This window comes from Halogeometricum sp. S1BR25-6 (assembly GCF_031624495.1).
GTDB lineage: Archaea > Halobacteriota > Halobacteria > Halobacteriales > Haloferacaceae > Halogeometricum > Halogeometricum salsisoli.
Genome location: NZ_JAMQOP010000001.1, coordinates 830,179 through 1,720,555 on the forward strand (window position 1 = coordinate 830,179; position 890,377 = coordinate 1,720,555).

General features: G+C 67.7%; 926 protein-coding genes, 9 tRNA genes, 1 other RNA gene and 2 pseudogenes (2 of these 938 running past the window's edge). 462 read left to right on the top strand and 476 right to left on the bottom strand.

From position 1 onward, the window contains the following. The 8 genes in view from NDI76_RS04335 to NDI76_RS04370 are tightly spaced (at most 60 nt apart) and all read right to left on the bottom strand, a layout consistent with a single transcriptional unit that may run on beyond the window. Positions 1-1,201, bottom strand: the 5' end (the start) of a protein-coding gene (locus NDI76_RS04335; RefSeq protein ID WP_310922784.1) for a DUF7286 family protein. It extends 1,862 nt beyond the left edge of the window; the window shows 1,201 of its 3,063 coding nt (coding positions 1-1,201); its start codon is at positions 1,199-1,201; the stop codon falls past the left edge of the window. Further along, a complete protein-coding gene (locus NDI76_RS04340) occupies positions 1,201-2,142 on the bottom strand; it encodes a DUF7284 family protein (RefSeq protein ID WP_310922785.1) in 942 nt (313 codons plus the stop codon). The genes NDI76_RS04335 and NDI76_RS04340 overlap by 1 nt, the downstream gene beginning before the upstream one ends. After that, the gene (locus NDI76_RS04345; RefSeq protein WP_310922786.1) at positions 2,133-2,606 is read right to left on the bottom strand and encodes a DUF7285 family protein; all 474 of its coding nucleotides are present in this window, start codon (positions 2,604-2,606) and stop codon (positions 2,133-2,135) included. Before NDI76_RS04345 ends, NDI76_RS04340 begins: the two co-directional genes overlap by 10 nt. After that, positions 2,584-3,063, bottom strand: coding sequence for a DUF7283 family protein (locus NDI76_RS04350; protein ID WP_310922787.1), 480 nt, complete (start codon positions 3,061-3,063; stop codon positions 2,584-2,586). Before NDI76_RS04350 ends, NDI76_RS04345 begins: the two co-directional genes overlap by 23 nt. A 60-nt stretch (positions 3,064-3,123) precedes the next feature. After that, on the bottom strand, positions 3,124-4,854 hold the full coding sequence (locus NDI76_RS04355) for a type II secretion system protein (protein WP_310922788.1): 1,731 nt from the start codon (positions 4,852-4,854) through the stop codon (positions 3,124-3,126). Further along, the gene (locus tag NDI76_RS04360; RefSeq protein ID WP_310922789.1) at positions 4,851-6,869 is read right to left on the bottom strand and encodes a type II/IV secretion system ATPase subunit; all 2,019 of its coding nucleotides are present in this window, start codon (positions 6,867-6,869) and stop codon (positions 4,851-4,853) included. Before NDI76_RS04360 ends, NDI76_RS04355 begins: the two co-directional genes overlap by 4 nt. 32 nt (positions 6,870-6,901) lie before the next feature. Next, positions 6,902-7,384, bottom strand: coding sequence for a DUF7311 family protein (locus NDI76_RS04365; RefSeq protein WP_310922790.1), 483 nt, complete (start codon positions 7,382-7,384; stop codon positions 6,902-6,904). Between the two features lies 1 nt (position 7,385). Further along, positions 7,386-7,880, bottom strand: coding sequence for a DUF7310 family coiled-coil domain-containing protein (locus NDI76_RS04370; RefSeq protein WP_310922791.1), 495 nt, complete (start codon positions 7,878-7,880; stop codon positions 7,386-7,388). Positions 7,881-7,955: 75 nt separating this feature from the next. Here NDI76_RS04370 and NDI76_RS04375 point away from each other — a divergent pair, with 75 nt between their 5' ends. Continuing rightward, positions 7,956-9,041 (top strand): tubulin/FtsZ family protein, encoded by a 1,086-nt coding sequence (locus tag NDI76_RS04375; protein ID WP_310922792.1) that lies wholly within the window; start codon positions 7,956-7,958, stop codon positions 9,039-9,041. 192 nt (positions 9,042-9,233) lie between these two features. Continuing rightward, positions 9,234-10,412, top strand: coding sequence for a glutamate-cysteine ligase family protein (locus NDI76_RS04380; protein WP_425498320.1), 1,179 nt, complete (start codon positions 9,234-9,236; stop codon positions 10,410-10,412). A 70-nt stretch (positions 10,413-10,482) separates the two neighbouring features. On the opposite strand, the gene NDI76_RS04385 is transcribed toward NDI76_RS04380, so the two are convergent. Continuing rightward, on the bottom strand, positions 10,483-11,832 hold the full coding sequence (locus tag NDI76_RS04385) for an alkaline phosphatase family protein (RefSeq protein ID WP_310922794.1): 1,350 nt from the start codon (positions 11,830-11,832) through the stop codon (positions 10,483-10,485). Between the two features lie 149 nt (positions 11,833-11,981). Between NDI76_RS04385 and NDI76_RS04390 the strand changes: the two genes are divergently transcribed. From NDI76_RS04390 to NDI76_RS04400, 3 genes are read left to right on the top strand one after another with little or no spacing between them, the layout of a single operon-like run. Further along, a complete protein-coding gene (locus tag NDI76_RS04390; protein WP_310923863.1) occupies positions 11,982-12,419 on the top strand; it encodes a DUF5788 family protein in 438 nt (145 codons plus the stop codon). Between the two features lie 4 nt (positions 12,420-12,423). Then, the gene (gene polX / locus NDI76_RS04395) at positions 12,424-14,172 is read left to right on the top strand and encodes a DNA polymerase/3'-5' exonuclease PolX (RefSeq protein WP_310922795.1); all 1,749 of its coding nucleotides are present in this window, start codon (positions 12,424-12,426) and stop codon (positions 14,170-14,172) included. Further along, positions 14,172-14,663, top strand: a complete 492-nt coding sequence (locus NDI76_RS04400; RefSeq protein ID WP_310922796.1) for a DUF5615 family PIN-like protein — start codon at positions 14,172-14,174, stop codon at positions 14,661-14,663. The genes polX and NDI76_RS04400 overlap by 1 nt, the downstream gene beginning before the upstream one ends. 13 nt (positions 14,664-14,676) lie before the next feature. On the opposite strand, the gene NDI76_RS04405 is transcribed toward NDI76_RS04400, so the two are convergent. Then, positions 14,677-15,579, bottom strand: coding sequence for a cell division protein CdpA domain-containing protein (locus NDI76_RS04405; protein WP_310922797.1), 903 nt, complete (start codon positions 15,577-15,579; stop codon positions 14,677-14,679). A 196-nt stretch (positions 15,580-15,775) separates the two neighbouring features. Here NDI76_RS04405 and NDI76_RS04410 point away from each other — a divergent pair, with 196 nt between their 5' ends. The 3 genes from NDI76_RS04410 to NDI76_RS04420 all read left to right on the top strand — a co-directional run bounded on the left by NDI76_RS04410 (position 15,776) and on the right by NDI76_RS04420 (position 17,305). Beyond that, a complete protein-coding gene (locus NDI76_RS04410) occupies positions 15,776-16,072 on the top strand; it encodes a DUF5789 family protein (protein WP_310922798.1) in 297 nt (98 codons plus the stop codon). Positions 16,073-16,093: 21 nt separating this feature from the next. Then, complete coding sequence (locus tag NDI76_RS04415) at positions 16,094-16,789, top strand: CPBP family glutamic-type intramembrane protease (RefSeq protein WP_310922799.1); 696 nt, start codon at positions 16,094-16,096, stop codon at positions 16,787-16,789. A gap of 66 nt (positions 16,790-16,855) precedes the next feature. Further along, positions 16,856-17,305 (top strand): DUF302 domain-containing protein, encoded by a 450-nt coding sequence (locus NDI76_RS04420; RefSeq protein WP_310922800.1) that lies wholly within the window; start codon positions 16,856-16,858, stop codon positions 17,303-17,305. Positions 17,306-17,325: 20 nt separating this feature from the next. On the opposite strand, the gene NDI76_RS04425 is transcribed toward NDI76_RS04420, so the two are convergent. Continuing rightward, the gene (locus tag NDI76_RS04425) at positions 17,326-17,526 is read right to left on the bottom strand and encodes a hypothetical protein (RefSeq protein ID WP_310922801.1); all 201 of its coding nucleotides are present in this window, start codon (positions 17,524-17,526) and stop codon (positions 17,326-17,328) included. Positions 17,527-17,747: 221 nt separating this feature from the next. On the opposite strand from NDI76_RS04425, the gene NDI76_RS04430 reads away from it, so the two are divergent. After that, the gene (locus NDI76_RS04430) at positions 17,748-18,404 is read left to right on the top strand and encodes a helix-turn-helix domain-containing protein (protein ID WP_310922802.1); all 657 of its coding nucleotides are present in this window, start codon (positions 17,748-17,750) and stop codon (positions 18,402-18,404) included. 25 nt (positions 18,405-18,429) lie between these two features. Here NDI76_RS04430 and NDI76_RS04435 read toward each other — a convergent pair whose 3' ends face one another. From NDI76_RS04435 to NDI76_RS04460, 6 genes are all read right to left on the bottom strand, one after another. Next, positions 18,430-18,804: a DUF7344 domain-containing protein gene (locus NDI76_RS04435; RefSeq protein ID WP_310922803.1), complete on the bottom strand. Its 375-nt coding sequence runs from the start codon at positions 18,802-18,804 to the stop codon at positions 18,430-18,432. Positions 18,805-18,888: 84 nt separating this feature from the next. Continuing rightward, entirely contained in the window at positions 18,889-19,077 is a 189-nt protein-coding gene (locus NDI76_RS04440) for a hypothetical protein (protein ID WP_310922804.1), read from the bottom strand. A gap of 37 nt (positions 19,078-19,114) precedes the next feature. Then, the gene (gene nreA, locus NDI76_RS04445) at positions 19,115-20,380 is read right to left on the bottom strand and encodes a DNA repair protein NreA (RefSeq protein WP_310922805.1); all 1,266 of its coding nucleotides are present in this window, start codon (positions 20,378-20,380) and stop codon (positions 19,115-19,117) included. 165 nt (positions 20,381-20,545) lie between these two features. Then, the gene (locus NDI76_RS04450) at positions 20,546-21,550 is read right to left on the bottom strand and encodes a transcription initiation factor IIB (RefSeq protein WP_310922806.1); all 1,005 of its coding nucleotides are present in this window, start codon (positions 21,548-21,550) and stop codon (positions 20,546-20,548) included. 110 nt (positions 21,551-21,660) lie between these two features. Beyond that, on the bottom strand, positions 21,661-23,496 hold the full coding sequence (locus NDI76_RS04455) for an ABC transporter substrate-binding protein (protein ID WP_310922807.1): 1,836 nt from the start codon (positions 23,494-23,496) through the stop codon (positions 21,661-21,663). 103 nt (positions 23,497-23,599) lie between these two features. Then, on the bottom strand, positions 23,600-24,166 hold the full coding sequence (locus tag NDI76_RS04460) for a metal-dependent hydrolase (protein ID WP_310922808.1): 567 nt from the start codon (positions 24,164-24,166) through the stop codon (positions 23,600-23,602). Between the two features lie 191 nt (positions 24,167-24,357). On the opposite strand from NDI76_RS04460, the gene rnhA reads away from it, so the two are divergent. Both rnhA and NDI76_RS04470 read left to right on the top strand, forming a co-directional pair. Further along, the gene (gene rnhA, locus NDI76_RS04465) at positions 24,358-24,951 is read left to right on the top strand and encodes a ribonuclease HI (RefSeq protein WP_310922809.1); all 594 of its coding nucleotides are present in this window, start codon (positions 24,358-24,360) and stop codon (positions 24,949-24,951) included. Further along, entirely contained in the window at positions 24,944-25,576 is a 633-nt protein-coding gene (locus NDI76_RS04470; protein WP_310922810.1) for a DUF7108 family protein, read from the top strand. Before rnhA ends, NDI76_RS04470 begins: the two co-directional genes overlap by 8 nt. A gap of 31 nt (positions 25,577-25,607) precedes the next feature. Here the strand turns inward: NDI76_RS04470 and NDI76_RS04475 are convergent, their stop codons facing one another. Beyond that, positions 25,608-25,964 (bottom strand): PadR family transcriptional regulator, encoded by a 357-nt coding sequence (locus tag NDI76_RS04475; protein ID WP_310922811.1) that lies wholly within the window; start codon positions 25,962-25,964, stop codon positions 25,608-25,610. Between the two features lie 313 nt (positions 25,965-26,277). On the opposite strand from NDI76_RS04475, the gene NDI76_RS04480 reads away from it, so the two are divergent. The 5 genes from NDI76_RS04480 to NDI76_RS04500 all read left to right on the top strand — a co-directional run bounded on the left by NDI76_RS04480 (position 26,278) and on the right by NDI76_RS04500 (position 29,809). After that, a complete protein-coding gene (locus NDI76_RS04480) occupies positions 26,278-26,811 on the top strand; it encodes an inorganic diphosphatase (protein WP_310922812.1) in 534 nt (177 codons plus the stop codon). Positions 26,812-26,932: 121 nt separating this feature from the next. After that, positions 26,933-27,070, top strand: coding sequence for a hypothetical protein (locus NDI76_RS04485; protein WP_310922813.1), 138 nt, complete (start codon positions 26,933-26,935; stop codon positions 27,068-27,070). A gap of 148 nt (positions 27,071-27,218) precedes the next feature. Continuing rightward, positions 27,219-28,142, top strand: a complete 924-nt coding sequence (locus tag NDI76_RS04490) for a rhomboid family intramembrane serine protease (protein WP_310922814.1) — start codon at positions 27,219-27,221, stop codon at positions 28,140-28,142. A gap of 2 nt (positions 28,143-28,144) precedes the next feature. Continuing rightward, positions 28,145-28,912, top strand: a complete 768-nt coding sequence (locus NDI76_RS04495; RefSeq protein WP_310922815.1) for an endonuclease V — start codon at positions 28,145-28,147, stop codon at positions 28,910-28,912. Between the two features lie 54 nt (positions 28,913-28,966). Beyond that, complete coding sequence (locus tag NDI76_RS04500; RefSeq protein WP_310922816.1) at positions 28,967-29,809, top strand: SDR family oxidoreductase; 843 nt, start codon at positions 28,967-28,969, stop codon at positions 29,807-29,809. A gap of 18 nt (positions 29,810-29,827) precedes the next feature. On the opposite strand, the gene NDI76_RS04505 is transcribed toward NDI76_RS04500, so the two are convergent. Continuing rightward, a complete protein-coding gene (locus tag NDI76_RS04505; RefSeq protein WP_310922817.1) occupies positions 29,828-31,072 on the bottom strand; it encodes an ArsA family ATPase in 1,245 nt (414 codons plus the stop codon). Between the two features lie 111 nt (positions 31,073-31,183). Continuing rightward, positions 31,184-32,308: a pyridoxal phosphate-dependent aminotransferase gene (locus NDI76_RS04510; RefSeq protein WP_310922819.1), complete on the bottom strand. Its 1,125-nt coding sequence runs from the start codon at positions 32,306-32,308 to the stop codon at positions 31,184-31,186. An 83-nt stretch (positions 32,309-32,391) separates the two neighbouring features. On the opposite strand from NDI76_RS04510, the gene NDI76_RS04515 reads away from it, so the two are divergent. The 3 genes from NDI76_RS04515 (at position 32,392) to NDI76_RS04525 (ending at position 33,908) form a co-directional block, all read left to right on the top strand. Next, a complete protein-coding gene (locus NDI76_RS04515) occupies positions 32,392-32,910 on the top strand; it encodes a CinA family protein (protein ID WP_310922820.1) in 519 nt (172 codons plus the stop codon). A 127-nt stretch (positions 32,911-33,037) separates the two neighbouring features. Beyond that, positions 33,038-33,568: a metal-dependent hydrolase gene (locus tag NDI76_RS04520; protein ID WP_310922821.1), complete on the top strand. Its 531-nt coding sequence runs from the start codon at positions 33,038-33,040 to the stop codon at positions 33,566-33,568. Between the two features lie 52 nt (positions 33,569-33,620). Beyond that, a complete protein-coding gene (locus tag NDI76_RS04525) occupies positions 33,621-33,908 on the top strand; it encodes a hypothetical protein (RefSeq protein ID WP_310922822.1) in 288 nt (95 codons plus the stop codon). A gap of 9 nt (positions 33,909-33,917) precedes the next feature. Here NDI76_RS04525 and NDI76_RS04530 read toward each other — a convergent pair whose 3' ends face one another. After that, a complete protein-coding gene (locus tag NDI76_RS04530; RefSeq protein WP_310923864.1) occupies positions 33,918-34,652 on the bottom strand; it encodes a PHP-associated domain-containing protein in 735 nt (244 codons plus the stop codon). A gap of 184 nt (positions 34,653-34,836) precedes the next feature. Between NDI76_RS04530 and NDI76_RS04535 the strand changes: the two genes are divergently transcribed. After that, positions 34,837-35,139 carry a DUF7565 family protein gene (locus NDI76_RS04535; RefSeq protein WP_310922823.1) on the top strand — a complete coding sequence of 101 codons (303 nt, stop codon included), beginning with the start codon at positions 34,837-34,839 and terminating at the stop codon, positions 35,137-35,139. A gap of 98 nt (positions 35,140-35,237) precedes the next feature. On the opposite strand, the gene NDI76_RS04540 is transcribed toward NDI76_RS04535, so the two are convergent. The 6 genes from NDI76_RS04540 to NDI76_RS04565 all read right to left on the bottom strand — a co-directional run bounded on the left by NDI76_RS04540 (position 35,238) and on the right by NDI76_RS04565 (position 40,192). After that, entirely contained in the window at positions 35,238-35,684 is a 447-nt protein-coding gene (locus tag NDI76_RS04540; protein WP_310922824.1) for a transcription elongation factor Spt5, read from the bottom strand. A gap of 2 nt (positions 35,685-35,686) precedes the next feature. Beyond that, positions 35,687-35,860 carry a protein translocase SEC61 complex subunit gamma gene (locus NDI76_RS04545; protein WP_008389097.1) on the bottom strand — a complete coding sequence of 58 codons (174 nt, stop codon included), beginning with the start codon at positions 35,858-35,860 and terminating at the stop codon, positions 35,687-35,689. 169 nt (positions 35,861-36,029) lie between these two features. Further along, positions 36,030-37,196, bottom strand: a complete 1,167-nt coding sequence (ftsZ, locus tag NDI76_RS04550) for a cell division protein FtsZ (RefSeq protein ID WP_310922825.1) — start codon at positions 37,194-37,196, stop codon at positions 36,030-36,032. 100 nt (positions 37,197-37,296) lie between these two features. Beyond that, the gene (locus NDI76_RS04555; protein WP_310922826.1) at positions 37,297-38,631 is read right to left on the bottom strand and encodes a D-aminoacyl-tRNA deacylase; all 1,335 of its coding nucleotides are present in this window, start codon (positions 38,629-38,631) and stop codon (positions 37,297-37,299) included. 85 nt (positions 38,632-38,716) lie between these two features. Then, complete coding sequence (locus NDI76_RS04560) at positions 38,717-38,983, bottom strand: hypothetical protein (RefSeq protein WP_310922827.1); 267 nt, start codon at positions 38,981-38,983, stop codon at positions 38,717-38,719. Positions 38,984-39,085: 102 nt separating this feature from the next. Continuing rightward, positions 39,086-40,192, bottom strand: a complete 1,107-nt coding sequence (locus NDI76_RS04565; RefSeq protein WP_310922828.1) for a sensor histidine kinase — start codon at positions 40,190-40,192, stop codon at positions 39,086-39,088. 382 nt (positions 40,193-40,574) lie between these two features. Here NDI76_RS04565 and NDI76_RS04570 point away from each other — a divergent pair, with 382 nt between their 5' ends. The 6 genes from NDI76_RS04570 to NDI76_RS04595 all read left to right on the top strand — a co-directional run bounded on the left by NDI76_RS04570 (position 40,575) and on the right by NDI76_RS04595 (position 46,102). Beyond that, on the top strand, positions 40,575-41,375 hold the full coding sequence (locus NDI76_RS04570; RefSeq protein ID WP_310922829.1) for a shikimate dehydrogenase: 801 nt from the start codon (positions 40,575-40,577) through the stop codon (positions 41,373-41,375). Between the two features lie 52 nt (positions 41,376-41,427). Continuing rightward, positions 41,428-42,384 (top strand): helix-hairpin-helix domain-containing protein, encoded by a 957-nt coding sequence (locus NDI76_RS04575; protein ID WP_310922830.1) that lies wholly within the window; start codon positions 41,428-41,430, stop codon positions 42,382-42,384. 76 nt (positions 42,385-42,460) lie between these two features. Continuing rightward, the gene (locus tag NDI76_RS04580) at positions 42,461-44,077 is read left to right on the top strand and encodes an anthranilate synthase component I family protein (RefSeq protein ID WP_310922831.1); all 1,617 of its coding nucleotides are present in this window, start codon (positions 42,461-42,463) and stop codon (positions 44,075-44,077) included. After that, entirely contained in the window at positions 44,074-44,661 is a 588-nt protein-coding gene (locus NDI76_RS04585) for an anthranilate synthase component II (protein WP_310922832.1), read from the top strand. Before NDI76_RS04580 ends, NDI76_RS04585 begins: the two co-directional genes overlap by 4 nt. Beyond that, the gene (locus tag NDI76_RS04590) at positions 44,654-45,616 is read left to right on the top strand and encodes an aminotransferase class IV (RefSeq protein ID WP_310922833.1); all 963 of its coding nucleotides are present in this window, start codon (positions 44,654-44,656) and stop codon (positions 45,614-45,616) included. Before NDI76_RS04585 ends, NDI76_RS04590 begins: the two co-directional genes overlap by 8 nt. Before the next feature lie 66 nt (positions 45,617-45,682). After that, a complete protein-coding gene (locus NDI76_RS04595) occupies positions 45,683-46,102 on the top strand; it encodes a Rieske (2Fe-2S) protein (protein WP_310922834.1) in 420 nt (139 codons plus the stop codon). A gap of 32 nt (positions 46,103-46,134) precedes the next feature. Here the strand turns inward: NDI76_RS04595 and NDI76_RS04600 are convergent, their stop codons facing one another. The 4 genes from NDI76_RS04600 to NDI76_RS04615 all read right to left on the bottom strand — a co-directional run bounded on the left by NDI76_RS04600 (position 46,135) and on the right by NDI76_RS04615 (position 48,260). Further along, positions 46,135-46,377, bottom strand: a complete 243-nt coding sequence (locus NDI76_RS04600; RefSeq protein WP_310922836.1) for a hypothetical protein — start codon at positions 46,375-46,377, stop codon at positions 46,135-46,137. Between the two features lie 497 nt (positions 46,378-46,874). Beyond that, a tRNA-Met gene (locus tag NDI76_RS04605) sits at positions 46,875-46,949 on the bottom strand. Positions 46,950-47,019: 70 nt separating this feature from the next. Beyond that, positions 47,020-47,469, bottom strand: a complete 450-nt coding sequence (locus NDI76_RS04610) for a GtrA family protein (protein ID WP_310922837.1) — start codon at positions 47,467-47,469, stop codon at positions 47,020-47,022. Beyond that, on the bottom strand, positions 47,466-48,260 hold the full coding sequence (locus NDI76_RS04615; protein ID WP_310922838.1) for a glycosyltransferase: 795 nt from the start codon (positions 48,258-48,260) through the stop codon (positions 47,466-47,468). Before NDI76_RS04615 ends, NDI76_RS04610 begins: the two co-directional genes overlap by 4 nt. A 155-nt stretch (positions 48,261-48,415) precedes the next feature. Here NDI76_RS04615 and NDI76_RS04620 point away from each other — a divergent pair, with 155 nt between their 5' ends. Continuing rightward, complete coding sequence (locus NDI76_RS04620; RefSeq protein ID WP_310922839.1) at positions 48,416-50,878, top strand: DUF2298 domain-containing protein; 2,463 nt, start codon at positions 48,416-48,418, stop codon at positions 50,876-50,878. Here the strand turns inward: NDI76_RS04620 and NDI76_RS04625 are convergent. After that, complete coding sequence (locus tag NDI76_RS04625) at positions 50,853-51,113, bottom strand: HAH_0734 family protein (RefSeq protein ID WP_310922840.1); 261 nt, start codon at positions 51,111-51,113, stop codon at positions 50,853-50,855. The two genes, NDI76_RS04620 and NDI76_RS04625, sit on opposite strands and share 26 nt — an antisense overlap. A gap of 69 nt (positions 51,114-51,182) precedes the next feature. Next, positions 51,183-52,538 carry a PQQ-dependent sugar dehydrogenase gene (locus NDI76_RS04630; RefSeq protein WP_310922841.1) on the bottom strand — a complete coding sequence of 452 codons (1,356 nt, stop codon included), beginning with the start codon at positions 52,536-52,538 and terminating at the stop codon, positions 51,183-51,185. Between the two features lie 240 nt (positions 52,539-52,778). Here NDI76_RS04630 and NDI76_RS04635 point away from each other — a divergent pair, with 240 nt between their 5' ends. Genes NDI76_RS04635 through NDI76_RS04655 form a run of 5 tightly spaced genes read left to right on the top strand, consistent with a single transcriptional unit; the run spans position 52,779 to position 55,024 of the window. Next, positions 52,779-53,060 (top strand): 50S ribosomal protein L44e, encoded by a 282-nt coding sequence (locus tag NDI76_RS04635; RefSeq protein ID WP_089805041.1) that lies wholly within the window; start codon positions 52,779-52,781, stop codon positions 53,058-53,060. A gap of 3 nt (positions 53,061-53,063) precedes the next feature. Further along, positions 53,064-53,249: a 30S ribosomal protein S27e gene (locus NDI76_RS04640; protein WP_310922843.1), complete on the top strand. Its 186-nt coding sequence runs from the start codon at positions 53,064-53,066 to the stop codon at positions 53,247-53,249. Between the two features lie 24 nt (positions 53,250-53,273). Continuing rightward, positions 53,274-54,074 (top strand): translation initiation factor IF-2 subunit alpha, encoded by an 801-nt coding sequence (locus tag NDI76_RS04645; protein ID WP_310922844.1) that lies wholly within the window; start codon positions 53,274-53,276, stop codon positions 54,072-54,074. A gap of 4 nt (positions 54,075-54,078) precedes the next feature. Then, the gene (locus NDI76_RS04650; protein ID WP_310922845.1) at positions 54,079-54,261 is read left to right on the top strand and encodes an RNA-protein complex protein Nop10; all 183 of its coding nucleotides are present in this window, start codon (positions 54,079-54,081) and stop codon (positions 54,259-54,261) included. Positions 54,262-54,265: 4 nt separating this feature from the next. Continuing rightward, positions 54,266-55,024, top strand: a complete 759-nt coding sequence (locus NDI76_RS04655; RefSeq protein WP_310922846.1) for a proteasome assembly chaperone family protein — start codon at positions 54,266-54,268, stop codon at positions 55,022-55,024. A gap of 61 nt (positions 55,025-55,085) precedes the next feature. Here the strand turns inward: NDI76_RS04655 and NDI76_RS04660 are convergent, their stop codons facing one another. Next, positions 55,086-55,991 (bottom strand): PhzF family phenazine biosynthesis protein, encoded by a 906-nt coding sequence (locus NDI76_RS04660; protein ID WP_310922847.1) that lies wholly within the window; start codon positions 55,989-55,991, stop codon positions 55,086-55,088. Between the two features lie 58 nt (positions 55,992-56,049). Then, a complete protein-coding gene (locus tag NDI76_RS04665; RefSeq protein WP_425498347.1) occupies positions 56,050-56,208 on the bottom strand; it encodes a DUF7563 family protein in 159 nt (52 codons plus the stop codon). Between the two features lie 175 nt (positions 56,209-56,383). Between NDI76_RS04665 and NDI76_RS04670 the strand changes: the two genes are divergently transcribed. The 5 genes from NDI76_RS04670 to NDI76_RS04690 all read left to right on the top strand — a co-directional run bounded on the left by NDI76_RS04670 (position 56,384) and on the right by NDI76_RS04690 (position 60,885). Continuing rightward, the gene (locus NDI76_RS04670) at positions 56,384-57,097 is read left to right on the top strand and encodes a phosphoribosyltransferase (RefSeq protein WP_310922848.1); all 714 of its coding nucleotides are present in this window, start codon (positions 56,384-56,386) and stop codon (positions 57,095-57,097) included. Between the two features lie 69 nt (positions 57,098-57,166). Then, the gene (locus NDI76_RS04675; RefSeq protein ID WP_310922849.1) at positions 57,167-57,592 is read left to right on the top strand and encodes a DUF6653 family protein; all 426 of its coding nucleotides are present in this window, start codon (positions 57,167-57,169) and stop codon (positions 57,590-57,592) included. Between the two features lie 101 nt (positions 57,593-57,693). After that, positions 57,694-58,650, top strand: coding sequence for an AEC family transporter (locus NDI76_RS04680; protein ID WP_310922850.1), 957 nt, complete (start codon positions 57,694-57,696; stop codon positions 58,648-58,650). A 50-nt stretch (positions 58,651-58,700) separates the two neighbouring features. Further along, positions 58,701-59,561: an S-methyl-5'-thioadenosine phosphorylase gene (mtnP, locus tag NDI76_RS04685; protein ID WP_310922851.1), complete on the top strand. Its 861-nt coding sequence runs from the start codon at positions 58,701-58,703 to the stop codon at positions 59,559-59,561. A 64-nt stretch (positions 59,562-59,625) separates the two neighbouring features. Then, positions 59,626-60,885 (top strand): ABC transporter substrate-binding protein, encoded by a 1,260-nt coding sequence (locus NDI76_RS04690; protein WP_310922852.1) that lies wholly within the window; start codon positions 59,626-59,628, stop codon positions 60,883-60,885. Positions 60,886-60,893: 8 nt separating this feature from the next. Here the strand turns inward: NDI76_RS04690 and NDI76_RS04695 are convergent, their stop codons facing one another. The 5 genes from NDI76_RS04695 to NDI76_RS04715 form a co-directional block, all read right to left on the bottom strand. After that, positions 60,894-61,367 carry a DUF8108 domain-containing protein gene (locus NDI76_RS04695; RefSeq protein WP_310922853.1) on the bottom strand — a complete coding sequence of 158 codons (474 nt, stop codon included), beginning with the start codon at positions 61,365-61,367 and terminating at the stop codon, positions 60,894-60,896. A 46-nt stretch (positions 61,368-61,413) separates the two neighbouring features. Further along, complete coding sequence (locus tag NDI76_RS04700; protein WP_310922854.1) at positions 61,414-62,391, bottom strand: segregation/condensation protein A; 978 nt, start codon at positions 62,389-62,391, stop codon at positions 61,414-61,416. After that, positions 62,384-65,980 carry a chromosome segregation protein SMC gene (smc, locus tag NDI76_RS04705; protein ID WP_310922855.1) on the bottom strand — a complete coding sequence of 1,199 codons (3,597 nt, stop codon included), beginning with the start codon at positions 65,978-65,980 and terminating at the stop codon, positions 62,384-62,386. The genes NDI76_RS04700 and smc overlap by 8 nt, the downstream gene beginning before the upstream one ends. A gap of 30 nt (positions 65,981-66,010) precedes the next feature. Next, positions 66,011-66,535 (bottom strand): DUF7518 family protein, encoded by a 525-nt coding sequence (locus NDI76_RS04710; protein ID WP_310922856.1) that lies wholly within the window; start codon positions 66,533-66,535, stop codon positions 66,011-66,013. Positions 66,536-66,663: 128 nt separating this feature from the next. Next, a complete protein-coding gene (locus NDI76_RS04715; protein WP_310922857.1) occupies positions 66,664-67,497 on the bottom strand; it encodes an alpha/beta hydrolase fold domain-containing protein in 834 nt (277 codons plus the stop codon). A 142-nt stretch (positions 67,498-67,639) separates the two neighbouring features. Between NDI76_RS04715 and gatB the strand changes: the two genes are divergently transcribed. Continuing rightward, positions 67,640-69,130: an Asp-tRNA(Asn)/Glu-tRNA(Gln) amidotransferase subunit GatB gene (gene gatB / locus NDI76_RS04720; RefSeq protein WP_310922858.1), complete on the top strand. Its 1,491-nt coding sequence runs from the start codon at positions 67,640-67,642 to the stop codon at positions 69,128-69,130. Positions 69,131-69,163: 33 nt separating this feature from the next. Here gatB and NDI76_RS04725 read toward each other — a convergent pair whose 3' ends face one another. Both NDI76_RS04725 and NDI76_RS04730 read right to left on the bottom strand, forming a co-directional pair. After that, a complete protein-coding gene (locus NDI76_RS04725) occupies positions 69,164-69,346 on the bottom strand; it encodes a hypothetical protein (RefSeq protein WP_008389048.1) in 183 nt (60 codons plus the stop codon). A gap of 84 nt (positions 69,347-69,430) precedes the next feature. Beyond that, complete coding sequence (locus tag NDI76_RS04730) at positions 69,431-70,870, bottom strand: MATE family efflux transporter (RefSeq protein ID WP_310922859.1); 1,440 nt, start codon at positions 70,868-70,870, stop codon at positions 69,431-69,433. 211 nt (positions 70,871-71,081) lie between these two features. Between NDI76_RS04730 and NDI76_RS04735 the strand changes: the two genes are divergently transcribed. The 3 genes from NDI76_RS04735 (at position 71,082) to aspS (ending at position 76,280) form a co-directional block, all read left to right on the top strand. Next, positions 71,082-73,589: a DNA topoisomerase I gene (locus NDI76_RS04735; protein WP_310922860.1), complete on the top strand. Its 2,508-nt coding sequence runs from the start codon at positions 71,082-71,084 to the stop codon at positions 73,587-73,589. 320 nt (positions 73,590-73,909) lie between these two features. Beyond that, entirely contained in the window at positions 73,910-74,638 is a 729-nt protein-coding gene (locus NDI76_RS04740) for a phosphoglycerol geranylgeranyltransferase (protein ID WP_310922861.1), read from the top strand. 337 nt (positions 74,639-74,975) lie between these two features. Beyond that, the gene (gene aspS, locus NDI76_RS04745) at positions 74,976-76,280 is read left to right on the top strand and encodes an aspartate--tRNA(Asn) ligase (protein WP_310922862.1); all 1,305 of its coding nucleotides are present in this window, start codon (positions 74,976-74,978) and stop codon (positions 76,278-76,280) included. A gap of 99 nt (positions 76,281-76,379) precedes the next feature. On the opposite strand, the gene NDI76_RS04750 is transcribed toward aspS, so the two are convergent. Together NDI76_RS04750 and NDI76_RS04755 are read right to left on the bottom strand one after the other, a co-directional pair. Continuing rightward, positions 76,380-76,937 (bottom strand): PIN domain-containing protein, encoded by a 558-nt coding sequence (locus tag NDI76_RS04750; RefSeq protein ID WP_310922863.1) that lies wholly within the window; start codon positions 76,935-76,937, stop codon positions 76,380-76,382. A 12-nt stretch (positions 76,938-76,949) separates the two neighbouring features. Next, on the bottom strand, positions 76,950-77,252 hold the full coding sequence (locus NDI76_RS04755; protein WP_310922864.1) for a UPF0175 family protein: 303 nt from the start codon (positions 77,250-77,252) through the stop codon (positions 76,950-76,952). 95 nt (positions 77,253-77,347) lie between these two features. Here NDI76_RS04755 and NDI76_RS04760 point away from each other — a divergent pair, with 95 nt between their 5' ends. From NDI76_RS04760 to NDI76_RS04775, 4 genes are all read left to right on the top strand, one after another. Continuing rightward, a complete protein-coding gene (locus NDI76_RS04760; RefSeq protein WP_310922865.1) occupies positions 77,348-77,938 on the top strand; it encodes a hypothetical protein in 591 nt (196 codons plus the stop codon). A 78-nt stretch (positions 77,939-78,016) separates the two neighbouring features. Further along, positions 78,017-78,868, top strand: a complete 852-nt coding sequence (locus NDI76_RS04765) for a pantoate kinase (protein WP_310922866.1) — start codon at positions 78,017-78,019, stop codon at positions 78,866-78,868. A gap of 53 nt (positions 78,869-78,921) precedes the next feature. After that, entirely contained in the window at positions 78,922-79,530 is a 609-nt protein-coding gene (locus NDI76_RS04770) for a hypothetical protein (protein WP_310922867.1), read from the top strand. 70 nt (positions 79,531-79,600) lie between these two features. After that, positions 79,601-80,356 carry a 4-phosphopantoate--beta-alanine ligase gene (locus NDI76_RS04775; RefSeq protein WP_310922868.1) on the top strand — a complete coding sequence of 252 codons (756 nt, stop codon included), beginning with the start codon at positions 79,601-79,603 and terminating at the stop codon, positions 80,354-80,356. A 10-nt stretch (positions 80,357-80,366) separates the two neighbouring features. On the opposite strand, the gene NDI76_RS04780 is transcribed toward NDI76_RS04775, so the two are convergent. Together NDI76_RS04780 and NDI76_RS04785 are read right to left on the bottom strand one after the other, a co-directional pair. Beyond that, on the bottom strand, positions 80,367-81,500 hold the full coding sequence (locus tag NDI76_RS04780; protein WP_310922869.1) for a molybdopterin-dependent oxidoreductase: 1,134 nt from the start codon (positions 81,498-81,500) through the stop codon (positions 80,367-80,369). Positions 81,501-81,662: 162 nt separating this feature from the next. After that, on the bottom strand, positions 81,663-82,664 hold the full coding sequence (locus NDI76_RS04785) for a glutathione S-transferase family protein (RefSeq protein WP_310922870.1): 1,002 nt from the start codon (positions 82,662-82,664) through the stop codon (positions 81,663-81,665). A 195-nt stretch (positions 82,665-82,859) separates the two neighbouring features. Between NDI76_RS04785 and NDI76_RS04790 the strand changes: the two genes are divergently transcribed. After that, complete coding sequence (locus NDI76_RS04790) at positions 82,860-83,789, top strand: sulfide-dependent adenosine diphosphate thiazole synthase (protein ID WP_310922871.1); 930 nt, start codon at positions 82,860-82,862, stop codon at positions 83,787-83,789. A 150-nt stretch (positions 83,790-83,939) separates the two neighbouring features. Here the strand turns inward: NDI76_RS04790 and NDI76_RS04795 are convergent, their stop codons facing one another. Genes NDI76_RS04795 through dcd form a run of 4 tightly spaced genes read right to left on the bottom strand, consistent with a single transcriptional unit; the run spans position 83,940 to position 86,500 of the window. Further along, positions 83,940-84,197, bottom strand: a complete 258-nt coding sequence (locus tag NDI76_RS04795) for a hypothetical protein (RefSeq protein WP_310922872.1) — start codon at positions 84,195-84,197, stop codon at positions 83,940-83,942. A gap of 47 nt (positions 84,198-84,244) precedes the next feature. Beyond that, positions 84,245-84,925, bottom strand: coding sequence for a class I SAM-dependent methyltransferase (locus NDI76_RS04800; RefSeq protein ID WP_310922873.1), 681 nt, complete (start codon positions 84,923-84,925; stop codon positions 84,245-84,247). 1 nt (position 84,926) lies between these two features. Then, a complete protein-coding gene (locus tag NDI76_RS04805; RefSeq protein ID WP_310922874.1) occupies positions 84,927-85,835 on the bottom strand; it encodes a thiamine-phosphate synthase family protein in 909 nt (302 codons plus the stop codon). Next, positions 85,835-86,500 carry a dCTP deaminase gene (gene dcd / locus NDI76_RS04810; protein ID WP_310922875.1) on the bottom strand — a complete coding sequence of 222 codons (666 nt, stop codon included), beginning with the start codon at positions 86,498-86,500 and terminating at the stop codon, positions 85,835-85,837. The genes NDI76_RS04805 and dcd overlap by 1 nt, the downstream gene beginning before the upstream one ends. 146 nt (positions 86,501-86,646) lie before the next feature. Here dcd and NDI76_RS04815 point away from each other — a divergent pair, with 146 nt between their 5' ends. The 11 genes from NDI76_RS04815 (at position 86,647) to NDI76_RS04865 (ending at position 94,150) form a co-directional block, all read left to right on the top strand. After that, positions 86,647-87,918 (top strand): AI-2E family transporter, encoded by a 1,272-nt coding sequence (locus NDI76_RS04815; RefSeq protein ID WP_310922876.1) that lies wholly within the window; start codon positions 86,647-86,649, stop codon positions 87,916-87,918. 45 nt (positions 87,919-87,963) lie between these two features. Then, complete coding sequence (pth2, locus tag NDI76_RS04820; protein WP_310922877.1) at positions 87,964-88,302, top strand: peptidyl-tRNA hydrolase Pth2; 339 nt, start codon at positions 87,964-87,966, stop codon at positions 88,300-88,302. Positions 88,303-88,391: 89 nt separating this feature from the next. Beyond that, on the top strand, positions 88,392-89,768 hold the full coding sequence (locus tag NDI76_RS04825) for a PAS domain-containing sensor histidine kinase (protein ID WP_310922878.1): 1,377 nt from the start codon (positions 88,392-88,394) through the stop codon (positions 89,766-89,768). A gap of 99 nt (positions 89,769-89,867) precedes the next feature. Further along, positions 89,868-91,247 (top strand): tRNA pseudouridine(13) synthase TruD, encoded by a 1,380-nt coding sequence (truD, locus tag NDI76_RS04830; protein WP_310922879.1) that lies wholly within the window; start codon positions 89,868-89,870, stop codon positions 91,245-91,247. 53 nt (positions 91,248-91,300) lie between these two features. Next, positions 91,301-92,023: a DUF2103 domain-containing protein gene (locus tag NDI76_RS04835; RefSeq protein WP_310922880.1), complete on the top strand. Its 723-nt coding sequence runs from the start codon at positions 91,301-91,303 to the stop codon at positions 92,021-92,023. A 355-nt stretch (positions 92,024-92,378) separates the two neighbouring features. Then, positions 92,379-92,579 carry a hypothetical protein gene (locus NDI76_RS04840; protein ID WP_310922881.1) on the top strand — a complete coding sequence of 67 codons (201 nt, stop codon included), beginning with the start codon at positions 92,379-92,381 and terminating at the stop codon, positions 92,577-92,579. 92 nt (positions 92,580-92,671) lie between these two features. Then, positions 92,672-92,956, top strand: coding sequence for an eL43 family ribosomal protein (locus NDI76_RS04845; RefSeq protein WP_310922882.1), 285 nt, complete (start codon positions 92,672-92,674; stop codon positions 92,954-92,956). Positions 92,957-92,989: 33 nt separating this feature from the next. Then, positions 92,990-93,124, top strand: coding sequence for a DNA-directed RNA polymerase subunit P (locus NDI76_RS04850; RefSeq protein ID WP_008388991.1), 135 nt, complete (start codon positions 92,990-92,992; stop codon positions 93,122-93,124). A 25-nt stretch (positions 93,125-93,149) separates the two neighbouring features. Next, entirely contained in the window at positions 93,150-93,401 is a 252-nt protein-coding gene (locus NDI76_RS04855; RefSeq protein WP_008388988.1) for a KEOPS complex subunit Pcc1, read from the top strand. A 67-nt stretch (positions 93,402-93,468) separates the two neighbouring features. Next, a complete protein-coding gene (locus tag NDI76_RS04860) occupies positions 93,469-93,867 on the top strand; it encodes a prefoldin subunit beta (RefSeq protein WP_310922883.1) in 399 nt (132 codons plus the stop codon). A gap of 4 nt (positions 93,868-93,871) precedes the next feature. Further along, on the top strand, positions 93,872-94,150 hold the full coding sequence (locus tag NDI76_RS04865; RefSeq protein WP_310922884.1) for a DUF3194 domain-containing protein: 279 nt from the start codon (positions 93,872-93,874) through the stop codon (positions 94,148-94,150). Between the two features lie 181 nt (positions 94,151-94,331). Here the strand turns inward: NDI76_RS04865 and NDI76_RS04870 are convergent, their stop codons facing one another. Together NDI76_RS04870 and NDI76_RS04875 are read right to left on the bottom strand one after the other, a co-directional pair. Beyond that, positions 94,332-94,571 carry a hypothetical protein gene (locus NDI76_RS04870; protein ID WP_310922885.1) on the bottom strand — a complete coding sequence of 80 codons (240 nt, stop codon included), beginning with the start codon at positions 94,569-94,571 and terminating at the stop codon, positions 94,332-94,334. 67 nt (positions 94,572-94,638) lie between these two features. After that, positions 94,639-96,060, bottom strand: a complete 1,422-nt coding sequence (locus NDI76_RS04875; RefSeq protein WP_310922886.1) for a hemolysin family protein — start codon at positions 96,058-96,060, stop codon at positions 94,639-94,641. Positions 96,061-96,175: 115 nt separating this feature from the next. Between NDI76_RS04875 and NDI76_RS04880 the strand changes: the two genes are divergently transcribed. Further along, the gene (locus tag NDI76_RS04880; RefSeq protein ID WP_310922887.1) at positions 96,176-96,391 is read left to right on the top strand and encodes an HVO_0649 family zinc finger protein; all 216 of its coding nucleotides are present in this window, start codon (positions 96,176-96,178) and stop codon (positions 96,389-96,391) included. 4 nt (positions 96,392-96,395) lie between these two features. On the opposite strand, the gene NDI76_RS04885 is transcribed toward NDI76_RS04880, so the two are convergent. Then, positions 96,396-98,318 carry a DUF2070 family protein gene (locus tag NDI76_RS04885; RefSeq protein ID WP_310922888.1) on the bottom strand — a complete coding sequence of 641 codons (1,923 nt, stop codon included), beginning with the start codon at positions 98,316-98,318 and terminating at the stop codon, positions 96,396-96,398. Positions 98,319-98,357: 39 nt separating this feature from the next. After that, positions 98,358-98,909: a GMP synthase subunit A gene (locus NDI76_RS04890; protein WP_310922889.1), complete on the bottom strand. Its 552-nt coding sequence runs from the start codon at positions 98,907-98,909 to the stop codon at positions 98,358-98,360. Between the two features lie 112 nt (positions 98,910-99,021). Between NDI76_RS04890 and NDI76_RS04895 the strand changes: the two genes are divergently transcribed. After that, complete coding sequence (locus NDI76_RS04895) at positions 99,022-100,062, top strand: lysylphosphatidylglycerol synthase transmembrane domain-containing protein (RefSeq protein WP_310922890.1); 1,041 nt, start codon at positions 99,022-99,024, stop codon at positions 100,060-100,062. An 11-nt stretch (positions 100,063-100,073) separates the two neighbouring features. Here NDI76_RS04895 and NDI76_RS04900 read toward each other — a convergent pair whose 3' ends face one another. Next, positions 100,074-100,634, bottom strand: coding sequence for a DUF7097 family protein (locus tag NDI76_RS04900; protein ID WP_310922891.1), 561 nt, complete (start codon positions 100,632-100,634; stop codon positions 100,074-100,076). Positions 100,635-100,793: 159 nt separating this feature from the next. On the opposite strand from NDI76_RS04900, the gene NDI76_RS04905 reads away from it, so the two are divergent. Next, a complete protein-coding gene (locus tag NDI76_RS04905; RefSeq protein WP_425498321.1) occupies positions 100,794-101,168 on the top strand; it encodes a DUF192 domain-containing protein in 375 nt (124 codons plus the stop codon). A 99-nt stretch (positions 101,169-101,267) separates the two neighbouring features. After that, a complete protein-coding gene (locus NDI76_RS04910; RefSeq protein ID WP_310922893.1) occupies positions 101,268-102,836 on the top strand; it encodes a (R)-citramalate synthase in 1,569 nt (522 codons plus the stop codon). Between the two features lie 17 nt (positions 102,837-102,853). On the opposite strand, the gene NDI76_RS04915 is transcribed toward NDI76_RS04910, so the two are convergent. Both NDI76_RS04915 and NDI76_RS04920 read right to left on the bottom strand, forming a co-directional pair. Beyond that, positions 102,854-103,036 (bottom strand): hypothetical protein, encoded by a 183-nt coding sequence (locus NDI76_RS04915; protein ID WP_310922894.1) that lies wholly within the window; start codon positions 103,034-103,036, stop codon positions 102,854-102,856. Between the two features lie 119 nt (positions 103,037-103,155). Further along, complete coding sequence (locus NDI76_RS04920; protein ID WP_310922895.1) at positions 103,156-104,796, bottom strand: molybdopterin-dependent oxidoreductase; 1,641 nt, start codon at positions 104,794-104,796, stop codon at positions 103,156-103,158. Positions 104,797-104,991: 195 nt separating this feature from the next. On the opposite strand from NDI76_RS04920, the gene NDI76_RS04925 reads away from it, so the two are divergent. Beyond that, positions 104,992-105,762: a hypothetical protein gene (locus NDI76_RS04925; RefSeq protein ID WP_310922896.1), complete on the top strand. Its 771-nt coding sequence runs from the start codon at positions 104,992-104,994 to the stop codon at positions 105,760-105,762. A gap of 102 nt (positions 105,763-105,864) precedes the next feature. Here NDI76_RS04925 and NDI76_RS04930 read toward each other — a convergent pair whose 3' ends face one another. After that, complete coding sequence (locus NDI76_RS04930) at positions 105,865-106,764, bottom strand: bile acid:sodium symporter family protein (protein ID WP_310922897.1); 900 nt, start codon at positions 106,762-106,764, stop codon at positions 105,865-105,867. Positions 106,765-107,013: 249 nt separating this feature from the next. Beyond that, positions 107,014-107,098 (bottom strand) — tRNA-Ser (locus tag NDI76_RS04935). A gap of 103 nt (positions 107,099-107,201) precedes the next feature. Between NDI76_RS04935 and NDI76_RS04940 the strand changes: the two genes are divergently transcribed. The 3 genes and pseudogenes from NDI76_RS04940 (at position 107,202) to NDI76_RS04945 (ending at position 109,567) form a co-directional block, all read left to right on the top strand. Further along, positions 107,202-108,164 (top strand): AAA family ATPase, encoded by a 963-nt coding sequence (locus tag NDI76_RS04940; RefSeq protein WP_310922898.1) that lies wholly within the window; start codon positions 107,202-107,204, stop codon positions 108,162-108,164. Between the two features lie 176 nt (positions 108,165-108,340). Further along, positions 108,341-108,590, top strand: a pseudogene (locus NDI76_RS22575) (S66 family peptidase); the annotation flags it as partial. 89 nt (positions 108,591-108,679) lie between these two features. Beyond that, positions 108,680-109,567, top strand: a complete 888-nt coding sequence (locus NDI76_RS04945; RefSeq protein ID WP_310922899.1) for a halocarboxylic acid dehydrogenase DehI family protein — start codon at positions 108,680-108,682, stop codon at positions 109,565-109,567. Between the two features lie 42 nt (positions 109,568-109,609). On the opposite strand, the gene NDI76_RS04950 is transcribed toward NDI76_RS04945, so the two are convergent. From NDI76_RS04950 to NDI76_RS04965, 4 genes are read right to left on the bottom strand one after another with little or no spacing between them, the layout of a single operon-like run. Next, positions 109,610-110,122, bottom strand: a complete 513-nt coding sequence (locus NDI76_RS04950) for a DUF7519 family protein (protein ID WP_425498323.1) — start codon at positions 110,120-110,122, stop codon at positions 109,610-109,612. Positions 110,123-110,145: 23 nt separating this feature from the next. Further along, entirely contained in the window at positions 110,146-111,414 is a 1,269-nt protein-coding gene (locus NDI76_RS04955) for a DUF58 domain-containing protein (protein WP_310922901.1), read from the bottom strand. Then, positions 111,411-112,046, bottom strand: coding sequence for a DUF7269 family protein (locus tag NDI76_RS04960; RefSeq protein WP_310922902.1), 636 nt, complete (start codon positions 112,044-112,046; stop codon positions 111,411-111,413). Before NDI76_RS04960 ends, NDI76_RS04955 begins: the two co-directional genes overlap by 4 nt. Further along, positions 112,043-112,978, bottom strand: a complete 936-nt coding sequence (locus NDI76_RS04965; RefSeq protein ID WP_310922903.1) for a DUF4129 domain-containing protein — start codon at positions 112,976-112,978, stop codon at positions 112,043-112,045. Before NDI76_RS04965 ends, NDI76_RS04960 begins: the two co-directional genes overlap by 4 nt. A gap of 420 nt (positions 112,979-113,398) precedes the next feature. Here NDI76_RS04965 and NDI76_RS04970 point away from each other — a divergent pair, with 420 nt between their 5' ends. Beyond that, positions 113,399-114,193, top strand: coding sequence for a helix-turn-helix transcriptional regulator (locus tag NDI76_RS04970; RefSeq protein ID WP_310922904.1), 795 nt, complete (start codon positions 113,399-113,401; stop codon positions 114,191-114,193). A gap of 88 nt (positions 114,194-114,281) precedes the next feature. Beyond that, positions 114,282-116,093, top strand: coding sequence for a Na+/H+ antiporter (locus NDI76_RS04975; protein ID WP_310922905.1), 1,812 nt, complete (start codon positions 114,282-114,284; stop codon positions 116,091-116,093). A gap of 348 nt (positions 116,094-116,441) precedes the next feature. On the opposite strand, the gene NDI76_RS04980 is transcribed toward NDI76_RS04975, so the two are convergent. From NDI76_RS04980 to NDI76_RS04995, 4 genes are all read right to left on the bottom strand, one after another. Beyond that, entirely contained in the window at positions 116,442-116,852 is a 411-nt protein-coding gene (locus tag NDI76_RS04980; protein ID WP_310922906.1) for a TRAM domain-containing protein, read from the bottom strand. 97 nt (positions 116,853-116,949) lie between these two features. Then, entirely contained in the window at positions 116,950-117,711 is a 762-nt protein-coding gene (locus NDI76_RS04985) for a YkgJ family cysteine cluster protein (RefSeq protein WP_310922907.1), read from the bottom strand. Positions 117,712-117,773: 62 nt separating this feature from the next. Then, entirely contained in the window at positions 117,774-118,565 is a 792-nt protein-coding gene (locus NDI76_RS04990; protein WP_310922908.1) for an MBL fold metallo-hydrolase, read from the bottom strand. Positions 118,566-118,672: 107 nt separating this feature from the next. Continuing rightward, the gene (locus NDI76_RS04995; protein WP_008389180.1) at positions 118,673-118,945 is read right to left on the bottom strand and encodes a MarR family transcriptional regulator; all 273 of its coding nucleotides are present in this window, start codon (positions 118,943-118,945) and stop codon (positions 118,673-118,675) included. A 138-nt stretch (positions 118,946-119,083) separates the two neighbouring features. Between NDI76_RS04995 and NDI76_RS05000 the strand changes: the two genes are divergently transcribed. The 3 genes from NDI76_RS05000 to NDI76_RS05010 all read left to right on the top strand — a co-directional run bounded on the left by NDI76_RS05000 (position 119,084) and on the right by NDI76_RS05010 (position 121,291). Next, positions 119,084-119,476, top strand: a complete 393-nt coding sequence (locus NDI76_RS05000; RefSeq protein WP_310922909.1) for a PPOX class F420-dependent oxidoreductase — start codon at positions 119,084-119,086, stop codon at positions 119,474-119,476. 124 nt (positions 119,477-119,600) lie between these two features. Continuing rightward, positions 119,601-120,323 (top strand): class I SAM-dependent methyltransferase, encoded by a 723-nt coding sequence (locus NDI76_RS05005; RefSeq protein WP_310922910.1) that lies wholly within the window; start codon positions 119,601-119,603, stop codon positions 120,321-120,323. A gap of 65 nt (positions 120,324-120,388) precedes the next feature. After that, on the top strand, positions 120,389-121,291 hold the full coding sequence (locus NDI76_RS05010) for a glycosyltransferase family 2 protein (RefSeq protein WP_310922911.1): 903 nt from the start codon (positions 120,389-120,391) through the stop codon (positions 121,289-121,291). Between the two features lie 34 nt (positions 121,292-121,325). Here NDI76_RS05010 and NDI76_RS05015 read toward each other — a convergent pair whose 3' ends face one another. Next, positions 121,326-122,156 carry an amidohydrolase family protein gene (locus NDI76_RS05015; protein ID WP_310922912.1) on the bottom strand — a complete coding sequence of 277 codons (831 nt, stop codon included), beginning with the start codon at positions 122,154-122,156 and terminating at the stop codon, positions 121,326-121,328. A gap of 251 nt (positions 122,157-122,407) precedes the next feature. Here NDI76_RS05015 and thsA point away from each other — a divergent pair, with 251 nt between their 5' ends. Then, positions 122,408-123,967, top strand: coding sequence for a thermosome subunit alpha (thsA, locus tag NDI76_RS05020; RefSeq protein ID WP_310923865.1), 1,560 nt, complete (start codon positions 122,408-122,410; stop codon positions 123,965-123,967). Between the two features lie 76 nt (positions 123,968-124,043). On the opposite strand, the gene NDI76_RS05025 is transcribed toward thsA, so the two are convergent. Both NDI76_RS05025 and NDI76_RS05030 read right to left on the bottom strand, forming a co-directional pair. Then, positions 124,044-124,637 (bottom strand): trimeric intracellular cation channel family protein, encoded by a 594-nt coding sequence (locus NDI76_RS05025; RefSeq protein WP_310923866.1) that lies wholly within the window; start codon positions 124,635-124,637, stop codon positions 124,044-124,046. A 121-nt stretch (positions 124,638-124,758) separates the two neighbouring features. Beyond that, the gene (locus NDI76_RS05030) at positions 124,759-125,298 is read right to left on the bottom strand and encodes a nicotinamide-nucleotide adenylyltransferase (RefSeq protein WP_310922913.1); all 540 of its coding nucleotides are present in this window, start codon (positions 125,296-125,298) and stop codon (positions 124,759-124,761) included. A gap of 168 nt (positions 125,299-125,466) precedes the next feature. Here NDI76_RS05030 and lonB point away from each other — a divergent pair, with 168 nt between their 5' ends. Together lonB and NDI76_RS05040 are read left to right on the top strand one after the other, a co-directional pair. Next, positions 125,467-127,557 carry an ATP-dependent protease LonB gene (gene lonB / locus NDI76_RS05035; protein ID WP_310922914.1) on the top strand — a complete coding sequence of 697 codons (2,091 nt, stop codon included), beginning with the start codon at positions 125,467-125,469 and terminating at the stop codon, positions 127,555-127,557. Between the two features lie 7 nt (positions 127,558-127,564). Beyond that, positions 127,565-128,500 (top strand): CPBP family intramembrane glutamic endopeptidase, encoded by a 936-nt coding sequence (locus NDI76_RS05040; RefSeq protein WP_310922915.1) that lies wholly within the window; start codon positions 127,565-127,567, stop codon positions 128,498-128,500. A gap of 13 nt (positions 128,501-128,513) precedes the next feature. On the opposite strand, the gene NDI76_RS05045 is transcribed toward NDI76_RS05040, so the two are convergent. Continuing rightward, positions 128,514-128,966, bottom strand: coding sequence for an MGMT family protein (locus NDI76_RS05045; protein ID WP_310922916.1), 453 nt, complete (start codon positions 128,964-128,966; stop codon positions 128,514-128,516). Positions 128,967-129,049: 83 nt separating this feature from the next. Here NDI76_RS05045 and trpC point away from each other — a divergent pair, with 83 nt between their 5' ends. The 5 genes from trpC to NDI76_RS05070 all read left to right on the top strand — a co-directional run bounded on the left by trpC (position 129,050) and on the right by NDI76_RS05070 (position 133,031). Further along, positions 129,050-129,883, top strand: a complete 834-nt coding sequence (gene trpC, locus NDI76_RS05050) for an indole-3-glycerol phosphate synthase (RefSeq protein ID WP_310922917.1) — start codon at positions 129,050-129,052, stop codon at positions 129,881-129,883. Continuing rightward, entirely contained in the window at positions 129,880-131,127 is a 1,248-nt protein-coding gene (gene trpB / locus NDI76_RS05055) for a tryptophan synthase subunit beta (RefSeq protein WP_310922918.1), read from the top strand. Before trpC ends, trpB begins: the two co-directional genes overlap by 4 nt. A 1-nt stretch (position 131,128) precedes the next feature. Beyond that, positions 131,129-131,971, top strand: coding sequence for a tryptophan synthase subunit alpha (trpA, locus tag NDI76_RS05060; RefSeq protein ID WP_310922919.1), 843 nt, complete (start codon positions 131,129-131,131; stop codon positions 131,969-131,971). A 37-nt stretch (positions 131,972-132,008) separates the two neighbouring features. Then, positions 132,009-132,803, top strand: a complete 795-nt coding sequence (locus NDI76_RS05065; RefSeq protein WP_310922920.1) for a 2-amino-3,7-dideoxy-D-threo-hept-6-ulosonate synthase — start codon at positions 132,009-132,011, stop codon at positions 132,801-132,803. A gap of 102 nt (positions 132,804-132,905) precedes the next feature. Continuing rightward, entirely contained in the window at positions 132,906-133,031 is a 126-nt protein-coding gene (locus tag NDI76_RS05070; RefSeq protein WP_310922921.1) for a hypothetical protein, read from the top strand. Between the two features lie 85 nt (positions 133,032-133,116). Here NDI76_RS05070 and NDI76_RS05075 read toward each other — a convergent pair whose 3' ends face one another. Then, positions 133,117-133,911 (bottom strand): helix-turn-helix transcriptional regulator, encoded by a 795-nt coding sequence (locus tag NDI76_RS05075; RefSeq protein ID WP_310922922.1) that lies wholly within the window; start codon positions 133,909-133,911, stop codon positions 133,117-133,119. A gap of 198 nt (positions 133,912-134,109) precedes the next feature. Here NDI76_RS05075 and NDI76_RS05080 point away from each other — a divergent pair, with 198 nt between their 5' ends. Further along, positions 134,110-135,171 carry a DMT family transporter gene (locus NDI76_RS05080; RefSeq protein WP_310922923.1) on the top strand — a complete coding sequence of 354 codons (1,062 nt, stop codon included), beginning with the start codon at positions 134,110-134,112 and terminating at the stop codon, positions 135,169-135,171. Positions 135,172-135,298: 127 nt separating this feature from the next. Further along, entirely contained in the window at positions 135,299-136,489 is a 1,191-nt protein-coding gene (locus NDI76_RS05085; RefSeq protein ID WP_310922924.1) for a 3-dehydroquinate synthase II, read from the top strand. A gap of 85 nt (positions 136,490-136,574) precedes the next feature. On the opposite strand, the gene NDI76_RS05090 is transcribed toward NDI76_RS05085, so the two are convergent. Both NDI76_RS05090 and NDI76_RS05095 read right to left on the bottom strand, forming a co-directional pair. Next, a complete protein-coding gene (locus tag NDI76_RS05090) occupies positions 136,575-137,033 on the bottom strand; it encodes a DUF7575 domain-containing protein (protein ID WP_310922925.1) in 459 nt (152 codons plus the stop codon). A gap of 115 nt (positions 137,034-137,148) precedes the next feature. Continuing rightward, positions 137,149-138,120 (bottom strand): transcription initiation factor IIB, encoded by a 972-nt coding sequence (locus NDI76_RS05095; protein ID WP_310922926.1) that lies wholly within the window; start codon positions 138,118-138,120, stop codon positions 137,149-137,151. 377 nt (positions 138,121-138,497) lie between these two features. On the opposite strand from NDI76_RS05095, the gene NDI76_RS05100 reads away from it, so the two are divergent. The 3 genes from NDI76_RS05100 (at position 138,498) to yjjX (ending at position 140,963) form a co-directional block, all read left to right on the top strand. Next, positions 138,498-139,598 (top strand): glycolaldehyde reductase, encoded by a 1,101-nt coding sequence (locus NDI76_RS05100; RefSeq protein WP_310922927.1) that lies wholly within the window; start codon positions 138,498-138,500, stop codon positions 139,596-139,598. Between the two features lie 78 nt (positions 139,599-139,676). Further along, a complete protein-coding gene (locus tag NDI76_RS05105; RefSeq protein WP_310922928.1) occupies positions 139,677-140,420 on the top strand; it encodes a cobalamin-binding protein in 744 nt (247 codons plus the stop codon). 36 nt (positions 140,421-140,456) lie between these two features. Continuing rightward, complete coding sequence (gene yjjX, locus NDI76_RS05110; RefSeq protein ID WP_310922929.1) at positions 140,457-140,963, top strand: inosine/xanthosine triphosphatase; 507 nt, start codon at positions 140,457-140,459, stop codon at positions 140,961-140,963. A 9-nt stretch (positions 140,964-140,972) separates the two neighbouring features. On the opposite strand, the gene NDI76_RS05115 is transcribed toward yjjX, so the two are convergent. Continuing rightward, positions 140,973-142,805 (bottom strand): flippase-like domain-containing protein, encoded by a 1,833-nt coding sequence (locus tag NDI76_RS05115; RefSeq protein ID WP_310922930.1) that lies wholly within the window; start codon positions 142,803-142,805, stop codon positions 140,973-140,975. Positions 142,806-143,052: 247 nt separating this feature from the next. Here NDI76_RS05115 and NDI76_RS05120 point away from each other — a divergent pair, with 247 nt between their 5' ends. Then, complete coding sequence (locus NDI76_RS05120; RefSeq protein WP_310922931.1) at positions 143,053-143,301, top strand: DUF7123 family protein; 249 nt, start codon at positions 143,053-143,055, stop codon at positions 143,299-143,301. 250 nt (positions 143,302-143,551) lie between these two features. On the opposite strand, the gene NDI76_RS05125 is transcribed toward NDI76_RS05120, so the two are convergent. From NDI76_RS05125 to pyk, 7 genes are all read right to left on the bottom strand, one after another. Continuing rightward, positions 143,552-144,178, bottom strand: a complete 627-nt coding sequence (locus tag NDI76_RS05125; RefSeq protein WP_310922932.1) for a winged helix-turn-helix transcriptional regulator — start codon at positions 144,176-144,178, stop codon at positions 143,552-143,554. A gap of 159 nt (positions 144,179-144,337) precedes the next feature. Further along, the gene (locus NDI76_RS05130) at positions 144,338-145,558 is read right to left on the bottom strand and encodes an SPFH domain-containing protein (protein ID WP_425498348.1); all 1,221 of its coding nucleotides are present in this window, start codon (positions 145,556-145,558) and stop codon (positions 144,338-144,340) included. Between the two features lie 89 nt (positions 145,559-145,647). Next, positions 145,648-146,274 carry an NfeD family protein gene (locus tag NDI76_RS05135; protein ID WP_310922934.1) on the bottom strand — a complete coding sequence of 209 codons (627 nt, stop codon included), beginning with the start codon at positions 146,272-146,274 and terminating at the stop codon, positions 145,648-145,650. A 102-nt stretch (positions 146,275-146,376) separates the two neighbouring features. After that, positions 146,377-147,630, bottom strand: a complete 1,254-nt coding sequence (locus NDI76_RS05140; protein WP_310922935.1) for a restriction endonuclease — start codon at positions 147,628-147,630, stop codon at positions 146,377-146,379. A 37-nt stretch (positions 147,631-147,667) separates the two neighbouring features. After that, entirely contained in the window at positions 147,668-149,473 is a 1,806-nt protein-coding gene (locus tag NDI76_RS05145; RefSeq protein WP_310922936.1) for a DUF7282 domain-containing protein, read from the bottom strand. A gap of 121 nt (positions 149,474-149,594) precedes the next feature. Continuing rightward, positions 149,595-149,897 carry a DUF7312 domain-containing protein gene (locus NDI76_RS05150; RefSeq protein ID WP_310922937.1) on the bottom strand — a complete coding sequence of 101 codons (303 nt, stop codon included), beginning with the start codon at positions 149,895-149,897 and terminating at the stop codon, positions 149,595-149,597. 69 nt (positions 149,898-149,966) lie between these two features. Beyond that, positions 149,967-151,751 (bottom strand): pyruvate kinase, encoded by a 1,785-nt coding sequence (pyk, locus tag NDI76_RS05155; RefSeq protein ID WP_310922938.1) that lies wholly within the window; start codon positions 151,749-151,751, stop codon positions 149,967-149,969. A gap of 146 nt (positions 151,752-151,897) precedes the next feature. Between pyk and NDI76_RS05160 the strand changes: the two genes are divergently transcribed. Beyond that, positions 151,898-152,128, top strand: coding sequence for a hypothetical protein (locus tag NDI76_RS05160; RefSeq protein ID WP_310922939.1), 231 nt, complete (start codon positions 151,898-151,900; stop codon positions 152,126-152,128). A gap of 22 nt (positions 152,129-152,150) precedes the next feature. On the opposite strand, the gene metG is transcribed toward NDI76_RS05160, so the two are convergent. After that, positions 152,151-154,238: a methionine--tRNA ligase gene (gene metG, locus NDI76_RS05165; RefSeq protein WP_310922940.1), complete on the bottom strand. Its 2,088-nt coding sequence runs from the start codon at positions 154,236-154,238 to the stop codon at positions 152,151-152,153. Between the two features lie 216 nt (positions 154,239-154,454). Between metG and NDI76_RS05170 the strand changes: the two genes are divergently transcribed. Then, positions 154,455-154,967, top strand: a complete 513-nt coding sequence (locus NDI76_RS05170; RefSeq protein WP_310922941.1) for a CNNM domain-containing protein — start codon at positions 154,455-154,457, stop codon at positions 154,965-154,967. A gap of 151 nt (positions 154,968-155,118) precedes the next feature. Here NDI76_RS05170 and NDI76_RS05175 read toward each other — a convergent pair whose 3' ends face one another. From NDI76_RS05175 to NDI76_RS22580, 4 genes are all read right to left on the bottom strand, one after another. Next, positions 155,119-155,646: a YqaA family protein gene (locus NDI76_RS05175; RefSeq protein ID WP_310923867.1), complete on the bottom strand. Its 528-nt coding sequence runs from the start codon at positions 155,644-155,646 to the stop codon at positions 155,119-155,121. Positions 155,647-155,814: 168 nt separating this feature from the next. Beyond that, on the bottom strand, positions 155,815-156,876 hold the full coding sequence (gene mfnA / locus NDI76_RS05180; protein WP_310922942.1) for a tyrosine decarboxylase MfnA: 1,062 nt from the start codon (positions 156,874-156,876) through the stop codon (positions 155,815-155,817). A gap of 84 nt (positions 156,877-156,960) precedes the next feature. Next, positions 156,961-159,276, bottom strand: coding sequence for a phosphoenolpyruvate synthase (ppsA, locus tag NDI76_RS05185; protein ID WP_310922943.1), 2,316 nt, complete (start codon positions 159,274-159,276; stop codon positions 156,961-156,963). A gap of 103 nt (positions 159,277-159,379) precedes the next feature. After that, positions 159,380-159,583 (bottom strand): DUF8075 family protein, encoded by a 204-nt coding sequence (locus tag NDI76_RS22580; protein ID WP_425498349.1) that lies wholly within the window; start codon positions 159,581-159,583, stop codon positions 159,380-159,382. A 224-nt stretch (positions 159,584-159,807) separates the two neighbouring features. Between NDI76_RS22580 and NDI76_RS05190 the strand changes: the two genes are divergently transcribed. Next, positions 159,808-160,422: a J domain-containing protein gene (locus NDI76_RS05190; protein ID WP_310922944.1), complete on the top strand. Its 615-nt coding sequence runs from the start codon at positions 159,808-159,810 to the stop codon at positions 160,420-160,422. Positions 160,423-160,426: 4 nt separating this feature from the next. Here NDI76_RS05190 and NDI76_RS05195 read toward each other — a convergent pair whose 3' ends face one another. Continuing rightward, positions 160,427-161,221 (bottom strand): DUF7839 domain-containing protein, encoded by a 795-nt coding sequence (locus NDI76_RS05195; protein ID WP_310922945.1) that lies wholly within the window; start codon positions 161,219-161,221, stop codon positions 160,427-160,429. Between the two features lie 130 nt (positions 161,222-161,351). On the opposite strand from NDI76_RS05195, the gene NDI76_RS05200 reads away from it, so the two are divergent. Next, positions 161,352-162,050, top strand: a complete 699-nt coding sequence (locus NDI76_RS05200) for a metallophosphoesterase (RefSeq protein ID WP_310922946.1) — start codon at positions 161,352-161,354, stop codon at positions 162,048-162,050. 40 nt (positions 162,051-162,090) lie between these two features. On the opposite strand, the gene NDI76_RS05205 is transcribed toward NDI76_RS05200, so the two are convergent. Both NDI76_RS05205 and NDI76_RS05210 read right to left on the bottom strand, forming a co-directional pair. Continuing rightward, a complete protein-coding gene (locus tag NDI76_RS05205) occupies positions 162,091-163,407 on the bottom strand; it encodes an NAD(P)/FAD-dependent oxidoreductase (RefSeq protein ID WP_310922947.1) in 1,317 nt (438 codons plus the stop codon). 87 nt (positions 163,408-163,494) lie between these two features. Further along, positions 163,495-163,908 (bottom strand): DUF7522 family protein, encoded by a 414-nt coding sequence (locus NDI76_RS05210; protein WP_310922948.1) that lies wholly within the window; start codon positions 163,906-163,908, stop codon positions 163,495-163,497. Positions 163,909-164,013: 105 nt separating this feature from the next. Here NDI76_RS05210 and NDI76_RS05215 point away from each other — a divergent pair, with 105 nt between their 5' ends. The 7 genes from NDI76_RS05215 to NDI76_RS05245 all read left to right on the top strand — a co-directional run bounded on the left by NDI76_RS05215 (position 164,014) and on the right by NDI76_RS05245 (position 170,681). Further along, positions 164,014-165,189, top strand: coding sequence for a threonine synthase (locus NDI76_RS05215; protein WP_310922949.1), 1,176 nt, complete (start codon positions 164,014-164,016; stop codon positions 165,187-165,189). Positions 165,190-165,269: 80 nt separating this feature from the next. Further along, complete coding sequence (locus tag NDI76_RS05220) at positions 165,270-166,007, top strand: metal-dependent transcriptional regulator (protein ID WP_310922950.1); 738 nt, start codon at positions 165,270-165,272, stop codon at positions 166,005-166,007. Beyond that, positions 166,004-166,711 (top strand): TMEM165/GDT1 family protein, encoded by a 708-nt coding sequence (locus NDI76_RS05225; RefSeq protein WP_310922951.1) that lies wholly within the window; start codon positions 166,004-166,006, stop codon positions 166,709-166,711. Before NDI76_RS05220 ends, NDI76_RS05225 begins: the two co-directional genes overlap by 4 nt. Positions 166,712-166,861: 150 nt before the next feature. Beyond that, positions 166,862-167,521 (top strand): LysE family translocator, encoded by a 660-nt coding sequence (locus NDI76_RS05230; RefSeq protein ID WP_425498350.1) that lies wholly within the window; start codon positions 166,862-166,864, stop codon positions 167,519-167,521. A 46-nt stretch (positions 167,522-167,567) separates the two neighbouring features. Further along, positions 167,568-168,614: an NAD(P)-dependent glycerol-1-phosphate dehydrogenase gene (locus NDI76_RS05235; protein WP_310922953.1), complete on the top strand. Its 1,047-nt coding sequence runs from the start codon at positions 167,568-167,570 to the stop codon at positions 168,612-168,614. 191 nt (positions 168,615-168,805) lie between these two features. Beyond that, positions 168,806-169,432, top strand: a complete 627-nt coding sequence (locus NDI76_RS05240) for a DUF420 domain-containing protein (protein ID WP_310922954.1) — start codon at positions 168,806-168,808, stop codon at positions 169,430-169,432. A 190-nt stretch (positions 169,433-169,622) separates the two neighbouring features. Further along, positions 169,623-170,681 carry a glycosyltransferase family 4 protein gene (locus NDI76_RS05245; RefSeq protein WP_310922955.1) on the top strand — a complete coding sequence of 353 codons (1,059 nt, stop codon included), beginning with the start codon at positions 169,623-169,625 and terminating at the stop codon, positions 170,679-170,681. A 458-nt stretch (positions 170,682-171,139) separates the two neighbouring features. Here the strand turns inward: NDI76_RS05245 and NDI76_RS05250 are convergent, their stop codons facing one another. Together NDI76_RS05250 and NDI76_RS05255 are read right to left on the bottom strand one after the other, a co-directional pair. Beyond that, positions 171,140-171,793, bottom strand: a complete 654-nt coding sequence (locus NDI76_RS05250; RefSeq protein ID WP_310922956.1) for a plastocyanin/azurin family copper-binding protein — start codon at positions 171,791-171,793, stop codon at positions 171,140-171,142. A gap of 117 nt (positions 171,794-171,910) precedes the next feature. Further along, complete coding sequence (locus NDI76_RS05255; RefSeq protein ID WP_310922957.1) at positions 171,911-172,972, bottom strand: M42 family metallopeptidase; 1,062 nt, start codon at positions 172,970-172,972, stop codon at positions 171,911-171,913. A gap of 134 nt (positions 172,973-173,106) precedes the next feature. Between NDI76_RS05255 and NDI76_RS05260 the strand changes: the two genes are divergently transcribed. The 6 genes from NDI76_RS05260 to NDI76_RS05285 all read left to right on the top strand — a co-directional run bounded on the left by NDI76_RS05260 (position 173,107) and on the right by NDI76_RS05285 (position 179,302). Then, positions 173,107-173,370, top strand: coding sequence for an MTH865 family protein (locus tag NDI76_RS05260; protein ID WP_310922958.1), 264 nt, complete (start codon positions 173,107-173,109; stop codon positions 173,368-173,370). Positions 173,371-173,596: 226 nt separating this feature from the next. Next, positions 173,597-175,402, top strand: coding sequence for a S9 family peptidase (locus tag NDI76_RS05265; RefSeq protein WP_310922959.1), 1,806 nt, complete (start codon positions 173,597-173,599; stop codon positions 175,400-175,402). Positions 175,403-175,487: 85 nt separating this feature from the next. Continuing rightward, on the top strand, positions 175,488-176,699 hold the full coding sequence (locus NDI76_RS05270; RefSeq protein WP_310922960.1) for a GAF domain-containing protein: 1,212 nt from the start codon (positions 175,488-175,490) through the stop codon (positions 176,697-176,699). Positions 176,700-176,741: 42 nt separating this feature from the next. Continuing rightward, positions 176,742-177,173 (top strand): cobalamin B12-binding domain-containing protein, encoded by a 432-nt coding sequence (locus tag NDI76_RS05275; protein WP_310922961.1) that lies wholly within the window; start codon positions 176,742-176,744, stop codon positions 177,171-177,173. Continuing rightward, a complete protein-coding gene (gene meaB / locus NDI76_RS05280) occupies positions 177,173-178,333 on the top strand; it encodes a methylmalonyl Co-A mutase-associated GTPase MeaB (RefSeq protein WP_310922962.1) in 1,161 nt (386 codons plus the stop codon). Before NDI76_RS05275 ends, meaB begins: the two co-directional genes overlap by 1 nt. Positions 178,334-178,378: 45 nt before the next feature. Then, positions 178,379-179,302 carry an alpha/beta fold hydrolase gene (locus NDI76_RS05285; protein WP_310922963.1) on the top strand — a complete coding sequence of 308 codons (924 nt, stop codon included), beginning with the start codon at positions 178,379-178,381 and terminating at the stop codon, positions 179,300-179,302. Positions 179,303-179,363: 61 nt separating this feature from the next. On the opposite strand, the gene NDI76_RS05290 is transcribed toward NDI76_RS05285, so the two are convergent. Both NDI76_RS05290 and NDI76_RS05295 read right to left on the bottom strand, forming a co-directional pair. Further along, positions 179,364-179,738 (bottom strand): Zn-ribbon domain-containing OB-fold protein, encoded by a 375-nt coding sequence (locus tag NDI76_RS05290; RefSeq protein WP_310922964.1) that lies wholly within the window; start codon positions 179,736-179,738, stop codon positions 179,364-179,366. Next, positions 179,735-180,904, bottom strand: a complete 1,170-nt coding sequence (locus tag NDI76_RS05295; protein ID WP_310922965.1) for a thiolase domain-containing protein — start codon at positions 180,902-180,904, stop codon at positions 179,735-179,737. The genes NDI76_RS05290 and NDI76_RS05295 overlap by 4 nt, the downstream gene beginning before the upstream one ends. 178 nt (positions 180,905-181,082) lie before the next feature. Between NDI76_RS05295 and NDI76_RS05300 the strand changes: the two genes are divergently transcribed. Together NDI76_RS05300 and NDI76_RS05305 are read left to right on the top strand one after the other, a co-directional pair. Further along, positions 181,083-182,390 (top strand): M28 family peptidase, encoded by a 1,308-nt coding sequence (locus NDI76_RS05300; protein ID WP_310922966.1) that lies wholly within the window; start codon positions 181,083-181,085, stop codon positions 182,388-182,390. Between the two features lie 105 nt (positions 182,391-182,495). After that, positions 182,496-183,293 (top strand): NAD(+)/NADH kinase, encoded by a 798-nt coding sequence (locus tag NDI76_RS05305; RefSeq protein WP_310922967.1) that lies wholly within the window; start codon positions 182,496-182,498, stop codon positions 183,291-183,293. Positions 183,294-183,394: 101 nt separating this feature from the next. On the opposite strand, the gene NDI76_RS05310 is transcribed toward NDI76_RS05305, so the two are convergent. From NDI76_RS05310 to NDI76_RS05345, 8 genes are all read right to left on the bottom strand, one after another. Next, the gene (locus NDI76_RS05310; RefSeq protein ID WP_310922968.1) at positions 183,395-183,844 is read right to left on the bottom strand and encodes a DUF7313 family protein; all 450 of its coding nucleotides are present in this window, start codon (positions 183,842-183,844) and stop codon (positions 183,395-183,397) included. A gap of 112 nt (positions 183,845-183,956) precedes the next feature. Next, positions 183,957-184,229, bottom strand: a complete 273-nt coding sequence (locus NDI76_RS05315; RefSeq protein WP_310922969.1) for a DUF7314 family protein — start codon at positions 184,227-184,229, stop codon at positions 183,957-183,959. Next, positions 184,222-184,644 (bottom strand): DUF7315 family membrane protein, encoded by a 423-nt coding sequence (locus NDI76_RS05320; RefSeq protein WP_425498326.1) that lies wholly within the window; start codon positions 184,642-184,644, stop codon positions 184,222-184,224. Before NDI76_RS05320 ends, NDI76_RS05315 begins: the two co-directional genes overlap by 8 nt. An 80-nt stretch (positions 184,645-184,724) precedes the next feature. Next, positions 184,725-185,492, bottom strand: coding sequence for a cytochrome b family protein (locus NDI76_RS05325; protein WP_310922970.1), 768 nt, complete (start codon positions 185,490-185,492; stop codon positions 184,725-184,727). Positions 185,493-185,502: 10 nt separating this feature from the next. Continuing rightward, positions 185,503-186,309, bottom strand: a complete 807-nt coding sequence (locus NDI76_RS05330) for a cytochrome b (protein ID WP_310922971.1) — start codon at positions 186,307-186,309, stop codon at positions 185,503-185,505. 2 nt (positions 186,310-186,311) lie between these two features. Further along, positions 186,312-186,698 (bottom strand): DUF7318 family protein, encoded by a 387-nt coding sequence (locus tag NDI76_RS05335; RefSeq protein ID WP_310922972.1) that lies wholly within the window; start codon positions 186,696-186,698, stop codon positions 186,312-186,314. Continuing rightward, complete coding sequence (locus NDI76_RS05340; protein ID WP_310922973.1) at positions 186,699-187,367, bottom strand: plastocyanin/azurin family copper-binding protein; 669 nt, start codon at positions 187,365-187,367, stop codon at positions 186,699-186,701. A gap of 96 nt (positions 187,368-187,463) precedes the next feature. Next, entirely contained in the window at positions 187,464-188,303 is an 840-nt protein-coding gene (locus tag NDI76_RS05345; protein ID WP_310922974.1) for a DUF7319 domain-containing protein, read from the bottom strand. Between the two features lie 131 nt (positions 188,304-188,434). Between NDI76_RS05345 and NDI76_RS05350 the strand changes: the two genes are divergently transcribed. Beyond that, complete coding sequence (locus NDI76_RS05350; RefSeq protein WP_310922975.1) at positions 188,435-188,914, top strand: DUF7321 family protein; 480 nt, start codon at positions 188,435-188,437, stop codon at positions 188,912-188,914. A gap of 35 nt (positions 188,915-188,949) precedes the next feature. Here NDI76_RS05350 and nth read toward each other — a convergent pair whose 3' ends face one another. Further along, a complete protein-coding gene (nth, locus tag NDI76_RS05355) occupies positions 188,950-189,633 on the bottom strand; it encodes an endonuclease III (protein ID WP_310922976.1) in 684 nt (227 codons plus the stop codon). A gap of 49 nt (positions 189,634-189,682) precedes the next feature. Further along, positions 189,683-190,066 (bottom strand): response regulator, encoded by a 384-nt coding sequence (locus NDI76_RS05360; protein ID WP_310922977.1) that lies wholly within the window; start codon positions 190,064-190,066, stop codon positions 189,683-189,685. 87 nt (positions 190,067-190,153) lie between these two features. On the opposite strand from NDI76_RS05360, the gene NDI76_RS05365 reads away from it, so the two are divergent. Both NDI76_RS05365 and NDI76_RS05370 read left to right on the top strand, forming a co-directional pair. Then, on the top strand, positions 190,154-193,105 hold the full coding sequence (locus tag NDI76_RS05365) for a PAS domain-containing protein (protein WP_310922978.1): 2,952 nt from the start codon (positions 190,154-190,156) through the stop codon (positions 193,103-193,105). Positions 193,106-193,131: 26 nt separating this feature from the next. After that, positions 193,132-193,257 carry a hypothetical protein gene (locus NDI76_RS05370; protein ID WP_310922979.1) on the top strand — a complete coding sequence of 42 codons (126 nt, stop codon included), beginning with the start codon at positions 193,132-193,134 and terminating at the stop codon, positions 193,255-193,257. Positions 193,258-193,326: 69 nt separating this feature from the next. Here NDI76_RS05370 and pan1 read toward each other — a convergent pair whose 3' ends face one another. Then, positions 193,327-194,544 carry a proteasome-activating nucleotidase Pan1 gene (pan1, locus tag NDI76_RS05375; RefSeq protein WP_310922980.1) on the bottom strand — a complete coding sequence of 406 codons (1,218 nt, stop codon included), beginning with the start codon at positions 194,542-194,544 and terminating at the stop codon, positions 193,327-193,329. 205 nt (positions 194,545-194,749) lie between these two features. Between pan1 and NDI76_RS05380 the strand changes: the two genes are divergently transcribed. Genes NDI76_RS05380 through rad50 form a run of 4 tightly spaced genes read left to right on the top strand, consistent with a single transcriptional unit; the run spans position 194,750 to position 199,681 of the window. Beyond that, the gene (locus NDI76_RS05380; RefSeq protein WP_310922981.1) at positions 194,750-195,013 is read left to right on the top strand and encodes a winged helix-turn-helix domain-containing protein; all 264 of its coding nucleotides are present in this window, start codon (positions 194,750-194,752) and stop codon (positions 195,011-195,013) included. Between the two features lie 25 nt (positions 195,014-195,038). Then, complete coding sequence (locus NDI76_RS05385; RefSeq protein ID WP_310922982.1) at positions 195,039-195,536, top strand: DUF7966 family protein; 498 nt, start codon at positions 195,039-195,041, stop codon at positions 195,534-195,536. Beyond that, a complete protein-coding gene (gene mre11, locus NDI76_RS05390) occupies positions 195,533-196,996 on the top strand; it encodes a DNA double-strand break repair protein Mre11 (RefSeq protein ID WP_310922983.1) in 1,464 nt (487 codons plus the stop codon). The genes NDI76_RS05385 and mre11 overlap by 4 nt, the downstream gene beginning before the upstream one ends. Continuing rightward, on the top strand, positions 196,997-199,681 hold the full coding sequence (rad50, locus tag NDI76_RS05395) for a DNA double-strand break repair ATPase Rad50 (protein ID WP_310922984.1): 2,685 nt from the start codon (positions 196,997-196,999) through the stop codon (positions 199,679-199,681). It abuts the gene before it with no gap. A gap of 56 nt (positions 199,682-199,737) precedes the next feature. On the opposite strand, the gene NDI76_RS05400 is transcribed toward rad50, so the two are convergent. Both NDI76_RS05400 and NDI76_RS05405 read right to left on the bottom strand, forming a co-directional pair. Beyond that, entirely contained in the window at positions 199,738-200,172 is a 435-nt protein-coding gene (locus tag NDI76_RS05400) for a DUF7346 family protein (RefSeq protein WP_310922985.1), read from the bottom strand. Positions 200,173-200,323: 151 nt separating this feature from the next. After that, entirely contained in the window at positions 200,324-200,512 is a 189-nt protein-coding gene (locus NDI76_RS05405; protein ID WP_310922986.1) for a DUF7331 family protein, read from the bottom strand. Positions 200,513-200,668: 156 nt separating this feature from the next. Here NDI76_RS05405 and NDI76_RS05410 point away from each other — a divergent pair, with 156 nt between their 5' ends. From NDI76_RS05410 to sufD, 4 genes are all read left to right on the top strand, one after another. Then, positions 200,669-203,395, top strand: a complete 2,727-nt coding sequence (locus NDI76_RS05410) for a DNA-directed DNA polymerase (protein ID WP_310922987.1) — start codon at positions 200,669-200,671, stop codon at positions 203,393-203,395. Between the two features lie 197 nt (positions 203,396-203,592). Further along, positions 203,593-204,504 (top strand): ABC transporter ATP-binding protein, encoded by a 912-nt coding sequence (locus NDI76_RS05415; RefSeq protein WP_310922988.1) that lies wholly within the window; start codon positions 203,593-203,595, stop codon positions 204,502-204,504. Positions 204,505-204,540: 36 nt separating this feature from the next. Further along, positions 204,541-205,971, top strand: a complete 1,431-nt coding sequence (sufB, locus tag NDI76_RS05420) for a Fe-S cluster assembly protein SufB (protein WP_310922989.1) — start codon at positions 204,541-204,543, stop codon at positions 205,969-205,971. Position 205,972: 1 nt separating this feature from the next. Further along, positions 205,973-207,181, top strand: coding sequence for a Fe-S cluster assembly protein SufD (gene sufD, locus NDI76_RS05425; RefSeq protein WP_310922990.1), 1,209 nt, complete (start codon positions 205,973-205,975; stop codon positions 207,179-207,181). Between the two features lie 78 nt (positions 207,182-207,259). On the opposite strand, the gene NDI76_RS05430 is transcribed toward sufD, so the two are convergent. Next, the gene (locus NDI76_RS05430) at positions 207,260-208,918 is read right to left on the bottom strand and encodes an alpha-amylase family protein (RefSeq protein ID WP_310922991.1); all 1,659 of its coding nucleotides are present in this window, start codon (positions 208,916-208,918) and stop codon (positions 207,260-207,262) included. A gap of 204 nt (positions 208,919-209,122) precedes the next feature. Here NDI76_RS05430 and NDI76_RS05435 point away from each other — a divergent pair, with 204 nt between their 5' ends. From NDI76_RS05435 to NDI76_RS05450, 4 genes are all read left to right on the top strand, one after another. Beyond that, a complete protein-coding gene (locus NDI76_RS05435) occupies positions 209,123-209,620 on the top strand; it encodes a ferritin family protein (RefSeq protein ID WP_310922992.1) in 498 nt (165 codons plus the stop codon). Positions 209,621-209,648: 28 nt separating this feature from the next. Beyond that, positions 209,649-210,089 carry a metal-dependent transcriptional regulator gene (locus tag NDI76_RS05440; RefSeq protein ID WP_310922993.1) on the top strand — a complete coding sequence of 147 codons (441 nt, stop codon included), beginning with the start codon at positions 209,649-209,651 and terminating at the stop codon, positions 210,087-210,089. An 88-nt stretch (positions 210,090-210,177) separates the two neighbouring features. Continuing rightward, a complete protein-coding gene (locus NDI76_RS05445) occupies positions 210,178-210,375 on the top strand; it encodes a hypothetical protein (protein ID WP_310922994.1) in 198 nt (65 codons plus the stop codon). 128 nt (positions 210,376-210,503) lie between these two features. Beyond that, positions 210,504-210,576 (top strand) — tRNA-Gln (locus NDI76_RS05450). A 152-nt stretch (positions 210,577-210,728) separates the two neighbouring features. Here the strand turns inward: NDI76_RS05450 and NDI76_RS05455 are convergent. After that, complete coding sequence (locus NDI76_RS05455) at positions 210,729-212,105, bottom strand: APC family permease (RefSeq protein ID WP_310922995.1); 1,377 nt, start codon at positions 212,103-212,105, stop codon at positions 210,729-210,731. 167 nt (positions 212,106-212,272) lie between these two features. Between NDI76_RS05455 and NDI76_RS05460 the strand changes: the two genes are divergently transcribed. After that, complete coding sequence (locus tag NDI76_RS05460) at positions 212,273-213,238, top strand: diacylglycerol/lipid kinase family protein (RefSeq protein WP_310922996.1); 966 nt, start codon at positions 212,273-212,275, stop codon at positions 213,236-213,238. 26 nt (positions 213,239-213,264) lie between these two features. On the opposite strand, the gene NDI76_RS05465 is transcribed toward NDI76_RS05460, so the two are convergent. Further along, positions 213,265-213,993 carry an alanyl-tRNA editing protein gene (locus tag NDI76_RS05465; protein WP_310922997.1) on the bottom strand — a complete coding sequence of 243 codons (729 nt, stop codon included), beginning with the start codon at positions 213,991-213,993 and terminating at the stop codon, positions 213,265-213,267. Between the two features lie 196 nt (positions 213,994-214,189). Between NDI76_RS05465 and NDI76_RS05470 the strand changes: the two genes are divergently transcribed. Then, positions 214,190-214,882, top strand: coding sequence for an HD domain-containing protein (locus tag NDI76_RS05470; RefSeq protein ID WP_310922998.1), 693 nt, complete (start codon positions 214,190-214,192; stop codon positions 214,880-214,882). A gap of 71 nt (positions 214,883-214,953) precedes the next feature. Here NDI76_RS05470 and NDI76_RS05475 read toward each other — a convergent pair whose 3' ends face one another. The 4 genes from NDI76_RS05475 to proS form a co-directional block, all read right to left on the bottom strand. Next, entirely contained in the window at positions 214,954-215,952 is a 999-nt protein-coding gene (locus NDI76_RS05475) for an NAD-dependent epimerase/dehydratase family protein (protein WP_310922999.1), read from the bottom strand. Between the two features lie 71 nt (positions 215,953-216,023). Next, on the bottom strand, positions 216,024-220,562 hold the full coding sequence (gltB, locus tag NDI76_RS05480; RefSeq protein ID WP_310923000.1) for a glutamate synthase large subunit: 4,539 nt from the start codon (positions 220,560-220,562) through the stop codon (positions 216,024-216,026). Between the two features lie 188 nt (positions 220,563-220,750). Next, the gene (locus NDI76_RS05485; RefSeq protein WP_310923001.1) at positions 220,751-220,999 is read right to left on the bottom strand and encodes a hypothetical protein; all 249 of its coding nucleotides are present in this window, start codon (positions 220,997-220,999) and stop codon (positions 220,751-220,753) included. Positions 221,000-221,180: 181 nt separating this feature from the next. Next, positions 221,181-222,647, bottom strand: coding sequence for a proline--tRNA ligase (gene proS / locus NDI76_RS05490; protein WP_310923002.1), 1,467 nt, complete (start codon positions 222,645-222,647; stop codon positions 221,181-221,183). 204 nt (positions 222,648-222,851) lie between these two features. Here proS and NDI76_RS05495 point away from each other — a divergent pair, with 204 nt between their 5' ends. After that, positions 222,852-223,517, top strand: coding sequence for an HTH domain-containing protein (locus tag NDI76_RS05495; protein ID WP_310923003.1), 666 nt, complete (start codon positions 222,852-222,854; stop codon positions 223,515-223,517). On the opposite strand, the gene NDI76_RS05500 is transcribed toward NDI76_RS05495, so the two are convergent. Beyond that, entirely contained in the window at positions 223,514-223,996 is a 483-nt protein-coding gene (locus tag NDI76_RS05500; RefSeq protein ID WP_310923004.1) for a DUF7984 family protein, read from the bottom strand. The genes NDI76_RS05495 and NDI76_RS05500 overlap by 4 nt on opposite strands. A 270-nt stretch (positions 223,997-224,266) precedes the next feature. Between NDI76_RS05500 and NDI76_RS05505 the strand changes: the two genes are divergently transcribed. The 4 genes from NDI76_RS05505 (at position 224,267) to NDI76_RS05520 (ending at position 228,483) form a co-directional block, all read left to right on the top strand. Further along, entirely contained in the window at positions 224,267-226,189 is a 1,923-nt protein-coding gene (locus tag NDI76_RS05505) for a beta-CASP ribonuclease aCPSF1 (RefSeq protein WP_310923005.1), read from the top strand. A gap of 56 nt (positions 226,190-226,245) precedes the next feature. After that, positions 226,246-226,641, top strand: a complete 396-nt coding sequence (locus NDI76_RS05510; RefSeq protein WP_310923006.1) for a methylglyoxal synthase — start codon at positions 226,246-226,248, stop codon at positions 226,639-226,641. 63 nt (positions 226,642-226,704) lie between these two features. Beyond that, a complete protein-coding gene (locus NDI76_RS05515) occupies positions 226,705-227,184 on the top strand; it encodes a DUF7332 family protein (RefSeq protein ID WP_310923007.1) in 480 nt (159 codons plus the stop codon). Between the two features lie 117 nt (positions 227,185-227,301). Further along, positions 227,302-228,483 carry an MFS transporter gene (locus tag NDI76_RS05520; RefSeq protein WP_310923008.1) on the top strand — a complete coding sequence of 394 codons (1,182 nt, stop codon included), beginning with the start codon at positions 227,302-227,304 and terminating at the stop codon, positions 228,481-228,483. Positions 228,484-228,493: 10 nt separating this feature from the next. On the opposite strand, the gene NDI76_RS05525 is transcribed toward NDI76_RS05520, so the two are convergent. Both NDI76_RS05525 and NDI76_RS05530 read right to left on the bottom strand, forming a co-directional pair. After that, a complete protein-coding gene (locus tag NDI76_RS05525; protein ID WP_310923009.1) occupies positions 228,494-229,342 on the bottom strand; it encodes an endonuclease III domain-containing protein in 849 nt (282 codons plus the stop codon). Positions 229,343-229,419: 77 nt separating this feature from the next. After that, entirely contained in the window at positions 229,420-229,851 is a 432-nt protein-coding gene (locus NDI76_RS05530) for a DUF371 domain-containing protein (protein WP_310923010.1), read from the bottom strand. Between the two features lie 385 nt (positions 229,852-230,236). Between NDI76_RS05530 and NDI76_RS05535 the strand changes: the two genes are divergently transcribed. The 3 genes from NDI76_RS05535 (at position 230,237) to NDI76_RS05545 (ending at position 233,542) form a co-directional block, all read left to right on the top strand. Further along, a complete protein-coding gene (locus NDI76_RS05535) occupies positions 230,237-231,160 on the top strand; it encodes a coiled-coil protein (RefSeq protein ID WP_310923011.1) in 924 nt (307 codons plus the stop codon). A gap of 155 nt (positions 231,161-231,315) precedes the next feature. Beyond that, positions 231,316-232,329, top strand: coding sequence for a DUF7972 family membrane protein (locus tag NDI76_RS05540; RefSeq protein ID WP_310923012.1), 1,014 nt, complete (start codon positions 231,316-231,318; stop codon positions 232,327-232,329). Between the two features lie 94 nt (positions 232,330-232,423). Next, the gene (locus NDI76_RS05545) at positions 232,424-233,542 is read left to right on the top strand and encodes a DUF373 family protein (RefSeq protein ID WP_310923013.1); all 1,119 of its coding nucleotides are present in this window, start codon (positions 232,424-232,426) and stop codon (positions 233,540-233,542) included. 21 nt (positions 233,543-233,563) lie between these two features. On the opposite strand, the gene NDI76_RS05550 is transcribed toward NDI76_RS05545, so the two are convergent. The 3 genes from NDI76_RS05550 to NDI76_RS05560 form a co-directional block, all read right to left on the bottom strand. Next, positions 233,564-233,761, bottom strand: coding sequence for a DUF7333 family protein (locus tag NDI76_RS05550; protein WP_310923014.1), 198 nt, complete (start codon positions 233,759-233,761; stop codon positions 233,564-233,566). A gap of 73 nt (positions 233,762-233,834) precedes the next feature. Next, a complete protein-coding gene (locus NDI76_RS05555; RefSeq protein WP_425498328.1) occupies positions 233,835-234,665 on the bottom strand; it encodes an aldo/keto reductase in 831 nt (276 codons plus the stop codon). A gap of 118 nt (positions 234,666-234,783) precedes the next feature. Further along, on the bottom strand, positions 234,784-236,151 hold the full coding sequence (locus NDI76_RS05560) for a geranylgeranyl reductase family protein (RefSeq protein WP_310923015.1): 1,368 nt from the start codon (positions 236,149-236,151) through the stop codon (positions 234,784-234,786). Between the two features lie 156 nt (positions 236,152-236,307). Here NDI76_RS05560 and NDI76_RS05565 point away from each other — a divergent pair, with 156 nt between their 5' ends. The 3 genes from NDI76_RS05565 to NDI76_RS05575 all read left to right on the top strand — a co-directional run bounded on the left by NDI76_RS05565 (position 236,308) and on the right by NDI76_RS05575 (position 237,690). Further along, a complete protein-coding gene (locus NDI76_RS05565) occupies positions 236,308-236,487 on the top strand; it encodes a hypothetical protein (protein ID WP_310923870.1) in 180 nt (59 codons plus the stop codon). 103 nt (positions 236,488-236,590) lie between these two features. Further along, positions 236,591-237,232: a DUF6517 family protein gene (locus tag NDI76_RS05570; protein WP_310923016.1), complete on the top strand. Its 642-nt coding sequence runs from the start codon at positions 236,591-236,593 to the stop codon at positions 237,230-237,232. A gap of 110 nt (positions 237,233-237,342) precedes the next feature. Continuing rightward, positions 237,343-237,690: a DUF7344 domain-containing protein gene (locus NDI76_RS05575; protein ID WP_310923017.1), complete on the top strand. Its 348-nt coding sequence runs from the start codon at positions 237,343-237,345 to the stop codon at positions 237,688-237,690. 124 nt (positions 237,691-237,814) lie between these two features. Here the strand turns inward: NDI76_RS05575 and NDI76_RS05580 are convergent, their stop codons facing one another. Together NDI76_RS05580 and NDI76_RS05585 are read right to left on the bottom strand one after the other, a co-directional pair. After that, positions 237,815-238,678 carry a 2-oxoacid:ferredoxin oxidoreductase subunit beta gene (locus NDI76_RS05580; protein ID WP_310923018.1) on the bottom strand — a complete coding sequence of 288 codons (864 nt, stop codon included), beginning with the start codon at positions 238,676-238,678 and terminating at the stop codon, positions 237,815-237,817. Between the two features lie 3 nt (positions 238,679-238,681). Next, positions 238,682-240,427: a 2-oxoacid:acceptor oxidoreductase subunit alpha gene (locus NDI76_RS05585; RefSeq protein WP_310923019.1), complete on the bottom strand. Its 1,746-nt coding sequence runs from the start codon at positions 240,425-240,427 to the stop codon at positions 238,682-238,684. A gap of 291 nt (positions 240,428-240,718) precedes the next feature. On the opposite strand from NDI76_RS05585, the gene NDI76_RS05590 reads away from it, so the two are divergent. From NDI76_RS05590 to acs, 5 genes are all read left to right on the top strand, one after another. Further along, the gene (locus NDI76_RS05590) at positions 240,719-241,357 is read left to right on the top strand and encodes an FAD-dependent oxidoreductase (RefSeq protein WP_310923020.1); all 639 of its coding nucleotides are present in this window, start codon (positions 240,719-240,721) and stop codon (positions 241,355-241,357) included. 88 nt (positions 241,358-241,445) lie between these two features. Continuing rightward, positions 241,446-243,146, top strand: coding sequence for a methylmalonyl-CoA mutase family protein (locus tag NDI76_RS05595; protein WP_310923021.1), 1,701 nt, complete (start codon positions 241,446-241,448; stop codon positions 243,144-243,146). Positions 243,147-243,223: 77 nt separating this feature from the next. Then, a complete protein-coding gene (locus tag NDI76_RS05600; RefSeq protein WP_310923022.1) occupies positions 243,224-243,484 on the top strand; it encodes a hypothetical protein in 261 nt (86 codons plus the stop codon). Between the two features lie 182 nt (positions 243,485-243,666). After that, positions 243,667-244,281, top strand: a complete 615-nt coding sequence (locus tag NDI76_RS05605) for an acetate uptake transporter (protein WP_310923023.1) — start codon at positions 243,667-243,669, stop codon at positions 244,279-244,281. A 194-nt stretch (positions 244,282-244,475) separates the two neighbouring features. Then, the gene (gene acs, locus NDI76_RS05610; RefSeq protein WP_310923024.1) at positions 244,476-246,455 is read left to right on the top strand and encodes an acetate--CoA ligase; all 1,980 of its coding nucleotides are present in this window, start codon (positions 244,476-244,478) and stop codon (positions 246,453-246,455) included. A gap of 96 nt (positions 246,456-246,551) precedes the next feature. Here acs and NDI76_RS05615 read toward each other — a convergent pair whose 3' ends face one another. Then, the gene (locus NDI76_RS05615; protein WP_310923025.1) at positions 246,552-246,794 is read right to left on the bottom strand and encodes a DUF7576 family protein; all 243 of its coding nucleotides are present in this window, start codon (positions 246,792-246,794) and stop codon (positions 246,552-246,554) included. Between the two features lie 174 nt (positions 246,795-246,968). Between NDI76_RS05615 and NDI76_RS05620 the strand changes: the two genes are divergently transcribed. After that, positions 246,969-248,582 (top strand): long-chain-fatty-acid--CoA ligase, encoded by a 1,614-nt coding sequence (locus tag NDI76_RS05620; RefSeq protein ID WP_310923026.1) that lies wholly within the window; start codon positions 246,969-246,971, stop codon positions 248,580-248,582. A 1-nt stretch (position 248,583) separates the two neighbouring features. Here the strand turns inward: NDI76_RS05620 and NDI76_RS05625 are convergent, their stop codons facing one another. Beyond that, a complete protein-coding gene (locus NDI76_RS05625) occupies positions 248,584-249,339 on the bottom strand; it encodes a GNAT family N-acetyltransferase (RefSeq protein WP_310923027.1) in 756 nt (251 codons plus the stop codon). Between the two features lie 385 nt (positions 249,340-249,724). On the opposite strand from NDI76_RS05625, the gene NDI76_RS05630 reads away from it, so the two are divergent. The 6 genes from NDI76_RS05630 to NDI76_RS05655 all read left to right on the top strand — a co-directional run bounded on the left by NDI76_RS05630 (position 249,725) and on the right by NDI76_RS05655 (position 255,661). Then, positions 249,725-251,131 carry a substrate-binding protein gene (locus tag NDI76_RS05630; RefSeq protein ID WP_425498329.1) on the top strand — a complete coding sequence of 469 codons (1,407 nt, stop codon included), beginning with the start codon at positions 249,725-249,727 and terminating at the stop codon, positions 251,129-251,131. 124 nt (positions 251,132-251,255) lie between these two features. Next, positions 251,256-252,242, top strand: a complete 987-nt coding sequence (locus NDI76_RS05635; protein WP_310923028.1) for a branched-chain amino acid ABC transporter permease — start codon at positions 251,256-251,258, stop codon at positions 252,240-252,242. Continuing rightward, entirely contained in the window at positions 252,239-253,381 is a 1,143-nt protein-coding gene (locus NDI76_RS05640) for a branched-chain amino acid ABC transporter permease (RefSeq protein ID WP_310923029.1), read from the top strand. The genes NDI76_RS05635 and NDI76_RS05640 overlap by 4 nt, the downstream gene beginning before the upstream one ends. Continuing rightward, positions 253,378-254,220: an ABC transporter ATP-binding protein gene (locus NDI76_RS05645; protein ID WP_310923030.1), complete on the top strand. Its 843-nt coding sequence runs from the start codon at positions 253,378-253,380 to the stop codon at positions 254,218-254,220. The genes NDI76_RS05640 and NDI76_RS05645 overlap by 4 nt, the downstream gene beginning before the upstream one ends. Beyond that, complete coding sequence (locus tag NDI76_RS05650; RefSeq protein ID WP_310923031.1) at positions 254,217-254,960, top strand: ABC transporter ATP-binding protein; 744 nt, start codon at positions 254,217-254,219, stop codon at positions 254,958-254,960. The genes NDI76_RS05645 and NDI76_RS05650 overlap by 4 nt, the downstream gene beginning before the upstream one ends. Before the next feature lie 2 nt (positions 254,961-254,962). Next, on the top strand, positions 254,963-255,661 hold the full coding sequence (locus NDI76_RS05655) for a thioredoxin family protein (RefSeq protein WP_310923032.1): 699 nt from the start codon (positions 254,963-254,965) through the stop codon (positions 255,659-255,661). A gap of 34 nt (positions 255,662-255,695) precedes the next feature. On the opposite strand, the gene NDI76_RS05660 is transcribed toward NDI76_RS05655, so the two are convergent. From NDI76_RS05660 to NDI76_RS05685, 6 genes are all read right to left on the bottom strand, one after another. Beyond that, positions 255,696-256,091 (bottom strand): universal stress protein, encoded by a 396-nt coding sequence (locus tag NDI76_RS05660; RefSeq protein WP_310923033.1) that lies wholly within the window; start codon positions 256,089-256,091, stop codon positions 255,696-255,698. A 202-nt stretch (positions 256,092-256,293) separates the two neighbouring features. Continuing rightward, positions 256,294-256,587, bottom strand: a complete 294-nt coding sequence (locus NDI76_RS05665; RefSeq protein WP_425498330.1) for a DUF7520 family protein — start codon at positions 256,585-256,587, stop codon at positions 256,294-256,296. Between the two features lie 395 nt (positions 256,588-256,982). Then, positions 256,983-258,734 carry a cytochrome c oxidase subunit I gene (ctaD, locus tag NDI76_RS05670; protein WP_310923874.1) on the bottom strand — a complete coding sequence of 584 codons (1,752 nt, stop codon included), beginning with the start codon at positions 258,732-258,734 and terminating at the stop codon, positions 256,983-256,985. A 125-nt stretch (positions 258,735-258,859) separates the two neighbouring features. Further along, entirely contained in the window at positions 258,860-259,294 is a 435-nt protein-coding gene (locus NDI76_RS05675) for a DUF6684 family protein (RefSeq protein WP_310923034.1), read from the bottom strand. Between the two features lie 56 nt (positions 259,295-259,350). After that, the gene (locus NDI76_RS05680) at positions 259,351-259,716 is read right to left on the bottom strand and encodes a DUF7541 family protein (RefSeq protein WP_310923035.1); all 366 of its coding nucleotides are present in this window, start codon (positions 259,714-259,716) and stop codon (positions 259,351-259,353) included. Positions 259,717-259,827: 111 nt separating this feature from the next. Beyond that, on the bottom strand, positions 259,828-260,028 hold the full coding sequence (locus tag NDI76_RS05685) for a VNG_1110C family protein (protein ID WP_310923036.1): 201 nt from the start codon (positions 260,026-260,028) through the stop codon (positions 259,828-259,830). Positions 260,029-260,151: 123 nt separating this feature from the next. Between NDI76_RS05685 and NDI76_RS05690 the strand changes: the two genes are divergently transcribed. After that, entirely contained in the window at positions 260,152-261,264 is a 1,113-nt protein-coding gene (locus tag NDI76_RS05690) for an OBG GTPase family GTP-binding protein (protein WP_310923037.1), read from the top strand. Between the two features lie 7 nt (positions 261,265-261,271). Continuing rightward, positions 261,272-261,742 carry a TIGR04206 family protein gene (locus NDI76_RS05695; protein ID WP_310923038.1) on the top strand — a complete coding sequence of 157 codons (471 nt, stop codon included), beginning with the start codon at positions 261,272-261,274 and terminating at the stop codon, positions 261,740-261,742. A 5-nt stretch (positions 261,743-261,747) separates the two neighbouring features. Here the strand turns inward: NDI76_RS05695 and NDI76_RS05700 are convergent, their stop codons facing one another. Then, entirely contained in the window at positions 261,748-263,187 is a 1,440-nt protein-coding gene (locus NDI76_RS05700) for an MATE family efflux transporter (RefSeq protein ID WP_310923039.1), read from the bottom strand. 151 nt (positions 263,188-263,338) lie between these two features. Between NDI76_RS05700 and NDI76_RS05705 the strand changes: the two genes are divergently transcribed. The 3 genes from NDI76_RS05705 to artA all read left to right on the top strand — a co-directional run bounded on the left by NDI76_RS05705 (position 263,339) and on the right by artA (position 267,136). Continuing rightward, positions 263,339-264,103, top strand: a complete 765-nt coding sequence (locus NDI76_RS05705; RefSeq protein WP_310923040.1) for a VOC family protein — start codon at positions 263,339-263,341, stop codon at positions 264,101-264,103. 760 nt (positions 264,104-264,863) lie between these two features. Next, a complete protein-coding gene (locus NDI76_RS05710; protein WP_310923041.1) occupies positions 264,864-266,084 on the top strand; it encodes a hypothetical protein in 1,221 nt (406 codons plus the stop codon). Between the two features lie 113 nt (positions 266,085-266,197). After that, complete coding sequence (gene artA / locus NDI76_RS05715; RefSeq protein WP_310923042.1) at positions 266,198-267,136, top strand: archaeosortase A; 939 nt, start codon at positions 266,198-266,200, stop codon at positions 267,134-267,136. Between the two features lie 27 nt (positions 267,137-267,163). Here the strand turns inward: artA and dph5 are convergent, their stop codons facing one another. Next, complete coding sequence (gene dph5 / locus NDI76_RS05720; protein ID WP_310923043.1) at positions 267,164-267,943, bottom strand: diphthine synthase; 780 nt, start codon at positions 267,941-267,943, stop codon at positions 267,164-267,166. Between the two features lie 191 nt (positions 267,944-268,134). On the opposite strand from dph5, the gene NDI76_RS05725 reads away from it, so the two are divergent. The 4 genes from NDI76_RS05725 to NDI76_RS05740 all read left to right on the top strand — a co-directional run bounded on the left by NDI76_RS05725 (position 268,135) and on the right by NDI76_RS05740 (position 270,370). Next, positions 268,135-268,413 (top strand): HalOD1 output domain-containing protein, encoded by a 279-nt coding sequence (locus NDI76_RS05725; RefSeq protein WP_310923044.1) that lies wholly within the window; start codon positions 268,135-268,137, stop codon positions 268,411-268,413. Positions 268,414-268,702: 289 nt separating this feature from the next. Then, on the top strand, positions 268,703-269,710 hold the full coding sequence (locus NDI76_RS05730) for a tyrosine-type recombinase/integrase (RefSeq protein ID WP_310923045.1): 1,008 nt from the start codon (positions 268,703-268,705) through the stop codon (positions 269,708-269,710). A 43-nt stretch (positions 269,711-269,753) separates the two neighbouring features. Further along, the gene (locus NDI76_RS05735) at positions 269,754-270,101 is read left to right on the top strand and encodes a hypothetical protein (RefSeq protein WP_310923046.1); all 348 of its coding nucleotides are present in this window, start codon (positions 269,754-269,756) and stop codon (positions 270,099-270,101) included. A 107-nt stretch (positions 270,102-270,208) separates the two neighbouring features. Beyond that, entirely contained in the window at positions 270,209-270,370 is a 162-nt protein-coding gene (locus tag NDI76_RS05740; protein WP_310923047.1) for a hypothetical protein, read from the top strand. Positions 270,371-271,280: 910 nt separating this feature from the next. Here NDI76_RS05740 and NDI76_RS05745 read toward each other — a convergent pair. Beyond that, positions 271,281-271,880, bottom strand: a complete 600-nt coding sequence (locus NDI76_RS05745; RefSeq protein WP_310923048.1) for a hypothetical protein — start codon at positions 271,878-271,880, stop codon at positions 271,281-271,283. Between the two features lie 299 nt (positions 271,881-272,179). On the opposite strand from NDI76_RS05745, the gene NDI76_RS05750 reads away from it, so the two are divergent. The 3 genes from NDI76_RS05750 to NDI76_RS05760 all read left to right on the top strand — a co-directional run bounded on the left by NDI76_RS05750 (position 272,180) and on the right by NDI76_RS05760 (position 276,062). After that, positions 272,180-273,166 carry a hypothetical protein gene (locus NDI76_RS05750; RefSeq protein ID WP_310923049.1) on the top strand — a complete coding sequence of 329 codons (987 nt, stop codon included), beginning with the start codon at positions 272,180-272,182 and terminating at the stop codon, positions 273,164-273,166. A 977-nt stretch (positions 273,167-274,143) separates the two neighbouring features. Next, positions 274,144-274,494: a hypothetical protein gene (locus tag NDI76_RS05755; RefSeq protein WP_310923050.1), complete on the top strand. Its 351-nt coding sequence runs from the start codon at positions 274,144-274,146 to the stop codon at positions 274,492-274,494. 1,229 nt (positions 274,495-275,723) lie between these two features. Next, positions 275,724-276,062 (top strand): hypothetical protein, encoded by a 339-nt coding sequence (locus NDI76_RS05760; protein ID WP_310923051.1) that lies wholly within the window; start codon positions 275,724-275,726, stop codon positions 276,060-276,062. A 104-nt stretch (positions 276,063-276,166) separates the two neighbouring features. On the opposite strand, the gene NDI76_RS05765 is transcribed toward NDI76_RS05760, so the two are convergent. The 5 genes from NDI76_RS05765 to NDI76_RS05785 form a co-directional block, all read right to left on the bottom strand. After that, positions 276,167-276,784, bottom strand: a complete 618-nt coding sequence (locus tag NDI76_RS05765; RefSeq protein ID WP_310923052.1) for a hypothetical protein — start codon at positions 276,782-276,784, stop codon at positions 276,167-276,169. A gap of 86 nt (positions 276,785-276,870) precedes the next feature. Further along, complete coding sequence (locus tag NDI76_RS05770) at positions 276,871-277,530, bottom strand: hypothetical protein (protein WP_310923053.1); 660 nt, start codon at positions 277,528-277,530, stop codon at positions 276,871-276,873. Positions 277,531-277,962: 432 nt separating this feature from the next. Continuing rightward, positions 277,963-279,231, bottom strand: a complete 1,269-nt coding sequence (locus tag NDI76_RS05775) for a hypothetical protein (RefSeq protein ID WP_310923054.1) — start codon at positions 279,229-279,231, stop codon at positions 277,963-277,965. Between the two features lie 276 nt (positions 279,232-279,507). Further along, positions 279,508-279,580 (bottom strand) — tRNA-Thr (locus NDI76_RS05780). 58 nt (positions 279,581-279,638) lie between these two features. Continuing rightward, positions 279,639-280,622 carry a class I SAM-dependent methyltransferase gene (locus NDI76_RS05785; protein ID WP_310923055.1) on the bottom strand — a complete coding sequence of 328 codons (984 nt, stop codon included), beginning with the start codon at positions 280,620-280,622 and terminating at the stop codon, positions 279,639-279,641. Between the two features lie 138 nt (positions 280,623-280,760). Between NDI76_RS05785 and yqeC the strand changes: the two genes are divergently transcribed. Continuing rightward, complete coding sequence (gene yqeC / locus NDI76_RS05790) at positions 280,761-281,501, top strand: selenium cofactor biosynthesis protein YqeC (protein ID WP_310923056.1); 741 nt, start codon at positions 280,761-280,763, stop codon at positions 281,499-281,501. 17 nt (positions 281,502-281,518) lie between these two features. Here yqeC and mobA read toward each other — a convergent pair whose 3' ends face one another. The 4 genes from mobA to btuC all read right to left on the bottom strand — a co-directional run bounded on the left by mobA (position 281,519) and on the right by btuC (position 285,919). After that, positions 281,519-282,148 carry a molybdenum cofactor guanylyltransferase gene (mobA, locus tag NDI76_RS05795; protein ID WP_310923057.1) on the bottom strand — a complete coding sequence of 210 codons (630 nt, stop codon included), beginning with the start codon at positions 282,146-282,148 and terminating at the stop codon, positions 281,519-281,521. A gap of 109 nt (positions 282,149-282,257) precedes the next feature. Then, complete coding sequence (locus NDI76_RS05800; RefSeq protein ID WP_310923058.1) at positions 282,258-283,304, bottom strand: transcription initiation factor IIB; 1,047 nt, start codon at positions 283,302-283,304, stop codon at positions 282,258-282,260. A gap of 252 nt (positions 283,305-283,556) precedes the next feature. Next, positions 283,557-284,903 carry a heme ABC transporter ATP-binding protein gene (locus NDI76_RS05805; protein WP_310923059.1) on the bottom strand — a complete coding sequence of 449 codons (1,347 nt, stop codon included), beginning with the start codon at positions 284,901-284,903 and terminating at the stop codon, positions 283,557-283,559. Then, positions 284,900-285,919: a vitamin B12 ABC transporter permease BtuC gene (gene btuC, locus NDI76_RS05810; protein ID WP_310923060.1), complete on the bottom strand. Its 1,020-nt coding sequence runs from the start codon at positions 285,917-285,919 to the stop codon at positions 284,900-284,902. The genes NDI76_RS05805 and btuC overlap by 4 nt, the downstream gene beginning before the upstream one ends. A gap of 63 nt (positions 285,920-285,982) precedes the next feature. Here btuC and NDI76_RS05815 point away from each other — a divergent pair, with 63 nt between their 5' ends. The 4 genes from NDI76_RS05815 (at position 285,983) to NDI76_RS05830 (ending at position 288,865) form a co-directional block, all read left to right on the top strand. Beyond that, positions 285,983-287,131 (top strand): PGF-CTERM-anchored ABC transporter substrate-binding protein, encoded by a 1,149-nt coding sequence (locus tag NDI76_RS05815; protein ID WP_310923061.1) that lies wholly within the window; start codon positions 285,983-285,985, stop codon positions 287,129-287,131. Between the two features lie 150 nt (positions 287,132-287,281). Beyond that, the gene (gene srp19, locus NDI76_RS05820) at positions 287,282-287,563 is read left to right on the top strand and encodes a signal recognition particle subunit SRP19 (RefSeq protein WP_310923062.1); all 282 of its coding nucleotides are present in this window, start codon (positions 287,282-287,284) and stop codon (positions 287,561-287,563) included. Positions 287,564-287,568: 5 nt separating this feature from the next. After that, the gene (locus NDI76_RS05825) at positions 287,569-287,796 is read left to right on the top strand and encodes an H/ACA ribonucleoprotein complex subunit GAR1 (protein ID WP_310923063.1); all 228 of its coding nucleotides are present in this window, start codon (positions 287,569-287,571) and stop codon (positions 287,794-287,796) included. A 61-nt stretch (positions 287,797-287,857) separates the two neighbouring features. Beyond that, a complete protein-coding gene (locus tag NDI76_RS05830; protein ID WP_310923064.1) occupies positions 287,858-288,865 on the top strand; it encodes a presenilin family intramembrane aspartyl protease PSH in 1,008 nt (335 codons plus the stop codon). Between the two features lie 110 nt (positions 288,866-288,975). On the opposite strand, the gene NDI76_RS05835 is transcribed toward NDI76_RS05830, so the two are convergent. Both NDI76_RS05835 and NDI76_RS05840 read right to left on the bottom strand, forming a co-directional pair. Further along, positions 288,976-289,623 carry a DUF7344 domain-containing protein gene (locus tag NDI76_RS05835; RefSeq protein WP_310923065.1) on the bottom strand — a complete coding sequence of 216 codons (648 nt, stop codon included), beginning with the start codon at positions 289,621-289,623 and terminating at the stop codon, positions 288,976-288,978. A gap of 72 nt (positions 289,624-289,695) precedes the next feature. Next, complete coding sequence (locus tag NDI76_RS05840; protein ID WP_310923066.1) at positions 289,696-290,199, bottom strand: PUA domain-containing protein; 504 nt, start codon at positions 290,197-290,199, stop codon at positions 289,696-289,698. Between the two features lie 120 nt (positions 290,200-290,319). Here NDI76_RS05840 and NDI76_RS05845 point away from each other — a divergent pair, with 120 nt between their 5' ends. Beyond that, complete coding sequence (locus NDI76_RS05845) at positions 290,320-290,499, top strand: hypothetical protein (RefSeq protein ID WP_310923067.1); 180 nt, start codon at positions 290,320-290,322, stop codon at positions 290,497-290,499. Positions 290,500-290,613: 114 nt separating this feature from the next. Beyond that, positions 290,614-291,666 carry a DUF7847 domain-containing protein gene (locus tag NDI76_RS05850; protein ID WP_310923068.1) on the top strand — a complete coding sequence of 351 codons (1,053 nt, stop codon included), beginning with the start codon at positions 290,614-290,616 and terminating at the stop codon, positions 291,664-291,666. Between the two features lie 6 nt (positions 291,667-291,672). On the opposite strand, the gene NDI76_RS05855 is transcribed toward NDI76_RS05850, so the two are convergent. Continuing rightward, complete coding sequence (locus tag NDI76_RS05855; protein WP_310923069.1) at positions 291,673-292,170, bottom strand: LabA-like NYN domain-containing protein; 498 nt, start codon at positions 292,168-292,170, stop codon at positions 291,673-291,675. A 360-nt stretch (positions 292,171-292,530) separates the two neighbouring features. On the opposite strand from NDI76_RS05855, the gene dapA reads away from it, so the two are divergent. The 10 genes from dapA to psmA are packed head-to-tail and all read left to right on the top strand — an operon-like array spanning position 292,531 to position 301,062. Then, complete coding sequence (dapA, locus tag NDI76_RS05860; protein WP_310923070.1) at positions 292,531-293,454, top strand: 4-hydroxy-tetrahydrodipicolinate synthase; 924 nt, start codon at positions 292,531-292,533, stop codon at positions 293,452-293,454. After that, entirely contained in the window at positions 293,455-294,234 is a 780-nt protein-coding gene (dapB, locus tag NDI76_RS05865) for a 4-hydroxy-tetrahydrodipicolinate reductase (protein WP_310923071.1), read from the top strand. Then, positions 294,231-295,076 (top strand): 2,3,4,5-tetrahydropyridine-2,6-dicarboxylate N-succinyltransferase, encoded by an 846-nt coding sequence (locus NDI76_RS05870; RefSeq protein ID WP_310923072.1) that lies wholly within the window; start codon positions 294,231-294,233, stop codon positions 295,074-295,076. Before dapB ends, NDI76_RS05870 begins: the two co-directional genes overlap by 4 nt. Continuing rightward, positions 295,073-296,368, top strand: a complete 1,296-nt coding sequence (gene lysA, locus NDI76_RS05875) for a diaminopimelate decarboxylase (protein ID WP_310923073.1) — start codon at positions 295,073-295,075, stop codon at positions 296,366-296,368. Before NDI76_RS05870 ends, lysA begins: the two co-directional genes overlap by 4 nt. Continuing rightward, on the top strand, positions 296,365-297,285 hold the full coding sequence (dapF, locus tag NDI76_RS05880; RefSeq protein ID WP_310923074.1) for a diaminopimelate epimerase: 921 nt from the start codon (positions 296,365-296,367) through the stop codon (positions 297,283-297,285). The genes lysA and dapF overlap by 4 nt, the downstream gene beginning before the upstream one ends. Continuing rightward, positions 297,286-298,434, top strand: coding sequence for a M20 family metallopeptidase (locus NDI76_RS05885; RefSeq protein WP_310923075.1), 1,149 nt, complete (start codon positions 297,286-297,288; stop codon positions 298,432-298,434). Positions 298,435-298,489: 55 nt separating this feature from the next. Beyond that, positions 298,490-299,182 carry an RNase P subunit p30 family protein gene (locus NDI76_RS05890; RefSeq protein ID WP_310923076.1) on the top strand — a complete coding sequence of 231 codons (693 nt, stop codon included), beginning with the start codon at positions 298,490-298,492 and terminating at the stop codon, positions 299,180-299,182. Next, entirely contained in the window at positions 299,166-299,804 is a 639-nt protein-coding gene (locus tag NDI76_RS05895; protein WP_310923077.1) for a class I SAM-dependent methyltransferase, read from the top strand. Before NDI76_RS05890 ends, NDI76_RS05895 begins: the two co-directional genes overlap by 17 nt. 1 nt (position 299,805) lies before the next feature. Continuing rightward, a complete protein-coding gene (locus tag NDI76_RS05900) occupies positions 299,806-300,285 on the top strand; it encodes an Rpp14/Pop5 family protein (RefSeq protein ID WP_310923078.1) in 480 nt (159 codons plus the stop codon). A gap of 6 nt (positions 300,286-300,291) precedes the next feature. Beyond that, positions 300,292-301,062 (top strand): archaeal proteasome endopeptidase complex subunit alpha, encoded by a 771-nt coding sequence (gene psmA, locus NDI76_RS05905; RefSeq protein ID WP_310923079.1) that lies wholly within the window; start codon positions 300,292-300,294, stop codon positions 301,060-301,062. Positions 301,063-301,312: 250 nt separating this feature from the next. Here psmA and NDI76_RS05910 read toward each other — a convergent pair whose 3' ends face one another. From NDI76_RS05910 to folP, 3 genes are all read right to left on the bottom strand, one after another. Next, entirely contained in the window at positions 301,313-301,666 is a 354-nt protein-coding gene (locus tag NDI76_RS05910; protein ID WP_310923080.1) for a helix-turn-helix transcriptional regulator, read from the bottom strand. 25 nt (positions 301,667-301,691) lie between these two features. Beyond that, on the bottom strand, positions 301,692-302,450 hold the full coding sequence (locus tag NDI76_RS05915; protein ID WP_310923081.1) for an NRDE family protein: 759 nt from the start codon (positions 302,448-302,450) through the stop codon (positions 301,692-301,694). Positions 302,451-302,800: 350 nt separating this feature from the next. Further along, a complete protein-coding gene (gene folP, locus NDI76_RS05920) occupies positions 302,801-305,287 on the bottom strand; it encodes a dihydropteroate synthase (RefSeq protein ID WP_310923082.1) in 2,487 nt (828 codons plus the stop codon). Between the two features lie 103 nt (positions 305,288-305,390). Here folP and NDI76_RS05925 point away from each other — a divergent pair, with 103 nt between their 5' ends. Beyond that, positions 305,391-305,828 carry a universal stress protein gene (locus NDI76_RS05925; RefSeq protein ID WP_310923083.1) on the top strand — a complete coding sequence of 146 codons (438 nt, stop codon included), beginning with the start codon at positions 305,391-305,393 and terminating at the stop codon, positions 305,826-305,828. A 125-nt stretch (positions 305,829-305,953) separates the two neighbouring features. Here NDI76_RS05925 and purH read toward each other — a convergent pair whose 3' ends face one another. Then, the gene (gene purH / locus NDI76_RS05930; RefSeq protein WP_310923084.1) at positions 305,954-307,531 is read right to left on the bottom strand and encodes a bifunctional phosphoribosylaminoimidazolecarboxamide formyltransferase/IMP cyclohydrolase; all 1,578 of its coding nucleotides are present in this window, start codon (positions 307,529-307,531) and stop codon (positions 305,954-305,956) included. 168 nt (positions 307,532-307,699) lie between these two features. Here purH and purB point away from each other — a divergent pair, with 168 nt between their 5' ends. The 13 genes from purB to NDI76_RS05990 all read left to right on the top strand — a co-directional run bounded on the left by purB (position 307,700) and on the right by NDI76_RS05990 (position 320,017). Further along, positions 307,700-309,085 carry an adenylosuccinate lyase gene (gene purB, locus NDI76_RS05935; RefSeq protein ID WP_310923085.1) on the top strand — a complete coding sequence of 462 codons (1,386 nt, stop codon included), beginning with the start codon at positions 307,700-307,702 and terminating at the stop codon, positions 309,083-309,085. Positions 309,086-309,606: 521 nt separating this feature from the next. Then, positions 309,607-310,284 carry a helix-turn-helix domain-containing protein gene (locus NDI76_RS05940; RefSeq protein WP_310923086.1) on the top strand — a complete coding sequence of 226 codons (678 nt, stop codon included), beginning with the start codon at positions 309,607-309,609 and terminating at the stop codon, positions 310,282-310,284. Between the two features lie 102 nt (positions 310,285-310,386). After that, positions 310,387-310,731 carry a DUF7344 domain-containing protein gene (locus NDI76_RS05945; protein ID WP_310923087.1) on the top strand — a complete coding sequence of 115 codons (345 nt, stop codon included), beginning with the start codon at positions 310,387-310,389 and terminating at the stop codon, positions 310,729-310,731. A gap of 124 nt (positions 310,732-310,855) precedes the next feature. Beyond that, positions 310,856-311,032 (top strand): DUF7835 family putative zinc beta-ribbon protein, encoded by a 177-nt coding sequence (locus tag NDI76_RS22815; protein WP_484494585.1) that lies wholly within the window; start codon positions 310,856-310,858, stop codon positions 311,030-311,032. A gap of 1,373 nt (positions 311,033-312,405) precedes the next feature. Next, positions 312,406-313,485: a glucose 1-dehydrogenase gene (locus NDI76_RS05950; RefSeq protein WP_310923088.1), complete on the top strand. Its 1,080-nt coding sequence runs from the start codon at positions 312,406-312,408 to the stop codon at positions 313,483-313,485. After that, entirely contained in the window at positions 313,469-314,107 is a 639-nt protein-coding gene (gene gfcR, locus NDI76_RS05955) for a transcriptional regulator GfcR (RefSeq protein WP_310923089.1), read from the top strand. The genes NDI76_RS05950 and gfcR overlap by 17 nt, the downstream gene beginning before the upstream one ends. Before the next feature lie 85 nt (positions 314,108-314,192). Beyond that, positions 314,193-314,534 carry a glutaredoxin family protein gene (locus NDI76_RS05960; RefSeq protein WP_310923090.1) on the top strand — a complete coding sequence of 114 codons (342 nt, stop codon included), beginning with the start codon at positions 314,193-314,195 and terminating at the stop codon, positions 314,532-314,534. A gap of 135 nt (positions 314,535-314,669) precedes the next feature. Next, positions 314,670-315,233, top strand: coding sequence for a DUF7110 family protein (locus tag NDI76_RS05965; protein ID WP_310923091.1), 564 nt, complete (start codon positions 314,670-314,672; stop codon positions 315,231-315,233). A gap of 123 nt (positions 315,234-315,356) precedes the next feature. Then, positions 315,357-315,494, top strand: coding sequence for a hypothetical protein (locus tag NDI76_RS05970; protein WP_310923092.1), 138 nt, complete (start codon positions 315,357-315,359; stop codon positions 315,492-315,494). Further along, the gene (locus NDI76_RS05975; protein ID WP_310923093.1) at positions 315,491-316,975 is read left to right on the top strand and encodes an aryl-sulfate sulfotransferase; all 1,485 of its coding nucleotides are present in this window, start codon (positions 315,491-315,493) and stop codon (positions 316,973-316,975) included. The genes NDI76_RS05970 and NDI76_RS05975 overlap by 4 nt, the downstream gene beginning before the upstream one ends. A gap of 129 nt (positions 316,976-317,104) precedes the next feature. Continuing rightward, positions 317,105-318,076 (top strand): phosphoadenosine phosphosulfate reductase family protein, encoded by a 972-nt coding sequence (locus NDI76_RS05980; protein ID WP_310923094.1) that lies wholly within the window; start codon positions 317,105-317,107, stop codon positions 318,074-318,076. Positions 318,077-318,225: 149 nt separating this feature from the next. After that, positions 318,226-319,179 carry a phosphoadenosine phosphosulfate reductase family protein gene (locus tag NDI76_RS05985; protein ID WP_310923095.1) on the top strand — a complete coding sequence of 318 codons (954 nt, stop codon included), beginning with the start codon at positions 318,226-318,228 and terminating at the stop codon, positions 319,177-319,179. Positions 319,180-319,252: 73 nt separating this feature from the next. Beyond that, entirely contained in the window at positions 319,253-320,017 is a 765-nt protein-coding gene (locus tag NDI76_RS05990; protein ID WP_310923096.1) for a diphthine--ammonia ligase, read from the top strand. A 46-nt stretch (positions 320,018-320,063) separates the two neighbouring features. Here the strand turns inward: NDI76_RS05990 and NDI76_RS05995 are convergent, their stop codons facing one another. After that, on the bottom strand, positions 320,064-321,023 hold the full coding sequence (locus tag NDI76_RS05995) for a nucleotidyltransferase family protein (RefSeq protein ID WP_310923097.1): 960 nt from the start codon (positions 321,021-321,023) through the stop codon (positions 320,064-320,066). Between the two features lie 137 nt (positions 321,024-321,160). Between NDI76_RS05995 and NDI76_RS06000 the strand changes: the two genes are divergently transcribed. Further along, positions 321,161-321,460: a transcriptional regulator gene (locus NDI76_RS06000; protein ID WP_310923098.1), complete on the top strand. Its 300-nt coding sequence runs from the start codon at positions 321,161-321,163 to the stop codon at positions 321,458-321,460. Positions 321,461-321,464: 4 nt separating this feature from the next. Here NDI76_RS06000 and NDI76_RS06005 read toward each other — a convergent pair whose 3' ends face one another. The 10 genes from NDI76_RS06005 to NDI76_RS06050 form a co-directional block, all read right to left on the bottom strand. Next, positions 321,465-322,316 carry an SRA domain-containing endonuclease gene (locus tag NDI76_RS06005; protein ID WP_310923099.1) on the bottom strand — a complete coding sequence of 284 codons (852 nt, stop codon included), beginning with the start codon at positions 322,314-322,316 and terminating at the stop codon, positions 321,465-321,467. 58 nt (positions 322,317-322,374) lie between these two features. After that, on the bottom strand, positions 322,375-323,067 hold the full coding sequence (locus tag NDI76_RS06010; RefSeq protein ID WP_310923100.1) for a type 1 glutamine amidotransferase domain-containing protein: 693 nt from the start codon (positions 323,065-323,067) through the stop codon (positions 322,375-322,377). A gap of 67 nt (positions 323,068-323,134) precedes the next feature. Further along, entirely contained in the window at positions 323,135-324,466 is a 1,332-nt protein-coding gene (locus NDI76_RS06015) for an ABC transporter ATP-binding protein (RefSeq protein ID WP_310923101.1), read from the bottom strand. Continuing rightward, on the bottom strand, positions 324,459-325,694 hold the full coding sequence (locus NDI76_RS06020) for an ABC transporter ATP-binding protein (RefSeq protein WP_310923102.1): 1,236 nt from the start codon (positions 325,692-325,694) through the stop codon (positions 324,459-324,461). The genes NDI76_RS06015 and NDI76_RS06020 overlap by 8 nt, the downstream gene beginning before the upstream one ends. 2 nt (positions 325,695-325,696) lie before the next feature. Then, positions 325,697-326,884, bottom strand: coding sequence for an ABC transporter permease (locus tag NDI76_RS06025; RefSeq protein ID WP_310923103.1), 1,188 nt, complete (start codon positions 326,882-326,884; stop codon positions 325,697-325,699). Next, positions 326,884-327,858 (bottom strand): ABC transporter permease, encoded by a 975-nt coding sequence (locus NDI76_RS06030; RefSeq protein WP_310923104.1) that lies wholly within the window; start codon positions 327,856-327,858, stop codon positions 326,884-326,886. The genes NDI76_RS06025 and NDI76_RS06030 overlap by 1 nt, the downstream gene beginning before the upstream one ends. Positions 327,859-327,926: 68 nt before the next feature. Then, a complete protein-coding gene (locus NDI76_RS06035; protein ID WP_310923875.1) occupies positions 327,927-329,825 on the bottom strand; it encodes an ABC transporter substrate-binding protein in 1,899 nt (632 codons plus the stop codon). 206 nt (positions 329,826-330,031) lie between these two features. After that, positions 330,032-330,598, bottom strand: coding sequence for a hypoxanthine/guanine phosphoribosyltransferase (gene hpt / locus NDI76_RS06040; protein WP_310923105.1), 567 nt, complete (start codon positions 330,596-330,598; stop codon positions 330,032-330,034). A gap of 94 nt (positions 330,599-330,692) precedes the next feature. Beyond that, positions 330,693-331,091 carry a hypothetical protein gene (locus NDI76_RS06045; RefSeq protein ID WP_310923876.1) on the bottom strand — a complete coding sequence of 133 codons (399 nt, stop codon included), beginning with the start codon at positions 331,089-331,091 and terminating at the stop codon, positions 330,693-330,695. A 234-nt stretch (positions 331,092-331,325) separates the two neighbouring features. Further along, positions 331,326-331,829 (bottom strand): Lrp/AsnC family transcriptional regulator, encoded by a 504-nt coding sequence (locus tag NDI76_RS06050; RefSeq protein ID WP_310923106.1) that lies wholly within the window; start codon positions 331,827-331,829, stop codon positions 331,326-331,328. Positions 331,830-332,045: 216 nt separating this feature from the next. Here NDI76_RS06050 and NDI76_RS06055 point away from each other — a divergent pair, with 216 nt between their 5' ends. From NDI76_RS06055 to NDI76_RS06105, 11 genes are all read left to right on the top strand, one after another. Then, positions 332,046-332,471: an NAD(P)-binding protein gene (locus NDI76_RS06055; RefSeq protein ID WP_310923107.1), complete on the top strand. Its 426-nt coding sequence runs from the start codon at positions 332,046-332,048 to the stop codon at positions 332,469-332,471. Continuing rightward, positions 332,468-334,645: an amino acid permease gene (locus tag NDI76_RS06060; RefSeq protein WP_310923108.1), complete on the top strand. Its 2,178-nt coding sequence runs from the start codon at positions 332,468-332,470 to the stop codon at positions 334,643-334,645. Before NDI76_RS06055 ends, NDI76_RS06060 begins: the two co-directional genes overlap by 4 nt. 364 nt (positions 334,646-335,009) lie before the next feature. Then, positions 335,010-336,050, top strand: coding sequence for a monovalent cation/H+ antiporter subunit E (locus NDI76_RS06065; RefSeq protein ID WP_425498332.1), 1,041 nt, complete (start codon positions 335,010-335,012; stop codon positions 336,048-336,050). Then, a complete protein-coding gene (locus NDI76_RS06070) occupies positions 336,047-336,322 on the top strand; it encodes a cation:proton antiporter (protein ID WP_310923110.1) in 276 nt (91 codons plus the stop codon). Before NDI76_RS06065 ends, NDI76_RS06070 begins: the two co-directional genes overlap by 4 nt. After that, positions 336,322-336,642: a monovalent cation/H(+) antiporter subunit G gene (gene mnhG / locus NDI76_RS06075; RefSeq protein WP_310923111.1), complete on the top strand. Its 321-nt coding sequence runs from the start codon at positions 336,322-336,324 to the stop codon at positions 336,640-336,642. The genes NDI76_RS06070 and mnhG overlap by 1 nt, the downstream gene beginning before the upstream one ends. After that, positions 336,639-337,175: a DUF4040 domain-containing protein gene (locus NDI76_RS06080; RefSeq protein ID WP_425498333.1), complete on the top strand. Its 537-nt coding sequence runs from the start codon at positions 336,639-336,641 to the stop codon at positions 337,173-337,175. The genes mnhG and NDI76_RS06080 overlap by 4 nt, the downstream gene beginning before the upstream one ends. Next, on the top strand, positions 337,172-337,657 hold the full coding sequence (locus NDI76_RS06085; RefSeq protein ID WP_310923112.1) for an MnhB domain-containing protein: 486 nt from the start codon (positions 337,172-337,174) through the stop codon (positions 337,655-337,657). Before NDI76_RS06080 ends, NDI76_RS06085 begins: the two co-directional genes overlap by 4 nt. Continuing rightward, the gene (locus tag NDI76_RS06090) at positions 337,654-338,010 is read left to right on the top strand and encodes a cation:proton antiporter subunit C (RefSeq protein ID WP_310923113.1); all 357 of its coding nucleotides are present in this window, start codon (positions 337,654-337,656) and stop codon (positions 338,008-338,010) included. The genes NDI76_RS06085 and NDI76_RS06090 overlap by 4 nt, the downstream gene beginning before the upstream one ends. Further along, on the top strand, positions 338,003-339,517 hold the full coding sequence (locus NDI76_RS06095) for a monovalent cation/H+ antiporter subunit D family protein (protein ID WP_310923114.1): 1,515 nt from the start codon (positions 338,003-338,005) through the stop codon (positions 339,515-339,517). The genes NDI76_RS06090 and NDI76_RS06095 overlap by 8 nt, the downstream gene beginning before the upstream one ends. Beyond that, the gene (locus NDI76_RS06100) at positions 339,514-341,280 is read left to right on the top strand and encodes a cation:proton antiporter (RefSeq protein WP_310923115.1); all 1,767 of its coding nucleotides are present in this window, start codon (positions 339,514-339,516) and stop codon (positions 341,278-341,280) included. The genes NDI76_RS06095 and NDI76_RS06100 overlap by 4 nt, the downstream gene beginning before the upstream one ends. Further along, on the top strand, positions 341,280-343,049 hold the full coding sequence (locus NDI76_RS06105) for a Na(+)/H(+) antiporter subunit D (RefSeq protein ID WP_310923116.1): 1,770 nt from the start codon (positions 341,280-341,282) through the stop codon (positions 343,047-343,049). The genes NDI76_RS06100 and NDI76_RS06105 overlap by 1 nt, the downstream gene beginning before the upstream one ends. A gap of 94 nt (positions 343,050-343,143) precedes the next feature. On the opposite strand, the gene NDI76_RS06110 is transcribed toward NDI76_RS06105, so the two are convergent. From NDI76_RS06110 to NDI76_RS06125, 4 genes are all read right to left on the bottom strand, one after another. Further along, complete coding sequence (locus NDI76_RS06110; RefSeq protein WP_310923117.1) at positions 343,144-343,503, bottom strand: DUF7322 domain-containing protein; 360 nt, start codon at positions 343,501-343,503, stop codon at positions 343,144-343,146. Between the two features lie 66 nt (positions 343,504-343,569). Further along, positions 343,570-344,730: a bifunctional phosphopantothenoylcysteine decarboxylase/phosphopantothenate--cysteine ligase CoaBC gene (gene coaBC / locus NDI76_RS06115; protein WP_310923118.1), complete on the bottom strand. Its 1,161-nt coding sequence runs from the start codon at positions 344,728-344,730 to the stop codon at positions 343,570-343,572. Positions 344,731-344,918: 188 nt separating this feature from the next. Continuing rightward, positions 344,919-345,716 (bottom strand): FAD-binding protein, encoded by a 798-nt coding sequence (locus tag NDI76_RS06120; protein ID WP_310923119.1) that lies wholly within the window; start codon positions 345,714-345,716, stop codon positions 344,919-344,921. A 66-nt stretch (positions 345,717-345,782) separates the two neighbouring features. Beyond that, positions 345,783-346,691, bottom strand: a complete 909-nt coding sequence (locus NDI76_RS06125; protein ID WP_310923120.1) for a DUF7551 domain-containing protein — start codon at positions 346,689-346,691, stop codon at positions 345,783-345,785. Positions 346,692-346,788: 97 nt separating this feature from the next. Here NDI76_RS06125 and NDI76_RS06130 point away from each other — a divergent pair, with 97 nt between their 5' ends. From NDI76_RS06130 to NDI76_RS06140, 3 genes are all read left to right on the top strand, one after another. Beyond that, positions 346,789-347,325 carry a type II toxin-antitoxin system RatA family toxin gene (locus NDI76_RS06130; protein ID WP_310923121.1) on the top strand — a complete coding sequence of 179 codons (537 nt, stop codon included), beginning with the start codon at positions 346,789-346,791 and terminating at the stop codon, positions 347,323-347,325. Positions 347,326-347,431: 106 nt separating this feature from the next. After that, positions 347,432-348,769: a Trk system potassium transporter TrkA gene (gene trkA, locus NDI76_RS06135; RefSeq protein ID WP_310923122.1), complete on the top strand. Its 1,338-nt coding sequence runs from the start codon at positions 347,432-347,434 to the stop codon at positions 348,767-348,769. 88 nt (positions 348,770-348,857) lie between these two features. Further along, positions 348,858-350,462, top strand: coding sequence for a TrkH family potassium uptake protein (locus tag NDI76_RS06140; RefSeq protein WP_310923123.1), 1,605 nt, complete (start codon positions 348,858-348,860; stop codon positions 350,460-350,462). 62 nt (positions 350,463-350,524) lie between these two features. Here the strand turns inward: NDI76_RS06140 and NDI76_RS06145 are convergent, their stop codons facing one another. Further along, a complete protein-coding gene (locus tag NDI76_RS06145) occupies positions 350,525-350,818 on the bottom strand; it encodes a hypothetical protein (RefSeq protein WP_310923124.1) in 294 nt (97 codons plus the stop codon). A gap of 246 nt (positions 350,819-351,064) precedes the next feature. Between NDI76_RS06145 and NDI76_RS06150 the strand changes: the two genes are divergently transcribed. Next, entirely contained in the window at positions 351,065-351,196 is a 132-nt protein-coding gene (locus NDI76_RS06150; protein ID WP_310923125.1) for a transporter, read from the top strand. Positions 351,197-351,395: 199 nt separating this feature from the next. Here the strand turns inward: NDI76_RS06150 and gatA are convergent, their stop codons facing one another. After that, positions 351,396-352,688: an Asp-tRNA(Asn)/Glu-tRNA(Gln) amidotransferase subunit GatA gene (gene gatA / locus NDI76_RS06155; RefSeq protein WP_310923126.1), complete on the bottom strand. Its 1,293-nt coding sequence runs from the start codon at positions 352,686-352,688 to the stop codon at positions 351,396-351,398. Then, positions 352,689-352,967 carry an Asp-tRNA(Asn)/Glu-tRNA(Gln) amidotransferase subunit GatC gene (gene gatC, locus NDI76_RS06160; protein ID WP_310923127.1) on the bottom strand — a complete coding sequence of 93 codons (279 nt, stop codon included), beginning with the start codon at positions 352,965-352,967 and terminating at the stop codon, positions 352,689-352,691. 181 nt (positions 352,968-353,148) lie between these two features. On the opposite strand from gatC, the gene NDI76_RS06165 reads away from it, so the two are divergent. After that, complete coding sequence (locus tag NDI76_RS06165) at positions 353,149-354,138, top strand: transcription initiation factor IIB (RefSeq protein WP_310923128.1); 990 nt, start codon at positions 353,149-353,151, stop codon at positions 354,136-354,138. A gap of 143 nt (positions 354,139-354,281) precedes the next feature. Beyond that, the gene (locus tag NDI76_RS06170; protein ID WP_310923129.1) at positions 354,282-354,758 is read left to right on the top strand and encodes an NUDIX hydrolase; all 477 of its coding nucleotides are present in this window, start codon (positions 354,282-354,284) and stop codon (positions 354,756-354,758) included. Between the two features lie 10 nt (positions 354,759-354,768). Here the strand turns inward: NDI76_RS06170 and NDI76_RS06175 are convergent, their stop codons facing one another. Both NDI76_RS06175 and NDI76_RS06180 read right to left on the bottom strand, forming a co-directional pair. Continuing rightward, positions 354,769-355,878, bottom strand: coding sequence for an asparagine synthase C-terminal domain-containing protein (locus NDI76_RS06175; RefSeq protein WP_310923130.1), 1,110 nt, complete (start codon positions 355,876-355,878; stop codon positions 354,769-354,771). Then, entirely contained in the window at positions 355,878-356,561 is a 684-nt protein-coding gene (locus NDI76_RS06180; RefSeq protein ID WP_310923131.1) for a PHP domain-containing protein, read from the bottom strand. Before NDI76_RS06180 ends, NDI76_RS06175 begins: the two co-directional genes overlap by 1 nt. 169 nt (positions 356,562-356,730) lie before the next feature. On the opposite strand from NDI76_RS06180, the gene purL reads away from it, so the two are divergent. Then, complete coding sequence (gene purL / locus NDI76_RS06185; protein WP_310923132.1) at positions 356,731-358,935, top strand: phosphoribosylformylglycinamidine synthase subunit PurL; 2,205 nt, start codon at positions 356,731-356,733, stop codon at positions 358,933-358,935. Positions 358,936-358,986: 51 nt separating this feature from the next. Here the strand turns inward: purL and NDI76_RS06190 are convergent, their stop codons facing one another. The 3 genes from NDI76_RS06190 to NDI76_RS06200 all read right to left on the bottom strand — a co-directional run bounded on the left by NDI76_RS06190 (position 358,987) and on the right by NDI76_RS06200 (position 360,808). Then, positions 358,987-359,496 (bottom strand): hypothetical protein, encoded by a 510-nt coding sequence (locus NDI76_RS06190; protein WP_310923133.1) that lies wholly within the window; start codon positions 359,494-359,496, stop codon positions 358,987-358,989. A gap of 73 nt (positions 359,497-359,569) precedes the next feature. Further along, positions 359,570-360,538 carry a quinone oxidoreductase family protein gene (locus NDI76_RS06195; RefSeq protein WP_310923134.1) on the bottom strand — a complete coding sequence of 323 codons (969 nt, stop codon included), beginning with the start codon at positions 360,536-360,538 and terminating at the stop codon, positions 359,570-359,572. A gap of 51 nt (positions 360,539-360,589) precedes the next feature. Beyond that, positions 360,590-360,808, bottom strand: a complete 219-nt coding sequence (locus NDI76_RS06200; protein ID WP_310923135.1) for a DUF7550 family protein — start codon at positions 360,806-360,808, stop codon at positions 360,590-360,592. 87 nt (positions 360,809-360,895) lie between these two features. On the opposite strand from NDI76_RS06200, the gene NDI76_RS06205 reads away from it, so the two are divergent. The 3 genes from NDI76_RS06205 (at position 360,896) to NDI76_RS06215 (ending at position 364,411) form a co-directional block, all read left to right on the top strand. Continuing rightward, positions 360,896-362,674, top strand: coding sequence for a glycoside hydrolase family 13 protein (locus NDI76_RS06205; protein WP_310923136.1), 1,779 nt, complete (start codon positions 360,896-360,898; stop codon positions 362,672-362,674). A 251-nt stretch (positions 362,675-362,925) separates the two neighbouring features. Then, positions 362,926-363,738: an imidazole glycerol phosphate synthase subunit HisF gene (gene hisF / locus NDI76_RS06210; protein ID WP_310923137.1), complete on the top strand. Its 813-nt coding sequence runs from the start codon at positions 362,926-362,928 to the stop codon at positions 363,736-363,738. A 118-nt stretch (positions 363,739-363,856) separates the two neighbouring features. Continuing rightward, complete coding sequence (locus NDI76_RS06215) at positions 363,857-364,411, top strand: DUF1684 domain-containing protein (protein ID WP_310923138.1); 555 nt, start codon at positions 363,857-363,859, stop codon at positions 364,409-364,411. Positions 364,412-364,417: 6 nt separating this feature from the next. On the opposite strand, the gene NDI76_RS06220 is transcribed toward NDI76_RS06215, so the two are convergent. The 3 genes from NDI76_RS06220 to NDI76_RS06230 form a co-directional block, all read right to left on the bottom strand. Next, positions 364,418-364,702: a DNA-directed RNA polymerase subunit L gene (locus NDI76_RS06220; protein WP_310923139.1), complete on the bottom strand. Its 285-nt coding sequence runs from the start codon at positions 364,700-364,702 to the stop codon at positions 364,418-364,420. Positions 364,703-364,741: 39 nt separating this feature from the next. Next, positions 364,742-365,581 (bottom strand): alpha/beta fold hydrolase, encoded by an 840-nt coding sequence (locus tag NDI76_RS06225; protein WP_310923140.1) that lies wholly within the window; start codon positions 365,579-365,581, stop codon positions 364,742-364,744. A 66-nt stretch (positions 365,582-365,647) separates the two neighbouring features. Continuing rightward, positions 365,648-366,646: an MBL fold metallo-hydrolase gene (locus NDI76_RS06230; RefSeq protein WP_310923141.1), complete on the bottom strand. Its 999-nt coding sequence runs from the start codon at positions 366,644-366,646 to the stop codon at positions 365,648-365,650. 133 nt (positions 366,647-366,779) lie between these two features. On the opposite strand from NDI76_RS06230, the gene NDI76_RS06235 reads away from it, so the two are divergent. From NDI76_RS06235 to NDI76_RS06250, 4 genes are all read left to right on the top strand, one after another. After that, positions 366,780-367,175, top strand: coding sequence for a hypothetical protein (locus NDI76_RS06235; protein ID WP_310923142.1), 396 nt, complete (start codon positions 366,780-366,782; stop codon positions 367,173-367,175). Between the two features lie 55 nt (positions 367,176-367,230). After that, positions 367,231-368,313, top strand: a complete 1,083-nt coding sequence (locus NDI76_RS06240; protein WP_310923143.1) for a DnaJ domain-containing protein — start codon at positions 367,231-367,233, stop codon at positions 368,311-368,313. A 109-nt stretch (positions 368,314-368,422) separates the two neighbouring features. Beyond that, positions 368,423-369,097 carry an MBL fold metallo-hydrolase gene (locus NDI76_RS06245; RefSeq protein ID WP_310923144.1) on the top strand — a complete coding sequence of 225 codons (675 nt, stop codon included), beginning with the start codon at positions 368,423-368,425 and terminating at the stop codon, positions 369,095-369,097. A gap of 38 nt (positions 369,098-369,135) precedes the next feature. Continuing rightward, a complete protein-coding gene (locus tag NDI76_RS06250; protein WP_310923145.1) occupies positions 369,136-369,969 on the top strand; it encodes a DUF4097 family beta strand repeat-containing protein in 834 nt (277 codons plus the stop codon). A gap of 362 nt (positions 369,970-370,331) precedes the next feature. Here NDI76_RS06250 and NDI76_RS06255 read toward each other — a convergent pair whose 3' ends face one another. Further along, entirely contained in the window at positions 370,332-370,958 is a 627-nt protein-coding gene (locus NDI76_RS06255) for a uracil-DNA glycosylase family protein (protein WP_310923146.1), read from the bottom strand. A 78-nt stretch (positions 370,959-371,036) separates the two neighbouring features. Beyond that, positions 371,037-371,510, bottom strand: a complete 474-nt coding sequence (locus NDI76_RS06260; RefSeq protein WP_310923147.1) for a DUF5793 family protein — start codon at positions 371,508-371,510, stop codon at positions 371,037-371,039. A 150-nt stretch (positions 371,511-371,660) separates the two neighbouring features. Here NDI76_RS06260 and NDI76_RS06265 point away from each other — a divergent pair, with 150 nt between their 5' ends. The 12 genes from NDI76_RS06265 (at position 371,661) to NDI76_RS06320 (ending at position 383,837) form a co-directional block, all read left to right on the top strand. Continuing rightward, complete coding sequence (locus NDI76_RS06265; RefSeq protein WP_310923148.1) at positions 371,661-372,164, top strand: DUF7549 family protein; 504 nt, start codon at positions 371,661-371,663, stop codon at positions 372,162-372,164. A gap of 94 nt (positions 372,165-372,258) precedes the next feature. Further along, positions 372,259-374,091: a type II/IV secretion system ATPase subunit gene (locus NDI76_RS06270; protein ID WP_310923149.1), complete on the top strand. Its 1,833-nt coding sequence runs from the start codon at positions 372,259-372,261 to the stop codon at positions 374,089-374,091. Then, positions 374,092-376,278, top strand: coding sequence for a type II secretion system F family protein (locus NDI76_RS06275; protein ID WP_310923150.1), 2,187 nt, complete (start codon positions 374,092-374,094; stop codon positions 376,276-376,278). Positions 376,279-376,374: 96 nt separating this feature from the next. Beyond that, complete coding sequence (locus tag NDI76_RS06280; RefSeq protein ID WP_310923151.1) at positions 376,375-377,097, top strand: class I SAM-dependent methyltransferase; 723 nt, start codon at positions 376,375-376,377, stop codon at positions 377,095-377,097. 122 nt (positions 377,098-377,219) lie between these two features. Next, on the top strand, positions 377,220-378,329 hold the full coding sequence (locus NDI76_RS06285) for an NAD(P)/FAD-dependent oxidoreductase (RefSeq protein ID WP_310923152.1): 1,110 nt from the start codon (positions 377,220-377,222) through the stop codon (positions 378,327-378,329). 44 nt (positions 378,330-378,373) lie between these two features. After that, positions 378,374-379,894: an HTTM domain-containing protein gene (locus tag NDI76_RS06290; protein ID WP_310923153.1), complete on the top strand. Its 1,521-nt coding sequence runs from the start codon at positions 378,374-378,376 to the stop codon at positions 379,892-379,894. Positions 379,895-380,147: 253 nt separating this feature from the next. After that, positions 380,148-380,218: transfer RNA gene (locus NDI76_RS06295), tRNA-Gly, on the top strand. Between the two features lie 310 nt (positions 380,219-380,528). After that, the gene (locus NDI76_RS06300; protein ID WP_310923154.1) at positions 380,529-380,699 is read left to right on the top strand and encodes a hypothetical protein; all 171 of its coding nucleotides are present in this window, start codon (positions 380,529-380,531) and stop codon (positions 380,697-380,699) included. A 273-nt stretch (positions 380,700-380,972) separates the two neighbouring features. After that, complete coding sequence (locus tag NDI76_RS06305) at positions 380,973-381,734, top strand: SDR family oxidoreductase (protein WP_310923155.1); 762 nt, start codon at positions 380,973-380,975, stop codon at positions 381,732-381,734. 110 nt (positions 381,735-381,844) lie between these two features. Then, a complete protein-coding gene (locus NDI76_RS06310) occupies positions 381,845-382,672 on the top strand; it encodes a YihY/virulence factor BrkB family protein (RefSeq protein ID WP_310923156.1) in 828 nt (275 codons plus the stop codon). A gap of 115 nt (positions 382,673-382,787) precedes the next feature. Beyond that, positions 382,788-382,964, top strand: a complete 177-nt coding sequence (locus NDI76_RS06315; protein WP_310923157.1) for a XapX domain-containing protein — start codon at positions 382,788-382,790, stop codon at positions 382,962-382,964. An 84-nt stretch (positions 382,965-383,048) separates the two neighbouring features. After that, positions 383,049-383,837 carry a helix-turn-helix transcriptional regulator gene (locus NDI76_RS06320; protein ID WP_310923158.1) on the top strand — a complete coding sequence of 263 codons (789 nt, stop codon included), beginning with the start codon at positions 383,049-383,051 and terminating at the stop codon, positions 383,835-383,837. Between the two features lie 288 nt (positions 383,838-384,125). Here the strand turns inward: NDI76_RS06320 and gvpM are convergent, their stop codons facing one another. The 7 genes from gvpM to NDI76_RS06355 are packed head-to-tail and all read right to left on the bottom strand — an operon-like array spanning position 384,126 to position 387,926. After that, a complete protein-coding gene (gene gvpM, locus NDI76_RS06325; RefSeq protein WP_310923159.1) occupies positions 384,126-384,398 on the bottom strand; it encodes a gas vesicle protein GvpM in 273 nt (90 codons plus the stop codon). Further along, positions 384,376-385,293: a gas vesicle protein GvpL gene (gene gvpL, locus NDI76_RS06330; protein ID WP_310923160.1), complete on the bottom strand. Its 918-nt coding sequence runs from the start codon at positions 385,291-385,293 to the stop codon at positions 384,376-384,378. The genes gvpM and gvpL overlap by 23 nt, the downstream gene beginning before the upstream one ends. Continuing rightward, a complete protein-coding gene (gene gvpK, locus NDI76_RS06335) occupies positions 385,280-385,630 on the bottom strand; it encodes a gas vesicle protein GvpK (RefSeq protein WP_310923161.1) in 351 nt (116 codons plus the stop codon). Before gvpK ends, gvpL begins: the two co-directional genes overlap by 14 nt. Further along, on the bottom strand, positions 385,627-386,178 hold the full coding sequence (gene gvpJ / locus NDI76_RS22585) for a gas vesicle protein GvpJ (RefSeq protein WP_425498334.1): 552 nt from the start codon (positions 386,176-386,178) through the stop codon (positions 385,627-385,629). The genes gvpK and gvpJ overlap by 4 nt, the downstream gene beginning before the upstream one ends. After that, the gene (locus tag NDI76_RS06345; RefSeq protein WP_310923162.1) at positions 386,171-387,052 is read right to left on the bottom strand and encodes a hypothetical protein; all 882 of its coding nucleotides are present in this window, start codon (positions 387,050-387,052) and stop codon (positions 386,171-386,173) included. Before NDI76_RS06345 ends, gvpJ begins: the two co-directional genes overlap by 8 nt. Continuing rightward, complete coding sequence (gene gvpG, locus NDI76_RS06350; protein WP_310923163.1) at positions 387,049-387,300, bottom strand: gas vesicle protein GvpG; 252 nt, start codon at positions 387,298-387,300, stop codon at positions 387,049-387,051. The genes NDI76_RS06345 and gvpG overlap by 4 nt, the downstream gene beginning before the upstream one ends. Before the next feature lie 2 nt (positions 387,301-387,302). Beyond that, a complete protein-coding gene (locus NDI76_RS06355) occupies positions 387,303-387,926 on the bottom strand; it encodes a GvpL/GvpF family gas vesicle protein (protein ID WP_310923164.1) in 624 nt (207 codons plus the stop codon). A gap of 155 nt (positions 387,927-388,081) precedes the next feature. On the opposite strand from NDI76_RS06355, the gene gvpA reads away from it, so the two are divergent. The 3 genes from gvpA to NDI76_RS06370 all read left to right on the top strand — a co-directional run bounded on the left by gvpA (position 388,082) and on the right by NDI76_RS06370 (position 389,287). Continuing rightward, entirely contained in the window at positions 388,082-388,357 is a 276-nt protein-coding gene (gene gvpA / locus NDI76_RS06360) for a gas vesicle protein GvpA (protein ID WP_049917180.1), read from the top strand. A gap of 12 nt (positions 388,358-388,369) precedes the next feature. Beyond that, the gene (gene gvpO, locus NDI76_RS06365; RefSeq protein WP_310923165.1) at positions 388,370-388,918 is read left to right on the top strand and encodes a gas vesicle protein GvpO, halophile-type; all 549 of its coding nucleotides are present in this window, start codon (positions 388,370-388,372) and stop codon (positions 388,916-388,918) included. A gap of 96 nt (positions 388,919-389,014) precedes the next feature. After that, positions 389,015-389,287 (top strand): twin-arginine translocase TatA/TatE family subunit, encoded by a 273-nt coding sequence (locus NDI76_RS06370; protein ID WP_310923166.1) that lies wholly within the window; start codon positions 389,015-389,017, stop codon positions 389,285-389,287. Positions 389,288-389,409: 122 nt separating this feature from the next. Here the strand turns inward: NDI76_RS06370 and NDI76_RS06375 are convergent, their stop codons facing one another. From NDI76_RS06375 to NDI76_RS06390, 4 genes are all read right to left on the bottom strand, one after another. Continuing rightward, positions 389,410-390,705 carry an MFS transporter gene (locus NDI76_RS06375; RefSeq protein ID WP_310923167.1) on the bottom strand — a complete coding sequence of 432 codons (1,296 nt, stop codon included), beginning with the start codon at positions 390,703-390,705 and terminating at the stop codon, positions 389,410-389,412. Positions 390,706-390,860: 155 nt separating this feature from the next. After that, positions 390,861-391,171, bottom strand: an RNA gene (gene ffs, locus NDI76_RS06380) — signal recognition particle sRNA. A 110-nt stretch (positions 391,172-391,281) separates the two neighbouring features. After that, positions 391,282-391,698, bottom strand: a complete 417-nt coding sequence (locus NDI76_RS06385) for a DUF7548 family protein (protein ID WP_310923168.1) — start codon at positions 391,696-391,698, stop codon at positions 391,282-391,284. A 104-nt stretch (positions 391,699-391,802) separates the two neighbouring features. Further along, positions 391,803-392,606 (bottom strand): alpha/beta fold hydrolase, encoded by an 804-nt coding sequence (locus NDI76_RS06390; RefSeq protein ID WP_310923169.1) that lies wholly within the window; start codon positions 392,604-392,606, stop codon positions 391,803-391,805. Between the two features lie 193 nt (positions 392,607-392,799). Here NDI76_RS06390 and NDI76_RS06395 point away from each other — a divergent pair, with 193 nt between their 5' ends. The 3 genes from NDI76_RS06395 (at position 392,800) to NDI76_RS06405 (ending at position 395,731) form a co-directional block, all read left to right on the top strand. After that, positions 392,800-393,954 (top strand): thiolase family protein, encoded by a 1,155-nt coding sequence (locus NDI76_RS06395; RefSeq protein WP_310923170.1) that lies wholly within the window; start codon positions 392,800-392,802, stop codon positions 393,952-393,954. Continuing rightward, positions 393,951-394,355 carry an OB-fold domain-containing protein gene (locus NDI76_RS06400; protein ID WP_310923171.1) on the top strand — a complete coding sequence of 135 codons (405 nt, stop codon included), beginning with the start codon at positions 393,951-393,953 and terminating at the stop codon, positions 394,353-394,355. Before NDI76_RS06395 ends, NDI76_RS06400 begins: the two co-directional genes overlap by 4 nt. Before the next feature lie 128 nt (positions 394,356-394,483). Then, positions 394,484-395,731 carry a magnesium transporter gene (locus NDI76_RS06405; protein ID WP_310923172.1) on the top strand — a complete coding sequence of 416 codons (1,248 nt, stop codon included), beginning with the start codon at positions 394,484-394,486 and terminating at the stop codon, positions 395,729-395,731. A gap of 22 nt (positions 395,732-395,753) precedes the next feature. On the opposite strand, the gene NDI76_RS06410 is transcribed toward NDI76_RS06405, so the two are convergent. Together NDI76_RS06410 and NDI76_RS06415 are read right to left on the bottom strand one after the other, a co-directional pair. Continuing rightward, positions 395,754-396,692 carry a DUF7547 family protein gene (locus NDI76_RS06410; RefSeq protein ID WP_310923173.1) on the bottom strand — a complete coding sequence of 313 codons (939 nt, stop codon included), beginning with the start codon at positions 396,690-396,692 and terminating at the stop codon, positions 395,754-395,756. A gap of 92 nt (positions 396,693-396,784) precedes the next feature. Further along, positions 396,785-397,873, bottom strand: coding sequence for an NADH:flavin oxidoreductase/NADH oxidase (locus tag NDI76_RS06415; protein ID WP_310923174.1), 1,089 nt, complete (start codon positions 397,871-397,873; stop codon positions 396,785-396,787). A gap of 117 nt (positions 397,874-397,990) precedes the next feature. Between NDI76_RS06415 and NDI76_RS06420 the strand changes: the two genes are divergently transcribed. After that, positions 397,991-398,152, top strand: a complete 162-nt coding sequence (locus NDI76_RS06420; RefSeq protein ID WP_310923175.1) for a hypothetical protein — start codon at positions 397,991-397,993, stop codon at positions 398,150-398,152. A 149-nt stretch (positions 398,153-398,301) separates the two neighbouring features. On the opposite strand, the gene dpsA is transcribed toward NDI76_RS06420, so the two are convergent. Continuing rightward, the gene (gene dpsA / locus NDI76_RS06425; protein ID WP_310923176.1) at positions 398,302-398,856 is read right to left on the bottom strand and encodes a DNA starvation/stationary phase protection protein DpsA; all 555 of its coding nucleotides are present in this window, start codon (positions 398,854-398,856) and stop codon (positions 398,302-398,304) included. 171 nt (positions 398,857-399,027) lie between these two features. Between dpsA and NDI76_RS06430 the strand changes: the two genes are divergently transcribed. Beyond that, entirely contained in the window at positions 399,028-399,939 is a 912-nt protein-coding gene (locus tag NDI76_RS06430) for an ABC transporter substrate-binding protein (protein ID WP_310923177.1), read from the top strand. 42 nt (positions 399,940-399,981) lie between these two features. Here NDI76_RS06430 and NDI76_RS06435 read toward each other — a convergent pair whose 3' ends face one another. Next, positions 399,982-400,746, bottom strand: coding sequence for a carbon-nitrogen hydrolase family protein (locus tag NDI76_RS06435; protein WP_310923178.1), 765 nt, complete (start codon positions 400,744-400,746; stop codon positions 399,982-399,984). A gap of 103 nt (positions 400,747-400,849) precedes the next feature. Between NDI76_RS06435 and NDI76_RS06440 the strand changes: the two genes are divergently transcribed. After that, the gene (locus NDI76_RS06440; RefSeq protein WP_310923179.1) at positions 400,850-402,427 is read left to right on the top strand and encodes a HEAT repeat domain-containing protein; all 1,578 of its coding nucleotides are present in this window, start codon (positions 400,850-400,852) and stop codon (positions 402,425-402,427) included. Between the two features lie 109 nt (positions 402,428-402,536). Further along, the gene (locus NDI76_RS06445) at positions 402,537-404,180 is read left to right on the top strand and encodes a phospholipase D-like domain-containing protein (RefSeq protein ID WP_310923180.1); all 1,644 of its coding nucleotides are present in this window, start codon (positions 402,537-402,539) and stop codon (positions 404,178-404,180) included. A 15-nt stretch (positions 404,181-404,195) separates the two neighbouring features. Here NDI76_RS06445 and han read toward each other — a convergent pair whose 3' ends face one another. Together han and NDI76_RS06455 are read right to left on the bottom strand one after the other, a co-directional pair. Next, positions 404,196-406,118, bottom strand: a complete 1,923-nt coding sequence (gene han / locus NDI76_RS06450; RefSeq protein ID WP_310923181.1) for a Hef-associated nuclease — start codon at positions 406,116-406,118, stop codon at positions 404,196-404,198. A gap of 103 nt (positions 406,119-406,221) precedes the next feature. Next, the gene (locus NDI76_RS06455) at positions 406,222-407,088 is read right to left on the bottom strand and encodes a fructosamine kinase family protein (protein WP_310923878.1); all 867 of its coding nucleotides are present in this window, start codon (positions 407,086-407,088) and stop codon (positions 406,222-406,224) included. Positions 407,089-407,207: 119 nt separating this feature from the next. Between NDI76_RS06455 and NDI76_RS06460 the strand changes: the two genes are divergently transcribed. From NDI76_RS06460 to NDI76_RS06470, 3 genes are read left to right on the top strand one after another with little or no spacing between them, the layout of a single operon-like run. Beyond that, positions 407,208-407,702 carry a Mov34/MPN/PAD-1 family protein gene (locus NDI76_RS06460; protein ID WP_310923182.1) on the top strand — a complete coding sequence of 165 codons (495 nt, stop codon included), beginning with the start codon at positions 407,208-407,210 and terminating at the stop codon, positions 407,700-407,702. Next, positions 407,699-408,187, top strand: a complete 489-nt coding sequence (locus NDI76_RS06465) for an FAD synthase family protein (RefSeq protein ID WP_310923183.1) — start codon at positions 407,699-407,701, stop codon at positions 408,185-408,187. The genes NDI76_RS06460 and NDI76_RS06465 overlap by 4 nt, the downstream gene beginning before the upstream one ends. Positions 408,188-408,233: 46 nt before the next feature. Continuing rightward, complete coding sequence (locus NDI76_RS06470) at positions 408,234-409,046, top strand: biotin--[acetyl-CoA-carboxylase] ligase (RefSeq protein ID WP_310923184.1); 813 nt, start codon at positions 408,234-408,236, stop codon at positions 409,044-409,046. A 65-nt stretch (positions 409,047-409,111) separates the two neighbouring features. Here NDI76_RS06470 and coxB read toward each other — a convergent pair whose 3' ends face one another. Then, positions 409,112-409,888, bottom strand: a complete 777-nt coding sequence (gene coxB / locus NDI76_RS06475; RefSeq protein WP_310923185.1) for a cytochrome c oxidase subunit II — start codon at positions 409,886-409,888, stop codon at positions 409,112-409,114. Positions 409,889-410,065: 177 nt separating this feature from the next. On the opposite strand from coxB, the gene NDI76_RS06480 reads away from it, so the two are divergent. The 4 genes from NDI76_RS06480 (at position 410,066) to NDI76_RS06495 (ending at position 412,836) form a co-directional block, all read left to right on the top strand. Next, positions 410,066-411,418, top strand: coding sequence for a heme o synthase (locus tag NDI76_RS06480; protein ID WP_310923186.1), 1,353 nt, complete (start codon positions 410,066-410,068; stop codon positions 411,416-411,418). A gap of 2 nt (positions 411,419-411,420) precedes the next feature. Then, on the top strand, positions 411,421-412,101 hold the full coding sequence (locus tag NDI76_RS06485; RefSeq protein ID WP_310923187.1) for a DUF7546 family protein: 681 nt from the start codon (positions 411,421-411,423) through the stop codon (positions 412,099-412,101). Positions 412,102-412,185: 84 nt separating this feature from the next. Then, positions 412,186-412,416, top strand: a complete 231-nt coding sequence (locus NDI76_RS06490) for a SelT/SelW/SelH family protein (protein WP_310923188.1) — start codon at positions 412,186-412,188, stop codon at positions 412,414-412,416. A gap of 3 nt (positions 412,417-412,419) precedes the next feature. Next, positions 412,420-412,836 carry a metal-dependent hydrolase gene (locus NDI76_RS06495; protein ID WP_310923189.1) on the top strand — a complete coding sequence of 139 codons (417 nt, stop codon included), beginning with the start codon at positions 412,420-412,422 and terminating at the stop codon, positions 412,834-412,836. Between the two features lie 45 nt (positions 412,837-412,881). Here the strand turns inward: NDI76_RS06495 and NDI76_RS06500 are convergent, their stop codons facing one another. Then, positions 412,882-413,901, bottom strand: a complete 1,020-nt coding sequence (locus tag NDI76_RS06500; protein ID WP_310923190.1) for an aldo/keto reductase — start codon at positions 413,899-413,901, stop codon at positions 412,882-412,884. Between the two features lie 150 nt (positions 413,902-414,051). Between NDI76_RS06500 and NDI76_RS06505 the strand changes: the two genes are divergently transcribed. Then, a complete protein-coding gene (locus NDI76_RS06505; RefSeq protein WP_310923191.1) occupies positions 414,052-415,056 on the top strand; it encodes a Gfo/Idh/MocA family protein in 1,005 nt (334 codons plus the stop codon). 30 nt (positions 415,057-415,086) lie between these two features. Here NDI76_RS06505 and NDI76_RS06510 read toward each other — a convergent pair whose 3' ends face one another. After that, positions 415,087-416,499, bottom strand: a complete 1,413-nt coding sequence (locus NDI76_RS06510) for a PQQ-dependent sugar dehydrogenase (RefSeq protein ID WP_310923192.1) — start codon at positions 416,497-416,499, stop codon at positions 415,087-415,089. A 128-nt stretch (positions 416,500-416,627) separates the two neighbouring features. Here NDI76_RS06510 and NDI76_RS06515 point away from each other — a divergent pair, with 128 nt between their 5' ends. Both NDI76_RS06515 and NDI76_RS06520 read left to right on the top strand, forming a co-directional pair. Next, positions 416,628-417,605, top strand: coding sequence for an ABC transporter ATP-binding protein (locus NDI76_RS06515; protein WP_310923193.1), 978 nt, complete (start codon positions 416,628-416,630; stop codon positions 417,603-417,605). Continuing rightward, positions 417,602-418,357, top strand: a complete 756-nt coding sequence (locus NDI76_RS06520) for an ABC transporter permease (RefSeq protein WP_310923194.1) — start codon at positions 417,602-417,604, stop codon at positions 418,355-418,357. Before NDI76_RS06515 ends, NDI76_RS06520 begins: the two co-directional genes overlap by 4 nt. A 26-nt stretch (positions 418,358-418,383) precedes the next feature. On the opposite strand, the gene NDI76_RS06525 is transcribed toward NDI76_RS06520, so the two are convergent. Continuing rightward, on the bottom strand, positions 418,384-420,351 hold the full coding sequence (locus NDI76_RS06525) for a 3-hydroxyacyl-CoA dehydrogenase/enoyl-CoA hydratase family protein (protein ID WP_310923195.1): 1,968 nt from the start codon (positions 420,349-420,351) through the stop codon (positions 418,384-418,386). Positions 420,352-420,538: 187 nt separating this feature from the next. Beyond that, positions 420,539-421,624 (bottom strand): S1C family serine protease, encoded by a 1,086-nt coding sequence (locus NDI76_RS06530; RefSeq protein ID WP_310923196.1) that lies wholly within the window; start codon positions 421,622-421,624, stop codon positions 420,539-420,541. Positions 421,625-421,788: 164 nt separating this feature from the next. Between NDI76_RS06530 and NDI76_RS06535 the strand changes: the two genes are divergently transcribed. Next, positions 421,789-422,454: a bifunctional 4-hydroxy-2-oxoglutarate aldolase/2-dehydro-3-deoxy-phosphogluconate aldolase gene (locus NDI76_RS06535; protein ID WP_310923197.1), complete on the top strand. Its 666-nt coding sequence runs from the start codon at positions 421,789-421,791 to the stop codon at positions 422,452-422,454. A 5-nt stretch (positions 422,455-422,459) separates the two neighbouring features. Here NDI76_RS06535 and NDI76_RS06540 read toward each other — a convergent pair whose 3' ends face one another. Next, positions 422,460-423,152, bottom strand: a complete 693-nt coding sequence (locus NDI76_RS06540; RefSeq protein ID WP_310923198.1) for a carbonic anhydrase — start codon at positions 423,150-423,152, stop codon at positions 422,460-422,462. 78 nt (positions 423,153-423,230) lie between these two features. Here NDI76_RS06540 and NDI76_RS06545 point away from each other — a divergent pair, with 78 nt between their 5' ends. Next, complete coding sequence (locus NDI76_RS06545) at positions 423,231-423,590, top strand: VOC family protein (protein WP_310923199.1); 360 nt, start codon at positions 423,231-423,233, stop codon at positions 423,588-423,590. Positions 423,591-423,598: 8 nt separating this feature from the next. On the opposite strand, the gene NDI76_RS06550 is transcribed toward NDI76_RS06545, so the two are convergent. From NDI76_RS06550 to NDI76_RS06570, 5 genes are all read right to left on the bottom strand, one after another. Next, positions 423,599-425,290 carry a PH domain-containing protein gene (locus NDI76_RS06550; protein WP_310923200.1) on the bottom strand — a complete coding sequence of 564 codons (1,692 nt, stop codon included), beginning with the start codon at positions 425,288-425,290 and terminating at the stop codon, positions 423,599-423,601. Continuing rightward, entirely contained in the window at positions 425,290-425,757 is a 468-nt protein-coding gene (locus tag NDI76_RS06555) for a PH domain-containing protein (protein ID WP_310923201.1), read from the bottom strand. Before NDI76_RS06555 ends, NDI76_RS06550 begins: the two co-directional genes overlap by 1 nt. A 162-nt stretch (positions 425,758-425,919) precedes the next feature. Next, on the bottom strand, positions 425,920-426,711 hold the full coding sequence (locus NDI76_RS06560; protein ID WP_310923202.1) for a DUF7260 family protein: 792 nt from the start codon (positions 426,709-426,711) through the stop codon (positions 425,920-425,922). After that, positions 426,708-426,830: a hypothetical protein gene (locus tag NDI76_RS06565; protein WP_310923203.1), complete on the bottom strand. Its 123-nt coding sequence runs from the start codon at positions 426,828-426,830 to the stop codon at positions 426,708-426,710. The genes NDI76_RS06560 and NDI76_RS06565 overlap by 4 nt, the downstream gene beginning before the upstream one ends. A gap of 96 nt (positions 426,831-426,926) precedes the next feature. Beyond that, positions 426,927-427,385 carry a CopD family protein gene (locus tag NDI76_RS06570; RefSeq protein ID WP_310923204.1) on the bottom strand — a complete coding sequence of 153 codons (459 nt, stop codon included), beginning with the start codon at positions 427,383-427,385 and terminating at the stop codon, positions 426,927-426,929. A 149-nt stretch (positions 427,386-427,534) separates the two neighbouring features. Between NDI76_RS06570 and NDI76_RS06575 the strand changes: the two genes are divergently transcribed. Beyond that, positions 427,535-428,080 (top strand): iron transporter, encoded by a 546-nt coding sequence (locus tag NDI76_RS06575; protein ID WP_310923205.1) that lies wholly within the window; start codon positions 427,535-427,537, stop codon positions 428,078-428,080. A 111-nt stretch (positions 428,081-428,191) separates the two neighbouring features. On the opposite strand, the gene NDI76_RS06580 is transcribed toward NDI76_RS06575, so the two are convergent. After that, a complete protein-coding gene (locus NDI76_RS06580) occupies positions 428,192-428,923 on the bottom strand; it encodes a YqjF family protein (RefSeq protein ID WP_310923206.1) in 732 nt (243 codons plus the stop codon). A gap of 133 nt (positions 428,924-429,056) precedes the next feature. Here NDI76_RS06580 and NDI76_RS06585 point away from each other — a divergent pair, with 133 nt between their 5' ends. The 3 genes from NDI76_RS06585 to NDI76_RS06595 are packed head-to-tail and all read left to right on the top strand — an operon-like array spanning position 429,057 to position 431,271. Further along, positions 429,057-429,587, top strand: a complete 531-nt coding sequence (locus tag NDI76_RS06585; protein WP_310923207.1) for a macro domain-containing protein — start codon at positions 429,057-429,059, stop codon at positions 429,585-429,587. A gap of 34 nt (positions 429,588-429,621) precedes the next feature. Beyond that, positions 429,622-429,867: a DUF8145 family protein gene (locus tag NDI76_RS06590; protein ID WP_310923208.1), complete on the top strand. Its 246-nt coding sequence runs from the start codon at positions 429,622-429,624 to the stop codon at positions 429,865-429,867. A 12-nt stretch (positions 429,868-429,879) separates the two neighbouring features. Then, entirely contained in the window at positions 429,880-431,271 is a 1,392-nt protein-coding gene (locus NDI76_RS06595; RefSeq protein ID WP_310923209.1) for an acyl-CoA thioester hydrolase/BAAT C-terminal domain-containing protein, read from the top strand. Positions 431,272-431,353: 82 nt separating this feature from the next. On the opposite strand, the gene NDI76_RS06600 is transcribed toward NDI76_RS06595, so the two are convergent. Continuing rightward, entirely contained in the window at positions 431,354-432,385 is a 1,032-nt protein-coding gene (locus NDI76_RS06600) for a succinylglutamate desuccinylase/aspartoacylase family protein (protein ID WP_310923210.1), read from the bottom strand. A gap of 126 nt (positions 432,386-432,511) precedes the next feature. Here NDI76_RS06600 and NDI76_RS06605 point away from each other — a divergent pair, with 126 nt between their 5' ends. From NDI76_RS06605 to NDI76_RS06620, 4 genes are all read left to right on the top strand, one after another. Then, positions 432,512-433,810 carry an oxidoreductase gene (locus NDI76_RS06605; protein WP_310923211.1) on the top strand — a complete coding sequence of 433 codons (1,299 nt, stop codon included), beginning with the start codon at positions 432,512-432,514 and terminating at the stop codon, positions 433,808-433,810. Positions 433,811-433,949: 139 nt separating this feature from the next. Further along, positions 433,950-434,504 (top strand): YbhB/YbcL family Raf kinase inhibitor-like protein, encoded by a 555-nt coding sequence (locus NDI76_RS06610; RefSeq protein WP_310923212.1) that lies wholly within the window; start codon positions 433,950-433,952, stop codon positions 434,502-434,504. A gap of 146 nt (positions 434,505-434,650) precedes the next feature. Beyond that, positions 434,651-435,028: a helix-turn-helix domain-containing protein gene (locus NDI76_RS06615; protein WP_310923213.1), complete on the top strand. Its 378-nt coding sequence runs from the start codon at positions 434,651-434,653 to the stop codon at positions 435,026-435,028. A 29-nt stretch (positions 435,029-435,057) separates the two neighbouring features. Further along, a complete protein-coding gene (locus NDI76_RS06620) occupies positions 435,058-435,318 on the top strand; it encodes a DUF7521 family protein (RefSeq protein ID WP_425498351.1) in 261 nt (86 codons plus the stop codon). Positions 435,319-435,382: 64 nt separating this feature from the next. Here NDI76_RS06620 and NDI76_RS06625 read toward each other — a convergent pair whose 3' ends face one another. After that, positions 435,383-435,961: a DoxX family protein gene (locus NDI76_RS06625; protein WP_310923215.1), complete on the bottom strand. Its 579-nt coding sequence runs from the start codon at positions 435,959-435,961 to the stop codon at positions 435,383-435,385. A gap of 188 nt (positions 435,962-436,149) precedes the next feature. On the opposite strand from NDI76_RS06625, the gene NDI76_RS06630 reads away from it, so the two are divergent. Continuing rightward, positions 436,150-436,803, top strand: a complete 654-nt coding sequence (locus tag NDI76_RS06630; protein WP_310923216.1) for a DUF2238 domain-containing protein — start codon at positions 436,150-436,152, stop codon at positions 436,801-436,803. Positions 436,804-436,859: 56 nt separating this feature from the next. Here NDI76_RS06630 and NDI76_RS06635 read toward each other — a convergent pair whose 3' ends face one another. Further along, positions 436,860-438,803, bottom strand: coding sequence for a DEAD/DEAH box helicase (locus tag NDI76_RS06635; protein ID WP_310923217.1), 1,944 nt, complete (start codon positions 438,801-438,803; stop codon positions 436,860-436,862). Positions 438,804-438,941: 138 nt separating this feature from the next. Between NDI76_RS06635 and NDI76_RS06640 the strand changes: the two genes are divergently transcribed. The 3 genes from NDI76_RS06640 to NDI76_RS06650 are packed head-to-tail and all read left to right on the top strand — an operon-like array spanning position 438,942 to position 442,242. Continuing rightward, positions 438,942-440,384, top strand: coding sequence for a COG1361 family protein (locus NDI76_RS06640; protein WP_310923218.1), 1,443 nt, complete (start codon positions 438,942-438,944; stop codon positions 440,382-440,384). A 5-nt stretch (positions 440,385-440,389) separates the two neighbouring features. Continuing rightward, positions 440,390-441,100: an ABC transporter ATP-binding protein gene (locus NDI76_RS06645; protein WP_310923219.1), complete on the top strand. Its 711-nt coding sequence runs from the start codon at positions 440,390-440,392 to the stop codon at positions 441,098-441,100. Further along, entirely contained in the window at positions 441,097-442,242 is a 1,146-nt protein-coding gene (locus tag NDI76_RS06650) for an ABC transporter permease (protein WP_310923220.1), read from the top strand. Before NDI76_RS06645 ends, NDI76_RS06650 begins: the two co-directional genes overlap by 4 nt. A 54-nt stretch (positions 442,243-442,296) precedes the next feature. Here NDI76_RS06650 and NDI76_RS06655 read toward each other — a convergent pair whose 3' ends face one another. Both NDI76_RS06655 and ribH read right to left on the bottom strand, forming a co-directional pair. Further along, positions 442,297-443,445, bottom strand: coding sequence for a pyridoxal phosphate-dependent aminotransferase (locus NDI76_RS06655; RefSeq protein WP_310923221.1), 1,149 nt, complete (start codon positions 443,443-443,445; stop codon positions 442,297-442,299). After that, on the bottom strand, positions 443,442-443,846 hold the full coding sequence (ribH, locus tag NDI76_RS06660; protein ID WP_310923222.1) for a 6,7-dimethyl-8-ribityllumazine synthase: 405 nt from the start codon (positions 443,844-443,846) through the stop codon (positions 443,442-443,444). The genes NDI76_RS06655 and ribH overlap by 4 nt, the downstream gene beginning before the upstream one ends. Before the next feature lie 175 nt (positions 443,847-444,021). Between ribH and NDI76_RS06665 the strand changes: the two genes are divergently transcribed. From NDI76_RS06665 to purE, 3 genes are all read left to right on the top strand, one after another. Beyond that, on the top strand, positions 444,022-445,896 hold the full coding sequence (locus tag NDI76_RS06665) for a flippase activity-associated protein Agl23 (protein WP_310923223.1): 1,875 nt from the start codon (positions 444,022-444,024) through the stop codon (positions 445,894-445,896). Positions 445,897-445,978: 82 nt separating this feature from the next. Then, on the top strand, positions 445,979-447,145 hold the full coding sequence (purK, locus tag NDI76_RS06670) for a 5-(carboxyamino)imidazole ribonucleotide synthase (RefSeq protein ID WP_310923224.1): 1,167 nt from the start codon (positions 445,979-445,981) through the stop codon (positions 447,143-447,145). A gap of 21 nt (positions 447,146-447,166) precedes the next feature. Beyond that, positions 447,167-447,808, top strand: a complete 642-nt coding sequence (purE, locus tag NDI76_RS06675) for a 5-(carboxyamino)imidazole ribonucleotide mutase (protein WP_310923225.1) — start codon at positions 447,167-447,169, stop codon at positions 447,806-447,808. Between the two features lie 26 nt (positions 447,809-447,834). Here the strand turns inward: purE and NDI76_RS06680 are convergent, their stop codons facing one another. After that, positions 447,835-448,827, bottom strand: coding sequence for a TackOD1 domain-containing metal-binding protein (locus tag NDI76_RS06680; RefSeq protein ID WP_310923226.1), 993 nt, complete (start codon positions 448,825-448,827; stop codon positions 447,835-447,837). 458 nt (positions 448,828-449,285) lie between these two features. Here NDI76_RS06680 and NDI76_RS06685 point away from each other — a divergent pair, with 458 nt between their 5' ends. The 11 genes from NDI76_RS06685 (at position 449,286) to NDI76_RS06735 (ending at position 459,750) form a co-directional block, all read left to right on the top strand. Beyond that, positions 449,286-449,702: an NADH-quinone oxidoreductase subunit A gene (locus NDI76_RS06685; protein WP_310923227.1), complete on the top strand. Its 417-nt coding sequence runs from the start codon at positions 449,286-449,288 to the stop codon at positions 449,700-449,702. After that, on the top strand, positions 449,699-450,409 hold the full coding sequence (locus NDI76_RS06690; protein WP_310923228.1) for an NADH-quinone oxidoreductase subunit B: 711 nt from the start codon (positions 449,699-449,701) through the stop codon (positions 450,407-450,409). Before NDI76_RS06685 ends, NDI76_RS06690 begins: the two co-directional genes overlap by 4 nt. Beyond that, a complete protein-coding gene (locus tag NDI76_RS06695) occupies positions 450,406-452,079 on the top strand; it encodes an NADH-quinone oxidoreductase subunit D (RefSeq protein WP_310923229.1) in 1,674 nt (557 codons plus the stop codon). The genes NDI76_RS06690 and NDI76_RS06695 overlap by 4 nt, the downstream gene beginning before the upstream one ends. Continuing rightward, positions 452,076-453,134: a complex I subunit 1/NuoH family protein gene (locus NDI76_RS06700; RefSeq protein WP_310923230.1), complete on the top strand. Its 1,059-nt coding sequence runs from the start codon at positions 452,076-452,078 to the stop codon at positions 453,132-453,134. The genes NDI76_RS06695 and NDI76_RS06700 overlap by 4 nt, the downstream gene beginning before the upstream one ends. Continuing rightward, positions 453,131-453,592: a NuoI/complex I 23 kDa subunit family protein gene (locus NDI76_RS06705; RefSeq protein WP_008389750.1), complete on the top strand. Its 462-nt coding sequence runs from the start codon at positions 453,131-453,133 to the stop codon at positions 453,590-453,592. Before NDI76_RS06700 ends, NDI76_RS06705 begins: the two co-directional genes overlap by 4 nt. Positions 453,593-453,717: 125 nt before the next feature. After that, a complete protein-coding gene (locus NDI76_RS06710; protein WP_310923231.1) occupies positions 453,718-453,978 on the top strand; it encodes an NADH-quinone oxidoreductase subunit J in 261 nt (86 codons plus the stop codon). Further along, positions 453,975-454,373, top strand: coding sequence for an NADH-quinone oxidoreductase subunit J family protein (locus tag NDI76_RS06715; protein ID WP_310923232.1), 399 nt, complete (start codon positions 453,975-453,977; stop codon positions 454,371-454,373). Before NDI76_RS06710 ends, NDI76_RS06715 begins: the two co-directional genes overlap by 4 nt. Continuing rightward, positions 454,373-454,675 (top strand): NADH-quinone oxidoreductase subunit NuoK, encoded by a 303-nt coding sequence (nuoK, locus tag NDI76_RS06720; RefSeq protein ID WP_310923233.1) that lies wholly within the window; start codon positions 454,373-454,375, stop codon positions 454,673-454,675. The genes NDI76_RS06715 and nuoK overlap by 1 nt, the downstream gene beginning before the upstream one ends. Position 454,676: 1 nt before the next feature. Continuing rightward, positions 454,677-456,698 (top strand): NADH-quinone oxidoreductase subunit L, encoded by a 2,022-nt coding sequence (gene nuoL, locus NDI76_RS06725; protein ID WP_310923234.1) that lies wholly within the window; start codon positions 454,677-454,679, stop codon positions 456,696-456,698. Continuing rightward, positions 456,698-458,227 carry a complex I subunit 4 family protein gene (locus NDI76_RS06730; RefSeq protein ID WP_310923235.1) on the top strand — a complete coding sequence of 510 codons (1,530 nt, stop codon included), beginning with the start codon at positions 456,698-456,700 and terminating at the stop codon, positions 458,225-458,227. Before nuoL ends, NDI76_RS06730 begins: the two co-directional genes overlap by 1 nt. 14 nt (positions 458,228-458,241) lie before the next feature. Next, positions 458,242-459,750 (top strand): NADH-quinone oxidoreductase subunit N, encoded by a 1,509-nt coding sequence (locus NDI76_RS06735; RefSeq protein WP_310923879.1) that lies wholly within the window; start codon positions 458,242-458,244, stop codon positions 459,748-459,750. Between the two features lie 93 nt (positions 459,751-459,843). Here NDI76_RS06735 and NDI76_RS06740 read toward each other — a convergent pair whose 3' ends face one another. Beyond that, positions 459,844-460,239, bottom strand: coding sequence for a DUF7522 family protein (locus NDI76_RS06740; RefSeq protein WP_310923236.1), 396 nt, complete (start codon positions 460,237-460,239; stop codon positions 459,844-459,846). A 100-nt stretch (positions 460,240-460,339) separates the two neighbouring features. Here NDI76_RS06740 and NDI76_RS06745 point away from each other — a divergent pair, with 100 nt between their 5' ends. Together NDI76_RS06745 and NDI76_RS06750 are read left to right on the top strand one after the other, a co-directional pair. Next, positions 460,340-461,809 (top strand): DHHA1 domain-containing protein, encoded by a 1,470-nt coding sequence (locus NDI76_RS06745; RefSeq protein WP_310923237.1) that lies wholly within the window; start codon positions 460,340-460,342, stop codon positions 461,807-461,809. 91 nt (positions 461,810-461,900) lie between these two features. Then, positions 461,901-462,689 (top strand): CBS domain-containing protein, encoded by a 789-nt coding sequence (locus tag NDI76_RS06750; RefSeq protein ID WP_310923238.1) that lies wholly within the window; start codon positions 461,901-461,903, stop codon positions 462,687-462,689. Between the two features lie 51 nt (positions 462,690-462,740). On the opposite strand, the gene NDI76_RS06755 is transcribed toward NDI76_RS06750, so the two are convergent. The 3 genes from NDI76_RS06755 to NDI76_RS06765 all read right to left on the bottom strand — a co-directional run bounded on the left by NDI76_RS06755 (position 462,741) and on the right by NDI76_RS06765 (position 464,401). After that, positions 462,741-462,971, bottom strand: coding sequence for a DUF7543 family protein (locus tag NDI76_RS06755; RefSeq protein WP_310923239.1), 231 nt, complete (start codon positions 462,969-462,971; stop codon positions 462,741-462,743). Between the two features lie 84 nt (positions 462,972-463,055). Beyond that, positions 463,056-463,229, bottom strand: coding sequence for a hypothetical protein (locus NDI76_RS06760; RefSeq protein WP_310923240.1), 174 nt, complete (start codon positions 463,227-463,229; stop codon positions 463,056-463,058). Between the two features lie 104 nt (positions 463,230-463,333). Next, positions 463,334-464,401, bottom strand: a complete 1,068-nt coding sequence (locus tag NDI76_RS06765) for a DUF7544 domain-containing protein (protein WP_310923241.1) — start codon at positions 464,399-464,401, stop codon at positions 463,334-463,336. A gap of 120 nt (positions 464,402-464,521) precedes the next feature. On the opposite strand from NDI76_RS06765, the gene NDI76_RS06770 reads away from it, so the two are divergent. After that, the gene (locus NDI76_RS06770) at positions 464,522-465,637 is read left to right on the top strand and encodes a M24 family metallopeptidase (protein WP_310923242.1); all 1,116 of its coding nucleotides are present in this window, start codon (positions 464,522-464,524) and stop codon (positions 465,635-465,637) included. A gap of 60 nt (positions 465,638-465,697) precedes the next feature. Beyond that, entirely contained in the window at positions 465,698-465,895 is a 198-nt protein-coding gene (locus NDI76_RS06775) for a DUF7987 family protein (RefSeq protein WP_310923243.1), read from the top strand. A gap of 49 nt (positions 465,896-465,944) precedes the next feature. Here NDI76_RS06775 and NDI76_RS06780 read toward each other — a convergent pair whose 3' ends face one another. The 5 genes from NDI76_RS06780 to NDI76_RS06800 form a co-directional block, all read right to left on the bottom strand. Further along, on the bottom strand, positions 465,945-467,042 hold the full coding sequence (locus NDI76_RS06780) for a phosphotransacetylase family protein (RefSeq protein WP_310923244.1): 1,098 nt from the start codon (positions 467,040-467,042) through the stop codon (positions 465,945-465,947). A gap of 4 nt (positions 467,043-467,046) precedes the next feature. Then, positions 467,047-469,140 carry an acetate--CoA ligase family protein gene (locus NDI76_RS06785; protein WP_310923245.1) on the bottom strand — a complete coding sequence of 698 codons (2,094 nt, stop codon included), beginning with the start codon at positions 469,138-469,140 and terminating at the stop codon, positions 467,047-467,049. A gap of 136 nt (positions 469,141-469,276) precedes the next feature. Beyond that, positions 469,277-469,588, bottom strand: a complete 312-nt coding sequence (locus NDI76_RS06790) for a DUF7967 family protein (protein WP_310923246.1) — start codon at positions 469,586-469,588, stop codon at positions 469,277-469,279. A gap of 49 nt (positions 469,589-469,637) precedes the next feature. Further along, on the bottom strand, positions 469,638-470,891 hold the full coding sequence (locus NDI76_RS06795) for a putative manganese transporter (RefSeq protein WP_310923247.1): 1,254 nt from the start codon (positions 470,889-470,891) through the stop codon (positions 469,638-469,640). 110 nt (positions 470,892-471,001) lie between these two features. After that, positions 471,002-471,478 (bottom strand): YbaK/EbsC family protein, encoded by a 477-nt coding sequence (locus NDI76_RS06800; RefSeq protein ID WP_310923248.1) that lies wholly within the window; start codon positions 471,476-471,478, stop codon positions 471,002-471,004. A gap of 129 nt (positions 471,479-471,607) precedes the next feature. On the opposite strand from NDI76_RS06800, the gene NDI76_RS06805 reads away from it, so the two are divergent. After that, complete coding sequence (locus NDI76_RS06805; protein WP_310923249.1) at positions 471,608-472,450, top strand: ZIP family metal transporter; 843 nt, start codon at positions 471,608-471,610, stop codon at positions 472,448-472,450. A gap of 79 nt (positions 472,451-472,529) precedes the next feature. Here NDI76_RS06805 and NDI76_RS06810 read toward each other — a convergent pair whose 3' ends face one another. Continuing rightward, entirely contained in the window at positions 472,530-472,814 is a 285-nt protein-coding gene (locus NDI76_RS06810; protein WP_310923250.1) for a DUF7545 family protein, read from the bottom strand. Between the two features lie 66 nt (positions 472,815-472,880). Further along, complete coding sequence (locus NDI76_RS06815; RefSeq protein ID WP_310923251.1) at positions 472,881-473,951, bottom strand: NAD(P)/FAD-dependent oxidoreductase; 1,071 nt, start codon at positions 473,949-473,951, stop codon at positions 472,881-472,883. 111 nt (positions 473,952-474,062) lie between these two features. On the opposite strand from NDI76_RS06815, the gene NDI76_RS06820 reads away from it, so the two are divergent. After that, positions 474,063-474,350, top strand: a complete 288-nt coding sequence (locus NDI76_RS06820; protein ID WP_310923252.1) for a DUF357 domain-containing protein — start codon at positions 474,063-474,065, stop codon at positions 474,348-474,350. A 54-nt stretch (positions 474,351-474,404) separates the two neighbouring features. Here NDI76_RS06820 and cysS read toward each other — a convergent pair whose 3' ends face one another. Further along, positions 474,405-475,892, bottom strand: coding sequence for a cysteine--tRNA ligase (cysS, locus tag NDI76_RS06825; RefSeq protein WP_310923253.1), 1,488 nt, complete (start codon positions 475,890-475,892; stop codon positions 474,405-474,407). 191 nt (positions 475,893-476,083) lie between these two features. On the opposite strand from cysS, the gene NDI76_RS06830 reads away from it, so the two are divergent. Further along, positions 476,084-477,331 (top strand): sulfite oxidase, encoded by a 1,248-nt coding sequence (locus NDI76_RS06830; protein ID WP_310923254.1) that lies wholly within the window; start codon positions 476,084-476,086, stop codon positions 477,329-477,331. Between the two features lie 9 nt (positions 477,332-477,340). Here the strand turns inward: NDI76_RS06830 and NDI76_RS06835 are convergent, their stop codons facing one another. After that, complete coding sequence (locus NDI76_RS06835) at positions 477,341-477,844, bottom strand: DUF7523 family protein (protein WP_310923255.1); 504 nt, start codon at positions 477,842-477,844, stop codon at positions 477,341-477,343. 133 nt (positions 477,845-477,977) lie between these two features. Here NDI76_RS06835 and NDI76_RS06840 point away from each other — a divergent pair, with 133 nt between their 5' ends. Further along, entirely contained in the window at positions 477,978-478,853 is an 876-nt protein-coding gene (locus NDI76_RS06840; protein ID WP_310923256.1) for a CbiX/SirB N-terminal domain-containing protein, read from the top strand. Continuing rightward, a complete protein-coding gene (locus tag NDI76_RS06845) occupies positions 478,846-479,988 on the top strand; it encodes a DR2241 family protein (protein ID WP_425498335.1) in 1,143 nt (380 codons plus the stop codon). Before NDI76_RS06840 ends, NDI76_RS06845 begins: the two co-directional genes overlap by 8 nt. Positions 479,989-480,036: 48 nt before the next feature. Here NDI76_RS06845 and NDI76_RS06850 read toward each other — a convergent pair whose 3' ends face one another. Further along, complete coding sequence (locus NDI76_RS06850) at positions 480,037-480,612, bottom strand: DUF7524 family protein (RefSeq protein ID WP_310923257.1); 576 nt, start codon at positions 480,610-480,612, stop codon at positions 480,037-480,039. Positions 480,613-480,661: 49 nt separating this feature from the next. Further along, on the bottom strand, positions 480,662-480,847 hold the full coding sequence (locus NDI76_RS06855; protein ID WP_049917238.1) for a methytransferase partner Trm112: 186 nt from the start codon (positions 480,845-480,847) through the stop codon (positions 480,662-480,664). 105 nt (positions 480,848-480,952) lie between these two features. On the opposite strand from NDI76_RS06855, the gene NDI76_RS06860 reads away from it, so the two are divergent. Then, complete coding sequence (locus tag NDI76_RS06860) at positions 480,953-481,345, top strand: group I truncated hemoglobin (protein ID WP_310923258.1); 393 nt, start codon at positions 480,953-480,955, stop codon at positions 481,343-481,345. Between the two features lie 47 nt (positions 481,346-481,392). On the opposite strand, the gene NDI76_RS06865 is transcribed toward NDI76_RS06860, so the two are convergent. Beyond that, positions 481,393-482,724 carry an adenylosuccinate synthase gene (locus NDI76_RS06865; RefSeq protein WP_310923259.1) on the bottom strand — a complete coding sequence of 444 codons (1,332 nt, stop codon included), beginning with the start codon at positions 482,722-482,724 and terminating at the stop codon, positions 481,393-481,395. A gap of 315 nt (positions 482,725-483,039) precedes the next feature. Here NDI76_RS06865 and NDI76_RS06870 point away from each other — a divergent pair, with 315 nt between their 5' ends. Next, a complete protein-coding gene (locus tag NDI76_RS06870) occupies positions 483,040-483,345 on the top strand; it encodes a hypothetical protein (RefSeq protein WP_310923260.1) in 306 nt (101 codons plus the stop codon). A gap of 221 nt (positions 483,346-483,566) precedes the next feature. Here the strand turns inward: NDI76_RS06870 and NDI76_RS06875 are convergent, their stop codons facing one another. Both NDI76_RS06875 and NDI76_RS06880 read right to left on the bottom strand, forming a co-directional pair. Continuing rightward, on the bottom strand, positions 483,567-485,990 hold the full coding sequence (locus tag NDI76_RS06875) for a DUF7527 domain-containing protein (RefSeq protein ID WP_310923261.1): 2,424 nt from the start codon (positions 485,988-485,990) through the stop codon (positions 483,567-483,569). A gap of 83 nt (positions 485,991-486,073) precedes the next feature. After that, entirely contained in the window at positions 486,074-486,301 is a 228-nt protein-coding gene (locus NDI76_RS06880) for a hypothetical protein (protein WP_310923262.1), read from the bottom strand. 209 nt (positions 486,302-486,510) lie between these two features. Between NDI76_RS06880 and NDI76_RS06885 the strand changes: the two genes are divergently transcribed. Then, the gene (locus tag NDI76_RS06885) at positions 486,511-488,163 is read left to right on the top strand and encodes a potassium channel family protein (RefSeq protein ID WP_310923263.1); all 1,653 of its coding nucleotides are present in this window, start codon (positions 486,511-486,513) and stop codon (positions 488,161-488,163) included. Positions 488,164-488,172: 9 nt separating this feature from the next. Here the strand turns inward: NDI76_RS06885 and NDI76_RS06890 are convergent, their stop codons facing one another. The 3 genes from NDI76_RS06890 to NDI76_RS06900 all read right to left on the bottom strand — a co-directional run bounded on the left by NDI76_RS06890 (position 488,173) and on the right by NDI76_RS06900 (position 490,905). Then, complete coding sequence (locus tag NDI76_RS06890) at positions 488,173-488,784, bottom strand: DUF998 domain-containing protein (protein ID WP_310923264.1); 612 nt, start codon at positions 488,782-488,784, stop codon at positions 488,173-488,175. A gap of 56 nt (positions 488,785-488,840) precedes the next feature. Further along, the gene (locus NDI76_RS06895; RefSeq protein WP_310923265.1) at positions 488,841-489,716 is read right to left on the bottom strand and encodes a cytochrome c oxidase subunit 3; all 876 of its coding nucleotides are present in this window, start codon (positions 489,714-489,716) and stop codon (positions 488,841-488,843) included. Between the two features lie 118 nt (positions 489,717-489,834). Next, complete coding sequence (locus tag NDI76_RS06900; RefSeq protein ID WP_310923266.1) at positions 489,835-490,905, bottom strand: phytoene/squalene synthase family protein; 1,071 nt, start codon at positions 490,903-490,905, stop codon at positions 489,835-489,837. Positions 490,906-491,016: 111 nt separating this feature from the next. Here NDI76_RS06900 and NDI76_RS06905 point away from each other — a divergent pair, with 111 nt between their 5' ends. Beyond that, on the top strand, positions 491,017-492,165 hold the full coding sequence (locus NDI76_RS06905) for an acyl-CoA dehydrogenase family protein (RefSeq protein ID WP_310923881.1): 1,149 nt from the start codon (positions 491,017-491,019) through the stop codon (positions 492,163-492,165). Between the two features lie 9 nt (positions 492,166-492,174). On the opposite strand, the gene NDI76_RS06910 is transcribed toward NDI76_RS06905, so the two are convergent. Beyond that, positions 492,175-492,507: a DNA-binding protein gene (locus NDI76_RS06910; RefSeq protein WP_310923267.1), complete on the bottom strand. Its 333-nt coding sequence runs from the start codon at positions 492,505-492,507 to the stop codon at positions 492,175-492,177. A 134-nt stretch (positions 492,508-492,641) separates the two neighbouring features. Here NDI76_RS06910 and NDI76_RS06915 point away from each other — a divergent pair, with 134 nt between their 5' ends. Beyond that, positions 492,642-492,944: a DUF7111 family protein gene (locus NDI76_RS06915; protein ID WP_310923268.1), complete on the top strand. Its 303-nt coding sequence runs from the start codon at positions 492,642-492,644 to the stop codon at positions 492,942-492,944. A gap of 14 nt (positions 492,945-492,958) precedes the next feature. Here NDI76_RS06915 and NDI76_RS06920 read toward each other — a convergent pair whose 3' ends face one another. Further along, positions 492,959-493,660 (bottom strand): protein sorting system archaetidylserine synthase, encoded by a 702-nt coding sequence (locus NDI76_RS06920; RefSeq protein ID WP_310923269.1) that lies wholly within the window; start codon positions 493,658-493,660, stop codon positions 492,959-492,961. A 146-nt stretch (positions 493,661-493,806) separates the two neighbouring features. Here NDI76_RS06920 and NDI76_RS06925 point away from each other — a divergent pair, with 146 nt between their 5' ends. After that, positions 493,807-494,304 (top strand): plastocyanin/azurin family copper-binding protein, encoded by a 498-nt coding sequence (locus NDI76_RS06925; protein ID WP_310923270.1) that lies wholly within the window; start codon positions 493,807-493,809, stop codon positions 494,302-494,304. A gap of 174 nt (positions 494,305-494,478) precedes the next feature. Here the strand turns inward: NDI76_RS06925 and NDI76_RS06930 are convergent, their stop codons facing one another. From NDI76_RS06930 to NDI76_RS06945, 4 genes are read right to left on the bottom strand one after another with little or no spacing between them, the layout of a single operon-like run. Next, positions 494,479-495,126 (bottom strand): 30S ribosomal protein S3ae, encoded by a 648-nt coding sequence (locus NDI76_RS06930; RefSeq protein ID WP_310923271.1) that lies wholly within the window; start codon positions 495,124-495,126, stop codon positions 494,479-494,481. Beyond that, positions 495,123-495,491 carry a KEOPS complex subunit Pcc1 gene (locus NDI76_RS06935; protein WP_310923272.1) on the bottom strand — a complete coding sequence of 123 codons (369 nt, stop codon included), beginning with the start codon at positions 495,489-495,491 and terminating at the stop codon, positions 495,123-495,125. The genes NDI76_RS06930 and NDI76_RS06935 overlap by 4 nt, the downstream gene beginning before the upstream one ends. Beyond that, positions 495,488-496,747, bottom strand: coding sequence for a hypothetical protein (locus NDI76_RS06940; RefSeq protein WP_310923273.1), 1,260 nt, complete (start codon positions 496,745-496,747; stop codon positions 495,488-495,490). Before NDI76_RS06940 ends, NDI76_RS06935 begins: the two co-directional genes overlap by 4 nt. A gap of 20 nt (positions 496,748-496,767) precedes the next feature. Further along, on the bottom strand, positions 496,768-497,232 hold the full coding sequence (locus NDI76_RS06945; RefSeq protein WP_310923274.1) for a 30S ribosomal protein S15: 465 nt from the start codon (positions 497,230-497,232) through the stop codon (positions 496,768-496,770). Between the two features lie 229 nt (positions 497,233-497,461). On the opposite strand from NDI76_RS06945, the gene NDI76_RS06950 reads away from it, so the two are divergent. Together NDI76_RS06950 and NDI76_RS06955 are read left to right on the top strand one after the other, a co-directional pair. Further along, positions 497,462-497,533, top strand: a tRNA-Ala gene (locus tag NDI76_RS06950). 293 nt (positions 497,534-497,826) lie between these two features. After that, the gene (locus NDI76_RS06955; protein WP_310923275.1) at positions 497,827-499,401 is read left to right on the top strand and encodes a TrkH family potassium uptake protein; all 1,575 of its coding nucleotides are present in this window, start codon (positions 497,827-497,829) and stop codon (positions 499,399-499,401) included. 24 nt (positions 499,402-499,425) lie between these two features. Here NDI76_RS06955 and trkA (NDI76_RS06960) read toward each other — a convergent pair whose 3' ends face one another. The 4 genes from trkA (NDI76_RS06960) to NDI76_RS06975 form a co-directional block, all read right to left on the bottom strand. Further along, complete coding sequence (gene trkA, locus NDI76_RS06960) at positions 499,426-500,799, bottom strand: Trk system potassium transporter TrkA (RefSeq protein ID WP_310923882.1); 1,374 nt, start codon at positions 500,797-500,799, stop codon at positions 499,426-499,428. A gap of 93 nt (positions 500,800-500,892) precedes the next feature. Continuing rightward, a complete protein-coding gene (locus NDI76_RS06965) occupies positions 500,893-501,594 on the bottom strand; it encodes a universal stress protein (RefSeq protein WP_310923276.1) in 702 nt (233 codons plus the stop codon). Between the two features lie 133 nt (positions 501,595-501,727). Then, positions 501,728-502,906, bottom strand: a complete 1,179-nt coding sequence (locus NDI76_RS06970; RefSeq protein WP_310923277.1) for a pyridoxal phosphate-dependent aminotransferase — start codon at positions 502,904-502,906, stop codon at positions 501,728-501,730. A gap of 80 nt (positions 502,907-502,986) precedes the next feature. Beyond that, entirely contained in the window at positions 502,987-504,459 is a 1,473-nt protein-coding gene (locus NDI76_RS06975; protein WP_310923278.1) for a right-handed parallel beta-helix repeat-containing protein, read from the bottom strand. 147 nt (positions 504,460-504,606) lie between these two features. Here NDI76_RS06975 and NDI76_RS06980 point away from each other — a divergent pair, with 147 nt between their 5' ends. Further along, positions 504,607-505,431 carry a formate/nitrite transporter family protein gene (locus NDI76_RS06980; protein WP_310923279.1) on the top strand — a complete coding sequence of 275 codons (825 nt, stop codon included), beginning with the start codon at positions 504,607-504,609 and terminating at the stop codon, positions 505,429-505,431. Between the two features lie 30 nt (positions 505,432-505,461). Here NDI76_RS06980 and NDI76_RS06985 read toward each other — a convergent pair whose 3' ends face one another. Next, entirely contained in the window at positions 505,462-505,839 is a 378-nt protein-coding gene (locus NDI76_RS06985) for a DUF8066 domain-containing protein (protein ID WP_310923280.1), read from the bottom strand. Between the two features lie 106 nt (positions 505,840-505,945). On the opposite strand from NDI76_RS06985, the gene NDI76_RS06990 reads away from it, so the two are divergent. Next, positions 505,946-506,713: a DUF7289 family protein gene (locus NDI76_RS06990; RefSeq protein ID WP_310923281.1), complete on the top strand. Its 768-nt coding sequence runs from the start codon at positions 505,946-505,948 to the stop codon at positions 506,711-506,713. A 94-nt stretch (positions 506,714-506,807) separates the two neighbouring features. Here NDI76_RS06990 and NDI76_RS06995 read toward each other — a convergent pair whose 3' ends face one another. From NDI76_RS06995 to NDI76_RS07035, 9 genes are all read right to left on the bottom strand, one after another. Beyond that, positions 506,808-508,292: a DUF7289 family protein gene (locus tag NDI76_RS06995; protein ID WP_310923282.1), complete on the bottom strand. Its 1,485-nt coding sequence runs from the start codon at positions 508,290-508,292 to the stop codon at positions 506,808-506,810. Continuing rightward, complete coding sequence (locus tag NDI76_RS07000) at positions 508,289-508,885, bottom strand: DUF7266 family protein (protein WP_310923283.1); 597 nt, start codon at positions 508,883-508,885, stop codon at positions 508,289-508,291. The genes NDI76_RS06995 and NDI76_RS07000 overlap by 4 nt, the downstream gene beginning before the upstream one ends. Further along, positions 508,872-509,852, bottom strand: coding sequence for a hypothetical protein (locus NDI76_RS07005; RefSeq protein ID WP_310923284.1), 981 nt, complete (start codon positions 509,850-509,852; stop codon positions 508,872-508,874). Before NDI76_RS07005 ends, NDI76_RS07000 begins: the two co-directional genes overlap by 14 nt. After that, entirely contained in the window at positions 509,840-510,439 is a 600-nt protein-coding gene (locus tag NDI76_RS07010) for a DUF7288 family protein (protein WP_310923285.1), read from the bottom strand. Before NDI76_RS07010 ends, NDI76_RS07005 begins: the two co-directional genes overlap by 13 nt. Continuing rightward, entirely contained in the window at positions 510,433-510,945 is a 513-nt protein-coding gene (locus tag NDI76_RS07015; RefSeq protein WP_310923286.1) for a DUF7287 family protein, read from the bottom strand. The genes NDI76_RS07010 and NDI76_RS07015 overlap by 7 nt, the downstream gene beginning before the upstream one ends. Then, a complete protein-coding gene (locus tag NDI76_RS07020) occupies positions 510,942-512,993 on the bottom strand; it encodes a type II secretion system F family protein (RefSeq protein WP_310923287.1) in 2,052 nt (683 codons plus the stop codon). The genes NDI76_RS07015 and NDI76_RS07020 overlap by 4 nt, the downstream gene beginning before the upstream one ends. Further along, complete coding sequence (locus NDI76_RS07025; RefSeq protein WP_310923288.1) at positions 512,994-516,446, bottom strand: type II/IV secretion system ATPase subunit; 3,453 nt, start codon at positions 516,444-516,446, stop codon at positions 512,994-512,996. It abuts the gene before it with no gap. A gap of 668 nt (positions 516,447-517,114) precedes the next feature. Beyond that, positions 517,115-517,188, bottom strand: a tRNA-Arg gene (locus tag NDI76_RS07030). 71 nt (positions 517,189-517,259) lie between these two features. Beyond that, entirely contained in the window at positions 517,260-517,562 is a 303-nt protein-coding gene (locus tag NDI76_RS07035; RefSeq protein ID WP_310923289.1) for a Sec-independent protein translocase subunit TatA/TatB, read from the bottom strand. Positions 517,563-517,828: 266 nt separating this feature from the next. Between NDI76_RS07035 and NDI76_RS07040 the strand changes: the two genes are divergently transcribed. The 3 genes from NDI76_RS07040 to NDI76_RS07050 all read left to right on the top strand — a co-directional run bounded on the left by NDI76_RS07040 (position 517,829) and on the right by NDI76_RS07050 (position 519,661). Beyond that, positions 517,829-518,218: a DoxX family membrane protein gene (locus tag NDI76_RS07040; protein WP_310923290.1), complete on the top strand. Its 390-nt coding sequence runs from the start codon at positions 517,829-517,831 to the stop codon at positions 518,216-518,218. Between the two features lie 54 nt (positions 518,219-518,272). Further along, complete coding sequence (locus tag NDI76_RS07045; protein ID WP_310923291.1) at positions 518,273-518,752, top strand: redoxin domain-containing protein; 480 nt, start codon at positions 518,273-518,275, stop codon at positions 518,750-518,752. A gap of 102 nt (positions 518,753-518,854) precedes the next feature. Further along, complete coding sequence (locus NDI76_RS07050; RefSeq protein WP_310923292.1) at positions 518,855-519,661, top strand: HD domain-containing protein; 807 nt, start codon at positions 518,855-518,857, stop codon at positions 519,659-519,661. Positions 519,662-519,680: 19 nt separating this feature from the next. On the opposite strand, the gene NDI76_RS07055 is transcribed toward NDI76_RS07050, so the two are convergent. The 3 genes from NDI76_RS07055 to NDI76_RS07065 all read right to left on the bottom strand — a co-directional run bounded on the left by NDI76_RS07055 (position 519,681) and on the right by NDI76_RS07065 (position 521,239). Further along, positions 519,681-520,619, bottom strand: coding sequence for a mechanosensitive ion channel family protein (locus tag NDI76_RS07055; protein WP_310923293.1), 939 nt, complete (start codon positions 520,617-520,619; stop codon positions 519,681-519,683). Then, positions 520,616-520,864, bottom strand: a complete 249-nt coding sequence (locus tag NDI76_RS07060; protein WP_310923294.1) for a YhbY family RNA-binding protein — start codon at positions 520,862-520,864, stop codon at positions 520,616-520,618. The genes NDI76_RS07055 and NDI76_RS07060 overlap by 4 nt, the downstream gene beginning before the upstream one ends. A gap of 96 nt (positions 520,865-520,960) precedes the next feature. After that, positions 520,961-521,239 carry a ribonuclease P protein component 4 gene (locus NDI76_RS07065; RefSeq protein WP_310923295.1) on the bottom strand — a complete coding sequence of 93 codons (279 nt, stop codon included), beginning with the start codon at positions 521,237-521,239 and terminating at the stop codon, positions 520,961-520,963. A gap of 131 nt (positions 521,240-521,370) precedes the next feature. Here NDI76_RS07065 and NDI76_RS07070 point away from each other — a divergent pair, with 131 nt between their 5' ends. Together NDI76_RS07070 and NDI76_RS07075 are read left to right on the top strand one after the other, a co-directional pair. After that, entirely contained in the window at positions 521,371-522,441 is a 1,071-nt protein-coding gene (locus NDI76_RS07070; RefSeq protein ID WP_310923296.1) for a glycosyltransferase, read from the top strand. A gap of 74 nt (positions 522,442-522,515) precedes the next feature. After that, positions 522,516-523,640, top strand: coding sequence for a glycosyltransferase (locus NDI76_RS07075; protein WP_310923297.1), 1,125 nt, complete (start codon positions 522,516-522,518; stop codon positions 523,638-523,640). Between the two features lie 34 nt (positions 523,641-523,674). On the opposite strand, the gene NDI76_RS07080 is transcribed toward NDI76_RS07075, so the two are convergent. From NDI76_RS07080 to NDI76_RS07095, 4 genes are all read right to left on the bottom strand, one after another. Next, positions 523,675-524,151, bottom strand: a complete 477-nt coding sequence (locus tag NDI76_RS07080; RefSeq protein ID WP_310923298.1) for a hypothetical protein — start codon at positions 524,149-524,151, stop codon at positions 523,675-523,677. Between the two features lie 45 nt (positions 524,152-524,196). Further along, complete coding sequence (locus NDI76_RS07085; RefSeq protein WP_310923299.1) at positions 524,197-524,943, bottom strand: DUF2797 domain-containing protein; 747 nt, start codon at positions 524,941-524,943, stop codon at positions 524,197-524,199. Positions 524,944-525,044: 101 nt separating this feature from the next. Beyond that, positions 525,045-525,998, bottom strand: coding sequence for an NAD-dependent epimerase/dehydratase family protein (locus NDI76_RS07090; protein WP_310923300.1), 954 nt, complete (start codon positions 525,996-525,998; stop codon positions 525,045-525,047). Positions 525,999-526,044: 46 nt separating this feature from the next. After that, positions 526,045-527,052 (bottom strand): SDR family NAD(P)-dependent oxidoreductase, encoded by a 1,008-nt coding sequence (locus tag NDI76_RS07095; protein WP_310923301.1) that lies wholly within the window; start codon positions 527,050-527,052, stop codon positions 526,045-526,047. 127 nt (positions 527,053-527,179) lie between these two features. Here NDI76_RS07095 and NDI76_RS07100 point away from each other — a divergent pair, with 127 nt between their 5' ends. Continuing rightward, complete coding sequence (locus NDI76_RS07100) at positions 527,180-527,788, top strand: tRNA (cytidine(56)-2'-O)-methyltransferase (protein WP_310923302.1); 609 nt, start codon at positions 527,180-527,182, stop codon at positions 527,786-527,788. 12 nt (positions 527,789-527,800) lie between these two features. On the opposite strand, the gene NDI76_RS07105 is transcribed toward NDI76_RS07100, so the two are convergent. Next, entirely contained in the window at positions 527,801-528,154 is a 354-nt protein-coding gene (locus NDI76_RS07105; RefSeq protein WP_310923303.1) for a hypothetical protein, read from the bottom strand. Between the two features lie 91 nt (positions 528,155-528,245). Here NDI76_RS07105 and NDI76_RS07110 point away from each other — a divergent pair, with 91 nt between their 5' ends. Genes NDI76_RS07110 through NDI76_RS07120 form a run of 3 tightly spaced genes read left to right on the top strand, consistent with a single transcriptional unit; the run spans position 528,246 to position 530,270 of the window. Beyond that, complete coding sequence (locus NDI76_RS07110) at positions 528,246-528,773, top strand: transcription factor (protein ID WP_310923304.1); 528 nt, start codon at positions 528,246-528,248, stop codon at positions 528,771-528,773. Continuing rightward, positions 528,773-529,456, top strand: coding sequence for a DUF2110 family protein (locus NDI76_RS07115; protein ID WP_310923305.1), 684 nt, complete (start codon positions 528,773-528,775; stop codon positions 529,454-529,456). The genes NDI76_RS07110 and NDI76_RS07115 overlap by 1 nt, the downstream gene beginning before the upstream one ends. Positions 529,457-529,466: 10 nt before the next feature. Beyond that, the gene (locus NDI76_RS07120) at positions 529,467-530,270 is read left to right on the top strand and encodes a DUF5803 family protein (RefSeq protein ID WP_310923306.1); all 804 of its coding nucleotides are present in this window, start codon (positions 529,467-529,469) and stop codon (positions 530,268-530,270) included. Positions 530,271-530,276: 6 nt separating this feature from the next. Here the strand turns inward: NDI76_RS07120 and NDI76_RS07125 are convergent, their stop codons facing one another. Further along, complete coding sequence (locus NDI76_RS07125) at positions 530,277-531,461, bottom strand: glycerophosphodiester phosphodiesterase (RefSeq protein ID WP_310923307.1); 1,185 nt, start codon at positions 531,459-531,461, stop codon at positions 530,277-530,279. A 278-nt stretch (positions 531,462-531,739) separates the two neighbouring features. On the opposite strand from NDI76_RS07125, the gene NDI76_RS07130 reads away from it, so the two are divergent. From NDI76_RS07130 to NDI76_RS07140, 3 genes are all read left to right on the top strand, one after another. Next, positions 531,740-532,438, top strand: a complete 699-nt coding sequence (locus tag NDI76_RS07130) for a competence/damage-inducible protein A (protein ID WP_310923308.1) — start codon at positions 531,740-531,742, stop codon at positions 532,436-532,438. A gap of 288 nt (positions 532,439-532,726) precedes the next feature. Further along, on the top strand, positions 532,727-533,821 hold the full coding sequence (locus NDI76_RS07135) for an ATP-NAD kinase family protein (protein WP_310923309.1): 1,095 nt from the start codon (positions 532,727-532,729) through the stop codon (positions 533,819-533,821). Between the two features lie 132 nt (positions 533,822-533,953). Beyond that, positions 533,954-534,985, top strand: coding sequence for a PhoU domain-containing protein (locus NDI76_RS07140; protein WP_310923310.1), 1,032 nt, complete (start codon positions 533,954-533,956; stop codon positions 534,983-534,985). 49 nt (positions 534,986-535,034) lie between these two features. Here NDI76_RS07140 and NDI76_RS07145 read toward each other — a convergent pair whose 3' ends face one another. Next, positions 535,035-536,219: an LEA/WHy family protein gene (locus tag NDI76_RS07145; protein WP_310923311.1), complete on the bottom strand. Its 1,185-nt coding sequence runs from the start codon at positions 536,217-536,219 to the stop codon at positions 535,035-535,037. Between the two features lie 130 nt (positions 536,220-536,349). On the opposite strand from NDI76_RS07145, the gene NDI76_RS07150 reads away from it, so the two are divergent. From NDI76_RS07150 to NDI76_RS07160, 3 genes are all read left to right on the top strand, one after another. Further along, on the top strand, positions 536,350-536,532 hold the full coding sequence (locus tag NDI76_RS07150) for a DUF7525 family protein (protein WP_310923312.1): 183 nt from the start codon (positions 536,350-536,352) through the stop codon (positions 536,530-536,532). 68 nt (positions 536,533-536,600) lie between these two features. Beyond that, a complete protein-coding gene (locus tag NDI76_RS07155; RefSeq protein ID WP_310923313.1) occupies positions 536,601-536,825 on the top strand; it encodes a DUF7123 family protein in 225 nt (74 codons plus the stop codon). A 40-nt stretch (positions 536,826-536,865) separates the two neighbouring features. Beyond that, positions 536,866-537,297, top strand: a complete 432-nt coding sequence (locus NDI76_RS07160) for an SRPBCC family protein (protein ID WP_310923314.1) — start codon at positions 536,866-536,868, stop codon at positions 537,295-537,297. A 485-nt stretch (positions 537,298-537,782) separates the two neighbouring features. Here NDI76_RS07160 and NDI76_RS07165 read toward each other — a convergent pair whose 3' ends face one another. Beyond that, the gene (locus NDI76_RS07165; RefSeq protein ID WP_310923315.1) at positions 537,783-539,312 is read right to left on the bottom strand and encodes an aldehyde dehydrogenase family protein; all 1,530 of its coding nucleotides are present in this window, start codon (positions 539,310-539,312) and stop codon (positions 537,783-537,785) included. A 120-nt stretch (positions 539,313-539,432) separates the two neighbouring features. Here NDI76_RS07165 and NDI76_RS07170 point away from each other — a divergent pair, with 120 nt between their 5' ends. Next, complete coding sequence (locus tag NDI76_RS07170) at positions 539,433-540,173, top strand: helix-turn-helix domain-containing protein (RefSeq protein WP_310923316.1); 741 nt, start codon at positions 539,433-539,435, stop codon at positions 540,171-540,173. A 61-nt stretch (positions 540,174-540,234) separates the two neighbouring features. Here NDI76_RS07170 and NDI76_RS07175 read toward each other — a convergent pair whose 3' ends face one another. Continuing rightward, positions 540,235-541,065, bottom strand: a complete 831-nt coding sequence (locus NDI76_RS07175) for a proline dehydrogenase family protein (RefSeq protein WP_310923317.1) — start codon at positions 541,063-541,065, stop codon at positions 540,235-540,237. 64 nt (positions 541,066-541,129) lie between these two features. Continuing rightward, positions 541,130-541,444 (bottom strand): hypothetical protein, encoded by a 315-nt coding sequence (locus NDI76_RS07180; RefSeq protein WP_310923318.1) that lies wholly within the window; start codon positions 541,442-541,444, stop codon positions 541,130-541,132. A 173-nt stretch (positions 541,445-541,617) separates the two neighbouring features. Here NDI76_RS07180 and NDI76_RS07185 point away from each other — a divergent pair, with 173 nt between their 5' ends. Next, positions 541,618-541,977 (top strand): DUF4112 domain-containing protein, encoded by a 360-nt coding sequence (locus NDI76_RS07185; protein ID WP_310923319.1) that lies wholly within the window; start codon positions 541,618-541,620, stop codon positions 541,975-541,977. A gap of 53 nt (positions 541,978-542,030) precedes the next feature. Here NDI76_RS07185 and NDI76_RS07190 read toward each other — a convergent pair whose 3' ends face one another. Together NDI76_RS07190 and NDI76_RS07195 are read right to left on the bottom strand one after the other, a co-directional pair. Next, complete coding sequence (locus NDI76_RS07190; RefSeq protein WP_310923320.1) at positions 542,031-542,828, bottom strand: RIO1 family regulatory kinase/ATPase domain-containing protein; 798 nt, start codon at positions 542,826-542,828, stop codon at positions 542,031-542,033. A 61-nt stretch (positions 542,829-542,889) separates the two neighbouring features. After that, a complete protein-coding gene (locus tag NDI76_RS07195) occupies positions 542,890-543,330 on the bottom strand; it encodes a universal stress protein (protein ID WP_310923321.1) in 441 nt (146 codons plus the stop codon). Positions 543,331-543,444: 114 nt separating this feature from the next. On the opposite strand from NDI76_RS07195, the gene NDI76_RS07200 reads away from it, so the two are divergent. Further along, positions 543,445-544,587 (top strand): acyl-CoA dehydrogenase family protein, encoded by a 1,143-nt coding sequence (locus NDI76_RS07200; RefSeq protein ID WP_310923322.1) that lies wholly within the window; start codon positions 543,445-543,447, stop codon positions 544,585-544,587. Here the strand turns inward: NDI76_RS07200 and NDI76_RS07205 are convergent. Both NDI76_RS07205 and NDI76_RS07210 read right to left on the bottom strand, forming a co-directional pair. Further along, positions 544,562-545,038 carry a DUF7500 family protein gene (locus NDI76_RS07205; RefSeq protein WP_310923323.1) on the bottom strand — a complete coding sequence of 159 codons (477 nt, stop codon included), beginning with the start codon at positions 545,036-545,038 and terminating at the stop codon, positions 544,562-544,564. The genes NDI76_RS07200 and NDI76_RS07205 overlap by 26 nt on opposite strands. Positions 545,039-545,173: 135 nt before the next feature. Next, entirely contained in the window at positions 545,174-545,572 is a 399-nt protein-coding gene (locus NDI76_RS07210) for a DUF8048 family protein (RefSeq protein WP_310923324.1), read from the bottom strand. 110 nt (positions 545,573-545,682) lie between these two features. Here NDI76_RS07210 and NDI76_RS07215 point away from each other — a divergent pair, with 110 nt between their 5' ends. Continuing rightward, positions 545,683-546,702 (top strand): carbohydrate kinase family protein, encoded by a 1,020-nt coding sequence (locus NDI76_RS07215; RefSeq protein WP_310923325.1) that lies wholly within the window; start codon positions 545,683-545,685, stop codon positions 546,700-546,702. Positions 546,703-546,706: 4 nt separating this feature from the next. On the opposite strand, the gene NDI76_RS07220 is transcribed toward NDI76_RS07215, so the two are convergent. From NDI76_RS07220 to NDI76_RS07245, 6 genes are all read right to left on the bottom strand, one after another. Next, positions 546,707-547,771 (bottom strand): actin-like salactin, encoded by a 1,065-nt coding sequence (locus tag NDI76_RS07220; protein WP_310923326.1) that lies wholly within the window; start codon positions 547,769-547,771, stop codon positions 546,707-546,709. 83 nt (positions 547,772-547,854) lie between these two features. Then, complete coding sequence (locus NDI76_RS07225; RefSeq protein ID WP_310923327.1) at positions 547,855-548,799, bottom strand: FlaD/FlaE family flagellar protein; 945 nt, start codon at positions 548,797-548,799, stop codon at positions 547,855-547,857. Between the two features lie 293 nt (positions 548,800-549,092). Next, on the bottom strand, positions 549,093-549,611 hold the full coding sequence (locus NDI76_RS07230) for a chemotaxis protein CheD (protein WP_310923328.1): 519 nt from the start codon (positions 549,609-549,611) through the stop codon (positions 549,093-549,095). Positions 549,612-549,651: 40 nt separating this feature from the next. Further along, positions 549,652-550,857 (bottom strand): chemotaxis protein CheC, encoded by a 1,206-nt coding sequence (locus NDI76_RS07235; RefSeq protein ID WP_310923329.1) that lies wholly within the window; start codon positions 550,855-550,857, stop codon positions 549,652-549,654. Continuing rightward, positions 550,854-551,222, bottom strand: a complete 369-nt coding sequence (gene cheY, locus NDI76_RS07240) for a chemotaxis protein CheY (RefSeq protein ID WP_310923330.1) — start codon at positions 551,220-551,222, stop codon at positions 550,854-550,856. Before cheY ends, NDI76_RS07235 begins: the two co-directional genes overlap by 4 nt. A gap of 101 nt (positions 551,223-551,323) precedes the next feature. Continuing rightward, positions 551,324-551,887 carry a DUF7500 family protein gene (locus NDI76_RS07245; protein ID WP_310923331.1) on the bottom strand — a complete coding sequence of 188 codons (564 nt, stop codon included), beginning with the start codon at positions 551,885-551,887 and terminating at the stop codon, positions 551,324-551,326. Positions 551,888-552,066: 179 nt separating this feature from the next. Here NDI76_RS07245 and NDI76_RS07250 point away from each other — a divergent pair, with 179 nt between their 5' ends. The 3 genes from NDI76_RS07250 to NDI76_RS07260 all read left to right on the top strand — a co-directional run bounded on the left by NDI76_RS07250 (position 552,067) and on the right by NDI76_RS07260 (position 553,951). Beyond that, the gene (locus NDI76_RS07250; protein WP_310923332.1) at positions 552,067-552,405 is read left to right on the top strand and encodes an ArsR/SmtB family transcription factor; all 339 of its coding nucleotides are present in this window, start codon (positions 552,067-552,069) and stop codon (positions 552,403-552,405) included. A 232-nt stretch (positions 552,406-552,637) separates the two neighbouring features. After that, positions 552,638-553,291, top strand: a complete 654-nt coding sequence (locus NDI76_RS07255) for an archaellin/type IV pilin N-terminal domain-containing protein (RefSeq protein WP_310923333.1) — start codon at positions 552,638-552,640, stop codon at positions 553,289-553,291. Between the two features lie 12 nt (positions 553,292-553,303). Then, positions 553,304-553,951 (top strand): archaellin/type IV pilin N-terminal domain-containing protein, encoded by a 648-nt coding sequence (locus tag NDI76_RS07260; RefSeq protein ID WP_310923334.1) that lies wholly within the window; start codon positions 553,304-553,306, stop codon positions 553,949-553,951. 124 nt (positions 553,952-554,075) lie between these two features. On the opposite strand, the gene NDI76_RS07265 is transcribed toward NDI76_RS07260, so the two are convergent. Then, positions 554,076-554,822: an RAD55 family ATPase gene (locus tag NDI76_RS07265; protein ID WP_310923335.1), complete on the bottom strand. Its 747-nt coding sequence runs from the start codon at positions 554,820-554,822 to the stop codon at positions 554,076-554,078. Positions 554,823-555,126: 304 nt separating this feature from the next. On the opposite strand from NDI76_RS07265, the gene NDI76_RS07270 reads away from it, so the two are divergent. The 7 genes from NDI76_RS07270 to NDI76_RS07300 all read left to right on the top strand — a co-directional run bounded on the left by NDI76_RS07270 (position 555,127) and on the right by NDI76_RS07300 (position 562,690). Next, a complete protein-coding gene (locus NDI76_RS07270) occupies positions 555,127-556,524 on the top strand; it encodes a FlaD/FlaE family flagellar protein (RefSeq protein WP_310923336.1) in 1,398 nt (465 codons plus the stop codon). Beyond that, the gene (gene arlF, locus NDI76_RS07275) at positions 556,508-556,963 is read left to right on the top strand and encodes an archaellum stator protein ArlF (RefSeq protein WP_310923337.1); all 456 of its coding nucleotides are present in this window, start codon (positions 556,508-556,510) and stop codon (positions 556,961-556,963) included. The genes NDI76_RS07270 and arlF overlap by 17 nt, the downstream gene beginning before the upstream one ends. After that, the gene (gene arlG / locus NDI76_RS07280) at positions 556,964-557,413 is read left to right on the top strand and encodes an archaellum stator protein ArlG (RefSeq protein WP_310923338.1); all 450 of its coding nucleotides are present in this window, start codon (positions 556,964-556,966) and stop codon (positions 557,411-557,413) included. Continuing rightward, on the top strand, positions 557,414-558,163 hold the full coding sequence (gene arlH / locus NDI76_RS07285) for an archaellum protein ArlH (RefSeq protein WP_310923339.1): 750 nt from the start codon (positions 557,414-557,416) through the stop codon (positions 558,161-558,163). Beyond that, complete coding sequence (locus NDI76_RS07290) at positions 558,163-559,830, top strand: type II/IV secretion system ATPase subunit (protein WP_310923340.1); 1,668 nt, start codon at positions 558,163-558,165, stop codon at positions 559,828-559,830. Before arlH ends, NDI76_RS07290 begins: the two co-directional genes overlap by 1 nt. Before the next feature lie 98 nt (positions 559,831-559,928). Then, a complete protein-coding gene (gene flaJ / locus NDI76_RS07295) occupies positions 559,929-561,590 on the top strand; it encodes an archaellar assembly protein FlaJ (protein ID WP_310923883.1) in 1,662 nt (553 codons plus the stop codon). Further along, positions 561,587-562,690 (top strand): CheF family chemotaxis protein, encoded by a 1,104-nt coding sequence (locus tag NDI76_RS07300; protein WP_310923341.1) that lies wholly within the window; start codon positions 561,587-561,589, stop codon positions 562,688-562,690. Before flaJ ends, NDI76_RS07300 begins: the two co-directional genes overlap by 4 nt. A 449-nt stretch (positions 562,691-563,139) precedes the next feature. Here NDI76_RS07300 and NDI76_RS07305 read toward each other — a convergent pair whose 3' ends face one another. The 4 genes from NDI76_RS07305 to cheB are packed head-to-tail and all read right to left on the bottom strand — an operon-like array spanning position 563,140 to position 568,539. Next, complete coding sequence (locus tag NDI76_RS07305; protein WP_310923342.1) at positions 563,140-564,024, bottom strand: CheF family chemotaxis protein; 885 nt, start codon at positions 564,022-564,024, stop codon at positions 563,140-563,142. Between the two features lie 8 nt (positions 564,025-564,032). Then, positions 564,033-564,869 (bottom strand): CheR family methyltransferase, encoded by an 837-nt coding sequence (locus NDI76_RS07310; RefSeq protein ID WP_310923343.1) that lies wholly within the window; start codon positions 564,867-564,869, stop codon positions 564,033-564,035. Then, positions 564,869-567,412: a chemotaxis protein CheA gene (locus NDI76_RS07315; RefSeq protein ID WP_310923344.1), complete on the bottom strand. Its 2,544-nt coding sequence runs from the start codon at positions 567,410-567,412 to the stop codon at positions 564,869-564,871. Before NDI76_RS07315 ends, NDI76_RS07310 begins: the two co-directional genes overlap by 1 nt. Before the next feature lie 2 nt (positions 567,413-567,414). Then, complete coding sequence (cheB, locus tag NDI76_RS07320) at positions 567,415-568,539, bottom strand: chemotaxis-specific protein-glutamate methyltransferase CheB (protein WP_310923884.1); 1,125 nt, start codon at positions 568,537-568,539, stop codon at positions 567,415-567,417. Positions 568,540-568,866: 327 nt separating this feature from the next. Between cheB and NDI76_RS07325 the strand changes: the two genes are divergently transcribed. Next, positions 568,867-569,343, top strand: a complete 477-nt coding sequence (locus tag NDI76_RS07325; RefSeq protein WP_310923345.1) for a chemotaxis protein CheW — start codon at positions 568,867-568,869, stop codon at positions 569,341-569,343. A 47-nt stretch (positions 569,344-569,390) separates the two neighbouring features. Here the strand turns inward: NDI76_RS07325 and NDI76_RS07330 are convergent, their stop codons facing one another. Beyond that, entirely contained in the window at positions 569,391-570,734 is a 1,344-nt protein-coding gene (locus tag NDI76_RS07330) for an MFS transporter (RefSeq protein WP_310923346.1), read from the bottom strand. Between the two features lie 121 nt (positions 570,735-570,855). Between NDI76_RS07330 and NDI76_RS07335 the strand changes: the two genes are divergently transcribed. The 3 genes from NDI76_RS07335 to NDI76_RS07345 all read left to right on the top strand — a co-directional run bounded on the left by NDI76_RS07335 (position 570,856) and on the right by NDI76_RS07345 (position 574,115). Continuing rightward, positions 570,856-572,433 (top strand): uracil-xanthine permease family protein, encoded by a 1,578-nt coding sequence (locus tag NDI76_RS07335; protein WP_310923347.1) that lies wholly within the window; start codon positions 570,856-570,858, stop codon positions 572,431-572,433. An 82-nt stretch (positions 572,434-572,515) separates the two neighbouring features. Continuing rightward, the gene (locus NDI76_RS07340; protein WP_310923348.1) at positions 572,516-573,319 is read left to right on the top strand and encodes an aldo/keto reductase; all 804 of its coding nucleotides are present in this window, start codon (positions 572,516-572,518) and stop codon (positions 573,317-573,319) included. A gap of 7 nt (positions 573,320-573,326) precedes the next feature. Next, positions 573,327-574,115 (top strand): aldo/keto reductase, encoded by a 789-nt coding sequence (locus NDI76_RS07345; protein WP_310923349.1) that lies wholly within the window; start codon positions 573,327-573,329, stop codon positions 574,113-574,115. 4 nt (positions 574,116-574,119) lie between these two features. On the opposite strand, the gene NDI76_RS07350 is transcribed toward NDI76_RS07345, so the two are convergent. Together NDI76_RS07350 and NDI76_RS07355 are read right to left on the bottom strand one after the other, a co-directional pair. Further along, a complete protein-coding gene (locus NDI76_RS07350) occupies positions 574,120-574,359 on the bottom strand; it encodes a hypothetical protein (RefSeq protein WP_310923902.1) in 240 nt (79 codons plus the stop codon). A gap of 24 nt (positions 574,360-574,383) precedes the next feature. Further along, positions 574,384-575,568: a mechanosensitive ion channel family protein gene (locus tag NDI76_RS07355; protein WP_310923351.1), complete on the bottom strand. Its 1,185-nt coding sequence runs from the start codon at positions 575,566-575,568 to the stop codon at positions 574,384-574,386. A 93-nt stretch (positions 575,569-575,661) separates the two neighbouring features. On the opposite strand from NDI76_RS07355, the gene NDI76_RS07360 reads away from it, so the two are divergent. Then, entirely contained in the window at positions 575,662-576,174 is a 513-nt protein-coding gene (locus NDI76_RS07360) for a metal-dependent hydrolase (protein ID WP_310923352.1), read from the top strand. Between the two features lie 24 nt (positions 576,175-576,198). Here NDI76_RS07360 and NDI76_RS07365 read toward each other — a convergent pair whose 3' ends face one another. Continuing rightward, positions 576,199-577,068, bottom strand: coding sequence for a universal stress protein (locus NDI76_RS07365; RefSeq protein WP_310923353.1), 870 nt, complete (start codon positions 577,066-577,068; stop codon positions 576,199-576,201). 119 nt (positions 577,069-577,187) lie between these two features. Between NDI76_RS07365 and NDI76_RS07370 the strand changes: the two genes are divergently transcribed. Together NDI76_RS07370 and NDI76_RS07375 are read left to right on the top strand one after the other, a co-directional pair. Continuing rightward, positions 577,188-577,607 carry a DUF2267 domain-containing protein gene (locus NDI76_RS07370; RefSeq protein WP_310923354.1) on the top strand — a complete coding sequence of 140 codons (420 nt, stop codon included), beginning with the start codon at positions 577,188-577,190 and terminating at the stop codon, positions 577,605-577,607. A 67-nt stretch (positions 577,608-577,674) separates the two neighbouring features. After that, the gene (locus NDI76_RS07375; protein WP_310923885.1) at positions 577,675-578,253 is read left to right on the top strand and encodes a peroxidase-related enzyme; all 579 of its coding nucleotides are present in this window, start codon (positions 577,675-577,677) and stop codon (positions 578,251-578,253) included. 23 nt (positions 578,254-578,276) lie between these two features. Here NDI76_RS07375 and NDI76_RS07380 read toward each other — a convergent pair whose 3' ends face one another. Further along, entirely contained in the window at positions 578,277-579,200 is a 924-nt protein-coding gene (locus NDI76_RS07380) for a hypothetical protein (RefSeq protein WP_310923355.1), read from the bottom strand. 118 nt (positions 579,201-579,318) lie between these two features. Between NDI76_RS07380 and NDI76_RS07385 the strand changes: the two genes are divergently transcribed. From NDI76_RS07385 to NDI76_RS07395, 3 genes are all read left to right on the top strand, one after another. Further along, on the top strand, positions 579,319-579,714 hold the full coding sequence (locus NDI76_RS07385; RefSeq protein WP_310923356.1) for a CopG family ribbon-helix-helix protein: 396 nt from the start codon (positions 579,319-579,321) through the stop codon (positions 579,712-579,714). A gap of 63 nt (positions 579,715-579,777) precedes the next feature. Then, positions 579,778-579,972: a cold-shock protein gene (locus tag NDI76_RS07390; RefSeq protein WP_310923357.1), complete on the top strand. Its 195-nt coding sequence runs from the start codon at positions 579,778-579,780 to the stop codon at positions 579,970-579,972. Between the two features lie 228 nt (positions 579,973-580,200). Beyond that, entirely contained in the window at positions 580,201-581,256 is a 1,056-nt protein-coding gene (locus tag NDI76_RS07395) for a sensor histidine kinase (RefSeq protein ID WP_310923358.1), read from the top strand. A gap of 19 nt (positions 581,257-581,275) precedes the next feature. Here NDI76_RS07395 and NDI76_RS07400 read toward each other — a convergent pair whose 3' ends face one another. The 3 genes from NDI76_RS07400 to NDI76_RS07410 form a co-directional block, all read right to left on the bottom strand. Continuing rightward, positions 581,276-582,073, bottom strand: a complete 798-nt coding sequence (locus tag NDI76_RS07400) for a creatininase family protein (protein ID WP_310923359.1) — start codon at positions 582,071-582,073, stop codon at positions 581,276-581,278. Between the two features lie 79 nt (positions 582,074-582,152). Next, positions 582,153-583,832 (bottom strand): acetate--CoA ligase, encoded by a 1,680-nt coding sequence (locus NDI76_RS07405; RefSeq protein ID WP_310923360.1) that lies wholly within the window; start codon positions 583,830-583,832, stop codon positions 582,153-582,155. Positions 583,833-584,170: 338 nt separating this feature from the next. Then, positions 584,171-585,277, bottom strand: coding sequence for a bactofilin family protein (locus NDI76_RS07410; protein ID WP_310923361.1), 1,107 nt, complete (start codon positions 585,275-585,277; stop codon positions 584,171-584,173). A gap of 239 nt (positions 585,278-585,516) precedes the next feature. On the opposite strand from NDI76_RS07410, the gene NDI76_RS07415 reads away from it, so the two are divergent. Next, positions 585,517-586,494: an aldo/keto reductase gene (locus NDI76_RS07415; RefSeq protein ID WP_310923362.1), complete on the top strand. Its 978-nt coding sequence runs from the start codon at positions 585,517-585,519 to the stop codon at positions 586,492-586,494. Between the two features lie 21 nt (positions 586,495-586,515). Here NDI76_RS07415 and NDI76_RS07420 read toward each other — a convergent pair whose 3' ends face one another. After that, positions 586,516-587,718 carry an MFS transporter gene (locus NDI76_RS07420; protein ID WP_310923363.1) on the bottom strand — a complete coding sequence of 401 codons (1,203 nt, stop codon included), beginning with the start codon at positions 587,716-587,718 and terminating at the stop codon, positions 586,516-586,518. A 49-nt stretch (positions 587,719-587,767) separates the two neighbouring features. Beyond that, positions 587,768-588,457, bottom strand: a complete 690-nt coding sequence (locus NDI76_RS07425; protein WP_310923364.1) for an SCO family protein — start codon at positions 588,455-588,457, stop codon at positions 587,768-587,770. 132 nt (positions 588,458-588,589) lie between these two features. Here NDI76_RS07425 and NDI76_RS07430 point away from each other — a divergent pair, with 132 nt between their 5' ends. Together NDI76_RS07430 and NDI76_RS07435 are read left to right on the top strand one after the other, a co-directional pair. Further along, positions 588,590-589,876: a DUF7405 family protein gene (locus NDI76_RS07430; RefSeq protein WP_310923365.1), complete on the top strand. Its 1,287-nt coding sequence runs from the start codon at positions 588,590-588,592 to the stop codon at positions 589,874-589,876. A gap of 31 nt (positions 589,877-589,907) precedes the next feature. Then, a complete protein-coding gene (locus NDI76_RS07435; protein WP_310923366.1) occupies positions 589,908-590,324 on the top strand; it encodes a CBS domain-containing protein in 417 nt (138 codons plus the stop codon). Positions 590,325-590,345: 21 nt separating this feature from the next. Here NDI76_RS07435 and NDI76_RS07440 read toward each other — a convergent pair whose 3' ends face one another. The 5 genes from NDI76_RS07440 to NDI76_RS07460 all read right to left on the bottom strand — a co-directional run bounded on the left by NDI76_RS07440 (position 590,346) and on the right by NDI76_RS07460 (position 593,180). Beyond that, the gene (locus NDI76_RS07440) at positions 590,346-591,008 is read right to left on the bottom strand and encodes a cytochrome c biogenesis CcdA family protein (RefSeq protein ID WP_310923367.1); all 663 of its coding nucleotides are present in this window, start codon (positions 591,006-591,008) and stop codon (positions 590,346-590,348) included. Position 591,009: 1 nt separating this feature from the next. After that, positions 591,010-591,525: a TlpA family protein disulfide reductase gene (locus NDI76_RS07445; protein WP_310923368.1), complete on the bottom strand. Its 516-nt coding sequence runs from the start codon at positions 591,523-591,525 to the stop codon at positions 591,010-591,012. Between the two features lie 8 nt (positions 591,526-591,533). Beyond that, positions 591,534-592,208: a thioredoxin domain-containing protein gene (locus tag NDI76_RS07450; RefSeq protein ID WP_310923369.1), complete on the bottom strand. Its 675-nt coding sequence runs from the start codon at positions 592,206-592,208 to the stop codon at positions 591,534-591,536. A gap of 110 nt (positions 592,209-592,318) precedes the next feature. After that, positions 592,319-592,510 carry a hypothetical protein gene (locus tag NDI76_RS07455; protein ID WP_310923370.1) on the bottom strand — a complete coding sequence of 64 codons (192 nt, stop codon included), beginning with the start codon at positions 592,508-592,510 and terminating at the stop codon, positions 592,319-592,321. 109 nt (positions 592,511-592,619) lie between these two features. Beyond that, positions 592,620-593,180 carry an NUDIX hydrolase gene (locus NDI76_RS07460; RefSeq protein WP_310923371.1) on the bottom strand — a complete coding sequence of 187 codons (561 nt, stop codon included), beginning with the start codon at positions 593,178-593,180 and terminating at the stop codon, positions 592,620-592,622. Positions 593,181-593,330: 150 nt separating this feature from the next. Between NDI76_RS07460 and NDI76_RS07465 the strand changes: the two genes are divergently transcribed. Together NDI76_RS07465 and NDI76_RS07470 are read left to right on the top strand one after the other, a co-directional pair. Further along, positions 593,331-593,543 (top strand): DUF1918 domain-containing protein, encoded by a 213-nt coding sequence (locus NDI76_RS07465; protein ID WP_310923372.1) that lies wholly within the window; start codon positions 593,331-593,333, stop codon positions 593,541-593,543. A 39-nt stretch (positions 593,544-593,582) separates the two neighbouring features. Further along, positions 593,583-594,035, top strand: coding sequence for an RNA-binding protein (locus NDI76_RS07470; RefSeq protein ID WP_310923373.1), 453 nt, complete (start codon positions 593,583-593,585; stop codon positions 594,033-594,035). Positions 594,036-594,077: 42 nt separating this feature from the next. On the opposite strand, the gene NDI76_RS07475 is transcribed toward NDI76_RS07470, so the two are convergent. The 3 genes from NDI76_RS07475 to NDI76_RS07485 are packed head-to-tail and all read right to left on the bottom strand — an operon-like array spanning position 594,078 to position 596,527. After that, the gene (locus tag NDI76_RS07475) at positions 594,078-594,641 is read right to left on the bottom strand and encodes a thioredoxin family protein (protein WP_310923374.1); all 564 of its coding nucleotides are present in this window, start codon (positions 594,639-594,641) and stop codon (positions 594,078-594,080) included. 35 nt (positions 594,642-594,676) lie between these two features. Then, the gene (locus NDI76_RS07480) at positions 594,677-595,102 is read right to left on the bottom strand and encodes an EamA family transporter (protein WP_310923375.1); all 426 of its coding nucleotides are present in this window, start codon (positions 595,100-595,102) and stop codon (positions 594,677-594,679) included. A gap of 51 nt (positions 595,103-595,153) precedes the next feature. Next, positions 595,154-596,527: a TIGR00341 family protein gene (locus tag NDI76_RS07485; RefSeq protein WP_310923376.1), complete on the bottom strand. Its 1,374-nt coding sequence runs from the start codon at positions 596,525-596,527 to the stop codon at positions 595,154-595,156. Positions 596,528-596,715: 188 nt separating this feature from the next. On the opposite strand from NDI76_RS07485, the gene NDI76_RS07490 reads away from it, so the two are divergent. Then, a complete protein-coding gene (locus tag NDI76_RS07490) occupies positions 596,716-596,913 on the top strand; it encodes a DUF7501 family protein (protein WP_310923377.1) in 198 nt (65 codons plus the stop codon). Between the two features lie 49 nt (positions 596,914-596,962). Here NDI76_RS07490 and NDI76_RS07495 read toward each other — a convergent pair whose 3' ends face one another. From NDI76_RS07495 to NDI76_RS07520, 6 genes are read right to left on the bottom strand one after another with little or no spacing between them, the layout of a single operon-like run. Then, positions 596,963-597,823, bottom strand: coding sequence for a DUF58 domain-containing protein (locus NDI76_RS07495; protein WP_310923378.1), 861 nt, complete (start codon positions 597,821-597,823; stop codon positions 596,963-596,965). A gap of 4 nt (positions 597,824-597,827) precedes the next feature. Beyond that, on the bottom strand, positions 597,828-598,772 hold the full coding sequence (locus tag NDI76_RS07500; protein WP_310923379.1) for an AAA family ATPase: 945 nt from the start codon (positions 598,770-598,772) through the stop codon (positions 597,828-597,830). Between the two features lie 26 nt (positions 598,773-598,798). Further along, the gene (locus NDI76_RS07505; RefSeq protein ID WP_310923380.1) at positions 598,799-599,830 is read right to left on the bottom strand and encodes a DUF7502 family protein; all 1,032 of its coding nucleotides are present in this window, start codon (positions 599,828-599,830) and stop codon (positions 598,799-598,801) included. Then, positions 599,830-600,432, bottom strand: a complete 603-nt coding sequence (locus tag NDI76_RS07510) for a hypothetical protein (protein WP_310923381.1) — start codon at positions 600,430-600,432, stop codon at positions 599,830-599,832. Before NDI76_RS07510 ends, NDI76_RS07505 begins: the two co-directional genes overlap by 1 nt. Continuing rightward, positions 600,429-602,783 carry a VWA domain-containing protein gene (locus NDI76_RS07515; RefSeq protein WP_310923382.1) on the bottom strand — a complete coding sequence of 785 codons (2,355 nt, stop codon included), beginning with the start codon at positions 602,781-602,783 and terminating at the stop codon, positions 600,429-600,431. The genes NDI76_RS07510 and NDI76_RS07515 overlap by 4 nt, the downstream gene beginning before the upstream one ends. Next, a complete protein-coding gene (locus tag NDI76_RS07520) occupies positions 602,783-604,579 on the bottom strand; it encodes a DUF7408 domain-containing protein (RefSeq protein ID WP_310923383.1) in 1,797 nt (598 codons plus the stop codon). Before NDI76_RS07520 ends, NDI76_RS07515 begins: the two co-directional genes overlap by 1 nt. A 140-nt stretch (positions 604,580-604,719) precedes the next feature. Between NDI76_RS07520 and NDI76_RS07525 the strand changes: the two genes are divergently transcribed. The 4 genes from NDI76_RS07525 (at position 604,720) to NDI76_RS07540 (ending at position 607,085) form a co-directional block, all read left to right on the top strand. Next, entirely contained in the window at positions 604,720-605,226 is a 507-nt protein-coding gene (locus NDI76_RS07525) for a cupin domain-containing protein (RefSeq protein WP_310923384.1), read from the top strand. A 63-nt stretch (positions 605,227-605,289) separates the two neighbouring features. Continuing rightward, positions 605,290-605,790 (top strand): pyridoxamine 5'-phosphate oxidase family protein, encoded by a 501-nt coding sequence (locus tag NDI76_RS07530; RefSeq protein ID WP_310923385.1) that lies wholly within the window; start codon positions 605,290-605,292, stop codon positions 605,788-605,790. A 55-nt stretch (positions 605,791-605,845) separates the two neighbouring features. Beyond that, the gene (locus tag NDI76_RS07535) at positions 605,846-606,262 is read left to right on the top strand and encodes a methylated-DNA--[protein]-cysteine S-methyltransferase (protein WP_310923386.1); all 417 of its coding nucleotides are present in this window, start codon (positions 605,846-605,848) and stop codon (positions 606,260-606,262) included. Between the two features lie 136 nt (positions 606,263-606,398). After that, positions 606,399-607,085 carry a NosD domain-containing protein gene (locus NDI76_RS07540; protein WP_310923387.1) on the top strand — a complete coding sequence of 229 codons (687 nt, stop codon included), beginning with the start codon at positions 606,399-606,401 and terminating at the stop codon, positions 607,083-607,085. A 145-nt stretch (positions 607,086-607,230) separates the two neighbouring features. Here the strand turns inward: NDI76_RS07540 and NDI76_RS07545 are convergent, their stop codons facing one another. The 4 genes from NDI76_RS07545 to NDI76_RS07560 form a co-directional block, all read right to left on the bottom strand. Beyond that, positions 607,231-608,478 carry a glycoside hydrolase 5 family protein gene (locus NDI76_RS07545; RefSeq protein ID WP_310923388.1) on the bottom strand — a complete coding sequence of 416 codons (1,248 nt, stop codon included), beginning with the start codon at positions 608,476-608,478 and terminating at the stop codon, positions 607,231-607,233. A gap of 110 nt (positions 608,479-608,588) precedes the next feature. Beyond that, on the bottom strand, positions 608,589-608,756 hold the full coding sequence (locus NDI76_RS07550; protein WP_310923389.1) for a hypothetical protein: 168 nt from the start codon (positions 608,754-608,756) through the stop codon (positions 608,589-608,591). Positions 608,757-608,867: 111 nt separating this feature from the next. Then, positions 608,868-610,259 carry an aryl-sulfate sulfotransferase gene (locus tag NDI76_RS07555; protein WP_310923390.1) on the bottom strand — a complete coding sequence of 464 codons (1,392 nt, stop codon included), beginning with the start codon at positions 610,257-610,259 and terminating at the stop codon, positions 608,868-608,870. A 783-nt stretch (positions 610,260-611,042) separates the two neighbouring features. Next, entirely contained in the window at positions 611,043-611,183 is a 141-nt protein-coding gene (locus tag NDI76_RS07560; RefSeq protein WP_310923391.1) for a hypothetical protein, read from the bottom strand. Between the two features lie 306 nt (positions 611,184-611,489). On the opposite strand from NDI76_RS07560, the gene NDI76_RS07565 reads away from it, so the two are divergent. From NDI76_RS07565 to NDI76_RS07590, 6 genes are all read left to right on the top strand, one after another. Continuing rightward, positions 611,490-612,584: a metal ABC transporter substrate-binding protein gene (locus NDI76_RS07565; protein WP_425498336.1), complete on the top strand. Its 1,095-nt coding sequence runs from the start codon at positions 611,490-611,492 to the stop codon at positions 612,582-612,584. A gap of 7 nt (positions 612,585-612,591) precedes the next feature. Further along, on the top strand, positions 612,592-613,380 hold the full coding sequence (locus NDI76_RS07570) for a metal ABC transporter ATP-binding protein (RefSeq protein ID WP_310923393.1): 789 nt from the start codon (positions 612,592-612,594) through the stop codon (positions 613,378-613,380). Next, entirely contained in the window at positions 613,377-614,387 is a 1,011-nt protein-coding gene (locus tag NDI76_RS07575; protein ID WP_310923394.1) for a metal ABC transporter permease, read from the top strand. The genes NDI76_RS07570 and NDI76_RS07575 overlap by 4 nt, the downstream gene beginning before the upstream one ends. A gap of 64 nt (positions 614,388-614,451) precedes the next feature. After that, entirely contained in the window at positions 614,452-615,171 is a 720-nt protein-coding gene (locus NDI76_RS07580) for a metal-dependent transcriptional regulator (RefSeq protein WP_425498352.1), read from the top strand. A 780-nt stretch (positions 615,172-615,951) separates the two neighbouring features. Continuing rightward, on the top strand, positions 615,952-616,440 hold the full coding sequence (locus NDI76_RS07585) for an Lrp/AsnC family transcriptional regulator (protein ID WP_343218176.1): 489 nt from the start codon (positions 615,952-615,954) through the stop codon (positions 616,438-616,440). Further along, positions 616,437-617,588, top strand: a complete 1,152-nt coding sequence (locus NDI76_RS07590) for a pyridoxal phosphate-dependent aminotransferase (protein WP_310923397.1) — start codon at positions 616,437-616,439, stop codon at positions 617,586-617,588. Before NDI76_RS07585 ends, NDI76_RS07590 begins: the two co-directional genes overlap by 4 nt. A 77-nt stretch (positions 617,589-617,665) precedes the next feature. Here the strand turns inward: NDI76_RS07590 and NDI76_RS07595 are convergent, their stop codons facing one another. Next, positions 617,666-618,127 (bottom strand): hypothetical protein, encoded by a 462-nt coding sequence (locus NDI76_RS07595; protein WP_310923398.1) that lies wholly within the window; start codon positions 618,125-618,127, stop codon positions 617,666-617,668. Positions 618,128-618,298: 171 nt separating this feature from the next. Here NDI76_RS07595 and NDI76_RS07600 point away from each other — a divergent pair, with 171 nt between their 5' ends. After that, a complete protein-coding gene (locus NDI76_RS07600; RefSeq protein WP_310923399.1) occupies positions 618,299-618,799 on the top strand; it encodes an MOSC domain-containing protein in 501 nt (166 codons plus the stop codon). A 97-nt stretch (positions 618,800-618,896) separates the two neighbouring features. Here the strand turns inward: NDI76_RS07600 and NDI76_RS07605 are convergent, their stop codons facing one another. Further along, complete coding sequence (locus NDI76_RS07605) at positions 618,897-620,291, bottom strand: GntP family permease (RefSeq protein WP_310923400.1); 1,395 nt, start codon at positions 620,289-620,291, stop codon at positions 618,897-618,899. A gap of 169 nt (positions 620,292-620,460) precedes the next feature. On the opposite strand from NDI76_RS07605, the gene NDI76_RS07610 reads away from it, so the two are divergent. The 3 genes from NDI76_RS07610 to NDI76_RS07620 all read left to right on the top strand — a co-directional run bounded on the left by NDI76_RS07610 (position 620,461) and on the right by NDI76_RS07620 (position 624,039). Next, positions 620,461-620,907, top strand: coding sequence for a universal stress protein (locus NDI76_RS07610; protein ID WP_310923401.1), 447 nt, complete (start codon positions 620,461-620,463; stop codon positions 620,905-620,907). Positions 620,908-621,014: 107 nt separating this feature from the next. Continuing rightward, positions 621,015-621,809: a DUF7504 family protein gene (locus NDI76_RS07615; RefSeq protein ID WP_310923402.1), complete on the top strand. Its 795-nt coding sequence runs from the start codon at positions 621,015-621,017 to the stop codon at positions 621,807-621,809. Between the two features lie 67 nt (positions 621,810-621,876). Further along, entirely contained in the window at positions 621,877-624,039 is a 2,163-nt protein-coding gene (locus NDI76_RS07620) for a caspase family protein (RefSeq protein ID WP_310923886.1), read from the top strand. Here NDI76_RS07620 and NDI76_RS07625 read toward each other — a convergent pair whose 3' ends face one another. The 4 genes from NDI76_RS07625 to guaB form a co-directional block, all read right to left on the bottom strand. Further along, positions 624,040-624,183 (bottom strand): DUF7503 family protein, encoded by a 144-nt coding sequence (locus NDI76_RS07625; protein ID WP_310923403.1) that lies wholly within the window; start codon positions 624,181-624,183, stop codon positions 624,040-624,042. It abuts the gene before it with no gap. 202 nt (positions 624,184-624,385) lie between these two features. Continuing rightward, positions 624,386-624,988, bottom strand: a complete 603-nt coding sequence (locus NDI76_RS07630; RefSeq protein WP_310923404.1) for a HalX domain-containing protein — start codon at positions 624,986-624,988, stop codon at positions 624,386-624,388. A gap of 194 nt (positions 624,989-625,182) precedes the next feature. Further along, on the bottom strand, positions 625,183-626,259 hold the full coding sequence (locus NDI76_RS07635; protein ID WP_310923405.1) for a TrmB family transcriptional regulator: 1,077 nt from the start codon (positions 626,257-626,259) through the stop codon (positions 625,183-625,185). A 202-nt stretch (positions 626,260-626,461) separates the two neighbouring features. Then, positions 626,462-627,961: an IMP dehydrogenase gene (gene guaB, locus NDI76_RS07640; RefSeq protein ID WP_310923406.1), complete on the bottom strand. Its 1,500-nt coding sequence runs from the start codon at positions 627,959-627,961 to the stop codon at positions 626,462-626,464. A 328-nt stretch (positions 627,962-628,289) separates the two neighbouring features. Between guaB and NDI76_RS07645 the strand changes: the two genes are divergently transcribed. The 5 genes and pseudogenes from NDI76_RS07645 to NDI76_RS22590 all read left to right on the top strand — a co-directional run. Beyond that, on the top strand, positions 628,290-628,502 hold the full coding sequence (locus NDI76_RS07645) for a DUF8099 family protein (RefSeq protein WP_310923407.1): 213 nt from the start codon (positions 628,290-628,292) through the stop codon (positions 628,500-628,502). A gap of 6 nt (positions 628,503-628,508) precedes the next feature. After that, positions 628,509-629,453 carry a DUF5794 domain-containing protein gene (locus tag NDI76_RS07650; RefSeq protein ID WP_310923408.1) on the top strand — a complete coding sequence of 315 codons (945 nt, stop codon included), beginning with the start codon at positions 628,509-628,511 and terminating at the stop codon, positions 629,451-629,453. A 94-nt stretch (positions 629,454-629,547) separates the two neighbouring features. Next, on the top strand, positions 629,548-629,772 hold the full coding sequence (locus NDI76_RS07655; protein WP_310923409.1) for a DUF5795 family protein: 225 nt from the start codon (positions 629,548-629,550) through the stop codon (positions 629,770-629,772). Positions 629,773-629,829: 57 nt separating this feature from the next. Next, a tRNA-Trp gene (locus NDI76_RS07660) sits at positions 629,830-630,007 on the top strand. 336 nt (positions 630,008-630,343) lie between these two features. Further along, positions 630,344-630,472: pseudogene (locus NDI76_RS22590) on the top strand (HalOD1 output domain-containing protein); the annotation flags it as partial. Positions 630,473-630,656: 184 nt separating this feature from the next. On the opposite strand, the gene NDI76_RS07665 reads toward NDI76_RS22590, so the two are convergent. Together NDI76_RS07665 and NDI76_RS07670 are read right to left on the bottom strand one after the other, a co-directional pair. Further along, a complete protein-coding gene (locus NDI76_RS07665) occupies positions 630,657-631,439 on the bottom strand; it encodes a GTP cyclohydrolase III (RefSeq protein ID WP_310923410.1) in 783 nt (260 codons plus the stop codon). Between the two features lie 85 nt (positions 631,440-631,524). Next, complete coding sequence (locus NDI76_RS07670) at positions 631,525-631,803, bottom strand: hypothetical protein (protein WP_310923411.1); 279 nt, start codon at positions 631,801-631,803, stop codon at positions 631,525-631,527. A 110-nt stretch (positions 631,804-631,913) separates the two neighbouring features. Between NDI76_RS07670 and NDI76_RS07675 the strand changes: the two genes are divergently transcribed. The 3 genes from NDI76_RS07675 to NDI76_RS07685 all read left to right on the top strand — a co-directional run bounded on the left by NDI76_RS07675 (position 631,914) and on the right by NDI76_RS07685 (position 633,651). Next, positions 631,914-632,702: an HAD-IIA family hydrolase gene (locus tag NDI76_RS07675; RefSeq protein WP_310923412.1), complete on the top strand. Its 789-nt coding sequence runs from the start codon at positions 631,914-631,916 to the stop codon at positions 632,700-632,702. A gap of 65 nt (positions 632,703-632,767) precedes the next feature. Next, entirely contained in the window at positions 632,768-633,358 is a 591-nt protein-coding gene (locus tag NDI76_RS07680) for a DJ-1/PfpI family protein (protein WP_310923413.1), read from the top strand. A gap of 122 nt (positions 633,359-633,480) precedes the next feature. After that, on the top strand, positions 633,481-633,651 hold the full coding sequence (locus tag NDI76_RS07685; protein ID WP_310923414.1) for a hypothetical protein: 171 nt from the start codon (positions 633,481-633,483) through the stop codon (positions 633,649-633,651). 207 nt (positions 633,652-633,858) lie between these two features. Here the strand turns inward: NDI76_RS07685 and NDI76_RS07690 are convergent, their stop codons facing one another. Further along, on the bottom strand, positions 633,859-634,257 hold the full coding sequence (locus tag NDI76_RS07690) for an OsmC family protein (protein ID WP_310923415.1): 399 nt from the start codon (positions 634,255-634,257) through the stop codon (positions 633,859-633,861). Positions 634,258-634,401: 144 nt separating this feature from the next. Between NDI76_RS07690 and NDI76_RS07695 the strand changes: the two genes are divergently transcribed. Then, the gene (locus tag NDI76_RS07695) at positions 634,402-635,955 is read left to right on the top strand and encodes a PGF-pre-PGF domain-containing protein (RefSeq protein ID WP_310923416.1); all 1,554 of its coding nucleotides are present in this window, start codon (positions 634,402-634,404) and stop codon (positions 635,953-635,955) included. Positions 635,956-636,078: 123 nt separating this feature from the next. Here the strand turns inward: NDI76_RS07695 and NDI76_RS07700 are convergent, their stop codons facing one another. Together NDI76_RS07700 and NDI76_RS07705 are read right to left on the bottom strand one after the other, a co-directional pair. Further along, a complete protein-coding gene (locus NDI76_RS07700; RefSeq protein WP_310923417.1) occupies positions 636,079-637,770 on the bottom strand; it encodes a sensor histidine kinase in 1,692 nt (563 codons plus the stop codon). Positions 637,771-637,909: 139 nt separating this feature from the next. Beyond that, positions 637,910-638,626, bottom strand: a complete 717-nt coding sequence (locus NDI76_RS07705) for a metal-dependent hydrolase (protein ID WP_310923887.1) — start codon at positions 638,624-638,626, stop codon at positions 637,910-637,912. A gap of 154 nt (positions 638,627-638,780) precedes the next feature. On the opposite strand from NDI76_RS07705, the gene NDI76_RS07710 reads away from it, so the two are divergent. From NDI76_RS07710 to NDI76_RS07735, 6 genes are all read left to right on the top strand, one after another. After that, positions 638,781-639,461, top strand: a complete 681-nt coding sequence (locus NDI76_RS07710) for a TIGR00266 family protein (RefSeq protein WP_310923418.1) — start codon at positions 638,781-638,783, stop codon at positions 639,459-639,461. Positions 639,462-639,531: 70 nt separating this feature from the next. Beyond that, complete coding sequence (locus NDI76_RS07715) at positions 639,532-640,263, top strand: fumarylacetoacetate hydrolase family protein (RefSeq protein WP_310923419.1); 732 nt, start codon at positions 639,532-639,534, stop codon at positions 640,261-640,263. Positions 640,264-640,373: 110 nt separating this feature from the next. After that, complete coding sequence (hisC, locus tag NDI76_RS07720; protein ID WP_310923420.1) at positions 640,374-641,471, top strand: histidinol-phosphate transaminase; 1,098 nt, start codon at positions 640,374-640,376, stop codon at positions 641,469-641,471. Further along, complete coding sequence (locus NDI76_RS07725) at positions 641,468-641,983, top strand: adenylate kinase family protein (RefSeq protein ID WP_310923421.1); 516 nt, start codon at positions 641,468-641,470, stop codon at positions 641,981-641,983. Before hisC ends, NDI76_RS07725 begins: the two co-directional genes overlap by 4 nt. A gap of 10 nt (positions 641,984-641,993) precedes the next feature. Next, positions 641,994-642,596, top strand: a complete 603-nt coding sequence (locus NDI76_RS07730; RefSeq protein WP_310923422.1) for a CDP-alcohol phosphatidyltransferase family protein — start codon at positions 641,994-641,996, stop codon at positions 642,594-642,596. 83 nt (positions 642,597-642,679) lie between these two features. Continuing rightward, on the top strand, positions 642,680-643,213 hold the full coding sequence (locus NDI76_RS07735; RefSeq protein ID WP_310923423.1) for a multiprotein bridging factor aMBF1: 534 nt from the start codon (positions 642,680-642,682) through the stop codon (positions 643,211-643,213). A 21-nt stretch (positions 643,214-643,234) separates the two neighbouring features. Here the strand turns inward: NDI76_RS07735 and NDI76_RS07740 are convergent, their stop codons facing one another. After that, complete coding sequence (locus NDI76_RS07740; protein ID WP_310923424.1) at positions 643,235-643,714, bottom strand: hypothetical protein; 480 nt, start codon at positions 643,712-643,714, stop codon at positions 643,235-643,237. 78 nt (positions 643,715-643,792) lie between these two features. Between NDI76_RS07740 and tpiA the strand changes: the two genes are divergently transcribed. Beyond that, on the top strand, positions 643,793-644,437 hold the full coding sequence (gene tpiA, locus NDI76_RS07745; RefSeq protein ID WP_310923425.1) for a triose-phosphate isomerase: 645 nt from the start codon (positions 643,793-643,795) through the stop codon (positions 644,435-644,437). Between the two features lie 40 nt (positions 644,438-644,477). Here the strand turns inward: tpiA and NDI76_RS07750 are convergent, their stop codons facing one another. The 7 genes from NDI76_RS07750 to NDI76_RS07780 all read right to left on the bottom strand — a co-directional run bounded on the left by NDI76_RS07750 (position 644,478) and on the right by NDI76_RS07780 (position 653,231). Beyond that, complete coding sequence (locus NDI76_RS07750) at positions 644,478-646,289, bottom strand: ATP-binding protein (protein ID WP_310923426.1); 1,812 nt, start codon at positions 646,287-646,289, stop codon at positions 644,478-644,480. 106 nt (positions 646,290-646,395) lie between these two features. After that, the gene (dinB, locus tag NDI76_RS07755) at positions 646,396-647,691 is read right to left on the bottom strand and encodes a DNA polymerase IV (protein WP_310923427.1); all 1,296 of its coding nucleotides are present in this window, start codon (positions 647,689-647,691) and stop codon (positions 646,396-646,398) included. Between the two features lie 178 nt (positions 647,692-647,869). After that, positions 647,870-648,298 (bottom strand): HTH-type transcriptional regulator LrpA1, encoded by a 429-nt coding sequence (gene lrpA1, locus NDI76_RS07760; protein WP_310923428.1) that lies wholly within the window; start codon positions 648,296-648,298, stop codon positions 647,870-647,872. Positions 648,299-648,393: 95 nt separating this feature from the next. Then, positions 648,394-649,332: a thiamine pyrophosphate-dependent enzyme gene (locus tag NDI76_RS07765; RefSeq protein ID WP_310923429.1), complete on the bottom strand. Its 939-nt coding sequence runs from the start codon at positions 649,330-649,332 to the stop codon at positions 648,394-648,396. Positions 649,333-649,335: 3 nt separating this feature from the next. Continuing rightward, positions 649,336-651,234 carry a 2-oxoacid:acceptor oxidoreductase subunit alpha gene (locus NDI76_RS07770; RefSeq protein ID WP_310923430.1) on the bottom strand — a complete coding sequence of 633 codons (1,899 nt, stop codon included), beginning with the start codon at positions 651,232-651,234 and terminating at the stop codon, positions 649,336-649,338. 207 nt (positions 651,235-651,441) lie between these two features. Then, complete coding sequence (gene aroC, locus NDI76_RS07775) at positions 651,442-652,593, bottom strand: chorismate synthase (protein WP_310923431.1); 1,152 nt, start codon at positions 652,591-652,593, stop codon at positions 651,442-651,444. Between the two features lie 167 nt (positions 652,594-652,760). Continuing rightward, a complete protein-coding gene (locus NDI76_RS07780) occupies positions 652,761-653,231 on the bottom strand; it encodes a hypothetical protein (protein WP_310923432.1) in 471 nt (156 codons plus the stop codon). Between the two features lie 98 nt (positions 653,232-653,329). Between NDI76_RS07780 and NDI76_RS07785 the strand changes: the two genes are divergently transcribed. Then, positions 653,330-653,818, top strand: coding sequence for a DUF6653 family protein (locus NDI76_RS07785; protein ID WP_310923433.1), 489 nt, complete (start codon positions 653,330-653,332; stop codon positions 653,816-653,818). Between the two features lie 3 nt (positions 653,819-653,821). Here NDI76_RS07785 and aroA read toward each other — a convergent pair whose 3' ends face one another. Further along, positions 653,822-655,123: a 3-phosphoshikimate 1-carboxyvinyltransferase gene (gene aroA / locus NDI76_RS07790; RefSeq protein ID WP_310923434.1), complete on the bottom strand. Its 1,302-nt coding sequence runs from the start codon at positions 655,121-655,123 to the stop codon at positions 653,822-653,824. Between the two features lie 147 nt (positions 655,124-655,270). Here aroA and NDI76_RS07795 point away from each other — a divergent pair, with 147 nt between their 5' ends. Next, the gene (locus tag NDI76_RS07795; protein ID WP_310923435.1) at positions 655,271-656,443 is read left to right on the top strand and encodes a M24 family metallopeptidase; all 1,173 of its coding nucleotides are present in this window, start codon (positions 655,271-655,273) and stop codon (positions 656,441-656,443) included. A gap of 61 nt (positions 656,444-656,504) precedes the next feature. Here the strand turns inward: NDI76_RS07795 and NDI76_RS07800 are convergent, their stop codons facing one another. Further along, entirely contained in the window at positions 656,505-657,017 is a 513-nt protein-coding gene (locus tag NDI76_RS07800; protein WP_310923436.1) for a hypothetical protein, read from the bottom strand. A gap of 268 nt (positions 657,018-657,285) precedes the next feature. Next, complete coding sequence (locus NDI76_RS07805; RefSeq protein WP_310923437.1) at positions 657,286-658,131, bottom strand: SDR family oxidoreductase; 846 nt, start codon at positions 658,129-658,131, stop codon at positions 657,286-657,288. Between the two features lie 155 nt (positions 658,132-658,286). On the opposite strand from NDI76_RS07805, the gene NDI76_RS07810 reads away from it, so the two are divergent. The 3 genes from NDI76_RS07810 to surE all read left to right on the top strand — a co-directional run bounded on the left by NDI76_RS07810 (position 658,287) and on the right by surE (position 661,394). After that, positions 658,287-659,087: a prephenate dehydrogenase/arogenate dehydrogenase family protein gene (locus NDI76_RS07810; protein WP_310923438.1), complete on the top strand. Its 801-nt coding sequence runs from the start codon at positions 658,287-658,289 to the stop codon at positions 659,085-659,087. After that, positions 659,084-660,523, top strand: coding sequence for a small ribosomal subunit Rsm22 family protein (locus NDI76_RS07815; RefSeq protein WP_310923439.1), 1,440 nt, complete (start codon positions 659,084-659,086; stop codon positions 660,521-660,523). Before NDI76_RS07810 ends, NDI76_RS07815 begins: the two co-directional genes overlap by 4 nt. Positions 660,524-660,593: 70 nt before the next feature. After that, positions 660,594-661,394 carry a 5'/3'-nucleotidase SurE gene (gene surE, locus NDI76_RS07820; protein ID WP_310923440.1) on the top strand — a complete coding sequence of 267 codons (801 nt, stop codon included), beginning with the start codon at positions 660,594-660,596 and terminating at the stop codon, positions 661,392-661,394. Positions 661,395-661,426: 32 nt separating this feature from the next. Here surE and NDI76_RS07825 read toward each other — a convergent pair whose 3' ends face one another. The 8 genes from NDI76_RS07825 to NDI76_RS07860 all read right to left on the bottom strand — a co-directional run bounded on the left by NDI76_RS07825 (position 661,427) and on the right by NDI76_RS07860 (position 670,731). Further along, a complete protein-coding gene (locus NDI76_RS07825) occupies positions 661,427-662,818 on the bottom strand; it encodes an ABC transporter ATP-binding protein (protein WP_310923441.1) in 1,392 nt (463 codons plus the stop codon). A 4-nt stretch (positions 662,819-662,822) separates the two neighbouring features. After that, positions 662,823-663,749 (bottom strand): carbohydrate ABC transporter permease, encoded by a 927-nt coding sequence (locus NDI76_RS07830; protein ID WP_310923442.1) that lies wholly within the window; start codon positions 663,747-663,749, stop codon positions 662,823-662,825. A 1-nt stretch (position 663,750) separates the two neighbouring features. Continuing rightward, positions 663,751-664,749 (bottom strand): carbohydrate ABC transporter permease, encoded by a 999-nt coding sequence (locus tag NDI76_RS07835; RefSeq protein ID WP_425498337.1) that lies wholly within the window; start codon positions 664,747-664,749, stop codon positions 663,751-663,753. Positions 664,750-664,755: 6 nt separating this feature from the next. After that, positions 664,756-666,231, bottom strand: coding sequence for an extracellular solute-binding protein (locus tag NDI76_RS07840; protein ID WP_310923443.1), 1,476 nt, complete (start codon positions 666,229-666,231; stop codon positions 664,756-664,758). 410 nt (positions 666,232-666,641) lie between these two features. Continuing rightward, positions 666,642-667,661 (bottom strand): DUF7544 domain-containing protein, encoded by a 1,020-nt coding sequence (locus NDI76_RS07845; protein WP_310923444.1) that lies wholly within the window; start codon positions 667,659-667,661, stop codon positions 666,642-666,644. 243 nt (positions 667,662-667,904) lie between these two features. Then, positions 667,905-668,735, bottom strand: coding sequence for an alpha/beta fold hydrolase (locus tag NDI76_RS07850; RefSeq protein WP_310923445.1), 831 nt, complete (start codon positions 668,733-668,735; stop codon positions 667,905-667,907). Positions 668,736-668,805: 70 nt separating this feature from the next. Further along, positions 668,806-669,825: an SDR family oxidoreductase gene (locus NDI76_RS07855; protein WP_310923446.1), complete on the bottom strand. Its 1,020-nt coding sequence runs from the start codon at positions 669,823-669,825 to the stop codon at positions 668,806-668,808. A 222-nt stretch (positions 669,826-670,047) separates the two neighbouring features. Further along, complete coding sequence (locus NDI76_RS07860; RefSeq protein WP_310923447.1) at positions 670,048-670,731, bottom strand: haloacid dehalogenase type II; 684 nt, start codon at positions 670,729-670,731, stop codon at positions 670,048-670,050. A gap of 149 nt (positions 670,732-670,880) precedes the next feature. Between NDI76_RS07860 and NDI76_RS07865 the strand changes: the two genes are divergently transcribed. Next, on the top strand, positions 670,881-671,003 hold the full coding sequence (locus tag NDI76_RS07865; RefSeq protein ID WP_310923448.1) for a hypothetical protein: 123 nt from the start codon (positions 670,881-670,883) through the stop codon (positions 671,001-671,003). Positions 671,004-671,902: 899 nt separating this feature from the next. On the opposite strand, the gene NDI76_RS07870 is transcribed toward NDI76_RS07865, so the two are convergent. Beyond that, the gene (locus tag NDI76_RS07870; protein WP_310923890.1) at positions 671,903-672,991 is read right to left on the bottom strand and encodes a CNNM domain-containing protein; all 1,089 of its coding nucleotides are present in this window, start codon (positions 672,989-672,991) and stop codon (positions 671,903-671,905) included. 94 nt (positions 672,992-673,085) lie between these two features. Beyond that, positions 673,086-674,192 carry a CNNM domain-containing protein gene (locus NDI76_RS07875; protein WP_310923449.1) on the bottom strand — a complete coding sequence of 369 codons (1,107 nt, stop codon included), beginning with the start codon at positions 674,190-674,192 and terminating at the stop codon, positions 673,086-673,088. A 73-nt stretch (positions 674,193-674,265) separates the two neighbouring features. On the opposite strand from NDI76_RS07875, the gene NDI76_RS07880 reads away from it, so the two are divergent. Further along, positions 674,266-674,565: a universal stress protein gene (locus NDI76_RS07880; protein ID WP_310923450.1), complete on the top strand. Its 300-nt coding sequence runs from the start codon at positions 674,266-674,268 to the stop codon at positions 674,563-674,565. Positions 674,566-675,338: 773 nt separating this feature from the next. On the opposite strand, the gene NDI76_RS07885 is transcribed toward NDI76_RS07880, so the two are convergent. The 4 genes from NDI76_RS07885 to NDI76_RS07900 form a co-directional block, all read right to left on the bottom strand. After that, positions 675,339-675,863 carry a PIN domain-containing protein gene (locus NDI76_RS07885; protein WP_310923451.1) on the bottom strand — a complete coding sequence of 175 codons (525 nt, stop codon included), beginning with the start codon at positions 675,861-675,863 and terminating at the stop codon, positions 675,339-675,341. Next, positions 675,864-676,184, bottom strand: coding sequence for a hypothetical protein (locus tag NDI76_RS07890; RefSeq protein ID WP_310923452.1), 321 nt, complete (start codon positions 676,182-676,184; stop codon positions 675,864-675,866). It lies immediately after the preceding gene. 176 nt (positions 676,185-676,360) lie between these two features. After that, the gene (locus tag NDI76_RS07895) at positions 676,361-676,690 is read right to left on the bottom strand and encodes a chorismate mutase (protein WP_310923453.1); all 330 of its coding nucleotides are present in this window, start codon (positions 676,688-676,690) and stop codon (positions 676,361-676,363) included. Next, positions 676,687-677,553: a shikimate kinase gene (locus NDI76_RS07900; RefSeq protein WP_310923454.1), complete on the bottom strand. Its 867-nt coding sequence runs from the start codon at positions 677,551-677,553 to the stop codon at positions 676,687-676,689. Before NDI76_RS07900 ends, NDI76_RS07895 begins: the two co-directional genes overlap by 4 nt. Positions 677,554-677,710: 157 nt before the next feature. Here NDI76_RS07900 and NDI76_RS07905 point away from each other — a divergent pair, with 157 nt between their 5' ends. Together NDI76_RS07905 and NDI76_RS07910 are read left to right on the top strand one after the other, a co-directional pair. After that, a complete protein-coding gene (locus NDI76_RS07905; protein WP_310923455.1) occupies positions 677,711-678,169 on the top strand; it encodes a DUF5796 family protein in 459 nt (152 codons plus the stop codon). After that, entirely contained in the window at positions 678,169-678,399 is a 231-nt protein-coding gene (locus NDI76_RS07910; RefSeq protein ID WP_310923456.1) for a DUF7508 domain-containing protein, read from the top strand. The genes NDI76_RS07905 and NDI76_RS07910 overlap by 1 nt, the downstream gene beginning before the upstream one ends. A 16-nt stretch (positions 678,400-678,415) precedes the next feature. Here NDI76_RS07910 and NDI76_RS07915 read toward each other — a convergent pair whose 3' ends face one another. After that, positions 678,416-678,556, bottom strand: a complete 141-nt coding sequence (locus NDI76_RS07915; RefSeq protein WP_310923457.1) for a DUF7128 family protein — start codon at positions 678,554-678,556, stop codon at positions 678,416-678,418. A 124-nt stretch (positions 678,557-678,680) separates the two neighbouring features. On the opposite strand from NDI76_RS07915, the gene NDI76_RS07920 reads away from it, so the two are divergent. Continuing rightward, positions 678,681-680,843, top strand: coding sequence for a CDC48 family AAA ATPase (locus tag NDI76_RS07920; protein WP_310923458.1), 2,163 nt, complete (start codon positions 678,681-678,683; stop codon positions 680,841-680,843). Positions 680,844-680,944: 101 nt separating this feature from the next. Beyond that, the gene (locus NDI76_RS07925) at positions 680,945-681,268 is read left to right on the top strand and encodes a hypothetical protein (protein ID WP_310923459.1); all 324 of its coding nucleotides are present in this window, start codon (positions 680,945-680,947) and stop codon (positions 681,266-681,268) included. Between the two features lie 2 nt (positions 681,269-681,270). Here NDI76_RS07925 and NDI76_RS07930 read toward each other — a convergent pair whose 3' ends face one another. Both NDI76_RS07930 and NDI76_RS07935 read right to left on the bottom strand, forming a co-directional pair. Next, positions 681,271-681,981 (bottom strand): class I SAM-dependent methyltransferase, encoded by a 711-nt coding sequence (locus tag NDI76_RS07930; RefSeq protein ID WP_310923460.1) that lies wholly within the window; start codon positions 681,979-681,981, stop codon positions 681,271-681,273. A 120-nt stretch (positions 681,982-682,101) separates the two neighbouring features. Further along, positions 682,102-684,948, bottom strand: coding sequence for a DEAD/DEAH box helicase (locus NDI76_RS07935; protein WP_310923461.1), 2,847 nt, complete (start codon positions 684,946-684,948; stop codon positions 682,102-682,104). Between the two features lie 560 nt (positions 684,949-685,508). Between NDI76_RS07935 and NDI76_RS07940 the strand changes: the two genes are divergently transcribed. Next, positions 685,509-685,997: a hypothetical protein gene (locus tag NDI76_RS07940; RefSeq protein WP_310923462.1), complete on the top strand. Its 489-nt coding sequence runs from the start codon at positions 685,509-685,511 to the stop codon at positions 685,995-685,997. Positions 685,998-686,032: 35 nt separating this feature from the next. Here the strand turns inward: NDI76_RS07940 and NDI76_RS07945 are convergent, their stop codons facing one another. The 3 genes from NDI76_RS07945 to NDI76_RS07955 are packed head-to-tail and all read right to left on the bottom strand — an operon-like array spanning position 686,033 to position 690,127. Then, on the bottom strand, positions 686,033-686,827 hold the full coding sequence (locus NDI76_RS07945) for a metallophosphoesterase (RefSeq protein ID WP_310923463.1): 795 nt from the start codon (positions 686,825-686,827) through the stop codon (positions 686,033-686,035). Between the two features lie 4 nt (positions 686,828-686,831). Further along, the gene (locus NDI76_RS07950; protein ID WP_310923464.1) at positions 686,832-688,859 is read right to left on the bottom strand and encodes a hypothetical protein; all 2,028 of its coding nucleotides are present in this window, start codon (positions 688,857-688,859) and stop codon (positions 686,832-686,834) included. Next, a complete protein-coding gene (locus tag NDI76_RS07955; RefSeq protein ID WP_310923465.1) occupies positions 688,856-690,127 on the bottom strand; it encodes a Single-stranded DNA binding protein in 1,272 nt (423 codons plus the stop codon). Before NDI76_RS07955 ends, NDI76_RS07950 begins: the two co-directional genes overlap by 4 nt. Before the next feature lie 95 nt (positions 690,128-690,222). Here NDI76_RS07955 and NDI76_RS07960 point away from each other — a divergent pair, with 95 nt between their 5' ends. Further along, entirely contained in the window at positions 690,223-690,603 is a 381-nt protein-coding gene (locus NDI76_RS07960) for a DUF7510 family protein (protein WP_310923466.1), read from the top strand. A 45-nt stretch (positions 690,604-690,648) separates the two neighbouring features. Here the strand turns inward: NDI76_RS07960 and NDI76_RS07965 are convergent, their stop codons facing one another. Continuing rightward, positions 690,649-691,680 (bottom strand): glycosyltransferase family 4 protein, encoded by a 1,032-nt coding sequence (locus NDI76_RS07965; protein WP_310923891.1) that lies wholly within the window; start codon positions 691,678-691,680, stop codon positions 690,649-690,651. A 151-nt stretch (positions 691,681-691,831) separates the two neighbouring features. Here NDI76_RS07965 and NDI76_RS07970 point away from each other — a divergent pair, with 151 nt between their 5' ends. Together NDI76_RS07970 and trxA are read left to right on the top strand one after the other, a co-directional pair. Continuing rightward, positions 691,832-692,494 (top strand): 2,5-diamino-6-(ribosylamino)-4(3H)-pyrimidinone 5'-phosphate reductase, encoded by a 663-nt coding sequence (locus tag NDI76_RS07970; protein ID WP_310923467.1) that lies wholly within the window; start codon positions 691,832-691,834, stop codon positions 692,492-692,494. Positions 692,495-692,589: 95 nt separating this feature from the next. Next, positions 692,590-692,928, top strand: coding sequence for a thioredoxin (gene trxA / locus NDI76_RS07975; RefSeq protein ID WP_310923468.1), 339 nt, complete (start codon positions 692,590-692,592; stop codon positions 692,926-692,928). A 34-nt stretch (positions 692,929-692,962) separates the two neighbouring features. On the opposite strand, the gene NDI76_RS07980 is transcribed toward trxA, so the two are convergent. Further along, positions 692,963-693,136, bottom strand: a complete 174-nt coding sequence (locus NDI76_RS07980; protein WP_310923469.1) for a hypothetical protein — start codon at positions 693,134-693,136, stop codon at positions 692,963-692,965. A gap of 126 nt (positions 693,137-693,262) precedes the next feature. Beyond that, positions 693,263-693,586: a NifU family protein gene (locus tag NDI76_RS07985; RefSeq protein ID WP_310923470.1), complete on the bottom strand. Its 324-nt coding sequence runs from the start codon at positions 693,584-693,586 to the stop codon at positions 693,263-693,265. Between the two features lie 100 nt (positions 693,587-693,686). Between NDI76_RS07985 and NDI76_RS07990 the strand changes: the two genes are divergently transcribed. After that, positions 693,687-694,412: a ribosome assembly factor SBDS gene (locus tag NDI76_RS07990; RefSeq protein WP_310923471.1), complete on the top strand. Its 726-nt coding sequence runs from the start codon at positions 693,687-693,689 to the stop codon at positions 694,410-694,412. 94 nt (positions 694,413-694,506) lie between these two features. Here the strand turns inward: NDI76_RS07990 and NDI76_RS07995 are convergent, their stop codons facing one another. Further along, complete coding sequence (locus NDI76_RS07995; protein WP_310923472.1) at positions 694,507-694,839, bottom strand: FUN14 domain-containing protein; 333 nt, start codon at positions 694,837-694,839, stop codon at positions 694,507-694,509. 276 nt (positions 694,840-695,115) lie between these two features. Between NDI76_RS07995 and hflX the strand changes: the two genes are divergently transcribed. Continuing rightward, positions 695,116-696,465 carry a GTPase HflX gene (gene hflX / locus NDI76_RS08000; RefSeq protein ID WP_310923473.1) on the top strand — a complete coding sequence of 450 codons (1,350 nt, stop codon included), beginning with the start codon at positions 695,116-695,118 and terminating at the stop codon, positions 696,463-696,465. Positions 696,466-696,494: 29 nt separating this feature from the next. On the opposite strand, the gene moaC is transcribed toward hflX, so the two are convergent. Both moaC and NDI76_RS08010 read right to left on the bottom strand, forming a co-directional pair. After that, on the bottom strand, positions 696,495-696,998 hold the full coding sequence (gene moaC, locus NDI76_RS08005; protein ID WP_310923474.1) for a cyclic pyranopterin monophosphate synthase MoaC: 504 nt from the start codon (positions 696,996-696,998) through the stop codon (positions 696,495-696,497). Then, on the bottom strand, positions 696,995-698,428 hold the full coding sequence (locus NDI76_RS08010) for an NAD(P)H-hydrate dehydratase (RefSeq protein ID WP_310923475.1): 1,434 nt from the start codon (positions 698,426-698,428) through the stop codon (positions 696,995-696,997). The genes moaC and NDI76_RS08010 overlap by 4 nt, the downstream gene beginning before the upstream one ends. Before the next feature lie 168 nt (positions 698,429-698,596). Between NDI76_RS08010 and NDI76_RS08015 the strand changes: the two genes are divergently transcribed. Together NDI76_RS08015 and NDI76_RS08020 are read left to right on the top strand one after the other, a co-directional pair. Next, a complete protein-coding gene (locus NDI76_RS08015; RefSeq protein ID WP_310923476.1) occupies positions 698,597-699,778 on the top strand; it encodes an MFS transporter in 1,182 nt (393 codons plus the stop codon). A gap of 88 nt (positions 699,779-699,866) precedes the next feature. Further along, a complete protein-coding gene (locus NDI76_RS08020; RefSeq protein ID WP_310923477.1) occupies positions 699,867-702,266 on the top strand; it encodes an ATP-dependent DNA helicase in 2,400 nt (799 codons plus the stop codon). 6 nt (positions 702,267-702,272) lie between these two features. On the opposite strand, the gene NDI76_RS08025 is transcribed toward NDI76_RS08020, so the two are convergent. After that, a complete protein-coding gene (locus NDI76_RS08025; RefSeq protein WP_310923478.1) occupies positions 702,273-702,455 on the bottom strand; it encodes a DUF7576 family protein in 183 nt (60 codons plus the stop codon). Positions 702,456-702,547: 92 nt separating this feature from the next. Then, positions 702,548-703,957 (bottom strand): CRTAC1 family protein, encoded by a 1,410-nt coding sequence (locus NDI76_RS08030; RefSeq protein WP_310923479.1) that lies wholly within the window; start codon positions 703,955-703,957, stop codon positions 702,548-702,550. Positions 703,958-704,144: 187 nt separating this feature from the next. Here NDI76_RS08030 and NDI76_RS08035 point away from each other — a divergent pair, with 187 nt between their 5' ends. Continuing rightward, the gene (locus tag NDI76_RS08035) at positions 704,145-704,387 is read left to right on the top strand and encodes a DUF7511 domain-containing protein (protein WP_310923480.1); all 243 of its coding nucleotides are present in this window, start codon (positions 704,145-704,147) and stop codon (positions 704,385-704,387) included. Between the two features lies 1 nt (position 704,388). Here the strand turns inward: NDI76_RS08035 and NDI76_RS08040 are convergent, their stop codons facing one another. The 3 genes from NDI76_RS08040 to NDI76_RS08050 form a co-directional block, all read right to left on the bottom strand. Next, positions 704,389-706,131, bottom strand: a complete 1,743-nt coding sequence (locus NDI76_RS08040) for a MutS-related protein (RefSeq protein WP_310923481.1) — start codon at positions 706,129-706,131, stop codon at positions 704,389-704,391. A 111-nt stretch (positions 706,132-706,242) separates the two neighbouring features. Further along, positions 706,243-706,494: a UPF0058 family protein gene (locus NDI76_RS08045; RefSeq protein ID WP_310923483.1), complete on the bottom strand. Its 252-nt coding sequence runs from the start codon at positions 706,492-706,494 to the stop codon at positions 706,243-706,245. A gap of 44 nt (positions 706,495-706,538) precedes the next feature. Continuing rightward, complete coding sequence (locus NDI76_RS08050) at positions 706,539-706,700, bottom strand: DUF7563 family protein (protein ID WP_310923484.1); 162 nt, start codon at positions 706,698-706,700, stop codon at positions 706,539-706,541. A 230-nt stretch (positions 706,701-706,930) separates the two neighbouring features. Here NDI76_RS08050 and NDI76_RS08055 point away from each other — a divergent pair, with 230 nt between their 5' ends. Beyond that, the gene (locus tag NDI76_RS08055; protein WP_310923485.1) at positions 706,931-709,279 is read left to right on the top strand and encodes a PAS domain S-box protein; all 2,349 of its coding nucleotides are present in this window, start codon (positions 706,931-706,933) and stop codon (positions 709,277-709,279) included. A 107-nt stretch (positions 709,280-709,386) separates the two neighbouring features. Further along, positions 709,387-711,189 carry a bacterio-opsin activator domain-containing protein gene (locus tag NDI76_RS08060; RefSeq protein WP_310923486.1) on the top strand — a complete coding sequence of 601 codons (1,803 nt, stop codon included), beginning with the start codon at positions 709,387-709,389 and terminating at the stop codon, positions 711,187-711,189. Between the two features lie 201 nt (positions 711,190-711,390). Here the strand turns inward: NDI76_RS08060 and NDI76_RS08065 are convergent, their stop codons facing one another. The 13 genes from NDI76_RS08065 to NDI76_RS08125 all read right to left on the bottom strand — a co-directional run bounded on the left by NDI76_RS08065 (position 711,391) and on the right by NDI76_RS08125 (position 722,159). After that, positions 711,391-711,804 carry a response regulator gene (locus NDI76_RS08065; RefSeq protein WP_310923487.1) on the bottom strand — a complete coding sequence of 138 codons (414 nt, stop codon included), beginning with the start codon at positions 711,802-711,804 and terminating at the stop codon, positions 711,391-711,393. Positions 711,805-711,914: 110 nt separating this feature from the next. After that, a complete protein-coding gene (locus tag NDI76_RS08070; protein WP_008390029.1) occupies positions 711,915-712,115 on the bottom strand; it encodes a DUF7835 family putative zinc beta-ribbon protein in 201 nt (66 codons plus the stop codon). Positions 712,116-712,209: 94 nt separating this feature from the next. Next, complete coding sequence (locus tag NDI76_RS08075; RefSeq protein WP_310923488.1) at positions 712,210-712,617, bottom strand: helix-turn-helix domain-containing protein; 408 nt, start codon at positions 712,615-712,617, stop codon at positions 712,210-712,212. A 105-nt stretch (positions 712,618-712,722) separates the two neighbouring features. Further along, positions 712,723-713,526: an N-acyl homoserine lactonase family protein gene (locus NDI76_RS08080; RefSeq protein WP_310923489.1), complete on the bottom strand. Its 804-nt coding sequence runs from the start codon at positions 713,524-713,526 to the stop codon at positions 712,723-712,725. 70 nt (positions 713,527-713,596) lie between these two features. Next, a complete protein-coding gene (locus tag NDI76_RS08085; RefSeq protein WP_310923490.1) occupies positions 713,597-713,842 on the bottom strand; it encodes a DUF8011 family protein in 246 nt (81 codons plus the stop codon). Positions 713,843-713,963: 121 nt separating this feature from the next. Next, positions 713,964-715,112, bottom strand: coding sequence for an acyl-CoA dehydrogenase family protein (locus NDI76_RS08090; RefSeq protein WP_310923491.1), 1,149 nt, complete (start codon positions 715,110-715,112; stop codon positions 713,964-713,966). An 88-nt stretch (positions 715,113-715,200) separates the two neighbouring features. Beyond that, positions 715,201-716,862: a long-chain fatty acid--CoA ligase gene (locus tag NDI76_RS08095; RefSeq protein ID WP_310923492.1), complete on the bottom strand. Its 1,662-nt coding sequence runs from the start codon at positions 716,860-716,862 to the stop codon at positions 715,201-715,203. Between the two features lie 74 nt (positions 716,863-716,936). Continuing rightward, on the bottom strand, positions 716,937-718,577 hold the full coding sequence (gene menE / locus NDI76_RS08100; RefSeq protein ID WP_310923493.1) for an o-succinylbenzoate--CoA ligase: 1,641 nt from the start codon (positions 718,575-718,577) through the stop codon (positions 716,937-716,939). Between the two features lie 70 nt (positions 718,578-718,647). Next, positions 718,648-718,914, bottom strand: a complete 267-nt coding sequence (locus NDI76_RS08105) for a hypothetical protein (protein ID WP_310923494.1) — start codon at positions 718,912-718,914, stop codon at positions 718,648-718,650. 16 nt (positions 718,915-718,930) lie between these two features. After that, a complete protein-coding gene (gene mce / locus NDI76_RS08110; RefSeq protein ID WP_310923495.1) occupies positions 718,931-719,314 on the bottom strand; it encodes a methylmalonyl-CoA epimerase in 384 nt (127 codons plus the stop codon). 48 nt (positions 719,315-719,362) lie between these two features. Next, positions 719,363-719,854, bottom strand: coding sequence for a hypothetical protein (locus NDI76_RS08115; RefSeq protein ID WP_310923496.1), 492 nt, complete (start codon positions 719,852-719,854; stop codon positions 719,363-719,365). A gap of 57 nt (positions 719,855-719,911) precedes the next feature. Further along, entirely contained in the window at positions 719,912-720,223 is a 312-nt protein-coding gene (locus NDI76_RS08120; protein WP_310923497.1) for a hypothetical protein, read from the bottom strand. A 259-nt stretch (positions 720,224-720,482) separates the two neighbouring features. Further along, a complete protein-coding gene (locus tag NDI76_RS08125) occupies positions 720,483-722,159 on the bottom strand; it encodes an acyl-CoA mutase large subunit family protein (RefSeq protein WP_310923498.1) in 1,677 nt (558 codons plus the stop codon). A gap of 100 nt (positions 722,160-722,259) precedes the next feature. Here NDI76_RS08125 and NDI76_RS08130 point away from each other — a divergent pair, with 100 nt between their 5' ends. From NDI76_RS08130 to NDI76_RS08140, 3 genes are all read left to right on the top strand, one after another. Then, positions 722,260-722,916, top strand: coding sequence for an O-methyltransferase (locus NDI76_RS08130; protein ID WP_310923499.1), 657 nt, complete (start codon positions 722,260-722,262; stop codon positions 722,914-722,916). A gap of 130 nt (positions 722,917-723,046) precedes the next feature. Beyond that, the gene (locus NDI76_RS08135) at positions 723,047-723,463 is read left to right on the top strand and encodes a nascent polypeptide-associated complex protein (RefSeq protein WP_310923500.1); all 417 of its coding nucleotides are present in this window, start codon (positions 723,047-723,049) and stop codon (positions 723,461-723,463) included. Then, the gene (locus NDI76_RS08140) at positions 723,464-724,192 is read left to right on the top strand and encodes a methyltransferase domain-containing protein (RefSeq protein ID WP_310923501.1); all 729 of its coding nucleotides are present in this window, start codon (positions 723,464-723,466) and stop codon (positions 724,190-724,192) included. Positions 724,193-724,231: 39 nt separating this feature from the next. Here the strand turns inward: NDI76_RS08140 and NDI76_RS08145 are convergent, their stop codons facing one another. The 3 genes from NDI76_RS08145 to NDI76_RS08155 all read right to left on the bottom strand — a co-directional run bounded on the left by NDI76_RS08145 (position 724,232) and on the right by NDI76_RS08155 (position 725,606). Further along, positions 724,232-724,873 (bottom strand): DUF6517 family protein, encoded by a 642-nt coding sequence (locus tag NDI76_RS08145; protein WP_310923502.1) that lies wholly within the window; start codon positions 724,871-724,873, stop codon positions 724,232-724,234. A 79-nt stretch (positions 724,874-724,952) separates the two neighbouring features. Then, positions 724,953-725,276 (bottom strand): transcription factor S, encoded by a 324-nt coding sequence (locus tag NDI76_RS08150; RefSeq protein WP_310923503.1) that lies wholly within the window; start codon positions 725,274-725,276, stop codon positions 724,953-724,955. 72 nt (positions 725,277-725,348) lie between these two features. Then, entirely contained in the window at positions 725,349-725,606 is a 258-nt protein-coding gene (locus tag NDI76_RS08155; protein WP_310923504.1) for a DUF5789 family protein, read from the bottom strand. A gap of 156 nt (positions 725,607-725,762) precedes the next feature. Here NDI76_RS08155 and NDI76_RS08160 point away from each other — a divergent pair, with 156 nt between their 5' ends. After that, a complete protein-coding gene (locus tag NDI76_RS08160) occupies positions 725,763-727,277 on the top strand; it encodes a methyl-accepting chemotaxis protein (protein ID WP_310923505.1) in 1,515 nt (504 codons plus the stop codon). Between the two features lie 53 nt (positions 727,278-727,330). On the opposite strand, the gene NDI76_RS08165 is transcribed toward NDI76_RS08160, so the two are convergent. Then, positions 727,331-728,104, bottom strand: coding sequence for an enoyl-CoA hydratase/isomerase family protein (locus NDI76_RS08165; protein WP_310923506.1), 774 nt, complete (start codon positions 728,102-728,104; stop codon positions 727,331-727,333). 134 nt (positions 728,105-728,238) lie between these two features. On the opposite strand from NDI76_RS08165, the gene NDI76_RS08170 reads away from it, so the two are divergent. Continuing rightward, positions 728,239-728,748: a DUF5797 family protein gene (locus tag NDI76_RS08170; protein ID WP_310923507.1), complete on the top strand. Its 510-nt coding sequence runs from the start codon at positions 728,239-728,241 to the stop codon at positions 728,746-728,748. Positions 728,749-728,751: 3 nt separating this feature from the next. Here the strand turns inward: NDI76_RS08170 and NDI76_RS08175 are convergent, their stop codons facing one another. Beyond that, positions 728,752-729,774, bottom strand: a complete 1,023-nt coding sequence (locus tag NDI76_RS08175; RefSeq protein ID WP_310923508.1) for a DUF5787 family protein — start codon at positions 729,772-729,774, stop codon at positions 728,752-728,754. Between the two features lie 148 nt (positions 729,775-729,922). Next, on the bottom strand, positions 729,923-730,393 hold the full coding sequence (locus NDI76_RS08180; RefSeq protein WP_310923509.1) for a bis(5'-nucleosyl)-tetraphosphatase: 471 nt from the start codon (positions 730,391-730,393) through the stop codon (positions 729,923-729,925). 163 nt (positions 730,394-730,556) lie between these two features. Here NDI76_RS08180 and NDI76_RS08185 point away from each other — a divergent pair, with 163 nt between their 5' ends. Next, positions 730,557-730,889 carry a 30S ribosomal protein S10 gene (locus NDI76_RS08185; protein WP_310923510.1) on the top strand — a complete coding sequence of 111 codons (333 nt, stop codon included), beginning with the start codon at positions 730,557-730,559 and terminating at the stop codon, positions 730,887-730,889. Positions 730,890-730,963: 74 nt separating this feature from the next. Here NDI76_RS08185 and NDI76_RS08190 read toward each other — a convergent pair whose 3' ends face one another. Both NDI76_RS08190 and NDI76_RS08195 read right to left on the bottom strand, forming a co-directional pair. Beyond that, the gene (locus tag NDI76_RS08190) at positions 730,964-731,227 is read right to left on the bottom strand and encodes a DUF7513 family protein (protein ID WP_310923511.1); all 264 of its coding nucleotides are present in this window, start codon (positions 731,225-731,227) and stop codon (positions 730,964-730,966) included. Then, the gene (locus tag NDI76_RS08195; RefSeq protein ID WP_310923512.1) at positions 731,224-732,744 is read right to left on the bottom strand and encodes a Na+/H+ antiporter NhaC family protein; all 1,521 of its coding nucleotides are present in this window, start codon (positions 732,742-732,744) and stop codon (positions 731,224-731,226) included. Before NDI76_RS08195 ends, NDI76_RS08190 begins: the two co-directional genes overlap by 4 nt. Positions 732,745-732,936: 192 nt before the next feature. On the opposite strand from NDI76_RS08195, the gene NDI76_RS08200 reads away from it, so the two are divergent. Further along, positions 732,937-734,208: an amidohydrolase gene (locus NDI76_RS08200; protein ID WP_310923513.1), complete on the top strand. Its 1,272-nt coding sequence runs from the start codon at positions 732,937-732,939 to the stop codon at positions 734,206-734,208. Positions 734,209-734,251: 43 nt separating this feature from the next. Here NDI76_RS08200 and NDI76_RS08205 read toward each other — a convergent pair whose 3' ends face one another. The 8 genes from NDI76_RS08205 to NDI76_RS08240 form a co-directional block, all read right to left on the bottom strand. Next, the gene (locus NDI76_RS08205) at positions 734,252-735,625 is read right to left on the bottom strand and encodes a geranylgeranyl reductase family protein (protein WP_310923514.1); all 1,374 of its coding nucleotides are present in this window, start codon (positions 735,623-735,625) and stop codon (positions 734,252-734,254) included. A gap of 117 nt (positions 735,626-735,742) precedes the next feature. Then, positions 735,743-735,901, bottom strand: coding sequence for a hypothetical protein (locus NDI76_RS08210; protein WP_310923515.1), 159 nt, complete (start codon positions 735,899-735,901; stop codon positions 735,743-735,745). Positions 735,902-735,938: 37 nt separating this feature from the next. Continuing rightward, positions 735,939-736,187, bottom strand: coding sequence for a hypothetical protein (locus NDI76_RS08215; RefSeq protein WP_310923516.1), 249 nt, complete (start codon positions 736,185-736,187; stop codon positions 735,939-735,941). A gap of 91 nt (positions 736,188-736,278) precedes the next feature. After that, positions 736,279-737,349: an ABC transporter permease gene (locus NDI76_RS08220; RefSeq protein WP_310923517.1), complete on the bottom strand. Its 1,071-nt coding sequence runs from the start codon at positions 737,347-737,349 to the stop codon at positions 736,279-736,281. Next, positions 737,342-738,559: an ABC transporter permease gene (locus tag NDI76_RS08225; RefSeq protein WP_310923518.1), complete on the bottom strand. Its 1,218-nt coding sequence runs from the start codon at positions 738,557-738,559 to the stop codon at positions 737,342-737,344. The genes NDI76_RS08220 and NDI76_RS08225 overlap by 8 nt, the downstream gene beginning before the upstream one ends. Then, positions 738,556-740,169: an ABC transporter ATP-binding protein gene (locus NDI76_RS08230; RefSeq protein ID WP_310923519.1), complete on the bottom strand. Its 1,614-nt coding sequence runs from the start codon at positions 740,167-740,169 to the stop codon at positions 738,556-738,558. The genes NDI76_RS08225 and NDI76_RS08230 overlap by 4 nt, the downstream gene beginning before the upstream one ends. A gap of 45 nt (positions 740,170-740,214) precedes the next feature. Continuing rightward, on the bottom strand, positions 740,215-741,363 hold the full coding sequence (locus tag NDI76_RS08235) for a BMP family lipoprotein (protein WP_310923520.1): 1,149 nt from the start codon (positions 741,361-741,363) through the stop codon (positions 740,215-740,217). Positions 741,364-741,497: 134 nt separating this feature from the next. Further along, positions 741,498-742,880 carry a phosphohexomutase domain-containing protein gene (locus tag NDI76_RS08240; protein WP_310923521.1) on the bottom strand — a complete coding sequence of 461 codons (1,383 nt, stop codon included), beginning with the start codon at positions 742,878-742,880 and terminating at the stop codon, positions 741,498-741,500. A 115-nt stretch (positions 742,881-742,995) separates the two neighbouring features. Here NDI76_RS08240 and NDI76_RS08245 point away from each other — a divergent pair, with 115 nt between their 5' ends. Both NDI76_RS08245 and NDI76_RS08250 read left to right on the top strand, forming a co-directional pair. Beyond that, positions 742,996-743,277 (top strand): acylphosphatase, encoded by a 282-nt coding sequence (locus NDI76_RS08245; RefSeq protein ID WP_310923522.1) that lies wholly within the window; start codon positions 742,996-742,998, stop codon positions 743,275-743,277. Between the two features lie 71 nt (positions 743,278-743,348). After that, complete coding sequence (locus NDI76_RS08250; protein WP_310923523.1) at positions 743,349-743,591, top strand: DUF8132 family protein; 243 nt, start codon at positions 743,349-743,351, stop codon at positions 743,589-743,591. 23 nt (positions 743,592-743,614) lie between these two features. On the opposite strand, the gene NDI76_RS08255 is transcribed toward NDI76_RS08250, so the two are convergent. The 5 genes from NDI76_RS08255 to NDI76_RS08275 all read right to left on the bottom strand — a co-directional run bounded on the left by NDI76_RS08255 (position 743,615) and on the right by NDI76_RS08275 (position 749,318). Further along, positions 743,615-744,391, bottom strand: a complete 777-nt coding sequence (locus NDI76_RS08255) for an inositol monophosphatase family protein (RefSeq protein ID WP_310923524.1) — start codon at positions 744,389-744,391, stop codon at positions 743,615-743,617. A 67-nt stretch (positions 744,392-744,458) separates the two neighbouring features. After that, the gene (locus NDI76_RS08260) at positions 744,459-747,023 is read right to left on the bottom strand and encodes an efflux RND transporter permease subunit (RefSeq protein WP_310923525.1); all 2,565 of its coding nucleotides are present in this window, start codon (positions 747,021-747,023) and stop codon (positions 744,459-744,461) included. Positions 747,024-747,290: 267 nt separating this feature from the next. After that, on the bottom strand, positions 747,291-747,992 hold the full coding sequence (locus NDI76_RS08265) for a DICT sensory domain-containing protein (protein ID WP_310923526.1): 702 nt from the start codon (positions 747,990-747,992) through the stop codon (positions 747,291-747,293). A 75-nt stretch (positions 747,993-748,067) separates the two neighbouring features. After that, a complete protein-coding gene (locus NDI76_RS08270) occupies positions 748,068-748,493 on the bottom strand; it encodes a DUF7960 family protein (RefSeq protein ID WP_310923527.1) in 426 nt (141 codons plus the stop codon). 150 nt (positions 748,494-748,643) lie between these two features. Further along, positions 748,644-749,318 (bottom strand): DUF7522 family protein, encoded by a 675-nt coding sequence (locus tag NDI76_RS08275; RefSeq protein ID WP_310923528.1) that lies wholly within the window; start codon positions 749,316-749,318, stop codon positions 748,644-748,646. 276 nt (positions 749,319-749,594) lie between these two features. Here NDI76_RS08275 and NDI76_RS08280 point away from each other — a divergent pair, with 276 nt between their 5' ends. Continuing rightward, positions 749,595-750,179 carry a flavin reductase family protein gene (locus NDI76_RS08280; RefSeq protein WP_310923529.1) on the top strand — a complete coding sequence of 195 codons (585 nt, stop codon included), beginning with the start codon at positions 749,595-749,597 and terminating at the stop codon, positions 750,177-750,179. A gap of 4 nt (positions 750,180-750,183) precedes the next feature. Here the strand turns inward: NDI76_RS08280 and NDI76_RS08285 are convergent, their stop codons facing one another. Beyond that, on the bottom strand, positions 750,184-750,627 hold the full coding sequence (locus NDI76_RS08285; RefSeq protein ID WP_310923530.1) for an SRPBCC family protein: 444 nt from the start codon (positions 750,625-750,627) through the stop codon (positions 750,184-750,186). Positions 750,628-750,717: 90 nt separating this feature from the next. Between NDI76_RS08285 and NDI76_RS08290 the strand changes: the two genes are divergently transcribed. The 3 genes from NDI76_RS08290 (at position 750,718) to NDI76_RS08300 (ending at position 753,304) form a co-directional block, all read left to right on the top strand. Continuing rightward, a complete protein-coding gene (locus tag NDI76_RS08290; RefSeq protein ID WP_310923531.1) occupies positions 750,718-750,870 on the top strand; it encodes a DUF7989 family protein in 153 nt (50 codons plus the stop codon). Between the two features lie 105 nt (positions 750,871-750,975). Continuing rightward, positions 750,976-751,950 (top strand): phosphomevalonate decarboxylase MvaD, encoded by a 975-nt coding sequence (gene mvaD / locus NDI76_RS08295; RefSeq protein WP_310923532.1) that lies wholly within the window; start codon positions 750,976-750,978, stop codon positions 751,948-751,950. An 85-nt stretch (positions 751,951-752,035) separates the two neighbouring features. Next, positions 752,036-753,304 (top strand): NAD(P)/FAD-dependent oxidoreductase, encoded by a 1,269-nt coding sequence (locus NDI76_RS08300; RefSeq protein WP_310923533.1) that lies wholly within the window; start codon positions 752,036-752,038, stop codon positions 753,302-753,304. Here NDI76_RS08300 and NDI76_RS08305 read toward each other — a convergent pair. Beyond that, the gene (locus tag NDI76_RS08305; protein ID WP_310923534.1) at positions 753,301-754,122 is read right to left on the bottom strand and encodes a BtpA/SgcQ family protein; all 822 of its coding nucleotides are present in this window, start codon (positions 754,120-754,122) and stop codon (positions 753,301-753,303) included. The two genes, NDI76_RS08300 and NDI76_RS08305, sit on opposite strands and share 4 nt — an antisense overlap. Before the next feature lie 79 nt (positions 754,123-754,201). Further along, positions 754,202-754,864 (bottom strand): helix-turn-helix domain-containing protein, encoded by a 663-nt coding sequence (locus tag NDI76_RS08310; protein ID WP_310923535.1) that lies wholly within the window; start codon positions 754,862-754,864, stop codon positions 754,202-754,204. Between the two features lie 301 nt (positions 754,865-755,165). Here NDI76_RS08310 and NDI76_RS08315 point away from each other — a divergent pair, with 301 nt between their 5' ends. Then, a complete protein-coding gene (locus tag NDI76_RS08315) occupies positions 755,166-755,588 on the top strand; it encodes a hypothetical protein (RefSeq protein WP_310923536.1) in 423 nt (140 codons plus the stop codon). A gap of 147 nt (positions 755,589-755,735) precedes the next feature. On the opposite strand, the gene NDI76_RS08320 is transcribed toward NDI76_RS08315, so the two are convergent. The 3 genes from NDI76_RS08320 to NDI76_RS08330 form a co-directional block, all read right to left on the bottom strand. Further along, positions 755,736-757,721, bottom strand: coding sequence for a cbb3-type cytochrome c oxidase subunit I (locus NDI76_RS08320; protein ID WP_310923537.1), 1,986 nt, complete (start codon positions 757,719-757,721; stop codon positions 755,736-755,738). Positions 757,722-757,845: 124 nt separating this feature from the next. Beyond that, positions 757,846-758,301, bottom strand: a complete 456-nt coding sequence (locus NDI76_RS08325) for a DUF6789 family protein (protein ID WP_310923538.1) — start codon at positions 758,299-758,301, stop codon at positions 757,846-757,848. A gap of 133 nt (positions 758,302-758,434) precedes the next feature. Then, positions 758,435-758,653, bottom strand: a complete 219-nt coding sequence (locus NDI76_RS08330) for a DUF1328 domain-containing protein (protein WP_310923539.1) — start codon at positions 758,651-758,653, stop codon at positions 758,435-758,437. Between the two features lie 111 nt (positions 758,654-758,764). Here NDI76_RS08330 and NDI76_RS08335 point away from each other — a divergent pair, with 111 nt between their 5' ends. From NDI76_RS08335 to NDI76_RS08365, 7 genes are all read left to right on the top strand, one after another. Next, the gene (locus NDI76_RS08335; protein ID WP_310923540.1) at positions 758,765-759,631 is read left to right on the top strand and encodes a YihY/virulence factor BrkB family protein; all 867 of its coding nucleotides are present in this window, start codon (positions 758,765-758,767) and stop codon (positions 759,629-759,631) included. Between the two features lie 141 nt (positions 759,632-759,772). Continuing rightward, on the top strand, positions 759,773-760,828 hold the full coding sequence (locus NDI76_RS08340; RefSeq protein WP_310923541.1) for an ABC transporter ATP-binding protein: 1,056 nt from the start codon (positions 759,773-759,775) through the stop codon (positions 760,826-760,828). Positions 760,829-760,903: 75 nt separating this feature from the next. Further along, on the top strand, positions 760,904-761,653 hold the full coding sequence (locus tag NDI76_RS08345) for an SAM hydrolase/SAM-dependent halogenase family protein (protein WP_310923542.1): 750 nt from the start codon (positions 760,904-760,906) through the stop codon (positions 761,651-761,653). A 150-nt stretch (positions 761,654-761,803) separates the two neighbouring features. Next, positions 761,804-762,730 (top strand): phosphotransferase family protein, encoded by a 927-nt coding sequence (locus NDI76_RS08350; protein WP_310923543.1) that lies wholly within the window; start codon positions 761,804-761,806, stop codon positions 762,728-762,730. Positions 762,731-762,800: 70 nt separating this feature from the next. Beyond that, complete coding sequence (locus tag NDI76_RS08355) at positions 762,801-763,481, top strand: HAD family hydrolase (RefSeq protein WP_310923544.1); 681 nt, start codon at positions 762,801-762,803, stop codon at positions 763,479-763,481. Positions 763,482-763,539: 58 nt separating this feature from the next. After that, the gene (locus tag NDI76_RS08360) at positions 763,540-764,523 is read left to right on the top strand and encodes a phosphotransferase family protein (RefSeq protein WP_310923545.1); all 984 of its coding nucleotides are present in this window, start codon (positions 763,540-763,542) and stop codon (positions 764,521-764,523) included. Between the two features lie 79 nt (positions 764,524-764,602). Continuing rightward, positions 764,603-765,595, top strand: coding sequence for a bile acid:sodium symporter family protein (locus NDI76_RS08365; RefSeq protein WP_310923546.1), 993 nt, complete (start codon positions 764,603-764,605; stop codon positions 765,593-765,595). A gap of 7 nt (positions 765,596-765,602) precedes the next feature. Here NDI76_RS08365 and NDI76_RS08370 read toward each other — a convergent pair whose 3' ends face one another. Then, positions 765,603-767,471, bottom strand: a complete 1,869-nt coding sequence (locus NDI76_RS08370; RefSeq protein ID WP_310923547.1) for a glycoside hydrolase family 15 protein — start codon at positions 767,469-767,471, stop codon at positions 765,603-765,605. A gap of 268 nt (positions 767,472-767,739) precedes the next feature. Here NDI76_RS08370 and NDI76_RS08375 point away from each other — a divergent pair, with 268 nt between their 5' ends. Then, a complete protein-coding gene (locus NDI76_RS08375) occupies positions 767,740-768,744 on the top strand; it encodes an SDR family oxidoreductase (protein ID WP_310923548.1) in 1,005 nt (334 codons plus the stop codon). Further along, positions 768,741-769,076 carry a hypothetical protein gene (locus tag NDI76_RS08380; RefSeq protein ID WP_310923549.1) on the top strand — a complete coding sequence of 112 codons (336 nt, stop codon included), beginning with the start codon at positions 768,741-768,743 and terminating at the stop codon, positions 769,074-769,076. Before NDI76_RS08375 ends, NDI76_RS08380 begins: the two co-directional genes overlap by 4 nt. A 342-nt stretch (positions 769,077-769,418) precedes the next feature. On the opposite strand, the gene NDI76_RS08385 is transcribed toward NDI76_RS08380, so the two are convergent. Continuing rightward, positions 769,419-769,493, bottom strand: a tRNA-Arg gene (locus NDI76_RS08385). 104 nt (positions 769,494-769,597) lie between these two features. On the opposite strand from NDI76_RS08385, the gene NDI76_RS08390 reads away from it, so the two are divergent. The 3 genes from NDI76_RS08390 to NDI76_RS08400 all read left to right on the top strand — a co-directional run bounded on the left by NDI76_RS08390 (position 769,598) and on the right by NDI76_RS08400 (position 771,852). Continuing rightward, entirely contained in the window at positions 769,598-770,536 is a 939-nt protein-coding gene (locus NDI76_RS08390; RefSeq protein WP_310923550.1) for a geranylgeranylglycerol-phosphate geranylgeranyltransferase, read from the top strand. 201 nt (positions 770,537-770,737) lie between these two features. Continuing rightward, complete coding sequence (locus NDI76_RS08395; protein ID WP_310923551.1) at positions 770,738-771,349, top strand: RAD55 family ATPase; 612 nt, start codon at positions 770,738-770,740, stop codon at positions 771,347-771,349. A gap of 80 nt (positions 771,350-771,429) precedes the next feature. Next, entirely contained in the window at positions 771,430-771,852 is a 423-nt protein-coding gene (locus tag NDI76_RS08400) for a CoA-binding protein (RefSeq protein ID WP_310923552.1), read from the top strand. Positions 771,853-771,858: 6 nt separating this feature from the next. Here the strand turns inward: NDI76_RS08400 and NDI76_RS08405 are convergent, their stop codons facing one another. After that, positions 771,859-772,839: a PLP-dependent cysteine synthase family protein gene (locus tag NDI76_RS08405; protein ID WP_310923553.1), complete on the bottom strand. Its 981-nt coding sequence runs from the start codon at positions 772,837-772,839 to the stop codon at positions 771,859-771,861. A 105-nt stretch (positions 772,840-772,944) separates the two neighbouring features. Further along, positions 772,945-773,313, bottom strand: a complete 369-nt coding sequence (locus NDI76_RS08410) for a DUF5798 family protein (protein WP_310923554.1) — start codon at positions 773,311-773,313, stop codon at positions 772,945-772,947. Positions 773,314-773,656: 343 nt separating this feature from the next. Between NDI76_RS08410 and NDI76_RS08415 the strand changes: the two genes are divergently transcribed. Both NDI76_RS08415 and NDI76_RS08420 read left to right on the top strand, forming a co-directional pair. After that, positions 773,657-775,363 (top strand): nitrite/sulfite reductase, encoded by a 1,707-nt coding sequence (locus NDI76_RS08415; RefSeq protein ID WP_310923555.1) that lies wholly within the window; start codon positions 773,657-773,659, stop codon positions 775,361-775,363. Continuing rightward, the gene (locus NDI76_RS08420) at positions 775,353-776,978 is read left to right on the top strand and encodes a Coenzyme F420 hydrogenase/dehydrogenase, beta subunit C-terminal domain (RefSeq protein WP_310923556.1); all 1,626 of its coding nucleotides are present in this window, start codon (positions 775,353-775,355) and stop codon (positions 776,976-776,978) included. The genes NDI76_RS08415 and NDI76_RS08420 overlap by 11 nt, the downstream gene beginning before the upstream one ends. A 37-nt stretch (positions 776,979-777,015) precedes the next feature. Here the strand turns inward: NDI76_RS08420 and NDI76_RS08425 are convergent, their stop codons facing one another. From NDI76_RS08425 to NDI76_RS08435, 3 genes are read right to left on the bottom strand one after another with little or no spacing between them, the layout of a single operon-like run. Then, positions 777,016-778,074, bottom strand: a complete 1,059-nt coding sequence (locus tag NDI76_RS08425) for an ABC transporter permease (protein ID WP_310923557.1) — start codon at positions 778,072-778,074, stop codon at positions 777,016-777,018. After that, positions 778,067-779,971, bottom strand: a complete 1,905-nt coding sequence (locus NDI76_RS08430) for a PrsW family intramembrane metalloprotease (protein WP_310923558.1) — start codon at positions 779,969-779,971, stop codon at positions 778,067-778,069. Before NDI76_RS08430 ends, NDI76_RS08425 begins: the two co-directional genes overlap by 8 nt. Next, positions 779,968-780,951 carry an ABC transporter ATP-binding protein gene (locus NDI76_RS08435; RefSeq protein ID WP_310923559.1) on the bottom strand — a complete coding sequence of 328 codons (984 nt, stop codon included), beginning with the start codon at positions 780,949-780,951 and terminating at the stop codon, positions 779,968-779,970. Before NDI76_RS08435 ends, NDI76_RS08430 begins: the two co-directional genes overlap by 4 nt. A gap of 187 nt (positions 780,952-781,138) precedes the next feature. Here NDI76_RS08435 and NDI76_RS08440 point away from each other — a divergent pair, with 187 nt between their 5' ends. Next, on the top strand, positions 781,139-781,342 hold the full coding sequence (locus NDI76_RS08440) for a hypothetical protein (RefSeq protein WP_310923560.1): 204 nt from the start codon (positions 781,139-781,141) through the stop codon (positions 781,340-781,342). 79 nt (positions 781,343-781,421) lie between these two features. After that, a complete protein-coding gene (locus NDI76_RS08445; protein ID WP_310923561.1) occupies positions 781,422-781,574 on the top strand; it encodes a hypothetical protein in 153 nt (50 codons plus the stop codon). 3 nt (positions 781,575-781,577) lie between these two features. Here the strand turns inward: NDI76_RS08445 and NDI76_RS08450 are convergent, their stop codons facing one another. Beyond that, positions 781,578-782,444 (bottom strand): 3-hydroxyacyl-CoA dehydrogenase family protein, encoded by an 867-nt coding sequence (locus tag NDI76_RS08450; RefSeq protein ID WP_310923562.1) that lies wholly within the window; start codon positions 782,442-782,444, stop codon positions 781,578-781,580. 142 nt (positions 782,445-782,586) lie between these two features. Between NDI76_RS08450 and NDI76_RS08455 the strand changes: the two genes are divergently transcribed. From NDI76_RS08455 to NDI76_RS08470, 4 genes are all read left to right on the top strand, one after another. Next, on the top strand, positions 782,587-783,768 hold the full coding sequence (locus NDI76_RS08455; RefSeq protein WP_310923563.1) for a DUF7409 domain-containing protein: 1,182 nt from the start codon (positions 782,587-782,589) through the stop codon (positions 783,766-783,768). Between the two features lie 278 nt (positions 783,769-784,046). Then, complete coding sequence (locus tag NDI76_RS08460) at positions 784,047-784,946, top strand: class 1 fructose-bisphosphatase (RefSeq protein ID WP_310923564.1); 900 nt, start codon at positions 784,047-784,049, stop codon at positions 784,944-784,946. A gap of 99 nt (positions 784,947-785,045) precedes the next feature. Beyond that, on the top strand, positions 785,046-786,794 hold the full coding sequence (locus NDI76_RS08465) for an acyl-CoA carboxylase subunit beta (RefSeq protein ID WP_310923565.1): 1,749 nt from the start codon (positions 785,046-785,048) through the stop codon (positions 786,792-786,794). 130 nt (positions 786,795-786,924) lie between these two features. Further along, on the top strand, positions 786,925-787,278 hold the full coding sequence (locus NDI76_RS08470) for a DUF5658 family protein (RefSeq protein ID WP_310923566.1): 354 nt from the start codon (positions 786,925-786,927) through the stop codon (positions 787,276-787,278). Positions 787,279-787,312: 34 nt separating this feature from the next. Here the strand turns inward: NDI76_RS08470 and NDI76_RS08475 are convergent, their stop codons facing one another. Genes NDI76_RS08475 through NDI76_RS08490 form a run of 4 tightly spaced genes read right to left on the bottom strand, consistent with a single transcriptional unit; the run spans position 787,313 to position 789,550 of the window. Further along, on the bottom strand, positions 787,313-787,864 hold the full coding sequence (locus NDI76_RS08475; protein WP_310923567.1) for a PH domain-containing protein: 552 nt from the start codon (positions 787,862-787,864) through the stop codon (positions 787,313-787,315). Then, complete coding sequence (locus NDI76_RS08480; RefSeq protein ID WP_310923568.1) at positions 787,861-788,556, bottom strand: PH domain-containing protein; 696 nt, start codon at positions 788,554-788,556, stop codon at positions 787,861-787,863. The genes NDI76_RS08475 and NDI76_RS08480 overlap by 4 nt, the downstream gene beginning before the upstream one ends. A 45-nt stretch (positions 788,557-788,601) precedes the next feature. Next, positions 788,602-789,045 (bottom strand): DoxX family membrane protein, encoded by a 444-nt coding sequence (locus tag NDI76_RS08485; protein ID WP_310923569.1) that lies wholly within the window; start codon positions 789,043-789,045, stop codon positions 788,602-788,604. Position 789,046: 1 nt separating this feature from the next. Then, entirely contained in the window at positions 789,047-789,550 is a 504-nt protein-coding gene (locus NDI76_RS08490; protein ID WP_343218177.1) for a MaoC family dehydratase, read from the bottom strand. A 63-nt stretch (positions 789,551-789,613) separates the two neighbouring features. Between NDI76_RS08490 and NDI76_RS08495 the strand changes: the two genes are divergently transcribed. From NDI76_RS08495 to pyrI, 7 genes are all read left to right on the top strand, one after another. After that, positions 789,614-790,297 (top strand): hypothetical protein, encoded by a 684-nt coding sequence (locus NDI76_RS08495; protein WP_310923571.1) that lies wholly within the window; start codon positions 789,614-789,616, stop codon positions 790,295-790,297. Positions 790,298-790,352: 55 nt separating this feature from the next. Then, on the top strand, positions 790,353-791,975 hold the full coding sequence (locus tag NDI76_RS08500) for a hypothetical protein (RefSeq protein WP_310923572.1): 1,623 nt from the start codon (positions 790,353-790,355) through the stop codon (positions 791,973-791,975). Positions 791,976-792,039: 64 nt separating this feature from the next. Then, positions 792,040-792,888, top strand: coding sequence for an HpcH/HpaI aldolase/citrate lyase family protein (locus tag NDI76_RS08505; protein WP_310923573.1), 849 nt, complete (start codon positions 792,040-792,042; stop codon positions 792,886-792,888). 210 nt (positions 792,889-793,098) lie between these two features. Next, positions 793,099-794,355, top strand: coding sequence for a Glu/Leu/Phe/Val family dehydrogenase (locus tag NDI76_RS08510; RefSeq protein ID WP_310923574.1), 1,257 nt, complete (start codon positions 793,099-793,101; stop codon positions 794,353-794,355). Between the two features lie 115 nt (positions 794,356-794,470). Continuing rightward, positions 794,471-795,214, top strand: a complete 744-nt coding sequence (locus tag NDI76_RS08515; protein WP_310923575.1) for a DICT sensory domain-containing protein — start codon at positions 794,471-794,473, stop codon at positions 795,212-795,214. Between the two features lie 154 nt (positions 795,215-795,368). Continuing rightward, positions 795,369-796,283 carry an aspartate carbamoyltransferase gene (gene pyrB, locus NDI76_RS08520; protein WP_310923576.1) on the top strand — a complete coding sequence of 305 codons (915 nt, stop codon included), beginning with the start codon at positions 795,369-795,371 and terminating at the stop codon, positions 796,281-796,283. Continuing rightward, a complete protein-coding gene (pyrI, locus tag NDI76_RS08525; RefSeq protein WP_310923577.1) occupies positions 796,280-796,750 on the top strand; it encodes an aspartate carbamoyltransferase regulatory subunit in 471 nt (156 codons plus the stop codon). The genes pyrB and pyrI overlap by 4 nt, the downstream gene beginning before the upstream one ends. Here pyrI and NDI76_RS08530 read toward each other — a convergent pair whose 3' ends face one another. Next, entirely contained in the window at positions 796,751-798,346 is a 1,596-nt protein-coding gene (locus NDI76_RS08530) for a PAS domain-containing protein (RefSeq protein ID WP_310923578.1), read from the bottom strand. 421 nt (positions 798,347-798,767) lie between these two features. Between NDI76_RS08530 and NDI76_RS08535 the strand changes: the two genes are divergently transcribed. Together NDI76_RS08535 and NDI76_RS08540 are read left to right on the top strand one after the other, a co-directional pair. Next, positions 798,768-799,643, top strand: a complete 876-nt coding sequence (locus NDI76_RS08535) for a hypothetical protein (RefSeq protein WP_310923579.1) — start codon at positions 798,768-798,770, stop codon at positions 799,641-799,643. 275 nt (positions 799,644-799,918) lie between these two features. After that, positions 799,919-800,401, top strand: coding sequence for a nucleoside deaminase (locus NDI76_RS08540; RefSeq protein WP_310923580.1), 483 nt, complete (start codon positions 799,919-799,921; stop codon positions 800,399-800,401). Positions 800,402-800,418: 17 nt separating this feature from the next. Here NDI76_RS08540 and NDI76_RS08545 read toward each other — a convergent pair whose 3' ends face one another. The 10 genes from NDI76_RS08545 to NDI76_RS08590 all read right to left on the bottom strand — a co-directional run bounded on the left by NDI76_RS08545 (position 800,419) and on the right by NDI76_RS08590 (position 810,379). Continuing rightward, positions 800,419-801,141 carry a ThuA domain-containing protein gene (locus tag NDI76_RS08545; RefSeq protein ID WP_310923581.1) on the bottom strand — a complete coding sequence of 241 codons (723 nt, stop codon included), beginning with the start codon at positions 801,139-801,141 and terminating at the stop codon, positions 800,419-800,421. A 103-nt stretch (positions 801,142-801,244) separates the two neighbouring features. Further along, entirely contained in the window at positions 801,245-801,415 is a 171-nt protein-coding gene (locus tag NDI76_RS08550; protein ID WP_310923582.1) for a hypothetical protein, read from the bottom strand. Positions 801,416-801,475: 60 nt separating this feature from the next. After that, positions 801,476-802,312 (bottom strand): enoyl-CoA hydratase/isomerase family protein, encoded by an 837-nt coding sequence (locus NDI76_RS08555; RefSeq protein WP_310923583.1) that lies wholly within the window; start codon positions 802,310-802,312, stop codon positions 801,476-801,478. A gap of 68 nt (positions 802,313-802,380) precedes the next feature. Beyond that, a complete protein-coding gene (locus NDI76_RS08560; RefSeq protein ID WP_310923584.1) occupies positions 802,381-803,448 on the bottom strand; it encodes a mandelate racemase/muconate lactonizing enzyme family protein in 1,068 nt (355 codons plus the stop codon). Next, the gene (locus tag NDI76_RS08565; RefSeq protein WP_310923585.1) at positions 803,448-804,398 is read right to left on the bottom strand and encodes a 1,4-dihydroxy-2-naphthoate polyprenyltransferase; all 951 of its coding nucleotides are present in this window, start codon (positions 804,396-804,398) and stop codon (positions 803,448-803,450) included. The genes NDI76_RS08560 and NDI76_RS08565 overlap by 1 nt, the downstream gene beginning before the upstream one ends. Positions 804,399-804,861: 463 nt before the next feature. Next, positions 804,862-805,779, bottom strand: coding sequence for a 1,4-dihydroxy-2-naphthoyl-CoA synthase (locus NDI76_RS08570; protein ID WP_310923586.1), 918 nt, complete (start codon positions 805,777-805,779; stop codon positions 804,862-804,864). 226 nt (positions 805,780-806,005) lie between these two features. Continuing rightward, the gene (locus tag NDI76_RS08575) at positions 806,006-806,476 is read right to left on the bottom strand and encodes a DUF8215 family protein (protein ID WP_310923587.1); all 471 of its coding nucleotides are present in this window, start codon (positions 806,474-806,476) and stop codon (positions 806,006-806,008) included. An 87-nt stretch (positions 806,477-806,563) separates the two neighbouring features. After that, positions 806,564-808,321 (bottom strand): 2-succinyl-5-enolpyruvyl-6-hydroxy-3-cyclohexene-1-carboxylic-acid synthase, encoded by a 1,758-nt coding sequence (gene menD / locus NDI76_RS08580; RefSeq protein ID WP_310923588.1) that lies wholly within the window; start codon positions 808,319-808,321, stop codon positions 806,564-806,566. A gap of 27 nt (positions 808,322-808,348) precedes the next feature. Further along, the gene (locus NDI76_RS08585) at positions 808,349-809,716 is read right to left on the bottom strand and encodes an isochorismate synthase (protein ID WP_310923589.1); all 1,368 of its coding nucleotides are present in this window, start codon (positions 809,714-809,716) and stop codon (positions 808,349-808,351) included. A gap of 69 nt (positions 809,717-809,785) precedes the next feature. Further along, the gene (locus NDI76_RS08590) at positions 809,786-810,379 is read right to left on the bottom strand and encodes a sulfite oxidase-like oxidoreductase (protein WP_310923590.1); all 594 of its coding nucleotides are present in this window, start codon (positions 810,377-810,379) and stop codon (positions 809,786-809,788) included. 214 nt (positions 810,380-810,593) lie between these two features. On the opposite strand from NDI76_RS08590, the gene NDI76_RS08595 reads away from it, so the two are divergent. The 3 genes from NDI76_RS08595 to NDI76_RS08605 all read left to right on the top strand — a co-directional run bounded on the left by NDI76_RS08595 (position 810,594) and on the right by NDI76_RS08605 (position 812,929). After that, positions 810,594-810,803: a ribbon-helix-helix domain-containing protein gene (locus tag NDI76_RS08595; protein ID WP_008389858.1), complete on the top strand. Its 210-nt coding sequence runs from the start codon at positions 810,594-810,596 to the stop codon at positions 810,801-810,803. Between the two features lie 59 nt (positions 810,804-810,862). Then, on the top strand, positions 810,863-811,141 hold the full coding sequence (locus tag NDI76_RS08600) for a UPF0058 family protein (protein ID WP_310923592.1): 279 nt from the start codon (positions 810,863-810,865) through the stop codon (positions 811,139-811,141). Between the two features lie 126 nt (positions 811,142-811,267). After that, positions 811,268-812,929 carry a rhomboid family intramembrane serine protease gene (locus NDI76_RS08605; RefSeq protein WP_310923593.1) on the top strand — a complete coding sequence of 554 codons (1,662 nt, stop codon included), beginning with the start codon at positions 811,268-811,270 and terminating at the stop codon, positions 812,927-812,929. Here the strand turns inward: NDI76_RS08605 and NDI76_RS08610 are convergent, their stop codons facing one another. From NDI76_RS08610 to NDI76_RS08620, 3 genes are all read right to left on the bottom strand, one after another. Then, positions 812,930-813,553, bottom strand: a complete 624-nt coding sequence (locus tag NDI76_RS08610) for an METTL5 family protein (protein ID WP_310923594.1) — start codon at positions 813,551-813,553, stop codon at positions 812,930-812,932. Next, on the bottom strand, positions 813,553-813,954 hold the full coding sequence (locus NDI76_RS08615; RefSeq protein WP_310923595.1) for a DUF7961 family protein: 402 nt from the start codon (positions 813,952-813,954) through the stop codon (positions 813,553-813,555). The genes NDI76_RS08610 and NDI76_RS08615 overlap by 1 nt, the downstream gene beginning before the upstream one ends. Positions 813,955-814,198: 244 nt before the next feature. Next, positions 814,199-815,158 carry a lamin tail domain-containing protein gene (locus tag NDI76_RS08620; RefSeq protein WP_310923596.1) on the bottom strand — a complete coding sequence of 320 codons (960 nt, stop codon included), beginning with the start codon at positions 815,156-815,158 and terminating at the stop codon, positions 814,199-814,201. A 176-nt stretch (positions 815,159-815,334) separates the two neighbouring features. Between NDI76_RS08620 and NDI76_RS08625 the strand changes: the two genes are divergently transcribed. Further along, entirely contained in the window at positions 815,335-816,288 is a 954-nt protein-coding gene (locus NDI76_RS08625; RefSeq protein WP_310923597.1) for a transcription initiation factor IIB, read from the top strand. Positions 816,289-816,380: 92 nt separating this feature from the next. On the opposite strand, the gene NDI76_RS08630 is transcribed toward NDI76_RS08625, so the two are convergent. Then, positions 816,381-818,069, bottom strand: a complete 1,689-nt coding sequence (locus NDI76_RS08630) for a flippase activity-associated protein Agl23 (protein WP_310923598.1) — start codon at positions 818,067-818,069, stop codon at positions 816,381-816,383. A 132-nt stretch (positions 818,070-818,201) separates the two neighbouring features. Between NDI76_RS08630 and NDI76_RS08635 the strand changes: the two genes are divergently transcribed. From NDI76_RS08635 to NDI76_RS08655, 5 genes are all read left to right on the top strand, one after another. Continuing rightward, entirely contained in the window at positions 818,202-818,579 is a 378-nt protein-coding gene (locus NDI76_RS08635; RefSeq protein ID WP_310923599.1) for a DUF7964 domain-containing protein, read from the top strand. 50 nt (positions 818,580-818,629) lie between these two features. Then, positions 818,630-819,070 carry a universal stress protein gene (locus NDI76_RS08640; RefSeq protein ID WP_310923600.1) on the top strand — a complete coding sequence of 147 codons (441 nt, stop codon included), beginning with the start codon at positions 818,630-818,632 and terminating at the stop codon, positions 819,068-819,070. Between the two features lie 173 nt (positions 819,071-819,243). Then, on the top strand, positions 819,244-821,565 hold the full coding sequence (locus NDI76_RS08645; protein ID WP_310923601.1) for an alkaline phosphatase PhoX: 2,322 nt from the start codon (positions 819,244-819,246) through the stop codon (positions 821,563-821,565). Between the two features lie 154 nt (positions 821,566-821,719). Continuing rightward, positions 821,720-822,151 (top strand): hypothetical protein, encoded by a 432-nt coding sequence (locus NDI76_RS08650; protein ID WP_310923602.1) that lies wholly within the window; start codon positions 821,720-821,722, stop codon positions 822,149-822,151. Between the two features lie 110 nt (positions 822,152-822,261). Next, entirely contained in the window at positions 822,262-822,588 is a 327-nt protein-coding gene (locus tag NDI76_RS08655; protein WP_310923603.1) for a 2Fe-2S iron-sulfur cluster-binding protein, read from the top strand. Positions 822,589-822,633: 45 nt separating this feature from the next. On the opposite strand, the gene NDI76_RS08660 is transcribed toward NDI76_RS08655, so the two are convergent. After that, positions 822,634-823,782 carry an MBL fold metallo-hydrolase gene (locus NDI76_RS08660; protein WP_310923604.1) on the bottom strand — a complete coding sequence of 383 codons (1,149 nt, stop codon included), beginning with the start codon at positions 823,780-823,782 and terminating at the stop codon, positions 822,634-822,636. A gap of 366 nt (positions 823,783-824,148) precedes the next feature. Between NDI76_RS08660 and NDI76_RS08665 the strand changes: the two genes are divergently transcribed. Further along, positions 824,149-824,784 (top strand): ferritin family protein, encoded by a 636-nt coding sequence (locus NDI76_RS08665; protein WP_310923605.1) that lies wholly within the window; start codon positions 824,149-824,151, stop codon positions 824,782-824,784. Beyond that, positions 824,784-825,326, top strand: a complete 543-nt coding sequence (locus tag NDI76_RS08670) for an MOSC domain-containing protein (protein WP_310923606.1) — start codon at positions 824,784-824,786, stop codon at positions 825,324-825,326. Before NDI76_RS08665 ends, NDI76_RS08670 begins: the two co-directional genes overlap by 1 nt. 7 nt (positions 825,327-825,333) lie before the next feature. Here NDI76_RS08670 and NDI76_RS08675 read toward each other — a convergent pair whose 3' ends face one another. The 3 genes from NDI76_RS08675 to NDI76_RS08685 all read right to left on the bottom strand — a co-directional run bounded on the left by NDI76_RS08675 (position 825,334) and on the right by NDI76_RS08685 (position 829,199). Next, positions 825,334-826,290, bottom strand: coding sequence for an acetamidase/formamidase family protein (locus NDI76_RS08675; protein ID WP_310923607.1), 957 nt, complete (start codon positions 826,288-826,290; stop codon positions 825,334-825,336). Positions 826,291-826,574: 284 nt separating this feature from the next. After that, positions 826,575-827,810, bottom strand: a complete 1,236-nt coding sequence (locus NDI76_RS08680; RefSeq protein ID WP_310923608.1) for a mandelate racemase/muconate lactonizing enzyme family protein — start codon at positions 827,808-827,810, stop codon at positions 826,575-826,577. A gap of 144 nt (positions 827,811-827,954) precedes the next feature. Continuing rightward, positions 827,955-829,199 (bottom strand): HAD family hydrolase, encoded by a 1,245-nt coding sequence (locus tag NDI76_RS08685; protein ID WP_310923609.1) that lies wholly within the window; start codon positions 829,197-829,199, stop codon positions 827,955-827,957. A gap of 94 nt (positions 829,200-829,293) precedes the next feature. Here NDI76_RS08685 and NDI76_RS08690 point away from each other — a divergent pair, with 94 nt between their 5' ends. Beyond that, entirely contained in the window at positions 829,294-829,746 is a 453-nt protein-coding gene (locus NDI76_RS08690) for a DUF5799 family protein (protein WP_310923610.1), read from the top strand. Between the two features lie 24 nt (positions 829,747-829,770). Here NDI76_RS08690 and NDI76_RS08695 read toward each other — a convergent pair whose 3' ends face one another. From NDI76_RS08695 to NDI76_RS08775, 17 genes are all read right to left on the bottom strand, one after another. Then, positions 829,771-829,920, bottom strand: a complete 150-nt coding sequence (locus NDI76_RS08695) for a DUF7557 family protein (protein WP_310923611.1) — start codon at positions 829,918-829,920, stop codon at positions 829,771-829,773. Between the two features lie 93 nt (positions 829,921-830,013). Next, entirely contained in the window at positions 830,014-831,006 is a 993-nt protein-coding gene (fba, locus tag NDI76_RS08700) for a class II fructose-bisphosphate aldolase (RefSeq protein ID WP_310923612.1), read from the bottom strand. Between the two features lie 262 nt (positions 831,007-831,268). Next, complete coding sequence (locus NDI76_RS08705; RefSeq protein WP_310923613.1) at positions 831,269-831,760, bottom strand: PTS fructose transporter subunit IIB; 492 nt, start codon at positions 831,758-831,760, stop codon at positions 831,269-831,271. A 2-nt stretch (positions 831,761-831,762) separates the two neighbouring features. Next, entirely contained in the window at positions 831,763-833,460 is a 1,698-nt protein-coding gene (gene ptsP, locus NDI76_RS08710) for a phosphoenolpyruvate--protein phosphotransferase (RefSeq protein WP_310923614.1), read from the bottom strand. A 3-nt stretch (positions 833,461-833,463) separates the two neighbouring features. Then, positions 833,464-833,733, bottom strand: coding sequence for a phosphocarrier protein HPr (gene ptsH1, locus NDI76_RS08715; RefSeq protein WP_310923615.1), 270 nt, complete (start codon positions 833,731-833,733; stop codon positions 833,464-833,466). Beyond that, the gene (locus tag NDI76_RS08720; protein WP_310923616.1) at positions 833,733-834,197 is read right to left on the bottom strand and encodes a PTS sugar transporter subunit IIA; all 465 of its coding nucleotides are present in this window, start codon (positions 834,195-834,197) and stop codon (positions 833,733-833,735) included. Before NDI76_RS08720 ends, ptsH1 begins: the two co-directional genes overlap by 1 nt. Before the next feature lie 68 nt (positions 834,198-834,265). After that, positions 834,266-835,420 carry a PTS fructose transporter subunit IIC gene (locus NDI76_RS08725; RefSeq protein ID WP_310923617.1) on the bottom strand — a complete coding sequence of 385 codons (1,155 nt, stop codon included), beginning with the start codon at positions 835,418-835,420 and terminating at the stop codon, positions 834,266-834,268. A 97-nt stretch (positions 835,421-835,517) separates the two neighbouring features. Then, positions 835,518-836,441, bottom strand: coding sequence for a 1-phosphofructokinase (pfkB, locus tag NDI76_RS08730; RefSeq protein WP_310923618.1), 924 nt, complete (start codon positions 836,439-836,441; stop codon positions 835,518-835,520). Further along, complete coding sequence (gene glpR, locus NDI76_RS08735) at positions 836,438-837,202, bottom strand: HTH-type transcriptional regulator GlpR (RefSeq protein ID WP_310923619.1); 765 nt, start codon at positions 837,200-837,202, stop codon at positions 836,438-836,440. Before glpR ends, pfkB begins: the two co-directional genes overlap by 4 nt. A gap of 172 nt (positions 837,203-837,374) precedes the next feature. Then, positions 837,375-838,343, bottom strand: coding sequence for a 3-isopropylmalate dehydrogenase (gene leuB, locus NDI76_RS08740; protein ID WP_310923620.1), 969 nt, complete (start codon positions 838,341-838,343; stop codon positions 837,375-837,377). Next, positions 838,336-838,959 (bottom strand): 3-isopropylmalate dehydratase small subunit, encoded by a 624-nt coding sequence (gene leuD / locus NDI76_RS08745; protein WP_310923621.1) that lies wholly within the window; start codon positions 838,957-838,959, stop codon positions 838,336-838,338. The genes leuB and leuD overlap by 8 nt, the downstream gene beginning before the upstream one ends. Next, a complete protein-coding gene (leuC, locus tag NDI76_RS08750; RefSeq protein ID WP_310923622.1) occupies positions 838,956-840,377 on the bottom strand; it encodes a 3-isopropylmalate dehydratase large subunit in 1,422 nt (473 codons plus the stop codon). The genes leuD and leuC overlap by 4 nt, the downstream gene beginning before the upstream one ends. Beyond that, positions 840,370-840,615: a DUF7989 family protein gene (locus NDI76_RS08755; protein ID WP_310923623.1), complete on the bottom strand. Its 246-nt coding sequence runs from the start codon at positions 840,613-840,615 to the stop codon at positions 840,370-840,372. Before NDI76_RS08755 ends, leuC begins: the two co-directional genes overlap by 8 nt. 24 nt (positions 840,616-840,639) lie before the next feature. Further along, positions 840,640-841,689: a ketol-acid reductoisomerase gene (gene ilvC, locus NDI76_RS08760; RefSeq protein WP_310923624.1), complete on the bottom strand. Its 1,050-nt coding sequence runs from the start codon at positions 841,687-841,689 to the stop codon at positions 840,640-840,642. Further along, complete coding sequence (ilvN, locus tag NDI76_RS08765) at positions 841,682-842,374, bottom strand: acetolactate synthase small subunit (RefSeq protein ID WP_310923625.1); 693 nt, start codon at positions 842,372-842,374, stop codon at positions 841,682-841,684. Before ilvN ends, ilvC begins: the two co-directional genes overlap by 8 nt. Beyond that, positions 842,371-844,173: a biosynthetic-type acetolactate synthase large subunit gene (ilvB, locus tag NDI76_RS08770; protein ID WP_310923626.1), complete on the bottom strand. Its 1,803-nt coding sequence runs from the start codon at positions 844,171-844,173 to the stop codon at positions 842,371-842,373. Before ilvB ends, ilvN begins: the two co-directional genes overlap by 4 nt. A 409-nt stretch (positions 844,174-844,582) precedes the next feature. Then, positions 844,583-845,857: a LeuA family protein gene (locus NDI76_RS08775; protein ID WP_310923892.1), complete on the bottom strand. Its 1,275-nt coding sequence runs from the start codon at positions 845,855-845,857 to the stop codon at positions 844,583-844,585. Between the two features lie 315 nt (positions 845,858-846,172). Here NDI76_RS08775 and NDI76_RS08780 point away from each other — a divergent pair, with 315 nt between their 5' ends. Further along, positions 846,173-846,469 (top strand): DUF5779 family protein, encoded by a 297-nt coding sequence (locus tag NDI76_RS08780; RefSeq protein ID WP_310923627.1) that lies wholly within the window; start codon positions 846,173-846,175, stop codon positions 846,467-846,469. Between the two features lie 34 nt (positions 846,470-846,503). On the opposite strand, the gene NDI76_RS08785 is transcribed toward NDI76_RS08780, so the two are convergent. Beyond that, the gene (locus NDI76_RS08785) at positions 846,504-847,268 is read right to left on the bottom strand and encodes a VOC family protein (protein ID WP_310923628.1); all 765 of its coding nucleotides are present in this window, start codon (positions 847,266-847,268) and stop codon (positions 846,504-846,506) included. 95 nt (positions 847,269-847,363) lie between these two features. Between NDI76_RS08785 and NDI76_RS08790 the strand changes: the two genes are divergently transcribed. Together NDI76_RS08790 and NDI76_RS08795 are read left to right on the top strand one after the other, a co-directional pair. Beyond that, a complete protein-coding gene (locus NDI76_RS08790; protein WP_310923629.1) occupies positions 847,364-848,050 on the top strand; it encodes a DUF4336 domain-containing protein in 687 nt (228 codons plus the stop codon). An 84-nt stretch (positions 848,051-848,134) separates the two neighbouring features. Continuing rightward, positions 848,135-848,554: a JAB/MPN domain protein-containing protein gene (locus tag NDI76_RS08795; RefSeq protein WP_310923630.1), complete on the top strand. Its 420-nt coding sequence runs from the start codon at positions 848,135-848,137 to the stop codon at positions 848,552-848,554. 63 nt (positions 848,555-848,617) lie between these two features. Here NDI76_RS08795 and NDI76_RS08800 read toward each other — a convergent pair whose 3' ends face one another. Beyond that, positions 848,618-848,830, bottom strand: coding sequence for a ribbon-helix-helix domain-containing protein (locus NDI76_RS08800; RefSeq protein ID WP_008389796.1), 213 nt, complete (start codon positions 848,828-848,830; stop codon positions 848,618-848,620). A 155-nt stretch (positions 848,831-848,985) separates the two neighbouring features. On the opposite strand from NDI76_RS08800, the gene NDI76_RS08805 reads away from it, so the two are divergent. Beyond that, entirely contained in the window at positions 848,986-849,312 is a 327-nt protein-coding gene (locus NDI76_RS08805) for a DUF5789 family protein (protein ID WP_310923632.1), read from the top strand. 79 nt (positions 849,313-849,391) lie between these two features. Here NDI76_RS08805 and aglJ read toward each other — a convergent pair whose 3' ends face one another. From aglJ to NDI76_RS08820, 4 genes are all read right to left on the bottom strand, one after another. Further along, complete coding sequence (aglJ, locus tag NDI76_RS08810; protein WP_310923633.1) at positions 849,392-850,303, bottom strand: S-layer glycoprotein N-glycosyltransferase AglJ; 912 nt, start codon at positions 850,301-850,303, stop codon at positions 849,392-849,394. A gap of 339 nt (positions 850,304-850,642) precedes the next feature. Then, positions 850,643-852,067, bottom strand: coding sequence for an oligosaccharide flippase family protein (locus NDI76_RS08815; protein ID WP_310923634.1), 1,425 nt, complete (start codon positions 852,065-852,067; stop codon positions 850,643-850,645). Positions 852,068-852,193: 126 nt separating this feature from the next. Beyond that, positions 852,194-852,730, bottom strand: a complete 537-nt coding sequence (locus NDI76_RS22595; RefSeq protein WP_425498338.1) for a methyltransferase domain-containing protein — start codon at positions 852,728-852,730, stop codon at positions 852,194-852,196. Continuing rightward, on the bottom strand, positions 852,727-853,920 hold the full coding sequence (locus NDI76_RS08820; RefSeq protein WP_310923635.1) for a glycosyltransferase: 1,194 nt from the start codon (positions 853,918-853,920) through the stop codon (positions 852,727-852,729). Before NDI76_RS08820 ends, NDI76_RS22595 begins: the two co-directional genes overlap by 4 nt. A gap of 206 nt (positions 853,921-854,126) precedes the next feature. On the opposite strand from NDI76_RS08820, the gene aglF reads away from it, so the two are divergent. Beyond that, complete coding sequence (gene aglF, locus NDI76_RS08825; RefSeq protein ID WP_310923636.1) at positions 854,127-854,852, top strand: UTP--glucose-1-phosphate uridylyltransferase AglF; 726 nt, start codon at positions 854,127-854,129, stop codon at positions 854,850-854,852. Between the two features lie 34 nt (positions 854,853-854,886). On the opposite strand, the gene aglG is transcribed toward aglF, so the two are convergent. Further along, on the bottom strand, positions 854,887-855,828 hold the full coding sequence (gene aglG, locus NDI76_RS08830) for a glucosyl-dolichyl phosphate glucuronosyltransferase (RefSeq protein ID WP_310923637.1): 942 nt from the start codon (positions 855,826-855,828) through the stop codon (positions 854,887-854,889). Positions 855,829-855,948: 120 nt separating this feature from the next. Between aglG and NDI76_RS08835 the strand changes: the two genes are divergently transcribed. Beyond that, positions 855,949-859,206 (top strand): oligosaccharyl transferase, archaeosortase A system-associated, encoded by a 3,258-nt coding sequence (locus NDI76_RS08835; protein ID WP_310923638.1) that lies wholly within the window; start codon positions 855,949-855,951, stop codon positions 859,204-859,206. Between the two features lie 154 nt (positions 859,207-859,360). Here NDI76_RS08835 and aglM read toward each other — a convergent pair whose 3' ends face one another. Beyond that, positions 859,361-860,653, bottom strand: a complete 1,293-nt coding sequence (aglM, locus tag NDI76_RS08840; RefSeq protein WP_310923639.1) for a UDP-glucose 6-dehydrogenase AglM — start codon at positions 860,651-860,653, stop codon at positions 859,361-859,363. Between the two features lie 150 nt (positions 860,654-860,803). Here aglM and NDI76_RS08845 point away from each other — a divergent pair, with 150 nt between their 5' ends. Further along, the gene (locus NDI76_RS08845; protein WP_310923640.1) at positions 860,804-861,826 is read left to right on the top strand and encodes a DUF368 domain-containing protein; all 1,023 of its coding nucleotides are present in this window, start codon (positions 860,804-860,806) and stop codon (positions 861,824-861,826) included. Positions 861,827-861,908: 82 nt separating this feature from the next. Here NDI76_RS08845 and NDI76_RS08850 read toward each other — a convergent pair whose 3' ends face one another. Next, entirely contained in the window at positions 861,909-862,064 is a 156-nt protein-coding gene (locus NDI76_RS08850) for a rubrerythrin-like domain-containing protein (RefSeq protein WP_310923641.1), read from the bottom strand. A 136-nt stretch (positions 862,065-862,200) separates the two neighbouring features. After that, entirely contained in the window at positions 862,201-862,758 is a 558-nt protein-coding gene (locus tag NDI76_RS08855; protein WP_310923642.1) for a class I SAM-dependent methyltransferase, read from the bottom strand. A 136-nt stretch (positions 862,759-862,894) separates the two neighbouring features. Between NDI76_RS08855 and NDI76_RS08860 the strand changes: the two genes are divergently transcribed. After that, on the top strand, positions 862,895-863,104 hold the full coding sequence (locus tag NDI76_RS08860; RefSeq protein WP_310923643.1) for an HEWD family protein: 210 nt from the start codon (positions 862,895-862,897) through the stop codon (positions 863,102-863,104). A 12-nt stretch (positions 863,105-863,116) separates the two neighbouring features. Here the strand turns inward: NDI76_RS08860 and NDI76_RS08865 are convergent, their stop codons facing one another. Continuing rightward, a complete protein-coding gene (locus NDI76_RS08865) occupies positions 863,117-863,794 on the bottom strand; it encodes a phosphoglycolate phosphatase (RefSeq protein ID WP_310923644.1) in 678 nt (225 codons plus the stop codon). A gap of 35 nt (positions 863,795-863,829) precedes the next feature. Next, positions 863,830-865,023, bottom strand: a complete 1,194-nt coding sequence (locus tag NDI76_RS08870; protein ID WP_310923645.1) for an AAA family ATPase — start codon at positions 865,021-865,023, stop codon at positions 863,830-863,832. Between the two features lie 349 nt (positions 865,024-865,372). Between NDI76_RS08870 and glpA the strand changes: the two genes are divergently transcribed. From glpA to NDI76_RS08885, 3 genes are read left to right on the top strand one after another with little or no spacing between them, the layout of a single operon-like run. Beyond that, a complete protein-coding gene (glpA, locus tag NDI76_RS08875; protein ID WP_310923646.1) occupies positions 865,373-867,136 on the top strand; it encodes an anaerobic glycerol-3-phosphate dehydrogenase subunit GlpA in 1,764 nt (587 codons plus the stop codon). Further along, a complete protein-coding gene (gene glpB / locus NDI76_RS08880; RefSeq protein ID WP_310923647.1) occupies positions 867,123-868,388 on the top strand; it encodes a glycerol-3-phosphate dehydrogenase subunit GlpB in 1,266 nt (421 codons plus the stop codon). Before glpA ends, glpB begins: the two co-directional genes overlap by 14 nt. A gap of 11 nt (positions 868,389-868,399) precedes the next feature. Continuing rightward, entirely contained in the window at positions 868,400-869,701 is a 1,302-nt protein-coding gene (locus tag NDI76_RS08885; RefSeq protein ID WP_310923648.1) for an anaerobic glycerol-3-phosphate dehydrogenase subunit C, read from the top strand. Positions 869,702-869,728: 27 nt separating this feature from the next. Here the strand turns inward: NDI76_RS08885 and NDI76_RS08890 are convergent, their stop codons facing one another. Then, complete coding sequence (locus NDI76_RS08890; protein ID WP_310923649.1) at positions 869,729-870,952, bottom strand: FAD-dependent oxidoreductase; 1,224 nt, start codon at positions 870,950-870,952, stop codon at positions 869,729-869,731. 199 nt (positions 870,953-871,151) lie between these two features. On the opposite strand from NDI76_RS08890, the gene glpK reads away from it, so the two are divergent. Together glpK and NDI76_RS08900 are read left to right on the top strand one after the other, a co-directional pair. Then, a complete protein-coding gene (gene glpK, locus NDI76_RS08895) occupies positions 871,152-872,693 on the top strand; it encodes a glycerol kinase GlpK (protein ID WP_310923650.1) in 1,542 nt (513 codons plus the stop codon). A 1-nt stretch (position 872,694) separates the two neighbouring features. Next, positions 872,695-873,753 carry a DUF7973 family transport facilitator gene (locus tag NDI76_RS08900; protein WP_310923651.1) on the top strand — a complete coding sequence of 353 codons (1,059 nt, stop codon included), beginning with the start codon at positions 872,695-872,697 and terminating at the stop codon, positions 873,751-873,753. A gap of 30 nt (positions 873,754-873,783) precedes the next feature. On the opposite strand, the gene dhaM is transcribed toward NDI76_RS08900, so the two are convergent. From dhaM to ileS, 4 genes are all read right to left on the bottom strand, one after another. Further along, positions 873,784-874,179, bottom strand: coding sequence for a dihydroxyacetone kinase phosphoryl donor subunit DhaM (gene dhaM / locus NDI76_RS08905; RefSeq protein ID WP_310923652.1), 396 nt, complete (start codon positions 874,177-874,179; stop codon positions 873,784-873,786). Beyond that, positions 874,176-874,889, bottom strand: coding sequence for a dihydroxyacetone kinase subunit DhaL (gene dhaL, locus NDI76_RS08910; RefSeq protein WP_310923653.1), 714 nt, complete (start codon positions 874,887-874,889; stop codon positions 874,176-874,178). The genes dhaM and dhaL overlap by 4 nt, the downstream gene beginning before the upstream one ends. Before the next feature lie 101 nt (positions 874,890-874,990). Beyond that, on the bottom strand, positions 874,991-875,986 hold the full coding sequence (gene dhaK / locus NDI76_RS08915) for a dihydroxyacetone kinase subunit DhaK (RefSeq protein ID WP_310923654.1): 996 nt from the start codon (positions 875,984-875,986) through the stop codon (positions 874,991-874,993). 104 nt (positions 875,987-876,090) lie between these two features. After that, on the bottom strand, positions 876,091-879,222 hold the full coding sequence (gene ileS / locus NDI76_RS08920; RefSeq protein WP_310923655.1) for an isoleucine--tRNA ligase: 3,132 nt from the start codon (positions 879,220-879,222) through the stop codon (positions 876,091-876,093). Positions 879,223-879,336: 114 nt separating this feature from the next. Here ileS and NDI76_RS08925 point away from each other — a divergent pair, with 114 nt between their 5' ends. Next, positions 879,337-879,603 (top strand): glutathione S-transferase N-terminal domain-containing protein, encoded by a 267-nt coding sequence (locus tag NDI76_RS08925; protein ID WP_425498353.1) that lies wholly within the window; start codon positions 879,337-879,339, stop codon positions 879,601-879,603. A gap of 4 nt (positions 879,604-879,607) precedes the next feature. Here the strand turns inward: NDI76_RS08925 and NDI76_RS08930 are convergent, their stop codons facing one another. The 5 genes from NDI76_RS08930 to NDI76_RS08950 form a co-directional block, all read right to left on the bottom strand. Next, positions 879,608-880,207 carry a DUF8130 domain-containing protein gene (locus tag NDI76_RS08930; protein WP_310923657.1) on the bottom strand — a complete coding sequence of 200 codons (600 nt, stop codon included), beginning with the start codon at positions 880,205-880,207 and terminating at the stop codon, positions 879,608-879,610. A gap of 64 nt (positions 880,208-880,271) precedes the next feature. After that, positions 880,272-880,730: a DUF7992 family protein gene (locus NDI76_RS08935; RefSeq protein WP_310923658.1), complete on the bottom strand. Its 459-nt coding sequence runs from the start codon at positions 880,728-880,730 to the stop codon at positions 880,272-880,274. Positions 880,731-880,801: 71 nt separating this feature from the next. Beyond that, positions 880,802-881,269: a bifunctional nuclease family protein gene (locus tag NDI76_RS08940; RefSeq protein ID WP_310923659.1), complete on the bottom strand. Its 468-nt coding sequence runs from the start codon at positions 881,267-881,269 to the stop codon at positions 880,802-880,804. Between the two features lie 70 nt (positions 881,270-881,339). After that, positions 881,340-881,954, bottom strand: coding sequence for an ArsR/SmtB family transcription factor (locus tag NDI76_RS08945; protein ID WP_310923660.1), 615 nt, complete (start codon positions 881,952-881,954; stop codon positions 881,340-881,342). Between the two features lie 43 nt (positions 881,955-881,997). Beyond that, entirely contained in the window at positions 881,998-883,368 is a 1,371-nt protein-coding gene (locus NDI76_RS08950; protein ID WP_310923661.1) for a glycerate kinase type-2 family protein, read from the bottom strand. Between the two features lie 52 nt (positions 883,369-883,420). On the opposite strand from NDI76_RS08950, the gene NDI76_RS08955 reads away from it, so the two are divergent. Together NDI76_RS08955 and NDI76_RS08960 are read left to right on the top strand one after the other, a co-directional pair. Next, the gene (locus tag NDI76_RS08955) at positions 883,421-885,100 is read left to right on the top strand and encodes a TraB/GumN family protein (RefSeq protein ID WP_310923662.1); all 1,680 of its coding nucleotides are present in this window, start codon (positions 883,421-883,423) and stop codon (positions 885,098-885,100) included. 106 nt (positions 885,101-885,206) lie between these two features. Beyond that, on the top strand, positions 885,207-885,845 hold the full coding sequence (locus NDI76_RS08960) for a zinc metalloprotease (RefSeq protein ID WP_310923663.1): 639 nt from the start codon (positions 885,207-885,209) through the stop codon (positions 885,843-885,845). Between the two features lie 89 nt (positions 885,846-885,934). On the opposite strand, the gene NDI76_RS08965 is transcribed toward NDI76_RS08960, so the two are convergent. Next, positions 885,935-886,183, bottom strand: a complete 249-nt coding sequence (locus NDI76_RS08965) for a DUF8028 family protein (RefSeq protein WP_310923664.1) — start codon at positions 886,181-886,183, stop codon at positions 885,935-885,937. Between the two features lie 366 nt (positions 886,184-886,549). Between NDI76_RS08965 and purM the strand changes: the two genes are divergently transcribed. Next, entirely contained in the window at positions 886,550-887,557 is a 1,008-nt protein-coding gene (gene purM, locus NDI76_RS08970) for a phosphoribosylformylglycinamidine cyclo-ligase (protein WP_310923893.1), read from the top strand. A gap of 72 nt (positions 887,558-887,629) precedes the next feature. Here purM and NDI76_RS08975 read toward each other — a convergent pair whose 3' ends face one another. Both NDI76_RS08975 and NDI76_RS08980 read right to left on the bottom strand, forming a co-directional pair. After that, the gene (locus tag NDI76_RS08975) at positions 887,630-888,169 is read right to left on the bottom strand and encodes a CBS domain-containing protein (protein ID WP_310923665.1); all 540 of its coding nucleotides are present in this window, start codon (positions 888,167-888,169) and stop codon (positions 887,630-887,632) included. 43 nt (positions 888,170-888,212) lie between these two features. Beyond that, positions 888,213-888,584 (bottom strand): DUF555 domain-containing protein, encoded by a 372-nt coding sequence (locus tag NDI76_RS08980; protein WP_310923666.1) that lies wholly within the window; start codon positions 888,582-888,584, stop codon positions 888,213-888,215. A gap of 307 nt (positions 888,585-888,891) precedes the next feature. On the opposite strand from NDI76_RS08980, the gene NDI76_RS08985 reads away from it, so the two are divergent. Both NDI76_RS08985 and psmB read left to right on the top strand, forming a co-directional pair. After that, positions 888,892-889,065 (top strand): hypothetical protein, encoded by a 174-nt coding sequence (locus NDI76_RS08985; protein ID WP_425498339.1) that lies wholly within the window; start codon positions 888,892-888,894, stop codon positions 889,063-889,065. A gap of 161 nt (positions 889,066-889,226) precedes the next feature. Then, positions 889,227-889,958: an archaeal proteasome endopeptidase complex subunit beta gene (gene psmB, locus NDI76_RS08990; RefSeq protein ID WP_310923668.1), complete on the top strand. Its 732-nt coding sequence runs from the start codon at positions 889,227-889,229 to the stop codon at positions 889,956-889,958. A gap of 99 nt (positions 889,959-890,057) precedes the next feature. Here the strand turns inward: psmB and NDI76_RS08995 are convergent, their stop codons facing one another. Next, a protein-coding gene (locus NDI76_RS08995; protein WP_310923670.1) for a glutamate-cysteine ligase family protein crosses the window boundary here: on the bottom strand, positions 890,058-890,377 show its end. 1,210 nt of this gene lie beyond the right edge of the window; only the last 320 of its 1,530 coding nucleotides appear in the window; its start codon lies off the right edge, out of view; the stop codon is at positions 890,058-890,060.

Below are 890,377 nucleotides of genomic sequence, written 5' to 3' on the forward strand. Positions count from 1 at the left end.
CGGCGTGTACCGACACCGCGGTGTCGACGTTCTCGTCGACGAGCGTCCATGCCCCCGCCGAGTCGCTCGAACCGAAAGACGCCGACAGCGGGTCGGGAGCCGGCTTCTGTCCTTCGTCGGCGTCCGTCACCGTCGAGATGACTGTTACGTCCGCGGTGTAGCCGTCTCGACTGAGCGCGGCGAGCGTCGGCGCGTCGTCCCCGTCCTCGCTTCCGAGTAGCGCGAGAAACGCGTCGTCCGCGGTTCCGCCGACGTCCGCGGGGAACGTCTGCGTCGACAGCGGCTGGTGTGTCCGGGGGTTCGGACGCGGCGCGGCGCCGACGAGTCGCTCTGCCGTCTGCCCCCCGACGACGGACGGAAGCGCGTCGGAGAGTCCGGTTCGAAGCGTCGCCGCGCGGACGCCGCGAGCGGCGTCGGGGTCCGTTCGTCCGAACGAGGCGCGCTGTGCGGCGAGGACGCCGGCGTTCGTCGAGAGCGCCACGTGGCGATTCGCGACGACGTTGTCGACGGGCGCGCCGGCGTGCTGGGCGAGGCCGCGCGCCTCCGCGACGGCGAGCAGTCCGGCCGTCGCCCGGCGCTTCAGGCCGGGCGCGTACACCGGCGAGCGGTTCAGTCGCCGCTGGAAGTCCGCCGTCCGGTCGTGGAGCGCGAGTGTCGGCACCGCGACGGTCACGCGCCGGGAGACGGTCCGCTCGGCGACGACACGGCCATCTCGCACGGCGACGAGCGAGACGTTCCGAACCGTCGCCGTCAGCGACCGGCCGCCGTCCGCCGGAGACACGGAGACGTCGCGCAACGCCGGTCCGACCCCGGCCTCCGAAACCGCCGGAAGCGACGCCCGCGCCGTCGCGTCTCCGCGCCGGTGTTCCACGGTCGATAGCGCGCCGCGGGCCGACAGCGCGATTCTGAGCCGGAGGTAGTTTCGGAAGGTCCGGTTCTCACCGAGGGCGCGGCCGACCGTCGTGTTCGCGGGCGTCGTCACCGGGTCGGCGGCGGCCGCTCTCGCCGCCTCGCGGACCGCCACTCTGAGCGCGGCGGTCGTCTCGGCGTCGACGCGGTCCATCGCGACGTCGACCGAATCGTCCACGACGCCGGCCTCAGGGGAAGCGAGCGACGCCGCGAACGTCGAACTCCCGACGAGGAGCAGCACGCCGACGAGGGCGAACGGGACTCGCGCTCGCTCGTCGTCCGCCAGACGCATCAGCGACCGTCCTCCGTCGTTCGCCCGCCGTCCGTCACGTCGTCTCCGCCGTCGCCGTTCCACGCGCGGACGACGATTCGCACCTCGGAGACGGAGACGGCGGCCGCGGCCGCCTCGGGCGAGTCGTAGCGCCCTCGAAGGTCGGACTCGACGCGGGGGGCGAGGGTGGACGCGAAGCGCCGGTTCGCCGTCCGCGTGTCCGCGTCGCCGACGGCGTCGGCGGTATCGGTCGCCGAGACGCCCAGTTCTGCGGCGAGGCGGGCGTAGCGGTACCGCGCGAACGTCGAGACTGGGGCGTCGTCGCGGAGCGCAAGCCGCATCCGACCGGCCGGCGCCAGCACGTCGACGGTGCGGTTCGCGACGGCGTCCGACAGCGACGCGAAGTCGCGCGTCTCGCGCGGAGAGAGCGGTTCCGCCCCCGTCGGGACGGTGAGCGTCGCCGCGTCGACGGCTTCGCCCTCGGGGGGAGCGCCCCCGACGGCGACGCGGCCCTCGACCGGCGCGTCGGGGTACGGCCGCCAGACGGCGTCGATTCGGAGACCGACGGTCGATAGTTCGCTCCGGACGGCGCCGCGGACGGCCGCCCGCAGGCCGTCCCGCGCGTTCGTAACGGGGGCGCCGTCGAAACCGGCCGTCCCGACGGCGACTCTGGCGAGGAGGCCGGCGAACGATCCGCGCGTCGTCCGCTCGAACTCCGGGCCGGCCGTGCGCTCGAAGCGGACGCCTTTCTCGAAGCCGTTCGCCCGACGCGCCCCCGGCGCGAGCGAGTAGTTCACCGTGGCGGTGCTCGTCGCGAGGACGGCGGCGACGGCGTCCGGGCGGTCCGCACCCTCGTCCACCGCGTCCGCGGACGTTCCGACGTCGGCGGCGGTGACGCCGAGGACGGCGGCGCCGAGGAGGAGGAAGAACACCGCGGCGTCGACGGCGGCGTTCACGACCACACCGCCACCGAGAGCCGTCCGGGTTCGACGCGGCCGGGAGCGAGTCGGACGCTGACGAGGCGACCGGCGCGGTCGACGCGGTTCGTGCGGTCCGCTGCGTCCGACGAGTCCCCGGGAACGGCGGGACCGACGCCCCACTCGCGGCCGTCCGCTGCGAGCGAGACGTTGAGTCGGCGCCCGGCGGGGCCGCGGTCGCGGGCCTCGGCGAGTCGTGCGGGAGCGACCACGCCGCCGTCGCTCGCCGCATCCGCGACGCGGTCCAGCGTCGGACCGGCCGTGCTCCGTTCGTCGACGACTGGCACCGCGCCGGCGAGGACGGTCGCGTAGAGACTCACGCCGGCGCAGACGGCGAAGAGGGCCGCGAGGGCGGCGACGGGCGACGCCTGCGCGCGGGTTCCCTCGCCGCTCGCGTCGGACGCCGTTCCCCGCTCGGTCGACGGTTCACGCGTCGACGAGGACGACATCGACCCCCTCCCAGGCCGTCGTGCGAACGAGAAGCGTGCGGTCCACCGCGCGCCAGGGCGCGTCGGTCCCGCGGGCGCGGGCGTCGACGACCGCCTGCCGGAACGCCTCCGGGTCGTCGTAGGCGTCCGAGGGGTGCGCGCCGTGCACAACGTCGCGGAGTCGCGAGTTCCCCGGCGGGACGGGCGTGACCGGGCCGAATGCGAGCGTCGCGTGTGCGGTCCCCGCGTCGTTCCGCAAAGCGAGTCGGCGCGGGCGGAGTCTGACCGCCGTCGCGTCCAGCGGGTGTTCGGCGGTCGAGGTGTACTCGGCGGCCGCGGCGCGGTCCACCGTCGCGGCCGCGGACTCGGCGTCCGGCGGCGGGGCCGTCGGGAGTCCGGCGGCGGCGCCGACGAGGGCGACGCCCGCGAGCGAGAGTCCGAGCCACGCGTACCACGCGTCGAGCGGTAAGTCGAGCATGGGCCGTCTGGCCGCGGATTCGTATATAAACGCTCGGCCGGCGGATGTTCGACCCCGCCGTCAGAACAGGAGCGACGCACCGCGGAACGCGGCGAGGTAGGACCCCGTCGCCGCGAGGAGGGCGATTCCGACCCGATAGCCGACGAGCGTCCGGTCGAGCCCCCGGTCCAGTCCGGTCGAGAGGACGGTCAGCGCGACGGCGAGAAAGAGGACGTAGCCGCCGACCGCCGAACCGAGCAGTTCGGGTCCGAGCGTCGCCGCCCCCGCCTCCGTCCCGCGGTCGGCGAGGGTGGCGTCGACCGACCCCATCCGGGCCGACATGGCGACGGTGGCGCCGCCGACGAGGGGCGCGAACAGGGCGGCGGTGTTCGAGAGCGTCCCCGTTACCGCGGCGAGTTCGCGCCGGGCATCCGACTCGACCCGACGGAGGTCCCGCAGGTGGTCCGCGCCGGCGACGAGAGCATCCCCGGCGGGTCGCCCCTCGTTCGCCGCGACGGACAGGAGTCCGGCGGCCCCCCGCGCCCGCGGACTCGGTACGTCGGCGAGGGCGCCGTATCTCCCCAAGAAGGCCTCGCGGACGCCGACGCGGAGGCGGCGCCGGACGCCGGCCGCCTCGGCGAACACCTCGCCGGCGGGCGTCGAGAACGCCTCGGCCGCGGATTCGACGGCCGCCTCCACCGAGTCGCCCGCGTCGACGCGTCGACCGACGAGCGAGAGGGCGTCGTCCAGTCCGTCCTCGACCGCTCGTGTGCGCGCCCGCACCTCCGCCGCGGGTCGGTAGCGCACGAGCAATCCGGCTCCGAGGCCCGAACCGACGGCCGTCAACCAGTCGGCCCACGGGGCGACGGCGGCCCCGACGACCCACCCCCCGGCGCCGCAGGCCACGGCGGCGCCCAGCGCTCGCGCGGGCGAGGAGGGGACGTCCGGGTGACTCGAATCGATGCGCGGCGGCGCCAGCGCCACCGGTCGTCGGAGCAGAATCCACGCCCCCGCGGCGACTAACGAGAGCGGAAGCAGCAGGTCGTAGACGGCGACGAACAGCGCTGTCGGAACCGAGACGCCGCCGGCGCGGGCCGCCGGGAGGACGCCGACCAGCGCCAACGGAAGCAGGACGCCGAAGGCGTAGACGCCCGTCGCCGGTCCGCGGACGTCCGCCGCGAACGACGCGAGGTCGTCCCGAGTGCCGTCCAGCACGGCGTCGAGCGCGCGGTCCAATGTCCGCTCTCGGTCCGTGGGCCGGGCGTCGGCGGCCGTCTGGAGCAACGAGACCGCTCTGGCGAGCGCCGGGAACCCTTCGGCCCATTCGGCGGCGAACGACTCGAACCCCGTGTCGGGCGTGCCGCGGGCGCGGCGGACGTGCTCTTCGAGACTGTCGGCCAGCGGTCCGTCGGCGGTATGCGCGGCGAAGGAGGCGGCGCGCTCGGGAACGGGGGCCAGTCGCATCCGGAGCGTCGCGCGGCCGACCAGCGCCGTCGTCTCCCCCAGCGCGCGCGTCCGCCTGAGCCGAGCGGCGGCGCCTGGCAACCGGTGAACGGCGTGCGTCCCCGCGAGTCCGACGGCGAGGCCGGCACAGAGGCGGACGAAGAGGGGGAGACCGGCGAACGCGAGCGTCGAGAGGAGGACCACCGCCAGCGAGAGCGGGAGACAGAGCCCGTACCCCGCGCGGACGACGGTTTCGGCGTCGGCGTCGCTGCCGAGGTACGCGAGCGCCTCGCGCAGGTCGTCGCTCGGGTCGACCGGCCACGGATACAGTCGCGCCAGCGCGTCGGCGATTCGCGGGAGGTCGGTCATCGCGGCGCCCCGGAACTACTATCCTGGGTCGGTAGGTCCTCCGGGCGCGTCCGGTCGGTCGCGGCGAGGCGCGAAAGCGTCCGCTTCCGGCGGTCGAGTTCGGCCAGCACGTCGGCGTAGGACTCGTCGTGCCGGGCCAGCGACGCCACCAAGGCGCTGTCGCCGCGGGCGACGACGCCGGTTCCGCCGGTGTCCCCGTTGTCCTCGCCGCTCCGGTCGTACAGCGTCTCGAATCCGAGCGCGGACTCGTCCCCGCGAACGCCGTCACCGCCTCGGCGGACCTCCGCGACGGCGTCGACGCGTCGCTCCGGGCCGTCGCGGGCGCAGACGACGACGAGGTCCGTCGCCGCGAACGACGACTCGGGGACCGCGAGGTCCGAGACGACCCGTTCGCGGACCGCGGCGGGCGAGTCGCCGTGGACGGTTCCGAGGACGGCGTGCCCGTGCGCGCCGACGCGCATCGCCTCGTACAGCGCGGCGGCCTCCTCGCCGCGCACCTCGCCGACGACGAGGGCGCCGTCGCCGAGTCGAAGCGCGGTTCGGACCGCGTCCGTGGGGGAGAACGACGACCCCTCTCCGAGTTCGGTGCGGAGCGGTTGCACGTCGCGGCCGCCCTCCCTGAGCGCGTCGACCGGGAGTTCGGGCGTATCTTCGACGGCGACGAGGCGCGTCGACGCCGGGAGTTCCCAGAGGAGCGCCGAGAGCAGCGTCGTCTTGCCCGCGCCGCGCGTCCCGGCGACGAGTCCGGTCGCGCCGCGTTCGGTCGCCACGGAGAGGAGCGCCGCCGCCTCGGCCGACAGCGTCCCGGCCGCGACGAGGCCGGGGAGCGTCCACGTCCGGTCGCCGTGCGCGCGGAAGGCGAAGCCGACGCCGTCGCTGGCGGGCGCGGTGACGCCCGCGACGCGGATGCGGCCGTTCGGCCCGCGGACGGTGGCGTCAAGCGCCGGCGAAGCCCGCGAGAAACCGCGTCCGCTGGCGCGTCGGAACCGGGAGGCGAGGGCCGCCGCGCCGTCGGCCGTGAGGCGGACGTTCGTTGGGAGGCGCTCGCCGTCGAGGGTGACGCGCACGGGGTTCGACTCGACGGGCGCGGAGGCGACCACGTCCGTCACGCGCGGGTCGGCGAACAGGTCGTCGAGGACGCCGTTGCCGCGCGTGTGGCGGTCCAGCACGTCCGAGAGCGTCTCGACCGGGTCGTCCTCGTCCGCGACGTGTCGGACGGCCCGGCCGGGGGCGCGTTCGCCCCCGCCGACGACGCCGCGGGCGAGGCAGTCGTACGCCGCGGAGAGGGTCGCCGTCGCGTCCGCGCCGAGGCCGTGCGAGACGGGCGTGAGGTGGTACAGCCGGTCCGCGCTCGTTTCCGGCCCGTCGGTCCGATACAGCCGAACCGTCGCGCCGGTGTCGAGTTCCCGCCGGTCGAGGAGCGTCGCGTCCGGCGGCGGACGGCCGACGACCCGCGACCGAGCGACGGACGGCCCGACGGAGCAGCGGAGTCGGTCCGCGTAGTCGTCCCCGCCTGCCTCTCCTCCACTGTTCCCGTTCCTTGGGACGACGTGTTCGACGCCCGCGACGAGACCCGTTTCGGCGGCGATTCGGGCCACCGGACCCGCTCGACCGGTCGCCCGGCGGGCGGCCGCGACGGGGTCGCGCAGGGCGCGGTCGGCCAGCGACTCGTCGTGGAAGCGCGCGCGTTCGACGAACCGGCCCGCCGCGAGGAGGAGACCGGCGGCGCCGTCGCTGTACGTGCGTTCGAGTCCGTCGGCGCGCGTGCGGACCGCGTCGGCGTCCCGGTCGGCGAGTGCGGCGACGACGGCGGCGCGGCACGCCGGGTCGCGCGCGAGGTCACCCGACCCGGGGCAGTCGTCGGCGTCGACGACGAGTTCGGTTCGGTCCGTACCTCGACCGACGGACGTCTCGAACGAGTGGTGACACCGGCACGCGTCCGTTCCGTCGACGTCGGCACCGTCGAAGACGACCGCGTTCGCGGCGGCGGCGAGAGCGGCGAAGTCGAGTGGCATGGGTCGGCTGGCCGCCTCCCGGTATAAGAAGCTCAGGTGCGACTTCGGCTCCCCCGCCCGACGACGAGCACTGGCGCGTCGCCCTCACCCGTCGCCCGCAGTGACAGCGAGACCGACCGCTCGCCGCGCCCGCGGAGGACGACCGGACCCCCCGGCGTCCGCACCGGAACCGGGAGAGAGAGCAGTCGCCGCGTCTCGCCGCCGCCCTCGACCGCGTAGGTCACGACGCTCCGGTTGCCCGGTCCGCCCGGCGACCCGCCAACGGCGACGTATTCGACCGCCGCGGCGGTCCACGTCGGCCGGGGGAGCGAGAGTACGACTGCTCTCCTCGGCGCGACGGCGGGGTCGCTCGTCGCGTCGCTGCCGACGGCGAGCGCGGACCCGGCGGCCGAGAGGCGCGCTATCGAGGTATCGAGCGCCGTCGCGGTCCGGTCGGCACGCGCGTCCTCGACCGCCGGGAGCGACGCGACGAGCACCGCCGTCGCCAGCACCGCCGCGAGGACGACGCGGAGCACGTCACAGCGCCCCGCGGAGACGGGCGGCGAGGGAGCCGGCGTCCGTCTCGTCCGCGGCCTCCGCTCCCGTCTCGGCCGCGTCGACGGCGGACGAGGGGTCGCCGTCGACGTCGTTCCCGTCCGGGAGGCGTTCGACGACGAGGCCGTCCGATTCCCGGTCGGCCGCCGCGCGTTCGGTCGCCGCGCGCTCAGCCGTCGCGAGGGCGAGGTCCGCGCGCCGCTCGACGGACTCGTTCACCGCCTCGACGCCGCCGAGCAGTCCGCGGACGGCGTCGAGTTCGGCCGTCAGTTCGGCCACCCGTCGTTCGAGTCGACGGATGGTCTCGGCCGTGCCGTCGTCCGCGGCGCCCCCGTCGGATGAGGCTCCGAGGGCGCCTGGGGCGGGTTCCGTGCTTGCGACAGCCTTCGAATCAGCGCGCTCTCCGTCGGTCAGGGCGCGTTCGACGGCGTCGAGGCGGGCGGCGAGCGTGGCGACGTCCGTCCGGTCGTTCGGCATGGGAGGGCTGGCTCCATCATGTCATATAAAGAATTGGTGGGGAAGCTTGAAGGTCGGTACTCTCTACAGAGTGGTATGAAGACCGTCCTGATAGGAGTCGGGCAGGCCGGGGGGAAACTCACCCGCGCGCTGGTCGACTTCGACGACCGAATGGAGTTCGGCGCAGTGCTCGGCGCCGTCGGCGTGAACTCCGCGAAGGCGGACCTCCGAGACTTGCCCTTCGAGACCGTCCTCGTCGGACAGGACCGAGTGAAGGGTCACGGCGTCGGCGGTGACAACGAACTCGGCGCGGCCGTGATGGACGCGGACAGGCGGGAAGTGCTGTCCGCTCTCGACGGCAGCGTCACGGCCGAAACCGAGGCCATCTTCGTCGTCGCCGGCCTCGGCGGGGGGACCGGGAGCGGCGGCGCGCCGGTCCTCGTGCGCGAACTCAAGCGGATATACGACGTCCCCGTCTACGCGCTCGGCGTCCTCCCCGGGCGGAACGAGGGCGCGATGTACCAAGTGAACGCGGGCCGGTCGCTGAAGACCGTTGCCCGCGAGGCGGACTCGCTGTTGCTCGTCGACAACGACGCCTTCCGAACGTCCGGCGAGAGCCTCGAAGAGGGGTTCGACGCCATCAACGAGGCCATCGCGCAACGCGTCGGCCTGCTGTTCGCCTCCGGCGAGGCCGTCGAGGGCGTCGCCGAGAGCGTCGTCGACTCCTCCGAAGTGATAAACACCCTCCGCTCGGGCGGCATCGCCGCACTCGGCTACGCCGCCGCCGAGTCGGCCGAGGACGCCGAAGGCAACATCAACACCGTGATGAGCACGACGCGGCGCGCCCTCCTCACCGGAACGAGCCTACCCGAGGCGTCGGAGGCCGACTCGGCGCTCCTCGTCATCGCCGGCGAACCCGACAAGATTCCCCGCAAGGGCGTCGAACGCGCCCGCCGGTGGGTCGAAGAGGAGACGGGCAGCCTGCAGGTCCGCGGCGGCGACTTCCCGCTGGGGTCCGACCGCATCGCGTCGCTCGTCCTCCTCGGGGGCGTCGAGCGTTCCGACCGCTTGGAAGCGTTCATGCAACGGGCGCGAGACGCCGCGAACGAGGCCGACGAGGCCGAACCCCGCGAGGATCCCGCGAACGCCTGGCGCACCGACGAACTCGACGACCTCATCTGAGCCGCGCCGAATCTCCAAAAGCAGTTCGAACGACAGATAGTACCGGACATTTCTAACCGAACGTGCGTCCCGTAGCTCCTCTCCGAAACGCGTGTCGACTGTAGCGGCGTATATAGTTCTGTTCACGAAGCGTTCTTGTGGGTGGATGCCATAGACGTGTGACGTGTTATCAAACACCGACATAACCGGACGATGTCGTTCTCGGCCGCTCATCGTGTTGGACGCCACGGGACGGCCGTGTCCGTAGACGGCTCCGGCCCGCTTCGGCGGAGCCTCGAAGTCGAGTACTGGGTCGTCGACGAGGAGGGTCGGCTGGTCGAACCCGACGGCCTCCTCGGGGCGGCCGACGGAACCGAACGCGAGTTCGTCGAGCCAATCTTGGAAATAAAGACGTCGCCCTGCGAGACGACGGCGGAACTGCGCGAGGAACTGTACGAACGACTCGGAGCCGTCCTCGGGCGCGCCGACGAACTCGGCAGGGGCCTCGTCCCCCTCGCGACGCCGATGAGCGAGGAGACGGTGGAGGAACTGGACAGCGAGCGGACGCGGGTGCAGAACCGCGTCGTCGGCGACGACTTCCGGTACGTGCGACACTGCGCGGGGACGCACGTCCACGTCGAACAGCGCCCCGGACGCGAAATCGACCAGTTGAACGCGCTCGTCGCCATCGACCCCGCGCTGGCGCTGGCGAACACATCGTCGTACTTCGACGGTCGGCGGTTGGCCGCCGGTGCGCGCTCGAAGCTCTACCGACGGATGGCGTACGGCGACGTGCCGCACCAAGGAGAACTGTGGTGCTACGCCGGCGACACGCGCGAGTGGTCGCGGCGACTCGAACGCCGCTTCGAGGAGTTCCTGACCACCGCCGTCGACGCCGGCGTCGACCGGGCGGCCGTCGAGTCGAACTTCGCCCCCGAGAGCGCCGTCTGGACGCCCGTCCAACTCAGAGAGTGCTTCTCGACGGTCGAGTGGCGCTCGCCCGACAACGCGCTCCCGAGCCAGGTGCTCAGACTCGCCGACGACGTGGCCGGGTTCGTCGAACGCCTCGACAACGCCGAACTCCGAATCGAGGGCAAGACGGGGTCCGTGAGCGACGAGACGGTGGTCGTCCCGGAGTTCGACGCCGTCTTGGAGTACGTCGACGCCGCCATCGAGGAGGGGCTGGAATCGGAGGCGGTCCGCTCGTACCTCGACCGGATGGGGTTCAACGTCGACGCCTACGCGCCGGTGACCCACGAGATAGACGGCCGCGAGACGGTCAGTCCCGAGGAGGCCCGCGAGATTCGACTGACGCACGCCGAGCGACTCGAACGCGACGTTCGGAGCGCGCGGCGGCGGAGCGGTCCGAGCGCGCGGGAGCGGACCGACTGACGAGCGACGAGAAAACGGAGAAATCGAATCGAATTCGCACCGAGCGACGGTCGGACGGTCGGTCCGCCGCTTACTGCGTGAGCAGGCTCGCGCCGTCGAAGTCGGTCCGACTGTAGTCGACCTCCATCAGGTCGAGGATTGTCGGGGCGATGTCGAACAGGTCCGCGTCCTCGATGGCCGCGTCGGGGTCGTCGATGAACAGCGACGCGTTGTCGAAGCTGTGCATCCCGTTGCGGGGGCCCTGTCCGAACACGTCGGCGTCGCCCTTGAACCCGGACTTCAGGTCGAAGCCGTGGTTCGGGACGACGACGAGGTCCGGGGCGATGTCGTCGTGGTCGCCGCGGAACGCCTCCTCCTTCTCGACGACGCGGTCCGCGACCTTCCGGCCGTTCGGACCTTCGAGGTTCTCCAGCATCTCCTTCAGTTCGTCGCGGCGCTCCTCGTACTCCGCTTCGGGGACGGCGCCGCGCGGTTCGCGACCCTCCAGGTTGAGGTAGAAGCGGCCGGGGATGAGCGAGTACGCGAGCGTGTCGTCGGAGATGTCGTCCAGTTGCTCGTGGTCGTCGTCCTCGTAGGAGAGCCAACCCTCCTCTTCGAGGAGCGCGTTGCAGTGGACCTCGTAGTCCAGCGAGGTGAACCCGTGGTCGGAGGCGACGACGAGCGTCACGTCGTCGGGGACGATCTCCCGAATCTCGCCGAGGTAGTCGTCCACCTTGCGGTAGAACTCCATGAACTTCTCTTTGTCGGGGGTGTCGTCCTCGTAGTCTTTGAACAGGAAGTGGTTGACCCGGTCGGTCGTCATGAACACGCCGAAGAAGAGGTCCCAGTCGTCCTGTTCGAGGTAATGCGTGAACGCCTCGAAGCGCTTGTCGATGGTCTTGTGGGCGTTCTCGGCGAACTCGGTCTTGTCGTCTTTGTGCCCGAGTTTCGCGTTCGTGTCGATGATGTAGCCCATCCCGTCGAGGTAGTCCCGGAACTCGTCGGGGTAGGCGGCCTTGTCGACGCTGGGCGAGAGGAAGCCCGAGACCATGCGTTGGACGTTTCGCTGCGGCGGGAACGTCACGGGGACGTTCATCACCGTCGCCTTGCGTCCGCTGTCGGTCACGCGGTCCCAGAGGCGGGTCGCCTGCACGTCGCGCCCCATGGGGACGTACGTGTCGTACGAGCCGTTCTCTCGGTCCTGAAAGCCGTACACGCCGGTCTCGCCGGGGTTGACGCCGGTGGTGAGCGAGGGCCAACACGCCGATGACTCCGGCGGCACGATGCTCTCGATGGCGCCGGCGCTACCCGCGTCCGCGAGGGCCGCCATGTTGGGGAACTCGTCGGGATTGTCGGCGAGGAGACTAAAGGGAACGCCGTCGATTCCGATGAAGGCGACACGCGGGTCGTCTTGCCCACGTAGTCGGTCGAACAAACCCATACCACTCCTTCCGCGGAGACGCCATATGAAGGTTCTTCTACGTCCGAACGCCTGCCGGTGACTGCGACGTCGCGAGAACGGGTCGGGCGGGCGGCGACATCGGGGCGAAGGAGCGAAGTGTGGCCCGTTCCTACTCGGAACCGACAACCGTGAAGGAGTTCGAGCGAAAGCAGTTGCTGGAACGGGTCAACCGCGAGGGCGCCACGGTGGGCGTGGACATCCCCGACGCCATCGACGTGCAGGGCGAGGAGGTCGAACTGCGCGACTTCGTCTTCGAGATAAAGCGCCGCGACACGATTCCCGACGGGGAACGCGAACGGGTCGAGGCGGCCAAGAAGAACCTCCGGCGCGAACGCCTCGAACGCCTCCAGCGCATCGAGGACAACGAGGTGAGCTACGAGGAGGGCGAGCGACTCGTCGAGAGCATCGTTGGCATCGACCGGGCGCTGAACGCCCTCGAACAGTTGCGCCCGGCGGACCTCGAACAGGAGGCGCAGTTGCAGGAGGCCCAAGACCAGAAGCGCTGGATGAACTTCCTGAAGCAGGCGCTCGGCCGCGACAGCGGTTCCGGCCGAGGGGGCCGCTGAGTCGATGAGCCGGAACGACGAGGTGGCGTCGCTGTTCGAGGAGTTCGCCGACCTCTTGGAGGCGAAAGACGTCGAGTACAAGCCGAACACCTACCGCCGCGCCGCCGAGAACATCAGAGCGCACGCCCGCCCCGTCGAGGAACTCGCCGCCGAGGGCGAGGACGCCGTCGGGGAGATACAGGGCGTCGGCGAGGCCATCTCCGCGAAGGTGGTCGAGTACGTCGAGACGGGTGAGATAGGAGAGCTAGAAGACCTCCGCGAGGAACTCCCCGTCGACATGGCGGGGCTGACGAGCGTCGAAGGCGTCGGCCCGAAGACCGTCGCCTCGCTGTACGAGGCGCTCGGCATCACCACGCTCGACGAACTCGAAGCCGCCGCCGAGGAGGGCCGGATACGCGAGGTGAAGGGGTTCGGTCCGAAGACCGAGGAGAACATCCGCGAGAACGTGCCGTTCGCCCGGCGCGCGCAGGAGCGCGAACGCCTCGGCGACGCCCGACCGCTCGCCGACGACGCGCTGGCGTATCTCCGCGACGAGGACGCGGTCGAGCGAGCGGACGTCGCGGGGTCCATCCGACGCTGGCGCGACACCATCGGCGACGTGGACGTCCTCGTCGCGAGCGACGAGGCCGAGTCGGTCGTCGACGCGTTCGTCGAGTGGCCCGCCGCGAGCGACGTCATCGAGGCCGGGGAGTCGAAGGCGAGCGTCCGGTCGAACGGCGTCCGCGTCGACCTGCGCGTCGTCGACCCGGCGGAGTTCGGCGCCGCCCTCCAGTACTTCACCGGAAGCAGAGAGCACAACCGACGGGTCCGCAACGTCGCCATCGAACGGGACCTGAAGATGAACGAGTACGGCGTGTTCAACGTCTCCGAGGTCGACGACCCGGACGCCGACCAGCGGGCGGGCGAGCGAGTCGCCGGCGAGACCGAGGAGTCGATGTACGACGCCGTCGGTCTGCCCCTGATTCCACCGGAGGTCCGCGAGGACGCCGGCGAAATCGAGGCCGCGCGGGAGGGGACGCTCCCGACGCTGGTCGAGCGCTCGGACGTGCGCGGCGACCTGCACACGCACACCGACTGGTCCGACGGCCGGTACTCGCTCGACGAGATGGTTGCGGCCGCCGAAGAGCGAGGCTACGACTACTACGCCGTCACCGACCACGCCACCGGGCCGGGGATGGTCGGCGGCGTCGGCCTCTCGGACGACGAACTCCGCGAGCAGATGGACGCCGTCGAGGCGGCGGCGGCCGACGCGGACCTCGAACTCCTCCACGGCGTCGAGGCGAACGTCGACGCCGAGGGCGGCGTCTCCGTCGGCGACGACCTGCTGGCCGAACTCGACGTCGTCGTCGCCTCGCCGCATGCCGCCCTCGGACAGGACCGCGAGACGGCGACCGAACGGCTCGTGACCGCCGTCGAGCATCCCTCCGTCGACGTTCTCGGACACCCCACCGGCCGCCTCATCAACGAGCGACCCGGCCTCGACGTCGACGTCGAACGGGTCGCGACGGCCGCCGCCGAAGCGGGGACGGCCCTCGAAATCAACGCCGACCCCGCCCGCCTCGACCTGCGCGGTGAACTCGCGCGCGTCGCCGTCGAAGCGGGGGCGACCCTCGTCACGAACACCGACGCGCACGCCCCCGGCGGCCTCGACTACGTCCGGTACGGCGTCCACACCGCCCGCCGCGGGTGGTGCGAGGCCGACGACCTGCTGAACGCGCGGTCGGTCGAGGACCTGCGCTCGTTCCTGCACTGATGGTCGACCCGGACGCCGAGCCGATTTCCGTCTCGAACGCCGACTCGCTCCTTCTCGATTCGATGCTCGGGAAACTGGCGACGTACCTGCGGATGTGCGGCTACGACGCCGCCTACGTCCTCGACGACGGCCCGGACCCCGGCGACGACGCCGTCCTCGAACGCGCGCGCGAGGAGGGCCGGACGCTGGTCACCCGCGACGAACGCCTCGCCGCGCGCGCCGACGAGAGCGTCCTCCTTTCTTCGAAAGCGGTGACCGACCAACTCGCCGAGTTCGCGGCGGCGGGCTATTCTCCGAGGCTCGGCGACCGCCCGACGCGGTGCGGGTCGTGCAACGGGCCGGTCGCTCCCGTCGACGCCGGGGAATCGGTCCCCGAGTACGCACCCGACCCCGACGAACGCCCGCTCTGGCGGTGTCGGGACTGCGGGCAGGTGTTCTGGCGGGGGAGCCACTGGGCGGACGTGGCGGCGCGGTTGGACGCGGTCCGGTGAGAAAAGAGCCGAGTTACTGCTCGCCGCGCGGCGTCCAGCGGTCGCAGGCCTCCATGTCGTCCATGAGTTCCTCGTGGTAGCCGCAGTACGGCACGATGCCGTCGTCGGTGCGGACGTAGTCGAAGTGCGCGCAGTTGCCGCAGTAGACGTCGGCCGGCCGAGACTGGGACTGGGCTTGGGATTGGGATTGCGACCGGTCGCCGGCGGGCGACTGCGGCCCTCGTGGTCCCGTCGGACTCTGCGCCCCGTCGCTGCTCGACTGCGGCGAGGTGATGGGTTCGGGGTCGGTGCCGCCGTCGGAGACGGTTCCGGAGGTGCCCGTCTGCGTCTCCGCCTCCGAGTCGGGCGTGCCGCCGAGGAAGCCGATGCCGCCGAGGCCGCGCGAGCGGTTGACCTCCACGTAGCGCGTCTCGCCCTTCTTCGTCACCTCCACCGTGGCGGTGCCGCCCGGCGCGTTCCGCGTCTTGAAGTTGGCGACGCCGACGAACAGACACCAGAACGTCGTCAGCGCGCCGAGGAAGTAGATTCCAACCGTCAGAAGCGTCAAATCCCCGTAGCCGGGTGGACAGCCGGTCGCCCCGGACCACCGGCAGGGGTAGGCGTACCGGAATAGCGCGACGCCGGCGAGCGCGATGCCCGCGCCGACGACGGCCGCCGCCTTCGCGAGTCGGCTCGACGGGGTGACCGTGAAGATGCCGAGAAACACCATCGGCACGCCGACGCCCGCGAGGATGCCCCCGAGTTCGCGGACGCCCCCGAGCGTCATGTCGCCGAGGAGTAGGTCCGTCGTCGCGACGACGATGCCCGCGACGACGAGGGCGACGCCGAAGAGAAACACCCCCAGTCCGAGCGACAGTCGCCGGAGGCTCGGCCCCGCGCGTTCTCCTGTGTGATAGGCCTCCGAGAGACTGGTCATGCGCGTGTGTATAGTCCCCGCACACAAAACGGTGCGTCAGACGCTCGTATGACTCCCATCAGAGTATAACAACTTCCGTAAAATCGCCCTATTCGGCGGTGCGGACGCGTCTCCGCCGGCGCGGGACGGCGCGGAGGCGTCGCCGGCGTGCGACCGTGTCGAAGGGATTATTGCCGGCGGTGGCAAAGCGCACGGCATGGCAGACGAGGACGAGAACGAGGACGAGGGACCCGTCGTCGAACTCGGCGAGGAGACGCCCGTCGAGGGCCAACCGCTCGCCCGGGTCGCCTCGCGGTTGACGTGGCCGCGCGAGAGATCACGCCTCCTCGAGAAGGAGGGAGACGCCGTCATCCGGACGCCGTCAGGGCCGCAGACGCTCTCGGACGTACTGGACGACGTCGACGCCTCCTACTTCGAGACCCGAAAGGCGTTCGTCGACGAGGTGGAGTCCGTCGTCGGGACCGGTCCCGTCGAGACGAAGCAGACGAGATAGGCGGTCGAAGGACGGTTCTCGGTGTTCGGCGTCTCGCTCTCGCGGCTCCGCGATTCGGTGGCCGGGCTCACGTGGTTGCAGAAGTCGCTACTGACGGGGCTGTTCCTCGCGCTCTTGTGGGGGACGTGGAACGTCCCGTCGTCGAACCTCACCTACCGGGCGTTTCGGGACGCGGTCGTCTTCATCGTCTTCCCCGCCGCCCTCGCCGTCACGCACGGCCGCAATCTCGGCTGGCGGGTGAACCGACGCGCCCTCCGAAACACGGTTCTCATCTCGGCGTTCGTCCTCCCGTTCTACGTCGTCGGGTCGTCGCTGCCGAGCGTCAGGGCGTACTACCCGATGTGGGAGACGAGCACCGCCCTCGCGGCGTTCGTTCCGCACGCCCTCCAGCAACTGCTCGTCGTCGTCGCCGCCGAGACGTACTACCGCGGCCTGCTCTGCGTCGGCGTAAGCGAGGAGTTCGGCTACAAGAGCATCTTCATCAGTCCCGTCGTCTACGCGCTCCACCACGTCGGCAAGCCGCCCATCGAACTCGTCCTCTCGGCGCCGACGGACGTGCTGTTCGGCGCCGTCGACTACGACAGCGACTCCATCCTCCCCTCCATCGTCGCGCACGGCCTCGGCCTCGTCCTCCTCGATTGGCTGGTTCTGCACGACCCGCTCATCCCCACGGAAACGGTGCTCGGATGGCTCCGCTGGCTCCCGATTCCGCTCTGACGGTCGGTCGTGCGCGAAACGGACACTTCCGTAGCTTTTCCCCCGACGGCGTCGTAGTCGGCGGCGATGACGCTCCCAATCGACCCCGAGGCGCTCTCGGACGGTGACATCGGCGAGAAGCGCGCGACGCTCCGGATGGACCACGAGGACGCGATAGAACACGTCCGCGAGACGTTCGCGGAGGCGGGCTTCGGCGTTCCCGTCGAGTTCTCCCCCTCCGACCTGCTCAACGAGAAAGTCGACGCGGACCGGGACCCCTACTACGTCCTCGGCGCGTGCAACCCCGCCGTCGCCGACAGGGTGCTCGACGCCTCCGAGAAGCAGATGGGCGCGCTGTTCCCCTGCAACGTCGTCGTTTGGGAGGAGGAACCGGGCGTCCAGACGGTGTACCACGTGAGTATCATGCGCATCGGCCGCCTCGTGGGTCTCGCGCCCGACGACGAGGAAATGGAGGACATCATCGCCGAGACGGGACGACTCGCCGACGAGGCGTTCTCGAACCTCGACGCGGCGTAGAGGAGTCGGCAGCGCCGGCCTCACTCGTCGGCGGCGCCCGCCCGCCCGGAGAATTCGACGACGACGACGTCCCAATCGGGGGCGTCCGGGGGAGTCCGACACTCCCACCCACCTTCGACGTCGACGCCGTTGTCGTGGGCGGATTCGATGAGCGCCCGCAACGCCGCGTTGAACTCCGAAGCCGTGCGGACTGTTCGGTCCGAGGGACTGGATGGTGACATGGTTTCGTTCGCGTCCGTCGCCGCTTCGGTGGCGTTTCGACCGTCGACCTGTGCTATATCTTGGTACGCAGGACCACGGTATCTTAACACCTGCGCAACCGGTAGTCCCGCTGTGACGTCGGAACCGACTCACCGGACGGCGGTTCGCCGCCGCCTGCATGGTGTACCAAGCCATCGTATCTTGTCGGCATAGGGAGAACTCGCAATCGACAAAGCCGATCATGAGTGTCATCGTGGAACTCTGTATTCAGCCCTCGGAGTTCGAGTTGGGCCGGGTTCTCGACCTCGACTGGGGGACGAGAGTCGAACTCGAAACGCTCGTACCCCTGGGCGAGGACGCGGTTCCGTTCTTTCTCGTCTACGACTGCGACCGGGACCCGGAGGCGCTGTCCGCCTCGATGGAGACGCACCCGTCGGTCCAACGGGTGAGCGTCGTCGACGTCTTTCGGGACCGAGTCCGGTTCGCGCTGGAGTGGGACCTCGGAGAGGACGTGCTCTTTCACGGCCTCGCGGCGGCCGGCGCCCGCCTATTCAGCGCGCGCGGCGCCTTCAACGAGTGGCGACTCGAGATACACTTTCCGACCCACCGCGCGCTCTCATCGTTCCGCACCACCTGCGAGGAGGCGGACGTCTCGCTCGACATCGAACGCGTCTGCAGCGCCGACGAGGCGAGCGCCGGACCGTGGGACGAACTGACCGACGTCCAGCGCGAGACGCTCCTCATCGCCGTCGACGAGGGCTACTACGACATCCCGCGGCGGTGCACGACGGTCGAGTTGGCGGACAAACTCGGCGTCTCGGACCAGGCGGTCACCGAGCGACTCAGACGCGCCATCGTCTCGCTGGTGACAGCGACGCTCGTCACCGCCGAGGGCTGACCTCCCGGCGACTCGACCCCAGTACTCACTCACCGGTCGCCGCCCCGTCCTCGACATCGGACTCGAAGAGGGCGGCGACAATCCGGCGGACGTCGGCGGAATCGGCGTCGAGTGCGACGCGTTCCCCGGCGTCCGACTCCGAGTCCGAGTCGGCGATGACCCTCACCAGACCGGCGTTCGACAGCGCGGGGAGGTGCCAGCGACGCAGCGACGACAGCACCCGTTCGACGTGGTCGTCGGCCACCGCCGCCGAGGGACGACCGCTCTCCCGACTCGCGACGGCGGACGCGAGTTCGGCCGGCGTCATCGCGCCGCCGTGTTCCCTGAGGGCGACCAGCGCGACGAGGCGGCGACTCCGCGCCAGCGTCCCCGTTCCCGTCCCCGCGAATCGTTCTTCCATACTGATGGTACGTCCGGGCCGTCGATAGGAGCGATGCATGGCGTGCCAACCCGTTTATACTCCCCGAGTCGGTGACCGACGGAGTCAGATTCGCTCTTCGAGTCGTTCGAGCGAGTCCGCGATGCGGTTCGTGTCCTCGCGAATCTGGTAGACGAAGTAGGCGACGGCGAGGAGGGCGGCGACGGGAACCGACGCGAACAGTCCGTAGAGGATGAGAGCGAGCAGCGCCCCGGCGCCGCCGGGGAAGCCGACCTGCAGGACGAGCGTGAGCATACCGGCGAGAGCGGCGGACGTCGGAAAAAGCGTTCGTCTACGAGAAGTCGCCGAGGTTCGTCTGGAGTCCCGATGCCATCGTGGACTTCCGCCGCAGGTCGCCAGCGGTGACGGGGAGGTACTCCGTCACCTGCCGGACTGCCGCGGCGAACGTCTCCGCGGTGGCCGACTCCCCCTCGAAGGCGTCTCTGACGGATTCGCGGACCTGCCAGACGCCCGCCGGCCCCCAGTAGTCGTCGGAGACGTGTCTGAGGACGAGCACCTTCGCCTGTCTGTCCCGCCGGTCGAGATGCTCCAACGCGCCGAGGCGGGAGGCGTGGTACGCCCCCGCCGTCTCCTCGACGTAGCCGGTGCGACCCTCGAACCCCTCGCCGTCGGCCGCGAGCCACATCCCCGCCTCGGGGTCGGGGTTCCAGACGCTGCCCGGCGCCTTCATCTCGACCAACTCGAACTCCCAGTCGCCGGGGGCGAGAATCACCCAGAAGGCGTTGCCGAGGAACTCGTTGCGGTGAATCTCCACCGTGTCGACGCTCGGGTTCGTCTGAATTCTTCCTCGTAAGAACTGCCCGACGGTGTCGTCGACGGCCGTGATGGACCACCGCGTGGGGACGAGTCGTCGGTTCTCTCCCTGTCCGAGCGCCCCCGCCGAGAGGATGGTGTTGATGTCGTACACGTCGAACCCTCGGCGGTAGAGGTAGTTCATCGCCCCCTGCGCGTTCCAGTCGTCGTCCTCAAGCGTCTTCTGGACGGGCCGGGGGACGTGCGGGTTCTCCGCCAGGTCAGCGGACCGGGCGCGGGCGCGCGGGCCGGTGGGCGTGGCGATGTCGTCGCGTCCCACGTCGAAGTCCACGTCCGGGCGGCCGTCGAGGCCGATTTCGACGCTCACCGGCCGGTCGGCGATGGCGACTTCCCGCTGGACGCCGAGGAAGCCGTCCCACGCGTCGTTCACGTTCTGCACTTCTGTGGGACGATTCGAGTTCAGGAGGCTCGTGCGCCGCCGGAACACGTCCTCGATGGAGACGCCCTCCTCGTACCACCCGGCGGACGTCTCGTACTTCGCGGCGTCGTCCTCGCGGCCAACGGGCGAGAGGATGCCCGTCGAGACGTTCGGATAGTTCGACGCGCCGACGAAGATGGACGGCGAGACGCTCCCGAACAGCGAGTCGCCCTGCACCGTCTCCTCGAAGCGGTGCTGGAAGTCCTCCAGGTGGTCGAGGATGTCGTAGGACTTCTCTTGGGCGAGGCGGCGCCGCTTCGCGCGTTCGGACTCCGCCGCGAGGTCCATGTACTCGTCGAGGCGCATCTGGTCGATTTTCCTAGCCGCGGCACCCGCTTGAACCTGTCGCGGGCGGGCGGAACGTAGAGAATCCGGGCGAACCGGGACCGCACGGAACCGGTCGTTCGCGAGCGTCCGTCACCGCCGAGAACGGTCGGGGTCGGCGACGCGTTGTCGGAGCGGGACGGGTCCTCAGCCGTGGATGCCCATCGCTTCGATCTGTTCCTGATACCGATTCCGAATGGTGACCTCTGTCACCTGCGCCACGTCGGCGACCTCTCGCTGGGTCTTCTTCTCGTTGCAGAGCAGCGAGGCGGCGTAGATGGCGGCCGCGGCGTACCCCGTCGGCGACTTCCCGGAGAGGAGGCCCTTCTCCGCCGTCGTCTCGATTATCTCGTTGGCCTTCGACTGCACCTCCTTCGAGAGGTCCAGTTCCGAGGAGAACCGCGGGACGTACTTCTTCGGGTCGACGGGCTTCATCTCCAGCCCGAGTTCCTGGGAGATGTAGCGGTACGTCCGTCCAATCTCTTTTCGCTCGACGCGGGAGACGTCGGATATCTCCTCGAGTGAGCGCGGGATGCCCTCCTTCCGGCAGGCAGCGTAGAGCGCGGAGGTGGCGACGCCTTCGATGGAGCGCCCTCGAATCAGGTCCTCGTTCAGCGCGCGGCGGTAGATGACCGAGGCCACTTCCCGAACGGACCGGGGAACCCCCAGCGCGGAGGCCATCCGGTCGATTTCCGAGAGCGCGAACTGGAGGTTTCGCTCGCCCGCGTCCTTCGTCCGGATGCGCTCCTGCCACTTGCGGAGGCGGTGCATCTGCGAGCGCTTCCGCGAGGAGATAGAGCGTCCGTAGGCGTCTTTATCTTTCCAGTCGATGGTCGTCGTCAGTCCCTTGTCGTGCATCGTCTGCGTCGTCGGCGCGCCGACGCGGGACTTCGACTGCCGTTCGGAGTGGTTGAACGCCCGCCACTCCGGACCGGGGTCGATCTGTTCCTCTTCGACGACGATGCCGGTCGGTTCGTGGATGAGTTCCCCGTCGCCGGTCCGGACGAGGTCCTCCTCGTCCATGTCCTCGAAGTCGATGTCGTCCTCGTCCTCCGTTTCGGTCTGCTCCTCGGCGGCGTCCTCGTCCCGACGCTCGCGGTTCCATCGTACTCGATCACCGTCTCGCTCCCGCTGGCGAGTAGGCCGTGTCATCGCATTTTTATACTCGGTATCGCGTCAAAGTTAAATCCTTGGACGAATCCGAACGCGGGGAGAACGCGCCTCCGAGGCATCTCAGCGGCGGGTTCGGACCGCAAATCGCGTCACGGGGGAACCACGAGCGCGCCGTCGTCGTACCGGTAGCCCAGCATCCGGAACGCTTCCCTCGCGCGTTCGGCGTCCACGTCGCCGTTGCTCCCGAGGAAGGGGGTGACCGGGTTGCCGTCGGTCCACACGAACGCCTCCGGATACCAGCGGGTGTCCCAGAGCGGACCGACCGCCGGTCGCCCGTAGCCGTCGAATACCGCTTCCACGACGTGCTCGGAGTCGAAGAGTCGCGCGAGCGTGCGCCGGAACCGGGGGTCCGAGAGATGGGGTCGCCGGGCGTTGTAGCCGACGACGTACGGAGAGGGCGAGCGCTCGACGAGGAGTTCGAGGGCGTCCGAGCGGCCGATGCGCGGGACGGCGTCGGCGCCGACGGGCGTCCCCGTCGCGTCCGCCTCGCCGCCGGCGACGGTTTCGACGGCCGTCACCCCGGTGCCGACGACTCGGACGGAAAAGCGCTCGAAGGGGACGCCGCCGACCCGCCGGGCCAGCGCTCCGGAAGCCGCCTCGTCGGTCAGGAAGTGGTCGTCGAAGCGTTCGAGGACCACGCTTTCGCCCGACGTGTTCCCGGCGAATCGGAGCGGACCGCTCCCGACGGGGGGGACGTTGTCCGCCGTCAGCGCCTCGGTCGTCGGGTCCGCGTCGCCCTCGCGGGAGACCGCGGCGGTCCGCTCCCGCCAGACGTGTTCGGGCAGAATCGGGACCGTAAAGGCGTTGACGGCGACGTCCGGCGCGGACTCGGCGAACCGGAACACCACCGTCGTCTCGTCTTCGGCGACCACCTCGTCGACGAGGGTGGTCAGCCCGCGGTATCGGGGGGCGGGAACCGGGGCGTCGCCCCCGTCCTCACTTCCGCCCGCCCCCTCGTCCGCTCCCTGCCCGAGCGTCGTGTCCGAGAGCAGTTCGAAGGTGAACGCCACGTCCGCGGCGGTGAACGGCTCTCCGTCGTGCCACGTCGTCCCTTCTCGAAGCCGCACGCGGCCGACCGGTGCGTCGTCCCCGGAGAGCGTCCACGAGTCAGCCCGCCACGGTTCGACCCCCTCGCCGGTCGCGTACCCGAGCGGGTCGTACAGCAACCCCGTGAGGACGTCGTCGCTCCGGTGTGCGACCGACAGGGGATTGAGGTTCGCCGTCCGCCGGCCGTCGGTGACCGCCAGCCGAAGGGTGTCGTCGCGGCGCCGGTCCCCCGCGCTCGACTCGGCCGCCCCCGTCGCTCGATTCAGGGCGAGATAGCCGAGCGGCGACCGGAGGTCGACCCCCCGCCACCCCGTGTACGCCGTCCGCCGGGCCGCCCTGACGTCGTCGGGGACGGCCAGCAGCGTGAACGGTTGCGTCCGGGCGAGCGTCGACTGGAGTTCCCGCACCAGCCGCAGGCGGCGTTTCCCGGACGCCCGTCGCTGGGCGTCGAGTCGGTCGTCGACGCGGTCGTTCTCGTAGCCGAACGGGTTCTGCCACCCGGGACCGTCGACGAACCGGGAGTGCAACAGCGGGTAGAGGGCGTCCGGGCGCCGGAACTGCGCGGGAAGCCGCGCCACGAACAGGTCGAACTCCTCGCGGAGCAGCGCGCGGCGGTAGAGTTCTTCCTCGGCCATCGGGACGACGGTGGCACCGAGACCGGCGGCTCGGAGCCACTCGGCGACCTGACGGGCGATGCGGCGGGCGTACGGGTCGGTGTCCCGCGGGAGGGTCGCGACCTGCACCCGCACTCGCTGGGGCGAATCGGAGTCGACGAACCGCCGCACTCGCCCCAGACACCCGCCGGTGAACGCGGCCGTTCCGCCCGCCGCGGCCAAGAGCGCCCGGCGTCGCATCGTCGGCGTCGGCGAGTTCGTCATCGGCCCGGAGCGTTCAGTTCCCGCGTCCATAGGCGTTGTGACCTCCGAACGCTCCGTCGCTCGATTCGCCGTCGGACTCCGCCGCCGGACGCCACCGACCCCGTCACCGGAACCACCACCGCGAGAACCGGCCGAACGGGTCGTCGGCGGTTAGGGCACCCGCGCCGGCGTCGGTGCCGGTACCGGTCCCGGTGCCAGCGCCGCCGTCGCCGTCCGCGTCCGCGCCGAGTCGGAGCATGGCGGCCAACCCGACGACCGTGACGACCACCGCGAACGACCCGGCGACGACGTTGCCGAGCATCCAGTCGTAGTAGAGGCCGTGAAGCCGCACGGTGAACGGGGCGAACAGGCGGATGCCGCCGGTGAGGTAGTCGGCGACGAGGTGGGAGCCGTAGCCGATGACCGCCGCCCGCCAGTGGCCGACGCGGTGGGCGACGCCGACGAACAGGAGGAGGGCGAGAAGCGAGTGCGTGATGCCGCGGTGCGTCCAGAGGGGACCCGACAGGTAGCCGGCGTAGACGAACGGCGTGAACAGGTACTTGTCCAGGTCGGGGACGCTGGCGGCCAGGATGGCGACCAGGTAGGGCTCCGCCCGCCGGGTGCGCAGCACCGCGACGACGAGGGAGACGGCGAGCAAGACGTGAACGCCGTCGGCGACCACGGTCACCACCCCCCGGTCGTCGTCCGCAGGACGGTCTCCGACGGGCGGGACCTGTGCGCGAGGGCGACGACGGCCGTCTCGGCGGTCATAGTGACCGACTGTCACGTGATCACATAACGATTCTGACCGTGCGGGCCGTCCCCACGCGCCGACCGCCGGGAGAGCGAACCCGCTTTAGGCGCGCCGCCGAAGGGAGGGGTATGCCGACAGCAGACTGCGACCCCGACGAGGCCCGGCGGCGGTTGGAGGAGGCCGGGGTCGACGTCGAGGAGGGGAACACGGAGTACGAACGCTGGCGCGCCGCCCGCGGCGAGGCCAACGCCGTCGCCTACGACGACAAGGTGGTCGTACAGGGCGCGCGTCCGACCGACCTCCTCGCGATTCTCAGAGAGTCCGGCGGCCGGGCGCACGTCTACTTTGACGGGGCGAGTCGGGGCAACCCCGGTCCGGCGGCGGTCGGGTGGGCAATCGTCACCTCCGAGGGCATCGTCGGCGAGGGTTCCGAGACCATCGGCGAGACGACGAACAACCGCGCGGAGTACGAGGCGCTCATCCGGGCGCTGGAGGCCGCCGCGGAGTTCGGCTTCGACGAGGTGGACGCCCGCGGCGACTCCGAACTCATCGTCAAGCAGGTCCGCGGGGAGTACGACGCGAACAGCCCCGAACTCCGGGAGCGCCGCGTCCGCGTCCGCGAACTGCTCGAACGGTTCGACCGCTGGACGCTCGAACATGTCCCGAGGGAGATAAACGACCGCGCCGACTCCCTAGCGAACGAGGCGCTCGACCATGCCTGAAGAGACCGACCGCGGCGAGGAGAACAGAGTGGCGGAGGCGGCCGACCGCGGCGCGCCGGTTGCGGAGGAGGACGAAACGGGCGAACTGCCCGAGGCGGCGGTGGACGCCGCGGAGCGACTCACGCGACTCGCCCGCGACGCCGTCGACGAGAACGAGGCGGCCGCCTACCGGGAGCGACGCGACGAGGTGCTCGCGGAGCACGCGTTCAGAGCGCGCGTCCGGGGCGGCGACGAGACGCTAGTGTTGCATCCCGCCGAGTGGATGGTGGACGACACCGTCCGGACCGACCGCATCGACGACACCGACCGAGCCTACGAGATACCGCTGACGGGCGCGGACGTCGACGGCGACTGGAAGGCCGTCGAGGCGCACAACGACGACCTCGTCGACGCCGTCGAGGCCGAACACGGCGCCGTTCACGCGGCGAACGCCCGCGTCTTCGCGGATTTCATGGGTAACCACTACGTGCGCCGGATGGACACCGCCTCGCGCGCCGAGGTGACGGAGTTTCTGAGCGAGTACTATCCGCGCAACGCGTGGCCGTCGAAAAAACAGGAATCCGTCGTCCGCGACAGCGTCGAACTCGTGTTCGAGGTCGCCGAAGCGGACGTGCCCGAGTTCTGAAGAACTCTTTCCCTTCGTCGTCGCCGCTGTACTACAGGTTCGCGTCGATGAGTTCGCGCACTTCGCCGGCGCGCGTCTCGTCGGTGACGAACTTGTCGAGCATCCACGCGAAGCGGTCCAGCACCGCGTCGTGGCCCTTCTCGGTTAGTTCGTACTGGTTCGTCCGCTTGTCCAGTTCGCTCTTCTCGACCAGCCCCATCTCGACCAAGTCGTCGAGGTTGGGGTACAGGCGCCCGTGGTTGACCTCGGTGCCGTAGTAGTCTTCGAGGTTGCGCTTGATGGCGAGTCCGTACATCGGTTCCTCGGCCAGGATGACGAGGATGTTCTGCTGGAACGCGGTCAGGTCGCGGGCCAGCCCGGAGCCGTTGACTGTTTGTGCCTCTGACATGGTTGCAAAAATGTCACCTACCTACTTAACCCTTCTCAACTGACGCTTTGTTTCGTGGATTATTAGGAGGTTATCCGACGATGCAATCAGGAGTATACTGTACGAATTTGTACTGAAATCCACAGATACGCCCGACAACGCACTATCCGTTCGCGTGCGCGATGCTCTCGATAGATGACCTGAAGAATATCCTTCTTCAGGGAGCGTCGCCGTCGGGCGAAACGGGTCTCGCTTCGTCGCGTTCGGTTCGCCGCTCTCGGGGGCTCTCGAAATGCGAAAGGACTTTTTCCGCCTTGTGCGACGGGGGAGACGCATGACTAACCTCTGGGAAGACATCGAGACTGGTCCCGACGCGCCGGACGTGGTGTACGCCGTCGTGGAGTGTCTGAAGGGCGAACGCAACAAGTACGAGTACGACAAGGACATCCCCGGCGTGGTCCTCGACCGCGTCCTCCACTCCAACGTCCACTACCCCTCCGACTACGGCTTCATGCCGCGGACGTACTACGACGACGAGGACCCGTTCGACGTCCTCGTCCTCGTCGAGGACCAGACGTTCCCGGGGTGCATCATCGAGGCCCGCCCCGTCGCCCTGATGGGCATGGACGACGACGGCGAGAAGGACGACAAGGTCATCGCCGTCCCCACCGAGGACCCCCGCTACGACGACGTGCAGGACCTTGAGGACCTCACCGAACAGCAGAAACGCGAGATAGCCGAGTTCTTCGAGACGTACAAGAACCTCGAGAAGGGCAAGGAAGTCGAGACGCTGGGCTGGGAGGACGCCGACGCCGCGAAGGACGCCATCGAACACGCGATGGACCTCTACGAAGAGAACTTCGCGTAACGCCCGACGGAGCCGTTTTTCAGCTTCGACCGCATGTCCGTGAGTTATCACGCCGCACGCCGACGATAAATTATGCGCATGGGTAATTTTTAGACCCGCACGGTCGTAGGTGTACGTAGAGATGGCAGCGAAACAATCCACCTTCGGCATCGCGCACGCGACGGTCGTCCCGCGCAACTTCAACCCCGAGAGCGCGGCCGCGGACGGCCCAGACGGAGACGACTCCGAGGCGGCCGCGGGCGGCGACGAGGCGGCGTAGCGCGCGACGCTCACAGCGGAGGAACCCGCGTCGGCGACGACCGAACGCCGGGACGGTCCGGTAGGGACCGATTTCCGCCGCCCGAGCGGGGTTAATAACCTCCGAACGAGGGGAACCCCTTTTAGCCGCCGCCGACTAGCCCCGTGCAATGGCTACGTGCGACGAGTGCGGGAAGCACGAGAACCTCCCGTATCAGTGTCGGCGCTGCGGGCGGACGTTCTGCGCGGAACATCGGCTCCCGGAGAACCACGAGTGCCCGGGTCTCTCGGAGTGGGACGACCCCTCGGGCGTGTTCGACAGCGGCTTCGACGATTCGGTGAATCAACAGGGCCGCACGAAGGGGGCGCTCGACCGCCTCACCGGGACGGGCGGTCCGATGAGCTACTTCCGGGGGAACATGTCCTACGTGTTCCTCGGCGTCATGTGGATCACCTTCGCCTTCCAGTTTTTCATCTTCCCGGTGCTCGGCTTCGGCCCGCGGACCGAACTCTGGCAGACCGTGTTCGTCCTCCGACCGGGGCGCATCGGCTACGTCTGGACGTGGTTCACGTCGATGTTCGCCCACGGCGGCTTCACGCACATCGCGTTCAACAGCATCGCGCTGTACTTCTTCGGCCCGGTGGTCGAACGCTACATCAACACCAGACGGTTCGTCCTCCTGTTCTTCGCCGCGGGCATCCTCGCGGGCCTCGCGCAGGTGGCGAGCACGCTCCTGACCGTCGGCGCGGTGGGCGCGGGCGTCGTCGGCGCCTCGGGCGCCATCATGGGCGTCCTCGGCGTACTCACGGTGCTGAATCCGGGGCTCCGGGTGTACCTCTACTTCGTCATCCCGATGCCGCTGTGGGTCCTGACGTTCGGCTTCGCCGCGTTCAGCATCGTCGCCGGGTTCGGCGTCTCCGGCGGCGTCGGCGCCCTCGGCGGCAACGTCGCCCACCTCGCCCACCTCGCGGGACTGGTGGTCGGGTTGCTCTACGGCGCGCGCGTCAAACAACAGGTCAGGACGCCCGAGTCGCTCCAGTTCGGCCGCGGCGGCGGCGGTGGCGGCGGCATGGGCGGTCCGGGGCGGTTCTAACCGTGCGCCCGGTCAACCCCGAGTTCCTCCCCGACCCGGCGCTCTCTCGCGGGGAGATGGAGGACCTCCAGTTCGAGGTGGCCGACGCCGCCGACTGGACGGACGCGTTCGACTTCGACCCCGCGGACGTCTCGCTCGGCACCGAGGCGTCACTGACGGGCGAGCGACCCCTCGTCGCCGGCGTCGACCAGGCGTTCCTCGACGAGGAGGCGGTGAGCGCAATCGTCGTCATGCGCGGCGGAGAGGTGGTCGAGCGCGTCCACGCGGTGACCGACCTCGATATCCCCTACGTTCCGGGCCTGCTGTCGTTCCGCGAGGGCGGCCCCATCGTCGCCGCCTTCGAGGAACTCGACTCCGACCCGGACCTCGTCGTCTTCGACGGCAGCGGTCGCATCCACTTCCGGCAGGCGGGCCTCGCCACGCACCTCGGCGTCGTCTTCGACGTGCCGAGCGTCGGCGTGGCGAAGAATCTGCTGTGCGGGCGCACGGCCGAGGAGGCGGACGGCCGACCCGAGGGCTGGCGCACCGAGGTAGTCGCCGATAGCTCCGTCGAGAACGCCGAGGCCGGCGACTCTATCGGCCACGCCTACCAGTCCAGACAGTACGACTCCGAGCCGATAATCAACCCGCTGTACGTCAGCCCCGGCCACCGCGTGTCGGTGTCGACGGCGGCGGACCTCGTCGCCGGTCTCTGCGGGGGCTACAAACTTCCCGAACCGACCCGCGAGGCCGACGCCTACGCCGACGAGGCGAAAGACGAGTACGTCTAAGGACGGCGACGCGACTGAAGAACTATTAACTCGCCGCGGGGAGAGTGCGTGAACGTGCATCCGAAGACGGTTCTCATCACGGGCTGTTCGTCCGGCATCGGTCGCGCCGCAGCGCTGTCGTTCCTGGAGGAGGACTGGCGCGTTTACGCGACGGCCCGCAACCCCGCGGACATCGAGACGCTGGGGGAGAAGGGCTGCGAGTTGGCGACGCTCGACGTGACCGAACAGGACGACGTCGACCGCGTGGTCGACCGCATCGTCGAGGAGGAGGGTCACATCACCTGCCTCGTCAACAACGCGGGTTACGGCCAGTTCGGGCCGCTCGAAGACGTGCCGACCGAACAGGTCCACCGACAGTTCGATGTGAACGTCTACGGCCCCCACCGCCTCACCCGCGCGGTCCTGCCCCACATGCGCCGGCAGGGCGAGGGCACCGTCGTCAACGTCTCCAGCGTCGCCGGGCGCATCTCCTTCCCCGGCGGCGGCGTCTACTCGGGGTCGAAGTTCGCGCTCGGCGCGATGACCGACGCCCTGCGAAACGAGGTTGCCGAGTACGGCGTCGACGCCGTCCTCGTCGAACCCGGTCCGGTGGCGACGAACTTCTCCGACCGCGCGGCCGAACAGGTCGAGGGAACGAACGAGATTCCCGGTATCGAACGCTCCGGGGCGTACGAGTCGTGGTACGACATCTTCGAGGACTCGCAGGTGCTCGGCGGCGCCGGCCCGGCGGCCATCCCGCCCGAACGCGTCGCAGAAGACATCGTCGACGCCGCCTCCTCGACGAAACCGCGGTCGCGCTACTTCCCCGGCACGCCGGCCCGCGTCGCCGCCCTCGCGCGGTACCTGCCGAACTCGTGGGTCGATACGGCGTACAGCTACCTCAGAAAGCTCGCCTGAGGCCCAAAGTGACGCCGTTCAGGCCAGACACGCCGCGACGACGCGCAGCGCATCCTCCCCGCTCACCTCGTCGGCCAAGAGGGGAACCCGCTTGACGTTGCGGCCGCGGAAGAGGTCCGTCGCGCGCTGGAGGGCGCGTTGCTGAACGGCCCACCGGCGCTGGCAGAACTCGCACTCTTCGAGGTTCGGCGAGACCACCCACTCGGAGTCGACGGGGGTCGTCGTCACGTCCGCGAGGTTCTCCATGACGCGGTTGACGACGAGCGTCTGCACCGGAATCTCGTAGTCGTCGAGTCGGTCGATGAGCCGCTTGGACTCGACGACGCTCATCTCCTCGGGTATCATCACGACCCGGAAGTCCGTCCGCTCGGGGTCGCGCAGCACCGTCCGTAGCCGTTCGATTCGCTCGCGGAGTTCGTCTAAGTCGGCCGTCTCCTGTCCGGACCCGGCGCCGAACATCCCCTTCAGTTGGTCCATCATCCCGGAGAACTGCTGTCGCATGCGGGCGATGCGTCCGAGCATCGAGTCCATCAGTTCGGGCAATTCCAGCAGTCGCAGGGTGTGTCCCGTCGGCGCGGTGTCGACGACGACCCGGTCGAACCGGGGATCGTCGAGGTACGCGAGCAGTTGCTGCATCGCCGCCGCCTCGTCCGCGCCGGGCATCGACCCCGGCCCCATCATGTCGCCGAGCACGTCCTCCATGCCGCCCATGTCCATCCCGAAGGGATTCTGGCCGGCCCCGCCGCCCTGTCCGGGACCCGCACCGGACCCGCCGCCGAGTCCGCCCGCGCCGTTCCCGTCGTCCTCGAACGGGTTGTCGTCGGCGTCGCGGTCGGCGGCGTCGAACCCGCCCGTCCCCTCGTCCGCCGCGAACGGCCCCTCGATGACCTCGTCGGGGTCTATCTCGGAGGCGTACAGAGGGATGTCGTCGCGCACCTGTGCGGGTTCGGCGGGGACCGGGGTGCCGAGGGTGTCCGAGAGCGAGTGGGCGGGGTCCGTCGAGACGACGAGCGTCGAGACGCCCGAGGCGGCCGAGGCGAGGGCCGTCGCGGCCGCCATCGTCGTCTTGCCGACGCCGCCCTTCCCGCCGTAGAGGACGTACTCCGGCGCGTCGACTCGGTCGGGGAGGTCGGTCCCGTCGGTCGTCCGCGTCTCCACGTCGACCGACAGTTCCGTCGACTCCTCCGGGTCGTCCGCGTCAGCGTGGTCGTCGTGCGCGTCGTCGTCGACGCGGTCGACGGGTTCGACGTCGATGTTCGTCATGGCCGGAGGCACGCGGTCGGGGCTTGTGTACTCGTCGGTCCCGTCGTCCCGCGGCCGACGGGAGGGGCCGTGGCCGCCATCGTTGTGGCCGTCGCCGGCGCGTTCCGCCCCTCAGGCGAAGTAGTCGGCAAGGCGTTCGGCCGCCTCGTCGGCGCGCGGCGTGACGAGGGCGAACCGAATCCAGTCGTCGTACGCCTCGCCGAACGCCTCGCCGGGCATCCCCGCGACGCCCGCCTCGTCTATCAGTTTCTCCACGTTGGCCATCGTTCCCGGGAAATCCTCGAAGCGCGCCATAACGTAGAACGCCCCCTTCGGCGTCGTGTACGTCGCGCCCGCGGCGTCGAGGGCGTCGGTGAACGACGCGATGCGCTCCCGAAGCATCTCGCGCGTCTCCTCGTAGTACTCGGTCGGCGTCTCTTCGAGGGCGCGGTGGACGGCGACCTGTCCCGGCCGCGTGGTGGCGACGTTCACGAGCATGTGGCGCGTCTTCGCGGCTTCCACGAGGTCCTCGGGGAAGACGGCGTATCCGACCCGAAAGCCCGTTATCGCCATCGACTTCGAGAACCCCGTCGTGACGACGACGCGGTCGGAGTCGAGGGTGAGGGCGCTCTCGAACTCCCCCGAGAAGTCGAAGTGGTCGTACACTTCGTCGACGATGAGGAGGGCGTCGTTCTCCTCGGCGATAGCGAGCAGCGACTCGACCGTCTCGCGGTCGTACACCGCGCCCGTCGGGTTGTTCGGCGTGTTGACGAGGACGGCGGCCGTCTCCGGGGAGGCCGCCTCCCGCATCGCCGCCACGTCGGGGTCGCCGCTCTCCAACACGGGCACCTTCGTGGCGGTGCCGCCGAGCATCGTCGTCTTTCCCGGGTAGTAGGGGTACACCGGGTCGGTCAGGAGGAACTCCGTCCCGGCGTCGCGTTCCATCGCCCCGGCCATCGCGAGGTAGTTCGCCTCGCCCGTCCCGTTCGCCACGACGATTCGCGAGGCGTCGACGTTCCGCCGGGTCGCTATCTCCTCGCGCAGGGAGCGGAGTCCCTCGCTCGCGGGGTACTGAAACTGCCGCGAGTCGGCGTCGGCGTACTCCCGGAGGCCGTCTCTCAGCGCCTCGGGCGGTTCCCAGTCGGGGTTGCCCGACACCATCCCTACCACGTCCCCGTCGGCGCGCGCCGCGTACTGCATCACTCGGAAGAACAGGGGCTCGTCGTACTCGTCGTTGGCCGTCTCGTCCGCGCTCATCGTCCGTCGTCTCGGACGCGGGGGAGGTGGCTCTTTCGCCGTCGGCAGGACGACTTTTCACGACCCCCCGCGTCTCGGCGTCCATGCGCGAGTTCGCGGACGACCCGCCCGTGGAAGAACGCCTCGGCGACGCCCTCCGGGACGCCGACGAGACGCTGGCCGTCGCGGAGTCCTGCACCGGCGGCCTCGTCGGTTCTCTGATAACGGACGTGCCGGGGTCGTCGGACTACTTCGACCGCTCTGTCGTCACCTACTCCTACGATGCGAAACTGGCCGAACTGGCCGTCTCGCGGGAGTCGCTGGACGGACACGGCGCCGTCTCCGACCCCGTCGCCCGCGAGATGGCCGCCGGCGTCCGCGACACCGCCGGCACCGACTGGGGCGTGGCGACGACGGGCGTCGCCGGCCCCGGCGGCGGCACCGACGAGAAACCAGTCGGGACGGTGTACGTCGGCGTCGCCTACCGCGGCGAGTGGGGCAGCGGCGACTCCTACACGACGGCGGCGAGACACGAGTTCGGCGGCGACCGATTGGACGTAAAAGAGCGATTCGCCCGCGCCGCCCTGAAGACGGTGGAGACGGCGGTTCGGTCGCGGCGCTGAGGCGACGGCGGCGGGCGGAACGACGGGCCCACGACCCCCGCGGATGAGCCAGCCGCCGTCAGACGAGTGTCGGACGATTCGGCGCGTGGCACAACGCTTGTATTATTCGGCGCCTGACAGTCACCCGATGAACAAAGACGGGCACGTCCTGAACGGCGCGCTGTTGGCGGTGGGGTTGGGCGTCATCCTCGCCGTCGACCCGACGGCCGGCCCTCTCGTCGAGGAGACGCCGTCGGCGCTGGCGCTGACGGCGGCCACGAGAGTCGCGGAACTGTCGCTGCCGATAATCCTCGGCGCCCTGTTCCCGGACGTGGACACGGCGCTCGGCAGGCACCGTAAGACGCTGCACAACCTCCCAGTGCTCGCCCTCTTCGTCGCCTTCCCGTACGTCTTCGGCAACCTCCAGTTCGTCTGGGTGGGCGTGGCGACGCACTACGTCCTCGACGTCGTCGGCTCCAAGCGCGGCATCGCGCTGTTCTACCCGCTGTCCCCGACGGAGTACGACCTGCCGACGGGCGTCGCCACGTCGAGTCGGTGGGCGACGACGGTGACCGTCGTCGTGACGGCGTTCGAACTCGCCGCCCTCGCCGTCGTCCACTACTACGTGTTCGCGTTGGACACGCCGCTCTCGGAGGCGGCCGTGCTGTTGGGGTTGTGAACAGTTGGTAACGACCGGTACTGACAAATAACGAGAACGAGAACGCCTGGACGTGTTTGCAATTCTACAAATTTCGGCCGTTCGCGCGCTCGGACCGACGCCGCTGTTTCCGGGGATTCCCGGCGGTCCCGAACTGCTCGTCATCTTCCTCCTCGGCTTCGTCCTCGGAGTCGCCCCCGCGATATTCGTCTACTACGACGCCGGGAAGAACGACAACCCGCACCGACTGCTCTGGACGGTGGCGACGCTCATCGGCGGATTGGCCGGGTCGTTCGTCGGCGCCGGTATCGTGGTCGTTCTCTACCTCGTCGTCGGCCGCGAACAGGGCCGGACCGCCTGAGCCGACGGGTCAGTACGCGCGCACGTCGTCGAACTTCCCCTCGTAGGCGGCGTGGTCGGGATGGGTCGGCTCCGTCCCCGAAAAGAGCAGTCGGTCCACCTTCCCCCACGAGTTCTCGACGCCGAGGTGAGCGAACTCCGCCGCCGAGCGCAGGCGGTGGCCGACGCCCGAGCGGTGGAACACGCGCCGGGGAGCGCCGGTTCTGAGGGCGGCGACCAGTTCCGCCTCGGAGTCGACGCTCCCCTCGAACGCCGTCCACACCTCGCCGACGCTTCCGCGGAGGTGCGCGTACGACGACCCGAATCCGGGCACGTCGAACTCGGCGGCGAGTTCGCGGCCGAGGCGGTTCTGCCGGGGGAACAGTTTCCCGTTGTGCGTCTCCACGGCGTGAATCTCGTCGGCGTGCGCGCGGACGTCCTCGCGGCCGAAGCTGACGTTGAGAAAGCCGGGGTGAGGGACGAGGACGGCGGCGCCCTGTCGGTCGAACGCGGTGAGGGCGGCGTTGAGCGTGATGAAGTCCGGTACCGGGTCGGAGAGACCGACCGCGAGGAGGTGTCGGCGACGCCGCCACGTGCCGGTGAACACTTCGCGGCCGGGGACGACCAGCAGTTCGTCGTCGGTGAACGCCTCGGCCCTCGCCCGGATGTCGGGGAGGCGCGTGAAGTGCGGCGCGTACACCAGCACGTCGATGCCGCGGGCTTTCGCTCGGGATGCGACGCGCTCGTCCAACACCTTCACGTGCATGTCGACGCGGGAAGTCCCCGCGACGGCGGACGGAGCGGTCACGTCTGTCAGTCCGGCGTCACCCCGGTTAGGGATTACTATCTTCGGACTGACGGCGTCGCACAGTCACCGGACGGCGACGGGTCGAAGCGGGGGCTCTCGGGGCTGCGGAACGGTTTAGTCCCCGGTATCCGTCCGACTCTGTATGTCCCTGTGGAAGTGCGGCGTCGCCGGGTGCGACGGGCGGTTCGAGACGGCGGCGGACGCGGTCATCCACCAGACGGTCGAACACGACCGACACGAGTGCAAGATATGCGGAACCGTCGTCCCCGAGGGCTACTTCGCCATCCGCCACGCCTTCGAGGAGCACTCGCGCGCGGAGTTCGTCCGCGCCTACGACGCGAACTCCTCGCACGTCCGCGAACGGGAGCGGGTGAAAGCCGAAATCGAGTCGGAGACGGACCTCACGTCGGTCGTCGAGACGCTCGAAGAACGGGGCGCGCTCTGACCGGGCGGCGAGCGTCGGCCGTCGGCGGCGCCGCGGTCGGACGGTCGGACGGAAGAAAGTCGAGCGGTTACGCGGCGTTCCGACCCCGACGAGGGCGTTCAGCGTTCTTCGGAGTCGAGCACGCGGATCTGGTCTCCGCGGACCGTGACCGGAATCGGGACCGTCGCCTCGTACAGTTCGACCGTCACCTGGTCTTTCGTCTCGTCGATGCGCTGGACGCGCGCCTTCTCGCCTTTGAACGGCCCGGCGACGAGTTCGACGATGTCGCTCTCCGCGATGCCCTCAACGTCGGGCGTCGGCGAGAGGAAGTGCTCGACTTCGGCCATACTGGAGGTGGCTTGGCCGTCGCCGACGAGGCCGCGGGCGTGCGGAATCTCCTCTAAGACGCGGTTGATGACCGCGTTGTTGTCCGCCTCGACCATCACGTAACTCGTGAGCGAGTCGGGGGCGAGGACGGCGTGAATCTCCTCTTCCTCGCGGTTTGCGATCATATCGGCGACGGTTTGCTCCTGTCGCGCGGTCGTCTTTACGGCAAAGATGGGCACGCCTACGCACCCCCGGGGAGGAAGGTCATCAGCGCGAAGATAACGAAGCCCATGAAGCCGACGAGGAAGATGCCGGCACCGGCGATGAGACCGATCTGAGAGAACTCCTGCCACGAGGGGGTGCTCGCCAGCTTCAGCACCCGCACGTAACTGTTCAGGTCGTACTTGACGTCCATGTTGCCCGTGGCTTAGACGGCGGGCTTTTTCTATCTATTGATACAACCGGGGTCGCGAGACCGGAGTCGAGCGGAGTCGAACCCGTCGAATCCGGGCGTTCCGGACGCTCGGCGCCCGAGAACGGACGCAGTCGACGGGGTCGACGCGGACGCGCGGGGACGGGTCCGACTACTCGACGAAGTCGATATCCTGTTCCTGCTGGTGCGTCTGCGCCTGCGGTTCCGAGCGGCTCTCGGGTTCGGATTCGCCGCCGTCGCTGCGGCCGTATATCTGCGGCGACTCCACGCCGGTGACGACGATCATCGTCCGCATCGTCCCGTCGAGTTCCTCGTCGACGGAGGTGCCCCAGATGATGCGCGCGTCGGGGTCGATACGGTCGTAAATCTCCTCGACGACGCCTTCGGCCTCCTCGATGCTCATGTCGGAGCCACCGGTGACGTTCACCAGCGCGGAGTTGGCGCCGGAGATGTCGACGTCGAGCAGCGGCGACCGGAGCGCGCTCTTGACGGAGTCGTGCGCCTTCGAGTCCGAGTCGGACTCGCCGAGACCGATCATGGCGACGCCGCCGCGTTCCATCACCGTCTTCACGTCGGCGAAGTCGAGGTTGACGAGACCGGGCTTCGTGATGAGTTCCGTAATTCCCTTCACCGAGCGCATGAGCACCTCGTCGGACACTTTGAACGCCTGCCGCACGGGGAGTTTGCCCACCGCGTCGAGGAGGCGGTCGTTCGGGACGACGATGACCGTGTCGGCCACGTCGCGGAGGCGTTCGAGACCCGCCTCGGCGTTCGTGCGGCGGACCTCGCCCTCGGCCGTGAACGGCGTCGTAACGATGGCGATGGTCAGCGCGCCGCACTCGCGGGCCGCCTTGGCGACGACGGGCGCCGAACCCGTCCCCGTGCCGCCGCCGAGACCGGCGGTGACGAACACCATGTCGGAGCCGTCGATGGCGCCGTAAATCTCCTCTTGGGATTCGAGCGCCGCCTCCTCGCCGACCTGCGGGAGCGACCCGGCGCCCCGGCCCTGCGTCTTCTGCTCGCCCATGAGAATCTTCGTGTCGGCCTCTATCTCCACGAGGTGCTGCACGTCCGTGTTGGCGGCGACGAGTTTCGCACCCTTGATGCCCTCCTCGTGCATCCGATTGACGGTGTTACCGCCGGCGCCGCCGCAGCCGACGACGGTGATGTCCGTCTGTAAGTCCTGTAGAACGTCCTTCAGTTCGTCGTCGGTCATCGTGCCGCTTCGGCGCGGCTGGTCGTCCTCGAGCCCGTCGACGGACCTCCCATCCCCCGTCTCCTCGGCTTCGTCAATCGCGTCGTCGACGATAGAGTCCATTTATGAGCATCCTTACCGAATGGAGCCTAATTATCTTTCCCCTCCGCGTCCGACGTCCGTCGGACGCCCCGAGATGACGGATTCGTGACCCGTTCCCCGACTATATCCTGAAGATCACTTTCTCCTCGGAGCGCACCTCGTCGGGCGTCACCTCGCGGTCGTCGAGTTCGACGGGCCGCCCGGCCGAAAGCTTCCCGAACGCCGGCCCCTCGGGGACGCCCAACTCGGCGGCCGCCGCGGCGTCGAACGACTCACGGACGGCGACGACGGCCGTCTCCTCTATCGAAACTCCCTCGTACTTCCCCCGGAGGACCGCCGCCAGCGACTCGACGATATCGTCGTAGCGTCCCTCGTCGAGGAGCGCCGCCCGCCCCGCCGCCTTCGTCCCGCCCTCCCGCGTCTCGAACGCGACGGCGTTCGCGGAGACGGCCTCGCGGGCCGCGTCGAGGTCGACGCCGGCCGCCTCGGAGAGCAGGTCGTCCGGGAGCGACACGACCGCGTAGTCGCCGTTCGCGTCACCCGCGTCGGCGCCGAGTCTGAGGCCGTCCTCGACGGGCGAGAGGGTTGATTCGAGTTCGTCGAGTCCGTCGAGGGGGACGCCGGCCGTCTCCCGGGTCCACGTCTCGGTGACGACGCGGTAGCCGAGCGACTCTATCACCCTCACCAACTCGGGCCGGTCGCCGTCGACGACGGCGTACTCGGCGTCGGAGGCCTCGAACGCCCGGCGGATCACCTCGCGGTTGTCCCCGTTCTCGGGCGAACCCATCGCGTCAAGGGGCCAGTCCGCGCCGATGTGGCCGACCGCCCAGTCCGTCTCGCGGACGATGCGCTCGAAGCGGGGGGCGTAGTGACCGCCGCCGAAGCCGACGAGTTGTCGGTCCCGGTCGGCGTCGACCCCCGAGAGGTCGAGGACGGAGCGAGCGACGGCGCGGGCGCCCTCGGGGTCCCCCCACTCGTCCTCGCCGCTACCGAGTTCGACGAACATCGCCGGCGCGCCGACGTCCGTCGGGCCGTGGTGGGTGCATTCGACGCCAACTTCGTACCCCTCGGGCGCGTGGCGGTCGAACGCTTGGACGACGGCTTTCCCCGCGTTCGGGCAGGCGCGGGCGAACGTTCCCTCCTCGCCGCCGTACTCCGCGGGGCCGAAGTTGCCGGTGAAGTGGGCGGTGAGGAGCGGTCCCGTCTCGCCGGAGTGCCGGGAGACGAACGCGACGAACGCTGGCGACCCGGAGAACGCGTCGGCGGCGCCCGCTAGTTCGATGTGCAGGTCGTCGAACTCGCGGAGTTCGAAATCCTCGTTCTCGTAGTAGGTCCCGCCGCCCGCGGCGTCCGGGCGCGAGTCGTCGGTCCGCTCGTCCCACTCGCCGAGTTCGAGCAGGCGCTCTCCGATGTGGACCGATGCGCTGTCCGCGCGGCTGACGACGACGGCTATCACGGGAGGCACTGGCCGGTCGGGACGCTAAAGCGCGTCGAAGCCGGCGAAGCCGACGAAGCGGCCGGCCGAGCGACGCGGCGCGGGTTCAGAACAGGTCGACGACGGCGCCGAGCGCGAACCCGACGCCGAGCGCCAGCGTCGAGGAGAGGGCCTGCCGGGCCGTCGCGCGGAACACCCCCGAGAGGAGCACGCCCAGCGACGCGCCGAACAGGAAGCCGTGGACCGCGCCGTCGGCGGTGAAGAACGACGCGGCGGGGACGACGAGTTCGGCGACGAGGAGGCCGGCGACGCCGACGAGGAACCGCGCGCCGTCGCGTCTCAGGTCTCGCCGCTGTCTGTCGAGATTTAGCACGGAAGGACGGTCGGAGCCGGCGGGAGATAACGTTTCCGTCGGTTGTCACGACGGCGGGCGAGCGTTCGGTCTCCGCGCGGGCGCTCGGACCCGGTGGGTCGCTTAGTGGACGAACGACACGCCGCGGAACTCGAAGCGCGCGCCGCCCGACTCGGCGTCCGCGACCCGCATCTCCCAGCCGTGTTCGGCCGCGACCGTCTGGACGATGTTCAACCCGTAGCCGCCGGTGTGGTCCGACGTCGATTCGACCGATTCCTCCCATTGCGCCTTGACGTGGTCCGGGAGACCCGACCCGTCGTCCTCGACGTAGAAGCCGTCCTCCTCGTCGAGAACGCCGACGCGAACCGTCACGCGGTCCCCGTCGGACCCGCCGTCGCCGCCCTCGGCACCGCGTTCGACTGCGTCGTGAGACTCCGTCTCACTGCCCGTCGAACCGTGCTCCACAGCGTTGCGGATGAGATTCTCCACCAGTTGCCGGACCCGCCCTTCGTGCGCGCGGATGCGCCACCGCTCCGACGGGAGGACGAGCGTCGCTTCGTCGGTAACGACGCTCTGCCACGCCGCTTGGACCAGCTCTCGGAGCGGCGTCACCTCCGTCTCGTCGGCCGTCTGCGCGTCCCGGGCGTGCGCCAGCGTGTCGTCGATTATCTGTTCCATCCGGTCGAGGGACTCGGTCACCTTCCGCAGCACCTCGCTGTCGTCGTCGTCGCGGGCCAACCGGAGGTACCCCTGCGCGACGGAGAGCGGGTTCCTGAGGTCGTGCGAGAGGACGCCCGCGAACTCCTCCAGTTCGTCCGCCTGTTCGCGGAGGCGTCGTTCCCGCCGCTTCCGGTCGGTCACGTCGGTGAAGACGCCGCAGAACAGCCGTTCGCCTCGATAGGTGAACTCCTCCATGCTCACCGACACCGGAACCTCGTGGCCGTCCTTGTGGAGGGCCGGGAGGTCGACGCCCGTCCAGTCGATGTGTCGTTCTCCGGTGTCGAGATACTGTGACAACCCCTCCTTGTGGGCCGACCGCAGTCGCTCCGGGATGATGACCATCTTCTCTCGTCCGATCAGCTCCTCCGGCCGGTAGCCGAGGATGGGTTCGATAGCGGGGTTGGCGAACCGAATCCGGCTCTCGGTGTCGATGACGAGTATCCCCTCGGTGGTGCTCTCGAGGAGGGATCGGAGGAACTCCTCGTCCCCCTCGAGAATCGCTCGGCTCATGGCGACCGCTCACCACCCATACGAGAAGCTATCTCGGCCACGTTATAAACAGTTATTGCCGCTTTTCGACGGGAAAACACCGAAACGAACGGATGCGCGGTGCGCAACTGAGTCCCCGGCGCGCTCTCAGTCCGCCCGACCGGGTTCGGGCAGCGATTCGCCGCGGACGTTCCTCGCCGTGAGTTCCCGCAGGCGGCGCGGGTCCCGGCGGCGGCGAACCCCGACGCCTCTCTCGTGCTTTCTCCGTCGCCCGGAGGAATGAAAGCCCACAGACCGGAGGAACAGCCCTGTTCTGTACGTTTCCGCTCCGCGAGATGGTAGGGAACCGCAGACGATGCCGACTCGGCGGCACTTATCCCCCTCCCGTCGAAACGCCACGGCCATGCAGGTGTTCGGACTCCTCGGTAACCCCGTCGGCCACTCGCTGTCGCCGCCGATGCACGAGGCGGCGTACGACAGCCTCGGGATGGAGGCGCGGTACGTCACTTTCGAACCGTCGCCGGAGGACCTCCCGACGGCCGTCTCGGGCGCCGATGCGCTTGGAATCGCGGGACTGAACGTGACGATTCCCTTCAAACAGGAGATGGTGGACCTCGTCGAACCGGACGAACTCGCCGCCCGCATCGGCGCGGTGAATACCGTCGACTTCACCGGCGAGACGCCGCGAGGGTACAACACCGACGCGGCGGGCGTCCGACGGTCGTTCGCGCACCACGACGTGCCGCTTGAGGGGACGGACGCCGTCGTCGTCGGGGCCGGCGGGGCGGGGCGCGCCGCGTCGTTCGCCCTCGCCGACGCCGGCGCGTCGGTCCACGTGGCGAACCGGACGGCCGAACGGGCGACGGAACTCGCCGCGGACGTCCGAGGGGCCACCGGCGGCGGACTGGATACCCTGGACGAACTCGCCGGCGCGGACGTGTTGGTGAACGCGACCAGCGTCGGGATGGAGTCCGACGAGACGCCGGTCCCCGCCGACCGCCTCCACGGGGGACTCGCCGTCCTTGACGCGGTGTACGCGCCGGTGGAGACGCGCCTACTCCGGGAAGCGGCCGCCGCGGGCGCGACGACGATAGACGGCGCGTGGATGCTGCTGTTTCAGGGCGTCGAGGCGTTCGAGCGGTGGACCGGTCGGGACGCCCCCGTTGACGCGATGAACGACGCCCTCAGAGCGAATCTCGGATAGGCAGACGGCGAGGTAACGATTTTTAAATAAGCGGCGTTCATACGGTGACACAATGGGTATATTCGACTCGATAAAGTCGTCGCTGCGGTCGCTTCTCGGCCGCGACGAAACGCCTTCTACCGATTCGTCGCGGAGTGAGACGCGCGTTTCGGTCGAGCGCGACACGCGGAACGAGGTCGACGCGGAGTCCGAGTCCGCCGTGAAAGAACCCGTCTCAGAGGAGACGCAGGCGTCGGCCTCCACCGACACGCTGGTCGACGAGGAGGCGGGACGGGAACCCGCCGAAGCGGTCGAGAGCGTCGAGACCGACGAGGACCCCGAGACCGTCATCGAGGAGGCCGAACCCTCCGAGACCGACGAGGCCGACGAGGCGGCCACGGTCGACGCGGACGCGGCGGCGTCGACCGATTCGATGGTCGACGAGGAGCGGAACGCGGCCGAGGCGGCCGAACCCGCCGAAGCCGTCGGCGCCACCACGACCAAGGACGCCGGCGTGGACGCGGACGCGGGGTCGGACGTCGGAAGCGACGAGGCCGCCGAGGACGACGGCGCCGACGTCGAGAGCGACGAGTCGGACGGCGCCGAGGAGACGGCCGCCTCCGACGCGGACGCGGCGGCGTCGACCGACACGCTCCTCGACGACGAGAACGCCCCCGACGAACCCGCCGAGGCGGCCGAACCCGCCGAAGCCGTCGGGCCGTCGTCCGACGAGATGGACACGGATATCGAGGCCGACACCGACCCCGGCGAGAGCGTCGAGGAGGACGTGGACGAACCGGACGCGGCCGGCGACGCCGAACCGGGGGAGGCGATGGCGTCGGGTGACGCCGAACCCGTCGACAACGTGAAAGGAATCGGTCCCGCCTACGCCGAACGCCTCGCCGACGTCGGCATCGAGACGGTCGAGGACCTCGCGACTGCCGACGTCGCCGACCTCGCCGAGAAGATAGAGGTCTCCGAGACGCGCGTCCAGCGCTGGATCGACCGCGCGGCCGACCACGACGCGTAACGCCGCGGCGCGGACGCTGGCTCTACTCGCCGGTATCACGAACTCGTTTACCGACCGGTCTCCTACGTCCGACCACATGACCGACTCGCCCACGCCGACCGTTGCGACCGGACGGGCGGCGTTCCGAACCGCCGCCGCGGACGCTCCTGCGGGGGCGCGCGTTCCAGTCGAACTCCGCCTGCCGGTGACGGACCCGTTCGACGCCTACCGGCGGGCGCGCGAGGACGGCGGCGACGGCTTCTATTTGGAAACGACCGGCGGGCAGTCCGGGTGGGGCTACTTCGGCACCGACCCGGTCGAACGCCTCCGCGTCGGAAGCGACGCCGAGACGCTGACCGAGACGTCCGACGGGGGCGGACCGCGCGCGGCGTCCTCGCCGTCGCTCTCAGCGCTCGACGCCGCTCTCGCCGACGAGACGCTGGTCCGCGGGGAGACGGGCGTCGAGGTACCCTACCCCTGCGGCCTGTTCGGGTGGCTCTCCTACGACGTCGCGCGCGAACTCGAATCGCTCCCCGACCTGACCGACGACGACCGGGGTCTCCCGCACCTCCGACTCGGCCTGTTCGACCGCGTCGCCGCGTGGGAGGAACCGCGCGGGGAGACGGGAGAGACGACCCTGCGGGTGACCGCGTGCCCGCGCGTGCCCGAGGCCCGGAGCGATGACGCCCTCGACGACCTGTACGACGACGCCGTCGAACGCGCCCGCGAACTCGCCGAGGACGCCGTCTCGGGCGACCCGAGCGTCGGGCCGGCGCCCGTGCGACGCGACGAGATTCGCTTCGAGAGCGACTGCGGGCGGGCGGCGTTCCGCGACCGGGTACGCGCGGTGAAACGCTCCGTCCGCGAGGGCGACACCTTCCAGGCGAACGTCTCCCAGCGACTCGTCGCCCCCGCGGCGGTCCACCCCGTCGCAGCCTACGACGCCGTCCGCCGGGTCAACCCCGCGCCGTACTCCGCGCTGGTGGAGTTCCCGGAGGCCGACCTGGTGAGCGCCAGTCCGGAACTGCTCGTCCGCGTCGACGGCGACCGACTCGTCACCGAACCCATCGCGGGGACGCGCCCCCGCGGGTCGACGCCCGACGAGGACGCGGCGAACGAACGGGATTTGAGCGAGGACGACAAGGAACGGGCCGAGCACGCGATGCTCGTCGACTTGGAGCGAAACGACCTCGGGAAGGTCTCGGAGTACGGGTCCGTCGAGGTGTCCGAGTACCGCCGCGTCGACCGCTACTCGGCGGTGATGCACCTCGTGAGCGTCGTGGAGGGACGGCGACGGCCCGGCGTCTCCGTCGCCGACGCGGTGGCCGCCGTCTTCCCCGGCGGCACCATCACCGGCGCGCCGAAACCGCGGACGATGGAGATAATCGAGGAGGTGGAGGCGACCCGCCGCGGCCCCTACACCGGAAGTATCGCGGCCTTCGGCTTCGACGACCGGGCGACGCTGAACATCGTCATCCGGACGCTCGTCCGGGCGGGCGAGAAGTACCACCTCCGCGTCGGCGCGGGCGTCGTCCACGACTCGGACCCGGACGCCGAGTACGACGAGACGATGGCGAAGGGGCGCGCACTCGTCGACGCCGTCGACGAAGCCCTCGGCGACGAGAACGAACGGCAGATGCGCGTTGTCGACGGCGGCGGCGTTTGTGACAGGGATGGAAACGGAAACGAGAACGAGGGGGACTCCGCGAGATGACGGAGATTCTGGTGATAGACAACTACGACTCGTTCGCGTACAACCTCGTCCAGTACGTCGGCGAGTTCGCCGACCGGGTGACCGTCCGCCGCAACGACGCCGTCGACGTCGCGGGAATCCGCGCGCTCGACCCCGACGGCGTCGTCGTCTCGCCCGGCCCCGGAACCCCCGCGGACGCCGGCGTCTCGGTGCCGGTGTTCCGCGACCTCTCGTACCCGACGCTCGGCGTCTGTCTCGGGCACCAGGCGCTGTGTGCGGCCCTCGGCGCGCCCGTCGGGCACGCGCCCGAGGTGGTCCACGGGAAGTCTACTCCCGTCGAACACGACGGCGAGGGCGTCTTCGCCGGCCTGCCCGCCCGATTCGAGGCGGGCCGGTACCACTCGCTGGCGGTCGAACGCGCGGACGTGCCCGACGAACTGGTCGAGACGGCGTGGACCGACGACGAACGACGGGTGGTGATGGGCGTCCGCCGCCGCGACAGACCGCACGTCGGGGTGCAGTTCCACCCCGAGAGCGTCCTCACCGACCGCGGGAAGCGCCTCGTGGCGAACTTCGTCGAGTCGTGCGGAGGCGGGGATGACTGAGGACGCCGCCGGAGACGGGAGCGGAGACGGAGACGAACTCCTGTTTCACGTGGACGGCGAACTCGTCCCCGCCTCGGAGGCGACGGTGAACGTCCGCGACCGGGGGTTCGCCTACGGCGATGCCCTCTTCGAGACGCTCCGGGCCTACGGCGGCGAGGTGTTCCGCTGGGAGGCGCACGCCGACCGCCTCGCCGAGGGCGCCGATATCTTGGAACTCGACCACGGCCTCTCGGACGCGGAACTGAAGCGTTGCGTGGACGAGACGCTGGCGGCGAACGACCTCTCGGACGCCTACGTCAAACTCTCCGTGACCCGTGGCGTCCAACCGGGGAAGCTGACGCCGGGTCCCGAGGTGGACCCGACCGTCGTGGTGCAGGTCAAACCGCTCCCCCGAGGCGGGCGGGGCGGCGACCCCGTCTGGGACGGGCCGGCGACGCTCCAGACGGTGAAAACCCGCCGCGTCCCCGACGGAGCGATTCCCGCGCGGGCGAAGACACACAACTACCTGAACGGCATCCTCGCGCGCCTCGAACTCCGCGTCACCGGGGCGGACGAGGCGGTGATGCTGGACGACGACGGTAACCTGGCCGAGGGGGCGACGAGCAATCTCTTTTTCGTCCGCGACGACGCCCTCTGCACGCCGAGTCTCGACGGCCCCGTCCTTCCCGGAGTCACGCGAGCGGCGGTGCTCGACGTCGCCCGCGAGGAGGGTATCCCCGTCCGCGAGGGAGCGTTCGTCCCCGACGACCTGCGCAACGCGACCGAGGCGTTCGTCACCAACACGACGTGGGAACTGCGCCCCGTCGAACGCGTGGACGGCATCGAACTCGGCGGCGTCTCCGAGCCCTCGGGGTCGGAGACAGGAGGGACCTCGTCCCTTGGAGGCCCGGTGACGACGCTGCTCTCGCGACTGTTCGACGCGCGCGTGGAACGGAGGCACTACGCGGGGGAGTAGGGACCCCGGACGCACCACGAATGTCCGAACCGCTACCCTTGAACCGCCCGCGCCCGTACGCCGGCCATGAACGACGAGCGCCGGATTATCGCCGCCGACGACGTCCCCTCCGACGGCACCGTGCTCTTCACGGTCCGCGCGGGTACGGAGACGAGCGAGGCTATCCTGACGAGACTCGGGAACGGAACGGTCGTCGCCTTCGAGAACTCCTGCCCGCACTGGACGGACGTGCGCCTCGACAAGGGGTCCGGCGCCTACGTCAGAAACGGCGAGTTGGTGTGCCAGAAGCACGGCGCGACGTTCCAACGCGACTCGGGATACTGCGACTTCGGCCCCTGCGAGGGCGCCGTCCTCTCGACGTTCGACGTGACCGTCGCCGACGGCGAGGTGTACCTGACCGACGACGAGTTCTCCTTCGAACACCTCGGCGAGTCCGGCGACCACGACCTGTCGACGGGGAGCCGAATCGACTTCACGGGGAGTTGAGCGGACTTCGCCTCCGTCGTTCCGGGGACGACTCAGTCCAGTAGCGCGAGGACGACGAGTCCGAGACACAGCGCTCCCACCGAGAACACCGCAGTTAAGAGCGCTCCGGGGGGGTCGTATCCGCGGTGGACGAGACTGGTGGTGAGCAGGATACCCCCGACTCCGCCGAGGAGCGTGAAGACGGGGACCAGAAGCGTCGCTCTCGACGGATGGTTCCACTCCTCCCAGTTCCACGCCAACAGACGGGAGCGGAGTTTCTGGAGGCGGTCGGTCACGGTACCGCGATATGCGGACGACGTAATAACTGTTAGTTCAATCCTCTCGCTCGGACGTGCGAGTTCGGGAGGCATCGCGGGAGGTAGGTTTGAACGACGGGAACCTCGCTATCGCTCGGTTCTCTCGTTCAAACTCCCTGTACTCCCTCCGAAAACACGTGGTCACGGTGCGATAAAACGCATCGCTTGGGAGTGTGAAGTTCAGGAGAATAGCGGGAGGTAGATTTGAACCACGGTCGCTCCGTTCGCCGACGCTCACGTCGCTCCTCGGTTCAAATCTCCTCGGAGCTATGGTGCCGAACTCGGCCGTCGCTCGGCGATGAAACGCCTCGCTTGGGAACTGAGTCCGGCAAAACCATAGCGGGAGGTAGATTTGAACGACGAGAATCTCGCTGATGCTCGATTCTCTCGTTCAAATCACCCCTGCACTCTTCGCACAGAAATACGTCGTCGCGCCGAGACAAGACTCGGCGCTCGGGAGTGTGAGTTCAGGAGAATAGCGGGAGGTAGATTTGAACTACCGATCTCCGGGTTATGAGCCCGGCGGAATCTCCTGGCTATCCCATCCCGCTACATCAACCAAACCGCGGGTTACGGTTAAGGATTGTGATTCGACCGCCGTATGTCAATTTCCACCGGTGCTCACGACCCGGTGATGCGCCACGTGAACAGGCTCTCGGCGACGTAGTTCAACAGCATCGACGCGCCGATGGCGAGCGGAATCGGGAGCAGTTGCCAGACGTCGACGCCGAGGACGACGTAGGAGAACCCGGCCTCGCGGAACGCCCGGACGACGAGGAACTGGACGGCGAGGCCGCCGCTTCTGACGAGATTCGAGGTGAGGAGGCGCCGGAGCGTCGGGAGGAGGCCCCCCTCGCCGGCGTCGGCGAACGTCCAGTGCTCGTTGATGAAGAACATGACCACGATGGCCACCTCCGCGCCGACGAGTTTGGCGTACTCGTTCAGCACGTCGAAGAGGAAGATGAGCGCGGTGGTCGTCGTCACGTCGAAGACGGCGCCGACGGCGCCGACGGAGGCGAACTTGCCGAAGCGGACGCCGGAGAGGAGTGCCGACAGGGTGCGCTCGCTCATTCGGAGGTGTCGGGCGTCTCCCCCTGTCGTTCGACCAGTGCGGGTTCGTGCTCCCGCGTCGCTTCGAGGAACGTGTGCAGTCTGTTCTCGCGGATGGTGCGGGCGCGGTGCCGCGAACTGAGGAGCGCGGCCGCCAGACTGAGCGAGGTGTCCACCGGCGAGACGGTCGACCCGGGGTGGTCCTCCCACCGGACGGGTATCTCGACGATGCGTTCGCCGAGGGCGCCGGCGACGGCGATGAGTTCGATGTCCCACGCGAACCCCGCCTCGTAGAGGTGCGGGCGCACCGAGCGCCACGCCTCCGCCGAGAGCGCTTTCGCGCCGCACTGGTAGTCGTACAGTCGCTCGTCGAGGAGGCGGCGCGCGATCCACGCGAAGCCGTCGCCGAGGCGGCGGCGGGCGAACGTCTGGTGGGACTCGACGACAGCGGCGGGGTGCCGTCGCGACCCGACCGAGAGGTCCGCCTCGTCCCTGCGGACGGGGTCGACGACCGCGGCGAACGATTCGGCGGGCGTGCTCCCGTCCGCGTCGGCGAACGCCAGCACGTCCACCTCGTCGACGAGGGCCTCGAACCCGGCGGTGACGGCCGCGCCCTTGCCGCGGCGCCCGTCGACGGCGTGCACCGTCGCCGGCAGGTCGTCGAGACGGTCGAGGACGCCCGGTCCGGGCGCGTCGAGTTCGACGCGGACGACGGCCGGCGAGACGTGTTCCCGGAGGGCGTCGACGTAGGCCTCGAGACGCTGGAGGTCCGGACGGTAGGCGGGGACCACGACCCCCACGGTTCGGTCCATTGGCGTGGATTCGGTGTGGCGAGGATAAAAAACGAACTGCTCCGGGCATCTGTCGATTTTCGGACCGGTCGGGGCGAGCGGTCTCGGGCACCGAGGCGGTGCTCGGCGGCCATCACAAGACGTATTGTGCCCGCCCGCGGTTCGTCCCGTAGAGAATGGAGTACGCGCTCGTCCTTCGTTGGGTGGTTCTCTACGCCGCCCTCTTCGCCGCCGGAGTCCCCCTCGCCGCCCGTCTCCTCCCCGACACCCGCGGCCGAGGCGTCGGCCTCGCCGTCCCCGCGGCGACGCTCGTGCTCGTGATTCCGGCGTACTGGGTCGGCCAGGTCGCCTTCGGCCTCCCGGCGCTGCTCGCCGGCGTCGTCGTCCTCTTCGCCGTCTCCGCCCTCGCGGCCCTCAACGTCGGTGCCCTGCGCGACGGCCGCGTCGAACTCGCCGTCGACGTCCCCCGCGGCCCGGCACTGGACGCCGCCGCCGTCTTCCTCCTCTCGTTCGCCTTCCTCGTCCTCGTGCGGGCGTACGACCCCGCGGTGTTCGCGGGCGGCGGGGAGAAGTTTCTCGACTACGGTCTGCTGAAGAGCCTCCGGCGGGCGTCCGTCCTCCCGCCGGAGGACATGTGGTTCGCCGGCACGCGCGTGAAGTACTACTACGGCGGCCACCTCGTCACCACGCTGTTCGCGTGGCTGACCGGGACGCCGACGCGGTTCGCCTACAACCTCGCGCTTTCGGGGTTCTACGCGATGCTCGTCACGGCCGTCTACGAACTCGCCGCGACGGTCGGCGAGGACCACGACCTCTCGCGGCGCGTGGCGGGCGGCATCGGCGCGTTCTTCGTCGGGTTCGCCGCCAACCTCGTCACCGCGTGGCGGTTCGGCATCCTCCTGCTGCCGGAGGGTCTGCGGCGGCCGGCGGCCGGGTTCGTCGCCGAGAACAGCGAGTACACCGTGGCGACGCTCTTGGAGGGGTTCGAGTCGTTCTCCTACTGGAGCGCATCGCGGGTCATCCCCGACACCATCAACGAGTTCCCGCTGTTCTCGTGGCTGAACGGCGACCTGCACGCGCACATGACCGGCACCTCCTTTCTCGTTCTCGCCGCCGCCGTCGGCTACGCCTACTACCGGACCCCCGCGGCGGACCTGCGGCGCCGGCGCCTCCTCCTGACCGCGATTCCGGTCATCGCCGGCTGGCAGGCGATTCACAACACGTGGAGTTTCCCGAGCGTCCTCGCGCTCGGAACGCTGTCGGTCGCGCTCGCCCCCGCGGACCCGCGGACGCTCGTCCCCGGTCTCTCGCGGATCGGCGACCGTCTCGCACCCGAGTCCCGGACCGGGTCCCGGCTCTCCGCGGAGGCGACGCGCCTCGCCGTCGCCCTCGGTGTCACGGTCCTCGGCGCCGTCCTCGCCGTCGCCGTCGCCGCCCCGTTCTTCCTCGGCACCGCCGTCAGCGGGAGCGAGCGGACCGTCGACTTCCTCGGCCCGGAGATGCGGAGCAGCCTCGGCGGTCTCCTCCTCGTCCACGGCGCGTTCGTCGTCGGCTTCGCCGCGTACCTGCTCTCACGCCTCCGCGTCCGCCGCCCCGTCTACCTCGTCGGTGGCGTCTTCGCGGCCGCCTACGTCGGCACCCAAATCGGGCTGGCCGCCCTCGTCGTCTCCGTTCCGCTCGTCGTGTTCGGCTGGGTCGCCCTCCGGTCGGACGCGCCCGTCGGCTACGAGACGGTGCTCGTCGTCGCCGGCGCGGGTCTCGTCACGCTGGTCGAAGTCGTGTACGTGAACGAGCAGGCCGGCCCCGGCCGGATGAACACGGTGTTCAAGACGTACATGCAGGTGTGGGTGCTGTGGGCGCCGGCGATGGGCGTCGCCCTCGCCGGTCTGATTCGAGGCGTTCCGAGCGCGGCGCGCGTCACCTCCCGCGTGCGCGAGGCCGCCCCCTCCGTCGCCGCCGACGGCTCCGGCGACGGGACGCGACGACGGATGGCCGCCGTCGCCTTCGTCTGCCTCCTCGTCGTCTCGACGAGCGTCTACGGCGTCGCCGCCGTCGGGGCGCACTTACAGGAGGAACCGCCCGCCGGGACGACGCTCGACGCGACGCAGTTCGTCGAGACGTACCACCCCCAGCAGGCCGAAGCCATCGACTGGCTGGACGAACGCGAGGGGACGCCCGTCCTCGTCGAGGCGCCGGGAACGAGCTACTACCCCGACGGTGACGACGGCCGCGAGCGCGTGATGTACAGTTGGAACGCCAACCCGGCGTCGAGTCTCACGGGCATCCCGTCAGTCGCGGGGTGGGGCCACGAAGTCGGTTACCGCGGCCCGGACGCCTACTACGAACGCGTCCGCGACGTCGACGACATCTACACCGGCGACGCGGCGACGCGCGCGCGACTCCTCCGCGAGTACGACGTGAGCTACGTCTGGGTCGGCCCGAGCGAACGCGGCCGCTACGGGGAGATAACGTTCGAGACGTCCGGCGTCAGCGTGGCTCACCAGTCGGGGTCGATAACGATATACGAGGTGGACCGGAGCGCGCTGCCGGCCGCGGCCGGGAACGAGTCGACGTCGGAGTCGCCGTCGCTCGCGTCGGCCGAGTCGGGACGGCCTACGAGGAGGGCCGCTTCGAGATAATCGTCAGCGCCTCGGCGTCGACGGCCACGGTGTCGAGGAAGTGCGGGACGAAGTCGCGCTTCTCGAACGCCTCGCGTTCGTCCTCGGTGCCGACCGTACACCACAACTGGGGGCGGTCCGGTCCGTGGTAGTCGCCCTGCCGGTCGATGGAGAAGCAGATGACCTCCTCGCCGTCGAGTTCGATGGTCGCGCCGCGTCGGATGCCGGGGTCGCCGCGGATGATGACCTTCTTCATACCCCGTGGTTTACGCAGTCGGGGCTTAACGCCTTCGGAGACGGGTCGGGGAGGCGACGACCGTTCCGGTCACTCCGCGCTCGGACGGATGCGGTACACCGTGCCCGACCCGGCTTCGAACGTCGACGCCAGCACGTAGAGTTCGCCGTCGGCGTCGCGGCCGAAGGAGAGCACCGGACTCCGGAACGGTTCCCCGTCGGTCGTCGTCGCGCGCACCGTCTCCATCGGCCACATCTCCTCGTCGTCCGTCGGCGTCGCGACGAACAGCGACCCGAGCACGTCGCCGAACACGTACTTGCCGTCGAGTTCGGGCACGTCCGTCCCGCGGTAGCGGTACCCGGCGATGACCGCCGAACCGAACGTCTCGCCGTCTCGGGAGTGAGGATAGCAGACGACGGGGTCGATGAGCGGTTCACCCATGGGCGTCGTCGTCGGACACACCGGGTAGGTTTGCTCGCCGCCCGTCACCTTCGCCAGCGCGGCCATCGAGAGCCGGTTGCTGAAACAGCGCGTCCCCTCCCTGACGTTCCAGCCGTAGTTGCCCCCGCGCCGCACGAGGTTTATCTCCTCGTACTTGTCCTCGCCCACGTCGCCGACGTACAGGTCGTCGCCGTCGAACGACATCCGGTAGGGGTTGCGGAACCCCCACGCGTACTGCTCGTCCAGTCCGTCGCGCCCGACGAGGGGGTTGTCCGACGGCACCGCGTACGGTTCGTCGCCGCCGCCGTCGACGTCGATGCGGAGGATGCTGCCGAGGAGGTTGCTGGTCAGGTTCTGCCCGTTCCCGCCGCGGTTGAGCAGATACCAGTCGTTGGCGTGTCCGATCCCGCCGTCGCCGCCGCCGTTGTTTCCGTCGCCGACGGCGACGTAGAGGTAGCCGTCGGGACCGAACTCGATGGCGCCGGCGTTGTGGTTCCGGCCGTACTGGGGAATCTCCAAGATGGTCCGCTCGGAACCCGGAACAGTCCCGAGGAGGTCCTCCGTGGCCGTGAACTCCGAGAGCACGAACGTGTGGTCGTAGTCGGCGGGCGTCCCCGGGCGGCGCGGCGCACTGTATCTGACGTAGTAGCGCCGCGTGTCCGCGAAGTCGGGGTGGAGTTCGAGGCCGAGCAGCCCCTGCTCCCACGAGACCAACTCCATGAGTTTGTCCCGGGCGTCGAGGAGCGGTTCGTCCCGGAGGCCCTCGCCGTCGTAGACGTAGATTCGCCCTAGTTTGTCGGCGACGTAGTTCCCCGTCCGTCCGGGGATGGACTCGAAGGCGACCGGCTGTTCGAGACCGGTCACCACGGGTTCGAGCGCGACGCTCGGCCCGTCGTCGACGAGGCTCGTCTGCGGACGCTGGACGCCCCACTCCGTCTGCCAGTTCAAGAGTCCGCCGACAACCGCCGACCCGGCGACGCCGCCGAGGAATGTCCTCCGATTCATAGTGAAATGGGTCCCTTGGATGGATACTACTCGCTCCAGCGATAACTATCCTGGCACTAACTGTCGCTCAATCGGACATTTAATACGATTAGGGACGACGACCTCGGTCACGGCCGGGGGGTCGTACCGTCGGTTCTCGACCCGTCGCACGCGACGGACCGACGCGGCCCCGTCGGGCGGCGTCCGTGAACCAAACGGGTTTTAACGGGCGACGGCGAAACACGGACAAGGTCGATATCTATGCAGATGCCACGCCGATTCAACACGTACTGCCCCAACTGCAACGGGCATCACGAGCACGAGGTCGAGAAAGTCCGGACGGGGCGTCCGACAGGGATGAAGTGGAACGCCCGACAGACCCGCCGCGGTAAGGCGGTCATCGGGAACGCCGGCAAGTTCTCGAAGGTCCCCGGTGGCGACAAGCCGACGAAGAAGACCCACCTGAAGTACATCTGCTCGGACTGCGGCAAGGCCCACATGCGCGAGGGCTGGCGCGCCGGGCGACTGGAGTTCCAGGAGTAATTCATGGCGGGTAACTTCTACCGCGTTCAGTGCACCGACTGCGACAACGAACAGGTCGTCTTCGGCAAGGCCTCCTCGGTCGTCAACTGCGCCGTCTGCGGGACGACGCTCGCGACGCCGACGGGCGGCGACGCCGAGATTCACGGCGAGGTCGTCGAGACGGTCGAACGCCGGTCCGCCGAGGCGTAAGCTCCCCTCCGGAGGTATTTACATATGAAGTACAGCGGTTGGCCCGACAGCGGTGAACTCGTCGTCGGAAAAGTAGACGAGATAACCGACTTCGGGGTCTTCGTCGACCTCGAAGAGTACGAAGACAAGCGCGGTCTCTGCCACATCAGCGAGGTCGCCAATGGCTGGATCAAGAACGTCCGCGACCACGTCCGCGAGGGACAGACGGTCGTCGCCAAGGTGCTCGACGTCGACACCGGCTCTCAGCAGATCGACCTCTCGATCAAGGACGTCAACGAGCACCAGCGCAAGGAGAAGATCCAGGAGTGGAAGAACGAGCAGAAGGCCGACAAGTGGATGAGCATCGCGTTCGGCGAGGACGTCTCCGACGAGGAGTACAGCGCCATCGCGAACGCCGTCCTCGTGGAGTACGATACGCTCTACGACGGATTCGAGCAGGCGGCCATCCACGGAACGGAGGCGCTCGACGACACCGACCTCGACGAGGACGAAGTCGACGCCATCGTCGAGACGGCCCGAGACAACGTCTCGGTGCCGTACGTCAACGTCACCGGCTACGTCGACCTCCGGTGTCCGACCGGCGACGGCGTCGACCACATCAAGGAGGCGCTGAAGGCGGCCGAGGGCGAGGACGCCCAGGAGGGAGAGACCCAACTGGAAGTCACCTACGTCGGCGCGCCCGAGTACCGCATCAAGGTGCAGGCGCCCGACTACAAGGCGGCCGAGACGGCCCTCGAAGACGCCGCGGGACGCGCCGAGGACTCCATCGTGACGGCCGGCGGAACGGCGCTGTTCCACCGCGAGCGCACCGAAGACGACGAGTAGCGCCGTGAAGTCCGACATCCGCGTCTGCGGCGAGTGGCGGGAGGCCCACGACCGACCCGTCTACACGCTCGCCGAGACCTGTCCGGACTGCGGCGCCGACGCCGTCAACAGCGCTCCGGCCCCGTTCAACCCCGAGGACCCGTACGGGGAGTACCGACGCGCTCTTAAACGCCGCGTCCGGGATTAGGGGCATGGAAGATATCGAAGTGGAGACGCTGGCCGACCCCGAGCTCCGCGACCCCGTACTGGTCGAGGGGCTCCCCGGCGTGGGGCACGTCGGAAAACTCGCGGTCGAACACCTTCTCGAAGAACTCGACAGCGAACCCGTGCGCTACGTGTACGCCGACGAGTTCCCGCCGCAGGTCACCCTCGAAGACAACGTCGCAGAGTTGGCCCGCGCGGAGTTCCACGCGGTCGACGCGGGCGACCGCGACCTGCTCATCCTCACCGGCGACCACCAGGCGCAGTCGAACGAGGGGCACTACCACCTCACCGACGCCTTCCTCGACGTCGCCGAGGAGTTCGGCGTCGAGGAGGGGTACGCGCTCGGGGGCGTCCCGACGGGCGAACTCGTGGACGAACCGAGTGTCCTCGGCGCGGTCACCGACTCGGACGACTTGGAGCGACTGGAGGACGCCGGCGTGGAGTTCCGCGAGGACGAACCCGCCGGCGGTATCGTCGGCGTCAGCGGTCTTCTCCTCGGACTCGGCGAACGCCGCGGGCTCTCGGTCGCCTGTCTGATGGGCGAGACCAGCGGCTACCTCGTTGACCCCCAGAGCGCACAGGAGGTGCTCGAAGTGATGCAGGACGTCATCGGCTTCGAGGTGGGCTTCGAGTCGCTCGAAGAACGCGCCGAGGAGATGAAGGAAGTCGTCGGGAAGATACAGGAGATGCAGAACCAACAGCAGGGGCAGGCGATGAGCGACGACGACCTGCGCTACATCGGCTGAGGCGACCTGTCGTCTCTCGTTTTGGGTCCGTTCGGATGTTGGCCGGAGCGACGGCGCCGCCTCAGGCTTCGAGGATGTCGTCGTCCGCCGCGGGCGGAACCGCGAGCGACCCATCGAGCGCCGTAACCGCGCGCCCCCCGACGCGAACCTCGTCGCCGACGCGGACGCGGACGCGGACGCGGCCGGGTCGGTCGACGAAGTGTCCCTGCTCGAAGGTCATCTCGTCGGGCAGGTCACCGTCGAAGGCGTCGACGTGGCGGAGGTATGCCCCGCAGGCGCCGCTCGCGGTGCCCGTGACCGGGTCTTCGGGGATGCCGAGGCCGGGGGCGAACATCCGTCCGTGGAGCGTCGAGTCGGCGTCAAGGGCGTCGAACGTGAACGCGTAGACGCCGGCGGCGTCGTACTCCTCGGCAAGCGCCTCCAGGGCCGCGAAGTCCGGGTCCGCGCCGCCGAGGCGTTCGAGGAAGTTCACGGGGACGACGAGGTAGGGCAGGCCCGTCGAGGCGACGGCCGCGGAGAGGTCCGCGCCGACGTCGCGGAGGGCCGCGGAGTCGATGCCGAGGGCCTCGCCCGCGCGGTCGTAGTCGAGGTCGACCGTCTCGACGGTCGGTGACTCCTGCGTCATCCAGACGGTGCCGTCATCGGTAATCTCGACGTCGAGGACGCCGACGCTCGTCTCGACGGTGTGCGTCCCGGCGTCGAGGACGCCGTCCTCGTGGAGGTGCGCGTGCGCGGCCACGGTTGCGTGACCGCAGAGGCCCACCTCGCGGGTCGGCGTGAAAAAGCGGAGCCGTCGGTCGGCGTCCTCGGAGGACAGGACGAACGCCGTCTCGCTGACGGCGAGTTCGCGGGCGACCGCCCGCATCTGCGAGTCGTCGAGGTCACCGTCGGGGACGACGCCGGCGGCGTTGCCCGAGAGCGGTTCCGTCGCGAAGGCGTCGACGAGGAGCGCGCGGCGCGTCTGCATGCGTCCCTCGACGGCGCTCGCCGGTAAGAATCCCGGCGGTCGCGGACGGGCGGTCGGGCTACTCGGTGACGGCGCTCCGGCCCGATGCCGCCGCGCCGTTCATCACCTCGCGCATGTTCATGCACGCCGGGCAGCCGAACACCTCGTCGTCGCTGTCGCCGAAGACGCGGACGAAGTCGCGGGTCACAAACTCCTCGCAGTTGTTGCACGTGTACATCGAATCGTTCCTTGACATATGTTGACATACACCAATAGTATATAAAATTACGTGCCCGGTATCCGACGGGTGGACCGGTCCCGTCCCGGACGGCGGCGTGCGGCCGGCGCCCCGACGACGAGACGGACACGTTAAAGATGCCTACGACCCGTTCACGAAGTGGTGAACGAAGCCCATGGGCGACCTCCCCGACGAATTTAACTGCACTATCACGAACTGGGAGTACATCTACGGTCGCTGCCGCGACGTGAGCGACCAGGTGAAGGCCGCGGAGTTCGACCCGGACGTGGTGGTCGCACTCGCGCGCGGCGGCTGGTTCGCCGGTCGCTGCATCTGCGACTTCCTCGGACTGGACGACCTGACGAGCCTGAAGATGGAACACTACGTCGGGACGGCCCAGAAGACGAACGAACCCGAAGTGCGCTACCCCATGCCCGAGGGGAGCGTCGAGGGCAAGGACGTGCTCATCATCGACGACATCGCCGACACCGGCGGGTCCATCGAACGCGCCTACGAGTACGTGACCGAACGCGACGCCGGCGAGGTGCGGACGGCGACGCTGCAACTTCTCCAGTCGAGCGAGTTCGAACCCGACTTCGTCGGCGAACGCCTCGGGGAGTGGACGTGGGTCGTCTATCCGTGGAACTTCATCGAGGACATGATCGACCTCACGACGGGCGTCATGGAGAAGGCCGACGAGGAGACGTTCGAGATGGAGGACCTGCGACACTACCTCGCGGAGTACCACAGCGTCGACCGCATCGAGATGGAAATCGCTCAACCCGGCCGGATGCCGGAGGTGCTCTCGGAGATGGAGCGCCGCGGCTACGTCGAGTCCGCCGACGGCGACGCGTGGCGGTTGCTGGAGAACGAGGGCGTCGGCGCATAGGACGAGAAAAGCCGACGCGCGGAACGCGGAGTCGAATTTACCACCGTTCCCGACCGAGGGCCGACCATCATGAACGAACGGTTTCGGCCGATAAAGCGATTCTTCTGGTCGCGACACGAGAACCCCGGCAGCGTTTGGACGCTGGTCTGCGCGTATCCGGTGTTGGTCGCGGCCCTCTACCGTCGGGACCGACGACTCCTCCTCGGGACCCTCCTGTTCGTCGCCGCGAACCCGTTTCTGTTCTCGGAACCCGATGGCGACGCCGCGTGGGCGACTCGCGTCGTGCGCGGAGAGCAGACGTGGCTCGACCGAGGACTCCGGTCGTCGCCGGTCGACGTCCTGTTCGTCTGTCTCGCGGCCCCGCTCTATCTGTCCACGCTCCGCGCGGCGGCCGAGCGACGACCGGTCGAGACGGCGTTCGGGACGGTCGCGTCGGTCCTCGTCATGCTCCTGTTCTTCGACCGGATGGCGCGCCTGTACGACGAGTCGGCGTGAACGGTCACACCGCTCCGCGCCGGGTGTATCAGGGTCTTTCACGACGCGGTAAGCCGCGCCGTCTCCGAAGCCCTTGACCCGGTCGCTCGTGAGACGCGAACGTGGCATCACTGCTGTCTATCTTCGCGACGGCCATCCTCCCCATCCTCGCCGTCGGCGCCGTCGGCTTCGTCCTCGGCCGGACGAAGGACGTCGACACCGCTCCTCTGAACACCGTCGTCGTCTACGTTCTCGCGCCCGCGCTCGTCTTTCACAGTCTGGCGACGACGACGCTCGCGGGGTCGACGCTGCTCGAAGTCGTCGGCGTCGTCACCGCCTACCACCTCGTCATGATACTGGTCGCGGAGGGCGTCGGCCGCGCCCTCGGCGAGCGGGACCCCCTCCTGAGTTCGCTCGTGCTCGTCTCCGCGTTCTCGAACTCCGGCAACTACGGTATCCCCGTCTCGAACTTCGCGTTCGGCGAGACGGGCCGGGCGACGGCCGTCGTCTTCCTCTCCGTGCAGAGCATCCTCATCTACACGCTCGGCGTCTTCATCGCCTCGCGCGGCGGCGGGTCGGGCGGACTCTCCGGCCTGAAACACGTGTTCCGGATTCCGCTCGTCTACGCCGTCCTCGCCGCCCTCCTCGCGCGCGCCCTCGGCGTCGTCCCGCCGGCCGGGTCGACGGCGATGGAGACGCTCCAACTCGTCGGCGACTCCTCCATCCCCCTGATGCTCCTCATCGTCGGCGTCCAACTCGCCCGGACGGACGTGGGCGCGACGCTCCGCACCGTCGGCGTGGTGACGACGCTGAAGATGGTCGTCGCGCCCCTCGTCGGCCTCGCTCTCGTTCTCGCGGCGGGCATCGCCGACCCAACGGTGGCGAAAACCATCGTCCTCGAAACCGCGATGCCGGCGGCCGTCACCCCCCTCATTCTCGTCGCGGAGTTCTCCGAGGGGACGGTCCGGGGCGTCTCAGTCGCGGAGTTCGTCTCCACCGCCGTCTTCGTCACGACGCTGGTCAGCGTCCCGGTGCTGACGGGAGTCATCGCCCTCTTGGAGTCGGGGCTACTGTTCTGATTTCTGACCGAACTCACCACCCTTTAGCCCCCGCCCCGCGAGGAGAGAGTATGACAATCGGCTTCATCGGCGGAAGCGGCATCTACGACGCCCTGCCCCTGACGGACACGCGCACCGTTGAGGTGGAGACGCCGTACGGCGACCCCTCGGCGCCGCTCACCGTCGGCGAGTTCGGCGACACCGGCCGAGAGGTTGTCTTCGTCCCGCGTCACGGACCGAAGCACCAGCGCTCGCCGACGACGCTGCCGTACCGCGCGAACGTCTACGCGCTGAAAGAACAGGGCGTCACGCACGTCCTCGCCTCGAACGCAGTCGGCAGTCTCCGCGAGGACCTGCCGCCGCAGACGCTCGTCATCCCCGACCAGATATACGACCGCACGAAGCACCGCGACCTGACGTTCTTCGAGGAGGACGTCGTCGTCCACCAACCGTTCGCCGACCCCTACTGCGCGGAACTGAACGAGATACTCGCCGACGCCGCCAAGGAGGCGACGGACGCGGACGTCGTCCGCGGCGGCACCTACGTCTGCATCGAGGGGCCGCAGTACTCCACGCGCGCCGAGAGCGAGTTCTACCGCGAACAGGGCTGGGACGTCGTCGGAATGACGACGATTCCGGAGGCGAAACTCGCCCGCGAGGCGGAGATGGCCTACGCTACCGTCACCGGCGTCACCGACTACGACGTCTGGAAGGCGGACAGCGAGGTCACCCTCCAAGAGGTGCTGAAGAACGCCGAGAAGAACGAGACGGCCATCAAAGAGACCGTCGAGGCCGCAATCGAGGCCATCCCGGACAACCACGAGTGTCCCTGTCACTCCTCGCTCGAAGGGACCATCAACACGCCGGACGACGCCATTCCCGGAGATGTGAAATCCGACCTCTCTCCGCTCATCGGCGAGTACGTCGACTAACATCTCGCATTCCTCCCAACGAGTCGAAACCGCTTTACGTCTGTTTAGGCCTACCTAAAACAAGATGGCAGACGAACCTACGCGGAGGACGTATCTGAAGCGGACCGGCGCGCTCGTCGCGGCGGGATTGGTCGCCGGGTGTTCCGGCGATTCGGGTGGCACCGCGACGGAGGGCGCCGGGGCGAGCGACTCGGCGTCGGCGGAACCGACGGACACCGTGACGGGAGAAACGGACGGGACCGACGACGGAACCGAATCGTCCGCCTCGGCGTACACGGTGTCGATGTCGCCGGTGGGCGACGTCGAGTTCGACGGCGTCCCTGAGAACGTCTTCACCGTCTTCCCGCAGTACGCCGACATGGCGGTGGCGCTGGGCCACGGCGACGCCCTGAACTCCGTCTACGTCCCGGAGATGTCGGGGACGACGATGAACCACTACTACGAGCGTCTCGATGGCGTCAGCTTCGAGTGGGAGGGGCTGTACGACCCGCTGAACGGCGGGCTGAACAAGGAGAAGCTGTTCGAACTCGGCAGCGACGTCCACCTCACCGACCCCGCGTGGGCGTCGACGCAGGACAACTGGGACGGTTCGGACGTCGAGGAGATTCGCTCGCAGGTGGCACCGTGGTTCGGCAACTTCTACAGCGGCACCCACACCGACGCGCCGGACGGCTACGGCAACTACCAGTACTACACGCTCTGGGAACTGTTCGGCAAGGTGGCGGGAGTGTTCCAAGAGACCGAGCGTTACGAGGCGCTGAGCGCGGTTCACGATGACCTCCTCTCGACCATCCGGTCGAACCTCCCGCCAAAGGAGGAGCGCCCGACGGCCGTCCGCGCCACCTACTCGGCGGAGAACGAGACCTTCTGGACGTACCACCTCAACCGGCCCGGCTACTGGCTGGCCGACACGCGACCGCTGGCCGCCAACGACGCCTTCGGCTCCGAGCAGTGGAACGGTCTCTGGGGCACTGTCGACTTCGAGACGCTGGCCGAGGCGGACCCCGACGTCATCCTGCATCTCTGGGGGATGACGCCGAACTACAAGATGTCGGAGGTGCGCGCCGCCCTCGAAGACCACCCGATCGGGGGACAACTGACCGCGGTGCAGAACGGGAACGTCTACCCCGCCGGGATGCGCTATCAGGGCCCCATCATGAACCTCTTCCAGTTGGAGATGGGTGCCAAACAGCTCTACCCCGAGCAGTTCGGCGAGTGGCCCGAGTACGAGGACGGCGAACCGTACCCGGAAATCCCCGAGGGAGAGCGGTTGTTCGACCGGACGGCGGTGGCCGACGCGGTCAACGGCGACCTGCAGTCGTAACCCGACGGTCAGTTCGTTTCTCGGTCGAGGGCGCGGTCCACGGCGGCGGCCGACGCCGACCCGCCGTCGCCGTGTTCGACGGCGTGGCAGTCCCCGCAGTACCAGTTTTCTCCCGCTTCGACCGTCGACAGCGGAACGCCCGCGACGACGAACTGCTCGCCGTAGCGCCGACAGACGCCCCCTTCGTCCCCACCGCCGCAGACCGTACACGAGGAAACCTGCGCCGGGAGCGCCTCGACGCGCCGAACGGAGCCGAACTCGCTCGGCGAGTAGGCGACGTAGCCCGCGGCGTAGCAGTGCAACCAGAAGATGGGGAAGAACGCGAGCGCGGAGCCGACGGCGGCGACGCCCGTTCCGACGGGGACGCCCAGCACGCCGCCGGCGAGGACCCCCGCGAGGAGGGCAAACAGCGCCGACGTGAGCAGGGAGACGGCGGCGGTGACTCTGCGGAGGGTGCCGGAGAGGAGGGTCTTCGGAGGCACGACTCCGGATAGGCGTCGCAGGAGAAAAAGTTCCGCCGCCGTTCGGTCAGTCGGCTATCGCTTCCGCCTCGGCCGTCTCGTCCTCACTCTCGGCGTCCGCGTCCGAATCCGCATCAGACTCGTCCTCGACGCTCGCCGGGTCCCGCACCCACAGGTCGCCGAACAGGTCGTCCTGCTGGAGGCGGACGGTGCCGCGGTGCGAGAGGAACAAAAGCGAGAGGTACGTCGTCACCGGCGTCTCCGCCGCGGTGCGAATCTCCGCGTACAGCACCTCCTCGCGCCCCTTCTCGTACTGCTCGCTCAGGGCTGTCTCGACGGCGGCGATGGAGGATTCGATGTCCTCGGTGTGGGCCGTCCCGGTCACGTCCGCGGCGGTGGGTTCGTCGTCCGCGCGGACGTCGTCGGCCGACCGGTAATCGAGCGTCTGCGTCCCGCGACTGTACCCGCGCGGCGAGTCGGAGGTGTCGTACTCGCGGCGGCGCTTCCACCACGACTCGCGTTCGGCCTCGCGGAGTTCGCGGACGAGTTCGTCCAGCGTTTCGGGCGACCCGCGGGCCTGCTTGCGTTCGAGGCGGCGGTCCATCTCGGCTTCGAGGGCGTCGACGGGGTCGAATCCCGAGTCCGACCCGGGCGCGCCGTCGGCCTCGCCGTTGGCCATCTCGCCGCCGTTCTCCAGGGCCATCTCCCACGGTTCGAGTTCGGGTTCCTCCTCCTCGGCGTCGGGTTCGAGGAGGGCGTCGGACTTCATCCGCAGGAGGACGGAGGCGTAGAACAGCGCCCGGCCCGAGGTCCGCAGGTCCGTCGCGTCGAGGCGCGCGAGGAAGGCGTCCGTCACGTCCACCACGTCGATGTCCCACGGGTCTATCTCGCCCTCCTCGGCGAGTTGCACGAGCAGTTCGACCGGTTCGACCTCCCCGTCGTCGGCGTCGGTGTCCGTCTCCAGGTCGAGGTCGACGCCGTCGGGAACGGCGCTCTCGGCGGTCGATTCGGGAGGCTCCGCGTCGGCGTCCGTCTCCTCAGTCATCCGCCGTCGCCTCCGGTTCGCCCGCCTCCTCGTCGTCCTCGCCGAGTTGGATGCCGGTCACCGCGCTGACGTTGTCGCCCTGCATCGTCACGCCGATGACGCGCTCGGACCGCTCTAAGAGGGCCGAGCGGTGCGAGACGACGACGAACTGGGCCTCGCCCGCCAAGTCGTCGACCATCTCGCCGACGCGTTCGGCGTTGGCGGCGTCGAGGAAGGCGTCCACCTCGTCCAAGGCGTAGAACGGCGCGGGGTTGTGCCGCTGGATGGCGAAGATGAACGCCAGCGCCGTGAGCGACTTCTCCCCGCCCGACATCGCGTTCAGCCGCTGGATGGGCTTGTCGCCGGGTTGGGCCTTCATCGTCAGACCATCCTCGAAGGGGTCCTCCGGATTTTCGAGGAGGAGTTCCCCGGTGCCGTCCGAGAGGCGCTCGAAGATGTCGGTGAAGTTCTCGTTGATGGCGTCGAAGGCGTCCATGAACGTCGCCTTCTTCTGCGACTCGAACTGCTCGATGCGGTCGCGAATGCCGTCTCGCTCCGCTTCGAGTACGTCCCGGCGCTCCTGCATCTCTTCGAGGCTCTCCTCGACCTCCTCGTACTCGTCGATAGCGAGCATGTTGACCGGTTCGAGTTCCTCCATCTCCGCGGTGAGTTCCTCGACGTTCGCCTCGACCTCCTCGTGGTCGGGAATCGCCTCGGGGTCGTACTCGCCGACCTCCGCTTTGAGTTCGTCTATCTCCCAGGCGAGGCGCTCGGCGCTCTCGCGCAGGTTCTCCACGCGGGACTCCGCGCGGTCGACCTTATCACGCTGTTCGTCGCGTTCGCTCTTGGCCTCGCGCACGTCCTCGCGGAGGTCGGAGCGTTCGGCCTTGAGTTCCTTCAACTCCGCTTCGAGGTCGGAGACGGCCTCGCGCTTCTCTTCGAGCGTCTCCTCTTTCGCCTCGATTTTCTCCTCCTTCTCGCGGACGGCGTCGCGGGCGTCGGCCTTCCGCTCCTGTGCGCTCTCGACCGTCTCGTTCAGGTCCTCGACGGCCTCCTCGGCGTACTCCTTCTCCAACTGGAGTTCGTTGAGGCGGCCGTCGAGTTCGTCCATCCGCGCCTCCTTCTCGTCGATGTCGGCGCGTATCTCGTCGGCCTTCGCCGTCAGTTCGGGAATCTCGGAGTCTTCGAGTTCGGATTCGAGGTCGTCGATGTCGGACTCGACGGCCGCGACGTCGGCGCCCAGCGAGTCGATGTCGGCGTCCAGCGACTGCATCTCCTCGTCGACCTCCGCTCGCTCCTCGCGGAGTTCCTCGATGCGGGCTTCGAGGCGGTCTATCTCGTCTTCCTTCTCCTCGACGTCCGCCTCGGTGCGGTCGATGTCGCTTTCGACCGAGCGCACGCGGTCCGCGGCGTCGGAGGCCTTCTCGCGCGCGTCGTCCAGTCGGGACTCCACGTCGCGGATCTCCCCCTGCAGGTCGCGGCGGTCGTCCTCCAACGAAGAAATCTCGGTCGCGAGTCGTTCGAGCCGACCGGACCCCGACTTCGAGAAGGAGTACCGGGAGCCGCCGCCCGACCCGCCGGTCATCGCGCCGGAGCGCTCCACCAGGTCGCCGTCGAGCGTCACCATCCGGAAGTCGCCCATGAACGACCGGGCGGTCTCCATGTCCTCGACGACGAGCGTCGACCCGAGGACGTACGAGAAGATGGGTTCGTACTTCGAGTCGTACTCGACGATGTTGCGCGCGAAACCGACGACGCCGGGGTCGTTCGGCTTCGAGGGCAGGCCGCGGTCGTCCATCTTCGTGATGGGGAGGAACGTCGCCCGGCCCGCGTTTCTGGATTTCAAGTAGTCGATGCAGTCGGAGCCGACGCCGTCGTCGTCGACGACGACGTGCGCGAGACGGCCGCCGGCGGCCGTCTCGCAGGCGGTGGCGTACTCGCCGGGCACCGACCCGAGTTGGCCGACGGTGCCGTGGACGCCCGACCGTCCCGCGTTCAGGATTGTCGTCACCGCGCGCGGCCACGACGTGTCGCCGTCCTTCCCCGCGCGCGCTTCGAGTTCGGCGTACTCGGACTGCTTCGAGCGCAGGTCCTCTTCGACCTCGTCGAGGTCGTCTTTCAGGTCCGAGCGCTCCCCGCGCAGGTCCTCGATGACGCCGTCTATCTTCGCCTTGTTCTTCTCGGCCTTGTCGAGTTCCGAGTGCAGGTCCGACAGCGTCGCCTTCAGTTCCGGCAGTTCCTCGCGTATCTCGGCTATCTTCTCTTGGGTCTCCGAAATCTCCGAGGAGCGACGCCGCGTGTCGTCCAGCAGGCGGTCCTTCTCTCGCTGGAGGTCGTTGCGCTCGGTCTTCAGCTCCTCCAACTGAGCCTTCTTGTCGGCCAACTCCGCTTTGAGTTCGTCGAACTCCGTGTCGACGTCGGCGATTTCGGCTTCGACCTCGGCGAGGTCGGTCTCTCTCGACTGCACCTCGGATTTGACCGACGCCTTCTCGACTTTCACCGACCGAACGTCGTCCTCGACGTCGTCTATCTTCTCCTGCTTGCGGTCGAGTTCGACGAACGCCTTTCGCCGCTCCGTCTCGGCCTCGTCGATGCGGTCTTCTGCGGCCTCGACGGCGTTCTCCAGTCTGTCTATCTCGCCTTTGACCGACTCGATTTCGGATTTGATTCGGAGCTGTTCGTCCTCGCCCTTTCGCTCTATCTCCTTCGAGAGCTCCTCTAACTCGCTTTCGAGGCGTGAGACCTTCCCCTGCCGGGTGTCGAGTTCCTCGCGCAGGGAGTCGAGTTTCGCCTCCTTCTTCTCTGCCTTCGACTCGGTCTTCTCTAGGTCGGCGCGCTTGTCTTCGAGTTCGGCGGCCTTCAGATAGCTCTGGTACTCCTCGCGTTCCTCGCGGAGCGACTGGTACTTCAGCGCCGTCTCGCGTTCGTCCTCCAGTCGGTCGAGGCGGCCCTGCTTCTCCTCGATTCGGAGGTCCGCCTCGTCGATTCGCTCCTCGACGGCGTCGAGTTCGTCGAAGGCGTCCTCCTTCTTCGCGTCGAACTCCGCGACGCCGGCTATCTCGTCGATGATGCCCCGCCGCTGGTACGGGGTCATGTTGATTATCTCCGTCACGTCGCCCTGCATCACGACGTTGTACCCTTCGGGCGTGATACCGGCCTGCGCGAGGAGGTCCTGGATATCGGATAAATTACAGGAGCGACCGTTGAGGTAGTAGTACGAGTAGTAGTTGTCGTCCGTCTCCTTGACGCGCCGCTTGACGCGAATCTCGGAGACGTCGCCGACGTCGTCGCTGCCGGCGGCGTTGACCACCTGCGAGCGGTCGAGTTTGCCGTCAGCGTTGTCGAGGACGACGGTGACGCTCGCCTCCTTGGTGCCGCCGTTCGCCTCCGAATCGTCGGCGTGGCCGGGGTTGTAGATGAGGTCCGTCAGTTTCTCCGCTCGGATGCCCCTCGTGCGGGCGAGGCCGAGCGCGAACAGCACGCCGTCGATGATGTTCGACTTGCCCGACCCGTTGGGGCCGGTAACTACCGTGAAGTCCTCGTAGAACGGAATCCGGGTCTTGCGCCCGAAGCTCTTGAAACCGTCAAGGACGAGCTCTTTGATGTGCATGGGTTGCTCGCGGGGGACAGAGCCACCCAGTTACGCGACGATGATATCGCTGTCGTCTTCTGCGGACTCTGCCTCGTCGGTAGTCTCGGACTCCTCGGACTTGACTTCGTCGTCCGCGGAGTCGGTCGATTCGGCGTCGGCGCCGACGTCCGTCTCGTCGGGGGATACGGACGAAGACGAGGGCGTCGGCGTCGGTTCGTCGGCGTCGATGAAACTCGCGTCGTCGGAGGGCTGAGCGGACGTCTGGGCGCGCGACTGCGCCTGCGCGGGCGACTCGCGGAGGCTGGGTTCGCTCTCGTCGGCGTTTCCGCCGTCGGCGGCCGCCTCGGCTCCCGTCTGCTCCGATTCCGACTCGGACGCGGACGCCGACGTCGACTCCTCGGGCTGGGCGGGGGCGTGACCGACGGGGCGGGTCCCCGTCGTGAGGTCGACGTCCACCTGGTCTTCGAGCAGGCGGACTCGCTCTTTCGTCTCGACCAGTTCTTCGGTCAGTCCGTTGACGGCGGCCTGCAGTTCCGCAACTTTCGATTCGAGTTCCTCCACCCGGTTACTCATGCGTGTTATCCCCGTCCGCGGACACATAAACGTGCGTCAGACATATAGTCGGGAAATGATAGCTACCGGACAGATACGGGAGCCGTATCCCGTCCGGAACCGCACGGAACCGACTGCCTGCGGCGCCGTCAGTGGAGGTGTCGGTCGAGAAAGCCCGCCGTCCAGTCGACGGCCCAGTCGAACTGCTCGCCGAGGACGTCGTGGCCCACGCCGTCTGCGACGACGCACTCCGCCTCGATATCGGCCTCCTCCAGTCCGTCGTAGAACAGTTCGGAGGCCATCGCGGGCACCACGTCGTCGTCGGCGCCGTGGAGGAGGAGAATCGGCGGACCGCCGCCTCCGAGGTGCGAGGACGGCGAGGCGAGGTCGTAGCGCTCCGGGAGGTCACTCCGCGACCCGCCGAGGAACGCCGCGAGTTCGGCCTGCTCGGGCGTGTGCTCGAAGTTGTACAGGCCGGCGACGCCAACCGCCGCGGCGAGGGCGTCCGACGCTTCGGAGACGGCGGCGGAGACGTGCGCCGGGTCGGGGGCGAACCGCGGGTCGTCCGCGGAGAGCGCTGCCAGAACGGCGAGGTGCGCGCCCGTCGACGGTCCGAAGGCGGCGATTCGCGCGGGGTCGATTCCGAGGGCGTCCGCGTTCGCCCGGCACCACCGAACCGCCGCCTTCACGTCGCGTATCGCGGCCGGGAACGTCGCCGCGTCGCTGCCGCGGACGTTCGGCACGGCGCAGGCGAAGCGTCGCTCCGCGAGGGCGAACGCCACCTCCCGCAGGTCGGCTTTGTCGCCCGCGCGCCAGCCGCCGCCGTGGACGAGGACGACGAGCGCTCGGCGCGTCCCCTCTCTCTCCTCTTCTTCCCCTCCGGTCGGCCGGTAGACGTCGAGCGAGAGCGTCCCCTCCGGCGGCGAGGCGAACGCCGCGTCGCGGACGACTTCGACCGGCGGCGAACCGAACGGGTAGGGCATCTGTCTCTGTGAGCCATCGCCGCACGGGCCCGAATAAGTTCCGTTCGACCGAGGCGGCGCCGAACGCACGGCGGTCCTCGTCGAGTGCCGACCTCGCGCCGGTCCCGTTAGTCTTTAGCCGCGCGCCGTCAAATCGCGCGTAATGACCGCGAAGGCGCTCTCTCAGCGCGACCTCGCCACCGTCATCGGGCTGGAAGTCCACGTCCAGCTCGAAACGGACACCAAGATATTCTGCGGGTGTTCGACCGACGCGGCCGAGGACGAGGAACCGAACACGCGGACGTGCCCCGTCTGCCTCGGACTGCCGGGCGCGCTGCCCGTCCTGAACGAAGGCGCCGTCGAGGCTGCCGTGAAGGTGGGCAAGGCGCTCGACGCCGCCGTCGCCGAGCACACCCGCTTCCACCGGAAGAACTACTACTACCCCGATTTGCCCAAAAACTTCCAGATAACCCAGTACGACGCCCCCATCTGTTCGGACGGGACGCTCGAAGTCTCCGTCGAGGGGAACCGCCGCGAGGTCGGCATCGAACGCGCCCATCTTGAGGAGGACCCCGGCAGCCTCCAGCACAAAGGCGGCAGCATCGACACCGCCGACTACACCTTGGTCAACTACAACCGCGCGGGGACGCCCCTGATGGAGATCGTGACGGAACCGGACTTCCGCAGTCCGAAGGAGACGCGCGCGTTCCTCGCGAAGTTGGAGGAAGTCTTGGAGTACCTCGGCGTGTTCGACGCGACGCGCGACGGGTCGCTCCGCATCGACGCGAACATCTCGATGGTCCCCGACGAAGAAGTCGGCGACGACGGCTCCATCTCCGGGGAGACGCTGGCGAAAGCGAACAGAACCGAAGTGAAGAACATCTCCAGTCACAAGGGCGCCGAGAAGGCCCTCGCCTACGAGGTGACTCGACAGAAGAACGCCATCGAACGGGGCCGCGCCGTCGAACAGGAGACGCGCCACTGGGACGAATCGCGCGGTATCACCGTCTCGATGCGCTCGAAGGAGGAGGAGAAGGACTACCGCTACTTCCAAGAGGCGGACCTGCCGCCGTTAGAGGTCGCCGACTGGAAGCAGCGCATCGAGATTCCGGAACTGCCCGACGTCCGCCGCGAGCGCTTCCGCGAGGAGTACGGCCTCGACGCCGAATCCGCTTCGAAACTCACCTCCACGAAGGAAGTCGCGGACTTCTACGAGGACGTCGCAGACCAGTTCGACCCCGGTCTCGCGGCGACGTGGGTGGCCGACAACCTGCTGGGCGAACTCAACTACCGCGACATGTCGATTACCGACGTCTCGGACCGTCTGAACGAGTTCACCCGACTGATCGAACTCGTCGCCGAGGGGGAGATAACGACGAAGAACGCCGAGGAGATCGTCCTCCGCCGGATGCTCGACGAGGGCGACGCGCCCGACGACGTCGTCGAGGAGGAGGGACTCGGCGCGGCCGACGACGACGAAGTCGTCACCGCCGTCGAGGAGGCCATCGAGGAGAACCCCGACGCCGTCGAGGACTATCATTCGGGTGAGGGCGGCGCCGTCAACTTCCTCGTCGGACAGGTGATGCAGAAGACCGGCGGGAGCGCCGACCCCGGCGACGTGAACGGGATGCTCCGCGAGCGTCTGGAGGAGTAAGAAGGGCCGTTCGGTCGAGTCGCTCCGCGCGCCTCACGCCTTCATGTCGTAGATGTACTGTTCGATGGGGACGAAGGCCGTCGACCCGCAGGCGGCACACTGGTCCGGCGCCGCGAACTCGTGCGTCTCGCCGTCGCTGTCGACGACGGTGCCGGCGTAGACGGCGTGACAACTCTCGCAGACGTACCGCTCGGGAAGGTCCGGGGTGTGGGACACGTTCGTTCTTCGACCGCCGGACACTTGGCCGTTTTCGGCGCTCGTTCCGACAGTCCGGAACCGTGACGCGCCGCGGAACCCAGTTCAGTCGGCCGTCGAGGGCGACTCCTCGCCGTCGGCGACGCCGTCCTCTCCGTCCCCGCTCTCGTCGTTCCTCCCGTCGTTCTCGACGACGGCCGAGCGCCACCCGCCGCGGAGGAACCAGAGACACCCGACGGCGAACGTCACCACGCCCGACAGCGACAGACTCCACCAGAGGCCGGTGACGCCCCACGAGAGGACGTAGGCGAGGACGAACGCCGCCGGGAAGCGGACGACCCAGCGCGAAATCAAGGAGAGCGCCATCGAGACGCGGGTGCGTCCGGCGCCGCGAAACGCCCCCTGAATCACCATCAGCCCTCCGAGGAAGGCCCAGAACGGGGCGACGATGGTGAGCATCTCGACGCCCGCGGCGACGACGGCGGCGTCGTCGATGAACACGCGCATGAACGCGGCCGGAATCGCCCAGACGACGGCGCCGACGGCGCCGAGAATCGCCATCGTCCCCGCCGTCGCCTTCCACGTCACCTCCGCCGCGCGGTCCGGCGTGTCCGCGCCGAGGTTCTGTCCGACGCCCGTCGCGGCGGCCTGCCCGACGGCGCCCGAGACGGTCCAGGAGACGGACATGAGACGGAGGCCGATGCCGTAGGCGGCGGTGGCGACGGCGCCGAACCGGGCGACGAGGGCCGCCAGCGCGACGGCCGCGAAACTCCGCGCGAGACCGTCCAGCGTCGCCGGATAGCCCACGTCGACGAGTTTTCGTAACAGGGTCGGGTCCGGCCGCAGGTCGGGCAGGCGGAGGCGCGCCCCCCATCCGCCGTGGAGGAGGATGGCGAGGCCGGCGGCGGCGGCGACGATGCGCGCGATGAGGGTGGCGACGGCGGCGCCGCGCGTTCCCATCGGTTCGACCCCTCCCCACCCGAGGATGAATATCGGGTCCAAAACGACGTTCAGACCGGCGCTGACGACGACCAGCCACATCGCCGTGCGGGTGTCGCCCGCGCCCCGCAACACGGCGCGGAAGGCGAAGAAGACGAACGTGAACGGCAGGGTGACGAACAGCACCTCGGCGTAGGCGAGGGCCTCGGTGTAGACGCGCCCCTGCGCGCCGATGAGTTCGAGGAGGGGGTGTCTGCCGAGGTAGCCGACGATGCCGAGGAGGACGCCGACGGCGACGGCCAAGAGGAGCGTCTGCCCGACGACCCGTTCGGCGCTCCGGTCGTCGCCCGCGCCGACGTGCTGGGAGACGAGGGCGACGGCCGCGGCGGTGACGCCCATGGCGACGGAGACGAACATCCACGCCGTGGGGAACATGAGCGAGACGGCGGCGACGGCCTCAGGGCCGACGCGACCCACCCAGAACATATCGGCGAGGTTGTAGACCGTCTGGAGGAGGTTGCCCGCGACGAGGGGCCACGAGAGGGAGACGAGTTTGGGCGTCACCGCCCCGTCGGTCATGTCGATTCGGCTCTCTCGTCCGGACACGGTAGCGTCCACTTCGCGCGACGGCACGTATCTGTTGGGTACGCGCTCCCGGTTGCCGGTTCGTCGGGCGGCGTCGCGTCCGGACCGCTCGCGGATTCGGCTATTTCGCTTACACGTCCGGCCGCGCTCCCGCGCGTACGCCCGCGCTGGCCGTCGATTCGAGGGATTCGCCGCGAAAGGTTTAGGCCGACCCCTCGCATATCGCCGCCCAATGAGTAAGGGTCCGGAACTCATCATCACCGAGAAGGACAACGCCGCTCGGCGCATCGCCGACATCCTGAGCGGCGAGTCCGCGGAGGCCGACCGCGTCAACGGCGTGAACGTCTACAAGTGGGGCGGCAAGCGGTGCATCGGGCTGTCGGGCCACGTCGTCGGCGTGGACTTCCCGCCGGAGTACAACGACTGGCGCGACGTGGAACCGGTGGAACTCATCGGCGCGCCCATCGACAAGCACCCCACGCAGGAGAACATCGTCGCCGCCTTGCGACGACTCTCCCGCAACGCCCGCCGCGTCGTCATCGCCACCGACTACGACCGCGAGGGGGAACTCATCGGAAAGGAGGCGTACGAACTCGTCCGCGAGGTGAACGAGGACGCCCCCGTCGACCGAGTGCGCTTCTCCTCTATCACCGAACGGGAGGTCACCGAGGCGTTCGAGAACCCCGACGAACTCGACTTCAACCTCGCGGCGGCCGGCGAAGCCAGACAGATTATCGACCTCGTGTGGGGCGCCGCGCTCACCCGCTTTCTCTCGCTGTCGGCGCGCCAACTCGGCGACGACTTCATCTCCGTCGGCCGGGTGCAGGGTCCCACCCTCAAACTCATCGTCGACCGCGAACGCGAGATAGACGCCTTCGACCCCGAGGACTACTGGGAACTGTTCGCCGACTTGGAGAAGGACGCGGAGTCGTTCGAGGCGCAGTACTTCTACCTCGACGAGGACGGCAACGAGGCCGAACGCGTCTGGGACGGCGACGACGCCGAAGAAGCGTACGAAACTCTCAGGGGCGCGGAGACGGCGACGGTCGAGTCAGTCCGCCGCCGCACCCGGACGGACGACCCGCCGGCCCCGTTCAACACGACGCAGTTCATCCGCGCCGCCGGGTCCATCGGTTACTCGGCCCAGCGTGCGATGAGCATCGCGGAGGACCTCTACACGGCGGGCTACATGACCTACCCGCGGACGGACAACACCGTCTACCCGGAGGACCTCGACCCGCGGGAACTGCTCGACGCCTTCACCGCCAACCGGACGTTCGGCGAGGACGCGGAGTCGCTCCTCGGCCAAGAGGAGATAGAACCGACCGCTGGCGACAACGAGACGACCGACCACCCGCCCATTCACCCGACGGGCGAACTCCCCTCGCGCGCCGACCTCTCGGAGGACGAGTGGGAGGTGTACGAACTCGTCGTCCGGCGCTTCTTCGCCACCGTCGCCGAGTCCGCCGAGTGGGAGCACCTGCGCGTCGTCGCCGATGCGGCCGGCCTCTCGCTGAAGGCCAACGGCAAGCGCCTCGTGAAAGAGGGTTACCACGCGGTGTACCCGTACTTCAACGCCAGCGAGTCGTTCGTCCCCGACGTCGAGGAGGGCGAGGAACTCGCCGTGACGGACACGGAGATGGAGGCCAAGCAGACGCAACCGCCCCGTCGCTACGGCCAGTCGCGCCTCATCGAGACGATGGAGCAGATGGGTATCGGGACGAAGGCGACGCGGCACGACGTGATTCAGAAGCTCTACGACCGCAACTATATCGAGAGCGACCCGCCGCGTCCGACCCGCCTCGCCCGCGCCGTCGTCGAGGCGTCCGAGGAGTTCGCCGAACTCATCGTGAGCGAAGAGATGACCGCTCAACTGGAGGAGGACATGCAGGCCATCACGCGCGGGGAGGCCACGCTCGACGACGTCACCGAGGAGTCCAGAGAGATTCTCGAAGGCGTCTTCGAGGGGCTGATGGAATCCGGCGACGAGGTGGGCAAACACCTCCAGAAGTCGCTGAAGGCGGACAAGACGGTGGGGCAGTGCCCCGAGTCCGACCACGACTTGGTCATCAGAAAGAGCCGCCGCGGGTCGTACTTTATCGGCTGTGACGGCTACCCCGACTGCACGTACACGCTGCCGCTCCCGTCGACGGGCAAGCCCCTCATCCTCGAAGAGTCCTGCGAGGAACACGACCTGAACCACGTGAAGATGCTCGCCGGCCGGAAGACGTTCGTCCACGGCTGTCCGCTCTGCAAGGCCGAAGAGGCCGACGAGGAGGAGGACCTCGTCATTGGAACGTGTCCGGAATGCGGCGACGAGCACGGCGGCGAACTGGCGATAAAGCGGCTCCGTTCCGGCTCTCGGTTGGTCGGTTGCACGCGCTACCCCGACTGCGATTACTCGCTGCCCCTCCCGCGCCGCGGCGATATCGAGGTGACCGACGAGGACTGCGAGGAGCACGACCTGCCGAAGATTCGAATCACCTACGAGGACAACGACAGGGAGCCGTGGGACCTCGGCTGTCCCATCTGCAACTACCGGGAGTACCAGGCCGAACAGGTCGACGGCTCCGAACTGGAGAGCGTGACGGGTATCGGCGAGAAGACGGCGGAGAAACTGAAGGCCGCGGGCGTCGAGGACGTGCCGTCGCTGAAGGAGGCCGAACCGGACGCGTTGGCCGACCTGATGGACGGCGTGGGGCCGGATACGGTGCGGAAGTGGCAGACGTCCGCTGATTAACTACGACCTTTTACGCTGCGTTCGGCGGGCTTCGCCGCGCCTCGCTCGGTAAAAGCTCGGCCATCGCCAGAAACCAACGATTTCTGGCTGTTCAGCCAGAACACGTAGTGTTCTGGCGACAAAAGCACTCGTCGCTCACTTCGCTTCGCTCCGTTCGCTCCTCGGCCGAAAATCGCGGAGCGATTTTCGTACGGTGCGGTGTCCGCAGTACATCATCGGCTTTCGTCGCGTGCTCGCCGCCGCGCTCGAACACGACACCTGTCCGACATTTCACGTCCCATCCGCGCCATTTTTAACGCCTCCCGGTGGTAGTACGCCCAATGACCGGGCCCTGGACCGAGTGGAATCACATCCTCAAGATCGACCCAGATAAAGACCTCGTCGGTGACGAGACGTTCGAGGACGTCTGTCAGACCGGGACGGACGCCATCGAAATCGGCGGCACCCTCGACATCACCGCGGACAAGATGCAACGGGTCGTCGACGCCTGCGCCGAATACGACGTACCGCTGTACCAAGAGCCGTCGAACCCCGGCGTCGTCGTCGACGACGACGCCCTCGACGGCTACCTCATCCCGACGGTGTTCAACGCGAAGGACGCCTTCTGGATCACCGGCGCCCACAAGGAGTGGGTCCGCATCGAGAACGGGATGGACTGGGACCGCACGCACACCGAGGCGTACATCGTGCTCAACCCCGACGCCTCCGTCGCGCAACTCACCGACGCCAACTGCGATTTAGCCGTCGACGACGTGGCCTCCTACGCGGCCGTCGCGGAACGGATGTTCGGTCAGGAGATCGTCTACATCGAGTACTCCGGCACATTCGGCGACACGGAGAAGGTGCACGCCGCGTACGACGCCTTGGACGAGTCGACGCTGTTCTACGGCGGCGGCATCCACGACTACGACTCGGCGTACGAGATGGGCCGTCACACCGACGTGGTCGTCGTCGGCGACCTCCTGCACGACGAGGGCGTCGACGCGGTCCGCGAGACGGTGGAAGGCGCGCGCGACGCGATGGCCGAACGCGCCGAAGCCGAGCAGTAGTCGGGCCGCCGACCGGGGCCTCCCAGCGCCTCTTTTTGCATCGAAAAGCGGACGATGACCCCGGCGACGAGCAGCGTCAGCAGGTGAACGAGTGAGGGTCGAGTGAGTCGAAACCGAGACACGACTGATGGACGCTCTGCGCACTGTCGCCGAGAAAAGTAAACGAACCCCAACCGCTACGAGAGAATAGCAGCTATACGTCCATTCATCTGCGCAGGGATTCCCGGGCACGGCGTGGCCGTTGTACATCATCGAAGATGCACGGAGACGCGGTCGTAGGGGCGGCGCTCGGGTCGAAACGACCGTTTTTAAGACCGGGCAGTCGGAATCACGCCACATGCAGAACCGAACGTACACGGCAGACGCCGAACCCGGCGACAGCGTCACCGTCGCGGGGTGGGTCCACGAGGTCCGCGACCTCGGGGGCATCGCCTTTCTCATCCTCCGCGACAAGAGCGGCAAGATCCAGATCAAACTGGAGAAAGACGAGATGGACGACGAACTCGTCGAGACGGGTCTCGACGTCGCCCGCGAGAGCGTCGTCGCCGTCACGGGCGAGGTAAAAGAGGAGCCGCGCGCGCCGACGGACGTCGAAATCGTCCCCGAGAGCATCGATGTGATGGCCGAGGCTGACACGCAACTTCCGCTCGACCCCTCCGGCAAGGTCGACGCCGAACTGTCGACCCGCCTCGACAACCGGACGCTCGACCTGCGGAAAGAGGAGGTCAAGGCCGTCTTCGAGATTCGCGGAGAGATACTGCGCTCTGTCCGCGACGCCTTCCGCAGTCTGGGCGCCTCGGAGATCAACACGCCGAAAATCGTCGCCACGGGAACCGAGGGCGGCACAGAGCTGTTCCCCATCACGTACTTCGGCAAGGAGGCGTTCATGAACCAGTCGCCGCAGTTGTTCAAGCAGCTCATGGTCGGCTCGGGACTTGAGCGTGTCTTCGAGGTCGGACCCATCTTCCGCGCCGAGGAGCACAACACGCCGCGGCACCTGAACGAGGCGACGTCCATCGACTTCGAGTCGGCCTTCTTCGACCACACCGAGGCCATGGACGCCTGCGAGCACGTCGTCAAGGCCGCCTACGAGGGCGTCGCCGAGAACTGTCAGCGCGAACTCGAGCTGCTCGGTCTCGAAGAGGAGTTCGAGACCCCCGACGGCGAGTTCCCGCGGCTGACCTACGAGGAGGCCATCGAGCGCATCAACGCGACGGGCGAACTCGACGAACAGCTCGTCTGGGGCGACGACCTGCCGACCGAGGGCGAGCGAGCGCTCGGCGACGACGTCGGCGAGCACTACTTCATCACCGACTGGCCCTCCGAGATCAAGCCGTTCTACATCAAGGACCACGACGACGACGAGCAGCTCTCCACCGGGTTCGACATGATGCACCCGCGCATGGAACTCGTCTCCGGCGGGCAGCGCGAACACCGCTACGACCGCCTCGTGGAGGGCTTCGAACAGCAGGGACTCGACCCCGACCAGTTCGAGTACTACACGAAGATGTTCAAGTACGGCATGCCCCCGCACGCGGGTTGGGGCCTCGGCGGCGAGCGCCTCGTCATGACGATGCTCGGACTCGACAACATCCGGGAAGCGGTGTTGTTCCCGCGAGACCGGCAGCGGCTGTCGCCGTAGGCGACGCCGCGAGGGCGAACGCAGGAACGGGGAGCGGCTCTGTCGCGACCGAGTTCCCGAGAGACCGGCAGCGATTGAGTCCGTAGGACGACGACACGACTACCTGTTTTCTCGTTCTTTCGCGGCTTCCTCGACCAGCCGATACGCCGTTTCGCGGAGTTCGCCGGTCATGTGAAGTCCCTGCGAGTCGAGGCGACGGACGAGTTCTTTCGCCTCGTCCGGGTCCATCTCCTCGTGAACAGCGCGGACGACGACGCCGATGGTGCCGGTTACGGTCGCTCCGAGGCTCTCGGCGACGGTTCGGACGCGTCTGTCGTCGGAAACGACGGCTACGAGAGATGCCATCGAGGTACCCTCGCGTCGGTCCATACTGCTTCTTTGAACCCCGATTAGTACTCCTGCGATAACCTCGGCATCACCGTTTAGTTCAGAATCACCAAGCAAGTCTTTCGCTTCGGTTAGTTTGGCGTCCGACAGCGCAGACGTCGGCCGTCTGCGGACACCGCTCCGCTGGCCGAACTGGTCGAGATTGGTTCTCGCCGGTTCAGCCGAAACTTCGTTCGCTACTCGTGGCGTTATCACTATCTGTCCGTCGAAGTCGAGCAACAACTCCAACTCCCCGACGTTCCCCAACGCGATGAGCGTCGTCGCGTCCACGTAGATATCCATCTACAAATCGAGCGCCGCGTCCGCGTCTCGTTCTAAATCCTCGGGCTTCAACTGCGTCGTCAGATTTCGCTCGCGACAGATTTCCAGCCACTCCGCAAGCGAAACGCCGGCGACGCGGGCAGCCTGATTGACCGAAATCTCTCCGGACTGGTAGCGTTCGGCGGCGACGCGAACGCGAATCTGCTTGAGACCCTCGTCCAGCGCCTTCCGAATCGTCGCGCTCTTGTCTTCGCCGAGGAGTTCGGCAACTTCCTCCAACTCGTCTCGCTCGTCGTCGGGGATGCGGGCGCTTATCGAGGGCATGTATACGTTGTGCTACAGCGTATTCGTACTTGAACGTTCGTCTCGAATCCAACGGCCGCATCACCTTTTGTGCGGAGGTCCTAACCTTGGACCACATGGCCGAAACCGAGGTCGACCTCGTCGACGAAATCATCGAGACGGCGACCGAACGCGGAGAGTTCCTCGTCACCACCGAACTTGCGATGCTCATCGAACGACACGACCCGGCGGTCATCGAGTCCAACGAGTTCGGCGTGAGCGAGGACCGACTCATCTCCTACGTGGAGGCCCTCCGGTCGGGCGCCGAGTTGCTCTCCGTGTCGGACGTCCGAGACGCGCTGTCCGAGGAGACGGTGCAGAGCGACACGTGGGTCGGCGAAGAGAGACTCTACGTCACCGACGAGAACCACGTGAGCGTCTACCCGCGCGACTGGCACGAGGCGCTCGCGGGCGAAGACGACATCGTTCGATTCGCCGAGTACATCATCGCCGCCGTCGAGGACTCCAAAGAGGCGTTCCCGGGCGGCGGACAGGGTGCCGGCATTCCCGAGGAGACGTTCCTCAACATCGTGACCACGCTCGGTCCGCTCACTTGGGAGGAGGCCAAACAGGAGATAGAACGCCTCCGGGACGAGGACGTATTCTCCGAGGACGCCGACCAACACCCCGAGGCCCGCGTCGCCCTCGTCGGCGTCGACCACGACTGAGCGAGGAGCGCTCGCGGCGGAGCGTGCGGCGCCGCCCGAAACCGTATCGGACATAACGCTCGCCCCCGACCTCCGGGTATGACCGACGAGGCGACGGCGTTCGTCCCCGGGCACGTCACGGGTTTCTTCAGCGCCCACCCGCACGAGGACCCCGCGAGGGCCGGGTCCCGCGGGGCGGGCATCGCACTCTCACACGGCGTGCGCGTGACGGTGCGGCGAGCGGACGACGGCACGGAAGCGGACTCCGAGACGACCCTCAACGGCGAGTCCGTCGCGATGCCGCCCGTCGGCGGCGTCCGAGAGCGACTCGGCGTTCCCGGCGCCGCCGTCGACGCCGAGACACCGCTCCCCCTCGGCTCCGGATTCGGCGTCAGCGGTGCGATGGCGCTCGGCACCGCTTACGCGGCGAACGCCGTCTTCGACCGTCGGCTCTCGGAAAACGCCCTCGTCGCGGCCGCCCACTGCGCCGAAGTCGAGGCGGGGACCGGTCTCGGCGACGTGGTCGGGCAGGCCCGCGGCGGACTGCCGATTCGCCTCGAACCGGGCGCACCGGACCACGGCGCGATGGACGGCGTGCCGGCGCGTCCGCGCGTGGAGTACCTGGCGTTCGGCGAGGTGTCGACCGAGGAGGTGCTCTCCGGAGACACGGCGGCGCTGACGAGAGCGGGCGAACGCGCCCTCGCGGACCTCCGAGAACGCCCGACGCCGGACCGACTCGTCGCACTCTCCCGACGGTTCGCCCGCGAGGCGGAACTGACGACGGACCGCGTCGAGTCGGTCGTCGCGAACGTCCGCGCCGCCGGCGGCGACGCGGCGATGGCGATGCTCGGCGACACCGCGTTCGCGTTCGGGACGGCGCTGTCGGACGCGGGCTACGACCCCGTCGTCTGCGACGTGCATCGGGCGGGGTCGGGTCTCGTCTCGGAGTAATCGGTCCCGAACGAGGGTACGTTCAAGTCGACTCGTCCGAATTCCTACGGGAGATGTCCCCCCGCTCGCGCCGTGAATTGCTCGCCGCCGGAATCGCGTGTCTGGTGCTGTTCACGGGTTGCTCGGAGGCTCCGTCGGGGGACGCGGAGCCATCGGCCGGTGATTCTTCGAACGGAGCGCCGGTGACGGCGACGGAGACACGCACCGAGAGGTCGAGGACGGCGACACAGACGACTCCCGTACCGAAACCCGAACTCGATTGCGAGGCGGCGTCGCGTCCCGACCCCGCGGTCGACGACGCCGACGACGTCGAACCGGTACCGTACCCGGACGCGCCGACGTTCCCGGTCGAAACCGAGTGGGTCGTCGAACACGAGCGGGCGTACCTCGTGAATCGGGCGATAGCCGAGTACGACCTCGCAGACTGGCACGGAACGATGATCGAGGAGACGCGACGGGAGTCGTTCTCTCACGGTGTCGTCGTTCGCGTCGCGTACACGTACGGGATGCAGACGAGCGAGTGGATAGCCGACTCACCCATCGAGACGGCCGCGTACTACGTGAACGACCGCGGTGCGCTCCGCGCCCACTCCAGGGCGGGCGGCGGCCCGGCGTCGGACCTCGACCCGATCGTCGAGGACGTCCCGGTCGTCTGTTTCTGACCCGCGGAGATACCGCCGCCCGTCGCCTCACATCGTCCCGCTTTTCTCCCACTGCGACTCACACTCCCGCATGAGCGACGTCGACATCCCCGAGAGCCACCCGCGCTACCTCTCGCTTCTCACCCGGCACCGCATCGAGGAGGGCGTGGAGAAGGGAATCACCTCGAAGCAGGGTCTCATCGCGGAGGGACGCGGCGAGGCGTTCGACTACCTTCTCGGCGAGGAGACCATCCCCTCCGCCGACGCCGCCGAACGCGCCGCCGCGGCGCAGTTGCTCCTCGCGGAACGTCCCGTCCTCTCGGTCAACGGCAACGTCGCCGCCCTCGTCCCCGGCGAGATGGTGGAACTCGCGGCGGCGGTGGGCGCGGACCTCGAAGTGAACCTGTTCAATCGCACCGACGAGCGGATTCGGGCCATCGCCGCGCACCTGCGCGACCACGGCGCCGAGGCGGTGAAGGGGCTGACCGCCGACGGCGAGATTCCCGGGTTGGACCACGAACGCGCCAAGGTCGACGCCGACGGCATCGGCGCCGCCGACGTGGTCCTCGTCCCCCTCGAAGACGGTGATAGGGCCGAGGCGCTGGCGGCGATGGGAAAGACCGAAATCGTGATCGACCTCAACCCGATGTCCCGGTCGGCGCAGTCCGCGGCGATTCCGATAATCGACAACATCCTCCGAGCGATTCCCGCCGTCACCGACCACGCTCGCGACCTGTCGGGGTCGGACACCTCCCCCGAGGAACTACAGCGTATCGTCGACGAGTTTGACCGCGAACGGGCGCTGGAGGCGGCCGAAGCGGCGATTCGCGGCGGCGACCTCGACTAGACCGGCCGACTCAGTCGAACCCGCTGACCAACACCGCCAGCCACTGCGCGGCGTCTCTGCTCCGCCGAACCTCGACCGACTCGACCCACTTCACCCACTGAAATCCTCGTCTGTCGGGGGCGACGAGTCGGCACGGGAATCCGTGGCCGTGCGACAGTCGTTCTCCGCCGACGTGCGTGGCGAGGAGCATCCCGCGCGCCTCGTCAAGCGGAAACGACCACCGGTAGCCCGTGACCGACCGGACCGTCACCCACCGCGCCCCCTCGCGGACGCCCGCGGCGTCGAGGACGGCGCCGAGTTCGACGCCGCGCCAGTCGCGTTCGGCGTACCATCCGCTGGTGCAGTCGAGGAGGACGGTCCGCTCCGTCTCGGCAGTCAGGTCGGCGGCCGAGAGCGAGCGGGGAGCGTCGACCAGTCCGCCGACGCGGAGTCGCCACGCCGCCTCGTCTATCGGGTCGGGGTCGTCGGCGACCCAACTCGTCACCGGAAACGAGGCGTTTCCGCTCCCGACGTCGCCTTCGGGCGCTAGCCCGTCGTTCTCGACCGGCTTGGACCCGGTGAACCGTCGCGCGCGGCCGCCGGTGTCGAGGGCCGCGTTGAGGCGTTCTTGGAGTCGGACGAGGAGGGCGCCGCCAACGAGGAGCGTCCCGAACTTCAGCGCCGTTCGCCGCCCCTCGAAATCGGCGCGCGAGGGCGTCCGGAACCGCGTGTACAGGTGCGCGAGGACGAGGGGGACGAGAGCGAGTCCGAGGCCGACGTGGAGGTTTAGGAGGTTCCAGTACCCGAACACCGAAGCGTTGCCGCCGAGCACCCACGCCGTCCCGGTGAGGAGGGCGCTCACGGCGACGACGGCGAGGAGCACCGACAGTCCGGTCGACCGGGTCCACAGCCGCGAGTCGGTGACGCGCCGCCGGACCCGGCGGAACTTGTAGAACAAGAGAAAGACGAGCGTCAGGCCGACGACGGTGTGGAGCGTGAACAGGAGCCACTGAGACGGCGCTCCGGCACCGAAGCTGAGGACGCCGCTGCCCGCCTCGAACAGCACGCACGCGAGGATGGACCAGTCCACGAGTCGCGGCGGCGGCTCTATCCCCGCGAAGAGGCGGCGGAGGCGAGCGAGGTGGCCTGCGCTCCCGTCGCTCATGGTCTGGATACGGAGTCGGTGAGAAAGAAGGCGTCGCCGGAATGTAGGAGGTCTGCGGATGTACCACGAGGCTCGCGTTCGCTCGCCTCGTGGCAGATTTTTGGTCCAGCTTTTTGCAACGAGTGGTCGCCCAAAGCACGACCCGAGTCAGCAAAAAGGTGGTTAGTCGTCGGCGGGCGCCGCGTCGCCGCGGAGCGATTCGGGGAGGTCCGCGGACAGTCGGTCCCGGTCGTGCGACTCGAAGAAGTCGATGTCCGGGCCGGTGGCGACGATGCGCGAGGGGTTCACGTCGCCGTGGCTCTCGTAGTAGTGGCGCTTGATGTGGTCCAGGTTTATCGTCTCCTCGACGCCCGGCAGTTGCGCGAGTTCCTTCGCGTAGTTCCAGAGGTTCGGATACTCGTGGATGGCCCGCCGGTTGCACTTGAAGTGGGTGTGGTAGACGTGGTCGAATCTGACCAAGGTGGCGAACATGGCGATGTCGGCCTCGGTGAGTACGTCGCCCGCGAGGAAGCGGTTCTCCTCCAACACGGATTCCCAGCGGTCGAGGGCGTCGAACAGGTCGTCCACCGCCTCGTCGTACGCCTCTTGAGACTTCGCGAACCCCGCGCGGTAGACGCCGTTGTTGATTGGGTCGTAGATGTCGTCGATAATCTCCTCGACCTCCTCGCGGTGGCCCTCGGGCCAGAGGTCCACGTCGCGTTTCGCGTGGTCGTCGAATTCGGTGTTCAGCATCCGCATGATCTCGCGGGACTCGTTGTTGACGATGGTCTCTTCTGTCTTGTCCCAGAGCACCGGCACCGTGACGCGTCCTGTGAACTCGTCGTCCGCGCGGACGTAGATGTCGCGCAGGAACTCCTCGCCGTGGAGGGGGTCGGGGTACTCCTCGGAGAACTCCCAGCCGTCGTCGATGCGGACGGGTTCGACGACGGAGAGCGAAATCGCGTCTTCGAGGCCCTTCAGACGGCGCGTCATCGCCGCGCGGTGCGCCCACGGGCACGCCCGCGAGATGTAGAGGTGGTAGCGACCCGACTCGGCTGGGAACTCGGCGTCCGGGTCGTCCTGGACCCAGTCTCGGAACGACGTCTCCTGTCTGTCGAACTCGCCGTCCTCGTTGGTGCTCTCGTAGGCGTCGGTGCGCCACTCGCCGTCGACGAGCATGTTCACCGTCGGACACCTCTGAACTCCGAACCGCGTCGTCCTGTCATCGTACTCACTTGGCTCTCGAAGGCGTAAGTCGTTCGGCGGACGGACGCGTCCGATGCACGACCATTCGGGTCCGCTGTCTGTCCGTCACCTCGGAAAATCGGGACCGGCGACCCCATCCGAACAGTTTAGTAGCAAGTGGTAGCACTAGGTGGTATGTCCGAATTCAGCGGATTCGCGGACGTGAGCGAAGCACAGGTGACCAAGGCCATCGCCTCCGATTGGACCGAAGAGTTCATGGACCGCATCGATACGGAGGTCATCGTCGTCGGCGGCGGCCCCTCGGGGCTGATGGCGGCGAAGGAACTCGCCGAACGCGACGTGGACGTGACTATCGTCGAGAAGAACAACTACCTCGGCGGCGGATTCTGGCTGGGCGGGTTCCTGATGAACAAGGTCACCGTCAGGGACCCCGCGCAGTCGGTGCTGGACGAACTCGGCGTTCCCTACGAGGAGGCCGAGGAGGCGCCCGGCCTCTACGTCGCCGACGGCCCGCACGCCTGTTCGGCGCTGATTCAGGCGGCCTGCGACGCGGGCGCGACGGTCCAGAACATGACCGAGTTCACCGACGTGGTCGTCCGCGAGGACCACCGCGTCGGCGGCGTCGTCCTCAACTGGACGCCCGTCCACGCCCTCCCCCGGGAACTCACCTGCGTCGACCCCGTCGCCGTCGAGTCCGACATCGTCCTCGACGCCACCGGTCACGACGCCGTCGTCATCTCGAAACTGACCGAACGCGGCGTCCTCGACGCCCCCGGCATCGAACACGCGAAGGAACACAAGACGGGGATGGACCAAACCGAGGACGGCGAGTACGGCGCTCCCGGCCACGACTCGCCCGGCCACGACTCGATGTGGGTCGGCGAGTCGGAGGATGCCGTCGTCGAGAACACGGGTCTCGTCCACCCCGGCGTCGTCGCCTCCGGGATGGCCGTCGCCACCGTCAACGGCCTGCCGCGCATGGGGCCGACGTTCGGCGCGATGCTTATCTCCGGAAAGCGCGCCGCCCAGTCCATCATGGACGAACTCGGACGGGAGGGTCCCGAAATCGACTTCGCGTCGTCGCCGACGCCCGCGGACGACTAGCCAGCATTTTGCAGATTCGGGTGCGCCGGCCGGCGCACCGCTCTCGCGAGAACGCTCGGGTTCTCGCTCGCGATACAACGACTTGCGGTGAAACGGGACGACGCTCGTACGAACGGTCGGTCGCGAATCGCGTCAGTCGATTCCGTCCCCTCAGATGAACCGCCACAGAAGTACCAGCAGGAGCACCGCGGCGGCGAACACGGCGAGCGTCACCGCGACTTTGAACAGCACTGACGTGAGAAGCGCCGTCCCCGACGCGGTGGCGGCTTCCTCTTCGTCGGCCTCGCCGCCGCCGTATCCCAGCGCTGCGAGCGACGACTCGTCGGAACCGGGGGCGTCATCTTCCACCTCGGATTTGCTCTTGTACTCGCCCGCGCCCCAGACGTCGTCTCCGCTGTCGGCGTCCATGCGCAACAGTCGTCGCCGCCCTCCGATAAGAATTGTCTGCGCTCTGACTATCGTCCGAGCCGCACCCGACCACCGGCCACCCGCGCGAATCCGAGCGCTCGCGTCTCTCGGCGAACGTCCTCGCACCGATTCGTCAGTTCGCGGTGGGCGGCGACGAGACGCGAGTCGAGGATATCCGTCGGCGACCCCGACATACTGCGCGTCCCCGGCGGCGACGACGCGCGGACGAGTCCTCTGAAAATCGTATTCAGCGGTTTGTACGGCGTCCGCGTCGTCCGAGCCAAGTCGGCGAGCGCGAGTTTCCCGCCGGGGCCGACGAGTTCGGCCCACCTCCACACCGCCGCGGCCGGGTCCGCGAGCATCCCCGAGACGAACGTGGCGAGGACGGCGTCGGCTTCGCCGACGGGCGGACGGGTGGCGTCGCCGCGGACGACGTGGACGTTCTCCCACCCTTCCTTTCGAATCCGGTCGCGGGCGACGGCGAGCACACCCGGAGTAAAGTCGACGCCGACGACGGTTCCCTCGGGGCCGACTCGCTCTCTGAGGTAGGGGAAGTTCGCGCCCGTCCCGCAGCCCATCTCGACGACGACGTCGCCGGGGTCCGGGTCGAGAGCGTCGGCGACGGCGCGCCGGAGTCCGCGGACGCCCGGCGTTCGACGGGCGATGTCGTCGTACAGCGCCGCGTAGCGGGTGTAAAACTCCTGCGTGGTGGTGATGCCCTCGGTCATCTCACTCGGAGAGGAGGCTCCGGACCGCGCGGGCGACCGAGGGCGCGTCCGGGCCGAGGACGTAGGTGATGGCCTCGATGCCGTACGCGCCGGTCTGGTACACCACGAACGTGTCCGAGAGGTCGTCTCGACCCGAGAGGGCGGCGGCGATGGGGTCCTCCGGCGCGTCGGGGTCGAACTCGACGGCGTCGTAGCCGGCGGCTTCGAGCGAGGAGACGACGTCGGGGTCGTACCGGACGTTGACCGCGGCCCGGACGTCTCTGCCCGCCCCGCGCGCCGAGAGCAGGACGTTCGCGACGTGTTCGCTCACGCCGAACTCGGGGTCGCCGGGTACCGTCGCCTGACCCTTCACGTCGAAGATGCGTCCGGGGATACCCGCTACGTCTTCGATGCCGTCGGCGTCCGGCAGACACTCCACGAGGTTCGAGCCGACGTTCGGGATGAGGCCGGCGAACCCGCTGGCGTTCGTCAGTGTCCGCAGGCCGCGCCGGACCGACGAGCGGACCCGTTCGGCCGTCCTGAGCGTGCTGTCGGGGTCGTGGACGCTGAGGGCGCCGTCGTACTCGGCCAAGGCCGGCATCGCCTCCTCGTGGAGCGTCGCGAGGAGGTCGCCCTCCTCCAGACGTCGGACGAGCACCTCGGCCTCGACGAGCGCCTGTACGGGCGTCATATCGCCCGTCGAGAGCCCTTCCGCGATGCGCTCGACCAGTTCTCGCACGCGGTCGTCTTCGAGGAAGGCCTCGTTTCGGCTCACCTCTCCGTGGGCGTACTTCGAGACGGCCGACTGGCTGATTCCGAGCGCCTCGGCGACCTCCCGCTGCGTGAACCCGCGGTCGCGAAGTTCCTCGGCGAGCATCGACCGGAACGTGGGCAGGAACGCGTCGACGACGATCTCCTCGATGAACCGCATCAGCTCCCACCCGTCTCGTTCGTCCCCTCCACGTCCGTCTCCGCGCTTTCCTCCGACTCTGCTTTGGACTCTGCCTCGGCGCGCGCGGCGGCGAACTCGGGGTCGGAACCGATGCGGGAGGCCTGCGGTCCCTCCTGGTCTTGGTACTTCGACCCGCGTTCGACGCCGTACGGGCGGTCGGCGGGGTTTTTCATCTCGGTGAACACGAGTTGGGAGACGCGCATCCCCGGCGAGAGGGCGACGGGCGCGGTGCCGAGGTTCGACAGTTCGAGCGTAATCTGGCCGTGGTACCCCGGGTCGACGATTCCAGCTGTTGCATGGATGACGATGGCGAGACGGCCGAGCGACGACCGTCCCTCGACGGTGGCCAGCAGGTCCGGCGGAATCTCGACGCGCTCTTTGGTCGTCCCGAGGACGAAGTCGCCGGGGTGAAGGATGAACTCCTCGCCCTCCGCGACGTGCGTCTCGCGGACGTACTTCGACACCTCGTTCTCCCGGTTCGGGTGGATACAGGAGATGTTCGTCCGCTGGAACTCCAGGAACTCCTCGCCCAGTCTGAGGTCGACGCTCGCCGGTTGGACCTGCATGTCCACGTCGTCGAGCGGTTCGACGACGAGGTCCCCCTCCCCCAGTCGGTCGAGGATGTCCACGTCGGACAGTATCATATCGACAGAGGTGCGTCGCGGCGACGTAAAGGACTCGTCTCGGAGTCGCGTCTCCGCCCGACGACGGGCGAGGATGGGCGACGATGGTGTCCCGGTCCGACCGTTCGGGCACAAGACCTTCCGGGCAGCCGAGAGTAACGAGTGGTATGAAGTCGTTCTCCTCGCTCTCCTCGGAGTCGCTGATGGACCGCTCCCGGGTCGGTTGGTGGGCGTACGTGCTGGCGCTGGGCGTCGTTCTCGGGTTCGTCGTCTACTCGTTCATCGGGACGTTCGTGCTCGGTATCTTCGCCTACTACGCGGCTCGGCCGCTGTACGGTCGTATCAGTCGAGTGATCGACTCGGACGGGATTGCCGCGGCGGCGACGGTGCTCGGGTTCGTGTTACCCGTCGTCCTGTTGCTCCTGTACGCGGGCGTCCACGTCGCGACGAGTCTCCAAGCGTCTCTCGGAAGCCTGCCCGGCCCGATTCGGATGCTCATCCAGCGGTTCACCGGCATCCAGTCGCTCTCGGGCGCGCAGTGGCAGTCGCTCTCGCAACTGGTCTCGAACCCGCCGCGGTCGTTCAGCATGGACCAACAGACCGTCCAGACGGTACTCCAGCAGGGCACCGCCGTCCTCGGAACGGCGGTGAACGTGCTCTTGCACCTCGTCCTCGCGCTGGCGATGGCGTTCTACCTGCTCCGCGACGACGACGGCATCGTCGGGTGGTTCCACGACAACGTCGCGAGTAAGGAGTCGACCACGGGACAGTACATGGCCGCCGTCGACACCGACTTGGAGTCGCTGTACTTCGGCAACGTCCTGTTCGTCGTGGTCATGTCGGTCATCGCCGCGGCGGTCTACTACGGGACGAACATGCTGGCGCCGCAGGGTCTCTCCATCCCGATTCCGCTCGTCCTCGCGGTGCTGACCGGCGTGTCGAGTCTCATCCCGCTGGTGGTGAGCAAGGTCGTGTACGTCCCGATAGCGGCGTACCTCGCCCTCTCGTCGATACAGACGCCCGGAAACCAACTCGCGTTCGTGGGCGGCTTCCTCGTGGTCTGTCTCGCGGTGTTGGACCTCGCGCCGCAGGGCGTCATCCAACCCTACATTACGGGTCGAAAGCTCCACCCGGGACTCCTGCTGTTCGCCTACATCCTCGGCCCTATCGTCTGGGGCTGGTACGGGTTCTTCCTGCTCCCCCTCGTCGTCGTCCTCGTCATCGAGGTGGTGCGGGTGACGTTCACCGACCTCGTCCACGGCGACTCGCTGACGCCGCACGTCGACGCCGCCCGGTCGCTCGGGACGACCGAACCGGCGGCGTTCTCCGAGGACGAGGACGCCGGCGACGGCGCGGACGAGAGGGCGACGGACGACGGATCGCCGAACGACTCCGACGGCGGACGCGGGTCGGGGTCGAACTCCCCTGGCGACGCCTGAGAACGACTCGGCACTGATTTACCGCCGGGGCGGCGACTGCGCCCCATGAAACAGGCCATCGTCGCCCGGGCGGACCTCGGCATGGGCCGCGGCAAACTCGCCGCGCAGGTCGCCCACGCCAGTCTCTCGGCGTACGAGGACACCGACCGAAAGGCGCGGACGGAGTGGAAGGGTTCCGGACAGAAGAAGGTCGTTCTGAAGGCGAACGGCGAGGACGAACTGTTCCGTCTCGCGGACGACGCCGAGCGTCAGGGGCTCCCGCACGCCATCATCCGGGACGCGGGGCACACCCAGTTGGACCCGGGGACCGTAACCTGCCTCGCCGTGGGGCCGGGTCGGGACGAGTTGGTCGACAAGGTGACCGGCGACCTTTCGCTGTACTGAGTTCTCCCGACGGAAACCGCCGAACAACCACATCTTGCGGCGAGGAATAGCCGAACGACTTACAACGCACCACCGCCGATACCTCGGCGATGAGGGACTTCGCGGCGTCCGACTCGCAGTCGCTTCTCCAGATACTGGAGAACGTCAACGACGTCATCACGGTCCGGGACGCCGAGACCGGCGAGACGCTGGCGGTCAGCGGCGCCGTTGAGGAGGTGTACGGCTACACCCCCGAGGAGTTCCGCGACCTACCCATCGAAGCCTACAGCGCCGGCCCGCCGGAGTACTCCGAGGACCGCGCCCACGAACTAATCGAGGAGGCGAAGCGGACGGGGGAGAGCACGTTCGAGTGGAAGGCCAAACGCGCCGACGGCACCGAGTTCTGGGTCGACATCGACATCTCGAAGACCGACATCGACGGTCGGGCGGTGCTCGTGAGCGTCATCCGCGACGTGACCGACCGCAAGGAGCACGAACTCGAACTCGAACGGTACAAACGACTCGTCTCGCTCATCTCCGACCCGGTGTTCACGTTCGACGGAGAGGACCGCATCGACTACGTGAACGAGGCGACGCTGGATCTGACCGGCTACTCGCGCGAGGAACTGATCGGCGCGCACCCGACGAAACTGGCGCTCAGTTCCACGACGTCGCGCGAACACCTCGAGGCCATCCACGGCCTCCAGGGGTCCGAACAGGACTCGGTCCGTCTGGAGGGGACTATCACCCGCGCGGACGGGAGCGAGCGCACCGTCGAATCGCACATGGCGCTGTTGCCCCCGCGGGGCGACGCGTCGTTCGGCGGCGCGGTCGGCGTCGCCCGCGACATCACCCGCCGGAAACACCGAGAGGAGAAACTCGAACGGTTCGCCAGCGTGCTCAGCCACGACCTGCGAAACCCGCTGAACGCCGCGATGGCGCAGTTGACGCTCCTTCGGGAGGTCGAGGGCTGCGACAACGAGTACGTCGACACGCTGGAGGACCTGACCGACCGGATGGCCGAGATAATCGACGACGTGCTGACGCTAGCCCGCGAGGGCCGGTACGTCACCGACCCCGAGACGTTCCCGCTCTCGGCGGCCGTCGAGGAGGCGTGGAACACCGTCGATTCCCCCGCGGCCACCCTCGTCGTCGCCGACGACCTCGGGGTCGTCGAGGGCGACAGGCGGCGCGTCCGCCGCCTCTTAGAGAACCTCTTCGACAACGCGACCCGCCACGGCGGGGAGACGGTCACCGTCACGGTCGACCGCCTCGACGACGGGTTCGCCGTCACCGACGACGGACCGGGCATCCCCGCCGAGGAGCGCGAGGACGTGTTCGAGTACGGCTACTCGACGGCGGACGACGGAACGGGCTTCGGACTCAACATCGTCGCCGAGATAGTCGACGCCCACGACTGGGACGTCGCCGTCTCCGAGGGCGACGACGGCGGCGCCCGCTTCGAGGTCACCGGCGTGTCCGACTGACGGACCGAATTGAACTCAGGGACCGCGAACCGAGAACCGAGACCGAGACCGGAGGGACCTTACCCGCCCGAGCGAAACGCCGAGCAACCGGAGACACAGATGCGCGAGGCTCACTCACTCGAACGGCGCGTCGGCATCGACTACTACGCGAGCGACGCCGAGGGCACGGGCGGCCGCCTCCGCGTCGACCCCGAGGACTTCCGCGTCCGCGAGGTGGAGGCGATGGACCCCGTCGACGTCGACGCCGACCCCGGCGACTACCCGCACCTCCTCCTGCGCGCGACGCTCCGCGAGTGGGATACGAACGACTTCGCGCGCCGCCTCTCGGACGCGATGGGCATCAGCCGCGAACGCGTCGCGTGGGCGGGCACGAAGGACAAGTACGCCGTCACGACACAGTTGTTCTCGGTTCGGGACGCCGACCCCGAGGCGATTCCCGACGTGCGCGACGCGGAGATAGACGTACTCGGACGAGTCGGGCGCGACCTCGGATTCGGTGACCTGGCGGGCAACGACTTCGAGGTGCGCGTCCGCGACGCCGACGACCCGGAGAACGCCGCCGCGGTGACGGCCGACCTGACCGAGTTCCTGACCGGCGAGCGCAGCGACGACCCCGCGGGCGAGACGGCCGCCGTCGCCGTCCCCAACTACTTCGGCCACCAGCGCTTCGGCAGTCGTCGACCAGTCACGCACGTCGTCGGCCTGCACGTCGCCCGCGGCGAGTGGCGCGAGGCCGTCCTCGCCTACGTCGGCAACCCCGCCGAGGCCGAACCCGAGGGAACCCGCGAGGCCCGACGGTTCGTCGACGAACAGGCCGACTCCGAGAGCCCCGACTGGCGGGCCTGCTTGGAGGAGATGCCGCACCGCCTGCGCTACGAGCGGTCGATGCTGCACCGCCTCGCCGAGGACGGCGCCGAGACGGAGGAGGAGTGGCGGCACGCCCTCGAAGCGGTGCCCAGAAACCTCCAGCGCCTGTTCGTCAACGCCGCGCAGTCGTACGCGTTCAACCGCATCATTTCGGAGCGTCTGGAACGGGGACTCCCGCTGACCGAACCCGTCGAGGGCGACGTGGTCTGCTTCGCCGACCGCGACGTGCCGGACCGCCTCTACCGCGCGGACCCCGACCGGACCCAAGTCGCGACGGGGCGCCGCGTCGACGTGATGGCCCGCCACTGCGAACGCGGCCGGGCGTTCGTCACCGCGCCCCTCGTCGGCACCGACACCGAGTTGGCCGACGGCGAACCCGGCGAGGTGGAACGCGCGGTGCTCGACGAACTCGACCTTGACCCCTCGGACTTCGAGTTGCCCGGCGAGTTCGACTCCTCGGGGACGCGGCGGGCCGTCCTCCTGCGGACCGACGTCGAGACGACCGTCGACGCCGACGCGGACGCCTACGAACTCGACTTCTCGCTGCCCTCGGGGTCGTACGCGACCGTGCTTCTCAGGGAGTTCCTGAAAGCGACGCCGACCGACCTCTGATTCGGGCCAAGCGGAACAATCGCGCTTTTATGCAACCGCCCGCTCTTGTTCGTATGGACTGCGGGCGGTGCGGCACGCCGTTGGAGAAGCCGGGAGACTACTGTCTGACGTGCAACACCGCCAACTGCGACACCGTCGTCGCCGTCCTCGACCGGGACCGCGCGACGCTGACGATGCTGGACGACGAAGAGGTGGTGGCGACGACGACGGTGACGACTATCCCCGAGGACGGCGAGGAGGCGAAGGTGGTCGAACTGCGGAACTTCGCGGGCCTCGTCGCCGACGAGATACGGCGCAAGCGCCCCGAGGAGGTGTACGCCGCGGGCGACCGGGACGTACTCCGCGAGACCCGCGCGCAGGTGCACCACGAGTTCTACCGCGTCGCCGGCGAGGACCCCGTCGAACGCGTACTCGAACGCCGCGGAGAGCGTTCGCTGGAAGTCGTCGAGACGCCGCCGCGCGAGAAACTGGGCGGGTCGCACTCGACGCTCATCGGCGACCGGAAGGGCAGACGCGCCATCGGCGTCGTCGCCGACCACCCGCACGTGAAGAAGGTCATCCCCGGCCCCATCGACGCCGGGGGGATGGGGTCCCAGAAGGGCCTCCGCGCGAAGGTGACGCGCGCAGACGCCAACGGCAACGTCCGTCTTCTTCTTCGAGACGGGTCGAGCGTGCAGGAGAACCGCATCGTCACCACCGCCATGGACAAAGAGACGGGCGAGTTCGTCCGCGAGGACCTGAACGAAGCGTTGCGCGAGGCGGAGTTACAGGACTAACGAAAAGCGCCGACGAATCGGTCTGCGAGTTCGGTACTCGCTGCGTCCGACCACTCGATGACATCGCTTCAGCGGCGATAGCTATCAATAAGCCATCTATATTGCGACCACAGCCATATTTCGGGGTGTGAACCGAGAATTGGCCGTACTACTGACTGCGTTGCTGGTCACGGCCGGTTGCATCTCCAGCCCCGCGTCACCGGACGCCGGAACAGCTGAGAGCAACGAGTCAACCGCCCGGTCGGGGGTAGAAACGACGAGCCGGATACCGTCCGGATACGTCGACGTGTCCATCGTAGGGACGGTCCCCGAGAACGCGACGACGGTGAACTCTACCGATAGCCGGATACGTAACGTGTCACAGATACAGGAAGCGTTGGACCGGGCGGAGGCGTCGCAGGGTAACGCCACGGTGTACGTTTCGGGGAGCGACGTGGGAGAGATTCAGGAGGCGCTGAACAGACTGCCCGGATACACCGGTCGCGAGGGCCCGTCCGGATACTACATCGAACACCGCGATGATACGTTCGTCGTCTATCTGGCGGTGGAACAGTAGGGCGACGGGATGGTCGCTCGCCGAATCGCCGCGACGTGTGACGAGTCGGACTCGCAGGGTTTATCCCGGTACCGCGGGTAGGAGGCGATACTATGGCCGAAAACAAAGCGCGACAGACGGGGAGCGCCGGACGCTTCGGCGCGCGCTACGGACGCGTCGCCCGCCGCCGCGTGAAGGAGATCGAAGCCGAGATGCGCAGCGCGAAGGTCGACGGCGAGGACGTCACCCGCGTCGGCACCGGCATCTGGAAGAACGAGAAGACGGGCGAGAAGTTCACCGGCGGCACGTACCGCCCCGAGACGCCCGGCGGCAAGCAGGTCCGCCGCTCCATCCGCGCCGCCCTCTCCAGCGACGGCGAGGAAGAGGACGACGAGTAATATATCACGCCCGACCACTACCTCTAACACACGATGAGCTACAAGTGTTCTCGGTGCAAGCGCGACGTCGAACTCGACGAGTACGGCGGCGTGCGGTGTCCGTACTGCGGCCACCGCGTGCTCCTGAAAGAGCGCGCACCGACCGTCAAGGAAGTCCCGGTCCGGTAACGACTCCGATTTTCGCTTCTCGCAGATGTCCCGCCGCCACGACGTGACGCTCTCGTTTCGCTACCCCGAGGAGCGGCGCGCGCGGGTCGTCGCCGAGAGCGTCCGCGTCGAAGAAGGGGAGATAGCCGACGCCCGTTCGTCCGCGTCGGTCGAACGCGACGGCCGGGTCGTTCGGGTCCGCGTGGAGGCGTCCGACCTCGTCGCCCTCCGGGCGGGCGTGAACACGTGGACCCGCCTCGTCGGAACGGCCGAAACGGTCTCCGAGCGGGCGGCGTAGGCTCGCGCGAGGGGGCCGCGAGCGGAGAATACTGGTCTTTTTCAGTCCGGGTCTCCTGGGACCCAGTATGCAGGGTAATCTACCGCCTGAAGCACAGGAGAAGCTCGAAGAACTGCAGGACCTTCAAGAGACCGCACAGAAGGTTTCCGCGCAGAAACAGCAGGCCGAGTCCACGCTCAACGAGTCGCAGACGGCCCTGGAAGCCCTCGACGACATCGACGAGGACACGCTCATGTACCGCGAAGTCGGCGAACTCCTCGTCGAGACGGAGTACGAGGCGGCCCACGACGACCTGAGCGAGAAGGTCGAGAGCCTCGAAGTCCGCGTCGAGCAGCTCCAGAAGCAAGAAGAGCGCGTCCAAGAGCAGTTCGAGGACCTCCAGAGCGAACTTCAGCAGATGCTGCAGGGCGGTGCCGGCGGCGCGGGCGGCGGCCCGATGGGCCCCGGCGGCGCGGGTGGCGCGTAAACGTATGCCCACGGACGCAGAAGTCGTCGAGACGGCCGCCGAGGCGGCCGAGGGCGTCATCTTCGCGCGGTACAAACAGTCCGAGGTCAAAGACTTCGACGTGACGGTGACGTTCGAGGACGGCGTCCTCGACGTCGACGTCTACGTCAACGCTCCCGCCGACGGGGAGTCCGACCCGGACGCCGTCGCCGACGAGGCGGCGCGGACCGCGCAGGACGCCGTCGACGAACTGTTCGCGGACGATGCGGATGCGGACGCAGACCCGGACGCGAACGCGGCGTAACTCGCGTTCGGACCTTTCTCACGTGCCGTTCTGTGACGAGTTCGCCCCCGAGCGACGCGTCCGGCCTCCCGAGGGTCGAAGGCGGTGCCAGCCTCGAACCCACGAGCGGGGCGGCGGAAGAAGACATACGTGACTGACCGTCGGCGAGCGAAAAGGACTGGTATACGCCGGCGCGGTCCGCTCAGTTGTCGAGCGTTCCGTCGTCGCGTTCGTAGGTGACGGTCAGCGTTCCCGCCGCCGGGTCTCTCGCGGCGTCCCGGAGCGTCTCGAACTCCCGCAGGAGCGCCGCCGCGTCGTCCGTCCCCTCCCGGACGCTTCGCGACTCCTCTCGAATCGTGTCGTAGACCTGCTCTAAGATGCGTCGGGCGGCGTAGGCGTCTGTTTTGGAGTCTATCTCGAAAACGGCCTCGTATCGTGACATTCGAATCGATTGGCGCGCCGAGGGCATAAGCGTCGCCGCGGCTTCCGGCGTCGACGGCTATCCGTCGTCACGTCCCCGCCCCGTCCGCACCGCTTCCGTCGTCGTCGGCGCGGCCGTCGTCGCTGTCGTCGTCGTCGGTTCCGTCCGGGTCGTCGCCGTCCGTCTCCCGGTTCGCGTCGCTCTCGCCGCGTCGTATCGAGAGCTGTTCGATTCGGGCGTCTTCGGTCGCCTCGACGCGGAGGAGACAGCCGTCCTGTTCGACTTCGTCGCCGACCTCGGGTACGTGCCCGAGGTGACTGAAGACGAACCCGCCGATGGTCTCGACGTCGTCGCTCTCGAAGGCGGTGTTCAGCCGGTCGTTCACGTGCTGGACCGGAACGCCGCCGTCGACGACGTACACCCCCTCCGAGCGCTGCTCGATGGACGGTTCGTCGGTCGGCGCGTCGAACTCGTCTCGGATGTCGCCGACGATCTCCTCGAGGACGTCCTCGATGGTGACGATGCCCTCGAAGACCCCCCACTCGTCGATGACGACCGCCATCTGACCCTCCCCGCGCGCCTGGAAGTCGGTGAGAATCTCGTCGATGCGGCGCGTCTCCGGCACCGCGAGCACCTCCCGGGCGAGGTCGCCGGCGGTCAGCGACTCGTCGGCCTCCTGTTCGTCCGCCCTGAGGAGGTCTTTCACGTGGACGAAGCCGACGACCTGGTCGCCGTCGTCCTCCAAGACGAGATAGCGGGTGAAGCGTCCGCGGGCGGCCACGGTTCGGAGTTCCGCCAGCGGCATGGACGCCCGAATCGTCTCCACGTCGGGTCGCGGCACCATGATTTCGCGGGCGACGGTGTCGCCGAGTTCGAAGACGCTCTCTATCATCTCGACCTCTTCGAGGTCGATGCGGCCCGTCTCCTCCGAGCGGGCGAGGATCATCCGAATCTCCTCTTCGGAGTGCGTCTCCTCGCCCTCCGAGGCGGGGGAGACGCCGAACAACCGGGTGAACTGGTTGGCCGTGCCGTTGAACACGATGATACCCGGCATGAAGACGTAGTAGAAGAACTTCATCAGCGGCGCGACGAGCAGCGAGATGCGCGTCGCCTCCTGGATGGCGAACGTCTTCGGGGCGAGTTCGCCGAAGACGACGTGCAGGAAGGTGATGAATCCGAACCCGAGGGCGAACGCGACGAGATGGACCGACCCCTCGGGGAGGTAGCTCCCAAGGATGGGTTCGATGAGCGCCGCCACGGCCGGTTCGCCGACCCAGCCGAGACCGAGCGAGGAGAGCGTGATACCCAGTTGGCTCACCGCGAGGTAGCCGTCGAGGTTGTCGAGGGCGTCTCGGACGAGGGACGCACCCGCTTTCCCCTGGTCGGCCAGCGCGTCGATCTGCGTCGGGCGGACTTTGACGAGTGCGAACTCCGCCGCGACGAACACGCCGTTCATGACCACGAGAAACAGCGCGAGAACGACGCCGCCGACGGACAGGAGGTCTACCATGTGCTCGTCGGTACGGTTGGGCCACTTATGCCTCTTCTCAACGAGGCGTCCCGCGGTTCGCCGGACGACCCCGACATGGATAATAGTTAACACACTGGTTGACGTATGGTATCATATGTCGTATCAGAGCGGGATCGGTACCACGACGCTGGACAGCCTTCGCGAGCGTTACAACGAGACCCGCATGCGCTGTACGGCGTGCGGATATCACGACGCCGACGGGAAATGGACGGCGGCGACGACGGGCGGCGAGATATCGTACGAGCACGTCTGTCCGAGTTGCGGCCACGTCGACGAGGTAGTCATCAAGCGGAAGGGGGCCGACGAGTAGGGTATCAAGCGAACAGGAAGATGAGGACGCTCACGGCCATCGCCGCGAGAATTATCGAGGCGGCGAACGCGCCGCCCATGGCGACGACGGCGTTGGCGTGACTGGCGAGCGTCTCCGTCCGGTCGTTACCGAAGACGGTCACCTCGGCGCGTTCGACGGCCATCCCCGCCTCGACGGGTTCGACGTCCGCGAGGGCCTCTCGGGTGAGCGCGACGATTCGTTCCCGGAGTTCCGTCGTATCGAGCGCCGCGCCGACCTGGTTGTCGGCCTTTACCGTGTTGACGATGTGAGTGTCCGTCGTCATCGCCTCGGCGACGTCGACGAGGGCGTCGCTTCCGTTCCCGTCCGCCTCGGTGAGATCCGAGACGATGGCGTCGCGGAGACCCGGTTCCATGTTGTTACCGTCGACGAGGACGTACGCCGTCGCCTGCCCGTCCACCGCGGTGACGGCGACGCGGATTCCGAGGGGTCCGATTCCCTCCGCCGGCGTCCACGGCGTCTCCTCCCAGGCGACGCCCATCGAGAGGTCGCCGCGCGGTGCGCCCGCCAGCGCCTCGCCCGCGCGGCCGGCGGCGGTTATCATGTCGAACGAGCGCTTCGACCCCGGCGTGACGTGCCCTAAATCGGGACCGCTGAGACCGTCGTTGCTGTTGTGGGCGTCCACGAGGAGCACGTCGTCCAGTCCGGTCGTGCGCGCCTCCGCCGCCGCCGAGAGGCCGACGGCGTACTCCACGTCGTCGGCGAACGCGGGCGCGTACGTGGAGACGAGGACGGCGTCGTCGCCGAACGCCTGCCCGAGCATCTTCGCCTCGCCGGAATCGGTGTTGACGCTCCGCGTCGCCTCGGTTCCGTACTCGATTCGGTCGTGGGCGGCGTCGGCCGCTTCGAGGATGGTGTCCACCTCGCGTTCGGTGACGAGGTTGAAGTCGTGCCCGGCGGTGGCGTGCGGGGGGAACGCCAGCCCCTCAGAGCGGGTGGCGACGCGTTCGGGAAAGTTACCGCCGCCGATTTCCCCCATCGGTCCGGGGTGGATCATCGGCAGGATGAACCGCGCTTTCTCCTCGGCGGCCGTTCGGAACGAGAGCACGGTGACGGGGACGATGGCCTCCTCGCCGAGTTGCTCGAAGAACTCCTCCAGTTCGCGGGAACCCTCGGCGATGTGGCCGATGAACCCGCGGAGGAAATCCAGCATCGAGACGCCGAGGCTCCGGCGCCACGGCCGGTCGACGACGGCGACGAAGACGTAGACGCCGAAGGCGTAGACGGCGCAGGTGAGGCCGAGTAGGAGGAAGTGGTTCGGCCCGATGTACGACAGCGCCGCCGGCGCGTGGTCGGCCCGCGAGAGGTACGGGAGCAGGTAGGCGTCGAGGATAGGCCCGCCCACCGAGAGGAAGGTGAGCGTGCCGCTGTAGATGAACAGGAGCACCGCCGCCGCCGCCGTCTGGAGACTCGCCGGCACCGCCGCGACGAGCAGCGACGACCGGGAGACGGCCATGACGACGAGGAGGCGGAAGGCGAACGTGGAGGCGAGGGCGACGACGAGGGCGTCGAAGACGAACCGCTGGCCGAGGCCCGTGAACACCGAGACGGTGGCCGCCGCCGTGACGATGGTGACGATGAGTATCTCACAGACCAACGCGAGCAGCGACGACCGGTTCGGGGTGAGCGTCCCGCCGACGAGTCTGTCGACGCCGGAGGTGCCGAACGCCGCGATGACGGTGGGGACGCCGATGAAGAAGATGCCCTGCCAGGCGTCCTTGCCGAGGAAGAACAGCCCGCGCCACGTCCGCATCGACTCGCCGGAGTCGAACGCGGCGACGCCGGCCATGGCGGCGATGAGGAGGGCGAACGCCAGGCTGGTGTACCAACTGGGGGCGCGGAAGATGTATCGCGACAATCCCGCCAGGTCGCTTTGAGTGGCAGTCATCGTGTAGAGAGAATCCGGAGGCGCTCGTGGGCGCCGGGGTCAGGACTCGCAGACGGCGCGGAAGTTCTCGAAGACGGCCTCGCCCTCCTCGGTGTGTGCGACCTCCGGGTGCCACTGGACGCCGTACAGGTCGCGGTCGGCGTCGCTCATCGCCTCGATGTCGCAGACGTCGGAGGTGGCCGTGTGGGTGAACCCCGTCGGCACCTCTTTCACCTCGTCGGCGTGACTCGCCCAGACGCGCGTCTCGGGGGCGAGCGACCCGACGAGCGGGTCGTCTTCGTCCAAGATGTCGACGGTCACGTCGGCGTAGCCGCCGTAGTCGCCGCCGCCGACGCGGCCGTCGAGTTCGGCGGCGATGATCTGCATCCCCAGACAGATGCCGAGCACCGGCACGTCGAGGTCGAGATAGTCGGGGCAGTTGCCGATGCGGTCCATGTCCGGGCCGCCCGAGAGCACGATGCCGTCGGCGTCTATCTCCTCGGCCGGGGTGTCGTTGTCGACGAGTTCGGTGTCGACTCCCAGGTCCCGGAGCGCCCGGTGTTCGAGGTGCGTGAACTGCCCGTGGTTGTCGATGACGACGATGCGGGTCATCAGTTGAAGGGAGGTATTCGGTTGGCGGGCAAAAAGCGTCCGGAACGCGGCGCGGACGCCGAACCCGCCGACGGCACGGGAACTCAAGTCGGTCGGTCCCCTTCGGGGAGACGTGGACTCTCCGCGCACGCGCCCCCGCGTCCGCCCGGCCGTCCGAGCGGTCGTCGGTCTCGCCCTCGCCCTTCTCGTTCTCGCCGTCTTCGTCTGGCTGACGGGCGGACGGACCGTCCTCCGCGCCCTCGCGCGGGCGGACCCCGGCGTGGCCGCCGTCGCCGCCCTCGGGGGCGTCCTCGCCATCTCGCTGTGGGGTGAGTCGCTCCGGCGGGCGTTCGGACGGACGCACCCCGTCGGCGGCCTCCGCTACCGGTTGGCGTATCTCTCCGGCGACTTCGCCCGGCAGGTGCTCCCGATGGGTCGGTTGAGCGGGTCGGCCATCATCGGCTACGCCGTCTCCAGACCGTTCGACATCCAGTACGAGGAGGCGTTGGCGGCGGTCACGGTCACCGACCTCCTGAACCTCCTGTCTGCGGTGACGGTGTCGGCGGTGGGGTTGTCGCTGCTCTTCGAGTCGGCGACGGGCGACGTGCGGTTGTTCCTGACGGGCCTCGCCGGCGCCCTCGCCGTCGTCGCCGCCGCCGTCTTCCTTGTCGCGCGCCGGCGCGACCTGCTCGAACGCGTCGTCGTCGCCGTCGCCGCCGCCGGTCACCGACTCGCCGTCCGATTCGGCGTCTCGACGCTCGAACGCCACCTCGACCCCGACTCGGTCGAACGGCGCGTCGAGAGCTACTTCCGAACGCTGGACGCGGTGGCGGACGACCGGCGGCGCGTCGCCCTCGTCGCCGCCTTCGCCGCGCTCGGGTGGGTGTCGTTCGCCGCCACCCTCGCCGGCGCCGGGGTCGCGCTCGGCGTCTCAGTTCCGTTCGCCGCCGCCCTGTTCGTCGCGCCCGCGTCGGGTCTCGTCGGGTGGTCGCCGCTGCCGGGCGGGTCCGGCGGCGTCGAAGTCGCCGTGACCACGGGTCTGGTCGCCGCGGCGGGCGTCCCCGTCAGCGCCGCCGCCGCAGTCGCCCTGCTCTACCGCGTGTGTAGCTACTGGTCGGTCGTCTGCGTCGACGCGGCCGCGACGGGGCTGCTCGCCGTGTTGTACGCGGAGTGAGCGCCGGACGGTCAGCCGTCCTCGGACGGGCCGTACCGCTCGGCCGCCGAACTGAACCCGTACTCGTCGACCTCGCGGGACCGGCGCTCCTCGCGCGCGGCGAACGCTTCGGGGTCCGGCGAGGCGTCGTCGTCGACGCGGGCGAACGATTTGTGCACCTTCGTGTGACACCATCGGCAGAGCGCGACCGTCACCTCGTGGGAGGGGTCGGCGCCGGCGCTCGCGCCTCCGTCGTCCCCGTCTCCGGACCCCCCGTACGAGAGGTGGTGCTCTTCGAGGAGGGGGCGCGCGCCCGTCTCGTGGGCCATGCGAACCTCTTCGAGGCCGCACCGGACGCACTCGCGGCCGTCGGTGGTCGAGCGGTAGTGCGGGCAGTCGCGGAACTCACATTCCTCGTCGGCGGCGACGCAGGCATAGTCGTCGGCGCGCCGGGCGGCCGCGAACGAGGGGTCGTCGCCGGCCCGGTCGAGGGCGAATCGACACCGGCCGTCGCCCGTGAGGTGGTCGCAGACGCCCGCGTGGTCGTACGGGTCGTCCACGCCGACGGGCGTCCCCGTGGGCGTCTTCTCCATAGCGGTCGGTGGGCGTCGACCGTCTTCAATGCGGGGTCCGGAACCGACCGCTCGTGGCGGAACCCCCGACGACCGAGCGTTCGAATCGCCGTTACGCCGTCACCGCCCGTCGGGAGGGGGCGGGCGGTTCTCGCCGGCGAGATTCGGCGCGAGAGATTTATGTATCCGCTGGATGACACCCCGGTCGTGCACGTCGAACACCGTCGGAACGGAACGCCCCGAACCCTCGCCAGCGACGTGGAAGTCGCGGACAGTTTCCTCTCGAAGTCGCGCGGGCTGATGTTCCGCCGGAGGGTTCCCGACGACTACGCCCTCGTCTTCGAGTTCGACAGTCCCGACAGGCGGAGCCTCCACATGGTGTTCGTTCCCTTCCCTATCGACGCCCTGTGGCTGGTCGGCGAGGAGGTGACGAAGAAGAAGCGCCTGCGCGGGTGGGTCGGTATCGGGTTCGGACTCGCCGACCGAATCGTCGAACTGCCGGCCGGGGCCGCCGAGGACGTCGAACGCGGCGACACCGTCCGCCTCGTCGAGTGACGGGAGCGCGTCGTTGGGGGCGGAACCGAACGGCGAAAACTGTCGGGAGGCGCTTGTTTAAGTACGTCGACGGTAACGAAGCGTGTGAGCACATGACTCGTGGTCGATTTATTCGGGGGTAACCCCACAACACCCCTCGCATCCGTTCTGGATTCTGACGACACGGTACAGCTCTTAGATACGACGCTGCGCGACGGCGAGCAGGCGCCGGGCATCTCGCTGTCCCCCGAGGAAAAGGCGGACATCGCCCGCGCGCTCGACCGGGCGAACGTCCCGTTCATCGAGGCGGGCAGCGCCTGCACCGGCGAAGGCGAGCGCGAGACCATCAGGCGGGTCACGGACCTCGGTCTCGACGCGACGATAACCAGTTTCGCCCGCGGCGTGCAGAAGGACGTCGACCTCGCCCTCGACTGCGACGTGGACGGCGTCACCATCGTCGTTCCCGCCAGCGACCGCCACGTCGAGGACAAGGTCGGTACGACCCGCGACGGCGTCGTCGAGACGACCGGCGACCTCGTCGCCTACGCGAAGGACCACGGCCTCTGGGTCGAGGTCATCGGCGAGGACGGCTCCCGCGCGGACCTCGATTTCCTCGTCGACATCGCGGAGTCGGCCTTGGACGCCGGCGCCGACCGGACGTGCTACGCCGACACCGTCGGGCACGCCAGCCCCGAGACGACGTACGAGTACGTCTCGGCGCTCGCGGAACTCGGCCCGGTGTCAACGCACACTCACGACGACCTCGGACTGGCGATGACGAACGTCTACGCCAGCCTCGCCGCCGGGGCCGACATGGTCCACGGCACGGTCAACGGCATCGGCGAACGCGCCGGCAACGTCGCTCTCGAAGAGGTGGCCATCGCGCTGTCGCACTGCTACGGCGTCGAGACGGCCAAACTCGACGAACTCTACCCGCTCGCGCAGAAGGTCGCCCGCTCGACGGGCGTTCCGCTGCCGCCGAACAAGGCGGTCGTCGGCGAGAACGCTTTCACGCACGAGAGCGGCATCCACACCGACGGGACGCTGAAGGACGACGCGATGTACGAGCCGTATCCGCCGGAGACGGTGGGTCGGGAGCGCCGCCTCGTCCTCGGCAAGCACGCCGGCCGCGCCGGTGTCGCCGCCGCCCTCGACGAACACGACGTGGACGTGAGCGACGAGGACCTCGCGGCCGTCGTTCAGCGCGTGAAGACGCTGGGCGACCGGGGCAAGCGCGTCACGGACGCCGACCTCCTCGCCATCGCGGAAGACGTGCAGGGCAGAGACCGGAACCGACGGGTCGAACTGCTCGACCTCACGGCCGCCTCCGGCGGCGGCACGCCGACGGCGTCGGTCCGCCTCCGCGTCGACGACGACGAACGCGTGGCGTCGGGTACCGGGAGCGGACCGGTCGACGCCGCGGTCAAAGCCGTCCGCTCGGCGCTCGGTCCGGACGCCGACGCGCAGTTGGACTCCTACCACGTCGACGCCATCACCGGCGGCACGGACGCCGTCGTCACCGTCGAGGTGGAGATGTCCTACGGCGACCGCTCTGTCACCGTGGCGACCAGCGACTCCGACATTACGCGGTGCAGCGTCGAGGCGATGGTCGAGGCGCTCGACCGACTGCTCGTCGCCGCCGACGACGCCGACGGAACCGCCGAGTCGCCGCCGCGCGCGGACGACTGAACCCGCACCCTTCGTTCTTACCGACGCTCGTCCGCGAGGAGATACGTCGCTCCCGGACGGCGCTGAAAGCGCACGTCTGCGTCGCCGTCGAAGCGCCTCGCGGCGTAATTGAGGACCTGCGTCGTCCGGTGGTCGGTGACCTCGATTCGGTGCGTTCGCTCCCTGCCGTCCGTCGGTCGCTCCGCGGCGAGCGCGTTCATGTCCTAACGTTCACGAGAACGGATAAGTAAGCGAGCCTAGCGGGGCGAAAGTGAAGTCGGGGGACCGCGTCCGGGTGGTGTCGAGGCGGCGTCGAACGACTGTCCGCGGAGGGGAATTCTCAGCCGGCGATAGTCTTCGATACCCACCCAGTCGCACCGCTCGGGTACGGTCCCTCCTCCTCGCGCGGTTGGAGCGCTCCGGTGCCGTCGGTGGCGCGGACGACGACGGTGTGTCGGACGCCGGGGTTCTCGTAGGTGTACTCCCACTGTCGCCAGGCGTCCTCGGCCGCGTCGCCCTCCTCGTCGGTGCCGGCGGGAAGCGGATCCGACAGCGTCGCGTCGCTCCACGTCTCGCCGCCGTCGGTGGAGACTTCCACGCGGTCGATGCCGCGCACGCCGGCGTAGGCGTGACCCGCGACCTGAATCTCGCCGTCGCGCCGGTTCGTGGCGTGGAGTTTGGCGACGGTGTTCACCGGGCCGGTGCCGTGCCAGCCGCGCTTCTCCCAGAAGCCCTTTTCGGCGTTTTCCAGCACTTCTATCTCGGTTATCCACTTGGTGTTGACCTCGCCCCAGTGGCCGGGAATGAGCGCCCGCACGGGGTGGCCGTGCGCCCGCGGGAGCGCCTCGCCGCCCTTCCCGTAGGCGAGAAAGCCTGTCTCCATGGCGTCGAGCGGAAAGCCCACGAAGTAGTCGTCCGCCGCGCGGAGCATCACGTAGTCGCCCTGCGGGTTCGCCCGCTCTAAGATTTGAGAGACGGGGACGCCCGTCCAGAGGTCGGTGTCCATCAGCTTCGCGTTTATCTTGTCGCTGACGCAGCGCAGCGTGACGAACCGCTGTTCGGCGCCCATCCCGCGCAGGTCCTCGTAGGCGAGCGTCAGTTCCTCTTCGACGGCGCCGGTGACCGATAGCGACCACTCGTCGGCGCTCACCTTCGGGTCGACGTTCCCGATGTCGACGGTGTAGAAGTCGTCGCCGCTGACGAGGCTCTCCAGTCCCTCGACGTCGAGCGCGCGGTTCTCGGCTGCTTCTAAGTAGCGCGCCGTGACCTCCGGGTCGCCGAAGCGCGCGTCCGCCTCGCCCTCGCTCGCGTCCGAATCCGCGTCCGCGGCGTCCGCTCCGCCGCTGCCGCCGTCGTTCGCGCCGCCCGCCTCGACGGCGGCGCTCGGACCGCTCGCTCCGTCGGCGTCCGCGGGCGCGGGCGACCGACCGAGGAGGAATCCGACGGCGCCGACGCCGACGGCGGTACCGACGCCGCCGAGCAGTTGTCTCCGCCGCACCGCGTCGGCGCCGCCGGACGGGGCACCGGTCGACGCGGCGGCGAGTCCGGCGCCGGCGACGACGAGTGCGCCGCCGACGCCCGCGCCGAGTGAGAGCACCGGCGCGCCCGTGAGCAGCGCGGTGACCCCCCACGCGAACAGGCCCGTCAGACCGACCGACGCGAGCGCGGAGTCGAGGCGCCGTCCGACGGCGAGACCCGCCAGCGCCGCGCCGGACAGGAGCGCCGCGGCGAGGCCGAACGCCATCGTCAAGTTGAGCAACTGTCCGAAGTGGTCGATGCCGGCGAACGTCCCGAGGGTGGTTATCGCGAACCGGAGCACCGCGTCGGGCACCGTCCGCGTGAGGAACGCCTCAACCGGCGCGACGACGAACGACGGGGTGAACCCGGCGGCGGCGTACGACCCGGCGACGGCGGCGATTCCCGCGAACAGAGCGACGAGGAGCGTCGGTCCGCGACGCCACTCGAAACGGTTCCGTGCCATATCGGAAGGAGGGACGCGAGCGGGATGTACCTTCTTCAGATTCTCTCCCAAATTCTGGTCGGGTTCGTGATATTTCGGCGCGCAACGGGTCGCGACGGCGTGAGACGTTCGCCGAGTTCGAACGAGAGGGACGAATCACCGGACTGTTCCTGATTTCTGAACAACACTTACGCTCCGGAACCCCGATGCGAACCTATGACACTCGCGGATTCGATACCGGGCATGCGCGCGGGTTCGACGGCCAGAAACGCCGTCGTGGGGGTCGTCTATCTGGTCCTATCGCCGCTGCTGGTCGGGTTTTTCCCGGTGACGGTCGGAGTCGCCGTCGGCGCGAACGTCGGCGGGACCGCGGACAAACTCTCGGCGCTTCCGGGTATCGGCGGTCGGGGGGCCGTCACGGGTATCGCCGCGACCGCGTACTCGTTCGCGCTGTTCGGCGTACTCGGAGGCGTTCTCCCGAGCGGTGACTCTCCGGACCGGGGCCAGCGGAACATCGAAGGCGCGGCGGCGACCGCCGCGGACGGCGAGCCCCGAGCCACGATTTCCGCGCCGGCGCCGACGTCGAGACCTGCAACCGCCACGGCAGCGACGACGGCACCCACGCCCGAACCGACGGCGGCGGATACAGCGACCGCAACCTCCGCGCCGACGCCGACTGCAACGCCGACCGGGGTACCGATGTCCACCGAGACACCGACCCCTACGGCGACGCCGACAGCCACCCCAATGCCGACACAGACTCCGACGCCCACGCCGACCCCGACTCCGACGGCCACCCCTACACCGTCACAGACGCCCGTTCCGCTGGACGAGGGGGTGTCGGTCCCGCCGCTCCCGTCGGACGGCGACTACGACTGCGGCCACTTCGACACGGGGCGGCAGGCGCAGGAGGTCTACGAACGGGACACGAGCGACCCGCATGGACTCGACGGTGACGACGACGGTGAAGCCTGCGAGTCGTTGTGACGGAACGGTCCGCGGGGTGACGCCGCGGGGAGACACGCCGCTCTGCGGTGAACCTACGGATACGGACGGCTCCTCCGGACGAATCCCGACCACGAATCGCCCCTACCGCCGTTTCAGCAGCCTCGCGAGGCCGGCGCTCGTGACCATCTCGACGACGCCGAAGGCGACGGCGGGCACCGACGCGATGGGTGGAAGACCGGCCGCGACGACCAACGCGGCCGCGACGGCGAAATCGCGCATCCCCACTGACAGCATCGACGCGATTCGCGTCGGCCGCGGGGCCGAATAGCCGAGGAGGTATCCCGAGAGGTAGCCTACGCCGTTCAGAGCGACGGCGCCGATGCCGACGTCGACGAGCAGCGACGCGTTCGAGCGGATCACCGTCGCGTTCGCGGCGGTCACTCCGCCGATGACGAGGATAACCATCAGGGCGGACACCGCCGGATAGGAGGCGTCGTAGCGGGCGACCCGGTCGGGGAAGCGCGCTCTGGCACCGATGGCGACCAGTATCGGTGCGACGACCGCCACGAGTAACTGCTCGACAATCGGTGCCGTCGGAACGTCGATTTCACCGACGAGAAGGGAGAGGACGGCCGGAACGAATCCCGCGCTCCCGACGCCGATGGCGACCAACGCGGTCGTCGACAGCGCGGTGTCGCCGCCCGCGAGTTCGGTCATCACCGGCGTCACGAGTTCCGGCGTCACCGCGCCGAGGATCACGAACCCGACCGTCAGATGCGCCGAGAGACCGAGGCCGCGGGCGACTCCGAAGGCGACAAACGGCATCGTGACGTGCCCCGCGAGGACGAGGCCGAGCGTCCGGACGTCGATTCGACGGAACTGCTCGACCGAGAGCGTTAGCGAGATGCTGCCGATCATCACCGCGAGGATGAGTGTCGACGCCCGGGTGATGACCGACAGTCGGGGAAGAGCGACGCCGACGCCGACTGAGAGGAGGATCCACAGGAGGAGGTAGTCCTCGACCGCGTCGGTCAGTCTCATCGAGCGAATCGTCCCTCCGTCGGTACCGCCGCGGTATCATCGTGTCGGACTGGCCGAGGTGGCACCGAACGGTTTCGGGGGGTCTCTCGCGGACTGAGTTCGCTGAGAAAGCGCCGAGGGTGAGATTTGAACTCCACTCGCTCCCTGCGGTCGCTCGCTAGTTCAAATCTCACGTAGGCGTTACCCGACGACTCACGCGTACCGCGGCGCGACGAGACGCGCCGCTTTGTGGGTAAGTCTGTGAGAAAGCGCCGAGGGTGAGATTTGAACTCACGTGTCCGAATGGACAGTAGATTTCGAATCTACCGCCTTGGCCAGGCTAGGCTACCTCGGCTCGCATCTACACGTGGAACGGCCCGAGTTTAATCGGTTTCGATTTCGACGGACCACGTGGGTCCCACCCGGAGTACTAAGTCGCACGACGACGCGAGCATCGTATGGATATCCCCGAAGCGAGCGAGGCGTGCGGCGACGTCCTCGCCGAGGTGTCGAAGGCGGTCATCGCCGACCGAGAGTTCCTCGAACGCGTCATGCTCGGCGTCCTCTCGCGCGGCCACGTCCTCCTCGAAGACGTCCCCGGAACGGGCAAGACGCTCAGCGCCCGCAGCATCGCCACGGCGCTCGGACTCTCCTTCTCCCGCGTGCAGTTCACGCCGGACCTCCTCCCCTCCGACGTGACCGGCACGAACGTCTTCAACGAACGCGAGAAATCCTTCGAGTTCTCCGAGGGGCCCATCTTCGCCAACGTCGTCTTGGCCGACGAGATAAACCGCGCGCCGCCGAAGACGCAGGCCGCCCTCCTCGAAGCGATGGAGGAGGGACAGGTGACGGTGGACGGCGAGACGCACGACCTCCCGAAACCGTTCCTCGTCATCGCCACGCAGAACCCCGTCGAGAGCGAGGGCACTTTTCCCCTCCCCGAGGCGCAGATAGACCGCTTCGTCGTCAAGACCGAAATCGGCTACCCCGACGCCGACGGCGAGGTCGAACTGCTCCGCCGGCGCGTCGGCCGCGAGGCCCGCAGTCCGAGCGTCGGGCCCGTGCTGAACCGAGACGAGGTGCTCGACGTGCGACTCGTTCCGGAGGACGTCCGTGTCGACGAGGACCTGTTACGGTACATGGCGGAGGTGGCGCGGGCGACGCGCGTCGACCGGCGCGTTGAGGTGGGCGTCTCTCCCCGCGGAACGCAGCGACTCCTGGAGGCCGCCCGCGCCCGGGCGGTCCTCTCCGCGCGCGCGTTCGTCACCCCCGACGACGTCAAGCGCGTCTCCCCCGCCGTCCTCGCGCACCGACTCGTCCTCACGCCGGACGCGCACGTCAACGACGTGGACAAGGGGGACGTCGTCTCCGAGGTGCTCGGACGGGTCGAGGTGCCGACGGTGGATTCGGACTCTGAGTAGGGTCCCGAGGAGTTTGAGGCCGCACGACGCGGTCCGCGTATGCCGGATGTCGTCACCCCGCCGCCGGTGGAACGCGGCGACCGGGTCGCGGTACTCGTCCCCGCGTCGAACGCCTCGCGGTACTCGCCCCCGCGTCGAACGCCCCGGAATCCGCCCGCTTCGTCTACGAACTCGGTCTCGAACGGTTCGACGGCGTCCTCGTCGGACGGGTCGCCGCGCGTTCGCACGTCGAGGGCCATCTCCCGGAGTGGCGGACGGCGTACCGGGAGCGACAGCGGAACGCTATCGAGGGCGTCTTCGAGACGTACAACCCGGACGCCGCTCGTCTTCGACTGCGAGTTCGGCCACACCTACCCGACCTGTTCGATACCCGTCGGCGGCGAGGTCCGAATCGCCCCGGCAGCGGAGACGATACGGTTCGGCTGACGGGTGGTCTCCGGGGTCGCCGTTCGCGTCGCCCGCCGAATCGACCTGTCGGGCAGGACACCTACGTGCGTCCCGACCGAGACGTCGGTGTGGACACCGACCAGCAACTGCACGAGACGGACGCCCGCGGGTGGCGCCGCGGCGTCTACGACGACATCAAGCGGACGTTCCGCGCACCCATCGTCAACTGGATCTTCCGAACGGCGATGGCGAACGAACCCGAGTTCACGCGGTACGCGTGGGGGCAGGTCAAACCGCTCTTCGAGACCCGCGCGTTCGCGCGGCTGACGGTCGAGTACCGCGACGCCGTCCTCTCGGAACTCGAATCGGAGACGCCGATTTCGACGTACCGGGCGGCCGAGGCGGGCGTCGACCCCGCGGCCTACCGCGAACTCCGTGGGCAACTCGCCACCTACGACGTGGTCGCGCCGCGGTTGGCCGTGCTGTTCGAGACGATGGACCGAGCGCTGCGCGACGAGGCGGTCGGTTCGGACCCCGTCGACGGACGAGCGGCGACCGAACCGTTCCCCGAGTGGTTGGACCGCGACCGGGGGCACGCGCCGACGCTGCGCGATGTCGCCGACGTGCCCGAGGAGCTATCGGAGACGGTCGAGTCGGTCCAGGCGTTCCACGGATTCGACGGGGACACGCTGCCGAGCATCTACCGGACGCTCGCGCAGTGGCCCGCGTTCTTCGACCCGATGTGGGCGGACCTCGAACCCCGACTGGAGAGCGACGCCTTCGAGCGCGCCTGCGAGCGGACCGACGACCTCGTCGGGTCGTTCGTCGACGCCGCGCCGTACCGGCCGCGACTCGGCCCCGACGACCTCGAACGCGCCGGGTTCGACGAGGACACTGCGACGGGCGCGCGTGAGCTCTTCGGCCAGTTCGCGTCCGGTCCCGTCTCGACGGTCCTACCGGCGCTCCCGGCGTACGCCGCGACGGTGGACGCCACTGGGGAGCGCGACCTGCGCTGACCTGCGAGCGCCGGCCGGAGTGCGGAAGCGCCCCGAGAACGGCTACCGTCGCCGCCGACCCCGGTTCGACCCGCCGTCGTCACCGCCGCCGCGGAGCGCCGCGACCAGCGCGACGACGCCGAAGAGCAACAGCACGAGCGACGCGACGGGCTGACCGCCCCCGACCGAGAGAGACACCGCGTAGGCGACGGCGGCGCCGACGACGCCGACGGCCAGCGTCGTCGCGGAGTGGACGAGGGTCAGACGCGTCGTGTCCGCCTCGCGACCGAGTTGCTCGCCGACGCCGATGGCGTACTCGGCGGCGTCCCACGAGACGACCGTTCCGAGCGCGCCGAGGAGGAGAGGTTCGGGCGCCCCGCCCCGCGCGCCGGCGTAGAGAACGCCGAGGAACAGCGCCGTCGCCCCGAGCGTCACGACGCGGCGCGAGGCGCGGACCAGTCCCGCCGCGAGGACGAGGACGCCGACGCCGGCGGGGGCGAGCGCCCCGGTCGCGGCGACGCCGACGCCCGCGAACCCGAGCGCGGCGGCCCCGAGGGCGACGGAGAGTCCCGCCACAGTCGGCCGTCGGGTTATTTCGGTCACCGCGACCACCGCCGACCGGCGCGGGCGAGTTCGATCGCCAGCGGTCGCTCCCCCCAATCGACGACGCGCAGTCCGGCCCGTCGGAGGCGCGCGAGGCGGTTGCGTCGCTCGACGCGCGCGAGTCGGTGGCCGGCCGTGTCGTCCGTCGTCGGGTCCGGGCTGACGACGGTGACGAGGTGCCCGTAGGCGTCCAGCCGCCGCGCCGCGGTGACCGCGAGGTCGTCCGCCAGCGGCGAGAAAAAGAGCACCTGCGCGTCCGACGGGAGTCGGCGTCGCAGGCGCCGGAGCGCGACGATGGGGTAGTAGGGGTCGTTCGGCGGCGTCGGCGCGAGCGCGGGGTTCGCCGCGAACAACTCCCGCGCGCGCGCTCGGTGGTCCGCGCCGGTGGCGGGCGCGAGCCAGCACTCCCGCGGCGACAGCGCCGCCACGCCGACCCGGTCGCCGCTGTCCAAGAGCGAAGAAAACGCCCGCGTCGCGGCGTCGACGCTGCGCTCGACGGCGTTCTGTCCGCCCGCCTCCCCGGCGACGTACGACTCCTCCCTGGCGTCGACGACGAGGACGACGGTGGCCGCGCGCTCCTCGCGGAACTCCAGCGTCGCCATCTCCCCGGTGCGAGCGCGGCGGTTCCAGTCGATGCGGTTGAGCGGGTCGCCTCGGCGGTACTCGCGGGTGGAGTAGAACTCCAGTCCGTCGCCGGCGACGTCCGTCGCGACCCGGCCGGTGTACTGCGTCGTCAACCCCCGGAGCGGCAGGTCCGACGTGGCCTCCAGCGACGGCGCACACCGGAGCGTCGTCTCCTCGGCCGGCGCGAACGCCTCGCTGTGCTCCCGTTCGGCGCTGGGGCTGCGGACCACGGCCCGAAGCGGTTCCCAGACGTGCTCGCCGCGGACGGCCTCGACGGCGTAGGAGAACGTCGCGGACTTGCCCGCTCGGAGCGCCGTGCCGTGGCGCGCGGCGCCGTCGGTCACTTCAAGGGCCGGCGGGACGCCGTCTATCAGTCTGAGGTCGGTGAGCGCGGCACCCTCGTTCGTGACCGTGACGGTGACGCGCACCTCCTCGTCGGCGTCCGGCGTCGCCTCCGAGAGCGTCCGCTCGACGTCCAGTCTCGGCGTCGGCGCGTCGGAGAGCCACGCGTAGGCGGTGTAGGCCACGCCGACGCCCGCGACGAGGAGTAACGACGGCTGTTGGAGGACGACGCCCGCGGCGCCGGCGAGGAGGGCCGCCCCCTCGATGCCGGTCCAGCGGTTCGTGTCGATATCCCTCACGCGCGGCCCTCCTCGACCGGGTTGGACGCCGGGTTCGGTTCCGGTTCTCGTTCCCGTTCGCGCTCCCGCCTCCGTTCGGCGACGGAGCCGTCGCCGTCGTGTATCGCCTCGACGGCCGCGACGGTCCGCGCGACGCGCGCCGGCGCCGACGACTGGCGGCGGACGAGGAGGCTGAGCCGCCGCCGCCACGAGAGCGGGACGTCCGCACCGAGGTAGCGGGCCGCGATGGGGTCGTCCGTCCACGTCCCCTCGTCGACGTGCGCCTCGGCCGCCTCCGGCGAGCAGTTGTCGTGCAGGACGAGCGACTCGACGGCCGCCTCCCGGAGGCGCGCGCGGAGGTTCGACGCCCCCGAACCCCGCCACCCGTCGGCGCTCCCCGCTCGCCGGTCCGCGTCGTCGCCGGGCGTCGGCACCCGGTAGCGGAGTTCGGGATTACCCGTGTCGGTCGCGCGGTAGTCGACGTTCCGGCGGCCGAGCGCGTAGCGGAGGCCCTGCACGCCGGCCACGAGGCCGACGACGGTGACGAACACGAACGTCACGTTCAGACCGGGGACGACGAACCCCGCGAGGGCGGCGAGTCCTCCGAGGACCGCGACGACGCCGGCGCCCGCGACGAACGACCCGGTGTTCACGAGTCGTCCCCCGCGTCGGCGTACGCCGACTCGATGCGTCTGAGCGCCGTGACGGCCCGTTCTTCTCTCTCTTCGGTCGGCGACTCGCCGCCGTACCGGACCTCCTCGAACAGGCGGGTGAGTTCGTCCACGTCCTCGCGGGCCATCCCCGCCTCGACGGCCGCCGAGGCGAACTCGCCGGGCGTGCTCGTCCGCGGGTTCGGGATGTCGAGGAGCGTCGTCATCTCCCGCCACGCGCGGTACACCTCGTTGCCCACGTCGGCGTCCTCCTCGATGCGGTCCGCTGCGGCGCCGGCCGCCCGGCCGATTTCCCCCACGTCGACGTCCGGGTCCTCCTCCGGGACCGTCTCCCGGCCGGCCGCCTCGTCGTCGCCGGTCGAGAGGACGAGGAGGGCGACGGCCCCCACGAGTGCGACGACCAGGAGAACGCCGAAGACGGCCGTCGGCGCGGCGACGGCGCCCTCGCCGGACCCGCCGAGTTGCCCGCCCCCTTCCGGAAGCGAGAACGACCCGTTTCCGGCGCTCGCCCCCGCGCCGCCGAACTCGATGGGACCGCAGGTGGTCAGCAGCACCCAGAACACGTACCCCGGCAGGCCGAACGTGAATCCCACGGCGGCGACGGGCAGCAGCGACCGCGTGTCGCGGTATATCAGCGCTAGCAGGCCGACGAACACGAGGAGCAGTCCGGCCACCACCGCCGGATTCGTCAGTATCGGCAGGCAGAACGAGATGACCGGAGCGCTGCCGCCGCTCTGCGTCTCCGAGAGGCCGGCGTCGCCCTCGTCGGACGGACCGATACCGGGGACGTCGGACCCCCCGCCGAACCCGCCGCTGCCGCCGGTGACGGCGGTGTCGATGGTCGCCGCCGCGATGCCCAGAGCGAGGACTGCGAGGAGAGCGAGGCCGACCGTGCGGGCGGCGTCTCTGTCCACGACACGATGTACCGAGACCCACAGTAAAGGCGTTTCGAGGCGGTCCGCCGCCGTTCTCGGACGCTACCGTTCCTGTCCGACTGGAACGTTCCAGCCGAGCTGGAATACTACCGTCTCCCTTAACGAATATTCAAGTGAGACGGCGCGTTGTACCCGACCGCCCCGACGGACCCTGCATCCGACCGCATCCGTCGGGGCGCGGGACGTCCGCGGTTCGGTCGTCGTCGCACATCCGCCCCGCGTCCGCCGCCCGCCTCCCCGCTTTCTCGCTTCGCTTCGGCCCTCCCGGGACCGGACCCCGGTCCGGTCCGCTCGACGAACGCGAGTCCCTCCGTCCGCGGGCGCCGCCCATCGACCGCCACCGCCGACTGCCAACCGCCGACCGCTGGGTTTAGTTCGGACCGCGTCGACGCTGCGAACGTGACCGACAGTTCGGAGGGGGGACCCGTCGAGTACGTCGAGAGTTCGCGGACCCGCGAGTCCGTCGTCGTCGCCCTCCGGTTAGAGGCGCGACCGGTCCGGGAACTCTGCGCCGCCCTCGACGCCAGCGAGTCCGGCGTGTACGCCGCGACGAACGGCCTCCGGGACCGCGACCTCGTCGAAACCGCCGACGGACGCGTCCGCCTCACCGGCCTCGGACGCGTCGTCGCCGACGCGGTGGAACGCCGACGGCGAGTGGAGACGCTGTTGGAGACCGACTCCGGCTACTGGCGGACGCACGACGTGCGTGCCCTCCCCGACGCCTTCCGCGCCCGTCTCGGCGAACTCGCGGGGGCGGAGGTGTTCCGCGCGTCCGAGACCGACCCCGGAGGCGCGGTGCGTCTCGTCGACGACCACCTCCGCGACGCCGACGCGGTATCCGTCGTCTCGCCCGTTCACCTCCCGGGTCTCGGACGGACGCTCCGGGAGGTATGCGCCGACCGGCCGGGGGGACTCCTCGTCACCGAAGCCGTCGTCGAGGAGATTCGCCGCCGCGAGGGGGCGGTCCCCCTCCCGGAACGCCTCTCCGTCCGGGTCGCCGACGCGTCGTTCGCCCTGGCGGCGGTCGACGGACGGACGCTCCTCTCGCTGCCGCGACTCGACGGGACGTATGACCCGCGCACCGAACTCGTCGCGGACACCGACGCCGCCGCGGCGTTCGGCGAGGACCTGTTCAACCACGTCTGGGCGGGCGCGACGCCCGTTGAGGACGTGGCGTCGACCCGACCGATCTGAGCAGCGGCGTCTCGGACGCCGGCCGCAGGCCCGACGGGACCCCGAAGGGCCACCGCACCTATCCGTCGCCGTCGAAAACGTTCCCGTAATGCCGACGAGCGCAATCGAGCAACAACTCATCGACCTGCTGACCGTCTTCCTCATCGCCGGGGGTGTGGGCGCGCTACTGGCGAAAATCGGACGCATCCCCTACACCATCGCGCTCCTCATCGCCGGGTTCGCCGCCTCTATCGTCGGTCTCGGGATAGATATCACCCTGACGCACGACATCATCCTGCTCGTTGTCCTCCCGCCGCTCCTGTTCGAGGGGGCGGCGACGACCGACATCGACGAGTTCAGGGCCAACTTCCCCGTGATGGCGACGATGGCGACGGTGGGGTTGGCAATCTCCATCGTCATCGTCGGACTCGTCTCGACCCGTCTGTTCGGCTATACGCTCCTGTTGGGACTCCTGTTCGGCACCATCATCCTCCCCACCGACCCCGTCTCGGTGCTCTCACTGTTCAAGCAGGTCGGCGCGCCCGAACGGCTCTCGGTCCTCGTGGAGGGCGAGAGCCTCATGAACGACGGCATCTCCGTCGTCATCTTCTCGGCGCTGCTCGCACTGATCGAGGCGGGCGACAGTGCCGCGGACCTCGCGACGCTGGACGGCGTCACGGAACTCGTGAGCGGCATCGTCGTCTCCGCTGGCGGCGGCGCCGTCGTCGGCCTCGCCTGCGGCTACCTCGTCTACCGCGTGATGGCGAACCTCGACGAGCACATGACCGAAATCGTCCTGACGGTCGTGCTCGCCTACGGCGCGTTCCTCGTCGCCGAGCACTACCTCCACGTCAGCGGCGTCATCGCCACCGTCGCCGCCGGCCTCCTCATCGGCAACCGCGGCCGAGAGTACGCCATGTCGCCGCAGACGAAGACCGCGGTGTTCAACACGTGGGAGACGGCCGCCTACGTCGTCAACACGTTCATCTTCGTCCTCCTCGGCGTGAAGACGCCCATCCGGCAGATTCTCGCCGAGGTCGAGGTGCTGATTCCCGCTATCGTCCTCGTCCTCGCCGCGCGCGCCATCGCCGTCTACCCCCTCACCGAAATCGTCAACCGACTGTCAAACGCGAACGTCTCGCGGCAGTACCAGCACGTCCTCGTCTGGGGCGGCCTCCACGGCTCCATTCCCATCGCCCTCGTCCTCGGTCTCCCCGAGGCGGTCGGACCGCGACAGCAGATGCGCGTCCTCGTCTTCGGCATCGCGGCGTTCAGCCTCGTCGTGCAGGGCCTGTCGATGAAGCGGTTCCTCCGCACCGTGGGCGTTCAAACCTCCGGGGAGGAACAGAAGCTCTACAGCCTGCTGCTCACCCGCGCGAAGGCCGTCGACGAAGCGCTCGACGAGGCCGAGCGACTCCACGAGCGCAACATGATCCGAACGGACGTCTACGAGCGGTTCCGCCGCGAGTACGGCCGCGAGAAGAAGGAGCTCGACCACGTCGTCCGGTCGCTGTTGGAAGCCGAACCGTCGCTGTTGAAGCAGGAACTCCTGCAGGGTGAGACGCGCATCCTCCAGGCCGAGGAGAGCGCCATCACCGAGGCGGAACTGAGCGGTCAGTTGTCGACGGACCTCGCCGAGGACCTCATCGCCGAGGTGCGCGAGAAGGAGGCCCGCGTCGAACGCGGCGAGACGACGGTGACCAGCGACGTCGAACACGAGGGATACCGGGAGTTCTGGCGCGAACGCGCCGAGGAGTTCGGACTGACCGTCGGCGACGAGGTGCTCGACGAGGCGGACAAAGAGGAGATAACCCACGAACCCCAGATGGACATCCCGCCGATAGAGGGCGACGAGCGGCTACCGAGAACCGGCGGCGAACGGGACGACACCGATACCGACGACAGAACCGAGAGCGAGTGAGGAGACGGGACTCGGTGGCGGGTTGCGCCTCTGTCGGGTGGCGTCACCGTCCCGACGAGCGTCGCGGTCCGTCGTCGCGCCTCCGGAACAGAGACGGACGGTAGCCGGGGTGCCGAACGCCGGAGAACGGGAGTCGGTTCGCTCGCTCGCTTTGGTCGCGGCCGGTCGCTCCGCTGTACCGAGTGATTCGCAGGTTCGGGACGCGCCGGCCGTGCCCGCCTCCGCGAGACGGAAGGAGAAGAGACCCGATGCCACGCCTCGCCGGAGCGGTTCGCGCGTTCGAATTCCTCCCGGTCCGCTCTCCGCGGGCCTTCGGGAACTCCTCGCGCGACGGGTCGTCAGAAGCCGTTAGAAGTCGTCCTCTATCACTTCGCCGACGGCGAAGTTGGATTTGACCTCGGTTACCTCTATCTTGACCCGGTCGCCCACTTCCGCGCCCGGGACGATGATGACGTAGCCGCGTTCGACGCGAGCGATGCCGTCGCCCTGCTTACCGATGTCCTCGATTTCGACGTACCGGAGTTCGCCGACTTCGACGGGCGGTTGCGGTTCGGACGAGGGCGTCGTCGACGCGGTGCTCGTGTCCGCGGACTCCTCGGAGTCGACCGATTCGCGGGAGATGAGAGCGACGCGATACGTCTCGCCGGGTTCGACCGTGCCGGACTCGACTTCGCGCTTCGGAACTTCGACCACGTACCGGTCGTCCTCCGCGCGCACGTCGGTGTTGAACAGACACAGGAGTTTATCTGAGATTTCCACCGTGATAGACCTCCACGCAAAACTCTCGTGGAACTGTTAAATGTGTACCGCCGGCGTCGGACGTCCGAGCGGTCGAGCGACTCCTCCCCGCTCCGGTTCAGTCGTCGAGGGCCGACCCGTCCGGTCGCTTCGCACCCTCGGAGTCGTGGACGACCACCTCGCCGGGTCCCGTGTCGACGTGACGGTACTCGTCTCTGACGCCGACGGCCTCCTCCAGTTCCCGAATCGCGCGTTCTTTCAGCGCCTCGGCCAGTTCCTCGGCACTCTCGCGGGAGATGTCGCGGCCGAGGCCCTCGCACTCGTGGGCGCGGAGCGTCTCCTCTCCGCTGCCGGCCTCGTCGGCGTCTCCCTGCGCCGGAAGCGCGACGCTGTCCACCGCCTCGCCCATCGGCTGACTCGTCCCGTCGAGGCCGACGCTGAACGGGTACGTCTCGCAGATGAGCGGTCGGTCGTCGTGGACGGTGCAGGCGCCCTTCGTCCCCTCCTCCGTCGCCGCCTCTTCGTAGAAGACGCAGTCGCCGCAGGCGTCGGTCTGGAGCGCCCACTCGAACGTCTCGCCCTCCGGCCCGTCGTCGCCCTCCGAGAGGCCGTACGGCATCGGCCGGGCGACGTCCCGCCACTCGGAGCGGTCCTCCGATGCCTCCTGTATCTCCCGTACCTCGTCGGGGAACACCGTCGCGGTGTGCGGTTCTCGGTCGTCGGTGTCCTCGCCCCCGTCTTCGTTCCCGTGGCCCTTACAGCAGGCGCCGCACCGGGTACACTCGAAGCCGATGGACTCGATGGCGTCCGCGATATCGGAGACCGACAGGTCGCGGGCGCGTTCGAGTTCCTCCTCCAAACTGGGTCCGGCGTGGCTCACACCGTCGCTTCGGCGCGCGGTCGAAAAACACTCTCGGTCGGTCGACCCCCCGCGGACGCCGCTCAGACGGGTTCGACGCACTGGGTGTCCGCGTCGTACCGGAGGCGCCCCTCGGCGTCAAGTTTCTCGACGTGCGCGATGACCGTCGCGCGCGCGAGGTCGCGGACCCCCGTGAGGTCCTTCCCGTAGGCGGCGTCGACGACGGCGTCGACGTCCGCCGCACCCCCGTCGACGGCCGCGAGGACGCTCCGCTCGCGGTCCAGGCGGTGCCGGAGCAGGCGTTCGCACGTCGCCCGCGGGTCGTCGATGACCGGGCCGTGTCCCGGGTAGAGCGCGGACGGGTCGCGGGCGTGGAGGCGGCGGAGAGCGACGAGGTAGGCGCGGAGGTTGCCCTCGGGCGCGCCGACGACGACGCTGCCCTCGGCGACGGCGAGGTCGCCGCAGCAGACGCCGAAGTCGCCCTCGAACGCGACGTGGTCGGGAGCGTGCCCCGGCATGTCGAGGACGGTCACGCCGCCGTCGTCTCCGCCGACCGGAATCCGCTCGCCCTCGGCGAACGTCCGGTCGGGTTCGACCCCCGTCGCGCCGGCGAAGCGAGTCTCGCGGCCGCGCCGACACCAGACCGTCGCGTCGGTTTCCTCGGCGTACGCCCGCACCGCGCCGGTGTGGTCGGGGTGAGTGTGGGTCACCGTCACGTGCTCGACGCTTCGCCCGGCGACGAGTTCGTCCAGTTCGTCCGTCCGGTCGGCCGGGTCGACGAGCAGCGCTCGGTCGGACCCGACGACGTAGGCGTTCGTCGCCCCCGCGGGCGCACGAGTGGTGACCGGGACCGGTTCGCGAACGATTGGCGTCACGACTCCCGGTTCGCGAGGGTCTGAAAAAACCGTACTGGTGGACGGCGGGAGGTGGCTTGGTCAGTCCGTCCTGCAGTCGCCGTCCACGGTCGTTCTCCGAGTCCGCGTTACGTGTTCAGGAAGTAAACCTGCTTTCGGGCGTCTTTGAAGCTGTAGCGCGACCCGACGAGGTCCGACTCCTCCAACCGGTTCAGCGCGTAGCGGACGGTCCGGTCCGGGAGCAGGGACTCCTCCGCGAGTTCCCCCTGCGAGAGCGGCGCGTCGCCCTCCAACACTTTGGCGACGAGCTTCGCGCTCGGGGGTAGCTCTCGGAGTCGTTCGCGGAACTCGCCCTCCGAGAGGGGGTCCTCACGGTTCATCTCTGCGGTACTGGTGCTCATACTCCACGCGAACACGTCTGCCGTGGTAAAGCTTGGCTACAAGTGTGTCAAAACAATGCAGTCACATTATACACAAATAAGGTCATACTAGGGCTATGGGACCGAACCGTTTTCTCGCGCCGCGGCGACGGACGGCACGTGATTCCCGAATCGCACGTCGACATCTTCGAGAAGAAGTCGTTCGCCCACTTCGCGACGGTCATGCCCGACGGAACGCCGCAGGTGACGCCCGTCTGGGTCGGTCACGAGAACCGGGAGTACGTTCTCCTCAACAGCGCGTACGGCCGACGGAAGGTGAAGAACGTCCAGCGAGACCCGAAGGTCGGCGTCTCGGTCCTCGACCCGGACGACCCGTACCGGTACGTCTCCGTCCGCGGCGAGGCGGAGTTGGTCGACGAGGGCGCCCGCGAACACATCGACGAACTCGCGCGGCGGTACATGGACGTCGACGAGTACCCCTACCACGACGAGGAGTCCGGCGGACGGGTCATCGTCCGCATCCCGGCCGAGAACGTCGTCACAAGCGGCTAGCCGGGCGGACGCGGGCGGAACGCGACGCGGCCGGTCCGCCCCGCCGTCGGCGCGCCCGGCGGCGGTCGGTCGTCCGGCCGCATCCAGTACGGTTTTAGGCCGTCGGCGTGCAGTACGGTGTAGTGTGAAAGGAAAGGAGTGGTACCAGGCGGACGACGTCGCCCAAGAGTACGACTCGAAGCGATTCTCCCGCGGCGGGCGACTCATCGACCACCGAGAGAAGCAGGCCGTCCTCGACGCCGTCGGTCCCGTCGAGGACAAGAACGTCTTGGAGATAGCCTGCGGTACCGGTCGGTTCACCGTCATGCTCGCCGAACGCGGCGCGAACATCGTCGGACTCGACATCTCTCGGGCGATGATGACGCAGGGACGCGAGAAGGCGCGGCGGGCGGGGTCCGAAGTCGCAGAGCGCATCGAGTTCCTCCGCGGCGACGCGGCGCGTCTGCCGTTCCCCGACGACCACTTCGACGCCGTGTTCGCGATGCGGTTCTTCCACCTCGCGGACACGCCCGCGAAGTTCCTCGCGGAGATGGCGCGCGTCTCGAAGGACGTGGTGTTCTTCGACACGTTCAACGACACCAGCGCGCGCCTCGTGTACAACTGGCTGTTGCCGATGGGGTCGCGGCTCTACGGCGAGTCGGAGGTGGACGGCCTCCTCCGCGACGCCGGTCTCAGACTGACCGAGGCGAACCACGACTTCGTCGTCCCGTACGGCGTCTACCGAAAGATGCCGAACGGCGTCGCAAGCGAACTCCGCGGTCTCGACACCTCGTTCGGCGGGACGTCGCTCGGCGAACGTCTCGCGTCGGTGTCCTACTGGACGGCCTCGGTCCCCGACGCGGACTGATTCCGGCTTCTTCTTCCGTCCGCCGGAGCGGCGGCATTTAAGTCGCTCCGTCCGTACGGACGGGTATGCATCTCTCGGTAGTGGTTCCGACGCTCAACGGTCGGGACCGCCTCGCGGCCGGCCTCGACGCTCTGGCCGAGGCCGCCCCGGACGCCGAAGTCGTCGTCGTCAACGGCCCGTCGGCCGACGGCACCACGGGGATGGTGCGCGACCGAGACGACGTGGACGTCCTCGTCGAGATCTCCGACCGGACGCTGAACGTCGCCCGCAACGCCGGCATCCGCGCCACCTCGGGCGACGCCATCGCGTTCCTGCGCTACGACTTCGCCGCCGAAGAACAGTGGCTGGACGGGGTCACCGACGGACTGGAGGAGGCGGCGGCGGTCACCGGCCCCTCCCACCGAACGCTCCGCGCCGGGATGACCACCGAGACGCTCGAACGGCGGACCATCTGCGGCCGCGACGTGACCTACTTCAACGGCGGCAACGTCGCCTTCCACCGCGACGCCTTGGAGGAACTCGACGGCTTCGACGAGTACCTCCTCACCGGCGGCGCACGCGACGTCGCCCACCGACTTGCGGGAGTCGGAGAGACGGTGACGTGGCGCCCGGAGATGAGCGTCCGGACGGAGTACGAGGCCGACGGCGGCGTGAAGGAACGCGATTGGGGCTGGAAGTACCGTTCGCTCGGCTACCGTCTCGCCAAGAACTACGGTCTGCGCCCGACCGTCGCCCGACGGACGCTCAGGCACGCCTGGACGGACGCGTTCTCGGCCGCCCGCGACGTGATTCGCGGCGACGGGTCGCCGACGGGGTGGTTCGGAACGGGCAAGGACGTCGTCGGCGGGATGGCAACCGGCATCTCGGATGGTCTCGTCGCCCGCGCCCGCGACCGAACGACGACGCGGAACCCCCACGGTTGTTCGAAGCGGACCGACCGCGCCGTGGCCACCTACGACTGGCGCTGACTTCTCGGTCTCACTCTCACTCTCGCTCTCACCCTCATCCGTCGCCCGGCCCGAGTTCCGGCACGACGCGCGCGGCGTTCTTCGAGAACGCGCGGCGCATCGCGTCCTCCGAGACGTCGAGCGTCAGTAGTTCCATCACGCCGACGTTCGGGTGCGCCTCGGGCGCACCGCTCCCGAACAGCACCCGGTCGGGATGTTCCAACAGCGCCCGTTCCATGACGTCGCGGAAGCGGACGAAACTCGTGTCGAGGTAGAGGCCGTCGGACTCGTCCAACAGGTCGATGCTCCGGTGCATCAGGTCCCGTTCCAGCGGGTACCCGCCGAACCCGGCCAGAATCACGGGAAACTCGCGCCGGAGGAGCGTCTCGGCGGCGTCCTCGGGCGTGAACTCCCGGCCGCCGTGGACGAGGACGGGCAGACTTACGTCGTCCAACCGGTCGAGCGTCTCCTCGTCGGGCAGGCCGTCGACGGCGGGCGCGAGTACGAACCCGTGGAACCGGTCGTCGTAGGCGTACTGTTCGATGTCGTCGGGGTCCGCGTGACTGTCGTCGCGCGAGGCGGTAAGGTTCCGCAGGCGCGCGCTGGCGCGTCCGCTCGGGTCTCGCGGGCCGTTCACGCGCGCGAACGCCACGAACGGCCGGTCGACGCTCATCCGCGCGACGGCGTTGTTCGCGCGGAGGTATCCCTCCCCCTCGGCGCGCCGCCCCGGCGAGACGACGGCGCGGACGACCCCCGCCTGGTGGAGTTCCCGCTCCAACCGCTCGGGGCGTATCTCCCGCCCCCGCGCGGCCACCGACTCCTCGCCGTCGGGGTCCAACCGCGCGTGGACGTCCACCACCCGGAACCCGTGATTCAGTTCGAGCACGGTTCGACCTTCTCGGGCGGGGTCAAATAGCTTATCAGCACTGTTCATCCAAACGACCAGTTCGATTTAGGGCGGTTTCGGTGGCCAAATGATTTTTGTATCACTTATCTCAAAACCCGGCGCCGGGCTGCGACAGAGTAGCACCCTTATACGGTCTCTGTCGTGCGATTTCTCGACACAAAGTCAGCGAAATGTATTTATAGAACCGCTGGCGTCTACAGGGGTGAGGTTTCATACTCATGTCATCACGAATGCAGCAACCCCTGTACATTCTCTCCGGCGGTAGCTCCCGAACGCGCGGTCAGGCCGCCCAAGACTCGAACATCCGAGCGGGCAAGGCCGTCGCGAGCGCCGTCCGGACGACGCTCGGCCCCCGCGGGATGGACAAGATGCTCGTCGACTCCTCGGGCGAGGTGGTCATCACCAACGACGGCGCGACCATCTTGGCGAAGATGGACATCGAACACCCCGCCGCGCAGATGATCGTCGAGGTGGCCGAGACCCAAGAGGAGGCGGTGGGCGACGGCACCACGACGGCGGCCGTCCTCACGGGCGAACTCCTCGTGCACGCCGAGGACCTCCTCGAAGGGGACCTCCACCCGACCGTCATCGTGGAGGGCTACACCGAGGCGGCCCGCCTCGCGCAGGAGGCCATCGACGCGCAGGTACTCGACGTCGACCTCGACGACGACCTCCTCGAGACGGTCGCCGAGTCCAGCATGACCGGCAAGGGAACCGGCGACGTGACCGCCGACGTCCTCGCACAGCACGTCGTCCGAGCGGTCCGCATGGTCCACGCCGAAAACGGTCGGTTCGACCGCGACGACGTCCGCGTGCTGACCCGCACGGGCGCGTCTTCCTCGGCGACGGAACTCATCGAAGGCGTCGTCATCGACAAGGACCCCGTCAACGACACCATGCCCACGTCCGTCGAAGATGCCACCGTAGCGGTTCTCGACGTCAAACTCGACGTCCGCAAAGGTGAGGTCGACACCGAGTACACCATCTCCTCCGTCGAGCAGTTGGACGCGGCTCTGAAGGCCGAGGACGACGAACTCCGCGGCTACGCGAAGGCGTTCGCCGACGCCGGCGTCGACGTGGTGTTCTGCACGAAGTCCATCTCGGACCGCGTCGCCGGCCACCTCGCGAACGCGGGCATCCTCGCGTTCAAGAGCGTGAAGAAATCCGACGCGCGCGCCATCGCCCGCGCGACGGGCGCCAAGCGCCTCGGCTCCGCCACCGACCTCGACGAGTCGGACTTCGGCCGCGCCGACTCCGTCTCCATCGAGACGTACGGCGACGACGACCTCGTGTTCGTCGAGGGCGGCGACGCCTCGAAGGCAGTCACGCTGTTCCTCCGCGGCGGCACCGAGCACGTCGTGAACGAGCTCGAACGCGCCATCAACGACGCCATCGACGTGACCGTCGCGGCGCTCGACAAGGGCGGCGTCGTCCCCGGCGCGGGCGCGACCGAAATCGCCATCGCCGACCACGTCCGCGCCGAGGCCGCGGGTATCGAGGGTCGCAAGCAACTCGCCGTCGAGGCGTTCGCGGACGCTGTCGAGGCGCTCCCGCGTACCCTCGCGGAGAACACCGGCATGGACCCCATCGACGCCCTGGTCGACCTGCGCGCGCGCTACGAGAACGAGGGCATCGCGGGCGTCATCTCCAGCGGTCGCAGCGGCGAAATCGGCGACCCCGTCGAGCACGGCATCCTCGACCCCGCCGCGGTCAAGCGCGAGGCGGTCGAGTCCGCCACCGAAGCCGCGACGATGATCGTCCGCATCGACGACGTCATCGCCGCCGAGTAAGACCGTAGCGTCGCAGACTGTCGTTTTCTCTCTCTTTCTTTCTCTCGCCGTCACCCTCGGAGCGACCGGCGCGTCGTCAGACCTGCGGAAGTCGCCACTCGCGCCGGAGCGCCAGCATCCGCAGGGCGAAGACGACGCCGGCGCAGGCGCCGGCGGAAACCCCGGTCGGCGCGCCGACGACGCGCGCGAACAGGAAGACGCCGCCGCCGAGGAGGGCGGGCGTCGCGTAGAAGTCCTCGCGCAGGACGACGGGCACGCGACCGAGGAACACGTCGGCGAACGACCCGCCGCCGACGGCCGTCACCGCGGCGAGGACGACCACCCCGTACGGCGCGAGTCCGGCGTCCGTGCCGACGAGCGCCCCCGTCGCGGCGAAGGCCGCGAGGCCGACGGCGTCGCTCACGAGGAACGCGCGACTGTCGAGGATACGAACGTGTTCGGGGGCGCGCCGCGCGAGGACGACGGCGAGAGCCACGCCGACGAGGGCGACGGTCATGTCGCCCGTCGTCGTCAGCGACGCGGGGGGTCGGTTGACCAGGACGTCGCGGACGGTGCCGCCGCCGAGGGCCGTGAGAACGCCGAGGACGGCCACGCCGAACAGGTCGAGACCGGCGTCGGACGCCTTCAGCGACCCCGCGACGGCGAACGCGAGCAGACCGACGACGTTCATCACGACGAACGGGTCGGGGGCGGTGACGGCGATGGCGGCGATGGCGGCGGGGGCGAACGGGGGAACGGACGGCGCCGAAACGACGGGCAGCGCCGGCGGGCCGAGCGGAACCGACACCCCGTTACGACGGCGAGGGGTAGTCGTCGCGCCCGCCGTTCGAGTCGGTGTCGCTGACGCGTTGCAGGCGTTCGATGCCGCCCACCTCGTCGATGATGCGCTCGACGGGGTCGGGGACCAAGTCGCGCCAGTTCTCGTCGTGCACCATCCGGTCGCGGAGTTCGGTGCCCTCCAGCACGTCGCGGTTGAACATCGGCGACTGGTGCACCTCCACGCCGGCCTCGGAGAACAGTTGGATGACGAGGGGGTTGTTCGAGTACGCCACGTCGAAGGCGGGAGACATGCTCTGAACGTGGCTCACCCAGACGGAGTTTCTGTCCAGGTCCTCGATGGGGACGGCGTAGGTGGTGATGTCGAAGTCCGCGACGGACTTCGTCACCATCATGACGCGTTCGCCCGCCGTGAACGGGTTTCGCGGCGAGTGGGAGTCGCCGGCGGAACCGATACCGAGGACGAGTTCGTCCACCTCTTTGGCTATCTCTTCGACCATCCGGTGGTGGCCGTTGTGAAAGGGCTGGAAGCGACCGATGTAGAACCCCCGCATGCTTTCGATTTCTTCGGCTGCCTTTATAAACCCGGCGAGTCCGTCTAATCCGCGATTTCACGATGTACGAGGTCTGAATCCGCTGAATGGCGTCTGGGTAGGGGGAACGCACGTGGGGAGAAAGTATATCAGTCGTGCAGCCTTTCTTTGAAGTAGCGAAACAGTTCTATGAGTAACGACATGGATACCGACGAAAACTCCTCGGAAGAGGGGGTCGACATCCCCGAAGAGGCCCCCGACTCCTCCGCCGGCAACGGGGAGGCCTTCCCGGAGTCGGACCCCGACGACGGGACCGACGACGTCGACAAGCGGACCATCGACGACCTCGGGAGCGACGTGGAAGTCGACGCCGACGTCGACGACGACGTCGACGAAGACGACCTCCTCGGCGGGCTCCAGATCGATTCGACGAGCGAGATCGAGGTGCCGGATCGCCTCGTCGACCAAGTCATCGGTCAGGAGCACGCCCGCGACGTAGTCATGAAGGCCGCCAAACAGCGCCGCCACGTCATGATGATCGGGTCGCCCGGGACGGGCAAATCGATGCTCGCCAAGGCGATGTCCGAACTGCTGCCCAAAGAGGAACTGCAGGACGTTCTCGTCTACCACAACCCCGACGACGGCAACAACCCCAAGGTTCGAACGGTCCCCGCGAGCAAGGGCGAACAGATAGTCGAGGCCCACAAGGAAGAGGCGCGCAAGCGCAACCAGATGCGCTCGTTCCTCATGTGGATCATCATCGCCATCGTCCTCGGCTACTCGCTCATCATCGCCGGGCAGATACTGCTCGGCATCCTCGCGGCCGGCGTCATCTACCTCGCCTTCCGCTACGGTTCCCGCGGCAGCGACGCGATGATTCCGAACCTCATCGTCAACAACGCCGACGGCGCGGCCGCGCCGTTCCAGGACGCCACGGGCGCGCACGCCGGTGCGCTCCTCGGCGACGTCCGGCACGACCCGTTCCAGTCCGGCGGGATGGAGACGCCGAGCCACGACCGCGTCGAACCCGGCGCCATCCACAAGGCGAACAAGGGCGTGCTGTTCATCGACGAGATAAACACGCTGGACATCCGCTCCCAGCAGCACCTGATGACGGCCATCCAGGAGGGCGAGTTCTCCATCACGGGCCAGTCCGAGCGCTCCTCGGGCGCGATGGTCCAGACCGAACCCGTCCCGACGGACTTCATCATGATCGCCGCCGGGAACCTCGACGCGATGGAGAACATGCACCCCGCCCTGCGCTCGCGTATCAAAGGGTACGGGTACGAGGTGTACATGGACGACACCATCGAGGACACCCCCGAGATGCGGCGCAAGTACACCCGATTTATCGCACAGGAGGTGCAGAAGGACGGCCGCCTGCCGGACTTCAACACCGAGGCCATCGAAGAAATCATCCTCGAAGCCCGCCGCCGCGCGGGTCGCAAGGGCCACCTCACGCTCTTGCTGCGTAACCTCGGCGGACTGGTCCGCGTCTCGGGCGACATCGCCCGCGCGGAGGACGCCGACATGGTCACCCGCGCGCACGTGCTGCAGGCGAAGGGCCGCAGCCGGTCCATCGAACAGCAGCTCGCGGACGACTACATCGAGCGCCGCAAGGACTACGAACTGCAGGTCGCTGACGGCTACCAGGTCGGCCGCGTCAACGGCCTCGCCGTCATGGGCGAGGACTCCGGCATCATGATGCCCGTGATGGCCGAGGTCACGCCCTCGCAGGGGCCGGGCGAGGTCATCGCCACCGGGAAGCTCCAAGAGATAGCGATGGAGGCCGTCCAGAACGTGTCGGCCATCATCAAGAAGTTCTCCGACGAGGACATCTCCGAGAAGGACATCCACATCCAGTTCGTGCAGTCCTACGAGGGCGTGGAGGGCGACTCCGCGTCCGTGACGGTCGCCACGGCGGTCATCTCCGCCCTGGAGAACGTCGGCGTGGACCAGTCGCTCGCCATGACCGGCAGCCTGTCGGTCCGCGGGGACGTGCTCCCCGTCGGCGGCGTCACGCACAAGATAGAGGCCGCCGCGAAATCCGGCTGCTCGAAGATCATCATCCCGCAGGCGAACATGCAGGACGTGATGATCGAAGAGGAGTACGAGGAGATGGTCGAAATCATCCCCGTCAGCCACATCAGCGAAGTGCTCGACGTGGCGCTCGAGGGCGAACCCGAGAAGGACTCGCTCGTCGACCGCCTCAAGAGCATCACCGGCTCCGCGTTCAAGCCGGAGCAGGTGTCCGGGCCGTCGAGCCCGAGCCCGCAGTAACCGCCGGATGCCCGATTGGGCGACGTTCGCCGCGTTTGCGAGCGTCGTCACGGCAGGGCTGCTGATTCTCTCGTTCGCCTCCCGAGGCGCTATTTTACCCGACGACGAGCGGCCGCACCGCGCGGTCGGCGACGGGAGCGAAGACGAGGACGGGGACGGCGACGTTCGAGCGGCGCCGGCCGACCCCGAGGGGTCGTCGGACCGAGCGCGGAAGCCGTCCGGGGGCACCCCAGACCACCGGGAAGTCGTCCTCCCGAAGTCCGGCGTCCGCTACCGGTTGGACCCGGTACGCGAGGACGAAGACGAAGACGGAAACGGGGTCGAAGCCGGAGGCATTCCGGAGCTATCGACCGCCGAACTGCTCGCCAACGTCGCGTTCTCGCAGGGACTATTCGCCGTCTTCCTCCTCGCGGGCGCGTGGTACGCGCAGGTTCCCCGCTCGGCGTTCGGCGCGGGACCGGATTCCCTCTCCGTCCCGGCCCTCGTCGGCGGCGCCGCACTCGGCGTCGTCCTCTACGTCGTCAATCAGGTCGGGGCCGCGCTGGGGGCCGCACGCGGACTCGGGAACGCCGAGGAACTCAGGGAGGCGCTCGCGCCCGACACCCCCGCCGGCTGGGTCGTCCTCCTCTTCTTCGTTCTCCCGCTCATCGCGGGGTTCGAGGAACTGCTCTTCCGCGGCGCCCTTATCGGCGCCTTCGCCGCCGGGTTCGGCGTCTCGCCGTGGCTCCTCGCCGTCGTCTCGTCCGTCGCGTTCGCCCTCGGACACAACGCCCAGGGGCGCCTCGGCGTGCTCGTCACCGGGGCGCTCGGGTTCGTCCTCGCGGCGGCGTACGTCCTCACGGGAAGCCTGTTCGCCGTCGTGTTAGCACACTACCTCGTGAACGCCCTGGAGTTCGTCGTCCACGAGGGCCTCGAACTCGACTGGGCAGGGCGGCTGACGTAGCCTCGAGAGCGAGCTACTCCGATTCCAGCGCCCGCAGCCGTCGAGCCACCTCGTCGGGCGTCGCTCCCGCGGCGTCCGTGAGGCGGTGGTCCGGGACGAACAGCGGCACCGGGTTCTCCCGCAACGCGGTTCGCGCCGTCGACACGTCCGCCTCGTCGTCGGGGTCCAGCCCCGCCATGCGGACGACGCGTCGGAGTTCGACCGTCTCCCCGTAGGGGACGTTCCCGACGGCGTCGAGGACGCGCCGGTGCTCCGTCGGCACGGTCAACGCCACGGGCGCGTCCTCGAAGTGGTCGGCTTCCCCCTCCAAGTAGTCGAACACCCTGTCGAGCAGCGAGTGCTCGGACTCGGCATCCGGCGGCACCTCGGCGGGAAAGGAGACGCTGATGATGCTACCGCTGGCGACGCCTATCTGCACCGCTCGCCCGAGCACGTCCGACTGTCGGGCGAACACACCGGCGTTCATGCTTCCCGATTCTCCCGGTCGCCCTTGAACGTTGACGACGACGCGCAAGCCTTATGTGCAGATGAGTACGTTAGTGTACACTGATGAACGCTAGTGAGGATTCGCTTGCAGCCGAGGTCCGCTCCATCCTCGACGCCGCGCGGGAGCGACCCGGCGGCGACGAACGGGTCTCGGTGGCGGCGCGGTCGTTCCCCGACGCCGTCGCGGAGACGGAGGCGGCGGGCCGGGTTCCGGTCGTCGCGGAGGTCAAACCCACCAGTCCGACGACTGACGGCGAACGGACCGACGACCCGGTCGAACTCGCGCGGGAGATGGTCGCCGGCGGCGCGACGGCGCTGTCCGTGCTGACCGAACCCGACCACTTCGGCGGGTCGACGGAGAACCTCGAACGCATCCGCGAGGCCGTCGACGTGCCGGTCCTGCGGAAGGATTTCGTGGTGAAGGAGTCGCAGTTGGACGCCGTCGAGGCCGACCTGGTGCTCCTCATCGCGCGCTTCGTGGGAGATGACCTCCCGGACCTCGTGACGGCGGCGCGCGAGCGAGGGTTCCAACCGCTCGTGGAGGTCCACGACCGGTCGGAACTCGAATCGGCCGTGGCGGCGGGCGCGGAGATTATCGGCGTGAACAACCGCGACCTCGGGAAACTCGAAGTGAGTCTCGAAACGTTCGAGTCGGTCGCGCCCCACGCTCCGGACGACGTGACGCTCCTGGCGGAGAGCGGCGTGAAAACGGTCGAGGACGCGAGACGGATGCGCGCGGCGGGCGCGGACGCCCTCCTCATCGGCACGGCCATCATGGACGGCGACGTGCGCGCGAACACCGAGCGGTTCGCGCGGGCGACGGACGCCGACGAGGATGCGAAGACGGACGCGAGTGCGGACGCGGAGAAGACGGAGACACCGGAGACGACAGAATGAGCGAAACCACCTTCGACGGCAAGTTCGGCGACTACGGCGGACAGTACGTTCCCGAGGCCCTCATGCCGGCCATCGAGGAACTGAACGACGCGTACCAGCGGTACGTGTTGGAGAACGAGGACGGCTTCATGGACGAGTTCCGGCGCCGCCTCCGCGACTTCGGCGGGCGGCCGACGCCCACTCAGCACGCGGAGCGACTCTCCGAGCGATACGGCTGCGAGGTGTACCTCAAGCGCGAGGACCTCCTCCACGGCGGCGCGCACAAACTCAACAACGCCCTCGGACAGGTCCTCCTGGCGAAGTACATGGGCAAAGAGCGCATCGTCGCCGAGACGGGCGCGGGTCAGCACGGCACCGCGACGGCGATGGCCGCCGCGCACCTCGACATGCCCTGCGAGGTGTACATGGGCGAACGCGACATCAACCGCCAGCGACCCAACGTCTTCCGGATGCGCCTGAACGGGTCGGAGGTGAACCCCGTCACCGTCGGCCGCGGCACCCTCAAAGAAGCCATCTCCGAGACGATGCGCGACTGGGCGACGAACGTCGAGAATACCCACTACGTCATCGGGTCGGTCGTCGGCCCGCACCCGTTCCCGGCGATGGTCCGCGACTTCCAGTCGGTCATCTCCGAGGAGGCGCGCGCGCAGATGCGCGAGAAGACGGACGGTCTGCCCGACGCGGTGCTGGCCTGCGCCGGCGGCGGGTCGAACACGATGGGCGCGTTCGCCGAGTTCGTGGACGACGAGGGCGTGGGTCTCTACGCCGTCGAGGCCGGCGGATCGTCGCTCGACGTGGACGAGGAGGCGGGCGTCGCGCCCAACTCCGCGTCGCTGTCGACGGGGTCGGAGGGCGTCCTCCACGGGGCGCGCACGAAACTGCTTCAGGACGGGGACGGCCAGATAATGGAGAGCCACAGCGTCTCCTCCGGATTGGACTACGCGGGCGTCGGCCCGGAACTCGCCCATCTCGTCGACGAGGGGCGCGTGACGGCCGTCAACGTCGACGACGACGCCGCCCTCACCGCCTTCCACCGCCTCTCGCAGTTGGAGGGGGTCATCCCGGCGCTGGAGACGGCGCACGCGTTCGCCTACTTGGAGGAACACGCCGACGAACTCGGCGAGACGGTGCTCGTGAACGTCTCCGGTCGCGGCGACAAGGACCTGGAGTCGGTCATCGAGGAGACGTCGAAGCGCGACATCGACATCGCGCCCGACATGGACGCGTTCGCGGGGGGGTTCTGAGATGGGCAACCCCGCACTTGACGCCGCCTTCGAGGGCGGCGCGGCGTTCGTCCCCTACCTCGCGGCGGGCGACCCCGACTTCGACTCTTCGGTCGAGTACGTCGAAGCGCTCGAACGCGGCGGCGCCGACGTCATCGAACTCGGCCTCCCCTTCTCGGAACCCATCGCCGAGGGGCCGACCATCCAGAATGCCGTCGTGCGGTCGCTCGAAGGCGGGATGACGCCCGACCGTTTCTTCGAGTTCGTCGAGGCCCTCGACGTCGACGTTCCCCTCGTCTGCATGACCTACTACAACCTCATCTACAGATACGGTGCGGAGGAGGGACCGCGGCCGTTCGTCGAGAAGGCCGCGGAGGTGGGTCTGTCGGGGTTCGTCGTCCCCGACCTCCCTGCAGAGGAGGCCGACCCCCTGCGCGAGGCGTGCGACGAGTTCGGCTTGGACCTCGTGTTCATCGTCGCGCCGACGACGACGGGCGACCGACTCGACCGTATCATGGACCGGGTGTCCGGCTACGTCTACGTGCAGGCGCGACTCGGCGTCACCGGCGCGCAGGACGACGTCTCCGGGCAGACCGCGTCGAGTCTCGACAGACTCTCAGAGTACGACGTGCCGAAGGCCGTCGGGTTCGGTATCAAGACCGGCGACCACGCCGAGCGAATCGTCGCGGGGGGCGCCGACGGCATCATCGTCGGGAGCGCCCTCGTCGACATCGTAGCGGAGGGGCACGAGAACGGCGACGACGTCGGAGCGGTGGCGTCCCGACTGGAGGAGAAAGCGCGGGAACTGAAACAGGGGGCGGAGCGCGGGTTCGCGCAACGTGCGCCCGAAGCGGAACGCACATAACGCCCTATTTGCTACACACTACCATACTGACCACACCATGGACGTAGGAATCACATCACGGCTCGAACGCATCTCGACAGGGGGACGATACCTCGTCGTCCCGATGGACCACGGAATCACGCTCGGCCCGGTGAAGGGACTCGTCGACCTCGAAACGACCGTCGACGCCATCACGCGCGGCGGGGCGGACGCCGTCCTCACGCAGAAGGGCGTCGCGCGGCGCGTCCACCCCAAGAAGAACGGCAAGGGCTTCATCGTCCACCTGAACGGGTCGACGGTCATCGGCCCCGAATCGAACGACAAACGCATCACGGGTTCGGTCGAGGAAGCCCTCCGCGCCGGCGCCGACGCCGTCTCCTTCCACATGAACGTCGGCAGCGAGTACGAACCCGACCAGATAACTCAACTGGGCGAACTCACCGAGAAGGCCCACCGCTTCGGCGTCCCCGTCCTCGCGATGAACTACGCGCGCGGCCGCGACACCGACCCGCACGACGCCGAGAACCTCGCGCACGCCGTCCGCCTCGCCGAGGAACTCGGCGCCGACGTGGTGAAGACGGCCTACAGCGGTAACCCGGACACCTTCGACCGCGTCTGCGAGGCGACGCGCCTCCCCGTCGTCATCGCGGGCGGCAGTCGCGGGACGGACCGACAGACCATCGAGATGGTCCGCGGGGCGATGGACGCCGGCGCGGCCGGCGTCTCGATGGGTCGCTCCATCTTCCAGCACGACGACCCCGAGTCCATCACGCGCGCGGTGAGTTCGGTCATCCACCGCGACGAGGACGCCGAGACGGCCCTCCACGAGGCGGGCTTGGAACTCGAAGCGTAATCGGACGCGGCCGGTCGCTCTTCTTCGCTCCGTCGTCGGAACGAATCGGCCCCGTAGCGGCGACACTGAAGAGAATCCCACTGCAAGTTAACATACTTCGGTGTGGAGGACATCCCCGGCGCGGGCCCGTCCCGGATACCCTCGGACCCCGGCGACGACTCGAACCTCCTCCTGGCGTTCGTTCCGGCCGTCGTCGTTCTCGTACTCGTCGGCGTCTTCGTCCTGTGACGTTCGGCGACGTTCGGGGTCGCCGCTCCGGCGCCCGTCCGCCGGTGCCGCGGCGCCCGTCGCGTTCCCGCCGTCTCCGTCCGACCTACTCCGTCAGTTTCTCCGCGTCCAGCGACGACGACTCCTCCCAGTACCGCTCGAACCGCGCTTCGGCCCACGCCAGCACCTCGGGGTCGTCCGAATCGATGGCCGCCCGGAGCAGGCCGTTCTCGTCGCGGAGGAAGAGGTGCGCCACGTCGTCGGTTATCGTCACCGCCAGCGGAATCTCCCCGTCGTACAGGCGCACCGCGGCGTCCTCGTGGTCGGTCAGTTCGTGGAGTCGGCGCCGAAGCGCGGAATCGTGCGCGAGGGCGTCCACCGCCGCCGGCGAGAACACCCCTCGGAACGTCTGTCCCTCCTCGACGGTCCGCCGGCGAATCACGTCGAGGCTCTGTTCGTTGAACGCGTACGAGAAGATGCGAACCGACTCGGCGCGTTCGAGCAGTTCCAACACTCGCTGGACCGGCGCGCCGGGGCGGGTCTGACTCGGCGTCGTGATGGTCGCATCCGAGAGGCGCCGGAGGTCGAACCCCATCTCCTCGGTGAGGAGCCACTGCACCACCTCGCGGAGTTTCTTCTCGGTTTCCAGCGTCTCCAGGAGGTCGGTGAACTCCGCGGCGACGAGTCGCCCCGTCGCCGTCGCCGCGTAGCCGTCGCCGTCGCGTTCGATCCAGTGCCGGTCGGTGAAATCACGCAGGATGCGTCCCAGCGTCGGCTGAGACGCCCCCGTGCGTTCGACGAGTTCGCGCCGCGTCTGCCGGCCCTCGCGCAACGCATCGAGCACCTGCACCCGGTTGGCCGACAGCGCCAGGAACTCTATCTCTTCGAGCGCGGTGTCCATCTACTCCCTCCTTGTCGCGCCCCCCACATAGCGCTTTTCGAGGGATGAAAGTTCGTCAAGGTTTGAAACCTCGTCGCGGCGGGACAGCGCGTCGCGGCGTGACAATTCTGCAGTTATCGAATCTATTTCTGAACAAGTATAAGCGTGAAACGCCACTACGTAGAATTACTTGATGACCTCCACACTCGCACGGAACGAATGCATCGGCACGAGACGGCCGACCCGGGGAGGACGGCGATAGTGGCCGCGTCGAAGTACCGACTCCTCGCGTTCTTCCTCGCGGCGAGCGTCTTCTTCGGCGGCACGTTCGTCGCCGCCACCGCCGGCGCGGCGTACTTTCCGCCCCTACTCTTCGTCTCGCTCCGGTTCGACATCGGGGCCGTCCTGCTGTTGGGCTACGCGGCGTACCGCTTCCCCCGCGAGCAGTGGCTCCCGCGGACGCGTTCGGACCTCGCGGGCATCCTCGCGGCGGGCGTGTTCGCCATCGGACTGACGAACGCCTTCATCTTCGTCGGCCAGACGTACGCCTCCAGCGGCGTCGGCTCCATCATCTACAGTCTCAACCCCATCCTGACGCCCGTCCTCGCGGCCTTTCTGCTCTCGGACGAACGGCTCTCGAAGGCGGGCGCCGTCGGGATGGCGCTCGGCTTCCTCGGCGTCGCCCTCGTCGTCGGCGTCAGCCCCTCGAACCTGCTCGGTGGCGCCCTCCTCGGGAAGGCGCTCCTCCTCGCCGCCGCCGTCTCCGGTGCGCTGGGCGCCGTGCTCATCCGCCGCGCGGACGCCTCGCTCCCGAGCACGGTCCGCACTGCGTGGGCGCTCCCCGTGGGTGCGCTGGTCTGCCACCTCTTGAGTCTGGGCGCCGGCGAGTCGTTCGCCGCCATCCAGTGGACGCCCGCCGCGTACGTCGCTCTCGGCTACGTGGGCGTCTTCTCGGGGGCGCTGGCGTTCATCGCCTACTTCGGCCTGCTCGACGAGGTGGGCGCCATCCGCGGCAACCTCGTCTTCTACGTCGTCCCCGTCGTGGCGACACTCGGGGGGTGGGCGTTCCTCGGCGAGACCATCTCCGCGACGACGCTCGCCGGGTTCGCCACCATCTTCCTCGGCTTCACGGTGCTGGGCCGCGACGCGATAGCGACCGAACTCTCGCGCCTCCGCGCCGCCCTCGCTCGGGAGGTGGCCGTCGACGTCGACGTGGCGGCGGACACCGACACGCTGTCGGCCGCCGTCCACGGCGACGTCCGCTGGAACGAACAGGACTGAGCGCTCTTCGCTTCTCTCCTCGCCTCTCTCCGTCTCGCCTCTTTTCGCCCTCCTTCCGTCGCCGCGCCGTCCGGCAAACCTCCGGAGAGTCGCCACGCTTTAACCCCGTCACCGAGTCTCTCCGACGATGACACGGAGCGTCTGGTTGAAGGCCGACGACAGCGTCGGCGACTGGGAGGCGCGGAAGCGACGGATAACGGCGGGTCTCGAAGCCGGCGTCGACTGGGTCCTCGTCGACGAGGCGGACGTCGGACGCGTCCAGTCGCTGGGCGAGGTCAACGTGGCCGCCTTCCGGACGGACGCCGACGCGAGCCTCATCGACGACGTCGACGAGGCGGAGAACCCCGACGCCGAGGCCGGGGCCGTCGCCGACGCCTACATCGTCGGTAAGGACGGCGAGGGCGACGGCACCATCGACCTACCGGGCGACTTCTCCGGGTCCGCTGACCTGACGACGCTCCGCCGCGCGGACAACCGCGCGAACGGCGCCTACGTCCGCATCCTCTCGAAGGAGTACGAGTCGTTCGCCGAGACGGCCGCCGAGGACGCCGACTACACCATCGTCGTCGGCGAGGACTGGACTATCATCCCCCTCGAGAACCTCATCGCCCGCATCGGCGAGGAGACGGACCTCATCGCGGGCGTCACGACGGCCGAAGAGGCGCGAACGGCGTTCGAGACGCTCGAACTCGGCGCCGACGGCGTCCTCCTCGACAGCGACGACCCCGACGAGATTCGCAAGACGACCGAGGCGCGCGACGCCGCCGAACGCGAGACGCTCGACCTCAGTTGGGCCGAGGTGACCGCCGTCGAGCGGACGGGGATGGCCGACCGCGTCTGCGTCGACACCGGCAACCTCCTCGAACACGACGAGGGGATGCTCGTCGGCAGCATGGGCCGCGGCCTCTTTTTCGTCCACGCGGAGACGGCCGAGTCGCCGTACGTCGCCTCCCGCCCGTTCCGCGTCAACGCCGGCGCCGTCCACGCCTACGTGCGCACCCCCGACGGCGGGACGAAGTACCTCTCCGAACTGAAGAGCGGCGACGAGGTGCAGGTCGTCGATAGCGAGGGTCACACCCGCGAGGCCATCGTCGGCCGCGTGAAAATAGAGAAGCGGCCGATGTTCCGCGTCGAGGCCGAACTGGAGGGCGACCGCGTGGAGACGCTCCTCCAGAACGCCGAGACCATCAAGGTGCGGACCCGCGAGGGCCGCAAGGCCGTCACGGACCTCGAAGCCGGCGACGAGATTCTCCTGTACTACGAGGACACCGCCCGGCACTTCGGCGAGGCCGTCGAAGAGAGCATCATCGAGAAGTAGCGTCGACGCAGGCGTCGCGCGACCACCGGTCGGTACGCGCGTTCACGAACTTCGCCCGCCTCTCTCCGTTCGTTTCCCGCCTCGACTACTCCCGCTCCGAGCGTCCGCTTTCGCCGTCCGGCGATGCGTCGACCGGCGTCGGGTCGGGGTCGACCGCCGGCCGGCGTTCGAGTTCCGTCGCGCACCACGGACAGAACCGAACCTCCGGGTCGAGTTCGCCGCCGCAGGCGGGACAGCGCGGTCCGGTCTCGTCCCGTGCGTCGCGGCCGGCGACGTAGTAGGCGTCGAACGTGCTGAGAAACAGCAGGACGAACAGCGGCCCCGTCACCTCGGAGGGAACCTGATCGAGCGTCGCGAACGTGACCGCCGTCGGGTCGGCGAACACCGACAGGAGAACCAGTCCCGCGCCGACGACGAAGGCGAACCACGAGGCGGCGCGTCGCCACTCGCGGAGGTAGACGTGGCCTGCGCCGGCGATACCGACGCTGGCACCCAGCACGCCCACGAACGCGGCCACCATCGCGCGGCGTCGTGTATCCGCCATCGTCCAGTCCCGAAGCGCCCCCCGTGCTTAACTGTCGGGTTTCGCCGTCGCTCTCCGGGCGAAGAAATCGAGAATCGGCTCGGTCGGTCGCCGTGCGTCGAACGCGGCGTCCGGATCAGGCGAGGCCGAGGCTCTCCTCGGCTTCGAGCAGTTCGTGATAGCGGTTGCGGATGGTGACCTCCGAGATGTCGGCCACCTCGCTGACGGCGGCCTGCGTCGTCTTCTCGTTCGTGAGGAGGGCGGCGGCGTAGACGGCCGCGGCGGCGAGGCCGACGGGCGATTTGCCCGAGTGGACGCCCTTCTCCTTGGCGTTCTGCAGCAGTTGGCGCGCGCGCATCTTCGCCTCGTCGGAGAGGCCGAGTTCGGAGCCGAACCGCGGGACGTACTGCTCGGGGTCGGCCGGTTTCACTTCGAGCGAAAGCTCCCGCGCGATGTAGCGGTACGTGCGGGCGACCTCGCTCTTCTCGACGCGGGAGACCTCCGAAATCTCGTCCAGCGAGCGCGGGACGCCGGCCATCCGAGCGGCCGCGTAGACGCAGGAGGTGGCGACGCCCTCGATAGAACGGCCCGGAAGCAGGTCGTCGTCCAGGGCGCGGCGGTAGATGACCGAGGCCGTCTCGCGGACGTTCTCGGGCAGGCCGAGCGCCGACGCCATGCGGTCGATTTCGCCGAGCGCCTGCTTGAGGTTGCGCTCCTTCGAGTCTCTCGTTCGGAAGCGCTCGTTCCACTTGCGCAGGCGCTGCATCTTCTGACGCTGGTTCGACGACAGCGAGTTACCGTACGCGTCGCGGTCGCGCCAGTCGATGTTGGTCGACAGTCCTTTGTCGTGCATCGTGTTCGTCGTCGGCGCGCCGACGCGGGACTTCTGGTCTTTCTCTTGGGAGTCGAACGCGCGCCACTCGGGCCCGCGGTCGACGGAGTCCTCGGTGATGACGAGACCGCAGTCGTCGCAGACCGTCTCGCCGTGTTCGTCGTCGACGACGACGTTACCGGCGCACTCGGGGCAGGTCAGTTCCTCTGCGGCGCTCTCGGATTCGGACTCCGTCTCGGATTCGTCCTCGTCCCGACGGCCCCACTTCTGTCCCATCGACCGCTTCGATCCGCTCTCGTTGGTATCCGCTCGTTCCTCTTTCGTTCTCGCGTTCTGGCGAGTGAAGGTACTCTTCTCACTCATGGATGTAGCGACGAATGCTCCAGAGCGCAGGCACGGCTGGCGAAAAGGCCCGGAGCGTTCCGTACATCACAGACAGAGTATCACTACATAAGACGTTCGGAATCGCTCGCGCGAACGCGGCGCACAGCCCCTCGAATCGTCGTCTGCGAAGGCGTATCTATCATGTTTATATACTCTCGCCGTCGAAACGACCGGAGAACCCGGCGTTCGTTCTCGTGGACTCCTCCCGAGTTCGACTGACGCACGACCTGCATGACAACGGCTATTGATTCGCCCGGGCTATTCGAACCATGGAGAAACTGTTCGCGTCTCCGGCGAAGTACGTACAGGGACGAGGCGTCGCGTCGCAGTTGGGCGACCACGCGAGTTCGCTCGGGGAGTCGGCGCTGCTGCTCGGCGACGAGACGGTTCTGGGTCTCGTCGAGGACTCGGTGACGGCGTCGCTCGAATCCGCCGGGTTCGAGACGCGCGCGGTGACGTTCGACGGCGAGGCGTCGCAGACGGAGATCGAACGGATCGTCGACGTCGCCGAAGCCGAAGGGTCGGACGTCGTCGTCGGGGCCGGCGGCGGCAAGGGAATCGACACGGCGAAAGCGGTCGCCGACGCCACCGGCGCCGCCACCGTCTCGATGCCGACCGTCGCGTCGACCGACGCCCCGACGAGCAGTCTCTCGGTCATCTACTCCGACCACGGCGAGTTCGAGGCCTATCGGTTCTACGACCGCCACCCCGACCTCGTCCTCGTCGACACCGAACTCATCGCCGCCGCGCCGACGCGGTTTTTCGTCTCCGGCATCGGCGACGCGTTGGCGACGTGGTACGAGGCGGACGCCGCCCGACGCGACACCGACGGCGAGAACTTCTTCGGCGGGCGACCGACGCGCGCGGGCACCGCGCTCGCCGAACTCTGCTACGAGACGCTGCAGGACCACGCCGCCTCGGCGGTCGAGGCGGTCGAACGCGACGCCGTCACCGAGAGCGTCGAGGCCGTCACCGAGGCCAACACCCTGCTAAGCGGACTCGGGTTCGAGAACGGCGGCATCGCCGCCGCCCACTCCATTCACAACGGTCTGACGCAACTCGAATCCACGCACGACGCCTCTCACGGCGAGAAGGTGAACGTCGGAACCATCTCGCAGTTGGTGCTCGAAGGCAAACCCGACGGACAGGTCGCGGAGACCATCCGGTTCACGAGCGAACTCGGTCTGCCCGTCACGCTCGCGGAAATCGGCGTCGACGACGTCGAAGCGGCCGACCTCGACGCGGTCGCCGAGGCCGCCTGCGCCGACGACGAGACGATTCACAACGAACCGTTCGCGGTCGAACCGGCGGCCGTCCGCGACGCGATTCTCACCGCGGACGCACTCGGCCACAAGCACGGCGCGAACTGAGCCGAACCGAACGGACCGCCGAAGTATCGAAGAGTCGCCGACGAACCGTTTTATCAGAGGACGACCCCATGGTCGCGTATGACCGACCGAATCGTCTCCCTGGCGCCGAGTGCGACAGCGACGCTCGACGCGATGGGCGCGGCGGACCGCCTCGTCGGCGTCACCGCCCACTGCGACGTCGACGTCGACGCGCCGGTCGTCGGCGGGTGGCTGAACCCCGACTACGACCGACTCGCGGAGTCGGACCCCGACCTCGTCTGCACCAGCGACGCCCTCCAGTCGGACGTCCGCGCGGAACTGCGGGACCGGGGATACGAGGTGTGCCACGTCGAACCCGCGCGACTGGCGGACGTGCTGGAGTCCTTCGAGACACTCGGCGCCGCCGTCGGCCGCCCGGACGCGGGGGAAGCGCTCGCCGCCGACTGCCGGGAGCGACTCGCGGCCGTCGAGGCGCGCACGCCCAACGAACCCGATTCCGCCCCCGTCGTCTACTGCGAGGAGTGGTCGGACCCGCCGATGGCCGCCGGTAACTGGGTGCCCGACGCCGTCGCCGCCGCGGGCGGGCGCTGTCCGTTCGTCGACGCCGGCGACCGCTCGCGCGAAGTCGACCGGGAGGCGGTCGAGCGCGCCGACCCGGACCACGTCGTCTTGCACCTCTGCGGCCGCGGCGACCGCGTCTCTCCCGAATCGTTCCGCGACCGCAGGTGGGACGTCGATGCAGCGGTGCACGTCCTCGACGACTCCCTCCTGAACCAGCCGAGTCCCCGACTCGTCGAGGGTATCGAGGCGCTCGCCGACCTGCTCCACCCACCGGGCGCGTAGCGACACGCCCAATGCGGTCGCCTCGTACCTCCGGGTATGCATGTTGCAGTCGGCAGCAGCAACCCGGTCAAGCGCGACGCGACCGTCCGCGTTTTCCCCGAGGCGACGGTCGCGGCCGAACCCGTCCCCTCCGGCGTCGGCGAGCAACCCACGGGCCACGCCGAGACCCGAACCGGCGCGGAGAACCGCGCGGAGGCGTGTCTCGACGCGGGCACGTACGACCTCGGCGTCGGTATCGAGGGCGGCGTCGCCCGCTTCGAGGGCCGCGAGGACCTGTTTCTCGTCATGTGGGCCGCGGTCACCGACGGCGACCGCTGGGGCCGCGGGGCGGGGCCGAGCCTCCGACTCCCGGACGAAATATCCGAGCGAGTCGCGGCGGGCGAGGAACTCGGCCCCGTGATGGACGACGTGCTGGGGACGAACGACGTGGCGAAAAAGCAAGGCGCAGCGGGCGCGTTCACCGGCGGGAAACTGTCGCGGACGGACGCGCTCGAATCGGCCGTCGTCGCCGCCGCCGCGCCGTTCCTCTGCGAGTTGTACTGACGCCGACGCTCAGTCCAGTTCGGCCGGCTCCGCCTCGCGGCTCTCGCGGACCTCTTTGCTCTCCTCGACGGCCGTCGTCAGCGAGACGTTCAGCCCGACCATCGAGGCGTAGCCACCGATGACCGTGACGATGTTCTTCACCGCGTGGTCGAGGACGGCCGCGCCGAGCGCCAACTCCGGCGAGATGCCGGTCAGGCCGATGACGAGGAGCGTGAACGCGCCCTCGTAGAGGCCGACGCCGCCCGGCGAGAGCGGCAGCACCTTCGCGAGGTTGCCGACGCTGACCGCGAAGAAACACACCGAGACGAACTCTATCGGCGCCAGACCGGGGTCGAACGCCGCGAGGACGAGCATCGCCGTCGCCACGTCGAGCATCCAGATGCCGAGGCTGGAGACGCCGATGCGGGCGAACCCGCGGCGCGTCCCGGCGACGGCCTGCAGGTCGTCCACGAAGCGTTGGACGATTTCGGCGACGAACTCCGCGTAGGAGTCCGAACTCGCCCGGTGGACGAGTCGGCCGGCGAGGTTGCCGTCCGACTGCGCGGAGGCGACGATGACCGCCACCGCGAGGATGGCTGCGAGGGCGACGCCGACGGCGACGAGGACGGCGACCTGTCCGGCCCCCTCCGCGCCGACGACGGTCTGCGCCAGTTCGGCGGTCTGTCCGGTGGCGGTGTAGCCCACGAGGACGACGCCCGCGAGCGCCGTGATGGTGAGCAGGTCGAAGACGCGCTCGGCCGCCAGCGAGGCGAAGCCCGAGGGGTACGGGATGCCGCGGCGGGCCTTCACGATGTACGCGCGGATGACGTCACCCAGTCGCGCCGGGAACACGAGGTTGCCGGTCTGGCTGATGAACACCGCGCCGGTCAGGAACGACGCCTTCTCTTTGAACCCCAACTCGGCGAGGATGTCGCGGTAGCGCACCCCGCGAACGGGCCACGAAACCAGGTACACGAGGGCCGCGACGGCGACGAGGACGGGGTCGGCGGCCTGCATCTGGTTGACGACGGCGCCGAAGCTGATGTACTGCGTCATCAACAGCAGCGCGAGAATCGTCAGAATCGCGCCAGCGGCCATCGCGACGCGTTGCGTCACGCGCGGTTTGACGGCGACCTGCCACCACGTCCGGACGATCTGACTGCCCATCCCGAACACGTCGCGGACGAGGTCGACTTTCGTGTCGCCCTTCGGCGTCCAGTCGACCGGGAACTCGTCGACGCGGTAGCCGGCGCGCTGAGCGCGGACGAGCATCTCCGTGTCCCAGAACCAGTGTTCGTCCTCCACCTGCGTCCGCAGGTCCTCGAACACCTCGCGGCTGAACGCCTTGAATCCGCACTGGTGGTCGCGGAGCGACGACCCGAGGAAGAGACGCACGAGGAGGTTGAACGCGCGACTCGGCACGCCCCGCTTGGCCGGGCGGTCGGCGACGCGTCCGGGCATCCAGCGTGACCCGGTGGCCACGTCGTACCGGCCGGACCGAACGCGGTCGACAAGTTCTTCGAGGTGGTTCATGTCCGTCGCGAGGTCGGTGTCGAAGTAGACGAGCACCTCCCCGTTCGCGGCGGCGAAGGCGTGTTCGAGCGCGCCGCCGCGCCCGAGTCGCTCGTCGCTGTGAAAGTGTCTCACTCGGTCGTCGTTGGCGGCCATCTGCTCGGCCAGTTCCGGCGTGCGGTCGTCGCAGCCGTCCTCGGCCACGATGACCTCGAACGAGTCTGCGGGAAGAAACGACGACAGCGTCCTGAGCGTCTCTCCCACCGTCTGCTCGATGGTGTCCTCCTCGTTGTAGGCGGGGAGAACGACGCTCACTTCTGTCACCGACTGCTCGGTGGTCGGGCGACCCATTGCCTCTCTATTCGGCCACGACCCCGTATGTAGTTTCTGGCTTCCGACGAGCGTGATCACCCGTCTCACCCCCGGTAGCGTCTCTCTACGGCGTGATACTCACGATTAGGTGGATGTTAGACGACCGTACCGCCGCGCCGCCGGTGACCGTCGACGTCGACCGCGTGTAGGGGCGAAATCGGGAGCCTGCGGTCTGTTAAGCTCCCGTACCAAACCCCTCATACCGGTCTCACCCCTTCGTAGAGGTATGAGCGCAACCGCGTCCACCGCCGACCCCGTCGCAAACCTCTCGGAGAAACAGCAGAGCATCCTCCAGTACCTCCGCACGAACGCCGCAGAGCAGACGTACTTCAAATCCCGCCTCATCGCCGAGGAACTGGGCCTCTCCGCGAAGGAAGTCGGCGCGAACATGCGCGCTATCATCGACGGCGAACACGACGTGACCATCGAGAAGTGGGGCTACTCCTCCGGAACGACGTGGAAAGTCACCGTCTGAACGGACGCTAGACGTCCGTACCACTCGGACGGTCGCCGCTCCGGGACCGACGCGGTTCAGCGCGGGTTCGGCGCGGACGGCCGCGCCGCCGGACCGTCGCCTCCGTCCCGGTCCCCGCGACCGCTCGGCTCTTCGACCGCGGTTCGCTCCGCTTGCCGTCGAGCGGTCGCTCTCTTTTTATCGTAGAATCGAACGAACGGCGAGCGGAGGCGCCGGACCGGGCGGCGGTTCGATTCGGACCCGCGCCCGCTCAGGGGTTGTAGCTGATGAAACTCGCGGCGTCGTCCGCCAGCGAGACGGCCGCCGGGTCGAACGAGTCGGCGTAGCGAACCAACAACGTGATGAGCGTCTCCGGTCGGACGACGGTGTAGCCGTTCTCGCGGGAGAGAAGTCCCGCCTCGTCGAGTTTCCGGGCATAGTTGCTCACCGTCGCGCGCGAGACGTCGAGTTCCGCGGCGAGCGCCGACCCGGTGGCGTCGGGGTTTCGGAGGAGGGCGACGAGCATCCCGCGCGGCGTGTCGCGGCGGAGATACCCCAGCGCCGTCTGCTCGAAGGGGGTGAACCGCTCGGCGGGGAAGAAGCGCTTGTAGTCGCCGTCGCGGCTGAACTCCACGACACCGTCGTCGACGAGGCGCCGCAGGTGATACTGAGTCTCGCCGGTTCCGAGCCGTAGGTCGTCGCGAACCTTCGAGAAATGCGCGCCCGGCGTCGAGGCGACGTAGCCGACGATGGCGTCGCGCGCGTCGCTACCCGACTCCGGGGTACCCTCTTCGTCGGACTCGGCCGCTCCGAGTCCAGCGAACGGCGTCGCCGCCCCGAGGGCCGCGAAGCGTCGGAGGGTCGCGCGTTTCTCTTCGTCTACGCCTCGGTTCGTCATCGGTTCTCGTCCTCAATACGACGGTTAGCGGTCAAAAGCTCTTCGCTCCGACGGATCACGGCCGACATATCTCTTTTCGTGAGATTTATCGCCGGTAGCGCGCTCTTACCGGCTCTTCGAATTTCGGAAAAAACGGTCGACGGCGCGGCACTCAGAGTTTCACAGCTCTTTTTCCGTCTCGCGCTGCTCCTCGTCGGCGTCGTCGGAACCGCTCGCGGATTCGGCGTCTTCCTCGTCGGCCTCGGCGACCACTTCGTCCGGGTCCTTGATGTCGGATTTGTCCGCCGCGTCCGCTTCGGCGACGACTTCGTCCGCGCTCTTCATGCCGGGGTCCGACCCCTCCTTGATGGCCTGGGCCTCCTGTTCGAGTTCCTCGACGTTCATCTCGGCCGCCTCGTCTATCTGGCCGAGTATCTCCTCGATGTCGTCGAGGCCGATGAGTTCGCGCGTCTCCTCGTCGAACTCTAGGCTGTCGAGACCGGCCTGTTCCTGCACGTCGGAGTTGCTCAACTGCCGGCCGTAGCGGCCGAGGAGGCTCGTGAGTTCCTGCGGGAGGACGAACGTCGTCGACTCGCCTTGGCCGATCTGTTCGAGCGTCTCCATTCCTTTCTCGATGATGGCGCGTTCGCCCATCGACTCGGCGGACTTCGCGCGGAGGACCGTCGAGATGGCGTCACCCTGCGCTTCGAGAATCTGACTCTGCTTTTCACCCTGCGCACGGATGATGTTCGACTGCTTCTCACCCTCGGCCTCTTCGACGGCGGAGCGCCGTTCACCCTGCGCCTCGAGAATCATGGCGCGGCGGCGACGCTCGGCGGACGTCTGCTGCTCCATCGCCTGCTGGACGTCCTGGGAGGGGTTCACTTCGCGGACTTCGACGCTCTCGACGCGGACGCCCCACTCGTCGGTGGGTTCGTCCAGTTCCTTGCGGATTCGCGCGTTTATCTCCTGTCGCTTGTTCAGCGTGTCGTCGAGTTCCATGTCGCCGAGGACGGCCCGGAGCGTCGTCTGCGCGAGGTTGGAGACGGCGCGCTTGTAGTCGTCGACCTCCAGAAAAGCCTTCCGCGCGTCCATCACCTTGATGTAGACGACGGCGTCGGCGGTGACAGGCGAGTTGTCGCGGGTGATGGCCTCCTGACGCGGCACGTCGAGCGTCTGCGTCCGCATGTCGAACGCGTACGTCCGCGAGACGAACGGCGGGATGAAGTTGATACCTGGTTCGAGCAGTTTCCGGTACTCGCCGAACACCGTAAGCGCCTTCTTCTCGTAAGCGTCGACGATTTCGACCATCTGGTAGACGGTCACGATGGCGAGGAGGAGCACCAACAAGCCGACGGCGTAGGCTCCGAACGCCGCCGCCTGTAGTGCCACGGGGTCCACTAGCATAGTCGGTGATTAGTGTGTCGGCCAAATAAGGCTTCGCACACCACGGCCGCGTACGACGTTCGCGCCGCGTCTCCGTCGCGCGTTCAGGCGCGTTCGGTTTCGGTCTCCGTCTCGGTCGTCTCCTCCCGCCGTTCGCCGTCGTCATCGTCATCGTCGCGGTTCTCCCGTCGCCGACGCTCCCGTTCGAGTTCCCGGTCGATATCGTCCAACCCGCCGTCGAGCGATTCGACAGTGATGACGTTGCCGCCGCCGGGGTCGACGACGATGACCTCGCTCCCCTCGGAAATCTCGCCGCTCACCGACCGGGCCGCGTAGTAGGGGTTGAACCCGCCGCCCTCGTCCAGTTTCACCTCGCCCTCCGTCGGCGTCACGCGCTCCGTGACGCGCGCGGTGCGCCCGCGGAGCGACGCCGAGTCGCTGGTCTTTCCGCTTCCCTTGCCGCCGTAGAGGTCGAGTTCGCGGTAGCCGTACAGCGCGAGGGCGCCGAACACGAGCACGAGAACCCCGAGGACGACGGGGCTGGCCGCCGGGCCGAGCAGGAGGCCGACCAATCCGGCGGCCAACAGCGCGACGCCGAGGACGACGAGGTGCGCCCCCGGCGCCAGCGCCTCGGCGAGGGAGACGCCAACGCCCGCGACGACGAGCAGGTACGGCAGAAGCTCTGGCGGGATAACGGGCTGGAGGAACGCCGTGAGCGGCGACCGGAGCATAGGGGACCTAGGGAAGGAGGTCGATTAAGCGTTGTCACGTCGCACGGGTGGAGACGGGCGGTCGCGTCGGGCGGCGACGGTCGCACCCGCACTGCGAACCAATCACGCAGCGGCCACCGTCGCCTCCGCCTCGACGGTGCCGTCGCGGACGAACCGGACGAACTCGTCGCCCCGGAGCACGAGCGTCGCGCTTTCGGCGTCGTCGGGGACGGAGAAGACGACCCACACCTCCCGCGGGTCGTCCGGGGCGAACAGCCCTCCTTGGTCGAAGCCGACGACGCCGTCCAGCGGCTGGTGGCCGTACCGCTCGCCGGCGACCTCCAGCGCCAGCGACGACTCGTCCATCGAGAGCGGCGACGACCCGACGTTGCTCACGTTCATCCGCACGAGGACGAACGTCTCGTTCGGCGGCGCGTCGTAGGTGGTTCCGTTCACCGTCAGCGACTCGGCCGTCCGCGCGTTCCACCGCACCTCTGCCGTCGCGTTCGCCCCGGCCGTCGAGAGCGCCGAAACCGCGAGGTCGCCCCCGCCGCCGGCCCCGCCGATGGCCGGGAGTCCGAGCGCCGGGCCGACGGCCGACCCGAGCAGGAAGACGACGAGGACGACGAGCGCCGCCGGAAGGACGACGTTCGGCCGCGGTAGACTCGTCAGCGGGCCGGGGAGCGCGCCCGCGATGTCCCGCCCGCCGTCGTCCCCGCCTCCGTCCGCGCCGTCGCCGGACTCACCCGAGTTCCCGGCGGCCGCATCGGCCGGGGTCTTCGAGGTCGAATTCGATTTTGGCTCCGGGTCCCGGTTCGCTCCGTCGGGGCCTCCTTCACCGTCCTCGTCTCCACCGTCACCTCCACCTCCGTCGCCGCCGACCGGCAACCGGTCGAGGAGCGCCGCGAAGTCGAACGGAAGCGCCTCGGGGACCGGGACGCCGTACGAGCGCAGGGTGGCGAGCAGTCGGTCCAGCGGTCCGTGGTCGCCCCCGCCGGTGTAGGTCCGGAGGACGTGCTCGAAGCCGCCCTCCTCGACGGTTCCGGCGAGCGTCTCGCGATCCAAGAGGTGGATGCCCTTCGACTCGGCTATCTCCCTGGCCTCGCCGGCGTAGGCACCCTGCGTCGCCACGACGGCCACGTCGATGCCCTTCTTGCGGCAGAAGCCGACGAACCGCTTCACGTGCTGGGTCGACACGTGCGACTCCGCCGTCGGGAAGACGTACAGGACGCCCCGCTTGCCGTCGCCGCGCCGTCCGACGATGAAGTACGTCTCGTCGGGGCGCTGCTTGACCGAGGTGTCCCACCCTCGCTCGTCCCACAGGTCGGCCAGGAAGGAGACGAACGCCTCCGGTTCCAGTTCCGGTAGGTTCTCCATCAGTGCTCCCCCCGTTCGTTCGAGTCGCGTGTGTCCATCATTCGTCGTCCTCCCCCGTCGTTCCGCGCGCGAACAGCCCTGCCGCCGCCAGAATCGCCGCGACGGCGACGGCCGGTGACAGCGGTACGCCCGTCCCGGAGGTGCCGTCGGACGGCCCCAGCGGCGTCTCCGACAGCACCGGGTAGGGCGTCGCCGTCGGGGCCGACGTGGCCGCGACCGTCGCAGTCGGCGTCCCCGTCGCGGCCGCCGGCGTCTCGGTCGGCGGCGACTCGAAGGCGACGCGCGCGGTGTCGCCGACGACTCGTCCCGACCGGGTGTACTCGCTGTCGTTCCGCGAGTACGCCGCGTCGCCGTCCGAGTCGTTCACGAGTTCGGCGCGGAGCGTCTGCTCCTCGTACAACGGGAGCGACAGACCCGCGCTGACGTTCTCGTGTCGCCCCGGCGCGAGGTAGTCCGAACGGCCGACGCCGTTCCCGTCCGCGTCGTGGATGCGGACGAACCCGCCCTCGGGCGCTTCGACGAACGCGAGGGTTACCGCGGCGTCGCGGGCGGACTGGTCGTCGAACCGAACGGTCGCGTTCGGGGCGACGAGCGTCACCTCCTGGGCCGTTCCCGGGTAGAACTCGTCCGTCCACAGCGTCGCGGTCACGCCGCGCGTCACGCCGTAGAGGTCGATGGTCGTCTCGTACTCGCGGTTCGCGTCCACCGTGGCCTCGCTAATGAGGAGGAACGCGTCGGGCCGCGGCGACCGGAGGCGAACCTCCAGCGTCGCGTTCGGCGCGCGCGTCGTCTCCCCGCGGACGACGAACGTGTCGTTCTCCCACGGGTACTGCACCGTGTCGTTCACCGGTTCGAGCGACGCCTCGGCCTCGACGAGTCGGAACGTCGTCGCCGCGACGACGGTGTCCTCCTCGACCAGTCCGTTCGCCGCGGTGAGCGTCAGGCGCGCCTCGTACTCGTTGCGTTCAGGGCGGTCCTCGTCGGCTTCGACCGCGGAGGTGTCCCAGACGAAGTACACCGTGCCGTCCTCGAAGGCGGGGAGGACGGTGACGTTCGCCTCGTCGTCCAGTCCCGCGGTGTACGCGCCCGAGTCGCTGTTCGGGGCGGGCGACACCTGCGAGACGGACCACTCGACGCCGTTCGCCGCCGCGCCGCCGGTCAGGTTCTCGACGTTCAGCGCCGACTCCAGCCCCGACTCTTCGACGCGCATCACGGCGTAGTCGCCGACGGCGACGACGTTCGAGTCGGACATCACGTCGGTGAGCGCCCCGACGTCCGCATCGTCGCCGTCGGCGCCGGTGGCGTACTCGGTCACCTCGAACTCGGCGGGCGCGACGAACGACTCGGCGCGCATCTCCTCGCGGGGTTCGACGGTGAGCGTCGCCACGGCGCGTTCGTCGCCGTCGACGCTGACGTTCATCAGGTACCGCGACGGCATGAGCGACTTCGAGAGCGGTTTCGACAGGAGCGTCGCGTCGCCGCCCTCGACGAACTCGTCGGGGTCGGCGGCCGTCGACGCGTAGGTGTCGATGGTCACCTCGTCGGTGCCGCTCCCACCGAGGGCGACGATGAGGTGGAAACCGCTGCCGGGTTCGCCGACGGTGACGTTCGCCGGGCCGGAGTGGCTGACGGTGAACGTCACCTCGTCGCCGCGGGTGACGGTCAGGTCGCCGCCGATGGAGGCGGAGGCGGCGTCGGCGGCGAAGACGGCGGGCGCGTCGGCGTCCGTGTCGGGGACGACCGACCGCGTCCGCTCGTCGGGCGGGAGGGCGAGTGCGGGGGCGGCGGTGGCGACGAGCAGGAGCGCCGCGACCAGCGCCGCGAGGGGGCGTATCGGATGCATCGGGGCGGCAGTTACCCCTCTCTACCCGGTATCCAGCATAAAAGACTACGGTCGAGTACTCAGAACTGATAATCTCGGTGTCCGACAGGACGTCTCGGAGGTTCCGCCCGGCGCGGCCCTCTCAGAGCAGTGTGGCGACCAGCGCCACGGTGGCCAGCGCGCCCAGCACGACGAAGAGGACGTTCTCCGGGGTCGGCGACCCCGGTTCGAGCGGTCCGAGCGGCGGGCGGTCCTCGCCGACGGCCTCCGCGATGCCCACCTCGTCGTCTCCGTCGTCGCGGGCGTCCGGACCGTGGTCTCCGTTCTCGGCGTCGTTGCGGCGGTCCTCTCTCGGGTCGGCGGGCGCGCGGGTCGGGTCGCCGCGCCGGTCGGCGTGGGCGTCGACGTCGTCCCGTCGGTCGTCGCCGTCGTCGCGCGTGTCCATCGAGTCGACCTAGGCGACGGGTCGGCAAAGGCCTACCGACCCGCTCCGTTCGGGACGCCCCGCGGCCGTTCAGTTCCCGGGCCGCTCTCTCGCCGAGCGAATCCGGTCGGACTCGTGTTTGATGACGTTGCCCTCGTAGACGATGCCGCGCTCGGCGTGCAGGGTGATTTCGGTACCGGCGGCGACGCTGTTGGGGATGGGGGCGCCCGAAATCATCGGGAGGTCGAGTTCGCGGGCGACCAGCGCGGGGTACCCCGTCATGCCCGGGCGGGCGTCGATGATGCCGCCGAGTTTCTTCGCGTCGCCGTCGAACTCGCCGTCGAAGGCGGCGGTGAGAGCGAGCAGCGCCCCCTCCGGGACGTCCGAGAGGTCGCCGTCGTCGGAGACGGCCAGCGGTCCGGCGACCCGGCCGCCAACGACCTTCCGCCCCGTCGCGACGGCCTCGGCGGCGACGTGGACCTTCAGCATGTTCGTCGTGTTCGTCCCCTCCAGTTCGGTCATCATCCCCGAGAGGACGACGAGCGTGTCGCCGGAGGCGGCCACGTCGGCGTCGAGGGCCGCGTCGACGGCGTCGTCCATGATGTCGTTGATGCCGTTGCGGTAGTCGGCGTACTTCGGGATGACGCCCCACGAGAGCGTGAGTTGGCGGCGCACGCGGTCGTTCGGCGTCGTGGCGACGACGGGCACGCTGGGGCGGAACTTCGCCGTCTTTCGGGCGGTGTACCCCGACTCCGAGGCGGCGACGATGGCGCTGGCGTTCACGTCGCGCGAGAGATAGCGCGCCGAGCGAGCGAGCGCCTCCGTCCGCGACTCGCCTTCGGCGACGGGGACGTGCTGTTCTTGATTCTCGGCGTACTCCTCGCTGGACTCGACCTGTCGGACGATGCGGTCCATCGTCTGGACGACGCGCACCGGGTTGTCGCCGATGGCCGTCTCGCCCGACAGCATCACGGCGTCGGTGCCGTCGAGGACGGCGTTGGCTACGTCGGAGGCCTCCGCGCGCGTCGGCCGCCGGGAGTGGACCATCGAGTCGAGCATCTCCGTCGCCGTGATGACTGGGGTCCCCGTCGCGTGGCACTTCCGAATGATGCGCTTTTGGATGATGGGCACCTCTTCGAGCGGCATCTCCACCCCGAGGTCGCCGCGGGCGACCATCACGCCGTAGGACGCCTCGATTATTTCGTCGAGGTTCTCGACGGCCCCCGCTCGCTCTATCTTGGCGACGACGGGGATGTCGGCGCCGAGGTTTTCGAGGGCGTCGCTGATGGTGTAGATGTCCTCGGCGGAGCGCACGAACGAGGCGGCCACGAAGTCCGCCCGCTTCTCGGCGGCGACTTCGAGTTCGCGCTGGTCGCCTTCCGTGATGAGGTCGATGTCGAGTTTGACGCCCGGGAGATTGACGCCCTTCCGCGCCCCGAGTTCCCCGCCCGACTCGATGCGCGCGATGACGGCGTCGCCCTCGACGCGTTTGACCGTCGCCTCGATGCGGCCGTCGTCGAGCAGGATGGTGTCGCCCGCCTCGGCGGCCGAGATGGAGTACGAGAGGCCCACCTCTTCCGGCGTCGCGTCCTCACCCTCGAGGAAGCGGACTTCGCTCCCGGTGTCGAGGCGGATGGAGCCGTCGATGGGGGCGGTCCGGACTTCCGGTCCCTGCAGGTCGACCATCGCGGCCAGCGGTTCCGTGGTTGCGTCGTCGACGGTGCGAATGCGGTCTATCACTTCCTCTCGGTGCTCCGGCGTGCCGTGGCTGGCGTTCAGGCGCGCGACGCTCATACCGGCGTCGGACAGCGCCCGAATCGTCGCTCGGTCGTCGGAGGCGGGACCGAGCGTACAGACGATTTTCGCATTTCTCATGGCAGCGACTACAGGGCAACGCATAAAAAAGCCCGACGATGCCACTACTTCCGTGGTAAAAATAATCACCGTTACGGCTCGGGTCTCTCGGGGACCCCTCCGCCCCGCCGTCACGCTTTAGCGCCGCGCGGGAGACAGCGGGAGGCGTGCAGCACATCACGGACGACATCGTCGGCAAGCGCGTCGTCGGTCCCGACGGCGAGCGCATCGGCAAGGTGACGGGTGTACAGGACGGCAAGGCGATGCTGAAGGCCGAGACGGGCGTCGCCGCCGAGATGGAGGACGCCCTCAGCGGCGCGGACGACGAGACGCTCTCGGTCACCGCCGACCAAGTGGTCGAGGTGACCGACGAGGAAGTGCACGTCTCGCGCCCCTGAGAGACTCAGGCCGCGTCGACGACTACCGGACGCGCGTCCCCGGTTCGGCGTCGCCGTGGGTCGTCAGCAGGTCCGCCTCTTCGCCCGCGGCCAGCACCATCCCGTTCGACTCGACGCCGAACAGTTCGGCCTTCTCCAGGTTGGCCACGACGACCACCTTCTTTCCGGGCAGTTCCGAGAGGTCGTGGAGCTGTTTCAGCCCCGCCACGATCTGACGCTCCTCGAACCCGACGTCGACGGTGAGTTTCGCCAGTTTGTCCGCGCCGTCGATGCCCTCGGCGTCGAGAATCTCGGCGACGCGGAGGTCGAGGTCCTGGAACTCCTCGAAGCCGATACGGTCCTCGACGAGCGGTTCGAAGTCGCCGCTCGCGTCCGCGTCTCCCCCGCCGCTCCCGGCGTCGTCGGACTCGCCCGCGTCGCCGTCTTCGTCGTCCGCCTTGGTCTCCGCGACGCGCGCTTCGAGCTTCTCGTTGAGTTCCTCGACGCGCTCTTCGTCTATCTTCTCGAACAGTTCGGAGGGCTCGCCGAAGGACGCCGCGGGCGCGTCGAGGGCGGCGTCGACGCCAACCTCGTGGACGTCCCCGTCCTCGTTCAGGTCCGCCCAGAGGCGTTCGGCCTTCGTCGGCGCGATGGGTTCGAAGAGGACGCCGACGGCCTTCGCCACCTGCACGCAGTCGCGGATGACCCGCTCTTTCTCCTCGCCGTCGTCGAGTTTCCATGGTTCGTTTCGCTGGATGTACTCGTTGCCGAACTGCGCGAGTCGGACGGCGGCGTTTCCGACTTCGCGGACGGAGTAGTCGTTGACGCCCGCGCGGAACTCCTCGATGGCCTCCTCAATGCGGTCGCGCACCTCCTCCGATAGCTCCGCCTCGGGCGTCCCCTCGTACTCGCGGTGGGCGAACAGCAGCGACCGGTAGAGGAAATTTCCGACGGTGCCGACGAGTTCGTTGTTCACCCGGTCGCGGAACTTCTCCCACGAGAAGTCGACGTCCTGCTGGAACCCGCCGTTGGTGGCGAGGTAGTAGCGGATGAGCGCCGGGGCGAAGCCCTCGTCCAGATACTCGTCGGCCCAGACGGCGCGGTTGCGCGACGTGGAGAAGCCCTTGCCGTTCAGCGTGATGAACCCGGAGGCCATCACGGCGCGGGGTTCGACGTACCCCGTCGCGCGCAGCATCGCCGGCCAGAAGACGGTGTGGTGCTGGATGATGTCGCGACCGATGATGTGGACGACGTCGCCCTCCTCGCGCCACGCCTTCTCCCAGTCGAAGACGTCCGCGCCGACTCGCTCGGAGTACTGCTTGGTGGAGGAGATGTACTCGATGGGGGCGTCGACCCAGACGTAGAGGACCAGGTCGTCTTCGGTGTCGCCCGGGTAGTCGATACCCCAGTCCATGTCGCGAGTGATACACCAGTCCTGCAGTTCGCCCTCGATCCACTCGCGGGGCTGGTTCTGGGCGTTCGAGGTTCCTTCCAACCGGTCGATGAACTCCTTCAGGTAGTCCTGCAGTTCGGAGACGCGGAAGAAGCGGTGGCTCCGCTCGCGGTACTCGGCGGGGTTGCCCGTCAGCGTCGACTCGGGGTCCTCTATCTCGCCGGGTTCGAGGTGGCGGCCGCACCCCTCGTCGCACTCGTCGCCGCGGGCGTGCGCGCCGCAGTAGGGGCAGGTGCCCTCGACGTAGCGGTCGGGGAGCCACTGGTCGGCCTCGGGGTCGTAGGCGATCGGAATCTCCTTCTCGTAGAGGTAGCCCTCCTCTTCGAGGGTGCGGACGAGGTCGGTCGTCAACTCCGTGTTCGTCTCGTCGTGGGTGTGCCCGTAGTTGTCGAACTCGATGTCGAACTTCGGGAACGCCTCCTCGTACTGTTCGTGGTGGCGGAGGGCGAACTCCTCGGGCGTGACGCCCTCCTTCTCGGCGTTGACGGCGACGGGCGTGCCGTGCATGTCGGACCCGCTGACGAACGCCGTCTCCTGGCCGAGTCGTTTCAGCGCGCGACTGTAGACGTCGCCGCCGACGTACGTCCGGAGGTGGCCGATGTGCAGGTCGCCGTTCGCGTACGGCAACCCGCAGGTCACCACCGCCGGGTGCTCCGTGGGGAACGGTTCGTGGCTCATAATCGTGTCTGGTGGTTCGGAGGGGCGAGGCCTAAATCCCGTCGGGTTCGTTCGCTTCCCTCACTCCCCGACGACTTCCCGCTCGCTTGCGCTCGCGGGAATCCCGTCGGGTTCGCTCGGACTCGCTTCGTTCGTCCTCGGTCCCCGACACCGAACGGGGCCGCGCGGACGGCCGACACCACCGCGGTTTTGGCGGGCGGTCTCGAACCGCCGGGCATGGAACTCGCGTCCGCCGCCCTCGGGTTCGGTGCCGTCGTCGCCCTGCTGCTGTGCAGCGCCTTCTTCTCCAGTTCCGAGACGGCCATCTTCTCGCTTCCGGCCGCGTGGGTGGACGAACGCGCCGCGACGGGCGACCGTCGCGCGACGACGCTGAAACGCCTGCGCCAGGACCCGCACCGACTGCTCGTCACCATCCTCGTCGGAAACAACCTCGTGAACGTGGCGATTTCGAGCATCGTGACGGTACTGCTCGTTGAGCGGTTCTCGGCGGGCGTCGCCGTCTCCGCCGCGACGCTTCTCGTCGGCACCGTCGTCCTCGTTTTCGGCGAAATCGTGCCGAAGTCCTACGGCCTCGGCAACGCGCGGCGCTGGTCGCTCGTCGTGGCGGGCCCCGTCTCCCTCGTCGAACGCGCCATCTCGCCGCTGGTCTCGCTGTTCGACGCGCTGACTCGGCGGCTGACGGCGTGGCTCGGCGGCGAGTCGGACATCGAGAAATCGTACACCGAGTGACCGGTCGCGGGCCGCGCCTCAGTCCGCGTTCGGTCGCATCCCGGTCGGTACGGAAAGTCGCTCACGGGGCAGCGCCGCTCGCGAGCGACGAACGGCGACGAACTTCCCCGGCGGGCCGCCCGGAGGAGACGGAGTTACGCCGCGCGGCCGGTCAGAACAGCGTCGACAGCGCCTCGACGCCGACGAGCGTCACTATCAGTCGCCCGACGCTTCCGACGAACGTGGCGGCGGCGAACTTCACATAGTCCTCTTCGAGGACCGAGAAGGCGTAGATGGAGAGGGTGTCGGGGAATGCCGGAACGCAGAGCGCCGCGGCGAGGCCGGCGTACCCCCACGTCTGGGCTATCTCCAGCGTCTTCTCCTCGGTCCACTCCATGATGCCGAAGCGCGACTCCCGGAGTTTCCGCTCGACGAACCCGGAGTTCTTCGCCTCCTGGCCGATGTGGAACGCGAAGACGCTCCCCGCCGCCTTGCCAACGCCGCTGACGAGAATGATGACCGCGTACCGCGCGTTCTGCGAGAGCCCCAACTCGAGCGGCGCCAGGAGGACGACTTCGCTCACGCCGGGGAGTGCGAACGCGATGAGAAACGAGTAGACGAAGATGATGACCAGCCCGAACCATCCGGTCGCCGTCTCGACGACCGACCGCAGACCGAGGTTCGGAAACAGCCCCCCGATGCCGCTCGCCGCGAAGTCGGCAACTGCGCCGGCGAGCGAGGGTGAACTCGGAATCGACGACAGCGCGTCGAGGGCGGCGACGAGGGACACGGCTATCGGTCTCTCCCGGACGAGAGGACGTAAGTCTTGAGATTCGGCCCACGCTCGGGGCGCTTCGGAGCGTCGAGATCAGCGGACCGCGTCGAGGTCGGCGAGGAACGACGAGAGCGAATCACGCGTGACGTGCGGCATGCAGACGACGCGGAGGAGGTCCGACCCGGTGCGCGAGACGCGCCACCCTCGTTCGCGGAGGGCCTCGAAGAGGGGGCCGGGCACGTCGGCGGCGACGAGGGGGAGTTCGGGGTCCACCACCTCGATTCCCCGCCCCCGCAGTTCGCCGGCGAACCACGCGGCGAGGTCCGCGGCGCGTTCGTACTCGCGGCGGTAGCCGTCGGGCCACAGAGCGTCCATCGCGGCGGCGGCGGAGGCGACGCCCGCGCCGCTTCTGGTGCCGGTGAGCGTCGCCTGCGACGTCGATTCGAGGTACGGCGTCTCGACGGCCAGCGCGTCCAGTCCCGCGCGCTCGCGGAACAGGAGACCGCCGGCCGGGATGCACGCCCGCCCGCACTTGTGCGGGTCGACGGTGAGCGAGTCGATGGGCGCGTGCGCGAAACTCCACGCCGTCTCGGCGAACGGGAGGAGGAAGCCGCCCCACGCGGCGTCGACGTGGCAGAACGCGCCGGCGTCGTGCGCGATGTCGACCAGGTTCGGGATGGGGTCGACGCGCCCGAACTCCGTGCTGCCGGCGACGCCGACGACCAGCACGGTGTCGTCGTCGACGGCGGCGCGCACGGCGTCGAGGTCGGCGCGATGGTCCGCGTCGGTGGGGACGAGGCGGAGTTCGACGCCGAGCACGTCGGCCGCCTTGTTGAACGAGAAGTGCGCGCTCTCGGGGGCGACGACGTTGGGATTCGACGTCCGGTCTCGGCTTCGGTTCCGCGCCGCGCGGACGGCCTGGATGTTCGCCTCGGTGCCGCCGCTGGTGACGTAGCCGTTCGGGTCCGAGAGGCCGGCTATCTCGCCGAGGGTGTCGACGGCGTCGGCCTCCAACGTGGCCACCTCCTCGTACGTCGCGGGGTCGCCGGGGTTGGTGGCGAGGAATCGCTCCGCCGCGTCGCGCGCCGCGGGGTGCGGTTCGGTGCACATCGACGAGAGAACGCGGTCGAACGTCTGCGGCGCGGACCGCTGCATAGTCCCCGAGTGGGCGCCGCGGCGTTTATCAATTCCGTTGTACGTCGGCGGGGGAGCGACCGATTCCCGCCGTCCGAGTTGACCTCAGCGCACCGAGTCGAGCACGAGTCGCTGCTCCTCCCGCTTGACCTCGTGTTGCACGTCGCGGACGGCGTCGATGTTCGCCGAGATGGAGGAGACGCCCTCGTTGACGAGGAACTGGACCATCTGCGGTTTCGACGCCGCCTGCCCGCAGATGCTCGTCTTCACGTCCAACTCCCTGCACGTCTCGATGGTGTCGCCGATGAGTTTCAACACGGCGGGGTGGAGTTCGTCGAACCGGCCGGCGACGTTCTCGTTGTTCCGGTCGACGGCGAGGGTGTACTGCGTGAGGTCGTTCGTCCCGAACGAGACGAAGTCGAGTCCCGCTTCGGCCATCTCCTCGACGCCGAGCGCCGAGGCGGGCGTCTCTATCATCACGCCCCACTCGCGCTTCTCGGGGTCGATGCCCGCCTCGCGCATGAGTTCCCTCGCCTGAATGACGTCCTCGGCGTCGTTGACGAGGGGGAACATCACCTCGACGTTGTCGTAGCCCATCTCGAACAGCCGTCGGAACGCCTCCAACTCGTGTTTGAACAGGTCGGGCTTGTCGAGGCTTCGTCGGATGCCTCGGTAGCCGAGCATCGGGTTGTGCTCGCGCGGTTCGTCCTCGCCGCCCTCCAACTGCCGGAACTCGTCGGTCGGGGCGTCGAGGCTCCGAACGCGTACCGGTCTGGGGTAGAACTCCTCGGCGACGCCGCGGATGCCGTCGACGAGTTCCTCGATGTAGGCGCGTTCGCCGTTGTCCTCGATGTACTTCGTCGGCGTCTTGCCGAGCGACAGCACCATGTGCTCGATGCGGAGGAGGCCGACGCCGTCGGCGCCCGTCGCGGCGGCGCGTTCGGCGGCTTCGGGGATGGAGACGTTCACTTTCACCTCCGTGGCCGTCATCGGCTTGACGGGCGTCTTCGGCCGCGCCTCCTCGATGGGTTCTCGCTGTTCCTCCGTCTCTTCGGCGCCCTCGCGGACGGTGCCCTTGTCGCCGTCGATGGTGATGGTCTCGCCGTCGGGTATCTCCCGGGTGCCCGACCCGGTGCCGACGACGGCGGGCACGCCGAGTTCGCGCGAGACGATGGCCGCGTGGGAGGTCATTCCCCCCTCGTCGGTGACGATGCCCGCCGCGCGCTTCATCGCGGGCACCATGTCCGGCATCGTCATCTCGGTGACGATGATGTCGCCCTCGGCCACCTGGTCGAGGTGGTCGAGTTTCGTGATGATGCGAGCCTCGCCGGCCGCGATGCCGGGACTCGCGCCGAGGCCGCGCAGTATCATGTCGCCGGACCCCGAGGCCCGGTCCTCTCCCGCCTGACCCTGCTGGCCGTTCTCGGACCCGCCGTCGCCGGCGGCGGCCTCGCGGGCCGCCGACTCCTCCTCGCCGTCGGAGATGGTGGTGATGGGGCGGGACTGCAGCATGTACACGTCGCCGTCGTAGACGGCCCACTCGACGTCCTGCGGTTCGCCGTAATGGTCCTCGACGCGTTCGCCGAGTTCGACGAGGCGAGCGATTTCGCTCTCGTCGAGGACGCGCGCGTCACGCATCTCCTCCTCGACGTCGAGTTCGACCGTCTCGCCGGTCTCCTCGTCTTTGACCATCTTCGTCTTCTTGTCCGCGATGGTGGCCGTCTCCACCTCCCCCGAGTCGCGGTCGACGACGTAGTTGTCCGGCGAGACGGACCCCGAAACCACGGCCTCGCCGAGACCCCACGCCGCCTCGATGATGATTCGAGGGTCGCCCGTCGAGGGGTGCGAGGTGAACATTACGCCGGACTTCTCGGCGTCGACCATCTCCTGGACGACGACGGCGATGTCGACGTCGCGGTGCGGGAACCCCTTGCGGTTGCGGTAGTAGATGGCGCGCTGAGAGAACAGCGACGCCCAGCACTCCTTCACTCGCTGGAGCAGGTTGTCCCGCTGAACGTTCAGGTACGTCTCCTGTTGGCCGGCGAACGACGCGTCCGGGAGGTCCTCGGCCGTCGCGGAGGAGCGCACCGCAACGAACGCCCCGCCCTCGCCGATGTCGTCGTAGGTGGCGAGAATCTCCTCGCTCACCTCCTCCGGTATCGGCGTCTCCATGATGAGTTCGTGCGCTCGTTCGTGCGCCGTCTTCAACGCCGCAGAGTCCTCGTGGTCGACGTCGACGGCGTCGAAGAGTTCCTCGTCGATACCCGCTTCCTCGATGAACGAACGGTACGTCCCGGCGGTGACGACGAACCCCGGCGGCACGGGAAGACCCGCCGAGGTCAGTTCGCCCAGTGAGGCGCCTTTACCGCCGACTGTGTCGATGTCGTCGGCGCGTACGTCGTCCAGCCAAACTACAGCCATTAGCGTTTGTCAATGATTACGATGCCTCATAAGTACTTTCCGACCGACGAAGGCGTGAATAATGCCGTACTCGGCTCCGAGTACGTAATTCTCGCCGTAATCGTCACTCCTCTCCCCACCGCTCTCGACCATGGGCTTCGCAGAAAGTTTCGCCGGAACCGAAATCCGGATAGAACGCCTCGCCGGCCGCGACGGCCTCACCGCAGACCGCACAGCAGTCGTCGTGGCGCAGGAAGTACTTCCCGTCCGGCCGTCCCGTCTCCAGTCGCCCGGTCCGGACGGCGGGACGGGTGAGTCCCTCGCCGATAGTAGCGTCTGCAACTGTCTACTCATCCGACCGCGCCCTGTCGTGCGGTCGAGTGAGTGATGACTTGCAGACGCTTACTATCTCTACGTCCGCTCCGGTCCATCGGCCTCGTCGAATCGAATCGGTTGCACGCGGGGAGATAGGCCGCCGGACGGGAAACCTCCGCGGCCGTGTCGCACCCGCGCGGCGAGAGGTTCTTTACGTCGGAACCCCACCGATTTCCTGTGCAGTCCGACTTGGTGTCGGCGTTCCCGCCGTGGCTCCTCCTCGGCGTCGCCGGCGGCCTCCTCGCGTCTGTGTTCGTCGCGGGCGCGTTCGTCGTGGGGAGACGCCTCTTCCCCGACGAACCGACGGCGAGAGCCGTCGTCGACGGCGCCGGCCGCCGACGGACGGAGATACGCGACTACCTGCGAGAGATAGGCGAACCGTTCGCCGAGGACCACCCGGTCCGCGGCGAGACGGTGGAGTTCTACCTTCCCGGCCGCGACGTGGCCGTGACGTTCGACGCGATGGCGTACTTCCGACTCGAACGCGCCGGGACGTACACGGTGCTGTGCGAACACGAGATGCCGGCCCGCGGCCTCGGCCGCCGCCTCCCGTTCGACGTGCCGGAACCCGAACCCGTCGTCCCGAACGCCGCCGACCCCGTCGCGGCGGCGTTCGACCACCTCGACCTGCCGCGGAGCGCCGACCCCTCCGAGGTGAAAGGCGCCTACCGGGACAAGGTGAAGACGGCGCACCCCGACCACGGCGGGTCCCGGCCCGAGTTCCAGCGGCTTCAAGAAGCGTACGCGACCGCCAGAGAACACGCCGAGAGCGGTCCGCCCGCCCGCGTCTGACGGTCTATTCTGCGACCCGCGCCGCCTCCGTCACTTCGTACAGTACGTCGCCGTCGCGGAGGGCGTCGGTCACGCGCCCCACGAGGTCCGTCGTCGCCACCACCACGGCCGCGAGGCCGCGCGCCGCGCCCGCCGCCGCCACCTCGCCCGCGGCCAGCGTCGTCTCCACCTCCACGCCGGCCTTCCGGAGCGACACGACGGCTTCGACGCCCGCCGCGACGACCACGTCCGCGTCGGCGCACGCCTCGGCGAGGCGGTCCAGTTCGACGGCACGGCTCCCGCCCGACCGCGCGGGCGGTACCTGCACGACGGTGACGCTTCCGGGGTCCATCTCGATGACGCCCTCGAACCCGGTGATGCTCACGTCCTCGTCCGCCTCGGCGGCCGTTGTCGTCACACCCGTCGCCGGGCCGTCGTCGCCGGGCGTGGCGCGGAGATGCCCCCCGCGGAGCGACAGCGTCACCGTCTCGCCCGCCTCGACGGCCGCCGTCGCGAGGGCGGCGTCCTCCTGCACGCTCTCCAAGACGTCGTCGGTGACGTGGTCGGCGAACCGTCGAAGGTCCTTCGCCTCTTGAAAGAGCCAGTCGACGCCCTCCTTCGTCACGCGGTAGCGCGAGCGCCCCTCCTTCTCCACGTACCCGTCCTCGACGAGTTGTCGGGTGTACTCGCTGACCGCCTGACTCGTCACGCCCACCGCCTCGGCCACCTCGCCCTGACTCACCGCCGGCTGCCGGTCGGCGATTTCGACGAGGATGCGGAGGCGCGTCGCCGTCCGTTTGTCTTCGAGGGCACCGCTCATACGCGCTCGGAGGCGACGAGCGATGAAAAATCCCCCCGGCGTCGGTCGGGGAGCCCCCGGTCCGCGCCGGCGTCCGTCGCGTCCCGTCCGGAACGCCACCGCTTTGCTCGCCCGCGCCGTCGGTGCTCGCGTGCACGACGTGACCTACCGCGACCGGGCGGCGTACCTCCCGTTCGCGGACGCCCTCGTCGTCGCGGACCTCCACGTCGGCCGCGCCGAGGCGTCGAACGTGGAGTTTCCCCTCGGCGAGGAGGCGGACCTCGGAGAGCGACTCGCCGCCCTCGTTGACGCGTTCGACCCCGCCGAGGTGGTGTTCGCCGGCGACCTGCTCCACCGGTTCGACGGCGCGACGGTCCGCGCGGCCGAGGGCGTGTCCGACCTCGTCGCGGTCTGCCGCGAGCGAGGCGCCCGGCCCGTGGTGGTCCGCGGCAACCACGACACCGCCCTAGAGACGGCGTGGGACGGCGACGTCCACGGCGAGTACGCCCTCACCGATGACCCGCGGACCGTCGTCTGTCACGGCCACGTCGCACCGGAGGCGGACGCCTCGCTGTACGTCGTCGGTCACGTCCACCCCGCCATCACCATCGAGTCCGTCCGCCGGCCGTGCTACCTCTACGGCGAGGGCGTCCACCGGGGTGCGGACGTCCTCGTCCTTCCGGCGTTCACTCGGTTGGCCGCGGGCGTCCCCGTTGAGGGGCTTTCCGGTGAGAAATCGGGGTCCCCGCTCGTGACCGACGTCGACGCGTTCCGCCCCGTCGTCTACGACGAGGACGCGGGCGAGGTGCTGTCGTTCCCGCCGCTAGGGGAGTTCCGACGGATGCTGTGAGGGCGGTGGAGACCCGGCCGGTCGTCGGTTCGGCGTGCGACTACCGCTCGGCGTCGGCGCGGACCTTCTCCGCGGCCTCGCGACCGCTCCGCATCGCGCCCTGAACCGACGACCACGCGGTGTACTCGCCGGCGAGGTACGTCCGGCCGTCGGGTTCGCGGTGGTCCGGGAGGGCGTCGTGGATTCCCGGCGGTTGGGCGAACTGTGCGAACTCGACCCGCTCGGTGTGCAGCGACTTCAGCGCCGGGAAGTCGCTCTCGTACCACGATTCGAGCGCGTCCCGCGTCGCTTCGAGCAGGTCGGAGGCGTCGCGGTCCATCGCGGCCGACCCGAGGAACGTCGCGCACAGCAACTGGTCGTCGCCGTCGGGGGCGTATTCGGGGGCCACGTCACTCACGGGAACGACGATGTTCGGCGCGTCGTCCGCGGCGTTGAGGAGTATCTTCTTCCGCGTGCCCAGTTTCTCGCGCTTCGGCAGCCGATAGTACTGCGTGACGCTGGTGCGCGCCCCGGTCGGAATCAGTTCCACGCCCGTCAGGCGCCGCGCCTCCTTCGGGTCGGTGGCGACGACGACCCGGTCGGCCTCCACTTCCTCCCCGCCCGCGGTGACGGTCACCGGACGGGCGTAGCCGTAATCGACCGGTTCCTCGTCGTCGCGCGTCTCGTCGTCGATGGCCTCGACGCCGGCGTCCGTGACGATTTCGGCGCCGGCCGCGCGCGCCTTCGCGGCCAACTGGTCGGTGACGGCGCCGATGCCGTCGGCCGGGAGACCGATTTCGCCCTCGCTCATCGCCTTGAACGTATACTCGAAGACGCGCTTTGAGGTCGACAGCGACCGGTCCAACGTGATTCCGCCGTAGAACGGCGCGACGAAGTTCTCGATGTAGCCCTCCGAGAACCCCCACTCCGCGAGGTACTCCCGAATCGAGTCGTCCTCGGCGGCGAAAATTTCGTCCTCGGATTGGGAGGCGACGTGCTGGCGGAGCAGCAGGGTGCGGAGTTTGTCGGTGACGGTCACCTCGTCGTTCAGAAGCGTCGGCAGCGTCGCCCGCGGGTTGCGAACGGGGTCCGACAGCGTCGAGCGCTTCCCCGGACGGGCGATGACCGCGCCGGGCGAGAAGTAGCGCATATCGAGCGCATCGAGGTCGAGTTCGCGCCGCACGGCGGGGTAGCCCGTGAACAGCACCTGAAACCCGCGGTCGAAGGTGAAGCCGTCGCGCTCCCGCGACCGGACCCGGCCGCCGACCTCGGGTCGTCGCTCGAACACGGTCACGTCCGCTCCGGCCTCGGCGAGGTGTCGCGCCGCGACGAGGCCCGCGAGGCCCGCGCCGGCGACGACGACGGTTTCTCCGTCCATACGGAGTCGGTGGAACGGCGGGCACAAAGAGGCGCGGGGTTCGGGAGGAGTACGGGCGGTCGGTTCTGGGCGGCCGTCCGCGAGCGACTACCGTTCGCTCACTTCCGATACCCGTCTCACCAACTCGTTCACCGGGAACTCGCCGTCGTAATCGAAGGACGCGAAGACTCCTTCGTATCGGTCCGACGGGAAGAAGAAGACAACGACGTCCTCGAAGAAGAGCGTCTGCGCGTCGAACCGACGTTTCCCGATGAGCGTCTTGAAGTCGTCTCCCGAGACGTGGTTCGCCATGATTAGCTTGTACGCGTCGTCGAGGTCCTCGTCCGAATAGATCCTCTCCACGTCGTCGCGAATGTACTCTATCTGCCAGTCGACGCTCCGGAGGTCTGCCACGACACGCGGTGTGAAACCCTCGAAATTCCACACTGCATCTGCGATCTTTGACATGCGACGGCGTCTTCCAACTACCGGCAAAAATAGCTTTTTCTCTGCTTCGCTCAACGGGACGGCCCTCTGCGAGAAGCGGTGCGCCGAAGGCGCACCCGACGAAGTACAAAGCTGGAAGGGAATGACCAGAGGTTAGTCCGTCGCCTCCTACCCACCGCCATGGACACGAGCGAGACGTTTCTCGGATTAGCGTGCGCCGAGACGGGCGAGCGGTACGACGCGGACGCGACAGGCGAGAGCGACGCCGGCGCGCACCTCGTGCCGACGTACGACTACGACGCCGTCGACTGGGCGGACGGGGGTCTCTCGGACCGGCCGACGGACACGATGTGGCGCTACGCCGACCTGCTTCCCTTCGATTCGCCGTTGACGGCGAAGGAGGGCGGGACGCCGCTCGTCTCCTCGGAGGAACTCGCCGACGAACTCGGCGTCGGGTCGCTCGGAATCAAAGACGAGGGCCGCAACCCCACGGGGACGATTCTGGATAGGGGTCTCTCGCCGGCCGTCACCGCCGCGCGCGAGGCGGGCGCCGAGTTGGTCGCCCTCGCATCGGCGGGCAACGCCGGGCAGTCGGCGGCGTCGTACGCGAGCATGGCCGACATCCGGTCGTACTCGTTCGTCCCCTCGCGCGCGCCGTTCTCGAACAAGGCGATGGTGAACGTCCACGGCGGCGAGATGCGCGTGGTCGGCGGCCGCTACCCCGACGCCGAGGACGGCCTGCACGAGCAGTTGAAATCCGAGTGGTTCACCCTCCAAGAGTTCGACAACCCCTACCGCCACGACGGCATCAAGACGCTCGCGTTCGAGGTGGCCGAGTCGCGGGAGTGGGACGTACCGGACGCCGTCGTCGTCCCCGCGAGCACCGGCGAAGTCGTCGCCGGCGTCTTCGAGGGGTTCCGGGAACTCCGCGAACTCGGCCTGATAGGCGAGGTGCCGGCGCTCTACGCCGCGCAGGCGTCGGGATGCGCCCCCATCCACGCCGCCCACGAACGCGGCGACGGCGACGTCGAGGCGTGGGAGCACCCGGACACCATCGTCGGCGAACTGGAGATTCCCGACCCGAAGGGCGGCGCGGCGGCCTTGAATGCGGTCGAGTCCGCCGGCGGCGACGTACTCGCCCTCCACGACGAGGACATCCTCGAATCGGCCGTCGTCGCCGCGCAGACGGCCGGCGTCGAAGTCGGTACCGCGGGCGGGGCGGCGACGGCGGCGGCGTGGCGACTCGCCGAGGACGGCATCCTCGGGTCGGACGACGACGTGGTCGTGGTCAACACAGAGTCGGGGACGAAGACGGCCGACGTCCTGCGGAGTCACCTGATGGGACAGGGTATCTGAACGCGGCGACCCGACCGAGCGCCCGCGTCGGACGCATTTTACCCAACAGACTTTTCCTTTAGATTCGTCTAATTTCCCTCATGCTGAGCGACGTGATGGAGGACTATCTGAAGGCCATCTACCAGATTCAGTCGACGTCGGGCGCGCCCGTCGCCACCTCCGCCGTCGCGGAGTACCTCGGGAAGACCCCGCCAACGGTGACGAGCATGCTCGGGAAACTCGAAGAGCGGGGCCTCCTCGACCGGGAGAAGTACAAGGGCGTCGAACTGACCGAAGAGGGCGAGACGGTGGCGCTCGAAGTGCTCCGGCACCACCGCCTGCTCGAAGCCTACCTCGCCGAGCACCTCGACTACTCGTGGAGCGAGGTCCACGACGAGGCCGACGCCCTCGAACACCACATCTCCGAGGAGTTCGAGCGCCGCGTCGCCGAGATTCTCGGGGACCCGACGGTCGACCCCCACGGCGACCCCATCCCGACGGCCGACCTCGCGCCCATCGACCACGAGGAGGCGGACACCCTGCGCGACCACGACGTCGGCGACAGGGTGGTCGTCACCCGCGTCAGCGACCGCGACGAGGAGGAACTGGAGTACCTGGAGGAGGCGGGCGTGCTTCCGGGGACGCGACTCGAAGTCGTCGACGTCGCCCCCTTCGGGATGGTCACCGTCCGGACGGAGGGCGGCGACGAGCAGAGTCTCCCCGAGTCCGTCGCCGCGTCCATCCGGGTGCGCCCGTTCGAGGCCGACCCGACGGGCGGCGAGACGAACGGGACGGGCGACGACACCGACGGAACTAACGGCGAGGTGCCGACGACGTGAGCGGCTACCTCGAAATCCTCGTCGTCGCCTTCGTCACCCAGTTAGCGGTGCTGCCCGGCGAGAAGGTGCAGTTCATCATCGCCGCCCTCGCCACGCGCTACCGCCCCCTCGTCGTCGTCGCCGCCGCGGGGTCGGCGTTCGCCGGGTGGACCGCCCTGGAGATTCTGTTCGGACAGGCGCTCCGGGCGACGCTTCCGCCCCTCGCCCTCGACGCGATAACGGCGGTGCTGTTTCTGACGTTCGCGGTGCTCCTCTACCGTTCCGCGCCCGCCGAGGAAGAGGCGCACGAGGACATCGCGGCCCAGACCGACGGCGGGTTCGTGAACCTCGCAGAGCGCGTGGATTTGCCGGCGCCGGTAGAGCGCGTCTCGGGGTCGTTCGGCGGCTTCATCCCCATCTTCGCGATGATGGCCGCCGGCGAGTTCGGGGACAAGACGCAGTTGGTCACCATCGGACTGGCCGTCGAGTACGGCGCCACCTCCGCCATCTGGGCCGGCGAGATGCTCGCCATCATCCCCGTGAGCCTCGCGAACGCCTACTTCTTCCACACGTTCTCCCACCGCTTCGACGTGCGGAAGGCGCACTTCGTCTCCGCAGCCCTGTTCCTGTTCTTTGGGCTCGACACGGTGCTGTCGATGACGACGGGGTTCTCCGTCTGGGAGGCCGCCGTCGGGGCCGTCACGCACGCCCTCGGCGTCGCCTGAGCGGGCGGACCAGAGCCGGACCGCCGCACTGCGTGCCGTTTCGGTTGACTTATCCGGTCTTCGACCCCGAGCACGGACGTGACGAACGTCGCCGTGACGCTCCTCGCGGGCGTCGTCTTCGGCCTCGCCTTGGCCGCCCCGCCGGGACCCATGAACGCCATCATCGCCGAGGAGAGCGTCCTCCACGGCTGGCTCTCGGGGTTCAAAGCCGGACTCGGGGCGATGACCGCCGACGCCATCTTCTTCGTCCTCGCCGCCCTCGGCGTCGTCGCGTTCGTCGAGGAGTTCCCGACGCTCCGCGCGGCGATGGTCGGCGTCGGCGGCGTCCTGATGCTGTACTTCGCCTACGGGGCCGCACAGGACGTTCGGTCGTCGTTCCGGCCCGCGGACGCCGGCGTCGAGGGTGCCAGCGGCGGCGACGCCGCGGTCGACGCCGACGCCGACCGCACGGCCGCCACGGGGTTCACCAAGGCGTTCGTCCTCGCGTTGACGAACCCCTACCAGATACTGTTCTGGCTCACCATCGGCGTCGGTCTGCTCGACCCCGGAACGCTGGACGTGTTGGCGGAGACGCCGTACGTCGGCGCGCGACTGGCCGGCCTCCTCGTCGTCGAGACCGGTTCCCCCGCCCTCGTCGTCGGCTTCTTCGGCGGCATCCTCGTCTGGGTGACGGGCTTTCCGGCCGCCCTCGTCGGCGCGGAACGGCGGGTGAACTCGCTGGCCCCCGTCGTCGCCGGCGCGAGCGCCCTCGTCCTCGCGGGGTTCGGCGTTCTCTTCCTCTCGCAGGCGGCCGGCGCGTTCCTGAGTTGACGGGTGAAGCGCTAACACTTTCACTCGTCCCGCGGGAGGGTCGACCATGTTCGAGAAGTCGACGTGGATCAAGCTCCCGCGGAACGTCCTCATGGGCCACGGCGTCGTCGACGACCTCGCGGACGCGGTGGACGAACTCTACCTCACCGGGCGGCCGTTCCTCGTGACGAGTCCGACTCCCGACCGGGTCGCCGGCGAGGCGGTCCGCGGGCAGTTCGACGACCCCGCCTCCGTCACCATCGAGACGGCGAGTTTCGAGACGGTCGAGCGCGTCGTCGACGCCGCGGAGGCGGCCGACGCGGGCTACCTCCTCGCCCTCGGCGGTGGGAAGGTCATCGACACCGCGAAGATGGCCTCCGAGCGACTCGGCTGCGGGTTCGTCTCCGTGCCGACCGCCGCCAGCCACGACGGCATCGTCTCCGGGCGCTCCTCCATCCCCGAGGGGGACACGCGCCACTCCGTCGCCGCCGACCCGCCGTTGGCCGTCGTCGCCGACACGTCCATCCTCGTGGAAGCGCCGTGGGAACTCACCACCGCGGGCTGTGCGGACATCATCTCGAACTACACAGCAGTGAAAGACTGGCAACTCGCCCACCGCCTGAAGAACGTCGAGTACTCCGAGTACGGCGGCGCGCTCTCGCAGATGACCGCCGAGATGCTCGTCGGCAGCGCCGAGTCCATCAAACCCGGTCTCGAAGAGTCCGCGTGGGTGGTCGTGAAGGCGCTGCTCTCCTCGGGCGTGGCGATGTCCATCGCGGGCACCTCTCGACCCGCCTCCGGCGCCGAGCACCTGTTCAGCCACCAACTCGACCGCCTCGTCCCCGGCCGCGCCCTGCACGGCCACCAGGTCGGCGTCGGGTCCGTCCTCACCGAGTACCTCCACAGCGGCGAGAACGGCGAGTGGCGCGACATCCGCGACGCCCTCGACGAGGTGGGCGCGCCGACGACGGCGGACGGTCTCGACATCGACGACGAGACGGTCATCGAGGCGCTGACGACGGCGCACACCATCCGCAACCGGTACACTATCCTCGGCGATGGCGTGAGTGAGGACGCGGCGCGGGAAGCGGCGACGTTCACGGGTGTTATCTAACGAGCTTTTTGCACGCTCGGGGTCGCTCCGCGACCCGCTCGCCGCAAAAAGCTCGACCAAAAACCTGCCGCGAGGCTCGCATCCGCTCGCCTCGCGGTACAGGCAGGATGGTTACCGCACCGCCCCACACTGCCAGCCGAATCCGCGCCCCGAATCCGAAGACCGAATAGCGCCGGTTTCTAATCTCCGCTATGGCAACTGCGAGCGCCGACAACGCGGTGAAGGAGCATCCGTTGGCCGTCACGGCCGTCCTCTCCGTCGTCGGCTACGCCCTCGTCGTCGGGACGTTCCTCGGGTGGGTGCCCGGCCAGGTGTTCCCCGACCTCTCGCTGACGCAGGTGAACACGCTGTCGGACGCCATCGCCGCCGTCAACGCCCTCAACGTCCTCGTCATCGCCGCCGGGTGGCGCTGGATTCGGACGGGCGAAGTGCGCAAACACGCCGCCGCGATGGTCACCTCGTTCACGCTCATCCTCGTCTTCCTCGTGATGTATCTGAGCAAAATCGGCGGCGGCGGCACGAAGGAGTTCGTCGGCCCGGCGTTCGTCTACTATCCCTATCTCGCCATGCTGGCGATTCACATTATCCTGTCCATCGTCGCGGTGCCCGTCGTCCTCTACGCCCTCGTCCTCGGCCTGACGCACACGCCCGCGGAACTCCGGACGCAGACGCCGCACCGACGCGTAGGCCGTATCGCCGCCGGGTCGTGGCTGCTGTCGCTCTCGCTCGGCGTCGTCACCTATCTCCTCCTGAATCAGGTGTACGGCTGGCGGTACGTCGAGTCCGCGACGGCGGCGCTGGTCGCGGCGCCGCTCTGAGCCGAATACGACTCTTCGTCGGCGTCGGTCCCTTCTGCGCGCTCCTCGTCCGGTACGCGTCGCCGTAGACGCACGCGTCCCAGACGGGCGACGCCGCAACGACCGGCGCGAGTCCGCGTCGCTCGTCGGAGGACGGCGATAGGGGGTCGAATGTCGAGGATTTTTATCGTCCGGTCGCAAGCCGATGGGTATGCGAGTCGCGTTCGTCTCGATGTACACCGCCCAACTCCGAGCGGACGGCGCGACGAGGCGACTGCGGCGGGTGGCCGAGCACCTCGCCGCGCGCGACCACGAGGTGTCGGTGCTCTGTGCGAAGTGGTGGGAGGGGGAGGTGTCCGCCTTCGAACAGCACGGCGTGGAGTACGTCGCCGTCACGGAGGCGCCCTCGTCGGGGACGTTCGCCTCGAAACTCCCGTTTGCCCTCCGCCGGGTCAACCCCGACGTGATACACGCAGCCAACAGTCCGCCCACGCAGGTGTCCGGCGCGAAGACGGGGGCGCGACTCCTCCGGGTTCCCGTCATCGTCGACTGGTGGGCCGAACGCGAGGGCGACTCCACCGGCGGATGTAGGCGTGCGGCCCGCGGGGCTGACCGCGTTACGGCTCCGTCGCAGATGGTCAAAACCGACGTGCGAGAGTACGGTGCCGCCGAGGACGCCGTCTCGGTCGTCCCCGAGTCCGTCGACTTCGACCTGATTCGGAGCGCGGAGACGGACGACCGGGCCGACCTGCTCTACGCGCGGCCCCTCGACGAGCACGCGAACGTGGAGTCGTTCTTCCTCGCCCTCGCGGAACTCCGGGACAGAGAGTGGCGCGCGGCCGTCGTCGGCGACGGCCCCGAACGCGACGCCGCCGAGCGGACGGCCGCGGAACTCCGCATCGACGACCGGGTGACGTTTCTCGGCGACCTGCCCCCCGAGGAGTTCGTCCCCCTGATGAAGGGCGCGCACGTCTTCGCGCAGACGGCCGCCGTCGAACCGTTCGCGAACGACCTCTTGTGGGCGCTAGCCTGCGGGTGCGTCGGCGTCGTCGAGTACCAGGCCCGCTCCAGCGCCCACGAACTCGTCGTCGACTGCGACCGCGGCGCGCGCGTCACGAGTCCGCAGGAGTTGGCCGACGAGATAACGGCCGCCGCGAACTACTCCCGGGAGTCGATAAACGAGGCGTTCGCCGGCTACGACCACGACGACGTGATTCGCCGCTACGAGGCGGTCTACGAGGATGCGATAGACGGTTACGGCTGGTTCTAGAACCCCACCTCTCTTTTCGGGGGTCCTCGCGGACGGCGGAGTCGTCCGCTCGAACCTCCGAAAGAAAGCCGGACCATCGCCGGAAAGCGGAGCTTTCCGGTTCGCAGCCAGAACGCTCCGCGTTCTGGCGACAAAGAACCGCCCCGACTCGCTCGCGACGCTCGCTCGTCGCGGTACAACCCCTCGTTCGCTCTCACTCAGGTGTCGACTACCAGCGGTGTCCGCCGATATCGAGAATAGCCCCGCACCGGGCGCATTCGTACACCTGAAGCGGGTCCGTCCCGGCGTTCCACGCCGGCGAGTCGCCCGCGGACGCACCGCAGCGCAGACACGTTCCTTCCGATCGTTTCATCGTCGACATATGATCTCACACTGTTCAACGACGGCCGAGGAGATAGCTCTCATTGCGAGTTTCCGGACGTTCTCGGCGCACCGCCGGCGCGGAGAACCGGAGGCGACTACTCCTCGTCGAACTCGTAGTCGCCGCCGTACTTGAGGAAGAAGAACGCCAGCCCCATCGTCGCGACCATGGCGAACGTCGTGGCGATGCCGAGGGTCTTCGCGGAGTCCGGCACGGAGGGGACGCTCGACGGCGCGGGCGTCGAGATGGACTCGACGACTTCGATGGTACCGACCATGCCGGCGGACTGGTGCGGTTGGCAGTAGTATTCGTACGTACCGAGCGTGCCGAACGTGTGCGAGTAGGTGAACCCGGAGTTCTCGATGGGTTCGTGACCGCTCCAGTTCGCCCCTTCGGGTTGGCTGTCGGCGACGATGTTGTGGTTGTCGGACTCCCAGACGAACTCCACCGTCGTCCCGGGGAGAATCTGGAGCGCCTCGCTGGTCCCCGGCGTGAAGACGAAGTCGCCGTTCGGACCGACGGCGACGGTTTCGGTCCCGCCGCCGCCGCCACCGCCGCCACCGCCTCCGCTGGTACCGGTGCCGCCGCCGCTTCCGGTACCGGTGCCGGAACCGCCGCCTCCGGAACCGGTGCCGGTGCTCGTACCCGTCTCCTGCGCCGCGGCGGTTCCCGCCGCACCCGCGGCCGCCGTCGTCCCGGCCGCAGTCGCGAGGAAGGCCCGGCGGGACATCTCCGCGTTGCCGTCAGTCATGTTCGGCGCTTGGGAGTCCGCTGTAGTGAATACTTTGGTTTGTCGTTCGCGGCGACCCCCCTTCGACCCCGGAACGCGCTCCGGGGATTTCGCCTCGCTCCGTCCCGTTTCCACGGCTCAGAGCGTGTAGTCGTGCTCGCCGGTCTCCGAGTCGAGGAACGCCGTCAGCAGGTCGATGGTCGCGTCCACGTCGGCGACGTGGGCGCTCTCGGTCACCGTGTGGAGGTACCGCGTCGGCACGGAGATGGCGCCGACGGGCTTTGCGCCGTGGGTGTTCTGGAATCCGGCGGTGTCCGTCCCGCCGGCGGGGAGAATCTCGTGCTGGTAGTCGATGTCCTCGCTCTCGGCCACCTCGCGGAGTCGGCGGTGCACCTTCGGACTCGTGACGACGCTGCCGTCCTTCAGCTTTATCGCGGTGCCGTCGCCCAGTTTCGTCACGTGGTCGCCCGCCTCGAACCCCGGAACGTCGTTGGCGACGGTCACGTCGAGGGCGACGGCGAGGTCCGGGTCGATGTCGACGCCGAGCGCCGTCGCCCCGCGGAGGCCGACTTCCTCTTGGACCGTCGCGGCGAAGTGCACCGTCACGTCGGGGTCCTCGATTCGTTCGGCGGCCGCCAGCATCGCGAACAGGCAGACCCGGTCGTCGAGGGCCTTCCCGGTGACGTGCTCGCCCATCTCGACGGTCGTCTGTTCCATCGTCACCAAGTCTCCGATGTCGACCGTCTCCTCGGCCGCGTCGCCGTCGAGGCCGACGTCGACGTACACGTCTTTCACCTCGTCGTTCTTCTCTTTCTGCTCCTCCGAGAGCGTGTGCGGCGGCGGCGACCCGATGACGCCGGTGACGTCACCGTCTTCGGTGTGTATCCGCACTCGCTGGGCCTTCAGCACGCGCGGGTCCCATCCGCCGAGGGCGTCCAACTGGACGAACCCCTCGTCGGTGACGTGCCTGACCATGAAGCCGATTTCGTCCATGTGTGCGGCGACGGCGACGGAGTAGTCTGAGTCGCCCTCTACCGTCCCGACGACGTTGCCCATCGCGTCCGTCCGCACCTCGTCAACGTGCGGTTCCAGTTCCCGTCGAACCACGTCGCGGACGCGGTCCTCGTAGCCGGGGACGCCGCTGGTCTCGGTCAACTCCTTCAGCAACTCGAAGTCGAACTCGTACTCGTAGTCGGTCATGCCCCACCTTCCCGGAGTCGAGACAAAAGCGCTCGCCTCTCGGAACGCGCCGAGCGTCGCGCGCCGCGCAGAACTGGAAACGGGTTTGCCGTGGTTCCGGAACGTTTTTCCGCCGCATGCGTGCATTGAGGGGCATGGCAGACGTAGAGGCGGAACTCCGCGAGGAACTCATGGCAGCGTTCAGCGACGCAGACTACCCCGTCAAGAACCAGATGGACCTCGTCCCCGCCCTCCCGGACGGTCCGGGCACGCGCTTCGAGGCGGGCGACGGCGAGGTGAGCTTCACCGCCATGGAGATGGCCGCCAAACTCGGCTCCCACCAGAACTTCCCGTACGACGACGCCGAGAGCCTCGTCGACGACGTGATGGAGGGACTGAAGGCCGAAGGGATGCTCTAGCCGACCTTTTTGCTGACTCGGGGTCGCTCCGCGACCCGCTCGTTGCAAAAAGCTCGACCAAAAACGTGCCGCGAGACTCGGCCTTCGGCCTCGCTCGCGGTACGACCCCTCGACGCGATTTTTCCGGCTGTCGATACGGGCGGATGCTCGACCCGCCGAGTGGAGTCTATCTCCCGTCTCTTCCGTCACACGAACCATTACGGTTCCGCCGGGGGAATCTCGGTCCATGCCGACCCACGACATCGAGCGATACCTGAACGTTCGGAGCGCCTACGGCGTCTCCTTCGCCCCCGACGGCGAACGACTCTCCTTTCTCATGGACACCACCGGCGTCCCGCAGGTGTGGACCGTCGACGGTCCCGGCGCGTGGCCCGAACAACGGACGTTCTACGACGAGCGCGTGACGTTCGCCTCGTGGTCGCCGGAGAACCCCGAACTCGTCTTCGGGATGGACGAGGGCGGCAACGAACGTCAGCAACTCCTCCGCTACAACCCCGTCAGCGGCGGCGTCACCGACCTCACCGGCACGCCCGACGCCAAGCACCGCTGGGGCGGGTGGAGCAACGACGGTCAGCGGTTCGCGTTCACCTCGAATCGAAGGGACGAGTCCGTGTTCGACGTCTACGTGCAGGGCCGCGGGGAGACGGGCGACGCGGCCGAACTCGTCCGCGAGGGCGACGGGTGGCTGACGGTCGGCGGATGGTCGCCGGACGACTCGAAGCTCATCGTCTCGGAGGCGTACTCGAACTTCGACCAGGACGTATCAGTGCTCGACGTCGGAACGGGCGAGATGACCCACCTCACGCCGCACGAGGGGACGGTCCGCTTTCAGAGCGCCTCGTGGGGACCGGACGGGGAGAACCTGTATCTCGTCTCCGACCGCGAGAGCGACACGCTCGACCTCTGGCGCGTGAACGTCGACTCCGGCGAGTTCTCCTTGGTCGCCGAGGACGACGAGTGGGAGATAGAGGGCGTCGCCGTCGACCAGGAGTCCCGGCGTGTCGTCTACTCGACCAACGTCGACGGCTACACCGAACTCGCCGTCGGCGAACTGACGGGACGGGACCGAATCGACGAGCACGCCGTCCCGGACCTGCCGCGCGGCGTCGCCGGCGGCGTCTCCTTCTCCCCCGACGGCGACCGCTTCGCCGTCACGCTGACCAGAAGCTCCGACACGACGAACGTCTACGTCGTGGACGCGAAGACGGGCGAGTCCGAGCAGTGGACGCACGCGGCCACCGCGGGCATCCCGCGCGACACGTTCGTCGAACCCGAACTCGTCCGCTTCCCGACGTTCGACGGCCGGGAGATTCCGGCGTTCTTCTCGCTGCCGAGCACGGACCACGGCGACGGCGAGACGCCGGTCATCGTCGACATCCACGGCGGCCCCGAGTCCCAGCGTCGGCCCTCGTTCAACGCCGTCAAGCAGTACTTCCTCGCCAACGGCTACGCCGTCTTCGAACCGAACGTGCGCGGGTCGGCGGGCTACGGCAAGGCGTACGGCCACCTCGACGACGTGGAGAATCGGATGGACTCCGTCGCCGATATCGAGGCCGGCGTCGAGTGGCTCCACGACCACCCGGCGGTCGACCCCGACAGAATCGTCGCCATGGGTGGCTCCTACGGCGGGTTCATGGTGCTCGCGGCGATGACGGAGTACCCCGACCTGTGGGCCGCCGGCGTCGACATCGTCGGCATCGCCAACTTCGTCACCTTCCTCGAGAACACCGGCGACTGGCGTCGCGAACTCCGTGAAGCGGAGTACGGCTCCTTGGCGGACGACCGCGAGTTCCTCGAATCCATCTCGCCCATCAACAACGTCGAGCGCATCCGCGCCCCGCTGTTCGTCCTCCACGGTGAGAACGACCCGCGCGTGCCCGTCGGGGAGGCGCACCAAGTCGTCGAGAAGGCGGGCGAACACGTCCCCGTCCGCGAACTCATCTTCGCCGACGAGGGACACGGATTTACCAAACGCGAGAACCGAATCGAGGCGTACGAGGCCATCGTCGGATTTCTGGACGAACACGTCTGACCCGGCGGTATTCGGTCTTTCGCGCGTTCTTTCGCTGTTACAGGTAGAGAAACGTATTAGTATCGACGTGAACAACCACCACAGGATGTCGCGGCGGGAACGCGGGGGGCGTGTGTTAGTGGTGTTGCCCGATTCACCGGACGAGAGCGAGTATGCCGCGCTCGTCGAGTCGTTTCGGGCGGCCCTCGGAGCGCAGATTATCGTCAGACAGGGCCGGACGGCGACCGAGTACGTGTACGAACTGGGACCGACCATCGACTGCGCCGTCTCGCTCTGCGACGACGACGACCTCGTCGAGTCGCTGGTGAACGCCGCCAACGGCGTTCCCGTCGTCGTGTACGGCGAGACGCGAGTGCCGGGCGCCGACGAGGTCGTCTGCTCGACCAACGGCATCGAGTCGTTCACGCGGCGCGTCGCCGCGGTCGTCGAGGAGGACCGCCGCGAGAGCGAACTCGTCGACGCGAACCAGAAACTGACCGCGCTGAGCGTGCACGCCAGCGCCATCACCGGTTGCGAGTCGGTCTCGGAGGTGTGCGAGGAGACGCTCGCCGCCGCCATCGAGGCGCTCGCGTTCACGTTCTGTACGGTCGCGCTGGTCGAAGGCGACCGCATCGTCCCGCGCGCGTCGACGCTCCCCCCCGAGGACCAAAACAGCTGTCACGTCAGCGAGGGTATCGCCGGGCGGACGTATCGGACGCGCGAAACGCAAATCGTCGGCGACATCGCCGCCGACGCGGACGCCCTCTTCTCGGCGTCCCGACGCTCGACGGTGAGCGTTCCGCTGGGGTCGTACGGCATCATTCAGGTCGTCTCGGACTCGCATCGCGCCTTCGACGAACACGACGCCGAGTTCCTCGAAATCCTCGCGGGCTATACGACCGAGGCGCTCGCCCGACTCGACCGGGAGACGGCGCTCAGGGCCGAACGCGACCGACTCCACGCCTTCTTCGACAACCTCCCCGTGCCGGCCGTCTACGTCGAAGAGGAGACGCCGGACGGCCGCGTCCGCTGTGAGGTGAACCGCGCCTACGAGGAGACGTTCCAGCGGAGGCCGAACCCCTCGAACCCCTCCGTCGAGGCGGCGTTCGCCAACGAAACGGAGCGGCGACTGTTCGCCGACCACCTCTGGTCGGGCGACAGCGTCGCGGCGGAGGTCGACCGCGAAACGGTCGCGGGCGACCGAGAGACGCTCGAACTCACCATCGTCCCCGTCCCGAGTTCGGGTCCCGCCGGGTCGGCGTACGGCGTCTACAACCACGACAGCCCGCGGCTGCCGGCCGGCTACGAACTGTCCTAAACGTCCGTTAGAGTCAAACGGCGCGCCGCCGAACTGAGAGCCATGAGCGCCGACGCCGAACGCGGTCACCAACAGCGAACCGTCCGTTGTCTCATCGCCAAGGTCGGACTGGACGGCCACGACAGGGGGGCGCACGTCATCGCGCGCGCCTTCCGGGACGCCGGGTTCGAGGTGGTCTACTCCGGTCTGCACCGCGCGCCGGAGGAAATCGTGCAGGCGGCCGTCCAAGAGGACGTCGACGTGTTGGGCATCTCCATCCTCTCGGGGGCGCACAACACCCTCGTTCCCAAGATTATCGACGGCCTAAAGGAGTACGACGCGTTCGAGGACACCCTCATCCTCGTCGGCGGCATCGTCCCGGACGAGGACCGCCCGAAACTCAAAGAGATGGGCGTCTCCGAGGTGTTCGGCCCCGGCACGCCGATGAAAGAGACCATCGAGTTCGTTCGGGAGAACGCCCCCCGCCGCGACTGATGAGTCACGCCGAAGACCGCGGCGAGACGCGCGTCGACGCCCTCGTCTCGGACCTCCTCGACGGCAAGCACCGCGCCCTCGCGCGGGCCATCACGAAGATAGAGAATCGGAGTCCGGGCTACCGAGAGTTGGTCTCCCGCCTCCACGCCCACACCGGCGGCGCGGACGTCATCGGAATCACGGGGAGTCCCGGCGCGGGCAAGTCCACCCTGGTCGACAAACTGGCGAAAGCCTACCGGGAGGAGGGCCTCACCGTCGGCGTCATCGCCGTCGACCCCTCCTCGCCGTACACCGGCGGGGCCGTCCTCGGCGACCGCATCCGAATGGCCTCAAACGTCGGCGACATGGACGTGTTCTTCCGGTCGATGAGCGCCCGCGGGCAACTCGGCGGCCTCTCGACGGCCACCTCGGACGCGGTGAAGGCGCTGGACGCGTTCGGCAAGGACAAGGTCATCGTCGAGACGGTGGGCGCCGGTCAGAACGAGGTGGACGTCGTCCGCACCGCCGACACCGTCACCGTCCTCGTCCAACCCGGCAGCGGCGACGACGTGCAGATGCTGAAGGCGGGCATCCTCGAAATCGGCGACGTCTTCGTCGTCAACAAGGCCGACATGGACGGCGTCAATCGCACCGTCGCCGAGTTAGAGGAGATGATCCACCTCCGGGACAACCCCGGCGCGACGCTCGACTCGGGGCACCACGGCGTCGATTCGGGCCTCCCCGAAGGCGTCTCCGGGCACGAGGGGGCGCAGGAGAGCGCGCACGACGGACACGAACGGGAGAACGGGCACGACGGCGCGGCCGAGGCGAAACCCGAAGAGAACGACGACGCCCCCGACTGGGAACCCGCCGTCGTGGAGACGGTGGCGACCAGCGGCGACGGCGTCGGGGAACTGGTGGAGACGCTGGCCGCCCACGCCGACTACCTCGCCGAGTCGGGGATGCGCGAGCGGAAGGCCCGCACCCGGTACGCCGAGGAGATTCGACAACTGCTCCGCAACGACGCGAACGCGCTGTTGAAGGAGGAACTCGACCGGCACGGCGGCGCGGAGGCGCTGGCCGAGGCCGTCGCCGCCCGCGAGACGGACCCCTACGCCGTCGCCGACGAGGTGTTCGAACCGCTCCGCGAGTGCGTCGAGGCGCGGCGCGGCGAGGAGTGAGCATCTCCCAGTAGGCTATAATATCGTCGCCCTCTTTCTCCCCGTATGAAACTCCGAACGATAGCCGGCGGAGTCGTCGCCGGCGTCGGCGCCGTCGCCGCCGCGAACGCCGTCCTCTCGCGTCGCGCGCCGCCACTCGAACCGGCCCTGTCGGGCGAACAGCACACCTACCGCTGGCGCGGCATCGACGTCCGCTACGCCGAGGCGGGCGACGAGGGGAACCCGACGCTGGTCCTCCTGCACGGCGTCAACGCCGCCGCCTCGAACGGCGAGTTCCGCGAGGTGTTCGACGAACTCGCGGAGGACTACCACGTCGTCGCCCCCGACCTGCCCGGATTCGGCACCTCCGACCGGCCGCAACTGCGCTACTCGGCGGCGCTGTACGAGGACTTCGTCGGCGAGTTCGTCTCGGAGTACGACGACCCCGCCGTCGTCGCCTCCTCGCTCACCGCCGCCTACCTCGTCGGCGCCGACCCCGACGTCTCGCGCATGATACTCGTCTGTCCGACCGAACGCGGCGGCCCGGACCCGATGCAGTGGCTCCGCGAACTGATTCGGACACCGCTCGTCGGCGAGGCCGTCTTCAACCTCCTCGGCTCGAAGCCGTCCATCCGCTACTTCAACGCCGACCACGGCTACGCGGACCCCTCGCGCGTCTCCGAGGAGTGGATGAACTACGAGTGGCGCACCGCCCACCAGAAGAACGCGCGGTTCGCGCCGGCGTCGTTCATCAGCGGCTACCTCAACTCCGAGGTGGACTTCGCGTCCGCGCTGGCGGAGACGGACGTACCGGTGACGCTCGTCTGGGGCCGGGAGTCCGACCTCGTTCCCCTGAAGGACGGCCGCGAACTCGCGGAGGCGGCCGACTGCAAACTCGTCGTCTTTGACGACGCGAAACTCCTGCCGCACGTCGAGTTCCCCGAGCAGTTCCTCTCGACCGTTCGGGAGGAGATGAACGTCGACGCGTAGGCGCCTCTCACTTCTTCCGTCCCGTCTCCCCGTCCGCCGCCTTCCGTCCGCTACCGTTCCCCTACCGCGGCCGGAACACGACCGTCGCGTCGCCCGTGTCGGGGTTCTCCGCCGTCTCGACGCCCACGGAGAGGCCCGCGTCGACGTCCTCGCCCGACGCGTCGCGCAGGACGCCCGTGAGTCGCACGTCGCCGAACGACGCTATCGCGGTGACGTACGGCGTCTGCCCGTCGAAGTCCGGGCCGGCGACGTGGACCTCGGTGTACGTCTCGACGGCGCCCGTCTCCGGCAGCGGCGTCTCCGCCAACTCCGTCGCGCCGCAGTGCGGGCAGGTCCGCCGCGGCGGGAGCGACCCGTGTCCCTCGGGGCATTCGAGGTAGAACGCGTCGTCGGTGCCGAGGGCTTCGACCCACTCGTCGTAGCCGTGGTCGGTCATTCGACCACCTCCAGCACGTGGACGACGGCGCTGGCGACGGTGCCGCCCGCGTTGTGCGTGACGCCGAGGCGCGGGTCCGAGAGGGCGTCGCTGTTGACGTGGTCGCCGCGGAGCAGTTTCGTCATCTCGACCACCTGCGCACCGCCGGTGGCGCCGACGGGGTGGCCCTTCGCCTTCAGGCCGCCCGAGAGGTTCACCGGCAAATCGCCGTCGCGCGTCGTCCGCCCCTCGCGCGCGGCCGAGATTCCCTCGCCGTGGTCGAACAGGCCGAGCGATTCCAGCGCCAGTACCTCGGCGATGGTGAAGCAGTCGTGCACCTCCGCGACGTCGACGTCGTCGGGGCCGACGCCGGCGTCGTCGTAGGCCGCCTCGGCCGCGTCTGTCGCGGCGGGCGTCCGCGAGAACGCCTCGCGGTCCTGCAGGGCGAGGTTGTCGCCGCCCTGTCCGCTCCCGGCGACTCTGATAGGAGCGTCGAGTCCGTGCTCCTCGGCGTAGTCGTCGCTGACGAGGACGACGGCGCTCGCCCCGTCGGTGATGGGGCAGGCGTCGAACAGGTGGAGGGGCGTCGCCACGGGCGGACTGTCCATCGACTCCTCGACCGTCACCTCCCGTCGGTACTGCGCGAACTCGTTCGGCACGGCGTTGGCGTGGTTCTTCACCGCGATATGGGCCAAATCCTCGCGCGACCCGCCGTACTCCTCGAAGTACGCGCGGGCCATCAGGGCGTACGCGCCGGGGAACGTCATGCCGGCGCGCACCTCGAACAGTTCGTCGGCGGCGATGGCCAACGACTCTGTCACCTCGGTCGTCGGGAGGTTCGTCATGCGCTCCATCCCGCCCGCGAGGAGCACGTCGTGCTCGCCCGCGCGGATGGCCTGCACGGCGTGTCTGACGGCCACCCCGGCCGAGGCGCACGCCGACTCGTGGCGCGTCGCGGGGCAGTCGAGGCCGGCGGCTTCGGCCATCAGCGGTCCTTGGTGTCCCTGTCGCTCCGCGAGGGCGCCCATGAAGTTCCCGTAGTGAAGTCCCTCGAACGCCTCGCGGGCGACGCCGCCGGCGTCTTCGCGCGCCGCCAGCGCGGCCTCGGCGAACAGGTCCCGTCCCGTCCGCTCCGGTTGCCGCCCGAACGGCGTGAGACCGACTCCGGCGATTCGAACGTCGTTCATGCACGAACGTAGGTGACAAACGACCTATGAACCTGCCGGACGCGGCGGCCCGTTGCGAGGGGCCTTCGGACCGCGGGAGCGACCCGTGGCCGTCCTCGCGGCGCGCCCGAGAGAACCGAAACCGGCCGTCGACGCGGGACACCCAAACGGTTAGTTTCTCCTCGGTGGACGTGCGCACATGACAACCTGGATCGGCGAGACGTTCACCAGCGACTTCGGTTGGGACCTCCTCGAATCGCTCGCGGACGTCGGCGACCGGATGGCCGGGTCGCCCGGCGAACGCGAGGCGATGGAACTGACGCGCGAGGCCTTCGAGGCGGCCGGCGCGCGCGACGCGCGAATCGACACGTTCGACATTCAGGGGTGGGAGCGCGGCGACAGCGCCGTCCGCGTCGAGGGGACGACGCAGGACTGCATCGCCCTGCCGCGCAGTCCCTCCGCGACGGCGGCGGGCGAGTTCGTCGACCTCGGCTACGGCCTCCCGGAGGACTTCGAGGCGGACCTCTCCGGGAAGGTGGTGATGGTCTCCTCGACCGTCCCCGACCACTACGAGCGGTTCATCCACCGCCGCGAGAAGTACTACCACGCCGTCGAGGCGGGCGCCGCGGCGTTCGTCTTCGCCAACCACGTCGAGGGCTGTCTCCCCCCGACGGGGAGCGTCGGCACCGAGGAGGCGCCCGTCGGAGAGATACCCGCCGTCGGCGTCAGCAAGGAGGTGGGCGCCCGCCTCGTCCGGCGTTTCGAGGGCGAGGAACTGACGGTTGAGGTCGACTGCGAGACGCCGGACGCCGAGAGCGGCAACGTCCACGCCGAACTCGGCCCCGACACCGACGAAGAGGTGCTCGTCACCGGCCACCTCGACGCGCACGACATCGCCGAGGGGGCGTGGGACAACGGGTCCGGCACCGCGATGGCGGCCGAACTCGCGCGCGTCCTCGTCGACCGGGAGGACGAACTCGACACGCGCGTCCGCTTCGTCGTCTTCGGCGCCGAGGAGGTCGGACTCGTCGGGTCGACCCACGAATCCGAGCGGTTGGGCGAGGACAGGGCGAACGTCAGGGCCGTCGTCAACCACGACGGCGTCGTCTTCGGCCGGACGCTGAAGTTCGACTACCACGGCTTCGAGGAACTCGAATCGACCGCCGAGGCGGTCGGCGACCGGTTCGACCACCCGGTGTCGACGAACCCCGAACTCGTTCCGCACAGCGACCACTGGCCGTTCACCCGGTGGGGCGTGCCGGGTTACATGGTCTCCTGCGAGACGGAGGGTCGCGGCCGCGGGTGGGGCCACACGTTCGCAGACACCCTCGACAAACTGGAGGTGCGCAACCTCCGCGAGCAGGCGATTCTGTTGGCGGACCTCGTCGTCGACCTGGCCGACGAAGGGACCGAGATACCGCACAAGGAGGCCTCGGAGATGGCGGACCGACTCGAAGACGAGGACCTCGCGGCGGGAATGCGGATTACGGGCGACTGGCCGTACTGACCGCGACCTCTTCGGAGACAGCGAGAGGGCCGAACCGTCGGGTCTTTTACCGCGCCGACTGTACCCGAACACGATGTCTCGAAGAGGCGCGCCGGAGGCCGGAGCGTGACCCGCGACGCGCCCGTCGTGGTCGTCCGCGGCGGCGACGGAGACGCCGACGCCGACGCGGTGGCGGACGCCGTGGCGGCCGCCGGCGGCGTCGTCCGTCGCGACGCGCGGGGCGAGGCGGGACGGGACGCGTACGACCGGTCCGGAGGCGCCGACCCGAGCGATCCGGCCGAGCGAGCGAACGCGGACGCGGATGCGGACGCCCTCTTCGCCGTCGGCGAGGACGCCCTCCTCTCGCTGGCCGCCGTGGACGTGTCGACGCCGATTCTCCCGGTCGACTGCGCCGTCGGCCACCGGTCGGTCCCCGCGGACCGCGTCGGCGAGGCGGTTCGACGGCTCCGCTCGGCGGAGACGCGCGTGGTCTCGCACCCCGCCCTCTCCGTCGCCGTCGACGGCGAGGCGGCGGGCACCGCGCTCGCCGACGTGACGCTCATGACCGACGCCCCGGCGCGCATCTCCGAGTACGCCATCTCGACGCCCCGAGAGCGCGTCGACTCTTTCCGCGCGGACGGCGTGGTCGTCGCCACACCCCTCGGCAGCACCGGCTACGCGCGCGCGGCCGGCGGTCCGACGCTCGCGCCCGACACGGGTGTCGTCGCCGTCCCCATCGCTCCGTACACGACGCTTCCGGATTCGTGGGTGTTCCGCCTCCCGGTCGCTCTCTCGGTCGAACGCGACGAGGCGTCCGTCTCGCTCATCGTCGACGCCGAGGAGCGTCGACCGGTTCCGCCGCACGCCCCCGTCGAACTCGCCGTGAACGGACACCTGCCGTTCCTCCGTCTCGACGACTCGTAGCGCGCCGCCGGCGTCCGCCCGCCGCGGCGAACCCGCCGGTCACGAGACCCTGTCGTTGCGTCGTACGAGAAGAAGCCCGCCGGGAGCGGAGCCGTCGCGCCTCAGATGACGGCGTTCCAGACGGGGGCGATGACGAAGAAGAGACTCTGGTACGCCGCGTACAGAAGCACGAGGACGGACGCCCCGAGCGCCGCTTTCGGGCGTTCGAGTTCGAGCGCCTTCGAGCGCGCCTCGACGCGGCGCGACTCGAACTCGAAGAAGTCGGTGAGGAACAGACCGAGCACGAGCACCGACAGCACCGTTCCCGGGTGCGGGTCGATGAGGAGGAACAGGAACGACGCGAACACGAGGAGCAGCGTCGTCACGGTGTGCGGGAGGAACCGCGAGAGCGTCTCGTCGCCGTCGTCCTCGTCGGCCTGCTTGACGTGCGAGCGGTGCGCGAGTATCCGCGTCACCATGTTGGCGAGGACCAGCACCACGATGGCGTACTTGAGCGCCGGTTCGATGGCGTCGATGCCATCGAGTGGGACGAGGAACTGTAGCGGTTGCATACCCCACTCTCCGTGTACGACTCATTAGAGTTTTTCCAATCCGGCGCGCCCGCGGGCCGTCGCTCGCGGCGTCCGCGGACTGTCCGACCGAGAGGCTGAGGAGAAAAGGGGGTTACTGCGAGCGCCGGTCGCGGACGGCCGAACGCGCCTGCCGCCCGGCGGGGATGAGCACCCAGAACGTCAGCGCGCCGAGGAGCGCGAAGTAGAGTAACGCGTCCATCAGCGCGATGCCCATCGCGTCGAACAGCGTCCCCCCGCCGGAGGCGGGTTCGATGAGCTGTTTGCTGCTCTCGAAACTGCTCGTTCGGTACCACCCGGCCAGCACCATCCATCCGAGGCCCGCGGCGGTGAAGATACCGAGTCCCTTGATGAACTCGTCAGCCATTGTTATCTGAGGGTTCGTCGGAGTCCTCTTGAGACTTTCCCATTCCTTGGGCCCGGAAGCGCGTCCCGAGGGTGTACACTCCGGCGCCGAAGCCGATACCGGCGAGTCCGACGACGGCCAGCACCGTGCTCATCACGCCGTCGGCCACCGAGACGCCGACGACGCCCAGCGCTCCCGTCACGATGGCGCCGAGAAAGCTCACGTTCAGCGTCGCCGCGTCGAGGAACATGAAGCCGACGACGACGCTTCCGACGGCGATGAGCGTCGAGAACACGGTCACCGTCTTGTACAGACGCATCGGGACGACCACGTCCCGTCGGCCGCGGCGGTTCCCGCTTCCGCTCCCGTCCCCGCGTTCGTCCCCGTCGCTCGGGGTCGGCGCGGCGTCGACGCTCGTCCCGTCTCCGTCGGTCATCGACGAACGTTCGGGCGGAGAGAAAAAGGGCCTTTCGCGATTCGGCGAAACCGCGGGGCAGTCGGACGGGCTACTTCGGACTACTTCGGCGGTCGGAGCCGGTAGTAGCGCTTGTTGAGGTCGTACATGTACCCCTCGCGCATCGTCTTCAGCACCGCGTACGTCACGAGGCCGGCGACGATGGGCGCGAGGAACGTCAGGTCGAACAGCAGGTCGACGTTCCCCGGGAAGAGGTTCTTGACCGCCAGGATGCTGATGGTGAACGCGAAGACGACGCCGGCGATGCCGACGGCGGCCCAGAACGGCTGCTCGACCGGTCTGCGCGCGCTCCCCTTGTTGAGGAACGGTACCATCGCGATGAAGCCGACGACGACGCCGTTGGCGAGCACGCCGTACGTCCGGTCGGCCGTCAGTTTCGTCCCGCCGAGGATGGATAGCTCGGGGTTGAGCGGACCGAGCTTCAACAGGCCGAACGACCAGTAGAGATACCAGTCGGGCAGGATGATGGCGGGGGTGGAACTCGGGTTCGCCGGCGGGCCGATGTGCATCGGCAGCGTTGCCGAGAGGAACAGCACCATCCCGGTGAAGAAGCTGGCTATCGCGAGGTTTCGGATGACCTCGTGGGGCCACGTCGGGAACGCGAGGACGTCGCGTTCGACGTAGTCCGACGCTTGGCGCATGTCTTGGTCTTCGCGCCGGGAGCGCTCGAAGTACTCGTACGTGAGTCGCGAGAGACCCACCTTCCGCTCCTTGCGCTCGCGCCACGTCGGCGTCTCGTCGTCCGGCGCGACGATGCCACTTCCGTCCGATCGCACGTCGTCGTCTGTGTTGGGTTCGTTTTCGGTCATTGGTCTGATATCAGTGCGGCTCCGCGATGCCCTGGACCCACACGATGCCGATGTGGATGGCGATGAGCGTGGTCACGACGAACGGCAACAGGAAGACGTGTATGATGTACATCCGTTGCAGCGTCGACTGGCTCAGCGAGAACCCGCCGAACAGCAGTTGCGCGACCCACTCGCCGATGAGCGGGATGGACAGCGACATCTCGACGCCGATCTGTCCCGCCCAGTAGGCCAGTTGGTCCCACGGGAGCAGGTAGCCGGTGTACCCGAACACCATCGTCAGACTGATGAGGATGATGCCGAGCAGCCAGTTGAGTTCGCGGGGTTCCTTGTAGGCGCCGGTGAAGTACACGCGGAGCATGTGGAGGAACACGGCGGCGACCATCACCTGCGCGGACCACCGGTGGATGGAACGCAGCATGAAGCCGAACTGCAGGTCGCGCATGATGAACGCGATGCTCTCGTAGGCGACGCTCCCGGCGGCCTCCGTCCCCGCCGCGGCCGACGGCGAGTAGTAGAAGCCGAGCAGTGCGCCGCTGATGGCGGCGATGACGTACGCGAGTGTCGAGAACAACCCGAGCGTGTACAGCGGGTACCAGTACCAGAACTTATTGTCGAGGTTGTACTGTTCGGTGTGACTCTTCGGCATCTGGAGGTTGACCCGGTAGTAGAGGGTCTCCATCAGCTCCAGGTAGTCGACGATGCGGAACCGCTTGTCGAGCCAGATGAGCGTCGTGAGGAACGTGGACTCCACCGGAGTGAGGTCCTTCTCCTTCATCCAGCCCTTGTGGTCATAGTCGTCTTTGCGTTCTAAACTCATTGTTACCTCTTGTAGTACGGGTAGACGGCCCGTTTGACCTGGTCCCACGCACCGGTCCCGAACTCGGTGCCTTCCACCTGGTCTTCACGGATGTAGACGTCTTCCCACTTTCGACGGCGTTTCTTGACTATCATCACGTCCGGGAGGAACTCCTTGCGGTACAGCGCGAGGATGAACGCGAGGTCGATGAAGATGACGGCGAGGACGCCCCCGAGGAACATGTTCCCCGTGTCGGACAGCCCCCATCCGGAGACGAGTCCGTAGGTGAACATGAACACGAAGACGACCTCGATGATGGCCAGGAGGACGATGGCGATGGCCGCCGCGGTGCTCTCGCGGGCCGGTTCGTAGCGGTGGATGTCGCCGTAGGTGCTGCCACTGGAGGACATCTATCCGTTCCTCCCCGTGCCGGTGTGCGCCGACTCGCCGTACTTCAGGATGTAGAACGTGAAGATGACCGTCACGATGATCCCGAGGATGGTGGCGGCGCCGACCCAGTGGGCCTGAATCGGGACGCCGAGTTCCTCGAGTTCCTTCTCGCCGCCGCCCTCGCCGCTGCTCGGGTTCTCGACGACTTCGATGGTACCGACCATCCCCGCGGTCTCGTGGGGGGCGCAGTGGTACTCGTACGTACCGAGCGTGCCGAACGTGTGCGTGTACGTGAACCCCTCGTTCTCGATGGGTTCGTGACCGGACCAGTTCGCACCCTCGGGCGTGCTGTCGGGGACGACGTTGTGGTTGTCCGACATCCACACGAACTCCACCGTCGTGCCGGGGGCGATTTGGAGCGCCTCCTCGGTGCCGGGGGTGAAGACGAGGGAGCCGCCGGGGCCGACTTCGACCGTCTTCGACGCGCCGCCACCGCCGCCACCACCGCCGCCGGTGCCGGTACCTGCGCCGGTGCCGGTGCCTCCGGTACCGGTTCCTGTTCCTGCCCCTGTCCCGGTTCCGCTCGACGTCGAAGTGCCCTCTTGGGCGGCCCCGACTCCGGCGGCGGCAGAGGCCGTCGCGGTCGCGGCAGGGACGCTTGCCGCTCTCAGAAAGTCCCGCCTTTTCATACAGGAAATTCTCAGGATGGAACGCGCTTAAACCCACCGACTCCCCCCGCCACCGGGCCGCTGTCGGCGTCTCAGGCCCCGCGGGGTTCGGGCGATTTAGGTCCCGCCGGGGCGCCCGTCGCTCCCGGATTCGTCGGCCGTCTCGTCGGATTCGAGCGCCGCACCACTCGCGTCGTCGACGGGCACGAAGTCGGGTCGGCCGCGGTCGCGGACGGCCCGAAGTCGGTTGCGGTACTCCTCGGTCCGGAAGCGGTCCGAGAGGCGGGCGTTCGCCACGACGAAGAACAGGAAGAACCCCACGAGGAGGAAGAACCCGGCGACGACCGGGGGGACGATGTTTATCTGCCGCCCCGAACTGAACGGGATGAGGTCGGTGAACAGCCACAGTCCGAACAGGACGAGGCCGCCGAGTATCTGCCCGCCGGCGATTATCTGGAGGATGGTGTTGCCGAGTTCGCTCGACTGCTCGACGACGGCGTCGGGGTCCGGCAGCCCGTAGTTCTCCGGCGGTTCCTGCACCTCGAAGTCGTCCATCGAACAGAGGACGAGCGAGGGTTGCACGTCGCGGTAGACGGTCCCCTCGCCCTCCAGCGACCCGTCGGGACCGACCAGCGCGTAGCCCTCGTCGGAGTAGACCAACACGTGGGGTTCGCCGTCGACGGCGACGCGTTCGACGACGCCGAATATCTCCCGTCGGGCGACCCGACTCTTCAGTTCCTTCTCCAGTCGCACGAGCAGTTCCTCGCCGACGACCCACGAATCCGGGTCGAACGCCGCCTCCCACTCCTCGGCGGTCATCTCCGCCATGTCCTCCGGACCGAAGTCGTCGAAGTCGTACTTCTCCTCGACCTCTTGGCGCAGGGCCGCCAGGTCGGCGTCCTCCGAGTCCGAGGGCGGCCGCTCCGCGTCGACTCGTTCGTCCGACGATTCGCTCATCGCCGGAGATTGGGGACGAACCACCGTTAGGGTGACGGTCGCCCCGCGGCGTTCGTTCCCTCTCGGGTACGACCGCCGCACGCCGTCCCGCAGTCGGGCAACTTAGGCCGCTCGACTCCTAACCCTCGGCGATGGTATCCGAGTCGGCCATCGCGACGGGCGCCGCGCTGATGGTCACGGCCAGCTTTCCGTTCTACCTCTACGGGGCGTGGATCATCATCGAGGCCGAGACGGTGACGTGGGACGTGCTCGTCCGCCACCTCAGCTTCATCGTCCCCGGACTCCTCCTCAACACGATACCCGTCGTCGTCTGGATGATTCCGCGCCTCTTCGTGCAACTCGGCGGCCTTTCGGCGCTCCACGCGGTGCTCGGACTCCAGGCGTACGCGATGCTCACGTTCGCGCTGACCGGCATCGTCCGTATCTTCCAAGCGAAGCGCAACGCCGACCTCTATCACAATCCCGACCAGGAGATAGACTTGGACGACCTGCACGAGAACATGGGCGCTTGGCGCGGCCGTCTCCGCATCGGCGTCGTCGGCTACGTGCTGTTCTGGATTCTGGCGTGGTTCCTCGGCGTCTACCAGTATCTCGCCTCGTACGTGTTCTGAGGCCCCGGTCGGCCGCTCCGCTCATCGTTCGCCGCTCACCACGCCTCGCCGCTGGCCAGGTCGACCTCCCCGTCGACTTTCGACGACGGGCAGACGTCTTCGAGGACGCACGCCTCGCAGTCGGGGTTGCGGGCGGTGCAGACGGCGCGGCCGTGGCTGATGAACAGGTGCGTGAGCTGTTGCCAGTCCTCCTCGGGGACGACGGGCATGAGGTCCTCCTCTATCTTCTCGGGGCGCTCCTCCTCTGTGATTCCGAGTCGCCGCGAGAGCCGCTGGACGTGCGTGTCGACGACGATACCCTCCACCACGTCGTGACCGTGCTGGAGGACGACGTTCGCCGTCTTCCGGCCGACGCCCGCGAGGTCCGTCAGGTCGCTCATCGTGTCCGGCACCTCCCCGTCGTGTTTCTCCACGATGTCGGCGGCGGCCGACCGGATGTACTTCGCCTTGTTGTTGTAGTAGGTGATAGAGCCGATGTCGTCGGCGAGTTCCTCCTGGTCGGCCGCCGCGAACGCCTCGGCGGAGGGGTACTTCTCGAAGAGGTCGGCTGTCACCGAGTTCACCCGCTCGTCGGTGCACTGCGCCGACAACACCACGGCGACGAGCAGTTCCAAGCGGGTCGAGAAGTTCAGCGAGATGGTCGTGTCGGGGTACTCCTCGTAGAGGCGGTCGAGTATCTCCCGCACCTGCGCGTCGCGCGTATCGAGCGGCGTTCCCATACGCCGGCGATGGCGGCCCCCGGTGTTGAGTGGTTCGGGTTCGCGCCGCTCACAGGAGCGCTCGTCGCACCGCGTCGAGAAACCGCTCCCGCGTGACGGGTTTGACCAAGTAGGCGGTGACGTCGTCCTCGCAGACGTGCGCGTCGGGTTGGTAGGCGCTGACGACGACGACGGGGCGGTCGCCGTCGAGACGGTTCAGCACCTCGGGTCCCGAGAGCGCCGGCAGCCGCCGGTCCAGGACGAGGGCGTCCACGTCGTCGTCGACGGCGGCCAGCGCCGCCTCGCCGTCGAGCGCCGTGCGGACGGCGACGTCCTCGCACCCGGCGAGCCACAACTCGTAGGTCCCCAGCAGGTCCTCGTCGTCCTCGACGACGAGAACCGTGCGCTCCTCCGATTTCGACCTCGACCTCGGCCCCCTCGCTCTGGCACCCATGTGGTGAACAAACGGCCGGTACGTTCAATAGCGTAGCGGTGTAGCCGGACCGGGATTCCTTATAGCTTCGAGGTCCTACGATGCGCTATGCACACGGGGCCTCCCGGAGGGGACGACGCCTCGGCCGAGCGAGTCATCTCCGAACCGGCGGAGATTCTCGAACGCGTCTCCGACGCGTTCTACGCTCTCGACGCCGAGTGGCGCTTCAGGTACGTCAACGAGCGAGCCACGGAACTGCTCGGTCGTTCCGAGGAGGACCTGCTCGGGCGCTCGGTCTGGGAGACCTTCCCGGAGGCGGCCGAGACGGCGCTCTGGACGGAGTACCACGAGGCGATGCAGACGCAGGACTCGACCAACTTCGAGATATACTACGAGTCGCTCGGGGGATGGTTCGAGGTGAACGCCCACCCTTCCGAGACGGGGCTGTCCGTCTACTTCCGGGACGTCACCGCCGAGAAGGAGCGCGAGCGGCGGTTGGCCGAGACGCGACGGCGCTACCGGACGCTCGTCGACAACTTTCCCAACGGATCGGTCACCCTCTTCGACCACGACCTGCGGCTTCTCGTCACCGGGGGGGACATCGACAAACTGGACGGCGTTCGGCCCGATCGACTGGTGGCGTTCGAGAGCGACGAACTGGCTGGAGAGCGGCTCTCCGAGGTGGTCTATCCGGAGGCGTTCGAGGAGATAGAGCCGCACTACCGCGCCACCCTCGAGGGGGAGACGCGGACGTTCCTGCTCCCCGTCGACGACCGGATACACCGCGTGCGGACGGTCCCGGTTCGGGGGGACGACGGCGACGTGCTCGCCGGTCTCGCCATCTCCCAGGACGTCACCGAGCGCTTCGAGAAGCAACGGGAACTGGAGACCCGCTCGCATCAACAGGAGGTCGTCGCCGAACTCGGGCGGTTGGCGCTGGAACATCCGCCCTTGGACGACCTGTTCGACCGGGCGACCGAGGCCGTCGCCGAGACGCTCGACAACGATTACTGTAAGGTGTTGGACCTCTCCGACGACGGTCGGGAACTGTTGCTCCGCTCCGGCATCGGCTGGAAGCCGGGACACGTCGGCGAGGCGTCCGTCGCCAACGACGAGAACACGCAGGCCGGTTACACCCTGCTCTCTGCGGACCCCGTCGTCGTCACCGACCTCGGGGCCGAGGCCCGCTTTTCCGGTCCGGACCTCCTCGTCGACCACGACGTCGTGAGCGGAATCAGCACGATAATCGGCCCCATCGACGACCCGTGGGGCATCCTCGGCACCCACGACACCGAGGAGCGGTCGTTCACGGAGTACGACGTGGACTTCGTCCAGAGCGTCGCCAACATCCTCGCGACGGCCATCGACCACCACGAGTTCGAGCGCGAGCGGCAGGCGCAGCGCGAGCAGTTGGCGGCGCTGAACGACCTGAACTCGCTCGTCCAGCAGATATCCGAGTCGGCGGTCAGACAGTCGAGTCGCGAGGAGATAGAGGGGCTCCTCTGCGAGACGGTGGCCGCCTCGGACTCCTACGTGTTCGCGTGGATCGGCGAGGCGGACGAGGAGACCGGAGAGGTCGTCTGTCGGTACGAGTCGGGCGTCGAGAACTACCTCTCGAACATCGAACTGTCGCTCGACGGTCCCGGCCGGGACGGGCCGACGGTGCAGGCGCTTCTCACGGGGGAGACGCAGGTCGTTCAGGACGTCGACGAGAGCGCGAATTACGCCTCGTGGCGCGGCCACGCGCGAGCGTACGGCTACCGGTCCTCGGCGGCCATCCCCATCGCGTTCGGCGAGGACCGGTACGGCGTTCTGAACGTCTACTCCGAGCGCCCCGGCGCGTTCGGAACGGAGGAGCGGACGGCGCTCTCGCGTCTCGGCACCATCGTCGGCCACGCGCTCCGGTCGGTCGAGCGGGACCGACAGCTCCGCGAGAGCGAGCGGCGGTACCGGACGCTCGCGGAGAACATCCCGAACGGCGCCGTCGCCCTCGTCGACACCGACCTCACCTACCTGCTCGCGGCGGGGTCGAACTTCGACGACGCGGATCTCGACCCCGCAGACGTCGAAGGCACGCACATCGACGACGTGACGTTCCTCCCGCGGCCGGTGCTCGAATCGGTGAACGACGCACTCAGAGCGGCGTTGGCGGGCGAGACGAGGACCGTCCGAGCCGAACTCGAGGACCGAGTCGTGGAGTTCCGCACGGTCCCCGTCCACGACGAGGGCGGCGAGGAGATTCGAGCCGCGATGATACTCTCACAGGACATCACCGAACGCGTCCGCCGCGAGGAGGATTTAGAACACGAACGAGAGCGCCTCGAACTGATGAACCGTCTCATCCGTCACAACCTCCTCAACAGTCTCAACGTGGTCGACGCGCGTTTGGAGTTCGTCGAGGAGAAAGTCGACGACAGCGTCGCGGAACACCTCGCGACGGCGCGCAAGCGGACCGACTCGATGATCGAACTCGTCCAGACGATTCGCTCGCTGATGAACGCCATCGTCGAGGCGGACGACGTCGCCTTGGAACCCGTCTCGCTCGACGAGTCCATCCGCGCCGAACTGGCGGCCACGCGGGAACTGTACCCGGACGCCGAACTCGTCTACGAGGGCCCGACCGGCGTGACCGTCGTGGCGAACGAACTGCTCGGGGAGGTGGTCGAGAACCTCCTCGTCAACGCCGTCCAGCACAACGACAAACCGATTCCGCGGGTGACCGTCGACGTCGACGTTGAGGAGGAGACGGTTGCGCTCGTGGTCGCGGACAACGGCCCCGGCGTCGACCCCGACCTCGAATCGCGCATCTTCGACAAGGGGACGAAGGGGTTCGAGAGTCCGGGCACCGGGTTCGGCCTCCACCTCGTCCGGGAAATCGTCGAGGCGTACGGCGGCGACGTCTCCGTGGAGAACCGACCCGAGGAGGGTGCGGTGTTCCGGGTGGTGCTCCCGCGGGCGTGGGAGGACCCAGAGGACACCGACGGAGAAGCCGATACCGACGCGGACGCCGACTCCGGTTCGGAATCCGAATCCGACTCAGAGTCCGAGGCGGGTAGTTAAGTCCCCGCCCGCGGAACCGACCCGGTATGGGAGACACTGACGCGCCCCCGTGGCGGGCCGCCCTCGGGACGGTCGCCGGTTACGGCGGGATACTCTTGCTCATGTTCGTCGTCCTGTTTCTCGTGCCGTACATCGTCGTCAGCGTGCTCTGAACGCCCGGCAGGGATGAAACGAAAATAGAACGCTCGTTCGAAGGGACCCGCAATCGGAATCGGAATCGACTACGCGAACGCGCGGGAGGCGTCGGCGTCGTCCTCGGCCTCGGCCTGAATCTTCTCCCACGCGGAGACGAAGTCGTTCATGTATATCTCCGTGCGGTCGTCGCGGATGGCGAACATCCCGGCCTCGGTGCAGATGGCTTTCACGTCGGCGCCGGAGGCGTCGTCTGCCATCTCGGCGAGTTGCGCGAAGTCGACGTCGTCGTCGACGTTCATGTTGCGCGTGTGGATTTGGAAGATGATCTCGCGACCCTCCGCGTTCGGCTTGGGCACCTCGATGAGGCGGTCGAAGCGACCCGGCCGGAGGATGGCGGGGTCGAGCATGTCGAAGCGGTTCGTCGCCGCGATGATGCGGATGTCGCCGCGTTCGTCGAAGCCGTCCATCTCCGAGAGGAGTTGCATCATCGTGCGCTGGACCTCGGCGTCGCCGGACGTCTTCGAGTCCGTGCGTTTCGAGGCGATGGCGTCTATCTCGTCGATGAAGAGCACGGCGGGTTCGTTCTCGCGGGCGACCTCGAAGAGGTCGCGGACGAGTTTCGCCCCCTCGCCGATGAACTTGTGGACGAGTTCGGAGCCGGCCATCTTGATGAACGTCGCGTCGGTTTGGTTGGCGACGGCCTTCGCCAGCATCGTCTTCCCGGTGCCCGGCGGGCCGTAGAGGAGAACGCCCGACGGGGGCTGGATGCCGACCTTCTCGAACATCTCGGGGGATTTGAGCGGCATCTCGACGGTTTCGCGGACCTCGTTCATCTGCTCTTCGAGGCCGCCGATGTCGGCGTACGTCACGTCGGGGCTGTGTTCGACCTGCATGACCCGAGCGCGCACGTCGGTCTCGTTGTCGAGTCGCTTGACGATAGAGAGGGAGTTGTTGACGGCGACGCGGGAGTCGGGTTCCAACTCCTCGCGCAGTTCGTCGGTGACTTCGGTGAGGGCCTCTTGGTTGTTGCCGTGCTGTTTGATGATGACGCCCTCGTCCGTAATCTCTTGGACGGTGGCGACGAACAGCGGCGACTGTTTGAGCTTCTTGTTCTCGTGCGTGAGTCGTTCCAACTTCTGCTGGTACTTGTTGTTCTCGGCGTTCGCGTCCAGCAGCTTGTCCCGCATCTCTTCGTTCTGGGACTCGAGGACGTCGAGGCGCTCTTGGAGCGCCTGAATTTTCTCCTGCTGCGACGCCGCGTCCTCCTCGTAGGGAAGGTCGACGTCGTCCACAGTGTCGGTCATCGTCTGCTGTAGGGTAGCGTTTCATAAGAGGCTTCGGGTAGCCGGCCTTTCTGACCATCTCGCGGCCGATATCGTTTCCTGTCGTCGTCCGTCGGTCCGGCCGCGCCCGGCCGCGCCCGGCCGCGGTCCGAGACGTCTGATTCGCTCAGGTAATAATTCGATACAGCAAATATTATCACCCTACATTCCCCAGCTATGAGTACGAATGAGCACCACCGAGGTAGTCGGAACGGACGAGGGGTCGAGCGACCGCTGGGAACCGATTCGCGAGATGCCGCCGAGCGCGAAACTCGTGGCGAAAGTGCTGGACTACGACGACACGCTGACGCAGAGCCAACTCGCCGAGGAGACGCTGCTGCCGCCGCGGACGGTCCGCTACGCTCTCTCGCGCCTGGAGGACGCGGGCGTCGTCGACTCGCGGTTCTCCTTCTCCGACGCCCGCAAGCGGCTCTACACGCTGAACATTTAAATCCGAACGCGGGACCAGTCCCGCCGTGACTCCCGCCCCGTCGCCCGGTTCGACCGCCGGGCATCCGTCCGGTCTCCGCGGCGCCCCGCGTCCGCCGAACGACCCCGCTCCGAGGTCGGACCGACCGGAGACGTCGGCGCCTTCTCCCGACGCCGTCCGCACCGCGCTCAGAGCGCTGGCGACCGGCGCTCCGTCGTCGCCGCGGCCGGCGTTCCGAGAGACGGTCGCCGAGGCCGAGGCGGCGACGGCGTCGGCCCTCGACGCCGCGGCGTTCCTCCGCGCGGGTCGTCTCCCCGAACTTGCCCGGGCCGTCGCCGACGCCGAGGCGGCCGCCCGGCGCGACGAGTTCGAAGGGGAGGCGCAGACGGCCGCGGCGGCGGGTAGACGGGCGCTTTCGACCCTCCGGCGACTCGATTCGGCCGTCGGACGAGCGTTCGGGTCCGACGGCGAGGACACCGGCGACCACTTCCGCTCCGGTCACGACATCGTTTTACCCCGGACCGACCAATCCGCGGACAGATGACACGGGTGATACACACCGGGGACACCCACGTGGGGTACCAGCAGTACCACTCGCCCGAACGACGTCAGGATTTCCTCGACGCCTTCGAGCGGGTGGTGGAGGACGCCGTCGAAGAGGGAGTGGACGCCGTCGTCCACGCGGGCGACCTGTTCCACGACCGGCGGCCGGAACTCCGCGACCTGCTGGGTACCATCGACGTCCTCAGAGAACTCGACGACGCGGACATCCCCTTTCTCGCCGTCGTCGGTAACCACGAGTCGACCCGCGGCGGGCAGTGGTTGGACCTCTTCGAGAGCCTCGGCCTCGCCGAACGCCTCGGCGCCGCCCCCCGACTCGTCGGCGACACGGCGTTCTACGGCCTCGACCACGTCCCGAAGTCGCGCCGCGACGAGTTGACCTACGACTTCGAACCGCGCGACGCCGCCCACGCTGCCCTCGTCGGGCACGGCCTGTTCACGCCCTTTGCGCACGCCGACTGGGACACCGAGACGGTGCTCGGGGAGTCGAACGTCGAGTTCGACGCCTTCCTCGTCGGCGACAACCACGCGCCGGGCACCGAACGGGTGCTGGAGACGTGGGTGACGTACTGCGGGTCGACCGAACGCGCCAGCGCCGCCGAGGAGGCGGCCCGCGGTTACAACCTCGTCGAATTCGGCGAGGAGGTGGACATCCGTCGGCGCTCGCTCGACACGCGGCCGTTCGCGTTCGTCTCCGTTGACCTCGCGGAGGGCGAGGGCGCCGACCGCGTCCGCGAGCAGATTCGCCAGCACGACGTGAGCGACGCCGTCGCCATCGTGGAGATAACCGGCGAGGGCGAACCGGTGACGCCCGCCTCCGTCGAGGAGTTTTTGAGCGAGCGAGGGGCGCTCGTCGCCCGCGTGACCGACCGCCGACAGACCGAGACCGAGTCGGAACTGAGCGTCTCGTTCGCGGACCCAGACGACGCGGTGCGCGAACGCGTGACCGACCTCGGCCTGTCGACGGCCGCCCGCGACGTGGAGGAGACGGTCCGGGCGAGCAAGACGGCCGACTCGAAGGTGCGCGAGGAGGTGAAGACCCGCGTCGACTCGCTGGTCGAGGACGGGGACCTCGCGGCGTTCTCGCCGGCCGAGAGCGGCGACGGAGGCGGGTCCGACGCCGACGCCGACACCGGGAGCGGAGCGGACGACGGTGCGGACGCAGACGCCGACGAGACCGACGCCGAGACCGCAGCGGACGAGGAGCGACCCCCCGAGAACGCGCCGGGGGCGGGCGCCGTTGAGGCGGGGTCGGGCGAGACGGACGGCGGGGAAGTCGCCGTCGAAGAAGCGGACGCGAACTCCGACGACGCGGAATCAGCCGAACCGGACGACCCGAGCGACGCGGAACCCGATGGCGAAAACGACGCCGCGTCCGACGCCGGCGCGGAGGAGGCGGCGGATGACTCGTCTGGCGGCCAGTTCACCATGGAGGACTTCTAAATGCGCTTCGACCGGATTCGACTGCAGAACTTCAAGCCCTACGCGGACACCGACCTCGACCTGACCGACGGCGTGACCGTCATCCACGGGCTGAACGGCAGCGGGAAGTCCTCGCTGCTCGAAGCGTGCTTCTTCGCGCTGTACGGCGCGCACGCGTTGGACGAGACGTTGGAGGACGTGATGACGACCGGCACCGAGGAGGCCGAAGTCGAGTTGTGGTTCACCCACGACGGCGCGTCCTACCACATCGACCGGCGCCTCCGGAAGTCCGGCGACCGGGTCCAGACCGCGAAATGCGTCCTCGAAGGCCCGGAGACGACCGTCGACGGCTCCCGCGACGTGCGCGGGTTCGTCACCGACCTCCTGCGGATGGACGCCGAGGCGTTCGTCAACTGCGCGTACGTCCGGCAAGGGGAAGTAAACAAACTCATCAACGCGACGCCCGCCCAGCGACAGGACACGATAGACGAACTGCTCCAACTCGGCAAACTGGAGGAGTACCGCGTCCGCGCGGGCAACGCCCGCCTCGGCGTCGAGGACGTGCTGACCGAACGGCGCGGCGGTCTCTCGAAGGTCGACTCACAGATAGAAGCCAAGGAGGACGCGGACCTCCACGCGCGGTTGAACGCCCTGGAGACCGAACTCGGCGAGGTCGACGCGAAGATACAGCGCTACGAGGAACAGCGCGAGAAGGCGGCGTCGACGCGCGAAGACGCCGAGGACGTCCTCGAAACCTACCGCGAGAAGCGCGCGGAACTGGACGACTTGGAGGAGGACATCGCCGACCTGCGCGAAACCGTCGAGGCCGACGAACGGACGCGCGAGTCGCTCCGGAGCGAGGTCGGCGAGGCGCGCGACCGGGTCGAGGAACTCCGCGCTCGCGTCGACGACCTGCGCTCTGCGGCGGACCTCGACGAGGCGACGGCGGACGCCCTCGCCGCTCGGCGCGAGAAACTCGACGCTCGGGAGGCGGAGACGCGCGAGGAACTGACCGACGCGCGCCAGCGCCGAACGATGCTGTCGAACCAGGCCGAGAAGCTCCGCGAACGCGCCGAGGAGTTCGAGTCGCGGGCGGCCGAGAAGCGCTCTCGGGCGAGCGAACTGGACGAGGCCGCCGCGGAGGCCGAAGACGAACTCGAATCGCGCAGGGACCGCCTCGACGAACTGGAGGACGAACTCGACGCCCTCGAAGGGGAGTTCGCGGACGCACCCGCCGAACTCGGCGAGGCGTCGGCGCACCGCGAGGAGATTCGAGAGACGCTGACCGACGTACGCGAGCGACTCACCGAGGCGAACGCCGAACTGGAGAACGTCCGCGACAGACTCGAGGAGGCGCGGGACCTCCGCGAGGCGGGCAAGTGCCCCGAGTGCGGCCAACCCGTCGAGGACTCCCCGCACGTCGACGCCATCGGCGAGTACGAGGCGCGCATCGAGGAGTTGGAGGCGACGCTCTCGGACCTCCGCGAGCGGCGCGAGGCGCTCGAATCGAAGGCCGACCGCGCCGAAGAACTCGTCGAGGCGGAGAACAGGGTCGGCGAACTCCGGAGCAGCCGAGACCTGTTCGAGGAGCGCATCGAGGACGCCGAAGCGGCCGTCGAGGAGCGCCGGACTGAGGCCGAGTCGCTGCGCGAGGCGGCCGACGAACTCGACGCGGAGGCCGAGGAGAAGCGCTCGGCGGCGTCGGCGCAGGCGGAGGCGGCCGAGGACGCAGCGGAGACAGTCGAGTCGCTCGAATCCGACCTGGAGACGGTCGCGGAGGCCGAGGAGCGACTCGACGCGCTGTCGGACCTCCGGTCGACGCTCGAAGAGACGGAGTCGGAAATCGAGCGGTTCGAGGAGCGGCGCGAGAACCTCGCCGACCTGAACGACGAGCGCCGGGAGCGCCTGGCCGAGAAACGGGAGCGTCGCTCCTCGCTCGCCGAGGAGGTCGACGAGTCGACGGTCGAGGAGGCCAGAGAGCGCAAGGAGAACGCGGCGGAGTACGTCGAACAGGTCGATGAGGAGCTGTCGGCTCTGAAAGAAGAGCGCGACGAACTTCAGAGCGACATCGGCGGCGTGAAGGGCGAACTCGCGCAGTTGGAGGAGCTCCGACAGGACCGCGAGGAACTGGCCGCGCGCGTCGACGCGCTCGAATCGCTCCACACGGAAATCGAGGAGTTGGAGGCCATGTACGGCGACCTGCGCGCGGACCTTCGGCAGCGCAACGTCGAGAGCCTCGAACGGATGCTGAACGAGACGTTCGACCTCGTCTACGGCAACGACGCCTACTCGCGCATCCGCCTCGACGGCGAGTACGAACTGACGGTGTTCCAGAAGGACGGCACCGCCCTGGACCCCGAACAGCTCTCGGGCGGCGAGCGGGCGCTGTTCAACCTCTCCTTGCGCTGCGCCATCTATCGCCTCCTCGCGGAGGGCATCGAGGGCGCCGCGCCGATGCCGCCGCTCATCCTCGACGAACCGACCGTCTTCCTCGACTCCGGGCACGTCTCGCGCCTCGTGGACCTCGTCGACGAGATGCGCGAGTTGGGCGTGCGACAGATCATCATCGTCAGCCACGACGAGGAACTGGTCGACGCGGCGGACGAACTCGTGACGGTGGAGAAGGACCCGACGAGCAACCGCTCGTCGGTGCGACAGGAGGACCCGGCGGCCCTCGCCGCCGCGGAGTCGCTGGCCGACGACTGAGGAAAGTGGATGGTGGACGGCGAGCGGCGAGTTCCGACGCGCCGGTCGCCGACTCGCTATTCGGCCGAGCGTCCGCCGCGGAGTTCCTCGACGGCTCGCTTCGTCGTCTCCGTCGCGGCGTAGCCGCGTTCGCCGTAGACGGTCGTCTCCTCGAGGAGGCCGGCCGCGCGGAACTCCCCGAGGAGGCCGTGGAGGTCGGACTCGCAGAGGTCGTAGGCGTCGAGCAACTCGACCACCGAGGCAGCCTCACGGTCGGCCAGTTCGACGAGCAGGCCCAGCGAACGCTCGTCGTGGACGGCCGTCATCAGTCGCCGTACGGGTTCGGAGACGGCGGCCGCCGCGGTTTCGAGCGGGGAGTCCCCCTCGAACGTCACATCCTCGTTCTCGACGTACCGCTCTTCGCCCGTCGCCGGGTCGCGGACGCGACTGGAGTCGCCGGAGCGTTTGACGAGCAGGTAGCGCTTGCCGTCGCCGTTGCGGACCGTCTGCATGGACGGCCGGAGGGCGGTGAAAGGAATAGGGGTTGCGCTCGGGTCGTCTCTCTTCCCCCTCGTCCCGTCCGCGGCGTCGGGTGTCACGCTCCCGTCGCTCCCGTCCGCTCGGAACTCGTGGTAGAAGGAGGGCGCCCGGCGTCCGTTCAGCTTACACGAACTCCTTCAGCGTGACCGTTCGAGTCGTCTCGACCCACGCGAGCGGGTTCTGCGGGTCGTAGAAGACGACCCCACCCTCGATGTCGTAGGACTCGACGTCGTCGAGTCCGTTCGCTTCGCCCGCCGTCGACTGCGCGGCAGGCGACCGATCCGTCCGCTTCGAGTTCGCGTGGTCGGTCATGGTAGTACAGCATGGTATGAGGTGACACACTAAATGTGTTGTGTATGCGCACCTTCTTTTTCTGACAGGTATTTTGCCGCTAACGATAGTCGCCGAGACCGGGGGTCCAACGGGGAAAAGCCGAGGTTTTTAGCCGGGAGTGCCGAACGAGTCGGCATGAAGCAGGCAGGGCTCACGGACGGCGATTGGGGCGGTGGCGGCGACGACGCCGACGGCGCGCGGCCGGAGGCCGAGGCCGCACACGTCGCGGGCGACGGGAGCCAGCACGTCTCGGACGTCGTCGACTCCGAGGAGATACGCTTTCCCGACGCCGACGGCACCGTCGAACTCGCCGTCACGCAGGTGGACTACACCGTCGAGGGGAACGGCGACCAGGAGTACCCGGTCGTCCACGTCTTCGGTCGCACGCGCGAGAACGAGACCGAGCACGTCCGCGTGCTCGGATTCGAGCCCTACTTCTACGCGCCGACCGACACGCTGGACGACGACCTCCTCGACAAGTCGGTCATCACGCGGACGGAGGACGGCTACGAGAGCATCCGCGGCGAGGAACTGACGAAAATCTGCACGCGCACGCCGCGGGACGTGGGCCGGATCCGCGACGAGTTCGACCACTACGAGGCGGACATCCTCTTTCCGAACCGCCTCCTCATCGACAAGGACATCCAGAGCGGCATCTGCGTCCCCGCGCGCCGCCTCGACGAGGACGGCACCGTCCAGGTGCCGCACGACGAAGTCGTCCCCATCGACGTCGACGCCGACCTGCGCGTGAATACCTTCGACATCGAGGTGGACGACCGCTCGGGGTTCCCCGAGGAGGGCGAAGAGCCCATCATCTGTCTCACCTCGCACGACTCCTACCGCGACGAGTACATCGCGTGGCTCTACAACGCCCCGGAGGCCGGCGACGGCGTCGCGGCGCCGACCGACCTCGGCGACTACGAACCGCTGGACGACGACACCGACGTGGAGATTCGCGCGTTCGACCGCGAGGGGGAGATGCTGGACGCGTTCGTCCGGTACATCGAGGAGACGGACCCGGACGTGCTCACCGGCTGGAACTTCGACGACTTCGACATGCCGTACTTCCTCGACCGACTGGAGGTCGTCGACCCCACCTCCGACTACGACCTCGACCCGGACCGCCTCTCCCGCGTCGGCGAGGTGTGGCGGAGCGGATGGGGCGGCCCCGACGTGAAGGGCCGCGTCGTCTTCGACCTGCTGTACGCCTACAAGCGCACGCAGTTCTCCGAGTTGGAGTCCTACCGACTGGACGCCGTCGGCGAACTCGAACTGGACGTGGGGAAGGAGCGCTACTCCGGGAGCATCGGCGACCTGTGGGAGCAGGACCCGAGACGGCTCTTGGAGTACAACGTCCGCGACGTGGAACTCTGCGTCGAGATAGACAGAAAGCAGGACGTCGTCGCCTTCTGGGACGAGGTGCGGACGTTCGTCGGCTGTAAGTTGGAGGACGCGACGACGCCCGGCGACACCGTCGACATCTACGTGCTGCACAAGGTCCACGGCGAGTTCGCCCTGCCGTCGAAGGGGCGACAGGACGCGGAAGAGTACGAGGGCGGCGCCGTCTTCGACCCCATCACGGGCGTCAAGGAGAACGTCACGGTGCTCGACCTGAAGTCGCTGTATCCGATGTGCATGGTGACGACCAACGCGTCGCCGGAGACGAAGGTCGACCCCGAGACGTACGAGGGCGACACGTTCCGCGCGCCCAACGGGACGCACTTCCGGAAGGAACCGGACGGCATCATCCGGGAGATGGTCGACGAACTCCTCGAAGAGCGAGAGGAGAAGAAACGCCTTCGCAACGAGAACGACCCCGGTAGCGCCGCCTACGAGCAGTTCGACCGCCAGCAGGGGGCGGTGAAGGTCATCATGAACTCGCTGTACGGCGTGCTGGGCTGGGACCGCTTCCGCCTGTACGACAAGGAGATGGGCGCCGCCGTCACGGCGACCGGTCGGGAGGTCATCGAGTTCACCCAGCGGACCGCCAACGAACTCGGACACTCCGTTGCATATGGTGACACTGATTCAGTCATGCTCGAACTCGGCCCGAACGTGTCGAAAGAGGAGGCCATCGAGCGCTCGTTCGACGTCGAGGAGCGAATCAACGACGCCTACGACGACTTCGCCCGCGACGAACTCGGCGTCGACCTAGAGGGAGGAGAGGAACACCGCTTCCAGATCGAGTTCGAGAAACTGTATCGGCGGTTCTTCCAGGCGGGCAAGAAGAAGCGCTACGCCGGGCACATCGTCTGGAAGGAGGGCAAGGACGTCGACGACATCGACATCACCGGCTTCGAGTACAAGCGCTCGGACATCGCGCAGGTGACCAAGGAGGTCCAGCGCGAGGTCATCGAGATGATCGTCTACGGGGAGTCCACCGACACCATCAAGGAGTACGTCCACGAGGTCATCGCCGACTTCCAGGAGGGGAACCTCCCGCTGGACGAGGTGGGGATTCCGGGCGGCATCGGCAAGCGACTCGACGCCTACGACACGCGAACCGCGCAGGTCCGCGGGTCGCTGTACGCCAACGCCTTCTTGGGGACGAACTTCGGGCGCGGGTCGAAGCCGAAGCGACTCTACTTGCGGAAAGTCCACCCTTCGTGGTTCCGTCGGATGGAAGAGGAGGAGGGGTTCGACCCCCAGCGAGACGACCTGTACGGGCAGTTCAAACGCGACCCGGACGTCATCTGCTTCGAGTACGAGGACCAACTCCCCGAGGCGTTCGAGGTGGACTGGGAGACGATGCTGGAGAAAACGCTGGAGGGTCCCATCGCCCGCATCATCGAAGCGCTCGGCATGTCGTGGGACGAGGTGAAGTCCGGTCAGCAGCAGACCGGGCTCGGTAGCTTCATGTGAGCGGCCCGCACGCCCCGGAGACGGGCGGAGACGGCCGGAACGTCGCTCGCCGGGGCTTACCGGATTCGAGGGACAGTCCAAACACGCCCTTTCTGAAAAACAAATAAATTTTCTCTCGCGTTAAGCGAGCGGTGGCGAATGCGTAACCATTATGCGTCGCAGTACCCTCGGTTCTCCTACGAGGCGACGAGACAACAATGGCTACACTCGAAATCAAGAACCTCCACGCGAAAGTCGCGGAGGAGGACGGTGAAACGATTCTTCGTGGCGTCAACCTGGAAGTCAAATCGGGCGAGATCCACGCGCTGATGGGTCCGAACGGCTCCGGGAAGTCGACCACCTCGAAGGTCATCGCGGGGCACCCCGCCTACGAGGTGACCGACGGCGAGATCCTCCTCCACCTGGAGGACGACGAGTTCGGCGACGAACTCGAGATTCCCGAGGACAAGCGCACGTGGAACCTCCTCGACCTGGAGCCGAACGAGCGCGCGGCGCTCGGCATCTTCCTCGGCTTCCAGTACCCCGCCGAGATCGAGGGCGTCACGATGACGAACTTCCTCCGCACGGCGCTGAACGCCAAACTCGAAGAGCGCGAGGAACTGTTCGAGGGTGACGAAGACGAGGAAGCCGACGACGAGGAGTCCGGCTACGAGACGTCGCCGATGGAAGGCCCCGCCGACGAGGGCGAGGTCGGGGTCGCCGAGTTCCAGCAGCTTCTGAAGGAGAAGATGGAGCTTCTGGACATGGACGAGAAGTTCGCCCAGCGCTACCTCAATGCCGGCTTCTCCGGCGGCGAGAAAAAGCAGAACGAGGTGCTGCAGGCAGCCATCCTCGAACCGTCCATCGCGGTCCTCGACGAGATCGACTCGGGGCTGGACATCGACCGCCTGCAGGACGTCTCGAACGGTATCAACGCCCTCCGCGACGAGCAGGGAACGGGCATCCTTCAGATCACCCACTACCAGCGCATCCTGGAGTACGTCGAACCCGACCACGTCCACATCATGCTCGACGGCGAGATCGCCAAGAGCGGCGACGCCTCGCTCGCAGAGCAGTTGGAGGACGAGGGGTACGACTGGGTCCGCGAGGACGTATACGGGACAGCCTAATAGGCGTCGAGCCCGCAACTACAACTAGACATCACTATGAGTTCAGATCAAAACCACCTCAAAGAAACCGACACGGAAGCCCGCTTCGAGTTCAAGAAAGAGCAGAACTCGTCGTTCCAGACCGAGAAGGGCCTGACCGAGGAGACCGTCCGCGTCATCTCCGAGGACAAAGACGAGCCCGAGTGGATGCTGCAGCGACGCCTCCGCGCGCTGGAGCAGTTCCAGAAGATGCCGATGCCGACCGACTGGCCCGGCCAGCCCGACCTCTCGGAGGTCGACGTCAACGAAATCGTCCCGTACATCCGCCCCGACGTGGAGACGCGCGGGAGCGTCGACGACTGGACGGACCTGCCGGACGACATCAAGGACACCTTCGACAAACTGGGCATCCCCGAGGCCGAGAAGAACGCGCTCTCGGGCGTCGGCGCCCAGTACGAGTCCGAAGTCGTCTACCAGAACATGCAGGAGCGCTGGCAGGACAAGGGCGTCGTCTTCATGAACATGGACCAGGCGGTCCAGGAACACGAAGACCTCGTCAAGGAGTACTTCATGACGAAGTGCGTCCCCCCGAGCGACAACAAGTTCGCGGCGCTCCACGGCGCCATCTGGTCGGGCGGGTCGTTCGTCTACGTCCCCGAGGACACGACGGTCGACATGCCCGTGCAGGCGTACTTCCGCATGAACTCCGAGGGGATGGGCCAGTTCGAGCACACGCTCATCATCGCCGAGGAGAACTCGGAAGTCCACTACATCGAAGGCTGCTCGGCGCCGAAGTACTCGGCGTTCAACCTCCACTCCGGCGGCGTCGAAGTGTTCGTCGGCGAGGACGCCCACGTGCAGTACTCGACCGTGCAGAACTGGTCGAAGAACACCTACAACCTCAACACCAAGCGCGCCATCGTCGAGAAGAACGGCCGAATGGAGTGGATTTCGGGGTCGATGGGCTCGAAGGCGACGATGCTGTACCCCGCGACCATCCTGAAGGGTCGCGGCGCCTCCGACAACCACATCACCATCGCCTTCGCCGGCGAGGGGCAGAACATCGACACCGGCGCGAAGGTCTACCACAATGCGCCGGACACGAAGTCGACCATCGAGTCCAAGTCCATCTCGAAGGACGGCGGCCGCACGAACTACCGCGGTCTCGTCCACATCTCCGAGGGCGCGCGCAACTCCTCGACGGCCGTGGAGTGCGACGCGCTGATGTTCGACAACGAGTCCACCTCGGACACGATGCCGTACATGGAGATCAACGAGTCCAGCGTCGACGTCGCCCACGAGGCGACCGTCGGTAAGATCGGCGACGAGGACATCTTCTATCTCCAGTCGCGCGGCCTCGACGACGACGACGCCAAGCAGATGATCGTCTCGGGCTTCATCGAGCCCATCACGGAGGAACTGCCCATCGAGTACGCGGTCGAACTCAACCGCCTCGTCGAACTGGAGATGGAGGGTAGCCTCGGGTAACATGAGCGCGCAGCTACCAGCCAGCCTCTCCGAGGAAACGGTCAGAGAGATATCGGACGGACGCGACGAGCCCGAGTGGCTCCTCGAGACCCGTCTGAGCGCGCTCGAAGCGCTCGAGACGGTCGACCTGCCGGACGTCATCCAGACGCCCGGCCGCCGGTGGACGGACCTCGAAGCGCTCGACTACGAGGAACTCGTCGACCCGCTGAACCAGTCCGACAAGACCGAACGCGTCACCGACGAGGGCGTCCACGTCCTCCCGTTCACCGAGGCGTTCGGCGAGTTCGGCGACGTCTTAGAGGAGAACTTCGGACAGACGCTCGACCCCGAATCGAACTACCTCACCGCGCTGTCGACGGCGCTGTTCACCACGGGTACGTTCATCTACGTACCCGAGGGCGTCGACGCCGAGGACGTGAAGGTCCGCGCGGAGATGAACTCGAAGTCGCTGTTCAGCCATACGCTGGTCGTCACCGAGGACTCCTCTTCGGTGACGATTCTCGAACGCATCGAGAGCGGTGACAGTACCGAGGGCGACCGGTACTTCTCGAACCTCGTCGAAATCACGACGGGCGAGAACTCCTACGTCCAGTACGGCTCGCTGCAGAACCTCGACGACGACACGTACCACTACACGCTCAAGCGCGGCGACACCGGCGTGTACGGTACCATCAACTGGATCGAGGGCAACATGGGTTCGCGGCTCACGCGCTCTGACGTCGAGACCGAACTCAACGGCGACTCCTCGGAGACGCAGATCGTCGGCGCGTTCTTCGGTCACGAGGACCAGCACCTCGACCTCAACGCCCGCGTCTGGCACCAGGCGGAGAACACGACCGCCGACCTCGTCACCCGCGGCGTCCTCGACGACGAGGCGCGCTCGGTGTACGAGGGCGTCCAGGACGTCGGCCGCGACGCCTGGAACACCTCCTCGTACCAGCGCGAGAACACGCTGATGCTCTCCGATGAGTCCGAGGCCGACGCCTCGCCGAAGCTCATCATCCACAACCACGACACCGAGGCCTCCCACTCCGCGACGGTGGGACAGGTCGACCGCGAGGACCTCTTCTACATGACCTCGCGGTCGGTGCCGGAACGGACCGCTCGCAACATGCTCGTGGAGGGCTTCTTCGTGCCCGTCCTCGACGAGATAGCGGTCGACGAGTTCCGAGAGGACCTCGAAGAACTCATCTCCGCGCGCCTGCGGTAAGGCGTTCTCTCCGCTTCTTTCTGCGGTCTCTCGCCGTTTTCGTCCGTTCGGAGCGACGGCGACGACCGAAGCGACCGCTCAGGGCCGACCCAGCGGCACTCGCTCGCCCTTCCGGTCGCCGCGGACCCACGCGTAGTCGCAGGCGTCCAGCGAGAACGTGCACTGGCCGTCCTCCACGTGGTACTCGCCGGGGCCGACGACGCGAGTGCTGGCGTCCGCGGGCGGTTGGAACTCGACGGTGACCTCGCGGGACTCGTCGGCGGTGTTGTGCGCGGTGAGGAGGACGGTGCTGCCCTTCGTGAGGCGGTGGACCCACACCTCCTTCGGCGGCACGTCGAGCACCGTGAGGTCGCCGGTTCCGATCTCGGAGCAGAGACGCCGGGCGTCCACGATGCGCTCGATGCGCCGGAGCAGGGAACCGGGGTCGACGATCTGGTCGGCGACGTTCACCGCGTCGTAGCCGAACTTCCCCTCGTCGGTCGCGGGGTTGACGAGTTCTTCGGGGTCGGCCGTCGAGAAGCCGCCGTTGGCGTTGTCGGACCACTGCATCGGCGTCCTGACGGCCTCGCGTTCCGGCAAGGAGAGGTTCGCGCCCATCCCTATCTCGTCGCCCGCGAGCAGCACGGGCGTGCCGGGCATCGAGAACATGAGGCTGTTGGCGAGGGCGATGCGGTCGTGGTCGCCGTCGTACAGGTCCGCGAGTCGGAGGCGGTGGCCGCGGCCGAATATCCACGAACTACCCTCTTCGTCGCCGAAGAACTGCCGACCGTGGTCCATCGCCTCCCACGGCAGTTTCAGGAGGTTCCACTCGTCGTGGTTGCGCAGGAAGTTCGCCCAGTGGCCCACGTGGGAGATGTCGGGGAGGACCTCCAGGGCGCGGTGAAGCGGCCAGGTGTCCTTCACGCCGACGCCGTAGACCAGGTGGGCGTTGAGAACGAAGTTGAACATCATATCGAAGGAGTCGCCGCCGCCGAAGTAGTACGCCAGTTCGTCCGGTTGGTCGTCGGCTTCGGCGAGGAGGACGGCCTCCTCGTTCTTCTCGTGCACCCGCGAGCGCATGCGTTTGAACAGGTCCATCGGGTCGTCCAGTTCGACGCCGTTGTGTCCCTTCGGCATCGTCATCGGGTGCGCGGCGTCGATGCGGAACCCGTCGACGCCCAGGTCGAGCCAGAACTCTAAGACCTCGAATATCTCCTCTTGGACGGCCGGATTCCCCACGTTGAGGTCGGGTTGGAAGCCGTAAAACTGATGGAAGTAGTGTTTCTCCGCCACCTCGTCGTACGTCCAGACGCCGTCCTCGTAGTCGGGGAAGATGTTCCCGCGCTTCTGGGCCTGTTCGAGGTCGCTGGTCCAGAGGTAGTAGTCGTGGTACTTCGAGTAGGGGTCGCGCCGGGCGCGCTTGAACCACGGGTGCTGGTCGGAGGTGTGGTTGAACACCATGTCGATGAGCACCCGGATGCCGCGTTCGTGCGCGCGTTCGAGGAGGTCCGCGAAGTCGCCGAGCGACCCGAGTTTCGAGTCGACGGCGTAGTAGTCGGAGACGTCGTAGCCGTTGTCCTGGATGGGACTCGGGTAGAACGGGCGGAGCCACAGACAGTCCACCCCCAACTGCTCGATGTAGCCGAGGCGGTCGATGAGGCCCCGCAGGTCCCCCCAGCCGTCGCCGTCGGAGTCGTTGAACGTTTTCACGTCGATGGAGTAGATTATCGCGTCGCGATACCAGTCAGGATTCGCCATACTGTCCCGTTCCGACGGCGGGTACGTCACTTTTGCCGTGGGTTCGGTCGTCGTCCGAGCAACGCGGTCGGGGGTCGCGGCGCCGTGCCGGGAGTCCGAAGACCACCCGTCCGAGCCGCGAGGACCGGAGGGAACCGCTTAAGTTGGTCACAACCCACGAACGCGTATGAACGTCAGAGTATCGCACGCGCCCGAGGTGACGGTATGAGCGTCGGTCGCCGCGTCACCTCAGACCACCAACTCGCCCGTCTCCTCCAGATCGGCATCGTCTTAGAGGAAGTGGTCGAGGCGCGGGCGCACCACCACTACCAATCGCTCGCGGACGACGAGCGCGAACTCGACGAGGAGATAGAGGAACTGCTCGAACACGCCGCCGAGGAGTCCGCGGAGCACCGCGACCGCTTGGAGGGAATCATCGCGGACCTCGACGCCGAGAGCATCCCCTTCGAGGACATCGAGACGCTCGTGGAGGCGCAGTACGGCAGCACCAAACCGGAAGACTTCGACGGCGTCCTCTACGACCAACTGTGCAACGAGGAGACGGCCTACAAGTTCTACGACGACCTCATCGACGCCATCGAGGCCAGCGAGGCGGAGTTCAGCGTCGACAGGGAGCATCTCGTCCGCCTGCTCACCGAGATTCGAGAGGAGGAGGCCGAAGGCGTCGAATCAGTGACCCGAATCATGGAGACGCGCGAATGAGCCGAACGCAGCGACGCGGAGGACATCGATGAACACCGCAGACCAGTACGTAAAGGCAATTTACCTCCTACAGGAGATGGAAGACGGCCCGGCAGCGACCGGCGCTCTCGCGGACATGCTCGACGTGAGTCCGGCGAGCGCGAACGAGATGATCGGCAAACTCGAAGAGCGCGGGCTCGCCGAACACGAGAAGTACAAGGGCGTCCGCCTCACCGACGAAGGTATCGTGCGCGCGCGCGACGCGCTCAAGACCTACTGCATCATCGAGCGGTTCCTCGCGAACGTCCTCGACGTCGAAGAGTTCCGCGGGGAGGCGCGCGAACTCGAACCCGTCATCGACGACATCGTCGCCGAGCGACTCGACACCATCATCGACCGCAACGACGAGTGCCCCGACTGCTTCGACCCCGAGACCGACGCCTGCTGTTACCTCGAAGTGGCCGAAGTCGAAGAACGCCCGGCCGACTAAACTCTATCGGACGGATTACCCGGATACGCGCGGCCTAATCCGGGAACGATGACGAAGCGTTAAGACGGTTCCCGCGAGAGACGCCGGTATGGTAGGAACGATCGGACGCCTCCTCCGACTCGCGGGCGTGGGACCCGGCGGTCGGACGGAGGTGACGGGGAGTCCCGAGTTCCCGTACGTCTGTCGCGGATGCGGGACCGCCTACGACGTCCAGTACCACGTCTGCCCCGAGTGCGGCGGCTTCTCCGTCGAGCGCTCCCCGAGTGTCAGCGTCGACGCGGGCTGACACCGGCGGACGACGGCGGGTCGAACCCGATGGCTTTTCAAAGCTCGCACGACGAGTAGCGACTGTAGTCCCGTGGTGGTGAGCGGTTCCCTCGGAATCGCGAGCGATACGGGGCGAGCGAAGCGAAGAGTCCCGTGGTGTAGTGGCCAATCATAATGGCCTTTGGAGCCATTGACGGCGGTTCGAATCCGCCCGGGACTACTTTTTGCGAGCGTCGGCGAGCAGTGGCAGTCGCGACGCGAATCGGAGAGCGGCGTGGAGCGTCGCGACCCCAGTTCGGTATCCGCCCGAGAGGACGCTATCCGAACGGGTCGTTCGACTACAAAAAAAGTCGAAGAAAGGGGTGCGGCCGCTCAGTCGCTTCTCGAGACGTCCCGTTCCGTCCGTTCTTCGAGGATGTCCGTCCGGAAGTAGGCGAGTTCGACCAGCGTGACGACGAGGCTGATTGCCACGACGGTGTAGAACACCGTGCGCTGGGTGTTAAACAGGTTGATCATCATCAGCGGCAGGAAGACGACGGTCCCAACGAGTCCGATGGCGGGCGGAATCGCGGAGACGTCCTCGTGGTCGCGTTGGGTGAGCGCGAGGTAGCTCATCCCGCCGAAGACGACGATGAACGTCAGCGACGCGAACGACGTGATGCCTTCGAGGCTCCCGACGACGGTGAACGCGGCGGTCAGCACGCCGAGCAGGAGGATGATGCGCTTCGGGAGCGCCCCCTCCTCGAACTCGTCGGGCGTCTCGGTGTCGAGGCGGGTGGGCAGCAGGTCGTTCTCGATGAGTCGGTCGGAGAACTGCGCGCTGGTGAACAGCGTCGCGTTGATGGCGCTGGCCGTGGAGAACAGCGCCGACAGCGAGATGATGAGGTGGCCCCAACTCCCGCCGAACTGGGAGGCGGCCGTCGCCAGCGCGACTTCGGGGTGCTGAGAGACCAGAGAGACGCCGACGATGCTGGTGGTGACGATGGCGACGCCGATGTAGATGAGCACCGCCGTCGGAATCGAGATGTAGATGGCGGTGGGGTTGGTGTCGCTGTGGTCCTTGATGGTCGCCTGCGAGTACATCAGGAGTTGCCAGCCCTGGAACGCGACGAACGACATCGCGGCGGCCATGATGGGTTCGAAGGTAATCCCTTCGATCGACCCGAGACCGGTCTGGATGCCGCCGTTGCCGGACCCGAACCAGAGTCCGAAGCCGACGAAGCCGACGAGGACGGCTATCTTGACGACGACCAGAACGATTTCGACCCAACCGGACTCCTCGACGCCGACGAGGTTGAGCGCGACGAAGATTCCGATGATAGCCAGCGATAGCAGGGGTCGCATCGGCAGTCCGAACAGTTGGTCGATACTGATGATGTCGACGAAGTAGCTCCCGAAGGCGTAGGCGTACATCGCCATCGACCCGACGTACCCGAACAGGAGCGTCCACCCCGCCATCCCGGCGAGCGTGGAACTGTCGGCGAACCACTCGAGGTACGTCGGCGACGCCCCTTCGGGGTCGCTCAGTTGGTTCAGTTTGATGTACGAGTAGCCGGCGCACAGTGCGACGAGACCGGCCAACACGAACGAGAGCCACGCGAGTTGCCCGGAGATGTTCACGACGACGCCGAGGACGGCGTAGATGCCGCCACCGATCATCCCGCCGAGGGCCATCGACACGGCCCCCGTGAGACCGAGGTCCCCCCCTTGGTTCCCGGCGGGATCGCCCGTTTGGTTCTCTGTAGACATGTATCCTCGATTGCGTTTGCAGACTTTTCAGCCTTTTAGCCGAGAGCGGAATTAACGCCGAAGTTTGTGAATCAAACACGAGGAATCGGTCCACCGGCACCGAACGCCGTCTCCCCGTCCTTCGTTCGAGCGAACAGTTTGTTAAGCCTGAACGACGAGGAGTACGCATGAAACATACGACGGAGACGGGGGTCGACGAACCCGTCGCCGGCGCGATGCCGCAGACGGACCGGGAGCGGTGGATTATCCTCAACCCGGTGAGCGGGACGGCCGACCACGCCGAGCAAGTGCGGGAACTCGCGGCCGAACGCGGCTACCGGGTCGAGGAGACCGACCGCGAGGGGCACGCCGCCGAACTCGCGCGGCGCGCGGCGGCGGGCGACGTCACCCTCCTCGCCGTCGCCGGCGGGGACGGCACCCTCCACGAAGTCGTGAACGGCCTCCACGACGAGGACGCCCTCGACCGGATAACCGTCGTTCCTCTCCCCGTCGGAACCGAGAACATCGTGGCGAACAACCTCGACATCCGGAGCGTCGAACAGGGGTTCGACGTGGTCGAGACGGGGGCGCGGCGGCGAATCGACCTCGGCGTCGCCGACGGCGAACTGTTCGCGATGTCCTGCATCGCCGGCCTCCTCGCGGACGCGAGCATCGCCACCTCGGACGAACTGAAAGAGCGGTTCGGTTCGATGGCGTTCGTCGTCGCCGGCCTCCAGGAGATGGCGACGTTCGACGGTCTGCAGGTCGACCTGACCGCCGTCTCGCAGGGCGAGGAGACGCGGTGGTCCGGCGAGGCAGTCTGCGTCCTCGTCGGGAACATCCGTCGGTTCGCCAAGGAGGGCGGGCAGGCGAACGTCGAGGACGGCCACCTCGAAGTCGTCATCATCGAGCAGATGCCGACGACGGAGATGGTCGCCGAAGCGCTCACGCAACGCGTGCTCGGCGAGGAGACGGAGAACGTGTTTCACGTGCGGGCGAGTCAACTCCAAATCAGCACGGCGGACGAGGAGACCATCGACTTCAGCCTCGACGGCGAACCCCACTCCGACAGCGAACTCATCCTGTACACCCACCCGCGGTCGCTCCGGGTCTGCGTCGGCCCCGACTACGACCCCTCGCCGTTCTACTCCTGACGCCCCGTCACTGTGACCGCCGACGTTCAGCGCAGGACGAACTCGACTCGCTCCTCGCTCGCCCCCTGCGTCCGACGCCCCGTCACGTCCACTCGTCCGACCTCTCCGGTGTTTGCGATGTGTGTCCCGGCGCAGGCGGTCCGGTCGAACGGTTCCTCGCCGTCCACACCCAGTATCTCCACGATGCGAACCTCCGTGATAGCGTCCGGGAGCAGGTGGATGCGCGTGCGCGCGGGGTCCAGTGACGCCTCGGCCGTCTCGCGGTCGAGTGAGTACCACCGCACCGGTCGCGCGTCGGCGACCAGTTCGTTCACGCGCGCCTCGATGCGGTCGAGGTCCGACCGCTCGAAGCGCTCGTAGGCGCAGTCGAGGTGCGCGTGGTCGTCGTACAGTTGGTTGCCCGTCGTCTCCGCGTCGTAGATTTCGAGGAGGACCGCCGAGAGGAGGTGCTGTGCCGTGTGGTACCGCATGTGCGCGTGTCGTCGCTCCCAGTCTATTTCGCCGACGATGGCGGTACCCGGGTCCGGCGGGTCGCCGTCGAGCGCGTGAAGGATTTCGTCCGTCTTCGTCACGTCCGCGACGCGCCACTCGCGGCCCGTGTCATCCCGGAGTCGGCCGATGTCGTGCGGTTGGCCGCCGCCGGTGGGGTAAAAGCAGGTCCGGTCGAGGACGGCCCTGTCGCCGGCGACGGACTCGACCGTCGCCTCGAAGGTCCGGCGCGTCGTCTCTTCCAAGTAGAGCGGTTCGCTTGTCATCTGATACCGCGACGTACGGACGCGAACGATAAGAGTCGCTTCGGTTCCAAGTCGGTCGATTTCCTGCGCCTCGCCCCGGGGGACGCTGATTCTCGCCCGTCGTAACGCCTAAGAGCCGAACAACCATTGATTCGAGTAATGAATACGAACGCGAACGTTCGAACGCCCCGCTCGTCGCTCCAACGGGGGTGGCGCCGTGGGCGTTGAGATAAAGGAGTCGCCCGTCTCCGACGCCGAGTTCGAGACGATGAAGCGGTTCGTCAGCGACTACCTCTCCGCCAGCGTCGAGAACGAGGAAGACGGCGGCCGGATGCGGTGGTACCCGTGGCACAGCGCCGAATACCGGTTCAATCACATCCTCAACGTCGTCGAGTTGGCCTCGAAAATAGCCGAACGGGAGGGCGCCGACGAGGACGTCGTCCGCGTCGCCGCGCTGTTCCACGACATCGCGAAACTCGAGGCCGACCAGGAAGAACACGCCGAGGAGGGCGCGCGCGTCGCCCGCGAGTACCTCGCGACGCACGGCGAGTTCCCCCAATCGTTCGTCGAACAGGTGTGCCAGGTCGTCGAGGACCACTCCTATCAGGGCTCGCTCGCGGACGTGACCTTAGAGACGCGGTGTCTCATCGAGGCGGACATCCTCGACAAGGTCGGCGCCAACGGCACCGTGCTGATGCTCCTCCGGATGGGCTATGAGGCCCGGACGCACATGGACGCCTCCGAGATGGTCGAACGCGTCCTCGAACGGGGCCGCGCGGCGACCGACCGGGTCGAGAGCGACGCCGCCGAGAGCATCGCCTACCAGCGTCTCAAACGCGTGAAGTGGTTCCGCGAGTGGCTCGAAGAGGAGGTTCCCGGCATGGAGCACGACGAGTTCGGCGAGGCCTGAGCGCCGCCGTCTCGGGTCGCCCGGCCGCCGACCACCCCGGTCGCAACGCCGTTGCAGCGACCGCTCTACGCTTATAGCGTGTCCAGAATCTCCAGCACCGACGCCTCGGCGTCGCGGCCGGGGTCCCACTCCGCGCCGTCGCGGTCGGACTCGCGGTAGTCGTCCACCGCCGCGGCCATCGCCTCGTCCGGCGGCGTCGACTCCCAGCCGAGGTCCGAGAGCTTGTTCGTGTCCATGACGTGCGGGTACTCCCGGTAGAAGACGAAGTCGTCGAGGGAGAGTCCGGCGGCCGCGAGTTCACGCTCGCCGGCGTGGACGACGTCGACGGATTCCTCGGCCGCCTCGGCTATCAGGTCGACCGTTTCTTCCAGGGTGGCGAGTCGCCGGTCGCCGACGTTGTACGCCTCGCCGGGCGTGCCGCGTTCGGCGACGACCCGGAGGGCGCTGGCGACGTCCTCGACGTACACGCGGTGCCAGAGGTTCGTCCCGTCGCCGGGGACGACGATTCGGTCGTACTGCTCCACTCGGTCAATCCAGTAGTCCAACCGCTCGGTGTAGTCGTGCGGGCCGTAGACGATGCACGGGCGGACGGCCATCGCGTTCACCCCCTCGGTCGCCGCCTCGAAGACGATTCGGTCGCCCTCGGCCTTGCGCGGACCGTACGTCTCGTCTGCGTCGTCCTCAGCCTGTTCGGGCGTGCACTCGCACAGCGGCGTCTCGCCCTCCCGCTTCGGAATCTCCTCGCGTCCGTACGCCGCGCCGCTGGAGACGTAGACGTAGGCGTCCACGTCCGAGAATATCTCCACCGCGGCCTCCACGTCGGCGGGGTAGTACGCCACGCAGTCGATGACGACGTCCGGCTTGACCGAGAGCTTCGCGGTCTTCAGGTCCGTGTCGTCGGTCCGGTCGCCTTCCACGCGCGTCACCCGGTCGTCCTCCTCGAAAGGGTTCTCGTGGTTCCCGCGGTTGAAGATGGCGACGTCGTACCCGTGTTCCAGCAGGTCCTCGACGACGTGGCGGCCGATGAAGCGCGTCCCGCCGACGACGAGTGCCGTGTCGGTGTCGGTCATGCTCCCGACTCGGCGGCCCGCCGTCAAAAGTGTGTGAGAAGCCGGTGTGCGCTACCGGATATCGAGTCGGCTCAGTCGTCGCTGGTCTGCGCCACGGTGCCGGAGTCGCCGGACGCCGAAGCGGTCGACGCCGATTCGGGCAGTTCGCGGCGCACGTCGGCGTCCTCGCGTTCGTCGATGATGCCCGCGTAGGCGTCGGGCATCACCTTCACGAAGTCGTCGACGACGCTTGCCCACTCGTCGAGCATGCCGGCCGCGCGCTCGGAGTCGGTGTACTCGGCGTGGTTCTCGACGAGGCGACGCAGCATCGCCTCGTCGGAGTCGTCGAGGTCCTCGGAGAGCGACACCATCCCGGTGTTCGCCTTCGCCTCGAACTCCTCGTCGGGGTCGTACACGTACGCGACGCCGCCGGACATCCCCGCGGCGAAGTTCCGGCCCGTGTCGCCGAGGACGGCGACGACGCCACCGGTCATGTACTCACAGCCGTGGTCACCGACACCCTCGACGACCGTCTTCACGCCCGAGTTGCGGACGCAGAAGCGCTCGCCGGCGACGCCGTTGATGTAGGCCTCGCCCTGCGTCGCCCCGTAGAAGGCGACGTTGCCGATGAGGACGTTCTCGTCGGCCTCGTAGGCGGCCGTTTCGGGCGTCGTGACGACGATTTTCCCGCCCGAGAGCCCCTTGCCGACGTAGTCGTTCGAGGCCCCCGAGAGGCGCATCGTCACGCCGCTGGCGAGGAACGCGCCGAACGACTGGCCGGCGACGCCGGAGAACTCACACTGGATGGTGTCGTCCGCCAGTCCCTCGCCGCCGTAGCGGTCGGATATCTCGTTCGACAGCATCGCGCCGACGGCGCGGTCCACGTTCGACAGTTCGCGGCGAATCTGGACCGGTTTGCCGTCTTCGAGGGCCGGTTCGGCCTGCTTGATAAGTTCGTGGTCTATCTGGTCGGCCACGTCGGAGTGCGCCTGCGACTCCGTCTTGTAGCGCGCCCCCGAAGCAGGTTCGGCGAGGACGGAGGAGAGGTCGAGGTGCTTGGCCTTCTCGTGGTCGGTCTCTCGCTGGCGGAGCAGCGACGGGCGACCGATCATCTCGTCGACCGAGGTGAAGCCGAGTTCGGCCATTATCTCGCGGAACTCCTGCGCCATGAACGTCATGTAGTTGATGACGTGGTCGGGCTGACCGGGGAAGCGCTTGCGGAGGTCCTCCCGCTGGGTTGCGACGCCGACCGGACAGGTGTTCTCGTGGCACTGGCGGGCCATCACGCAACCCGAGGTGACGAGCGACGCCGTCCCGAACACGTACTCCTCGGCGCCAAGCAGGGCGGCGACGGCGATGTCGCGGCCCGTCTTCATCCCGCCGTCGGCGGTGACGCGGATGCGCGAGCGCAGGTCCGTCGCGCGGAGCATCTGGTTGGCCTCCGCGAGACCGAGTTCCCACGGCAGACCGGCGTTCTTGATCGAGGTCTTCGGCGAGGCGCCGGTGCCGCCGTCGTGGCCGGAGATGTGGACCACGTCGGCGTTCGCCTTCGCCACGCCCGCGGCGATGGTGCCGATGCCGGCGTCCGAGACGAGTTTGACGTTGACGTCGGCGTCCGGGTTGGCGGCCTTCAGGTCGTGGATGAGCTGTTTGAGGTCCTCGATGGAGTAGATGTCGTGCAGCGGCGGCGGCGAGATGAGGCCGACGCCCGGCGTCGCGAAGCGGACGTGCGCGATCATCTCGTTGACCTTCTTGCCGGGCAGGTGACCGCCCTCGCCGGGCTTCGAGCCCTGCGCCATCTTGATCTGTATCTCGTCCGCCGAGGAGAGATACTGGCTCGTGACGCCGAAGCGGCCCGAGGCCACCTGCTTCACGTTGCACTCTTTCTCCGTACCGAAACGCTCCGGCGGTTCGCCGCCCTCGCCGGAGTTGGACTTCCCGCCGATGCGGTTCATGGCGACGGAGTTGTTCTCGTGGGCCTCCGGCGAGAGGCTCCCGAGCGACATCGCCGCCGTCGAGAAGCGTTGTACTATCTCCTCGACGGGTTCGACCTCTTCGACGGGTACCGACTCGCGGTCGGGGTCGGGGTCGAACTCGAGCAGTCCGCGGAGGGTCTGAAGCTCCTTCGTCTGGTCGTTGACGAGGTCGGCGAACTCCTGGTACTTCTCGTAGTTGCCCGAGCGGACCGCCTGCTGGAGCGTCCCGACCGTCTTCGGGTTCCACTGGTGGTGGATGCCGTTCGAGCGGTGCTCGAACTCCCCTTGGTGTTGGAGTTCCGGGTCCGCGCCGTAGGCGACGGCGTGGCGGGTCATGAGGTCCTGCTCGATGACGTCGATGCCGATGCCCTCGGTCCGGATTTCGGTGCCCTCGAAGTACTCCGCGACGAAGTTCGAGTCGAGGCCGACCGCCTCGAATATCTGCGCGCCCTGGTAGGAGGCGACGGTGGAGATGCCCATCTTCGCCATCGTCTTCAGCACGCCGTCCTCGAGCGCCTTCGTGTAGGCGGCGATGGACGCCTCCTCGTCGGCGCCGTCGGGGCCGGCGACGATGTCGCCGATGGTCTGGTAGGCGAGGTAGGGGTTCACCGCGCCCGCGCCGTAGCCGATGAGCGTGGCCATGTGGTGAACCTCGCTCGGTTCGCCGGACTCGACGACGAGGCCGGCGTGGTTCCGCATGCCGTTGCGGACGAGGCTGTGGTGGACCGCGCCCGTCGCGAGCAGACTCGGGACGGCGGCGCGGTCCGGACCGAGGTTCCGGTCCGAGAGCACGACGACGTCGGCGCCGTCGGCGATGGCGCTCTTCGCGTCGTCGCGGACGCGTTCGACCGCCTCGCGGAGCGACGTGTCGGTCCCGAAGGTGATGTCCACGACCGTCGAGGACATCCCGCCGTCGAGGTCCTTGATGGCCGCCGTCTCAGCGTCGGAGACGATGGGCGAGTCGAGGACCAGTTGTCGCGCGTGCTCGGGCGTCTCGTCGAGGAGGTTGCGCTGGCCGCCGAGGCGCGACTCCAAGGAGGTGACGAGTTCCTCGCGGATGTAGTCTAAGGGAGGGTTCGTCACCTGCGCGAACAGTTGCTTGAAGTAGGTGAACAGCGGTCGGTCGAAGTCCGAGAGGACCGACAGGGGCGTGTCGTCGCCCATCGACCCGACCGGGTCCTTCCCGTCGCGCGCCATCGGTTCGATGAGGTGGTTCAACTGGTCGGTCGTGTAGCCGAAGGCGGCCTGTCGGGCGCGCAGGTCGTCGACGCGGCCCTGCGGCGCGTAGTCGTCGGCGTCGGCCAGTTCGTCCATCCGGCGCTGCTCGGACTCGACCCACTCGCCGTACTTCCCGTCGGTCAGCGAGTCGAACACCTCCTCGTCGGGGATGACGCGGCCCTCCTCGGGGTCGGCGACGAACAGTTGGCCGGGTTGGAGCCGGCCGCGTTCGCGAATCTCGGAGGGGTCGGTGTCGAGCGCCCCCACCTCGGAGGCCATGACGAGGCGGTTGTCGGTGGTCACGTCGTAGCGGCACGGTCGGAGGCCGTTGCGGTCGAGAACGGCGGCGACTCGGTCGCCGTCGGTGGCGGCCACCAGGGCGGGGCCGTCCCACGGTTCGACCAGGGAGGCGTGGTAGTCGTACCACTCCCGTCGCTCCGGCGCCATCGAGTCGTCGCCGTGGTACGCCTCGGGGATGAGCATCCGCAGGACGTGCGGGAGTTCGCGGCCGCCGCGGAGCAGTAGTTCCACGACGTTGTCGACGGAGGCGGTGTCGGACTGGTCCGCCCTCGTCACCGGTTTGATCTCCTCCAAGTCGTCGCCGAAGGCGGGGTGTTCGATGTCCGTCTCCCGCGCGCGCATCCAGTTGACGTTGCCCCGGATGGTGTTTATCTCGCCGTTGTGGACGACGTTGCGGTACGGGTGCGCGAGATGCCACGCGCCGAGCGTGTTCGTCGAGAACCGCTCGTGGACGAGCGTCAGCGTCGTCTTCATGCGCTCGTCGGTCAGGTCCGGGTAGTAGCTGGCGAGTTGGTCGCCCTTGAGCAGACCCTTGTAGACGAGCGTCTTCCGCGACAGCGAGCAGACGTAGAACCGGCCCGCGCCGGCCGAGTCGAGGTTCTCGACGGCGTTCTCGACGGCGCGGCGCCCGACGTACAGCGCTCGGTCGAACGCGTCGGCGTCCATCTCGTCGCCGGGGGCGACGAACGCCTGCCAGACGTCGGGTTCGGAGTCCACGGCGGTCTGACCGAGGTCGGAGTTGTCGGTGGGGACGTCCCGCCAGTGGAGCACCTCCAGTCCGTGTGCGCCCAGTTCTCGCTCGAACACCTCGACCAGCGTCTCCCGTTCGGCGTCCTCACCCGGCATGAAGACGGAACCGACGGCGTACTCTTCGGGCAACTCGGCGTCGACGACGGCGTCGAAGAACTCGTCGGGACGCTGTATCATGATGCCCGCCCCGTCGCCCGTGTCCTCCTCGGCACCGGTGGTGCCCCGGTGTTCGAGGTTGATGAGAAGTTCCAATCCGTCGGCGACGGTCTCGTGACTCGCTCCACCGTCGAGGTCGATTACGGCTCCGACCCCACAGTTCGAACGCTCGTCGGTCGGGTCCGCTAACCCGGCCGATTTCGCAGGGGTGTCTCTATGTGGCTTGGTCATGTGTCTCACTTTCGGTCCTCCGTTTAAACGAGTTTTCCTGAAAGCATAAGGGTATGTTAATCACATATTAGGAGATATTATTGTAAACGGTCTTTGTATAAGGTACGGGCGATGGCGCGTATTCGCTGCGCTGGGGCGGATGGAGGAAACTCGAAAAAGGCGGGGTCGGACGGTCTCTCGGTTCGGATTTAGACGCGTCGTCGGAGTCGGATGCGGTCGTCGTCGTAGGAGTCGACGTGTTCGTCGCGGAGTTCGTTGGAGTCGTCGTCGTCCCAACCGAGCATGTCCTTCAGTTTGTCCGTGAGACCGTCGCTGTCGTTGTCGCGGTCGACCGTGGCGCGGCCGTCGTTCACGTCGTGCACGGTGCCGACACGCGTTCCGTCCGCCGTTACGACGTCTTTGTTCCGGTCGTCGTCCGTGAAGTTAGTTCGTGCCATTGCGTTCTAATTTTTAGCGGAGTTCGTAAGGAATTATTGGCCGGGGAACCACCTAATTCGTCCCCGTGGGTAATTCGAGGAAGGCCGAATCCGACCTCCGGCATACATTCGAGATTAGTGACACACCATCGGCGCCACGACCGAGGGGACGGCGAAGTGAAATCCGCCTGTTCGCGCGCGTTCAGTACGACTTCGCGAAGTACGCCGTCTCCTCGGCGCCCTCGCCGCAGACAGCGCACTCCTCGCCGGCGTGGATCTCCGCCGCTTCGTCGCGGAGGGGGACCATCACGATTTCGGCCGCCAACTGGTCTTTGATCTCCGTCTCGCAGTCCTCGTCGCCGCACCACGGCGCCTTCACGTAGCCGCCGTGCTGACCGATGGTGCCGAGGATGTCCGCGCGCGAGTCCGCCTCGCGGACGTTCTCTTCTAGGTTCTCCTCCGCGGCGGCGTACAGTTTCGCGTACACCTCGTCGAACTCCTCCCGCACCGTCTCGGCGATGTCCTCGCGGGGGACCTCCTTGGACTCGCCGTCGGGGCGGTGGACGACCGTCACGACTTCGTCGTCCACCTCGTTCGGACCGATCTCGAAGCGGACGGGAACTCCCTTCAGTTCCCACTCGTTGAACTTGAAGCCGGGGTTGCGCTCGTCGCGGTCGTCGAGTTCGACGCGGACGCCGGCGTCCTCCAACTCGTCGGCGACCGACTCGGCGTAGTCGAGCACGTTCTCCTGCGTGTCGGCCTGCCAGATGGGAACCACGACGACCTGTTCGGGGGCGACGGTCGGCGGCAGGACGAGGCCCTGGTCGTCAGAGTGGGTCATGATGAGTGCGCCGAGTGCGCGCCAGGAGAGGCCCCACGAGGTGGTGTGTGCGACCTGACTGTCCTCGCCCTCGTCGGTGTACGTGATGTCGAACGCCTCGGCGAACGACGTGCCGAGGTGGTGGGAGGTGCCAGCCTGCACGGACTTGCCGTCGGGCATCAGGGCCTCGACGGTCGTCGTCTTCTTCGCCCCGGGGAACTTGTCGTGCTCGGGCTTGGCGCCCCGGAGGACCGGGATGGCGAGGAGGTCCTCGTACATCGCGGCGTACTGGTCGAGGCGCATCAACGTCTCGTCCCACGCGCTCTCGTCGGTCGCGTGCGCGGTGTGACCCTCCTGCCAGAGGAACTCCTTCGTCCGGAAGAACGGCTTCGTCTCCGTGGCCTCCCAGCGGACGACGGAGGTCCACTGGTTCACGCGCAGGGGCAGGTCGCGGTGGCTCCGGACCCACTGGGCCATGTAGGGGGCGATGATGGACTCGGAGGTGGGCCGGACGGCCAGTCGCTCCTCCAACTCCTCGCGGCCGGCGTGGGTGACCCACGCCACCTCGGGGTCGAACCCCTCGACGACGTCCTTCTCCCGTTCGAGGTACTGCTCGGGGATGAGCATTGGGAAGTACGCGTTCTGTACCCCCGTCGCCTTGAACTCGGTGTCGAGGTAATCCTGCACGCGCTCCCAGAGGGCGTAGGCGCGCGGACGCGTGACGATGAAGCCGCTCATCCCCTCGGGTCCGTAGTTGGCCAACTCGGCCTTCTGGACGACCTCCGCGTACCACTCGCCCGTGTTGTACTGCTTGGACTCGGTGATACCGAGTTCCTGCTCGTCGCTCATTACCGCTATTTCACCCGACTGCGGTCTTAAATGTCCTGAAGCGTCGGAGTCGTCCCGTGTTCGACGGGTGGACGCCCGTCGTCGCCCGCCCGACGCCGAACGTTCGGCGCTCCCGAGTGGTCGCCGCCGCTGAGAGTCCCGGCCGACGAGAGGAAGAGGTAGCTACAAACCGTCGGCCGACGTAGGACAGTATGGGTGAAGACCATGCTAACACACGGCACGAACGGGCCGGCGCGGAGCGGAGGGATGGACTCCGGAACGAACGGGTCGGCGGACACCGACCGGGAAGAGATTCGCGTCGAGTTGTGGTGCGAGGCGACGCGGACCGGGGGCGACAGCGAGTTCGACCGAATCGCAGAGCGCCTCCGACGACTCGCCGACCGCGGCGACGTCGACGCGGCGGCCGTCGAAACGTGGGACCGGTACGTGGACGTCTCGGGCGGGTTCGTTCGGGACGACACCGCGAGAGAGACCAGAGACCGCCTCGCCCGACTCCGCGAGTGGACGTGGCGGCGCCGCGAGGAGTCCGCGGCCGCGGCCGGGGCCGGGTCCGCCGGTCGCGGGCGACTCGGACCCGCCGTCGAACTGCACCGCGTTCCGCGCGCCGTGCTCGTCGAGTTCGAGAACGGCGTGGTGCGGAACGTGACGTTCGCCGACGAGCACACCGGCTGTCTCACCGACCGGCTGGAGAGCCTGGCGGAGCGCGAGCGGTCGGAGTCGGTCTCCGAGTCGCCGTCTGCCTCGACGTCCGCCGACCGCGCCTCCGACCGGACGCGGGACCGGGAACGGGGACGAGAACGGGACCGTCGGAATCGGACCCGGTCCCGGTCGCACGAACGTGAACGTGAACGCGAACGGGTCCGGTCCTAATCGAACGAGACGGCGAACGGACTCGACCGGTCGCGCCACTCCCACCCCGGCAGGCGCGTCTGGAACCCGGCGGCGAGGGCGGCGTCCAAGTCGTCCGCGCCGGCGGCGCCGCCGGTGTGCGTCCGCGTGTCCGCGAAGTGAAACGTCGCCTGCGCGAGCAGCGACAGCGGCTGTCCGCCTGCGACGGCCGCGGCCAGTTCCCGCCCGAGCACCTCGTCGACGACGAAGCCGGGGTAGTCGCCTTCGACGTCCAATCCCCGCAGGAGTCCGACGTAGCCCGCGACGTTGACGGCCACTTCCCCGTCGGCGAACACGGTTTCGACCTCCTCTCGATACCGCTCTTCGGACACCGTCGCCACCTCCGTCTCGAACAGGTCGCCCAACGCTGTGCGCGTCTCGTTCAACAGCGGAACGACGACGGACGAGCGGTCTCGGACCCAGCGGGCCTCCTCGGCGACGGACTCGGGAGTGAGCTTCATACCCCCTCCAGGGAGCCGAAACGCTTCGACTTTGCGAAGAGTTTTATACGGAGGAGGGAATACGTCCGAGTAAGCGGGTTTTCCCTGCCTCTTCCCGCAGACAGGATAGCAGAAGATAGCGATCCGAACGCAGACGTTGCCTATGCTCTCTCACGATTACATCCCTTGCGACCGCGCGGCCGTAGTTGCCGCCTCGTCGTTCGAGACACCCCGAGGCAGTGACCCGACCCTGATGCCGTCCGTCACGACACGGACGAGTGGTACTCACTTATGAGTTCAGTAGATAAGCAGCTCGAGGAACTGAAAGCAGAGATAACGAACGAACTTCCTTCGGACATCTCCGTCTCCGACGTCAAGTACGAAGGCCCGGAACTCGTCGTCTACACGCGCGACCCGAAGGAGTTCGCACAGAACGGCGACCTCATCCGAAAGCTCGCCAGCAAACTCCGGAAGCGCATCACCGTGCGCCCGGCCCCCGAGGTGCTCTCGCCCCCGCGCGACGCGGAGGAGCAGGTCCTCGAAGTCATCCCGGAGGACGCGGGCGTCACCGACCTCGATTTCCACGAGGACACCGGCGAAGTCGTCATCGAGGCGTCGAAGCCGGGCATGGTCATCGGCCGCCACGGTTCGACGCTCCGGAAGATAACTCAGCAGGTGGGTTGGACGCCCGAAGTCGTCCGCACCCCGCCCATCGAGTCCTCCACCGTCTCGAACGTCCGTAACTTCCTGAAGCAGGAACGCGACGAGCGACGGCAGATTCTCGAACGGGTCGGCCGACAGATCCACCGCCAGCAGCTCTCGGACGACGAGTGGGTCCGCATCTCCACGCTCGGGTGCTGCCGGGAGGTCGGACGCGCCTCCTTTATCCTCTCGACGCCGGAGACGCGCATCCTCATCGACTGCGGCGACAAGCCGGGGTCGGACGACGTGCCGTACCTCCAAGTACCCGAGGCGCTCGGGTCCGGCGCGAACTCGCTGGACGCCGTCGTCCTCACGCACGCCCACCTCGACCACTCGGCGCTCGTCCCCCTGTTGTTCAAGTACGGCTACGACGGACCCATCTATACGACCGAACCGACGCGCGACCTGATGGGGCTGCTCACGCTCGATTACCTCGACGTGGCCGCCAAGGAGGGCCGCACGCCGCCGTACGAGTCCGAGATGGTTCGCGAGGCGCTCAAACACTGCATCCCGCTCGAATACGGCGACGTGACCGACATCGCGCCGGACGTGAAGCTCACCTTCCACAACGCGGGGCACATCCTCGGCTCGGCGGTGTCGCACTTCCACATCGGCGACGGCCTCTACAACGTCGCCTTCTCCGGCGACATCCACTACGAGGACACGCGCCTGTTCAACGGCGCGGTCAACGACTTCCCGCGCGTGGAGACGCTCGTCCTCGAATCCACCTACGGCGGCCGGAACGATTACCAGACCGACCAAGCGGACTCCGAGCAGAAACTCATCGACGTCATCAACAAGACGCACGACCAGGGCGGGAAGGTGCTCATCCCGGCGTTCGCCGTCGGTCGCTCCCAAGAGATCATGCTCGTCTTGGAGGAGGCGATGCGCTCGGGGAAGATTCCGAGCATGCCCGTCCACCTCGACGGGATGATCTGGGAGGCGACGGCCATCCACACCACCTACCCCGAGTACCTCCGCGACGACCTCCGAGACAGAATCTTCCACGAGGACGAGAACCCGTTCCTCGCCGAGGAGTTCAACCACATTGACGGCGGCGAGGAGGAGCGACAGGAGGTGACCGACGGCGGTCCGGCCATCGTGCTCTCGACCTCCGGGATGGTCACCGGCGGCCCCATCATGTCGTGGCTCCGCCACGTCGGCCCCGACCCGGACTCCCGCCTCGTCTTCGTCGGCTACCAGGCGCAGGGAACGCTCGGGCGCCGTATCCAGAACGGCTGGGACGAGATTCCGGTCAACGACCGGGACAACATGGGACGCTCGAACACGCTCACGCTGAAGATGGATGTCGAGACGGTTGACGGCTTCTCCGGGCACGCCGACCGCGCGGGGCTTGAGAACTTCGTGAAGACGATGAATCCGCGCCCCGAGAAGGTGCTGTGCGTCCACGGCGACGAGCGCTCCGTGCAGGACCTCTCCTCGGCGCTGTACCACAACTACAATATGCGGACGTTCGCGCCGAAGAACCTCGAGACGTTCCGGTTCAAGTAGCGACGACCCGCCCGCAGACTACCACCTTCTTGCCGCTCCCCCGCCCACCGGAAGACATGCGTCTCGCACTCATCGCACACGACGAGAAGAAACCGGACCTCATCGACTTCGCGCAGAACCGCAGCGACGACCTCGACCACTTCGAGTTGATGGCGACGGGGACGACCGGCAAGCGCCTCATCGAGGCGACGGGCCTCGACATCGAACGCAAGCAGTCGGGGCCGCTCGGCGGCGACATGCAGATCGGCGCCGAGATAGCCAGCGAGGACTGCCACGGCGTCATCTTCCTGCGCGACCCGCTCACCGCCCAACCGCACGAACCGGACATCACGGCGCTGCTCCGCATCTGCGACGTCCACGACGTCCCCCTCGCGACCAACCTCGCCAGCGCCGACGCCGTCCTCGACGAACTCATGGACCAACTGGAGGGAGAGTTCGACCACCGCGAGTAGACCGACTCTCCGTGCTGATACTCAGGCCGAACGTTCAAGTCCGATAGAGGAGACAGTAATTGTATGCTACATATCTCGCGTGCGCTGTTCGCCGTCCTCCTCGTGGCCGTCCTCGCGGCCGCGACGGCGGCGCCGGCGGCCGCGCAGACCGGTTCCGCGGCCGACCCGACGGTCGGCGACGAATCGGGCGAACTGCGGTGCTTCCCGCCCGGCGGGCACGACCTGGACATCGGGACCGAGGGGCCGGGAATCGCGGTGACCGTCCACACCTCGCTGTTCACGAACCTCGGCGACGAAGGCGCTCTCGGCATGGAAGCACGCGGGTCGGCGCTGAACGCGACGATAATCGAACTCCGCACGGGCGTCGTCTTCGACGGCGTCGGCACCCTCGGCGACTTCCTCTCGGACCCGTTCTCGCGGTTCGCGATTCTGTTCGACTACACGTTCGAGTTGCCGATGTTCGTCGGGATGGTCGACAGTCCGGGCTACGAGTCCGACGAGTCGCCGGTGACGGGCGTCGAGTCGCGCGGGTGCGGGGAGTAGCGCCGCCGAGAGACCGACGTTCGTTCGTCCGCGTCGCCGGCCGACTCGACGGGCGGAACCCTTTTTGTACCGATGTTCCAAACCCGGGGACGTCCGTTTCGTCCCCGAGGTACTCCAGTGACTACAAACCTGATTTCCGACGAACTGTCCGTTCCGTGGCGTTCCCGCACCGTTCAGGCCGTCCTGTCGAGCACGCTGCTGGCGCCGTTCAGCGTCACGCTCATCAGCCCCGGATTGCCGGTCTACCGGCGAGCGTTCGGCGTCACCGACGCGGAGGCGAGCCTCCTGCTCTCGGCGGTGCTGATTCCGGGGGTGGTCCTCTCGCCCGTGGCGGGCCTCCTCGCGGACCGCCTCGGTCGGCGGCGGGTGCTCGTCGCCAGCCTCCTCGTCTGGAGCGTCACGGGGGCGGCCGTCACGCTCCGCCCCGCCTTCTGGTCCGTCGTCGCGCTCAGACTCGCTCAGGGGGCCGCGCTGGCCGGAATCATCGTCACGACCATCTCGCTCATCGGCGACTCCTTCGAGGGCGTCCGGCGAAACGCGGTCCTCGGCATCAACGCGGCCGTCCTCTCCGCGGGCGCCGCCGTGTACCCGCTCGTGGGCGGTGCGCTGGTGGTCGTCGCGTGGAACGCCCCGTTCGCGCTGTACCTCCTCGGTCTCCCGGTGGCGTTCTTCGCGGCACGCGTCCTCGATGAACCGCTGCTGGAACGCCGGACGCGAAGCCTCGCCTACCTCCGCCGCGTCGTCACCGCGCTCTCGGCGAAGGACGCGGCGGTGCTGTACGGGTCGGCGCTCGTCATCGAACTCCTGCTGTTCGGTGCGATGTTCACCGGACTCCCGTTCCTCCTCGCGGGTACGTACGGCCTTTCGCCGCTCCGCATCGGCCTCGTCGTGACCGTCAGCGAGGTGGCGTCGATGGTGACGGCGACGCAGAACGGGCGCCTCGCCGCACGATTCTCCGACGAGCGGATCATCGCCGTCGGGTTCGTCGTCGCCGCCGCCGGACTCGTCGGCGCGTGGGTCGCTCCGACGCCTCTCTTTCTCACCGCTGCGATGGTCGGCTTCGGCGGAGGGTGGGGACTGACGCTACCGTCCATCGACGCCGGGGTCAGCGACCTCGTCCCGGCGCAGTTCCGGGCGGGGGCGCTGAGTTTCCGGGGGAGCGCGACGTTCCTCGGGCGCGCCCTCGGTCCGCTCCTCTTCGCCGGAATCGGCCTACGAACCGGCTACCGTCCGCTCTTCCTGTTCGGCGGTGTCGGTGCGTTCGCGTTCGGCGCCGCCCTCCTCGCGGCGACGAGGTAGGCCCGCGCGGTCAGTCGGCGGCGTCCGCCGGGTCGACCACCGATTCCGCCACCTCGTCGACGCCCACGCGGTCGCACAGGTCGTACACCGGACACGCCTCCGGGCCGTCGAGGCACGCCGGCTTTCGCGCTTTGCAGTACTCCCGGCCGAACTGTATCATCGCGGTGTGCCCGAAGCCGCACTTCTCGGCGGGAACGTCGCGTTCGAGGTGTTCTCGCACCTCCTCGTGGTCGGCGTCGGCGGGTGCGAGACCCATCCGACGGGCGATGCGGTGGACGTGCGTGTCGACGGGGAAGACGCCGCCGCGGCCGCCCGAAAACAGGAGCACGCAGTCGGCCGTCTTCGGACCGACGCCGTGGATGTCGAGCAGTCGCTCCCTGACCTCGGCGGGGTCTTCGTCCTTCACGAACGCGTCGAAGCCGTCGGCGCCGCCGAACTCCTCGCAGATTCGCTCCGCGGCGCCGACGATCATCTCCGATTTCTGGTTGTACAACCCCGCAGAAGAGATGGTCTCGACGAGTTCGGACTGCTCGGCGTTCGCCAGCGACTCCGCGAGGTCACTGCGCTCACGGGTCGCTTCGCTCCCCGTTCGCGTCTCCGAGGCGCTCCGCGCCTCGCTTCCCGCATACCGCTCCACCAGCGAATCGTGCGCCGGTTGACTCGCCGCGTCGCTGGTGTTCTGGCTGAGGATGGTTCGGACCAGACACTCGAAGGCGTCCTGTCCGCCGTAGGCCTTCTGCCAGTACATCTCGCCCAGTTCGTCGACGACGGCCTCGGCGTGCGTCTCCGCCGTCTCGGGGTCGAACTCCGCCGAAGCGCCGACGCCGCCGCTGATGTTGTTCGCGGGTTCTTCGGGCATAGCGGGGGGGAGGGCCGCCGCGTCGAAAAACGGTCGGAAAGCGGTGAGTCGACGGTCGTCGCCGCCGAGGGAGTCGACTACTCCACGCGGAGCGTGAGCGTCACCTCGCCGCCGGCGGCGAGAGCCTCGACCATCTCGCGGTCGAAGTCGGCGGCGGCGGCGGCGGCGTCGACCAGCACCGTGCGGTCGTCCGCGTAGTCGCTCGTCCGGCCGACGTGGCTCCGGTCGCCCTCGAACGTTAGGTCCGGGTGGCCGCGTCCCTCGATTCGCTCCCGGTGCGTCTCGCCGTCGTCCGTCTCCACCTCGACGGTGGCCGCGATGGTCGCCTCGGCGTCCCGACAGGCCTCGACGAACTCGGCCGAGAAGTCCGCGGGGACCCGGTCGGCCTCCACCGCGAGGATGCAGTCGCCGGCCGGCGTGAGCCAGTCGTCCGAGGTGACCTCGAACGTGCTCGCGTGCTCGGCGGAGACGTTCTCGTGCCCGCGCGCGCGGACGATTTCTTCGTACATACCGGTCGGTGTCGGCCCGGCGGTAAGTCGTCCTCGGTTCGTCCGAAGCGGGCAAAACTGGCAGACGGCCGTCAGACGAACGGCAGACGGTGGCGCCGAATTTGCCTCTCCGTGCTCCACGTTACCATTAATCACTTTATAAGTGGCGAGACGGATGCGCAGGACGCATATCAGGTCGCTACACGGCCCGTGGTAGCCGTTTTCACAGACCACGACCACCGAAGTCTTTATACGTAGCCATGCACAAGGTGGTAATACCAGAACGCCTCCGGCGTTCCGGCGGCACAGCACGCAGAATGATCGGGAATTCTTATCCACGGCCGGTCGCACCCTCACGAGCAGCCGCCACGCACGGAGTGGTAATGGTATCGAGGTTTGATTACGAATGGTGACACAGCAAGACGTTCTCACGGAGTACGATGTACAAGAGCTCGACGAATCGGCAAACGTCGACCTAAGCGACGAGCAGCTCGAAGACGACTCGAAAGGGCAGCTCATCAAGCTCGCCGGTCAACTCCGAGACCGACGAAACGACCTGAACCAGATGGCCTCCGAGCGCGCGTCCAAGCGCGACGACCTGAACGCGAAGACCCGCGAGAAGGTCGACGAGGCTCAAGAGCACCGCGAGCAGCGCGACGAGCTCAACGAGCAGGTTCAAGAGCACAAGAACAAACGTAACGAGCTCAACGCCGAGGCCAACGAGCTGTTCGACGAGGTCGAGCAGATGAAAGAGGACCTCGAGCTCGACGACGGCAAGGACATCGAGGAGCTCAAAGAGGAGATCGAGCAGCTCGAGTTCCGTCAGCAGACGGAGGTTCTCTCGACCGAGGACGAGCGAGAGCTCATCGAGAAGATCGAGAACAAGCGCGAGGAGCTCCGCCAGAAGAAGGACAAAGTCGAGGACAGCGGCGAACTCGAAGAGCTCATCGAGGAGGCCGAGGAGGTCCGCTCGGAGGCGTCTCAGCACCACCAGAAGGTGACCGAACTGGCCGACAAGGCTCAGGAGCACCACAACCAGATGATCGAGGCCTACCGGGAGGCCGACGACATCCGCGACAAGGCCGACGCGATGCACGAACTCTTCGTCGAGGCCCAGGAGTCCGCCGACCGTCACCACGAGGACTTCGTCCGCGTTCAGAAGCGCCTCCGCGAACTCGACAAGGAGGAAGAGCAGGAGCGCGACGCCCAGCGCGCAGAGAAGCGCGAGGCCGCCAAGGAGGAGGCCGAAGAAATCTACCAGAAGTTCAAGGAAGGCGAGACTCTCGACACCGAGGACCTGATGAAGCTCCAGAAGACGGGGCTTCTCTAAGCGCCGCCGTTCTCTCTCTTCTCCCGTTTTTCGCCGCCGCGAGCGACTGCGTCCCACAGCTCGACGCCGGCATAATTTCACTGTGCCGTCAGTTGTAAGTTAGAGACGAGTCTACGGCTGGACGAGGGCGACGCGCGGTCCGCCCGCCATCCCGCATGAGTTCCGACATCTCCTCCGCCTTCACGGCCGTCCGCGAAGAGCTGTTAGACCTCCACGAGAGCCCCACCCGGTGGGTGTTCCTCGTCGGGAGTCGTCCCGTCGTCGGCGTCGGCCTGTTCGTCGTCTTCTTGGTCGTCTTCTACGCCCTCTGGGCCTTCGGCTACGTGACTCTCCAGAACAAGACGGCGATGCAGTACATCCTGAGCAGCCTCATCAGCGGTAACCTCACGCTCGTCACGCTCGTTATCTCCATCAACCAGGTCATCATCTCCCGACAGCTGAACTCGCCGGGCGAACTCCGCGAGGACATCCAGAACGTCAACGAGTTCCGAGAGCGCGCGTTCGACCCCGACCAGGTGGACGTGGTGCCGGTGACCCCCTCGGACTTCCTGAAACTGCTGCTCGAGAGCATCCGGCGCGACCTGCAGCGACTCGGCGGACTCACCGCCCGGGCGGACGACGACCAACTCCGCGAGGACACCGACGAACTCGTGAGCGGCATCACCGACCACGTCGACGAGGTCATCCGACTCATCGAGGGAACGGGGTCGGGGACGTTCGACACGCTCTCGGCGCTCCTGACGACGAACTACGCCGACCGAATCTACCAGATGCGGCGGCTGAAATCGAAACATCGGGACGCGCTCTCCGAGGAGACCGAGGAGTACGTCGACGACATCGTCTCGACGCTGCAGCAGTTGGACGTGGCGCGGCAGTACTTCAAGACGCTGTACATCCAGACGGAACTGGCGTACATCTCGCGCGTACTGCTCTACGCCGGCGTCGTCGCCGAACTGGTGTTGGTGTCGACGCTGTTGACGCTGACCGCCAGCGGACCGAACCTCCCGAACGTGCTCCCGCCGGTGGTCGCGCCCCTCGTCGCCGCCATCGGTCTCCTGCCGCTGGCCGTCCTGTTCTCGTACGCCATCAGGCTCGCCGTGGTCTCTCAGCGGACCATCGCCATCACGCCGTTCACGACGCCGGAGCAGGAGGAGGAGCTGAACCTCTGAGCGGCCCTTCGAGCGGCCGCGGACGCGGCGTCGTCGGACGATTATCGGGCCGCCTACCGAGCATACTTTAACCCCGAGAGGCGTTCGCACGGGTGTGACCACGCTCGTCCTCTGTGTGGACCGTTCGAACGACATCGGACGGAAGGCGGGCCTGCCCACGCCGGTCGTCGGCTGGGAGGCCGTCCGGTCGCTCGTCACCGAGGTGGGCCTCGCCGACCCGGAGGACTCGAACGTGAACTGTCTGCTCGAAGCCCTCCGCGTGGCGCGCGACCTGCGGGACGAACACGAGGAGTCTGTCGTCGCCGTCGTCTCCGGCGCCAGCGAGACGCTGGTCGGCGCCGACCGCTCGCTGGCCGCGCAGGTCGACGAACTCGTCGCCGAGTACGACCCCGACTCGACCATCGTCGTCGTCGACAGCGCTGGGGACGAACGGGTCGTCCCCGTCATCGAGAGCCGACTCCGCGTGGACTCGGTCGACCGGGTGGTCGTCCGACAGGCCCACGATATCGAGTCGACGTACTACCTCCTCAAGCAGTTTCTCGCCGACGAGGAACTCCGCTCGACGGTGCTCGTCCCCCTCGGCGTCACCTTGCTTTTGATGCCGCTGCTCCTCACGCGCTTCTCCCCGGCCGTCGCGCTGGCCGGCCTCGCGTCGGTGCTGGGCGCGGCGCTCCTGTACAAGGGACTGGCGGTCGATCAGTTCCTCGCGGAGTCGCCGGACCGCGTCCGCGACGCGCTGTACTCCGGGCAGGTGTCCGTCGTCACCTACGTCGTCGGCGCCGGTCTGATGCTCGTCGGCTCGTTTCTGGGCGTGCTCTCGGCGACCCAGCAGGCAGGCGGCGACGCCGGCGTGACGCCTGTCTCCGCGATGCTGTTCGTCTACTACGCCGTCCCGTGGTTGGCGCTCGCGGCGCTCACCGCCAGCGCCGGTCGCCTCATCGACGAACTCATCGGCGCCGGCGGGGCGCGGCGGCAGTACATGAACCTCCCGTTCGGCGTCGTCGCCCTCGGACTCGTCGTCCGCGGCTTCGCCGGGTGGTTCCTCCAGCGCCAGGACATCCTCGGGGACGCCCTCATCTTGGGGTGGTCGCTGTCGGCGCGACAGCGACTTGCGCTGTTCATCGTCGGCGGTATCGTCGTCAGCGTCGTCGGCGTCCGGGCCGCGGCGACGATGAGCGAGAGCGAGACGCTCGAAGAGGCGGCCGAACAGTGAGAACGCGAGAAGAGGGAGCGACTACCGGGCGCCGCGCGCGCGGTACTCGCCGTGTTTGATGCCGAGAACGAGACAGACGGCGCCGAAGACGAGCATCGACGGTGCGACCATCATCAGTATCGTGCCGGTCGCCATCGCGCCCATCGCGATCAGTCCGACGGTCCCGAGGACGACGAGACCGACAAGCGCGCCGTACGTCACCGCTGCGTTGAACTCCATGGCCGCTCGTAAGGTCGCCGTCCCCTAATCGGTTTCCTCGGTTCGAGCGTCGATAGCCGTCGGTCGCGTCCGTCTACCAGGGGGCGAAGTCGGGGTCGACCTGCCGGTCGTTCCGGTCCATCTCGTCGATACGCTCGATCTGCTCGTCGTCGAGTTCGACGCCCAGCGACTCCCAGTTGTCCTGGATGTGGTCCTCGCCGGTCGCCTTCGGGATGGCGGTGACGCCTTTCTCGCGGAGCCACGCGAGCGACACCTGCGCCGCGCTGACGCCGTGGTCGTCGGCTATCTCGCCGAGGACGTCGTCGTCGAACACGTTTCCGCGGGCCAGCGGGGAGTAGGCGACGACTTCGATGTCGTGTTCCTCGCAGGCCGACCGGATCTCCTCCTGTTGGAGGAGGGGGTGCAGTTCCACCTGGTTCGCGAAGATGGGCGCGTCGGAATGCTCGACGGCCTCTTCGATGTTCTCCGGTTCGAAGTTGCTGATTCCGATGCGGTCTATCTTCCCGTCGTCGTACAGTTCGTTCAGCGCGCGGAACGTCTCCTCGGGGTCGTACTCGCCGGCCGGCCAGTGGATGTACAGCAGGTCCACCGAGTCGACGCCGAGTTTCTCGAGGCTCTCCTCCGTCGAGGAGAGCACGTCGTCGTACGCGAGGTTCGCCTTCCACACCTTCGTGGCGAGGAAGACGTCTTCCCGCGGCACGTCGGCGTTCTCGATGCCCTCACCGACGTGCTCTTCGTTGTCGTAGGCTTGGGCGGTGTCGATGTGACGGTAGCCCGTGTTCAGGGCCGTCTCGACCGCCTTCGCGCAGTCTTCCGGGTCCTCGTTCTGCCACGTACCGAGACCGAGCATCGGCATCCCGTTCGCTCGCGGCACGTCCGTTTCGGTGAGAGACTGCTCAGACATAGCACTCCGTACGAGGGCTGTCAGCCCAAAAGCCGTTGTGACAGACGCGTCAGCGTGTCGCAAACGCGCGCCGTCGGGCGGCGGTCGAGGGTGAGAAGAGAAAACGGAGCGACGAGCGTCAGTACTTCGGGTCGGTATCGATGAGGGCGTAGAGGTCGTCCATCACCTTGTCGCGCGCTTCCTGCCACGCGTCGAACCCGCGGGGCGAGGAGGGGTAGGCGTTGTACTGCCGCGTAATCTCGCTGGCGCGCTTTCTGACGCGGTACAGTTCGTACAGCGAGTCCCAGTGGCCGAACGTCTTCACGAGCGTCTCCAGTTTGAGCCCGAGGCTCATCTCGGAGGAACCGCTGCTGAGCGAGTCCATCAACTGCTGGCCGGGGACCGACGAGACCATCTCCACCAGTTCGTCCACGTCGTTGGACATCCCCCAGATGTTGTAGAGGTCGACAGCGGCGAAGCGCTTGCCGAAACTCGTCATCACGTCGCGGTTGTACTCCCAGAGGTTCGACTCGCTCACGTCGCCCTCGGAGATGGCGCGGACGGCGTGTTTGGCTGCCCAGTGGGCCGACTTCGCGGCGCCGGGGATGCCGCCGCCGGTGGTGGGGTTGACGTGGCCCGCCGAGTCGCCCGCGGCGATGAAGCCGTCGGCGACGGCGGAGTCGTAGGGGCGGCGCGTCGGCAGGGCCGCGCCGAGTTTGTCCGTCACGGTCCCGTTCTTCAACTCGGGGCGCGAGCGGATGTCGCGCTTGAGCGTGTCGACGAGTTTCATCGGCTCCTCGGTCATCTGGAACCCGAGACCGACGTTTATCTCCGTGGCGGTCCGGGGGAAATACCACAGATAGCCGAGTTCCTCGGTCGGTTTGAACACGATGGCGTCGTCGTAGTCGACCGGTTCGTCCACCTCGATGACCTCGCGGTACGCCGAGCAGAACTGCGAGTAGGAGACGTTCGTGTCGAATCGGCTGTTCGAGAAGTCGGCTTTGTCCTGCAGGATAGAGAGCGCTCCCGCACCGTCGATAGTCACCTCGGCCTCGTACTCGACGACGTCGCCCTCCCGCTTGGCGCGGACGCCCGTCACCCGCCCGTCGTCGTCCTGCGTCACGTCCTGGACGACGGTGTCGTAGTGCATCTCCGTCCCGAGGCGTTCGGCCTCTTCGAGGATTATCTCGCCGTAGCGCTTCCGGTCGAGGACGGCGCCGGGGGCGCGGAACGGGACGTCCAAGTCGTCGCCGGCCGGGTTCTCGAACACCGCGCGGGTGAGGTTCTGGTTCGTGAACGACTCCTCTTTCAGATAGTCGAGGTCGATGACGTCGGGGAAGGTGCTCGTGCCCTTGATGGCGTCGCCGCAGGCGATGTGGCCCGCTTCCTCCTCGGACTTCCGTTCGAGGAGCACGACGTCGAGTCCCTCCGACGCCGCCGTGGCCGCGGCGAAGGCACCCGCCGTCCCTCCTCCGACGACGACGATATCGTAGGCTTCCGCTGGCATGTTGTCCCTATCTTCCCCGGCCCGTCATAAAAATAAACCGTATCACCCGCTCGCGCGTCTATCTTGCCTCTTGCCCCTTCCCAGGGACGCGAATCCGCCGCTAACTTTACGACGGCACCGAGCGACGCCTCTCCCGAGGTGAAACCCGTGTCACGACTGACCGCCGAGAACACCAACGCGTTCGCGCACCGTATCGCCGGCGATTCGCTCGTTTACGACTGTCCGGACTGCGAGTTCGGCGAGGTGTTGGTGACGGACCTCATCGAGTCCGACGACGCCCGCTGTCTGGACTGCGACGCCCGGTACCGCCTGCACGTCGAACGAGTCGACGCCTGAGGACTCGTGCGCCCCGGCGGGGACGACCAGGGTGGTCGGCACAACCGGAACGCCGGTCCCCTCGGGGGGAAACGGTCATCTCCCCTGCCGACGTGTCGACAGTATGATTCGTAGTTCGGCACCGCTCCTCGGCGTCGTCCTCCTCGTCGTCCTCTCGGGATGTCTCGGAACGCTCGCAAGCGCGGACGCCGGCGCCGCGTCGGTGCCGACGGCGGCGTACGAACGCGAGGGCTACGTCGCGGGCAACGAGACGAGCGTCCCCCTCCGCTTTCCCGTCGGCGTCGCGGGCGTCGGCGGCGAGGTGGCCGTGACGAGCCACGTCGCGGGGTACTCCCGGACGACCGAAGCGAACGAGACGGCGGCGCTCCTCCTGCTCACGACGCCAAACGCCCGCGTCGGCGGCGTCTCGGTCAACCCCCTCCGCGGCGCGACGGACCCGACGCTCGTCCGCACCGGGTTGGAGTTCGTCGGCAGGGCTCGAACGATGGGGAACGTCGAGAACGTCACCGACCTCCGCGAACTCGGCACCGAGGAGGCCGAACTGCTCGGCGAGTCGACGGCGCTGACGACGTACGCCGGCGTCGTCGACACCGAGGCGGGTTCGGCGGACGTCCGCGTCCACGTGGCCGTCGTCGAGTACGAAGAGGACGTGGTCCTCGCCCTCTCGGTGCATCCGGCGTCGATGGACGAACGCGCCGCCGTCGGGCGGATGCTCGCCGCGGCCGAACACCGAGCGACGCGATAGCGCCCCGTTCGGCCCCGTCGGGACGGGGAGCGCCCCGACGACCATATCACTCGCGGACACATTCGTTATTTATATCGGAAGCGCGTGAGTAAATTGTGACTTCTCAGTCTATGGAACGAGACGTGATGTACGGGCTCTTGGGACACCCGTTCAGACGCGCTCTCGTCGCCGACGACGCCCTCCGCGCGCCGATGTCCCTGTCGCGAACGGCCGACGCGGTGACGGACGTCCTCACGTCGACTCCCGAACCGGCGACGCCCGACGCCCCGCGGGCGACGTCGAACCTCGAACTCCACCTGCACCACACCCACCTCCCGAAACTCGACGCCGCCGGCGTCATCGCGTACGACGCGGCCGAACGGACCGTCGTCGACGTGGACGAGGCGGCGGTCGCACGACTGTCAGGCGTCTCCGAGACGCTCACCGCCGAGTGCGCCGACGCGTTGGCGAGCGAGTAACGCGACGCGACGCGACGACGCGGCCCCGGCCCCGCCGCTCCCGGGACACCGACCGACCGAAGAAAATCCGAAATCGAAGTACGCGGAGCGGACGCGAACGCCGCGTCCGTACCGCGGCGTGCGTTCAGTAGAACTCGCGGACGAGGTCCATCGCGCCCTCCGGCGCGCCCTCGTCGACCTGCGACATATCCTCGGTGACGCCGTGTTTCTCGCCGTACGGCACCGACTCCTCGTTCTGCCAGATGACGCCCTGGTACTCCTTGTTGCCGTCGAGGATGGCGTCCTTGGCGTCGTCGTAGTCGGTCGGGTCGTGGTCCTCCTCGGCGAGGTCCACGAGCGAGTCGCGGAAGTAGTCGTAGGTGTCCACGTCGTTGAACGTCACGCACGGACTGAACACGTTGACGAAGCCGAAGCCGTCGTGCTCGATGGCCTTCTGGACGATTTCGGCGTGTCGCTGCGCGTCCGTGGAGAACGACTGGGCGATGAACGTCGCGCCCGAGGCGAGGGCCAACGCCATCGGGTTGACGGGGGGTTGCTGCGGCCCGTCGGGCGTTGTGGACGTCTCGAAGTCCTCGCGCGAGGTGGGCGAAGCCTGTCCCTTCGTCAGCCCGTAGATGCGGTTGTCCATCACGACGTACGTCATGTCGACGTTCCGCCGCACGGCGTGGACGAAGTGGCCCGCGCCGATGGAGTAGCCGTCGCCGTCGCCGCCCGCGACCATCACTTCGAGGTCGGGGTTGGCGAGTTTGACGCCCGCGCCGACGGGGAGGGCGCGTCCGTGGACGCCGTGGAGGGCGTACGAGTGCATGTACGTCCCGATTTTACCGGAACAGCCGATGCCGGCGACGACGAACGTGTTATCGGGGTCGTTGCCGGTGTTCGCGAGGGCTTTCATCATGCCGTTCATGGTGCCGAAGTCGCCGCATCCGGGACACCACGTCGGTTGCTTGTCGGATTTGAAGTCCGTGAATCGGATTTCGGAGCTCATAGTTCAGGCCTCCAGCGTCTGCTTGATGTCCTCTGCGAGTTCGTCCGCCTTGAACCGGACACCGTTGTATTTGTTCACGCGCTTGACGCGTGTAAGTGTGTCGTGCTCGACGACGTCGGCGAACTGCCCCGTGGCGTTACACTCGACGACGACGACTTCCTCGGCGTCCTCGAACGCCTCGTTCAGGTCGAAGCGCGGGAACATGTACGGGATGGAGAGGAAGCGCACGTCGACGCCCTCCTCTTCGAGGAGGTCGATGGCTTCCACCATCGCGCCCTCGTTCGACCCCCACGAGACGACGAGGTTCTCGGAGTCGGGGTCGCCGAACTCGCGCGGACTCCAGTCCTCTTCGGACCTCGCCGTCTCGACTTTCCGGTTGCGCTTGTCGACCTGCTCGACGCGCAGGTCGGTGTCCTCGGTCCGCCGGCCGAGTTCGTCGTGTTCGAGACCGGTGGTCATGTGCGCGCCGTCGACGGTGCCGGGGAACGCGCGCGGCGAGACGCCGTCGTCGGTGATGGCGTGGGGTTTGAACTGCCCCTTCTCGTTCTGCCACTCGGAGATGGTGTCGTCGTCGACGACCTTCCCGCGGTCGATTTCGACCTCGTCCATGTCGAACTCCTCGGGGGAGAACGTCTGTTCTGTGACCGCCAGCGAGAGGTCGGCGGTGAGGTAGACGGGCGTCTGGTACTTCTCGGCGAGGTTGAACGCCTCGACGGTCTTCCAGAAGCACTCGGAGATGGTGGTCGGCGCGAGGACGAACCGCGGTATCTCGCCGTGGCCGCCGTACAGGAGCATGTCCAGGTCGCCCTGCTCCTGCTTCGTCGGCATCCCCGTGGAGGGACCCGAGCGCATCACGTCGCAGATGACGAGGGGGGTCTCCGAGGTGGCGACCAGCCCGAACGTCTCGGTCATCAGGTCGATACCGGGTCCGGAGGTGGCGGTCATCGACCGCGCGCCGGCCCGCGCCGCGCCGAGTGCGAGGTTGATGGCCGACAGTTCGTCCTCCGCCTGGACGACGTGACCGCCGAAGTTCTCGATGCGGCCCGTGAGGTACTCCATCACGTCCGTCGCGGGCGTGATGGGGTAGCCGGCGTAGAACTTACAGCCGGCCGCGATGGCGCCCATCCCGATGGCCTCGTCGCCGTTCAGGAGGACGTAGTCCTCGTCGGTCGTCTCTAAGTCGTAGTCGAACTCGTGGTCGTACTCCTCGTCGACGTAGTCCTGACCCTTTCGGGCCGCTTCCTTGTTGTTGTCGACGAGCTGTTGACCTTTCGACCCGAATCGTTTCTCCAGTGCGCTGTCGAGGTTCTCGATGGGGAACTCCGCGACTTCGCACGCCGCACCGAGTGCGACGACGTTTCGCATGATTGCCCCACCGGCCTCTTCGGCGAGTCGTTTGAGGGGGACCTCCAGCCCGATCATCCCCTCGGGAATCTCGACGTCCTCCATCGTGGTCCGCTCACCGTCGTAGATGATGACGGAACCCTCGTGGAGTTCGTCGAGGTTCTCCTCGATGGTGCGGGGGGTCAGCGCGATGAGCACGTCGAGCCTGTCGACGACGCTCTGCACCGGATCCACCGCCGTCCGGACCTTGTACGCCGTGTATCCGCCGCGGATACGGGACGCGAAGTCCTTCGAGGTGAACACATGTCGTCCAGCCCGAGAGAGTGCCTGGGCAAAGATCTTCCCCGTCGAATCGATACCATCGCCGGCTTCCCCGCCGATGGCCCAGTTGAAGTCCGCAGGCATGTGGGTGAGGGGTACCCATGGCCCGATGAAAAGCCTTCTGAAAGGCACTGAAAACAGTGAAAAACTCGATTCCCGGGAACACGGTCTGTACTCAATCGTGCAGCCATTTCTCGCTCCGCTCGCAGGCGGTTTCCGCACGTCGCTCGGCTATCACTTCCGGTTCGTCAACTCCGGTGCGACCGACCTCGACCCGTCCTTCATCCGGGTGGCGGGTCGGCGTCCGGGCGTCGACCGGTCCCGCCCGCCGCCGGGATGGTAAGACCCTTCGGCGGTGCCGACGAATCCGGAGACATGGACGCCACAGTCGCCGTCACCGAGGTCCGCGACGTCGGACCGAACACCGTCGCCATCGAGTTCGAGACGCCGGAGGGGTTCGAGGCCGACCCCGGCCAGTTCGTGAAGCTCTCCGGGACCGTCGACGGCGAGCAGTACGACCGCTTCTACACGCTCTCCTCGCCGGGCGCAGAGGGTACCTTCGAGGTCACCGTCGGCATCGACCCCGAGGAGGCAGGTCCGTTCTCCCAGCACCTCGTGGACCTTCAGGCGGGCGACGGACTCGGTGTCTCCGGCCCCTTCGGGCGGAGCTATTACGCGGGCGAGTCGCGCGTCGTCGTCCTCGCCGGCGGTCCCGGTGTCGGCCCCGCCGTCGGCATCGGCGAGGCGGCCATCGCGGACGGCAACGAGGTCGCCATCGTCTACCAGACGGACGCGCCCGCCCACGAGGAGCGACTGGAGGCCCTCCGCGAGGCGGGCGCGTCCGTGACCGTCACCGGCGGGGACATCGGTCCCGCCGTCGCCCAGGCGATGACGAACGCCGAGGGCGAACACGTGTTCGTCTACGGCTTCGCGGACTTCGTCGAGGCGGCGGAGTCGGCCATCGAGGCGACCGGCGGCGACGCCGACGCGGCGAGCGTCGAGAACTTCGGCTGAACCGCCGCGCCGGCGGGACTCCCTTCGTCCCCGCGGGCCGTGCGCCGGCACCCGAATCCTTAATCATTTGCCCGGCAAAATTCGCGGCATGTACGACGAGGACGAACTCGCGGCGATACGCGAGGCCCGCGAGGAGTGGGAGTCGGAGACCCGCGACCCGGCGCGAGAGCGATTCGGGGAACGGAAAGACCGGTTCGCCACCGTCTCGAACCTCGAAGTCGAGGACCTGTACACCCCGACCGACGTGGCCGACATCGACTTCGAATCGGACCTCGGGTTCCCCGGCGAGTTCCCCTACACCCGCGGTCCGTACCCGACGATGTACCGCGGGCGGACGTGGACGATGCGGCAGTTCGCCGGATTCGGGACCGCAGAAGAGACCAACGAGCGTTTTCACTTCCTCGTCGAGAACGGCCAGACCGGTCTCTCGACGGCGTTCGACATGCCGTCGCTGATGGGGAAAGACTCCGACGACCCCCTCTCGGACGGCGAAGTCGGTAAGGAGGGCGTCGCCGTCGACACCCTCCGCGACATGGAGATTCTGTTCGACGAAATCGACGTGGGCGAGGTGTCCACCTCCTTTACCATCAACCCCTCCGCGCCCGTGATATACGCGATGTACGTCGCCCTCGCCGACCAGCAGGGGGTCCCGCGCGAGGAGATTCGCGGCACCCTCCAGAACGATATGCTCAAGGAGTTCATCGCGCAGAAGGAGTGGGTCATCCCGCCGGGACCGTCGCTCGAACTCGTGACCGACACCGTCGAGTTCGCGGCCGAGCAGACGCCGAAGTTCCACCCCATCTCGGTATCGGGCTACCACATCCGGGAGGCCGGGTCGACGGCCGTCCAGGAACTCGCGTTCACCCTCGCCGACGGTTTCGCCTACGTCGAGGACGCCCTCGAACGCGGGATGGACGTCGACACCGTCGCGCCCCTGCTCTCCTTCTTCTTCAACTCGCACAACTCCATCTTCGAGGAGGTGGCGAAGTTCCGCGCCGCGCGGCGCATCTACGCGCGCGTGATGGACGAGTGGTACGACGCCGAGGCGGCCGAATCGAAGCGGCTGAAGTTCCACACGCAGACGGCGGGGCAGTCGCTCACCGCTCAGCAGCCGCTGAACAACGTCGTGCGCGTGACGATTCAGGCACTCGCCGGCGTTCTCGGGGGAACGCAGAGCCTCCACACGAACAGTTTCGACGAGGCGCTCGCCCTCCCCGGCGAGGAAGCCGTCAGAGTGGCCCTCCGCACTCAGCAGATAATCGCCGAGGAGTCCGGCGCGGCGGACGTCATCGACCCCCTCGGCGGGAGCTTCTTCGTCGAGTCGCTGACCGACGAGGTGGAGGAGGAGGCGATGACGTACATCAAGGAGATACGCGAGATGGGCGAGGGTTCGGTCCGCGACGGCGTCCTCGCCGGCATCGAACAGGGCTACTTCCACCGCGAGATTCAGGGGGCGTCCTACGAGTACCAAGAGCGCGTCGAGGACGGAGAAGAAATCGTCGTCGGGGTCAACAAGTACGCCTCCGAGGAGGACACCCGACCCGACATCCTCACCGTCGACGAGGACACTCAAGAGCGGCAGTTGGCGCGCCTCGCCGAGGTGAAATCGGAGCGCGACGACGACGCCGTCGAGGCGGCGCTGGACGACGTGCGCGCGGCCGTCGAGGCGGGCGAGAACGTCATGCCGTCGCTCGTGGAGGCGGTGAAGGCGTACGCGACGATGGGGGAGATAATGGACGTTTTCGAGGCGAAGCACGGAAGCTACCGCGAGACGGCGGGGGTGGTCTGACCGCCGACCGCGGCGGTTCTCGCGCGTGAGAACCGACCCCATACACGTAAGTCGGCGGACGAACAGTCGCCAACGAGATGCACACCGACCCCATCGAAACGCTCCCCGAGGAGTTGCACCCCCCATCGGCCCGGCGGTGGGCGATGCGGAGCGTCGGCCTCCTCCTCGTGGCCGCCGGCACCGCTCTTCTCGTCGGCGCCGCCCTCTGGTGGATCCTCCCGCACGCCGGCCTCGCCCTCCCCTCCACCGAAGGCGAACACCACCTCTCGCTGGCCGTCATGGGCGGCGTCTCGGTCGCACACGGCCTCGCCGCCGTCGCCCTCGTCGACCCGCTCTGACTATCCGACCGCAGAGCGGGTTATTTACAACTAATAAGAAACTTGCTTTTACAGCCCCTATCAATAATTACATACTGGCCTTAATTGTGATGTTATGTCCACACCGACAGTCGACTCGGACGCCGCGAGCGCGTCGAAACCGACCCGACGGCGGCCGTCGACGGGCGCGGAGGTCCGCTGAGATGCCACGGGACACCGAACTCGCGAACCCGGCGCCCCTCGGCCTCATCGGGTTCGCGCTCACGACGTTCGTCATCGGACTCATCGAGTCCGGGTGGTTGACCTCCGAGGGTGCCATCCACACCCTCATCCCCCTCGCGATGGCGTACGGGGGGACGATTCAACTGTTCGCGGGGCTGCTCGCGTTCCGGACGGGCAACACCTTCGAGACGACCGGGTTCTGTACGTACGGCGCGTACTGGTGGTGGTGGGGCCTCACCGAACTGTTCGCGGCCAACGGCATCCTCGACCCGAGCGGTACCGCCAACGGCGTCGTTCTGGTCGGGTTCGGCGTCATCACGACCTACCTCTGGTTCAGCACGTTCAACCTGAACTGGGCCCTCTGGTTCGTGTTCCTCACGCTGGCGCTCACGTTCTACTTCGTCGGCTTCGGGACGTGGCTCGGCCTCTCGTGGGGCAACGTCGTCGGCGGCTACGTCGCGATGGTGACGTCGCTGGCCGCGGCGTACGTCAGTTTCGCCGAGGTGACGAACTGGACGTTCGCCGACTCGAAACTGCCCCTCGGGGGGACGCCGTTCGGCGGGTCGTCCGCGTCGTCGGCGTCGAGCAGCGACTGAGCGGGGCGCGGTCCGACGGGTCGTCCGTCGTCGACCCCCCGGCAGATTTTCTCGCGGACGTCGAACGCGCACCCGTCGTTCGCCCGGTTCGATCCGGCCACAACAGCTTAGTTATCGCGTCGCCGTCGCCCGATTAGCCCGATTGTGCGTTCGCATAGATTTATCATGGAGGATTCGGTAGCATAGCACGACCTATGTCAGACGGAGACGGAGAACTAGAGGCTCGGTTAGTTGAGCAAGAGGAGTTCGAACCGTCCGACGAGTTCGTCGAGCAGGCGAACGTCTCCGACCCGGACATCTACGAGGAGTTCGAGGAGAATTGGCCGCAGTGCTGGGAGCGCGCGGCCGAGATGTTGGACTGGTACGACGACTACGACACGGTGCTGGACGACTCCGAAGGGCCGTTCTACGAGTGGTTCCAGGGCGGCACGCTGAACGCGTCGTACAACTGCGTCGACCGGCACGTCGAGAACGGCGACGGCGACCGCACGGCCATCAACTGGGAGGGCGAACACGGCGACACGCGCACGTACACCTACGAGGACCTCCAGCGAGAGGTGAACGAGTTCGCCTCGGCGCTCCGCGACCTCGGGGTCGAGGAGGACGACGTGGTGACCCTGTACATGCCGATGGTGCCGGAACTCCCCATCGCCATGCTCGCCTGCGCCCGCATCGGCGCGCCCCACTCCGTGGTGTTCGCCGGGTTCTCGGCGGACGCCCTCGCCACGCGGATGAACTCCGCGGACTCCCGGTTCCTCGTCACCTGCGACGGCTACTACCGCCGCGGCGACGCCCTCGACCACATGGAGAAGGCCAACGAGGGCCTGGGCGGCGTCGACCACGGCGTCGACGCCACCGTCGTCGTCGATAGACTCGGCGAGGACGGCTTCGACCGCGACCTGAAGGGTAACCAGCACGACTGGGACGAGTTGACGGCCGACCACGAGGGCGAGACGGTCGACCCCGTCGAACGCGACGCCGAGGACATGCTGTTTCTCATGTACACCTCGGGAACGACAGGCGAACCGAAGGGGGTCAAACACACCACCGCCGGCTACCTCGCGTACACCTCATGGACGTCGCACTCCGTTCTCGACCTGAAACCCGAGGACACCTACTGGTGCTCCGCCGACATCGGGTGGATTACGGGCCACTCCTACATCGTCTACGGACCGCTCTCCCTCGGGACGACGACGGTGATGTACGAGGGAACGCCCGACTTCCCCGAACGGGACCGCCTGTGGGAGATGGTCGAGGAGTACTCCGTCGACGTGTTCTACACCGCGCCGACGGCCATCCGCGCGTTCATGAAGTGGGGCTCGCAGTTCCCCGACGACCACGACCTGTCGTCGCTGCGACTGCTCGGGACCGTCGGCGAACCCATCAACCCGCGCGCGTGGAAGTGGTACTACCAGCACATCGGGGACGAGGAATGTCCCATCGTCGACACGTGGTGGCAGACCGAGACGGGCGGGATGATGGTCACCACCTTACCCGGCGTCGGCACGATGAAACCCGGGTCCGCCGGACCGCCGCTCCCCGGTATCGACGCCCGCATCGTCGATACGGAGGGAGAGGAGGTCGAACCCGGACGCGCGGGCTACCTCACGGTGAACAAGCCGTGGCCCGGGATGCTCCGGACGCTGTACGACAACGACGACCGCTTCCTCTCGGAGTACTGGGAGGAGTACTCCGACCCGGACGCCGACGAGTGGGTGTACTTCCCGGAGGACGGTGCGAAGATAGACGAGGACGGCTACATCACCATCCTCGGTCGCGTCGACGACGTGTTGAACGTCTCCGGTCATCGGTTGGGGACAATGGAGATAGAGTCGGCCATCGTCGGCGTCGAGGGCGTCGCGGAGGCGGCCGTCGTCGGCGGCGACCACGAGGTGAAAGGCGAGGCCGTCTACGCCTACGTCATCCTCGAAGACGGCTACGACGAGTCGGAGGAGATGCGCGAGCGAATCATCGAGGGGGTCGAGGACGCCATCGGTCCCATCGCGCGCCCCGAACAGGTGGTCTTCACGCCCGAACTGCCGAAGACGCGGTCCGGGAAGATCATGCGCCGCCTCCTCGAAGAGATAGCGAACGAGGAGGAGATCGGCGACACCACGACCCTGCGGAATCCCGAGATCGTCAAGGACATCCAGACGAAGGTTAGCGGCGACTGATCGCCGAACCGAATCGGGTCGAACCGCGCTGAACCGAGCGAACTGAACGGGACGTTCGGCGGAGACGGTCGACCGTCCCGCCGTTTCCGTTTTCGCTCACTTCCCGTCCAACCACGCGCGGATACACGACTCTTCGCGAAAGTAGCGGCGGGTCCGCGTCCCCCGTTCGTCGACGACCACGAGGAGGTGTTCCTCCGAGAGGACCATCTCCTCGCCGCAGTTCGCGCACGGTTCGGTCCGCGTTCGCCCGGGACGCCACAGTCGGTGCGGAACGACGCGGACCACCGTCGCATCCTCCTCGCCCCGCGGCGACCGCCCGGCGTACTCTGAGAGCGCCATCGCGACGCCGTACGGTGCGCCGCGTGAAGTTACTTACTTCGGACAAGTCCCCGAGGGAATATATTCCACCCGAGCGGTCGGGATTCCTCGGACCCGTCGGGACCCCTCCGGAGCGGTCGAGAACTTCGCGCCGACCCGCGTATTTATCATCGACGTTGATGACCTACGGACGCAATGGAGAAACCACTGCTCGTCACGGACTTTCTGGACCGGGCGCGGCGGCACTACGGCGGTCAGGAGGCGGTCGTCGCGACGACCGGGGAGCGGTACACGTACGACGAACTCGGCGAACGCGCCGACGGCTACTCGGCGGCCCTCTCGGCGCGCGGCGTCGTGAAGGGCGACAGGGTGGCTGTGCTGGACCCGAACACGCACTACCACCTGGAGGCGGCCTACGGGGCGATGCAACTCGGGGCGGTGCATACGCCGCTGAACTACCGCCTCGTCCCGGCGGACTACGAGTACATCCTGAACGACGCGGGCGTGAAGGCGGTGTACGCCGACCACGCGTACGCGGAGAAGATAGAGGCGGTGCGCGAGGACGTGCCCACGGAGACGTTCATCACGAACGACCCCGAGGCGGTCGACGGCGAGTGGCTCTCGTTCGACGATCTCGTCGCGGAGTCGACCGACTACGACCGCCCGGAGATGGCCGAGGAGGACCTCATCACCATCAACTACACCTCGGGGACGACGGGCGACCCGAAGGGCGTCTGTCGGACCCACAGAACGGAGACGCTGCACGCCTACCTCATCAGCAACCACCAGAACGTCTCCGACGACGACGTCTACCTCTGGACGCTCCCGATGTTCCACGTCAACGGCTGGGGGCATCTCTACGCCGTCACGGGCGCGGGCGCGAAGCACGTCTGCACCCGCGGCGTCGACGCCGAGTGGATATTCGACACCGTCCGCGAGGAGGACGTCTCCTACCTGTGCGCCGCGCCGACGGTGCTGAACATGCTGATGGACCACTACGACCAGCAGGGTGGCGTGGAGACGACGGGCGACGCGCCCGTCCGCGCGGCCACGGCGGGGGCGGCCCCGCCCGAGGCGACCATCCGCACCGTCGAGGACGAGTTCGGCTGGTACCTCATGCACGTCTACGGGGCGACGGAAACCGGACCGCTCATCACCACCTCCGACGCGCGCCGCTTCTTCGAGGACGACAGCGACGACCGCTTCGCGGTGAAGAAACAGCAGGGCATCGGCTACCTCGGAACGGATGTGCGCGTCGTCGACGAGGACGGCGAGGACGTGACGCCGGACGGACAGACCGTCGGCGAAATCGTCGTGCGCGGCAACCAGGTGATGGACCGCTACTGGAACAAGCCCGAGGAGACCGAGGAGGCGTTCACCGACCGACTGGAGGGGTACTACCACATGGGCGATTTAGCCGTCGTCGACGAGAACGGCTTCGTCACCATCCAGGACAGAAAGAAGGATATCATCATCTCGGGCGGGGAGAACATCTCCAGCATCGAACTGGAGGACACGCTGTTCGACCACGAGGCGGTCGGCGACGTGGCCGTCATCCCGATGCCCTCCGAGGAGTGGGGGGAGTCGCCGAAGGCGTTCGTCGTGCCGGCCAACGGCGACGTGGCGAATCCCGGCGTGACCGCGGAGGAACTCATCGCGTTCACCCGCGAGCGCATCGCGACGTACAAGGCGCCCAAGGAGGTCGCGTTCGTCGCCGAACTGCCGAAGACGGCCACCGGAAAGATACAGAAGTACGAACTCCGCGAGGAGGAGTGGGCGGACGAAGACCGGATGGTCGGGGAGGGTTAGCTCAGAGGTACGCGGCGTCCCACCGCGCCGCCTTCCGGCGGTTCCGGCAGGTGTTACACTCGATGCGCTCCATCGTGTCCATCGCCACGTCGAAGCTCTCGTCCTGCCCGCACATCCACCCGTAGCGTTCCGTGCGCTCCTCGTCCATGTAGGCGGCGTAGAACGGCGCTCTCGACCCGCGAACGGCGTCGTCGTACGCCACGTACACCGTCGTTCCGTCCTCGATGGTTCGTTCCTCGGTCAGCGCCGGTTCGTCCTCGCCGCCGAGGCGCTTGACGTACTCCACCTCGTCGAACTCCTCGCCGCCGATTCCGATGGTCCGTTCGCTCGCTTCTTCGTACCCCTGTTCGGCGTAGAAGTCGGCGCCCGCCTCGTTGTCCGTCAGCACGCGACCCTCGATGAGGTCAACCCCCCGGTCACTGAGCACCTGCTCGACGCGCTTGAGCAGTTGCGTACCGATACCCTCGCCGCGGTGTTCCGGGAGCACGTGAAGCCAGTCTATCTCGCCGACGACAACCTGTCCCGTCGACACGTACGCCTGGACGAACCCGACCACCTCGCCGTCGTCGACGGCGACGACGAACACCGACTCCTCCTCTTCCAAGGCGTCGCCCACCGCGTCGGCGTCGTACCACTCTTCCACCGCCTCGTCGATGGTCGCCTCGTCGATGGCGTGTCCGTAGGAGGAAGTCATCGACTGCTCGGCGACCGACCGAATCTGCGCTACGTCGTCCGTCGTCGCGTCTCGAAGATCCATGCCCACCCGTACGCCGGTAGCCCACTTCACGTTCGTGGATCGTGCTAACATTCCCGACATTCGTCGCCGTCACGATAGTTACGCTCGCGCCGGTCGGAGGGGTAACCGCCGATAGGATGTAGTACCGGCCGTCCGTAGAGTGAGTATGGTTCACACTGCGGGTGCCCCCGGTCGACGCGAGTCCGGTATCCCTCGGCCCCCGTCGCCGTTGGAACCGGTGGACACCGTCGTGTGAATACGGCGACTCGCCCCCTAGATGAGCCTCCCAGGCGCTTCCTTGGTAAATATTACCATACCAGATATTCCGCACACCTTTAATTATAATAATCACACGGTAAGGACCATTATACAAAACAATTATTAACAACCACCCGTGCGTAGAGTCATGGCACGAGATGACAAGTCTCTCAACCGGAGGGACGTGTTGAAGGCGGCGGGTGCGAGTACGGTCGGTATCGCCGGGCTGGCGGGGTGCTCCGGCGGTGGTGGCGGCGGTGAACAGGGCGGCGACGGAACGGGCGGCGGTGGCGGCGGGTCCGGGGACGGTGGCGGCGGTGGCAGCGACGACTACCCCGCGCTCGGCAACTACCCCATCGAGGGCGACACGGCGACGTTCGGGTTCAACGTCCCGCAGTCCGGTCCGTACGCCTCGGAGGGGCAGGACGAACTCCGGGCGTATCAACTGGCGGTCACGCACCTCAACGAGGGCGGCGGCTGGGTCGACACCCAGTTCGACGACCTGTCGGGTGACGGCGTCCTCGGCTATCGGATAGACTACGTGGACGGGGACACGGCGACGGACGCCGACACGGCGCGGCAGTCCGCCTCGCGGATGATTCAGCGCGACGGCGCCATCATGGTCTCCGGCGGGTCGTCCTCGGCGGTGGCCATCGCGGTGCAGGGGCTCTGTCAGAACGAGAACGTGCTGTTCATGGCGTGTCTGACCCACTCGAACGACACGACGGGCAAAGACTGCGCGCGCTACGGGTTCCGCGAGATGTTCAACGCCTACATGACCGGCCAGGCGCTCGCGCCCGTGGTCAGAGACGCGTACGGCGAGGACCTCCAGTTCTACCAGTTGTACGCCGACTACAGTTGGGGGCAGACCCAGCAGGCGTCGATGGAGCAGTTCATGACCGACGTCGCCGGCTGGGAACAGGTCGAGAGCGTGGCGACGCCGCTGGGGACGAGCGACTACCAGTCGTACCTCTCGGAGGCGGCCAACTCCGGGGCGGACGTGCTCATTCTGAACCACTACGGTCTCGACGGCGCGAACTCCGTCCAACAGGCCGTCGACGCCGGCATCGACAGCGACATGGAGATTCTCGTCCCGCTGTACAACCGGCCGATGGCCGAGGCGGCGGGCGGCGCCATCGAGGGTATCTACGGCACGGTGGCGTGGGACTCCCAGATAGACAACGAGCCGTCCAACCAGTTCACGCAGGCGTTCCAAGACGAGTACGACCGCACTCCCTCGGGGCCGGCGCAGTTAGCGTACGCGCAGACGCTCCAGTACGCCGCCGCCGCCGAGCGCGCGGGGACGTTCTACCCACCGGAGGTCATCAAACAGCTCGAAGGCTACGAGTACAGCAACATCGGCATGGGTCAGGAGACGATGCGCGCCTGCGACCACCAGGCCCAGCGCGACGTGCCCGTCGTCCAAGGACTGTCGGCGTCCGAGCAGTCACAGGGCCGGTACTTCGAGATTGTCAACGTCACCAGCCGAGAAGACCTCGGCTACGCCTGCGACGAAGGCCCCGCCGCGGAGTGCGAACTCGGACCCGCGGAGTAACCAACGTCGCTCGTAACGACACCTTCATAATCTTTAGACCGAAATTCGAATTCGATACTGTCATGACATCACACATCACGATTCGAGCGAAACGCCGGCCGGTCACGGCCGCGGGGGCGAGGCCGTGAGCGTCCTCTCGGAGCTGTTGGTCATCCTGCTGAACGGGCTTCAGCAGGGGGCTATCTACGTGCTCCTCGCCGTCGGCCTCTCTATCATCCTCGGGACGCTGAAATTCGTCAACTTCGCGCACGGTGCGCTCTACCTCATCGGGACGTACGCGGGGCTCTTCATCGCCCTCGACGTCACCCTCTCCTCGGGGAAACTCCAGGAGTGGGGCTACGCCGACATCGGCCTCGGCTGGGGGTTCCTCGCGGCGCTGATATTAGTCCCGATACTGGTGTTCGCCATCGGCCTCCTGATGGAGCGACTGCTCGCGCGGTCGTTCTACGACCGACCCGACACCGACCAGATTCTGGTCACCTTCGGGCTGGCTATCGTCGTCCAGGAACTGTTCCGCGTCCTGTTCGGCAGCAACAGCCTCCCGTTCAACCAACCCGAGTACATCCTCTCGGTCATCCCCGTCTCCGGTCCGATGACGCTGCCCATCGTCGGGCAGTTCCCGCGCTGGCGGCTGTGGGTCATCGGTATCACCGCCGTCCTCGTGGGTCTCGTCTACCTGCTCGTCGAGCACACCGACTTCGGCCTCGTCGTCCGCGCGGGGACGCGCGACGCCGAGATGGTCCGCCTGCTCGGCATCAAGATATCACGGCCGTACCTCGTCGTCTTCGGCATCGGCGCCGCCCTCGCGGGCGTCGCGGGCGTCGTCGGCGGCCCGCTGAACGTCGTCAATCCCACCGTCGGGATGGACATCCTCGTGCCCGCGTTCCTCACCGTCGTCATCGGCGGCGTCGGCACCATCGCGGGCGCGGTGGTCGGCGGCCTCGTCATCGGACTGACGCAGGCGGCGCTCATCGGCCTCCCCGCGCTCACCATCGGGTCGTTCACGCTGAACTTCTCGCCGTGGGCGCAGGTGGGGCTGTACGCCATCGCGGCGATCATCCTGCTCGTCAGACCGCAGGGTATCCTCGGTGACGAGGAGGTGGCGCCGTGAGCGACCCCAAGACGACGAGCGACGGCGGCACCGTCGTCGCCGACGAGAGCCTCACGTCGCGCTGGGAGCGGATCCGCGAACGCGAGGCGACGGTGGTCGGCCTCACCGCCGTCGCCGTGGCGCTGTTCCCGTGGCTGTTCGCCCGCGCGCCCGTCGTCAGCGACGTCCTGCTCGGCTACCAGTCGCTCGCCACACTCATCCTCATCTGGGGCATCTTCGCCATCGGCTTCGACCTCCTGTTGGGCTACACCGGTCTGCTGTCGTTCGGTCACGCGGCGTTCTGGGGCGGCGCGGCGTACGCGGCGGGCGTCGTCGCAAACAACGTCTCCGCCGACCCCATCGTGATGGTGCTCTCGGGGACGGTGTTCGCCGTCCTGCTCGCGTGGGTGCTCGGATTCCTGTCGCTGCGCCGCGGCGGCATCTACTTCAGTATCCTCACGCTGGCGTTCGCGCAGATGCTCTACTACATGTCCGCGGCGCCGCTGGCGTTTCTCACCGGCGGGGAGAACGGCCTCACGGGAATCTCCGTGACGCCGCTGTTCGGGCTGTTCCACCTCGAATCGGACCTTCCGACGTTCGCGGGCGAACTGCTCGGCACGTGGCTCTACCTCTACGTCGGCGTCTTCGCCGTCCTCGCCGTCGCGGCGGCGTACCGCATCCTGAACTCGCCGTACGGGATGGTGTTCCGCGCCATCCGCGAGAACGAACAGCGCGCGGAGTTCGTCGGACTCAACGTCTGGCGGTACAAGCTGATGGCGTTCGTCATCTCCGGCGCGTTCGCCGGCGTCGCGGGTAGTCTGTTCACCATCCACGGCTCCTACGTTCCGCTCCAGTCGCTGTACTGGACGGAGTCCGGCGAAATCGTCATCATGACCGTGCTCGGCGGCACCGCCTCCCTGTTCGGCCCCGTCCTCGGCGCGGGCATCTACCTCTATGTCGAGAACATCGTCAGCGGGGTCCAACAGCTGACGGTGCCGTTCACCGACATCGTCCTCATCAACGACTTCGGGACGTACTGGCACCTGCTCCTCGGCCTCGTGTTCGTCGTCGTCATCTGGGCCGCCCCCCGCGGCATCTGGGGGGCGATTTCGGACGCGCGCGCGTTCGTCCGCGGCCTCGTCGGGGGTGAGCGCCGATGAGTTCCGAGCCCGAACCGTCCGGGTCCGAGTCCGGACCCGGCCCCGAGTCCGACTCCGCCTCCGAACCGCGAGCGGACACGTCGTCGCTCCTGGAGACGCGCGGCCTCGTCAAGGAGTTCGGCGGCCTCGTCGCTACCGACGACGTGAGCATCGACGTCAAGCGGGGCGAACGCGTCTCCGTCATCGGCCCCAACGGCGCGGGCAAGTCGACGCTCATCAACCTCATCACGCGCCGCCTCGACCCGACGGACGGCGACATCCTGTTCAAGGGCGAGTCCATCGTGAAGCTGAAACCGCACCAGGTGGTCCAACGCGGCATCTCGAAGTCGTTCCAGACCGCTTCCATCTTCCCGGACCTCACCGTGATGGAAAACGCCGAAATAGCCGCCCTCGCCGCTGAGAACGGCGAGTTCGGTTTCAACTTCCTCACCCACCGCGACAAGCTCACGAGCGTCCACGAACTCGCGGAGGATACCTTGGAGTCCGTCGGCCTGCTGTCCCGCGCGGGGACGACGGCGGCGGACCTGCCGTACGGCGACAAGCGACGCCTCGAAATCGGCATCGCGCTGGCGGCCGAACCCGACCTCCTCCTGATGGACGAACCCACGGCGGGGATGTCCCCCGAGGAGACGCAGGCGACGGTCGACCTCATCGAGGAGGTCAAAGAGGAACTCGGTCTCACCTTCGTCCTCGTCGAACACGACATGGAAATTGTCTTCAGCGTCTCCGACCGCATCGTCGTGCTCAACCGCGGGCGCGTCATCGCCGAGGGCACCCCCGACGAGATTCGGGGGAATCCGGACGTCCAGGAGGCCTACCTCGGAGGTGTCGAGCTATGAGTTTACTGGACGTTTCGAACGTCGACGCCTACTACGGCGAGAGCCACATCCTCCGCGACGTGACGATGACCGTCGAGGAGGGGGAGATATGCGCGCTGCTCGGGCGCAACGGCGCGGGCAAGACGACGACGCTGCGCTCCATCGCCGGCGCGACGCCGCCCGACGTCCGCGACGGCACGGTCACGTTCAAGGGCCGCGACATCACCGGGACGCCCGCGGAGGACGTTTCGGCGGGCGGCATCTCCTTGGTTCCCGAGGAGCGGCGCATCTTCCCGAACCTCACCGTCGCGGAGAACCTCCACCTCGCGGAGGTCGTGCGGAACAAATCCAACACGTGGGGGCGGTCGCTCTCGTTCGACCACGAGGGGATGTCCACCGAGGACGTGTACGCGCAGTTCCCCCGCCTCGACGAGCGACGGAGCCAACGGGCGGGGACGCTCTCGGGCGGCGAGCAACAGATGCTCGCCATCGCGCGCGCCCTGAAGCAGAGTACCGACCTGCTCCTCCTTGACGAACCGTACGAGGGGCTCGCGCCGAAAATCATCGAGGACGTGGAGGACGCCGTTCGGAAAATCAGCGACGACGGAACGACCATCCTCCTCGTCGAGCAGAACGCCGCGGCGGCCATCAAACTCGCCGACCGCGCCTACGTCATCGACCAGGGCGGCATCGTCTTCGACGGCACCGCCGAGGAACTCCGCGCCGACGAGGCGACGCGCGAGCGGTATCTGGGGGTCTGAGAGTGTCCGCAGACGCCCCCGCGAACGGCCGCGCGGACCCGGAGGCGGCGCTGGATAGACTCCTCGAACTCGGCGCCGTGACCGAGGACGCCGACGGTACCCTCGCGACGACGGCCGCCTTCGAGAACGACCGGCGCATCTACCGGGACACGTACGATTACATGGGCCGGGAGGGGGTGGCCGACACCGTCGCGGACCTGTTCGGCGTCGACCGAGACGAGGCGCACTCGCTCCTCGACTCCGGCGAGGTAACCACCGAGGACGTGGTGGCCTACCTCGCGGTCCGGTCGTTCGCGGACGAACCGCTCGGCACCGCCGAGCACGCGATGATGGCGGAACTGCTCGTTAGAATCGGTCCGGGCACGCCCGTCCCCGACGTCATCGAGGTGGTCGACGACGCCACCTACGAGGCGTTCCTCGCCGAGCACCCGGACGCGGTGGTGACCGTCTGGAAGCACCACTGCGACCCCTGCGAGGCGATGAAGGGGGACCTCGACGCTATCCTCGACGCCGTGCCGGACGGCGTCGCCGTCGCCGGCGTGGACGGCGCCGAAGCGGACGCGTTCCGCCGCGCGTTCGGCGTCGACGCCGCACCGGCGGTACTGTGCTTCCGCGACGGGGTGCTGGAGGCGCTGGAGACGGGGAGAAAACGACCGGCGGAACTCGCGACGCTGTTCGAGACCGTGTGGACGTCGGCGTAACGGCTCGCGAGCGAAAACTGGCTTTTTCGGGCGTTCAGTCCACGACGCCGGTGACCATCACCGGACGGGCCGCCCCGAGGATGACGGACTGCGTGACGCTGCCGAACAGCGCCTTCCCGGCGGGCGAGCGCTTCCGCCCGCCCACGATGACGAGGTCGGCGTCCACGTCGTCGGCGACGGAGACGATGACGTCGGCGGGGTCGCCGCTGGACTCCTCGACGTCGTACTCGATGCCCGCCGCCTCCAGCGTCTCGGCGGCTTCCCGGACGGAGTGGACCTGCGTCGCCGAGGCACCGCTCGGGTTGTCGACGAAGCTGTGGATGAGCGTCACCCGCTTCTCGCTCGACTCGCCCGGTAGGTTCACCACTTCCTCGACGCACCGACGAGCGTGTTCCTCCTCCTCGTCGACGCCGACTACTACATGATACATACTAACAAATGCCGCGTCGCCGAGCTTAGTCTTTTGGGGGACTGCGGCGGTGTTCGACGCTCGTACCCGGTGTAGCGGCGCTCCCATCGCCGGTGCCGTGACTCCCGTCGGTACCGTGCGGGGTCGGACTACACGACCCTCGTTGGTACCGTGCGCGAGGTCGGACTACACGACCCTCGTCGGTACCGTGTGCGGGGTCGGACTACACCGCCCCGTCGTCGAGGTTCCGGGAGACGTAGACGACGAGTGCTAGCGGGATTCCCAACACCAACGCGATGGTCAGCGCTCCGTAGGCGGCGAAGCCGAACGGCGTCGGCGGGAAGGGAACGAGAAACAGGAATAGGGGGGCGCTCAGTCCGTCGACGAAGACGCCGACGAGGAGGCCGGCCGCACCGGCGACGGTGACGAGGGTAGCGTAGAGGATGCCGACCATCCGCGGGCCGCGGAGTCCCGGTTCGGCGCTCGCGTCGGCGTCCCCGTCTGCGTGGTCGCTCACGTTCGGGTTCGGGCGGCCGGTCGGTTAGCCGTTCCGCTCTCTACCCGCGTTCGGTCGAGACGCCGTCCCCGGAACGCGAGCATGAGGCCACCGACGACTCTTTGAGCGTGCGACTGCAATCGACGCCTATGTCCGACAGAGACCTACTCGGCCTCCTGCTCGCCGCCGTGGCGGTGCTGATGTCGCTCACGGGCGTCCTCCTCGTCATCTGACCGGCGCCCCGCGAAAAACACTCCTTCCCGTCCAGCGACCGCGCTCGCCGCTCGTGGTGGCCCGACCCGTCCGCATTCGGTTTCGTTCGCCTGCCGCCGACTCCCCCTGTCGCCGTCGCTGGTAACGTCGCGTCGAAGAGAAAATCCCGGAAAAGTCGGAGACGACCGAACCGAAGTCGTCGTTCAGTTCGCGTCGTCGTCCGTCTCGTCCGCGTCGGCCGCCCGTCCGCCGTCGGTGAGCGCCTCTTCTTCCTCTTCGCCGCCGTCGGCGACGGCGGTTTTGAGCTTCCGGTCGTACCAGTTCCATTCGGCCGTGTAGAGGTTGTCTTCCTTGAGGTTCCACGGGTCGCCGTCGTCGACCGTGGGGCCTTCGAGCCACGACTGGACGAAGTTCCAGACGAAGATTATCTGGCCGACCAGGAGGATGAGCGCACCGAGCGTCGCCACCTGGTGGAGCGTGGCGAACTGGGGCAGGTACGTCGCGTACCGCCGAGGCATGCCGCCGTAGCCCATCAGGATCATGGCGAAGAACGTGACGTTCGTCCCGACCATCGAGAGCCAGAAGTGCGCCTTCCCGAGGGTGCGCTGGTACATCCGGCCCGTGTAGAGCGGGAACCAGTAGTACAGCCCTGCGAACCCGGCGAAGGCGATGGCGCCCATGACGATGTAGTGGAAGTGCCCCACGACGTAGTAGGTGTCGTGCAGCACCAGATCGACGGGGACGGACGCGAGGAACACGCCCGTGACGCCGCCGATGATGAAGTTCGAGACGAACCCGATGCAGTACAGCATCGGCGTCGTCAGCCGAATCCGCCCGTTCCACATCGTGGTTATCCAGTTGAACGTCTTGACGGCGCTCGGTATCGCGATTGCCAACGAGACGGCCATGAACGAGGCGCGGAGGCGCGGGTCGATGCCCGTCGAGAACATGTGGTGGGCCCACACGCCGAACGAGAGCACGCCGATCGCGAGCGTGGAGTAGACGACGAACTTGAACCCGAACAGCCGCCGTCCCGAGAACCGCGGGAGGACGTAGCTGACGATGCCCATCGGCGGCAGCACGAGGATGTACACTTCGGGGTGGCCGAAGAACCAGAACAGATGCTGCCAGAGGATCGGGTCGCCGCCGTTGATGAAGAACGCCGTTCCGAAGTTGCGGTCGAGCAGCAGCATGATGAGCGCGCTCCCGAGGAGGGGGAACGCGAACAGGATGAGCCCCGACTGCGTGAGGATGGTCCACGAGAAGATGTCGAGGTTCGCCCAGGTGACCTCCTCGGCGCGTTCGGTGAAGATGGTCGCGATGAAGTTGATGGCGCCCATCGTCGAGGAGACGCCGGTGAGGTGCAGTCCGAGCAGCATCAGGTCGACGCCGGCGTTTGCCTGATTCCCGTTCCCGACGCCCGCCGATAGCGGGGTGTACATCGTCCACGCGGTCTGTGCGGGGATGACGTCCGGAATCGGGAAGAAGCCCGCCCAGATAAGAAGCGCGCCCGGCGGCAGCAGCCAGAAGGCGATGGCGTTGATGCGCGGGAACGCCATGTCGTCCGCGTCGATGAGAAGCGGGACGAGGTAGTTCGCGAACGCCGCGAGGATGGGCGTCCCGAACAGGAACAGCATCGTGATGCCGTGGCTGGTGAGAAGCGAGTTGTAGTACGTGTTCGAGATGATCGACATAGCGGGGTCGATCAGTTCGACCCGCATCACCACCACCATCAGTCCGCCGACGGCGAACGAGATGAGTCCGAAGGTGCCGTACAGAATCCCGATGTCTTTGTGGTCGACGGTGGTCAGCCACCGGATGACCCCGGATGGCTTCTCTTCGGAGGTGTACCCCTCCTGCCCGTACGCACCGCCACCCCCCGCGAGAGGAGTGTAGGTGCGCCAGTTTTCGACCCGCGCGAGCCACGCGGCGACGGCGACGAGGAAAACCCCCATCAGAACCGTCAGTGCTAGCTGTCCGTTAACCTGCATGGCTGTGACTCAGGAACGGAGGGTAATGAAAGGTTCGGGAACGCTCTGCGGGGTACGAAAATCGAACGCCGGCGGCCGTATGCGCCGCGTCAGTTTTCGGCCGTCTCGTCGTCTGTCTGGGCCACTTCGTCGTCGGTCTGCGCCGCGTCGTCATCGGTCTCCGTCGCTTCGTCGTCGCCGCTCTCCAGTTCCGCGGGGCTGTCGTCGTCGACCGCCGCCTGTTCTGCCTGCGATTCGTACTCGTGGAGTTCGGTCGGTTCGTCGATGGTTGCCTGCCCCTGCAGGAACACGGTCGAGCGCTTCTCGTCGCCCGCAATCGCCTTCCCGGACAGGTACGTCAGGGCCGCGAGCGCCACGAACGGGACGAGCAGGAGTCCGTACTGCACCGCCATCGCGAGGAGGTCCCCTCGGCCGAACAGGGGGAAGACCGCGAACGCGGCGATGAAGAAGGCGATGATGAACAGCGGGATCATGTTGACAGTGAGATCGAGGAGCGTCTCCCTGTCGAATATCTCGTTCGCCATGGTCGCCAGTTTCGGGGCGGAATCAAATAGGTTGTTGGTTCGTCCGTCCGGCGCGCTCAGAACGACGGCTCTTCGCGCGGGCCGAATAGGTGGCCGGCAGCGGCCGCCAACAGCAGGATGACGGCGGCGGCGATGACCGCGTACCCCCGCGTCTGGAGGTTCACGGCGGTGAACACGAACGCGACGCCGAGGGCGAGGAAGATGCCGCCGAGCACGGCGAGCGGTCCCCACGGCGTCTCCGAGTAGCCGGACTCTCTGGTCATCCCGGCGACGCTCCCCGAGAACAGGAGGAGGCCGCCGACGGCGACGGGAAAGAGGTCGAACAGGATTCCGATCTCTGAGACGGGGATGCCGAGCGCGACGAATATCGGCCACGGGCTTGCCATCCGGTACTGGTCGGAGAGTCCCGGCGTATCGTCCATACGAACCGTTGGTGGTCCGTCGTACAAAGCGCTTCGGAAGGATTCGGGCGTCCTCCGGCAGGGCGGGAGCGTGGAGTGTGAAGCGACGCGGGAACGGAGCGGTCGAAACGGTCAGGGGACGGTGACGCCGTGCCGGGTGAGAAAGTCGCTGACCGCCTTTATCTCGACCGGGCTGCCGATTATTTTACAGATGCCGTCGTTCGGAAACACGGTGACGGTGAACTCCCGTTCCAACTCCTCGCGGACGTCTTTCAGCGACGCGCACGGGACGACGATTTGGGTGCTGTCCCGGAGGTTGGACGGGTCGGGCATTCCTCACTGCGTTCTCTCACGAGTTCGATTGATAACGGTATCGAAGTGCTTGTGACGGGACAGATCGCGCGTCGTCGGTCGGAAGGAACAACTTTTTCGACGTACGTGGCCGAAGCTAAGGCGATGGGACTGGAGGAGGAGATCGACGACCTCCGAGAGGAGATAGCCAACACGCCGTACAACAAGTCGACCGAGTCGCACATCGGTCGGTTGAAGGCGAAGCTCTCGGAGAAAAAGGAGAAACTGGAGAATCAATCCTCCAGCGGTGGCGGCCACGGCTACGCCGTCGAGAAGACGGGCGACGTGACCGTGGCCCTCGTCGGATTCCCCAGCGTCGGCAAGTCGACGCTCATCAACGCCCTCACGAACGCCGACAGCGAGGTCGGCGAGTACGAGTTCACGACGCTGAACGTCAATCCCGGCATGCTCCACTACAACGGGGCGAACATCCAGATTCTCGACGTGCCGGGGCTCATCGAGGGGGCCGCGAGCGGCCGCGGCGGCGGCAAGGAAGTGCTGTCGGTCGTCCGCACCGCCGACCTCGTGGTGTTCATGGTCTCGGTGTTCGAGATAGAGCGTTACGAGCGCCTGCGCGAGGAACTGTACGAGAACAAGATACGCCTCGACACGACGCCGCCCAGCATCACCATCTCGAAGCGGCACAAGGGCGGACTGCACGTCACGACGACGGACGACGTCTCCCTCGACGAGAACACCATCAAGGAGGTGCTCCGCGAGTACGGCTACGTCAACGCCGACGTGACCATCCGCGGCGACCTGACCATCGACGAACTCATCGACGGCATCATGGACAACCGGGTGTACCTGCCGTCGATGGTCACAGTGAACAAGGCGGACCTCATCGAGAAGGACTACCTCCCGACGGTGAAGGAGAACCTCCGCGAGTTCGACATCGACCCCGACGAGGCCGTCTTCATCAGCGCCGAGACGGAGAAGGGCCTCGAAGGGCTCAAAGAGACGATGTGGGAGCGGCTGGGTCTCATCCGTATCTACATGGACAAACCCGGCCGCGGCATCGACTACGAAGAACCGCTTGTCCTCCAAGAGGGCGAGAACACCGTCGACGACGCCCTGCACAACCTCGGCGGCACCCTCGACGAGCGGTTCCGATTCGCCCGCGTCACCGGCCCGAGCGCCAAGCACGACGAGCAGCAGGTCGGCCGCGACCACGAACTCGCCGACGAGGACGTGCTCCGAATCGTCTCGCGGAAGTAACCCGGTCGTGTCCCACCCCTCCGACGGACCCGTCCGGTCGATTCCGGCACTCACCGTCCCCCTCCTCCTCGCGCTTCTCGTCCTTCCGTGGTCCGTGCAGACGTTCATCGGCGGAAATCCGACGCTCGTGTTTCCGTGGGGCCTCCTCAACTTCGACCCGTTCGGCGTGACGACGCTCTCCGACTTCCTGCTCGTCTACACCGCGGGCCTGCCCGACTACATCTACGCGTGGCCGCTCTCGGTGATGTTCTACCTCTTCGCGCTCGGATTCGCCGCCGTCAGTCCGGTTCTCGGCTACGAGGACGGACGGCTCGTCGCCGGTCTGCTGGCCGCCGCGAGCGTGGCACAACTCTCCCTCGCGCGGGGATTCTCGGTGCAACCGGGTCGGACGGCGTGGCCGGTCGGGACGGCGCTTCTCCTCCTCGTCGCCGCGTACGTCTACCTCGGCGGGTCGAGCGACGCAGGTGCCGAAGGCTAGTCGAATCAGTCGTTCGACGCCACTCCGGGACGGTACTTCTGGCTCACGGACTTCCACTTGCCCGTGGAGAAGCGGTAGTAGTTGATGACCCCCGGGATGGTCGTCTCCGCGAGGAAGGCGAGATACAGCAGTTCGATCTGGTTCGTCCGCGCGGCGAGGTACGCCAGCGGGATCGAGCAGCCGAACATCCCGAGCAGTTGGCTGAGGAAGGGAACGCGCGTGTCGCCGCTGGCGTCCAGCGGCCCAGCCGACGCCCCGGAGACGCCCTGCATGAGCACCGCGGCGCAGGCGGCGTAGACGAACGACACCGCGATGGGGACCGCCGGCGACGACGGACTCTCGGCGAACAGGCGGACGATGGGTTCGGCGAACGCGGCGATCAGCGCGGCCGAGACGACGTACGTCGCCACGGCGTGGAGGACGATTTCGCGGCCGTACGCCTCCGCCGTCTCCTCGTCGTTCCGCCCGAGCGACTGGCCGACGAGGCTCGAGGAGGCGAGTCCGAAGCCCCATCCGGGCGTGTTCATGATGCCCCAGATGCGCCGCGCGATGACGAACGCGGCCGTCACGTTCGGCCCGAGGGCGCTCACGAAGAAGAGCATCGGGAACTCGGCGACGGTCCAGACGAGCGAGCGACCGAAGACGGGCAGGCCGATGGAGACGATGTCGCGCATCGCCTCGACGGCGGCGTAGGAGCCGAACGGGTCGATCTGTACGGGGAACGCGCCGACGCCCGGAAGGCCGCCGCGCGCGAGTCCGAGGGCGAACGCGCTCGTGACGACGACGTTCGAGAGCACGGTGCCGACGGCCGCCCCCTCGACGCCCAGTCCGAGACCGAAGATGAGCCCGGCGTTGACGACGACGTTGACGGCCGCGCCGCCGGCGCGGAGTACCATGGCGATGTAGGCGTCGTCGGCGCCGACGAGCGTGCGACTCCCGACGAGATTCAGTCCGGCGAACGGCACGCCCAACCCGACTATCTTGAGGTAGTGCGCGCCGAGGGCTATCGACTCGGGGTCGTTCGTCAGCGCCGAGATGAGCGGCTCGGAGAAGAGCCAGAAGACCGCCGTGACCGGCAGCGTCGCGAGGACGGTCAGGACGGCGCTCGACCGGACGGCGACCCCGAGGCCGTCGGAGCGACCGGCGCCGTAGCGCTGGGAAACGAGCGCCAGCGTTCCGGCGGCGACCCCGCCGCCGAGGGCGAACGCGAGACCCCAGTAGGGACCCGCGAATCCGACGCCGTTGATTGCGGCGACGCCGACGGCGCTGCCGACCATCGCCACGTCGACGGCGTTCTTCGACATGCGGGCGATGCCGGTGACGACGCGGGGCCACGCGAGTTCGGCCGTTCTGACCGCTCTGTCGCGGTCGACCAGACCGAAGTGGGCGAGGAGGAGACCGACCGAGAGGATGCATCGTCTGACTGGGTTGGGGACTCTTGACACGTGGGCGGAGACACCTATTTCGATTCGATACTACCCCTTCCGAGTCGACCGTCTTGTGCGTGTCGGAACGCCGCGTTCCCGGGGGACCACCGGGGGTGGGGTGCCTTCCGCGTTCGGTACGCTTTTCGACGCCCCGACCCATCGCTCGCACATGTCCGGAGTACTCGACCACGTGATGATGCGCGTCGAAGACCTCGAGGAGTCGCTGGAGTGGTACACCACCCACCTCGACTACGAGGAGAAGGGCCGCTGGGAGGCGGACAGTTTCACCAACGTCTTCCTCGGTCCGGAGGACGCCGGCGAGGACGACGCGCTACTCGAGCTGACGTACAACCACGACGACCGGACGTACGAGATGGGCGACGCGTGGGGGCACATCGCCGTGCGCGTCCCCGAGGACGAACTGCAGTCCTCGTACGACCAACTGATGGAGGAGGGCGTCGAGGACTACCGCGACCCCGAGTCGAACGACAACCGGTACGCGTTCGTCAAGGACCCCGACGGCCACGAGATAGAGATCGTCAAGCGCGACCACGGCGCGAAGTGGAGCCTCGACCACACGATGATCCGCGTCGAGGACGCCGACGAGGCCCTCGGCTTCTGGACCCGCAAGTTCGACTACGAGCACACGAGTCGCTGGGAGTCCGACTCCTTCGCGAACTACTTCATGACGCCGCAGGACGCCTCCGAGAACGCGATGACCGTCGAACTCACCTACAACTACGGCGGTCAGACGTACGACTTGGGCGACGCGTGGGGCCACCTCGCCGTCCGTACCGACGACCTCGATGAGGCGTGGGCGACCTTGATGGAGCGCGAGGCCGAGGACTACCGCGACCCCGAGTCCTGCGACAACCGCTACGCGTTCACGAAGGACCAGGACGGCCACGAGATCGAAATCGTCACCGACGACTGAAGCCGTCGCGACTCCGCTTTTCTTCGAGCGACGACGCCCCCAATGCAGTTATCGATAGAGATAACAGAATCGTCTCCGTCAACGACCGATGCGAATCGAGCGAGCGCACCGTTTTCGGCCGTATCAACCCGCCCGACGATTCAGGAAAGAAAGAGCTTTATTAGAACCGATAATCGGTGCAACTACGCTACGGGGCGGTCGAGGTCGTTCGAAAATACCGCTCGTGGGGGGTTGAGAGACGTCTCTACGGGTTCACTCGGTCGTCGCTGCTAGTGCAACATCACAAATGAAATCTACATCAGAACGGCTCCGGGCCGTCACGTTCGCCGTATTAGTGACTCTCTCGACTGTCGCCGGTACCGCCGCCTTCGCGGGAACCGCCGCCGCGGACGCGTCGGACATCGACCTCGGGGCGGGGAACGGGACGCAGGTGACCGTCGAAGCGGGTCCTTCGGTTGTTGCAAGTGCGGTAGTTCAAGACAATAGTTCTGGATCGAACGATAACTACGCAATATGGGTTGACAAAAACGGAGACGAAATCTGGAATGTTGGTGAACCGAACGCAACATACAACCTCGGTTCCAGCGGAAAGTCTGAGATACTTCTTGTCGACTTCAACCTTTCAACCTTGTCTGCTGGTACATACAATGTATCTGCTGTAGAAACAGCAGACCCCATTGTAGAAGGCCTTTCTGCCGACAAAACCGTCGAGAATCAACTGAAGGTCGTTCCGAGCGCCGCACCGGAACTCCGGTCGGCGGTGCGCTACGACAACGGCACCGACGCCGAAGTGGAACTCGCCTTCGACGAGAATGTCTCCGCCGTCCGGATGCTGAACGTTTCGGCGGCCGACGGCGACGCGAACCTCACGGAGTCCGTCGACGTCTCACGAGGGCGCGTCGTCGCGACGCTGAACGGCACCGCCACGGACGAGTTGACGGTCACGTACGAGGTCGTCGACGCCGTCGGCAACGGGCACGCGACCGACCGGACGGCGACGGTCCAGTCCGCCGCCGTCACGACCGGCGCCGGCGACGACGACACCGTCTACGAGGGGTCGACGCTGGCCGTCCTGGCCGACCGACCGAACGCGAGCGTCGACGTCGACGCCGCGGACGACTCGGTCAGTCGGTCCGAATCGACGGGGGCGAACAGCAAGGTGTACCTCCTCGACACCGGGACCCTCGACCGCGGCGCGTACGACGTCGTCTACGGCGGCGACGCGAACCGGAACGCCACGTTTCGCGTCGAGAGCCTCGGCCTCGCGGTCGGCGTGAACGACGCGTCGGTCACGAACGCCGACGGAGCGGTCGTCGCCGGGGGCGTCTCCGCCGACGCGGGCGGGCGGTCCGTCGCGGTCGAACTTCGGGATGTCGACGGGAACACAGTTGCGACCGACACCGCCGTCCTCGACGGTCGCGGGGAGTACGACTACTCATTCGACGCGTCCGGTCTCGCGGCGGGCGATTACGCCGTCGTCGCGGTCGATAGCCTGTCGGGCGCTGAAGGTCGGTCCGACCCGGTGACCGTCTCCGACCCGCCGAGCGACGACGGCGGCGATTCCGAGTACGGCGACTACCGCGACCCAACACCGACTCCGACCGAGACGGCGACGGCGACAGCGTCGCCGGTGTCGACGTCGACACTCGCACCGATATCCACCGAACGGTCGACCGCCGATGCGGGTCCGAACGTCGGGTCGTCGGACGGACGGGCCTCGGCGGACGCAGCACCCGCCGAGGACTCCGAGGAGAATACGGCGGCCGGCGAGGCGCCCGACGCTGCGGGACCGACGCTGATCGAGACGGCAGACGCCGCCGCGGACGCGACGCCCCCCGCGACGGCGTCCGTCGCCTCGACCGAGTCCGCGTCCGAGACGAGGACCGGCACCGAGGTACCCGGATTCGGTACGGGGACCGCCGTCACGGCGTTGTTGCTCGGCGCGGTGCTCGCGGTTCTGACAACACGCCGCGGCCGGTAGCGAACCGGTCGAGTTGCCGGAGCGGTACGGCCGCGTCCGGGCGGTCCGACGCTTCGACCTGACGGACGCACGGAACGACAAGGGATTTAGTCCGGTACGCCCATCTATCGTCTATGCCCGGACTGCTGTCTGACCTCCTCGCGTGGGCGTCGATCCTCACGTTCGTCGCCGGCGCCCTCCTGTACCGCCGGAACGACCGCGCGGCGCGGTACGTATCCGCCGCCGCGTGGGGCCTCTTCGCCGTCTTCTGGCTCCAGTTGGTTCCGCACTTCGCCTTCGTGCACAAGAGCTACATCGAGGGGTTCCTCTCCCTGGTCGCCGTTCCGGCGTGTCTCTACACCGGCTATCTTCTCTACTCGGGGCGCGACAGCCTGTTCGTCCTCTCGAAGGCCGTCGCGGCCATGGGGGTCATCTACCTCCCGTTCGAGACGATTCCCGCGTTCACCCTGCTCGGACTGTCCGTTCCGGCCCCGCAGGGCGTCCTCATGGAGACCGTCGCCGCCCAGACCGGATTCCTCGTGAACGCCCTCGGCTACCACCCCGAGATGACGACCGGCGACCTCGGCTACCACAACATGTTCGTGTTCATGGAGGGCACGCACCGCATCACCGTCTCGGTCGTCCTCGCCTGTACGGGACTGGGGAGCATCGCCATCTTCGGCGGTCTCATCGCCGCCGTCGACGCTCCGCTCCGCCGGAAAGCCCGCGCGCTCGCCATCGCCGTTCCCATCATCTACGCGCTGAACCTCGCGCGCACGACGTTCATCACCATCGTCTTCGGCGAGCAGTACATGCACTTCTTCGTCGACGAGATACTCCTGCTGTTCGGGTCGAGCGACCCGTACATGGTGTCCTTTTTCATCTCCGACCGCATCATCAGTCAGTTCCTCGCCGTCGTCGCGCTGGTCGGCATCACCTACCTCGTCGTCCGCGAGGTGCCGGAACTACTGACGATCATCGAGGACGTGCTCTACTTGGTCACCGGCGACGAGTACGACCTCCGCGAGGCGCTGGACCTCGAAGAACCCCGAAGCCGCGGCGGGAGCGTCTGACGCGCTCTTTCTCTTCGAGTCGCCTCGCTACACCTCGTTCTCCTCGACGACGTCGTCCGGCGCGCCGCCGAGCGCTCTGAGCGCGTCGGCTTCGACGTGGTGGACGTCGCCCGGAATCACGAGCATGTGTAGCGGGTCGCCGAACTCCCGGTCGGCGAGGACGGACAGGCGGTCGGCGGCGACGACGGGTGACTCACTGCCCGCCCGCGCGACGACGACGCCCAGCACGTCCTTCCACCCGTCGGCGAGCACCCCGGCAGCGTAGTCGCCGGTCATGTACTCGTCGCGGTCGGCCTTTATGTCGAGGTAGACCAACGTGTGCAGGCCGCGTTCGCGGTTCGCCTCGATGGACTCGGCGACGCTCTTCGGCACGCCGTCGGCGCCGTGAGCGTACGGGAACGGCAGCGTCACCGCTTTCCCGAAGCGGTAGTTCTGCAGTCCGGTCAGACCGCCGGCGGCCGACTGCGCGGTCACGCCGTGAATCAGGCGCGTCTCGATACCGCGTTCCACGGCGCGGAGGCGAAGGTCCACGTGCGTCGTCGATATCATCGTGTCGCCGGCGGTGAGGAAGGCGGTGTTCCCCTCCTCGGCGGCGTCGAGGATATCCTCGGGATGCTGCTCGACGCCCGCACGGTCCCGCACCTCGATGTCGATGCCGTGGGCGGCTTCGAGGTCATCGACCGTCGCGCCGACGAGGTGGCTGGTGTAGAACTCCGCGAACGCTCGGTCCGCCTCGGCGAGGGCCTCGCGCCCCTCGACGGTTATCGACCGCTCGTCGTACAAACCGAGTCCGATGAAGGTGAGCATGCCACCTCTCGGCCGGCCCGCCCGATAAGTGCCGCGTCCTGCCGCGGCGGGTGATGCGTGGGGCGCGGGCGTCGACCCTGCACGTTTTCGACCGACCGAAGCGCTTACCATGTAAGACAGTTACTACCACACGCGGTCGCAAGAGTTACGCGTCGAGGACGACGGACCCACGATGGGATGTGATGACACAGATGTCTGGAGAGACTTCACGCGCCGGTACGGCGGAACGCCCGCTCGGGGACCCCTCCCGAGAGAACGTCATATACGAGATTATCACCCTCGTCGCCGAGGTGAAGGAGGGTGACCCCCTGTCGCTTCGACCCGTCTCGGAGGTGGTAGACCCCGAATCCATCGAGACGCTCCTCACGGGGTCGAAAACGGACGTCGATATCGCCTTCCCGTACGAGGGCGGGTACGTGCGGGTGGACGAGTCGAGGGTCTGGTTCGAGTACGACTACGATTTGCCGTGAGAACCCGTCGCTCTGCTCTTCGTCGTAATTCGCGGGAGAAGTAAGCCGGTGGAGAGGATTGTGAACTACGGTCGCTCACTGCGTTCGCTCTCTAGTTCAAATCCCTCCAGTCGCGTACACACCCGCTCACGAGTCCGAGCACACGCTACGCGGTGCTCGTGAAGGTGATTCGCGGGAGAGGTAAGCCGGTGGAGGGATTTTCACCTCGGCCACGCCGTCGGTCGGTTTCCTCCCTCCGTCGTATGGTCTCAAGGCGGGACCCGCCAGCAGACGCATACCGCGCCAGACCATGCAAGAGAAAAACATCCCTCCGCATGATGGAGTACAGCGGTACCTGAACGACCGGAAACCCGAGCTCTCACAGAAGAGTCTCTACAACTACCGAATCTCCGTGAACCAGTTCGCAGACTGGTGCACCGACCAGAACATCCGTTACCTGCGAGAACTCGACGGCGACCTCATCGCCCAGTTCAAAGACTACCGACTCGAACAGGTAGCAACGATAACCGCACGCAACGATATGCGGGTCATCAAGAACTTTATCGAGTTCTGTGAGTCTATCCACGCCGTCTTCAGTGGCCTTGCCGAGCTCGTCCGTATTCCGAAGACGACCGAGCAGGACGAGATATGTGACGACTTCCTCACGAAAGAAGAGGCCGACGCGATACTCGAATTCCTCGGAAAGCACCAGTACGCCAGTCACCGCCACGTTATCCTGCTCCTCCTTTGGAAGACGGGAGCTCGAATCAGTGGGCTTCGTACTCTCGACGTAGACGACATAGACTCAACCGGTCCTACCGTACAGATTCGACACCGACCAGATACCGGTACGCCTCTGAAGAACGACGAGAGGGGAGAGCGGAACGTGTTCGTGACGGAGGAAACGATGGAGGTGATACAGGACTTCATCGAACACCAGCGCCCGAACACGACGGACGAATACGACAGGAAGCCTCTCATTGCGACGAGACACGGTCGGGCGGCACACACGACGATACAACGGCACGTCTACTCTGCGACCCGTCCCTGCAACTACAACGGCGGGAACTGCCCGTGGGACAAGAGACCGGAGACGTGCGAAGCAAACACTTGGGATGGAGCGTCGAAGTGTGAAGGTTCAGTAAGTCCTCATGCGCTACGGAGAGGATACGTGACCGCGGCACGTAACGCTGGTCAGCCTAAGGACGTGACCGGGGAGAGAGTCAACATGAGCGGCCGTGTCCTCGACAAGCACTACGACAAAGGCAACCACCAAGAGAAAGCTAATCGCCGCCAAGACCACCTGAGGGACATATGAACGACCAATACGGTCCACTTCAGAAAAGGGGCGGGGAGGGCCGATGAGCGACAGAGAACCCATTGATGACGAGCTAATGGGATTCCAGCGTATAGACCCCAAAGAGGTAGAGGTCGGCATGGAGGTGAAAGTTCTCTATGATTCTACATTTGGGGGTCAAGTGTACCGAGAGGGTACAGTAACCGAGTTTGAATCAATGGACACTGACTTTGGAAAGCACGTCCGAATCGAGATGCGGCACTCCGAACATCGCGCCACCATCATCGGTGGGTCCATCAGGGAACACGGGGGGCGGACGACCGAAACATACCGAGTCAGCTCAGAATCGTCTGTACGAACGACAGGTGTCGGAGAACTCCTTGCGATGTACGGGGACCCAGAATCCATCTGAGGTGTCATCAGGGCGAAAATAGATTTTCTGGTACTACCCTCTATTACTGCCATTCATTCCTCAATGGGGCCTGTTTGCGCTAAACGAGACGGAATACGCAAGCAGAGATGTACGTGGTTGAGAGGCCTGATGTGCTCTTCGGGAACAGGTTCACCTTTGAGGGCGAGTGCTTCCGTGAGACACTATCCGACTTCCTTAGGACCATGAGAGAAGGGAAGAAGGGGGAAGATGAGGGGAAAGGAAGGAGGAGGAAACGAGGGGGGACTTAGGGGGGAGTAATGGTAGGTAGTAGGAAAGGGGTTCCAGATAGGGGAAGTAGGGAAGAGAGCTCTATACTGCGAGAAGGCGTTCTCTCTAAGAGACAGAAGAGATAGTAAGAGATGACGGTAAGAGGTAGTAAGAGATAGAAGAGAGGACTGTTGAGAGATACAGTTCGGAGAACTGCTAACAGCGAGAACGAGAGTACCAAAGGTACCGTTCAGAGATTGTAAGAGGTCTGAATGAGTAATAGGAAGGACTGACGGTCTGAGCGGTATTGACACCGAGCTCGCTACCCAAAACCCTCGTAACGACCAAGTCGTAGTAATAGTCGGCTATCTCGAATGTGTTCTGTACCAGAGAGTCTGCAACAGAAACCTCTCAGAGCTCGCCACGTTCGCTCTGTTGCGTTTCATTTGCTTCTGTGAGGTTTAACTCATGTTGGACAAGAAACGCAACTGGAAGCAATCTGGGGCGTCTCAGACGGACCAGCGTTCGGTATCTCGGTTTCCTTTGTTCCGGTCTTGGTCCGCAGACTCCTGTCAGAGTACAAGGGAAGTCCATAAGAATCGCTCTGGAAACCTGTTCAGTCGGCGCTTCTCGCTGTTATGGGATTCGTGCCAGATACTACTGATAGAACAGGCCTATACGATTACATAGTTAAGGAATATGAGGATGGATGGGTGGTTGTTGAGACCGATATATGGTACACAGGGATGAGAAACAGAGTGAGATTAATCACTGCTCTCTTACGAGGTATCTTATCTGCGAGAAGGGGTTGACCGAAGAGCCAAAGAAGAGAGTGAAGAGAATGGTGGGGAATCGCTTCTCGCAGTTACAAGGTTCTCGTTACTGTCTCTGCTTACGAAGGAATACGGAATCGTCTATCGGAACTCCTTACCATATCTAATATACGGTGGTTTATATACCCCCCATCTCATCATCGTAAGAGTCTACAAGGTCAGGTTCTCTGTCGTCGAAAGGCCGCGTTATCAAATGATTACGGCGTTCAATATCTGATTGGAACCGCCCGAAGTACTTCGCGAATTTCTCGTCACTAATGTCGTATGTCTCTAATGCTTCCCTGAACCATCGGTTCATCTCAGACGAGTTTGGGTGGCATTCAAGTCCACTTTTCCATCCTACATACGCACACGCCACGAGTGCAACAGCCACCATGCCTCTGCCCTTAGAGCCACGGACTTCGTAGCGCCTGTAGTCCAATTGATTGAATAGTTGCTTCGCCCATTTCTTCTGTCCGTCGCTTAGTATGACGCGGCTGGCAACATTATCGAACAATAAGACGTTCGGCTGTTGTCGCGCCCATTCTCTATCCGCCCAAGTATCGTGCCGGTCAGTCGGGTCACGAGTATGGGTCCCTTTGTGATAGTTCAGCAATAGGGCGCAGAGGTCTCGGTGATTGTCTTTACCATCGTATCTCCACGCAAACGGCACATCTTTTACGTCGAAAGTAGTTCGGTACGGCGGTTCGTATCCGAGATATGAGATTGGTTGACTCATGTTATTCTTGGGAGGTGAGAAAACCCGTAGAAGACTCTCAGGAATCTAAGTCCGGTGAGAGCCGATTACTGCTCCCCCCTTTTACTAACAACGTGAGACGTATAAATAGTTGTCTGGGGAGAATGTACTTCATTGCCGAACTTGCGACGGACGAGTTCTCGCTGTATTCGGACTCCGTGCAGACCATGATAGCCAAAAGCCAATCCGAGCTAAATTCCATATTTGCAGAACGCTTTAGTATCCTGTCGTTGTATTCACAGGTGTCTCCCAACAGAAAATAAAGAGGAGACAGCCAACAAATGACAGTCACATACTGTCCAATCATCCGAAACGGACCGAACGAGAAGGAAGTAATCCAGAGCTTCGGCGGCTTCTCGCACTTCGAAGATACAAAGTTTGAGCGACCGCTTCATCCGATAGTTGAAGTCCAGTCAGTAGACGACCTCCAAGCACTCCCACTGTATGAGGACGCAGGAGAGAGAGTCTACATCGACCTTCCCGTGGCCCATACCGAAAGAGCGACAAAGCTCACAGAAGGGGTCACTGCGACTCTGAACAAACACGGAAGCCGTGAGGAGTTCTTCCGAGAACACTCAGACCAGATTGGGTTCCCATTAATCTCCAGCCTTCTGGAAGCTCGACAGGCCCCTGTAGAGTACGGAGTTCATCTCTCAGTTCATCGAGCCTTGGAAGACAAGTTCGATAGGATAGGTCACCGGCTTATGATTCGGTCTCTGAAGCCGGGACTGACTGACAAGCAGAAAGAAGCACTTCGTGAGTTAGCAGAAGTCACTCGTCCGGACGAGGATGTGATGATGTTCGATATTGTGGACAGCGAACGGGGTGAAGAGAGGCGAGCTGAGAAGGACATACGGTTCCTCTCGAACTTGTTTGACGGATACGAGACAGGGGTCCTCAATGCATTTGACCCGATGAACGGTCAGACGAAGAATCGAAGTCCCGACTTAGCCGACCGCTACAACTGCGACTTTTTCGGAGACTACGCCATTGACCAACGCTTCCCGCCGAAGATGGGTGGTCGTCCGAAGTCCGTGAAGCTACGTCACTACCATCCAGAACAGCGTGACGTAGCGGTATTTCCGGGGAAAGACTACGCTGTCGCAGGAAGGGACCTTCTGGGATGGGACGAGTGGGACAGAGACCACTGCAACCACTGTCGGCAAATCTCTTCACTCATACAGCAGGGTAAGGGGAACGACTTCAACCGCTGGAAGCAAGCTCGGATGGGTCACTACATTCATTCTGTGGTCCACGGAGACGCCTAAGAATGGATTTGAGGTCAGCGGTGATGACCCTCCTTCTCGCGCCATTCGGAGCAGTGCTATTCGGTGCTTGCTGGAGAATCGTTGATACGGTATTTCGGGCGACTCGACCAGAGACAACAGGGCATTGGGGTCAACTTGCAGACCAGCTGTACGCCTCATCAAATTTCGCTTTCAACCTGCTCAGTCTGGCCTCTGACATAGAACTACTGATTGCAATGACCGTTGTTCTCGGTGGATTATGGGCCGTTTTTAGTGGTCTTGATTCGAGTGGCTTCTAACGAACTCCATATAGCCTCTATTTTCTAAAAATTCTGCGAGCTACTTACACATTTTCTGACTCTGCGCGAAGCTGTGGTGTCACAACCGTACCCCATAAGGCCGACACTGGTGACAGAGTCGGACAGTATACTCTTGATAAAGTGTATCATACAGGAACCAACGACAATGTTGACTGACGACAGTATCCCGCGAGGGGAACCGTATCTGACGAACAGGGAAGGAGCGTTAGAGAACATAGACAGGGTGATGAGCAACCTAGAGGCAGAGGCGAAGTTGATGAGCGACACTATTGGCCGCTTTGAGGGGAATGTGAGATACGAAGTTAGAAGGACCAAGACTTCCTGATTCTGCTGTCATTCCTCTTCACAGGATAGGTGATTCTGCTCTCTGTCTCCTTTTGACGGCGTAGGCTCAGAAAGCAGACAACGATGGAAAGAACCACCCACATACCCTGAAATACAGAAAAGTCTAAATATACCCATGTGTATCTCAATCAATATGTCCGAACGAGCGGTGTCAACAACTCCTCAGGAAAGTTCGTTCCTCGCAGAAGGAGAAAGAATGGAATTGAATTGGATGGGTACACTCAGACAAGGTGAAGATGAATATCCAGCGGAATTCGTAGCTACCATAATAGACTAATCTTCTCATTTGGAGGAGGCCATTTCAAAGATATTGGCCTAAAGCATGTAGAATCGGTGGAAGTAGGAACAGATGTTCAAGAGGAAACCAAAGGGACGGACCCAGACATGGTTATAGCCATAGGAATAACATTTAGCATAGTGGGTATCGGTGGGGCAGCCATGGGTGGATTTAGTGCTGTTGCAATACTTTTTGGTCTCCTGTCGTTGGGAATTGGAAGCTATACCTGTCACTACGGGAAGTCGAATTACAAAGAACTCAAAGACAGTTATGAGGTTACCGAACATCTAGTTTATCACATTCTGATGAGAACGACGGCAACAAGTCCGTTTTCTATGCCGATATACATCGAAACGAAAGAAAACATTGGACCAGACCTCAGTAGGTTAGTTCAAGAAACTAATTGAACTAGTTTCTTCCTTGCCAAATTAGGACTATCCCGTCCAGCCCTTACTTGGACTTATGCTTTCAGCCAGTTTCTGACAGAGTAAGAACGGTCAATTGGTCACGTTCTCGCGGTATCCGGACTCCACACGGATGACTCAATAAGAACCCACGGAATCTCGGTGTGGCGACTACTCAACTACGAGTTTCAGTTCGATAAATATATTTCCATCTTGTTGGGAATTCGCTTCCTATCGCCGTTTTCTACAACTTCGTTCCGACTGGTCCGAAGGTGGTAGCAGTGTGAATACTGATGAAAGACCTTACCGGACTACCCTTTGCGTTTGGAAGTACTGGGAGAACTATCGACTTATTCTTTCAGCCGCTCCAATAGCCTCCCTTCGGAGACGTTCACTGAGTTCCTCCCATGTCGCTGCGTCAGGGTACAGCCACCTGAGAAGGTTCAGGTGACACCTCCGACAGATGTTAAGATGAAGGTCCCATGAGTGCGTCTCACTGGGGTCATGTTCCGGAGGTCTGTCGAGAACATCTATCATGTGGTACCCATCTTCGGCGGCAAGGGGTACTCCACAGCGGGGACAACTGGCAAGCTGGTGATTGACTTTTGTAGACATTAGTGATGTGGTATGAATATTCTATGCAGAGACGATTCAGTCCATGATTTTCGTATAACTACTACTGATTTTGTAAGTCCAGTAAACAGCATGTTCAAATGAACTTAGGGTGGGATAGCTACCTTCAGCAGTAGCGTGAAGGCTAACCTCTTTCCCAGATGGTATACATCCTATATCTTCGGCTTCTTGTTCGCTCACAATTCGCATTACGGTCGGCTCTGGCGGTTCAGTGATGTTCATAGTATTTCCTTTCGGGGAGGATGAGTGAGAGGAGTACCTAAAGCAAGTACTTGGATAAGTTTGCACTCTTACGCTTAATTCAGCAGTAGAACACTTGGGGTGTTGTTCCCCCCTTTTACCAACAACGTCAAGAGTATAAATAGTTATCTAAGATGAATGTACTGCATCGACGAACTTGCGGCGGACGAGTTCTCGCAGAATTCGCTCTCTCAAATTTCTCATAAGGGCGATTCTTGGAGAAAATCCTGCGAATGATTTACTCGTTTTCTGATTCTGCGCGAAGCTGTGGTGTCGCAACCGGCCCTTGTGAAGACGACACTCAGACAGAATAGAATACATACTCTTGACAGAGTGTGCCACATACTCTTCAGAGGGCTATGACGGCAGACGACACCACACCGGAAGGCGAGCTGTCTTCCACGAACATCAAGAACTCCTTAGACAGTTTGAACGAGACCATGCGTACCGTCGAAGCAGAGGTTGAGGGTTTGAATTACCGGTTGGATAGTCTGGAGCGGTCGCTTGAATACAAGATTGATGACTCGACACGCCAGCTTGACCGGCAGGTAAAGAGTTCAACGAAGGATGTTGAGCGCGAGCTTGATAGCGAGTTATGGAGTCTTGATATGAAGGTCGAGACAGGTATAATGTTGCTCGGAGCGTTCCTTCTTATCGCAACACTCCTGCTTGCAAACCTCATTTTCGCCGTTCACTGATGAAGTGACGATAGAATTCACTTTCTTGCTATGAGATTCGCATAAATGGACCATATACGGAGTTCAAAAATTCAAGTAATTGAACTTGGGTTGGTGACTTCTAATTAGAAGTCTGAGAGGGTAGAATTATCTCGGTTTTTCCAGTCTAACTCGGCAGTCTCTCGCAGGTCCTGTAATTCTTTGTAGAACGGTTCGTTCTGTATCTCTTGATAAATTTGTTCCAGAGTATCCATCTCATCTTCAACATATTCTTCAATTTTCTCGTAGTCATCTCTTTGATAGAATTCTGGGATTCGTTTGCTTTCGTAGTCCCCATAACTACCAATAAGACAATTTCTCCATTCCGCGAACTTCTTCATATCATCTCCCAATAACTGAGCTAAATCGACAAAAGGTGGCCCATGGCTGATATTCTCCCATACGTATTTGTCTTCCCACCCGGATGCAGAGGCAATATCGTGTTGTTGCGCTTTAACTAAGAGGAAAGGAGCGTCAAATTTGAGGACATTGAATGCAATGAACTCTTCAGCACCTCTGCTTCTTGCACGCGGAATATCCTTCCAATCATTAAGGAAAGCAAGTAACAATTCACGCTCTGACTCATATTCCCACCGTTTATATATTGATAACCCAGTACTGTCCCGCTTATATTGGATGGTCACTATTTCGCTTGAATAAGGGCGGACTCCCGTGGTTTCAATATCGTAGCCGTACAGAGTCATGTGACTATTGTCAACACTCACTCAGCAAGCATCAATTCTCGGGTAGCTGAGGTCAAGATGTAATTCAGTGAGAGTTGCCTTCTACATCAGTCCGTAACTGTGAGATTCCAAGTGATTCCAATCTCATCTAACCGGAACTCGTACGTTCCAGTATAATTAAGAGAGAATTCGCCACTTTCCCAAGACCGGGACTCTCCCGCAGGGATGTTCAATCTGACCCGTTCATCGTTTGGTGTCTGCCATTCTCCTTGCTCATGTCGAATGGATGGTTTCGAAACTATGCTGTTATCGTCATCACCTATGTTCTTGAACTGTAAAGTGAATGTAATCGGCTGTCCCTTACGAATAGTAGGTGGTTTCTGAACACCAGTTAATTTCACTTCGTTGGGCGTTAGCGGCTCGACCACATCAAAAGCCAATTCTTCAAGCTCAGAGTTCTTGCCCGTAATTTCATCTCGCACAAGAATTTGTGCTGAATAGGTTCCTGTCTTCCAGTCTTTCGTGTCAAAAGAGAACCATTGTTCCCATTCGTCCTCAGTCGTATCTGCTCCTGAGAGTTGCGTATCACCTGCCTGTTGAGAGTCAACACTTGACCCGTTGTGGTATACTGTTACTTGAACAAGCTCCTCGGACTTCCCGTTGTGAATTGGAAGGGAATATCGGAGACCGATGATTGCATAACCGCCTGCACCCACAGAGGACATTTGGTTTGTCAATACGTCGCCATATTTTTCCCATGCGCTCATCAGGCTTGAATGACTAATCCGGGGAGCTGGCGATTCTGGTGTGACGGTTGGCGTTGGTACGGGTGTCGAGGAGGGTGTCTGCGTATTCGTTTGACTTTGGGGGGCGGACGATTGTGAGGTGCACCCGGTAAGACCAGCAATGCCCACTGAAGCGAGGAACATTCGTCGTTTCATGATGACAGGTGCTTTTCCTGCCAGCATAAGGTTGTCGTATATGAAAGTCATGAACCACGACCATTGAGTGGAACCTGCCTGAACGCGAATTTCCAAACTACAGAAAAGAGAGCTTCCGGAGAAGAACGCCACTCACCGCAACCAATTCACTTGAAAATTGGAATCCTTGAGCTTTGATTAAAAGACCCTCTCCTTATCTTAGCGTCCGGTGCCAATTCGCTCCTAAATCAAAGCGCGGTTGCTGATGAATCTCACCCTTCAGATTGAAGTCTCCAACATGCTGAAAAATTCATCTGGGATAGCTTTTCCCGGATTTGTATTTAAGTGAGTAGAAAATCCAGTATATGTGCTCATTGTTCCAATATCTGTCTCGTAGTAGAGTGATTCAGTGATAATTGCGTTAAGACTCTTTGATTGCTTCAGCTGGCCATGAACTCGTTGTTCCAGCCTCTCCAGTTGAGAAACTTCGTTTCCACGATGGTCTTCAATCATGTATGAACCCATAGAGTCAACCTCGTCAGCGGGGAGCCGTACAAAAAGGACGCTCGGTGAGTGACCGGATAAGTCGCTCCTGCCCTCTTCAATAATATTCATGACTTTACTGAAGTGGTCTTTGGAGATAGTTGGAAAATCGTAGTCAATTACGTGTGCTTTTTTGATTGTTGACTTTGTAGCGGATGGTTTTATCATATGTGTGTATTCCATCCCTTTACTGAGACGGTCGTAATCAAACGGAACCAACAGCTGTTTTATACTGTTCGGACTGATAAACTGCATAATCTGCTCAAGTTCGTCAATTGAGAGTGCAATCTCTTTCTCTCCCGTGAAATAATCTACCAGCTCAACAGTATACTTCGCTCCCTCTACTTCAAAAGTAGTCCGGGAACCTTGTTTTTGGACAATCTGTATGGCGCTTTCTGCAAGAGGTTTAACAATCTCTTCGGTAAGTGGACGCTCTCCGGATAGCCTTACAAAGAAGCTGTCCTCTCCAACGTCAATGCCCTCGTTAATTCTGTCGGAGATTTGTTTCCCGAAGTTGGATTCAATTGCGTCTGATGGACGGCGGCGCTTACATTCGATACTAATGGAAGTTCCCTCAAAACCCAGAGAAATATCGGGACCACTATCTTCGCCTTCATGTATCAACTCTGGCTCAAGACCTCGATTTTTGAGGAAAGACGCTGTCTGAAGCTCATAGACAGTTTCCCAAATATTTTCTTCTTGAATTATCCTTTCACCGAAAATATCAGAGAATGATTCGTCCACCGGCTCGCCGCTCGGAGTAACGATTGGAATATCAATTGTCTCTTGAATCGCCCTTCCCAGTATGACAAAATCTCTGACTACAGAATCAAACTCCATTTGGCCAGTTTTGAAATAATGGTTGATTCGGTTTCGGATTGTTTCAAGCCAGTCTACCATCTCGTGCAATCCTTCGAGTTCATCTCTTTCTTCAATACCTTCAACAAGCCCAGAAAAATCTCGTTCAAAACGCATTACATCGTATGGGTCAAAGCCGCCATCCATCTTAGGCTGAATTGTGTATGGGAGACAATGAAGGTTCTTCAGTAACGAGATTCACTTCTCGTCTCTCTCGGTCTGAATTCTGCGACTGAACAGCTACGCCGCTCAAATTGAGAGAATCTGTGTACAGTATAGGGTTACGTCGGTCACCGCAACCAATTGAACGAGCGACTTACCGGCAAACTACGCAGTCAGAGCGCAACAAATTGGACCGATAATCGACCGAATACTTATGGTACAGAGGTACTGTGTAGGAATTAGCGGTATGCGCGAAGCGCAAGCCGGTGGAGGGATTTGAACCCTCGGCCTATTCCTTACGAAGGAATCGCTCTGCCAGCTGAGCTACACCGGCGCGGGGTGCTGTCGAACGCATCCTACCGTATTCGCATGACGAAGAAAAGGCTTCCGAATCAGCGCGCGGTGAGCGTCACGTCGAGACACACGTTGTACTCGTGGGGCGCGTACGACCGCACGACGCGTTCGGTGTCGACCTGTACGTCGTACGCCGGTTCCGCGGCCGCTCTGATGGCCTCGATTCCGGGACCGAACGGGTCGTCCTCGTGCTGGATGTCGTAGTAGTGCAGGACGCACTCCTCGCCGGCCAGTCGGACGGCGGCGTCGAGGAACTCCCCGGCGCTGTGCGGGAGGTTCATCACGAGTCGGTCGGCCCAGCCCTCGTAGTCGCCGGCCACCTCCCGCACGTCGCCTTCGACGGCGGTCAGGCGCTCTTCGACGTCGTTGCGGCGGGCGTTCTCGCGGAGGTAGTCGACGGCGGCGGCGTTCAGGTCGCAGCCGACCACCTCGGCGCCGCGTTTGGCCATCGGAACGGCGAACGGGCCGACGCCGGCGAACATGTCGAAGGCGCGTTCGTCCTCGCGGACCTGCTCGACCACGCGGTGGCGTTCGGTCGCCAGTCGGGGGGAGAAGTACACCTGCGCGATGTCGAGGAGGAACTCACAGCCGTACTCGCGGTGGACCGTCTCCGTGCTCCCTCCGACTAACACGTCCCACTCGCGGACGCGGAGTTCCCCTTTCACCTTCGAGGCGCGGTTGACGACCGTTCGGGCGCGGAGGGCCGAGTCGGCGACGGCGTCGGCGATGCTCCGGGCGCGGTCGGGGTCGTCCTCGTCGAGGATGACCACGTCGCCGAGTCGCTCGTAGGTCGGGTCGAAGCCGAGGATGTCGGCGGGCATCGTCTGCGTCTCGCGGGCCGCCGCGTCGAACTCGACCACGTCGAACTCCGCGCGGGCGGCAGCGGCGTCGGTCACGGGGATGTACAGCGACCCCTCGCGGACGGTGATCTCGTGGGACTGGTCCACGAGGTCGCGTTCCGCGAGGGCGCGCCGCGTCGCCTCCCCCTCGCTCGTCGGGACGCGGACGCAGGGGACGTTCATATCGGATGCTGACCGTGCGGGCGAGTAAGCGTGACGCTTCGCGGTCTCTCGGCGGGGCCAACCCGGCTTGGTTCGCGCGACCCGAAAACGAACGGGTGGGCCGTGGCGTTGAAACCGGCGCCACTCGTCAGCCCGACTATGCCAACTCTCTCCGAGGCCCTCGACGTCGGCGGCGACTCCGTGGTCGTCGCCGTCGGCGCGGGCGGGAAGAAGACGCTCGTCTACTCCCTCGCCGACGACCTACCCGACGCCGTCGTCACCGCGACGGTCAAGACGCCGAAGTTCGGCGGGAAGGTCGAGCGAACCGTCCTCACCGACGACCCCGTCTCGGCCGCGCGGGAGGCGACGGAACGACCGCTCGGCCTCGCCCGCGACGGCGACCGGAGCGACCGGTACCTCGGCTACGACCCGGCCGTCGTCGACGACCTCGCCGAATCGGGCGCGACCCCCCTGCTGGTGAAGGGCGACGGCGCGCGGACGCGGCTACTCAAGGCGCCGAAGGAGGGCGAACCGCCGATTCCGAGCGCCGCGACGGTCGTCACCCCCCTCGCATCCGTCCGCGTCGTCGGCCACCCCCTCACCGAGGAGGCGGTCCACCGACCCAAGCGCGTCGCCGAACTCACCGACCTCGCCGCGGGGAACGACATCCGCCCGAAACACGTCGCGGACGTCCTCGCGCACCCCGACGGCGGACTGAAGAATATTCCCGACGGCGCCGACGCCGTCCCGGTCGTGAACATGGCCGACACGGACGAGACAGTCGAGACGGCGCGGGAGATAGCGGAACGGGTGCTCGAACGGGCGCCGTCGGTCCCGCGTGTCTTGGTAACGCGACTCATCCACGACGACCCGGTCGTCGACGTGGTGACACGCGACTGAGCGGTCGGGAGACTCCGTCAGGACGACTCGAACCGCCGCGCCGCCTCGCGCACCTCCGCCTTGGTGTTCAGATTCTCGAACGTCTCCGGCGCCGCGTGCGCGCGCACCTCCTCTTCGGTCACCGTCACCCAGTCGTCCAGTTCGTCGAGGGCGGCGACGACGCGTGCCTCCCCGCGGTTCAGGGCGCGTTCGCACGCCGCGGCCATCGCGTCGGCCCGGTAGACCGCCTGCGTCGTCTGGTACCACTCGCCCGGCCGGGGCACCGCGGCGTCGTGTCCGTCCGCGCGCGAGAAGAGATACGCGACGAACGCGGGGTCGACGAACGGCATGTCGCAGGCGACGACGGCGGCGTACGCCGAGTCGACGGCCGAGAGACCCGCGGCGATGCCGGCCGCCGGCCCGCGGTCCGGAACGGGGTCCGTGGCGACGGCGACGGGGACGTCACAGCCCTCGACGGCGGTGCGGAGGCCCTCGACCTGCTCCTCCCGGCAGTTCAGAACCAGTCGGTCGCAGACCGTCGCGAGGCGGTCCGCGACGCGGCGGACGAGGGGCGTCCCGGCGAGGTCGGCGAGCGCCTTGTCGCCGTCGCCGAAGCGGGTGGAGTACCCCCCGCAGAGGACGACGCCCTCGCGGGAGACGTCGGTCATGCTACGGAGTCGACGGCGAGTCACCAAAAAAGCGGTCGCGTCCGGCGTCGATTCGTCGAAGCGAGAAAAGAGAGAACGCGGCGCATCACCGACCGATTGACGTCCCGGTTCAGGCTTCCGCGCCGGACTCGCCGCCGCCGACGAACGGCGTCGCGTCCCACGCTTCGAGCAGTTCCTGATACCGGTTGCGGATGGTGACTTCCGAGATGTCCGTGACCTCGCTGACCTGATGTTGGGTCACGTCTTCGTTCGTCAACTGCGCGGCGGCGTAGAGCGCGGCGGCCGCGAGGCCGACGGGCGATTTGCCCGAGTGGACGTTTTCGCGCTTGGCGTTCTCCAGCAGTTCGCGCGCGGTGCGCTCCGTCTCCTTCGGCACCTCCACGTCCGAGGCGAACCGCGGGAGGTACTGCGTCGGGTCGGCGGGCTTGATCTCCAGCGAGAGTTCGCGGACGATGTAGCGGTAGGCTCGCTCGAACTCGTCCTCGTCGACGCGGGAGACGCGGGCCACCTCGTCGAGCGACCGGGGTACCTGCGCCATCCGGGCGGCCGCGTGCAGCGAGGCCGTCGCGATGCCCTCGATGGAGCGGCCGGGCAGCAGGCTGTCTTCGAGCGCACGGCGGTAGATGACCGACGACGTCTCGCGGACGTTGTCGGGGAGGCCGAGCGCCGAGGCCATGCGGTCGATTTCGCCGAGCGCCTGCTTGAGGTTGCGCTCCTTGGAGTCGCGGGTTCTAAAGCGCTCGTTCCACGTTCGGAGGCGCTGCATCTTCTGTCGCTGGTTCGACGACAGGGAGTTGCCGTAGGCGTCCTTGTCCTGCCAGCCGATGTTGGTCGACAGCCCCTTGTCGTGCATCATGTTCGTCGTCGGGGCGCCGACGCGGGACTTCTCGTCCTTCTCCTTCGAGTCGAACGCGCGCCACTCTGGGCCGCGGTCGACCGCGTCCTCGTCGACGACGAGGCCGCAGTCCTCACACACCGTCTCGCCGCGTCCCTCGTCGGTGGCGAGGTCGGTCGAACCGCACTCCGGACAGCGAAGCGTCTCCTCGTCGGGTCGCTCGCGTTCGTCCTCCGTCTCGTCGCGTGCGTTCTCCGTTCGACGCTCCTGGGAGTCGGTCGGGACGCGCTGACGGGCGCGTTCGGTGACGGAGTCACTCATTGGTAGGTCGCAGGTCGGGAAGAACGGGAGACCCGACCCTCGCTCGTACTTGCGTAACGGCCGCGCGCACAAAAATGCGTCGGCATCGACAGGACATTATTCCCGCTAATCATCTCTGTCGAAAGAACATTGAGGTTCCGGACGGGCGGGCGACCGGCGTCGGCGAGGGACCGAGCGGACCGGTGAGCGCGCGTTCGGAGATACCGAGGGGTGCGTCACCGGTCGCGGCGCCCCGCCCGCTCCGCTCTCACGTCAAAAATGCGTGTCCACCGAGGTGCCGGCTTCACTGCGGTCCGCTCGCCTCTCGCCGTCGTTCCGTCCCCCGTCGCCCCCGCCCCGTCCGTCTCCGTCGAGTCGGTCCGAGACGGCGGCGAGCACCTCTTTCGAGGAGACGACGACGCCGCGTTCGCGGAGCGCGCGGTACGCCTCCCCGCCCGCCTCGCCGGCGTAGTTACGCTCGGCGAACGGCCGTTCCTCGACGAGGACGAGGTGCTCCGCGTCCGCCGCGGCGCGGAGGTTCGCGAGGTTACCCGACCCCACCTCCACGTCCGCGACGACGACGCAGTCCGCGGCGGCGACGCGTTCGGCCACCGCCGCCGCCGCCTCGTCGCCGACGGGGGAGAACGGGTCGACGGTGACCGTCTCCAACCCCAGACTCCGCGCCGTCTCGGTGTCCGTGTCCCCCTCGTTCAACGCGCCGACGGACACCTCGTAGCCCGCCGCCGAGAGGAGATAGAGGTGGCGCGCGGCGGCGCCGCCCCCGCCGACGACGTGGACGCGGCCGCGCGACTCCCCGCCGGCGCCGACTCGCCGGTCCGGCAGGGCGGTGACGTACACCGACCCCGTGACGGGGTGGCGCGCGACGACGGCGTTGGCGTCGAAGGCGTCCTCCAGGTGGTCCTCGGTGAGCACCGACTCCGGCGGGCCGGTGGCGACGACGCGGCCGCCGGACAGCAGGACGAGTTCGTCGCAGTAGTGCGCGGCGAGGTTCAGGTCGTGGATGGCGGCGACGGCCGTCTTCCCCTCGCCGACCAGTTCCCGAACCAGTTCGAGCGTTCTGACCTGGTGGTTGATGTCGAGGCTGGCCGTCGGTTCGTCGAGGAGCAGCAGGGGGGTCTCCTGCGCCAGCGCACGGGCGATGAGCACCCGTTGGCGCTCGCCGCCCGAGAGGTCGCTCACCGTCCGGTCGGCGAACTCGGTCGTCCGCGTGCGTTCGAGGGCGTGCTCGACCGCCGATTCGTCGCCGCCGCGCCACCCCCCGAGTCGGGACCGGTGGGGCGTCCGCCCCATGCGGACGGTCTGGCGCACGTCGAAATCGAAGGTGAGCGAGGTGTTCTGCGGGACGGTGGCGACGAGGCGACTCGTCGCCTTCGAGGAGAGCGCGTGGACGTTCTCACCGTCGATTTCGACGCGCCCGCGGGAGGGTGCGAGCGACCCGTTGACGGCCTTCAACAGGGTCGTCTTCCCCGCGCCGTTCGGCCCGATGAGGCCGACGAACGTTCCTCGGTCGACGGTCAGGTTCACGCCGTCCAGAATCGTCTCCCCGCCGAGTTCGACCGAGAGGTCCGTCGTCCGAATCAGCGGCTCTCGGTCGCTCACAACCGGTGCACCTCCCGCGTGCGGAGCAGGTAGAGGAAGAACGGGGCGCCGATGGCGGCGGTGACGATGCCGACGGGTACCTCCGCGGCGCCGGAGCGGGCGAGCGTGTCGGTGGCGACGAGGAACGACGCGCCGGCGAGGGCGCTGGTCGGCAGGAGGATTCGGTGGTCCGGGCCGACGAGCAGGCGCATCGCGTGCGGGACGATGAGACCGACGAAGCCGATGACGCCGGAGACGGCGACGGCCGACGCGGTGACGACGCTCGACACCGCGAGCAGGATTCGCTTCGTCCGTTCGACTTCGATGCCGAGGCTGTGGGCGTCCGCCTCGCCGAGGAGGAGGACGTTCATGTCGGAGGTGTAGAACAGGAGCAGGAGAAAGAGGGGCGGGAGGACGGCGGCGACGACGTTCACCTCGCGCCACGTCGTCCCGCTCAGATGCCCCATCAGCCAGAAGACGACGCGCTGGAGGCTCCATCCGCTCTTGAGCATCATAAACGAGATAACGGCGCCGAGGAACGTCTGGACGGCGACGCCCGCGAGCAACAGCGTCGCTGTCGGCGTGTGTCCGTCGCGCGTGGCGAGGAGGTAGACGCCGAAGCCGGTGAGAACGGAGGTGACGAACGCCGCGCCCTGCAGTTGGAGGCCGAACGGAAGGACGAACGGGAAGACGATGCTGGCGACGGCGCCGACGGCCGCCCCCGAGGAGATGCCGATGATGGAGGGGTCGGCCATCGGGTTGCGGAAGAACCCCTGCATCACGACGCCCGCGGTGGCGAGCGCGAACCCGACGAGCGCCGCGAGCAGGATGCGGGGCAGGCGGACGTCCACCACGATGATGCGCGCCGTCCGCTCGACGGCGTACCCGAGCGAGGGGAACAGTTCGGCGGCGACGGCCTTCGCCACCGTCGTCGGCGGGATGGAGACGGGTCCGACGCCGGCGCTGGCGAGGACGACGGCGACGAGGAGGACGCACAGCGCCCCGCACCACGCGAGGGTTCGCGTTCGGACGGTCATTCGATATGCAATCGCAGTTGGTTTAGGTAAATACTTGTTGCGATAGGGCGCACGCCGGAGTAGATGCGACTCAGAACACTTACGCTCGTAACGCTCCTTCTCGTCGCCGCCGTCGCGCCCGTCTCCGGCGCCGCGGCGGTCGGCCCGAGCGCGGTCGAACAGCAGACGACGACCACACAGGCCGAAGCCTGCTCGTTCCCGTACTCGGCGACGGACGCGACGGGCACCGAAGTGACGCTCGAATCGGACCCCGGCCGCATCGTGACGCTGAACCCCAGCGCCGCGCAGACGATGTGGGAGATAGGCGCCCGCGACGAAGTCGTCGGCGTCTCCCAGTACGCCGCCTACCTCGACGGCGCCTCCGAGAAGGCGAACGTCTCGGGGGCCAACGGCGCGAACGTCGAGAAAGTGCTCGCGGCGAACCCCGACCTCGTCCTCGTCCCGAGTTCCTCCTACGGCGCCTCGAAGGACCGCGTCGACCAACTCCGCGCGCAGGGAGTCCCCGTGTTCGTGTTCGGGGAGGGCACTTCCCTCGCGTACGTCGCGAACAAGACCGAGCAAATCGGCCGCCTCACCGGTAACTGCGAGGCCGGCCGCGAGGTGGCCGACGACGTCCGCGAGTCCGTCAGCCAGATGCGCGCGGTCCTCGAAGACAAGGAGAAACCGGTCGGTCTCAACTACTTCTACGGCTACACCTCCGGGTCGAACACGTTCATCGGCGACGTGATGACCACCGGCGGCCTGCGCAACGGCGCGGCGGAGGCGAACATCAGCGGCTTCGCGCAGATAAACGACGAGACGGTCGTGGCGATGAACCCCGAGTACGTCGTCGCGCCCGAGGAGTCGCCCGTTCCGTCGAACGAGGCGTGGAACAGCACGACGGCGCTGCAGGAGGGCAACGTGATCCGCGTGAACACGAACTACCTCCAACAGCCCGCGCCGCGCTCCGTCGACGCCGCCGAGGCCATCATGCAGGCGGTCCACCCCGACGCGTACGCGGAGTACCGGCAGATGGGGGCGGAGAACGGGACGGCGACCGGTGAGACGACGACGGACGAAACGACGACCACCGTGGTCGTCGACGACACGCCGCCGGAGTCGGAGACGGAAACCGGAGCCGGAACCGAGACGGGTGCGGACTCGCCCGGGTTCGGCGTCCTCGCCGGTCTCGTCGCTCTCGTCGGCGCGGCGCTGCTGGCGGCGCGTCGGTAACGACGCTTTGCCCCCGCTCGCTCCGTTCCACCGCGAGTTCGTCCGCCGGAGGCGAGCGAAGCCGACGCCCGCGTCCGGGGAACCGAAACCAGAATCGAACGAGAATCGCGGACCACAACCGTATTACGGGCGCGTCGCGGTCGTTCGACCATGGCTGTGGAGAACGTCATCTGGCCCCGCTACCTCGACGCCGAGAAGTCGCGGTCCGCGGGCCGGCGCGTGCCGCTCGAGGACGCCGTCGTGGAACCGACGATAGACGAGATAGCCGAGGCGGTCCAGCAGATCGGCTACGACGCCGTCATCGAACGCGACGTGCGACACCCCAGAGAGTGGGAGACGCGCGGCCGCGTCGTCGTCAAGGGCGCCGAGGACTCGACGAAGAACGACCTCGTGCAGGCCGTCGCCGCATACGTCGGCATCCTGCGGGACTGACACCGATGCAACGAGTCGGCACCGTCTCACGGACGGCGCAGAACCTCGCCATCGCGCGCTGCGAGGGCGCGGAACACCCCGACATCGGCCGGGAAGTCGTCGACGAGTCGCTCTCCTCCGTCGGCCGCGTCGTCGACGTGTTCGGACCGGTCGAGCGGCCGTACGTGGCCGTGGCGACCGGCGACCGCGCCGCGCCCGCGACGCTCGTCGGAACGAAACTGTACGCGCGGTGACGCAGCAGGCGGGACGGAACAGAACACAATCCCCATAGCCCCCGACGCGAAACGGGCGGACATGCGCAAACGCGTCGCCTTCGCGGTCGGTCTCGCCGCGCTCGTCTTCCTCCTCGTTCAGTTGGGGGCGCTGGCGCTCGTCCCCACGTTCTACGACGCGGGCTACCAGACCGTCGAGGACCCGACGGACCCGACGAACAGCCTCGCCTACCTCGCCGCCATCCTCGTCGCCACCGGCGTGATGCTCGCGGCGTTCAAGTACGACTTCGACTGGGCGGTCCGCGCGCTCGTTGTCGTCACCAGCGGGATGCTCTCGTGGTACGTCTTCTCGGTGTTCCTCCCCGGACTCGTCGCCGTCGCCGCCGCGGTCGGCGTCTCCGCCGCCCTGGTCGCCTACCCCGAGTGGTACGTCATCGACGCCGCGGGCGTCCTCATGGGCGCCGGCGCGGCCGCCCTGTTCGGCATCAGCTTCGGACTCCTCCCCGCCGTCGTCCTCCTCGTCGCCCTCGCCGTCTACGACGCCGTCAGCGTCTACGGCACGAAGCACATGCTGGACCTCGCGGAGGGCGTGATGGACCTCCGCATCCCCGTCGTGTTGGTCATCCCGACGACGCTGTCGTACTCGCTTCTCGACGACGACTTCGGCGACGCGAACGACGTCCACGAGGGAGCGGACGCGACGGCCGACCGAGACGCCGACCCGAACCCCGACGGCGGCCGCGACGCCGGCACCGACATCGACGAGGACCTGACCGACGACGACGTGCGCGACGCGTTCTTCATCGGTCTCGGCGACGCCGTGATGCCGACCGTGATGGTCGCCAGCGGCGCCTTCTTCCTGCCGCGGTCGCTGGCGCCGTCGCTCGGCGTCGGGTTCCTCCCGGCGCTGACGCTGCCCGCGTTGACGGCGATGATCGGAACGTTCGTCGGCCTGTTCGCGCTGCTGTGGCTGGTACTGAAGGGACGCGCTCACGCCGGCCTCCCCCTCCTGAACGGCGGCACCATCGGCGGCTATCTGGTGGGTGCGCTGCTCTCGGGCGTGCCGCTGTTGACGGCGCTGGGACTCTGACGGCGGTTCGTTTCGAGGTTCCTCGTTCGGAAGACGGCTCGACGTAGCCGCTCTGAACGCGCGCTCCGCTCCGAAGTTACCTTTCGGCGGCCGACACTCGCGATAGCGGTTTATCGTTCAGTGTCGAACCGGTCATCTCGAAGAGAGGCCAGTACCCGGTTCCCGGACGCGAGGAGCGCATCGAACCGCTCGCTGTTGAACGATACGACCTCCTGTTCGGTCGCATCGTAGTCGATTACGCCCGCCTCGTCGAGTCGGGGAAGGTGCGAGTGATGGAGCGTTCTCGCAATCTGCATCTCGGGAAACCGGGGCATCTCGGAGGGATGCAGATGTTCTTGTTCCTCGACTCGCTTCGCTACCGTATCCAGGCTCACTGGTGTCTCACACTGCAGCAGGACGTGGAGGACCTGCCGTCGGCGCGGCATCTTGAGGAGGTTGTACACCGTCACAGTATCGACGGCAGAGGCGTTCATTGATGTCATGGTAGTCTCTGACGTCGAAGTCGCCGCTACACGGGAAAGAAGGGGAAACTTCACTCGGAACGTAACAACAGCGGCACGACTCGGCTTCGCGGGGACCCTAATCGACGCAATAGGCGGACACGTCGTCGCTATCTTCGCCAAGTGTCGACTCTCTAAAGGGGAGACAAGCAGTCCCTCCCGGAGAGCCTCCTCTCGGTGATAGCTGTGCGCGCCGTAGTCGGCCGGACTCGGTAGACGCGGGTCGTCGCTCCGAGACCGCTCGGTGTCCGATTCCAACGCCACCCCTCTATTCGGTCTCGTCGTCGGAGCGACCTCCGACCGTCGGACCATCGACAACTGCGGACAGCGCTATCTCTCGCCCGCCCCGTGCCGGACGAACACGGCCATCCCGGACTCGAAATCGTCCATCGCGTCGGCGGAGAGTTCCGCGCGGCCGACGCCGAGGACGTCGCCGTCGGGGGAGACGACGGCCACCTCGTCGCCGGGTCGAATCGCCGGGTCGACGCCCGTGACGAACTTCGCGAAGGCGTTCTTGCCGTCGCGGACGAACGGTTCGCTCTCGTCGCCGACGGCGACGCGGTTCGCCGGCGCCGGGAACCGCTCAACGAGGCGCCGTCCGCCCTCGACGCCGAGGGTGAATCGTCCGTCCGTCCCGTAGGAGACGACGCGGCTCTCGTCGCCGAGCACCTGTCGCGGCCGGCCGCTGGTCGACCGCTTGACCGTCAGGTCGTCGTCGGGGAACAGCGCCCGCCCCGCGCCTGCGCCGAACTGGTAGTCGGCGACGGTCCGGAGGTCTGACAGCGTCGCGTCGCCGCCCCCACCGTCGCCACTTCCGTCGGTGTCGTCGCTCATGCCCGCCCCTTTCGGTCGGTCCGTGAAGTCACTCGCGGTCCGCGGCGGTCGGTTGCGAACTGCTACCACGCTCGGCTCACGAGGAAAGGGATAAGTAACGGACGGTACTCCGAGACGAGTATGTCGACGGACGTACGGCAAGTCGCGCTCGGAACCTCGCTGCTGTTGGCCAGCAGCGCCCTCTTCTTGGAGACGGGCATCGACGGCCGCGTCTCGGCGCTCCTCGTCGGAATCGCCGTCTGCGCGTTCGGCCTCGCCGTCGTCCGCCTCCTCGGCGGCATCGACGGCCGGGCCGCCTGAGCGCGGACCGCCCGAGCACGGACTTCCGAGGCGAGTCGTTCCCCAGCCAATCGAGCGACGGCGCCGACGCGGGAGACATGTGATTTTAACAAGGTGTATTCCGAATCGCCGGGCATGTCCGCTCTCCAGTCGCTTCGAACCGCGTTCGGGTCGCTCGCGAGCAGTCCCGTGTTGTTCCTCGCCGGCCTCGCCTACGCCGTGGTCGTGCTCCCGCAGTCGGTGCTGCCGCTGGCCGGGATGCAACTCGCCGGGTCGGCGCTCCAACTGCTCACGTTCTTCGTCACGCCGTTTCTCATCGCCGGCATCATCGGCATGGCCGCGGAGGCGACGGCCGGCGGCGACACGTCGCTGTCGACGCTCACCCGCGTCGGGAAGGACCGGTACGTCCCCCTGCTCATCGCCAAGTTCGTCCAGATAGGTGTCTACATCGCGTACGCCATCGCCGCCGGCATCGTCGCGCTCATCGTCGCCGCCATCGGGTTCGTCGCCGGCGTGCCCCTCCTGGCCGGTCTCGCCCTCCTCCTGTTCTTTCTCGGGGCGCTCGTCCTCCAGTTTTTCATCCAGTTCTTCCCCGTCGCCGTCGCCCTTGACGACGCGGACGCCATCGACAGCTTCCGCGTGAGCCTCCGACTCGTCCGCGAGAACCTCCTCAGCACGCTCGGCTACACCGTCCTCACGTTCCTCGTCACCGCCGCCGTCTCCCTCGTCACCGCCGGTCCCATCTACTACCAGCAGATACAGACGCTGAGTCAGATGCAGGAGATGCAGCAGGGCGGCGCCACTCCTGGCTTCGGGCCCGGCGGGATGCCGACGGGGATGGAGATGTTCCAGTTCTCCACGGCGGAGATTCTCCTCATCGCCCTCATCTCGCTGGCGTCGATGATGCTCGTGTTCACCTTCCGGCAGACGTACGCGACGGCGTTCTACGAGGACCACGTCCCGCCGCTCGGACCCGAAGACCCCGGCTCGACGACGGATGCGCCGGGCGCGGTCGGCGCCGACGAACTCGACGCGACGGCCGACGACGGGTGGAATACTGAGAGAGCGAACGAAACGGACGACGGGTGGGCGACGGATGCGGACGATGCCGGGGACCGCGCCGACGACCGGTTCGGGGAGGACCGCACCGATGACCACTCTGACGACCGGTCGAACGACCGGTTCTGACCCCGTCTACAGCAGGAACGTGTCCTGTCGGTCGGACATGTTGATGAAGTTGTCCGCCGCCTCGACGAGTTCGTCGGCCGTCGACTCCTCGAACGCGATGACCTCCACGCGCACGCCCTCGTGGCGGAGGTGCGAGCAGAGGCGGGAGAAGTCGCCGTCGCCGGTGCAGAGGACGACGGTGTCGACGTGGTTTGCCAGCGTCACGGCGTCGAGGCTCATCCCCACGTCCCAGTCGGCCTTCTTCGACCCGTCGCCGAACGTCTTGATGTCGCGTATCTTCGTCTCGAAGCCGATGTCGACGAGAGCCTCGAAGAACGTCTCCTCGTCCGGCGAGTCCGCGCGGACGACGTAGGCGATGGCGCGGGTCAGACTCCGGCCGGCGACGCTCTTGTCCAAGAGCGACGAGTAGTCGATGTTTCGCGAGTAGAGACTCTGCGCGGAGTGATAGAGGTTCTGTGCGTCCGCTAACACGGCGACGCGTTGTTCCGGGTGGATATCGGTCATAGTACAATCCCGGTCGTGGTCCCTTATGAATGGGGGTGTCTGCGCCCGTTCGCGCCCGGACGCGCCCTCGCGAGGCGTCGGAACCGCCGACGGATTCCGACCCGCTCCGACCCGTGCGAACGGCGGTTCTTGCGAGCGACGTAAGCTATATGCTCGCGTAGCGCCGTCCGTCGAACGTGACGCACACCACGCCGTTCCCGTCCGCCGCTCGCCGGCCGGTAGCGACGCGTGGCGCTCTTTTGCACCCGAAAAAACGCGCGCCCTGACGCCTTCGGCGGGAGTGGCGACCCCGTCTCTGGCGACCCCCGGCCGGCGCGGCGCGCAGGTGACCGACCGACTCGCAGACACGACACACAGCACATGACAGACTTCGACCTGACAGGGGTGTTCCCGGCGATGACGACGCCGTTCGCCCCGGACGAACGCATCGACCACGAGACGCTCGCCGAGAACGCCGAACGACTCGAACGCGCCGGCGTGGACGGACTGGTTCCCGTCGGCTCCACGGGGGAGAGCGCGACGCTCACCCACGACGAACACGTCGAGGTGGTGGAGACGGTGGTCGAGGCCGTCGACGTGCCCATCATCGCGGGTGCCGGCTCGAACTCCACCCGCGAGGCGCTCGAACTCTCGCGGCGCTCCGTCGACGTCGGCGCCGACGGCCTGCTGCTCATCTCGCCGTACTACAACAAGCCCGAGCAAGCGGGGTTCGTCGAGCACTACCGCACCATCGCCGACGCCGTCGACGTGCCCCAAATCGTCTACAACGTTCCCTCCCGCACCGGGCGCAACATCGAACCGGCGACCGTCGAACTGCTCGCCGGCCACGAAAACATCGCGGGCTACAAGGCCGCCAGCGGCGACCTCGGGCAGATTTCCGAGGTCGTCGAGCGGACGCGCGAGGAGGAGTTCTCGGTGCTGTCGGGCGACGACGCGCTCACCCTCCCCGTCATGTCCGTCGGCGGGGACGGCACCATCTCGGTCACCGCCAACGTCGAACCCGAACGGACCGTCGCGATGGTCGAGGCGGCCGCCGCGGACGACTACGCCCGCGCCCGCGAACTCCACCACGAACTCGGCCCGCTCAACCGTCAACTGTTCGCCGAGACGAACCCCATCCCGGTGAAGGCCGCCATGGAGATTCGCGGCTACGGGTCGGGCGGACTCCGCTCGCCCCTCACGGACCTCTCGGCGGAACCGCGCGCGGAGTTGGAGGCCATCCTCGCGGACCTCGAAGAGAGCCGCGCGGCGTCGCTGGGACTCGAAACCGCGGAGGGCGCGTAGATGAGCGGGGATAGCGAACCGGTCCGCGTCGCCGTCACGGGCGCCGCGGGCCGGATGGGACGGGAACTGCTCGACGTCGCCGGGAACCGCGACGACGTCGAGGTGGTCCTCGCCGTCAACCGGACCCCGACGGACTCGGTGGCGGGCGTCGACGTGCGCGAGACCGGCGACCTGTCCGGCCACCTCGGCGAGACCGAACCCGACGTGTTGGTCGACTTCACCGGCCCCGAGTCGAGCGTCGACTACGCAACCGCCTGCGCCGAGATGGGCGTCGCCGTCGTCGTCGGCACCACCGGCTTCGACGAGGACGGCCAAGCGGCCCTGGACGACGCCGCCGAGTCGGTCCCCCTCCTGCACGCGACGAACTTCTCGCGCGGCATCGCCGCCCTCCGGCGGGCCGTCGGGGAGGCCGTCGACGCCCTCCCCGGCTACGACATCGAGGTGACGGAGACGCACCACAACGGCAAGCGCGACGCCCCCTCCGGCACCGCGAACACGCTCTTGGACGACATCGACGACGCGCGCGGCGACGCCGAACGCGTGTACGGCCGCGAGGGCGACCAGCCCCGGAGCGAGGGCGAAATCGGCGTCCACGCCCGCCGCGCCGGGGGCGTGACCGGGGAACACGAGGTGCTCCTCGCAGACGACCACCAGACGCTGAGCCTGACGCACCGCGCCGGTTCGCGCGGCGTCTTCGCCGCGGGCGCCCTCGACGCCGCGGTGTGGCTCTCCGGCCGGGAGGCCGGTCGATACGACTTCGAGGAGGTACTCGACGCATGAGCATCCAGACCGAAATCGACGACCTGTGGCAGCGATACCAAGACGACGAACTCTCCGCGGACACCGCCGGCTCCGAGACGCTGGCGACGCTCGACGCGTTCCTCGTCGCCCTCGAACAGGGCGAGGAGCGCGCGGCCGAACCCGTGGGCGGGTCCGGCCCGGACGGCTGGACGGTCAACGAGTGGGTCAAGCGCGGCATTCTGCTGAACTTCGGCCTCCGGGAGACGACCGCCCGCGAGTACGGCGGCGTGCGGTACTACGACGTGCTCCCCCTGCGCCAGACGACCGACCTCGGCCAGCGCGGGACGCGGAACACGCCGGACGGGACGACCATCCGCCGGGGCGCGTACCTCGGCTCCGACTGCATCATGATGTCGCCCTCGTTCGTCAACGTCGGCGCGCACGTCGACGACGGCACCCTCGTCGACTCCTGCGACACCGTCGGCTCCTGCGCGCAACTCGGCAAGAACGTCAAACTCGGCGCGAACACGCTGATCGGCGGCGTGCTCGAACCCGTCGAGGACGCCCCCGTCATCGTCGAGGACGGCGTCTCCCTCGGCGCGGGGTGTCGCGTCACCTCAGGGTTCCACGTCGGCGAGAACACCGTCGTCGGCGAGAACACGCTGTTGTCGCCGCGCATCCCCGTGTACGACTTGGTGGAAGAGGAGGTGCTGTACGGCCATCTCCCCTCCGACCGACGCGCGTTCACGCGCTACGTCGAATCCTCACTCGGCGACCACGACCTCTTCGAGGGCGGCGCGTACAAGCCCGCCGTCGTCGCACTCGACATCGAGGAGGACACCCTCGACAGCACCCGGCGCGAGGAGGCGCTTCGGGAATGACGGCCGAAGGGGGCGACGCGGGCAGGACCGCGGGCAGGACCGCGGGCCGGACGGCGGACGCCGAGAACCCGCCGGTCCGGCGCCTCTCTGCGTGGGACGCCGACGGACTCGTCGCCCTCGCCGAGGAGTACGGCACGCCCCTGTACGTGATGGACCGCGACCGCGTTCGGCAGAACTGCGCGCGCCTCCGCGAGGCGTTCCCCGACGCGGAGGTTCGTTACGCGGTGAAGGCCCACACGGGCCGTGCGGTGCTCGAAGCGGTCCGCGAGTCCGGCCTCGCGGCCGAGTGCGCCTCCGCGGGCGAGGTCGAACGCGCCCTCGCCGCCGGCTACGAGGGGGCCGAGATACAGTACACGGCGGTGAACCCGCCCGCCCGCGATTTGGACCACGTCGTCGACCGCTGGCGCGACCACCCGGAGCTGACCGTCACCGTCGGCGCCGCCGACACCGTCGACCGCCTGCGCGAACGCGGGTTCGACGGCCGCCTCTGCATTCGCGCGAATCCGGGCGTCGGCGCGGGTCACCACGAGAAGGTCCGCACGGGCGCGAACGCGAAGTTCGGCGTCCCGTACGACGAGGTGGCCGACCTCGCCGAGTCCGTCGCCGGCGAGTTCGAACTCGTCGGCCTGCACGCCCACGCCGGGAGCGGCATCTCGGGCGAGGACCTCTCGAACCACCGCGAACTCGTCGAGCGGATGGGTAATCTCGCCCGCGAGGTGGAATCGCGCGTCGGTCCCCTGGAGTTCGTCGACGTGGGCGGCGGATTCGGCGTTCCGTACCGAGAGGAGGAACCGCCCCTCGACTTGGAGAGCGTGGCCGACGCGACGCGCGAGGCACTCGGCGACGTGTCGGGGACGCTCGCGGTCGAACCCGGCCGGTACGTCGTCGCGGACGCCGGCGTCCTCCTCGCGCGGGTCAACACCGTCAAGCAGGCGGCCGACGCCACCGTCGTCGGCGTCGACGCCGGGATGACCACCTTACTCCGCCCGGCGATGTACGACGCCTACCACGAGATCCGAAACATATCATCTGACGACAACGATGAGGCGATATCTGCCACGGTCGCGGGCCCTATCTGTGAGTCCGCCGACGTCCTGTGTGAGAACAGGTCCCTTGCGAACCCCCGACGGGGAGCGTATCTCGCCGTCGGAAACGCGGGGGCCTACGGATACGAGATGGCGAGCACCTACAATTCGCGGCCGAGACCGGCCGAAGTCGCGCTCGACGGCGGGAAGGCCCGCCTCGTGCGACGGCGCGAGACCCTGACTGACCTCACGGAGCTAGAACAATGAGCGTACTCGAAGAGCGAATCCCAGTCGCAAAGTATCACGGAACCGGAAACGACTTCATCGTCGTCGACGCCGAGGAGTCGGTCCCCGACCGACCGGCGTTCGCGAAGACGCACTGTAGCCGGGAGTCCGGCGTCGAAGGAGTGGACGTCGACGTCGACGCCGACGTCGACATCGGCTCCGACGACGGCGACGACGGCGCGGGCCGACGCGGCGCGGACGGCGTCCTCTTTCTCGCCCTCGAAGGCCGATACTCCCCGCCGCGCGTCGTGATGACCTTGGTCCAACCGGACGGCTCCGTCGCAGCGATGTGCGGCAACGGCGCGCGTTGCGCCGCCGCGTGGGCGGCCGAACGCACCGGCAGCGACGAACTGATGATAGACACGCCCGCCGGCACCCGACGCGCCACCGTCGACGGCGACCGGGTAACCATCGAAATGGGCGTCCCCTCCTTTCACCCCCGCGACGTCCCCCTCGCCGCCGACGAGGAACTGGTCGAAGCCGAAATCGAGGGCCTGACGGTCACCGCCGTCAACACCGGCGTCCCGCACGCCGTGGCGTTCGTCGACGACGTTTCAGAGGTAGATCTCGACGCCGTCGCGCCCGCCGTCCGCCACGCGGACGCCTTCCCACAGGGGGCGAACGTCACCGTCGCCTCGCAGAACGACGACGGAACGTTCCGACAGCGAACCTTCGAGCGCGGCGTCGAAGGCGAGACGCGGTCGTGCGGCACGGGCGCCGTCGCCGTCGTCGCCGCGGCCAAGCGCCTCGGCCGCGTCGAGGGCGACGACTCCGTCATCGTCTCGCCGCCGGGCGGCGACCTCGAAATCACCGTCCCGGACGTCGGACCGGCGACGCTGGCCGGCCCCGCCGCCTACGAGTTCGAGACCGAACTCGACGTGGCCGTCCGCTCGCGGTAGATGGTCGGGTTCGATTCGATCGCCGACGCGGACACCGACGGAGCGACGGCCGACGCGACCGACGACTTCGACCCGATAGCCTTTCTGGAGGACGCGGTTCCCATCGCCTCGAACGAGGACGTGGGAGAGATGCGCGCGTTCCTCGTCGAGACGCTCGAATCGAACGGCGTCGAAGCGACGGTGGACGACGCGGGCAACACCCTCGCCTCGAAGGGCGCTCCCGACCCCGAGACGCACCTCGTCTTCAACACGCACGTCGACACCGTCTCGCCGCACGTCCCGTTCGAACGGGACGGCGAGCGAATCCGCGGCCGCGGTTCCTGCGACGCGAAGGGACCGCTCGCAGCCCTCCTCGCAGCGTTTTTCGCCGTCGACCCCGCTCCGAACGCCCGCGTGACGCTCGCAGTCACGCCCGACGAGGAGGTGCTGTCGACGGGTGCGGCGGCGCTCGATTTGGGAGCCGACATGTACCTCGTCGGCGAACCCACGGGGCTCGACGTCTGCACCGCCGCCAAAGGGCGGTTTCAGGGCACGCTGACGCTCTCGGGCGTCGCCTCCCACGCCGCCGAACCCGACTCCGGGGTCAACGCGGTGTTCGCCTTAGAGCAGGCACTCGCGGCGATTCGCTCGTTCGACGACGGCCGCGAGGAACACCCGCAGTTGGGCGGCGCGACGCTGACGCCGACGGTGGTCGACGGCGGCGACTCGACCAATCAGGTTCCCGCGGCGTGCCGCCTGGTCCTCGACCGGCGGAGCGTCCCGCCGGAGACGGCCGAGGGGTTCCGCGAGTCGCTCGAATCGACGCTGAGAGACGTCGTCCCCGACGAGGTGGGCGTCGAGTTCGCCCTCACCGAGCGTTCGACGCCCTTCTTGGAGGCGTTCGCCACCGACGAGGGCCACGAACTGGTTTCGACGCTCGCCGCGGCGTCCGAACGCGCGGGCGGGTCTGGAGCCATCCGGCCGTTCGCGGCGGCGACGGAGGCGTCGTACTTCGCGCCGGCGCCCGTCGTCGTCTTCGGTCCCGGCGTCCTCGCCGACGACGAGGGCGCGGTGGCCCACGCCGACCGCGAGTACGTGCGCGTCGCGGACGTCCGGCGCGCCGCCGAGGCGGTGACCGACGCGGCGGCCGAACTCGTCGGTACCGAGTAGCAGTCTCTCCTTCCGAAGCGTAACTGCCATACCCGTCGGCGGAGTCGGGTCGGGTATGTACGAGGCGGTCCACGCCCACCCCGACGGCGACAGTACCGCGGCGCGGTTCGCGGCGACGGCCGCGAAGCAGGGGTACGACGGCGTGGTCGTCCGCGCCGACGACGTCCGACCGGACTACGGGTGTCTGGAGGGGGCCGACTGCGACGTGGTCGACGCGGTCGAAATCGTCGCCGACGGCCCCGAACAGGCCAGCGGCGCGGTGGGGAACTTCCGGCCGGACCGAACCGTCGTGCTCGTCCGCGGCGGGACCGACCGGTTGAACCGCTTCGCCGTCGAACAGGACCGTGTGGACGTGCTCTCCCGACCGTTCGCGGGCGACGGTGACGTCAACCACGTGCTGGCGAAGGCCGCGAAACGGAACGGCGTCCGCGTCGAGTTCGACCTCGGACCCGCCCTCCGGGCGACCGGCGGGCACCGCGTCCAACACCTCGACGACCTGCGGAAACTGAAGCGCATCCTCGACCACTACGACGCGCCGTACGTCGTCAGCGCGAACGCCCGGTCGCACCTCGAACTCCGCGCCCCGCGGGAACTCGCGGCTGTAGGCGAGGAAATCGGACTCGGCGCCGAGTGGGTCCGCGAGGGGTTGGCCGAGTGGGGGCGAATCGCCGCCCGCAACCGCGAGCGACTGTCCGAGTCGTTCATAGCCCCGGGCGTCGAACGTGGTCGATATGAGAAAGACGATTGAGGAACACGCCGACCGTTTCTCCGCCATCGCCGACGACTACGACGAGTCGCAGGACTCCGAAGAGTACCGCGCCTGCGCGAATCTCGTAATCGAACACGCCGCGCCGACCGCCGAGGACGTCGTCTTGGACCTGGGGACGGGGACGGGGGCTATCGCCTTGGCCCTCGCGCCGAACGCCAAACGCGTCGTCGGCCGCGACATCAGCGAGGGGATGCTCGAACGGGCCAGAGAGAAGGCCGAGGAGATGGGCATCGAGAACGTCGAGTTCGGCGAGGGACGGTTCCGCGACCCGAACTACGACGGCGACGTCGATATCGTCACCACGAACTTCGCGATGCACCACCTCTCCGACGAGGAGAAACGCGAGGCCATCGCGGTCATCGCGGACCTCGACCCCGACCGGTTCGTCCTCGGCGACGTGATGTTCTTCGGCGAACCGAACCCCGAAGAGCCCTTCTACAGCCCCGAGGTCGACGACCCGGCGACGGTGGGAGAACTCGCGGACGCCCTCACCGACGAGGGGTTCGTCCTCACCGCCGTCGAACGGGTCCACGACCAGGTCGGCGTCCTCGTGGCCGAGCGATTCGGCGACGCGGGCGACCGCGTCCCCGTCGAGGAATGAGATGAAACACCTCCCGAAGCACCTCCAACCGCGGTGGCGCTACCTCGCCGTCGAGGTGGAGTCGTGGCCCGACGCCAGCATCGACAGGGGGGACTTCCAGCGCGAACTGTGGTACGCCGCGCAGAACCTCTACGGCGACGCCGGGAGCGCCGCCGCCGACCTGACCGTGCTCTCCTTCTCGTTCGCCGACGGCGACGGCGAGACGGTGGTTCGGGCCTACCGCGGAACGGAGGGGCGGGCGCGGGCGGCGCTGGCCTGCATCTCGGAGGTGAACGGTTCGCCCGTCGGCGTGCGAGTCGCCGGCATCTCCGGGACGGTGCGCGCCTGTGAAGAAAGGTATTTAGGACGCCGGGCCGGAAACTCGGAACAGAGAGACGTCGCGTTCGAGAACGAGTCGCGGTCCGCCGTCGTCCGTGGTTCACGGGTCGACGTTCGCGGGGCGGGCGGCTTCGTCGGCGCGACGCAACTCGATTTCGAGTGATAACTTATGCAGGGACAAGCCCAACAGCAGGCATACGACCGCGGGATTACCATCTTCTCGCCCGACGGTCGTCTCTACCAAGTAGAGTACGCGCGTGAAGCAGTCAAACGAGGCACGGCGAGCATCGGCGTCCGCACCTCCGAGGGCGTCGTTCTCGCCGCGGACAAGCGGTCGCGCTCGCCGCTCATGGAACCGACGAGCGTCGAGAAGATCCACAAAGCCGACGACCACATCGGCATCGCCTCGGCCGGCCACGTCGCCGACGCGCGCCAACTCATCGACTTCGCCCGGCGGCAGGCGCAGGTCAATCGCCTCCGCTACGGCGAACCCATCGGCATCGAGACGCTGACGAAGACCATCACCGACCACATCCAGCAGTACACGCAGGTCGGCGGCGCCCGCCCGTTCGGGGTCGCACTCCTCATCGGCGGCATCGAGAACGGCACGCCGCGCCTGTACGAGACGGACCCCTCGGGGACGCCCTACGAGTGGAAGGCCGTCTCCATCGGCGCCGACCGCGGCGACCTTCAGGACTACCTCGAGGAGAACTACCGCGAGGACCTCACCCTCGACGAGGGCATCGGCCTCGCCCTCCGCGCCATCGCCTCGACGAACGACGACGAACTCGACGCCGGCGGCGTCGACGTCGGCACCGTCTCCGGGGAGACGGAGGCGTTCGTCGAACTGACGAACGACGAGATTTCGGAGTACATCGCCGAAAACGACCTCGAACCCAGCGAGGACGAGGACGAAGGCGGCGACGAGACGGCCGAGTGACGGCCCTCCGACGCCTTCGACTTCGACGCATCGCGTAGCGACGACCCGTCGCGTCCCGCGGTCTCGGGCTCCCTTTCTCGGGTTTCGTGTAACCGACGCGCGGAGTCGGTCGTATCCTCCCGCCGACGCCGCCGTCCGAGTCGCCGAGTCGGACCCGAACCCGAACCCGGTCTACCCACCGAGCGATGCGACTCCGGACTCGAAAGCGGTTCGGAACGTCGAGAACACGGCCGGGCGAGTCGGCGCCGCCTCAGTACTCCTCGTACGCGAGATTCATCAGCCACTGCGAGAACGCGTTGCTGTTGGAGTTGACCTCCTCCTCGCCGATGAACGGCGACAGCATGTCGCCGGCCATCAGCATCGCGAAGTCGAGGTCCCGGGCGGTGGGTTCGAGGTAGTAGGTGTTGTGCCCGTTGTACACCGTGTCCTCGCGTTCGATGAGGTCGAGTTCGAACAGGTGCTCGGCGATTCGGCTCCCCTTCCGGGAGGTGATGTCCAGTTCCTTCCAGAAGTCGCTCTGATGGATGCCGCCGCTCTCCCGGATGAGTTCGAGTCCCGCGCGTTCGTCCTCCGAGAGGTCGGCCTCGGCCTCGCCTGCGCTCATGTACGAGGGGTCGCCCGCGACCCGTTTAAACCTGACTTTCGACCCGTTCGTAGGGCGTCTCGCAGGGCGGTCCGGGCGCGAACGCGTACTCCGCGCCGCCGTCGGCCCACAGCGTGATGAGCGACGAGGAGCGGGTGCCGTAGCGACCCTCCGGGTCGTGGACGCAGACGCCGTACTCGTGGTCGCCGAGCACCGACGCCGCCCGGTCGCGCCACTCTTCGGGGGACTCCGGTCTCGGCGCCGTCCGCGGTTCGAGGGCCTCGCGGACGCGCCGGGCGTTGTCGGCCTGCTCCCGACCCGCTTCGGGTCGCCGAGCCGGTTCGAAGAAGTCCCCGTCGTAGCCGACGTTGACGACGACGTGGACGCCCGGGTCGAGTCGCGTCGTCACCAACGACCCGTCCCACTCGAAGACGAACGCGTCGTCGGCGTCGGCGACGACGAGGTTGAAGCCGTCGTAGACGTCTTCCTCGACGGCGGATTCGACCGTCTCGCGGGCGTCGGCGGCGCTCTCGGCGCGGAGGACGTCGACGACGAGTTGGCCGCGGGAGCGTTCGCCGCCGCCCTCGACGTCGACCCAGCGGTTGGTGATACCGACGAAGACGCCGCGGTCGTTGTAGCCGACCCACGTCCCGCCCGCGTCGCTGTCGCGCGGGGCGACGAACGCCGGGTCGCCGTCGACGACGCCCGGCGGTTTGGAGGGTCGGTCCAGCGCCTCGTCGCGGTTGGCCGCGACGACGACGGGCGCCGCGTCGAACGCCTGCCACGCGATGGTCAGGGTGCACACGGCTCTCGTCTAGGGGTCGCGGCGAGAAAACGGTTCGGCGCTCGTGCGTCCTCAGCGGATGCGAAGATGACAGAGGTACCGCGGTGAACAACTCGGAAGCCCCCGCCGTCCGAACTCCCGCGACTCGCTGCGGTCCTCGTCGCTCCGTTCGCTCCTGCGGTCCTTGCTTCGTCACCAGAACGCGGAGCGTTCTGGTTGGCTCACGAGAGCTTTGCTCTCGTGAACGCCGGGGTTCGTCCGGACGCCGGGCCCCTTCCAGTCCCGCCCGCGGCGGTCGGACGGGCGACTGTCGAGTGTCGAAAGTCGACGTCGGCGTCTCGGAACCCCGGCCTCGTCGCCCGCGTCGGAACCTACTCTTCGAACCGCTCGGGGTTCCGCGTCGCTAAGGCGACGTTCACGGCGGTGACGTTCTCCGGCACGTCGTGGACGCGGACGATGTCGGCGCCGCGGTCCGCCGCGAGGGCCGACGCCGCAGCGGTGGCGACGGGGTTGTCGCCCGCCTCCCTGCCCACGAGTTCGAACATCGACTTGTGCGAGTGGCCGAACAGGAGCGGACAGCCGAGGGCGTCGAACTCCTCTAATCTATCGAGTATCTCGAAGTTCTCCGTCTTCGATTTGCCGAAGCCGATACCGGGGTCGACGATGACGTTCTCGCGCGGGACGCCCGCCTTCTCGGCTAAGAGGATGCGCTCTCCGAGTTCGTCGATGACGTCGTCGACCACGTCGTCGTAGTCGACGTCCTTGCCGGGCACGACGGGGGCGTCGATGCTGTGCATGACGATGACCGGCACGTCGCGTTCGGCGGCGAGAAAGCGCATCTCCGGGTCTTCGAGGCCGGTCACGTCGTTGAGGATGTCGGCGCCCGCGTCGAGGGCCGCCTCGCCGACGGCCGCCTTCCGCGTGTCCACGGAGAGCAGAGCGTCCACGTCGGCCAACGCCTCGATGACGGGGACGATGCGGCGAATCTCCTCGTCGACGGGCACCTCCTCCGCGCCGGGGCGGGTGGATTCCCCCCCGATGTCGACGATGTCCGCTCCCGCCTCGACCATCGCCTCGGCGCGTTCGAGGGCGGCGGTCGTGTCGTAGAACTCCCCGCCGTCGTGGAAGCTATCGGGCGTGACGTTCAGAATACCCATCACGGCGGTGCCGTCGTTCCACGGGTAATCGGAGTCGGTCGCGCCGTCGCTCCCCGCCGCGTCGAGGCCGACCCGCGCCCGTACGTCCGCGGCGACGTCGGGCAACCCGTACGGCGCGTCCGCGAGTCGGTCGGTCAGTTCCGCGAACTCCGAGAGCGTCCCCGTCAACACCACCTCGGCGAGTTCGCCGTCGCCGACGTCCGCCGAGACGGTGCAGTTACCCCCGGTTTCCACCATCGCCGTCTCAACGGCGCGCGCCTGACGGCGCTGGAGGGGCAGGGCGACGGTGCGGTGGACGACGTCCTCGCGCGCCTCGGCGACCTCCGCGGTGTCGACATGCGCGCGTTCGAGCAGTCGCCCGGCGTCCGAGCGGTCGCGGACCGTCGGCGACGTGACGACGCGCGTCCACGTCGCGCGCGCCTCGGCGACGAGGAAGAGCGACCCGAGAGCGAGCACGCAGTCGCCCGGGTCGGCGCGTTCGCGGGCCGACGCGAGCGCCGAGGCCACGTCGCTCCCGACGGTCACGTCCCCGACGCCGGCGTCCTCGAACACGCGGGCGAGCACCTCCGGGTCCTCCGAGCGGGGGTTGTTCGGCCGGCAGGTGACGACGGTGTCCGGGTCGGGGAGGGCCTCGACCATCTCGCGGTGGTCCTTGTCGTGCATCGCACCGAAGACGAGATGCAGGTCCTCGGCGTCGAAGTCGTCGAAGATTGTGGCGACGGACTCGCAGGCGCCGGGGTTGTGCGCGCCGTCGAGGACGACGTAGGGGTCCGTCTCCATCACCTCGAACCGACCGGGCCAGTGGGCGGTCCGCAGACCGCGTTCGAGCGTCGCGGCGTCGAGTTCGGTCCCGAGTTCGTCGGCGACCTGCCGGGCGAGCACGCAGGCGATGCCCGCGTTCTCCGCCTGGTACGCGCCGAGCAGCGGAACCCGCCCGTCGACGCGCCAACCGTCGCCTGCGACGCTGACGGCGGACTCCTGGTGGTTCACACGGCCCTCCGAGCGGACGGTCACGTCCGCACCGTCCGACGCGGTTCCGTTCGCCCCCTCCGCGGCGACGGTGACGACGTCTCCCGCCCGTTCGCGGACGGTCGAGAGCGCCGCGCCCGTCGTTCCGGTCACGAGCGGTCGGCCCGCGGGGGCGACGGCGGCCTTCGTCTCGGCTATCTCCTCTACCGTGTCGCCGAGGACGGCGGTGTGTTCGAGCGAGACGTTCGTCACCGCGGCGGCGACGGGGTCGACGACGCTCGTGGCGTCCAGTTCCCCGCCCATGCCGACTTCGAGCACCGCCACGTCCACGTCGGCCTCCGCGAAGTACCAGACCGACAGCGCCGTCATCACCTCGAAGAACGTGAGGGGGTCGCCGTCGGCGGCCCGTTCGAGGAGCCACGGCTTCGCGCGGTCGACGAACTCGCAGACCGCGGCCTCGGGTATCTTCCGCCCGTCGACGTGGATTCGCTCGCGGAGCGTCTCGAAGTGCGGCGACGTGTAGAGGCCCGCGCTCAGTCCGGCCTCCCGGAGGACCGACTCGGTCATCCGGGCCGTGCTCCCTTTGCCGTTCGACCCCGCCACCTGCACGAACGTCACGTCCTCGTGGGGGTCGTCGAACTCGGCGAGGAGCGCCCGAACCGACGCCGTCCCCGGTTTGACCTGAAACCGGCGGAGGTCGAAGAGGAAGCGCACCGCCTCGTGGTACTGCATACGCGAAGGTCACGAGCGTCTCGCTTAGGAGTGTCGAACCGGCCCACTTCTGCGGGGACTTGCGGACGGATATTCATTATCGAGGGGGACTAAGTCCCCCTCGATGTACGACTCGATTCTGGTTCCGACGGACGGCAGCGAGGGGACGGAGAAGGCACTCGACCACGCGTTGGAGGTCGCCTCCCTCTCGGGGGCGACGGTCCACGCCCTCTCGGTGGTCGACCGGCGACTCTACCTCGCGGCGAGCGACGACCAGAAGGACGAGTTGCAGGAATCGCTGCACGACGACGCCGAGGCCGCCGTCGACGACGTGGCCGAGACGGTCCGCGAGGCGGGCGCGGAGTGCGTCACCGCCGTCCGCGACGGCGTCCCCTACAAGTGCATCCTCGACTACGCCGAGGAGGCGGACGTCGACCTCGTGGTGATGGGGACCCACGGGCGCACCGGTCGGGACAAGCTTGCGAGTCTCGGCAGCGTCACCGAACGCGTCGTCGAGAACACCGACCGGCCCATCCTCGTCGTGAGCATCGGCGGGGAGTGAGAGCGGCGTCTCGTCGGGGCGAACTCGAAGAGGTCGGAGGGCGCGAGCGACCGCTCAGTCGCGTCTGAACGACCGAAAGACTCGCCGGCCTCGTCTTTCGAGATTCGGACACTCCACCACTACGTTCAGTCGTGTCTGAACGACCGCCGGCCGGTGAACGCCATCGCGATGCCGCGTTCGTCCGCGGCGGCGATGACGTCCTCGTCGTTCACGGAGCCGCCGGGCTGAATGACGGCCTCGACGCCGGCGTCTGCGGCCTCCTCGATACCGTCCGGGAACGGGAAGAAGGCGTCCGAGGCCATCACGGTCCCCTCGGGACCCTTGCCCTCGGCGTGTTCCTCGGCCTTCATGGCGGCGAGGCGGACGGCGTCGACGCGGGAGACCTGTCCCATCCCGATACCGACGGTTTCCGTCCCGTCGGCGAACAGGATGCCGTTGGACTTCACGTGTTTGAGCACCTTCCACGCGAACAGCATCGTCTCCAGTTGCTCGTCGGTGGGTTCGGTCTCGGTGACGACCTCCAAATCGTCGACGGTCGGGGCCCAGAGGTCGCGTTCCTGCACGAGTCGGCCGCCGACGAGCGGTTTCTCGGTGAGTCGGTCCGTGCGCTCGCCCAACTCGCCCACGTCCAGCACGCGGAGGTTCTCCTTTCCGGTCAGCACGTCGAGGGCGGCGTCGGTGTACCCCGGCGCGACGACGACCTCCTTGAACGAGTCGACGATCAGTTCCGCCGTCTCGGCGTCGCACTCGCGGTTCAGGGCGACGATGCCGCCGAAGGCGCTCATCGCGTCCGTCGAGAGGGCGTCGGCGTACGCCTCCGCCAGCGAGTCGGCGGCGGCACAGCCGGCGGGGTTGGCGTGTTTGATGACCGCCGCGGCGGGTTCGTCGAACTCCTTGATGAGGTTGAGCGCGCCGTCGGCGTCGTTGTAGTTGTTGTACGACAGCGCTTTCGCCCCCTCGTTCAGTTGCGCGGCGCGGACGACGGAGGCCTCCTCGCAGGCGTCGTCGGCGTAGACGGCGGCGTCCTGGTGGGGGTTCTCGCCGTAGCGGAGTTCGGCGGCCTTGTCGTCGGAGACGAGGCGGCGTTCGGGGAAGTCGCCGCCGCGGTCGCCGTCGACGGTCACCGTCCCGTCCTCGACGTCGACGCGTCCCTCGGCGAACCAGCGGACCGCACGCGGGTACGCCGCGAACTCGCCCTCGCGGAGGACGCGCCCTTTGAGGGAGTCCTCGTCGTCGTCCTCGTAGACGGGGACGGCCTCCTGGGTGACGATAGGGCCGGCGTCGACGTCCTCGGTGACGACGTGGACCGTACAGCCGGTGGTGCGGACGCCGGCGTCGAGCACCTGTTCGTGGGCGTCCATGCCGGGGAACGACGGGAGCAGCGAGGGGTGGACGTTGAGCGCCGTCGGCGTCCCCTCGACGAACGTCTCGGTGAGGATGCGCATGTAGCCGTCGAGGCAGACGAGGTCGAAGTCGTACCCCGAGAGACACTCGAGGACGCGGCGCTCGTGGGATTCGCGTGACTCCTCGGCGTCGCGTTCGACGACCTCCGTGGGAATCCCGCGTTCGGAGGCGGCGTCGAGGACGGGGGCGCCCTCCTCGTTCGCGAGGACGACGGCGAGTTCCGCCCCGCCGGGCGCTCGCTCGTCGATGTGCAGGAGGTTCCGCCCGCGATTGCTCGCCAGACCGGCAATCTTGGTCATGTGAAGAGTGCCTCGGGCCGGGAGAAAAACAGTTGCGGTCCTCGCCCGCCCGATATGCACGTTCGAGCATATAAAACGGGATATGAGCGCGCGGGCACCCGGAATGTATGCACGAGAGTGGGATAGTCCATCGACACGCTTTTGCGTCACCCGGCGGCATCCTCGCGCATGGACGACCTCTCCCGCTCGGACCCGCTCGCCGCCGTGTCGCCCTTGGACGGCCGATACGCCGGTCGAACCGAACCGCTCGTTCCGTACGCCAGCGAGGCCGCCCTCATGCGCGCCCGCGTCCGCGTCGAGGCCAAGTACCTGCTGGCGCTCTCGGACCTCGACGCGACGCCGCTGTCGCTCTCCGAGTCGGAGCGCGAGTCGGTTCTGGCGCTCCCCGAGGAGTTCGACGGCGAGGACGCCCGCCTCGTGAAGCGCCTCGAAACCGAGGGCGCGGCGGGGTACGCCGCGACGAATCACGACGTGAAGGCCGTCGAGTACTTCATCCGGACGGAGACGGACGAGCGGGTCCACCCGTGGATTCACTTCGGACTCACGAGCGAGGACGTGAACAACCTCGCGCAGCGACTGCTCGCCAAGCCGGCCGTCGAGGACGTGCTCGTTCCGGCCGTCGAAGACGTCAGAGACGAACTCGCGGCCCTCGCCCGAGAGTACCGCGCGACGCCGATGCTCGCGCGGACGCACGGTCAGCCCGCGACGCCGACCACGTTCGGGAAAGAGATGGCCGTCTACGCTGCCCGACTCGGGACGCAACTCGGGCGCGTCAAGGAGGCGGCGGGGGAACTGTCGGGTAAACTCGCCGGCGCGTCGGGAACGTACGCGGCGCACGTCGCCGCCTACCCCGAGGTGGACTGGCGGGCGTTCTCCCGCGAGTTCGTCGAGGGCCTCGGCCTCGAACACACCGCGCTGACGACGCAGGTGAACCCCTGCGACGACCTCTCGACCCTGTTCGACGCCCTCCGCGGCGTCGACAACGTCCTCCTCGACCTGGACCGCGACGTGTGGCTGTACGTCTCCCAGCGCTACCTCGGACAGGAGACCACCGAGGGCGAGACGGGGTCGTCGACGATGCCGCACAAGGTGAACCCCATCGACTTCGAAAACAGCGAAGGAAACCTCTCGAAGGCCAACTCCGACCTCTCGTTTCTCGCGGACTACGTGACGAACTCCCGCCTCCAGCGGGACCTCTCGGACTCGACGGTCAAGCGGAATATCGGGTCGGCGTTCGCCCACTGTCTCATCGGCTACGGGAAGACGGCCGCCGGTCTCCGGAAGGTGGTGCCGAACGAGCGAGTCATGCGCGAAGAACTGGAAGCCCACCCCGAACTCATCGGCGAGGCGGTCCAGACCATCCTCCGGCGCGAGGGCGACACCGAGGCGTACGAGCGGGTGAAGGAACTCACGCGCGGACGCGACGTGACGTTGGAGGACTTCCGCGACCTGTTCGACGAACTCGACGTCGAGGAGTCCGTCCGCGAGGAGTTGCGGGCGCTGTCGCCGACGACGTACGTCGGACTCGGCGAGGAACTCGTGGACGAACTGTAGGTCTGGGCTCGGGTCCACGCCGGATTCGGAGGACGGGGAGACGGTCCCCGTAGAATACTCGGCTACTGATAGTTCATCGGAGGGTGGTGGATACAGCGCGCGAGTCGGTCACAGGCTCGGCACCTGTCTGAGAGAACCGAATCGCTCAAAACAGGAAGGGCCGCAAGTCGTTCGAGACGTGGGACGTACGGCAACTTGGTTCGGTCATGCAAGTGACTCTGCCAAACCGTTATCCGGCTCTGTTACGAATATCTGAGTAACGGAACTACGGCTGCGCACTCTGTGTTCGCGCCCCCCAAGATGAAGGGGCCATTTGAACCGGGATACCCGGTTGAGGAGGCAGTCTCCTCGTTCACCTCGCGTGGGAGTCACGCGGAACATATCATTCAGAACGCTTGTTCCGCAACAGCATCAGTCACGCATGACAGTACCCGCGTATCCAACTCATAGAACCGACAGTACACCCCGGTCGTCGGACAGCTCGTCCGTCCACCCATTCACCGCTTGGAGGAGAAGCCCCGATGAGCGTCGTACTTGAGTTCACGCTCCCCTCGGATTCGTTTCCGTTCGGACGGTCCACGAGCGGGGACCCGAGCGTCCGAGTCCAACTCGAACGCCTCGTTCCTCTCAAAGAATCCCGCATCCCTTTCCTGTGGGCGACGGGCAAAGCGTTCGACCAGTTCGAACAGCACCTTCGAGACAGCGCCGTAGTCGAACATCTCGAGGCCGTCACGCGACTCGGCGAGAGCGTCCTCTATTACGTCGAGTGGGACACGGACAAGGAAACGTTTCTGAACGGTCTCAGCGAACACGACGGGGCGATCATGGACGCCCACGGCGATTCCGAGTGGTCGTTCACCGTTCGCTTCCGGAGCCACGCCGACTTGACGCGGTTTCATCAGTTCTATCAGGCCCACAACTACCCCGTTCACATCGACCGCGTGTACGCCCCCGACGAAGCCTCCCGGACGGAGTACGGCTTCGGCCTCACGCCCGAACAGCGCGAGGCGCTGACGATGGCTGTCCAAGAGGGCTACTTCTCCGTCCCCCGAGAGACGAAACTCGACGAGATCGCCGACCAGTTGGGCATCAGTAGACAAGCCACCTCCGAGCGCGTCCGGCGCGGAGCCGAAACGGTCCTCCGAAAATCGCTGATTGGTCTCGTCGCTGAGAATTTCGAGCCGGTCGACGAGTCGTGAGACCAGTTCTACTTAAAGCGGCTTTCCATATCCGGTAGGAAGAGACGGAGAAGGATATGTCAGGCAGACAGTTGAATCGGACAGGTGAACCACAGATGAACGATGCGGATAGAAGAGCTCACCTCCGATTCGGTGTTCCGGTGCCTCGCAGACGAACGTCGACGGCACATCCTCGGCTACTTTCGGAACAACGACGGCGATACCGCATCGTTCGACGACCTCGTCGACTACGTGACCCAGCGGGAGGGACAGCCGACGGCACCGGACAGAGAGACCGTCGCCATCGACCTGTACCACCGCCATCTTCCGATGCTGGCCAACTACGGCGTTATCGACGTCGATGACCGAACCGAGAGCGTCCGGTACACCGGTGACGGAAAGATAGAGGCCGTGTTGGGTGACGAGCCCGGTCGGTCGATCCGTGCTCCAGAGGCGGCGGATGACTGATGCTCCGTATCCAGCGTGTGGCGTTCGCGTCCCGCTTGACGATCGCTTCTGGTAATCAACCGCTTAGCAGTAACCTCGTATAACAATGTCAAAGACAACATCTGGATGGCCGGAACGGGATGGAATGGTACTCAGACACTGCTCGAACTGCGGAGGGGAACGCGAGCACGAGATATCGCTGACGATTACGACGGCGATACGGCGCGACAACGTGAAGCCGGAGAACGAGAAATGCGCCAGAAAGCCCCACAGAGTCTACGAGTGCGCATACTGCGGTCGCGCACACCCCGAACGAGCGTAGCTTACAGTCTACTGCGATACCTCCTCGTTGGAGATAGATAACCGGACAGTCGGAGCTAATAGCCTCTTTCTCTGGGATGGTGGTCGGTACTACAGACCGAATGCCCCGTCTCCACGAAGTGCTCTATCGACCGCCTGTTGAACTCACAGGGCGTCAGATCACCCGAATCACTCACTGACCAGCTACACTGCTGGCACACAATCTCCACAGTGAATGTTAACAGGCCGCACATATGAATCCTCCGTCCATCGCTGTTGCAGTGAGATGCGCGTCGTCGGAAGAGACGTAAACGACGGCAGACTGACTGTTATCGTAGGATGAACGTCGCCTCTGGGGAGGCGACGTAGTCTGGTCGATAGCTGACCGGTTGGGATCGGGGGCCACAGACCAGTGTCCACCAGCGGGGGTATCCAGAGTGAGTGATTCGCCGTGGATACGCGGATGGTCGACCCGACTTCCGTCTGGTGGATATCCTCAGATTAGAGAGGTAGACCAGTGAGCGCCGGGGTTGTTAGTAAGCGCCGTTCAAATACGGAAGGCTAACTGTCGCGACTATCGCTCAGAACGTCGAGAACCGGAGGACTCGTTCGCGGACGCTGGTCACGCCGAAAGATGTCCTGGGAGAAGGAGATAGTATGTCAGGCCACGCCGTTGATACCGGCGGGAACCTTCTCCGTCGGACGCTTGATGTTCCGGTCGATCCGAACGAATCCGTTCGCGCTGTGACTGAAACGGATTGAAGTGTCGCCGTACCGAGCGAGGTAGTTTCATCAAGAACCGAGGCAAGTGGGCGAATGTACGCTTGCCGAACAGACGAGGAGAGACACGCCAGCGACGGAGTGTTGGGGTTCGATAATAGCAGTAACTGATGAGTATAATCGATCACCCCCGTCACAGCGAGCGGTGTTTCGACGATGCTGAAGAGACAGATAGGAATCGGGTAGGTTATATCTTGGTTCGATATCTGCACTCCTCGAAAGCGGCCGGTCTACCAAAACGCTCACTGTCCAGTAGAGCGAGTTCGCGTCTTCCGAATAACTGATGTGAGGCTTCTATGGCATAGTCGGGTCAGAAACAACCGCTCAACACGCAGTCTCACTCAGCAGTTAGTTCAGTGTGGGTCGGACGGAATAAACGAATCCTCAGTGATGAGTACATCCTCTCTATTCAGCGTGCCAGTGCTGTCAGCACCCGAAGACTTCGACAGAACCGGAGAGGAGGGAAGACGGAGATGCGACACGTCCGGTGAGCGCCGACTCGGGCTGGAGTTCGTGAGTGACGCCGCGGGCTGGCGCGGCGCGGCCCTCACCGTGCATCTTCCTTTACTCATCATAGAATAAATCTTTTGGTGACTGGGGTCGTAGCGACTGCACATGAGAGCTATCGCAGTGAAGCAGGGCGAGAACCGTCCGGCGCTCGTGGACAAACCGCGTCCGACGCCGTCGGCGGGTCAAGCCCTCGTTCGCACCCTCTTCGTCGGCGTGGACGGCACCGACCACGAGGTCATCGCGGGCGGGCACGGCGGGGTCCCGGAGGGCGAAGACCACCTCGTCCTCGGCCACGAGGCCGTCGGCGTCGTCGAGGACCCGAACGGCACCCGGTTCGAGGCGGGCGACGTGGTCGTTCCGACGGTCCGGCGGCCGCCGAACGGCGAGAACGAGTACTTCGAGCGCGGCGAACCCGACATGGCGCCCGAGGGGATGTACCACGAACGCGGCATCCTCGGCGCGCACGGCTTCATGGCGGAGTACTTCGTGAGCGAGGAGGAGTTTCTCGTGGAGGTTCCGGCGTCGCTCGCGGACCTCGGCTTTCTCGTCGAACCGGTATCCATCGCCGAGAAGGCGGTCGAACTCGCCTACGCCTCCCGGTCGAGTTTCACGTGGGAACCCGAGGCCGGGGCCGTCCTCGGCAACGGGAGCCTCGGACTGTTGACGCTGGCGCTCCTGCGCGACAAACTCGGGTACGAGCGCCTGTACTGTCTCGGCCGCCGGGACCGACCCGACCCGACCATTGACATCATCGAGGAACTCGGAGCGACGTACGTCGACTCCCGCGAGACGCCCGCCGACCGGATGTCGGAGGCGTTCGAGCCGATGGACTTCGTCTTCGAGGCGACGGGCTACGCGAAACACGCCTTCGAGAGCGTCCACGCCCTCGCGCCGAACGGCGTCGCGGCGCTCCTCGGCGTCCCCGGCCCGTGGGAGTTCGAGGTGGACGGCGGGTCGCTGCACAACGAACTCGTCATGCAGAACAAGGCGCTCGTCGGGAGCGTCAACTCGCACGTGCGCCACTTCGAGTCGGCCGTCGACACGCTGGCGGAACTCCCGCCGTGGTTCACGGACGCCTTAGTCACGAACGTCTACGGCCTCGACGAGTTCGCGTCAGCGTTCGACGACGACGATACCACTATAAAAACTGCCGTTCAATTCGGTACGTATGAAGAACGTCGATGATCTCATCGAGAGCGCGGCAGAGCTCGCGGACCGCGGGTTGTCGAAGGGGGAAATCGCGGACGAACTGAACGTCTCGCGGGAGACGGCCAGTTGGCTCGTCGACCGCAGCGGCGCGTCGAGCCCAGAGCGGGCGGCGACCGCGACCGAGACGAGCGGTCCGCAGGACATCCACGTCGACTGGAGCGCCATCGGCCGGGACTCGAAACGCATGGGGTACGTCGCGCGCGCGATGTCAGACCTGTTGGAGGGGGAAGGCGACGAGGTCGACCTCACCATCGGTATCGAGAAGGCGGGGGTGCCGCTGGCGACCGTCGTCGCGCAGGAACTCGACACCGACCTCGGGACGTACGCGCCCGCGAAGCACCAGTGGGAGGAAGGGGACATGGACGACCTGGGCGGGTCGTTCTCGCGGAACTTCTCGGAGATACGCGACCGCCAGTGCTACGTCGTCGACGACACCGTCACCTCGGGGACGACGATGAAAGAGACCATCGACGCCATCCGCGAGGAGGGCGGCCGTCCCGTCGCCTGCGTCGTCATCGTGGACAAACAGGGTCTCGAAGAGATAGACGACGTGCCCGTCTACTCGCTCATCGACGTGGTCGGCGTCGGCCGGGAGTAGTCGCTCCCTTCCGGCGCCCCGAGCGCCGCCGATTCGGGGCGCCGACGACGCAACCCATTTGACGCGCCGTCACCTATCTTCGCGCATGACGTTCCAACCCGGCAGCGATCTGTCCGACGAGGAGATCCGAGAGCGCGTCGACGACCTCATCGAGTCGAACGAGGTGGTGCTGTTCATGAAGGGCAACCGTCTGATGCCGCAGTGCGGCTACTCCGCCCGCGCGGTCGAACTCCTCGGCAAGCACCGCGAGGAGTTCGAGACGGTGGACGTCCTCCCCGCCCTCGACGCCTACCGCGCCGCCCTGAACGAACACAGCGGCTGGGAGACCATCCCGCAGGCGTACGTCGAAGGGGAGTTCGTCGGGGGGAGCGACATCCTCTCGGAACTCGACGAGCGCGGCGAACTCGGCGAGACCGTCTCGGCCTAATCCGCCCACGGGAGTTGTATTTCGCTTCGCGCGACCGAATCAAAGAGTAGGCCTAATAAGTTCGCAGGCCGTACAGTAACACAGGTATCGACGTCGCGCCGCCGCGCGCCAGCACTAACCGATACTGCTCCAACAATGTCAGGCCGCGTATTCCGACTCCACTCAACGCTCGAACTGCCACTCGAAGACGTCATGGAGTTCTTCGAGAACGACCCCGACCTCCCGCCGGAGGTCGAGGACGTGGAAGTCACCCGCCGGAACAACACGCTCATACTCAAGGCCGTCGCGGCCGACGACAACCTCAGCAAGTACACCCCGACGGCGCAACTCAAAGCGAGCGTCACCGAAAATCGGGTGTACGAGGAGGAACCACCTCGCGCGGGCGCCCCGCGGTGGGGCGAGGAGGAAGAGGAGATTCCCTCCGAACTCGTCGAGTTCGCGTGTTTCAAAGGCGACCGGGAGACGGTTCTCCAGAACACCGCCCTCCAGTACCCGATGTTCCTCGTGCTCCGCGAACTCGCGATGATCGCCGAAAAGGGGACGCTCACCGCCATCACCGAGTACGACGGTGAACTCGACGCCACGCGCATCGTCGAGGGCGAGGAGCGCCCGGCGACCATCGAAGTCGTCGAGAACCCCTCGAAGGGCGGGTCGGGCGGCGGCGGCGTCAACTGGCGCGACAACAAGTTCATCAGCTAACGACCCCGTCTGACGCAGTCCCGACGTCTGTTCTCCTCGCAGCGGCGTTCGCTCCGAAGTAACGGTGCCTGCGACTCCGAGAGTCGACAGAGATTTCCGCCGCCGGCCTATCTCGACACCCGGATGGTGGACGACGACCGTCGCGAGACGATAGTCTCGCACTTTTTCGGTGGGATGCGCGGGGGCGACGAACGGGTGAACGGGGGGCGCTCGCGCGCCGACTCGGGGAGCAGAGCGGAGACGGAGACGAGGACCGGATGACCGACGAGCGACGCCGCCTCCCGAGTCGCACGTCGGCGCGTCGGGGACTTCGCCTCGCCGTGCTTGCTCTCATCGCTCTCACGCTGCTGTCCGCCGGCGTCTCGTTCCTGACGTACGACCCCGTCGACGCCGCCGGGGGCGCGGCCGTGAACGAACCTACCGGCGCCGCCGCCGACACCGGCGTCGGCGCCCCTCGCGTCGTCGCCACCGTCGACGGCGTGGGTCCGGGTCAGATCGTCGCCTACGACGCCGACGGACGGGTCGTCTACCGGAACGACTCGCTGACGCTGTACCACGACGTCGACCCGACGCCCGGAACGGACCGAACGGTGACGTACGTCGCCTCCGACGTGGCCGCCGTCGACGCCTGCGCGGGCGAGGCCTGCCTGCGGAACGTCATCGAGCGGGTGAACCTCACCACCGGCGAGGTGACCCGGGTGTACGAACGCGTCCACCGGCGCAACGGGTCGACGCAGATACACGACGTCGACCGGGTGAACGACTCGACGTTCCTCGTCGCCGACATCAGCTACCCCGACCGGGTGTACATGGTGAACGTCACGACGGGCGAAACCGTCTGGCAGTGGCGCGCCTCGGAGGCGTTCGCCCCCGAGAGCGGCGGGAGCTACCCCGCCGACTGGACGCACGTCAACGACGTGGAGATGCTCCCGGACGGCCGCGTCATGGTGAACCTCCGGAACCAGGACCAAGTCGTGTTCATCGAACCCGGCGAGGGGGTGCAGTCCAACTGGACGCTCGGCGCCGACGGTAAGCACGGCGTCCTCTTCGAGGCGCACAACCCCGACTACATCCCCGAGTCGCGGGGCGGCCCGGCCGTCGTCGTCGCCGACTCGGAGAACAACCGCCTCGTCGAGTTTCAACGGACGGACGGGTCGTGGACGCGGAGTTGGACGTGGCGGGACACGACCCTCCAGTGGCCGCGGGACGCGGACCGCCTTCCCTCCGGCCGGACGCTCGTCGCCGACTCGCACGGCGAACGCCTCCTGAGCGTCCGACCGAACGGCGCTATCGCGTGGTCGAAGCGGTTCCCCACCGGGAGTTACGACGTGGAGCTTCTCGGCACGGGCGACGAGAGCGCCGGCGGGAGCAGCGCGGCGCAACTTAACCTCCGGTCCCGGCGGCCGAGTTCGCTCGTCCGGGACGGGAATACCTCGATGCGGGGCGCGGCGGTGGGTCCGTCGCTCGCCGCGACGCCCCCGGTGAACGCCGCCTTGGGTGACGGAGAGTCGGTCGGCGCTCGACTGGCCGGAGCGGCCGGGCCCGCGGTCGAGTACGTCCGCTACTCGCTCGTCTCCGTCGTTTCGCCCCGCGTCCTCCACGGTCTTCTGTACGTCCTCCCGCCGTGGGTGTCGCCACTCGACGTGACGCTCGCGCTCGGAACGGGAGTCGTCGGCGCGCTCTGGGCTGTCACGGCCGCGACGATGCGGTTCTCCTTGCGCGGCCGGCCCCGTTCGGAGTGAGCCGCGACCGACTCCCGCACGCTGCGGGTCGCACGCGCGTCGGAAACTGCTATCGCCGCACGGAAGTCGTTCGCACGGCCTGACCAGGATGAAAGACGCTTTAGGGCTGTAATTAGATGTAATTACTGTATGCCGGAAGGCTTCCCCGACTACCTCGACGTCGACTACACGGACGGCGAAGGAGAGAACCCCGACGACTATCCGTCCATCCAGGACAAAATAGAGAAAGCAATCGAGGTCACGAAGGACGGCCTCGAACAGTACGAGAACCCCGTCGTGATGTGGACGGGCGGAAAAGACTCCACGCTCTGTCTGTACTTCATCAAGGAGGTCGCAGAGAAGCACGGCTACGAGGTACCGCCGGCCGTCTTCATCGACCACTACCAGCACTTCGACGAGATTCACGACTTCGTCGACAAGTGGGCCGACGAGTGGGACCTCGAGGTCATCTACGCCCGCAACGAGGACGTCGGCGCCTACGTCGACGAACACGGCCTCGAACCCGGCGACGACATCCCCGTCGACGAACTCTCCGAGCACAACCAGCACCACATCCGCAACCTGCTGGAGTACGAGGACGACACGTTCCCGTTCCTGCTCGACACCTACGTCGGCAACCACCTCCTGAAGACGGTGGCGCTGAACGACGCCCTCGAAGAGTACGACGTCGACGGCGTCATCTCCGGCGTCCGCTGGGACGAACAGGAAGCCCGCGCCGACGAGACGTTCTTCTCGCCGCGGCACGACCCCGACATCTACCCGCCGCACGACCGCATTCAACCCATCCTCCAGTTCGACGAGGCGTCCGTCTGGGACGCGTTCTGGAACTTCGTCGTTCCGGACACCGTCGAGGGCTACCCCGACGACGGCTACGTTCCGCAGTCGGCCGACGACCTGCCGAACGACCTGACGCAGGACGACATCCCCGTCTCGCCGAAGTACTTCGCCGGCTTCCGCTCGCTGGGCAGCGAGGTGTCCACCGACAAGACCACCGAGGAACCGGCGTGGCTGCAGGACATGGAGAACACGACCGAGCGCGCGGGCCGCGCCCAGGACAAAGAGGACCTGATGGAACGCCTGCGCGACCTCGGCTACATGTGAAGTCGGGACGCACGCGAACGCGCGCGTCCGCCCGGTGAACGAGGCGGACGTTCATTTTTCGAGCGTTCGGTCTCGAGCGACGCGTACGAGTCGTGCGAACGAATGACCACGCAAAGCTAGATATCCTCGCCGCGCGATAGGTCACACCGATGACTCCCTCTTTCCCCTCGTACGTGACGCTCGACTACGACGCCGGCTGCGGCGAGAGCGCCGACGACTACCCGACGCTCGAAGACAAGATGGGCAAGGCCGTCGAGGTGACGCGCGAAGCCCTCGAACAGTACGAGCGACCCGCCGTCATGTGGACCGGCGGGAAGGACTCCACCGTCGTTCTCTACGTCGTCCGCGAAGTCGCGGCCGAGATGGGCGTCGACGTCCCGCCCGTCGTGTTCATCGACCACTTCGAGCACTTCCCCGAAACCGTCGCGTTCGTCGAGCGCTGGACCGATGCGTGGGACCTCGACCTCGTGGTCGCCAAGAACGAGGACTTCGTCCGCCTCGGGGCCGCCCCCGGCGACGAGATACCCCTCGCGGACCTCTCGGAGACGAACCGCCGCGAACTCGAACGCCTGGAGTACGAGGGGGAGACCCTCACCCTCGACGCCGACTCATTCGAGGGGAACCACCTGCTGAAGACGGTGGCGCTGAACGACGTGATATCGGAACACGAGTTCGACGGTATCTTCTCCGGCGTCCGCTGGGACGAACAGGAGTCCCGCGCCGACGAGACGTTCTTCTCGCCGCGGCACGACTCCGAGAAGTACCCGCCGCACGACCGCGTCCACTCCATCCTCCAGTTCGAGGAGGCCGACGTCTGGGCGGCGTTCTGGAACTACATCGTCCCCGACGCGACCCACGGCTACCCGACGGGTCACGCCCCCGAGAACGTCGAGGACTTCCCCGAGGGAATCGAGGCGGCGGACGTCCCCGTCTCGCCGAAGTACTTCGAGGGGTTCCGCTCGCTCGGCACCGAGTCGGGGTCGGCGAAGTCCGACGACCGCCCGGCGTGGGTGCAGGACCTCGGCGCGAGCAAGGAGCGGGAGGGCCGCGCGCAGGACAAAGAGGACCTGATGGGTCGCCTGCGCGACCTCGGCTACATGTAATCCGGCGCCGCGACCCCCCGACGGCCCCCGCGGAACCGGAGGAGGTATACGAGCCTCCGCTCTACCGCCCCCAATGACCGAATCCGGCGACTGGGTCGGCCTCTTCTCCGGCGGCAAGGACTCCTCGTGGGCGCTCTACCGCGCGCTGGAGGCGGGATTGAACGTCACCCGACTGCTGACCGTCCACCCCGGCGAGGACTCCGAGTCCTACATGTACCACGTCCCGGCGACGCATCTCGCGTCGCTGGCGGCCGAGAGCGTCGGCATCGACCTCGTGGAGGTGACGCCCGAGGACCTCGGAGCGACGGACGCGACGGACTCGGGCGAACAGGGCGACGCCGAACTCGAACCGCTCGAAGCGGCGCTTCGGGACCTCTCTTCGGACCTCAACCTCGCGGGCGTCACCGCCGGCGCCATCGAGAGCGAGTTCCAGACGAACCGCATCCAGGCGATGTGCGACCGCCTCGACATCGACCTGTTCGCGCCGCTCTGGCGGGAGAACCCCCGCGAACTCGGCGAGGCGATGCTCGACGCCGGGTTCGAGATCACAATCGTGCAGGTCGCGGCGCACGGTCTCGACGAGTCGTGGCTCGGCCGAACGCTCGACCGGGAGGCGCTGGACGAACTGGTCGAACTGCAGGAGCGCTACGGCGTCCACCCCCTCGGCGAAGGCGGCGAGTTCGAGACGTTCGTCACGGACGCCCCGCACATGTCCCGCCCCATTGAACTGGAGTACGAGACGGTCTGGGAGGGGACGCGCGGCCGCATCGACGTGACGGACGCGCGACTCGGCGAGCGAGCGGGTGCGGGTAAAAACGAGAACGAAGACGAAGCGTAGTCGCAGGCGAGGCGGGTCGGCGTCGTCGCCGTCCCGCTTCCCGTTGTTATTCGAGGTGCGAGTGCGCGCCGATGAGGGCGTTCGAGAGGTCGAGGTTCTCGATGTGGGTGTCCTCGTCGACGATGGTGTTTCGGATGTCCGCGTTCCGGATGATGGAGTCCTTGAAGATGACCGTCTTCTCCAGCGTCGAGTCCTCGACGACGCTGTTGGCCATGACGTGGACGTTCTCGCCGAGGTCGCTGTTCTCGACGCTCGCCGTCTCGTGGACGAAGTTCTCGCCGCCGAGATACCACGACACCGCGTCGAGGTAGCTCTCGGGCGTCCCGATGTCGAACCAGGCGCCGTCGAACGTGAACGCGTGTACGTCGCCCTTACCCTGGAGCCACTGGATGAACCAGCCCGGTTCGTCGGGGTTGTTGCCGCCGGTGAGGTACTCGTCGAACTTCGGCAGCGTCTCCGCCGGGAACGCGTAGCAGGCGATAGAGACGAGCGTGCTGTTCGGTTCCTCGGGTTTCTCCTGGAAGTTGACCACTCGGTCGCCCTCCAGTTCGACGAGGCCGTAGGATTTAGCCCGCTCCTTCGACCCCACGTCGTAGGCGGCGATAGAGGGGGTGTTCTTCTCCTCGAAGAAGTCGACGAACTCGCTCACGTCGAACGACAGCAGGTTGTCGCCGGCGATGACGACGAGGTCCTCCTCGACGTTCTCGCGGTCGATGAGTTGTTCGAGCGCACCGACGACGCCGAACTTCTCGTCCTCCTCGACCGTCTCCTCGACGGAGAGCGTCGGTTTCTCGAACGGCGAGTCCGCGAGGTACTCTTCGAACACCTCCTCGAAGCGCTCGTTCGTGCTGACGAACACCTCCGAGACACGGTCGTCCTCCTCTAGATCCTCGAAGATGACGTCTATCACCGTCTCTTCGCCCACCGGTAGAAACATCTTGGGGCGGTGTTTCGTGATGGGCCACATTCGCGTCGCGTACCCTCCTGCAAGGACGACTGCCTTCATGCTCGAATGGACTTACCGCTCTGTCAAGTTCTTTTCCCATCCTGCCCATTTCGTGATACTAATTTCGAACCACTGCGACGGGTCGAATCGGAAAGCGGACGGAAGGACTAACCACCGCTCGGTGCCTACCCGAGGACATGTCGGAGTCGGACTCGGACGCGACGACGCGGCAGCGAATCGCCGACGCCCTGCGGGAGGGACCGCAAACGGCGAGCGAACTATCGGAGACGGTGGGCGTCTCCCAGTCGTCGGCGTATCACCACCTGAGACACGTCGCCCAGTCGGTCGAGTCGGCGGGCGACGAGCGGTTCCTCGTCGCGCCGCCGGAGTGCCGCGAGTGCGGCTTCTCGGCGTTCGACGACCCGGTGAACTACCCCTCGCGGTGCCCGGACTGCCGCTCGGAGCGCATCGAGGAGGCCGTGTTCAAAATCGAGTGACGAGTCAGAAGTCGGCTACCTCGCGGTTGTGGTAGTCGAGAAACCGCGCGTCGAGGGCGTGGTCCCCGCGGACGAACAGCGTCTCACCGTCGACGGCGGCGTCGTAGGCGTGCGCGATGCGGTAGGATTCGGGGTCGACGGCGACGGTGCCGTAGTCGAAGTCGGCGTGGTGGTTCGGACAGAGGACGAGGAGGTTCGACTCGGCGTCGGGTCCGTCGTGCGGCCGGCCGAGCGGTCTGACGTGGTGAGCCTCGGCGTACCCGTCGTCCTCGCCGGCCCCCCGCCGTCGCGTCTCTCCGCACACTTGGCACGCGAAATCGTACCGGCGCTTCAACGCCGTCGCCAACGGCGTGTTCCGGACGATTCGGGTGCGGGTCGTCTCGACTCGTTCCGGCGCGTCGAGGTCCGACGCCGCCTCTTCGCGGTCGATTCCCTCTCGTTTCTCGCTGCGCCGTTGGAGGGTGAACTGGTAGACCGTCCGACCCCCGTATTCGACTTCGTCGCAGGCCAAGACGTCGACCTGTCCCTGGTACTCCCACGCCGACTCACCCTCCCCGCGGTGGAAGAAGAATATCGGAAGCGGCGACTCCGCGGCGTTCGCCAGGTAGCGGTTGCCGCCCGTGAGCGTCTGGTCTCCGTTCTGTCCCTCGCCGACGTACGTGAACTGACCGCCGGTCACGTCGTCCTCGTACGGTCCGGCATCGGTCGAGAACAGGCGCAGATACCGCTGACGTCTGTCGTCGTCGTCGTAGCAGATTTCGATGCCGCGCCCGGTCATCCGCCGGTCGAACGCCTCGCGCAGTTCGGCGGCTTCGTACGCGGCGCCGGGTTCGAGTTCGAGGTCCGCGAGTCTCACGTCGCTCCGGTCCCGCCGCGACCGCAAAAAGATTGGCCGTGCGAACTGTCTCCGTGCGCTACGCCTCGATACCGAGTTCGTCGAGCAGCGTCTCGGCCGCGGCGTGCGAGGAACCGGGACCGCGCGCGGTCACGAGGTCGCCGTCGACGGTGACGCTCGCGTCCTTATCGAGTTCGGCGTCCCAGACGCCGCCGGCGGCCTTCACCTCGTCTTCGACCCAGTAGGGGAGTTTCCGGCCGTCGGGCATCAGGTCGTTCTCGTCGACGATGCCCTCCTCCCACTCGTTGGGGAAGCCGGTGACCTCGCGGTCCTCGACGAGGAAGCCGCCGTCCGCCTCGCGCGTGAAGCCGAGCAGGCCGACGGCGTGGCAGACGACGAGCGCCTTCCCGTCGTCGCCGCCGACGGCGCTCAGGAGCGCCTGCCGGGCGTGGCGGTCCTGGTTGATGTCCCACGCGGTGCCGTGCCCGCCGGGGAACACGACGACGTCGTAGTCCGTCGCGTCCACCGTCGCTATCGGTTCGGGGTTCGCCAGTCGTTCGTCGTTCTCGTGGACCTCCAACACTGCCTCGGACGTCTCCTCGCCGACTTCGTCGGGGTCGACCGAGCGCTCGTCGACGACCGGTTTCTCGCCCGTCGGCGTCGCCACGGTGACGTCGACGCCGGCGTCCGAGAGCGTGGTCAACGGCTCGGTGCACTCTTCGCCCCAGTAGCCCGCCTCGCTGACGATGAACAGCGCTGTCGTATCTGACATGGTGTCTCCCCGTACGGACGCGCGAGGAAAAAGCGACCCGGCACCGGAACCCCCGTTCCCCTTCGCGCTACCGCTCGACGTTCGCCGGCCGTTCCAGCGCGCGTTCGTCGCGGGCGGTGAGAAAGCACGCAGAGCGGTGACCGTCCCCGTGGTCGGTGAACTCGGGTGTCGACTCCTCGCACGGGGTGACGAACGCCGACGCGAGCGCTTCCCCGGCTTCCGCCTCCGCTCCGTTCACCAGCAGGTCGAACGCGTCCCCGAGGCGTCGCTCGGCCGCGTCGTCCGACAGTCGGTCGGGGAGGCCGAAGTCGTCCCGAATCTCCCGTTCGACGGCCGCGTCCGGCGCCGTTTCGTCGCCCCCGTTGTCTCGGTCCGCGTCGACGGACTCGCGGACCGCCTCGACGTCGACGGCGCCGGCGACCACCTCGTCGCGGAAGTTCAGGAGCGAGCGCCAGTGGGACTGTTCGAGGTCGTACTCGTCGGACTGAATCACGCGGTGACAGCGCGTGTGGAACCGACACCCCGACGGCGGGTCGACGGGACTCGGCACCTTCCCCGTCAGGTCGATTCCCTTCCGTCGCTGTCTCGGGTCCGGCGTCGGAATCGCCGAGAGCAGCGCCTCGGTGTAGGGGTGCTGCGGGTTCGAGAACACCTCCTCGGTCTCCCCGATTTCGACGATTTTGCCGAGGTACATGACGGCGACCCGGTCGCAGACGTCTCTGACGACGGACATGTCGTGGCTGATGAACAGCATCGACAGCCCGTAGCGCTCCTGCAGGCGGTCGACGAGCGAGAGTATCTCCGCGCGGACGGAGACGTCGAGTGCGCTCACCGGTTCGTCGGCGATGACCAGTTCCGGGTTGAGCACGAGCGCTCGGGCGAGGCCGATGCGCTGTTTCTGCCCGCCGGAGAACTCGTGGGGGTAGCGGTCGTAGTCGCCCGCCGAGAGGCCGACGTCTTCGAGGAGGTTCTCGACTATTTCGCGGCGCCGCGCTCTGTCCGTCATCCCGTGGACCGCGAGCGACTCGGCGACGGAGCTTCCGACCGTCATCCGCGGGTCGAGGCTGGAGGAGGGGTCTTGGAAGATCATCTGCGCGTCCCGGCGGAACGCCTTCAGTTCCGCTTCGTCGAACTGCGTGACGTCCCGCGGACCCTCGCCGCGGCCGCCGTCGAACAGCACCTGTCCCCCCGTCGGCTCCTCCAACCGGACGATGGACGACGCCGCGGTCGACTTCCCGCACCCGGACTCGCCGACGAGGCCGAGCGTCTCCCCGCGCGCGATGTCGAAGCTGATGCCGTCGACGGCCCGCGCGGCGCCGACCTGCCGGGAGAGGATACCCTCGGTGATGGGGTAGTGCTTCTCCAGGTTCCGGACCGAGAGGAGCGGTCGGTCAGTCATCGGCGGTCCTCCCGGTCGCCGTCGGTTCGTCGTCGGTCGACCCGACGATGGCCGACTCGTCGAACCCCTCGCCGTAGTACACACAGGAGACGCGGTGACTCTCCGAGAGGACGTGTTCGGGCGGCTGCTCGCCGACGGTGCACTCCTCGACCGCGTGCGGACAGCGGGGGGCGAACCGACAGCCGTCGGGCGGGTCGACCGGGTTCGGAAGCGTCCCCTCGATGCCGCCGGCGGCTCGGCCCCCGCCGGGGAGACAGTCGATGAGCGCGCGCGTGTACGGGTGCGAGGGGGTCTCGAATATCTCGTAGACGTCGCCGCGCTCCATCACCTTCCCGGCGTACATGACGACGACCCGGTCGGCTATCTCCGCGACGACGCCGAGGTCGTGCGTGATGAACAGGATGCCCATGCCGTACTCCTGCTGGAGGTCGGCGACGAGGTCCAGAATCTGGCTCTGAACGGTCACGTCCAGCGCCGTCGTCGGTTCGTCGGCGACGAGCAGGTCCGGGTTCGTGGCCAGCGCCATCGCGATCATCACGCGCTGTTTCTGCCCGCCGGAGAACTCGTGCGGGTAGTCGTCGAACCGCGCCGCGGCGTTGGCGATGCCGACTCGCTCTAGGAGGTCGACCGCCCGCTCTCTGGCCGCCTTCTTCCCGACGTCCTCGTGGACCTGAATCGCCTCGACGATCTGCCAGCCCACCGTGTAGCAGTGGTTGAGCGCGTCCTGCGGGTTCTGAAACACGTGGCTGATGTCAGCCCCTCGGACGCGCCGCAGCGCCGATTCCGGCGCGCGCGCGAGGTCCACGTAGCCGCGGGTTATCTCGCCGTTCGTCCGCTCCTCGACGACGACGAACCGGTCGTCGTTGGGGGCGGGGTCGGCCTCGCCGCGACCGGTCGGGTCGGCGGCGTCGACCACCCGCTTCGGGAACCGCTCGGCGAACTCGCGGACGGTCTCTATCTCGCCGAACCGAATCGACCCCTCGACGGTTCCCGGCGGCGAGGGAATCAGCCGCGTCACCGACTCGCTGGCGACGGTCTTCCCGCTTCCCGACTCGCCGACGATGCAGACCGTCTCGCCCCGGCGGACGTCGAAGTCGACGCCGTCGACGGCGGTGAGGAGGCCGGCGTCGGTGTCGAACGTCGTCCGCAGGCCCTCGACCGAGAGCAGCGGTCTGTCCGTGCGCGCGTTCGCATTTGCGTTCGTGTTCGTGGCTGTATTCGGATTCATGTTCACGACTCCGCCTCCGCGCGCGCCTCGGGGTTCAGCGCGTCCAACAGCGCGTCGCCGAGGAAGTTGAACGCGAGGATGGTCAAAAAGAGGACGAGTCCCGGCGCCAGCGTGATCCACGGCGCGTACGAGAGGTGGTCCCGTCCGATGCTGATGAGTTGGCCCCACGACGCGACGCTCGTATCGCCCAGTCCGAGGAACGACAACTGCGCCTCCGCGAGGAGGAACGCCGGAATCAGCAGCGTCGCGTCGGTGATGATGCTGCTCGCGGTGTTCGGGACGAGGTGTCGTCGGATGGTGCGGTACGTTCCGGCGCCGCTGAGACGACTCGCCTTCATGTACTCCTCTTGGGTCTTCGCGAGCGCGTTACTCCGCACGTAGCGCGCGGTCCCCTCCCACGAGAACAGGCCAAACAGGATGACCATCGTGAACAGGTCGCCGCCCCACGTGTAGATGATGAGCAGGTAGAGCACGAGCGTCGGGAACGACTGCTGGACGTCGACGTAGCGCATCAGCACCTCGTCGACCATCCCGCCGGCGTACGCGCTGACAGTACCGACGCTCGCGCCGATGACGACGGCCATCAGCGTCGCGATGAGTCCGACTTTCATCGATACCTGCATCCCGTACACGATCATCGCGAAGATGTCGCGCCCGTCGGGGGTGGTTCCGAGCGGGTGCTGCCACGTCCCCTGACAGACGCCGCCGGCGGCCTCGCCGACGCACTCGATGACGTAGTTCCGCTGAATCTCCATGAACACGGGCGGCTGGAACTGCCGGAGCAGTTCCGACTCGGGCGGACTGATAAGGAGCGGTCCGAGGATGCCGCCGACGAAGACGGCGGCGAGGAAGGCGAGGCTGACGACCGCCGGGCGGTTCTTCTTGAACTCCGCCCAGTAGTAGCGCGTCATCCGCTTGTTCCGGTACAGGGGAAGGATGCCGTAGAACCCGACAAACAGCAGCGACAGCGCGAGCAGCCAATCGAGCCGCGTCACGTCGTAGCCCCAGCCGACGGCGGCGAACGTTGCCGTGCGGTCGGGGACGGCGACGTAGTCGTAGATAAATAGCGCGGCGAGTCCCGCGAGTATCGCGGCGAGGGCGACGAGGCTCTTCGTCACCTCCCGTCCGCTCTCGCTCGTTATCTCGTCCCAGTCGACCGTGTCGAACCGCGGTGAGTCTTGCGTGGCCATTATCTATCGTCGAAGCTGATTCGCGGGTCCAGTACGGTGTACACGAGGTCCTGCAGGAGGTTGCCGATGGTCGCGACGAACACGAAAAACAGCGACGTGCCGAGCACGACGCTCGTGTCCTGGGCGACGATGGCGCGGTAGAGGAGTCGCCCGAGACCGGGTATCGAAAACACCACCTCGACGAGTATCGACGACCCCGTGAACAGCGCCAGCAACTGCGCGACCATCGTCGTCGAGAGGGGGACCATCGTCGGTCTGAGGACGTGTCGCGCGTAGATGCGGAACGTCGAGACGCCCTTCGCGCGCGCCGTCTTCACGAAGTCGGCGTTCATGAACTCCGAGGACTCGTTGCGCGAGACGCGCATGATGCCTCCGATGGACCCTGTCACCAACACGAACACCGGTATCGCGAGCTGAATCGCGTTCTCGACGCTGAACACCGGCACGCCCGTGTTGTACGTGATGGGAATCCAGCCCAACTCCACCCCGAAGATGAGGAGGAGGATGATACCGAAGAAGAAGTTCGGTATCGCGTAGCCGAAGAAGGCGAACCCCGTCGCGAGGTGGTCCTTCCAGGAGTACTGGTTGGCCGACGAGTAGAGTCCGACCAGCGGTCCCAGCGTGACGACGAGCAGCGTCCACGGCACGGAGTACTGGACGGTGTAGTACAGCGCTTCGGTCACCGCCTCCGTCACCGGTTGTGCCCTAGAGTCGGACCACCCCCAGTTCAGCGTGTAGATGTTGGTCATGTAGCCGATGTACTGTTCGTGCAGCGGTCTGTCCAGTCCGCGGAGCTGTCGGACCCTATCCTGTGCCTCTGCGGGGTTGTCGCCCGCGAGCGCGGCCTGTTGGGCCGCCTGCTGTACTTCGGGGTTCGGCGCGGCGGTGAGCAGTCCCCACGTCACCGAGACGATGATGAACGTGACGACGAACGACCACGCGACCCGACGAGCGATGTACCATCCGAGTCCCATGTTGTTGTCTCTGTAAGTTGTCTGAAAGGGCGGTCGTCTGCGATGCGTCTACCGGGCGCGGAGCGAGTTTACTCGTTGCGGTACCACGTCGGGAAGTCCCACCCGCTGAAGAAGTTCTCCGCGGGGCCGACGATGCCGGCGGAGTAGCCGACGGTGTCGGCGGGGAACGCGAGCATCCCCATCGGCTGGTCCTCGGCGACGTTCTTGAATATCTCCGTGAAGATGGGCTGGAGTTCCTCCTCGCTGGCCGCGCTGTTCGCCCGCTGGAACAGTTCCTCGGCGTTCCACGAGGGGTAGTAGCCGTACGGGTTGTACGAGGAGTCGCGCGAGAAGAACACGCTCGCCGTCGTCGGGTTCAGCGGATAGGTGTTGAGACCGAACACGACGCTCATGTCCCACGGGTTCGCGCTCGTCACCTCGCGGGGGCCGGCGTTGTACGGCCCGTTGGACCACTCGTACTGGTCCGGGTCGTCGGGGACCTGCTGCTGCCAGTAGTTGTTGGTGAACTGGGTGCCGTCGATGGCCTGCACGTTCACCTGAATCCCGGCGTTGTCGCCGAACTCCTGTGCGATGTACTGGGCCATGTTGCGCTCGGTGTTCTGCCCGGCGCTGTGGTACAGGCTCAGTTCGACCTGGTCGCCGCTCGGGGTGAGCAGTTGCCCGTCGTTGCCGTAGCTGTAGTCGGTGTCGGAGATGGCCTCTCGAATCCGGCTTCGCGTCGCCTCCGGACCGTAGAGGTCGCCCGTCCCGAACTGCATGATTTCGCTCTCGTCGGGGTACCACTGCGACCACTGGGGCTGCCAGGTGTACTGCACCTGCGCGTAGTCGCGGAACACGCCCTGAACGAGCGCCTGCTTGTTGACCGCACAGCCGAGTCCCTGTCGGAACTTCTTCTTCTGGAAGAGGTTGCCGGGACCCGCATTCCAGCCGTTGTCGCGCATGTTGTAGACGCAGACTTCGTTGAACGGCTGGGGAATCTGGTAGACGTCGACGCCGTCCATCCCGTCGAACTCGGTGACGCGGTTCGGCGGCACCGCGACGCTGTCGGTCTGTCCCGCTTCGAGCGCACCCAGGCGGGCCGCCTGCTCCTGGGTGACCTGCACTTCGAGTTCCTCGAAGTAGGGGGCGTTGCCGAAGCGGTCCGGCACGTCTTCGGCCTCCCTGAGGTAGTAGTTCTCGTTTCGGGTGAACGTGATATTGCTCGACCGGTTCCACTGGTCGAGCGAGTACGCGCCGAGGTTCCCCCCCTCGACGAATTGGAGTTCGGTGAGTTCCGGGTTGTTCTCCAATCCTTGGGCGTCCTGCTCGCCGACGAACGGTTCGAGGAGGGCCTTGGGAACCGGGTAGAGGAGAGGGTCGTACGTCTCGGGGTACAGTGGGTTCGGGTTCGGAAGTTCGATCTGGAACTCGTAGGTGCCGGTCTGCTCGACGTTCACCTCGCTCGGCCACGAGGAGGCGTCGGCCGTCGCGGCCCAGTCGCTCTGGTGGAGTTCCGTGATCTGATAGACGAAGTCCTCGGCGGTCACCTCGCCGTAGTCGCCGCCGAACTGCAGTCCCTCGCGGACGCTGGCGACCCACACGTCGCCGCCGTCGGTCGTCAGGTCGTACAGTTGGGGGAAGTACTCCGTGCCGGGCCGGAAGCCGTAGCCCAAATCGAGCGCGTAGGAGACGACGTCCGCCGCGCCCTGTTCGTTGTTGTACAGCGGGTTCAGCGTCGCCAGCGACCCCGAGATGTCCGTTCGGTACGTGCCGCTGACGTCGGGGAGTTCGTCCATCGCGGTGTTCGTCCCCTCCGCGGTCCCGAGTTCGGAGCCGTCGGTCGCGGTCGCCGACTCCGTCCCCGTGCTCGCGTTCCCGTCGTCGCCGCTACAGCCGGCTAGTCCGGTCACGCCTGCCACACCTAGCGCTTTGAGCCAGCTCCGACGGTTGATTCCGTTTCGCTCGCCGTCGCCGCCTCGTTCGTGCATCCGTGACACAGTCTGGAAAAAATAGACAGCGCGTTATCACTCTTCCGGAGCGATTCGGTAGGAACTCGTTCGGTGATTTCTAACGTTGTTGGACGGGTGGTCGAGGATATCCTACAGAGTAGACGAACGGAAGGTTCGTCGGGCAGAATATATCACGGTTTACTGTTTACGACTGGTTCGGCGAAACGGGGCGTCAACCGGGGCGGTCAGTCGTCGCCGTCCTCGTCGACGATGACCACTTCGCCGTCCTCGACGGCGACGTTGATGAGCGTCTTGACGTGGTGGTCGGTGTCGTCGAGTTCGTTCGGGCCGGCCTTCTTGATGACGGCGACGGTGTCGACGACGTCCGCGCCCGTCGACTTCAGGGCGTCGAGCACGGCGCACATCGTCCCGCCCGTCGAGAGTACGTCGTCGAGGACGAGGACGCGGTCGCCCGCCGACACGTCGTTGATGTACATGTCGTTCTCCGAGTAACCGGTCTGCTGGCTCAAAGACACCTCGCCGTCGAGACCGTACTGGCGCTTGCGGATGACGACGAGGGGAATGTCGGTCATCAGCGAGACGGCGGTCGAGATGTGGATGCCCATCGCCGCCGGGGTGACGATCTTGTCGACGTCTTCGAGGTCGGCCTTCCGGATGATCCGGATGACTATCTCGCGGAGGAGGCCGGGTTCGAGCATCGGCACCCCGTCGCTGATGGGGTGGACGAAGTACTCGTAGTCCCCTTTCTCGATAATCGGCGCTTCGAGGAGCGACCGCCGCAACTGGTCCATGTCGCCGGTTCATCGGTTCGGGAATAAAAGCTGGCGGTTCGTTCCCCGCGTACGAGCCGTCCGCACGGTTCGTGCCACCGCCTCACGCGGTCGCTCAGATGCCGAGCAGTTCCATCGCGGCGCGGACGAGTGGTTCTTCGCGTTCGCCGGGATGGACCAGGAGAACCATCCCGCGGCCGCCACAGTACACCTGAAGCAGTTTCCGGCCGTCGAGCATCCCCGATTTGTACTCCACGCGCTTCTGGGTCGGGCGCAGACCTGCGAACAGGCCGTATCGGACGAACTCCTCGCGCATCTCCTCGGCCAACTTCGAGATGGTCGCGGTGAGCGACGGTCGGTCGCCGTACGACGCCGAGAGCGCGTCGCTCACGTGAAACAGGTCGAACGACGTCGCGCCGTAGACGGCGACGAGGTCCAACGGTTCGTCGGCCGCCCGACGCAACGTCCGCATCGTTACGTCGCGGTTCGGACCGGGCCAGTTCGCGCTCTTCATCTGGGCGGGGTCACGTATCATACGCCTTCTCCCTCGTCCCGACGCGGGAGTCTCCCATCCCCCGAATCCACGCCTGGAATATTCACGATGCCTTGATTTTTCTATGAATGTATAAATCTTAGGAGAAATGTTTGCGAGATAGGAATAGTTCGTCGAGCGAGCTGTCGGTGCGGCGCCGTCGGTGCGGCGCCGTCGGACGCGACGGCGGCCGGTTCCGACGGAATCGGGTCCGAGTCAGGCGTCGTCGTCCGCGTCGGACAGTCCCGCCTCCTCGTCCTCGTCTAAGAATCCTTGGTACGGGCAGATGAACTCGTCGCGGATCAGCTGTTCGTCGGCGATTTTGAGCCCCAGCGCGTCCAGTTCCTTGCTGATTCGGTTGAGGTCGTCGTGGTTCCGCCCGATGGCGTTCACGTAGACGTTGCGCTCCCCGGTCATAATCTCGCGGACGGCCGTCACGCCCCGGATGTCCCTCGCCCCGTTCGCGAGCGCGTCCCGGTCCGGAACGGGCGCCGTGCAGATGATCTTAGTGTACAGCGGGTACCCGGCGAGGTCGTAGTCGATGTCGACGTGGTAGCCGCGGATAATTCCGCTGTCTTCCAGCTTGTTGAGTCGCGTTCGGACGGTGCTCGACGACAGGCCGAGTTGCTCCGCGATGTCCGTGGAGGACGTCGCCCTCGCGTCCTGCTGGAGGTAGTATAAGATGTGCCGGTCGACGGAGTCCAGTTCGCCGTCTTTCATCGATGGTGGATGGTGGCGCGCTCGAACGGTATAGTCTTGTTCTGTTGCCCGGTCCGTCGTTCACCCGCGAGGCGCGAGCGTCGCCGCACATATTATGACGGTAACCGACATCTATGACGTATCAATCGTCGACCCGTCAAAATAACCCGCTAATTTATTGCCTCCCGTCGACGAGAGAGAACGAGATTGATTCGACGAACACACGATCTATCCCCCATGACCGGAACAGAGACAACCCAGCCATTCGACGGCGCAGAGGAGACTGCCCAGGCCACCCACTACGTTCTCGGCGGCGCCCACGTCGGCACCGCCATCGCCGAGCGGTTGCGGGACGGCGGCCACCGGGTCGTCATCGTCGACGAGTCCTACGAATCCCGAGACATCCCCGGCGTGACCGGGGACCCGGCGGTGGTCGACGTCCTCTCGGAGTCCGGAGTGGAGAGCGACTCGACGGTCGTCGTCGCGACGCGGTCGGACCGCCGGAACCTGCTCATCGCACAACTCGTCCGGGCCCGGTTCGACGGTCCGCGGGTCATCGCGTTCGTCAACGACCCCGAACGGCGCTCGCTCTTCACGGACGCGGGTCACGAGTCGTTCTGCGTGACGACGACGCTGTCCGACGCGGTGGGTGAGGTCGTGTGAAGGAACTGGAACGCGACCTCGGCCTCCCGTCCGTCCTCGCGATCAGCATCGGGGCGATGATCGGCAGCGGCATCTTCATCCTCCCGGCCCTCGCGCTCGAAATCGCGGGGCCGATGGTGATACTCGCGTACGCGCTCGCGGGCCTGCTCGTCGTGCCGGCCGCCCTCTCGAAGTCCGAGATGGCGACCGCGATGCCCGAAGCCGGCGGAACGTACATCTACATCGAGCGGGGGATGGGTCCGCTGCTCGGCACCATCGCCGGCGTCGGGACGTGGTTCTCCCTCTCGTTCAAGGGGGCGCTCGCGCTGGTCGGCGGCGTTCCGTACCTGCTCTTGCTGTTCGACCTCCCGCTGAAACCGGTCGCGCTGGGGTTGGCGGCGGTGCTGATACTCATCAACGTGGTCGGCGCCAAGCAGACGGGGCGGCTCCAGGTCGCCATCGTCGTCGTCATGCTCGCAGCCCTCGGCTGGTTCGCCGCCGGGAGCGCCCCCGGCGTCCAGTCGGCCAACTACGCCGGTTTCTTCGACGCCGGCGTCGGCGGCCTCCTCGCCGCCACCGGCCTGGTGTTCGTCTCGTACGCCGGCGTCACCAAGGTCGCGAGCGTCGCCGAGGAGGTCGAGGACCCCGGTCGGAACATCCCCATCGGGATACTCGGGTCGCTCGCGTTCACGACGGTCCTGTACGTCGGTATCGTGGCGGTGCTCGTCGGAGTGACGACGCCGGGCAGCGTCGCCGGGTCGCTGACGCCGGTCGCGGTCGCCGCGGAGGCGACGCTCGGTCAGGCCGGCGTCGTCGCGGTCATCCTCGCGGCCATCCTCGCGCTCATCTCGACGGCGAACGCGGGCATCCTCTCCTCCTCGCGGTATCCGTTCGCCATGAGCCGGGACAAACTCGCGCCGCCCTCGCTCTCGACGGTGAGCGAGCGGTTCGGAACGCCGGTGACCTCCATCACGCTCACCGGCGCGGTACTGTTGGTGCTCATCGCGTTCGTCCCCATCCTCGACATCGCGAAACTCGCCAGCGCCTTCCAGATACTCGTGTTCGGCCTCATCAACCTCGCCGTCGTCGCCTTCCGCGAGGGAAGCGCCGAGTACGAACCCGAGTTCACGTCGCCGCTGTACCCGTGGATGCAGGTGTTCGGCGCCGTCACCGGGGCCCTCCTCTTGACGCAGATGGGGACGGTCGCCCTCGTCGGGGCGGCCGTCATCACAGTCGGCAGCGTCGGCTGGTACCTCCTCTACGTCCGGCCGCGGGTGAACCGCGAAGGGGCGGCGACGGACGCGGTCCGCCGGCGCGTCGGCAGAGACGTGCTCGCGGAGACCGAGACGGGAATCGACGACTCCGCCCGCGAGGTCCTCGTCGCGCTGACGAAGAACCTCGACGAGAGTCGCGAGCGGTCGCTGGTCGCCATCGCCGCGGACCTGGTCCGACCCGACGACGGCCGCGTGGTCGTCGTCCGCTTCGAGGAGGTTCCCGACCAGGCTCCGCTCACCGAGGACGTGGCGGTGCAGTCGTCCGACGACCTCTCCTTCGAGACGCGGATGGAGGGGCTCTCGGCGGAGTTGGGCGTCGACGTCGAGGCCGACGAGATAGTGAGCCACGACACGAAGCACGCGGTCGTCAACTTCGCGGAGAGCCGCGGGGTGGACACCGTCGTGGCCGAGCACGAACCGCTTCGGCTCCGGTCTCGGCTGCTCGGCGACCCTATCGACTGGGTCGTCCGCCACGCCCCCTGCGAGGTGCTCCTCGTGGACAACCTCGGGTACGACGCGCCGGAGCGCATCGCCCTCTCCGGGGACGGGGGTCCGTACCTCCCGCTGGCGGTGAACGTCACGGAGGCCCTCGCCGCGGCGAACGGGAGCGGCGTCTCGCTGTGGTACCCCGCCGACCGGAAGGACTCCGACCAGTACGAGCGCACGATCGAGGACTACCAGTCGGAGCTTTCCCGGATGCTCTCGGCGCCGGTTCGCGCGGAGTCGATCAGGGCCGACGGCGGACGCCCGTCGGCGCCGGACCTGGTGGTGCGTCGAGGGACCGACGAGCGGCTCCGGAACGCGCTGCTCGACGAGCGTCCGGTCATCCCGACGCCGGGATGCACGACGATTACCGTCTATCCGCGCCGGTCGGGTCGACCCCGGTTCGCGCGCCGACTCCTCGAACGCCTCACGTTCTGAACATGCTCGCGACACCGATTCCACGGCGCGCCGTCCCCCGGCGAATCGAACGACGACCGCGGTCGGACGACGGGCCGTCGGCGGACGGGTCGACTCCCCCGGCCGGGCGAACCCCGCTCGGCGGAGCGAGACCCGAGAGTCGCCCGGTCGCGACCGTGCGGGCCGACCGAGCCCCGCGCGCCCTTCGCTCCCCGCCTCGCAACCGTCCTCACAGCCGCTCTGGCGGTCGAACCCGCGACAAGGGGCCCGGGGAAAAGAAACGCTTAACGGCCTCGGTCGAAGAATTCACGTTAGATGTTGGTTTCAAGGACTATCGATCTCGTTCCCGTTCGAACCAGAATTTCTCGCCGATGAGGTGGTTTCGTTGACCAGCTCTCGACTACTCGTTCCGGTCTCGGAGTCGGGGACGCTCCGGAGTACGGTCGAGTTCGCCGTCCGTCGAGCCATCGAACGCGCCGAAGAAACCGGTTCGCAGGCGTCGGTCCACTTCGTCTATCCGCTCTCCGAACGGGTCACGGCCGGTTCGGAGACCGAGGAGACGCAGACCGGCCGGTCGCTCCTCGAACGGGTGAGCGTCTGGGCCGAGGAGGACCGCGGCGACGACGAGGAGGCGGTGGCTTTCGAGACGGCGACCATCGGCACCCGACAGTATCTGTTCAGCCCCGGTGATTACGCGGACGTACTCGTGCAGTACGCCCGGAAGAACGACCTCGACACCGTCGTGTTCGACCCCGGATTCAACCCCCTCGGGACGGCGCCGCTGCTCCCGCCGCTGGAGAACGAGGTTCGCCGGGGCGGAATCGAGGTGGAGGAGGCGCCGGTCGGGCGGGAGCGGCGCAATCCGCTCTTGGTGCAGCGCGGAACGATCGCGCAGTTTCTCAGCCTGTTCGTCGTCTCCTACGGCTTCTATCTGTTGCTCGCCGGCTCGTTCGCCGTGTTCGAACTCGTCACGGGAGCGATCACCGCGGCCATCGTCTCCGTGGCGCTGTGGGGAATCTCTCTCACCACGCCGCTGGAGCCGGTTCGGACCGCAAAGCAGGCCGGTCGGTTCGCCCTGTACGTGCCGTACCTGCTGTGGGAGATCGCGAAGGCGAACGTGACCATCGCGTACGTCGTGCTTCACCCCGACCTGCCGATCGACCCCGAGGTGGTCGAGTTCGACGCGGCCGTCTGGTCCGCGTTGCCCGTCACGACGCTCGCCAACAGCATCACGCTCACCCCCGGGACGCTGACGGTCGACGTCTCGCGGCAGCACTTCACGGTGCACACGCTCACCGGCGACTCGCGCGACGACCTGTTCTCCGGCGCCCTCGAACGGGCGGTCCGGTTCGTCTTCTACGGACGGGCGGCCGCGCGCATCCAGACGCCCCTCGAACGCCAACGAGCGGAGGACGAAGAGCAATGACGTTCGTCGAGGACGTGTTGTTGACCGCCGCCGCCGTGTTCGTTCTCACCTCGCTGGTCGGCGTCTTTCGGATCGTCCGGGGACCCACCATGCCCGACCGCGTCATCGCGGTCAACGTCGTCGGGTCGAACGTGGTGATCGTCATCGCGCTGTTGGCGGCCGCCATCGGCGAACCGGGAGCGCTGGACATCGCTCTCGTGTACGCGCTGTTGAACTTCCTGTTGAGCATCGCCATCTCGAAGTTCACCGTCGAGCGGGGAGGGGTACTCTGATGACCCCGCGAGAGATCGCGGTCGTCGCGCTGCTCGCCGGCGGCGTCTTCTTCGCCATCGTCGCCGTCGTCGGACTCGTCCGCCTCCCCGACCTCTACACGCGGGCGCACAGCACCTCGAAGAGCGAGACGCTCGGGGCCGTCCTGACGCTCGCGGCCGTGACGATAGCGTTCGACGGCGGCCTGTCGACGGTCAAGACGGCGCTCCTGTTGTTGTTCATGTTCATCACGAATCCGACCGCCGCACACGCCATCGTTCGGGCGGCGGCCGAGCAGGGTATCGACCCGTGGACCGAGGACGCGGAGGGGGGTGAGCAGTGATCGAAGCGATAGAGGTCGCCCTGCTCGTGTTCGTCGTGAGTTGCGCCTTCGCGACGGCGTTCCTCCGGGACGTGCTCAGTGCGATCATCGCGTTCAGCGCGTACAGCCTGGGCATCGCCATCGTCTGGGTGTACCTCCGCGCGCCCGACGTCGGGCTCACGGAAGCGGCGGTCGGCGCCGGCGTGATGACGATACTGTTCCTGTTGACAATCGCGAAGACGACCCGTCCGACCGACGAGCGCACCATAGAGCGCATTGATTACCGCGCGGCGGCGGTCGCAATCGCCCTCGTCGCCGTCCTCTCGACGACGCTGGTCGCGCTTCCGCCGGTGGGCGCCGCCGACACGGCGGTCGTGACCGACGACGTGACGAGGTACTACCTGGAGAACGCCTACGAGGTGACCGAAGTGCAGAACGCCGTGACGGCCGTCCTCGCGGCGTACCGCGGGTTCGACACGATGGGGGAGGCCGCCGTCGTCTACGCGGCGGGGGTCAGCCTCCTCGTCGTCCTCAAAAAGGAGGTATTCGAATGAGCACGGACACCGAGACGCCCGAGACCGAGTCGACCGAGCGGCAATCACCGTACGTCGAGAGTCCGCTCATCATGACGACCGTCCGCGTGATCATGCCGTTCGTCTTCACGCTCGGACTGTTCGTGATGTTCCACGGGGCGGACTCCTCCGGCGGCGGCTTCCAGGGGGGCGTCATCGTCGGGACCGTCGTCATCATGCTGGGTATCGCGTTCGGAATCGAGGCGACCCGCGACTGGATCGGACCGAAGCTTCCCATCGTGATGATCTGCCTCGGCGTCCTCGCGTTCCTCTTGACCGGGATGGGTTCGGTGCTGCTCGGCGGCGGGTTCTTAGAGTACAGTGCGTACGGCTTCTACCACGCCACGAAGTACGGAATCGAGTTCGTCGAACTGGCCATCGGTCTCGTCGTCTCCGGGATCGTAACCGGCCTCTTTTTCGTCATCGCCTCCGGACTACGAAACAACTGGAGTGATACACAGTGATCGACTTTCTGGTCTCTCGGATCTACTACCTCGTGTCGTTCCTGCTGTTGGGTCTCGGCGCCTACATGATGATCGGGAACGCGAACCTGGTGAAGAAGGTGATCGGGATGAACGTCTTCCAGACGGGCATCTTCCTGTTCTTCATCGTGACCGCGTTCGTCGACGGGGCGAGTCCCCCGCTCCTGACGGCCCCGGAGCCCTACGTCAGTCCGCTGCCGCACGTGCTGATACTGACCGCCATCGTCGTCGGCGTGAGCCTCACCGCCGTCGCCCTCGGACTGATCGTTCGCATCTACGAGGAGTACGGCACCCTGAACGAGGACGCCATCCGGAAGGTGACCTCCGATGAATGACCTCCCGCCGTTCCTCGTCGCGGTGCCGCTTCTCGGTTCGGTCGTGGCGCTGCTCGCGGGCCTCGTCCGCTCCCGGAGCGGGTGGCCCATCGCCGTCTGTACGGCTCTCCTCCAGACCGCCATGGCCGCCGTCCTCGCGGTTCGCGCGTTCGGCGGACAGCCGGTCCAGTACGTCGTCGGTGGGTTCTCCGCGCCGTTCGGCATCGAACTCGTCATCGACGGTCTGTCCGCGACGATGGTCGTGCTCGTGGCCGTCGTCGCCCTCGGCGTCCTCGGGTACGCGCGAGTCGCGGGGCCGCGGTCGAACGCGTTCTACGCGACGTACCTGCTGCTTCTCGCCGGACTGTCGGGGATGAGCATCACCGCCGACGTGTTCAACATGTACGTCTTCTTGGAGATTACGGGGCTGGCCGCCTACGCGCTGGTCGCCAGCGGCGAGGGCGGGCGCTCGGCCCGCGCCGCGCTCAAGTATCTCCTCGTCGGGACGGTCGGCGCGTCGCTGTTCCTGCTCGGAATCGGGTTCGCGTACGTCGCGACGGGGACGCTCAACATGGCCGACCTCTCGGCGCAACTCGCGGCGGTGGGCTACGGGTCGCCGCTGGTCCGGGCGTCGTTCGGCCTCCTCGTCGTCGGTCTGTTCGTCAAAATCGCGGTGTTCCCGATCCACACCTGGCAGCCGGCCGCCTACGCCGGCGCGCCGGACTCGGTGAGCGCCCTCATCTCGGCGCTCGTCTCGACCATCGCGGCATACGCCCTGATTCGGATCGTCTTCACGGTCTTCACCGTGGAGTTCCTGGCCGCCAACCCGTTCGCGCAGACCGTCCTCGTCGCCGCCGCCGTCGTGAGCATCGTCGCCGGGAGCGTCCTCGCGGTCACGCAGCGCGAGATAAAGCGCATGCTCGCCTACTCCTCGGTCTCCCAGTTCGGACTCATCGTCGGCGCCGTCGCGGTGGCCAACGGGACCGCGCTGACGGGCGCGATGATCCACCTCGTCGGCCACGCGGTGATGAAAGGCGGACTGTTCCTGACGAGCGGACTCATCGCTGACGAAACCGACGCTCGGACGGTCGACGACTACCGGGGGCTCGCCGAACGCTTCCCGGTCGGCTCGACCGCGTTCGGGGTCCTCGCGCTCGCGATGGTCGGCGTCCCGCCGGCGGTCGGGTTCGTCGGCAAGTGGTACATCGCCCTGGGCGCCGTCGAGGCACGGGCGTGGCCGCTCGTCGCGGTCCTCCTCCTGAGTACGCTGCTGACGCTGGCGTACTTCGCGCGCGTGCTCGAGCGGATATACTTCCGCGAGTCGCCCGACGCCGACGCGAGAGCCGAGACGGCGTCCGACGAGACGCTGGTCACCGACGGGGAGGGAGACGACGCCGGACGCCCCCCCGTCTCGACCGGCATGCGAGCGACGGTGGTGCTCGCCGCCGTCCTCGCGGTCGTCCTCGGCGTCGCCGCGTTCGAGTACGGACAGCTTCTTGAACCAACCATCGCGCGTCTCCTCGCATGACAGAAGTCGCCTCACTCAGACCGATCGTCGCAGTGCTCGTTTCGGCCGTCGCCATCGTCCCGATTCTCGCTTCGGCCGGGCGCCCGAACCTCCGGGAGGGCTGGACCTTCCTCGCCGCCGTGACGAAACTCGGCGTCGTCGGGAGCATGGTCCCGGGCGTCCTCGGGGGGACGGTGTACGTGACGAACCTCGGGACATTCCTGCCGGGAGTGCAGTTCGCGCTCAGGGCCGACCCGCTCGGCATCCTGTTCGGTCTGCTGGCGAGTTTGCTGTGGCTCGTGACGAGTTTCTACAGCGTCGGATACATGCGCGGACTGTCCGAGCACAACCAGACGCGCTACTTCGCGGCGTTCGCGGGGAGCCTCTCGGCGGCCATCGGAATCGCCTTCTCGGCGAACCTCATCGTGCTGTTCGTCTTCTACGAACTGCTCACGGTGGCGACCTACCCGCTCGTCGCGCACGACGAGACGGCGGAGGCCCGCGCCGCCGGGCGCAAGTACCTCGCGTACACGTTCGGCGGCGGGGTCGCTGTCCTCGCCGGGACGGTGCTGGTGTTCTGGACGACGGGGACGACGGCGTTCACTCCCGGCGGTATCGCCGGACTGGGAGCCGCCGACCCCGTGTTCGCGCGGGCCGCGTTCGCGCTGTTGGCCGCCGGCTTCGGGGTGAAGGCCGCGCTCATGCCGCTTCACTCGTGGCTCCCCGACGCGATGGTCGCGCCGACGCCCGTCTCGGGACTCCTGCACGCGGTCGCCGTCGTCAAGTCCGGCGTGTTCGGCATCGCCCGAATCGTGCTCGACGTGTACGGTCCCGGACTGCTCTCCGACCTCGGTCTCGGCGTGCTGTTGGCCTCCGTGGCGGCGATCACCCTGGTTGTCTCCAGCATCATCGCGCTCCGGCAGGACAACCTCAAGCGGCGGCTGGCGTTCTCGACGGTGAGTCAGCTATCCTACATCGTCCTCGGGCTGGCCGTCCTCAACCCGCTGTCGCTCGTCGGCGGCCTCCTGCACATCCCCGCGCACGCGTTCATGAAGCTCACCCTGTTCCTCTGTGCGGGGGCAATTCACGTCGAGACGCACACCGACGACATCAGCAACATGGCCGGCATCGGAAAGCGAATGCCCCTGACGATGACCGCCTTCGGCGTGGCGGCGCTCGGGATGGCCGGGATTCCCCTCGTCGCGGGGTTCGTCAGCAAGTACTTCCTGCTCATCGGGACGATTCAGGCGGGCGATATCGTGTTCACGGCCGCGCTGCTCGTCTCGGGCGTGCTCAACATCGCGTACTTCTGGCCGGTGGTCTACGCCGCCTTCTTCGAGGCGCCGGCCGACAGCGACGAGAAACCCGTCGTCGAGCACGTGCTCGGCGGCCGGTTCGGCGCGTCGAAATCCGGCTCGGACCCCGACGCGGCCACCGACGGCGGGAACGCCCCCGCTGACGACGAGGACGCGACCAACGGCGGCGGCACCTCCGCGGCCGCGGACGTCGAGAGCGACGACCACGGGTACGCCTCCGACCACGAGGGACAGGGGACGATGGACCGAATCCAGGCGGCCGCGCACATCCGCACCGAGCACGGTCACGACGCCAGCCCCGCCTGGGAGCACCGCCGCTGGAACGGCGACGAGTCGACGTGGTTCATGCTGGGTCCGATCCTGTTCGCGATGACGGGGTCGATAGTTCTCGGCGTCGTCCCTGACGCCGCCGTCTTCCTGCGAATCGTGAGACTGGTCGTCGAGGGCGTAACGGGGGTGGCGGTCTGATGGTCGACTCCCTCGTCCCGCTCGTTCCGCCGTTCGTGCCCGTGCTGCTGGCGGCGGTGCTGCTTCCGCTCGTCGGCCGACGCGCGGGTCACGTCCTCGGCATCCTCGCGACGGCCGTCGTCGTCCCGTACGTCTGGCTGACCCCCGAGGGGCAGCATCTCCCCGTACAGCTGTTCGGCTTCGACGCGGTGCTGTACAACGTCGACCCCTTCTCGACGCTGATGGGGCTGATATTCGGGTTCATCGGCGCGGTGGGCGTCCTCTACTCGTGGTACTCCGAGGCGTCGGCGCTTCAGACCGCCTTCGCCCTCTCGTACGTCGGGACGAGTCTCGGCGCCGTCTTCGGCGGCGACTGGCTGTCGCTCATCTTCTTCTGGGAGCTGATGGCCGTCACGAGCACGCTCCTCGTGTGGCACTACGGCGGCCGGGCGGTGCGCGCCGGCTACCGGTACGCCCTCCTGCACGGTATCGGCGGGACGCTCCTGCTGGGCGCCGTCGCGTGGCACTACGCCGAGGTCGGCTCGTTCCTGTTCACCGCCACGGCCGGCGGAATGGCGGGCCCCGTCGCGCCCGTGCTCGCGGCCGTCGGCATCGGCGTCAACGTCGGGTTCGTCGGCCTCCACGCCTGGTTGCCCGACACCTACCCGCGGCCGCACGTCGCCGCGAGCGTCTTCCTCTGCGTGTTCACGACGAAGACGGGCGTCTACGGGATGTACCGGGCGTTCCCGGACGGCAACGTCGCCATCGCCTACATGGGCGGCATCATGGCCGTCTTCGGGGCGACCTACGCGCTGTTCCAGAACGACATGCGGCGGCTGCTCTCCTATCACATCCAGTCGCAGGTCGGCTACATGGTCGCCGGCGTCGGCATCGGTAGCGCGCTCGGTCAGGCCGGCGCGATGGCCCACGTGTTCAACCACATCCTCTACAAGGGACTCCTGTTCATGACCGCCGGCGTCGTCATCTACCGGACCGGCAGGGAGAGCCTGAAGAAACTCGGCGGTCTCGGCCGCGAGATGCCGATAACCGCCGTTTGCTTTACCGTCGCCGCCCTCTCCATCGCCGGCTTCCCCCTGTTCAACGGCTTCGTCAGCAAGGGGATCATCATCTCGGCGAGCCACTACGACTTCCCGGCCGGACCCGTCGCAGTCGGCGACTTCCACACCTTGGAACTCCTGTTGCTCGTCGGGGGCGTCGGGACGTTCCTCTCGTTCATCAAGTTCGGCTACTACGCCTTCTTCCACGGCGAGTACGAGGGTAGCGTCGACGACGCCAACCGCGGACAGACGGTCGCGATGGTCGCCGTCGCCGCGCTCTGCGTGTTCTTCGGCGTCGTCGACTCGGCGCTGTTCGCCATCCTCCCCTACGACGTGACCACCGAAGCCGTCGTCTCGCACGAGTACGTCACGTACACGGTCGACCACGTCATCGAGGGACTGGCGCTCGCCGCCATCGGCCTCGTCGGGTTCGTCCTCATCAAGAAACCGCTGTCGAAGGTGGGTCGCGTCCCCGACGTCGACAGCCTCTACAACCCCGCGGCGCTGTACGGAACGCGCGCGGTCGTCGTCGGCGTCACGGAACTGTACGCCGCGGTCGACCGGGCGGCGGTGCGGGTCGCGCACGGCGTCGGCGACGCGGCGAGAGACCCCCGCGCGGTCGTGGCGCGCTCTACGGACCGAGAGGACGTTCCGATGCGGGCCGACATCGGTACGAGCGTCGCACTCGTGACGCTCGTCATCCTGAGCGTCCTCGTCTTGATGTTCGTCTGACCGCGCCCGGACCGGTCGACTCCGGGCGCGCCGTTCCACCGGAACGCCGGACACCGGAACGCCCCGGAGTTCTTCCCGACCCTGACTGCCTCGGTCAGCCGCCGTTATCGTCGCGGTCGTCGTCGCCGTTCTCGTCGCTGTCGTCGCCGCTTCTCGGCCACCGATACACCCCGTAGAGAGCGAGTATGAGACTGACGCTGAGCAGTTGGCCGCCGGCGGCCCCGTTCTGTCGGAAGTAGATCAACATCAGCCCGAGACTAAAACACAGCAGCACGGCGTTCCAGATGACGACCTGAAGGACGAACAGCGTGGTGATGGACGAGTCCGACATCGAGTCCGAGTTCGCCGTCGGGACGTCGACCTTCGGCACGTCGACGTTGGGAATCCGGGCGGTCGGACCGCGGTATTCGTCGGGATAGACGTCGTCCAATCCGATGTCTCGGTCGTCTCTCATCTCCCATGTAAACCTCCTGAGCGAGGCGTATAAGGCTCTCGGAGCGCTGTGCCGGTCGATTCGAACCTACTCGAACACCGCGGCCAACTCCGCCGCGACGCGCGCGCCGAGGTCGGCTTTCGACCCCGAAAATTCGGTCACGTCGTCGTCGCGGACGAACAGCGCTCGCGTCTCGTCTTCGCCCATCACCGAGGCGTCGTTAGCGACGACGAACGCCAGTCCGGCGCGGTCGAGAATCCGCCGCGCCGCCGTCACCATCTCGTCGTCGTCGCCGGACGTCTCGGCTTTGAAGCCGACGACGGGGAGGTCGGGGTGGGCCTCCCGCACGCGGTCGATAAGCTTCGGCGTCGGTTCGAGTTCGAGCGTCCGGGGTTCGCCCGAGCGGAGTTTCGTCTCCGCGGCGTCGACGGTGTAATCCGAGATGGCCGCCGCGGAGACCAGAGCGTCGGCGTCCGCGTTGCCCGCGGCGTCGAGGACGGCGTCGAGCATCTCCGCGCCCGTCTCGACGCGGACCGTCTCGGCGTACGGCACGTCGGCGCCGTCGTGGACGAGCGTCACGTCGGCGCCGCGGACGTAACAGGCGCGTGCGACCTCTCTGCCGGTCTTCCCCGAGGACCGGTTCGTCAGCACGCGCACGGGGTCGATGGGCTCCGAGGTGGCGCCCGCGGTGACCACGACGCGCTTCCCGGTCAGCGTCCCCTCGGTCGTCGCGCGGGCGGCGTCCGTGACGATAGCCTCCTCGGTGGCTATCTTCGCCTTCCCCTCCTCGACTCTCGGGTCGACGAACCGGACGCCCCACGACTCCACGCGGTCGATGGCGTCGAGCACGCCGGGGTGGTCGTACATCGGTTCGTGCATCGCGGGGGCGACGACGACGGGCACGCCCGCGCCGAGGGCCGTCGTCGCGCACGTCGTCACCGGCGTGTCGTCCACCGCGCTCGCTATCTTCCCGACGGTGTTCGCCGTCGCGGGCGCGAGGAGGAGGACGTCCGCCCACCCATCGCGGCCGCAGAGTTCGACGTGTTCGACGCGGCCCGTTATCTCGGTCACGACGTCGTTCCCGGTGGCGAACTCGACGGCCCACGGGTGGACGATGCCCCGCGCGCTCTCGGTCATCACGCCGCGGACCGACGCCCCCCGCCGCCGGAGTTCGTGGGCCAACTCGACCACCTTCACCGCGGCGATGCTGCCCGAGACGCCGAGGGCGACGTTCACGCCATCTAACATCGTCGTGGCGTTCGAGACGGGCGGAGTAAAACGGTCCGGTGTCGACGGCGCGGGATGCGCGTTCGGTACGACACAGAGCGGCGGGAGGGTCGCAGTGAACAGTTTGGAAGCCCCCGGTCGTTCGGCCGGCTATCGAGCGACCGGATTCGGGAGGAGTCGCCTGCGGTTGCGCCGTCCGCGAACAGCGCCTACTCGTCCAGTCGGCCGCGTTCGTCCTCGACCAGACTCGGGTGCGTCCGCTGGGGTTCCTCGTGCGGGTCGGCGAAGAAGTCGGTCATCACCTCACGAGATTCGGCCTCGCGGCGCTCCCGTTCCTCAGCGTCTATCTCCTCGCACCCCGGCGGCACCTCGCGTCCGCGGTCGGTGAAGTAGCCCTCGGGGGCGACCCAGTCGTGGTAGTAGGAGACGTCGCTGTCGTGGACGACGGTCAGACCGACTTCCGCGCCGTGACCGGCCGAGACGACGGCTTGGTGGTACTTCTCGGCGAGTCGGCCCGCGGCGTAGACGCCCTCGACGGAGGCGCGTCCCTGTTCGTCCACGTCGACGTAGCGCTTGCTCCCCGCCTCGCGGGTGGTCACGTTCAGGTCGTCGAGGTAGTCGGCATCCGACCACGAGGCGGCGACGACGAACCGCGTCCGAACGGTCTCGACGGTCCCGTCGGCCTCAACGCTGGCGACGAACCGCACGCCCGTCTGGCCGTCCTCCTCGACGCGTTCGACAGTTACAACGCGCCCCTCGCGCCGCCGGACGTCGTTGCGGTCGGCCTGTTCTGCGAGCAGGTCGCCGAACAGCCGGGAGTTGACGCCGGCCGGGAACCCGGGGACGTTCTCCAGGTGGGCGTTGCGGTTCAGGATGCTCTCGCCGCCGTTGACGACGAGGGTGTCGAGTCCGGCGCGGGCGGTGAACGTCGCGGCGGTGAGGCCGGCGACGCCGCCGCCGACCACGAGGACGTCCGCCGGGCCGTGCGCGTGTTCGTCTCGGTCCATAAACGGGGTACCGCGCTGGCGAGGATGAGTCCGTCGGTTCGGGCGGGTCCGAGACCGGCCGCCTGCTCAGAGCCGGTAGTCAGTCTCGTTCAGTCGCCCCTCGTCGGTCGCGTCGAGGCTGACGAGGCCGGCGGGGTCGTCGCTGCTCGGGTCCGAGGAGTCGACCGCCTCGACGCGGAGGCGCCACCGGCGGTCGGCCAGCGGCGTCGCCTCGGTGAACGAGACGGGGCGGTCGGGGAGTCGTCGCACGAGGTCGACCGCGATGGGCAGCGTCGGAAGCCGACCGGTCCGTTCGGCGAGGGCGTAGTCGGCGAACGTCGCCTCCCACGCGTCGCCGCCGGGGCACGCCGCCACGTCGTAGTCGCCGATGAACGACGCCTCGGCAAGTCGAGCGAGCGTCCGCGCTATAGCCGACTCGACCGTCGGTTCGGTCCACCCCTCGGAACCGGTCCCGCCGAGCAGGTCGGCCGCGGCGTCGACGACGGTCCGCTGGTCGGCGGCGTCGAGTCCGATGTCCAGTTCGTTCATCGCGCTCCACAGCATCGTGAGACAGAAGTCGTCGCGGTCTTCGACCACTTCCGCCAGCGTCAGGTACATCTCCATCGCGGCGGACTCGGCGGCCCGAAAGCCCGTCTCCGAGAGCGCCTCGAACACCGCGCCCGAGACGTCGTGACAGAAGGCGGTGTAGCGCATTCTGACGTCCGAGTCGGCGTTCGACCGCGGGGTTGGCGGACCGGCGGCGTCGCGGACAATCAAGTGATGCCGCGGCGCCTCCGGGTCGTACCGCCGGAGCGCGGAGTGGTACTCGTCGGCCATGTCGGCCGCGCGTTCGGCGTCCTCGCGGCTGTCGAAGCGCTCGCCCGCCAACGGGACGGGTTCGCGCGCCGTGCGCGCACAGACCACGGCGTACGGTCCCGTCGGCGCGGACAGTCCGCTCACGTGCGCTCGAATGTCTCTGAGGGTCCCACCCACCATCTCGACCCGACAGTTCGTTGTCAGAGCTATCAACGTTGTGGTTCCGACGCGCGCGTTTCCCACAAGGCTTTGTTCGCAGCCTCCGAACCCCGAACTCGTGGACGAAATCGTCGTCAGCACCGTCGTCTACCTGCCGCCCGAGGAGGTGTACGACTTTCTCGCCGACTTCCCTCGGTACGTACACTACTCCGAACACCTCACCGACGTGACGCGTCGGACGGGGGACGGCGGGGCGGGGACGCGGTACGCGATGCGCTTCTCGTGGTGGAAACTCAACTACACGGCCGTCTCGGAGGTGACGGAACTCCACCCGCCGGACCGAATCGACTGGCGGATTGTCAAGGACTTCCGCGCGCACGGGCACTGGCACGTCGAGGAGTTGCCGGAACTCCCCGACGACGCCCCCGAGGACGCCGAGACGGCCTGTCGCGTCGTCTTCGAGGTGTCCTACGACGCCGACTCCGCCGACGAGAGCACGCTCAACCTCCCGCGGTTCGTCTCGTTCGGGTGGGTCATCGACAAACTGAAACCCGCCCTAGAGAAGGAGGCCGAACGCGTCGTCTCGCGTATCGTCGAGGACCTCGAAGGTCGCCAGCGTCCGGTCGAGTTGACCGTCGACCGCCGAAAGGACTAGCGAACGCCCCTCTGCGCGCGCCGGTGCGGTTCCGCGCGGATGTCGAAAGAAGAATACCGGTTCGGTCGCAACGCTCCACAGAAATGCTACTCGGAGGGGGCCACACGTGCGCGTAGTTATCGTCGGCGCCGGACAGGTCGGATCCAGCATCGCGGCCGACCTCGCCGACGTGCACGAGGTCGTCGTCATCGACTCGGACGCCGAACGCGTCGAGGACATGAACTACTCGCACGACGTGTTGGCCATCGCCGGCGACGGCACGGCCGTCTCGACGCTCGAAGAGGCGGGCGTCGACGACGCGGGGATGGTCATCGCCTCGACGGACGACGACGAGACGAACATCGTCGTCTGTTCGACGGTGAAGGCCATCAGCGACGCGTTCACCATCGCCCGCGTGAAGAATACCGAGTACCTGCGGACGTGGCAGCGCTCGAAGAAGGCGTTCGGCATCGACTTCATGGTGTGTACGAACCTGCTGGCCGCCGAGTCCATCGTGCGCATCATCGGCCTGCCGGCGGCGCGGGACGTCGACCCCTTCGCCGGCGGGCGGGTGCAGATGGCGGAGTTCGAGGTGGCCGAGAACAGCCCCGTCTCGAACGTCACCGTCCGCGATGCCGACCGCTTCGAGGCGCTGACGTTCGCCGCCATCCTGCGCAACGGCACCGTCGAGATACCGCGCGGGGAGACGGTCATCCAACCGAACGACCGCGTCGTCGTCATCGGCACGCCCAAGAGCGTCCAGGAGTTCGCGCGGACGGTCGCCCCCGACGAGTCGCCGGGAACCGCCGAGGAGGTGGTCGTCGTCGGCGGGTCGGAGATCGGATTCCACGTCGCCCGACTGCTCGAAGAGCGCGGCTTCCGCCCGCGCCTCATCGAACGCGACCCCGAACGGGCGCGGAATCTGGCCGAGAAACTGCCGGACACCGTCGTTATGGAGTCGGACGCGACCGACACGGAGTTCCTCGAACGCGAGCACGTCGGCGACGCCGACCTCGTCGTCGCCGCTCTGGAGTCCGACGAGAAGAACCTCCTCGTCTCGCTTCTGGCCGCCCGCATCGGCGTCGAGCGCACCGTCGCGATCATCGACGCGACGGAGTACGTCGACCTGTTCGAGGCCGTCGGCGTCGACGTGGGGGTGAACCCGCGCGAGGTGGTCGCCGAGGAGATAACGCGGTTCACCCGCGAGGGCGGCGCGGAGAACGTCGCGCTCATCGAGTCGGACAAGGCCGAGGTGCTCGAAATCGAGGTCGACGACGCGAGCATCCTCGCCGGCCGCGAGATACGCGAATCCATCCAGCAACTTCCCGAGGGCGTCGTCGTCGGCGCCATCACGCGCGACCGGGAGTTCATCACGCCGCGCGGCGACACCGTCGTCGAGGCGGGCGACCACGTCGTCCTGTTCGTCGACGCCGCCGTCGCCAGCGAGGTGACCCCCAGACTGTGAGCCGTCCACCGTTCGCCCCAACGACGAACCCGCGGACGGTATCGCAAACTAGTACACACCGGCCCGAGAGAATCGAGACGGTTCGCCGATGAAGCTACGCGTCGACTACCGGGCCAGCCTCAGTCTCGTCGGGAGCATCCTCAAGTACCTCGCGGTCCCGCTCTGTTTTCCGCTCCTCGTGGCGCTGTACTACGGCGAGACGGTGGTTCCGTTCGCGGTCACGATTCCCCTGACCGTCGTCCTCGGCGCGGGACTGGAGCGACTGGACCCCGACCCGGACATCCGCGCCCGCGAGGGCTTTCTCATGGTCGGGCTGACGTGGCTCACCGTCGCCGTCGTCGGCGCCGTCCCGTACCTCATCGAGGCGCACGGCATCCCGCCGGCCGTCGCCCCGGTCCGCCCCGCCTCGACGCTCGGCAACCCGGCCAACGCCCTCTTCGAGAGCATGAGCGGCTTCACGACGACGGGCGCGACGGTTCTCGGGGAGATATCGTTCGACGCGCACACCCGCGGGATCATGATGTGGCGACAGCTGACCCAGTGGCTCGGCGGGATGGGTATCGTCGTCCTCGCCGTCGCCATCCTGCCGGAACTGTCGGTCGGCGGCGCGCAGTTGATGGACGCCGAGGCGCCCGGCCCCGGTATCGAGAAACTCACGCCCCGCATCGCCGAGACGGCCCGCGCGCTGTGGGGTGCGTACCTCGGCTTCACCGTCCTCGAAGCGGCGCTGTTGTACGGACTGTTTCTCCTCGGTATCGACCCGAACATGACCCTCTACAACGCCGTCGCCCACGCGCTGACGACGATGCCGACGGGCGGGTTCTCCCCCGAGGCGCGCAGTATCGAGGCGTTCTCGGCGGCGGCTCAGTGGATCATCATCCCGTTCATGATCGCCGCCGGCGTCAACTTCGCGCTGTTCTGGCACGCGCTCACGGGCGACCCGCGCCGCGTCTTCGAGGACACGGAGTTCCGCTCGTACATCGGCGTGATGGCGGCGCTGACCGCGCTGCTCTCGGCGCTGTTGTTCACCGGCGCGGGCTTCACCGCCTCGGTGCCGGCCGACGGAACGTTCGACGCGGCCTACCTCGGCGAGGTCAGCGGAATAATCGTCGGGCAGGTCGAACCCGCGCTCCGCCACGCGGCGTTCCAAGTCGTCGCCATCGTGACGACGACGGGGTACGCCAGCATCGACTTCAACGCGTGGAGCACCCCGGCGAAGTACCTGCTCCTGTTCGCGATGTTCATCGGCGGCTCAGCCGGGTCGACCGGCGGTTCGATAAAGGTCGTCCGCTGGTACGTCATCATCAAATCCGTCCGCCGGGAACTGTACACGACGGCCCACCCCGAGGCGGTCCGACCCGTCCGACTGGCCGGCCGCGCCCTCGACGAACGCGCCATCCGCGGCATCTACGCGTTCACGCTGCTGTACCTGGTCATCTTCTTCGTCGCCACCGGACTCCTGTTCCTCGACGGCGTGCGCCACGGCCAGACGCTCACGCTCTTGGAGACGATGGCCGCCGCGGCGTCCACGCTCGGCAACGTCGGTCCGGGGTTCGGAGTCGCCGGCCCGATGGGTAGCTATCTCGGCTTCTCGAACGCGGCGAAGCTGTTCATGATCGGGTTGATGTGGATCGGCCGCCTCGAAATCCTGCCCGTACTCGTGTTCCTGACGCCGGAGTACTGGCGGCGGTGACGCGGTCGGCGGGCGGAGAAAAGAACGGGAGCCGAACCGACGTACGGCGTACGACGTACGACTTACAGGTCGCCGCCGTCGCCGCGTCCGTTCGTGCCCGTCTCCGCCGTCGTCTCCGTCCGGCGCGTCCGCCCCTGTCCCTCGTCGCCGCCTCCACCTCCGGGCGGCCCCTCGCGGCCGCGTCGCCACTCGTAGAGCGCGTAGCCGGAGACGGCGAGACACGCCGCGGCGAGCGCACCGGTCAGCAGTTCCGTTCCGGGACCGCCGAAGAGGAACGAGAGAACCGCGAGCACCGCGCTCCCGGCCGCGAACCGCAGCGCCCACCTCGGGACCGTCTCGGCGAACGAATCGTCCATATCGTCGGGTCGTGGCGTCGCCGTAAAACAGTTTTTCGGGGGCGAGATGACACGTCAGCTCGGGGGTTCGACCCGTAAACGACCGACCCGCGCGCTCGGGGGAAACATTCCCGACGAACGGGTCCCCCGCCGGGTCGGCGACGTCCGTCGAAGGACCCACCCGCCGAATCTGTCGTGCTAGCTCACAGTCTCCGGAACGAACCGGTGGCGAACACGTTTTTCCGTCTGATGTACGTTGGACGGAGCATGAAGCTCTCGACCATCGTGATACTCGTCGGCGTCGTGTTCCTGTTCATCCCCATCCCGCCCATCGCCACCATCATCGGTGTCGTGACCATCCTCGCGGGCGTGGCGCTGCGAGCGCTGACGAACAAGTAACCCGGCGACTCGCGGTCCGGTTTTTTCGTCGCTCCGCACCCGTGAGCCGTCGGTACGGCGTCGGTCGCTCGGGAACACTCGATGTATCGAACGGAAGAAATCCCGCAGCGCTTATCGCGGCGCTCTCACGCTTTCCGGGGATTCACTCCGTGCTCTCGGAGTGCCCGCACGGAAACCCCGGACGAAATCCCCGAGAACGTCACTCCTCTACCGCCGAGGCCGCCCGAATCATCGTTTCCTCGCCGAACTTCGGCCCGACGAGTTGGAGTCCGACCGGAAGACCGTCGGCCTCGCCCGCCGGCACGGAGATGGCGGGGAGGTTCGCGAGGTTCACCGGGACGGTGTTGGCGTCCATCAGGTAGAGTTGGAGGGGGTCCGAGAGGCTCTCGCCGAGTTCCGGCGGGAGGACGGGCATCGTCGGGGTGGCGAGGACGTCCGCCTCCTCGAACGCCGCGTCGAAGTCCTGTTTGATCCACGCGCGGGCGTCCTGAGCCTTCTTGTAGTACTTGTCGTGGTAGCCGGCCGAGAGGGCGTACGTCCCGAGGAGGATGCGGCGTTTGACCTCTTCTCCCAGACCCTCCTCGCGCGTCTCGGCGTACGTCTCGTTCCAGTTGCCCTCTTTCCCCGTTGAGAGGCCGTAGCGCACGCCGTCGTAGCGCGCGAGGTTCGAGGAGGCCTCGGACATGGCGATGACGTAGTACGCCTGCACGGCGTGCTCGACCGATTCGAGGCTCACCTCGACCACCTCGGCGCCCTGCGATTCGAGGTCGGAGACGGACCGCTCGAACGTCTCCACGACGCGGTCGTCCGCGCCGTCGAGGAGGTTCGTGACGACGCCGACGGTGAGACCGTCCACGTCGCCGTCCGCGGCGGCCGCGTAGTCCGAGTCCGCGGCGGGGTGAGCGTCCATCGACTCGTCGAACCGCGTCGTCGCGTCGCGGTCGTCGGCGCCCGAGACGACGTTGAGGAGGGCGGCGGCGTCCTCGACGGTCGACCCGATGGGGCCGACCTGCTCCAAGGAGTTCGCGTAGGCGACGAGACCGTACCGGGAGACCAGCCCGTAGGTGGGTTTGATGCCGACGACGCCGCAGAAGGCGGCCGGGTTGCGGACCGACCCGCCGGTGTCGGTGCCGAGGGCGACGTCCGCCTCGCCGGCGGCGACGGCGGCGGCCGACCCACCCGAGGACCCGCCGGGGACTCGCTCCTCGTCGACGGGATTTTTCGTCGGGCCGAACGCGGACGTCTCCGTGGTGCCGCCCATCCCGAACTCGTCCATGTTGGTCTTGCCGACGACCGTCGCGCCGGCCTCCTTCAGGCGTTCGACGACGGTGGCGTCGTACGGCGGGACGTAGTCTTCGAGCATCGCGGACCCACACGTCGTGCGGACGCCCTCGGTGCTGATGTTGTCCTTGACGGCGACGGTGGTTCCCGCGAGGGGGCCGTCGTCGGCGCCGTCGACCGTTTCCTCGGTGATGAAGATGTTCGCGCCCATCTACGACACCCGCGGGCCCTTGAAGAAACCGTCCTCGGACTCGGGAGCGTTCTGCAGGGCCTCCTCTTGGCTCAGACCGTCGCGCACCTCGTCGGTCCGCATGACGTTCACGAGGTCGGGGTCGGCCTCAACCTCCGGAACCTCGTCGAGGGCGTCGAAGTACTCGAGGATGTCTGCGAACTGGGCGGCGAACGCCTCGACTTCTTCCTCGTCGAGGTTCACCCGCGCCAACTCCGCGACGTGACGCACCTCATCGGCGTCCACGGGCGTATCGCTCATGTTCGTCACGAACCGGGGGTCAAGAGTAAGGGTTTCGGTGTGGGCGCCGGGCGGGTGGAAACCCCACTGCGGCGACCCCGCGGTCCGATTTCGTCGTTCGCTAGCCATCAGATATATGCCCAACGCGCGCGTAGTATAGTGTACGGAGAACCCTCCGACCCATTCTCTGCACCCAATCAAAATGACCGAAACCACCCGAAGTTTTCGTACGCGTAGCGCACGCGCGCGCGAGAACGAAGGAGAGGAAGAAGAGACCCAAGAGGAGGACGAGACGCTTCGCTGTCCGGAGTGCGGTTCGACGAACCTCGTGAACGACAGCGAACACGGCGAGACGGTGTGCGAAGAGTGCGGACTGGTCGTCGAAGAGGACGCCGTCGACCACGGCCCCGAGTGGCGCGCCTTCGACTCCTCCGAACGCGACCAGAAGTCCCGCGTCGGCGCCCCGACGACGAACATGATGCACGACAAGGGGCTGTCGACCAACATCGGCTGGCAGGACAAGGACGCCTACGGCAACTCCCTGTCGTCGAACCAACGTCAGAAGATGCAGCGCCTCCGAACGTGGAACGAGCGCTTCCGAACCCGCGACTCCAAGGAGCGCAACCTCAAACAGGCGCTCGGCGAAATCGACCGCATGGCCTCCGCACTCGGCCTCCCCGACAACGTCCGCGAGACGGCCTCGGTCATCTACCGACGGGCGCTGGACGACGACCTGCTTCCGGGCCGCTCCATCGAGGGCGTCGCCACCTCGGCGCTCTACGCGGCCGCGCGGATGGCCGGGACGCCCCGGTCGCTCGACGAGATAACCAGCGTCTCCCGCGTCGGCAAAGACGAGATATCCCGGACGTACCGCTACGTCGTCCGCGAACTCTCGCTCGAAATCGAACCCGCCGACCCCGAGCAGTACGTCCCGCGGTTCGCCTCCGACCTCGACCTCTCGGACGAGTCCGAGCGGCACGCCCGACAGCTTCTGAAGACGGCCAAAGAGCAGGGCATCCACTCGGGCAAATCGCCCGTCGGCCTCGCAGCCGCCGCCATCTACGCCGCCTCGCTGCTCGCCAACGAGAAGGTGACGCAGAGTCAGGTGAGCGAGGTGGCCAACATCTCGGAAGTGACCATCCGCAACCGCTATCACGAACTGCTCGAAGCCGAAGAGCATCTGGTCGCTTAACCGGGCGACCCTTCCGCTCCGTTCGGGGTCCTTCTCCTCTCCGCCCCGCTTTCCTTCCTCTCTCCCTTACGCGAGCGACGTCTCCGTCCAGCGCACTCGACGGAGAGCGTAACACCCAATCCGGTGCCCCCGAACCGGCGTCCATGGAGACGACGCGACACTTCACCGCGACGGTGTACATCGTCAACGACGGCGCCGTCGCCCTGCACCGCCACGAGCGACTCGGCATCCGCATCCCGCCCGGCGGTCACGTCGACCGGGACGAACTCCCGCACGAGGCGGGACTCAGGGAGGTCCGCGAGGAGACGGGTCTCGTCGCCGAGTTGCTCGACGAGACGGACCCGGTGGCCGCGCCCGCCGGGGAAACGCTCCCCGACCCGCGCCGCCAGATGCTGTACGACATCGACGTCCGCGAGGACGGCCGCGTCGGCCACCAGCACGTCGACCACGTCTACTACGCGACGGTCGACTCGCGCGAGATCGACCCCGACGGGCACGACGAGGCGGACCCGGAGGTGTGGGCGTGGTACGACGCTGCGGACTTACAAGAGAGCGACGTCGACCCCGACACCGTGCAGTTCTCTCTAGAGGCCATCGACGCCGCCGAGCGCGCGGGCTGACCTACTCTCCTCACCTCTCCTCTTCGACCAGCGACCGGACGTACTTCTCGACGTGGTCGTCCATCCGTCGCTTGTACCCCGCCTGCCGGGCGAGTCGGTCCAACTCCCTCGACGCGTACGTGCCGTACTGCACGGCCTTCTTTTCCACCGAGGCGACCGACTCGGGGACGAGTCCGCGCGCCGCCTCCCGGAGCGCCACCTTCCGGCGGCCGTCGGCGACGAGCAGTTCGTCCGGAAGGGGGAGCGCCGCGCGCACGACCCGGTCGTGGAGCAGGGGCGCGACGGGTTCGACGCCCGCCGCGCGCAGAGCGAGCACGTCTCGCTCCAATTGGTCGGGGAGCGTCCGAACCATCTCCGCGGCCGCGCCGCGGACGGTGTCGGCCTCGACGCGGGGGTCCTCGGGCGCCTTCGCCACCTTGGCGTACCCGCCGAACAGTTCGTCGGCCCCCTGCCCGACGGCGAGTCGGTCGAAGCCGTCGGCGGCCGCGCGCTTTCCGACGAGATAGAGCGGCAGCGCTATCTGGAGGTCCATCGGGTTCATCCGGCCCAGTATCGAGACGAGTTCGGGGACGGCCCCGCGGATGTCGTCGTGAGTTAATTCGACCACGCGCAGGTCTGCCCCCCGGCCCATCGCCGCGGCGGCGTCGCGCGCGGCGGCCACGTCGTGGCTCCCCTCGAACCCGGCGACATAGCAGGGAGCGTCGGGGACGCCCGCGGCGACGACGGCGGAGTCGACGCCGCCGGAGAACGCGACCGCCAATCCGTGGTCGTCGACGCCGCGCACCGACTCGGTGACGGCGTCCGAGACGGCCGACAGCGCTGCCGCTCGATTCGTCTCGGCCGGCGGCGTCGGGAGCGTCCACAGCTCCTCGTCCCCCGCGGCGGTCCGGCGACTCCCGGCCGGGACGCGCATCGGGTCCGAGAGGTCGCGTCGGTCGAACGACCACGCGCTGGGCGCACTCGGGTCGGCGGCGCCGCGTTCGGAGAACAGCGGCTGTCTGCCGAGGACGTCGCGGACGAGAGCGCCGTCGAGTTCGCCAGCGAACCCAGCGGTGCCGGGGAGCGGGTCGCCCGAGTCGACGGCGGCGCGAACCGTCTCCGGGTCGGCGCCGCGGAGCATCAGAAGAAGTCGGCGACGCCGCGTCTCACGCGGCGGGTGACGCCGCCGCCGAACTGCCGGAGCGAGATGCGCCACGGCGTCCGGTTGCCGATGACGTTCGTCTCTCCTCGGACGACGGCGTCGAGGATGCCCTCGACCGAGCGGTCGTCCGTGCCGACCTGCGTGACGGCCTGCCCGACCATCTCGCTGATGTGGGCGTCGCTGCCAGCGGTCTTCGGCAGGTCGCGCGCGGTGGCGAACTTCTCGGCCTTGCGGTTCGAGCGGCCGGTGAACAGCCGCGAGTTGTACACCTCGATGGCGTCGGCGCCGGCGAGTTGCGTCCGGGTGATGTGCGGGGCGACCCCGTGCCGGGAGGACTGGAACGGGTGCGGGACGACGGCGATTCCGCCCTGGTCGCGTATCTCCGTCAGCGTCTCGTCGAAGGAGAGCCCCGCGGGGACGAGTTCGTCGATGCCGAGTCCGAGGACGTGCCCCGCCGCCGAGGTGACTTCCATGCCCGGGATGCCGACGAGGCCGTACTCCTCGGCGATGTCGGCGGCGCGCAGGCTCTCCTCTATCTCGTCGTGGTCGGTGACGGCGAGGGCGTCCAGTCCGACCGCCTGCGCCTGTTCGAGGAGCAGCTCTATCGGGTCGCGGCCGTCGTAGGACAGCGACGAATGCGCGTGCAACTCGACCGATAACACGGATAGAACTAACCGCCCCGGTTAGAAAAGCGGCGCGGTCCGACCCGCGAATCGGTCGTCGGCTCGACGGCGATTCGATTATCGTCCGGCAGCGATTCGACGGCGATTCGATACGCACGTTCGTGGACATAGAAAGGTCTTAGAGCCTGCGTTCTGACCACACCAGTGAATGAGCCTTCCCGACGCGGACCGCGAACTCGTCGTGGCCGAACTCGGACGCGACCCGACGCCTGCGGAGACGGTGCTCTTCGAGAACCTCTGGAGCGAACACTGCGCGTACCGCTCCTCGCGCCCCCTCCTCTCGGCGTTCTCCTCGGAGGGCGACCAGGTGGTCGTCGGTCCCGGCGACGACGCCGCCGTCGTCCGCCTGCCGACGTACGACGCCGACGGGAACGAGGTCGACTCGACCGATAGCGCCGGCGAGACGTACGTCACGCTGGGCATCGAGAGCCACAACCACCCCTCGTACGTCGACCCCTACGACGGCGCGGCGACGGGCGTCGGCGGCATCGTCCGCGACACGCTGTCGATGGGTGCCTACCCCATCGCCCTCGCCGACAGCCTCTACTTCGGCGGATTCGACCGCGAGCACTCCCGCTACCTTTTGGAGGGCGTCGTGGAGGGCATCGCCGACTACGGCAACGCCATCGGCGTCCCCACCGTCGCCGGCAGCGTCGAGTTCCACGACGGCTACGAGGGTAATCCGCTCGTCAACGTCGCCTGCGTCGGATTGCTGGACGAGGAACGCCTCGTGACGGCGGAGGCGCAGTCCGCGGGGAACAAACTCGTCCTCGTCGGCAACGCGACGGGCCGGGACGGCCTCGGCGGCGCCTCCTTCGCGAGCGAGGACCTCGCGGAGGACGCCGAGACGGAGGACCGCCCGGCCGTGCAGGTGGGCGACCCCTACTCGGAGAAACTCCTGATAGAAGCGAACGAGGAACTCGTCGACGAGAGCCTCGTGGAGTCCGCACGCGACCTCGGTGCGGCAGGCCTCGGCGGCGCCTCCTCCGAACTCGTCGCCAAGGGCGGGTTCGGTGCCGACATCGACCTCGACCGCGTCCACCAGCGCGAACCGAACATGAGTGCGTTGGAGATTCTCCTCGCGGAATCGCAGGAACGCATGTGCTACGAGGTGCGCGCGGAGAACCTGCCCCGAGTCACCGAGATAGCCGAGAAGTACGACCTCGGCTGTTCGGTCATCGGCGAGGTCGCGGAGGGCAACTACGTCTGCACGAAGGACGGCGAGACGGTCGTCGACGTGCCCCCCGAGTTCCTCGCCGAAGGGGCGCCGATGAACGACCTCGACTCGGTCGAACCGGAGCAACCCGACCGCGACCTACCGGACGCCGAGTTGGAGGAGGCGTTCGAGGCTGTCGTCGGGTCGCCCTCGACGGCCTCCAAGCGGTGGGTGTACCGCCAGTACGACCACGAGGTCGGCCTCCGGACGGCGGTTCGACCCGGCGACGACGCGGCCGTGATGGCCATCAGGGAGGCGGGCGCAGCGCGGAGCGCCGCGGAATCGTCGAACGGCGACAGCCGTGAGACCGGCGCCGGACTCGCCATCTCCTCGGGCGCCAACCCGAACTGGACGACGTGCGCCCCCTACGACGGCGCGCGCGCCGTCGCCTTGGAGAACGCGACGAACCTCGCGGCGAAGGGCGCGACGCCCCTCGCCGCCGTGGACTGCCTCAACGGCGGTAACCCCGAGAAGCCGGAGGTGTACGGCGGCTTCCGAGGTATCGTCGACGGCCTCGCCGACATGTGCCGGGACCTCTCGGTGCCCGTCGTCGGCGGCAACGTCTCGCTGTACAACGACTCCGTGTCGGGACCCATCCCGCCGACGCCGACGCTGGCCGCCGTCGGGACGAAAGCCGGCTACGACGCCCCCCCGGCGGCGTTCGCGGGCGAGGGCGAACTCCTCCTCGTCGGCGAGTCCGGCGGCGCGCTCGGCGGGTCGGAGTTCCTCGCGCGGATGGGCGGGTCGGACGCGTTCCCGGCGCTCCCCGAGAACGCCAGCGAGGTGCTGACGGCGCTGGCCGAGGTGGCGGATAGAGAAGAGACGCTCGCCGTCCACGACGTGAGCCACGGCGGCCTCGCCGTCTCGCTGGCCGAGATGGTCACCGCCGAGGCGGGCGCGGACGTGACGCTCGGAAGCCTTCTCACGCTGTTCGACGAGACGCCGGGGCGCGCCGTCGTGGAGACGACGGACGCCGAGGCCGTCCGCGAGGCTCTCGACGGCGTCGCTCCCGTGACGACGCTCGGCGCCGCGACGACGGACGGGACGCTGTCGCTGTCCGTCGCCGGGGAGACGGTGGAGTACGACGCGGCGGCCGTCTCGGAACTCAGAGGCGCCCTCGCGAGAGAACTCGACTGACCGGCTCAGTTCGGTTCAGTTCGGTCCAACTTAGTTCAAGCTTAGTTCAGCTCAGTTCCGCTCTCTCCGCCCCTCGACGCGCTCTATCGCCTCCTCTTCGACCGATAGCTCCAGCGACTCCTCGCCGTTCTGCGCGCCGAACGGGAGCGAGGAGCCGAGTTCTCCGTCGCCCTCGCCGGGGACGGACGAGGTGGTCTCGACGGAGACGAAGTACAGCGAGCGCGCGTCGGCGGAGCCGCTGGCGTGACCGAAGTGGAGGTACGCCTCCGACTCGGACTCCAGGAGGCGCAGCACGTCGTCAAACTCCGCGAGGTCGAAGTACGCCCAGACGTCGAGACTCTTCTCGGAGTCGACGCCGGTGACGACCCCCGTCTCTCCGGTCTCCGTCCGGTCGGGCGTGAACAGGAGCGTCGCCTCGTCGCGGGACGCCTCGCTCTCACTTCGAGCGTCGTCACCGTCGTCGCCGCCGGCCGGCGATTGGAGGACGATTCGTCGTTTGATGGGGCTCCACGGTTCGACCGCGACGTCGTAATCCGCGACTTCGAACTTGGCGGTAGGCACACTCCGGTTTCGGACCCGCCGATGAAAAGTCTGGTAGCCGACGCGCCGTTCCGGGAGTCAGCCCTCCCTCGCGCTACGGTTCGAGGACAACTTTCCCGACGCTCTGCCTGCTCTCCAGATACTCCTGCGCCTCGGCGGCGTCTTCGAGGGAGAACGTCTCGCCGACGACGACGTCGAGTTCCCCCTGCGCGAGCAGTCGCTGGAGGTCGCTGACCGCGCCGAGGACGCGCGAGGGGTCCTTCTCGATGGCGTTGCCGAGGTGGAAGCCGAGCACCGACTTGTTCTCGAACAGGAGGTCGGTGGTGTCCGGCGTCGCCACGTCGCCGGAGGCGGCGCCGTAGACGACGATGCGTCCGAAGGAGGCGAGGGCGTCGAGGCTTCGCTCGAACGTCTCGCCGTTGACGCCGTCCAACACGAGGTCGACCCCCTCGCCGTCGGTCTCGGCCTCGACCGTCTCGCGGAAGTCCTCCTCCTCGTAGTTGACGCCGTGGTCTAAACCGAGGTCGGCGGCGAGTTCGAGTTTCTCCGCGGTGCTCGCGGTGCCGAACGACTCCGCGTCGGCGTGGTCGGCCAACTGGACGGCGGCCGTCCCGACGCCGCCCGCCGCTGCGTGGACGAGGACGCGGTCGTGAGCGGTCAGGTCGCCCCAGTTGTGCAGGCAGTTGTGGGCGGTGAGGAACTGGACGGGGAACCCGGCCGCCTCCGGGAACGACATCGACTCGGGCACCTCGAACAGCGACGCCGCGGGCGCGACGACGTACTCAGCGTACGCTTCCGGGGCGAGGGCGACGACCCGGTCGCCGACCTCCCGGTCGACGTCGTCGCCGACGGCGTCGACGGTGCCCGCCGCCTCCATGCCGGGGACGAACGGGGGTTCCGGACCGCCGCGGTAGTGGCCGCGGCGCTGCATCACGTCCGCGAAGTTGAGCCCCGCGGCGGCGACTTCGATTCTGACCTCACCCGGACCGGGTTCGGGAACGTCGGTCTCGCGCGTTTCGAGGACGTCGCTGGTACCGAACTCGGTGACGACGATAGACTTCACACCGGTGTTTCGGTCGCTCGACTCAAAAGCGACCGGAAGGCGGAAGCGGACCTACAGGAGGAACGGCAGTCCGAAGATGACCGCGAGGCCGACGACGAGGACGACGAATCCGGTCGCCGCCTTTCCGGTCGAGAACTCCTGCATCGGAGCGGTGACGCGGCCGGGGTCAGAAGAGTGGTGCGCCTCGGGGAACTGGTCGTGGTCGCTCTCGAACTCTTCGCTCGGGTTCCGATAGTCGTCGTCGGGGTTCTCGCGGGTGTCGTCGCTCATACGCGGTCGTTCGGGTTCCCGCCTAAAAGAACATCCGAATCGCGAGGCGGGCAGGGATGCTAAGTACGCTTCCGACGACGACGGCGTATGGACGACGCGAGCGGAGACGGCGCGGCCGAGCGCCTGCCGAACGGCGAGGAGCGGCGGTGGTGGAAGGAGGCGGTCGTCTACCAGATCTATCCGCGGAGCTTCAACGACTCCGACGGAGACGGAGTCGGCGACATCCCCGGCATCACCGAACGGGTCGACCACCTCGACGACCTGGGGGTGGACGTGGTGTGGCTCAACCCCGTCTACGAGTCGCCGCAGGCCGACAACGGCTACGACATCGCCGACTACCGCGCTATCGACTCCGAGTACGGCACGATGGCCGACTGGGAGGACCTCCGCGACGCCCTCCACGACCGGGACATCCGTCTCATCATGGACCTCGTGGTGAACCACACCTCCGACGAGCACGAGTGGTTTCGGAACGCGCTCGAATCGACGGACGCCGAGTACCGCGACTACTACATCTGGCGCGAGGGGCGCGACGCCGCCGAGGCGGACCGCGAGTACGAACTCGGCCCCGCGGACGAGGCGCCGCCGAACGACTGGGAGTCGTTCTTCGGCGGTCCGGCGTGGGAGTACCACGAGGGCACCGGCGAGTGGTACCTCCACCTGTTCGACCGCAAGCAACCGGACCTGAACTGGGAGAACCCGGCCGTCCGCGACGACGTCTTCGAGATGATGAACTGGTGGATAGAGAAGAGCATCGACGGCTTCCGGATGGACGTCATCAACCTCATTTCCAAGCCCGACGGCCTGCCGGACACCGACCCCGAGGCGGGGATTCGGACCATCGACCGCGCGGCGAACGGGCCGCGCGTCCACGAGTACCTCGACGAGATGCGCGACCGCGTCCTCGACCGCGGGCTTCTCACCGTCGGCGAGATGATCGGCGACCCGCTTCCGCTGGACCACGCGCGCCGCTACGTCTCGCCCGACGAGGACGGCGACGGCCTCTCGATGCTGTTTCACTTCGAGCACGTGCTCATCGACCGGGGCGACCGCATCTGGGAGACGAGCGATTGGGACCTCACCGACCTGAAGGCCGTCTTCGACCGCTGGCAGGACGCCTTCGCCGAGGAGGGATGGAACTCGCTGTACCTGAACAACCACGACCAACCGCGGATGGTCTCTCGCTTCGGCGACGACGGGGAGTATCGTCGGGAGTCGGCGAAACTGCTCGGTACTCTGCTCCACACGCTCCGCGGGACGCCGTACGTCTACCAGGGCGAGGAGTTGGGGATGACCAACTACCCCTTCGACTCGCTCGACGACTTCCGCGACGTGGAGACGCTCAACCCCGTCCGAAGCGCCCTCGACAGCGGCGAGGTGGCGTCGTTCGGCGCGGTTCGCGACGCCCTCCGTGCCAACAGTCGGGACAACGCCCGGACGCCGATGCAGTGGTCCGACGACGAGCACGCCGGATTCTCCGAGTCGGAACCCTGGATCGGCGTCAACCCGAACTACCCCGAGGTGAACGCCGCGGCCGAACGCGACGACGAGGGGTCGGTGTACGAGTACTACCGGCGTCTCGTCGAGTTCCGCGGCGAGAACGACGTGGTGGTCTACGGCGACTACCACCCGTTCGTGCAGGACCACGAACGGGTGTGGGCGTACACGCGAACGCTGGGCGAGAAGCGACTGTTCGTCGCGCTCAACTTCGCGGGCCGGGAGACCACCGTCGAAATCCCCGTCGAGGCCGACGAGGCGACGCTGGCGCTGTCGAACTACGACGGCGGCGGGCGGGCGGTCTCGGAACTGCTCGCCGGCGAGTTCCGCCTCCGGCCGTGGGAGGCGCGGGTGTACCGACTCGCGTGAGACGGGCGCGACCGACGGCCGCGGGGCGAGCGCTCTCGGTCGTCGCGGGGGCGAACAGGCGACACGCGGTCCGCTCCGCTCCCGGCGCGGCGTGTCGCGCACCCGCGGACGCGCCGGGTCGTCGGTCAGGACACGGGACCGCTGGTCCCGTCCCCGTATATGAACGTTCGTGGCGTCGGCGCCGCGTTCGGCGCAAGGACGGCGACAGTCGAAACCGTCAAACGGCCCATACGCGAACTCGGTAGCAAGGAATGCTCACGAAGCGTATCATCCCCTGTATCGACGTCGACCTAGACGACGACGGGAACCCCGCCGTCTACACCGGCGTCAACTTCGAGGACCTGAAGCACACCGGCGACCCGGTGGAGATGGCCAAGCGGTACAACGAGGCGGGCGCCGACGAGTTCGTCTTCCTCGACATCACCGCCTCCGCAGAGGGGCGCGCGACGATGCTCGACACCGTCTCGCGCGTCGCGGACGAAGTGTTCATCCCGCTGACCGTCGGCGGCGGCATCCGCACCCGCGAGGACATCAAAGAGACCCTCCGTGCGGGGGCCGACAAGGTGTCCATCAACACCGCGGCGCTCCGGAACCCCGACCTGGTGAACGAGGGCGCGCGGGCGTTCGGGTCGCAGTGCATCGTCATCTCGGTGGACGCCCGGCGGCGCTACGACGAGGCCGGCGAGCACTACGTCGAGGTGGACGGCGAGTCCTGCTGGTTCGAGTGCACCGTCAAGGGCGGTCGCGAGGGGACGGACGTCGACGTGGTCGAGTGGGCCGCGGAGGCAGAGTCCCGCGGCGCGGGCGAACTGTTCGTCAACTCCATCGACGCCGACGGGACGAAGGACGGCTACGACATTCCGCTCACCAAAGCCGTCTGCGACGAGGTGTCGACGCCGGTCATCGCCTCCTCGGGGTGCGGGGGGCCGGAGGACATGTACGAGGTGTTCACCGAGGCGAACGCCGACGCCGGCCTCGCAGCCTCCATCTTCCACTTCGACGAGTACTCTATCCGCGACGTGAAGGAGTATCTCGACGAACGCGACGTCCCCGTCCGACTCTGAGTCGGGACGGTCAGGAGTTCGCGGAGCATGCGGGGCGTGCGGGCCCGCCCTCGACCGGTCGTGCGGCGTCGGCGCGGGACGCGACGGCGTTCAAGTTCTCCGAGCGCGTACTGGGGCTGTGAGCTCCTTCGACACCGACGCGTGGCGCGACGCGCTACTGACGAGCCGCGAGCACAAAGACGAGTACTTCGCCCGCGACCCGAACTCGCCGATTCCGGCTGACCAGCGCGAGACGTTCGACGGTCTCTCGTACTTCGACCCCGAGGAGTCGTACCGCGTCGTCGTCGAACTGGACGAGTACGAGGACAAAGAGACCATCACCGTCGAGACGACGACCGAGGGCGAACGCGACTACCTCGTCTGGGGGTCGTTCGCGTTCGAGATAGCGGGAACGGACGTGACGCTCGACGCCTACCGTTCGGACCCCGAAGAGAACCGCCTGTGGGTGCCGTTCCGCGACGAAACCAGCGGCGAGGAGACGTACGGCGCGGGGCGCTATCTCGACTTGGAGGACCCGGACGACCGGGAGGACGACGCGTGGGTACTCGACTTCAACGCGGCGTACAACCCGTTCTGCGCCTACAGCGACCGCTACGAGTGTCCGTTGGTTCCGGCGGAGAACTGGCTCGACGTGCCGATTCGCGCCGGCGAAAAGACGTATCGGCCGGACTGACCCGGACTACAGCGCGGCTTCGAACTCGTTCGTGAAGTCCGCCGAGAGGTCCTGCACGCGCCGGGAGGCGTCCCCGAGGGCGTCCAGCGGGTCCGTACCCGGTTCGGTCCGCACCGAGAGGATGGGGTCGGTCTGACCGCCCGACTGCTCGGGGTTCATGTCGTACGTCGCCGCGGCGACGCCCGGCGTCTCCAGCAGGGCGCCCTTGATGACGTTCATGAAGGTGTGGTCCTCGCCCGCGATTTCGAGGCGGAGTTCCTCGTCCGTCTTGTTGATGACCCGCAGTTCCATGCACTCCCCTTCCCGGTGACGGCGTTTCAGTATTTCGTCTTATCCGAGGAGGAACGACCGCAACTCCTCGCGATAGGCGTCCGGGCGGTCCTGCATCACCCAGTGTCTCGCGTCGTCGAGTCCTCGTACCTCGGCGCTGCGCAGGTCGTCCCGCAACCGTTCGGCGTACGAGACGGGTTGGAACTCGTCGTCCGCGCCCCAGAGCAGGAGCGTCTCGGCGGTGATGTCATCGTAGTCGAGTTCGGTCGTGTGGTTCGTGTTCGTCGCGACGGCGTTTCGGCTCAGGGAGACCGCCCCCTGCTCGGACCGCCACTGGGATTTCATCCCCTCCACGAACTCCTCGCTCGGGTCGTCGTCGAAGAGCGTCTTCCGGTACAGACCGTCGAGCATCTCCTGTAGGTCCTCGACGTCGTTCTCCTCGACCGTCGACGGGAGGCCGATGTCGTTGACGGCCTCGATGGGCCAGGAGTCGTACGCGACGGCGTTCGAGAGAACGAGTTCGTCGACGGCGTCCGGTCGGTGCGACGCGTACCGGAGACCGACGCCGCCGCCGAGGTCGTGCCCGACGAACGAGACCGTCTCGACCCCGAGTTCGTCGAGCAGGCCGTCGATCATCTCCTCCTGCGCTCGGATCGACCGGTCGAAGCCGTCGGCCATCGACGAGTTGCCGTAGCCGACCATGTCGGGAACGATCACTCTGCGCTCGTCTTCGAGACCGGGGACGACGTCGCGCCAGAGGAACGACCACGTCGGAATCCCGTGCAGGAGCACGACGGGGTCGCCCGACCCCTCGTCGTAGAAGGCGACGTCGAGGTCGTGTCCGTCGACGGCGACGGTCGTCGAGTCCTGTCGCTCCGTCCACTCGCTGTGTCGTGACATGGTCGGCTAGCCGGCGGCCGTTTCCATAGTCCTCCCGGCCGACCGGACGGCGCCCATAATCAGACGTTACTCGGGGAACAGCGCCGAGACGTCGGGGTCGGACTCGACCAGTCGGTACGCGCGGTCGTCCCGTTCGACGACGTCCGCGTGGACGAGATGGTCGAGGTGCGCCCACGCCTCGCCGGGACCGTGCAGGATGTGGATGTTCTCCAACTCGCCGAACAGGCGGGCGCTGACCGTCCACGCGTCGAGCGGTCCGTGTTCGTCCAGGACGTCCACGACGCGCCGAGTCCGGTCGCGGTGGTGGTCGAGGATGGTCCGCGCGCGGGCGGAGGGGTCCTCGATGGGGTCGCGGTGGCCGGGGAGGGCGCGCGAGAGGTCCCGGTCGACGAGGGTGCGGAGGCTGTCGACGTACGTTTCGAGGGGTCGCTCGACGCGGAGGTCCGCGCCCCCGACGTTCGGCGTGTACTTCGGGAGGATGGCGTCGCCGACGAACGCCTGTTCGCGCCCTCCGTTCTGCCTTCCATCGCCGTCCGCGTCGAACGCGAACGCGACCAGACCGGCGGCGTGGCCGGGCAGGTGGACGACTTCGAGTTCGCCGTCGCCGGCGGGGATGCGGTCGCCGTCGGTCATCGTGACTACGTCCGCCGGGTCGCCCGCCAAATCCTCGTGCGTGTCGAGGTAGTCCGCCAACTCCGCGCGTTTGGCCTCGGGAAGTCCCCACTCCTCGAACCGCCGTTGCCGCAGGTCGCGTTCGGCCGAGACCGCGGATTCCTCGCCCGCGACGAGGGGGGCGTCCGCCTCGTGCGCTCGGACGACGGCGCCGCTTTCGGCCTGAAGTTCGCCCGCGAGGCCCGAGTGGTCGGCGTGCCAGTGGGTGAGCAGTATCTGGTCGACGTCGGTGACGTCCAAATCCGCCTCGGCGAGGCCGGCGTCCAAATCGGCCCGAATCTCGTCGAGTGAGGCGCCGACGTCCACGAGCGTCGTTTCCTCGCCGGGCAGGAGGTACGCGTTGTTCCGCCCCTCGAACACCGTGTTCCCGAGTCGGATGCGACGGAGGTCCATACCACGCGCGACGGCGCGTACGGTGTTGAGAGTTGGCATCCCGGAGGGTGACGGCGAGGCGCCGCATCCTCCGAAACCGGCGGAGGACGCCTCGGGCGGTAGGGTTTCACTTGTCGACGACCGATAGTCGGCCATGGTCGAGTACCGGCCCGGCGAGTGCAACATCGGCGAGGCCGAACAGCGCCGGCGCGCCCTCCTCGGCGCCGCCGCCGCCCTCCTCACCCTCGGCCTCGTAACGTGGGCGTTCGGGTTCGGCGGCCCGTGGTGGGTACCGGCGCTGGCGGCGCTGCCGCTGTTCGGCGCGGCGGAGGGCTACTTCCAGACCCGCTTCATGTTCTGCACCGGGTTCGCCTCGCTCGGCATCTACGACGTGTCGGACGGCGGGAACGACAGGCGGCGGGTGACGGACGACGCGGCCCGACGCGCCGACCTGAAGCGCGCGTGGCGGATACACGGCTACGCCGCCGTCGTCGCCGTCGTCGGCGTCCTCCTTCTGTTCGGCGTCGACGCACTCGTGTCCGCGAGCTGACTATGTTCTCCCCGATACATTAAAATCGGAGACTTTCGTATCTGTCAGTAATTGAATGGAGAACTTCTACGACCTGCTGGGGGTCTCCGAGGACGCCGCCCCGGCCGACGTCAAGCGGGCGTGGCGCGGGAAGGCCCGGGAGTACCACCCGGACGTGAACGACGACGCCCGGGCGGGCGTGCAGTTCAAGACGCTCCGCGCCGCCTACGAGGTGCTCTCCGACGAGACGAAGCGCGCGGCGTATGACCGGATGGGCCACGAGCGGTACGTGGCCGAGCGACTCGACGGCCTCCCGACGGCCGGCATGGACCGCCGGGAGGACGGCGCCGGCGCCAACGGTGACGGGCGGTGGCGGAAGCGCGCCGACGCGGCCGGCGGTCAGTCCGCCGGCCGGTCCGCGTCGACGGCGTCCGCCTCCTCGGCGGGCCGCACCCGGTCTTCCGGGGCGAACGCGGGCACCGGAACCGCCGGCCGAACTCGCGGCACCGGCCGGTCGCGAACCGAGTCGACGCGCCGGTCGCGTTCGGCCGGGGCGACCGACGCCTCGCGGACGGACTCTGCCCGGTCCGCGAACCGTTCGGCTCGCACGGGGTCGGCGTCGACTGCCGGGTCCGGCGGTGAGTCCGCCGGGTCGGCCGCTCACTCGGCGTCCGCCACCGCCGCACCCCGGTCGCTGTGGTACGCGTGGACCGCCTCGCTCCTCGCGGGCGTCGTCTACCTCGGCGGCCTCGCGGTCTACCTCCGTGCGAACGTCGCCGCGCTGTCGTCGTTCGCCGCGTCCCTCGAAGCGTCGCCCGCCGCGACGCTCCTCGGCGACGTCGGCCTCGTCGCTCCCGGCGCGTTCGCCCTCGGCGCCGTCGGGTCCGCGCCGGGTCCGGCGCTCGCCTTTCCCGCCGGCGCGGCGCTCCTCGCGGCCGTCTTCGTCGCCTTCGCCGCCCGGTTCCGTCACGGGACGGCCGGCCTCTCGCTGTATCTCTACCCGGTGGGGGCGCTGGCGCCGCTCGCGTCGTTCGCGCTCGGCCCCGTCGTCGCCGCGCCGGCCGCGGGTCTCACGGTCGCCCTCGTCGTCGCCGTCCCGGTGCTCACGGTGACGGTGTTCCTCGCCGACGTGGGGCGGACGCTGTTCGGGTCGGAGTAGCGGCGCCGGGAACCGCGGGGACCCGTTTCGAGTTCTCCCGGTCGGCCGCATACTCTCGATCGGTCGCGAGGCGAGACCACTTTTGTCGCTCCGGGACCAACGGCGACTCATGACTCTCGAAGCCGGAGCAGTGCGTCGGTTCCGCTGTCGCGGCGTGAACGCCTACCTCGTCGACGACGGCGGGACGCTGACGCTCGTCGACGCGGGGACGCCGTGGGACGGGGCGCGGATGCGCGAGATGCTCTCCTCCTCGGGGGTAAGCCCCTCGGCCATCGACCGCGTGCTCCTCACGCACTTCGACCTCGACCACGTCGGGACGCTCGCCACACTCGGACTCGACGCCGACGTGCCGATACACGCCTCCGAACCGGACGCCTCCTTCCTCCTCGGCGACGCCGACCCGCCCGCCGGGAACCACAAAGGGGCGTTCCAGCGTCTGGCCCGCCTGTTCATCGACTCCCCGGAGAACGAGGTGATTCGCGTCAGCGACGGCGACGAGGTGGGAGGGTTCGACGCCTACCGGACCCCCGGCCACACGCCCGGCCACGTCGCCTACCACCACGCGGGCCACGGCGCGGCGTTCCTCGGCGACGTGGTTCGGGGGTCCGACGGCGAACTGGACACGCTTCCCTGGCCGATGTGTTACGACGCGGACCGCAACGAGAAGAGCCTGGCCGACCTCGCCGAGCGCATCGACCCCTTCGAGGTCGCCTGCGTCGGCCACGGCGACCCGATCCGAACCGGCGGTTACGACGCCCTACGCCGGGCGGCCGACCGGCTCTGACGTCGGGTTTCATATTCCTTCGCTGACGATTCTCGGGCATGGTCGAACCCGACTCCGCCGGAACGCTGAGCCGCCGCCGACTGTTGGCCGCGACGGGCGCGGGTGCCGTCGGCGCCTTCGCCGGTTGTACCGCTCCTGGACTGTCGACCCGAGTCGAAGAGTCCTTCGAGGTGACGCCGTCGGACGCCACCGCGGTGCGCGTGCTGAACCGCAACGGCGGCGTGACCGTCCGCCCCGGCGAGAGCGACGCGGTCCGCGTCGAGGTGGTGAAACGGGGGCTCAACGTCGACGAGGGCGCCCTCGACCGGGTGACGGTGAATCGGTCGGTCACCGACGGCGTCCTGACGCTCGAAGTCGTCTACCCGCCGGAGGTGACCCGAATCACGACGGACCTCACCGTCGAACTCCCGTCGTCGCTCTCCTTGGCGCTCGCGGAGACGGGCAACGGCGGCGTCGACGCCGAAGGGGTCGCGGGGGACGCGACGCTCCGCGCGAGCAACGGCGCCGTCAGCGCCGAGGGGATGCCCGGGTTCCTGACGCTCCGCGCGGGTAACGGCGGCATCAGGGCGGCCGACGTCGGCGGCATCGACGGCGTCACCGCCGGCAACGGCGGCGTCGACGTGGAGATTCCGGCGATACGCGGCGATACGTCGGTCAGCGCCTCCAACGGGGGTATCGACGCGGCGGTCGCGCCGGATTTGGACGCGGCGTTCGAGGCGCGCGTGACCAACGGCGGCGTGGACGTCTCCGGTCTCGAACTCACGAACGCCACCGTCTCACCGACGCGCGTCGCGGGAACGCTCGGCGACGGCGGCCCGTCGCTGACGCTCCGAGCGGGCAACGGCGGCGTCGACGTGCGGCGTCTCGACTGAAGCGTATCGTTCCGAGAAGGAAGCAGGGACCGCGGAGAGCGCGGACCCCGGACTGACCAAGCCACTGCGAAGAGCACCAGTCTCGCAGTTCCTTACCTGACGCGCCGGTAGTTCAGTACCACGCGCGTCACTACCCGTTTTGACGGTTGTCGTGAAAAAGGCTGCGCTGGTGCCAATACCTTCTAACTCCGCTCCGAGTTCCGGTCATATGGTGGGTAGTTGTCCCCTATTTGGACAGAAAACCAAAAACTCGTTCAATTGTAATGGTCTTTGTTACGTAATCCAACGCCGTTTTGCGCGCTAATCGAGCGAATCCGTAAGTGTGGGAGTCTGTACCGTGAGAATAACGGGCGTGAGACGCGCTACCGAACGAGATAGGGGTCGCCGCCGGCGGTGAACCGTCCGAGGTCGGTCTCCCGTCGGAAGTCGGTCGACGTAAGGACGTCGATGGCCTCGACGAGTCGGTCGTGGTGGGTGTCGTCCCAGTCGCTCGGGTCGGCGATGGGGAGGACGAGAAAGCCGCTTCCGCGTATCTCGGTGCCGTGTAGGTCCTCCATGTCGACGGTCACCTTGCGGGCCTGCGCCGTGTAGTTCTCCAGAACGTACGTCGTCGCGCGGGCGCCCACCGGCAGGAGGACGTGCGCGGCGATGGCCCGCAGTTCGGCGTCGAAGAACCGCTCCATGTCGTCGTAGTCGCTCTGCGAGGGGACGTCCTCGGAGACGCACATGTTCAGATACGAGAGGAACGTCTTCGAGACGGTCGGTCGGTCCCCGGTCGCCTCCAAGAGTCCTCCCTCCGCGAGGGCGGCCTGCAGGCGGACGGACGGTTCACCGGTGAACGGCACGCCCGTCGACTCCCCGCCGTGTACGCCGGGGTAGTCGCCGATGACGTGAAAGTCCGCGTTGGCGTCGCCGTATCCCGGAACGAACCGTTCGCACGGGGGGTTCATCCCGAAGGGGTTGCTCGTGCGGTCGGTTACGTTCTCCACGGCGCTACGTAGCGAGGAGAGGGATATATTCGGTGCGGTTTCGCGTCCGCCGCGCGGGGTCGTGCGGTTCGGGCCCGGTCAGAGTTCGACGCCGGAGGGGATGAGACTGTGTCCGCGGAGCAGATTCCCCTCGGCGTCGTAGACGAGAAACGTCCGCTTCTCGTAGACGACCGTCTCGCCGTCGTCGCTTCGTATCTCGACCCGGTACTGTCCGTCCTCTCCGTCGGCGGACTTACCGTACTCGCGCGCCGCGCGGATGAATCGGAGCACGTCGTCCGCGTCCTCGTTCAGTTCGAGGACGAAGTCGCCGGTGATGCGGTTCGTGACGCTCACCACGCCCGACGCGCCGGGGTCGTCGACGTCGCCCTGCAGACGGAACGCCACGTCCGTCTCGGCGTCGTCGAGGAGTTCCCCGTCGGGGTCGGTGAGTCGGTCCGAGAGCGTTTCCTCGGGACCGTGAAAGTCGATGCGGACCAACGGCCTCTCGGGGGAGTCGCCGGTCTCGACCCAGTCGATTTGTTTAACGTCCAACTCGAAGTAGTCGCGCCTCATTCCGTGAATCGATTTTGGGCGTCACGGCGTATGAACGTAACGCCCTCACACACTCCGTGCGACTCGGACGCTGTGCCGGGAATCCGCCGACGGCGAGGGGAGAAGGGCGGAGTCGGTAGCTTTTACCGCGTCGCTCGCACCCATCCGAGCATGGTCTGGGTCCGCTCGGAGTACGCGGGACCGCTCGCCGTCGTCCTGACGTGGCTCTCGGCGCTCCTCCCGTGGAACGTGACGTACTCTCCGGCCGTCTCCGGGGGGTCGGTGCTGTTCGTCCGCTTTCCCTTCTTTCAGATTCGATACGCGTTCGGCGTCCCGTTCGCCGACGCGGTTCGGGTGTTCGACCCCTTCTCGGCCGTCGCCTTCCAGGCCGGCAACTCGATTCAGGTGGCCTACGAGGCGTGGACCGTCGGCGCGGCGGTGCTGGCCGTCGCCCTCGTCGTCTCCGTCGTCTACTACGCTCGCGAGGAGGCGTTCGAGTCCAGTCCCATCGACCCGGTCCGCCTCCTCGGCGGCCTCCTCGGACTCGGCGGCGTCGTCCTCGCCGTCGCCACCTACCTGCTCGCCACCCGCGGGTTCCCCGGCGTCCCCCTCCCTATCGGCGTCGTCTTCTACCTCGCGTTCGCGGGAGTGCTCCTGACCGTTGACCGGACCTGACCTCCTCGAACGCACCGCCGCCGAACGGGAAATTCACCCATTACGTTAAGTCACTTCGAGAGAAAGTGTCGCCAACGTACCGGAGCGCAGACGAATGTCAGAGAGGGAACTGGACTCGGGGGAGACGGGGGAACAGACGGACGCCGCGTCCGGCGGGGACGTCGGTGCGGCCGGCGACGCCGGCGCGACGGCGTTCGAGGAGCCGACGGATTCGACGCCGCCGAGGGAGTCGGACCCCTCGGACCGATGGGGGTTCGCGGCCGCCTTCGCGGACGCGCGGCGGCGACTTGTGCGCGCCGCCGAGGTGCTCCGCGGGTCGACCATCGACGTGCGGCCGTACCGGCCCGCCGACGGCGAACTCACCGCCTTCGCGGTGCCGGAAGGCGAGGACGTCGTCGACCGTTACTGGGTGAACGCGCCGTACGCCCACGTCGTGCTCACGTATGACGATGCGGCGAGCAAACACCGCTACTACGCGGTCGAACCGGAGCTGGACGATTTCCGGCGGGAACTGCTCGAACGGGTCCGCGAGGACATCCGCGACCCCCTGCTGTACGGGTCGGAGACGGCCGCCGACGAGGGGACGGTCCGCCGCGAACTGCGGGCACTCCTCGAACAGTACGGCCTCGACGTCGACATGGCGACGTTCCACACCCTGTCGTACTACCTGCACCGGGACTTCCGCGGCTACGGCCGCATCGACCCGCTGATGGCCGACCCACACATCGAGGACATCTCCTGCGACGGCTACGACCTGCCGGTGTTCGCTTACCACGACGAGTACACCGACATCGAGACCGACGTCTCCTTCGGGAAACCCGAACTCGACGGGTTCGTCGTCCGCCTCGCCCAGCGGTCGGGCCGGCACGTCAGCGTCGGCGACCCCGTCGTCGGGACGACGCTGCCCGACGGCTCGCGCGCGGAACTCGCCCTCGGCGAGGAGGTGACGCCGCACGGGTCGGCGTTCACCATCCGGATGTACGCCGACGACCCGTTCACGCCCGTCGACCTCGTGCGGTTCGGCACGTTCTCCGTCGAGCAGATGGCATACCTGTGGCTCTGCATCGAACACAACAAGAGCCTCATCTTCGCTGGCGGGACGGCCTCCGGGAAGACGACGGCGATGAACGCGGTGTCGATGTTCATCCCGCCGCGCTCGAAGGTGCTGACCATCGAGGACACGCGCGAACTCTCCCTCCACCACGACAACTGGCTCTCCTCGGTGACGCGCAGTCGGGCGCACGAGGGGTCCGACATCGACATGTACGACCTGCTTCGGTCGGCGCTCCGGCACCGCCCCGAGTTCATCATCGTCGGCGAGGTGCGCGGCGAGGAGGCCGTGACGCTGTTTCAGGCGATGAACACCGGGCACACGACGTTCTCGACGATGCACGCCGACAGCATCGAGACGGTCATCAACCGACTGGAGAACGAACCCATCAACGTGCCGCGCGCCATGGTCCAGTCGCTGGACCTGCTGTGCGTCCAGACGCTCACCCGGTCGAACGGCGAACGGGTCAGACGCTCCCGCGCCATCGGCGAAATCGGCGGCATCGACCAACGGACCGGCGAACTCGACTACTCGCGGGCGTTCTCCTGGGACGCGGAGACGGACACCTTCGCCCAGCGCAACTCGGCGCTGCTGACGGAGATACAGAACGACCGCGGTTGGACCCGCGCCCGCCTCCGCCGGGAGGTGGCCCGCCGCGAGCGGTTCCTCCGTCTGCTCGTCGAGACGGACACCGACGACTACCGGCGGTTCACCGCCCTAGTCAACGAGTACTACGCCGACCCCGAGCGCGCGATGTCGCGGCTCGAAGCGGAAGCCGGCGCCCCCGAGAAGACTGACGGCACCGTCGCAGACGCAGAGGCGAACGCGGGCGCTTCGGCCGTCGCGAGGGACGGACACGGCGACGGAGACGCGTAGATGGTCCTCGGCTACCTCCCTCTCGCCCTCGCCGTCCTGCTCTGCCTCCCGGTGGCGCTCTCACCGGTGAGTCCCCGCGCCGACCTGCTCCTCGCCCGCGTCTCGCTCCCCCTGTTCGGGCGGTACGTGACGCGGGAGAACCCGCGGCGCCGGCGGCAGGAGAAATCGCTCCGCGCGGCGTTCATCGGCGGGAGCCACCGCATCTACGCCTCGAAGACGCTCCTGATGGCCGGGGTAGCGGGCGTCGCCGGGAGCGTCTTCGGCGTCTACCTCGCCGCCTTCCTCGTCCAGACGTTCGCCGTCTCCGCGGAGACGCTTCGCGCGGCGGTCCCCGGTCCGCTGTCGTTCGTGGCGTCGCTCGCGTCCGTCCCGGACCTCTCGTGGGCGCACCTGTTCGCCCTGCTGCTCGCCTCCAGCGCCACCGTCGGGGCGGCGATGGCGCTCGCGACGTACCTCGCGCGCTGGCAGTACCTCTCTCAGCGCGCGCGCGCCCGCCGCATCGAGATAGACGCGACGCTCCCGCAGACCATCGCGTTCGTCTACGCGCTCTCGCGGTCGGGAATGCCGTTCCAGACGGTGCTGGCGACGCTGACCGAAAACCAGCACGTCTACGGCGAGGCGACCCGGGAGTTCGGCGTCGCCGTCCGCGACGCGCAGACGTTCGGGACGGACCTGCCGTCGGCGCTCCAGCGGATGGCCGAGCGGACGCCGAGCCAGCGGCTCGAAGACTTCTCGCAGAACCTCACGAGCGTGCTCGCCAGCGGACAGAGCCTCTCGTCGTTTCTCCACGACCAGTACGACCGGTTCCAGGAGGAGTCGGAGGCCCGACAGGAGCAGTATCTCGAACTCCTGGCCACGTTCGCCGAGGCGTACGTCACCGTCCTCGTGGCGGGACCGCTGTTTTTCATCACCATCCTCGTCGTCGTCGGCCTCGTCATGCAGGACACGCTCCCGCTCATCCGCGTCGTCGGCTACCTGGGTATCCCGCTGGCGAGTACCGGCTTCGTCGTCTACGTCGACAGCGTCACCGAGTCGCTCCGCGGACCGGGCGGCGCGGACGGCGTCGACGTCGAGTCGCCGAAGGGCGAAACGTCCGCTGACCCGGCCGCAGGGCCGAAGGCCGCCCTCGGACGCGGCGGGGACGGAACGGCCCCGCCGGCGGCCACCGACGGCGGCGCCGACGTCGCCGGCGACCGATGGCAGGCCAACCGCGAGCGACTGGCGGTGTACGACCGCGTCTCGTCGGTGACGCGACTGCTCGCGCGGCCGACGCGGACGATGCTCGACGAACCGCTCACCACGCTGTTCGTGACCGTTCCGCTCGGTCTGCTCTGGGTCGCCCTCACGCTGGACGCGGGCGCCGCCGTCGACGCCCTCCGCGCGGCCGTCGCGCCGGGCGCCCAGGGGACGTGGTCGGCGTTCGCCGCCGTCGTCGACGGGCCGGTCGTCGAACTCGCTCTCCTCACGATGGCGGGCGTCACCGTCGCCTACGAGGTTCGAAAACGCCGCTTGACGGCGATAGAGCGGGAGATGCCGGACTTCCTCGACCGGATGGCCAGCGTCAACGAGGCCGGAGTCACGGTCGTGAAGAGCCTCGAACGCCTCGCGAACAGCGACCTCGGGCCGCTCACGGACGAACTCCGGCGAACGTGGCGCGACGTCCAGTGGGGCGCCTCCGTCCGGGAGGCGCTCCTCGGTTTCGACCGGCGGACGCGCGCGCCGACGGTGTCCCGCGCGGTGACGCTCATCACGAACGCCGTCGCCGCCAGCGGCGAGGTGGCGCCGGTGCTCCGCATCGCGGCCACCGAGGCGCAGGACGCCCGCCGCCTCCGTCGCGAACGCCGACAGGAGATGCTGACCTACCTCGTGGTCATCTACATCTCGTTTTTCGTCTTCCTCGGCATCGTCGTCGCCCTGACGCTCGCGTTCATCCCGGCCGTCGAGGCGGCGAGTCAGTCGGCGGCAATCAGCAGCGGCGAGGTGCAGGGCGTCTCGACGGGCGTGTTCGCCGGACTCAGCACGGTCAACACCGGCGCGTACGAACTGCTGTTCTTTCACACGGCGTCGATTCAGGCCGTCTGCTCGGGTCTCATCGCCGGACAACTCGGCGAAGGCCGCGTCTTCGACGGGCTGAAACACGCCCTCGTCCTCCTCTCGCTGTCGTACGCGCTGTTTCTCTTCCTCTGAGTCGGCTCTCCTACCCTATCCTATCCTATCCTATCCTATCCTATCCTGCCCGCGCCGAGTCGGGGACGATTTGTACGCCGCTCGCCTCCCTCGACCATGAGCGGAGACGGAAGCGGCGAGTCGCGCGTCGGGGGCGACGAGGAACTCCCCGCGGACGCCGAGGCGCCGCACGAGACGTACGACCGCATCGCGGAGCACTTCTCCTCGACGCGCGAGTACCCGTGGCCGGAGGTGCGGGAGTTCCTCGACGACCACGCGCCCGAGGCGACGCGCGCGGGCGAGACGTCCGAGCGCGACGGACCGACGCGGGGATTGGATATGGGGTGTGGTAACGGCCGACATTCGGAAGCGATGGCCGCGTTCGTCGACCGCGTGGTCGCCCTCGACGCGAGTCGCGGCCTCCTCGCCGAGGCCGGAGAGCGGGCCGTCGAGCGGGAGTTCGCGGCCGATTTGGTCCAGGGGGACGCCGCCTCGCTCCCCCTCCGCGACGACTGCGTCGCCGTGGCCGTCTACGTGGCGACGCTGCATCACCTCCGCCCGCGCGAGGCGCGCGTGGCCAGCCTCTCGGAACTCGCGCGAGTGCTCGTCCCCGGCGGGCGAGCGCTGGTCAGCGCGTGGTCGGTCGAGCACGACCGGTTCGACCACGAGGAGGGGTTCGACACGACGGTGGACTGGACGCTCCCCGGCGGGGAGCGCGTCCCCCGCTACTACCACATCTACGACGCCGTGGAGTTCGCGGCCGACGTAGAGGAATCGGCGCTCTCCGTCGTCGACTCGTTCGTCTCCAGCGGCAACTGCTACGCCGTCGTCGCGCCCTGATCGCCGGGGAGCGACGGGGCGGAGCGGAGCGGAAAGCGCCCCGTGCTACCGCGGGACGGCTGGTCGCCTCGTCCGCACGCGTGCTTTGCGTTTAAGAAGGTTCGGCAGCAAGCGAGAGACACATGACCGATATCGACGACGCGGAGGAGTACGAAGTCGCGGTGGTCGGCGGCGGTCCGGCGGGCCTGCAGGCGGCGCTGTACACGGCCCGACTGGGCCACGACACCGTCGTCGTGAACCGCGGCGGCGGCCGCGCCGCGATGATGCTCGATACGCACAACGTCGTCGGCGTCACCGAGGACGTCTCGGGCAACGAGTTCCTCCAAACCGGGCGCGAGCAGATCCAGTCCTACGGCGCGGACTACGTGCAGGACCTGATCACCGAGGCGACGCGGCTAGACGACGGCCGGTTCCGCCTCGACGGCAACGAGGGGGCGTTCGTCGCCGACCGGGTCGTCCTCGGGATGGGATTCAACGACGAGCGGCCGGACCCGCCGCTCCCGCGGACGGGAAAGGGCCTGCACTACTGTCTGCACTGCGACGCTTACATGTTCATCGACCGCCCGGTGTTCGTGATGGGCGCGGGCGAGTCGGCGGCCCACGTCGCCATGATCATGCTCAACTTCACCGACGAGGTGGACCTCCTCCTGCGCGGCGAGGACCCGCAGTGGAGCGAGGAGACCGACGAGCGACTCCGCGCGCACCCCGTCGACGTCGTCCACGAGGATATCGCGTCGATGACGAAGTCGGAGAACGGCTGGCTGGAGTCGTTCGAGTTCGAGGATGGGGAAGTTAGGAAGTACCGCGGCGGGTTCCCGATGTACGGGTCGAACTACAACACGGACCTCGCCGAGCAACTCGGCTGCGAGATAAACGACGACGGCACCGTCCCCGTCGACGACGACGGCGAGACGAGCGCCGAGGGCGTCTACGCCGTCGGCGACCTGACGCCCGGCCACAACCAGATTCCGGTCGCGATGGGCAAGGGCGCGCAGGCCGGCCTCGCCATCCACTACGAACTCCGCGAGTTCCCGCGGAGCCTCGACGAGATTCGCGAGGGCGGCGACGTCTCGCCCGACGAGGTTCCCGGCCTCGGTGACCGAATCCACGCCGCCGCCGAGGAGTACGAGGAGGCGCGCGCGCCGCCCATCGAGTCCGAGTCAGACTCCGACTCCGACTCCGATTCCGAGTCGGCGTCCTCCGAGGCCGAACCCGCGGCCGACGACGACTAGACGGACCGAACGATTCAAGCGCGCGAGCCGTCGTGTACTCCCCGATGAGCCAGACGGTCCGCGCCCCGTCCGACCGATCCCTCCGCGCGCGACTGGCCGACGCGCTCGGCGCCCGGTTCGGCGTCGATACCCGCGCGCTGGCCGCGCTCCGAATATCGTTGGGGCTGCTGTTGCTGGCGGACCTCCTGCTCCGCGCTCGCCACCTCCGGGCGCTCTACACGGATTCGGGACTGGCCCCCCGAGCGGTGCTGGCCGGGCAGTATCCGGCGGTTCGTTACTCGATACACGCTCTCTCCGGGGCGGCGTGGTTTCAGGCGCTGCTCTTCGTCCTCGCCGGCCTCCTTGCGGCGTCGCTGCTCGCCGGCTATCGAACGCGAACGTCGACGGTGCTCTCGCTGATTCTCCTCGTCTCGCTGCACCTCCGCAACCCCGCCGCGCTGACCGGCGGCGACACCCTCCTCCGGCGACTGCTCCTGTGGGGGATGCTCCTCCCCCTCGGCGAGCGCTGGTCGCTCGACGCCCGCCGTCGCGAGGGCGCCCCCCGACGACGGCTAACGAGTGTAGCCGCCGCCGGACTGCTGTCGCAGGTCGTCCTCGTCTACGCGGTCAACGCCGCGCTCAAACACCGCGGCGACCTCTGGCTCCGCGGCGACGCGGTCCGCTACGTGTTCAGCCTCCAGCAGTTCTCCCTCCGCCTCGGGGACGCCCTGACGGCGTTTCCGTCGCTGCTCCGCGCGTTCGATTGGTTCTGGCTCGGTCTGGTGTCGCTCTCTCCACTGTTGGTGCTCTCGCGGGGACGCCTCCGGACGGCGCTGACGCTGATGTTCGCGGCGGCGCACCTTGGGATGCTCGCGACCCTGCGTCTCGGCCTCTTTCCGCTCGTCTCGCTCGCGGCGCTCCTCGTCTTCCTTCCCTCGCCGGTGTGGGACCGGGTCGAAACCGGAGTTCCGGCGTCGCTCGAACGTTCGGCGGCCCGAGTCGGCGACCGAGTTCGGAGCGTCGGTACGAGGGTCGGCGCGGGTGTCCGGCGACCGCCGCCGACCGTCAGCCGGTCGCTCTCGACGGTTCGTCGGGCGGGTCGCCGTCTCGTCCCCGTCGTCGCCGCGGCGCTCCTGACGTTCGCGCTCGTCTGGAACACCGTCGCCCTCGGCGCGGTGCCGCCGCCGGAGGAAGAGCCCGCGGGACTGGACCTCACGCAGAGCCCTTGGAGCATGTTCGCGCCGACGCCGGCCACGGTGGACGGCTGGTACGTCGCCCCCGGCGAACTCGAATCCGGCGAGCGGGTGGACGCGTTCTACCGGTCGGCGCCGCTCGCGGGCGAACGACCGGAGACGCGGGCGATGTATCCGAGCGTCCGCTGGCGGAAGTACCTCGTCGACCTGCGCTACTCGGGCGACGAAGCGCGCCAACGGGCGTTCGCGTCGTACCTCTGCGAGCGCTGGAACCGAGCGCACGAAGACGATTTGGCGAGCCTGACGGTGTCGTACGTCGAACAGCCGACCCGGCTCGACGGACCGGAGTCGACCCGTCGCGTCGAACTTCTGCAACACCAGTGTCGCGGGTGAACCGCCGTCCCGCACGCGGGTTCGGACCGGCGCCCGTCGACGGACGCGAAGAGTAACATCCTTATCCCGGCGTCGAAAAGAGGGGAGTGAGCCTCGTTCGCCCCGGCCTCCGCGTCGGGTGAGCGCCGGTGTCGTCACCGAACGAAGTGAGGTGGCGGCCCGGCGCGAACGAGCGAAGCGAGTGAGCGAAGCGCGCCGGTGTTGAGACGGACGGAGTCCGTCGATGCACGGTGCGAACGAGCAAAGCGAGTGAGCGCCGGTGGTCTAGTGGTAGGACCTGAGCCTTCCAAGCTCATGGCCCGGGTTCAAATCCCGGCCGGCGCATTCTGCGAGGAACGTACGTGACGAGCGAATGCGCCGCGAAGGGATTTGAATCAGGGAGCGAGCGTAGCGAGCGACCGTGGTTCACCATCCCGGCCGGCGCATTTTCTGCCGACCGACGGAGCGAACACCGTCGGAGAGACTGGAACCCTGCGAATCGGAGCGCTCGAAACGAGTAGAGAGCCGTGAATCGATAGTTCTGTCCGGTTACCTCGTTCAACGCGTCGATAGCGAGATATACGCCTCCGCTCTGACCGGTGTCAGCCCCGTCTCGGCCACGAAGACTACGTCCCTCCGCACTCTCTCATCGACCATGGCTGGACTCGTACAACGAACCGCCCAGAGTATCGACGACATGTGGCAGTCGGTCTGGGGCGATTCGAGCACGGCGGAGAAAATCATCATCGCAATCATCCTCATCGTCACCGGACTAGCGATACCGGTCATCCCCATCGTCTGGTTAGCCCGCATCATCGCGCGGTAACTCGATTCGCCGGTTCCGGACTCGAATTCTCTCGACCGTACAGGAACGCGGCGACCAAGAACGCCACCCACAGCGGCCGCGCCGAGAATTTCGAGGAGTCGACGTCGACGAGCCGGTTGTTCACGCGTCGAGAGTGTATCCGAATCGACAAAATCCGTCTCTCGCTCCGTCTAAAGCCACCGGTATCAGCGGAACCCCCCGACACCGACAGTACCGGTCAGTGTGGCTCCGAGCGGACCCCTCTTTCGCGTCACGACCCACAGTCGAAACACGATGGAAGCTATCACCGAGAATCTCGACGGGAAGGCGGCACTGGTCACAGGCGCGTCTTCGGGCATCGGCGAGCAGACGGCGAAGGCGCTGGCCGAGTCGGGCGCGAGCGTCGCGCTGGCGGCACGGCGCGAGGACGAACTCCAGCAACTCGCCGACGAGATAGAGACCGAAGGCGGCGAGACGCTCGTCGTCCCCACGGACGTCACCGACGAGGACGACGTCGCGGAGATGGTCGACCGGACCCACGAGGAGTTCGGCAGCGTCGACGTGCTCGTCAACAACGCGGGCGTGATGCTGCTCGAACACGTCGAGGACGCCGACACCGACAACTTCCGACAGATGGTCGAGGTGAACCTGCTCGGCCTGATGGACGTCACGCACGAGGTGCTGCCCTACATGCAGGACCAGGGCGAGGGCCACATCGTGAACATCTCCTCCGTCGCGGGGCGGAAGGCGATGGCCGGCGGCGCCGGCTACAACGCGACGAAGTTCGGCGTCAACGGCTTCACCGAGGCGCTGCGACAGGAGGTCACTGGCGAGAACGACATCCGGACGACGCTCATCGAACCCGGGTTCGTCGAGACGGAACTCGCGGACCACATCCCCGACGACGAACAGCAGGAGCAGACCAAGGAGATGTACGAGGAGATGGACGTCCTCCAACCCGAGGACATCGCTCGCTCCATCGCGTTCGCCGTCGGTCAGCCCACCCACGTCGACCTCAACGAACTCCTGATCCGACCGACCGGACAGGAACTGTAGACGGTCGCTCGCGGCGTCTCGAACGCGCCGGCGTCTTCGACCGAACGCGGAGAGAGTCGGACCAGCGAACGGCCGCGGCGTTCAAGCCCGCGGCAGCCGTGACGTGATGCGTGAGCGGGAAGAACCGGCTCCTCCGGGCGGTTCGTTCGAACCGAATCGCAGTCGCGCTTCGGACCGTCCGGCTGGAGGTCAAACGACAGAACGTCGCGCTCCTCGCGGGGAGCTTCGCCTACCACGCGCTCGTCTCGCTCCTCCCGCTCCTCTTCTTATTGTTCGTCGTGACCGGCGCGCTGTTGGACGAACCGATGGCCGTTTTCGTCGTCGAGAGAACCGAGCGCTACCTCACGCCCGGCCAGAGCGTCCTCGTCGCCGACGTCGTCACCGACGACCAGAATCGCGTCCGCGCGTCGCTCCTGAGCGTCGGGGTCTTAGCGTGGAGCGCGCTCAAAGTGTTCAGACAGCTCGATGCGGCGTTCTCCGCGGTGTACGGAACCACCGTCGACACCTCCGTCACGGACCAGGTTCGCGACGGAGCGGCGGCGCTCGCGGCCGTCGCGTTCGCCGTGCTCGTCTTCTACGGCGCGGAGGTGGCGTACGACGGGGTCCGCGGCGTGCCACTGGTCGGCTACGCCCGCGCGCTCTCGGTTTCGCTCGGCGCCTCGGTCGCCTTCTTTCCGCTCTACCGGCTCTTCCCGGACGTGGAGATGGGACCGCTCGAAGCCGTCCCCGGCGCGGTGCTAGCGGGCGTCGGGTGGACGGCCCTCCAGCGCCTGTTCACCGTCTACCTCTCGCTCACGGGAGAGTACCGAACGTACGGCGTGTTCGGCGGGTTCCTCCTGCTCGCACTGTGGCTCTACCTCGCCGGCCTCCTGCTCCTCGGCGGCGCCGTCGTCAACGCGGTGCTCGGCGGTCGAATCGGCCCGTCGGCCGAGGGGTAACCCGCCCGCCTCGGCCGTCGCTCCGGTGCCGACTCCGTCCCCGACCGCCCGGTTGTACTCGAACTCTGACCAGTCCTCCGTCATTCATTTATTTCCTGACTGTCTGTCGGAAGCCGTGGAGTGGATCAAAGCCGCAGTCGTCGCTCTCCTCGCAGGATCGTGCATCGGCGCCGTACTGTCGGTCGCGGAACTGCCCAGTCCGGCGCCCGAAGAGTCGCTCGGCGTCGTCGCCGGCGCGTTCACCCTCTGCGGGATGTACCTGGGCCACGCCGCCGTCAGCACGTACCTCTGAGAGGAGTCGTCCCCGCTTTTTTCGCCTCCGTCCCGCGCGGCGAGGGCGGACGTTAATATATCTGCGCTCTGCCAGTATACGCCGATGGTGTCCGATTTCTCGCCCGACGCGCTCGCGGACGTGCGGTTCGTCTCGCAGTCGTCGGCGCGCGTCCGTCTCCTGCTCCGTCTCGTCGAGAGCGGGCCGATGAACCGGTGCGAACTGCGCGACGGCGTCGACGCCTCGCGGACGACCGTCTCCCGCAACCTCGAGGCGCTCGTCGACCGAGGTTGGGTCGCGGAGTCCGACGCCGGCTACCGCGCCACGCCGGGCGGAGAACTCCTCGCCGCCGGGTTGGAGTCGTTCCTCTCGACGGCCGAGACGGTCGGTCGCCTCGCCCCGTTCTTCGAGTGGTTCCCGTCCGACGACGTCGACCTCCCCTCGGAGTGGCTGGTCGACGCCGACGTCTACCCGTCGACGCCCGCAGACCCGTACGCCCCGATAGACAGACACGTCGAACGCCTCGAAGTCGCGGCGGAGTTGCGCTGTCTCCTCCCGGCGACGGGGGTGCGACCGATGCGCGCCATCGGTCGGAAACGGGACGGTTTCGACCACGAGATGGTCGTCTCGCCGTCGGTGGGCGAGACGCTGCGGAGCGAACGGAAGTATCTCGACGCGGTGGACGAACTCGCCGAACGAGGGTCGCTCGACTTCTACGTCAGCGACCGCCCCGTCCCCCTCTACGTCGGTCTGTTCGAGGGCGACGTGCAGTTGGGCGTCGGCGACAGCGACGGAGTGCCGCGCGCGCTGGTCGAGACGAGCGATGAGCGCGTCCGTCGGTGGGCCGAGGAGACGTACGACGCCTATCGGACGGGCGCCGAGCCGTTAGGCTGACCGACCCGAGTGCGTGCGGACCTCGCACGGTGTGCACCCCCTGCACGGCTCCCGTCGGATACACTAACGACGGTACGACGGCCACGAATTCCCGGGGTGGGACCGACCGGCAGAACCGGTCGACCGGCCGCGCCGCCGACCGGGAGTTATCCACACGACTCTCGCCGACGGGGTTCGAGGGGTCTCGAAGTCCGACGGGTGCCGCGGTCCGAGCGCGAACGGTGGGCGACCGAAGCGTCCGAGTGGGGTCCCTGGAACGTCTTCCGGGAGGCGTTCGGTCCCTCCCCGTCAGCGTTCGGGGTCGACGTCGAGGTCGGACTCGGATTCGAACTGCGCCTCGCGCCGACGCTGCTCTTCGCGTATCCGCTCGTCCCACTCCTCGAACAGTCCGTACTCCGTCATCGTGGTCATCCCCGCGATGGCCGCCCGGAGTTTGATTCCGATGAGCGGAATCTCCGCGACGGTGACGACCACGTCCGCGTCGAGGACGGCGCCGTCGCGCAGGAGCACGTCCACGAGGTCGACCACGGCGTCGTCGTCACTCGGCGGGTCCGGTTCCATTCTCCTCTCTCTCCGTTCCCGTCTCCGCATCTTTTCTCTCCGTCCCTCCCTCCGAATCCGCGGGTTCGAGCGCGTCCGGCGCGAACGTGTACGGCGGCCACGGGCCGGTGAACCGGACGGACGCCCCGTCCTCGTCGGCGACGGTGTCGAGGTACTCGCCGACGGCGTCGCACTCCCCCTCGTCGGCGAGGACGGCGAACCGGGCCGTCGGTCCCGTCGGCGCCTCGGTCAGCGGCGTCTGCGGCGCGTCGCCGAGTTCGCGCACCTCGTCGGTCATCGACTCCAGTTCCGCGACGAGTTCCTCCGAGCGCGCCCGACGCCGCCGATTCACGAGCGTCGAGAGCCGCTTGTCGTACTGCTTCTGCACGAGAAAAGCCGTCCCCTCGGAGGCGTCCGAGAGCTTCTCCCCCAGTTCGGCGAGTCGCTCGTCGTCGCTGCCGACCCGTTCGGCGAGGGCCTCGCGGTCCCACTCGACCTCCACGCGGTACTCCCACCGGCCGGCCAGCGAGTCCAGCGCGTCGGCGAGGGTTTCCTCGTTCGCTGCCAGCCACTCGCGAATCGTCTCGTCGCCGCCGCGGACGATGGTGTCGAAGCGGAACGGCACCGGCGTCCCGAACGCCTCGCCGACGTCCTCGACGGCGTCTTGGTGGTCGTACAACCACTCGCGCACCTCGTCGGGCGCGTCCGACTCGTAGGGGTCGCTGCGCTCGTGGACGATCGCCGAGAGTCGCTCGGTCGAGACCACGGAGAGCGATGCGCCGCCGACGCCCGCGGCGTCGAGTCGCGCCGCCGCGTCGTCGTCCCGACGGACGACGCAGTAGAGGTAGCGCCCGTCCTCGTCGGCGCCATCGGCCGCGTCGTCGTCCGCACCGGGCGCACCGTCAGCGTCGCTCACGCGCCCCTCCCGCGTCCGGCGGCGCCGCACCGTCGTCGCCCCTCCGACGCTCCTCGGTGCGGACTTGATGGACGGCGTCGGCGACGAGCGAATCCAGGTCGCCGCGGAGTTGGTCGACCTGCCCGTCTATCTCTTGGTCCTCCTTCAACCGTTCGAGGTCCTCCTCCAACCGGGCGAGGTGGCTCCCGAGGCGCTCTATCTCCTCGTCGGTGAGGCTCCCCGACTCCATGCGCCGAATCGCCTCGCGTTCGAGGGCGTCGACGAGAATCTCCACGACGGCGACGACGACGGCCGTCAGTCCGTTCGCACCGTCCTCGTCGACTTCGACGGTCGTCATTCGTCATCCCCCTCGTCGTCCGCGTCGTCGGCGTCTTCAGCTTCTCCGGTATCCTCGCCCCCGTCACCGCTCTCTGCCTCTCCGCCGCTCGCGTTCTCGCTCTCGACCTCGTTTTCGGCTTCGGCCTCGGCCTCGGCCTCGGGGTCTCCCCCGCCCGCACCTCCGCTCTCGTCGGCCGACCGCTCGTCGTCCGACTCGCCTACCGTCGCGTTCATCACGTCGACGGAGCGGTCCTCGCGGTCCTCCTCCGCCTCGTCGCGCCGCTCCTCTTCGAGTCCGGGTCGCCCCGACGGCGACATTTTGGCCTGCCGTCGGCGCTGGCTGGCCGCCTCGACGGCCTCCATGTCGGTTCCGGAGGGGAACTCCAGACCGAACTCCGAGGCCGTCTCGAACGACGCCAGCGCCGCCCGGAGGCGGATGCCGAGCAGTTCCGTCTCGCCGACGGAGACGACGATGTCGGCGTTGAGCACGACGCCCTTGTCGAGGAGGAGTTCGACCACGTCCGCGAGGCTGTCGGAGTCGCGCCCCGGGCGGACCGGATCAGGCATCGTCTTCCTCCTCGGCGAACTGGTCGAACCGCGACCCGTACACCCGCTTCCGGTTCGGCGCGTTGGAGTACTTCGACTCGGCCGGCACCGTCGAGTACTTCGTGTCGGCGTCGGCGACGCCGTGCGAGGCGGCGAGCGTCGAGTACGCCGTCGGGTTCCGGGAGTCGGGCTGACCGGTCCGCTCGACGCGCTTGCGGTTCTCCTCGCGCAGTCGCTCGATACGGTCGTGCGTGGCGACGAGTCCCTCGCGGAACTCGTCGACGCTGTCGGAGAGCTTCGACTGTATCGCGGTCTGGTAGGCCTCGTCGGGCAGTTCGATGTCGTCTCTGTCGTCGTCGTCGCCCATCCCCACCGCCTCCTTGGCGTCCTCGGCGTCGACGTCGATGAGTTCGTCCTCGTCGTCCTCGTCGTCGGTGAGGTCGTCGACGAACGGGAGGGTGTCCTCGTCGTCGGTCTCGTCGAGTTCTTCGAGGGCCTCCTCGAACTCACGTTTGTTCCGCCAGACGTCGCGTACGTCGACGGAGTCCCAGAGTTCGCCGATGTCGATGATGGCGAGCAGTTTCCGGAGGCGAACCGCCTCCTCGGGGTCGGCGTTCGTTATCGCCTCGGAGAGTTTCTCCTCGTGAATCACCTCGTCGGCGTCCTCGTGGTCGACGGCGTCGGGGAGGTCCGTCAGGTCGACGGCGTCGAGCAGTTCGTCCGCCTCGTCGACGACGACCTGCAGGTCGCGCAGAATCTCCGCGACCTCTGAGTCGTCCTCGCCGTCCATCGCGGCCTCGCTCAGTTCCAGCGCTCTGATGACGAGCGAGGAGACGTCCATCTCGTCGTTCCCGCTCTCTTCTTCCGCCCCGTCCGCTCGCTCCTCGCCGCTCATCGCTGCACCACCACCTTGTCGCTGAGTCGCTCGCGGGCGCGTTCGGCCGCGTCGAGTTCGGACTCCAATCGGGCGCGCTCGCGTTCGTACTCCTCCTCGTCGCGTTCGCCGATTTCGTAGAGCAGTTGGTTCTCCTTGAGGTCGCTCTGGATGGACTCGGTGTCATACATCTCCTGGACCGCCAGCGAGTGGAGCACGTCCACCACGTTCGTGATGGGCCACAGGAGGATGTCGTCGAGGAGGAACACGGTTACTGCGCCTCGATTTCGACGTCGACGAAGTTGTAGGGCGCCCACGGCCCCGTGTACTGTACGGTCGCGTCGGGATAGTCGTCTTCGAGTTCGGAGACGGCCTCGCCGAACGCTTCCTGGGCGTCGCGGTCGACGAGGTACGACCGGTTGAACAGCAGGCGCTCGGAGTAGAGGTCGTTCTCGGCCTCCTGGTCGCTGACGGCGACGAGTCGCTCCGAGACGTCCGCCGTGACGTCCTCGCGCGTCAGGGACTCGTCGTCGGGACCGACGAGTTTGACCCCGAGTTCGACCTTCCCGTCGACGTCCATCAGCGCCTTCCGGAAGGCGCGTCGCCCCCCGCGCATGACGCTTTTGAGCGTGCGAGCGCTCTTGAACGCCATCCCGTACTGCATCGGCACGACCGTCCGGCCCTCGCCCTCCATCATCACCTCTCTGAGCACCTCGTCGTGCGCCCGCGTGTTCTCGTCCGTGCGCTCGACGTCGACGTCGTCGATGGGCGTCACCACCGCCGACAGCGTCCGGAACGTCACGGTCTGGACCGGGCTTTCCCCTTCGACGCCCTCGATGTCCAGTTCGAGGTCCTCGGCCTCGATAACGCCGTACGCGTACAGATGAGAACTCATAGCAGTGTTGGTGGGAAATTCGCCGGATGAACCCGTATAGCTTGTGGCTCGCTCGCGGTCGGAACGAAACAGAAATATACCTGAACGGGACTGTCAGCCGCTATTTTTCTCGGACGGCCGAATGATTAAATAACGTGACGCGACGAGGTGAAGTGATGCCAGCAGATAGCCCGGATGCTTCCAGTTTGGCCGACGTGCTGGACCGAATTCTCGACAAGGGGATCGTTATCGACATATGGGCGCGCGTGTCCGTCGTCGGTATCGAGATCCTGACCGTCGAGGCGCGTATCGTCGCCGCCTCGGTGGACACCTTCCTGACGTACGCTTCAGAGATGGCGAAAATCGAAAAAGCCAGTCAGGGGGACTTAGAGGAACTCCAAGAGTTGGATATCCGGCGCGCGAACCCGCAGGCGGCGCCCGACGCCTCCTGAGGAGGGTGACCCGTGCCCGACCAGTGTAGGGCCGTTACCGAGGGTGGCGAACGGTGTTCGCGACCGGCGAACGAAAACGGTTTCTGTCACCAACACGGCCCGGAGAACGAAACCGTCGACGAGGCCGACTCCGACGACCCCGGCGACCCGTCGGACCCCGACGCGGACGACGACCGGAAGGATTCCACGATGGCAGACGACACAGACTCCAACGAAACGACCGACGACGCCGAATCGCAGGAGGAGACCGAGTCATCCGACGAGACCGAATCGTCGGACGAGACCGGATCGACCGACGAATCGACCATCGTGACCGTCCGGGACAAGGTGAGAGACGAGGTGCCCCAACTCATCGGCCGCGAGTTGGACGGCGTCACTAGCCTGATGCAGACCGAGGACGGTTGGATGGCGACGGTCGAACTCGTCGAACGTCGTTCGGTGCCGGACACGCAGGACCTCATCGGGCAGTACGAGGTATCGATCGGAGACGACGCGGTTATCGACGGCTACCGTCGCCTGGAGACGTACCGCCGGGCCGAGGGCCCGGAATACGACGCCTGAGGCCGAGCGTCGGCCGATTTTTCTCTCGAACCGGAGTCGCGGAGCCACGTCCGTTTCGGTGACAAGTTGATAACGCTCGGGTGCGTACTGAGGGTGATGTCACTCACACTCGTTCCGTTGTTCCCGGGTATCCCCGGCGGTCCCGAACTCCTCATCGTCCTCCTCATCGTCGTCCTCCTGTTCGGCGCGAACAAACTCCCGAAACTCGCGCGCTCGTCCGGGCAGGCGATGGGTGAGTTCAAGCGCGGCCGCGAGGAAATCGACCAAGAACTGCGCTCGATGAGCGAGCAGGACGCCGACGCCGACGCGGACGACGCCGAGTCGTCCCCCGAGACCGAAGAGGAGTCCGACCGAACCTCGGCCGCCTGAACCGGAACCGGAACCGACCACGGTTTCTCGACGAGACTTCCCGCCGCGAGCGGTGCCGCCGGTCGAGGGCGACGACGCGGGCACCGAAGCCGTGACGTCGGGTCGACTTCGGGCCGTCCCGCTCAGTCGCCCACCGCGGCGTCCGGGGCCGTCGCCCTTGCGGTGCGGTAGTACGTCCCCAAGAAGACCCCCGTGGCGACGACGATGAACGCCGCCGCGGTGAGGAAGGCGGCCGTCGTCGACACGAAGTCCTTGATGCTGCCGACGAGCACCGGTCCGGCGACCTGTCCGATTTTCCAGGAGAGGGAGCGCAGCGACATGCTCGACGCGACGGAGTCGAACCGCTCGCCCTCCTCGACGAACAGCGCCATGCTCGCCGGGAGTCGGATGCTGTCGGCGACGCCGAGGATACCGTAGGCGGCGAACAGCGCGAAGAACGCGCCGCCGAGCGCCTGCGACCGGCCGAAGGCGTGGAACTCGAACGGGTCGATGGCCCCCTCGAAGAAGAAGGAGAGGGGGATAAGCGCCGTCCCGAGACCGTACAGTATCGCGCCGGCGGCGACGAACAGGTGTCTCGACCCGAATCGGTCGGTCAGGTCTCCCATGTAGCCCTGCGCGAGCGTCTTCGTCAGTTTCCCCCCGGCGAGAATCCAGCCGATGGCGAACTCGTGGATACCGAACTCCACTTTCGCCACGATAGGCAGGAAGATGATGACGGCCATCTTGCCGACGCTGAACGCGAGTCGAAAGACGACCAGCGAGCGGATCATCGGCCGTTCGAGGAGTGCGCGGAGCGTCTCCCTCCCCGTCGCTTCCTCGGGGTCCTTCCGGCCGCCGGGGTTCTCGCGCAGGTAGCGCCAGACGAGGAGGAACGCGCCGACGGTGACGGCGCTGAGCACCGTGTAGACGACGTGCGTCTGGTAGGCGTAGAGGAGGTAGCCGCCGACGACGTCGCCCGCCAGACTGGAGAAGGCGGCGACCTGGTTGTACGTGCCCAGCCACCGACCGCTGGCGTCGTCGGGGCTTATCTCGCCGACGACGGTCGACCCGGTTATCCAGAGGAGGCTCGCACCCAACCCTTGCCCCATCCGCATGAGGATGACGTGGACGGAGCTCTGAACGAAGGCGAATCCGACGAAGACGGCGACGTTGATGGCGAGGCCGGCCAGCAGGTAGCGCTTGGCGTTGCCGGTGTCTATCTTGCGACCGAGCGGCAGGACGATGAGCAGTTGGACCGCGGCGAAGGCGGTGCCGAACAACCCCTCGACGAATCCGGTGGTTCCGAACTGCTCGGCGTAGAGGGCGAGGGCGATGAGGATAGTCGAGTACGCTTGACTGCGCGCGAACGCCGTTCCGGCCAGCGCCGCGAACTCCCGGTCCCGAAGGAGGCCCAACGAGCCTCCCGCCTCTTCGCCCATGGTGTTCGAATCGAAACGGTCGAGCGGAGTTAAATCACATCATCCGAGAAGGCCGTGTGGGGTACTCTCAGGAGCTGAGAACACCGAACGACCGTGAACGATACGCGAGAAAACGGACGACGGCGCCGCCGCTGTCGAATCAGATACGGTATGAATGGTGGACGACGGGGTTGCCCGGCGTTCCGGTGCGGGGAATCCCGGTTGCCTCCTCCACCCCGCGATCCGTCGAGCGACACACGTTCGGCGGTCCGCTGCTCGCTTCCGCGCCTGGCGGATTGCCACCGATTAACCGCGTGCGACCGACCCTGCGGCCGGCGTTCGCGGTCCGCTGTCCCCGACGGACGAGGTTTCTACGTTGGCTCCCGGGGCCCGCACCGGTCTGACCGGACGCGCCCGAGTTCGGTCCCCGCTAAAGGCCGAAGTTACGGGTGAAGAGCAGGGCCTAGCTGCTCGACCTAGTCCATCTTAATCTGAGGCCGCCGGCACGTAAGGGCCTTTCGACTTCTCCCGACGCGAAACCGACCGACTGCGGACGGTCGGCTCGGCCGGTCGGAGGGCTTCACCCGACGCGTTCGGCTACGCGAGGACGCCGCGGGCGTAGGCGCCGGCGGAAACGGGAACCGCGGCGCAGACGGCGACGACGACCCAGCGGTGGTTCTCTATCCAGGCGTACTCGGCGGGGAAACTGAACAGGAGCGTCTGGTCGATGGAGAGCGCCCACAGGAGGGCGAACGAAAGCATCGCGACGCCGAGGACGAGCGTCAGTCCCGCCACCGTCGCGGGTTCGGTGCGCTCCTGCGCGCCGGCGAGGAAGACGACGACGCTCAGGAGGCCGAGAAAGCCGACGACGGAGACGCCGACCGGTCCGGCGGCGTAGTAGTCGGCGACGAGACCGCTCCCGGCGGAGATGACGAGTGCGGGCGCGAAGACGACGACTGCGAGGAGGAGCGAGGCGACGGCGCCGACGGTCGGTGCGACGGTGTCGTTTGCCATACCGGGCGTCGGCGCGCCCGCGAGGTAAAACGTTCACATTCGGAACCGCGGTTCGAACGGAAGGCCATCCGCGTCGAGAGCGGTGCTCCACTCGGACCGGCCGGTCAGCCCGCGAAGTCAGCTAGTTCCTCGTTCAGTCTCTCCGTCTCGTCGGCGGTGAGGCCGTGCCCGCTGTTCTCGAAGCGTACGATTTCGGCGTTCTCGATGCCGTCGGCGAGCACCTCGCCGGTCACCTCGATGGGAGTAATCTCGTCGTGGATGCCGTGACACACCAGCGTCGGCGCGTCGATGGCCTCCATGTCGGGTCGCAGGTCGGCGTCGCGGAACGTCTCCGCCGCGGCGGCCGTCGCCCGCCCGGACGCCTCCATCCCGAGACTCCACACCCAGTCCATCATCTCCTCGCTCTGCTCGGTGTGGAACAGCATCTCGCCGAACTCGGCGGTCATCGCCGGGCGGTCGGAGCGCGCGCCCTCGACGAGGGGGTCAACCTCGTCGTGCGGGACGCCCTCGGGGAAGTCCGGCTTCTTCGTGAGACACGGACTCGCGGCCGAGAGGAGCGCCAGTTTCCCGACGTGCGCCCCGTCGTGCTTGGCCATGTACCGGGTGGCGATGCCCCCGCCCATCGAGAAGCCGACAAGCGTCGCGTCGTCGACGTCCAACTCGTCCAGCACGGCCTTCACGTCGTCCGCGAACCGGTCGTAGCCGTAGTCGTCGTAGGGCTTGTCCGAATCGCCGAAGCCGCGGTGGTCGATACCGATGCAGCGGAACCCCGCTTCGAGGAGCGGTTCGTACTGGTACTCGAACATCCGATGGTTCAGCGGCCACCCGTGCAGGAACACGATGGGGTCGCCCTCACCCATGTCGCGCACGAACACCTCGACGCCGTCCTCGACTTCGACGTGCGGCATACTTCCTACCACGGACGCCGAGTGTATAGAGGCGCAAGCACCCGGAGAGCCGACCCGGCAGCTAAAGAGTTATCTAACGCTGGTTTGACAGTACTTGAGTCGACTGGCCGACCGAGAGAGGTCGGGGCGGGGCGCCCCGGCGTCGGCCGCGGGGAAGGGAAACGGGTAAACGGACGGCCCCGAGTCCGTAGGCATGGACAGCGTAGCAGTCATCGGCGCGTCGATGACCCGGTTCGGGCAACGCGACGCGTGGATACGCGAGTTGCTCGCGGAGGCGGGGAAGGCCTGTCTCGACGACGCCGGCGTCGAACCCGACGCCGTCGACCACCTGTACGTCTCGAACATGGCCAGCGGCGAGTTCGAGGGACAGACCGGCGTTCCGAACGCGTTGGCGCAGGACCTCTCGGCGGTTCCCGCCTACACCGCCCGCATCGACCAGACCTCCTCGTCGGGCGGCGCGGGCATCTACGCCGCGTGGCAGTCGGTCGCCTCGGAGGCCTCCGAGATGACGCTCCTCGTCGGCGGCGAGAAGATGACCCACCGCTCCACCGCGGAGGCAACGGACGTCATCGCCTCGTTGACGCACCCCGTCGAGTACAAACACGGCGTCACGCTCCCCAGTTTCGCCGGTCTGACGGCGCGGCTCTACCTCGACACGTACGACGCGCCGCGGGAGTCGCTCGGCAAGGTCGCGGTCAAGAACCACAAGAACGGCGTCGACAACCCGCACGCCCAGTTCCGCAAGGAGGTGGATTTGGAGACCGTTCTCGATTCGCCCGTCGTCGCCGACCCCCTTCGACTCTACGACTTCTGCCCCATCACCGACGGCTCGGCGGCCCTGCTCTTCTGCCCCGAGTCCGTCGCCCGCGAGTACGCCGACGAGTACGTCGTCATCTCGGGCATCGGCGGTGCGACGGACACCCACGTCGTCCACGAACGCGCCGACCCGACGACGATGGGCGGCGTCGTCAACTCCTCCGAGCAGGCCTACGAGATGGCCGACATCGACCCCGACGACGTCGACGTCGCGGAGTTACACGACATGTTCACCATCCTCGAATTTCTCCAATCCGAAGACCTCGGCTTCTTCGAGAAGGGCGAAGGCTGGAAAGCGGTCGAGGAGGGCGTCACGGACCGCGACGGCGACCTGCCGATCAACACCTCGGGCGGTCTGAAGTCGAAGGGCCACCCCCTCGGCGCGTCGGGCGTCGCGCAGGCGTACGAGATTTACGCGCAGTTGACCGGGCAGGCGGGCGACAGACAGGTCGAGGCCGAGACGGGTCTGGCCTGCAACGTCGGTGGATTCGGGAACTGCGTGACCACGACGATTATGGAGGCGCGACGATGAGCGACGAGAGCCACGAGAACGACGAGCACGTGATGGAGGCGTACCGCTACCCCGACGGGAGCATCACCTATCCCGGCCACCCCATCGGTCCCGGCGGCGAGGAATCGGTCGGAACGGTCGACCTGAGCGAGTACACCGCCGAAATCGTCACGTGGACCACCTCGACGGCGACGCCGCCGGGCGTCCGCGAACCGAACTCCCTCGCCATCGTGGAGTTCGACGTCGACGGCGAACCGGTGCGCGCCATCGGACAACTCACCGAGGCGGACGCGGCCGACTCGGCGGTCGAAATCGGCGACGAGGTCCGACCGGTCTACTGCGAGGAACTCCGCGACCCCGAGGCCGGGATTCGAGAGCCAGAAAGTCAGGAGTGGGACGGGTTCCGCTTCGACCCGGTCTGAGTCGGTGACGGCCGAGTCTTCCGGTTCGGAGCGGAGATTCGACCCGGTCTGAACGGCGTCGGACCCGACCGGTCAACCGCGATTTCCGATAGCGTAATCGTTTTTCGGGGAAGGCGAAAGTTCGAGGCATGACCGAGGAGACGGCCGACGTCCAGCAGGCCATTGCCGCGTCGCCAACGCCGGCCGCGGAGTTCGCGGACCTCTCGCGGCGCAGGCAGGTGGAAGTGTTCTTCTCGCTCCCGCAGACGGTCCAGAAGTCGCTTCTCGCCGACATGGACGTCGCACAGGTGCGTCGGTTCGTGCGCCGACTCGACCCCGACGAGGGGGCGGACGTCCTCGGACTCGCCGACGAAGAGACGCGGGCGGAGGTGCTCCGGCGACTCGACCAAGACCGTAGGGAGGCGCTGTCGTACCTCCTGGAGTTCGACCCGGAGACGGCCGCGGGCCTGATGCACCTCGACTACGTCACCGTCGACGTCGAACGGAGCCTCGCCGACGCCGCGCGCCGCGTCGAGCGGTTCGAGGCGCGCAACGACGCCGTCCCGACCGTCTTCGTCGTCGACGACGAGGAGTTCGTGGGCGAACTCCCGGGGCAGGCGCTGGCGCTGGCCGACGACGAGTCCGAGCGTCTCCGAGACCACGTCGAAGAGACGCCCGTGGTGACCTACGACACGCCCGACACCGAGGTGGTCGATGTCTTCCGACGCGCCCCCGAACGCTCCGTCGCCGTGTTGGACGACGACGGAACCATCCTCGGCGTCATCTACGCCGGCGACCTCCTGCGCGTCGTCGAGGAGGAGGCGAGCGAGACGCTGTACGAGTTCACCGGCGTCCAAGAGGAAGAGAGCATCCTCGACGGTCCGCTCGCGAAGGTGAAATATCGGTACAAGTGGCTCATCATCAACCTCGGAACGGCGTTTCTCGCCGCCGGGGCCGTCGGCGTGTTCGAGGATACCATCGCCGCGTTCACCCTTCTGGCGGTGTACATGCCCGTCGTCGCCGGGATGGGTGGCAACGCCGGGACGCAGTCGATGGCCGTGACGGTGCGCGGCATCGCCCTCGGACAGATATCGCTGTCGACGGGGAGTCGCGCCGTCAGCAACGAAGTCGTCGCGGGGGCCGCCAACGGCTTCATCACGGGCGTCCTCGTCGCGGTCATCGCGACGGTGTTCAATCAGAGCCCGCTGTTGGGTCTCGTCCTCGGCGTCTCAATGGTGTTGAACCTCGTCATCGCCGGGTTCTTCGGGACGGCGATTCCGCTGGTCCTCGACCGAATCGGCAAGGACCCGGCGACGTCGGCGACCATCTTTATCACCACCGCGACGGACGTCCTCGGGTTCTTCATCTTCCTCGGACTGGCCCGGAGCGTCCTCTGAACGCGCCGCCGCGACCCGAACGCTACTCGTCGCCGTCCTCGTTCCCCCTCTCTTCTCTCTCCGATTCGTCGTCGCCCGCCCCCGAACCGTCGTCGCCGCGAATCTCTCTCCGTATCGACGCCAACTCCGCATCGACGTCGACCTGCGGGGATTCCTCGTCCTCGTCCTCGTCCTCGTCGTCCCCGTCGGTTACGTCGATGGTCTCGGAGTTCCCTCGGCCGCCGCCTTCGGTCCGCCGCCCGCGGTCGCTTCGGGTTCGGTCTCCGTCCCGTTCGCGGTAGCCGTACTTCGAGCGCTCCCGTTCGCGTTCGGCCTCGTCGATGCGGGCCTCTATCTCGGCCATCAGGTCGCGGGCGTCCGTGACGATGCCCCGAGACTCCTCCTCCTCGGGAAGGCCCGACAGCGCGTCCCGGAGGTCCGATATCGCGCGGTCGACGCCGGAGAGCGCCTCGCGTCCCATCGTCGTCGTGGCGAGTCGCTCCGTCGTCGAGCGCCGCCGGTCGCCGGCGTCGAACGCCGACCGCTGGGGGTCGGCGAGGCGGAGGACGTTCCGGAGGAGTTCCAGGGAGCGGACCGTGGCTTCGAGCATCGCGATGACCGTCGGGATGGTGTACTCCTCGGTGAACCGGAGCATCTCGCCAAGCGAGGGGGGGTGCGGTATCGGCCGGTCGCCGTCGTAGCGGGGGCCGTCCTCGCGTCGGTCCCGTTCCCGCTGGCGGTAGCCGTAGCGCTCCGCCTGCCGCGCGGTCGGACCCCCCTGGTGGTCGCGTCGGTCTCGTCCCCCGGCGGGTCGGTCGTCCCGGTCGTCCCGGCCGTCCCGATCGTCGCCTCGGTCGCCGTCGCGTCCGGCGGTCCCGCCTCGCTCCCTCGCGTCGAGTTCGGCTCGGAGGTCGTCGAGCGTCCGATCGAGGTCGGCGAGGAGGTCCGCGAGGTCGTCGTCGGGGTCGCGTGGCTCGCTCATACCCCGTCCTTCGCGACCCGGAGAGAAAAACTGTCGCCGCCGCGGGGGTCGGCGCCGCGCGGCGTCGCGTCCCGCGTCTCGTTCCGCCGCGTCTACTCGAACGTCCCGCGCCGGTACTGCACCGGCCACTCGACGTCCTCGTCGAGTTCGTGGGCGGCCTCCAAGGAGAAGTACGGGTTCCGGAGGTGCTCGCGAGCGAGGATGGCGAGGTCGGCCCGGTCGTTCCGGATTATCTCGTCGGCCTGCTCGGGTTCGGTTATCCCTCCGACGGCGCCGACGGCGATGTCGGTGTTCTCCTTGACGCGTTCGGCGTAGGGCACCTGGTAACCCGGACCGGGTTCGGGCACCTGCTGGTCGGGGTGGATGCCGCCCGCGCTCACGTCGATGAGGTCCGCGCCGGCGTCCGCGAGGAGGGGGGCGAGACGGGCCGACTGCTCGACGTCCCACGACTCGCGGTCCGGAAGCCAGTCGGTCGCGGAGATGCGGACGAAGACTGGCTTGTCGTCGGGCCACACCTCCCGCACCGCCGCGGTCACCTCGCGGACGAGGCGCGTCCGGTTCTCGAAGGACCCGCCGTAGTCGTCGTCGCGGCGGTTCGTCACCGGCGAGAGGAACTCGTGGAGGAGGTAGCCGTGGGCGGCGTGCACCTCGGCTATCTCGAACCCGGCGTCCAGCGCTCGTTCGGCGGCCGCGCGGAAGTCGTCGATGACCGTCTCGATGTCCTCAACCGTCATCTCCCGCGTCGCGGCCGTCTCCTTGCTCTCGTAGGGGTACGCCTCGGACCCCGGCGCGACCGTCTCCCACCCGCCGTCGTCCGTCGGGATGGGCTGAGAGTCCTCCCACGGGACGGTCTTGCTGGCTTTCCGACCGGCGTGGGCGAGTTGGATGGCGGGGACGCTCCCCTGCCCGCGGACGAACGCGGCGATGTCGGAGAGGGCGTCGGCGTGTTCGTCCGACCAGATGCCGAGGTCGCCCGGCGTGATTCGGCCCTCGGGGGAGACGGCCGTCGCCTCGGTCATCACGACGCCGGCGCCGCCGACGGCGCGACTGCCGAGGTGGACCAGATGCCAGTCGCTCGGCATCCCGTCCTCGGAGGAGTACTGACACATCGGCGAGACCATCACGCGGTTCGGGAGTTCCGTCCCTCGGAGGGTGAGGGGACTGAACAGCGACTCTGTCATCGCTTTCCCGTAGCGCCGGGACGGAAAAGCCCCTGCCGACCCCGGAACGCCACGGGGGGTACCTCGAATTTTAGGGAGACCAAAACTGACTTATCCACCCGCTCGTCACGGGTAGGTATGGACGGTCTCGACGCGGACGAACGAAACGGTCCCGACACCCCGAAATCGACGGTCGACGCCCACCGGTCCTCGCCCGACCGGACGGTATTCACCGAAGCCGGCAACCGCGACGCCTGGATCGCGGTCGACACCGACTCGACGCTCGACCTCGAACGGTAAGCGTCGACACCTCCCTTCTCCCGCCTTTCGACCTCGACCGCGAACGCTCACCGCTCTCGCGACTCCTTGGTCTCGCCTCGAAAAAGCGGTCGTCTTCGGCTTCGTTCGACTCCGGCGACTCGACGGACCCGAGCGGCGCGTCCGCGCGCTTACTCGTGGTGGATGGCGTCCTCGGTGACGAGCGTGTCGTCTTCGAGGTAGTGCTCGATGTGGTGGGCGTCGTCCTCGACGTGCTCCATGTTCTCGCGCAGGATGTGCGCCGTGGTGGGGTCGCCGAGGTTCTCGGCGAGTTCGACGTGCTCGCGGAGCGTCTCGATGATGTCGCCGTACATCTCCATGTCGTTGCGCAGCGAGGTGCGGATGTCGTAGACGTCCTGTCCCTCGTGGGAGACGGGCGCGTGCTCTTCGAGCGCCTTGCCGCCCGAGACGGGGACGCCGCCGAGGGCCTGCGCGCGCTCTGCGAGTTCGTCGGCGAACACTTCCGCGTGCTCGTACGCCTCCTCCAAGAACACGTGGAGGTCGAGGAACTCCGCGCCCTCGACGACCCAGTGGTGCTTCTTCAGCTGGTGGTACAGGACGTACGTCGCCGCGAGGTCCGTGTTCAGCGCGTCGACGAGCTGCTCGGCGCGGTCGGCGTCCATCCGGAGCGCTTCGCTTCCTTCTACGACGTCCGCGGGCTGGCGGACGTTCTTCTGAGTACTCATGTACACTCGTGTATTGATGCGCCGCCGACTTAGTCGTTTCCACCCACAGAACATTTTTTGGCTAATCGAAAACGATAGCGTTGCTTTTTGGCAAGCCAAACTTCCGAAACGAATACATCCCGACGACCACCTCCAGCGCGTTTTTACGCCTCAATCCCGACGAAACGAACTGTGCGCGTCGTTTCGCTTCTCCCCTCGGCCACCGAACTCCTGTTTCGCCTCGGTGTCGAACCGGTCGGCGTCTCGCACAGTTGTGACTACCCGCCCGCGGCGCGCGACCTGCCGACGCTGACGAGTACCGCCGTCGACCACGGCGACGACCGCTCGGCCGCGGATATCGACCGGCAGACGCGGGACGTCGAGGGGAGCGTCTACGACGTCGACGAGAACCGCCTCGCCGACCTCGACCCCGACGCGGTCGTGACGCAGGCGACCTGCGAGGTGTGCGCCGTCGACGCCTCGGAGGTCCGCGCCGCCGTCGACCGCCTCGGACTCGACGCGACGGTGGTGACGCTGGACCCCCACTCGCTCGCGGACGTCCTCGACGACGTGACCCGCGTCGGCGGGGCCGTCGGCGTCCCCGACCGCGCCGCATCGCTCAGGGCCGACCTCGCGGCGCGCGTCGAACGCGTCACCGAACGAGCGTCCGCGGCGGAGACCCACCCCCGAACCGCCGTCCTCGACTGGACCGACCCCGTCATCGCCGGGGGCCACTGGGTGCCCGAACTGGTCGACCGCGCCGGCGGACGCCCCGGATTGGTGACCGAGGGGCCGTCGACGCCGCAGCGCTGGGCCGACGTCCGCGCGTTCGACCCAGAGGTCCTGTTCGTCGCGCCGTGCGGGTTCGACGCCGCCCGCGCGGCTTCGGCCGTCGACGACCTGCGCGCGCGGGAGGGCTGGGCGGACCTCTCGGCGGTCTCGGCGGGGGAGGTGTACGCCGTCGACGGCAACGGCTACGTGAACCGGCCGGGGCCGCGACTCGCCGACACACTGGAACTGTTCGCCGCGTGCCTCCGCCCCGAGCGGTTCGACCCGCCCGCGCCGGACGCCGTTCGCCGGGTCCGCCCGACGTCGCGCGCGTAGCCCGGCCCCCGTCGCTCTCGGGACTGCGAACCGACCCGCGCGTCAGTCGACCGACCCGACGAACGACCGCTGGTCGGCCACCTCTTCGGGGTCGAGCGCCCACAGCAGGTCGCGTTCGCCCCGGTTCAGCGCCGCCGCGACGCTGCCGTCCGGTCGAACGACGAGCGACCGCCCCGCGTACTCGGTCGGCCGCGCTCCCGGCGCGTCGCGCCGGCCGGTTCGACCCGCGCCGACCACCCAGCGGACCCCGTCGAGGGCGCGGGCGCGGCAGAGCAGTCGCCAGTTCTCCGAGTGGGCCGCGGGCCACGCGCCGACGACGAACAGGGCGTCGACCCGCGCGTCGGTCATCGCGGCGCTTTCGCCGACGAAGTTCAGGTCGTAGCAGGTCAGAAGGCCCGTCCGTCCGGCGGGAGTGTCGACGACGACGCGCTCCTCTCCCGGTTCCAGCATTTCCCGCTCTCCGCCCCACAGGTGCCGCTTGCGGTAGACGCGACTCGTTCCGTCGGGACGGACGTACGCGGCGGCGTTGTACAGCGTCCCGCCGTCGCGTTCGGCGTACCCCGCCAGCACGTCCACACCGCTCTCGGCGGCGACGGCGGCGAGTCGCTCCGTCGCGTCCGCGCGTTCGAGAGCGACGTCGCGGAGTCTGTCGTCGGCGACGAACCCGGTCAGCGCGTACTCGGGGAAGAGGACGACGTCCGCGTCGGCGGCGACGGCCGCCGTGCGGTCGCGAATCGCTTCGAGATTCCGCTTCGGCCGCAGGTCCGCGACGGACAGTTGCGGGACGGCGACGGTTGGAGAGGTCACGTCCGTCGGCGCGGCGCCGCCGGGCAAAAGTCCTCGGCTCGGTCGAAGCCCTCCGCCGACCGAAGGGAAACGCTCTTTTCGTGGACGCGCGGACTGTTGGTATATGAGCGACGGGGACGACGAGACGCCGGCGGAGACGCCGGACGAGACGGAAGAGACGCCGGAGGGCGCGCACGATGAGACCTCCGAAGCCGAATCCGACGAGACGGAGTCGGAACCCGACGAAGAGGTCGAAGAGACCGAAGAGACCGAAGAGACCGAAGAGACGGAATCCGAAGAGGAGACCGAATCGGAGTCCGACGACGGGGCCGAAGAGGGCGAATCGGAATCCGAGGAGGAGACCGAAGAGACCGAGTCAGAGTCCGACGATGGGGCCGAAGAGGCCGAATCGGAATCCGACGACGAGTCCGAAGAAACGGAACTGGAGCACCCCACGGCCGAGGACCTGAACGAACGCCTCGACGACGCCGAGGGGGACCTCGAAGCGGCCGAGACCGAGGACGACCTCGACGCGGTCGAGGCAAAACTCGACGACATCGAATCGGACATCGAGGCCGCCGACCTCCCCGAACCGGACGAAGATGCGGACGAGGAGGACGACGAAGAGGTCGAAGACCCCCGCGCGGAACTCGAAGCCCGCCTCTCGGACCTCCGCGAGGACCTCGAATCCCAGCGCGGCCCGTACGCCGAGGACGTCGTCGACGACGTCGAGTCGGCGAAGACGAAGATTACCGACACCCGCTGGACCGAACGCGGACAGGGCGAAATCGTCGACGTCGTCGAGTCGTTCGCGGCCGACGTGAACGAAATTCTGGACGTCTCCGTCTCCGTCGACGGCGAGGCCGAGGAGAACCTGACCGTCGCGCTCGACGAGGCGATCGACGCCGTCGAGTCCGCCGGACTGGACCCCGACGACGACGAGGAGACCATCGCCGAACTCCTCGAAGCGACCGACGAGTTGGAGGCCGGCCTCGAAGACGCCCAGGAGTGGGACGACCTGCAGACGAACGAGAAACTCCAGGCCGAGGGCTTCTTCGACGTGCTCGGTCACTACAAGGACTTCCCGCCCGAACTTTCCGCGATTCAGGAGTGGGAACAGCGCGGCCGGGCGGACATGATCATGCTGGCGAAGGACAACCTCCAGTCGGAGTTCATGCAGGCGCACTGCATGGACGCGTTCGTCCGCATGGGCGACCCGTCGGTGTTCGACGAGATGCACCAACTCGCCGAACGCCGGAACAAGAAGGCCATCCGGGCGCTCGGCACGATGGGGTCGGGAGCCGACGACGCCGTCGAGACGCTGACGGAGTACGTCGACGCCGACTCCGACCCGGCGCTCCAGAAGGTGACGTTCAAAGCGCTCGGCGAAATCGGCTCGCCCGCCGCGACGCAGGCCATCGCGGACAAACTCGTGATGGACAACGACAACGTGCGGCCGTACGCCGCCCGGTCGCTCGGTCTCATCGGCGACACCCGCGCGGTGAAGCCGCTGAAGGACACGCTGGCGAACGACGACAGCGACACCGTCCGCGCCGCCGCGGCGTGGGCGCTCCGTCAGATCGGCACGAAGGAGGCGCTCGAAGCCACCGCCGAGTACTCCGACGAGCGCTCGTTCCTCGTCCAACACGAGGCCGACCGCGCGAACGACAGCCTCGGCGAGACCGACGCGCCGCGAGCGTAACTCCCCGGTCGTAGCCGCTCCGACTCCCCGTTTTTCACCCCGCCGAGCGACGGCGTCGGCTACCCGGTCCGACCGCGGGTTCAAGTATGAAGCCGCGGCCACTCCCGCCGTGCTCACCACCCGTCGTCTCGCCCGCGTTCTCCTCGTCTGCGCGCTCCTCTGGCAGTCCGTCGGCGCCGGCGTCGGCTTCGCGGCTGCCGCAGGGGGCGACGGCGGGGGCGGTCCGACCGTCGTCGGGGGTGTTCCGAATCCCGTCGTGGCGGACGACGCGGGCGAGTACGTCGCCGTCCGCGTCGCCGGCGCCGCGAACCTCACGCTCTCGGACGGCGAGGACACCGTCCCGGTTCCGCGCCGGGCGGGCGTCGTCGCTCTCGCCGCGGACCCGGACGCCGCGGCGGCGGTGACGGCGCTTCCCGTCGTCCGCGCGGACCTCTCGCTCTCGAACGCGGGCGAGCGACTCGTCCTCCGCCGCGACGGCGCCGTCGTCGACGAAGTCGAGTACGGGAGTGCACCCGAGGGCGAACGCTGGAACGCCTCCGCCGACCGGTGGACGCCCGTCGGACTGGACCTGCGCGACCCCGTCGCCACCGGACCCGCGGACGCGACGGCGTTCGTCCTCCCCGACGCGCCCGGCGTCGCCGTCGAGACGCTCCGCTCGGCCGACGAGCGACTTCTGCTGGCGGGTTACACGCTCTCCTCGGACCGCGTCGCCGACGCCCTCCTCGCCGCCTACCGACGCGGCGTCCGGGTGCACGTCCTCGTCGAGGGGTCGCCGGTCGGCGGCGTCTCCCGCGCGCAGGCGGCGACGCTGGACCGACTGGTCGCGGCCGGGGTTCCCGTCGCCGTCGTCTCCGGCCCGCGGGCGACGTTCTCCTATCAGCACGCTAAATACGCCGTCGCCGACGACCGCGCCGTGGTGCTCACGGAGAACTGGAAGCCGGCGGGCACCGGCGGCCGCGACAGTCGCGGGTGGGGCGTCCGCGTCGACTCCGGGCGAACGGCGGACGAACTCGCCGCGGTGTTCGCGGCCGACTCGACGGGCCGGGGCGTCGTCTCGTGGCCGTCGTTCCGGGAGGGCCGCGAGTTCGTCGACGACGCGCCCGCGACCACGAGGTATCCCGCGCGTATCCCGTCCGAGTCGGTCCGCGCGACGGAGGTTCGCGTCCTCACCGCGCCCGGCAACGCGGGCGAGGCGACCATCGAGCGAGTCGACGGGGCCGAAGAACGAATCGCGGTCGTGAACCCTCGCATCGACCCCGAGGGGCGGTTCTTCGCCGCTCTCGTCCGCGCGGCCCGCCGGGGCGTCTCGGTGCGACTGCTCCTCTCGAACGCGTGGTACGACGAGGCGGAAAACGAAGCGGTGGTCGCTCGCGCCGACGAACTCCGGGAGTCCGGCCTCCCCATCGAGGCGCGTATCGCCGACCCGCGGGGTCGGTTCGGCAAGGTGCACGCGAAGGGGGCCGTCGTCGACGGCGAGGTAGCTCTCGTCGGAAGCCTGAACTGGAACGACCACGCCGCGACGGAGAACCGCGAGGTGGTGCTCGAACTGCGCGGAGAAGAACCGGCGGGCTACTTTCGGCGGGCGTTCGATGCCGACTGGGAGGCGGCCGGCGGCGGCGGGTTCGGTCGCGGACTCGGCTTCGGCGCCGACGGCGCCGGCCGGACGACGTGGCTGCTCGTCGCCGGGGCACTCGCCTCCGCGGTGCTGGCCGGACTGATACTGAAGAAGACGGTTCGGTTCGAACGAGAGTAGAACGGTGCGGGGGCGTTACTCGGCGTCGACGGGCGCCTGCGTGGACAGTTCCGCGTCGAGTTCGGCGTCGGCCATCTTCTCGACGAGGCTGTCGATGACCTCGCTGCGCATCCCCTTCACGAACTTGATAGAGCCGACGACCAGGTGGCCGCCGCCGGAGACGCCGCCGCCGACGACTTCCTCGTTGAGTTCGGCGACCATCTGCGGAATGTCGAGGCGGACGCCGTCGGAGCGGAGGACGGCGAAGTCAGGCCCGTAGCCGATGGTGATGACGGGTTCCTGCATCTCCTGGACCTTCCGGTCGTGAATCTTCCCGGTCGTCTTGCCCGGCGCGGGGTAGGTGAAGCGGTGCGCCCACTCGTCCAAGTCGATGGTGTAGAGGTGCGCGCCCGAACTGAGCGTCTCGTGGTCGACGTGCGACTCCGCGGCGTCGAGTTGGCGGTCCACGTCGCGTTCGGCGCGTTCGGCGAGGAACTCGATGAGTTCCTCGTGGCGCTCTTCGTCGTCGCAACCGACGTTGAGCACGTCGTTGACGATGGACTGCCCGTCGCTGTAGCGGAGCCAGTGCGCCGCGTAGTCGAGGGCCTCGCCGATGTCGAGCAGTTCCTCGCGGTCGTAGCCCTGCGCCCCGGCGAGTTCGACGAAGTCGTCCATCGCCTCGGCCTTCGAGCGGTCCGAGAGGCCGGCGACCGCGGGGACGTGCTTCAACTCGTCCGTGAGCGAGGGGTCGATCATCCGCGCGAGTTCGACGCACATCATACCCGTCGTGATGCGGTAGTCCTCGTCGTGCAGGTAGGGGTTGACGTGGGCGTCCAGCAGCGGTTCGACCGCCTCTGGGTCGGGGTGGTGGTGGTCGACGACGGCGATGGGGACGTCGTAGTGCGCGAGGTTCTCGTAGGCCGGCACGTCCTCCTCGGTGGACCCGTTGTCGAGCATGAGGAGGAAGGGCAGGCGCTGGCCGTGCCGCGAGCGCCCCTCCAAGGCGAAGTTCAGGTCGCGGGTCACGTCCTCCATCTCGTAGAACGGCGCCTTCGAGGGGAGGCGCTTGATGAGGTGACGGGGGGCGTCCTCGTCGTCGTGCACCTCGGCGATGAAGTTCTCCAGGGCCAGTTGGACCGGGACGGACGCGCACATCCCGTCGCCGTCGGCGTGGTGGCGGACGCGGATGGGGCGGCCCTCCAGGACGGTCCGACGCAGGAGACGCGCGACCTCTCTGAGGTCCTCGCGGAGTTTCTCGAACTCGGGCCACTCGACGAGCGGTTCGACCTCGCTCGGTTCGGCGCGTTCTTCCAGGGCGGCGTCGAGGCGTTCGCGGGTCTCGGCGGCCGCCTCGTCGTCGAGTCTCGTCATCGACTCGACTTCGAGTTGCAGGGCGTCCTCGTGGCTCTCGGCGGTGCCGCTGACGCGGACCACGTCGTCCAGTTCCACCTCGGGGTGCGCGCGGACGCCGGCGTCCTCGAAGGCGGCGGCCGAGACGATGCCGGTGTCGTCGGCGACGCGGAAGACGGTGGGGCCGCCGGTCTGCTTGATCTGCGCGACGACGCCCTCGACGAACGCATCGTCGCCGGGTTCGAGGTCCTCGATGGGCGTGATGTCGGGTTCGTAGTCGACGGTGACGGTGCGGTAGTCGTCGAGGGTCACCGCGTCGAACGCCACGTCGCCGTTCTCGCGGACCTCCTCGAGGGAGACGACGAGGCGGTCGCCCACCTCGTAGGTGCGGTCGAGGTTCGACTCGTGGACGAGGCCGGACACCTCGTCGGAGATGTCAACGAAGACGCCGTACTCGACGACGCCGTTGACGACGGCGTGGTAGTTGGCGCCGACGTCGGTGTCGTCGAGCGTACAGTTCGGTGCGAGGTCGTAGACGACAGGTCGCGAGTCCGCGTCCGAATTCGAACCGGACTCGCCGCCGGAATCCCCGGCGTTTTCGACGGTCATAGTGAGAGGGAATCGTGGCCGCCGGTTAAGACTTTACATGCGCGTCCGGGGCCGACGCGGCCGCATCCGTCGGCGTCGGCGCCCGTCGCCGGCCGCCGCGCGCCTAATACCCCAGTTCGCGCAGTGACTCGCGGAGACGCGGGAGGTAGGCGTCGCCGAAGTGCCTGACGTGTTCGAGAAGGGGGTGGACGCCGTAGACGGTCGCGCGCGTCTCGAAGAACCCCTCGTCGATGCCGCGTCGCTCGTCGTAGCGGTCGAAGAAGTCGTCGCCGAGAGAGCCGAACAGGGCGACGTAGGCGAGTTCGACTTCGGGGTGGCCGTAGTATATCGCCGGGTCGATGAACGCCCGCACCGCGCCGTCGCCGACGAGGAGGTTCCCCCGCCACACGTCGCCGTGGACGAGGGCGGGCGCGTCGGGTTCGGTCAGGAGCGAGTCGAGGTCGGCGGCGAGGTCCGCCACCCGCTCTCGGTCGTCGACCGGGAGTTTCCCCTCCGCGACGCAGGCGTCGGCGCAGTCGAGCAGTCGGTACTCGCGGAAGAACGCGACCCACGAGTCGGTCCACGGGTTCGGGAGCGAGAACGCGCCGCTGAGCGTATCGAACGGGAAGCCGCAGGCCTCGGCGGTCACGCCGTGCAACGCCGCGAGGTGGTCCGCCGCGTCGCGTTCGACCGACGGGGTGACGCGGCCGTCGCCCTCGACGTGCGCCATGAACAGCAGGTCGTCCGAGGCGTCGTACACCTCGGGGACCGGTAGCGGCGACTCGTCGGATAAGTAGCGGAGCATCTCCGCCTCGACGGTCAAGGGGGTGTCGCCGACTTTCGCGACGACCGGGTCGCGGTCGGCGAAGTCGAGGCGGTAGACGGTTCCCACCTCGCCGCCGTCCAGTTCGGTGAGCGTCGAGACGGCCGATCCGAACCGCGACTCGGCGCGGGCGCGGACGGACTCCGGTGCGGGGGGCGTCTCCGTCATGCGTCCGGGTTCGCGGTCCTCCTCCCTGAGCGTGACGCTTCGGCCGTCGTACCGCAGTCGTGCGGTTTGCACGCTCCACGGACCGGAACTCTTAGATGCCGACGCGCCGGACGTTGCGTATGCGCCTCTTCCGGTCGAAGGAGATTCTCGGAATCGCCGAGGAGGCACTCGACTTCGCGTTGGAAGCGTCGAAGGAGACACACCCCAACGAGTACATGGGCTTTCTCCGCGGGGAGGACGCCCGCCGCGTCGGCCTCGACGAGTCGGGCACCGTCATCACGGACGTACTCATCGTCCCCGGGACGACCTCGGACCCCGTCAGCGCCACGGTCCGCACGGACATGATACCGAACGACATGCGCGCGGTCGGGTCGATTCACTCGCACCCCAACGGCGTCCTCCGCCCGAGCGACGCCGACCTCGACACGTTCGGGCAGGGTCGCGTGCACGTCATCGTCGGCCATCCCTACCGCCGCAGCGACTGGCGCGCGTTCGACCAGGAGGGCAATCCGACGACGCTGGACGTCCTTGACGTCGACCTTCCCGACCCCGAATCGTTCTTCGACTTCGACGAGGCGGACCTCGGTCTGAACCTCGACGACGAGGCCGAATGACGCGGCGCGTCATCGCCCAGGGGACGTTCGACATCCTCCACCCCGGTCACGTCCACTACCTGCGCGACGCCGCCGCCCTCGGCGACGAACTGCACGTCATCGTCGCCCGCCGCGAGAACGTCACCCACAAACGAAAGCCCGTCCTGCCGGACCGCCAGCGCCGCGACATGGTCGACGCCCTCGGAGCGGTGACGGAGGCACACCTCGGCCACCGCGAGGACATCTTCGTCCCCATCGAGCGCATCCGCCCGGACGTCATCGTCCTCGGCCACGACCAGCACCACGACGCCGACGGCATCAGCGAGGCCCTCGCCGCCCGCGGCATCGACTGCGAGGTGACGCGCGCCTCCGCGCGCGAACCCGCCTACGAGGACGAACTGCTCTCGACCGGCCGCATCATCGACCGCGTCCTCGAAGAACGGGCGGACGGTTCGGGCCGGAAACGGGACGGGGACCGAGACCGCAGTCGAGACGAGGACGCGTAGCGCCCGAACCCGCAGCGTTGAGTTTCCCCCGCCCGAAGCGACCGCCATGACCGACGACCCGCCGGTGACGTTCCGCGAATCGATGGGGAACACGAGCCTCCGCGTCCGACAGATGGCGGACGACGGCGCGCCGCACGGAACGATGGTCGTCGCCAGCGAACTTACCGCCGCGCGCGGCCGGACGGGGAACGAGTGGGCGGCCCCGCCGGGCGGCGTCTGGACGAGCACTCTCCTCCGGCCCGGCCTCCCCGCAGAGCGGGTCGGCCGCCTCACGTTCGCCGGCGCCGTGGCCGTCGTCGACGCCCTCGAACCCCTCGCCGTCGACGCGCGCCTGAAGTGGCCGAACGACGTCGTCGTCGCGCGCGGGAGCGAGGACGGTCGGCCGAGGAAACTCGCCGGCGTGCTCACCGAACCCGTCGTCGACGGCGTCCCGGTGCCCGGCAAACCCGTCGACGAGGTGTTCGGCGACGACGGCGTCGACGTCGAGTACGTCGTCCTCGGCGTCGGCATCAACGCGAATCTCGACCCCGCCGACCTCGAACTCGACAGGCCGGCGACGACGCTCCGCGCCGAAGTCGGGTCGGTCGACCGGGAGGCGTTGGCCCGCCGACTCCGCGACTCGCTGTGCGCGCGGTGTGCGGCCGCCGAGTCGGACGAGGGGTTCGCCGCACTCCTGGACGAGTGGCGCGACCGCGCGGAGACGCTCGGGTCGCGCGTGAGGGTCCGTCGGCGCGGTGGACCGGACGTCTCCGGCGTCGCGCGCGACGTCTCGGCGCGCGGCGGACTGCTGGTCGAGACCGAGGAGGAAACGGTCGAACTGACCGAGGGAGAGGCGACGCGACTGCGCGAGGGGGAGTGAGTCGGCCGAACGGAGTCGACGAACGGAATCGAACGGGAGGAGAAGAAGTCGGAGCGACGAGGCCGCTATCGCGCCAGCGCGGGTGCCGACGCGGACGCGGGTGCCTCGATGCTACCGCTTCCGCCGCCACCGCTGCTGTTCTGCTGCTCGTCGAGCCAGTTCTGGTACTCCTCCTGTGAGACGACTTCGACGGTGAAGTACATCTGTGAGTGGGAGACGCCGCAGTACTCAGAGCAGTAACCCTGGTACTCCCCCTCCTCGTAGGGCACCGTCTTGATGGTGTTAACCTGGCCCGGGAAGGCGTCCATCTTCAGCGCCAACTCGGGGACGTGGAAGCCGTGTATCACGTCCCTGGAGGTGACTTGGATCACCACCGGCCTGTCCTTCGGCACCACTATCTGCGTGCCCGTGCTGAAGTTACCGTTCTCGGGGTAGGACATCTCCCAGCCCCACTGATACGCTTCGGCGTGGACGACGACCGGTTCCTCGCTCTGATCGGCCAAATCCGACCCCGGGTAGGTGACGTTCTCGTTCGCCAGCACGCCGTAGGAGGCGACGCCGACGAACAGCAGGATGATGGCCGTGGCGATGGTCCAGGTGATTTCGAGCCGCCGGTTCTCCTTGGTCGGCAGCGGGTTGTCGTTGTTCCGGAACTTCACCACCGCGTAGAGGAGGATGACCTCGACGAGGACGGTGATGGGGATGGCGATGTACAGAAGCTTGCTGTTCAGCTCGTTGATGAGTTCGGCGCTCGCCGACGCCTGCGCCGCGGCGGGGTCCGCGAACGCCGCCAGGACGAGGACCGAGAACGCGGAAACGAGCGCTAAACGCGTCTTTCGCATCTTATTGCTGGCTTAGGAACAAACGCCTAAATAGTTGCTGTCTTTTCGTCGCGCGGTCCCCTGGAACCGGAAAAGCGCGGGTCCTAAATACGCCGCACCCGAACGGACTGTAGGTGACTACTCGTGGAACCGAACCGCACGCACGACCGTTTTCACGGCCTCCTGGCGGCGACCGCCATGGGGGTCTATCTCCTGCTGCTCGTCGGCGCGACGACGGCGCTCACCGACGCCGCGGCGGCTTGCACCGCCTGGCCCGTCTGCGGTGACGGTTTCACCGCGCCGACCACCGCCGACGGGTGGCTCGCGGTCGGCCACCGCCTCGCGGCCGTCCTCGTCGGCATCTTGGGGGTCGTCACGCTCGCCGCCGGCGTCCGCGCCGACGTGAGCCGTCGCATCCTCGGCGCGATGGTCGTCGCCGGTCTCCTCTATCCCGTCCAGGCCGCCCTCGGCGCGTTCGTCGCCGTCGACGGCCCGTCGGCGACGCTGTCGACCGCCCACCTCGCGGTAGGGATGGCCATCTTCGGCGGCCTCGTCGTCGCCCTCGCGTGGACGCTGGAGACGGACACCGGCGACCCGACGGACCGCCCCGAGAGCGCGCCCGAACCGGACCTCGAACCCGAGGGCGCACACGACCCGACCGTCCCGACCGACCCCGTCGACCGCGCGAAGGCGACCGCCTACGCGTACTTCCGCCTTATGAAGCCGCGGCTAATGTGGCTGCTCTGCCTCGTCGCCTCGGCGGGCATGGCGCTGGCGGCGACGACCGGCGCGAGCCTCACGCCCGAAATCGTCCTCGCCACCCTCGGCGGCGGCGTCCTCTCCATCGGCGCCTCGGGCACGTTCAACCACGTCCTCGAACGCGACATCGACCGCCGCATGGAGCGCACCAGCGACAGACCGCTCGCCGTCGACCTCGTGCCGGTGCGCCACGCCGTCGCGTTCGGCCTCCTCCTGGCCGCCGCCTCGGTGGCGCTGTTCGCGTGGGTGAACGTCCTCGCCGCCGTCCTCGGCGTCGGTGCTATCCTCTTCTACAGCGTCGTCTACACGCTGATTCTCAAACCGAACACGGTACAGAACACCGTCATCGGCGGCGCGGCGGGCGCGCTGCCCGCCCTCATCGGCTGGGTGGCCGTCACCGGCTCAGTCGGCTTCGGCGGTCTGCTGCTCGCGGCGGTCATCTTCCTGTGGACGCCCGCGCACTTCTACAACCTCGCCTTGGCGTACAAGGACGACTACGCCCGCGGCGGCTTCCCGATGATGCCCGTCGTCCGCGGCGAGACCGAGACCAGAAAGCACACGCTGTGGTACCTCGGCGCGACGCTCATCGCCGCCGGCGCGCTGGCGGCGATGGAGGGACTCGGTCTCCTCTACGCGCTGACGAGCATCGTCTTCGGCGGCGTCTTCCTCTACTACGTCGTCCGCCTGCACTACGAACAGACCCAGTCGGCGGCGCTCAGGTCGTTCCACGCCTCGAACGCCTACCTCGGCACCCTGCTCTTGGCCGTGGTCGTCGACACGCTGGCGCTCTGACCGTGTCCGTCTCCGAATCGCTCGGTCGGGTCGTCGCCGACCGCGACGTGCTGTACGCCGGCCTCCTGGCGAACACGCTCGGCATCCTCTCGCTCGCGTACGTTCTCGTCACGGGCATCGACGTCTCGCAACCGCGCTACTCCTTCTACGGGTTGCTCTGGGTTGTCGTCGGCGTCCTCGCCGTCTGGAAGACGGCGCCCGCACCGACCGACGCCCGGACCCGCCGCCGGGCCGCCGTCATCGCCGTCGGCTACGCCGTCGTGCTCGCGTTCGCGGGCGGCGTCGTCGTCACCTCGACGATGTCTGTCGGTCCCGACTGGGCGTTCCGCGTCGCCACGCTCGCGCCCGGGTGGGGACCCGCGCCGACGATATCCACGCCGTTCGCCACCATCGTCCTCATGCCCGCCCGCGTCGTCGGCTACCTCGCGCTGTCGTACCTCGTGTACGCGACGGTCATCGACGCCGCCGGCTCGGCCGTCTCCGGAGTGTTGGGCCTGCTCTCCTGCGTCTCCTGCTCGTGGCCGATTCTCGCGTCGATACTCACCGGCGTGTTCGGGGGTGGGTCGGCGCTCGTCGCCGCGACGTTCGACCTCTCCTACGACATCTCGACGCTCGTCTTCGTCGTCACCGTCGTCCTGCTCTACTGGCGGCCGTTCGGCCCCGGCCGCGGTCGCGGCGACTGAGCGGCGGGCGGCGGGACGACGAGCGGACTACCGACGGCCGCACCCACGTTCAGGTTTAACTCCCCGGCGGGTGCACACTCCCACATGAGCGAGGTCGAAATCGAGTACTGCGTGCCGTGCGGGTTCTTGGAGCGAGCCGAAGAGATGCAGCACGCCGTCCTCGAACAGTTCGGCGAGCGAATCGACCGCGTCTCCCTGGTGACCGGCGACCACGGCGTGCTCACCGTCGCCGTCGACGGCGAACTCGTGTGGGACAAAAGCGAGGACGAGTACGACGTGGACGAGGTCACCCGCCGCGTCCGGGCGGCGCTCTGAGCGGTGAAGTCAGTCGAACACGCCGTCGTCGGCGCCGTCGTCTCGGCGGCCGCGGCGACGCTCATCTTCCCGACTCCGAGCGGCGTCACGTTCGGGGGCCTCGTCGCCTTCGGCGTCCTCCTGAGCGTCTTCGTCGACCTGGACCACTTCCTCATCGCGCGCGCGATGGTCGGCGACTGGCGGAACCTCGAACGCGCGGTGACGAACCCCCGCGTCGGACTCGTCGAACAGGAGAAAGTGTTCGCCGACTTGGACGAGGAGGGCCTCATCCAGCGCCGACTGCTCAGTCACCACCTCGTCGGCGGAACGCTCTGTCTCGTCCTCGCCCTCCTCGGCCTCGGACGCCTCGCCGTCTTCGTCGCCGTCGTCCTCTACGCGCACGTCCTCTGCGACTACCTCAGGGACATCGGCTACGCGTGAGTCGCCGGCCGTCGGCGACGTCCGCGCGCCGTCGCCGACTCGCGCTCAGTGCCAGAGCTGACCGTCTTCGTCGTAGCGCGCGTCCATGATTCGCTCCCACTGTTCATCGGAGAGGTCGACGTCCGCCGCGCCGATGTTCTCGTCCAGTTGCTCTTCGGTGCGCGCGCCGACGATGGGCACCACCGTCGCGTCGGGGTAGTCCATCAGCCAGCGGAGCGCCACCTGCGCGGGCGAGGCGTCCGCCTCGTCGGCCACCTCGCGCACGGCGTCAAGCACTTTCCACCCGCGCTCAGAGAGGTAGAACTGGTCGAACCGGTCGTCGAACGACGCGCGGGAGCCGTCGGGCGCGACGACCTGCTTCGGGTCCTCGGGGTCGGCCCGCTCGTACTTCCCTGTCAGGAAACCGCCCGCCAGCGGCGAGTACGGACACACCGCGAGCTCTTGGTCCCCGCAGACGTCGAGATACTCCTTCACGTCCTCGTAGTATCCCGCGTGGAACAGCGGCTGGGTCACCTCGAAGCGCTCGTAGTCCTCCACGTCGGACTTCCACAGCGCCTTCGTGAGCTGCCACGAGGCCATCGTCGACGCGCCGAGGTAGTTCACCTTCCCCTTCTCGACGAGGGCGTTCAGCGCCGACAGCGTCTCCTCGATGTCGGTCTCCTCGTCCCAGCGGTGGATGTAGTAGAGGTCGAGGTAGTCCGTCCCGAGTCGGTCCAGCGTCCCCTCTATCTGGTTTCGGATGTGCGTGCGCGAGAGGCCCGAGCCGTTCGGGTTCTCCTCGTCGAACGGGAAGTACACCTTCGAGGCGAGGACGTACTCGGACCGCTCGCGCTGGGAGAGCCAGTCGCCGATCCACGACTCCGAGCGGCCGTTCGGGTTCCCGTACACGTTCGCGGTGTCGATGAAGTTGCCCCCGCGGTCGGCGAATGCGTCCAGGAGGTCGTGGGCGTCGTTCTTCGACGTCTCCAACACGCCGTTCGTCTCGCGGCCGAAGCGCCACGTTCCGAAACAGAGTTCGGACACCTTCGTCCCCGTGCTGCCGAGTCGCCGGTAGTCGAGACTCATACGCGGGGCGACGGCGGGAGGGTGCAAAAGTGTGGCACTACCGGAGAATCGCCGACCGAAGAGAGAGGATTCACCGACGCTCCGCTCGCGCCGCCGAATCCGTACTCGCCGGCGGAGTACTTTTGCTCTCGGACCCATACCTGTCGCTACATGTCGGAACTCGCGGTCGTCGCTATCGGTCTCGGCGACCTCGGCCGCTTAGAGTGTCGGAGCATCGATTCGATAGACGGCGTCTCGGTCGTCGCCGGCGCGGACCCCTCCCCGGACGCGCGCGACGCCTTCCAGTACGAACTCGGACGCCACACCTACGACTCCCACGAGGCGATGCTGGACGACGTGGACGCCGACGCGGCTATCATCTCGACGCCGCACACGCTCCACTACGACCACGCGAGGGCCTGTCTGGACCGCGGCGTCCACGTCCACGTGGAGAAGCCGATGGTGACGGACCTCGGCGACGCCCGCGCGCTCGTCGAACGCGCGCGCGAGTCCGACCGCGTCCTCGCCGTCGGCTACCAGCGCCACTTCGACGACCGCTTCCGGGAGATTCGCCGACTCATCGACGACGGGCGCATCGGCACCCCGCACATGGCGACGTGTCACCTCGAACAGGACTGGGTACGGTGGAACCGCGACCGCTGGCGCGGGAACCCCGACCTCTCCGGCGGCGGCCAACTGTACGACTCGGGGAGTCACCTGCTGGACGCCCTCCTGTGGACGACGCGGAGCACCCCCTTTGAGGTGGCGGCGACGGTGGACGACCGTGGCGCCGACGTCGACGTGAACGCCGCGCTGGCGGTCACGCTGGACCGCGATGGCGACCGCCTCACCGCGAGCGTCGGCGTCTCCGGCGAGGGGCCGAGCGGACCCGCCCCGGGCGAGGCGCTCCGTATCTGGGGCACCGACGGCTCCCTCTCGTTCGACGGCGAGACCCTCCGCGTCGTCGAGGACGGGACCGAGTACGAGGCGACGCTCTCGGAACCGACGTTCGAGGAACTCACCGCGCGGAAGTTAGGGAACTTCGTCGGCGCGATACGAGGGGAGGCCGAGTTGAAGATTCCGCCGTCCGACGCCGTGAAGGTGACCGCGCTGACCGAGGCGGCCTACGAGTCCGCCGAGTCCGGCCGACGGGTCGCCATCGACGCCGAGGTCTGAGCGAGTTCGGAGAGGGGGAGAAGCAGGGAGTCAGGGCGCGACCAGTCGGTGCAGCGCGCCCGTCCGGTCATTCAGTCCGCGCGCGCCGGTCGACAGCACGAACAGGTCCTCGCCGTCCCGACCGAAGGCGGTGACGAACGACCCCGGCGCGCCGTCGCCGGTTATCGGCACCTCGGTCACCGGCCACGGCGTCGTCTCCGAAGCGGGGTCCGCCGCGAACAGGCGCCCGTTCGACCGCCAGTCGGCGAACAGATACGCGCCCGCGAGGCCGGTCCCCGAGAGCGCCCCGCCGCGGACGACGTAGCCGCCGATGACCGAGATGCCGGTCGCGCCGTCGCCCGAGTGCGGGTACTCTATCACCGGGTCGACGAGGGGGTCGCCGTCGGGCGTCGTCGTCGGGCACTCGCCCGCCCCGTAGCAGTGCGTCCCCTCCCGGACGTTCCAGCCGTAGTTGCCGCCCCGTTCGACCACGCTCACCTCCTCGTACTCGCTCTGTCCGACGTCGGCGACGTAGAGGTCCCAGTTGTTCCCGTCTCGAGTATCGAAGGAGAACCGCCACGGGTTGCGGAAGCCCCACGCGTACTGCTCGTCCAATCCGTCGCGCCCGACGAGGGGGTTGTCCGCGGGAATCCCGTACGGCCGGTCCCCGTCCCGCGAGTCCACGTCGAGGCGGAGGATGCTCCCCAGAAGATTCTCGGTCACGTCCTGTCCGTTGCCGCCGTCGACGGCGTCGTACCAGTCGGCGACGTGCCCGGTTCCCCTGTCGCCGCCGCCCCCGCCGTCGCCGGTGCCGACGTAGAGGAGGCCGTCCGGGCCGAATCCGACCGACCCGGCGTTGTGGTTCGACTGCGGTTCGGGCAGTTCCAACAGCGTCCGCTCGCGACCCCCGTCGACGGTCCGCGCGCCGGGGTCGACGGTGAACTCGCTGAGGACGAACGTGTGGCTGTAGTCCCGCGGCGTTCCCTCCCGGCGGGGCGCGCTGTACCGGACGTACAGGCGGCCGTTGTCCGCGAACTCGGGGTGCGGGGCGACGCCGAGCAGTCCCCGTTCGTCGTAGCCGCCGATGTCGACCACCTGCTCCCGAAGGTCGAGGTACGGCGCGTCGCGGCGGCCGTTCGCGGTCACCTCGTAGACGACGCCGGGTTGGTCGACGACGAACCGGCGGTCGGTGCCCGCCGGCGCGAAGAAGTCGACGGGCGAGACGAACCCCGCGGCGACGGATTCGGCGGCGACGCGAGCGTCCGCCAGGTTCGGCCCGTCGCCGCCGGTACCCGTTCCTGTGCCCGTCTCACCGCCGCCTCCGTCGCCGTCCGGCGGCGACTCGGTTCGCGTCGCGGGCGGGTCGTCGGTGCCGTTCGTCGGGGCCGAGCTACATCCGGCGACGCCCGCGAGGAGGGCCGACAGGCCGGACGCGAGCGCGCGGCGGCGGGAGAGGGGTGGCATCGTCGGACCTCGGGGAGCGCCGAGAATAAGCGTTACCGTCGTGTCGGCGCGGGGACAGGCGCGGAAGCCGCCTCGAACGCCGGCCCCGAATCCGAATCCTTACCCGCGGACCGCGCCGAACCCGACGCATGGACGAGGTACTCGTCGCCGAGAACCTTCGGAAATCCTACGGCGACAAGGAGGCCCTCTCGGACGTCTCGCTGTCGGTCGCGGCGGGCGAGGTGTTCGGACTCATCGGCCCCAACGGCGCGGGCAAGACGACGCTCGTTCGCGCCCTCACCGGAACCACCCCCGTCGACGGCGCGGTGTCCGTCCTCGGCGAGTCACCGACGGACGTCGACCGCTCCCGCGTCGGACTGCTGCCGCAGTCGTTCTCGCCGGCGTCGCGGCTCACCGCGCGCGAACTCGTCTCCTACTACGCCGGCCTGTACGACGAGGCGCGCGACCCCGAGTCCGTGCTCGCGGACGTTGGCCTGACGGGCGACGACGCGACGACGTGGTACGAGGACCTCTCGGGCGGCCAGCAGCGGCGCGCCTGCGTCGCGGCGGCGCTTGTGAACGACCCTGACGTGCTCTTCCTCGACGAACCGACCACCGGCATCGACCCGGCGGGTCGGCGGGACCTGTGGGACCTCCTCGACGGCCTCGCCGCGGGGGGGACGACGGTGTTTCTGACCAGCCACTCGATGCCCGAGGTCGAACGCCTCGCCGACCGCGTCGGCCTGTTGAACGCGGGCGAACTCGTCGCCGTCGGCTCGCCCCGCGAACTCGTCGCCGCGCACGGCGGCGACAGCCGACTCGAAGTGGAGACGGAGGCGCCGCCGGAGACGGTGGTCGAGACGTTCGGCGGGCGGTTCGACGTCGCCGCCCGCGACGGCCGCCTCGTCTTCGAAGGCCTGACCCCGCGGGACATCGGCGACGCCGTCCGCGCCCTCGACGACGCGGGCGTCGCCTACGGCACGCTGACGTGGACCCAACCCGACCTCGAAGACGTCTACCTTTCCCTGACGGGCGAGTCCTTCGAGGGACGGTCGAGCGTCGCGGACGCGGTGGCGGCGGACGGCGGGACCGCGAACGGCGACGGGAGCGGAGGTGAGCGACGGTGAGTTCGCTCGGTCGCATCCGCGCGGAGTTCACCGCCTCGTGGCACTCGTTCCTCCGGCGGCGCACGGCGGTGTTCTTCACGTTCTTCTTCCCGGTCATCATCGTGCTCATCTTCGGGGCGTTGGTGCAGACGCAACCCACCGGCGGCGGTCTGTTCGCCGAGGACCCCGCCTACTACGTGCCGGGCTACCTCGCCGTCGTCGTCCTGTTCACGCCGCTGTCGCGCGTCGGGTCGACCATCGCCCGGCACCGGGAGGGGAACCGCTTCGAGAAACTGGCGACGACGCCACTCTCTCGGTCCGAGTGGCTGCTCGGTCAGACGCTCGTGAACGTCGTCGTCATCGGACTCGCGGCGCTGGCGCTGCTCGTTCTCACCGTCGTCGTGACGGGCGTGTCGCTCCCGCTTCGACCGGCGACGCTCTCCATCGTGCTGTTCGTCGCCTTCGGCGTCACGCTGTTCTGCGGGCTGGGGGCGATTATCGGCCGCGTCGCCGACTCGCAGGACGGCGTCATCGCCGCGTCGAACGCCATCGCCCTCCCCCTCCTCTTCCTCTCGGAGACGTTCGTCACGCCCGACCTGCTTCCGACGTGGTTCCGTCCCGCGTTGAACCTCTCGCCGCTGACCTACTTCGCCCGCGGCGTCCGCGCGGTGACGACGGAAACGGGCGACCCGTGGACGAACCTCGCCGTCCTCGCCGTCCTCTCGGCGCTGTTCTTCGCGGCCGGCGCGTACGCCATCCCGCGGACGGACTGAGAGCCGCCTCCTCGTCCGCTCGCGCCTCACTCGCCGGTGAACTCCGGGTCACGCTTCTCGCGGAACGCGGCGGTGCCCTCGCGCAGGTCGTCGGTGCTGAAGAGGAGGCCGAAGCCCTGACTCTCCATCGCGAGGGCCGCGTCGAGGCTCGCGTCGGCGCCCTCGTTCATCACCTTCTTCGCGACTTCGAGCGCGAGGGGCGGGCCGGACAGCAGGTCGTCGACGAACTCGGCGACCACGTCGTCGAACTCCGCCGCCGGGACGGCGCGGTTGACGAGACCCCACTCCTCGGCGCGGTCGGCGTCGATGCGGTTCCCCCGGAAGACGAGTTCCTTCGCGCGCGTCTCGCCGAGCATCCGGAGCAGTTTCTGCGTGCCGCCGCCGCCGGGGATGAGCCCGAGGTTTATCTCGGGGGACCCGAACTCCGAACCCTCGGTGGCGACTCTGAGGTCGCAGGCGAGGGCGAGTTCGAGGCCGCCCCCGAGGCAGTAGCCCTCGATTTTCGCCAGCGTCGGCCGCGGGAACTCCTCGACCGTCTCGAACGCCGGCGTCACGTCCATCGCGTCGGTCGGCGACCGGTCGGCGAAGCCCTCGATGTCGGCGCCGGCGGAGAACGCCCGGTCGCCCGCGCCCTCGAACGTGACGCACCGGACCGCCTCGACGTCCACCGACGAGAGCAGGTCGTCTATCTCCCCTAAGAGGTCAGTCGACAGGGCGTTCATCCGCTCCGGGCGGTCCAACTCGATTTCGAGCAGTCCCTCCTCGGAGAGGTCGTAGTTCAGGAACCGGTAGTCGCCGGGACCGTCGCCGTCCGCGTCGTCGTAGTCGTAGAACCCCCCACCCGCCGTCTTTCCGGTCCGTCCCGACCCGACGAGTTCGACGAGGTGGTCGTCGGGGGCGAACCGCTCTTCGCCCGTCTCCTCCGACAGGGTTTCGAGTTTGTCGAGAATCGCGTCCAGACCGATGCCGTCCGCGCGGCGGCAGATACCCTCGGGGAAGCCGAGACCGAGGCGGACGCCGGTGTCAATCGCTTCGGGCGTCGCCACGCCGTCGCCGACGAGTCGCGCCGCCTCGTTGGCCATCCGCGCCTCGACGCGTAGGGTGTCGAAGTCGCCGGTGTCGTCCTCGGGTACGTAGTCCGCCCCGTCGCCCGACTCGTAGTCGTAGTAGCCCGCTCCCGTCTTCCGGCCGAGGTCGCCGGCTTCCACCTTCTCGGCCATCACCGGCGGAATCGGCCGCCCCGCCTCCTCGCGAACGTGGTGCCCAACGTCGATGCCGGTGAGGTCCGAGAGTTCGAACGGCCCCATCGGGTAGCCGCGCCGGTTGACCATCGCGGCGTCGGCCTCCCGAACCGTCGCCTCGCCGTCGGAGACCATCCACGCCGGTTCGCCGATGTACGGCCCGAGTACCGTGTTGACGACGAACCCCGAGACGTCCTTTCGGACGTAGATGGGCGTCTTCCCCAGCGACTCGACGAACTCGTTGGCCGCCTCGGCCGTCTCTTCTGCGGTCTCGGACCCGTAGATGACCTCCACCAGCGCCATCTTCACCGGCGGGTTGAAAAAGTGCATCCCGACCACGGACTCGGGGCGCGAGGTGGCCGAGGCTATCTCGGTGATGGAGAGACTGGACGTGTTCGATGCGAGAATCGCGTCCGCCGGTGCGTGTTCGTCGAGTTCGCCGAATATCTCCTTTTTCAGTTCCATTCGCTCGGGCGCCGCCTCGACGACGAGGTCGGCGTCCGAGACGGCGGATTCGAGTTCGACGGCGGTGTCGACGCGCGAGAGCACCGTTTCCACCGACTCGTCGAGTCGGTCCTTCTCGGCCAGTTTCTCGAGGCTCCACTCGATGCTCTCGTAGCCCTCCGAGACCAGTTCCTCGTTCACGTCGCGCATCACCACGTCGTACCCGGCGATGGCGACGACTTCCGCGATGCCGTGGCCCATGTTACCCGCGCCGAGGACGGTCACCCGTCGCACGTCAACGTCCGTCATACGGTCGCCGGTTCTGTCCCCGCCGGTTTAACTCCACCGAGGACCGTTAACAATGTAAGTCTGAACGCGGGAGCGCGGAACAACGTTCGGGGGTCGATTCGCTTCGCATCGGCTGGTAACAGTTCGACGAGAACGCGCCGCGAGGCGACGGTCGGCACCCGACGCGCGACGACCGACCCCGGATTCGCTACCGAATCGGGACGTCGACGCCGCCGCGCCCGTCGTCCCCCTCCCCTCCGTCGCGGCGACGGCGTCCGCGGCGGCGAACGCGGTACCCGCCCGACTCCTCGACGGGCGGGCGTTCGTCGAGGACGACGGTGAGCGTCTCGGGGGACCCCTCGCGTACCACCTCGACGTCGACGGGTTCGCCCGGGTGCGTCTCCGTGATGAGATACCGCATCAGTTCCTCGTGCGAGCGGACCTCCTCGTCGCCGATACCGACGACGACGTCGCCGCCGACGGGGATGCGCTGTCCGCGTACGGTCCGCCTGTCGCGGCACCCGCGAAGGGCGTCGCCGTCGCGCGGCCCCTCCGCAACCTCCACGACGAGGACGCCGCGCGGGTCGTCCAACCCGTTCGCTTCGGCGACGGCGGGCGTCACGTCGAGCATCCGCGCCCGGAGGTACGAGTGCGGGTAGCGACCGACGGCGATGAGCGTCGGAACGATGCGGTTCACGATGGTCGGCGAGACGGCGAAGCCGATGTTGTCGCCCTGCTTCGCTCGGTTGACGCCCGCCACCTCGTAGCGTTGCGTGGGCGCCGTTCCCTTCGCTCCCTCGTCGACGTACACGGCGACGAGGGGGCCGCCGGAGTTGCCGGGGTTGATGGGCGCGTCCGTCTGCACCACGTCGGGGATGGAGAACCCGCCGGAGGTCGGCATCGAGCGGTTCGCACCGGAGACGATGCCGGCGGTGATGGAACCGTCGAGTCCGAGGGGATTGCCGAGGGCGGCGACGGGCCGGCCCGGCAGGGGGTTCTCGGGGGCGACGAGGAGCGGCGTCGCCGACTCGGGGAGTTCGTCGACGGCGACGACGGCCAGGTCGGCGTAGGCGTCCGTACCGACCACCTCGCCGACGGCCCACGACCCGTCGGCGAAGCGAAGTTCCACCTCCTCGACGCTTCCGACGACGTGTTCGTTCGTCACGACGTGGCGGTCGTCGTAGACGAACCCCGACCCGGCGCCGACGCCGGGCGCGCGGCGCCCGACGTACAGGGAGACGACGGACGGAATCACGTCGCGGTACAACTGCTCGAAATCTGCGTCTGCGTGCATGGTGCGCGGCCCGGGCGGGTCGCTAACCCGAGGTAAGCGTCGAGCCTATTTGACCGTGCCGCGTGGTGTCACCGGGCAGATACTCCGCCCGGCGCGGGCGCCGACGGCGCCGCCGCGCCCCGTCTCGGGTGTTTATTAGGCGCCGCGGCGGACTCCGAGACGACATGGTCGCCTCCGACTCCACCGCGGACATGAACCGACTGACCGACAGCGGCGTCGTCGCCGTGATGCGCGGCGCCGACGCGGACACCATCATCGACGTGGCGCAGGCGCTCAACGACGGTGGCGTCACGGCCTACGAGATAACGGCGGACAACCCCGACGCCATGGACCTCATCGGCGAGGTGTCGGCCTCGTTCACCGAGGAGGAGGCCATCGTCGGCGCGGGGACGGTGCTTGACGACGCGACGGCCCGCGCCGCCATCATGAACGGCGCGGAGTTCGTCGTGGGGCCGAACTTCGACCGAGAGGTCGTCGAGACCTGCAACCGGTACGGAACCCTCGTCGCGCCGGGCATCCTCACGCCGACGGAGGCGGTGAACGCCTACGAGGCGGGCGCCGACATGGTGAAGGTGTTCCCGGCGTCGGTGATGGGGCCGGACCACCTCTCCAGTCTCAAGGGACCGCTGCCGCAGATTCCGCTGATGCCGACGGGCGGCATCGACATCGACAACGTGGCCGACTACATCGAGGCCGGCGCCGTCGTCGTCGGCGCGGGCAGCGCCATCATGGACGCCGACGCCATCGAGGCGGGCGACTTCGATTCGATTACGGAAACGGCTCGCGAGTTCACGCGGGTCATCGAGGACGCGCGCGAGTCCGGCGAGTAACCGACTCAGCGAATCGAACCCACCTTCTCGCAGTGCGTCTCCGACACCGCTCCGCGGAGCGCATCGGTGTCCGTCTCGCCGTCCAGGGAGACGAGGTACGCCGCGCCGTCGTCGTCGCCGTACGCCTGCTGGAAGTCGTAGACGAGGCCGGCGACGGCCACGTCCTCCGGCACCGCGTCGTTCTGGACGAGGAACTCGGCCTGCGTCTGCACCGCACACTCGACGAGGCGGTTGACCGCCTCGCCGTCCGGCGTGTCGCCGTCGAAGACGCCGTCCTCGCGCGCGGATTCGACGATGGGTTTCAGCCGACCGACGGCCGCCTCGACCGACGGCGGGAGCGACTTCCCACCTCCGTCGCCCGTCACGGCCTCGTAGGCGGCCGTCACGGCCCCGCACCCGGTGTGGCCGAGAACGGCGATGAGTTCCACGTCCAGCGCCGACACCGCGTAGCCGACGGCGTCGTTGACGACGAGTTCGCCGTCAACCTCGGCCCACGCCTGGTTGCCGACGTTGACGCTCGTGAACAGGTCGCCGTCGACGTCCGCGTTCCAGACGGCGTCCGCGGGGACGCGCGAGTCCGAACACGAGACAGAGACGACGGAGGGGTCCTGACTCTCCCGTATGCCCTCGAAGTGGTCCCGCGAGAGGTTCGCTACGTGTTCGTCGTTACCGCCGAGTATCTTCTCCAGTGCGTCCATGCCAGTCGACACGTCCCTCCGGGGTATCAATCGGCCGGACCGCGACAGTTCTTTCTCCGGCGGCCGCGAGGGGAACGCATGACCGCGGGAGGCATCGTCTTCTTCCGGACGGCGAACCGAGCGGCGACCACCGAGTTCTACGCGGACCGCGTCGGCGCGACGGCGTGGCTCGAACAGCCCGGATGCACGATACTTCGTCACGGAAACCTGCTGTTCGGGTTCTGCGACGCCGAGGAGACGGAAACCGAGGGCATCGTCACCTTCGTGTACGACACGGAGAGTGAGGTAGACGCGATGCGCGAACGCGTCGGCGACGCGGCGCGGGAGGACCCGCACGAGAACGAGACGTACGACATCTACCAGTTCTTCGCCGAGGACCCGGACGGACGGACCGTCGAGTTCCAGACGTTCCGGCACGGGGTGTCCGACCCGCTCTGAACGCCCGTTCAGCGCCCGGCGTCGTTCGGCGACTCGTCGTCCCCGCGCCGCGTGTCCGCCGCCGCGTCGTCCCGCGTCTCCCCCCAAACGAACGGGTCCGCGTCGTCGCCGTCCTCCGTCGCCTCGTCTCCCGAATCGCCCTCGCCGGTCGACGTCACCTCCGCATCGCCCTCGTCGGTCGACGCCACCACGTCCACCTCGTCTTCGACGCCCATCCCGACGCGACCCTGTCGGTGCGCGGCGACGGCGGTTCGGAGCCGCGACTCCAGTTCCGCGCGGAGTCCGTCGGCGTCGTCGGCGTCGATGTCGACGGCCGCGGCGTCCTGCCCTCCGATGGAGAGCGACCCCGCCGTGTCGACGGTGACGGAGGCCAGTCCGAGGCGACGCTGGAATATCGTCCGCGTGTCGATGACCGTCTGGATGCGGTAGTACGGCACTACCTTCGTCTCGCGCTTCAACACGCCGTTCCGGGTGACGACGTGGTTCTCGCCGAGCCAGTACCCCCTGTGTTTCCACTTGTAGTGCGCCGCGATGCCGGCGACGGGGAGGAGTGCGAGCGGCGCGTACCACGCGAGGAACGGTCCGAAGACGGCGTTCGCGCCGTACAGCGCGGCCGCCGCCGCGCCGATGACGATGCAGTAGCGGCCGAAGTAGCGCCGGCGCGTCCGCTTCGGGGGGCGGCGGAAGTCGGGTGTCCCGACGGGTTCGATGTCCTCGACGAGTCGCTCGATGCGTTCTCTCCGGGCGACGGGGACGGCCGCCTCGGACCCGCGCGAGGAGTCCCCCTGTCCGGGGGCGTAGCCCGCCGTCTCGACCAGCAGGGTGGCGTAGCCCGCCCAGCGTTTCAGCGGGTTGTCGGCTATCGTCAGCGTCTGCACCTTGTCGAACGGGATGGAGCCGTCGTACCGCTGGAGCAGGCCGCGCTGATACTGGAGTTCGTCGCCCGAGCGCACGAGGCGGAAGTCGTAGTAGTTCACGACGGCGACGGCGGCGCCGGCCACCCACGACGCCAGCACCCCGAGGGCGAGGAGGACGGACACGCCGACGACGACGAGGAGGGGTCCCAACCCCTCCGGCAGGTAGGAGGTGACGAACGTGAGCGCCCCCGAGAAGAACACGAACAGGATTCCGGGCACGCGGAAGTCGAACGAGAGCGCCCCGAGGATGGCGAGTTCGCGCCGGTCGAGTTCGAAGAGCACCCGCGCGTCCGGTTCGGTCGACTCGCCCTCGGCGTCGAGTGACGCCCCGCGCTTCAGTCGTCCCAGTTCGCGCTGGAGCCGCTTGGCCTCCTCGAAGGAGACGAACCGCAGGCTGGCCTCCGTCTCGCCGCCGCCGGCCGTCTCGAAGGAGACGGCGGCGATGCCCACCGCGCGCTGGACCACGTTGCGCGAGATATCGACGTTCTGGATGCGACGGAGGGGAATCTCTCGGTTCCGCCGGGCGAACACGCCCGACTCGATGTCGAAGGTGTCGGCGGTGAGTTCGTAGGCGAACCGCCGGAAGTAGGCGTACTCGTAGGCGACGAAGAGGATGGCCACGAGGCTGGCCAGTCCGACGAGGACGAGGGGGCCGGCGATGCCGACGAACGGGAGGCTGAACCCGCCCGTGGCGAGCGTGAACGCGAGGGCGGCGACGATGCTCCCGCCGCGCTGAAGCACCCGATAGGGGACGGACAGCGGGGAGAGGCGTTGGACGGCCATCAGACCGCGTCGTCGCCCTCCGAGCGGATGGCGAGGCGCTTCAGTCGCTCGCGCAGTTCGTCGGCGCCGTCGGCGGTGAGGCCCGGCACCGCCACGTCGGCGCCGCGCGACCCCGCGGTGTAGACGACGGTGCTCGCCAGACCGACGACGCGCTCTATCGGCCCGCGCGAGGAGTCGACGTGCTGGATGCGGACGAACGGGACGACGGTCCGCACGCGGGTGAACACGCCGCGTTCGAGGTACAGCGAATCCTCGCGCACCTCGTACCCCCACGAGCGGTAGCGCGCGACGGCCGCGAGAGCGCCGAAGAGGAACACGACGGCCGCGGCCGCGTACGGCGTCCACGAGGGGAGGAACGGCGGCGAGAGGAACGTGACGACGGCGAACAGCACCGCGCCGACGACGAGCGCTGAGACGGCCGCGCTGGCGACCCAGAGCAGTTGCACGCGCGGGTCGAGCCGGTTCATCGGCGGGGACGACGGGCGCAACGGGGTGCGATGGGCGGAGACGACGCCGCGGCGGAGGCTGTCGGACTCATGCTAGGGGACGTTCCGTACTCGTGATACATATCTGTGGCGAGACGGCGGTGAGGCGACGGAAGGCGGCGAACCGCCGACGCCGCGGCCGCCTCAGAGGGCCGCCACCGACCGCCGGTCGACGCGCGCCAGCGCCGTCTCGACGAGCGACCGAGCGCTCGCGAGGGCGTCCAGCGCCGGGTGGTCGACCGGCAGGTCGGCGTAGAGGTAGCCGGCGACGCTCGGGGCGCGGTTCGAGAGCGTTCGCCGGTGCGACCGCATCGTCTCCTGCCGGCGCGCGGCCGCCTCGTCCAGTCCGTCCCGCACGTCGAGGACGGCCGTGCGGAGTCGGGCGAGGTCCGCGAACGACCGCTCCGAGAGCGGCCGGTTGTCCAGCGCCCGAAGGCGGTCCACCGAGTCGTCGACGGTGGTCCGCGCCGACGCCAGCGACGACGACTCGGCGGCGAGCAGCGAGACGAACTCCTCGCGTTCCCGCATCGCGGCCGTTGCCCCCTCCACGACGGCGCCGCGGAGCGGCGGGGTCAGCGTCCCGCCGCCGGTCAGGCCGGCGGCGACCGCTTCTCCGAACTCGGCGGCGACGCTCTCGGCGTACTCGTCGCCGTACTCGGACTCGTAGTGCGGAACCGCCATCACGGTCCGCCGGTACTCCCGGCTGACGGCGGTCAGCGAGGCCGACCGTCCGGTCCGCGAGAGCGCACCGGCCGCCGGCGGTCCGCCGGACCCCTCGGGCGGCGCCGTCGGCCGGACGTCCGCGACGGCCGAGCGAAACGCCCGGAATGCCGTCCGCTCGTCCGTGCAGCGTCGACGCTCGCGCCGGACCAGCGAGGTGGCGTCGCCGAGGTATGCACCGACGAGCGGCGTGCCGTCGCCGTCCGCACGGCTCATCGCTCGACGGTCCTCGAGAACGTACCCAGCGCCGTGGTGCGACGGAGGACGATTCGGCCGTCCGCGCCGATTTCGATGGTCAACGGGGCGTTCGCGTCCCGGGAGTCGTCTTCGCGCATCTCGTCCGCCGGTGCGACCGCTCGGCGCATGAAACTATCGGATATAGTATATATCCGAGACATATCTCTATAGATTCTCTGTAGTTCGGTACGGTCTCAGTACGGCGCGAATCCCGCGGCCAGCAGACCCCCGTCGACGAGGAGGAGCACCCCGACGACGGCGGCCGCGCGGAACAAGGTGATAGTCTCGCGGACGGGCGTCCGGACGCGCTTCTCGCGGAGGCCGGCGACGAGTCGGCTCCGACCGACCTCCACGAGGGCGGCGAGCGCCACCCAGAGGACGAGCATGGCGAGGACGAGGTGACCGCGACCGGATTCCGCGAGCAACTCGAACGTGTAGCGCGTCCCGGCGAGGTGGCCGCCGGTGAGGAACATCACCACCGACGCGACGCGGGAGCCGTAGACCAGCCTGTCGGCCAGCGTCTCCAGCGGTCCGGCGTCCAGCGACCCGTCGAGGGCGGCGGGGAGCACCGCCCCGGCGACGAAGACGACGCTTCCCACCCAGAGCGCGCCCGTGAGGACGTGCAGCGTGACCATCGCGGTGTCGAGTACCATGTCGTCGCGTTCGCCGCTCGCCGCTTGAACGTCGGTGGTTCGGTTCCGGGCGTGCGAACGGGTTGCATGGATGACCGAAGTGACGCTCACCGGGGTCCCGTTTCCTGTCGGCCATCAGTCACTACGGACGAGACGCACAACCGCGAGGCGTGCCTGACAATCCCGAGAAGCAACCGAGCGACGAGGTCGACCTGAACCAGATTCAGCAGTCTCGCACGGAGGGCGAAGCGTACCAGACGTCGGTCTCCTACATGGCGAACACCGTCGCCAACGACGGCGGCACGACCGAGGCGGGCGACTACGTCGTCGGCTACGCACAGGAGGAGGCCGAACCGATGTACGAACTCGCGGGCGAGGGCGAGTTCGAACTCGTCGAACCCGACGACGAGAACTGCCACCTCGAAGTCGTCGTCGCCGACCGTGGCGACAAGCGATTCGTCCCCTACTGCGACGTCTCCGCGACGCTCGAACGCAGTGGAGAGGAGTACGGCCCCTTCGAGTTGAACTTCCTCTGGCATCCCGGCGTCTACCACTACGGGTCCAACGTCGAGGTGCCCGAGGGCGGGACGTACGACATGCACGTCACCGTCGAACCGCCGGAGTTCCACCGCCACGACGAGCAGAACGGCGACCGGTACGGCGAGACGGTCGAGGTCACGTTCGAGGAGATAGACGTGGAGACGGGACAGGACTGAGTCCGCGCGGAACGGTTCGGGCACAGCGAAGCGAGCGCGGAGACGGGAACGCGAACCGCGAACCGACGGCGGTCCCTCCTCTTCCGACCGTCGCGCGCGGAGCGCCGGCCGTCAGTCGCGGGCGAGGTGGATTCTTCCAGCGGTGACGTCCGCGCCCGGCGAGTAGTGTAAGAGGGGTTCCGAACCCGGTTTCTCGAAGCCGTTGGCGGCGAATAGCGTGTTCGCCCGGAACTCGGCCTCGGCCTCGCGGAGCGGCCACGGGTCGTGCGCGATGTCGCCGTAGACGAGCGTTCGACCGGACGCGTAGAAGCGGTAGTTCTCGGTCAGGAAGTGTTCGAGCGTACCCGGTTCGGCCGTGAACGCCTCGCCGGTCGGCCGGTACGTCGCGTCGAAGTGCGCCGCCGACGCGCCGCGGTGCGTGCGGTGGCTGGCGAACTCGACGTCGTTCCCTCGGCGCCGGACGCGCATGTCGGCGCGGTAGTACGGGAGCGCGTAGAGGCGCCGGGCGACGGGGACGCCGAACCGGTCGTCGGCGTCGAGGTTGAAGAAGTACACCGCGTGGTCGTCTTCGTCCGGCCGCCGGACGTACGTCCGGAGGTTCAGTTCGGGAAAGGAGAGGCCGAACGGCGCCCCTTTGGGTCTGATGTCCTCCATGAGGAAGGCGACGACGCCCAGCCACGCCCGTCCGTCGAAGGTGGCGACGTCCAGTCCGTCCGGGAGGCGGGCCGCGACCGCCTCGGGGGCGACCGACCAGTGAGCGAACAGGGCGTCGCGCCAGCGCATCCGCAGCAGTCCGTCCAGATTCGGAAGCGAGAGCGAGCACGCGGAGTCTCCTGCGACCATCTACCCGAGGCTGAGGACCGCGCGTACTTGCGCGTTCCGCCCCTCTCATCGACCGCTTTCGGTCGCTCGCCTCCGAGCACCGACCCGTCCCGTCGGCCACAGCGGACTTGAGTGTCGCTCGTGAACCGTCGGTATGGAGTTCCGCGTCGTCCGCGGCGACATCGCACAACGGTCCGCCGACGCCCTCGTGAACGCCGCCGGCACGAGCCTCCAGATGGGTTCGGGGGTCGCCGGCGCACTCAAGCGGCGGGCCGGCCGGGGTCTCAACGACGCGGCGACGTCCCAGGGACCGATCGACCTCGGCGCGGTGGCCGTCACGGAGGCGTTCGAACTCGACGCCAGGTGGGTCATCCACGCCGCCGCGATGCCGCACTACGGCGACGGGAAGGCGACGGCCGACAGCATCCGCGACGCGACGCGGAACGCCTTGGCGCGCGCGGACGAACTCGGCTGCGAGTCGCTCGTCATCCCGGCGCTCGGGTGCGGCGTCGCCGGATTCGACCTCGAAGACGGCACGCGCATCATCTGCGAAGTCATCGACGCCCACAACCCGTCGTCGCTCAACGACGTGCGATTCGTCGCGTACGACGAGGCGGAGTACGAAACGGTCGAACGCGTCGCTCGCGAGGTTCGGGGCGCGGACGGCGCCGCGGCGGGCGACTGAACGGTTTTTGCGCCTCGGGTCCCTCTTTCCGCCGATGCGCGTTCCGGACGACGCGCCGCCGACGTGTCCCGTCTGCGGCGTCGCCTACGACTCCGTCTCAGAGCACGACGCCGGACTGATGGTGAACCTCCTCGACAACGACGCCTACCGACGGGTGTGTTTCGACCCCGTCGCCGTCGACAACCGACCCCACGTCCGGTTCTACCACCACACGCACGGACAGGTCGAGAGAGTCGGAGAGGAGGGGGAACGAGAGAGCGAGAACGCGAGCGGTAACTGACGACGAGTCCGGATGTCACGCTTTTGTGAGGCGGCTGCCAACTCGAAGGGGATGGACGTCGGTTCGCTCTCCGACAGACGCGCGTACCTCCGCGCCGTCGGCGGTCTCGGCCTCGCGTCGCTCGCGGGGTGCGTCGCGAGCGACGCCGCCCCCTCGGTCGCCGTCCCGTCGTCGGCGCTGACCGACGAACCGGTTCCCGTCGTCGTGAAGGACCTGGATCCCGGCGCGTCGGTGACGCTCCGAGCGACCGCACGCTCCCGGAGCGGGAGGCGGTGGGAGTCGCGCGCTGACTTCGTGGCCGACGACGGGGGCGTCGTCGACGTGTCCGAGCGGGCGCCGCTCGGCGGCACCTACGACTGCGCGGACGCCACGGGTCCCTTTTGGTCGATGCGCCCGGCCGACGCACCGGACGGTCCGCTTCCGCCAGGCGCGCGGTTCACGCCGCCCGAGGGCGCCTACGACGTGGCGCTCGCCGCCGAACGCGGCGGCGAGACGCTCGCGTCAGCGACGATGACGCGCCTGTTGTTCGACCCCGACGTCGAGTCCCGACCCGTCGGCGACGGTCTCGCCGGCCGGTTCTTCGCGCCGCCCGGCGACGACCCCGTCCCGGCCGTCGTCCACCTCCACGGCGCCGCCGGCCGGCCGCACCTCGCCACGGGCCGACTGCTGGCCTCGCGCGGTATCGCGGCGCTGACGCTGCAGTACTTCGGCGACCCGGAGCCGACTCCGGACACGCTGACGGAGGTTCCGGTAGAGTACGTCGAACGAGCGGTGTCGTGGCTTCTCGGCCGCGACCGGGTCGTCGGATCGATCGTCGGCCTGTTCGGGTTCTCCCGCGGCGGGTCGCTCGCGCTCCTCGCGGCGAGTCGGAGCGATGCGGTCGGTGCGGTCGTCGGGTGGGTGCCGAGCGGACTCGTCTGGGAAGGGCTCGGTCGCGGCCGCGCGCCGGCGGGCACCTCGGCGTGGTCCGTCGACGGCGAGCCGATTCCGTTCCTCGAACTCGCCGACGCCGACCCCGGACCGCCGCCGACGCCCGCCCTCCCCTACTACGAACCGGCGCTGGTAGGGGCGACCGAGGCTCAACTGGACGCGGCCGCTATCGCCGTCGAGGACGCGGACGCGCCGGTGTACCTCGTCTCGGCGACCGACGACGCGCGGTGGCCGTCGACGGCGTTCTGTGACCGCGTAGTCGACCGACTCGACGCCGCGAACTACGCACGCGAGTACCGACACGACCGGCACTCGGGTGCGGGACACTACCTTCGCCTGCCGTACCTCCCGACGCCGGGCGTCTCGCGCGACCGACTCCACGTCTACGGCGGGACGCCCGCGGCGAACGCGCGCGCCTCCGCGGCGGCGTGGTCGGAAACGGTCGCGTTCTTCCGTCGGTCACTGTCGGCGTGAGTCGGTTCGACGGCGCGAACCTCGGGACTACGGTCGTTCTCTCCGAACGGCCGTGCTCGGGTCGAGCCGATGAAACGGCTCTTCAGGACCACGGTCGTTCGGAAAACTCCCCGGCTTTTATCTCCCGCTCTATCTCCGTGCGCGTCTTCTCGTCGACGCTCACGAGGTGACACAGCGGGTGTCCCGGCGCGGCCACCGGGTTCTGCAGGACGCCGATGACGAGGCCGGTGAAGGGGGCGACGACGCTGTGCTCGCGCTTTTTGAAGTGGTCCGAGACGGTGCAGATGGTGTCGCCCTCGTAGACGAGAGGCACGTCGCCGTACCGCATCTCCACGAGTCCGCCCGCGTCGGCCCGGAGCCACGCCTTGTCCGAGGCGTTCTCGACGACTCGGGTCCACCCCGGCCACGTGACCGGTCGCCCGGGGAGCAGTCCGTACTCCGCGAGGACGCTCTCGACGCCCTCCAACGCGCGTTCGACGAGCGGAAGCTGAAATCGGTGTGCCCGGCCCATTTCGACGGTGATGGTCGGGACGCCGTCGCGCGTCGCCACGGTCCGCAGCGACCCCGGGTCCGCCTCCCCCGAGAGGATGAGGTTCGACCCGAACGACCGCGCGAGGCGGTTCACCTCGGGTTTCGCCACGTCGGCGCGGACGTGGTACATCGTCGTCCGGTTGCGCGTCGACGTGTGGAAGTCGATGCCGACGTCGCAGGGCTTGATGAACCGCTCGTATATCTGGTTCGCCATCCGCTCGGCCGTGTTCGCGGAGTTCCGCCCCGGGAACGAGCGGTTGAGGTCGAGGTCGTAGATGGGGATGTAGCGCTGCTGGGCGAGGTAGCCCGGCACGTTGGCGACGTGGATGCAGACAACGGTGCCGTGGAGCGTCGCCGGGTCGTAGCGCGCCGCCACCTCCTGCAGCACCTTCACGCCGTTCAGTTCGTCGCCGTGGAGGGCGGCGGTCATGTAGACCGTCGGTCCCCCGTGCTCGCCGTTGATGACCGTCACCGGCACTTCGACGGGGTCACCGAGGTACGTCTCGCTTATCTCGTAGCGGAGGTGTCGCTTCTCGCCCGGCGGCACCTCGGTGTCGTACCGGAACGGCTTCGGGTCGTTCATTGGGGTGTCGTCGTCGCGCCGGGGTATGAATCTTCACACAATCCGACTGGTTCGGCGCGGCGACGCGCCTCCGCGTTCGACCGCTCGCGTCGCCGTCTCTTTGGTCGTCGCCGCCGAGACACCGTCATGGCTCGGCTCGACTCCCCGTTTCGAATCGGCGACGTGACGGTTCCGAACCGTCTCTACCGCGCACCGCTGTTGGAGTGCGCGGGGAACGGTCCAGACGCCGTGAGTCGACTCGTCGCCGAGTTGGAACCCGCGGCCGCGGCGGGCGCGGGACTGGTCTGTCAGGGTGCGACCGTCGTCCGCGGGGAGGGCGGGTGCGCCGCGCCGGGGATGACCCGCGTCCACGACGACGGGTTCGTCTCGCGGCTCTCGGCGCTCACCGACGCTGTTCACGACCACGGCGCGAGGATAGCGGTCCAACTCGAACACGGCGGCCTGCGGAGCATGGAGACGTGGCACGCCGGATTTCGGGAGGACAACCCCGAACTCGAACAACTCGCCGTCTCCGAACCCCCGCGGCTCCTCCGCGCGATGGCCGCGACGGGGTTTCTGGAGTACGACGCGCACGTTCTCTCGACGGGGGAAGTGTACGAACTGGCCGCGGACTTCGGGCGCGCGGCGCGGCGGTGCGTCGACGCCGGCTACGACGTGATTCACCTCGCGGGGGCGAACATGGGCATCCTCCAGCAGTTTCTCTCGCCGTTCTACAATCGGAGAACGGACGAGTTCGCCGACGGCGTCCGCTTTCTCGAACTCGTCCACGACGAGGTTCGCTCGCGGGCGGGCGAGGTGCCCCTGATGACGAAGGTGCCGGCCGAGACGGCCGCTCCGCCCGTGGTGCGCCGCCGTCTCTCGGCCGACGACGCGGTGGGCGTCTGCGCCCGCCTCGCCGACTACGGCTACGACGCCGTCGTCCCGGTGACCGCTTCGGTGTTCTGGGACGCCAGCATCGTCAGGGGGGAGTACCCGGCGCGCGCGTGGTCCGACGGCCGGTACCGCGCGGGCTACGAGGCGGCGTTCGGCGGACTACTCCGCGCCCGCCTCGTCGCATTCGGTAACTGGGTGGAGTCGAAGGCGTACGACTTCGAACCGGCGTGGAACGCCGACCTGTGCCGCCGCGTCCGCCGCGTCGTCGACGTGCCGGTGCTCTGCGAGGGCGGGGTGCGCGGTCGGACGGAGACGGACCGACTGCTCGGCGACGCCTGCGACGCCGTCGGAATGGGCCGGCCGTTCTACGCCGAACCGCGACTGCCCGCGCGGTTGCTCGGCGAGGACGACGCGGAAGCAGTCTGCGAGAACTGCAACAACTGCGCCGTCCCGCAGGCGACGGGCGCCCCCGGCGTCTGCCGGACGCCCGAGGTGCTCCGCGAGGTAGGAACGCTGCGACGAGCGGGCGCGTACGAACTCTCCGAAAGATGACACCTCCTTCCGGTTCGCGTGTCGGGTCTCTGACGCCGGTTTCGTTCCGCCCGACGGACGTATCGAACGAGACGAGAGAACGGACGGCTGACAACTACCTCGTGGCAAACACTTTCATGTTGGGAAACGTGTCGCCGGTATGGACCGTCAAACCGTCCCTGAGGGGGGACGCAGAGCCGTCACCGATGGGGGAACCGAACGTCGCCAACTGTCGGACGTCGCGGGGCTGGCCGTCGTCTCGCCGGCGTTCGAGCGCGGCGAGGCGCTCCCGCGCCGATACACCTGCGACGGGGCCGGCGAGTCGCCGCCGCTCGCCGTCGCGGGCGTCCCCGAGGAGGCGACGTCGCTCGCACTCGTCGTGGACGACCCCGACGCGCCCGGACAGAAGCCGTTCGTCCACTGGCTTCTGTGGAACGTCCCCGCCGACACCGACGAGATACCGGCCGGGGTGCCCAAGGAGGAAATCGCCCTCGGCGGGGCTCGGCAGGGTCGCAACGACGGCGGCACGCTCGGATACTTCGCCGCGTGCCCCTCGCGCGGCGACGACCCCCACGAGTACCGCGTCACCGTCTACGCGCTGGACCGCACGCTCGACTTGCACCCCGGCGCCCGACACGACGAGGTCGCGCGGGCGATAGACGACGCGCTCGTCGAACAGACGACGCTGACGGCCACGTACCGTCGCGCGGAGTGAGGCGGGCCAGCGGATCGACGGGTCAGTCGACGACGACCGGCGCCGCGTCCCGGTCGGTCGAGTCGGCGCGCCGGGTCCGGGTTCGGCGCACGAACGGGCGGGCGGTATCCGCGAAGATTATTGTCTCGGGCGGACGAGTGCGGCCAATGGCACGCGACCGGTCCGCCGAGGAGTCGGGGGAACTCCTCTCCGTCCTCGACGCCTTAGACGACGCGGACGCCCGAGCCATCATCAGAGCACTAGCAGAACCTATGACGGCAAGCGAACTATCCGACGAGTGCGAAATCCCGCTCTCGACGACGTACCGCAAGTTGGACCTCCTCACCGAGGCCGACTTGCTGACCGAAGGAACGGAGATACGCGCCGACGGCCACCACACGACGACGTACGAGGTGACGTTCGACGAGGTGCGTATCGAACTCACCGAAGACCGGAAGCTCGACGTCGAGGTGGTCCAGCCCGACCAGTCCCCCGATCAGCAACTCGCCGACATCTGGTCGGCCGTCCGGAGGGAGACGAAGTGAGCCGTTTCACCGACGCGCCCCTGCTGGCGATGGCGGTCATCGTCGTCCAGACGGGCATCCTCATCCTCGGAGGACTCATCACCTACTTCAGCTTCAAGGCGTACCGCCGGACCGGAGAGCCGTCGCTGCGGGCGCTCGCTCTCGGTTTCGGCATCGTCACGTTCGGCGCCATCGTTGCCGGGATACTCGACGTAGTTCTCCAGACGGACCTCGTCATCGGTCTGCTCGTCGACTCTCTCATCACGCTCGTCGGCTTCGCCATCATCACCTACTCGCTGTACGTCGAGTGACGGTGACGCGCTCGGACCCCGCAGCGCCGTTCGACCAAAAAAGAAAGAGCGCCCGTTCCGCGAGTTACCCGAGGACGTAGTCGAGGACGGGGTACTTCTCGGTGAGCGCCTGTCCGTCCACCTCGTAGCGCTCGACGTAGGCGTCGAGGCCGAGGATGCGGCCCGCGCCGAAGGCGGCGACGGCGAGGAACACCAGCATGTAGGCGAAGTCGCCGTTGATCAGACCGTGCCCGACGTCCCAGTTCCCGAGGTAGAACATGAACATCATGACCGCCCCCCAGAACGCCGCAAAGCGGGTCAGGAGGCCGACGATGAGCGCCAACCCGATGGCGAGTTCGCCCCACGGGACGGCGACGTTCACGAACGCCATGAACGCCTCGTTGCCGGCCATGGCGACGAACACGCCCGCCGCGGGCGACCCGTTGGCCACCGTCGCGTTCGCGAGGTAGCCCGTGGCGTCGAACCCGGCCAGAATCTTCGCGACGCCCGAGTAGGCGAAGGCGATACCCATCATGAGGCGGAGCGCCAGAACGAACCACGCGCTGAGCGAGTGGGCTTGTCCCCTGACGGTCACGCCCGCTACCGTGCTCTCGAACGTGTTGGTCGTCCCCGTCCCCGTCCCCGTCTGCGTCGTCGTTGCCATCTTAGTTCACCTTACGTTCGGATGGACGCGACCCCGTCGAATAGATATACCCGCTGGTTCCCACGGCGAAAGAACGACGGACTGCGGCGGGATAGTCGACGGTCCGCGAGTTCCCTTCGAGTAACCGAGGGGGAACCGTTCGAGGGAACACAAGAGATTTATCCGGTGTGAGATTTCGTTTCGATGAGATGTTTCCGCTGCCCCACTCCTCCCCGCGACTCGTCGTCGGCGTCGGGTCGCTGCTCCTTGCGGCCCTCGCCGTCTGGGTCGCCGCGGCGACGCCCGGTTTCCCCGGCGACGTCCGGTCGTGGCCCCGAACGCTCCTCGTCCGACTCCGAGCGGACCTGCCGCGCGGCGACCGGGTGACCGCCGCGTGGGTCGGAATGGCGCTGTGGGCCGTCCTCGTCTCGGCGCTCCACTTCGGCGGCCTCCGCTACGGCGTCTACACGGCGGTGCCGTGGTGGGACCTCCTCACCCACGCGATGGGCGGGGTCGGCGTCGCCGTCCTCCTGGCGCTGACTCACCGCCGGACCGCGGCGGCGATACGGTCGCCGCTGTGGCTGATTCCGTCCGTCTTCGCCATCGGCGCCGGCTTCGAGGTGTACGAGTTCGTCTTCAAGGACTTCTGGTACGGCTGGTCTGCCGGCTTCTACGTCGAGGACACGCTGATAGACCTCGCGGTGAACACCTCCGGGGCCGTCGTCGTCGCGGCCGCCGTCGCCGGCTATCGGACGCTCGTCGGGGCGGGAGACGCGAACCCGAACGCCAAGGCCAACACCGGCACCACCACCGCCAACGCGGACGCCGACGACGCCGCGTCGGGCGCCGAACCGTCGAAGTAGCGGTTCACGCCCTCGCGGCGCTCCCCGGGTCCGTTGCGACCCCCCGTCCGCCCGTCTCAGAGTTGCTCGCGCACCTCGCGGAACACCGGCAGGTCCGCGTCCACGACGGCGGCGACGGCGTCGGCCGCGCCGAGCAACCACTCGACGCGTTCGAGGCGGGCCTCCAAATCGCCCGGACCGATGCGGTAGTTCTCGACGATGGCCTCGACGGACTCGCCCTCGGTCCACTCGCGGACGATGCGCGCGAGTTTCACCGCGCAGAGCCACTCCTCGAAGTCGTCGGTGTCGTTCATCGCCGTCGTGAACTCCGCGGCGTGACCGCTGGCGAAGCGGTACATCGCCGCGCGCTCGCGGTTACCGAGGTACGTCCCGTGCATGTCGGGCGTGTCGCAGACAATTTCGAGGGCCGTCAGCGCGGTGACGTTCCCGGGGTCCATCCCCGCCGCCGTCCGCACCCCCTCGACCAGTCGCGCGCCGGTCTCCGGCGTCACGTACTGCCGGGAGACGACGCCGCCGAGTTCCGTCGCCGCCAGCGCGCCCGCCGAATCGTCCGCCGCGTCCCCGCCCGCGGTCAGCATCTCCATTTCGACGAGGTCCTCGACGACGCTGCCGACGAGGCGCGTGAGGTCGACGTCGGGCGACTGGTGGGCGAAGAACGTCGCGTCCAGGAGGTCGAGGACGCTCTCTTGGGAGTCGGCGAATCCGGAGGCGACGACGCTCAGGACGTGCGTCCGCAGGGCGTCGCGCGCAGCGAGTTTCGACTCGACGGCCTCGGGGCCGGCGGTGACGTAGCGGTCCCACAGTTCGGCGACGGCCGCGTCGTCGTCGCCCTCGGCGAGGAGGACGGCCTCGCCGTAGGGGTCGAGGTGCGGGCGGCCCGCGCGGCCGCACATCTGGTGGACTTCGAGGACGGGGAGCCACGCCATCTCCTCGCCGGTGTAACGCTTCAAGTCCCGGACGACGACGCGGCGCGCGGGGACGTTCACGCCCGCCGCGAGCGTCGGCGTCGCGCAGATGACTTTCAGTTTCCGCTCGCGGAACGCGTTCTCGACCAGAGCGCGGTGGCTGCTCCGGACGCCCGCGTGGTGGAACGCGACGCCCGATTCGACGGCGTCGGCGAGGCGCGTCCCCGTCTCCGTCCGCCCGAGTTCCGAGACGGCGTCGGCCAACTCTGGGCAGTCGGCCAGCGGTTCCATCGCGAGGCGGCGCGCCAGCGACTCGGCCTCGCGGCGGGAGCGGACGAACGCGAGACACTGCCCGCCGCCGTCGACGGCGTCGGCGACGAGGGCGGCCGTCGCCTCCGTCGCGCCGTCCCCGTCCGGTCCCGGCGGTTCCGCGTCGACGGCGAGCGTCGACTCGTCGTCGAACGCCACGTCGCCGTCGGCGTAGACGCCCGTGCGGAGCGAGACGGGCCGCCACGTCGTCTCCACGAGGTCGGCGTCTAGCCAGTCGGCGATGTCCTCCGGGTTGTCGACCGTCGCCGAGAGCGCGACGATTTGGACGCCGGGAGCGCGGCGCTGAAGCGTCGCCAGCGTGACTTCCAGCGTCGGTCCGCGGCCGTCCGAGCCGAGGAGATGGACCTCGTCGACGACGACGCAGGCGAGCGTCTCGACCCACGAGGCGCCGGTGCGGATGGCCGAGTCCACCTTCTCGGCGGTGGCGACGACGATGTCGTTCTCCGCTAAGTCCTCGTCCGTCGCGTCGAAGTCACCCGTCGAGATGCCCACGCTCACGCCGGGCAACTTGGAGAACGTCTCGTACTTCTCGCGCGCGAGGGCGCGGAGCGGAACGATGTACAGGGCGGGTCCGCCGGCCGTGAGCATGGCGAGTTCCGCGATGAAGGTCTTCCCCGAGGCGGTGGGGATTGCGGCGACGAGGCGTTCGCCCTCGGTCACGCCGGCCTCGACGGCGGCGGCCTGCGGCGGGTACAACTCCTCGATACCCTCGGACTCGTAGTGCTCCTGTACCGGGGCGGGGAGCGGCAGGTCCCGGACGTGCATTCGTACGGTTCTGGGCCCGTGTTCGTATAAAAACTCGCGCCCGCCGACGGCGCCGCGACGCTCCCGGGACCACCGGACGGCGGGGGGAGCGTCGCGGCAGTTTTTTACGCTGCCCGGCGCTCTTTTTACTCAGATTACATGAGCCGAGCAGCCGTCCTCGCCCTCCTCGTGGTGCTGTCGTCTGTCGCCGGCATCGGTCTCGTCGACGCCCAGACGACGACGGCGTTCATCTCGAACGCCACGGTGTCGCCCGAACAACCGGCGCCCGGCGAGCAGTTCACCGTTCGGACGACGGTTCAGAACAGTCAACAGAGCGGCGGCGGGTTCGAGATAACCGACGTGTACGTGCGTCAACGCGGGTCGACCGACGACGTCGCCCGCGTGGAAGACATCGGGACGCTCCCGCCGGGGTCGGACGTCACCGTGCCCCTGACAGCGTCGTTCGACTCGACCGGCACGCGCGAACTCCGCGTCTACGTCGTCGGCCGGAACCCGAGCGACGAAGTCGTCCGCCTGCAGTACCCCGTCGTCGTCACCGTCCGCGAAGGCGGTCCGCAGGTCGGCGTCTCCGTCGAGGACGCCGTCGTCGGCACCGAGGGGACGGTGCAGGTGACGGCCGCCAACGGGGAAGACACCGCCGTCCGCAACCTCCGCGTCTCGCTCTCCGGCGACGCCGGTATCAGGGATGACACGCGCGTGCTGGCGACGCTCCCGGGCAACGAGTCCCGGACGTTCAACTTCTCCGTGACGCCGCGGTCGCAGACGACCGACCTGGCGGCGCGGGTGCAGTACACCACGACTTCCGGAAGCACGCGAACCGTCGCCGAGTCGGTCACGCTCGACGCCGACCCCCTCCGCGAGAGCGTCCAACTCGACGCGAGCGTCGTCGGCGACGGGGCCGACCCCGACGTGGCCGTCGACGTCGCCAACCTCGGGAACGCCCCCCTCGAAGACGCCGTCGTCGAACTCGCTCGCGACGGGAACGTGCTGTTCCGCCGGCCCGTGGCGGACGTCGCCCCCGACGAAACCCGGACCACCCGCGTCAACGTCTCGAACGTCGAGACCGGACCGATGGACGTCCGCGTCCGCTACGAGACGGGCGGGCGGACCGGCGAGGCGACGACGCGGCTGAACTACTCGGCCAACCCCGGCCGCATCGAACTCACCGGTCTCGACTACGAGACGGAGGAGGGGAAACTCCACGTCTCCGGGACGGCCAGCAACGTCGGCCTCGGCGACGTGGACAGCGTCGTCGTCCGCGTCGTCCGCACGGAGAACGTGACGCCCGCCCGCCCCAACCCCGAGTACTTCGTCGGGAGCATCCCGGCGAGCGACTTCTCCTCGTTCGACCTCTACGCCGAAGTCGACCCGGGGACGGAGACGGTGCCCATCGAGGTGACGTACCTTGCGAACGGCGCCGAGCGGACGACGCGGACCGAACTCGACGTGAGCGACCTGAACGCCCAACCCGCCGAGGAGGGAGACAGCGGCGGCCTCCCGACGCTTCCGCTCGTCGTCCTCGCGGCGCTGGCGCTGCTCGTCATCGTCGGCGTCGCCGGGTACGCGTACTTCCGACGGTGACGACGATGTCGGATTCAATCATCGAACTCGACGGCGTCTGGAAGCGCTACGAAAGCGGGTCCGAGACCGTCGAGGCGCTGAAAGACGTTAACTTCGCAGCCAAACCGGGCGAGTTCGTCGCCATCATGGGGCCGTCCGGCAGCGGGAAGTCGACGATGCTGAACGTGCTCGGCCTCCTCGACGTCCCCACGGAGGGCGTCGTCCGCCTCGACGGCCGCGACGTGACCGACCTCTCCGACGAGGAGATGACGACCCAGCGGAAGGAGTCCATCGGTTTCATCTTCCAGGACTTCTTTCTCATCCCGACGCTGTCGGCCATCGAGAACGTGGAGGTCCCGACGCTGTTCGGCCGCGACCCGACGGCCCGCGACAGGGGTGAGCGACTGCTCGGACGGGTCGGCCTCGGGGAGCGAGTCGCGCACCGACCCGACCAGCTCTCGGGCGGGCAGAAACAGCGCGTCGCCATCGCCCGCGCCCTCATCAACGAACCGCGCATCCTGCTCGCGGACGAACCGACGGGCAACCTCGACCGGAAGACGGGTCGGGACGTCCTCGAACTTTTCACCGAGTTGAAAACCGAGGAGGACGTGGCGGTCATCGCCGTCACGCACGACGACCAACTCCGAAAGTACGCCGACCGGGTCGTCAACCTCGTCGACGGCGTGCTGACCGAAGAGGGGAAGGCGGACGAACTGCGGGAGGAGTTCGGCACGTGAGCGCCCTCGAACGGCTCTACCGGCAGGTGCCCGCCCTCCTCATGGCGCGGCGGAACCTCTCGCGGAACCGCCTCCGCTCGGGGCTGGCGGCGCTCGGCATCATCATCGGCGTTCTCGCCATCGCCTCGCTCGGCATGTTCGGGACGACGCTGCGGACGGGCGCGAGCGAGCAACTCGGCGACATCGGCAACGAGATACAGATATCGCCGAACGCCCAGGAGGGCTTCGAGCGACTCACCGACCGCGACGTGGCCGACATCAGACGCGTCACCGACGAGGGGACGGTGGTCCCCATCAGACAGAAGACGGCGACGCTGACGAGGGGGGACGATCGGACGATAACGACGGTGTACGGCATCGAGAATCCCGGCGCGCTGTACGAGGCGTCGGAGGGGCAGTCGCCGGAGCGCCTCCGACAGGGGGCGCTCGTCGGGTCCTCGCTCGCCGAGCGGTTGGAGCTACAGGTGGGTAACCGAATCACGCTCGACAACGACTCCTACCGCGTCGTCGGCATCCTCGAAGAGCAGGACGGCATCTCGCTTCTGAACCCCAACAGCGCCGTCATCGTCCCCCTCGAATCGTTCGACGAGTCGGGCTACTCGCAGGTCATTGTCCGCTCGCCGTCGGGGACGGCGGCCAACGAGACGGCCGCCGCCGTGCGCGAGGAACTGAACGACCGCGAGGAGCGGGTGACCATCTTCGAGTTGGGCAGCATCACCGAAGGCATCAACCAGTTCTTCGGCATCCTCAACGCCTTCCTCATCGGCATCGGCTCCATCTCCCTCGTCGTCGCCGGCGTGGCCATCTTGAACGTGATGCTGATGAGCACCATCGAGCGCAGACAGGAGATCGGCGTGCTCCGCGCCGTCGGCGTCCAGAAGCTCGACGTAGTGAAGATGATACTCGCCGAGGCGGGACTGCTCGGCTTCGTCGGCGGCTTCCTCGGCGCCGTCCTCTCGGTTTTCGCCGGCCTCGTCCTCAATCAGGTGGTGTTGTCGGACCCCCTCCTGACGTTCGCGCCGGTGAACCTGATGTACATCGGGCTGGCCGTCGTGTTCGGCATCGTCACGAGCGTCCTGAGCGGGCTGTATCCGGCGTGGAAGGCGGCCTCCGAGCGGCCCGTGGAGTCGCTGCGGAAGTAACCTCGTCACGTCGTCGTCGCCGGGAAAAATAGAGTCCGCCCGCCGCGACCGGCCTCAGATGAGGTCGTGTTCGGCGAGTCGCTCGACGGCCTCGCGCAGTCGCTCCTCGCTCGCAGCGTAGGAGATGCGGGCGTAGCCGGGCGACCCGAACGCCGACCCGGGGACGGTGGCGACGTGGGCCTCCTCGATGGCGCGTTCGCACCACGAGGTGTCGTCCTCGTCGACGGGCAGCATCATGTAGAACGCGCCGTCACCGACGGGCACCTCGACGTCGTGCTCTGCGAACAGGTCCGCGAGCATGTCGCGTCGCTCGCGGAACGCGTCGCGCATCTCGGAGACGGCCTCGTCGGTGTTCGTGATGGCCTCGACGCCCGCGTGCTGGACGAAGTTCACGGCGCACGACACCGAGTGCGAGTGGAGCTTCGCCGCCTGCGAGACGAGGTCCTCGGGCGCGTGGAGGTAGCCGAGGCGCCACCCCGTCATCGAGTACGCCTTCGAGAAGCCGTTTATCGTTACCGTCCGCTCGGCCATCCCGTCCATGGAGGCGAGGCTCGTGAGGTCGGCGTCGTACGTTATCTCCTTGTATATCTCGTCGGAGATGACCGTGATGTCGTGTTCGACCGCCAGGTCGCGGACGCCTTCGAGGGCCGCGTCGGAGTAGACGGCGCCGGTCGGGTTCGACGGCGAGTTGACGACGAGCAGTTCGGTGTCGTCGGAGACCGCATCCGAGAGGTCGTCGAGTGCGGGTTCGAGTTGGAAGTCGTACGGCGCGAGGTCGACGCGGTTCAGCGACCCGTTCGAGAGCTTCGCCATCGCCTCGTAGGAGACCCACGCGGGGTCGAGGAGAACGACTTCGTCGCCGTCGTCGACGAGCGTCTGGAACGTCTCGAACAGCGCCTGCTTCCCGCCGGGCGTGACGATGACTTCGTCAGCGTCGGCGTCGATGCCGTCGCCCTGTAGTTTCTCCGCGATGGCCTCGCGGAGTTCGCGGATGCCGTTCGAGGAGGTGTAGCCGGTGTGTCCGGCGTCCATCGCCTCCTGTCCGGCGTCGACGACGTTCTGCGGCGTCGGGAAATCCGGCTCCCCGACCGAGAGGTCGACGACGTCGACCCCCTGTTCTTCGAGTTCGCCCGCCTTGTTGCTGATGGCGAGCGTCGCGCTGGGTTCGACCCGCTGGACGCGGGCTGCGAAGTCGAAACTCATGCTAGCACCTCCACCATATCGACCGCCGCGTTTACCGCTTCCGCACCTTTCCCGACGCGCTCTCTCGCCTCGGCGCCGCTCTGTCCCGGCCCGCTGACGCCCAGCGTCACCGGTTTGTCCCGTTCGAGGCTCACGTCCGTCAGCGCCTGCGCCGTCGCGTCGCCGATGACCCGGTCGTGCGCGGTGTCGCCGGTGACGATGGCGCCGACGACGACGACGGCGTCGACGTCGTCCCGGCGGGCGAGTCGGTCCGCGGCCAACGGCGAGTCGTAGACGCCCGGTACGCGGAGGACGTCCGCCACGTCGGCGCCGCGTTCGGCCGCGGCGTCGCGGGCGGCGTCCTCCATTCCGTCGGTGACCGAGGCGTTGAATTCGGCCACCACGAATCCCAGTGTAACCATACGGCTTGGGTTCCACCCTCCGATAAAAGAACTACCGACACGCGCAATCCGCCTCCGTCCCCGTTCCGTCCCTCCGTTCCGGCCGCCGGTCCGTCGCCGGCGACCGGACGAGTAAGTGAAACGACCGTATGAGAGACCGTAACCATTCTAACCACGGGGGCGGTTGGGAGTCGTAATGAGTTCGAACGACGCCGCGCCGGGGTCGTCCGCGCCCGCGTCCTCCTCGGAGTCCGCGACGGACGGCTCCGTCGCCGCCCGCTCGGAACGGGACGCGACCCGGACCGGCGCGGACACCGGAACCGCCCACTCCCGCGCGCTCCTCGCCGTCCTCGCCGTCTCGGTTCTCGCGCTCGGGATGCGTCTGGTGGCGCTCGGCGGTCGCATCTTCCACTGGGACGAGGGTCGCGTCGGCTACTGGATACTGCGCTACCACGACTCCGGCTACCACGTCTATCGGCCCATCGTCCACGGCCCGTTCCTGCCAATCGTGAACGACTGGCTGCTCACCGTCGCGCCGGCGTCGGACTTCCTGCTCCGCCTCCCGGTGGCCGTCGTCGGCGGCCTCCTCCCCCTCGCGGCGTGGCTGTTCCGCGAGCGACTGACCCGAACGGAAGTCGTCGCCTTCGCCGGCCTTCTCGCGCTGAACCCGCTTCTCGTCTACTACTCGCGGTTCATGCGCAACGACGTGCTCGTCGCCGCGTTCTCGCTGTTCGCGCTCGGATGTATCGTCCGCGGCTTCGACACCGGACGGCTCCGCTACGCCTTCCCGGCGGCGGCGCTGTTGGCCCTCGGCTTCACCGCGAAGGAGAACGCCCTCGTCTACGTGCTCTGCTTCCTCGGCGCCGGAGCGCTCCTGCTCGACCACCGCCTCCTGCAAGCGACCGCCCGCGGCGACGCCGCCCGGGACGTCGTGTTCGGCCGGTGGCCGACCGCGGTCCGGTCCCGCGTTCGCGGTCACGGCACGGCGTCGCGGCCGGGGTGGCTCCGCGTCGGCGCGACGCTCGTCGGCGCGTTCGCCGTCTTCTGGGCCGTCTTCGTCTTCTTCTACGCGCCGCGGCCGGACCTCTGGCAGGCGCTGGGGGACCCGACGCGACTCCCCGGCGTCGTCGAGGCCGGGTCCGTCGGCGCCTTAGAGGAGTTCGCGAACACGTGGGTCGGCAGCAGTCACCAGGACCACGCCTACCTTCCGTACCTTCACGACATCGTCGAGACGCTGGTGTACGGCGCGCCGGTCGTCCTCGGCTTCACGCTCATCGGTATCGTCGTCGACCGCTACGGCTTCCAGACCGGCGGCACGTACCGCGAACTCGTCGCGTTCGCCACCTACTGGGGGCTGGCGTCGCTGGCGGGCTACCCCATCGCCACGGACATCGAGGCGCCGTGGGCGGCCGTCCACATCGTCGTCCCTCTCGCCGTCCCCGCCGCCGTCGGCGTCGCGTTCGTCGTCGACTCGGCCCGCGAAGCGCTGGCCGCCGAGGACGCCGTCGGCGTCGGTCTGGCGGCCGTCGTCGTCCTCGCCGCCGTCGGCGGCGTCGCCGTCGCCAACGTCGAGTACTTCAACTCCACGTCGAACGAGGACCGGCAGGTGCTGCAGTGGGCGCAACCGGGTAACGACCTGAAAGAGTCCCTGCAGAAGGTGGAGGCGGTGGCCGCCGAGAACGAGGGGACCGACGTGCTGTTCTTCAGCAGGCCGGTACCGGGCGACGAGAGCAGGGAGGTGTTCTGGGTCGCCAACGAGTCCGAACTGCTGACGCCGCCGCCGCCGGGCGGGACCCACTGGCACGACCGACTACCGCTGCCGTGGTACTTGGAGAAGTACGACGCGAACGTGTCGAGCACCGACCCCGACGCCTCGGCCGAAGAGGCGCTGTCGGACCCGCCGCCGGTCGTCATCGCCCGCGAGTTCAGCCGCGACGAGGCCGAGGAGCAACTCGACGGCTACGTCGCCTACGAACACGACTGGCGCCTCCGGAGCGAACACGTCGTCGTGTTCATCGACCGCGACGCCCTCGACGCGGCGGGTATCCCGGCGAACGAGACGGCGTCCTGACGGGCTGGGAAAATACACGTTCGTGGATATTCTCCGGCGGATTCGGTAACGCTTATGCAGCGACGTCCACAACCGGCCGGCCGTGACTGTCACCGTTCCCGGCCCCACCCTCGGCGTCGTCGGCGGCGGCCAACTCGGACGCATGCTCGCCGAGGCGGCCGCGCCCCTCGGCGTCGAGGTGGTCGTCCTCGACCCGACGCCCGACTGCCCCGCCGCGCCCGTCGCGCGCGACCAAATCGTCGGCGGCTTCGACGACCCCGAGGCGTTCCGCGAACTCGCCTCGCGGGCGGACGCGCTGACGTTCGAGATAGAACTCGCCGATTCCGAACTGCTGGACGACGTCGCCGAGGAGCACGGTCTCTCGGTGCACCCCTCGCCCGAGACGCTGTCGCTCATCGAGGACAAACTCGTCCAGAAACGGGCGCTCGAAGACGCCGGCGTGCCCGTCCCGCCGTTCCGGAAGGTGGACGACGCCGACGACCTGCGCGCCGCCCTCGATGAGTTCGGGTCGGTGATGCTGAAGGCCCGAACCGGCGGCTACGACGGCCGCGGGAACGTCCCCGTCCGCGAGGAGAGCGAGATAGACGAAGCGCTCGACGCCGTCGGCGGCCCCGCGATGGCCGAGACGTTCGTCGACTTCGCGCGCGAACTCTCCGTCATCGCCGCGCAGGGCGACGGCGAGGTGCGGACGTTCCCCGTCGGGGAGAACGTGCACGAAGAGGAGATACTGCGCGAGACGGTCGTCCCGGCGCGGACGGACGACGAGGTGCTCGCGCGCGCGGACGAGGTGGCCCGCGACGTGCTCTCGGTGCTGGAGGGCCGCGGCGTCTACGGCATCGAACTGTTCGAGACCGAGGGCGGAGAGATATCGGTCAACGAGATAGCGCCGCGCCCGCACAACTCGGGCCACTGGACCATCGAGGGGGCGCGCACCTCGCAGTTCGAACAGCACGTCCGCGCCGTCCTCGGGTGGCCCCTCGGGTCGCCTCGGCGCCGGTCGCCCACCGCGATGGCGAACGTCCTCGGCACCGTCGAGGAGTCGCGGCGGGCCGAACTCGGCAACGTGGAATCTGTCCTCGGGGCCGACGGCGCGTCGCTGCACTGGTACGGGAAGGAGGAGGTGCGGCCCCTGCGGAAGATGGGACATCTCACCCTGACGGGCGAGGACGGGGCGAGCGACGACGACGCGGACGTGGACGGATTGCTCGCGGACGCGCGCGAATTGCGGGACGGACTGACGTTCGAGTGAGAGCGTGAGAGTGAAGACACCATGACAGACGACACCGACGCGGACGACGTGACCGTCGAATCGCTCATCGACCGCCTGCACGAAGAGGCCGCCGCGGACGCGGACCCCGAGACGACCCCCGACGTGGGAATCATCATGGGGTCGGACTCGGATTTGGAGGTGATGCGCGGCGCGCACGAGGCCCTCGACGAACTCGGCTTCGCCGAGCAGACCGACTTCCGCGACGCGCCCGACGCGCGCTTTTCCTACGAGACGTACGTCGTCTCCGCGCACCGGACGCCCGAGTTGATGTACGCCTACGGCGAGACGGCGGCGGAGAGAGGATTAGACGTGATTATCGCCGGCGCGGGCGGGAAGTCCGCCGACCTGCCGAACATGACCGCCTCCATCGCCTACCCCCTGCCGGTCGTCGGCGTGCCGGTCCAAGAGAAGTCCGTCGACTCGGTCATCGGGATGCCGACGGGCGCGCCCATCGTCGCCGTCGACGCGGGCAAGTCGTTCAACGCGGCGCTGTCGGCCGTCCAGATGCTCGCGCGCGAGCACGCGGAACTGGAAGACCGTCTCGTCGAGTACCACGAGTCGCTGACGGGCGGAGTCGCGCGGGACTCGCGGGACCTCCACGACATGGGCGTGGCCGGCTACGTCGAGTCGCGCGAGAAGTAGAGTTGAAGAGTTGAGGGGCGCCCGCGCTACCGCAGCGAGGACGTGAGTCGCCCGAGGAACGACCGGTCGTCGCCGAGGTTCTCCGTCACCTCGTACTCCCGTTCGATCTCCCCTTCCTCCGTCACGGTCACGATACGAACGCCGGCCGCGTCGGCGCGGTTCACCACGCTCTCGTCGACGACGCCGAGCGTCGGGACGAGAAGCGCCTGCGCGGAGAGTTCGCGGGCCGTGGCTTCGAGGGCGTCGACGTCGCCGACGGTCGGTTGCTCGTGGACGGCGACGACGGCCCCCTTCCCCAGCAGTTCGTCCGTCGCGTAGACGTGGAGGCGGTGTTGGGTCCCCTCGTCGGTGGTGACGGTCGCGTCCTCCTCGACGGCGTATCCGCGGTCGTTGAGCGCGTCGGCGATGGTTCGCCTCGCCCGCACCTGCGTTTCGAGCCACGGTTCGCCGCTCTCCCCGAGGCGGTAGCGGAACAGCGCGTGTTCGACGGCGTCGTGCGGGTCGCAGGCGAAGCCGCCGCCGCGGTGTCCCGTCTCGTTCTCACACCGGAGCGCGTGGGCGGGCGTCACGTGCTGTTCGCCGCAGTCGTGACACCGGTACCGGCTCGTTCGCTCCAGTTGGTCCATCGACTCCATCGTCGAACCGCAGCCGTGACAGACGATTTCGCCGTCGTCGTCCTCGAACGCCTCGGGCGGCGCGGCCCGCCCGCACCCGCCGCACTGGAGGAGTTCGGTGTCGACGATGTACAACGACTGACACCGGGGACAGGCGGTCGCGTACGTCATCTCGCCCTCGCGACACTCCGGGCAGGTGTACACCTTCCCCTCGAAGGTTCGTTCGAGTATCCCTCGTTCGGTCAGCGATTCGAGCGCGTCCTTCGGACGCGTCTCCTCCGAGACGAGCGTCTCGTCGACGGCGGGATAGGTGACGTCTCTGCCCTCGTCGACCGTCGGTCGGTACGAGTCTTTCGACCCCTCGGCGAGTTCGGACACGAGGCGCAGTTTTCCGGGAGAGACCACGTCAGACCGCCTCCGTATCTCCGTCTCTTTCCTGCATTCCAACAGGTTGAATTTGCGCTGTCTGCATCATGAAGAAATATCTGAACGAACAAAGCGACCGACGTAGTATAATCATTTTTGCTATCTACCACACAGTCGCTCGTCCGTCTGTGTCTCGTCTCTCTGTCACTCCTCGCGGGGGAAGAGTCACCGTTCGCAACCGTTCGTCGCCCGCGCTCCGTCGAACCCGTGTGACGGGGGGAGTCGAGGGGGATGCTGGGGAGAAGCGCCGTCAACCGCCACCGTCGACGTGACCCTCTCGCCCGCGAACGGGGCGAACGCGCCGGGTTCTGCCTCGAAACCACGACTTTCTTTTCCGGAGTGATTTCCGGATAGTTACCCGGCGTAACCGCCGGACGCACACAAATCAACGCTTATAGGGGGCCGCTTCTAACCGTGGCACGTCAGGAGATTACGGAATGAGTGCATGGATCGCAATCGGCGCGTTGGCCCTCGTGGCTGTCGGCCTCCCCATCGGGATGATGCAGACGTCAGCCATGATACGGCCATCGGTGCCGGAACAAGGAAAGAGCGCCACGTACGAGAGCGGTGAGATACCGACGGGGTCGGCGCGCGTCCAGTTCAATATCCAATACTACATGGTCGCGCTGCTGTTCCTCGTGTTCGACGTCGAGACCGTTCTCATCTTCCCATGGACGGTTATCTACCGTTCCGCGCTGAGCCAAGGGGCGAGTCTGGCGGCCGTGCTGCTGCCGATGTTAGTGTTCATCGGCGTGCTGGTCATCGGTCTCGTGTGGGCGTGGCGCAACGGCGCAGTCAAGTGGGTCAAAAGCCCGCTGGCGAACCGCCGGAAGACAGAGAGACAAGACACATGAGCAGCGACCAGAACCAACCGTTCGTTACAGACGACACGCAAGTAGAGACGAAGACCCGCGACGCGCGGATGACGGGGACGGGTGCGGACAACCGGTTCAACTCGAAACTCCGTGAGGCGTTCGGCTCCTCGCCGTTCATCCTCACGAAGTTCGACAACTTCATGAACTGGGTTCGCGGCTCTTCGATGTTCATGCTGCAGTTCGGCATCGCCTGCTGCAGCATCGAGATGATGCACACCTACTCGGTGAAACACGACCTCGACCGCTTCCACGCCGGGGTCCCCCGGGCGTCGCCGCGGCAGGCCGACGTCATCATCGTTCCCGGGACCATCGTCTCGAAGTTCGCGCCGCGGATGAAGCGCGTGTACGACCAGATGCCCGAGCCGAAGTTCGTCATCGGGATGGGGTCGTGCACCATCTCGGGCGGCCCGTTCCAGGAGGGCTACAACGTCATCAAGGGCGCAGAGGAGGTCATCCCGGTCGACATCCACGTTCCGGGCTGCCCCCCGCGCCCGGAAGCCCTCGTCTACGGCGTCGCCAAACTGCAGCAGCGCATCGCCGAGGGCGAGTCGAGTCCGGTGACGGTCAAGCCGTACGAACTCGAGCAGTTCGGCGACCTCGAACGGGACGAACTGATCGATAAACTCGCGGAGGAGGTCGACACGGACGACCTCGTGATGCGGTACAACTGGGCTGATTCGCCATGAGTTTGGAGAAACCACGAGACGAGCAGTCGAACGCCGTCGCCGCGAAGCCGACGACCGGCGAGGAACTTGCCGACCTGCTCGGCGACCTCGTCATCGGCCGCGACGACCACGTGAACGCCCCGGGGTTCGTCATCCGGCCGACCGACGTGCAGGAGACGCTGTTCCGCCTGCGCGACGACGCCGGATTCGACCACCTCTCGAACGTGACGGCCGAGGAGCGTGAGGACCGCTACGAGACGATTTACCACCTCACGAGCTACGACGACCGCACGCGCGAGGTGAGCGTCGTCGTCCCCACCACGAAGGACGACCCGCGCAGTCAGTCGGCGAACCCGGTCTTCCGGACGGCCGACTGGCACGAACGCGAGGCGTACGACCTCATCGGCATCGAGTACGACGACCACCCGGACCTGCGGCGCATCCTCCTGCCCGACACGTGGCAGGGGCACCCGCTGTCGCTCGACTACGACCAGCGCCGCCCGCAGGTCGTCACGCTGAAGGAGTGGGCGAACCCGCTCGCGGAGAACCACCGGGACTCCGAGGGGGAGACGATGTACATCAACATCGGTCCCCACCACCCGGCGACGCACGGCGTCCTGCACGTCAGAACGGTCCTCGACGGTGAACAGGTCGCCGACGTCGACCCGGACATCGGCTACCTCCACCGCTGCGAGGAGCAGATGTGTCAGAACAAGACGTACCGCCACCAGATCATGCCGTACCCCGACCGCTGGGACTACGGCTCGGCGGGGCTGCTCAACGAGTGGGCGTACGCCCGCGCCGCGGAGGACCTCAACGACATCGACGTGCCGGAGTACGCGCAGATCATCCGGACGATGGGCGCGGAACTCTGCCGCATCGCCTCGCACATGCTGGCCGTCGGGACGTTCGCCTTAGACGTCTACGGCGACTTCACGGCCATCTTCATGTACGCGATGCGCGACCGCGAGATCATCCAGAACATCCTCGAGGACCTCACGGGTCAGCGGATGATGTTCAACTACTTCCGCCTCGGCGGCGTCGTCTGGGACCTCCCCGAACCTCGCGAGGAGTTCTTCGAGAAGATTCGGGACTTCCTCGACGACCTGCCGGAGACGCTGGAGGAGTACCACGACCTCATCTCGGGCAACGAGATTCTCCAACTGCGCACCATCGACACGGGCGTCCTGCCGACCGAAGTCGCCAAATCGTACGGCGCGACCGGTCCGGTCGCCCGCGCCTCGGACGTCGACTACGACCTGCGCCGCGACGACCCGTACGGCTACTACGACCAACTCGACTGGGACGTCGTCACCGACGACGGCTGTGACAACTACAGCCGCCTGCTCTGTCGGATGCGCGAGGTCGAGGAGTCCGCGAAGATCATCTCCCAGTGCGTCGACCTGCTCGAGGACTGGCCCGAGGAGGAGCGCACCATCCAGTCGAACGTCCCGCGGACCCTGCGTCCGGAGGACGACACCGAAATCTACCGCGCCGTCGAGGGCGCGAAGGGCGAACTCGGCATCTACATCCGCGCGGACGGCACCGACAAGCCGGGCCGCTTCAAGATTCGCAGCCCGTGCTTCTCGAACCTGCAGACGCTGCCGGAGATCTCCAACGGCGAGTACCTCCCGGACATGATCGCGTCGCTCGGGAGCCTGGACATCATCCTCGGTGAGGTCGACCGATGACGCCGCTGCAGTCCCAGACGCCGCTGCCGGACACCATCGCCAACCTGCTGGGGCTGTCCGGTCTGCTCGGAACGGTCGTCGGAGCGCTCATCGGCGCGTTCCTCATCGCCAACATCGTGCTGCTGCAGACGGCCGTCGCCGGCCCGTGGGCCAAGCGGAAGATCACGGCGGCGTTCACCGACCGCATCTCGGTCAACCGCGTCGGACCGTTCGGTCTCCTCACCATCGTGGTCGACGCCGTGCGACTGCTCTCGAAGGAGTTGGTCATTCCGGACGGCGTCGACAGACCCGCCTACGACCTCGGTCCCCTCTTCATTCCGTTCTCCGCCATCCTCGGGTTTGCCGTCATCCCGATGGGTAACGGCATCCACCTCGCCGACCCGGAGACGGGACTCGTGTTCGCGTTCGCGGCCGCCTCCATGGCCTCGCTCGGGATCATGATGATGGGGTACGGCTCGGACAACAAGTACTCGCTGCTCGGCGGTCTGCGCGCCATCGCGGCCAACATCGCCTACGAGATTCCGCTCGTCGTCACGGGGGCGTCGGTGGTGCTGTTCACCGGCACGCTTCGGATGAGCGAAATCGTTGCCGCGCAGACCGAACCGCTTCTGACCGTTGCGGGCGTGACGATTCCGCAGTGGTTCGCGTTCGTCAACCCGTTCGCGTTCGTGCTGTTCGTCATCGCGAACCTCGCAGAGGTCGGGCGGAACCCGTTCGACATCCCCGAAGCGCCGACCGAAATCGTCGCCGGGTACCAGACTGAGTACTCCTCGGTGTACTTCGTGCTTATCTACCTCGGCGAGTTCGTCCACATCTTCCTCGGCGGCGCCATCGCGGCGACGCTGTTCCTCGGCGGTCCGGCGGGGCCGGTCCTGCCCGGATTCGTCTGGTTCCTGATCAAGATTTGGGCGTTCTACTTCTTCACGCAGTGGGCGCGCTCGGCAATTCCGCGCCTCCGCGTCGACCAGTTCCTCGACATCGGTTGGAAGGGCATGCTCGTCCTTTCGTTCGCGAACCTGGTGCTCACGGCCATCATCGTGGGAGTGATAGCATGATCGGACTGCTCAAATCCATGGCGACGACGATGAAGCACGCGCTGGACGGCGAGACGTTCACGGTGGAGTATCCGGACGTCGCGCCCGAAGTCAGCCCCCGGTTCCGCGGGGTGCACAAGTTCAGCCAAGAGCGCTGCATCTGGTGCCGCCAGTGCGAGAACGTCTGCCCGAACGACACCATCCAGATCGTTCAGGACGACCAGCGCAACGGCGAACAGTACAACCTCCACATCGGCCAGTGCATCTACTGCCGACTGTGCGAGGAGGTCTGCCCGGTGGACGCCATCCTGCTCACGCAGAACTTCGAGTTCACCGCGGACACGAAAGACGAGTTCGTCTACAACAAAGAACAGTTGAAGAACGTCCCCTGGTACAAGGATATCGACCCGCTGAACTCCCGAGAACCCGACCGCGACGCGTGGATCGGGGAGGGTGACGGCGAAGTCGACTACCAGTGAGGTGACTCGCTGGTTCGACGGTACCGTCGCCCGACGGCCGACCCGCGGTTGCGATTGCGATTTCGCGGGGTCGGCTCCGGGCGCTCTCGAAATGTTCAAAGGGATTCCTCAAGGAGACACACACAATGGTTTATGAAACCATCGCGTTCGCGCTGTTCGCCCTCATCACCGTGGGCTGCAGCCTGGGCGTCGTCCTCGTGCGGGACATCTGGCATTCCGCACTCCTACTCGGGGGCGCGCTCTTGAGCGTCGCGGTGCACTACGTGATGCTGCAAGCGGAGTTTCTCGCCGCGATGCAGATTCTCGTCTACGTGGGCGGGATACTGATTCTGGTCACGTTCGCCGTGATGCTGACGCGTACACGTTCGGAGGTGAATAGCGCATGACGACCAAACCGGAACTGAAGCTCGGTTCGCATCTCGTGCCGGGTCTGGCCGCCGTCGCACTGTTCGTCGTGATGGCCGCGGTGTTCCTCACGGCGTCGTTCCCGGAGCCGCAGGGCTTCGCGAACGACGCGAGCGTCGTCGCCAGTATCGGCTACGCGATGTTCAACCTCGACTTCGGCGGCATCTCGTCGGAGAGCTTCCTCGTCGCGTTCGAGATAATCGATATCGTGCTCGTGGCCGCGCTGGTGGGTGCCGTGATGCTCGCGCGCCGCGAACCCGGCACGACGTCGGTAAAGCTCGTCTCGGACGGCGGGCGGCGGCTGCGGGAGACGCTCTCGAAGACCGACGAAGCGACCGACGAGCGGACGGACGAGAGCACGGAGGGTGAGCACTGATGGTTCCGCCACAGTACTACCTTCTGCTCTCGGCGGCCGTCTTCTGTATCGGGCTGTTCGGCATCCTGACGCGGCGCAACGCGCTGCTGTTCCTGATGTCGGTCGAACTGATGTTGAACGCCGCGAACATCAACCTCGTCGCGTTCTCCTACGTCTGGGGGAACGTCACGGGGCAGACGTTCGGGCTGTTCACGATGGCGATCGCCGCCGCCGAAGTCGCCGTCGGTCTCGGCATCATCCTGGTGCTGTACCGCGACTTCGGCGACGTCGACGTCACCGAAGCGGCGACGATGAGGTGGTAAGATGGCAGGAATATTCGACTTCGCTCCGGCGATCGTACTGTTGCCGTTCGTCTCGTTCCTCGTCGCCCTCGCCGTGGGTGACCGACTACCTAAGGGCGGCGCGTTCGCCGGTATCGTCGCGACGGCGGGTTCGTTCCTCCTGTCGGTCGCGACGTTCTTCGCGGTCAGTGGGGGACAGACGTACAACCAAACGATATACACGTGGGCCAACGGGCTCGACGGGGCCGTCACGCTAACCTTCGGCCTGCTCATCGACCCGCTGTCGGCGATGATGCTCGTCATCGTGACGCTCGTCGCCACGCTGGTCCACGTGTTCAGTCTCGGCTACATGAACGACGAAGGCGAGACGGGCCTGCCGCGCTACTACGCCGGCCTCGGTCTGTTCACCGCCTCCATGCTCGGGTTCGTCGTCGCCGACAACCTGCTCATGGCGTTCATGTTCTTCGAGCTGGTGGGCCTCTGTTCGTACCTGCTCATCGGCTTCTGGTTCCGCGAACCCGGCCCGCCGTCGGCCGCGAAGAAGGCGTTCCTCGTCACGCGCTTCGGGGACTACTTCTTCCTCGTCGGCGTCGTCGCCGTCTTCGCGACGTTCGGCACCGCCGCGTTCGCCGGGCCCGAATCGTTCCCGCACCTCGCCGAACAGGCCATCGCGGGCGAGCACTCGGTGAACACGTTCGGGTTCGACCCGCAGACGTGGTTCACCGTCGTCGGCCTCCTCGTGCTCGGCGGGGTTGTCGGGAAGTCGGCGCAGTTCCCCCTCCACACGTGGCTCCCGGACGCCATGGAGGGTCCGACGCCCGTCTCCGCGCTCATCCACGCCGCGACGATGGTCGCCGCCGGGGTGTACCTCGTCGCGCGGATGTACGGCTTCTACGCGCTCTCGCCGACGGCGCTCGCCATCATCGCCCTCATCGGGGGCTTCACCGCCCTCTTCGCGGCGACGATGGGCGTCGTCAAGCGCGAGATAAAGCAGGTGCTCGCGTACTCGACTATCTCCCAGTACGGCTACATGATGCTGGGGCTGGGCGGCGGCGGCTACGTCGCCGCGACGTTCCACCTGATGACGCACGCGTTCTTCAAGGCGCTCCTGTTCCTCGGCGCCGGGTCGGTCATCATCGCGATGCACCACAACGAGAACATGTGGGAAATGGGCGGGCTGAAAGACAAGATGCCCGTCACCTACTACACGTTCCTCTCGGGGTCGCTCGCGCTGGCGGGCATCGTCCCGTTCGCCGGCTTCTGGTCGAAGGACGAGGTGCTGTACGAAACGCTCATCCACGGTCTCGGCGGGAGTCCGGTGCTCCTCGTCGCGTACGCGATGGGTCTCCTCGCGGTGTTCTTCACCGGCTTCTACACCTTCCGGATGGTGCTTCTCACGTTCCACGGCGAACCGCGCTCGCAGACGGCCCGTGACCCGCACGGCGTCCACTGGAACGTGAAGGGACCGCTCGTCGTCCTCGGCATCCTCGCCGCGACGACGGGTCTCGTCAACATGGTGCCCGTCCAGAAGCTCCTCGGAATCGAGGGAATCGACTTCCTCCACCAGTGGCTGGACGGCGGCTTCGAGGGACTGACCGCGCACCACTACGGCGACCTGATTCCGTACAGTTCCGCCTACATCGGCGGCGGTGAGGCGGCGACGGTGGCCATCGGGGCCGCCGTCTCGCTCGGACTCGCCCTGGCCGGGGCGGGGCTCGCGTACTTCCTGTACAACGACCCCGAACCGACCGAGCACACCGACAAACTCGGCGGCGCCAAGACGGTGCTGTACAACAACTACTACCAAGACGAGTACCAAGTGTGGCTGGCGAACAGCGTCATGCGCCCGTTCTCGCGCGGCGCGGACAAGTTCGACCAGGGCGTCGTCGACGGCGTCGTCAACGGCGTCTCCAGCGTCAGCCTGTTCTCGGGTAACCGCGTCCGCCGCATCCAGTCGGGCGTCGTGAGCAACTACGCCGCGCTCCTCACCCTGGGGCTGACGGCGCTGATTCTCGGCTTCGGCCTCCTCGGAGGGTGGTTCTGATGTTGATAGAAGGGCTCATCGCCGTCGCGTTCGTCGCCGCCCTGGTCGTGTTCGTCTCGCCGGACGAGTACGCCGGTCGGCTGGCGGCCGCGCTCAGTCTCGTCCCCATCGCGGGGTCGCTCTACATGTGGTCACAGTTCGACGCGACCGGAAACGCCCTCCTGGGCGGCTCCATCGCGTTCGAGACGGACTTCGTCTGGCTCGCGCTGGGCGGGTTGGACGTCCACTGGTTTGTCGGGATGGACGGCATCAGCATGCCGCTCGTCGTCCTGACGACCATCCTCACGACGCTGGCCATCGTCAGCGCGTGGACGCCCATCGACACGCGTCAGTCCCAGTTCTACGGGCTGATGCTGTTCATGGAGGCGAACCTCCTCGGCGTCTTCACGGCGCTCGACTTCTTCGTCTGGTTCGTCTTCTGGGAGGCCGTGCTGGTCCCGATGTACTTCCTCATCGGCATCTGGGGCGGCCCGCGCCGCAAGTACGCGGCGATCAAGTTCTTCGTCTACACGAACATCGCCTCCCTGGCGATGTTCATCGGCTTCATCGCCCTCGTGTTCGGCCTCGGCGACTCCGTGTCGTCGATGCGCCTGCCCGAAATCGCGATGGCGCTCAGGGGCGGGGAGTTGGGAGGCTTCGCCGGCTTGGACGCCGGCGCGCTGAAGCTGGCGGCGTTCCTCGCGATGTTCGTCGGCTTCGCCGTGAAGGTTCCCGTCGTGCCCCTGCACACGTGGCTGCCCGACGCCCACGTCGAGGCGCCCACGCCGGCCTCGGTGATGCTGGCGGGCGTCCTCCTGAAGATGGGGACCTACGCGCTGCTGCGGTTCAACTTCACGATGATGCCCGACGTGGCGCAGGCGCTCGTCGTCCCCATCGCGCTCATCGCCGTCATCAGCGTCATCTACGGCGCGGTGCTGGCGCTGGCTCAGCAGGACCTCAAGCGCATCGTCGCCTACTCGTCGGTGTCGTCGATGGGCTACGTCATCCTCGGACTCGTCGCGTACACGACGTACGGCGTCGGCGGCGCGACGTTCCAGATGGTCGCCCACGGCCTCATCTCCGGACTGATGTTCATGGCCGTCGGCGTCATTTACAACACGACGCACACGCGGATGGTCGGCGACATGTCCGGCATCGCCGACCGGATGCCCGTCACCTCGGGTATCTTCGTCGCGGGCGCGTTCGGCTACATGGGGCTGCCCCTGATGGCCGGCTTCGCCGGGGAGTTCTTCATCTTCCAGGGCGCGTTCACCTCGACGGTCCACTCCGCAATGCCGCTGTTCACGGCGGCCGCGATGTTCGGTATCGTCATCGTCGCCGGCTACCTGCTGCTCGCGATGCAGCGAACGCTGTTCGGGCCGTTCCGCTTCGACGGCGAGTACGAGGTGACCGAGGCGGCGTTCCACGACGTGGCGCCGCTGGCGGTGCTTCTCCTCCTCGTCATCGTGCTCGGGGTGGCGCCGGACCTGTTCTTCCAGATGATTCAACAAGCGGTTAACCCGATTCTCCAGACCGGAGGTGGCCTCTGATGTCGACGTCCGCGCTGCTCGCGCTTCAGAGTTCGCCGCTCCCGGACTGGATGGCCGTCTCGCCGGCGCTCATCCTCGCGCTGACGGGGCTGCTACTCCTGGCTATCGACAGCATCGACCCCACCTCCTCGAACAGTCCCCTCCTGGCCGGCCTCTCGACGGCCGGGTCGCTGTTCGCGTTCGCCGTCGCCGGCTGGTTCCTCATCGAGGGGACCGGACAGTCGGCGACCGGAGGTGCGATATCGCTGTACGGCGACGCCTTGGTCGTCGACGGCATGAGCCTGTTCTTCACGCTCATCTTCACCGTCGTCGCCGCGATGGTCTCCATCGCCTCGATGGACTACATCTCGAAGGAGCGCTACCAGGGCGAGTTCTACGCCCTCGTGCTGTTCGCCGCCACCGGCATGGTGCTCATGTCGATGTCGAACTCGCTGGCGACGGCGTTCGTCAGCCTCGAACTCGCTTCCCTCCCCTCGTACGCCCTCGTGGCGTTCCTGAAGGACAACAGGGGAAGCGTCGAGGCGGCGATGAAGTACTTCCTCATCGGCGCGCTCTCCTCGGCGGTGTTCGCGTTCGGTATCAGCCTCGTCTACGCCGTCACGGGGTCGCTGCTGCTCCCCGACATCGCGAGCGCGCTCTCGGGGGCCGACGGCATGACCGGCGTCCTCGGGATGGGCATGCTGATGATCCTCGGCGGCTTCGCGTTCAAGACGGCCTCCGTCCCGTTCCACTTCTGGGCGCCGGAGGCCTACGAGGGCGCGCCCGCGCCCATCTCGGCGTTCCTCTCGTCGGCCTCGAAGGCCGCCGGGTTCGCCATCGCGTTCCGCGTGTTCGTCGAGGCGTTCCCCCTCGGCGGACTCCCCGCGGGCGTCGACTGGGTGCTGGCGTTCCAGATTCTCGCCGTCGTCACGATGACGCTCGGCAACTTCGCCGCGGCGACACAGGAGAACGTCAAGCGGATGCTCGCGTACTCCTCCGTCGGCCACGCGGGGTACGCCTTGATCGGACTCGCGGCGCTGTCGGCGAACGGGCCGAACGCGAACGTGCTCGGCGCCTCGATGGCGCACCTGCTGGTGTACGGCTTCATGAACACCGGCGCGTTCCTGTTCATCGCCCTGGCCGAACACTGGGGCGTCGGACGGACATTCGAGGACTACAACGGCCTCGGCGCGAAGGCGCCGATGGCCTCCGTCGCCATGAGCGTCTTCATGTTCAGCCTCGCGGGCCTCCCGCCGTTCGGCGGCTTCTTCTCGAAGTACGCCCTGTTCTACTCGGCCATCGAGGCCGGGTTCTGGTGGCTCGCCGCCGTCGGCGCGATAAACAGCGCGCTGTCGCTGTTCTACTACAGTCGCGTCGTCAAGGCGCTGTGGATAGAGGACGACACGTCGTCGCTCGAACTGGGCTCGAAGCCCGTCGGCCTCTACACGGCCGTCATCTTCGCGGCCGTCGGGACGCTGTTGTTGCTCCCGGCGTTCCGCCCGGTCATCGAGACGGCTCAAACCGTCGCCGCCGCGCTGTTCTGAGCGCGGGGCGGCGGAGAAACGACGTTCGACGGTTCGGTTCCGGTCTTCCGTTCTCTGCTCTCTCTTCTCTCTCCGCTTTCGACTCGGCCGAGCCTACACCGCCTCCACCTGCTCGACGAGAATCTCCCGGAGCGCGCTCGCAACCTCTTCGGAGGTGCGCTCGGTGATGCCGTCCGTCGTGACGAACACCCCGTGCTCGCCGCGGGTGACGACCGTCATGTACCCGTTCTCGAACGCGCGGATGGTGTACTTGTAGTCGCCGAGTTCGGACCCGCGGTAGGCGCGCGTGGCTCGGAAGTCGTCCGTCTCGTGTTCGACGAACCCCGCCAGGTCGGCGTCCGAATCGAGGTCGGAGCGGAGGTAGACCTGCTGGAACGCCGAGCGCGTGAAGTAGGTGATGCTCCTGAGGTTGTCTCCCACGGCGGTTCGACACGCTGCGCGAATCGACTCCGTGAGGTCGGACCCGACGAGGTCAGGGTCGGCTTCCATGACGCTCGTTACCACACGACCGTCGGGCATAATTCCATCGCCCTCGCACGCCGGGGTCGAGGACGGTAGGGTTTTGCCGGGTGAGGACGACTCGGGAGACATGCAACGGCGGTTGGTTCTCGGATGCGGGCCGGTCGCGGAGCGGGCCGTCGAGCGGTTGGCCGAGTGGCCGGGGTCGCTGACGGTGCTCTCCCAGCGCAGCGGCGTCGTCGACTCGTTCCGCGAGGAGGGCGTCGCCGCCGAGCGCCGCGCACCGGACGACGAGGAGGCGTACCCCGACGAGGTGGACGTGGTGTTCGTCGCCGCCGCCGACGCGACGACGAACCTCGAAGCCGCCCGCACCGCCCGCGAGCGGTACCCTCACGCCGCCCTCCTCGCGTACGTCGGCACGGACGCCGACTCCGGCACCCGCGAGGCGCTGACGGAGTTGACAGACCGCATCGTCGACGCGCGGAGCGCGCTCACCGACCGGCTCACCGAACTCACGGCGGACGACGCCGCCGAACGCCTCCACCGACTGTACCGCGTCCTCAAGAGCATCGACGGCACCCTGGCCGTCGTCACCCACGACAACCCGGACCCCGACGCCATCGGCAGCGCCCTCGCCCTGGTTCGCATCGCCGAGAGCGTCGGCCTCGACGCCGAGGCCTGCTACTTCGGCGCCATCTCCCACCAAGAGAACCGCGCGCTCGTGAACCTCTTGGAGATAGAACTGGTGAACCTCGAACGCGGCGACGACATCTCCGAGTACGGCGGCGTCGCCCTCGTCGACCACTCCCGGCCGGGCGTGAACGACGGCCTCCCCGAGGAGACGGAGGTGGACGTCGTCGTCGACCACCACCCGCCGCGGGCGCCCGTCGAGGCGCGCTTTCTCGACCTGCGGCGCGACCTCGGGGCGACGAGCACGCTCGCAACCGACTACCTCCGTCGCCTCGGCATCGAACCGGGGGCGACGGTGGCGACGGCGCTGCTGTTCGGCATCCGCGTCGACACGCGCGACTTCACGCGCGAGGTGTCGGTGCCGGACTTCGAGGCGGCCGCGTGGCTGGTGCCGCACGCCGACCTCTCCATCCTCCAACGAGTGGAGTCCCCGAGCATGAGCGCGGAGGTGATGGACACGCTCGCGCGGGCCATCCGCAACCGCGACGTGCGCGGGGAGGCTCTCGCCACCAACGTCGGCGAGATACGCGACCGGGACGCCCTCGCGCAGGCCGCCGACCGCCTGCTCGACATGGAACACGTCCGCCTCACCGTCGTCTACGGCTTCAAAGACGGCACCGTCTACGTCTCCGGACGCGCGCGCGGAACGGACGTCGACCTCGGCGAGACGCTGCGGGAGGCGCTCGGCCCCATCGGCAGCGCCGGCGGCCACGCCGACATGGCGGGCGCGCAGATTCCGCTCGGCATCCTCGCCGACGTGGGCGAGGACTCCCGCGAGTCGCTCTCGCGCGTCGTGAACGACGTCATCTCCGGGCGGGTGTTCGAGACGCTGGAGGACGCCACGCGGACCCTCGGCGTGAGCGAGGACGGCACCGACCTCACCTTCGAGTTCCCGATGGACGAGTGGTGAGCGCTCCGACGGCGGGACCGCCGGCGGGAGCGACGCCGGGTCCGTGCGACTCGGGGGCACGCTTTTGCCCCCGCCACGCCTACCGACGACGATGAGCGGGAAGGCGGCCGTCGACGAGTACATGACACGAGAAGTACAGACGGTGTCACCCACCGACTCCGTCGCAGACGTGGCACGACGCATCGCCGAGAGCGACGGACACAACGGGTTTCCGGTGTGCGAAGGCCGAAAAGTCGAGGGATTCGTCACCGCCAGGGACCTCCTCCTCGCCGACGACGAGGCGCCCATCTTCACCGTGATGTCCGAGGATATCATCGTCGCCCACCCCGACATGGACGTCAACGACGCCGCGCGCGTCATCCTCCGCTCGGGCATCCAGAAACTCCCCGTCGTCGACGACGCGGGCAACCTCGTCGGCATCATCTCGAACACCGACGTCATCCGCTCGCAGATAGAGCGCGCGACGCCCGAGAAGGTCGGAAAGCTGATGCGGACGCTCGAACAGATTCACGGCATCACCGTCCACGGGGAGCGCCACGCGATCGAACTCGCCGACCTCATCCCCACACAGGGGCGCGTCTACGCCGACGAACTCGACGGCCGGAAGTACGAACTCGAACGCGGCCTCGCGGAACCGCTCGTCGTCATCGACAACGACGGCACCCTCCTCCTCGCCGACGGCCACCACCGCGTGATGGCCGCGAGCCGACTCGACATCGAGGAGATGGACGCCTACGTCATCGTCGTCGACGACCCCATCGAACTCGGGATGCAACAGACCGCCGAGAAAGAGGGACTCTCCTCCATCGACGACATCGACGTGGTCGACTACGGCCGGCATCCGCTGGTCGAGTCGACCCAGCGGCTCCAGCGGGAGTGACGCCGACGCTTCTCTCCGCCGCCGTTCCGTTCTCCCGGCGGTAGGCGGCGCCTACTCCGCCACGTCGTGTTCCTCGCGCCACGCGGCGGCGAGTTCGCGCGCGCCGTCCTCGTCGTCGACTCGCTCCCGGCGGTAGCCGCGGCCGTCTTCGGCCTGATAGAGGCGGTCCAACCGGACCGCCCACGTGTCGTCGGGGCGCCGCCGGAGTCGGATGGTCGCGTTGCCGTCGCTGCGCTCCCACTCCGTGATGCGGTCGTCCGCGCGAACTTCCTGCCAACTCATGTACCTTCCTCGACGGCGGCCGCACCTGTCTCTTGCCCTCCGCGGCGACGGCGTTCGGACGGACGCGGCGCCGACCGCGCGGACTCAATCGAGCGCTTCGGTGCCCGTCTCCGTCGCGCCGGCGCCGACCAGCGGACCGGTCCGGGCGCCGCACCCCGGACACTCGGGGTAGCCCAGCGAGTCGTAGCCGACCGCGTCGGCCCGTTCGACGGTACCGCACGCCGCACAGTCGAAGTACGAGATCCACTCGAATGCCATATCCCGTCGTTCGCGGAGGACGTATTCGTTATCGACCGCTTACCCGCCCGAACCACGGGCTTAACGACCCGTTCGACGGGGCGGACCGCGTTCGCCCCGACGCGTCACCGCGCCGGCGGTCCGCCGGTTCCGACCCCGCCGTCTCCCCTGTCGGCGTCGCCGTCCGTCGCCCGCGTCGCGTCCACGAGGTCCAGCCCCTCGTCGACGCGTCCGAGCAGGAACAGCGAGTAGTACCGGAAGAACGCGACGGCGGGGACGAGGAGGAGCGCCGACGCCGCGGCGACGGCGAGGAGGTAGCACGCGCCGACGACGGCGAGCAGCGTCCACGCGAGGAGGGAGAGTCCCCCCAACGCGGAGAACGCGACCAGGACGGCGCCGCCGAGCACCGCGAACGGGAGCGCCACGAGGACGGCGAGAAAGAGCGTTCCCGCCGCGACCAACGCGCCGACGAGGGCGCTCAGCGTGAGGCGGACGAGGAGGTAGAGCGCGATTTCCTCCCACTCGGCCCGCACCGTCGAGAGCACCCGGCGCCAGCCGTCGAGGACCCCGCAGTCTTCCGCGAGCATCGCCGGGACGACGAAGTCCGTCGCGAGGCGGACGAGGAGGGCGACGAGGAACGCGACGGCGACGCCGACGAGAAGTATCGGCAGGAGGGCGAGGAGGAGACCCGGTCCGACGGCGACGCCGCCGAGGACGACGAGGGCGGCGGGAACGCCGACGACCAGAAGCGCGAGCAGGCCGACGCACGCCTCGAAGGCCCACAGTCGAAGCCCGTTTCCGAACTGCGCGCGGAACGGGGCTCGAATCCGAACCGGGGGGTCGACCAGTCCCGTCACGAGCACGAACTCCATCACCGCGGAGACGACCCAGAACGCGAGGGCGAGCAGTACGGCGACGGCGGCGGCGACGCCGAACGCGAGGGTCCTGACGTCGGGGAGCGTCTCCGGGGTCGGGAGGGAGAGGTCGCGGAAGGGAAACTCGAACGGCGCACCCGGCAGTCCCGGTGTCACCGCGCCGCCGGCGTTGACGTTGACCGAGACGCTGCTCGCGCCGGCGCCGACGAAGACGGCGAGGAGGGCGAGGCGGAGCCACGTTCCGAGGTCGAACGGGAGGAGGAGTCCCGTCGTCGCCGACCGGGCGTCGTCAAGGGCGTCTATCGCGTGCCACGACATACGCGCCGCTGGGTCGCGCGAGCGGATAAAACGGCCGGGCGGCGCCGCGGTTCGGGGCGACCGCCCGGTCCCGCGGCCGCTATCCGGAGCTTCTTATCGCGAGGCGCGGAACCGTCGGGTATGACCACCACGCCGTTCGAGCGTCGCACGCGCGACGCGCAGGCCGCACTCCGGGAGGCGGGCGCGGACGCCCTCGTCTGCTTTCCCAGCTCGAACCTGTTCTACCTCTCGGGCTTCTCGGAGGACCCCGGCGAGCGCCACCTGTTCTTTCTGGTTCCCGCCGACGGCGACCCGACGTTCCTCATTCCCGACCTCTACGAGACGCAGGTGCGCGCGGCGACGTGGACCGACGACGTGCGCACGTGGGCCGACAGCGAGAACCCCGTCGCCGCCACCGAGGCGGCCGTCTCGGCGCTCGGACTCCCCGAGGGGCCGCAGGTCCTCGTCGACGACACCATGTGGGCGCGGTTCACGCAGGACCTCCGCGCGGTGCTGCCGGAGGCGACGTTCGGCCTGGCGAGCGAGGCGCTCGCTCCCCTTCGAGTTCGAAAGGACGAAGCAGAACTTGACGCCCTGCGGCGGGCGGGCGCGGCGGCCGACGCCGCGATGGACCGCGTGCGCGAACTCGGCTCCGACGCCGTCGGAATGACCGAGGCCGAACTGGCCGCCGACATCGAGACGTACCTCGCCGACGCCGGCGGCGACGGTACCGCGTTCGAGACGGTGGTCGGCGCGGGCGACCACGGCGCGATGCCGCACTACCGCCGCGGCGACCGGGAGATTCGAGCGGGCGACCCCGTCGTCCTCGACTTCGGGACGCGCGTCGACGGCTACCCGAGCGACCAGACGCGCACCGTCGTCTTCGACGGCGACCCCTCGGCGGAGTTCCGCGAGGTCCACGAGGTGGTCCGCGAGGCGCAGGCGGCCGCCGTCGCCGCCGTCGAACCCGGCATCGCGGCGGAGGCGGTCGACCGCGCGGCGCGCGAGGTCATCGAAGCGGCGGGGTACGGCGAGCGGTTCGTCCACCGGACGGGGCACGGCGTCGGCCTCGACGTCCACGAGGAACCGTACGTCGTCGCCGGGAACGACCGGGAACTCGAACCGGGGATGGTGTTCAGCGTCGAACCCGGCGTCTATCTGCCCGACCGATTCGGCGTCCGTATCGAGGACCTGGTCGTCGTCACCGACGAGGGGTGCGAGCGACTGAACGACAGCGACCGCGGCTGGGAGTGTTGAGCGCGACCGGTCGGTGGACGGAGAGAAGAAGGTTTGTCCGCGCGGCGCCGATAGGACTCGATGGTCACGCGCGAACAGCGGGTGGTGTTGGTCGGCGTCGTCCTCGCGGTGCCCGCGGCGTATCTCGTCTACGCGCTCACCGGGTCGGTGCCGCTGGCGGGGGCGACGCTGCTCGGTCTCGGGTTCGTCATCCCCTCGGGGATAAACGGCTCTCGGCGCGAGGAGGGCGGCGACGGCGACGCGGACGAAGAGCGATAGCGACGACCGCGGAGCGGCAACGGCAACGAGAGCAAGTGCGAGCGGTTCGCTACTCGTCCGCGTCCGCCTCAGCACCGGCGTCGTCGCCCGCCGGACCGACGAGCGAGTCCACGTCGGTGTGCTCGAACAGCAGGTCGCGCATCATCGAAACCGTCTCCTCGTCGCGGGTGCGCCCGGAGTGGACGACGTCCTCCGCGCGGTCGACGACCGACAGCGTGTCGCCGGTGACGAGCATTACGGGGACGCCCTTCTCCTCGGCCTTGCCGAGGACGGCCGAGGGCGGTCGGTGGCCGCCGGTGAGGATGATGGTCTTCACGCCCGGCGCTTCGAGGGCGGCCGTGATTATCTCGGAGCGGTCGCCGCCGGTGATGACCGCGGCGTCCTTCGTCCGGCGGAAGTACCGGAGCGCGGAGTCGCCGCCCATCGCGCCGACGAGGAACCGCTCGACGTACGCCTCCTCGTCGCCGCGCGTCACCACGTCCGCGCCGAGTTCGTCCGCGAGGTCCGCGACGGTGACGCCGGCGAGTCGCTGCTCGCGCGGGACGACGCCGAGGACGGGCACGCCGCGGCCTTCGAGGAACGGGACGACCTCCTGTTCGAGTTCGTCGAAGACGGCGTCGGTGACGCCGTTGAACATGACGCCCGCGAGTCGGTCGCCGAACTGCTCGGCGGCGACGAGCAGGTCGTCGAGGTCCGAGGGCTTCCGGTAGTCCGCGACGAGGAGGACGCCCGCGTCGAGTCGCTCGGCCACGTCCGCGTCGGTCATGTCGACGATGCCGCCGGTCGACCAGACGCCACCGCCCTCGACGAGCATCAGGTCCGTGCCCTCGGCGAGTTGTCCGAAGTTCTCCTCGACGATTTCGCCGAGTTCGTCGCCGTCCTCGCGTCCGCGGATGGCGCCGTCGACGAACGTCGGCGAGTAGACGATAGGCTCCATCTGGTGCATCTCGGCGTCGAGGCCGAGCACCTCGCGGGCCAGCATCGGGTCCTCGTCGAGCGTCTTCCCGACGTTTGACTGCAGGCGCGTGCCCTTCGGTTTCATGTACCCGACGGAACTCCCGCGCTCCTGTGCGAGTTTACCGAGCGCGAGGGTGATGGCCGTCTTGCCGGTGCTTTCGTGGGTCGAAGTGACGAGTAGCGTGTTCATGGGTTCAGAGTTGGTCGGGGTCGACCGTCAATCGCACGTCGACGGCTTTCACGCCGTCGGGCGTGGCGACGAGGGGGTTGATGTCCAGTTCGAGGATGGCCGGGAAGTCCGTGACGAGTTGCGAGAGCCGCTGAATCGTCTCCGTGACGCCGTCGACGTCGACGGGGTCGCGGCCGCGCGCGCCGCGGAGGAGCGGCGCGGAGTCTATCTCTTCGGTCATCTCTCGCGCCTCCGACTCGGCGACGGGCGCGACGCGGAACGTCGTGTCTTCGAGCACTTCGACGAAGATACCGCCGAGGCCGAACATGAGGAGGGGACCGAACTGCGGGTCCTTGTTCATGCCGACGATGGTCTCGACGCCGCTGTCGAGGTCCACCATCTCCTGCACCTGCACGCCGATGATGTTGGCGTCGGGTTGGTAGTTGCGCGCGCGGGTGACGAGGTCCTCGTAGGCGTCGAACACCTCCTCGTTCGGGACGCCGACCTTGACGCCGCCGATGTCGGATTTGTGGAGGATGTCGGGGCTGACGATCTTCATCACCACGTTGCCCTCGATACCCTCCGCGACGGTGAGGGCGTCCTCCGGCGCGTCGACGATGTCGCCCTGCGGCGTCTCGATGCCGTAGGCGTCGAGGAGGTCCATCGCCTCGACGCCGAGGCGGGTGTCCTCGCGACCCTCGACGTCCGAGAGTATCTCGCGGGCGCGTTCTTCGTCCACGTCGAACGTCGTCGGTCTGTCGTACTCGCGTTCGGAGATGTCGCGGAAGCGCGAGAGGGCGTCGAGGCCGCCGACGGCGCGGGCGGGGTCGAAGTAGTTCGGGATGCCCGCCTCGGTCAGCACCTCGGCCGCCGGCTTCACGCGCTCGCCGCCCATGAAACAGGCCGCGACCGGTTTATCGTGTCTCTCCTGCAGTTCGACGGTGTCGGCGGCCAGTTCGTCGTAGTCGAGGACGGCCGTCGGACACGTGAGGACGATGGCGGAGCCGACGTTCTCGTCGGCCAGGGCCACGTCGAGGGCGTTCCGGAAGCGCTCGTTGTCCGCGTCGCCGACGATGTCGACGGGGTTGTAGATGTTCCCCTCCTCGGGGAGCGTCTCGGAGAACTCATCGAGCGTTTCGTCGGTGAACGACGCCATCGACAGGCGGGAGTCGCCGACGGCGTCCGTCGTCATCACGCCGGGTCCGCCCGCGTTCGTGATGACGGCCACGTCGTCGCTGTCGGGCAGGGGTTGGCTCTCCAGGACGCGCGCGGCGTCGAACAGTTCCTGCACCGACTCCGCGCGGATGACGCCCGCCTGTTCGAGACCCGCTTCGTAGGCCTGGTCGGACCCGGCGATGGTGCCGGTGTGGCTGGACGCCGCCTGCGCGCCGGCGTCGGTCCGCCCGGACTTCACGAGCACGATGGGCGTGTCCTGCGTCACCTCGCGCGCGGTGTCGATGAACTCCCGCCCCTCGGAGATGCCTTCGAGGTAGCCGATGATGACGCTCGTGTCCTCGTCGTCGCCCCAGGCGTCGATGAAGTCCGCCTCGTCGAGGACGGCCTTGTTCCCGAGCGAGACGACGTCCTTGAAGCCGATTCCCTGGTCGTTCGCCCAGTCGAGCACCGCCGTGATGAACGCGCCCGACTGGCTCATGAACGACATCTCGCCGGCCATCGCGTTCTCGGGGCCGAACGTGGCGTTCATCCCCGTCGGCGTGGACATGACCCCGAGGCTGTTCGGGCCGACGAGGTTGAGGTCGTACGCCTCAGCCACCTCGGTCAGTTCCTGCTCCCGCGAGGCGCCCTCGCTGCCCGTCTCGCCGAACCCGGCCGTGATGACGACCACGTTCCGGATGCCGGCCTCGCCGGCCTCGCGCACGGCCTGCACCGCGATGTGCGGCGGGACCACGACGATAGCGAGGTCCGCGTCGGACTCGCCGACGCCGGCCACCGCCGGGACGCCGAACACCTCGTCGTACTTCGGGTTCACGGGGACGACGTCCCCGTCGAAGTCGTCGATGAGGTTCTCCATGATGGCGCGACCGACGGAGCCTTCGCGCTCTGTCGCGCCGACGACGGCGACGCGCCGCGGCACGAACAACTCGGATAACTCTCCCATCGCTCGGAAGTAGACGCCCTTTCCGTTTAAATCCGGGTATGTGGGGTTTTACATACCCCGTGAGCGCAGTTCTCGCTCACGATTTTTCGTTCGCCGGCGAATCGCTACCCGAGTGTTAGATTGTGCGACGAACCGCTCACACGGTGTCGTCTGGGCCGTACTGCTCTCGAATCCGTTCGACCTCCGCGGCGTACCGCGCTCTCGTCTCCTCGTCGTCGACGGTGCCGAGGTGGTCGTCGTCGGTGTCGACGGCGGCCGTCGTGTCGCGGACGTCGGAGAAACTGGTCAGCGAGCGCTCCTTTCTCAGATACTGCGACCCGTCGGGCGTCGCGTACACGAGAATGATGATGTTCTGCTCGTCGTCGGAGTAGGTTCGCTCGACCAACCAGACGCGGGTGGTCGCTCCATCCTCCTCGCCCTCCGTCGCGTCGCCGGGTGTCGAACTCATGGTCGTCCTTCGCCGTCCCGACGGAAGACTGATTCGACGATTCCGCACATCAGAGAACACCGAATCCGAACTGGGGCAGGCCGAACACGGCCGTCCACGTGTAGTGGAGAACCACGCCGACGACGAGGGCCGGAACCGTCGTGTAGACGCTGGCGACGACGGCGGCCGTCTTGTCGATGGCGATGAGGGGGAACAGCGCGTCGCCGTCCTGACTGATGGCGTTGGCGACGAGCGCCGAGAACGGAATCGCCCCCTGCGCGTACGCCGTCGAGAGCACGATTTGCGGACCGCAGCCGGGAATGAGACCGACCACGGCGCCCGCGATGGGGGCGAGGACGCCGGCGGCGGCCGCGAGGCCGCCGATGTCGACGCCGGTGAACAGGATGCCGTACTCGTAGGCGAGGTAGGCGGCGATGACCCAGACGGTGACGAACGACGTCTCCATCGCGGCGTGCGTCAGCGTCTCGAAGACGCTGCCGAACGTATCGCGCGCGTGTCCCACGTCGCCGTGGCCGACGTACTTCCGACCGACGAAGTAGAGGTAGGCGGAGAGAGTCGTTCCGACGAGGCCGGCGACGGTGAACAGACCCGCGAACGAGAGGTCGGCGACCATCGGAACGTCGGGCGCGCCCCGCAGGAGGTAGACGACGCCGGCGCCGAGGCCGACGGCGGCGGCCACCCACCACGCCGCGAGGGCGGCGAGACTGAGAGAGCGCATCACCGAGGACTCTCGGACGGAGTCGCCGTCGTGGTCGTGGTGGCCGTCGGCGCCGCAGACGAGACCCTGCACCTCGCCCGCGGCCGCCTCGTCGTAGTGGTGGACCTTGTTCCCGGTCATCGGCGCGGAGACGCCGCCGTCGGTGACCGTCGTGCCGATGTTCCGGACCGCGCGGTCGACGCGCGAGACGCCCAATCCGAACCGGTCGACGGCGTACCCGAACAGGACGGCCGTCGCGAACGCGATGCCGTAGGAGTACAGCGCCGCCTCCGGCGCCAAGGCGAGGATGACGAACGCCGCGTCGCCCGCGGTGGCGATGAGCGTCGCCACGACGGTGCCGAACGAGACGGAACCGCGGACGTACAGCGGCATCATCACGATAGCCCCGCCGCATCCCGGCGTGAGGCCCATCAGCGCGCCGACCAACGGGCCGGCGCGACGGTTTTCTTCTAGCTTCTCGACGAGTCGGCCGCCGGTGCGGTACTGGACGTAACTGAACAGGAGGACGGTGACGGCGACGAACGCGCTGACCTGTACGAAGCCGTCGCGGACGGACGCGAGGAAGATATTGACGATTTCAGACATCGTCGTCCCCCGGAACGCGGCTTCGCCTCGCGGCGAAACCGGCGATATGATTCATCTCAACAGAGGATTAGACACGTCTAAAAATAAAGCTATGCCTTCCGAACAGCGCGTCAGTCGGCCACCGTCGCCGCCTCGGCGTCGGCCAATCGGCGGAGTTCCGCGGGGTCGACGGGGAAGACGGCTTCGGGCGTCCCGGCGGCGGCCCAGACGGTGTCGTACTCCGAGAGCGTCTCGTCGAACAGGACGGGGAGGTCCGTCTCGTGGCAGAAGGGCGGGACGCCGCCGATGGACCACCCGACCACGTCTCGAATCTCCTCGGGGTCGGCCATCGATACGTCCGCGGCGTCGACACTGCGGTGAGCGGCGAGTCGCTCCTCGCTCACGCGATTCGCGCCGCTGGTGACGACGACGAGGAGGTCCTCGCCCGCCCGGAAGACGAGGCTGCTGGCTATCTGTCCCACCTCGCATCCGACCGCTTCGGCGGCGTCCGCGGCCGTCTTTGTTCCCTCGGGAAACTCCTCGACGGTCACCTCGAAATCGTATCGCTCGCGCGCGGCGTCGGCGAACTGCCTCGCTCGTTGATGCATGCTGTCGAAGCGCACGCGGAGGGGGTGCTAAAGTCTCACTCTTCGCCGGCGCTCTCCGTCCCCCGTTTAGGCCCGCCGAAAATATCGGTGTTCTGAAACGTTTATCTCCGTCGGACATCTACCGACGGTATGGACTGGGGAAGCTTCGCGTTCGTCTTCGTCGCCGGTCTCGTCACCGCGTTGGCGACGGGCATCGGGGCGATTCCGTTCTTCTTCGTGCGCGAGGTGAGCGACCGGTGGAACGTCGCGCTGTGGGGTATCGCCTCCGGAATCATGCTGTCGGCGTCGGTGTTCGGTCTCGTCTTGGAGGCGCTGTCGTCGTACGTCCGCGTGTCGCTGGCGGGCGTCACCGTCTCGTCGATTCCGACCCAGACGCTCCTGTTGCTCGGGGTGGGGCTGCTCGCGGGCGTCCTCCTCGTCGTCGTCGCCCACCGCGTCATCGAGGGCGCCGAGGTGAACCCCCGGCAGTACGAGGAGGCGGACTTCCGGAAACTGCTTCTCATCCTCGGGGTGCTCACCGTCCACAGTTTCCCCGAGGGCGTCGCCGTCGGCGTCGCGTTCGCGGACCTCGGACTGGAGGGCGGTATCACGATGTTCGGCGTCGCCGTCCCGCTTCTGGCCGTGTTCATGACCGTCGCCATCTCCATCCACAACGTTCCCGAGGGCGTCGCCATCTCCATCCCCCTCCGGTCGATGGGTGTCTCGAACCCGCGACTCGTCTGGTGGTCGGTGTTCTCCAGTCTCCCCCAACCCGTCGGCGCCGTCGCCGCGTTCTACTTCGTCCGCGTCGCCCGCGACTTGCTTCCCGTCGGCTTCGGCTTCGCCGCCGGCGCGATGATGTATCTCGTCCTCGCGGAGTTCGTCCCCGAGGCGCTCGAACGCGGGGCGGGCCTACCGAACGGCGGGCGACGGGAACTCCTCGCCGGTATCGTCGCCGGCGTCGCCGTGATGGTGCCGCTGCTGTTCGTCTGAACGGTCGTCGCGGTCCGTCGAGGGACCGCTTCGTCGGCAAAGAAGTCGAGTCGGTCGGAAGAACGCGCTTCTTCGAGGCTCAGTGACTGTGGCCCATCGCATCGGCCAGGGAGACGCCGAACCGCTCTTCGAACAGGTCCTCCATCTTCTCGTTGAGTTCTTCGAGGTCCGCCGGCGTCTCGCCCTCGCCGTGGTGGACGGCGACGTGCGCCTGCTGTGCGAACGACTGGACGACGAGGTCGCCGACGACGTTCGTCGCCTCCTCGCCCTGTTCGGTGAACACGTCGACCAGCCCTTCCGGGAGTTCGACTTCCTCTACGTCGCCGTCCGGTCCTTCTATCGTGTAGGTCTCGGTGTCGACCATGGGCCCTCTCCGTCCCCGCCGGTTAAGGGTCTGTGGGAATCCGCCGACGCTCGGAGAACGGCGCGTTCAGTCGTCCGATTCCGCGGCCGCGGGTTCGGCGTCGGGTTCCGCCTCGGCCGCCTCCTCCCGCTCTAAGTCTTCGAGGTAGTCGTCGGCGTCGAGGGCGGCCTTCACGCCGTCGCCGCCGGCCGTCGCCGCCTGCTGGTAGTGGTAGTCGACCACGTCGCCCGCGGCGAAGATGCCGGGGACGTCGGTGGCCGTCTGGCCGCCGTCGCGGCCGCCCTTCGCCAGCACGTAGCCCTCCTCGTCCCGTTGGACGCCGGTCCCTTCGAGGTAGTCGGCGTTCGGCGTGTGGCCGATGGCGTAGAACACCGCGCCGACGTCGAAGTCGAACGTCTCCGTCTCGGGGTCGTCCAGTTTCTCGGTCGGGTGGCCCTCGGGGTGACGCACCATCCGCACGTGGTCGACGCCCTCCTCGGGGGTGCCGTGGAGTTCCGTCACCTCGGTGTTGCGCATGATCTCTATCTCGCCGGCGTCGACTTTCTCCATGACTCTGTCTATCCAGTAGTCCTCCGCGCGGAACTCCTCGCGGCGGTGCGCGAGGTACACCGTCGAGGCGAATTTCGTGAGGAAACTGGCTTCCTCCATCGCGGCGTCGCCGCCGCCGACGACGAGAATCTTCTCGTCGCGGAAGAACGCGCCGTCGCAGGTGGCGCACGTCGAGAGACCGTAGCCCATCAGGTCGTCCTCGCCCGGAATCCCGAGCGTCCGCGCGGACGCCCCGGAGGCGGCGATGACCGCGTCGGCGGTGTAGACGTCGCCGTTCTTCATCGTCACGGTGAACGGCCGCTCACTTGCGTCCACGTCCGCGACAATGCCGTGGTCTATCTCCGCGCCGAAGCGCTCGGCCTGCTTTTTCATGTTCTGGATGAGTTCCGGCCCGGAGATGCCCTCGGGGAAACCGGGGTAGTTCTCCACCTCCGTGGTCAGCGTCAACTGTCCGCCGGGTTCGTCGCCCTCGAACACCAACGGCTCGTTGTTCGACCGCCCGGCGTAGATGGCGGCCGAGAGGCCGGAGATGCCCGACCCCGCGATGATGAGCTTCCGGTGTTCGACGAACGCGTCGTCCTCTGTCATATCTCTCCGTTGGCTAGAGTCGCCCTTTTAGGTTCCGCTGTCGTGCGCGATTGCCGTCGACTCGGACGGCGGACCGAGCGGTTTCATACGACCGCCCGCCGACGTACCCCCATGCCCGCCGACTTGGAGGAGAAGACCGACCGCTACGGCCGGATGCTCGCGGACGCCTTAGAGGAGGCGACGGTGGCCGTCCCGCCGGAGACGCCGCTCGGAGACGCGGCCGTCGAAATCGAGGAGATGGCCGTCTCCTACCTCGAAGACGGGCGGCACTTCCGCGAGCACGGCGACCCGGTGAACGCGCTGGCGTCGTTCTCGTACGGCTACGGGTGGCTCGACGCCGGCGTCCGGATGGGGCTGTTCGAGGTGCCCGAGGGGACGCACCTGTTCACGACGGAGTAGTCGAACGGAGCGCGCCTACGAGGCGGCCGTTGACGCCGCGCGACGGCGTCGACCTCACTCGAACCGGAACGACGGTCCGTCGTCGGAGTCGTGCACCTCGACGCCGAGGGCGTCGAGTTCGTCGCGGAGTTCGTCGGCGCGGTCGTAGTTGCCGGCCTCGCGTTCGGCCTCGCGCACGTCGAGGAGGAGTTTGACGAGGTCCTCGGCCACCGACACCTCGCCGCCCTCGGCCGCGCCGCCGAAGCCGAGACCGAACACGTCGCCGCCGAGGTCCTCGAACGTCTCGACGGCCTCGTGCAGTCCGCGGTAGTCGTACTCGTCGGCGTCGCCGACGTGGGTGTTCACCGCGCGGGCGAGTTCGATGAGCGCGGCCATCGCCTCTCGGACGTTGAAGTCGTCGTTCATCGCCGCGCGGAACCCTTCTCTCGTCGACTCGACCGCCTCGCGCAGGTCGCCGTCGGTCACGGTGGCGTACGCGTCGGGACCGTCGACGGCCTCGGCCGCCGCCTCGTAGGCGCGTTCGAGTCGGTCCCAGCGCTCCTCGGCCTCGTTCATCGCCGCGTCGTCGAACGTCTGTTCGGCGCCGTAGCCGGTTGAGAGGTAGAACGTCCGGATGACGTCGACACCGAACTCCTCCAACGCGTCGTCGACGGTGAAGAAGTTCCCCAGACTGGAGGACATCTTGTCCGCCTCGGTCTGGAGGAGGCCGACGTGGAGCCAATAGCGCGCGAACGTCTCTCCCGTCGCGGCCTCGCTCTGCGCCACCTCGTTCTCGTGGTGGGGGAAGACGAGGTCGCGGCCGCCGACGTGGATGTCGATGGTCTCGCCCAGGTGCGTCATCGACATCGCCGAGCACTCGATGTGCCAGCCGGGACGGCCCTCGCCCCACGGCGACTCCCACGTCTGGCCCTGCGGGCCGTCCAACGGCTCTAGCCCCTCGTGGCGGTGTTCGGCGACGGCCCCCTCGGAGACGCCGCCCGCCTTCCAGAGCGCGAAATCCGCGGGGTGGCGCTTCTCGGAGCGCTCCTCGGCCTCCCCCTGCGCCTCCATCTCCTCGACGCGCTGGTTCGATAGCTTTCCGTACTCTTCGAAGGCGGTCACGTCGAAGTACACCGACCCGTTGGACTCGTAGGCGTAGCCCTTCTCGACCAAGGTCTCGACGAGGTCGATTATGTTCGGTACGTGCTCGGAGACGCGGGGGTAGACTTCGGCGCGCTTGAGGTTCAGTCCGCGCATGTCGCGGATGACGTGCTCGGTGAAGTGGCGGGCCACTTCGGGTTCCGAATCCCCGAAGTCGTCCTCGCCGATGCGCGCGGTTATCTTCTCGTTCACGTCGGTGAAGTTCTCGACGTGGTGGACGTCGTACCCCTCGTGTTCCAGCCACCGGTGCATCACGTCGGCGTGCATCCAGAGGCGGGCGTGGCCGAGGTGGGCGTCGTCCGAGACCGTCAGCCCGCAGACGTAGAGCAACACGTCGTCGTCGTCCTGTGGTTCGAACTCCTCGCGTTCTCCGGACAGGGTGTTGGTCACGGACAGCGTCATCGGGGGAGGGTACTCCCGAGGCAGGTTTCAACCCGTCGGAACGGTCGGTGGGACCGCCGTCGAACCGGTATCCCGCCGCGCGCGGTCGCGACGGCCCCGCCGCGCGTCCGCCGATTCGGTCGCCGGGCCGGAAGCGCCACGACGTGATACGGCAGCTACAATTTATACCGATTCGCGTGCCTCTGTCTAGCATGGCGACCGAAGAGCCGCGGCCGACTCGTCACGGCGAAATCGAGGAGATACTGGAACGGAAAGACGGCACCGCGGAGACGCGCGACGAGGCGGACAAGTACACCGTCGTCGGCGCCGCGCGGCGGCGCACGTTCGCGAACTGGCTGACGCCCGTCGAGGAACATTTCGTCTGCCACCGAAACGACATCCCGAACGCGGACGCCGACGAGTGGACCGTCTCGCTCACGGGGGACGCGTCCGGGACGCTTTCGATGGACGCGCTCAGGGAGGAGCACCCCGCCGTCGCCGTCGCGCACACGATGGAGTGCGCGGGTAACGGCCGCGGCCAGCACCGCCCCGAGACGGGGAGCGTCCAGTGGGGGTTCGAGGCGGCGGCCACGTCCCTCTGGACCGGCGCGCCCCTCAGTTCGGTGCTCCGGGCGCACGGCGTCGACTCCGCGGACGGGCGGTGGCTGACCGCCGTCGGCGGCGACCCCTCCGACGGCGACGACGTGTTCGCGCGGTCCATCCCCCTGACGAAGGCGTTCGACGACTGCATCCTCGCTTACGGGATGAACGGCGACCCCCTTCCGCGGGAGCACGGCTTCCCGGTTCGCCTCGTCGTTCCGGGGTGGTACGGCGTGAACAACGTGAAGTGGGTCGATGAACTCCGAGTGGCGGATTCGATGGTGACGGAGGGCGCCCTCGATAGACCGGGCGAGCACGCCTACTGGCAGCAGGTCGCCTACCGCATCCACCCGGCCGGCGTCGAACCCGAGACGAACGACTCCGTGGACGAGGTGGACACATGGGACCAACTCGAAGGTGCGGTCGAGCACCCCTACACGTTCGACGCGAACGTGAAATCGGTCGTCGGGACGCCCGACGGCGAGTCGCCCGTGGAGGCGGGCGAACGGGTAGAAGTCCGTGGCGTCGCGTGGGCGGGCGACGACCGGGTCGACCGGGTCGAGGTTTCGACCGACGGCGGCGAGACGTGGACGGACGCCGAACTGTTCGGCCCCGACTACGCGGGCGCGTGGCGACTGTTCCGGTACGACTGGCGGCCCGGAGCGGGGACGCACGAGTTGCTGTCGCGGGCGACCGACGAGCGAGGGCGGCGACAGCCCGCGCGAATCTCGAACCCGGACGCGTGGCGCGACGCCCTCGCCGACGACGCGTTCCCGTGGAACGAGGGCGGGTACGCCGCGAACGCGTACGAACCCAACGGCGTGACGGTCGAGGTGGTCGACTCCGGGGAGGGGAGATAGCCGACCCGTTCAGACCGACAGCGATTCCAGCGCCGACTCGACGTGTCGGAGGGCGTTCGCCCCCTGTCGCTGCGGGACGACGACCACCAGTTCGCCGTCCGCGACGCCCGCGGCGTCGACGACGACGTTCTCCGCGCCGAGGCGGTCGCAGACGACCGAGAGCGCGCGGACGTCCACGTCGCCCGTCGCGACGAGGGCGGTGAGGTCCCCGCCGGCGGCGACGACGGAGACGCCGCCGACGGTGAGCACCCGTTCGTCGTCCTCGTCGGCGTCCACGTCCGCGCCGGCGAGTCCGACCCCGCTCCGCATCCGGACGGTGGCGTCCCGGGCCTCGGTTTCGAGGGGCGGCAGGTCGTCGGCGAAGCGCCGCAGGGCGGTTGCGACGGCGTCGGCGTCGCCCTCGACCTCCAGCGTCTTCGCGGCGGCGGCGTAGTTCACCACGCCCGCGCGGAGGGCGTAGAGGAGGTGCGGGCGCGCCCTGACGGCGTCTCGTGTCTCGGCGGCCAGTGACATGGTGCGTCGGTCGGCGGAGACGCACTAAAGGGTCTCGGAGGCGGCGGCGGGCGGCGAACTCCGGCTCCGAAATCGACAAGATTCCTTTCGGGAACCCGAAGTCCATAAGGCGGCGCTCCCGTAATTTCCGCCCATGCAAGCGCTGGTCATCGTGGCGCACGGGTCGCACTTGAACCCGGATTCGAGCACGCCGACGCGGCGTCACGCGGACACCATCCGCGCGACGGGAGCGTTCGACGAGGTGCAGACCGGCTTCTGGAAGGAGGAGCCCTCACTGCGGGAGGTCCTTCGAACAGTCGAGTCCGAGGAGGTGTACGTCGTCCCCCTGTTCATCAGCGAGGGCTACTTCACAGAGCAGGTCATCCCGCGGGAACTCCGTCTGGAGGGGTGGGACGTCTCCGAGTGGGACTCCGACGGCCTCTCGGCCGACACCGCGACGCTCGTCGCCGAGGACACCGGCCAGACCGTCCACTACTGCGGCCCGGTCGGAACCCACGAGTCGATGACGGACGTCATCGTCCGCCGCGCCGAGACGGTCACCGGCGACCCCGACGTGGGCGAGGGGTTCGGCCTCGCCGTCGTCGGTCACGGCACCGAACGGAACGAGAACTCCGCGAAGGCCATCGAGTACCACGCCGACCGCGTCCGCGAGACGGGCCGTTTCGACGAGGTGCGGGCGCTGTACATGGACGAGGAACCGGAGGTCGACGACGTGACCGACTACTTCGAGTCGGAGGACGTCGTCGTCGTTCCCCTGTTCGTCGCGGACGGCTTCCACACGCAGGAGGACATTCCGGAGGATATGGGCCTCACCGACGACTACCGGGCGGGCTACGACGTGCCCGCGGAGGTGGACGGCCACCGCATCTGGTACGCCGGCGCCGTCGGGACGGAGGCGCTGATGGCCGACGTCGTCCTCGAACGCGCCGCCGACGCGGGCGCGGACATCGAGGAGGCCATCGCGAGCGTCCGCGAGGAGACGAGAGAGACGCCGGCGGCGGGTGACTGACGTGCGGAGCGAACAGTTCGATACGCTCGTCCGCCGACTCGACGAGCGACCGATCGATTTCGAGGGGTTGCGCGCCGAGTGGGACGGCGAGGGCTACGCCTTCGAGACGCCCGAGCGCACCCACGAGGGACTCTCGCAGGCGGGACTCCACGAGGCGGCCGCGAACGCCGACCCGTACGTGACGAACTGGTTCTTCTGGGAGGTGGACGTGGGGCACGAGGGGCGGCACCGCCGCGCGTTCCTCCGGAAACTGGAGGCGGCCGACGAGCGCCCGGTCTCCGAGCGCTACGACGACCTCCGGGAGGGGATGGTAACCGAGTGGGGCCAACTCCGAATCACGGCGACGCTCGACGACGCGGGCGACCGCCGGTACGAGGTGCGCCACGAGGACGACGCGAGCGCCGACGCCGCCGCCTTGGAGACGCACGAGGACCCCTTAGACGCCCGGGATATCGCCACCTACGACGAGAAGGGGCGCTACCGGCCGCTGAAGACGGCGCCGACGCTGGTCGACGGCTGGGTGTTCCCCGCGCTGGACGGCCGCGAACTGGTGGAGACGGTCGACACGTTCTACCCGGCGACGATAGCCAACTGGAACCTCGAACGCGAAGGCGAACTCGATGTCTCCCACTGGGAGGAGACGATGGAGCGACAGTCGGGCATCTACAGCGTCATCCAGACGTGGAACCGGGGGAAAGGGACGGACCACGTCGAGTGGGTCGCCGAGTCCTGCTGCGACGACTCGCAGTGTCTCAAGCGCCGCGAGTGGCAGTACGACGAGGAGACGGAACTCGACGCCCCCGGCGGGGACGGCGCGTTCCCCTGCCGGGAGCCGTGTTCGCTCGTCGTCGCCGCCGCGCGCAAGTGGACGCGGCTGGAGGGCGAGGAGTCTCGAACGTACGAGTTCGAACTCACGCCCTCCGAGAAGGAGCAGGTCGAAGACATCATCGACGCCGTCGCGGACGGCCGCATCGACGACGTGCGCGAGGCCGACATCTACGAGGGAGCGAACCGCTACCGGACGCGGTTCCTCCGCGCGAAGCGGTTCGACGAGGAGGGGAACCTCTCGGGGACGCCGACGGAGGGAGCGGAAGCGGAAGCGGAAGCCGAGGCGAACGGCGACGGCGAGAGCTGAGTCGAGTCAGAGCGTCCGGCCGCCCATCCACCCTGTCGTCGGTAACCGCTACTCGCGCAGGACGAACAGCGCGGCGACGGCGGCGGCGCCGAGGACGACGCCGACGCTGAGGACGACGACCGTGTTCTGGACGACGGTGACGACGAGGGCGGCGACGAACACTACGAGCAGTATCAGCGCCGCGACGGGGACCGACACCTCCGCCGGGAGCGCCCCCCGGAGTTCGTCGGCGAGGGAGGGTTCGGGCTCCCGCTTCGGCGGCTTGCTCAACTCCTCGTCCACGTCGATGCCGGGTTTCGACGCCGGCGTCGGCTCTATCGTCACGTCGACGTGCGCCGTCTCCGCGCCGTACCCGGTGACGACCTTCAGCGTGCCCGTGACGGGTTCGGCGGCGGGGGACGTCTCGACGTGGACGTGCTGGGAGCCACCGCCTTCGACGTAGTGGTTGCCGCCGTCGAGGCGCGCGACGCCCGACAGGTCGTCGTCGAGGTGGAGGTGAACGTGGACGGCCTGTCCCGCGTTCTCGAGGACGACGTAGAACTCGTCGGCCGCCGAGAACGACGGCGGCGCGTCGATGGCGTGGAGGCCATCTCCGTTCAACTCGACTCGAAGCGACTCGGTCACGTCTGGTACGGTCGACCCACCGGTTCAAAAGCGTTCAGGTGTTGCGTTCCTATTCGTCCCGCATATCCGGCGGCAGGAGGTTCGGGATACCGTCCTCGATGGGGTACTCCTCGCCCGTGACGGTGCCGACGAGCGTCCCCGAGAGTATCTCGTCGCCGTCTCGCTCAGTGACTTCGAGTTCCAGGTCGCTCTTGTCGAGCGGATCGCAGAGGATGTCCATCAGAGATTCCTTCATACTCGGCGTTCCGTCTCGATGCGACAAAAGACTACGGGTTCGTCGTTTTCGCGCCGCGGGAATCGGCGCCCGAACTTTGTTCCCAGCGCCGTGAGCGTCGAACGCATGTCCGAGGAAACTCTCTACCACCGACTGGGCGGCCGCGACGCAATCGCGTCCGTCGTCGACGTGTTCTACGACCGCGTCCTCGCGGACGACCGACTCGAGCCGTACTTCGAGGACGTCGACATGACGAAGCAGCGAGCCCACCAGACGCAGTTCATCGCCGCGATGGCGGGCGGCCCCGGCGAGTACGACGGCGGCGAGATGGAGGAAGTTCACGAGGGGATGGGTATCGACCACGAGGCGTACGACGCCATCGAGGAGCATCTGGACGCCGCGCTGGCCGAACACGACGTACCGGCGGCCGAACGGGCGGACGTCGAGGCGGCCATCGAGTCGTTCCGCGACGACATCGTCGACGAGAAGTACGGGACGCGGGCGAGCGGAGCGGTCTGAGGGGGGGCGGGGATATCTGAGCGGAGGCGGAAACCCGACCGAATCGGCTACTGCTCGAAGGGGTTGACCACTTCGACCGTCTCGGCGCGGTCCGGGCCGACGCCGACGGCGTACACCGGCGCGCCGACCTCCGCTGCGACGTAGTCGAGGTACTCGCGGGCGGCCGCGGGGATGGCGTCGTAGCCCTCCTCGGCGACCGACGTCCAGTCGACTTCCTCCCACGTCTCGAACTCGCGGAGGTTCGGTTCACAGCGGTCCCAGCGCTCGGTCGTCGCCGGGATGGTGAGTCGCTCCTCGCCAGCGAGGTCGTAGGAGTGACCGACCTTCACCTCCTCCAGTCCGCCGAGGACGTCGAGGTGGTTGACGGCGATGCCGGTGAACCCGCTCACCTGGGCGGCGTGACGGAGCATCGGCATGTCGAGCCACCCGATGCGGCGGGGGCGGCCCGTGACGGTGCCGAACTCGCCGCCCTTCTCGCGGATGAAGTCCGCGAGTTCCTCCTCCCGTTCGTCCTCTTTCAGTTCGGTCGGCATCGGCCCCTCGCCGACGCGCGAGAGGTACGACTTGACGATGCCGACGACTTCGCCCTGCCCGACGACGGTCGGGCCGACGCCGGTGCCGGTGGCGGCGCCGCCGGCCGTCGGGTTCGAGGAGGTGACGTACGGGTAGCTCCCGTGGTCGATGTCGATGAGGGTGCCCTGCGCGCCCTCGAACATCAGGTTCTCGCCGTCGGCGCGTCGCTCGGCGAGGAAGCTCCCGCCGTTGACGGCCATCCCCTCCTCGCGGAGGCGGCGGCCGAACTCGGCGTACTCGTCGATGAGCGCCTCGACGTCGCACTCCTCGCCGGCCTCCAGTCCGTACACGTCCTCGATGAGCGCCTTCTTCTTGGGGACGGCGTACTCCAGTCGCTGCCGGAGCACCTCGGGGTCCAACAGGTCGCCGATACGGACGCCGCGGCGGCCCGCCTTGTCCTCGTAGGTGGGGCCGATGCCGCGGCCGGTCGTGCCGACGGTGAGGTCGGAGTCGGCCTTCGCCTCCTCTTCGATAGTGTCGAGGCGGCGGTGGTACGGCATGATGACGTGGGCGCGCTTTGCGACCCGGACGTCGGGTTCGAGTCCGCGTTCGCGCAGGTCGTCTATCTCCGAGAACAGCGTCCGCGGGTTGACGACGCAACCGTTTCCGAGCACGCCGACCTTGTCGCGGACGGCGCCGCTCGGAACGAGCGAGAGTTTGTACTCCTCGCCGTCTTCGACGACGGTGTGCCCGGCGTTGTCGCCGCCCTGATACCGCGCGACGACGTCCGCGTCGCCTCCCCACAGGTCGACGAGGGCGCCCTTGCCCTCGTCGCCCAACTGGGAACCGACGATAGTGACGGTCATGGTCGGCGATTCTGCGGCAGCCCTCAAACCGATTACGGTCCGTCGCCGGCATCTATCCACCGACGTGTATCGAACACCGCACCGACGACGTCCGCTGCCCATCTCCGTGCATCCTCGTACGAGAGACCTACCCAAACGGTTATGCCCCAGTGCCTCCAAATCCACGTCATCACTGGCCACGCTCGCGTCGGCCGGTTCATCCGAGAACCGACGCGGGCCCCCTCGGCTCGGGTTACAGCGGACCGACAGTTCTCCGGCCCGCGGCCGAGCGGAGGGGTAACATTTAAAGGCCGCAAAGACGAGTTAACAAATGGCATGATAGACCGACTTGAGAAGGAAGTGGATATGCTGGAGCGGCACTTGCAGGTGCTGAAGATGGTCATCGAAAGCGAACCGATCGGAATCGTGAAGATGTCCAACGAGACCGGCTACCCCCACCACAAAGTCCGCTACTCCCTCCGCGTCCTCGAAGAGGAGAACCTCATCGAGCCCTCCAGTCAGGGTGCGATCACGACCGAACGCACCGCGGAGTTCGTCGACGAACTCGACGAGAAACTCGACGAAATCGTCGACAAACTGGACTCGATGAAGATCGAGGAAGCGGCCGAAATCGAGAACTGAACTGAGTCGCCCGACGGTCCCACGTCGCCCCCGGCGTCGTGCGGCGGACGCGACGGTCCGCGTCGCCTCCGCCGACCCCGGGTGCACCGACGCCAGCCGCGGTACGCGACCCCCGGACTGACCACGCGGCGACCCTCCTCTTACTACTCTCCGCACGTCCGCCAAGACGAATCTCCGCTTTGACGCCGGCAATCACGGGCGTTCGCACGTCCCTCCCGAATTCAGAGGTCGGGGACGTTCACGTGGAACTCGTTGTTTCGCGCCTCGACGAGACAGACGTGGTAGCCCTGCTTGCGCGAGAGTTTCACGAACGACAGCCGTTTCGACCGGGAGAGGAACCCCCCGCCGGTCTCCTCGGCGACGGCCTCCAGCGCCTCGGGTTCGAAGAACGACTCGGTGACGTAGAACGCCGTCGCCATCGCGTCGCTGCTCTCGGCGACGGCGCGGGCGTTCTCGACAAGCGATGCCACTGTCGCCTCCGTCGCGGCGGTGCGTGCGGTGTTCATGTCGGCGACGAACAGGGCGTCGCCCATCTGGTCGCGGAAGATAACGTCGAACTCGCGGCTCTCGGTGCCCTCTTCCGTCTCGAAGTCGACGACGCCGCGGAGTTCGATGCGGTCGATGCGCGGCAGGGAGTCGAACAGGTCCGCGAGCGTGGTCCGGTTGCCCGTCTCGCCGATTTCGTACAGGAGGTCGGTGACGACCCACTCGGCGAAGGCGTACTCCGTGCTCTCGCGGAGGAACTCCTCGTACGGGACGCCGTTGACGGCGAGTCCCGCCGTGTCGAACGTCGTGTGGTGTTCGAGTCGGAGGTTCTCGACGACCTCCTCCCTGGACGCCCGCCCGTCGTGAGCGTCTTCGAGCGTCGCCCGGCCCTTCCGACGGTAGCGGACGAAGAGGTTCGTCCCCGAGAGCGCCGCCTCGGGCGACATCGACTCCTCGGCGACGAACTCGCCGTCGGGCGACGCCAGTTGCGCTTCGAGGCGTTCGACCTCCGCCTCCAGCGATTCGACGCGCGCTTCGAGTTCCTCGGCCCGGTCGCGGTGTTCGTCGCGTTCGGCCTCCAGTTCGTCGCGTTCGGCCTCCAGTTCGTCGCGCTCGGCCGCGAGTTCGTCCCGGCGGGTCTCGGCCGCTTCGAGTTGGCCCCGCAGTTCGGTGACCGCCTCGGCGGACTCGCTCGCCTCGGCCTTCGCCGACTCGGCGGCGGCGGCCGCGGCCTCCTCGCGCCGGCGCTTTGCCTCCTGTTCTTCGCGGTGCCGCCGCTTCTGCGCCTGTTGGCGTTGCTCTCGCTGCTGTCGGTGCCGGTCCGAGGGAGCGGACTGCTGCCGCCGCCGCTGGGCCGCCGTCGCGTCGGCTCCCCCCTCGCCGTTCTGCGTGCTCGACTCGCTGGGGTCCAGAGAGGGAATTGAGCGTGCCTCGCGCCACTTCTCCTCGGCCGAGAACGGGTCGTCGCCACTCCGCGCTTCGCCCGCCGCGTCCGCGTCGGCGACGTCGGCGGTGCGCTCAACGGAGTCTCCGGTGTCCGCGCTCGCGCGGCTATCGCCGCCGACCGGAGGTTCGGATTCGTCCTCGGGGGGCGCCGTCGCGCGCTCCTCCGCTTCGGGGTCGACCGTCTCGGGTTCCTCGGGTTCGTCCGCGGCGGCGACCTCGGGCGCCTGCGCGTCCGGTCGGGGGTCGTCCGGCGGCGCGGCTGGGTCCTCGTCTCCGCTCTGCTCTCCGGAGTCGCCTATCCCGTCGTCGTCGTCGGTCTCGCGCGCCTCCTCGTCCGCCTCGTCGGTCGTCGGCGCCGACGCGCGGGGTTCCGTGGGGTGCCGCGCCTCCGACTCGGAGGGTCCGGCGGTCGGGGCCGGGTCGGCGTCGTCTCTACTCACTTCGTCCTTGGTCGGCGCGGCGTCCGCCGTCGCCGGGTCGTCGCCGTCGGCCGGGGAGTCGAGGTCATCTCCCGGCGCCGTCGCGCGCTCCTCCGCTTCGGGTTCGACTACCTCGGGTTCCTCGGGTTCGTCCGCGGCGGCGGCCGCGGGCGCCTGCGCGTCCGGTCGAGGGTCGTCCGGCGGCGCGGCCGGGCTCTCGTCCGCGACGCGTTCCCCGTCCGCCCCGTCGTCCGGCCGCTCCGGGAGGTCGAGAATCCGGAGGTCGACCTCCTTCACCTCGTAGATGCCGACTTCGTCGTCCGCCTGCTCGAACGCCTCGTCGCCGGTGACGAGGCGGTCGTTGGCGCCGACGAACGCCACGCTCATCGACTTGCCGCCGTAGTAGGCGACGTAGTAGTCGCCCGAGAGCACGTTGTCCGACAGTTCGACGTAGCCGGTGAACCCGCCCGACGACAGCGTCTCGTCGGCCTCCGAGAGCGGCGTGTCGTTCGTGTAGTAGCTCGCGCGCGTCTCGCCCCCCGTCTCGCGCATCGCGAACAAGAGCGAGAGCGCGGGGTCCGGCGCGCGGTGCGCCGTCAGTTCCGCGCCCTCGAACGATTCGAGACTCCCCTCGAAGACGCCGATGAAGCGACCGTTGAGCGCGAACGCCCACGTCGTCCCCGACGAGACGGCCCCGGAGAACCCCTCGTCGGCGAGTCGGTGCAGCCCCTCGTACCCCGTCTCGACGGGGACCGTCTCCCACTCGCGTACCGTGTCGATTGTCTGTCCATCCATTTGCGGTATATCACAGAATCCGAGACATATACTTTCCGGAGAAATCACCCTCGTTCGGTTCGATTCTTCACACCCGGTTGACACTACTTCCGCGGCGGCCGACACGCGTCCGACGGGCGCGACTCCGACCCGGCGCCGCCGAGGGCCTCGCGGAGCGTCACGACGACCAGGAGAAGGAGGTACGCGCAGAGGCCGGCGGCCAGCGCCGTCGCCGCGGCGGGGCCGAGGACGAACGCGGCGAGAGCCGACAGGGCGAGGCCGAGTGCGACGGTCGCCGCCTGCACCGTCGAGCGCTCCCAGACGGCGCGCACGCGGGCCGCGCGGAGCGACAGGAGGGCTTCCGAGGGCGCCCGCGGCGCCGGCGGCGACGGGCAGGGGCGTCACGGGCGCGTCGAGGACGACGATGGTCGCCGCGGTGGGCACGAGGACGGCGAGGGCGAGGAGCGCGTCGCGGCGGCGTCCCATGGCGCGACCGAGGGACGGCGGCCTTTTAGCCCTCGGGGGTGTTCGGAGTGGATATATGGTCGATGGCCCCGCCGAGACGCTCTCTCGCGCGAAGCGCCGACTCGTGCTGTTTCTCTCCGGCGTGGCCGTCCTGATGGTCGGCTACGCCCTCCTCTACCAGTGGGGGATGGCGACGTTCGAGGGTATCTCCGTCTCCTTCATCGACGCCCTGCACGTGGTCGTCGAGACGTTCACGACGACGGGGTACGGCGAGGACGCCGCTCAGTGGACCTCCTTCGGGATGAAACTCATCACCATCCCGATGATGCTCTCGGGCGTCACCGTCATCTTCCTCACCCTCCCGCTGTTTCTCGTCCCCTTGGTCGAGGAGGCTCTCCGGACCGCGCCGCCGACGGAGACGGACCTGACCGACCACGTCATCATCTGCTCGTTCACCTCGCGCGGCGGCACCTTGGTCGAGGAGTTGACCTCGCGCGACGTGCCGTACGTCGTCGTCGAATCCGACCGCGAGACGGCCGAGCGCCTGTTCGCCGAGGGGGACGACGTCGTCCACGGCAACCCAGAGTCCGTCGAGACGCTGGAGGCGGCCAACGCCGACGAGGCGATGGCGCTCGTCGCCGACGACGACGACGAGACGAACGCCTCCGTCATCCTCTCGGCGAAGCAGGCGGCGCCGGACCTGCGCGTCATCAGCCTCATCGAGGACGCCACGCTGTCGGATTACCACCGCTACGCCGGCGCCGACGAGGTGGTCTCCCCCCGCCGCATCCTCGGGGAGAGCCTCGCGCGCAAGGCCGCCTCGCCCATCGCCACCGACATCGACGACGCCATCGAAATCGGCGACGACTTCGAGGTGGCCGAGGTGCTCGTCCAACGCGGTTCCGCCCTCGAAGGCGACACCATCGCCGAGAGCGCCATCGGACGGCGAACGGGCGTGAACATCATCGGCGCGTGGTTCCGCGGCGAGTTCGTCACGCCGCCGGACCCCGACGCCGTCGTCGACGAACACACCATCCTCTTGGTCACCGGCCGCGAGAGCCAACTGGAGCGGCTGAAGGACCTCACACGCTCGGAGACGCGGCGCTTCCGCCGCGGGAAGGTCGTCGTCGCCGGCTACGGCGAGGTCGGAGCGACGGCCGCCGACGCCCTCGCCGCGGAGAACGTCCCGAGCGTCGTCCTCGACGAGCGAGACGCCCCCGGCGTCGACGTGGTCGGCGACGCGACGAACAGGCAGGCGCTCCTCTCGGCGGACATCGACGAGGCGCAGAGCATCATCCTCGCAGTCGACAGCGACACGACGGCCATCTTCGCGACGCTCGTCATCAAACAGGTGGCGCCGGAGACGGAGGTCATCGCCCGCGCCAACGACGCCGAGAGCATCGCCAAACTCTACCGCGCGGGCGCGGAGTACGTCCTCGCGCTCTCGACGGTCAGCGGGCGCATCCTCGCGTCGAATTTGACGGAAGAGGAGGTCATCGCGCCGCAGTCGCAGGTCGAAATCGTCCGCACCGCCGCGCCGCAGCTCGCGGGTCGGACGCTCGCGGAGGCGGACGTCCGCGCCCGGACGAACTGCACGGTCATCGCCGTCGAACGGGACGGCGACCTGCTGACGGAGGTCGGTCCGGAATTCGTCGTCCGGGTCGACGATACTCTCGTCGTCGCCGGCACGGACGAGGACATCAACCGCTTCAACGTCGTCTGCGGCTGATTCGGGTTCTCAGAACCGGGACCGTAGGGGCGCCGGCGGCGCGAGTGCGAGGACCCACGCGGCGAGCGAGAGCGCGCCGACGAGTTCGGGGACGGCGATGCCGGGGCCGAGTCCGGCCGCGAACCAGAGTGGCCACGCCGCCACGGAGGCGGTCGCGAGGAGCAGCGAGACCCGCCCGGTGGTCGTTCCTCGGCGACGCGCGCCGTCGAGGGCGAGCGTCGCCGCGAGGAGCACGAAGAAGGCGACTGCGGCCGGGTAGTGCAGCGGGTCGTCGGAGGGGAACGCGCCGACGCCCGCCATCGCGGCGGCGCAGAGTCCGTACGTCGCCGCGACGGCGCGAGAGTCCTCTCTCAGCGCGGGGACGTAACCCAGCGCGAGACCGCCCCCGAGGAGCAGGCCGCCGTTGAACGCGAGCGCCGTCCGAGGGTCGACTCCGAGGTCGGAGAGCGCGCTCGCGGCCCAAGAGAATGTAGGAGAGAGCGCGACGGCGAGGAAGACACCCCCGAGGGCGAGGGCGGTTCCGACGGCGCCGGCGAGGCGCGCCAGCGGGTGGGCGGGGCCGGCGCGGGCGTCGGCGTCGGAGCCGACGGGTTTCGGTTCGGAGTCGGGTTGTTCGGTCACGGTCGGGAGACGGCTACATCGGCGGTCGAAAGAAGGGTCGTCGCGGGGGCGGCCGATTACAGGACGCCCGAACTGGTGCCGAGTTCCGCGCCGACGTAGAGCACGACGACGAGGAAGATCCAGACGACGTCCACGAAGTGCCAGTACATAGACGCCGTGCTGACGGAGACGTGGCGTTCCGCGGAGTACTGTCCCATCAGCGCGCGGATGAAGACGATGCCGAGGAGCACCGCGCCGAGGCTGACGTGCAGGCCGTGCAGACCGGTCAGTCCGAAGAACGCCGACCCGAACAGCCCGGAGGTGAGCGTGAAGTCCGAGTGGATGATGAACTCGTAGTACTCGTACACCTGCCCGCCGATGAACACGATGCCGAGCAGCAGCGTGAGCGCGAGGCCGCCGAGGAACTTCTTGCGGTCGTTCTTGCGGATGGCGACGTGCGCCCAGTGGAGCGTGGCCGAGGAGGCGATCAGCAGCGCGGTGTTGATGAGGACGAGCGACCCCGTGAGTTCGGGGACGCCGACCAGTATCTCCTCCCAGTTGCCGGCCCTGATGTAGAAGTAGTAGCCGAACAGCGCGCCGAACGTGCCGAGTTCGGAACCGAGGAACGCGAGCATTCCCCAGCGGAGTTTGTTCGCGCCCTTCTCGTCGGCGTCGCGCGTCCAGAAGTGACTCACGAACGCGTGGTAGACCCAACCGTACAGTCCGGCGAGGAAGATGCCGATTGACGCCACGAACGCGGCGGGACCGACCATCGACCCGACGATGGCGTCCTCCCCGCGCCCGAGGATGTAGAGACCCGCACCGGCGTAGATGCCGGCCGCGCCGACCGCGGTGACGAACGGCCACCAACTCGCCTCGCCGAATCCGCGAGGCCAGTCCTCCACCGCCGGTAGGTGGTGTCCGTGGTCCTCGTGTGCTTCTTCGGTACCCATGCTCGGACGTAGCCGGCGGACTACTAAAAATCCTCCCAAGTCGCGGCCGGTTCGGCGCCGGCGGCGCCCGTCGGACGACGCCGCTCGCCCCGGCCGCCGGCGCCCGGACCGCGTCGCGTCAGTCCGCGCTGGACGGCGCGCGGTGGTACGGCCGCGCGGCTATCTCCTGTCGGATGTCGTCGAGCGCATCGGACTCGGCGCCGTCGGACATCCGCGAGACGACCGCGAACACCTCCTGTCGGGACACTTTCACGCCCGACTTCGAGAGGGCGTCCTCGGGGCGGGCGAGGAGTTCTCGCAGCGTCCCCACCGAGAGGAGGAACGGGACGGCCCACGCGGCGAGGGTGTTTCCGTCGGTCAGCGGGACCGTCTCGAGGTACGTCTGCGCGTCGTCGAGGAACGAGGAGGCGTGTTCGGCCGTCCGGCGGACGACCGACGCCGCCTCCGCCTCGTGTTCGGGGGCGACGACTTCCTCCTGCGGGACGCCCTCGGCCTCCAACCAGTCGGCGGGCAGGTAGACGTTGTTCTCGGCGGTGTAGTCGTCGTAGACGTCCTTGGAGATGTTCACCAGTTGGAGGAGGAGACCGAACTCCTCGGCGGTGTCGTAGAGGCGGCGGCGACGCTCGGGGGAGACGTCGCCGCGGGTGACGAGGTTCGTGATGAGGTTGCCGACGGTGCCGGCGGCGTAGTAGCAGTACTCCTCGAGTTCCTCGCGGGACTGGATGCGGAGGCCGCCGGTGTCGTCGTAGCGTTCGACGAACAGCACCATCCCCTGCACCATCTCCCGCACGGGCGGCGTCACCGCCTCCCGGACGTCCTCGGGGAGGCTCTCGAAGGTCCGGACCACGCGCGGGGCGTCGCGGACGACGCGCCAGTCGTCGGTCGTCTCCTCGGGGACGTGCGATTCGACGGCGGCGACGAACTCCTCGACGGACGTGTCGTCGTCCGGGTCGAGGGCGGCGTCGTACGTTCGGAGAACCTCCGCTTGCACCGACGGCTGGATGTGCGAAGCGTCCTCGATGGTGTCGGCGATTCGACAGAGCAAGTAGCCGACGCAGATGTAGGACGACATGGGCTCGTCGAGCACGTCGACTGTCAGTGCGAAAGTGCGAGAGACCCCCTCAACCGCCTCGTGGCACCATTCGAGGTCGGTTCGGTCGACGTGGGGACGTTCATCCTGCTGAGACATTCGAAGTATGATTCCCTACGGAATGGGGATTAAAAAGTTTCGTGGGGGCTTCGCCCACACGATTGGCCGACCGAGAGATAACGTAAAGTAATGACGATGAAAGATTCCCGCATGGACTTCGCGCTCTCCGCGGAACAGCGACAGATACGCGACATGGTGGCCGACTTCGTCGACAGCGAGATACGGCCGCGCGCGGCGGAGATAGACGAGACGGACGAGTTTCCCGCCGACCTGGTCGCGGAGATGGCCGACCTCGGCCTCATGGGGATGCCGTTCCCCGACGAGTACGGCGGCGCCGGACTCGACTACCACTCCTACGCCATCGGTCTCGAAGAAATATCCCGCGGGTCGGGCGGCCTCGGCACCGTCGTCGCCGCGCACACCTCGCTGGCCGGCAACATGCTGTACGAGTTCGGGACCGAGGCGCAGAAAGACGAGTATCTGACGCCGCTGAACGAAGGGAAAGACATCGGCGCGTTCGCCCTCTCGGAGGCGGGCGCGGGCAGCGACGTGCCCGCGATGACGACGACGGCGACGAGGGAGGACGATGAGTACGTCGTTGACGGCGGCAAACTCTGGATATCGAACGGCTCCGTCGCCGACACGGTGACGCTGTTCGCCAAGACGGACCCCGACGCCGGCCGAAAGGGCATCTCCGCGTTCGTCGTGCGCCCCGAGGAGGACGAGGGGTTCGTCGTGGAGGGGACCGAGCAGAAACTCGGCGACAAGGGCTGTCCGACCGCGGAACTGCGCTTCGACGAGATGCGACTCCCCGCGGACAGGCGCATCGGCGAGGAGGGCGAGGGGTTCGTGCAGGCGCTGAAGACGCTCAACGGCGGGCGCATCACCATCGCCGCGCGGTCGGTTGGCATCGCCCGCGCCGCCTTGGAGGACGCTCTCGACTACGCCGACGACAGAGAGCAGTTCGACCAACCCATCGCGGAGTTCCAGGCGATAAAACACAAACTCGCCGACATGGACACGAAGGTGCAGGCCGCGAAGATGCTCATGCACAAGGCCGCGGACCTGAAGATACGCGGGGAACCCTACATCAAGGAGGCCGCGCAGGCGAAACTGTACGCCTCGGAGATAAGCCGCGAGGTGGCCAACGAGGGCATCCAGATTCACGGCGGCTACGGCTACACGACGGACTTCGCGGCCGAGCGCTACTACCGCGACGCGAAACTGAACGAGATATACGAGGGGACCAGCGAGGTGCTGCGGAACACCATCGGCGACCGCCTGCGCTCGGAGCGGTAGTCGCGGGAGTCAGTCCGCGTCGGCGTCCGCGTCCGCTTGCACTTCCGCTTCTCGCTCCCGTTCGCGGCCGCTCTCGACTCGCTCTGCGAGCCACGCCTGCTGGGACTCCACGCCCTCGACGCCGAGTTCGGTGAGTTCGTACACGTCGTATATCTCCTCGGTCCGTCGGGCGAGGTGGCCCTTCGAGACGAGGGCGTCGAGCGTCCCGTAGAACGACTGTGGGTCGATGCGCGTCCCGTAGTGCGCCTCCAGTCGGATCTTCAGCTTCTGCCCCCGGAGTTCGCCGGCGTCGTAGAGGATGGCGCAGAGGTCGCGGCGGCGGCCGCTCTGGAACCACGGCATACCTCTCCATTCGGCGAGGGACACAGGAGACTTTCGTTCCCGGCCCGCGCGGCGCCCGCGAGACCGCCGCGCCCCGACCAGACCCGTTCGGTCGGAACCGGTAGTTTCGATTACCGCCTCTCCCTAGGACGACCATGACCGACGGCGACGGCGACAGCGACGACACGGCCGACGAGGCGACGGCGAACGGAATCACCGCCCGCTACTACGAGACGGAGTCCGAGCGAGTGCTCGCATTCGAGCGGGACGGGTCGACGGCCGCCGTCGCCCAGAATCGCGAAGGGTACGCGATGCTGAAGGTGCGACCGACCGCCGACGGCGACGAACTGGAGCGCTACTACGGCTTCGACATGGCGCTGGACCACGCCGCCGAACTGCTCGGCGTCTCGCCGAACGACCTGCCGGTCCCCGAGGACGCCGCCGACATGGGGATGTAGCGTACCGACTCCGCTCAGTCGCGCCGCCAGTAGAACATCGGCCCGAAGAACAGGTACGACAGCGCGAGAAACAGCAGTCCGAACGCGAACCCCTGTCCCAAGTCTCCGACGAGGCGGCGGCCGTACGGCCCCGAGAGCAGTATCGCCAGCGCCTGCACGACGCCCATGATGAGCGCGTCCTGCGCGTGCAGGTCGGGGTACGTCACCGTCGTCACCATCAGCACCGCGAGGAGATAGACGAGGGGGACCAAGACGACGGGGTCGGCGAACCCGGCGAGGACGCCCGCCGAGAGGATGGTCGCCGCGAGCGTCGTCTGAACGCCCTCCGTCTGGGCGTGGTCGCCGTCGTAGGCGGTGTAGAGGCCGAGTCGGGTGACCGCCGCGGCGACGAACAGGGCGGTGCCGGCGAGGGCGACGGCGAGGCGCAGGCGGTCCGCCGCCCACGTCTGCCGGACCGCGACGGCGACGAGGAGGGCGGGGGCGACGCCGAAGGAGGCGACGTCGGCCAACGAGTCGAGGTACTGGCCGACGGCGGTGCCGCCGCGACGGCGGGCGATGACCCCGTCGAGGGCGTCCGCGATGGCCGCCAGCAGGATGAGACGCGCCGCGAGGGCGACGCTGGCCGTCGCGGCGACGGCCGCGAGGAAGCCGAGCGCGGCGTTGCCGACCGTCACCGCGTCGGCGAGACCCATCTTGCCGACGAACCGGGGCTTCATACAGTCGGCGTGGACGACCGGCGCTTTACGTTTTTACATTCGAGGACCGCGGGGCGTCGTCGTCGCCGAGTTCTCGCGCCGGGTGCGCGCGTCGACACCGAGACGCCGACCGCGCCGCATTTACCGCTCGAAACCCGACTATCGGTATGGACGAAGCCGAACGGAATCGCGCCGCGGAGGGAGTCTCCCGCCGCCGCGTCCTCGCGGGCGCGGGGTCCGTCGCGGCCGCGGGTCTCGCCGGATGCTTGTCGTCCGCCGAGGGCGACTACGACGTCGGCATGACCGCCGTCGCGTTCGACCCGCCGTCGGTCACGGTATCGGTCGGCGAGGAAGTCGTCTGGCGGAACACGAGTTCCCGCGGGCACACCGTCACCGCCTACGGCGACGAAATCCCCGACGACGCCGACTTTTTCGCCAGCGGCGGCTACGAGAGCGAACAGGCCGCCCGCGAGGCGTACAACCAGAACGTCGGCGGCCTCATCGACAGCGGACAGAACTACTCGCACACCTTCGAGGTGCCCGGCGAGTACCGGTATCTCTGCGTCCCCCACGAGTCCCAGGGGATGGTCGGCACCATCGTCGTCGAGGAGGGGTCGGAGAGCGGAGGCGACGGGGCCACTTCGACGTCCGCCGCCTCCGAGTGAGGGCCGACCGGCGACCGACGACCCACACGTCGTCGACGCGCGCGTCTGCCGGGACGGCGAGGTGGTGCACGAATCCGCCCGCGACCTCGCCGTTCGTGTCGACGAACGAGCGGAAGTGCCGCCGCTCGGAGCGGTAAGAAAAGTGAGAGTCTGAAGTCGGAACCGCCGCGAGGCTTACGCCTCTTCGACGGCGACGTCTTCCTCGTCGACGTCGACGGCGGCCTCTTCCTCTGCGGCGACCTCTTCGGGGCGCGCTTCGAGGGTGAGCTTCTGGACCTCCACCCGGCGGAGCGGGTAGATGGTCTTCGCCTCGCCGTAGATGGCCGAGGAGAGGTTCCCGGCGACGACGGCGCTGTCGACGAGTTCCGCGAACGTGCGGTCCTCGGCGGCCTCCTCGACGAAGTCGATCATGACCCGTCGGATGGCCTTCTCTTGGCTGCGGTCGGCCTTCTTCGTCGTGAACGCCACGGGCTGGAGTTGGACGCGGTAGTCGTCCTTCGTCAGCACCGTGATGCTGGCCGAAATCTTCGAGGCGCCGCGGCGGACGAGACTACGGAGGTAGTCCCGCGCGAGTTCGTGCTTGATGAACTCGGTGTACGCCGAGTCGCTGGACACGTCGTTCACCTTGAAGGTGAGCTTCGTGTTGTTCGCACCCTGGTCGCCGGTGAGGTCACCCAGCGTGACCTCGACGGTGCGGCCGTACACCTTCTCAGGTTCGTCGGCCATCGTCTTGCCCAGTTCTTCGCGGTCGAACTGCTCGGGCGCGACGAGGGTGTACCATCGCTTTCCGCGCTTCTGCTTTGAGACTGATCGTTCGCTCATAGGTTGTTGGTTGCTGTGTCGATGACGGCGTCTGCCACCGTCAGGTTGACCACGGTGTCGTCCACCGTGGACTGAAGCCCGCCGGTCGTCTCCCGTTCGACGGTCGTCACGAGGGTGTCCCCGTCGACGGCCATCGACATGGAGTCGGTGTTGTCCGGGCGGAGCGACGCCGCCACCCTGTCGGCGTCGGCGTGCGTCGTCCGCAGGCGGGCGGTGCGAGCGGATGACGGGTCGTCGGCCGGGACTCGGTCCTCCGAGTCCGGGCCGTCCGTCGTCCGCCCGTCCGTTCGGTCGCTCGTCGGTCGCTCTCGCTGCCGCTCTCGTTCCCGTTCTCGGTCGCGTCCTCGCTCCGGTTCGTCGGTCACGTCAGGGCCTCCCTGACGGCCGCGATAATTTCGGCCTCCGGCGCATCCGCGTCGAATCTGACGACCGCGCGGCGGGCGTCGCCCGCCCACGCGCCGCCGTCTCCGTCGACGCCACCAGCACGCGAAGCGTCCTGGTTGGCGGACGAGACGCGCTGCGTCTCGTCAACGCCGCCGAACTCCTCGAAGACGGCCGACGCCGCGCCCGCCGCGCCGCGTTCGACCGCTGCGAGCGCCGCCACGCCGTCCCCGAGGACTAAGGCCGTCGGTTCGGGCGAGCGGAAGTCTCGGCAGAGTCGAGCGACGGTGGCGAGGCGACCGACGTGGTCGGCCACCTCCTCGGGCGCGCGGACGACGTGGACGCTCTCGTAGCGGCCGAGGTGCGCGCCGCGGAGCGCTCGGTGCGCCGCCGCGGCGTGGTCGCGCCACGCCTCCAAGGCGGGCACGCGCGCGTCGTGTCCGAGCGCCACGGCGACGCCGGTTCCGGGTCGCTCCCGCGCGACGGCGTCCAGCACGTCGGCGTAGCCGCCGAGCGTGGCGAACGGCGCGTCGGGCGTCACGTACGGGTACAGCGCCCGTTCGACCGCCTCGGCGGCGCGTTCGGTGGCGTTCTCGTCGCCGGCCACGTCGAGAGCGACCAGCGACGCGAGTCGTCGGCGGGACGCCTCGTCGAGGTCGGCCGGCAGGTCGAGTTCCGCGAGGGCGGCGCCGGCCGCCTCCCGGTTGCCGGAGAACGACGCGTGCGCCAGCGTCGTGTGCGCGAGTCCGTCCGCGAGGTCCGCGACGGGCGCGGCGACGCCGGGGCGTCGCGCGACGGCGCCCGTCTCCTCGGCGACGGAGAGCAGGCTCCCGTCCGCGGCGTCCGGATGCTCGCCGGCGGCGACGACGCCCGCGAGGGCGAGGACCGGGTCCGGCCCCGGTTCGCTCTCGGGGGTCAGCGCCGACGCGACTTCGTGCGCGCGGAGGCTCGTCGTCCCGTCGTCGGGGGCGAGCGTTTCGTCCGCGCCCGGTGCGTCGAGTCCGACCGCGACCAACACTCCGTCGCCGTCCGGCGGCGCCGCCGCGGGGGCGAACGCGCCGGCCCGAACGTGGAACGGCACGCCGGCGCTTCTGAGCGCGCGGGCGAGCAGTCCACCGGCCGCGAGGGCGTCGCCCTCGGCGCGGCAGACGACTCGAACGAACGAGGCGTCGGCCAGCGCGGACGCGACGCTCTCGGCGGGGGCGTCCGGCGCGCGGGTGTGGTCGGGTCGTGCGGACATTCGAGAGCGCAGCTATCGCGTTATTCGAGGAGTTCGACGGCGACGTCGTAGCTGTACTTGAAGTCCTCGTCGAGTTCGTCGCCGCGGTAGTAGTTAGCGAGGCGGCGAATCTTCGATTCGGTGTTCTGGAGCGCTCGCTTGTTCTGCATGTCCTGCGAGTTCTCCTCCACGTGCTCGCGGAGTCGGATAGCGCGCTCCATCAGGTTCCGGATGTCCTCCGGAAGTTCGGGCGCAGCGTCGTTCTCTTCGAGGATGGTGGTGATTTTCTTCCCGGTCGCGAGTTTTACGTCCGGGACGGGCGTCCCCTTGACGCCCTCGTCGCGCAGCTTCAGACCGATCTGACTGGGCTCGTCGCCCTGCTCCGCGAGTTCGACGACGCGGGACTCGATGTCCTCGGCGTCGACGTCACTCCACTCCGGGGGGTCGTCTGCCACGGGCTTGTCCGAACCGGACTGGCCGCGGCGGCGGGTGTGCATTCGTGCCATTGGTATAGGTTGGAACGGCACAGACCGCAGAAAGGCGTGATTGGCGACCGCAAACGGTCGCGCACTTCCGCAATCCCAAGCCGCGCGAGGCGCGGCGAGTCAGATTTGCGGCCGTGCTGTTCCCATGTATACCCTGCCCTGACCGACTAAAAAGCGTTGCGACACGGGGCCGGGAACTCCGAGTCGAAGGCCTTAATATCGACACCGGGAAACGATTTGATGCGTTCGAGGGCTCGTAGATCAGTGGTAGATCACTCCCTTGGCATGGGAGAGGCCCCGGGTTCAAATCCCGGCGAGTCCACTACCGTTTCTCCGCCGTACCCAGGGAACGCCACCGCACGGTACGTACTCTGCGACGTCACGCGACCGTCCACCGGGACGCTACCGCCTCCGTCCCGTCTGTGAGTTCTGCGGCCGCGAAATCGACCGTCCGGAGAAGCGTCGCGATCGCTCGAAAACGGGAACCGTCGGCCGTGACCGACGGCCATCAGGAAGGTTCGTCTCCGTTCCGAGTCGGGACGAGGTTCCTCGCGGGACGCCGTCGCTCCCGAGATGCCAAATACCTTATTACCTCGCTATTTAAGTACGAAATCAATGAGTCCCAGCCTTCCCGGGTCGAGGAGAATTCCGGGGTCCGCTCTCGACGAATACGTGGACTACCGTTCGAGTCTGAGCTTCATCGGGAAAGTACTCCAGTATCTGGCCATCACGCCGTTGCTCCCGATCGTCGTCGCCCTCTACTACGGCGAGAGTCTCCTCCCGTTCGTCGTCACGTCGGCCGTGATGGTCGGCCTCGGGTTCGCCCTCGAACGACTCCGTCCCGACCCCGACCTCGGCCACAGGGAGGCGTTCCTCTTCGTGAGTCTCACGTGGCTCGTGGTCCCCCTCGTCGGCATGCTCCCGTATCTGATCGCCGGGAACGGGACCGTCGCACAGCCCGTGAACGCGCTCTTCGAGAGCATGAGCGGGTTCACGACGACGGGGTCGACGCTCCTCGCGGAGATCTCCTTCGAGCGTCACTCGCGGTCGATACTCATGTGGCGTCAGCTGACGCAGTGGCTCGGCGGCATGGGGATTCTCGTGCTCATGATCGCGATTCTCCCCGAGCTATCGGTCGGCGGCGCCCAGGTCATCAGAGAGGAGTCGCCGGGCGTGACGGTCGAGAAGCTCACGCCCCGCATCCAGGACACCGCCCGCGCGCTGTGGGGTATCTACGCCGGGTTCACCGTCCTCGCCATCGGCGTCTACTACGGGCTTCACCTGCTGGGCGTCGCGCCCAACATGGGCTTCTACAACGCCGTCTCGCACGCGCTGACGACGCTTCCGACCGGCGGGTTCTCCCCCGAGGCCCGGAGCGTCGAGGCGTTCTCTCCGGCCGTTCAGTGGGCGGTCACCGCTTTCATGGTCGTCGCCGGCACCAACTTCGCGCTCTTCTGGTACGCGCTCGGAGGCGAACCCCGGCGACTCGTGAGGAACGTGGAGTTCCGGTCGTACCTCGCCGTGATGGCGGCGGTCAGCGCCCTCTTCGCCGTGCTGTTGTTCACCGGCGTCGGACTCGTCGAGACCCCGGCGATCGCGCCGGTCGCGGGCGACCTCGAAAACGCGCTCCGGCAGGCCGTGTTCCAGACGGTCGCGATCGTGACCACGACCGGGTACGCGAGTATGGACTTCAACACGTGGGACCAGTCGGCCCAGTTGGCGCTCCTCTTCGCGATGTTCCTCGGCGGGTCTGCCGGGTCCGCGGCCGGGTCGATCAAAATCGTCCGGTGGTATCTGATCCGGCGGTCGCTGTCGCGCGAACTGTTCCAGTCGATTCACCCCGAGGCGGTCCGTCCCATCCACCTCTCCGACGGGGCCGTCGACGACGACACGATCAGGAGCGTCCTGGTGTTCGTGGTCACCTTCCTCATCATCTTCGCCGTCTCCTCGGTGCTGATCTACCTCGACGGCGTCCGGGCCGGCCTCGACCTCTCGGCCATCGAGGCGGTGAGCGCGTCCATCGCGACGCTGGGCAACGTCGGCCCCGGAGTCGGAATCGTCGGGCCGATGAACAACTTCCTTCCGTTCTCTCCGGCGTCGAAACTCTACATGGTGTTTCTGATGTGGATCGGACGGCTGGAGGTACTGTCCGTGCTCATCGTGCTCTCCCCGTCCTACTGGCGCCGGTGAGTTCTCCCCGACCCACGTCGACACCTACACGGCGGCGAGGACCTGTTCTCTGACGTCGGCATCGATGAACATGATGACGTGGTCGCCGGTCCGAATCCGGGTCTGACCCCGCGGCGTCACCATCTCGTCGTCGCGCGCGATCGCCCCGATGACGACGTGGTCCGGGAGTTCGGCGATCGACTCCTCGACGGTCCGGTTCGCGAGCGCGCTCCCCTCGTCGACTTCTATCTCGACGACCTCCGCGCGGTCGTCCCCGATGAACGAGAGTTTCTCGGCGATCTGTTCCCGGGTGAACCGCGCGATCTCCTCGCCGGTCAGTATCTGGGGGTTTATCGGCACGTCCACGCCGACCTCCTCGAACAGGTCCCGGTACTCCTCGGATTCGATCACCGAGATGGTCCGCTGTACGCCCAACCGCTTGGCGAGGAGCGAGACCATGAGGTTCTTCTGATCGTTTTCGAGCGCGGTGACGACGGTACTCGACTTCCCGAAGTTCTCCCGTTCGAGGAACTCGGTGTCGGTCGCGTCGTTGTTCAGGACGACGACCTCCGGAAGCGCTTCGGCCACCTCCGCCGCGCGCCGTTCGTCCTGCTCGATGAGGCGGACGTCGATACCCCGGTCGCGGAGTTGCCGAGCGACGTGAACGCCGACCTCGCTTCCGCCGATGACGAACACGTTGCTCACGTCCTTCGGCATCTCCTCGGGGACGGCTAGCAGCGCGAACTCGGACACCCCTTCGGGACTGCCGATGACGACCACCTTGTCCCCGGCGGCGAACGTCGTTTCGCCGTGCGGGATGATGATATCGTCGTCCCGGAGAACGGCCGCGAACGTGAGCGCGTCGGTCCGGTCGGCCTCCCGAATCGTCTCCCCGACCAGCGGGCTCCCCTCGACGATGCCGAACTCCGTCATCTGAACGAGTTCGTGAGCGAACCGGTCGACGTCCAAGGAGAGCGGGAGTTCGACAACCTGCGCGGCCTCCTCGGCGGTGAGGGACGTCGAACACACCATGAAGTTCACGCTGAACGCGTTCTGTGAGCGCTTCCAGGTCTCGAAGAGGTCCGCGTTCTTGACGCGGGCGATCGTGAACGGGTCGGCGACCGTCTTCGCCGTGCCGCAGATCGCGAGGTTGCTTTCGTCGACGTCCGTACTGGCGATGATCAGGTCGGCCCGACTGAGTCCGGCGTCCTCGAGCGTCTCGAGGGACGTGCCGTCGCCCTCCTTGGCGAGGACGTCCAGCGAGTACGTGAGTTCCTCCACGCGTTCGGGGTCGCGGTCGATCACGACCACCTCGTGCGCCGACGCGAGGCTCGAAGCGATGTTCGATCCGACTTCGCCGGCCCCGACGATGACTATCCGCATCGGCGACCGCCTCCCGTGTCGTTCATGGACGAGGATGACGGCGGACCGGTATGAGCCTTATCGCCTTCCGGGTGGGGGCGACTCGCTGCGACCGCTCTGCCGGTCGGACGGGAACCCGGAGCGACCGTCCTACTCCCGTACGACCACGATGGGGTGGTCGGTCTCCTCGGCGATGGAGTCGTACGTGTTCCCGAAGACGCGTTCGAAGGAGGGGTCCTGCGTCTCGCCCATCACGATGAGGTCGTAGCCCGAGGCGGCCTTCCCGATTTCGAACGGGGCGTCGTCGCCGACGACCACCTCCGTGTCGGTGCGCAGTTCGGGGTAGCCCGCCTCGACGAGTTGCTCACGCACGCCGTCGAGTAGTTCTTCGCCCACCTCTACGTCATCCTCGGACTCGGCGGCGTAGAACAGCGTTGTGTGGACGAGCACGTCCTGGTTGAGACCGCTCAGGAAGTCCGCGATGGGCTGGGCGAATTTCTCGTCGCGGACGGGTACGAGGACGCGCGCCAGCGTCGTCAGGGGCTTTGGGACGAGGAGGGCGTCCACGTCGCGTTCCTCGGCGACGCGCGTCCACGCGTCGTGGGGATCCTCCCCGACGAGATACTCCACGTCGACCCGCTCACCGCGGCGGACGAACTGCGAGGCGAGGTTGTACAGCGTGTGGTACGCCTCTATCTCCCGCCGGTGGCGTTCGTCCTCGTCGAGACCGTTCGCCTCCTCGTCGAGGCCGAGGAGGACGACCCGACAGGAGGTGAACGCGTCGACGAACGTGGAGGGAAACGGTTGGGGGTCCGGGAACTGGACGGGGACGAGTATCGTTTGTGCGGACATGTATCGAGTGGACTACCCGCGCCCACCCTAACAAATCTCACGGTCAGATCCGAAATTCAGGAAGGACGTTAGTGACCGATGCGAAATGTTCGGAGGGTTTCAATCGTCTATCCGCAATATCGCCGGAGGGCGTTCACGCCGCGTCGCTGCGCTCGTCCCGGACCATGCGCTCGAAACGGTCCATCCCGAGGTCGATGCGTTCGACGTCGTTGGCGAAGCTAAACCGGAGGTGGTCCTCGCCGCCGCGGCCGAACGCGCTGCCGGGAGCGGCGACGACGTCGTACTCGTACAGCAGTCGCTTCGCGACGTCCATGCTCGACCCGGGGAGAGCGGACACGTCGACGAACGCGTAGAACGCCCCTTCCGGGGTCCCCATCGAGACGCCGGGAATCGCCGCCACTCGCTCGACGAAGCGGTCCCGCCGCCGCTCGAACGCCGCCTTCATCTCCTGCACGGGGGCGTCCGGACCGGTGAGCGCCGCGAGGGCGGCGTACTGGGCGGGCGTGTTCACGCAGGAGGTGGTGCTCTCATGTATCTTCGTCGCGGCCGCCGTCACCGCCTCGGGGCCGGCCAGCCACCCCACGCGCCATCCGGTCATCGCGTACGTCTTCGAGCAGGAGTCGATAGTGACGACGCGTTCCGGGTGGGCCGTGACGGACGCCAGACTCGGCTGGGGGCGGTCGTAGGTGAGTTCGTGGTACACCTCGTCGGCGACGACGAAGGCGTCGCGTTCGGCGGCGGCCTCGACGACGCGTTCCATCTCCCCGACGTCGAACACCCGGCCGGTCGGGTTCGACGGCGAGGTGAGCACGACGGCGCCCGTCCGGTCCGACATCGCCGCTATCACGCGGTCGGCGTCGAACGCGAAGTCCTCGGCCGCGGACAGGGGTACCTCCACGGGTTCGGCGCCGGCCAACTCCGTCTGCGAGAGCGGGTTCGGCCACGCGGGCGTCGGGACGACCACCTCGTCGCCGGGGTCGGTGGCGGTCAGGAGCGTGAGATAGAGCGCCTCCACGCCGCCGGTGGTCACGACCACCCGGTCCGCCGCGGCGTCGACGCCCCGTTCCCGGAGCGTCTCCGCGACGGCCGCTCTGAGCGGGTCGATACCCGCGTTCGGGGTGTAGTTCGTCTCGCCGTCCCGCGCCGCCCGCACCGCCGCGTCAACGACGTGGTCGGGCGTGGGGAAGTCGGGTTCGCCGACTTCGAGGTGGACGACGTCCTCGCCATCGTGCGCGTTCGCGAGGTCGAACAGCGTGCGGATCTGCTGCGGTTCTATCTCGGCCACCCGGTTCGAGACGGTCGGGTCGGTCATCGGTTACGCTGCGTCGGGGGACCCCTTGGCTGTTGGGACGGCGGCGAACGCCGGGCGACGCTCGGACCGCGGCCGTCCGCTCAGCACACGTAGTTGTCCTCGACCACGTTCTCCGCGAGTTCGGCCGGGTCGACGTCGTCCATCGGTGCGGACACGGCGATGCCGCGGTCGTTCGCACAGACGACGTTGCGGGTGACTCGACTGCCCGCGGCGTCGCGAAGCAAGATGCCCACCCCGCCGTTCGCACTCACGGTGTTCTTGCGGACGACGAACGCGCCGGGTTCGTCCTCGGAGGCACTCAGTTTGAGTCCGTCGCCGCCGTTGCCGAACACGGTGTTGAACTTGAACGTCGAGTCCGAACCCCACGTTATCGAGAACCCCTCTTCGGCGTTGTTCGAGAAGGTGTTCCACTGTACGTCGCACCCGTAACACTGCGCCGTTTTGACGCCGTCGCCGCCACATCCGATGACGGTGTTCGACCCGAACTCGCTGTCTATCATCGACACGAGGGAGACTCCGTCGTCGTCGGCCCCGAGGACGAGGTTCTCGACGACCACGCTTCGTATGAAGTCGCCGCCCCCCATCCTGCCCCCGATGATCCGGTTGCCGCGCACGGTCGAGTCGGTGTAGATTCCCCCGAAATCGTCGTCGACGAACTGATTGTGCAGGACGCGCGAGTCGGTCGCGTACGCTTCGAGTCCGCCCTCGTTGCGCGCGAACGTGTTCCACTTTATGTCCGCGTTATAGAGGTTGTCCAACCAGAATCCGAAACGCTCGTTGTCCACGACGACGTTGCCGACGGCGTTGAGACCGCGCACGCCACGGCTTGCGCCCCTGACTCCGCATCCGGCATTCGAGAGCAGTTGGTTGTCCGCCAACCGCGGGTCGTCAGTGTCCCCGATGAATTCGACACCGTCTCCGAGGCTCCGAACCGCGGCGCCGTTGCCGACGACGAAACAGCGTTCGACGGCGACGCCCGTCGTCCGTTGGAACGCGAGTCCGGCATCGCCGTTGTCCGCGACGAGACACGCGCGAACCAGCGCCTCGTCGGTGCTCCCGTACTCTTGGGTGTCCCCCCCGATGAGGCCGTACTGTCCGTTCTCGCGGAGGAGACACGACTCGATTCGCGCCCGCTTGCCGCCGATGATACGGACCCCGGTTCCACCGTTGCCTTCCGCGAGGACGTTAAACAGGGTGGCGTCGTCGCCCACTAAGACGACTCCCGTCCGTTCGCCGGAGACGCGCACGTTCTTCACGGTCACGTCGTTCGCACCGCGGTAGACGCTGATGCACTCGCCGCCCACGTTGCTGACGGTGTGACCCTGCCCGTCGATGGTGACGTCGCTCACCGTGACATCGAGGGCCGCCGGACCGCGTTCGACGTCGATGTCGGCGGTGAGGACGTAGTCGCCGGGTTCGGTGATGGTCGTCGGCCCGGAAATCTCCGTCGCGCCCGCGGCGGCGGCCGGGAACGACCCCCACGCCGCGAGTCCGGCGGCCGCCGCCCCGGCCTTCAACACGTCTCGTCTCGATGGCACGCCCTCGGGTTCCATCTCGAACAGATAGTCTCGTTAAGTGTTAGTAATTGGCACGATACCGGGAAGCGAGTCCGTCCTGCGGCGGTTAATCTATCTCCGTCGAGACAGTTCCGCGCCGCCGAAAGACCGTTACATCGGCCGCGAGAAGCATCGGGGAATTAGATGAGTTCGGACGAGTCTGACTACTCCGGGGCGACGCTGTCGTACCGGCACATCCTCGAACGCGAGATGGAGAACGCGCTACAGGAGATTCACCGCCCCGTCTGGGGGGTGTTCCTCTCGGCGTTCGCCGCGGGTCTCAACCTGAGTTTCGGCGCGCTGTTCATGGCGATGGCGCTGACGTTCTCCGGAGGGTTCGAGTCCACGCTGGTCCAGCAGACGGTGCTGGCGGGCATCTCCTCCATCGCCTTCCTGTTCGTCGTCGTCGGGCAGACGGAACTGTTCACCGCGCACTCGACGATGGCCATCCTCCCGGTGGTCGACGGCCGCGCGTCCGTTCCCGAACTCGGACGCGTCTGGGGCGTCACCTACGTCGGGAACCTGCTCGGCTGCGTCGTCTTCTCGGCGCTCGCCGTGACGCTCGGTCCGGCGATGGGCATCGTGAACCCCGGGGCGTTCGGGACGCTCGCCGGCGCCCTCGTCCCCCACCCGTGGTGGGTCATCCTCCTCAGCGGCGTCGTCGCCGGCTGGCTGATGGGGCTCGTGACGTGGCTGTCGGCCGCCAGCCGCGACACCGTCGGACGCATCCTATTCGTCCTCCTCGTCACCGCGCTCATCGGGTTCGGGCCGTTCCACCACAGCATCCTCGGGACGACGGAGGTGCTGACGGCGCTCTTGCTCGAACAGGGCGTCGGCGCCGCCGGACTCGCGCACTTTCTCGTCTGGACGACGCTCGGCAACGTCGTCGGCGGGTCCGTCTTCGTCGGCCTCCTCAACTACGGGCACGCCTCGCGTCCGGGCGAGGAGCAACACGTCGAGTTGGAGTGACCCACCGGAGGTGTGCGGAACGACCGCCCGCTAGCTGTCCCGGACGCGGTCTGTGGACCGGTCGTCGGTCGACCGCTCTCTCGCTCGCGCGTCGTCGCCCCGAACCGTCCGGCCCCCGTCGGGGGAGTCGTATCCGGCCGACCGGTTGCGGCCCCGCCTCTCGCTCGACTCCAACGCGTCGGCGATGCGCTCGGTGGCGTCGACGAAGCGGAAGAACGCGCCGACGAGCCGATAGCCGACGACGGCGGTCCAAACCACCCCGCAGGCGAGAACGCCGAGGAGTAGCTGTCCCGCGATGACGATGCTGTACAGCATGACGAGCGCGCAGAACGCGGCGAGGGCGATTCGCGTGCGCTTCGGGAGACGCCCGTTCGACGGCGGCGAATCGGGGGAGGGTGTCTCGGTCACGTCTCTCCGATACGACCCGCGATTAATCACTCCTCCGCCGGAAGTACATCTATCTTGACTTTCCATTTCGCACTACATTTAATTACCCGCTGGTCCAACGTCAGACGTGTCTCTGCAGGCAGACGACCGGGGGGTGAGCGAAGTGCTGGGATTCGTCATCGTCTTCGGCCTCGTCATCGCGTCGGTCGGGTCGGTGTACGCCTTCGGGGTGGGGGAACTCCGGGACGTGCGCGACTACGAACGCGTGAACAACGCCGAACGCGCCTTCGAGGTGTTCGCCGACAACGTCGCCGACGTCTCGCGTCGAGGGGCGCCCAGCCGCGGAACGGAACTCAAACTCGCCGACTCGACGCTCGGCTACGGCGAGGCGACGGTGAACGTGACCGTCGATACGACGCCGGGCACGCCCGGAGACGTGAACAACTCGACGGGCGATATCTCGCTCTCGCCCGTCGTGATGACGCTGCAGGACGCGGGCGAGGTCCGGTACGCCTCGGGCGCGGTCCTGCGGACCGACGGCGGCGGCCCGCCGCGGATGGTTCACGAACCCGACTTCGTCTTCGCGAAGGACGGTGTCGTCGTCCAACTCGTCCGGTCGGTCCCGCGCGGGACGACGCGTGTGGGCGGCGAGCGCATCGCCCGCATCCGCACTGTCGACGCCGGGCGTTCGCCGCTGTTGACGCGGTCGGAGACGAACGCGACCCTGCGAATCGACGTGAACTCCTCGTACGCCCCCGCGTGGGGCGACTACCTGACATCGGAGGGGTTCGCCTGCGAGCCCTACACCGACGCGTCGACGAGCGTCTCCTGTGACCTCGAAGACGTCTCGCGGGTCACGGTGGTTCGCGTCACCCTGCGGACCACGTTCGAGTGAGTTCGGGTCCGCCGAGGTCAGAGCGACCGTAGACTCTCGGTGGGGAGCGACCGTAGAATGAAGAAAGGAGCGCGCGCCACGTCGACCGTGAGCGCTACTCCAACTCGACGGTGACGTTGTTCTCGGTGACGTGCAGGAATGTGATGTACCGCGACCCCGAGGACGTCTCGTACTCCAGGTTCCCGGTCGACTCGTCGACGTCGAGGCGCGCCTTCCCGCTGTTTCCGGGACCGTGCCACACTGTCAGGTCGAAGTCCGGCGCGAAGAAACTCACGTAGTGACGGGTCAAGTGACGGCTCGTCGTCCGGTTGCCGGAGACGAACGTGACGTTCTCCCCGTCGGTGCCCGTGTGGTTGAACGACGCCGAGGAAGCGACGTCGTCGTCCCACGTCAGCGCCGTCTCGCCCGTCGCGCCGGGCCCGTCGTAGGTCAGCAACAGGTCGCTCGTGTAGTTGACCGTTATCGTCTCCGTCGCGCAGTCGAGCGCCACCGGGCCGCCCTCGGCGGGGATGCTGTCGTTCGTCCACACGTGCTGGCCGCCCGTCCCGTCGCGGTAGTAGACGACCATCGTCAGGTCGACCTCCTTGTCGTTCTTGCAGACGTTCCCGACGCCCTTCGGGACGTGGACGACGGTCTCGTACTCTCTCGCACCCTTCGTCGCGTAGAACGAGAAGTCCATGTTGTTGCTGCCGCCGTTCGCCTTCGCCAGCGACACCTCGAACGTCCGTATCGGGTGGGCCGACGCCATCCCGCGCACCTCGACGGGTTGGTTCTTCATCGGCAGGTCGAACGACCCGACCATCCCGACCGTCGCGAGTTCGAGCGTCGCGGTCCGGTTGTCGTCGTCGACCGAGACGTTCCCGGTGGTCCGGGTGCGGAAATACTCCGCCCACCCGCGGTAGAACTCGCTGTGGACGGTCACGCTCACCGACCCGTTCTGGACGGGGTTGCGGTACGTCGCCGCGCCGTCGTCGTACGTCTCCCACCCCGTCCCCGACTCGTTCGGGCGGGGGTAGACGCGCGACAGGTCACCGTCCCGCGAGACGACCGCTCGGACGCGCCCGGACGCGGAGTCGGCGTTGCGCACGCGGACGACGGGGAACGTGAGCGTCGCGTCGCGGTAGTGGAACTCCGGCGGCGACACCATCGAGACGCCGCCGCCCTCGCTGCGCCGCCAGACGCCGCCGCCCTGGTACGTCACGACGGCCGATTCGGTCCGGTAGCTCACGGAACCCAGCGAGGCGTTGTACAGTTCCTCGTCGGCGTCGCCGGAGTAGTTGTGGTGGGTGATTCGCACCCAGCCGTCGTCCGGCGAGACGACGTACTGCCCGTCCGCGGAACTCCGCAGTTCGACCGACTCGCGGGCGGTCTGGCCCAGTCCGACCATCGCCGCGACGGAGTCGAACTGCGTCATCGACTGCTCGGCGCGTTCGACGTCGATCGTCTCCTGCGTCGTCGTCAGCGCGACAGACCCAACGCCCACGAGGAGGCCGGTGCCCATGAGCGTCAGTCCGAGGATGAGGACGACCCCCACCGTCGAGGAGACGGCGCGACGGTCCGCTCCGAACCCGCGCGTCACCGTCCGGCACCTCCGGTGGCGGCCCTCGGCGGCGGCGCGAATGCGAACGCGAACGCGGGCGTGAGGTCGAAGGCGGGTCCGGCGTCGTCGCCGGACTCGAAGACGAGTCGCTCTGTCGCGGGGTCATACGCGATGACGAGGTTCCCGCCGGCGAGCGTCCCGTTCTCGACGTCGGTTCCGGTCCGGACTCGAACCGTCGCCGACCGACCGCCGTCGCCCGACGTGAGCGTGACGTCGTGCGCCGCCGGCGTCCCCGCGACCCCCGGAGAGTCGCTCACTTCGACGCGGTAGGACCCGCCCGCGACGGTCCGCGGCAGGTCCACCCGGAGGCGGACCGCCTCGGCGCCGTCACCGGCGCGGACCATCCGGTCGGCGTCGGCGGTCCGGGCGGCGATTCGCTCCCCGAGCACCGACAGTTCCCGGTCGACGACCCGGTCTCGCTGTCCGTCGACGTACTGCCCCGTCCCGACGAGCAGGCCGGAGACGAGGACGGCGGTGATGACGAGCGTCAGCACGTAGCCGAGCGTCGTGGAGACGGCGCGGTCCGACGCGAACTCGCGTTCGCACGCGGACTCGCGCTCACGCTCCCGCATCCGGCACCTCCGTCTCGGCCTCGTAGTAGGTGTCGGGGCCGTGGTAGGTGACGCGCACGGTGGCGTCGTAGAGCGCCGCCGTCCGGAACGGGGCGCCCGAGTCCAGCGGGAGCGACTGATTCACGGCCGCGTCGTCCACCTCCCGGTCGACGACGACCGAGTACGTTCCCGCGGCCGCGTCGGCGCCGTCGAAGGACAGGTCGAACGGGTCGCCCCCCTCATCGAACTGTGAGAGCGCCGGGCAGGCCGCTCCGTCGACCGTCCGAGCCTCGACGTCGAGCGTCACGGTTCCGCCCGTCACCGGTCCGCACGTCGTCAGACTTCCGTCGGTCCCGCGGACCGTCACGCCGGCGTCGCCGTCGCTTCGCTCGTAGACGAACACCGACCGCGTCCCCGCCGAATCGGTGAGATTCGCGCGGAACGCGCCGCTGTCGAGCAGGTCGCTCTCGTTCTCCCCGTTGCTCACCGTCGCCAAACTCGTCGCGTCAAGCGCGAACGTTAGGTCGCGGACGCCGGTGGCGTTAGCGAGCGTCCAGTTCGCGGCACCGTCCGGCGCCGAGAGGTTTCGGGAGGCGTTCGCCTGCGCGATTCGGGTCCCGTTCGTCGCGTCGACGACGCGCGTCCGCGTCGACGCTCCCGAGAAGGCGTCGTGGGCGGCGGCGTCGTCGCTCCAGTTGCCGACGCCGCGGCGGAGCGAGTCGTTCATGCGGCGGTACGCAGCGTCGACTCCGCCCGCAGTGTCGTTCTCGTTGCGGTCGACGTACCGGAGCGTCGTCTCTGCCGCGTCGAGCGCCTCCGTGCGGTAGTTTATGACGGTCGCCGACTCGCTCACGTCCGACCGGGCGGCGACGTTGCCGGTGTAGATGGTCGTGTTCACGAGGAGGGCGAGGACGACGAACAGCGTCGCCATCACCAAGGCGGTGACGAGGACGAGTTGCCCCCGGTCGTCGCCGCTCACATCCGCCACGTCACCACCTCCACGACGACGACGCCGCGGACCGGACCGCTCGGGTCCGCGTCGGGCACGAAGTACGCCTCGCCGGCGTCGGCGAGCGTCGTCCCCGTCGGGTCGCTGTCGGCGTCCCTGAGCACGTCGTCGTCGTACAGGGTGACCGTCCACGTGGCGACGGAGGCGTGGTCGCTCGGCTTCCCGAGATAGACGACCTGCTCTCGGATGCGCTGGTCGTTGCGCCAGAAGTAGACGTTCACGTTGTACGCGACGCCTCTATCGAGGAGCGCGTCGTTCAGCGCCCGTCCCAGCGCGGTGTTCTCGGGAGCGCCGTTGTGGTACCCGTCCCACGGCGCGCCGTGCCAGTGGCGGGCCGATTCGTTCCAGTACAGCAGGCCGGGCTTCAGCGTTCCGTTGGCCGCCTGCGAGGCGAGGACGTCCTCCGCGACGACCGACTGGTGATCCTCGATTCGCTGGTTCGACGTGCTCCCCGTCAGCGGCGTGACCGCCGTCACCTGGAGGGCGAAGGCGATGCTGGAGAGCAGCAGGATGCTCGCGGCGACGGCTTCGAGCGTGTGCGCCTGCCCCCGGTCGCGCGTCACCACACTCTCACCGCCAGTTGGTGGGTCCGACCGTCGAGGAGGACGACGCGGCGCGTCGTCGCCACCGCTTCGTTGTCCGGAACCGGCGGACCGGCGCTGAGCGCGACCGCCGGCCCGCCCGCGGGGTCGTCGAGTTCGGCGACCGAGCCACCGTCGAAGACGGTGACGTTCACGTCGTAGCGGTCGGTGCCGAGCGCCGCGGCCACGGTGTCGGCGGTGGCGTCGAAGCCGCACGCCGCCGTCGCGTCCGCGTTCGTCTGCATCTGTTCGAAGAACGCGCCCGTGCACGTCGCGTTCAGCGTGGCCGGCGTCGCGGGGTCGCCCAGCGCGTCGCTCGCCAGCGTCGCCGCGAACCGGTCGGCCGCCTGCGTCCGACTCGTCCCGTCGAAGGGGTCGAAGATGCCGGGGACGAACAGCACGACGAACGCGACGACGAGGAGGAAGATGCTGATTCCGACGACGAAGTCTATCGTCGTCTGCCCGCGGTCGTCGGCGAGTATCGAGGTCATCCGACCACCATCCACACCGCGAGCGCGAGCGTCTGGAGCACCACGACGAACTTGACGCCCGAGATGATGTCCGCGTTCCGGATGTAGCCGCTGATGAGGCCCGACAGCGTCGCCTGCAGCGTCACCGCGTGGAGGAACAAAAGCGAGAGCAGGGCGGTGTCGACGCCGCCGCCGAAGTCAGGCCCGCCCTGAACCGCCTCCGACCCGCCGCTCGAACTCGTCTGCGAGGTGAGTTCGGCCATCACGTCGAGGAACTGCGTCTTCAGGATGGCCATCACGGCCAGGAGCGTGACGTACGTCATGAGGATGATCGCAACCTGCATCATCGTCCGCGACTTCCGCTCGCGTTCGATGTCGTCCTGGTTCTCGGAGGCCTGCGCGGCCGTCGTCAGCACGTCCGTGATCTGACTGGAGGCCTCCTGGGCCTTCGTGATGAGCTTCACCGTCCGTGCGAGGCGGGGAATGTGGTACTTGTTGTTGAACTCCACGAGCGCCGACCGGAGGCTCATCCCGTAGTTCACCTTCGCGTACAGCACCTCGAACTCGTCGGCGAGCTTTCCGGAGGAGGTGTCGGAGACGGTCTTGACCGATTCGAGGAGCGTCTGGCCGGTGTCGTTGGCGCTGGAGAGTTTCCGGAGGTTCTCCGAGAGCTTTCCGACGACGGCCTGTCGAGAGCGGGTGTTCCACCCGTGGAAGAACGCCAGCGGGATGCCGACGGTGTAGACGGGGACGTACCACCAGACGAACGTCCCCCAGATAGGTCGCTCCAGCATCGCGTCCCACGACAGCGGTGCCGCTCCGCCGACGACGGCCGTCGCGAGCAGTGCGAGAGCGGCCGGAACGGTGAGAAACAGCGAGTACAGCGGGTTGTCGCGGAAGAACAGGTGGGGGTGTTCGAGCAGTTGCTTCGTCTTGTACGTCCCCTCGCGCGAGCGAACGCGGTCGAAGAGGGTGTGCTCGCCGACGAAGCTCTCGATGAGACCCATGTGGAACAGCCCCTCCTTGTGCCCCTGTCGGAGGCGGTCGGAGGCGCCCGAAGGGTCGAGGTAGCCGTCGCCGGGTTCGTCCTGTTTCACCGTCGAGACGAGAACGAGGAAGCCGACGCCGGTCAGCGGGATGAGTCCGTACACCGTCCCGTACAAAAGCGACTCCTGAGCCTGCCCGAGCATGCTCATGATGACGAGGATGATGATGAGAAGCAGAGGGAACAGCGAGAGCGTCATGTACATCTCGCCGAACAGTTCCAGCGTCTCCAGGGTCATCTCCTGTTCCTGCTTTGCCGTCCGCATGTGCTTGTCCTTCTTGTCGTCGAGGAACCGCTCCATGTTGCCGCCGGAGTTGACGATTGAGAGCATGTCGGTGAGGAACTGAGAGAGTTCGGACGACGGCGACACCAGCGCCTGCTGTTGGATGGCGGTGCGGTAGTCCGTGCCGAAGTACTCCGTCTCCTGAACGATGCTCTGGAACTCGCGGGCGACTTCGCCGTAGGTGTCCTCCGCGCGGCCCATCGCCTCCAGAATCTCCAGTTGGTTCAGCCCGCCCACCGAGAGGGCGTACATGAAGGAAACGGCGTCGGGCAGTAGCATGTTTATCTCGCGCTTCCGGGTGGAGGCCTTCGAGTACGGCATCGCTACGAGCGTCCCGAACCCCGCGCCGAAGCCGAGGCTCCCGAAGACGACGCCGGAGACGAGCACCGCGAACGGCATCTTCAACGACTCCAGAAACGCCGCCGCTCCCGGATCGGGAGCCGGGAGGCCGATGCTGAGCGTCTCCGGCGAGACGACGCCGAACGCGAACAGCGCGTAGCCCAGCAGCGAGCCGAGGAGCCAGAGCGCCCCGCCGACGAGGACGCCGACGGCGAGGGCGTGCGAGAGGTACAACTCCACCGTCGCCGGCATCCGCGCCTGTTCGAGCTTCCGAGCGACGTCGCTCACGAAGTCGCCCTCTTCGTCGAACAGCAGACGGAACAGCGGGTAGAACGCGTCGCCGAGGGCGTCGGTGCTCCGGTCGAGTCCCCCCGGTCCGGACGCGGACGAGTCGAGGCTCATCTACGCGGCTCCCCCGCCGCCGTCGTCGTCGCGGCTGTCACCGCGTTCGCCCTCCTCTCCGTTGCCGCTCTCGTCGTCCGTCTCCGCGGCGTCTTTCGGGTCGGCGTCCTCGAACTCCCCGAAGCCCCAGCCGTCCTCCTCCAACTCGGCGGAGACGTCCTCGCCGATCAGGTCGTCGATGTCGGCGGTCCCGGCCGTCTCCGCGTCGTCCCCGTCGCTCGGGTCGTCCCCCGACGCGTCCGGTTCGTCCGTCGCGTCGAGGCGAGCCTCGGCTTCGGCGTCCGTGGCCTCCACGCTCGTCGCCTCCGTGTTCACTTCCGCGTCTGCGGCTTCGGCGTCCGCCGCCTCCGCGTCCGCTTCTGTGCTCTCCTCGTCGCCCGCGTCCAGCGCCGGCGGTGCGTCCTTCGACGCGTCGCGTTCGCTCGATGCGGAGTCGTCCCCGTCGTCGCCGTCGCCCTCCGCCAGTTCCGGCGGACGCTCGTCGGCTTCGGCGAGTTCCGGGTCGGGTCGGGTCGCCTCTTCCAAGGCGTCGAGCGCCGAGTGGTCCTCGTAGCCCGCGCTCACGTTCGGTTCGTCGGCGACGTCCCGCAGGGCGTCGGCCACCTCGCCGGCCTCCTGACCGCGGTAGTCCGCGAACAGGTCCGCCTCGGCCTGGTCGAGGATGGCGCGGCAGAGGTCCCGGACCTCCTCCGGCGGGTCCGGTCGGGGGACCATCTCCTCCTTCTCGGGGTCGACGTTGATGTGGACCGACTCCATCTCGCGGAGGTCCTCGAGGCTGCGTTCGAGTTCGTCCTCGGCCATCAGCGTCAGGATGGTGTCGGGGTCGTTGATGAACGCCTGGAGCGTGGCGGCCACCTGCGTGTACGTGTTGAGGCCGCGGTCGATGAGGTACGCGAGGACGACCCGTCGGAGGAACAGCTCCTCATCCAGCGTGTCTTCGCTCCACCCGCGGTCGAAGCGTATCTCCTCTAAGGTGTTCGAAGAGCCCATCTGGAGGTACTCGTCGTTCTCGGCCTGCCACTGGTAGACGTCCTGAACGTTTATCTCGTCGTTCTCGGCGTCGTAGTGGTTTATCTCGGTCAGCGACTTGTTCCGTCGGACCTTGTTGCCCTGCACGCGCGTCGACGTCTGGATGGACACCAAATCGAGGGCGGTGAACATCGTCTTCGAGACGTTGATGGGTTCGGTCGTGAACCGCTTGAGCACCTCGCCGACGCTGTCGGCGTGGAAGGTGGTGTACGTCGTGTGCCCGGTCGACATCACCTGAAACAGCGTGCGCCCCTCCTCGCCGCGAATCTCGCCCATGACGATGTAGTCGGGTCGCTGCCGGAGGGCGGCCTCCAGCAGGTCGAACTCGTCGACGTCGCCCTTGTCGTCGTCGGAGAACGACGGGCGCGTGACGGAGGCAATCCAGTTCCGCTGGGGGAGTTCGACTTCGCGGGTGTCCTCGATGGAGACGATTTTGGTGTTCGAGGGGATGAACAGCGACACCGCGTTCAGCGAGGTGGTCTTCCCGGAGGCGGTCCCGCCGGCGAAGATGAGCGACTTGTGGTTCTCGATGCAGAGCCACAGGAACGCCATCTCCTCCAAGGAGAACGTGTTCCAGTTTATCAGGTCGATAGGGGTGAACGGCACGTCCTTGAACTGCCGGATGGTGTAGTTCGTCCCGTGGTCAGAGACTTCGCGGCCGAGCGTGAGTTGTGCGCGAGAGCCGTCGGGCAGCGTCGCGTCCACCTGCGGGCGGCGTTTCGAGATACCCTTCCCGGAGCGCTGGGCGAGTTTCACGACGAAGTCGTCCAGTTCTTCCTTCCCGTGGAAGACGTTCGAGATGATCTGCTCGTAGTCGGAGTGATAGACGAACACCGGCGAGTTGTAACCGTCGCAGGAGATGTCTTCGACGTTGATGTCGTGTTTGACGCCGTCGATGCGCTCGTAGCCGATGAAGTCCCGCCGGAGGTAGTAGAGCAGTTTCTCGACTTGGTACTCGGTCAGCGTCGCGGCGTCCTCGGCGAGCACCGCGGGTTCGGGGCGCGCCGCGATGCCGTCGAGGCCCGCCCGCTCCCGCGGTGGTTTGGCGAAGAGACCGTCGAGGCGGCCGCCGAGCGACGACTCGTTCAGTCCGAGACGGCGCGCGAGCGTTCCGACCGTCCCGTCTCGGGGTCCGTTCGAGACGGTTCCGCCGTCGGCGGCCGGCGTCTCTGCCTCCACCTCCGCTTCCGCACCATCGACGTCGCCACCGAGTCCGAGGCGTCCGAGGAGGCTCTCGACGGTGCCCGGTCCGTCGGCTTCCTCGGCGTCGGCGCCGGCGCCGGTCTCGCCCGAGTCGGGGAGCAGCGACAACGAGTCGGAGTAGCCGTCCGGACCGGGGTCGTACAGGTCGTAGCGTTCGAGCAGTTCGAGCGACTGCCGTTCGATGACGCGGCGTCGGGTGCCGTCCTCCGTCCCGATGGTGCTCTCGTCGTCGTACTTGATGGCAGTGCGGAGCTTCCCGGTGAGGAACTCGGTGAGGTCCGCCTCGATTTCGTTCTGGTAGGGTTCGACGACGTAGTACTTCGTCTCGTTCTCCTTCGTCGACCGGAAGATGACGACGAACGAGTGGGGTTTGTTCACCCAGTAGCGCTCTACCTCGCGGAAGTGCGTCTTCTTCTCCATCGGGACCGCCTTCTCCAAGTCGTAGCGGTTCGTCACGGTCGTCAGACCCCGGTCGTCCGAGAAGAAGGCGTCCTCGTCCAACTCCTCGTTCACGTCGACGGTCCGTTCGTCGACCACTTTCTCCAGTTCCTCCGCGCGGCGTCCGCCGCGCGCGAGGGCGTTCTCGACGACGTCGGGGTCGAACCCCAACGCCTCCTCGGCGTCGAACTGTTCTCTCTCCCCCTCCTCGTCGCGGGGTCGGGAGCCGTCAGCCTCGTAGTAGTACTCGCGCTTGTAGTGCTCCCACATCCAGACATCCTTGACGACGGGCGTCGTCTCGGGGTCGCAGAACGCCTCGAACTCGCGCTGGATTCGGGCGGCCTCGCCCGCCGCCGCGCGAACCTCGTCTTCGGTGTCGGCCGGATGGTGGCCGAGGTAGCGCTCCTCGGTGGGGTCCAACTCGACGTTCCGCCAGTCCTCGCGGGTCGGTCGCGACGGGGCGGACGGTTCGTCGCCGTCGTCCCACCGCGAGTCGGCGCGCGGCGCCCGCGGATCGCGCCCGTCGTAGAGCGCATCCGCGTCACCCTCCGCGCCGAACTCGTCGAGGAAGTGCGCCCACGTGTACTCGCCGACGGTCGCGTTCGCCTCGTCCCCGGACTCGCCAGTCGATGCGTCCTTCGACTCTCGACCCGCCGCACCCCCCGGTGCGACGTCGCCGTCGAGAGCCACCCGGTCGCCGCCGACCTCCCCCTCCAACACGTCCTCGTCGTCGCCGTCCGACTCCCGTCGGACCGGTGGGGACGCGTCGTCGTCGGTAGCCATTGTTCTCTCGTCGCTCTCCCCAGTCAAAAAGGCTTCTGGAGATTTAATCGCTCATTTAGCCACATTTCGACAAAATTCTATAGAATAAAAGATATTTTTACATCCGAGGAGTGGAAATAATATCTACAGCTACGTTATATCGCTTCTAAATCTCTCTAACATAACAGTCTCTGTTGTGAGAATTGTAAGGCGGCGAACGGACCGTTTCGCTCGTCCTACGAGTCGGCATAAGATGATTAACGACACCATTCGAGGCAGAACTCTGTCACGAAGTCGCATCCGAGTGCCGCCGTCGGCCGAACGACCCTCGGATTCGACTCGTGTCGAACTCCGTTCTGGGTTGCAAATCCCATCGAACCGTTTTCACGGCTCGTTTCGCTCGCCGGAAAACGGGCGTGGCGGGACTCCCGCGAGCGCAGCGAGTGGGAGTACGTCACGGTCGCGAGCGAACGGAGTGAGCGAAGCGGGCGTGGCGGGATTCGAACCACGCGAACGGCTCTCCGCTCGCCGTTCTCTAATTCGAACCCCGTGCCAGTTCGCTCGTCGCATTCGCTCCTCGCAGAACGGGCGTGGCGGGATTCGAACCGTGTCGAGACTCGCTTCACTCGTCTCGTCGGGTTTCGAATCCCACAGAACCGTTTTCACGGCTCACTTCGTTCGCCGGAAAACGGGCGTGGCGGGATTCGAACCCGCGATCGAGGGGTTAGGAACCCCTCGCCCTGATCCGCTAGGCCACACGCCCCGTCGAGCCTACGAGAGCGACCACTAAAGATGATATGTTTCGTCGAGAAAAGCCGGAGCGAAAGGACGCGCTCAGTTGGAGTTCGAATCCGAGGAGGTCGAAGTCGAAGTCGATGTCGACGTCGTCTCCGTGGCCGTCGACGGGGACGCAGCCGTCGCCTCGTCGTCTTCGTCGTCCTCGTCCGTGCTCTCCATCTGCTTGAGCTCTTCTTCGATTTCGTTACGTCCGCGCTGGAACTCGCCCATGGCCTGACCCGTGGACCGGGCGAGCTTCGGAATCTTGTTCGCCCCGAACAGCAGCACGAGCACGAGCAGGACGATGAGGAGCTCCGGCCCACCTGGAATCCCCGGGAACAGGGGGATAGTCTGGAACATCGCTACGTGGCCATAACTTACTCGCGACTATAGGCTTTTTGCATCTCAGGGTTTGTCCCCGAGACACCTACTGAGTTCGTCGAACGGCCGCTGACGGACCTTTCGAGTGCCGTATCGCGCGTCAATCACGACGGCGTCGGTCGCGAGCGTCGGGAAGGGGAGGTTACTCCGCGCACCGCCGTCCTGGACGAACGTCAATTTCGAAATCGGATGCGTCTCGCCGGGGCCGCCAGAGTTTATCTTCGGGCAACCCTGTATACGGGTGCATGCTCAATCGCCTGCTGTTCATCTTCGCGCGGATCGCCTTCGGGGCGAAGTTCGCCCACGACGGCTACGACAACCTCGCGAGCACCGACGACATGGTCGCCTACGCCGACAGCGTCGGCGTCCCGTTCGCGGACGTCCTCGTCCCGGTCGCGAGTTTCCTGCTGTTCGCCGGCGGCATCCTGCTGGCTCTCGGACTCGCGCCGCTTCTGGGCGTCGTCGCCATCGCCACCTTCCTCCTCGGCGTGACGCCGCAGATGCACGACTTTTGGAACATGGAGGGCGATCAGCGAGACGAGGAACTCGACGCGTTCCTCCGCAACGCCTCCTTCCTCGGCGCCGCCGTCGCCTTCGCCGTCGCGATACGCGAGCGCAAAGCGAACCTGAACTGAACCGAATCGAACCGAACAACAAGCTTGAACTGACGCGCCGACGAGACCGCTCGTATGGTCTCAGAAGGCGATGACGCTCCCGACTTCACCGTCCCGCTCGCGGACGGCGACGTCGGGACGTTCTCCCTCTCCGAGCACCTCGACGACGCACCGTTCGTACTCGCCTTTTTCCCCGCCGCGTTCACGAGTACGTGCACGACGGAGATGCGCACGTTCCGCGACCGCATGGCGCGGTTCGACGACGTGGACGCGACGGTGTACGGTATCAGTATCGACACCCCGTTCACGCTCAACGAGTTCCGGCGGCAGAACGACCTCGAGTTCGCCCTCCTGAGCGACACCAACCGCGAACTCGTCCACGAGTACGACATCGCGATGGACTTCGCCGACGCGGGCGTCCGCGACGTCGCCAAGCGCGCGGTGTTCGTCGTCGACGGCGACGGCGAGGTAGCCTACAAGTGGGTCAGCGACGACCCGGGCGTCGAACCCGACTACGAGGAGGTCGCCGCGGCCGCCGAATCAGTCCGCGCCTGAGGCGACACGCGCGGACGTCAGGGTCCGTAGACCGGGACGAAGGACGCGCACGCGTGTCACGACCGCAGATACTTTCTCCCCCCGAACGTACTACGGGGTGAAATGGCTCACGTAACCGACGACGTCGGCCGGGAGTACAAACCCGACGCGGACCACAATTTTCCCGACGAAAAGCTCAACGAGGTCCTTCCGACGCTCCTCGACGACCCCGAGGTAAAGACGTATCTGAAGGCGCAGAACGTCAACGCGGTCACCCGAAAGGGGTACAACGACCACGGCGAGAAGCACATCGAAATCGTTCGGAACCGCGCGCTCCGACTGTACGACCTCCTGAAGGACGGCGACGTCGAGTTCAACGGCGCCTCCCAGCAGGGACTCGAAGAGGAAGACGAGGCGGTCGTCATCGCCCTCGCCGCGACCCTGCACGACATCGGCCACGTCGTCCACCGCGACGAACACGCCTACTACTCGATTCCGCTCGCTGCGGACCTCCTCGACCGGTTCCTCCCGCAGTTCTACGACACCTCCGAGGTCGTCCGGGTGAAAGCGGAGGTGCTCCACGCCATCCTCTGTCACCACACGGAGGAGGACCCCCTCACGACCGAGGCGGGCGTCATCCGCGTCTCCGACGCCCTGGACATGGAGCGCGGTCGGTCGCGCATCCCCTACGAGAAGGGCGGCCGCGGCATCAACACGCTGTCGAGTCAGGCGATAGACAGCGTGACGCTGAAATCCGGCGACAACAAGCCCGTACTCGTGGAGATAGAGATGGTGAACGCCGCGGGCGTCTACCAGGTCGACAACCTCCTGAAGGCGAAGCTCCACAAATCCCTGCTCGAAGACTACATCCGCATCGTCGCCGTCAACACCAAGGCCGAAGACCAACTCGTCGAGCGCATCGAACTGTAGCCGGGGGAGCGGGTTCGCGTCAGTCGCCGACCGACCCGGAGGACTCCGACAGTTCTCGCAGGCCGGACACCGTGAGGTCGCCGCCGAGCGTACGGTTCGGGTACGGGATGTCGATACCCCGTTCGTCGAACCCGTCTTTGACCCGCTTGACGTACTCGGCCTTCGTCTTCACGAAGTCGGCGCGCGAGGGGTTCGAGATCCAGATGCGCGCGGTGAGGACGACCGAGGAGTCGCCCAGTTCGGTCAGTCGGACCGACGGGGCGGGGTCGTCGAGGATGTCCGGATGCGCCTCCGCCTCCCCGACGATGACCTCCGTCGCGGCGTCGATATCGTCGTCGTAACCGATGCCGAACGGCACCTGCAGTCGCAGGGTGTCCTTGGCGACGGGGTTCTTGATGACGCCGTCGGTGAGTTGGGAGTTCGGCACGGTGAGCAGTTCGTTGTCGAACGTGCGGACGCGGGTGACGCGGAAGCTGATGTCCTCGACGATGCCGGAGTTACCCTCCCACTCGATCCAATCGCCGATGCGGAACGGCCGGTCCGTGTAGATGAACACGCCGGCGACGAAGTTCTGGAGCACGTCTTGCATCGCGAGGCCGATGGCGAGCGTCGCGGCCGCGGCGATGGTCGCGAGCGACTGCAGGAAGTTCGGGAGCCTCGCGGCGCCGAACGCGGCGGTGATGGCGACGAAGACGATGGCCACGCCGAGCAGTCGCCGCAGCGGCTTCTGCGCGTGCGCTTCGAGTTCCCGCGAGTCCATCATCCGGTTGACGATGGGAAAGAGGAACGTCCGGCCGAGGAGGTAGACGGCGAGGAAGGCGACGAGGAACGCGATGGCCCGCGTGAGCGGTTCGGCCACCCCGTCCGGGACGCCGAGACTCCGGAGGGCCGTGCCGATGAACTCGTACAGTCCCGTCTCTCCGACCTGCAGGGCGCCGACCGCCCCCCCGACGCTCATCTGTGGACGACGCCGGTGTTCCCTCGCGTTTCGACGACGTCCGCGTCCACGCGCGCCGCGAGTTCCTCGGTCAGTTCCTCCACTGTCGACCCGGCGCGCGCCGACCGGAGGAACTTCACCTTCACGAGGTTCCGTTCCCGCAGTTGGTCCGATAGCTCCTCTTCGACGGCGCCGATGCCGCTCTTGCCGACCCAGACGGTCACGTCGAGGTCGTGCGCCTCCTTGCGGAGGTCCTGATTACCCATACGGCACTGTATCGGGTCGAACGATTTGAACGTTGAGGGTCCGAGCCGGCGGGAACGGGTCGAGACGGCTCCGAGGGGTCGCCCCCGAGCGGTCGTTCAGTCGACCGGAAACCGCTTCGTCGCCCCGCAGTCGCGGCAGCGGACGACGACGCGTCCGCGATGGACCCGGACGCGCGCGTTCCGCCCCGGTCGGAGGTAGACGTCGCAGGCGTCGCACGCCGACCGCTGGAGCCCCTTCGGGAGTCCGCACCGGTTCCGCTCGGCGAGGCGGCGCGCGAGGCGGACGTACTCGCGCGAGCGGTCGAACTCGCCGTCGGCCGCTGCCTCGCGGGCGAGTCCGTGCAGGCGTTCGATGCGCTCCTCCGCGATACTCATGCCCGGAGGAGCGAGACGAGTTCGGAAAGACGTTCCGAACCGCGTGCGGTCCGGCGTCCTTCATCGACGTCCGGAGGCGCGCCCGCGAGTCGGTAGCGTCAAACCGCCCGCGGCGAAACCCGGGTGTCACCGTGAGCCTCCGCGCGCTGAACTACCTCGAACTCGAATCGCAACTGGAGCGCAGCGGCATCGGTACCGCGGCGAGACAGCAGCGCGCCGCCCTCTCGCGCACCGACGTGGAGGTTGTCACCAGTCCGTGGCGCGGCGGGACTCTCCCGCGGGCCGCGCTGTCGGCGGCGACGGGTCGCGGCGCGTTCGCCGACGTCGACGTCGCCCACTGCAACCTCATCGGCCCCGGCACCGTCGCCGTCGCCCGACACGCGAAGCGCGAGGGGATTCCGCTGGTCCTCCACACGCACGTCACGCGCGAGGACTTCGCGGAGTCGTTCCGGGGGTCCAGCGCGGTGGCGCCCGCGCTCGGCCGCTACCTGAAGTGGTTCTACTCGCAGGCGGACCTCGTGCTCTGTCCCTCCGAGTACACGAAGTCGGTGCTCGAATCCTACCCCGTCGACGCGCCGATTCGCTCGATGACGAACGGCATCGATATCGACGCGCTCGACGGGTTCGAGTCGCTGCGCGAGGAGTACCGCGAGCGGTACGAGTTGGAAGGAATGGTCGTCTTCGCCGTCGGTAACGTCTTCGAGCGCAAGGGGCTGACGACGTTCTGCGAACTCGCCGCGGAGACGGAGTACGACTTCGCGTGGTTCGGCACCGTCGACGACGGGCCCCACGCCAGCAGGGCCGTGAAGCACTGGACGCGGAACCCCCCGGAAAACGTCACGTTCACCGGATGGGTGGACGACATCCGCGGGGCGTTCGGGGCCGGCGACGTGTTCTGCTTCCCCGCGAAAGTCGAGAACCAAGGCATCGTCGTCCTCGAAGCGATGGCCTGCGGGAAGGCCGTCGTCCTCCGCGACATCCCCGTCTTCGAGGAGTTCTACACGCACGGCGTCGACTGCCTGAAGTGCGAGACGAGAGCGGAGTTCCGCCGCGCCCTGGAACTGCTCGAACGGGACCCGGACCTCCGACGGCGACTCGGCGAGAACGCCAGGGAGACGGCGGCCGAGCACGGTCTGGACCGCGTCGGCGAGCGACTCGAAGCGACGTACGAGGCGCTGGCGGACGGTCGGGTACCGGCGTGACGGGCCGTCGATTGGGAAGTCCCCGCGGGCGGAAGTCACAACGGTTTACAGGTCCGCCCGCGCACGACAAACGAATGCAGTCGGTCGCAGCGTTCACGGACACGTACCTCCCCACCGTCAACGGCGTCTCCTACACCGTCCAAACGTGGCGGGACTGCTGGCGGGAGCGCGGCGGCCGGATGGACGTAGTGTTCCCCGGCACCGACGACTACGCGCCGACCGACGGCGAGTACCCGGTTCGGAGCGTCTCCTTTCCCTTCTACGACGGGTTCCGACTCGGCGTCCCGCGCGTGCCGAGTCGCGTCGAGGACGTGGACGTGGTCCACGCGCACACCCCGTTCGCGCTCGGACTCTCGGGGCTTCGCCTCGCCCGGCGCGAGGACCGCCCGTTCGTCGTCTCCTACCACACGCCGACGGGCGAGTACGCCGACTACCTCACCTCCCGAGAGCCGTTCGAGCGCCGCATCGAGTCGCTCTCCGAGCGCTACGAGCGCTGGTTCTTCGACCGCGCCGACGCCGTCCTCTGTCCCAGCACGGACGCCCGCGACCACCTCCGCGACGAGGTGGGCGTCGACGGGAGGCTGACCGTCCTCTCGAACGGCGTCGACATCGAGCGGTTCACCCCCGCCGACGACGCCGCAATCGCCGACTTCCGCGAGCGGTACGACCTCCCGGACGGCCCCCTCGTCGGCTACACCGGCCGGCACGGCTTCGAGAAGAACCTCGACGAGTTCGTCCGCGCCGCCGCGGGCGTCGACGCGACGGTGGTCTTCGGCGGCGACGGCCCCGCCCGCGAGGAGTTGGAGTCGCTGGCGACGGAGGCGGGCCTCGACGCGCGCTTCCTCGGCTTCCTCCCGCGCGAGGACCTGCCGGCGTTCTATTCGGCGCTGGACGCGTTCGTCTTCCCGAGCCCCGTCGAGACGCAGGGACTCGTCGCCCTCGAAGCGAACGCCTGCGGGACGCCCGTCGTCGGCGTCGACGAGGGGGCGCTCACGGACACCGTCGTCGACGGCGTGACGGGCTATCACTACCCGCTCGGCGACGTCGAAGACTGTCGGAAGACGATACGCCGCGTGCTCGACGAACGCGAGGCGCTCTCCGCCTCGTGTCTGGACCGCCGCGAGGAACTCGGCGTCGGCCGGGCCGTCGACGAACTCGCGTCGCTGTACGACCGGGTCGTCGCCGAAAAAGAGACCTAAATCTTCGCTGAACGGCCGAGACCGAGCGCCGGCCTCAGTCGTCGATGTCTTCGACGGCCTGCGCGATGCGCTGAAGCTGACGGGTCGCGTCGCGCACCTCGTCGCGGAGTTGGCGAACCTCGCGGACGAGTTCCTCGTTACCGGCCGACTCGGACTCGCCGCGGCCGCCCGCGCCCGGCGGGCCGCCGCCCATGCCGCCCGGACCGCCGCCGCCGCCCATGCCGCCCGGACCGCCGCCGCCGCCCATCATGCCGCTCATCATCTGCGCGAAGGGGTTGCCGCCGCCGCCCATGCCGCCGGGGCCGCCCTCGCCGCCGCCCATCATCTCGTCGGGGGCGGGTCGCTCGCCCTCCTCGCGTTCCTCCTCGCGGCGCTGTCGGATCTCCTCGACTCGCTCTCGGAAGGACATCTCCTCGTCGTCTTCCGCGTCTGCTCCGTTCTTGCCGGCGTCCGTCGGTTCGTCGACGTTCTCCGCCGTGTCGTCGGCGGGTTCGTCTGGTTTCTCGGGCATGGCTCCCCGTACTCGGTCCGATTGGAAAGGACTGTTGGTAGAGACTTACCCCCACGCGCCGAGACTCGACTGCAGGTCGCGCGTCGTCGCTCCGGCGGTCACCTCGTGGCCGACGAGGTCCCGGAGGTCGACGGCGTAGGTGCTCCCCGCGCGGTCGAGGACGAGCAGTCGGCCCTTGACGCCCCGGACGGTGCCGGTAGCGACCGTCTCCGCGACCGGTCGGGCGTCGAGACCGAGGCCGTAGTCGAAGTCGAACTCCGCGAGCACGTCGAACTCCGCGAGCAGCGACTCCCACGCGCCGCCGTCGACGGCGAGGTGGAGACCGTCTCGCTTCGTCGGCACGCGAACCCGGTCGGGAATCTCCTCTGCGAGTCCAGCCTCTATCTCGCGGGCGAGGCGGCCGTCGGTGACGGTCCGGAGGTGCGCCCCCCGGTCGGCGCCCTGTTCGCGCAGACGCGTCTCGAGTCGCCACTCCTTCGTCACGCCCACCTTGAACACGTCGGGCGCGAACGCCGCGAGGTAGACCGCGTGGGGGTCGTGACAGTCCATCTCGTCTTTGAGACAGGTGCCGGTGCACTTCGCGCACACCCACGTCGAGCGGTGGTCGCGGCAGTACGGCGCGGCGTCGTTCTCGCAGACGTCGTGGCCGTCGTCGGTCGTCACCCCCGCGCAGTGGCGGTCGCGGAGCGTGTAGGCGAGTTCGGTTCCGGCGTCGAGCGAGACGTACTCCACGTCGCCGTCGCTGGCGAGAAACAGGCCCGGTCCGGAGGTGTCGTAGCCGACGAACTGCACGCCGCGGAGTAGGTGCCGGCGCGGTAAAAGCCGTGTCGCTCGGGGGACGCCCGGCGGCGTCGGCCGAGGGCGTCCGGTCGGGCGTCCGTACCCGTCAGTCGTCAGTCGTCCGCGGCGGCGTACTCGGAGCGCAGTTCCTCGGTCAGTTCGCGCGCCGCCCGCCGGACCGCCTCGTCGCTGGAGCCGTCGGCCTCCCAGCCGAGGGCGGACAGTTTCTCGACGGAGAGGCGCATCCGCGGCACGTCGCCCTCCCAACCCCTGTCGCCGCCGGTGTACTCGTAGTCGGGGTCGAGGTCCATCACGTCGGCGACGATGTCGGCGATGGTCGTCACGGAGGTGGTCGTCCGCGTGCCGAGGTTGTACGTGTTCATCGACTGCTCGGCGTTCTCGACGACGTGGGAGATGGCGCGCACGCAGTCCTCGACGTGGAGGTAGGACTTCTCCTGTCGGCCGTCGCCGAGGATGGTGAGGCTGTCGGGGTCTTCGAGCAGTTTCTCGATGAAGTCGGGGATGACGTTGCCGCGCTGCTTCGGTCCGACGATGTTGGCGAAGCGGAACAGCCAGACGGTGAAGTCCTTCGAGTGGGCGTACGTCGAGAGCAGGCCCTCGTCGGCGAGTTTGGAGGCGCCGTAGACGCTGATGGGTTCGAGGGGGGCGTAGTCCTCGGGCGTCGGCCGCGGCGCCTCGCCGTAGACCGTGGAGGAGGAGGTGAACGCGAGGTTCGAGACGCCCACTTCCTCCATGCGTTCGAGGACGTTGTACGTCATCTCGGTGTTCTCCTCGAACAACTGACGGGGGTGGGCGTAGTTCGTGTCGGTGTAGGCGGCGAAGTGGAAGACGACGTCGACGTCCTCGGTGATGGCCTCGGCCACCTCGTCGGCGTCGGTCAGGTCGGCCTTCACGAACTCGACGCCGTCGGGGACGCGTTCGCGCGTGCCCTTCGAGAGGTCGTCGACGACGACCACGTCGTTGTCGTCGCGGAGGTGCTTCGCGAGGTGCGAACCGACGAGTCCCGCGCCGCCGGTGACGACGACCCGCTTCCCTGAGAGGTTCATGCGGTTGCTCTCTTGCGGGCGAGTAAGTTCGTTCTGGTCCCTGCACCTACTGCGAGCGGTTCCCACCCGACGTCCTCGTTCCCGCTCCCGTCCCCGCCGTCCACTCCGCGCCGTCGGCGGACCGCGGCGGTATCTGCTCGTCGGGCGAGAGGTCCGTCAGGTCCGCGCTGACCGTCCACAGTCGCCGCCGGGTGCGCTCGTCGCGCGCCGTCGCCGACGGCCGTTCGACCGCGCAGTCGGCGAAGTACTCGCCAGTGACGCCCTCAACTTCGGGCGAGGCGGCGAGGTAGACGGGGGTGTCGGCCCCCTCGGCGACGCTCTTTGCGAACCGCGAGGTGAACGAGTCCGGCAGACTGTCGAGCACGGAGACGGCCGCACGGACGGCCCCACCGTACTCGCGCGAGAGCGACGTGCCCAGCACCGCACCGGGGTGGAGGCAGTTGGCCGTCACGCCCGTCCCGCACAGGCGCTCCGCCGCCTCGAAGGCGAACAGCACGTTCGCCAGTTTCGACCGGGCGTACGCGCCGCGGCCGGTGACATCGTGGACCGAACGGAGCTTTCGGAACTCCATGCGGGCGTTCCGGTGCAGTTCCGAGGAGACGACGACGACCCGCGCCTCGCCGGCCTCGGCGGCCGTCTCGCGCAGGCGTTCGGACAGGAGGTTCACGAGGAGGAACGGCGCGAGATGGTTCACCGCGAACGTCGCCTCGACGCCGTCGTCTGTCAGTTCCGGGTCGGCGAACCACGCGCCCGCGTTGCTCACGAAGACGTCGAGTCGGTCCACCTCCCGGTCGATGCGCGCCGCGAGGTCCCTGACTTCGGCCTGCGAGGCGAAGTCGGCCGCGAGAAAGGCGGCGTCGCCGTCGCCGGTGGCCGCCTCGCGTAGGGCGGCGGCGGCCCGGCCGCCCTTTGCCGGGTCGCGGCCGGTGACGACCACGCGCGCGCCGCGGGCGGCGAGTCGGCGGGCCGTCTCGAAGCCGATGCCGTCGGTCCCGCCGGTGACGACGGCCGTCCGCCCGTCGAGTCGCGGCGTCCCGGCGCCCGTGGAGGACATACTCGCTAGCAGGACCGCGACCCCGTTAACCCTCGCGCACGTGCGGGGGCAGAGTCGACCGGTCGGGACGGCCTCCACCCCGCCCCGAAGCGAAGCGCCTTAGCGCGCGGACCGACTCGCTCGGCGTATGCACGCAGAACCCGAGGTCGCCGTCCTCCGGTACGGCCACAGACCGGGGCGCGACGACCGGATGACGACGCACGTCGGCCTCACGGCCCGCGCTCTCGGCGCGGACCGCGTCGTCTTCCCCGACAACGCCGGACAGTCGAAGGAGACGGTCGAGGACATCACCGACCGGTTCGGCGGCCCGTTCGCCGTCGAGACGACGGACGCGCAGAAGGCGTTCGTCCGGAACTGGGAGGGGGTCGTCGTCCACCTGACGATGTACGGCGAACGCGTGCAGGACGTCCAAGACGAGGTCCGGGCGGTCCACCGCGAGGAACCGGTGCTCGTGGTCGTCGGCGGCGAGAAGGTGCCGTTCGAGGTGTACGAGACGGCGGATTTCAACGTCGGCGTGACGAACCAGCCCCACTCGGAGGTGGCCGGCCTCGCGGTGTTCTTGGACCGCTTGTTCGACGGCCGCGAACTCGACCGCGAGTGGGAGAGCGCCGACCGGACCGTGCTGCCGATGGAGACGGGCAAGCGCGTCGTCGACCCGAGCGAGGCAGACGCGATGGAGATGGCGAACGGGGCGAAGGGCGACGAGAGCGGCGACGGAAGCGCCGACGACGTCTGAACGCCCGTCCCGTCACTCCGCGCCGTTCTCGCCGGCACCGTACCGCTCCTGTGCCGTCGCGCTATCGATGCCGGCGGCGACGACGTCGGGCACCTCGCGTTCGACCTGGAGGACGTCGACGCCGAGGAGGACGTGAACGAGACCGGCGCCGAGGAGACCCAGCGCCACCTCCCCCGCGACGACGGCGGCGTGTCCCACCACGACGAGGACGACGAGCCACTTCAGCGCCCGCAGCAGTCGCACGCGCTTTCGGCGCCGGTCCTCCCGCGCCTCGACGACGCGCGCCCCCTCGCCGGCCGACACCGCGACGTACCGGTCGGGGCCGCCGGCGCGGGGGAACCGGAGCACGTCGACCAGTTCGGTCATACCGTCCACGGGGTCGGAACCGCCATGAAGATTCGCCCGCACCTCCCCGTATTCGGTGCTTTTAAACTGCTTAGCGACGGAAAGATACCCAATGGCTTTTGAAGGGCTGCTGAACGACCCTGTCATCCAGAAGTACCTCCACGAGTTGGTAGGACCGACGGGGATGCCGGTCGCGGCCGCGCCGCCGGACGGCGAGGTCACCGACGAGGAGTTGGCCGAGGAGTTGGACCTCGAACTGAACGACGTTCGCCGAGCGCTCTTCATCCTGTACGAGAACGACCTCGCGTCGTACCGCCGGGTGCGCGACGAGGACTCCGGGTGGCTCACCTACCTGTGGACGTTCCACTACGAGAACATCCCGGAGAACCTCGAAGAGGAGATGTACCGCCTCCTCGAAGCGCTCGAGGACCGACTGGACTACGAGCGGACCCACGAGTTCTACCTCTCGGAACCCGCCGGCATCCGTTTCGAGTTCTCCGAGGCGATGGAACTCGGCTTCCAGTGCCCCGAGACGGGCGCGCCGCTGGAACCGATGGAGAACGACGATATGGTCGAGGGGATGGAGCGCCGCATCGAAGAGTTGCGGGACGAACTGAACGTCGAGGCGACGTCGCACTGATGGTCGTCCTCGCAACGAAGTGCTACGTAGAAGGGGACGCGAGGGAACGCGCCCTCGACAGCCTCGACTCGCTCATCCGCAACGACGTGGGCGAGTTGGACGTGACGTGGGACATCGGCGTCCGCGACGACGACTTCGTCTCCGTCACCGTGACGGGCGACGACGCCACGGCCGCGCGGAACCTCCTCGGGGAAGAGTGGGGCGAGGTGACCCCACATCTGACCGAGGGCGAGACGTACGTCGGCACCCTCGATTCGTGGGACGAGGACGGCTTCGTCCTCGACGCGGGCTTCGGCAACCGCGTCCGCGTCTCGACGGAGGGCCTCGGCCTCGGCACGGGGTCGCCGACGCAGATTCGCGACCGGTTCGGCATCGTCCAGCACACGCCGCTGGCGTTCGTCTACGACGAGGACGGGTCCAGCCTCGCCGACGAAACGCGGGACCGCCTGTACGGGTGGACCCGCGAGGAGCGGCGGAGCGGGCGCGTGAACGTCAACAGCGCCACGCGCGGGGAGGTCCGCGCGACGGTCAACCGCGCGGGCCACGCCGAGGACATCATCACCGTCGAACGCCTCGGCCTCCTCGAACAGAGCATCGTCTGCCCGGAGGGAACGGACCCGCCGGGTCTCCTCGCCAGCATCGGCACGTACCTCCCCTCCGAACTCAAGTGCGTCCTCACCTGAGCCCGAACGAATGAACCGACGACTGCTCCTCGCGTGCGCCGCGCTCGTCCTCCTCGCCGCCACCTCCGGCTGTCTCGGCCTGTTCGGCTCCAACGACGTCCCGGCCGAGCGCCTCGACTCGCAACCGCCCGTCGAGGGCGGCTACGCGTGGGACGCGAACGCAACGGTTCACATCGAGATTCTGGAGAGCACGAAGTTCGCCGCGGTGTACGAGCTGAACCAATCGGAGATAGAGCTCTACCGGCGCGACGGCGTCGGCGGTCGGAACCCCCTGTCCGTCGAGTCGATGCGCTACCGCTACCCGAACGGCACCGTCATCAACGGCTCGGAGATTCGCAACCGCGGCGGCGCGGTGCGGCAGAACCGCGAGGTGACCACCGTCGCCCTGCCGAACGGGACGAGCGGCGGCCACCTCGCGTTCACCAGCGGCGGGTCGCCCAAACGCTTCTCGCTGCCGACGTACGTGCAGGGCTCCTACGAAATCGTGCTCCCGCCCGACCGCAGCATCGACGCCCCCATCCTCGGGCAGGCGAACCCGAGCGGCTACGAGCGGTTGACGACCGACGACGGGCGGTCCCTCATCCGGTGGCAGAACATCGAGAACGCCGACACCGTCTCCGTGCAGTTCTTCCTCGAACGCGACCTGTACGTCTTCGGCGGCGTGTTCGCCCTGTTCGCCCTCATCGGCGTCGGCGGGCTACTCTACTACCGCCAGAAGATAGAGGCGCTGCGGGAACAGCGCGAGGAGATGGGCCTGAACGTCGACACCGGCGACGACGAGTTCGACGACGGGCCGCCGCCGGGGATGGGCTGACCGGCCTCAGTTCCCGTCGTCGGTCTCGGTTCCGGTCGGAGTCGGCGTCTCGGTTTCCGTCCCGGTCTCGGTCGCCGCCGTCGTCTCGGTCGACGATTCCGTTTCCGCCGGTGTCTCGGTTTCAGTCTCTGTCTCGGTCCCGGTTTCCGTGCCCGATTCGGTTTCGGTTGCGGTCGTCTCGCCCTCGGAGTCGTCCCTCTCCCACTCCATCTCGTCGTTGCCCGACCACAGCAGGTTCGGGTAATCGGCGATGAGGCCGTCGACGCCGGCGGCGGCGAGTTGCTCGGCCTGGTACCACGTGCCGATGGTCCAGACGTTCAGCGTGCGGTCCTCCTCGCGGGCGATTTCCACGAGGTCGATATCCTCGTAGGAGCTGTACACGTTGCCGAAGAAGGGCGTTCCCTTGATCATGTCGTACGGCGGGTGCATCGCCTCGCAGTCGTACTCGCGGGTTATCTCCAGCCCCGTCTCGATGGAGTCGAAGAAGAGGTACGCGACCGGAACGTCGGGGTCGACGTCGCGGACGACGGCGATGGCCGCCTCCGCGAACGAGGAGACGAGAATCTCGTTCTCGTACCGCGAGGCGACCTCGAACACCCTCTCGGTCAGCGGCCGCCACGTCTCCATCCGCTCTGCCAGTTCCTCCTCGGAGAGGCGGCCCGACGTGACGATGTCGGTCGTATCGGGGTTCTTGAACTCGACGTTGACGCCGACGGAGTCGGGGACGAGGTCGAGCACCTCCCCGAGCGTCGGCACCGTCTCGCCGCTCTGAAGCACGTTCGCCTCCTGCAGTTCTTCTGCGGTGTACTCCCAGACGTAGCCGTCGAGGTCCGTCAGTCCCCGCGTCCCCTCGTCGCGACTGCTGAGGTCGGGGTCGTGGATGACCATCACCTCGCCGTCCTTCGAGGGGATGACGTCGATTTCGATCATGTCGGCGCCGTCGCCCCACGTCGCGCGTCCGAACGCGCCGAGCGTGTTCTCCGGATAGACGCCGGCGAACCCGCGGTGTGCGATTATCTCCGGGTGACCTCCCCACCCGCGTTCCGTTCCGCCCTCGTCGCTCTCCGAGTCGGTCCCGTCCGCTCCGTCGTGTGTCGCCCCGGCGACGCCGCCGAGCGACGACGCGCCGAGCAGTGCACCGGTTCCCGCGACGAACGACCGCCGACCGAACTCGTGTGTGTCTCGTGACATCACTCCCGATTCGCCCATCGGGGACGAAAGTGTTTATATGAATATTACGTATGTGTGTTTTCTCGATTGGTCGGAATGAATGAACGGGAGGGCTCCGGAGCGTCGGGTACTATAGTAGCGTTCGCAACTGATTACTCATCCGACCGCACGGTGTCGTGCGGTCGAGTGAGTGAAGACTTGCGAACGCTACTATACCTCGGAGCGACCGCGGCGCCGCCGAACGGGTATCCCTCGCCGCGGGCCGCGCCCTTTTACCCGGCCTGCGCCTACGGGCGGTCATGCGAGTTGCAGTCGTCACCGTCGGGGACGAACTCCTGGCGGGTGACACCGTGAACACGAACGCCTCGTGGCTGTGCGAACGCCTCGCGGCCCGCGGCGCGCGCGTCGAACGCGTGACGACGGTACCGGACCGCGTCTCCGACATCGCCCGCGTGGTCAACGAGTACCGCGCCGACTACGACGCCGTTGTCGTCACCGGCGGCCTCGGCCCGACGCACGACGACCTGACGATGGCCGGCGTCGCCGCCGCCGTCGGCCGCGAGGTGGTCGAACACGAGGAGGCGATGGCGTGGCTGACCGACCGGGGCGGCTACATCGCCGACGAACTGGCCGAGGGGACGGCGCACCTTCCCGCGCGGGCGCGGATGCTCCCGAACGAGGAGGGAGTCGCCCCCGGAGCCGTCGTCGAGGGCATCTACGTGCTCCCGGGCGTCCCCGACGAGATGAAGGCGATGTTCGAGTTGGTCGCCGAGGAGTTCGACGGCGAGGCGACGTTCGCGCGGACGGTGATGACGAACGAACCCGAGAGCGGCCTCCTGGACCGCCTCCGCGACGTGCAGGCGGCGTTCGACGTGACGGTAGGGAGCTATCCCGGCGAGAACGTCCGGTTGAAACTCTCCGGCACCGACGAGACGGAGGTGGAGGAGGCGGCCGCGTGGCTCCGCGAACACGTCGACGTCGCTCCGGCGGAGGAGTAGCCGGCGGCTTACCGGTACAGATAGAGGAGCCAACCCACGGTCATCAGAATACCTACGATGAGAATCGTCGCCCCCGTCTCCATGATGGGGAACGGTTCGGCGCTCGCCTGAAGCAGCAGCATCATTATTGCCCGACTGTTACCGCGGACCGTTCTTAAACGTTCGAGTTCCGGCGCGGCCACGGTGGTCCCCGTCGAACCGGTGGACCGACGCGCCGGCCCGCCACTCCGTCGGCGCGCCGACCCGCCGACCGGCGGGCTTTTGCTTCGCCCTCCGCTCCACTCGCGTATGCGAATCGGCGTCGTCGTGAACCCCATCGCGGGGATGGGCGGTCGGGTCGGACTGAAGGGCACCGACGGAAAAGTCGCGGAAGCGCGCGCCCGCGGCGCCGACCCGCGCGCGCCCGACCGGGCGCGCCGGATGTTCGAGACGCTCCGCGAGAGCGACCGCGACGTGACCGTTCTCACGTGGGGCGGCGAGATGGGCGAGTCCGCGGCCCGCGCGGCGGGTCTCGACCCGGAGGTGTTGGGCGGCCCATCGAGCGAGGGCGGGGAGACCACCGCCGACGACACGCGGCGCGCCGTCGAGGCGTTCCTCGACAGGGGCGTCGACCTCGTTCTCTTCGTCGGCGGGGACGGCACCGCCGCGGACGTCGCCGAGGCGGTCGCGGCGGCGGGGTCGGACGCGGACCGGGAGGTGCCGATACTCGGCACGCCGGCGGGCGTGAAGGTGTACTCCTCGGTGTTCGCCGTCTCGCCCGAGGACGCCGCCGTCGTGGCGACGACGTTCGACCGGACCGAGCGCCGCGAGGTGATGGACATCGACGAGGACGAGTATCGGGAGGGGGAGGTGCACCCCGAACTCCGCGCCGTCGCGTCCGTCCCCGTCGCCGACGACGTGCAGTCCTCGAAGCAACTCGGCGGGGGAACGGTAGAGGCCCTCGCCGCGGGCGTCGCCGATGACGTTCGGGCGGCGCCCGAGAAGACGTTCGTCCTCGGACCGGGCAGCACCGTTGGCGCGGTGAAGGCCGAACTGGGGTTCGAGGGCTCGCCCATCGGCGTCGACGTCTGGCGGGACGGCGAGGTCATCGTCCGCGACGCGACCGAGCGCGAGATTCTGGACAACCTGGGACCGGACGGCGAGAACGTCGTCGTCGTCTCGCCCATCGGGGGGCAGGGCTTCGTCTTCGGTCGGGGGAACCCCCAACTGTCGCCCGACGTGATCCGCCGGTGTGACGTGGAAATCGTCGCCTCGCGGTCGAAACTCGACGGTATCGGGGAACTTCGCGTCGACACCGACGACCCCGAGTTAGACGAGGAACTCCGCGGGTGGACGCGCGTCCGCGTCGGACGATTCGAGCGGCGGATGATGGAAATCGTCTGAACCGTCGGAAATCGGCTTCGGCCCGCTTCCTGTTCAGTGTCAACAGTCACCAATCATACGGACCCCAATTCTGAGTGTACGTATAATCGCCATATAGTGAGGATTAAGGTCATCCCCAACAAGGGGGGTGATATGGAGACGCGTAAGGTCCAGCGGCTGGGTCCGTCGACGCTGGCCATGACGTTACCGGCGGAGTGGGCGAAGGAGCACAACGTGAACAAAGGCGACGAGGTGTCCCTCCGGATGGGTGGGAAGGGGACGCTCACCGTCCTGCCGGAGTCGGCGAGTCAGGAGGACGCGCTGGCGACGATTCGCGCCGACGCCCTCAACGCGGACGCCCTCGAACGCGCCATCGTCGCGCAGTACGTGCTCGGCCGGCGGGTCATCCACATCGAAAAGAGCGAGGGGGCACTCGACTCCGAGCACATCAACGCCGTCTACCGCGCGGAGACGCAACTGATGGGTCTCGGCGTCATCGAGGAGACGCCCGAACGCATCGCCATCCGCTGTTCGGTGGACCCGGAGGACTTCACACTCGACAACCTCCTCGAACGGTTGGAGAACACGGGAAGCACGATGCGGGGCGAGGCGATAAAGGCGCTCGCGCACGGGAACGCCGACTTGGCTCAGCGAGCCCTCAACCGCGAGCGACAGGCGAACAAGATATTCGTCCTCCTGCTTCGCCTCATCTTCACGGCCTACCAGAACCCGAACCTCTGCCGCGCTGTCGGCCTCGAATCGGGCTTCCCCCTCATCGGCTACCGTTCGGTGGCGAAGAACCTCGAACTCACGGCCGACAACGCCGAGGACATCGCCGAAATCGTGATGGACGCCGAGGGGCACACCCTCGACGTCGACTCGACGACGATGCGCCGCATCCGCGAGTTCACCGACCAAGTCGACGAGATAACCAGCAAGGCGGTGCAGTCGGTGGTCGAACGCGACTACGACCTGACCGTCGAGTGCCGCGAACTGTTCCGCGATATCCGCGACAAAGAACAGGACATCCTCAGCGACCTCCCGGAGATGGACAACGAGCAACTCCTCCAGATACGCGAGGTGCTCGTCAGCCTCCAGCAGACCGCTCAGTACGCCATGCGGAACGCGGAGATAGCGGCAAACCTCGCGCTGAACGAGGAGTCCGACCACGTCACCATCGGCTGACCGATTCGGGAATTTTCTTCGGCGTACGGCGAGCGAAGGCGAGAGCGGCTTATTCTATCGGTTCGACGGAGAACAGGCCGTCGTCCTCGGTGGCGGCGTCCGTCGCCGTCTCGCCGGTCGGCGTTTCTCCCCCACCGAGGAGTCCGTCGTCGCTCCCGTCACCGCCGGCGGAAGTCGCCGTCTCCGTTCTCGTTTTCGTCTCCGTCTCTGTCTCGGGTTCCGTCCCCGACGTCTCAGCCGAGTCGTCACCGGCCGTCGCGTTCCCCGTCTCCGCCGTCGGCTTCGTCCCGAAGATGTCCGTCTCGACCGTCCGTTCGTACGTCAGGGCGTCCAGCGGAACGCGGAACGTCTCCCCGCCCGCGTCGAGGCGGGCGTGGAACGTCATCCGCAGGTCGCTCACCTGATTCCGTTCGAGGTGGCTCACCCACCACTCGTCGAGGTTCTCGTTACGGAGGAACGTCGTCGTCCGCACCGTTCGCGTCGATTTCGGCGGAATCACGTACGCGGACTCGCTCGTGCCGGTTCCGAGCGTCACGTCGTTCATGGAGACGTCGTACCCGATTCGGGAGACGGTTATCGGGTAGGGTTTCGGGTTGCGGACGACGAACGTCAGTTCGAGCGCCGTCGTCGACTCGTTCACCGTCCCCCACGCCGCGCGCGTCTCGTCGACGTAGAGCACGGGGTCGGAGACGAGAGGAGCGTTCGCGTCCACCGGCCGCGTCTCCGTCGAGTCGAACTGCGACAGCATGTCGGTGTCCACCTCGCGCGTGACGTTCGGCGCGTCGAACGTCCGACCGAGCGTCGCCGAGCGAACCGTCGGGTCGACGCTGACGACGGTGTGTTCGCCGTTGCGGACGTGCGACCGCCACCACGGGGCGATGCGTTCGTTCGACATCTCCGTCGTCGCGTTCACCGTGGCGTTCCCGGCGTCGACGGCGACGCCCGATTGCTCGCCGCTCGCCATCCGCACGTCGTTCATCCACACGTCGTATCCGACGGTCACGCCGCCGAGTTCGACCCCGATGGGGTTGGGGTTCGACACCCCGATGGTCGTCTCGACCACCGTCGTCTCCTCGGTCACGTTTCCGAAGCGGTTCTCGACGCCCGATACCGCGGGCGCGCCGACGACGCCGGCGGCGAGCATCCCGCCGCACAGAACGAGGAACACCGCGGCCACGGTACCGACGACTCGGAACCGACTCCCGAGACACAGCGATACGGTCCGTTCGATCATTAGCTTCGAGATACAGTACAGATACAAAAAATGTCGTGAAAATGTATCTGTCTGTGACGACAGACGGCTCCTCGCTCGGCGTGCCGGCGGGTGTCGAATGAACTAAGTCGGAGCCACCGAACTCCGAGATATGCAGACGCAGGACATTCAGTCGGACAAGGGAATCGGCTTCGCGGTGCTGTTCTCCGTTCTCACGATAATGGCCGCCGCCTGGATGGTCGCCGCGGGCGACCAACTTACGACCGCGCTCTCGTTCGCCGTCGCCATCATCGCCGCTTGTCTCGCCGTCGTCGGCGCGCAGGCGTTCTGGTGACTCCTCGAAAATTTGACTAATGTCTGACGAAAACCGTTAAGAGCCGAACTCCCTTACCACCGGTGAAAATGAGTGAGTACACCGACGAAGAACAGCGGATCATCGCCTACCTGCGCGAGAGCGTCGGCGCGGGCGAGCGATACTTCCGGGCGAAGAACATCGCCGAGGCTATCGGCCTCTCCGCCAAACAGGTCGGTTCGCGTCTCCCTCGACTCGCGGAAAAATCCGAGGACGTGGAGATAGAAAAGTGGGGGCGCGCCCGGTCGACGACGTGGCGCGTCACCGTCGGCTAGGTCGGGTGGCTTTTTTACTCCCCTCCCGTAGCCGAGGTACATGACCGTCCGCGTCAGCAGAGCGTTCGAGTTCGACGCCCCGCCGGAGGCAGTCTGGGAGTTCATCGCGGACCCCGGGCGACGCGCGGAGGCCATCAGCGTCGTCGAGAGCTACGACGTCGACCCCGAGACCAACGAGGCGACGTGGGAGGTGTCGCTTCCCATCCCCCTCGTGCGGTCGACGGCGACCGTCGAGACGGAGGACGTCGAACGCGACCCGCCGCGGTTCGTCCGCTTCGTCGGCACCTCGAAGGTGATGCGCGTCACCGGCGAGCACACCATCGAGAAGACGGAGACGGGCAGTCGACTCCGCAACGAGTTCGTCGTCGACGGCAAACTCCCCGGCGTCGAGAGCTTCTTCAAGCGCAACCTCGACCGCGAACTCGATAACTTGGAGGCGGCGCTCCGAGCGGATCTGGAGTCGACGGCCTGACCGTCCACGTCACGTCTCACTCACTCTCCTTCCTCGGTTTCGCGTCCGGTCTCGCGTCTCTCGCTCCCGCGGGACCATCCGCCCGACCACTCCAGTGCACCGTCAGGTACCCGTCCACCGGCCGGCCCTCTGGCGGTGTGCTGCGTCTTCGCATCACCCGGAGGCTTTATCCACTAGCCACTCATAGCGGATATTGCCGACGTACAGACGCTTTTCTCGTCTAGTCGGCACGACCCGCCGCACCACGGCCGTAGTGAACGGGGTCCGCTACGGCATCGACGCGCTTGCGGCGTCACGCGGGCACGCCCTCGAACCCGGCGGGGGCCGACCGCATCACGGCGCCGCTTCAACCGCGCGCCTAGAACCGTACCGCGCGGCGTGAGGAAACGCCGCGCACGCGGTTCGTACTTCACGCTCTCGAACCACGCGACCGTCCGGAACGGGAACGAAAAGAAGAGCGGAAGCGGACCGCGGTTCGGTTCCGATCAGTCCTCGCGGGTCTTGATGTCCGCCGAGAGTCCTTGTGCCATCTGGATGTCCTTCGAGTTGTTCAGCGTCCACGCCGTCCGCTCGGTGACGGCCTCGATGACTTCGCGAGCGCTGGGGTAGCCGTTACCCGACTTCTTCACGCCGCCGAACGGGAGATGTACCTCCGCGCCGATACAGGGGAGGTTACCGTAGGCGAGACCGATTTCGGCGTTGTCGCGGAAGTAGTTGATCTGCCGGTAGTTCTCGGAGATGATGGCCCCGGCGAGGCCGTAGTCGGTGTCGTTGTGGATGTCGACGGCCTCCTCGATATCGCCCGAGTACTTCAGGAGGGCGACGTGGGGGCCGAACACTTCCTCGTGCGTGCAGCGGAGGTTCTCGTGTGCGTCGGCCTCGTAGACGAACGGGCCGACCCAGTGGCCGCCCTCGTGGCCCTCGGGAATCTCGTCGTCGTCGAGTTCCGTCCGGTCGACCAGCACGTTCACGTCCTCGCGTTCGGCGAGTTCGTTGTACTTGGTCACCTTCTCCTTGTGACCCTCCTCGATGAGCGGTCCCATGAACGTCTCCTCGTCGAGGGGGTCGCCGACGGAGACGTTCTTCGCGTTCTCGACGAATCGCTCTTTGAACTCGTCGTAGACGTCCTCGTGGACGACGAGTCGCTCCGAGGAGACGCAGCGCTGCCCGGTCGTCTTGAACGACGACATGACCGCCGAGTGGACGGCGACGTCGAGGTCGGCCTCCTCGGTGACGACGATGTTGTTCTTCCCGCCCATCTCGCAGGCGGCGAGTTTGCCGGGTTGGCCGCCGACCTTCGAGGCTATCTCCTGTCCGACCTCCGCGGACCCGGTGAAGAGGACGGTGTCGACGCGGTCGTCGTCGACGATGGCCTCGCCGGTGTCGCCGAAGCCCTGCACCATGTTGAACACGCCGTCGGGGATGCCCGCGTCCTCGAACATCTCGGCGATGATCTGCCCGCACCACGGCGTCTGCTCGGCAGGTTTCCAGACGACGGTGTTACCCTCGACGAGGCTGACGGCCATGTGCCAGAAGGGGATGGCGACCGGGAAGTTCCACGGCGTGACGCACCCGACGACGCCGCGGGGCTTCCGGCGCATGTAGGCGTCCTTCGCGGGAATCTCGGAGGGCACCACGTCGCCCTTCGGGTGGCGGGCGTCGCCGGCGGCCCACTCGACCATGTGCCACGCCTCGGTGACGTCGGCCTTCCCCTCGCTTATCTCCTTGCCGCACTCCTTCGTGACGACCTCGCCCAACTCCTGGTGGCGCTCTTTCAGTTCGTGGTAGATATCCCAGAGGTACTCCGCGCGGTCGATGTGCGAGAGCGCCTGCCACTCGTCTTCGGCCTCCGTCGCGGCCGCGAGCGCCGCGTCCACGTCGTCCGGCGTGCCCCGTCGGAACTCGCCCAGCGACTCCCCGGTCGCCGGGTTCTCCGACTCGAACGTCTCCTCGCCGGTCCCGTCGGTCCACTCGCCGTCGATGTAGTGTCGGTAGACTTCGTCGTGATTCGCCATACAGGAAGTAGTCTCGAACGTCACTTAATAATCGGCGTCCCTCCCATGGACGGCGCGCGACCGTCGAGACCGGCGGGAACAGCGAACGATATATCACCCGGTAGCGCGAGAGCGTGGTATATGAGCGCACGCGGAGCAACGCAGACGGGGACGCGTCTGACGCTCGACCTCTGGCACCCTCGGTGCTGGGCGATAGAGTCGACCAGTAAACGTCCCGGGGGCATCCTCGCGCACGCCATCTACCACGCTCCCGAGACGGGGACCGAGACGAGCGCGGTGAACGGACTGTTCACCGCCTACGGCGACTCCGCGGGAGAGGTGGAGGCGCTTCTCGACGAGATTCAGGGCTCCGAGTACGGCGGCGAGGTCAGAGAGCTACAGGAGCGGTTCGGGCGGACGGCCGCGCGGGTCGCTCCCGGTCAGGTCGCCCGCGAGTTCTTCTTGGAGTACGACCCGCGGGAGATGATCTGTCCGACGCTGCTCGAACACGGGTTCGTCCACAGCGCCCCGACGCGTATCGAGGACGGCACGGAGTACTGGGACGTCTGTTTCACCGGCGAACGCGGCGAGGTGGGAACGGCGCTGGACGCCGTCCGCGAGGCGTCCGGCGCGGAGATAACCGTCGAGCGCATCGCCTCCTCGGAGACGGTCGACTCGGAGCGAACGCGCCGACTCGGGACGCTGACACCGACCCAGCGGGAGGTGTTCGAACTCGCGCGGGAGCGAGGCTACTACCAGTGGCCGCGCGGCGTCTCGACGCGCGAACTCGCCGCGGAGGCGGGCGTCTCGAAGACGACGCTGCTCGAACACCTGCGGAAGGCCGAGTCGAAACTGCTCGACCCGGACGAAGAGGACGCCTGAGGGCGAAGCGGCGAGAACGGGCGGGACGAGGCAGAGCGAACGGGAAGCGGACGACTGCGGCTCAGCCGAGGACGGCCCGGAGCGCGAACAGGGCGTTCTCCTTTCGCTCGCGCACCCGGCGCGCGAAGTAGGAGACCCACTTCGGCCCGTAGGGGACGTACCGGTAGACCGGAACCGACCCGACGAGCCGTCGCTGGACGTTCTCGCGGACGCCCATCAGCATCTGCACCTCGAACGGCGTTCCGTACTCGCGGTGGCAGTCGACGGCGTGATTTATCATCCCGACGTCGTGGCTGCCGACGGCGACGCCGTCGTCGAACTCCCGAAAGGCGAACTCGATGTACTCGCGGTACTTCTCGTCCACCGTCGACTTCTCGCGGTAGGCCACCTCCTTCGGTTCGTCGTAGGCGCCCTTCACGAGGCGGACCTTCCCGGGCACGTCGGCGAGTCGCTCCAAGTCCTCGCCGGTGCGCCTCAGGTTCGCCTGCACGCAGACGCCCACGTCTCCGTACTCGCGGGCGTTCTCCTCGAAGGCGTCGAGCGTCGCGTCCGTGGTCTCGTGGTCCTCCATGTCGACCCAGACGAAGACGCCGCGGTCGGCCGCGTGCTCGACGATGCGGCCGAGGTTGCGCCGGAACACGTCGTCGCCGACGTCCAACCCGACCTGTGAGGGCTTCACCGAGACGCAGCAGTCGAGACCGCGTTCGTCGATTCGCTCGGCGAGTTCGAGGTACGCCTCCGTGTCCGCGGCCGCGGCGGGTCGCTCGTCGTAGTGCTCGCCGAGGAGGTTCGCGATACCGGCGATGCCCTCCCTGTTCGTCTCCGCGACGTAGTCGAGCATCGTCTCGGCATCCTCTCCGGCGACGAAGTTGTCCGCGACGGGTGGCAGCATACTTCGTTGGTGCGGTATGGGGTCCCTTAGAGGTCGACCCGACCATGTACGCCGTCGGTCGGGGTTATCCGCACCGCCGCCACTGCGCCGACGCTTCGAGGCCGGGAAGCGCCTCGCGGAGGTCCGTTTCGACGGCCCCGTAGAACCGCTCCCGACCGACCGGCGTGCGGACGCGCAGGACGTCCGTGTGGTTCGTCACGTGGAAGACGGAGAGTCGCCAGGGCGCGTCCACGTGCGTCCACTCGCTCTCACGGGACGATTCCTCGTCGTCGACGACGCGGGAGCCCAATTCCCAACTCAGGCGGGTCAGACACCGGACGTCCAGCGGAACCGCGTCGGGGAGGGCGACGCCGTCGCCGTTCGATGCGTGGGTAGCCATATCACGTCCCAGACAGCCCCGCGTAAAAAGAATGGTCGTTCAGGAACGATGCGCCGACCGACGACGAGGGGACGCAGACCCACCAGGAGGACGACGTCGGGCGACAATCGAAGCCGCGCGGACGTGAGTATACGGCCACCAGAGTCACCCGTCTCGGCGGGGTATCTCGGGGTGTGTCAGAATCAGGACTCTCTCCGGAGGAGGAAGGCGCGCTCCGCCGCGTTCGACTCCTCGCGGACCTCATGGACGACGCCGTTACGATTCCGGGTACGAACAAGGGTATCGGTCTCGACTCCCTCATCGGTCTCGTCCCCGTCTCGGGCGACATCGTGACCGCCGCCGTCTCGCTGTACACCGTCGGCGAGGCGGTTCGGGCCGGCGCGGACAGCGGTATCATCAAGAAGATGCTGTTCAACATCGCCGTCGACCTCGGCGTCGGCTCCATCCCCGTCCTCGGGGATATCTTCGACATCTTCTGGAAGTCGAACGTTCGGAACGCTGAACTCCTCGAAGAGCACCTCACCGGCCGGTAACGCGGTTTTTCTCTTTCCGTTTCGATTCGAAGACCCCGTCGAATGGGCGACAGCTACGTCGCGCGCTGACCGATGACGCCCTTCAGCGCCGCGGCGTCGAAGTCGTGGTCCGGGCGGATGTTGACGAAATCGAGGAAATCGAGGGCCGCGAGCAGGTGCTCCGTCGTGTGCGATTCGAGCGCCGCGTCGACTGTCGCCTTCGCGCCGATGAGCGGTTCCATCGCGGCCAGCGCGCACGCGAGGTCGTACGACCGCGAGTCCTCGGCGCCCTCGTCGCTCACGTTCGTCGCGTCGATGAAGTAGACGTCGTCGTCGACGATGAGGACGTTCTCGGCGCGCAGGTCGCCGTGCGCGAGTCCGTGCTCGTGCATCGTGTGCAACGCCTGGAAGACGGCCGGCGCGAGTTGCTCCTCCCGTTTGCGGTCCAGTCGGTCCAGCGACTGGAAGTGGGGGAGATACTCCAGGACGAGGACGCCCAGTCCGTCCACCTCGAACGCCTCGACGGGTTCGGGGGCGTTCAGCCCGATTTCGCGCATCCGGCGGGTCGCCTCCAGTTCGTGCTCGGCCATCTCCAGGGGCGTCCCGAAGTGCTCGAAGAAGCCCTCGGTGCCCGAGGAGAACGCGCCGAGGTTGCGCCCGGTGGTGAACAGGGCGTGGACCAGCGAGTTCTGTTTCGAGACGACCTTGACGAACCACTCGTCGTCGACGACCATGGGGGTGGAGAGCCAGTTGTCGGCTTCGAGGAAGCGCACGTGCAGTTCCTCGCGTCCGTAGCGATTTCGGAGTTCGCGGACGACCGCCTCCAGTCGGGGCCAATCCACGCGCCCCCGGACGAGGCGGCGGAGTTCCATGAAACTGAGTAAAGAGCGCGGGGGTATAACTGTCCTGTCCGATTCCCGCCCGGCGGCGGACTCAATCAGACGACGCGGTCCGGACGGTCAACACGGGCACGTCCGACTGCCGGACGACTTTCTCCGTGACGCTCCCGAGGAGATAGCGGTCGAGTCCGGTTCGACCGTGCGTCCCCATCACGACGAGGTCACAGCCCTCCTCGTCGGCGTAGTCGTGTATCTCCTCGGCCGGAACACCGGTTCTGACCGCCGTCGTCACGGCTACGTCCTTCGAACGTACGTGGTCGGCCACCTCGTCGACGACGGCCTCGCCGTGACCGCGCCCCGCCTCGAAGACGACTTCGGCGTCCAACGCCCACTCGCCCTGTCCGGCCGACCGGATGTCGACGACGTAGAGGAGGTGAATCTCCGCGCCGTACGTGCTCGCGAGGTCCAGTGCGTGCTCGACTGCCCCGTCGGCCGGGTCGCTGCCGTCGGTCGGAACGAGGATGCGTTCGTACATACTCGACTCTTCTCCGTCCGGTCTCAAAGCGGCGGCGGCCGTTCTCACGCCACGAGAACGGATTCATCACGGTCGTTCGATTGGTTTATTGCGCCGACGGGGGAACTCGTCCGTATGGACTTCGAGTTGCCCTCCGAGCACCGGATGATTCGCGACACCGTCCGGGAGTTCTGCGAGGAGGAGATTTCGCCCATCGCACAGGAGATAGAGGACGAGCACCGCTTCCCCGAGGAGGTGTTCGAGGACCTGGCGGGCCTCGACATGCTCGGCGTCCCCGTCTCCGAGGAGTACGGCGGACTCGGCGGCGACCAACTCACGTACGCCTTGGTCACCGAGGAACTCGGGCGCGTCTCCGGCGGCGTCGGTCTCTCCTACGCGGCGCACGTCAGCCTCGGCTCGAAACCCATCGAGATGTTCGGCACCGAAGAGCAGAAGGAACGCTGGCTCCGCCCCCTCGCGGCGGGCGAGCATCTCGGCGCGTGGGCGCTGACCGAACCCGGGTCGGGGTCCGACGCCAGCGACATGGACACGACGGCCGAGAAGGAGGGCGACGAGTGGGTGTTGAACGGCACCAAGCAGTTCATCACGAACGCCAACGTCGCCGGCTCCGTCCTCGTAAAGGCCGTCACCGACCCTGGGGAGGGGTACGACGGCATCTCCACGTTCATCGTCGACCCGCGGAACGACGACGGCTTCGAGGTGACGACGGTGTGGGAGAAGATGGGGCTGAACAGTTCGCCGACGTGCGAACTCGCCCTCAACGACGTCCGACTTCCCGAGGACCGCCTCCTCGGCGAGGAGGGCGAGGGCTGGGCGCAGACGATGGAAACCTTGGAGGGCGGGCGCATCTCCATCGCGGCGCTGTCGACCGGACTCGCGCAGGGCGCCTACGAGGCGGCGAAGACGTACGCCGGCGACAGGGAGCAGTTCGGCAAACCCATCTCGAAGTTCGACGCCATCCGCGACAAACTGGTCGACATGCACCGGAAGACCGAACGCGCGCGCCTCCTGACGCACAAGGCGGCGACGCGCTACGACGCCGGCGAGAGCGTCACGACGGAGTCGGCGCTGGCGAAACTCGACGCCTCCGAGGCGGCCCGCGAGGTAGCCGAGGACGCGGTGCAGGTGCTCGGCGGCTACGGCTACACCGAGGACTTCGCCCCCCAGCGGTTCTACCGCGACGCGAAACTGATGGAAATCGGCGAGGGCACCAGCGAGATACAACATCTCGTCATCGGTCGGCAGTTGGGGCTGTGAACGAGAACTCAGAGCGCGCGAGCAGCACGGACAGCACCTCCGCCGGGTCGTCCTCGGGGGCGACGCGGCGCGCGTACCACCGCAGCATCGCGGCGCAGACGGCGCCGATGTCGTCGTCCGCGACGCGCGTCTCGAACGTTCCCTCGTCCGTGCGCGCGGCGAGGCTGACGAAGTAGTCCGGTCGCTCCTCCTTCTCCTTCTCCTTCTCTTCCGACCCGCCCGCCTCGCTCTCCGCCTCCGTTTCCGTCGCCGTCGAGTCGGCCGACCGCTGTTGGTCGTCCGTTTGTGCGAGAGTTCGAGTCTCGCGCCGTCCCCGCCGGGTCCGGTCTCCCGCCGTCGTGGCGGCGTCGCGGGCGGTGGCGACGACGTACCGACCGTCGCTGAGGGCGGTCACGCTCGGGTCGCGGCGGAAGTCCAGTTCATCGGGGGTGAGAGGCTCGCTGTCGTCCATACCCCTCGTGTCCCTCCCTCCGGTATCGTTATGGACGGTGTGACGGGCGACCAGGAGACCGTAACTACCGCTTTCGCCGGCTCATCGGGCGGTTAAACTCGTCTCGCGAGGGGTGTTCGGAGCCGACGACGGCGGTCAGGGACGGGTCAGGACGAGGGGGACGGCGCTCCCGTCTCCGTCCGTATCGGGGACGGCGTCCGCGCCCAGCGACACCGCGAACTGCTCGCGGTGGACGGCGCGCAGGGCGTCGCCCTCTTCGTCGGTGGCGTCGAGGGCCGCGATGAACTCCGACCACACGGTCGGTTCGACGGCGAGGAAGTACGCCTCCTCGCCGCGTTTCGCGAGGGGGTCGGACGGCAGCGTCCGCCGCCACTCGTAGACGATGTCGTCCACGCCGGGCAGCGCCCGGACGCCGCGCTGGTGCGCTGCGACGACGCGGCGGAGTCGGGCCGCGTCAACGCCGGAGTCGCGCGCGACGCGGCCGAGGACGGCGTCGTCGAACGCTTCGAGGGGGTCCCGCGGGTCGGTTGGCATACCGACTCGGACGGGGGCGACCGACTTCAACGCGCGGCTTCCCGGTGCCCGCGTCCGCACCCGCGGCGCGGTGAGGTGGTTTCAACTACCCGCTCGCCGTACGACGGGCCATGACCGGAAACACCGATACCACCGCGAACGACGGCGACGCGCCCCGCGTCGTCGTCGCCGGCGAGACGCTCATCGACTTCCTCCCGGACCGCGAGGGCTCGCTCCGAGACGTGGAGTCGTTCACCCGGCGTCCCGGCGGCGCCCCGGCGAACGTCGCCGTCGGCCTCTCGCATCTGGACGAGACGCCGGCGTTCTCGACGCGGGTCGGCGACGACCCGTTCGGCGACTTCCTCGTCGAGACGCTGGCCGAGGCGGGCCTCGACACCGAGTTGGTCGAACGCGACGCCGAGGCGAAGACGTCGCTCGCGTTCGTCGCCCTCGGTGAGGAGGCCGACCGGGGGTTCTCGTTCTACCGCGACCGGACCGCCGACACCCGGATGGAAGTCGGCGGCGTCCCCGACGCGACGCTCGAAGCGGCCGAGTGGGTCCACGTCGGCGGCGTGACGCTGACGGACGAACCCTCTCGGGAGGCGACGCTGGATTTGATGCGCCGCGCCCGCGACGCCGGCGTCACGGTGTCGTTCGACCCCAACGCCCGCCCCGAACTGTGGGACGAGTTCGACTACGGCGACTCGGTGGCGACGGCGTTCGGCCTCGCGGACGTGGTGAAGGCGACGCCGGAGGACCTCGCGGAACTCGACTACGAGGGCGACCCCGCCGATATCGCCCGCGACATCACCGATTCAGGCCCGCACACGGTGTTCCTGACGCTCGGCAGCGAGGGGTCGCTCGCCGCGACGACCGAAGCGTCGCCGTGGAGAGACGGGGACGCGGCGGCGGGCGCCGACGAGGTATCGGTCGTCTCGCACGGCGGCTACGACGTGGACCCCGTGGACACCACGGGCGCGGGCGACGCCTTCACCGCCGGGATGGTCGCGGCGCTCGTCGGGGGAGAGTCGCTCTCGGAGGCGCTGACGTTCGCCAACGCGGTGGCCGCGGTGACGACCACCGCGCCGGGCGCGATGACTGCGCTTCCGGACCGCGAGGCGGTCCGGGCGTTCAGAGAAGAAGAGCCTTAACCGGTCACTTCGTCAGTCGCTCGGCGATGCGCCGGGCGCCCTCGGCGGGTGCGAGGTCCGGCCGGTCCGCCGAGGTGGCCTCGACGTCGCGGTTCAGTTCCTCCGAGAGGCGCGTCTCGAACTCCTCGACGATGCCGGGGATGCACGCCATCCCGCCGGTGAGGACGATGGGCTTCGAGAGGGCGAGTTGGTAGGGCTTCATGTGGTCGTTCGCCAACTCCGCGAGGAAGTTGTTCGCCACCTCGTCGACGGCGTCGTCGAGGTAGTCGTCCAGCGGTTCCATCACGGAGCGCTCGATGGTGAACTCGTGAGAGCCACCGCCGGGTTGCTGGATGACGTCGGTGAACGCCTCGAAGTCGTCGAAGTCGGCGTGCTCCTCTTTGTACTCGCGGGCCGTCGTCAGGTCGACGTTGACCCGCCCCTGCGTCTCCTCCTCGACGGCGTTGGCGATGCGGCGGTCCACCTCGTTGCCGGTGACGGCGCCGGAGACGAACGGCGAGAGCTGTTCGCCGTGTCGGTACGCCGACGCTTCGAGGTTGGTCGACCCCATGTTGACGGCGACGAACACGCTGTCGATGGCCTCCAACTCGTCGCCGAAGGCGGGAATCGCTCCGCAGAGCGACTCGGGGAAACTCCGGACTAAGGCGCCCCCCACGGGGCTCTCCTCGATAACGCTGTTGAGGTTCTTCAGACCGGGTTCGTTGTCGATGGTCGGAATCGCGTAGACCACGGCGCTGTCGGCGTCGAGGCCGTTCGTGTTCACGAGTTCGGTAAAGAACTTCTGGGCTAAGGCGGCCCCCTCGTCGTCCTCCGGTAACCCGGAGCGGAGCATGTACTCCACTCTGTCCGGGTACTCCTGTGCGGCCTGCTCCCCGTACAGGACGCGTTCGTCGCCGGTTATCGGGTCCTCGTACGTCGCGAGGCAGGTGAGCGTCCGAACCGTCTTCAGTTCGTTATCGTCGTCGTAAAACTGGAGTACGGTCCGCGTGCTCCCCAGTTTGACCCCGACGGGCGTCGGGCCGTTTTCGTCGTCGAACGATGCGTCTTTGTCAGTTCCATCCTCCACCATACCCCTCCGTAGCGTAACTAGGATAAAAGTCTTGTCCGAAATGCGACTGGTCAGTACAAGAGATAAGAAAGGAAGTGGGACAGTCAGCGACGCCGAACGCCGGCGGGCCGAATCGTCGGTTCTTCGTCGACTCCGCCGGCCATCGAGGCGAGTTGCGCGACGTAGAGGAGACTGAGGTGGTGGTCGTCGACGTCGAACTCTGACGTGTCAGAGACGTTACCTGAGAATCCGATGAGGTAGTCGTGCAGTTCCGTCTCCACCTCCTCGGTGATCCACTCGACGGCGTAGTAGTAGCGGAGGGCGTCCATCGTTCGCTTGAAGCCGCCCTTCAGGACCAGGAATTCGAGCCAGTCGAAGACGACGCGTTCGGCGGCGTACTCCTTCGGCACGTCCGAGAGGTAGGGCTTCTCCAGAGACCCGCCGGCGGCCGCCGTCTCGTGGATGAGTAGCTGTTCGAGTTGGTTGTCGCGGAGGGCCTCGCCGGCGCGGCCGCGGGGGCGGTCGCGCACCGGTTGGTCGAAGCGGAACTTGCCGACCTCCTCGAAGTCGTACCTGCCCCCGGCGCTGCGCTCGTAGCCGAGTTCGTCGTACCCTCGGTCGCCGCCGCTCCGCCGTCCACCGCCGAGACCGTAGCGGTCGGCGAGGAGGTCGGCGTGCCGGACTTGGTCGTGCGCCCGGGCGTGGTCGCCGTACCCCTCGTAGGGACGGCGGAGGCCGTCGCCCCGGCGCGGGCGGCCGCGCCGGTCGGCGCCGTAGTCGTCGTGTCCGTCGTGGTCATCGTATCGGCCGGCGTCGTCGTACCCGCGGTCGTCGTCGTACCGGTCGCGGCCGTCTCGGTGGTCGAACCCGTCGTCGTCCCTGTCCCGGTTCGGCCGGTCGCGCGGACGCCGGGCCTCCTCGCGGGACGGTCGGCCGCCGTTGCGGCCTCGTCGACGCTCGCCGTCGTCGGTGCCGTTTCGGTCGCTGCGTCGTTCGTCGGCGATGCGTCGGAGTTCGCGTAAGTCGTAGTTGTCGGGATCTATCTTCATATCCTCACCTCGCACGCGCAACGGCGCGGTACGGCGTCGTGCGGCCGACTCCGTCCGTGTCAGAGAACGGGGGCGTGTCGTCGGAGAACAGCCACGGACGATTGATAAACTTGCCCCCGAGAATATCAGTTCGGATAATGTATCGGACGGTCGCCGCGTTCACTCGTCGGCGGGGTCCACCTCGAACGGTGCGTCTCCCGCCGGTCGCCGGCGTCGGAACCGAACCGTCGATTCGCCGCCGGAGTCGACGCTCAGCGTTCGAGGCGAGTTCGACGCGGAGCGTGCACGGGCGCTCAGAGCGTCGTTTCGCCGACGTGTGCGCTCCGAACGCGGAAGGCGCCGGTGGAGGCAGCGAGTTCGAGCGACCGGCCGTGGTCGCCGCCCACGTCCTCGGCGACGACGCGGATGCCCTGGCACGCGAGCGCTTCCCTAGCCGCGGCGACGTTCCGGTCGCCGATGCTGCCGTCGGCGGAGGAGAACTCGAACATCGTGCTCCCGCCGGCGAGTTTGGCCCACATCCGACGCGGCTCCGCCCCCGCCTCGACCATCGCTCGGACGAGCGCCGGAACGACGGTATCGACGTACTTCGCCTCGGTGTCGCTTCCGTCGGCGGAGGGCAGCATCGCGTGCGCCAACCCCGCGACAGCGGACTCCGGGTCGTAGACGGCGATTCCGACGCACGACCCGAGACCGCTCGTGGTCAGGGTGGCGTCGTCGGACGCGACGGCGTAGTCGGCGATTCCGACCTTCGTGCGCTCTCGCTCGGCCTGCGCGGCGGGTGCGGTCGTGGTGGTGCTCGTGTATACTTTCATCGTGGTGTGTCCGGAGGAGTGAGACCGGGGTTCGAGGGGCTCACCGCGCCGACTGTGCTCCCGCGGCCAGTCTGTCCAACGCCTCGCGGAGTTCCGCCTCGTTCGGGAGCGCGTAGATGTCGCAGGTGAACTCGTCGTTCGCGGTCCGAATCGCGGAGTCGATGAGGAAGGCGTACTCCTGCTCTTGGGCGAGTTCGGTCGCCAAGGGGTCGATGATGGCCGAACCGATGTCGTCGACGTACGTCGGCGGGGAGATATCGATGGTGGTCTCCAGGGCGTTCGCCCAGCCGTCGATGAACCCCGACGTGACGATGTTACCTATCTCCTGGATAGCGCTCTGCTGCATCGCCGCGTCCGCCTCCATTCCGGGCATGAGCGCGTCGGCCACGCTGTCGGCCGACGCCTCGTCGAACAGGATGGCGATGTAGCCCGACGGCGTGCCCATGAACTCCAAGACGACGCCCTTCCGCGTCGCGTCCGTGAGTTGCATCGGCACCGCCTCGATGGGGACGAAACTGAGCCGGCTGACCTCGACGACCGACTCCATGCCGGTCATCGCCGTCAGGTCGTCGGAGGCCTGTTCGGCTCCGTCGGAGATCATCCCGGAGAACGACGTGAACGTCTCGATGGGGACGCTCCCGACGCCTCCGTCGCCCGCGACGTTCGAGATGGTCTCGATGGAGTCGTGGGTCGGCAGCATGTAGATGTGGAAGCCGACCTGCTGGTCGTCGGTGTCGAGTTGGTTCCGGAACGCGAGGACGTGGTCCTTCCCCGTCGCCATCCTGAACCCGGAGTCGCCGGTGATGTCTTCGAGCGCCCCCTCCGTCTGAATGTCGACGAACGTCGGCGTCGTGATGTCGATGGAGGTATCGAGGTAGTCGGCCCAGCCGTCGAGGAAGCCGCCGAGCATGATGTTTCCGAGCTCTTTCAACCCGCTCGTCGCCATCTCCCCGCCGGGATGGTCGGCGGCGCCGGGGACGAGAGCGTCGACGAGTTGAACCGCCTCCTCCCGGTCGAACGCGAGGATGATTCGCCCGTCGATGCCGCCGTTGAATCCGATGTGGACCGTCACGAGGTCTTGCTCGCGGAACTCGCGCTCGACGTCCGAGCGGGTGCTGACTTCTATCTTCGTCACCTTGACGAACGTCTCGACGCCGGTGAGCTGCGAGAGCGACCCGGCCGCTCGCTCCGCTCCCGAGTGAGCGAGACGGCTGAACGTGCGCAGCGACTGGACGTCGAGATTCATGCCTCGACGCTCACCACGTCGTCTATCGCCTGGAGGACGTTGGGCTTCTGGAACGGCTTCGTGATGTACCCGTCCGCGCCGGCCTCGACGGCCTCGCGCATCTTCTCTTCCTGTCCGACGGACGTGCACATGATGACGGAGGCATTCGCGTCCAGCGATTTGATCTCCGTCGTCGCCTCGATGCCGTTCCGGATGGGCATCACGACGTCCATCGTGACCACGTCGGGGGAGAGTTCGCGGTACTTCTCGACCGCTTCGACGCCGTTCTCCGCCTCGCCGACGACCTCGTGTTCGCCGTCGAGCAGTTGCTTCAGCAGGTTTCGCATAAACGCTGAGTCGTCCACGACCAGTACGGTGCTTGCCATGCCCCTCCTTCCGGGAATCTAACTATAAACCCTTCCCCCTCATTATCAACGATGATACGACAGGTCGTTGAGGGGACGGCGACCGAACCGGAGTCGCGATATCAGTCCCGCTCGGACGGAGGAAGTTGGAGTCCCTCGCCGGCCAGCGCCTCGATGAGGTCCGCGATGGAGTCGTCGGGCGTCAACCCGTGGTCGCGGAGCACGGGTGCCAGCACTTTGGTCGGAAACGTCACCTCCGTGTTCGAGGCGAGGAGGAGGATGCCCAACACCTCGGCGTCCGACGCGTCGGTGTCCACCTGTTCGGCGTACCACGCCGCGATGTCTCCGAACGCCGCGGCGACGTCGTCGGAGAAGTGCTCTCGGTGCTCGACGGAGCCGTCGAACGCGGCCGTGAGCGAGAAGCCGTAGGCGGCGTCCCGGTCGGAGACGTACCTGCTCGCCTGCTGTGCGGCGAACGTTCCGCGTTCCTCCACGGTGCGGTCGTCTTCGGTCGCCTCCTCGGCGTCGACCGTCGGGGTACCGTCCTGATCGGTGGCGACGACGAAGCGCCCGCCCCCGAGGTCAGCGACCCGGTCGCTCCCCGTGTAGTCCAACTCTCTCGGTCCGACGACACCCTCGCCGTCTCGACGGGAGGACGCTTCGTCTGGAGGGTCGTCGGACGTCATGCTCCGTGGTGGCCTCGGCGAACTATTAAGCCCATCGGCGATTTCGAGTCCGCATTGACGCGAGCGAGCGCCACGCCGCTGAGTATCTTACGAGCGGATTAATCGACGACTGCTCGTCCGTTATCTCATTAGGATAACCAACACATTCACATCAACTCACGACAGAGATATCTCCGTCTATGGAGTCTGACAGGACCCTCGCAGCGCTCGGCAACGAATACAACCCCGATATCTTACGCGCCGCGGACGAACCGCACTCCGCACAGGAGTTCAGTAACATGCTCGACATTCCGATCGCGACGTGCTATCGGCGCATCGAGGAACTCACGGCCGCGGGCCTCCTCGAACTCCACGACAGGGTCCTCTCGGACGAACACCGACGAACGAACGTCTACCGGCGCGAGGTCGACGAAATCGTCATCGAGTTCGACGGACAGGAGTGCAACGTCCAAGTGACCGAGCGCCCCGAAGTGAAGAACAAACTCGACGACGTCTGGCGGAAGATCGCGCAGGATTAGTCCGCCCGTTTCACACGTTCTCGTCGCTCCTCCTCTCCATTCTTCTTCGAGCCGTTAACGATCTGTTAACCGTGCGCGTGCGCGAGGGAAGACCGGACGTCCCGCTGCTCGGTACTGTTCTCATCTGAGATAATCGGGACCGTAGGATTATGTAGCCATCCCTGATTGTCTGGGTCGTAGGTCGTCACCTCCGGCACGGGGGTGGGGGGCCGAACTGGAGATACACAAACACATGTTCGAAAAATTTGAAGCCGACCGCGGTCAGGTCGGTATCGGTACGCTCATCGTGTTCATCGCGATGGTCCTCGTTGCTGCGATCGCAGCGGGCGTCCTCGTGAACACGGCGGGCTTCTTGCAGGCCACCGCGCAGGATGCAGGAACACAGAGCGTCGACAAGGTCACGAACCGTCTCGACGTCGTCAGCACGCACGGTATCGTGAACGATTCCGGCGGCGATCTCGCCGTCGACAGTCTGAACCTGACGGTTCGTCTCGCGGCAGGGTCCGGCAGCGTCTCTCTCGAAGATACGACGATTAAGTACCTGAGCGACGATACTGCGCGGAACCTTGTCTACAAGAACGCGACGACGGACGCCGACGGAACGCAGCTCGGCGACGTCAGCAGTAATAGCCTGAGCTCGAACGAGTTCACCGCCTACGCGCTCGAAGACGGCGACGACACCTCGTTCCCCGTCCTCAGCAACCAGGGCGACCGCTACGAACTCATCATCAACACGTCCGTCGTCGAGGCGAATGGCGCAGGCGTCGGTACCGGCGATTCCGTGAAGCTCGAAATCACGAGCCGTTCCGGCGGTTCCAGCCAGGTTATCCTGACCATGCCCCAGCAGCTCGCGGGCAAGGACGACAACGACCCCATCGCCCTCTAAGGAGTAAGTTCAATGTTCAACAACATATTCAACGAAGAAGACCGCGGTCAGGTCGGTATCGGTACGCTCATCGTGTTCATCGCGATGGTCCTCGTCGCGGCGATCGCCGCCGGGGTTCTCGTGAACACGGCCGGGTTCCTTCAAGCGACCGCAGAGGACGCCGGGGAGCAGAGCGTCAACAAGGTCACGAACCGCGTCGAAGTGCTGAACACGCACGGTGTCGTCGGCGACAACAGCAACATTCAGGGAATCAACATGACGGTCCGCCTCGCGGCGGGGTCCAGTAGCGTCGACATGAACGAGACGTCGATCAAGTACCTGAGCGCGAAGACCGTTCAGACGTTGACAAACCAGACCGTAGAATCGACGGAGACTGATGCGGTAGAAGTCGCCGACGCCGACGAATTCGGTCTCACGAAGATCACTGACGACGACGGCTCGTTCGGCGTGCTCAACAGCATGAACGACCGCTACGAGGTCACGCTCGACACCGCGGATATCGAGACCGACACCAACGGTGCGGCTATCAGCAACGGTCTCACCACGGGCGAGAAGGTCACCCTCGAAATCACGAGCCGCACGGGCGGGACGACGCAAGTCATCCTGACGATGCCTCAGCAACTCGCCGGTAAGGACACGGGCGACCCGGTCGAACTCTAAGTTCGACAGTCTCTCGCACCGCCTTTCGGCCACCTTTCATTTCTCCGCGAACTCGACTGTCGAGCGATAGCGCTACCGGAGCGTGAGAACAGACTCTACAGACGAACGCGAAAAACGGAGCCGTCTACTCTAAGTCGCCTTCTTCGCCGAACCACGGCGGCGACTCGCCGACCATCGAGAAACCGGCGGCCTGCTCGTAGATCTGAATACCGCCCTCGTCGATTTCGAGGGGAAACATCGAGTTCTTGATGGACTGCTTTCGCATCTTCGCCACCCAGACGTACCGGTTACTCGTCGCGCCGGCGGGGCTTTGAATCAGATAGATGTTCCCGTCGGTGAGGAAGTTCTCCAGTCCGATTTCGGTCTCGGGGAAGATGGCCGACTGCTCGGTGGTCAGAAGCGATGTCAGTCCGCTGTCCTTCAGGATGTCGATGAACTTTAGGAGGTACTGTCGCTGCTCTTTCTCCTCTTCGAAGAACAGTTGGAACATCGTCAGCGAGTCGAGAACGAGTCGGTCGTAGGAGGTGTCCTGCAGGTCGCCGAGGATGCGGTCGAGCGTGGAGGAGAAGTCGCCGTCCCGCAGGAGGGCGCGCTTGTCGTACACCTTGATCTTTCCCTCCTCGACGTACTCCGACCACCGGTCGAAGCCGATGGACTCCGCGGCTTCGCGGATGTCGTCTTCGGTTTCCTCGAAGGTGAGGTAGATTCCCCCCTCGTCGTACTTGTCGACGCCGTTGTAGAGATACTGGAGACCGAGGATACTCTTTCCCGTTCCGGGGTTGCCGCTGATGAGTACCGCGGCGTTCCGTACGATGCCGCCGTTGAGGATGGAGTCGAGGCCTTCGACTCCGGTTTTGACGAGCTCTGGCATAGATGATGACTCCGTGTAGACTATCGGTTCGCTCATCGGGGTTCCACCCGGATAATTCTTCTCACACGCTCGATGTACCCCACGGGACGGCGACGGCGCCTCGAAATATCGTATCACCACTGATAATTTGGTGGGAACATTCTTGTACCGATGACTGTTCATCTGAGTCAATGCTACCTGTTTCCCCGACGTCGGAGTACCCGTCCGGCCGGGAGTCGACGCGACGTCGGTGTGAGGGCCGTTCGTCGCCGTCGGACGGCCCGAGGGTCGAAACGGCTCGTCGCACGCAACGGAGGCGAGTCGGATGGGAATGACCGACTGGATACACGGGGAGGACGAGGAGACGCGTTCGGTTGAGGAGGGCACGGGCCTCGCCACCGACGGCCTCGGCTTCGACGAGGACCTCGAGGACTTCGGAGACGACTTCGGCGACTTCGGAGACGACTTGGCGGGGTTCGACGACGAGGACGAGGAGTACGACGAATTCAGCGGCGGCGGCGCCGTCGACTCGGAAGCCGTCGCCGACCTCGAAGACCGCGTCTCCGACCTCGAAAACGAGGTCAGCGCGACGTCCTCCGGGATGAACACCGTTCGCGAGGAGAACAAACAGATCGGCGAGACCGTCGAGGAACTCGACGACACCATCCGGAAACTGCTCGACATCTACGAGATGGTCACCCGCGGCATCAACCCGTTCGTCGACGACGCCCGCGAGATGGGCGGTCTGGAGGGCGGCGGCTCGTTCGGCCTGTTCGAGGCCGAAGAGGAGAAAGAAGAGCACCTCGACCCCGACGTCGCCAGCGCGGACGCCGAGAGCTTCTTCGACGAGGACTTCGGCGAACTCGGCGCCGACGAGGCGGCCGAGGAGGCCGAGTTGGCCGCCGAGGACGAACTCGCCGGGAACGAACGGGACGACCCCTCCGAGATACTCGGCGAGGAGGACCCCATGGTTGAGGACGACGCGGAATCCGCCGCCGGCGGATCGAGCTTCGACGACCTGAAAGCCGAGTACGAGGAGGACGACGGCTGGGACGAAGAAGCGGTCGACGACGAACCGCTCGACGCCGACGACCTGGCGGTCGGGGACGACGACGTTCCGACGACCGAGGAGATTCTCGGCGAAGAGAACGAGGACGAGACCGAAGACGAGGACGAGTCGGAAGCGGAGACGGTCGACGACATCGGGGAACCGGACGCAGAGTCCGACGCGGACGCCGGGCCGTTCGAGTTCGCCGAGACCGACTCCGAACCGGCGGCCGAGGACGCCGAGGCGACCGCCGCGCCGGCCGACCGGTCGGCGGGCGACGCGAGCGAGGACGCCGCCGCGGATACGGATGCCGATGCGGCCGCAGACACGGACGCGGATGTCTACCTCGCGACCCTCCCGGCGAGTTACGTCGCCGAGTCGGTGGCGCTGGAGTGGACGCAGTTTCTCGTCTCCGTCGGCGGCGCCATCGGCGCCGCCCGCGCGCTCCGCCAGTACCGCGAACAGGAGTGGATCTCCCGTCCCGTCGAACGGCAGATGAACGCGCACGTCCGCAACGCCGCCTCGGCGACGACGGCGGAGGAACCGCAGGACCTGCGCGTCGAACACCACAAAGAGAGCCTCACGTACGTCAGTCGCCTCGCCGGCGACGTCGCCGAGGCGCGTCTGCTCGAGGCGCTGTCGCACCGAGGAGGGACCCGTGGGCTTCGGCGTTAGCGGTTCGGCCGCCATCATCTTCCTCGGCGTGCTCGTCTGCACCGGGACGCTGTACACCGCTGCGGCGGGGAGTGCAGAGCAACTCACCGACGCGAAGCACGCGGACGGCGAGCGGTTGCTCGAACAGCGGAACACGGATATCGACATCACCGACGCCACCTACGCGGGCAACGAGTCCGACGGCTACACGGTGAATCTCCGGATAGAGAACACCGGCGCGACGACGCTCTCGGTGAACGAATCGTCGGTGCTCCTGAACAACGAGTACGTCGAGCCGACCGGATTCGACGTCGAAGCGGTCGACGGCGACGACGGAACCGACGTCTGGGCGCCCGGACAGACGCTCGAACTCCAGTTCCTGAGCGACGAGCAGCCGACCGACGTCAAGGTCGTCACCGGGTACGGCGTCAGCGACACCAACGCGACGGTGGTGGGCTGAATGGCCGACGTCTCCGCGCCGACGCTCATCCTGTTCATCGCCAGTCTCGTCATCGCCGCGGGCGTCTCGGGCGTCCTCATCAACACGGTGACCGACATCAGCAGCGCTCTCGACGACAGGGGAGCGGACGTGTCGAACAACATCCGCACCGACGTGGAGATACTCAGCGCACCCGAACCGAACGTCTACGACGCGACCAACGGGACGCTCACGCTGTACGTGAAAAACACCGGGACCCGGTCGCTCCCGGCGACGGGCCAGACGTTCGACGTCATCGTCGACGCGCGGTACCGAACGAACGTCACCGTCACCGTCGCGGACGGCGAGTCGGCGTGGGGGCCGCACGGGGTGGTCGAAGTCGTCGTCGGCGACCTGAATCTCGACGCCGGCGACCACCGCGCGACGTTCGTCGTCGACGGCGACGAAGAGACGTTCCACTTCAACACATAAATGAAATCGAATCAATTCTCACTCGGATTGCAACAGCACGACCGCCTCCAGAAGGAACTCGGTGGGGGAATTCCCCGCGGCGCCATCGTCCTCATCGAGGGCGACTACGGCGCCGGAAAGAGCGTCCTCTCCCAGCGGTTCACCTACGGCTTCAGTCAGGAGGACATCGTCACCTCGCTCATCTCCACGGAGTTGGGCGTCCGCGGGTTCCTCGACCAGATGAACTCGCTGTCGTACGACATGGTCAAACCGCTGCTCGACGAGGAGGTGCTGTTCATCCCCGCCGAGATAGACGCCTCCGGCGCCCTCACCGGCGGCGCGGCCTCCGAGCGCAAACAGCTCCTCCGGCGGCTGATGGAGGCGGAGACGCTCTGGGAGGCGGACGTGACCATCATCGACACGTTCGACGCCATCCTGCGCAACGACCCGCAGTTCGAGGCGCTCGTCCGCCAGAACGAGGAGCGACAGGCCGCCCTGGAGATCATCTCCTTTTTCCGCGAACTGACGACGAAGAACAAGACCATCATCCTCACCGTCGACCCCTCGACGGTCGACGAGGACGCCATCGGTCCGTTCCGCTCCATCGCCGACGTCTACCTCAAGTTGGAGATGGTCGAGGTGGGTAACGACGTGCGGCGGAACGTCTTCGTCAAGCGGTTCGCGGGGATGGGCGAACAGGTCGGCGACCGCATCGGCTTCTCGGTCCGGTCCGGAATCGGCATCGTCATCGAGTCGAGGAGCGTGGCCTGATGGCGACCGAACACGGCTCCGCGAAGCTCTCGGACGACCTGAAACAGCACGCGATGCGGTGGGGCCACCTGCGCGAGCACCTCAAGCGGTTCCGGCAGATTACGGGCGAGTTCCCGATGCTGGTCGAGGAGGCCTCCGGCGAGTACGAGTCCCGCCGGCCGAACGTCATCTACCACCTCGGCGGCCCCATCTACGCGCAGGTGTACGGCAACTTCGGGGAGACGACGAAGTACTACGCCATCGAACCCGAACTCGACGAGGCCGAGCGGGAGATATTCGACCGGGTGAAGGACAAACTGCTCGAACGCTCCGTCTCCAAACCCGCCCCCGAGGCCGACGTGGAGTACGAGGACCGCATCCAGGAACTGCTGGAGGAAATCGTCATGCTGGAGGGCGCTCAGAAGGGGCGGGTCCACGAACTCATCCAGCGGTTGGACATCGGTCCGCTCCAGGTGTCCGAGGAGACGTACGAGAAGATACAGTACCGCCTCGTGCGCGACATCGTCGGTCTCGGACCGCTCGAACCCATCATGCGCGACCCGGCGAACGAGGACATTCACGTCATCGGGCCGAACCAAGTCGACGTCGACCACGGCGTCTACGGTCTCCTGGAGACGACCGTCGAGTTCGACTCGAAGGCGCAGTTCGACAACTGGCTCCGGAACATGGGCGAACGCATCGGCGACCCCGTCTCCGACGCCCACCCCATCGTCGACTCGACGCTCCCGGACGGCTCTCGTATCAACATCATCTACTCCGACGACGTGTCGCTGAAAGGGTCGAGCCTCACCATCCGTCAGGGCGACGACGTTCCCCTCTCGGTGTTCCAGATCGCCAAGTGGGGGACGCTCTCGCCGGACCTGTGTGCGTACCTCTGGATGGCGCTGGAGAACGAGCGGACCATCTTCGTCGTCGGCGAGACGGCGTCCGGGAAGACGACGACGCTGAACGCCATCCTCTCCTTTATTCCGCAGGACTCGAAGATTTATACCGCAGAAGACACCGCGGAGGTGCTCCCGCCGCACGACACGTGGCAGCAGCTCCTCACGCGCGAGGGGCGCGGCGCCGACTCCGAGGTGGATATGTTCGACCTCGTCGCGGCCGCCCTGCGTTCCCGCCCCGACTACATCATCGTGGGGGAGGTGCGCGGGGAGGAAGGGCGCATGGCGTTCCAGGCGGCCCAGACGGGTCATCCCGTGATGCTGACGTTCCACGCGAGCGACATCGTCTCGATGATCCAGCGGTTCACCGGCGACCCCATCAACGTCCCCGAGACGTTCATGTCGAACTGTGACATCGCGCTGTTTCAAAACCGGGTCAAGCGCGGTAACGACACGCTCCGGCGCGTGACGAGCGTTCAGGAGATAGAGGGCTACTCGAAGGAGATGGGCGGCGTCGTCACCCGCGAGGCGTTCTACTGGGACCCCGTCGAGGACGAGATCGTCTTTCAGGGCCGCAACAACTCCTTCATCATGGAGGAGAAGATCGCGACGCTCCTCGGCTACGACGACACGCGGAAGATATACGACGACATCGAGTACCGCGCCGAAATCGTCCGCCGGGCCATCCAGGAGAACATCACCGGCTACCACGAGGTGAACGAACTCATCGAGTCGTTCCAGCGCGACGGCGCTGAGGGACTCCCGTTCGACATGGCGAGGATCTAACGGTGGCCGAGGCGAGCACCGGCACTGAGGACGGATTCGGCGCGCAGACCCGACAGGTCCGCGCGTTCTTCGACTCCGTCTTAGAGTCCTACGAACGGATGCCGATGCCGATTCGACGGTACGCGCTGACGGTGCTCGCACCCGCGGGCGTCTTTTTTTTGGTCAGCCTCGCCGGCGCCGTCGCGCTTCCATTTCCGGTGCTCGTCCGCATTCCCATCTTCCTCCTCGGCGTGCTCATCGTCGCCGGCGCGGTGTTGTACCCCCGACTGCTCGTCGAGGAGCAGCGCCGCGGTCTGGAGAACCAACTGCACCTGCTCATCACGCACATGACCGTGCTCTCGACGACGAACATCGACCGCGTCTCGGTGTTCCGCCAGTTGGGGAGAGAAGAGGAGTACGGCGAACTCGCCATCGAGATGCGCCGCATCACCCAACTCGTCGACACGTGGAACCAGTCGCTCGACGACGCCTGCGAACGCCGCGCCCGGCAGGTACCGTCGAAACCGCTCGCCGACTTTCTCGACAGATTGGCGTACTCGCTCAGCGCGGGCCAAGATATCGACGACTTCCTGCTCGGCGAGCAGAACGCGATGGTCCAGAAGTACATCACCGTCTACGAGAGCGCCTTAGGCAACCTCGAAGTGATGAAGGACCTCTACCTCTCGATGATTCTGTCGATGACGTTCGCCGTCATCAACGCTATCGTCCTCCCCATCCTGACGGGGACGGACGCGACGATGACCATCGGCGCCGTCATCGTCCTGTTCGTCTTCGTCCAACTCGGCTTCTACTACGTCATCAAGACGATGTCGCCGCACGACCCCCTGTGGTACGTCCAGGGCGAGTACCGGACGAAAGCCGACCGGCAGATAGACATCGCGCTGTACGGCGCCGTCGCCCTGTCGTTCGTCCTCGTCTGCGTCCTCGCCCTCGGGACGGTCGGCGTCGGCTCCCTCGGTCGGACGGTACACGGTGTCATGCTGGACACGCCCGTCCCCCTGCTCATCGCCGCGCCGCTGACCCCCCTCGCCATCCCGGGCATCATCGCCCGCCGACACGAGAACCGAATCAAAGAGCGCGACGAGGAGTACCCCGGGTTCATCCGCGCGCTGGGCGCCTCCGAGAGCGCGAAGCAGAGCACGACGACGGCCGTGCTGAAGACGCTCCGCACGAAGGATTTCGGCGTCCTCTCGCGGGAGATAGACCGGCTGTACGTCCGGCTCAACATGCGCATCGGCCCGACCCGGTCGTGGTTCTACTTCACCGCCGAGTCCAGTTCCTACCTCATCCAGAAGTTCAGCGAGATGTACAACATCGGCCGGCAGATGGGCGGGCGACCGAAACAACTCGGCGAACTCATCTCACGGAACATGAACGAGATCATCAAACTCCGTCGCCAGCGCGAACAGGCCACGGTCACGCTCATCGGCGTTCTCTACGGCATCACCGCCTCCGCGTCGTTCGCGTTCTTCATCGGCTTGGAAGTCGTCGAGATCCTCGCCTCCTTCTCGACGCAGATGAACCTCGACCAACTGGAGTTCGGGCAACTCATCTACGCCGGGGTGTACGACATCCCGTTCATCGAGTTCCTGCTGGCGCTCATCATCCTGTTCAACGCGCTGCTGTCGTCGTTGATGATCCGGATGGTCGACGGTGGGCACAAGGCGAACGCCTACCTCCACTTCGTGGTGCTCGTGTGGATCGGCTGTGCGAGCGCCGTGATGACCTCCTCGCTCGCGGGAGCACTGATAAGCGTATGACCGACGAACCCCACGCACAGACTGACGCATCGACGCTCGAACCGCCGGGCCGCGGTCGTGACCCCCGCAAGCGCGAACTCCGGACCGACGGGGGGACGGCCTCCCCCGGCAACGACGACCTGCTCGAAGCCTACCGTCAGCGGAAAGAAGAACCCGCAGAGGACGGAGAGACGGCGGAGACGCGGAAGCGGAGGGAACTCCGCCGCTCGAAGAACGGCGAGTCCATCGTCGTCGACTTCGTCGCGAACTTCGTCGCCGGCGGCGACGCCACCTTCGAACCGGTGAAGGGGCGCGTCCTGATGAGCGAGCGCCGACTCATCCTCGCCACCTCGCGGTCGAAGACGGTCGTCCCCATCACCGCCATCTTCGACATCGCGGTCGGGCAGGTGCCGCCGGAGGTCGAGGAGTTCTTCGACTACACCGTCATGGTCGGCTACATCGTCGGCAACCGCCGGCGGACGACGGTCATCGGCGGCGACCGCGAGACCATCGAGAAGTTCTCCCTCCTGCTGTTCCGCGCAACGCTGAACGGGTCGACGACGCTCGTGAAACACCCCGCGAAGGTGGGCGGCCGCGTGATGGACACGCCGAAGCGCAAGACCGGACTCCACCTCGACTACGAGTCGGTGGTGTTCCCCGGCAACGACGTGTTCAGCGAGGGCGACGACCCGTTCGAAATCGACCTCGCCTCGGTCATCTTCTTCGAGGTCATCGAGCGGACGGTGGACGACGAGAAGCGACTCGTGCTCTCGGTGCAGCACTTCGAGAACAGCCAGACCGTCACCTCCGAGATATCGATGGGGTCGCGCCGGAAGATGAACATCCTCGGGCGCTACCTCCGACTCATCTACCACTGGATCAAAAGCGACGTTCGCGACGTGGAACTCGAAGAGGAGACGCTCGAAGTGCTCGTCGGCCTGTACTCTACCGGGTCCGACGTGGACCTCGCGTCGCTCTTGGAACTTGAGGCGGCGGAACTCGAACACCATCTCGGCGAACTGTTCGACGACAACCTCGTCACCGACGTGGAACTGCCGTGCGAACTGACGCCGCAGGGCCGGTTGGTGGTCAACGAGGAGATAGAGGGCGTCAACGTCTGAGCGCGCTCTGAGCGACTCGCGGTTCGTCGTGGCTCGTTCTGGTGGGTCGAATCCCGCCGTCCCCCCAGTGCACACCGTTCACGCGCTAGACAGCGCAGAAAGAAACGTTCCGAGGAGACTCAGACAGGCGGCACCGACTAACGTGAAGAGCACAATCCCCCGCCGACCGCTACGAGCAGCACCGGAACGCTGTGGTCTCCGGCAGCGAGCGAGCGTATCGCCGGGAACCCGATGGAAAGTCCGTTACCGCGAGGGCGCCGTCGTAGACGTACGGTCGTTCCACGGCAGTTGTGCCACTCTATGAATGCTAATAACTGAGCACCCGCGTACACTCTCGATTCGCCCGGTATTCGGTAGCACGTTCCAGAGGAGTCGATGTCACTCTCGTCGTAGAGCGGCGCTCGGAGCATCGAAAAATCGGTCTCGCACCGCCGCCCGCGCCTGCACGTTCACATGTTCGCGGCTTGGTCGTCGATGGCGTCCGCGGCGATGGAGCGTCCGCGCGCGTTCAACTCCACCTCGTGGCGGACCCGTACCTCGTCGAGGACGTTGTGGTCGATGAGGCGCGTGAACAGTTCCTCAACGTCGTCGACGTCGATGCCGAGGAACGCCGGGATGTCGAACGGGGAAACGCCGGAGTACAGCGCCATCAGCACCTGCTTGTCCTGCTTGGAGAGTTCCAGCGCCGTCTCCGATTGCTCCTCTCCGATGCGGAGCAGCGACTTCAGGATGGTCACCGGTCGCTCCGGCCCCGAGACGTACGTCTGCACGCTCGTCCCGTCGTCGTAGGAGTGTTCGACTTCGATGACCTCGCGGGTCTCCTCGCGGACCGTCCGCCGGCCCATCTCGATGTCGCCGATGTCGTCAAGTCTGACGTGGACGAACGACCCCTCCACGGTGGCGATGCTGACTCCCGCCTCCTCGACTTTCAGTCGCGCGCCGACCCACTCGGTGTTCTGCACGACGCCGCCCTCGACGGCCGGATGGCGGACGAGGAACTTCGTCGCGTTCAACAGCGTCCCGTACAGTTCCAGTTCGAACTCGTCGAAGTCCGTGGGGGCGACGAGCACCACGTCCTCGCCGTCGTTGTACTGGAGTGCGAGGTAGTTCGAGACGGTGGCGATGCGCTGGTTCACGTCGAACCGGCCGCCGATCTGTTCGATGGAGGAAAGCGCGAACGTCCGCTTCCCGGCGGTGCCCGCGAGGATGAGCCGCTGATTCGAGAGCAGGATGCGTCCGTTGGTCCAGTTGGCGTCGTTGAGACTCCGTCCGCCGCGCCGCACCTGCAGGAACCGGCCGTTCGTGTCCGCGACTTTCGTCTCGCCAGGCTTCATCTGTTATCTCACGGAGTCGGGGACCCCGTCGCGTTCCGGTAGATTCGGAGTCGCTTTTCTACGGGCTCGAACCAGTCGCGGCACGACGGCGGCACTGTCTCGGTCATCCCGATGGTGAGATAGCCGTCCGGGCTGAGCGCCGACCCGAGCGTGTCGAATATCGCCTGTTTCGCCTCGCTGTTGATGTAGATGAACAGGTTCCGGCACACCACGAGGTCGAACGTGTCCGGCGGCCGCTCCTGTACGAGGTCGTGTCGCCTGAACGAGACGATGGACTTCACGTCCTCGCTCACGCGGTAGACGTCGCCGTCGCGTTCGACGTAGCGGTCGTTTCCGGAGAGCGGTTCCAGTTGCGCCGCGACGTCGTTCGTCTCGGAGGCGTGGTACTCGCCCGCCCGCGCGGCGTCGAGTATCTCGGGTTTGATGTCGGTGCCGAGTATCGACACGCGGTTCGGGTCGATTCGGTCGTCGTCGTGCGCCAGCATCGAAAGCGAGTACGCCTCGCGACCGTCCGAGCAGGCCGCACTCCAGACGCGGACCCGCCCGCTCCCATTGCCGGCGAGTTCCGCGAGCACCTCGCGGAGCGCCTCCCACACCTCCGGGTTCCGGAAGAAGCTGGTGACGTTGACGCTCAGCGAGTTCAACAGCGCCCGCTGCTCCTCGGAGTCGTCCACCAGCAGCGAGCGGTAGGCGTCGTACCCGTCGACGCCGCGGCGTCGCATCCGCGCGGAGATTCGCCGGTCGAGGTAGGCGTCGTTGTACGAACTCGTCGCGAACGACAGCGACTCCTCAATGTGGCCGAGCAGCCGTCGGAACCCGTCGTCGGAGACTTCCGTGCGCGACATCAGTCGGCCGCCTCCTCGACTTCGGCGGGACCGTCGGCGTCCGGGTCCGCGTCGGCGGACTCCTCGCCTCCGCCGCCCGACGGCGGCGTCCACTCGCGCAGCGCCTCCCGTCCGCCGGCCGGCAGTTCGAGCGTGCTCACGTCGAGGATGGGGATGACGTTCCCGTCGCCGATGACGGCCGTCCCGGAGAGCCCCTGCGTGCCGCCGAGCGGCCCCTGAAGCGGCGTGACGACGACCTCCTCCTGTCGGGTGACGTGGTCGCAGTGCAGCGCCACCTGTCTATCCGACGGACGGATGCGGACGATCATCCCGCCGTCACCCTCCTCGATGTCGATGTCGAGGGCGTCGCGCAGACGGATGAGCGGGAACAGCGACTCCTCGTGGACGACGACCTCCGCGCCGTTGACCGTCTGGACCCGCTGTCGCCGCGAAATCTCGTCGATGTACTTGATGGGGACGCCGAACTCGCGGTCGCCGACGCGGACGAACAGCACCTTGATGATGGCGACGGAGACGGGCAGGCGGATGGTGAACGTCGACCCCTCGCCGGGCGTGCTGGTGACGTTCGCGGAGCCGTCGAGCGCCTCCACGGTGGTCTTCACCACGTCCATGCCGACGCCGCGGCCGCTGACGTCGGTAATCTCCTCGTTCGTCGAGAAACCGGGGTGGAAGACGTAATCGTACACCTCCTCGTCGGGCATCGCGTTCAGTTCCTCGCGGGTGGCGAGACCGTTCGAGACGGCCTTCTCGCGCACGGCGTCGGCGTCGATGCCGCTCCCGTCGTCGGAGGCGGTGATGACGACCGTGTCGTGCTCGCGGTGCGCGCTGAGTTCGACCGTCCCGGTGCGCGGCTTGCCGTTCGCCTCGCGCTCGTCCGGCAGTTCGATGCCGTGGTCCACGGCGTTTCGCAGGACGTGCATCAGCGGGTCGGAAATCTCGTCGAGGATGGTTCGGTCGAGTTCGATGTCCTCGCCCTCGACGGCGAACCGGACGCGCTTGTCCTGGTCGCGCGCCAGGTCGCGAACCAAGCGCGGGAACTTGTCGAACACCTTCTTCAGCGGGATGAGCCGCATGTCCATCACCGTGTTCTGGAGGTTCGTGGATATCTTGTCCAACTCGTCGAGCGTGTCGAGGCCGCTCGTCAGGTCTGCCTCGCCCTCCATCGCCTGCCGGAGTTTGATGCGGCTGGTGACCAGTTGCTCGACCAGTTCGTGCAGTTCGTCGAGTTGGTCGACGTCGACGCGGACGGACTTGACCGCGGAGATGGACTGTCCGCTCTCCCGCTTCTGCCGTTTCTCCCGGCTCTGCTCGCGTTCCGTCTTCGGACCGTCGTCCGCGCCGTCGTCGGCCGACGGGTCGGCGCTCTTGGCACCCTCGTCTGCACCGCTCTCGACGGTGTCGGAATCCGACGAGGCGCCGTCCGGCGCCGCGTCGCCGGACGGTTCGGTGCCCACGGACTGGAGTTCGACGTTCGACTCGCCGACGTGGTCGTCGTCGTCCCCGCCGTCGAGCGATTCGGCCTCGGTTTCGGACCCGGCGCCGGAGTAGGCGGCCTCGACGGCCGCGACGGCCTCCGCCGCCTCGGCGGGGTCGACGTCCGCCGCGGTCGGGACGTCGCCCTCGGCGCCGTCCGTTTCGATGCTCGATTCGGCGTCCGGTTCGGACGTCTCCGCGGGCGCGACGGCCTCGGGTTCGACGTCGACCGCGGCTTCCGATTCCGCGGCCGGTTCCGCGTCGACGGCCGTGTCCGCACCTGCGTTCGCGTTCGCGGGGACCGGCTCCGGGTCGTCGTCCGCGAGAACGGCCGAGACGTCGGTCAGTTCGACGCGTTCGACCTTCCAGAGACCGGCGAGCGTCGGGCCGAGTTCCGCCTCGGGAACGTTCGCGACGAACAGCGCGAAGCCGTCGTCGAACTCGCCGTCCTCGATGCTGTCGATGTCGGGGACCGACCCGACGACGTCGACGCCGTCGGGCACGCCGCCGAGGAACAGACCGGCGTCGACGCCCTTCATCTCCCCGGCGTTCAGTTCGATGGCGGCGTGATACAGCAGTTCGGCGTCCGCCAACGCTTCGCTCTCGAAGTCGAGCGTCTCGGCCGCGAGGGCGAACGCGTCGTCTTCGGGTTCGGCGTCGTCGGCCGCCGCCGACTCCTCGACCGGGGCGTCCTCCGCCCGCGCGGCGGCGCGAATCTCCTCGACGAGGGCCGTCGGGTCGCTCTGCGACTCGCCGTTCGCCTCGATGTCGCGGAGTATCTCCAGAATCTCGTCCATCCCGTCGAAGACGAGGTCCATGCGGTCCGGCGTCACGTCGAGTCGGCCGTGCCGTATCTCGTCCAAGAGGTCCTCGACGGCGTGCGCCACCGTGGCGGCGTTGTCGAAGCCCATCGCGCCGAAGTTCCCCTTCAGCGTGTGCGCCTGCCGGAAGATGTCGTCGATGGCCTCGGTGGCCTCGGGGTTCGACTCCAACTCCAGGAGCGAGTTGTTCAGTTGCGTGATGCTCTCCTCGGACTCCGTGATGAATGCTTGATACAGTTCGTCGTCCATCGTCACTTCTCCTCCGCCAGTCCCGCCAGAATGTGCGAGGCGATGTCGTCGGCGGGGGCGACGGCGTCGACGCACCCCGTTTCGATTGCCCGCTTCGGCATGCCGAAGATAGCCGACGTTCCTTCGTCCTGTGCGACCGTGTGCCCGCCCGCGGCGTGGATGCGACCCATACCGTCGACCCCGTCGCGTCCCATCCCGGTGAGAAGCGTCCCCACGAGGGGCCCCTCGACCGCTTCGACGGCCGAGGCCATCGTCAGGTCGATGGCGGGCTTGACGCCGTGGACCGGTTTCGTGTCCGTGAGTGTCAGCGAGAGTCGCCCCGCGCGGTCGCGGTCGACCACGAGGTGCGACCCGCCGGGGGCGACGCGCGCCTCGCCGACGCCGATTCGCTCGCCGTCCGTCGCCTCGGCGACGCGGTACGCCGACCGCGCGTCGAGTCGGTCCGCGAAGCGCCTCGTGAACCCCGCGGGCATGTGCTGGACGACCACGATTCTCAGGTTCGCGGTCGTCGGCAGGTCCGCGAGGACCCGTTCGACCACGTTCGGCCCGCCGGTCGAGGCGCCGAGTATCAGCGTCGACACCTCGGGGTACGGCGAGTCCGATGCCGCCGGTCGGCGCGACGACGGCGCGCGCTCCGCCCGGTCGGCGCTCTCGCTCTGACTCCGACTTCGATTTCGATTTCGATTTCGACTCCGCCGACCGGCCCGCGCGCCGTCCCGCGAGGGCGCCTTCCGTCGACCGAGCGCCTCCGTCCGCCGCGTCGCCGAGAGATCCACCGCCGCCGCCGAACGGACCTTCTCGACGAGTTCGCGCTTCACGCGCGGCATCGAGGAGGTGACCTCGCCGCCGGGTTTCGTCACGAAGTCGACGGCGCCCACGTCGAGGGCCTCGAACGTCACGTCGGCGTCGTCCTCGGCGTGCGCCGAGAGCATCAACACCGGCGTCGGGCACGACGCCATGATGGCCTCGACGGCCTCGATGCCGTTCATCTCGGGCATCTCGATGTCCATCGTTACCACGTCGGGGCGGTGTTCGGCGACGACGTCGACCGCTGCGGCCCCGTTCTCCGCCTCGGCGACGACGTCGATCCCCCCGTCTTCGAGGAGCGTGCGGATGAGCGTCCGCATGAACCGCGAGTCGTCGACGACGACGGCGCGCGTCGCGTTCCCCCCTGCGTTCGACTCAGATGCGGCGCTCACCGCGACCCGCACCCCTGTTCTCTGCGCGCGCGTTCGGCGCGCGGGGAACGACACCGCGACTCGGCGGGCGGCGCGCGACCGGTCGGTGACGTTCCGTTTTTCTGACCGCTCATCTCTACCCGTTCTTCCGGAGTAGGGGTCTTAAACGCTCCCCGACGATACTCACGTCTGATAATCGGGTACGTAGCTTTATGCCCGATTTGGCGCGAGATTCTGGTAAGCCGGTGACGCTCGCGCGTCACGGGGAACTACACCATGTCGCAGGAACCACAGACCGCTGCCGTGCCCGACGCTGACGAGGCCGAAGACGTTCGAGAGATACAGGTGCTCGAGTTCAAACTCGGCGGAGAGACCTACTGCGTCGACATCGAGTACGTCTCCGAAATCGTCGATAGAGGCTCTCTGACCGCCGTCCCGAACGCACCCGCCTACGTCGACGGCGTGATGGACCTCCGCGGTCGCACCACGTCCATCGTCAACCCGAAGGCCCTCCTGAACCTCGATACGAGCGAAGGAGAGTCCAAACGAATCGTCATCTTCGACTCGAGCAAGTTCGAGGACGACGCCGCAGTCGGGTGGTTGGTCGACGAGGTGTACCAGGTCGTCCGCGTCGCGATGGACGATATAGAGGAACCCCCCTTGGAGAAAGACGACTCCATCGAGGGCGTCATCAAGCGCGACGGCGAACTCGTCATCTGGATTTCACCGGTCGACGCCGTCGCGGCGCACTGAGCGCGCGACGACCCTCCGTTTTCATCTGCGCGCCGAGCGGCCGCACCTCAGAGTCCGCCGCGTCTCGTCCCGCCCCCGGACCGACGACCGCGGACGACGGCGCCCGCGGCCGCGAGGATGCAGCAGGCCGCGAACACGAACGCGACCCCGTAGCCGAAGCCGCCGGCGACGGCGCCGCCGAGCGCGCTTCCGATGCCGCCGCCGAGGCTCCCGAGCGCCGTGTACGCACCCAGCGCTTCGCTCCGAACCGGTTCCGGCGCGAGGTCGGCGACGATGTCGGTCGCCGTCACGGCGATGAACGCCCACGCGAGTCCGATGACGGCGAACAGGACGCCGACGGCGAGCAGTCCGCCCGGCGGTGCGAGGGCGCCCCCGACGAGGGCGACGAGGGGGAAGACGACGACCCGCGAGAGCAGCGCACCGGTCTGGAGTCGGAAGCGGTCGAACCGGGCCGCGAGCGACCCGACGGGCGCGTACGCGGCGGCCGAGGCGGCCGCGGACACGACGTTCAGCGCGAACACGTGGTCGGTGGTGTAGCCGACGTCCGTCAGGAACGCCGGCAGCGGCGCGAAGAAGACGGCGAATCCCCCGAAGAACAGCGTCGCCGCCGCGAGATAGCGCATCAGTTCCCCCGAGAACCGCTCGGTCAGGGGTTCGGGTCTTCGCCGCGTCCGCCGGAGCGAGCGGAGCGCCCAGTACACCCGGCCGGGGCCGAACGGGACGGCCCGCGTGGACCGACTGCCGCCGAGGCCGTCGTGTCGGACGCGGCGGAGCAATCGGACGTACCGGCGCTCCGTCAGCCGCGGTCGCTCGGGGTAGCGGATGTACACCGCGGCGAATCCGAACAGGGCGACGACGCCCGCGGCGAGGAAGAACAGGCGTTTGGCCGCGAGGGGGGCGATTCCGAACGCCGACCCCGCGAGCGCGGACCACAGCGCGCCGGCGACGAGGCCCGCCAGCCAGCCGTACCCCTGGTACTGGTTCAACTTCCCGAACCGAACCGACCACTCGTGCGGTTGGTAGCCGTCGACGACGACGAGATTCAACACCGGCGCGGCGGCAGCGACGACGAACCAGAGGACGGCGTTGGCGACGAGCACCGTCCACGGCGAGGAGAGCACCGGCGTCACGAGGAGGACGGCCCCGGTCAGGCCGAGGGCGACGAGGATGAACGGTCGCCGTCGGTGGGTCCGCGAGACCGCCCAGCCCCAGAGAATCGCGCCGGGGACGCCCGCGAACGCCGCGGTGGCGGCGATGAGACTGACGAGCAACGCTCCCGCCCCGAGGTCGATGGCGTATAGCGGAACCAACACCGACGCCGCGCCGACCGAGGCGTACCCCATCCCCCATCCGTACAACCACGCGTCACTCGGTCGGCGCGTCTCACTCACGGAACACCGGACGGAATCGGGGGCCAAAGAGGTTACCGAATCGAAACGTCGGCCAGTGCAGAACGGCGGATATTTGTGCGTCCACGGGGGACAGAACGACGAACATGGACGGCGATTCCGCGTGAGTCGGGACGACGACTCCTTCGTGGCTTACGGCATCGAAGACAGACCACCGCTCGGCACTTCTCTCCTCCTCGGCGTCCAACACTATCTGACGATGGTCGGGGCGAACATCGCCGTTCCGCTCATCCTCGCGGGCGCCCTCGGAATGCCCGCCGAGATTATCCCGCGCTTCGTGGGGACCTTCTTCGTCATCTCCGGCGTCGCCACGCTGGCGCAGACGACGTTCGGCAACCGCTACCCCATCGTGCAGGGCGCGCCGTTCTCGATGCTGGCGCCCGCGCTGGCCGTCGTCGGCGTCGTGACGGCGAGCAACCCGACGGGACCGGCGTGGCAGGCCGCCCTCCTCCAGTTGCAAGGGGCGATACTCGTCGCCGCCCTCGTCGAAATCGTCGTCGGCTATCTCGGCCTCCTCGGGAAACTCCGCTCCTTTCTCTCGCCGGTCGTCATCGCGCCTACCATCGCCCTCATCGGCCTCTCGCTGTTCAACACCCCGCAGGTCACCGCGGCGGCCACGAACGTTCCCCTCCTCGCCCTGACGCTGCTTCTCATCGTCCTCTTCTCGCAGTATATCGACACCGCCCACCGCGTGTTCGGCCTGTTCCCCGTCCTCCTCGGCATCGTCGTCGCCTACGGCATCGCGGCGGTGCTCTCGGCCGCCGGCGTCTACGCGCCCGGTACCTCCGGCTACGTCGACTTCGGAGCGGTGCTCTCGGCGCCCGCGTTCGTCCCCATCTACCCCCTCCAGTGGGGCTTCGCGGGCGGACCGAACGCCGCGACCGTCGCCGTCCCCCTCCTCGGCGAGGTGGCGTTCGGAATTCCGCAGGTCACCTCGGCGTTCGTCGTCGGGATGCTCGCCGGCGTCGGTGCGTCGATGATAGAGAGCCTCGGCGATTACCACGCCGTCGCGCGCCTCTCCGGCGTCGGCGCCCCCTCCGAGAAGCGCATCAACCACGGCATCGGCATGGAGGGCCTCATGAACGTCTTCTCGGCGCTCATGGGCGGGTCCGGTTCGACCTCCTACTCGGAGAACATCGGCGCCATCGGCCTCACCGGCGTCGCCTCCCGCTACGTCGTCCAGATCGGCGCCGCCGTCATGCTGGTCGTCGGCTTCGTCGGCTACTTCGGACAACTCGTCGCCACCATCCCCGACCCGGTCGTCGGCGGTCTCTACATCGCCATGTTCGGGCAGATAATCGCCGTCGGCCTCTCGAACCTGAAGTACGTCGACCTCGACTCCTCGCGCAACATCTTCGTCGTCGGCGTCTCGCTGTTCGTCGGCCTCGCCGTTCCCACCTACATGGCGAACGTCGGGTCCGCGCAGGCGTTCCAGGAGGGGATGCGGGGCGTCGCCTACCTCGGACCGATACTCGGCGCGCAGGTCGTCTCGAATACCGTCTTCGTCATCGGGTCGACGGGGATGGCCGTCGGCGGCCTGTTCGCGTTCGTCCTCGACAACACCATCGAGGGGACTCGCGAGGAACGCGGTCTGAACGAGTGGGAGGCGTCCGCCGAGGCCGACGAGGAGTTCGCCTCCGCCTACGACCGCTTCGTTCGCGGCGGGACGAAGGGCGACTGAGCTCTCGTCGCCGACGACGCGGTCGTCCTCGCCGTTTTCCGCCTCGCACACGCCTTTTACCGACCCGTTCCTTTCATCGAACGTGACAGACCTCGACCTCCCCGCGATAGGGTACGGCACCTCCGGCGACGAGGAAGGAGACGAGTGGACCGACAACGTCGCCGCGGCGTTGGACGCCGGCTACCGCTTCGTCGACACGGCGCAGATGTACGACAACGAGGCGGAGGTCGGCGCGGGCGTCGCCGAGAGCGACGTCGACCGCGAGGATATCGTGCTGGCGACGAAGGTAGAGCCCGGACACCTCGCGCCCGAGGACGTGAAGTCGACGGCGAGAGAGAGCCTCGACCGCCTCGGCGTCGAGACGGTGGAGATGCTGTACGTTCACTGGCCGGCCGACGCCTACGACGCCGAGGAGACGCTTCCGGCGTTCGACGAACTCCGCGAAGAAGGCCTGACAGACCACGTCTGCCTCAGCAACTTCGAGCCGGACCTGCTCGACGAGGCGCGCGAGATTCTGGACGCCCCCGTCGCGGCCCACCAAGTGGAGTGCCACCCGCTCCTTCCCCAAGAAGAACTCCGCGCGTACGCCGACGAACACGACCACCACCTCATCGCCTACTCGCCGCTCGGTCGGGGGAAGATACTCGACCACCCCGTGCTCTCCGAAGTGGCCGAGAAGCACGACGTTTCGACCGCCGAGGTGTGCATCGCGTGGGCCGTCGAACACGGTATCGTCCCCATCCCGAAGTCCTCGGGCGACCACGTCGCCGACAACCTCGCGGCCGCCGAGATGGAACTGGACGAGGCGGACCTCGAAAAGATAGACGCAATCGAGGAGCGCCGACGCGTCATCGACCCCGACATGGGGCCGTGGAACCGGGAGTGACGGACCGATGACGACACTCGACCTCCCCGATGTCGGGTACGGCACCGGCGGCGCGACGAAGGAGGACGTGGTCCGTGCGCTCCGCGTCGGCTACCGCCACCTCGACACGGCGCAGATGTACGAGAACGAGGCGGACGTCGGCGAGGCGGTGGCGGAGAGCGACGTCGACCGCGACGATATCGTCTTGGCGACGAAGGTTCGTCCCGAGAACCTCGCGCCGGAGGACGTGAAACGGACGGCCAAGGAGAGTCTGGACCGACTCGGCGTCGAGAAAGTGGAGATGCTGTACGTCCACTGGCCGACCGCGGCGTACGACGCCGAGGAGACGCTTCCGGCGCTCGACGAACTCCGCGAGGAGGGCCTCGTCGACCACGTCTGTCTCAGCAACTTCACGCCCGCACTGTTGGACGAGACGCGCGAGGTTCTGGAGTCGCCCGTCGCCGCCCACCAAGTGGAGTGTCACCCGCTCTTCCCGCAGGAGGAACTCCGCGCGTACGCGGAGGAGCACGACCACCGCCTCGTTGCCTACGTCCCCCTCGCGCGTGGCGAGATTTTCGACCACCCCGTCGTCTCCGAGGTGGCAGAGCGACGCGGCGCGTCCGCGGCGCAGGTGTGTCTCGCGTGGGCCGTCGAGAAGGGGGTCGTCCCCATCCCGAAGGGGTCGGGCGACCACGCCGCGGACAACCTCGCGGCGACCGAGGTGGGACTGGACCGAGCGGACCTCGAGAAGCTAGACGGAATCGAGGAGCGGCGGCGCGTCGTCGACCCGGAGACGGCGCCGTGGAACCGGGCGTAGCCGCTCACCGCTGCCACTCCTCGTCGCCGTCGTTCGGACTGTCGGGCGGCGATTCTCCCCATCCCATCTCGTCTTCGTCCGTCTCGACCAGTTCCTCCGCGATGCCGGCGCGACCGGCGGCGACGAGGACGAGGTAGCCGACGGCCCCGACGGTGAACAGGAGCACCGGGATGACGAACGGGCCGTACGACCCGACGAGCCAATCGAGGAAGCGAGCGACCACCGTCTGGAGCAGCACGGCCATGGCGACGCTTCGAACGCCGCGGAGTTACCGTTTCGGGCTGACGTCGGCGTCCGCTCCGCCCGTCTCGCCCGCGCCGTCCGTCGCCACGCGCCCGTCCCCCTCGGGGTCGGTGCCGCTCGGGTCCGACACCCTCCCGGTCGACTCCACGTCCGCGGCGGCGGTCGTCGTCAGCGTCACGTCGCGCTTCGGGAAGGGAATCTCTATCGCGGCGTCGTTCAGCGCCGCGTACAGCGCGCGGTTCAGTTCGTGCTGGGCGCGGCGGCGGCGGGTGGGCGCGCTCACCCAGCAGAGCAGTTCGTACTCCAAGGCGGAGTCGCCGAACCGGCGGAAGCGCATCCGGGGTTTCGGCGAGTCGAGGACGAGCGACTCGGCCTCGGCCACGTCGACGGCCAGCGCCTCGAAGCCGTCCAACTCGGTGCCGTAAGCGACGGAGAGGGGGACGCGGATGCGTCGGCGTCGCTGCGGGGCGGACTCGTTCGTTATCTTCGCCGCGTTGAGCACGGAGTTCGGCACCGTCACCATCAGTTCGTCGCGGGTGAGAAGCGTCGTCGAGCGGATGCCCACCTTCACGACGGACCCCGAGGTGCCGTCGTCGAGGACGATGAAGTCGCCGAGTTTGTACGTGTCGTCGAAGTACAGCGCGATTCCCCCGAAAAAGTTGGCGACGGTGTCCTTCGCGGCGAAGCCCACCGCGATTCCGGCGACGCCCGCCGCGCCGAGCAGCGGCGTTATCTCGATGTTCCAGACGTACAGTAGCGTGGCCGCGCCGCCGAGGAGGACCACCAGCGTCCAGACGTTCGAGAGGACGGGCGCGAAGTCGAACCGACCGCCCTCCTCGTTCACGCGTTCGACCAGTCGGTTCACCGCGCGGTTGGCCGCGTACGCCCAGACGAGGACGATGACCGACACCGAGGGTTTGCCGAAGAAGGTGTCGAGCGTCGCCGGCGGGAACACCGTCGACGCCCGCACGGACGGCACCTGCGTGAGGAGGAGGACGCCCGCCAGGGCCGCGGTGACGACCAGCGGCGCCCGCAGTTCCGAGAGGACGATGTCGTCGTAGGCGCTGTCGGTGTGGACGACGTAGCGGCGGGCCGTCCGGAGGACGACGAACTCCAAGGCGAGGGCGGCGGCGACCGAAACGAGGAGGAGCGCGGCCGTCGCCTCCACCGCGGAGAGCCCCGCGAACGCGTCCGTGAATGGGCCGAGCATGCCCGAAACAGGACGCGTCCGGAGATAACGGTTTCCCGTACGGTCGTCGGCGCCGACCAATCAGCTTTTGCGGGTTCCCGCGGGAGCGGAGGTATGTACTGGAAGGGCCACTGCGGCGTCTCGCTGCTCGTCTTCGCGCCCGCCGGGTTCGCCCTCGTCCGCCTCGGCCGCCCGGACCTCGCGTTCGTCGCCGGCGCGACGATGCTGTGGCTGACGATGCTGCCGGACGTGGACCACAAGGTGCCGGGCCTGCCGCACCGCGGGCCGACCCACTCGCTTTTCTTCGCCGCCCTCGTCGGCGGCGTCTTCGCCGGCGTCGCCCGCGCGCTGTCGTCCGTCGACGCGGGCCTCGGCGACGCCGGACTCGCCGTCCTCGCGGGCGGGAGCCTGACCGTCTTCGCGTTCTGCCTCGGCTTTCTCACCGTCCTCGCGCACCTGCTCGGCGACGCGCTCACGCCGATGGGCGTGAACTTCCTGTGGCCGCTCTCCGGCCGCCGCGACACCGTCTCGGCGTGGCGCGCGGACAACACGCTCGCCAACTACGCGCTGTTCGGACTGGGCGTGTTCGCCGCCGCGGGCGCACTCTATGCGGCCGTCGCGGTCTGAAAGCGCGCCTCGCCCGCTGTCCGGTTACTCCGAGGACTCGTGGACGGTGACCACCGGCACCGGCGACGTGCGGACCGTCTTCTCGGCGACGCTTCCGAGGAGGATGCGGTCGACGGCGCCCTTGCCCGTCGTCCCCATCACGACGGCGTCGATGTCGTACGACTCGATAGCGTCGAGGATGGCTTCGTGCGGCGACCCGTGCTCGACGTGGCTCTCGACGTCGACGTCGCGGGACTCGGCCGCGAGAACGACGTTCTCGACGGCCTCCTCTGCGGCCTCCTCCTCCTCGGCCCCGGAGAGCGCAGAGCGCACGTCGAGTCCGAGCAGCGAGTCGTCGACGACGCTGAGCACGTGCAGCGTCGCGCCGAGCGACGCCGCCAGGTCGACGGCGTGCTCGGCCGCGTACGTCGCCGTCGAACTCCCGTCCGTCGCCACGAGAACTCGGTCGTAGGGGAACGACAGCGACCGCTCGGTTCCCGTGCGGACCGTGACGACCGGGCGCTCGGAGAGGCGGACGACCTTCTCCGTGACGCTTCCCAGCAACTGCTTCGAGAGCCCCTGCTGTCCCTGCGTGGGCATCACGACGGCGTCGTAGTCGTACTCCTCGGCGTAGTCGACGATGGTGGGGACCACGTCGCCCTGCACCACGTCCGTCGAGTACTCGACGCCCAGCGAGTCGAGCACCCCGCCGGCGTCGTCGACGATGTCGGTCCCCTCCTGTTCGAGGGCGTCGACCACGTCGTTCTCGACGACGGTGACGCTGTCCCTGCTCGTGTCGGCGACGAACAGCAGCGTGACTTCGCCGTCGGTCCGCTGCGCCATCTCGCCCGCGTGGTACAGGACTTCCTCGGAGCCGTCGCTGCCGTCGACCGGCACGAGTATGCGCTCGTACATGATGATTCCACATGCGTGCGACGGAGGTTAATCGCTTTTCCCCGGTCCGACCGGAGATTCGAGGGGGTAACCCCGGCGGGCACAGTACCTATTGACGTTCCCGTCGGACGACGAGCGGGATGGACTTCGACACCTTCCTCGGCGAGGTGGAGAGCCGCGGACAGCTCGCGTCGACCGAGGATGCCCTCAGGGCGACGCGTATCACGTTCGAGGCGCTCGGCCGGCGCGTCGACGCGGAGGACGCAGAACGCCTCGGAGCGCAACTCCCCGGCGAACTCGAACGATTCCTTACGAAGGAGGACGCCGTCGAGCGCTTCGCGTGGGGGGAGTTCGTCGGGCGACTCGTCGAAGCGGGCGACTACGACGAGGGCGCGGGCGGCACCGCCGCCTACCACGCGCGGGTCGTCCTGAGCGTCGTCGACGACGCGACCACCGAGGGAGCGGTCGGGGCCGTCCGCGAACGACTCCCCGCCGAGGAGGACTGGGACGAACTGTTCGCGCTGGTCGACCGAAGCGGGCAGGCGGCCGACGCGGAGTAGTTCCGCGTCCCGACGCCGAGGCCGAGCGAGAGTATAAGGGACGACCGGGATAGTTCCCCGTATGGAACTGGCCGACGACGCGATGACCCGATTCCCGGTGCCCGACTACGAGGACCTCCCCGAGGACCTCAGAGAGCGAATCGACGAGGAGACCGAGCGCGCGGGGTTCACGCCGAACGTCTTCTCGGCGTTCGCGTACAAACCGAGTCACTTCCGCGCGTTCTTCGCCTACCACGACGCCCTCGTTGAGGACTCCGCGCTCGACCGCGAGGAGATAGAGATGATAATCGTCGCCGTCTCGGGCGTCAACCACTGTTACTACTGCAACGTCGCCCACGGCGCCCTCGTCCGCATCTACGCGAAGGACCCGACGCTCGCGGACCAACTCGTCGCCAACTACCGGCAGGCCGACATCTCCGAGCGGCGGATGGCGATGCTCGACGTCGCGGTGAAACTCACCGAGTCGCCGCGCGAGGTGACCGAGGCGGACGTCGAGCGACTGGCCGAGGCGGGCTACTCCGAGGAGGCTATCTGGGACATCGCCTCCGTGACGGCGATGTTCAACCTCTCGAACCGCATGGCGATGTTCGCGGACATGCGACCGAACGAGGAGTTCCACACGCTGGGGCGCGAGACGCGGGAGTAGAGTCGACGGGTCACCCGAGAGCGCTAGAACAGGCCGAAGACGAACCCGAGCCCCATCAGGATGAGAATCGCGGCCGAGACCGTCGGGAAGTGCTGTGCCAGCGATTCGACGCGGTCCTCGTAGCGGTAGTACCCCGCCACGAGCAGCAGCGTCAGCGAGACGATACCGGCGAGGACGGCAAGCGCGTACGCGCTCATCAGTTCCAGACAGTAGCTCGACCCCGTACACAGGAGCAGAATCTCGAACTCCTCCTCGTGGGCGAATCCGAGGACGAACGCGAACCACGCGAGACTCCACAGGGTCGTCCCCGAGGCGTCGCCGTCGAACCCGTGGGAGTGCGAGTGCGAACGTGCGTGGGGGTCCGAGCGACCGCCGACGAACGGAACCGCGGACCGCAGACGCGCGAGAAGGCCTTCCGAATCCCGGCCGTGGCCGTCGTCCGTGTCGTGGTCGTGGTGGTCGTGTCCGTCGTCCGTGTCGTGGTCGTGGTGGTCGTGTCCGTCGTCCGCGTCGTGGTCGTGGTGGTCGTGTCCGTCGTCCGCGTCGTGGTCGTGGCCGTCGTGGTCGTGGCTGCCGTGACCGTGGCCGTGGCCGTGGTCGTCCTCGCCGTCTCCGTGCCCCCCATGGTCGTGCCCGTGGCCGTGTCCGCCGCCCCGGAGTTCGTTCAGACCGAGCAGTATCAACAGAACGCCGGCGACCTGCGATATCCACGGCAGTTGCGTCAGGTCGAAGTAGGATTTCGCCGCGAAGAAGACGAGCACCATGGCGATGCTGCTCACGAGGTGGCCGACGCCGAGAATCGTCCCGGCGGCCGCCCCGGAGAGCCACTTGTTCCGCTTCTCCATCGCGTAGGAGGCGGCGACAGGCCAGCCGTGACCCGGTTCGACGCCGTGGACGATACCGAGTGCGACCGCGCCGCCGAACAGTCCGATTAGGTCACTCGCCATATCCCAAATCCGTCTCTGGCGGGTATAACGGCTGTTAAGACCGGTTCGGTGGATTCGTAATAATCGTTCGCCGGTCGGGATGCGACGATTCTTACGCCTCCTCCGCGGAGGGAGACGCATGCGAACGAGTTTGAACGTCCCCGACGACGTCCTCGCGGAGTTCGACGCGGTGTGGGAAGCCGAGGGCCTCGACTCGCGTTCGCGGGCGATACGCGAGGCGATGCTGGAGTACGTCGAGTCGCACACGCGACTGGAGGAGGCCGAAGGGGACATCGCGGCCGTCGTCGCCTTCGACTACGAACACGAGTCCGTCATCCGCGAGTTGCACACCGTCCAGCACGAGTTCGAGGACATCATCGAGGCGACGAGTCACACGCACCACGGTCACTGGTGCTTCGAGGTGGCGTTCTGCGACGGGCCGGCCGAGGGCGTGCGGCGACTCGTCTACCGCCTGCGCGACTTCGACGCCGTCCGCCGCGTGTCCGTCCTCTCGTTGACTATGTCCGAGGCCTGACACTCAGGAGCGCGAACCGACGGCGGAAGCCTTATCAACTCGGTCGACCACTGTCAACTCGCAATGGCGAAAGGTACGGTTGCGTTCTTTAACGACACCGGCGGTTACGGATTTATCGAAAGCGAAGAGTCGGACGAAGACGTCTTCTTCCATATGGAAGACGTCGGCGGCCCGGACCTCGAAGAGGGCCAGGAAGTCGAGTTCGACATCGAACAGGCGGACAAGGGTCCCCGAGCGACGAATCTTCAGCGCCTGTAAGAACGCAACACGGTAGCGGTACTGCGGTCGGCGGTCACGTCGATTCTCATCACGATTCTCGGTATTTTAACGCGCCCCGAGCGACGGCGCTCCGCCGGGCCGGCGGACGCTCCCGTTCGCCCGACGGTACGACTGCCGACCGTCCCTCACCCCGGTAAGCCGACGGCCGGGATAGATGTCGGTCAATCAGAGAGAACCTACATCCGCGCGCGTTTCCAAGGTCAGGCGGTGGACCAGCTAGATAACCTCGGACGAGCGGGCATCGACGCCCTGCCCGTGGAGGCGGCTATCGTGGACGCCGAGGGGACGATACTGCTGGTGAACGAGCCGTGGCGGGGGTTCGCGGACGAGAACCGCGGCGAACGCCCCGACTACTGGGTCGGCGAAAACTACTTCGACGTCTGCGAGCGAGCTGGTGGCTCCGTCTGCGACGGCGTCGTGGCGGGACTCCGGGCGGTGCTGGACGGCTCCCGGGAGCGGTTCCGGTTCGAGTATCCGTGCCACGGCCCGTCGGAACAGCGCTGGTCCGCGCTCGACGCCGTCCGGTTCCGTCACGGAACGGACCACTACCTGCTCCTCTGTCACTTCGACGTCACCGAGCAGAAGCGGAACGAGTCGCTGGCGGAGGCGCGGTCCGAACAACTGGAGACGCTTCTCGGCATCCTGACTCACGACGTGCGGAACCCGCTGAACGTGATCGAGGGGTACGCCGAACTCCTGGCTACCGAGTCCGACGGCGACAGCGCCGAACTGGACGCGATTCGACGGGCGGCCGCCCGAATCACCGAGATAACCGAGACGGCCCTGGAGTTCGCGCGAACGGGTGCGACGGCGCGGATAGAACCGCTCAGCGTCGGCGAGGTGGCCGCCGAGGCGTGGGACAACGTCGCAACCGGGGATGCGACGCTGGAGGCTCGCCCCCTCCCGAGGGTGCACGGCGACAGGCGACTCCTGTCGCACCTGTTCGAGAACCTGTTTCGGAACGCCGTCGAACACGGGGACGCCGACTGCGCGGTGACCGTCGGTCCGCTTCTCGACGGATTCTACGTGGAGGACGACGGGTCGGGACTTCCGGGAGAGATCCGCGAGAAAGCGCGCCGAGCCGACTTCTCCACGCAGGGCGCCGGCGGCTTGGGGCTGGCCATCGTTCAGTCGGTCGCCCGGCTACACGGCGGAACGCTGCGGATCACCGACGCGTGCGGCGGCGGCGCCCGATTCGAGGTCACGGGGTTCGACATCGCTCCCGGAGACCCCGCGCCCGACGCCGCCGGCGCCTCCGAGTAGCCGTACCGTACCGGAGTCGCTACCGCCGACTGCCGGGTTGGGGGTCGACGTGCGCGGGCGCCATCAGGTCCTCGACGTCGCTGTCGTCCAACCACTCGACCAGTTTCACCAACTGGTCGGTCGCCGCCTCGAACAGTCGTTTCCCCGCCTCGGGCGTCGCGTCCGTCTGGTCGCCGAACGCGCCGTTCTCCGAGTTCTCGACGGCGTCGAAAAAGGTGCGCGCGCCGTGCGTCATGTAGTTCGGCGAGTCGTCGAGGTCGACGAGGCCGCCGTCGCGGGCGTCTTCGAGGCGGTCCTCGCGGACGAGTTCGCCCGCGACGTGCATGATCATCGCCGTCTCCTTCGGGCCGGCGTGGGGGCCGTTGCGCTCGAACACCTCGTCGACGAGGTCCGGGATGGACTCGTCCCACATCCACTCGATGGCGTACATCGTCCCGTCGTCGCGGAGGCGGCGGCCCACCTCGCGGAGGTGCTGGACGTTGCCGCCGTGGGCGTTCACGTAGACGACGCGGTCGATTCCGTGGTACGCGAGGTTGCGCGTCATCGACTCCACGTAGTCGCGGAACTGCGGCGGGTCGACCCACATCGTCCCGTGGAACTGCCGGTGGTGGGGGCTGACGCCGACGTTCACCGTCGGCGCGCAGAGCACCTCCGTCCGGTCTGCCGCCGCCCGCGCGAGCGACTCGGCGATGAGGTGGTCGGTCGCGAGGGGGAGATGCGGGCCGTGCTGTTCGGTCGAACCGAGCGGAATCAACGCGACGGACTCCTCGGCGACGTAGTCCCCGAGTTCGGGCCACGTCTGGTCTGCGACGTACATCTACTCGGAGAGACTGCGAGAAGGGAGAAGAAAGTACGTGAGCCGGCGCGGTTGTCGGGGTTCCGATAGCCGACACCGGCTACCGTCCGAACGTCTCCTCCTCCATCCGCCGCAGTTCGATGCGGCGGATCTTCCCCGAGGACGTCTTCGGCAGTTCGTCGACGAACTCCACCCTCCGGGGATACTTGTACGGCGCCGTCTCCCGCTTCATGAACTCCTGTATTTCCTCGACAAGTTCCTCGGACCCCTCGTAGCCCTCGCCGAGGACGACGTACGCCTTCACCACGTCGCCGCGTTCCTCGTGCGGGGAGGCGACGGCGGCCGCCTCCGCGACAGCGGCGTGGGAGACGAGGGCGTCCTCCACCTCGAACGGGCCGATACGGTACCCCGCCGAGATGATGATGTCGTCGGCGCGGCCCTCGAAGAAGAAGAAGCCGTCCTCGTCGCGCGAGGCCAAATCGCCCGTGCGGTAGTACTCCCCGGAGAACGTCTTTCTGTCGAGGTCGTCGCGCTCGTAGTAGCCGTCGAAGATGCCCGGACAGCCGACGGGGACGGCTATCTCGCCGATTTCGCCCGGTCCGAGTTCCTCTTCGTCGTCGCCGATTATCGTCGTCCCGAGGCCGGGCGTCGGCCGGCCCATGCTCCCCGGTTTGACCTCGACGCCGGGGTAGTTCGTCACGAGCGCCACCGTCTCCGTCTGGCCGTAGCCGTCGCGCGGCGTAACGCCGAACGCCGACTCCAAGGCGTCGATGGGTTCGCGGTTCAGCGGTTCGCCCGCCGAGAGCGCCGCCCGCAGGTCGATGTCGTACCCCGAGAGGTCGACCTGCGAGAACATTCGGTACTGCGTCGGCACGGCGCACAGGCGCGTGACGCCCTCGTCGGCCATCACCGAGAGGAACGCCTCGGGGTCGAAATCGCCGTCGTACAGCAACTGCGTCGCGCCCGTCGTGAGGCCGACGCCGACCGGACTCCAGAACCACTTGGCCCACCCGGTGCCCGTCGTCGCCCACAGCAGTTCCTCCTCTAAGTCCGCCGGTTCCTCGGTTTCGCCGGGCGGCACGACGCCGTCGGCGGTGACCCCCCACCAGTACGGCGCGTTCACCAGTTCGAAACAGCGCATCCATCGGTGGCGGTGCATCACGGGCTTGGGTTGCCCCGTGGTTCCCGACGTGTAGTTGATGGACATCGGGTCCGAGGCGCCGAGTTCCGGGCCGTCGTGCGCCGTCTTCCGCCCCTCGACCAGCGAAGCGAACGTCTCCCAGCCCTCGCCGTCGCCGTCGCTGCTCTCCCCTTCGTTTCCGTCGCCGAGGACGACGAACTGTTCGAGCGGCGTCTCCCCCCGCACCGCGTCCACCATCCCCGTGAGCGACTCGTGGGCGACGACGGTCGACGCCTCGCAGTCGTTCGCGCGGTAGGCGATGTCCTTCGGCTTCAGCATCGACGAACAGGGAACCAAGAGCCCCCCGCGCTTCAACGCGCCCAGTTGTACCGCGAACACGTCGGGGTGCCGCGGAACGAGATGCATCACCCGGTCGCCCTTTTCGACGCCCATCTCGGCCAAGGCGTTCGAAAATCTGTTCGCGTCGTCCCGCAGGTCGGCGTACGTCCGTTCCTCGCGTCGGCCGTCGGCGTCCCGGAAGCGGAGGGCCACCCGGTCGCCGAACGACGCCGCGTGCGACTCGATAACTCCGGGGAGGCTGTATCCCTCCGGTACGTCCCACTCGAACTCGCCGACGGCGTCGTCGTATGACAGTGCCATGGCTTCCCATCGGAAACATAGTGAATAATTATTTGGGTCGGCCGCCGCGCGCCGTCGGGAAGGCGAGCCGTCTCCGAAGGCGGCGCGTAGCTATCTGGTCGGTGGCCGCACGGTGTTCCGACGGCGTCCGGTCGCGTCCGCACCGTCAGCGCATCTCGGAACTCCCGCGACACCTCACTCGACCGATAGTTATGGACGTTTGCCACCGTTTCCGACGTTTTCGAGCGGATTCGGACGGGTTCCTGAGTTCCAGCGAGGCGATGATGTCAGAGATAATTAATTTGAGTCGGCCGACCTTCGGTCATCGCCGAGACGACCCGGCGGTCGACGAGGAGCGCTCAGGCCACCGGAGCCTCGTCGCCGCCGACGGCGCCGGCCGAGTCGCCGCCCGTCTCGCCGCCCTCGCCGCGGAGCGCCAGCGCGAACGCCCCGAGGCCGACGAGGAGGACGAGGAACTGGAGCACGCCGCCCGCGAAGGGAACGAACCCGACGAGGGCCACGAGCAGCAGTCCGACCGCGAGGGCGGCCCAGCGGCTCTCGTACTCGGTGAGCGACAGCAGCCACGTCCCGAGGACGAGGGCGCCGTACACCGAGGTCACCCACAGCACGAGGGCGAACAGGACGAACCCCGCTATCGACAGTGGGATGCCGACGACGGTGAGGAGCGTCAGCACTAGCGCCACGGGGACACCGACCAGGGCGAGGAGACCGACGCCGCCGCTCCTGACCGTCCGCTCCGTCCCGACGTTCGTCACGCGCGCGGCGAACCGGGGCGCGACGAGGAGGAGGACGGCGCCGAGGACGAGGTTGACGAGCAACCAGTAGGCGGCGACGACGCTCTCGGGGAGGACGAACCCGTCGGGGTCACCGACGACGGGCGTCGTCGTCACGAGGTTCTCGTCGCGGGTGACGGTCCCGGCGACGGACGCGCCGTCGGCGACGCCGAACGTCTCGGCGTCGTAGGTGACGCTCCCGCCGACGACGGCGGTGCTCCCGACGAGGAAGCTGTCGGCGCCGACGGTTACGTCGCCGTCGACGGTCCCGGCGAGTCGGACGTCGCCCGCGCCGGCTTCGAGGTTCCCGCCGATGACGGCGGTACTCCCGACCAGAAGCGTTCCGCTCGCCGTCCGTACATCGCCGTCGACGGTTCCGTCTATCGTGACGGACCCGGCGGCGACGCCGACATCGCCGGTGACGCGGCCCGTCTCGGTGACGACGACGTTGCCGGCGAGAGCTTGTACGTCGCCGTCGACGGTGCCGGCGACGACGACGGTGCCCGCCGCGGCTTCGAGCGTTCCGCTGTACGTCTCGCCCTCGGCGACGGTGACGGCCGGGCCGAAGGGGGCTTGCTGCGCCTGCGCGCTCGCGACGCCGACGGCGCTTCCCGTGAAGACGAGCAGCGCGACGACGACGGCGAGCAACCTGGATACCGACGAACTGGACATTAATGGCTCCCGAGCGAACGCTCTCGCAGACCGGTTCACACGGAGTCTCGGCCCCACCGGGCCGGTTCGCTCTCGGTTGGTAGTACGGTGCATCCGACCATAAAGCAGGCGTGAGCACTTGTGGCGTGAGAACCGTGGATGGATTCGTACTCGCGGACCGCGAACGTCTGAGAAAGAATCCGGCCGTCCCCACCGCCTCGCGTGGCTTTTTCCGCGCTGCGGTCGTGCGGGCAGATAGCATGGAGTACACGACACTCGGCGACACCGGGATGGAAGTGTCCAAAATCTGTCTCGGCTGCATGAGCTTCGGGACGAGCGACTGGCGCGAGTGGGTGTTGGACGAGGAGGAGGGCAAGGAGTTGGTCGACCGGGCCATCGAACTCGGTATCAACTTCTTCGACACCGCGAACGTCTACTCGAAGGGGGAAAGCGAGAGAATCCTCGGCGAGGCGCTGGACGAGTACGACCGGGACGAACAGGTGGTCGCGACGAAGGTGTACGGACAGATGGACGACGAGGACCCCAACTCGGGCGGCCTCTCGCGGAAGACCATCGAACAGGAGTTGGACAACTCCTTGGAGAGGCTCGGGATGGACACCGTCGACCTCTACCAGATTCACCGCTGGGACTACGACACCCCCATCGAAGGAACGCTCCGTGCCCTCGACGACGCCGTCCGTCGGGGGAAGGCGCGCTACATCGGCGCCTCCTCGATGTGGGCCCACCAGTTCGCGGACGCGCTTCACACCTCGGAGTCGCTCGGCTTGGAGCGCTTCGCGACGATGCAGAACCACTACAACTTGCAGTACCGGGAGGAAGAGCGAGAGATGCTTCCCCTCTGTCAGAAGGAGGGCGTCGGCGTCATCCCGTGGAGTCCGCTGGCGCGCGGCGTCGCCGCCCGTCCGCACGAGGAGGCGCGGTCGACCGCCCGCGGCGAAACCGACGACTACGCGCGCGAGCATCCGTACCTCGAAGGCGGCGGCGAGGCGGTGAACGAGCGCATCCAAGAACTCGCCGAGGAGAAGGGCGTGAAGATGGCGCAGATAGCGATGGCGTGGCAGTTCGAGAAGGACTGGGTCGACGCGCCCATCGTCGGGACGACGAGCGTCGAACACCTCGAAGACGCCGTCGAGGCCCTCGACATCGACCTCTCCGACTCCGACGTGGAGTACCTCGAAGAGCCGTACGAACCGGTCCGCGTCAGCGGCCACGAGTGAGGTCCCGCGGAGCGGTCCTCCTCAGTCGCCCGCCGACTCGACGAACCCCGACCCGAACCCGCCCGAGGAGAGCCGTTTGACCGCCCGCCCGGCGACGAGGGCGATAGCGACTTCCGAGAGGCCGACGACGGCGAACGCGGCGAGGTAGCCCGCGGCCGAACTGGCGACGCCGCCGACGAGAAAGCCCGCGAGGAAGCCCAGGCTTCCGAAGACGTTGAACCCGCCCAGCGCCGCCCCGCGCTCCTCGGGCGCGGCCACGTCCGTCACGAGCGCCATCGTCGCCGGCGAGACGAGGGCGCCGAAGACGCCGACGAGCACCATCAGACCGACGGCGGCGGCGAGCGACGGCGCGAGGCCGACGGCGACGATGGAGAGGCCAAAGCAGACGGACCCGGCCACGACGGGGACGAACCGGCCCACCCGGTCGGAGAGCATGCCGAAGGGATACTGCAGGAGGGCGAACGGGAAGAAGAAGGCGAACAGCGCCATCCCCGCGAGCGAGGCGTCGAGGCCGAACGTCTCGCGGAAGTAGGCGACGCCGACCAGCGCGAAGAACCCAGCCGTCATGCGGTCGATGAAGCCGAACGCGTACGGGACGGCGAGTTGGGGGCGCGCGCGGAGACGACCGAAGGCGGCGCCGAGGCGGACGCGGACGCCCTCCGGCGTCCGGTCGGGCACCGTGGCGGCGAGGAGGGCGGCGACGGTCAGGAGGGCCGCCGCGCCGTACAGCGGGTACAGCGGGTCGGCGTCGGTGAGGAAGCCGCCGGCGACGGACCCAAGCGCCGCGCCGAAGCCGATTGCGATGCCGGCCGCGCCCATGTTCTGGCCGTTGTCCGAGGAGAGGTCCGCCAGCGCCGTCATCGACAGCGAGAACGCACCGATGGTGGCCGCGCCGCCGACGAGGCGGACGGCGAGGACGGCGGCGAACGGGAGGCCGAGCGACGGGACGGCCGCGAGGACGAGGTAGCCGAGGGCGCCGCCGAGGGCGCCCGCGACGATGAGGGGACGGCGGCGGCCGAGCGAGTCGCTCACCGCGCCCCAGACGCCGGCGAACGTGACGAACGCGGCGTACTCGGCGACGAGAAACAGCGTCCGCGTTGCGGTGGTGCTCTCGACGCCGAACGCCGTCACGAGGTCCGAGAGACCGGGGTAGAGGAGCACCTGAGACACCAGTACCGTCCAGACCGCGAGCGCGAGTCGCCTGCGCTCGGTCTGTCTGTCCATACCGTCGACTCGGCGCGGCGGGGGAAAATCGCGTCGTTCCGGCCGACCCTCACTCGGAGGCGCGCCGGACTCGCTTCAGGTCGTCTATCATCGTTCCCTCGTCGGGTTGGGTGCCCCGGTAGGCGCGTTCGACGTAGCCGTCGCCGTTCACGAGGAGGACGACGCTCGTGTGCGCGAACATGTACGGGTCGTCGCCGTTCGCCTGCTGCTGGAAGAAGACGCCGAACTCGTCGTCGACGATGCGCCGCGCCTCGCTCTCGCCGTCGGGGCGGAGGAAGTGCCAGTTGCCCGCGTCGGTGTCGACGTTCATCTGCTCGGCCTCCTTCCTGAAGGCCGCGGCGTCGTCGCGCGCCGGGTCGAACGATATCGGGTAGAACGACACCTCCTCGGCGTAGCCCTCGTTCACCGAGTGCACCTGCACCTCTCTGAGGGCGCTGATGAGCACCGGACACACCGTCATGCAGTTCGTGAAGAAGAACGTGTGAAAGTGCGGTCCCTCGATGCTCCGTACTGCGACGCTTCCCTCCGAGAGCGCGTACGGAACCGTCACGTCCGGGACGCGTTCGCCCCACGCCGGATACGGCAGGTCCGAACTCTCCAACCCCTCCTCCCGGTCGGGTTCGCCGAGGGCGACGTCCGGGTTCGCGTCGCCGAACCCGGCTATCGACCCGCCGGTACACCCCGCAATCCCCGTCGCGCCCGCGAGTCCCGCGGCGCCGAGGAACGACCGTCGATCCATGTGATTCGGGTAGGCGTTCGGCCCTGAAGAACGGTCCGGTTCGCCGGACGGCGTTCGACCGGTAGTCGAGGACGGGGCGTCCCCGACGGGCGCACCAGAACTCACTTGCCCGCGAGACGCCTAGCCGACCCCATGTTCGAGCGTGGCGCGTCGCGTCGGGAGTTCATGAAGGCCGCCGTCGCCGTCGGCGGCGCGACGGCCCTCGCCGCCTGCACGACGCGCGCCGAGGAGCCGATTCCGACGGGGACCGACGACCCCGCCTCGCTCCCGGCCCGACAGCACGCGTGGAACGACCTGCTCCCGGAGGACGACGCCGGCAACGTCGTCCTCCCGCGCCATCAGGTCCTCCTCTATCTGAACCTCGACGGCCGACCGAACGCCGGCGACCGGGAGACGGTGGAGGCGGCGCTCTCGACGCTGGACCGGGCGTACGAACGGAGCAACGAGGGGCTCGTGTACTCGATAGCCTACTCGCCGCGGTACTTCTCGCGGTACGACGCCTCGCTCCCGGCGGGCGTCGACCTGCCCGAACCGCGGGCGCTCTCGTCGTTCGAGACGCCCGAGTTCGACCGGCAGGACGCCCTCCTCCACCTCGCCTCGGACCGTCCGGACGCCCTCCTCGGCGCCGAGGAGGCGCTGACGGGCGAGGCGGAGACGGTCAACGGCGAATCGGTGGGCGCGACGCTGACGGACGTCTTCTCGGTCGCCGACCGGCGCACCGGATTCGTCGGCGAGGGGATGCCCGCCGAGCGACAGGGCGACTTGGAGGGGATTCCCGACTCGGGCCCGGTTCCCGAGGAGTCGCCGCTGTTCATGGGGTTCAAAGCGGGATTCGCGAAGAACCAAGCGAGCGAGGACTACGTAACCATCGCCGAGGGACCGTTCGCCGGAGCGACGACGAAGACGGTGGCGAACATCCGCCAGCGACTCGACGACTGGTACGGCGAGCAGGACTTCGAGGAGCGCGTGATGGAGATGTTCTCCCCGGATCACGCGGAGCAGAACCTCGTCGAGGGCGTCGGCGAGAACCTCGGGGACGACAGCGGAATCGACGCGATGCTCGACTCCCTCCGCGACGACGCGCGGGAGTTCGGCCGCGTCGGCCACGCGCAGAAGGCGGCGCGCGCGAACCGCGACGACGACGGGAACGTCAAACTGCTCCGCCGGCACTTCGAGTCGACCGACGACGGGGAGGCGAGCCTCCACTTCCCGAGCCTCCAGCGCGGAATATCGGACTTCGAGGCGGTCCGGGAGGCGATGAACGGCGCGGACCTCACCGACGCCCCCACCATCCGACAGCGCGTGAACAACGGTATTTTGGAATATATCTTCGTCCAGCGGCGCGGCAACTTCCTCGTCCCGCCGCGCGACCTGCGAGCGCTGCCGACGCCGGCGGGCGAGACGCCGGGCGTCGAGTAGTTTTACTTCTACGCTCCCCGTGAGCCGCCGTATGCAGGTCCGCCAGATAATGAGTTCGCCCGTGGTGACCGTCGACGTCGGGGCGACTCTCCGCGACGCGGTCGGCGAGATGCTGGACCGCGGCGTCGGCAGCGTCGTCGTCGTCGACGCGGGACCGGTCGGTATCGTCACCCGCACGGACGCCCTCCGAGAGACGCACCGCGGCGACGGGTCGCTCTCGGCCGTTCCGGTCACCCGAGCGATGAACCGCGACCTCGTCACGACGACGGAGAAGGCGAGCGTCACGAGCGCACTGGAGGAGATGAAGCGGCACGAGGTGAAGCGACTGCCCGTCCGCGACGGCGTCGACCTCGTTGGCATCGTCACGGTGACCGACGTCGCCAGACACCAACCGCAGGCGGTCAACGAGGTGCGGCGACACCTCGGAAGCGGCGGCTGGCGAGGGTGAGCGCGCGGTCGACCCGGCAACTCAGACGAGGCCGAGGAAGCGCGCCGAGACGGCCAACTGCCAGAGTCCGGCGAGCACCATCACTGCGCCGGCGACGCGCTGGACCGACCCGACGCGCCCCGAGAGGCCGCCGACGGCGTCGCTGCCGAGTGCGCCGAGGACGGTGACCGCGGCCAGCGGCGCCGCCGCGGCGACGACGTACGCGAGGAGGGCGACGGCCGCCTGCGGGGCCGGGAGCGTTAACGACTGGGTGAGGACGCCGAGGACGACGGGGACGACGCACCCCGCAGCCGCGAGGGCGTAGACGGCGCCGAAGAGGGCGAATCCGCCCGCGGAGGCGCGCCGCGCCGGGAGTCGGAGGTGGAGCGTCGGCGCGCGGTCGAAGACGTAGAGCGCGCCGAAGAGGACGAGGACGGCGCCGACGAGCGGTTCGAAGAGGGCGAGCCGGGAGACGACGGCCGTCCCGGCGGCGAACAGGAGGGCGGTGACGGCGCCGAGTGCCGAGAGCGCGCCGGCGGCGGCGGCGGCACCGCGGACGGCGGCGCCGCGCAGGTCCGCGTCCTCGCGGCCGACGTAGTAGCCGACGTAGCCGGGGAGTAGGGGATACGCGCAGGGGGCGAGAAAGGTGGCGGCGCCCGCGGAGACGGCGAAGGCGACGGTGCCGGCGAAGGGGGCGGCCGTCACCTCACAGCACCGCCCGAATCTCCTCGCGCAGAGCCGACTCGGCGGCGAGTCCGCGGTGCGTCCACGTCACGGTCCCGTCGGCGTCGGCCACGGCGAGGAAGGGGAGGCCGCCGGCCCCCAACTCGCGCATCAGGTCGCTCTCGGGGTCGTGGCCGACGGTCCACGCGCCGTCGTGGTCGACCCACCACTCGCGCACGTCGGCCGCCGAGAGGCCGCCGCCGAACCGCTCGTTCGTCACGGAGACGAACGCGACTCGGTCGCCGAACTCCTCGTGTAGCGCCGTCAGCGACTCCATCTGCTCGGAGCAGGGGGCACACCACGTGGCGAACAGGTCGAGCACCGTCGGAGTGTCCGGGACGGGGAGCGACCGCTCTCCGGCCGTCGACCCCGGCGCGTCGAGCGTTCGAACGGTCAGCGGGAGTCCGTCGTCGAGTCCGATCCCGTTCAGGGCGACGTACCCCGCGCCGCCGACGACGCCGAGGCCGCCGAGACCCGCGAGGAGTTCGCGTCGTCTCACGGTCCTCCCTACGACTTCGAGGCGGACTTCAGGTGTCCGTCGATGGTTCGCTTCACCGTCTCCCAACTGGGGTCGGCCGCCGTCTCGCCGTTGACGACGATGGTCGGCGTCGACTGGTACCCCTTGTCGACGGCGCGCTGTCGGTCGCTCTCGACGACCGGCCGGTAGGCCTCCTGGTCGACGGACGCGGCGACTTCGCAGCCGTCGACGTCGAACTCGCTCGCCGCGTCGTGGACGACGGAGAAGCCGTCGCTCGTCAGGTCGCTCTGCCGCTCGAAGAGGGTCTTGCCGTACTCGAAGAACGCCTCCGCGTCCGCGCGGTCCTGCACGGCGCGGGCGGCGATGGCGCCGCCCCACGACCACTGCTCGTTCACCGGGAGCGGGAAGTCGAAGAAACGGTAGCGGACGTCGCCGCCGTCGATGTAGTTCTCCCGTATCTTCGGGAACACGTTCAGGCTGTAGGTGGCGCAGTGGGGGCAGGCGTAGTCCTCGTAGGCGTCGACGGTGACCGGGGCGTCGTCGGGTCCGAGCGACGGACGGGGGAGGGAGCCCACCTGGTCGAGTTGACCGACGTCGCAGGAGAGGTCGGCCATCCCGGCGGTCCCGCTCCCGCCGAGACAGCCGGCGGTGGCGGCGACGGCGCCGCCGGCGGCGGCGAGGTACGCTCGTCGGGTCGTTCGCATAGTCGCGTTGAGGGAGTCTGGCTATTTATGCTCACCGTGAACCGGAAGCCGTCACAGAGGCGAACCAGGCGCGCGTCGTCGCGATTCGGCCGCGGCCGCGGACCGTTGACTCAGCCGTCGGCGGGGCCGTGAAGCGCCGGGAACGTCGCCCCGCAGTCGTCACAGGTCAGCGTCTCCTCGGTCAGGTCCGTCCGGTCGCCGTCGCCCTCGCCCGGTTCGGTCGTGACGAAGCGGTTTCCGTCCGGAAGGGAGAGATACGTCGACGCGCCGCAGGCGGGACAGGGAACGCTCACGAGAGGCATCGTGACGGGACGACGGGTCGGAGCGACAAAAGACTGGGCCGGCGGTTCTCGGTCGGCCGCGAACCCGAAGGCGGCGGCCGCCTCGGGGAGCGCCGTCCGGCGTCCCGCGTCAGGGTGCCGCCCGGTCGCGCCACGCGAGGAGGTCCGCGCGGTCCCGCGTGTCGGCGGGCAGGTCGTCGAAGGGGAACCACCGGGCGGCGGATATCTCGCCGTCGGGGTCGCACACGCTCGGTGTCGCCCCCTCGGCGGTGGCGGCGAACACCGGGAGGACGCCCCACGTCTCGCAGTCCGAACAGCGGATGTCGACGCGTTCCGCGACCGCGAGACCGCGGTAGTCGGCCGCGATACCGGCCTCCTCGCGGAGTTCGCGGACTGCCGCCTCGCGGTACGTCTCGCCCTCGCGCACCTCGCCGCCGGGGAGGACCCACAGGTCCGCGCCCTCGTGGCGGACGAGGAGCACGTCGCCGCCGTTGGAGACGATGGTCTGGGCGCCGTACGGCGCCCCCGTTCGTTTCACGCGACGCGCCAGCGTCCGGAACCGCCGTCGGGAGACGCGGTGCGCACAGCGGTCGTCGAGGTAGCCCGAGTACCGTTCGCGGAGCCGCTGGTACGCCCGTTCGGCGCGCTGACTCGCCTCCTCGGCCAGGAACCAGAGGTCGTTTACGACCATCGCTCGCGGTCGGCGGAGCGGGTCGGTCGCGCGTCGGGTCGACTCATGGACCGTCGTTCGCGCGCGCGGCTAAAGACGCCTTCGGCACCGCGAACGCCGCCGTCGCGGCGAACCAGTCGACTTTTCACCTCCGCGGTCCGCATCCGAGACATGGAATTCGACGAAGGCGACGCCGTCGTTCTGCACGACAAGCACAGCGAGTTCGACGGACAGGTCGGCAAGATCACGCAGGTCGTAGAGACGATGTTCGGCGACGAGACGTACGTCGTCAGCTTCGACGAGGGGCAGGAGGTCGGCATTTCGTCCGACCAACTCGACGAGGCCGACGAGGAGGAGGCCGACGTCGACGCCGACGCGGAATAGGACGGACTTTTTCCGCCGGGACGCGAAGAGCGGACGAAGATGGCTCGCGTCCCTTTCCACTACGTCGACCTGCGAACCTTCTGCTACGAGACCGAAGACGACAAGCGCGTCGAGGCGGCGCTCCGAAATTTCCTCCCCGACGAGTTCGAGGTCGAACGCACCGAGAACGCCGGCCACCACGGCGACCGTATCATCGTCCTCTCCGCGCGCGTCGAACGCGCCGACGAGGTCCGACACGTCCTCTCGGCGCTGTCGGAACTGTCGACGTTCGACCAACTCCTCGAAGAACTCGACCAGCGCGTGACGGAGAACTGCGAACTCTTCCTTCGGTTGGACAAACAGGCCGCGTTCGGCGGCGACGCTCGCCTCGGCGACGGTATCACCTTCCGCGCGAAGGTGGAGGCCTACCCCGCGAAGAAGGAGGCCGCCGTCGAGAACGCACGGGAGGCGCTGTTGCAGGCGGCGGAGATGAACGAGAGCGACGAGGAGTAGCGTCGCTTCCCCTCGCCCGTCACTCGTTGTCGGTCGCTTGGCTCACTCGTCTTTCCACTTGATGGAACAGCCCTGCGAGGGCGTCTCGTCCAGCGGAATCTCCTCGCCCGCGATGACGGCTTCGACGGCCGTCCGCATCTCGTAGTCGGTCACCTCGTCGTCGGGACTCATCGCGTCGTCGATGCGCGAGTGGAACGCCAGTCGGAACTCGCCGCCTTCGCGTTCGAAGAGGAACGGGTCCGGCGTGCACACCGCGCCGTACTCGCGGGCCGTCTCCTGGGACTCGTCGCGGAGGTACGCCGTGTACTCGATGGTCCCGTCCTCGACCAACTCCTCCATTCGTCCGAGAGAGTCGTCGGGGTACTCCTCGGCGTCGTTGGGGTTGACGCCCACGACGGCGAGTTCGTCGTACGAGCGCGCGAGGTAGTTCAGTTCGTCGAACTTCGCCTTCGCGTAGGGGCAGTGGTTGCAGGTGAACACGACGAGCAGCGCCTCGCGGTCCTCGAAGGAGTCGAGCGAGTACGTCTCGCCGTCGGCGCCCGGGAGCGAGAAGTCGGGCGCGGCGTCGCCGCGCGACAGTTTCGAGTCGGATTCCTTCAGTACCATCTCGGCCGAGCGTACGACGGCGAGGCGGAAAGACGTTACTCGACCGAAACCAGGTAGACGGCCACGACGGCCAAGGCGATGCCCAGCCCCTTCCGCGCGGTGAACGACTCGTTCAGGAAGACGATGCCGACCAGCGAACTGAGCGCGAGGAACATCCCGAAGATGGGGGCGACGACGCTCACCGGTCCCATCGACAGCGCGCGGTAGTACGAGAGGATGCCGACGGTGAGACAGAGGCCGGCGGCGAGGACGAACTTCGTCTTCGGGTGCGTCACGTAGGAGAGGGCGTCCGCGTCGGTGTAGACGACGACGCCCGCCGTCACGACGACGAGCACGGTGTTGGCTATCAGGGCGGCGACGTTGCTCGGAATCCTCGGCGTCCCCGTCGTCGCGACGCTCATCAACGGCGCGACGAACGCGTACGCGCCCAACGCGAGGAGGGCCCACGGGAGATAGTTCATCGTCGTTGGTTCCGGCCGTCCGCTGTTGACGGTTTCGACCCGCGGTCGCCGTCAGAGCGCCGGCGCGCCGCCCCCGTCCGGACGCACCGCCCCCGCCCGGACGTTCGAGCGGTTCTCGGTCCCGGGTTCCAGGGGGGTGCGCTGACTCGCCACGAACTCGACGACGACCGTCGGCTCACGGTCGCTCTGGGCCACTATCTGCCTCCTGAGTCGCTCGCTCAGCTTCGGGTAGCTCTCGTCTGTCGGACGGCGGACGGTGACCGTCACCTGCTGCGATTCCGCGAACCGGGGGCCCGGGTTGAACCCGACCTGTACCCCTACGAGTTCGAGCCTGTCATAGCGCTCCTGCGAGAGCGCCTGCTCGACGGCGACGTTCGCCGAGTGATTGAACGAGACGTGCGTCCACACGGCGCCCCCGGCGGTAACGAACACCACGAGGAGGACGACGGCGACGGCGAACGAGGGGGCGTACTGCCGTATCGAGACGTTCGACAGCGGACTGCTCGAGTCCCACTCGGTCGGTCGGTAGCCGAGGTACCAGAAGACGGCGACGCCGGAGACGTGTATCGACGCGGCGTTCACGGCGAGGAGCACGAGCGCCCCGAGCGCGATGGTGGGCTCCGACCAGATCACTCCGACGGACACCGCCGCGGCGGCGGGAATGAGGGCGGCGGCGATCATCACGCCCACGAGCGCCGCGGAGATGCCGGTGGCGATACTGACCGCGCCCGCCGCCCCGGCGCAGACCCCGATGACGAGCGACAACAGCCCCGGGGAGATACGCTGTGCGATCTGTGCGGTCGTCGAAGGGCGCAGCGAAGGCGGGAGCAGGACGCCGGTCCTGAGGGCGTAGCCGAAGGCGATGGACCCCAGTATCGCCATCCCCAGCCCGAGCAACTGCGTTCTGAACCCCTTGATTATCATGTCCCGATCCGCGAGGACGGTGCCGAGGCTCGCGGTCAGCGCCGACCCCACCAGCGGCGCGATGACCATGGACCCGACGACCAGCGCCGGCGCGTCGAGGAGCAGACCCGCCGTCGCGACGATGGCGCTCAGACACGTCAGCAGGTAGTACGTGAAGGCGTCCGGCAGGAGACCGAGCACCTGCGAGCGGAGTTCCTCGACGGCGATGCTGCTGTCCTCCTCCTCGCCGACCACGAACCGGTCTTCGACCTCCCCCATGTTCTCCGAGAGCGCCGAGGTGGCTTCCGCGGCGACGGTGTACGCGTGTTCGTCGTGTCCCGCCTCGTCGAACCGCGCGAGGACGACTTCGAGCGCCTGTTCGGGTACCGGAAACTCGACGACGAGTAGGTCCCCGCGACCGCTGGACTCTTCGTAGATAACGTAGTCGATGTTCTCGTCTTCGAGCACGGCCACGACGTTCTCGCGGTCGTCCTCGTGGATGAGAGTCCGAATTAACCTCACTCCGTAAAACTTCGAGCGAGGCACGGATAAGGCGTCTTGCCGCCGAAATGACGGGTTCGAGCGCTAACACGCCCGCCACCCTCGAAAAGACGCAAACGTTGCTTTTATTCCGAAACGAGTACCAGATATTCACCCCAGATACGCGATGAGAGACATGATTTAACTTGTATGACGGCATAAGTCCCTCTATGTCGCAATCACGGACGCCATCCGAGATAGCGTACACGTGGGAGGACCCGAATCGCTGTCCATTCTGTCGGACTGAACTCGAAAACCCCGGCGCCGGTTTCCTCGCCCACTTAGAAGAGAGCCCGGTCTGCGAACGCGGGTTCGAGACGTGGCGGACCAGCGTCGCCGACGACATGCGCGGCGAGTGGTCCGGATAGGGGGGGCGGGCGAAGACGGAGACGGAGACGAAGAGGAACGCGGCGCCGTTCAACCGACCCAGACGTCGGCGAAGGCGTCGAAGAAGTCGTCGCCGGTGTTCACGAGGACGTGGTCCGCGCGGAGCGTCTCGGCCCGGTCGGCGACGGTGTCGACGTGCGCTTCGAGGCGGCGGCGGTACTGCTGGGCCAGGGACCCGCCGAAGTACGACCGCCGGGACTCCTCGGATTCGGGGTCCTCGAAGATGGTGTCGCCCGAGACGCTCGGGTCGAGTTCGTCGGGCGCGAGCGTCTGGAGCAACAGCACGTCGTTGTCCCCGAGTGCGGCCACGGCGGCCTCCACCTCCTCGGGGTCGACGAGGAAGTCGCTGACGACGACGACGAGCGACCGCGAGCGGATACTGCTCTCGTACTCCTCCAACGAGGCGACCAGGTCGGCCTCGTCGCGCAGTTCCGTCTCGTTCAGCAGGTCGACGACGCGGAGCAGGTCGCCGCGACTCGACCGTCCGGTGTCGAGGCGGAGCGGTCGGTCGCGGAACGTCGAGAACTGGAAGTCGTTGTTCTCCTCGACGGTGAGGTAGGCGAACCCGAGGCCGAGTTTCGCGCCGAACTCGAACTTGTGGGCGTCGCCCTCGCCGTAGTCCATCGACGCCGAGGTGTCGACGAGGACGTGGACGGTGAGATTCCGCTCCTCTTCGAACTGCTTGACGTAGTACTCCTCGGTGCGGGCGTACACCCGCCAGTCGATGAGTCGGGTGTCGTCGCCGGGGGCGTACCGCCGGTAGTCGCTGAACGTCAGTCCCTCGCCGACGCTCGGGGACTCCTGGTCGCCCTGCTGGAGGTCCTCGGAGACGCGCTTCAGCGAGGCGTCGAACCGCGCGAGTTCGGCGAAAAAGCCCGGGTCGATGGTCATCGGACTACACCTCGGTGACGAGTCGCTTCACCACGTCGTCCGGCGTCGTCCCCTCGCGTTCGGCGCGGAAATCGAGCAGCACGCGGTGTCGGAGGATGGGCGGGGCCATGTCCGCGACGTCCTCCCAACTCACGTGCGACCGGCCGGCGAGGAACGCGCGCGCCTTCGCCGCGAGGACGAGACCCATGCTCGCGCGGGGACTCGCGCCGTACTCTATCATCTCCTCCTCGCGCGTCGAACGGACGAGTCTGACCGTGCGCTGTCGGATGTCGTTGGCGATGGGCATCTCGCGGACGAACCGCTGGGCCCCCTGCAACTGCTCGCGCGAGAGGACGCGTTCGACCGTCGGGTCGGGGGCGCCGCCCGTGTAGCGGGTGACGATGTCGTTCTCCTCGGCCTCGGAGGGGTAGTCGACGAGTATCTTCATCAGGAAGCGGTCGGTCTGCGCCTCCGGCAGCGGATAGGTGCCCCCCTGGTCGATGGGGTTCTGCGTCGCGAGGATGAAGAACGGTCGGGGGAGGTCGTACGTCTCGCCCGCCGCCGTCACCTGCCGTTCCTGCATCGCCTCCAACAACGCCGCCTGCGTCTTCGGCGTCGCGCGGTTTATCTCGTCGGCGAGGACGATGTTGGCGAACACCGGTCCCTTCTCGAAGACGAACTCCCGCCCCTGCGCGGATTCGCGGATGATTTCGGTGCCCGTGATGTCCGAGGGCATCAGGTCCGGCGTGTTCTGGATGCGCGAGAAGGAGAGGTCCGTCACCTCCGCGACGGTGCGGACGAGCGTCGTCTTCCCGAGGCCGGGGTTCGACTCTAGGAGGGCGTTGCCGTCGCAGAGGATGCAGACGAGCAGTCGCTCGACCACGTCGGCCTGGCCGACGATTCGCTTGCCTATCTCGCTACGGACGCGGGTCAGTCGCTCCTGTACTCGGTCGATGTCGTCTACTGGCATTGTCGTGCTGGCATGGATTCCTCAGATCAGCTATCGTCGTCGTCCGCTTCGTCGCTGTCGCGTATCCGCAGGTTGTACTCCCGGATGAGTTCGGCGTCCTCGATGTTCTCCGAGGGGGCGTAGCCCGCGTCCTGCCCCTCGACGGCGGCGTCGGCGAACCCGCCGTCGTCGTACGAGGAGGGCGGCGACACCGACCCGCCCTCGCCCTCCCCCTCGTCGGAGCCTTGAACGGAGGCGTTGATGCTCTCGTCGCCCGCCGAGACGTTCTCGGCGTCGCCGAGTATCTCGTCGCCGTCCTGCAGTTCGTCCTCGGCCTCGGTCCGCGGCGGCCGTTCGCCGGGCACCTCGTCGTCCTCGTCGTCGCCGAAGTCGCTCAGGTCGAGGTCGACCACGGCGACTTGGATGCTGGCGAGGCTGACGAGGACGATGAGGAGCGTCGTCACGACGACGCGGCGCGTCCCCACGAGTTCGAAGCTGGACGTCCCGCGCAGGTCGACGAGGACGCGCTCGTAGAGTCGGCGCGCCATCTCGGTGTTCGCGCCGTCCTCGACGCTGTCGCGGGCGGTTCGGAGCGCCTCGGCGACGCTCGGGTTGCCCGCCTCGAACTGCTCGACCAGCGGTCGCCGCGTCCGGAGCAGGTACTCGCCGACGAACGCGACGCCGCCGAGGAGGAGGCCGACGACCGAGGCGGTGTGAATCGTGTTCGGAACGACCCCGCCCGCGCCCGCGAGGAACCCCGGAAGGCCGACGGCGTCGCCGAGGGCGGCCGGGCGGAACAGTCGGAGGAGAACGTTCGTCACGAGAGCGACGAGGCCGGCGTCGAGGAGAGCGTGGAGGAACGCGACCTTCCGCGCCTCCTCGCGGACCTCGGAGAGCGCCGCGCGCATTCGCGAGGCGGTGTCGTCCCCGGCGGCCGGTCCGCCGACGTCGGCGTCATCGCCCTCGTGGCCGCCGTCGCCGCTCGACTCGGTCGCGTCGAGACCCGGTCCGAACCCCGAGTCGGCGTCGAACTCGCGGCCGTCACTGGGGTCTCGGTCGCGGTTGTCGTCGCCGCTCATCAGGGACACTCCGCCGGTCTGTCGTCCGCGCTCGTGTTCCACTGGTCGCAGACCGCTTCGAGGTCGTCCTCGAACTCGTTGCGCTCGGCCCGCAGGTCGTCGGCCTCCTCCTGCAGTTGCTCGTTCCGAGCTTCGAGGTCCTCCACCTCGTCGGTCAGTTCGCGGTTCTCCACTTCGAGCGCGTTCGTCTGCTCTTCGAGGTCGTCTATCTCCGCCTGCGCCTCTTCGAGGTTGCCGCGGACGATTCCGAGCTGTTCGGTCCGCTCTTCGAGCGAGGACTCCGTGTCCGCCAGCTTCCGTTGGGTCTGATTCAGGAGCCGTTCGGTCCGCTGGAGTTCCGTAGAGACCTGCCCCACGTCGCCCTCGGAGCGCTCGACGCTCTGGTTCAGGTCGGCGACGCGCTCCCGTAGCGACCGGAGCTCCTCGCGCGTCTCAGTCAGCTCCTGCCGGAGCTCCTGGTTCCGCTCTCTCAGCTGTTCGTTCTGCGCCTCCAAATCGCCCGCCGACGACTGATAGACGACCGTCGCGCCCACCGTTCCGGTGAGGAGGAGGGCGACGACGGCGACGAGGGCGAGGTTGATGGGGCGGCCGATGAAGCTCATGTCAGACCTCCTTCACCCGCGCTACTGCTCCGACGGACTTGAACCCGCCGATAGATGACGTCGAGGCTGAACAGCGCCAACGCGAGCGCCATCGCCAGCCACGTCCAGTCGGTGCGGACCGAGCGCACCCGCCGGGACTCCTCGCGCGTGAACTCGGCTATCTCGGCGGCCTGCGTCGCGGAGAACTCCCGGCCGCCGGTCGCCTCCACCAGCGTCTCCAGCGCCGGGTCGGGGCCGAAGGCGGCGTACTCCTCCCGGTAGTTCGCCGCGTAGGCTGCGTCGAGCACCTCGTGGTAGCCCGCCTCGTCGGGCGTCGCCGTCGCGCGGTACGTCTCCTCGCCCACCTGCCGGAACGAGACGTCCGCGGCGGCCGGTCGCTCGCCTCCGCGATATGTCACCGTTGTCGGCGACCCGACGCGCGTGTCCGCGATACCGACGACACCCGTCTCCTTCCGTTCGGGGTCGCCGATGACGTAGTTCGTCGACTTCGTCAACAGCAGCGAGTCGGGCCGGGAGAGCAGACCGTCGAGGCTGCCGTCGGCGGCGTACGTGGTGATGGTGCCCACGCGGCCCAGTCCGTAGCGCCACGTGGCGACGGCGGGCGTCCCGTCGTCGCTGGCGACGAGGAAGTTCGCCCCCCGCCGGATGGAGACGTCGTTCGTCGACCCCGGGTTCGCGGTCAGTTCGACGCCCGAGGTGACGAAGTTGTTCGGGTCAACGATGACCAGTCCCTCGCCCTCGTAGGACTGCGCGCCGCCGAACAGGATGTTGAGCCGGTTCGTCTGCGTCGCGCGGAAGTAGCTGCCGCCGGAGGCCTGCGCGATGGAGCGGAGGGTGTTCTCGTTGACGCGCTGGCCGGCGCCGATGGTGATGACGCGCTGGCCCTCGGCGCGGAGCTGACTCGCGTAGCTGACGGCCGCGTCGGGTCTGTCCTGCCCGTCGCTGATGAGGATTATCGTTCCGGGGTCGTCGCCGAGCATCTCGCCCGCGCCGCGCAGTCCGACCGCGATGTCCGTCGCCCCTCCGGCCTGCAGGCGGCGGACCCGGTCGGAGAGTTCCTCGCGGTTCGGTCCGAGCGGTTGGAGGTCGGCGACGCTGTAGGCGCGGTAGTTGAACCCGACGATGCCCACGTCGTTCTGGTCGCCGAGTTGTTCGAGCGCCGACAGCGCCACGGCCTTCTGCACGCGCATGCCGCTGTCCGCGCTCCCGGAGACGTCGACGGCGAGGACGAGGTTCGTCGACTGGCCCGCCCCCTCGCCGGTGGTGACCGGCAGCATCGACGCCAGCGAGGAACCCTCGTAGCCGCCGTTCTCGAAGGAGTTCGGCCCGCCGACGGTGAGCAGCCCGTTGCCGTCGATGACGAACTCTTGGAGCGCATCGACGTCGCCCACCTGCGAGGCGGGCATGTCCTGCATCACGACGGCGTAGTACGGCGAGAGGTCGGAGGGCACCTCCCGAGCCGTCTTGACGTCGTACACCTGTTCGAGGTAATCCTCGAACGGGTAGGAGCGCTGCGAGACGTAGAGTATCTGCGGCCGCTCGACGGCTCGGACCGTCTTGTAGAACACGTCGTTCTCCTCGAACTCGTCGTCGCTCTCGACGCGCGCGGTGACGCGGTGGGTCCCCGTCTCCTCGAACGTGTAGGAGAACTCGCGGGCGTCGGAGGCGTTTGCCACCGTCTCCTCCAGCACCCGTTCGCCGTCGACTTCGACGGTCACCGTCGCCGGCGAGTCCACCTCGACGCCGCCGACGCTGACGAGGAAGGCGCTCTCGACGCCGACGCTGGTCTTCGAGGGACCGTTGAGCGTGACGTACCGCTCCGTTTCGGCCGGTTCGGGCGAGACGACGGAGACGCTGGCGTTCAACGAGCGGGCGAGTTCGCTCGTCTCCTGTAGCGACCGACCCTCCGTCACCCGGCCGTCGGAGACGACGACGACGCTCCCGTTCTCTTCGAGGTTCGCCGCGATTCCTTCGCCGACGGGCGAGGAGTCGTCGTTGGCGATGGTCGTCGTCGTCACCGGCAGTCCGGTGTCCTCGATGGCCGTCGCCAACTGGTCGGCCCGTTGCGGCGAGACGTTCGTGCTGTCCGAGCGGTCCACGAGGAGGTTCACGCGCGGGTCGCCGAGCGTCTCCGTCGACTGGACCGTATACGGTCCCGCCGCGCCGAGGACGACGAGGACGACGGTGAGGACGCGGGCGGCGAAGAACAGCCGTCGACTCCGCTCGGAGGCGGTGCCGCGGGCGTTGAACCAGATGAGCGCCCAGAGGACGGCGACGGCGCCGACACCGGCGAGGAGGAACCGGGGCCGTTCGAGTCCGAGCGTCAGGCCCCCCAGTTCGACGCCGATCATCAGAGGTCCCCCCGTCGCCGCAGGTAGGCGACTTCGAGGACGACGCCCCCCAAGACGGCGAGGGCGACCCACTCGGTCAGCGGGTCGGGGACGGTTCGCTCCTCCTCGCGCACCGGCACGCTGCCGTTGCCCGCCGCATCGAGGTCACTCGCGGCAACCGAGGACTCCGACTCGCTCAGGAGCGACGCGCTGTAGCGGGTCCCGCCCGCCTCGTAGAAGCCCGCCTCGTCGAGGGGGACGGAGGCGCCGGTGACGGTCCCCGACGGCGTCTCGACGGTCGTCTCGTTGCCGAACGAGAGCCGTCCGCCCGTCTCGGCGTTCAGTTCGGTCAGCGGCGGCCGCCCGGCGAGTTCGTATATCGCGCGCTTCCAGAACACGGGGTACTGGTAGTCGTACTTGAACGCCGACTCCGCCTCGATGTAGCCGTAGTAGAGAATGCGGCCGTTTCCGCGCTGGGCGGTGGCGATGAGCGGCGACCCGTCGGCCGTCGACACCAGCGCGCGCCCCTCGCGGAGGCTCCCCGTCAGGTACACCTCCGGCGGCGGGAAGTCGATGTCGCGCGTCAGTTCGGCCTCGGCGGGCGTTCGCAGCGTCGGGTTCGTCCCCGTCCCGTTCGGTTCGAGGAGGAGCAGGTCGCCGTAACTGTCCGGCATCGGCTCCTGCGCCTGTATCGCGACGCCGCCGCCGCGTTCGAGCGTCTCGCGGCCCTCTTCGATGTTCGTCTGGAGCAGTCGACCGCCGTCCACGTTCGAGTAGACGATGGCGTCGTACTCCTCCGTTACCGAGGTGGGCGGTTCCTTCACCGTCACCTCGACGCTGTCGACGACCGACAGCGCCGTCGTGAGATAGCGGTTCTCGTCGTTCGTCAGGACGAGCACGTCGACGACGGCGTCGGAGGGGGCGGCGACGTACGAAGCGTCGTCGGCGGCGAAGTCGTCGCCCGGCGAGAGCCGTGCGGTGCCGCCGCCGGCGGGAATCCCGAGCGTCACCGTGCGGACGTCGCCCGGCCCGAGCGACAGCGACTTCCGCTCCCCGCCGAGCGAGACCGACCGCGTGACCGACGCCTCGCCGTAGTTCTTCAGCGACAGCGTCACCTCGTCGCCGGAGAACGACCGCTCGACGATGCCGACGTTGCTCGCGCCGCCGTCGGCGAACTGCCGGAGTTCGACCGAGAGGCCGCGGGCGCGGGCGACGCGGACGGCGTCCTCCCAGGCGCTCTCGTCGGCGAAGTCGCTCACGACGACGATGCGGGAACCGTCGCCGGCGATGGACGCCGCCGTCGAGATGGCCGAGCGGAGGTCGCCCGGAGCGGTCGTGGCCGAGAGTTCCGACAGGACCGACCGCGCCTCGTCGGGGGCGCCGCCCCGGAGGGCGACGGTCGGGTCCGACCCGGCGAGGACGACGGACGTGGTGCCGGTGACGGCCTCGTCCGCGCCGCCGACGGCGCGGGCGAACCGCGTCTGGCCGCCCGACTCGACGGTCATGCTGGCGCTGGTGTCGACGACGAGCACCGTCTCCTCAACCGTCGAGGACTCCGAGACGGGGACGTACGGCGAGGCCAGCGCCGTCGCGAACAGCAGGATGGCGAGCAGTTGTAAGAGCAACAGCGTGCTGCGCTTGAGCCGTTCGAAGAGCGGGTGGGAGGTGACGTCGCGTCGGTCTTCGGAGAGAAAGCGGTAGGTCGGCAGGCGGACGCGCCTCGGGTCCGGCCGGACGAGATACAGGATGAGTATCGGAATCACCACTAAGAGGGCGGCGAATCCGAGTGGAGTGAGAAAGGCGTCGGAGAGGGCCATCGACAGAGAAGGTGTTCGCACTCCTAATGGGTCTTTTCCAATGTCACGACGGCGCACGGAACTTTCACTGACGGCGACTCGTCGCCCCCGAACCGCGCGCCGACGCCGAACTTATCGGTGGGCCGCGCCAGAGACGCGACATGGTGAAGCGAGTCTCCGCGTCGGACCTGCCCGACGCGCCGAACCCGACGAGTCGAAAGAAGGAGGTAGACGAGGCGGTGGGCGCGTCGGCGTTCGGATTCAACGTCTACGAGGTGCGGCCGGGAGAGCGAGTGCCGTGGGGGTATCACTCCCACCCCGACCACGAGGAACTGTTCTACGTCGTCTCCGGCGAGATCGTCGTCGACACCGAGGACGGTCCGGTCCGCGCGGCGGCGGGCGACGCCGTCTTCGTCGAACCCGGCGAGAAGAACCGCGCGCGCAACGACGGCGAGGAGGTGGCGGAAGTCATCGCTGTCGGCGCGCCGAAGGAAGGAGACGGAGCGGTCATCGAGGAGGAGTGCCCGCACTGCGGCGCGGTGACCGACCGGACGTACGAGTCCGTCGAATCCGACGGCGGGGCGGTGTACGTGCTCTCCTGTGCGGCCTGCGGGGCGGAGACGGACCGGTTCGGCGCCGGACCCGGCGACGGCGGAGAGGCGGCGTAGTCGTCGGGCCGGTCGCTCCGCCCGCGCGCGACGTTCATCGTCGTCGGGCGCCTCTCTCCTCCCGTGACCGACGACTCGACGCCCGACGCCCGCCGCGACAGACCGGAGACAGAGGAGAGTTACGGCGTCCCCGACTCCGAAGAGGGGTTGCTCCCGTGGTCGTTCGTGACCCAGCGACTGGCCGCCGACCGGACGTTCTGGGTGTCGACGACGCTTCCTGACGGGCGGCCGCACGCCCGTCCGGTCTGGGGCGTCCGGGTCGACGACCGACTGCACTGCGGCGGCGGCGCGGGGACGCGGTGGGTGCGGAACGCCTCGCGCGACCCGCGCGTGGTCGTCCACCGCGAGAGCGGCGAGGAGGTGGTGGTTCTCGACGGCATCGCGGAGCGACTGGACGGGGACGCCGACCCGGACAGACTGGAGCGAATCGACGACGCCTACGAGGCGAAGTACGGCGTCCGCCACGGGACGCCCGTGTTCTCGATTCGGCCGACGCGGGTGCTGGCGTGGTCCGACTACCCGACGGACGCGACGCGGTGGACGTTCGGCGACGACGGTGCGTGAGGTTCCGCGGGCACGGACGCACGGAGTTATCACGCCGCGCGGCGTAGCGGGGCGCATGCGCGCGGAGATCCATGGGGCGACGCTGGAACTCGACGAGTCGTACCTCGACGCGGACCCGAAAGTGGTCCGCGAGCGGATTCGGGAGTACGAGCGCGGCAACCGGACGGCGCTCGATATCGAGGTTCGCTACCCCGACACGTTCACCGGCCGAGTGATGCGGGTGATGACCGAGATTCCGTACGGCGAGACGCGGACGTACGGCGAACTCGCGGCCGAGTTAGACACGAGTCCGGTCGCCGTCGGGCAGGCCTGCGGCCGGAACCCGATTCCGCTCGTCGTCCCCTGCCACCGCGTCGTCGGCGCGGGCGGCCGACTCGTCGGGTTCTCCGCCGAGGGCGGCGTCGAACTGAAACGTCGACTGCTCGACGGCGAGGCGGCGAATCGGCAGGCGAAACTCGCGGCGTTCGAGTGAGTCCGGGAACGCCGCCGTCGCTCGCGGGGCGGGACTCGCGACCACTATCCTAACCGCACCCGGACACATCAACCCGATTAACATTTCAGCCGTCGGCCGACGAATATAACACCCTCTCCGGAAATGGTCGAACAACGTGACTCGTACTTCGACCGGCCTCGTCGTGGTCGTCGCCGTCCTCCTCCTCACGCCGGCGGCGCTCGGAACCACGGCGTCGAGCCAATCCGAACCGGTACAGGAGATAGACAACTGCGGCGTCATCTCCGAACCGGGACGCTACGTACTGACGTCCGACATCAAGAACGGCGGGAGCGGCGACTCCTTCACCTACTCCTCCCAGTCCTGCATCGTCGTCGAGAGCGACGACGTCCACATCGACGGCGACGGGCACCGGGTCGACGCCCTCGGCAACAGCGACACGACGGGCATCGCCGTCGTCGGGACCGAAGCCGACCCCGTCGAGGACGTGACGGTGTCGAACGTCACCTTCACCGACTGGAACCGCGCCGTCTACTTCCGGCACGTCGAGAACGGGACTGTCCGCGGGTCTGCCCTCCGCGCCAGCGCCTACGGGATGTCCGTCGAGCACTCCGAGAACGTGCGGGTGGTCGACGCCATGGTCGTCAACAACCTCCTCGGCATCTACGAGAACGACACCACCGACACGGAACTCTCGAACATCCGCTACGCCAGCAACTACGCCGGCGACCACGTCGTCGAGAACGGGACAGACGAGGACGCCGCGGCGGAGACGCCGACGGCGACTCCCACCCCGACGCCGACGCCGACACCCACGCCGACGCCGACCGAAGACGACTACTGAGTCCGAACCGCGCGCTGAACGCAGCGCCGAGCGCCGAACGCGAACGCGATTGCGACTGCGACTTCTCGATGTCTCTCCGTTCGGACTCCGAGCGAGGAAGGACAGCGAAGCGGACGCAGAACAGAGACGGAGAGCAGCGGGGCGGTTACGGTTCGGGCGATTCGGTGGCTTCTGATTCGGACTCGGACTCGTTCCCGAGCGTCCCGTTCTCCGTCCCGCTTTCGGCCTCGGTTTCCGTCTCGTCGGGCGTCTCGGTGGCGACGGACTCGCCGTACACTTCCTGCTTTATCGGTTCGGTCCACTGCGGCCAGCGTTCCCGCTCCTCCAGGTCCTCGACGGAGTCCTCGCCGGACATCGCCTTGATGGCCCGGGCGTCTTCGAGGCTCCAGACGGCGCCGTCCTCATGGAACAGGCCGTTGAGAATGCCGACCTCGCGCTGCGAGGAGAAGTACGCCGGCTGGACCATCAGCGACCAGAAGAAGTTCCCGACGCCCATCTCGGTGATTATCGGCGCCATCGAGGCATAATCCGGCGTGCGCTGCTCGCGCGGCGGCGCCGTGTGGAATCCCGCGCCGGACCGGACGCGTTGCCACTCGGTGAGCATCACCGGTTCGTCCATGTTGTCGTCGAGCGTCACCACCTGCCGGAGGGCGTCGCGGAACTCCTCTTGGCTCGTGGGGAAGTTGTAGTGGAACTGGAATAGGTCGAGATTCCAGTCGGCGTACTTCGCGTTCTTCGCCATGCTCGTCGCGCCGATGGTCAGCGGGACGGACCCGCGCATCTCCCACATCGTCTCGTACATCGCCTTCGAGAACGTCACCCGCCGGGAGTTCCAGCCGGGTTCGTTCATCACTTCGATGGCCAGCAACCGGTCGTCGTCGGCGTAGCGCTCCATGAACTGCCGGGTGAACTCGCGGGTGTTCTCCCAGCGGTCGCGGTTGTTCAGCACCTGGTTCGACGGCGAGGCGACGCCGGTGGCGGTCATCAGGTTCTCGTCTTCGAGGTTCTGTCGCGTCGGCTGGTTGCCGATGCCCTCGAAGAGACCGATGAGCACTCGGATGCCGTGGTCGTCTGCCGTCGATACGAAGTCCTCGAACGCCTCGAAGAACGCCTCGGGCTCTTCCTTCCAGAACTCGTAGCTCCCCCACGTCCGAATCGCGTTGAGGTTCACCTGCTCGGCGTAGCCGAGGTCACGGTCGGCTATCTCGGAGTCGTAGTCCCGCCACATCTGATAGAAGTTGAACGCTCTGGCGGGGATGTAGATGGCCCCGCGCACGTCGACGGGGGCGTCGGTGTCGGGGGCGACCGTCACGTCCCGCGTGGCCGTCTCCGGCGGCGTCCCGGACTCGCCGGCCGCCGTCGCCGTCTCCACCTCGTCGCTCAGTTCGGTCACGGGGTTGTCGTTCCCCTCCGAGCCGTCGAACCCGAGGGACGAACAACCCGCGAGGCCCGCTATACCACTCGCCGCGCACCATCGGAGGAATCTCCGTCGTGTGTTCCGTGTCATTGCGTGCTCCAGTGTCGAACGTCGTCTCCGCCTTCTCCGTCGCTATCGCTGCCGCCGTCGGTCCGTTCTGGGCGACGCCGCGGCCGCCACGTCTCCCGCGTCGGCGGCGCACCGCTCCTCGCCGCGTCGGCCGTCGCCGCGCAGTCCGTCGTATCGTCCGTCATCGGTGTCCTCGGTCGGTCATCGTCGTTGTCATCGGTATCGTGGTGGCGGCCGTTATGCGTTGTCGCCGGCCGCACTCGCTGTCGGTCGTCCTCAGTTCTCGCTCCGCTCGGTCACGCTCGTCGCCGCCACGCCGCCTCCGTTCCGCCCCAGGCGAGCAGAGTGACGGCGACGAGCAGCGTCGCCAGTATCTCCGGCAGGCCCATCCAGACGGGCGTGACGTACATCAGCCCGTTCAGGTACCGGCCGGGGACCACCTGTTTGACGAAGATGGACGCCTGGTCGGCGAGGCCCGGGTCCTTCGACTGCAGGTCGGCCGAGGCCGCGCTGGGACCGCCGGCGCTCTCGTCGCCCGTCCCCAGTCGCTCCGACTCGTAGGGGAAGGCGATGTCGACGCGCCAGACGATTTCGCCGTCCTCGTCCACCTCGAAGACGCGGTTAGCGTTCGAGTCGCTGATGAGGGTGTGGCCGTTGGGCAGGCGGTCGGCGTCGCGCGGCCACTGCATGCGGCCGTCGCGCCAGTGCCACGACTGCTCCCACGAGCCGTTGACGCGCTGATATTCGATCACGCGGTTGTTCTCGGAGTCGGCGACGAGCACCGCCGGGCCCCCGCGTTCGGCAGGGATGTAGTCCGGGTTGTGCTGTTCGTAGAGGATACTCGTGTCGTCCTCGGCGCCGAGCGTCCAGTTCTCGTCCAGTCCGTTCTCGTCGACGAAGACGACACGGTCTTGGTTCCGCGCGCTGACCATGATTCGGCCGTCGTCGAGTATCTCCACGTCGTTGATGTGCGTCCAGTCGCCCGGGGAGTCGTCGCCGCTGTCGGGGTCGAACGACTCGCTGGCGTTCCACGTCCACTCGGTCTGCCCGTCGCGCGTGTCCACGACGAACACGCGGTCGAGGTAGATGTCGGCGACGACGAGGTGCGTCTCGTTCAGTCGGTCGGCGTCGTGGTAGCGCGTCGCCTCCTTACCCGGCGTCACGCGGTTCCACACCTCGGTCTTCTCGCCGGTGGTGAGATTGACGCGCTCGAACCCGTTCCGCGTGCAGGCGTCCGAGGAGCGCCCGGCCTGATAGCGGTCCCACTTCTCCTGGCTCACCCCGCGCTTCGAGAGGTTCCACTCGGTGGGACACTCGTCGGGTTCGAGGTGGTCGGCGTACATGTACTCGACCGTCGCCTCGGTCCCGGGCACGGGGTCGACGTCCCAGTAGCGCGTGTGGGTGTCGTTGTAGTACATCGTCGTCCCGTTCGGCGCGAACGCGACGAGTTCCGCTCTCGCCCGCGGCCCTTCGCTGGCCCGCCCGCGCCAGGAGTTCGAGTCGGTGGCGACCACGGTGATGTCGTCCCGCGGCGGGGCCACCTGTTCGCTTCCGTCGACGGTCCCCTCGGAGATGTGACTCTCGAAGGTGCTGCCCGACGACCCGGCGGCGTATCCGTAGGCGACTCCGGCGGTGGACAGGCAGAGGACCGCGACGAAGAAGACGCGGACGGCCCGCTTAGAGACCATATGCGTACAGACTGCGGTCGACACTCATATGCGTCACGGCCGTCGTGTCGGCTCGCTGGCCCGACGGTCGGTTCGGAGGAGACGGCGGCGTCTCGGCCGAGTCCGGCGGAGTTCCGGACCGGGGACGGCCGCGCGCCGCGCTCTTTCGTATCACGTGTGGTCGGGTGCGCTCCGCCCGAAATACTTTTTCGACACGCGCCCGCCGGTCCGCGACGTTGACAGTTTCCACCTCGGGTCGCCCGCGTGTGCCGAGGCGGATGCGAACGAACCGGCTCTGTTCGACTCTCCGGAGATTGACAGAAGTGGTGGGCCGAACGGAGGGGGTGAGTTCAGCAGCCCGAGCGTTGTCGTTTTCGCGTCTACCAAGCATCTACATCGTATACCTCACCCAGTAGTTCGAACTGGTCGACATCGTATTCGGTCCCACTCTGCTGATTGACGAGGTATCGGTCCTGTGGATAGAACCGGTAGCAACTGTCACTGTGACTTCTCACCTCAAACCACGAATTCGTCACCTCCGTTACCACGTGCGGGTGTGTGCGGCCATTCCATCGGACGAGACTCCCCACGTCGACCTCGTTCATGCCGTCTCCCTGTATCACGGTCACAGAGACGCGGGAAGGAATATCAACATACAGTCTCCCTCTTCATCCGGTCGGTCCTGAAAGCGACCGAGACGCGCCCTGTGTTCAGCACCGCTACAGAAACCTCATCGAACGCGGTCATTCGTGGCGTGCGAAACTGGGAGAGTGAGCCGAGCACCGCGAACGAACTGTTCGGGTTCTACCGCGGCGGTTCGCTCTCGTCGTCGTCGGGTACGGGAGGTGGTTGCCTAACGAGAGCGTCGGAGAACAGTTCGGCGCCGCCCCACCAATTGACGACGGCCTCGTCGAGTTCCCAGCCGTCCTCCGCGAGGTCGTTCAACAGTTGGTCGGTCGCGTCGCGGTCGATTCGGAACTACAGGAGGCTGGTCGGCGCACCTCAGCGAACCATCGGTCTCCGCGGATTCCAAGGAGGGAACGACCCTGCGCGAGCGACACCACCATCTCCGGAGCCATGCGACCACGAAACCCGGAATAGTTGAGACTGGCGTTCTCGTGCATCCGGTCCTCACATATCGCTAACAGTAACCTCTCTACGAGAGATCTCACGACCATCGATTAGACTAGTCTAATCTCTATTTTTGATAGAAGCTATTATACTATTTGCCCTATCACCGACTAGCCGATGATGGACGACACGCAACAGTCGAAAGCGAAGCACGGTTTCTCACGCAGAAGGGCCATTACTGCCGGTGCGGGACTTCTTGCCACTGGACTCGCCGGATGTACGAGTAGTGGCGGCAGCAACGATACCGAACCCACGAACGGTTCAGGCAACGAGGGTGTGAATGGAGACGGCCCTGCCGTCGCAGTGGCCTCCTTCTTCAGTTTCTACGACTTCGCACGGAATATCGTCGACGGGACGCCCATCCAGGTGAGCAACCTCGTTCCAACCGGCTTGCATGGTCACGGGTGGGAGCCGAATGCGAGCGTTACGAAAGACATCATCGAAGCAGACGCGTTCCTTCACGTTGGTCCAGGGTTCCAACCATGGGCCGACCGCGCGATTCAGACGCTCAAAGACGACAACGTCGACACGCAGTTGATCAACGTCCGCGAGGGTGTCGAACTGGTCGATCTCGCGGCCACTCTCGATCCTGAAGAAGAAGGCGTCGGCGAGCAGCAAGGCAAGGACCCGCACTTCTGGCTCGACCCACAGCGGGCGATGGTCTCGGTCGATAACATCACCGAGGGACTCGCCGAACTCGTGCCCGAGCAGGAAAGCGCGCTTCGGGACAACGCCGAGACGTACAAATCCGATATTCTCGAACGGATCAATCAGGATTTCCAGGCCATCTTCGACGCGTCCGAGCGAGATGCGGTGCAACTGGCCGCGCACAACGCCTTCCAGTACTGGGGCGTCAGGTACGGCGCACAGATGGAACCCCTCGTCACGAACCTCGCGGCCAGCGGCGACGTCAAGCCCTCGGACATCGCCGAAGCGAAGGAATTCATCGAAGAGAACGACATCAAGTACATCGCCAACGGCGTCTTCGAATCGCGGAAACCTGCGAAGCAACTACTCGCCGAAACCCAGGTCGAGGGGTACTTCCCAGTGACACCGTACGCGGGCGTTCGAGAGGACTGGGTCGAGAACAACTGGGGCTACGAGGAGGTTGCTTACAACATCAACGGCCCCACGCTTGAGGTCGTCCTCGGTACCAAGACCCCCGAGGAAGCTGGGCCCGACGGCTGGGCGGACGAGTGGATGAACTTCGAGTGAACGTCCAATGAATACACAAAATCCTGCGAATACTACGAGTTCGGGGACGGCGAGCAGCACCGAGTCGGTCATCGAACTATCCGGGGTCGACTTCGGATACACGTCTTCCCCGGTCGTCGAGGATATCTCGCTTCGGATCGACCCCGGCGAGTACGCTGCAGTCGTAGGTCCGAACGGGTCGGGGAAGTCGACGCTGATGAAGTTGATGCTCGGACTCCTCCGACCGGACGAGGGAAGCGCCAGGCTCTTCGGCGAACCCTCGCACCAGTTCGACGACGGTTCCAGAATCGGCTACGTCGCCCAGCACGCCAGCGCCTCGAAAGAGATGCCGATCACCGTTCGAGAAGTCGTGAAGATGGGCCGATTCCCACACGTCGGCTTCGGTCGCCTCGCCAGTGAGGACTGGAACATCGTCGACCGGGCGCTCGACACCGTCGGCATGACGGCCTTCGCCAATCGTCGTGTGACACAGTTGTCTGGCGGCCAGCGCCAGCGGGCGTTCATCGCCCGTGCGCTCGCCAGCGAAGCCGACCTGCTCGTCCTCGACGAACCGACCGTCGGGGTCGACATCGAATCGGTCGAAGCGTTCTACGATCTCTTGGACTCGCTGAATCAGGACGATATCACGGTCCTCCTTATCGAGCACGACCTAGGCGCGGTCACCGAACACGCCGAACGTGTCATCTGTCTCAACCGCGAGATATACTTCGACGGGCCAGCCAGTGAGTTCGCCGAGAGTGACGCCCTGGCTCGCGCATTTGGGACCACTGCGAACCTGCTGGGTGGTTCTCGATGACGTACCTACCCACCACTCCACTGCAAGCGGGACCGTTGAGTCCCATATTCGAACCACTGTACTGGTTCCTGCAACTCTGGTCGGGGTTCGTCTCTTGGGTGGCTCGGATGTCTGGGCTGGAACTGCTCCAGTATGGCTTTATGCACCGAGCGATCCTCGTCGGTCTCTGTATCGGGGTGATGGCACCCTTGATCGGGACCTTCCTCGTTCATCGGCAGTTGGCACTGATCGGTGATGCGCTCGCCCACACCGGGTTCGCCGGCGTCGCCGTGGGATTGTTCCTCAACGCCGTCTTCGAACTCGGGGTCTCGCCGTACCTGACGGCAGTCGTCGTTTCGATGATCGCTGCGCTGTTCATCGAACTCATCTCGGAGGCGACAGACGCCTACAACGACGTCTCGATGGCAATCGTGCTCTCGACGGGCTTCGCGTTGGGGACGACACTCATCAGCATCAATGCCGGTGGCCTCTCCGTCGGGGTAAACCAGTTCCTCTTCGGGAACCTCGCTACGGTCTCGCAGGACAGTGCCGCGATACTCCTGCTGCTGTTCGTCATCATTATCGGCGTGGTCGCGCTCACGCGTAACCAATTGCTGTACGTCACCTTCGACGAGACGGCAGCAGCCGTGTCTGGGCTCTCGGTCAGCTGGTACAACCGCATCATGGTGTTGTTGACGGCGATGGTCGTGGTCGGCGCAATGCAGATCATGGGCGTCATCCTCGTGGCCGCGATGCTCGTCGTACCCGTCGCTGGCGCATCGCAGGTCTCTCGGAGTTTCAACGAATCGATACTCGTGTCGGTCGTACTCGCCGAACTGGCCGTCATCCTCGGCATCGGTGTCTCGTACTATGCCGAGGCGACTGCCGGGGGCGTGATCGTCCTCCTCGCAGTCGCGATCTATGTCGCCGCTGTCGTGCTCGGAAAGTTCCAGACCGCCCTCGGTGAGGAGGAGACCCCCGAGATGGGGAGTATCGACATGGGCGAAGCCGAACCAAGTGACGACTGACGACCGCTTCCACAACGAACAGTGCGGTGACCCGCGAAGTAACCGTTCGATAATACCAGACGAAATGAGTTCATCCGATTCTGACACCCCTGACGCGCCGGAGTCGTTGCCAGCGATCACGCCGAAGATGGAAGACTATCTCCGTCGCATCTACCGTCTCGAGCAGGAAGCCGACGGTCGGGTGTCCAACTCGGAAATCGCCGAACGGCTCGGGGTCACCAGAGCATCGGTGACGAGTATGCTCAGTACGCTCTCGAATCGGGGGCTGATCGACCGAGAACGGTACCGCCCGATTCGTCTCACGACCGAGGGAGAAGAACTCGCACTACGAGTGGTCCGCAGACACCGGCTCGCCGAGACGATGCTCGCGGAGTTGTTCGAGTACGCGATCAGTGAAGTCGACGCCGAGGCCGATATCTTGGAGCATCACCTCAGTAATCGGCTGTGTCGGGAAATCGAACGGACGCTTGACATGCCAGAAACCGATCCACACGGCGATCCGATTCCCGACAGTAACCTTGACCTCCCTCAATCAGCAGACGTTACCTCGCTGGTCGAGATTGATGAATCGACGAGTGTGAAGGTTACGCGGATTTTGACGCAGGATGACGAGGTACTGGAGTATCTCGTTTCGATCGGGCTGGAGCCGACTAAACGCCTTCACCTCGACGAAATTACGCCGATTGGGATGGTGGTTCTCACTATCGGGGACGCCAGTGAACAGACGAGTCTCCCACAAAGACTGGCCTCACAGATACTGGTTTCGCCGCTGGATGACCCATAGCTCACACAGCGGTCGCGGATCACGAGCCTCGACGCACTGTCTTTCAACGAATCGCCCAACAGCCGTACGTCGAGTGGCCAGCTTATGAGTCGACACCGCTGTACGATCGAATCTCGCTCGCCGGGTTAGAATCGGACGTTCGAGTCGTCTCAGGTGTCCGGTTTACGCACCCTGATCATAACTCACTCGAAGGGTTGGTCTGCGAACTTCCGATAGCCGACTTCAGATTCGAGGCTCACGACCGCTACGGAAGTTCGACACGCTACGAGATGGACATCCTCTTTCGCGTGTTCATGCTGAAAGAACTCTACGGGTGGGAGCATGAAACAACTCTCCCCGAATATCTCGATAGTCACCCGGCACTCTGTGAACGCCCGGGATTGGAGTCAGCCCGCAACCAATCAACACTGTGGCGTACTTGGAACGAGCGCTTCACACGAAATCTCCGCGAGACGGTCCAGAAAGCGGCTCGAACGATCCTCATCAACGCGCAGAACGCGGATGTCGCCATCCCGCGCGAACCAGAACGAAACCTCCCACCTCGAAGAGACGACGCGGATGAATCTGACTCAAACGATCAAGCCATCCTCGACGGTGCAGGGACGATTACCGAGCACGTTAGTCGCGTCGTCAACCACGCATTACAGCCCCGCAAAACCCGGTGTAGTCTCAAATTCCACGAAATCCGGATTTCGTATCGCAGTATCCGCTTCACATCGCCCTCGGCCCCAAGCTTGCGCCGTGAGCAAATCATTTCACGGGGGACCGCAACCCCGTAGTATGGACGACAAGCGGGAACTGCTCGACCTGTTGCTGCGAGACGCTCGCGAGAGCCCAGAAGACATCGCCCGGCAGACTGGACTCGACGCGGCAGCGGTCGAAACGCTCATCGCGGAGTTAGAAGCGGAGGGCGTCGTCCGCGGGTATCAGGCCGTCGTCGACTGGGACCGCGTGGACGAAGAGCACGTGCAGGCGCAGTTGGAACTCAACGTGGAACTCGACCGCGAGACGGGGTACGAGGAGATCGCGCGCCGCATCGCCAAGTTCCCCGAGGTGTCCTCACTCCGATTAGTCTCCGGCGACTTCGACTTCGCGGTCGACGTCGAGGGGAAGTCGATGCACGACGTCTCGCAGTTCGTCTCCGAGCGGATCGCTCCCATCCCGGAGGTGACCCAGACGGTGACGCACTTCGTCATGGAGACGTACAAGGAACGCGGCATCGAGATGGGCGATACGGACGAGGACGACCGACTCACGTTCTCGCCATGAACCGCCACCTCTCGACGCGCGCCCGCGAGACGCCGCCGTCGGGCATCCGGCGCTTCTTCGAGGTGGCCGAGGAGATGGACGACGTCATCTCCCTCGGCGTCGGCGAACCGGACTTCTCCGCGCCGTGGGCCGCCCGAACCGCCGCCATCGACTCCTTGGAGCGGGGTCGAACCTCCTACACCTCGAACCGCGGCCGCCGCGACCTGCGGGAGGCCATCGCCGACCGGGTCGAACGCTACGACCAGTACTACGACCCGGACGACGAGATACTCGTCACCTCGGGGGCGAGTGAGGCTGTCGACTTGGCGATGCGCGCCCTCGTCGACCCCGGCGACGCCGTCGCGGTGCCGGAACCGTCGTACATCTCCTACACGCCGACCGTCTCCTTCGCCGGCGGGGACCCCCTGCCCGTGCGGACGCGCGCCGAGGAGGAGTTCGCCCTCCGGTACGAGGACCTCGAACGCGCCGGCGCGGCCGACGCCGAGACCCTCGTGCTCTGCTACCCGAACAACCCGACGGGCGCGGTGATGTCGGAGGATGGACTCGCCGAGGTGGCGGAGTTCGTCGAGGAACACGACCTGTTCGTCCTCTCAGACGAGATTTACGCGGCACTCAGATACGAAGACGAGCACACCTCCATCGCCACGCTACCGGGGATGCGCGAGCGGACCGTCGTGTTCAACGGCTTCTCGAAGGCCTACGCGATGACGGGCTTTCGCCTCGGGTACGCCCTCGGCCCCCCGGAAGTCATCGGCGCGATGAACCGCATCCACCAGTACACGATGCTGTCGGCGCCGACGACGGCGCAGTACGCCGCCATCGAGGCCATCAAGGCGTGCGACGACGCCGTCGAGGAGATGCGCCGCGCCTACGACCGGCGGCGGCGGTTCGTCATCTCGCGGTTCAACGAACTCGGGATGGACTGCTTCGAGGCGAAGGGCGCCTTCTACGTCTTCCCGAAGTGTCCGCCTGGATGGGAGGACGACGAGGCGTTCGCGGAGGCGCTACTCCAAGAGGAACAGGTCGCTCTCGTGCCGGGTCGGGTCTTCGGCGAGAGCGGCGAGGGCCACCTCCGCGTCTCCTACGCGACGGGGATGAACGAGTTGAAGGCGGCGCTGAACCGCATCGAGTCGTTCCTGCGGGAGTAGCCCGCTAAACCGCCCGTCGCGATATCGTTTCTCGCTACGGGAGGCAGTTGTGCGGCCGATTCGTGTCGGAGACGCCCTCATCCGGGGCAGTTCCCACTCAAGGAGTCCGGCGCCCCAACCGTCACGTACGGATGGCTGTCATCCGGGAATCCGATGGTGATGACCGCGACGGCACAGCGTCCCTCGGTGTGCACGTCGTCCGCTGTCAACGTCCGCGTGCGAATGTCGGGGTCCTCGTCCGGTCCGAAAACGACGTACTGGAGCGTATATACCGCGGGTGTCGACGGCCACGAGACGCCGATTCGCTCCACGTCGCCATCGCCGCCGACGGTGACCGTCGTTTCGTGGACGAGTTCACCGTCACGCTCGAGTTCGACTCTGACCGTATGCTCGTCCGGGTGAGCGTTCCGAACGGAAATCTCACCCAGTACGAGACCGCGGTCTCCGGTAACGACAGGCGCGGAGCATCCCGCTACACCCGCAACCGTAACGGCACCGAGGCTTCGTAGAAGATTCCGTCGAGAAGGGCTGAGAGTCACTACATCTCCTTAGCGTATTCGTCGCAAGTACGTTCCGGAGTGTGAGGTACTTCTCGGGGACTCACCAACCGAGTATTCCCAACGCGCCAGACTTCCGCCGCCGAGACCCGCGAGCGCCGCGTCCGCGACGGCGCACTTATGCGCTCGGAGCGGCCTCCCACACGCACACTCATGAGTCGCACGAGCGAGGACGCCGAGTTCGGGGCGCGCACGGGCACCGTCGACCGCATCCACGTCGTCCCGGAGACGAGCGGCGAGGCCGAACCCCGCGAGTCCGTCGAGGCCGTCGTGGACCGCGGCATAACCGGGGACAGATACTACGAGGGGAAGGGGATCAACAACGAGAATCCGAACCTCGAATCCAGCGACGTGACGCTCATCGAGGCCGAGGCGCTGGCGGACGCCGCGGCGGACTACGGCGTCGAGTTCGAGTCCGGCGCGCACCGTCGCAACATCACGACGCGGGGCGTCGCGCTGAATCACCTCGTCGGCGAACGGTTCCGCGTCGGTGAGGCCGTCTTCGAGGGGACCGGCCTCTGCGAACCGTGCGGGCACATGCGGTCGCTCTCGGGCGAGGACGACGCGGTGGAGGCGCTCAGACACCGCGGCGGCCTCGACGCCCGAATCGTCGAGTCGGGACGGGTCGCCGTCGGCGACGACGTTCGGTGGTGAGACGGGCGCGCGGACGACGTGCGGGACGGGGTGCCCGGTCGCACGGGCGTCCGGTCACCTGACGGACGCGTTCGAAAAAAGAGCGGTCGCGGCCGGTCTACGCGAGGGGGAGCACCGTCGAGTAGACGAGGACGGCGACGATACCGGTGATGGAGATGATGGTCGTGAGCACCGTCCACGTCTTCAGCGTCTCCGCCTGCGTGAGGCCGCCGATTTCCTTGACGAGCCAGAAGCCCGAGTCGTTGTACCACGAGCAGATGTTTCCGCCCGCACCGATGGCCATGACGAGGTAGGCGGGGTGGACGGTGAGTTGACCCGTCAGCGGCGCCATGATGCCGGCGGTAGTGAGCATCGCGGCGGTCGCCGACCCCTGCGCGATGCGGACGATGGCGGCGATGAGCCACGCGGTCACGATGAGGCCGATGCCGACGCCTTCCAGACTGCCGGCGATGTACGAGCCGATTCCGGAGGCGGCCAACAGCGCGCCGAAGGCGCCACCCATCGCCGTGATAGCCGCGATGTTACCGCCGCTCTTCAGCGCCTCGGTGAGTTCGTCCTCCCACTGCGAGCGGGTCAGTTCGGACCATCGGAGGTACGTCAGCGCTGCCGCGATGGCCGCAATGGTGAGCGCGACGTTCTTGTCCCCGATGAACGCCACAATAGGCCTGATGCTCTGGAGCACCGGATACGTGGACTGGAGCGTGTCGACGATGGTGAACGAGGAGACGAGGACGACGGCGAGGAGGATGGGAAGCGCCGATTCGAAGACGCCAGGGATGTTCTCCGCGGAGCGGTTCGCGCGCTCCATCAACTCCTCGGTGGAGGTCCCCATCGCGTCGCGGAGGGGGATGTCGAGGCGGTTGTTTATCCAGCGGCCGTAGACGAGTCCGGCCATCGTCGCCGCCGGGAGGGCGACGGCGACGCCGACGGCGATAGTCATTCCGAGGTTGACGCCGATTTCGCTGGCGACGGCCAGCGGACCGGGCGTCGGCGGGATGAACACGTGGGCCGTCGCTCCGCCGGCGCCGACTGCGACGATGTACAGCGCGTAGTCCTTCCCGCGGCGCGCCCGCATCGAACGGGCCAGCGGCGCGAGCAGGTAGAACACGCTGTCGAAGAAGACGGGGATGGCGAGGACGGTACTGCTCCCCCACAGTGCGACGTCGGAGTTGTCCTCCCCGAGAACCGACTGGAACCCGCGCACGATGCGCTGGGCGGACCCGGCCTCCAGCATCGCTTTGCCGATGACCGCGGCCATCAGGATGGGAATACCGATGCCGGCCATCCCGTTCCCGAACGCCGTCGCCGTCTGCGTGGCGGCGTCGGCGAGCGAGAAGTCGGGTACGAAGGCGGCGTTGACGAGTCCGACCGTGAAGGCGGCGATAGTCAATCCGACGAACGCCGGGAGGTCCCAGACGACGAGCAGCAATACGACCACGACGAGCCCGACGACGAACGTCAAAAGCGGGCTGTGAGCGAATTCGGCTACCATAGAGACACCGGGTATCATCCACGTCCGTTGAAAATATTTTCCATTACAAAATATGTAGCAATCTCTGTCGGATTATATTTTATATTTGTATGACTCATTTAATTATCCAAAGGGGAAATCGATTCGAAATCGGCCAGGCGTTTATGACTCTCGACATGGACGGGCGAACGTGAACCGAGCACTCGCCGTCGTCGAACCGACCGACGCCTCGAAGGAACTGCTGCGCGAAGCCGGGAGCCTCGCCGAAGGCGTCGGCGCCGACCTCGTTCTGGTGCACGCGACCACCGACGAGGAGTACAGCGCCCGCCGAAAGGCGATGGAATCGCTCTCGAACGCGTCGACCAAGTATACGCCGGGGGAGGCCCGGGCGGGGGCGGCCGAGTTCGCCCGCGACTTGGGAGAGGAGATACTCGCGTCGTTCGACGTCGAGTACGAGGTCACCAGTTCGGTCGGCGACAAGGCCGACGCGGTTCTCGGGGCCGCCGAGGAGTACGACTGCGACCACATCTTCTTCGCCGGGCGGCAGCGTTCGCCCACCGGAAAGGCCCTGTTCGGCGACGCGACGCAACGGGTCATCCTCGACTTCGATGGACCCGTGACCGTCCTCACCGCCTGACCGCCGCTCTCGCTCCGTGCGAGGGACACGCATGGATAGACGCTCGCGTGCAGAAACTCATCAAATACACAAAGTATTATTTGCTGGGGTTGCGTGAGTCAAGACGAATGGATCAGGGAGGTGGAGCCGGCGGCGTCCCCGGCGAGGCGCCGGAACTCGCCGCTGCGCTCGACGAGCTGAAACGGCGCGGAAGCGCGCTCCTGGTCGTCGGTTCGGTACCGGCGGACGTCTACCGGCGGGTGTCCGTGCGGATGCTCGGCGACGGGGACGCGGCGCCCAGACGTCGGCTCCTCGTGACGAACGCCACCGACGACGAACGGGACTCGCGGCTGGAGGCCGTCGAGCGCCGAACGCCCGAGTGGACTCGAATCGTTCAGTTCGCCGCCGCGTCGAGGGGGTCCGCGGCCGCCTCGGCCGGACCGACGTCGACCGTCTCGCCGATGGAACCGGGAGTGGCGTCGGACTCCGATGCCGACGCCGACTCCGACTCCGGTTCGGACGCCGACGCCGACACCGGCGGCGACCCCATCGCACACCGCGTCGACGGGGGCGTGGTCGAGTTGGGTGCCGAGGTGACCAAGACGGTCGAGCAGTTCGACGCCATCGCCGGCGGACTGGCGCCCGCGGAACTCAGGGTCGCGTTCGACTGCCTGCCGACCCTCGTCGCCGAGTACGACCTCGAAACCGGCTTCCGGTTCGCGCACATCTTCGCGAACCACGTCCGCATCGTCGACGGCATGGCGCACTTTTGGCTCCCGCGCGAGCGAGACGACGAGGCCGTCCGCGTGCTCGAACCGCTGTTCGACGCGACGGTCGAACTCTGCCTCGACGGAACCCAGTTGCGCCAGCGCTGGCACTTCCGCGACAGCAACCTCTCGTCGGATTGGCTCGTGCTGGAATGACCGCACCGCTCGATACGCCGAGTGTGACCGACCAACACGCTTTTACTCGCAAACGATGACAGAGAAGATGATGGAACGGTTCGAGAATCCGGAGAGTTGGTCGCTCGCGACTCCCGAGACGCACCTCGAACTCTCGCTCGAACCGGTTCCCGGCGGCGACGGGATACTCGTCACCGACCCGATAGAGCGTCACCAGTTCGCACTGTCGACGCCCTCGGTGCTCGACCTCGAACCGGCCGACCCGGACGCGTTCTGGTTTCCGGCCGACGCCGCCGTTCGCTTCCGCACCGACAGGCTCGACCTCCAGTCGGTCGTCTCGGTCTGCGTCCGCGACGACGAGGGACGGATGCTGGGGCAGACGGAACACTACGCCTCGGAGTCGTTTCCGCGCGCGACGTACAGTTTGGAACTGTTCGCGCCCGTCAAGACGTACGTGCGCGTCACCGCGCCGCTGACGGTCAGTTCCGACGCCGAGCGGACGACGCTGTCGTTCGGCGAGGAAACGGAGGTGCTCGTCGGCGCGCGCTCGCACCACAAACGCCCCGCGACGACCATCACGACTCCGGACGACCCGCGGTCGATGATGCGGGCGGTGTCGCTGCTCGGGTCGGCGCTGAAGACCACCTCGCCCGAGCGGTCGTACCCCACGCTCCGAGGGCATCCGCCGCTCATCGAACGCGGCGAGACGTTCCGCGCGCCGCCGAGCATGACCGCGCCCGAGACGGGAGTCACGCTGGAACTCCCGGCGACGCACCGCCACGTGTACGTGGCCGCGCCGCTGGCGTACTACCTCGGCGCCACCGTCGTCGAGGGGGAGACGCCGCGGCTCCGAACGTCGGAGGGCTTCACCTACGACCTGGACACGGCGGTGGGGTACGAACGCGCCGTCGAGCGCACGCTCAAACAGACATTCTTCCTCGACTGCCTCGCTCGCACGGAGGGGTACTACCAGGTGGACCTACACGAGCGTCGGGCGGTCGAGGAGCGCCTCGACCTCGACTTCGCCGACCTGTACGGCCGGTCGCTGGCCGAACGGGTCGAAGCCTACCTGCAGGTGCCGTACGACGCCGTCGCCGACCACGTCCCGGAGTGGAAGCTCACGACGCACGTGACGCCGACGCCGGACAACGTCGAACTCCTGCCGTTCGTGGCGAACGACCTTGCCATCGTCCGGACGCCTCGGGCGAAACCGACCGCGAGTTCCGAGACGCAGGCGGCGGCCGTCGGGGCTTTCCTGCGGTCCTCGCCGCCCGCCGACGGCGTCGCTTCCGGGGACGACTTCACCCGGAGCGCGAGCGGAGCGACGCCGCTCCCGGAGCGGACGTACGTTCAACCCGAGGAGACCGATTCGCTGGAACAGGCGTGGGTCGGCGAGGGCACTCCGATCGGTGCGAGCAAGGCCTCGCTGCAGGCGTATCGCAACCGGCTGTACCGGTCGCCGACGGAGGGCGACATCGGCATCACCGTCGTCTGCAACGACCCCAAGATGGCCGACGAACGGGAGGACGTGGAGACGGTGTACGGTTCGCGCGACTCGCTCCCGTTCGACGTGCAGGTGCAGTACGAGTTGACGCGGGCGGAACTCCGGGACGCGCTCGCCGGCGAGACCGACTTCTTCCACTACATCGGGCACATCGACGACGACGGCTTCCACTGCTCCGACGGGACGCTCGACGCCGCGACGCTTTCGGAGGTTGGTACGGACGCGTTCCTGCTCAACGCCTGCCGGTCGTACGAGCAAGGGATGCACCTCATCGAGGCGGGCGCCATCGCCGGCATCGTGACGCTCGACGACGTCGTGAACAGCAGCGCCGTCGAAGTCGGGTCGATGCTCGCGAGGTTGTTGAACGGTGGGTTTCCAGTTCGAACAGCATTAGAGATTCTGAAGAAGACAAACCTCCCCGACAACGACTACCTCGTCGTCGGTGATGGTGGACATCCGATAGCTCAAACCGATGGTGCATTTCCGAATTCGGTCGAAATCGAGAAGCAATCCGACGGCTCGTTCGAGCTCATCTACCACACGTACCCCGCCGCCGAGTTCGGTATGGGTTCACTAGTCCAACCGCTCTTACCTGGAGAACACTCTTACTACTTATCATCGGGTACTGCAAACGTATTCACGCTCTCGGAACCCGAGCTAAGAGACTTCCTCAATCTGGAGAGGGTTCCGCTCCTCGCCAACGGTTCGTTGTACTGGAGTGACGAGTTCAGTACTGACGTACTCTAATTACGGACCCGAGATACCGACGTTGTTCCCCGCCGCGACGGACCCCGCCTGCGATAGCAGCAGCAGGGCCGTGAACAGGACGCCCATCATGCGCGGGTGGTCGGTCAGGTACTGTGCGACAGCGTTCGCGTCATCTTCGGACATGACATATGGTCCGTAGACCCGGCACTAAATGAATATTTTCGAGAGGTTCTGACACGAAATTAACTCAATTTAAACTCGTATTTTTATGAAGAAACTCGGAGACGTCGCCAGAGAGAATATAATCGTCGCACGACCGTTCTCACTAGGAGAAGGTCGTTACTCGGAGGAAGAGACTGCGAAGAGAGTGCCGACCGGGAGTTCGTCAGTTCTCGCTTTCGAGGTCCTCGAACGCGGAGTTGTCGCCGAGGTCGCGGTAGACGGCCGCGATGTCGCGTTCCTCGTCGAACTGACGGAGGGTCTCGTCGAGGTCCGCGCGGAGTTCCGAGAGGCGCGCGTCGAGTTCGCGGTACTCGTCGTTCTCCTCCAAGGTGGCCGCCTCCTTCTCCGATTCGAGGAGGGCCTTCTTCGAGGCGAGCGAGAACAGTTCCTGGACGCCGTCGTTGTAGGAGTTCCTCAGGAGGAGGTTGTCGACCGTCTCTTCGAGGGCCTCCTTCGAGACGGGTTTGACGAGGTAGTCGTCGAAGCCCATGGCGACGATGTCGAAATCCGGTTCGACGGCCGTCACCATCGCGACGCGGCACTCGAAACCGCGGTTCCGTATCTCCGCGAGGGCTTCGTCTCCGGAGAGGTCCGGCATGCGGCGGTCGAGGAGGACGACGTCGACGTCTCCGTCGAGTTGGTCGAGCGCCTCGTGACCGCCGTAGGCGACGCGGACACGACAGTTCTCTCTGAGCCACGTTGCGTACAGGTCGGCGAGGTCCGGCTCATCTTCGACGATGAGCACGAGCGGCTGGTCAGCACTCATTTGTATGTCCGTGGTGTTCCCGGAACACGCACGTCATCGAATGAAACGCGTGGGCATATCAATATACCCCTTATTCTGTCTGACGTGAACAAATTGGTTCCGGTCCACATAGATATCCAGTCAGAAGTTCGCAACTACTTAGATTTATATGTTTCGTCCGAATTCGCACGGAGTGAGACGCGGGCGCAATCCGCTCACTTCGCCACGTCGGTAATCGTCACGCGCGTCGCCTCTACCTCTTCGAGAACGGCGCCCCATCCGCCGACGCTGTAGGACCCTCCGTTGGTCCGAAGAGTGAAACACACCTGTCCGGCCAACTGCGAGAGGGGGGGCGTCCCGTCCGTCTCCGCCGCGCCCGAGTAGCGGAGTTCGACGACGTCCCCGGAGAGGTCGACGGCCTCGCCGGTCTCGGTGTCGAACCCCGCTACCGAGGCGCGGACGGTCGCTCCCGCCGAGAAGTAGGGTTCGATGGTGCGGACACACCGCCTGATGTCGGCGAAGACGAACGGCGGGTCGTCGTCGCCCTCGGCGTAGATAGTGTCCCACACCTCCCACAGGCAGGTCTGGAAGTACCAGTGGAAGACGTACGTGAGCGTGTAGTCGTCGACCAGCACGCCGTACTGGTTCAGCGAGTTCGCGTGCGGCGCGAAGCAGGTTCCGGTCCGGTCGACGAGGAGGACGAACGGCGCCGGAAGCGTCCGGTGTCGCGCCTCGGTGACGACGCCCTCGAAGTCGGCGGCGTCGAACGCCGACAGGTCGGTGTCGGGGTCGGTGTGGAGCGACACTTTCACGATGGCGTCGTTGCGGTACGCCTCCCGGAGCGCGGGCCGGAGGTTCTCGTACTGTTCGGGCGTCGCCGACAGTTGCACCTCGCTCTCCGCCTCGCGGATGAACGACGCGGCGCGCTGGAGCACCGTGTCGAACCGCTTGACGATGCTCAGCATGTGCGGGTCGACTTCGGGCGCCTCCCAGCGGTCCTCTATCTCGTCGGCCGCCGTCTCCAGCATCGTGGCGCGGCCGCGGAGGTCCTCCAGAACGGTCTCGGGGTCGCACGCCCGCGCGTGGAGGCTGTCCTGCTCGTACGTCTCGATGTACCCCTTCGCCTCCAGGTCCCTGAGCACGTCGTAGATGCGCGCGGTGGGAACCGCGCAGGCGTCGGCCAGTTCGGTGGCGCTGGCGGTACCCAACTGCAGGAGAGTGTTGTACGCCTCCGCTTGGTACTGCGAGAGCCCAGCGTCTTCGAGGGCGTCACGCAACTCCGTGGAGTTCATGCACTCCGTCGTGATTGAACCGCATTAATCATCATTGTTTCGGGTAGCCACTACAGGAGTTGTAACACAGTCAGCGTGAACGGACGGAGGGGTGAACCACGCTGTCACGCCCCCGAGCGGCCCGTTTCGGGACAGAGACACCACCGGTGTGGTCGGCAAGCCGAAGAAGGCGGAGAAGGGCAGCCGGTTCTGGTACGAGAGTTTACTCGTTCTGCGGGCTGTAGTTGGGCGCCTCGTCGGTGATCATCACGTCGTGGGGGTGACCCTCAGTCTGTCCGGCGCTGGAGACGCGGATGAACTCGGCGCGTTCTTTGAACCCGGGGAGCGTCTCGGCGCCGACGTAGCCCATGCCCGAGCGCATGCCGCCGACGAGTTGGTGGAGTTCGGAGGCGAGCGTCCCCTTGTACGGCGTCGCCGCCTCGACGCCCTCGGGGACGAACTCCTCGTCCTCGTCGGCGTCCTTGAGGTACCGCTCGCCGCCGCCGGACTTCATCGCGCCGACGGAGCCCATGCCGCGGTACTGCTTGTACTTCTTGCCGTTCATCGTGATGACGCGGCCGGGCGCCTCCTCGGTGCCCGCGAAGTACGACCCGAGCATGACGGCGTCGGCGCCGGCGGCGATGGCCTTGATGGCGTCGCCGGAGTAGCGGATGCCCCCGTCGGCGATGACCGGCACGCCCTCGGGGGCGGCCACGTCGGCGACTTCGGCGACGGCGGTTATCTGCGGCATCCCGGCGCCGGAGACGACGCGGGTGGTGCAGATGGAACCGGGGCCGATGCCGACCTTCAGACCGTCGGCGAAGTCGACGGCCGCCTCGGCGGCCTCGCGGGTACCGACGTTGCCGACGACGACGTCCGCCTCGACGGACTGTTTTATCTCGCGGGCGCTGTCGAGCACGTTGAGGTTGTGTGCGTGCGCGCAGTCGATGAACAGGATGTCGGCGCCGGCTTCGTCGGCCGCCGCCGCGCGGTCGGACTCGAACGGGCCGACGGCGACGCCGCAGACGAGGCGGCCGTCGTCGTCGCGCGCGGCGTTCTCGTGCTCCCGTCGTTGGAGGATGCCCTGCATCGTCACCAGACCGACGAGGCGCCCCTCGTCGTCGACGACGGGGACGCGCTCTATCTTGTGGTCGTACATGAGTTCGAGGGCGTCGCGGGCGTTCAGGTCGCGGCCGGCCGTGATGACCTCGTCCGTCATCGCCTCGCGGACGGCGTCGGACTCGCCGACTTCGAGGTACGGGCGGATGTCGGTGCCGGAAATGATGCCGAGCACCTCATCGTCCTCGTCGACGACGGGGGCGCCGGAGACGCCCTGGCGCTCCATCATCTCGTCCACCTCGCTGATGGTCTGGGACGGACGAGCGGTCACGACGTTCTCGCGGCGGATGACGAGTTCGTCGGCGCGCTTCACGCGCTCTATCTGCGTCACCATCGTCTCCGTGTTCATGTTCTGGTGGAGAACGCCGAGACCACCCTCGCGAGCCATTCCGATAGCCATGCCGCTCTCGGTGACGGTGTCCATGGCCGCCGAGAGCACGGGGAGGTTCAGTTCGACGTTCTTCGAGACGACCGTCGACACGTCCGCCTCGTCGGGTTCAACCCGACTCTCCATCGGACGGAGCAGTACGTCGTCGAACGTCAGTGCCTCTGGTACGCGCAGTTTCTCGGAGAAGGACTCTCGGTCCGGAACGTCGTTCGCCATGTAAATCGTCCAGACTCCTGCGACAAAAGGGTTGCGAGACAGCACAGGTGTGCAGTGTATTGCCAGTCATGCGGTTCAGATATACACGTTCGAGGATATCTGTCGGCGACAACGAGACGCGAAGCGCGCTCGCGGACTCCGAAATCCGGAGAGGAGACGACGTTCGCAAGAATCACCCGAACCGCCACGGCACACCGACGGATAGTCGGACAGAGAAACAAAAACCGACTATTCGTAGGCTAGTTTATATGGGGAGGTGAGAGGTACTGGTTCCCGTGCCGTGCGGTCTCACACAAATTTTAATAGTTCAGTACGATTGTTGGTAGATATGGACTTCGAGTGTCCCGCTGCACCGCGTATCGCCGGTCGGACGAGCTTCGACTCCGGCATCCTCTTCAATTTCGCGGCGATGTGGCGGACATTTACATTCGGGAAATCGGCCGTCCCGAACCTCACGGCGCTCGGAGGACTCGCGGCCACCGACGGCGGGTCGGCTGGCTTGCGTTCGTATCGCCGCTTGGCCGATGGTGACGGCCGCTAGCGCCGAATGAGCGTCTCACAGCACCCCGTCGCGCTCCGCCTGGAGCAACAGGTCGGCGGCGCGACGCGTCTGCTCGCGACGGTCATGGCGCTACCGCTCGTCGACGGCATCTTCCCGGCGCTCGTCATCGCGGGCGCGATGAGCACTCCCGTCGGCATCCTCCAGACCGGGCTGCTCATCTTCGGCGGGTCGGCCACCGTCGCGGTCATCCTCGCGGAGATGGAGGGGACCCGCCGCGAGCAGGTCACCTCGATACTCCTCATCGCCGCCGTCCTGCTCCCCGTCGCGGGGTTGGAGGCGGTGTTCGCGAGGACGCTGCAGACGGTGTTGAACTTCGACGTGTTCCACCGGTTCGCCGGATTGGTCATCCTCGCCGTCGCGGCGAAGACGGCCTCCTCGGAGGTCGGCGAGAAGCTTCCGTCCCCGAGCGTCATCATCGGCCTCGGGTTGGTCGCGAGCTTCGACCCCTCGAACCCGGAGCTGATACTGAACCTCGACGGGGAGATGCTGACGACCGTCACGCACGCCGTCGCGGCGGCCGGAACGGGCGTCGCCTTCGCGCTCTCCGTCGCGCTGCTCGCCCCGCGTCTGCGCGGCGCGGTCGACATCGACCGCTTCCGCTTCGGAAGCTCCGTGGCCCTCGGAATGCTGGCGCTGGACGTGCTCGGCGTGCTCCCGTCGCAGCGCCCCATCGCGCTGGGCGTCCTCGCCGTGACCGCGTTGTTCGCCTACGACCGTTCGGCCGGCGACGACTCGGCGGCCGAGGCGGACGCCGACGACGGCCCGTCGCCCGCGGAGGACGTGCCCGCCGCTCCCGCCACCGCCGCCACCGTCGCGGACGGCGGGGGCCACGACCGTCCGGAACCGACCCGCGACGATTCGGACGACGCAGCCTCGGACGCCGGCTACGGCTATCCCAGCGACAGCGATTCGCGCGCGCCGTGGCTCTGAGCTGACTCCGCTTCGTTCTCGTTCTTCTCCCCCGTCCGTACCCGTAGCCTCCCGAACGCGGAGGACTTACCACCGTCCCGTTCGTCCGCCCCGTATGAGCAATCGCGTCGTCGAAGGACGGATGGTGACGCCGGAGCGACTCGCGGAACTGGTCGAAGGCGAGAAACCCCTCGAAGCGGAGCCCATCGAGGACGCCGACCGGGAGTGCCCCGACTGCGGCGGCAACGTCATCTCGGTGGGGTACATGCCGAGCGTGACGGAGTTCGTGACGGCCTACAAGTGTCAGGACTGCGAGTGGGCCGAGACCGACCGCGATTGACGGGCGTCAATCGAAATTCCTTTACGTAGAATCGCCATACGAGGAGACGCAGACAGCGGGGTCGTGGCCAAGCCCGGCATGGCGACTGACTCCAGAGGCGACGCGCCCGGGACGAAACTCCAGACTGATATACCGAGCGACCGACTGATCATCGGTCGCGTTGACGACCCTCTGGAGTTCCGAGGCGCACACCGGAGATATCAGTCGATCGGGGGTTCAAATCCCTCCGACCCCACTTCTACTCCGAAACTACGACCGACGAGCACTGCGTAGCGTGTGCTCCTCACGCGTTTCGAGGTGTCGAACGGAGGGGCGGATTCGAACCCGGAGGACAAGCGACGCGGGTTCTCGCGGTTCACGTTCTCCCGGACACCTCTACCGAACCCCCGCCCTTCGGAGCGCTCGCTCTTTGCTCTTCTATCGGTTCCGCCGCGAACCGATGGCTAACTCTCACCGAACGGGAATTCGCTCAAGGGTCATCCCCCTCCGACGCCTCACAGCGGTAATGACAGATATCGGGGTCGTGGACGCGGGTGCGAGCGAGGGGGCCACCGACGGACGCGAGAGGCGCATGGACGAAGAGACGCTCCTCGTGACTCTCGTCGAGCGGATAGCCGGGGCGCTCGGTCGGGACCCGACCGACCTCCCGCCGCTGTCGAGGGAGGTAGACTTAGAGGCGGTCGCGGCGCTCGGGACGCGGCCGGGGACGACGGTCAGTTTCGAGGCGCACCGCTGTGCGGTGTTCGTCGGGAGCGCCGGGGACGACGGTCAGTTTCGAGGCGCACCGCTGTGCGGTGTTCGTCGGGAGCGCCGGGAACGTCTCGGTTTCGCGGCTCGACGCGGAGTAGTTCGGACGGAGCGTCGGCCCGAATCCCGAAGGAGAATCAGTCGGCCAGTTCAGCGTGGGGGCGGTCGAACTCCACGTCGGTCCCGTCTTCGCGGCAGACTTCGAGGGCGTGCTTCGCCGCGAATCCGGCGTCGTGCGCCGTGGCCCCGGTGCCGACGCCGACTTTGAGTTCGACGCCGGCCTCCTCGCCGACGTGGCGAATCGCGTCACGGTAGTCCTCCTCGGTCATGGCCGGACAGATGGAGATGATGTTGTCGCCGCCGACGAAAAAGGAGAGCGCGCCGTCCTCCTCGCGGAGGTAGCGCATCAGCGTCGCGTAGCCCTGCTCGATCTGGATGAACGAGTCGAACTCGTTGAGTCGGTCGGTGTACTTGCCCGTCGCGTCGTTCACGTCGAAGTGGGCGATCTGGAGGTCCTCGACCGCGCGTTCGGCGTCCGGAAGAGTGCTCCCCGAGAGCACCTCGCGGCGGTCGCCGTCCTGCGCGCTGCCGGCCGTCTGGAGGCCGGCGGTGCTCGCTTCGAGCGCCTCGATGGGCGAGGGGTCGACGCCGACGCCGAGGCTTATCGTCACCGGATAGCGGTTGCCGATGGTCTCCTGCAGCAGTTCGTGGTCCGCGTCGTCGAGGCCGTTCGTGACGGCCACCATGTTGTCGAAGCGGGTGAAGAAGACGTAGCCGTCCCGGCTCCCGACGAACTGCGCGAGGTCCGCGAACAGCCGCGACTGGAGCGTCTGGAGGTCCATCTCTCGGCGCGGCTCCGGGGTGACGGTCCACGGACCGTAGTTGTCTATCTGAATTAACGAGAGCTGCGTATTCGTCACGTTCAGAGACAAGGAGTTCGAGCATATCGTTCTTTGGTTGTACGCGCGAACGCGCCGCTACTCGACGTTCCCGACGCCGAGTCGCTCACTCCGCGGTCGCGCGCCGCCGGCGGACGTACCTGTCGTGCGCCACGTCGAGCGTTATCCAGACCACCACCCAGGTGAGGATGCCGACGAACGTGACAACCGTCGTCGAGAGCAGGGGGAGGAGGCTCGCGAGGCCGACCAGCACGGAGTACGTGAGAAATACCGCGAGCACCGCGACGCCGAGGCCGACGGCGCCGCACGCGTAGTGGCTCCGCGCTCCCGGCACATACGGCTCCGCCGAGGGGTCCTCCTCCGTTCGCACGACGAAGACGTTCATAATTAATAGTCGGCAGCGGAGCATATAATTGTTACCGATACGCACGGGCCGAACCGGCGAGGCGCGGCTATCCCCATCGGTTAAGCCCGAACGGCCCCCAGGTGGGAGCGATGAACTTCCGAGGCGTCGTCCTCGACGTGGACGGCACGGTGGTGCGCGGGGACGAACTGATTCCGGGCGCGCGGGACGGACTGGACGCCCTCGCGGCCGCCGGGGTGACGCGCGTGTTCGTCTCGAACAATCCGACGAAACCCCCGGAAGCGTACGTCGACCGCTTCGCCGGCGTCGGCGTCGAGGTGTCGCCCGAGGAGGTGATCACCGCCGGGTCGGTGACGGCCCGGTACCTCCGCGAGGAACGACCCGACGACGACCTGTACGTCGTCGGCGAATCGGGCTTAGTGGACATCCTCACCGACGCCGGCCTCTCGGTCGTCGGCGCCGACGATTCGCCCGACGCACTGGTGGCGTCTATCGACCACGAGTTCGACTACGACGCGATGTGTCAGGCGCTCTGGACGCTGTCGGACGACGACGTGGGATTCGTCGGCACCGACCCGGACGTGGTCATCCCCGCCGTCGGACGCGACGTACCGGGGTCGGGGGCGGTTATCAACGCCATCGCGGGCGTCGCCGAACGCGAACCCGACGCGGTGCTCGGGAAACCCTCCGAGACGGCGCGCGAGATGGCGCTCGAACGCCTCGGCGTCCCGGCCGAATCCGTTCTCGTGGTCGGCGACAGACTCAACACCGACATCGCCCTCGGCGAGCGCGCGGGCATGACGACGGCGCTCGTGAAGACCGGCGTCACCGACGACGACACCCTCGCCGCGTCGTCGGTGACGCCCGACTACGTCCTCGATTCGCTCGGGGAGGTCGGTCGGTTGCTGGAGGAGGCGTAGGCGAGGGACGAGTTCGGACGAACGGTTAAGCGCTCGCCGGCCGTACTCCCAGTGGAGAGATACCAATGGGCAAGAAGATACTCATGCTCGTCGGCGACTTCGTCGAGGACTACGAGACGATGGTACCGTTTCAGGCGCTCGGAGCCGTCGGCCACGAGGTGGACGCCGTCTGTCCCGAGAAGAAGGCCGGCGAGACGGTGAAAACCGCCATCCACGACTTCCGGGGCGACCAGACCTACCTGGAGGAACGCGGCCACGACTTCGAGGTGACTGCGACGTTCGACGACGTCGACCCCGCCGACTACGACGCCCTCGTCGTCCCCGGCGGCCGCGCACCCGAGTACCTCCGAACCTACGACCAGGTGCTCGATATCGTCCGGCACTTCTTCGAGGAGGACAAGCCGGTGGCGTCGCTCTGCCACGGACCGCAGATTCTCGCCGCCGCGGGCGTCCTCGACGGCTACGAGATGACGGCGTACCCCGCCGTCCGCGCCGAAGTCGAAGCGGCCGGGTGCGCGTGGACCGACGAGGTGACCGTCGACGGGAATCTCGTCACCGCGCAGGCGTGGCCCGACCACCCCGAGTGGTTGGCGGAGTTCTTCGACCTGCTCGGAACGGAAGTGACCGACCGGGAAGCCGCTCTCGCCGACGACTGAGACGGGCCGTAGCGGGACGGATTCCGAGCACCCCTCTCGGTCGGACGCGCAGCCCTCGCCACAGTTCTCCGATTGTGAATGTCTGACAAAGCTTTATACCGGAGAGTGCGGTATGGAGTAGCATGGAAGGTCAGCCGAACAGCCCGTACGTCTTCGACGGCGACGGAGAACTACACGGACCGTACGTCTCGCGCGACGAGGTGGAAGAAACCCCTATCAGCGACCCCGAGGAGCGGGAAGTCGTGATCGTAGAGGGAGAAGCCATGAGTTACCGGGCGTATCACCGACGCTGACTCTCCCGCCCCGGACGGCCGGGGCGTCTCTATAGTAGCGTCTGCAACTGTGTACTCATCCGACCGCACGCCGTCGTGCGGTCGAGTGTGTAATGACTTGTAGACGCGACTATAGTTCCCGTCTCACCCGCGGTTCTGAACCCGTTTTCGACGCTGTCGCTCCGCGAGCGGCGGCCGTAAAGAAGAGCGAGACGGAAGCGCGCGGCGTTAGAAGGCGTCGCCGTGGGCTTCGATTTCGGCGTGGAGTCCCTCGCGGAGCGCAGCGTGGACGTGACAGATGTCCTCGGCGCGGGAGACGATTTCGTCGAGGTCCTCGTCGTTGACGTCCTCCTCCACGTGGACGGAAAAGCGGATGGCTTCCAGGTCGTCGTCGTCGTTGATGTCGGCGTCGGCGTCGATCTGGACCTTGCCGATGTCCTCGTGGCCCGTCTTGTTGGCGCCGACGCGGAAGGCCGGCAGGAAGCACGACGCGTAGTCCGCGACGAGCACCTGGTTCGGGTCGGGACCCTCCTCGCCCGTGGCGTCGATGGTGAGTTCGAAGTCGCCGACCTGACTCGTGGAGGCGAAGCCCTCTTCGCTGACGGTGGAAGTTTCGATATCGCTCATGCGTCTCCACGGTCGAACGCCGCGGCCCTAAATGTTGCTCACCAGCGCGAGCGGTGCGACCGCTCCGTCGCCATCGAAATATCGCTCGTGATATTTTAGTTGCACAGCTATATATCGTTCTGGGGTAATTTCACGTATACAGCTATGAAGGGAAATCGCGGCGGGGGCGGGGTATCGGGTGGTGGAGGCGTCGTCGTCCTCCTCGTACTGGTGATGGCGGTGACCGGCGGTATCACGTCTGCGAGCGCCGCGGCGTGTTCGGCCACGGAGGCGGTGGACTGCCGACTCGCGGGCGGGTCGGCGGCCGCCGAATCCGCCGCTCGACAGACGTCGCCGGTCGGGTCGGCGGGCATCGTCGGCGCGCCGCCGCCGTGGGGAAACGGACCCGGTAGCAACGGACCGCCGGAAAAAACGAACGACGACGGCGACGAAGCCGACGAGGAGAACGAAGACGGGAACGACGGAGCAAACGGCGCGAGCGACGCCGATTCACCCCGAGGAGGTGACGCGCCGGGCAACGGCCACGGGGCCTCCACCGGGTCGTCTGCGCAGGGCGACTCCCCAGGGAGCGACGACGCCCCCGACCGAAGCGGCGAGGGGTCCGAACGAACGGGTGCCGACGCCGGCCGACCGACGAACGCGACTCACTCGGGCGAGGCCGCCGGGAACGGGAGTGCGGGTGCTGCCGCCCGCGCCCCGCCCGCGGCCGTCCCCGCGTCGGTGAACCTTACGGCCCGCGGGAGGGCGGCGGACCGCGACGAGACGGTCGTGAACGCGTCCGTCGGCGAGATTCGGCGGAACCAGCGCGTCAGCATCGACCTCGACGCTCGCCGGAACGCCCTTCTGAACCGCTCGAACGCCTCCGACGTGGCCATCTCGACTATCGACCTGACGCCGACGCGGAACGGGTCGTTCACCATGAACCTCACCACGGCCGAGCGAATCGAAGGCTCCCCCGAGTTCGAGACCGACGACGGGGCGGAGACGCTGTCGCACATCCGCGTCGACCACTCCATCTCGAACGCCGAGGTGAACGGCACCGTCGAAATCGGGTTCGAGGTGTCGAAGGCGCGCCTCGGAAACGAGAGCGTCGCGCCCGAGAACGTGGCCCTCTACCGATACGAGAACGGGTCGTGGACGGAACTCCCGACCGACGTCGTCGGCGAGACGAACGAGACGGTCCGCTTCCGCGCGGCGTCGCCCGGCCTCTCCGAGTTCGCCGCCGGGGCGAAGCGCGCGCGGTTCACCGTCGAGACGGTCGACGTGGCCGTCGCGGAGATAACCGTCGGCGACGGCGTGCGGGTCCACGTCACGGTCGGCAACGACGGCGGCGCGGACGGGGAGTTCCTCGCCCAACTCATCCTGGACGGTCGGCCCGTCGAGGAGCGCTCGCTCACCATCGCGGCCGGCGGGCAGCGACAGACGCTGTTCGACCACGCCGTCGTCGACGCCGGCGAGTACGAGGTCCGGGTGAACGACGTCGTCGCCGGGTCCGTCGTCGTTCGCCGACCCGTCGAGGAGGGATCGACGGGCGGTGCGGAGACGGACGAGTCGGCCACCGAACCCGCGGCGACGGACGCGAAAACGACCGCGCCGACGGTGACCGGCACCGACGTCGCCAGTCCCGTGTTCCACCCGACGGCGCTCGTCTTCGTGGCGCTCGCGTCCGTCGTAGCGCGGGTCCGCCGCCGTCGCTGACTCGATTCTCACTCGCTCTTCTTTCCGGCCAGAGGCGGTTGGATGTCACCGTTCGTCGTCGGAGATAGCCGACGCGCGGCGCGCGCGGGTTGCTCCCGTTCGTCGTCGGTCCCCGGGCGGCGGCTACCGTTTCGACCCGTCCGAGCCGTCCGACCCGTCCGCCCTGTCCGCGTCACCCGTTCGCCCGCCCGCGCTCCCTGCCTCGTCCGCGCGCAGCAGTCGAAGCGTGACGACGCTTCCGCGGGGGTCGTTCTCCGCGAACGCGACGGACCCGCCGGAGCGACCGACGAGCCACTTCGTCACCCACAGGCCGATGCCGCTGCCGTGGTCGAGCGCCGTCTCCTCGCCCTCAACGAGCACCGACCGCTCGTGTTCGGGGATGCCGGGCCCGTCGTCCGCGACGGCGACCGTCGCCGTATCCCCGTCGGCGCTGACTGTGACGCCGACCGATGGGACGACCTCGTGGTGGACGCACGCGTTCTCGACGACGTTCCGGACCGCGTCCCCGATACCGGGGACGGCGCGGACGGCGAGGGAGTCGGGGACCGTCGCCGTCAGGTCGGCTTCGGGGTGATCCGCTCGGACGTCCGCGAGAGCGTTCTCCACGGCCTCGACGAGGTCCAGTGAGACGGGGTCGGTCGCGTCGAGGCGCCGGTCGAACACGCGCGCCTTCTCGCTGACCGTGACCAGTCGCTCGCCCCGCCGGAGTATCGTCTCGGCTGCTCGCGCCGTCTCCGGATCCCCCGTTCGTGAGGCGACGACGTCGGCGTAGCCGAGAACGACGTTCATCTCGTTTCTGACGTTGTGCCGGAGAACGCGGTTCAACACGTCGAGTCGCTGCTCGCGCTCTCTGATGGCCGTCTCACGCTCGTCGAGTCCGGTCGAGAGCGCGTTGAACCCGTCGCTGATTTGCGCCCACTCCTCGGCCGACCGCAGGTCGAGCGTGCGGTCGTACTCGCCCGCCCGGAGCGCCTCGAAGCCATCGAGTAGTCGCCGGGTCTGCCCGACAGTTGTGCGGTGTTCGGTCCACCACAGCAGTCCGACCAACAGCAGGACCAACAGCAGTCCCGCGCCCTGCGCGGCGCCGAGCGTCCGAATCCGCTCGTCGAGGGTCGACCGGTCGCGTTCGACGGCGACCGTCCACCCGTACGGCTCCACGGCGGCCCGTCCCGTCAGCGCGCGCTCGAACGGCTCTCGGCTCTCGTACAGCACCGCATCGCCGGCGCTGACGGTGACGCGCTGGTCGTGGCGCGCCAGCGGCGCGACCGGTTCGAGGAACGTATCCGTGGAGACGTACATCGAGGCCGCGAGCACGCCGACGACGCGCCCCTCGCGCAGTATCGGCGCGCTGACGACGACGAGATACTGGTCGCGCGCGGGGACGAACTCGGGGTCGGAAACGGACGACCCGCGGTAGCGGGCGGCGGTGAAGTACGCCTCGTCGCTCACGTCGGACCCGACGGTCGCCGCGCGGACCGTCTCGTCTATCTGGCCGTCGAACGCGAGGACGGTACCGTTCGCGCCGACGACCTGCACCGCCGAGAACCGGCTGTTGTCGACGATGCCGTCTATCACCGCCGCGTTGTTCGAGAAGTTCGACACCTCGGGTTGTGAGGCGACGTAGCCGATGTAGTCGGCGCGTTCGTCCAACGAGGAGGCTATCTGCGCCGCGCCGAGGGAGGCGGACTCCTCAACGGCCGACTCGCTGCGCTGGAGTTCCTCGTGCTTGTACAGTTCCACGCCGCCGTAGGTGGCGCCGCTCAGAATCAGCGTGACCGCTACGAGCACGACGGCTAACTTGGTCTGTAGTTTCACCCGACTGCGTTCTCCTTCTTCTCGGGGCGTTCGATGTCGCCTTAGGTATACTTATCGGATATAATTACTTTCAGTGAAGAGGGATTTTTGGTCCTTCGCGCCGTGGTGCGCGCAAAAATCGGGTCGGGGTCGGAAGAAACTACTCCAGCGAGAACGTCCCGTCGCCGTCGAGGACGTGCACCTCGGCGTCCGAACCGGTCGCTTTGACCTCGCGTTCGAAGTCGTCGACGTCGATTTCGATCGGCGGGAACGTATCGTAGTGCATCGGGAACGCGTGGTCGACGTCCAACCAGTCGACGGCGATGGCGGCCTGCACCGGTCCCATCGTGAAGTGGTCGCCGCAGGGAAGGGCGGCCGCGTCCGGTTCGAGGTACGGACCGATGACGTCTTTCATCTCGGACATCAGTCCCGTGTCGCCGGCGTGATAGAACGTCGTCGCGTCGGCGTCGGACTCCTGTGTCGGCTTCTTGTCGCTGAGGAGGAAACCCACGGGAACCCCGAAGTCGTTCTCGTAACTGGTGTTGAGGCCGTTGGTGTGGTCCGCGCGGTGCATCGTGACGAACGCGTCGTCGCACTCGACGGTGCCGCCCATGTTCATGCCGATGCTGTCCGTGAAGCCCTTCTCGTCCTCCATGTAGCCGGTGAGTTCGGGGACGCCCACGACCGTCGCGTCGGTGAACGCGCCGGCGTCGGAGATGTGGTCGGCGTGGCTGTGCGTCAACAGGAGGTAGTCGGGGTCCTCCACGTCCGAGGGTGACAGGTCGGTGAACGGGTTATCGAAGAACGGGTCGATGAGGAACGTCGTGCCGTCGACGTCGACGTGCCAGGTGGAGTGACCGTGCCAGGTGAGTTCCATCGTCATAGTCGTGTGCCACTTGTGCCGTCGGGCGCATAAATCCAACAGTCCGGAGACAGGTCTGCTCGTTCCACCGGAGACGGACAGTCGGCGCCGACGGACACTCCGGCGGACCGAAAGTAGATTCTTCAGCTGACACGTCCACCGGTCCGGTATGGAACACGAGGTATCCGCCCGGCCGTCGTTCGCGCTACTGACCGTCTCCTTGGAGGAAGGCGAATCCCTCCGCGCCGAGTCGGGGGCGATGGTGAGCCACGACACCGGCATCGAGATGGAGACGAACGCCACGGGCGGCTTTCTGAAGTCCATCAGGCGCGCGTTCGGCGGCGAGAGCTTCTTTCAGAACACGTTCCGCGCGACGGCGCCGGGCGACGTCCAGTTCGCCCCGCCGCTTCCGGGCGATATCTCTCACGTCGAACTCGAAGGGGATACGCTGTACGTCCAGTCGGGGTCGTATCTCGCGGGCGACGCGGGCTTAGACGTAGACACGGAGTTCGGTGGTACGCGGACGTTCTTCGGCGGTGAGGGCCTCTTTCTCTTGAAAGTGACCGGGACGGGACCCCTGTTCCTGTCGAGTTACGGCGCCATCGAGGAGATATCGCTCAACGACCGGGAGTCGTTCGTCGTCGACACGGGCCACGTCGTCGCCTTCGAGGACACCGCCGAGTTCACCGTCCGGCGCGTCGGCGGCCTCCGGTCGACGCTGACCAGCGGCGAGGGCCTCGTCTGCGAGTTCGGCGGCAGCGGCACGGTGTGGGTGCAGTCGCGGAGCCCTGACGCGTTCCTCTCGTGGCTCATCCCGAAACTTCCGCAACCGTCGCCGAACACGCAGTGAGCGGACGGGAGAAACCCGACGGTTTTCCGCGAAGGAAAGAACGAAACGGGCGCGCGGTGACACCGCGTCCATGCACCGCGTACGCTTCCGCGACCCCGCGGGGTCGGCCCGCGACGGCCAGTGGCACGACGACGGCGTCTCCTTCGCCGACCGAACGTACTCGCTCGACGAGGTGGACGTCCTCCCGCCGTGCGAACCGACGAAACTGGTCTGCATCGGCCGCAACTACGCTGAACACGCCGACGAGATGGACAACGACCTGCCGGACCGGCCGCTGCTCTTTCTCAAACCGCCGAACGCGCTTGCGTCCCACGGCGATACCGTGACCGTCCCCGGAGGAAAGGAGCGAATCGACTGGGAGGCCGAACTCGCCGTCGTCATCGGGGCGCAGGCCCGCGACGTCGACGCCGACGACGCGATGGACTACGTCGCCGGCTACACCTGCATGAACGACATCTCGAACCGCGACGACCAAAATAAAGAACAGAACTGGGTGCGCGGGAAGGCGTTCGACAACTCCGCGCCCCTCGGCCCCGTCCTCGCCACGCCCGACGAGGTGCCCGACGACGCCGCCATCAAACTCCGCGTCAACGGCGAGACGAAGCAGTCCTCGACCATCGAGCACATGATTTTCTCGATTCCCGAGCTAATCGAGGAGATAACGGCGTACGTGACGCTGGAACCCGGCGACGTGATATCGACGGGCACGCCCGCCGGCGTGGGCGCCCTCTCGGACGGCGACAGCGTCGAAGTCGAAGTCGAGGGCGTCGGCGTCCTCGAACATGACGTGCGCGTTCCGTAGGCGTCGCCCCCGATTCGAGTATTCTCCTCGCTCGTCCCCGCGTCGCACGCGACGTCCGAGCGTCGTCCGGTGTAAGCACCCTTAAGAACCGGCGGCGGCATCGTTCGACCATGCGACCGAGGGACCTCTCCGCGCACCAAGCGTACGTACCCGGACGCGGCGCCGAGGAGGTGGCCCGCGAACTCGGGATGGACCCCGACGAGTTGACGAAACTGTCCTCGAACGAGAACCCGCACGGACCGAGTCCCGACGCGGTGGCCGCCATCGAGGACGCCGCTCCGGAGGTACACGTCTACCCGAAGTCCTCCCATACGGACCTCACGGACGCCCTCGCCGAGCGGTGGGACCTCACCTCAGAGCAGGTGTGGGTCAGCGCCGGCGCCGACGGCGCCCTCGATTATCTCTCGCGGGCGTTCCTCGAACCGGGCGACCGCGTGCTCACGCCGGAACCGGGCTTCGCCTACTACCCCATGTCCGCGCGCTACCACCACGGCGAGGTGGCCGAGTACGACCTGTCGAAGGCCGACGACTTCGCGCAGACGTCCGAGGGAGTGCTCGACGCCTACGACGGCGAGCGCATCGTCTACGTGACGACACCGCACAACCCGACAGGGTCGGAGATGCACCGAAGCGACATCGTCGACCTGCTCGAATCGGTCGACGACGAGACGCTGGTCGTCGTCGACGAGGCGTACGGCGAGTACAGCGAGGAACCGTCGTCCATCGACCTGCTCTCCGAACACGACAACCTCGCGGTCACTCGCACGTTCTCGAAGGCGTTCGGCCTCGCGGGGCTCCGCATCGGCTACGCCGCCGTGCCCGAGTCGTGGGCCGACGCCTACGCCCGCGTGAACACGCCGTTCGCGGCGAGCGAGGTGGCCTGCCGCGCCGCCCTCGCCGCCCTCGGCGACGAGGCGCACGTCGAGACGTCGGTGGAGACGGCCGAGTGGGCCCGCGAGTACTACCGCGAGGAACTCGACGCGGAGACGTGGCCCTCCGGGGCCAACTTCGTCCTCGCCGAGGTGGGCGACGCGTCCGCCGTCGCCGAGGCGGCGCAAAAACGGGGCGTCATCGTCCGCGACACGAGCAGTTTCGGCCTGCCCGAGTGCGTCCGCGTCTCCTGCGGCACGCGCGAGGAGACGACGCGCGCCGTCGAGGTGCTGAACGAGGTCATCGCCGACCTAGACGCAGGGGTCCCCGAGGCGTGACGCGCCGCATCGTCCTCACCGGCACGCCCGGCACGGGCAAGACCACCGTCTCCGAACTCGTCGCCGAGCGAACCGGTCTCGACGTGGTCCACCTGAACGACGAGATACGCGACGAGAAACTGTACACCGAACGCGACGACGAACGCGACTCGCTCGTCGCCGACGTGGAGGCGATAACCGAGTGGCTGGGCGAGTGGGACGGGATGGTCGAGTCGCACCTCTCGCACCTGCTCGACGCCGACGTCGCCGTCGTCCTGCGCTGTCACCCCGAGGAGTTGGAAGAACGCCTGCGGGAGCGGGGAGAATCGGAGGCGAAGGCGCGGGAGAACGCCGAGAGCGAGGCGCTCGACGTCGTCCTCTCGGAGGCCGTCGACCGCTTCGGTACCGAAGCGGTGTACGAGATAGACACGACCGACCGGACGCCCGAGGCCGTCGCCGACGACGTGGTGGCGGCCGTCGAGGGTGAGATGGAACCGCGCGCCGGAACCGTGAACTTCATCGACTACCTATGAGGCGGACCCGATGACGCTCGACCGCTACCGCTCGGTCGCGGACCGCCTGCTCGACCCGTTCGTCGGCGCGGCCGACCGACTCGGGCTCTCTCCCGACGGCGTGAGCGTCGTCGCCTTCGCGTTCGCCGTCGCCGCCGGCGTCGCGTTCTACCTCGGGACGCCGCTCTGGTACGCACTGGGCGGCGTCTTCGTCTTCCTGAACGGCTGGTTGGACCTCGTGGACGGCGCCCTCGCCCGCGCGCAGGGCGTCTCCTCGGACGGCGGCGACCTGTTGGACCACGTGCTCGACCGCTACGCCGACATCGCCATGCTCGTCGGTCTCGCCGCCGGCATCGACTCCTACGGTCTCGGCCTCGCCGCCGTCACGGGCGTCTTGATGACCTCGTACCTCGGCACGCAGATTCAGGCGGTCGGCCTCGGCCGCCAGTACGGCGGCCTCGTCGGCCGCGCGGACCGCCTGGCGCTCATCGGCCTCGTCGCGTTCGTCGCCGCCGCCGTCCCCCGGCCGGTGTTCGGACTCACCCCCGTCGGGTGGCTCTTGGTGTTCTTCGCAGTCATCGGCCACTTCACCGCGCTCCAGCGGTTCTGGGGCGCGTGGTCGGACCTCTCCTGACGGGACCGGGTTCGAGAGTCGACGGCCGCCGCCGAATCGCCGTCGTCGCACGTTTTATAAGTCGCCTCCGACTATCACGCACTATGCCCCAGTGCGAAATGTGCGGCAAGGAGCGACCGTCGCTCACGACGGTCAAAGTCGAAGGGGCCGAACTCGAACTCTGTGACGACTGTTCGCAGTTCGGAACCGAGGTCCGCACCGAGTCGAGTTCCTCCGGCTCGACGAAGTACTCAACGTCGAGTTCGTCGGGGTCGTCCTCGTCGTCCGACTCGTCGGGTTCCGGGTCCTCGGGCGGCGGCGGTGGCTCCTCCCAGCGCCGGCGCGACATGTTCGACGACATGGACGAGATAGCGGGCGACTACGACGACCGCATCCGCGACGCCCGCGAGGAGCGCGGCATGAGCCAAGAGGACCTCGCGAACTCGCTCAACGAGAAGGCGAGCCTCATCCGCAAACTCGAACGCGCCGACATCCTCCCGCCGGACAACGTCCGGAAGAAACTGGAGCGGAAGCTCGAAATCTCGCTCGTGGAGGGCGGCGACGACGAGGAGAACGAGTGGTCCGGCGGGTCGTCGACGACGACCACCCTCGGCGACGTGGTAAAGCGGAAGGACTGACTGCTCGGCTCGCTTCTCGATTTACTCTTCCGTGAGAAACCGCGCGCGAACCTCCAGCGACAGGTCCGCGACGATGCCGATAGTCACCGACGCTCCCTCCAGCAGCGACGACGCCTCGGTGTACGAGAGCGGTTCCGCGCGGTCGGCGCCGGGCGCGTTTTCGCTTCCGCTTCCGCTTCTACTTCCACTTTCGTCTCCGTCGGGGTCGGCGGCGAACCGGAACGGCTCTGGGTCGATGCGGTCGCCCGACACCGTCGGCCGGTGGCGGAGGACCCCCTCGTCGGTGCGAAGGTAGAGCACGTCCGCCGCCGCCTCCAGCGCCGCCAGCCAGTCGTCGGGGGTGACCGAGTCGGCGTCGCGCCACCCGGCGACGGCCTCGACCACGGGCTGAAGCGCGCCCACGCGTTCGGTGTCCGACTCGTCTTCGAGGTGTCGCTGGAGGGTCTCGGCCACCGTCGCGGGGTCGCCGGCGACCGGCCCCGAGTCGTCCGGGTCGTCCATGCGGGACCCCTCGCGCTCCGCCCCCAAAAGAGAGCGGGATGCTGAACCTATTTTGCACCTCGGCGTTTACTCTCTCACGTGTTCATCCTCGTCAACCTCAAGGCGTACCCGTGCGACCCCGTCGAAGTAGCGACCGCGGCCCGCGACGTGGCCGAGGACTCGGACGTCCGCATCGCCGTCTCGCCGCAGGCGGCGGACCTGCGCCGCGTCGCCGACACCGGCGTCGAGACGTGGGCCCAGCACGTCGACCCGAACGACTACGGCAGTCACACCGGCAGCACCCTCGCCGAGGCCGTCGCGGAGGCGGGCGCCGAAGGAACGCTCGTCAACCACTCGGAGAAGCGCATGAAACTCGCCGACATCGACGGCTCCGTCCGGGCCGCCGAGCGGGCCGGACTGGAGACGTGCGTCTGCGCGAACAACCCGGCGCAGATCGGCGCCGTCGCGGCCCTCGGCCCCGACTCGGTCGCCGTCGAACCGCCGGAACTCATCGGCGGCGACGACTCCGTCGCCTCGGCCGACCCCGACATCGTCCGCGACGCCGTCGAAGCGGCCGCGAACGTCGACGAGGACGTCGAAGTGTTCTGCGGCGCCGGCATCTCCACCGGCGACGACGTCGAGGCGGCCGGCGACCTGGGCGCGACGGGCATCCTCCTCGCCTCGGGCGTCGCCAAGGCCGACGACCCGCGCGCGGCGCTGGAGAATCTCGTCGAACCGCTGTAAGCCGTCAGAAAGCGCAGAAAACAGAGAAAACAGAGGCGACTCAGTCGTCCGCTTCCGCCGTCTCGCCGTCCTCGATTCGCTCCGTATCGGGCACGAACGCCGACTCGACGGCCGAGACGACCGCCGACAGTTCCGCCTCGTCGAGACGGTCCGCGAACGTCTCGCGGACGAGTTCGGGGACGGCGTAGGCGTAACGCCCGCGGCCGACGTGTTCGACGAACCCGGCGCGCCGGAGCGGTCCGTTTCGGCTGTAGGCCAACTGCTTGTCGCCGACCTCGCCCGCGGCGACGTGCGCGTCCACGGGGTCGCGGGCGTCCGACTCCCGGTAGACGGCGAGCATCCGGCGGGACGCCTCCGGCAGTCCCGCGAGCACGCCCGTCAGTCGCTCAACCACGTCCTCGCGGCCCGTGAGACCCTCGACGCCGCTGTGGGCGCGTTCGGGAGCGACAGAGGACTCGTCGGCCGCCGTGTGGCCGTCGACGCCGGCGTCGGCGCCGACGAACGCGTCCGCGTCCAGACCGGGATAGGCGCCCGCGGCGGCCGACGTCACCGCCTCCTCCTCCGCGTCGTCGTCAGCGGCGGTCGTCTCCGAGTTCTCCGGGTTCGCTTCCGCCCCCGCCTCCGCCTCGGACCCGTTCTCGACGGCACCGGTCGCACTCTCGTCGGCCGTCGTCGCGCCGTCCACCGCTGCGCCGTTCTCGACCGTCTCGTCGCGCGACGCCTCGTACTCGGCCAGCGCGGACTGCTGCTCTTCGGGGCGTCCGAGGTTCCGACCCTGTCCGCCGCGGTAGGGCGACTCCGCCTTCCGGAACATCGCCTGCGCGAACTGGTCGGCCATCCGCGAGAGGTCGCGGGCCTCCTCCAGTTCGCGCTCCAAGTCGCGTATCCGCGCCTCCTTGCGTTCTAACTGCTGGCGCAGGTCGGCTATCTCCGACTCGCGGCGCGCCTTCTCGTCGGAGATTCCCTGTAACTCCGAGACCAAGTCGCCGTCGACGGACTTCAGGTCGGGGCGCTCGAAGTCGTCGAGGCCGGGCGTCGCGCCCGCGTCGAACGTGTTCTTCTTTCTGAACTGCACCCGTCGGATGGATTCGGACCAGTCGGTGACGAGGAACGCCTCGCCGTTGGCCATGTCCTCGATGGCGTCGGCGTACTCGCTCCCCAGAATGCGGCCGACGACCTTCGTGTCGTTGTTCCACGTCAGGCGGTGCCAGCAGAGCCAATCGCACTGGGTGATGAAGTCCTTCTTCACGTCGGCGGGTCGCTGGGAGATGCCTACGATGCCGAGGCCGTGTTTCCGACCCCGCTTGCCGATTTTGATGAGCATCTTGCCCGCCTCGTCCATCCCGCCACCCTCGGGGATGTACTCGTGGCACTCCTCGACCAGCATGAGAAACGGCTTCTTCAGTTTCTTCTCCTTGGCGAAGAGGTTCTTGGCCACCTCGGTGAGCAGTTTCTGCGCGTCGCTCTCGTCGAGGTAGCCCGACACGTCGAGGATGATGGGGATGTTCTGCTCTAAGGCGAGGTGTGCGAGTTTCTCCGCGTGTTCGGGGCTGACTTGGATGTCGCACTCGTCGTCAGCGCCCGCGTGCAGGAGTTCGAACTGCTCTTTCAACCCGTAGTACTCGCCGTCGGTGTCGACGATGAGGACCGGAAAGTTGTTCGACAGCAGTTTCTCGATGACCACCGACGCGGTGTTGGATTTGCCGGACCCCGACTTGCCGGTGATGAACCCCCGGCCGGTCAGGATGTCGACCACCGGCAGTTCCACCGGCGACCCCGGGTCCGCGTCCGCGTCTCCCCCCGCGCCGTCGCGCACGTCCGCGACGGTAATCGTCTCGGTTTCCTCGCTCATCTACCGATTCGTCCGCGCGCGTCCTCATAGTTCCTCCCCTCGCGTCCGTCGCGCGTCGGACGCGGGACGTCGTGCGGTACGGCGGAGTCCGGTGAAGAGCGGACGCTCAATCGAAGTCGCCGAGGGAGACCTGTCCGTCCGTCGCGTCTCCTCGCTCGCCGTCGCTCTCGGCGCTCTCCGCGCCCGCCGGTGCCTCGTCGGCTTCGTCCGTCGATACCGTCGCGTCCGACCCCTCCCAGCCGTCCAGTCGGGACTGGTCGGCGTCGGCAAAGGAGAGGTTCGAGACGCGGACGCCCACCTTCCGGGCCGCGTCGCCGTCGAACTCTGCGAGGAGGTCCAGCGCCACCTCGCGCACGAGGTCGGGGTCGTCGACCGGACCTGACAGCGACCGCGCCCGCGTGTTCACGTCGTAGGGCGGGACGACGACCTTGATGCCGATGGTTCGGTACATCGCACCGCGGCGCCGCGCGCGGTCGGCCACGTCCGCGGCGAGGCCGGTGACGACGTCCGCCTTCTCGTCGGCGTCGTCGGTCGCCTCGGCGAACGCCGACTCCCGCGAGAGGCTCTTCGGCCGCCCTGTGGGCGTCACCTCCCGGTCGTCGACGCCGCGCGCCCGGTCGTGGAGTTCGCGGCCGCGCGACCCGAACCGCGCTTCCAATCGGTCGGGGTCCGCGGCCGCGAGGTCGCCCGCCGTTTCGATTCCCATCTCGCCCATCTCCCGCGCCGTCACGGGGCCGACGCCGTGCACCTCGGTGACGGAGAGGGGGGCGAGAAAGTCGCGGACCGACCCCGGCGGGACGACGACCAGTCCGTCCGGCTTGTCGTGGTCGGAGGCCACCTTCGCGGCCGACATGTTGGGGGCGACGCCGACGCTGGCCGGGACGCCCACCTCGCGGGCGATGCGCTGTTTGAGGTGGCGGCCGACGCCCTCCGCGAGCGTTCGCTCTCTGTCGCTTCCGTCGTCGACGGTCCGCCACGCCGTGCTGTCGGTCACGTCGAGGTACGCCTCGTCGATGCTCACCTCGCGCACCACGTCGGCGCAGTCGTGCAGAATCTCGCGCACCTCCTCGGCGACGGACTGGTAGTACTCGATGTCGACGGGACGGTAGCGGCCGCCGGGTTCGTCGCCCGACGCTTCGATGGGCGGGAGGCGTTCGAGGGCTTGCGAGATGGGTTGGGCGCTCTCGACGCCGAACTCGCGCGCCTCGTAACTCGCGGTGGCGACGGCGCCGAACGACTCGCCGTCCTCGTAGCCCATGCCGACGACGAGGGGTTCCCCGCGGAGGGAGGGTTCGCGCAGGCGCTCGCAGGAGGCGTAAAAGCAGTCCATGTCGACGTGGAGGACGACGCGCGCGTCGGTGCGGTCCTCGCGCGCCACGCCGGGGAGCGTCTCGCCCGCCATGAGAGACAGTGCGCTCTCCGGACTCGTTAGTGTTCGCAAAGCGGGGCGAAACTGAACGTGGCCGCTCGTCTCGACGGGGAGGCGAGCGACGCCGACGCCGGCGCTGACGCTTGTGGGTACGACGGAGACGGGAGCGGAAACGGAAGGACGCGGTCGGCCCCGGAGAACGCGGCCGCCCTCACTTCAGCCGTTCTTGGAGGAACGACGGATGCGCGGCGGTGACGCCGTCGATGGAGAGTATCTGTTCGGCGATGACGTCGCCGAGGGCGTCGCCGTCGGCGGCGCGCACCTCGGCCATCAGCATGTGGTCGCCCGACGAGGAGTACAGCGACTCCACGTCCTCTAGCGCTTTCAGCGCGCGCGTCGCTTCGACGTAGCGCTCGGAGGCGATGTCGATGCCGACGAACGCGATGGACTGCCCGGAGAGTTTCTTCGGGTCCACGTCGGCCGAGTAGCCGACGATGACGCCGTCGGACTCCAGTTTCTGGATATACTTGCGGACCGTCGGCTTCGAGACGTCCGCCCGTTCCGCGATTTCCGCGTAGGACGCCTGCGCGTCCTGTTCGAGGACGGCGAGGATGCGTCCCTCCGTAGAGGTTGCTTCCATAGCTAACTGTTTTGCTTCACTGAAAAAATATCTTCCGAATCGGAAAACGAAGTCGGCGGCCGGTTCGGACCCCGAGAACGGCGTCGTCGGGGCCGTTACTTGTGCTTGTCGAGGAACATGTCGTACGAGCGCTCCCACTCGTAGTCCTCGTCGAAGTAGCGCTCCGCGAGGGGTTCCTCGGGCATCTCGCCGATGTTCTGCTTCTCCTGCTGGTAGGACGGACGGTCCTCGTCGTGGTAGTACCGGCCGGTGAGGACGGTACCCTCGTTGAGGGCGTTCTCCGTCTCGTACATCAGGTCGGAGGCGGACTTACGGTCGGAGACGTCGATCTCGTAGTCCTCCGAGTCGTTGACGTCGATGTAGGGGACGTACTGCTTGGCGTCCTTGTTCCACGTCGGACACTGCGTCAGGAAGTCGACGTGGCTGAACCCGTCGTGCTCGATGGCCTCGACGATGATGTCCTTCGCCTGGTTGGGGTTGACGGCGGCGGTGCGGGCGACGTACGACGCGCCCGCGTTGAGGGACATCGACAGCGGCCGAAGCGGCTGCTTGGCCGAGCCGTGAGGCTGGGTCTTCGATTTGTGACCCATCGGCGACGTCGGGGACGTCTGCCCCTTCGTCAGGCCGAAAATCTCGTTGTTGAACACGATGTAGGTCATGTCGTGGTTCTCGCGGGCGGAGTGCATGAAGTGGTTTCCGCCGATACCGTAGCCGTCGCCGTCGCCGCCGGCGGCGACGACCGTCAGGCCGGGGTTCGCGAGTTTCGCGGCGCGCGCGATGGGGAGCGAGCGCCCGTGGATGGTGTGGAAGCCGTAGGAGTCGAAGTAGCTGTTCAGCTTACCCGAGCAGCCGATGCCCGTGACGAGGAGCATCTCCTCGGGGGACAGGCCGAGTTCCGCCGCGGCGCCTTTCAGGGCCTTAAGGACCCCGAAGTCGCCACAGCCGGGACACCAGGTGGGCTGGGGTTCGAGTCCGGGTGTGTACTCGTTTCGGTCTCGTTCGACGTTCTCGCCGATTGCGTTGAATGCGCTCATTGGTTAGTCACTCGCTGCGGGGACGAATTTGGTCTCGTGGGTGGGAAGCTCCTCACCCTCGACGATGCTCGTGACGAAGCCTTCGGTTATCTCTTCGGGTTCGAACGGGTTGCCGTTGTACTTGAGCAGACTGGAGAGTTTCTCGCCGTACTTGCCGATCTCCTTCTGCGTGAGACCACGGAACTGCGCCGAGGCGTTCATCTCGACGACGAGACACTCGTCGACGCTCTCTAAGAACTCGGACACCTGTTCGACCGGGTACGGCGCCATCTCGGAGACGCCGAGCGCCTTCACGGAGTGGCCGTCGTCGTTGAGACGGTCGACGGCCTCCTCGACGGTCCCCTGCTGGGAACCGAACGTCATGATGCCGTACTCGGCCTCGTCGGGGCCGTAGTGCGTGTTGTTCGGCACGTCACCCTCGTCGAGTTCCGCACGGATGGCCTCGAGTTTCTCCATGCGACGGTTCACTTGGAAGACGCGGTTGTCCGGGTCCTCTGCGATGTGACCGGCGGGCATGTGCTCGTTACCGGTCGCGAGGTAGCGGCCGCCCTTCTGACCGGGGATGGACCGCTTGCTGACGCCCTTTTCGCCTTCGTGCTGGAAGCGGTTGTACTTCCCGGAGGGGTCGTGCGGCGCGTCCGCGAGTTCCTCCTCGGAGATGACCGAACCGATGTCGCCGTTCGGTTCCTCGTCGAAGACGCTGGCCGGGACGTTCCGCAGTTCCCCGCCGTTCTTCTGGTCGTAGAGGACGATGGACGGAATCTGGTACTCGTAGGCGATCTGGAACGCCTTTCGCGTCTGGTGGTACGCCTCGGCCGCGTCCGAGGGCGCGAAGACGACGCGGTGGGAGTCGCCCTGCGAGGTGTACAGGACGTGTTCGAGGTCGCCCTGTTCGGGCTTCGTCGGCATGCCCGTCGAGGGGCCGGCGCGCATGGCTTCGACGAGGACAACCGGCGTCTCGGTCATCTCGGCGAGGCCGAGCGGTTCGGACATCAGCGCGAACCCGCCGCCGGACGAACCGGACATCGCCTTCGTGCCGGCGTGGGAGGCGCCGATGGCCAGCGCCGCCGCCGCGATTTCGTCCTCGACCTGCTCGGAGATGCCGCCGACCTCGGGCAGGTTCTGGGACATGATGGTGAACACTTCGGTCCACGGGGTCATCGGGTAGCCCGCGATGAACCGACAGCCCTCGTCGAGTGCGCCGTAGGCGATGGCGTCGGAACCGGAGAGCAGCACCTGCTCCTCGTCGTGTTCGCCCTCGGGTACCGAGATGTCCGGAGCGTCGACGTCGTACTCCTCTTGGACCATCTCGTAGGCCGCTTCGAGGATTTCGAGGTTGGGGTCGAGAATCTTCTCGGGCATCGCATCGCGCATGAGGTTCTCGATCCACTCGGTGTCGATGCCGGCGATGGCGCACGTGACGCCGACGCCGGCCGTGTTGCGCATGACTTCGCGACCGTGCTCGCGCGCCATCGTGCGCAGGTCGATGTCGTAGACGTGCCAGCCGTTCTCCTCGACGCGTTCGTCGAAGTCCTCGATTTCGGAGGTGTCGAGCAGCCCGGAGTCGTAGACGATGACCCCGCCCTCGCGAAGTTCGTCGAGGTTCTCCGACAGCGGCTTGACCTCCTCGTTACCGTAGTACGCGTTCTCCTGCGGGTTCCGAGCGAACGAGTCGCCCAGCGCGAGCAGGAAGTTGTAACCGTCCCCGCGGGACTTGACGGGGTCGGCGGAGGCGCGAATCTCCGTGTACGTGTGGCCGCCGCGGATCCGCGACGGGTAGTGACGGTGTGTGAATACGTGAAGCCCCGAACGCATCAGGGCCTTCGCGAAGTTTTGGCTCGTCGAGGCGATACCGTCCCCAGAACCGCCTGCGATTCGCCAGATAAGTTCATCGTCAGTCATATCTTCCACTCAGGCCCGCGAGGGCCACTACTGGATAATTTCGAGAGGAGGCGATTAAAGCCTTTGCTATGCATTAACAAGGAAAGATGATGTAAGACCTAATATTCATAGTACGCTCCGCGAAAATCCCGGATTTGTGGACAGTCGACCAGTTTCGGCGTCAGGCCGACGCGGGAACCGCCTCTCCGTCCGCCCCTCGAAACGGCGTTACTCGTTGTCGGGGCTGCTCGGGTGGTAGTCGGTGTCGTACTCGCCCGGGTTCGCGTCCATCCGGTCGGGGTTGACGCGCCCGCCGAGGAGCATGAAGTCCACGATAGTGAGATACAGCATCGCCTCGACGACGGGGACGGCCCGCGGCGGGAGCACCGGGTCGTGCCGGCCGACGACCTGGATATCCTTCTCCTCGCCCGTCTCCCAGTCCACCGTCTTCTGCTCTTTGGGAATGGAGGTGGGCGCGTGCCACGTCACCTCGCCGAATATCGGCTGCCCCGTCGTGATGCCGCCCTGGATGCCGCCGTGTTTGTTGCCGACGGGCGTCGGATCGCCGTCCTCGTCGAACTCCCAGTCCTCGTTTCTGTCCTTGCCGGTCCACTCGCGCGCCTCGCGGCCGAGGCCGAACTCGAACCCCGTCGTCGCGGGGATGGCCATCATCGCCTGCCCGAGGCGGGCGGAGAAGGAGTCGAACCGCGGTGCGCCGAGGCCGTGGGGGACGCCGCGCGTCTCGAAGTAGACGGACCCGCCGATGGAGTCGCCCTCCTCCTGGTACGTCTCTATCTTCTCCAGCATCTCCGCGGCCGTCTCGGGGTGCGCACAGCGCACCTCGTTCTCCTCGGTGTGTTCGACCATCTCCTCGAACGTCACCGGCGGCGCCTCCACGTCGCCGATCTGGTTCACGTGGGCTTTGACCTCCACGCCCTCTTCTTCGAGAATCTTCTTGGCCACCGCGCCGGCGGCCACCCAGTTCACCGTCTCGCGCGCGGAGGACCGCCCGCCGCCGCCCCAGTTGCGCGTGCCGAACTTCGCGGAGTAGGTGAAGTCGCCGTGACTCGGTCGCGGCGCCGTCACGTACGGTTCGTACTTGCCCGACCGGGCGTCCTTGTTCTCGATGACCATCCCGATGGGCGTGCCCGTCGTGTAGCCGTCCTGCGTCCCCGAGTTGATGACGACGGCGTCGGGTTCGCCTCTGGACGTCGTTATCATCGACTGGCCGGGCTTTCGCCGGTCGAGTTCCTTCTGCACGTCGTCCTCGTCGAGTTCGAGGCCGGCCGGACACCCCGAGACGGTGACGCCCATCGCGTCGCCGTGGCTCTCGCCGTAGGTCGTCACCTGGAAGAGTCGGCCGAAGCGGTTGCCGTTCATTACCCGTCGCTCTGTGACGCGGGCATTTAGGCTTTGTAGAAAGGCGCAAACGCGGCGGTCGATTCGGCGGGAAGTCTTCCCCCGCCGCTTCCCTCCCGGGGTCGCGGCGTCGTTCGGCGAATCGTCCGAGTCGGGAGGCCGGGTGCCGACCCTCGACGACCGCCGACCTACGGGAGCGTTCCGTCGGCCGCGTAGCAGTTGAATCGGAGGCGCACGGTCGCGCGCACGTCGTCGTCGTCCGGGCCGATCAAGGCGACCGTGTACTCGCCGTGAACCGGGGGGCGACCGAGCGGGACCGCGTACAGTTCGCCCTCCTCGGGCGAGAATATCGAGTAGTCGTCGGGGTCGAGTTCGCTCATGTCGCGGTTGTCCGACAGCGGAATGGTGGTGACGAGGTCGTCGTCGCGGTTTCGTACCGTGACCGCGCGACCGGCACCCTCGGCCGCGGCTTCCTCGGAGACCAACACCCCGAGAGCGACTTGCTCGTCGCCCTCTATCGGGGCGACCCGACGGAGGTGTTGAGAGCCGCCTCCGAGGCCCTCGCTGGAACAGTGAGCGACGTTCTCCGTTCCGAGACAGCCGGCGACGAGACCCGAGCCGCCGGCAACTCCGCCGAGAAACGCGCGCCTGGAAAGCATACTCGTTAGTGTCAGCTCACATCAGAATAGCGTTGCGGGTGTCGTGGCGCGTCTCCTCCCGCCGAGAGTATAACTCGTCCGGGATTCTCGTACCACCGATGCTCTTCACCGAGACGCTCCGCGACCGACTCGAAGCGACGTTCTGGGCGCGCCACGCCAACCCGTGGAGCGCCGGAACGCGCTTTCTCGCGCTTCCGTTGCTGATGACCGCCGTCTATCGCCGCGACCGGCGACTTCTCCTCGCGACGCTCGCGTTCACGCTCGTCAACCCGGTGTTGTTCCCGCCGCCGGCGCGGACTGACTCGTACCTGAGTCGCGTCGTCCTCGCCGAACGCGAGTGGCTGAGCGAGGATAGGGGAACGACGGGAACGGACTACCCGAACGTGCTTAACCTACTCAACGCCGCCGCGACGCTGTACGCCCTCGTCTCGGCCCTGCGGCGCCGTCGGGCTGGGACGGTTCTCGGGACGCTCTGCGCGATGGGGTTCAAGCTCTGGTGGGTCGACGCCGTCGTCCGCGAGACGGGCGTGACCGGCGAGGGACCCACCGGGCCGGCGGCGTCGAGTGCGGAATCGAGCGCCGAGTAGCGCCTACTCGTCGCGCCGGACCGACGCTCCCAGCGACTCCATCGTCTCGAAGAAGTTCGGGAAGGACACGTCGACGTGTTCGGCGCCGGTCACCGTCGTCTCGCCGTCGGCGACGAGGCCGGCCAGCGCCAGCGCCATCACGATGCGGTGGTCGTGCCGCCCGTCGACCGTCGCGCCCGTCAGGTCCGTCTCGCCGCCGTGAATCGTCAGCGAGTCCGTCTCCTCGGTGACGGAGGCGCCCATCGCCTCCAACTCCTCGGCCATCGCGCGCACGCGGTCGGTCTCCTTGTACCGGACGTGCTCGCAGTTTTCTATGGCGGTGTCGCCGTCGGCGACGGCGCCGAGGACGGCGATGGTCGGCAGGAGGTCCGGCGTGTCGCCCACGTCCACCGTCGTCCCGGAGAGGTCGGCGTTCGAGACGGTGAGTTCGCCCGCGTCGCGGTCCCACTCGACGTCCGAACCCATCTCGCGGACGACGTCCACGATGGCGGCGTCGCCCTGCGCGCTGGGTCGGGCGCCCTCGACGACGACGGACTCCCCCTCAGCGCCGGCCATCGCACCCGCCGCGAGGAGATAGGAGATGGAGGAGAAGTCGCCGGGCACCTCGTACTCGCCGTCGGCGGGGTCGTAGGACTGCCCGCCGTCGACGGAGAAACCCGATTCGGTCTTCTCGGCGTCGACGCCGTAGTCGGCTAAGAGTTCCAGCGTGATGTCGACGTACGGCGCCGACTTCAACTCAGTCTCCAGTTCGACGTCGATTCCCTCCTCGGTGACGGCGCCGGCCATCAGGAGCGCGGAGATGTACTGCGAGGAGACGTCGCCCGGAATCGACACCGCACCGCCGGCCATGCCGCCGCCGAGGACGAGGGGGGCTTGCCCGTTCCCGCGGGTAGACTCGCCGCGGGCGCCCAACGACTCGACGGCGCCGAGCAGCGGTCCCTGCGGGCGCGAGCGGAGCGAGTCGTCGCCGGTGAGGACGGTCAGTCCGTCGCCGAGGGCGGCGCAGGCCGTCACGAGGCGCATCGTCGTCCCCGAATTCTCGCAGTTCACCACGTCGTCGGGCGTCTCGGGTCGGCCGCCGAACCCGGAGACGGCGAGCGACGACTCGTCGTCGGCCAACTCCGTCTCGCCGCCGGAGGCGTCCACGAACCGCATCGTCGCCTTCGTGTCGGCGCTGACGAGGGGGTTTCGGACCGTCGCCTCGGCGCCGTACCCCGCGGCGAGAATCGCCCGGTGGGTGTAGCTCTTCGACGGCGGGGCGCGCGCGCGTCCCTCGACGCGAGACGGCGAGATGGTGACGTCCATGCCTTCCGATGGCGCGGGGGTCCGTATGAGGGTACCGGAGGCGGCGAGGATTCCCCGCCCTCCCGGTGCGTCCGGCGGTCGGACCTCGCCCGCCCGCGCCGTTCCGCGACGCGTGCCCTTATGAACCGCCACGTCGAAGCCGGGTCCATGGACCCGGACCTCTCGTCGCTCGACGCCCTCCTCGGCGAGGAGGACGCCGACGGCTACCTCGTCGACGACACGAGCCACAACTCCACGCAGCAGTACCTCTCGGGGTTCGAGGCGCACGACCCGTTCGTGACGCTGTACACCCCCGAAGAGACGGTGCTTCTCGTCTCCACGCTGGAGTTCGGCCGCGCGAAAAAGCAGAGCCGCGCCGACGAGGTGCGCCGCCTCGCCGAGTACGATTACCGCGACGTCGTCGCCGAACACGGCCCCGCCGAGGCGAAGGCGCGCGTCCACGCCGCCTTCCTCGACGACTACGGCGTCTCGTCGGTGCTGACGCCCGAGCGGTTCCCCCTCGGCCCCGCCGACGGCCTCCGCGACCGCGAGGTGTCCGTGACGCCCGACCACAGCGACCGGGTGACCGAGATTCGCGCGACGAAGACCGACGAGGAGGTGGAACACGTCCGCGCGGCCCAGGAAGCCAACGAGGCGTCGATGCGCGCCGCGGAGGACCTCATCGCCGACGCCGGCGTCGAGGACGGACGTCTCGTCCACGACGGCGAACCGCTGACGAGCGAACGCGTCAAAGAGGAGATAGAGGTGACGCTGCTCCGTCACGGCTGCGGACTGGACGACACCATCGTCGCCTGCGGCGCCGACGCCGCCGACCCGCACGACCAGGGGAGCGGTCCGCTCCGCGCCGACGAGCCGATAATCGTCGACATCTTCCCGCGGTCGAAGACGACCGGCTACCACGCCGACATGACGCGGACGTTCCTGAAGGGCGACCCGTCCGAGACGCTACTCGAGTGGTACGACCTGACGCACGAGGCGTTGGAGGCGGCGTTCGACGCCGTCGAACCCGGCGTCACTGGCGCGGACGTCCACGACGTGGTCTGCGACGTCTACGAGGGGGTCGGTCACGACACCCTCCGGTCGAACTCGATGGCCGAGACGGGGTTCATCCACTCGACGGGCCACGGCGTCGGCCTCGACGTGCACGAACTCCCGAGTCTGTCGCCGTCCGGCGAGGAACTGAAGCCAGGTCACGTCATCACGGTCGAACCGGGGCTGTACGACCCGTCGGTCGGCGGCGTCCGCATCGAGGACATCGCGGTGGTGACAGAGGGCGGCTACGAGAACCTCACATCCTACCCGGTGGAGCTAGTCGTCTGAAGGAAAAAGGAAAAAGGAGAAGGGAGAAGGGAGAAGGGCAGAGAGGAGACGGCGCTCGGGGTCAGCCGCCGGAGGACTCTTCGACCGCCTCGCCGGCCGCCTGCGACCACTGACTCTGTGCGCTCTCGTACTCCGAGAGGAGCGATTCGAGAGCTTCGGCCGTCGTGGAGTTGAGGACGCCCGCCGCCTGTCTGACCACCTCGCCGTCCTCGACGAGGAAGGCGTAGATGGTCTGTTCGCCGAGGATGCCGAGTCGGCGCCGGAAGGCCTGTTTGTCGACCGGAACGAACACCGTGTTGTCGGCCAGCTTTCGGCGCGCGCTCTCCGGCGACAGTCCGCCCATCACCGACGGAGGGAGCATTCCGCTGCGACCGCCCGTGACGAACAGTTCGTAGTAGTCGAAGTGGTCGTACTCCTCGCGGAGTTCGTTGGCGAGTCCGCGCCAGGAGTCGACGAGCGTCTGCTGTCGGTTGTGGAAGCTGAGAACGACGAGCGTCTGCTCTCCCTCGAAGTCGACGGGGAGATGGACTCGTCGACCGTCGCTGGTTCGCCCGGGGACCGAGGGGAATTTCATCATTGAGAACACTCACTCGGACCAGTATAAACCTGCGCAATTATCAAATCTAGAGAACTAGTCAGACGCCCGCAAGCCCCCGCATATCCGGCGTGTTCCGGAGGACGGACGATTGAGACGTCCTAGCGTAAACTCGGCGGCAGTTCCGAAACGTCGGTTCGAGACTCGTCTCTCGTCGACGACAGTCTCCGCTCCGCGCCGGTCGCGTCTCGGCGACGTCACATAAAGATTCGGCCCCGAAACTCAAACTCGATACTCGAATCCAGACTCAGTCGGGACGCTCGTACTCGGGGTCGAACAGGTGCGCCGACATCGGTCCGGGGGAGGACCCCTCCACGACGTTGTAGCGGTCGAACTCCTCGACGCCCGCCTCCCGCAGGAGTTCCTCGTCGTAGAACGCGTTGCCCGTGCACTCGGCGGGGTCGCGGCGTAGAATCTCGGTGACGGCGTCGCAGACGATCTGCGGCGTCCGCCAGTCCTCGGGCGACCCCATACCGAAGTGACGCGTCGCCTCGGATTCGATGGCCGAGACGGGCCACAAACTGTTCACGCCGATCTCCTTTCCCGAGAGTTCCCCGGCCAACGACTGCATCACGACGGTCATCCCGTACTTCGAGACGGCGTAGGCGGCCATCCCCGGCCGCGCGGGGTTCGCCATCGGCGGCGAGAACGCGAGGACGTGCGCGCGGTCGCTCTCTTTCAGGTGCGGCAGGGCCGCCTGCGTCGTGACGTACGTCCCGCGGACGTTCACGCCGGCCAGGAGGTCGAACCGCTTCGGCGGCGTCTCCTCGAACGGCGCCATGTGGATGGCGCCCGCGTTGTTGATCAGGATGTCCAGACCGCCGAACTCCTCGGCGGTGTCGGCTATCGCCGCCTCGACGGACTCCTCGTCGCGCACGTCCAACTCCTTCCAGATGGACTCGCCGCCGCGTTCGCGTATCTCCTCGGTCGTCTGCCGTATCGTCCCCGGGAGTTCGTCCCTCGGTTCGACGGTCTTTCCGGTCGAGACCACCTTGACCCCCTTCTCGGCGAGTTCGAGGGCCAACGCCTTCCCGATTCCGCGACTCGTCCCCGTGATAAACGCTACACGTCCGTCGAGTTTACTCCCGGCCATGGCTCTCCTACCGCGGCCGAGTACTTCACGTTTCCTCACGGAGTCGGCCGGAACCGCGAGTTCGACGGCCGGGGAGCGACGCGGCGCCCCTGCGGCCGCGCGCACCGCCGCGTCACCGAACCCCTTTTGACCGCCCCGGCGCGTAGTCGGCGGCGATGGAGGTACTGGTCGTCGGCGCGGGCGAGATGGGTCGGTGGGCGGGCGCAACGCTCGCTCCCGAGTTCGACGTGGCGTACGCGGACCGCGACCCCGCGGCTGCGCGCGCCGCCGCGGCGACGACCCCCGACGCCCGACCCGTCGCGCTCGACGGGTCGGAGACGTTCGACGCCGTCTGCCTCGCGGTGCCCATCTCGGCCGCCGCGGACGCCGTCGCCGACCACGCGCCGCGCGCCGACCGCGCGGTGTTCGACGTGACGGGCGTGATGGCCGCCCCCGTCGCGGCGATGCGCGAGTCGGCATCGGAGCGAGAGCGACTCAGTCTTCACCCCCTCTTCGCCGCGGCGAACGCCCCCGGAAACGTCGCCGCCGTCCGCGATGCTCCCGGTCCCGTCACGGACCGCGTCTGCGACGCCCTCGCCGCGGCCGGTAACCGCGTCTTCGAGACGACGCCCGAAGAGCACGACGAGGCGATGGAGACCGTACAGGCGGGGGCGCACGCCGCCGTCCTCGCCTACGCGCTGGCGGCCGAGGACGTGCGCGAGGAGTTCGCGACGCCGGTTTCGGAGGCGCTCTCGGCCCTCGCGGAGACGGTGACCGGCGGCAATCCGCGCGTCTACCGGGAGATTCAGGAGTCGTTCCCGGGCGCGGACCGCGTCGCCGACGCCGCCGCCGAACTCGCCGCGGCGGACGCGGAGACGTTCGAGCGACTGTACCGGGAGGCGAACGCGACGAACGAACGCGCGAGTGCGGACGCGGACGCGAGCGACGACGGGACCGAGGAGAGCGACCCACCATGATAGATAGAGACGCCGTGCGGTCGAACGCGAAGTACCTACGGAACGTCCGACCCGTCGACCCCGAGGAGATATGCGAGTACATCGAGGGGACGCCCCACCCCGCCGTCGTGCGCGAAACGCTTCGAGAGGAGGCGTTCGACCTCGGCATGGTCGAACGCGACGACGGAACGTTCGTCCCCGTCGACGACGACCCGGCGCCGTATCGAGAGTGGGCGCCGACCGAGTTCCCCGAGGCGCACGCCTTCCGGTTCGAGGACCTCCTCGTCGAACGCCACGGGGTCAACTGGCACCGCGGCGAGTCGGGCGACCGACTCCGCGAGGCGATTCGCCGCCTCAAGGAGGATTACTACTACCAGAACGACGTCGAGTACGACGCCGACGCCGCCCTCGGCTACGGCATCTACCACCTGCCCGACTACTACGCGGCGGTGGGCTACGTCCTCGACGACCTGACGGAGAACGGCCTCCTCCCGCGGACGCTCCGCGTCCTCGACGTGGGCGCGGGCGCCGGCGGCCCCGCCCTCGGCCTGCACGACTACCTGCCCGAGGACTCCCTCGTCGAATACCACGCCGTCGAACCCTCCGCCGCGGCCGACGTGCTCGAACAGATGCTGGAGGAGACGCGGTCGAACTTCGGGACCGAGGTTCACCGCGAGACGGCCGAGGCGTTCGACCCCGCTTCGGTACTGCCCGAGGACGAGGGGTTCGACCTCGTGCTGTTCGCCAATGTGCTCTCGGAACTCGACGACGCCGTCGCCGTCGCGGAGCGCTACCTGGATTTCGTCGCCGACGACGGGTCGTTCGTCGGCCTCGCGCCGGCGGACCTGAACACCAGCACGCACCTCCGCGAGGTGGAACGCGCCCTCGCGCCCGCCGACGGCGGCGCGACCGTCTACGCCCCTGCGCTCCGCCTGTGGCCCGGTCACGCCCCCTCCGACCGCGGGTGGTCGTTCGAGGCGGGCGCGGACGTCGCCGCGCCGGCGTTCCAGCGCCGACTCGACGAGGCGGGCGAGGAGACGGAGGGGCGGACGCCGGGCGACGGCACCTTCGCGAACGAGACGGTGCAGTTCTCCGCGACGATACTCCGCCGCGACGGAGAACGGCGCGTCGACGTGACCGCCGACGGGGACCGATACGCCAAGATGGCCGAGATGGAGCAGCACGTCACGAACCGCATCGACCTCCTCGCGGTGAAACTCAGCGGCGACCTCTCGGCGGGCGAGGGGTCGAATCCGCTGTTCAAGGTCGGCGACGGCAGCGAGGCCGTCGAGCACTACGCCGTCCTGACCAAACGGGACGCCCTGAACGAGGCGGTCGCCCGCGCGGGCTACGGCGACGTGCTCGCCTTCGAGAACGCCCTCTGTCTCTGGAACGGCGACGAGGGGGCGTACAACCTCGTCGTCGACGCGGAGACGGTGGTCGACCGGGTGGCCTAAGCGCGTCTCTCGCCCGAACCGAATCCCCGACGAGCGGTAGACATTTGCGTGGTCCGCCGAACGGACGCGCATGAGCGAGTCGCTCTCTCTCCTCTTGACGAACGACGACGGCGTCGACAGCACCGGGTTTCGCGCGCTGTACGACGCCTTGGACGCCGTCGCCGACGTGACGGCCGTCGCGCCCGCGGACGACCAGAGCGCCGTCGGCCGGCAGTTATCGGCGGACGTGGACGTGGCCGAACACGAACTCGGCTACGTCGTGCACGGGACGCCCGCGGACTGCACCGTCGTCGGGTTGGAGGCGCTCTGTCCCGACGTGGACATGGTCGTCGCCGGGTGCAACAAGGGGGCGAACCTCGGCGCGTACGTCCTGGGTCGCTCGGGCACCGTCAGCGCCGCCGTCGAGGCGGCGTTCTTCGACGTGCCCGCCATCGCCGTCTCGATGTACGTCCCGCCGTCGGGCGACACGCCGTGGCGCGAGACGGCCGAGGACCCCGCGGACTACCGGCACGCGACGGCCGCGGCGGCGTACCTCGCCGACCGCGCCCCCGACGCGGGCGTCTTCGAGGAGGCGGAGTACCTGAACGTCAACGCGCCGATGGCGACGCCCGACGACGAGGGCCGCGCGCCCATCGAGGTGACGACGCCGTCGACGCTGTACGAGATGACCGCGCGGCACGATGAGGACGGACGCGTCACGCTTCACGACGGCGTCTGGGAGATGATGCGCAACGGCGACCTTCCGGACCCGGAGGGCACCGACCGCCGCGCCGTCGTCGAGGGGCGGGTGTCGGTGTCGCCGCTGACCGCGCCGCACACGACGATGCGACACGACGCGCTGGACACCCTGGCGGCCTCGTACCGGGACTGAAAAAAGCGGAGCCGACTGCGACCCGCCGCGACTCAGCGCGCGTTGCTCTCGGAGGCGCTCGGACCGCTCTCCGTCCGACCGCCGCGTCCCGTCCGGCCGTCCTCCGCGTCGGCCTCCGTCGTCAGGCCGTGGACGATTGCCTCGCCCGTCTCGCCGTCGAACAGGTGGACCATCGTCCGGTCGAGAACCACCCGGACGTGCTGTCCCTCCGCGGCGTCCGTGTCCATGCCCGGAATCGGGGGCATGCTCATGAGGAGCGCCGAGTCGCCCATCCCCGCGTCGCCCCCGCCGGCCTCGGCGTCGCCGCCCGCCTCCGCCTCCGTCTCCGCCGCGTCCGTCTCGCCGTCCGCGACGGCGGGTCCGGTCGCGCCGGTTCCCGTGCTCGTTCCAGTCTCCTCGTCCGACCCGCCGGTCAAGTCGCCGAACTCGGTGTAGACGTAGATGTCGTCACCGACGGGTTCGAGCACCGTCGTCGTCACGTCGATGGGCGAGGACGGTTCGCCGTCCATGTCGGCGGCGTCCGCGGCGCCGACCGGTCCGCCGTCGTCCTCGATGTCGGACCCCTCTGCGAGGTAGATGTCCTCGGGTCGGACGCCGACGGTGACGTTCGTTCCCGAGTCGACGCCGTCGAGGACCCCCTCGTCGACGTCGACGGAGAACTCGTCCGTTTCGACGCCGTTCTCCGTCACGCGCCCGTCGAGGAAGTTCATCGACGGCGACCCGATGAACCCCGCGACGAACTCGTTCGTCGGGCGGTAGTAGCAGGTCAGCGGCGCGGCGAACTGCTGGAGTTCCCCGCGGTTCATCACCGCGATGCGACTGGACATCGTCATCGCCTCCTCCTGGTTGTGCGTGACGTAGATGATGGTCGCGTCCAACTGCTTGTGGAGTTCCTGCAGTTTCGTCCGCATGTGGACGCGGAGTTTCGCGTCGAGGTTCGCCAGCGGTTCGTCCATCAGGAACACCTCGGGGTCGCGCACGATGGCGCGGGCGATGGCGACGCGCTGTCGCTGCCCGCCGGACATCTCGTCGGGCATCCGGTCGAGCATGCCGCTCATCTGGACGAGTTCGGCCGCCTCGTCGACGCGGCGGTCCACCTCCTCTTTCTCGAAGTCCCGCAGTCGGAGGCCGTACGAGATGTTGTCGTAGACGTCCATGTGCGGGAACAGCGCGATGTTCTGGAACACCATCGAGATGTCCCGGTCTTTCGGCGGCAGGTCCGACACCTCCCGGTCGTCGATGTAGAGGTTCCCCGAACTCGGTTCGGTGAGTCCGGCGACCATCTCGAGCGAGGTGGACTTGCCGCACCCCGAGGGGCCGACGAGCGTGACGAACTCGCCGTCCTTGATTTCGAGGTTCAGGTCGTCGACTGCCGTTACGTCCTCGTACTGTTTCGTGATGTTTTCGTAAGTTACGTCTCCCATTGTGTTACTCCTTGACGGCTCCGGCCGTCAGTCCGCTGACGATTTTCTCCTGTGCGACGACGACGAGGATGGCGATGGGGATGACCCCGAGGATGCTCGCCGCGGCCATGAGGTTGTACGACGTGGCGTAACGTCCCTGGTAGCTGAGCAGGCCCCAGACGATGGTCGCCCAGTTTTGGACCCGCCCGTCGGTCATCAGGAACGCGAAGAAGAACTCGTTGTAGACGCTGATGAACGTCAGCACGCCCGCCGTGGCGACGCCGGGCGCCGACAGCGGCATGATGACCTTGAACAGCGCGCCGAGTCGGGTGTTACCCTCGACGCGCGCGGCGTCCTCCAGGCCGTCCGGAATCTGGCTGTAGAACGTCGTGAGGATGAAGATGGACAGCGGCATGAACAGCGCCGTGTACGGCAGCACCATCGCTCCCGGCCCGTTGAACAGCATCGGACTGTTCACCGTGCCGATGCCGGGGAGGCTGAAGAACGTGATGTTCGCCGTGAACAACTCGAACAGCGGCAGCAGGAACGCCGCCGGCGGGAAGTACGAGATGGCGAGGAAGATGAGCATGAGCGGTCGGCGGCCGGGGAACTCGAAGCGCCCGAACGCGTAGCCCGCGAAACTCGCCAGCACCAGCACGACGGCCGTCGTGACGACGCCGATGATGAGGCTGTTGAGGATGTAGAGGTGGAACGGCACCTGCGTGAACACCGTCACGAACGCCTCGGGGTTGAACCCGTTCGGCAGCAGCCCCACGTCTATCATGTTCCCGCTCGGCGTCAGCGCCAGCACCGTCAGCCAGTAGAACGGGAACAGCGTGGTGAACAGGAACACCCCGGTGAGGACGTAGAACAGCGCCTTGTACGTCCGCTCGGGGTTCGAGATGGACCGGCTGGCCCACCGCTGAATCGCGTTTCCGTCTTCGGTGCTCATCTCAGATCCCCCCCGCGCCCTGCACGTCGGCGAACTTGACGATGTACACCGTCACCACCAGTCCGATGAGCGCCGCCGTGACGAACGCGACGGCGGCGGCGGCGGCGTACCGACTCGTGCTGAACGTCTGGACGACGAGACAGGACAGCGACGGCACCGTGTTGCACGAGGACACCGTCGTGATGAGACCGTAGACGCGCATCGCCCCGATGGTGCGGAACAGCATCGCCACGAGCACCGACGGGAGCACCAGCGGCAGCGTCACCGTCTTGAACGCCTCGAACTTCGAGGCGCCCGACACCTTCGCCACGTCGTACAGCGAGCGGTCGACGCTCTGCAGACCGGCGAGGATGATGAGCGCCATGAACGCCGACGTCTTCCACACGTCGGCGACGATGACGATGATGAGCGAGTCCACGCTGTTGGCCTGCGGCGTCGTCGAGAACAACCCCAACTGGTGGAGCGGTTCGACGAGGAAGCCGACCGTGGGCTGGAACAGCAGGTAGAAGATCATCCCCTGAATGACGATGGGGACGGCCCACGGGAGGATGATGGCGACGCGGACCCAGCGGCGCCCGCGGAAGTCCTGGTTCAGGATGAGCGCCTGCCCGAAGCCGATTATCGTCTCGAACAGGACGCTGACGACGGTGAAGATGAGCGTGACGGTGACGGCGCTGGTGAACGGTTGGGCCAAGTCGAGGAACGGCCGCGGGAGCGACGAGTTCAGTTCGCCCGTCAGGAGCATCACGTAGTTCGAGAACCCGACGAAGTCGCCTAGTCGCTCGGCGCCGTACAGCGAGTTGGCGTACAGCGACATCTGGAACGTCCGCGCCAGCGGCCAGAAGGCGATGACGGCGAAGATGAGGAGCGACGGCGCCAACAGCAGGTAGGCGAACTGCGTGTCGCTGAGGTTCTCCACCCAGCGCTGCCCGCTCTCGACGGGCGACAGCGAGGACCCGCTCTTCGACTGCGACTGCGACCCGCCGGTTTCGGCCGACATCCGGGGTCACCGTCCTCCCGCCGCGATTCGCGACTGGCTTCGTGACTCTTCGTCTCGCTTCGAGGCGTTCTCTATCTCGCGTATCTGCTGTGCTAACTGGTTCATCGCCCGTTGTGGTGCTTTGAGATCGGTGAAACTCGCGTTCGCCTGCTGCGCTATCTTCGACGATTCGGGGGGCCACGCGACGGTGACGGGTCGCGGGATGGAGTGCGCGATGGTGTACTTCAGCGTCTCCAGATACCGACCCATCACCGGCACCTGCTTCGCCCGCTGGGATTCGAACAGCGACCGGCGCGGCGGGAGGTACCCGAGCGTCTCGAACAGGAACAGTTGGAACCGCTCGTCGGTCATCGCCCGGAGCACCTCCTTCGCGGCCTCCGATTGCCCCGCGTTCGGGTTCAGCGCCATGTGCCACCCGCCGAGCGAGGAGACGGAGCCGCCGTAGCCGTCGAACTTGGCTTGCTCCTGCTTTACGCCGTACGGGATGGGCATCACGCCGAGGTCCGTTCCGAACGCGTCCTCCGCGCCGCTGATGGCGATGGCGTAGGGCCAGTTGCGGTGCGTGACGGCGTTGCCCGCGGCGAACGGCTTGCGGGAGGACTCCTCCTCCCACTGGAGCACCGTCCGCGGGGCGATGTCGCCCGTCACCGATTCGAGGGCGTGGTTCGCGTCGCCGTCGATGAACGTCCGGACCATCCGCGAGGCCTTGACGACGGGGTCGGAGTCGACCGTGACCGGGCGCTCGCCGACCGGGCCGAACAGGTTCTTCTTCGGGCCGAAGTACGACCCGCCCCACGTGCCGGTGAACTCGCGGAAGTCACAGCAGGACAGTCCCGCGTAGGCCTTGCCCTGGAAGGTGAACCCGAGTCTCGTGTCGGACTGCTCCCGCGTCTTCTTTGTCACCTCCGAGAACTTCTGCCAGGAGATGGGGTTCGTCGCCCAGCCCTCCTGGTCCGGGCTGTACCCCGCCTCCTTCACCAGGTCCTTCCGGTAGAGCATGGTCCCCGTCGTCGGGAACAGCGGAACCGCGTGCAGGTCCCCCTGCGCGTTCGCCGCCGTCTCCCGGAACGTCTGGAAGTAGTTCGATTTGACCATCTCGGCGACGTCGGGCATCACCTCCGTGAGGTTCGCCAGTTGGTCCCGGACGATGAACGGAATCGTCCACCCGCTGTCCATCATCAGGAGCGACGGCTGTTCGAGGTTCGCCGACAGCCACCGGTTGTACTGCTGTTGGCGGGCGCCGGTCGAGGCCGTCCCGGCGATGATCTCTATCGAGATTTCGTCGGGCATCCCGACCTCTTTGAGCTTCTGTTCCACCTGACCGGAGATGTTCTTCAGGTCGGTGTTGGCCGCGATCTGAACGGTGTTCGGGTCCGACTGCGCCCGGGCGATACAGCCGGCGACGCTGGACGCCGCGACGGCGCTCCCGGCGCCGACGGCTTTCACGAACCGCCGCCGACTGACGCTCGTCTCGCGGGTCATCGTGCAGTCCGTGCGGTTCGTGCGGTCCGTGCGGTCTCGGTGCGACGCGCTCGGCGGCGACGGTTCACCGACGGTCACCCCTGTCTGACGCGCGCGAAACGCCGTTCGGCGGGCGCCTCGGACGCTCTATGACCCCGTTCGCGGTCCCGCAACTATCCGTCGTCTGAAACGACATGCGTAGGCCGAGAATCCATAATCAATAATTGCTTGTGGCCGACCAGAGTGAAATAAACGTTTGAGCGAAAGAAACGACGGGGGGGTCGACGACTCGTCGCGTCGCCCGTTCGTTGATCGCCGCGTCTCCCGAGCAGAGAACGAGGAACGCCGCGAGACGGGGGTGAGCGGGCGTCAGCGGGCGTGTCTACGTCGAGAAGAGAGTAAGGCTGACGACCGAACGGACTCGACGGGAGTCAGACGACGGGGTCGCCGTCCTCGGCGCGCACGGCGCGTCGCTGGTCGGGAATCAGGTCGAGGGCGGGGTCCACGTCGCCGAGGACGAGGAGCGCGTAGTAGCGCAGGTAGGTCTGGACGGGCGCCTGTGCGAGGGCGGCGGCGGCGACGACCGCGAGGGCGTAGCAGAGGCCGAAGACGACGAGCGCCGCGATTCCGAGCGGTTCGGCGACGAAGACGAGCAGGGCGATTCCGAGCCCGAACAGGAGGCCGAAGGGGACGAGCAGCGCGAACGCCAGCACCGCGGTGACGACGGCGACGAGGAGGCCGCCGAAGAGCGAGAGGAAGAACCCGGCGACGACGTAGGCGAGGTACTGCGTCCACTGCGCCGGTATCGTCGGCCAGAGACGCCGCCAGCCGTCGAGGACGCCGCAGTCTTCGAGCAGCATTATCGGGACGACGAACGCGGTGGTGAACCCGTCGACCAGCGACACGACGACGGCGAGGACGACGAACACCGGGAGGAGCACGACCAGCAGTCCCAAGAGCGCGCCGCCGGTCGGAACGAATCCGGCGTCGAAGCCCAAGAGCGAGAGGGCGAACGGCGCCGCGAACAGGAGCACGGCGCCGAGGGTGAACAGCCCTAACACCACCCGGAACCCGAAGAGACGGGCGCCCTGCCGCCACCGCCTGCTCCAGTAGCGACGGACGGTTACCGTCCGGTTCCGGAGCGATTCGACGAAGACGAACTCCATCACCGACCCCACGAAGGAGAACGCGAGCGCCAAGAGTACGACGACGCCGACGATGCCGGCCGCGAGCAGCCACGCCCGCGGGCCGAAGTCGGCGGGCGGAACCGTTCCGGGACCGCCGCCGTTCCCGCCGGCGGAGTACTGGGACCCGCCGAAGTTCGCCCCGGGACCGCCGACGAACAGCGTGACGAGCGCCAGTTTGACCCACGTCGTGCGGTCAACGGGCGTGAGGAACGCCCGAGTCGCGTCCAACGCGTCGTCCACGTTGTCGAGTGCGTACAGAGCCATGTCCCTACTTGACGCTCGAACATCTTAGTATAACAACACTACTCTCGCACGGCGAGACTTTCCGACCGAGGAGCGGACGGCGCGGGAGGAGCGCCTCGCGGAGAGTGGCGCGTGGCGAGCGGTGAGCGGAAGAGGAGAGTACGACTCGGTCGACGACGGCGGCCTCGCGCGGGGTTAGTCCCCGTCCCCGCTCCTGCCCGCGCCCGCGCCGTCAGACGGTCCGTTTGAGTCGGTCGAATCCGCTCACCGGTCCGCGTCGTCGGCGTACGCTTCGAGGAACCCTCGAATCGCGGCGGTGACGTACTCGGGGTCGTCGAGGTTCGAGGCGTGGCCGGCGCCGGGCACCTCGTCTACCTCGACGGTCGGGACGTGCGCGGCGAAGCGCGCGGCGTGGAGTCTGACGAACGGGAGGTCGCGTTCGCCGTAGAGGACGAGCGTCGGCGCCGACACCGCCGAGAGGTCGACCGGCGGGTCGCGGGGTCGTGCCATCGACCGGACCACTTTCGCGAACTCCTCGGTTGCCATCCCCGGACCCGCCCCTCGGAGGCGTTCCACGCTTTCGTAGTCGCCGTCCACACCCGGGGAGAACCACGCGGTCAGGCGGACGTTCGCCCGTTCGACCCGTTCGAGACCGAAGAGCCGAACCGGCGGTACGAGGGCGCTCAGCAGGACGCGGCGCAGGAACCACTCGCCGCGGGAGCGGAACTCCGGGGCGAACGCGTCGACGAGCACCAGTCCGGCCACGTCGTCGGGGTACGCCGCCGCGTACGTCAGCGCGACCATCCCGCCCATCGAGAGTCCGCAGAGGACGGGATTTCGAATATCCAGTTCGCCGAGGAGGGCGCGCAGGTCCGCGACGTACAGGTCCACCGTGTACTCTGTCTCCGCGGACGGCCCCGTCCGGCCGTGCCCGCGCAGGTCGTACGCCACCGTGGCGTAGTCCGTCGAGAGCGCCTCGACCTGTTCGTCCCACACCGAGTGGTCGAGCATCGACGCGTGGACGAACACGACCGTCGGACCGTCACCCCGACGCTCGTAGTAGGTGTCGACCGCGTTCGCGCGAATCGTCGGCATGAGAGGAGAGAGGCGCTTCGAGGGGATGAACTCGCGCCCGGTGGGGAAACTCTGCAGGCGCGCGTCCGGTTCAGCGCTCGTCCCCGACCGCGCGGCGCGCGTAGAGGTACGCCGCCAGGAGTCCGATACCCGCGAGGAGGGCGCCGGTCTTCGGTCGGCGCTGGCGAACCGCGGTGTACAGGCTGGTGTCGCTGACGTGGCCGTCGTAGTCGCCTCGCTGTTCCAACTCGCCCGACGCTTCGTCGATGCCGTTCTCCCCCTGCGGACGCGGGGGTCGGTCGTTCCGCTGGAGGGGGAAGACCACCTTCTCCATCAGCGTGTCCATTACGCCGGGAGCGACGCGCCCGAGGACCGTCATCGCCTTCCCGCCGAAGCCGACGGTCACGTCGCGTTGGGAGTGCTCGGCGGCGTGCAGAATCGCCTCCGCGACCGCCTCGGGGGCGTACAGCGGCGGCGGAAGGCTCGCCTCCTCGTCCATGTGGTTCTTCGCGTGTTCGGGGTACGGCGTGTCTATCGCGCTCGGTTTCACGAGCGTCACCGATATCGGCGCGCCGTCGTCCGCGAGTTCCATGCGCAGCGTGTCGGTGAACGCCTTCACGGCGTGCTTCGACGCCGAATAGGCGCCCTGCAGTCCCAGCGCGCGCTCGGAGACGATGCTCCCGAGGTTGATTATCGCGCCGCCGTGATTCTCCAGGCGGTCCGCCGCTTCGAGCGACCCGTACAGCAGGCCCCAGACGTTCGTCTCGAACAGTCCCCGCATGTCCTCGACGGGCACGTCGCGCAGTTTGCCGTAGGCCGAGACGCCGGCGGCGTTCACCCACGTGTCGAATCCGCCGTACGCCTCCTCGGCGCGGTCGGCTATCTCGCGGACGTCGTCCCTGTCGCGGACGTCGGCGACGACGTACGTCGCCTCGCCGCCCTCGCTCGCTATCTCGTCGACCAGTTCCCGCAGGACGTCCTCGCTCCGCGCGGCGAGGACCAGACGGGCGCCGCGCTCCGCCGCCATTCGAGCCGTCGTCAACCCGATGCCGGACGTCGCGCCGGTGAGGACGACGACCTGTTCGTCGAGGGGTTTCAGGTCCGCGCTCATCGGACCTCACCCCCGTCTCCGGCGGGCGGCCCCGCGTTTGGAACGATAATCGAGCGATGCTCGGCGGTCGTCGCTGTCGTGCGTGTTATCGCCGTTCGAAACATGGTCTCTCGGCTCCCTCGGTCGAGCGTCAGAGCCGGGAGACGGTTAGTCTCGGGGGCCGCGTTCTCGAGGCATTTTTCCCTCGACGTCGGTACGCCCCCTCGAACCCGACGAGACGAGTCAGACGCCGAGTTCGTCCGCGAGGTCGCCGAACGTCTCGATGGTCAGGTCGGGGTCGGTCTCGTACGGCCCCCAGAGCGTGTCCTGCCGGTTGATCCAGACGCCCTGCATGCCGGCGTGGATGGCACCCGGCACGTCCCACCACCCCGCGGCCGTGAACGCGACGTTCTCCGTCGGCACGCCGATTCGCTCGGCGGCGTGGCGGTACAGGTCGGCCTCGGGTTTGAACCGCTCCACCTCGTCGGCGCTGACCGTGTCGGTGAGGTACTCCCCGAGGTTCCCGTGGTCGACCATCGAGTCGAGCATGTCCTCGCTGCCGTTCGAGACGATGTAGAGGTCGTAGCCCGCGTCGTCCAACCGCTCCATACCCTCGCGCACGTCGTCGAACACCGGCAGTTCGTGGTACGTCGAGAGCACGTCCTCGCGGTCGTCTTCCGAGAGGTCGACGCCCACCTCGTCGAGGGCGTACCGGAACGCGTGTCGATTCATGGCGTAGAAGGAGTCGTACTCCTCGATGGCGTTGCCCACCATCGCGTACTGCAGCGAGCGCTCCCGCCAGAGCTTCGATACCTCCTCGGCGCGGTCAGTGTACTCGGACAGCGGTCCCTCGACCGCCGTGACGTCGACGACCGTTCCGTACGAGTCGAACGCGACCGCCTCCACCGCGTCGGAATCGAACGACATGAGTGAGTTGCGGGGACACGGAGCGAAGTAGCTTGGGGCCTCGGCCGCGGACCCGTCCGCGATGCCGGTCCGCGCGTTTCCCGTCGGCAGTCGCGACATCCGTCCGTCGTATCGACAGATGCAACGGCGCAGAGCGCGTAGACCGCCCCGTGCCGTCATCCGAACCCGCCTCGTGGACGGACCCGGCGTACGTCTCGACGGTCGTCGGCGTCGTCGCCGCGGGAGCGCTGGTGTTCTACGCCGCTTCGGCCGGAACCGGTCTCACCGTGTGAGAGGTCGTCTCCGTGCTCCTCGCGGTGACGCTCCCGGCGACGGTCGCCTACGAACTCGCTCGGCGGATGTGAGGGATGTGAACGGGCCGTCGGGCATCACTCTCCTGCCGTCCCGCATTCGACTACGAGGACGAACTCGGGCAAGGCGTCGCACGTTCCCGCTCGACGGGTGAAGCCCGCCCGGACGCTGCTTGTCTGTGCGGAGCGTACCCGGAACCATACCAGTCGTACAGTGCAACGGGACCGACCCGTATTACGAGGACCGAGGAGAGGGACCACCGGTCGTGTTTTCACACGGCGTCCGCGGACGCGGCTCCGAGTCCGTTGACGAACCCCGAGAGTCGACCCTTAAAAAGCGTTCGACGGATACACAGGACTTCGATCGGACCGACGGGGGGCCGCGACCGAGAATCCGAGGACGATTCCCTGAAGTAGGATGCCGATTGTCGTCGTCGTTGATACGCATCACCTCGCCGCGATCGGAAGCGGCTCTCAGGTAAAGCTGCTCCGATGGTGTGGTGTATGCTATCTGCTCTCTCGCTGTTCGACCTTGTTCAAGTAGCTGAAATCCGTGGCAGATCTCCGGCAAATCAACGGTGGTTCGATTGTTCAAATACCCGAAATCGGTCGGCAGAAGCGACCCCGCAGGTCGATATTTAAACGATCTCGTTCCGCGGGACTGTCTGCAGGTCGTCTTGGACGGCTTCGTTATCGAAGTAGTCATCCGGGAGAGGTGGTCGCCGCCGAGATTCCCGCTACAGCCGAGTTCGACAGGTCCGGCCCCGAGACGGAAACGTACTCAAGCATTTCGTCGAGCGATTGATCGCCGAAGACATCGGCGAGGTTCCGACGTTCGTACAGAGTCCACGACGACCGCCCGAGTGAAATTGCGGGTCGTCTCAGGTCCCAGTGGGCCCCGCTCCGCGGCGCGCGCGTCTGGCTCGCTCATCTATCGGGTCTTCGAGGTCGCCCATGACCTCCTCGAAGGCGTCCGTCGAGGTTAGGAGACCGACGATTTCGCCGTCCTCGGAGACGAGCGCGAGTTCCTGGTTTTCCGTCTGGAAGCGGTCGACGGCGTCGCTGACCCCCTCCTTGGCCGGGAGCGTCATCGGCGACTCGGCGAGGTCTTCGATATCGATGTCGCCGCTCATGAGGTCCTCGAAATTGTTCGTGATCGCCGGGAGATAGACGATGCCGCGGAAGTCGTCCACGTCCTCGCCGACCAGCGGGTAGCGAGAGTGAGAGTGTTCCTCGACGAGCGCGAGGTTCTCCTCGGGGGTGTTCTCGGTCGAGAGGGCGACGATCTCCTCGCGCGGCACCATGATCCCCTCTATCGGGATGTCGCCGACGGCCAGCGCGTTCATCACCTCCTGCCGGCGTTCTGCGGAAACGTTTCCGGCGTCGAGAGTCGAGCCGAAGCGCTTGTAGAGACCCGCACGTCCCTGCATGACGTCCTCCTCGGTTTCGAGCCACGCGCCGGTCATCTCGACGCCGAACAGCGAAAGCGTCCACTTCGCCAACCCGTCTCCGAACTGGATGACCGGCCAGATGGCCCGCGTCCACCAGTACAGCGGCGTCGCGCAGTACTGACAGACCAGTTTCGATCGCTCGACGCCGAGGTAGGTAGGGGTCTGCTCGCCGTGGGTGAGATGAACGAGGTTGACGATGAGGAACGCGAGGATGGCCCCCGCGCCGATAGACGCGAGAACCGTCCCGCCGAACAGCGGCTCGAAGATGGCCGTGAGCGCGGGTTCGGCGACGATACCGACCGCGATGCTCGAGAACGTGATTCCTATCTGACAGCTGGTCAGGTAGATCTCCAATTTCTGCGTCATCTCCCAGGCGCGTTCGAGACCGGGTTCCATGAACTCCGATTCGGAGTACTGTCGGGCGCGGGTCAGCGCGAACTCGATGGCGACGAAGAACCCGTTGGCGAGAATGAGCAACAGACCGGCGGTGAGCCTGATGAACATCTCGAACGCAGTCATCGGCATGATAAATCACGTGAATGGCGACACGGAAAAGCAGTTTGCCCGCGAACTGATTTTTCGTGCCACGACGAACGCCGTTTTCACGGGTGTGTCAAGCCGGGTCGCTTCGAGAGTCTAGTCCCGATGCGTCGTTCCCGCGTCGTTCGCGCTGGTAGACGTCGATGGGGTCTTCGAGTCCGCCCATCACTTCCTCGAAGGCGTCCGTCGAGGTGAGCAGGCCGACGACCCGCCCCTCCTCGGTGACGAGTGCGAGCTCTTGGTCTTCCGTCTGGAAGCGGTCGATGGCGTCGCTGATTTCCTCGTCGGCCGGCAGTGTCATCGGCGACTCGGCGAGGTCTTCGATGTCGATATCGCCGTTTTTGAACGCCTCGAACTGGTTCGTGATCGCCGCGAGGTAGACGATCCCTCGGAAGTCGTCCACGTCCTCGCCGACCAGCGGAAAGCGGAGATACGGGTGCTCCTCGATGACCGCGAGGTTCTCCTCGGGGGTGTTCTCGGTCGAGAGCGCGGCGATTTCCTCGCGCGGCACCATGCTGTCACGGATGGGTATTTCCTCGACCGCCAACGCGTTCATCACCTCCTGACGACGCTCTTCGGGAATCTCGCTGTCGTCGAGTATCGAACCGAGCTCTCGGTGGAGGTCCGTCCGCCCCTCGATTTCCTCGCCTTCGGATTCGAGCCACGCGCCGGTCATCTCGATGCCGAACAGCGAGAGCGTCCACTTCGCCACCCAGTCACCGAAGCGGAGAATCGGTCGAATGACCCACGTGAACCAGTACAGCGGCGTCGCACAGTACCGACAGACCTGTTTCGAGCGCTCGACGCCGAGGTAGGTGGGGGCCTGTTCGCCGTAGATCTTGTGTACGAGGCTCACGATGATGTACGCCAAGATCACGCTCGCACCGATGGACGCGAGACCCGTTCCGCCGAATACCGGTTCGAACATCGCCGCGAGCGCGGGTTCGGCGACGATACCCAGCGCGATGCTGCAGGCGGTGATACCGACCTGACACCCGGTGAGATAGATTTCGAGGTCCTCGGTCATCTTCCAGGCGCGTTCGAGACCGGCCTCCATGAACTCCGATTCGGGATACTGCCGGACGCGAGTCAGCGCGAACTCGATGGTGACGAAGAACCCGTTGGCGAGAATCAACGCGGCACCCGCGACGAGACGCAGGAGTATTTCGGGTGCTTGCATTCAGTATGGGTCCGCCAAGACGGCGTCGAGGCAAAAGCATGGGGGCCAAACGGACACATCGTCGGATGGACAGATGTCCGCATCAGGCGTCGGCGACATCGCGGACGACCTCACCGAAGCGCTCGACCAAGAAGCCGAAGAAGCGCTCAGTCAAGCCGAGCAGGTGGCCGACGAAGCCGGAGTCTCGTACGAACGAGCCGTTCTCGAAGGATTTGCGGAGGACGCAATATCTCAGTACAGCGCCGACAACGGGGTCGACCTCATTGTGATCGGAGAGAGCGATGACTCGACGTTCGCGGAACAACTCTTCGGGAGCACGACGGAGGACGTCCTCGAATCGGTGACGACCTCGGTTTTAGTTGCTCGGGAATGAGCCACAGTCGGAGAATCCACCGTTGTCGCGCCAGTCCGCCAGAGAACCATTCACTGGAATCTCAACGGTTCGTCGGGGGAGCGGAAACGGTGAACACACGCGGCGGTACGCGGTCCTTAGGTACCACGCTGCATCCGCTTCGTCGTGATCCCCACCGATAGATAGACTCGTGAGCGTCTTGCCAGCGTCTGAGACGACGATAGGACGGCGTCACCGTTCCCCGATTTAGGAGAGAAAGTGCAGCTATCGGAAGAGAGGTTTGCTATCAGAAAGCCCATAGAAGCCCTGAAACAGTCTAATCCGGCTACCTGTTCTCTCGCTGTTCGACCCTGTTCAGGCAGCTACAATCCGTGCCACACGTTCCTGATTTGAAGTGTTCTATTAAACCCAGAACTATCGAAATCCGAGTACAGAAGCGACAAGAGGACATCATATTTGAATAAAAAATCGTCACTGGTGGTCAGCTTCAATTGCTGCTGCAAGGTGTCTACCGTTTTGACAGACGATTCACCAAGCTAGTTCCAACGTACTATCTATCTGCCCCGTCTATTTGGTTCCCTTCTTCCCACGACTGAAAGTAGTTGAAAGCATGGCAAAGATGATGGGAACAAGGAAAATTGCGACCTCAGAGGTATCCCTCGGGAATCTACGAACAGATCAAAACGGGGGACAGACTTGTATTTTGGGAGATTCGTTTCCAATTCTTGCGGTTCGGAACCGGCCTCCACGCCCGAGTCGAAGCCACCGGACGTGTTGCTTTATCTCGGATCGAGTCATCCGTCCTCGCGTTGCTGTCGAAGCGTACTCTTCGCACGCTTGACGTAGGAGTTAGACGACCAACTGCGAGCCTCACTCATCGCGGCCAACAACCCCTCGGCAGCGTCGGATGAGAGCGCGCCGTTGCGAACCAGTGCGGTGAGCAGGCTGGGTGTCGTCACGAGGCGGGTCTCGGTCAGCGAGGCGTGGACGAGCGCAAGTCGATTGAACTCGTCACAGAGCAGTTGCGCGGCCTCTACCTCGTTCGCCAGCGTGACCGCCGCGTTCTCGCCATCGTCCAGCGGGAACGTCTCGTCCAGTTCGACGGAACGAGTCTCGAACGCAGAGCGTCGGTCGAGAACCGCCTGTGCCGCCTCACCGGATGCGTCGTCGTAGGAGGCCGTCTCGGTGAGGTCGTCGACGACCTGTTTTGGGACGACCACGGTGTGCGAATCGAGGAGGAGGTCGAGTGGGTTCGGTGAGTCGTCCGCCACCGTCCCGAGGCTCACGAGGGCGGACGTGTCGGCGACGAGCAGCACCATCTACGAGTCGGCCAACTCCTCCGCGACCTCGTCCACGAACTCGTCGGTCAGTTGCGCTTTCAGCAGTCGGAAGTTGGCGGCCTCCTCGTGCCCGACGAGGTCCTTCAACTCCTCGAACGTGATGTCGTCGTCGTAGTAGGCGTCCGCAATCTCCTGTTTCACCTCGTCGGAGTGCGCGGCGTCCCGAAGGTACTCTCGAAGCGCGGAGATGAGGATGTCCGTCCGGTCCGTCTCGAACACCGCCGCGAGCGCGTCGGCCCGGTCCACCAGCCCTCTCGGTGCGCGGAACTGCACGCGCTTCTTCTCGGACCCTGAGCTCATATGTGTACAATGTGAGTGCAGGAGCAAAATGCTTGTCCTCTCGCCGCTACCTCATCCTTTGGAGCCAGCGAGAGGCGAGATAGTGTATTTCATCGACTCCGAATGGAAAGCGTAGCTGCCGGAAGAAGAATCTACGCACATGCCGGCCATAGAAGCCCTGGAACAGACGATTTCGGCTACCTATTTTCTCTTTGCTCGACTTTGTTCAACTCGATGAGCAGGCGGAAGATGGCCTTCACGAGGTTCGAGTCCACGTCGAACCGCTCTGCGTTCTCGCCGGCGCGGTCCATCACGACGTCCTCCTGTCCCTCGTCGGTCGTCGGCAGGTCGCGCTCGTCTTTTACCTGCGCCACCGTGTCGGCGACGTACGTCCGCCGGGCGATGAGTTCGACGATTTCGTGGTCGATGTCGGCTATCTCCCCGCGGAGTTCGTCGAGCGTCATGTCGTCGGCTCGTTTCGTTAGCTGGTCGTTCTTCGGCGTGTCGGTCTCTGTGTCTCGTGTCATCGTACGCGTGCTCCGTCGTTCCGTGTCGTCGTCCGCCACGTCTCGCCGTCTCGTTCGGCCCATCGGTCGCGAACTCTCCCCAAGGGGTCGTCGGCGGCGTCCCGGTCGGCGACGGCGACGACGCTCGGACCGGTGCCGGAGAGGGAGACGCCCGCGGCGTGCGGCATCGCCTCGACGGCGGGGTCGGCGGAGAACCCGAGCGCCGCCGAGAACGCGAGGCCGTTGACCGTCATCGCCTCGGCGTATCGCCCTTCTAACGCTAATTCGGCGACGAGTTCGGCCATCGGGGCGACGTTCGCGCAGGCCGCCGCGTCGGCGTCGGCGCTGTAGGCGCGCTCCTCGGGCGTCCAGACGAGCACGTCCCACTCGACGGGGTCCCGCGAGAGCAGTTCGTCCCCGTCGTTGTTCGTCACCGTCGCGCCGCCGAGCATCGACGCGGAGGCGTCGTCGAACGCTCCGGTGACGGTGACGCCAGCGTCGCGGGCGGCCCGCACGCCGAGTCGACACGCCTCCGTTCTATCCGGGTCCGCGCCGAGGGCGTCCGCCGTCGCCAGCACCGTCGCGTTCGCGGCGGCGCTGGAACTCTTCAGACCGGCGGCCATCGGCACGTCGCTCTCCGTGCGGACCGTTCCGCCGTACTCCCGTTCCTCCTCGCCGTACCGCTCGGCCGCGAGTTCGACGCACCGCTCGATGAGGCGGGTATCGGCGTCGACGTCCTCCGCGACGGACCCGGTGACCGCCCCGGAGTCGTCGAGTTCGACGGTGGCGCTCGTCTCGGCGTCGATGGCGAAGGCCGACCCGAACCCCGTCGAGAGGGCGTTCAGAATCGTCCCCGCTCCGAGTGCGACTGCGCGGCCGTGCATACCTGTACGGAATCGAGCGGAGGCAAAGGTGTAGCGGTCTCCGCCGTATTGGCCGGCGGGCGGAACGAGAGCGGGTCGGGGTCGGGCGGAGTCGAGCGGACTCGGGCCGACCGTCGGTATCGCGCATCTTTTCACCGTACCCGCGCAACGCGGAGACATGAGCGCGCGAAACGACGTGGCGCCGAGCACCCTCGGCGTCGAACTGCTCGACCACGGCGTGCAGGTCGAGTACCTCGACGGCCGGACGACCCTCTACCGCGGCGTGCCGGAGGCGGTCACCGGGACGCTCACCACCGCGCCGGGCAGGGAGACGCACGTCCTCGTGACCGACCCCACCGAGACGGAGGGCGTGATGATGTACGTGAACGACCTGAAAACCGACGACGACATCCTCGAAGCCAGCGGCGTCGGTCGGGTCGTCCTCGACGCGGACGAGGAGGAGGAACTGTTCCCGGGCGTCCGCGTCCGCCGGACGAAGAGCATGCGCACCGAAATCGAGGCCGACCCGGAGGTGGCCCGCGGCCGCGTGTTCGTCTTCGAGGAGGACGACTGGGCGGAAACCTCCTACGAGTTCGTGACCGACGCCGAAAACGAAGGCGAAAGCGAAAGCGAGTGATGGCGCTCCGAAAGCGCTGGAAGCCGCTGGAACGGAAGACCGTCGGGTCGGTCCCCGACGCCTACGGCGTCGTCGAGTTCGGAGACGGCGACGGGGACGTGCTCCGCGCCGCCGCGGGCTTCCTGCCCGACGAACTCCGCGAGGAACTCTCCTATGGGGAGGCCGCGCAGGTGCGCTGGAAGCGCGCGCAGTCGCGCGACCACGCCGAACGACTGCTCGAAGAGTTGTAACGTAGTTTCCGACCCCTCACTGCAGATACGAGGGGGTGTCGTCCTCGCCGTCGCAGTTCTCCTCGTGCGTCTCGGCGTCTGACTCCGAGTCGAACAGCATTTCGCACTCCTCACACCGGTACCACGTCGTTCCGTCCCTCTGCGTCGTGGAGACCATACGGAGTGATGTGCTATCGCGACCCATAACGTTTCTGCCGGACGGGAGGGCGACCGGCGACCGGCCAACCGTTCGCGCAGGCCGTCGGGCAAGGGTAAAGACCGGGGCACCCCAAGCCGGTGGTATGCCAGACGACGAGGGCCTCGAACTCACCGTCCGCGGCGCGGAGAAGCGAGACGCCGGCCGCGGCATCGCCCGCCTCCCCGAGTCCGCGCGCCAGCGTCTCGGCGTCCTCAGCGGCGACACCGTCGTCGTCGAGGGCGGCCGCGAGACGGTGGCGAAAGTGTGGCCCGCCGGCGGCGGCACGCCGGACGGCGTCGTCCTCGTCGACGCCGACACGCGCGCCAACGCCGACGCGAAAATCGGCGAGACGGTGCGGATTCGGAAAGTGGACGTCGACGACGCGCGGTCGGTGACGCTGTCGATGCCCGACGGCGTGGCGTTCACCGACGACGACCGCGCGGTCGAACTCATCAAGCGGGCGATACAGGACCGGCCCATCCAGTCGGGCGGGCAGATTCGCTTCGAGACGCTGAGTTCGGACCCGTTCGTCGTCGAGGAGACGAACCCCGACGGGATGGTCCGCGTCACGTCCTCGACGAAGCTTCGACTCTCGAAGGAGGGGACCGTCAGCCGCGTCGTCACCAGCGTCTCGGGCGGCGACGAGGAGGAGTCGGACAAGCCGACCGGCGTCACTTACGAGGACATCGGCGGCCTCGACGAGGAGTTAGACCTCGTCCGCGAGATGATCGAACTCCCCCTCTCGGAACCGGAGGTGTTCGCCCACCTCGGCGTCGACCCGCCGAAGGGTGTGCTCCTGCACGGCCCGCCGGGCACCGGGAAGACGCTCATCGCCAAGGCCGTCGCCACCGAGGTGGACGCGACGTTCATCACCATCTCCGGCCCGGAGATCATGTCGAAGTACAAGGGCGAGTCGGAGGAGAAACTCCGAGAGAAGTTCGAGGAGGCCCGCGAGAACGCGCCGGCCATCGTCTTCTTCGACGAGATAGACTCCATCGCGGGCAAGCGCGAGGACGGCGGCGACGTCGAGAACCGCGTCGTCGGCCAACTGCTCTCGCTCATGGACGGCCTCGCCGCCCGCGGCGACGTCATCGTCATCGGCGCGACGAACAGGGTCGACTCCTTGGACCCCGCCCTGCGCCGCGGCGGCCGGTTCGACCGCGAGATAGAGATAGGGGTCCCGAACGAACAGGGCCGGCGCGAGATTCTCGAAGTGCACACCCGTCGGATGCCCCTCGCGGAGGGCGTGGACGTCGACCGCCTCGCCGCGCGAACCCACGGCTTCGTCGGGGCCGACCTCGAATCCCTGACGAAGGAGGCGGCGATGACCGCCCTGCGGCGCGCCCGTCGCGGCGGGAGCGGCGAGAAAATCGAGTTCTCCGAGTTGGAGGTGACCCGCGAGGACTTCGAGGCGGCGATGGCGAGCGTCGAACCCTCCGCGATGCGCGAGTACGTCGCCGAGGCGCCGACGACGACGTTCGACGACGTCGGCGGGTTGGAGGAGGCGAAACGCACCCTCGAACGGAGCGTGACGTGGCCGCTCACCTACGCGCCCCTGTTCGAGGCGGCGAACACGACGCCGCCCTCCGGGGTCCTCCTGCACGGGCCGCCGGGCACCGGAAAGACGCTGCTGGCGCGGGCCATCGCGGGCGAGAGCGGCGTGAACTTCATCCACGTCGCCGGCCCCGAGTTGCTGGACCGGTACGTCGGCGAGTCCGAGAAGTCCGTGAGAGAGGTGTTCGAGCGCGCGCGGCAGGCCGCCCCGGCCATCGTCTTCTTCGACGAGATAGACGCCATCGCCGCCAACCGCGACGCGATGGGGTCGGACTCCGGCGTCGGCGAACGCGTCGTCTCGCAACTGCTGACCGAGTTGGACCGACTGGCGGACAACCCGAATGTCGTCGTCCTCTCGGCGACGAACCGGAAAGACGCCCTCGACCCCGCGCTCCTCAGACCGGGTCGGTTGGAGTCGCACGTCCTCGTCCCCGCGCCGGACGTGGACGCCCGGCGGGCGATTCTCGGCGTCCACACCCGCGAGAAACCGCTCGCCGACGGCGTGGACTTGGACGAACTCGCCGCGCACATGGACGGCCTCTCCGGCGCCGACATCCAGGCCGTCTGCCGCGAGGCGACGATGCGCGCAATCGAGGAGGTGGCGGAGGCCTACGACGGCGAGGAGGCGAACGAGCACGCCGACGAGATTCGCGTCACGCAGGCGCACTTCGACGCCGCACTCGACGTCGTCCTCGACGCCGCCGAGGAGTAGCCGCCTCTCCAGACAGTCTCGACGGCCGCAGTACGAGTTTATCGAACCGTCCCGCTATTGTGAGTCATGGGCTCGTGGCACACGAACAGCGGTGACCGACCGTGAGCACCTCCGGGTGGCGACGTCGCGTCCGAAACGAGTGGGGGCAGTTGACCGGCGGTCCGCTCTCGGCGACGTGGTGGGTCGCTCGGGGAGCGTTCCGCGTCGTCTTCACGGAGTTCATCTTCATGCTCCTGTTGCTCCTGAACACCCGACCCGACGTGCTGGAGGGCGTCGCCGCCGGGACGGCGCCGTGGTGGACGATTCCGGTCGCAATCGCGACGACGCCGCTCCTCCTCGGCGTCTTCCTCCTCGTCGCCGCCGTCGCGTTCGCCCTGCCGTTCCTCCCGCGGCGCGACCCGTCACGGCCGGGCGCGTGGCGCTGAGTCTACTTTTCCAGTCGCGCTCTGAAGTAGCCGAACGCTCCGGGGTACGTCGTCTCCGCGACGGACCACGGCGTCCCCTCGCAGGCGTCGCCGAGTCTGTCGGGTAAAACCGTCCGGAACTCCAATCGTGGCCCGACCAGGTCGCGCTTTCGGTACTCCACGCGGAACCGACGGCGGCCGACCCCCTCTTCGTCCGTCGGGCGGTGGCCGTGCGACTCCTCGACTCGGCCGGGGTCGTAGGAGTCGACCCACGCCCCGCCCGTCGCCGTCGTGACCCGCGCGAGTTCTCGGAGAAAGTCGCAGAGTTCCGATTCCGACCGCGCCAGCGTCGCCTGCGTGCCGTTCACCAGCGCCGTCTCGAACTGGTTTTCGGAGACGGGCGGGCGGAACATATCCGCGACGAAGGCGTCGACGCCGCGGGCGCGGGCGGTTCGCACTGCCAGCGGACTCGCGTCGAAGGCGGCGACGCGGCCGCGGAGGGAGACGACTCTGGCGTAGTTGCCGGCCCCGCACCCGACGTCCAAGAGCGGCGTCGCCAGTCCGTCGACGAACGCCCTCGTCTCGGCGGGCCACGCGGCGTACGGCGCGAAGTAGAACTCCTCGACGTTCGCGTTCCACACCTCCCCCGTCTCGGGGTCGCGGTGGACGCACGACCCGTCGTACCTGTCGCGGAGGAAATCCCACATCGCCGCGCCGAGGGCGTCGTCCGGCATGGTTGAGGCGTCGGATGGAGGGAAGATAAATCGACCGCGGGTTCGTGAGACGGTGTCGTCGTCCGTCCCCGGACCGACACCTCGCGGTCCGCGAACGACACCGCTCGCCACGGGTCCGGCTCAGTCCCAGAACGCCTGCGTCCGGGCGTACTGCCGCTCCTGTTCGAGGATGTCGCGGTAGAAGTCGTCCTCGTCCTCGCGGAGTTTGCCGATGACGCGCGCGGCCGTCTGCGGGCCGACCCCGCGGGCGGCGAGGGCGACGACTGCCTTGTGACCGTGGCTCTGGACCAGACTCGCCGACTTGTACGCGCGGCGTTTCAGTCGCTCCTGCTCCTCGTCGGGGTCGGGCGCGCGCACGGCTTTCACCGTCTCGTCGTCCCACGGGTTCAGACAGGCGATTCGCGTCGCGCCGCACTCGGGGCACTCGGGTTGGTCGCGGACGCGCCGCACCTTTCTCGTGGTTTTCCAGTCCGTGCAGTGCAGACACAGCAGGATGACCCGGTCGTTCTGGATGCGTTCGCGGACGGCCTGAATCACGCTCGCGTCGGCGTTCTCGGGGACGAGGAGGTCCCGGCCGCTGGACCGGCCGTCGATGCCGATGGGCGTCCGTTCGCGCGCCGTCTCCAAGGCCACCTCGCCGTCCTGAATCCTCTCTAACAAATCGGCCGTCTCCGGCACCGCGAGGTCGACGTGGAACACCTCGCGCACGGCCTCGTCGTAGACGGGCGTGTCCTCCAGCGCCGCCAGCAGTCGGTCGCCGCCGAAGCGCTTGTTCCCCTGATACCGCTTGAGCGCGCCGAACTTCGCGGCCACCTGCGCGAGGGTGAACTTGAGCGACTCGGAGTGTTTTAAGGCGAGTTCGAGGACGCCCTCGACGTGTTCGGGGTCGGTCGTCTCTAATACCTCCGTAAAGTCGTGGACGGAGGCGTTCGGCGGCACCTCGAACTCGACTCGGTACGCGTCGGTCTCGATGCCGACCGACGACCCGGTGCGCTGGCCGACGAGGGCGGCCAGCATCCGCCCGAGCGTCTCGTTCACCCGGTGGCCGTACGGGGAGTTGAGGACGACTTTCCTTCCTTGGCCCTCGACGACCAGTCTATCGGCCGTCGGCACCGGCAACCCGGCCTCCACCTGCCGCTCGGTCGGCTTCAGCGACTCCGAGACGGTCCGTTCGTCGGTCGGGTATCTGCGGAGGAAGTCGCGGGCGACGGCGGCGCGGTCGCCGCCCATCTCGAACTGTCTGGCGGCGGTGTCTCGAATCTCTCCTACCTCGCCCGCGACGTGCGCGGGGACGGGAATCTCCGACCCGGTCCACGACGGCACCTCGCCGCCGGGGTCCTCGATGGGCGTGACGTTCACCTCCGCCTCGTCGTCGTCGATGTCGTTGATGCGCCACATCTCGCCGCGTTGGATGAACGACGCGCCCGGTTCGGCGAAGTTGACGACGAACCGCTCGTCGAGCGTGCCGATCTGCCCTCTGGAAGACATGTCGTAGACGTCGTACGTCTCCTCGTCGGGTATCATCGAGAGGTTGGCGTAGAAGTACTGCCACGTCCCGCCCGACTTCTCCAGGACGTCCTTCTCCTCGTCCATCCAGAGCAGGCGGTTGCCCGAGAGCTCTCTCACTATCTCGCGGAACGTCTCTTCGCCCAAGTCGCGGAACGGGTACGCCGCCGTTATCAGCTCGTACGTCTCTCTGGCCGACACCTCGCCGTAGTCCATGACGACGCCGACGATTTGATTCGCCACCGTATCGAGGCTGGCGTGGTGGATGCGCGCGGGTTCGACCTCCCCCGCTTCGGCCTTCCGCGCGATGGCGAGGGCCTCGTGCGTGTCGTCGGCCGAGGAGGTGACGACGGTCCCGCGGGAGGTCTGGTCGCGGCGGTGGCCCGCGCGGCCGACTCGCTGGAGGAGTCGGGACACCTCGCGCGGACTGCCGTACTGGACGACGTGGTCCACCCGTCCGACGTCGATGCCGAGTTCCATCGAGGAGGTGCAGATGAGGCCGTCCAACTCGCCGGATTTGAACCGGTCTTCCACGTCGATGCGCACGTCCTTCGAGAGCGACCCGTGGTGGACCTCCACGGGCGCGTCGAGCGCTTTGAAGCGCGAGCCGAGGGCCTCCGCGGTCTGCCTGGTGTTGACGAAGACCAGCGTGGACTCGTTCTCGCGGACGACGTCGCGGATGACCCGGACGTGACTCGCCATCTCGTCCTCGGAGGCCAGCCTCCCCGCTAACTCTTGGTCCTCGCGAGTTATCTCGGGGTGGACGACGGTGAACTCCACCTTACTCCCGGCGTCGACCTCCACGATTTCGAACGCCCGGTCGCCGGTGAGGAACTTTCCCACTTCTTCGGGCGACCCGACCGTCGCGGAGAGGCCGACGCGCTGGAACGGTCCGGCGAGGGCGCGGAGGCGCTCTAATCCGATCGTCAACTGCGCGCCGCGCTTGGCCGAGGCGAGTTCGTGCACCTCGTCGACGACGACGTGGCGCACGTCCGACAGCGCCTTCCGGAGCTTCTTCCCCGTCAGCATCGCCTGCAGCGTCTCCGGCGTCGTCACCAGCACGTCCGGCGGGTCGTTCGCCTGCTTCTGTCGCTGGTACTGCGTGGTGTCGCCGTGGCGGACGTCCACCTCGATATCGAGTTCCTCGCCCCACCAGTCGAGACGCTCCCGCATGTCGCGGTTGAGGGCGCGAAGCGGCGTGATGTACAGCGCCGAGATGCCCGCTCGGTCCTCGGCGTCGGCTTCGACGATGGCGTCCAGGACCGGCAGCATCGCCGTCTCCGTCTTCCCCGTCCCCGTCGGAGCGAGGACGAGGGCGTTCTTTCCGGCGGCTATCGGCGGAATCGCCCGTCGCTGCGGCTCGGTGGGTGTCGTGAAGCCCCGTTCGGAGAGCGCCGCGCGGACCGTCTCGCCGAGCGTCGTGAACGCGTCCATACCCTGCGCGGCCGTCGCGTCTCCCATCGGCACTGCTAACGGCGCGAACGGATTAAGCGCACCGCCCGTCGCCTCGGATTCGCTCCCCGGCAGTTACCTCGTCGGCGGACGAAGCGGTCGTCGTGAATCCCTCCTCCCGGACCCGCCCCACCCCGGCCCTCGCGTACTCGCTCTCCCACCTCGTCTTCGGCGTCACGAGCCTCGCTAACGGCCTGCTGTCGTACGCTGAGTGGGAGACGGTCGCGTCGGCATTCTTCACCCTCGGCGGCGGCGGAATCGTCGCCCTCGTCGCCTACGAGACGGTCGTTCCGGCGCCTCCGAGACCCCTCAAGAGTGGGGTCCGCTCGTCTACGCGACGGCGCTGGTGGCGCTCCTGTTCCTCCTCGGTACCGTCTGGCAGTACCTTTGAGCCCCATTCGCGGCTCCTTTCTCGCTGTCCTTTCGACGGTCCGTCACGTCCCGAATACGCATGTCCTGCCCCTCGTTCGTTGAAATTACGCTCGTGAGAGCTTGTTCATTCGTTCACTCGAATGAAATATAATAAATCTGCCACCACAGTCATAAGGAGCTACGCCTAGCGGGAAAATATGAAGCGGTCACGGTGGTCCCCGGGCTCGTGGACGCACGTGTTCACGCTGCGCCAACGCGTCGTCTCCGCGGTGGAGGTACTGGAGGAACCGCGGAGCGCCGAGTACCTCGCCGTCCTCGCGGACGGGACGCAGGCCGAGACGCAGGAGACGCTCGACCGACTGGTCGACGAGGGCGTCGTCCGAGTCGACGGCGACGGGTACGAGATGAACCCGTCGGGGTCGGTGCGCCGTTCCGAGGTCCGGCGCGGCGGCGTCGAACCGAGCGAATTGGACTCCGAGACGCTCGCCCGTATCGAGGCCGCGGTCCGGGAGGCCGAGGGGTTCGACTCCGACCGCCCGTACGCGGAGTTGACCGAGTTCGAGAAAGGCCGTCTGGAGGGGTACTCGACCGTTCTGTCGATGCTCTCCGAGTTGCGGGCCGGAACCGAAGGAGAGGGGACGGACGAGGGCGGACCCGACCGGAGCGACCGGTCGCCGGCGAACTGACCGTTGGGAATCGCGCTCCCGTGACCCTCGCGCGGTCACACGGACCGATACGGCCCGAGTCGCGTCCCGTCCAGTAGGTACGCGTCCGCGTCGAACACGCCCTCCGGGAGGAACGGCGAGAGAAAGTCCTGCCCCTCGACGTTCACCCACGTCCCGCCCGAGCGGTCGTTAAACGCCGGGAAAACGACGAGTTCGGGCGACTTCCAGTCGAGGTCGGTCACCTCCAGTCCCAACTGCGCCGCGAACGGGTCGGGGTTCATCGGCCCGCGAAGCCACGCGCGCTCTTTTCGGCCGCCGCCGACGCTGTCTTCGAGTCGTACGGCGGGGTGTTCGTGCGCCGCGCAGACCACCTCGCTCTCGACGACGTCGCGCGCCGGCCACGTGTGGCCGTGGACGAAGCCGACGCGGCCGAGTCTGACGCCCCCGGCGTCGGTCACGTCGAGTCGGTCGCCGAACGCCTCCGCGATGCCGCCGTCGTGGTTGCCGCGGACGAGCGTCACCGGCACCTCGCTCGTAATTCGGTCGACGAACGTCTCCAACTCCTCGGTTTCGTCGCCGCGGGGGTTGCCGATACGGTGGCCCAAGTCCCCCAAGACGACCAGTCGGTCCGGGTCGGTCTCGTCCAGCAATCGGGCGAGGCGGGCGAGGCGGACGTCGGCGTCGCTGGCCAACTCGACGCCGCGTTCGTAGCGCAGGCCCGCCTCGATGCCCGCGTGGTAGTCCGCGACGACGAGGGCTCTGTCCCCGCCGGCGTCGGGACCGAGGCGCGCGACGGCCGCCGGGTCGCCGGGGATGGGTTCGACTATCGGTCCGTCGCGTCGGCGCACCATCGGCTCAGATGGACTTCAGCGTGCCCTCGTTCGGCTCGTAGCACTTGCCGCTCATGAGGGCGTCCTGAATCGCGTCGTCCACGTCGTCGGGGTCGGCGCCGTAGCGGTCGACGATGGCCTCGACGACGGCCTCGCGGTCCGCGCCGTCGCCGTCGTCCAAGTCGGCCATGACCTCCACGACGGCGTCTTCGAGGTCCACGTCCGCGGCGTCGGCATCGTCGTCACCGTCGGCGTCGTCGGTGCCGGCGTCCGCGGTGCCGGCGGACTCGGCCGCCTTCGTTCCCGCGTCGTCCGCCGTCGCCGTCGCCGTCTCCTCGTCGGACGGGTCGACCGTCTCGGGCGACTCGGCGGCCGCCGCGTCGGGGTTCTGGGTGTCCGGACGGGGGTCGTCCGGCGACGCGGCCGGTTCCTCCGTCGCTGCGTCGGAGTCGGCCGCCGCCGACTCCGCGGGCGCGGGTGACTCCCCGTTCGTCGTCGCGTTCTCCTCGGCCGCCTGCGCCTCCAGTTCGTCGGCGTCGGGCACGTCGATGTCGGCCTCGCCGGGGTCGTCGACTTCGTTCCCCGTGGAGAACTCCGCGCCGAACTCCTCTTCTAACTCGGCGCGTTCGTCGTCTCCCATCTCGTACATCTCGCCCGAGGACGCCGTCTCCTCGTCGGCCGTCGTCGACGACCCGTCGTCGCCTGCGTTCGCCTCGGCGTCGTCAGCGTCGCCCGCGTCGAAATCGCCCAGTCCGCCCGCCGCGTCGTCCGAGTCGGACTCGGTCGTCCCGTCTCCGGTCGTCTCCGAGGGCGCGGGCGCGGACGACCCCCCCTCGAAGTCACCCAGTCCGCTCGCTGCATCGTCCGAGTCGGACGTCGCCGAGTCGCTCGTCGACCCGCCGGCGTCCGCCGTCGCGGAGGCGGCGGTCCGTTCGGTCGAGTCGGGGCCTGCATCTGCGTCCGCCTCGGACGTCGTGTCCGGCGCCTCCGTCGACGGGTCGGGGCCGGACGGGTCAGGCGTTTCGGAGGATTCGGCGGCCGCCGTCTCCATCCCGGGTTCGGTCGTCTCCCGTTCGGTCTCGGGCGACCCGGTTCCCGCGTCCGCCGTCGTACCTTCACTTTCGTTCGCGTGTGCGTCCGCGTCCGTCTCCGCGTCGGCGGTCGCACCCTCGTCCGGTGTCGTTTCGGCGGTCGGGTCGTCGCCGACCGACTCCGAGTCAAGGTCCGGGCCGGAGTCGGCGTTGGCGTCGGGTCCGGCCGCCGGACCGTCCGCGTCGCCGCTCTCGCGGACCTCGGTGAGGGCCGCGTCGCCGCCCTCGGGTTCCGTCGCGGCCGGGACGTCGGGGAGCGGACCGAGTTCGTCCGGACCGACTGCGTCGGGGTCGACGCCCAGCGAGTCGACGGCGTCGCGGTCGCCCGACACGAGTTCGAGCGCCTGCACGGCCAGCGTCCGGACTGCTTCGAGGTAGTGTTCGCTCGTGTCGTAGTGGTCGAGGGCGAGGGGGACGCCCGCCGCCAGCGACTCGCCTACGCCGCGCGCTTCGAGGGCGACGCGCAGGTCGTCGCCGCGGCGGTCCATCGCCATCGCGGCCCGCATCGTCGCCACGCGTTCGAGCGTCGCCCGCGCGGCCGCGACGACCCAGCGGTCCCGCGTGCCGGCGTCGACTTCGTTGATGCTCTCCGGGCGGACCGAGGTGAACACCCGGTCGGAGTCCTCCGGTTCGTACGTCCGCGCCTTGCCCGTGATGGAGACAAACATCGGCGGCGCCGCGCGGTCGAGGAAGTTCATCGCCTCCGGTTGGTACTGCCCGGCGTACGTGACGAACACGCCCGTCGGGTCGGCGATTCTCCCTCTGAGGACCTCCTCGTTCACCGACTCGACCTCGGTGAGGGCGCCGACGGCGAACAGGCGGTTCACGCGCGCGCCGGTCGGCGTGACGACGTAGTTCGGCGCTCGCTCCTCGTCGCCCTCGGAGTACGACAGCGTCGCGTCGTCGAACTCCGCGGCGAAGACGCGGTAGGCCACCTCGCGGCGGTTCTCGATGACGCTCATGCGGACACCTCCGAGAGGACGGTGGCAGCGCGGTCGGCGGGGTCGTCCCCCGTCTCCTCGAACTCGGTCGCTTCGAGGTTCGCGCCGTAGTCGTCCACCGAGAGGTTGCCGCGGACGCGGAACTCCCGGCCGACGACTCGGCTCCTGATTTCGTCGGCGACGACCTCCTTATCCATCGCCTCGCGGGCCGCCTCCATCGCGTCGTCCATCGGCGCGCCGTACAGTTCCTCCGTGAGGTCCCTGTCCAAGACGGCCGTCACGGTTCCGTGCCCGTCGTCGATGATGGCCTTCACGCGCATGTCGTCCTCGCCCTCGACGTCGCCGTGGGTGCGGCACTGCCCGTTCTGGAGGACGCGCCCGCAGTCGGGACAGCGCTCGATGAGTCCCGACCCGTCGCGCACTTCGAGGAGGTTGCCGACGACTTCGACGTCGAACATCCCGCCGGACCCGACGGCCTCGTCGATGCGCATCCGCGGGGCGTCCTCGTTCACTTCGACCTCTCGGGAGAGCGGCGTGACCGTGGTGAACTCCGAGAGGTTCACCTGCGGGACGCCGCGGAACTCGCGGACGTACACGTCCTCGAAGCGGAACGCCTCGCCCTCGCGGAGTTCGGGGCGCGCCCCCCAGTCGGTGAACGGCAATCTGGCCGATTCGTCGGCGACGACGCCCGACCGGATGGTCGTATCGCCGTCGCGTCCGGAGATGACCCGTTCCTCGGATTCGAGGACGCGGACCTCGACGTTGCGCCCGCGGTCGCCGGCGCGGAGGTCCACGAGGTCGGTGTCGCCGCCGGCCTCGTGGGCCGTCTCGACGGGGTCGGTCTCCACCGCGACGGTGGTACTCTGCCCGAGGTTCAGTTCGGGCTTGCCGTCCCACTCGCGGACGTTGGCGTTGCCCACGGTGACCGAGTCGCCGGCCTCGAAGCCGAAGTCCTGCCACGCGGTGTAGGATATCTTACCCGTCGCGTCCGCGAGTTCGCCCTCCCGGATGGTCTGCTCTTCGCCCTGATAGCGGATGGAGCGCTGGCCGACGGTCAGCACCCGGACGGTGACGGTGACGTTGCCGTCGTCGGTGCCGACGTCGGCTACGTCCTTCGAGGTGGGTGCGGCGCTGGCGCCGGAGTCGCCGCCGTGCTTCCGGCGGATGCTCTGTTTGGCCTCGTCTATCGGCACGCTGTACGACAGCAGGTTCTCCAGGTCGGATTTGACCTCCGCTTTGTCTACCCCGAGGGTGGAGGCGAGTTCCTCGGCGTGTTCGTCGACGTTCATCGTCGTGAACTACTGCCTCGTCGCGTAAAAAGGGTTGCCGGCGGGGGAGTCGCAGAGCACGAACTGCTAAGTGCGAGGCCGTCGCAGGACGGGGTATGAGCGACGCCGAGGCGGAGACAGCGGAGAAGGACGTCTCGTTCACCTTGACGGTCGACGACGAGGAGACGGTCATCACGATGCGCGGCGACCGGGACACCGCCGTCGTCGTCGAGTCGGAGTCGGGCGAGCGCATCTACCTGCCGCCCGAGGACTTCGAGCGGGGGGCGCGCCAGCAGAGCGACAGCCCGTACCAACCGGCCGACCGCGACAGCCCCTACCAGTCCTCGCGCAACGACAGTCCCTACCAGTCCGCCCGCGACGACTCGCCGTACCAGGCCGCCCGGCAGAGTCTCCCCCGCGAGGGGTTGGTTTCGACGGCCGACGGCTACCGAATCCGACACCCCGAACCGGTCACCGACGTGCGACTGCTTCGATAAGAGGCCGGGCCGCCGCGGGCCGCCGGGCCGTTCAGTTTTCCGTGTTCACTCGCCAGCGATGCGCTCGTAGAAGTCGATGGTCGCGTCGACCACGTCCTCCCACGTGACGGGGTCGTACTCCGGTGGCCCCTCCAGGGAGAGGCCGTAGTCGATGCCGTCGGCGATGGAGTCGGAGGCGGGTTCGACCTCGATAACGCAGTCGTCGGGGAGCACCTCGTTGACGCCGCTCTCGGTGGCGACGACGCGCGTGCCGGCCGAGAGCGCCTCCGTGATGGTGATGCCGAACGGCTCCGAGAGCGAGGGCGAGACGAACAGGTCCGCCGAGGCGTAGTAGTCGCCGAGTTCCTCCTCGGGGATGTAGCCCGCCCACTCCAGTTGGTCCTCCACGTCGAGCAGTTGGGCGAACTTCTTCAGTTGCGCCGTGAGGTGCCCCGACCCGCCGACGACGAGGGTCACGTCGTCGCGACGGAGTTTCTCCATCGCGTAGACGAGGTGGGAGATACCCTTCTGGTCGGTGTGCCGACCGACGAAAAACAGCATGTCGCCGTCGATGTCGAGTTCCTCTTTCAGGTCTCGACCGGTCGTTTCGCACTTCGAGAAGCCGTTGTAGATGACCTCGGGGTCGCCGCCGTACAGTTCCTTGACCCGCCCCGCGGTGAGTTCGCTCACCGCCAGCAGGTGGTCGCAGCGCTCGGCGATTCGGCGCTCGGTCTCGACCTCTCTTTTTGGCGGGTCGAGGTTGCGGTCCGACGACAGCGAGTGGAACGTCGTCACCCACTCCACGTCCGCGTTCGACTTCGCGCGCGAACCGGGGCCGTAACCGAACCAGTCGTGGGTGTGGACGATGTCGGCGTCCTCGGCGCGTTCGGCGAACGCCGAACTGAGCCGACCGATGCGGGTGATGATATCCCCCTGCCCGGTCGGAACGCCGTGTATTCCATCCCTGTCCTCCGGCGCGTACTCCGCCGGAAGGACGAGTTCGATGTCCACGCCACGCGCTCTGAGTCCGTCGAACATCTCCCCGACGTGGGTATCGAGACCCCCACTCACGTTCGGCGGGAAGCCCCAGCCCAGCATCAGCACTTTCGGCGGCATTCTGCAGAGAACTACCACGGTGGCGTATATATAACTCCTGTCCGCCTTCGTCGGACGCCGCGCGGTTCGACCGCCGCGCCCGGTCGGCGCCGTCGACCGAAACCCGTTTTCGGCTCTCGTCCCACGGGACGGTATGCACGTCGTCGTCAACGCCGCCGCGAGCGTCGACGGGAAACTGTCGACGCGGCGGCGCGAACAGGTGAAGATCAGCGGCGCGGACGACTTCGCCCGCGTCGACCGCGTCCGCGCCGACAGCGACGCCGTCCTCGTCGGCGTCGGCACCGTCCTCGCGGACGATCCGCATCTCACCCTCGACGGCGACGACTACCGGGACGAACGGCGGACGGCCGGCCGCGACCCTTCGCCCGCACGAGTCGTCGCGGACTCCCGCGCCCGGACGCCCACCGACGCCAGAATCCTCGACGACGCGGCGACGACGTACCTCCTCGCGAGCGAGGCCGCCCCCGAAGACCGGGTCTCGGCCCTCCGCGAGGCGGGCGCGGAGGTAGTCGTCGCCGGCCGGACGCGCGTCTCCTTCCCCGACGCCCTCGCGGAACTCGAATCGCGCGGTGTCGAGCGACTCATGGTCGAGGGCGGCGGCGAGGTCATCTTCTCGCTGTTCGAGGACGGTCTGGTCGACGAACTCACCCTGTACGTCGGGTCGGTGGTGTTCGGCGGCCGCGACGCCCCCACGCTGGCCGACGGCGAGGGGTTCGTCGAGTCGTTCCCCCGACTCGAACTCCGGGACGTCGAACGAATCGACGACGGCGTCCTCCTCGGGTACGACGTCCGCTGAGCCGACGCCGTCACGCGCCGGTCACCCGACCGGTCGTGCGGCGAGTCGACATTCCCTCTCAATAGTTAAGGGCGTCCCGCGAGTACCCTCCGGTAATGAGTACGCCCGAAAGCAAAGGCAGCCCCGTTCACGTCGAGAGCCAAGACCACCTCGAACAACTCGTCTCGGAGCACGACGTGGTGCTGGTGGACTTCCACGCGGACTGGTGCGGACCGTGCAAGATGCTCGAACCGACCGTCGAGGAAATCGCCGCCGAAACGGACGCGCTGGTCCTGAAAGTCGACATCGATGAACTGCAGGAACTCGCCCGCGACGAGGGCGTCCGCTCGGTACCGACGCTGCAGTTCTACCAAGGCGGCGAGCAGGTCAAGCGCGTCATCGGCGTGCAGGACAAAGACGACCTCCTCGACATCATCGAGGAACTGTCGAACTGAAGGCGTCTGCGACGACGCCGTTTTTCCGATTCGACTACCGACCCGAGAGCGCGCCGACGACGACGCGGTGTCCCGTCTCGGCGACGTGTTCGCTGCGCACCTGCGCGGCCGCCACGCCGGTCCGCTCGACGGACTCGGTCGGGCAGTCGCGGCAGACGACGTGGTAGCGCGCGGACGCGTTCGAACGGTCGGATTCCGTTTTAGACATACTTCGAGACTGTCCTCCACAGATATAGGTACGACTCGCCTAGCCGGGGGTTAGTGACTTCGTTCGGCCGGTAATCGAGTCATTAACGGCCCTTTCCGTCGACGGCGGCGATTCGAACGAGGAGTCTCAGAACGGCGCGTCGTCGCGACTGCGCGCGAACGGGTCCTCGGGAGCGTCGTAGTCGAACGACCCGCCCGTCGTCGCGTGCACCTGCGATATCTCCTCGAATTCCGTCACCATTCGGGACTTCAGCGCCTGCACCGTCATCGGTGAGATGCCGCACCCCGAGCAGGCGCCGCCGAGCGAAATCCACACCTCGCCGGATTCCTCGTCAACGGCGTCGATGCCGGCGGTGCCGCCGTGCATCTGAATCTGCGGGAAGTTGCGCCGCATGAACTGGGCGAGTCGGTCTTCGAGGGTGGCGGCGTCGTCCGCGGTGTCGATACTCATGACCGGGCGGAGGCGTGCGGTCGATATAGCGCTTCGCTCCCCCGGCCGCGCGGGCCGGTTTCGGGGAGGGCTTTTTAATTCGGAGCGAGTATCACGTCGTATGATTTCACTCGACGAAGCGGTGACCGCCCGGCTAGAGTCCCACGGCGAACGCTTCGAGGTGCTCATCGACCCCGACGCCGCCCTCGCCATCAAGCGCGGCGAGTTCGAGGGAGAACTGGAGGACGTCATCGCGGCGGAGGACGTCTTCGAGGACGCCTCTCGCGGCGACAGACCGGCCGAAGAGGACCTCGAAACCGTGTTCGGGACGACCGACCCGATGGAGATAATCCCGGCGGTGGTCGAACGCGGAGAGATACAGATCACGGCCGAGCAGCGCCGCGAGATGCAGGAGCAAAAACGCAAACAACTCATCAACACCATCGCGCGCAACGCCGTGAACCCGCAGATGGACAACGCCCCGCACCCGCCGGACCGCATCGAACGCGCCCTCGAACAGGCGGGGTTCAAAGTCGACCCGATGGAGACGGTGGAGTCGCAGGTGGACGACGCCCTCGAGGCCCTCCGGCCGGTCATCCCCATCCGCTTCGACGAGGTGACCGTCGCCGTCCAGATTCCCGCGGAGTACGCCGGGAAGACGCAGGCGCAGGTGCGCGAGTACGGCGACTTGGAGCGCGAGGAGTGGCAGAACGACGGGTCGTGGGTCGGCGTCATCACGTTCCCGGCGGGGATGCAAAACGAGTTCTACGACATGGTGAACGACTACACCTCCGGCGAGGCCGAGACGCGAATCGTCAAGGACAAAGACGAACTGAGCACCCGGTGAGCGGGGCGGAAACGCGCGGGCGGTGAAGGGACGAGCGGAAAGAAAAGCGGACGAAGAACGGAGACGGCAGCGGAGGGGTCTCGAAGGCGTCGGATTATCCCTTCTTGAAGCCGACGAGGAAGCCGCCGGTGAACCCGGCGGAGACCGAGAGCGTCGAGAGGAGGGTCGACAGCCAACTCGGCGGCGCCCCGGAGGCGGCCGTCTCGGTGGTCTTCAGCATCCCGGCGGTGAGCCGTTCCCAGTCGACCGCGAGTATTCCGCGCGATTCGAGGAACTTGAACAGCGCCATCTGCAGACCGACGACGACGGCGAGGAGCTTTGCGACCTTCTTCGCCGCGAAGCCGATGATTCCGCCGACGACGGCGCCGCCCCCGAACTCGAAGCCGAGCGCGGTGGGGTCGAGTGATAGCTGTAGCGGGTCGGACATACCTCGACCTGTACGGTCAGATTATATAACTTTTGTGTGAGTGTACAGGTCAGAGACAAAACTTGTTGGCGGCGGTGATGGTATCGGCCGTCGCGGGGAACTTACAAGTCGCGCGGCGCCCAATTCGAGGGTATGAACCGCGAACAGACGACAGGCGGGACAATCGAGGTGACGGACCGGCATCTCCCCTGAGTCGCTCCGAACGGCGTTCACGTGCGGCGGCGTCGCTCGCGTGCACGCGCAAGCGAACTACCGGCGAGCGGTCGGGAGTCACCGATGAGCGACGGCACTCCGGCCGTCGTCGCAAAGCGCGTCGACGCCGGCGAGTCCGCGGACCTCTCGGAGATAACGGACCTCGCGCGCGCCGCGGGGTACGAGGTGGTCGGCGAACTCTCGCAGTCCCGCGAGGAGGACGCCGCGTTCCACTTCGGCGAGGGGAAAGTCGACGAACTCACCGCCCTCGCCGTCGACGCGGACGCCGCAGTGGTCATCGTCGACAACCGCCTCGGCCCCTACCAGACGTACAACATCGGCGGAAAACTCCCCGAGGGCGTCGAGGTCATCGACCGCTTCACGCTCATCCTGGAGATATTCGGCCAGCGGGCGAACACCCGGAAGGCCCAACTGCAGGTCGAACTCGCGGAACTCCGCTACGAACTCCCGCGCGCGGAGGCGAAAGCCTCCCTCGCCAAACGCGACGAGCGACCGGGGTTCATGGGGCTCGGCGAGTACGACGAGTCGCGCGAACAGGACATCAAAGCCCAGATTTCGCGCATCAAGAACGAACTCGACGCCATCGCCGACAAGGAGGAGACGCGGCGCGAACAGCGCCGCGAGTCCGGGTTCGACCTCGTCGCCCTCGCCGGCTACACGAACGCCGGGAAGTCGACGCTGATGCGCCGACTCGCCGAGGACCTGGAGGTCGGCGAGAACGACGATTTGCATCCGGATTTGGACCCGACCGCCGAGTCCGAGGACCGCCTGTTCACCACCCTCGGGACGACGACGCGCCGCGCCGAGACGGGGACGCGCGACGTTCTCCTCACCGACACCGTCGGCTTCGTCTCGGACCTGCCGCACTGGTTGGTCGAGTCGTTCAAGTCGACGCTCGACTCGGTGTACCGCGCCGACCTCGTCCTCCTCGTCGTCGACGCCTCCGAACCCGTCGAGGAGATGCGCGACAAACTCGTCACCTGCCACGACACGCTGTACGAGCGTAACGAGGCGCCCATCGTGACGGTGCTGAACAAGATCGACCTCGTCGACCCCGGCGAACTCGAACGGAAGACCGAGGCACTGCGCGCCCTCGCGCCGAATCCGGTCGTCGTCTCGGGGCTGACAGGCGAGAACGTCTCCGCACTCGCCGACCGCATCGAGAACGAACTCCCCGAGTGGCGCGAGGAGCGACTCCTCCTGCCGATGTCGGACGACTCGATGAGCCTCGTCTCGTGGCTGTACGACCACGGCCACGTCGAAAACGAGGAGTACGACGGCGAGAACGTCCTCGTGGAGTTCGCGGCCCGCCCCGCCATCGTGGAGAAGGCGCGGGCGAAGGCCGCCGACGTGCGAACGGGCGGCGCCGGGACGGAGGCCGGAGCCGAGACCGACGGCGGGCGTCGGAACTGAAGGCCGACGTGCGGGTCGGTACCCCCGACTCAGCCCGTCCGCTTCTCCTTCTCCACCACCTGCACATCGGAGAGACGCGTCTCCGGGTACTGACCCTCGGCGTCCTTCTCGGCCGCTTTCACCATGTCCCAGACGACGTTCAACCCAGTGGTGACGCCCTCCAAGGCCTCTATCTCACAGCCCGTCTTCCCCGTCGTCTCGACGGCGACGGACAGCGTCACGCTCTCGTCGCCCACCTCGAACTCGGTGTCGACGTTCGTGATGGGTATCTGGTGGCACATCGGGATGGTCTCCCAGGTGTGCTTGACGGCCTGAATCGCGCCGATTCTGGCGGTCGACAGCACGTCGCCCTTGCCTATCTCGTCGGCGTGAATCGCCCCGACGGTCGGCTCCGTCAGGTGAATCGTCCCGCGCGCGACGGCGCGGCGGCGGCTGTCCGGCTTCTCGCCGACGTTCACCATCTGCGCGTCGCCGTCGTCGTCGACGTGGGTCAGGTCCGACTCGTCGTCGGGTCCGCCGTCCGGGTCGCTCACTCCTCCTCACCCCGAATCGCCCGCGGGATGGTCTGCAGGAGGTCCGACGCGAGGAGGCCGCCGGCGCGTTCGTCGTCGAGGAGTTCGGCCGCGCGGCCGTTGACGAACGGGCCGGCGCAGGCCGCGTCGAAGGGGTCCTGCGTGCCGAGGAGGCCCGCGACGATACCGGCGAGGATGTCGCCGGTGCCGCCGACGGTCATCGCCGGGGTGCCCGCGCGGACGAGTCGCGTGCGCTCGCCGTCCGAGACGACATCCTCGGCCGCCTTGGCGACGACGACGTGGCCGAGGTCGGCCGCGAATGACTCTATCTCCTCGCGGGCGTCGCGGAGCGGTCCGTCGACGTCCGGCCCGCCCATCGTCGCCAGTTCCTTGCGGTTCGGCGTGCAGACCAGCGTCGCGTCGGTGTCCACCTCGGAGACGACGGCGAGGGCGTCCGCGTCGACCACGGCCTTCCCCTCGAACTGTTCGAGGAACTCTTTGGCCGCCTCCAGCGTCTCGTCGTCGTTGCCGAGACCGGGGCCGAGGACGACCACGTCGTCGTAGTCGTGGGCCGTCTCCACGAGGCCGTCGACCTGGTCGGGCGTCAGGTGGTCCCCCTCGTAATCCTGCACGATGAGGTCCTCGGCGTACCCCTGTATCTGCCCGGACACCTTCGACGGCGCGGCGACGAACGTGAGGTCCGCGCCGGCCCGGAGCGAGGACTGTCCGGAGAGGGCGGGCGCACCGGTGTAGGGGCCGCCGCCGATGACGAACACGCGCGAGTCGCCGCCGCGGACGCCCTCGCGGACCGAACGCAGGTCGCCGGGGCCGACGAACGCCTCTGCGGCCGGGGGGATACCGATGTCCGCGACGGTCACCTCGCAGTCGAGGTCCGGGAGGCCGGGCTTGTCGTCGTGGAACGTGACGACCCGGTCGGCGTCGACGGCGACGCCCTCGGCCTCGCCGGTGTCGGCGTTCACGCCGGAGGGCACGTCGACGGCGACGACGGTGGCGTCGAGGTCGTTCATCGCCTCCGCCGCGGTCGCCTCGGGTTCGCGGAGGGCGCCGGTGACGCCCGTTCCGAGCATTGCGTCGACGACGACGTCCGGGTCGCCGAGAGAGAGGTCCTTCGAGTCCGTCACCGCCTCGGCGTCGTACTCCGCGGACTGGAGGGCGTCCCAGTTCTCGCGGGCGATGTCGGTCGAGATGCTCCCGGGGCGGCCGAGCAGGCGGACCGACACGTCGTATTCGTCGAGGAAGCGCGCCGCGACGAACGCGTCGCCGCCGTTGTTGCCGCGCCCGGCGACGATAACGACGCTCGCGCCGGGGTCCGCGAGGTCGCGGACCGCGCGGGCGACGGCGTTCCCGCTCGACTCCATCAGTTGCTTCCGCGGGACGCCGAGCGCTTCGCTGTTCTCGTCCACCGCTGCCATACGGTCGCTCGAAATCATACGCGAGCGTTGGTTCGGTGCCGTGGTAAAAGAGGTGGCCCGGTCGTCGGGCGGTCCGGTTGCCCGATAGTTCGGCCTCGCTCGAAGGCGCGCGGTCGGCCGGTCCTCGCCCCCTCCCCGTTGGCCCCTTCCGGTAGCTTCCTCACCCCGGTGGCCGAATCGACCGGCGTGACCACACGACTGTTCGGCACGCTCTGCGGGTTGGTCTTTCTCGTCAACCTCGGTCGGACGGCGTTCGCGCCCCTCGTCGAGACGTTCCAGACGCAGTTCGGCGTCGGTCCGGCGACGGTGGGGGTGGTGACGACGCTCGTCTGGATGGGGACGGCGGTCCCGCGCATCCCCGTCGGCTACCTCCTCACGCGCGTCGCCCGCCACCGCGTCGTCCTCGCGACGGGGGCGCTGCTCTCGCTGTCGGCCGCGTTCACCGCCCTCGCGCCGTCGATTCTGGCGGTGCAGGTCGGGGCGTTGGGAATCGGTCTCGCCTCCGGGGCGTACTTCGTGGCCGCCGTCCCCCTCGTCGGCGAACTCTACCCCGACGCCGTGGGGCGCGCCATCGGTGTCCACGGTACCGCCGCCCAACTCGCCGCCGTCGTCGCCGCGCCCGTCGTCGTCGCGTTCGTGACCGTCGCCGACTGGCGCGCGACGTTCTGGCTCCTCGCCGTCCTTTCGGCCGCCGTCACCGCCGTCCTCGCCTACACCGCCCGCGACAGCGACGCCGTCGTCGAGCGAAGCGCCGACCGGGACTTCGTCGGCGCCCTGCGCTACTGGCGACTCATGGGCGTCGGACTGCTGATGATAGCCACCGCCGGGTTCGTCTGGCAGGGCCTGTTCAACTTCTACGTCACCTACCTCGTGACCGCGAAGTCGTTCTCGACGACGCAGGCGAGCACGATGCTCACCGTCGTCTTCGCAGCGGGCGTCCCCGCGTTCTGGCTCTCGGGCCGCCTCGCGGACCGCTTTCCGACCGTCCCCTACCTCCTGACCGTGCTCGCCGCCTACGTCGCCTCGCTGTTCGCCCTGACGGAGGTCACCGGCTTCCTCCCGGTGTTCGCCGTCACCGCCGCCATCGGCTACACCATCCACAGCATGTTTCCCGCGCTCGATACGTGGCTGCTCGGCACGCTCCCCGCGGAGGTGCGCAGCAGCGCCTACGCCGTCTTCAGCGGCGCCTCCCTGCTCATCGAGGCCAACGGGAGCGGCGTCGTCGGCGTCCTCACCGAGGCGGGCTACGCCTTCGACGACGTGTTCCGCGCGTTCGCGTTCGGCCTCGCGGGCGTCGTCGCGGCGCTCGTCGCGCTGTACGCGCTCGGGCGGATTCCGGGGACGAAGCGCCGCGCCGTCGTTCAGTGACCTCGCGGCGGCGCCCGTCTCGTGACCGGTCGCCGCGCCCGTCCCGCGAACGTTCAAATACGAGCGCGGGCCCAGCACCGACATCCCTATGACCGCCGCGACGCGAGTGAGGCGCGTGAACTGGCAGGCCGTCTTCGGCCACCCCGAACCCTACCCCGAGCAAGCCGACGGCATCGACGCCGCCGTCGACGCCGCCGAGGACGGCGGCTTCCTCGTCGTCGAGGGGGCGTGCGGGACGGGCAAGACGATGCTCGCGCTCACGGCCGGCATCGACCGGGTCCGCGACCCCGACTCCGACTACGAACGGGTGCTCGTGCTGACGAGCGTGAAACAGCAACTCAGGCAGTTCGAGGAGGACCTGCGGACCGTCAACGCGAACCTGCCCGACGACTGGAACCCGGTCTCGGCGCTGACGCTCGTGGGGAAGGCGGACGTCTGCCCCTACAGCAGAGAGAACGTCGCCGGCATCGACGACTCGACGGTGTACGACCGCTGCGAGGGACTCAGAGAGCGGACGCGAAACCTGGTCGGGGACGGTGGCCTCGCCTCCACCGGGAAACTCGTCGAGGAGGCGCGCGCGGCGCAGACGGGTCTCCTCGACTCGGGGGCGACCGGCGGCCCCGACTACCTCGAAACCGCCGGCGAACCGACGCCGTACCTTCCCGAAACGTCGGAGTACGAGGACACCGAGTACTGCCCCTTCTACGCGACGTTCCTCGACGACCTACCAGAAGAGGGCGACCCGATAGAGGCCGTCCCGTTCGACGTGACCGAGTTGGGTCTCATCGACACCGAGGAACTCGTGCGCCTGTCGGCCGGGTACGGCACCTGCCCGCACTCGGTCATGGGCGCGGTCCTGCCGCACGTCGAAGTCGTCGTCGGGAATTACTACCACGCGTTCGACCCGACGACGGTGGGGTCGTTCACGGGCGCCCTCCTCGACGAGTCGACGTTCGTCGTCTGCGACGAGGCGCACATGCTCGAACCGCGCGTCCGCGAACTCGTCAGCGACGGCGTGGGCGACGCCACCCTGCGCGACGCCGAGAACGAACTGACGCGCGTGATTCAACCCGTCGAGTTCGACGGCGACGGACGGGAGAGCGAGGACGCAGACCTCGTCCGCGGCGAACTCGAAGAGAGCGACGTGACGCTCCGCGAACTGAAGGAGACGCGCGAGTTCGTTCGGGACCTGCGCGAGGAACTCGACCGGCGCGTGACGGCGCATCTAGATGGGGAACTGCCGGACTGGCGCGCCGACCTCACCCGACTCGACGACGACGAGATTCCGCTCCGCGACCCGGAAGAACCCGCCGAGGACGAACTGACCGCATGGGCCGGCGAGAACGGGTACGACGAGGGGACGTGGGTGCGCGCGGAGTCCGTCGGCGCCGTCGTCGCCCGCGTACTGAACAGCGCCGAGGAGGAGGACGCGCGCCGCGCCGCGCCGGCCGTCGGGCGGACGCTGGCGAACTGGGCGCGCGCGGACCACACGGGCTACTTCCGCGAGATAGAACTCGACCGGACGTGGGACGAGACCGAACGGGCGGACTCCTGGCGCCGGGCGTACAACGCGCACCTCGCCCTGCACAACTGCGTCCCCGGCGACGCCATCGCCGAGCGACTGGGCGAGTTCGGCGGCGGCGTCCTCATGTCGGCGACGCTCGCCCCCCTCGACGTCTTCCGCGAGGTGACGGGGCTGAACGCCCTCGAAGCCGACGACCGTCCGGTGGTCGAACGGACGTACGGACTCGCCTTCCCCGAGGAGAACCGGGCGTCGTTCGCCGTCGATGCGCCGAAGTTCACCTACGAGAACCGCGGCCCGCCGGGCGAGGAGAATCCGACGCGGCGCGCGCACGTCGATGCCTGCGCCGAGATAGCCCGGTCGCCGGGAAACGTCCTCGTCGGGATGCCGAGTTACGCCGAGGCGGAGTGGATGGGGGGCGAGTTAGAGTCCAGACTGTCGAAGACCGTCCTCCTCGACGAGGCGTCCGACGACGGCGCGACCGAACGCCTGAAGGCCGACTTCTTCGGCGGCGAGGAGAAGGTGCTCGTGACGAGTCTGCGCGGGACCCTGACCGAAGGCGTCGACTACCGCGGCGACCGACTCGCCGCGGCCGTCGTCTGCGGCGTCCCCATCATCAACACGTCGAGTCCGCGCACGCGGGCGGTGAAGACGGCGTACGACCGGGAGTTCGGGGACGGTCCCGCGAGCGGAGCGAGCGGGAGCATGCGAGGCGGAACGTCTCGAAGCGGATTCGAGGCGGCTCTCACCGTCCCGGCGGTCCGGAAGGCCAGACAGGCCGTCGGCCGCGTCATCCGCGGCCCCGAGGAGGTTGGCGTCCGCGCCTTCGTCGACGCGCGCTACGCCCGCGATTCGTGGAACGGCGTTCGGGAGTACTTCCCCGAAGAGGAAAGAGCGGAGTTCTCGCCGGTCAGCACGGATATGCTCCGATTCGGCGTCGACCGATTCTGGTCGTCCGTCGAGTGAGCGTCGCTACCCCCCGAACTTCTCGCGGCACGCCTCCGAACAGAAGTGGCGATGCCGGACAGTGCCGTCCTCAACCCAGGTGACGACGCGGTGCGTGGGCGACTGGAGTATCGGTTCGTCGCAGTTCGCGCAGGCGGGAGCGTCGGATTCGTCGACGTCCTCCCCGAGACTAGAAGTCGGGTCTACCATCTTTCGCGGAGAGAACGGCCGGACGCACTTCACTCCGACCGAGGTGGCGGAACTTGCCTCGGCGCGGTGCGGCGCGGTGGGTCTAATCCGAGTCACGCGCCGCGGTTCGCCGGGTGCTCGACCGCGAGTTCCGTCTCCGCGTCCCCCTCGCCGACGTCGACGCCGCGTTCGCGCCCGCCGGGCCAGCGGACCCGGACCGCCTCCGGTACCGCCGCCGCGGCGGTGTCGCCGCCGAGGCCGAAGTGCGCGACTGGTTCGGTCTGGCAGAGGTAGCCCGACCCGCCGTCGACGAGTCGCGTCTGCGTTCCGCGGTCGGTTCGGAGCGTCACGACGGCGTTGCGCGCGGGCGCGCCGTGTTCGGTCAGCGGCCGGACGCGGAGCCACCCGTTGTCGTTCGGCGCGGCGTACAGCGACAGCGGTTGCGGCCCGATTTCGCCGTGGACGACGAGCAGTTCTAGCGTCCCGTCGCCGTCGACGTCGCACACCGTCGCGCCGGTGCCGAGACCGCGCGGTTCCGACGCCGCGCCGGGGTCGGAAGCGACCCACGCGCCGTCTCGGTACCGGAGGAGTCGGTTCGGCGCGCCCATCGCGTTGACGAACACCTCGGGGGCGCCGTCGTTGTCGAAGTCGGCCGCGAGGACGGTCCGCGTCCGCGTGGGTTCGGCCCACTCGGCGGGGGCGACGTCGACGAACGTCGGGTCGCCGTCGCTCCCGTTCCCTTCTCCGCCGGTCCGACGCTCGAAGAGGCGGTTCGGCCCCTCCCAGTTGCCGACCACGAGGTCGAACGCGCCGTCGCCGTCGGGGTCGACGAGGGCGACGCCGCGGGCGTGTTCGGCCGGCGCGTCGAGGGCCAACTCGTCGGCGACGTCGGTGAAGCGGCCGCCGTCGTTGCGGAGAAGGTAGTTCGGTCCGCGTTCGTTGCCGACGAACACGTCCGTCCGGTCGGTGACGATGGGGCCGGCGACCAGCGACCGACCGCCGGTGAGGAAGTCGACGCCGACGTCCTCGGCCATGTCGGTCACCTCGCCGTCGTCGCCGAGTTCGTAGAAGCGCATCGGCGCGCCGTAGCAGGCCAAGAGGAGACCGTAGCGGCCGGTGCCGAGTCGGTCGACGGCCGCGACGGACCGCCCGGCACGGACGTTCTCCCGGCCGGCGTTGACCGGGAGACCGAACAGGTCCCGCCACCCGACCGCCGTCCGGTCGAACAGGCGGTCCTGCTCCGTCGAGATGCCGCCGTAGGCGTCGCTGTTGTGGACGTACACCTCCTCGTCGCCGTCGGCGTCGACGTCGGCCGCGACAACGCCGAAGGCGTGCCCGTGGGGGTCTCTGAGTGGGTCCGGCGTCACGTCCGCGAGTCCGTCGTCGCCGGCCGCCAGCACCCGGTTGTCGGTGCCGTATCCCCCGATGAACAGGCGGGGACCGCCCGGTCCCGTCGTGACGGCCGCGCCGTACCCCTTGAGTGGTCGCCGGTCGGGGAGGCGACCGGAGCGGTCCTCGAACATACCCCCTCTCGACGGCCGACGCCGAAAAGCGTCCCGTCCGAGACGGCGCGGTGCGCCGACCGGACCGGACCGACCGAAACGGTTCAAAGACTGTCTTTCGAGAATCTATATTTCCGAAACGTGAACTGTCGAGCGGAGTTAGTAGAGGTTATGTAGGCTGGAGGAGCGTTCTTCGAACGAAGCGCCCATGTCCGACCCATCCGCCGGCCCCGACGGAACGCCAGAGGCGCGGGACATCACCGGCGCCGACGTCGACCGTTCGGTCGACGTCGACGGCCGGAAGTTCGAGCTTCACAGCGTGGTCGTCACCTACGAAGACGACCCCGACCGGTGTACGGTGTACCCCCGGCGGAACCGCTGTCTCGAACGCGTCGAGGCGTGGCTATCGGCGGACTTCGACGCCTTCGTCGACCTCGGGGAGATGCGCTGAGCTATCGGACCGCGTCCGAGAGCGTCCGCTGGACCGCCTCCTCGCCGACGGCGGCCGCCAGCGCTTCGAACCCCTGTCGCTCCGACCGGTCGCGGGCGTTGGCGACCAGTCGCGAGACGATGAACTCCGGCGTCGACTTGCCGACGGTGCCGAACCGCGGCTGGTAGTCCACTTCGAGCGCCAACTCCTCGGTCAGCCCCTCCGCGAAGATGCCGTCGATGCGCGCCTGGTCGGGGAGCGGGCTCAGTTCGTCCGCGAGGTGCGTCACGTACACCCCGAGCGCGTCCTGCCGAACCGTAAGCGACACCAACCCCTCCAGTAGGTCCGCCGCCCGTCCGGGTTCGGTGATGGCCTCGAACTCGTCGACCAACATGAGGGTCCGGCCGCCGGAGGAGAGCGGCGGGACGATGGACTTCAGCGTGGATTCGAGCACGCCCGCGTTGAAACTGGCGTGCCGGCGGTGGAAGACGATGGTGTCGAACGCGCCGACTTCGGCCTCCTCGGCGGGTACCGGCAGCCCCATCGACGCGAGCAGCGCCACCTGACAGAGTGTTTCGAGGAGCGTCGTCTTCCCGCCGGAGTTCGCGCCGGTCAGCACGGCCACCCGGTCGCCCGACGGCGGCGTCGAGTCGGGGTCGCCGCCCGTCAGTCCGTGCGTGCCGACGGCGTAGGAGACGGGGTCGACGTCCCCGGAGAGCGTGAGGTTGCGCGCGCTCCGAACCGCCAGTCCGTCGTCGACGAGTCGCGGCCGGACGAGGTCGTGTTCGGCGGCGAACCGACCCAAGGAGAGTTCGAAGGCGATGTCGGAGACGGCCGTGACGGCGGCGTCGACGTCCTCGCGAGCGGTTTCCACGTCGGCGCGGAGGTCAGCGGCGACGGACTCCTCTCTGGCCTCGGCGTCGGCCTCCAGTGCCGCGACGAGGTTTCTGAGCGTCGCGGAGGCGAAGTCGGCCTCGTCGTAGGCGTCGTCGGTCGTCGCCGACTCGACGCGCCCGCGCCGGAGGTCCGTCTCCTCGGTGACGTACTCGACGAACGCCGAGCGGAACTCGTCCAAGCTACGAACGCCGCGCGAGCGGACGGATTCGAGGGCGTCGAGGGCGCCGCTCTCCAGTTCTCTGACCGAATCGAGGCGGTCGCGCAGGCGGTCGAGTTCCTCGTCGGCGCCCGCCGAGACGGAGCCGTCGTCCTCGACGTAGCCGAGGGCGCCCGCGGCCTCGCGGAGGGCGTCGTCGTCGATGCCGTCGAGGGCCGCGAACGTGGCCCCCCGAAGCCCCGCCTCGCGGAGCGAGAGGGCCGCCTCGACGGCCGCCCGGTCGGAGCCGCCCGCGTCGTCGTAGCGCGCGAAGGCGTCGAGCACGGCCTCGCGGGCGTCGCCGTCGAGCGACTCCCACGCCTCGCGCGCGTCGAGCACGTCGTCTAATCGGTCCTCGCGGTCCTCGACGCTATCCAGCGGCGTCAGCACGCGGATGCGGTCGGCCGCGTGCTCGGTGACGGCGTACTCGCCGGCGAGCGTCAACAGTTCGTCGTACACCTCGTGGACGTCTCGCGTCCCGAGGGCGTCCATGCCGGCGGCGCCGTTCGCGCGTCGGAGGATGCGGACGGCCCGCCCGCGGGGCAGTCCCGCGTCGGCGAGCGTCCTGATGTCGGCACCCTCGATGGCCTCGACGGCCCGTTCGACGCCGAGCGACTCGCGGAGACGCTCGCTCGTCTTCGGGCCGACCCCCCAGTAGTCCTGCAGTCGCATACCGAGAACTGGGCGCGGCCGGCCTTGTAGGTTCCTCGTCTCCGTCGGCGGATTCCGCTCGGCGGCGACCGACGGCGACCGCGCCCGGACCGCTCCGGGTCGGAGCGGCGGTTATCGGGGCGAGAGGTGCGTGTCGCCGGGAGTCCCGTGGTCGGCGTCCTCGGCCGCCGCGGCCGAGAGCGTCTCGGCGAGGAGGCGGACGGCCGTCTGGTGGTCCTCCCGCGAGGCGCGCAGCGACCGGGCGGAGATGCCGAGCGCGCGGTACTCCGCGAACGCCTCGGATTCGACGACCCCGCGACCGGCGAAATCCTCGGCCACGCACGTCAGGAGGGCGTGCAGGTGGACCAGTTCGTTCTTCTTCATCCGAGCAACCTAGGGGCTCGGGGCGGGTAAGTTTCCCGCCCGTGTCAGGAGGAGACGCGCTTCGCCCGCGCCTCGCGGACGTCGCCGCCGTCGCGCAGTTTGTCCTCGCAGTGGGGGCAGACGCGCGGGTCGTCGGCGCCGTCGGGGGCGAACACCCGGACGTAGTCTCGCGTCACGAACGACTCGCAGTTGCGGCACTCAGGCATCCCGCGTCACCTCGGCGGGGGCCGGGGCCTGCTTCGGGGCGGTCGATTCGTCGGAGACCGGGGTTCGCTCGGACATACTTCGTGTGTCGAGACCCCCGGAGCGCTCCTAACTCGCCTTCCTACGTGGTTAGGGGACGGCGAGCGAGTTGGGAAAGGGTATAAGTTTCGGCCGAGAACATCATACAAGCAATAACCCCCGGCGGCGAGGTTCGCGGGGCGCTACGACAACCATGGAGGACTCTACGAGACGGTCGGCGGGCGAGTTCGAGACGGGGGTGCGCGAGCACCTCGAACGCGTCTCGGACGCGGTGTTCACCGTCGACGCCGACGACCGGTTCACCTACCTGAACGGGAAGGCGGCGACGCTGTTGGGCCGGGAGCGAGCGGAGTTGGTCGGCGCGGCGGTCACCGAGGCGTTTCCGGACGCGGAGGGTTCGCGGTTCCTCCGGGAGTGCGAGCGCGCGTGCGCCGAGGGGGAGCCGACGACGTTCACCGACTACTACGCCCCCCTGCAGAAGTGGTTCGAGGCCGACATCTACCCCGCCGAAGAGGGCGTCACGGTCTACTTCAACGACGTGACCGACCGGCGGCGCCGCGAGGAGCGTCTCGAACGCCAGCGGGACCGCCTCGACATCCTGGAGACGTTCACGCAGGTCATCACCGAGGTGAGCAGCGCCAGCGAGGACGCCATCTCGCGGGAGCACGTCGAGCAGTTGGTGTGCAGTCGGCTAGTCGAGACGACGCCGCTGACGTTCGCGTGGATCGGCCGCATCGACGGCGACACCATCGTGCCGTCGGCGTGGGCCGGCGCGGAGCACGGGTACCTCTCGGAGTCGTCGTTCTCCGCCGACGCCGAGAAGGCGACCGGCCAGGGACCGGTGGGCCGGGCGGTCAGGCGGAACGAGGTGCAGATAACGGCGAACGTCGAGGCGGACGACATGTGGGGACCGTGGCGCGAGGCAGCCCTCGAACGCGGGTTCAAATCCTGTGCCTGCGTTCCCCTCGAATACCGCGGGTCGAACTACGGCGCCCTCTCTCTGTACTCCGAGCGCGAGGGGGCGTTCGGCGACGAAGACGGGCCGAAAGACCCGCTCCAACAACTCGGCGACGCCGTCGCCCACGCCGTCGACACCGTCGAGCGGAGGCGAGAGGAGCGCGAACTGAAGCGCCGGCGCGAGGAGTTCAGCACGTTCGTCAAGGACGTCGAGGAGTACGCCATCTTCCGTCTGGACCCCGACGGCCACGTCGCCAGTTGGAACCGCGGCGCCGAGGAGATAAAGGGCTACGAGGAGTCGGAGGTGCTCGGCAAGCACTTCTCCATTTTCTACCCCGAGGACGCCGAGGACGGCTACCCCGCCGAGTTGCTCGAACAGGCGCGCACGGAGGGACAGGTCAAGGACGAGGGGTGGCGCGTCCGCAAGGACGGCACGCGCTTTTGGGCGCTGGTGACGCTCACCGCACTGACCGACGACGGCGGCGCCTGCCGGGGGTTCGTGAAAGTCGTCCGCGACATGACCGACCGGAAGCGCCGCGAACGCCGCCTTGACGCCGTGTTCAACCGAACCTTCCAGTTCATGGGGCTGATGGACCCCGACGGGACGGTGGTGAAGGTGAACGACGCCGCCACGGAGTTCGCGGGCGCCGACCGCGAGGAACTCATCGGCAAGCGCTTCTGGGAGGCGCCCTGGTGGGACGCCAGCGAGGACACCACCGCCGGACTGAAAGACGCCATTAGATGGGCCGCCGCGGGCGAGTTCGTCCGTTACGAGGCCACCGGGGCGGACCCGCGGACGGGCGCGGAACTCGTCCTCGATTTCTCCATCACGCCCGTCACCGACGAGATGGGCGAAGTCGTCCTCTTGGTCCCCGAGGGGCGCGACATCACCGAGCGCAAACAGCGCGAACGCGAACTCAGACAGGAGCGCGAGCGACTGGAGTTCATGAACCGCATCCTCCGGCACAACCTCCTCAACGGTCTCAACGTCGTCAGCGCGCGGGCGGAGATTCTGGAGGACTTCGTCGACGAACCGGGGCGGACGCATCTCTCGACGGTGCGCGGCCGCATCGAGGAGATGGTCGACCTCGTGGAGACGATGCGCTCGTTCACCAAGGCCATCGTCCACAGCGAGGCGCACGAACTGGAGGCACATCCCCTCGGGAAGACGCTCGTACGCGAACTCGAACGCATCGACGACGACAACGAGAACGTCGTCATCTCGACGGAGCGACCCATCCCAGACGTCGACGTCCTCGCCGACGACCTGTTACCCCAGGTGTTCGAGAACGTCCTCACGAACGCCGTCCAACACAACGACAAGGCCGTCCCGCGCATCGTCGTCGACGTCGAGGAGTGCACCGACGGCATGGTCGCCGTCCGAATCGAGGACAACGGCCCCGGCGTTCCCGACGAGGAGAAGCGCCACATCGTCGAGAAAGGCGTCGAAGGACTCGCGACGCCCGGCAGCGGGTTCGGACTCTACCTCGTGAAGGAACTCGTCGACAGTTACGGCGGCACCATCGACGTGAGCGACAACGACCCCACCGGCGCCATCTTCACCATCGTGCTCCAAACAGTGTGAACCGAGACCGGGACGTTCTTTCTGTTCGTTAGTGTCCCCCGGTGGATAAATTCGACCGACGAGGGGCCAGATATATATCTGTGGGGGCAGTTCGAAAAGCTATCAGCATGTCCACCGAACGTTCGCTGGGTGAGGAGAAGGACGGTCGCTCAGCGACGCCCGTCGTCTTGGTCGTCGACGACGACGAGGACTTGGCGGACACCTGCGAATACTGGCTCCGGGACGACTACGACGTCCGCGTCGCGTACGGCGGCGAGGCCGCGTTGGACCAAGTCGACGAGACGGTCGACGTGGTCCTCCTCGACCGTCGGATGCCCAACGTCTCGGGCGACGACGTCCTCGAAGCCCTCCGCGACCGCGGCCTCGACTGCCACGTGGCGATGATGACCGCAGTCGAACCCGACACCGACATCGTCGACATGCCGTTCGACGACTACCTCGTCAAACCCGTGACGAAGACGGACGTCCGCGAGGCCGTCGACGAACTCGTCGTCCGGTCGGACTTCGACGAGGAGGTGCGGGAGTTCTTCGCGCTCGAATCGACCGAATCGGCCCTCGAAACGCGCGACGTCGACGACCTGCGCGACCCGGAGGTTCTGAGCGAACTCCGCGAGCAGGTCGAGGCGGTCCGCCGCGGTCAGGCCGACGAGATCGAAAAGCGCCAGCGACAACTCGACCGACTGCACCACATCAACGACCTGCTCCGGGAGGTCGACCGGGCGCTCGTCGACGCGACGACCCGCGAGGAGATAGAGGAGACCGTCTGCGAGTCGCTGGCGTCGTTCGACGCCTACACCGCCGCGTGGGTCGCCCGCTACAGCGACGCCGTGAACGCGGTCACCTGCCGCACCTCCGCGGGCGTCGCGCCGCCGCGACTCAACGGCACGGCGGAGGCGGTCACGCCTGTCGTCCGCACGGCCCTGCAGGAGCGACAGGTCCAGTTGGTCGACGAGGTGAGCGCCGAGCACTTCGCGGCGGTGTTCGAATCGGACGAGACGGTCCCGTCGGGACTCGACCGCGAGACGCTCTCGGCCGTCATCGTCCCCGTCGCGTACCGCGACACCGCCTACGGCGCGCTCGTCGTCTACACCGACCGAGCGGAGTCGCTCGGCGAGGACGACCGGACGGTGTTCGAGGAACTCGGCGCGACCATCGGCCACGGTATCAACGCCGCCGAGTCGAAGCGCCTTCTCTACAGCGACACCGCGGTCGAACTGGAGTTCTCCCACGAGGACAGAGACGACCTGTTCGTCGACCTCTCGGCGACCCTCGGCTGTCGCGTCACGCTCCAGGGGTTCTCGCCCGCCGCGGACGGCGGCATCTCCTGCTATCTGAGCACCGCGGACGCCGACGCCGAGGCGGTACTTGAGTATTTCACCACCCACGAGTCGGTCGAGAACGCCCGCACCATCACCGACGGTCCCGAGGAGTCCATGTTCGAGGTACGCATCACGGGCACGGGGTCGACGGTGCTCGGCCCGCTCATCGAGTTCGGCGCCAGCGTCAACACGCTCACCGCGACGAACGGCGAGGGGTCGCTGGCCGTCACCGTCTCGCCCGACGCGGACCTCCGCGTCCTGAGCGACACGGTCCGCTCCGCGTTCCCGGCCGTCGAAGTCGTCGCCAAGCGCGAAGTCGAACAGTCCGTCCAGTCGACGGAGACGTTCAAGCGCGAACTGGAGGACAAACTCACGAGCAGACAGCACGACGTCCTGGAGACGGCGTTCGTCTCGGGCTACTTCGACTGGCCGCGCGGGAGCACCGCCGAGGAGGTGGCCGAGTCGCTCGGTATCTCCGCGCCGACGTTCCACGAGCACCTCCGCTCGGGCGAGCGGAAACTGATGGAAGCGTTCTTCGAGGAGACGGCGGAGTCGGCGACGACCGAGAAACGCCGCGTGACGAACAACTGACCGCGAAACGCCGCCCTTTCTGCCGCACGTATCAGCTCGCGTAGCCGCGTCGAAACCGAGCAGCGTCGCTCCTCGGTTGTGAGAGCGGGGAGGAATCAGGGCCACCACACATCCGCGGTGGGTCGGGTTCGACGGCGGGGGCACCGTCGTGGGGGGAAATCGGAATCGCAATCGCAGTCGTCGCGTTGCGTTGCGTCGCGTTCAGCGCCGCGCGGGTTCGGAGGCCGACGACGCCGATACCAGTTCCGAGACGGCTTCGAGAAGCTCGTCTCGGGAGATCGGCTTCGTAAGGAGGTCGTCGAAACCGAGTTCCTCCAGTTCGGGTCCGAAGTCGTCCGCGCACGTCGCCGTGAGAAGCGCGACGCACGGGTTCACGTCCGTCTCGTTCAGTTCCTCCATGACGCGCTCCCCCGAGAGACCGGGCATGTGCCGGTCGAGGAGGACGACGTCGACGGTCGGGTCGAACTCCCTGAGCGCCTCGTGGCCGGTGTACGCCGTCCGCACTCGGTAGTAGTCGGACAGCCACACGGCCATGCTATCTGTGAGAGCGGCCTCGTCGTCCGCGATGAGGACGGTGGGTCGCTCCGAAGGCACGTCAGCGGGAGTTACGGTCATGGATTTCCTGATTCACTCTGCCGAACGGTCGGATTCGCCCCTTGGGGTCACCCGTCTGCCTAGCGGGTTCGGGGGCGAGCGGTCGCCGGACGAGACGGACGCGTCGTCGTTCACGCGTCGTTCATCCGCTGGAAGCTCTCGTCGCCGCACGACGCGCACTCGGTGACGCGGTACGGTTCACGCGAGAACTCCTGGTTCGTCTGCTTCGAGCTCTCCGTCTTCAGTTCGATAGAGACGTTGTGGGGCGTCCGTCGTCCACAGTCGTCGCAATACTCCGTCAACTCGGTGAGTCCCGGTTCACTCTTCGACATTGTGGTTCGCCACTTACTGGTACCGCCGTCACGGCCATAGACAGTGAGCCTAATCCGTTAGGGCGCTCCGAGAGAACCGATAGCTCGGACCGGACTACTCCGAGACGGCGACTTCGCCGCGGGACGCCTCCGCGTCGTACTTGTCGCGGAACTCCTGGATGAGCGTCCCCATCTTCGCGTACCAGTCGTTGAGCATCCGCTGCATGTCGTCGGCGACTTCGTCGGGGTCCGTCGGCCGGTAGACGTGGTAGTAGCCGCCCTGGTCGTAGTTCACCTGGTCCTTCTGGATGAATCCGGCCTGCAGGAGCCGCTGAACCGAGCGGTAGGCCGTCGAGCGCTCGCGTTCGACGGTGTCGGCGACTTCGTCGACGGTCAGCGGCTCGCCGGACTCGACGAGCGTCTGAAACACCTGCTTGTCGAGCTGTTTGAGGCCGTGGATGCACTCTAACAGTCCCTCACACTCCATGTCGGCCTGAAGGTACTCGGCCATCGAGTCGGGCATACGTTCGAAGTTCGCGGTCCGGACGCAAAAGAGTTTGTTTGAATGGTGCAACACTGTCCGAACCGCCGGATTCGGATTCGATACCCGCGCCCTCGTTCGGTCGGCTCAGACGTTCCAGCCGTCGCCGAACGACTCGAAGCGTTCGAGGTCGTGCCCGTACAGCACGTCCCCGCCCGTCCGCCGCTGGAGTTCTTTCACCGTCTGGAGGCTCTCGAACCAGTCGCGCTCGGACCAGAGCAGTCCCGGCCCCAGCGGTACCTCCTCGGCGTAGTTGGCGTCGACGTAGCACTCGTCGCCCGCGAGTATCACCGTCTCGTCGGGCAGGTCGATTCGCGCTCCGAGCACGCCGGGCGTGTGCCCCGGTAGGTGGTACAACTCGAAGTCCTCGGCGAGGGTGTGGCGGTGGCGGTGGACCACCTCCCAGTTCAGGTCGCGGTCGAAGTCCTTCGCGAGGTAGGCGATGGAACCCTCCGTCGTCTTCGCGGAGTAGTAGGCGAACTTCACCTCCTCCTCGTGGACGTATATCGGCACGTCCGTCCCCTCGAAGTGCCGGAGGCCGCCGGCGTGGTCGAGGTGCAGGTGGCTCATCACGACGCCGTCGATGTCCGAGAGGTCGTAGCCGACGGCGTCGAGGTCGGATTCGAGGTGGTGTTCCGCCGCGTCGACGTGCTCGAACGCCTGGTAGAGGGGGTCGGGCCAGTAGCCGTCGCCCGCTTCGGGGTGCGACCCGGTGTCCCAGAGGAACGTCCCCTCGGGGTGGTCGACGACGGCGTTCCAGACGACGAATTCGACGCGTTCGCGGTCGGGGTTCGGGTTCGAGGCGGTTCCCATCGCCGCGCCGTCGACGACGTAGCCCTCGTCGGCGAAGACGCGGCCTCGGTCCACCAGTCTGACTGTGGCATCGACCATGGGCGAACTAAGGCGGGACCGGCGATAACTGTTCGTTCGGACGGGGTGTCGGGGTTCTCGGCACCGTCGTCTACGTGAGAAGGCGGGCGAGCGCTCCGACCGCCACGAGCGCGAAGACGCCGACGGCGGCCGAGAGGAGGACGTTCACCCACCGCTGCCGTCGCTCCGGCAGAAACTCCGCGATTCCGACCAGCAGGTTCCCGAGACCGAACACGAGCATCGTGGGGTCGCCGTCGCCGTACCGCATCTCGAAGTAGGCGTACAGGGCGAAGAAGGCGAGCGACCCGGCGAGGAAGATGCGGGCGCGCCCTTCCATCCCCTCGGCTTCGAGGCGGACCGGTCGAGATGTAACTCCACGGTCGCACGGAGGTTCTAAAAGATAATCAAACGACAGGTTCGGGGCCGTTCCGACCGCGCGAGACGGTCGCCTCGGGACGTTACTTCGACTGCCGGTAGATGAGGTTGCGCTGAATCTCGTTGGCGCCCTCGTAGATGACCGGGATGCGCACGTCGCGGTAGACGCGCGAGATGGGGTACTCGTTGAGCACCGAGCGGCCGCCGTGCAGTTGCATGCCGCGTTCGGCGCAGAACACCGCCGTCTCCGTCGACTTCGTCTTCGTCATCGCCGCCCAGAGACCGGCGTCGTCGCCGTCGGCCACCTTCTCGGCGGCGCGCCAGTTCAGCGAACGGGCGGCCTCGAACTCCATGCGCATGTCCGCGAGGGTGTGCTGGGTGGACTGGAAGTCGGAGATGTTGCGGCCGAACGCCTCGCGGTCGTGGACGAACTCCCACGTCTCCTCGATGGCGCGCGCGGCGAGGCCGATGCCGTGGCCGCCGACGACGACGCGGCCGTGGTTGAAGAACTCAGCGAGCATGTAGAACCCGCCGCCGGCCGTGCCGATGACGTTCTCCTCGGGGACGACGCAGTCGTCGAAGACGATGTGGCCCTGCTTGGAGGCGCGCATGCCCATCTTCTCGGGGATGTGTTCGGCCTCGTATCCCTCCCTATCGGTTTCCACGATGAACATCGTGTAGTTCGAGTAGCGGTCGTCGCTGTCGTCCGTCTTCGCGTAGACGGTCAGCCAGTCGGCCTCGACGGCGTTGCCGACCCAGTACTTCTCGCCGTTGAGCACCCACCCCTCGTCGGTCTTCTCGGCGCTGGTCGTCATCCCGGCCATGTCGGACCCGGTCTGCGGTTCCGACACCGCGAGCCCCGAAATCTGCTCGTTGGCGGCGACGGGACGGAGGTACTCGTCTTTCTGCTCTTCGGTCCCGTAGTGTTCGACCATCTCACAACCGAACGAGGCGAGCATCATCGTCAGCGCGATGCCCGCGTCCGCGCGGTAGAGTTCCTCGTTGATGGCGAGGACCTGCAGGAGGTCGTACCCCTTTCCGCCGTACTCCTCGCCGATGTCCTGCGCGACGATGCCGGCGTCCATGCCGGCCTCCAGGATATCCCACGGATACTCGCCGCTCTCGAAGTACTCCTCCGCGTTGGGGCGGATGTGCTCGTCGGCGAACTCGCGCGCCGTCTGCTTCACGTCTCGGGCGTGTTCGGGGACGACGCTCTCCTCTAGAAGGTCCATACCCGATGAAAGAATCGTGAGGTAAAATAATCCTCGGAACTGTGGAAACCTTGAAACGAGTTTATCGTTTCGGGGCGGTCGACGCCGATTAGTCGTCGGCGTCGGGCGCGGCGTCCTCGGGCGTCTTCCCCTCGACCAGCGACTCGTCGTCGTACTCCTCTCTGAGCACCTTCTTGTCGAACTTCCCGGTGGCCGTCTTCGGCACCTCCTCGATGAACACCACCTCGTCGGGCGCCCACCACTTCGGGAACTCCGATTTCACCATCTCGACCAGTTCGGTCTTCAGCGTCTCCTCGTCGGCCGACGCCGCGGGGACGACGAACGCGACGGGACGCTCCTGCCAGCGCTGGTGCGGGACGCCGACGACCGTCGCCTCCGCCACGCCGTCGTGGGCCATGAGGGCGTTCTCCAACTCGACCGAGGATATCCACTCTCCGCCCGACTTGATGACGTCCTTCGCCCGGTCGACGATTTTCACGTACCCCTCCTCGTCGACGGTCACCACGTCTCCGGTTTTGAGCCATCCGTCCTCGAAGTCCTCCTCGTTGGCCTCCGGACGCTCGAAGTACTCGGTCGTCACCCACGGCCCGCGGACCCACAGTTCGCCGAACGCCTCGCCGTCCCACGGGAGTTCCTCGCCGTCGTCGCCGACGACGCGCATCTCCAAGCCGGGGATGAGGAGGCCTTGTTTGGCCTGCTTGTCGTAGCGCTCCTCGGCCGGAAGCGACTCCATGCCGGGTTTGAGACGCGAGACGGTGCCGATGGGCGACATCTCGGTCATCCCCCACGCGTGGAGGACGTCCACGTCGTACTCCTCGTCGAAGCGCCGGATGACCGACTTCGGCGCTGCCGACCCGCCGATGACGATGGTCTCAAGCGAGGACATGTCGGCGTCGTTCTCCTCCAAGTACTCCAGCAGTCCGAGCCACACCGTCGGGACGCCCGCGGTGAGGGTCACACCCTCCTCCTCGATGAGAGAGGCGAGGTCGGCGGGCGACGGCGACGGTCCGGGATAGACGTGCTTCGCGCCGGCCGCGGTGGTCGAGAAGGGCATCCCCCACGCGTTGACGTGGAACATCGGCACGACGGGCATCACCACGTCCGAGGAGCGGAGGTCCAAACCCGCCTCGGGTAGCGTCGCCATCGTGTGCGCCCACAGCATCTCTTGGGTGTACTCGACGCCCTTCGGTTTCCCCGTCGTCCCCGAGGTGTAGCACATCCCCGCCGGTTGGTCCCCCGGAAGGTCCGGCCAGTCGTACTCGGCGCTCTCCGCTTCGAGGAAGGACTCGTAGTCGACGACGTTCTCCAAGGAAGTATCGGGCACCTCCTCGCCCATCACGACGAACTGCTCGACGGACGCGAACGCCTCCTCGTCGTGGGCGCCGGCCAGTTTCTCCACGAGGGACGGGTCGACGAGGATGATTCGGTCCTCGGCGTTCTCCACGATGTACTGCACGTGGTGGTCGGGGAGCAGGGGGTTGATGGTGTGCAGTTGCGCGCCCATCGACGGCGCGGCGAAGTACGTCTCGTAGTGGCGGTGGTGGTTCCAACAGAACGTCCCCACCCGGTCGCCGCGTTCGACGCCCGCGCCGTCGAGGGCGTTCGCCAACTGCCCCACGCGGTCGGCGTACTCGGCGTACGTGTATCGGTTGATTCCCTCGTGAGTCCGCGAGACTATCTCGCGGTCGGGGAACATCCGCCGCGCGCGCCACAGGAACGGTCGAAGCGTCTGCGCCGTTGCACCAGGCATACCGCGAACAGACGAACCGAACCCTCATTATCGTTTGTGAACCGCGGCTTCGCGCGGCGAGTTTCCGGCGGCGGTCAGGGGTCGGCGTTCGGGTCCGAGGGTCCGGCGTCGTCACCCGCGCCCGCGTCTTCGTTCGCGTCCGCTTCGTCCCCGTCGTCGGACGGTCCGGCGTCGTCGCCCGATTCGTCGCTGCCGTCTTCGGCCGCCGCCTCGTCCTCGCGCTCTGCCGCCCGGTCCCCGAGCAGTTCGCGCACCGCGTCGCGTTTGACGGTACCCGAGACGGTTCGCGGGAGTTCGTCGGCGACGGCGACGAGGCGCGGTAGCTTGAACCCGGCCAGTCGCTCCCGAGCGAACTCGACGAGGGCGTCCCGGTCGAGTTCGTCGCCCGCGGGGACGACCAGCGCGGAGACGCGTTCGCCCCACTCCTCGTCCGGGACGCCGACCACGGCGGCGTCGCGCACGTCGGGGTGCGAGCGGAGGACGTCGGCCACCTCGCCGGGGTCGACGTTCTCCCCGCCGGTGATGATGCGGTCGTCGACGCGGTTGAGAACGTAGAGGCGGCCGCCGTCGTCGACGTACCCCACGTCGCCGGTCCGCAGACCGCGTTCGCCGAACGCGTCGTCCGTCGCCGCCGAGTCCCCGTAGTACCCCGGCGAGACCGTCGGCCCGTCCACGGCGAACTCGCCCGTCTCGCCCGGCGGCAGTCGCTCGCCGTCCGCGCCGAGGACGGTCACGTCCGTCCAGAGCAGGGGCCGGCCGACGGTGCCCGCGTGCTCGAACGCCTCCTCGGGCGTCGCCGTCGCCATCTGCGAGGCCGTCTCGGTCATGCCGTAGGTGGGGTAGACGGGGACCGAGTAGTCCCGACACCGCTCGACGAGTTCGCGCGGGGCGGGCGCGCCGCCGAGGAGGACCGTCCGGAGCGACGAGTCCAGCGTCCCGCGACTGTCCAGCATCCGACGGAGCATCGTCGGGACGAGGGAGACGGCGGTCACGTCGAAGCGGTCCACGTCGTCGGCGGCGCCCCCGGCGTCGAACTCCTCGCGGAGGACGACGGTCATCCCGTACAGCGGCATCCGCAGGACGGGCGCGATACCGCCCATGTGGTGTAGGGAGAGCGTCACCAGCCAGCGGTCCTCGGGGTCGAACCCGAGTCGGAACACCGAGGCGACGGCGCTGGCCAGGAGGTTCCCCGTCGTCAGTTTCACCGCCTTCGGGTCGCCCGTCGTCCCCGAGGTAAAGAGGAGCAGTTGCACGTCGTCGAACGACCACGACGCCGGCGTCACCGGGTCGGGAGTCGTCGCGGCGAGATTGACGGTGTCCGCCGTCGTCGGCGCGTCGACGCTGATGAGGGGGAGGGCGGCGGCGTCCGCGACGTCGGCCGCGACGGCTTCGGTCTCCGCGTCGCAGACGAGGACGGTCACGTCCGCCGTCTCGACCTGTCCCCGGAGTTCCGGGACGGTGAGCGCGTCCCCCATCGGCACGAGCGTCACGCCGAGGCGCATCGCCGCGTGGATGAGCGCGACGTACTCCACGCGCGGGCCGAGGACGGCCCCGAGGTGGTCGCCGGACTTGACGCCGAGGGCGGCGAGTCGTCCCGCCGTCTCCTCGACCATTCCGTCCAACTCGGCGAACGTCCACGACTCGCCCGAGGCGGCCCGAACGAGCGCCGTCTCGTCGGGCGACGCCCGAACGCGGTGAGAGAGCCAATCTCGCATCGTTCGCACCTCGCGGGCCGCGGTAAACTACCTTTCGCGATTCGGCCGGGACGGAGGAACCGCTCGACCGTCAGAAACCGAGACGGTCTCGGAGGGACACAATCGCGTCCGCGAGGACGTACGACGGCGCGAGAATCATCACGGCGAGTGCGACGGCGGACGCGAGTCCGGCGAGGAGACCCGTCTGAAACGCCGTCCCCGAGAGGTTCGCGTTCGGGACCAGCGTCGAAACCAGAAATAGCGTTGCGACCCGGTAGAGTTCGTCTCTGTTCGCAGCCCCGTTGTGGCATTCGGTCGAAAGCGATACCAGTCGAGGGTCTCGCGCCCAGTCGTTCACGGCGATTCGGCCACCATCAGTGCTCGACGAACTCCACCAGCACGCCGCCCGTCGACTTCGGGTGTAGGAAGGCGACGTCGTGCCCCCACGCGCCCGGGCGCGGTTCGTCGTCGATGCACTCGACGCCCGCGCCCCGCACCGTCTCCAGTGCGCCCACGATGTCGTCGGTCCGGAGGGCGACGTGGTGGATTCCGGGGCCGTCGTTCTCGAGGTACTTCGACACCGCGCCGCCCTCGTGCGGTTCGAGCAACTCGAAGTAGCCGTCTCCCAGTTCGAGAAACAGAACGCTCATCCCGTCGAACTCCTCCTCGTGGGCGACGGGGGCGTCGAACAGTTCCGTGAACAGGGCCGCGAGACCGGTGGCGTCCGCCGTGGCGACGCCGAGGTGGTCGAACTCCATCGTGCGCGTGTGGTCGACGGCGACACGAATAAATCCGGAGGCCGGTGTCTATCCCACGACGACCCGAACGCCGTACTCCGCCGCCGCGAGAGCGAGGAAAAAGAGGGGGACGGCGGGACCGAACAAAATCGCGTAGATGACGAGGGGGTCCGTCTCCCCGCCGACGCGGAGAAACAACCACGCGAGGAGGGCCGTCACGGCGAACAGGGCGGCGAGCGGCGTCAGGTACCTCCACCGCGCGTGCAGGTAGAGGGCGAGGCCGGCGTGAAGCGCCACGACGGCGGCCGAGAGGAGGACGATGCCGACCCACTCCGCCGCCGACGCCGAATACTGCGAGAACTGCCCCGCGACGAGGCGGACGACGAACCAGAGACCGACGGCGAGAACGGCGTAGCCGACGCCGCCCCCGAGGGCGAGAACGCGGGGACTCGCCGCATCCCGCGACCGAACGGCGAGGACGACGGCGACCGCGGCGGCGAGAAGGGAGACGGCGGCGGTCAGGGCGTCCGACCCGAGGACGGGGTTCGGGGTTCCGGGCATCGGTCGTACGAGTCACCGAGATGAAAAGAGCGTTCGGTCGGTTCGCCGTCGAAGGGGCTACTCGCCCGACCGGGCGACGGTCACCTCGACGCCGGCGAGGGGAACGCGGACCGTCGTCTCGCGGGCGGCGGCGCGCTGCACCGCGCGGCCCGCGAGGGTGACGAGTAGTCCGACGACGACGGCGGCCACCGCCGCCGCGGCCGCCGCGACGGGGTACGAGAGGACGACGACGCCGGCGACGATGACGCCGAGGAACCCGGCCTGAACGGTCAGCGGCGGGGCATCGCGGGGCGACCGGCGGTAGACGCGCGGCGCGACGAGCGGGAGCGACGAACGACGATTCGAGTCGTCTGAGCGTTTGCGTGACATGGATCTATCTACGAGTTCGGTCGAACACGGGACGACGACGCGGCGGCGCCGGGCGGCGCGGCCGCGTGGGGAGCGACGGTCGACGACTCGGACGACCCGCCTGCCTTCCGGCCCGCGAGGGCCGGCGGGCCGACGGGCCGAACGGAGCGCCGTTCAGATACGAAGGAGCATACCTCCACCGACAGAGTGTCGAACAATCAACGTTTCTGAGGCGCGGGAACGAGTATCACGGATATGACGGGAGAAAAGAGGAGAGCCGTCAGGCCGACGGGCGGTACTCGCCGAACTCATCGCGGAGCGCGTTCGATATCTCGCCGACCGTCGCGTACGCCTTCACGGCGTCGACGATGGGCGGGACGAGGTTGGCATCGCCCGCGGCGGCGTCGCGGAGGGCGGCGAGGGACTCCTCGACGGCGTCGTCGTCGCGTTCGGCCTTCACCTCGGCCAGTCGCTCCTTCTGGCGCTTCTCGTCCTCCTCGTCCATCTTCTCGACGTCCGGGTCCGGTTCCTCGTCCACCTGGTACTCGTTGACGCCGACGATGACCCGCTCTCCCTCCTCGATCTCTCGCTGGCGTTCGTACGCCACGTCCTGAATCTGCCGTTGGACCCACTGGGACTCCACGGCGTCGAGCATCCCGCCGCGTCGGTCGACGTCGTCGAGAATCTCGAACGCCTCTTCCTCCAAGTCGTCCGTCAGCGACTCGACGTAGTAACTGCCCGCGAGGGGGTCGATGGTGTCCGCGGCGCCCGACTCGTGCGCGAGAATCTGCTGGGTGCGCAGGGCCGTCCGGACGGACTTCTCGGTCGGAAGCGAGAGCGCCTCGTCCTTCCCGTTCGTGTGGAGGCTCTGCGTCCCGCCGAGGACGGCGGCGAGCGCCTGATAGCCCACGCGGACGACGTTGTTCTCCACCTGCTGGGCCGTGAGGGTGGAACCGCCCGTCTGCGTGTGGAACTTCAACTGCTTGGATTTCGGGTTCTCCGCGCCGAAGCGCTCCTCCATTATCTGCGCCCACATGCGCCGGGCGGCGCGGAACTTCGCCACCTCCTCGAAGATGTTGTTGTGCGCGTTGAAGAAGAACGATAACTGCGGGGCGAACTCGTCGACGTCGAGGCCGGCGTCGATGGCCGCTTCGACGTACTCGATGCCGTCGCCGAGCGTGAACGCGATTTCCTGTGCGGCGGTCGACCCCGCCTCGCGGATGTGGTACCCCGAGATGGAGATGGTGTTGAAGTTCGGCGTCTCGGCGCCGCAGAACTCGAAGATGTCCGTGATGAGCCGCATCGACGACTCCGGCGGGTAGATGTAGAGGTTACGCGCGATGTACTCCTTGAGGATGTCGTTCTGGATGGTCCCGCGCAGGTCCTCGCGCGGCACGCCCTGCTGGTCGCCGATGGCGATGTACATCCCGAGAAGGACCGCCGCGGGCGCGTTGATGGTCATCGACGTCGACACCTCGTCCAGCGGGATGCCGTCGAAGACGACTTCCATGTCGCGCAGGGTGTCGATGGCGACGCCGGCCTTGCCGACTTCGCCGGCGGCCATCGCGGCGTCGGAGTCGTACCCCTTCTGCGTCGGGAGGTCGAACGCCATCGACAGCCCTGAGGAGCCGTTCTCGATGAGGTACTCGAAGCGCTCGTTCGTCTCGGCGGCGGTGCCCATCCCGGCGTACTGCCGCATCGTCCACAGGCGGCCGCGGTGCATCGTCGGGTAGACTCCGCGGGTGTAGGGTTCCTCGCCGGGGAAGCCGGCGTCCTCGCGGTAGTCGTGGTCGGCCACGTCGTCGGGGGTGTACAGCCGTTCCACCTCCTGGCCCTCGGTGTCGGTCCGGAACTCCTCCTCTCGCTCCCCGAAGCGGTCCAGCGTCGGCGCGAGCGTCTCCTCCTCCCACTCGTCTTTCGCCTCCCTGATCCGCTCCAACTCGTCGGGGTCGAACATGGTCGAAGATGACGGTCGGCGGCGACTTAACGGCGCGGATTGGGGGTGGGGAAAGGTACGTAGGGGATAGGCTGACGTGGCGGTCCGCCGAAGCGGAAGCATGGACGAACTCCTCGGTCGATATCTCGACGGACTGGCGCCGGAACACGACGACGTGCAGGCGGAGATGGCGGACTACGCCGACCGGGAGGGATTCCCCCACGTCGGCCCGGCGGCGGGCGGAACGCTCCGCGTCCTCGCCCGCCTCACCGACGCCGACCGCGTCTTCGAGTTCGGGTCGGGGTTCGGCTACTCGGCGACGTGGTGGGCCCGCGGGATGAACGCCGGTGAGATTATCCTGACCGAACACGACCGCGACGAACTCGACATGGCGTACGACTGGCTCTCGGAGGGGGGTTACGCGCCCGAGTTCGACTACCAGGTGGGCGACGCCCTCGAACTGGTCGGCGAGTACGAGGGGCCGTTCGACTGCGTCCTCATCGACCACGAGAAGGAGCGCTACGTCGACGGCTTCCACGAGGTGGCCGACAAAGTCGCCGTCGGCGGCGTCGTCGTCGCCGATAACGTGGTTCAGGGACCGGCGGACTTCGAAACCTTGGTCGAGTACGCCGAGGGCGAGGGCGTGCCGGACGACGCCTCCGCGGCGACGCGGGGCATCGCGGCCTACCTCGACGCCGTGCGGGCGGCGCCGGACTTCGAGACGACGGTGCTCCCCGTCGGGAGCGGTCTCACGGTGAGCGTCCGCACCGGCGAGTAGCGTCTCGCCGTCCGCGACGCTTCCGAACCCTGCCCCGTCCCCCTCTCCCCGTTCCCGCGTTCGCAGTCGTAGACGCGACTACGACGGCGGTTCGCCACCCTTTTTGACGCCGGGGGCCGTCCGTGCGAGTATGTTTGGCGGAGGCGGTATGAACCCGCGGAAGATGAAGCAGATGATGAAACAGATGGGCATCGACGTCACCGAACTCGACGCCGAGGAGGTCGTCATCAAGACGGCCGACGAGGAACTCGTGTTCTCGGACGCCCAGGTCACGCGCATGGACGCGCAGGGCCAGGAAACCTACCAAATCGTCGGCCAGCCCGAATCGCGCGAACTCGGCAGTGGCGATGCGACGGGCGCGGCGAGCGTCGAGAGCGGCGACGACGCGCTCGCGGTCGAACCGACCGACGACGACGGCGAGGCCGAGATTCCCGAGTCCGACGTCGAACTCGTCGCCCAACGCGCCGGCGTCCCCAAGGGCGACGCGCGGGAGGCGCTGGAGGCCGAGAACGGCGACCTCGCGGCCGCCATCTCGCGCCTCGAGTAAGTGTACCTGCTCGTTCACGAGAGCCGAGAGTACCTCCGGGCGCCGGGGGACGAACTCCAGACGGACCTCGGCGTGCTCACCGTTCCCGAGGACGCCGAACCCGGCGACACCGTCGAGACGCATCTCGGCGAACCGTTCGTCGTCCGCCGACTCCGCGGCCCGGACCTGTTCAACCACCTCGAACGCACGGGCGCGCCGATGATGCCGCGCGACATCGGCCTCATCGTCGGCCACACCGGCGCGGCCGCGGGCGACCGCGTCCTCGACGCCGGGACGGGCACGGGCGTCCTCTCGGCGTACCTCGGCCGGATGCGCGCCGAGGTGACGACGTACGAACGAGACCCCGAGTTCGCCGACGTGGCGCGCGAGAACATGCGACTCGCGGGCGTCGCGGACGCCGTCGACGTCCGCGCCGGCGACGTGACCGAGGAACTCGACGCCCTCGGCGAGGAGGGGCCGTTCGACCTCCTGACGCTCGACACCGGCGACGCGGCGACCGTGGTCGCCCGCGCCCCCGAACTGCTCCGGTCGGGCGGCTACGTCGCCGTCTACTCGCCGTTCGTCGAGAACAGTCGCGCCGCCGTCGAGGCGGCCCGCGAGGCGGGACTGAACGAGGTCGAAACGCTGGAGACCATCCAGCGGGAGATGGATTTCGGGGACCGCGGGTCGCGGCCGTCGACGGCGGGCGTCGGTCACACCGGCTACCTCGTGTTCGCGCGGTACGAATAACTCCTCGCCGTCTCCGGTCGTTCCGTCGCGAGACGGGGGTCACTCGACCGACCGAATCAGCTCGAACAGTTCGTCTCTGTGTCTCTCCGGCGACAGCGACGGGGCCAGCGCCGCCGAACGCGCGCCGTCGACGCTCACCGGGTACGCGCCGCCGGCCACCAGAAACTGCCCGTCGTCGGGCCACACCGCGAGGTACGCCTCGGCGGTCACCGTCGTCCGCTCTTCTTCGTTCGGTCCGTCGTCGGTCGCGTCGCCGACACCGGTGTTCTCTCCGCCCTCATTCCCGTCGACGTCAACGTCGACGGCGGCGCGGTACCGCGTCAAGTTCGCCTCGGTTCGGCCGACGGCGAAGCGACGCGACTCCGCGCGCGCCGCGTCTCGAAACCCCCGGTCGCGCAGTCGGTCGACGAAGCCGTCGTTGGCGCGGTCGGTGACCAGTTTGGTCAGCGCCTTCGACCCGCCGCTCTGCGGGCGGAGGCGGAGGCGACTGGCGAAGAAGAAGCGCCACGTCGCGTCGGCGCCCGTCCGGTCGCGGACCGCGTCGGCGAGGCGGGCGTCCTCGAAGACGACCGTGTGCGCCTCGACGGAGACCACTCTCGCGTCGAACAGCGTCTCCTCGGTCGAGGCCGTGCGCTTCCACTCGTCGGGAACGTGGACCCTCGGAGCGTGGTCGGTCGTCACTACGCCGCCGCTACGGCGGGCACGCCCTTAATTCGCCTCGTCGCGCGGAGAGACCTGTTCGCCTCCGCTCCGTTCCCGCTCAGTGGTCGTCCTCGCGCCACTTGTGTCCGCACTCGACGCAGGTGAAAAAGCGCGTCTCGGACTCGTCGGCCGAGCGGATCTGCTTCATCTCGTAGCGGGCGCGGTCGTGGCCGCACTCGGGGCATTTCACCGTCGTCGTGGGGCCGATTTCGGCGTCGTCGACGTCGGACATGTCGACGACTTCGCTGTCCTCGCGGGCAGCCGTCGAGGTCATGTGACTCTCCTTTGCCGAGTCGCGCGCCTTCTCGAAGCCGCAGTTCCCGCAGACCCAGACGTCGCCGTCCGTCTTCATCATCGAACCGCACTCGTCGCAGAACTCCATGTTACCGAAGGCAGTCGCTTCTCGTACTTAAGCGTCGGGGAACCCGTTCGAGGAACTCCTCCCCTCGGACGTTCAGGCGTCGCCGTCGGACTGGCCCGGTTCGCCGACGGCTTCGATGGGCATCACGTTTTGCAGTTCCTCGAACAGGTCCGTCGAAGAGGAGAAGGAGTCGCTACCCACCTCCGAGACGAGGGCGCCGAGGTTCTCCTCGCCGTCGGCCATCAGCACCGTCACGTCCGCTAGTTCCGTCGCCGCGTCGTCCCGGGTGATTGGGTAGGAAAGTTCCGCCAGACGGGGCTCGACGCGACTCAATTTTATCTGTTCGGTCATACTTTGGTGTCGTCGCCCGCGCACTTATTCTTGCGGGGGGTCGGCCACCCGTCCGAAACGGCGCCGTTCGGAATCGGAGGGCGCGAATCCACGTATGGTATCAGATTCGATACTCAGCGAGTTGGGTTTATTATGCGGTGGCGGCCCCGATGTCACATGAGGGATTTGATCGGTGCGGTACGGAGAGCGGTGAGAGGGTCGGACGAACCGGCCGAGCGGACCGACGGGGGCGTCGAGGCGGCGGCGCACGGGGCGTCGCCGGACGGGGTCGGCGGACCCCGGACGCCGGGCGGACTCCGCCCCGAGACCGACGCGGCGGACGAGACGGAACGACTCCGCTACGAACGCGACTACTGGCGCGGCCTCTTCGAGCAGGTCGTCGAGTCGCACCCCGAACCCGCGTTCGTCATCGACCGCGACGACGTGGTCGCGTATCTTAACTCGGCCGCGGAGGCCGGCTTCCAGATGTCGAAAGCGGACGTTCTCGGAGAGGACGTCTACGACGTCTTCCCGATTCCGGCGGATGCGGAGACGTTCGCGCAGACCGTTACGCGCGAGGGTGAGTCCCGGTGTGAGGGCGAGTTCCGCCGCGTCACCGTCGGTGACGGCGAGCGGTGGCTTCGCTCGTCGGGGACCGTGCTCCGAAATCCCGAGGGAGACGTCGTCGCCGGGGTGGAGATGACCTCGGACGTCACGGAACTCGTCGAGCAGAACAGGGCGATAACGGGCGCGCAGAGCCAAGTCTCCGAAGAGATACAGACGACCGCCGACGAGGCCTCGGACGCCTCGAACCGCGTCGGCGACGCCGTCAGCGAGGCGACGCAGTTGGCCGGAGAGCAGGCCGAGAACATGGACGAGGTCTCCGGGGAGGTCGGGTCGCTGTCGGCGACCGTCGAGGAGATCGCCGCCTCCGCCGACGAGATAAACGAGCGCTCCGAGGAGGCCGAGAAACTGGCCGCCGCGAGCACCGAATCCGGCGAGCGCGCCGTCGAACGAATGGAGGGCGTCGCCGTCAGCGGCGAGGAGGCGGCCGCGCAGACCCGCGAACTCGCGGACCAGGTCGCACAGATCGACGACATCGTCGAGGTCATCAACGACATCGCCGACCAGACGAACATCCTCGCGCTGAACGCGAACATCGAGGCCGCCCGCGCCGGCGAGGCGGGGGAGGGCTTCGCCGTCGTCGCGAACGAGGTGAAGTCGCTGGCCAACGAGGTCCAGACGGAGTCCGAGCGCATCGAGGAGATAATCCGCGAGACCCGCGAGGACGCCGGCGAAACCGTTCAGAGCATCGAGTCGGTCACGGACGAGGTTCGCGGGAGCGCCGACGCGGTCCGCGAGATGGTCGACAACCAGAAAGCCATCGTCGACGCCGTGGGCGCCACGTCGACCGGCATGGAGGACATCGCCGGCGCGACCGACGACCAGGCCGTCCGGACCGAGGAGGTCGCGAGCATGGTCGACACCGCGACCGAACGGTCCAAGCGGGTCCGCGCGGAGGTCGACACGGCTGCCGAGGCCAACGAGGAGCAATCGAGACTCGTCGCCGAAATCGTCGCGTCGCTGTCGCGGCTCGAATCGTCTATCAACGACCTCGACGTCGACGCGTCGGGACTCGACGTCCGGAACGACGCGTCGCCCGGCGACCCGGTCGCGCCCGACGTCGAATAAGGCTTCTCGGGCGGGCACTCGACGACCGGGTCGCCGTCAGACCGTCCGCTCGCTCACTCGAACTCGGCGTCGCGTTTGTCGAGGAAGGCGTCCATGCCCTCCCGCTGGTCGTGCGTCCCGAACAGTCCGCTCCACGCCCGCGCTTCGAGTTCGAGGCCGGTCCCGCGCGGCGCCTCGTGGACGGCGTTCATCGCCTCCTTCGCCGCGCGGAGGGCGAACCGCGGTTTCTCGGCGAGTTCGGCCGCCATCTCCGCGACGTGTTCGCGGAGTTCGTCGTGCGCGACGACTTCGCCGACGAGTCCGCGCTGGTAGGCGTCCGTCGCGTCGACGCGTTCGCCGAAGAATATCATCCGTCGGGCCGTCTCGTCGCCGACCAGCGCCGGGAGGCGCTGGGTGCCGCCCCACCCGGGGATGATGCCGAGGTCTATCTCCGTCTGGCCGAGGAGGGCGCGTTCGGAGGCGACGCGCAGGTCGCAGGCGAGGGCGAGTTCGCACCCGCCGCCGAAGGCGTAGCCGTTGATGGCGGCGATGGTCGGCGCGGGGAACGACTCGATGGCCGCGGCGATGCGATGGCCCTGTTCGGCGTACGCCTGCGCCTCGACCGTCCCGAGGTCCTTCATGTGGGCGATGTCGGCGCCGGCGACGAACGCCTCCTCGCCCTCGCCGGTGACGACGAGACACCGCGCCTCCGCCTCGCGCGCCTCCTCGACGGCCTCCTCGATGGCGTCCAACGCGTCGGCGTTCAGGGCGTTCATCCGGTCGGGTCTGTCGACGACGAGGGTCGCCACGTCGCCGTCCCAGTCGAGTCTGATGGTGTCCCACGACATGGCCGAGGCGACGCGGGGCGGGAGGGTAAACGTTCGCCCGGCGGGCGTCCCTGTCGACCGAGGGAGGGGGTTCGGGAACCGACTCGCGGCCGGCATGAAACAGGTCTATTACGCCTCCGGAGAATCACCCCGGTATGACCCTCTCTGAGGAAGCGACGGAACGGTTGGCTGACGTGGTCCGTCTCCAACCGACGAAGAACAAGGAGTTGCAAGATAGCTGGGGGTTGGAGTCCGGCAGCGAGGTGCACCAGTATCTCGAAGGCGAACTGAAGGAGTACTACTACCGAGACGACAACAGTCTCATCCGCGCGACGGCCGAGGCCGCGGAGTTGGTCGACGTCGAACCCGGCGTCGAAGGCGGCGACGCCGAGGAAGGGGTGCCGTCGGTCATCCGCGTGCCCGCCCTCGAAGCGCGCGTGTTCGAGGTGCTCGCCGGTCCGGACGACCGCTCCGAGAGCGTCGTCAGCGTGCTGAACAAGGTCCGAGAGGCGTACGGTGAGGACGACGACCCGGAGGTCGACGCGGTCCGCCGCGCCCTCCAGAGCCTCCGCCGAAAGGGCGTCGTCGAAGTCGTCTACCGCACCGTCCCGACGTTCCGCCTCGCCGTCGAACGCGACGAGGTAGACGTGGAAGTCACCGACTGAAAGCTACTCCTCTCCGTCCTCGCCGGCCTCGCGCGCCCTGACCCGCGCGCGCCGGTCGCCGAGGAGGCGCTGAATACCCTTGCCCGGACCCCCCTCGATGGGCCACCCGCGGGTGCGCCAGACGGGCGGTTCCGGTTCGAACTCGGGGCAGGACCCGGCGCACTCGGCGGCCGTCTGCGGGCGTCCCTTCGCCGCGCAGTGCGGCACGAGGGCGCGGCCGAACCGCCGGAGTTCGAAGTGCCGACAGTCGGGGCGCATCGTGTCGTGATAGGAGCGCCACCCGGACCCGTAGGCGCGTTCGGCGAGTTCGAGGCGGGTCGTTCGTCGCTCCTCGTCGCTCTCCGCGTCCGGCGGCGTCACGTCGCTCGGGTGCCACTCCACCGAAGCGTCAGCCCAGTCGTCGCCGGACGCGTCGGCGTCGAAAGAAAAGGCGAGGATGCCGACTTCGACGGGTACGTCTTCGAGGAGGGCGGGTTCGACTCGGTTCCCGGTCGCGTGCGTCGCCACCCACACCTCGTCGGCGAGGGCGTCCTCGACGTCGCGGGAGAGTTGGTCCGAGAGGGCGCGCGCCGCCGAGGCGTCGAGGTCCGGCTTGTTCTCTATCGCGACGATGCGCCGCACCCAGTCGGGGTAGGGCGCGACGCGGCGAATCTCGATGCGGTTGCCGCGGCGGCGCTTCTCGACGACGCCGCGTCCGGCCGCGCGGTGGACGGCGGCGCGGACGTAGCGCCACGGGTAGCCGGGGTGCGGCAGGGCGTCGCGGTACCACGCCCACTCCTCCGGGGCGTGAAGTACGACGTGCAGGAGGTCCGAGTCGAGTTCCCGGTCGCCGAAGCACGCCCGGGCGGCCAGTCCGGCCGGGTCGCACTCGACGACGACGGTGTCCCAGCGCCGCCGCTTGGTGCCGAGTTGCCGGGCGACGAGAACGGCGTCCTCGTCTCCTCGTCCGCCCGCGGGCGGCCACGCCTCTTCGGCCCACCGACAGACGAGCAACTCGAAGCCGAACTCGGCGTCTCCGGGGTACACGTCCGCCGGTCGGCCCCGCGTCAGCAAGTGGATTTCGGGTCCGGACGCCGGGGTCTGCGGGGCCGACGACGGAGCAGTCGCTGGCGGGCGTCCCCGTCGGCGGGGGACCCCGGAGCGGCGACGGACGCGACCGGCGCGGCCCGACCGTTCAGGCGAGGTACTGTCGCTCGCCCTCCTCGTCGTCGCCGTCGCCGTCGCTGGCGACGTCGTCGAGGTACTCGTGGGCCTTCTTGAGGATGTTTCGCGGCCCGTCCTGCGTGATGGTGTTGAGCGCCTGTTCGTAGTCGCGCCACTGGAGGTCGCGGTGCTCGGTCGACAGTTCGGCGCTGGCCTCGAACGACCGAGCGATGAACAGGTGTACCGTCTTGTGGATGGTCTTGCCGTTCGCCTCGAACACGTAGTCGTAGTCTTCGCGGAAGCCGTCGACGAGGCGGAACTCTTCGATGCCCGCCTCCTCTTTGACCTCGCGGATGGCAGTCTGCTGGAGTTCCTCTTTCCCTTCGACCCCGCCTTTGGGGAACTCCCAGTCCCCCGGTCGGCTCTTCAGGAGCAAGTACTCCCTTCGGCCGCGGGTGTCGCGGAAGAGGATGGCTCCAGCGCTCACCGCTTGCACTGGCATTACTATACGTAACCGTGTCGGGTTTTAAGAGGCTATCGGTGCCTGTAGCGGCGTCTTCGCGCGCGCGAGAACCGGTCGGCGTTCGTGAGTGAACGGCACGGAGACGACGTGTAGGTGCGTTTTTACGCCTCGGCGTCCTCCGACGTCCTACGCGCACCCAGCCATGACCTTCGTAACCAAACTCACCTTTCAGAGCGGGAATCGCTACGAACTGGAGGACCAACTGACCGAACTGCAGGAGATGATCGAACGCAAGGGCGCCGAGTGCAAGGGTCCGCACGCCGCGCCGCCGGAGCAACACACCGTCCCGCAGTACCGAAACCTCGCGCCGGGCGACGAGTTCTCCTCGTGGGACTACACCGTCTACTCTCGGAAACTGGAGATACACGGCAACGACCACATCGCCCGCGAGGTGGGCCACATGGACTTCCCCGACAGCCTCCACGTCGAGATAGAGGTCGAACAGAAGAAACCGCTCGGCCACCGCAACAAGTAGCGTGGCGGCGGCCGGCACTGAGTTCCGCCTTCGATTTTCCGTTCTTCCCTATTCGTCTCCCGTTTTCGCCCGTCTTACTCCGCCTCTTCGACGACGTCGAGCAGTCGTCCGCGGCCGCGGTGGGTTCCCGCGTCGAACGACTCCACCTCGAATCGGACCGTCGCGTCGACGAGCGCCGGGTCCCCGTCGGGCAGTTCTATCACCGAGTCGCCGACGCGGACGAGGAGCGTCGACCCCTCGACGCCGGTGACGTACGCGGTCAGTTGCTCGCCCGGTTCGTACGTCGGCGTCGCCGTCCGGAGTCGGAGGCCGGCGGTTAGTTTGTCCCAGAGGCTCATACGCGCTTCACCTCCTCGCTGACGCGGTCGGGAACGTACTCCAATCCGTAGCCCGTCCACGCAGCGAACAGGAAGACGCCGACGAGGAACCAGCCGTGGAACACGAACGGCCAGACGCTGGCCGGGTTGACGACCATCGCCTGCGTGAACCACTCGTACTCGTTGGGAAGCCCCTGCATCGAGGTGTACCCCGCCAGCAGACCGCCGCCCCACGGGAAGATGTACCCCAAGGCGGAGGTGTTGGCGTCGAGGATGTTCGCGCGGCGGTAACCGTTGATGTTGAACCGCCGACCGAGGGTTCGGATGTACGGCGCGATGGCGATTTCGGCGGCGGTGTTGATGGTTATCATCGCGTTGACCAGCGCCGTTCCGAGCACCATCGTCGTCTCCGCGCGGCGGACGGTGGTGGCGACGCTGTCGAGCAGGAAGGTCAGGATGGCGTCGAACGCGCCGCCGCGCTGCATCACCTGCGCGCCGGCGACGATGAGCAGGACGAGGACGATGAGCGGGAAGAAGCCCAGCGCGCCCGCGTACAGGCTTCCGACGACGGCCGTCTCCCCCGGCGCGACGGGGACGACGAACGCGCCGAGGACGGGCAGGGCGTCGACCGTCTGGACGAGGCCCGACTCCCGCGACGCCTCGAAAGCCAGCATCGCCGACACCGGGGCGAGGCCGAGGACGACGTTGAGGACGGCCGAGACGAGCAGTCCCCACGAGACGGCCTCGATGATGTGCCGCCCGGCGACGGCGGTTGCGATGACGATGGCGATGGAGACGAGGTGGACGAGACCGAGCCACGAGGCGCCGTCGCCGACCGCGCTCGCGTCGACCGGTTGTCCGGTCATCACGCCGCCCGCGACGAGGTAGGCGACGAACGCGAGGGCGGCCGCGACGAGGGCGTACTTCATCCGCGAGGCGACGACGCCGCCGATGTCGGCGTCCTGCGTGACGGCCGAGACGATGGTCGTGTCGCTCACCGGCGCGATGTTGTCGCCGAAGACGGCCCCCGAGAGAATGGCGCCGAACAGGAGCACCGGGTCGGCCCCGAGTGCGACGCCCGCGGGGAAGACCAAGGCGGTGAACGCGATGGCGGTGCCGTAGCCGGTGCCGATGCCCGTCGCGAGGAGTGCGGCGAGCAGGAAGGTGAGCGCCGGGAACAGCGACGGTCCGACGCTGACGGCGTCGGCGGCCCAGACGAGGCCGTCGACGAACCCGCCGACCTGGATTGTCTCGGCGAACATGCCGGCCCACAACCACGCGACGATAGCCGTCGCGGCGACGCGTTCGGTCATCCCGTCGAAGATGGCGTCGGCGTAGGTCTTCCACGGCCCCTTCACGAGGAACATGCCGACGATGAGGCCGACGAGCATCCCGATGACGAGTCCGGTCGTGTCGCCGACGCCGAGCACCCCGCTCTGGACGACGGCCCAGACGATGAAGAACGCGATTGGGACGGCGCTGGCGAGGCGGCCCCCGCGGAACCGCAACTCGCCGCCGTCGTTCGTCAGTTCGGTCATTCGCTCGCACGGTCACGACGGACCATGATAAACCGCCCGCTCTCGTCCGAGTAGGCGCTCCCTCGGACGACGTCCGGGACCGCCTCCGAACCGTGAACGAACGCGGGGACGTGGGCGCGCGTCGACCTCCGGCCTCCCGGTAAACCCCCCGTGGTTGCCGAGATTTATCACGGCGCACGTCGACTCCCGCGTATGACGTCCTCGGACCTCGTCGAACTCCGACGCGACCTGCACCGACACCCCGAACCCGCCTGGCGCGAGTTCTACACCACCGCCCGACTCGTCGACGAACTGGAGACGCGCGACTTGGACGCCCTCTACGTCGGCCCCGAGGTGCTCTCCGAGGCGGACCGCATGGCCGTCCCCGACGAGGAGGAACTGGAGACGTGGTTCGACCGCGCCCGCGACGCCGGCGCCCGAGAGGACATCCTCGACCGCCTCGAAGGCGGCTACACCGGGGCGGTCGCGGTGCTGAAACGAGGGGAGGGGCCGACGGTCGCCCTCCGCGTCGACATCGACGGCCTCCCCATCACCGAGTCCGACGGCGACGACCACGTCCCCTTCTCCGGCGGGTTCCGCTCGGAGAACGAGGGGTACATGCACGCCTGCGGACACGACGCCCACGCGACCATCGGCGTCGGCGTCCTCGACGCCGTCGCGGAGAGCGACTTCGAGGGGACGCTGAAGGTGTTCTTCCAACCCGGCGAGGAGCAGATAGCCGGCGGCAAGGCGATGGCGAAGTCGGGCCACCTCGACGACGTGGACTACCTGCTCGCCGTCCACGTCGGCCTCGACCACCCGACCGGCGAAATCGTCGCCGGCATCGAGGGCTTCCTCGCCGTCTCGCACTTCGAGGCGCGGTTCACCGGGACGCCGGCGCACGCCGGCGCGAAACCGGAGGAGGGCGACAACGCCGTGCAGGCGATGGCGACGGCCGTCCAGAACCTCTACGGCATCCCCCGCCACGCCGACGGCGCGACGCGCGTGAACGCCGGCGTCGTCGAGGGCGGCACCGCCTCGAACATCATCCCCGAGGAGGCGTCCATCGGCGGCGAGGTGCGCGGGGAGACCACCGAACTGATGCAGTACATGGAGGAGAAGGGGCGGCGCGTCGTCCGGTCGGCCGCCGAGATGCACGGCTGTGACGTCGATATCTCGACGGAAGGGAAAGCGCCCTCCGCGACGAGCGACGGGGGACTCACCGCTATCGTCGCGGCGGTCGCGCGGGCGAACGACGGCGTCGAGTCGGTCCTCGACAACGACGTGCTCGGCGGGAGCGAGGACGCGACCTACCTCATGCAGGAAGTGCAGGACAACGGCGGCCTCGCGGCGTACGTCGGCGTCGGCACCGACCACCCCGGCGGCCACCACACCCGGACGTTCGACGTGGACGAGGAGTCCATCGAACTCGGGATTGAGGTGCTCTCGGGCGCGATTCTCGACATCGCGTCGTCGCGGCCGTAGGAAAAGAGCGGACGGTCGACGACTCGGTGCTCGGCGCTCGGACTCAGTACTTCGGGTCGGCGCCGGTGACCGCGTACACGTCCTCCATCAGGCGGTCGCGTTCGGCCTGCCAGCCGTCGAGCGCACCCGGCCGGCGCGGGTAGCGATTGTAGTGGCCCATCAGGTCGTCGGCGACGTTCTTCGTCTGGTAGAACTGGTAGATCTCCTCCCAGAAGCCGTAGGACTCCTTTGCGGTCTGCGCGATGAGGCGCGGACCGAACGAGGTGGTCCCGGAGTAGAGCGCCTCGGCGAGTTTCTCGCCCGGCAGGCGGGCCAGCAGTCCCGTGAGGCCGTTCACGTCGATGGCCGTCGAGAGGATGTTGTACACGTCGAGGCCGGCGTAGCGGGCGCCGAAGTGGTCCATCACGCGCTCGTTGTAGTGCCAGAGGGCCGCCTCGCTCACGTCGCCCTCGCCGATGGCGCGGACGGCCTGTTCGCCCGCGTACTTCCCGGCGTAGGCGGCGCCGGCGATGCCGCCGCCGGTGGTGGGGTTGACGTGGCCCGCCGAGTCGCCGACCGCGACGAATCCGGGGGCGACGGCGGAGTCGTAGGGGCGGCGCGTCGGCAGGGCCGCGCCGAGTTTGTCCGTCACCGTCGCGTTCTTGAACTCGGGTCGCGCCCGGAGGTCCTTCTTCAGGTCGTCGACGAGTTTCATCGGTTCCTCGGTCATCTGGAAGCCGAGGCCGGCGTTGATGGTCGTCTCCGTCCGCGGGAAGTACCAGATGTAGCCCGCGGCGACCTCGGCGGGTTTGAACACGAGGGCGTCGGACCACTCGACGGGTTCGTCCACCTCGACGACCTCGCGGTAGGCCGAGCAGAACTGCGAGTAGGAGACGTTCGTGTCGAACGTCACCTCGGAGAAGTCGGCCTTGTCCTGCAGGAGCGAAAGCGCGCCCGCACCGTCGACGGTCACGTCGGCCTCGTACCGGACGACGTCGCCCTTCCGCTTGGCGCGGACGCCCGTCACCTGTCCGTCGTCGTCCTGCGTCACGTCCTGGACGACGGTGTCGTAGTGGAACTCCGCGCCCGCCCGTTCGGCGCCCTCGATGAGGCGGCGGCCGTACTCCCAGCGGTCGATGACCGCGAGTTCGCCCGGCACCGGGATTTCGAGGACGGAGTCCTCCTGCGGAATCTCGAAGCGGCCGTGGTCGACGTCCGTGTTCGTGAACGCGGGCTGAATCTGTTCTTTCGGGATGGCGTCGGGGAATGCGTTGGCTCCCTTCAGCGCGTCGCCGCAGGCGATGTGTCCCGCCTCCTCGGCGGTCTTTCGCTCGATGACGACGACGTCGAGGCCCTCGCGGGCGATGGTCGCGGCGGCGTAGCACCCGGCCGTGCCGGCGCCGACGACGGCGACGTCGTACTCGTGGGTCGTGCTCATTGGTTCGGACTCTCGCGGGCGCGCGGAAAACTCTTTATTTGTCGTTTCCCCGGTGGCTCGATTCGGCGCCGGGAGGGACCGTCGGAGAACGGAGGGCGGTCGCCTCGCACCGGCGACTCAAAAGAACAGGTCGTCCGCGTCCGGTATCGACGCCGCCGCGTCGCGCCGCCACTCGCCGTCGAACTCCGGGAACGCGGCCAGTCGCGTCTCGTTCCGCCGGATCTCCCGTTCGATGCGACGCGCGAAGGCGTCGATGTCAGCGTCGAGTGAACTCACGGCGCGCCGTTCGGACCGCGGGCGCATAGGTGATTCGCTACGCCGCGTCGCCGTCCGGGTCCCGCACGTCGCCGCCGAACACCATCTCGGCGCCGTCGCCGGCGTCGGCGTCGGTGTCGACGTCGATGTCGGTGTCAGCCTCGGCGCCGTCGATGATGACCGCGTCGTCTCCTCCTTCGGTTCCGTCCGGCAGACCGCCCTCCGAGCGGTCGCCGTCGAGAATCTCCGCGCCGTCCGCTGCTGGGCCATCGACGGCAGCGCGTCGAACGGCGTCTCGCGGTCGCATGGGTGCCGGTCGCCGAGTCGACGGTTAACTCTCCCGCCCCGGTTACCGCGTTTGAGAACCGTGCGATCCGGCGGAGGGGTCGTCGCCGGACTCAGTCGTCGCCGGACTCGTAGTGGTCGCCCGCGGCCGCCGGGGTGCGCGTCCGCCCGAACAGCGCGAGGACGACGATGACCGTCAGGTAGGGGATGGTTCGAACGAGCGGTTGCGGGATGTCGAACACGTCCCGCGCCTGCAGCGTCAACTGCAGGGCGTCGAGACCGGCGAACAGCACCGTCGAGAGGAACGCGCCGACCGGGTTGTAGTTGCCGAACAGGTAAGCGACGATGGCGATGAACCCCTTGCCGTTGACCATCGTCGGCCCGTTGCCCGTGAACTGCCCGAGGCTCAGCGAGAGCGCCGCGCCGCCGACGCCCGCGAGGACGCCCGACAGCAGCACGGCCGCGTACCGCACGTGGTGGACGTCGACGCCGGCCGTGTCGAGCGCCTTCGGGTTCTCGCCGCTCGCGCGGACCCAGCGGCCGAACGTCGTCCGGTTGATGACGTACCACGAGAGGGCGACGGCGACGAACATCAGGTAGACGAACGGCGTCGCGTTGAACAGCGCGCCGAAGAACGGAATCTCCGAGAGCACGGGAATCGTCAGCGTGCCCACCGTCTCGACGCTGGTCGTGTTCGGCCCGCCGTACACCACCTGCGAGGCGAACGGCGCGAGTCCGAGCGCGATGAGCCAGACGGCGAGGCCGGCGATGATCTGGTCGGCCTGGAACTCGATGCAGACGACGGCGAACAGCGCCGCGAGGACCGTGCTCGCGACGACGCCGCCGAGGACTCCCATCCAGGCGCTCCCGGTGACGTCGGCGAGGTAGACGCCGCTGAACGCCGCGATGATGAGGAGCCCTTCGAGGCCGATGTTGATGACGCCGCTCTTCTCCGCGAAGATGCCGCCCAGCGCCGCGAACGCGATGGGAACTGAGAGGCGGAGCGTCGCCGCGAGCGTGCTCTGCGCCGTCAGGATGTCGAGCAGTCGGCCGGCGTCGGACTCGGGGGCGAGGAGGCCGGCGACAGCGAGGACGACGAGGCCGAGGGCCGCGGCGCCGACGACGATGCGGCGCCACGGCAGGTCGCCGCCGAAGCCGATGCCGCCGAGCGAGTCGTTACTCATCGCGCTCACCTCCCGAACCGCCGTCCGTAACCGGTTGAGGACCCGAGTCGTCCTCGAACGTCCACACGCGCCGTCCGATCATCCGGAAGAACTCCGGCATGGCGACGAACAGGATGATGAGACCCCGGAGGACGCCGACCAGTTGCGGCGGCACGTCCGTGCCGACGTCGACGACGATGGAACCGCTCTTGAGGACGCCGAACAGGAGCGCAGCGAAGCCGACGCCGAGGGGGTTGTTCCCCGCGAGGATGGAGACGGTGATGCCGTCGAAGCCGTACGAGGGGACGCCGGTCTGGAAGTTTCCGAGTATCATGAGCACGTACACCGCGCCGCCGAGGCCGCCCAGCGCACCCGACAGCGCCATGCTGGCGACGACGGTGCGCGGCGCGTCGACACCGCCGTACTCGGCGGCCTCGGGCTGAATGCCGCTCGTCCGAAGGTCGTAGCCGAAGGAGGTCCGTTCGAGGAAGACGTAGATGCCCACGAGGACGGCGACGGCGAACAGGAAGGCGAGAAGCGAGAAGTCGTCGCGTGGTCTGAACACGGTGCTCGGGAACACCGCGTAGTCCGGGAGCGGCACCGTCTGCGTCGCGGCGCTCTCGGGGTCCGCGAAGTGGTCCTGCACGAGGAACAGCGCCACCGAGGTGGCGACGAAGTTCAGCATGATGGTCGTGATGACCTCGTTCGCGTCCGCGTAGGCCTTCAACAACCCCGGAATCGCGCCGTAGGCGCCGCCGAAGACGGCGCCGACGAGGAGGCCGAACGGGACGAGCAGCAGCGTCCCGAGCAGACCGCTGACGAGCGGTGACGCGGCCAGCACGGCGACGGCCGTCGCCAGCGCGCCGACCACGAGCTGTCCCTGCGTTCCGATGTTGAAGATGCCCGCGCGGAAGGCGACGGCGACGGCGACGCCGGTGAACATCAGCACCGTCGTCTCCGACAGCGTCGTCGCGAACTGCCCGTTCAGCGGGTCGGTGAAGACGTTGCCGAACGCGCCGAGGAACAGGCGGTCGTAGACGGTGATGGGATCGTAACAGAATCCGACGCCGAAAAAGGAGGTGGCTGCCGTCCCGCACGTCGTCATCCGCCCCGCGGCGAGGATGAGGACGAACCCGACGGCGATAGAGAGGAAGAGCGCCGCGGCGCTGATGAGGAACCGTTCGAACGCCGAGGCGCGGACGAGTCGTTCCGCGCTGTCTCGGAGATTCACGACCGCTCACCCGCCACGTTCGTGTTCGCCGCGTCGTCGGCGTCAGCGTCCGCGCTCGCAGCCGCGTCGTCCGCGACGGCGGCGCGCTCGTAGGAGTCGGGGTACTGGCCGGCCATCAGCAGGCCGAGTTCCTCCTCGGTCACCGTCTCGGGGTCGACGACGTCCATCAGTTCGCCCTCGTACATGACCGCGAGGCGGTCGGAGAGCCCCTGCACCTCGTCGAGTTTCGAGGAGACGAGGAGGATGCCCCGGCCGTCGTCCCGCAGGTCGAGCAGTCGCTCGTGGATGAACTCGGTCGACCCGATGTCGACGCCGCGCGTCGGGTGCGTGGCGACGACGAGCGAGGGGTCGCGCTCGAACTCGCGGCCGACGATGAACTTCTGCTGGTTCCCGCCGGAGAAGGAGTGGGCCTCCGCGTCGGCGTTCGGCGGCCGGACGTCGTAGCGTTCGATGACGTCCTCGGCGTGTTCGCGCGAACGCCCCCAGTCGATGCGACCGCTCTCGGCGAACGGCGCCCGGTGTTGGCTCCCGAGAATCGCGTTCCCGACGAGGTCGAAGTCCATCACGAGGCCGCGCTCCTGTCGGTCCTCGGGGATGTAGGCCATCCCCTCGCGGATGCGGCGGCGGCGCGACCAGTCGTCTATCGGTTGCCCCTCGAAGGAGACGGACCCGGCCGTCTGCTCGCGGAGGCCGGTGACGGCTTCGACGAGTTCGGACTGTCCGTTGCCGTCGACGCCGGCGATGCCGAACACCTCGCCCCCGCGCACGTCGAACGACACGTCGTCGACGACGTCGACGCCGCGTTCGTCCTCGACGCCGACGTTACGGACGGAGAGCACCGTCTCGCCGGGCGAGGCGGGCGGTTTGTCGAACTGCATCAGCACCTCGCGGCCGACCATCAGCGTCGCCAACTCCTCGCGGTCCGTCTCGGCGGTGGGCAGCGACCCGACGTTCTTCCCGTTGCGGAGGACGGTCACCTCGTCGGCCGCTTCGAGCGCCTCGCCGAGTTTGTGGGTGATGAAGATTATCGTCTTGCCCTGCGCGGTGAGTTCTTCGAGGACGACGAACAGTTCCTCGACCTCCTGCGGCGTCAGTACCGCCGTCGGTTCGTCGAGGATGAGGACGTCCGCGCCGCGGTAGAGCGCCTTCAGAATCTCCACGCGCTGTTGGACGCCGACGGAGACGTCCTCGATGCGCGCGTCGGGGTCGACGTCGAAGCCGTAGCGCTCCGAGAGGTCGGTGACCTCCTCGCGGGCGCGGGCGCGGTCCACGGCGAGGCCGCCCCACTTCCGCGGTTCGTTTCCCAGGGTGATGTTCTCGGCGACGGTCATGGGGTCGACCAGCATGAAGTGCTGGTGGATCATGCCGACCCCGGCGTCGATGGCGTCGCGCGGCGAGTCGAAATCGTGCGCCTCGCCGTCGAGATACACCGTTCCTTCGGTCGGTTCGTACAGGCCGTAGAGGACGTTCATCAGCGTGGTCTTCCCGGCCCCGTTCTCGCCGAGAAGCGCGTGCACCGTCCCGGACTCTACGGTGAGGTCGACGTCGTCGTTGGCGACGACTCCCGGGAACCGTTTGGTTATCCCGTCGAGTCGGACCGCTGGTGGCATTGTAGGTGAAATGAGTGAGGAATCGTTTATCTCCGCCGATTCGGTTCAGACGTTCGAGGGGTCCGTGGGCACGGAGACCGACCCGCCGACGACCTCTTCGCGGGCGGAACTGACGGCGTCTTTGACCGCGGACGGAATCTCCGATTCGAGCGTGTCGCCGTAGACGAGGTCGACCCCGTCCTCCTCCAGTCCGAGCGTCGTGACGGCGCCGCCGTCGAACGAGTCGTTGGCGACGGCCTCGACGGAAGTGTACACCGCCGTGTCGACGCGCTTGACCATGCTGCCGAGGATGATGTCCGCGTACGACGGCTTCGTGACCGACTGGGCGCGGTCGACGCCGATGGCGAAGTTCCCGTTCTCCTGTGCGGCCTGGAACACGCCGGTCCCGGTGTTACCGGAGGCGTGGAAGATGATGTCGGCGCCGCTGTTGTACATCGCGATGGCCGCCTCGCTCCCGGCCGTCGGTTCGTTGAAGCTCCCGACGTACGTCGACTGGACCTCGATGGAGTCGTCGACGTACTTGACGCCGGCGGTGTAGCCGGCCTCGAACTTGCCGATGAGGTCGCCCTCCTCGCCGCCGACGAAGCCGACGACCTTCTCGTCGGGTTTTGTCGACCCGCCGCCGGCGCTGAACTCCATCGTCGTGAGTCGCGCGGCCATGACGCCGGCGAGGAACGAGCCTTGGTGCTCCTCGAACACGTAGCTCGACACGTTGTCGGCGTCGACGGCGCTGTCGACGATCATGAACCGCTGGTCGGGGTAGTCCGAGGCGGTCTGCGAGAGGGCGTCGGCCTGCAGGTAGCCGATACAGCTAACGAGGTCGTACTCCGGGTTGGTCGAACTGGCGAACTGCTGCTGGAAGTTCTGGAACTGCGAGACGGAGTCGGGTTGCGCCTCGTCGTACTGGACGTCGAACTCCTCGGACGCCTGCTGGATTCCCTGCTGGGCCTGGTCGTTGAACGACCCGTCGCCCAGTCCGCCGGTGGCGTACACCATCCCGACGTTGATGGTCCCCTGACTCGACCCCCCGGTCGACTCCTCGCCCGTCCCGGTCCCGGTGGACTCGCCGTCGCCGGACGTCTCCGTGCTCTCCGCGGTCGTTCCGTCGCCCTCGCTCGTGGGACCGCCCGAACAGCCGGCCAGCCCCGCGATACCTGCCACACCCGTCGCCTTTAAGAATCTCCGTCTATCCATAGTTGTGGACACCTATTCACATAACCGAGGAGAGGCGGGCATAAGTGCGTCGCTTCCGGTCTCATCCCGGACGCGAGGCGCCCGTATGCGGACGAACGCGCCCTCACCGGGAGAAATCGACCACGTCCGTACAGTTACGCGGCCGCGTCGACGGCCGCCGCCACCACGTCGGTGACGGCGTCGACGAACGCGTCCACGTCGTCGGCCTCGGCGTACACCCGGACGTACGGTTCGGTGCCCGATGGGCGGACGAGCGCCCACGAGGCGTCCGCGCGTTCGATACGGACGCCGTGTTCGGTGTCCACGTCGGCGTCGGGGAACGCCTCGGGGAGCGTCTCGGAGACGCGCGCCATGGCGGCCTGTTTGGCCTCGTCGGGACACTCGACGCTGACTTTCCGGTAGGGACGCTCGGTGACGGGTTCGCGCAGGGCGTCGAGACCCTGCTCGGCGACGAGTCGGGTGAAGACGGCCGCGGAGGCGACGCCGTCTATCCACCCGCCGAGTTCGGGGTGGACGTGCTTCCACGGTTCGGCGGCGAACACCACGTCGCCGCCGGCGGCCCGCGCCGACGCGATGCCCTCGTGGAGGGCGCCGAGGCGGACGCGTTCGACCCGGCCGCCCGCCGCGCGCACGCGTTCGTCGATGCGGCCCGAGGCGTTCGGCGTCGTCACGACCACCGGGTCGTCCGCATCGGCCTCGCGCACGAACTGCTCGGCGAGGATGGCCACGACGGTGTCCTCGTGAACTACGTCGCCGTCCGCGTCGACGACGACGATGCGGTCGGAGTCGCCGTCGTGGGCGATGCCGAAATCGTAGTCGCCGCCGGGTTCGGTCTCCTCGTCGGCGAGGAACGCGCGGAGGTCCGAGAGCGTCTCGGGCGTCGGCTTCGACCCCCGGCCGGGGAAGTGGCCGTCCACCTGTCCGTTGAGGGTGACGACGCGCGCCCCCAGTCGGCCGAGCACCTGCGGCGTTCCCAGCGCGGACATCCCGTTGCCGCAGTCGACGACGACGTTCAGTCCCTTCGGGTCGGCGCCGAACTCGCGGGCGTACTCGGTGACGGCTTCGCGGTAGTCCGCGAGGACGTCGACGGACTCGCTGTCCCCCCACAGTCCCCACGGCGCCGAGTCGGGGTCGGCGGCGACGCGCTCTTCGACCCCTCGTTCGAGGTTCTGGTCGTACTCCTCGCCGTCGACGAACACCTTGATTCCGTTGTCCGCTGGCGGGTTGTGCGAGGCGGTGAGCATGATTCCGCGCCGCCCCTGCGAGGCGAACGCGAGCGCCGGAGTCGGGAGTTTCCCCGCGCGGCGGACGTCGGCGCCGGCGGATTCGAGGCCCGCCTCGGCGGCGGCGGCGAGGGCCGGCCCCGTCGTCCGGCCGTCGCGCCCGACGACGACTTCCGCCCGCCTGTTCGACTCCACCGCGTCCAGACCCACCGCGCGACCGACCGAGAGCGCCAGTTCGGGCGTGACGCGCGTCACCGCGTCCCCCCGAATTCCGGCGGTTCCGAAGAGTTCCATACGGGCGACTCGGCGGCCCGTCACTTAGATGGCTTCGATTCTCGGGGACGGTCGCGCGGATTCTGCGGGTTCCGCGGCCGGCCGATACTTGTCGGTGGCCGTCGTACCGCCGCCCATGAGCGACGAGCGAACGCGCGCCCACGTCTTCGTCACCGGCACGGTGCAGGGCGTCTACTACCGAGCGAGCACGCGCGACGCCGCCCGAGAACGGAACCTCGACGGCTGGGTAAAGAACCTCGACGACGGCCGCGTGGAGGCCGTCTTCGAGGGACCCGCCGATTCGGTCGAGGAGATGGTCGAGTGGTGTCACACCGGCAGCGAGGCCGCCGAGGTGAAATCCGTCGACGTCGACTACGGCGACCCCGAGGGCGAGTCGGGGTTCAGAATCGAGTGGTAGCGGGGCGAACGAAGTCGCGGACGGTCGGCGACGACGCCGACAGCTAAGTCGCTGCGGGTCGCTCGGACCCTATGGGACGCCGTCCGAGAATCGACCGCGGCGGGTTCGGAGTCCTCGCATACGTCTACGCGTTCGTGACGTTCGTCGGTCTCCTCCTCACCACCGGCACCGGCTATCTGCTCGTCCGCGGGCCGTTCCTCGGCGGAGCGCTCTTAGAACCGACCCCGTTGCTGGGCGCTCTCGCCGGGTTCGTCGTCGGCGTCGTCGTCTTCGGGTGGGGCGCGACGCGCGCCGCGGACGTCACCCGATTCTGACTGCTCGCGGTCCGCGCGGCGACTCAGAAGCCGAGCATCTCCAAGACGTCCTCGTGGGCCTCGCCGTTCGAGGCGAGGATGCCGTCGCTGTCGTGCCGCCAGCGGTTCCCGTCCAAGTCGGTGACGGTGCCGCCCGCTGCGCGGATCATGTGGACGCCCGCGACGGTGTCCCACGGATGCGCCTGCCCGATACCGAGGGCGGCGTCGATGGACCCCGCGGCGACCATCGCGAACGTCACCTGCGCCGACCCGATGCGCCGCATGTCGCCCAGTTCCTCGAAACAGGTCTCGATGACCGACATGTACTGCCCGCGGTTGTCGTCGTCCACCTTCAGCGTCGGCGAGACGACGAACCGCTCGGGGTCCGTCTCGTCGCTCACCGTCGTCTCCTCGCCGTTCTTCCGGAAGGAGTCCTCGTCGGCGACGAACGTGTGCCCGACGGCCGGGCGCGTCACCGCGGCGGCGACGGGTTCGGCGTCGCGGACGGCCGCCACCGCCTGACACCACGCGGTGAAGCCGTGGAGGTAGTTCGACGTGCCGTCGATAGGGTCGACGATCCAGGCGTCGCCCTCCTCGGGGGCCTCCTTCGGGGTGTCGCCCTCCTCGCCGACGACGACGTCATCGGGGTAGTGCTCGCCGATGACGTCGAGTATCTCGTCCTGCGCGGCGGCGTCCGCCTCGCTCACGACGTCCGTCTTCGAGGTCTTCTCTTCGGTCTCGATGTCCTCTTCGAACATCCCCATCGCCACGTCCGCGCCTGCGGCCGCCGACTCCTCGGCGACCGTCGCTCTATCAGTCATGTTTGGGCAGTCGCCGGCGACCGAGAAATAGCCTCGGGCGTCGGGTCGCCTATCCACGAGTCGGTCGTCACCGACCCTCGCGGTTCCGGCCGCCGTCGGTGGTGAGGCGGTCCGATCCCGACCCTGAATCTGCGTCCGCATCCGTGTTCGCGTTCGGCGGTTCCCCGCCCATCGGCACGTCGGGGCTCTCGTTGGCGAAGCGGTCCCAGATGACCAGCGCCGAGGGGAGGACGACGAGCGACGCGAGGAACGAGTAGACGATGGAGATGGCCGTGAGCACGCCGAACTGTCCGAGCACCGAGAGCAGCGAGAGGACGAGGACGCCGATACCGAACGCCGTCGTGAACATGCTGCCCATGAGCGCGCCGCCCGTGCCGACGACGGTCCGCCGCAGCGCCGTGTACAGGTCGGCGTCCTTCCGTTCGTCGACGAAGCGGTGGACGACGTGGACGGAGTAGTCGATGCCCAACCCGATGGTGAGAGAGAGGATGGTCGCGGTGAACGCGTTGAACGAGATGCCCAGAAGGCGCATCGTCGCCGCGACGCCGGCCACCGAGACCACGATGGGCAGGAGGTTGGCGACGGCGATGGAGGGCAGGCCGTCGAGGACCCAGTAGCTGAACACGAGGAACACCACCGTCCCCCCGAGGGCGAGGGCGAGACTCGTCACCGCGGAGTTGAAGATGAGGTCCGACACCGCCTGGAAGACGACGATGTTGCCAGTCGCGATGGCCTCGTACCGGAAGCGCTCGGCCATCTGCTCGCCGTCCTCGGTCGCCTCGACGTCCGACACGTCCGCCGAGACGGTGTAGACGACGCGGGCGCTCCGGTGGTCCTCGGCGAGGTACCGGTCCACCTGCGAGGACACCGGCGACGTCTCCAAGTAGTCGTATATCTCCCCGAGGTCGTCGTCGGGGATGCCGTTGCCGTTCGCGTCGTTCCGGGCGACGAGGCGGGCGAACTCGGGGTCCTGCTCGGCGTAGTCGCGGATGACCGTGACGACGCTCGTCGACTCGGCGCGGCCGTCCTCGACGACGAACGAGTCCGGCGGGTTATCGCCGGCGCGGTGAAGTTCTTCGAGCGCTGAGTCCTGCTCCATCGGCCGCTCGACGTATATCGTGACCGACCCCCCCTGCGAACTCGTGAAGCGCTCTTCGAGGAAGTTCAGCGTGGCGACGACGGAGTAATCGCCCGGCGCGAACGGTTCCGGCAGCGACCGGAGGTAGGAGGGCACCTCCTCGGGCGGCAGGAAGTCCTCTTGGGTGAACGAGGTGTCGACGCCCGTCGCATAACCCGCCGCGCCGGCGGTGAACAGGAGGGTCACGAGGACGAACAGCACGGGGATTCGGTCGGCGATACCGACGCCGACGGAGAGCACGTCGCCGAGAGAGGACCCCTCGCGTCCGAGCGGTCGCTGACTGAACGTCGGAATCGGCCACGACTCCTTGCGGCGGTCCATCCACACCTTCGCGGCGGGGAGGAACACGCCGAAGATGAGAAACGTGAACGTGATGCCGACGCCGGCGACGACGCCGAAGTCGCGGATGGGCGGGAGGTCCGATGCGAGGTTCGAGAGGAAACCGATGACGGTAGTGCCGGTGACGATGAAGAAGGCGACGAGCAGTTGGTCGGTCGCCGCGCGCATGGCGTCCTCGATTCCCATCCCCGTCTCGCGGTCTTCGCGGTAGCGGTTGATGGCGTGGATGCCGAAGTCGATACCCACCGCGAGGAGGAGCGGCGGCACCGCGATCATGATCTGGTTGAACGGGATGCCCGCGAGGCCGAGGAAGCCGAACGTCCAGACGACGGCCATCGCCAGTGCGAACGTCCCCAACAGGAGGTCCAAGAGGTCGCGGTAGGCGACGACGAGGAAGAGGACGATGAGGATGACCGCCGCGGGCGTCACGATGAGCAGCGAGTCGGTGATGACCGCGCCGAACTCGTCGGCGACGATGCCGCTGCCGAAGACGGTGATGTCGCCCGGACCGGCGTCGACGATGCGCTGGACCCGCTGTTGGATGGGGGTGAGCGGGCTGTCGCCGGACTGGCCGGCCGAGGAGGACACCTCGGTCGGCAGCGAGTGCTGAATCACGCCGATGGTGGCCGACGCCGAGGCCGACCGGGCGTTGAAGTCCTCGCTCACCGACCCGGTGAACGCCGGGTTGTCGGCGTTCTCGCGAACTGCGGCGGTCACCTCGCCGTCGGTTGCGCGTTCGAGCGCCGTCACCTGCTCGTCGAGCGTCGTCGCGTTCGGGTCCAGCGTCCGCGCGACGACGGCGGCCGCCGAGGAGGTGCCGCTGACCCGCAGCGTCGGCTTCTCCTCGACGCGCTCCTGCGTCCTGAGCATCTGCAGCATCGACCGCCGCGAGAGGACGTTCTGCCCGCGTTGGATGAGTTGCGTGCTCCCCGTGTCCTGTCCGAAGACGGGGAGGAACTCCTGGTTCACCTGGTCGAGCGCGTCCTGCGCGGGGATGTCTTCCGCGAACTGCGAGGTGCCCGCCTCCGTGGAGACGTTCCCGAGGCCGACGGCGAAGAGGGCGGTGAGCACGAAGAACGCGAGCATCACCTGCCCGGGTCGCTCGACGATGTGGTCGTCGACCCAGTCGACGACGCCCTGATAGTCGTACGCCATCGGTCAGTTCCGCCGCTCCGGACGGCGAGTGGGAGCGCCGGCGTCGAGGCGGGCGGCGGTGTATCGGACGCCTCGTCCGGGGCGCGCGAGGCGTCCGACGGACGACGGGCGACGGTTCGGTGACATGGGGACTGAGCGCCCGCGTTCGACGGTCGCCGGTGCGGGCCGTACCGGCTGTCGTGTGGCTCTCATTCGCCCCGCCACATATAAATCGTGGGACGGTCGCCCGCGGCGTCGGTCGATGCGGTGCGAGGCGACGCGTTCCGTTCAGGCGGGGGCGACGTATCGGTTCGACAGGTGCGAGAGGACGTCGTCGACGACGCGGGGGTCGTACGTCCAGAAGCCGCGGAACACGTTCTGGTCTCGTTCCTCGGCGAGGAGCGCACACTTCGAGGCGTCCTCGCCGTCGCCGTCGTAGACGACGAACCACGTCGCGGCTATCTCCTCGTCGTCGACGAGGTGGACGGTCGCGCCGTCGAGCGTCGGTGCGTCGCCCTCCGGGACGGCGTAGACGTGGATGTCGAGGTTCTTGCGCGCGAGGCGGCGGTACACCTCGGCCTGTCGTCGCAGGGCGGACGCGCGCTGAAACCCGGCGTGGAGCGTTCCGCTGCCGGACCGCCACGCCCGGTCCTCTATCTCCCGCGACGCCGACACCATCCGCGCGCCGTCGTAGGAGGTGAACGTCGTCCGGTCGATGCGCGTCAGCACGTCCGAGAGGGCGGCCTCGAACGCCTCCGGCGTCAGCGGCGCCGAGAGGGCGGAGCAGTCCGTCCGGACCCACGACCCGTCGCCGTCGGTCAGTTCGGCGGTCCCCGACAGCGACTCACCTCCGTCCCGGCGCTCGACGGTCAGCGGGTACGGCGCGAGATACTCCCGCACCTGTTCGAGCAGTCGGTCGGAGACGGGTTCGTAGAGGACGAGCGTTCGCTCGCGTTCGCCCACCGCGGCGACGATGTCCCGCAGGCTCATCTCGTACGGTCGAGACGGTCGACCCGGATATACGTTTTCCCGAGAAGCACCGACATACAGCCGAGAGCGGCGGTTTCACGCCTCCGACAGGGCGTCGACGACGACCCACGCCTCGACGAAGTCGCGCTCTTCGACCATCGGGTCCTCGCCGTACTCGGCGAGCGTCTCGCGCGCCTCGTCGAGGAAGCCGGCCTCCTGTGCGCGCTGGTCGGGGGCGTCGCGCGTCGCGTTCAACAGCGCCTCGAAATCCTCGCGGATACTGAACGACGCCCGCGCGACGTTACAGCGCGAGAGCGGGTTCAATCCCATCGCGACGAGGTCGGTGACGAGGTCCCAGTCGCTCTCGCAGAAGTGAATCGACACCTCGCCGACGATGTCGTGCCACGCGACGGACCCCGAGTGCTTCATCTGGGGCACCGCCCGCGGCGGCACGTCGATTCGGGCGACCGTGTCCCGGTCGTCGCAGAGACAGCAGGGCTGTTCGGTCTTCCCCGTGTACATCGACGGCGCTAGGGTTCCCGACGGTATGGGCGTTCTCCCCGCGGCGAGAACCGGCGACGGAGAGAGGGAAATCGGGAGCGCCGGCGCTCGCGGGCGGGGAGCGGCGGAGGCGGAAACGGAGACAAAGACGGAGACGGACGCGCGGCGCGGTCAGTTCTTCAATCGTCGACGGCAGGCGTCGACGAAGGAGTTGATGTTGACGTCGGCGTCCCGGTCCAGGGCGACGAACACCTCGGCGTCCTCGCCCAACGGGAGCCTGAGCCACAGCGAGTGCTCGAAGCCGCGGACGACGAACCGCTCGCCGTCGTCGGTCCCCTCCAACTGCTCGTTCACCGTCGCGTCGCCGGCGCTGAGCGCCTCGATGACGGCGGACAGCGAGCGCGAGTCGCACGACTCGCGGACCTCGTCGTTCGCGGCGAACGCGTCGGAGTCGTCGCCTTCGCGGACGAGGGCGAACCGAAACGTACCCGGATACTCCTCGGAGAGAAAGTCGACCAGCGGGGGGTAGGGGAACGCTCCCTCCTCGACGAACGTGACGGAGACGGGGCCGGACTCGGACTCCCCGTGGAGTCGGACCAAGGCGGTCCGACCCCGGTCGGTGAGGCCGTAGAGTCGCCCCTTCTGTTGGGACTCGGGCACCAGGAGTTGGACGACTTCTCGCTCTCGGAGTTCCGAGAGCGCCCGAGAGACGTGCGGCTGTGCGAGCTCTAACTCCGACGCGATTCGCGACGGGAGCTCGGGTCCTTCCTCTTCGAGGAACTCACAGACGGACGCTCTGTACCGCGAACTCGCGATGTAGCCCGCGGTATCCCAAGAGTCAGTCATCGTGCGAGTGTTTCATCCGATTGTACTCGGTCGCGGGCACGGGTATAGTTTTCGCGGAGTGCAGAGATAATTCATCCGAATCGCGACCATCCGACTGTCCCGGTAATGTACGGAATCACACAACGGTCCCAGTTCTCGGCTTCCTCGCGCTCTCGAACGTCGCATGGCCCGACCCGCTCGGCGTCGGCGTCTGAAGGGCCGCTAGCTCTTTGGCTCCGGTCGGCGAAGGGCGAGCGATGAGAGCGAACACGCGACAGCGCCGGGAGGCGCGGTGACGTGGACGGACCGCCGGACGCGTTCGGGTCGCCGTACCGCCTCCTCTCGGGGGCCGTCGTCCCGCGACCCATCGCGTGGGTGAGCACCCGCGCGGCGGACGGGACGCGGAACCTCGCGCCGTACAGTTTCTCGAACGTCGTCACCCCCGACCCGCCGACGCTGCTGTTCTCCGCGTCGGGCACCGGCGACGACCGGAAGGACAGCGCCCGCAACGCCGCCGAGACGGGCGCGTTCGTCTGGAACGTCGTCACCGAGGACGTCGTCGAGGCGATGAACGCGACCAGCGCGACGCTCTCACCCGACGAGGACGAGTTCGACCACGCCGCGGTGACGGCCGCCGACTGCGCCGTCGTCGATGCCCCGCGGGTCGCGGAGGCGGCGGTGTCGTTCGAGTGCGAACTGACCGAGACGCTCGACGTCGGCGCCTCGACGCTCGTGTTCGGCGAAGTCGTTCACGCGCACGTCGACGAGTCCCTCCTCACCGACGGGAAGATGGACACGACGAAACTCGACGCTGTCGGGCGCCTCTCGGGGTCCGAGTACGCGCGCATCGCCGACCGCTTCTCCCTGGAACGACCGCCGTAGACGGCTACGCCGCCCGTTCGGCCAACCGCGCTATCGCCGGGAGCGCCCGCCGACAGACGGGCGCGTACGCCGCCGCGAAGAGGGGAACCTCGAAGGCGACGCGGCACCGTTCGTTCCCGAGGGCGTCGACCCGGTGGCCCGTCGCCGGGACGTGCGCGACGGTCCACGTCCACCGCATCGCCTCCTCGTCGTACTCCGTCACCTCGAACGGGACCCACGCGCCGACGCCGGCGATTCGTACCTCCCCCGTCGCTCCCGGTCCGATTCGGTCGGGGCCGCGGACGGCCGAGACGGACGGCCCCCAGTCGGGCCACGTCCTCGTGTCCGTGAGCACGTTCCACGCCGCCGGCGCCGGCGCGTCGACCATCCGGGCGACGACGAGGCGCCGGCCGTCCGGCGTTCGCTCCACCCGCGTTCGCGTCCGCGCCGCGTCCGAGCCGCGGGTCACCTTTGACTCCTTATACAGACTAGTATGGTACTAAGTGTTATAATCATTTTCAGGGTAACGGTTAAGCTCGCTCGTGGCAGCCGATGACATATGACAGAAGAGCGCGCGAGCATGAAAGAGATAAGCCACACCCCGCCGACGGGCGAGACAGTCACCAACGTCTGGAACCGAGGCCGAAAGCGAGAGGAGACGGAAGTCGACGCCGAGGCGGCGCCCGACTCGACGGTCGCCGCGGACGACTGAACGCTCGGTTCGAAGGACGCCCGTTTCTGCCGTCCGCCGCCGACGGACTGCGGTCTCTCGTCGACCATCGGGACGTTTAACCCCGCGTCTCCCGCGCGTGGGAGTATGAAGGCCACCGCGAAGGCACACCCGATTCAGGGGCTGGTGAAGTACCACGGGATGCGCGACGAGGAGTTGCGACTCCCGTATCACGACAGCATCAGCGTCTGCACCGCGCCGAGTCACACCACGACGACCGTCGAGTTCCGTCCCGATTCGGAGGAAGACACCTACGTCATCGGCGGCGAGGAGGTGACAGGCCGCGGCGCGGAGCGAATCGACGCCGTCGTCGACCACGTCCGGACGCTCGCCGACACCGACGATGCGGTGCGCCTCGAATCCGAGAACTCCTTCCCCTCGAACATCGGGTTCGGCTCCTCGTCCTCCGGGTTCGCCGCCGCCGCGATGGCCCTCGCGGAGGCGGCCGACCTGGGGATGACCCGCCCCGAGATATCGACTATCGCCCGCCGCGGGTCCTCCTCCGCCGCCCGCGCCGTCACCGGCGCGTTCTCGCACCTCTACTCGGGCATGAACGACGAGGACTGCCGCTCCGAGCGCATCGAATCCGAGTTGGAGGACGACTTGCGCATCGTCGCCGCGCACGTCCCCGCCTACAAGGAGACCGAACAGGCCCACGAGGAGGCCGCGGCGAGCCACATGTTCCAAGCGCGGATGGCGCACGTCCACCACCAACTGGACGAGATGCGCGACGCCCTCCGCGCGGCGGATTTCGACCGCGCGTTCGAACTCGCGGAACACGACACGCTCTCGCTGACGGCGACGACGATGACCGGTCCCTCGGGATGGGTGTACTGGCAGCCGAAGACCATCGCCGTGTTCAACGCCGTCCGCGAACTCCGGAGCGAGGAGGAGATTCCCGTCTACTTCTCGGCCGACACGGGCGCGAGCGTCTACGTGAACACGACGGCCGAGCACGCCGACCGGGTCGAAGAGGCCGTCGCGGGGTGCGACGTCGACACCGACGTGTGGGAGGTCGGCGGTCCCGCCGAGGTGCTCGACGAGTCTGAGGCGCTGTTCTGAGCGGGTCTGCGGGGAACGCTCCGCCGACTCGACCTGACCCTCACCACCCCACAGGCTCATTGTCCCGTACTCCTACCCTCCGACCATGCGTGTGCTGGTACTCGGCGCGGGATACGCCGGAGTGACGCTCGCCCGCCGTCTCGAATCGCGCCTGCCCCCCGAAGTCGAACTCGTCGTCGTCGACGAGGACGACACCCACCTCGTGTTGCACGAGGTCCACCGCGTCATCCGCCGCCCCGGACTCGCCGAGACGATTCAGGTCCCCCTCGAAGACCTCTTCGACCGGGCCGAGGTCCGCGTCGCCCGCGTCGACGGCGTCGACAGGGACGCCCGAACGGTCTCGTTCGCGGACGGAACGACGCTCGACTACGACTACGCCGCGATCTGTCTCGGCTCCGCGACGGCCTACTACGACCTGCCGGGCGTCGAGGAGTATTCTCTCCCGCTCAAGAGCGTCGCCGACGCCGACGCCATCCGCGAGTCGTTCCTCGGGGCCGTCGGCGCCGTGCGTTCGAGCGAGACGGTCGACGGCCCCCGCGACGGGAGCATCACCATCGACGTCTCCGACGAGGGCGCGGCGGAGGGGAGTGCGGGCACCGACGTCGCCGACGACCCGAGCGTCCCGGTCGCCGAAACCGGGGGAGTCAGCGCCGTCGTCGGCGGGGCCGGTCTCTCGGGCGTCCAGACGGCCGGCGAACTCGCCGCCGTCGCCGAGGAGGAGGGCGTCGAGGCCGACATCACCCTGATCGAGCAGTTCGACCACGTCGCGCCGAACTTCCCGGAGAACTTCCGCGAGGCGGTGCGCGAGGCGCTGGAAGCCCGCGGCGTCGACGTCCGGACCGGCACGTCGGTCGAACGGGCCACGGAGGATGCGGTCGAGACGGACGCCGGGACGTTCGCCTACGACACGTTCGTCTGGACGGGCGGTATCGCCGGGCAGGCCGCGATGGGCGGCGACCGACCGGTCGTCCGGAGCGACCTCCGATTGGACGACCGCACGTTCGCCGTCGGCGACGCCGCGCGCGTGGTCGACGCCGACGGCGAAGCCGTTCCTGCGTCGGCCTCCGCCGCCCTGCGCGAGGCCCGAACCGTGGCCGACAACCTCGCCGAACTCGTCCGCCACGAGGCGGAGGGCGAGGCGACGGACTTCGCGCCGCGGATGGAGCCGTACCGGTTCGAGGTGCCGGGGTGGATCGTCAGCGTCGGCGACGGCGCGGTGGCGCAACTCGGACCGACCGTCGTCACCGGGGCCGCGGCGAAAGCGATGAAAGCGTCCGTCGGCGCCGGACACCTCAGCTCCGTCGGCGCCGTGCAGAACGCCGCGAACCTGGTCGAAGAGGAACTCGGCTCCTAACTCTCCGACCCCGCCCGCGCCGCCTCGACGACGGCGCGCACCCGCGACTCCTCGACGGGTGCCGTCGTCTCCCCACCCTCTTTCAGCGCCGTGCCGACGACGACGCCGTCCGCCCGTTCGAGCGTCGCGGCCACCGTCTCGGCGGTGACGCCGCTTCCCACCAGCGCGGGGACGCCCGCCGCCTCGGCCGCCCCGGCGACGGTCGCGAGGTCCGAGTCGTCGGTCGGGGCGCCCGTGCCCGACCCGGAGACGACGACGCCGTCGGCGAGGCCGCGGCCGACGACTTCCTCGACGGCGACGTCGAGCGACGTCTCGCGGCCCAGCGGTTCGGAGTGTTTCACGCCCACGTCGGCGAGGACGGCGGCGTCCGCGCCGAGCGATTCGCGAAGTCGCATCGTCTCGTGGGCGCGACCCTCCACGATTCCTTGGTCGGTGACGCGCGCCCCGGCGTGGACGTTCACGCGGACGAACGACGCGTCCGTCGCCGCCGCCACCGAGAGGGCCGCCTCGGCGTCGTTGCGGAGGACGTTGACGCCGACGGGGACGTCCACCTCGCGCGCGACGGCGACGACGACCGCGGTCATGGCGGCGACGGTGTGTTTCGGCACGTCGTCGGGGTAGAAGGGGGCGTCGCCGAAGTTCTCGACCATCACGGCGTCGACGCCGCCGGATTCGAGGGCCGCGGCGTCTTCGAGCGCCGCCGCGCGGACGGCGTCGAGGCCGGCGTCCTCGTCGTGAGTCGGCGCGCCGGGAAGGGCGCGGAGGTGGACCATGCCGACGACGGCGCGGTCGGGCAGCGACAGGGACTGCTCGTGCATACGCGGGCGTCGGCGGGTCGGGACAAAAGCGCACGGACTCGGCGTCGGGGAGTTCGACGGGCGCGAATCGAGGCTCGGGTCAGTTGAACACGCGCGACCCGGAGGCGAGGGCGTTCTCGACGAGGGTGCCGTGCGCCCGGCGGAGTCGTTCGGAGAGGGCCTGGTGGGTGATACCCAGTTCGGCGGCGAGTTCGGAGGTGTCGGTGCCGCGGGGGACCTCGTAGAACCCCCGGTCGAGACCGGCGAGGAGGGCGGTGTACTGCTCCTCGCTCAGCCCGAACGAACGGGTGGCGTCCTCGCCGTCGAGGCTACGGATGCCCTCCAACTCCACGGTCACCCCGTGGTCGGCGAGGAAGTCGAACGTCACGCCGAGGCAGTCGCGGTCCGGCGCAAGGACGCGGAACTTCCAGGCGCCGTCGGCGCCGCGGGCCGAGAGCACCGTCGCGTCCGTCCTGACGAGCGACCCGAGGAGCAGTTCGGCCGTCTCGGTCCAGACGACGCGGAACAGGCCGCCGTCCCCGCCGGCCGAGAGGCGGTCGGCCTCGCGGACCGAGCCGTCGTCCTCGAAGGCCGCGGCCGCGGCCTCCGGGTCCGCGCCCGTCGCGGCGAGGAAGGGGAAGGGGTCGTCCGGGCCGTGGGCCACGACCGGCGGTACCTCGACGGCGAGCGTCGGAATCGCCTCGAAGGCGTCGCCGAGGAGGAAGTCCGTCGCGTCGGCGCTGAGTGTGGCGATGCTCGTCACGGGCCGTGCTACGTCGGGGGCCGGTTTCAAGACGACGGCCGCGTTCGTCCGGTGCGAGTTCGGGTAGCCGTCGAAAAGTGCCCCGAGAGCGTCCGAGGAGCCCGGAAATCCGCCCCTCCGGGCGCCGACGGGCGACAGATACCTCGAACTGCGCCTGATAGCGCTGCCAATAAGCTTTGGCCGACGACGACCCGTCTTTTCTGCTTGCGTCTGCGCGTTCGTTTATCCATCGCCGGAGCCGGTCGAACCCTGCACTTGCAGGCGTGAGACGGGTATGCGCTCGTAGCGAGTATGGAGTGCGATGAGCGCAAACAACGACGCGGACGAGGAGCGAGTGCTCTCAGACCTCGAAGAGATGCGGTCGTGGGCCGAGGAGACCGGGTCGCGCCCGGTCGTCGCCGCCACGTCCGAGGGGTCGCTGGAACTCCGCTTCACGACCGACGAGGACGCGGAGGGTCGCGAACTCGACTGGGAGGAGTTCACCTCGATGTACGAGGCGTCGGACGTGGCGTTCGTCGTGGACGACGGCGACGAAGGAAGACAGCGCTTCGTCGACAAATCCCGCGTTCCGGGCGCGGGCGACGAAGACGAAGACGACGTCCACCCCGACGCGGACCGGCGCGGGACCGACGAGGTGGACCGCGAGACCGACCAGATGGAGCGAGAGGCCCAAGAGGTGAACAACCCGGACAACCACCGCGACGAGGAACCGTTCCAGAGCTAATCCGGGTTCCGCTCCCCGAACCGTCCGTTCTCGCCGTTCTCTCCTCACCTTCGACCCGCGGAGCGGCGCGTCCGCTTCGAGGACGACTCCGGGCGCAGAACGGAGGCCGACGAGAATCGCCGACCGACCGAGGGCGGAGCGGTCGCCTCAGTTCTCGGCGGTGTCGACGTCGGATTCGACGTCGTCGGACGTGCCGTCCGAGGCGTCGGTCGCCTCCTCGTCGGCGACGCGTCCGCCGTCGGCGAGGGCCTCGGGGTTCGACAGGTCCTCCGACATCCGCCGCTCGAACCACTGCCACTCGCGGGAGAACTGGTTGGACTCCTTCAGGTTCCACGGGTCGGGGGTCCGGACCACCGGTCCCGTCCGGAAGGAGTTCACCATGTTGAACAGCCAGATGCCGACGCTAGCCGCGAGAACGAACGCGCCGACGGTCGCAATCTGCTGGAGGAGCGTGAACTCGACGGGGTACTGCGCCGACCGCCGCGGCAGTCCCATCAGGCCCATGAGGAACAGGGGCATGAAGGTCACGTTGACGCCGACGATGCTGAGGACGGCGTGAAGCGTCCCGAGGCGCTTGTTGTACATCCGTCCGGTCAGGAGCGGGTACCAGTAGTACGACGCGGCGAACATCGAGAAGGCGATGATGCCGACGACGATGAAGTGGAAGTGCGCCACGACGTAGTAGGTGCCGTGGACGACGACGTCCACGGGGATGGAGGCGAGGAAGATGCCCGTCACGCCGCCGATGACGAACAGTCCGATGCCGCCGACGAGGAACTGCATCGGGGCTTCGAGGCGGACGTTGCCGTTCCAGAGCGTCGCCATCCAGTTGAACGTCTTGACGGCGCTCGGCACCGCGATGGCGAGCGTGACCACCATGAACGAGGCGCGGAGGCGGGGGTCCATCCCCGTCGCGAACATGTGGTGCGCCCAGACGCCGAACGAGAGCACGCCGATGGCGAGCGTCGAGTAGACGATGAACTTGAACCCGAACAGCTTCCGTCCCGAGAACTTCGGCAGTATCTGGCTCGTCAGCCCGAACGCCGGGAGGACGAGGATGTACACCTCGGGGTGACCGAAGAACCAGAACAGGTGCTGCCAGAGGATGGGACCGCCGGCCTCGACGGCGAAGAACGCCGTCCCGAAGTTGCGGTCGAACAGGAGCATGAGGACGGCGCTCCCGAGGACGGGGAACGCGAACAGGATGAGGCCGCTCGTCGTCAGGAGCGACCACGTGAGGATGTCGAGCGTGGACCAGCTAACCCCCTCGCCGCGTTCGGTGAAGATGGTGACGATGATGTTCACGCCGCCCATGATGGTCGCCAGTCCGGAGAGGTGCAGGCCCAATAGCAGCAGGTCGACCTGCGGGTTGGTCAGTTGGGTGGTCAGCGGCGTGTACAGTGTCCACCCCATCGTCGGCGGTTCCAAGGCGTAGAGGAACTCGACGCGCGGGCCGACGGCGTCGATGACCTTCGCTAACACCTCGGTGAGGAGGCCGGCGCGGACGAGGACGAACGATGGCGGTAAGAGCCAGAAGGCGATGGCGTTGATGCGCGGGAACGCCATGTCCTCGGCGTCGATGAGGAGGGGGAGGAAGTAGTTCGCCAACCCGGTGAACACGGGGGTGACGAAGAAGAACAGCATCGTCAACCCGTGCGTCGTGAACAGGCCGTTGTACGTCTCGGCGTTCCAGACGTCGGTCCCGGGGGTGAACAGTTCCGTCCGGATCATCATCGCGTCCGTCGCCCCCCACATGCCGGCCGCGAGGCCGAACAGGAGATAGAGGATGCCGATGTCCTTGTGGTCGACGCTCGTCACCCATCGCATCAACCCGTACGGCTTGCTGGTCTTGTGTTCGCGGCCGTACAGCGTGCCGACCATGGGCAGTCGGCTCTCGGAGCCGGAGTCGGCGCTGCGTTCGCCGCCGTCGGTTCGACGCTCCTCGGAGACCCGTCGGTCGTCGACCCGGCGTCCGCCGTCGGGGCGTTCTTCGCCGCCGTCCGTCCGGAGCGAGGCGGGGTGTCGGGGCGATTCGGTCGTGGTGGGGTCCGTCGACTCGCGGCGGCGCCAGTACGCCCAGCCTCCGAGGAGGACACTGACGACGGCGAGAAGCGGAACGAGCGGCAGAGACATTATCAACTCGCGCGAGAGGCGCGTGAGAGCGACTTAGGACGGTCCCCACATAAGTGACGAGGCCGTCCCCAGAATCTTGGAACCGTCGGGCGGCGGACCGACGAACGGGGCCGAGATGTCGGGGTTAGCCCTGAAGCTCCGAACCGTCGCCGAGCGTACCGCCCGACGGCGTTCGACCCGTGAGACGGGCGTAGACGGCGCCGGTGATATAGCCGTAGGCGAGGTGGGCGACGAGCGTCAGGCCGGCGAAGGCGAACACGATGGCCCCCGAGAGTTCCGCCCGTCCGAGGAGGAGGAACGGAATCCAGAGGAGCACGCCGATTCCCATCCCCTTTATCGCGGGGTCAGACCCGGGGACGGAGTCCTCGACGGCGACGAGCAGGAGGGGCCACGCCAGCGTCCCGGCGGCGACAAACAGGACGAATCCGACGGTCGTACTCCCGGGGACGCCGACGAACCGCGCGACGACGTCGAACATGCCTACCTGCGACCGGGTTTCGACCTCGAAGAGGAGGAGTAGAACGGTCAGCGCGGCGGTTCCGGAGAGTCCACCGGCGACAGCGGCGAGGGACCGGTTCATACCGTTCGGTTCGTAGAACTGCCGAATAAGCCTGACGGGGCGCGGGCGAAACTACACGTTCACGAGGGGAGTGGATTCGAGTGGCGGTCGGTCGACGCTCGGCGTCGTCCGACCGTCCTGCGGACCCGTCACCTTACAGGATGAACGTGACGATAGCGAGCACGAGGAACACCACGACGAGGATTCGCGCGGCGCTCATCGAGAGGCCCGCGACGCCGCGGAACCCCGCGAAACCCGCCAGAATGGCGAGCACGAGGAACGCGATGGCGAGCGTCAGGAGCCCTCCCGACTGCAGGGGGAGCGCGGTCGACGCGACTGCGGCACCGGTCGTGAGCGCTGTGAGTGCTGTCATTGCAGTTTCGACGACTCTCTCTCGACACATAACCGTTGTAGCCCTCGAATTGACAGTCACTTATTCCGACAGCTGCGACGATTGATACCGGCGTGGCGCCTACCACGCCGAGTGTCCCGCGCCGATTCCGTCGTCCGAGTGACGAAAGCCGTCGTCGCCATCAGTCGCGAGAAGAACGTGACGACGCTCGCCGCCAGTCTGTCGTACTACGTGTTCAACGCGTTCGTGCCGACGGTGTTCCTGTTGGTCGTCGGCATCGCCACGTTCGGCAGCGTCGACGCCATCGCGCAGGGACTCGGCCGCCTCACGAGCGTCGAACCGAACCAGCTTCAGCGGGTGTTGAAGATGATCGGCGCCCAGACCGACGCCCGCGTTCGGGCGCTGTCGCTCGCCGTCGCCATCATGGTGTGGAGTACGCTGAAGAGCTTCCGCTCGATTCAGGACACGTTCGCCGAGGTGTACGGCACGCGCCGGCACACGTCGTTCTGGGGGCGCATACGCGACACGGGACTCGTCTTCGTCGGCACGACCATCGCGCTCATCGTCGTCTCGTTCGTCTCCGTCGCCCTGTCGTTGGCTCTCGGCGGCTGGTGGTCGGTGGCGAGCGGACTGCTCATCTTCGCCTCCCTGGTCGTCGGCTTCTTTCCGATGTACTACTTCTTCCCGGGCGTCGACCAATCGCCGCGCGAGGCGCTTCCGGGCGTCCTCGTGGCCGCGGCCGCGTGGACCGTCTCGGGGTTCGTCTTCCGCGTCTACGTCGGCCTCTCCGAGAGCGTCCAACTGTACGGCATCGCGGGCGTGGCGCTCATCTTCCTCTCGTGGCTGTATCTCGGCGGACTGGCCATCCTCGTCGGCGTCGTCGTCAACGCCGTCCTCTCGGGACGCGTCGACGCCGACCTGGAGTGGCTCCCGAGCGTTCCCAGCGCGCCCGAGGCCCTGTCGGACGACGACGAGGTCGACGCCGAGGCGCGCTCGTGACCCCGCCGGACGGCCGCCGAGCGCGTGATTCGACGGCTATATCACCGATTGGTGACTGAGAGGAGACGATGCCGGTCGCTCCCCACGCTCTCCGCGGGGTCGCCGTCCGCGTCGTCTCGCCCGCCCGCGAGGTGGCGTCCCGTGGTTGACCTCGAACTCGACGGTGTCCGCCGGGAGTACGCCGGAACGGCCGCCTTGGCGGACGTCTCCCTGTCGGTCGCCGAGGGGGAGTTCTTCACGCTGGTCGGCCCCTCCGGGTGCGGGAAGACGACGACGCTCCGCCTCGTCGCCGGGTTGGAGTCGCCCGACGCGGGCGCCGTCCGCTTCGGCGGCGAGGACGTGCGCGGGGTGCCGACCGAGGACCGCGACGTGGGCGTCGTCTTCCAGAACTACGCGCTGTTCCCCCACATGAGCGTCCGCGAGAACGTCGCCTACGGCCTGCAGTTCGACGGGCCGCCCGCCGGGACCACGAAGGAGGAACGCGTCGACGAGCTGCTGTCGATGGTGAATCTAGAGGGAATGGGCGGCCGCGACCCGGACGAACTCTCCGGCGGGCAACAGCAGCGGGTCGCCCTCGCCCGCGCCCTCGCGCCCGAACCGCGCGTCCTCCTCCTCGACGAACCCATGAGCGCCCTCGACGCCCGACTCCGCGAGCAACTCCGCCGCAGCGTCAAGGCCATCCAACGGGAACTGGACGTGACGACGCTGTACGTCACGCACGACCAGGAGGAGGCGCTGGCCGTCTCCGACCGCGTGGCCGTGATGAACGCCGGCCGGGTCGAACAGGTCGGCACGCCGCAGGCGATATACCGCCGGCCGGAGACGGCGTTCGTCGCCTCCTTCGTCGGCGACAACAACGTCTTCGAGGCCGAGGTTCTGGCGTCGCCCCCCGAGTCGACGGCCGCCCGCGTCGCGGACGCCGAGTTCGAACTGCCGCCCGTCGACGCCGCGGCGGGCGAGACGGTGCGATTCTGCGTCCGCCCGGAGCGCCTGTCGGTGGCGGACCCGCCCTCGCCGGACGCCCCCTCGCCGCCGAACCGCCTGACCGTCGACGTGGAGACGGCGGAGTTCCTCGGCGATACGACCCGGCTGTACTGCCGGTGGGCGGGGAGACGGATAGTCGTCCGGACGCCGGACGTGCCCGACGCGGACCGCCTCGACGTCGAATTCGAGCCCGCGGCGGCGACGTTTTTCTGAGTCCGAGATGTCGACCCGCGGCCGCGCGCTCCGGAAGCGACACCGACATGCCGGGCGCGCGAGAGGCCCCATCCGATGATAACGCTCGCTTCGGACTTCGGGACGCCGTACCCGGCGGCGATGAAAGGCGTGCTACTCGGACGCACCGACGCCCGACTCGTCGACGTGGGCCACGACTTCCCGCGGCAGGACGTGCGCGCGACGGCTTTTTGGCTCCGGGAGGTGCTGCCGTACTTCCCGCCGGCGACGCACCTCGTCGTCGTCGACCCCGGCGTCGGCACCGACCGCGCGGCCCTCGTCGTCGAGGTGGACGGACACACCTTCGTCGCGCCGGACAACGGCGTCGTGCTCCCGGTCGCCCGCGAAATCGCCGGCGACGACTTCGACGTGTACGAAGTCGCGTACGAGGAGACGCCGAGCAACACGTTCCACGGGCGCGACGTGTTCGCGCCGGCCGCGGCGGACGTCCACGACGCCCCCGCGGTGACGGCCGTCGACCGAATCGCGCCGACAGACGAGTACGTCGACCTCGCCTTTCCAGACCCCGACGTGGGCGACGGCGCCGCGGCGGGCGAAGTGCTCGTCGTCGACGGCTTCGGCAACGTCGTCACGAACGTCCCCGGGGAGTTCCTCGACGGCCTCGACCGGGTGTCCGTCGGCGGGGAGGCGGTTCCGGTCGGCCGGTCGTACGCCGCCGTCGACCCCGGCGACCGTGTCGTTACCGTCGGCAGCCACGGCAACGTGGAGTTCGCGGTGAACCGCGGCCGCGGCGACGACGCGTTCGGGTTCGAGGCGGGGGACGCGGTGTCGCTCGAACGCGCGTGAGGCGACGGGACGGGGGTCGGAGCCGGCGGACGAGAACTTTTTTCACGGAGACGAGTGACGGCCGAGACGACCTCTTACGGCCGTAGCCGCGGCACCGCGCTCCGCTCGGTGCCGCGCCGGCCGGTCGTCGCCCGTTACGCGGCGAACACCATGACACGAGACGCGCGCGAGAGACTCGCGAAACGGTTCGCAGACTACCGAATCGCCCGTCGCCTCCACGACGTGCCGCCGCACGAGGTGTACGAGATAGCGCTCGACGGCCGCCGCGCCGTCTACAAGGGCGACATCGAACCAACGGGGAATGCGGCCGTCGAAGGCCGTATCATCGACATCGTCGGGCGTGAGACGGCGGTTCCGGTGCCCGAGATACGGCACGTCGGCGACGATTACTACGTCGCCACGTGGCACTCCGGCGCCCCCGCGCCGGACGCGTCGGATGAGGCCGACGAGGCGTGGGCGCGCGCCGCCGGTCGCGGGCTGGCGACGCTCCACGAAGAGACGGAACCGCTGGTCGACGGCTACGGCCCGTTCCGCGCGGCCGGCGGCAGTCTCCGCGTCGAGACGGCGGACGACTGGCACGGGGCGGCCGTCGACGACGTCCGCCAACGCCGGTCGGTCCTCGCCGAGTACGGCCACGCCGACGTCGCCGACGCCGTGGTCGGGTTCCTCCGCGACCGCCCGGACGCCTTCGACGGCGCGGGCGACCCCGTCTGCTGTCACGGGTGGTGGACGCCCGAACACGTCGCTGTCAGTGACCGGCGGGTCGCGTGCGTCGTCGACTTCGAGCACGCGACGGCGGCACCGGGTGAGTGGGACTATTTGCGGACGGTCACGCCGACGTTCGCGGCGCGCGGCGAGGACGCGACGGCCGCGCGACGCGCGTTCCGGCGCGGCTACGAATCGGTCCGCTCGCTCCCACCCGGGTTCGAGCGCCGACGCCAGTACTACCGGCTGGTGAACGGCGTCTACTACTTGCAGTCGCTCTACGTGCAGGACCAGCACGGGTCGGCGGCGACGGCGGAGCGTGCGAAGCGGTTCCGAGCGCGGATGTTCGAGACGATGTCGGAACTCGGCTGAGGGCGGGTCAGGCGAAGGCGCGACTCGTCACGCCGAGTCGCTTTTGCTCTCGACGCCCCAACTCCCGGCCATGAGCCGCTTCGACGCCGTCCTCTTCGACCTCGACGGGACGCTGTGCGAGAGCGACCAGGACGTCGACCACCTCTACTTCGGGGCGTTCGAGCGGGCGGGCGTGGAACCGTTCGGCGTCCCGAGCGACCTGTGGGCGGTGCTGGACGGCCCGCCGACCACTCCGGACGAGTTCGGCTACTACCGCGCCGGCTTCCGGGCGGTGGCGGCCGAGCACGACCGGGAGGGGGCGGACGTGAGCGCCGTCGCCCGCGAGTTCGTCGACGGCATCGACTACGGGGCCGTCTCGCTCCTCGACGGGGCGGAGGCGGCGCTGGAAGACGCCGGTGTCGGCCATCGAGTGGGGCTGCTGACGAACGGTCCCGAGTACCGCCAATCGGTCAAACTGGAGGCGCTGGGGTTGGAGGACGCCTTCGAGGTAATCGTCTACGCCGGCGACATGGAGCGCCGGAAACCCCACGCCGACCCGTTCGACCGGGCGGTCGAATCGTTGGGCGTCGACGCGTCCGACGCGCTCTACGTCGGCAACTCCCTGAAGTACGACGTGGCCGGCGCCCGCGAGGCCGGGATGCCCGTCGCGTGGTATCCCGACGGCGACGTCGACCCCGGGTCGTACGACCCCGACTACGTCGTCGAGTCGCTCCCGGAACTCGCCGCTGTGCTCGACGGGTCCGCGGAGTGATTCGTCGGAGCCGTCGGGGGACGTCGACGACCGACGACCGGCCGCGGGAGGTGCGCCGGTGGACGACGTGACCGCGGTGCTCGACCGGGAGTTCCCCGCCCGGCGCGTCGCGGAGACGACGCCCGCGCGGCGGGGCAACACGAAGGAGACGACGCTGGTGCGGTTCGCCGACGGCGGGGGCGTCGTCGTGCAGTTCTCCGCGGACGCCGAGGCGTTCCGGACCGAACTCGCACTCGCCCGCGCGGTCCGGGAACGCACCGCGGTGCCGACGCCGCGGGTCCTCGCCGACGGATCGCTGGGCGGTCGACCGTACGCGGTCGTGGAACTGGTCGACGGAGCCGACCTGCACGAACGGTTCTCGCGCGTATCTTCGGCGACGCGACGACGGCTGAGTCGAGGATTCGGCCGCTCGCTCGCGGCGCTGCACGAGTCGTTCGTCTTCGAGGACTACGGCGCCGTGCGCGTCGAGGACGGACGCACGGGCGGCGAAGGAGACGAAGACGCGGGTGCCGCGTTGCGCGCCGACGGCACCGAGTCGTGGCCGTCGTGGTTCGACGCCCACGCCCGGGCGGGCGTCGACGCCCTCCCGACGGCGTTCGACGGCGTCCGGGACGAACTCCTCGCGGCCCTCGACGACGCCGACGTCTCCGGGAGTCCGACGCCGCGACTGTACCCGTGGGACCTCCGGCCCGGAAACGCCGTCTTCGACGGCGGCGACGTGGCCGCCGTGCTCGACTGGGGCGGGCCGCTGTCGGCGGCGGCGGGCCTCGCCGCCGCCAAGGTCGAACACCTCGTCGCGGACTGGTACGTCGCCGACGGCGCCCCCCTCAGAGTCGCGTTCCGCGAGGGCTACCGCTCGGTGCGGCCGTACCCCGAGGTTCCCTCCGTCTACCGACTCGCGGCGGTCGTCCGCTCGGCGGTGGACTCACACGGGGTCGTGACGCGGCCGCGCTACCCCGAACTGGAGGGCAAAAAGGCGGTCGCGTTCCACCGCGAACGAATGTGCGAGTGGCTGTCGGCCGCCTCGCCGTCCGACGGCTGAGAGCGGTCGGGGGCCATATTTTCAGCAAGCCGAGTCTTGATGCGCCGCCGCGGGGAACGGCTCCGCCGGTGACCGACAGGTGAGCCTGCAGACGACGCTCGAACGAATCGGCGACGTCACGAGCAAGTACTTCGTCCTCTGGGTGGTGGCGGTGGCGCCGCTGGCGCTGTACTCGCCGGAGACGTTCACGCCCATCGCGCCGTACATCACGCCGCTCTTGGGAATCATCATGCTGGGGATGGGGCTGACGCTGACGCCCGCGGACTTCCGTCGGGTCGTCGAACGGCCGCGCGACGTGTTCGTCGGCGCGGCCAGCCAGTGGCTGCTGATGCCGCTGTTCGCCTACGGTCTCGTCGCCCTCCTCGGTCTGCCGCCCGAGATAGGCATCGGACTCATCCTCGTCGGCGCCGCGCCGGGCGGCACCGCCTCGAACGTGATGACCTACCTCGGGCGCGGCGACGTGGCGCTGTCGGTGACCATCACCACGGTGACGACCGTCGCGGCGCCGGTGGTGATGCCGGCGTGGATCGTGCTCCTCGCCGGCGAGTCCATCTCGGTCACGTTCGCGGAGATGGCCGCGTCCATCGTGCAGGTGGTCCTCCTGCCGGTCATCAGCGGACTGCTCCTTCGGTACGTCCTCGACCGGTACGCGCCGACCGTCGCCCGGGCGGGCGTCTCCATCTTCCCGGCGGTCAGCGTCGTCGCCATCGTCGCCATTATCGCCGCCGTCGTCGGACTGAACGTGACGACCATCCTCTCGGCGGGTCTCGTCGTCCTCCTCGCCGTCGTCCTGCACAACGGTCTCGGCCTCGGGTCGGGCTACGGTATCGGGCGCGCGAGCGGGATGCCCGAAGAGCGCGCTCGGACCTGCGCCTTCGAGGTCGGACTGCAGAACAGCGGGCTGGCCGTCGCGCTGGCGACGGCGCACTTCGGCGCGAGCGCTGCCCTGATTCCCGCGCTGTTCAGCGTCTGGCACAACGTCTCGGGGCCGGCGCTGGCGACGCTGTTCTCCCGGATGGACGACGACGACGGGTCGGCGTCCGAGGGCGGTTCGGCGTCGACGGCCGACTGACTCCGGTTCAGGATTTCGAGATGGAACCCCGACCGGCGTCGTCGTCGTCGAACGGCCGGACGCTGAGGGGGTCCTCCAACTCCTCGCCCTCCTCGGCGGCCTTCAGGTAGAGCGCGGCGGTGATGAGGCCGAGGTGGCTGAACCCCTGCGGGAAGTTTCCGAGCAGGTCGCCGGAGTCGGGGTCGACTTCCTCGGAAAGCAGTCCGAGCGGCGAGACGTGCTCGTTCGCCGCCTCGAACACCTCCCACGCCTCGTCCAAGCGGTCCGAGAGCGCGAGACAGCTCGCGAGCCAGTACGAACAGACCACGAACGCCCCCTCCTCGCCCGGCAGCGGGTCGTCCTGGTACCGACGGACCAGCCCGTTCCCGCGGCCGAGTTCCGACCAGACGGTGTCGATGGTCGACTGCACCCGTTCGTCGTCGAACGGCAGCATCCCCGAGAGGGGGAGCATCAGGACCGAGGCGTCGAGTTGCTCGTTGCGGAACGACTGGGTGAAGCTCCCCCACTCCTCGTCGTACCCCTCCTCGACGGTCGTCTTCTTTATCTCCTCGCGCACTTCCGACCACCGCTCGACCGGCGCGTCGAACGCTTCGCCTTCCGCGATTTCGAGCGCCCGGTCGAGCGCGGTCCAGCACATTACCTTCGAGTGGACGAAGTGCCGCTGGTCGTCCCGGAGCTCCCAGATGCCGGCGTCCGTCTGGTCCCACGCCTCGCAGACGTAGTCGGCGATGTCCTTCACTGCCCGCCAATCGGCGGCGGCGAGTTCGTTCTGCGCCTGCGCGAGGTGGTACACGGAGAGGATAAGCTCGCCGTACACGTCGAGTTGCGTCTGTCCGCTGGCCTGGTTGCCGATGCGGACGGGGGTGGAACCGCGGTAGCCCTCGAAGTAGTCGAGCGTCTCTTCCTCCAGGTCGCCGTGGTCGAGGCTGTAGAGCGGCCGTATCTCCGCGGGGTCGCGCTCGCGGCTGATCTGGAGGAAGTCCTCGATGTACTCGCGGGCCTCGCGCTCGTGCCCGAGGTTGACGAGCGCGCGGGTGGTGAACGCGCCGTCGCGTATCCACGAGTAGCGGTAGTCCCAGTTGCGGACGCCGCCGACCACCTCGGGCAGCGACGCGGTGGGCGCGGCGGCGATGGCGCCGGTGTCGCGGAAGGTGAGCAGTTTGAGCACGATGGCCGAGCGCGTGAGGAGGTCGTGGGCGTAGCCCTCGTGCGGGCAGTCGTCGCCGCAGTTGTGCGTCCACTCCTGCCAGTAGGAGGCGGTCTCTTCGAGGAGCAACTCGCAGCGGTCGTCGTCGGTCGGTACCTCCATCCCGTACTGGAGGACGTACCAGCGGTCCTCCCCGGCTGAGAGGTCGACTGTCGCCGTCGCCGTCGTTTCGGCGTCGTTCACGTCGAGGTCCGTCGGACTGACGAGGAACAGTCGCTTCCCGTCCCCGCTGGCGACGGCGCCGTTTTCGGTCGATTCGACGTGCGTATCCGCCCGCACGAAGTCGAACCGCGGTTCGAACTCGACGTCGAGTTCCACCTCCCCGTCGGTACAGGCGACCCGCCGATAGATACCCTGTACCTTCGGATTCGAGGGGTCCTCCTCGCCCACGAACGGCATGAAGTCGGTGACGGTCACCGTCCCCGAATCCGTCTCGAACGTCGTCTGCAGAACCGCCGTCTCGTCGAGGTAGGCCTGCTCGCTTTCGTACTCGGCGGTCGGTCGAATCGAGAAGTGGCCGCCGCCGGGGTCGAGGATGCGGGCGAACACGCCCGGCGAGGACACCTTCGGGAGACAGCACCAGTCGATGGACCCGTCGGCGCCGACGAGGGCCGTCGTCTCTAAGTTGCCGATCGCTCCGTACTCCTCCAGCGGTGTGTACTCACTCATCGTTCTCTGTGGCTCCCGTCCGATGCTCGGGCGGACCGTTCTACCGTAGGCCACCGTCGCGGAGGGTTCTAACTGTGGTGGCCGTTCACAGCCCTCTTCGCGGCGCTGTCTCCCGTTTCGACGCCCGGACCGTCAGCGACCTCTCACGTCTGCATCCGCGTCCGTACCCACCTGTCTCGCTGGCCACACGATAGAAGTGCGTTCCGCGAGAACGCCCAGAAGAGACGATGAGACGACACGTACCGAACGTCGCGGGAGGGAGCGCTCGATGAGTTCGACGGACCGCTCAGAAGTGGTCGTCATCACCGGGTCCTCCTCGGGCATCGGGCGGGCGACCGCGCACGAGTTCGCGGAGGACGGCGCCAGGGTCGCACTGCTCGCGCGCAACGAAGAGCGCCTGGAGAACGCGAAAGCGGAAGTCGAAGAACGCGGCGGGAAGGCGCTCGCCATTCCGACCGACGTCAGCGAGTACGACGAGGTCGAGGCGGCCGCAGAGCGGGTCGAAGAGGAGTTCGGCCCCATCGACACCTGGGTCAACGCGGCGATGGCGACGGTGTTCGGCGAGTTCACCGAGGTCGAACCCGAGGAGTTCGAGCGGGCGACCGACGTGAACTACCTCGGTTTCGTCAACGGGTCGCACGTCGCGCTGAACCGGATGGTACCGCGCGACAGCGGTACGCTCGTTCAGGTCGGGTCGGCGCTGTCGTACCGCGGCATCCCCCTGCAGGCGGCCTACTGCGGGTCGAAGTTCGCCATCCGCGGGATGACCGACTCCATCCGCACCGAACTGCTCCACGACGACAGCGACGTGCACGTGACGACCGTTCACCTGCCGGGCGTCAACACGCCGCAGTTCGACCAGGTGAAACTCCACGTCGACAAACTCCCCCGTCCGGTCGCGCCCGTCTTCCAACCCGAAGTCGCGGCCGACAGCATCCACTGGGCGGCCCACCACGAACGGCGCGAGGTGTACGTCGGGCGCTCGACGGTCAAGACCATCTGGGGGAACAAGATAGCGCCGTGGCTGGTGGATCGCCTGCTCGCGAAACAGGGCTACAGCGGCCAGTTCCGCGACGAGGACGTCCCCGACGACTACGAGGACTACCTCTTCGAACCCAAGTCGGGCGACCGGGGCACGCACGGGTCGTTCGACGACGAGGCCGAGGCGGGGAGCGTCCAACTCACGCTCACCAAGCATCGCGAGGCTCTCGGCGCGGTGCTCGGCGTCCTCGCGCTCGTGGCAGCGAAGCTCTACGTCGGTGACGACGGATGAGACGCGCCGCGCTGATTCGAGCCGCCTACGGACTCCTGCTCCTCCTCGCCCCCGATTCGCTGGTCGATTCGGTCGCCGGGGTCGAGACGGGACGAGCGTTCTCCGTCCTGCGGCGGATACTCGGCATTCGGCACCTACTGCAGGCGTTCCTGTTGCGTGAATCGGAGTGTCCGCTGGCGACGGGGGCCGGTGCCGGGACGGACCTGATTCACGCCGCCAGCCTGCTGCCGTTCGTGGCGCTCGACGGGTCGAAGCGGCGCGTCTACGTCGCCGACTTCCTCGTGGAGGTGGCGTTCGCTGCGGTGGACGTTCGGTCGGCGCTGAAGGACTGACGAGTATCGACGGTCGTTTTGTCGGCGGAGTTTCGACGCTGCGGAGCGTCGTTGAGAAGCAGTAGAGGGCGATATTCGCTGACGGTCCTGCTGACTGGAAGCCTTGAGACCGCGAGCGAGGCCGAAGGCCGAGTCTCGCGGAACTTTTTTGGTCCAGATTTTTGCGAGGAGCGGTTCCCGCAGCGAGCCGAAGGCTCGCGAGGAAACCCGACGAAGCAAAAAGGTGGATGGGCGCTACAGGATTTGAACCTCGGTCGCTCTGCTCGCTTCGCTCGCGACGCTCCCTGATTCAAATCCTTCGCGGTAGATGATTCTCCGCTCACTTCGTTCGCGGAAGAATCATGGGCGCTACAGGATTTGAACCCGTGGCAACTTGGTCCGAAGCCAAGCACTCTGTCCAGACTGAGCTAAGCGCCCTCACTCATTCGTACCGGCGCGGTGTAATTTAAACCCACGGATTCCGTTCGGCGAACCCGCCGACTCCGCGCCATTTATCATCGCGGGACGGGGACGTTCCGCGTATGCCACCCGCCGGGGAGTCCGAGTCCGCCGACAGGGGCGACGCGGCGGCGTCCGGAGACGCCCCGTCGGACGGGGCGCCCCCGGAATCGACCGGGACGGCCCGGGGTCTACTCGAACTCACGCGCCCCGGAAACACCGTCTCGGCGGGCGTCCTGACGTTCACCGGGTCGTTCGTGGCGGCGGGCGTGTTCGCCTCGCCGCTTAACGTCGCCGCGGCGATGCTGGCGACGGTGTTCGCCACGGGCGCCGGGAACGCGGTGAACGACTACTTCGACCGGGAGATAGACGCCATCAACCGACCGGACCGGCCCATCCCGCGCGGGGCGGTGAGCGACCGAGGGGCGCTCGCGTTCAGCGTCGCCCTGTTCCTCGGCGCCGTCGTCTGCGCGGCGCTGCTCCCCCTCGAAGCGCTCGGCATCGCGGTGGTGAATCTGCTGGCGCTGGTCGCGTACACGGAGTACTTCAAGGGGTTACCCGGAGTGGGCAACGTCGTCGTCGGCTATCTCACCGGGTCGACGTTCCTGTTCGGCGCCGCGGCGGTGGGGGACCCGTTCGACCGGAGCGTCCTCGTGCTGTTCGGCCTCGCCGCGCTGGCGACGTTCACCCGCGAAGTCGTCAAAGACGTGGAGGACATCGCGGGCGACAGGGAGGAGGGACTGCGGACGCTGCCCATCGTCGCCGGCGAACGCGTCGCCCTCGGCGTCGGTCTCGCGGCGATGGTCGTCGCGACGACTGCGAGCGCCCTCCCGTACTTGGAGAGCGGATTCGGCGTCGCCTACCTCGCCTTAGTCGTCCCCGCGGACCTCCTCATGTTGGCCGCGTGCGTCCGGTCGTTCTCGGACCCCGCGGTCGCACAGCGTCGTCTCAAGCGCGGGATGTTACTCGCCACGGCGGCGTTCATCGCGGGCCGGGTATTTATGCCGGCGGGGCCGATATGACGGTATCACGAGGTGTGCGGAACGAACGGTTCGTCGCCGTATTCGACAGACCGGAGACATCTCATCCGAAGCGGACGGTCATCGAATCAAAAAGAATAATATCGGCTCGCGATATGTTACATCGTCTAATGGCTATCGGTGAGGTCACACCCCCCGGAAGCGAGCGTCCACCAGTCGGTCGGCCGACGCAGAGGCACCCGCATGTATGACCTCTCGCCGGCGCTCGATGCCGAGGTACCCCCGGGGACAAACCTCCTCATCAGCGGACCGCCGCTCACAGGGAAGCGCTCGCTCGCGCTCGATATCCTCGCGCACGGCGCCAACGACGGCGACGGCGCCATCATCGTCACCACGAAGGACGGAGCCAAGCGCGTTCTCTCGGACTTCGAGAAGCGCACCCCCTACGAGGGGAAACCCGTCGCCGTCGTCGACTGCGTGACGCGCCAGCAAGGCGTCAACGACATCCGCGACGACGACCGCATCAAGTACACCTCCTCGCCGGTCGACATGACCGGCATCGGGATCAAACTCTCCGAGTTCCTGCAGGCGTTCCACCAGGACCGCAACATCGAGCAGAACCGCATCATGCTCCACTCGCTGTCGACGCTCCTGATGTACGCGGACCTCCAGACGGTGTTCCGCTTCCTGCACGTCTTCACCGGGCGCATCCAGAGCGTCGAGGGTCTCGGCCTGTTCGCCATCGACGCCAGCGCGCACGACGACAAGACGATGAACACGCTCAAGCAGTTGTTCGACGGCATCGTCACGACGTCGGAAGACGGCGAACCGCAGATTCGGCTCGCGTCCGACTGACCGACGCCCGACCGCGCGGCGCCGGCCTCCGGCCCTCGTCGACGCGGTGCTTTTTGTCCGCGGGCCGCGTTCCTCCGCGCATGGTGAGCGACGACGACCTCAGAGAGATGCTCGACGCCGACACCGTCGCCGTCGTCGGTTGTTCGACGACCGAGGGGAAGGCCGCCCACGAGATACCGGCGTACCTCCAGCGACACGGCTACCGCGTGATTCCGGTCAACCCGTTCGCCGACGAGATTCTCGGCGAGACGGCGTACGACTCGCTGGCGGACGTGCCGGAGGACGTCGAAATCGACCTCGTGGACGTGTTCCGTCCGAGCGAGGAGGCGGGCGACATCGTCGACGCCGCCGTCGAGCGACGCGAGGCCGTCGGCGACGTGCGGTCGGTGTGGCTCCAACTCGGCATCACGGACGACGAGGCGGGCGAACGGGCGCGGGAGGCGGGCCTCGCGTTCGTGCAGGACAAGTGCATGAAAGTCGAGCACGGCCGCCTCGTCCGCTGAGACCGGTCACCCCTCCCAAGACTCGAAGTCGCCGTAGATACCCTTCGAGAGGTACCGCTCCCCGGAGTCGGGAAACACCGTAGCGACCGAGTCGTAGGGCGCGTCCACCTCCCCGTCGCGGATTCGCTCGGCCACGTCGCGCGCGGCGAGACTCGCCGCGGCGGCGGAGGAGGCGACGAGGTGACCCTCCTCGCGGGCGAGTCGCTGAACCTCCGTATGCGCGTCGCGGTCGGCTATCTGTACGACTTCGTCGACGAGTTCGGGGTCGAACAGTTCGTTGGTCGCCGGGTCGTGCGTGCCGATGCCCTCCGTCTTGTAGGCGTCCTCTTCGACGTCTTCCCCTTCGAGCGTCGCGTACAGCGACCCCTCCGGTTCGACGGCGACGACTCGGGTGTCGGAGTCCCGTTCGAGGGCGTACTTCGCGATGCCCATGAGCGTCCCCGCTGTGCCGCACCCGGCGACGACGGCGCCCACCTCGCCGTCGAGGGCGTCGTACATCTCGGGACCGGTGGTCGCGTAGTGCGCCTCGACGTTCAGGGGGTTCGAGAACTGCTGGGGGACGACGGCGTCGTCCGTCTCCGCGGCGACGGCGTGCGCCCGGTCGATGGCGCCGCCCATGCCATCCTCGCTGGGCGTGTTGATGACCGTCGCGCCGAGGGCGCGCATGAGTTGCTGTTTCTCGACGCTGAAGCGTTCGGGAACGACGAACACCGCCTCGATACCGAGTTGCCCGGCCGCGACGGCGAAACCGATGCCGGTGTTGCCGGCCGTCGGTTCGACGATGGTGCCGCCCTCGGGGAGCGTCCCGTCTTCGAGCATGCGTTCGAGCATGTACTTCCCGATGCGGTCCTTGACGCTCGCGCCGGGGTTGAACGACTCGAGTTTGGCGTAGACGGGCACCTCGTCGGGGGAAGCCTGAACGCGGACGAGGGGGGTCTCGCCGACGGTGTCGAGGACCGAGGCGAGCGGTTCCCGGTGCGTTGTCATGCGCTGGCAAATGTTGCCCCAGTACCTCAAAGTTCCCATCCGGCTGTCGGACGGCGCGTCCGCTGGCGGGCGTCGGTCGTCCGACCGGGAAAAGTGGTTCGGCGGTCAGTTCGAGTTGTTCGCGCCCGCGGCGTCGTCCTCGTCGACGGGTATCTCCGAATCCGTCCCGGCGTCCGTCGCCGCCTCGTCGGTCAGGTCGTCGCTGGCGGCGTCCGACCCGGCCGTCTCCGCCTCGGCGATATGGGCGTTGGCGGTGACGCTCTCGACGTCGATGCCCTCATGCTCCGCGAGAGCCTCCAGCAGGGCGCGCTGCTCGGCGTTCTCGACTTCGAGTCGGTCCACGCGCGCCTTCGTCGCCTGCGTCGTCTTGCGCATCTCCGCGAGTTGGTCGCGCAGTTCGTTCAGTCGAGCGTACACGTCTTCGGCCATCTCGGCCACTTTCTGGAGCTTCTTCGCCGTCCCTCCGATTCCCATGCACGGGGGTGCGCACTCCGGGCTTGTGTGCGTTCCGCTTTCGGCGACTCCCGGGGCGGGAGTCGACGCGTGACGGCCTTCAACCTCCGCGTCACCGCAGGACGCGTCTCGCAAATAGACGAATTCCCGGTAATATTCTCTCCTATCTTGGACAGAGAATGACACACACTTTTTGGTATCTCGGTCGGCGTCGGGCGTTCTCTGAGGGCGTTCTCGACCGAGTCGCGTCGTAGGTGAACCCGCTATGCCCCCGCTAGTTCGGAGCAGAGGCAGGACTGGCGGCGACGGCCGGTTCCTTGTGTGTCACCGACGACCGTGATATACTCTCGCTCGGGAGGACATTATGAACACGGTAGAACGATGGAAACAGGAGAAACACCCCCTCGACGTCGTCGACGACGTCCGCGAGTACGCCGCGGAGGGACTCACGTTCGAGGAGATAGAGCGACGCGCCGGCGACGGCGAGCGGGAACGCCTCAAGTGGGCCGGGATGTACGCCCACGGCCGGCAGGAGGGCTACTTCATGCTCCGGACGAAGGTGCCCGGCGGCCGCCTCACGCCCGACCAGGCCGAGGTCATCGGCGAGGTTGCCGACGAGTTCGCCGTCGCGCCCGACGAACACGGCGGCGAGGAGCAAAACGAGATATGGGGCGACGCCTACCTCGATATCACGACCAGACAGGACGTGCAGATGCACTGGATACGGGTCGAGGACGTGCCGGAGATATGGGACCGGTACGACGAGATCGGCCTGACGACGATTCAGGGCTGCGGCGACGGCGCGCGCAACGTCCTCGGCTGTCCCGCCGCCGGACTGACCGACCACGAGTGCTTCGACGCCCAACCCGTCGTCGACGCCGTCTCGGAGTACTTCACCGGCAACCGAGAGTACGCGAACCTCCCGCGGAAATTTAAAATGACTATCACGGGCTGCCGGGAGGACTGCGCGCAGTCGCAGATAAACGACGTCGGCCTCGTTCCGGCGCGCAGGGAGGCGGACGGGGGAGACGTCTACGGATTCCACGTCCGCGTCGGCGGCGGTCTCTCGGACGGCCCGCGGATGGCCTCGAACCTCGACGTCTTCGTCCGCCCCGAGGACGCCGTCGAGTTCTGCCGCGCCGTCGCGCAGACGTTCAAGGAACTCGGCGACCGGAACAACCGCGGCGTCTGTCGGATGCGCTATCTCGTCGAGCAGATGGGACCGGGAGCGTTCGAGACGGCCGTCCGCGACCGGTGCGACGCCGACCTGCCGTCGCGCGGGACCGACCTCACGCGCGGCTACGCGGGCGACCACGTCGGCGTGCGCGAACAGAAGACCGATGGCCTCCACTACGTCGGGTTCAACGTGATAGCGGGTCGGATGGGCGGCGACGAGTTCGTCGCGGCCGCCCGCGCCGCGCGGGAGTACGGCACCGACGAGAGCACCGTCCGCCTCGCCACCGACCAGAACTTCCTCGTCACGCACGTCCCGAAGGAGAACCTCTCGGACCTCCTGAACGAGCCGTTCGCCCGGAAGTACGAACACGACCCCGGACCGTTCGCCCGCGGCGCCGTCGGGTGCACCGGGTCGGAGTTCTGCAACTACGGCATCATCGAGACCAAAAATCGGGTGTACCGCTGGGCGAAGGCGCTCGACCGGCGGATAGAGACGCCCGCGGACCTCGACGTCGTCCGGATGCACATGTCGGGATGTTCGGCGTCGTGTGCCCAACCGCAGATAGCCGACATCGGCTTCCGCGGCGAGACGGTGCAGGTGGACGACCCCGAGGAGACGACGAACGACGAGGGCGACGCGGTCGTCGAGGGGATGGACGTCGGCCTCGGCGGCTCCTTGGGGGCGGACAACGAGTTTCTCGACTGGGTGGAGGGCGCCGTCCCCGCCCGCGCCGTGATTCCCGCGCTCGAACGGTTGTTCGCGGCGTTCGCTGACGAACGCGACGACGGCGAACGATTCTACGAGTGGACCCGGAGGGTGGAGAACGACCGCCTGCGGACCGTGATGCGGGAGGCGGACGCGAACGTCTCGGGAGGTGTCGCGCATGGGGACTAACGGAAGCGAGCGGCGACTCCCACACGTGCCCGATACGGGCGGCGACGTCGAGGAGACGGGCGTTCCGCCGGTGAGCGGCGGGGACGGCGGGCGGGCGTCGCGCTCCCGCGACGGCGATGTGAGGCTCATCACGTATCACAGGCGGGACGCGGACGGCCGGGAGGAAGGAAGAACCGATGGGGACCCCGAAACGGGCGACTGCGGGTGCGGCGGATGCACCTGCGGGTCCGGAGACGACGCCGGGGACGAGGCCGTTTCCGACGGCGGTACCCGTCCCTCGAACGTCGACGCCGACGGGAACCTCACGGACCTGACCTTCACCGAACCCGCGGCGGAAAAGAGTCAGGACGTGTACGACGACGCCCCCGACAGGCGGGTACAGGTGCCCGACGGCGTCGAGTTGGACACGCCCGGCTACTCCATCCGGCGGGAGATGAGCGACGTCGAGGAACCGGACGGGAAGACGTGGTTCATGGAACTCGACGCGGCGGTCATCGACGAGGGACGGTGCATCCAGTGCGGCACCTGCGTCGCCTCCTGCCCCTCGGACTCCATCGGCATCGGCGACGACGGCCTACCGGAGTTGGTGAAGATGTGCACCGGGTGTTCGCTCTGCTGGGACTTCTGCCCGCGCGGCGGCCTGCGGTACGAGCGCCAGTGGAAGATAACGGGCGGCGAGGACAACGTGAAGGGGGCCGGCGACCCCATCACGGAGTTCTCCGCGCGCGTCAAGGAGGAGTGGCGCGGGAACGCACAGGACGGCGGCGTCGTCACCTCGGTGTTGATACACCTGCTCGAAGCCGGCGAGATAGACGGCGCCTTGGTCGCCACCGAGTCCGATGAGGAGCCCTGGAAGGCGGAATCGTTCCTCGCGACGACGCCCGCGGAGCTAATCGAGAGCGCCGGGAGCTTCTACAACCAGACGATGGCGCTCGGAAACCTCGACGTCGAGCGGTGGGAGGAGAAACTCCCCGACAAGTCGCCCGAGGACCTCTCTTTGGCCCTCGTCGGGACGCCCTGCGAGATAGAGGGCATCCGCGCGCTACAGGACTTTGGGTGGGACTACGCGAGTCAGGAGGACGGCGTCCGCGCGATAGACTACACCATCGCGCTGATGTGCACGAAGAACTTCAACTACCACCGGCTCATCGGCGAGCAGTTGGCGGAAAAGCGGGACCTACCGCCCGAGGACATCGGCAAGTTGGACGTGCTCGACGGGAAGCTGATGGCGTACGACCACGACGGCCGGATGATTCTGGAGGAGGACGTCGAGGCGTTCCACGGCGCGGCGCTGAAGGGCTGCGACGAGTGCGCGGACTTCACGGGCTACTGCGCGGACCTGACCGTCGGTTCCGTCGGGTCGAGCGACGAGTACTCCAGCGTCATCGTCCGGACGGAGCGGGGGATGGAGGCGTGGGAACTGACGGAACCGGACCTCGACTACCACGACTTAGAAGACAAATCGGCCGTCGGCGGCCTGCAGTCGTGGGACAAAAAGCGAGCGTTCGAGGCGCTGCAGCGTCCGTTCGACCCGGACGCGCCGCGGTTCATCGAGTACGAGGACCACGCCGAGAACTACGGGACGACCCTGCGCGCCCACGAGTCGGACCACTGAGGCGGCGCGCCGGGGGCGCAGCGCGACCGGCGACCGGTCAGAGCGCGTTGGCGTCCACGTCGCCGACGAGGCGTCGGAGTGCGACGTAGACGCCGAGGCCGACGACGGCGTAGGCGACGACGACGACCCACGACGAGGCGTCCGCACTGCCGATGGCGAGGCGCGCGGCCGTGTTCACCGGGTTGTTCGGGAACAGCGCCGTGCCGCCGAAGACGAACAACACCCCTATCGAGTAGAGGAACTGCGCCGAGCGTCGCTCCGGCGAGAGCAGGGCGACCACGGCCCCCAGCGAGCAGACCAGCACCGACAGCGCCGCCACGAGCGCGAGGAGCGCGAGCGGGTTCGCCACGCGCGTCCCGTTGACTCCGAGCAGGACGACCCACAGCGCCGCCTGCGCGGGCGCCAGCGCCGCCGCGGCCAGCAGTTTGCCGTCCACGATTTCGCGCAGGGAGACGGGGGCGACCCGGAGCAGTTCCAGTGTTCCGCGCTCTCGCTCCTCGGCGAGCGAGTCCACCGTGAGCGACCCGCTGATGAACACCGGGAGGAACAGCAGCAGGGGCACCAGCACGGTGTAGGTGAAGCCGTAGTACGGGCTGGACGGCGTCTCCGGCGGCAGGTCCACCGGGAGCGACGAGAGCCACGCCGCGCGCTCGGTTCGCTCGGCCGTTTCGAGGGTCCTGAGCACGTCGCGCAACTGCACGACGACGACGGTTGTCTGGACGTTTCCGTCCGGCACCGTCGCCGACACGTACACCCTGCCGTCCCGACGCTCTCCGATCAGCACCGCGTCGATTCCGGTCTCCGCGGGACGCTCGAAGGCGTCCGTCGCGGCCGCGGCGTCCGGGTAGACGTGCGGGTCCACGCCCGTCACCTCGTCGGCGGCGCGGACGAGTTCGTCCGTCGCGTCGCCCGCTATCGCCACGTCGACTTCGTACCCGCCCATCTCCCCGGGGTCGTACAGCGAGACGAGGCCGACGACGAGGAACGACGAGAACGCCGCGATGAACAGCTGTAACACCAGCGCGAGCACGATGGTCTTCTCTCTACCCAAGACGGCGAGTTCGCGCCGGGCGATAGTGACGCGGGGTTCACCCAAGGACGCTCACCACCGCGTAGTTGTAGGCGGCGTGAACCGCCACCGCGACGAGGAACGCCGCGGCGTAGGGCCGCTTCCCGCGCGAAGCGCCGACGGCGGAGATGCCCGCCGTGACGGCGTGTAATGCGAGAGGGGCGACCAGCAGGGCGAGAGCGAGGAGGAGGCCCGCAGCGCCCGACGCCGCCCCCGCGCCCGCACCCGTGCCAGCGAGAGCGCCGGCGTCGACGCCCGCGGGGGCGAGGAGCGTCCGTCCGAGTTCGAGCCGCTGGAGGCCGATGAGTTGCGCGACTGCGGTGAACTTCTCGCCGACGAAGAAGCCGAGTCCGGAGAGCGCGCCGAGTCGGAGCGCCGTCGGGAGCGTCCGCTCGAAGCGCGACTTCTCGAACGCCGCGAAGACGTGGAGGCTCTTGGCCGCTTCCTCGATGAGAGCGACGAGGAGAAGCATCGTCGGCACCGTGACCGCGACGGGCAGGACGAACAGCACGGCGATTGCGAGCAGTTCCGCGGCGAAGACGAACGGAATCGACACCGCGGAGACGACGGCGACGTCCCGCGGCCGAGAGACGCGCGCGTCGAGGGCGTCGAGGAACTTCAGCGGCACCGACCGCTGGGTGAACATGTCCTCCTCGCGGTAGACGCCCGCGCCGAGGGCGAACAGGGCGACGCCGCAGAGGAAGAACGGTCCCGTCGAGAACAGGTACTCTCCGAGGCTCACCGACTGGGCGCCCAAGTCGCGCACGACGAGTGTGAGCGGCGAGATGAGCGCCACGGGCGTCACCTGCGTGAAGATGGCCGGGACGAACGTGTACGAGGTGAGAAACACCGACACCGCGACGGTGACGAAGGTGAGTTCCTTGAACGACCGCGCGAACATCGCGCCGACGAACGTCGCGCCGAGGAACACGAGACCGATGGGGAGGATGGCCGCCACGGAGACGAAGCCGCCGCCGACGGCGAGTGCGATGGCCGCCGTGAGGCCGACGAGGACGGCGAGGTACGGCAGCGTCTTCCCGAGGACGATGTCGCCCGGCGAGACGGGCGCGACGAGGAGGAGTTCGCCGCGGCGGTTGATTCGCTCGTTCAGCATCGTCCCCCCGTAGGCCTGCACGACGAAGTTCATCGGCACGAGGAAGGCGAACGCAAGCACGAGGGAGGCGAACGGGAACGGCGGCCGGATGTCGGCCGGCGACCCGGTCGACGCGGAAGCGAACGGGTTCACGCCGCCGAGCGAGGGAATCGAGAGCGAGTCGTCGGAACCGGACCCCGGAGGCACGCTGTCAGTCGAACCGGACGCGGTCGACCCGCCGGACGCGCCGTCGGTCGCCGCCCCCGACTCGCCGTCGCCGACGCCGCTCGTTCCGTCGGAACCGCCGGACGCGACGCCGTCGGCGTCGCTCGACTCGCCCGATGTCGACCCCGTCCCCGCCGGGAGCGGCGACGTCCGCGAGGCGTACTCCAGGGAGACGACGACGGGAAACGCCGCCGTCCGGTTCTCCTCGGCCGCCATCGTTCGGGTGTTGTACCGCCGGACGGCGTCGTTCAGTTCCGCGAGCGCGGCCTTGCTCTTCTGCGAGTCGTCCGCGGCGATGTACCCATCACCGATGAACAGGTCCATCCCGTCCATCCGGCTCACGTCGGCCGGTCGCGGGTCCAACGCCGGCGAGGCGACGACGGGACCGTAGTACGGACTGTCCGCGTCGACGCCGACACGGTAGATATCCCGGTCGAGGGCGACGCCGCCCGTCACGACGCCCGCACTGGCGACGCCGCCGGCGAGGACGAGAGCGACGAGGGCGACCCCGACCGTCCGCCGGTCGAGCGTCCCCGCCGAACGGGATACTTCCCACCGGGCAATGCGGCGGACGGCGCGGAGGCGGTCCCCGAGCGACCGACTCACCGCGCCCTCCGGTCGCCGCGTTCCCCGACGCTCCCCTCGTCGCCACCCCCGCCGTCGGCCCGCGCGACCGCGGCGGGGTCCGCACGGCCCCGACCGTCCTCGCGCGCCGCGGGGGGACGGCCGGCGAGGTCCAGGAATATCTCCTCTAAACTCGGCTCTTCGGTCCGGATGTCCGCCACGCTGCCGCCCGCGGCCTCCGCCTCGGCGCGGACCGCTTCAACGGCCTCCATGTCGTCGACGATGCTCAGATACCGGCCGTCGTCGGTTGCGGTCGCTCCGTCGACGGGAACCGTCGTGAATACTCGATACATCGTCTCGCCGTGCTCCTCGCGTATCTCGGGCACCGTCCCGCGGGCGATTATCTCCCCGCGGTTCATGATGACGACGCGGTCGCAGACGCTCTCGACGTGGTAGAGGTTGTGCGCGCTGAACACGACGGTCTTACCGCGCTCTACCAACTCGCGCGTGAACTCCAGCACGTAGTTCGTCGTCAGCGGGTCGAGTCCCGAGGCCGGTTCGTCGTAGATGAGCAGGTTGGGGTCGTTGACCAGCGACCGGGCGATGGCCACCTTTCGCTTCATCCCTTTCGACATGTCGCCCAACCGTCTGTCTCGGTGTTCCAGTTCGAGTCGGTCGAGGGTGTCTTCGGTCCGGCGCGTCGCCTCCTCGCGGGGGACGTCGTACAGGTCCGCGAAGAAACGCAGGTACGACCGCGCGGTCATGTCCTCGTACAGCGGCGACTCCTCGGGCAGGAAGCCGAGGTGGCGGCGCATCTCCGCGTCGCCCGCCGCGTACGCGCCGATTTCGATGGTCCCCTCGGTCGGTTCGACCAGTCCGGCGAGCATCTTCAGCGTCGTCGTCTTTCCGGCGCCGTTCGGCCCCACGACGCCGAATATCTCTCCTTCCCCCACGTCGAAGTCGCTCCCCACGACGGCGGGGAACCCCCCGTACGTCTTTCTGAGCCCCGCGACCCGTATCATGAATAGAGAAGAGAAATTCTCGCAGATAAGTTATTCGTGCGGATACTCAACGTTGATACTCGGGGTGTCGGCGCAGTAATAGAGTAGCGTTCGCAACTGCTTACTCGTCCGACCGCACGGTGTCGTGCGGTCGAGTGAGTGAAGACTTGCGAACGTTACTATAGGGCTCCGCGCGAAACCGTCGACCGTGCCCGCAGACGACTACCTCGACCCGCGGACCGCCCTGTTCGTCGGCGGGTTCGTCGCCGTCCTGTTCTGGTTCGCCGCCGGCCTCGCGTTCGTCGCCGCCGGCGACGTCCTCCCCGTCGTCCGCGCGTTCGCACTCGGGTTCGTCGCGTTGGGGTTCCTGTTCCTCCTCGCCGGCGCCGCCGTCGCGGCGGTGCTTCGGTGACGGGAGTCGTGACATCGCCGCCGCGAGGGCCGCCTCGCGGCGACACGCTTTGGTGGGTGCGCGAACGTCGTTCGAACGTATGACAACTACTGTCGTACGCGACGAGGAGGGACGGTGGCACCGAACGGACATTCTGGCCTGCGCGGAGTCGTCCGTGTTGACGACCGCCGACGAACGGGAGGCCGACGCCGAGGAGTTGGGCGGGGAGCGCTGTCCGAACTGCACGTGGTAGGCGTCAGTCGTACTCGTAGAACCCCTCGCCCGTTTTCTTCCCCAAGTCTCCTGCCTCCACCTTGCGCTTGAGGAGGTACGCCGGTTTGTATCGGTCGCCGAGTTCCTCGTGAAGCGTCCGCGAGGCGTGCAGGCAGACGTCGAGGCCGATGTGGTCCGCGAGCGTCAGCGGTCCCATGGGGACGTTCGTCCCGAGCGTCATCCCGCGGTCGATGTCCTCCTTCGAGGCGACGCCCTCGTCGTAGGCGCGGATGCCCTCGTTCAGCCACGGCATCAGGATGCGGTTGGTGACGAAGCCCGGTTTGTCGTCGGACTCCCACGTCTCCTTGCCGAGGGCCTCCGAGAACCCGTGCGCGAGTTCGACGACGGCGGGGCCCGTCTTCTCCCCGACGACGACTTCGACGCCCTTCATCACCGGCACGGGGTTCATGAAGTGGACGCCGACAACCTTCTCGGGGCGGTTCGTCGCGGCGGCGATGGCGGTGATAGAGAGCGTGCTGGTGTTCGTGGCCAAGACCACGTCCTCGTCGACGATTTCGTCCAGGTCGGCGAAGATGTCCCGTTTGACGTCCATCTCTTCGACGGCCGCCTCGACCACGAGGTCCGCCGCCGCGAGGTCGGGTAACTCCGTCGTGCCGCGCACCCGGTCGAGGGCGTCGTCGGCCTCCGACTGCGAGAGTTCCTCCTTCCGCACGAACCGCGACAGGGAGTCCTCGATGCTGTCGAGGCCGCGTTCGACGTATTCATCCTCGATATCGCGCATCACCACGTCGTACCCCGACGTCGCCGCCACCTGCGCGATTCCGTTGCCCATCGTTCCGGCGCCGACGACGCCGACGGTTTCTACCTCCGATAGCTCACGAACGTCCATGACTGTCGGTCACCGCCACGGATGCTAAACGTGACGACCCGACGGAGGGGTTCACCGACCGAGAGAGCACGTGTCATCTCGAAAACATGCACGGAAACTCTCAAGTTTCAGAACGTGAAGGTAGGGGTCAACGGGTGAACGCGTGAACCAAGGTGCCGACAACGGACGTGAGGGCGACGACGCCGCCGGTGGGAGCGACGGCGTCGAGGACCGGCCGGGGGAAGGAGACGCCGCCGACGGGGACGCGGGCGCCGGCGAACGAGGGGATTCCGACGACGGCGGCGGAGAGGACCTCGAAGGAACGGTCGCGGAGGGTGACCCCGAATCGTGGAGTGCGGCGGCGCCGACCGACGGCGACGGGGCGGTCCCTCTCCCGTGGACCGTCGCCGACGAGGAGGAGGAGGAGGAGGAGGAGTCCGGGGAGTCCGAGGAGTCGCTCCGCGAGGAATCCGAGGAGACGTTCCCCGAGGCGTTCGAGGACCTGCGCTTCGTCGGCCCCAAGACCGGCGCGGCCCTCCGTGACTCGCCCATCGACGTCGAGGACGTGGCCCGCAAGCGCGTCTCCTACCGCGACCTGACCGCGCACGGCGTCAACCCGGGCGTGGCGGCGAAGATACGGCGCGAGCACTCGCTGTCGTGGTCGTTCGACGCCGAGGACGGCGACCTGTCGCGGCGGTCCTCGCAGGTCCGCGGACTCGACGACGACGAACGCGCCTGGGTCGCCGCTTCTTCGGGGTGGGCGGGTGACGAGCCGTCGGCCGCCGAGACGGACGGGTCCGGCGACGCGACGAGCGCCGAATCGGCGTGGCAGACGCGGAGCGGGTCCGACGGGGCCGATAGGGCCGATAGGGCCGACGAGGCCGACGGGACGGCGGAGTCGGTAGAACACGAGGCCGAATCGACGCCCGACGCGGAGGCCGAGTGGCGCGCGGCCGCCGAGGGGACGGCGTCGGAAGGCCCGACGCGCGACGAGGAAGCGGAGTGGCGGGCGAAGTCGACGCCCGCCGGGGCGGGGACGGACGAAGCCGACGAGGAGACCGCGTGGCGCGAACGGGCGACCGAATCCGAGGCGGCGACCCGGAGCGACGCGAACGACTCGTCCTCCGACGACGCCGAGGCGGCGTGGCGCGAGCGGAGCGCACCGACGCCCGTGACCGTTCTCGACGGCGTCGACGACGACCAGGCCGGGCGACTCGCGGACGCTGGCATCCGCTCGGTCCGTCGACTCGCCACCGCGGACCCCGCGAGCGTCGCGGACGCTCTCGAACTCGACGAGCGACGGGTCCGCGAGTGGTGCGAGGCGGCCCGCGCCCGCGTCGAGTGAACTCGAAGAAGTATTTACTCATCGAGTTAATTTGACTCGGCCGCCGTAAATTTCAGTATAGCCGGCCTAAACCGTACTCGGTTCCTCAGTTAGGATTCGTATAGCGATTCCGAACGGCGCTGGTTTTATATATTCGGTGACCGGAAACAGAACTGATGAACGTCGGTGCCGCGTCCGGACGCCTCGCGTGTTCCCGTTCGACCTCCTCGGCGACCGGTCCGCACCGCGACCCCCTCACTGCACGCTTCGCACCGGTTCGCGGAGGTGCGCTCTAACCGATGGCCACGCAGGAAGACACCCCCCCGGCGGAAGCGGTATCGAACGCGACCACTATCACGCGGATTATCGACGTCGTCGCCGCCGCGGCCCCGGAGATTCGCGCCGGTCTGCCCGGCCGGCGGGTGTACGCGGAGACGGACAACCCCTCCGGCGAGACGCCGTTGGAGGCGGACATCTTCGCCGACGACATGCTCTGCGAACGCCTCGGCGACCTGCCGGGCGTCGGCGAGTACGCGAGCGAGGAACAGGAGGACGTCATCGACACCGGCGCGGGCGGCCTCTCGGTCTGTATCGACCCCCTCGACGGCTCCTCGAACCTGAAGCCGAACAACACGATGGGTACCATCGTCGCCGTCTACGACGCTCCGCTCCCGGCGGCGGGGACGGATATGGTCGCGGCGGCCTACGTCCTGTACGGCGCGACGACGACGATGGTCGTCGCGCGCGACGACGCCGTCACCGAGTACGTCATCGACGAGGACGGCGACTACGAGGCGATACGCGAGGACGTATCGCTGCCGGACGACCCGACGGTGTACGGCTTCGGCGGCCGAGTACCGGACTGGGTCGACGACTTCGCCGCCTACGCCGAGGAGGTGGAGTCCGACCCGAGCATGAAACTCCGCTACGGCGGGTCGATGATCGGCGACGTCAACCAGGTGCTGACGTACGGCGGCATCTTCGCCTACCCGACGCTCGAAGACGCCCCCGAGGGGAAACTCCGCGTCCAGTTCGAGGGCTACCCGGTGGGCTACATCGTCGAGACGGCCGGCGGGCGGTCCTCGGACGGCGAGAAGTCGCTCCTGGACGTCGAGAAGGACGGACTGCACGCCCGGACGCCGGTGTACGTCGGCAACGAGTCGTTCGTCGACGACCTGGAAGCGGCGTTCGAGAACTGACCGGTCGACGGAGCGGCGGACGGCGTTCCGGTGGGTCGCCCCCCGTCCGGCATATCTTACATAGAAAACAATTTTGAACTCCCCCGCGCAGTCCGGGGTATGAAGGTCCGAATCGGCGCCGACGCCTCCGAGGATGAGGCGTCCGCCATCGCGAGCGCCCTCGCCCAACACCTCGAATCGGCCGTCGAGGTGTACGCCGGTGGGGCGGACGCCCCCGCGGCGACGGCCGACGCACCGACCGCGGAGTACCCTCTGGACGACGAGTTGGGGCCGACCGAACGCGAGGAGCGACTGCGCGCGGAGATTCGCGACATCCTCGAAGGCGGCCCCGAGAAGTACCGCGCCCGCCTCGGCGACCAGGGGAAACTGTTCGTCCGGGACCGACTCGACCTCTGGTTCGGGGAGGACGGCGTCACCTTCGAGGACGGCAAGTTCGCCAACTTCGACGGCTGGCATCCCGACAGCCCCGAAGTGGAGGACTCTGACGACGGGAATCGCCTCCCGGCGGACGGTCTCATCACGGGCGCGGCGACGTTCGAAGACCGGGACCTGCACTTCATGGCGAACGACTTCACCGTGAAGGCCGGGTCGATGGCCCGTCACGGCGTCGAGAAGTTCCTCCGGATGCAGCAGCGAGCCATCAAGAGCGGCAAGCCGGTGCTGTACCTGATGGACTCCTCGGGCGGCCGCATCGACCAGCAGACCGGCTTCTTCGCGAACAGGGAGGGAATCGGGAAGTACTACTACAACCACTCGATGCTCTCGGGGCGAGTCCCGCAGATATGCGTCCTCTACGGGCCGTGTATCGCGGGCGCGGCGTACACCCCTGTGTTCGCGGACTTCACCGTCATGGTCGAGGGGATGTCCGCGATGGCCATCGCCTCCCCGCGCATGGTCGAGATGGTGACGGGAGAGAAGATAGATATGCAGGACCTCGGCGGCGCGCGGATGCACGCCGAGAAGTCCGGCAGCGCAGACTTGGTCGCCCGCGACGAGGCCCACGCCCGCGAACTCGTCGCGGAGTTGGTGACGTACCTCCCGGACAAGGCGGGCGAGAAGCCCCCGAAATCGGAGACGCTCCCCCCGAAGTACTCCCCCGACGGCATCGACGAACTCATCCCGGAGGCGCCGAACCGCCCGTACGACGTCCACGACCTCTTGGACAGGGTCGTCGACGCCGAGTCCGTCTTCGAACTCAAACCCGACTACGGGACGGAGATAGTCACGGCGTTCGCGCGCATCGACGGCCGGCCCGTCGGCGTCGTCGCCAACCAACCCGCCCAGCGGTCGGGCGCCATCTTCCCCGACGCCGCCGAGAAGGCCGCGGAGTTCATCTGGACCTGCGACGCCTACGAGATTCCGCTCCTCTACCTCTGCGACACGCCGGGGTTCATGGCCGGGTCGCAGGTGGAGGAAGACGCCATCCTGGAGAAGGGTAAGAAGTTCATCTACGCCACCTCGTCGGCGACGGTGCCCAAACAGACCGTCGTCGTCCGCAAGGCGTACGGCGCGGGTATCTACGCCATGGGCGGACCCGCCTACGACCCCGAGAGCGTCCTCGCGCTTCCCTCGGGCGAAATAGGAATCATGGGTCCCGAGGCGGCCATCAACGCCGTCTACGCGAACAAACTGAACGACATCGACGACCCTGAAGAGCGGCAGCGGCGCGAGGACGAACTCCGCGAGGAGTACCGCCGCGACATCGACGCCCACCGGATGGCCAGCGAAGTCGTCATCGACGAAATCGTGCCGCCCTCGGACCTCCGCGCCGAACTCGCCGGCCGGTTCGCGTTCTACGAGGACGTCGAGAAATCCCTCCCCGAGAAGAAACACGGCACCGTGCTCTGAGGCCTCGGACCGTTTCGACCCCGTTCGAGGACCGTAGGCGAGCGTTTATCGAACGGTAACGTGCAGCTTATCCTGACTCTCCGCGAGTATGTGACGACTACTGAGAAGTGTTGCCCGTGTGAACCGTGTCATGGCAGCACCCAACGCGACGGGGCCGGCGACGCTCCTCGCCGACGCCGTCGACGCACTCGCCCGCCGGGAACGGACCCTCTGGGTCGCCGTCGCCGTCACGTACGTCCTCGACGTCGTCCTCACCGCCTACGGTCTCAGCCTCGGATTCGAGGAGGCCAACCCCGTCGCCCGCGCGACGATGCTCGCCGTCGGTCCCCTGACCGCGATGGTCGGTCTCAAAACCCTCGTCGTCGGTATCGCCGTCGTCTTCACGCGGTACGCCCCGCCCGGCGGCCGACCGCTCATCCCGTTGGCCGTGGCGACGCCGTGGGCGGTGGCATCCGTGTCCAACTACGTTCTCATCTTCGGTTGAGTCGCCCGCTCCCTGCGGTTCGAGCGACGGACGCTCAGCGCTGCGTCTCCAGCACCGCGCGAATTCCGCGCAGTTCGTCGCGGACGGCGCGCCACTGCTCGACGGTGCCCGGAATCGGGTCGTCGGCGCGGCGGGCGAGGCGGCCCACGAGGTCCGCGGCCCGGCGCGCGTCGGCGACGGCCGACAGCGACAGGTCGCCGCCCCCGGCTATCTCGACGGTGACGGTCCCGTATCCGAGCGCGCCGCCGACCGCGGACCGGCGGTACGACACGTCCTGCACCTTGTCGAGTTCGAGCGTCGTCACCTGCCGCGCCCGTCGCCCCCGCTTGGCGTACACCGCGCGGTCGGTGACGAGGTACGCCGTCGTGTAGACGGGGTACACCCCCGCGACGGCGACGAGGAGGACGAGGAGGAGACTGCCGGCGGCGACGACCCACGGGAGGCGGGTGAAGGCGACGAGGGCGACGGCCCCGACGGCGAGGAAGAGAGCGACGACTAACGGGGAGACGGCGCTGACGAGTCGCGGACGGCCGGTCCACTCGACCGTCTCGCCGTCGTCCAGCGTCACCCAGTCCGGACCGGTCATCGCTCCGAATCGGGGGACGGGTCGTCGTCCCCTCCGCCGGTCAGGTCGAACTCCTCGCCTCCGGCGGACGGGTTCTCCTTGCCTTCGTCGGGCGACTCCGTGACGAGTTCGTCTATCGGCGTCGTCTCGACGCGGTCATCGCCCTCGGAGTCGCCGCCCATCGGCGTCTCCCCACGCGCCGGTCCGTCGGCTTCCAAGAGGGACCGAATCGCGCGGAGTTCGGTCACCACCTCGTCGAGAACGGCCGCCTTGTCGGTGTCCTCCTCGCCGGTCCCGGTCGACCGCTTCACGCGTCGGTTGACGAGTTCGGCCACTTCGCGGGGGTTCTCGACGGAGCCGAACCGCATCTCGATTCCCGACCCTCCGGCGGTGCTGATATCGACGTTCCCGAACCCGACGTAGGAGCCGAGGATGCCCTGACTGTAGGAGGTGTTCTGCACCTTGTCGAACCCCACCTTCTGCACGTCGCGCGAGAGGATGCCGGACTTGCGGTAGAGACCGCTCGTTGTGACCACGTAGTGCGTGTTCCGCAGCGAGAGGTACGCCGAGGCGACGATGGGGATGCCGACGAGGACGAGTGAGAGTGGGAGGCCGACGACCAACGCGGGGACGATACTCGCGGGGTGCGGCGTGTCCGACCAGACGACCTCCTCGTCGTCATCCAGCGTCAGCCAGTCGAGTTCGGGTTCCATGGACGGCGAGACGAGAGTTGGGCGGATAACCGTTGGCCCGCAGGGTCACGACGCTCGCGTCGAGTCCGCCCGAAGCGCGTCGACTAGCACGGCCCACGCCAACCCGGCGAGTCCGACGTCCCGGACGAGCACGTCACCGAAGACGCCGTCGAGAGCGAGGGCGACGGCGAGGTACGCGCAGGTGGCCGTCAGCGAGACGGCCGCGACGGCGGCGGCGAACGCCGTGTAGCGGTCCACGAGGATGGCGGCACCGAACCCGACCTCCAACACCCCGTTGAGGAGCATGAACGTGACGGGCGAGACGACGAGCCACGGCGCCAGCCAGTCGGTAACGTACGCGGCCCACGCGGCCGGGTCGAACAGTTTGTGGACGCCCGCGAGCAAGACCATCGCGCCGAGGCTCAGACGCGCCAGCGTCGCGGGGTCCGGAGCGCGGGCGGCGAGCGTCCGGAGTCGGAGTCGAAGTCGAGTCGAGACGTCTCGGTCCACGCTACTCCTCCGGACGTTTCAACGAGAGCGCCGTCCGGTCGAACTCGCAGACCAACTCGTCGTCCTGGTTGAACGCCTCGACGTGCATCGTGACGATACCGCGTTCTCCATCCGACGTCTCTCGCTTGTCCGTGACGGTGCTACGCGCGCGGATGGTGTCGCCGTGGAAGACGGGGTTCGGATGCTCCACCTCATCGTACGAGAGGTTCGCCACGATGGTGCCGTCCGTCGTGTCGGGGATGGAAAGTCCGACGGCCAGCGACAGCGTGTACAGTCCGTTCACGAGTCGCTCGCCGAACCGCGTCTCGCCCGCGAACTCCTCGTCCAAGTGCAACGGCTGCTGGTTCATCGTCATGTCGCAGAAGCGCTGGTTGTCGGACTCCGAGACCGTCCGGCGCTTCTCGTGGTCGATGGTCTCGCCCACCTCGAACTCCTCGTAGTAGCGTCCGGTCATACGTCCTCCTCTCCGTTCGGTCGAAAAACCGTGACGGTCCGCGAGCCGCAAACCCCTTCTCGCCGTCCGCCTAACAACCGACGAACGGACGGTCGGCGTCCGCCCCAAATACAGATGAACGCGAAATCCGCCTTCGTCCTGCTGGTCGTCGCACTGCTGAGTTCGAGCGCATTCGCCGGCGGGGTCGCCGGCGCGTCGAACGCGACGCTCGAAATCCGACCCTCGGCGTCGGACGACGGGTCGGCGACGTACGCGGCGACGATGACCGTCGAGGAGAGCGACGTGGGTCCGCTGGACGCCTTCGAGATGCACCTCGGTGAGGCGGGCGTGACTCCCTCGTCGGTCCCGCCCAACGCCGTCGCCGTCGCCGGCATCGACCGGGGCGGCGACCGACCGGGGACAGAAATCGACGTCTCGGTCCGCGAGGACATCGCGGGCGTGAGCGTCAGCAACGACGGCACCGTCGAGGTGGTGTTCGACGGCACGAACGACCTCCGCGCGGGCGACGAACTCGTCGTCGTCGTGGAGGAACTCCCGACGCCCGCGGCGGGCGAGTACGCCGTCCCGCTGAGTCTCAACGCACCCGGCGAGCGCGCGACGGTGAACGCCACCGTCACCGTCCCGGAGAGCGCCGGCGCGACGTCCGCGCCGACTGACGATTCGGGGACGACGGCCGAGGCCGACGGCGCAGACGTTGTGGCGCTGACCGACTCGCCGGTGCCTGGGTTCGGTCCGGTCGCCGCGGCCGTCGCGGTGCTCGCCGCGGCGGCGTTCGCGGCCCGCGCCGCGCGGCGGTGAGCGTGGAAGAGAAATAGGGACAAGACACTACCTCGGTCGGCCCCTTCGTACGCCCATGAGCACGACCCGCTGTTCGCGCTGTTCGACGGTCGTCCCGGAGACGCGATTCTGCCTGCACTGCCGCGCGACGCTCGACGCGGTGGGGATTCCGGACCGCCATCCGTCCCTCACGAGTCACCTGAGCGAAGTCGCCGCCGAGGCGGACCACGAGAGCGTCACGTTCGAGGCGCTCAGGTCGAAGCACGACCGCTACGACCGGCCGCTGGGCGCGTACCTGTTCGAGGACGAACGGCCGCGGTTCGTCCTCGTCGTGAACGACCTGACCATCGAGGGTCCCGACGGCGAGTCGTGGTCGGTCGACCCCGGCTTCAGAACGCGGGGACACGCCCTCGTGAGCGACCGACGGGTCGTCGTCGTCTCGCCGTCGGACCGCGGCGACCAGGTCGCGGCGCTCGACTTCGCTGACGTGGTCGGCGTCAAGACGGGGTCGTCGTGGCTGACGGACACGCTCGCCCTCGAAGAGGCCGACGGGTCGACGGCGACGCTCTCGGTCGCCGACCCGGACGATCTCGACTCGGTCGCAGAGCGGATGCGCGAACTGGCGCACAGCGTCCACTCCTCTGCCTCGCGCGCCGCCGGGTTCCGACACGACTTGGACGCCGCCGTCGCGGACGCGTCGGACGCCGAGACGGCGCTCCGAGCGGCGGCCGACCTGTTCGCCGACCGGGACGGGGAGTCCGAGTCGGGGTCGGCGTTCGACCGCTTCGCCGCGGAGGCCGACTCCGCCGAGGAACTGTTCGCGCTGCTCTCGGAGTCGACGCTCGTCGGGCCGTCGCCGCCGCGTCCCGCCGAGGACGAGACGACGGAAGACGGAACGTCCGGGCGCGACAGTGACGGGACGGCCGCCGTCGAGTTGGCGGACCAGTTGCCGACGGCTCGGCGGGTTCGACTCGACGCCCGACCGTTCGGACGGAATCTCAAGCGCGCGTTCCGCGAGGGCGACCCGAAGGAGGCCGGTAAATGGGCCATCGGCGCGGGCATCGCGGGGTTCAGCGTCGCGGTGTCGCTCCCGTTCTCGACGGCGGCCGGTCTCGGCGCCATCGCCCTCGGCGGCGCCGCCACGGGCGCGTACGCCAGCGCCAACCCCGACTCGGCCGCCGCGCGCATCGACCCGTTGGAGATGGCCGTCGGCGCGCGGACGCGAGGCCGACGGTGGGACCGCGAGGGCGGACCCGGCGGGACCGCCGGCGGCAACCTCCTCGGCGCGGCCGAACACGTCTTCGACCGGACCAATCCTCCCGCCGAGTACGCCCACTGGTACGCCAACGTCGACCCCGAGGCGGTGCTCCGCGGGGCCGAGATGGGGGCGCGCGCCGCCGACGCCTCCTCGGAGGTCGGAAACCGGACCACCGGGGCGCTCTTGGGCGGCGGGTTCGGCCTCGCCTACGGCTACAGCGGACTGGACGCCGACGACGGCGAACTCGACGAGTTGCTCGACGACGACCTGCGGCGCGTGCTGCCGTCGGGGGGCGGAGACGCCCTCGACGAGGTAGAGGCGAGTACCGACGACGAGGCGTTCGTCGAGTCCGAATCCGAACCGGCGGTCGAAGAGGCCGACGAGGAAACCGGCGCGGACCGCGGGGACGACTCGGACGGCGGCGACGCCGAAGCCGAGTAGGCCCGACGAGGGACCGGCCGAGGCCGGCGGTACAGTTTCAAGCCGTCGGCGCGCGTGTGTCGGTATGGCACGACGAAGCCTCCTCTTCTCACCCGGCGACCGCCCGGAACTGATGCGCAAAGCGCCGACCGCGAGCGCGGACGTGATCTGCTTCGACCTCGAAGACGCCGTCGCGGCGGCGAAGAAGAGCGACGCGCGCGCCGCCGTCCGCGAGGTGCTGTCGGACCCGTCGTTCGACCCCGACGCCGAAGTCCTCGTCCGCGTCGCCGCCGAGACGGCGGCTGACGACCTCGACGGGGTTCTCGGTCCGAACGGCGACGCGGACGTCCGACTCGACGCGGTTATGCTCTCCAAAACCGGGTTCCCGGAGGACGTCCGGGACCTCGACGACGAACTCGCGGCCCGCGGGTGGACGCTGCCCGTGTTCGCCCTCGTGGAGACGGCGCGCGGCGTGCTGAACGCACCCGACGTCGCCGCCGCGGGACCGACGACGGCGCTCGTCTTCGGGGCCGAGGACCTGGCCGCCGACGTGGGAGCGACGCGGACCGAGGAGGGAACCGAGGTGCTGTACGCCCGCGAACGCGTCGTCCTCGCCGCCGCCGCGGAGGGGGTCGACGCCATCGACACCGTCTACACTGACTTCGAGGACGAGGAGGGCCTGCGGGCGGAGACGGCGTTCGCGGGGACCCTCGGCTACGACGGCAAGATGGCCATCCACCCCGCGCAGGTGTCCGTCATCAACGAGTCGTTCGCGCCGTCGCCCGAACGGGTCGAGTGGGCGCGGAAGGTGCTCCGCGCACGCGAGGAGGCCGACGCGTCGGAGGCGGGCGTGTTCCGCGTCGACGGCGAGATGATAGACGCCCCCCTCGTCGCCCAGGCGGAGCGAATCCTCGAACGCGCCGGCGAACGCTGAGGCCACCGGCGACACCCCCGAGGAGTACCCTGGCGACCCGTCGCCACGTCACTCGCGAGGCGGCGACGCACGAACGCCGGGGCGTCTGGCCCTGACTCGTCCGCCCGCGCGGCGTTCCCGGTCGGCCGAAACTGCCCCGAAACGACAGTTTCGCGTTCTGTTGACATTTGCTTCGCCAGAGTTAACAGCGTCTCGGTGAGTGCGGTACGTATGAACGAGGAGGCGAACCCCTTCGAGAGTCTGCAGGAGCAGATAGACGACGCCGCGGCGCACCTCGACATCGACGAGGACGTCATCGAGCGGTTGAAACACCCCGAACGGGTGCTCGAACTGAATCTGTCGGTGGACATGGACGACGGCTCCCGAAAGCGGTTCCGGGCGTTCCGCTCGCAGTTCAACGGCGACCGAGGGCCGTACAAGGGGGGTATCCGGTACCACCCGAACGTCTCCCGCGACGAGGTGAAGGCGCTCTCCGGGTGGATGGTGTACAAGTGCGCCGTCGTCGACATCCCCTACGGCGGCGGGAAGGGCGGCGTCGTCATCGACCCGAAGGAGTACTCCGCGGCCGAACTCGAACGCGTCACGCGGTCGTTCGCCAAGGAACTCCGCCCCGTCATCGGCCCGGACGAGGACATCCCCGCGCCCGACGTGAACACCGGTCAGCGGGAGATGAACTGGATAAAGGACACCTACGAGAAACTCGAACACACGACGGCGCCCGGCGTCGTCACCGGGAAGGCCATCTCCTCGGGCGGGAGCGAGGGGCGCGTCGAGGCCACCGGCCGGTCGACGATGCTCACCGCCCGCGAGGCGTTCGACTACCTCGACACGGAGATGGAGGGCGCCACCGTCGCCGTGCAGGGGTACGGTAACGCGGGGTCCGTCGCGGCGACGCTTCTCGAAGACATCGGCGCCGACGTCGTCGCCGTCTCCGACTCCAGCGGTGCGGTGTACAGCGAGGACGGTCTCGACACGCGGGCGGTCAAGGAGTTCAAGCGCGAGACGGGAAGCGTCTCGGACTACGACGGCGCTGACGAGGAGTTCTCGAACGAGGACCTGCTCACCCTCGACGTGGACCTGCTGGTCCCCGCGGCGTTGGAGAACGCCATCGACGGCGAACTCGCCGAGGAGGTGCGAGCGGACGTGGTGGTCGAGGCGGCGAACGGACCGCTCACGCCCGACGCCGACGACGTCCTCACCGAACGCGACGTCTCCGTCTTCCCCGACATCCTCGCGAACGCCGGCGGCGTCACCGTCTCCTACTTCGAGTGGGTACAGAACCGCCAGCGGTTCGCCTGGACCGAAGAGCGCGTCAACGACGAACTCGAACGCGTCATCACCGAGGCGTTCGACACCCTCGTCGACGCCTACGAGGCGCACGACCTCCCGAACTTCCGCACCGCCGCCTACGTCGTCGCCATCCGCCGCGTCGTCGACGCCTACACTGACAACGGTAACTGGCCCTGAACCGACAGCAGACGCCCCGAGCCCGACAATTAGTACCGGATACAGCTCCCGGAAATCTTCCTTATTTACGCACCCTCTAAGTAAGAATTATATGCAATCACTCTAAATTGCGAGCATGTCTCTTACGGAACTCATCGCCGGCGTCGAAGACAGCGAAAAGACGCTCGTGGTCCACAACGCCGACGACTCGACGGTCGACTCGGTCGTCGAGCGGTTCGCCGACCGCAACGTGACCGTGGCGACGGCCTCCACGGAGTCCGGGCCTCCGGAGTACGTCGTGCTCTCGGAGGGCAACCGGGTGCTCTCGGCCACCTCGCTCGCCGAAATCGTCCCCGACGGCGGCCGGCCGCGGACGCCGGGGTTCGACTCGGAGCCGTACAAACCGATTCTGGACGAACTCGACGAGACGATGTTCACCTCCTACGACTGGCGGCGGATGCTGGCCGCCTCGCGGGAGATAGAGGACCGCGCGTGGCGCGCCGGGGAGGGAACCCTGTACGCCGGGTTTCAGAACTACTCGACCTTGGAGAAGCAACTCGCCGTCTACGAACAGTTGGGGACGAAGGCGGACCTCGACGTGACCGCCTTCGCCTTCCCGGACGTCGACCTCCCGGAGCACGAACGAACGTTCGACGTCTTCCCCGAACGCGCCGCCGAGATTCGCGACACCTGGTTCGTCGCCTTCGACGGCGGCGGCGACGAGGAGTCCAAGTGCGCGCTCCTCGCCGAGGAACGCGAACCGCGCCAGTTCTACGGCTTCTGGACGTACGACCCGGGGACGGTCGACTACATCTTCGACCACCTCGGGGAGACGTACCTCGACGGACGCTCCGACAAGCGTCCCGCCGCCGGGTGCTGAGTTCGGAGGTGGACGGCGCGCGTGGGTAGTTCTCAACGTCTCGACCGACGCCGGTCTTCGTCGCACTGCGCGACGACATATACACGAACGTGCGCTTTTCTCTCCACTATCCGAAGCGAGTGATTCAAGTTGGTCCCACACGCGCTATCCGACGATGCGTCAGGACCACCTCATCTCCGCGGCGCAACTGTCGCGGGACGACGTCGAGGCGGTGCTCGACCGCGCGGCGGACATCGACGCCGACCTGGAGGCGTGGCGCCAACGGCGCGCCGGGTCGGTGCTCGGCCTGTGTTTCTTCGAACCCAGCACCCGCACGCGGATGAGTTTCGACACCGCGATGAAGCGACTCGGGGGACGGACCGTCGACATGGGGCCCGTCGACTCCACGTCGGTCAAGAAGGGCGAGAGCCTGGCCGACACCGTCCGCGTCGTCGAGGGGTACGCGGACGCCATCGTCCTCAGACACCCGCTGGAAGGCGCGGCGAAGATGGCCGCGGAGTTCGTCGACGTCCCCGTCATCAACGCGGGCGACGGGGCCGGTCAGCACCCCTCGCAGACCCTCTTGGACCTCTACACCATCCGCGAGAACGCCGGCCTCGACGACCTCACCGTCGGCGTCATGGGCGACCTGAAGTACGGGCGGACGGTCCACTCGCTGGCCGAGATGCTGACCAACTTCGAGAGCCGTCAGCACTTCATCAGCCCCGAGAGCCTGCGTCTGCCCCGCAGCGTCCGCTATGACCTGCACGCCTCGGGCGCGCAGGTCCGCGAACACACCGACTTGGCGGAGGTTCTCCCCGAACTCGACGTGCTGTACGTGACGCGCATCCAGCGCGAGCGCTTCCCCGACGAGAACGAGTACCGGAAGGTCGCCGGCCAGTACCAGATCGGACCCGACGACCTCGACGGCGCCAAGGACTCGCTGACCGTGATGCATCCGCTACCCCGCGTCGACGAAATCGCCCCCGAGGTGGACGAGACGCCGCACGCGAAGTACTTCGAGCAGGCGCACAACGCCGTCCCCGTCAGGATGGCGCTGCTCGACATGCTCCTGGAGGGAGACGAATGAGCGACACGAACAAACAGCTCCGCGTCTCGAAAATCCGCGACGGTACCGTCATCGACCACCTCGCCGCCGGGCAGGCGTTGAACGTCCTCGCCATCCTCGGCATCGACGGCTCCGGCGGCGAGGGCGTCTCCATCGGGATGAACGTCCCCTCGGACCGACTCGCCCGCAAGGACATCGTGAAGGTCGAGGGCCGGGAACTGAGCCAGTCGGAGGTGGACGTGCTCTCGGTCATCTCCCCGGAGGCGACCATCAACATCGTCCGCGACTACGAGGTGGTCGAGAAGAAACGGGTCGAGCGTCCCGAGGAGGTGACCGGCGTCGTCTCCTGTCCGAACCGAAACTGCATCACGAACGCCGACGAACCGGTCGTCTCGCGGTTCGAGGTGCTCTCCGACGGCCTTCGCTGCGGCTACTGCGGCGACATCGTCCGCGAGGGCGAGGTCGCCGAGAACCTCGACGTCTCCTAGTTACCGCCCGACGCCGTCGGCCCGTCGCTCACGCTCACGTTCGCTCTCCTCGCCTGCGTCGTCGTGGCAGACGGATACGTTCCGGAACTCGAACCGAGCGCCGGCGCCGACGTCCGCTAACGCCACCTCCCAGCCGTGCGCCCCAGCCAGCGACCGGACGATGTGGAGACCGAACCCCGTCCCCCCGGCGGCGGTGGAGACGCCCGAGTCGAACAGCGTCCCGCGGACCGCCTCGGCCACGCCGGGACCGTCGTCGGCGACGAAGAAGCCGCCCGGGAGGGCACCGACGGTAACGGTGACCGCGCCGACGTCGCCCGACCGCGGGCCGTCTGCGGAGCCGTGCTCGACGGTGTCGCCGGACTGCGTCCGGCTGCTTGTGGAGCTATGCTCCACACTGTCGTCGGGCGTCGCCCGACTGCTCGTGGAGCCGTGCTCCACGGAGTTCCGAAACAGGTTCTCGAAGAGGCGCCGCAGGTACTCCTCGTCCGCGAGCACCGTCCGGTCCGTCTCCACTCGCAGCGTCGCCGCGTCCGTCTCGACCGTCGCCCACGCCGCCCTGGCGACGGCGGCGAGAGAGACGGGCTCTGGGTCCTCGACGACGAGTCCGTCGCGGGCCGTCCGCAGCACGTCGTCGACGATGGCGTTCATCCGGTCGAGGGCTTCGGCGACCCGGCCGAGGTTCGACGAGTCGTTCCCCGCGCGTTCGAGGTCGAGAAAGCCCGTCGAGACGGCGAGTGGGTTCCGCAGGTCGTGGGTGACGACGTTGGCGAACTCCTCCAAGCGCTCGTTCTGCTGGCGAAGCTGTCGCTCCCGTCGTCGCTGGTCGGTCACGTCGCGGCCGACGCCGCAGAGGCCGACGAGGCTGCCGTCCGGCGCGGTGAGCCGACGTCCGGTGAGTTCGAACAGTACCAGCCCTTCCGTCGTCTCCCCGCGCGCCTCCACCGTCGTCTCCCCCTCGCGGACGGCCGCCGCGGCGGCGCGCTCGACCGCCGGGCGGTCGGCTTCGAGGAAGAACTCCGTCGGGCGCATCCCGCGAAGCTCCTCGTCCGTCAGGTCGAACAGCTCGCTCAGCCGGCGGTTCCAGCGGGCGAGGCGGAACTCCGCGTCGAAGACGTAGAACACGTCGTCGAGCGCGTCGACGGCGTCCTGCAGGAACGCTCCGGGGGTGACGTACGCCGACGGGAGGCGGGTGGCGCCGCCGAGCGCGACCGTCCGGGAGACCAGCGCTCCGACCTCCTCCTCCGAGCGGACGGGGAGATAGGCGGAGACGCCGGCGTCGACGGCGTCGCGCGCGAGTTCGTCCGAGCCCTCGACGACGGTGAGGACGACCGGAAGCTCCTCCCACCGGCGGCGGGCGTCGAGGAGGAGGTCGAGTCCGTCGCCGTCGGGCAGGGAGGGAGCCGCGACGAGACAGGACGGCGGCCCGGTCGACGCCAGCGCGGAGAGGGCCGCCTCGGCGGTGTCGGCCGTCCGGAGCGTGTGCTCGGCGGCGTCGGCCTCGAACCGCGTCCGGAAGCGGTCGCGGCGGCCGGCGTCGCCGTCGACGTAGAGCACGCGAACACACTCGCTCTCAGCACTCATTTCGGTCGTATCCAACAGACAGGGCGACGTGAGAGGATAAAAACGTTCTGTCGAGACGACAGTATCGTCACGGGAGCGAGCGAAAGAGCGGACGACGCCGGGAGCAGTCCCGGCGCGGAACCGCGCGACGGCGAGGGGAACGCATTTGTACCGAACCGTCGTACCGTCGAACATGTCCGGAAAAGCAAAACTGCTCGTGGTGCTCGCACTGGTCGCCGTCGTCTACGTTCTCGTCTCCGGTGGGAGCGAACCCATCGAAGTCGAAGTCGAGGAGTAGTTCCCCGTCTCGCACCGCACCGCATCGCATCGCACCGTATCGCATCGCGCGACCGCTCCCGCCCCGAGTTCTTCGCGTCGCCGTTCGACCAGCGACGGCGACGGGTCGGCGGACGCCGAGAGCGAACGACTCATGGCGCTCGCTCGGTAACGTCCGGCCATGTACGGCGTCGTCACGCGAAACCCGGACGAGGTGGAGTGGCCCGACTTCGACCGGGCGTTCTACGAGGTCAAAGACGTCACCGGTCGGGCGGCCGAACCCCTCCCCGAGGCGGTGAACATGGTGTCGTGCTTCGGCGACACGGCCGCCGCGGAGGACAATCCCGAACTCGTCCCGGTCGACGACGAGGGGAACCTCGCCACCCGCGACCAGCGGTTCTTCGATTGGGCGTACATCTGCCCGACGAACGAGGACTACCGCGCGGGCTTACTCGAAATCGTCTCCGACTGCGCCGCCGAGAACGCGGACGTCCGTCTAGATGACGTCGGCTTCCCCCGCGACGGCTACTGTCACTGCGAGCGCTGCGAGCGACTGTTCGACGAGTGGGTCGCGGAGCACGACGCCGACGGCGACGAGGCCGACTGGTACGCGTGGCGCGCGGAGGTCATCACCGAGTTCGTCGCCGAGGCGGCCGAGCGAATCCCCGGCCGGACCTACCTTACGCTGTACCCCGACCCGTACCCCGGCCACCTCTACGAGCGGGCCGGCCTCGATATCGAGGCGCTCGCCGAATACGTCGACGAGTTCGTCGTCCCCCTGTACGACGTCCACTACGGGACGACCTACTGGCTGGAGACCATCGCGAAGGGCTTCCGGTCGCTTCTGGACCCGCTCGACGTCCCGTTCGCGATCGAGTTGTACGCCGTCGACGCCGAGATGGAGATGGACGACCTCATCCACGCCACGGAGGTGGCGGAGGCCTACGCCGACGAAGTCTACTTCGGCTACGACGCCTCGAACGCCGCCGCCGCCCTCCGACGCAAACGCGCCGACCAGCAGGAGGGCGTCACCCACCGGCCGGGAGACGAGAACTGAACGGCGGGCGGCGGGGTCGCCCCGAGCGGTCGGCGCGGTCAGACCGCTCCCGAGAGGAACGCGATGACGACGAAGCCGGTGACGAACACGAGGAAGGCGACGACGAAGAGACCGAGGATGAGCCGCCGCTGGCCCGATGTCGGGTCTGCCATAGTCGTCCGGTAGGGCGGGGGCGGTTTATACTGCCCGGCGCCGGTGGGATGGGCCACGAGCGCGGCCCCCACCCGCGGCGGCGACGTGGAGGCTTTTGTCCCGCCGGGCCGAACCGCCCGACGATGCCCGAGTTAGATTCGCTCGACCACGAACGCTACGTCGAGAAGGCCATCGCCCTCGCGCGCGAGGCCGGCGAACGCGGCGACGGCCCGTACGGGTCGCTGCTCGTCGTCGACGACGCCGTCGCGATGGAGGAGACGAACCGCGAGCGAACGGAAGACGACGTGGCGCTCCACCCGGAACTCACCGTCGCGCGGCGGATGGCGCGCGAACTCGCCCCCGACGAACGCGAACGCGCGGTGCTGTACACGAGTACCGAACCCTGTCCGATGTGTTCGGGAGGGCTGTCGATATCGAACGTCGGCGCCGTCGTCTACGGCGTCTCGGGGGCCCGCGCCGCCGCGGAGTTCGGCGGGAGCGAAGGCGTCCCGTGCGGCGAGGTGTTCGAGCGACGCGGCCGCGACGTCGACGTGGTCGGCCCGGTTCTCGAGGCGGAGGCGCTCGCCGTCCACCGGGAGTTTCGAGACGGAGCGGACGCGGACTGAGGTGCGTCTACGTCCGTTCAGACGTCTTCGAGGGGGTCCGCGTTGCCGAAGAACGGCTCCGGACCGTCCGAGGGGGCGGCCCACTCGGCGGCGTTGGCGAGGACGTCGCGGATGTCGTCGCGGTAGTAGATGGGGTAGGTCTCGTGACCCGGGCGGAAGTAGAACACCTTGCCGGACCCGCGGTTATAACAGCACCCCGACCGGAACACCTCGCCGCCCTCGAACCAACTCGTGAAGACGAGGTCGTCCGGCGCGGGCACGTCGAAGCGCTCCCCGTACATCTCGGCCTCGGGCACTTCGAGGTACTCGGACATTCCGGAGGCGATGGGGTGGCTGGGTTCGACGACCCAGATGCGCTCTCTCTCGTCGGCCTCGCGCCACTTCAGCGCGCAGGAGGTTCCCATCAGGCGCTTGAACGGCTTGGAGTAGTGCCCCGAGTGGAGCACCAAGAGGCCCATCCCCTCGCGGACGCGTTCGACCACCCGGTCGACGACGTGGTCGGACACCTCGTCGTGGGCGCGGTGTCCCCACCACGTCAGCACGTCCGTGTCCGCGAGAACGCCCTCAGAGAGGCCGTGTTCGGGGTCGTCGAGCGTCGCCGTCCGCGTCTCGAACCCGCGCTCGTCGAAGCCCTCGGCGATGGCCGCGTGGATGCCGTCGGGATACACCTCGGCCACCTCGTCGCTGTCGCGTTCGTGCCGGTACTCGTTCCAGACCGTGACGGAGAGGTTCTCGCTCACGGCGCCTTCGACACGCGGGTCGACCAAGTAGCCACCGCTCCACGCTGACTCGGCCGTGGATGTCTTAGAATATCAGTATCGATTTTGGTTCTTCGAACTCGCTTCAGTTCGGCCGTCCGTTCGTCCGTATACTCCGAGGCGAACGAACCCGCAAGAAGGTCCTCCGGGCGTACGCGTTCGTGGTCATAACCATCAGTGCGGCGACGTAGACGGCTCCGAGGAGGAGTATGTGCACGAGGTCGATAGCGAACGCGGCCCGCTCTCTGATTCCCATACCGGATACATCCCGAGCGGGAATAAGAACGTTCGCCCCCAAATATCAGAATTGATTCTGCTACGTTCCTTCGAAGTCGGGGTCGCGGCGTTCGAGGAAGGCATCGACGCCCTCGGCGTGGTCGGCGGTACCGAACAGCGACGCCTGCGCCGCCGCTTCGTGTTCGATGGCGGTGTCGAGCGACACCTCGAAGCCGCGTCGGAGGAGGCGCTTGGAAGTTCGCAGGGCCGCCGTCGGTCCGGCGGCGATATCGGCGACGAACGAGTCGAAGGCGCCCTCGAACGACTCGTCTTCGCTTCCGCTTTCGCTCTCCTCCCCGGCCGCCGCGCCGAACACGCGGTTCGCCAACCCGAGGTCCGCGGCGCGTTCGGCGTCGAGCACCTCGCCGGTGTAGACGAGTTCCTTCGCGAGGCCAGCGCCGACTTCCCGGGGGAGGAGGTAGGAGACGCCGGAGTCGACGGCGAGGCCGAGTTGCTCGAAGTTGAAACCGATCTTCCCTTCGGGTGAGAACACCCGCAGGTCGCAGGCGAGAGCGAGGGCGCCGCCCGCGCCGATGGCCGGTCCGTCTATCTTCGCGACGGTCGGAAACTGGCAGTCGTGAACGCGTTTCACCGCGCCGGCCGTGTCGTCGATGACGTGCCGGACGGCCTCCTCCATCGACTTCTCGCCCCCGCGGAGTTCCAACATCGCGTTGACGTCGCCGCCGGCGCAGAACGCCCCGCCCGAGCCTTCGAGGACGACACAGCGCGTGTCGTCGTCAAGCGAATCGAGCGCATCCCGGAGGCCGGCGGTCACGTCCTCGGTCAGTGCGTTCCGCACGTCCGGTCGGTCGAGCGTCACCGTCACCACGCCCGCGTCCCGAGCCACGGACACCGAGTTGTCAGTTTCTTCCGTCATGCGACGGTCGACGCGCGCGGCGCACAAAAGCTCACGGTCGACCCTCGGGTTCGGAGGACGTGCCGGGATCAGTACAGCGAGTTCAGTGCGTCGCCCGCCAGTCCCGTTCCTTCGGGAACCGCCATCGCGCCGTCGCGGACGGGCGCCGGGTCGGGGGCGAGGTCGTCGGCCAAGAGCGACCCCGTGGCGAGGCCGCACGCCCGGACGTCGGGGACGGCGGCGGCGACGTGGAGGGCGCCGAGGCGGGCGACGACGGCGTCGATGGTCGTCGTGACCACCGCGTCGGCGCCGGCGTCGCGGGCCGCGCGCGCAGCGTCGAGCGCCCGGTCGGGCCCGCCCAACGCCATCGGTTTGAGGACGAGGACGTCGGCGGCGTCGGCCGCGAGCACCTCGCGCGCCGAGTGCGACGCTAAGGATTCGTCGACGCCGACGCCGACGCCGCGCCCGCGGAGGGACGCGAGGCCCGACAGGTCCTCGGCGGGGAGCGGTTGCTCGACGTAGGCGAACCCAAGGTCGGCGACCGAATCGAGCATCTCGCGGGCCGTCTCGCGGTCCCACGCGCCGTTGGCGTCCGCACGGAGTTCGGCGTCCGGCGCGGCGTCGCGGGCCGCACGCAGTCGTTGCTCGTCCTCGGCCGCCTCCCGCGCGCCGACTTTGATTTTCACCGCGTCGAACCCCTTTTCGACGGCGTCGTGCGTCGCGTCGGCCGTCTCTCGAGGCGTTCCGTCGCCGACGGTGGCGTTCACCGGGACGGCGTCGGCCGCCTCCGCAGAGTCGAACGGCCCTTCGGCCGCGAGACGGTCGCAGAGTCGCTCGTCCGCCGCGCGGGCGTCGGCGTCCGCGCGGGCGAGCGAGACGCCGTGCCTCGCGGCGGGCGTCGTCGCGTCGGGGGTCCCGTCGTCGAGCGCCGCCCGACAGTCGTCGAGCGACTCGGTCCACCCTGGGAGCGGCGTCGCCTCGCCCAGACCGCTCGCGGGTCCGTCAGCGCCGTCGTCGTCGCTGTCGTCACTGTTGTCGTCGCCACTGTCTCCCCGGCCGCGGCCGAGGCGGACGAGGAACCCCTCGCGCGCCTCGATGGGGCCGTTGGCGGTTTCGAGTGGGTCGGTCAGCCGTAGCGAAAACCGTTCGAGGCGCATCAGAGCGGAAACTCCGCGACCGAGAGGCCGATTCCGAACAGCAGCGAGTGCACGAACAGCAGCTTTCCCGTCCGTTCGAGCGCCGGATTCAGCGCCGCGCCCGACGTCTCGGTGAACACCGTCCGCGCGACGGAGATGGCGTACGGGAGCGTGAGCAGGGGGAGGAGGACGGCGACGCCGAATCCCTCGCGGGCGAGGAACCAGAGGGGGACGGCGTACGCGAGGACGAGCATGGCGGCGTACTCCGCGCGGGAGAAGCCGTAGCCGAAGCGGACGGCGAGCGTCCGCTTTCCGGTCGTGGCGTCCTCCTCCTTGTCGCGGACGTTGTTCACGACGAGGATGTTCGTGCAGACGGCAGCGACGGCGAGGGAGGCGACGAACGCCTCGGCAGTGACGGTGTTCGGCGGGATGGAGAGCGTGAGCGGGTCGGCGAGGACGGCCGCGGCCTGCACGTAGTAGCTTCCCGTGACGGCGACGACGCCGAAGAAGACGAAGACGAACACGTCGCCGAGACCGTGGTAGCCGAGGGGGTACGGCCCGCCGGTGTAGGCGATGCCGGAGGCGACGGAGACGAGGCCGACGACGAGGATGGGGACGCCGCCGACGTAGACGAGGTAGGTTCCGAGGGCGACGGCGGCGGCGAAGGTGAGGTACATCGCGCGCTTGACCTCCGCGGGTTCGATGAGGCCGCCCGCGGTGACGCGGGTGAACCCCTCCCGGTTCTCGGTGTCGGCGCCCTGTGCGGCGTCGTAGTAGTCGTTGGCGAAGTTCGTCCCGACCTGGATAAGCGCCGACCCGAGGAAGGCGGCGAGCGCCGGAAGCGCGGCGAACACGCCGTCGTGGAGCGCCAAGCCGACGCCGACGAGGATGGGTGCCGCGGCGGCGGGGAGCGTCTGCGGGCGCGCGGCCATCACCCACGCCTTCGTCCGCGAGATGTCCTGCGTACTCATTTGGTGGAACTGAGGACGGCGCGGGCGTCAAAGTTCGGTTTCCCGCGGATGCGGGTGGTCTGCGCGAACGCTCCCTGTCAAGTCGAACAACGTTCTTTATTAAATAGGGTTACTGCGGGAGATGATATTCTCCAAAAACTACTTATCGGTGGGGTTCGTGAGCTCAGACGTGGTTCGCCAGGTGAGTCTCGCGGCTTCACTCTCCGCGACGGCACACCCTTCTACCACGTAACGACCGAGAGCGACGGGTTCTGCGGCGTCGAGCCTCGAAATTTGACCGTTGAGCGACGGCGCGGCGTTGATAACGGGTTACGGTCAACGACTGCTTAGTGAGTCACGACAGCGGTGCGGTGAGGCGAGCAGTCGTACCGCGACGAGCGGAGCGAGTCGCGGCGTCTTTTTGGTCCAGATTTTTGCGAGGAGCGGTGCGCCGCAGGCGCACCCGACGAAGTAAAAAGGTGGGTTAGTAGAACCAGGGATACTCCGAGAAGTCCGGGTCGCGCTTCTCCAAGAAGGCGTCCCGTCCCTCCTGGGCCTCCTCGGTCATGTAGCCCAGTCGGGTGGCCTCGCCGGCGAACACCTGCTGGCCCACGAGACCGTCGTCGGTCATGTTGAACGCGTACTTCAGCATCCGCATCGCCATCGGCGACTTGTTCGTCATCTCGTCGGCCCACTCCAGAGCGACGTCCTCCAGTTCCTCGTGCGGGATGGCCTCGTTCGCCATGCCCATGTCGACCGCTTCCTCGGCGGAGTAGGTCTTGCCGCGGAAGAACACCTCTCTGGCCTTCTTCTGTCCGACCTGCTTGGCGAGATACGCGGAGCCGAATCCGGCGTCGAAGGAGGCCACGTCGGGGTCCGTCTGGAGGAACTTCGCGTGCTCCTCGGAGGCCAGCGTCAGGTCGCAGACGACGTGCAGTGAGTGGCCGCCGCCGACGGCCCACCCCGGCACGACGGCGACAACGGGTTTCGGCATAAAGCGGATGAGCCGCTGGACTTCGAGGACGTGCAGGCGGCCGGCCTTCGCCTCGCGGACGAGTTCGTCCTCGCTCTCGTCGGCCTCGTCGTCGTCGCGGTACTCGTAGCCCGACCCGCCCCGAACGGACTGGTCGCCGCCGGCGCAGAACGCCCACCCGCCGTCCTTCTTGGAGGGACCGTTGCCGGTGAGGAGGACGCACCCGACGTCAGCGCGCTTGCGGGCGTGGTCGAGGGCCGCGTACAGTTCGTCGACCGTACCCGGGCGGAACGCGTTGCGCTTCTCCGGCCGGTCGAAGGCGATGCGGACGGCGGGGACGTCCGCCGCCTCGTGGTAGGTGATGTCCTCGAACTCCGCGGAACCGTCGACCGGTTCCCAGCGGTCGGCGTCGAAAATCTCAGAGACCATACCGACGAGGCGGCCGGTGCGCGCAAAAAGATTCGCGTACCAGCTTTTGCGCTGTCGTCCGAAAGGCGCGAAGCGCCTTCCGTGATGACGAGACGCGCGAAGCGCGTCTCGAACCACGGGCTGCCTTGGGCAACCCTCGACAAAATCTTGACCAAAAGCCTCGTCGCTCCCGTCGGTCGCTTCTCGGCCCGCTCGCTCACTGCGTTCGCTCGCGGTGTCGTGAGACTCAGAGCCGACGCGCCGATTCGACGCCGTTCGCGACGAACGGGAACGTCAGGACGGCGACGGTGGCGACGGCGGCGCCGGCGACGATGGCGAGGGCGAGACTGGACGGCGTCGACGCGAACAGGTCCGTCCCGACGACGGCGTAGACGGCGGCGACGTAGGCGAGGTTGTACCAGACCGTCCGGACGCCGACGTAGAACAGCGAGAACGGCGGCCACCCGGGTCCGAACGTGAGACTCCCGTTTCGGTAGGCGGCGACGCCGAACGACAGGGCGACGGCCGCGCCCAGCGCCGCCGAGGACGTGAGGAGTCCCCCGGAGAAGGCGGCGCCGACGAGGACCGGCAGTCCGAGCACCGTCGCCTCGGCGGTGCCGTCGAACAGGTTCTCCAGCCACCGGCCGAGTTCGTCGTTCTCCTCGCGCGCGCGGACCTGCCTCGCCTCCGTCTCGGGGTCGGTGGCACCTCGTGACATATCACGTAGGTCGATGCGAGGGATGAAAAACGCACCGTCGCGGTCAGTGGTGAACGGTCGCGGCAGCCACTTACCGGACGTTCCGCCTCACTCGCGCAGTTCGTCGAGGACTCGCTCTCGAATCCCCTTGCGAACGTCGTGGCTCTCCTCGGCGTCGGTGGTGACCTCGATGACGTGCGACCCCTCGCTCGTCGTCGCCGTCTCGTACGCCTCGCGGAAGCCAGCCCGGTCGTCGGCCTCGACGCGGGTGAACGAGAGGCCGTAGAGGTCGGCGCTCGGTTCGAAGTCGAGGCCGTGCGGCGTCTTGAACTGCGAGGTGAACGGCGGGTCGAACTGCTCGATGGGGAGCATGTGGAAGATGCCGCCGCCGTCGTTGTTGACGACGACGACGGTGGCGTCCACGTCCGAGCGGCCGATAGCCAGGAGACCGTTCATGTCGTGGTAGTAGGCGATGTCGCCGGTGACGAGCGTCAGGTCGTCCGTCGTCGCCGACCCGGCGCCGAGGGCCGTCGAGACGATGCCGTCGATGCCGGAGGCGCCGCGGTTGCCGAGGGCGGTGAGGCTCTTGGTGGACGGCGCGGCGAAGCGGTCGGCGTCGCGGACGGGCATGGAGTTCGAGACGAATATCGTGGCGGGGTCGGGGGCGAGTTCGAAGACGTCCGCGAGGACGCGTCCCTCGAACGCCTCGGACTCGGCGGCGTCGGCGACGACCGACTCGTGGGTCGCGTCGGCGTCCTCCCAGCGCCGCCGCCACTCGGGGGAACCGGGACCGGCGAGCAGTCGGGAGAGCCGACCCATCAGACGTGAGGGGTCGGCGACGACGAGGTCCGTCGACGTGAACTCCGCCTCGCGCCACCCGGCGGCGGGGTCGACCACGAGTTGCTCGGCGTCAACGCGGGCGAGGTACTTCCGGAGCGGTTTCGACGTGGGCGAGGCCCCGACGCGGAACACCACGTCCGGATCGGGCCACGACTCGGTCACCGAGGGGTCGAGGAAGCCGTCGTAGCCGCCGATGACGGGCGCGACGCGGACGTGGCCGCCGAAGCGGGCGCCCGAGAGCGGGTCGGCGAGTATCGGAAAGTCCGTCGCGTGCGCGAACGCCGCCAGCGCCTCGCGTTCGACGCCCGGGGCGTCCGCGGGGCCGGCGACGACGAGGCCGCGGGGTTCGGAGAGTCGGTCCGCGACGTCGCGGAGCGTGTCGTCGTCGAGTTCGGGGACGCCCTCGGTCGTCGAGACGAACGGTCCGTCGCGCCCGGACTCGGCGAGTTCGGGCAGGTCGTCGGGCACGTCACCCTCCACCTCGACGGGTTCCAGCGGCTTTCTGAAGGGAAGATTGAGGTGGACCGGTCCGGCGGGCGTCCCCGTCGCCTTCGCGAGCGCTCTGGCCGCCGTCGTCCGGAGCGACCGGAGTTTCCGTGGCGTCGCCTCGGGTTCGGCGACGTCCTTGTACCAGCGGACCGCGTCGCCGTAGAGCTTCTCCTGGTCGATGGTCTGGTTCGCCCCGGAGTCGCGTATCTCGGGCGGGCGGTCGGCCGTGAGGACGAGCAGCGGCACCCGCGACTGCGACGCCTCGACGACGGCGGGGTGGAAGTTCGCCGCGGCGGTGCCGGACGTGCAGACGAGGGGCGTCACCTCGCCCGTGCGGCGCGCGCGCCCGAGGGCGAAGAACGCCGAGGAGCGCTCGTCGAGGTGCGAGAAGACGTGGACGTCGTCGTGGTCGGCGAACGCTTCGGTCAGGGGCGTCGAACGGCTTCCGGGCGTGATGCAGACGGCGTCGACGCCGGCGGCGGCGAGTTCGTCGACCAAGGCGTGCGCCCAGAGGACGTTTCGGTTTGGTGCGGTCATGGTTGTAGTTGTGTGAGAGGGTGAGAATCAGCGAGAGCGTTCCAGTTCGTCGAGGAGGGCGCGGTACTTCAGTTGGACCTCGTCCCACTCCCGGTCGGGGTCCGAATCTTCGACGACGCCGACGCCGGCGAACAGCGTCGCCACGTCGCCGCGGGCGACGGCCGAGCGGAGGGCGACGGCGAACGTGCCGTACCCGGCGGCGTCGATCCAGCCGACGGGCGCGGCGTACCAGCCCCGGTCGAACGGTTCGGTGTCGCGGATGGTCTCTAAGGCCGTCTCGGGCGGCAGGCCGCCGACGGCGGGCGTCGGGTGGAGCGCCTCGACGAGCGAGAGGACGTGCTCGTTCTCCGAGAGCGTCGCTGTCACGGGCGTCCAGAGGTGCTGGACGGTCGCGAGGCGCTTGACGCGACGCTCGGGGGCGTTCACCGACGAGGCGAACGGGGCGAGTTGTTCGCGGACCGTCTCGGCGACGAGTTCGTGTTCGTGGACGTTCTTCTCGTCGTCTAAGAGCTCCTGCGCCAGCCACTCGTCCTCGGCGGGCGTCTCCCCGCGGCCGGTCGTCCCGGCCAGCGCGTCCGTCTCGACGGTCCGACCGCGGAGACTGACGAGTCGCTCCGGGGTCGCCCCGAAGAACGAGGGTCGCGGACGACCGGACTCGGGTTCGGGGTCGGGTTCGACGAGGAACCGGTAGCACTCGGGGTAGGCGCCGCCGAGGCGTTCCAGCACGTCCGGAACCGAGAGCGGGGTCTCCAGGTCCACTTCGAGCGCCTGTGCGAGCACCACTTTCAGCAGGTCGCCCGCGTGGATGCGGTCGACGGCGGCCTCGACGCTCGCGTTCCAGTCGTCTCGGGCCGTGGTCCGCCGGCGGTCGACGACGCCCGGCGGGTCGGCGACGGGACCCGGGTCCGGGAGCGACGCGAGTCGCTCGCGCTCGCGGTCGAGGCGCTCCTCGACCGCGTCGGCGTCGGCGTCAGGACCGACAGCGTTGACCGTGAGCCACGCGTCGTCGCCGGCCTCGTCGGTGTACGTCACCTGCACGCGCGGGAAGACGAAGCGGGCGCCGGGGAAGTCCTCCCACGGCGGTCCGTGCGCGCTGTCGGCGTGGAACGCGAACCCGCCGAACAGGCGGGGCCGGGCGGCCTCGGTGCCGGCGTGGACGTCGCCCGAGGAGAACAGTTCTTCCGCGGCCTCACGTACCCGGTCGAACCGGTGCGGGCCGTCGGCGGTCACCGTCGCGGCGGCGCCCTCCCCGACCACCGTCGCTTCGTCGGGCGCCGACCAGACGGTCCGCGGCGCTTCGGCGGCGTCGAGGACGGCGCGAAACGGCGGTGCCGACACGGGGACCGACCTACTGACGAGGTGCGTCTCCGCCTCGTCGGTCCGCAGCGATGCCATTTGCTGAACCTGAGGAGGCCACAGCCTTTTACCTGACTATCCCGGCGCGGCGCGCTGTTTTCGCCGCCGTTAGCTGTACCGCTCCTCGTTCCACGGGTTCGCCGTGTTCGAGTAGCCCCGCTTCTCCCAGTAGCCGCGTTCGGCCTCGGTGAGGAACTCCACGCCGGAGACCCACTTCGCGCCCTTGTAGGCGTACTTGTGCGGGGTGACGACGCGGAGGGGGCCGCCGTGGTCGGCGGGGAGGGGGTCGCCGTCGTAGTCGTAGACGAACATCACTTCCTCGCGCATGCAGTCTTCGAGGGGAAGGTTCGTCGTGTAGCCGTCCAGCGCGTGGAACATGACGTGCTCCGCATCGTCGCGCACGCCGGCCGCCTCGGCCAGCGTCGGGAACGTGACGCCCGTGAACTCGCAGTCGAACTTCGACCATCCGGTGACGCAGTGGAAGTCCTGCACCTGCGTCTCCGACGGCAGGTTGCGGAACTCCTCGTAGGAGAAGGAGAGTCCCTCCTCGACGGCACCCCACACCTCGAACGCCCAGTCGTCGCGGTTCCACGACGGCGTGCCGCTCTTCGATAGCACCGGAAAGCGCGACGTCTCCCGCTGACCCGGCGGGAGCCTGTCGTCCCCGAACTCCTCGTAGAGGCCCGTCACGTCCTGACTCATACCCGACCGTTCGCCGCGGCGCACCTAACGGTGACGACTCCGGCGGGGGAGACGCCCTCGGCGGCGCCGCGGAGTCGGACGACTGTTCCGACTCGCCAACTTCGTTTGTGGGCGAAAGAAGGGATTCCCACGAAAGCCGGCACAGATATTGGCGTTCGGGGAAAAGCTGGGCGCAGGACTTAAATAAGCCGACTCCAAACCCCCGGGCGTTCAGATGCCGAAAGTCAACATCAGCGTACCCGAGCACCTCGAGATGCAGATCGCACAGCTCGTCGAACAGGGTGAGTTCATGAGCCGCGAAGAAGCCATCGAGGAGCTCCTCTCGACGGGTATTCGCGCGTTCAAGACGAGCGGTCCGATGGACGAGGACGACCACCTCGAAGACGACGGAATGATGGGACACGAAGACGAGTACGTCTTCTAGCCGCAGCGTGTCATCGAAACCCAATAACCCTTAAATCGACCTCTCACGTACCCGAGACCATGCACAAGGACGAACTTCTCGAACTTCACGAGCAGATGGTGATAATCAAGGACCACTTCGCCGGTCGCGAGAACGTGGACGACGGACTGTTCGAACCGTACGACCAACTCGCCGTCGAGCCCTCGCACGTCCACAAATCCAAGAGTGAGCACAAACACGCCGTCTTCGTCCTCGGTAACGCCCTCGCGGCGGCGATGAGCGAAGACGAGTTCTCCAACGCCGGCCGGGTCGGCAAGCGGATGGAGGAACTCGCCGAGGACGCCGAATCGAAGCTCTGAGTTCGGATTTTTGCCGTGTCTCGACCGACGCCCAACCGCCGAGAGCGTCGCATAGCCGTCGCGCCGTTCGGGGGAGCGCCCGCGCCTGCGAGAGGTTCTTAACCGCGCCGACGAATGACCGGGGTGATGGACGTTTCGGGATGGCTAGTCGTTCAGCGCGCGGGGGTCGTCGTCGCGTTCGTGCTCGCCGCGGCCGCCGTCGTCGCCGCGGACCGACCGTCGGGACGGTGGGGAGCGGCGCTCCGGCGCCGGTTCGTCCTCGGGGTGCCGTGGGGCAGTCTCCTCACCCTCCTCGGCGTCCTCGCCGTCTACCTGTTCGTGCAAGGTGGGCTGAGCCACTGGTACAACCCCCTCACGATCCCGTTTCGGGCATGGTCGTACTTCTACCCGCTCGGCGTGGTCACCGCCGGGTTCGCGCACAGCGGCCCCGGCCACCTGCTCGGCAACCTCGTCGGCGCGGCCGCGTTCGCGCCCATCGCCGAGTACGCGTGGGGGCACTTCCCCCGCGAACGGGGAGCGACGTCGTTCGGGTCGTGGCGGACGAATCCATACGTCCGCGCGTTCGTCGTCTTCCCCGCCGTCGTCTTCGTCGTCGGCGTCTGCACCGCCGCGTTCGCCATCGGTCCCATTATCGGTTTCTCGGGCGTCGTCTTCGCCTTCGCGGGGTTCGCGCTCGTCAACTACCCGTTCGGCACCGTCGTCGCCCTCGCGGTCGGCAGCGTCGTCCGCACCGTCTACGCGGCGATGCAGACGCCGCAACTCACCGCCGGCGGCCGCCCCGCCTATATCACGCCGTGGTGGGCGGACATCGCGATTCAGGGGCACGCGTTCGGCCTCTTCGTCGGCGTCCTCCTCGGGGCAGCGCTCGTCCGGACACGACCGAAGGACGCCCGGCCCTCGGCGCTCAGACTGTGGACGGCGACGGTCGTCTTCGGCGTCCAGCAGTCGCTGTGGGCGGTGTACTGGTACCGCGGCGGCGACACCTACGTTCTCTACCGCGCCGTCGGCGTCGGCCTCGTCGCGGTGATGGCCGTCGTCGTCACCTACACCGTCGTCGGGTCGGACCGGCCCGTCCTCGAAGGCGTCTTCGAGGGGGCGTTCGCGCACCGCCGCTGGCAGGCGGGCGCCGCCTGTCTCCTCCTCGTCACGGGGGCCATGACCGGACCGGCCGTCGTCGCCAACCTCTACACCGCCGGCGACGACGAGTTGCCGGGCGAGGAGGTTGTCGTCCGCGACTACGAGGTGACGTACGCCGAGGGCGTGACGAACGGGATGACCGCCGCCGTCGACGTGAGCGCGTTCGGCGAGACGACGGCGGTGAACACCTCCGGCGTCGTCGTCAGAAGCGAGGAACGCGGCATCTGGACGACCGCGGTGACGAAGGGGCGGTTGGCGTTCGGCGGACGGGCCGCCGTCGTCGTCGGCGGCGTCGGATGGCGGGAGACGGTGCACGCCGTCCGCGACGGGTGGGTGACCACGGGCGGCAACACCACCTACCGCGTCCTCCTCGTCCGCGACGGGAGCGCACGCGTCGCCTACACCGCCGACCCGGCGAGGGCCGGTCCGGTCGTCGGCGGGCGGAACATCAGCGTCGAGGCGGCCCCGCAGGGGTACTATCTGCGCGTGAATCGGGAGAACGAGACGGTGGCGGCTCGCCTCCCCCAAACAAACCAGTCGGTGACGCTCGACGGACTGACGTTCACCAGAGAGAAGCGGAAACTGTTCGTCGAGTACGGTGAGAACGGCGAGACGCGACTGCAGATAGCCAAGCGGGAGACGTACAAGTAGTCACTCCCACTCGATGCGGTACACCTCGGTGGCGATGTCCTTCGTCTCCGCGTCGTGGAAGTCGAACTGCCGGTCGAGGCTGAACGTCGCGCGGAAGGCGTGGGTCACCTCGCCGCCCTCGTCGGCGGCGAACGCCTCGACGAACTCCTCGGACCCCTCGTTGTGCACCGAGTAGGAGACGTCCGCGAGTTTCGACGCCGTCTCCAGAAACGCCCGGTCGACGTGTTCGCGACCGCGCTGAGCGCCGAAGGGCGGGTTCATCAGCACCGTCACGGGTTCGTCGATACACAGAGGGGCGCGCGTGGCGTCGCCGCGGACCCAGTGGATGGGCGTCGTCGTGCCGACGCGGACGCGGTTCTCGCGGGCGGTGTCGAGGGCCTCCGCGTCCACGTCGACGCCGACGACGCGGGCGGGGCCGCGGAGGGCGGCGCCGAGGGTGAGCATCCCCGTTCCGGTTCCGAGGTCCACCACCGTCTTCCCCTCGACGTCGCCGTTGAGGTCCGCGACGTGGACGACGTGGGCGGCGAGCGTCGGCGGCGTCGGGTACTGTTCGAGTTCGACCCGCGGGTTCTCGAAGCCGGCGACGACGGAGAGTTGCGTCTCCAGCGCTGCCTTCGTCGCCATCAGGTGGAGACGGCGCCGGACACCGAGAGCGCGACGCCTTCGCGGCGGGCGCGTTCGTCGAGGGCGCGGAGTGTCGAGCGGACGGCTTCCTCGTCGGCCGCCGCTTCGACGGTGAGGTCGAGGCGGGAGACGCCGAGGAGGGAGGCGGCGCGGACGTACGCGCGCAGGTTCTCCGCGACGGTCTGCGTCGCGTACGGGCAGTCCTCCTCGAAGGCGGCCTCGACGGTCAGCACCGCCGGGTGGTAGCCGTCGGCGGCGAGTCCGGCCTTCAGGTCGCGCAGGTACTCCGGAGCGGTCGAATCGAGGCTGGACGCCGACAGCGACACCGGCGTTACCTCGGGGACGGCGGCCGCGTCCACGTCTTGCACTACGGACGACTGCCGTGCGGGCGTCGTGCTCATGTCGTCGCTACATACCCAGTATTCATACAAAAGACTTTCTGAATGTCTGGTGGTAATATTATATCAGGATTATCGCCCGACAACGGCGGGTTATAGGGGTGGGAGAAACGGTCCCCGGGACTGAAGCCGCCTCGTTCGAGACGTTCGCACGGGGTCGCACGCTCCGCGCCCCCATTCCCCCACATTCATACTTCCACGCTCACCGCGCCGAGCGGTGCCGCCGGTTCGAGGTCGTCCGACGCCGTCAGTACCGGCGTTCGAGCACCACGACGCCGTCGCCGTCCCGCAGTCGTATCGTATCGCCGCCGTTGTTCCACACCGCCGACCCGCGCCCCCAGTACACCGTCTCCGCGTCGTCCGTCCCCGTTCCGGTTCTGAGCGTGAGTTCCGCGCCCGGTTCGAGTCTCGTCCCTCGGGGGAAGGTGTAGTCGTTCCCCGCGGCGTCCACGACGGACCACCCCGAGAGGTCGACCGCTTTGTCGCCCTCGTTCCGGAAGACGACGTACTCCCCGTTCGGGTTCTCGTTGTCGTTTCCGGGGGCGTCGGCGCGAACCTCGGCGACTTCTATCTCGGCGTCGGTCGCGCCTTCCGATCGGGTTTCGGAGGCGGTTGGAGTCGAGGCGTCGACGCACGACCAGAGGCCGCGGCGGGCCGTCCGGGCGTCGGCCTCGGCGGCGCGGTAACGTTCACGTTCGGTAAAGGTGCTCTCGTACAGTCGCGCGCGCCCCGATTCGACCAGCGCGTAGTTGAACGAGTCGCCGTCGACGTAGACGTACGCGAGGAGGCGGTCGTAGTAGCCGCGCCTGTCCGCCGTCTCGTCGAAGACGAGACGCACTCGTTCGCCCGAGAGACGCGCTTTCGCGTACGCCGAGGCGTCCTCGCCGGCGGCGTCGAGGCAGGCGACCCCTGCCTCGGTGTCGGGGACGCCCTCGTACTCGTCGGGGGTGTTCGACCCGTACACTTCCGGCGTATCGACGCCTAAGAGGCGGACCGTGTCCCGGGAGCCGTCGGCGTATCTGACTTTCACGGTGTCGCCGTCGACCACCTCCGTGACGGTGACGTAGACGCTCTCCCCGGCGGGAGTCGCCCCCTCGGACGTCGCTGGCGGCGTCTCCGCCGACGTCCCCGGCGCCGACGGCGCGACCCCGAGACACCCGGCGAGGACGAGGAGAACGGCGAGAGACGCGAAGATGCGCGGTCGCATGCGAACCCGTTAGGCCGACGTCGGGATAACGGAACCGGCGTCCGGCGCCGCCGACCCGGGCGGCGATTCGGCGTCGGGCGCGCCGCAAAACCGATAGATACTACTTGCTAGCCCGCATCAGTATATCGGCATCCTTATACGAAGATTTAAATACGTCGTGCACCACAAACCTTATAATGGAACGTCCGAGCCGCCAGCGTCAGCAGGAGCAGGAAGCGGAGAAGGGTTCCGACGAGCACATCGCGTGCCCGGAGTGTGAATCCACGGATATCATCACGGACGCCGACCAGGGGGAGTTGGTGTGCGACGACTGCGGCTTGGTTCTCGACGAGCGTCAGATCGACCGCGGCCCGGAATGGCGGGCGTTCAACCACTCCGAACGGCAGTCGAAATCCCGCGTCGGTGCGCCCATCACCGAGACGATGCACGACCGCGGCCTGACGACGACAATCGACTGGAAGGACAAGGACGCCTACGGCCGGTCGCTCTCCTCGGAGAAGCGCTCGCAGATGCACCGCCTCCGCAAGTGGCAGGAGCGCATCCGGACGAAGGACGCCGGCGAGCGGAACCTCCAGTTCGCGCTCTCGGAAATCGACCGCATGGCCTCGGCGCTCGGCGTGCCCCGTTCGGTACGGGAAGTGGCCTCGGTCATCTACCGCCGCGCACTGAACGAGGACCTGATTCGAGGACGCTCCATCGAGGGCGTCGCCACCTCCGCGCTCTACGCCGCCTGCCGGCAGGAGGGCATCCCACGCTCGCTCGACGAAGTCGCCGAAGTGTCGCGCGTTCCGCAGAAGGAGATCGGTCGGACGTACCGCTACATCTCTCAGGAACTCGGTCTCGAACTGAAGCCCGTCGACCCCAAGCAGTTCGTCCCGCGCTTCGCCTCCGCCCTCGGTCTGAGCGAGGAGGTACAGGCGAAGGCGACCGAGATAATCGACGTCTCCGCCGAGCAAGGTCTCCTGTCGGGCAAGTCGCCCACCGGGTTCGCCGCGGCGGCCATCTACGCCGCCTCGCTGCTCTGCAACGAGAAGAAGACCCAGCGAGAGGTCGCCGACGTGGCGCAGGTGACCGAGGTCACCATCCGAAACCGCTACCAAGAGCAGATTGAAGCGATGGGCTTCCGGTAGGTCGGCCGGACGAGAGCGGCACGGACCAGCGCGGACGTTCCGATTTTTCGCCGATACCGCGACGACGAGCGGTCGCTCCGTCGCGTCCGCGACTACCGCCGGACGAACACGACCGTCTCGCGGTCCCACAGTCCCAACCGATAGGTCGACCGCTCGTAGCCGCCGCCGAGGGCGTCACCGACGGGGCCGGCGAGTTCCGGTTCCGTGACGACGACGGGCGGGACCGACTCCCGTTCGGCGAGCGTCGTCGCGTTCTCCGTGCTCACTTCGTCGGCGCCGGCGCGTTCGAAGTACCACGGGAGGGGGAGGCGGTTGCCCCACGATTCGACGGTCGGCGGGAACTCGTTGCCGGGGTCCCACCCGGTGTAGTACTCCTCGCCGACGTACAACACCTCGGGGGTGGAGGAGTCGCCGTCGGCGACGGCCGTCGCGTTCTCGTACAATGGTTCGAGGTCGTCGCTCGGTTGGGCGAACTGCGCGAGGTCGTTCGAGCGGTCGGAGGGGCCGTAGACGCCCGCGGCGGTCACCGCGCCCGCCTGCGCGACGACGGCGAGGAGGAGGAGACAGACGGCGGCGACGCTGGCGGCGTCGCGTTCGCGTCCGTCACCGCCGGCGAGGGCGACGGTGCGCCGCAGGAGGGCGGCGCCGCCGACGGCGGCGAGGAGCGACGCCGGGAGGAGAAGGTGGACGGCGACCCACGGCGCCGACACCTCGGTCACGACGGGCAGGAGGGCGAACGCGGCGGCGCTCCAGTAGGCGAAGCCGTCGAGGAGGGGGCGCCGCGCCGCGCCGCCGTAGCGGTTCCAGAGGAAGACGGCGACGGCGGCGACGACTATCGGGAGGGCCGCGACGACGAGGGTGTGCACGAACGCCTCGACGTACGGGAACAGCGAGTGCGTCCAGTAGGGCCAGCGGTTGAGCACGCGGACGCCGAGAAACGACCAGAGCGCGCCGACGGTCGACTCGTACAGCACGAGGTGCCACGTCGTCGGCTTCCAGAGACCGACGTCGACGTGCGGACCGGCGCGCGGGGCGAAACAGAGTACGACCGTCCCGAGGAAGAGGAGGAACGCGCGCGCCGCGGCGCCGGTCCGACCGGCCACGCGCGAACGGAGTGCGGCGAGTTGCCGGCGCGTCGACGACCCCGCGTCGACGACGGCGCTCGGTTGGTCGAGAATGAGGACGCCGGCGGCCAGCCAACACAGGACGTAGGCGGCGGCGAACCCCGAAGAGGCGAATGCGAGGGCGAGGGCGACCGAACCCAGATAGGCGTCGCGTCGGCTCCGACGGTCGTACGCGCGCACGGCGAACCCGACGAACGCTAGCGCGAACAGCGCCAGCGGAACGTCGCCGCGGAGGAAGCGCGAGTAGTAGACGAACAGCGGGCTGAAGGCGAGGAGCGCGGCGAACAGAACGGTCTCGGCGTCGTCGAGTCGGTCGCGGAACAGGAGCGCACAGAGCGGGAGCGCCGCGCCGAGGAGGGCGACGGGCAGGCGCGCCGTCGCGTCCGTCGCGCCGACGAGGGCGAAGACGAGTCGGTCGAGGTGATAGAGGAGCGGACCGCCGGCGACGGGGCGGTACTCGAACGAACCCATCTCCAGATAGCGGAGCGACCAGTAGCCGACGCGCGCCTCGTCCCAGTGGAACGGGCGCGCGCCGAGGTCGACGAGGCGCGCGAGGAGGCCGAGTGCGGCGAGGACCGCGACGGCGGCGGCGACCCCGTCGAGTCGGACGCCGCGGCGACGACCCGCGGCGCCGTCCGGCGCGTCTCCGAGAGACATAGAGGAGACTCCCGCGGTCGCGCGTAGAAGCTTTTTGGTCCGGCTTTTCGGCCCGACCCGCGCCTCCGACCCGGCGGTCCGGTAGCCCGTCGGTTCGGAAAGCACAAGCACCGCGGCGGGGGACTGTCGAGTATGGGACTCGTGGAATCGCTGCCGCCGCGACCGCTGTCCGCCAAGGAACTGCTGGACCTCAACCGCTCCGAGGTATTCGAACTCGCCAGCCCCATCGAGGAGGAGGGCGACGCCAGCGCCGTCATCCTCGCCACCGAGTCGTGGGTGAAGGGACTCGTCTTCGACGGTGAGAGTGGCGGCGACGGCGAGGGAGACGGCGACGGATGGACCGTCGTGGAGACGGTGTCGCTCGCCGAGCGAGAGCGAATCGACGGCCTCCGAGCGTGCGAAGACGCGATTCTGGCGTTCCGCGGTGACTCTCCGGATGTAGTCGACGGGGAGGGTCGCGGCGACGACAGTGGTGACGCCGACGGCGACGTCGATTCGGCCGCGAAGTGAGCCCCCGTTCGGCGGACAGTTTCTAATCGGGGGTGGCCGTACTACGAACGATGTACGACCGAATCCTCGTGCCGACCGACGGAAGTCACGCCACCGAACGCGCCGTCGAGAACGCGGTCGACCTGGCCAAACAGTACGGCGCCACCATCCACGCCCTCTACGTCGTCGACTCCGGGACGTACGCTTCCTTGGAGGCGGGCACCGACATCGTCATCGAATCGCTGGAGACCGAGGGGAAGGAGGCCGTCGAACACGTCGTCGAGACGGCCGAACGCGCCGGCGTGGAAACGACGACCAGCGTGGAGTCGGGGTCGGCCTACGAGACCATCCTCGACTACGCGGAGGCGAACGACTGCGACCTCATCGTGATGGGGACGCACGGCCGGAGCGGCCTCGACCGCTACCTTCTCGGCAGCGTCACGGAGAAGGTGGTCCGCCGGTCCGACGTGCCGGTGTTGACCGTTCGGGCCGACGAGGACGAAGACGAGTGAGCGCCGGTCGACGGACGCACGCAGAGCACAGTATCTGCGTCTGAATAGTCGCGTCTACTTTCAAATTGTGCCATATATCGCTATATTATCCATATTGTGATTCATTACATACCGTATATGTATGTATAACCATTACAAATCTATTTAAATCGTCGTAGTGACAGTTCGCCCGCATGGTCGACTTTACTCGGCGGAAGCTGATGGCGACGTCCGCGGCCGCCGCGCTCGGGGCGAGCGTGGCAGGGGTAGCGAGCGCAGACGAAGTAGAGGAGTCCGACACGCCGGGAGCGCCCAGTGTCGACGGAAGCCTCAAGCGGTTCTCGACGACGGCGTTCGGGGCGGAGGTGACGGGTCCGTTCGTCTTCCACGACGGGGGACTGCTGTACAGCCTACAGCACCCCTCCGAAGAGAACCCCGAGCCGTTCGGGCGGGCGGCGGTGGGCTACTTCAGCGGCTTCAACTTCCAGTTCGACGGGACCAACGACGACTTCGAGGAAGTCGGCATCCCGGAGACCGAAGAGGAACAGCGCGACGTCCGCGCCGAGAGCGGGGACTACGAGATACTGTTCTACGGACGCGAACCGATCAACGGCGGCGACGAACTGCTCGGCGTGACACAGACGCCGGACGGACAGCACATCTACCGCGAGGACGCCCTCGAACCGGACCGAGAGGAGCGGCCGTACTTCCGAGGCACGCAGTACGGACTCGCCGGGAGCAACCCCGACTGCAACCAGTTCGTCCCGACGAACGACGAGGAGACGGAGGGTTACCTCTTCACGAACTGGGAGAACAGTCCCGGCGACGTCTCGCGCGTTCCCCTTAGTCAGGACGACGACGGGGAGTGGCACGCCGACATGGAGAACGCGATGAACCTCTCGAACACCGAGTCGCTGCGCGCCCACGGCGGGACGCGCATCAACTGCTACGGCGACCTCAGCCCGTGGGGGACGATGATATCCGCCGAGGAGAACTACGCCCACCCGCGCGTCAACCTGACGCACAAAGTGAGCGACATCGTGGAGGCCGGGTCCGGCGAGACGCTCCTCGGGGCGGCGCACTTCTGGAACCGCCCGAACCCCAGCGAGATATCCACCGCGATATCGACGTACGTGGAGGGCGGTCACCTCGAAGAGGACTTCAGCCCGCAGGGTAACTGGGCGCTGACCGGCGTCGAGTTCCTCGCGTACTACCTCGGGTCCGACCAGAACGACCAGGTGGACGACCAGAACCTCGGGACGACGCCCATCGACGACGTCTACCCGAACCCCTATCGGTACGGCTACTTCGTCGACTTCCGCGAACCGGCGGCCGAGGAACCCGAAGCCGTGAAGTACTACGTGATGGGTCGGGCCGCCTGGGAGTGCCCGGACATCGAGGGCGACCTGAAGACCGTCTACGGCTGTTCGGACGGCGACAGCAAGGGCATCTACAAGTTCGTCGCCGACGAGCCAATCCCGGAGTACGAGGACCCGATGGACGTCGCCGGCACGCTGTACGCGCCGAAGATAACGAACGACGCCGCGAGCGCCGAGGAGTCCGGCGAGCGGAAGTCCCCGGCGTACGTCAACCTGGAGGTCGAGTGGATGGAACTCGGCCACGCGACGAACGCCGAGGTTGAGTCATGGGTCGCCGAGTACGACGGCGTCACGCAGGTCGACTACCTCGAAGCGCACGCCGAGACCAACTGGGCCGACGACCCGGCGGCGGCGCTCAGGGAGGCCGACCTCAAGGTCATCCGCAACGGCAACCAGAACTACATCTCGAACGAGGACATCGTCGAGTGGGCCGAGCAGTACGAGGAGCACGGCCCCGACGGCGTCGACGACGAACTGCGGCGCATTCCGTTCCTCGAAACCCGCGCGGCCGCAAAAGAGATCGGCGCGTCCATCGAGTTCAACAAGGCCGAGGGCGTCGACAGCGTCGACGACGCCGGACCGGGCGACTACGTCTACTTCGGCATCTCCGAGTTCAACGACGACATGGCGGACGACACGGGCGACATCCAGATGGACCGCGTCGACGGCGGCGTCGTCTACCGCGCCGAACTGGAGGACGACTACAACGTCTCGACGCTGAAACCCGTCATCGTCGGTCCGGACTTCACGGACCCGGCGAGCGTCGCGGACGACGCCCTTCGCAACATCGACAACGTCTACACGATGCGCGACGGGCGCGTGCTCTGCTGCGAGGACGGGTTCGGCGGTCCCGCCCGCTCGTACCCCAACGACGGTCTCTACGTCTACGAACCGGCGAGCGCGGGCGACACGGCCGAGGAGGCCGCCGAAGAGAGCGAAGAGAGCGAGGAGACCGAGACGGAAACTGAGGAAGCGGAAGGCGACGAGACGGAAACCGAAGCGGACGACGAGGACCACACCGAAACCGACGGTCACACCGAGACTGCGACCGAAACGCACACCGAAACCGCGACCGAGACGGACACCGAGACAGCGACCGGAACCCACACCGGAACCGCGACCGAGTCCGCCGACTGAACCGGACTGACGTGCGGACCCGAAAGGCTCGACGCCGGGTACGGCCGTCGAGCCCCCGACCCCGGTTCGCGGTCCCGTTCGGTGTCGCTCCGGCGCGACCCCGCCGCGGGGTCCGACCGCGAACGTCGCATCTTTCGATTCACCGCTACACAATATGTCACAAACCAACGAAACACCATCCAACGAACGGACCGGACCGACCGACTCCGTCTACGAGGAGTACATCCTCGGCGTCCGTATCGTCGAGCGAACGGCCGGGACCGACCCCGTCTACCGGTTCGAGGCGCCGCACCACGAGGGAATCGAGTTCGACGACGCCGACACGGCGACGCTGTACGCCGACGTCTACTTCGACGTCAACGGCTTCCAGGAGGCGGGAACCGGAGAGCGGGGCGTCCCGCCGGAGATAATCCAGGCCGGACGCGACACCCTCGTCGCCTACTTCATGACGCAACCGTACGTCGACGTCGAGTGGGTCGCCTCCTACTACGGCGAAAAGCCCGAGAAGGTACAGCGGTACGTCAACCGCGTGCGAAAGCGAGCGAAGAAGATACGCGAGGGGGCCGCCGAGCAGGGCATGACCTGACCGCCCGACGCACCGCCCGCCGCACCCGCCGCGCCCTCCCATCCCGACCTCGGTTCGACGACCGAATCGCTCCATAAAGAGTTTTGGCGCGGTCCCGCAAACCGAGGGGCATGACCGAGTACACCGTCGAGTTCGTCGGGACGGGCGAGTCGATTCAGGTCTCCGACAAGCAGACCATCCTCAAAGCCTGCATCGAGGAGGGTATCGCGCAGGAGTACTCCTGCCGAGTCGGGATGTGTCTGGCCTGCTCCGCCGAGATTCTCGAGGGCGACGTGACCCAACCCGCCGCCCGCGGCCTCACCGATGAGGAGCGAGAGGACTACGCGCTGACGTGCATGGCGCGCCCGCAGAGCGACCTCAAACTGGAGCGCGGTGTCTACCCGCCGAGCATCGAGAACGACGCCTCGGCCGCCGCGCCCGCCGCGGACGACGACTGAGCGCACCGGACCCCGAACGGAATCCGCGGCCGGGGAGTCGACGGCTCAGTCCGCCTGCGACACCGCGCAGTTGTTCGGACCGAGTTCCAACTCGAACGCCTCCGCGTCGGCCACCTCGCTCAGACCGAGGTTCGTGGCGATTATGTCCTCGTAGTTCGCCGGCCGGGGCGGCATATCCGAGAGCACCGCTTCGACGAACCGCTCTTCGGAGAGCATGAGAAGCGGGAGGCCGTCGCGGAGGTCGCCGAGGTACGCGGAGTAGGTGCCGTCGGTCCGCCGGTCGGCGGCGTCGCCGTAGTGCGCCGGCGCGACGCGGACGTCGTCGTGGAACTCGTCGAACACCGTCCGGAGCGTCCCGTACAACTGCCGGGCGGCGTCGGTCGCCCCCTCGTCGCCCACCTCCAAGTCGGGGCGGGCGACGCTCTCGACGAACAGGCTGTCGCCCGAGAACAACATGTCGCCGAGTCGGTAGGCGGTCATCTCGCTCGTGTGTCCGGGGGCGTGGACGGCGGTGAGCGTCGCGTCCCCGACACGAATCTCGTCGCCGTCGGCGACGAACTCCGCCGCGGCGTCGACGTCGAGACCCCTGTCGCGGGCGCCTTCGGGATAGACGGCGGTCGCATCCGTCTCCGCCGCGAGTCTCCGGACACCGCTGACGTGGTCGGCGTGGACGTGCGTGTCGAGGGCGTAGACGAGGTCGGCGCCGTACTCGCGAGCATCGGTGACGTAGCGTTCGGTGAACTGTCTGAGCGGGTCGATAACCGCGGCCTCGCTGTCCGAGACGACGAAGTAGGCGAGACAGCCGCTGGCGGGGCGGCGGTACTGGTGGATCACCGCGTTGACGTCCGCCGGGACGACGACCGAAACGTAGACGCGCGCCCACCCCCGCATCCCGTCGTCGAGGTTCTCCGCCTCGAAACCCGCCTCGCGGAGGCGGTCGGCGACGAACGCGCTAGCCTCGCCGCGACCGCAGACGACGACCACGGGATTCTCGGGGTCGAGGCCGGCCTCCCGGGCGGTCTCGGCGACATCGCCGCGCGCCGCGGCAGCCATGAACTTCGAGTACGGGACGAGCGTCGTCTCGACGCCCTCGCCGTCGACGTGCCACGCGTCGTGTTCGTCTCGGTTCCGAACGTCGAGCAGAGAGACCGACCCACCCCGTTCGAGCCGTTCGTGTAGTCCCTCAGGAGTCATCAGTCTTGATACGAGTCTCCCGGGGAATATAGTTGCCGCTCGACCGGTCAGTTTACCGCCTCCTGTGCCGCCGATTCGACGGTCGGGTCGCCGCGCCGTCAGCCGGGAAGTCCGCTACTCCGCCGACCCGCCGTCGGTCTCGACGGCGGCGGACGGCTCCTCGACCGTCGCGCTCATCTGCGACACCTCGTCGGCGACCGACCCCATGTCCCGGACCGGTTCGGCGGCGATGTCGCGGATGTCCTCGGCGTGTTCGGAGACAACGAACAGAGAGACCAGTCCGTGTCATGAACGTTTTCGGCCGAATATCACCGGAGATACTACGCTCGGGCCAACATTCAGGGTCGCACCGTCCGTGAGAGTCGTATGGACGGCGAGAGCTTCCGGTCGGCCGTAGAGGAGGAAAAGCGGACGCAGTTGGACCGACTCGGCTCCCAGCAACTGCTCGTCGCGTTGACGGACGCCGATCTGACGCGCGAACGCGTCCTCGAAGTGGCGGCGGCGAGCGAGCACGCCGCCTGCGAGACGTTCCGCGGGTGGGCCGACGACGAGGGTGACGAGTCGGCCCGCGCGGTGTTCGCCGCCGTGGCCGACCAGGAGGACGAGCACCTCCGGCGCGTGACCGACGAACTCGACGGCGCGTGGGAACCGGACGACGAACCGGGACCGATGCACGGCTACCTTCGCGGCCGCGAGTCGGCCGTCGAACGCGTCGCCGGCGGGATGGTCGGACGCCCCCTCGTCAGCCTGCGGACGTACAACCAACTCGTAGGCTTCTTCGTCAACGAAGCGGACGAACGGACGGCGGACGTCCTCCGCGGGTTGAAGGCGGAGACGGCGGAGACGCTGACCGAGGGACTCTCGCTCCTCGAATCGCTGTGCGGGAGCGACGAGGAGTGGGAGGCCGCCGAGATGGTCGCCGGCTACACGATTCAGGTGGCGTACGACGACTACGCGGACGCCCTGCGCGGACTGGGCTTCGACCCGAGGTCGGTGTGCTGATGGACGAGATTCGCGGCCGCGTCGAGCAGTTGTGGACGAGTCCCGAGGACGGCGCGCCGATGGAGCCTCACGAGTCGGTCGAGGCCGTCGAGGGCGGCCTGCGCGGCGACCGCTACCTCCGCGGCACGGGCCACTACTCGCCGTACGACGTCTGCGAGGTGACGTTCGTCGCGTGGGAGGCGCTGGAAGAGATTCGCGAGGAGACGGATATCGACCTGACCGACGGCCGGCACCGCCGGAATATCGTCGTCCGCGGCGTCGGCGGCGACGAACTCCACGACCTGCTGAAGACGACGTTCCGCGTCGGCGACGCGACGTTCCGCGGGACGCGCCCCCGCCCGCCCTGCGCGCACGTCGAACGGGTCGCCGGCGAGGAGGGCGTCGCGCGCGCCCTCAAGCGGAAGCGCGGGGGCATCTGCGCGAACGTCGTCGAGGGCGGTGAGGTTCGCGTCGGCGACGGACTCGAACTGATAGAAGAAGACCCGCGGACCGTCGGTGAGTCCATCGCGGACCGACTCAAGGACGCGTTCGGCGGGGACTAACTCCGACTCACTCGTCGGGGAAGATGCTGTCGGGAACGTACGCCGTCACGGTCCAGTTCGGCGCGTCGACGACTTCGCTTATCTTCAGGTCGACGGCCGCCGAGCAGAGGATGTACGCCTCCCCGCGCGTCAGGTCGCGTTCGGCTTCGAGGTGGTCTATCATGTGTCTGACCGCCTTCTTCGTCGCCTCCATCAGGTCGGGTGCGATGCCCGTCGTCGCGTACATCGGTTCGTCCGAGCCGGTGGGCGTGAACGGACCCGTCGTCTTCAGTTGCGGCTGCTCGATGGACTTGTCCTTCAGCACGTCGAACCGAGCGGTGACGTACATCGGCGCCTCTATCCCCGTTACGCAGACTTCGCCGTCGCCCTGCGCAGCGTGGCAGTCCGCCGTCGAGAACAGGCCCCCCTCGACTTCGACGGGGAGGTACACCGTCGACCCTTTCGTCATGTGTTTGACGTCCATGTTGCCGCCGGTGTCGTACGGCGGGAGCGTGTCGTGTTCGCCGTCCTCGCCGGGCGCCACGCCGATGATGCCGGGGAACATGTCAAGCGGCACTTCGATACCGTCTACGAAGTGGGCCACGTCCTCTTCCAACTCCCAGATGTGGAGGCCGGCCTCCTCGAACTCCTCGGGGAGGAGGCCGAGGCCCATCTCGCCGGGCATGAACCCGGTGAATCCCCAACCCTTGTGTTCGAAATCGAGGAGTTCGACGGCGAGCACGTCGCCCGGTTCCGCGCCCTCGACGGCGACGGGGCCGGTCAGCGGGTGGACGGGGTCGAACGTCGCGTTCGCCAAGTCGTCCACTCCGGAGTCCGGCCCCACCTGCCCGTCGAGGGCGTCGCGGCACTCGAAGCGCACGACGTCGCCGGGTTCGACGGTCACGAGCGGTTCGAGACTGTTGTCCCAGACGTGGTGGACGTTCTCGTCGTCGTCGGACAGGTCGTGGTCGACGTCGTATGACATGAGGTACCGGTGGGCTCGCCGGTCGATAAACCTCGGCGTCCCGGCAGACGAGGGTTCAAATGCGAAGCCGGGGTCACTCCGCGGCGTGACCTGAGCGGGAACCCGGGACGGAACGCGATTGCGCGGCGCGGTCGTCTCGGCGAAATACGATGCGCCGCCTGTTCGCAAAAGAGGCGTCGAGTCGGTGGCTCGGTTCCGGTCGGCCGACCGATTGGACGAAGCTTCGCGTCGCTACGCTTCGTCGAACACCACGGAGCTTTGCTCCGTGAGCTCGACGAGTCGCTTCACTCCTCGTCGAACAGTTCTTCGTTGTCGACCATGTGCTCTTCGACGACGTCCATGTCGAGCGTCACGCCGAGACCCGGTTTCTCCGGAATCTCGATGTAGCCGTCCTCGATGACCGTCTCCTCGACGAGGTCCTCCCACCAGCCGAGTTCGTAGGAGTGGTACTCGACGGCCAGCGAGTTCGGGATAGCCGCACCGACCTGCGCGGAGGCCATCGTCGCCACGGGCGAGGAGACGTTGTGCATCGCCACGGGGACGTAGTACTGGTTTGCCACGTCCGCGATCTTCCGCGTCTCGCGCATGCCGCCGACCTTCGGCAGGTCGGGCGCGATGATGTCGACCGCCTGGTTCTCGATGAGGCGTCGCTCTTCGGTGACGCGGTAGCGGTTCTCGCCCACCGTGATGGGCACCGAGGTGGACTTCGTGACCTCCTCCTGCACGTCGAGGTTCTCCGGCGGCACGGGGTCTTCGAGCCACCAGATGTCGAGACCTTCGAGCGCGTTCGCGAGACGCTTCGCCGACCCGCCCGAGAACGTCCAGTGGCAGTCGAACGCGACGTCCGCGCGGTCCTTCACTCGCTCGGTGACGGCCTCGACGATGTCGACTTTGTGTCGAATCTCGCCGGGGCGGAGGTGGCGGTTCGCGCGGTCCTTCTCCAGGCCGGACGGGACGTCGAGGTCGAACTTCAGCGCGTCGTACCCGAGTTCGTCGACGACGCGTTCGGCCTCGTCCGCGCAGGCCTGCGGGTCCGCCTCGTCGGCGGTGTGGCAGTCGCAGTAGACGCGCACCTTGTCGCGGTACTTGCCGCCGAGCAGTTGGTAGGCCGGAACCTCCAGAATCTTACCAGCGAGGTCGTGCAGCGCCACGTCGATGCCGGAGATGGCCGTGACGGTGACGCCTTCGACGGAGCCCTCGCCGGACATCTTCTGGACGAGGTGCTCGAACAGGCGGTCGATGTCGAGGGGGTTCTCGCCGATGAGGAACGGCTTCATCCGCTGGATGAGTTCCGGAACGCCCGCGCCCCAGTACGCCTCGCCCGTCCCGACGATGCCGGCGTCGGTGTAGATGCGGACCAGCGTCCACGGGAAGTTCCCGTCGATCATCGTCGTCTGGACGTCCGTTATCTTCACGTCGCGGCCGCCCCCGCGCTTCGCGGTGACCTGCATCGTGTCGGCCGAGAGTTCCCGCATCGTGTACTCCGCGTTCGGGTCGTGTAGCTGTGAGTAGTCCTTCATGGATTGGTGTTTACTCGATAAATTGTAAACCTTTACACTCCGGGGCGTCCGCCGCCGGAACGTCTGATTCGAGGGTTCGACCCCGCGCGCCAAAAGTGGTTCGTGACGGTGTCGTCCGACGGTCAGAGGGCCGGTTCTCGACTGTCAGTGCTCGTCCAGGAGGTTCAGCACGTACGCGATGCGGAGCATTGACGCCGCGTCTCCGCGGTCGTACACCAGTTCGTCCGTGTCGCGGACGTGCGCCAACACGTCCTCGGAGGCGTGTTCGGGCGCGGCGGCGATGCCGGCGTCAGCCTCCTCGGCCCACTGCATCACGCGCAGGTCCGACTTGCTGTCGCCCATCACGAGCACGAACGGGTCGTCGACGGAGAGCACGTCGAGGGCGGCCCGGACGCCGTTGGGTTTGTTCAACTCCAGCGAACCGATTTCGGCGGCGTCGGCGTGGTAGTACGCCACGTCGATGCGGTCGAACAGGGCGGCGACCTGTTCGGGGACGTCGTCGGCCGCCGTCTCGGGCGCGGCGCCCTCGGCGGCGAGGACGTCCGCGACTTCGGGGTCGGCGGCGGCGTAGTACGCCCGAGACCACTCCTCCCCGTCGTCGACGTCGACGCCCTTGACGGCGGCGGCGACCGCTCCTCCGAGGAGGTCGACGAGGTAGCGAAGCCCCCGGTCGATGACTTCGGCGGCGGGGTCGCTCCCGATGTCGAAGTTCGGCTTGAGGGTGATGTTGAACTCGTTGCCCTGCAGGTGAACCGACTCGCGCAGGTCGTCCGGCGCCTGCGGGAGGACGCGCGAGCGGACCTCCGAGAACACCTCGCGGACCGACTCGTCCAACTCCTCGTAGAGCAACTGCTTGGTCGTCGACCCGTGCCCCGGCGTGAACACGCCGGTGCCGGCCTCGTAGACGATGCTTACGGTTCCGGAGTGGACGAGTTCGTTGCCGAGACCCTGGATGGTGAACCCCTTCACGTTCTCCAGGGTCTGCCCGGTACAGATGACGATGGGCACGCCCGCCTCGTGGAACTCGGTAAGAAGGTGCAGCGTGTCCCGCGGAATCTCGTTGTCCGTCCGGCCCGCCGAGCGGAGCGTCTCGTCGACGTCGAGGACCAAGGCGTTCACCGCGCGCCCGTACTTCGAGTGCAAATCGAGTGCGGTGAACGTCTGGTCGCGCGTCGCCCGCGCTGCTATCTCGGCGAACGTCTCCCCGGCGGCGAACGAGGAGCGAATCTCGCCCTTCCGCTTTTCCAGTTCGTCGCTGGCGTCCTGCCAGTAGTCTAAGGCGATGCGCGAGTCGACCGGCGGGAACAGGTCGACGAAGTTCTGTAACTCCCTGAGCGTCTCCGTCTCGGAGTCCTCGTACAGGCGGTAGAGGAGGTCGTACTGTTCCATACGGCTATCGGGACCCACGGGGGCAAAAAGAGTGGCCGTACGGCGATTCCTGCGGGGGGAAACGCTGAAACGCCTCCTGGACATACGCCAACTCATGGCTAACTGGACCGACAGCATCGTCGGAGACCGGATGACGGTCGACCGGGAGTTCAACGAACGCGTCGCCGCCTCGGAGTTCTCCAGTCAGGAGTGGGGACTCATCATGACGGCGACGGAGTTCGAAATCGAGCACGCCGACGACCCCGACCGCGCCCGCATCGTCGCCGACACGGAGAAACTCCCGCAGATCATGCCCGAACTGAAGAACGTCCGGTCGCAGATGGCCCAGATGGGCGGCGCGCCGAGCGACTCGGGGACGGCGTCCTCCGGCGGACTGTTCGACTCCATCAAGGGCGCACTCGGCTTCGGCGACGGCGCCGGCGCCGGCGCTGAGGCCGAGCGACAGGAGGCGGCCGAGCGACTGGTGCAGGAGTACGCCGAGGAGTTACAGCGTCACCTCGAATCGAAGGGAAAATGGGAGCGGGTCAGGGTCGCCTATCAGGAGTAGCCGGCGCCGTCGGCGGGTGGAAATTTAGACCTCGTCGCCGCCGTGGAACAGCGTCATCTCTTGGGCCTCGTAGATGTTGATGAGTTCGGTGACGATTTCGTCGTAATCCTCGTCTTCGACGCGCAGGGAGTCGAGTCGCTCGACCGTCTCCTCGTCGAGGTGAATCTGAGGCATGTACGGCGAATGGACGCGGAACGACTTAAGCGCCGGGGCGTCCGGAGCGCCCGCGTCGGGCGAAAGAAGGGCTCTCGGCGGCGGTCCGAACAGTCAGACGTACCGGCTGTTGCCGGCGCTGCCGGAGACGTGCGTCAGGTCCGCGTGCACGTCGGCGATGCGGTCGCGTATCTTCCGACCGGCGACGCGGGGGTCGAACACGTCCTTGTTCGGCGACCACTCCGTCTCGTTGAAGAAGGTGTCCCGGTCGTCGTCGACGCCCTCCGGCGGAACGATGGCCTCGGAGTCCTCGCGGTAGTGGTCGAACGCGGTTCGGGTGTACTCGTACTGGTAGCGCGTGTCCTTGTTCACCTTGCAGATGCCGTGCTGGAGCATCTCCTGCAGTTGGTCGGGTTGGACCCCCGAGGAGCCGTGCAGGACGAGGGGCGTGTCGAGACCGTGGTCGCGCAGGGCCTGCCGGATGTCGCCCGCGAGGTCCGGGCGGAGTTCGAGGTCCTTGCCCTTCGCCACGCCGTGCTGGGTGCCGACGGAGATGGCTAAGAGGTCACAGCCCGTCCGGTCAACGAACTCGACGGCCTGCTCGGGGTCGGTGTAGAACGCCTCCTCCGATTCGACCTCGTCCTCGACGCCCTTTATCTGGCCGAGTTCGGCCTCGATAAGCACGTCTGCGCCCTTTTCCTCTTTCATCTCGACGACTTCCTTGCTCGTGGCGACGTTCTCCTCGAACGGTTCGTGCGAGGCGTCGATCATGATGGAGGAGGGGATTTCGAGGTCCATCTGCGCCTCGATGAACTCCATGTCGGACTGGTGGTCCATGTTGAGGAACACGCCGATGTCGTACTGGTCGGCGATGACCTCGATGTACTCGCCCATCGCCTTCAGGCCCGAGACGTCGTCCTCGTGCCCGGCGAAGGTCGCGGCGCCGCCCGACAACTGCATCAGGAGGTCCGAGTTCTCGCGGGCCGCTCCCTCTATCAACCCCATCATGATGTTCGGTTCGGCGATGTTCGAGGCGATGAGACCGAATCCCTCGTCCAGCGCGTCGTCGTACACCTTGTCGAGTTCGCTACCGCCGTAGAAAGGCACTGTTGGTCACCTGTCTCGGCGTTCACGTGCGGGGATTATAACGTATGCGGAGCGCTTTCGTTCGTGCGCGGTTTTCGACGAGAGCGCGGGGGCGCGAATCGGACGAGATAGCTACTCGAATCCGCGTTAATCGTTATTCGGCGCGCGTCGGACTCGACGGCACCGTGCACGTTTCTGATCGGTATCTCCCGAAAAGGGTGGTCACTCGTGCACGGATAGGGTCGTCCCTGCGAAAAAGACGGCTCGAAGAGGGTTCGCGTCCTCAGGAGAACAGTCGCTTCAGTCGCTGGAAGAGGCCCTTCTCCCGGTCGCCGCCGCGGCGCTGTTGGTCCTGCGCGTCGGCGCCGGCCGTCGGCGACTCCGCTGTCGCCGTCTCGGCGTCGGATTCGGTCGCCTCCGACCCCGAGGCCGACTCGCCGGCCGAGAGGTCTATCTGCTCGGTCCCCTCGGTCTCGGCGAGGTCCTCGGCCTTCTCGATGAGACCCTCGGCGTCGTTGACGCCGTCTTTGACCGTTCCCTTCACGAGGCTCTTCCCCTCGAAGCGGTCCCGGGTGACCGCCGTGTCGGCGGCGATGATGACGACGTCCGCCTCGGCGATGTCGTCGGCGGTGAGTTCGTTCTGCGCCCCCATCGCGCCCTGCACCTCGACTTTGATGTCGTGGCCCAGTCGCTCGGCGGTCTGTTCGAGATTCTCTGCGGCCATCTGACTGTGCGCGATGCCCGTCGGGCACGCGGTGACTGCGACTAGCTTCATTATTATGTGTCCTCTGTTAGCACTCGTCGTACTTCATCCTTCGTGCCGGCCGAGAGCGCCTTCTCGGCCAGTTTTCGGGCGTCTTCGGTGTCCGTCTCGGTCACGGCCTGTTTCACCTGCGGGACGGTCACGGCGCTCATGCTGAGTTCGTCCAGACCGAGGCCGAGGAGCAGTTCCGTCAGGTCGGGGTCGCCGGCCATCTCGCCGCACATGCCGACCCAGACGTCCGTATCCTCGGCGGCTTCGACGGTCGCGCGGATGGCGCGGAGCACCGCGGGCTGGCTGTAGTCGCCGAGTTCGGCGACCCGTTCGTTGCCTCGTTCGGCGGCCATGACGTACTGCGCGAGGTCGTTCGTCCCGATGCTGAAGAAGTCCACCTCGGAGGTCAGGTCCGGCGCCATGAACGCCGCCGCGGGCGTCTCGACCATCACGCCGAACTCGGGGACGGCGTAGTCGACGCCCTCTCGCTCCAAGTCGTCAGCGAACAGTTCCAGGCGCTCGCGGGCCGCCGTCACCTCCTCGACGGTGGAGACGAGGGGGAGCATCACCGCGAGGTCGCCGCCCGCGTCGCTCGCCGCGGCGCGCAGCAGCGCCCGGAGTTGCGTCTCGAACAGGTCGGCGTCGGGGCCGAGCGACCGGCGGATGCCGCGTTCACCGAGGAACGGGTTCTCTTCTTCCGGCAAATCGAGGTAGTCGATGGGCTTGTCGCCGCCCACGTCGAGCGTTCGGACGACGACGCGCCCGTCGGGGAACGCCTCCAAGGCGTCGACGTACGTCTCGTACTGCTCCTCCTCGTCCGGCGGCGACTGCCGGTCGAGAAAGAGGAACTCCGTTCGGAAGAGGCCGATGCCGTCGGCGCCGCGGTCGGCGGCGGGGCCGAGGTCGGCCTCCGTGCCGACGTTGCCGGCCACCTCTATCTCGACGCCGTCGGCGGTGGAGACGGGGTCCGAGCGGATTTCGGCCTCCTCCTCCTCGGCGGCGGCCTTCCGCGTCTCCTCTTCGGGGTCGACGATGACCTCGCCGTCGGTGCCGTCGACCACGACCTCCGCGCCGTCCTTGATTTCGTTCAGTTCCTCGCCGACGCCGACGACGGCCGGAAGCGCGAGCGACCGCGCGAAGATGGCCGCGTGCGACGTCCGCCCGCCCGTGACGGTGACGAACCCGGCGACGCGTTCGGGGTCCAACTGCGCCGTGTCGCTCGGCGTCAACCGCTCGGCGAAGACGACGCTTCCCTCGTCCAGTTCGGCGAGGTTCACGCGCTCGCCGCCCGAGAGGACGCGCACGAGTCTGTCGCGCACGTCGCGCAGGTCGTCGGCGCGTTCGGCCATCCGACCCTCCATCCCCTCGAACTGCTCGACGAAGCGGTCGAACGTCCGCTGGACGGCGTGCTCGGCCGGCAATCCCTCCGAAATCTGTTCTTCGACCCCGTCGGTTATCTGCGGGTCGTCGAGGAACTGGACGTGCGCGTCGAACACCGCCGCCTCGTCCTCGCCGACGCGTTCGGCCGTCCGCTCTCGCTCCTGCTCCAGTTCCTCGCGCGCGGCGTCGCGCGCCTCCTCGAACCGCGCCGTCTCCGCGTCGGCGTCCACCTCGCTCGGGTCCGGCGGGTCGTCGAGGTCCGCGTCGGGCGCGTACCAGACGACCGTGCCGACCCCCGAGAGGGGCGTGACGCCGATGCCCGAGAGTCGTCGTTCGGTCATCGCTTACAGTTCGTCCTCCGGCGTCGAGAGCACTTCTTCGAGGGCGTCGAGCGCCTCCTCGGCGTCGTCGCCCTCGGCGGAGATACGTACCTTGTCGCCGCCGGAGACGCCGAGACCGGTGACCGAGAGCATGCTCGCGGCGTTCACCAGGTCGCCGTCCTCGGGGCCGACTTTGACCTCCGAGTCGTACTCGTTGGCCGTCTCGACGAAGACGGAGGCGGGGCGGGCGTGCAGGCCGTCCTCGGGGACGACGGTGACGACGCGTTCGGGCATCAGTTCACCGCCTCCCGGACCGTGTTCTGGACGGTCTCGGCGTCCTCAGCCTCCAGCAGTTTCTCGCGGACGTCCTCGTGCATGAGCGCGCGCGAGAGCGAACTGAGTATCTGCAGGTGCTCCTCGCCGCCCTCCTCCGGAACGAGGATCATGAACAGCAGTTTCGCGGGTTTGTCGTCCATCGCGTCGAAGTCGATGCCCTCCGAGGAGCGCGCGAACGCGACCGAGGGGGCTTCGACGGCCGTCGTCTTGGCGTGCGGGATGCCGATACCCATGCCGACGCCCGTCGTCGCCTCCTTCTCGCGCTCTTGGAGGGCCGCGAGCGCCGTCTCGCGCTCCGTCACGCGGCCGTTCTCCACGACGAGGTCGAGGAGGAACTCGATGGCGAGCTTCTTCTCGGCGGGCGGTTCGTCTAGCGAGATGTGCGCCGTCGGCATCAGCCGGTCGATGTCATCTTCGAGCATTTTCGTGCGAATATGGGAACGGAGGGAGTAAGGTAGTTGCGTTGTGGGTCGTGCGGGGAAGTGAGTTGTCAGTCCGACGTCGCGGTCGTCGCCTCGCCCTCGGTGGTGTTGCCGACGCGTTCGTCGAAGTCGGGTTTGACGACCGTCGCGATGACGGCCGTGACCAGCGACCCGATGAGCAGCGCCGCGAGGAACATCAGCGGTCTGTTCGACAGGGGGACGACGAAGATGCCGCCGTGCGGGGCGGGCATCGTGACGTTCATGATCATCGCTATCGCGCCGCCGACGGCGCTCCCGACGACGGCCGACGGGACGACGCGGACGGGGTCCGCGGAGGCGTACGGAATCGCGCCCTCGGTGATGAAGGAGAGGCCGAGGATGATGCCCGACTTCGCGTTCTCATACATCTCCGCGGCGTACTTGTGCGGCGCGATGAAGTTCGAGACGGCGAGGCCGATGGGCGGGACCATCCCGCCGATCATGACCGCGGCCATCGGGGCGGTGATGCCTTCGGTGATGAGGCCGGTCGCGAACACGTACGACACCTTGTTCACCGGACCGCCCATGTCGACGGCCATCATCCCGCCGAGGATGGCGCCGACGACGACGGCCTGTCCGCCCTGAAGCCCTTCGAGGGCCGCGGTCAGCGCGCCGTTCGCGATGGCGACCGGAACGCCCAGCACGAAGATCATGACGGGCGAGAGAATCGCCATCGTCACCACCGGCACGATGAGCACCGGCATCATCGGCTGGACGAAACTCGGAACGCTCCAGTTTTTCACCCAGCGTGCGACGTACCCCGCGATGAGGCCCGCCACGAGGGCGCCGAGGTAGCCGGCCCCGGCCTGTCCGCCCTGCAGTCCGATGACGTCGCCGGCGGCCTGCAGGAGCGCCCCGTCCTGGATGATGTACGACAGCAGAAAGCCCGGCGCAAGCCCCGGTCGGTCCGCGATAGCGTACGCGATGTACGCCCCGAGGATGGGCACCATGATGGTGAGACCCGCCACGCCTATCTGCGCGAGGAACCATCCCGGGGTGCCCGTCGCCTCAAACACCTGCTGGACGCCGGTGCCCGAGAAACTCGCCACCGCGTACCCGAGTGCCAGGAAAATACCGCCGATGGTCACGAACGGTATCATGTACGATACGCCGGTCATCACGTCCTCCTTGACCTTCGTCAAGTGAGCACGGTACGCCTTCTCCGCTGACTCTGTGTCTGCCATGTTTGCTCCCTAACGATAGTTACTAAATGTCTTCAAAAACCCTTTCGGATTTGTTCGTCTTTGTTCGTTATCGGCGCGTAACCCGCGTTAACGAACATTAGGAACGGACCGCCGAGACGGTCACGTCCTCCCGTTCGTCGAAGACGGCGTCGAAGTCGGGAACGCTCGTCCCCGAGGCGCCGACGACGCGCGAGGCGACGGTGACGCCCGTCTTCAGCGCCGTCTGCTCGTCCTCCCCCCGCGCGAGGCCGGCGAGGAACCCCGAGAGGAGGGCGTCACCCGCGCCGACGGTGTCGACGACGTCGACCGGAATCGCGGCGGCGTGGTACGTTCCCGACTCCGCGGCCAGCAAGGCCCCGTCCGGACCGAGCGAGGCGACGACAAATCGGAATCCGCGTTCCCTGAGCGCCTGCGCCGCCGCGGCGCAGTCGGCCGTCGTCTCGACGGGCATGTCGGTGGCGACGGCGAGTTCCTCCCGATTCGGTTTGCAGACGAGGTACGCGGCGTCGAGTTCCGTCAGCGACGCGCCGCCCATGTCGACGGCCGTCTCCCACCCGCCCGCCGCGGCGAGTTCGTCCACGGCATCGGTGGTGACGCCCTTCGGGAGGCTTCCGGCGACCACGAGTCTCTCCGGGTCGCGTTCGCGGACGCGGTCGATGAGGTCGGACACCTCTTGCTCGTCGACGGTCGGCCCGTTGTGGTTGATCTTGTACTCCCCCTCGGGACCGAGAACGGTCGTGTTCAGTCGCGTTCGGTCACCGATGGTGACGAAGTCGTTCGGGACGCCGTCGGCGTCCAACCGCTCGCGGATCATCCGGCCGAACGGCCCGCCGAGAAAGCCCGTTCCGGGCGCGTCGACGCCCAACGCCGTGAGGTACTTCGAGACGTTGATTCCCTTCCCCCCGGCGTCGAACTTCGCGTCGTCCGTCCGCGCGACGGCGCCCGTCCGGAGCGGTTCGTCCACCGTCACCGTGTGGTCGACGGCGGGGTTCATCGTCACCGTCAGTACGTCGTCGGTCACCGCTCCACCTCCACGACGGTGACGCCCTCGTTCTCGAACGCCCGTCGCTCCCGCGCGGGGAGTTGGTCGTCGGTGACGAACACGTCGACGTCCGCCACGTCCGCGAACTTCACGAACGAGCGCTTGCCCACCTTCGTGGTGTCCGCGACGAGGACGACGCGCGTCGCCTTCTCGGCCATCAACTGCTTCATCCGCGCTTCGTCCTCGTTCGGCGTCGTCAGTCCGCCCTCGGCGTCGATGGCGTTCGTGCCGAGAAAGAGGAGGTCGAAGTTCGTCCGCTCCATGAACGACTCGGCGGTCGGTCCGACGAGCGCCCGCGTTCGACTGCGGAGCGTCCCGCCCGTGAGTTTCACGTCGTTGTCCTCCTTCCCGAGTTCGACGGCGAGTCTCGGGGAGTTCGTCACGGCCAACATCGACCCGTCCTTCGGCGCCTGCTTCGCCACCTCCATCGTGGTCGTGCCGGCGTCGAAGAAGACGACCTGTCCGTCGGTTATCTCCTCGACGGCCCGGGCCGCGATTGCCCGTTTGCCGTCGAGGTTCTGCACTTCCTTCTGCCCGTACGTCTGCTCCTTCCCGACGGTGGTGACCGGCACCGCGCCGCCGTGTGATCGTTCGACGAGTCCGCGGTCCTCCAGTTCCCGGAGGTCACGACGGATGGTGGCCTTCGAGTAGCCGAGTTCCTCGGCGAGGCCCTCCACGGACCGCCCGTCGTCCGCCGAGACGAGTTCCACGATTCGTCTTTTTCGCTCTGCGGGTAACATAGGCGTCAGTCGTATCCGGAAGTAATCCCTGTCCGTTGTTAATTGTTTGTGTTCGAGAATCGTTCGGTCCTGCACGTTTTCTGCAGCAGCCGAATACGAACGCGCACACGGTCGCCGAACGCGTCGCTACGGGCGGTCGAGTACCGGAGAAACCCGGCCGTCGGGGCCGCGTTCAGTCGAGTCCGTCGATGATCGCTTCGGTCACGTCCTCGGTCGTCGCGTCGCCGCCGAGGTCGGGCGTCCGCGGCCCGTCCGCCAGCGTCGACTCGACGGCCTCGCGCACGGCCGTCCCCTCCTCGTCGTAGCCGAGGTGGTCCAGGAGCATCGCCGCCGAGAGGATGGTCGCCGACGGGTTGGCGACGCCCTCGCCCGCGATGTCCGGGGCGGTCCCGTGGACGGGTTCGAAGAGCGCGTTGTCGGACCCGATGTTCGCCGAGGGGAGCAGACCGAGACCGCCGACGAGGCCGGCGGCGAGGTCCGAGAGGACGTCGCCCGCGAGGTTCGGACAGACGACCACGTCGAACTGCCCGGGGTCCAAGCAGACGTGCGTGGCGAACGCGTCCATCAACACCTCTTCGGTCTCGACTCCCTGCTCGTCGGCGACGCCGGTGACGGCGTCGCGGAACCGACCGTCCGTCTCGCGCATCACGTTCGCCTTGTGCGCGACGTGGAACCCCTCTGGGGCGTAGTCGCAGGCGAACTCCGCGAGTCGTTCCGAGGCGGAGGTGGTGACGACGCGCGTCAGCGTCGAGAGGTCGTCGGAGAGGCGGTCCTCGTGGCCCGCGTAGACGCCCTCGGTGTTCTCCCGAAGGAAGACGATATCCGTCTCCGGTTGGAGCGCCTCCACGCCGGGGTACGCCCGCGCGGGGCGCACGTTCACGAACGACTCCACCGCCGTGCGGAGGGGGAGAATGACGTCCGCGGCCGTCTCGCCCGCGGCGCCGAACAGCGTCGCGTCCGCCGCGGCGACGGCGTCGTACGTCTCCTGAGGCAGGGCCTCGCCCGTCTCCTCCTTCACGGCGTCGCCCGCGTCGTGGCGGACGAACTCGAAGTCGCCGACGGCCTCTAAGACCGACACGGCCGCGGGGACGACTTCCCTCCCAATGCCGTCGCCCTCGACGACGACTATCTCCTCAGTCATCGCTGGCGATGTACGGCAGGGAGGCGGCCTTCTCGCGGACCGCTCCCGCGTTCGATTTCATCAGCGCCGTGGTATCCCAGACGCCGTCGACGAGGGCCTTGCGTTGGGCGTCGTCGACGGTCACGTCGACGGTCTGTCCGCCGTAGGTGACCGTCTCAGCCTCGATATCCACGTCTATCTCGCCGTGGGGGTTCTCCTCGACCCACGCCTGCAGTTCGGAGACGGTCTCGTGGTCGGCGGTGACCGTCGGGATGCCGAGTGCGAGGCAGTTGCCCGCGAAGATTTCGGCGAACGACTCGCCGACGATGGCGTCGATGCCCCAGCGCATCAGCGCTTGGGGGGCGTGTTCGCGCGAGGACCCGCAGCCGAAGTTGGCGTTGACCACCATCACCGAGGAGTCCTTGAAGCGGTCCTCGTTCATCGGGTGTTCCTTCGGGTCGTCGTCGTCGTCGAACCGCAGGTCGAAGAAGGCGAACTGTCCGAGGCCGTCGAACGTGACTACCTTCATGAACCGCGCCGGGATGATCTGGTCGGTGTCGATGTCGTTACCGCGGATGGGAATGCCCGTCCCCGACACGTAGTCGACCTCGGGAATCTCCTCGGTACCTGAACTCATGCGACGTTCACCTCCTTCATCTCGCGCACGTCGGTCACTTCGCCGTTGATGGCCGCGGCGACGACCATGCGCGGGTTCATCAGGACGGTCCGGCCGTCCTTCGAGCCCTGCCGGCCGACGAAGTTCCGATTCGACGAGGAGGCGCAGGCCTCGTCGCCCACCAGTTGGTCCTCGTTCATCCCGAGGCACATCGAACACCCGGCGTTACGCCACTCGAAGCCGGCCGCCTCGAAGATATCCTTCAATCCCTCCTCCTCGGCCGCCTCTTGAACGCGTTGGCTGCCGGGAACGACCATCGCGCGGACGTCCTCGTGCACCTGTCGCCCCTTCACGAGGCGGGCCGCGCGGCGCAGGTCCGCGAGGCGCGCGTTCGTGCACGATCCGAGGAACGCCACGTCGATGGGGTAGCCCTGCATCGTCTCGCCGGGCGTCACGCGCATGTGCTCCTGCGCGCGGCGCGCGCTGTCCTGTTTGTCCTCCGGGAGGTCCTCCGGCGCCGGAATCGGTTGCGTGATGCCGACGCCCTGTCCGGGCGTGGTCCCCCACGTGACGACGGGTTCGAGTTCGTCGCCGTCGATGGTGACCACGTCGTCGTACTCGGCGTCTTCGTCCGACCGAACGGACTCCCAGTATGGCTTCAGCCGGTCGAACTTTTCGGGGTCGTCCTTGAACGCGTCCGTCTCTGCGAGCCACTCGTAGGTGGTCTCGTCGGGGTTGACGTACCCTGCGCGGGCGCCGCCCTCGATGGACATGTTGCAGATGGACATCCGCCCCTCCATCCCGAGGCTCTCGATGGCCTCGCCCGCGTACTCGTAGACGTAGCCGACGCCGCCGTCGGTGCCAAGTCTGCGGATGATTTCGAGGATGACGTCCTTCGCCTCGACGCCGTCGCCGAGTTCGCCCGTGACCTCTATCTTGCGGACCTTCTGTTTCTCCATGGCGATACAGCCGGTGGCCAGCACGTCGCGAATCTGCGAGGTGCCGATACCGAACGCGAGGGCGCCGAACGCGCCGTGCGTCGACGTGTGGCTATCGCCGCAGACGATGGTCATTCCGGGTTGGGTGAGACCCTGCTCGGGTCCGATGACGTGGACGATACCCTGGTCGCCTGTCGTCGGGTCCGAGAAGTCGATGCCCGCCGCGCGGACGTTCTCCTCCAACTCGCTCATCATCTCTTCGGCGGCGTCGTCGGCGTACGGCCGCGACTGGTCCGCCGTCGGGACGATGTGGTCGACCGTCGCGTGCGTTCGCTCGGGGAACGCGACTTCCATGTCGCGTTCGCGCAGCATGCCGAACGCCTGCGGACTCGTCACCTCGTGGATGAGGTGCAGGCCGACGAACAACTGCGTCTGCCCCGTCGGCAGCGTCGTCACCGCGTGCTCGTCCCACACCTTGTCGTACAGCGTTCCCTCACTCATCGGTATCACCGTCGCCGGGACCGCGCGTCCATACCTCCTCGACGCCGTCGCCCTCGCGCGGCGTGTGGTCGACGCCGTCCATCTCGTTCTCCGCGCGCGTCCGCGCCTCGACCTCCCCCCCGTCCGCGACGGCCGGGCCGCGTCGGTAGACGCCGCCGAACGTCTCGTCGGTGTGGGGATGGGTGTGGCTGACGGTCGCCATCGTGTTCTCGTTTTCGTCCGCGTCTGTGTCTGTCATGGTGTCTTCTCGGTCACCGCTCGCTCAGTCGTCCGCCGGCGCTTCGGCGGCCTCCTCCTCTTCGCCTTCCTCGTCGCCCCACGCGAACAGGTCCCGCAGGGGCGCGCCGACCTGCTCGACGTGGTGGTTCTCCTCACGGTCCTTCAGTTGCGTGTAGGACGGTCGGCCGGCCTGGTTCTCCGCGATCCACTCGCGGGCGAACGTGCCGTTCTGGACTTCCTCCAGAATCTCCTCCATGTTCTCGCGGGCGTGGTCGTCGACCACGCGGTCGCCGCGCGTCAACCCGCCGTACTCCGCGGTGTCGGAAACCGAATCCCACATGCCGCCGAGACCGTCCTCGTACATCAGGTCGACGATGAGTTTCAGTTCGTTCAGACACTCGAAGTAGGCCATCTCCGGGGAGTAGCCCGCGTCGACGAGCGTCTCGTAGCCCTGCTTCACGAGGGAGGTGACGCCGCCGCAGAGGACGACCTGTTCGCCGAACAGGTCGGTTTCGACTTCCTCCTGGAACGTCGTCTCGATGACGCCGGCGCGGGTGCAGCCGATTGCGTGCGAGTACGCCAGCGACTCCGCTTTCGCCTCGCCCGTCTGGTCCTGGTAGACGGCGATGAGTCCCGGCGTCCCCTCGTCGGCCTCGTAGTTGCGGCGGACGAGGTGGCCCGGCGACTTCGGCGCGACCATCGTCACGTCGACGCGTTCGGGCGGGCGGATCTGGTTGTAGTGGATGTTGAACCCGTGGGCGAACTGCAGCGTGTCGCCCTCGTCGAGTTCGGAGCGAATCTCGTCGAACACCGCCGGTTGGACGGTGTCGGGGACGAGGATGGAGACGATGTCCCCCTCCGAGGCGGCGTCGGCGGGCGTCTCCACGCGGAGGCCGTCCTCCTCGGCGGCGGCGCGCGAGGAAGAACTCTCGCGCAGGCCGACGACCACGTCGACCCCGCTGTCGGCGAGGTTCTGCGCGTGGGCGTGACCCTGACTGCCGTAGCCGATGACGGCTACCGTCTTGTCGTCTATCTTCGAGCGGTCCGCGTCGTCGTCGTAGTATACCTCGGTGTTGAGTTCGTCGTCAGTCATCGTAGTTTGCTGGTGTCGTCGGTTCGCCGGAGGTTCCGGGTTCCTCTCCGGGCACTGTGGCTTGGTCGCCGCGCGCCAGCGCGGTCTGGCCCGTCCGGGCGATCTCGATGATGCCGAACTGCCGGAACGCGTCGACGGCGTCGTCTATCTTCTGTTCGTCGCCGGTGAGTTGGACCGTGATGGTCCGCGGGCCGGCGTCGAGCGTCTTGCCCTCGTACATGTCCGTGACCGCGTGGACCTTGTCCGGTTCCTCGCCCTCCACCTTCAGGAGGACGAGTTCGGTCCGGACCATGTCGTCGTCGAGTTCGCCGACGGCGATGACGGGCTTGAGCTTCGCGAGCTGTTTTTCTATCTGGTCGATACCGGGGTCGGGTTCCTCGACGACCATCGTCAGCCGCGAGTGGCCGTCGACGGTGGTCGGTCCGACGGTGAGGCTCTCGATGTTGAACTGCCGCCGGGAGACGAGCCCCGAGACGCGCGAGAGCACGCCGGGTTCGTCCTCGACCAGCGCAGAGATGACCGCGCGTCGGGGGCTGTGTTCCGCCTCGACTTCGGGGTCGATGCGGATGCCCTGCGAGTTGCGCCGGCCCGTCGGGTGCGGTCGTTCGTCGGGGTGCGGTCCCTGCAGGCCGTGTTTGGGAATCTCCTCGTCCGAGTTGTTCGCTTGGGAATCCTCCGAACTCATAGCTGGTCCTCCGAGAGGGCGAATTTGCCGTTCGCGCCGCCCGAGGCGACCATCGGGTAGACGTTCTCCCGCGGGTCGATGTGGAAGTCGATGACCGAGGGACCGTCGTAGTCGATGGCCTCCTCGACGGCGTCGGCGACTTCGTCGTAGTCGTCGACGCGCCACCCGCGCGCGCCGAACGCTTCGGCCAGTTTGTCGAACTCGGGACACCAGTTGTACTCCGCGGCCATGTGTCGGCCCTCGAAGAAGGCGTCCTGCCACTGGCGGACCATGCCGATGTACTCGTTGTTCAGCACCGCGACGGTGATGTCCAACTCCTCGCGGACCGCGACGGAGAGTTCCTGAATCGTCATCAGGAACGAACCGTCGCCGTCAACGCAGACGACCTCCTGGTCGTCCTCCGCGGCGAGGCGGGCGCCGATGGCCGAGGGGAGTCCGTAGCCCATCGTCCCGAGGCCGTGCGAGGACACCCACGTCCGCGGTTCAGTGAACGTCCAGTACTGCGCGGCCCACATCTGGTGTTGGCCGACGCCGGAGGTGACGATGGCGCGGTCGGAGGTGGCTTCGTCCAGACACTCGACGACGAACTGCGGTTTCAGCGGTTCGTCCTCGGGCGTCGCGTAGTCCATCGGATACTCGTCCTTCCACGTCAGACACTGCTCGCGCCACTCCTCGGTGTCGGGGTCGGCGGCGATTTCGCTCGAAAGCGCGTCGAGTGCGTTCCCCGCGTCGCCGATGACCGGGTAGTCCGCGTGAACGTTCTTCGATATCTCCGCGGGGTCGATGTCGATGTGGACGACTTCCGCCTCCGGCGCGAACGTGTCGATGCCGCCGGTCAGGCGGTCGTCGAACCGGGTGCCGACCGCGACCAGCACGTCGGTGTGCGTGACGGCCATGTTGGCGTAGCCGGTGCCGTGCATCCCCGCCCACGAGAGACAGAGTTCGTCGTCCTCGGGGAACGAGCCGATACCCGGCATCGTCGTGACCACCGGGATACCGAACTCGCGCGCGAACGCGCGGGCTTCCTCGGCGGCGTCAGCCTTGATGACCCCGCCGCCGAGAAGCATGAGCGGTCGCTCGGCGTCCTCGATGGCGCGGGCCGCCGCGGCGACGGCGTCGTCGTCCGGCACCGTCTTCGGCGTCGTGGTCTTCGGCGTCTCCGCCGGGCCGGGTTCGCGGTCCGTCCCGCCCTGCGTCACGTCCTTCGGCAGGTCGACGAGCGTCGGGCCGGGGCGGCCCTCGCCCGCGAGGGCAAACGCCTCGCCGACGGTGTCGCCGACGGCGTCGGCGTCGTCGGCGAAGTAGTTGTGCTTCGTGATGGGCGTCGTGACGCCGATGGTGTCCGTCTCCTGGAACGCGTCAGACCCGACCATCCCCGAGGGCACCTGCCCGGTCAGGGCGAGGACGCCGTCGGAGTCCATGTTGGCGTCGGCGATGCCGGTGACGAGGTTCGTCGCCCCCGGCCCCGAGGTGGCGAGGCAGACGCCGGGTTCGTTCCGGACGACGCCGAACGCGTCCGCGGCGTGGGCGGCGCCCTGTTCGTGCGCCATCGTGACGTGTCGGATGTCCGAATCGTACAGCGCGTCGTAGATGGGCATGATGGCCCCGCCCTGCACGCCGAACGCCGCCTCGACGCCGGCGTTCTCCAGGGCGCGGATGACCGATGAGGCGCCCGTCGTCACCGGCGTCGGGTCGGTCGACTCCGACTCCGACTCCGACTCCGGTTCGGACTCTCCGGTGGCGTCGGTCGCCCCGTCGGCCTCGTCGTCGTCGCGCGTCGGCGGCGCTGGTTCGCTCATCGGTCGCCTCCGTGCGGTCTGGTCGTCGCTCGATGCGGTCGTCGGTCGGATGTGCGGTCGTGGTCGTTGAACTCCATCGTAAGGGTGCTCGCCGTCTGGGTGGTGGTGGAATCTCTCGGTCTCGGCGGTCGCCCGCCGGGCGAAGCGTCGACGGTCGCGAGGAGAGGGATGTGAGGGGCTAGGCGGCCCCTACGATACCGAGCGTCCGAATCGCGACCACGTCGTCCGCGCGGCGTCCCGACTCCGCGTCCGGGGAGGCGGGCGGCCGCTGGCGCGTCTGTCGTCGCATTCTGTTCGGGTGATTTCCTCGGAACGTAATGAACGTTTCGCGGCGCGCAACGATTGCGGCGACGGCGCCGCGGGGCGCGCACCCGCGGCTCACCGTCGTGAGCGAACGGGGCGCGGGGCATCAGGCCCGGACCTCCTCGTTCTCGTCGTCCTCGTGGTCGACGCCGACTTCGCCGGCGAAGCGGGTGAGCACGTCGTCGGTGACGCGCTCTTTCTCCGCGCCGAAGTCCTTGACCTTGCGAGTCACCGCGCGGACCTCGTCGTCGTCCGGCGTGAACCCGGCCTCCTCCAGCCGTTTCCGGACGGAGTGGGCGCCGGTGTGCTTGCCGAGCACGAACTCGCGCTGAGCGCCGACCATCTCGGGGGTCATCACGCCCGGCTCGAACGTGTCCGTGTTCTCGATGACGCCCGCGGCGTGGATGCCGCTCTCGTGGCTGAAGGCGTTGCGCCCGACGACCGGCTTGTTCGCCGGCGTCGAGATGTCGCTGGCCTCCTCGACCAGACGGGAGAGTTCGGTGATGCGCTTCGTATCGATGCCGGTGTCCACGTCGTACAGCGACTCGGCGGACATGACGACCTCCTCGTAGGCGGCGTTGCCGGCGCGTTCGCCGATGCCGTTGACCGATACCTGCGCCTGCGCGGCCCCCGCCTCGAAGCCCGCCATGGCGTTCGCGGTGGCCAGTCCGAAGTCGTCGTGGGCGTGCACGTCGATGTGCGCGTCGGTGTGCTCTCGCACCTCCCGGATGAGGCTCGCGAAGCGCGTCGGCGTCGCGACGCCGCAGGTGTCCGGGATGTTCACCCAGTCGACGCCGGCGTCGTCGACGGCCGACAGTATCTCCCCGAGGAACTCGACGTCCGTTCGCGTCGCGTCCATGGGCGAGAACATGACGTCGACGCCCGCCTCTTTCACTCGTTCGACGCACGCCACCGCGCGCTCGACGGCCTCCTCCTTGGAGGCGTGCATCGAGTCGGCCAACTGCACGTCGCTGGTGCTGACGAAGACGTGGACCAACTCCACCCCCGCGTCGAGAGCGGCCTCCACGTCCTTGTCGACGACGCGGGCGAGGCCGCAGACGTCCGTGTCCGTGGCCGCGGCGATGTCGCTGACGGCCTCGAACTCCGCGTCCGAGTTGACCGGGAAGCCCGCCTCGATGACGTGCGTCCCCATCTCGTCCAGCGTCGCCGCGATGTCGCGCTTCTCCTCGTAGCTGAACGAGGTGCGTGGCGACTGCTCGCCGTCGCGCAGCGTCGTGTCGAAAATCCGTACACCGTCTATCTCGGATTCAGTAATGTGGGCTAACGTGCCCTGGAAGAACTCGACCCGCCGGGGAGCCCGACGAAGTGTCCTCCGTGTGTCGTTGAGACATCGTATCCCGATTGAGACCCGGAAGAGTATAAAACCGTTTCCCTGTGAGCGTGTCACGAACGTCGCGTGCTCTCTCACCTCGCCGCCGCCGAAGCGCCGAAACCGCACGACGTAAACGGGATGGAACGGTTCAAGGTGTGAATATCACCTTATATCGCGACCGGGGGAAAGTAGTCAGTAGCCCTTCACGAACGTTATTTTCAACCACGAAAGTTTCGGATTGATGGGTTCGGCGGCTCGCGCGCGCCGCCGATTGGACGAACGTGGAGCGCAGAAGCGTGACGGGGCGCGCGGTGCCGGGGTCGCACCGAACCCTTTTCGTCTCCCTCCGCGTTGTCGGCGGATATGAGCGATTTCAACCTCGACCTCTCCTCGGCGGAGGAGCATCTCGACGAGGAGGGGGAGTTGACCGGCGACGTCATCCTCGGCGTCCTCGACGGGGAGACGGACCCCGAGGTGTGGGTCCGCGCCGTCGAGAACGGAAACGCCCTGTTCCTCGCCGTCGAGGGCGACCTGAACGAACTGGCGACCGGGTTCGCCCGCGAGATAAAGGACATGGACGGACAGATGATGCATTTCCGACGATTCCTCGTCGTGACGCCGCCGGGCGTCGACATCGACACGAACCGCCTCTCCTCCTGAGGGCGGGCGCGCCGTCGACGCACGGAAGCGGAACTCAGCAGTCGGCGAGGAACGTCAGGACGTGACCGTCCACGTCGCGGACGCGGAGGCCCCCGTCGACCGCCTCCGGACCGTCGACCCACGGTCCCCCGGCCTCGACGGCCGCCGCCGGGTCGGCCGTCTCGAACGCGAGGTCAACGTGCAGACCCCCGCGGGCGTCGGCGATGCCCAACTGCGGTTCCCACAGTTCCAGGTCGACCGGTCCCGCGAGGCGCACCCGCGGTCGCTCCTCCCCCCGGTCGACCACCTCGAATCCGAGCGCGCGGAACTGCGCCTCCGCACGGTCGAGATCCGTCACCTCCAGCACTACCTCGAAGATGCCCGTCAGCGGACGCCCGGTCGACAGCGGCGGGTCCCTGCTCTCGTCTCCCCCGCCGTCTCCGCCTTCCACCCCGTCCGCACTCCCGTCAGCCGGAGCGTCCTCGCCGACGCCGCCGATTTCGACGCAGTTGCCGTCGGGGTCGTAGACGTACAGCGACCGGGAGGACCCGAAGGAGAACTCGACGGGGTCGAGGTCAGACAGCGACGACAGCCAGTCGTCGTAGTCGTCCCGCGCGGTGGCGAAGGCGTAGTGCGTGTGGACGCCCCCGCGGGGGGGTCCCACCGGTCGCCGGAGGACGACGCTCGTCTCTCCGACGGTGTAAGAGACGGCCGTGTCGGACTCGTCCCCGGGGACGAGTCCGAGCCGCGTCTCGTAGAACTCCCGGGCCGCGCCGAGGTATTTGACTTCCAGTCCGAGTCGGCAGAGGCGAGTGAGCATGGCCCTCCTACGAATGGAGGGGTCAAAACCGTCCTCCCCGGAGCGCCTTGCCGCCGGCGACTGGATTTATCCGCGCTCCATCCTACGTCTCGACCATGCCGATGAAGGGAGACGGGACGGCCGAGTACCGAACGATAGACCGGTGGGACGGCGGCGTCGGCTGGCTCGCGTATCCCAACGAAGAGATGCAACGGGCGAGTCACGCCCTCGTCGGCGACGACGGCGGCGTCTGGGTGTTCGACCCGGTGGACGCTCCCGGCCTCGACGACCTGTTCGCGGAGTACGGCGAGGTGTCGGGCGTCGTCGTCGGACTGGACCGCCACACGCGCGACGCCGCCCGGGTGGCGAACCGCCACGACGCGCCCGTCTACGTCGCCGACTGGATGACCGGCGTGGCCGACGACATAAACGCGCCCGTCGAGCGGTTCGGTCGCCGACTGGGCGACTCCGGGTTCGACGCGTTCACCGTCAAGGACTCCTCGCTCCCGCCGTGGCAGGAGGTCGGATTCTACCACGAGGAGTCGGGCACCCTGCTCGTTCCCGAAGCCGTCGGGACGGCGCCGTACTTCCACGCGCCCGGTGAACGCCTCGGCGTCCACCCGATGCTCCGCCCGCTACCGCCGCGCCGTCCCCTCCGCCGCTACGACCCCGAACGCGTCCTCGTCGGCCACGGCGAGGGCGTAATGGACGGCGCCGGCACCGCCCTGCGAGCGGCGCTGGCCGGGGCGCGGAAGAACCTCCCCGCGGCGTACGGGAAGGTCCTCAGAGAGATGCTGTCCTGAACGGTCGCGGGCCGGCGCTCCGCTCTCTTCGTCGCTCCCTTTTCCTCGCGGTCACTTTTTACAACCCGGCGTCGTAGATACCCCGTGGTCCACATCACGCGCGGGTTGCGCGACGCGCTGTTGGAGATGGCGGCCGAGGCAGAGCCAGAACGGGTCTCCGTCGTCCTCGCGTCGACGCCCGCCGAGGAGTTCGAGTCCGAACTCCGGCTTGACCCGGAGACGCCCGTGCTGACGCACTTTTATCTCCCGGAGGCCGGCGGGTCGGTCCGGGCCGTGTTCGGCATGGACCTCGGGACGCCGGCGGGCCGCGGGCGCGCCCGGTTCGTCTCGCACCCGCAGGGACCGGCCGAACCGACGCGCGAGGACGACTTCGCGGCGGCCGTCATCGTCGCCGTCCCGCCGTGGGAGCCCTCGTCGGTGGCCGCGTTCGACCGCTCGCACAAGCGACTCTCGCTCGACGTCGTCGACGCCGACCCGCCGAACGAGTCGCTGGCGAACGAGTGAGTCGGTGGAGGGACGGAAACGGAGCGAGAACGGTAGTCGACCGGGCGGACGCGACGCGGGTCGTCAGCGGTCGAGATACCCCAGGTCGGCGAGTTGCTCGGCGATATCCTCGAACTGCGCCTCCGTGAGTTTGCCCTCCCGCTGGTGCTGGATGACGATGCTCCGCAGGAGGAACCGGACGAGGTCGCTCGTGCTGGAGAAACTCGTGCCTTCGATGGTTGTTTCGACGCGTTCGGCGAGGTCTTTCGGAATCGACACGGTGGTGTACTCCGTCATCGTCGTCCCGTCCGAGGGACTCCGGAAGGATAACAGATGCGGACGCCGCCGTGCGTCCGGCGAGGCCGCCCGCCGGCGCAGATTCGACGCGGATGCTCGAACCGTGCCGTCCGTAGTCGGGGGTTTTTCAACGTGCGACGTCCTACCGAGGGGTGATGGCCGCACGACCACCACCGCAGGGCGGGGACGAACCGGACACGCTCGAGTTCGGCATCGCCGCACTCGCCGAAGACCTCTCGAAGGCGGACGTGTCGTACCCGGTGACCGAGGAGGAACTCGTCCGCCGACTCAACGACGTCGCCGTCCCCTACAACGCCGCCGGCGGGACGGTTCGGCTGAGCGAGGCGCTCGAGTCGGTGCCGCAGTCCCGGTTCGCCAGCAAGGCTGAACTGCTCGACCAACTCCACCCCGTCTTCGAGGAGTACCGGCGCTCGTCGTCGAACAACATCCTCGGCCAACTGCGCGCCATGCTGCCCTTCTAAGCCGTCCTCCCCGCCGCCGCGTCGTCCCTCCGAGAGCGGCCGGACCGGCCAATCCGACCCCTCCGACCGGTCCGACCGCTCAGTCGGACTCCTCGTCTATCTTCCTGAGCGTGTCTCTGTGCAACGTCAGGATGAGGTCCGAGAGGACGCCGAACATGAGCAACTGGACGCCGACGATGATGGCGAACGCGGCGACGACGGCGAGCACCTCGTGGGAGACGCGGACGGTCACCCACTCGACGGCGACGTACGCGGCGATGAGGAATCCGAAGATGGTCGAGACGCCGCCGACGCTCCCGAAGTAGAACAGGGGGTTGTTCGTCTTCGCCCGCCGGTAGAGTTCGAGGAAGATGATTCCCCCATCGCGAATCGGTCTGAGGTTCGTGTCCGACCCGTTGGGCCGCGGCAGGTAAGTGACCGGAACCACCGTCGTCCGGATGTTCCGCTTGACGCACTCGACGGCCATCTCCGTCTCGACGCCGAAGCCGTCGGCGGTGAGCGTCATCCGACCGAACGAGGACCGCGTGAACGCGCGGTAGCCCGAGAGGATGTCCCGGAAGTCGTGCCCGTGGATAGTGGCGAACCCGCCGTTGACGACGCGGTTTCCGAGCCGGTTGAACCGCGTCATCGCGCCGTTCTTCATATCGGCGAAGCGGTCGCCGATGACGTGTTCGTACCCCTCGTCCAACGGCGCGAGCATGTTCTCGGCGTCCTCGGCGCGGTACGTCGCGTCGCCGTCGAGCATCAGGACGTACTCGGCGTCGACGTGGTACTCCATCGCCTCTCTGATGGCCTGTCCCTTGCCCGACCCCGACTGCATGACGACGCGCGCGCCGTGTTCTTGGGCAATGTCGGGGGTGCCGTCCTCGGAACCCCCGTCGATGACGAGGATGTTCTCGAAGCCCTCCCTGTGGAAGTCGTTGACGACGTCGCCGATGGTCTCGGCCTCGTTGAAGGTGGGGACGAGGACGCAGACTTCGGCGTACTCCATTGGACAGAAGAGGGAAAGTGTATTGGTAAAATGCTTCGCATCTTGTTCGCTCGCAGTGTGTTGCATCTATAGGCGGGGCCAACTGTGAGTCGCTGATCCGGTCCACTAATAAGGCTTCGATAAGCTACCGAGCGTGAAATTTGGAGTAGAGAATGTCTGGGAAGATTCCCTACCTCTTCGTCGAATTCAGACAACGATCTATTCCTGATAGATCCTACGTGTATATCGACATCTCACCCGTAGTACCCTTGATTAGCCCATTCTGTATGACCAAATCAGCCGCTATCAGTGTTAAATAGTTGTTTCATTGGATTGAAGACCAGCCGTAAAGTGCGTGCCCTATCGCAATGGGGCAACGTTATCGCGGACCACTCGCCGGAATCGCGGCGAGAAGGTGACGAGTGAGATAAAGAAGGTTATCGCCCCGAGACCAACCAAGAGGACGGTCACGACGTACGAGGGAAGGGGTAGCGTCGTTGACTCAACAGATAGGAGTATTGTCCAAATGACGCCACCCATCACCGCCGCCGCGCCGACCTGCCTCAAGAGTTCGTGGTAGGGAATTGAGAACGAGACGATGTCATCGATATACCGATAGGTGACCCCAAGCGCGAACGCCGACGCAATGAGGCTCCCCACTGCTGCACCGAGCCACCCGAGTTGCCAAACTAGGAGAACGTTTAATCCGATATTCGCGCTGATGAACGCAGCGTTTGAGCGGAATGCGAGTTCGGGACGATTAACGGCTGTCAGCGCGGTGAGCAACTGCTTGAAGTAGCCATTGACGAGCAATGCCGCAACTAAGAGTATGAGTGCAGAATGTCCGGTCGGAAACTCCGGACCGTAGAACAGGAGAATCCGGTCTCCGAGAAGAAGAGTACCGACAAGTCCCGGAATGAGGAAGAGTCCGGTGAACGCAAGTGTGTCAGAGATCAGGCCACCGATCTGGTCAAAGTCACCTTTTGAAGACATTTCACTCATTTCCGGGAAAAAACTTGATGCGACGGCATTTCCGAATGCAAGGAACGAAGCAACGTTCCACGCCGCGTTGTAGATACCAACCAATGCCGATGGGACAAAAAAACCGAGTACAAAAATGTCCATCCAAGTAAATGAGCGTCCTCTTAGAGAGTCAAGCCATGAAAACTGCGCAAACGACAACAGTGATTTGAAATGTTCTCGCGCGGGCGGAACATACGACAGATGGATCTTCATCCCCCCGAGAATAGCCGAGAAAACGATGCCTGCGACGGCGCCAATGAGCATCCCTGTGAGTCCAAAGCCAGCCGCCAGGAGGCCGATTTGAACGGCGCTCTGACCGAACCGCTGGAGCGGTTCTAACGCGCCGGCAAAATGAACCTTATGTTGGCCTTCAAGAACAGTCCGGACGAACGACTGGAGTACTTTTGCCCCGAGGAGTACGAGAATGAGCGCGGTAGCATCAATACCGATGTAACTCGTGAGTTGAGGTGCGACAGCGATCACAATGAGAGCGGTGGCAGCAAAGAATATCGACATACTTACAGCTCCTGCGACGAGGAACGGGGCGCTATCGCCTCTCTCGCTTAGACGTTTTTTGAGCGCGGCGGTCATCCCGAGTTCGCCGCCGAACTCCAGCCAGGCGACGACGACAATTATCAGGGAGTAGGTTCCGAAGACTTCTGGTCCGAGGAGTTGAGTGAAGTAGATGGTCGCAGCGAACCCCAGAAGCGATGCTATGAGGTTGGAAGCATAGTGGAAGAAGGACGTTTGTCCCAACCTCATACTAAAGAGTAATCATTCAGCTGACGAGTCAAGGGTGAGATGTAGGTTTCTTGGTTTCGATAGTTAAGGAAAAAGATGGTTAATCCCTACTAAGAAGTCGTAGTTATTTCTTGACGACTATGTTTTCTATTCGTTAGCGGAACTTAACTCTCCCCGTTCGATTCTCTGGAACTTAGCAGTGAGTTCTCCTGCATAACAACGGTGAGCAGCCCACGGTGGATAAATATTCGCTAGAGGGCGGAAAATTGGCATTAGGAAACGTTCGGGACCGGAAAGCCATACACGAAGTCTGCGCGATTGAAGCACGAATGGGACTTCTGGATCCCATGGCCTTCGATTCTCTGCACAAAATTGTTCTGGGGTAGCGAAACGCCACTCAGAGACGTGGGTATGATCTGTCTTTGCATCTTCACCTAATGGGACGGTAACCTCTAAGATACCTTCGTTCGTGAGAATCCGTGCAGCTTCGTTGAAGAAGTGTTCGGGGTCAGCGATATGCTCGAGGACATGATTTGCTACAATTAGCTGAACTGATGAGTCTTCAAATGGCCACTTCCCTTCAAGATCCGCAACATGGTCTGCAGGCGGCTGTATATCGAGGGTTTCTGTGGCCCGAGGGTCGGGGTTTGTGCCTGCCCCGACATCTACAATGCGCTCGCTCATTTGATGTTCCCATCCTGCTGGAGTTGCTCTCTTGAGATTTCGTCTCGCCCTCCCTCTCCCCAGGGTGTAACAATTTTATTCTCTCTTTGGACCTTAGAGACAATTCCTCGCATTTCGCGGGCGAACCGCTCAAACGAGAATCGATCAGCAAAGTTCTCGATTTCCTCTTCTGTCCATTGTACTCCGTCACGGTCAATCCGATAAAGAGCATCAGAAAGTTCTCCACGAACGTAGGTCACACCTCGTTCTTCTCCGACTAGATACTCGGTGAACCCTTCTCGAACGCCTATCACGGGAGTACCAGATGCTAGAGCTTCTACGGTAGTAATCCCAAAGTCCTCAGCTTCCGCGTTCACAACGAAGCCTTTCGCTCGGCTCATAAGTTGTCGTTTCTCCGATTCAGAGACGTAGCCTACAAATTTCACGTTATCAGGCGCAATTTTTTCAAGACGGCCACGTTCACTCCCATCGCCTGCAACGACAAGAGTTTTATTGGGGTGTTGGCTGAATGCGGTGACAACCTCGTCTATGCGTTTATGCCCATCAAGACGGGACAATGAGAGGTAAATATCGTCCGTTTCTGCGAGCGTACGGGAGTATTTCTCAACATTAACCGCGGGGTAGACAACGCTGATATTTTGCTTGGGAACTCCCCAATAACGGCGAACACGACGAGCAACCACCTCGGAATTAACGACTATTCTATCCGGCTTTTGTGCATAGCTAGAGTATATATGTCGCTCCGCCTTTCGGATTCCTCGAAAGGCGATTTTCTTCGGACCTTCCAGAGGGCCAGATATTTTGGATACCGCTTGTTCCAGTAAGTCGGTTGCATACCTTGATGTGTGATGAATGTAGGCAATCCAAGTTTGGCCGTCGGGTGGTACGTAGGCGAGCGGCTCATTCCCAGATGTAATGACTATCTCAAAGTCTCGAAGGGGAGCAGCCTTTTCCCACAGAAATTGGTAGCCAATCATTTGACCGACTCCACCATGATCTACGAGGCGTTGAAGAACCCCGTCTTTGGAGATAGCCTCCGAGCTAATGTCGTCTGGCCCGATATCCGGATCTTTCGAGCCAACGAACAAAGGGGCGTCGAAGGTTCGAGCGAGATCCCACGCGACGCGTTCGCCGCCACCGTTGCAGTGTTCTCCCCAGTGTGCTATCGCAGTATTTCCAGTATGGTCCATGCGTGTTCTCACATTCGTCTAGCAACGTAAGTAACGGTTACGCTAACGAACACAATCATATAGACAGAGCGAGAACAAATATAGCCGCCCTCATTTTAGAAGGATGACAAGCTGAGCGTGTGGTTTTCTTACGTCGAAAACCAGCCTGGTCAACAACCCTTCCCACACCTGAAGATATATACAGACTCATGCAAAACCAGCCAGACATGCAAGCTGTCGTCCTCGCCGCCGGCAAAGGAACCAGACTCCGACCGCTCACCGAAGACAAACCCAAGGGAATGGTCGAAGTCGACGGTAAACCCATCCTCACGCACTGTTTCGACCAACTCGTCGACCTCGGCGCCGAGAAACTCGTCGTCGTCGTCGGCTACAAAAAAGAAGTCATCATCAGCCACTACGACGACGAATACAGGGGAGTGCCAATCACCTACGCACACCAGCGAGAGCAGAAGGGACTTGCGCACGCCCTCCTGACCGTCGAGGACCACGTCGACGAGGACTTCATGCTGATGCTCGGCGACAACATTTTCAACGCGAACTTACAGGACGTCGTCAAACGACAGCGCGAGGACCGCGCGGACGCGGCATTCCTCGTCGAGGAAGTGCCGTGGGAGGAGGCCTCGCGCTACGGCGTCTGCGTCACGAACGACTACGGGGAGATAATCGAAGTCGTCGAGAAGCCCGACGAACCCGAGTCGAACCTCGTGATGACCGGCTTCTACACGTTCACGCCCGAAATTTTCCACGCCTGCCACCTCGTCCAGCCCTCTAACCGCGGCGAGTACGAGATCAGCGAGGCCGTCGACCTGCTCATCCGGTCGGGCCGGACCATCGACGCCATCGGCATCGACGGCTGGCGGATGGATATCGGCTATCCCGAGGACCGCGACGAGGCCGAGAAGCGGTTACAAGCGGAAGTTGAGGAGGCATAGAGAGACAGACACATACGGAGAGTCAGTAGGAGGGCTACTCGTTCACTTTCTCGACTAGATTCGGGGTTAATACCCCGTACAGGTACCCGAATCCCACAGCAGCAGTAAACACGAATATCGCGACCAACTGCTGTACTTTCGCCGCAGACGGGCGCTTGGCGAGTTCGTACAGTCGGTCGGGAATGTAGGCGGTCAAGAGGTCCTTCAGGTACTCGTTCTTTCCTCCGGAGGCCTGCGGGAGGATGAGGTCCATGACGCGTTTGGAGTAGCCCTGCCAGAACGACCGGAAGACGAGCCACCGGAAGTCGGTCCGGTACTCAAACAGTTTGTGGTGGACGCGGGCGCGCTTGTTGTAGATGACGCGTTTGCCGGTGTTCTCGTAGATGCGGACGCAAACCGGCGCCTCGTGGGCTTGGATGTGCCGGTCACCCTTTCGGCCGGTGTTCTCGTCGTAGCCGCCGGCCTTCAGGAACGCGTCGCGTCTGAACGAGATGTTCGAACCGTACGTGTTGCGCACCTCGTCGAGATGGTTCCCGAAGCCGCGTTCGTCGCAACCGACGAGCCAGTAGAACTCCGAAGGGAAGAAGTCGGGCTTCTCGGCCACCCAGTCAGGGACCACGTTCCCGCCGACGGCGACGGCTTCGGGGTTGTCCTCGTACGTCTCGACGAGTTTCTCGATCCAGTCGGGTTCGGCGGTGGCGTCGTCGTCGATCATGGCAACGACGTCACCCGAGGCGAGTTTCGCTCCCTTCGTTCGACTGTAGGAGATGCCGCGATTCTCGTCGTTGCAGTGGAGGACAACTCCCTCACGGTCGCCGAAGTCCGCTTGCACTCGTGAGAAGACGTCCTCGTTGCCGTCGACGACGAGGACGACTTCGAGGTCGTCGTAGGTCTGTGCGAGGACGCTCTCCACGCACTCGCTGAAGGGGGAATACCGTTCCATCGAGTACGTACAGACGACTACGGAAACCTTCATCTGCGGAGGCTATCTCCGGGCGCCCGATAAACGTTGTCCTTCAACGACCGCGTCAGCGGGTCAGACCCGCCAAAACGTGCATCACAAGGCTTATCAGCATATTCCCAGTCGGTGGAGACGATGAGCGACTCGCAGAGAGAGGATTCGCCCTCCGTAGCGGATTCCCTCCGGAATCACTACCCCAAAGCCGTCCTCGCCGGGATTTTCGCCGTCATGCTGTGGATACGACTCCGCAGTTACGACCGATTCATCGTCGACGGCGAAGTGTTCTTCTCCGGAAACGACGCGTGGTACCACCTCCGACAAGTGAACTACACGGTCAGAAACTGGCCGTTCACGATGCCGTTCGACCCGTGGACCGGATTCCCGTACGGCGTCCTCGCCGGCCAGTTCGGCACGCTGTACGACCAACTGATCGCGACCGCCGCCCTGATTCTCGGTCTCGGCGACCCCTCGCAGATGCTCGTCGGCAAGACGCTGTTGGTCGCCCCCGCCGTGTTCGGCGCCCTCACCGTTATCCCGACGTACCTCATCGGAAAGCGCCTCGGCGGGCGCATCGGCGGTCTGTTCGGCGCTATCGTCCTCATGCTCCTGCCGGGCACGTTCCTCCGTCGTGGCCTCGTCGGCTTCGCCGACCACAACGTCGCCGAACCGCTGTTCATGGCGTTGGCCGTCTTCGCGATGATGGTCGCGCTCACGGTCGCGGCACGGGAACGACCGATCTGGGAACTGGTCGCCCAACGTGACACGGGAGCGCTCCGTCGTCCGACCGTCTGGTCGGTCGTCGCCGGACTTGCCGTCGCGGCGTACATGGCCGTCTGGCCGCCGGGTATCCTCCTCGTCGGTATCGTCGGCGTCTACTTCGTCCTCCAGATGGTCAACGACTCCCTGCACGGCGAATCCCCGGAACACGTCGCCTACGTCGCCGCGGTCTCGATGGCGGTCACGACCGTTATCATGGTCGCACTCATCGAGGAACCCGGATTCGGCGTGACCGGGTTCTCGCTGCTACAGCCGCTTCTCTCGCTCGGCGTCGGCGCCGGCGCGGTCGTGCTCGCGGCCCTCGCCCGGGCGATGGAGGGACGCGACGTCGACGAGTCGCTCTACCCCGCTGCAGTCGGTGGCTTGATTCTCGTCTCCGTCGGACTGTTCGCGATCGTCCTTCCGTCTGTGTTCGACAGCATCGCACACAACCTCCTTCGAACCGTCGGTTTCAGCGCCGGCGCGGAAACGCGCACCATCGGCGAGGCGCAACCGTTCCTCGCCGGGTCGGTGACAGGCGCGAACGCCGTCATCCTGGAGTACGGGTTCACCTTCTTCACCGGCCTCCTCGCCATCATCTGGCTGACGGTCAAACCCCTCGTCCGCGACGGGAGTTCACGGAAGATCGGATACGTCGTCGGCGCGCTCGCCGTCATCGGTCTCATCCTCCTGGTGCCGGCTCTCACCGGTCTCATCGGGAACGCCATCGGAATCGCGCCCTCGCTGATCGGTCTGTTCATCGTCACGGCGCTTATCGTCGGGGCTATCCTGCAGGCGCGCTACGAACCCGAGCGACTGTTCGTCCTCGTCTGGCTGGCGTTCATCACCGCGGCGGCGTTCACACAGGTGCGTTTCAACTACTACCTCGCCGTCGGCGTCGCCGTCGCCAACGCCTACCTCATCGGCGAACTCGTCGGGTCGAGCTACCTCGGCCTCCGGTCGGTCGAGCGCGTGAACGACGTTTCGGGCTATCAGGTTCTCGCCGTCGTCGCGGCGATTCTGCTCATCCTCGCGCCCGCGCTCGTCGTCCCGATATCGGTGAGCACCGCGTCGGGCGGTAGCGCGAGCACGAGCACCGCGTGGCAGGTGGGCAACTCCACCTCTCCGGGAGAAGTGCTCGTCTGGGAGGAATCGCTGGAGTGGATGAACCAGTCGACGCCCGCCGAGGGCAACTTCGGCGGCGCGGGTAACGCCGACCAACTCCAACTGTACGAGTCCTACGAGTACACGGAAGACTTCGACTACCCCGAGGGCGCCTACGGCGTGATGTCGTGGTGGGACTACGGCCACTGGATCACCGTCGAAGGCGAGCGCATCCCGAACGCCAACCCGTTCCAGCAGGGGGCGACGACGGCGGCGAACTTCCTGCTCGCTCCCAACGAGAGCCAGGCGCGGGACGTCCTCGCCTCGCAGAGCACCGAGGGCGAGCAGACCCGCTACGTGATGGTCGACTGGAAGATGGTCACGCCGGGGTCGAAGTTCAGCGCTCCCACCGTCTTCTACGACGCCGAGAACATCTCGCAGGACGACTTCTTCGCGACGCGCGTCTACCGCTTCGGCAGCGACGGCTCGTACGCCGGCCAGAACTTCCTGGTCCGCGACCAGCGCTACTACGATAGCCTGATGACCCGCCTGTACTACTACCACGGGAGTTCGCAGTCGGCGGCGCCGGTCGTCCTCGACTGGGAGCCCCGGTCGGTGCAGACGGGAAGCGGTACCGCCTCGGTCCCCGGTAATCCCTCCGGGAACGCGTCGCTCGTCCGCCAGTTCGACAACATGAGCGCGGCGCGACAGTTCGTCGAGCGCGACGGGACCGCTCAAGTCGGCGGTATCGGCGGCTATCCCGAGGAGGACGTGCCGGCCCTGCAGCACTATCGGCTCGTCCACGCGACGCAGACGTCGGCGCTGACCTCGTCGAACACCTACCTGCAACTGGCCGTCGGTGACGCCCGAGCGGCCGGGTTCAACGTTCGGCAGATCAGCGACCTCCAACCCGTCCTCCCGCGCGACAGTTCGTGGGTCAAGACGTTCGAACGCGTCCCAGGCGCGACGGTGCAGGGAAGCGGCGCGCCCGCCGACAGCACCGTCACCGCGAGCGTGCGGATGCAGATGGCCGGGTCGAACAGCACGTTCACCTACACGCAGGAGGCCCAGACTGACCAGAACGGCGAGTTCACCATGACGCTGCCGTACTCGACGACGGGCTACGACGAGTACGGCCCCGAGAACGGGTACACGGACGTCAACGTCCGGGCGGCCGGACCCTACACCATATCCACCGGCGCGAGCGTCAACGAGAGCGGCTACGTCGTGCGCGAGAGCGCGAACCTCTCGGTGCCGGAGGGACAGGTGAACGGCGCCCAGAACGACACGCTCACGGTCGAACTGGAGCGGAGCGCACAGCAACTGCAGACGCAGACGTCGAACAGTTCGTCGGGCGCTTCGGGCAACGCCTCGGCCTCGGGCGCGTCCGAGACGGCGACCGAGTCGGGCGACTCGTCCGAATCGAGCGACACGTCGTCCGACACCGCCGGTACGCCGACGGCATCAGGTGCAGTGGAGTCCCCGTCGCTCGTCGCCCCGGACTCGACGTTCGCGGCGAAGTCGTCGGTATAGGTTCGAGAATCGACGCGGTCTTTCTCTTCGAGTTCGCTGCCGCATTTCCAGTCGGAGAGCGACGGCTACGGCGGAGCGGAACGGAAGAGAGAAACGACGAATCGGAGAGAAGGGATACGAGAGGAATCGGAGAGGGGACCGATGCGCGCCGGCCTCAGACGAGCGACTCGTAAACGATGTCGTCGCGGCGCGTGACGATGCTGCGGCCGTCGACCACTATCGGGTCGTTCATCGCGTCGAACTCGTCGTAGAGGGCGGCGAACTCGTCCCAGTCGGTGACGACGAGAGCGGCGTCCGCACCGTCGAGGGCGGCGGCCGCGGAGTCGGCGTAGTCGATGTCGGGGAACCGCTCCCGGAAGTTCTCGGTCGCGACGGGGTCGTAGCCGACCACGTCCGCGCCGGCGTCGAGGAGGGCGTCGATGAGCGGAATCGCGCGAGAGTTGCGCACGTCGTCGGTGCCGGGTTTGAACGCGAGGCCGAGGACGGCGACGCGCGCGCCCGACGGGTCGACGTGGTCGCGGAGGATGTCGAGCATCCGGACGGGTTGGCGGTCGTTCACCGCGACGGCGGCCTCCAGCATCGCCGGTTCGTAACCCACGTCGCGCGCGGCGGCGATGATGGCGGCGACGTCCTTCGGGAAGCAACTGCCGCCCCACCCGACGCCCGCGCCGAGGAACTCCGAACCGATGCGGGAGTCGAGACCGATGGCGTCTAGTACCTCCGAGGAGTCGACGCCGTACTCCTTGCAGATGTTCGCGAGGTCGTTCACGAGCGATATCTTCGCCGCGAGGAACGCGTTGTTGGCGTACTTTATCATCTCGGCCTCGCGGATGCCCGTCTCGACGACGGCGGCGTCGGAGGCCTGTTCGACGAGGGGGTCGAACACGGCGCGGAGCGTCTCGGCCGCGCGGTCGGTGTGCGACCCGAGGACGACTTTGTCGGGGTCGAGGAAGTCCTCGACGGCGCTGCCCTCGCGCAGGAACTCGGGATTCATGCCCACGTCGAACTCCTCGCCGACCGTCTTCCCCGACGCCTCTTCGAGGACGGGCGCGATGACCTCCTCCGTCGTCGTCGGGACGACCGTGCTCTTCGTGACGACGAGGTGGTAGTCGTCCTTCTCTGCCAGCGTCGCTCCGAGCGACTCCGCCGCGGCCTCCATGATGGAGAGGTCGATGTGGCCGTCGTCGGTGGAGGGCGTCGACAGGGCGAGGAACGTCGCGTCGGTGTCGAGGACCGCCTCGTAGTCCGTCGTCGCGCGGAGTCGGTCGCCGGCGTGCTCCTCGATGAGGTCGTCGAGGCCGGGTTCGTGGATGGGCGACTCGCCGCTGTTCAGCGTCGCCACGACGTCCTCGTCGATGTCGACGTTGACCACCTCGTGTCCGACCTCGGCGAAGCAGGCCGCGATGGTTGTCCCGACGTAGCCGCTGCCGATGATGCTCAGTCTCATTGTCGGATTTCACTCGTCGTGCGCGCTTCAACGTTCTCCTCCGTCCCGAGAACTGACACCGGACGGCGTCGAGTCGCACCGACTCCGGGCGAGTCGCACGCGTCCGCGGAGAACGAAACAAGGGAATACCCCCGTGACGAACGGGAGAGCATGTCGAAGGCTTCCGACGACGCGAGGGGGGCGGTCACCGCCTCGTGGTTCGTCGTATTCCTCAAAGGCGTCTGCATGGGCGCCGCCGACGCCGTCCCCGGCGTCTCCGGCGGCACCATCGCGCTCGTCACCGGAGTCTACGAGCGCCTCATCGCGGCCGTCACGGCCGTCTCACCCGGTCGAATCGTCGACGTCCTCGGCGGCGTCACCCCCGGCGGTCGCGCCGACGCCGTCGCGGCCCTCCGCGAGATGGACGTCCGCTTTCTCCTCGCCCTCGGCGCCGGAATCGCCGCCGCCGTCGTCAGCATCACCCGCGTCGTCCACGTGGGCATCACCGACTTTCCCGTCCCGACGTTCGGGTTCTTCTTCGGTCTCATCGCCGCCTCGGCGTGGGTGCTGTTCTCCGAAGTCGAGGTGGACACCCCCGGACGCATCGGGGCCGCCGTCGCCGGGTTCGTCTTCGCGTTCGTCGTCTCCGGACAGGCCGCCTCGTCGCTGGGAACGAGCGCCCCGGTCACGTTCGTCGCGGGCGCCATCGCCATCAGCGCGATGATACTCCCCGGCATCTCCGGGTCGCTCTTGCTCATCCTCCTCGGGCAGTACGAGTACATGACGGGGACGCTGAAGGCGTTCGTCGACGGTCTCATCGGACTCGTTCTCGGCGGACCGGTCGCCCCCGTCGTCGAGAGCGGCGTCGTCGTCACCGCGTTCATGCTCGGCGCCCTCGTCGGCCTGTTCACCGTCGCGCACGCGGTCCGCTGGGCGCTCGAACACTACCGCGAACCGACGCTCGCCTTCCTCGTCGCCCTCATCGTCGGCGCCCTCCGCGCCCCGGTGGAGAGCACGGCGAACCAACTCGCGGAACTCGGCCGCACGTGGACGACGGAGGGGTACGTTGTCTTCGCCGTCGCGGCCGTCTTCGGCGCCGTCGCCGTCCTCCTCGTGGACCGCTACGCCGGACTGGCGGAGATAGACGACGAGGAGCCGGAAACAGAGGACGCCGCGGCCCGCAGCGTCGACTGAACGGCGGGCGCGACGCTCCGGGCGACGAATCGAGCGAAGAGCAGTCGAACTCGGACCGGCGGCTCCGATCCGCGAGTCGCAGTTACTCTCGGGAGACCGAGATGTTGAACACGGCGTCGCTGCCGCACTCCTCGCACGTCGTGATTCCCGTTCCCGAGATGCGCGCGTCGCAGTCGCGGCACTCGTAGTAGCCCTCCGCGGGAGAGTACGGGTCGACTTCCGCGTGGTTCATTACCATGTGAGTTGGTATCACAACTTTGGCTAAAAAAGTTGTGCTAGTACATCCTATGTCGCAATAGAGTCCTAGAACCTACTAGTACTTCTCCGAAACAATCGACGTTCGTCAGTATCGAGGCGCAGACGACCTCGAACGTTCACCGCCGCCGCGCGACGCAGACGAACGTCTCGCCCCGCGTCGTCGCCGAGACGACGTCGAACCCGTTCGCCTCGACGGCGGCGACGCAGTCGCCGAGTCCGAATCGTTCGTCCATCGGCGGGCCGTCCGCGCCGTCGCCCGCTTTCGACCAGTCGACGGTGACGAGTCGGCCGCCGGGGCGAATCGCGCGCGCGAGTTCCGCGAACGCCTCCTCGCTCGCGAACTCGTGGTAGACCATCGTCGAGAACGCCGCGTCGAGTTCGCCGTCTTCGAAGGGAAGCGACGCCACGTCGGCGGTCACGAACTCGACGTTGTCGGGCGCGCCCTTCTCCCGATAGAACTCGTGCATCTCCGCCTGCACGTCGACGGCGTGGCAGACGCCGACGTGCGGGGCCACGTCGTCGGTGTAAAAGCCCGTCCCGCTTCCCAAATCGGCCACGACGGCGTCCGGGTCCGGGTCGAGCAACGAGAGCAGTTCCTCCCGCGAGCAGTAGCGGTAGCGCCCCTCGTCGTTAAGGGCGTCGGCGCGTTCGACGTCGAACGTGTGGAATCCCATACCGAGCGTTCGCGCGAGTGCTCAAAACGGCGGCGGTCGCGACGGGTCCGGTCTCCCTCGCTTCGTTCCTCCTCCTTCGCCGCGTGGCCGCCGCGGGAGCAAGCTTAATTTCCCCGGCGACGACACTCCCGTACTAATGACCGAACCGACACTCCGCACGCCGACGGAGCGGACCTGCGAGCGGTGCGGCCGAGTCGAGCGATGGGACGGCGTCGAGACAACGTGGACGGTGGCCGAAGAAGACGGCAAAAAGCGGGTCGGAAGCCGCTACTGCATCCACGAGTGGGACATCAACGGCACGTTCGCGCCGTTCGAGGACGACGGCGCCGACGGGGCGGAAGTCTGAGTCGGGGGGCGGTCACTCCAGAATCCGGCTCAGCAGCGAGAGCGTCCCGTCCATGTACGACTCCTCCAGCACCTCGTCGGCGGCCGAGCGCGCCGCCTCGTCGGCGTTGGCAACGGCGAACGAGCGGCCGGCGACGCCGAACGTCGACGCGTCGTTGACGCTGTCGCCGACGGCGACGAATGCCTCGGGGTCCATCCCCAGCGTCTCGCAGAGGCGCTCGAAGCCGACGCCCTTCTCGACGCCCGGCGTCTTGACGTGGTAGGCGTAGCCGGTGTCGATGACCTCCATCTCGTGCTCCTCCGCCACCGCGCGGAGCAACGCCTCGTCGGCCGTCCGCTCGACGGCTATCTCCGTCTCCCGCCAGTAGTTGATGTCGTCGAACGACCCCCAGCCGAGGTCGCCGCCGCGTTCGGCGAACTCGTCCGCGACGGCCTGCGCGCGCGCTCTATCGCCGGTGTACGTCACCTCGCCGTCCGCGAGGACGACCCCGCCGTTCTCCGCGACGACGTTCTTCTCGATGCCGAGGTAGTGACAGAGGCTCACGGGGTAGGGGAACGCCTTCCCGGTGGCGAGCACGACCGGCGCCTCCCACGCCGAGAGCGCGTCGCACGCCCGCGGGTCGAGGCGGCCGGGTTCGTCGGTGAGCGTCCCGTCGATGTCGAGGACCAGCGGCGGCGCGTCGGTGTCCATGGTATGGCCGCGGTTCGGCGCACGCCGGCAAAGAGTCACCGCTCGGGGTGAGTGCCGCCGGCGTCCGCCGAGCCGAGGCGCTCGAAGACGAGCGTGGGGAAGTTGGGCTCCGGACGCGTGGGGGGGCGGCCGGGGCCGTCGCCGTCGGCAGCCGTCTCCACCCGGCGGACGAGTCCGGACTCCGCGAGTTCGTAGAGGACGCGCTTGACCGTCGCCGCCGAGAGGTTCACGGAGGAGTCCGCGGCGACGGCGTCCGCCGCAACGGTTACCGACGAGCGGTCGGCCGAGTTCAGCGACACGAGCGACGCGAGAACCCGTCGGCGACTCGCCGAGAGCGCGAACACCCGACCGAGCGAACAGCAGTCCGCCGGCACCGCGTCACACCCCGCGTCGACGTGCGAGGCGTCGATACGGGCGGCGCCGTCGTCGACGGCGGCGGCCGCCGCGCCGAACAGGGCCGCGAGGCCGTCGTGCGCGTCGCCGTCGGCCCACGCGGCCACCTCGCTCACCGTCTCGTGGCCGAGGGCGTCGCGCGCGAGGCCGTCGGATACGCGTTCGGTCAGCATGTCGACGAGGGCGTGCCGTTCGTACGCCGGTATCTCGGCCGTCGCGTCGGCGACGTCCGTCTCCGGGCCGGGAGCACCGCGGCCGACGGCGACGTACGAGAGCGCGTCGGCCACCGGGTCGAATGCGGCGTCCACGGCCGCGAGGTCCGGCGTGCCGGGTTCGCCGACGTGGTCGACGGCGACCACCAGTCGGCGCGAACGGTCGAGTTCCGCGCGGAGTCGGTCGCGGAGGGCCGCGGTGCCGACGCCCTGTTCGGGCACCGAATCGTCGACGACGGCCGCGAGGACGGCCCGAAGGAGGGCGAACTCCGTCGGCGCGACGCGCGCGTCGACGAACGCGAACCGGGTGACCGCCGGCGCGGCCGCCCGCGTGGTCGTCCGGATGGCGCCTCGGCGACCCGGCGTTGTCGCCGCGAGGTGAGCGAACAGCGCGGAGACGACAGCCGACTTGCCCGCCCCTTTCGGTCCGTGAACGTAGAGGTCCTCGGGTAGGCGACCGTCGAACGCCGGGTCCAGTCGGTCGAGCAGGCGTTCGAGCGTCGGTCCGCGACCGACGGGTTCGTCGAGGTGGTGCGTGGGGTCCAGCGCAGACAGGTCCCGGATGGGGTGGCGGGAGCCGTCTCCGCGGCGTCGGCGTCTGTCGATTCTGTCGGTGAGTCGCATGGCGTCCTCCGGGAGTCGTTACTTCGTTCTCCGAGGACCGATAAAAACACCCGGTCTCGGCGCGCTCGACGAACGGGTTTCTTTCGCGCTCTCGCGCCGTCTGACCGACGGCGGTTCGGCGTCACTCTCGCCTCGGGGAACACGTGGCAACCACCAGTAACTATTATAATCGTTCGTGCTCGTGTCGCCGAGGCACGGCGCCGTACCGGGGGAAATATGCTGTTTCAGGAACTCTCCACCTGACGAATGCGCACGAACGTTACTCCGGACCCGATAGCGGAATAATTTACGCTCGGCCCCGGATGAGAGGTAAAATAAAGTACGGGCGGTCCCACCACTCGAAGGTGAGATGACCGAAACGCCGAGCGTCCTCGTCATCGGCGGCGGGTCGACCGGGTGCGGCATCGTGCGCGACCTCGCGATGCGCGGACTCGACGTCACCCTCGTCGAAAAGGGGAACTTAACACACGGGACGACGGGCCGGATGCACGGCCTACTCCACAGCGGCGGGCGGTACGCGGTCTCGGACCAACCGTCCGCGCGGGAGTGCATCGAGGAGAACCGCGTCCTGCGGAGAATCGCCACCCACTGCGTGGAGATGACGGGCGGTCTGTTCGTCCAGCGACCGGAGGACGACGACGAGTACTTCGAAGAGAAGTTGCAGGGCTGTCGCGACTGCGGCATCCCCGCGGAGGTGCTCTCGGGCGAGGAGGCCCGCGAGATGGAACCGTACCTCGCGAAGGACGTCAAGCGGGCCATTCGCGTGCCCGACGGCGCCATCGACCCGTTCCGCCTCTGCGTCGCCAACGCCGCCGACGCCATCGACCGCGGCGCGCGCGTCGAGACGCACGCCGAAGTCGTCGACGTCCTCGTCGAGAACGGCGAGATAGTCGGCGTCGAGGTCGAACACGGCGAGAAGGACATCGGCATCGGGAAGGGCGAACCGGGTACCCGAGAGAAACTGTACGCCGACTACGTCGTGAACGCGACGGGCGCGTGGGCCGGTCAGATCGGCGATATGGCCGGCGTCGACGTCGCCGTCCGCCCCTCGAAAGGCGTCATGACCATCATGAACGTCCGGCAGGTCGACACGGTAGTGAACCGCTGTCGGCCCAAGGGGGACGCCGACATCATCGTCCCGCACGAGACCACCTGCATCCTCGGCACGACCGACGAGGAGGTCGAGGACCCCGAGGATTACCCCGAGGAGGGCTGGGAGGTCGACCTGATGATAGACACGCTCTCCGAACTCGTTCCGATGCTCTCGGAGGCGCGGACCATCCGCTCGTTCTGGGGCGTCCGCCCGCTCTACGAACCGCCGGGAACCGGCACGGTCGACCCGACGGACATCACGCGCGATTTCTTCCTCCTCGACCACGCCGACCGGGACGGCCTGCCGGGCATGGCCTCCATCGTCGGCGGGAAACTGACCACCTACCGCATGATGGCCGAGAAGATATCGAACCACGTCTGCGAGAAACTCGGCGTCGAGGCGACGTGCCGGACGGCCGAAGAGCCGCTTCCGGGGTCGTCTGACTTCTCCGTCCTCCGCGAGTGGATGGATGAGTTCGGCATTCGCTCGCCCGTCGGTCGCCGGAGCGCGCAGCGACTCGGGTCGCGCACCGACGACGTCCTCGGAGGGTGGGACGGCCCGAACCCGGTCGTCTGCGACTGCGAGGCGGTCACCCGCGCGGAGATTCACGACGCCATCGACCACTCCGGCACCGACCTCAACGCCGTCCGCATCCGCACTCGCTCCTCGATGGGCAACTGTCAGGGCGCGTTCTGCTGTCACCGGATGGCGAACGAACTGATACACGACCACGACGAACTCGTCGTCCGCGACTCCTTGGACGAACTCTACCAGGAACGCTGGAAGGGCGAGCGACACGCCCTCTGGGGCGAGCAACTGTCTCAGGCCATGTTGAAGCACATGCTCCACGCGACGACGATGAACCGCGACGGCGACCCCGCCGCCTCCGATTCGGCGGTCGACTTCGCCGCGTTCGACGTGGGCGCGTCGCCGTCGGCCGCGGCCGGCGGGACGACCGGGGACGACCCGGACCGCGCAGCGACGGACGGGGGACGGGAGGGAGAGAATGCCGATTCGTGAGGACGTGCTCGTCGTCGGCGGCGGCCTCGCCGCCGCGACGGCGGCCCTCGCGGCGCGGGAGACCGGAAAGTCCGTCCGCCTCGTCGCGCACAAGAAGAGCACGCTCCGGCAGGCCAGCGGGCTGATAGACGTGCTCGGCTACGTCGACGGCGACGGCCCCCGCGCGGACCCCTACGGCGCGATGGCCGACCTGCCCGACGACCACCCGTACCGCCTCGTCGGCGAGGAGGGCGTCAGAGAGGGCCTGCGCATCTTCGACGACGCCGTCGGCGACGCGTACGCCGGCGGTCACACCGATACGAACGCCCTCGTTCCGACCTACGGCGGGACGGTCAAACCGACGGCCCGATACCCGAACTCGGTCGCCCCCGGCCTCGCCAGCATCGACGAGGACGCCCTGTTCGTCGGCTTCGAGTCGACGACCGACTTCTCTGCGCCCGTCGTCGCCGACCACGTCGTCGCCGCGGGCGTCCCGTTCGAGGCGCGCGGCGTCACGATTCCGTTCCCCATTCGGTTCCGGGACGACGCCCGGGCGTCGCGGTTCGCCCGGGCGCTGGACCGGGACGAGACGACCGACGACGGCCGCGGCGTCCGCCGCGTCCTCGCGGAGGCCGTCGAGGAGCACCTGACGGACGAGGAGCGGGTCGGCTTCCCGGCGATGCTCGGCGACGACCACGACGCGGAGGTGCGCGAGGAACTCGAAAGTCGACTCGGCGTCTCCGTGTTCGAGGTGCCGACGGGGCCGCCGAGCCTCCTCGGTCTCAAACTGGAGGACCGACTGTTCGAGGCCCTCGACGAGGCGGGCGTCCGCCTGTCGACGGGCAACCCCGCGGTCGGCTACGAGGCCGACGGCGACCGCATCGAGGCGGTGTATGTCGACCGGAAGAGAAAGGAGATACCGTACCACGCCGAGCAGTTCGTCCTCGCGACGGGCGGACTCGTCGGCAAGGGCATCGGCTCCGACCGCGAACGCGTCACCGAACCCGTCTTCGACTGCTACGTCCCCCACTCGGAGGACCGGTACGACTGGTCGGAGTCGGCGGCGTTCGGCGACCACGCGTTCGCGCGGTTCGGCGTCGTCCCCGACGAGGAGATGCGACCCACGACGGCGAGTGGCGAACCGGAGTTCGCGAACCTCCGCGCGGCGGGCGGCGTCGTCGGCGGCGCGGACGTGGCCCGCGAGAAGTCCGCCAGCGGCGTCTCGCTGGCGACGGCCGCCGTCGCCGGCGGCCGCGCGGGCGAGGAGGCTTGAGTACACATCACATGAGCGACGCAGAGAACCCATCGAACCCGACGCCAGACGAACAGACCGACTTCGAACCCGTGCAGGTGTTCGACGACGAGACAGAGATGGACCTCCGCCCCGGCGCCGACAACTGTTACAAGTGCACGTCGTGCGACACCTCCTGCCCCGTCGCGGAGGTGGACGACGACTTCCCGGGGCCGAAGTTCCAAGGCCCGGAACAGTGGCGCCTCAAGCGCAAGGACGACGAGGACATCGACGACTCCATCACCTCCTGTTCGAACTGCATGCGCTGCGACAACGCCTGCCCGTCGAGCGTCCCCCTGAGCCAGATGCACAACACGGCCCGCGGGGAGTACGTCGACGAGCAGATGGACAAACTGTCGCGGGAGTACCTGAGAAATAGACTGCTCTCGAACTACCGCATCATGGCGGAGATAGGCAGCAAGGTGCCCCGACTGACGAACTTCGCGCTCAACAACTCGCTCGTCCAGAAGTTCAACGAGAAGGTGCTCGGCATCACCGCCGAGCGCGACTTCCCCGCGTTCGCAGAACAGACGTTCCGCGAGTGGTGGCACGAACGCGGCGGCGCGCAGGTGTCCTCCGAGGAGAAGAAAATCGCCTACTTCCACGGCTGCTACTCGAACTACAACACGCCCGAGGTAGCGAAGGCGCTGGTGCGGGTATTCGAGAAGTTCGGCTACGAGATAGCCGTTCCCAGACAACGGTGTTCGGGCACGCCGATGTTCGCCAACGGGATGCTCGACGACGCCGGACGGGCCGCCGAGGTGAACGTCTCGGAGTTCTCGGACCTTATCGACGAGGGCTACGACGTTATCGCCTCCTGCACCTCCTGTTCGATGTCGCTGCGGCAGGAGTACCCCGAACTGTTCGAGTTCCACGGCACCGCCGAGGTGTCGGCGCACACCTACGAGGCGATGGAGTACCTCCGCATCCACGAGGACCTCGAAGCCGAAATCGAAAACGCCTCCGTGGAGGAGCAGTCGTTCGCCTACCACGCGCCGTGTCACGCCCGGAACCAGGGACTGGAGCACCAGGCGGTCGAACTGTTCCGCGAACTCGACGGCGTGAACATCGAGGACGTCGGCGACTCCTGCTCCGGAATCTCGGGGACGTACGGCTGGAAGGAGGAGAAGTACGACACCTCGATGAAAATCGGCGAGGAGATGTTCGACCACATGGAACACGCCGAGGGGAACGTCGGCATGACCGAGTGCCCGACGTGTTCGATGCAGATGGAGCACGGCACCGGCTACGACATCAAACACCCCCTCCAACTGCTCGAAGAAGCGCTGGTCTAGCGCTCCGCGCCTCTTTCTCGTTCGCTTTTACTGCCGAACGACGTCCTCGTCCGTCGGCCCCGCGCCGCCGAACTCGGCCACGAGGGAGTCAAGCGTCTCCGGGTCGTCCGCGCCGGGCAGTTGCTCCTCGGCGGTTCGGCAGTCGGCCTCGACGCCGAGACTCTCGCAGACGCGGTCGGCCGTCGCCTCGGCCATCTGCCGGTACGTCGTCAGTTTCCCGCCGACGACGCTCGTGAAGTTCTCGACGCCCTCCTCGGCGTGGTCGAGGACGAAGAACCCCCGTGAGATGCCGCGGGCGCCGTCGCGGGAATCCTCGTCAGGCGCGTAGAGGGGGCGGACGCCCCACCACGTCCGCACCTCGGAGGCGTCGCGGACGGCCGGGAGCATCGTCGCGCACTCCGCTCTGGACTGTTCGACCTCCCACTCCGCCGTCTCGTAGTCGTCGGGGTCGTCGACTTCGACGCTCGTCGTCCCGAGGACGACTTCGCCGTCGTGCGGGACGACGATGTCGCCGTCGTCGGGGTCGCGGGTACGATTGAGCACCGGTCCGAGACCCTCGTGTTCGACCGACACCATGACTCCCCGCGTCGGGCGCATCTCGACGTCGACGCCGGCCATCGCGGCGAGTTCGCCCGCCCACGCGCCGGCGGCGTTGACGACCCGTTCGGCCCGAATCTCCTCGTCGACGGCGCCGCCGACGTCGACGCCGACTACCTCCCCGTCCTCGACGCGCAGGTCTTCGACGGGCGCGTCCGTCAGAATTGTCGCGCCGTTCGCGCGGGCGTCGGCCGCGTTGGCCGCGACGAGGCGGGAGGGGTAGACGACGGCGTCGGGCACCTCCATCGCTCGGACGACGTCCTCGGACAGACCCGGCGCCGCCTCGCGGGCCTCCTCGGGCGAGAGCGTCTCGACCGGGATACCGATCTCCTCGCAGGCGGCGCGCTTGGCCTCGAAGTAGTCCGGGTCGTCGTCCGGGAGTTGGACGAACAGGCCGCCGGTGTCCCGAACGCACTCCCCGGCGACGTCCCTGAGGATTCGGTTCTCCTCGATACATTCGCGGGCGCCCACCTCGTCGGCCTCGGCGTACCGGGCACCGCTGTGGAGCAAACCGTGCGACCGGCCCGACGTCCCCGAGGAGAGACCGCCGCGTTCGACCAGCGTCACGTCGACGCCGCGGAGCGCCAAGTCGCGGGCGACGCCCGCGCCCGTCGCTCCGCCGCCCACCACGACAACGTCCGTGTTTCGCGTCATCACTAGTCGTTCGTCCGGACGGGTATGTGCCTGACGGCGCCGGCGACGCTCCGAGCGCGGCCGGTTCTGACGGCCGCCTTGACTGTCTCGAACACATAGTTCGAGAAACACTTATGCGATTTCTTGGGCTATGTTAACTGTTCGACGCAGTGGCGGCGTCGGCGGTGGGATTCGACCCACGATACGGAGTTATTCACAGATGACAGAAGACACGTACATCGGCGCGGTAGACCAGGGTACGACGGGCACCCGTTTCATGGTGTTCGACCACGGCGGGCGGGTCGTGGCCAGCGCGTACAAGAAGCACGAACAGATCTATCCCGAACCCGGCTGGGTCGAACACGACCCCGAGGAGATCTGGGAGAACACCGAGGCGGTCATCCACGACGCTCTCGACGACGGGAACCTCGACGCCTCGCAGTTGGAGGCCATCGGCATCACCAACCAGCGCGAAACCACCCTCGTGTGGGACCGCGAGAGCGGCCGTCCCATCGCCAACGCCATCGTCTGGCAGGACCGACGCACCACCGACCGCGTCGAAGCCCTCCAGGACGAGGGCAAAGAAGAGTGGGTTCGCGAGAAAACGGGCTTAGAGCCGGACGCGTACTTCTCCGCGACCAAAGCCGAGTGGCTCCTCGACAACACCGACCAGATTAAACTCGCCCGCATGCGCCCCGACGACGTCCGCGATAGGGCCGAAGCCGGCGAGTTGATGCTCGGCACCATCGACTCCTGGCTCATCTACAACCTCACCGGCGAGCACATCACCGACGTCACCAACGCCTCCCGCACCATGTTGTTCAACATCCACGACATGGACTGGGACGAAGAGCTCTTAGAGGAGTTCAACGTTCCCGCCGAGATGCTCCCCGAAGTTCGTCCCTCTTCGGACGAGGCGACGTACGGGTCGACGAACGCCGACGGGTTCTTGGGAGCCGAGATTCCGGTCGCGGGGGCGCTCGGCGACCAGCAGGCCGCCCTGTTCGGCCAGACCTGCTACGACGCCGGCGACGCCAAAAACACCTACGGCACCGGCTCGTTCATGCTCATGAACACCGGCGAGGAAGCCGTCAGCAGCGAAAACGGTCTGCTCACCACTGTGGGCTTCCAGCGCTCGGGCGAACCCGTTCAGTACGCCCTCGAAGGCTCCATCTTCATCACGGGCGCGGCAATCGAGTGGCTCGAAGACATGACCCTCATCGAGGACGCCGCCGAAACCGAGGAACTCGCCCGCTCGGTGGACTCGACGGACGGGGTGTACTTCGTCCCCGCATTCACGGGCCTCGGCGCGCCCCACTGGGACCAGCGCGCCCGCGGCACCATCGTCGGGATGACCCGCGGCACCCGCCGCGAGCACGTCGTTCGCGCCACTTTGGAATCCATCGCCTTCCAAACCCGCGACGTCGCCGAAGCCATGGAGTCCGACAGCGGTATCGACCTCTCCTCGCTCCGCGTCGACGGCGGCGCGGTCAAGAACAACTACCTCTGTCAACTCCAAGCGAACATCCTCGATACGGATATCGTTCGGCCGCAAGTGGACGAGACGACGGCGCTGGGGTCGGCGTACGCGGCGGGGCTGGCGGTCGGCTACTGGAGCGACCTCGACGAACTCCGCGACAACTGGCAGGTCGACCGCGAGTTCTCCCCCGATGAGGGCGCCGAGAACGTCGACGAGCGGTACGGACGCTGGATCGACGCCGTCGAACGCTCCCGTGACTGGGCGCGCGACGGGGGCGAGTGAGATGGCGCTCGCCGACCTCTGGACGATAGAGCTTCTCATCGCCGCCTTCGCGGGCGGCGCGTTCGGGGCCGCTCTGGGGGCGCTTCCGGCGTTCATCTTCACCGGCTTCCTCGTCGTCGCCGGCGAGGCGGCGGCGCTCGCGAACGCCGAGGCCGGGAGCATCACCGGCTCCGTCGCCTTCGGCGCGCCGTTTTCTCCTGCTATCAGCTTCGCCGGCGGCGCGGCCGCGGCGGCGTACGCGGCGAAGAAGGGCTACATGAACTCGGGGTTCGACTACTACGAGGCGAAGAACATCGGGTTCGCCCTCGGAACCAAACCGGACGTGCTGGCCGTCGGGGGCGCCTTCGGTATCGTCGGCTACTGGCTGACGGTCCTCTCGGGGACGTTCGCCATGCCGTACGACCACATCGCAATGGGCGTCACGCTCTCGGCGCTCATCCACCGCGTCGCGTTCGGCTACGACCTGGTCGGAAAGCGCCGCGGGAAGAGCCTCCTCGACATGTCGCCGTTCGAACGAGAGGAGATGCGCGTCATCGGCGACGCGGCGACGGACGGCGGGGGCGGGAACGTGAAGACGGACGGAGGGACGGCGGCGGCGCCGTCCCGCCTCGCCGTCGAACCGTGGCTCCCCCACCAGTACAAGTGGGCGAACGTGGCGATGGTCAGCCTCGTCGTCGGCATCCTCGGCGCCTACATCGCCATGGTGACGGGCAGCGCGTTCCTCGCGTTCGGCATCAGCGCCGCCTCGCTCCTCTTTCTCAACCTCGGCGTCGAGCGCATCCCGGTGACGCACCACATGGCGCTCCCGGCCAGCACGGCGGCGCTCGCGGTAACCAACGGCGGCGAGGGGTCGCTCCTCGTCGCCCTCGTCGTCGGCGCCGTCTTCGGCGTCGTCTGCGGCCTGTTCGGCGAGATGTTCCAGCGCATCTTCTACGCGCACGGCGACACCCACTGGGACCCGCCGGCGGCCGCCATCGTCTTCGGGACGTTCCTCGTCGCGGTGCTGTACATCGCCGGCGTCTTCCCGAGTTCCTCGTGGGTCGCCACGCTCGGCCTCTGAAAATAGCGTCGATACCTCTTTTTTACGTTCTCAGTCGTTCAGCTTGTGGTACTCGCGCGCGTCCTCCGCGGACTCGACTACCGAGTCGAGCGTCGCCTTCGACGACGTTGCCTCGACGGCGGCGTTCAGCGCTCCTTCGAGGACGGGCGCATCGGCGATGACCGCCTCGGCGTCGGTCATTTCCAAGGCGAGTTCGGTGTTCATCACGGCGCTGCCGAGGTCGACGAGGACGACGACGCCGTCGCCGTCGTCCGCGGCGTCGATGGCCTCGCCGATGCGGTTGGCGTTCGTGCCTATCTCCCCGCCGTCGTCGCCGTCGCCGCCGGCGGGTTCGATGCGGGCGTCGCCGCCGCCCATCTGCGCGGCGATGTCGCGGATGCCCTCCGCCGCCTTCGCGCTGTGCGAGACGACGACGAGTCCGATCATTCCTGCGCCTCCTCGGGGTCCTCGTCGGGAACCGACTCGGCGACCGCTTCGGCGTCCGTCTCACCCTCCAGATACTCCGAGGCGGTGTCGAGAATCTCCTCCAAGATGAACAGCGTGCTCGTCGCGCCGGGGTCCTGGTGGCCGACCGACCGCCACCCGAGGAACGACGCGCGGCCCTTCGACGCCCGTAGCGGGACGGTGAAGTTGACGCCGCGTTCGGCCGCGTCGACGGCCTTCGCGAGGGCCGTCAGCGGCGGCAGGTCGTCGTGCTCGATGGACTTTTTGTACGTGTGCACGGCGGGCGTCAGCGCGTCGACCATCGTCTTCGCGCCGACGGGCGCGTCGCCGCGGTCTTTCACCTTCTCCAAGTACGCCTCCGCGAAGGCGACGGAGGTTTCGGCGGTGATGCCGCCTTCGAGTTCCTGGCTCGCGGTCATGATGGACCCGCCGTACAGCGGACCGGCCGCGCCGCCGACGTTGCCGATGATGGTCGTCCCGATGGTCTTGACGAGTTCGTCGACGTCCATCCCCTCGAACTCGTCTGTCTTCTCCGCGACGGCCTGGAAGCCCCGGTGCATGTTGTTGCCGTGGTCGGCGTCGCCGATTGCCGAATCGAGGTCCGTGAGGTGGGACTTCTCCGACTCGATGCGCGCCGCCACGTTCTCGACGGCGGCCACGAGCGCCTCTCGCTGAACGGATTCGTCTACCATACCGGGTGAACGGCGCCGGTCGGCTTGAAACTACGGCGAACGGAAAAGTAGTCGTGTCGGTCGGTTTTCGTCTCGGCGTCGGCGTCGGCGTCGGCGAGCGCTCAGCGCTTCAGCGCCGGCGTGTCCGCCTCGGCCTCGAACAGGTCCTTCAGTTCGTCGTCGACGCGGCAGACGGTTACCGAACAGCCCATCATGTCGAGGGAGGTCATGTAGTCGCCGACCCACGCGTCCCACGTCTCAACGCCCTCCTCGTCGAGTATCTGCTGGACCCGCCGGTTGACGATGAACAGTTCCGACTGCGGGGTGCCGCCCATCCCGTTGACGATGGTGACGACTTCCTCCCCGGACTCGACGTCGAGGTCCTCCAGCACCTTCCCGGTGAGGTGGTCGGCCACCTCGTCGGCGGTCATCATCCCGGTGCGTTCGGTTCCGGGTTCGCCGTGGATGCCGATGCCGAGTTCTATCTCCTCGTCTCCCAAATCGAACGTCGGTTCGCCCTTCTCGGGGGTCACACAGGAGGTGAGCGCCACGCCCATCGTCCCCACGTTCTCGACGACCTTCTCGCCGACGGCCTGTACCTCCTCCAAGGACGCGCCCGCGGCGGCCTTCGCGCCGACGGCCTTGTGGACGAGGATGGTGCCGCAGACGCCGCGGCGACCCGAGGTGTACAGCGAGTCTTCCACCGCGACGTCGTCGTCGACGACTACCTGCGCCACCTCGGCGTCCTCCATCTCGGCCATCTCCGCGGCCGTGTCGAAGTTCATCACGTCGCCCTCGTAGTTCTTCACGACGCAGAGGACGCCCTCGCCGGCGTCGCAGGCCTGCACCATCTCGTTCAGTTCGTTCGCCGTCGGGGAGGTGAACACCTCGCCCGCCGCCGCGCCGTCGAGCATCCCGTCGCCGATGTAGCCCGCGTGCGTCGGTTCGTGGCCGCTCCCGCCCCCGGAGACGACGCCCACCTTCCCGTCCACCGGCGCGTCGGCGCGGACGAGCACCTTCGTCCCGTCGAGACGACGGAGCCTATCGGGATGCGCCGCCAGCATCCCGTCGAGCATCTCGTCCACGTAGTCCGATGGGTCGTTAACGAGTTTCTTCATACACGTGTAGGTCGTCAGAAGACGGCAAAAGCTTTCGCCGTACTCCAGGTTTCGGAGAACGACACTCGGGAAGAAACGCGGGGGCCGCGACGGGGTCTCCCTCGCTACTCGGTCCGCGCGACGCCGATGACGACGGTGACGCCCTCGACGTCCCACTCCTCGGTTAGGTCGGCGTCGTCGCCGTCCGAATCGAGCGTGGTCGCCCGAACCTCCTCCGCGACGAGGCTATCGTGCCGCGCCACGAGGTCCGCCACTCGGTCGTCCTGCACGTCCAGCGAGACGGCTATCTCCTCTTCGACGTCGAGGTCGAGGCGCTTGCGCATCTCCTGGATGCGGCGGATGACGTCGCGGGCGTAGCCCTCAGCCTCTATCTCCTCGGTGAGCGAGGTGTCGACGTAGACGACGCCGCCGTCGGCGCCGTCGACGTCGAAGTCGGCTCCGTGGACGTTCTCCGGCGGTTCGGCGCGGTACTCGACCATCTCGTCGTCGAGGTCGACCGTCTCGCCGTCGACGTCGATTCCGGCCTCTACCTCCTCGCGGGAGGCGCCCTTGACGCCCTCCATCACCTTCTGCGCCTCGCCGCCGAAGGCGGGGCCGATGACGCCCATCTGCGGGTCGGCGTACTCGACGAGTTCGTCGAACGTCTCCACCACCTCGACCTCGCGGGCGTTCACCCGGTCGGCCAGGAGGTCGGAGAGCGCCTCGACGGCCTCGGCGACGCCCTCGTCCTCGCTGGCGACGACGACGCGCGGGACGGGCCACCGGAGTTTGCGCTCGCCCTGTTGGCGGGCGTTCGCGGCCGCCTCCTCGACGCTCCGGAGGACGGCCATGTTTCGCTCCAGTTCCTCGTCGCGCCACTCCTCGTCGGCGGCCGGGTAGTCGAGGGCGTGAACCGTCGTCTCGCCGCCGTCGATGCGCTGGTACATCCGCTCTGCGACGTACGGGGTGAAGGGCGCGAGCAGTCGCACCGTCTCGTTCATCACCGTCGCCAGCGTGGCGTACGCGCCGCGCTTGGAGTCAGAATCCTCCTCCTCCCACATCCGTTCGCGGATGGCCTTCACGTAGAAGCGCGAGACGTCGCCCGTGACGAACTCCAATACCGCGTTGAGGGCGTCGTGGACCTCGTACTCCTCCCACGCCTCGGCCACCTCGGCCTTCACCGTCTGCAGACGCGAGAGCACCCACTCGTCGACGACGGTGAGTTCGCCCTCGTCGAGGTCCGGCGTCGCCGGGTCGTAGCCGTCCAGTTCCATGTACGGCAGGGGGAAGCGGAAGACGTTCCAGAGGATGTTAAGCGACGACTGCGTGTCGGAGAGGCCGTCCCACTCGAACGAGAGGTCGACGCCCTGTTGGTCGTGGCTCAGGAGGTACGCGCGCAGGGGGTCCCGACCGGCGCGGTCGATGGCCTCCTCGGGCGTGACGATGTTGCCTAACGATTTGGACATCTTCCGGCCGTTCTCGTCGTTGGCGAACCCGTGCATCAGCACCGAGTCGTAGGGACTCTCGCCGAACGCGGCGGTGCTCATCCCCAGTTGCGACCAGAACCACCCGCGGGTCTGGTCGTGCGCCTCGACGATGAGGTCCGCGGGCCAGAGGTCCTCGAACGCCTCCGTCTCGCCGGGGTAGTCGAGCGTCCCCCACGTCGCTACGGAAGAGTCGATCCAGACGTCGAACACGTCCGGCACGCGTTCGTACGTCGTGCCGTCCTCGGTGATGGTCAGGGGGTCGACGGAGGGTCGGTGCAGGTCAAGCGTCTCGGGGTCGACGTCCTGGTCGGCCCGCTCTGCGAGTTCCTCGCGCGTGCCGACGACGACGAAGTCCTCGCCGTCCGGCGACTCCCAGATGGGAAGCGGGATGCCCCAGTAGCGCTGCCGAGAGACGTTCCAGTCGGGCGCGTCGCTGACGAAATCGCGGAAGCGGTTGTCCCGCGCCCACTGCGGGTGCCACTCGGACTCCTCGATGTTGTCGAGCAGTTCCTCCTTGATGTCGGTGACCGTGATGAACCACTGGTCGGTGGCGAGGAAGATGATGTCCGTGTCGCACCGCCAGCAGTGGCCGTAGCGGTGGCTGTGCTCGCCGGAGTGCAGGAGGCTACCGTTCGCCTCCAAGTCCTCGATTATCTCGGGATTCGCGTCGCGGACGAACGTGCCCGCGTACTCGCCGGCCTGTTCGGTGAACTCGCCGCGGCCGTCGACGGGGACGTAGATATCGAGTCCGAGTTCCTGCCCGCGGGCGAAGTCCTCCTGCCCGTGGCCGGGCGCGGAGTGGACGAGTCCCGTCCGGTCGGCCTCGACGTAGTCGGCGGTGTACACCTCGCGGGCGCCCTCGAAGTCGGCGTACTTGGTCAGGTGCTCGGCGAGGGGGTTGTCGTACTCCCAGCCCACCATCTCCTCGCCCGTGACCTCCTCTACGACCTCGTAATCCTCGTAGCGGCCCTTCTTCAGGACGTCCTCGACGCACGGTTCCGCGAGGTAGAGCACCTCGCTTTCTCCGTCTTTCTCGGCGCGGACCGCCTGATACGTCATCTCGCCGTCGACGGCGACGAACGTGTTCGCGGGGAGGGTCCACGGCGTCGTCGTCCAGATGACGAGGCTTCCTTCTCTCCCTTTCAGCGGGAGTTTCACGTAGATAGAGGGCGACTCTATTTCGTCGTACTCCACCTCGTTGGCGGCGATGGCGGTCTGACAGCGGGGGCAGTAGTTGACCGAGCGCTTCCCCCGTTCGACCAAGTCGCGTTCGGCAACCCGTTGGAACGCCCACCACGCGGCCTCCATGTACTCCGGCGAGATAGTCTGGTAAGGGTTCTCCCAGTCCATCCAGACGCCGATGGATTTGAAATCCTCGTCCATCGCCTCGCGGTTACGCTCGGCGAACGACTTGCACTCCTCGATGAACGACTCCATGCCGTACTCCTCGATGTCCCGCTTGGTCTCGAAGCCGAGTTCCTCCTCGACTTTGACCTCGATGGGGAGGCCGTGCATGTCGTAGCCGGGGCGGTCGGTGACGCTGTGGCCCGTCATGCGCTTGTGGCGGATGATGGCGTCCTTCAGCGTCTTGTTCCACGCCGTTCCGAGGTGCATCTGGCCGGAGGTGTACGGCGGCCCGTCGACGAAGAAGAAGGACGGGTCGTCCGCGTGCGCCTCCTTCGCCGCCTCGTAGGCGTTCTCCTCGTCCCAGTAGTCGCCGACGACGGACTCCACGTCCCCCGGCGTATACTGGTCGCTTAGGTCGTCCATACAGGAGGAAATCCGGGAACGTATATCAAGTCCGTGGAACCGTGCGAACGGTTCGGCGCGGCGGTCGCGCGTTCGGCGAGTAGCTTCGAGTGTTCGGAGAACGAACCCCGACCCGTGCTCGAACTGTACCAAGCCGAGAGCTGTCCGTACAGCGAGAAAGTCCGCAGCACACTCACCGACCTCGGCGTCTCCTACGTCGTCCACAACCCGCGGCTACCCGGCGACGAGGGCGGCGACGTGCTCAACGAACAGACGCACGAAGAACTGACCGCTATCGGCGGCGAGGACGCGATTCCGTTCCTCCTCGACAGGGAGCGAGAGGAGGCGGTGTACGACGCCGAGGACATCGTCGACTACCTCGAAGAACACTACGGCCGATAAGGAGTCAGGACCGAGACCACGGCCTCGCGGTCGTCTCTCGGACCACGCCGCCGCGCTCCTCGTCGTAGACGGTCACCGTCGCCGTCGACGGCGACGATTCGGCCTCGTAGCGCGCGAGCATCGTACAGAGCAGTTCGTCCGCGTCGCGGAGGTGGTCCGGGAGTCCGGCGCCGTCCCCGTAGGGCCGACGCCGAAGGGGGAGCGAAACCGAATCCCACTCGGCCCACCCCTCCTCGCCGTCCCCGCCCGGAAGAACCGTGTACGCCTCCGCTCGCGGCATCTTCGCCTCCGCGAGGAGCGAAAATCCCGCCGAGTAGTCGTCGTTGCGAACGTCGTTGTCGAACGAACGCGGCTTCCGCGGGTAGTCGTCGGTGAACACCTCGTAGACGTCGTCGGGTGCCTCGGTGAACAGTTCGGCGTGGAAAGCGCGGTCGGAGTCGGCCGAGAGGCCGCCGCGAATCCACGGGTCGTCGGCGGAGTGCATCACCGCCGTCGCGTGACTCGCGGTCACCCGACCGCTCACCCGCCGTCGGACGTCGCCGAGACAGCCCGAGAGGCCGGCGAGCGAGAGGACCGATGCGGAGAGGAGGGCGCGTCGTCGCATACGAGAAACCTATTCGTCTGTCGACAAGTGTCTTCTCACTCGCGAGGGGAATCCGCGACGCGACTCAGAAGTCCGGCAGGTCGTCCGGCGCCTCGTACTCGGATTCCCAGTCGATGTAGTCGTCTTTCAGCACGTCACAGGCCGTCTGGCCTAACTCGGTGAGGCCGGCGTTGATGCTGGAGACTTGCTTCCACGAGTTCAACTCCGGGTGGACCTCCCGCTCCTTCCAGTCCTGCGGGAGGCCCGGCGCGTGATAACCGACGCGCCCGGCGAAGTCGTCCCAGAAGAAATCGAAATCCGACCCGAGACCGAGGTCGGTCACGATGTCCCACTCCTCGGCGGTGACCTGCGTCTCGGCGGCCCACGCCGCGAACGCCTCCTCCCACGCGCCCTCGGCGAGAAACGCGCCGAGTTCCTCGCGGCGGTAGTCGCTGTCGCCGACGACGTCGGCGTCGTCGTACTCGTTGGGGTCGACGTTCGGGCTGAGCTCCGGCGGCGACGGGGGGTCCACGTCGAGCGTCATGACTCAAGGTTGGTCGGCCGACGGTAAAAGCGTGGAAGTCTCACGGCGCCCCGTTTCGTTCGTCCCGCCCCTCAGAAGTCCAGGTCGTCGTGTTCGTCGGACTGTTCGCCCAGGTCGAAGCGCTCGGGCGGTTGGCCGGCTTCGTCCAGCACCTCGTCGGAGACGACGATGGGGCAGTCGACGCGGACGGCCAGCGAGACGGCGTCGCTCGGGCGGGCGTCGAAGACGAACGTCTTCGGTTCGCCGTCCTCGTAGCGCTCGGCGTCTATCTTGGCGAAGAACGTCCCGTCGGCGAGGTCGTCGATGCGGATGGAGTCGATGGCGCCGCCGAACTCCGTTATCATGTCCACGAGCAGGTCGTGAGTCAGGGGTCGCTCGAACGGTTCGCCCGAGAGGGCGAGTTGGATCGCCTGCGCTTGGTCGGAGGTGATGACGATGGGCAGATACTCCTCGCGGGCTTGGAGGACCACCGCCGGGACGTTCCCGCCCTCGGCGTCGACGCCGACGCCGATTCCCTTCACCTCGGCCCGGTGATTCATGCGCAGTGGTTCGAGCGCGAGGTATGAATACCTACGGGGAAGTCGACACCCCTCGACGGAATCGGATGACTCAGTCGCGGCGGCGGTACCAAATGAACGACCAGACGACGAGGACGCTCAGCCCCCCGAGGAAGAAGAGCAGTCCCGGCGGGAGTCCGGCGGCCGTCGCCGCCTCGTCCGCGACGCGCGTCGCCTCCATCGTCGCCGCGTCGCCGCCGGCACTTCCCGACTGGGCGACGAACGGGAGCGTCGCCCCCGTGGCCGCCCACTGGACGAGGAGGCTGGCGACGCCGACGACGCCGACGGCCCCGAGGAGGCGGCGCAGGGCGGCGCGCAGACCGGTCGTCTCCTCCTGATCCGCGGCGACGACGACCAGCGGTCGGTCCGAGGGCGCGTACACCTTCATCTCGCGGCCCTTCTCGGAGTAGACGGTATCGACGACTTCGACGGCGCCGGCGTCTTCGAGGCGGCCGAGGTGGTACTGGACGTTCTGCAGGGAGGTGTCGACGGCGTCGGCGAGGGCGGCCGGGTTCGCGGGTTCCTCGTGGAGGGTCGAGAGGACCCGTCGGGCCGTCGCGGAGGAGAGCGCCGACAGCAGACCGTCGGCGTCGTCGTCGTCGAGGCCGATGACGCGCGGCGAGGCGTCGACCTCGGTCTTCGACGAGGAGGGCAGGAGGCGTGCCATAGCGGCCGATAGGGCGCCACGGGATACAAGCTTTCCCGTCTTTTTACTCTCCGCGCGCGTCCACAGCGTCCCCCGGTCCGTCTCCCTCCACGACGGCGACCCGAAGGTCGTTCACGTTGGTTCCGGTCGGTCCCGTCCGAATCAGCGCGTCCCGGTCGCGGAGGAACGGCAGGGCGTCGTTGTCGGCGAGTGCGGCGGCAGCCTCGCGGCCGGCGTCGACGCCGGCCGCCGTCTCCGCGTCGACCACCGCGCCGGCCACGCCCGTCCCGCCGTCCTCGCCGTCGCTGTCGAGGGCGGCCAGGACGGCGTCGGTTTCGAGTTCCCGCGCCGCGGAGAGACAGAACTCCAAGTTCGGTCCGCCCTCGCCGTCGCCGCGGACGGTGACGGTGCACTCGCCGCCGGTGAGGAACACGGCGGGGGCGTCGACCGGGTCGCCCGTGGCGGCCGCCTCCTCGGCGACGGCGGCGTGCGTCTTGGCCGCCTCGCGCGCCTCGCCGCGCACGCGCGAGGAGAGGATGACCGGTTCGTACCCCCGTTCTCGGGCCGTCTCCCGCGCCGCCGACAGCGCCGAGTGGCCGTCGGCGAGGACGTGGTTCCGCACCCGGTCGAACGCCGGGTCGCCCGGTTTCGGCGTCTCCGCCAACTCGCCCCGAGCGCCGCGTTCGAGTCGCTCGCGGACGCTCGCGGGCACGTCGAGGTCGTAGCGGTCGAGCACCGAGAGCGCGTCGTCGTACGTCGTCTCGTCGGGGGCCGTCGGCCCGGAGGCGATGACGCCGAGGTCGTTCCCGACGACGTCGCTGAGGACGAGGCCGGCCACCGTCGCAGGCGCGGCGAGGCGGGCCAGACCGCCGCCCTTCAGCGTCGAGAGATGCTTGCGGACCGCGTTCAGTTCGCCGATGTGCGCGCCCGACCGGAGGAGGGCGTCGGTCGTCGACTGGAGGTCTTTGAGGGCGATACCCTCGGCGGGCGTCGGGATGACGGCGCTGGCCCCGCCGGTGACGACGGCCAGAACGAGCGTTCGTTCGTCGGCGTCGGCGAGGAGGTCGACGATTCGCTCCGCACTGTCGACGCCCTCCTGCGAGGGGACGGGATGGGCGCCCGGCAGTCGGTCGATTCGCTCGCTCGCGCCGGGGTCGGGCGTGACGACGACGCCGGCGTCGATGCGGTCGCCGAGGACCGATTCGAGGGCGTCCGCGACGCCGTCGCCCGCCTTCCCGCCGCCGACGACGAGGAGGCGGTCGAACGCCGAGAGGTCGTAGGTCGTCTCCGAAATCGAGAGGTCGTCGCCGTCGAGCGAGACGGCGTCGCGGACGACGCGGTCCGGAAGGACCGCCTCGACGGCGTCTTTGAGACACGCCACGGCGGTCTCGTGTGCTGTCGTCGGCGTCTCGGCGTCGAACGTGAGGTCGGACATACCCGCGAGATGCTCCGACAAGGGTAAAAAGCGTGGCCCGAAATCGGGGGTAATGAGTCAGGAAGCGGCCGGCGAAGGTCGCGTCCGCGTCGTCGGGACGGCCCACGTCTCCGAGGACAGCGTCCGCGAGGTCGAAGAGGTCGTCGCGGAGGAGCGCCCGGACGTGGTCGCCGTCGAACTCGACGAGGGTCGGTACCGCCAGATGAAGGGCGGGACGCCCGACGACATCGAACCCGGCGACCTCCTCCGGGGGAACACCGTCTTCCAGTTCATCGCCTACTGGATGCTCTCCTACGTACAGGCGCAACTCGGCGAGAAGTTCGACGTGGAACCGGGCGCGGACATGCTCGCGGCCGTCGAGACGGCCGAGGAACTGGGCATCGACGTCGCCCTCGTCGACCGTGACATCAACGAGACGATGCGGCGGTTCTGGTCGCGGATGTCGTTCGTCGAGAAACTGCGGATGGTCGGCGGCCTCGCCTTCGGCCTCGGCGACAGTCGCGGCGTGGCCGTCGTCCTCGGTCTGTTCGTCGGCCTCCTCGTCGGCCCCGCCGTCGGCCTGTTCGGCGGCGCTGTCGGCATCGGTCTCGACGTGCTGGCCCGCGTCACCGGCGGCCTGTTCGTCTTCGCCGCCGTCGCCGCCGCCCTCTGGGTCGTCGCCGGGTCCGTCCTCCCGACGGGCGAACGCGCCGCCGTCTCCGTCGGCGTCGGCGTCGCCGCCGGCCTCGTGGGGGGCGTCGCCTTCGGTCTCGCGGACCCGCTCGTCGCCCGACTGGGTCCGTTCACCGTCCGCGTCCTCGGCAGTCTCACGGTCGGCGTCGGCGGCGGACTGCTCTTGGGGGGACTCGCCCTCACGCTGGCGACGGCCTTCGCGAAGAATCCCGACGACGAGGTGGACGAACTAGAGGAGTTCGACATGAGCGAGATGACCGATACGGACGCCGTCAGCGCGATGATGGAGGAGTTCCGGGAATTCTCGCCGGGCGGCGCGCAGGCGCTCATCGACGAGCGTGACGCCTACATCGCCCACCAACTAGTCGGCCTCCGCCGGACCGGCCGGGACGTCGTCGCCGTCGTCGGCGCGGGTCACCGCGCGGGCATCGAACGCTATCTCACCAACCCCGAGGAACTGCCGCCGATGGAGTCGCTGGTCGGGACGGCCGACGACGGCCTCGGCGGCGTTCCGTGGGCGAAGATAGTGGGCACGGCCATCTCCGTCGCCGTCGTCGTGTTCTTCGGCCTGCTGGCGCTCTCGACGGCCGGCAACGACACCCTGCTCCGCCTGTTCGCCGCGTGGTTCCTCATCAACGGCGTCTTCGCCGCCGGACTGGCGAAGGCCGCCGGGGCGCGGTGGCCCTCCGCCCTCGTCGGCGGCGCCGTCGCGTGGATGACCTCCATCAACCCGTTCCTCGCACCCGGGTGGTTCACCGGCTACATGGAACTGCAGTACCGCCCGGTAAACGTCGGCGACATCGGTCGCCTGAACGAACTCCTCGCCGACGAGGAGACGCCCGTCGGCGAACTGGTTTCGGACATGTTCGAGGTGCCGCTGTTCCGCCTCATCGTCGTCGTCGCGGCGACGAACATCGGGAGCATCGTCGCCTCGGCGCTGTTCATCGGCTACGTCCTCCCCCTGTTCGCGGTCGACCTCGGCGGACCGGCGGGCATCATCGACCTGATGTTCGAGGGCGCGCGCAACGGGTGGGACGTCCTCGTCGGCCTCCTCACCTGAGACGACACCGGCGCCGCGCCGATACCCAACCCGGTACCGCACCGACCCGCGACCGCATCCGCAAGGCCCATCCGCCCGCCGTCCGAACGGTCGCTGATTCGACCTCATGAGTACGAACACCTCGCTCAGTTTTAGCTCCCGCGAACTCCGCGACCTGGCCGTCGCGTGGGCCGCACTCGGTCTCGCCTTCGCCATCTTCTTCGCCGGCGGCGGCACCCGCGCCGTCGCCGCCGTCACCGAGGGCGGCCTCCTCGGCCCCCTGCTCGTCAGCCTCCTGACCGCGGGCGTCGGCTTCCTCCTGCACGAACTCGCGCACAAGGTGGTCGCCGTCCGCTTCGGGCAGCGAGCGGAGTTCCGCGCCGACTACGGCATGCTCTTTTTCGCCGTGATGAGTGCGATCCTCGGCTTCATCTTCGCCGCGCCCGGCGCCGTCTACCACCGCGGCCGTATCACGGAGCGCGAACACGGCCTCATCGCCCTCGCCGGCCCCGTGACGAACCTCCTCTTGGCCGCGATATTCCTCCCGCTGCTCTTCCTCGGGGCGTTCGGCGGGTCGGAGTTCGTCGGCCTCGTCGGCTCTCGCGGCGTCACCATCAACGTGTTTCTCGCCGCGTTCAACATGCTCCCGTTCGGGTCGCTCGACGGCAAGACGGTGTTCTCCTGGAGTAAAATCGTCTTTCTCGTCGTGTTCGTGCCGTCGGTGCTGCTAACGCTCGGTCTGTTCGTCTTCGGCGGACTGTTCTGACCGAGAGACGACGGCGCGGGGACCTGCCGTCCGGACGCGGACGGCGGCGACGTCGGAGTCCGGTCGCTCTCCTCGACGGACGCCGAACGTCAGTCGCGGCCGTAGCCGTGGCCGGCGACCAGCGCGAACGCGTTGCAGGCGAGCAACCCCGCGAACCGGAGCGTCTCGGCCTGTTCGAGGCCGCCGTGGAGGAGGGGGAGGTACGTTAGCGGGAGTAGGACGGCTGCCCAGAACGTCACCGTCTGCGCCGAGCGGACGGTGAGGCGGGCGGCGTTGCTTGCGAGGCCGATACTACGTCGGACCGGCGTTCGTTCGAGGGTGGAGGTGGCGCTTGACATCGGTGGTTACCGTCACTCTGTCCTACGTGTTCTTCTCCCATATAATCAGTCGAGCATTACCGTCATTTTCGGACCGTTTACCGTCTTCCACGACAGTTTAGTGATGTTTCACGAACGCCTCAGAGGCGGTTAGATTCTTCACGAACGGTTCTACGCGCGTCTCGCCGAACCGTGCGAAGACGTGTCTCGACCGGCGTCCGAAATCCGGTTTCGCGGCTCCTACCGGAGGTGTTGGCGCCGACTACCAAAGACCCCCCGCCGTTCGGGAGCGCCGGGACCGACGCCGCGGCGATTCCGTGCGTCGCGGAGGCCTCGCGCGCGCGGCGGACGGGCACCTTTTTGCCCTCCCACCGCGCGCGTTCGGACATGACCGGCACCGGCGCGGGCGGGGACCCCGCGGACGATGCGACCGAGGACGACGAACTGACCTACGCGGACGCGGGCGTCGACATCGACGCCAGCGAGGCGGCGACGGCGGCGCTGGTGGGCGCCGTCGGAGAGAGCGAGGGCGACTACGCGGGCCTGTTGGACATCGGCGACCGCTATCTCGCCTTGGCCACCGACGGCGTGGGGACGAAACTCATCGTCGCCGACGCCCTCGACGACTACTCGACGGTCGGCATCGACTGCATCGCCATGAACGCCAACGACCTCGTGGCGGCGGGCGTCCGCCCCGTCGCGTTCGTCGACTACCTCGCCGTCGACAGCCCCGACGAACGGTTCGCAGAGCAGGTCGGACGGGGTCTCTCGGCGGGCGCGGAAGCCGCCGGCGTCGAACTCGTCGGCGGCGAGACGGCCGTCATGCCCGAGGTGGTCAACGGGCTAGACCTCGCGGGCACGTGTGCGGGACTGGCGCGAAAGGACGCGCTGTTCCCCGGCGAGGCCGAGGCGGGCGACGCGCTGGTCGGCTTCCGCTCGTCGGGCATCCACTCGAACGGCCTCACCCTCGCGCGGAAGGCGACGACGCGCAACCACGAGTACGGCGACGACTGCCCGTTCGAGGGCTACGACACCGTCGGCGAGGCGCTGCTCGAACCGACCCGCATCTACACCGACCTGCTCGACCCGATGCGCGAACACGGCGTCAACGCGGCGGCGCACGTCACCGGCGGCGGGTGGACGAACCTCGAACGCATGGGCGAGTTCCGGTACGTCGTCGAGGACGCGTTCGAGCCCCAGCCTGTGTTCGAGTTCGTGCAGGAGGAAGGCAACGTCTCGGACGAAGAGATGCACCGCACGTTCAACATGGGCACCGGATTCGTCGCCGCGCTGGCACCCGAGGACGCGGAGGCGCTGGCGGCGGAGACGGAGGGCCGTATCATCGGCCGCGTCGAGGAGGGCTCCGGCGTCTCGGTTCGCGGACTCGACCTCTGAACGGTCTCGCGGCGGGTCGAGGGGAAGGAGGGAGTTTCGGAAGGAACGAACTGCGTGAAGGAACCGACGAACTCAGAGCCGCGCGGCCACGTCGGCCTCGGTGACGATGCCGACGGTCTGCCCCCCTTCGACGACGAGAACGGCCGAGTGGTGGTCCAGCGAGGAGTCTATTTCCTCCAGCGTGGCGGCCGGTTCGACCGTCGTGACCGCCTCGCGCATCACCTCGGCGACGGGGAGGTCACCCACGTCGTCGTCGCCGACGCGGCGGATGTCGCCGTTCGAGATGATGCCGACCGGACGGCCGTCGCGGATGACCGGCAGTTGGGAGAACCCCTCGTCGAGCATCCGGTCGCGGGCCGTCCGGACGGAATCGTCGGGCGAGACGCTCACGACGGTCGTGTTCATCAGGTCGTCGGCCCGGACGACGCTTCCCTCGGCCTCGTCGAGAGCGTTGACGATGCGCCGGAGGGTCGAGAGGCGCGGGTCGACGTCGCCCCCCTCGATGCGGGCGATGAGGGGCTGGGAGACGCCCGCCATCTCGGCGAGCGTGCTCTGCGTGAGGTCGAGTTCCTTCCGCCGTTCGCGCAGGTCGTGCGGGGTCGGCAGTTCCATACCCCGAGATAACCCGAGGTTATATGAAAAGCTTTCCGGAGAACTACGCTTCGGCTTCTTCCTCCTCGTCACCCTCCGTCTCGACGACGTCGATGACCGAGAGGGGGACGTCGCGGAGGGCGCCGCCGACTTCGCTCTTGGCGATGCGGGAGGCGTGCTTCTCGCCGTCGGCGTTGAACACGTCGATTTCCAGAAGTAGCCCCACCAGCGCCGTGTCGGCGGCGATGAACGCCGAGTCGAACGGCTCCCCGCAGGCGGGACAGCCTGTCACGCCGACTTCCACCTCGACGTACTCCTTGTCTTTGTCGTTCAGTCGCTTGCCCGCCTCGCTGACGGCGACGCCGATGGCGTCGTCGATGTCCTCGACGTCGCGGACCAGCCACGCGGCCTCCATGGCGACGAGATAGTTGCTCATACCTCTCGGTAGCGCTACGGGGTTTCGTGTCTTGCGGTTCCGTCGTCCGCTCGCCGACACCGGCACACATTGTCACGCAGTGCTGACTGTCAGTCGCGGATGCAACTCGAATCCATCTCGTAACTTATAGCGACGAGCGGGAGCAGTGACGGGACTCCTACGCCGTGAGCGCGCCGGACGAGAGTTTCGGTGGGCGGAACGCAAGCTAGCTTTAATCGACAGACAGCGCCGGGGTCGACTGCTTGCCGTCGGCGGAACGTATATATACACCTGGCGCACCTCCTCAGTCGACGCGATGTTCCACGCGATGCACCGGACCGCCACGTTCGCCCTCTACCAGTTGACGATCGCCCTCGGCATCCTGCTGATGCCCGTCGCACTCCTCGCGCGCCGCGTCGGCGTGCGCCTGCCCGTCGACCGGATGGTCGAGGCGGCCGGCGCCGCCTACGAACGCGCCGGCGTCGAGCGCCGAACCGACTGAACCGTCGTCGGCCGACTCCGTTCTCGGGACACTCGCTTCGGAGCGGCCGCGTCGGGTACATCGAAACGTCCCTATCGGCCCGCTATCTGCCGAAACGCCGGGAACTGGCAACAGGGGAGGGAAGGGTGGCATTTATCAGCGCCGGACTTCAAAAGGGGGTAATGCGTACTCCCACGAACGACGATGCCTCCGGCCGCCTCGACCCCTTGAACGGCGACCACTCGGGCGTGTTCGCCCCCGAACTCGGCGAGTTCCCGAACGCCGATGAACGCGCGGGCGAGTCGGCACCGCAGGAGACGAAGACGGGAACGACGACGGTCGGTCTCAAGACCGAAGACGGCGTCGTCCTCGCGACGGACATGCGGGCCAGTCTCGGCTACATGGTCTCTTCGAAGGACGTCCAGAAGGTCGAAGAGATTCACCCGACGGGCGCGCTCACCATCGCGGGGTCGGTCTCCGCCGCCCAGTCGCTCATCCGTTCCATCCGCGCTGAGGTCCGTCTGTACGAGTCCCGTCGCGGCGAGAACATGAGCATGACCGCGCTGTCGACGCTCCTCGGTAACTTCCTCCGCTCGGGCGCGTTCTACGTCGTCCAACCCATCCTCGGCGGCGTCGACGAGGACGGCCCCCACATCTACAGCATCGACCCCGCCGGCTCCATCCTCGAAGAGGAGTACACGGTCACCGGGTCCGGCAGCCAGTACGCCCTCGGTGTGCTCGAACAGGAGTACGGCGACTCGCTGTCCATCGACGAGGCGAAGACCGTCGCCGCCCGCGCCGTCAAGAGCGCCGTCGAACGCGACCTGGCCTCCGGCAACGGCATCAACATCTGCGTCGTCACCGAGGACGGCGTCGAGATAACCCAGCACAAGGAGTTCGAGGGTCTCCTCTAACGGCGAACTCGCGCGCCGATTCCGGTTCCTTCTCCTTTCGATACTCGATTTCGAGCGGCGGGGCCGTCACCGAGACGAGAGCGAGGCCGCCCCGCTTCGCTACACCCAGTCGGCGAACGAGCCTTCCAGGAGCGTCTCGGTCTGCCGTCCGATGTAGTCCCGTTGCGTCTCGTAGACGGCCGTCTCGAAGTCCGCGCCGTCGCTGAGTCGGTTGCGGACGCGGTCGACCTTCCACCCGGCGGGCGTCTGTCCCGTCTCGGCGCGGACGCGCAGGGGGGCGACGTACCGGTCGGCCTCGGCCTCCGAACAGCCGGCGGATTTCAGGCCGTCGACGGCGTGCGCGAGGATGTCGTCGTAGACTTCGACGGGATTCGTCGTCTCGTGGCCGTCGTTCGCGACCCAGCGCTGCCCGCTGTCGA

Bases quoted from the DNA above. Each gene is read 5' to 3' on its own strand.
- NDI76_RS08155 (WP_310923504.1), bottom strand. From the start codon at position 725,606: ATGACCGAACAGATAAAATTGAGTCGCGTCGAGCCCCGTCTGGCGGAA.
- NDI76_RS05105 (WP_310922928.1), top strand. From the start codon at position 139,677: ATGACCGACCGAATCGTCTCCCTGGCGCCGAGTGCGACAGCGACGCTC.
- NDI76_RS08690 (WP_310923610.1), top strand. From the start codon at position 829,294: ATGGCTAACTGGACCGACAGCATCGTCGGAGACCGGATGACGGTCGAC.
- NDI76_RS06240 (WP_310923143.1), top strand. From the start codon at position 367,231: ATGGAGAACTTCTACGACCTGCTGGGGGTCTCCGAGGACGCCGCCCCG.
- NDI76_RS07380 (WP_310923355.1), bottom strand. From the start codon at position 579,200: ATGGCGAGTGACCTAATCGGACTGTTCGGCGGCGCGGTCGCACTCGGT.
- NDI76_RS08475 (WP_310923567.1), bottom strand. From the start codon at position 787,864: ATGACCGGTCCGGACTGGGTGACGCTGGACGACGGCGAGACGGTCGAG.
- NDI76_RS07730 (WP_310923422.1), top strand. From the start codon at position 641,994: ATGACGCTCGACCGCTACCGCTCGGTCGCGGACCGCCTGCTCGACCCG.
- NDI76_RS07105 (WP_310923303.1), bottom strand. From the start codon at position 528,154: ATGACCGAACTGGTCGACGTGCTCCGGTTCCCCCGCGCCGGCGGCCCC.
- NDI76_RS05615 (WP_310923025.1), bottom strand. From the start codon at position 246,794: ATGGCGCTCTCAGAGTACGCCGGGCGGTCGCCGCGGGGCGAGGAGGAT.
- NDI76_RS07090 (WP_310923300.1), bottom strand. From the start codon at position 525,998: ATGAACCTCTCAGGGAAGCGGGTCGTCGTCACCGGCGGCGCGGGACTC.
- NDI76_RS04755 (WP_310922864.1), bottom strand. From the start codon at position 77,252: ATGCCCTCGATAAGCGCCCGCATCCCCGACGACGAGCGAGACGAGTTG.
- NDI76_RS05950 (WP_310923088.1), top strand. From the start codon at position 312,406: ATGAGAGCTATCGCAGTGAAGCAGGGCGAGAACCGTCCGGCGCTCGTG.
- NDI76_RS07515 (WP_310923382.1), bottom strand. From the start codon at position 602,783: ATGATCGGCGTCGAACTGGGGGGCCTGACGCTCGGACTCGAACGGCCC.
- NDI76_RS06585 (WP_310923207.1), top strand. From the start codon at position 429,057: ATGGAGTTCCGCGTCGTCCGCGGCGACATCGCACAACGGTCCGCCGAC.
- nuoL (WP_310923234.1), top strand. From the start codon at position 454,677: ATGGCAGGAATATTCGACTTCGCTCCGGCGATCGTACTGTTGCCGTTC.
- nuoK (WP_310923233.1), top strand. From the start codon at position 454,373: ATGGTTCCGCCACAGTACTACCTTCTGCTCTCGGCGGCCGTCTTCTGT.
- ctaD (WP_310923874.1), bottom strand. From the start codon at position 258,734: ATGGGGGTTTTCCTCGTCGCCGTCGCCGCGTGGCTCGCGCGGGTCGAA.
- NDI76_RS07895 (WP_310923453.1), bottom strand. From the start codon at position 676,690: ATGACACGAGACACAGAGACCGACACGCCGAAGAACGACCAGCTAACG.
- NDI76_RS06170 (WP_310923129.1), top strand. From the start codon at position 354,282: ATGGAGACGACGCGACACTTCACCGCGACGGTGTACATCGTCAACGAC.
- NDI76_RS07355 (WP_310923351.1), bottom strand. From the start codon at position 575,568: ATGCTCGGCCCATTCACGGACGCGTTCGCGGGGCTCTCCGCGGTGGAG.
- NDI76_RS05415 (WP_310922988.1), top strand. From the start codon at position 203,593: ATGGCTACACTCGAAATCAAGAACCTCCACGCGAAAGTCGCGGAGGAG.
- NDI76_RS07535 (WP_310923386.1), top strand. From the start codon at position 605,846: ATGCGCGCGGAGATCCATGGGGCGACGCTGGAACTCGACGAGTCGTAC.
- NDI76_RS07205 (WP_310923323.1), bottom strand. From the start codon at position 545,038: ATGGACGACAGCGAGCCTCTCACCCCCGATGAACTGGACTTCCGCCGC.
- NDI76_RS04485 (WP_310922813.1), top strand. From the start codon at position 26,933: ATGGCAGCGAAACAATCCACCTTCGGCATCGCGCACGCGACGGTCGTC.
- NDI76_RS07315 (WP_310923344.1), bottom strand. From the start codon at position 567,412: ATGGACGACGAACTGTATCAAGCATTCATCACGGAGTCCGAGGAGAGC.
- NDI76_RS07740 (WP_310923424.1), bottom strand. From the start codon at position 643,714: ATGGACGACCCGGACGACTCGGGGCCGGTCGCCGGCGACCCCGCGACG.
- NDI76_RS07425 (WP_310923364.1), bottom strand. From the start codon at position 588,457: ATGGATCGACGGTCGTTCCTCGGCGCCGCGGGACTCGCGGGCGCGACG.
- NDI76_RS05065 (WP_310922920.1), top strand. From the start codon at position 132,009: ATGGACGTAGGAATCACATCACGGCTCGAACGCATCTCGACAGGGGGA.
- gvpJ (WP_425498334.1), bottom strand. From the start codon at position 386,178: ATGCCTGATCCGGTCCGCCCGGGGCGCGACTCCGACAGCCTCGCGGAC.
- NDI76_RS06390 (WP_310923169.1), bottom strand. From the start codon at position 392,606: ATGCCGCACGTCGAAGTCGAGGACGGCGTCGAGGTGTTCGTGCGCGAC.
- NDI76_RS05010 (WP_310922911.1), top strand. From the start codon at position 120,389: ATGCATCTCTCGGTAGTGGTTCCGACGCTCAACGGTCGGGACCGCCTC.
- NDI76_RS06300 (WP_310923154.1), top strand. From the start codon at position 380,529: ATGGCTGGACTCGTACAACGAACCGCCCAGAGTATCGACGACATGTGG.
- NDI76_RS07945 (WP_310923463.1), bottom strand. From the start codon at position 686,827: ATGGTGCGCCGACGCGACGGACCGATAGTCGAACCCATCCCCGGCGAC.
- NDI76_RS04805 (WP_310922874.1), bottom strand. From the start codon at position 85,835: ATGCGGTTCATCGAGGAGATCGTCGTCGACGCGTTCCTGCCCACGTTC.
- mfnA (WP_310922942.1), bottom strand. From the start codon at position 156,876: ATGCAGCGGTCCGCGCCGCAGACGTTCGACCGCGTTCTCTCGTCGATG.
- nreA (WP_310922805.1), bottom strand. From the start codon at position 20,380: ATGCGCCTCGACGAGTACATGGACCTCGCGGCGGAGTCCGAACGCGCG.
- NDI76_RS05925 (WP_310923083.1), top strand. From the start codon at position 305,391: ATGTACGACTCGATTCTGGTTCCGACGGACGGCAGCGAGGGGACGGAG.
- NDI76_RS04355 (WP_310922788.1), bottom strand. From the start codon at position 4,854: ATGACCGACCTCCCGCGAATCGCCGACGCGCTGGCGCGACTGTATCCG.
- NDI76_RS06110 (WP_310923117.1), bottom strand. From the start codon at position 343,503: ATGAGAGACGACCGAGACATCGGATTGGACGACGTCTATCCCGACGAA.
- NDI76_RS07850 (WP_310923445.1), bottom strand. From the start codon at position 668,735: ATGCCGACGATTCGCGCGAACGCGGTCGACACCTACTACGAGCGTCGG.
- NDI76_RS08860 (WP_310923643.1), top strand. From the start codon at position 862,895: ATGACCGAACCGACACTCCGCACGCCGACGGAGCGGACCTGCGAGCGG.
- NDI76_RS04800 (WP_310922873.1), bottom strand. From the start codon at position 84,925: ATGACCGAGGGCATCACCACCACGCAGGAGTTTTACACCCGCTACGCG.
- NDI76_RS08960 (WP_310923663.1), top strand. From the start codon at position 885,207: ATGAGTACGAACACCTCGCTCAGTTTTAGCTCCCGCGAACTCCGCGAC.
- NDI76_RS05660 (WP_310923033.1), bottom strand. From the start codon at position 256,091: ATGTATCATGTAGTAGTCGGCGTCGACGAGGAGGAGGAACACGCTCGT.
- NDI76_RS05555 (WP_425498328.1), bottom strand. From the start codon at position 234,665: ATGTCTGAGCAGTCTCTCACCGAAACGGACGTGCCGCGAGCGAACGGG.
- NDI76_RS06945 (WP_310923274.1), bottom strand. From the start codon at position 497,232: ATGGCACGAATGCACACCCGCCGCCGCGGCCAGTCCGGTTCGGACAAG.
- NDI76_RS07140 (WP_310923310.1), top strand. From the start codon at position 533,954: ATGGAGACGCGTAAGGTCCAGCGGCTGGGTCCGTCGACGCTGGCCATG.
- NDI76_RS08120 (WP_310923497.1), bottom strand. From the start codon at position 720,223: ATGTCACGCAAACGCTCAGACGACTCGAATCGTCGTTCGTCGCTCCCG.
- NDI76_RS06690 (WP_310923228.1), top strand. From the start codon at position 449,699: ATGAGCAGCGACCAGAACCAACCGTTCGTTACAGACGACACGCAAGTA.
- NDI76_RS08075 (WP_310923488.1), bottom strand. From the start codon at position 712,617: ATGCCCGACTCGATGGCCGAGTACCTTCAGGCCGACATGGAGTGTGAG.
- NDI76_RS08640 (WP_310923600.1), top strand. From the start codon at position 818,630: ATGTACGACCGAATCCTCGTGCCGACCGACGGAAGTCACGCCACCGAA.
- NDI76_RS06470 (WP_310923184.1), top strand. From the start codon at position 408,234: ATGACCGACGACCCGCCGGTGACGTTCCGCGAATCGATGGGGAACACG.
- surE (WP_310923440.1), top strand. From the start codon at position 660,594: ATGAGCGAGTCGCTCTCTCTCCTCTTGACGAACGACGACGGCGTCGAC.
- NDI76_RS05465 (WP_310922997.1), bottom strand. From the start codon at position 213,993: ATGACAAGCGAACCGCTCTACTTGGAAGAGACGACGCGCCGGACCTTC.
- NDI76_RS05095 (WP_310922926.1), bottom strand. From the start codon at position 138,120: ATGGGACAGAAGTGGGGCCGTCGGGACGAGGACGAATCCGAGACGGAG.
- guaB (WP_310923406.1), bottom strand. From the start codon at position 627,961: ATGGCGAACGACGTTCCGGACCGAGAGTCCTTCTCCGAGAAACTGCGC.
- NDI76_RS05885 (WP_310923075.1), top strand. From the start codon at position 297,286: ATGGTCGGGTTCGATTCGATCGCCGACGCGGACACCGACGGAGCGACG.
- purL (WP_310923132.1), top strand. From the start codon at position 356,731: ATGAGCCTTCCCGACGCGGACCGCGAACTCGTCGTGGCCGAACTCGGA.
- NDI76_RS05025 (WP_310923866.1), bottom strand. From the start codon at position 124,637: ATGAACGTCGTCGGTCTGCTCGCGTTCGCCGTCGCGGGGTCGCTGAAG.
- NDI76_RS04490 (WP_310922814.1), top strand. From the start codon at position 27,219: ATGGCTACGTGCGACGAGTGCGGGAAGCACGAGAACCTCCCGTATCAG.
- NDI76_RS06480 (WP_310923186.1), top strand. From the start codon at position 410,066: ATGGGGGTCTATCTCCTGCTGCTCGTCGGCGCGACGACGGCGCTCACC.
- NDI76_RS07420 (WP_310923363.1), bottom strand. From the start codon at position 587,718: ATGGACAGACAGACCGAGCGCAGGCGACTCGCGCTCGCGGTCTGGACG.
- NDI76_RS06790 (WP_310923246.1), bottom strand. From the start codon at position 469,588: ATGAGTTCGACACCCGGCGACGCGACGGAGGGCGAGGAGGATGGAGCG.
- NDI76_RS04900 (WP_310922891.1), bottom strand. From the start codon at position 100,634: ATGGAGAAGACGCCCACGGGGACGCCCGTCGGCGTGGACGACCCGTAC.
- NDI76_RS08435 (WP_310923559.1), bottom strand. From the start codon at position 780,951: ATGATACGGGTCGCGGGGCTCAGAAAGACGTACGGGGGGTTCCCCGCC.
- NDI76_RS08330 (WP_310923539.1), bottom strand. From the start codon at position 758,653: ATGACAGCACTCACAGCGCTCACGACCGGTGCCGCAGTCGCGTCGACC.
- NDI76_RS04845 (WP_310922882.1), top strand. From the start codon at position 92,672: ATGGCCGAAAACAAAGCGCGACAGACGGGGAGCGCCGGACGCTTCGGC.
- leuC (WP_310923622.1), bottom strand. From the start codon at position 840,377: ATGAGTGAGGGAACGCTGTACGACAAGGTGTGGGACGAGCACGCGGTG.
- NDI76_RS08615 (WP_310923595.1), bottom strand. From the start codon at position 813,954: ATGAGCACGACGCCCGCACGGCAGTCGTCCGTAGTGCAAGACGTGGAC.
- NDI76_RS04425 (WP_310922801.1), bottom strand. From the start codon at position 17,526: ATGTCACCATCCAGTCCCTCGGACCGAACAGTCCGCACGGCTTCGGAG.
- NDI76_RS07780 (WP_310923432.1), bottom strand. From the start codon at position 653,231: ATGCTTTCCAGGCGCGCGTTTCTCGGCGGAGTTGCCGGCGGCTCGGGT.
- NDI76_RS07410 (WP_310923361.1), bottom strand. From the start codon at position 585,277: ATGTCCAGTTCGTCGGTATCCAGGTTGCTCGCCGTCGTCGTCGCGCTG.
- NDI76_RS07625 (WP_310923403.1), bottom strand. From the start codon at position 624,183: ATGTCCGAAGATGACGCGAACGCTGTCGCACAGTACCTGACCGACCAC.
- NDI76_RS08930 (WP_310923657.1), bottom strand. From the start codon at position 880,207: ATGCGACGACGCGCCCTCCTCTCCGCATCGGTCCTCTCGCTCGCCGGC.
- NDI76_RS07135 (WP_310923309.1), top strand. From the start codon at position 532,727: ATGCGAATCGGCGTCGTCGTGAACCCCATCGCGGGGATGGGCGGTCGG.
- NDI76_RS04855 (WP_008388988.1), top strand. From the start codon at position 93,150: ATGTCCCGCCGCCACGACGTGACGCTCTCGTTTCGCTACCCCGAGGAG.
- NDI76_RS06120 (WP_310923119.1), bottom strand. From the start codon at position 345,716: ATGGACCGAGACGAACACGCGCACGGCCCGGCGGACGTCCTCGTGGTC.
- NDI76_RS05990 (WP_310923096.1), top strand. From the start codon at position 319,253: ATGACCGAATCCGGCGACTGGGTCGGCCTCTTCTCCGGCGGCAAGGAC.
- NDI76_RS08325 (WP_310923538.1), bottom strand. From the start codon at position 758,301: ATGAACCGGTCCCTCGCCGCTGTCGCCGGTGGACTCTCCGGAACCGCC.
- NDI76_RS08845 (WP_310923640.1), top strand. From the start codon at position 860,804: ATGTCGAAGGCTTCCGACGACGCGAGGGGGGCGGTCACCGCCTCGTGG.
- NDI76_RS07290 (WP_310923340.1), top strand. From the start codon at position 558,163: ATGGCGACCGAACACGGCTCCGCGAAGCTCTCGGACGACCTGAAACAG.
- NDI76_RS04475 (WP_310922811.1), bottom strand. From the start codon at position 25,964: ATGTCAGAGGCACAAACAGTCAACGGCTCCGGGCTGGCCCGCGACCTG.
- NDI76_RS08170 (WP_310923507.1), top strand. From the start codon at position 728,239: ATGACCCTCTCTGAGGAAGCGACGGAACGGTTGGCTGACGTGGTCCGT.
- NDI76_RS04630 (WP_310922841.1), bottom strand. From the start codon at position 52,538: ATGAATCGGAGGACATTCCTCGGCGGCGTCGCCGGGTCGGCGGTTGTC.
- NDI76_RS08950 (WP_310923661.1), bottom strand. From the start codon at position 883,368: ATGTCCGACCTCACGTTCGACGCCGAGACGCCGACGACAGCACACGAG.
- psmB (WP_310923668.1), top strand. From the start codon at position 889,227: ATGCGTACTCCCACGAACGACGATGCCTCCGGCCGCCTCGACCCCTTG.
- NDI76_RS08020 (WP_310923477.1), top strand. From the start codon at position 699,867: ATGACCGCCGCGACGCGAGTGAGGCGCGTGAACTGGCAGGCCGTCTTC.
- NDI76_RS08215 (WP_310923516.1), bottom strand. From the start codon at position 736,187: ATGCGACCGCGAGACGCCGTTCGACGCGCTGCCGTCGATGGCCCAGCA.
- NDI76_RS05135 (WP_310922934.1), bottom strand. From the start codon at position 146,274: ATGCTCCGGTCGCCGCTCACGGCGTTCCTCCAGCCCGTTATCCCGCCA.
- han (WP_310923181.1), bottom strand. From the start codon at position 406,118: ATGACCGTCGAAAACGCCGGGGATTCCGGCGGCGAGTCCGGTTCGAAT.
- NDI76_RS08780 (WP_310923627.1), top strand. From the start codon at position 846,173: ATGAGCGATTTCAACCTCGACCTCTCCTCGGCGGAGGAGCATCTCGAC.
- NDI76_RS06510 (WP_310923192.1), bottom strand. From the start codon at position 416,499: ATGCCACCCCTCTCCCGCCGCCGCGCGCTCGCGTCCGGCCTGTCGGCC.
- NDI76_RS05100 (WP_310922927.1), top strand. From the start codon at position 138,498: ATGGAGAAACTGTTCGCGTCTCCGGCGAAGTACGTACAGGGACGAGGC.
- NDI76_RS08720 (WP_310923616.1), bottom strand. From the start codon at position 834,197: ATGCTCGAAGATGACATCGACCGGCTGATGCCGACGGCGCACATCTCG.
- NDI76_RS06925 (WP_310923270.1), top strand. From the start codon at position 493,807: ATGGACGAAGCCGAACGGAATCGCGCCGCGGAGGGAGTCTCCCGCCGC.
- ileS (WP_310923655.1), bottom strand. From the start codon at position 879,222: ATGGACGACCTAAGCGACCAGTATACGCCGGGGGACGTGGAGTCCGTC.
- NDI76_RS08260 (WP_310923525.1), bottom strand. From the start codon at position 747,023: ATGGCGTACGACTATCAGGGCGTCGTCGACTGGGTCGACGACCACATC.
- NDI76_RS05740 (WP_310923047.1), top strand. From the start codon at position 270,209: ATGTACGTGGTTGAGAGGCCTGATGTGCTCTTCGGGAACAGGTTCACC.
- NDI76_RS04515 (WP_310922820.1), top strand. From the start codon at position 32,392: ATGCGCGAGTTCGCGGACGACCCGCCCGTGGAAGAACGCCTCGGCGAC.
- NDI76_RS06320 (WP_310923158.1), top strand. From the start codon at position 383,049: ATGGTGTCCGATTTCTCGCCCGACGCGCTCGCGGACGTGCGGTTCGTC.
- NDI76_RS04665 (WP_425498347.1), bottom strand. From the start codon at position 56,208: ATGTACACGTGCAACAACTGCGAGGAGTTTGTGACCCGCGACTTCGTC.
- NDI76_RS06755 (WP_310923239.1), bottom strand. From the start codon at position 462,971: ATGAGTTGGCAGGAAGTTCGCGCGGACGACCGCATCACGGAGTGGGAG.
- NDI76_RS07950 (WP_310923464.1), bottom strand. From the start codon at position 688,859: ATGAGCGTCATCGAGAACCGCCGCGAGGTGGCCTACCGCGTCTTCGCC.
- NDI76_RS07200 (WP_310923322.1), top strand. From the start codon at position 543,445: ATGGACTTCGAGTTGCCCTCCGAGCACCGGATGATTCGCGACACCGTC.
- NDI76_RS05350 (WP_310922975.1), top strand. From the start codon at position 188,435: ATGGTATCCGAGTCGGCCATCGCGACGGGCGCCGCGCTGATGGTCACG.
- NDI76_RS05525 (WP_310923009.1), bottom strand. From the start codon at position 229,342: ATGCCCGAAGAACCCGCGAACAACATCAGCGGCGGCGTCGGCGCTTCG.
- NDI76_RS07680 (WP_310923413.1), top strand. From the start codon at position 632,768: ATGGGCAAGAAGATACTCATGCTCGTCGGCGACTTCGTCGAGGACTAC.
- NDI76_RS05770 (WP_310923053.1), bottom strand. From the start codon at position 277,530: ATGAGCGCATGGGAAAAATATGGCGACGTATTGACAAACCAAATGTCC.
- glpB (WP_310923647.1), top strand. From the start codon at position 867,123: ATGCCGATTCGTGAGGACGTGCTCGTCGTCGGCGGCGGCCTCGCCGCC.
- NDI76_RS08115 (WP_310923496.1), bottom strand. From the start codon at position 719,854: ATGCCCGGAACCCCGAACCCCGTCCTCGGGTCGGACGCCCTGACCGCC.
- NDI76_RS05965 (WP_310923091.1), top strand. From the start codon at position 314,670: ATGTCAGGCCGCGTATTCCGACTCCACTCAACGCTCGAACTGCCACTC.
- NDI76_RS06125 (WP_310923120.1), bottom strand. From the start codon at position 346,691: ATGGTGGGTGGGACCCTCAGAGACATTCGAGCGCACGTGAGCGGACTG.
- btuC (WP_310923060.1), bottom strand. From the start codon at position 285,919: ATGACCGTCCGAACGCGAACCCTCGCGTGGTGCGGGGCGCTGTGCGTC.
- NDI76_RS07390 (WP_310923357.1), top strand. From the start codon at position 579,778: ATGGCGAAAGGTACGGTTGCGTTCTTTAACGACACCGGCGGTTACGGA.
- meaB (WP_310922962.1), top strand. From the start codon at position 177,173: ATGAGTCACGCCGAAGACCGCGGCGAGACGCGCGTCGACGCCCTCGTC.
- NDI76_RS07990 (WP_310923471.1), top strand. From the start codon at position 693,687: ATGATTTCACTCGACGAAGCGGTGACCGCCCGGCTAGAGTCCCACGGC.
- NDI76_RS05975 (WP_310923093.1), top strand. From the start codon at position 315,491: ATGACCGACGAGCGACGCCGCCTCCCGAGTCGCACGTCGGCGCGTCGG.
- NDI76_RS06750 (WP_310923238.1), top strand. From the start codon at position 461,901: ATGAGCGGGAAGGCGGCCGTCGACGAGTACATGACACGAGAAGTACAG.
- NDI76_RS05320 (WP_425498326.1), bottom strand. From the start codon at position 184,644: ATGACCGACGGAGACGGGACGAGCGTCGACGCCGCGCCGACCCCGAGC.
- lonB (WP_310922914.1), top strand. From the start codon at position 125,467: ATGAGTAACGACATGGATACCGACGAAAACTCCTCGGAAGAGGGGGTC.
- gatC (WP_310923127.1), bottom strand. From the start codon at position 352,967: ATGAGCGATACGCCCGTGGACGCCGATGAGGTGCGTCACGTCGCGGAG.
- ptsH1 (WP_310923615.1), bottom strand. From the start codon at position 833,733: ATGCCCGAACGCGTCGTCACCGTCGTCCCCGAGGACGGCCTGCACGCC.
- NDI76_RS05310 (WP_310922968.1), bottom strand. From the start codon at position 183,844: ATGCAACCGCTACAGTTCCTCGTCCCACTCGATGGCATCGACGCCATC.
- NDI76_RS08090 (WP_310923491.1), bottom strand. From the start codon at position 715,112: ATGGACCTTCTAGAGGAGAGCGTCGTCCCCGAACACGCCCGAGACGTG.
- NDI76_RS07520 (WP_310923383.1), bottom strand. From the start codon at position 604,579: ATGGCCCTCTCCGACGCCTTTCTCACTCCACTCGGATTCGCCGCCCTC.
- NDI76_RS06540 (WP_310923198.1), bottom strand. From the start codon at position 423,152: ATGGACGCACTGGAGAAGATACTCGGCGGTAACGACGAACACGTAGCG.
- NDI76_RS05985 (WP_310923095.1), top strand. From the start codon at position 318,226: ATGACTCCCTCTTTCCCCTCGTACGTGACGCTCGACTACGACGCCGGC.
- NDI76_RS07180 (WP_310923318.1), bottom strand. From the start codon at position 541,444: ATGGCTACCCACGCATCGAACGGCGACGGCGTCGCCCTCCCCGACGCG.
- dinB (WP_310923427.1), bottom strand. From the start codon at position 647,691: ATGGCGGGCGAGACGCTCCCCGGCGTGGCGCGCGAGGACCGCACCGAC.
- NDI76_RS08470 (WP_310923566.1), top strand. From the start codon at position 786,925: ATGGCAGCACCCAACGCGACGGGGCCGGCGACGCTCCTCGCCGACGCC.
- NDI76_RS08130 (WP_310923499.1), top strand. From the start codon at position 722,260: ATGGACGAACTCCTCGGTCGATATCTCGACGGACTGGCGCCGGAACAC.
- NDI76_RS08200 (WP_310923513.1), top strand. From the start codon at position 732,937: ATGACGTCCTCGGACCTCGTCGAACTCCGACGCGACCTGCACCGACAC.
- NDI76_RS06535 (WP_310923197.1), top strand. From the start codon at position 421,789: ATGGTCGCCTCCGACTCCACCGCGGACATGAACCGACTGACCGACAGC.
- NDI76_RS05145 (WP_310922936.1), bottom strand. From the start codon at position 149,473: ATGCATCCGATACGCCCCCTCGCGGCGCTGGTCGCGGCGCTCCTGCTC.
- NDI76_RS05045 (WP_310922916.1), bottom strand. From the start codon at position 128,966: ATGAACGCCGGTGTGTTCGCCCGACAGTCGGACGTGCTCGGGCGAGCG.
- NDI76_RS07525 (WP_310923384.1), top strand. From the start codon at position 604,720: ATGGTGAAGCGAGTCTCCGCGTCGGACCTGCCCGACGCGCCGAACCCG.
- NDI76_RS08160 (WP_310923505.1), top strand. From the start codon at position 725,763: ATGAGGGATTTGATCGGTGCGGTACGGAGAGCGGTGAGAGGGTCGGAC.
- NDI76_RS07115 (WP_310923305.1), top strand. From the start codon at position 528,773: ATGGTCGTCCTCGCAACGAAGTGCTACGTAGAAGGGGACGCGAGGGAA.
- NDI76_RS04735 (WP_310922860.1), top strand. From the start codon at position 71,082: ATGAGTAAGGGTCCGGAACTCATCATCACCGAGAAGGACAACGCCGCT.
- NDI76_RS07430 (WP_310923365.1), top strand. From the start codon at position 588,590: ATGTTCGAGCGTGGCGCGTCGCGTCGGGAGTTCATGAAGGCCGCCGTC.
- NDI76_RS05845 (WP_310923067.1), top strand. From the start codon at position 290,320: ATGTCGACGGACGTACGGCAAGTCGCGCTCGGAACCTCGCTGCTGTTG.
- NDI76_RS05445 (WP_310922994.1), top strand. From the start codon at position 210,178: ATGGTAGGAACGATCGGACGCCTCCTCCGACTCGCGGGCGTGGGACCC.
- ppsA (WP_310922943.1), bottom strand. From the start codon at position 159,276: ATGGCTGTAGTTTGGCTGGACGACGTACGCGCCGACGACATCGACACA.
- NDI76_RS04570 (WP_310922829.1), top strand. From the start codon at position 40,575: ATGCAGGTGTTCGGACTCCTCGGTAACCCCGTCGGCCACTCGCTGTCG.
- nth (WP_310922976.1), bottom strand. From the start codon at position 189,633: ATGGGAACGCCGCTCGATACGCGCGACGCGCAGGTGCGGGAGATACTC.
- NDI76_RS07470 (WP_310923373.1), top strand. From the start codon at position 593,583: ATGGCTCGCGTCCCTTTCCACTACGTCGACCTGCGAACCTTCTGCTAC.
- NDI76_RS06600 (WP_310923210.1), bottom strand. From the start codon at position 432,385: ATGAACGACCCGAAGCCGTTCCGGTACGACACCGAGGTGCCGCCGGGC.
- NDI76_RS08375 (WP_310923548.1), top strand. From the start codon at position 767,740: ATGAGTTCGACGGACCGCTCAGAAGTGGTCGTCATCACCGGGTCCTCC.
- NDI76_RS08670 (WP_310923606.1), top strand. From the start codon at position 824,784: ATGGACGAGATTCGCGGCCGCGTCGAGCAGTTGTGGACGAGTCCCGAG.
- NDI76_RS05410 (WP_310922987.1), top strand. From the start codon at position 200,669: ATGAAGCAGGCAGGGCTCACGGACGGCGATTGGGGCGGTGGCGGCGAC.
- NDI76_RS05685 (WP_310923036.1), bottom strand. From the start codon at position 260,028: ATGCCCGACCCGTCCAACCTCCGGGACAGCACCCAAATCGTCGTCCCG.
- NDI76_RS04450 (WP_310922806.1), bottom strand. From the start codon at position 21,550: ATGACACGGCCTACTCGCCAGCGGGAGCGAGACGGTGATCGAGTACGA.
- gvpM (WP_310923159.1), bottom strand. From the start codon at position 384,398: ATGGAACCGGACCCGCCGAGTGACGACGACGCCGTGGTCGACCTCGTG.
- NDI76_RS07890 (WP_310923452.1), bottom strand. From the start codon at position 676,184: ATGAGCTCAGGGTCCGAGAAGAAGCGCGTGCAGTTCCGCGCACCGAGA.
- NDI76_RS05245 (WP_310922955.1), top strand. From the start codon at position 169,623: ATGCGAGTCGCGTTCGTCTCGATGTACACCGCCCAACTCCGAGCGGAC.
- NDI76_RS06655 (WP_310923221.1), bottom strand. From the start codon at position 443,445: ATGAGTTTCGACTTCGCAGCCCGCGTCCAGCGGGTCGAACCCAGCGCG.
- NDI76_RS06150 (WP_310923125.1), top strand. From the start codon at position 351,065: ATGAAGCTCTCGACCATCGTGATACTCGTCGGCGTCGTGTTCCTGTTC.
- NDI76_RS05595 (WP_310923021.1), top strand. From the start codon at position 241,446: ATGTACGACGAGGACGAACTCGCGGCGATACGCGAGGCCCGCGAGGAG.
- NDI76_RS07265 (WP_310923335.1), bottom strand. From the start codon at position 554,822: ATGCCAGAGCTCGTCAAAACCGGAGTCGAAGGCCTCGACTCCATCCTC.
- NDI76_RS04345 (WP_310922786.1), bottom strand. From the start codon at position 2,606: ATGTCGTCCTCGTCGACGCGTGAACCGTCGACCGAGCGGGGAACGGCG.
- NDI76_RS08695 (WP_310923611.1), bottom strand. From the start codon at position 829,920: ATGCCTCAGATTCACCTCGACGAGGAGACGGTCGAGCGACTCGACTCC.
- NDI76_RS08235 (WP_310923520.1), bottom strand. From the start codon at position 741,363: ATGGATAGACGGAGATTCTTAAAGGCGACGGGTGTGGCAGGTATCGCG.
- NDI76_RS04655 (WP_310922846.1), top strand. From the start codon at position 54,266: ATGGAAGATATCGAAGTGGAGACGCTGGCCGACCCCGAGCTCCGCGAC.
- NDI76_RS04875 (WP_310922886.1), bottom strand. From the start codon at position 96,060: ATGGTAGACCTCCTGTCCGTCGGCGGCGTCGTTCTCGCGCTGTTTCTC.
- NDI76_RS05575 (WP_310923017.1), top strand. From the start codon at position 237,343: ATGGAACGAGACGTGATGTACGGGCTCTTGGGACACCCGTTCAGACGC.
- NDI76_RS04975 (WP_310922905.1), top strand. From the start codon at position 114,282: ATGCCGACGAGCGCAATCGAGCAACAACTCATCGACCTGCTGACCGTC.
- trpC (WP_310922917.1), top strand. From the start codon at position 129,050: ATGAACGCTAGTGAGGATTCGCTTGCAGCCGAGGTCCGCTCCATCCTC.
- NDI76_RS05735 (WP_310923046.1), top strand. From the start codon at position 269,754: ATGAGCGACAGAGAACCCATTGATGACGAGCTAATGGGATTCCAGCGT.
- NDI76_RS05825 (WP_310923063.1), top strand. From the start codon at position 287,569: ATGCAACGAGTCGGCACCGTCTCACGGACGGCGCAGAACCTCGCCATC.
- NDI76_RS07635 (WP_310923405.1), bottom strand. From the start codon at position 626,259: ATGAACTCCACGGAGTTGCGTGACGCCCTCGAAGACGCTGGGCTCTCG.
- NDI76_RS07045 (WP_310923291.1), top strand. From the start codon at position 518,273: ATGGTCTCAGAAGGCGATGACGCTCCCGACTTCACCGTCCCGCTCGCG.
- NDI76_RS07940 (WP_310923462.1), top strand. From the start codon at position 685,509: ATGAAGCGGTCACGGTGGTCCCCGGGCTCGTGGACGCACGTGTTCACG.
- NDI76_RS07670 (WP_310923411.1), bottom strand. From the start codon at position 631,803: ATGAACGTCTTCGTCGTGCGAACGGAGGAGGACCCCTCGGCGGAGCCG.
- NDI76_RS08380 (WP_310923549.1), top strand. From the start codon at position 768,741: ATGAGACGCGCCGCGCTGATTCGAGCCGCCTACGGACTCCTGCTCCTC.
- NDI76_RS05495 (WP_310923003.1), top strand. From the start codon at position 222,852: ATGCTAACACACGGCACGAACGGGCCGGCGCGGAGCGGAGGGATGGAC.
- NDI76_RS07255 (WP_310923333.1), top strand. From the start codon at position 552,638: ATGTTCGAAAAATTTGAAGCCGACCGCGGTCAGGTCGGTATCGGTACG.
- NDI76_RS07590 (WP_310923397.1), top strand. From the start codon at position 616,437: ATGAACCGCCACCTCTCGACGCGCGCCCGCGAGACGCCGCCGTCGGGC.
- NDI76_RS07885 (WP_310923451.1), bottom strand. From the start codon at position 675,863: ATGGTGCTGCTCGTCGCCGACACGTCCGCCCTCGTGAGCCTCGGGACG.
- NDI76_RS06555 (WP_310923201.1), bottom strand. From the start codon at position 425,757: ATGAACCGGCTCGACCCGCGCGTGCAACTGCTCTGGGTCGCCAGCGCG.
- NDI76_RS06525 (WP_310923195.1), bottom strand. From the start codon at position 420,351: ATGACGGACGTTGACGTGCGACGGGTGACCGTCCTCGGCGCGGGTAAC.
- NDI76_RS05625 (WP_310923027.1), bottom strand. From the start codon at position 249,339: ATGGATCTTCGAGACGCGACGACGGACGACGTAGCGCAGATTCGGTCG.
- mnhG (WP_310923111.1), top strand. From the start codon at position 336,322: ATGACCCCGCGAGAGATCGCGGTCGTCGCGCTGCTCGCCGGCGGCGTC.
- NDI76_RS04520 (WP_310922821.1), top strand. From the start codon at position 33,038: ATGAACAAAGACGGGCACGTCCTGAACGGCGCGCTGTTGGCGGTGGGG.
- NDI76_RS05725 (WP_310923044.1), top strand. From the start codon at position 268,135: ATGTCTGGAGAGACTTCACGCGCCGGTACGGCGGAACGCCCGCTCGGG.
- truD (WP_310922879.1), top strand. From the start codon at position 89,868: ATGCGCGAGGCTCACTCACTCGAACGGCGCGTCGGCATCGACTACTAC.
- NDI76_RS05995 (WP_310923097.1), bottom strand. From the start codon at position 321,023: ATGAAGGCAGTCGTCCTTGCAGGAGGGTACGCGACGCGAATGTGGCCC.
- NDI76_RS05900 (WP_310923078.1), top strand. From the start codon at position 299,806: ATGAAACACCTCCCGAAGCACCTCCAACCGCGGTGGCGCTACCTCGCC.
- NDI76_RS05170 (WP_310922941.1), top strand. From the start codon at position 154,455: ATGGAACTCGCGTCCGCCGCCCTCGGGTTCGGTGCCGTCGTCGCCCTG.
- NDI76_RS08085 (WP_310923490.1), bottom strand. From the start codon at position 713,842: ATGGAAGGGCGCGCCCGCATCTTCCTCGCCGGGTCGCTCGCCTTCTTC.
- NDI76_RS07100 (WP_310923302.1), top strand. From the start codon at position 527,180: ATGCACGCAGAACCCGAGGTCGCCGTCCTCCGGTACGGCCACAGACCG.
- NDI76_RS07550 (WP_310923389.1), bottom strand. From the start codon at position 608,756: ATGACGGACGATACGACGGACTGCGCGGCGACGGCCGACGCGGCGAGG.
- NDI76_RS05540 (WP_310923012.1), top strand. From the start codon at position 231,316: ATGAGTTCCGACATCTCCTCCGCCTTCACGGCCGTCCGCGAAGAGCTG.
- NDI76_RS07025 (WP_310923288.1), bottom strand. From the start codon at position 516,446: ATGGCTACCGACGACGACGCGTCCCCACCGGTCCGACGGGAGTCGGAC.
- NDI76_RS07705 (WP_310923887.1), bottom strand. From the start codon at position 638,626: ATGGAACTCACCTGGCACGGTCACTCCACCTGGCACGTCGACGTCGAC.
- NDI76_RS06000 (WP_310923098.1), top strand. From the start codon at position 321,161: ATGTCGGAGTCGGACTCGGACGCGACGACGCGGCAGCGAATCGCCGAC.
- NDI76_RS06050 (WP_310923106.1), bottom strand. From the start codon at position 331,829: ATGAAAGACGGCGAACTGGACTCCGTCGACCGGCACATCTTATACTAC.
- NDI76_RS08135 (WP_310923500.1), top strand. From the start codon at position 723,047: ATGTTTGGCGGAGGCGGTATGAACCCGCGGAAGATGAAGCAGATGATG.
- NDI76_RS06290 (WP_310923153.1), top strand. From the start codon at position 378,374: ATGAGCCAGACGGTCCGCGCCCCGTCCGACCGATCCCTCCGCGCGCGA.
- NDI76_RS07150 (WP_310923312.1), top strand. From the start codon at position 536,350: ATGCAGACGCAGGACATTCAGTCGGACAAGGGAATCGGCTTCGCGGTG.
- NDI76_RS07655 (WP_310923409.1), top strand. From the start codon at position 629,548: ATGAGCAATCGCGTCGTCGAAGGACGGATGGTGACGCCGGAGCGACTC.
- NDI76_RS06460 (WP_310923182.1), top strand. From the start codon at position 407,208: ATGCGCCTCTTCCGGTCGAAGGAGATTCTCGGAATCGCCGAGGAGGCA.
- NDI76_RS07910 (WP_310923456.1), top strand. From the start codon at position 678,169: ATGGCGCTCCGAAAGCGCTGGAAGCCGCTGGAACGGAAGACCGTCGGG.
- NDI76_RS05325 (WP_310922970.1), bottom strand. From the start codon at position 185,492: ATGACCGAAAACGAACCCAACACAGACGACGACGTGCGATCGGACGGA.
- NDI76_RS08445 (WP_310923561.1), top strand. From the start codon at position 781,422: ATGACAACTACTGTCGTACGCGACGAGGAGGGACGGTGGCACCGAACG.
- trxA (WP_310923468.1), top strand. From the start codon at position 692,590: ATGAGTACGCCCGAAAGCAAAGGCAGCCCCGTTCACGTCGAGAGCCAA.
- NDI76_RS07695 (WP_310923416.1), top strand. From the start codon at position 634,402: ATGAAGGGAAATCGCGGCGGGGGCGGGGTATCGGGTGGTGGAGGCGTC.
- NDI76_RS04690 (WP_310922852.1), top strand. From the start codon at position 59,626: ATGGCAGACGAACCTACGCGGAGGACGTATCTGAAGCGGACCGGCGCG.
- NDI76_RS07175 (WP_310923317.1), bottom strand. From the start codon at position 541,065: ATGCTGCCACCCGTCGCGGACAACTTCGTCGCCGGAGAGGATGCCGAG.
- NDI76_RS05240 (WP_310922954.1), top strand. From the start codon at position 168,806: ATGGCAACTGCGAGCGCCGACAACGCGGTGAAGGAGCATCCGTTGGCC.
- NDI76_RS04995 (WP_008389180.1), bottom strand. From the start codon at position 118,945: ATGAGCACCAGTACCGCAGAGATGAACCGTGAGGACCCCCTCTCGGAG.
- NDI76_RS07880 (WP_310923450.1), top strand. From the start codon at position 674,266: ATGTCCGCATCAGGCGTCGGCGACATCGCGGACGACCTCACCGAAGCG.
- NDI76_RS07900 (WP_310923454.1), bottom strand. From the start codon at position 677,553: ATGCACGGCCGCGCAGTCGCACTCGGAGCGGGGACGATTCTGAACGCC.
- NDI76_RS04760 (WP_310922865.1), top strand. From the start codon at position 77,348: ATGGCCGAAACCGAGGTCGACCTCGTCGACGAAATCATCGAGACGGCG.
- NDI76_RS07165 (WP_310923315.1), bottom strand. From the start codon at position 539,312: ATGGCGAATCACGACGAAGTCTACCGACACTACATCGACGGCGAGTGG.
- NDI76_RS07855 (WP_310923446.1), bottom strand. From the start codon at position 669,825: ATGAGCGCGGACCTGAAACCCCTCGACGAACAGGTCGTCGTCCTCACC.
- ftsZ (WP_310922825.1), bottom strand. From the start codon at position 37,196: ATGGACTCTATCGTCGACGACGCGATTGACGAAGCCGAGGAGACGGGG.
- dapB (WP_310923071.1), top strand. From the start codon at position 293,455: ATGAGCGGGGATAGCGAACCGGTCCGCGTCGCCGTCACGGGCGCCGCG.
- NDI76_RS04860 (WP_310922883.1), top strand. From the start codon at position 93,469: ATGCAGGGTAATCTACCGCCTGAAGCACAGGAGAAGCTCGAAGAACTG.
- NDI76_RS08870 (WP_310923645.1), bottom strand. From the start codon at position 865,023: ATGCGACTCACCGACAGAATCGACAGACGCCGACGCCGCGGAGACGGC.
- NDI76_RS06895 (WP_310923265.1), bottom strand. From the start codon at position 489,716: ATGGGTACCGAAGAAGCACACGAGGACCACGGACACCACCTACCGGCG.
- lrpA1 (WP_310923428.1), bottom strand. From the start codon at position 648,298: ATGGAAGCAACCTCTACGGAGGGACGCATCCTCGCCGTCCTCGAACAG.
- NDI76_RS07215 (WP_310923325.1), top strand. From the start codon at position 545,683: ATGACCGGAAACACCGATACCACCGCGAACGACGGCGACGCGCCCCGC.
- NDI76_RS04645 (WP_310922844.1), top strand. From the start codon at position 53,274: ATGAAGTACAGCGGTTGGCCCGACAGCGGTGAACTCGTCGTCGGAAAA.
- NDI76_RS08560 (WP_310923584.1), bottom strand. From the start codon at position 803,448: ATGCGCCTCGAACGGTTTTCGCTACGGCTGACCGACCCACTCGAAACC.
- NDI76_RS08505 (WP_310923573.1), top strand. From the start codon at position 792,040: ATGGCACGACGAAGCCTCCTCTTCTCACCCGGCGACCGCCCGGAACTG.
- NDI76_RS05775 (WP_310923054.1), bottom strand. From the start codon at position 279,231: ATGGATGGCGGCTTTGACCCATACGATGTAATGCGTTTTGAACGAGAT.
- NDI76_RS05220 (WP_310922950.1), top strand. From the start codon at position 165,270: ATGCTGAGCGACGTGATGGAGGACTATCTGAAGGCCATCTACCAGATT.
- NDI76_RS04925 (WP_310922896.1), top strand. From the start codon at position 104,992: ATGACACTCGCGGATTCGATACCGGGCATGCGCGCGGGTTCGACGGCC.
- NDI76_RS08125 (WP_310923498.1), bottom strand. From the start codon at position 722,159: ATGTTCGACCCCGACGAGTTGGAGCGGATCAGGGAGGCGAAAGACGAG.
- NDI76_RS22595 (WP_425498338.1), bottom strand. From the start codon at position 852,730: ATGAGCGAGCGCATTGTAGATGTCGGGGCAGGCACAAACCCCGACCCT.
- NDI76_RS06560 (WP_310923202.1), bottom strand. From the start codon at position 426,711: ATGAGCCGTGCGGACGGCGACGGCACGCCGCTCGTCGGTGCATACCTC.
- NDI76_RS05340 (WP_310922973.1), bottom strand. From the start codon at position 187,367: ATGAAAAGGCGGGACTTTCTGAGAGCGGCAAGCGTCCCTGCCGCGACC.
- NDI76_RS05690 (WP_310923037.1), top strand. From the start codon at position 260,152: ATGGGACTGGAGGAGGAGATCGACGACCTCCGAGAGGAGATAGCCAAC.
- NDI76_RS05570 (WP_310923016.1), top strand. From the start codon at position 236,591: ATGATTCGTAGTTCGGCACCGCTCCTCGGCGTCGTCCTCCTCGTCGTC.
- NDI76_RS08555 (WP_310923583.1), bottom strand. From the start codon at position 802,312: ATGACGGAAGAAACTGACAACTCGGTGTCCGTGGCTCGGGACGCGGGC.
- NDI76_RS05300 (WP_310922966.1), top strand. From the start codon at position 181,083: ATGACAACCTGGATCGGCGAGACGTTCACCAGCGACTTCGGTTGGGAC.
- NDI76_RS07385 (WP_310923356.1), top strand. From the start codon at position 579,319: ATGCGAACGAGTTTGAACGTCCCCGACGACGTCCTCGCGGAGTTCGAC.
- NDI76_RS07915 (WP_310923457.1), bottom strand. From the start codon at position 678,556: ATGGTCTCCACGACGCAGAGGGACGGAACGACGTGGTACCGGTGTGAG.
- NDI76_RS07405 (WP_310923360.1), bottom strand. From the start codon at position 583,832: ATGGCACTGTCATACGACGACGCCGTCGGCGAGTTCGAGTGGGACGTA.
- NDI76_RS05840 (WP_310923066.1), bottom strand. From the start codon at position 290,199: ATGAGCGACGACACCGACGGAAGTGGCGACGGTGGGGGCGGCGACGCG.
- NDI76_RS08250 (WP_310923523.1), top strand. From the start codon at position 743,349: ATGGGACGCCGTCCGAGAATCGACCGCGGCGGGTTCGGAGTCCTCGCA.
- srp19 (WP_310923062.1), top strand. From the start codon at position 287,282: ATGGCTGTGGAGAACGTCATCTGGCCCCGCTACCTCGACGCCGAGAAG.
- NDI76_RS08665 (WP_310923605.1), top strand. From the start codon at position 824,149: ATGGACGGCGAGAGCTTCCGGTCGGCCGTAGAGGAGGAAAAGCGGACG.
- NDI76_RS08790 (WP_310923629.1), top strand. From the start codon at position 847,364: ATGCCGATGAAGGGAGACGGGACGGCCGAGTACCGAACGATAGACCGG.
- NDI76_RS06200 (WP_310923135.1), bottom strand. From the start codon at position 360,808: ATGAGCGACGACACCCGCGAGAACCCCGACGACGACTATCGGAACCCG.
- NDI76_RS08195 (WP_310923512.1), bottom strand. From the start codon at position 732,744: ATGACCGAACTGACGAACGACGGCGGCGAGTTGCGGTTCCGCGGGGGC.
- NDI76_RS04360 (WP_310922789.1), bottom strand. From the start codon at position 6,869: ATGCCACTCGACTTCGCCGCTCTCGCCGCCGCCGCGAACGCGGTCGTC.
- gltB (WP_310923000.1), bottom strand. From the start codon at position 220,562: ATGACCAAGCCACATAGAGACACCCCTGCGAAATCGGCCGGGTTAGCG.
- NDI76_RS05230 (WP_425498350.1), top strand. From the start codon at position 166,862: ATGAACGCCATCATCGCCGAGGAGAGCGTCCTCCACGGCTGGCTCTCG.
- NDI76_RS07450 (WP_310923369.1), bottom strand. From the start codon at position 592,208: ATGCGAACGACCCGACGAGCGTACCTCGCCGCCGCCGGCGGCGCCGTC.
- NDI76_RS04675 (WP_310922849.1), top strand. From the start codon at position 57,167: ATGAACGAACGGTTTCGGCCGATAAAGCGATTCTTCTGGTCGCGACAC.
- NDI76_RS04620 (WP_310922839.1), top strand. From the start codon at position 48,416: ATGGAGTACGCGCTCGTCCTTCGTTGGGTGGTTCTCTACGCCGCCCTC.
- NDI76_RS05980 (WP_310923094.1), top strand. From the start codon at position 317,105: ATGCCGGAAGGCTTCCCCGACTACCTCGACGTCGACTACACGGACGGC.
- NDI76_RS07675 (WP_310923412.1), top strand. From the start codon at position 631,914: ATGAACTTCCGAGGCGTCGTCCTCGACGTGGACGGCACGGTGGTGCGC.
- NDI76_RS08585 (WP_310923589.1), bottom strand. From the start codon at position 809,716: ATGGCATCGCTGCGGACCGACGAGGCGGAGACGCACCTCGTCAGTAGG.
- NDI76_RS04780 (WP_310922869.1), bottom strand. From the start codon at position 81,500: ATGAGCGACGGGAGCGCAGGCCACCTCGCTCGCCTCCGCCGCCTCTTC.
- mre11 (WP_310922983.1), top strand. From the start codon at position 195,533: ATGACACGGGTGATACACACCGGGGACACCCACGTGGGGTACCAGCAG.
- NDI76_RS07570 (WP_310923393.1), top strand. From the start codon at position 612,592: ATGAATACACAAAATCCTGCGAATACTACGAGTTCGGGGACGGCGAGC.
- dcd (WP_310922875.1), bottom strand. From the start codon at position 86,500: ATGATACTGTCCGACGTGGACATCCTCGACCGACTGGGGGAGGGGGAC.
- NDI76_RS05550 (WP_310923014.1), bottom strand. From the start codon at position 233,761: ATGGAGTTCAACGCAGCGGTGACGTACGGCGCGCTTGTCGGTCTCGTC.
- NDI76_RS05265 (WP_310922959.1), top strand. From the start codon at position 173,597: ATGCCGACCCACGACATCGAGCGATACCTGAACGTTCGGAGCGCCTAC.
- NDI76_RS05620 (WP_310923026.1), top strand. From the start codon at position 246,969: ATGGAGAAACCACTGCTCGTCACGGACTTTCTGGACCGGGCGCGGCGG.
- NDI76_RS08095 (WP_310923492.1), bottom strand. From the start codon at position 716,862: ATGCCTGGTGCAACGGCGCAGACGCTTCGACCGTTCCTGTGGCGCGCG.
- NDI76_RS06920 (WP_310923269.1), bottom strand. From the start codon at position 493,660: ATGAAGCCCCGGTTCGTCGGCAAGATGGGTCTCGCCGACGCGGTGACG.
- NDI76_RS08165 (WP_310923506.1), bottom strand. From the start codon at position 728,104: ATGTCGTGGGACACCATCAGACTCGACTGGGACGGCGACGTGGCGACC.
- NDI76_RS07235 (WP_310923329.1), bottom strand. From the start codon at position 550,857: ATGAATCTCGACGTCCAGTCGCTGCGCACGTTCAGCCGTCTCGCTCAC.
- NDI76_RS05600 (WP_310923022.1), top strand. From the start codon at position 243,224: ATGCACACCGACCCCATCGAAACGCTCCCCGAGGAGTTGCACCCCCCA.
- NDI76_RS08890 (WP_310923649.1), bottom strand. From the start codon at position 870,952: ATGACGCGAAACACGGACGTTGTCGTGGTGGGCGGCGGAGCGACGGGC.
- NDI76_RS07455 (WP_310923370.1), bottom strand. From the start codon at position 592,510: ATGCCTCTCGTGAGCGTTCCCTGTCCCGCCTGCGGCGCGTCGACGTAT.
- NDI76_RS07000 (WP_310923283.1), bottom strand. From the start codon at position 508,885: ATGCGGGAGCGTGAGCGCGAGTCCGCGTGCGAACGCGAGTTCGCGTCG.
- NDI76_RS08350 (WP_310923543.1), top strand. From the start codon at position 761,804: ATGACACGAGACGCGCGCGAGAGACTCGCGAAACGGTTCGCAGACTAC.
- NDI76_RS05270 (WP_310922960.1), top strand. From the start codon at position 175,488: ATGTCGCGGCGGGAACGCGGGGGGCGTGTGTTAGTGGTGTTGCCCGAT.
- NDI76_RS05360 (WP_310922977.1), bottom strand. From the start codon at position 190,066: ATGGGTGCCAGAGCGAGGGGGCCGAGGTCGAGGTCGAAATCGGAGGAG.
- NDI76_RS05235 (WP_310922953.1), top strand. From the start codon at position 167,568: ATGTTCGAGAAGTCGACGTGGATCAAGCTCCCGCGGAACGTCCTCATG.
- NDI76_RS06500 (WP_310923190.1), bottom strand. From the start codon at position 413,901: ATGAGTCTCGACTACCGGCGACTCGGCAGCACGGGGACGAAGGTGTCC.
- NDI76_RS04610 (WP_310922837.1), bottom strand. From the start codon at position 47,469: ATGAGCGAGCGCACCCTGTCGGCACTCCTCTCCGGCGTCCGCTTCGGC.
- NDI76_RS06710 (WP_310923231.1), top strand. From the start codon at position 453,718: ATGGTTTATGAAACCATCGCGTTCGCGCTGTTCGCCCTCATCACCGTG.
- NDI76_RS06145 (WP_310923124.1), bottom strand. From the start codon at position 350,818: ATGGACGATTCGTTCGCCGAGACGGTCCCGAGGTGGGCGCTGCGGTTC.
- NDI76_RS07475 (WP_310923374.1), bottom strand. From the start codon at position 594,641: ATGGTACTGAAGGAATCCGACTCGAAACTGTCGCGCGGCGACGCCGCG.
- NDI76_RS08415 (WP_310923555.1), top strand. From the start codon at position 773,657: ATGAACACGGTAGAACGATGGAAACAGGAGAAACACCCCCTCGACGTC.
- NDI76_RS04535 (WP_310922823.1), top strand. From the start codon at position 34,837: ATGTCCCTGTGGAAGTGCGGCGTCGCCGGGTGCGACGGGCGGTTCGAG.
- NDI76_RS07830 (WP_310923442.1), bottom strand. From the start codon at position 663,749: ATGAGCACCGAAGACGGAAACGCGATTCAGCGGTGGGCCAGCCGGTCC.
- hisC (WP_310923420.1), top strand. From the start codon at position 640,374: ATGCGACCGAGGGACCTCTCCGCGCACCAAGCGTACGTACCCGGACGC.
- purH (WP_310923084.1), bottom strand. From the start codon at position 307,531: ATGACCAAGATTGCCGGTCTGGCGAGCAATCGCGGGCGGAACCTCCTG.
- NDI76_RS05705 (WP_310923040.1), top strand. From the start codon at position 263,339: ATGTCCGGAGTACTCGACCACGTGATGATGCGCGTCGAAGACCTCGAG.
- NDI76_RS08965 (WP_310923664.1), bottom strand. From the start codon at position 886,183: ATGTCAAGCGCCACCTCCACCCTCGAACGAACGCCGGTCCGACGTAGT.
- NDI76_RS07195 (WP_310923321.1), bottom strand. From the start codon at position 543,330: ATGTACGAACGCATCCTCGTTCCGACCGACGGCAGCGACCCGGCCGAC.
- NDI76_RS08220 (WP_310923517.1), bottom strand. From the start codon at position 737,349: ATGAGTAACGACTCGCTCGGCGGCATCGGCTTCGGCGGCGACCTGCCG.
- NDI76_RS08245 (WP_310923522.1), top strand. From the start codon at position 742,996: ATGAGCGACGAGCGAACGCGCGCCCACGTCTTCGTCACCGGCACGGTG.
- NDI76_RS06395 (WP_310923170.1), top strand. From the start codon at position 392,800: ATGGACAGCGTAGCAGTCATCGGCGCGTCGATGACCCGGTTCGGGCAA.
- NDI76_RS07015 (WP_310923286.1), bottom strand. From the start codon at position 510,945: ATGACCTCGATACTCGCCGACGACCGCGGGCAGACGACGATAGACTTC.
- NDI76_RS06045 (WP_310923876.1), bottom strand. From the start codon at position 331,091: ATGAAGAGCGCGAACTGGCCCGGTCCGAACCGCGACGTAACGATGCGG.
- NDI76_RS06010 (WP_310923100.1), bottom strand. From the start codon at position 323,067: ATGTCAGATACGACAGCGCTGTTCATCGTCAGCGAGGCGGGCTACTGG.
- NDI76_RS07230 (WP_310923328.1), bottom strand. From the start codon at position 549,611: ATGAAAGTATACACGAGCACCACCACGACCGCACCCGCCGCGCAGGCC.
- NDI76_RS04510 (WP_310922819.1), bottom strand. From the start codon at position 32,308: ATGAGCGCGGACGAGACGGCCAACGACGAGTACGACGAGCCCCTGTTC.
- NDI76_RS06730 (WP_310923235.1), top strand. From the start codon at position 456,698: ATGTTGATAGAAGGGCTCATCGCCGTCGCGTTCGTCGCCGCCCTGGTC.
- NDI76_RS04590 (WP_310922833.1), top strand. From the start codon at position 44,654: ATGACTGAGGACGCCGCCGGAGACGGGAGCGGAGACGGAGACGAACTC.
- NDI76_RS05530 (WP_310923010.1), bottom strand. From the start codon at position 229,851: ATGTACGAAGAAATCGTCCGCGCGCGCGGGCACGAGAACGTCTCCGCC.
- NDI76_RS04480 (WP_310922812.1), top strand. From the start codon at position 26,278: ATGACTAACCTCTGGGAAGACATCGAGACTGGTCCCGACGCGCCGGAC.
- NDI76_RS06910 (WP_310923267.1), bottom strand. From the start codon at position 492,507: ATGCCGTGGTTCCAGAGCGGCCGCCGCCGCGACCTCTGCGCCATCCTC.
- NDI76_RS07815 (WP_310923439.1), top strand. From the start codon at position 659,084: ATGATAGATAGAGACGCCGTGCGGTCGAACGCGAAGTACCTACGGAAC.
- NDI76_RS07795 (WP_310923435.1), top strand. From the start codon at position 655,271: ATGGACCCGGACCTCTCGTCGCTCGACGCCCTCCTCGGCGAGGAGGAC.
- NDI76_RS07580 (WP_425498352.1), top strand. From the start codon at position 614,452: ATGAGTTCATCCGATTCTGACACCCCTGACGCGCCGGAGTCGTTGCCA.
- NDI76_RS08390 (WP_310923550.1), top strand. From the start codon at position 769,598: ATGCCACCCGCCGGGGAGTCCGAGTCCGCCGACAGGGGCGACGCGGCG.
- NDI76_RS07095 (WP_310923301.1), bottom strand. From the start codon at position 527,052: ATGTCCTCCACGGGCGCCGGGACGCCGCGACTCGACGGGCGGACGGCC.
- NDI76_RS04470 (WP_310922810.1), top strand. From the start codon at position 24,944: ATGCCTGAAGAGACCGACCGCGGCGAGGAGAACAGAGTGGCGGAGGCG.
- NDI76_RS06590 (WP_310923208.1), top strand. From the start codon at position 429,622: ATGCGCGTTCCGGACGACGCGCCGCCGACGTGTCCCGTCTGCGGCGTC.
- NDI76_RS07825 (WP_310923441.1), bottom strand. From the start codon at position 662,818: ATGGGAGACGTAACTTACGAAAACATCACGAAACAGTACGAGGACGTA.
- NDI76_RS06875 (WP_310923261.1), bottom strand. From the start codon at position 485,990: ATGGATGGACAGACAATCGACACGGTACGCGAGTGGGAGACGGTCCCC.
- menE (WP_310923493.1), bottom strand. From the start codon at position 718,577: ATGCGAGATTGGCTCTCTCACCGCGTTCGGGCGTCGCCCGACGAGACG.
- NDI76_RS05205 (WP_310922947.1), bottom strand. From the start codon at position 163,407: ATGGACGGAGAAACCGTCGTCGTCGCCGGCGCGGGCCTCGCGGGCCTC.
- NDI76_RS07750 (WP_310923426.1), bottom strand. From the start codon at position 646,289: ATGAGCGAGGAAACCGAGACGATTACCGTCGCGGACGTGCGCGACGGC.
- NDI76_RS07160 (WP_310923314.1), top strand. From the start codon at position 536,866: ATGACCGTCCGCGTCAGCAGAGCGTTCGAGTTCGACGCCCCGCCGGAG.
- NDI76_RS05215 (WP_310922949.1), top strand. From the start codon at position 164,014: ATGGACACGAGCGAGACGTTTCTCGGATTAGCGTGCGCCGAGACGGGC.
- NDI76_RS05115 (WP_310922930.1), bottom strand. From the start codon at position 142,805: ATGGGTCGCCCGACCACCGAGCAGTCGGTGACAGAAGTGAGCGTCGTT.
- NDI76_RS05290 (WP_310922964.1), bottom strand. From the start codon at position 179,738: ATGACCGACCACGGCTACGACGAGTGGGTCGAAGCCCTCGGCACCGAC.
- pyrI (WP_310923577.1), top strand. From the start codon at position 796,280: ATGAGCGACACGAACAAACAGCTCCGCGTCTCGAAAATCCGCGACGGT.
- NDI76_RS08355 (WP_310923544.1), top strand. From the start codon at position 762,801: ATGAGCCGCTTCGACGCCGTCCTCTTCGACCTCGACGGGACGCTGTGC.
- NDI76_RS07685 (WP_310923414.1), top strand. From the start codon at position 633,481: ATGGAAGGTCAGCCGAACAGCCCGTACGTCTTCGACGGCGACGGAGAA.
- NDI76_RS08940 (WP_310923659.1), bottom strand. From the start codon at position 881,269: ATGAATCACCGGGCCGAGGTGAAGGGAATCGGCGTCGGCGTCGACGCC.
- NDI76_RS08345 (WP_310923542.1), top strand. From the start codon at position 760,904: ATGATAACGCTCGCTTCGGACTTCGGGACGCCGTACCCGGCGGCGATG.
- NDI76_RS05435 (WP_310922992.1), top strand. From the start codon at position 209,123: ATGAGCGTCGGTCGCCGCGTCACCTCAGACCACCAACTCGCCCGTCTC.
- NDI76_RS06165 (WP_310923128.1), top strand. From the start codon at position 353,149: ATGACCGAAACCACCCGAAGTTTTCGTACGCGTAGCGCACGCGCGCGC.
- NDI76_RS06635 (WP_310923217.1), bottom strand. From the start codon at position 438,803: ATGCACGTCCGGGACCTGCCGCTCCCCGCCCCGGTACAGGAGCACTAC.
- aroC (WP_310923431.1), bottom strand. From the start codon at position 652,593: ATGAACGGCAACCGCTTCGGCCGACTCTTCCAGGTGACGACCTACGGC.
- NDI76_RS07835 (WP_425498337.1), bottom strand. From the start codon at position 664,749: ATGTCGGCCGAAACCGGCGGGTCGCAGTCGCAGTCGAAGAGCGGGTCC.
- NDI76_RS08945 (WP_310923660.1), bottom strand. From the start codon at position 881,954: ATGGCACGCCTCCTGCCCTCCTCGTCGAAGACCGAGGTCGACGCCTCG.
- NDI76_RS08570 (WP_310923586.1), bottom strand. From the start codon at position 805,779: ATGGTCTCTGAGATTTTCGACGCCGACCGCTGGGAACCGGTCGACGGT.
- glpA (WP_310923646.1), top strand. From the start codon at position 865,373: ATGACCGAAACGCCGAGCGTCCTCGTCATCGGCGGCGGGTCGACCGGG.
- NDI76_RS07875 (WP_310923449.1), bottom strand. From the start codon at position 674,192: ATGCAAGCACCCGAAATACTCCTGCGTCTCGTCGCGGGTGCCGCGTTG.
- NDI76_RS05080 (WP_310922923.1), top strand. From the start codon at position 134,110: ATGCATCGGCACGAGACGGCCGACCCGGGGAGGACGGCGATAGTGGCC.
- NDI76_RS07930 (WP_310923460.1), bottom strand. From the start codon at position 681,981: ATGCCGGACGACGCCCTCGGCGCGGCGATGTGGGATTTCCTCCGCGAC.
- NDI76_RS06700 (WP_310923230.1), top strand. From the start codon at position 452,076: ATGACGCCGCTGCAGTCCCAGACGCCGCTGCCGGACACCATCGCCAAC.
- NDI76_RS06610 (WP_310923212.1), top strand. From the start codon at position 433,950: ATGGACCGTCAAACCGTCCCTGAGGGGGGACGCAGAGCCGTCACCGAT.
- NDI76_RS06410 (WP_310923173.1), bottom strand. From the start codon at position 396,692: ATGAGCGAGCCACGCGACCCCGACGACGACCTCGCGGACCTCCTCGCC.
- rnhA (WP_310922809.1), top strand. From the start codon at position 24,358: ATGCCGACAGCAGACTGCGACCCCGACGAGGCCCGGCGGCGGTTGGAG.
- NDI76_RS06930 (WP_310923271.1), bottom strand. From the start codon at position 495,126: ATGAGCGAACGATCAGTCTCAAAGCAGAAGCGCGGAAAGCGATGGTAC.
- NDI76_RS06940 (WP_310923273.1), bottom strand. From the start codon at position 496,747: ATGTCCGCACGACCCGACCACACCCGCGCGCCGGACGCCCCCGCCGAG.
- NDI76_RS05630 (WP_425498329.1), top strand. From the start codon at position 249,725: ATGGCACGAGATGACAAGTCTCTCAACCGGAGGGACGTGTTGAAGGCG.
- NDI76_RS08630 (WP_310923598.1), bottom strand. From the start codon at position 818,069: ATGTCTCTCGGAGACGCGCCGGACGGCGCCGCGGGTCGTCGCCGCGGC.
- NDI76_RS05800 (WP_310923058.1), bottom strand. From the start codon at position 283,304: ATGAGTGACTCCGTCACCGAACGCGCCCGTCAGCGCGTCCCGACCGAC.
- NDI76_RS04770 (WP_310922867.1), top strand. From the start codon at position 78,922: ATGTCCCCCCGCTCGCGCCGTGAATTGCTCGCCGCCGGAATCGCGTGT.
- NDI76_RS08070 (WP_008390029.1), bottom strand. From the start codon at position 712,115: ATGTCGAAGAGTGAACCGGGACTCACCGAGTTGACGGAGTATTGCGAC.
- NDI76_RS06455 (WP_310923878.1), bottom strand. From the start codon at position 407,088: ATGACGGAGACGCCCCCCGCACCGGAGTCCGTCCGCGCCCGCGCCGAG.
- NDI76_RS07130 (WP_310923308.1), top strand. From the start codon at position 531,740: ATGCGAGTTGCAGTCGTCACCGTCGGGGACGAACTCCTGGCGGGTGAC.
- NDI76_RS06025 (WP_310923103.1), bottom strand. From the start codon at position 326,884: ATGGCCACGCAAGACTCACCGCGGTTCGACACGGTCGACTGGGACGAG.
- NDI76_RS05730 (WP_310923045.1), top strand. From the start codon at position 268,703: ATGCAAGAGAAAAACATCCCTCCGCATGATGGAGTACAGCGGTACCTG.
- yqeC (WP_310923056.1), top strand. From the start codon at position 280,761: ATGCCAACTCTCTCCGAGGCCCTCGACGTCGGCGGCGACTCCGTGGTC.
- NDI76_RS05515 (WP_310923007.1), top strand. From the start codon at position 226,705: ATGCTACATATCTCGCGTGCGCTGTTCGCCGTCCTCCTCGTGGCCGTC.
- NDI76_RS07735 (WP_310923423.1), top strand. From the start codon at position 642,680: ATGCCCCAGTGCGAAATGTGCGGCAAGGAGCGACCGTCGCTCACGACG.
- hpt (WP_310923105.1), bottom strand. From the start codon at position 330,598: ATGGACCAGTTGCGGCGGTCGCTCCTCGAAGCGCCGATTATCGAGAAA.
- NDI76_RS08815 (WP_310923634.1), bottom strand. From the start codon at position 852,067: ATGAGGTTGGGACAAACGTCCTTCTTCCACTATGCTTCCAACCTCATA.
- NDI76_RS08290 (WP_310923531.1), top strand. From the start codon at position 750,718: ATGACAGAAGAGCGCGCGAGCATGAAAGAGATAAGCCACACCCCGCCG.
- NDI76_RS06915 (WP_310923268.1), top strand. From the start codon at position 492,642: ATGACCGACGGCGACGGCGACAGCGACGACACGGCCGACGAGGCGACG.
- NDI76_RS08900 (WP_310923651.1), top strand. From the start codon at position 872,695: ATGGCGCTCGCCGACCTCTGGACGATAGAGCTTCTCATCGCCGCCTTC.
- NDI76_RS06965 (WP_310923276.1), bottom strand. From the start codon at position 501,594: ATGTCCGCACAAACGATACTCGTCCCCGTCCAGTTCCCGGACCCCCAA.
- NDI76_RS08680 (WP_310923608.1), bottom strand. From the start codon at position 827,810: ATGAAGGACTACTCACAGCTACACGACCCGAACGCGGAGTACACGATG.
- NDI76_RS05140 (WP_310922935.1), bottom strand. From the start codon at position 147,630: ATGGAGAACCTACCGGAACTGGAACCGGAGGCGTTCGTCTCCTTCCTG.
- NDI76_RS06250 (WP_310923145.1), top strand. From the start codon at position 369,136: ATGGTCGAACCCGACTCCGCCGGAACGCTGAGCCGCCGCCGACTGTTG.
- NDI76_RS05260 (WP_310922958.1), top strand. From the start codon at position 173,107: ATGGCAGACGTAGAGGCGGAACTCCGCGAGGAACTCATGGCAGCGTTC.
- NDI76_RS05455 (WP_310922995.1), bottom strand. From the start codon at position 212,105: ATGTCTACAGAGAACCAAACGGGCGATCCCGCCGGGAACCAAGGGGGG.
- NDI76_RS06785 (WP_310923245.1), bottom strand. From the start codon at position 469,140: ATGGGAGAGTTATCCGAGTTGTTCGTGCCGCGGCGCGTCGCCGTCGTC.
- NDI76_RS07370 (WP_310923354.1), top strand. From the start codon at position 577,188: ATGGACTTCGACACCTTCCTCGGCGAGGTGGAGAGCCGCGGACAGCTC.
- NDI76_RS08835 (WP_310923638.1), top strand. From the start codon at position 855,949: ATGAGCGACTCGCAGAGAGAGGATTCGCCCTCCGTAGCGGATTCCCTC.
- NDI76_RS05440 (WP_310922993.1), top strand. From the start codon at position 209,649: ATGAACACCGCAGACCAGTACGTAAAGGCAATTTACCTCCTACAGGAG.
- NDI76_RS04920 (WP_310922895.1), bottom strand. From the start codon at position 104,796: ATGGCACGGAACCGTTTCGAGTGGCGTCGCGGACCGACGCTCCTCGTC.
- mce (WP_310923495.1), bottom strand. From the start codon at position 719,314: ATGGAGTTCGACCACCTCGGCGTCGCCACGGCGGACGCCACCGGTCTC.
- NDI76_RS06630 (WP_310923216.1), top strand. From the start codon at position 436,150: ATGTTTCCGCTGCCCCACTCCTCCCCGCGACTCGTCGTCGGCGTCGGG.
- NDI76_RS07920 (WP_310923458.1), top strand. From the start codon at position 678,681: ATGCCAGACGACGAGGGCCTCGAACTCACCGTCCGCGGCGCGGAGAAG.
- proS (WP_310923002.1), bottom strand. From the start codon at position 222,647: ATGAGCGACGAGCAGGAACTCGGTATCACCGAGTCCAAGCAGTACAAC.
- NDI76_RS05195 (WP_310922945.1), bottom strand. From the start codon at position 161,221: ATGAGCGGTGCCCTCGAAGACAAACGGACGGCGACGCGCCTCCGCATC.
- NDI76_RS08535 (WP_310923579.1), top strand. From the start codon at position 798,768: ATGTACGGCGTCGTCACGCGAAACCCGGACGAGGTGGAGTGGCCCGAC.
- NDI76_RS05675 (WP_310923034.1), bottom strand. From the start codon at position 259,294: ATGGCGAACGAGATATTCGACAGGGAGACGCTCCTCGATCTCACTGTC.
- NDI76_RS06645 (WP_310923219.1), top strand. From the start codon at position 440,390: ATGTCGGATTCAATCATCGAACTCGACGGCGTCTGGAAGCGCTACGAA.
- NDI76_RS08150 (WP_310923503.1), bottom strand. From the start codon at position 725,276: ATGGAGTTCTGCGACGAGTGCGGTTCGATGATGAAGACGGACGGCGAC.
- NDI76_RS07985 (WP_310923470.1), bottom strand. From the start codon at position 693,586: ATGAGTATCGACACCGCGGACGACGCCGCCACCCTCGAAGACCGACTC.
- NDI76_RS06745 (WP_310923237.1), top strand. From the start codon at position 460,340: ATGCAACGGCGGTTGGTTCTCGGATGCGGGCCGGTCGCGGAGCGGGCC.
- NDI76_RS08595 (WP_008389858.1), top strand. From the start codon at position 810,594: ATGCCGAAAGTCAACATCAGCGTACCCGAGCACCTCGAGATGCAGATC.
- NDI76_RS05120 (WP_310922931.1), top strand. From the start codon at position 143,053: ATGAGCGCAACCGCGTCCACCGCCGACCCCGTCGCAAACCTCTCGGAG.
- psmA (WP_310923079.1), top strand. From the start codon at position 300,292: ATGCAGGGACAAGCCCAACAGCAGGCATACGACCGCGGGATTACCATC.
- NDI76_RS04455 (WP_310922807.1), bottom strand. From the start codon at position 23,496: ATGACGAACTCGCCGACGCCGACGATGCGACGCCGGGCGCTCTTGGCC.
- sufB (WP_310922989.1), top strand. From the start codon at position 204,541: ATGAGTTCAGATCAAAACCACCTCAAAGAAACCGACACGGAAGCCCGC.
- NDI76_RS04835 (WP_310922880.1), top strand. From the start codon at position 91,301: ATGGACTGCGGGCGGTGCGGCACGCCGTTGGAGAAGCCGGGAGACTAC.
- NDI76_RS08420 (WP_310923556.1), top strand. From the start codon at position 775,353: ATGGGGACTAACGGAAGCGAGCGGCGACTCCCACACGTGCCCGATACG.
- NDI76_RS04905 (WP_425498321.1), top strand. From the start codon at position 100,794: ATGTATCCGCTGGATGACACCCCGGTCGTGCACGTCGAACACCGTCGG.
- NDI76_RS06595 (WP_310923209.1), top strand. From the start codon at position 429,880: ATGTCACGCTTTTGTGAGGCGGCTGCCAACTCGAAGGGGATGGACGTC.
- NDI76_RS06070 (WP_310923110.1), top strand. From the start codon at position 336,047: ATGACGTTCGTCGAGGACGTGTTGTTGACCGCCGCCGCCGTGTTCGTT.
- trpA (WP_310922919.1), top strand. From the start codon at position 131,129: ATGGGCAACCCCGCACTTGACGCCGCCTTCGAGGGCGGCGCGGCGTTC.
- NDI76_RS04385 (WP_310922794.1), bottom strand. From the start codon at position 11,832: ATGGGTTTGTTCGACCGACTACGTGGGCAAGACGACCCGCGTGTCGCC.
- NDI76_RS07965 (WP_310923891.1), bottom strand. From the start codon at position 691,680: ATGCTGGGCTGGGGCTTCCCGCCGAACGTGAGTGGGGGTCTCGATACC.
- trpB (WP_310922918.1), top strand. From the start codon at position 129,880: ATGAGCGAAACCACCTTCGACGGCAAGTTCGGCGACTACGGCGGACAG.
- aspS (WP_310922862.1), top strand. From the start codon at position 74,976: ATGCAGAACCGAACGTACACGGCAGACGCCGAACCCGGCGACAGCGTC.
- NDI76_RS08315 (WP_310923536.1), top strand. From the start codon at position 755,166: ATGAGCGCAAACAACGACGCGGACGAGGAGCGAGTGCTCTCAGACCTC.
- NDI76_RS06695 (WP_310923229.1), top strand. From the start codon at position 450,406: ATGAGTTTGGAGAAACCACGAGACGAGCAGTCGAACGCCGTCGCCGCG.
- aglJ (WP_310923633.1), bottom strand. From the start codon at position 850,303: ATGGAGTACGCCGAAGTCTGCGTCCTCGTCCCCACCTTCAACGAGGCC.
- NDI76_RS04700 (WP_310922854.1), bottom strand. From the start codon at position 62,391: ATGACTGAGGAGACGGACGCCGACGCGGAGCCTCCCGAATCGACCGCC.
- NDI76_RS08405 (WP_310923553.1), bottom strand. From the start codon at position 772,839: ATGACAACGCACCGGGAACCGCTCGCCTCGGTCCTCGACACCGTCGGC.
- NDI76_RS06375 (WP_310923167.1), bottom strand. From the start codon at position 390,705: ATGGGCGAAGAGGCGGGAGGCTCGTTGGGCCTCCTTCGGGACCGGGAG.
- NDI76_RS05250 (WP_310922956.1), bottom strand. From the start codon at position 171,793: ATGACTGACGGCAACGCGGAGATGTCCCGCCGGGCCTTCCTCGCGACT.
- NDI76_RS04375 (WP_310922792.1), top strand. From the start codon at position 7,956: ATGAAGACCGTCCTGATAGGAGTCGGGCAGGCCGGGGGGAAACTCACC.
- NDI76_RS08600 (WP_310923592.1), top strand. From the start codon at position 810,863: ATGCACAAGGACGAACTTCTCGAACTTCACGAGCAGATGGTGATAATC.
- NDI76_RS06085 (WP_310923112.1), top strand. From the start codon at position 337,172: ATGAGCACGGACACCGAGACGCCCGAGACCGAGTCGACCGAGCGGCAA.
- NDI76_RS06245 (WP_310923144.1), top strand. From the start codon at position 368,423: ATGACTCTCGAAGCCGGAGCAGTGCGTCGGTTCCGCTGTCGCGGCGTG.
- NDI76_RS07325 (WP_310923345.1), top strand. From the start codon at position 568,867: ATGTCGCAGGAACCACAGACCGCTGCCGTGCCCGACGCTGACGAGGCC.
- artA (WP_310923042.1), top strand. From the start codon at position 266,198: ATGCCCGGACTGCTGTCTGACCTCCTCGCGTGGGCGTCGATCCTCACG.
- NDI76_RS07845 (WP_310923444.1), bottom strand. From the start codon at position 667,661: ATGGCTCTGTACGCACTCGACAACGTGGACGACGCGTTGGACGCGACT.
- NDI76_RS07360 (WP_310923352.1), top strand. From the start codon at position 575,662: ATGTACTGGAAGGGCCACTGCGGCGTCTCGCTGCTCGTCTTCGCGCCC.
- NDI76_RS07645 (WP_310923407.1), top strand. From the start codon at position 628,290: ATGGACTTCGAGTGTCCCGCTGCACCGCGTATCGCCGGTCGGACGAGC.
- NDI76_RS08190 (WP_310923511.1), bottom strand. From the start codon at position 731,227: ATGAGCCTCTGGGACAAACTAACCGCCGGCCTCCGACTCCGGACGGCG.
- NDI76_RS08645 (WP_310923601.1), top strand. From the start codon at position 819,244: ATGGTCGACTTTACTCGGCGGAAGCTGATGGCGACGTCCGCGGCCGCC.
- NDI76_RS08565 (WP_310923585.1), bottom strand. From the start codon at position 804,398: ATGAGTACGCAGGACATCTCGCGGACGAAGGCGTGGGTGATGGCCGCG.
- NDI76_RS06870 (WP_310923260.1), top strand. From the start codon at position 483,040: ATGATAGACCGACTTGAGAAGGAAGTGGATATGCTGGAGCGGCACTTG.
- NDI76_RS07300 (WP_310923341.1), top strand. From the start codon at position 561,587: ATGACCGACGAACCCCACGCACAGACTGACGCATCGACGCTCGAACCG.
- NDI76_RS08080 (WP_310923489.1), bottom strand. From the start codon at position 713,526: ATGGTCGATGCCACAGTCAGACTGGTGGACCGAGGCCGCGTCTTCGCC.
- NDI76_RS08985 (WP_425498339.1), top strand. From the start codon at position 888,892: ATGCACCGGACCGCCACGTTCGCCCTCTACCAGTTGACGATCGCCCTC.
- NDI76_RS04930 (WP_310922897.1), bottom strand. From the start codon at position 106,764: ATGAGACTGACCGACGCGGTCGAGGACTACCTCCTCCTGTGGATCCTC.
- NDI76_RS08270 (WP_310923527.1), bottom strand. From the start codon at position 748,493: ATGTACACGGGGAAGACCGAACAGCCCTGCTGTCTCTGCGACGACCGG.
- NDI76_RS08635 (WP_310923599.1), top strand. From the start codon at position 818,202: ATGGGACTCGTGGAATCGCTGCCGCCGCGACCGCTGTCCGCCAAGGAA.
- NDI76_RS06275 (WP_310923150.1), top strand. From the start codon at position 374,092: ATGGTCCTCGGCTACCTCCCTCTCGCCCTCGCCGTCCTGCTCTGCCTC.
- NDI76_RS07840 (WP_310923443.1), bottom strand. From the start codon at position 666,231: ATGACCCGCGAGACGAGCGTCAGTCGGCGGCGGTTCGTGAAAGCCGTC.
- NDI76_RS05960 (WP_310923090.1), top strand. From the start codon at position 314,193: ATGACGTTCCAACCCGGCAGCGATCTGTCCGACGAGGAGATCCGAGAG.
- NDI76_RS05275 (WP_310922961.1), top strand. From the start codon at position 176,742: ATGAGCGCCGACGCCGAACGCGGTCACCAACAGCGAACCGTCCGTTGT.
- NDI76_RS07600 (WP_310923399.1), top strand. From the start codon at position 618,299: ATGAGTCGCACGAGCGAGGACGCCGAGTTCGGGGCGCGCACGGGCACC.
- NDI76_RS08010 (WP_310923475.1), bottom strand. From the start codon at position 698,428: ATGATTTCGAGCGACCGTATGGCAGCGGTGGACGAGAACAGCGAAGCG.
- NDI76_RS04505 (WP_310922817.1), bottom strand. From the start codon at position 31,072: ATGACGAACATCGACGTCGAACCCGTCGACCGCGTCGACGACGACGCG.
- smc (WP_310922855.1), bottom strand. From the start codon at position 65,980: ATGCACATCAAAGAGCTCGTCCTTGACGGTTTCAAGAGCTTCGGGCGC.
- NDI76_RS08685 (WP_310923609.1), bottom strand. From the start codon at position 829,199: ATGGAACAGTACGACCTCCTCTACCGCCTGTACGAGGACTCCGAGACG.
- NDI76_RS08480 (WP_310923568.1), bottom strand. From the start codon at position 788,556: ATGGAACCCGAACTCGACTGGCTGACGCTGGATGACGACGAGGAGGTC.
- NDI76_RS06860 (WP_310923258.1), top strand. From the start codon at position 480,953: ATGTCCGAGGAAACTCTCTACCACCGACTGGGCGGCCGCGACGCAATC.
- NDI76_RS08855 (WP_310923642.1), bottom strand. From the start codon at position 862,758: ATGGGATTCCACACGTTCGACGTCGAACGCGCCGACGCCCTTAACGAC.
- NDI76_RS07220 (WP_310923326.1), bottom strand. From the start codon at position 547,771: ATGGTGGAGGATGGAACTGACAAAGACGCATCGTTCGACGACGAAAAC.
- NDI76_RS08055 (WP_310923485.1), top strand. From the start codon at position 706,931: ATGGAGGACTCTACGAGACGGTCGGCGGGCGAGTTCGAGACGGGGGTG.
- NDI76_RS05365 (WP_310922978.1), top strand. From the start codon at position 190,154: ATGCACACGGGGCCTCCCGGAGGGGACGACGCCTCGGCCGAGCGAGTC.
- NDI76_RS07245 (WP_310923331.1), bottom strand. From the start codon at position 551,887: ATGACGTCCGACGACCCTCCAGACGAAGCGTCCTCCCGTCGAGACGGC.
- NDI76_RS06235 (WP_310923142.1), top strand. From the start codon at position 366,780: ATGGTCGAGTACCGGCCCGGCGAGTGCAACATCGGCGAGGCCGAACAG.
- NDI76_RS08705 (WP_310923613.1), bottom strand. From the start codon at position 831,760: ATGAAGCTAGTCGCAGTCACCGCGTGCCCGACGGGCATCGCGCACAGT.
- NDI76_RS06030 (WP_310923104.1), bottom strand. From the start codon at position 327,858: ATGGGACTCGGATGGTACATCGCTCGTCGGGTCGCGTGGTCGTTCGTC.
- NDI76_RS04890 (WP_310922889.1), bottom strand. From the start codon at position 98,909: ATGACCCGCATCGTCGTCATCGACAACCACGGGCAGTTCACGCACCTC.
- gfcR (WP_310923089.1), top strand. From the start codon at position 313,469: ATGAAGAACGTCGATGATCTCATCGAGAGCGCGGCAGAGCTCGCGGAC.
- NDI76_RS06465 (WP_310923183.1), top strand. From the start codon at position 407,699: ATGACGCGGCGCGTCATCGCCCAGGGGACGTTCGACATCCTCCACCCC.
- NDI76_RS08370 (WP_310923547.1), bottom strand. From the start codon at position 767,471: ATGAGTGAGTACACACCGCTGGAGGAGTACGGAGCGATCGGCAACTTA.
- NDI76_RS06550 (WP_310923200.1), bottom strand. From the start codon at position 425,290: ATGGCCGTCCAACGCCTCTCCCCGCTGTCCGTCCCCTATCGGGTGCTT.
- NDI76_RS07055 (WP_310923293.1), bottom strand. From the start codon at position 520,619: ATGAGCGTCGGGGGGGCGGTCGGCGCCCTGCAGGTCGGAGAGACGGGA.
- NDI76_RS06355 (WP_310923164.1), bottom strand. From the start codon at position 387,926: ATGAGTTCTCATCTGTACGCGTACGGCGTTATCGAGGCCGAGGACCTC.
- NDI76_RS07605 (WP_310923400.1), bottom strand. From the start codon at position 620,291: ATGGTAGCCGAATTCGCTCACAGCCCGCTTTTGACGTTCGTCGTCGGG.
- NDI76_RS08180 (WP_310923509.1), bottom strand. From the start codon at position 730,393: ATGCCAGTGCAAGCGGTGAGCGCTGGAGCCATCCTCTTCCGCGACACC.
- NDI76_RS07870 (WP_310923890.1), bottom strand. From the start codon at position 672,991: ATGACTGCGTTCGAGATGTTCATCAGGCTCACCGCCGGTCTGTTGCTC.
- NDI76_RS08035 (WP_310923480.1), top strand. From the start codon at position 704,145: ATGTCCGACCCATCCGCCGGCCCCGACGGAACGCCAGAGGCGCGGGAC.
- NDI76_RS08400 (WP_310923552.1), top strand. From the start codon at position 771,430: ATGGTGAGCGACGACGACCTCAGAGAGATGCTCGACGCCGACACCGTC.
- NDI76_RS06205 (WP_310923136.1), top strand. From the start codon at position 360,896: ATGGACGACGCGAGCGGAGACGGCGCGGCCGAGCGCCTGCCGAACGGC.
- NDI76_RS05255 (WP_310922957.1), bottom strand. From the start codon at position 172,972: ATGACCGACTACGAGTACGAGTTCGACTTCGAGTTGCTGAAGGAGTTG.
- NDI76_RS06805 (WP_310923249.1), top strand. From the start codon at position 471,608: ATGGACTGGGGAAGCTTCGCGTTCGTCTTCGTCGCCGGTCTCGTCACC.
- NDI76_RS08650 (WP_310923602.1), top strand. From the start codon at position 821,720: ATGTCACAAACCAACGAAACACCATCCAACGAACGGACCGGACCGACC.
- NDI76_RS04790 (WP_310922871.1), top strand. From the start codon at position 82,860: ATGTCCGAATTCAGCGGATTCGCGGACGTGAGCGAAGCACAGGTGACC.
- NDI76_RS06665 (WP_310923223.1), top strand. From the start codon at position 444,022: ATGAGTTCGAACGACGCCGCGCCGGGGTCGTCCGCGCCCGCGTCCTCC.
- acs (WP_310923024.1), top strand. From the start codon at position 244,476: ATGTCAGACGGAGACGGAGAACTAGAGGCTCGGTTAGTTGAGCAAGAG.
- mtnP (WP_310922851.1), top strand. From the start codon at position 58,701: ATGACAATCGGCTTCATCGGCGGAAGCGGCATCTACGACGCCCTGCCC.
- NDI76_RS06490 (WP_310923188.1), top strand. From the start codon at position 412,186: ATGAGCGAGGTCGAAATCGAGTACTGCGTGCCGTGCGGGTTCTTGGAG.
- NDI76_RS07035 (WP_310923289.1), bottom strand. From the start codon at position 517,562: ATGTTCCAGACTATCCCCCTGTTCCCGGGGATTCCAGGTGGGCCGGAG.
- NDI76_RS06035 (WP_310923875.1), bottom strand. From the start codon at position 329,825: ATGCACGAACGAGGCGGCGACGGCGAGCGAAACGGAATCAACCGTCGG.
- NDI76_RS08865 (WP_310923644.1), bottom strand. From the start codon at position 863,794: ATGGACACCGACGCGCCGCCGCTGGTCCTCGACATCGACGGGACGCTC.
- NDI76_RS07810 (WP_310923438.1), top strand. From the start codon at position 658,287: ATGGAGGTACTGGTCGTCGGCGCGGGCGAGATGGGTCGGTGGGCGGGC.
- dph5 (WP_310923043.1), bottom strand. From the start codon at position 267,943: ATGCTCACCTTCATCGGACTCGGTTTGTACGACGAGCGGTCGATAACC.
- NDI76_RS05085 (WP_310922924.1), top strand. From the start codon at position 135,299: ATGACACGGAGCGTCTGGTTGAAGGCCGACGACAGCGTCGGCGACTGG.
- NDI76_RS08625 (WP_310923597.1), top strand. From the start codon at position 815,335: ATGGAACGTCCGAGCCGCCAGCGTCAGCAGGAGCAGGAAGCGGAGAAG.
- NDI76_RS04625 (WP_310922840.1), bottom strand. From the start codon at position 51,113: ATGAAGAAGGTCATCATCCGCGGCGACCCCGGCATCCGACGCGGCGCG.
- NDI76_RS04530 (WP_310923864.1), bottom strand. From the start codon at position 34,652: ATGCACGTGAAGGTGTTGGACGAGCGCGTCGCATCCCGAGCGAAAGCC.
- NDI76_RS07040 (WP_310923290.1), top strand. From the start codon at position 517,829: ATGCTCAATCGCCTGCTGTTCATCTTCGCGCGGATCGCCTTCGGGGCG.
- NDI76_RS07785 (WP_310923433.1), top strand. From the start codon at position 653,330: ATGCTCTTCACCGAGACGCTCCGCGACCGACTCGAAGCGACGTTCTGG.
- NDI76_RS07960 (WP_310923466.1), top strand. From the start codon at position 690,223: ATGAGCGACGCCGAGGCGGAGACAGCGGAGAAGGACGTCTCGTTCACC.
- NDI76_RS05645 (WP_310923030.1), top strand. From the start codon at position 253,378: ATGAGTTCCGAGCCCGAACCGTCCGGGTCCGAGTCCGGACCCGGCCCC.
- NDI76_RS08785 (WP_310923628.1), bottom strand. From the start codon at position 847,268: ATGCTCACTCGCCTCTGCCGACTCGGACTGGAAGTCAAATACCTCGGC.
- NDI76_RS05125 (WP_310922932.1), bottom strand. From the start codon at position 144,178: ATGACGAACCGAGGCGTAGACGAAGAGAAACGCGCGACCCTCCGACGC.
- NDI76_RS06055 (WP_310923107.1), top strand. From the start codon at position 332,046: ATGACCGGAACAGAGACAACCCAGCCATTCGACGGCGCAGAGGAGACT.
- NDI76_RS08265 (WP_310923526.1), bottom strand. From the start codon at position 747,992: ATGAGCCTGCGGGACATCGTCGCCGCGGTGGGCGAACGCGAGCGAACG.
- NDI76_RS07505 (WP_310923380.1), bottom strand. From the start codon at position 599,830: ATGAGCGGCGACGACAACCGCGACCGAGACCCCAGTGACGGCCGCGAG.
- ribH (WP_310923222.1), bottom strand. From the start codon at position 443,846: ATGGTTACACTGGGATTCGTGGTGGCCGAATTCAACGCCTCGGTCACC.
- NDI76_RS08275 (WP_310923528.1), bottom strand. From the start codon at position 749,318: ATGACTGACTCTTGGGATACCGCGGGCTACATCGCGAGTTCGCGGTAC.
- NDI76_RS05585 (WP_310923019.1), bottom strand. From the start codon at position 240,427: ATGCCTGCGGACTTCAACTGGGCCATCGGCGGGGAAGCCGGCGATGGT.
- NDI76_RS04595 (WP_310922834.1), top strand. From the start codon at position 45,683: ATGAACGACGAGCGCCGGATTATCGCCGCCGACGACGTCCCCTCCGAC.
- NDI76_RS07860 (WP_310923447.1), bottom strand. From the start codon at position 670,731: ATGTCGTTCGATTCCGACGCGGTGGAGGCGGTCGCGTTCGACTCGTAC.
- NDI76_RS05335 (WP_310922972.1), bottom strand. From the start codon at position 186,698: ATGTCCTCCAGTGGCAGCACCTACGGCGACATCCACCGCTACGAACCG.
- thsA (WP_310923865.1), top strand. From the start codon at position 122,408: ATGCAGCAACCCCTGTACATTCTCTCCGGCGGTAGCTCCCGAACGCGC.
- NDI76_RS07615 (WP_310923402.1), top strand. From the start codon at position 621,015: ATGGATCAGGGAGGTGGAGCCGGCGGCGTCCCCGGCGAGGCGCCGGAA.
- NDI76_RS07955 (WP_310923465.1), bottom strand. From the start codon at position 690,127: ATGAACGTCGACGAACACGCCGAGGAACTCGCCTCCACCCTCGGGGTA.
- NDI76_RS07460 (WP_310923371.1), bottom strand. From the start codon at position 593,180: ATGGTCGTAAACGACCTCTGGTTCCTGGCCGAGGAGGCGAGTCAGCGC.
- NDI76_RS05870 (WP_310923072.1), top strand. From the start codon at position 294,231: ATGAGCATCCAGACCGAAATCGACGACCTGTGGCAGCGATACCAAGAC.
- pyk (WP_310922938.1), bottom strand. From the start codon at position 151,751: ATGAGAAATGCGAAAATCGTCTGTACGCTCGGTCCCGCCTCCGACGAC.
- NDI76_RS08610 (WP_310923594.1), bottom strand. From the start codon at position 813,553: ATGGCGACGAAGGCAGCGCTGGAGACGCAACTCTCCGTCGTCGCCGGC.
- NDI76_RS07565 (WP_425498336.1), top strand. From the start codon at position 611,490: ATGGACGACACGCAACAGTCGAAAGCGAAGCACGGTTTCTCACGCAGA.
- NDI76_RS06385 (WP_310923168.1), bottom strand. From the start codon at position 391,698: ATGGCAAACGACACCGTCGCACCGACCGTCGGCGCCGTCGCCTCGCTC.
- NDI76_RS06285 (WP_310923152.1), top strand. From the start codon at position 377,220: ATGACCGATATCGACGACGCGGAGGAGTACGAAGTCGCGGTGGTCGGC.
- NDI76_RS04765 (WP_310922866.1), top strand. From the start codon at position 78,017: ATGACCGACGAGGCGACGGCGTTCGTCCCCGGGCACGTCACGGGTTTC.
- NDI76_RS07270 (WP_310923336.1), top strand. From the start codon at position 555,127: ATGGGAATGACCGACTGGATACACGGGGAGGACGAGGAGACGCGTTCG.
- purB (WP_310923085.1), top strand. From the start codon at position 307,700: ATGGACGACCTCTCCCGCTCGGACCCGCTCGCCGCCGTGTCGCCCTTG.
- NDI76_RS08955 (WP_310923662.1), top strand. From the start codon at position 883,421: ATGAGTCAGGAAGCGGCCGGCGAAGGTCGCGTCCGCGTCGTCGGGACG.
- NDI76_RS08800 (WP_008389796.1), bottom strand. From the start codon at position 848,830: ATGACGGAGTACACCACCGTGTCGATTCCGAAAGACCTCGCCGAACGC.
- NDI76_RS04405 (WP_310922797.1), bottom strand. From the start codon at position 15,579: ATGACCAGTCTCTCGGAGGCCTATCACACAGGAGAACGCGCGGGGCCG.
- leuB (WP_310923620.1), bottom strand. From the start codon at position 838,343: ATGACTGAGGAGATAGTCGTCGTCGAGGGCGACGGCATTGGGAGGGAA.
- NDI76_RS07155 (WP_310923313.1), top strand. From the start codon at position 536,601: ATGAGTGAGTACACCGACGAAGAACAGCGGATCATCGCCTACCTGCGC.
- NDI76_RS05785 (WP_310923055.1), bottom strand. From the start codon at position 280,622: ATGAACGTCCCCTGCGTCCGCGTCCCGACGAGCGAGGGGGAGGCGACG.
- NDI76_RS05830 (WP_310923064.1), top strand. From the start codon at position 287,858: ATGCGCAAACGCGTCGCCTTCGCGGTCGGTCTCGCCGCGCTCGTCTTC.
- NDI76_RS06020 (WP_310923102.1), bottom strand. From the start codon at position 325,694: ATGAATCCGAATACAGCCACGAACACGAACGCAAATGCGAACGCGCGC.
- gatA (WP_310923126.1), bottom strand. From the start codon at position 352,688: ATGGGCGCGAACATCTTCATCACCGAGGAAACGGTCGACGGCGCCGAC.
- NDI76_RS05370 (WP_310922979.1), top strand. From the start codon at position 193,132: ATGGGAGACACTGACGCGCCCCCGTGGCGGGCCGCCCTCGGGACGGTC.
- NDI76_RS22815 (WP_484494585.1), top strand. From the start codon at position 310,856: ATGGTACTCAGACACTGCTCGAACTGCGGAGGGGAACGCGAGCACGAG.
- NDI76_RS07935 (WP_310923461.1), bottom strand. From the start codon at position 684,948: ATGGGAGACGCGACGGCCGCGCAGGGTATGGACGCGTTCACGACGCTC.
- NDI76_RS08575 (WP_310923587.1), bottom strand. From the start codon at position 806,476: ATGTCACGAGGTGCCACCGACCCCGAGACGGAGGCGAGGCAGGTCCGC.
- NDI76_RS08030 (WP_310923479.1), bottom strand. From the start codon at position 703,957: ATGTTCGAGGACCGCTCCGGTCGCCTCCCCGACCGGCGACCACTCAAG.
- NDI76_RS08185 (WP_310923510.1), top strand. From the start codon at position 730,557: ATGACCTTCGTAACCAAACTCACCTTTCAGAGCGGGAATCGCTACGAA.
- NDI76_RS07125 (WP_310923307.1), bottom strand. From the start codon at position 531,461: ATGTCACGAGACACACACGAGTTCGGTCGGCGGTCGTTCGTCGCGGGA.
- NDI76_RS08065 (WP_310923487.1), bottom strand. From the start codon at position 711,804: ATGACCGTAACTCCCGCTGACGTGCCTTCGGAGCGACCCACCGTCCTC.
- NDI76_RS08675 (WP_310923607.1), bottom strand. From the start codon at position 826,290: ATGTCATACGACGTCGACCACGACCTGTCCGACGACGACGAGAACGTC.
- aroA (WP_310923434.1), bottom strand. From the start codon at position 655,123: ATGGACGTCACCATCTCGCCGTCTCGCGTCGAGGGACGCGCGCGCGCC.
- NDI76_RS06955 (WP_310923275.1), top strand. From the start codon at position 497,827: ATGAGTCCCAGCCTTCCCGGGTCGAGGAGAATTCCGGGGTCCGCTCTC.
- aglM (WP_310923639.1), bottom strand. From the start codon at position 860,653: ATGAGACTGAGCATCATCGGCAGCGGCTACGTCGGGACAACCATCGCG.
- NDI76_RS06815 (WP_310923251.1), bottom strand. From the start codon at position 473,951: ATGACAGAGGACGACGCGTTCGTCGAACACCGGAAGCTCATCATCGCG.
- NDI76_RS04545 (WP_008389097.1), bottom strand. From the start codon at position 35,860: ATGGACGTCAAGTACGACCTGAACAGTTACGTGCGGGTGCTGAAGCTG.
- NDI76_RS04370 (WP_310922791.1), bottom strand. From the start codon at position 7,880: ATGCCGAACGACCGGACGGACGTCGCCACGCTCGCCGCCCGCCTCGAC.
- NDI76_RS07250 (WP_310923332.1), top strand. From the start codon at position 552,067: ATGGAGTCTGACAGGACCCTCGCAGCGCTCGGCAACGAATACAACCCC.
- NDI76_RS06640 (WP_310923218.1), top strand. From the start codon at position 438,942: ATGAGCCGAGCAGCCGTCCTCGCCCTCCTCGTGGTGCTGTCGTCTGTC.
- NDI76_RS04420 (WP_310922800.1), top strand. From the start codon at position 16,856: ATGACGCTCCCAATCGACCCCGAGGCGCTCTCGGACGGTGACATCGGC.
- NDI76_RS04440 (WP_310922804.1), bottom strand. From the start codon at position 19,077: ATGCTCACGCTCGTCCTGCAGGTCGGCTTCCCCGGCGGCGCCGGGGCG.
- NDI76_RS06230 (WP_310923141.1), bottom strand. From the start codon at position 366,646: ATGGACCTCCGTCGCATCCGACTCGGGAACACGGTGTTCGAGGGGCGG.
- ilvN (WP_310923625.1), bottom strand. From the start codon at position 842,374: ATGAGTTCGGAGGATTCCCAAGCGAACAACTCGGACGAGGAGATTCCC.
- NDI76_RS07170 (WP_310923316.1), top strand. From the start codon at position 539,433: ATGAGCGCACGCGGAGCAACGCAGACGGGGACGCGTCTGACGCTCGAC.
- NDI76_RS05760 (WP_310923051.1), top strand. From the start codon at position 275,724: ATGACGGCAGACGACACCACACCGGAAGGCGAGCTGTCTTCCACGAAC.
- NDI76_RS07650 (WP_310923408.1), top strand. From the start codon at position 628,509: ATGAGCGTCTCACAGCACCCCGTCGCGCTCCGCCTGGAGCAACAGGTC.
- NDI76_RS07305 (WP_310923342.1), bottom strand. From the start codon at position 564,024: ATGAAGCCTGGCGAGACGAAAGTCGCGGACACGAACGGCCGGTTCCTG.
- sufD (WP_310922990.1), top strand. From the start codon at position 205,973: ATGAGCGCGCAGCTACCAGCCAGCCTCTCCGAGGAAACGGTCAGAGAG.
- polX (WP_310922795.1), top strand. From the start codon at position 12,424: ATGAGCCGGAACGACGAGGTGGCGTCGCTGTTCGAGGAGTTCGCCGAC.
- NDI76_RS07765 (WP_310923429.1), bottom strand. From the start codon at position 649,332: ATGAGCGCATTCAACGCAATCGGCGAGAACGTCGAACGAGACCGAAAC.
- NDI76_RS08045 (WP_310923483.1), bottom strand. From the start codon at position 706,494: ATGAAGAAGAACGAACTGGTCCACCTGCACGCCCTCCTGACGTGCGTG.
- NDI76_RS04670 (WP_310922848.1), top strand. From the start codon at position 56,384: ATGGGCGACCTCCCCGACGAATTTAACTGCACTATCACGAACTGGGAG.
- NDI76_RS08805 (WP_310923632.1), top strand. From the start codon at position 848,986: ATGGCCGCACGACCACCACCGCAGGGCGGGGACGAACCGGACACGCTC.
- NDI76_RS06265 (WP_310923148.1), top strand. From the start codon at position 371,661: ATGGTCTGGGTCCGCTCGGAGTACGCGGGACCGCTCGCCGTCGTCCTG.
- NDI76_RS05680 (WP_310923035.1), bottom strand. From the start codon at position 259,716: ATGGACGATACGCCGGGACTCTCCGACCAGTACCGGATGGCAAGCCCG.
- NDI76_RS05485 (WP_310923001.1), bottom strand. From the start codon at position 220,999: ATGGCACGAACTAACTTCACGGACGACGACCGGAACAAAGACGTCGTA.
- NDI76_RS07190 (WP_310923320.1), bottom strand. From the start codon at position 542,828: ATGGAACTCCGCCGCCTCGTCCGGGGGCGCGTGGATTGGCCCCGACTG.
- NDI76_RS04410 (WP_310922798.1), top strand. From the start codon at position 15,776: ATGGCAGACGAGGACGAGAACGAGGACGAGGGACCCGTCGTCGAACTC.
- NDI76_RS05040 (WP_310922915.1), top strand. From the start codon at position 127,565: ATGCCCGATTGGGCGACGTTCGCCGCGTTTGCGAGCGTCGTCACGGCA.
- NDI76_RS08885 (WP_310923648.1), top strand. From the start codon at position 868,400: ATGAGCGACGCAGAGAACCCATCGAACCCGACGCCAGACGAACAGACC.
- NDI76_RS05030 (WP_310922913.1), bottom strand. From the start codon at position 125,298: ATGCGGGGGTTCTACATCGGTCGCTTCCAGCCCTTTCACAACGGCCAC.
- NDI76_RS07225 (WP_310923327.1), bottom strand. From the start codon at position 548,799: ATGAAGATAGATCCCGACAACTACGACTTACGCGAACTCCGACGCATC.
- NDI76_RS05580 (WP_310923018.1), bottom strand. From the start codon at position 238,678: ATGAGCTCCGAAATCCGATTCACGGACTTCAAATCCGACAAGCAACCG.
- NDI76_RS08500 (WP_310923572.1), top strand. From the start codon at position 790,353: ATGAGCACGACCCGCTGTTCGCGCTGTTCGACGGTCGTCCCGGAGACG.
- NDI76_RS04825 (WP_310922878.1), top strand. From the start codon at position 88,392: ATGAGGGACTTCGCGGCGTCCGACTCGCAGTCGCTTCTCCAGATACTG.
- NDI76_RS04885 (WP_310922888.1), bottom strand. From the start codon at position 98,318: ATGACTGCCACTCAAAGCGACCTGGCGGGATTGTCGCGATACATCTTC.
- NDI76_RS06885 (WP_310923263.1), top strand. From the start codon at position 486,511: ATGGTCGATGGCCCCGCCGAGACGCTCTCTCGCGCGAAGCGCCGACTC.
- NDI76_RS06855 (WP_049917238.1), bottom strand. From the start codon at position 480,847: ATGAAGGAATCTCTGATGGACATCCTCTGCGATCCGCTCGACAAGAGC.
- NDI76_RS06905 (WP_310923881.1), top strand. From the start codon at position 491,017: ATGGACTTCGCGCTCTCCGCGGAACAGCGACAGATACGCGACATGGTG.
- NDI76_RS05295 (WP_310922965.1), bottom strand. From the start codon at position 180,904: ATGAACGACGTTCGAATCGCCGGAGTCGGTCTCACGCCGTTCGGGCGG.
- gvpA (WP_049917180.1), top strand. From the start codon at position 388,082: ATGCCAGCAGATAGCCCGGATGCTTCCAGTTTGGCCGACGTGCTGGAC.
- NDI76_RS08450 (WP_310923562.1), bottom strand. From the start codon at position 782,444: ATGGACGTTCGTGAGCTATCGGAGGTAGAAACCGTCGGCGTCGTCGGC.
- glpR (WP_310923619.1), bottom strand. From the start codon at position 837,202: ATGTTACCCGCAGAGCGAAAAAGACGAATCGTGGAACTCGTCTCGGCG.
- NDI76_RS08230 (WP_310923519.1), bottom strand. From the start codon at position 740,169: ATGCCACCAGCGGTCCGACTCGACGGGATAACCAAACGGTTCCCGGGA.
- glpK (WP_310923650.1), top strand. From the start codon at position 871,152: ATGACAGAAGACACGTACATCGGCGCGGTAGACCAGGGTACGACGGGC.
- NDI76_RS04585 (WP_310922832.1), top strand. From the start codon at position 44,074: ATGACGGAGATTCTGGTGATAGACAACTACGACTCGTTCGCGTACAAC.
- NDI76_RS07050 (WP_310923292.1), top strand. From the start codon at position 518,855: ATGGCTCACGTAACCGACGACGTCGGCCGGGAGTACAAACCCGACGCG.
- NDI76_RS07080 (WP_310923298.1), bottom strand. From the start codon at position 524,151: ATGCCCGAGAAACCAGACGAACCCGCCGACGACACGGCGGAGAACGTC.
- purE (WP_310923225.1), top strand. From the start codon at position 447,167: ATGACAGACGACACCGACGCGGACGACGTGACCGTCGAATCGCTCATC.
- NDI76_RS05535 (WP_310923011.1), top strand. From the start codon at position 230,237: ATGGTGACACAGCAAGACGTTCTCACGGAGTACGATGTACAAGAGCTC.
- NDI76_RS05895 (WP_310923077.1), top strand. From the start codon at position 299,166: ATGAGAAAGACGATTGAGGAACACGCCGACCGTTTCTCCGCCATCGCC.
- NDI76_RS07500 (WP_310923379.1), bottom strand. From the start codon at position 598,772: ATGCCAGTAGACGACATCGACCGAGTACAGGAGCGACTGACCCGCGTC.
- dhaM (WP_310923652.1), bottom strand. From the start codon at position 874,179: ATGATCGGACTCGTCGTCGTCTCGCACAGCGCGAAGGCGGCGGAGGGC.
- NDI76_RS07970 (WP_310923467.1), top strand. From the start codon at position 691,832: ATGCACGTCGTCGTCAACGCCGCCGCGAGCGTCGACGGGAAACTGTCG.
- NDI76_RS06440 (WP_310923179.1), top strand. From the start codon at position 400,850: ATGAGCGACGGGGACGACGAGACGCCGGCGGAGACGCCGGACGAGACG.
- NDI76_RS08205 (WP_310923514.1), bottom strand. From the start codon at position 735,625: ATGAGCACGACCCACGAGTACGACGTCGCCGTCGTCGGCGCCGGCACG.
- NDI76_RS06565 (WP_310923203.1), bottom strand. From the start codon at position 426,830: ATGCGCGAAGACGACTCCCGGGACGCGAACGCCCCGTTGACCATCGAA.
- NDI76_RS04350 (WP_310922787.1), bottom strand. From the start codon at position 3,063: ATGCTCGACTTACCGCTCGACGCGTGGTACGCGTGGCTCGGACTCTCG.
- aglF (WP_310923636.1), top strand. From the start codon at position 854,127: ATGCAAGCTGTCGTCCTCGCCGCCGGCAAAGGAACCAGACTCCGACCG.
- NDI76_RS06415 (WP_310923174.1), bottom strand. From the start codon at position 397,873: ATGACAGAGTCGCTGTTCAGTCCCCTCACCCTCCGAGGGACGGAACTC.
- NDI76_RS05590 (WP_310923020.1), top strand. From the start codon at position 240,719: ATGGACGCCACAGTCGCCGTCACCGAGGTCCGCGACGTCGGACCGAAC.
- NDI76_RS05560 (WP_310923015.1), bottom strand. From the start codon at position 236,151: ATGCCAGCGGAAGCCTACGATATCGTCGTCGTCGGAGGAGGGACGGCG.
- NDI76_RS07585 (WP_343218176.1), top strand. From the start codon at position 615,952: ATGGACGACAAGCGGGAACTGCTCGACCTGTTGCTGCGAGACGCTCGC.
- mvaD (WP_310923532.1), top strand. From the start codon at position 750,976: ATGAAGGCCACCGCGAAGGCACACCCGATTCAGGGGCTGGTGAAGTAC.
- NDI76_RS04660 (WP_310922847.1), bottom strand. From the start codon at position 55,991: ATGCAGACGCGCCGCGCGCTCCTCGTCGACGCCTTCGCGACGGAACCG.
- NDI76_RS04715 (WP_310922857.1), bottom strand. From the start codon at position 67,497: ATGCCCTACCCGTTCGGTTCGCCGCCGGTCGAAGTCGTCCGCGACGCG.
- NDI76_RS06760 (WP_310923240.1), bottom strand. From the start codon at position 463,229: ATGGCATTCGAGTGGATCTCGTACTTCGACTGTGCGGCGTGCGGTACC.
- NDI76_RS06800 (WP_310923248.1), bottom strand. From the start codon at position 471,478: ATGCATCAACGAGCGAGGCAGTTCGCCGACGCCGCGCGCGAGCGATAC.
- yjjX (WP_310922929.1), top strand. From the start codon at position 140,457: ATGCATGTTGCAGTCGGCAGCAGCAACCCGGTCAAGCGCGACGCGACC.
- lysA (WP_310923073.1), top strand. From the start codon at position 295,073: ATGACGGCCGAAGGGGGCGACGCGGGCAGGACCGCGGGCAGGACCGCG.
- NDI76_RS07365 (WP_310923353.1), bottom strand. From the start codon at position 577,068: ATGTACGAGCGCATACTCGTGCCGGTCGACGGCAGCGACGGCTCCGAG.
- NDI76_RS04710 (WP_310922856.1), bottom strand. From the start codon at position 66,535: ATGAGTAACCGGGTGGAGGAACTCGAATCGAAAGTTGCGGAACTGCAG.
- NDI76_RS05910 (WP_310923080.1), bottom strand. From the start codon at position 301,666: ATGAGCGCAGGCGAGGCCGAGGCCGACCTCTCGGAGGACGAACGCGCG.
- NDI76_RS08655 (WP_310923603.1), top strand. From the start codon at position 822,262: ATGACCGAGTACACCGTCGAGTTCGTCGGGACGGGCGAGTCGATTCAG.
- NDI76_RS06280 (WP_310923151.1), top strand. From the start codon at position 376,375: ATGAGCGGAGACGGAAGCGGCGAGTCGCGCGTCGGGGGCGACGAGGAA.
- NDI76_RS05475 (WP_310922999.1), bottom strand. From the start codon at position 215,952: ATGACCGACACCGACACGGCACTCGTCGTCGGCGGGACGCGCTTCATC.
- NDI76_RS05890 (WP_310923076.1), top strand. From the start codon at position 298,490: ATGTACGAGGCGGTCCACGCCCACCCCGACGGCGACAGTACCGCGGCG.
- NDI76_RS07065 (WP_310923295.1), bottom strand. From the start codon at position 521,239: ATGAGTATCGCGGAGGAGCGCATCGAACGCCTGCACGGACTCGCCCGC.
- NDI76_RS06770 (WP_310923242.1), top strand. From the start codon at position 464,522: ATGACCACCACGCCGTTCGAGCGTCGCACGCGCGACGCGCAGGCCGCA.
- NDI76_RS05430 (WP_310922991.1), bottom strand. From the start codon at position 208,918: ATGGCGAATCCTGACTGGTATCGCGACGCGATAATCTACTCCATCGAC.
- NDI76_RS07805 (WP_310923437.1), bottom strand. From the start codon at position 658,131: ATGGCCGGGAGTAAACTCGACGGACGTGTAGCGTTTATCACGGGGACG.
- NDI76_RS08660 (WP_310923604.1), bottom strand. From the start codon at position 823,782: ATGACTCCTGAGGGACTACACGAACGGCTCGAACGGGGTGGGTCGGTC.
- NDI76_RS07345 (WP_310923349.1), top strand. From the start codon at position 573,327: ATGACGACACTCGACCTCCCCGATGTCGGGTACGGCACCGGCGGCGCG.
- NDI76_RS05855 (WP_310923069.1), bottom strand. From the start codon at position 292,170: ATGACCGATATCCACCCGGAACAACGCGTCGCCGTGTTAGCGGACGCA.
- aglG (WP_310923637.1), bottom strand. From the start codon at position 855,828: ATGAAGGTTTCCGTAGTCGTCTGTACGTACTCGATGGAACGGTATTCC.
- NDI76_RS06400 (WP_310923171.1), top strand. From the start codon at position 393,951: ATGAGCGACGAGAGCCACGAGAACGACGAGCACGTGATGGAGGCGTAC.
- NDI76_RS07120 (WP_310923306.1), top strand. From the start codon at position 529,467: ATGAACCGACGACTGCTCCTCGCGTGCGCCGCGCTCGTCCTCCTCGCC.
- NDI76_RS08620 (WP_310923596.1), bottom strand. From the start codon at position 815,158: ATGCGACCGCGCATCTTCGCGTCTCTCGCCGTTCTCCTCGTCCTCGCC.
- NDI76_RS08060 (WP_310923486.1), top strand. From the start codon at position 709,387: ATGTCCACCGAACGTTCGCTGGGTGAGGAGAAGGACGGTCGCTCAGCG.
- NDI76_RS05500 (WP_310923004.1), bottom strand. From the start codon at position 223,996: ATGAAGCTCACTCCCGAGTCCGTCGCCGAGGAGGCCCGCTGGGTCCGA.
- NDI76_RS04795 (WP_310922872.1), bottom strand. From the start codon at position 84,197: ATGGACGCCGACAGCGGAGACGACGTCTGGGGCGCGGGCGAGTACAAG.
- NDI76_RS04430 (WP_310922802.1), top strand. From the start codon at position 17,748: ATGAGTGTCATCGTGGAACTCTGTATTCAGCCCTCGGAGTTCGAGTTG.
- NDI76_RS04575 (WP_310922830.1), top strand. From the start codon at position 41,428: ATGGGTATATTCGACTCGATAAAGTCGTCGCTGCGGTCGCTTCTCGGC.
- NDI76_RS04865 (WP_310922884.1), top strand. From the start codon at position 93,872: ATGCCCACGGACGCAGAAGTCGTCGAGACGGCCGCCGAGGCGGCCGAG.
- NDI76_RS06095 (WP_310923114.1), top strand. From the start codon at position 338,003: ATGAATGACCTCCCGCCGTTCCTCGTCGCGGTGCCGCTTCTCGGTTCG.
- NDI76_RS07480 (WP_310923375.1), bottom strand. From the start codon at position 595,102: ATGAACTATCTCCCGTGGGCCCTCCTCGCGTTGGGCGCGTACGCGTTC.
- NDI76_RS08590 (WP_310923590.1), bottom strand. From the start codon at position 810,379: ATGAGTCAGGACGTGACGGGCCTCTACGAGGAGTTCGGGGACGACAGG.
- NDI76_RS05400 (WP_310922985.1), bottom strand. From the start codon at position 200,172: ATGCAGACGGTCCGCAACGGCGACGGCAAGCGCTACCTGCTCGTCAAA.
- NDI76_RS06615 (WP_310923213.1), top strand. From the start codon at position 434,651: ATGGCACGCGACCGGTCCGCCGAGGAGTCGGGGGAACTCCTCTCCGTC.
- NDI76_RS07690 (WP_310923415.1), bottom strand. From the start codon at position 634,257: ATGAGCGATATCGAAACTTCCACCGTCAGCGAAGAGGGCTTCGCCTCC.
- NDI76_RS04635 (WP_089805041.1), top strand. From the start codon at position 52,779: ATGCAGATGCCACGCCGATTCAACACGTACTGCCCCAACTGCAACGGG.
- NDI76_RS06580 (WP_310923206.1), bottom strand. From the start codon at position 428,923: ATGGTCGCAGGAGACTCCGCGTGCTCGCTCTCGCTTCCGAATCTGGAC.
- NDI76_RS06270 (WP_310923149.1), top strand. From the start codon at position 372,259: ATGTCAGAGAGGGAACTGGACTCGGGGGAGACGGGGGAACAGACGGAC.
- pth2 (WP_310922877.1), top strand. From the start codon at position 87,964: ATGAAACAGGCCATCGTCGCCCGGGCGGACCTCGGCATGGGCCGCGGC.
- cheY (WP_310923330.1), bottom strand. From the start codon at position 551,222: ATGGCAAGCACCGTACTGGTCGTGGACGACTCAGCGTTTATGCGAAAC.
- NDI76_RS05315 (WP_310922969.1), bottom strand. From the start codon at position 184,229: ATGGCTGACGAGTTCATCAAGGGACTCGGTATCTTCACCGCCGCGGGC.
- gatB (WP_310922858.1), top strand. From the start codon at position 67,640: ATGACCGCGAAGGCGCTCTCTCAGCGCGACCTCGCCACCGTCATCGGG.
- NDI76_RS07350 (WP_310923902.1), bottom strand. From the start codon at position 574,359: ATGGCCGTGCTGCTCCAGACGGTGGTCGCTCGCTTCCTCGATTGGCTC.
- NDI76_RS05090 (WP_310922925.1), bottom strand. From the start codon at position 137,033: ATGGCGGATACACGACGCCGCGCGATGGTGGCCGCGTTCGTGGGCGTG.
- NDI76_RS08935 (WP_310923658.1), bottom strand. From the start codon at position 880,730: ATGACGCTCGACGTGGACCCCCCGTCGCCGCCGGAGCTCAGCCCGAAC.
- NDI76_RS05505 (WP_310923005.1), top strand. From the start codon at position 224,267: ATGAGTTCAGTAGATAAGCAGCTCGAGGAACTGAAAGCAGAGATAACG.
- NDI76_RS07310 (WP_310923343.1), bottom strand. From the start codon at position 564,869: ATGTCGCGCACGGAAGTCTCCGACGACGGGTTCCGACGGCTGCTCGGC.
- NDI76_RS07075 (WP_310923297.1), top strand. From the start codon at position 522,516: ATGCAGTCGGTCGCAGCGTTCACGGACACGTACCTCCCCACCGTCAAC.
- NDI76_RS08510 (WP_310923574.1), top strand. From the start codon at position 793,099: ATGAACGAGGAGGCGAACCCCTTCGAGAGTCTGCAGGAGCAGATAGAC.
- NDI76_RS08320 (WP_310923537.1), bottom strand. From the start codon at position 757,721: ATGTCTCTGCCGCTCGTTCCGCTTCTCGCCGTCGTCAGTGTCCTCCTC.
- NDI76_RS07980 (WP_310923469.1), bottom strand. From the start codon at position 693,136: ATGTCTAAAACGGAATCCGACCGTTCGAACGCGTCCGCGCGCTACCAC.
- NDI76_RS06605 (WP_310923211.1), top strand. From the start codon at position 432,512: ATGGCTCGGCTCGACTCCCCGTTTCGAATCGGCGACGTGACGGTTCCG.
- NDI76_RS08540 (WP_310923580.1), top strand. From the start codon at position 799,919: ATGCCCGAGTTAGATTCGCTCGACCACGAACGCTACGTCGAGAAGGCC.
- NDI76_RS06775 (WP_310923243.1), top strand. From the start codon at position 465,698: ATGGTCACGCGCGAACAGCGGGTGGTGTTGGTCGGCGTCGTCCTCGCG.
- dhaL (WP_310923653.1), bottom strand. From the start codon at position 874,889: ATGGTAGACGAATCCGTTCAGCGAGAGGCGCTCGTGGCCGCCGTCGAG.
- NDI76_RS08605 (WP_310923593.1), top strand. From the start codon at position 811,268: ATGGACGTTTCGGGATGGCTAGTCGTTCAGCGCGCGGGGGTCGTCGTC.
- NDI76_RS04940 (WP_310922898.1), top strand. From the start codon at position 107,202: ATGGATATCCCCGAAGCGAGCGAGGCGTGCGGCGACGTCCTCGCCGAG.
- NDI76_RS04565 (WP_310922828.1), bottom strand. From the start codon at position 40,192: ATGAGCCGAGCGATTCTCGAGGGGGACGAGGAGTTCCTCCGATCCCTC.
- NDI76_RS07770 (WP_310923430.1), bottom strand. From the start codon at position 651,234: ATGACTGACGATGAACTTATCTGGCGAATCGCAGGCGGTTCTGGGGAC.
- NDI76_RS06620 (WP_425498351.1), top strand. From the start codon at position 435,058: ATGGCGGTCATCGTCGTCCAGACGGGCATCCTCATCCTCGGAGGACTC.
- pyrB (WP_310923576.1), top strand. From the start codon at position 795,369: ATGCGTCAGGACCACCTCATCTCCGCGGCGCAACTGTCGCGGGACGAC.
- NDI76_RS06405 (WP_310923172.1), top strand. From the start codon at position 394,484: ATGACCGAGGAGACGGCCGACGTCCAGCAGGCCATTGCCGCGTCGCCA.
- NDI76_RS06740 (WP_310923236.1), bottom strand. From the start codon at position 460,239: ATGGAAGCCGACCCTGACCTCGTCGGGTCCGACCTCACGGAGTCGATT.
- NDI76_RS07710 (WP_310923418.1), top strand. From the start codon at position 638,781: ATGGAACACGAGGTATCCGCCCGGCCGTCGTTCGCGCTACTGACCGTC.
- NDI76_RS06795 (WP_310923247.1), bottom strand. From the start codon at position 470,891: ATGTCTGAAATCGTCAATATCTTCCTCGCGTCCGTCCGCGACGGCTTC.
- NDI76_RS05605 (WP_310923023.1), top strand. From the start codon at position 243,667: ATGCCACGGGACACCGAACTCGCGAACCCGGCGCCCCTCGGCCTCATC.
- NDI76_RS08975 (WP_310923665.1), bottom strand. From the start codon at position 888,169: ATGGAACTGCCGACCCCGCACGACCTGCGCGAACGGCGGAAGGAACTC.
- NDI76_RS08550 (WP_310923582.1), bottom strand. From the start codon at position 801,415: ATGGGAATCAGAGAGCGGGCCGCGTTCGCTATCGACCTCGTGCACATA.
- NDI76_RS06530 (WP_310923196.1), bottom strand. From the start codon at position 421,624: ATGCACGCAGACGCAGATTTCGAGCAGTTGTACCGCGACGTGATTCCG.
- NDI76_RS08515 (WP_310923575.1), top strand. From the start codon at position 794,471: ATGTCTCTTACGGAACTCATCGCCGGCGTCGAAGACAGCGAAAAGACG.
- NDI76_RS06105 (WP_310923116.1), top strand. From the start codon at position 341,280: ATGGTCGACTCCCTCGTCCCGCTCGTTCCGCCGTTCGTGCCCGTGCTG.
- NDI76_RS04380 (WP_425498320.1), top strand. From the start codon at position 9,234: ATGTCGTTCTCGGCCGCTCATCGTGTTGGACGCCACGGGACGGCCGTG.
- NDI76_RS08040 (WP_310923481.1), bottom strand. From the start codon at position 706,131: ATGCGACTGCAGGACTACTGGGGGGTCGGCCCGAAGACGAGCGAGCGT.
- hflX (WP_310923473.1), top strand. From the start codon at position 695,116: ATGAGCGACGGCACTCCGGCCGTCGTCGCAAAGCGCGTCGACGCCGGC.
- NDI76_RS08410 (WP_310923554.1), bottom strand. From the start codon at position 773,313: ATGGGAATCGGAGGGACGGCGAAGAAGCTCCAGAAAGTGGCCGAGATG.
- NDI76_RS06260 (WP_310923147.1), bottom strand. From the start codon at position 371,510: ATGAGGCGCGACTACTTCGAGTTGGACGTTAAACAAATCGACTGGGTC.
- cheB (WP_310923884.1), bottom strand. From the start codon at position 568,539: ATGCGGACGCTCATCCGCACGCTCCTCGAAGACGGGGGGATCGACGTC.
- NDI76_RS05150 (WP_310922937.1), bottom strand. From the start codon at position 149,897: ATGGACACGCGCGACGACGGCGACGACCGACGGGACGACGTCGACGCC.
- NDI76_RS06975 (WP_310923278.1), bottom strand. From the start codon at position 504,459: ATGGAACCCGAGGGCGTGCCATCGAGACGAGACGTGTTGAAGGCCGGG.
- NDI76_RS08050 (WP_310923484.1), bottom strand. From the start codon at position 706,700: ATGCCTGAGTGCCGCAACTGCGAGTCGTTCGTGACGCGAGACTACGTC.
- NDI76_RS05380 (WP_310922981.1), top strand. From the start codon at position 194,750: ATGAGCACCACCGAGGTAGTCGGAACGGACGAGGGGTCGAGCGACCGC.
- NDI76_RS04850 (WP_008388991.1), top strand. From the start codon at position 92,990: ATGAGCTACAAGTGTTCTCGGTGCAAGCGCGACGTCGAACTCGACGAG.
- metG (WP_310922940.1), bottom strand. From the start codon at position 154,238: ATGAGCCACGAACCGTTCCCCACGGAGCACCCGGCGGTGGTGACCTGC.
- NDI76_RS07620 (WP_310923886.1), top strand. From the start codon at position 621,877: ATGATGGAACGGTTCGAGAATCCGGAGAGTTGGTCGCTCGCGACTCCC.
- NDI76_RS06220 (WP_310923139.1), bottom strand. From the start codon at position 364,702: ATGGAACTGCGGGTCATCAACAAGACGGACGAGGAACTCCGCCTCGAA.
- NDI76_RS08495 (WP_310923571.1), top strand. From the start codon at position 789,614: ATGAACGCGAAATCCGCCTTCGTCCTGCTGGTCGTCGCACTGCTGAGT.
- flaJ (WP_310923883.1), top strand. From the start codon at position 559,929: ATGCCGATGCCGATTCGACGGTACGCGCTGACGGTGCTCGCACCCGCG.
- NDI76_RS07415 (WP_310923362.1), top strand. From the start codon at position 585,517: ATGGAGTACACGACACTCGGCGACACCGGGATGGAAGTGTCCAAAATC.
- NDI76_RS06305 (WP_310923155.1), top strand. From the start codon at position 380,973: ATGGAAGCTATCACCGAGAATCTCGACGGGAAGGCGGCACTGGTCACA.
- NDI76_RS06820 (WP_310923252.1), top strand. From the start codon at position 474,063: ATGCCCGCCGACTTGGAGGAGAAGACCGACCGCTACGGCCGGATGCTC.
- leuD (WP_310923621.1), bottom strand. From the start codon at position 838,959: ATGAGTTCAGGTACCGAGGAGATTCCCGAGGTCGACTACGTGTCGGGG.
- NDI76_RS07020 (WP_310923287.1), bottom strand. From the start codon at position 512,993: ATGAGCCTCGACTCGTCCGCGTCCGGACCGGGGGGACTCGACCGGAGC.
- NDI76_RS08820 (WP_310923635.1), bottom strand. From the start codon at position 853,920: ATGGACCATACTGGAAATACTGCGATAGCACACTGGGGAGAACACTGC.
- ptsP (WP_310923614.1), bottom strand. From the start codon at position 833,460: ATGACCGAACGACGACTCTCGGGCATCGGCGTCACGCCCCTCTCGGGG.
- NDI76_RS07400 (WP_310923359.1), bottom strand. From the start codon at position 582,073: ATGTACGTCGCAGACCAGACGTGGCCCGAACTCGGGGACTACGTCGCC.
- NDI76_RS06570 (WP_310923204.1), bottom strand. From the start codon at position 427,385: ATGGTACTCGACACCGCGATGGTCACGCTGCACGTCCTCACGGGCGCG.
- dapF (WP_310923074.1), top strand. From the start codon at position 296,365: ATGAGCGTACTCGAAGAGCGAATCCCAGTCGCAAAGTATCACGGAACC.
- NDI76_RS07465 (WP_310923372.1), top strand. From the start codon at position 593,331: ATGGAATTCGACGAAGGCGACGCCGTCGTTCTGCACGACAAGCACAGC.
- NDI76_RS08255 (WP_310923524.1), bottom strand. From the start codon at position 744,391: ATGACTGATAGAGCGACGGTCGCCGAGGAGTCGGCGGCCGCAGGCGCG.
- gvpK (WP_310923161.1), bottom strand. From the start codon at position 385,630: ATGACGACCGTCGAAGTCGACGAGGACGGTGCGAACGGACTGACGGCC.
- NDI76_RS06225 (WP_310923140.1), bottom strand. From the start codon at position 365,581: ATGTCACGACACAGCGAGTGGACGGAGCGACAGGACTCGACGACCGTC.
- hisF (WP_310923137.1), top strand. From the start codon at position 362,926: ATGCTCACGAAGCGTATCATCCCCTGTATCGACGTCGACCTAGACGAC.
- NDI76_RS04740 (WP_310922861.1), top strand. From the start codon at position 73,910: ATGACCGGGCCCTGGACCGAGTGGAATCACATCCTCAAGATCGACCCA.
- NDI76_RS04775 (WP_310922868.1), top strand. From the start codon at position 79,601: ATGAGCGACGTCGACATCCCCGAGAGCCACCCGCGCTACCTCTCGCTT.
- NDI76_RS06100 (WP_310923115.1), top strand. From the start codon at position 339,514: ATGACAGAAGTCGCCTCACTCAGACCGATCGTCGCAGTGCTCGTTTCG.
- NDI76_RS05815 (WP_310923061.1), top strand. From the start codon at position 285,983: ATGCGACTCAGAACACTTACGCTCGTAACGCTCCTTCTCGTCGCCGCC.
- pan1 (WP_310922980.1), bottom strand. From the start codon at position 194,544: ATGACCGACACTGTGGACGACGTCGACCTTCCCTACGAGGAGGACGCG.
- NDI76_RS04400 (WP_310922796.1), top strand. From the start codon at position 14,172: ATGGTCGACCCGGACGCCGAGCCGATTTCCGTCTCGAACGCCGACTCG.
- NDI76_RS08725 (WP_310923617.1), bottom strand. From the start codon at position 835,420: ATGGCAGACACAGAGTCAGCGGAGAAGGCGTACCGTGCTCACTTGACG.
- cysS (WP_310923253.1), bottom strand. From the start codon at position 475,892: ATGACGCTGTCCGTGACCAACACCCTGTCCGGAGAACGCGAGGAGTTC.
- NDI76_RS07995 (WP_310923472.1), bottom strand. From the start codon at position 694,839: ATGTCCGACCCGCTACAGCTATCACTCGACCCCACCGCGCTCGGCTTC.
- NDI76_RS07210 (WP_310923324.1), bottom strand. From the start codon at position 545,572: ATGCCAACCGACCCGCGGGACCCCCTCGAAGCGTTCGACGACGCCGTC.
- NDI76_RS05970 (WP_310923092.1), top strand. From the start codon at position 315,357: ATGGTGGACGACGACCGTCGCGAGACGATAGTCTCGCACTTTTTCGGT.
- NDI76_RS04580 (WP_310922831.1), top strand. From the start codon at position 42,461: ATGACCGACTCGCCCACGCCGACCGTTGCGACCGGACGGGCGGCGTTC.
- NDI76_RS07800 (WP_310923436.1), bottom strand. From the start codon at position 657,017: ATGAAATTCCCCTCGGTCCCCGGGCGAACCAGCGACGGTCGACGAGTC.
- NDI76_RS05765 (WP_310923052.1), bottom strand. From the start codon at position 276,784: ATGACTCTGTACGGCTACGATATTGAAACCACGGGAGTCCGCCCTTAT.
- NDI76_RS07260 (WP_310923334.1), top strand. From the start codon at position 553,304: ATGTTCAACAACATATTCAACGAAGAAGACCGCGGTCAGGTCGGTATC.
- NDI76_RS06420 (WP_310923175.1), top strand. From the start codon at position 397,991: ATGGACGGTCTCGACGCGGACGAACGAAACGGTCCCGACACCCCGAAA.
- NDI76_RS06625 (WP_310923215.1), bottom strand. From the start codon at position 435,961: ATGGCAACGACGACGCAGACGGGGACGGGGACGGGGACGACCAACACG.
- NDI76_RS04880 (WP_310922887.1), top strand. From the start codon at position 96,176: ATGTCGTATCAGAGCGGGATCGGTACCACGACGCTGGACAGCCTTCGC.
- NDI76_RS08240 (WP_310923521.1), bottom strand. From the start codon at position 742,880: ATGGAACTCTTCGGAACCGCCGGAATTCGGGGGGACGCGGTGACGCGC.
- NDI76_RS05940 (WP_310923086.1), top strand. From the start codon at position 309,607: ATGAGCGTCGTACTTGAGTTCACGCTCCCCTCGGATTCGTTTCCGTTC.
- NDI76_RS06015 (WP_310923101.1), bottom strand. From the start codon at position 324,466: ATGACTGACCGACCGCTCCTCTCGGTCCGGAACCTGGAGAAGCACTAC.
- NDI76_RS08025 (WP_310923478.1), bottom strand. From the start codon at position 702,455: ATGGTAGACCCGACTTCTAGTCTCGGGGAGGACGTCGACGAATCCGAC.
- NDI76_RS06515 (WP_310923193.1), top strand. From the start codon at position 416,628: ATGGACGAGGTACTCGTCGCCGAGAACCTTCGGAAATCCTACGGCGAC.
- NDI76_RS04815 (WP_310922876.1), top strand. From the start codon at position 86,647: ATGAAGTCGTTCTCCTCGCTCTCCTCGGAGTCGCTGATGGACCGCTCC.
- folP (WP_310923082.1), bottom strand. From the start codon at position 305,287: ATGCAGTACCACGAGGCGGTGCGCTTCCTCTTCGACCTCCGCCGGTTT.
- NDI76_RS06765 (WP_310923241.1), bottom strand. From the start codon at position 464,401: ATGTCGTGGCACGCGATAGACGCCCTTGACGACGCCCGGTCGGCGACG.
- arlG (WP_310923338.1), top strand. From the start codon at position 556,964: ATGGCCGACGTCTCCGCGCCGACGCTCATCCTGTTCATCGCCAGTCTC.
- NDI76_RS08305 (WP_310923534.1), bottom strand. From the start codon at position 754,122: ATGCACGAGCAGTCCCTGTCGCTGCCCGACCGCGCCGTCGTCGGCATG.
- NDI76_RS06685 (WP_310923227.1), top strand. From the start codon at position 449,286: ATGAGTGCATGGATCGCAATCGGCGCGTTGGCCCTCGTGGCTGTCGGC.
- NDI76_RS06370 (WP_310923166.1), top strand. From the start codon at position 389,015: ATGTCACTCACACTCGTTCCGTTGTTCCCGGGTATCCCCGGCGGTCCC.
- NDI76_RS06865 (WP_310923259.1), bottom strand. From the start codon at position 482,724: ATGACCGTCACTATCGTCGGTTCCCAGTTGGGCGACGAGGGCAAGGGC.
- NDI76_RS07715 (WP_310923419.1), top strand. From the start codon at position 639,532: ATGCACCGCGTACGCTTCCGCGACCCCGCGGGGTCGGCCCGCGACGGC.
- NDI76_RS07145 (WP_310923311.1), bottom strand. From the start codon at position 536,219: ATGATCGAACGGACCGTATCGCTGTGTCTCGGGAGTCGGTTCCGAGTC.
- NDI76_RS06980 (WP_310923279.1), top strand. From the start codon at position 504,607: ATGAGTTCGGACGAGTCTGACTACTCCGGGGCGACGCTGTCGTACCGG.
- NDI76_RS05330 (WP_310922971.1), bottom strand. From the start codon at position 186,309: ATGAGTTTAGAACGCAAAGACGACTATGACCACAAGGGCTGGATGAAG.
- NDI76_RS05460 (WP_310922996.1), top strand. From the start codon at position 212,273: ATGAAACATACGACGGAGACGGGGGTCGACGAACCCGTCGCCGGCGCG.
- dpsA (WP_310923176.1), bottom strand. From the start codon at position 398,856: ATGAGTACTCAGAAGAACGTCCGCCAGCCCGCGGACGTCGTAGAAGGA.
- NDI76_RS07435 (WP_310923366.1), top strand. From the start codon at position 589,908: ATGCAGGTCCGCCAGATAATGAGTTCGCCCGTGGTGACCGTCGACGTC.
- dhaK (WP_310923654.1), bottom strand. From the start codon at position 875,986: ATGAAGAAACTCGTTAACGACCCATCGGACTACGTGGACGAGATGCTC.
- NDI76_RS08300 (WP_310923533.1), top strand. From the start codon at position 752,036: ATGCGTGTGCTGGTACTCGGCGCGGGATACGCCGGAGTGACGCTCGCC.
- NDI76_RS05745 (WP_310923048.1), bottom strand. From the start codon at position 271,880: ATGAGTCAACCAATCTCATATCTCGGATACGAACCGCCGTACCGAACT.
- NDI76_RS06505 (WP_310923191.1), top strand. From the start codon at position 414,052: ATGTCGGAACTCGCGGTCGTCGCTATCGGTCTCGGCGACCTCGGCCGC.
- purM (WP_310923893.1), top strand. From the start codon at position 886,550: ATGACCGGCACCGGCGCGGGCGGGGACCCCGCGGACGATGCGACCGAG.
- NDI76_RS07555 (WP_310923390.1), bottom strand. From the start codon at position 610,259: ATGGTCTCTAAGCGGGCCGTCCGCGTCTTCTTCGTCGCGGTCCTCTGC.
- NDI76_RS06810 (WP_310923250.1), bottom strand. From the start codon at position 472,814: ATGGTCGACACCGAGACCTACACGATAGAAGGACCGGACGGCGACGTA.
- NDI76_RS07630 (WP_310923404.1), bottom strand. From the start codon at position 624,988: ATGAGTGCTGACCAGCCGCTCGTGCTCATCGTCGAAGATGAGCCGGAC.
- NDI76_RS06840 (WP_310923256.1), top strand. From the start codon at position 477,978: ATGCAAGCGCTGGTCATCGTGGCGCACGGGTCGCACTTGAACCCGGAT.
- NDI76_RS05510 (WP_310923006.1), top strand. From the start codon at position 226,246: ATGCGTCTCGCACTCATCGCACACGACGAGAAGAAACCGGACCTCATC.
- NDI76_RS04615 (WP_310922838.1), bottom strand. From the start codon at position 48,260: ATGGACCGAACCGTGGGGGTCGTGGTCCCCGCCTACCGTCCGGACCTC.
- NDI76_RS07110 (WP_310923304.1), top strand. From the start codon at position 528,246: ATGGCTTTTGAAGGGCTGCTGAACGACCCTGTCATCCAGAAGTACCTC.
- NDI76_RS08465 (WP_310923565.1), top strand. From the start codon at position 785,046: ATGAAGGTCCGAATCGGCGCCGACGCCTCCGAGGATGAGGCGTCCGCC.
- NDI76_RS06140 (WP_310923123.1), top strand. From the start codon at position 348,858: ATGAAGCTACGCGTCGACTACCGGGCCAGCCTCAGTCTCGTCGGGAGC.
- NDI76_RS07510 (WP_310923381.1), bottom strand. From the start codon at position 600,432: ATGAGCTTCATCGGCCGCCCCATCAACCTCGCCCTCGTCGCCGTCGTC.
- arlH (WP_310923339.1), top strand. From the start codon at position 557,414: ATGAAATCGAATCAATTCTCACTCGGATTGCAACAGCACGACCGCCTC.
- NDI76_RS08460 (WP_310923564.1), top strand. From the start codon at position 784,047: ATGGCCACGCAGGAAGACACCCCCCCGGCGGAAGCGGTATCGAACGCG.
- NDI76_RS05850 (WP_310923068.1), top strand. From the start codon at position 290,614: ATGTCCGCTCTCCAGTCGCTTCGAACCGCGTTCGGGTCGCTCGCGAGC.
- NDI76_RS05405 (WP_310922986.1), bottom strand. From the start codon at position 200,512: ATGACCGACCACGCGAACTCGAAGCGGACGGATCGGTCGCCTGCCGCG.
- ilvB (WP_310923626.1), bottom strand. From the start codon at position 844,173: ATGAGCGAACCAGCGCCGCCGACGCGCGACGACGACGAGGCCGACGGG.
- NDI76_RS07060 (WP_310923294.1), bottom strand. From the start codon at position 520,864: ATGGGTAATCAGGACCTCCGCAAGGAGGCGCACGACCTCGACGTGACC.
- NDI76_RS06830 (WP_310923254.1), top strand. From the start codon at position 476,084: ATGGCGACCGAAGAGCCGCGGCCGACTCGTCACGGCGAAATCGAGGAG.
- NDI76_RS05750 (WP_310923049.1), top strand. From the start codon at position 272,180: ATGACAGTCACATACTGTCCAATCATCCGAAACGGACCGAACGAGAAG.
- NDI76_RS05075 (WP_310922922.1), bottom strand. From the start codon at position 133,911: ATGGACACCGCGCTCGAAGAGATAGAGTTCCTGGCGCTGTCGGCCAAC.
- rad50 (WP_310922984.1), top strand. From the start codon at position 196,997: ATGCGCTTCGACCGGATTCGACTGCAGAACTTCAAGCCCTACGCGGAC.
- NDI76_RS07905 (WP_310923455.1), top strand. From the start codon at position 677,711: ATGAGCGCGCGAAACGACGTGGCGCCGAGCACCCTCGGCGTCGAACTG.
- NDI76_RS06545 (WP_310923199.1), top strand. From the start codon at position 423,231: ATGACCGCGGGAGGCATCGTCTTCTTCCGGACGGCGAACCGAGCGGCG.
- NDI76_RS05945 (WP_310923087.1), top strand. From the start codon at position 310,387: ATGCGGATAGAAGAGCTCACCTCCGATTCGGTGTTCCGGTGCCTCGCA.
- NDI76_RS06780 (WP_310923244.1), bottom strand. From the start codon at position 467,042: ATGAACACGCTACTCGTCACTTCGACCCACGAAAGCACCGGCAAGACG.
- NDI76_RS08395 (WP_310923551.1), top strand. From the start codon at position 770,738: ATGTATGACCTCTCGCCGGCGCTCGATGCCGAGGTACCCCCGGGGACA.
- coxB (WP_310923185.1), bottom strand. From the start codon at position 409,888: ATGCGAAAGACGCGTTTAGCGCTCGTTTCCGCGTTCTCGGTCCTCGTC.
- NDI76_RS08755 (WP_310923623.1), bottom strand. From the start codon at position 840,615: ATGACAGACACAGACGCGGACGAAAACGAGAACACGATGGCGACCGTC.
- NDI76_RS06175 (WP_310923130.1), bottom strand. From the start codon at position 355,878: ATGCTCCGCGGCGCCGACCCGGAGACGGTTCGCGCCGCCGTCGACTCG.
- NDI76_RS07490 (WP_310923377.1), top strand. From the start codon at position 596,716: ATGTCGCAATCACGGACGCCATCCGAGATAGCGTACACGTGGGAGGAC.
- NDI76_RS06705 (WP_008389750.1), top strand. From the start codon at position 453,131: ATGATCGGACTGCTCAAATCCATGGCGACGACGATGAAGCACGCGCTG.
- NDI76_RS05345 (WP_310922974.1), bottom strand. From the start codon at position 188,303: ATGAGCGAATCGTCGGACGAACGAGTCGACGCGGAGCGGCCGCCCTCG.
- NDI76_RS07495 (WP_310923378.1), bottom strand. From the start codon at position 597,823: ATGACCATCGACCCGGGCTTTTTCGCCGAACTCGCGCGGTTCGACGCC.
- NDI76_RS08980 (WP_310923666.1), bottom strand. From the start codon at position 888,584: ATGAGCAACTATCTCGTCGCCATGGAGGCCGCGTGGCTGGTCCGCGAC.
- dapA (WP_310923070.1), top strand. From the start codon at position 292,531: ATGACAGACTTCGACCTGACAGGGGTGTTCCCGGCGATGACGACGCCG.
- NDI76_RS06715 (WP_310923232.1), top strand. From the start codon at position 453,975: ATGACGACCAAACCGGAACTGAAGCTCGGTTCGCATCTCGTGCCGGGT.
- NDI76_RS05650 (WP_310923031.1), top strand. From the start codon at position 254,217: ATGAGTTTACTGGACGTTTCGAACGTCGACGCCTACTACGGCGAGAGC.
- ilvC (WP_310923624.1), bottom strand. From the start codon at position 841,689: ATGACTGACGACGAACTCAACACCGAGGTATACTACGACGACGACGCG.
- NDI76_RS08850 (WP_310923641.1), bottom strand. From the start codon at position 862,064: ATGGTAATGAACCACGCGGAAGTCGACCCGTACTCTCCCGCGGAGGGC.
- NDI76_RS06900 (WP_310923266.1), bottom strand. From the start codon at position 490,905: ATGTCTCAGCAGGATGAACGTCCCCACGTCGACCGAACCGACCTCGAA.
- mobA (WP_310923057.1), bottom strand. From the start codon at position 282,148: ATGACCGACGTCTCCCGCGAGGGCGTCGTCCTCTGCGGGGGGTACTCC.
- NDI76_RS06835 (WP_310923255.1), bottom strand. From the start codon at position 477,844: ATGTCACTGGCCGCCGAGACACGAGACGCCGTCAGGGCGCGCCCGCAC.
- NDI76_RS04640 (WP_310922843.1), top strand. From the start codon at position 53,064: ATGGCGGGTAACTTCTACCGCGTTCAGTGCACCGACTGCGACAACGAA.
- NDI76_RS04915 (WP_310922894.1), bottom strand. From the start codon at position 103,036: ATGAACGCGCTCGCCGCGGAGCGACCGACGGACGGCAGGGAGCGAACG.
- NDI76_RS07575 (WP_310923394.1), top strand. From the start codon at position 613,377: ATGACGTACCTACCCACCACTCCACTGCAAGCGGGACCGTTGAGTCCC.
- menD (WP_310923588.1), bottom strand. From the start codon at position 808,321: ATGACCGCACCAAACCGAAACGTCCTCTGGGCGCACGCCTTGGTCGAC.
- NDI76_RS04435 (WP_310922803.1), bottom strand. From the start codon at position 18,804: ATGGAAGAACGATTCGCGGGGACGGGAACGGGGACGCTGGCGCGGAGT.
- coaBC (WP_310923118.1), bottom strand. From the start codon at position 344,730: ATGTTAGATGGCGTGAACGTCGCCCTCGGCGTCTCGGGCAGCATCGCC.
- NDI76_RS05285 (WP_310922963.1), top strand. From the start codon at position 178,379: ATGAAACTCCGAACGATAGCCGGCGGAGTCGTCGCCGGCGTCGGCGCC.
- NDI76_RS04870 (WP_310922885.1), bottom strand. From the start codon at position 94,571: ATGTCACGATACGAGGCCGTTTTCGAGATAGACTCCAAAACAGACGCC.
- NDI76_RS06345 (WP_310923162.1), bottom strand. From the start codon at position 387,052: ATGAGCGGCGAGGAGCGAGCGGACGGGGCGGAAGAAGAGAGCGGGAAC.
- NDI76_RS06970 (WP_310923277.1), bottom strand. From the start codon at position 502,906: ATGACCGACCCGACCGTCTCGAACCGGGTGGCCGAGATAGAACCGCAG.